The 915,932-nt window shown below is 66.6% G+C and carries 925 protein-coding genes, 4 tRNA genes, 6 pseudogenes and 1 riboswitch (2 of these 936 cut by a window edge); of the genes and pseudogenes, 503 read left to right on the forward strand and 432 right to left on the reverse strand.

Annotation, left to right across the window (positions count from 1 at the left end; genetic code table 11):
- The 6 genes in view from OG326_RS22360 to OG326_RS22385 are tightly spaced (at most 29 nt apart) and all read left to right on the forward strand, a layout consistent with a single transcriptional unit that may run on beyond the window.
- Positions 1–3,184, forward strand: partial view of a type I polyketide synthase gene (locus tag OG326_RS22360; RefSeq protein ID WP_327139050.1) — the 3' portion only. 7,124 nt of this gene lie to the left of the window's left edge; only the last 3,184 of its 10,308 coding nucleotides appear in the window; its start codon lies beyond the left edge, outside the window; it ends in the stop codon at positions 3,182–3,184.
- 25 nt (positions 3,185–3,209) lie between these two features.
- Positions 3,210–9,341, forward strand: a complete 6,132-nt coding sequence (locus tag OG326_RS22365; protein ID WP_327139051.1) for a type I polyketide synthase — start codon at positions 3,210–3,212, stop codon at positions 9,339–9,341.
- Between the two features lie 29 nt (positions 9,342–9,370).
- Positions 9,371–10,243: a 3-hydroxyacyl-CoA dehydrogenase family protein gene (locus OG326_RS22370; RefSeq protein WP_327139052.1), complete on the forward strand. Its 873-nt coding sequence runs from the start codon at positions 9,371–9,373 to the stop codon at positions 10,241–10,243.
- 10 nt (positions 10,244–10,253) lie between these two features.
- Positions 10,254–10,529, forward strand: coding sequence for an acyl carrier protein (locus OG326_RS22375; RefSeq protein ID WP_327139053.1), 276 nt, complete (start codon positions 10,254–10,256; stop codon positions 10,527–10,529).
- A complete protein-coding gene (locus OG326_RS22380) occupies positions 10,526–11,635 on the forward strand; it encodes an acyl-CoA dehydrogenase family protein (RefSeq protein WP_327139054.1) in 1,110 nt (369 codons plus the stop codon). Before OG326_RS22375 ends, OG326_RS22380 begins: the two co-directional genes overlap by 4 nt.
- Before the next feature lie 14 nt (positions 11,636–11,649).
- Positions 11,650–12,774 carry an HAD-IIIC family phosphatase gene (locus tag OG326_RS22385; protein ID WP_327139055.1) on the forward strand — a complete coding sequence of 375 codons (1,125 nt, stop codon included), beginning with the start codon at positions 11,650–11,652 and terminating at the stop codon, positions 12,772–12,774.
- Positions 12,775–12,928: 154 nt separating this feature from the next.
- Here OG326_RS22385 and OG326_RS22390 read toward each other — a convergent pair whose 3' ends face one another.
- Complete coding sequence (locus OG326_RS22390; protein ID WP_327139056.1) at positions 12,929–13,594, reverse strand: class I SAM-dependent methyltransferase; 666 nt, start codon at positions 13,592–13,594, stop codon at positions 12,929–12,931.
- Positions 13,595–13,888: 294 nt separating this feature from the next.
- On the opposite strand from OG326_RS22390, the gene OG326_RS22395 reads away from it, so the two are divergent.
- A complete protein-coding gene (locus OG326_RS22395; protein WP_327139057.1) occupies positions 13,889–14,698 on the forward strand; it encodes a thioesterase II family protein in 810 nt (269 codons plus the stop codon).
- A gap of 34 nt (positions 14,699–14,732) precedes the next feature.
- Here OG326_RS22395 and OG326_RS22400 read toward each other — a convergent pair whose 3' ends face one another.
- Positions 14,733–16,643 carry an AfsR/SARP family transcriptional regulator gene (locus tag OG326_RS22400; protein ID WP_327139058.1) on the reverse strand — a complete coding sequence of 637 codons (1,911 nt, stop codon included), beginning with the start codon at positions 16,641–16,643 and terminating at the stop codon, positions 14,733–14,735.
- A 1,648-nt stretch (positions 16,644–18,291) separates the two neighbouring features.
- Between OG326_RS22400 and OG326_RS22405 the strand changes: the two genes are divergently transcribed.
- From OG326_RS22405 to OG326_RS22425, 5 genes are all read left to right on the forward strand, one after another.
- Positions 18,292–18,834, forward strand: coding sequence for an ester cyclase (locus OG326_RS22405; RefSeq protein WP_327139059.1), 543 nt, complete (start codon positions 18,292–18,294; stop codon positions 18,832–18,834).
- Between the two features lie 829 nt (positions 18,835–19,663).
- Positions 19,664–20,827, forward strand: a complete 1,164-nt coding sequence (locus OG326_RS22410) for a hypothetical protein (protein WP_327139060.1) — start codon at positions 19,664–19,666, stop codon at positions 20,825–20,827.
- 672 nt (positions 20,828–21,499) lie between these two features.
- Positions 21,500–22,315, forward strand: a complete 816-nt coding sequence (locus tag OG326_RS22415; RefSeq protein ID WP_327139061.1) for an SDR family NAD(P)-dependent oxidoreductase — start codon at positions 21,500–21,502, stop codon at positions 22,313–22,315.
- 49 nt (positions 22,316–22,364) lie between these two features.
- A complete protein-coding gene (locus OG326_RS22420) occupies positions 22,365–22,850 on the forward strand; it encodes a hypothetical protein (RefSeq protein ID WP_327139062.1) in 486 nt (161 codons plus the stop codon).
- Entirely contained in the window at positions 22,850–24,043 is a 1,194-nt protein-coding gene (locus OG326_RS22425; RefSeq protein WP_327139063.1) for a DUF6545 domain-containing protein, read from the forward strand. Before OG326_RS22420 ends, OG326_RS22425 begins: the two co-directional genes overlap by 1 nt.
- Here OG326_RS22425 and OG326_RS22430 read toward each other — a convergent pair.
- Positions 24,025–24,600 carry a hypothetical protein gene (locus OG326_RS22430; protein WP_327139064.1) on the reverse strand — a complete coding sequence of 192 codons (576 nt, stop codon included), beginning with the start codon at positions 24,598–24,600 and terminating at the stop codon, positions 24,025–24,027. The two genes, OG326_RS22425 and OG326_RS22430, sit on opposite strands and share 19 nt — an antisense overlap.
- 446 nt (positions 24,601–25,046) lie before the next feature.
- Here OG326_RS22430 and OG326_RS22435 point away from each other — a divergent pair, with 446 nt between their 5' ends.
- The gene (locus OG326_RS22435) at positions 25,047–25,982 is read left to right on the forward strand and encodes a hypothetical protein (RefSeq protein WP_327139065.1); all 936 of its coding nucleotides are present in this window, start codon (positions 25,047–25,049) and stop codon (positions 25,980–25,982) included.
- A gap of 331 nt (positions 25,983–26,313) precedes the next feature.
- Here OG326_RS22435 and OG326_RS22440 read toward each other — a convergent pair whose 3' ends face one another.
- The 3 genes from OG326_RS22440 to OG326_RS22450 form a co-directional block, all read right to left on the reverse strand.
- Positions 26,314–27,426 carry a hypothetical protein gene (locus OG326_RS22440; RefSeq protein ID WP_327139066.1) on the reverse strand — a complete coding sequence of 371 codons (1,113 nt, stop codon included), beginning with the start codon at positions 27,424–27,426 and terminating at the stop codon, positions 26,314–26,316.
- 230 nt (positions 27,427–27,656) lie between these two features.
- A complete protein-coding gene (locus OG326_RS22445; RefSeq protein WP_327139067.1) occupies positions 27,657–28,418 on the reverse strand; it encodes a class II glutamine amidotransferase in 762 nt (253 codons plus the stop codon).
- Positions 28,406–29,296, reverse strand: a complete 891-nt coding sequence (locus OG326_RS22450; RefSeq protein ID WP_327139068.1) for an amidoligase family protein — start codon at positions 29,294–29,296, stop codon at positions 28,406–28,408. The genes OG326_RS22445 and OG326_RS22450 overlap by 13 nt, the downstream gene beginning before the upstream one ends.
- Before the next feature lie 1,425 nt (positions 29,297–30,721).
- Here OG326_RS22450 and OG326_RS22455 point away from each other — a divergent pair.
- A complete protein-coding gene (locus OG326_RS22455) occupies positions 30,722–31,954 on the forward strand; it encodes an IS256 family transposase (protein WP_327139069.1) in 1,233 nt (410 codons plus the stop codon).
- Between the two features lie 32 nt (positions 31,955–31,986).
- Here the strand turns inward: OG326_RS22455 and OG326_RS22460 are convergent, their stop codons facing one another.
- From OG326_RS22460 to OG326_RS22485, 6 genes are all read right to left on the reverse strand, one after another.
- The gene (locus tag OG326_RS22460) at positions 31,987–32,322 is read right to left on the reverse strand and encodes a hypothetical protein (protein WP_327139070.1); all 336 of its coding nucleotides are present in this window, start codon (positions 32,320–32,322) and stop codon (positions 31,987–31,989) included.
- A gap of 51 nt (positions 32,323–32,373) precedes the next feature.
- Positions 32,374–32,664, reverse strand: coding sequence for a hypothetical protein (locus tag OG326_RS22465; RefSeq protein ID WP_327139071.1), 291 nt, complete (start codon positions 32,662–32,664; stop codon positions 32,374–32,376).
- A 402-nt stretch (positions 32,665–33,066) separates the two neighbouring features.
- Positions 33,067–33,444: a DUF2784 domain-containing protein gene (locus OG326_RS22470; protein WP_327139072.1), complete on the reverse strand. Its 378-nt coding sequence runs from the start codon at positions 33,442–33,444 to the stop codon at positions 33,067–33,069.
- Between the two features lie 354 nt (positions 33,445–33,798).
- Positions 33,799–35,259, reverse strand: a complete 1,461-nt coding sequence (locus OG326_RS22475) for an SDR family NAD(P)-dependent oxidoreductase (protein WP_327139073.1) — start codon at positions 35,257–35,259, stop codon at positions 33,799–33,801.
- Between the two features lie 175 nt (positions 35,260–35,434).
- Positions 35,435–36,967, reverse strand: coding sequence for a hypothetical protein (locus tag OG326_RS22480; protein WP_327139074.1), 1,533 nt, complete (start codon positions 36,965–36,967; stop codon positions 35,435–35,437).
- Entirely contained in the window at positions 36,964–37,179 is a 216-nt protein-coding gene (locus OG326_RS22485; protein WP_327139075.1) for a hypothetical protein, read from the reverse strand. The genes OG326_RS22480 and OG326_RS22485 overlap by 4 nt, the downstream gene beginning before the upstream one ends.
- A gap of 250 nt (positions 37,180–37,429) precedes the next feature.
- Here OG326_RS22485 and OG326_RS22490 point away from each other — a divergent pair, with 250 nt between their 5' ends.
- From OG326_RS22490 to OG326_RS22500, 3 genes are all read left to right on the forward strand, one after another.
- Positions 37,430–38,119 (forward strand): TetR/AcrR family transcriptional regulator, encoded by a 690-nt coding sequence (locus OG326_RS22490; protein WP_327146556.1) that lies wholly within the window; start codon positions 37,430–37,432, stop codon positions 38,117–38,119.
- Positions 38,120–38,201: 82 nt separating this feature from the next.
- Entirely contained in the window at positions 38,202–39,347 is a 1,146-nt protein-coding gene (locus OG326_RS22495; protein ID WP_327139076.1) for an acyl-CoA dehydrogenase family protein, read from the forward strand.
- A complete protein-coding gene (locus tag OG326_RS22500) occupies positions 39,331–39,987 on the forward strand; it encodes a TetR/AcrR family transcriptional regulator (RefSeq protein WP_327139077.1) in 657 nt (218 codons plus the stop codon). The genes OG326_RS22495 and OG326_RS22500 overlap by 17 nt, the downstream gene beginning before the upstream one ends.
- A 62-nt stretch (positions 39,988–40,049) precedes the next feature.
- On the opposite strand, the gene OG326_RS22505 is transcribed toward OG326_RS22500, so the two are convergent.
- Positions 40,050–40,967, reverse strand: coding sequence for an NADP-dependent oxidoreductase (locus tag OG326_RS22505; RefSeq protein WP_327139078.1), 918 nt, complete (start codon positions 40,965–40,967; stop codon positions 40,050–40,052).
- A 159-nt stretch (positions 40,968–41,126) separates the two neighbouring features.
- Here OG326_RS22505 and OG326_RS22510 point away from each other — a divergent pair, with 159 nt between their 5' ends.
- Complete coding sequence (locus tag OG326_RS22510) at positions 41,127–41,528, forward strand: winged helix-turn-helix transcriptional regulator (protein ID WP_327139079.1); 402 nt, start codon at positions 41,127–41,129, stop codon at positions 41,526–41,528.
- Here OG326_RS22510 and OG326_RS22515 read toward each other — a convergent pair.
- Positions 41,525–42,253, reverse strand: coding sequence for an SDR family oxidoreductase (locus OG326_RS22515; protein ID WP_327139080.1), 729 nt, complete (start codon positions 42,251–42,253; stop codon positions 41,525–41,527). The genes OG326_RS22510 and OG326_RS22515 overlap by 4 nt on opposite strands.
- A 49-nt stretch (positions 42,254–42,302) precedes the next feature.
- Between OG326_RS22515 and OG326_RS22520 the strand changes: the two genes are divergently transcribed.
- Together OG326_RS22520 and OG326_RS22525 are read left to right on the forward strand one after the other, a co-directional pair.
- Positions 42,303–42,725 carry a MarR family winged helix-turn-helix transcriptional regulator gene (locus tag OG326_RS22520; protein WP_327139081.1) on the forward strand — a complete coding sequence of 141 codons (423 nt, stop codon included), beginning with the start codon at positions 42,303–42,305 and terminating at the stop codon, positions 42,723–42,725.
- Positions 42,726–42,743: 18 nt separating this feature from the next.
- A complete protein-coding gene (locus OG326_RS22525) occupies positions 42,744–43,613 on the forward strand; it encodes an LLM class F420-dependent oxidoreductase (protein ID WP_327139082.1) in 870 nt (289 codons plus the stop codon).
- Positions 43,614–43,770: 157 nt separating this feature from the next.
- Here the strand turns inward: OG326_RS22525 and OG326_RS22530 are convergent, their stop codons facing one another.
- The 6 genes from OG326_RS22530 to OG326_RS22555 form a co-directional block, all read right to left on the reverse strand.
- Positions 43,771–44,022, reverse strand: coding sequence for a hypothetical protein (locus tag OG326_RS22530; protein ID WP_327139083.1), 252 nt, complete (start codon positions 44,020–44,022; stop codon positions 43,771–43,773).
- Between the two features lie 39 nt (positions 44,023–44,061).
- Positions 44,062–45,135 carry a DNA polymerase domain-containing protein gene (locus OG326_RS22535; protein WP_327139084.1) on the reverse strand — a complete coding sequence of 358 codons (1,074 nt, stop codon included), beginning with the start codon at positions 45,133–45,135 and terminating at the stop codon, positions 44,062–44,064.
- A complete protein-coding gene (locus OG326_RS22540) occupies positions 45,132–46,247 on the reverse strand; it encodes an ATP-dependent DNA ligase (RefSeq protein ID WP_327139085.1) in 1,116 nt (371 codons plus the stop codon). The genes OG326_RS22535 and OG326_RS22540 overlap by 4 nt, the downstream gene beginning before the upstream one ends.
- Positions 46,248–46,361: 114 nt before the next feature.
- Positions 46,362–46,760, reverse strand: a complete 399-nt coding sequence (locus OG326_RS22545; protein WP_327139086.1) for a cold shock domain-containing protein — start codon at positions 46,758–46,760, stop codon at positions 46,362–46,364.
- 43 nt (positions 46,761–46,803) lie between these two features.
- The gene (locus OG326_RS22550) at positions 46,804–47,904 is read right to left on the reverse strand and encodes an SPFH domain-containing protein (RefSeq protein ID WP_327139087.1); all 1,101 of its coding nucleotides are present in this window, start codon (positions 47,902–47,904) and stop codon (positions 46,804–46,806) included.
- 19 nt (positions 47,905–47,923) lie between these two features.
- The gene (locus OG326_RS22555) at positions 47,924–48,157 is read right to left on the reverse strand and encodes a hypothetical protein (protein ID WP_327139088.1); all 234 of its coding nucleotides are present in this window, start codon (positions 48,155–48,157) and stop codon (positions 47,924–47,926) included.
- A 236-nt stretch (positions 48,158–48,393) separates the two neighbouring features.
- Here OG326_RS22555 and OG326_RS22560 point away from each other — a divergent pair, with 236 nt between their 5' ends.
- Positions 48,394–49,926: a DHA2 family efflux MFS transporter permease subunit gene (locus OG326_RS22560; RefSeq protein WP_327139089.1), complete on the forward strand. Its 1,533-nt coding sequence runs from the start codon at positions 48,394–48,396 to the stop codon at positions 49,924–49,926.
- Positions 49,927–50,007: 81 nt separating this feature from the next.
- Here OG326_RS22560 and OG326_RS22565 read toward each other — a convergent pair whose 3' ends face one another.
- Positions 50,008–50,418, reverse strand: a complete 411-nt coding sequence (locus OG326_RS22565; protein WP_327139090.1) for a nuclear transport factor 2 family protein — start codon at positions 50,416–50,418, stop codon at positions 50,008–50,010.
- Positions 50,419–50,488: 70 nt separating this feature from the next.
- Here OG326_RS22565 and OG326_RS22570 point away from each other — a divergent pair, with 70 nt between their 5' ends.
- Both OG326_RS22570 and OG326_RS22575 read left to right on the forward strand, forming a co-directional pair.
- Complete coding sequence (locus OG326_RS22570; RefSeq protein WP_327139091.1) at positions 50,489–51,397, forward strand: LysR family transcriptional regulator; 909 nt, start codon at positions 50,489–50,491, stop codon at positions 51,395–51,397.
- Between the two features lie 335 nt (positions 51,398–51,732).
- Positions 51,733–52,917 carry an IS110 family transposase gene (locus tag OG326_RS22575; protein ID WP_327139092.1) on the forward strand — a complete coding sequence of 395 codons (1,185 nt, stop codon included), beginning with the start codon at positions 51,733–51,735 and terminating at the stop codon, positions 52,915–52,917.
- A gap of 75 nt (positions 52,918–52,992) precedes the next feature.
- On the opposite strand, the gene OG326_RS22580 is transcribed toward OG326_RS22575, so the two are convergent.
- Genes OG326_RS22580 through OG326_RS22590 form a run of 3 tightly spaced genes read right to left on the reverse strand, consistent with a single transcriptional unit; the run spans position 52,993 to position 56,749 of the window.
- On the reverse strand, positions 52,993–54,309 hold the full coding sequence (locus OG326_RS22580) for an ABC transporter ATP-binding protein (RefSeq protein ID WP_327139093.1): 1,317 nt from the start codon (positions 54,307–54,309) through the stop codon (positions 52,993–52,995).
- 11 nt (positions 54,310–54,320) lie between these two features.
- Positions 54,321–56,051: an ABC transporter permease gene (locus OG326_RS22585; protein WP_327139094.1), complete on the reverse strand. Its 1,731-nt coding sequence runs from the start codon at positions 56,049–56,051 to the stop codon at positions 54,321–54,323.
- Positions 56,048–56,749 carry an MgtC/SapB family protein gene (locus OG326_RS22590; RefSeq protein ID WP_297625519.1) on the reverse strand — a complete coding sequence of 234 codons (702 nt, stop codon included), beginning with the start codon at positions 56,747–56,749 and terminating at the stop codon, positions 56,048–56,050. The genes OG326_RS22585 and OG326_RS22590 overlap by 4 nt, the downstream gene beginning before the upstream one ends.
- Positions 56,750–56,946: 197 nt before the next feature.
- Positions 56,947–57,120, reverse strand: a riboswitch (M-box (ykoK) riboswitch).
- A 94-nt stretch (positions 57,121–57,214) separates the two neighbouring features.
- Between OG326_RS22590 and OG326_RS22595 the strand changes: the two genes are divergently transcribed.
- Positions 57,215–57,622, forward strand: coding sequence for an AraC family transcriptional regulator (locus tag OG326_RS22595; RefSeq protein WP_327139095.1), 408 nt, complete (start codon positions 57,215–57,217; stop codon positions 57,620–57,622).
- Between the two features lie 96 nt (positions 57,623–57,718).
- Here the strand turns inward: OG326_RS22595 and OG326_RS22600 are convergent, their stop codons facing one another.
- Positions 57,719–59,074: an MFS transporter gene (locus tag OG326_RS22600; protein WP_327139096.1), complete on the reverse strand. Its 1,356-nt coding sequence runs from the start codon at positions 59,072–59,074 to the stop codon at positions 57,719–57,721.
- A gap of 315 nt (positions 59,075–59,389) precedes the next feature.
- Between OG326_RS22600 and OG326_RS22605 the strand changes: the two genes are divergently transcribed.
- Positions 59,390–59,809, forward strand: a complete 420-nt coding sequence (locus tag OG326_RS22605) for a VOC family protein (protein WP_327139097.1) — start codon at positions 59,390–59,392, stop codon at positions 59,807–59,809.
- Between the two features lie 125 nt (positions 59,810–59,934).
- Here the strand turns inward: OG326_RS22605 and OG326_RS22610 are convergent, their stop codons facing one another.
- Complete coding sequence (locus OG326_RS22610) at positions 59,935–60,420, reverse strand: carboxymuconolactone decarboxylase family protein (RefSeq protein ID WP_327139098.1); 486 nt, start codon at positions 60,418–60,420, stop codon at positions 59,935–59,937.
- 224 nt (positions 60,421–60,644) lie between these two features.
- The gene (locus OG326_RS22615) at positions 60,645–61,277 is read right to left on the reverse strand and encodes a TetR/AcrR family transcriptional regulator (protein WP_327139099.1); all 633 of its coding nucleotides are present in this window, start codon (positions 61,275–61,277) and stop codon (positions 60,645–60,647) included.
- A 145-nt stretch (positions 61,278–61,422) separates the two neighbouring features.
- Here OG326_RS22615 and OG326_RS22620 point away from each other — a divergent pair, with 145 nt between their 5' ends.
- Positions 61,423–62,574 (forward strand): FAD-dependent oxidoreductase, encoded by a 1,152-nt coding sequence (locus OG326_RS22620; RefSeq protein WP_327139100.1) that lies wholly within the window; start codon positions 61,423–61,425, stop codon positions 62,572–62,574.
- A 189-nt stretch (positions 62,575–62,763) separates the two neighbouring features.
- Positions 62,764–63,018 carry a hypothetical protein gene (locus OG326_RS22625; RefSeq protein ID WP_327139101.1) on the forward strand — a complete coding sequence of 85 codons (255 nt, stop codon included), beginning with the start codon at positions 62,764–62,766 and terminating at the stop codon, positions 63,016–63,018.
- A gap of 40 nt (positions 63,019–63,058) precedes the next feature.
- Here OG326_RS22625 and OG326_RS22630 read toward each other — a convergent pair whose 3' ends face one another.
- The 5 genes from OG326_RS22630 to OG326_RS22650 form a co-directional block, all read right to left on the reverse strand.
- Positions 63,059–63,682, reverse strand: a complete 624-nt coding sequence (locus tag OG326_RS22630) for a TetR/AcrR family transcriptional regulator (RefSeq protein ID WP_327139102.1) — start codon at positions 63,680–63,682, stop codon at positions 63,059–63,061.
- A gap of 77 nt (positions 63,683–63,759) precedes the next feature.
- Positions 63,760–64,161, reverse strand: coding sequence for a hypothetical protein (locus tag OG326_RS22635; RefSeq protein WP_327139103.1), 402 nt, complete (start codon positions 64,159–64,161; stop codon positions 63,760–63,762).
- Between the two features lie 111 nt (positions 64,162–64,272).
- Positions 64,273–65,562, reverse strand: coding sequence for a PP2C family protein-serine/threonine phosphatase (locus OG326_RS22640; protein ID WP_327139104.1), 1,290 nt, complete (start codon positions 65,560–65,562; stop codon positions 64,273–64,275).
- Positions 65,559–66,359 carry an alpha/beta fold hydrolase gene (locus OG326_RS22645; RefSeq protein WP_327139105.1) on the reverse strand — a complete coding sequence of 267 codons (801 nt, stop codon included), beginning with the start codon at positions 66,357–66,359 and terminating at the stop codon, positions 65,559–65,561. The genes OG326_RS22640 and OG326_RS22645 overlap by 4 nt, the downstream gene beginning before the upstream one ends.
- Before the next feature lie 134 nt (positions 66,360–66,493).
- Positions 66,494–67,507 (reverse strand): YdcF family protein, encoded by a 1,014-nt coding sequence (locus OG326_RS22650; protein ID WP_327139106.1) that lies wholly within the window; start codon positions 67,505–67,507, stop codon positions 66,494–66,496.
- A gap of 271 nt (positions 67,508–67,778) precedes the next feature.
- On the opposite strand from OG326_RS22650, the gene ilvD reads away from it, so the two are divergent.
- Complete coding sequence (gene ilvD / locus OG326_RS22655) at positions 67,779–69,458, forward strand: dihydroxy-acid dehydratase (protein ID WP_327146557.1); 1,680 nt, start codon at positions 67,779–67,781, stop codon at positions 69,456–69,458.
- Positions 69,459–69,472: 14 nt separating this feature from the next.
- Here ilvD and OG326_RS22660 read toward each other — a convergent pair whose 3' ends face one another.
- A complete protein-coding gene (locus tag OG326_RS22660; protein WP_327139107.1) occupies positions 69,473–70,093 on the reverse strand; it encodes a TetR/AcrR family transcriptional regulator in 621 nt (206 codons plus the stop codon).
- 241 nt (positions 70,094–70,334) lie between these two features.
- Between OG326_RS22660 and OG326_RS22665 the strand changes: the two genes are divergently transcribed.
- On the forward strand, positions 70,335–71,231 hold the full coding sequence (locus OG326_RS22665) for an SDR family NAD(P)-dependent oxidoreductase (protein WP_327139108.1): 897 nt from the start codon (positions 70,335–70,337) through the stop codon (positions 71,229–71,231).
- A gap of 26 nt (positions 71,232–71,257) precedes the next feature.
- Here the strand turns inward: OG326_RS22665 and OG326_RS22670 are convergent, their stop codons facing one another.
- Both OG326_RS22670 and OG326_RS22675 read right to left on the reverse strand, forming a co-directional pair.
- A complete protein-coding gene (locus OG326_RS22670) occupies positions 71,258–73,117 on the reverse strand; it encodes a Na+/H+ antiporter (RefSeq protein ID WP_327139109.1) in 1,860 nt (619 codons plus the stop codon).
- A 125-nt stretch (positions 73,118–73,242) separates the two neighbouring features.
- Complete coding sequence (locus tag OG326_RS22675; protein ID WP_327139110.1) at positions 73,243–73,641, reverse strand: winged helix-turn-helix transcriptional regulator; 399 nt, start codon at positions 73,639–73,641, stop codon at positions 73,243–73,245.
- 100 nt (positions 73,642–73,741) lie between these two features.
- Here OG326_RS22675 and OG326_RS22680 point away from each other — a divergent pair, with 100 nt between their 5' ends.
- On the forward strand, positions 73,742–74,677 hold the full coding sequence (locus OG326_RS22680) for an NADP-dependent oxidoreductase (protein WP_327146558.1): 936 nt from the start codon (positions 73,742–73,744) through the stop codon (positions 74,675–74,677).
- A gap of 1 nt (position 74,678) precedes the next feature.
- Here the strand turns inward: OG326_RS22680 and OG326_RS22685 are convergent, their stop codons facing one another.
- The 5 genes from OG326_RS22685 to OG326_RS22705 all read right to left on the reverse strand — a co-directional run bounded on the left by OG326_RS22685 (position 74,679) and on the right by OG326_RS22705 (position 80,682).
- A complete protein-coding gene (locus OG326_RS22685; protein ID WP_327139111.1) occupies positions 74,679–76,016 on the reverse strand; it encodes a pyridoxal-phosphate dependent enzyme in 1,338 nt (445 codons plus the stop codon).
- Position 76,017: 1 nt separating this feature from the next.
- A complete protein-coding gene (locus OG326_RS22690; RefSeq protein WP_327139112.1) occupies positions 76,018–77,514 on the reverse strand; it encodes an alanine racemase in 1,497 nt (498 codons plus the stop codon).
- Positions 77,511–78,773, reverse strand: coding sequence for a heavy-metal-associated domain-containing protein (locus OG326_RS22695; RefSeq protein ID WP_327139113.1), 1,263 nt, complete (start codon positions 78,771–78,773; stop codon positions 77,511–77,513). Before OG326_RS22695 ends, OG326_RS22690 begins: the two co-directional genes overlap by 4 nt.
- Positions 78,770–80,080: an aminotransferase class V-fold PLP-dependent enzyme gene (locus tag OG326_RS22700; RefSeq protein WP_327139114.1), complete on the reverse strand. Its 1,311-nt coding sequence runs from the start codon at positions 80,078–80,080 to the stop codon at positions 78,770–78,772. The genes OG326_RS22695 and OG326_RS22700 overlap by 4 nt, the downstream gene beginning before the upstream one ends.
- Before the next feature lie 77 nt (positions 80,081–80,157).
- On the reverse strand, positions 80,158–80,682 hold the full coding sequence (locus OG326_RS22705) for a DUF2599 domain-containing protein (RefSeq protein WP_327139115.1): 525 nt from the start codon (positions 80,680–80,682) through the stop codon (positions 80,158–80,160).
- Positions 80,683–80,947: 265 nt separating this feature from the next.
- Here OG326_RS22705 and OG326_RS22710 point away from each other — a divergent pair, with 265 nt between their 5' ends.
- Entirely contained in the window at positions 80,948–81,427 is a 480-nt protein-coding gene (locus OG326_RS22710) for a hypothetical protein (RefSeq protein WP_327139116.1), read from the forward strand.
- A gap of 347 nt (positions 81,428–81,774) precedes the next feature.
- Complete coding sequence (locus OG326_RS22715) at positions 81,775–83,235, forward strand: MDR family MFS transporter (RefSeq protein WP_327139117.1); 1,461 nt, start codon at positions 81,775–81,777, stop codon at positions 83,233–83,235.
- Positions 83,236–83,330: 95 nt separating this feature from the next.
- Here the strand turns inward: OG326_RS22715 and OG326_RS22720 are convergent, their stop codons facing one another.
- A complete protein-coding gene (locus tag OG326_RS22720) occupies positions 83,331–85,055 on the reverse strand; it encodes a GMC family oxidoreductase (protein ID WP_327139118.1) in 1,725 nt (574 codons plus the stop codon).
- A gap of 101 nt (positions 85,056–85,156) precedes the next feature.
- On the opposite strand from OG326_RS22720, the gene OG326_RS22725 reads away from it, so the two are divergent.
- A complete protein-coding gene (locus tag OG326_RS22725) occupies positions 85,157–85,843 on the forward strand; it encodes a MerR family transcriptional regulator (protein WP_327139119.1) in 687 nt (228 codons plus the stop codon).
- Between the two features lie 82 nt (positions 85,844–85,925).
- Positions 85,926–86,480 carry an isochorismatase family protein gene (locus OG326_RS22730; RefSeq protein WP_327139120.1) on the forward strand — a complete coding sequence of 185 codons (555 nt, stop codon included), beginning with the start codon at positions 85,926–85,928 and terminating at the stop codon, positions 86,478–86,480.
- A gap of 27 nt (positions 86,481–86,507) precedes the next feature.
- On the opposite strand, the gene OG326_RS22735 is transcribed toward OG326_RS22730, so the two are convergent.
- Positions 86,508–87,164: a GNAT family N-acetyltransferase gene (locus tag OG326_RS22735; protein ID WP_327139121.1), complete on the reverse strand. Its 657-nt coding sequence runs from the start codon at positions 87,162–87,164 to the stop codon at positions 86,508–86,510.
- A 210-nt stretch (positions 87,165–87,374) separates the two neighbouring features.
- On the opposite strand from OG326_RS22735, the gene OG326_RS22740 reads away from it, so the two are divergent.
- Positions 87,375–88,043 (forward strand): lysophospholipid acyltransferase family protein, encoded by a 669-nt coding sequence (locus OG326_RS22740; protein ID WP_327139122.1) that lies wholly within the window; start codon positions 87,375–87,377, stop codon positions 88,041–88,043.
- Positions 88,044–88,053: 10 nt separating this feature from the next.
- Here the strand turns inward: OG326_RS22740 and OG326_RS22745 are convergent, their stop codons facing one another.
- The 9 genes from OG326_RS22745 to OG326_RS22785 all read right to left on the reverse strand — a co-directional run bounded on the left by OG326_RS22745 (position 88,054) and on the right by OG326_RS22785 (position 95,921).
- Positions 88,054–88,794 (reverse strand): hypothetical protein, encoded by a 741-nt coding sequence (locus OG326_RS22745; RefSeq protein ID WP_327139123.1) that lies wholly within the window; start codon positions 88,792–88,794, stop codon positions 88,054–88,056.
- An 82-nt stretch (positions 88,795–88,876) separates the two neighbouring features.
- Complete coding sequence (locus OG326_RS22750) at positions 88,877–89,434, reverse strand: MepB family protein (RefSeq protein WP_327139124.1); 558 nt, start codon at positions 89,432–89,434, stop codon at positions 88,877–88,879.
- Between the two features lie 55 nt (positions 89,435–89,489).
- On the reverse strand, positions 89,490–90,824 hold the full coding sequence (locus OG326_RS22755) for a family 1 glycosylhydrolase (RefSeq protein ID WP_327139125.1): 1,335 nt from the start codon (positions 90,822–90,824) through the stop codon (positions 89,490–89,492).
- Between the two features lie 158 nt (positions 90,825–90,982).
- A complete protein-coding gene (locus OG326_RS22760; protein WP_327139126.1) occupies positions 90,983–92,308 on the reverse strand; it encodes a glycoside hydrolase family 1 protein in 1,326 nt (441 codons plus the stop codon).
- A gap of 9 nt (positions 92,309–92,317) precedes the next feature.
- Complete coding sequence (locus OG326_RS22765; RefSeq protein ID WP_327139127.1) at positions 92,318–92,950, reverse strand: class I SAM-dependent methyltransferase; 633 nt, start codon at positions 92,948–92,950, stop codon at positions 92,318–92,320.
- A 27-nt stretch (positions 92,951–92,977) separates the two neighbouring features.
- Positions 92,978–93,529 (reverse strand): hypothetical protein, encoded by a 552-nt coding sequence (locus OG326_RS22770; RefSeq protein ID WP_327139128.1) that lies wholly within the window; start codon positions 93,527–93,529, stop codon positions 92,978–92,980.
- 79 nt (positions 93,530–93,608) lie between these two features.
- On the reverse strand, positions 93,609–94,370 hold the full coding sequence (locus OG326_RS22775) for an SDR family NAD(P)-dependent oxidoreductase (protein WP_327139129.1): 762 nt from the start codon (positions 94,368–94,370) through the stop codon (positions 93,609–93,611).
- 36 nt (positions 94,371–94,406) lie between these two features.
- Entirely contained in the window at positions 94,407–94,988 is a 582-nt protein-coding gene (locus OG326_RS22780) for a TetR/AcrR family transcriptional regulator (RefSeq protein WP_327139130.1), read from the reverse strand.
- 66 nt (positions 94,989–95,054) lie between these two features.
- Positions 95,055–95,921, reverse strand: a complete 867-nt coding sequence (locus OG326_RS22785) for a MinD/ParA family ATP-binding protein (RefSeq protein WP_327139131.1) — start codon at positions 95,919–95,921, stop codon at positions 95,055–95,057.
- Positions 95,922–96,251: 330 nt separating this feature from the next.
- Between OG326_RS22785 and OG326_RS22790 the strand changes: the two genes are divergently transcribed.
- The 4 genes from OG326_RS22790 to OG326_RS22805 all read left to right on the forward strand — a co-directional run bounded on the left by OG326_RS22790 (position 96,252) and on the right by OG326_RS22805 (position 99,791).
- Positions 96,252–97,034, forward strand: a complete 783-nt coding sequence (locus tag OG326_RS22790; protein WP_327139132.1) for a hypothetical protein — start codon at positions 96,252–96,254, stop codon at positions 97,032–97,034.
- Positions 97,035–97,213: 179 nt separating this feature from the next.
- On the forward strand, positions 97,214–97,726 hold the full coding sequence (msrA, locus tag OG326_RS22795; RefSeq protein ID WP_327139133.1) for a peptide-methionine (S)-S-oxide reductase MsrA: 513 nt from the start codon (positions 97,214–97,216) through the stop codon (positions 97,724–97,726).
- Between the two features lie 77 nt (positions 97,727–97,803).
- Positions 97,804–98,640 carry a thioesterase family protein gene (locus OG326_RS22800; protein WP_327139134.1) on the forward strand — a complete coding sequence of 279 codons (837 nt, stop codon included), beginning with the start codon at positions 97,804–97,806 and terminating at the stop codon, positions 98,638–98,640.
- Entirely contained in the window at positions 98,637–99,791 is a 1,155-nt protein-coding gene (locus OG326_RS22805) for a DUF5925 domain-containing protein (protein ID WP_327139135.1), read from the forward strand. The genes OG326_RS22800 and OG326_RS22805 overlap by 4 nt, the downstream gene beginning before the upstream one ends.
- 342 nt (positions 99,792–100,133) lie before the next feature.
- Here OG326_RS22805 and OG326_RS22810 read toward each other — a convergent pair whose 3' ends face one another.
- Entirely contained in the window at positions 100,134–100,583 is a 450-nt protein-coding gene (locus OG326_RS22810) for a MarR family transcriptional regulator (protein ID WP_327139136.1), read from the reverse strand.
- 46 nt (positions 100,584–100,629) lie between these two features.
- Between OG326_RS22810 and OG326_RS22815 the strand changes: the two genes are divergently transcribed.
- Together OG326_RS22815 and helR are read left to right on the forward strand one after the other, a co-directional pair.
- A complete protein-coding gene (locus OG326_RS22815; protein ID WP_327139137.1) occupies positions 100,630–101,496 on the forward strand; it encodes an SDR family NAD(P)-dependent oxidoreductase in 867 nt (288 codons plus the stop codon).
- 114 nt (positions 101,497–101,610) lie between these two features.
- Positions 101,611–103,764, forward strand: coding sequence for an RNA polymerase recycling motor ATPase HelR (gene helR, locus OG326_RS22820; RefSeq protein WP_327139138.1), 2,154 nt, complete (start codon positions 101,611–101,613; stop codon positions 103,762–103,764).
- A gap of 58 nt (positions 103,765–103,822) precedes the next feature.
- Here helR and OG326_RS22825 read toward each other — a convergent pair whose 3' ends face one another.
- Complete coding sequence (locus OG326_RS22825; protein WP_327139139.1) at positions 103,823–104,416, reverse strand: TetR/AcrR family transcriptional regulator; 594 nt, start codon at positions 104,414–104,416, stop codon at positions 103,823–103,825.
- A gap of 96 nt (positions 104,417–104,512) precedes the next feature.
- Here OG326_RS22825 and OG326_RS22830 point away from each other — a divergent pair, with 96 nt between their 5' ends.
- The 4 genes from OG326_RS22830 (at position 104,513) to OG326_RS22845 (ending at position 107,577) form a co-directional block, all read left to right on the forward strand.
- A complete protein-coding gene (locus tag OG326_RS22830; protein WP_327139140.1) occupies positions 104,513–105,436 on the forward strand; it encodes a hypothetical protein in 924 nt (307 codons plus the stop codon).
- Between the two features lie 56 nt (positions 105,437–105,492).
- Positions 105,493–105,891 (forward strand): MerR family transcriptional regulator, encoded by a 399-nt coding sequence (locus OG326_RS22835; RefSeq protein ID WP_327139141.1) that lies wholly within the window; start codon positions 105,493–105,495, stop codon positions 105,889–105,891.
- Positions 105,892–105,909: 18 nt separating this feature from the next.
- Complete coding sequence (locus OG326_RS22840) at positions 105,910–106,926, forward strand: NADPH:quinone oxidoreductase family protein (RefSeq protein ID WP_327139142.1); 1,017 nt, start codon at positions 105,910–105,912, stop codon at positions 106,924–106,926.
- 78 nt (positions 106,927–107,004) lie between these two features.
- The gene (locus OG326_RS22845) at positions 107,005–107,577 is read left to right on the forward strand and encodes a dihydrofolate reductase family protein (protein WP_327139143.1); all 573 of its coding nucleotides are present in this window, start codon (positions 107,005–107,007) and stop codon (positions 107,575–107,577) included.
- Between the two features lie 19 nt (positions 107,578–107,596).
- Here OG326_RS22845 and OG326_RS22850 read toward each other — a convergent pair whose 3' ends face one another.
- Positions 107,597–108,853 (reverse strand): site-specific integrase, encoded by a 1,257-nt coding sequence (locus OG326_RS22850; RefSeq protein ID WP_327139144.1) that lies wholly within the window; start codon positions 108,851–108,853, stop codon positions 107,597–107,599.
- A 61-nt stretch (positions 108,854–108,914) separates the two neighbouring features.
- On the reverse strand, positions 108,915–110,195 hold the full coding sequence (locus tag OG326_RS22855; RefSeq protein ID WP_327139145.1) for a serine hydrolase: 1,281 nt from the start codon (positions 110,193–110,195) through the stop codon (positions 108,915–108,917).
- 86 nt (positions 110,196–110,281) lie between these two features.
- Here OG326_RS22855 and OG326_RS22860 point away from each other — a divergent pair, with 86 nt between their 5' ends.
- From OG326_RS22860 to OG326_RS22870, 3 genes are all read left to right on the forward strand, one after another.
- On the forward strand, positions 110,282–110,830 hold the full coding sequence (locus OG326_RS22860; protein ID WP_327139146.1) for a helix-turn-helix domain-containing protein: 549 nt from the start codon (positions 110,282–110,284) through the stop codon (positions 110,828–110,830).
- Between the two features lie 40 nt (positions 110,831–110,870).
- Entirely contained in the window at positions 110,871–112,115 is a 1,245-nt protein-coding gene (locus tag OG326_RS22865; RefSeq protein WP_327139147.1) for an epoxide hydrolase family protein, read from the forward strand.
- Positions 112,116–112,176: 61 nt separating this feature from the next.
- Entirely contained in the window at positions 112,177–112,314 is a 138-nt protein-coding gene (locus OG326_RS22870) for a hypothetical protein (RefSeq protein WP_327139148.1), read from the forward strand.
- Positions 112,315–112,323: 9 nt separating this feature from the next.
- Here OG326_RS22870 and OG326_RS22875 read toward each other — a convergent pair whose 3' ends face one another.
- Entirely contained in the window at positions 112,324–113,697 is a 1,374-nt protein-coding gene (locus OG326_RS22875; protein WP_327139149.1) for a DUF1214 domain-containing protein, read from the reverse strand.
- Between the two features lie 181 nt (positions 113,698–113,878).
- Here OG326_RS22875 and OG326_RS22880 point away from each other — a divergent pair, with 181 nt between their 5' ends.
- The 7 genes from OG326_RS22880 to OG326_RS22910 all read left to right on the forward strand — a co-directional run bounded on the left by OG326_RS22880 (position 113,879) and on the right by OG326_RS22910 (position 119,808).
- Positions 113,879–115,312 carry a DUF1254 domain-containing protein gene (locus OG326_RS22880; RefSeq protein WP_327139150.1) on the forward strand — a complete coding sequence of 478 codons (1,434 nt, stop codon included), beginning with the start codon at positions 113,879–113,881 and terminating at the stop codon, positions 115,310–115,312.
- Positions 115,313–115,346: 34 nt separating this feature from the next.
- Positions 115,347–116,810 carry a DUF1254 domain-containing protein gene (locus tag OG326_RS22885; protein ID WP_327139151.1) on the forward strand — a complete coding sequence of 488 codons (1,464 nt, stop codon included), beginning with the start codon at positions 115,347–115,349 and terminating at the stop codon, positions 116,808–116,810.
- A gap of 34 nt (positions 116,811–116,844) precedes the next feature.
- A complete protein-coding gene (locus OG326_RS22890; protein ID WP_327139152.1) occupies positions 116,845–117,246 on the forward strand; it encodes a hypothetical protein in 402 nt (133 codons plus the stop codon).
- Positions 117,247–117,535: 289 nt separating this feature from the next.
- Complete coding sequence (locus tag OG326_RS22895) at positions 117,536–118,057, forward strand: DinB family protein (RefSeq protein WP_327139153.1); 522 nt, start codon at positions 117,536–117,538, stop codon at positions 118,055–118,057.
- Between the two features lie 141 nt (positions 118,058–118,198).
- On the forward strand, positions 118,199–118,900 hold the full coding sequence (locus tag OG326_RS22900; RefSeq protein WP_327139154.1) for a hypothetical protein: 702 nt from the start codon (positions 118,199–118,201) through the stop codon (positions 118,898–118,900).
- Between the two features lie 239 nt (positions 118,901–119,139).
- A complete protein-coding gene (locus tag OG326_RS22905; RefSeq protein WP_327139155.1) occupies positions 119,140–119,457 on the forward strand; it encodes a hypothetical protein in 318 nt (105 codons plus the stop codon).
- 117 nt (positions 119,458–119,574) lie between these two features.
- Positions 119,575–119,808: a DUF5915 domain-containing protein gene (locus OG326_RS22910; RefSeq protein WP_327139156.1), complete on the forward strand. Its 234-nt coding sequence runs from the start codon at positions 119,575–119,577 to the stop codon at positions 119,806–119,808.
- Positions 119,809–119,848: 40 nt separating this feature from the next.
- Here the strand turns inward: OG326_RS22910 and OG326_RS22915 are convergent, their stop codons facing one another.
- Complete coding sequence (locus tag OG326_RS22915; RefSeq protein ID WP_327139157.1) at positions 119,849–120,094, reverse strand: hypothetical protein; 246 nt, start codon at positions 120,092–120,094, stop codon at positions 119,849–119,851.
- A gap of 190 nt (positions 120,095–120,284) precedes the next feature.
- On the opposite strand from OG326_RS22915, the gene OG326_RS22920 reads away from it, so the two are divergent.
- Positions 120,285–121,064 carry an alpha/beta fold hydrolase gene (locus OG326_RS22920; protein WP_327139158.1) on the forward strand — a complete coding sequence of 260 codons (780 nt, stop codon included), beginning with the start codon at positions 120,285–120,287 and terminating at the stop codon, positions 121,062–121,064.
- On the opposite strand, the gene OG326_RS22925 is transcribed toward OG326_RS22920, so the two are convergent.
- Both OG326_RS22925 and OG326_RS22930 read right to left on the reverse strand, forming a co-directional pair.
- Positions 121,061–121,690, reverse strand: a complete 630-nt coding sequence (locus OG326_RS22925; protein ID WP_327139159.1) for a histone deacetylase — start codon at positions 121,688–121,690, stop codon at positions 121,061–121,063. The genes OG326_RS22920 and OG326_RS22925 overlap by 4 nt on opposite strands.
- Positions 121,687–122,313: a TetR/AcrR family transcriptional regulator gene (locus OG326_RS22930; protein ID WP_327139160.1), complete on the reverse strand. Its 627-nt coding sequence runs from the start codon at positions 122,311–122,313 to the stop codon at positions 121,687–121,689. Before OG326_RS22930 ends, OG326_RS22925 begins: the two co-directional genes overlap by 4 nt.
- Before the next feature lie 109 nt (positions 122,314–122,422).
- Between OG326_RS22930 and OG326_RS22935 the strand changes: the two genes are divergently transcribed.
- Positions 122,423–123,643 carry a cytochrome P450 gene (locus OG326_RS22935; protein ID WP_327139161.1) on the forward strand — a complete coding sequence of 407 codons (1,221 nt, stop codon included), beginning with the start codon at positions 122,423–122,425 and terminating at the stop codon, positions 123,641–123,643.
- 30 nt (positions 123,644–123,673) lie between these two features.
- The gene (locus tag OG326_RS22940) at positions 123,674–123,868 is read left to right on the forward strand and encodes a ferredoxin (protein ID WP_327139162.1); all 195 of its coding nucleotides are present in this window, start codon (positions 123,674–123,676) and stop codon (positions 123,866–123,868) included.
- 108 nt (positions 123,869–123,976) lie between these two features.
- Here OG326_RS22940 and OG326_RS22945 read toward each other — a convergent pair whose 3' ends face one another.
- Positions 123,977–127,069 (reverse strand): MMPL/RND family transporter, encoded by a 3,093-nt coding sequence (locus tag OG326_RS22945; RefSeq protein WP_327139163.1) that lies wholly within the window; start codon positions 127,067–127,069, stop codon positions 123,977–123,979.
- An 853-nt stretch (positions 127,070–127,922) separates the two neighbouring features.
- Here OG326_RS22945 and OG326_RS22950 point away from each other — a divergent pair.
- From OG326_RS22950 to OG326_RS23010, 13 genes are all read left to right on the forward strand, one after another.
- On the forward strand, positions 127,923–128,978 hold the full coding sequence (locus tag OG326_RS22950; RefSeq protein ID WP_327139164.1) for a polyprenyl synthetase family protein: 1,056 nt from the start codon (positions 127,923–127,925) through the stop codon (positions 128,976–128,978).
- Entirely contained in the window at positions 128,975–130,240 is a 1,266-nt protein-coding gene (locus OG326_RS22955; protein ID WP_327139165.1) for a hypothetical protein, read from the forward strand. The genes OG326_RS22950 and OG326_RS22955 overlap by 4 nt, the downstream gene beginning before the upstream one ends.
- A 52-nt stretch (positions 130,241–130,292) precedes the next feature.
- Positions 130,293–131,309, forward strand: coding sequence for a fatty acid desaturase (locus OG326_RS22960; protein ID WP_327139166.1), 1,017 nt, complete (start codon positions 130,293–130,295; stop codon positions 131,307–131,309).
- The gene (locus tag OG326_RS22965) at positions 131,300–132,109 is read left to right on the forward strand and encodes a methyltransferase family protein (RefSeq protein WP_327139167.1); all 810 of its coding nucleotides are present in this window, start codon (positions 131,300–131,302) and stop codon (positions 132,107–132,109) included. The genes OG326_RS22960 and OG326_RS22965 overlap by 10 nt, the downstream gene beginning before the upstream one ends.
- 75 nt (positions 132,110–132,184) lie before the next feature.
- Entirely contained in the window at positions 132,185–133,240 is a 1,056-nt protein-coding gene (gene mvk, locus OG326_RS22970; RefSeq protein WP_327139168.1) for a mevalonate kinase, read from the forward strand.
- Entirely contained in the window at positions 133,237–134,280 is a 1,044-nt protein-coding gene (gene mvaD, locus OG326_RS22975; RefSeq protein WP_327139169.1) for a diphosphomevalonate decarboxylase, read from the forward strand. Before mvk ends, mvaD begins: the two co-directional genes overlap by 4 nt.
- Positions 134,277–135,377: a phosphomevalonate kinase gene (locus OG326_RS22980; protein ID WP_327139170.1), complete on the forward strand. Its 1,101-nt coding sequence runs from the start codon at positions 134,277–134,279 to the stop codon at positions 135,375–135,377. The genes mvaD and OG326_RS22980 overlap by 4 nt, the downstream gene beginning before the upstream one ends.
- Positions 135,374–136,468 carry a type 2 isopentenyl-diphosphate Delta-isomerase gene (gene fni, locus OG326_RS22985; protein ID WP_327139171.1) on the forward strand — a complete coding sequence of 365 codons (1,095 nt, stop codon included), beginning with the start codon at positions 135,374–135,376 and terminating at the stop codon, positions 136,466–136,468. The genes OG326_RS22980 and fni overlap by 4 nt, the downstream gene beginning before the upstream one ends.
- Positions 136,465–137,523 carry a hydroxymethylglutaryl-CoA reductase gene (locus OG326_RS22990; RefSeq protein WP_327139172.1) on the forward strand — a complete coding sequence of 353 codons (1,059 nt, stop codon included), beginning with the start codon at positions 136,465–136,467 and terminating at the stop codon, positions 137,521–137,523. The genes fni and OG326_RS22990 overlap by 4 nt, the downstream gene beginning before the upstream one ends.
- Entirely contained in the window at positions 137,520–138,692 is a 1,173-nt protein-coding gene (locus OG326_RS22995; protein WP_327139173.1) for a hydroxymethylglutaryl-CoA synthase, read from the forward strand. The genes OG326_RS22990 and OG326_RS22995 overlap by 4 nt, the downstream gene beginning before the upstream one ends.
- An 8-nt stretch (positions 138,693–138,700) precedes the next feature.
- Positions 138,701–140,179, forward strand: coding sequence for a flavin-containing monooxygenase (locus OG326_RS23000; RefSeq protein ID WP_327139174.1), 1,479 nt, complete (start codon positions 138,701–138,703; stop codon positions 140,177–140,179).
- Between the two features lie 89 nt (positions 140,180–140,268).
- A complete protein-coding gene (locus OG326_RS23005) occupies positions 140,269–140,832 on the forward strand; it encodes a hypothetical protein (protein WP_327139175.1) in 564 nt (187 codons plus the stop codon).
- 166 nt (positions 140,833–140,998) lie between these two features.
- The gene (locus tag OG326_RS23010) at positions 140,999–141,682 is read left to right on the forward strand and encodes a class I SAM-dependent methyltransferase (RefSeq protein ID WP_327139176.1); all 684 of its coding nucleotides are present in this window, start codon (positions 140,999–141,001) and stop codon (positions 141,680–141,682) included.
- A 5-nt stretch (positions 141,683–141,687) separates the two neighbouring features.
- Here the strand turns inward: OG326_RS23010 and OG326_RS23015 are convergent, their stop codons facing one another.
- A complete protein-coding gene (locus tag OG326_RS23015) occupies positions 141,688–142,653 on the reverse strand; it encodes a hypothetical protein (RefSeq protein WP_327139177.1) in 966 nt (321 codons plus the stop codon).
- A 214-nt stretch (positions 142,654–142,867) separates the two neighbouring features.
- On the opposite strand from OG326_RS23015, the gene OG326_RS23020 reads away from it, so the two are divergent.
- Positions 142,868–143,251, forward strand: a complete 384-nt coding sequence (locus tag OG326_RS23020; protein ID WP_327139178.1) for a hypothetical protein — start codon at positions 142,868–142,870, stop codon at positions 143,249–143,251.
- Between the two features lie 135 nt (positions 143,252–143,386).
- A complete protein-coding gene (locus tag OG326_RS23025) occupies positions 143,387–144,376 on the forward strand; it encodes an AurF N-oxygenase family protein (RefSeq protein WP_327139179.1) in 990 nt (329 codons plus the stop codon).
- Positions 144,377–144,380: 4 nt separating this feature from the next.
- Here the strand turns inward: OG326_RS23025 and OG326_RS23030 are convergent, their stop codons facing one another.
- A complete protein-coding gene (locus OG326_RS23030) occupies positions 144,381–145,115 on the reverse strand; it encodes a TetR/AcrR family transcriptional regulator (protein ID WP_327139180.1) in 735 nt (244 codons plus the stop codon).
- A 111-nt stretch (positions 145,116–145,226) separates the two neighbouring features.
- Between OG326_RS23030 and OG326_RS23035 the strand changes: the two genes are divergently transcribed.
- Both OG326_RS23035 and OG326_RS23040 read left to right on the forward strand, forming a co-directional pair.
- Positions 145,227–145,481, forward strand: a complete 255-nt coding sequence (locus OG326_RS23035) for a hypothetical protein (RefSeq protein WP_327139181.1) — start codon at positions 145,227–145,229, stop codon at positions 145,479–145,481.
- Positions 145,482–145,570: 89 nt separating this feature from the next.
- Positions 145,571–145,846 carry a hypothetical protein gene (locus OG326_RS23040; protein WP_327139182.1) on the forward strand — a complete coding sequence of 92 codons (276 nt, stop codon included), beginning with the start codon at positions 145,571–145,573 and terminating at the stop codon, positions 145,844–145,846.
- Between the two features lie 29 nt (positions 145,847–145,875).
- Here the strand turns inward: OG326_RS23040 and OG326_RS23045 are convergent, their stop codons facing one another.
- Positions 145,876–146,535 (reverse strand): hypothetical protein, encoded by a 660-nt coding sequence (locus OG326_RS23045; protein ID WP_327139183.1) that lies wholly within the window; start codon positions 146,533–146,535, stop codon positions 145,876–145,878.
- Positions 146,536–146,764: 229 nt separating this feature from the next.
- On the opposite strand from OG326_RS23045, the gene OG326_RS23050 reads away from it, so the two are divergent.
- Entirely contained in the window at positions 146,765–147,220 is a 456-nt protein-coding gene (locus OG326_RS23050; RefSeq protein ID WP_327139184.1) for an SRPBCC family protein, read from the forward strand.
- A gap of 14 nt (positions 147,221–147,234) precedes the next feature.
- Here the strand turns inward: OG326_RS23050 and OG326_RS23055 are convergent, their stop codons facing one another.
- From OG326_RS23055 to OG326_RS23075, 5 genes are all read right to left on the reverse strand, one after another.
- On the reverse strand, positions 147,235–148,263 hold the full coding sequence (locus tag OG326_RS23055) for a fatty acid desaturase family protein (protein WP_327139185.1): 1,029 nt from the start codon (positions 148,261–148,263) through the stop codon (positions 147,235–147,237).
- 247 nt (positions 148,264–148,510) lie between these two features.
- Positions 148,511–149,347, reverse strand: coding sequence for a MerR family transcriptional regulator (locus OG326_RS23060; protein WP_327139186.1), 837 nt, complete (start codon positions 149,345–149,347; stop codon positions 148,511–148,513).
- A gap of 192 nt (positions 149,348–149,539) precedes the next feature.
- On the reverse strand, positions 149,540–150,754 hold the full coding sequence (locus OG326_RS23065; protein ID WP_327139187.1) for an ABC transporter permease: 1,215 nt from the start codon (positions 150,752–150,754) through the stop codon (positions 149,540–149,542).
- A complete protein-coding gene (locus OG326_RS23070) occupies positions 150,751–151,629 on the reverse strand; it encodes an ABC transporter ATP-binding protein (protein WP_327139188.1) in 879 nt (292 codons plus the stop codon). Before OG326_RS23070 ends, OG326_RS23065 begins: the two co-directional genes overlap by 4 nt.
- 57 nt (positions 151,630–151,686) lie before the next feature.
- On the reverse strand, positions 151,687–153,072 hold the full coding sequence (locus OG326_RS23075) for an FAD-binding oxidoreductase (RefSeq protein ID WP_327146559.1): 1,386 nt from the start codon (positions 153,070–153,072) through the stop codon (positions 151,687–151,689).
- Between the two features lie 278 nt (positions 153,073–153,350).
- On the opposite strand from OG326_RS23075, the gene OG326_RS23080 reads away from it, so the two are divergent.
- The 3 genes from OG326_RS23080 to OG326_RS23090 all read left to right on the forward strand — a co-directional run bounded on the left by OG326_RS23080 (position 153,351) and on the right by OG326_RS23090 (position 155,706).
- Positions 153,351–153,548, forward strand: coding sequence for a hypothetical protein (locus OG326_RS23080; RefSeq protein ID WP_327139189.1), 198 nt, complete (start codon positions 153,351–153,353; stop codon positions 153,546–153,548).
- Between the two features lie 263 nt (positions 153,549–153,811).
- Positions 153,812–154,639: an acyl-CoA thioesterase domain-containing protein gene (locus OG326_RS23085; RefSeq protein WP_327139190.1), complete on the forward strand. Its 828-nt coding sequence runs from the start codon at positions 153,812–153,814 to the stop codon at positions 154,637–154,639.
- 230 nt (positions 154,640–154,869) lie between these two features.
- Positions 154,870–155,706: a helix-turn-helix domain-containing protein gene (locus OG326_RS23090; RefSeq protein ID WP_327139191.1), complete on the forward strand. Its 837-nt coding sequence runs from the start codon at positions 154,870–154,872 to the stop codon at positions 155,704–155,706.
- Here the strand turns inward: OG326_RS23090 and OG326_RS23095 are convergent.
- Entirely contained in the window at positions 155,703–156,143 is a 441-nt protein-coding gene (locus OG326_RS23095) for a nitroreductase/quinone reductase family protein (RefSeq protein WP_327139192.1), read from the reverse strand. The genes OG326_RS23090 and OG326_RS23095 overlap by 4 nt on opposite strands.
- A 63-nt stretch (positions 156,144–156,206) precedes the next feature.
- Between OG326_RS23095 and OG326_RS23100 the strand changes: the two genes are divergently transcribed.
- Positions 156,207–156,617: a (R)-mandelonitrile lyase gene (locus OG326_RS23100; protein WP_327139193.1), complete on the forward strand. Its 411-nt coding sequence runs from the start codon at positions 156,207–156,209 to the stop codon at positions 156,615–156,617.
- Positions 156,618–156,690: 73 nt separating this feature from the next.
- Here OG326_RS23100 and OG326_RS23105 read toward each other — a convergent pair whose 3' ends face one another.
- Entirely contained in the window at positions 156,691–157,257 is a 567-nt protein-coding gene (locus tag OG326_RS23105) for a TetR/AcrR family transcriptional regulator (RefSeq protein WP_327139194.1), read from the reverse strand.
- A 74-nt stretch (positions 157,258–157,331) separates the two neighbouring features.
- Here OG326_RS23105 and OG326_RS23110 point away from each other — a divergent pair, with 74 nt between their 5' ends.
- Positions 157,332–158,420, forward strand: coding sequence for an FAD-dependent monooxygenase (locus OG326_RS23110; protein WP_327139195.1), 1,089 nt, complete (start codon positions 157,332–157,334; stop codon positions 158,418–158,420).
- 24 nt (positions 158,421–158,444) lie between these two features.
- On the opposite strand, the gene OG326_RS23115 is transcribed toward OG326_RS23110, so the two are convergent.
- The gene (locus OG326_RS23115; protein ID WP_327139196.1) at positions 158,445–159,404 is read right to left on the reverse strand and encodes a quinone oxidoreductase family protein; all 960 of its coding nucleotides are present in this window, start codon (positions 159,402–159,404) and stop codon (positions 158,445–158,447) included.
- A gap of 125 nt (positions 159,405–159,529) precedes the next feature.
- Between OG326_RS23115 and OG326_RS23120 the strand changes: the two genes are divergently transcribed.
- On the forward strand, positions 159,530–159,997 hold the full coding sequence (locus OG326_RS23120) for a MarR family winged helix-turn-helix transcriptional regulator (protein ID WP_327139197.1): 468 nt from the start codon (positions 159,530–159,532) through the stop codon (positions 159,995–159,997).
- Position 159,998: 1 nt separating this feature from the next.
- Here the strand turns inward: OG326_RS23120 and OG326_RS23125 are convergent, their stop codons facing one another.
- Positions 159,999–161,186 carry an FAD-dependent monooxygenase gene (locus OG326_RS23125; RefSeq protein WP_327139198.1) on the reverse strand — a complete coding sequence of 396 codons (1,188 nt, stop codon included), beginning with the start codon at positions 161,184–161,186 and terminating at the stop codon, positions 159,999–160,001.
- Between the two features lie 432 nt (positions 161,187–161,618).
- Here OG326_RS23125 and OG326_RS23130 point away from each other — a divergent pair, with 432 nt between their 5' ends.
- Both OG326_RS23130 and OG326_RS23135 read left to right on the forward strand, forming a co-directional pair.
- On the forward strand, positions 161,619–162,662 hold the full coding sequence (locus tag OG326_RS23130; protein ID WP_327139199.1) for an FAD-dependent oxidoreductase: 1,044 nt from the start codon (positions 161,619–161,621) through the stop codon (positions 162,660–162,662).
- Between the two features lie 19 nt (positions 162,663–162,681).
- Positions 162,682–163,536 carry a class II glutamine amidotransferase gene (locus OG326_RS23135; RefSeq protein ID WP_327139200.1) on the forward strand — a complete coding sequence of 285 codons (855 nt, stop codon included), beginning with the start codon at positions 162,682–162,684 and terminating at the stop codon, positions 163,534–163,536.
- An 8-nt stretch (positions 163,537–163,544) separates the two neighbouring features.
- On the opposite strand, the gene OG326_RS23140 is transcribed toward OG326_RS23135, so the two are convergent.
- Positions 163,545–164,798, reverse strand: coding sequence for an FAD-dependent monooxygenase (locus tag OG326_RS23140; RefSeq protein WP_327139201.1), 1,254 nt, complete (start codon positions 164,796–164,798; stop codon positions 163,545–163,547).
- Positions 164,799–164,903: 105 nt separating this feature from the next.
- Here OG326_RS23140 and OG326_RS23145 point away from each other — a divergent pair, with 105 nt between their 5' ends.
- Positions 164,904–165,506 (forward strand): TetR/AcrR family transcriptional regulator, encoded by a 603-nt coding sequence (locus OG326_RS23145; protein ID WP_327139202.1) that lies wholly within the window; start codon positions 164,904–164,906, stop codon positions 165,504–165,506.
- A 34-nt stretch (positions 165,507–165,540) separates the two neighbouring features.
- On the opposite strand, the gene OG326_RS23150 is transcribed toward OG326_RS23145, so the two are convergent.
- Complete coding sequence (locus OG326_RS23150) at positions 165,541–165,900, reverse strand: Rv2640c family ArsR-like transcriptional regulator (protein ID WP_327139203.1); 360 nt, start codon at positions 165,898–165,900, stop codon at positions 165,541–165,543.
- 97 nt (positions 165,901–165,997) lie between these two features.
- Here OG326_RS23150 and OG326_RS23155 point away from each other — a divergent pair, with 97 nt between their 5' ends.
- The 5 genes from OG326_RS23155 (at position 165,998) to OG326_RS23175 (ending at position 168,783) form a co-directional block, all read left to right on the forward strand.
- A complete protein-coding gene (locus tag OG326_RS23155) occupies positions 165,998–166,519 on the forward strand; it encodes an ArsI/CadI family heavy metal resistance metalloenzyme (protein ID WP_327146560.1) in 522 nt (173 codons plus the stop codon).
- An 8-nt stretch (positions 166,520–166,527) separates the two neighbouring features.
- Positions 166,528–167,265 carry an MIP/aquaporin family protein gene (locus tag OG326_RS23160; RefSeq protein ID WP_327139204.1) on the forward strand — a complete coding sequence of 246 codons (738 nt, stop codon included), beginning with the start codon at positions 166,528–166,530 and terminating at the stop codon, positions 167,263–167,265.
- Entirely contained in the window at positions 167,262–167,693 is a 432-nt protein-coding gene (locus tag OG326_RS23165) for an arsenate reductase ArsC (RefSeq protein ID WP_327139205.1), read from the forward strand. Before OG326_RS23160 ends, OG326_RS23165 begins: the two co-directional genes overlap by 4 nt.
- 226 nt (positions 167,694–167,919) lie before the next feature.
- Positions 167,920–168,303, forward strand: a complete 384-nt coding sequence (locus OG326_RS23170; RefSeq protein ID WP_327139206.1) for a PPOX class F420-dependent oxidoreductase — start codon at positions 167,920–167,922, stop codon at positions 168,301–168,303.
- 81 nt (positions 168,304–168,384) lie between these two features.
- A complete protein-coding gene (locus OG326_RS23175; RefSeq protein WP_327139207.1) occupies positions 168,385–168,783 on the forward strand; it encodes a nuclear transport factor 2 family protein in 399 nt (132 codons plus the stop codon).
- 75 nt (positions 168,784–168,858) lie between these two features.
- Here the strand turns inward: OG326_RS23175 and OG326_RS23180 are convergent, their stop codons facing one another.
- Complete coding sequence (locus tag OG326_RS23180) at positions 168,859–170,895, reverse strand: ArnT family glycosyltransferase (protein ID WP_442790820.1); 2,037 nt, start codon at positions 170,893–170,895, stop codon at positions 168,859–168,861.
- Between the two features lie 201 nt (positions 170,896–171,096).
- Between OG326_RS23180 and OG326_RS23185 the strand changes: the two genes are divergently transcribed.
- Both OG326_RS23185 and OG326_RS23190 read left to right on the forward strand, forming a co-directional pair.
- Positions 171,097–172,050 carry an alpha/beta hydrolase gene (locus OG326_RS23185; protein WP_327139208.1) on the forward strand — a complete coding sequence of 318 codons (954 nt, stop codon included), beginning with the start codon at positions 171,097–171,099 and terminating at the stop codon, positions 172,048–172,050.
- 39 nt (positions 172,051–172,089) lie between these two features.
- The gene (locus tag OG326_RS23190) at positions 172,090–173,460 is read left to right on the forward strand and encodes a glycoside hydrolase family 76 protein (RefSeq protein ID WP_327139209.1); all 1,371 of its coding nucleotides are present in this window, start codon (positions 172,090–172,092) and stop codon (positions 173,458–173,460) included.
- An 11-nt stretch (positions 173,461–173,471) separates the two neighbouring features.
- On the opposite strand, the gene OG326_RS23195 is transcribed toward OG326_RS23190, so the two are convergent.
- Together OG326_RS23195 and OG326_RS23200 are read right to left on the reverse strand one after the other, a co-directional pair.
- On the reverse strand, positions 173,472–174,116 hold the full coding sequence (locus tag OG326_RS23195) for a TMEM175 family protein (protein ID WP_327139210.1): 645 nt from the start codon (positions 174,114–174,116) through the stop codon (positions 173,472–173,474).
- Positions 174,117–174,175: 59 nt separating this feature from the next.
- Positions 174,176–174,703 carry a lipid II flippase MurJ gene (locus OG326_RS23200; RefSeq protein WP_327139211.1) on the reverse strand — a complete coding sequence of 176 codons (528 nt, stop codon included), beginning with the start codon at positions 174,701–174,703 and terminating at the stop codon, positions 174,176–174,178.
- 271 nt (positions 174,704–174,974) lie between these two features.
- Between OG326_RS23200 and OG326_RS23205 the strand changes: the two genes are divergently transcribed.
- Positions 174,975–175,763 carry a GNAT family N-acetyltransferase gene (locus OG326_RS23205; RefSeq protein ID WP_327139212.1) on the forward strand — a complete coding sequence of 263 codons (789 nt, stop codon included), beginning with the start codon at positions 174,975–174,977 and terminating at the stop codon, positions 175,761–175,763.
- 59 nt (positions 175,764–175,822) lie between these two features.
- On the opposite strand, the gene OG326_RS23210 is transcribed toward OG326_RS23205, so the two are convergent.
- The 8 genes from OG326_RS23210 to OG326_RS23245 form a co-directional block, all read right to left on the reverse strand.
- Positions 175,823–176,671, reverse strand: a complete 849-nt coding sequence (locus OG326_RS23210) for a class I SAM-dependent methyltransferase (protein WP_327139213.1) — start codon at positions 176,669–176,671, stop codon at positions 175,823–175,825.
- 3 nt (positions 176,672–176,674) lie between these two features.
- Positions 176,675–177,019, reverse strand: coding sequence for a VOC family protein (locus OG326_RS23215; RefSeq protein ID WP_327139214.1), 345 nt, complete (start codon positions 177,017–177,019; stop codon positions 176,675–176,677).
- A gap of 1 nt (position 177,020) precedes the next feature.
- Positions 177,021–177,197: a CopG family transcriptional regulator gene (locus tag OG326_RS23220; RefSeq protein WP_327139215.1), complete on the reverse strand. Its 177-nt coding sequence runs from the start codon at positions 177,195–177,197 to the stop codon at positions 177,021–177,023.
- Positions 177,198–177,240: 43 nt separating this feature from the next.
- Positions 177,241–178,509: an RNA polymerase sigma factor gene (locus tag OG326_RS23225; RefSeq protein ID WP_327139216.1), complete on the reverse strand. Its 1,269-nt coding sequence runs from the start codon at positions 178,507–178,509 to the stop codon at positions 177,241–177,243.
- Positions 178,510–178,513: 4 nt separating this feature from the next.
- A complete protein-coding gene (locus tag OG326_RS23230; protein WP_327139217.1) occupies positions 178,514–178,861 on the reverse strand; it encodes a YciI family protein in 348 nt (115 codons plus the stop codon).
- A 345-nt stretch (positions 178,862–179,206) separates the two neighbouring features.
- Positions 179,207–179,710: a hypothetical protein gene (locus OG326_RS23235; protein WP_327139218.1), complete on the reverse strand. Its 504-nt coding sequence runs from the start codon at positions 179,708–179,710 to the stop codon at positions 179,207–179,209.
- Positions 179,711–179,761: 51 nt separating this feature from the next.
- On the reverse strand, positions 179,762–180,214 hold the full coding sequence (locus tag OG326_RS23240) for a hypothetical protein (RefSeq protein WP_327139219.1): 453 nt from the start codon (positions 180,212–180,214) through the stop codon (positions 179,762–179,764).
- Positions 180,215–180,811: 597 nt separating this feature from the next.
- Positions 180,812–182,050: a helix-turn-helix domain-containing protein gene (locus tag OG326_RS23245; protein WP_327139220.1), complete on the reverse strand. Its 1,239-nt coding sequence runs from the start codon at positions 182,048–182,050 to the stop codon at positions 180,812–180,814.
- A 41-nt stretch (positions 182,051–182,091) separates the two neighbouring features.
- On the opposite strand from OG326_RS23245, the gene OG326_RS23250 reads away from it, so the two are divergent.
- Both OG326_RS23250 and OG326_RS23255 read left to right on the forward strand, forming a co-directional pair.
- The gene (locus OG326_RS23250; RefSeq protein WP_327139221.1) at positions 182,092–182,607 is read left to right on the forward strand and encodes a flavoprotein; all 516 of its coding nucleotides are present in this window, start codon (positions 182,092–182,094) and stop codon (positions 182,605–182,607) included.
- A 49-nt stretch (positions 182,608–182,656) separates the two neighbouring features.
- Positions 182,657–183,877, forward strand: a complete 1,221-nt coding sequence (locus OG326_RS23255) for a serine hydrolase (protein ID WP_327139222.1) — start codon at positions 182,657–182,659, stop codon at positions 183,875–183,877.
- Between the two features lie 15 nt (positions 183,878–183,892).
- Here the strand turns inward: OG326_RS23255 and dinB are convergent, their stop codons facing one another.
- Both dinB and OG326_RS23265 read right to left on the reverse strand, forming a co-directional pair.
- Complete coding sequence (dinB, locus tag OG326_RS23260; RefSeq protein WP_327139223.1) at positions 183,893–185,119, reverse strand: DNA polymerase IV; 1,227 nt, start codon at positions 185,117–185,119, stop codon at positions 183,893–183,895.
- 62 nt (positions 185,120–185,181) lie between these two features.
- The gene (locus OG326_RS23265; protein ID WP_327139224.1) at positions 185,182–185,793 is read right to left on the reverse strand and encodes a TetR family transcriptional regulator; all 612 of its coding nucleotides are present in this window, start codon (positions 185,791–185,793) and stop codon (positions 185,182–185,184) included.
- Positions 185,794–185,884: 91 nt separating this feature from the next.
- On the opposite strand from OG326_RS23265, the gene OG326_RS23270 reads away from it, so the two are divergent.
- Together OG326_RS23270 and OG326_RS23275 are read left to right on the forward strand one after the other, a co-directional pair.
- The gene (locus OG326_RS23270) at positions 185,885–187,516 is read left to right on the forward strand and encodes an FAD-dependent monooxygenase (RefSeq protein WP_327139225.1); all 1,632 of its coding nucleotides are present in this window, start codon (positions 185,885–185,887) and stop codon (positions 187,514–187,516) included.
- 201 nt (positions 187,517–187,717) lie between these two features.
- A complete protein-coding gene (locus OG326_RS23275; protein WP_327139226.1) occupies positions 187,718–188,899 on the forward strand; it encodes a cytochrome P450 in 1,182 nt (393 codons plus the stop codon).
- Positions 188,900–188,926: 27 nt separating this feature from the next.
- On the opposite strand, the gene OG326_RS23280 is transcribed toward OG326_RS23275, so the two are convergent.
- From OG326_RS23280 to OG326_RS23295, 4 genes are read right to left on the reverse strand one after another with little or no spacing between them, the layout of a single operon-like run.
- The gene (locus OG326_RS23280; RefSeq protein WP_327139227.1) at positions 188,927–189,949 is read right to left on the reverse strand and encodes a hypothetical protein; all 1,023 of its coding nucleotides are present in this window, start codon (positions 189,947–189,949) and stop codon (positions 188,927–188,929) included.
- Positions 189,946–190,776, reverse strand: coding sequence for a hypothetical protein (locus OG326_RS23285; protein WP_327139228.1), 831 nt, complete (start codon positions 190,774–190,776; stop codon positions 189,946–189,948). The genes OG326_RS23280 and OG326_RS23285 overlap by 4 nt, the downstream gene beginning before the upstream one ends.
- The gene (locus OG326_RS23290; protein WP_327139230.1) at positions 190,773–191,810 is read right to left on the reverse strand and encodes a hypothetical protein; all 1,038 of its coding nucleotides are present in this window, start codon (positions 191,808–191,810) and stop codon (positions 190,773–190,775) included. Before OG326_RS23290 ends, OG326_RS23285 begins: the two co-directional genes overlap by 4 nt.
- Complete coding sequence (locus OG326_RS23295) at positions 191,807–192,826, reverse strand: hypothetical protein (RefSeq protein WP_327139231.1); 1,020 nt, start codon at positions 192,824–192,826, stop codon at positions 191,807–191,809. The genes OG326_RS23290 and OG326_RS23295 overlap by 4 nt, the downstream gene beginning before the upstream one ends.
- 354 nt (positions 192,827–193,180) lie before the next feature.
- Between OG326_RS23295 and OG326_RS23300 the strand changes: the two genes are divergently transcribed.
- The 3 genes from OG326_RS23300 to OG326_RS23310 all read left to right on the forward strand — a co-directional run bounded on the left by OG326_RS23300 (position 193,181) and on the right by OG326_RS23310 (position 195,655).
- Positions 193,181–194,581 carry an FAD-dependent oxidoreductase gene (locus OG326_RS23300; protein WP_327139232.1) on the forward strand — a complete coding sequence of 467 codons (1,401 nt, stop codon included), beginning with the start codon at positions 193,181–193,183 and terminating at the stop codon, positions 194,579–194,581.
- Between the two features lie 84 nt (positions 194,582–194,665).
- Entirely contained in the window at positions 194,666–195,229 is a 564-nt protein-coding gene (locus OG326_RS23305) for a MarR family winged helix-turn-helix transcriptional regulator (RefSeq protein ID WP_327139233.1), read from the forward strand.
- Positions 195,230–195,250: 21 nt separating this feature from the next.
- Positions 195,251–195,655: a nuclear transport factor 2 family protein gene (locus tag OG326_RS23310; protein WP_327139234.1), complete on the forward strand. Its 405-nt coding sequence runs from the start codon at positions 195,251–195,253 to the stop codon at positions 195,653–195,655.
- Here the strand turns inward: OG326_RS23310 and OG326_RS23315 are convergent.
- On the reverse strand, positions 195,619–196,695 hold the full coding sequence (locus OG326_RS23315; RefSeq protein WP_327139235.1) for a cytochrome P450: 1,077 nt from the start codon (positions 196,693–196,695) through the stop codon (positions 195,619–195,621). The genes OG326_RS23310 and OG326_RS23315 overlap by 37 nt on opposite strands.
- A 457-nt stretch (positions 196,696–197,152) precedes the next feature.
- Here OG326_RS23315 and OG326_RS23320 point away from each other — a divergent pair, with 457 nt between their 5' ends.
- Together OG326_RS23320 and OG326_RS23325 are read left to right on the forward strand one after the other, a co-directional pair.
- Entirely contained in the window at positions 197,153–198,892 is a 1,740-nt protein-coding gene (locus tag OG326_RS23320; protein ID WP_327139236.1) for an N-acyl-D-amino-acid deacylase family protein, read from the forward strand.
- The gene (locus OG326_RS23325) at positions 198,893–199,504 is read left to right on the forward strand and encodes a TetR/AcrR family transcriptional regulator (RefSeq protein WP_327139237.1); all 612 of its coding nucleotides are present in this window, start codon (positions 198,893–198,895) and stop codon (positions 199,502–199,504) included.
- A 37-nt stretch (positions 199,505–199,541) separates the two neighbouring features.
- On the opposite strand, the gene OG326_RS23330 is transcribed toward OG326_RS23325, so the two are convergent.
- From OG326_RS23330 to OG326_RS23370, 9 genes are all read right to left on the reverse strand, one after another.
- Complete coding sequence (locus OG326_RS23330) at positions 199,542–201,038, reverse strand: MutS-related protein (RefSeq protein WP_327139238.1); 1,497 nt, start codon at positions 201,036–201,038, stop codon at positions 199,542–199,544.
- Positions 201,035–202,564, reverse strand: coding sequence for a MutS-related protein (locus OG326_RS23335; RefSeq protein WP_327139239.1), 1,530 nt, complete (start codon positions 202,562–202,564; stop codon positions 201,035–201,037). The genes OG326_RS23330 and OG326_RS23335 overlap by 4 nt, the downstream gene beginning before the upstream one ends.
- Before the next feature lie 62 nt (positions 202,565–202,626).
- Positions 202,627–203,805 (reverse strand): MFS transporter, encoded by a 1,179-nt coding sequence (locus OG326_RS23340; protein WP_327139240.1) that lies wholly within the window; start codon positions 203,803–203,805, stop codon positions 202,627–202,629.
- 108 nt (positions 203,806–203,913) lie between these two features.
- Entirely contained in the window at positions 203,914–205,626 is a 1,713-nt protein-coding gene (locus OG326_RS23345) for an ABC transporter ATP-binding protein (RefSeq protein WP_327139241.1), read from the reverse strand.
- A complete protein-coding gene (locus OG326_RS23350; protein ID WP_327139242.1) occupies positions 205,623–207,467 on the reverse strand; it encodes an ABC transporter ATP-binding protein in 1,845 nt (614 codons plus the stop codon). The genes OG326_RS23345 and OG326_RS23350 overlap by 4 nt, the downstream gene beginning before the upstream one ends.
- Positions 207,464–208,576 carry a serine hydrolase domain-containing protein gene (locus tag OG326_RS23355; protein ID WP_327139243.1) on the reverse strand — a complete coding sequence of 371 codons (1,113 nt, stop codon included), beginning with the start codon at positions 208,574–208,576 and terminating at the stop codon, positions 207,464–207,466. Before OG326_RS23355 ends, OG326_RS23350 begins: the two co-directional genes overlap by 4 nt.
- A 7-nt stretch (positions 208,577–208,583) precedes the next feature.
- Positions 208,584–209,456: an AraC family transcriptional regulator gene (locus OG326_RS23360; RefSeq protein WP_327139244.1), complete on the reverse strand. Its 873-nt coding sequence runs from the start codon at positions 209,454–209,456 to the stop codon at positions 208,584–208,586.
- A 29-nt stretch (positions 209,457–209,485) separates the two neighbouring features.
- Positions 209,486–209,959: an NUDIX domain-containing protein gene (locus OG326_RS23365; protein ID WP_327139245.1), complete on the reverse strand. Its 474-nt coding sequence runs from the start codon at positions 209,957–209,959 to the stop codon at positions 209,486–209,488.
- A complete protein-coding gene (locus tag OG326_RS23370) occupies positions 209,943–210,704 on the reverse strand; it encodes a hypothetical protein (protein ID WP_327139246.1) in 762 nt (253 codons plus the stop codon). The genes OG326_RS23365 and OG326_RS23370 overlap by 17 nt, the downstream gene beginning before the upstream one ends.
- A gap of 131 nt (positions 210,705–210,835) precedes the next feature.
- On the opposite strand from OG326_RS23370, the gene OG326_RS23375 reads away from it, so the two are divergent.
- A complete protein-coding gene (locus OG326_RS23375; protein ID WP_327139247.1) occupies positions 210,836–211,189 on the forward strand; it encodes a hypothetical protein in 354 nt (117 codons plus the stop codon).
- 54 nt (positions 211,190–211,243) lie between these two features.
- On the opposite strand, the pseudogene OG326_RS23380 reads toward OG326_RS23375, so the two are convergent.
- A pseudogene (locus OG326_RS23380) lies at positions 211,244–211,927 on the reverse strand (HAD family hydrolase); the annotation flags it as partial.
- 601 nt (positions 211,928–212,528) lie between these two features.
- Here OG326_RS23380 and OG326_RS23385 point away from each other — a divergent pair.
- From OG326_RS23385 to OG326_RS23395, 3 genes are read left to right on the forward strand one after another with little or no spacing between them, the layout of a single operon-like run.
- Positions 212,529–212,858, forward strand: coding sequence for a hypothetical protein (locus OG326_RS23385; RefSeq protein WP_327139248.1), 330 nt, complete (start codon positions 212,529–212,531; stop codon positions 212,856–212,858).
- On the forward strand, positions 212,845–213,375 hold the full coding sequence (locus tag OG326_RS23390; protein ID WP_327139249.1) for a DUF6879 family protein: 531 nt from the start codon (positions 212,845–212,847) through the stop codon (positions 213,373–213,375). The genes OG326_RS23385 and OG326_RS23390 overlap by 14 nt, the downstream gene beginning before the upstream one ends.
- On the forward strand, positions 213,372–214,214 hold the full coding sequence (locus tag OG326_RS23395; RefSeq protein WP_327139250.1) for a helix-turn-helix domain-containing protein: 843 nt from the start codon (positions 213,372–213,374) through the stop codon (positions 214,212–214,214). The genes OG326_RS23390 and OG326_RS23395 overlap by 4 nt, the downstream gene beginning before the upstream one ends.
- Positions 214,215–214,241: 27 nt before the next feature.
- Here the strand turns inward: OG326_RS23395 and OG326_RS23400 are convergent, their stop codons facing one another.
- The 4 genes from OG326_RS23400 to rox (OG326_RS23415) all read right to left on the reverse strand — a co-directional run bounded on the left by OG326_RS23400 (position 214,242) and on the right by rox (OG326_RS23415) (position 218,869).
- Entirely contained in the window at positions 214,242–215,387 is a 1,146-nt protein-coding gene (locus OG326_RS23400; RefSeq protein ID WP_327146562.1) for an RNA polymerase sigma factor, read from the reverse strand.
- A 26-nt stretch (positions 215,388–215,413) separates the two neighbouring features.
- Entirely contained in the window at positions 215,414–215,821 is a 408-nt protein-coding gene (locus OG326_RS23405) for a YciI family protein (RefSeq protein ID WP_327139251.1), read from the reverse strand.
- Positions 215,822–215,978: 157 nt separating this feature from the next.
- Entirely contained in the window at positions 215,979–217,403 is a 1,425-nt protein-coding gene (rox, locus tag OG326_RS23410; RefSeq protein ID WP_327139252.1) for a rifampin monooxygenase, read from the reverse strand.
- A 41-nt stretch (positions 217,404–217,444) separates the two neighbouring features.
- Positions 217,445–218,869 carry a rifampin monooxygenase gene (gene rox / locus OG326_RS23415; protein ID WP_327139253.1) on the reverse strand — a complete coding sequence of 475 codons (1,425 nt, stop codon included), beginning with the start codon at positions 218,867–218,869 and terminating at the stop codon, positions 217,445–217,447.
- 136 nt (positions 218,870–219,005) lie between these two features.
- Here rox (OG326_RS23415) and OG326_RS23420 point away from each other — a divergent pair.
- Positions 219,006–219,224 (forward strand): annotated as a pseudogene (locus OG326_RS23420) (GNAT family N-acetyltransferase); the annotation flags it as partial.
- Positions 219,225–219,249: 25 nt separating this feature from the next.
- On the opposite strand, the gene OG326_RS23425 reads toward OG326_RS23420, so the two are convergent.
- Both OG326_RS23425 and OG326_RS23430 read right to left on the reverse strand, forming a co-directional pair.
- On the reverse strand, positions 219,250–220,044 hold the full coding sequence (locus OG326_RS23425) for a hypothetical protein (protein WP_327139254.1): 795 nt from the start codon (positions 220,042–220,044) through the stop codon (positions 219,250–219,252).
- A gap of 159 nt (positions 220,045–220,203) precedes the next feature.
- Complete coding sequence (locus tag OG326_RS23430; protein WP_327139255.1) at positions 220,204–220,557, reverse strand: hypothetical protein; 354 nt, start codon at positions 220,555–220,557, stop codon at positions 220,204–220,206.
- 250 nt (positions 220,558–220,807) lie between these two features.
- Between OG326_RS23430 and OG326_RS23435 the strand changes: the two genes are divergently transcribed.
- A complete protein-coding gene (locus OG326_RS23435; protein WP_327139256.1) occupies positions 220,808–222,412 on the forward strand; it encodes an MFS transporter in 1,605 nt (534 codons plus the stop codon).
- On the opposite strand, the gene OG326_RS23440 is transcribed toward OG326_RS23435, so the two are convergent.
- Positions 222,393–223,202: a helix-turn-helix domain-containing protein gene (locus tag OG326_RS23440; protein ID WP_327139257.1), complete on the reverse strand. Its 810-nt coding sequence runs from the start codon at positions 223,200–223,202 to the stop codon at positions 222,393–222,395. The genes OG326_RS23435 and OG326_RS23440 overlap by 20 nt on opposite strands.
- Before the next feature lie 491 nt (positions 223,203–223,693).
- Between OG326_RS23440 and OG326_RS23445 the strand changes: the two genes are divergently transcribed.
- Positions 223,694–224,599: a hypothetical protein gene (locus tag OG326_RS23445; RefSeq protein ID WP_327139258.1), complete on the forward strand. Its 906-nt coding sequence runs from the start codon at positions 223,694–223,696 to the stop codon at positions 224,597–224,599.
- A 255-nt stretch (positions 224,600–224,854) separates the two neighbouring features.
- Positions 224,855–225,652 (forward strand): SAM-dependent methyltransferase, encoded by a 798-nt coding sequence (locus OG326_RS23450; protein ID WP_327139259.1) that lies wholly within the window; start codon positions 224,855–224,857, stop codon positions 225,650–225,652.
- 80 nt (positions 225,653–225,732) lie between these two features.
- Here OG326_RS23450 and OG326_RS23455 read toward each other — a convergent pair whose 3' ends face one another.
- From OG326_RS23455 to OG326_RS23465, 3 genes are all read right to left on the reverse strand, one after another.
- A complete protein-coding gene (locus OG326_RS23455) occupies positions 225,733–226,008 on the reverse strand; it encodes a YggT family protein (RefSeq protein WP_327139260.1) in 276 nt (91 codons plus the stop codon).
- Between the two features lie 226 nt (positions 226,009–226,234).
- Entirely contained in the window at positions 226,235–226,849 is a 615-nt protein-coding gene (locus OG326_RS23460; RefSeq protein WP_327139261.1) for a GNAT family N-acetyltransferase, read from the reverse strand.
- A gap of 38 nt (positions 226,850–226,887) precedes the next feature.
- On the reverse strand, positions 226,888–227,469 hold the full coding sequence (locus tag OG326_RS23465) for a TetR family transcriptional regulator (RefSeq protein ID WP_327139262.1): 582 nt from the start codon (positions 227,467–227,469) through the stop codon (positions 226,888–226,890).
- A 90-nt stretch (positions 227,470–227,559) separates the two neighbouring features.
- On the opposite strand from OG326_RS23465, the gene OG326_RS23470 reads away from it, so the two are divergent.
- Together OG326_RS23470 and OG326_RS23475 are read left to right on the forward strand one after the other, a co-directional pair.
- Entirely contained in the window at positions 227,560–228,348 is a 789-nt protein-coding gene (locus OG326_RS23470) for an amidohydrolase family protein (RefSeq protein WP_327139263.1), read from the forward strand.
- Between the two features lie 119 nt (positions 228,349–228,467).
- Positions 228,468–229,034, forward strand: a complete 567-nt coding sequence (locus tag OG326_RS23475) for a DUF4232 domain-containing protein (RefSeq protein ID WP_327146563.1) — start codon at positions 228,468–228,470, stop codon at positions 229,032–229,034.
- Between the two features lie 31 nt (positions 229,035–229,065).
- Here OG326_RS23475 and OG326_RS23480 read toward each other — a convergent pair whose 3' ends face one another.
- Both OG326_RS23480 and OG326_RS23485 read right to left on the reverse strand, forming a co-directional pair.
- A complete protein-coding gene (locus OG326_RS23480) occupies positions 229,066–229,905 on the reverse strand; it encodes an alpha/beta fold hydrolase (protein ID WP_327139264.1) in 840 nt (279 codons plus the stop codon).
- Between the two features lie 5 nt (positions 229,906–229,910).
- A complete protein-coding gene (locus tag OG326_RS23485; protein ID WP_327139265.1) occupies positions 229,911–230,864 on the reverse strand; it encodes an MBL fold metallo-hydrolase in 954 nt (317 codons plus the stop codon).
- Positions 230,865–230,970: 106 nt separating this feature from the next.
- On the opposite strand from OG326_RS23485, the gene OG326_RS23490 reads away from it, so the two are divergent.
- Complete coding sequence (locus OG326_RS23490; RefSeq protein ID WP_327146564.1) at positions 230,971–231,369, forward strand: MerR family transcriptional regulator; 399 nt, start codon at positions 230,971–230,973, stop codon at positions 231,367–231,369.
- A gap of 6 nt (positions 231,370–231,375) precedes the next feature.
- On the opposite strand, the gene OG326_RS23495 is transcribed toward OG326_RS23490, so the two are convergent.
- The 8 genes from OG326_RS23495 to OG326_RS23530 all read right to left on the reverse strand — a co-directional run bounded on the left by OG326_RS23495 (position 231,376) and on the right by OG326_RS23530 (position 236,785).
- Positions 231,376–232,173 (reverse strand): cytochrome P450, encoded by a 798-nt coding sequence (locus tag OG326_RS23495; RefSeq protein WP_327139266.1) that lies wholly within the window; start codon positions 232,171–232,173, stop codon positions 231,376–231,378.
- 1,572 nt (positions 232,174–233,745) lie between these two features.
- Positions 233,746–234,744, reverse strand: a complete 999-nt coding sequence (locus OG326_RS23500; RefSeq protein ID WP_327139267.1) for a hypothetical protein — start codon at positions 234,742–234,744, stop codon at positions 233,746–233,748.
- Between the two features lie 93 nt (positions 234,745–234,837).
- Entirely contained in the window at positions 234,838–235,302 is a 465-nt protein-coding gene (locus OG326_RS23505) for a hypothetical protein (protein ID WP_327139268.1), read from the reverse strand.
- A 148-nt stretch (positions 235,303–235,450) separates the two neighbouring features.
- Entirely contained in the window at positions 235,451–235,855 is a 405-nt protein-coding gene (locus OG326_RS23510; protein ID WP_327139269.1) for a hypothetical protein, read from the reverse strand.
- Positions 235,855–236,064 carry a hypothetical protein gene (locus OG326_RS23515; RefSeq protein ID WP_327139270.1) on the reverse strand — a complete coding sequence of 70 codons (210 nt, stop codon included), beginning with the start codon at positions 236,062–236,064 and terminating at the stop codon, positions 235,855–235,857. Before OG326_RS23515 ends, OG326_RS23510 begins: the two co-directional genes overlap by 1 nt.
- 35 nt (positions 236,065–236,099) lie before the next feature.
- Positions 236,100–236,351, reverse strand: coding sequence for a hypothetical protein (locus OG326_RS23520; protein WP_327139271.1), 252 nt, complete (start codon positions 236,349–236,351; stop codon positions 236,100–236,102).
- A gap of 43 nt (positions 236,352–236,394) precedes the next feature.
- A complete protein-coding gene (locus tag OG326_RS23525; protein WP_327139272.1) occupies positions 236,395–236,553 on the reverse strand; it encodes a hypothetical protein in 159 nt (52 codons plus the stop codon).
- 25 nt (positions 236,554–236,578) lie between these two features.
- Positions 236,579–236,785, reverse strand: coding sequence for a hypothetical protein (locus tag OG326_RS23530; RefSeq protein WP_327139273.1), 207 nt, complete (start codon positions 236,783–236,785; stop codon positions 236,579–236,581).
- A 106-nt stretch (positions 236,786–236,891) separates the two neighbouring features.
- On the opposite strand from OG326_RS23530, the gene OG326_RS23535 reads away from it, so the two are divergent.
- From OG326_RS23535 to OG326_RS23585, 11 genes are all read left to right on the forward strand, one after another.
- Complete coding sequence (locus OG326_RS23535; RefSeq protein ID WP_327139274.1) at positions 236,892–237,065, forward strand: helix-turn-helix domain-containing protein; 174 nt, start codon at positions 236,892–236,894, stop codon at positions 237,063–237,065.
- Positions 237,065–237,241, forward strand: coding sequence for a hypothetical protein (locus OG326_RS23540; RefSeq protein ID WP_327139275.1), 177 nt, complete (start codon positions 237,065–237,067; stop codon positions 237,239–237,241). The genes OG326_RS23535 and OG326_RS23540 overlap by 1 nt, the downstream gene beginning before the upstream one ends.
- Positions 237,238–237,618, forward strand: a complete 381-nt coding sequence (locus OG326_RS23545; protein ID WP_327139276.1) for a DUF6221 family protein — start codon at positions 237,238–237,240, stop codon at positions 237,616–237,618. Before OG326_RS23540 ends, OG326_RS23545 begins: the two co-directional genes overlap by 4 nt.
- A gap of 56 nt (positions 237,619–237,674) precedes the next feature.
- Entirely contained in the window at positions 237,675–238,271 is a 597-nt protein-coding gene (locus tag OG326_RS23550; protein ID WP_327139277.1) for a hypothetical protein, read from the forward strand.
- The gene (locus OG326_RS23555) at positions 238,268–238,480 is read left to right on the forward strand and encodes a hypothetical protein (protein WP_327139278.1); all 213 of its coding nucleotides are present in this window, start codon (positions 238,268–238,270) and stop codon (positions 238,478–238,480) included. The genes OG326_RS23550 and OG326_RS23555 overlap by 4 nt, the downstream gene beginning before the upstream one ends.
- A 249-nt stretch (positions 238,481–238,729) precedes the next feature.
- Positions 238,730–239,125: a DUF6221 family protein gene (locus OG326_RS23560; protein WP_327139279.1), complete on the forward strand. Its 396-nt coding sequence runs from the start codon at positions 238,730–238,732 to the stop codon at positions 239,123–239,125.
- The gene (locus OG326_RS23565) at positions 239,122–239,373 is read left to right on the forward strand and encodes a hypothetical protein (protein WP_327139280.1); all 252 of its coding nucleotides are present in this window, start codon (positions 239,122–239,124) and stop codon (positions 239,371–239,373) included. Before OG326_RS23560 ends, OG326_RS23565 begins: the two co-directional genes overlap by 4 nt.
- Positions 239,370–239,615 carry a hypothetical protein gene (locus tag OG326_RS23570; protein ID WP_327139281.1) on the forward strand — a complete coding sequence of 82 codons (246 nt, stop codon included), beginning with the start codon at positions 239,370–239,372 and terminating at the stop codon, positions 239,613–239,615. Before OG326_RS23565 ends, OG326_RS23570 begins: the two co-directional genes overlap by 4 nt.
- A 17-nt stretch (positions 239,616–239,632) precedes the next feature.
- Complete coding sequence (locus OG326_RS23575; RefSeq protein ID WP_327139282.1) at positions 239,633–239,860, forward strand: hypothetical protein; 228 nt, start codon at positions 239,633–239,635, stop codon at positions 239,858–239,860.
- Positions 239,857–240,171 carry a hypothetical protein gene (locus OG326_RS23580; protein WP_327139283.1) on the forward strand — a complete coding sequence of 105 codons (315 nt, stop codon included), beginning with the start codon at positions 239,857–239,859 and terminating at the stop codon, positions 240,169–240,171. Before OG326_RS23575 ends, OG326_RS23580 begins: the two co-directional genes overlap by 4 nt.
- 344 nt (positions 240,172–240,515) lie before the next feature.
- Positions 240,516–240,743: a hypothetical protein gene (locus OG326_RS23585; RefSeq protein ID WP_327139284.1), complete on the forward strand. Its 228-nt coding sequence runs from the start codon at positions 240,516–240,518 to the stop codon at positions 240,741–240,743.
- 150 nt (positions 240,744–240,893) lie between these two features.
- Here OG326_RS23585 and OG326_RS23590 read toward each other — a convergent pair whose 3' ends face one another.
- The 3 genes from OG326_RS23590 to OG326_RS23600 all read right to left on the reverse strand — a co-directional run bounded on the left by OG326_RS23590 (position 240,894) and on the right by OG326_RS23600 (position 242,247).
- Positions 240,894–241,286 carry a helix-turn-helix domain-containing protein gene (locus tag OG326_RS23590; protein ID WP_327139285.1) on the reverse strand — a complete coding sequence of 131 codons (393 nt, stop codon included), beginning with the start codon at positions 241,284–241,286 and terminating at the stop codon, positions 240,894–240,896.
- The gene (locus tag OG326_RS23595; RefSeq protein WP_327139286.1) at positions 241,279–241,566 is read right to left on the reverse strand and encodes a hypothetical protein; all 288 of its coding nucleotides are present in this window, start codon (positions 241,564–241,566) and stop codon (positions 241,279–241,281) included. The genes OG326_RS23590 and OG326_RS23595 overlap by 8 nt, the downstream gene beginning before the upstream one ends.
- Positions 241,567–241,689: 123 nt before the next feature.
- Positions 241,690–242,247: a hypothetical protein gene (locus OG326_RS23600; RefSeq protein ID WP_327139287.1), complete on the reverse strand. Its 558-nt coding sequence runs from the start codon at positions 242,245–242,247 to the stop codon at positions 241,690–241,692.
- A 202-nt stretch (positions 242,248–242,449) separates the two neighbouring features.
- Between OG326_RS23600 and OG326_RS23605 the strand changes: the two genes are divergently transcribed.
- The 5 genes from OG326_RS23605 (at position 242,450) to OG326_RS23625 (ending at position 245,068) form a co-directional block, all read left to right on the forward strand.
- A complete protein-coding gene (locus OG326_RS23605) occupies positions 242,450–243,025 on the forward strand; it encodes a hypothetical protein (protein ID WP_327139288.1) in 576 nt (191 codons plus the stop codon).
- Positions 243,026–243,099: 74 nt separating this feature from the next.
- Positions 243,100–243,504 (forward strand): helix-turn-helix transcriptional regulator, encoded by a 405-nt coding sequence (locus OG326_RS23610; RefSeq protein ID WP_327139289.1) that lies wholly within the window; start codon positions 243,100–243,102, stop codon positions 243,502–243,504.
- Complete coding sequence (locus OG326_RS23615) at positions 243,501–243,968, forward strand: hypothetical protein (protein WP_327139290.1); 468 nt, start codon at positions 243,501–243,503, stop codon at positions 243,966–243,968. The genes OG326_RS23610 and OG326_RS23615 overlap by 4 nt, the downstream gene beginning before the upstream one ends.
- Positions 243,969–244,084: 116 nt before the next feature.
- Complete coding sequence (locus OG326_RS23620) at positions 244,085–244,735, forward strand: hypothetical protein (RefSeq protein WP_327139291.1); 651 nt, start codon at positions 244,085–244,087, stop codon at positions 244,733–244,735.
- A 99-nt stretch (positions 244,736–244,834) separates the two neighbouring features.
- On the forward strand, positions 244,835–245,068 hold the full coding sequence (locus OG326_RS23625; RefSeq protein ID WP_327139292.1) for a hypothetical protein: 234 nt from the start codon (positions 244,835–244,837) through the stop codon (positions 245,066–245,068).
- A 109-nt stretch (positions 245,069–245,177) separates the two neighbouring features.
- On the opposite strand, the gene OG326_RS23630 is transcribed toward OG326_RS23625, so the two are convergent.
- Genes OG326_RS23630 through OG326_RS23640 form a run of 3 tightly spaced genes read right to left on the reverse strand, consistent with a single transcriptional unit; the run spans position 245,178 to position 246,176 of the window.
- A complete protein-coding gene (locus tag OG326_RS23630) occupies positions 245,178–245,387 on the reverse strand; it encodes a hypothetical protein (RefSeq protein ID WP_327139293.1) in 210 nt (69 codons plus the stop codon).
- Positions 245,374–245,562 (reverse strand): hypothetical protein, encoded by a 189-nt coding sequence (locus OG326_RS23635; protein WP_327139294.1) that lies wholly within the window; start codon positions 245,560–245,562, stop codon positions 245,374–245,376. Before OG326_RS23635 ends, OG326_RS23630 begins: the two co-directional genes overlap by 14 nt.
- The gene (locus OG326_RS23640) at positions 245,559–246,176 is read right to left on the reverse strand and encodes a hypothetical protein (protein WP_327139295.1); all 618 of its coding nucleotides are present in this window, start codon (positions 246,174–246,176) and stop codon (positions 245,559–245,561) included. Before OG326_RS23640 ends, OG326_RS23635 begins: the two co-directional genes overlap by 4 nt.
- 68 nt (positions 246,177–246,244) lie before the next feature.
- On the opposite strand from OG326_RS23640, the gene OG326_RS23645 reads away from it, so the two are divergent.
- From OG326_RS23645 to OG326_RS23845, 41 genes are all read left to right on the forward strand, one after another.
- Positions 246,245–246,317: transfer RNA gene (locus OG326_RS23645), tRNA-Lys, on the forward strand.
- 73 nt (positions 246,318–246,390) lie between these two features.
- Positions 246,391–246,681 carry a hypothetical protein gene (locus OG326_RS23650; protein WP_327139296.1) on the forward strand — a complete coding sequence of 97 codons (291 nt, stop codon included), beginning with the start codon at positions 246,391–246,393 and terminating at the stop codon, positions 246,679–246,681.
- Between the two features lie 237 nt (positions 246,682–246,918).
- Complete coding sequence (locus tag OG326_RS23655; RefSeq protein WP_327139297.1) at positions 246,919–247,314, forward strand: WDGH domain-containing protein; 396 nt, start codon at positions 246,919–246,921, stop codon at positions 247,312–247,314.
- Positions 247,314–247,505 (forward strand): zinc finger domain-containing protein, encoded by a 192-nt coding sequence (locus OG326_RS23660; RefSeq protein WP_327139298.1) that lies wholly within the window; start codon positions 247,314–247,316, stop codon positions 247,503–247,505. Before OG326_RS23655 ends, OG326_RS23660 begins: the two co-directional genes overlap by 1 nt.
- Positions 247,505–247,690, forward strand: coding sequence for a hypothetical protein (locus OG326_RS23665; RefSeq protein WP_327139299.1), 186 nt, complete (start codon positions 247,505–247,507; stop codon positions 247,688–247,690). The genes OG326_RS23660 and OG326_RS23665 overlap by 1 nt, the downstream gene beginning before the upstream one ends.
- Entirely contained in the window at positions 247,690–247,938 is a 249-nt protein-coding gene (locus OG326_RS23670; RefSeq protein ID WP_327139300.1) for a hypothetical protein, read from the forward strand. Before OG326_RS23665 ends, OG326_RS23670 begins: the two co-directional genes overlap by 1 nt.
- Entirely contained in the window at positions 247,938–248,276 is a 339-nt protein-coding gene (locus OG326_RS23675) for a hypothetical protein (protein ID WP_327139301.1), read from the forward strand. Before OG326_RS23670 ends, OG326_RS23675 begins: the two co-directional genes overlap by 1 nt.
- A 263-nt stretch (positions 248,277–248,539) precedes the next feature.
- Entirely contained in the window at positions 248,540–248,719 is a 180-nt protein-coding gene (locus OG326_RS23680) for a hypothetical protein (RefSeq protein ID WP_327139302.1), read from the forward strand.
- 89 nt (positions 248,720–248,808) lie between these two features.
- Positions 248,809–249,000 (forward strand): hypothetical protein, encoded by a 192-nt coding sequence (locus tag OG326_RS23685; RefSeq protein ID WP_327139303.1) that lies wholly within the window; start codon positions 248,809–248,811, stop codon positions 248,998–249,000.
- A gap of 281 nt (positions 249,001–249,281) precedes the next feature.
- Positions 249,282–249,644: a hypothetical protein gene (locus OG326_RS23690; RefSeq protein WP_327139304.1), complete on the forward strand. Its 363-nt coding sequence runs from the start codon at positions 249,282–249,284 to the stop codon at positions 249,642–249,644.
- A 78-nt stretch (positions 249,645–249,722) separates the two neighbouring features.
- On the forward strand, positions 249,723–250,187 hold the full coding sequence (locus OG326_RS23695) for a hypothetical protein (RefSeq protein ID WP_327139305.1): 465 nt from the start codon (positions 249,723–249,725) through the stop codon (positions 250,185–250,187).
- The gene (locus OG326_RS23700; RefSeq protein ID WP_327139306.1) at positions 250,187–250,477 is read left to right on the forward strand and encodes a hypothetical protein; all 291 of its coding nucleotides are present in this window, start codon (positions 250,187–250,189) and stop codon (positions 250,475–250,477) included. Before OG326_RS23695 ends, OG326_RS23700 begins: the two co-directional genes overlap by 1 nt.
- A gap of 122 nt (positions 250,478–250,599) precedes the next feature.
- Positions 250,600–250,812, forward strand: coding sequence for a hypothetical protein (locus OG326_RS23705; RefSeq protein ID WP_327139307.1), 213 nt, complete (start codon positions 250,600–250,602; stop codon positions 250,810–250,812).
- The gene (locus tag OG326_RS23710; RefSeq protein WP_327139308.1) at positions 250,809–251,051 is read left to right on the forward strand and encodes a hypothetical protein; all 243 of its coding nucleotides are present in this window, start codon (positions 250,809–250,811) and stop codon (positions 251,049–251,051) included. The genes OG326_RS23705 and OG326_RS23710 overlap by 4 nt, the downstream gene beginning before the upstream one ends.
- A 98-nt stretch (positions 251,052–251,149) precedes the next feature.
- Complete coding sequence (locus tag OG326_RS23715) at positions 251,150–251,329, forward strand: hypothetical protein (RefSeq protein ID WP_327139309.1); 180 nt, start codon at positions 251,150–251,152, stop codon at positions 251,327–251,329.
- Between the two features lie 11 nt (positions 251,330–251,340).
- Complete coding sequence (locus tag OG326_RS23720; RefSeq protein WP_327139310.1) at positions 251,341–251,577, forward strand: hypothetical protein; 237 nt, start codon at positions 251,341–251,343, stop codon at positions 251,575–251,577.
- Positions 251,574–251,882: a hypothetical protein gene (locus OG326_RS23725; RefSeq protein ID WP_327139311.1), complete on the forward strand. Its 309-nt coding sequence runs from the start codon at positions 251,574–251,576 to the stop codon at positions 251,880–251,882. The genes OG326_RS23720 and OG326_RS23725 overlap by 4 nt, the downstream gene beginning before the upstream one ends.
- A gap of 124 nt (positions 251,883–252,006) precedes the next feature.
- Positions 252,007–252,195: a hypothetical protein gene (locus OG326_RS23730; RefSeq protein ID WP_327139312.1), complete on the forward strand. Its 189-nt coding sequence runs from the start codon at positions 252,007–252,009 to the stop codon at positions 252,193–252,195.
- A 175-nt stretch (positions 252,196–252,370) separates the two neighbouring features.
- Positions 252,371–252,823, forward strand: a complete 453-nt coding sequence (locus OG326_RS23735; RefSeq protein WP_327139313.1) for a helix-turn-helix domain-containing protein — start codon at positions 252,371–252,373, stop codon at positions 252,821–252,823.
- Positions 252,820–254,154, forward strand: coding sequence for a PBSX family phage terminase large subunit (locus tag OG326_RS23740; protein WP_327139314.1), 1,335 nt, complete (start codon positions 252,820–252,822; stop codon positions 254,152–254,154). The genes OG326_RS23735 and OG326_RS23740 overlap by 4 nt, the downstream gene beginning before the upstream one ends.
- Before the next feature lie 113 nt (positions 254,155–254,267).
- Positions 254,268–254,537 carry a hypothetical protein gene (locus OG326_RS23745; protein ID WP_327139315.1) on the forward strand — a complete coding sequence of 90 codons (270 nt, stop codon included), beginning with the start codon at positions 254,268–254,270 and terminating at the stop codon, positions 254,535–254,537.
- A gap of 245 nt (positions 254,538–254,782) precedes the next feature.
- Positions 254,783–254,859: transfer RNA gene (locus OG326_RS23750), tRNA-Met, on the forward strand.
- 39 nt (positions 254,860–254,898) lie between these two features.
- Positions 254,899–255,156 (forward strand): hypothetical protein, encoded by a 258-nt coding sequence (locus OG326_RS23755; protein ID WP_327139316.1) that lies wholly within the window; start codon positions 254,899–254,901, stop codon positions 255,154–255,156.
- Positions 255,153–255,557 (forward strand): DUF1003 domain-containing protein, encoded by a 405-nt coding sequence (locus OG326_RS23760; protein ID WP_327139317.1) that lies wholly within the window; start codon positions 255,153–255,155, stop codon positions 255,555–255,557. The genes OG326_RS23755 and OG326_RS23760 overlap by 4 nt, the downstream gene beginning before the upstream one ends.
- A complete protein-coding gene (locus OG326_RS23765) occupies positions 255,554–256,078 on the forward strand; it encodes a VIT1/CCC1 transporter family protein (protein ID WP_327139318.1) in 525 nt (174 codons plus the stop codon). Before OG326_RS23760 ends, OG326_RS23765 begins: the two co-directional genes overlap by 4 nt.
- Positions 256,079–256,286: 208 nt before the next feature.
- Positions 256,287–256,637, forward strand: coding sequence for a hypothetical protein (locus tag OG326_RS23770; protein WP_327139319.1), 351 nt, complete (start codon positions 256,287–256,289; stop codon positions 256,635–256,637).
- A gap of 198 nt (positions 256,638–256,835) precedes the next feature.
- Positions 256,836–258,536 (forward strand): phage portal protein, encoded by a 1,701-nt coding sequence (locus OG326_RS23775; protein WP_327139320.1) that lies wholly within the window; start codon positions 256,836–256,838, stop codon positions 258,534–258,536.
- Positions 258,536–259,588 carry a phage minor capsid protein gene (locus OG326_RS23780; protein ID WP_327139321.1) on the forward strand — a complete coding sequence of 351 codons (1,053 nt, stop codon included), beginning with the start codon at positions 258,536–258,538 and terminating at the stop codon, positions 259,586–259,588. The genes OG326_RS23775 and OG326_RS23780 overlap by 1 nt, the downstream gene beginning before the upstream one ends.
- Positions 259,589–259,707: 119 nt before the next feature.
- Positions 259,708–260,508 carry a hypothetical protein gene (locus tag OG326_RS23785; protein ID WP_327139322.1) on the forward strand — a complete coding sequence of 267 codons (801 nt, stop codon included), beginning with the start codon at positions 259,708–259,710 and terminating at the stop codon, positions 260,506–260,508.
- A gap of 63 nt (positions 260,509–260,571) precedes the next feature.
- The gene (locus OG326_RS23790) at positions 260,572–261,492 is read left to right on the forward strand and encodes a P22 phage major capsid protein family protein (RefSeq protein WP_327139323.1); all 921 of its coding nucleotides are present in this window, start codon (positions 260,572–260,574) and stop codon (positions 261,490–261,492) included.
- A 12-nt stretch (positions 261,493–261,504) separates the two neighbouring features.
- Complete coding sequence (locus OG326_RS23795; RefSeq protein WP_327139324.1) at positions 261,505–261,765, forward strand: hypothetical protein; 261 nt, start codon at positions 261,505–261,507, stop codon at positions 261,763–261,765.
- 15 nt (positions 261,766–261,780) lie between these two features.
- Positions 261,781–262,287 carry a hypothetical protein gene (locus OG326_RS23800; RefSeq protein ID WP_327139325.1) on the forward strand — a complete coding sequence of 169 codons (507 nt, stop codon included), beginning with the start codon at positions 261,781–261,783 and terminating at the stop codon, positions 262,285–262,287.
- Between the two features lie 52 nt (positions 262,288–262,339).
- Positions 262,340–262,519 (forward strand): hypothetical protein, encoded by a 180-nt coding sequence (locus OG326_RS23805; protein ID WP_327139326.1) that lies wholly within the window; start codon positions 262,340–262,342, stop codon positions 262,517–262,519.
- A gap of 79 nt (positions 262,520–262,598) precedes the next feature.
- Positions 262,599–262,946, forward strand: a complete 348-nt coding sequence (locus tag OG326_RS23810) for a hypothetical protein (protein ID WP_327139327.1) — start codon at positions 262,599–262,601, stop codon at positions 262,944–262,946.
- Positions 262,946–263,254, forward strand: a complete 309-nt coding sequence (locus OG326_RS23815) for a hypothetical protein (RefSeq protein ID WP_327139328.1) — start codon at positions 262,946–262,948, stop codon at positions 263,252–263,254. The genes OG326_RS23810 and OG326_RS23815 overlap by 1 nt, the downstream gene beginning before the upstream one ends.
- Positions 263,255–263,382: 128 nt before the next feature.
- Positions 263,383–263,799: a phage tail termination protein gene (locus tag OG326_RS23820; RefSeq protein ID WP_442791047.1), complete on the forward strand. Its 417-nt coding sequence runs from the start codon at positions 263,383–263,385 to the stop codon at positions 263,797–263,799.
- Between the two features lie 38 nt (positions 263,800–263,837).
- The gene (locus OG326_RS23825; protein WP_327139330.1) at positions 263,838–264,755 is read left to right on the forward strand and encodes an Ig-like domain-containing protein; all 918 of its coding nucleotides are present in this window, start codon (positions 263,838–263,840) and stop codon (positions 264,753–264,755) included.
- A gap of 83 nt (positions 264,756–264,838) precedes the next feature.
- Positions 264,839–265,069, forward strand: a complete 231-nt coding sequence (locus OG326_RS23830; protein WP_327139331.1) for a hypothetical protein — start codon at positions 264,839–264,841, stop codon at positions 265,067–265,069.
- 48 nt (positions 265,070–265,117) lie between these two features.
- Positions 265,118–265,453 (forward strand): hypothetical protein, encoded by a 336-nt coding sequence (locus OG326_RS23835; RefSeq protein ID WP_327139332.1) that lies wholly within the window; start codon positions 265,118–265,120, stop codon positions 265,451–265,453.
- 167 nt (positions 265,454–265,620) lie between these two features.
- Positions 265,621–265,899: a hypothetical protein gene (locus tag OG326_RS23840; protein WP_327139333.1), complete on the forward strand. Its 279-nt coding sequence runs from the start codon at positions 265,621–265,623 to the stop codon at positions 265,897–265,899.
- Between the two features lie 18 nt (positions 265,900–265,917).
- Positions 265,918–266,298: a hypothetical protein gene (locus tag OG326_RS23845; RefSeq protein WP_327139334.1), complete on the forward strand. Its 381-nt coding sequence runs from the start codon at positions 265,918–265,920 to the stop codon at positions 266,296–266,298.
- Position 266,299: 1 nt separating this feature from the next.
- Here the strand turns inward: OG326_RS23845 and OG326_RS23850 are convergent, their stop codons facing one another.
- Positions 266,300–266,659 (reverse strand): hypothetical protein, encoded by a 360-nt coding sequence (locus tag OG326_RS23850; RefSeq protein WP_327139335.1) that lies wholly within the window; start codon positions 266,657–266,659, stop codon positions 266,300–266,302.
- 268 nt (positions 266,660–266,927) lie between these two features.
- Here OG326_RS23850 and OG326_RS23855 point away from each other — a divergent pair, with 268 nt between their 5' ends.
- The 15 genes from OG326_RS23855 (at position 266,928) to OG326_RS23925 (ending at position 283,497) form a co-directional block, all read left to right on the forward strand.
- Positions 266,928–272,501, forward strand: coding sequence for a transglycosylase SLT domain-containing protein (locus tag OG326_RS23855; protein WP_327139336.1), 5,574 nt, complete (start codon positions 266,928–266,930; stop codon positions 272,499–272,501).
- 71 nt (positions 272,502–272,572) lie between these two features.
- Positions 272,573–273,466: a phage tail protein gene (locus OG326_RS23860; protein ID WP_327139337.1), complete on the forward strand. Its 894-nt coding sequence runs from the start codon at positions 272,573–272,575 to the stop codon at positions 273,464–273,466.
- Entirely contained in the window at positions 273,463–275,142 is a 1,680-nt protein-coding gene (locus OG326_RS23865) for a Gp37-like protein (RefSeq protein WP_327139338.1), read from the forward strand. Before OG326_RS23860 ends, OG326_RS23865 begins: the two co-directional genes overlap by 4 nt.
- Before the next feature lie 47 nt (positions 275,143–275,189).
- A complete protein-coding gene (locus OG326_RS23870) occupies positions 275,190–275,639 on the forward strand; it encodes a phage gene 29 protein family protein (RefSeq protein WP_327139339.1) in 450 nt (149 codons plus the stop codon).
- A complete protein-coding gene (locus OG326_RS23875; RefSeq protein WP_327139340.1) occupies positions 275,636–276,472 on the forward strand; it encodes a hypothetical protein in 837 nt (278 codons plus the stop codon). Before OG326_RS23870 ends, OG326_RS23875 begins: the two co-directional genes overlap by 4 nt.
- A gap of 13 nt (positions 276,473–276,485) precedes the next feature.
- Positions 276,486–277,361 carry a glycoside hydrolase family 25 protein gene (locus OG326_RS23880; RefSeq protein ID WP_327139341.1) on the forward strand — a complete coding sequence of 292 codons (876 nt, stop codon included), beginning with the start codon at positions 276,486–276,488 and terminating at the stop codon, positions 277,359–277,361.
- Complete coding sequence (locus OG326_RS23885; RefSeq protein ID WP_327139342.1) at positions 277,361–277,651, forward strand: hypothetical protein; 291 nt, start codon at positions 277,361–277,363, stop codon at positions 277,649–277,651. The genes OG326_RS23880 and OG326_RS23885 overlap by 1 nt, the downstream gene beginning before the upstream one ends.
- The gene (locus OG326_RS23890; protein WP_327139343.1) at positions 277,652–278,041 is read left to right on the forward strand and encodes a hypothetical protein; all 390 of its coding nucleotides are present in this window, start codon (positions 277,652–277,654) and stop codon (positions 278,039–278,041) included.
- On the forward strand, positions 278,038–278,379 hold the full coding sequence (locus OG326_RS23895) for an LtfC-like domain-containing protein (RefSeq protein WP_327139344.1): 342 nt from the start codon (positions 278,038–278,040) through the stop codon (positions 278,377–278,379). The genes OG326_RS23890 and OG326_RS23895 overlap by 4 nt, the downstream gene beginning before the upstream one ends.
- Before the next feature lie 56 nt (positions 278,380–278,435).
- Positions 278,436–278,780 (forward strand): phage tail fiber protein, encoded by a 345-nt coding sequence (locus tag OG326_RS23900; RefSeq protein WP_327139345.1) that lies wholly within the window; start codon positions 278,436–278,438, stop codon positions 278,778–278,780.
- 79 nt (positions 278,781–278,859) lie between these two features.
- Positions 278,860–280,083: a hypothetical protein gene (locus OG326_RS23905; RefSeq protein WP_327139346.1), complete on the forward strand. Its 1,224-nt coding sequence runs from the start codon at positions 278,860–278,862 to the stop codon at positions 280,081–280,083.
- Between the two features lie 31 nt (positions 280,084–280,114).
- Positions 280,115–280,477, forward strand: a complete 363-nt coding sequence (locus OG326_RS23910; RefSeq protein ID WP_327139347.1) for a hypothetical protein — start codon at positions 280,115–280,117, stop codon at positions 280,475–280,477.
- Positions 280,478–280,487: 10 nt separating this feature from the next.
- Positions 280,488–282,302 carry a glycosyl hydrolase family 28-related protein gene (locus tag OG326_RS23915; RefSeq protein ID WP_327139348.1) on the forward strand — a complete coding sequence of 605 codons (1,815 nt, stop codon included), beginning with the start codon at positions 280,488–280,490 and terminating at the stop codon, positions 282,300–282,302.
- Entirely contained in the window at positions 282,302–282,724 is a 423-nt protein-coding gene (locus OG326_RS23920; RefSeq protein WP_327139349.1) for a hypothetical protein, read from the forward strand. Before OG326_RS23915 ends, OG326_RS23920 begins: the two co-directional genes overlap by 1 nt.
- An 11-nt stretch (positions 282,725–282,735) precedes the next feature.
- A complete protein-coding gene (locus OG326_RS23925; RefSeq protein WP_327139350.1) occupies positions 282,736–283,497 on the forward strand; it encodes a PE-PPE domain-containing protein in 762 nt (253 codons plus the stop codon).
- On the opposite strand, the gene OG326_RS23930 is transcribed toward OG326_RS23925, so the two are convergent.
- Entirely contained in the window at positions 283,494–283,850 is a 357-nt protein-coding gene (locus tag OG326_RS23930) for a DUF2510 domain-containing protein (protein ID WP_327139351.1), read from the reverse strand. The genes OG326_RS23925 and OG326_RS23930 overlap by 4 nt on opposite strands.
- A 309-nt stretch (positions 283,851–284,159) precedes the next feature.
- Between OG326_RS23930 and OG326_RS23935 the strand changes: the two genes are divergently transcribed.
- Both OG326_RS23935 and OG326_RS23940 read left to right on the forward strand, forming a co-directional pair.
- Complete coding sequence (locus OG326_RS23935) at positions 284,160–285,137, forward strand: site-specific integrase (protein WP_327139352.1); 978 nt, start codon at positions 284,160–284,162, stop codon at positions 285,135–285,137.
- A gap of 44 nt (positions 285,138–285,181) precedes the next feature.
- Positions 285,182–285,793 (forward strand): hypothetical protein, encoded by a 612-nt coding sequence (locus tag OG326_RS23940; RefSeq protein ID WP_327139353.1) that lies wholly within the window; start codon positions 285,182–285,184, stop codon positions 285,791–285,793.
- A 32-nt stretch (positions 285,794–285,825) separates the two neighbouring features.
- Here the strand turns inward: OG326_RS23940 and OG326_RS23945 are convergent, their stop codons facing one another.
- From OG326_RS23945 to OG326_RS23960, 4 genes are all read right to left on the reverse strand, one after another.
- Positions 285,826–286,422: a hypothetical protein gene (locus tag OG326_RS23945; RefSeq protein WP_327139354.1), complete on the reverse strand. Its 597-nt coding sequence runs from the start codon at positions 286,420–286,422 to the stop codon at positions 285,826–285,828.
- 119 nt (positions 286,423–286,541) lie between these two features.
- Positions 286,542–288,371, reverse strand: coding sequence for a hypothetical protein (locus OG326_RS23950; RefSeq protein WP_327139355.1), 1,830 nt, complete (start codon positions 288,369–288,371; stop codon positions 286,542–286,544).
- Positions 288,372–288,401: 30 nt separating this feature from the next.
- On the reverse strand, positions 288,402–288,950 hold the full coding sequence (locus OG326_RS23955; protein WP_327139356.1) for a hypothetical protein: 549 nt from the start codon (positions 288,948–288,950) through the stop codon (positions 288,402–288,404).
- A 115-nt stretch (positions 288,951–289,065) separates the two neighbouring features.
- A complete protein-coding gene (locus OG326_RS23960) occupies positions 289,066–289,503 on the reverse strand; it encodes a hypothetical protein (protein WP_327139357.1) in 438 nt (145 codons plus the stop codon).
- A 789-nt stretch (positions 289,504–290,292) separates the two neighbouring features.
- On the opposite strand from OG326_RS23960, the gene OG326_RS23965 reads away from it, so the two are divergent.
- Both OG326_RS23965 and OG326_RS23970 read left to right on the forward strand, forming a co-directional pair.
- Positions 290,293–291,516 (forward strand): helix-turn-helix domain-containing protein, encoded by a 1,224-nt coding sequence (locus OG326_RS23965; RefSeq protein ID WP_327146565.1) that lies wholly within the window; start codon positions 290,293–290,295, stop codon positions 291,514–291,516.
- A 908-nt stretch (positions 291,517–292,424) separates the two neighbouring features.
- On the forward strand, positions 292,425–292,823 hold the full coding sequence (locus OG326_RS23970) for a hypothetical protein (protein ID WP_327139358.1): 399 nt from the start codon (positions 292,425–292,427) through the stop codon (positions 292,821–292,823).
- Here the strand turns inward: OG326_RS23970 and OG326_RS43060 are convergent.
- Complete coding sequence (locus OG326_RS43060) at positions 292,715–293,071, reverse strand: helix-turn-helix domain-containing protein (RefSeq protein WP_442790821.1); 357 nt, start codon at positions 293,069–293,071, stop codon at positions 292,715–292,717. The genes OG326_RS23970 and OG326_RS43060 overlap by 109 nt on opposite strands.
- Before the next feature lie 163 nt (positions 293,072–293,234).
- Between OG326_RS43060 and OG326_RS23975 the strand changes: the two genes are divergently transcribed.
- From OG326_RS23975 to OG326_RS24240, 54 genes are all read left to right on the forward strand, one after another.
- The gene (locus OG326_RS23975; RefSeq protein ID WP_327139359.1) at positions 293,235–293,474 is read left to right on the forward strand and encodes a helix-turn-helix domain-containing protein; all 240 of its coding nucleotides are present in this window, start codon (positions 293,235–293,237) and stop codon (positions 293,472–293,474) included.
- A 94-nt stretch (positions 293,475–293,568) separates the two neighbouring features.
- Positions 293,569–293,802: a hypothetical protein gene (locus OG326_RS23980; protein ID WP_327139360.1), complete on the forward strand. Its 234-nt coding sequence runs from the start codon at positions 293,569–293,571 to the stop codon at positions 293,800–293,802.
- 225 nt (positions 293,803–294,027) lie between these two features.
- A complete protein-coding gene (locus OG326_RS23985; protein WP_327139361.1) occupies positions 294,028–294,252 on the forward strand; it encodes a hypothetical protein in 225 nt (74 codons plus the stop codon).
- Positions 294,249–294,431 (forward strand): hypothetical protein, encoded by a 183-nt coding sequence (locus tag OG326_RS23990; RefSeq protein ID WP_327139362.1) that lies wholly within the window; start codon positions 294,249–294,251, stop codon positions 294,429–294,431. The genes OG326_RS23985 and OG326_RS23990 overlap by 4 nt, the downstream gene beginning before the upstream one ends.
- Positions 294,428–294,646, forward strand: coding sequence for a hypothetical protein (locus OG326_RS23995; RefSeq protein WP_327139363.1), 219 nt, complete (start codon positions 294,428–294,430; stop codon positions 294,644–294,646). Before OG326_RS23990 ends, OG326_RS23995 begins: the two co-directional genes overlap by 4 nt.
- Positions 294,643–294,972 carry a hypothetical protein gene (locus tag OG326_RS24000; RefSeq protein ID WP_327139364.1) on the forward strand — a complete coding sequence of 110 codons (330 nt, stop codon included), beginning with the start codon at positions 294,643–294,645 and terminating at the stop codon, positions 294,970–294,972. The genes OG326_RS23995 and OG326_RS24000 overlap by 4 nt, the downstream gene beginning before the upstream one ends.
- On the forward strand, positions 294,962–295,132 hold the full coding sequence (locus tag OG326_RS24005; RefSeq protein ID WP_327139365.1) for a hypothetical protein: 171 nt from the start codon (positions 294,962–294,964) through the stop codon (positions 295,130–295,132). Before OG326_RS24000 ends, OG326_RS24005 begins: the two co-directional genes overlap by 11 nt.
- The gene (locus OG326_RS24010; protein ID WP_327139366.1) at positions 295,129–295,317 is read left to right on the forward strand and encodes a hypothetical protein; all 189 of its coding nucleotides are present in this window, start codon (positions 295,129–295,131) and stop codon (positions 295,315–295,317) included. The genes OG326_RS24005 and OG326_RS24010 overlap by 4 nt, the downstream gene beginning before the upstream one ends.
- Positions 295,314–295,892 carry a hypothetical protein gene (locus OG326_RS24015; RefSeq protein WP_327139367.1) on the forward strand — a complete coding sequence of 193 codons (579 nt, stop codon included), beginning with the start codon at positions 295,314–295,316 and terminating at the stop codon, positions 295,890–295,892. The genes OG326_RS24010 and OG326_RS24015 overlap by 4 nt, the downstream gene beginning before the upstream one ends.
- Entirely contained in the window at positions 295,889–296,158 is a 270-nt protein-coding gene (locus tag OG326_RS24020; protein WP_327146772.1) for a hypothetical protein, read from the forward strand. The genes OG326_RS24015 and OG326_RS24020 overlap by 4 nt, the downstream gene beginning before the upstream one ends.
- Complete coding sequence (locus tag OG326_RS24025) at positions 296,155–296,862, forward strand: hypothetical protein (RefSeq protein WP_327139368.1); 708 nt, start codon at positions 296,155–296,157, stop codon at positions 296,860–296,862. Before OG326_RS24020 ends, OG326_RS24025 begins: the two co-directional genes overlap by 4 nt.
- On the forward strand, positions 296,859–297,215 hold the full coding sequence (locus OG326_RS24030) for a hypothetical protein (protein WP_327139369.1): 357 nt from the start codon (positions 296,859–296,861) through the stop codon (positions 297,213–297,215). Before OG326_RS24025 ends, OG326_RS24030 begins: the two co-directional genes overlap by 4 nt.
- A 6-nt stretch (positions 297,216–297,221) precedes the next feature.
- Positions 297,222–297,956, forward strand: a complete 735-nt coding sequence (locus tag OG326_RS24035) for a 3'-5' exonuclease (RefSeq protein ID WP_327139370.1) — start codon at positions 297,222–297,224, stop codon at positions 297,954–297,956.
- On the forward strand, positions 297,953–298,981 hold the full coding sequence (locus OG326_RS24040; RefSeq protein WP_327139371.1) for a YqaJ viral recombinase family nuclease: 1,029 nt from the start codon (positions 297,953–297,955) through the stop codon (positions 298,979–298,981). The genes OG326_RS24035 and OG326_RS24040 overlap by 4 nt, the downstream gene beginning before the upstream one ends.
- A 3-nt stretch (positions 298,982–298,984) precedes the next feature.
- Complete coding sequence (locus tag OG326_RS24045) at positions 298,985–299,848, forward strand: recombinase RecT (RefSeq protein ID WP_327139372.1); 864 nt, start codon at positions 298,985–298,987, stop codon at positions 299,846–299,848.
- Positions 299,845–300,420 (forward strand): WhiB family transcriptional regulator, encoded by a 576-nt coding sequence (locus OG326_RS24050; RefSeq protein WP_327139373.1) that lies wholly within the window; start codon positions 299,845–299,847, stop codon positions 300,418–300,420. The genes OG326_RS24045 and OG326_RS24050 overlap by 4 nt, the downstream gene beginning before the upstream one ends.
- Positions 300,417–300,863 carry a hypothetical protein gene (locus tag OG326_RS24055; RefSeq protein ID WP_327139374.1) on the forward strand — a complete coding sequence of 149 codons (447 nt, stop codon included), beginning with the start codon at positions 300,417–300,419 and terminating at the stop codon, positions 300,861–300,863. The genes OG326_RS24050 and OG326_RS24055 overlap by 4 nt, the downstream gene beginning before the upstream one ends.
- Before the next feature lie 159 nt (positions 300,864–301,022).
- Positions 301,023–301,538, forward strand: coding sequence for a hypothetical protein (locus tag OG326_RS24060; RefSeq protein WP_327139375.1), 516 nt, complete (start codon positions 301,023–301,025; stop codon positions 301,536–301,538).
- 60 nt (positions 301,539–301,598) lie between these two features.
- Complete coding sequence (locus OG326_RS24065) at positions 301,599–302,354, forward strand: helix-turn-helix domain-containing protein (protein WP_327139376.1); 756 nt, start codon at positions 301,599–301,601, stop codon at positions 302,352–302,354.
- Between the two features lie 366 nt (positions 302,355–302,720).
- Entirely contained in the window at positions 302,721–302,996 is a 276-nt protein-coding gene (locus tag OG326_RS24070; RefSeq protein WP_327139377.1) for a hypothetical protein, read from the forward strand.
- Positions 302,989–303,366, forward strand: coding sequence for a hypothetical protein (locus OG326_RS24075; RefSeq protein ID WP_327139378.1), 378 nt, complete (start codon positions 302,989–302,991; stop codon positions 303,364–303,366). The genes OG326_RS24070 and OG326_RS24075 overlap by 8 nt, the downstream gene beginning before the upstream one ends.
- A gap of 299 nt (positions 303,367–303,665) precedes the next feature.
- On the forward strand, positions 303,666–304,043 hold the full coding sequence (locus OG326_RS24080) for a hypothetical protein (protein ID WP_327139379.1): 378 nt from the start codon (positions 303,666–303,668) through the stop codon (positions 304,041–304,043).
- Positions 304,036–304,260: a hypothetical protein gene (locus tag OG326_RS24085; protein ID WP_327139380.1), complete on the forward strand. Its 225-nt coding sequence runs from the start codon at positions 304,036–304,038 to the stop codon at positions 304,258–304,260. The genes OG326_RS24080 and OG326_RS24085 overlap by 8 nt, the downstream gene beginning before the upstream one ends.
- Entirely contained in the window at positions 304,253–304,891 is a 639-nt protein-coding gene (locus OG326_RS24090; RefSeq protein WP_327139381.1) for a hypothetical protein, read from the forward strand. The genes OG326_RS24085 and OG326_RS24090 overlap by 8 nt, the downstream gene beginning before the upstream one ends.
- Complete coding sequence (locus tag OG326_RS24095; protein WP_327139382.1) at positions 304,884–305,156, forward strand: hypothetical protein; 273 nt, start codon at positions 304,884–304,886, stop codon at positions 305,154–305,156. Before OG326_RS24090 ends, OG326_RS24095 begins: the two co-directional genes overlap by 8 nt.
- Positions 305,149–305,277, forward strand: coding sequence for a hypothetical protein (locus tag OG326_RS24100; protein WP_327139383.1), 129 nt, complete (start codon positions 305,149–305,151; stop codon positions 305,275–305,277). Before OG326_RS24095 ends, OG326_RS24100 begins: the two co-directional genes overlap by 8 nt.
- Positions 305,267–305,635, forward strand: a complete 369-nt coding sequence (locus tag OG326_RS24105; RefSeq protein WP_327139384.1) for a hypothetical protein — start codon at positions 305,267–305,269, stop codon at positions 305,633–305,635. The genes OG326_RS24100 and OG326_RS24105 overlap by 11 nt, the downstream gene beginning before the upstream one ends.
- Positions 305,628–306,005 (forward strand): hypothetical protein, encoded by a 378-nt coding sequence (locus tag OG326_RS24110; RefSeq protein WP_327139385.1) that lies wholly within the window; start codon positions 305,628–305,630, stop codon positions 306,003–306,005. The genes OG326_RS24105 and OG326_RS24110 overlap by 8 nt, the downstream gene beginning before the upstream one ends.
- On the forward strand, positions 305,998–306,375 hold the full coding sequence (locus OG326_RS24115; RefSeq protein ID WP_327139386.1) for a hypothetical protein: 378 nt from the start codon (positions 305,998–306,000) through the stop codon (positions 306,373–306,375). The genes OG326_RS24110 and OG326_RS24115 overlap by 8 nt, the downstream gene beginning before the upstream one ends.
- On the forward strand, positions 306,368–306,580 hold the full coding sequence (locus tag OG326_RS24120; RefSeq protein ID WP_327139387.1) for a hypothetical protein: 213 nt from the start codon (positions 306,368–306,370) through the stop codon (positions 306,578–306,580). The genes OG326_RS24115 and OG326_RS24120 overlap by 8 nt, the downstream gene beginning before the upstream one ends.
- Complete coding sequence (locus OG326_RS24125; protein WP_327139388.1) at positions 306,573–306,875, forward strand: hypothetical protein; 303 nt, start codon at positions 306,573–306,575, stop codon at positions 306,873–306,875. The genes OG326_RS24120 and OG326_RS24125 overlap by 8 nt, the downstream gene beginning before the upstream one ends.
- On the forward strand, positions 306,868–307,458 hold the full coding sequence (locus tag OG326_RS24130; protein WP_327139389.1) for a hypothetical protein: 591 nt from the start codon (positions 306,868–306,870) through the stop codon (positions 307,456–307,458). Before OG326_RS24125 ends, OG326_RS24130 begins: the two co-directional genes overlap by 8 nt.
- The gene (locus OG326_RS24135; RefSeq protein ID WP_327139390.1) at positions 307,451–308,404 is read left to right on the forward strand and encodes a hypothetical protein; all 954 of its coding nucleotides are present in this window, start codon (positions 307,451–307,453) and stop codon (positions 308,402–308,404) included. The genes OG326_RS24130 and OG326_RS24135 overlap by 8 nt, the downstream gene beginning before the upstream one ends.
- 189 nt (positions 308,405–308,593) lie before the next feature.
- The gene (locus OG326_RS24140; protein WP_327139391.1) at positions 308,594–308,998 is read left to right on the forward strand and encodes a hypothetical protein; all 405 of its coding nucleotides are present in this window, start codon (positions 308,594–308,596) and stop codon (positions 308,996–308,998) included.
- The gene (locus OG326_RS24145) at positions 308,991–309,398 is read left to right on the forward strand and encodes a hypothetical protein (protein ID WP_327139392.1); all 408 of its coding nucleotides are present in this window, start codon (positions 308,991–308,993) and stop codon (positions 309,396–309,398) included. The genes OG326_RS24140 and OG326_RS24145 overlap by 8 nt, the downstream gene beginning before the upstream one ends.
- Positions 309,388–309,726, forward strand: a complete 339-nt coding sequence (locus tag OG326_RS24150) for a hypothetical protein (RefSeq protein WP_327139393.1) — start codon at positions 309,388–309,390, stop codon at positions 309,724–309,726. Before OG326_RS24145 ends, OG326_RS24150 begins: the two co-directional genes overlap by 11 nt.
- Positions 309,719–310,066, forward strand: coding sequence for a hypothetical protein (locus tag OG326_RS24155; RefSeq protein ID WP_327139394.1), 348 nt, complete (start codon positions 309,719–309,721; stop codon positions 310,064–310,066). The genes OG326_RS24150 and OG326_RS24155 overlap by 8 nt, the downstream gene beginning before the upstream one ends.
- Positions 310,059–310,322 carry a hypothetical protein gene (locus tag OG326_RS24160; RefSeq protein ID WP_327139395.1) on the forward strand — a complete coding sequence of 88 codons (264 nt, stop codon included), beginning with the start codon at positions 310,059–310,061 and terminating at the stop codon, positions 310,320–310,322. The genes OG326_RS24155 and OG326_RS24160 overlap by 8 nt, the downstream gene beginning before the upstream one ends.
- Before the next feature lie 98 nt (positions 310,323–310,420).
- Complete coding sequence (locus tag OG326_RS24165; protein WP_327139396.1) at positions 310,421–310,894, forward strand: hypothetical protein; 474 nt, start codon at positions 310,421–310,423, stop codon at positions 310,892–310,894.
- Positions 310,887–311,393 carry a hypothetical protein gene (locus OG326_RS24170; RefSeq protein WP_327139397.1) on the forward strand — a complete coding sequence of 169 codons (507 nt, stop codon included), beginning with the start codon at positions 310,887–310,889 and terminating at the stop codon, positions 311,391–311,393. The genes OG326_RS24165 and OG326_RS24170 overlap by 8 nt, the downstream gene beginning before the upstream one ends.
- Positions 311,386–311,619, forward strand: a complete 234-nt coding sequence (locus OG326_RS24175; RefSeq protein ID WP_327139398.1) for a hypothetical protein — start codon at positions 311,386–311,388, stop codon at positions 311,617–311,619. Before OG326_RS24170 ends, OG326_RS24175 begins: the two co-directional genes overlap by 8 nt.
- Positions 311,612–311,848: a hypothetical protein gene (locus tag OG326_RS24180; RefSeq protein ID WP_327139399.1), complete on the forward strand. Its 237-nt coding sequence runs from the start codon at positions 311,612–311,614 to the stop codon at positions 311,846–311,848. The genes OG326_RS24175 and OG326_RS24180 overlap by 8 nt, the downstream gene beginning before the upstream one ends.
- Complete coding sequence (locus OG326_RS24185) at positions 311,845–312,027, forward strand: hypothetical protein (RefSeq protein ID WP_327139400.1); 183 nt, start codon at positions 311,845–311,847, stop codon at positions 312,025–312,027. Before OG326_RS24180 ends, OG326_RS24185 begins: the two co-directional genes overlap by 4 nt.
- A 328-nt stretch (positions 312,028–312,355) precedes the next feature.
- Positions 312,356–312,730: a hypothetical protein gene (locus tag OG326_RS24190; RefSeq protein ID WP_327139401.1), complete on the forward strand. Its 375-nt coding sequence runs from the start codon at positions 312,356–312,358 to the stop codon at positions 312,728–312,730.
- Positions 312,731–312,947: 217 nt separating this feature from the next.
- On the forward strand, positions 312,948–313,445 hold the full coding sequence (locus OG326_RS24195; RefSeq protein WP_327139402.1) for a hypothetical protein: 498 nt from the start codon (positions 312,948–312,950) through the stop codon (positions 313,443–313,445).
- Entirely contained in the window at positions 313,442–313,726 is a 285-nt protein-coding gene (locus OG326_RS24200) for a hypothetical protein (RefSeq protein ID WP_327139403.1), read from the forward strand. The genes OG326_RS24195 and OG326_RS24200 overlap by 4 nt, the downstream gene beginning before the upstream one ends.
- Positions 313,723–314,133 carry a hypothetical protein gene (locus tag OG326_RS24205; protein ID WP_327139404.1) on the forward strand — a complete coding sequence of 137 codons (411 nt, stop codon included), beginning with the start codon at positions 313,723–313,725 and terminating at the stop codon, positions 314,131–314,133. Before OG326_RS24200 ends, OG326_RS24205 begins: the two co-directional genes overlap by 4 nt.
- Positions 314,130–314,291, forward strand: a complete 162-nt coding sequence (locus tag OG326_RS24210; protein ID WP_327139405.1) for a hypothetical protein — start codon at positions 314,130–314,132, stop codon at positions 314,289–314,291. Before OG326_RS24205 ends, OG326_RS24210 begins: the two co-directional genes overlap by 4 nt.
- Positions 314,288–314,599: a hypothetical protein gene (locus OG326_RS24215; RefSeq protein ID WP_327139406.1), complete on the forward strand. Its 312-nt coding sequence runs from the start codon at positions 314,288–314,290 to the stop codon at positions 314,597–314,599. The genes OG326_RS24210 and OG326_RS24215 overlap by 4 nt, the downstream gene beginning before the upstream one ends.
- A complete protein-coding gene (locus tag OG326_RS24220) occupies positions 314,596–314,979 on the forward strand; it encodes a hypothetical protein (protein WP_327139407.1) in 384 nt (127 codons plus the stop codon). The genes OG326_RS24215 and OG326_RS24220 overlap by 4 nt, the downstream gene beginning before the upstream one ends.
- On the forward strand, positions 314,976–315,323 hold the full coding sequence (locus tag OG326_RS24225; RefSeq protein ID WP_327139408.1) for a hypothetical protein: 348 nt from the start codon (positions 314,976–314,978) through the stop codon (positions 315,321–315,323). Before OG326_RS24220 ends, OG326_RS24225 begins: the two co-directional genes overlap by 4 nt.
- Entirely contained in the window at positions 315,320–315,862 is a 543-nt protein-coding gene (locus tag OG326_RS24230; RefSeq protein ID WP_327139409.1) for a hypothetical protein, read from the forward strand. The genes OG326_RS24225 and OG326_RS24230 overlap by 4 nt, the downstream gene beginning before the upstream one ends.
- A 237-nt stretch (positions 315,863–316,099) precedes the next feature.
- Positions 316,100–316,303, forward strand: a complete 204-nt coding sequence (locus OG326_RS24235) for a helix-turn-helix domain-containing protein (RefSeq protein ID WP_327139410.1) — start codon at positions 316,100–316,102, stop codon at positions 316,301–316,303.
- 51 nt (positions 316,304–316,354) lie between these two features.
- Positions 316,355–317,641 carry a tyrosine-type recombinase/integrase gene (locus tag OG326_RS24240; protein ID WP_327139411.1) on the forward strand — a complete coding sequence of 429 codons (1,287 nt, stop codon included), beginning with the start codon at positions 316,355–316,357 and terminating at the stop codon, positions 317,639–317,641.
- On the opposite strand, the gene OG326_RS24245 is transcribed toward OG326_RS24240, so the two are convergent.
- Entirely contained in the window at positions 317,638–318,243 is a 606-nt protein-coding gene (locus OG326_RS24245; protein WP_327139412.1) for a cytochrome P450, read from the reverse strand. The two genes, OG326_RS24240 and OG326_RS24245, sit on opposite strands and share 4 nt — an antisense overlap.
- A 212-nt stretch (positions 318,244–318,455) precedes the next feature.
- Here OG326_RS24245 and OG326_RS24250 point away from each other — a divergent pair, with 212 nt between their 5' ends.
- Both OG326_RS24250 and OG326_RS24255 read left to right on the forward strand, forming a co-directional pair.
- The gene (locus OG326_RS24250; protein ID WP_327139413.1) at positions 318,456–319,592 is read left to right on the forward strand and encodes an epoxide hydrolase family protein; all 1,137 of its coding nucleotides are present in this window, start codon (positions 318,456–318,458) and stop codon (positions 319,590–319,592) included.
- A 68-nt stretch (positions 319,593–319,660) separates the two neighbouring features.
- Positions 319,661–320,305, forward strand: coding sequence for a maltokinase N-terminal cap-like domain-containing protein (locus OG326_RS24255; protein WP_327139414.1), 645 nt, complete (start codon positions 319,661–319,663; stop codon positions 320,303–320,305).
- Here OG326_RS24255 and OG326_RS24260 read toward each other — a convergent pair.
- Positions 320,268–321,437, reverse strand: coding sequence for an erythromycin esterase family protein (locus tag OG326_RS24260; protein ID WP_327139415.1), 1,170 nt, complete (start codon positions 321,435–321,437; stop codon positions 320,268–320,270). The two genes, OG326_RS24255 and OG326_RS24260, sit on opposite strands and share 38 nt — an antisense overlap.
- 84 nt (positions 321,438–321,521) lie before the next feature.
- Between OG326_RS24260 and OG326_RS24265 the strand changes: the two genes are divergently transcribed.
- From OG326_RS24265 to OG326_RS24275, 3 genes are all read left to right on the forward strand, one after another.
- The gene (locus tag OG326_RS24265; protein WP_327139416.1) at positions 321,522–322,238 is read left to right on the forward strand and encodes a TioE family transcriptional regulator; all 717 of its coding nucleotides are present in this window, start codon (positions 321,522–321,524) and stop codon (positions 322,236–322,238) included.
- Between the two features lie 36 nt (positions 322,239–322,274).
- On the forward strand, positions 322,275–322,703 hold the full coding sequence (locus tag OG326_RS24270) for a nuclear transport factor 2 family protein (protein WP_327139417.1): 429 nt from the start codon (positions 322,275–322,277) through the stop codon (positions 322,701–322,703).
- An 85-nt stretch (positions 322,704–322,788) separates the two neighbouring features.
- On the forward strand, positions 322,789–324,240 hold the full coding sequence (locus tag OG326_RS24275) for an amidase (protein ID WP_327139418.1): 1,452 nt from the start codon (positions 322,789–322,791) through the stop codon (positions 324,238–324,240).
- An 8-nt stretch (positions 324,241–324,248) separates the two neighbouring features.
- Here OG326_RS24275 and mqo read toward each other — a convergent pair whose 3' ends face one another.
- A complete protein-coding gene (gene mqo, locus OG326_RS24280) occupies positions 324,249–325,733 on the reverse strand; it encodes a malate dehydrogenase (quinone) (RefSeq protein WP_327139419.1) in 1,485 nt (494 codons plus the stop codon).
- Positions 325,734–325,825: 92 nt separating this feature from the next.
- Between mqo and OG326_RS24285 the strand changes: the two genes are divergently transcribed.
- From OG326_RS24285 to narI, 6 genes are all read left to right on the forward strand, one after another.
- Positions 325,826–326,740: a LysR family transcriptional regulator gene (locus tag OG326_RS24285; protein ID WP_327139420.1), complete on the forward strand. Its 915-nt coding sequence runs from the start codon at positions 325,826–325,828 to the stop codon at positions 326,738–326,740.
- A 98-nt stretch (positions 326,741–326,838) separates the two neighbouring features.
- Entirely contained in the window at positions 326,839–327,408 is a 570-nt protein-coding gene (locus OG326_RS24290) for a DUF308 domain-containing protein (RefSeq protein WP_327139421.1), read from the forward strand.
- Between the two features lie 127 nt (positions 327,409–327,535).
- Positions 327,536–331,222 (forward strand): nitrate reductase subunit alpha, encoded by a 3,687-nt coding sequence (locus OG326_RS24295; protein ID WP_327139422.1) that lies wholly within the window; start codon positions 327,536–327,538, stop codon positions 331,220–331,222.
- Positions 331,219–332,883, forward strand: a complete 1,665-nt coding sequence (gene narH / locus OG326_RS24300) for a nitrate reductase subunit beta (protein ID WP_327139423.1) — start codon at positions 331,219–331,221, stop codon at positions 332,881–332,883. Before OG326_RS24295 ends, narH begins: the two co-directional genes overlap by 4 nt.
- Positions 332,880–333,518 carry a nitrate reductase molybdenum cofactor assembly chaperone gene (gene narJ / locus OG326_RS24305; RefSeq protein WP_327139424.1) on the forward strand — a complete coding sequence of 213 codons (639 nt, stop codon included), beginning with the start codon at positions 332,880–332,882 and terminating at the stop codon, positions 333,516–333,518. The genes narH and narJ overlap by 4 nt, the downstream gene beginning before the upstream one ends.
- A complete protein-coding gene (gene narI, locus OG326_RS24310) occupies positions 333,515–334,249 on the forward strand; it encodes a respiratory nitrate reductase subunit gamma (protein ID WP_327139425.1) in 735 nt (244 codons plus the stop codon). Before narJ ends, narI begins: the two co-directional genes overlap by 4 nt.
- A gap of 11 nt (positions 334,250–334,260) precedes the next feature.
- Here narI and OG326_RS24315 read toward each other — a convergent pair whose 3' ends face one another.
- Positions 334,261–334,635 (reverse strand): avidin/streptavidin family protein, encoded by a 375-nt coding sequence (locus OG326_RS24315; protein ID WP_327139426.1) that lies wholly within the window; start codon positions 334,633–334,635, stop codon positions 334,261–334,263.
- A 103-nt stretch (positions 334,636–334,738) separates the two neighbouring features.
- Between OG326_RS24315 and OG326_RS24320 the strand changes: the two genes are divergently transcribed.
- Complete coding sequence (locus tag OG326_RS24320) at positions 334,739–336,784, forward strand: M3 family metallopeptidase (RefSeq protein ID WP_327139427.1); 2,046 nt, start codon at positions 334,739–334,741, stop codon at positions 336,782–336,784.
- 16 nt (positions 336,785–336,800) lie between these two features.
- Here the strand turns inward: OG326_RS24320 and OG326_RS24325 are convergent, their stop codons facing one another.
- Complete coding sequence (locus tag OG326_RS24325; protein ID WP_327139428.1) at positions 336,801–337,649, reverse strand: helix-turn-helix transcriptional regulator; 849 nt, start codon at positions 337,647–337,649, stop codon at positions 336,801–336,803.
- Positions 337,650–337,850: 201 nt separating this feature from the next.
- On the opposite strand from OG326_RS24325, the gene OG326_RS24330 reads away from it, so the two are divergent.
- Together OG326_RS24330 and OG326_RS24335 are read left to right on the forward strand one after the other, a co-directional pair.
- The gene (locus OG326_RS24330) at positions 337,851–338,753 is read left to right on the forward strand and encodes an oxidoreductase (RefSeq protein ID WP_327139429.1); all 903 of its coding nucleotides are present in this window, start codon (positions 337,851–337,853) and stop codon (positions 338,751–338,753) included.
- 89 nt (positions 338,754–338,842) lie between these two features.
- Positions 338,843–339,178 (forward strand): DoxX family protein, encoded by a 336-nt coding sequence (locus tag OG326_RS24335; RefSeq protein WP_327139430.1) that lies wholly within the window; start codon positions 338,843–338,845, stop codon positions 339,176–339,178.
- 23 nt (positions 339,179–339,201) lie between these two features.
- Here OG326_RS24335 and OG326_RS24340 read toward each other — a convergent pair whose 3' ends face one another.
- The gene (locus OG326_RS24340; RefSeq protein ID WP_327139431.1) at positions 339,202–340,275 is read right to left on the reverse strand and encodes an aldo/keto reductase; all 1,074 of its coding nucleotides are present in this window, start codon (positions 340,273–340,275) and stop codon (positions 339,202–339,204) included.
- 71 nt (positions 340,276–340,346) lie between these two features.
- Here OG326_RS24340 and OG326_RS24345 point away from each other — a divergent pair, with 71 nt between their 5' ends.
- Positions 340,347–340,961, forward strand: a complete 615-nt coding sequence (locus OG326_RS24345) for a TetR/AcrR family transcriptional regulator (RefSeq protein ID WP_327139432.1) — start codon at positions 340,347–340,349, stop codon at positions 340,959–340,961.
- Positions 340,962–341,034: 73 nt separating this feature from the next.
- On the opposite strand, the gene OG326_RS24350 is transcribed toward OG326_RS24345, so the two are convergent.
- The 4 genes from OG326_RS24350 to OG326_RS24365 form a co-directional block, all read right to left on the reverse strand.
- Positions 341,035–341,847 (reverse strand): NAD(P)H-binding protein, encoded by an 813-nt coding sequence (locus tag OG326_RS24350; RefSeq protein WP_327139433.1) that lies wholly within the window; start codon positions 341,845–341,847, stop codon positions 341,035–341,037.
- Between the two features lie 118 nt (positions 341,848–341,965).
- Complete coding sequence (locus tag OG326_RS24355) at positions 341,966–342,325, reverse strand: VOC family protein (protein WP_327139434.1); 360 nt, start codon at positions 342,323–342,325, stop codon at positions 341,966–341,968.
- 59 nt (positions 342,326–342,384) lie between these two features.
- The gene (locus OG326_RS24360) at positions 342,385–343,218 is read right to left on the reverse strand and encodes an alpha/beta fold hydrolase (protein WP_327139435.1); all 834 of its coding nucleotides are present in this window, start codon (positions 343,216–343,218) and stop codon (positions 342,385–342,387) included.
- Positions 343,215–343,799, reverse strand: a complete 585-nt coding sequence (locus OG326_RS24365) for a TetR/AcrR family transcriptional regulator (protein ID WP_327139436.1) — start codon at positions 343,797–343,799, stop codon at positions 343,215–343,217. The genes OG326_RS24360 and OG326_RS24365 overlap by 4 nt, the downstream gene beginning before the upstream one ends.
- A 166-nt stretch (positions 343,800–343,965) precedes the next feature.
- On the opposite strand from OG326_RS24365, the gene OG326_RS24370 reads away from it, so the two are divergent.
- The 4 genes from OG326_RS24370 to OG326_RS24385 all read left to right on the forward strand — a co-directional run bounded on the left by OG326_RS24370 (position 343,966) and on the right by OG326_RS24385 (position 346,642).
- Positions 343,966–344,430, forward strand: a complete 465-nt coding sequence (locus OG326_RS24370) for a hypothetical protein (protein WP_327139437.1) — start codon at positions 343,966–343,968, stop codon at positions 344,428–344,430.
- Positions 344,427–344,738: a transcriptional regulator gene (locus tag OG326_RS24375; protein WP_327139438.1), complete on the forward strand. Its 312-nt coding sequence runs from the start codon at positions 344,427–344,429 to the stop codon at positions 344,736–344,738. The genes OG326_RS24370 and OG326_RS24375 overlap by 4 nt, the downstream gene beginning before the upstream one ends.
- 79 nt (positions 344,739–344,817) lie before the next feature.
- Positions 344,818–345,720, forward strand: a complete 903-nt coding sequence (locus OG326_RS24380; RefSeq protein ID WP_327139439.1) for an SGNH/GDSL hydrolase family protein — start codon at positions 344,818–344,820, stop codon at positions 345,718–345,720.
- Positions 345,721–345,814: 94 nt separating this feature from the next.
- A complete protein-coding gene (locus tag OG326_RS24385) occupies positions 345,815–346,642 on the forward strand; it encodes an alpha/beta fold hydrolase (protein ID WP_327139440.1) in 828 nt (275 codons plus the stop codon).
- A gap of 55 nt (positions 346,643–346,697) precedes the next feature.
- On the opposite strand, the gene OG326_RS24390 is transcribed toward OG326_RS24385, so the two are convergent.
- From OG326_RS24390 to OG326_RS24400, 3 genes are all read right to left on the reverse strand, one after another.
- A complete protein-coding gene (locus OG326_RS24390) occupies positions 346,698–347,018 on the reverse strand; it encodes a hypothetical protein (RefSeq protein ID WP_327139441.1) in 321 nt (106 codons plus the stop codon).
- A gap of 103 nt (positions 347,019–347,121) precedes the next feature.
- Entirely contained in the window at positions 347,122–347,958 is an 837-nt protein-coding gene (locus tag OG326_RS24395; RefSeq protein WP_327139442.1) for an SMP-30/gluconolactonase/LRE family protein, read from the reverse strand.
- A 342-nt stretch (positions 347,959–348,300) separates the two neighbouring features.
- Positions 348,301–349,410 carry an alkene reductase gene (locus tag OG326_RS24400; RefSeq protein WP_327139443.1) on the reverse strand — a complete coding sequence of 370 codons (1,110 nt, stop codon included), beginning with the start codon at positions 349,408–349,410 and terminating at the stop codon, positions 348,301–348,303.
- Positions 349,411–349,469: 59 nt separating this feature from the next.
- Here OG326_RS24400 and OG326_RS24405 point away from each other — a divergent pair, with 59 nt between their 5' ends.
- The gene (locus OG326_RS24405; RefSeq protein ID WP_327139444.1) at positions 349,470–349,847 is read left to right on the forward strand and encodes a MerR family transcriptional regulator; all 378 of its coding nucleotides are present in this window, start codon (positions 349,470–349,472) and stop codon (positions 349,845–349,847) included.
- Positions 349,848–349,999: 152 nt separating this feature from the next.
- Complete coding sequence (locus OG326_RS24410; RefSeq protein ID WP_327139446.1) at positions 350,000–350,857, forward strand: alpha/beta fold hydrolase; 858 nt, start codon at positions 350,000–350,002, stop codon at positions 350,855–350,857.
- A 63-nt stretch (positions 350,858–350,920) separates the two neighbouring features.
- Here OG326_RS24410 and nuoN read toward each other — a convergent pair whose 3' ends face one another.
- The 14 genes from nuoN to OG326_RS24485 form a co-directional block, all read right to left on the reverse strand.
- Positions 350,921–352,537 (reverse strand): NADH-quinone oxidoreductase subunit NuoN, encoded by a 1,617-nt coding sequence (nuoN, locus tag OG326_RS24415; RefSeq protein WP_327139447.1) that lies wholly within the window; start codon positions 352,535–352,537, stop codon positions 350,921–350,923.
- Positions 352,534–354,150 carry an NADH-quinone oxidoreductase subunit M gene (locus OG326_RS24420; protein ID WP_327139448.1) on the reverse strand — a complete coding sequence of 539 codons (1,617 nt, stop codon included), beginning with the start codon at positions 354,148–354,150 and terminating at the stop codon, positions 352,534–352,536. Before OG326_RS24420 ends, nuoN begins: the two co-directional genes overlap by 4 nt.
- Positions 354,147–356,018, reverse strand: coding sequence for an NADH-quinone oxidoreductase subunit L (gene nuoL / locus OG326_RS24425; protein WP_327146566.1), 1,872 nt, complete (start codon positions 356,016–356,018; stop codon positions 354,147–354,149). The genes OG326_RS24420 and nuoL overlap by 4 nt, the downstream gene beginning before the upstream one ends.
- Before the next feature lie 19 nt (positions 356,019–356,037).
- Positions 356,038–356,337, reverse strand: coding sequence for an NADH-quinone oxidoreductase subunit NuoK (nuoK, locus tag OG326_RS24430; RefSeq protein WP_297617092.1), 300 nt, complete (start codon positions 356,335–356,337; stop codon positions 356,038–356,040).
- Positions 356,334–357,152: an NADH-quinone oxidoreductase subunit J gene (locus OG326_RS24435; RefSeq protein ID WP_327139449.1), complete on the reverse strand. Its 819-nt coding sequence runs from the start codon at positions 357,150–357,152 to the stop codon at positions 356,334–356,336. The genes nuoK and OG326_RS24435 overlap by 4 nt, the downstream gene beginning before the upstream one ends.
- Positions 357,149–358,927, reverse strand: a complete 1,779-nt coding sequence (gene nuoH / locus OG326_RS24445; protein ID WP_442790822.1) for an NADH-quinone oxidoreductase subunit NuoH — start codon at positions 358,925–358,927, stop codon at positions 357,149–357,151. The genes OG326_RS24435 and nuoH overlap by 4 nt, the downstream gene beginning before the upstream one ends.
- Positions 358,920–361,385: an NADH-quinone oxidoreductase subunit G gene (locus tag OG326_RS24450; RefSeq protein ID WP_327139450.1), complete on the reverse strand. Its 2,466-nt coding sequence runs from the start codon at positions 361,383–361,385 to the stop codon at positions 358,920–358,922. The genes nuoH and OG326_RS24450 overlap by 8 nt, the downstream gene beginning before the upstream one ends.
- Positions 361,382–362,698, reverse strand: coding sequence for an NADH-quinone oxidoreductase subunit NuoF (gene nuoF, locus OG326_RS24455; RefSeq protein ID WP_327139451.1), 1,317 nt, complete (start codon positions 362,696–362,698; stop codon positions 361,382–361,384). The genes OG326_RS24450 and nuoF overlap by 4 nt, the downstream gene beginning before the upstream one ends.
- Positions 362,695–363,390 carry an NADH-quinone oxidoreductase subunit NuoE gene (gene nuoE, locus OG326_RS24460; RefSeq protein WP_327139452.1) on the reverse strand — a complete coding sequence of 232 codons (696 nt, stop codon included), beginning with the start codon at positions 363,388–363,390 and terminating at the stop codon, positions 362,695–362,697. Before nuoE ends, nuoF begins: the two co-directional genes overlap by 4 nt.
- Positions 363,387–364,736: an NADH dehydrogenase (quinone) subunit D gene (gene nuoD / locus OG326_RS24465; protein ID WP_327139453.1), complete on the reverse strand. Its 1,350-nt coding sequence runs from the start codon at positions 364,734–364,736 to the stop codon at positions 363,387–363,389. Before nuoD ends, nuoE begins: the two co-directional genes overlap by 4 nt.
- Entirely contained in the window at positions 364,736–365,530 is a 795-nt protein-coding gene (locus tag OG326_RS24470) for an NADH-quinone oxidoreductase subunit C (protein ID WP_327139454.1), read from the reverse strand. Before OG326_RS24470 ends, nuoD begins: the two co-directional genes overlap by 1 nt.
- Complete coding sequence (locus tag OG326_RS24475) at positions 365,527–366,081, reverse strand: NuoB/complex I 20 kDa subunit family protein (protein WP_327139455.1); 555 nt, start codon at positions 366,079–366,081, stop codon at positions 365,527–365,529. Before OG326_RS24475 ends, OG326_RS24470 begins: the two co-directional genes overlap by 4 nt.
- Positions 366,082–366,154: 73 nt before the next feature.
- Positions 366,155–366,535: an NADH-quinone oxidoreductase subunit A gene (locus OG326_RS24480; RefSeq protein WP_327139456.1), complete on the reverse strand. Its 381-nt coding sequence runs from the start codon at positions 366,533–366,535 to the stop codon at positions 366,155–366,157.
- Between the two features lie 266 nt (positions 366,536–366,801).
- Positions 366,802–367,212, reverse strand: a complete 411-nt coding sequence (locus OG326_RS24485) for an Rv3143 family two-component system response regulator (protein ID WP_442790823.1) — start codon at positions 367,210–367,212, stop codon at positions 366,802–366,804.
- A gap of 222 nt (positions 367,213–367,434) precedes the next feature.
- Between OG326_RS24485 and OG326_RS24490 the strand changes: the two genes are divergently transcribed.
- Together OG326_RS24490 and OG326_RS24495 are read left to right on the forward strand one after the other, a co-directional pair.
- Positions 367,435–368,808 (forward strand): dihydrolipoyl dehydrogenase family protein, encoded by a 1,374-nt coding sequence (locus tag OG326_RS24490; protein WP_327139457.1) that lies wholly within the window; start codon positions 367,435–367,437, stop codon positions 368,806–368,808.
- A gap of 88 nt (positions 368,809–368,896) precedes the next feature.
- Positions 368,897–369,325: a CBS domain-containing protein gene (locus OG326_RS24495; RefSeq protein WP_327139458.1), complete on the forward strand. Its 429-nt coding sequence runs from the start codon at positions 368,897–368,899 to the stop codon at positions 369,323–369,325.
- Positions 369,326–369,447: 122 nt separating this feature from the next.
- Here the strand turns inward: OG326_RS24495 and OG326_RS24500 are convergent, their stop codons facing one another.
- Complete coding sequence (locus OG326_RS24500) at positions 369,448–370,014, reverse strand: winged helix-turn-helix transcriptional regulator (protein ID WP_327139459.1); 567 nt, start codon at positions 370,012–370,014, stop codon at positions 369,448–369,450.
- 93 nt (positions 370,015–370,107) lie between these two features.
- Between OG326_RS24500 and OG326_RS24505 the strand changes: the two genes are divergently transcribed.
- Both OG326_RS24505 and OG326_RS24510 read left to right on the forward strand, forming a co-directional pair.
- Positions 370,108–371,319, forward strand: coding sequence for a pyridoxal phosphate-dependent aminotransferase (locus tag OG326_RS24505; RefSeq protein WP_327139460.1), 1,212 nt, complete (start codon positions 370,108–370,110; stop codon positions 371,317–371,319).
- Positions 371,320–371,428: 109 nt separating this feature from the next.
- On the forward strand, positions 371,429–371,887 hold the full coding sequence (locus OG326_RS24510) for a VOC family protein (RefSeq protein ID WP_327139461.1): 459 nt from the start codon (positions 371,429–371,431) through the stop codon (positions 371,885–371,887).
- Positions 371,888–371,967: 80 nt separating this feature from the next.
- Here OG326_RS24510 and OG326_RS24515 read toward each other — a convergent pair whose 3' ends face one another.
- From OG326_RS24515 to OG326_RS24540, 6 genes are all read right to left on the reverse strand, one after another.
- Positions 371,968–372,516 (reverse strand): DUF4352 domain-containing protein, encoded by a 549-nt coding sequence (locus tag OG326_RS24515; protein ID WP_327139462.1) that lies wholly within the window; start codon positions 372,514–372,516, stop codon positions 371,968–371,970.
- A gap of 240 nt (positions 372,517–372,756) precedes the next feature.
- On the reverse strand, positions 372,757–373,896 hold the full coding sequence (locus OG326_RS24520; protein ID WP_327139463.1) for an MFS transporter: 1,140 nt from the start codon (positions 373,894–373,896) through the stop codon (positions 372,757–372,759).
- A gap of 128 nt (positions 373,897–374,024) precedes the next feature.
- Positions 374,025–374,384 carry a hypothetical protein gene (locus OG326_RS24525; protein ID WP_327139464.1) on the reverse strand — a complete coding sequence of 120 codons (360 nt, stop codon included), beginning with the start codon at positions 374,382–374,384 and terminating at the stop codon, positions 374,025–374,027.
- Between the two features lie 153 nt (positions 374,385–374,537).
- The gene (locus OG326_RS24530) at positions 374,538–375,017 is read right to left on the reverse strand and encodes a MarR family winged helix-turn-helix transcriptional regulator (protein ID WP_327139465.1); all 480 of its coding nucleotides are present in this window, start codon (positions 375,015–375,017) and stop codon (positions 374,538–374,540) included.
- Positions 375,018–375,021: 4 nt separating this feature from the next.
- Positions 375,022–376,788 carry an MFS transporter gene (locus tag OG326_RS24535; protein WP_327139466.1) on the reverse strand — a complete coding sequence of 589 codons (1,767 nt, stop codon included), beginning with the start codon at positions 376,786–376,788 and terminating at the stop codon, positions 375,022–375,024.
- 158 nt (positions 376,789–376,946) lie between these two features.
- On the reverse strand, positions 376,947–377,861 hold the full coding sequence (locus OG326_RS24540) for an SDR family oxidoreductase (RefSeq protein WP_327139467.1): 915 nt from the start codon (positions 377,859–377,861) through the stop codon (positions 376,947–376,949).
- A 106-nt stretch (positions 377,862–377,967) separates the two neighbouring features.
- On the opposite strand from OG326_RS24540, the gene OG326_RS24545 reads away from it, so the two are divergent.
- Positions 377,968–378,630: a TetR/AcrR family transcriptional regulator gene (locus tag OG326_RS24545; protein ID WP_327139468.1), complete on the forward strand. Its 663-nt coding sequence runs from the start codon at positions 377,968–377,970 to the stop codon at positions 378,628–378,630.
- 124 nt (positions 378,631–378,754) lie between these two features.
- On the opposite strand, the gene OG326_RS24550 is transcribed toward OG326_RS24545, so the two are convergent.
- The 4 genes from OG326_RS24550 to OG326_RS24565 all read right to left on the reverse strand — a co-directional run bounded on the left by OG326_RS24550 (position 378,755) and on the right by OG326_RS24565 (position 382,004).
- Positions 378,755–379,336 carry a TetR/AcrR family transcriptional regulator gene (locus OG326_RS24550; protein WP_327139469.1) on the reverse strand — a complete coding sequence of 194 codons (582 nt, stop codon included), beginning with the start codon at positions 379,334–379,336 and terminating at the stop codon, positions 378,755–378,757.
- 23 nt (positions 379,337–379,359) lie between these two features.
- Positions 379,360–380,610 (reverse strand): KasA/KasB family beta-ketoacyl-ACP synthase, encoded by a 1,251-nt coding sequence (locus OG326_RS24555; RefSeq protein ID WP_327139470.1) that lies wholly within the window; start codon positions 380,608–380,610, stop codon positions 379,360–379,362.
- A 13-nt stretch (positions 380,611–380,623) separates the two neighbouring features.
- Positions 380,624–380,929, reverse strand: coding sequence for a meromycolate extension acyl carrier protein AcpM (gene acpM, locus OG326_RS24560; protein ID WP_327139471.1), 306 nt, complete (start codon positions 380,927–380,929; stop codon positions 380,624–380,626).
- A gap of 244 nt (positions 380,930–381,173) precedes the next feature.
- On the reverse strand, positions 381,174–382,004 hold the full coding sequence (locus OG326_RS24565) for an SDR family NAD(P)-dependent oxidoreductase (RefSeq protein WP_327139472.1): 831 nt from the start codon (positions 382,002–382,004) through the stop codon (positions 381,174–381,176).
- A 72-nt stretch (positions 382,005–382,076) separates the two neighbouring features.
- Between OG326_RS24565 and OG326_RS24570 the strand changes: the two genes are divergently transcribed.
- Complete coding sequence (locus OG326_RS24570) at positions 382,077–382,487, forward strand: winged helix-turn-helix transcriptional regulator (protein ID WP_327139473.1); 411 nt, start codon at positions 382,077–382,079, stop codon at positions 382,485–382,487.
- Here the strand turns inward: OG326_RS24570 and OG326_RS24575 are convergent.
- From OG326_RS24575 to OG326_RS24585, 3 genes and pseudogenes are all read right to left on the reverse strand, one after another.
- Positions 382,410–383,033: pseudogene (locus tag OG326_RS24575) on the reverse strand (peroxiredoxin); the annotation flags it as partial. The gene OG326_RS24570 and the pseudogene OG326_RS24575 overlap by 78 nt on opposite strands.
- Before the next feature lie 78 nt (positions 383,034–383,111).
- On the reverse strand, positions 383,112–383,531 hold the full coding sequence (locus tag OG326_RS24580; RefSeq protein WP_327139474.1) for a DUF1707 SHOCT-like domain-containing protein: 420 nt from the start codon (positions 383,529–383,531) through the stop codon (positions 383,112–383,114).
- A 115-nt stretch (positions 383,532–383,646) separates the two neighbouring features.
- Positions 383,647–384,522: a LysR family transcriptional regulator gene (locus tag OG326_RS24585; RefSeq protein ID WP_327139475.1), complete on the reverse strand. Its 876-nt coding sequence runs from the start codon at positions 384,520–384,522 to the stop codon at positions 383,647–383,649.
- Positions 384,523–384,646: 124 nt separating this feature from the next.
- Between OG326_RS24585 and OG326_RS24590 the strand changes: the two genes are divergently transcribed.
- The 8 genes from OG326_RS24590 (at position 384,647) to biuH (ending at position 392,477) form a co-directional block, all read left to right on the forward strand.
- Positions 384,647–386,104, forward strand: coding sequence for a form I ribulose bisphosphate carboxylase large subunit (locus OG326_RS24590; protein ID WP_327139476.1), 1,458 nt, complete (start codon positions 384,647–384,649; stop codon positions 386,102–386,104).
- 33 nt (positions 386,105–386,137) lie between these two features.
- The gene (locus tag OG326_RS24595; protein WP_327139477.1) at positions 386,138–386,560 is read left to right on the forward strand and encodes a ribulose bisphosphate carboxylase small subunit; all 423 of its coding nucleotides are present in this window, start codon (positions 386,138–386,140) and stop codon (positions 386,558–386,560) included.
- Between the two features lie 118 nt (positions 386,561–386,678).
- On the forward strand, positions 386,679–387,629 hold the full coding sequence (locus tag OG326_RS24600; protein ID WP_327139478.1) for an AAA family ATPase: 951 nt from the start codon (positions 386,679–386,681) through the stop codon (positions 387,627–387,629).
- Positions 387,630–387,645: 16 nt separating this feature from the next.
- Positions 387,646–388,722, forward strand: a complete 1,077-nt coding sequence (locus OG326_RS24605; protein ID WP_327139479.1) for a class 1 fructose-bisphosphatase — start codon at positions 387,646–387,648, stop codon at positions 388,720–388,722.
- A gap of 40 nt (positions 388,723–388,762) precedes the next feature.
- Positions 388,763–389,653: a phosphoribulokinase gene (locus OG326_RS24610; RefSeq protein WP_327139480.1), complete on the forward strand. Its 891-nt coding sequence runs from the start codon at positions 388,763–388,765 to the stop codon at positions 389,651–389,653.
- A 114-nt stretch (positions 389,654–389,767) separates the two neighbouring features.
- On the forward strand, positions 389,768–390,496 hold the full coding sequence (locus tag OG326_RS24615; protein WP_327139481.1) for a GntR family transcriptional regulator: 729 nt from the start codon (positions 389,768–389,770) through the stop codon (positions 390,494–390,496).
- Positions 390,493–391,797, forward strand: coding sequence for a purine-cytosine permease family protein (locus OG326_RS24620; protein WP_327139482.1), 1,305 nt, complete (start codon positions 390,493–390,495; stop codon positions 391,795–391,797). The genes OG326_RS24615 and OG326_RS24620 overlap by 4 nt, the downstream gene beginning before the upstream one ends.
- Entirely contained in the window at positions 391,794–392,477 is a 684-nt protein-coding gene (biuH, locus tag OG326_RS24625; protein ID WP_327139483.1) for a biuret amidohydrolase, read from the forward strand. The genes OG326_RS24620 and biuH overlap by 4 nt, the downstream gene beginning before the upstream one ends.
- A gap of 82 nt (positions 392,478–392,559) precedes the next feature.
- On the opposite strand, the gene OG326_RS24630 is transcribed toward biuH, so the two are convergent.
- A complete protein-coding gene (locus OG326_RS24630) occupies positions 392,560–393,159 on the reverse strand; it encodes an HdeD family acid-resistance protein (RefSeq protein ID WP_327139484.1) in 600 nt (199 codons plus the stop codon).
- 70 nt (positions 393,160–393,229) lie between these two features.
- Positions 393,230–393,931 (reverse strand): YoaK family protein, encoded by a 702-nt coding sequence (locus OG326_RS24635; protein ID WP_442791048.1) that lies wholly within the window; start codon positions 393,929–393,931, stop codon positions 393,230–393,232.
- A gap of 171 nt (positions 393,932–394,102) precedes the next feature.
- On the opposite strand from OG326_RS24635, the gene OG326_RS24640 reads away from it, so the two are divergent.
- Positions 394,103–395,269, forward strand: a complete 1,167-nt coding sequence (locus OG326_RS24640; protein WP_327139486.1) for a thiolase family protein — start codon at positions 394,103–394,105, stop codon at positions 395,267–395,269.
- Positions 395,270–395,348: 79 nt separating this feature from the next.
- Here the strand turns inward: OG326_RS24640 and OG326_RS24645 are convergent, their stop codons facing one another.
- A complete protein-coding gene (locus OG326_RS24645; RefSeq protein WP_327139487.1) occupies positions 395,349–395,609 on the reverse strand; it encodes a hypothetical protein in 261 nt (86 codons plus the stop codon).
- Positions 395,610–395,824: 215 nt separating this feature from the next.
- Between OG326_RS24645 and OG326_RS24650 the strand changes: the two genes are divergently transcribed.
- Positions 395,825–396,937: a winged helix DNA-binding domain-containing protein gene (locus OG326_RS24650; RefSeq protein WP_327139488.1), complete on the forward strand. Its 1,113-nt coding sequence runs from the start codon at positions 395,825–395,827 to the stop codon at positions 396,935–396,937.
- A gap of 83 nt (positions 396,938–397,020) precedes the next feature.
- On the opposite strand, the gene OG326_RS24655 is transcribed toward OG326_RS24650, so the two are convergent.
- Positions 397,021–397,500, reverse strand: coding sequence for a winged helix-turn-helix transcriptional regulator (locus tag OG326_RS24655; RefSeq protein ID WP_327139489.1), 480 nt, complete (start codon positions 397,498–397,500; stop codon positions 397,021–397,023).
- 103 nt (positions 397,501–397,603) lie between these two features.
- Between OG326_RS24655 and OG326_RS24660 the strand changes: the two genes are divergently transcribed.
- Both OG326_RS24660 and OG326_RS24665 read left to right on the forward strand, forming a co-directional pair.
- Complete coding sequence (locus tag OG326_RS24660) at positions 397,604–399,010, forward strand: MFS transporter (RefSeq protein ID WP_327139490.1); 1,407 nt, start codon at positions 397,604–397,606, stop codon at positions 399,008–399,010.
- Positions 399,011–399,159: 149 nt separating this feature from the next.
- Entirely contained in the window at positions 399,160–400,302 is a 1,143-nt protein-coding gene (locus OG326_RS24665; protein WP_327139491.1) for a serine hydrolase domain-containing protein, read from the forward strand.
- 7 nt (positions 400,303–400,309) lie between these two features.
- Here the strand turns inward: OG326_RS24665 and OG326_RS24670 are convergent, their stop codons facing one another.
- On the reverse strand, positions 400,310–400,843 hold the full coding sequence (locus tag OG326_RS24670; RefSeq protein ID WP_327139492.1) for an NUDIX hydrolase: 534 nt from the start codon (positions 400,841–400,843) through the stop codon (positions 400,310–400,312).
- A gap of 54 nt (positions 400,844–400,897) precedes the next feature.
- Here OG326_RS24670 and OG326_RS24675 point away from each other — a divergent pair, with 54 nt between their 5' ends.
- Positions 400,898–401,347, forward strand: a complete 450-nt coding sequence (locus OG326_RS24675; RefSeq protein ID WP_327139493.1) for an SRPBCC domain-containing protein — start codon at positions 400,898–400,900, stop codon at positions 401,345–401,347.
- Position 401,348: 1 nt separating this feature from the next.
- Here the strand turns inward: OG326_RS24675 and OG326_RS24680 are convergent, their stop codons facing one another.
- The 6 genes from OG326_RS24680 to OG326_RS24705 form a co-directional block, all read right to left on the reverse strand.
- The gene (locus OG326_RS24680) at positions 401,349–402,203 is read right to left on the reverse strand and encodes a GmrSD restriction endonuclease domain-containing protein (RefSeq protein ID WP_327139494.1); all 855 of its coding nucleotides are present in this window, start codon (positions 402,201–402,203) and stop codon (positions 401,349–401,351) included.
- A gap of 178 nt (positions 402,204–402,381) precedes the next feature.
- The gene (locus tag OG326_RS24685) at positions 402,382–402,681 is read right to left on the reverse strand and encodes a hypothetical protein (protein ID WP_327139495.1); all 300 of its coding nucleotides are present in this window, start codon (positions 402,679–402,681) and stop codon (positions 402,382–402,384) included.
- 221 nt (positions 402,682–402,902) lie between these two features.
- Entirely contained in the window at positions 402,903–403,400 is a 498-nt protein-coding gene (locus OG326_RS24690) for a hypothetical protein (protein ID WP_327139496.1), read from the reverse strand.
- Between the two features lie 136 nt (positions 403,401–403,536).
- Positions 403,537–404,658: a nitronate monooxygenase gene (locus tag OG326_RS24695; protein ID WP_327139497.1), complete on the reverse strand. Its 1,122-nt coding sequence runs from the start codon at positions 404,656–404,658 to the stop codon at positions 403,537–403,539.
- A 140-nt stretch (positions 404,659–404,798) separates the two neighbouring features.
- A complete protein-coding gene (locus tag OG326_RS24700; protein WP_327139498.1) occupies positions 404,799–405,200 on the reverse strand; it encodes an NUDIX hydrolase in 402 nt (133 codons plus the stop codon).
- Positions 405,201–405,214: 14 nt separating this feature from the next.
- Positions 405,215–405,784 (reverse strand): TetR/AcrR family transcriptional regulator, encoded by a 570-nt coding sequence (locus tag OG326_RS24705; RefSeq protein WP_327139499.1) that lies wholly within the window; start codon positions 405,782–405,784, stop codon positions 405,215–405,217.
- 39 nt (positions 405,785–405,823) lie between these two features.
- Here OG326_RS24705 and OG326_RS24710 point away from each other — a divergent pair, with 39 nt between their 5' ends.
- Positions 405,824–407,065 carry a KasA/KasB family beta-ketoacyl-ACP synthase gene (locus tag OG326_RS24710; protein WP_327139500.1) on the forward strand — a complete coding sequence of 414 codons (1,242 nt, stop codon included), beginning with the start codon at positions 405,824–405,826 and terminating at the stop codon, positions 407,063–407,065.
- A gap of 12 nt (positions 407,066–407,077) precedes the next feature.
- Here OG326_RS24710 and OG326_RS24715 read toward each other — a convergent pair whose 3' ends face one another.
- The gene (locus OG326_RS24715; protein WP_327139501.1) at positions 407,078–407,797 is read right to left on the reverse strand and encodes a phosphatase PAP2 family protein; all 720 of its coding nucleotides are present in this window, start codon (positions 407,795–407,797) and stop codon (positions 407,078–407,080) included.
- 89 nt (positions 407,798–407,886) lie between these two features.
- Between OG326_RS24715 and OG326_RS24720 the strand changes: the two genes are divergently transcribed.
- Positions 407,887–408,606, forward strand: a complete 720-nt coding sequence (locus OG326_RS24720; protein WP_327146569.1) for a response regulator transcription factor — start codon at positions 407,887–407,889, stop codon at positions 408,604–408,606.
- On the opposite strand, the gene OG326_RS24725 is transcribed toward OG326_RS24720, so the two are convergent.
- Genes OG326_RS24725 through OG326_RS24740 form a run of 4 tightly spaced genes read right to left on the reverse strand, consistent with a single transcriptional unit; the run spans position 408,523 to position 410,918 of the window.
- Complete coding sequence (locus OG326_RS24725) at positions 408,523–409,971, reverse strand: sensor histidine kinase (RefSeq protein ID WP_327139502.1); 1,449 nt, start codon at positions 409,969–409,971, stop codon at positions 408,523–408,525. The two genes, OG326_RS24720 and OG326_RS24725, sit on opposite strands and share 84 nt — an antisense overlap.
- Entirely contained in the window at positions 409,961–410,173 is a 213-nt protein-coding gene (locus tag OG326_RS24730) for a hypothetical protein (protein ID WP_327139503.1), read from the reverse strand. Before OG326_RS24730 ends, OG326_RS24725 begins: the two co-directional genes overlap by 11 nt.
- 53 nt (positions 410,174–410,226) lie before the next feature.
- Positions 410,227–410,640: a hypothetical protein gene (locus tag OG326_RS24735; protein ID WP_297624636.1), complete on the reverse strand. Its 414-nt coding sequence runs from the start codon at positions 410,638–410,640 to the stop codon at positions 410,227–410,229.
- The gene (locus OG326_RS24740; RefSeq protein ID WP_327139504.1) at positions 410,637–410,918 is read right to left on the reverse strand and encodes a hypothetical protein; all 282 of its coding nucleotides are present in this window, start codon (positions 410,916–410,918) and stop codon (positions 410,637–410,639) included. The genes OG326_RS24735 and OG326_RS24740 overlap by 4 nt, the downstream gene beginning before the upstream one ends.
- Positions 410,919–411,078: 160 nt before the next feature.
- On the opposite strand from OG326_RS24740, the gene mtnA reads away from it, so the two are divergent.
- Genes mtnA through mtnC form a run of 3 tightly spaced genes read left to right on the forward strand, consistent with a single transcriptional unit; the run spans position 411,079 to position 414,131 of the window.
- Positions 411,079–412,854 carry an S-methyl-5-thioribose-1-phosphate isomerase gene (gene mtnA, locus OG326_RS24745; RefSeq protein ID WP_327139505.1) on the forward strand — a complete coding sequence of 592 codons (1,776 nt, stop codon included), beginning with the start codon at positions 411,079–411,081 and terminating at the stop codon, positions 412,852–412,854.
- Between the two features lie 21 nt (positions 412,855–412,875).
- On the forward strand, positions 412,876–413,451 hold the full coding sequence (locus OG326_RS24750) for a 1,2-dihydroxy-3-keto-5-methylthiopentene dioxygenase (protein WP_327139506.1): 576 nt from the start codon (positions 412,876–412,878) through the stop codon (positions 413,449–413,451).
- On the forward strand, positions 413,448–414,131 hold the full coding sequence (mtnC, locus tag OG326_RS24755) for an acireductone synthase (protein ID WP_327139507.1): 684 nt from the start codon (positions 413,448–413,450) through the stop codon (positions 414,129–414,131). The genes OG326_RS24750 and mtnC overlap by 4 nt, the downstream gene beginning before the upstream one ends.
- Positions 414,132–414,155: 24 nt before the next feature.
- Here the strand turns inward: mtnC and OG326_RS24760 are convergent, their stop codons facing one another.
- Entirely contained in the window at positions 414,156–415,205 is a 1,050-nt protein-coding gene (locus OG326_RS24760; RefSeq protein ID WP_327139508.1) for a sigma-70 family RNA polymerase sigma factor, read from the reverse strand.
- A gap of 77 nt (positions 415,206–415,282) precedes the next feature.
- Between OG326_RS24760 and OG326_RS24765 the strand changes: the two genes are divergently transcribed.
- The 3 genes from OG326_RS24765 (at position 415,283) to OG326_RS24775 (ending at position 417,383) form a co-directional block, all read left to right on the forward strand.
- A complete protein-coding gene (locus tag OG326_RS24765; RefSeq protein WP_327139509.1) occupies positions 415,283–415,846 on the forward strand; it encodes a maleylpyruvate isomerase family mycothiol-dependent enzyme in 564 nt (187 codons plus the stop codon).
- A gap of 185 nt (positions 415,847–416,031) precedes the next feature.
- Positions 416,032–416,814: an IclR family transcriptional regulator domain-containing protein gene (locus OG326_RS24770; protein ID WP_327139510.1), complete on the forward strand. Its 783-nt coding sequence runs from the start codon at positions 416,032–416,034 to the stop codon at positions 416,812–416,814.
- 116 nt (positions 416,815–416,930) lie between these two features.
- Positions 416,931–417,383: a hypothetical protein gene (locus OG326_RS24775; RefSeq protein ID WP_327139511.1), complete on the forward strand. Its 453-nt coding sequence runs from the start codon at positions 416,931–416,933 to the stop codon at positions 417,381–417,383.
- Positions 417,384–417,437: 54 nt separating this feature from the next.
- Here the strand turns inward: OG326_RS24775 and OG326_RS24780 are convergent, their stop codons facing one another.
- From OG326_RS24780 to OG326_RS24815, 8 genes are all read right to left on the reverse strand, one after another.
- Positions 417,438–418,040 carry a GTP-binding protein gene (locus OG326_RS24780; RefSeq protein ID WP_297624611.1) on the reverse strand — a complete coding sequence of 201 codons (603 nt, stop codon included), beginning with the start codon at positions 418,038–418,040 and terminating at the stop codon, positions 417,438–417,440.
- Positions 418,021–418,392 (reverse strand): DUF742 domain-containing protein, encoded by a 372-nt coding sequence (locus OG326_RS24785; protein WP_327146570.1) that lies wholly within the window; start codon positions 418,390–418,392, stop codon positions 418,021–418,023. Before OG326_RS24785 ends, OG326_RS24780 begins: the two co-directional genes overlap by 20 nt.
- Positions 418,392–418,817 (reverse strand): roadblock/LC7 domain-containing protein, encoded by a 426-nt coding sequence (locus OG326_RS24790; RefSeq protein WP_327139512.1) that lies wholly within the window; start codon positions 418,815–418,817, stop codon positions 418,392–418,394. The genes OG326_RS24785 and OG326_RS24790 overlap by 1 nt, the downstream gene beginning before the upstream one ends.
- Complete coding sequence (locus OG326_RS24795; RefSeq protein ID WP_327139513.1) at positions 418,795–421,329, reverse strand: sensor histidine kinase; 2,535 nt, start codon at positions 421,327–421,329, stop codon at positions 418,795–418,797. The genes OG326_RS24790 and OG326_RS24795 overlap by 23 nt, the downstream gene beginning before the upstream one ends.
- 100 nt (positions 421,330–421,429) lie before the next feature.
- Positions 421,430–422,002 (reverse strand): GTP-binding protein, encoded by a 573-nt coding sequence (locus OG326_RS24800; protein ID WP_327139514.1) that lies wholly within the window; start codon positions 422,000–422,002, stop codon positions 421,430–421,432.
- An 8-nt stretch (positions 422,003–422,010) separates the two neighbouring features.
- Positions 422,011–422,418, reverse strand: coding sequence for a roadblock/LC7 domain-containing protein (locus tag OG326_RS24805; RefSeq protein ID WP_327139515.1), 408 nt, complete (start codon positions 422,416–422,418; stop codon positions 422,011–422,013).
- A complete protein-coding gene (locus OG326_RS24810; RefSeq protein WP_327139516.1) occupies positions 422,396–424,762 on the reverse strand; it encodes a nitrate- and nitrite sensing domain-containing protein in 2,367 nt (788 codons plus the stop codon). The genes OG326_RS24805 and OG326_RS24810 overlap by 23 nt, the downstream gene beginning before the upstream one ends.
- A gap of 186 nt (positions 424,763–424,948) precedes the next feature.
- Positions 424,949–425,893 carry an alpha/beta fold hydrolase gene (locus tag OG326_RS24815; RefSeq protein WP_327139517.1) on the reverse strand — a complete coding sequence of 315 codons (945 nt, stop codon included), beginning with the start codon at positions 425,891–425,893 and terminating at the stop codon, positions 424,949–424,951.
- A 402-nt stretch (positions 425,894–426,295) separates the two neighbouring features.
- Here OG326_RS24815 and OG326_RS24820 point away from each other — a divergent pair, with 402 nt between their 5' ends.
- Positions 426,296–427,849, forward strand: a complete 1,554-nt coding sequence (locus OG326_RS24820; RefSeq protein WP_327139518.1) for a succinic semialdehyde dehydrogenase — start codon at positions 426,296–426,298, stop codon at positions 427,847–427,849.
- A 61-nt stretch (positions 427,850–427,910) separates the two neighbouring features.
- Here OG326_RS24820 and OG326_RS24825 read toward each other — a convergent pair whose 3' ends face one another.
- The 3 genes from OG326_RS24825 to OG326_RS24835 all read right to left on the reverse strand — a co-directional run bounded on the left by OG326_RS24825 (position 427,911) and on the right by OG326_RS24835 (position 430,365).
- A complete protein-coding gene (locus OG326_RS24825; protein WP_327139519.1) occupies positions 427,911–428,282 on the reverse strand; it encodes a hypothetical protein in 372 nt (123 codons plus the stop codon).
- Between the two features lie 169 nt (positions 428,283–428,451).
- On the reverse strand, positions 428,452–428,916 hold the full coding sequence (locus OG326_RS24830; protein WP_327139520.1) for a DUF779 domain-containing protein: 465 nt from the start codon (positions 428,914–428,916) through the stop codon (positions 428,452–428,454).
- Positions 428,917–429,102: 186 nt separating this feature from the next.
- On the reverse strand, positions 429,103–430,365 hold the full coding sequence (locus tag OG326_RS24835; RefSeq protein WP_327139521.1) for a transcriptional regulator: 1,263 nt from the start codon (positions 430,363–430,365) through the stop codon (positions 429,103–429,105).
- A gap of 238 nt (positions 430,366–430,603) precedes the next feature.
- Here OG326_RS24835 and OG326_RS24840 point away from each other — a divergent pair, with 238 nt between their 5' ends.
- Both OG326_RS24840 and OG326_RS24845 read left to right on the forward strand, forming a co-directional pair.
- The gene (locus OG326_RS24840; RefSeq protein ID WP_327139522.1) at positions 430,604–431,191 is read left to right on the forward strand and encodes a hypothetical protein; all 588 of its coding nucleotides are present in this window, start codon (positions 430,604–430,606) and stop codon (positions 431,189–431,191) included.
- Positions 431,192–431,199: 8 nt separating this feature from the next.
- Positions 431,200–431,889: a hypothetical protein gene (locus OG326_RS24845; protein WP_327139523.1), complete on the forward strand. Its 690-nt coding sequence runs from the start codon at positions 431,200–431,202 to the stop codon at positions 431,887–431,889.
- On the opposite strand, the gene OG326_RS24850 is transcribed toward OG326_RS24845, so the two are convergent.
- Entirely contained in the window at positions 431,847–432,296 is a 450-nt protein-coding gene (locus OG326_RS24850) for a nuclear transport factor 2 family protein (RefSeq protein ID WP_327139524.1), read from the reverse strand. The two genes, OG326_RS24845 and OG326_RS24850, sit on opposite strands and share 43 nt — an antisense overlap.
- Positions 432,297–432,433: 137 nt before the next feature.
- On the opposite strand from OG326_RS24850, the gene OG326_RS24855 reads away from it, so the two are divergent.
- The 4 genes from OG326_RS24855 (at position 432,434) to OG326_RS24870 (ending at position 436,345) form a co-directional block, all read left to right on the forward strand.
- Positions 432,434–433,099: an ABC transporter ATP-binding protein gene (locus tag OG326_RS24855; protein ID WP_327139525.1), complete on the forward strand. Its 666-nt coding sequence runs from the start codon at positions 432,434–432,436 to the stop codon at positions 433,097–433,099.
- Positions 433,096–433,878 (forward strand): ABC transporter permease, encoded by a 783-nt coding sequence (locus OG326_RS24860; protein ID WP_327139526.1) that lies wholly within the window; start codon positions 433,096–433,098, stop codon positions 433,876–433,878. The genes OG326_RS24855 and OG326_RS24860 overlap by 4 nt, the downstream gene beginning before the upstream one ends.
- Positions 433,879–434,050: 172 nt before the next feature.
- Positions 434,051–435,031, forward strand: a complete 981-nt coding sequence (locus OG326_RS24865) for a terpene synthase family protein (protein WP_327139527.1) — start codon at positions 434,051–434,053, stop codon at positions 435,029–435,031.
- Positions 435,032–435,181: 150 nt separating this feature from the next.
- A complete protein-coding gene (locus OG326_RS24870) occupies positions 435,182–436,345 on the forward strand; it encodes a polyprenyl synthetase family protein (protein WP_327139528.1) in 1,164 nt (387 codons plus the stop codon).
- Positions 436,346–436,507: 162 nt separating this feature from the next.
- On the opposite strand, the gene OG326_RS24875 is transcribed toward OG326_RS24870, so the two are convergent.
- Complete coding sequence (locus tag OG326_RS24875) at positions 436,508–438,136, reverse strand: amidohydrolase (RefSeq protein ID WP_327139529.1); 1,629 nt, start codon at positions 438,134–438,136, stop codon at positions 436,508–436,510.
- A 33-nt stretch (positions 438,137–438,169) separates the two neighbouring features.
- The gene (locus OG326_RS24880; protein ID WP_327139530.1) at positions 438,170–439,696 is read right to left on the reverse strand and encodes a PucR family transcriptional regulator; all 1,527 of its coding nucleotides are present in this window, start codon (positions 439,694–439,696) and stop codon (positions 438,170–438,172) included.
- Positions 439,697–439,963: 267 nt separating this feature from the next.
- Between OG326_RS24880 and OG326_RS24885 the strand changes: the two genes are divergently transcribed.
- Complete coding sequence (locus tag OG326_RS24885; protein WP_327139531.1) at positions 439,964–440,344, forward strand: YybH family protein; 381 nt, start codon at positions 439,964–439,966, stop codon at positions 440,342–440,344.
- Positions 440,345–440,914: 570 nt separating this feature from the next.
- Here OG326_RS24885 and OG326_RS24890 read toward each other — a convergent pair.
- From OG326_RS24890 to OG326_RS24945, 12 genes are all read right to left on the reverse strand, one after another.
- On the reverse strand, positions 440,915–442,423 hold the full coding sequence (locus OG326_RS24890; RefSeq protein WP_327139532.1) for an HNH endonuclease signature motif containing protein: 1,509 nt from the start codon (positions 442,421–442,423) through the stop codon (positions 440,915–440,917).
- Positions 442,424–442,567: 144 nt separating this feature from the next.
- Positions 442,568–443,533: a DUF1152 domain-containing protein gene (locus OG326_RS24895; RefSeq protein ID WP_327139533.1), complete on the reverse strand. Its 966-nt coding sequence runs from the start codon at positions 443,531–443,533 to the stop codon at positions 442,568–442,570.
- A gap of 160 nt (positions 443,534–443,693) precedes the next feature.
- On the reverse strand, positions 443,694–444,929 hold the full coding sequence (locus tag OG326_RS24900; RefSeq protein WP_327139534.1) for an SfnB family sulfur acquisition oxidoreductase: 1,236 nt from the start codon (positions 444,927–444,929) through the stop codon (positions 443,694–443,696).
- Positions 444,926–446,041: a dimethylsulfone monooxygenase SfnG gene (gene sfnG / locus OG326_RS24905; RefSeq protein ID WP_327139535.1), complete on the reverse strand. Its 1,116-nt coding sequence runs from the start codon at positions 446,039–446,041 to the stop codon at positions 444,926–444,928. Before sfnG ends, OG326_RS24900 begins: the two co-directional genes overlap by 4 nt.
- Positions 446,042–446,064: 23 nt before the next feature.
- Positions 446,065–447,450: a styrene monooxygenase/indole monooxygenase family protein gene (locus OG326_RS24910; RefSeq protein ID WP_327139536.1), complete on the reverse strand. Its 1,386-nt coding sequence runs from the start codon at positions 447,448–447,450 to the stop codon at positions 446,065–446,067.
- A 27-nt stretch (positions 447,451–447,477) separates the two neighbouring features.
- A complete protein-coding gene (locus OG326_RS24915) occupies positions 447,478–448,905 on the reverse strand; it encodes an LLM class flavin-dependent oxidoreductase (RefSeq protein ID WP_327139537.1) in 1,428 nt (475 codons plus the stop codon).
- Positions 448,902–450,125: an acyl-CoA dehydrogenase family protein gene (locus tag OG326_RS24920; protein ID WP_327139538.1), complete on the reverse strand. Its 1,224-nt coding sequence runs from the start codon at positions 450,123–450,125 to the stop codon at positions 448,902–448,904. Before OG326_RS24920 ends, OG326_RS24915 begins: the two co-directional genes overlap by 4 nt.
- 105 nt (positions 450,126–450,230) lie before the next feature.
- Positions 450,231–450,956, reverse strand: coding sequence for a GAF and ANTAR domain-containing protein (locus OG326_RS24925; RefSeq protein WP_327139539.1), 726 nt, complete (start codon positions 450,954–450,956; stop codon positions 450,231–450,233).
- 9 nt (positions 450,957–450,965) lie between these two features.
- Entirely contained in the window at positions 450,966–451,832 is an 867-nt protein-coding gene (locus tag OG326_RS24930; RefSeq protein ID WP_327139540.1) for an ANTAR domain-containing protein, read from the reverse strand.
- A gap of 24 nt (positions 451,833–451,856) precedes the next feature.
- Positions 451,857–453,719 carry a CheR family methyltransferase gene (locus tag OG326_RS24935; protein WP_327139541.1) on the reverse strand — a complete coding sequence of 621 codons (1,863 nt, stop codon included), beginning with the start codon at positions 453,717–453,719 and terminating at the stop codon, positions 451,857–451,859.
- Positions 453,719–454,318: a chemotaxis protein CheB gene (locus tag OG326_RS24940; RefSeq protein WP_327139542.1), complete on the reverse strand. Its 600-nt coding sequence runs from the start codon at positions 454,316–454,318 to the stop codon at positions 453,719–453,721. The genes OG326_RS24935 and OG326_RS24940 overlap by 1 nt, the downstream gene beginning before the upstream one ends.
- A 44-nt stretch (positions 454,319–454,362) precedes the next feature.
- Positions 454,363–454,812 carry a T6SS immunity protein Tdi1 domain-containing protein gene (locus OG326_RS24945; protein WP_327139543.1) on the reverse strand — a complete coding sequence of 150 codons (450 nt, stop codon included), beginning with the start codon at positions 454,810–454,812 and terminating at the stop codon, positions 454,363–454,365.
- A 155-nt stretch (positions 454,813–454,967) separates the two neighbouring features.
- On the opposite strand from OG326_RS24945, the gene OG326_RS24950 reads away from it, so the two are divergent.
- From OG326_RS24950 to OG326_RS24960, 3 genes are all read left to right on the forward strand, one after another.
- Positions 454,968–456,029, forward strand: a complete 1,062-nt coding sequence (locus OG326_RS24950) for an AraC family transcriptional regulator (protein WP_327139544.1) — start codon at positions 454,968–454,970, stop codon at positions 456,027–456,029.
- A 120-nt stretch (positions 456,030–456,149) separates the two neighbouring features.
- Positions 456,150–456,983, forward strand: coding sequence for a DUF4389 domain-containing protein (locus OG326_RS24955; RefSeq protein ID WP_327139545.1), 834 nt, complete (start codon positions 456,150–456,152; stop codon positions 456,981–456,983).
- Positions 456,980–457,798 (forward strand): SDR family oxidoreductase, encoded by an 819-nt coding sequence (locus OG326_RS24960; protein ID WP_327139546.1) that lies wholly within the window; start codon positions 456,980–456,982, stop codon positions 457,796–457,798. Before OG326_RS24955 ends, OG326_RS24960 begins: the two co-directional genes overlap by 4 nt.
- Before the next feature lie 77 nt (positions 457,799–457,875).
- Here OG326_RS24960 and OG326_RS24965 read toward each other — a convergent pair whose 3' ends face one another.
- Entirely contained in the window at positions 457,876–458,058 is a 183-nt protein-coding gene (locus tag OG326_RS24965; protein WP_327139547.1) for a hypothetical protein, read from the reverse strand.
- Positions 458,059–458,159: 101 nt separating this feature from the next.
- On the opposite strand from OG326_RS24965, the gene OG326_RS24970 reads away from it, so the two are divergent.
- Positions 458,160–458,894, forward strand: coding sequence for a molybdopterin-dependent oxidoreductase (locus tag OG326_RS24970; protein ID WP_327139548.1), 735 nt, complete (start codon positions 458,160–458,162; stop codon positions 458,892–458,894).
- Entirely contained in the window at positions 458,878–459,504 is a 627-nt protein-coding gene (locus OG326_RS24975) for a cytochrome b/b6 domain-containing protein (protein ID WP_327139549.1), read from the forward strand. The genes OG326_RS24970 and OG326_RS24975 overlap by 17 nt, the downstream gene beginning before the upstream one ends.
- 19 nt (positions 459,505–459,523) lie before the next feature.
- Here the strand turns inward: OG326_RS24975 and OG326_RS24980 are convergent, their stop codons facing one another.
- Positions 459,524–460,279: a hypothetical protein gene (locus OG326_RS24980; RefSeq protein WP_327139550.1), complete on the reverse strand. Its 756-nt coding sequence runs from the start codon at positions 460,277–460,279 to the stop codon at positions 459,524–459,526.
- A gap of 95 nt (positions 460,280–460,374) precedes the next feature.
- The gene (locus tag OG326_RS24985) at positions 460,375–461,292 is read right to left on the reverse strand and encodes a LysR family transcriptional regulator (protein WP_327139551.1); all 918 of its coding nucleotides are present in this window, start codon (positions 461,290–461,292) and stop codon (positions 460,375–460,377) included.
- 109 nt (positions 461,293–461,401) lie between these two features.
- Here OG326_RS24985 and OG326_RS24990 point away from each other — a divergent pair, with 109 nt between their 5' ends.
- The 5 genes from OG326_RS24990 (at position 461,402) to mgtA (ending at position 469,177) form a co-directional block, all read left to right on the forward strand.
- Entirely contained in the window at positions 461,402–462,427 is a 1,026-nt protein-coding gene (locus tag OG326_RS24990; RefSeq protein ID WP_327139552.1) for an ABC transporter substrate-binding protein, read from the forward strand.
- Positions 462,424–464,718 (forward strand): hypothetical protein, encoded by a 2,295-nt coding sequence (locus tag OG326_RS24995; protein WP_327139553.1) that lies wholly within the window; start codon positions 462,424–462,426, stop codon positions 464,716–464,718. The genes OG326_RS24990 and OG326_RS24995 overlap by 4 nt, the downstream gene beginning before the upstream one ends.
- An 18-nt stretch (positions 464,719–464,736) precedes the next feature.
- Complete coding sequence (locus OG326_RS25000) at positions 464,737–465,540, forward strand: ABC transporter ATP-binding protein (protein WP_327139554.1); 804 nt, start codon at positions 464,737–464,739, stop codon at positions 465,538–465,540.
- On the forward strand, positions 465,530–466,375 hold the full coding sequence (locus OG326_RS25005; RefSeq protein ID WP_327139555.1) for an ABC transporter permease: 846 nt from the start codon (positions 465,530–465,532) through the stop codon (positions 466,373–466,375). The genes OG326_RS25000 and OG326_RS25005 overlap by 11 nt, the downstream gene beginning before the upstream one ends.
- A 198-nt stretch (positions 466,376–466,573) precedes the next feature.
- Complete coding sequence (gene mgtA, locus OG326_RS25010) at positions 466,574–469,177, forward strand: magnesium-translocating P-type ATPase (protein WP_327146571.1); 2,604 nt, start codon at positions 466,574–466,576, stop codon at positions 469,175–469,177.
- On the opposite strand, the gene OG326_RS25015 is transcribed toward mgtA, so the two are convergent.
- Both OG326_RS25015 and OG326_RS25020 read right to left on the reverse strand, forming a co-directional pair.
- Positions 469,174–469,527: a response regulator transcription factor gene (locus OG326_RS25015; protein WP_327139556.1), complete on the reverse strand. Its 354-nt coding sequence runs from the start codon at positions 469,525–469,527 to the stop codon at positions 469,174–469,176. The two genes, mgtA and OG326_RS25015, sit on opposite strands and share 4 nt — an antisense overlap.
- 248 nt (positions 469,528–469,775) lie before the next feature.
- Positions 469,776–470,462, reverse strand: a complete 687-nt coding sequence (locus OG326_RS25020) for a VC0807 family protein (RefSeq protein WP_327139557.1) — start codon at positions 470,460–470,462, stop codon at positions 469,776–469,778.
- A 257-nt stretch (positions 470,463–470,719) separates the two neighbouring features.
- On the opposite strand from OG326_RS25020, the gene OG326_RS25025 reads away from it, so the two are divergent.
- Complete coding sequence (locus tag OG326_RS25025) at positions 470,720–471,877, forward strand: sensor histidine kinase (RefSeq protein ID WP_327139558.1); 1,158 nt, start codon at positions 470,720–470,722, stop codon at positions 471,875–471,877.
- Positions 471,874–472,539 (forward strand): response regulator transcription factor, encoded by a 666-nt coding sequence (locus OG326_RS25030; protein ID WP_327139559.1) that lies wholly within the window; start codon positions 471,874–471,876, stop codon positions 472,537–472,539. The genes OG326_RS25025 and OG326_RS25030 overlap by 4 nt, the downstream gene beginning before the upstream one ends.
- A gap of 181 nt (positions 472,540–472,720) precedes the next feature.
- Here OG326_RS25030 and OG326_RS25035 read toward each other — a convergent pair whose 3' ends face one another.
- Positions 472,721–473,248 (reverse strand): TetR/AcrR family transcriptional regulator, encoded by a 528-nt coding sequence (locus OG326_RS25035; protein ID WP_327146572.1) that lies wholly within the window; start codon positions 473,246–473,248, stop codon positions 472,721–472,723.
- 167 nt (positions 473,249–473,415) lie between these two features.
- Between OG326_RS25035 and OG326_RS25040 the strand changes: the two genes are divergently transcribed.
- Complete coding sequence (locus OG326_RS25040) at positions 473,416–474,360, forward strand: aldo/keto reductase (protein WP_327139560.1); 945 nt, start codon at positions 473,416–473,418, stop codon at positions 474,358–474,360.
- Between the two features lie 35 nt (positions 474,361–474,395).
- On the opposite strand, the gene OG326_RS25045 is transcribed toward OG326_RS25040, so the two are convergent.
- Positions 474,396–475,691, reverse strand: a complete 1,296-nt coding sequence (locus OG326_RS25045) for a glycosyltransferase 87 family protein (RefSeq protein WP_327139561.1) — start codon at positions 475,689–475,691, stop codon at positions 474,396–474,398.
- Between the two features lie 163 nt (positions 475,692–475,854).
- Between OG326_RS25045 and OG326_RS25050 the strand changes: the two genes are divergently transcribed.
- Together OG326_RS25050 and OG326_RS25055 are read left to right on the forward strand one after the other, a co-directional pair.
- The gene (locus OG326_RS25050; protein ID WP_327139562.1) at positions 475,855–476,742 is read left to right on the forward strand and encodes a sigma-70 family RNA polymerase sigma factor; all 888 of its coding nucleotides are present in this window, start codon (positions 475,855–475,857) and stop codon (positions 476,740–476,742) included.
- Positions 476,743–476,840: 98 nt separating this feature from the next.
- Positions 476,841–477,311 (forward strand): carboxymuconolactone decarboxylase family protein, encoded by a 471-nt coding sequence (locus OG326_RS25055; protein WP_327139563.1) that lies wholly within the window; start codon positions 476,841–476,843, stop codon positions 477,309–477,311.
- 51 nt (positions 477,312–477,362) lie between these two features.
- On the opposite strand, the gene OG326_RS25060 is transcribed toward OG326_RS25055, so the two are convergent.
- Positions 477,363–478,295, reverse strand: a complete 933-nt coding sequence (locus OG326_RS25060; protein ID WP_327139564.1) for an SMP-30/gluconolactonase/LRE family protein — start codon at positions 478,293–478,295, stop codon at positions 477,363–477,365.
- Positions 478,296–478,417: 122 nt separating this feature from the next.
- The gene (locus OG326_RS25065) at positions 478,418–479,230 is read right to left on the reverse strand and encodes a helix-turn-helix transcriptional regulator (RefSeq protein ID WP_327139565.1); all 813 of its coding nucleotides are present in this window, start codon (positions 479,228–479,230) and stop codon (positions 478,418–478,420) included.
- Between the two features lie 155 nt (positions 479,231–479,385).
- Between OG326_RS25065 and asnB the strand changes: the two genes are divergently transcribed.
- Positions 479,386–481,230: an asparagine synthase (glutamine-hydrolyzing) gene (gene asnB, locus OG326_RS25070; protein ID WP_327139566.1), complete on the forward strand. Its 1,845-nt coding sequence runs from the start codon at positions 479,386–479,388 to the stop codon at positions 481,228–481,230.
- 270 nt (positions 481,231–481,500) lie between these two features.
- A complete protein-coding gene (locus tag OG326_RS25075; protein ID WP_327139567.1) occupies positions 481,501–487,608 on the forward strand; it encodes a non-ribosomal peptide synthetase in 6,108 nt (2,035 codons plus the stop codon).
- A 149-nt stretch (positions 487,609–487,757) separates the two neighbouring features.
- Here the strand turns inward: OG326_RS25075 and OG326_RS25080 are convergent.
- Both OG326_RS25080 and OG326_RS25085 read right to left on the reverse strand, forming a co-directional pair.
- A tRNA-Leu gene (locus OG326_RS25080) sits at positions 487,758–487,840 on the reverse strand.
- A gap of 76 nt (positions 487,841–487,916) precedes the next feature.
- Positions 487,917–488,234: a hypothetical protein gene (locus tag OG326_RS25085; RefSeq protein WP_327139568.1), complete on the reverse strand. Its 318-nt coding sequence runs from the start codon at positions 488,232–488,234 to the stop codon at positions 487,917–487,919.
- Positions 488,235–488,361: 127 nt separating this feature from the next.
- On the opposite strand from OG326_RS25085, the gene OG326_RS25090 reads away from it, so the two are divergent.
- Entirely contained in the window at positions 488,362–490,647 is a 2,286-nt protein-coding gene (locus OG326_RS25090; protein ID WP_327139569.1) for an excinuclease ABC subunit UvrA, read from the forward strand.
- Between the two features lie 102 nt (positions 490,648–490,749).
- Here the strand turns inward: OG326_RS25090 and OG326_RS25095 are convergent, their stop codons facing one another.
- Entirely contained in the window at positions 490,750–491,580 is an 831-nt protein-coding gene (locus OG326_RS25095; RefSeq protein WP_327139570.1) for a tetratricopeptide repeat protein, read from the reverse strand.
- Positions 491,581–491,831: 251 nt separating this feature from the next.
- Here OG326_RS25095 and mihF point away from each other — a divergent pair, with 251 nt between their 5' ends.
- Together mihF and OG326_RS25105 are read left to right on the forward strand one after the other, a co-directional pair.
- Complete coding sequence (gene mihF / locus OG326_RS25100) at positions 491,832–492,146, forward strand: integration host factor, actinobacterial type (RefSeq protein WP_297624306.1); 315 nt, start codon at positions 491,832–491,834, stop codon at positions 492,144–492,146.
- A 134-nt stretch (positions 492,147–492,280) separates the two neighbouring features.
- Positions 492,281–492,363, forward strand: a tRNA-Leu gene (locus OG326_RS25105).
- A 44-nt stretch (positions 492,364–492,407) separates the two neighbouring features.
- Here OG326_RS25105 and OG326_RS25110 read toward each other — a convergent pair.
- Positions 492,408–493,418 carry an AraC family transcriptional regulator gene (locus tag OG326_RS25110; RefSeq protein ID WP_327139571.1) on the reverse strand — a complete coding sequence of 337 codons (1,011 nt, stop codon included), beginning with the start codon at positions 493,416–493,418 and terminating at the stop codon, positions 492,408–492,410.
- Positions 493,419–493,535: 117 nt separating this feature from the next.
- On the opposite strand from OG326_RS25110, the gene OG326_RS25115 reads away from it, so the two are divergent.
- Genes OG326_RS25115 through OG326_RS25125 form a run of 3 tightly spaced genes read left to right on the forward strand, consistent with a single transcriptional unit; the run spans position 493,536 to position 497,550 of the window.
- Positions 493,536–494,393, forward strand: coding sequence for an SDR family NAD(P)-dependent oxidoreductase (locus tag OG326_RS25115; protein ID WP_327139572.1), 858 nt, complete (start codon positions 493,536–493,538; stop codon positions 494,391–494,393).
- Positions 494,394–494,398: 5 nt separating this feature from the next.
- Positions 494,399–496,048 (forward strand): acyl-CoA synthetase, encoded by a 1,650-nt coding sequence (locus OG326_RS25120; protein WP_327139573.1) that lies wholly within the window; start codon positions 494,399–494,401, stop codon positions 496,046–496,048.
- Entirely contained in the window at positions 496,045–497,550 is a 1,506-nt protein-coding gene (locus OG326_RS25125) for a flavin-containing monooxygenase (RefSeq protein WP_327139574.1), read from the forward strand. The genes OG326_RS25120 and OG326_RS25125 overlap by 4 nt, the downstream gene beginning before the upstream one ends.
- Here the strand turns inward: OG326_RS25125 and OG326_RS25130 are convergent.
- Entirely contained in the window at positions 497,520–498,149 is a 630-nt protein-coding gene (locus OG326_RS25130) for a hemerythrin domain-containing protein (protein ID WP_327139575.1), read from the reverse strand. The two genes, OG326_RS25125 and OG326_RS25130, sit on opposite strands and share 31 nt — an antisense overlap.
- A 76-nt stretch (positions 498,150–498,225) precedes the next feature.
- Here OG326_RS25130 and OG326_RS25135 point away from each other — a divergent pair, with 76 nt between their 5' ends.
- From OG326_RS25135 to OG326_RS25155, 5 genes are all read left to right on the forward strand, one after another.
- Positions 498,226–498,837: a TetR/AcrR family transcriptional regulator gene (locus tag OG326_RS25135; RefSeq protein ID WP_327139576.1), complete on the forward strand. Its 612-nt coding sequence runs from the start codon at positions 498,226–498,228 to the stop codon at positions 498,835–498,837.
- Between the two features lie 58 nt (positions 498,838–498,895).
- On the forward strand, positions 498,896–499,810 hold the full coding sequence (locus tag OG326_RS25140; RefSeq protein WP_327139577.1) for an NADP-dependent oxidoreductase: 915 nt from the start codon (positions 498,896–498,898) through the stop codon (positions 499,808–499,810).
- A gap of 222 nt (positions 499,811–500,032) precedes the next feature.
- The gene (locus OG326_RS25145; protein WP_327139578.1) at positions 500,033–500,827 is read left to right on the forward strand and encodes an alpha/beta hydrolase; all 795 of its coding nucleotides are present in this window, start codon (positions 500,033–500,035) and stop codon (positions 500,825–500,827) included.
- A 63-nt stretch (positions 500,828–500,890) separates the two neighbouring features.
- Entirely contained in the window at positions 500,891–502,291 is a 1,401-nt protein-coding gene (locus OG326_RS25150; RefSeq protein ID WP_327139579.1) for an amidase, read from the forward strand.
- 127 nt (positions 502,292–502,418) lie between these two features.
- Complete coding sequence (locus OG326_RS25155) at positions 502,419–502,619, forward strand: hypothetical protein (RefSeq protein ID WP_327139580.1); 201 nt, start codon at positions 502,419–502,421, stop codon at positions 502,617–502,619.
- Between the two features lie 37 nt (positions 502,620–502,656).
- On the opposite strand, the gene OG326_RS25160 is transcribed toward OG326_RS25155, so the two are convergent.
- The 6 genes from OG326_RS25160 to OG326_RS25185 all read right to left on the reverse strand — a co-directional run bounded on the left by OG326_RS25160 (position 502,657) and on the right by OG326_RS25185 (position 507,499).
- Complete coding sequence (locus OG326_RS25160; protein ID WP_327139581.1) at positions 502,657–503,883, reverse strand: MFS transporter; 1,227 nt, start codon at positions 503,881–503,883, stop codon at positions 502,657–502,659.
- A gap of 57 nt (positions 503,884–503,940) precedes the next feature.
- Entirely contained in the window at positions 503,941–504,738 is a 798-nt protein-coding gene (locus OG326_RS25165) for a slipin family protein (protein ID WP_442791049.1), read from the reverse strand.
- Between the two features lie 339 nt (positions 504,739–505,077).
- On the reverse strand, positions 505,078–505,599 hold the full coding sequence (locus OG326_RS25170) for an AAA family ATPase (protein ID WP_327139583.1): 522 nt from the start codon (positions 505,597–505,599) through the stop codon (positions 505,078–505,080).
- Positions 505,600–505,628: 29 nt separating this feature from the next.
- Positions 505,629–506,123: a hypothetical protein gene (locus OG326_RS25175; protein ID WP_327139584.1), complete on the reverse strand. Its 495-nt coding sequence runs from the start codon at positions 506,121–506,123 to the stop codon at positions 505,629–505,631.
- A 79-nt stretch (positions 506,124–506,202) separates the two neighbouring features.
- Positions 506,203–506,337: a hypothetical protein gene (locus OG326_RS25180; protein WP_327139585.1), complete on the reverse strand. Its 135-nt coding sequence runs from the start codon at positions 506,335–506,337 to the stop codon at positions 506,203–506,205.
- Between the two features lie 202 nt (positions 506,338–506,539).
- A complete protein-coding gene (locus tag OG326_RS25185; RefSeq protein WP_327139586.1) occupies positions 506,540–507,499 on the reverse strand; it encodes an extracellular catalytic domain type 1 short-chain-length polyhydroxyalkanoate depolymerase in 960 nt (319 codons plus the stop codon).
- A gap of 142 nt (positions 507,500–507,641) precedes the next feature.
- Between OG326_RS25185 and OG326_RS25190 the strand changes: the two genes are divergently transcribed.
- Complete coding sequence (locus tag OG326_RS25190; protein WP_327139587.1) at positions 507,642–508,757, forward strand: hypothetical protein; 1,116 nt, start codon at positions 507,642–507,644, stop codon at positions 508,755–508,757.
- A gap of 128 nt (positions 508,758–508,885) precedes the next feature.
- Here the strand turns inward: OG326_RS25190 and OG326_RS25195 are convergent, their stop codons facing one another.
- Positions 508,886–510,016: a glycosyltransferase gene (locus tag OG326_RS25195; protein ID WP_327139588.1), complete on the reverse strand. Its 1,131-nt coding sequence runs from the start codon at positions 510,014–510,016 to the stop codon at positions 508,886–508,888.
- Between the two features lie 203 nt (positions 510,017–510,219).
- Between OG326_RS25195 and OG326_RS25200 the strand changes: the two genes are divergently transcribed.
- The 6 genes from OG326_RS25200 to OG326_RS25225 all read left to right on the forward strand — a co-directional run bounded on the left by OG326_RS25200 (position 510,220) and on the right by OG326_RS25225 (position 517,562).
- Complete coding sequence (locus OG326_RS25200) at positions 510,220–510,945, forward strand: FadR/GntR family transcriptional regulator (RefSeq protein ID WP_327139589.1); 726 nt, start codon at positions 510,220–510,222, stop codon at positions 510,943–510,945.
- A 186-nt stretch (positions 510,946–511,131) separates the two neighbouring features.
- A complete protein-coding gene (locus tag OG326_RS25205) occupies positions 511,132–512,613 on the forward strand; it encodes an aldehyde dehydrogenase family protein (protein WP_327139590.1) in 1,482 nt (493 codons plus the stop codon).
- An 8-nt stretch (positions 512,614–512,621) separates the two neighbouring features.
- Positions 512,622–513,635 carry a hypothetical protein gene (locus OG326_RS25210; RefSeq protein ID WP_327139591.1) on the forward strand — a complete coding sequence of 338 codons (1,014 nt, stop codon included), beginning with the start codon at positions 512,622–512,624 and terminating at the stop codon, positions 513,633–513,635.
- A 16-nt stretch (positions 513,636–513,651) separates the two neighbouring features.
- Positions 513,652–516,018, forward strand: coding sequence for a GMC family oxidoreductase N-terminal domain-containing protein (locus tag OG326_RS25215; protein ID WP_327139592.1), 2,367 nt, complete (start codon positions 513,652–513,654; stop codon positions 516,016–516,018).
- Positions 516,019–516,120: 102 nt separating this feature from the next.
- The gene (locus tag OG326_RS25220) at positions 516,121–516,342 is read left to right on the forward strand and encodes a hypothetical protein (protein WP_327139593.1); all 222 of its coding nucleotides are present in this window, start codon (positions 516,121–516,123) and stop codon (positions 516,340–516,342) included.
- A complete protein-coding gene (locus OG326_RS25225) occupies positions 516,339–517,562 on the forward strand; it encodes a hypothetical protein (protein WP_327139594.1) in 1,224 nt (407 codons plus the stop codon). The genes OG326_RS25220 and OG326_RS25225 overlap by 4 nt, the downstream gene beginning before the upstream one ends.
- Before the next feature lie 48 nt (positions 517,563–517,610).
- On the opposite strand, the gene OG326_RS25230 is transcribed toward OG326_RS25225, so the two are convergent.
- Positions 517,611–518,480: an NAD(P)-dependent oxidoreductase gene (locus OG326_RS25230; protein ID WP_327139595.1), complete on the reverse strand. Its 870-nt coding sequence runs from the start codon at positions 518,478–518,480 to the stop codon at positions 517,611–517,613.
- A gap of 140 nt (positions 518,481–518,620) precedes the next feature.
- Between OG326_RS25230 and OG326_RS25235 the strand changes: the two genes are divergently transcribed.
- Positions 518,621–518,977 (forward strand): winged helix-turn-helix transcriptional regulator, encoded by a 357-nt coding sequence (locus tag OG326_RS25235; RefSeq protein ID WP_327139596.1) that lies wholly within the window; start codon positions 518,621–518,623, stop codon positions 518,975–518,977.
- 262 nt (positions 518,978–519,239) lie between these two features.
- Here the strand turns inward: OG326_RS25235 and OG326_RS25240 are convergent, their stop codons facing one another.
- The 3 genes from OG326_RS25240 to OG326_RS25250 form a co-directional block, all read right to left on the reverse strand.
- The gene (locus OG326_RS25240) at positions 519,240–520,688 is read right to left on the reverse strand and encodes an FAD-dependent oxidoreductase (protein ID WP_327139597.1); all 1,449 of its coding nucleotides are present in this window, start codon (positions 520,686–520,688) and stop codon (positions 519,240–519,242) included.
- Between the two features lie 464 nt (positions 520,689–521,152).
- Complete coding sequence (locus OG326_RS25245; protein ID WP_327139598.1) at positions 521,153–522,691, reverse strand: FAD-dependent monooxygenase; 1,539 nt, start codon at positions 522,689–522,691, stop codon at positions 521,153–521,155.
- A 166-nt stretch (positions 522,692–522,857) separates the two neighbouring features.
- Positions 522,858–523,835 (reverse strand): phospholipid scramblase-related protein, encoded by a 978-nt coding sequence (locus OG326_RS25250; RefSeq protein ID WP_327139599.1) that lies wholly within the window; start codon positions 523,833–523,835, stop codon positions 522,858–522,860.
- Between the two features lie 177 nt (positions 523,836–524,012).
- On the opposite strand from OG326_RS25250, the gene OG326_RS25255 reads away from it, so the two are divergent.
- The 3 genes from OG326_RS25255 to OG326_RS25265 all read left to right on the forward strand — a co-directional run bounded on the left by OG326_RS25255 (position 524,013) and on the right by OG326_RS25265 (position 527,312).
- Entirely contained in the window at positions 524,013–525,230 is a 1,218-nt protein-coding gene (locus tag OG326_RS25255; RefSeq protein ID WP_327139600.1) for a hypothetical protein, read from the forward strand.
- Between the two features lie 153 nt (positions 525,231–525,383).
- On the forward strand, positions 525,384–526,733 hold the full coding sequence (locus OG326_RS25260; protein ID WP_327139601.1) for a M20/M25/M40 family metallo-hydrolase: 1,350 nt from the start codon (positions 525,384–525,386) through the stop codon (positions 526,731–526,733).
- A gap of 42 nt (positions 526,734–526,775) precedes the next feature.
- Positions 526,776–527,312 (forward strand): YbhB/YbcL family Raf kinase inhibitor-like protein, encoded by a 537-nt coding sequence (locus OG326_RS25265; protein WP_327139602.1) that lies wholly within the window; start codon positions 526,776–526,778, stop codon positions 527,310–527,312.
- Between the two features lie 122 nt (positions 527,313–527,434).
- Here OG326_RS25265 and OG326_RS25270 read toward each other — a convergent pair whose 3' ends face one another.
- On the reverse strand, positions 527,435–529,264 hold the full coding sequence (locus tag OG326_RS25270; RefSeq protein WP_327139603.1) for an AMP-dependent synthetase/ligase: 1,830 nt from the start codon (positions 529,262–529,264) through the stop codon (positions 527,435–527,437).
- A 169-nt stretch (positions 529,265–529,433) separates the two neighbouring features.
- Positions 529,434–530,312, reverse strand: coding sequence for a GTP cyclohydrolase II RibA (gene ribA, locus OG326_RS25275; RefSeq protein ID WP_327146573.1), 879 nt, complete (start codon positions 530,310–530,312; stop codon positions 529,434–529,436).
- 205 nt (positions 530,313–530,517) lie between these two features.
- Here ribA and OG326_RS25280 point away from each other — a divergent pair, with 205 nt between their 5' ends.
- Positions 530,518–531,132: a GTP cyclohydrolase gene (locus OG326_RS25280; protein WP_327139604.1), complete on the forward strand. Its 615-nt coding sequence runs from the start codon at positions 530,518–530,520 to the stop codon at positions 531,130–531,132.
- Positions 531,133–531,138: 6 nt separating this feature from the next.
- Here OG326_RS25280 and OG326_RS25285 read toward each other — a convergent pair whose 3' ends face one another.
- A complete protein-coding gene (locus OG326_RS25285; protein WP_327139605.1) occupies positions 531,139–532,695 on the reverse strand; it encodes a carbohydrate kinase family protein in 1,557 nt (518 codons plus the stop codon).
- Between the two features lie 557 nt (positions 532,696–533,252).
- On the opposite strand from OG326_RS25285, the gene OG326_RS25290 reads away from it, so the two are divergent.
- Together OG326_RS25290 and OG326_RS25295 are read left to right on the forward strand one after the other, a co-directional pair.
- Positions 533,253–533,528 carry a hypothetical protein gene (locus tag OG326_RS25290; protein ID WP_327139606.1) on the forward strand — a complete coding sequence of 92 codons (276 nt, stop codon included), beginning with the start codon at positions 533,253–533,255 and terminating at the stop codon, positions 533,526–533,528.
- 167 nt (positions 533,529–533,695) lie between these two features.
- Positions 533,696–534,112, forward strand: coding sequence for a hypothetical protein (locus OG326_RS25295; protein ID WP_327139607.1), 417 nt, complete (start codon positions 533,696–533,698; stop codon positions 534,110–534,112).
- A 34-nt stretch (positions 534,113–534,146) separates the two neighbouring features.
- Here OG326_RS25295 and OG326_RS25300 read toward each other — a convergent pair whose 3' ends face one another.
- From OG326_RS25300 to OG326_RS25310, 3 genes are read right to left on the reverse strand one after another with little or no spacing between them, the layout of a single operon-like run.
- A complete protein-coding gene (locus OG326_RS25300; RefSeq protein ID WP_327146574.1) occupies positions 534,147–535,226 on the reverse strand; it encodes a quinone-dependent dihydroorotate dehydrogenase in 1,080 nt (359 codons plus the stop codon).
- Between the two features lie 32 nt (positions 535,227–535,258).
- Entirely contained in the window at positions 535,259–535,525 is a 267-nt protein-coding gene (locus OG326_RS25305) for a DUF5703 family protein (RefSeq protein ID WP_327139608.1), read from the reverse strand.
- Positions 535,525–536,535 (reverse strand): YncE family protein, encoded by a 1,011-nt coding sequence (locus tag OG326_RS25310; RefSeq protein ID WP_327139609.1) that lies wholly within the window; start codon positions 536,533–536,535, stop codon positions 535,525–535,527. The genes OG326_RS25305 and OG326_RS25310 overlap by 1 nt, the downstream gene beginning before the upstream one ends.
- A 223-nt stretch (positions 536,536–536,758) precedes the next feature.
- Here OG326_RS25310 and OG326_RS25315 point away from each other — a divergent pair, with 223 nt between their 5' ends.
- From OG326_RS25315 to OG326_RS25330, 4 genes are all read left to right on the forward strand, one after another.
- A complete protein-coding gene (locus tag OG326_RS25315) occupies positions 536,759–537,130 on the forward strand; it encodes a hypothetical protein (RefSeq protein WP_327139610.1) in 372 nt (123 codons plus the stop codon).
- Positions 537,131–537,267: 137 nt separating this feature from the next.
- Entirely contained in the window at positions 537,268–537,798 is a 531-nt protein-coding gene (locus OG326_RS25320; RefSeq protein WP_327139611.1) for a hypothetical protein, read from the forward strand.
- Complete coding sequence (locus OG326_RS25325; RefSeq protein ID WP_327139612.1) at positions 537,798–539,915, forward strand: MMPL family transporter; 2,118 nt, start codon at positions 537,798–537,800, stop codon at positions 539,913–539,915. Before OG326_RS25320 ends, OG326_RS25325 begins: the two co-directional genes overlap by 1 nt.
- Positions 539,912–540,301, forward strand: a complete 390-nt coding sequence (locus OG326_RS25330) for a YrdB family protein (RefSeq protein ID WP_327139613.1) — start codon at positions 539,912–539,914, stop codon at positions 540,299–540,301. Before OG326_RS25325 ends, OG326_RS25330 begins: the two co-directional genes overlap by 4 nt.
- 22 nt (positions 540,302–540,323) lie before the next feature.
- Here OG326_RS25330 and OG326_RS25335 read toward each other — a convergent pair whose 3' ends face one another.
- From OG326_RS25335 to OG326_RS25350, 4 genes are all read right to left on the reverse strand, one after another.
- Positions 540,324–541,181, reverse strand: coding sequence for a heme ABC transporter ATP-binding protein (locus OG326_RS25335; RefSeq protein WP_327139614.1), 858 nt, complete (start codon positions 541,179–541,181; stop codon positions 540,324–540,326).
- Positions 541,178–542,176 (reverse strand): FecCD family ABC transporter permease, encoded by a 999-nt coding sequence (locus OG326_RS25340; RefSeq protein ID WP_327146575.1) that lies wholly within the window; start codon positions 542,174–542,176, stop codon positions 541,178–541,180. The genes OG326_RS25335 and OG326_RS25340 overlap by 4 nt, the downstream gene beginning before the upstream one ends.
- Before the next feature lie 590 nt (positions 542,177–542,766).
- A complete protein-coding gene (locus tag OG326_RS25345; protein ID WP_327139615.1) occupies positions 542,767–543,810 on the reverse strand; it encodes a heme/hemin ABC transporter substrate-binding protein in 1,044 nt (347 codons plus the stop codon).
- A 21-nt stretch (positions 543,811–543,831) separates the two neighbouring features.
- Positions 543,832–544,788, reverse strand: a complete 957-nt coding sequence (locus tag OG326_RS25350) for an aldo/keto reductase (RefSeq protein WP_327139616.1) — start codon at positions 544,786–544,788, stop codon at positions 543,832–543,834.
- A 197-nt stretch (positions 544,789–544,985) separates the two neighbouring features.
- On the opposite strand from OG326_RS25350, the gene OG326_RS25355 reads away from it, so the two are divergent.
- The 7 genes from OG326_RS25355 to OG326_RS25385 all read left to right on the forward strand — a co-directional run bounded on the left by OG326_RS25355 (position 544,986) and on the right by OG326_RS25385 (position 554,283).
- Positions 544,986–545,921 carry an undecaprenyl-diphosphate phosphatase gene (locus OG326_RS25355; protein ID WP_327139617.1) on the forward strand — a complete coding sequence of 312 codons (936 nt, stop codon included), beginning with the start codon at positions 544,986–544,988 and terminating at the stop codon, positions 545,919–545,921.
- Positions 545,922–545,937: 16 nt separating this feature from the next.
- On the forward strand, positions 545,938–546,672 hold the full coding sequence (locus tag OG326_RS25360) for a histidine phosphatase family protein (RefSeq protein ID WP_327139618.1): 735 nt from the start codon (positions 545,938–545,940) through the stop codon (positions 546,670–546,672).
- A gap of 26 nt (positions 546,673–546,698) precedes the next feature.
- Entirely contained in the window at positions 546,699–547,286 is a 588-nt protein-coding gene (locus OG326_RS25365; RefSeq protein WP_327139619.1) for a DUF3090 domain-containing protein, read from the forward strand.
- Between the two features lie 3 nt (positions 547,287–547,289).
- Entirely contained in the window at positions 547,290–548,075 is a 786-nt protein-coding gene (locus tag OG326_RS25370) for an SCO1664 family protein (RefSeq protein WP_327139620.1), read from the forward strand.
- Between the two features lie 182 nt (positions 548,076–548,257).
- Positions 548,258–549,496 carry a cysteine--1-D-myo-inosityl 2-amino-2-deoxy-alpha-D-glucopyranoside ligase gene (gene mshC / locus OG326_RS25375; RefSeq protein WP_327139621.1) on the forward strand — a complete coding sequence of 413 codons (1,239 nt, stop codon included), beginning with the start codon at positions 548,258–548,260 and terminating at the stop codon, positions 549,494–549,496.
- A gap of 495 nt (positions 549,497–549,991) precedes the next feature.
- The gene (locus OG326_RS25380; RefSeq protein WP_327139622.1) at positions 549,992–552,949 is read left to right on the forward strand and encodes a crotonase/enoyl-CoA hydratase family protein; all 2,958 of its coding nucleotides are present in this window, start codon (positions 549,992–549,994) and stop codon (positions 552,947–552,949) included.
- A gap of 434 nt (positions 552,950–553,383) precedes the next feature.
- Positions 553,384–554,283, forward strand: coding sequence for an alpha/beta fold hydrolase (locus OG326_RS25385; RefSeq protein ID WP_327139623.1), 900 nt, complete (start codon positions 553,384–553,386; stop codon positions 554,281–554,283).
- A 137-nt stretch (positions 554,284–554,420) separates the two neighbouring features.
- Here the strand turns inward: OG326_RS25385 and OG326_RS25390 are convergent, their stop codons facing one another.
- Complete coding sequence (locus OG326_RS25390) at positions 554,421–555,317, reverse strand: SDR family oxidoreductase (RefSeq protein ID WP_327146576.1); 897 nt, start codon at positions 555,315–555,317, stop codon at positions 554,421–554,423.
- Between the two features lie 97 nt (positions 555,318–555,414).
- On the opposite strand from OG326_RS25390, the gene OG326_RS25395 reads away from it, so the two are divergent.
- The gene (locus OG326_RS25395; RefSeq protein ID WP_327139624.1) at positions 555,415–556,011 is read left to right on the forward strand and encodes a TetR family transcriptional regulator; all 597 of its coding nucleotides are present in this window, start codon (positions 555,415–555,417) and stop codon (positions 556,009–556,011) included.
- A gap of 10 nt (positions 556,012–556,021) precedes the next feature.
- Here the strand turns inward: OG326_RS25395 and OG326_RS25400 are convergent, their stop codons facing one another.
- Positions 556,022–556,450 (reverse strand): helix-turn-helix domain-containing protein, encoded by a 429-nt coding sequence (locus tag OG326_RS25400; protein ID WP_327139625.1) that lies wholly within the window; start codon positions 556,448–556,450, stop codon positions 556,022–556,024.
- Between the two features lie 81 nt (positions 556,451–556,531).
- On the opposite strand from OG326_RS25400, the gene OG326_RS25405 reads away from it, so the two are divergent.
- Positions 556,532–557,377: a class I SAM-dependent methyltransferase gene (locus OG326_RS25405; protein ID WP_327139626.1), complete on the forward strand. Its 846-nt coding sequence runs from the start codon at positions 556,532–556,534 to the stop codon at positions 557,375–557,377.
- 110 nt (positions 557,378–557,487) lie between these two features.
- Here the strand turns inward: OG326_RS25405 and OG326_RS25410 are convergent, their stop codons facing one another.
- The 5 genes from OG326_RS25410 to OG326_RS25430 form a co-directional block, all read right to left on the reverse strand.
- Positions 557,488–558,144 (reverse strand): enoyl-CoA hydratase-related protein, encoded by a 657-nt coding sequence (locus tag OG326_RS25410; protein ID WP_327139627.1) that lies wholly within the window; start codon positions 558,142–558,144, stop codon positions 557,488–557,490.
- Positions 558,141–558,755 (reverse strand): TetR/AcrR family transcriptional regulator, encoded by a 615-nt coding sequence (locus OG326_RS25415; RefSeq protein WP_327139628.1) that lies wholly within the window; start codon positions 558,753–558,755, stop codon positions 558,141–558,143. Before OG326_RS25415 ends, OG326_RS25410 begins: the two co-directional genes overlap by 4 nt.
- A 298-nt stretch (positions 558,756–559,053) precedes the next feature.
- Positions 559,054–560,850, reverse strand: a complete 1,797-nt coding sequence (gene fadD11 / locus OG326_RS25420; protein ID WP_327139629.1) for a fatty acid--CoA ligase FadD11 — start codon at positions 560,848–560,850, stop codon at positions 559,054–559,056.
- A gap of 206 nt (positions 560,851–561,056) precedes the next feature.
- Positions 561,057–561,878, reverse strand: coding sequence for an SAM-dependent methyltransferase (locus tag OG326_RS25425; protein ID WP_327139630.1), 822 nt, complete (start codon positions 561,876–561,878; stop codon positions 561,057–561,059).
- 91 nt (positions 561,879–561,969) lie between these two features.
- Positions 561,970–562,587, reverse strand: coding sequence for a TetR/AcrR family transcriptional regulator (locus tag OG326_RS25430; RefSeq protein WP_327139631.1), 618 nt, complete (start codon positions 562,585–562,587; stop codon positions 561,970–561,972).
- A gap of 94 nt (positions 562,588–562,681) precedes the next feature.
- Between OG326_RS25430 and OG326_RS25435 the strand changes: the two genes are divergently transcribed.
- On the forward strand, positions 562,682–563,506 hold the full coding sequence (locus OG326_RS25435; protein ID WP_327139632.1) for an SDR family oxidoreductase: 825 nt from the start codon (positions 562,682–562,684) through the stop codon (positions 563,504–563,506).
- Positions 563,507–563,520: 14 nt separating this feature from the next.
- Entirely contained in the window at positions 563,521–564,591 is a 1,071-nt protein-coding gene (locus OG326_RS25440) for an NAD(P)H-dependent amine dehydrogenase family protein (RefSeq protein ID WP_327139633.1), read from the forward strand.
- A gap of 352 nt (positions 564,592–564,943) precedes the next feature.
- Here OG326_RS25440 and OG326_RS25445 read toward each other — a convergent pair whose 3' ends face one another.
- The 3 genes from OG326_RS25445 to OG326_RS25455 form a co-directional block, all read right to left on the reverse strand.
- Positions 564,944–565,663 (reverse strand): hypothetical protein, encoded by a 720-nt coding sequence (locus OG326_RS25445; RefSeq protein WP_327139634.1) that lies wholly within the window; start codon positions 565,661–565,663, stop codon positions 564,944–564,946.
- A gap of 27 nt (positions 565,664–565,690) precedes the next feature.
- Positions 565,691–567,421 (reverse strand): hypothetical protein, encoded by a 1,731-nt coding sequence (locus tag OG326_RS25450; protein WP_327139635.1) that lies wholly within the window; start codon positions 567,419–567,421, stop codon positions 565,691–565,693.
- A 410-nt stretch (positions 567,422–567,831) separates the two neighbouring features.
- Positions 567,832–568,710, reverse strand: coding sequence for an endonuclease/exonuclease/phosphatase family protein (locus tag OG326_RS25455; protein WP_327139636.1), 879 nt, complete (start codon positions 568,708–568,710; stop codon positions 567,832–567,834).
- 75 nt (positions 568,711–568,785) lie between these two features.
- Between OG326_RS25455 and OG326_RS25460 the strand changes: the two genes are divergently transcribed.
- Together OG326_RS25460 and OG326_RS25465 are read left to right on the forward strand one after the other, a co-directional pair.
- Entirely contained in the window at positions 568,786–569,643 is an 858-nt protein-coding gene (locus OG326_RS25460; protein ID WP_327139637.1) for an alpha/beta fold hydrolase, read from the forward strand.
- A gap of 86 nt (positions 569,644–569,729) precedes the next feature.
- A complete protein-coding gene (locus tag OG326_RS25465) occupies positions 569,730–570,110 on the forward strand; it encodes a hypothetical protein (protein ID WP_327139638.1) in 381 nt (126 codons plus the stop codon).
- A gap of 2 nt (positions 570,111–570,112) precedes the next feature.
- Here the strand turns inward: OG326_RS25465 and OG326_RS25470 are convergent, their stop codons facing one another.
- Complete coding sequence (locus OG326_RS25470) at positions 570,113–570,634, reverse strand: hypothetical protein (RefSeq protein ID WP_327139639.1); 522 nt, start codon at positions 570,632–570,634, stop codon at positions 570,113–570,115.
- A 12-nt stretch (positions 570,635–570,646) separates the two neighbouring features.
- On the reverse strand, positions 570,647–571,393 hold the full coding sequence (locus OG326_RS25475; protein WP_327139640.1) for an SCO6745 family protein: 747 nt from the start codon (positions 571,391–571,393) through the stop codon (positions 570,647–570,649).
- Between the two features lie 215 nt (positions 571,394–571,608).
- On the opposite strand from OG326_RS25475, the gene OG326_RS25480 reads away from it, so the two are divergent.
- Positions 571,609–572,319 carry a metal-dependent hydrolase gene (locus tag OG326_RS25480; RefSeq protein WP_327139641.1) on the forward strand — a complete coding sequence of 237 codons (711 nt, stop codon included), beginning with the start codon at positions 571,609–571,611 and terminating at the stop codon, positions 572,317–572,319.
- A 222-nt stretch (positions 572,320–572,541) separates the two neighbouring features.
- Positions 572,542–573,036, forward strand: a complete 495-nt coding sequence (locus OG326_RS25485) for a phosphoribosyltransferase (protein ID WP_297617319.1) — start codon at positions 572,542–572,544, stop codon at positions 573,034–573,036.
- A 71-nt stretch (positions 573,037–573,107) separates the two neighbouring features.
- Here OG326_RS25485 and OG326_RS25490 read toward each other — a convergent pair whose 3' ends face one another.
- Positions 573,108–573,599, reverse strand: a complete 492-nt coding sequence (locus OG326_RS25490; RefSeq protein WP_327139642.1) for a peptidylprolyl isomerase — start codon at positions 573,597–573,599, stop codon at positions 573,108–573,110.
- 204 nt (positions 573,600–573,803) lie between these two features.
- Positions 573,804–574,190 (reverse strand): SMU1112c/YaeR family gloxylase I-like metalloprotein, encoded by a 387-nt coding sequence (gene gloA2, locus OG326_RS25495; RefSeq protein ID WP_327139643.1) that lies wholly within the window; start codon positions 574,188–574,190, stop codon positions 573,804–573,806.
- Between the two features lie 278 nt (positions 574,191–574,468).
- Between gloA2 and OG326_RS25500 the strand changes: the two genes are divergently transcribed.
- On the forward strand, positions 574,469–574,930 hold the full coding sequence (locus tag OG326_RS25500; RefSeq protein WP_327139644.1) for a phage tail protein: 462 nt from the start codon (positions 574,469–574,471) through the stop codon (positions 574,928–574,930).
- Positions 574,931–574,949: 19 nt separating this feature from the next.
- Here OG326_RS25500 and OG326_RS25505 read toward each other — a convergent pair whose 3' ends face one another.
- The 4 genes from OG326_RS25505 to OG326_RS25520 form a co-directional block, all read right to left on the reverse strand.
- Positions 574,950–575,843, reverse strand: coding sequence for a fructosamine kinase family protein (locus OG326_RS25505; protein ID WP_327139645.1), 894 nt, complete (start codon positions 575,841–575,843; stop codon positions 574,950–574,952).
- Positions 575,844–576,121: 278 nt separating this feature from the next.
- Positions 576,122–576,916 (reverse strand): helix-turn-helix domain-containing protein, encoded by a 795-nt coding sequence (locus tag OG326_RS25510; protein ID WP_327139646.1) that lies wholly within the window; start codon positions 576,914–576,916, stop codon positions 576,122–576,124.
- Positions 576,917–577,286: 370 nt separating this feature from the next.
- Entirely contained in the window at positions 577,287–579,242 is a 1,956-nt protein-coding gene (locus OG326_RS25515; protein WP_327139647.1) for a CocE/NonD family hydrolase, read from the reverse strand.
- 178 nt (positions 579,243–579,420) lie between these two features.
- Positions 579,421–579,957 carry a sugar O-acetyltransferase gene (locus tag OG326_RS25520; protein WP_442791050.1) on the reverse strand — a complete coding sequence of 179 codons (537 nt, stop codon included), beginning with the start codon at positions 579,955–579,957 and terminating at the stop codon, positions 579,421–579,423.
- A gap of 84 nt (positions 579,958–580,041) precedes the next feature.
- Here OG326_RS25520 and OG326_RS25525 point away from each other — a divergent pair, with 84 nt between their 5' ends.
- Together OG326_RS25525 and OG326_RS25530 are read left to right on the forward strand one after the other, a co-directional pair.
- Positions 580,042–580,941: a TIGR03619 family F420-dependent LLM class oxidoreductase gene (locus OG326_RS25525; RefSeq protein WP_327139649.1), complete on the forward strand. Its 900-nt coding sequence runs from the start codon at positions 580,042–580,044 to the stop codon at positions 580,939–580,941.
- Positions 580,942–581,035: 94 nt separating this feature from the next.
- Positions 581,036–581,389 (forward strand): iron chaperone, encoded by a 354-nt coding sequence (locus OG326_RS25530; RefSeq protein WP_327139650.1) that lies wholly within the window; start codon positions 581,036–581,038, stop codon positions 581,387–581,389.
- A gap of 27 nt (positions 581,390–581,416) precedes the next feature.
- On the opposite strand, the gene OG326_RS25535 is transcribed toward OG326_RS25530, so the two are convergent.
- From OG326_RS25535 to OG326_RS25545, 3 genes are all read right to left on the reverse strand, one after another.
- Positions 581,417–582,709, reverse strand: coding sequence for a DUF4153 domain-containing protein (locus OG326_RS25535; protein ID WP_327139651.1), 1,293 nt, complete (start codon positions 582,707–582,709; stop codon positions 581,417–581,419).
- Between the two features lie 803 nt (positions 582,710–583,512).
- Positions 583,513–584,457, reverse strand: a complete 945-nt coding sequence (locus OG326_RS25540; RefSeq protein WP_327146577.1) for a HAMP domain-containing sensor histidine kinase — start codon at positions 584,455–584,457, stop codon at positions 583,513–583,515.
- 416 nt (positions 584,458–584,873) lie between these two features.
- On the reverse strand, positions 584,874–585,563 hold the full coding sequence (locus OG326_RS25545) for a response regulator transcription factor (protein ID WP_327139652.1): 690 nt from the start codon (positions 585,561–585,563) through the stop codon (positions 584,874–584,876).
- A gap of 109 nt (positions 585,564–585,672) precedes the next feature.
- Between OG326_RS25545 and OG326_RS25550 the strand changes: the two genes are divergently transcribed.
- From OG326_RS25550 to OG326_RS25565, 4 genes are all read left to right on the forward strand, one after another.
- Entirely contained in the window at positions 585,673–586,224 is a 552-nt protein-coding gene (locus OG326_RS25550; RefSeq protein WP_327139653.1) for a hypothetical protein, read from the forward strand.
- Positions 586,225–586,536: 312 nt separating this feature from the next.
- Complete coding sequence (locus tag OG326_RS25555; RefSeq protein ID WP_327139654.1) at positions 586,537–587,097, forward strand: copper chaperone PCu(A)C; 561 nt, start codon at positions 586,537–586,539, stop codon at positions 587,095–587,097.
- Complete coding sequence (locus tag OG326_RS25560; RefSeq protein WP_327139655.1) at positions 587,090–588,307, forward strand: Dyp-type peroxidase; 1,218 nt, start codon at positions 587,090–587,092, stop codon at positions 588,305–588,307. Before OG326_RS25555 ends, OG326_RS25560 begins: the two co-directional genes overlap by 8 nt.
- A gap of 59 nt (positions 588,308–588,366) precedes the next feature.
- Entirely contained in the window at positions 588,367–588,702 is a 336-nt protein-coding gene (locus tag OG326_RS25565; RefSeq protein ID WP_327139656.1) for a YnfA family protein, read from the forward strand.
- 97 nt (positions 588,703–588,799) lie between these two features.
- Here OG326_RS25565 and OG326_RS25570 read toward each other — a convergent pair whose 3' ends face one another.
- Positions 588,800–589,429 carry a TetR/AcrR family transcriptional regulator gene (locus OG326_RS25570; RefSeq protein ID WP_327139657.1) on the reverse strand — a complete coding sequence of 210 codons (630 nt, stop codon included), beginning with the start codon at positions 589,427–589,429 and terminating at the stop codon, positions 588,800–588,802.
- 118 nt (positions 589,430–589,547) lie between these two features.
- Between OG326_RS25570 and OG326_RS25575 the strand changes: the two genes are divergently transcribed.
- Positions 589,548–591,128, forward strand: coding sequence for an MFS transporter (locus OG326_RS25575; protein ID WP_327139658.1), 1,581 nt, complete (start codon positions 589,548–589,550; stop codon positions 591,126–591,128).
- On the forward strand, positions 591,125–591,823 hold the full coding sequence (locus OG326_RS25580) for an SGNH/GDSL hydrolase family protein (RefSeq protein ID WP_327139659.1): 699 nt from the start codon (positions 591,125–591,127) through the stop codon (positions 591,821–591,823). The genes OG326_RS25575 and OG326_RS25580 overlap by 4 nt, the downstream gene beginning before the upstream one ends.
- A gap of 74 nt (positions 591,824–591,897) precedes the next feature.
- Here the strand turns inward: OG326_RS25580 and OG326_RS25585 are convergent, their stop codons facing one another.
- Positions 591,898–592,248: a hypothetical protein gene (locus OG326_RS25585; RefSeq protein ID WP_327139660.1), complete on the reverse strand. Its 351-nt coding sequence runs from the start codon at positions 592,246–592,248 to the stop codon at positions 591,898–591,900.
- A gap of 204 nt (positions 592,249–592,452) precedes the next feature.
- Here OG326_RS25585 and OG326_RS25590 point away from each other — a divergent pair, with 204 nt between their 5' ends.
- Positions 592,453–593,442, forward strand: coding sequence for a glycosyltransferase family 9 protein (locus OG326_RS25590; RefSeq protein WP_327139661.1), 990 nt, complete (start codon positions 592,453–592,455; stop codon positions 593,440–593,442).
- An 11-nt stretch (positions 593,443–593,453) separates the two neighbouring features.
- Here the strand turns inward: OG326_RS25590 and OG326_RS25595 are convergent, their stop codons facing one another.
- The gene (locus OG326_RS25595) at positions 593,454–593,780 is read right to left on the reverse strand and encodes an ArsR/SmtB family transcription factor (protein ID WP_327139662.1); all 327 of its coding nucleotides are present in this window, start codon (positions 593,778–593,780) and stop codon (positions 593,454–593,456) included.
- 257 nt (positions 593,781–594,037) lie between these two features.
- Between OG326_RS25595 and OG326_RS25600 the strand changes: the two genes are divergently transcribed.
- A complete protein-coding gene (locus OG326_RS25600) occupies positions 594,038–594,643 on the forward strand; it encodes a M23 family metallopeptidase (RefSeq protein WP_327139663.1) in 606 nt (201 codons plus the stop codon).
- Between the two features lie 164 nt (positions 594,644–594,807).
- A complete protein-coding gene (locus OG326_RS25605; RefSeq protein ID WP_327139664.1) occupies positions 594,808–595,851 on the forward strand; it encodes a hypothetical protein in 1,044 nt (347 codons plus the stop codon).
- Here OG326_RS25605 and OG326_RS25610 read toward each other — a convergent pair.
- Positions 595,802–596,128 (reverse strand): hypothetical protein, encoded by a 327-nt coding sequence (locus OG326_RS25610; RefSeq protein WP_327139665.1) that lies wholly within the window; start codon positions 596,126–596,128, stop codon positions 595,802–595,804. The two genes, OG326_RS25605 and OG326_RS25610, sit on opposite strands and share 50 nt — an antisense overlap.
- 188 nt (positions 596,129–596,316) lie before the next feature.
- Between OG326_RS25610 and OG326_RS25615 the strand changes: the two genes are divergently transcribed.
- Entirely contained in the window at positions 596,317–596,652 is a 336-nt protein-coding gene (locus OG326_RS25615; protein ID WP_297617393.1) for an RNA polymerase-binding protein RbpA, read from the forward strand.
- 68 nt (positions 596,653–596,720) lie between these two features.
- Here OG326_RS25615 and OG326_RS25620 read toward each other — a convergent pair whose 3' ends face one another.
- From OG326_RS25620 to OG326_RS25655, 8 genes are all read right to left on the reverse strand, one after another.
- On the reverse strand, positions 596,721–597,512 hold the full coding sequence (locus tag OG326_RS25620) for an ABC transporter permease (RefSeq protein WP_442791051.1): 792 nt from the start codon (positions 597,510–597,512) through the stop codon (positions 596,721–596,723).
- Between the two features lie 77 nt (positions 597,513–597,589).
- Positions 597,590–598,582 (reverse strand): ATP-binding cassette domain-containing protein, encoded by a 993-nt coding sequence (locus tag OG326_RS25625; RefSeq protein WP_327139666.1) that lies wholly within the window; start codon positions 598,580–598,582, stop codon positions 597,590–597,592.
- Positions 598,579–612,261, reverse strand: a complete 13,683-nt coding sequence (locus tag OG326_RS25630) for a non-ribosomal peptide synthetase (RefSeq protein ID WP_327139667.1) — start codon at positions 612,259–612,261, stop codon at positions 598,579–598,581. Before OG326_RS25630 ends, OG326_RS25625 begins: the two co-directional genes overlap by 4 nt.
- A 357-nt stretch (positions 612,262–612,618) precedes the next feature.
- Positions 612,619–614,274, reverse strand: coding sequence for an apolipoprotein N-acyltransferase (gene lnt / locus OG326_RS25635; RefSeq protein WP_327146579.1), 1,656 nt, complete (start codon positions 614,272–614,274; stop codon positions 612,619–612,621).
- 319 nt (positions 614,275–614,593) lie between these two features.
- Positions 614,594–616,189, reverse strand: coding sequence for an amidohydrolase (locus OG326_RS25640; protein ID WP_327139668.1), 1,596 nt, complete (start codon positions 616,187–616,189; stop codon positions 614,594–614,596).
- Positions 616,190–616,267: 78 nt separating this feature from the next.
- The gene (locus OG326_RS25645; protein WP_327139669.1) at positions 616,268–617,053 is read right to left on the reverse strand and encodes an alpha/beta fold hydrolase; all 786 of its coding nucleotides are present in this window, start codon (positions 617,051–617,053) and stop codon (positions 616,268–616,270) included.
- A 39-nt stretch (positions 617,054–617,092) separates the two neighbouring features.
- Positions 617,093–617,587, reverse strand: a complete 495-nt coding sequence (locus tag OG326_RS25650; RefSeq protein WP_327139670.1) for an FxsA family protein — start codon at positions 617,585–617,587, stop codon at positions 617,093–617,095.
- A 72-nt stretch (positions 617,588–617,659) separates the two neighbouring features.
- Positions 617,660–618,097, reverse strand: coding sequence for a MarR family winged helix-turn-helix transcriptional regulator (locus OG326_RS25655; RefSeq protein ID WP_327139671.1), 438 nt, complete (start codon positions 618,095–618,097; stop codon positions 617,660–617,662).
- A gap of 60 nt (positions 618,098–618,157) precedes the next feature.
- Between OG326_RS25655 and OG326_RS25660 the strand changes: the two genes are divergently transcribed.
- Positions 618,158–619,069, forward strand: coding sequence for an LLM class flavin-dependent oxidoreductase (locus OG326_RS25660; protein WP_327139672.1), 912 nt, complete (start codon positions 618,158–618,160; stop codon positions 619,067–619,069).
- A gap of 74 nt (positions 619,070–619,143) precedes the next feature.
- Here OG326_RS25660 and OG326_RS25665 read toward each other — a convergent pair whose 3' ends face one another.
- Together OG326_RS25665 and OG326_RS25670 are read right to left on the reverse strand one after the other, a co-directional pair.
- Entirely contained in the window at positions 619,144–619,806 is a 663-nt protein-coding gene (locus OG326_RS25665; protein WP_297617418.1) for a response regulator, read from the reverse strand.
- Between the two features lie 27 nt (positions 619,807–619,833).
- Positions 619,834–621,087: a sensor histidine kinase gene (locus tag OG326_RS25670; protein ID WP_327139673.1), complete on the reverse strand. Its 1,254-nt coding sequence runs from the start codon at positions 621,085–621,087 to the stop codon at positions 619,834–619,836.
- A gap of 298 nt (positions 621,088–621,385) precedes the next feature.
- Here OG326_RS25670 and OG326_RS25675 point away from each other — a divergent pair, with 298 nt between their 5' ends.
- The gene (locus OG326_RS25675) at positions 621,386–622,153 is read left to right on the forward strand and encodes a TSUP family transporter (protein ID WP_327139674.1); all 768 of its coding nucleotides are present in this window, start codon (positions 621,386–621,388) and stop codon (positions 622,151–622,153) included.
- On the opposite strand, the gene OG326_RS25680 is transcribed toward OG326_RS25675, so the two are convergent.
- Entirely contained in the window at positions 622,150–623,121 is a 972-nt protein-coding gene (locus OG326_RS25680; RefSeq protein ID WP_327139675.1) for a TetR/AcrR family transcriptional regulator, read from the reverse strand. The genes OG326_RS25675 and OG326_RS25680 overlap by 4 nt on opposite strands.
- A 187-nt stretch (positions 623,122–623,308) precedes the next feature.
- Here OG326_RS25680 and OG326_RS25685 point away from each other — a divergent pair, with 187 nt between their 5' ends.
- Complete coding sequence (locus OG326_RS25685; RefSeq protein WP_442790824.1) at positions 623,309–624,835, forward strand: TldD/PmbA family protein; 1,527 nt, start codon at positions 623,309–623,311, stop codon at positions 624,833–624,835.
- 16 nt (positions 624,836–624,851) lie between these two features.
- Positions 624,852–626,255 (forward strand): metallopeptidase TldD-related protein, encoded by a 1,404-nt coding sequence (locus OG326_RS25690; protein WP_442790825.1) that lies wholly within the window; start codon positions 624,852–624,854, stop codon positions 626,253–626,255.
- On the opposite strand, the gene OG326_RS25695 is transcribed toward OG326_RS25690, so the two are convergent.
- Positions 626,239–626,640, reverse strand: a complete 402-nt coding sequence (locus OG326_RS25695) for a MerR family transcriptional regulator (RefSeq protein WP_327146581.1) — start codon at positions 626,638–626,640, stop codon at positions 626,239–626,241. The genes OG326_RS25690 and OG326_RS25695 overlap by 17 nt on opposite strands.
- A gap of 102 nt (positions 626,641–626,742) precedes the next feature.
- Between OG326_RS25695 and OG326_RS25700 the strand changes: the two genes are divergently transcribed.
- The gene (locus tag OG326_RS25700) at positions 626,743–627,483 is read left to right on the forward strand and encodes an SDR family NAD(P)-dependent oxidoreductase (RefSeq protein ID WP_327139677.1); all 741 of its coding nucleotides are present in this window, start codon (positions 626,743–626,745) and stop codon (positions 627,481–627,483) included.
- Positions 627,484–627,496: 13 nt separating this feature from the next.
- Here OG326_RS25700 and OG326_RS25705 read toward each other — a convergent pair whose 3' ends face one another.
- Genes OG326_RS25705 through OG326_RS25720 form a run of 4 tightly spaced genes read right to left on the reverse strand, consistent with a single transcriptional unit; the run spans position 627,497 to position 632,349 of the window.
- A complete protein-coding gene (locus OG326_RS25705; RefSeq protein WP_327139678.1) occupies positions 627,497–628,750 on the reverse strand; it encodes a glycosyltransferase in 1,254 nt (417 codons plus the stop codon).
- Complete coding sequence (locus OG326_RS25710; protein ID WP_327139679.1) at positions 628,747–630,018, reverse strand: condensation domain-containing protein; 1,272 nt, start codon at positions 630,016–630,018, stop codon at positions 628,747–628,749. Before OG326_RS25710 ends, OG326_RS25705 begins: the two co-directional genes overlap by 4 nt.
- A 25-nt stretch (positions 630,019–630,043) precedes the next feature.
- On the reverse strand, positions 630,044–631,252 hold the full coding sequence (locus tag OG326_RS25715; RefSeq protein ID WP_327139680.1) for a GNAT family N-acetyltransferase: 1,209 nt from the start codon (positions 631,250–631,252) through the stop codon (positions 630,044–630,046).
- The gene (locus tag OG326_RS25720; RefSeq protein ID WP_327139681.1) at positions 631,249–632,349 is read right to left on the reverse strand and encodes an LLM class flavin-dependent oxidoreductase; all 1,101 of its coding nucleotides are present in this window, start codon (positions 632,347–632,349) and stop codon (positions 631,249–631,251) included. Before OG326_RS25720 ends, OG326_RS25715 begins: the two co-directional genes overlap by 4 nt.
- A 301-nt stretch (positions 632,350–632,650) precedes the next feature.
- Between OG326_RS25720 and OG326_RS25725 the strand changes: the two genes are divergently transcribed.
- Positions 632,651–633,454, forward strand: coding sequence for an alpha/beta fold hydrolase (locus OG326_RS25725; RefSeq protein WP_327139682.1), 804 nt, complete (start codon positions 632,651–632,653; stop codon positions 633,452–633,454).
- 9 nt (positions 633,455–633,463) lie between these two features.
- Here the strand turns inward: OG326_RS25725 and OG326_RS25730 are convergent, their stop codons facing one another.
- From OG326_RS25730 to OG326_RS25745, 4 genes are all read right to left on the reverse strand, one after another.
- A complete protein-coding gene (locus tag OG326_RS25730; protein ID WP_327139683.1) occupies positions 633,464–633,853 on the reverse strand; it encodes a hypothetical protein in 390 nt (129 codons plus the stop codon).
- Positions 633,854–633,856: 3 nt separating this feature from the next.
- Positions 633,857–634,510 (reverse strand): hypothetical protein, encoded by a 654-nt coding sequence (locus OG326_RS25735; RefSeq protein ID WP_327139684.1) that lies wholly within the window; start codon positions 634,508–634,510, stop codon positions 633,857–633,859.
- Between the two features lie 220 nt (positions 634,511–634,730).
- Positions 634,731–635,561, reverse strand: coding sequence for an alpha/beta fold hydrolase (locus OG326_RS25740; RefSeq protein WP_327139685.1), 831 nt, complete (start codon positions 635,559–635,561; stop codon positions 634,731–634,733).
- A gap of 13 nt (positions 635,562–635,574) precedes the next feature.
- Positions 635,575–636,186 carry a TetR family transcriptional regulator gene (locus OG326_RS25745; protein WP_327139686.1) on the reverse strand — a complete coding sequence of 204 codons (612 nt, stop codon included), beginning with the start codon at positions 636,184–636,186 and terminating at the stop codon, positions 635,575–635,577.
- 150 nt (positions 636,187–636,336) lie between these two features.
- Between OG326_RS25745 and OG326_RS25750 the strand changes: the two genes are divergently transcribed.
- The 3 genes from OG326_RS25750 to OG326_RS25760 all read left to right on the forward strand — a co-directional run bounded on the left by OG326_RS25750 (position 636,337) and on the right by OG326_RS25760 (position 639,962).
- The gene (locus OG326_RS25750) at positions 636,337–637,257 is read left to right on the forward strand and encodes an NAD(P)H-dependent flavin oxidoreductase (protein WP_442790826.1); all 921 of its coding nucleotides are present in this window, start codon (positions 636,337–636,339) and stop codon (positions 637,255–637,257) included.
- Between the two features lie 14 nt (positions 637,258–637,271).
- Positions 637,272–638,846 (forward strand): AMP-binding protein, encoded by a 1,575-nt coding sequence (locus tag OG326_RS25755; RefSeq protein ID WP_327139687.1) that lies wholly within the window; start codon positions 637,272–637,274, stop codon positions 638,844–638,846.
- A gap of 237 nt (positions 638,847–639,083) precedes the next feature.
- The gene (locus OG326_RS25760; protein ID WP_327146583.1) at positions 639,084–639,962 is read left to right on the forward strand and encodes a S1C family serine protease; all 879 of its coding nucleotides are present in this window, start codon (positions 639,084–639,086) and stop codon (positions 639,960–639,962) included.
- Positions 639,963–639,976: 14 nt separating this feature from the next.
- On the opposite strand, the gene OG326_RS25765 is transcribed toward OG326_RS25760, so the two are convergent.
- Complete coding sequence (locus OG326_RS25765; protein ID WP_327139688.1) at positions 639,977–640,252, reverse strand: helix-turn-helix domain-containing protein; 276 nt, start codon at positions 640,250–640,252, stop codon at positions 639,977–639,979.
- 77 nt (positions 640,253–640,329) lie between these two features.
- Here OG326_RS25765 and map point away from each other — a divergent pair, with 77 nt between their 5' ends.
- The 4 genes from map to OG326_RS25785 all read left to right on the forward strand — a co-directional run bounded on the left by map (position 640,330) and on the right by OG326_RS25785 (position 643,294).
- Complete coding sequence (map, locus tag OG326_RS25770; protein ID WP_327139689.1) at positions 640,330–641,097, forward strand: type I methionyl aminopeptidase; 768 nt, start codon at positions 640,330–640,332, stop codon at positions 641,095–641,097.
- A 230-nt stretch (positions 641,098–641,327) separates the two neighbouring features.
- The gene (locus OG326_RS25775; protein ID WP_327139690.1) at positions 641,328–642,035 is read left to right on the forward strand and encodes a hypothetical protein; all 708 of its coding nucleotides are present in this window, start codon (positions 641,328–641,330) and stop codon (positions 642,033–642,035) included.
- Between the two features lie 106 nt (positions 642,036–642,141).
- Positions 642,142–642,837, forward strand: coding sequence for a TetR/AcrR family transcriptional regulator (locus OG326_RS25780; protein ID WP_327139691.1), 696 nt, complete (start codon positions 642,142–642,144; stop codon positions 642,835–642,837).
- Between the two features lie 73 nt (positions 642,838–642,910).
- Positions 642,911–643,294 carry a PPOX class F420-dependent oxidoreductase gene (locus OG326_RS25785; RefSeq protein ID WP_327139692.1) on the forward strand — a complete coding sequence of 128 codons (384 nt, stop codon included), beginning with the start codon at positions 642,911–642,913 and terminating at the stop codon, positions 643,292–643,294.
- Positions 643,295–643,315: 21 nt separating this feature from the next.
- Here the strand turns inward: OG326_RS25785 and OG326_RS25790 are convergent, their stop codons facing one another.
- Entirely contained in the window at positions 643,316–643,855 is a 540-nt protein-coding gene (locus OG326_RS25790; RefSeq protein WP_327139693.1) for a winged helix-turn-helix transcriptional regulator, read from the reverse strand.
- Between the two features lie 116 nt (positions 643,856–643,971).
- Between OG326_RS25790 and OG326_RS25795 the strand changes: the two genes are divergently transcribed.
- Both OG326_RS25795 and OG326_RS25800 read left to right on the forward strand, forming a co-directional pair.
- Positions 643,972–644,478, forward strand: coding sequence for an SRPBCC family protein (locus tag OG326_RS25795; RefSeq protein ID WP_327139694.1), 507 nt, complete (start codon positions 643,972–643,974; stop codon positions 644,476–644,478).
- Positions 644,478–645,524: an LLM class flavin-dependent oxidoreductase gene (locus OG326_RS25800; RefSeq protein ID WP_327139695.1), complete on the forward strand. Its 1,047-nt coding sequence runs from the start codon at positions 644,478–644,480 to the stop codon at positions 645,522–645,524. Before OG326_RS25795 ends, OG326_RS25800 begins: the two co-directional genes overlap by 1 nt.
- Here OG326_RS25800 and OG326_RS25805 read toward each other — a convergent pair.
- Positions 645,521–645,901 carry a PPOX class F420-dependent oxidoreductase gene (locus OG326_RS25805; RefSeq protein WP_327139696.1) on the reverse strand — a complete coding sequence of 127 codons (381 nt, stop codon included), beginning with the start codon at positions 645,899–645,901 and terminating at the stop codon, positions 645,521–645,523. The genes OG326_RS25800 and OG326_RS25805 overlap by 4 nt on opposite strands.
- Between OG326_RS25805 and OG326_RS25810 the strand changes: the two genes are divergently transcribed.
- Positions 645,900–646,091 carry a hypothetical protein gene (locus OG326_RS25810; protein ID WP_327139697.1) on the forward strand — a complete coding sequence of 64 codons (192 nt, stop codon included), beginning with the start codon at positions 645,900–645,902 and terminating at the stop codon, positions 646,089–646,091. The two genes, OG326_RS25805 and OG326_RS25810, sit on opposite strands and share 2 nt — an antisense overlap.
- On the opposite strand, the gene OG326_RS25815 is transcribed toward OG326_RS25810, so the two are convergent.
- Both OG326_RS25815 and cobN read right to left on the reverse strand, forming a co-directional pair.
- Positions 646,069–646,608 carry a hypothetical protein gene (locus OG326_RS25815; protein WP_327139698.1) on the reverse strand — a complete coding sequence of 180 codons (540 nt, stop codon included), beginning with the start codon at positions 646,606–646,608 and terminating at the stop codon, positions 646,069–646,071. The genes OG326_RS25810 and OG326_RS25815 overlap by 23 nt on opposite strands.
- 313 nt (positions 646,609–646,921) lie before the next feature.
- Positions 646,922–650,530, reverse strand: coding sequence for a cobaltochelatase subunit CobN (gene cobN, locus OG326_RS25820; RefSeq protein WP_327139699.1), 3,609 nt, complete (start codon positions 650,528–650,530; stop codon positions 646,922–646,924).
- A 273-nt stretch (positions 650,531–650,803) separates the two neighbouring features.
- Between cobN and OG326_RS25825 the strand changes: the two genes are divergently transcribed.
- The 3 genes from OG326_RS25825 to OG326_RS25835 all read left to right on the forward strand — a co-directional run bounded on the left by OG326_RS25825 (position 650,804) and on the right by OG326_RS25835 (position 653,026).
- Positions 650,804–651,091, forward strand: a complete 288-nt coding sequence (locus OG326_RS25825) for a hypothetical protein (protein ID WP_327139700.1) — start codon at positions 650,804–650,806, stop codon at positions 651,089–651,091.
- Between the two features lie 37 nt (positions 651,092–651,128).
- Positions 651,129–652,328, forward strand: coding sequence for a precorrin-3B synthase (gene cobG, locus OG326_RS25830; RefSeq protein WP_327139701.1), 1,200 nt, complete (start codon positions 651,129–651,131; stop codon positions 652,326–652,328).
- Positions 652,329–652,477: 149 nt separating this feature from the next.
- Positions 652,478–653,026, forward strand: a complete 549-nt coding sequence (locus tag OG326_RS25835; protein WP_327139702.1) for a hypothetical protein — start codon at positions 652,478–652,480, stop codon at positions 653,024–653,026.
- On the opposite strand, the gene ddaH is transcribed toward OG326_RS25835, so the two are convergent.
- Positions 652,995–653,870 (reverse strand): dimethylargininase, encoded by an 876-nt coding sequence (gene ddaH, locus OG326_RS25840; RefSeq protein WP_327139703.1) that lies wholly within the window; start codon positions 653,868–653,870, stop codon positions 652,995–652,997. The two genes, OG326_RS25835 and ddaH, sit on opposite strands and share 32 nt — an antisense overlap.
- A gap of 159 nt (positions 653,871–654,029) precedes the next feature.
- Here ddaH and OG326_RS25845 point away from each other — a divergent pair, with 159 nt between their 5' ends.
- The 4 genes from OG326_RS25845 to OG326_RS25860 all read left to right on the forward strand — a co-directional run bounded on the left by OG326_RS25845 (position 654,030) and on the right by OG326_RS25860 (position 657,638).
- Entirely contained in the window at positions 654,030–654,467 is a 438-nt protein-coding gene (locus OG326_RS25845) for an Lrp/AsnC family transcriptional regulator (RefSeq protein ID WP_327139704.1), read from the forward strand.
- A gap of 62 nt (positions 654,468–654,529) precedes the next feature.
- Positions 654,530–655,165: a precorrin-8X methylmutase gene (locus OG326_RS25850; RefSeq protein WP_327139705.1), complete on the forward strand. Its 636-nt coding sequence runs from the start codon at positions 654,530–654,532 to the stop codon at positions 655,163–655,165.
- Positions 655,162–657,057, forward strand: coding sequence for a precorrin-3B C(17)-methyltransferase (gene cobJ / locus OG326_RS25855; protein ID WP_327139706.1), 1,896 nt, complete (start codon positions 655,162–655,164; stop codon positions 657,055–657,057). The genes OG326_RS25850 and cobJ overlap by 4 nt, the downstream gene beginning before the upstream one ends.
- Before the next feature lie 14 nt (positions 657,058–657,071).
- Positions 657,072–657,638, forward strand: a complete 567-nt coding sequence (locus tag OG326_RS25860; protein ID WP_327139707.1) for a PadR family transcriptional regulator — start codon at positions 657,072–657,074, stop codon at positions 657,636–657,638.
- Positions 657,639–657,656: 18 nt separating this feature from the next.
- Here the strand turns inward: OG326_RS25860 and OG326_RS25865 are convergent, their stop codons facing one another.
- Together OG326_RS25865 and OG326_RS25870 are read right to left on the reverse strand one after the other, a co-directional pair.
- Positions 657,657–658,391 carry a cobalt-precorrin-6A reductase gene (locus OG326_RS25865; RefSeq protein WP_327146584.1) on the reverse strand — a complete coding sequence of 245 codons (735 nt, stop codon included), beginning with the start codon at positions 658,389–658,391 and terminating at the stop codon, positions 657,657–657,659.
- Positions 658,388–659,329: a helix-turn-helix transcriptional regulator gene (locus tag OG326_RS25870; protein ID WP_327139708.1), complete on the reverse strand. Its 942-nt coding sequence runs from the start codon at positions 659,327–659,329 to the stop codon at positions 658,388–658,390. Before OG326_RS25870 ends, OG326_RS25865 begins: the two co-directional genes overlap by 4 nt.
- Positions 659,330–659,473: 144 nt before the next feature.
- On the opposite strand from OG326_RS25870, the gene OG326_RS25875 reads away from it, so the two are divergent.
- Entirely contained in the window at positions 659,474–660,376 is a 903-nt protein-coding gene (locus OG326_RS25875) for an MBL fold metallo-hydrolase (RefSeq protein ID WP_327146585.1), read from the forward strand.
- 33 nt (positions 660,377–660,409) lie between these two features.
- Positions 660,410–661,834 carry a carboxylesterase/lipase family protein gene (locus tag OG326_RS25880; protein ID WP_327139709.1) on the forward strand — a complete coding sequence of 475 codons (1,425 nt, stop codon included), beginning with the start codon at positions 660,410–660,412 and terminating at the stop codon, positions 661,832–661,834.
- A gap of 52 nt (positions 661,835–661,886) precedes the next feature.
- On the opposite strand, the gene OG326_RS25885 is transcribed toward OG326_RS25880, so the two are convergent.
- The 4 genes from OG326_RS25885 to OG326_RS25900 all read right to left on the reverse strand — a co-directional run bounded on the left by OG326_RS25885 (position 661,887) and on the right by OG326_RS25900 (position 664,379).
- A complete protein-coding gene (locus OG326_RS25885; RefSeq protein WP_327139710.1) occupies positions 661,887–662,255 on the reverse strand; it encodes a putative quinol monooxygenase in 369 nt (122 codons plus the stop codon).
- 2 nt (positions 662,256–662,257) lie between these two features.
- Positions 662,258–663,004 (reverse strand): MBL fold metallo-hydrolase, encoded by a 747-nt coding sequence (locus tag OG326_RS25890; protein WP_327139711.1) that lies wholly within the window; start codon positions 663,002–663,004, stop codon positions 662,258–662,260.
- A gap of 30 nt (positions 663,005–663,034) precedes the next feature.
- A complete protein-coding gene (locus tag OG326_RS25895) occupies positions 663,035–663,841 on the reverse strand; it encodes an alpha/beta fold hydrolase (protein ID WP_327139712.1) in 807 nt (268 codons plus the stop codon).
- A 79-nt stretch (positions 663,842–663,920) separates the two neighbouring features.
- Positions 663,921–664,379, reverse strand: a complete 459-nt coding sequence (locus OG326_RS25900) for a cupin domain-containing protein (protein ID WP_327139713.1) — start codon at positions 664,377–664,379, stop codon at positions 663,921–663,923.
- Between the two features lie 180 nt (positions 664,380–664,559).
- On the opposite strand from OG326_RS25900, the gene OG326_RS25905 reads away from it, so the two are divergent.
- Positions 664,560–665,405 (forward strand): helix-turn-helix domain-containing protein, encoded by an 846-nt coding sequence (locus tag OG326_RS25905; protein ID WP_327139714.1) that lies wholly within the window; start codon positions 664,560–664,562, stop codon positions 665,403–665,405.
- A gap of 34 nt (positions 665,406–665,439) precedes the next feature.
- Here the strand turns inward: OG326_RS25905 and OG326_RS25910 are convergent, their stop codons facing one another.
- Positions 665,440–666,363 carry an NADP-dependent oxidoreductase gene (locus OG326_RS25910; protein ID WP_327139715.1) on the reverse strand — a complete coding sequence of 308 codons (924 nt, stop codon included), beginning with the start codon at positions 666,361–666,363 and terminating at the stop codon, positions 665,440–665,442.
- 45 nt (positions 666,364–666,408) lie between these two features.
- Positions 666,409–666,837, reverse strand: a complete 429-nt coding sequence (locus OG326_RS25915) for a nitroreductase family deazaflavin-dependent oxidoreductase (protein WP_327139716.1) — start codon at positions 666,835–666,837, stop codon at positions 666,409–666,411.
- 164 nt (positions 666,838–667,001) lie between these two features.
- Here OG326_RS25915 and OG326_RS25920 point away from each other — a divergent pair, with 164 nt between their 5' ends.
- The gene (locus tag OG326_RS25920) at positions 667,002–667,547 is read left to right on the forward strand and encodes a MarR family winged helix-turn-helix transcriptional regulator (RefSeq protein ID WP_327139717.1); all 546 of its coding nucleotides are present in this window, start codon (positions 667,002–667,004) and stop codon (positions 667,545–667,547) included.
- A 65-nt stretch (positions 667,548–667,612) separates the two neighbouring features.
- Here OG326_RS25920 and OG326_RS25925 read toward each other — a convergent pair whose 3' ends face one another.
- The 4 genes from OG326_RS25925 to OG326_RS25940 all read right to left on the reverse strand — a co-directional run bounded on the left by OG326_RS25925 (position 667,613) and on the right by OG326_RS25940 (position 672,572).
- Positions 667,613–670,333 carry a helix-turn-helix transcriptional regulator gene (locus OG326_RS25925; protein ID WP_327139718.1) on the reverse strand — a complete coding sequence of 907 codons (2,721 nt, stop codon included), beginning with the start codon at positions 670,331–670,333 and terminating at the stop codon, positions 667,613–667,615.
- A gap of 52 nt (positions 670,334–670,385) precedes the next feature.
- Positions 670,386–671,084 carry an alpha/beta fold hydrolase gene (locus OG326_RS25930; protein WP_327139719.1) on the reverse strand — a complete coding sequence of 233 codons (699 nt, stop codon included), beginning with the start codon at positions 671,082–671,084 and terminating at the stop codon, positions 670,386–670,388.
- A gap of 107 nt (positions 671,085–671,191) precedes the next feature.
- A complete protein-coding gene (locus tag OG326_RS25935; protein WP_327139720.1) occupies positions 671,192–671,749 on the reverse strand; it encodes an NADPH-dependent F420 reductase in 558 nt (185 codons plus the stop codon).
- 88 nt (positions 671,750–671,837) lie between these two features.
- Positions 671,838–672,572, reverse strand: a complete 735-nt coding sequence (locus tag OG326_RS25940; RefSeq protein WP_327139721.1) for an SDR family oxidoreductase — start codon at positions 672,570–672,572, stop codon at positions 671,838–671,840.
- A gap of 124 nt (positions 672,573–672,696) precedes the next feature.
- Between OG326_RS25940 and OG326_RS25945 the strand changes: the two genes are divergently transcribed.
- From OG326_RS25945 to OG326_RS25960, 4 genes are all read left to right on the forward strand, one after another.
- Positions 672,697–673,665, forward strand: a complete 969-nt coding sequence (locus OG326_RS25945; RefSeq protein ID WP_327139722.1) for a LysR family transcriptional regulator — start codon at positions 672,697–672,699, stop codon at positions 673,663–673,665.
- 183 nt (positions 673,666–673,848) lie between these two features.
- The gene (locus tag OG326_RS25950; RefSeq protein WP_327139723.1) at positions 673,849–674,361 is read left to right on the forward strand and encodes a hypothetical protein; all 513 of its coding nucleotides are present in this window, start codon (positions 673,849–673,851) and stop codon (positions 674,359–674,361) included.
- Positions 674,362–674,573: 212 nt separating this feature from the next.
- Positions 674,574–675,791 carry a cytochrome P450 family protein gene (locus tag OG326_RS25955; protein ID WP_327139724.1) on the forward strand — a complete coding sequence of 406 codons (1,218 nt, stop codon included), beginning with the start codon at positions 674,574–674,576 and terminating at the stop codon, positions 675,789–675,791.
- 165 nt (positions 675,792–675,956) lie between these two features.
- Positions 675,957–676,478, forward strand: coding sequence for a hypothetical protein (locus tag OG326_RS25960; protein ID WP_327139725.1), 522 nt, complete (start codon positions 675,957–675,959; stop codon positions 676,476–676,478).
- Positions 676,479–677,438: 960 nt separating this feature from the next.
- Here OG326_RS25960 and OG326_RS25965 read toward each other — a convergent pair.
- Positions 677,439–678,881 carry an aminotransferase class V-fold PLP-dependent enzyme gene (locus OG326_RS25965; RefSeq protein ID WP_327139726.1) on the reverse strand — a complete coding sequence of 481 codons (1,443 nt, stop codon included), beginning with the start codon at positions 678,879–678,881 and terminating at the stop codon, positions 677,439–677,441.
- Between the two features lie 277 nt (positions 678,882–679,158).
- On the opposite strand from OG326_RS25965, the gene OG326_RS25970 reads away from it, so the two are divergent.
- Both OG326_RS25970 and OG326_RS25975 read left to right on the forward strand, forming a co-directional pair.
- Positions 679,159–679,608 (forward strand): TIGR03618 family F420-dependent PPOX class oxidoreductase, encoded by a 450-nt coding sequence (locus OG326_RS25970; protein WP_327139727.1) that lies wholly within the window; start codon positions 679,159–679,161, stop codon positions 679,606–679,608.
- Positions 679,609–679,723: 115 nt separating this feature from the next.
- Complete coding sequence (locus tag OG326_RS25975; RefSeq protein WP_327139728.1) at positions 679,724–679,993, forward strand: DUF2277 domain-containing protein; 270 nt, start codon at positions 679,724–679,726, stop codon at positions 679,991–679,993.
- A gap of 13 nt (positions 679,994–680,006) precedes the next feature.
- On the opposite strand, the pseudogene OG326_RS25980 reads toward OG326_RS25975, so the two are convergent.
- Positions 680,007–681,057: pseudogene (locus OG326_RS25980) on the reverse strand (alpha/beta hydrolase).
- Between the two features lie 245 nt (positions 681,058–681,302).
- On the opposite strand from OG326_RS25980, the gene OG326_RS25985 reads away from it, so the two are divergent.
- The gene (locus tag OG326_RS25985; RefSeq protein WP_327139730.1) at positions 681,303–682,790 is read left to right on the forward strand and encodes an MDR family MFS transporter; all 1,488 of its coding nucleotides are present in this window, start codon (positions 681,303–681,305) and stop codon (positions 682,788–682,790) included.
- Here OG326_RS25985 and OG326_RS25990 read toward each other — a convergent pair.
- The 4 genes from OG326_RS25990 to OG326_RS26005 are packed head-to-tail and all read right to left on the reverse strand — an operon-like array spanning position 682,769 to position 685,700.
- On the reverse strand, positions 682,769–683,419 hold the full coding sequence (locus OG326_RS25990) for a TetR/AcrR family transcriptional regulator (RefSeq protein ID WP_327139731.1): 651 nt from the start codon (positions 683,417–683,419) through the stop codon (positions 682,769–682,771). The two genes, OG326_RS25985 and OG326_RS25990, sit on opposite strands and share 22 nt — an antisense overlap.
- Positions 683,420–683,478: 59 nt before the next feature.
- The gene (locus tag OG326_RS25995; RefSeq protein ID WP_327139732.1) at positions 683,479–683,889 is read right to left on the reverse strand and encodes a hypothetical protein; all 411 of its coding nucleotides are present in this window, start codon (positions 683,887–683,889) and stop codon (positions 683,479–683,481) included.
- A gap of 60 nt (positions 683,890–683,949) precedes the next feature.
- Positions 683,950–684,774 (reverse strand): SAM-dependent methyltransferase, encoded by an 825-nt coding sequence (locus OG326_RS26000; RefSeq protein WP_327139733.1) that lies wholly within the window; start codon positions 684,772–684,774, stop codon positions 683,950–683,952.
- A 32-nt stretch (positions 684,775–684,806) separates the two neighbouring features.
- Positions 684,807–685,700, reverse strand: coding sequence for a helix-turn-helix domain-containing protein (locus tag OG326_RS26005; protein ID WP_327139734.1), 894 nt, complete (start codon positions 685,698–685,700; stop codon positions 684,807–684,809).
- Positions 685,701–685,854: 154 nt separating this feature from the next.
- Here OG326_RS26005 and OG326_RS26010 point away from each other — a divergent pair, with 154 nt between their 5' ends.
- The 7 genes from OG326_RS26010 (at position 685,855) to OG326_RS26040 (ending at position 692,478) form a co-directional block, all read left to right on the forward strand.
- Complete coding sequence (locus OG326_RS26010) at positions 685,855–687,297, forward strand: hypothetical protein (protein ID WP_327139735.1); 1,443 nt, start codon at positions 685,855–685,857, stop codon at positions 687,295–687,297.
- Positions 687,298–687,545: 248 nt separating this feature from the next.
- Complete coding sequence (locus OG326_RS26015) at positions 687,546–688,445, forward strand: hypothetical protein (protein WP_327139736.1); 900 nt, start codon at positions 687,546–687,548, stop codon at positions 688,443–688,445.
- Positions 688,442–688,999: a hypothetical protein gene (locus tag OG326_RS26020; protein ID WP_327139737.1), complete on the forward strand. Its 558-nt coding sequence runs from the start codon at positions 688,442–688,444 to the stop codon at positions 688,997–688,999. The genes OG326_RS26015 and OG326_RS26020 overlap by 4 nt, the downstream gene beginning before the upstream one ends.
- Positions 689,000–689,173: 174 nt before the next feature.
- Complete coding sequence (locus OG326_RS26025) at positions 689,174–689,470, forward strand: hypothetical protein (RefSeq protein ID WP_327139738.1); 297 nt, start codon at positions 689,174–689,176, stop codon at positions 689,468–689,470.
- Positions 689,470–690,468: a phosphotransferase family protein gene (locus tag OG326_RS26030; RefSeq protein ID WP_442791052.1), complete on the forward strand. Its 999-nt coding sequence runs from the start codon at positions 689,470–689,472 to the stop codon at positions 690,466–690,468. Before OG326_RS26025 ends, OG326_RS26030 begins: the two co-directional genes overlap by 1 nt.
- Before the next feature lie 8 nt (positions 690,469–690,476).
- Positions 690,477–691,739, forward strand: coding sequence for an acyl-CoA dehydrogenase family protein (locus OG326_RS26035; protein ID WP_327139739.1), 1,263 nt, complete (start codon positions 690,477–690,479; stop codon positions 691,737–691,739).
- Positions 691,740–691,848: 109 nt separating this feature from the next.
- Entirely contained in the window at positions 691,849–692,478 is a 630-nt protein-coding gene (locus OG326_RS26040; RefSeq protein ID WP_327139740.1) for a class I SAM-dependent methyltransferase, read from the forward strand.
- A gap of 5 nt (positions 692,479–692,483) precedes the next feature.
- Here OG326_RS26040 and OG326_RS26045 read toward each other — a convergent pair whose 3' ends face one another.
- The 6 genes from OG326_RS26045 to OG326_RS26070 form a co-directional block, all read right to left on the reverse strand.
- The gene (locus tag OG326_RS26045; protein WP_327139741.1) at positions 692,484–693,200 is read right to left on the reverse strand and encodes a hypothetical protein; all 717 of its coding nucleotides are present in this window, start codon (positions 693,198–693,200) and stop codon (positions 692,484–692,486) included.
- Positions 693,201–693,365: 165 nt separating this feature from the next.
- Complete coding sequence (locus OG326_RS26050; RefSeq protein ID WP_327139742.1) at positions 693,366–694,052, reverse strand: RibD family protein; 687 nt, start codon at positions 694,050–694,052, stop codon at positions 693,366–693,368.
- Positions 694,052–694,228 (reverse strand): hypothetical protein, encoded by a 177-nt coding sequence (locus tag OG326_RS26055; RefSeq protein ID WP_327139743.1) that lies wholly within the window; start codon positions 694,226–694,228, stop codon positions 694,052–694,054. Before OG326_RS26055 ends, OG326_RS26050 begins: the two co-directional genes overlap by 1 nt.
- Complete coding sequence (locus OG326_RS26060) at positions 694,225–694,479, reverse strand: Clp protease N-terminal domain-containing protein (RefSeq protein ID WP_327139744.1); 255 nt, start codon at positions 694,477–694,479, stop codon at positions 694,225–694,227. The genes OG326_RS26055 and OG326_RS26060 overlap by 4 nt, the downstream gene beginning before the upstream one ends.
- Positions 694,476–694,817 (reverse strand): hypothetical protein, encoded by a 342-nt coding sequence (locus tag OG326_RS26065; RefSeq protein ID WP_327139745.1) that lies wholly within the window; start codon positions 694,815–694,817, stop codon positions 694,476–694,478. The genes OG326_RS26060 and OG326_RS26065 overlap by 4 nt, the downstream gene beginning before the upstream one ends.
- A gap of 2 nt (positions 694,818–694,819) precedes the next feature.
- Positions 694,820–694,993, reverse strand: a complete 174-nt coding sequence (locus OG326_RS26070) for a hypothetical protein (protein ID WP_327139746.1) — start codon at positions 694,991–694,993, stop codon at positions 694,820–694,822.
- 204 nt (positions 694,994–695,197) lie between these two features.
- On the opposite strand from OG326_RS26070, the gene OG326_RS26075 reads away from it, so the two are divergent.
- Positions 695,198–696,391, forward strand: a complete 1,194-nt coding sequence (locus OG326_RS26075; protein ID WP_327139747.1) for a tetratricopeptide repeat protein — start codon at positions 695,198–695,200, stop codon at positions 696,389–696,391.
- On the opposite strand, the gene cutA is transcribed toward OG326_RS26075, so the two are convergent.
- Entirely contained in the window at positions 696,372–696,707 is a 336-nt protein-coding gene (gene cutA, locus OG326_RS26080; protein ID WP_327139748.1) for a divalent-cation tolerance protein CutA, read from the reverse strand. The genes OG326_RS26075 and cutA overlap by 20 nt on opposite strands.
- Before the next feature lie 348 nt (positions 696,708–697,055).
- Here cutA and OG326_RS26085 point away from each other — a divergent pair, with 348 nt between their 5' ends.
- The gene (locus tag OG326_RS26085) at positions 697,056–697,790 is read left to right on the forward strand and encodes a YoaK family protein (protein WP_327139749.1); all 735 of its coding nucleotides are present in this window, start codon (positions 697,056–697,058) and stop codon (positions 697,788–697,790) included.
- Positions 697,791–697,846: 56 nt separating this feature from the next.
- On the opposite strand, the gene OG326_RS26090 is transcribed toward OG326_RS26085, so the two are convergent.
- Both OG326_RS26090 and OG326_RS26095 read right to left on the reverse strand, forming a co-directional pair.
- The gene (locus OG326_RS26090; protein ID WP_327139751.1) at positions 697,847–698,677 is read right to left on the reverse strand and encodes an SAM-dependent methyltransferase; all 831 of its coding nucleotides are present in this window, start codon (positions 698,675–698,677) and stop codon (positions 697,847–697,849) included.
- Positions 698,674–699,591 carry a DUF5753 domain-containing protein gene (locus tag OG326_RS26095; protein ID WP_327139752.1) on the reverse strand — a complete coding sequence of 306 codons (918 nt, stop codon included), beginning with the start codon at positions 699,589–699,591 and terminating at the stop codon, positions 698,674–698,676. Before OG326_RS26095 ends, OG326_RS26090 begins: the two co-directional genes overlap by 4 nt.
- A gap of 145 nt (positions 699,592–699,736) precedes the next feature.
- Here OG326_RS26095 and OG326_RS26100 point away from each other — a divergent pair, with 145 nt between their 5' ends.
- A complete protein-coding gene (locus OG326_RS26100) occupies positions 699,737–699,952 on the forward strand; it encodes a hypothetical protein (RefSeq protein WP_327139753.1) in 216 nt (71 codons plus the stop codon).
- A gap of 34 nt (positions 699,953–699,986) precedes the next feature.
- Here OG326_RS26100 and OG326_RS26105 read toward each other — a convergent pair whose 3' ends face one another.
- The 9 genes from OG326_RS26105 to OG326_RS26145 form a co-directional block, all read right to left on the reverse strand.
- Complete coding sequence (locus tag OG326_RS26105; protein WP_327139754.1) at positions 699,987–700,607, reverse strand: TetR/AcrR family transcriptional regulator; 621 nt, start codon at positions 700,605–700,607, stop codon at positions 699,987–699,989.
- A 98-nt stretch (positions 700,608–700,705) separates the two neighbouring features.
- Positions 700,706–701,707, reverse strand: coding sequence for an NADP-dependent oxidoreductase (locus tag OG326_RS26110; protein ID WP_327139755.1), 1,002 nt, complete (start codon positions 701,705–701,707; stop codon positions 700,706–700,708).
- 41 nt (positions 701,708–701,748) lie between these two features.
- Complete coding sequence (locus OG326_RS26115) at positions 701,749–702,972, reverse strand: acyl-CoA dehydrogenase family protein (protein ID WP_327139756.1); 1,224 nt, start codon at positions 702,970–702,972, stop codon at positions 701,749–701,751.
- A gap of 29 nt (positions 702,973–703,001) precedes the next feature.
- On the reverse strand, positions 703,002–704,111 hold the full coding sequence (locus OG326_RS26120; RefSeq protein ID WP_327139757.1) for an acyl-CoA dehydrogenase family protein: 1,110 nt from the start codon (positions 704,109–704,111) through the stop codon (positions 703,002–703,004).
- Positions 704,108–705,301, reverse strand: a complete 1,194-nt coding sequence (locus OG326_RS26125) for an acyl-CoA dehydrogenase family protein (RefSeq protein WP_327139758.1) — start codon at positions 705,299–705,301, stop codon at positions 704,108–704,110. Before OG326_RS26125 ends, OG326_RS26120 begins: the two co-directional genes overlap by 4 nt.
- Positions 705,298–706,338: a phosphotransferase family protein gene (locus OG326_RS26130; RefSeq protein ID WP_327139759.1), complete on the reverse strand. Its 1,041-nt coding sequence runs from the start codon at positions 706,336–706,338 to the stop codon at positions 705,298–705,300. The genes OG326_RS26125 and OG326_RS26130 overlap by 4 nt, the downstream gene beginning before the upstream one ends.
- Positions 706,339–706,358: 20 nt before the next feature.
- A complete protein-coding gene (fabG, locus tag OG326_RS26135) occupies positions 706,359–707,120 on the reverse strand; it encodes a 3-oxoacyl-ACP reductase FabG (protein ID WP_327139760.1) in 762 nt (253 codons plus the stop codon).
- 49 nt (positions 707,121–707,169) lie between these two features.
- Entirely contained in the window at positions 707,170–707,922 is a 753-nt protein-coding gene (locus tag OG326_RS26140) for an SDR family oxidoreductase (protein ID WP_327139761.1), read from the reverse strand.
- A 211-nt stretch (positions 707,923–708,133) separates the two neighbouring features.
- A complete protein-coding gene (locus OG326_RS26145; protein WP_327139762.1) occupies positions 708,134–708,958 on the reverse strand; it encodes an SDR family oxidoreductase in 825 nt (274 codons plus the stop codon).
- Between the two features lie 234 nt (positions 708,959–709,192).
- On the opposite strand from OG326_RS26145, the gene OG326_RS26150 reads away from it, so the two are divergent.
- Positions 709,193–710,122, forward strand: coding sequence for an alpha/beta fold hydrolase (locus OG326_RS26150; RefSeq protein ID WP_327139763.1), 930 nt, complete (start codon positions 709,193–709,195; stop codon positions 710,120–710,122).
- Positions 710,123–710,141: 19 nt separating this feature from the next.
- Here the strand turns inward: OG326_RS26150 and OG326_RS26155 are convergent, their stop codons facing one another.
- The 4 genes from OG326_RS26155 to OG326_RS26170 form a co-directional block, all read right to left on the reverse strand.
- Complete coding sequence (locus OG326_RS26155; protein ID WP_327139764.1) at positions 710,142–710,645, reverse strand: thioesterase family protein; 504 nt, start codon at positions 710,643–710,645, stop codon at positions 710,142–710,144.
- Positions 710,646–710,683: 38 nt separating this feature from the next.
- Positions 710,684–711,364: a TetR/AcrR family transcriptional regulator gene (locus OG326_RS26160; RefSeq protein ID WP_442790827.1), complete on the reverse strand. Its 681-nt coding sequence runs from the start codon at positions 711,362–711,364 to the stop codon at positions 710,684–710,686.
- A 51-nt stretch (positions 711,365–711,415) separates the two neighbouring features.
- Complete coding sequence (locus OG326_RS26165; protein ID WP_327139765.1) at positions 711,416–712,192, reverse strand: alpha/beta fold hydrolase; 777 nt, start codon at positions 712,190–712,192, stop codon at positions 711,416–711,418.
- Positions 712,193–712,284: 92 nt separating this feature from the next.
- On the reverse strand, positions 712,285–713,391 hold the full coding sequence (locus tag OG326_RS26170) for an NADH:flavin oxidoreductase (protein WP_327139766.1): 1,107 nt from the start codon (positions 713,389–713,391) through the stop codon (positions 712,285–712,287).
- Between the two features lie 253 nt (positions 713,392–713,644).
- Between OG326_RS26170 and OG326_RS26175 the strand changes: the two genes are divergently transcribed.
- From OG326_RS26175 to OG326_RS26185, 3 genes are read left to right on the forward strand one after another with little or no spacing between them, the layout of a single operon-like run.
- Positions 713,645–713,965, forward strand: coding sequence for a putative quinol monooxygenase (locus tag OG326_RS26175; RefSeq protein ID WP_327139767.1), 321 nt, complete (start codon positions 713,645–713,647; stop codon positions 713,963–713,965).
- Between the two features lie 29 nt (positions 713,966–713,994).
- A complete protein-coding gene (locus tag OG326_RS26180) occupies positions 713,995–714,885 on the forward strand; it encodes a DUF1295 domain-containing protein (RefSeq protein ID WP_327139768.1) in 891 nt (296 codons plus the stop codon).
- On the forward strand, positions 714,882–715,991 hold the full coding sequence (locus tag OG326_RS26185; RefSeq protein ID WP_327139769.1) for an FAD-dependent oxidoreductase: 1,110 nt from the start codon (positions 714,882–714,884) through the stop codon (positions 715,989–715,991). Before OG326_RS26180 ends, OG326_RS26185 begins: the two co-directional genes overlap by 4 nt.
- On the opposite strand, the gene OG326_RS26190 is transcribed toward OG326_RS26185, so the two are convergent.
- Entirely contained in the window at positions 715,984–717,471 is a 1,488-nt protein-coding gene (locus OG326_RS26190) for a phospholipase D-like domain-containing protein (protein WP_327139770.1), read from the reverse strand. The two genes, OG326_RS26185 and OG326_RS26190, sit on opposite strands and share 8 nt — an antisense overlap.
- Positions 717,472–717,592: 121 nt before the next feature.
- Positions 717,593–718,969, reverse strand: coding sequence for an ABC1 kinase family protein (locus tag OG326_RS26195; protein WP_327139771.1), 1,377 nt, complete (start codon positions 718,967–718,969; stop codon positions 717,593–717,595).
- A 173-nt stretch (positions 718,970–719,142) separates the two neighbouring features.
- Between OG326_RS26195 and OG326_RS26200 the strand changes: the two genes are divergently transcribed.
- On the forward strand, positions 719,143–719,784 hold the full coding sequence (locus OG326_RS26200) for a TetR/AcrR family transcriptional regulator (protein ID WP_327139772.1): 642 nt from the start codon (positions 719,143–719,145) through the stop codon (positions 719,782–719,784).
- Between the two features lie 178 nt (positions 719,785–719,962).
- Here the strand turns inward: OG326_RS26200 and OG326_RS26205 are convergent, their stop codons facing one another.
- Complete coding sequence (locus OG326_RS26205; RefSeq protein WP_327139773.1) at positions 719,963–721,120, reverse strand: esterase/lipase family protein; 1,158 nt, start codon at positions 721,118–721,120, stop codon at positions 719,963–719,965.
- A 366-nt stretch (positions 721,121–721,486) separates the two neighbouring features.
- On the opposite strand from OG326_RS26205, the gene OG326_RS26210 reads away from it, so the two are divergent.
- Together OG326_RS26210 and OG326_RS26215 are read left to right on the forward strand one after the other, a co-directional pair.
- Positions 721,487–722,044, forward strand: a complete 558-nt coding sequence (locus OG326_RS26210; RefSeq protein WP_327139774.1) for a YdcF family protein — start codon at positions 721,487–721,489, stop codon at positions 722,042–722,044.
- Between the two features lie 86 nt (positions 722,045–722,130).
- Positions 722,131–723,639 (forward strand): HNH endonuclease signature motif containing protein, encoded by a 1,509-nt coding sequence (locus tag OG326_RS26215; RefSeq protein WP_327139775.1) that lies wholly within the window; start codon positions 722,131–722,133, stop codon positions 723,637–723,639.
- 814 nt (positions 723,640–724,453) lie between these two features.
- Here the strand turns inward: OG326_RS26215 and OG326_RS26220 are convergent.
- Positions 724,454–725,695 (reverse strand): PucR family transcriptional regulator, encoded by a 1,242-nt coding sequence (locus OG326_RS26220; RefSeq protein ID WP_327139776.1) that lies wholly within the window; start codon positions 725,693–725,695, stop codon positions 724,454–724,456.
- Between the two features lie 204 nt (positions 725,696–725,899).
- Positions 725,900–727,963 (reverse strand): MMPL family transporter, encoded by a 2,064-nt coding sequence (locus OG326_RS26225; protein WP_327146588.1) that lies wholly within the window; start codon positions 727,961–727,963, stop codon positions 725,900–725,902.
- A 349-nt stretch (positions 727,964–728,312) separates the two neighbouring features.
- On the opposite strand from OG326_RS26225, the gene OG326_RS26230 reads away from it, so the two are divergent.
- Genes OG326_RS26230 through OG326_RS26240 form a run of 3 tightly spaced genes read left to right on the forward strand, consistent with a single transcriptional unit; the run spans position 728,313 to position 737,433 of the window.
- Positions 728,313–734,630: a type I polyketide synthase gene (locus OG326_RS26230; protein WP_327139777.1), complete on the forward strand. Its 6,318-nt coding sequence runs from the start codon at positions 728,313–728,315 to the stop codon at positions 734,628–734,630.
- Positions 734,627–736,051 (forward strand): MFS transporter, encoded by a 1,425-nt coding sequence (locus tag OG326_RS26235; protein ID WP_327139778.1) that lies wholly within the window; start codon positions 734,627–734,629, stop codon positions 736,049–736,051. Before OG326_RS26230 ends, OG326_RS26235 begins: the two co-directional genes overlap by 4 nt.
- Complete coding sequence (locus tag OG326_RS26240; protein ID WP_327139779.1) at positions 736,048–737,433, forward strand: condensation domain-containing protein; 1,386 nt, start codon at positions 736,048–736,050, stop codon at positions 737,431–737,433. Before OG326_RS26235 ends, OG326_RS26240 begins: the two co-directional genes overlap by 4 nt.
- Here the strand turns inward: OG326_RS26240 and OG326_RS26245 are convergent.
- Positions 737,427–738,482, reverse strand: a complete 1,056-nt coding sequence (locus tag OG326_RS26245; protein WP_327139780.1) for an alpha/beta hydrolase — start codon at positions 738,480–738,482, stop codon at positions 737,427–737,429. The two genes, OG326_RS26240 and OG326_RS26245, sit on opposite strands and share 7 nt — an antisense overlap.
- Before the next feature lie 265 nt (positions 738,483–738,747).
- Here OG326_RS26245 and OG326_RS26250 point away from each other — a divergent pair, with 265 nt between their 5' ends.
- On the forward strand, positions 738,748–740,784 hold the full coding sequence (locus OG326_RS26250) for an AMP-binding protein (protein WP_327139781.1): 2,037 nt from the start codon (positions 738,748–738,750) through the stop codon (positions 740,782–740,784).
- 14 nt (positions 740,785–740,798) lie between these two features.
- On the opposite strand, the gene OG326_RS26255 is transcribed toward OG326_RS26250, so the two are convergent.
- From OG326_RS26255 to OG326_RS26265, 3 genes are all read right to left on the reverse strand, one after another.
- Positions 740,799–741,032: a hypothetical protein gene (locus OG326_RS26255; protein WP_327139782.1), complete on the reverse strand. Its 234-nt coding sequence runs from the start codon at positions 741,030–741,032 to the stop codon at positions 740,799–740,801.
- 111 nt (positions 741,033–741,143) lie between these two features.
- Positions 741,144–741,722, reverse strand: a complete 579-nt coding sequence (locus OG326_RS26260; protein ID WP_327139783.1) for an HdeD family acid-resistance protein — start codon at positions 741,720–741,722, stop codon at positions 741,144–741,146.
- 107 nt (positions 741,723–741,829) lie between these two features.
- Complete coding sequence (locus tag OG326_RS26265; protein WP_327139784.1) at positions 741,830–742,768, reverse strand: GlxA family transcriptional regulator; 939 nt, start codon at positions 742,766–742,768, stop codon at positions 741,830–741,832.
- A 189-nt stretch (positions 742,769–742,957) separates the two neighbouring features.
- Between OG326_RS26265 and OG326_RS26270 the strand changes: the two genes are divergently transcribed.
- Positions 742,958–743,614 carry a DJ-1/PfpI family protein gene (locus tag OG326_RS26270; protein WP_327139785.1) on the forward strand — a complete coding sequence of 219 codons (657 nt, stop codon included), beginning with the start codon at positions 742,958–742,960 and terminating at the stop codon, positions 743,612–743,614.
- A 37-nt stretch (positions 743,615–743,651) separates the two neighbouring features.
- The gene (locus OG326_RS26275; protein ID WP_327139786.1) at positions 743,652–743,975 is read left to right on the forward strand and encodes a hypothetical protein; all 324 of its coding nucleotides are present in this window, start codon (positions 743,652–743,654) and stop codon (positions 743,973–743,975) included.
- A 15-nt stretch (positions 743,976–743,990) separates the two neighbouring features.
- Here the strand turns inward: OG326_RS26275 and OG326_RS26280 are convergent, their stop codons facing one another.
- From OG326_RS26280 to OG326_RS26295, 4 genes are read right to left on the reverse strand one after another with little or no spacing between them, the layout of a single operon-like run.
- A complete protein-coding gene (locus OG326_RS26280) occupies positions 743,991–744,554 on the reverse strand; it encodes an adenylate kinase (protein WP_327139787.1) in 564 nt (187 codons plus the stop codon).
- A 31-nt stretch (positions 744,555–744,585) separates the two neighbouring features.
- Positions 744,586–746,016 carry a phytoene desaturase family protein gene (locus OG326_RS26285; protein ID WP_327139788.1) on the reverse strand — a complete coding sequence of 477 codons (1,431 nt, stop codon included), beginning with the start codon at positions 746,014–746,016 and terminating at the stop codon, positions 744,586–744,588.
- Positions 746,013–747,797 carry a DUF3556 domain-containing protein gene (locus OG326_RS26290; RefSeq protein WP_327139789.1) on the reverse strand — a complete coding sequence of 595 codons (1,785 nt, stop codon included), beginning with the start codon at positions 747,795–747,797 and terminating at the stop codon, positions 746,013–746,015. Before OG326_RS26290 ends, OG326_RS26285 begins: the two co-directional genes overlap by 4 nt.
- 34 nt (positions 747,798–747,831) lie before the next feature.
- Positions 747,832–749,292 (reverse strand): class I adenylate-forming enzyme family protein, encoded by a 1,461-nt coding sequence (locus OG326_RS26295; protein ID WP_327139790.1) that lies wholly within the window; start codon positions 749,290–749,292, stop codon positions 747,832–747,834.
- Positions 749,293–749,459: 167 nt separating this feature from the next.
- Here OG326_RS26295 and OG326_RS26300 point away from each other — a divergent pair, with 167 nt between their 5' ends.
- From OG326_RS26300 to OG326_RS26330, 7 genes are all read left to right on the forward strand, one after another.
- On the forward strand, positions 749,460–750,731 hold the full coding sequence (locus OG326_RS26300) for a PucR family transcriptional regulator (RefSeq protein WP_327139791.1): 1,272 nt from the start codon (positions 749,460–749,462) through the stop codon (positions 750,729–750,731).
- Positions 750,732–750,863: 132 nt separating this feature from the next.
- On the forward strand, positions 750,864–751,634 hold the full coding sequence (locus OG326_RS26305) for a PucR family transcriptional regulator (protein WP_327139792.1): 771 nt from the start codon (positions 750,864–750,866) through the stop codon (positions 751,632–751,634).
- A 161-nt stretch (positions 751,635–751,795) separates the two neighbouring features.
- Complete coding sequence (locus tag OG326_RS26310; RefSeq protein ID WP_327139793.1) at positions 751,796–753,310, forward strand: long-chain-fatty-acid--CoA ligase; 1,515 nt, start codon at positions 751,796–751,798, stop codon at positions 753,308–753,310.
- Between the two features lie 4 nt (positions 753,311–753,314).
- Positions 753,315–755,006, forward strand: a complete 1,692-nt coding sequence (locus tag OG326_RS26315; RefSeq protein ID WP_327139794.1) for a PHA/PHB synthase family protein — start codon at positions 753,315–753,317, stop codon at positions 755,004–755,006.
- A gap of 10 nt (positions 755,007–755,016) precedes the next feature.
- Positions 755,017–755,469 carry a MaoC family dehydratase gene (locus OG326_RS26320; RefSeq protein ID WP_327139795.1) on the forward strand — a complete coding sequence of 151 codons (453 nt, stop codon included), beginning with the start codon at positions 755,017–755,019 and terminating at the stop codon, positions 755,467–755,469.
- Positions 755,466–756,302: an alpha/beta fold hydrolase gene (locus OG326_RS26325; RefSeq protein ID WP_327139796.1), complete on the forward strand. Its 837-nt coding sequence runs from the start codon at positions 755,466–755,468 to the stop codon at positions 756,300–756,302. The genes OG326_RS26320 and OG326_RS26325 overlap by 4 nt, the downstream gene beginning before the upstream one ends.
- Complete coding sequence (locus OG326_RS26330; RefSeq protein WP_327139797.1) at positions 756,299–757,480, forward strand: acyl-CoA dehydrogenase family protein; 1,182 nt, start codon at positions 756,299–756,301, stop codon at positions 757,478–757,480. The genes OG326_RS26325 and OG326_RS26330 overlap by 4 nt, the downstream gene beginning before the upstream one ends.
- 78 nt (positions 757,481–757,558) lie before the next feature.
- Here the strand turns inward: OG326_RS26330 and OG326_RS26335 are convergent, their stop codons facing one another.
- Both OG326_RS26335 and OG326_RS26340 read right to left on the reverse strand, forming a co-directional pair.
- On the reverse strand, positions 757,559–758,446 hold the full coding sequence (locus OG326_RS26335) for an NAD-dependent epimerase/dehydratase family protein (protein WP_327139798.1): 888 nt from the start codon (positions 758,444–758,446) through the stop codon (positions 757,559–757,561).
- 170 nt (positions 758,447–758,616) lie between these two features.
- The gene (locus tag OG326_RS26340) at positions 758,617–759,084 is read right to left on the reverse strand and encodes a nuclear transport factor 2 family protein (protein ID WP_327139799.1); all 468 of its coding nucleotides are present in this window, start codon (positions 759,082–759,084) and stop codon (positions 758,617–758,619) included.
- 128 nt (positions 759,085–759,212) lie between these two features.
- Between OG326_RS26340 and OG326_RS26345 the strand changes: the two genes are divergently transcribed.
- The 3 genes and pseudogenes from OG326_RS26345 to OG326_RS26355 all read left to right on the forward strand — a co-directional run.
- Entirely contained in the window at positions 759,213–761,849 is a 2,637-nt protein-coding gene (locus OG326_RS26345; protein WP_327139800.1) for a LuxR C-terminal-related transcriptional regulator, read from the forward strand.
- 27 nt (positions 761,850–761,876) lie between these two features.
- The gene (locus OG326_RS26350) at positions 761,877–762,170 is read left to right on the forward strand and encodes a hypothetical protein (protein ID WP_327139801.1); all 294 of its coding nucleotides are present in this window, start codon (positions 761,877–761,879) and stop codon (positions 762,168–762,170) included.
- 23 nt (positions 762,171–762,193) lie between these two features.
- A pseudogene (locus OG326_RS26355) lies at positions 762,194–763,012 on the forward strand (dolichyl-phosphate beta-glucosyltransferase); the annotation flags it as partial.
- 79 nt (positions 763,013–763,091) lie between these two features.
- On the opposite strand, the gene OG326_RS26360 reads toward OG326_RS26355, so the two are convergent.
- Positions 763,092–763,559 carry a hypothetical protein gene (locus tag OG326_RS26360; protein WP_327139802.1) on the reverse strand — a complete coding sequence of 156 codons (468 nt, stop codon included), beginning with the start codon at positions 763,557–763,559 and terminating at the stop codon, positions 763,092–763,094.
- A gap of 361 nt (positions 763,560–763,920) precedes the next feature.
- On the opposite strand from OG326_RS26360, the gene OG326_RS26365 reads away from it, so the two are divergent.
- The 3 genes from OG326_RS26365 to OG326_RS26375 are packed head-to-tail and all read left to right on the forward strand — an operon-like array spanning position 763,921 to position 767,298.
- A complete protein-coding gene (locus OG326_RS26365) occupies positions 763,921–765,177 on the forward strand; it encodes an MFS transporter (RefSeq protein ID WP_327139803.1) in 1,257 nt (418 codons plus the stop codon).
- A 25-nt stretch (positions 765,178–765,202) separates the two neighbouring features.
- Positions 765,203–766,039: an alpha/beta fold hydrolase gene (locus tag OG326_RS26370; RefSeq protein WP_327139804.1), complete on the forward strand. Its 837-nt coding sequence runs from the start codon at positions 765,203–765,205 to the stop codon at positions 766,037–766,039.
- Positions 766,040–766,041: 2 nt separating this feature from the next.
- On the forward strand, positions 766,042–767,298 hold the full coding sequence (locus OG326_RS26375; protein ID WP_327139805.1) for a lipase family protein: 1,257 nt from the start codon (positions 766,042–766,044) through the stop codon (positions 767,296–767,298).
- 55 nt (positions 767,299–767,353) lie between these two features.
- Here OG326_RS26375 and OG326_RS26380 read toward each other — a convergent pair whose 3' ends face one another.
- The 4 genes from OG326_RS26380 to OG326_RS26395 all read right to left on the reverse strand — a co-directional run bounded on the left by OG326_RS26380 (position 767,354) and on the right by OG326_RS26395 (position 769,617).
- Positions 767,354–767,974, reverse strand: coding sequence for an aromatic-ring hydroxylase C-terminal domain-containing protein (locus OG326_RS26380; RefSeq protein ID WP_327139806.1), 621 nt, complete (start codon positions 767,972–767,974; stop codon positions 767,354–767,356).
- Between the two features lie 29 nt (positions 767,975–768,003).
- The gene (locus OG326_RS26385) at positions 768,004–768,474 is read right to left on the reverse strand and encodes an FAD-dependent monooxygenase (protein WP_327139807.1); all 471 of its coding nucleotides are present in this window, start codon (positions 768,472–768,474) and stop codon (positions 768,004–768,006) included.
- A 176-nt stretch (positions 768,475–768,650) separates the two neighbouring features.
- Positions 768,651–768,914, reverse strand: coding sequence for a hypothetical protein (locus tag OG326_RS26390; RefSeq protein WP_327139808.1), 264 nt, complete (start codon positions 768,912–768,914; stop codon positions 768,651–768,653).
- A 529-nt stretch (positions 768,915–769,443) separates the two neighbouring features.
- Positions 769,444–769,617: a CsbD family protein gene (locus OG326_RS26395; protein WP_327139809.1), complete on the reverse strand. Its 174-nt coding sequence runs from the start codon at positions 769,615–769,617 to the stop codon at positions 769,444–769,446.
- A 133-nt stretch (positions 769,618–769,750) separates the two neighbouring features.
- Between OG326_RS26395 and OG326_RS26400 the strand changes: the two genes are divergently transcribed.
- Positions 769,751–770,329: a gluconokinase gene (locus OG326_RS26400; RefSeq protein ID WP_327139810.1), complete on the forward strand. Its 579-nt coding sequence runs from the start codon at positions 769,751–769,753 to the stop codon at positions 770,327–770,329.
- 69 nt (positions 770,330–770,398) lie between these two features.
- Positions 770,399–774,163: a SpoIIE family protein phosphatase gene (locus tag OG326_RS26405; RefSeq protein WP_327139811.1), complete on the forward strand. Its 3,765-nt coding sequence runs from the start codon at positions 770,399–770,401 to the stop codon at positions 774,161–774,163.
- A gap of 29 nt (positions 774,164–774,192) precedes the next feature.
- Here OG326_RS26405 and OG326_RS26410 read toward each other — a convergent pair whose 3' ends face one another.
- Positions 774,193–774,543: an STAS domain-containing protein gene (locus OG326_RS26410; protein ID WP_327139812.1), complete on the reverse strand. Its 351-nt coding sequence runs from the start codon at positions 774,541–774,543 to the stop codon at positions 774,193–774,195.
- Positions 774,544–774,680: 137 nt separating this feature from the next.
- Positions 774,681–775,244 carry a TerD family protein gene (locus OG326_RS26415; protein ID WP_327139813.1) on the reverse strand — a complete coding sequence of 188 codons (564 nt, stop codon included), beginning with the start codon at positions 775,242–775,244 and terminating at the stop codon, positions 774,681–774,683.
- 204 nt (positions 775,245–775,448) lie between these two features.
- Here OG326_RS26415 and OG326_RS26420 point away from each other — a divergent pair, with 204 nt between their 5' ends.
- The gene (locus tag OG326_RS26420) at positions 775,449–775,637 is read left to right on the forward strand and encodes a hypothetical protein (RefSeq protein WP_327139814.1); all 189 of its coding nucleotides are present in this window, start codon (positions 775,449–775,451) and stop codon (positions 775,635–775,637) included.
- Between the two features lie 37 nt (positions 775,638–775,674).
- Here the strand turns inward: OG326_RS26420 and cbiE are convergent, their stop codons facing one another.
- On the reverse strand, positions 775,675–776,916 hold the full coding sequence (gene cbiE / locus OG326_RS26425; RefSeq protein ID WP_442790828.1) for a precorrin-6y C5,15-methyltransferase (decarboxylating) subunit CbiE: 1,242 nt from the start codon (positions 776,914–776,916) through the stop codon (positions 775,675–775,677).
- Positions 776,913–777,674 (reverse strand): SDR family NAD(P)-dependent oxidoreductase, encoded by a 762-nt coding sequence (locus tag OG326_RS26430; protein WP_327139815.1) that lies wholly within the window; start codon positions 777,672–777,674, stop codon positions 776,913–776,915. Before OG326_RS26430 ends, cbiE begins: the two co-directional genes overlap by 4 nt.
- A 100-nt stretch (positions 777,675–777,774) precedes the next feature.
- Here OG326_RS26430 and OG326_RS26435 point away from each other — a divergent pair, with 100 nt between their 5' ends.
- Positions 777,775–778,203, forward strand: a complete 429-nt coding sequence (locus tag OG326_RS26435; protein ID WP_327139816.1) for a PPOX class F420-dependent oxidoreductase — start codon at positions 777,775–777,777, stop codon at positions 778,201–778,203.
- A gap of 54 nt (positions 778,204–778,257) precedes the next feature.
- Here the strand turns inward: OG326_RS26435 and OG326_RS26440 are convergent, their stop codons facing one another.
- Positions 778,258–779,385, reverse strand: coding sequence for a M24 family metallopeptidase (locus OG326_RS26440; protein WP_327139818.1), 1,128 nt, complete (start codon positions 779,383–779,385; stop codon positions 778,258–778,260).
- A 139-nt stretch (positions 779,386–779,524) separates the two neighbouring features.
- On the opposite strand from OG326_RS26440, the gene OG326_RS26445 reads away from it, so the two are divergent.
- The 3 genes from OG326_RS26445 to OG326_RS26455 all read left to right on the forward strand — a co-directional run bounded on the left by OG326_RS26445 (position 779,525) and on the right by OG326_RS26455 (position 784,563).
- Positions 779,525–779,893: a nuclear transport factor 2 family protein gene (locus OG326_RS26445; protein WP_327139819.1), complete on the forward strand. Its 369-nt coding sequence runs from the start codon at positions 779,525–779,527 to the stop codon at positions 779,891–779,893.
- 93 nt (positions 779,894–779,986) lie between these two features.
- Positions 779,987–781,423, forward strand: a complete 1,437-nt coding sequence (locus OG326_RS26450) for an MFS transporter (protein WP_327139820.1) — start codon at positions 779,987–779,989, stop codon at positions 781,421–781,423.
- A gap of 365 nt (positions 781,424–781,788) precedes the next feature.
- A complete protein-coding gene (locus OG326_RS26455; RefSeq protein ID WP_327139821.1) occupies positions 781,789–784,563 on the forward strand; it encodes a helix-turn-helix transcriptional regulator in 2,775 nt (924 codons plus the stop codon).
- A gap of 16 nt (positions 784,564–784,579) precedes the next feature.
- Here the strand turns inward: OG326_RS26455 and OG326_RS26460 are convergent, their stop codons facing one another.
- Complete coding sequence (locus OG326_RS26460) at positions 784,580–787,153, reverse strand: alkaline phosphatase family protein (RefSeq protein WP_442790829.1); 2,574 nt, start codon at positions 787,151–787,153, stop codon at positions 784,580–784,582.
- Positions 787,154–787,332: 179 nt separating this feature from the next.
- Between OG326_RS26460 and OG326_RS26465 the strand changes: the two genes are divergently transcribed.
- On the forward strand, positions 787,333–788,301 hold the full coding sequence (locus OG326_RS26465) for a 5'-3' exonuclease (protein ID WP_327139823.1): 969 nt from the start codon (positions 787,333–787,335) through the stop codon (positions 788,299–788,301).
- 17 nt (positions 788,302–788,318) lie between these two features.
- On the opposite strand, the gene OG326_RS26470 is transcribed toward OG326_RS26465, so the two are convergent.
- The 13 genes from OG326_RS26470 to dop form a co-directional block, all read right to left on the reverse strand.
- A complete protein-coding gene (locus OG326_RS26470) occupies positions 788,319–788,681 on the reverse strand; it encodes a hypothetical protein (RefSeq protein ID WP_327139824.1) in 363 nt (120 codons plus the stop codon).
- Positions 788,682–788,851: 170 nt separating this feature from the next.
- The gene (locus OG326_RS26475; RefSeq protein ID WP_327139825.1) at positions 788,852–789,646 is read right to left on the reverse strand and encodes a DUF4333 domain-containing protein; all 795 of its coding nucleotides are present in this window, start codon (positions 789,644–789,646) and stop codon (positions 788,852–788,854) included.
- Between the two features lie 114 nt (positions 789,647–789,760).
- Entirely contained in the window at positions 789,761–792,454 is a 2,694-nt protein-coding gene (locus OG326_RS26480) for a DEAD/DEAH box helicase (RefSeq protein WP_327139826.1), read from the reverse strand.
- Positions 792,455–792,456: 2 nt separating this feature from the next.
- On the reverse strand, positions 792,457–793,431 hold the full coding sequence (gene tatC, locus OG326_RS26485) for a twin-arginine translocase subunit TatC (RefSeq protein WP_327139827.1): 975 nt from the start codon (positions 793,429–793,431) through the stop codon (positions 792,457–792,459).
- A gap of 93 nt (positions 793,432–793,524) precedes the next feature.
- Entirely contained in the window at positions 793,525–793,803 is a 279-nt protein-coding gene (gene tatA, locus OG326_RS26490; RefSeq protein WP_327139828.1) for a Sec-independent protein translocase subunit TatA, read from the reverse strand.
- Between the two features lie 64 nt (positions 793,804–793,867).
- Positions 793,868–794,878, reverse strand: coding sequence for a 2-dehydropantoate 2-reductase (locus OG326_RS26495; protein WP_327146591.1), 1,011 nt, complete (start codon positions 794,876–794,878; stop codon positions 793,868–793,870).
- Between the two features lie 17 nt (positions 794,879–794,895).
- Positions 794,896–796,020 carry a helix-turn-helix transcriptional regulator gene (locus tag OG326_RS26500; protein ID WP_442790830.1) on the reverse strand — a complete coding sequence of 375 codons (1,125 nt, stop codon included), beginning with the start codon at positions 796,018–796,020 and terminating at the stop codon, positions 794,896–794,898.
- Positions 796,017–797,009 carry a helix-turn-helix transcriptional regulator gene (locus OG326_RS26505; protein WP_327139829.1) on the reverse strand — a complete coding sequence of 331 codons (993 nt, stop codon included), beginning with the start codon at positions 797,007–797,009 and terminating at the stop codon, positions 796,017–796,019. The genes OG326_RS26500 and OG326_RS26505 overlap by 4 nt, the downstream gene beginning before the upstream one ends.
- 79 nt (positions 797,010–797,088) lie before the next feature.
- Entirely contained in the window at positions 797,089–798,447 is a 1,359-nt protein-coding gene (gene pafA / locus OG326_RS26510; protein ID WP_327139830.1) for a Pup--protein ligase, read from the reverse strand.
- 262 nt (positions 798,448–798,709) lie between these two features.
- Complete coding sequence (gene prcA, locus OG326_RS26515; RefSeq protein ID WP_327139831.1) at positions 798,710–799,486, reverse strand: proteasome subunit alpha; 777 nt, start codon at positions 799,484–799,486, stop codon at positions 798,710–798,712.
- Positions 799,483–800,337 carry a proteasome subunit beta gene (prcB, locus tag OG326_RS26520; RefSeq protein ID WP_327139832.1) on the reverse strand — a complete coding sequence of 285 codons (855 nt, stop codon included), beginning with the start codon at positions 800,335–800,337 and terminating at the stop codon, positions 799,483–799,485. Before prcB ends, prcA begins: the two co-directional genes overlap by 4 nt.
- Positions 800,334–800,528, reverse strand: a complete 195-nt coding sequence (locus OG326_RS26525) for a ubiquitin-like protein Pup (protein WP_297615508.1) — start codon at positions 800,526–800,528, stop codon at positions 800,334–800,336. The genes prcB and OG326_RS26525 overlap by 4 nt, the downstream gene beginning before the upstream one ends.
- 201 nt (positions 800,529–800,729) lie before the next feature.
- Complete coding sequence (gene dop, locus OG326_RS26530; protein WP_327139833.1) at positions 800,730–802,229, reverse strand: depupylase/deamidase Dop; 1,500 nt, start codon at positions 802,227–802,229, stop codon at positions 800,730–800,732.
- A 142-nt stretch (positions 802,230–802,371) separates the two neighbouring features.
- On the opposite strand from dop, the gene OG326_RS26535 reads away from it, so the two are divergent.
- Positions 802,372–803,640, forward strand: coding sequence for a DUF418 domain-containing protein (locus tag OG326_RS26535; protein WP_327139834.1), 1,269 nt, complete (start codon positions 802,372–802,374; stop codon positions 803,638–803,640).
- Between the two features lie 4 nt (positions 803,641–803,644).
- Here OG326_RS26535 and OG326_RS26540 read toward each other — a convergent pair whose 3' ends face one another.
- The 3 genes from OG326_RS26540 to OG326_RS26550 are packed head-to-tail and all read right to left on the reverse strand — an operon-like array spanning position 803,645 to position 806,630.
- Positions 803,645–805,216: an FAD-dependent monooxygenase gene (locus OG326_RS26540; RefSeq protein ID WP_327139835.1), complete on the reverse strand. Its 1,572-nt coding sequence runs from the start codon at positions 805,214–805,216 to the stop codon at positions 803,645–803,647.
- A gap of 30 nt (positions 805,217–805,246) precedes the next feature.
- Complete coding sequence (locus OG326_RS26545) at positions 805,247–805,867, reverse strand: TetR/AcrR family transcriptional regulator (protein ID WP_327139836.1); 621 nt, start codon at positions 805,865–805,867, stop codon at positions 805,247–805,249.
- 55 nt (positions 805,868–805,922) lie between these two features.
- Complete coding sequence (locus OG326_RS26550) at positions 805,923–806,630, reverse strand: TetR/AcrR family transcriptional regulator (protein ID WP_327139837.1); 708 nt, start codon at positions 806,628–806,630, stop codon at positions 805,923–805,925.
- Positions 806,631–806,727: 97 nt separating this feature from the next.
- Here OG326_RS26550 and OG326_RS26555 point away from each other — a divergent pair, with 97 nt between their 5' ends.
- Both OG326_RS26555 and OG326_RS26560 read left to right on the forward strand, forming a co-directional pair.
- Positions 806,728–807,627 carry an AurF N-oxygenase family protein gene (locus OG326_RS26555; RefSeq protein ID WP_327139838.1) on the forward strand — a complete coding sequence of 300 codons (900 nt, stop codon included), beginning with the start codon at positions 806,728–806,730 and terminating at the stop codon, positions 807,625–807,627.
- Positions 807,624–807,980 carry a DUF4873 domain-containing protein gene (locus OG326_RS26560; RefSeq protein ID WP_327139839.1) on the forward strand — a complete coding sequence of 119 codons (357 nt, stop codon included), beginning with the start codon at positions 807,624–807,626 and terminating at the stop codon, positions 807,978–807,980. Before OG326_RS26555 ends, OG326_RS26560 begins: the two co-directional genes overlap by 4 nt.
- Here OG326_RS26560 and OG326_RS26565 read toward each other — a convergent pair.
- Positions 807,977–808,666, reverse strand: a complete 690-nt coding sequence (locus OG326_RS26565) for a TetR/AcrR family transcriptional regulator (protein WP_327139840.1) — start codon at positions 808,664–808,666, stop codon at positions 807,977–807,979. The genes OG326_RS26560 and OG326_RS26565 overlap by 4 nt on opposite strands.
- Positions 808,667–808,794: 128 nt before the next feature.
- On the opposite strand from OG326_RS26565, the gene OG326_RS26570 reads away from it, so the two are divergent.
- Positions 808,795–809,244, forward strand: a complete 450-nt coding sequence (locus OG326_RS26570) for a nitroreductase/quinone reductase family protein (protein WP_327139841.1) — start codon at positions 808,795–808,797, stop codon at positions 809,242–809,244.
- Between the two features lie 113 nt (positions 809,245–809,357).
- On the opposite strand, the gene OG326_RS26575 is transcribed toward OG326_RS26570, so the two are convergent.
- The 3 genes from OG326_RS26575 to OG326_RS26585 form a co-directional block, all read right to left on the reverse strand.
- Positions 809,358–809,717, reverse strand: a complete 360-nt coding sequence (locus OG326_RS26575; protein WP_327139842.1) for an ArsC/Spx/MgsR family protein — start codon at positions 809,715–809,717, stop codon at positions 809,358–809,360.
- A gap of 26 nt (positions 809,718–809,743) precedes the next feature.
- Positions 809,744–811,183, reverse strand: coding sequence for a hypothetical protein (locus tag OG326_RS26580; protein ID WP_327139843.1), 1,440 nt, complete (start codon positions 811,181–811,183; stop codon positions 809,744–809,746).
- A 267-nt stretch (positions 811,184–811,450) separates the two neighbouring features.
- Positions 811,451–811,810 carry a nuclear transport factor 2 family protein gene (locus OG326_RS26585; protein ID WP_327139844.1) on the reverse strand — a complete coding sequence of 120 codons (360 nt, stop codon included), beginning with the start codon at positions 811,808–811,810 and terminating at the stop codon, positions 811,451–811,453.
- A gap of 240 nt (positions 811,811–812,050) precedes the next feature.
- Between OG326_RS26585 and OG326_RS26590 the strand changes: the two genes are divergently transcribed.
- Together OG326_RS26590 and OG326_RS26595 are read left to right on the forward strand one after the other, a co-directional pair.
- Positions 812,051–813,448 carry an FAD-binding oxidoreductase gene (locus OG326_RS26590; protein ID WP_327139845.1) on the forward strand — a complete coding sequence of 466 codons (1,398 nt, stop codon included), beginning with the start codon at positions 812,051–812,053 and terminating at the stop codon, positions 813,446–813,448.
- A gap of 174 nt (positions 813,449–813,622) precedes the next feature.
- Positions 813,623–813,937, forward strand: a complete 315-nt coding sequence (locus OG326_RS26595; RefSeq protein ID WP_327139846.1) for a hypothetical protein — start codon at positions 813,623–813,625, stop codon at positions 813,935–813,937.
- Between the two features lie 82 nt (positions 813,938–814,019).
- On the opposite strand, the gene OG326_RS26600 is transcribed toward OG326_RS26595, so the two are convergent.
- Complete coding sequence (locus OG326_RS26600) at positions 814,020–814,853, reverse strand: hypothetical protein (RefSeq protein ID WP_327139847.1); 834 nt, start codon at positions 814,851–814,853, stop codon at positions 814,020–814,022.
- A 504-nt stretch (positions 814,854–815,357) separates the two neighbouring features.
- On the opposite strand from OG326_RS26600, the gene OG326_RS26605 reads away from it, so the two are divergent.
- Together OG326_RS26605 and OG326_RS26610 are read left to right on the forward strand one after the other, a co-directional pair.
- On the forward strand, positions 815,358–816,197 hold the full coding sequence (locus tag OG326_RS26605) for a class I SAM-dependent methyltransferase (RefSeq protein ID WP_327139848.1): 840 nt from the start codon (positions 815,358–815,360) through the stop codon (positions 816,195–816,197).
- A 575-nt stretch (positions 816,198–816,772) separates the two neighbouring features.
- Complete coding sequence (locus OG326_RS26610) at positions 816,773–816,964, forward strand: hypothetical protein (RefSeq protein ID WP_327139849.1); 192 nt, start codon at positions 816,773–816,775, stop codon at positions 816,962–816,964.
- Between the two features lie 124 nt (positions 816,965–817,088).
- On the opposite strand, the gene OG326_RS26615 is transcribed toward OG326_RS26610, so the two are convergent.
- The 3 genes from OG326_RS26615 to OG326_RS26625 form a co-directional block, all read right to left on the reverse strand.
- The gene (locus tag OG326_RS26615; protein ID WP_327139850.1) at positions 817,089–817,382 is read right to left on the reverse strand and encodes a hypothetical protein; all 294 of its coding nucleotides are present in this window, start codon (positions 817,380–817,382) and stop codon (positions 817,089–817,091) included.
- A 123-nt stretch (positions 817,383–817,505) separates the two neighbouring features.
- Positions 817,506–817,958: a DUF4279 domain-containing protein gene (locus tag OG326_RS26620; protein WP_327139851.1), complete on the reverse strand. Its 453-nt coding sequence runs from the start codon at positions 817,956–817,958 to the stop codon at positions 817,506–817,508.
- Positions 817,959–818,413: 455 nt separating this feature from the next.
- The gene (locus OG326_RS26625; RefSeq protein ID WP_327139852.1) at positions 818,414–819,646 is read right to left on the reverse strand and encodes an IS256 family transposase; all 1,233 of its coding nucleotides are present in this window, start codon (positions 819,644–819,646) and stop codon (positions 818,414–818,416) included.
- A gap of 758 nt (positions 819,647–820,404) precedes the next feature.
- On the opposite strand from OG326_RS26625, the gene OG326_RS26630 reads away from it, so the two are divergent.
- The gene (locus tag OG326_RS26630) at positions 820,405–821,724 is read left to right on the forward strand and encodes a lipase family protein (RefSeq protein WP_327139853.1); all 1,320 of its coding nucleotides are present in this window, start codon (positions 820,405–820,407) and stop codon (positions 821,722–821,724) included.
- Positions 821,725–822,133: 409 nt separating this feature from the next.
- A complete protein-coding gene (locus tag OG326_RS26635; protein WP_327139854.1) occupies positions 822,134–822,643 on the forward strand; it encodes a DUF4189 domain-containing protein in 510 nt (169 codons plus the stop codon).
- Between the two features lie 286 nt (positions 822,644–822,929).
- Here the strand turns inward: OG326_RS26635 and glnA are convergent, their stop codons facing one another.
- Positions 822,930–824,366 carry a type I glutamate--ammonia ligase gene (gene glnA, locus OG326_RS26640; protein ID WP_327139855.1) on the reverse strand — a complete coding sequence of 479 codons (1,437 nt, stop codon included), beginning with the start codon at positions 824,364–824,366 and terminating at the stop codon, positions 822,930–822,932.
- A gap of 296 nt (positions 824,367–824,662) precedes the next feature.
- Between glnA and OG326_RS26645 the strand changes: the two genes are divergently transcribed.
- The 4 genes from OG326_RS26645 (at position 824,663) to OG326_RS26660 (ending at position 831,893) form a co-directional block, all read left to right on the forward strand.
- Positions 824,663–826,465, forward strand: a complete 1,803-nt coding sequence (locus OG326_RS26645; protein ID WP_327139856.1) for an AMP-dependent synthetase/ligase — start codon at positions 824,663–824,665, stop codon at positions 826,463–826,465.
- 12 nt (positions 826,466–826,477) lie between these two features.
- Entirely contained in the window at positions 826,478–827,734 is a 1,257-nt protein-coding gene (locus OG326_RS26650) for a PucR family transcriptional regulator (RefSeq protein WP_327139857.1), read from the forward strand.
- 237 nt (positions 827,735–827,971) lie between these two features.
- On the forward strand, positions 827,972–829,957 hold the full coding sequence (locus tag OG326_RS26655) for a CocE/NonD family hydrolase (RefSeq protein WP_327139858.1): 1,986 nt from the start codon (positions 827,972–827,974) through the stop codon (positions 829,955–829,957).
- Between the two features lie 175 nt (positions 829,958–830,132).
- Positions 830,133–831,893, forward strand: coding sequence for an SDR family oxidoreductase (locus OG326_RS26660; RefSeq protein WP_327139859.1), 1,761 nt, complete (start codon positions 830,133–830,135; stop codon positions 831,891–831,893).
- Here the strand turns inward: OG326_RS26660 and OG326_RS26665 are convergent.
- A complete protein-coding gene (locus OG326_RS26665) occupies positions 831,824–833,101 on the reverse strand; it encodes a PDR/VanB family oxidoreductase (protein WP_327139860.1) in 1,278 nt (425 codons plus the stop codon). The genes OG326_RS26660 and OG326_RS26665 overlap by 70 nt on opposite strands.
- Positions 833,098–833,976, reverse strand: coding sequence for a metal-dependent hydrolase (locus tag OG326_RS26670; protein ID WP_327139861.1), 879 nt, complete (start codon positions 833,974–833,976; stop codon positions 833,098–833,100). Before OG326_RS26670 ends, OG326_RS26665 begins: the two co-directional genes overlap by 4 nt.
- 273 nt (positions 833,977–834,249) lie before the next feature.
- Between OG326_RS26670 and OG326_RS26675 the strand changes: the two genes are divergently transcribed.
- Positions 834,250–835,725 (forward strand): ABC1 kinase family protein, encoded by a 1,476-nt coding sequence (locus OG326_RS26675; protein WP_327139862.1) that lies wholly within the window; start codon positions 834,250–834,252, stop codon positions 835,723–835,725.
- Here the strand turns inward: OG326_RS26675 and OG326_RS26680 are convergent.
- Positions 835,679–837,232, reverse strand: a complete 1,554-nt coding sequence (locus tag OG326_RS26680) for a glycosyltransferase family 39 protein (protein WP_327139863.1) — start codon at positions 837,230–837,232, stop codon at positions 835,679–835,681. The genes OG326_RS26675 and OG326_RS26680 overlap by 47 nt on opposite strands.
- A gap of 204 nt (positions 837,233–837,436) precedes the next feature.
- Between OG326_RS26680 and OG326_RS26685 the strand changes: the two genes are divergently transcribed.
- Positions 837,437–837,940, forward strand: coding sequence for a nitroreductase/quinone reductase family protein (locus OG326_RS26685; RefSeq protein ID WP_327139864.1), 504 nt, complete (start codon positions 837,437–837,439; stop codon positions 837,938–837,940).
- 128 nt (positions 837,941–838,068) lie between these two features.
- Here the strand turns inward: OG326_RS26685 and OG326_RS26690 are convergent, their stop codons facing one another.
- Positions 838,069–838,449, reverse strand: a complete 381-nt coding sequence (locus OG326_RS26690) for a nitroreductase family deazaflavin-dependent oxidoreductase (protein ID WP_327139865.1) — start codon at positions 838,447–838,449, stop codon at positions 838,069–838,071.
- Positions 838,450–838,627: 178 nt separating this feature from the next.
- On the opposite strand from OG326_RS26690, the gene OG326_RS26695 reads away from it, so the two are divergent.
- Both OG326_RS26695 and OG326_RS26700 read left to right on the forward strand, forming a co-directional pair.
- Complete coding sequence (locus tag OG326_RS26695; protein WP_327139866.1) at positions 838,628–839,155, forward strand: NUDIX hydrolase; 528 nt, start codon at positions 838,628–838,630, stop codon at positions 839,153–839,155.
- 180 nt (positions 839,156–839,335) lie between these two features.
- Positions 839,336–840,034 carry a hypothetical protein gene (locus OG326_RS26700; protein ID WP_327139867.1) on the forward strand — a complete coding sequence of 233 codons (699 nt, stop codon included), beginning with the start codon at positions 839,336–839,338 and terminating at the stop codon, positions 840,032–840,034.
- A 54-nt stretch (positions 840,035–840,088) separates the two neighbouring features.
- Here OG326_RS26700 and OG326_RS26705 read toward each other — a convergent pair whose 3' ends face one another.
- Positions 840,089–841,483 (reverse strand): alpha/beta hydrolase family protein, encoded by a 1,395-nt coding sequence (locus tag OG326_RS26705; RefSeq protein WP_327139868.1) that lies wholly within the window; start codon positions 841,481–841,483, stop codon positions 840,089–840,091.
- A gap of 412 nt (positions 841,484–841,895) precedes the next feature.
- Positions 841,896–842,576, reverse strand: a complete 681-nt coding sequence (locus OG326_RS26710; RefSeq protein ID WP_327139869.1) for a TIGR00266 family protein — start codon at positions 842,574–842,576, stop codon at positions 841,896–841,898.
- Positions 842,577–842,736: 160 nt separating this feature from the next.
- On the opposite strand from OG326_RS26710, the gene OG326_RS26715 reads away from it, so the two are divergent.
- Entirely contained in the window at positions 842,737–843,471 is a 735-nt protein-coding gene (locus OG326_RS26715) for a peptidylprolyl isomerase (RefSeq protein ID WP_327139870.1), read from the forward strand.
- Between the two features lie 4 nt (positions 843,472–843,475).
- Here OG326_RS26715 and OG326_RS26720 read toward each other — a convergent pair whose 3' ends face one another.
- From OG326_RS26720 to OG326_RS26760, 9 genes are all read right to left on the reverse strand, one after another.
- Complete coding sequence (locus tag OG326_RS26720) at positions 843,476–844,999, reverse strand: ArnT family glycosyltransferase (protein WP_327139871.1); 1,524 nt, start codon at positions 844,997–844,999, stop codon at positions 843,476–843,478.
- Positions 844,999–845,628, reverse strand: coding sequence for a TetR/AcrR family transcriptional regulator (locus OG326_RS26725; protein WP_327139872.1), 630 nt, complete (start codon positions 845,626–845,628; stop codon positions 844,999–845,001). The genes OG326_RS26720 and OG326_RS26725 overlap by 1 nt, the downstream gene beginning before the upstream one ends.
- Positions 845,629–845,730: 102 nt before the next feature.
- A complete protein-coding gene (locus OG326_RS26730; protein WP_327139873.1) occupies positions 845,731–846,870 on the reverse strand; it encodes an ABC transporter substrate-binding protein in 1,140 nt (379 codons plus the stop codon).
- The gene (locus OG326_RS26735; RefSeq protein ID WP_327139874.1) at positions 846,867–847,640 is read right to left on the reverse strand and encodes an ABC transporter permease; all 774 of its coding nucleotides are present in this window, start codon (positions 847,638–847,640) and stop codon (positions 846,867–846,869) included. The genes OG326_RS26730 and OG326_RS26735 overlap by 4 nt, the downstream gene beginning before the upstream one ends.
- Positions 847,637–848,488, reverse strand: a complete 852-nt coding sequence (locus OG326_RS26740; protein WP_327139875.1) for an ABC transporter ATP-binding protein — start codon at positions 848,486–848,488, stop codon at positions 847,637–847,639. Before OG326_RS26740 ends, OG326_RS26735 begins: the two co-directional genes overlap by 4 nt.
- A complete protein-coding gene (locus OG326_RS26745) occupies positions 848,485–849,453 on the reverse strand; it encodes an ABC transporter permease (RefSeq protein ID WP_327139876.1) in 969 nt (322 codons plus the stop codon). The genes OG326_RS26740 and OG326_RS26745 overlap by 4 nt, the downstream gene beginning before the upstream one ends.
- Before the next feature lie 88 nt (positions 849,454–849,541).
- Positions 849,542–850,579 carry a TIGR03842 family LLM class F420-dependent oxidoreductase gene (locus OG326_RS26750; RefSeq protein ID WP_327139877.1) on the reverse strand — a complete coding sequence of 346 codons (1,038 nt, stop codon included), beginning with the start codon at positions 850,577–850,579 and terminating at the stop codon, positions 849,542–849,544.
- A 20-nt stretch (positions 850,580–850,599) separates the two neighbouring features.
- Positions 850,600–852,018, reverse strand: coding sequence for a dihydropyrimidinase (gene hydA, locus OG326_RS26755; RefSeq protein ID WP_442790831.1), 1,419 nt, complete (start codon positions 852,016–852,018; stop codon positions 850,600–850,602).
- Positions 852,018–852,854, reverse strand: a complete 837-nt coding sequence (locus OG326_RS26760; protein ID WP_327139878.1) for a nitrilase-related carbon-nitrogen hydrolase — start codon at positions 852,852–852,854, stop codon at positions 852,018–852,020. Before OG326_RS26760 ends, hydA begins: the two co-directional genes overlap by 1 nt.
- Positions 852,855–852,976: 122 nt before the next feature.
- Between OG326_RS26760 and OG326_RS26765 the strand changes: the two genes are divergently transcribed.
- The 3 genes from OG326_RS26765 (at position 852,977) to OG326_RS26775 (ending at position 855,435) form a co-directional block, all read left to right on the forward strand.
- On the forward strand, positions 852,977–854,428 hold the full coding sequence (locus OG326_RS26765) for an aminotransferase-like domain-containing protein (RefSeq protein ID WP_327139879.1): 1,452 nt from the start codon (positions 852,977–852,979) through the stop codon (positions 854,426–854,428).
- A gap of 90 nt (positions 854,429–854,518) precedes the next feature.
- Positions 854,519–854,893 (forward strand): VOC family protein, encoded by a 375-nt coding sequence (locus tag OG326_RS26770; RefSeq protein ID WP_327139880.1) that lies wholly within the window; start codon positions 854,519–854,521, stop codon positions 854,891–854,893.
- 131 nt (positions 854,894–855,024) lie between these two features.
- Positions 855,025–855,435 (forward strand): hypothetical protein, encoded by a 411-nt coding sequence (locus OG326_RS26775; protein WP_327139881.1) that lies wholly within the window; start codon positions 855,025–855,027, stop codon positions 855,433–855,435.
- 221 nt (positions 855,436–855,656) lie between these two features.
- Here the strand turns inward: OG326_RS26775 and OG326_RS26780 are convergent, their stop codons facing one another.
- Complete coding sequence (locus OG326_RS26780; protein ID WP_327139882.1) at positions 855,657–857,414, reverse strand: ABC transporter ATP-binding protein; 1,758 nt, start codon at positions 857,412–857,414, stop codon at positions 855,657–855,659.
- A gap of 85 nt (positions 857,415–857,499) precedes the next feature.
- On the opposite strand from OG326_RS26780, the gene OG326_RS26785 reads away from it, so the two are divergent.
- The gene (locus tag OG326_RS26785) at positions 857,500–857,925 is read left to right on the forward strand and encodes a MarR family winged helix-turn-helix transcriptional regulator (protein WP_327139883.1); all 426 of its coding nucleotides are present in this window, start codon (positions 857,500–857,502) and stop codon (positions 857,923–857,925) included.
- Between the two features lie 70 nt (positions 857,926–857,995).
- Here OG326_RS26785 and arc read toward each other — a convergent pair whose 3' ends face one another.
- Positions 857,996–859,756, reverse strand: a complete 1,761-nt coding sequence (gene arc / locus OG326_RS26790; protein ID WP_327139884.1) for a proteasome ATPase — start codon at positions 859,754–859,756, stop codon at positions 857,996–857,998.
- A 243-nt stretch (positions 859,757–859,999) separates the two neighbouring features.
- Between arc and OG326_RS26795 the strand changes: the two genes are divergently transcribed.
- Positions 860,000–860,461 (forward strand): hypothetical protein, encoded by a 462-nt coding sequence (locus OG326_RS26795; protein ID WP_327139885.1) that lies wholly within the window; start codon positions 860,000–860,002, stop codon positions 860,459–860,461.
- Positions 860,462–860,560: 99 nt separating this feature from the next.
- Here OG326_RS26795 and OG326_RS26800 read toward each other — a convergent pair whose 3' ends face one another.
- Complete coding sequence (locus tag OG326_RS26800) at positions 860,561–861,394, reverse strand: tRNA (adenine-N1)-methyltransferase (protein ID WP_327139886.1); 834 nt, start codon at positions 861,392–861,394, stop codon at positions 860,561–860,563.
- A gap of 107 nt (positions 861,395–861,501) precedes the next feature.
- Between OG326_RS26800 and OG326_RS26805 the strand changes: the two genes are divergently transcribed.
- Positions 861,502–862,410, forward strand: a complete 909-nt coding sequence (locus OG326_RS26805; protein WP_327139887.1) for a RecB family exonuclease — start codon at positions 861,502–861,504, stop codon at positions 862,408–862,410.
- 58 nt (positions 862,411–862,468) lie between these two features.
- On the opposite strand, the gene hisG is transcribed toward OG326_RS26805, so the two are convergent.
- From hisG to OG326_RS26835, 6 genes are all read right to left on the reverse strand, one after another.
- Complete coding sequence (gene hisG / locus OG326_RS26810; RefSeq protein ID WP_327139888.1) at positions 862,469–863,320, reverse strand: ATP phosphoribosyltransferase; 852 nt, start codon at positions 863,318–863,320, stop codon at positions 862,469–862,471.
- Between the two features lie 87 nt (positions 863,321–863,407).
- On the reverse strand, positions 863,408–863,671 hold the full coding sequence (locus OG326_RS26815; RefSeq protein ID WP_327139889.1) for a phosphoribosyl-ATP diphosphatase: 264 nt from the start codon (positions 863,669–863,671) through the stop codon (positions 863,408–863,410).
- A 39-nt stretch (positions 863,672–863,710) separates the two neighbouring features.
- Positions 863,711–864,292: a TerD family protein gene (locus tag OG326_RS26820; protein ID WP_327139890.1), complete on the reverse strand. Its 582-nt coding sequence runs from the start codon at positions 864,290–864,292 to the stop codon at positions 863,711–863,713.
- Positions 864,293–864,551: 259 nt separating this feature from the next.
- The gene (locus tag OG326_RS26825; protein WP_327139892.1) at positions 864,552–866,354 is read right to left on the reverse strand and encodes a choline/carnitine O-acyltransferase; all 1,803 of its coding nucleotides are present in this window, start codon (positions 866,352–866,354) and stop codon (positions 864,552–864,554) included.
- Positions 866,351–867,202 (reverse strand): class I SAM-dependent methyltransferase, encoded by an 852-nt coding sequence (locus OG326_RS26830; RefSeq protein WP_327139893.1) that lies wholly within the window; start codon positions 867,200–867,202, stop codon positions 866,351–866,353. The genes OG326_RS26825 and OG326_RS26830 overlap by 4 nt, the downstream gene beginning before the upstream one ends.
- A gap of 14 nt (positions 867,203–867,216) precedes the next feature.
- Entirely contained in the window at positions 867,217–868,119 is a 903-nt protein-coding gene (locus OG326_RS26835; protein WP_327139894.1) for a HalD/BesD family halogenase, read from the reverse strand.
- A gap of 278 nt (positions 868,120–868,397) precedes the next feature.
- On the opposite strand from OG326_RS26835, the gene OG326_RS26840 reads away from it, so the two are divergent.
- Positions 868,398–869,318: a toprim domain-containing protein gene (locus tag OG326_RS26840; RefSeq protein ID WP_327139895.1), complete on the forward strand. Its 921-nt coding sequence runs from the start codon at positions 868,398–868,400 to the stop codon at positions 869,316–869,318.
- A 100-nt stretch (positions 869,319–869,418) separates the two neighbouring features.
- Here the strand turns inward: OG326_RS26840 and OG326_RS26845 are convergent, their stop codons facing one another.
- Both OG326_RS26845 and OG326_RS26850 read right to left on the reverse strand, forming a co-directional pair.
- Entirely contained in the window at positions 869,419–869,784 is a 366-nt protein-coding gene (locus tag OG326_RS26845) for an MmcQ/YjbR family DNA-binding protein (protein WP_327139896.1), read from the reverse strand.
- Between the two features lie 9 nt (positions 869,785–869,793).
- Complete coding sequence (locus tag OG326_RS26850; protein WP_327139897.1) at positions 869,794–870,804, reverse strand: helix-turn-helix transcriptional regulator; 1,011 nt, start codon at positions 870,802–870,804, stop codon at positions 869,794–869,796.
- 105 nt (positions 870,805–870,909) lie between these two features.
- Between OG326_RS26850 and OG326_RS26855 the strand changes: the two genes are divergently transcribed.
- From OG326_RS26855 to OG326_RS26870, 4 genes are all read left to right on the forward strand, one after another.
- Positions 870,910–872,034: an epoxide hydrolase family protein gene (locus OG326_RS26855; RefSeq protein ID WP_327139898.1), complete on the forward strand. Its 1,125-nt coding sequence runs from the start codon at positions 870,910–870,912 to the stop codon at positions 872,032–872,034.
- Positions 872,035–872,180: 146 nt separating this feature from the next.
- On the forward strand, positions 872,181–872,975 hold the full coding sequence (locus tag OG326_RS26860; RefSeq protein WP_327139899.1) for an acyl-[acyl-carrier-protein] thioesterase: 795 nt from the start codon (positions 872,181–872,183) through the stop codon (positions 872,973–872,975).
- A 157-nt stretch (positions 872,976–873,132) separates the two neighbouring features.
- A complete protein-coding gene (locus tag OG326_RS26865; RefSeq protein ID WP_327139900.1) occupies positions 873,133–874,755 on the forward strand; it encodes an MAC/perforin domain-containing protein in 1,623 nt (540 codons plus the stop codon).
- A gap of 82 nt (positions 874,756–874,837) precedes the next feature.
- Positions 874,838–876,529, forward strand: a complete 1,692-nt coding sequence (locus OG326_RS26870) for a serine/threonine-protein kinase (protein WP_327139901.1) — start codon at positions 874,838–874,840, stop codon at positions 876,527–876,529.
- Between the two features lie 66 nt (positions 876,530–876,595).
- Here the strand turns inward: OG326_RS26870 and OG326_RS26875 are convergent, their stop codons facing one another.
- The 3 genes from OG326_RS26875 to metH form a co-directional block, all read right to left on the reverse strand.
- Positions 876,596–877,273 (reverse strand): HAD family hydrolase, encoded by a 678-nt coding sequence (locus OG326_RS26875; RefSeq protein WP_327139902.1) that lies wholly within the window; start codon positions 877,271–877,273, stop codon positions 876,596–876,598.
- Between the two features lie 79 nt (positions 877,274–877,352).
- Positions 877,353–879,101, reverse strand: coding sequence for a serine/threonine-protein kinase (locus OG326_RS26880; protein WP_327139903.1), 1,749 nt, complete (start codon positions 879,099–879,101; stop codon positions 877,353–877,355).
- A 79-nt stretch (positions 879,102–879,180) separates the two neighbouring features.
- Positions 879,181–882,759, reverse strand: coding sequence for a methionine synthase (gene metH, locus OG326_RS26885; RefSeq protein WP_327139904.1), 3,579 nt, complete (start codon positions 882,757–882,759; stop codon positions 879,181–879,183).
- A 142-nt stretch (positions 882,760–882,901) separates the two neighbouring features.
- Here metH and OG326_RS26890 point away from each other — a divergent pair, with 142 nt between their 5' ends.
- On the forward strand, positions 882,902–883,795 hold the full coding sequence (locus tag OG326_RS26890; protein WP_297615655.1) for a PAC2 family protein: 894 nt from the start codon (positions 882,902–882,904) through the stop codon (positions 883,793–883,795).
- 112 nt (positions 883,796–883,907) lie between these two features.
- Here OG326_RS26890 and OG326_RS26895 read toward each other — a convergent pair whose 3' ends face one another.
- Entirely contained in the window at positions 883,908–884,213 is a 306-nt protein-coding gene (locus OG326_RS26895; RefSeq protein ID WP_327139905.1) for a hypothetical protein, read from the reverse strand.
- Between the two features lie 151 nt (positions 884,214–884,364).
- On the opposite strand from OG326_RS26895, the gene OG326_RS26900 reads away from it, so the two are divergent.
- From OG326_RS26900 to OG326_RS26930, 7 genes and pseudogenes are all read left to right on the forward strand, one after another.
- Complete coding sequence (locus OG326_RS26900; protein WP_327139906.1) at positions 884,365–885,597, forward strand: XRE family transcriptional regulator; 1,233 nt, start codon at positions 884,365–884,367, stop codon at positions 885,595–885,597.
- 57 nt (positions 885,598–885,654) lie between these two features.
- Complete coding sequence (locus tag OG326_RS26905; protein ID WP_327139907.1) at positions 885,655–886,434, forward strand: DUF2127 domain-containing protein; 780 nt, start codon at positions 885,655–885,657, stop codon at positions 886,432–886,434.
- A gap of 113 nt (positions 886,435–886,547) precedes the next feature.
- On the forward strand, positions 886,548–887,099 hold the full coding sequence (locus OG326_RS26910) for a DUF6630 family protein (protein WP_327139908.1): 552 nt from the start codon (positions 886,548–886,550) through the stop codon (positions 887,097–887,099).
- Positions 887,100–887,247: 148 nt separating this feature from the next.
- Positions 887,248–888,693: pseudogene (locus OG326_RS26915) on the forward strand (TIGR02677 family protein); the annotation flags it as partial.
- A gap of 299 nt (positions 888,694–888,992) precedes the next feature.
- Entirely contained in the window at positions 888,993–890,429 is a 1,437-nt protein-coding gene (locus OG326_RS26920; RefSeq protein WP_327139909.1) for a TIGR02678 family protein, read from the forward strand.
- Entirely contained in the window at positions 890,429–895,237 is a 4,809-nt protein-coding gene (locus OG326_RS26925; protein ID WP_327139910.1) for an SbcC/MukB-like Walker B domain-containing protein, read from the forward strand. Before OG326_RS26920 ends, OG326_RS26925 begins: the two co-directional genes overlap by 1 nt.
- 413 nt (positions 895,238–895,650) lie before the next feature.
- A complete protein-coding gene (locus OG326_RS26930) occupies positions 895,651–896,841 on the forward strand; it encodes a hypothetical protein (protein ID WP_327139911.1) in 1,191 nt (396 codons plus the stop codon).
- Positions 896,842–897,032: 191 nt separating this feature from the next.
- Here the strand turns inward: OG326_RS26930 and OG326_RS26935 are convergent, their stop codons facing one another.
- The 4 genes from OG326_RS26935 to OG326_RS26950 form a co-directional block, all read right to left on the reverse strand.
- Complete coding sequence (locus tag OG326_RS26935; RefSeq protein WP_327139912.1) at positions 897,033–898,463, reverse strand: metallophosphoesterase family protein; 1,431 nt, start codon at positions 898,461–898,463, stop codon at positions 897,033–897,035.
- A gap of 132 nt (positions 898,464–898,595) precedes the next feature.
- On the reverse strand, positions 898,596–898,868 hold the full coding sequence (locus OG326_RS26940) for a hypothetical protein (protein WP_327139913.1): 273 nt from the start codon (positions 898,866–898,868) through the stop codon (positions 898,596–898,598).
- 101 nt (positions 898,869–898,969) lie between these two features.
- A complete protein-coding gene (locus tag OG326_RS26945) occupies positions 898,970–899,518 on the reverse strand; it encodes a M15 family metallopeptidase (protein WP_442791053.1) in 549 nt (182 codons plus the stop codon).
- 62 nt (positions 899,519–899,580) lie between these two features.
- The gene (locus OG326_RS26950) at positions 899,581–901,257 is read right to left on the reverse strand and encodes a fumarate hydratase (protein ID WP_327139914.1); all 1,677 of its coding nucleotides are present in this window, start codon (positions 901,255–901,257) and stop codon (positions 899,581–899,583) included.
- A 279-nt stretch (positions 901,258–901,536) separates the two neighbouring features.
- Here OG326_RS26950 and OG326_RS26955 point away from each other — a divergent pair, with 279 nt between their 5' ends.
- From OG326_RS26955 to OG326_RS26985, 7 genes are all read left to right on the forward strand, one after another.
- Positions 901,537–902,013, forward strand: a complete 477-nt coding sequence (locus OG326_RS26955) for a MarR family winged helix-turn-helix transcriptional regulator (protein ID WP_327139915.1) — start codon at positions 901,537–901,539, stop codon at positions 902,011–902,013.
- A 197-nt stretch (positions 902,014–902,210) separates the two neighbouring features.
- Positions 902,211–903,107 (forward strand): STAS domain-containing protein, encoded by an 897-nt coding sequence (locus OG326_RS26960; protein WP_327139916.1) that lies wholly within the window; start codon positions 902,211–902,213, stop codon positions 903,105–903,107.
- A gap of 14 nt (positions 903,108–903,121) precedes the next feature.
- Positions 903,122–903,511, forward strand: a complete 390-nt coding sequence (locus OG326_RS26965) for an STAS domain-containing protein (RefSeq protein ID WP_297615682.1) — start codon at positions 903,122–903,124, stop codon at positions 903,509–903,511.
- Positions 903,498–903,914, forward strand: a complete 417-nt coding sequence (locus tag OG326_RS26970) for an ATP-binding protein (RefSeq protein WP_442791054.1) — start codon at positions 903,498–903,500, stop codon at positions 903,912–903,914. The genes OG326_RS26965 and OG326_RS26970 overlap by 14 nt, the downstream gene beginning before the upstream one ends.
- On the forward strand, positions 903,907–904,629 hold the full coding sequence (locus OG326_RS26975) for a SpoIIE family protein phosphatase (protein ID WP_327139918.1): 723 nt from the start codon (positions 903,907–903,909) through the stop codon (positions 904,627–904,629). The genes OG326_RS26970 and OG326_RS26975 overlap by 8 nt, the downstream gene beginning before the upstream one ends.
- The gene (locus OG326_RS26980) at positions 904,626–906,920 is read left to right on the forward strand and encodes a SpoIIE family protein phosphatase (RefSeq protein ID WP_327139919.1); all 2,295 of its coding nucleotides are present in this window, start codon (positions 904,626–904,628) and stop codon (positions 906,918–906,920) included. The genes OG326_RS26975 and OG326_RS26980 overlap by 4 nt, the downstream gene beginning before the upstream one ends.
- Positions 906,921–907,111: 191 nt before the next feature.
- Positions 907,112–907,447: an STAS domain-containing protein gene (locus OG326_RS26985; RefSeq protein ID WP_327146596.1), complete on the forward strand. Its 336-nt coding sequence runs from the start codon at positions 907,112–907,114 to the stop codon at positions 907,445–907,447.
- Positions 907,448–907,525: 78 nt separating this feature from the next.
- Here the strand turns inward: OG326_RS26985 and OG326_RS26990 are convergent, their stop codons facing one another.
- Positions 907,526–908,566: an LLM class F420-dependent oxidoreductase gene (locus tag OG326_RS26990; protein WP_327139920.1), complete on the reverse strand. Its 1,041-nt coding sequence runs from the start codon at positions 908,564–908,566 to the stop codon at positions 907,526–907,528.
- Between the two features lie 109 nt (positions 908,567–908,675).
- Here OG326_RS26990 and OG326_RS26995 point away from each other — a divergent pair, with 109 nt between their 5' ends.
- Both OG326_RS26995 and OG326_RS27000 read left to right on the forward strand, forming a co-directional pair.
- Positions 908,676–909,326, forward strand: coding sequence for a cyclodeaminase/cyclohydrolase family protein (locus OG326_RS26995; RefSeq protein ID WP_327139921.1), 651 nt, complete (start codon positions 908,676–908,678; stop codon positions 909,324–909,326).
- Positions 909,327–909,566: 240 nt separating this feature from the next.
- On the forward strand, positions 909,567–910,316 hold the full coding sequence (locus tag OG326_RS27000; RefSeq protein WP_327139922.1) for a L,D-transpeptidase: 750 nt from the start codon (positions 909,567–909,569) through the stop codon (positions 910,314–910,316).
- Positions 910,317–910,390: 74 nt separating this feature from the next.
- Here OG326_RS27000 and OG326_RS27005 read toward each other — a convergent pair whose 3' ends face one another.
- Positions 910,391–911,239: a bifunctional 5,10-methylenetetrahydrofolate dehydrogenase/5,10-methenyltetrahydrofolate cyclohydrolase gene (locus OG326_RS27005; RefSeq protein WP_327139923.1), complete on the reverse strand. Its 849-nt coding sequence runs from the start codon at positions 911,237–911,239 to the stop codon at positions 910,391–910,393.
- Between the two features lie 232 nt (positions 911,240–911,471).
- Between OG326_RS27005 and OG326_RS27010 the strand changes: the two genes are divergently transcribed.
- The 5 genes from OG326_RS27010 to OG326_RS27030 all read left to right on the forward strand — a co-directional run.
- Positions 911,472–912,332, forward strand: a complete 861-nt coding sequence (locus tag OG326_RS27010; RefSeq protein ID WP_327139924.1) for a YdcF family protein — start codon at positions 911,472–911,474, stop codon at positions 912,330–912,332.
- Positions 912,333–912,375: 43 nt separating this feature from the next.
- Entirely contained in the window at positions 912,376–913,239 is an 864-nt protein-coding gene (locus tag OG326_RS27015) for a putative protein N(5)-glutamine methyltransferase (RefSeq protein ID WP_442790832.1), read from the forward strand.
- Positions 913,236–913,952 carry an HAD family hydrolase gene (locus OG326_RS27020; RefSeq protein WP_327139926.1) on the forward strand — a complete coding sequence of 239 codons (717 nt, stop codon included), beginning with the start codon at positions 913,236–913,238 and terminating at the stop codon, positions 913,950–913,952. Before OG326_RS27015 ends, OG326_RS27020 begins: the two co-directional genes overlap by 4 nt.
- A 30-nt stretch (positions 913,953–913,982) precedes the next feature.
- A complete protein-coding gene (locus tag OG326_RS27025) occupies positions 913,983–914,885 on the forward strand; it encodes an aminoglycoside phosphotransferase family protein (protein WP_327139927.1) in 903 nt (300 codons plus the stop codon).
- An 82-nt stretch (positions 914,886–914,967) separates the two neighbouring features.
- On the forward strand, positions 914,968–915,932 hold the 5' portion of the coding sequence (locus tag OG326_RS27030) for an MFS transporter (RefSeq protein WP_442791055.1). Its footprint extends 739 nt past the window's final position; 965 of the gene's 1,704 nt are visible here — the first part of the coding sequence; the start codon lies at positions 914,968–914,970; the stop codon falls past the right edge of the window.

The raw sequence follows: 915,932 nt of genomic DNA on the forward strand, positions 1-915,932 counted from the left end.
GTCGGAACAGGGCTACACCGTCTTCCTCGAGGTCAGCCCGCATCCGGTGCTGACCGTCCCGATCGAGCAGACCCTGGACGCCGCCGGGCACGACGGCGCTGTCCTCGGCACCCTGCGCCGAGACGAGGGCGACCTGCGCCGGCTGCTGCTCTCCCTCGGCGAGGCGTGGTCGTGCGGACTCCCGGTGGACTGGCCCGCGTTCTTCCCGGACGCCCGGCACACCGACCTGCCGACCTATCCCTTCCGGCATCGCCACTACTGGGCGTTGCCCGCCGCAGGGACAGCTGGTGCGGATGTGGCCGCGGCGGGCTTGGACGCGGCCGGTCATCCACTGCTCGGCGCCGCGGCGGAGGTCGCCGCCACCGGTGAGATCCTGTGCAGCGGAAGGGTGTCGGTCCGTAGCCACCCATGGCTGGCCGACCACGCCATCGCCGATGTGGTGCTGCTGCCCGGTGCGGCGTTCGTCGAGCTGGCGCTGCGCGCCGCCGCCGAGGCCGGGTGCGCCGTGCTCGCCGAACTGACCCTGGAGGCGCCCCTGGTATTGCCCGGCACCGGGGCGGTGCGCATTCAGATACGGGTGGGGGCACCCGCCGAGGACGGCGAACGCACGCTGACCATCCACTCCCAGCCGGAGGACGGCCCGGATCCACGCTGGCTCCGGCATGCGACCGGGACCGTGACCGAGCATGCGGTCCCACCCGTGGCCGAACCCGAGAGCTGGCCGCCACCGGACGCCACGCCGGTGCCGATCGACGACCTCTACGACCGCTTCGGCGAATCCGGCTACCGCTACGGTCCGGCGTTCCGTGCCGTCCGGGCAGCCTGGCGGCGCGGCAACGAAGTCTTCACCGAGATCGGCCTGCCCGAAAACGCTGACCTCGACGCCGCCTCCTACGGCATACACCCCGCTTTGCTGGACGCCGCACTGCACGGCATCTGGCTGGGGCCGGTGGACGACGCCGACGCCGAACCGGGCACCGCGCGAGTGCCGTTCGCCTGGAATGAGGTGAGCCTGCACGCGGCCGGGGCGACACAATTGCGGATCCGGCTGTCGTTCGACCCTGATGGTGACGTGACCATTCACGCCTCCGACTTCCACGGGCAACCGGTCGCCTCGGTCGCGGCCCTGGCGGTCCGCCCGATACGCACCGACGCACTGCGTATCACCGCCGCCCCCGACGCCATGTTCCGCGTGGAGTGGACACCGCTGCCCGGGCCCGGCGCAGCACGACCCGGCGCCGGCCGGTGGGCAGCTCTCGCGCCGCTGAGCGCCCGGTTCGATCCCCGGACCCGATTCGACAGGCCTGCCACCGAATCCGAGGCGACCGCCGAGGCGCCCGGTGCTGTTGCCGATTTCGACCGGCTCACAGCCGAATTCGGGGCCCTCGCAGTGCTCCCGGATACCTTTGCCGATCTCGCTGCCCTCGGCGCCGCGATCGATCGGGGTGCCCCGGTGCCGGATGTGGTCCTCATCGAATGCCGTTCCGCTGGAGCGGATTCCGCGGCGGTGCACACCATGACGGCCGCCGCGCTGGTGCTGATCCAGCAGTGGCTGGCCGACGATCGGTACGCGGACAGCCGGCTGGTGTTCGTGACGAGCGGTGCTGTCGAGGTCTCTCCCGGTGCGGGCGTGCCCGACCTGGCGGGCGCGGCGGTCGGCGGTCTCATCCGCTCGGCACAGTCCGAATATCCGGAGCGCTTCGTATCGGCCGACGCGGCGGACCCGCTGGAACTGCTCGCCCTGCTGCCCGCAGCGCTGGCCGCCGGTGAACCGCAGATCGCCGTTCGAGCAGGCGAAGTGCTCGCGGCCAGGTTGCTGCGAGCACCCGCGGCAGCCGCGAACGTGACACCGTTCGACCGGTCGGGCACTGTGCTGATCACCGGCGCGAGCGGTGTGCTCGGCGGATTGGTGGCTCGGCATCTGGTGCGCGAGTACGGGATTCGCAGGCTGCTGCTGATCGGCCGCCGAGGGCTGGACACGCCGGAGGCGGCCGCGCTCGCTGCCGAGCTCGGCGAGCTCGGTGCCGAAGCGGAATTCGTCGCGTGCGATGTCGCGGATCGCGGGCAGCTCGCCGCGGCTGTGGCGCGGGTACCCGCGGCGCATCCGCTGACCGCTGTCGTGCATGCGGCGGGCGTCCTGGACGACGGGATCGTGCCGTCCCTGACTCCCGAGCGGCTCGCCACGGTATTGCGGCCCAAGGTCGACGGCGCCCTGCATCTGCATGAGCTGACCCGCGGCCTGCCGCTGTCCGACTTCCTGCTGTTCTCCTCCGCCGCCGGGGTCATCGGCACTGCGGGACAAGCCAATTACGCCGCCGCCAATGCGTTCCTCGACGCGCTGGCCGGCAGCAGACGCGCACAGGGCCTGCCCGCCCGATCCATCGCGTGGGGACTGTGGGAGCGACGCAGTGCGATGACCGGCAGTCTCGACGAAGCCGGACGAGGCCGGATCACCCGCGCAGGTGTGGCGGCCTTCTCCGACGCGGAGGGTCTGGAACTGTTCGACGAGGTACTGCGGCGGGACGAGGCGCTGCTGGTACCCGTACGCCTGGACCTGGGCAGGCAGCGCCCGGCGACCGAGGTACCCGCTCTGTTGCGCGGCCTCGTCCGCGGCGTGGTCCGGCCGCGGGCGGCCACCGCCGTCGCCGCCGAGGCGAACACCCTGCGCCGACGGCTCACCGAAGCCGGCGCACAGGAGCGGAAGACGTTGCTGGAGGACCTCGTCCGCGAGAAGGTCGCCCGGGTGCTCCGGTATCCGGTGGTCGCCGAGGTCGATCCGGAACTCGCCTTCCAGGAGCTCGGATTCGACTCGCTGACCGCCGTCGAGTTGCGCAACCAGCTGACCGCGGTGACCGGATTGCGTTTGCCCGCGACCCTCGTCTTCGACCATCCGACCCCCGAGGCTGTCGCGGGGTATATCGCCGAGCGCCTGGCCCCCGCGACCGGGCCGGCAGACGTTTTCGGCACTGCGTCCGGAGATATCGACGACGCATCGGTGCGCCGCCTGCTGGCCGCGATCTCACCGCAGCGCCTGCGGTCGGCCGGGCTCCTGGACGCACTGCTGCGACTGGGAGAACCGCCACAGCCCGCAGCGGACGACCTGGAATCGATTGCACCGGAATCGATCGCGGACATGGACGTGGACGGTCTGGTCCGCATGGCCCTCGGCGACGGCCGTGCCTGAACGCGCCGACAGCGAAAGGACTGCTATGACAACGGACCAGGTGGTCGAGGCCCTGCGCGCCTCCGTGCGGGACAATCAGCAACTGCGCCAGGAGAACCGCGCACTGGTCGCGCGGGCGCGCGAGCCGGTGGCGATCGTCGGCATGAGCTGCCGCTTCCCCGGCGGCGTACAGACCCCCGAAGACCTGTGGCAACTGCTGATGGCCGAGCGCGACGGCGTCACGCCCGTCCCGGCCGACCGCGGGTGGGACCTGCCACAGGAACCGGGCGCACCCGCCCTCGCAGGCGGATTCCTGCATGATGCAATGGATTTCGACGCCGGATTCTTCGGGATCTCACCGCGCGAGGCCTTGGCGATGGACCCGCAACAGCGACTGCTGCTCGAGGTCTGCTGGGAGAGCATCGAGCGCGCGGGCATCGATCCGCAGCGCCTGCGCGGCGGTGACACCGCTGTTTTCGCGGGCGTCATCAACAGCGACTACGGCAGCCGCCTCGGCCATACGCCCGAGGACCTGGCCGGATTCCTCGGCACCGGAACCATTCCCAGCGTCGTCTCCGGCCGCATCGCCTATCTGCTCGGGCTGCAGGGTCCCGCGGTGAGCCTCGACACCGCCTGCTCATCGTCCTTGGTCGCGATTCACCTGGCCTGTCAGGCCCTGCGCGCGGGCGACACCGCACTCGCCCTCGCCGGCGGCGTCACCGTGATGTCCGCGCCCGGTGTGCTCAGCGGCGCCGCGCGGCAGGGCGGGCTGGCCCGTGACGGCCGCTGTAAATCGTTCTCCGACAGCGCCGATGGCGCCGCCTTCGGTGAAGGCGCCGGCATGGTCCTGCTGGAGCGCCTCGGCGATGCGCGGCGCAACGGCCATCCGGTACTGGCGGTCATTCGCGGCTCGGCCGTCAACCAGGACGGCGCGAGCAACGGCCTGACCGCCCCCAACGGCCCGGCCCAGGCGCGGGTCATTCGAAAAGCCCTGCACAATGCGGGTCTGTCGCCCACCGAGGTCGATGCGCTCGAGGCGCACGGCACCGGCACGGTGCTCGGTGACCCGATCGAGGCGCAGGCCGTGCTCGAGGTCTACGGCCAGGACCGTCCGAGGGGACGCTCGCTGCTGCTGGGTTCACTGAAATCCAATCTGACGCACACACAGGCGGCGGCCGGAGTCGGCGGTGTCATCAAAATGGTGCTGGCCATGCGGCAGGGCATGCTGCCGAAGTCGCTGCACATCGATCGGCCGAGCGCGCAGATCGATTGGAGCCGAGGCGATGTCGCGCTGCTGACCGAGGCCGGGCCGTGGCCGGTCACCGGGCAGCCGCGCCGCGCGGCGGTGTCCTCCTTCGGTGCCAGCGGCACCAATGCGCATCTGATTCTCGAGTCCGCGCCCGGTGACCCGGATGCCGCGCCGCCGGTCCGCACCGAGGGCCCGACAGCCTGGATTCTCTCCGCCCGGACGCCGTCCGCACTGCGCGCACAGGCGGAACGGCTGCACGCGCATGTCAGCGCCGACCCGGGCCTGCACCCTGCGGACATCGGAATGTCGCTGGCGCTGAGCCGATCCCGATTCCCCGAGCGTGCGGTCGTGGTCGGCGCCGATCGCGCCGAGCTCCTCGATGCCCTCGGCGAGGTGGCGCGCGCGGACGGTGACCACCGCGGCGTCACCACCGGCAAGCCCGGCAAGGTTGTGTTCGTCTTCCCGGGCCTCGGCGCGGAGTGGCCCGGCATGGCCGCCGAGTTACTGGACAGCTCACCGGTTTTCGCTGCCCGCATGGCCGACTGCGCACGCGTGCTCGCCGACCATCTCGACTGGTCACCGATCGCGGTGCTGCGGCAGGAGTCCGGCGCGCCCTCTATCGACCAGGTCGAAGCCCTGCAGCCGGTGCTGTTCTCGGTGCTGGTATCCCTCGCGGCGGTATGGCAGGCCCACGGCATCGAACCGGCCGCCGTGGTCGGGCACAGCCAGGGCGAAGTGGCCGCCGCCTGTGTCGCGGGCCTGCTGTCCCTGGAAGACGCCGCCGCGATCGCGGTCGGCCGCAGCCGCGCCCTCGCCGCCGTCACCGGCGGCGGCGCCATGGCCACCGTGCTGCTCACCGCCGACGAGGCGGAGAAACTGATCGACGGATACGGCGACCGCCTCTCGATCGCCGCCGTCAACGGCCCACGCGTGGTCGTGCTCGCCGGAGAGGCCGCCGCGCTCGAGGAATTCCTCGCCGACTCCGACGACGTGATGGCCTTCCGGACCCCGATCGATTACGCGCCGCATTCCGCCGTCGTGGATTCGGTCCGCGACACCCTGCTCACCTCGCTCGCGGCGGTGCGGCCCGGCCCGGGAACGGTCCCGATGCTGTCCACCACCGATGCGGAGTGGGTGCGACCTGCCACGCTGGGACCGGAGTACTGGTTCCGAAATCTGCGGCAGACAGTGCGTTTCCACGACGCGCTCCGCATCCTCTTCGATGCGGGCTACCGGACGTTCCTCGAGGTCGGCCCACACCCCACCCTGACCTTCAATATCCAGGACGCGGCCGCCGAAGCCGGTCTCGAGGGCCTCATCGTCCTCGACACCCTGCGCCGCGGTGCGGGCGACGCACACCGGTTGCTCACGGCATTCGGTCAGGCACACGTGTCCGGCTTGCCGGTCGATTGGCGCCCGGTGTTCGAACAGACCGGCGCGCGCCGAGCCGATCTGCCGACCTATGCCTTCCAGCGCACGCGCTACTGGCTCGAGCCCGCCCCGGCCGGCGGCGACCCCGCCGCCATAGGCCAGGACGACCCTCGCCATCCGCTGCTGCGCGCCGCCGTCGAGCTGCCCGGCGCGGGCGGCACGATATTCACCGGCCGCCTCTCGGTAACGACCCACCCCTGGCTGGCCGACCACGCTGTGCGCGGCACCATCCTGCTGCCCGGCGTGGCCTACCTCGAGATGGCCGCGCACGTGGGCCGCCACCTCGGCTGCGCGCTGATCGAGGAGCTCACACTCTCCGCGCCCCTGGTCCTCACCGGGGCACCCGACGGCCCCGCGGTCCGGCTGCGGCTCACGGTCGCGGCCCCGGATCCGGCAGGCCGGCGTACCATCGAAATCCACTCGCGGTCAGAGGATTCCGGCTCCGAGGTGGAATGGACCGAGCACGGCAGCGGCGTGCTCGCCCCGGCGCCCGCAGCAGCCGGACCTACGCCGACCGCACTCTCGGCCCAGCCGCTGTCCTGGCCGCCCGAGGGCGCGCGGCAATTGCGAGTCGACCGGCTCTACAGCGTGCTGGAGGCGCGAGGCGTGGAGTACGGTCCCGCTTTCCGCGGTCTCCGGGCCGCCTGGTCGTCCGGCGCGGAGATCTTCGCCGAGGTCGAAATGCCGGACACCGTGGCGGACGGGTTCGGCGTGCACCCGGCCCTGCTGGATGCCTTCCTGCACACGATCACGCTGCGCGGCGCCGACACCGATGCCGACCCGGCCGCACAACCCGCGGCTTCCGGTGTGCCCCTGCCTTTTTCGTGGCAGCATGTGCGCATCTGGTCCGAGGCCCCGGCGGGACGCGCGCTGCGCGTCCGGCTCCGGCCGCAGGGCCCGGACGCGGTATCCCTGGAAGTCACCGACGGGGACGGGCGGCCGGTCGTCACCGTCGGCACGCTGGCCATGCGCACCGCATCCTTCGATTCCCTGCGCGCCCCGACCGATTCGCTGTTCCGTCTCGAATGGCCCCTGCTCGGCCTCGCCGCCGGGACTCCGCCGCCCGCGGCTCGCTGTGCCGTCATCGACAGCGGAGGCGAGCGGCCGCCATCCATGGCCGTCCTCCGCGAAAGTGACGAACCGGCGGGTCTCGACGCGGTGCTGCTTCCCTGGCCTGCCACGGATTCCGGCATTCCCGAGGCGGTGCATGCCGGCACCGCGAAGGTGCTGGCCCACCTCCAGGCCTGGCTGACCCGGCTCGCCGGGGAGTGCCCGCCGCTGGTCATCGTGACCCGCGGTGCCGTGGATCTCGGTGAGCCGTCCCTCGATCTCGCGGGCGCTGCCGTGTGGGGCCTGGTCCGATCCGCCCAGCAAGAGAATCCGGACCGGTTCGTACTCCTCGATACCGACGCTGCCGGGATTACGCCCGAGCTGCTCGCCGCAGTGCTGGCCAGTGGTGAACCGCAGGCCGCACTCCGGGCGGGCGCGATCCACGTCCCCCGCTTGACGCGTGTGCGCGCCGCGACCGACCCGGGTGAACTCTTCGATGGCGCGGGTACCGTCCTGCTGACCGGAGGTGCGGGCACGCTCGCCGGCCTCCTCGCCCGGCACCTGGTGACGGCGCACGGCGTGCGCCGCCTCCTGCTGCTCGGACGCCGCGACCCGGCGGCGTCGGCCGAGCTGGTCGCCGAGCTCACGGCACTGGGTGCGCAGGTGACCGCCGAATCCTGCGACGTCACCGATCGCGCCGCCGTCGATGCCGTGCTCGCGCGCATCCCGCACGCGCATCCGCTGACCGCGGTCGTGCACACGGCCGGCGTCATCGACGACGCCGTACTGGGCGATGTCACCCCCGAGCGGCTGAGCGCGGTACTACGGCCCAAGATCGACGGCGCGTGGAATCTGCACGAGGCCACGCTCGGCCTGCCGGTGCGCGCGTTCGTGGTGTACTCGTCGATCGCCGGCGTCCTCGGCGGACCCGGCCAGTCGGCATACGCGGCAGCCAATGTCGCCATGGACGCGCTGATGGCCATCCGTCACCGCGCAGGTCTCCCGGCCAAATCGCTGGCGTGGGGCCTGTGGGAGCAGCGCAGCGAGCTGACCGCCGCGCTCTCCGACGTCGATCTGAAGCGTATGTCCCGCAGTGGAATTCGCGGATTCTCCGCCGAAACCGGTGCGGCGCTGTTCGATGCGGCGCACGCCGTGCCCGACCCGCTGCTGATCCCCGCCGACCTCGACCTCGCCGCCCTGCGCAACGGCCCGATACCGCCGCTGCTGCGTGCGCTGGTGCGATCCCCGCGCCAGCCGCGGCCGGCGACCGACGAGCGGCTGCGCGACCGGCTCGACGCCGCGAGCGCCGAGGAACAACCGGGCATTCTCCTCGAGACGGTGCGGCAGTACGCCGCCCAGGTACTCGGGCACGACGATGCCACCGCGGTCGGCGCCGATGAGCAGTTCCTGTCGGTCGGATTCGACTCACTGACCGCGCTGGAGCTACGCAACCGCCTCGCCGCGTCCCTCGGAGTCGGCCTGCTCCCGACGGTCGTGTTCAGCAGTGGCACCCCGGCGAAACTCGCCGAACTGGTTGCCGCGGAATGGAAGTCGGCGGCGTCAGCGGCCCAGGGCGTGACCGCGGCCGTACCGCCGCCGAGCGCACCGGACCCGGATCCGGTCGGCCTCCTGTTCCGGCAGCTGGGCCGGCGCGGCAAGGCCGACGAGGCCATCGATCTGCTCAAGAACGCCTCCGCGCTGCGACCGGAATTCCACACGGCCGCCGAGCTGCGCGGCACGGACGAACCGCCGCGGCTGATCCGGTTCACCACCCACGACGACGCACCCGAGCTGGTGTGTCTCGGTTCCCTGGTCGCGCTCGGCGGCGGCCACCAGTACGCCCGCTTCGTCGCGCAGTTCCGCGGCACCTACGGCGCGAGCGCCCTGTCGGCGCCGGGTTTCCTTACCGCCCAGCGTCTTCCGTCCAGCTTGCCGGCACTGTTCGACTATCAGGCCGAGGAGATCCTGGAACGGGTGGGCCGGGAGCGCCCGCTGATCCTGCTCGGTTCCTCCTCGGGCGGCATCGTCGCGCACGGCGTGGCCGCGCAGTTGGAGCAGCGGGGTGTGCGCCCGGCCGCCGTCGTGCTGCTCGACACCTATCTGTCGTCGGACAAGGCGATGACGCAGTTCAACAACGTGCTGCTGCAGGGCATGTTCGAGCGTGAGGAGCAGGCCGTCCCGATGGACGGCGCCCGGCTCACCGCGATGGGCAAATACTTCCGGCTCCTCGACGACTACCGGGCGCCGGTGGTCGCGGCGCCCACCCTGCTGGTGCGGGCCTCGAGTCCGCTCGGCGAATCGGCGCCCGCCGTCGGTGACTGGCGTTCGAGCTGGCCGGGTGCGCACACGGTCCTCGACGTGCCCGGCGATCACTTCTCGATCTTGGAGCAGCATTCGGCGACCACCGCCCGGGCCGTCTCCGAGTGGCTCGAATCGATCCTGTCCTGACCGAAATGCATTGAGAGGAAGGCCTATCGATGAAAACGGAACCTGAGTCCGGCACCCCGGAGGGGCAGCTGATCGCGGTGGTCGGCGCCGGCGTCATGGGCGTCGGTATCGCTACCCTGGCACTGGTTCGCGGGCTGCCGGTCATCCTGGTCGATGTCGACGACACCCGGCTGAGCGAGGCCCACACCAGAATCGCGGCGGAACTGCGGATGGCCCAGCTGATGGGCCGGCTCGCGGACGACGAGGCGGCCGGTGCGCTGACGACGACCACCGCGATCGCCGACCTCGGCCCCGCCTCGGTGGTCATCGAGGCGACCACCGAGGACCTCACCGTCAAGGCGAAGGTGTTCGCCGAGATCTCGGCGGTGGTGGCCCACGGCACCCCGCTGGTCTCGAACACCTCGTCGATCCCGATCGATGAGCTCGCCGGTTTCGCACAGCGGCCCGAGGACGTCGTCGGCACCCATTTCATGAACCCGCCGTACCTGATTCGGACGGTCGAGGTCATCCGCGGGGCGCGCACCGGTGCGCACACCATGGCGGCGCTCGAGGGTGCGCTGGCCGCGCTGGGGCAGGATGCCGTCGTCGTCCGGGACAGCCCGGGCTTCGTCACCAGCCGCGTCCTGCACCCGATGATCAACGGCGCGGCCCGGGTCGTCGAGCAGGGCACCGCCACCGCCGCGGACGTCGACGCCCTGATGGAGAACTGCCTGGGCCATCGCACCGGGCCGCTGCGCACCGCCGACCTGATCGGCATCGACAACCTCGTCGATTCGCTGCAGGTTCTCTACGCCCGCACCGGTGACGAGGGCTGCCGCCCCTGTGACCTGCTGCTGGAGAAGGTCCGGCTGGGCCACCACGGCCGCAAGTCCGGCCGCGGTTTCTATGAGTACACGAACTGAGGAGAAGACAGTGGACGCAACGAATACCCAGGTCGAGCAGGCGGAGAGCATGGACATCCAGCAGGATGTGCTGACTTTCCTCGACACCCAGACCAAGCGATCCTGGGGTCCGCAGGCCGATCTGTTCGCCGCCGGTGGCCTCTCCTCCCTGTTCGCCATGCAGCTCGTGGTGTTTCTGGAGAAGACCTACGGCATCGCCATCCGGGGAAAAGACTTGCGGCTGGACAACTTTCGCACCGTAGTGAATATGGTGGCGCTGGTGGAGCGGCTCCGGAGCGAACTGTGAGCGGCGGACTGCTCGCGGCGTGCGAGGCCGCCACCGACCTCGTGGGTGACCAGGCCGAGCACTGGGACCGCACCGGACTGCTGCCCCGGGACCTGCTGACCAAGCTCGGCGCCGCCGGATACCTGTGCCCGCAGGTCCCGGCCGCGCTCGGCGGCCTCGGCTGGGACAGCGCCCTGGACGGGGAGTTCACCGCGCACGTGGGCAGCCTATGCTCCTCGCTGCGCAGCATCATGACCTCGCAGGGGATGGCGGCCTGGACCATCGCGCGGCTCGGCACCCAGCAGCAGCAGGCCGAATTCCTGCCCCGTTTGACCGGCGGGGAACTGGCCGCGGTCGCCTTCAGCGAACCCGGCGCGGGCAGCGACCTGTCGGCCATCGGGACCCGCATCGTCCGCGCCGGCGACGAGGTCGCAGTCGACGGTCACAAGACCTGGTCGACGGCCGCGGCGTACGCCGATCTTGTTGTCGTCGTGGGCATTATGGACGACGGCGGCGCCGGGGCGGTGGTGGTGCCGACGGATGCGTCCGGCGTGCGGGTGGACCGGATCGAGGATCCGCTGGGTTGCCGTGCGGCCGGCCATGCCGACCTGCGCTTGGCGCAGGTGCGGGTGCCCGCTGCGCACCTGCTCGGTGACGGCGGTCAGTTCCTGCCGCTGGTGGTGACGACGGCTCTCGCCTACGGCCGGATGTCGGTGGCCTGGGGTTGCGTCGGCATCCTGCGCGCGTGCCTGGCGGCGGCCGGGGCGCACGCCAGATCACGTGAGCAGTTCGGGCGGACGCTGGGCGGTCATCAGCTCATCGCCCGGCACCTGGCCGACCTGCTGGTCGCCGAGCAGATCGCGGCCCGCGCCTGCGAGTACGCCAGTCGCTGCTGGGACGAGGGGTCGCCGGATCAGGTGCTCGCCACCGTGCTCGCCAAGCACGTCGGCGCCACCCAGGCGGCGCACGGCGCGGCGGTCGCCGTACAGGTCCTGGCCTCGGCGGGGACGCGGGACGGGCACACGGTGGCGCGCGCGTACCGCGATGCCAAGTGCATGGAAATCATCGAGGGCAGCAACGAGATGTGCCAGCTGCTGCTGGCCGATCACGTGCTGGCCAATGCCTGATCGGAGAGGTGGTCATGACGACGGAAGCTGTTCCCGCGCAGGTGAGTACGATCAAGTGCCTGGTCTGGGACCTCGACAACACCCTGTGGCAGGGCACACTGCTTGAAGACGGTGAGGTGGTGCTCGCCGAGACCATCCGCGACGTCATCGTCGAACTGGACTCCCGCGGCATTCTGCAATCGGTCTGCAGCCGCAACGACCACGACCCGGCCTGGGCGCGGCTGCAAGCGCTCGGACTCGCCGAGTACTTCGTACTGCCCGAGATCGGCTGGGGGCGCAAGTCAGACGCGGTGCACCGTATCGCGGAGCAGCTGAACTTCGCGCCGGGAACCATCGCGTTCATCGACGATCAACCCGCCGAACGCGCCGAGGTGACCTATCACCTGCCCGAGGTGCGCTGCTACCCGGCGGAGGCGGCCGCGACGCTCACCGATCTGCCCGAATTCACTCCGGCGGTGAGCACGGTCGATTCGCGCCGCCGCCGGGAGATGTACCAGGCCGGGTTTCGCCGCGACGCCGAACGCACCGAATTCGACGGTGCGGACGAGGATTTCCTGCGCTCGCTCGAGCTCGTGCTGCACATCGGGCCCGCCACTGAGGAGCAGCTGTCGCGGGTCGAGGAGCTGACGCTGCGCACCAGCCAGATGAACGCCACCGGTGTGCACTACTCGGATGCGACACTGCGCGCACTGCTGCGGGATCCGAAGCACGAGATCCTGGTTGCGGCCATGTCCGATCGCTTCGGACCACACGGTGCGGTCGGCGTGATATTGATCGAAAAGCATTCCAGCGTATGGCATCTCAGGCTGCTGGCGACCTCGTGCCGGGTCGTATCGTTCGGTGCGGGCTCGACCCTGCTCGCCTGGCTCGGGGATCGCGCGCACCGGGCGGGCGTGCATTTCGTAGCCGACTTCCGCCCCACCGACCGCAACCGCATGATGGAGATCGCCTACCGGTTCGCCGGCTTCGACGATGAACCGTGTCACTGCCGCGATGCCCTGGCCGCACCCGAGGTCGCGGGCGTCGAGCGACTGCACCTGCTTCCCGCCGAATGGAGCGGGTCGGCAACGACGCGGCTGGAAACGACCGACTCGATCTGCGCACCGGCAAGCGCACCCGAAGCCGCGCGCCGATCGTGAACCTCAGTCCCGGCGAGAAGCGGTCGCCGCGTCTCGCCGGGACTTCGGCACCGATATCCGGGGATTCGTGGGCCGCATCGGTCGTCACCTTCGGATCCGTTGCAGCGCAAGTTGTTTTGGTGGGGCAACTCGGCAGACTGAACGTGGCCCGCGCTCAGGTGAGCCGGCGTGCCAGGGTGATGCCGTCGGCCATGGTCAGCATGCTGATCTCCACACGGTTGTCGGACCGCAGGAGGGCATTGAGCTCGCGCACGCCCTGCGTGTCCGCATCCTGCGCGCCCGGATCGGCCACCCGCCCGAAGAAGAGAGTGTTGTCCACCACGATCAGGCCGCCGAGCCGGACGAGTTCGAGTGAAAGTTCGTAGTACCGAGGGTAATTGGCCTTGTCCGCGTCGATGAACACCAGATCGAACAGGCCCGGGCCCTCGTCGGCCAGCAACTGCTCGAGCGTCGCGCAGGCCTCACCGACCCGCAACTCGATGCGGTCACCCACCCCCGCGCGACCCCAGTACGGGACGCCTATCGCGGGCCACCGGTCAGTGATGTCGCAGGTGATCAGATGGCCCGTGGCGGGCAGCGCACGCGCGAGGCACAGCGTGCTGTAGCCGGTGAACGTGCCGATCTCCAGAATCGCGTGTGCGTTCACGAGTCCGGCGAGCAGTGCCAGCAGTTGTCCCTCCTCGGCGAGCACCTGCATGGCCGTCCCACCTGGCAGGTCCGCGGTTTCCGCTCGCAATTCGCGCAGAATCTCGTCCTCCCGGAGGGAGACGTGCCGGATGTAGTCGGTGAGTTGCGCTGTGACTGCTATCTGATCGGCCACGATGATCCTTCGTAAGGGAGCGGTCAAGAGGGTGCCCATCTCTCGCCTGGTGTGTGCACCGTGGGCGATCTCGATGCTGGCAGGGGCCGATAGCGTTTCGGTAGCGCCCAGGTGTCCGGTGCGGGGCCCGTGCGATATCGCGGCGGAATCCGCGAGCCACGGCCCGGCAATACGCTGCTGGAAGTGCCTGTCACCGGAATTCCGCCGCGCGTTTCGCCGCAACACGCGTCGGCCCGTGACGGTGCCCGGGCTGCCTGCCGGACCGGCGGATTGTGATCGCAACGGAACAGCGAAATGGACAACATGGACGACGAGAAGAACTGGTTCAGACGGCTGGCGCCTGCGGATCGGGCCGGGCACCGGCTCGTCTGCTTTCCGCACGCGGGCGGCGCCGCGAGTTACTTCTTGCCGGTGGCGCGGGCGCTGGCGCCGGAGGTCGATGTCGTCGGCGTGCAGTACCCCGGTCGGCAGGACCGGCGCAATGAGCCCGGCATCGGAGACATCGGTGAGCTTGCCGACCGAATCCACGAGCTCATGCGGAAGTGGGCAGCAGAGCCGCTGACACTGTTCGGGCACAGCATGGGCGCAGTCATCGCGTTCGAAGTAGCTCGGCGTCTGCGGCGGGACAGCCCGGAGCGGCCCCTGCACCTGTTCGCCTCCGGGCGTCGCGCCCCGCACCTGCAGCGCGGAGACATGGTGCATCTGCGCGATGATGCGGGCATCGCCGCCGAGGTGCGTGCACTCGGCGGCACCGAGTCTCTGCTGCTCGAGGATCCGGAGGTGCTGGCGATGATCCTGCCCGCCTTGCGCAGCGACTATCGCGCGGTCGAGACGTACCGATTCGCCCCGGACGGCCCGCCGCCGTGCCCGATCACGGTGCTCACCGGAGACCGGGATCCGCACACCACCGTCGAGGAGGCACGGGAGTGGGTCCACCATTCGGGCGACCCGTTCGACATGCGGGTTTTTCCCGGCGGCCACTTCTTTCTGAGCAGTAGCGCCACCGGCGTGCTGGCTCTGCTCGCGGATCATTTCGAGGCATCCGGGCCGAGCCGGGCGATCGGCCCGCGGTCGGATCGACCGGGTGCGCGGTACCGGGCGTGACGTCGGCTGTCCGCGCCCGGTACCGCGCACCCGGTCAGGACAGGAGTCGTTCGGGGGGCCCGAAGGGCACGTCCGTCGGGTATCCGTGCTGGCTCAGGCGCCGCAATGCGGCGATATAGTACCCCGACAGCTCCTCCTGGTAGAGGCGCTCGCGAGCAAAGGCCCAGCTCAAGCGGTCAATGGTGTAGTGGCCGCGGTTCGGCCCGCGCAGGACGTGTACCTCTGCCAACTCCTCCAGCAGATCCTCGGCCCGGTTCTCGGAACACTCCAGCAGTACGGCGATGGTGTGCGGGCGGATGTGGCGGCTGGAGATCATGCCGAGCCAGCGGAAAGCCTTGCGCAGCTCGTCACCGTCCTTCGGGCGGTGGCCCAGTGCCCGGTACCAGCGGTCCAGCGGCGCACGGATCGAGAGATCCCCGACCTGTAGTTCGTTCAGGATTCGCTGGGGATCGGCGAGCCTGCGCGCGGTGTCGTCCAGCCTGCGATTCGGCCGGTTGAGCAGGCGCAGGCCGATGATGCGCAATGCCAGGGGCAGGCCGGAACAGGCCTGTACGACAGATCGTGCCGACTCGATCTCATTGTCGACCCGTTCCTTGCCGATTATCCCGGCCAGCAGGTCCATCGCGATCTGCTCGTCCAGTGGTGCCAGCGCGATGGTGACAGACCCGTCGAGGTCGGCGAGACGCCGGCGGCTGCCGACCAGGCTGCGGCTGTCGCCGCCGGCGGGCAGCAGTGGACGCGCCTGGGAGGCGTCGCAGACATCGTCGAGCACGATCAATACCCGGCGCTGGGCGACTACGGAACGATAGAGCGCAAGTCGGCTGGTATCGCTGTCCGGGATGGCCGCGCGAGGCACACCCAGGCTGGTCAGGAATCGCAGGGCGAGCGCGCCGGGATCGACCGATGAGCCGTCCGGTCCGATGAGACTCGCGTAGAGCTGCCCGTCGGGGAACTCGTCGGCGACGGCGTGCGCGACCCGTAGCAGCAAGCTTGTCTTCCCGATGCCGGCGGCCCCGGTGACGATGCCCGCCGCCGCCGCTTGCCGTGGGTCCGATCGCGTGATGAGCAGCTCGGTCAGTTCGTGGCTTTCACTGTCGCGGCCGATGAAATCCCGCACCCGGGGAGGAAGCTGCGCGGGCAGCGGTATCTCCGCGCCTGCTGCCGGGGGATCACTGTTCGGGGGAGGTGCGATGGTGATCACTGATCCGTCTTCGCCGCGCAGGATGCGGGCTTGCATCTCGCGCAATTCCGAGCCCGGTTCCATGCCGAACTGCCCGATCAGGTCGTCTCGGACTCGCTGGAACAGCTCGAGCGCTTCCGGTTGCTGCCCGGCGCGAAACAGTGCCAGCATGAGCCGGCCGACAAAGGCTTCATTGAGCGGATGTTCGCGCACGACTCGGCGTAGTTCGGGCAGGATCTCGGCATGTCGGTGCAGTTCGAGCTGCATATCCACCCGCCAGCCCAGAGTTTGCAGCCGTAGCTCGCGCAGGTGGCCGCTCTCGGACTCGTGCAACCGGGTGCACGGTACATCCGTGAACGGGTCGCTGCGCCACAGGCTCAGCCCGCGGTCGAGTTCTTCCACCGCGCCCGCGAGTTGCCCCGACTCGGCGAGTGTCTTGGCTGCCCGCCGATGGGACAGGAACCTGCCGAGGTCGGTGTCGTCGTCGTGTATCTGGATTCGATAGCCAGGTGCACGCGTCTGGATTCGTTCTACTCCGAACGGGCCGAGTGCTCGCCGTAACCGCATGACATAGGTGCGGACCGTGGCCGCCGCACTCGGTGGCAGGGGATCGTCCCAGACGAATTGTGCGATGCGGTCAACGGAAATGATCTTATTGGGATTGAGCAACAGCGTTGTCAATACGATGCGCTGCCGTGGTGCCGAGATAGCCACCTCGCCTTCCCCCGAGCGGACAACCAACGGGCCGAGAATCAGGAATTCCACTACCTCTCCTCCTGGAGCAGTTCGGGACAGACCCCCCTGTGCCTGAACTGCTTGGACAAGCCTGTCCATCCACTGCTACCCAGCAGTCGCCCGGTGATTGATCGATCACCGTTTCCCCCATCGACTCCCGAGACTGTGCAGTTTCAACGCGAGTTGAATTCGATGTGACGGCATAAATGGATGGCACGCACATCGATGGGCGCTTCAATTCTTTTGGACGGAATTCTCCAATATGTACATCGGATAATTCGGGGCAACAGTGAAGGCTGCGACTCTGCAGAGCAAGAACCTGGGCGGCGCCTCCTGGACCAGCGATCGAAGTTATAGCGAACTCGCCTGACGTTACCAGAGGATGTACACTACCGTCGATACATAGTTATCGACGGTATCGAGTATTCCTCGGATTGTTTTCCTGCGCCTTTCGAAGTCGCGTCAGGCTTGTTTCGAATAGGCGACCGACTGGTCAGTATTAGACGAATGGCGAGCTTTCCGCGCTGGTCCGGACGTGTGTGCCCGCGTGCTCGCCCCGTGCTCATCTCCACGTATCAGTGATAGCGGTACGCTCTGAAATCGATTGGGGCACGCGGTCTTCGGTAGTGATGTGCGCACCGCCGCGGCGGCCTGTCCTCCGCGTCGAACATCGAAGGTTGCATTCCGAGTGTGTCGGCGCCGCTGCGATGCGCGGCATTCCGGTCGTGTTCTCTCAACGGCCGGAGTGGCGCAGGCGGATCGGCGATATCCGCGACGGCCATTGTTGATCCGGATTCCCAGGTTTGCCGGCCATCGATACCGAACCTGATTCATCAACCTGAACAACTGATCGTTAGTTGAATTCGATCCGCAGCAGATCGGTATTCGACAAGCCGATAATATCGATAGGGTGCATCGAGTGCGGATGTATCCGCGGCTACTTTTAGGCTAATTATCCGGGTTTCGTGCCCCTGTCGTGACCGGCTCGGAGTGCGAATTCTCGCGCAGAGCCGGTCCGGTATTGCCTTCCGGTCAGAATTCCTGGAGGGACTCGTATGGTCAAGGGGCTCAACGCAACTCGGCTCAAGATTCTTCGATCACCACCGCTCGCCAGCCGCTGTATCGCCGACGCCGGGGCGATCTCCGCGTCCGACCGCCAGAAGCCTCCCGGCTCGAGTCCTCGTCAGACAACGTGGCATCGGTGGCCCACGCGGGTGTGGAGGTGGTCTTGACGGTGGGGTTCACGGCTGACACGAAGGTGCGCACCGCGGGATCCGATCGAGCCGGCCACGGGCGACGCCACCGAACCGCGCAGTTGTTTTCTTTTCTCGGTGAAGTCTGCTTTCGTAGAAACACGGGTATTCGGTCTTTTTGTCTGCATGCAACCTTCATATCGACTGATCCATCTCGATCCCATTCTGCTGCTCAGTGGACCGGGTGAAAAATTGGGACAAAATGGCATCCGGACTTCGAATGGAAGTGCACACTTGAGCGATAGGTTTCGTTTTTGCAAATCATGGAGGTTGCTGGGGAAAGTTGGTATGCGGCTACCTGATCTCACGGCCTCGGTCGGTGTAAAAAGCCGCTTCAGATCACCTTGACCGCACTCGATGTGCAGATGTATGAGCCGCCTGGGTCAGACCGGGAAAGGCTCATCGATGATAAGAGGAGAATCATTATGTCCACACCCGCGGCAGCAGGCACGCTCGACGCCAACAAAGCGGTAGTGCAGAGCTTTTTCGATCAGGCAGTCAACAAACATGATGTGACCGCCATCGCAGACCTCTTCGCCCCCGACAGCCAGGGCACTCTCGACGCCGCCGGCAGTACGGGGCTCGAGGCAGTGGCACAGCCGAGCGCAGCCGCAGCCGCGGCTATGCCCTCGCTGTCGGCCCAGGCGATCCACACGATGACCGAGCAGGCATTGGAGGCTTTCCCTAACATCCAGATCCAGATCGACCTCATGGTGGCCGAGGGAGATACCGTCGTGGTCCGCTGGACGGAAACCAGCAATCACTTCACCGGAGTCAGCGATGCCGGCCACCACGTGCCGATGTCGAGCATCGATTTCTTCACCGTCCAGAACGGCAAGATCACCTCACTCGTCTCTCGCCCGGACCTCACAAGCGCCCTGCAGGCACTTGATGCACTGCCCGACGCCCTGGCGTCGCGTCTCGCATCACCGAACGCGCCAGAAGAGTTGTTCAACTCGGTCCAGTGAGAGCTGCTATCCGGACACGGTGAGAGAGCGGCCCTCGAGCTCCCCTTAGCGAATTTCGGAACCGTGTCGGAAGCTTCGACCTGCAACGTCCTGGTATGACGGCCCGCCGACGATCCAGGCGTTGTGGGCCGGGGCACGTACTCCGGGTGCACGGCGTTGTCGACAGGCAGCGGGTACGCCCAGTTGCGAGAGATCGGCCCGGTGATCAGGCACAGTGTGATCTGTAGTTCTCTCCGGCACGAATTCCATTGGGCGCCGGGCAGTTCGGGACGCCGCCGGTGTTGGTGATGGCGGCTTCGTTCTCAAGGTTCATCACCGCGATGATGATCCCGACCCGCACCACCGCGGATCTGCTGGCAGGAATGTGGGCACTGCTGTCGGGGCAGCTGGGGATGGTTCCTTAAAGGCTGTTGTGGGACAACGAATCCGGTACGGGTAAGCTGGCGAGCGGGGTGACCGCGTTCACCGGGATACTCGGAACCAGCCGCCGTCCTGGCCGGTGTCGGGCTGACAGGATTTGAACCTGCGACCACTTGACCTGTGTTCAAGTCTCCCGGTAAATTCCTCGAAGTTCCTATTACTGCTGTACAGCAAGAGTTTCACCGCTGCCCACGTCTACGCGGCTCCGCTCCCATCTCGGGAGATCAGACAGTCGATACCGTCGATATCGCTCCATCCGAGCAAATCGCGGCTTGCGTTCGGCAACGGCCCAGCTCGCCTGTCGACGGCGCGTGAAGACTGATCACTGCAGGAGTTGGCACCAAGACGACGACCGTAGTGAGATCCCGGTTTTGCTCGTGCGGACGTCGGCTTCTGCTTAGCTCAGGCGGTGGCGATTCCGCAGGACCTTCTTCCGCAGGTCGACCGCATCTCGCGGGCGATCACCGGCGTGGCTGAGGCAGTGAACTACGCGCGCTTTGACCGGCGTACCGACGAGCCCGATAGCGGATTGTGTGTCGACCAGGCCATCACCGGTGTCGAAGCCGCCGCAAGAGAATGGTTCGCGGCGTCCGCTGCACTTGAGGCCTCGCTGGAGGGTAGGCGGATGTTCGAGCGAGAACTCGAGCCGGAGATCCAGTCCTCGGAATCTGCACTCACCCTGCTGCATTGGGCAGTCATGTCCGAACTCGCCCTCGCGCAGCCGCTCGACTGGATCGAGGGCAATCCCCGGTTGCGTGATATTCCGGGCTGGCCCAGCTCGGAGCGCACGGTCCTGTTGGAAGCCTCTACCGGTAGCGGTGGTCTGCTCGCATTGCTTCGTGGCGGCACTGACGACGACCCCGCGCTGCCGCCGTTCGAGGTCTATTCAGAGCATGTCGCCGGCGATGTTATTCGCAAAATTCTGTTCCAGTCGGCCGACGCGACGCGCAGCGTGTTCGCCGGGTTGCTTGCCGCTCCGCTGGTCGGTGCGGTTGTGCCGGGCGCGGCGGACACAGTTCGCCAGTTGCTCGAACGGCTCGGGGAATGGCAGATCGACCTGGCGATCGACGGGTTGCCTCACCGGATCTCGGCGCTGGTGCGTAGCGCGCTGCGGCTGGCGCGCCGGATGCTGCTGAAGGTCCTGGGCACCCGCCAGGCGCGCGTAGCCAGCGATGTCGGCGCCTTGATCACCGGCGGCGCTAGTACCCGCGACCGACTCGGGATCGCCCAGCTGATGTCGTACATGTACTACACCGGCGACGTGGGGGACCGCGCCTACGATGCCTTCACCGCGCCGGGCGCCACCGCACAGGACCGGCGCCGCCGCGGAGAACGACTGCGCAAGTTGGAGAAATCGAACAAGCGATGGGTGGGACCGGTCGAAAAGCTGTCTCTCGGACTCGGACCCCTGTGGATCGTCTCCATACCTCTCGGCATCGGCACCGTGGCGGCCGCGCCCGCAGCTGCCGCGGTGTTGCTGGCCTGGTTGGTGCTGATGTCCGGCGATCAACTCGACGCCAAGCACTATCCCGACTTCTGGAAGGGCGTGGTTCGACGCGCGGCAGGTGAATAGGTCGCCCCCGATTCGCGGCCGGATTACTTCGCTCGCGGGACGAGCCAGTCGGGTGCGGGGGTCTGGCGGCGATCCGATCGAGTGCAGCACCCCATCCCATCGATCGAGGACTGAATCGATCGATGCGACGCCGCTGCGGAGGCTGCGTGGCAGGTCGGTGCTGATTGTCAGGCTGCAGTTGATATTGGGGGCCGACTTCTGCGCCCACCATCTGATCCGCCTGGACTGCTCAAACGCTGTGAAGCATCGCCTCAGATGCCTGAGTCGCGTCGCGCGGCATACGTGCCCGCCATATCGATTGCACAGCAACGGTATTCGTGCCAGCTGTGGCTCCAGGAGACCATGTCGACTCCGGTCCCTCCGGGACGCTGAACAGGCCATCCATCGATCGAGTTGAGCGGGGAAGCAATAACATTGCTTCATCGAGTGGGTGCGATGTCACCCCGATCTGTCCTTGTTGCCACATCGTAGCGCGGACAAGGAAAGGCGAAATAGCTGTCAGGGCAGTGCAATTAGGGGCTTGCTCGTCTCGCGTGGGTAAGGGATACGCGCTAGCCTTGGCGCCATCCAAGTTTGGTGGAGTCCTCGGCGGTAGGGCGATGTGGGGGATGTCGGCGGTCGTGTCGTGTGGCGGGCTCCGTACCTTGACGAATCGTGAGGAGGCATGCCCGGATGGGTAGAGGACTGCAGTTGGCGGGGGCCAAGGTTCTGTTGACCGGCGCTACCGGCGGAATCGGTCAAGCGATCGCCCGATCATTGAAATCACGAGGGGCCGAGCTGATTCTGACCGGCCGTCGTGCTGACGTCCTGGATCAGTTGGCATCCGAACTGGATGCGGTGACCTTCATGGCGGACCTCAGCACTCGGGACGATGTGACGAAGCTGCTCCACGCGGCTGGTCCAGTCGATGTGTTCATTGCTGGCGCCGGGCATCCGGGCGCGGGGCGGGTGCTGGAACTCGGCGAGGACGACCTCGAGGGGATCGTCGCGGTCAACCTGCGGATGCCGATGCTGATGGCGCGTGAGGTAGCTCTGTCGATGCAGAACCGGCGCGTGGGTCAGATCGTTTTCATGGGATCGATCGGGGGGAAGGTCGCGGCGGGTGACACCGCTGTCTACAACGCCACGAAGTTCGGCCTTCGCGGGTTCGCCTTGGGCATGCGAGAGGATCTACACGGGAGCGGGATTGGCGTGTCATTGGTGGAGCCCGGCTTCGTTCGAGAGGCCGGAATGTTCGCCGACAGCGGTATACGGTTGCCGCCCGGATTGCGTACGACTCCGATGAAGCAGGTCACCGCCGCCGTGATCCGTGCGATCGAATCCAATGTTGCCGAAGTAGTGGTCGCGCCCTTCGAGATGCGGATCGGTGCTGCCCTCGCAAGTGTTGCGCCGGTAGCTAATTCGTGGGTCCAGCGTCGCCTCGGGTTTCGGCTCATTTCAGCGGCACGACGCGACGACGAGGTCTCATCGTTGAAAACGGATGCGTGACGTCTGCGGTGGTCGAACTGGCTCGCGAGTGTGACGAGGGGAAGGCGTTGTGAGGTTCGCGCGGCGCGGAAGGTCGACGCGGGCGCGGTTGCGGGCTCTGGTCAACCGCCTCGATGAGGCGCTACCCGAGGACTGGACGGCCGAGGAGCTGTTTGCCGCCGTCGAACGGTTCCGCGGACGGCGGATCGTTCGTCTGCCGCTCCCTCCGGGTGCGCCGTCGGGGTTGTGCGGAATGTGGTTGGCATGTGGCGATTACGACGTCTTCTTCCTGAGGGACTCTCCCGATCCGCACGATGTTCTGCACGAGCTCGGCCACATGCTGCTGGGGCACGGCCTGGATGCGCCCGCAGATGAGCTGGCAGCCTGGTTGCCGGACCTCGGGTTGAATCACACCGTCGAGGCGGTCCGAGCGATCCGCAGAACATCGAGTTACGACCCGCCCGAAGAATACGAGGCCGAGCTGTTTGCCACCATGGTCAGGACGCTGATTCGTGCAGACGGCCCACGCCGGGACAGGTTCCTCAAGGTGTTCTGATGTGGCCGCAGACCGTGCCAACCCCGATCACAGCTCTCGCGCTGATGTTCGTCGTCATCGTCACGGTCACACGAATCGTTCTGGTTCGGGGTGTGTCCCCGACCGATCAACTGATCAACGCACTGGCGGTCAGCTGTCTGATCGGGGTACTTCTACGGGAGCCCACGATCGCGCGCCTGGTGATGAGCTTCGTACCGGCCGGGCTACCCACCCTTTTCGACGCGTGGCACTGGACCACCATCTTCTCCTGGGGTTGTGGGCTGGGCATACTCCTTGTGCGTGAGTACGGTCCGGTCCGCTACAAGAAGCCGTTTCGCCTCGTAGTGGCGACGACGATAGCCATCGGTATCGGGTTCCTCGTGCTGAGCAGTCCGGCACGGTCAGAAGGGGTCTCGATCGCCGAGTACGGCGGCTGGCGCTACGGCGTCTACGTCGGGCTCCTGTCTGCCCCGCCAGTTTTCGTGTCCGCGTATCTGCTTCGAACCTTGGTCATGCTGCGGCGACGTGTGACGACCTCGCGAGAGGAGAATGTCGTACGAATCTTGTTCTTGGTTGCGATCCTCAGCATGATGCCGGCGAGCTCGTACCTCCTCCTTGGGGCACTCGGCATCTCGGGCCGCGAGCCCGCGGTAACCGACCGGATGTACAACTTCACTGCGAACGGCCTCGCCTCAGGTGAACCTCAACTGCTGTTCGGAGCGATTCTTGTGTCGGTGCTCGTGCCATCGTGCCGCCGAGCTTGGGTGCGAGTGAGACAGCTCAGGCGATTGGGCCCGCTCTGGCGTGACTTGACCACAGCTGTGCCGGGCGTCGTGTTGGCCCTGAGGTGGGCAGATCGGTGGGGTGCGTGGCCGGCTGAGCGCTTGGAACGGGTGAAGATCGAAATACGCGACGCATCCGAGATCATCGCTGGAACCATCGTCCCGCTGCCGGCTGCGATTGACCGATCGATCGATAACGGTGTCACCGAGGATGATCAGGAAAACATGCGGCTGGTCGCTGAGCTGCTCCTGGCAGTTCGATCTCAGCCGGAGGTCGGGTATGGGAGGCAGTCCGGAGGACTAACCCTACGGACGAGCGACCTGCCCGATATCGACACTTTGGTTCGCTTCTGGGAGCCTGCAAAATCGCTTGTGCACCAATCATTTCCGAAGGCGGTGGAGTCCACGTCTGCTCAGAAGCGTTCGGTGTGATCTTGATCGGACAGGCCAGTAGATCCCGCTGTCCGTTGTAGCGCCTCGAGTAGTTGGTGGATCGCCGTGCTTGCGAAGGTTAGTTGGTAGCCATCGGAGTGACTACGCGCGTTCTTCAGCTCGATCCCGAGCCGGTCGAGCTCGGTGACGAGATCCACTACAGATCTGTGCTCACGATTGAGCCGCTGCAGAGCGCGGACTCCATGCTCGACATCATCCGGCTCCGTCGTCGAACCGTCGGAACCTTCGAATCCTGGGCCAGGCGTGCGTCCTTGATGTAGGGCGGAGGTGGCGCTACCCGCCGGCAGACCCAGCGCCTCCAGAGCCCGATTGTATTTAGCTTCGGTTGTAGCGCTTATCGAATGGACGTGCCCGCCCTCGATACGAGATTGGACATTCCGAGTAGGCCCTCCGAGGTCGTGGATCTGTTGGTGCGTGATCAGCTCGTCCGGCAGGTTTCTCAGCCGAATTGTCTTCACCCATCGTCCGAACCGCTGTGCAGCCGATTCGGATCCGGCGAGTTCCCCGGCCGGTGGTGAGCTGAACCGAGCATCCATGGCACGTATGGTATCGCCGAAATGTACATAGTTGTGCGGGATGTCCGCACGGGTGAACCGACCTGCGATGGGTGTTCCAGAGTCGACAACGTCTGTGCTGCAAGGCCTGCGCACGAACCGACGGGCATTGCCTGCTCGGCTCTGGATGCACACCATGCACATGCCCGCACACGAATGTATTGACTGGCACACGTGTGCCTTTTAGGTTGAAGCCATGGATGCGGACATCCGGAGACTTGGCTGTCGGTTGACGACGCGCGACGTCGTCCATGCGTACGGATCCGATGCTGTGGTCGAGCGCGTGGCATGGCTTCGCGCGAACGGGTATCCCTACGCCGCGAAGACTGTTGAACGCGAGCTGAATCAGATTCTGAGGCCGAGTGCCGCTCGCGCGCCTGGATGGTTGCGCTGCGGCGGTAGTCAATCACCCGGGGCGGTGAGCTGTAGTGACTGACGTTCCCGATGGCGCCGCCGACCATCATGGAAGACCCGAGAGAGTTCGCATCGATTCGTTGGCGTCGGCCGACTCGCCGCGGCTGAACGGCGAAGTCAAAGTTCACGCAAAGCAGTTGGCGGACAGCGAATCTGAACTCCCCCCGATACTCGTACATCGGCAGACCATGCGCGTGATCGACGGAGCGCACCGAATCCTCGCGATGAAACTTCGGGGTCACGACGAGATCGAAGTGGAGTTCTTCGATGGCAACGAGTCCGACGCGTTCGTCCTTGGTGTGCAGTCCAACATCCAACACGGACTGCCGTTGTCTCTACCGGACCGGCGCGCCGCCGCAGAGCGGATCCTCTTGTCTCATCCAGCGTGGTCGGATCGAGAAATAGCGAGGACTACAGGCTTGTCGGCCAGGACCGTGCAGGAATTGCGCCGTGCAACTGCGGGCGAGCAGCAGTCGCACAGACTTGGAAGAGACGGCCGGACAAGGCCTTTGAGCTCGACACGTGGACGTCGACTCGCCGCAGAAATCTTGACCAACAGCCCGAACACCCCCTTACGCGAGGTCGCCAAACAGGTAGGCATCTCACCGGGCACCGTTCGCGACGTACGGCAGCGACTCGAACGCGGCGACAATCCGATACCGGAGCCGCGCCGCGGTATTGAAGTGAAAGGCCCGGCGACCGTAGCTCGTCGGCAGGTCGAATTCACCGACGTACAAGGGATACTCGAACATCTGGCACGAGACCCAACGCTGCGAATGACTGAACGAGGCCGGGAGTTGGTGCGGTGGCTGCATCTGCACCGAGCGGACCCGGCTGACTTCGGTCGAATGATCAACTCCGTGCCTTCGCACTTGCGCGCGGTTGTACTCGACCTGGCAATGGGCTACGCGGCGGCATGGGAGGCGTTCGCTACAGAACTGAAAGAGTGACCGATCAGTGTGAACTGTCAGAGATCGGTCGGCCTCAGTCGATGATCTGCGCACGTGCAGATTTCGCGCCTGAAACGGCGAGGGGCACAGAAGCTTCTGGCCAGCTGTATACGTAGGAGAACCTTCGAAATACGGGGCGGTCGGAAACCGGTGCCCGCCACATGCTGATCAAATTGTGTCCATGTGGCGGACTGGCGAACTTCGGTGGGCATGTGGCTTTCGGCTGATGCGATCGAGAGTTTGCTGCCGACACAGATATTCGATTGCGGCCATGCCCCCCGCATTTGAATTTGTGGTGCGAGACACAATCTCCTATTGTGCGTACGAGCTTCTAGTACCGGGGCGACTCGATCGGCCGGGTGTGGGGCTGCCTGAACGCCTGGCAAACGCGGATATCGCGGGTATCGGCGAGTTCGGAGATGTCGATACTGATGGAGTACGGCTCGCCTGTGGCCGGGTCGCGCAGGTGAGCGAGCTCGTTGGGCTGGCGTGCGTAGGCGACCTTCAGGCCGCTGTTCCAGATGCGCCGGAAGTCGCGATCACGTTTAAGGTGGTCGAACAGCTCTCTCGCGCGGGGGCTGGTCCGGTAGAGACCGAAGGCGCCGCGGAGGATCGCCACATGGAATTTCATCCACCTGTACACGTGCGCCGGGGAGTCGAACCCGTCGCGGGAGACGTGGACGTGGATCCCGACCTCGTTGTCGATGTACGCTCCACGAACCCGCAACTCCCGCAACACCTTCCAGGGGAACTCTTCGATCGCCCAGGTGTAGCTCATCGGGTGGGTGACCAGTTCGAATCCGTTGCCGTAGCCGATGGATCCGTCCTCCTTGAGGTAACCGATCCGACCGAGATGGCCGGTGGCGATATCGACGCAGTCCTCGAGGGCCCGGCTCGGTGTCTTGACCTCGAGTTCCAGCCCGAGGTAGACCGGGCCGTCGCCGTGGAAGACGGGGTCGGGTTTGTAGGTGTAGTCGTAGATCCGGTCATCGCGCTGGTGGGCATCGCAATAGGCGCAGTAGGTGCTACTGGTGAGGCGATCGCAGTCCAGGCATTCGCGGTATTGGTCTGCGCAGTCGACGCAGACGTTTTCATCGTTGTCGAGCAGTCGTACGGAGCGGGCGTACAGGCGGCATTCCGAGCACCACCAGTAGTGGTAGTCGCGGCACCCGTCGCAGACGACGCCGTCGTTGACGGTGCGGTCCTCGGAAGAGGTGTAGAGCTCGCAGCATTCGCATTCACGCCATCGCGCAGCACAGTCGGTGCACAACGTCCCGTCATCGACGGTGGTGTGAACCGTGGTGACACGGTCACCGCAGTCGTCGCAGAACGGAAGACTCTCGCAGGCCGCGCACAGCGAACCGCGGTCGTGGCCGGGGGGATCGTCGGGAAGCGTTGCGGCACACCGGGCGCAGGGGGTGCGTGCTGTCAGCGTAGTGGGCATAGAGAGGCCTTCCTGAGCGATGAAGAAGGGCAGACAGAATCGACGGCAGGGGGAGTGAGTGCTCGGCGTGCATGGCACTCGGGACGCGCGAATCTCGCGAACACATCGCGCTTCGTGCACAGAGAAGGGGAGCGAACCGGCGCCCGCTGAACAGGCGGATACGGCCAGATGAGAACGGACCTGCGACCGGGCGGATAAAGGTTCGCCCCGCAGAACTCGAAGACCGCGGATCAGCGGATGGTGTTGCGGCGCAGCGAAACAGAGGGCGTGCTTGAGCGGTGTTCGCAATCGCAGTGAGGAAAGATGTTGGCGCAGTGGAAACACCAGCCGCAGCGGCCGCAGTACCGGCCGCGACGGCTGAAGTCGACGTCACCGCAGCCCTCACACACATACAGCCACCCGCGGGGGCGCAGCAGCCCAGAACTGGCGTCAGGCCGATATCCGGGGTTCGAATACCAGACGCCGGCCTCCCAGATCCCCGCCGATTCGTTGAACACATACGCGTTCTCGTTGAAACTCGGATCGACGGTCAGTAGGACGAGTTTGCTGGTGCCGAGCCACGACTCCAGGCAACGCCGACCACGCAGGGTGTCGTAGGAGCCGAAAGGTTCTCGTGGAAGATAGGTTTCGGCGGCGATCCGGGTATCCGAGCGGGGGTCGTACGGTGCCGGCTGTACCCGGCGGGGGAGAATACCGTTGTGCGCCAATACTGTTCGATTGTCGCGGCCGAGCCGGAACGGGTGGCAATTGTCGATACTGACCGCGCCGTGGGTGGCGTAGCGGCTGTGAAACAGCGCCGGGTGGTGCGGATGCCGGCTTCGGACAGCGGTGAAGTCGTCGATGACCTGCTCGACGTCCATGCCGCGGCCGACCAGGATGCCGGTGTCGGTGACCACGGCGAACCCGTGGCCGTCCCTGTTGACGCGAGCGCCGTTTCTCAGCGCCGCGATGTCGGGGTTGATGCCGCTGGGTAGAAATGTCAGGAGGCACATGCGAGCGCCTCCATCTCCGCGGCCAGGGGTGCGTATTGCTCGCGCTGGGTCACCCACGCGGTGAATTGGTCCCAGTCCCAGCCGTGCTGTCGGATGACGTCGGTGGAGGTGAGGGTTCGGGTGTATTCGACGGTGGCCGCGGCGAACGCCAGTGCTGCTTGAACGTGTTGGAGGTCAAGGGAGCCGGCGAAGATCCGCAATTCCAGGCTGTGGCGTGGGTGTGGATTGATGGCCTGGTACCGGTTCAATCCGTACCGGTGCATATCGTTTTTGGCGGTGTGCTTCACCCGCTCGCGTGCGGTGGTGGAGAACTCGGCGTATGTCGATCGGCGCCGGGCCAGGGCGACGGTTTGGGTCTCGTTGCGGTAGATCAGTTTGGCCCACCGGTAGATGTGTGCGGCCGAGTCGAACCCGTCACGTGAAACATGCACGTGGATACCGACGTTCTGATCCGAGCGGCACCCGAGATTCCTCAGACGTTCGAGCAGGTGCCAGGGAAACTGCTCCATCGCGAACCGGTAGTCCATCGGATGGGTGACCAGTTCGAAGCCCAGCGGCTCGATCGAGGAGTCGTACTTGAGATACGCCAAATCACGCACGTGGTCGCTGACCGTCGACGCGCACGCCTGGTAATTATGGGACGGGACAACGATTTCCAGTTCCAGGCCGAGAAACACCGGGCCGTGGCCGAAGAATCGCGGGTCGGGCTTGTAGTTGTAGTTCCAGACCCGGCCACCGGAATCGCAGCTGTCGCAGTCGGTGTGCTCGGGCAGGAGCGTCCCGCAGTCCGCACACGAGCGGTAATTCTGTGCGCACCGCGAACATACGCGGAAGCCGCCGGAGACGTAGCGGCTATCAGCGGTGTAGAGGGTGCACACCGTGCAGCGATCGAAGAACCGATTGACGCAGTGCGGGCAGACATTGGCGCCGGTGTCGGTGCGAAATGTGGTGGGCGCGTGGTAGTGGCAGCGTGCGCATTCCGACCATCCCTGTGCGCACGTGCGGCACAACCGCCTGAGTTCGACGGTTACTGCCAGGTGCCGACTGGGTTCGCGACACCGGTCGCAGCGCGGCAAGACGGACACGCACGGTGAGCAGACTGTCTCGGCGTCCAAGGTTCGCGGTCGTCGACCGGAAATGACGGAATGACACATCGCGCACGATGGCGCTCGCGAAGAAGGTGCGGGCATAGTGGGATCGCCTTCCACTGGGTCGAGAAACGACAAACGCCGCAATGGAAGGGAATTCCGTCACGGCGAAGAAGAATCGAGCATTCTGAGCAGAAGAAATGATGGTGCAGTCTGCTGCGAAGTGGTATCGGAGGGAGGCCTAGTCCGCGGTCAAGCCACCATGCTGCTACTAGGGCAGCTTGAGGGAGATGCAACGTCAGAAGCTAGGATCAATCTATTGTCGCCCAGTCTGGGTATAGCGCCTGCCGTGCAGTTCGAGCGGCGGTGGCCGTGCAAAGTGATGGCATGCTTTGGGCGACATAGAGTATTCGATCTTATGCAACGGTTTTCGTCGACGCATTAATATGCGGACCCGCAGTGGTGGCAGTAGTACGTGTCGTTAGTAGGATGCCGTTAGTAGTGAAGTGTGGGTCCGCTCGATTACGCGGCGCAACTATTCCGTAGGCAGGCGATATCAGATCAGACTGTCGACAGCGTGACAGGCTCGACAGGTCGTACGGATCTGACTCTCCTGAGGGCGCTAGAGATTGGCGTAGCCGCCTGCGCTCCACACGATCCGGCGGAAGCTCTCAGGGGAGAGAGGTTGCTGCGCCGGAATCTCAGGAGCGACGGAGTGCGGCCAGAAGCAGTAACCGCAGCGGTGACAATAGCAGCCGGCATTCCATACGCTTCGAGCAGCGAAGCGGCCCCGCATTATTCGGTTGTTGCGACGGGTTCGTCGTATCGCCGCTGAAAAGGTCAGGAGTGAAGGGGTCGCAATAGTCAGTGAGAACCCGACACTGACGAGAATCTGCATCGGTAGGCCGACATCCCCATCTGGCTCACGGATTGCAGCAATGGAGAACAAGACAGCGAATAACGCGGGAATCGACAGTATGAAGCCGAGCAGAATCAGCTTGCCCGTGCCTCGCTGTGCCGGCTCCGGCGCAAGTGACTGGGCCAGACGGGTGGAGTGGGTTCGCTCGATCGTGGCCGAGCCGAACGGTTGCGTCCACGAAGATGGTGTACGGCAGCTGATCAGCTGCTGAGTCTGGCGTAATCCCCGGACAGCAAGGTGGTCACCGCGTGATCCTCGAAGGACCTCTCACAGTCACTCGAAGGAGACTTCACGCGATGACCAATATCCAGCCTATCGACCCGGGCAAGCCGTTCGCCGACCAATTGGCGGTAATGGGCCCGGACCTGCTGCGCGAGATGGTGTCCAGCTTCGTGCAAACCCTGATGAGCGCCGAGGCCGACGCCGCCTGCGGAGCCGGCTACGGCGAACGCTCCGACGACCGGATCAACCACCGCAACGGCTACCGCCACCGCGACTTCGACACCCGCGTCGGCACCCTCGACGTCGCGATCCCGAAACTACGATCCGGCTCGTATTTCCCGGACTGGCTCCTGGAACGCCGCAAACGCGCCGAACGGGCCCTCACCAGCGTGGTCGCGACCTGCTATCTGCTCGGGGTCTCGACACGGCGGATGGAGAAACTCGTCGAATCCCTGGGCATCACAACACTTTCCAAGTCCCAGGTCTCGATCATGGCCCGCGACCTCGATGCCCAGGTCGAAGCATTCCGCACCCGCCCCTTGGATCAGGGCCCTTACACGTTCCTCGCCGCAGACGCCCTGGTGCTCAAGGTCCGCGAGAACGGGCGCGTGGTCAACGTCCACGCCCTGATCGCCACCGGCGTCAACGCCGACGGCTACCGCGAAATCCTGGGTATCCAAGTCACTTCCGGCGAGGACGGTGCCGGCTGGCTGGCATTCTTCCGCGACCTGGTCGCTCGCGGCCTGTCCGGGGTCGCGTTGGTCACCTCCGACGCGCATGCGGGTTTGGTGGCCGCGATCGGCGCGACCTTGCCCGGCGCGAGCTGGCAGCGCTGCCGCACCCATTACACGGTGAACCTGATGTCGGTTTGCCCGAAGAGTTCCTGGCCCTGGGTTCGCACCCTGTTGCATTCGGTATTCGATCAAGCCGATACCGAATCGGTTGCCGCCCAATATGATCGGATGCTCGACGCCCTGACCGAGAAGCTGCCCAGAGTCGCCGCGCACCTCGATGCTGCCCGCGCGGACCTGCTGGCGTTCACCGCGTTTCCCAAGCAGATCTGGCACCAGATCTGGTCGAACAATCCCCAGGAACGGTTGAACAAAGAGATCCGCCGCCGCACCGACGTGGTCGGTATCTTCCCCGATCGCACCGCGATCATCCGTCTCGTCGGCGCCGTCCTGGCCGAGCAACACGACGAATGGATCGAAGGACGCCGCTACCTCGGGTTGGACGTTCTTGCCCGCTCCCGCGGGCTCACCGACCCCGACGAACAGGAGGACACCACCGCGGCACTGACCGCCTGACCCACTACCGGATCAAGCGATGACCACCGTTGCTACACCACGCATTTGGACTTGACCGAGCCGAACACTGGGACGAGACCACTCGGGCCGATGCCGACCCCGGAGTAGTAGTCGGATCCGTAGTAGGTCGAGGTTCCCGATGCCCGGATCGCGGGCACCGTCTGTACCTGATCGTCGTGTTGGCATGTGGGGCAATCGAAGGCGTATCCCACGGTGGCATCCTGTCCCATTGCTGTTGCGCCGCGATGGAGACGATTGCCGCGCAACAGCGCCTGTGCTGGTTCCCGGTGGTGCGATGTTTCGATCCATCGAACACCGTTGCGGCGCGACTGTCGAGTGGGAATTGTGCGGTCGGTCTCGGATGTCATCAACGGTTCCTTTCGGGTTCGACGCCCTCTGCTCGGTCTGGGGGAGTGTTATCAGTCCACGCAGGCTGCGACGAGGACGATCGGCTGCGGCTCGCTGGAACAGCAGGGTGAAGGTTCGTGGCTCGCGGCCCGGGTCAGCTTGTGGGTGTGGATATTTCGCGGCTCTGGTGCGGGCTCGCCATATTCGGCTGGGTCGGGAGCGACTGATGAATCCGCCTGCTCGCCGGTCAGGAAGTTGTTGCCGTGCAGGACGATCCGGCGCTCCTGGCAGAACGCCGGGAAGTCCCGAACCGCTTTCGGTCGGCTCCTACCCGGGGCCACCTGGATCTGCTGCGGTACCACGGGTCCTCGCCGTCGGGCTATTCGCCCGGTATTGCTCGCTCGGCACCCGGCTGTAGCTGTGCCGAGCGTGCGGAGGTTGGGCTTGTGCACATTCGACCCATCCATTCGGTGGCTGGGACGGGCGAGCCGACTTGCCAAGGGGTCCCTGTTGGGCCAGTTCAGATACGGTTTCCATCTTGCCAAGAAGTTGCCAAGACAGCCCCGAACAGGCCGGACCGAACGGCACAGGCCGGACGGAACGCCTCCGGCAGGCCTCCGATCCGCGACGGCTCCGCATACCGAATCCTCGGCCTGCGACGGTGATCACGCACCTCGGATCACCGCCCGTCAAGGCTGGCGCCCTCAGCCCGCAATCGGGCCGAATGATGTCTCCACCTGCGTAAACGTTCCCGCGGTGGCCGCCTACTCGATGCCGACCGTATCGGCGCGGCGGCGGGATCGCCACGCCAGTCCGGCCCACGACACGATCACGGCCACTGCCACCAGGACGCGCACCAGCTCGAGCGCACTGCGCGGGTACAAGACGCCGGTGATGTAGTGATCGATGAATCCTGTCGACGGCAATCCGGCCTCGCCGGCTCGGTGTCGCGACCAGTTCTCCAGATCGGTCAGCGGGCATTCGAATCCGAACAGTACTGTGCTGAATCCCCATGCGACGGCGAGGATGTGCAGCCAGATGGTGCGTGGCCAGCGCCAGGCGATGAAGCCGCCTACGACCACATAGGCCACGAAGAGGAAGTGCACGACCGCGGTCGCATCGGCGAGGAGCCGGTACTGCATGGCTCCAGGATAGGGGCGATGGGAAGGGACGCGGGGGAGTGAAGGCCATATGTAGACGTAGATATGCGCATCTATGAATGTGTTCCTGGAAGGTTCGCCACGTAGGGAAAGGCAAGCAGGGGACGGGGGAGCGGCCGTGAGGGTGGCTTGGTGGCGCGGACACTTTGGTTGATCGTCGGCCTGCCTGCATGTAAAGACTCCCAGCTGAGGGCGGTTACGCTTATATATCTGTACGTAAATATGCGCATCTATGCATGCGTTGCCTACTACGAGTCAACGCACCGACACTGCACCTCACCATTGACAGATCAAAAACGCCCAGGAGAGAGGGGCCCAGGCGCGGGCCCCTCCTGGTCACCAGTCGGAGGGCTTGTAGTCCTTGAGGAAGACCCCGTGCACGTCATCGCCGCTTTCGCCGCGCACGATCGGGTCGTACACGCGGGCCGCGCCGTCGACGAGATCGAGGGGAGCGTGGAAGCCCTCCTCGGCGAGCCGGATCTTGGTGTAGTGCGGGCGCTCGTCGGTGATCCACCCGGTATCGACCGCGGTCATGAGAATGCCGTCGGCTTCGTACATTTCGCGAGCGCTGGTGCGGGTCAACATGTTCAGCGCGGCCTTGGCCATATTGGTGTGCGGATGGCCGGCGCCCTTGTACGCCCGGCCGAAGACGCCCTCCATGGCGGATACGTTGACGACGTACTTGCGCCGCCCGGCGGCAGCGGCCATGGCGGGGCGCAGTCGCGAGATGAGGATGAACGGCGCGGTCGAATTGCACAGCTGCACTTCGAGCAGCTCGGTGGCGTCGACTTCGCCGACGGTCTGGACCCAGCTGTTGGTATGCGCCAGATCCGGCACCAGTCCGCCGGCGTCGATGGCGACGCCCTGCGAAATGCGTTCGGGCGTAGCCGAACCCGCGAGTAGCGCCAGGTCGGTGATATCGGCTGCGCTCAGGCTGGGGGTGAGGGATGCGGTGAGTGCGGTCGGATGCGCCTGCATCGTCTTGCCGAAGGTGATGACCTCCGGCAGTTCACCGGCGGGCAGCGGTCCTGATTCGGCATCGATGAGCGCGCTGTACGAGCCGGCCGAGCGCCGCACGGTCTGCGCGGCATTGTTGATCAGGATGTCGAGCGGCCCTTGTGCCGCAACATCATCGGCGAGGGCGAGCACCTGTGCGGGGTCGCGCAGATCGATGCCGACCACGCGGACCCGGTGCAGCCAGTCGGCGCTGTCGGGCTGCGCGGCGAAACGGCGGATGGCGTCGTTCGGGAATCGGGTGGTGATGGTGGTGTGCGCACCGTCGCGCAGCAGTCGCAGCGCGATGTACATGCCGATCTTGGCGCGTCCGCCGGTCAGCAGTGCGCGCTTGCCTGTCAGGTCGGTGCGCGCGTCGCGCTTGGCGTGGCTGCGTGCGGCGCATTCGGGGCACAGCTGGTGGTAGAAGGCGTTGACCTGCGTGTACTTCTGCTTGCAGATGTAGCAGGGCCGCGCGCGCAGCAGTGTCCCGGCGGTGGCGACACCGCTGACGCTGGAGCTGATAGGGATGCCGGCGGTCTCGTCGTCGATCCGGCTGGGTGACCCGGTGGCCGTGGCTGCGATGACCGCGCGATCGGCTTCGGAGATGGTGTCGCGGGCTTCGATCCGCCGCCGCTGCTTGAGCTTTTTGAACATGTGCCCGACGGCGCGCTGCACGGTCATCGAATCGGGGTGCTCTTTGTCGAGCTGCGCCGCCTGTTCGAGTACCCGAAGGCAGATCGCCAGCTCGTCGGGGGCGATGGCCGGGGATTCGGGTGCTTGCTGCGTGCTGTGCTCGACCATCGGGGGGTGCGGGGATCCTTCGTGCGTGCGGCGGTTGACCGAGTCATTCTCTCATCGCCGCAGGCGCGTCCGGGCCGTCGGGGGCTGTGACCTGAGCCCGGGGACGGTGTGAAGGTGACGCCGGGCCCGGCCGCTGTGGTGCGGCCGGGCCCGGTGCCGGGGTGAGGTGTGCGTGCTATTCGGCTGTCGCGCCGACGGGTTCGAGCTTTTCGGCGTCGGCGTCGCGGTCGAGTTCGCGGGCGCGTTCGGCCAGCTGGGTGAGCAGTCCGGCGGGGATTTCGGCGCGTACTTCGATGAGGGCGTGCCACACCACGTCCGGGGTTTCGGCGGTGAGGGCGGCGAGGAATTCTTCGACGTCGTCCATGCCGTCGATGAGTTCGAGCACGCGGGCGCGCCCGGCCTGGTCCTGGGCGAGGGCGATATCGACGAGTGTGTGGATATTGTCGCTGCGTGAGGCGGTGAGCACTGCGGCGAGCAGTTGGTCGCGGGTGAGGTCGCCGATGGTGCTCGCCAGGATCGGTTTCACCGCTTCGGGCAGCGCGTCGACCAGTGGCAGTGCCTGGGCCCAGAGTTCGTGTTCGGCGGTGCTGGTGATGATGGCGCGCAGTACGTCCGGGTCCTGCATGACGGGCAGTGCGGCCATGCGGCGGCGGTTGTCGTCGGTCATGGCCAGGGCGAGGGGGATGAGTGCGTCCCACAGTCCGGCGGTATCGGCTTCGCGCACCAATTCGCCGAGGCGCTCATCGGATTCGGCCGCGACGCGGGCGGCGATGAAGGCGCGTTGTTCGCCGGGCAGGTGTGCGGCGAGGGGGAGCAGGTTGAGCCAGTGTCCGCCGTCGAGTGCGGTGTCCATGACGGCGGCGAGGACGGGTTCGGCGTGCACGGCGGGGCGTTCGGCGAACAGGCGCAGGCTGTCGTGGCTCATGGCGCTGGTGATGGGCAGCAGGGTGGCCCAGGCGTCGAGTTCGGAGACGGCCTGCACGAGGGTGTCGAGGACGTTGCCGCCGAGCCCGGCGGTGATATTGCCGATCCAGGCGCGGTTGTGCGGTGCGATGGAGTCGAGCAGGTCGATGCCTTCGGCCCACATGCTCTGTTCGGCGGCGGCGCGGATGACGCCGGGTACGCGGTCGGAGACGATGTGCAGCACATTGTCGATGGCGGATTTGTCTTCGAGCAGGAAGGCGATGCGCAGCAGGTCGACATCGCTCATGACGGGTGCGGCGGCGCGCAGTGCGGGTTCGGGGACGACGTGCACGAAGCGGCCCATGGTGATGTGGTCGCCGACGGCGAGCAGTTCGCGGGCGGCGTCCACGACCATGCGCGGCGGGACGGCGGAGATGATGGCGGCGGTGCGGCGCGGGTCGAGCTGTACGGCGATTTCGGCGAGGAATGACGAGGGCAGTGATTTGGCGATGTCGATGGCCTTGGCCGGGTCGACGGCGCTGGCGACGGCGGCGCAGAGCACCGGCCCGAAGGCGCGTTCGGCGACTTTGGCGCTGATGGCGACGGGCACGAGTTTGGCTCCGGCGGCAACGCCCTTGAGCCGCTTGGTGTCTCGGTCGAAGAGCCGGTCGGTGACGCGTTCGCGGAATTCGCGGATGGCCGCGGGCGGCAGGTCGACGAGGAAGTCGAGTTCGGTCGGGTCCGAAATGCCCAGAATGCGGGCGAGTTTGGTGGTTTCGGCGACGGCGACGAGATGTTCGCTCACAGGCCCAGTGCTTTCTTGACGGCCGGGCGCATGAGGCGCGGCACGAAGTCGAGGGAGGATCCGATGGCGGCGTCGAGGTTGGCGCGGCGGCGCACCATGGCCTGCTGCAGGAGCCGGTCGAGTTCGGCGTGGTCGGCGTCGGTGAGCCGGTCGAAGGCGTCCGGGAGCGGGGCCCGCAGGGTGTCGCTGAGGTGGCTTGCTGCTTCTGACATCGGGTTCTTTCCGGTTCGGTGTCACGTTCGACTGGTGTTCGCGCCCGGAGCTTCCCTCTGCGCCACGGGTGCGTACTGCCGGTACGCCTAACGATACTGGCAGTACGTTTCAGGTGAAAGCAATGCCGGTCGGTTGACCTTGGTTGTGGCCTCCATCACTTGACCCGCCGGTAACAAGCACTTTTCCCGTCTCGAATCGAAGCCGGTGACGCGTACCGCCGGTACGTGTAGGCTCCTGGCCGTGGTTCGTATGAGTGCCGGGGCGGCCCCGCGGACAGTGACCCGCGACGACATCGTTGATGCGGCGATCCGGGTGATCGACCGGGACGGCCCGCGCCCGAGCATGGAGGACATCGCGCGCGAGGCGCGCATCACCAAGCCCCGGCTGTATCGGCAGTTCGCAGACAAGGGGGATCTGTTCACCGAGATCGCCGATCGTATGGCGCGCCAGGCGTTTTCGGCGGCCGGTGGCGATATGACGCTCATGCTGCAACCGCCGCGCGCGGCGCTGCGCCGGATTTTCACCGAGTACGCCCACGGAATCCTGGAGCATCCCAACGTCTTCCGCTTCCTGGGTCAGGCGCCGGTGCTGCAGCAGTCCGGAAACGGTGTGCTGCAACTGGATCTGGGTCGCGAGGCGGCAGGCCGGTTGACGAAGATTTCCCGCTCGGTCGCCGAGGCCGTGCCGCTGAACACCGACGGGCTGGACTATCTCTCGCGCGCCCTGGTCGGGGCGGTGGTGGCGATCACCGATCTGTGGCTGTCGGATTCCGATACCCCGACCGCGGCGCAGACGCAGGAGTTCATCGGCCAGGCCACCGAGCTGGTGTGGGGTCTGATCGACGGTTTCCTGCGCCGCCAGGCGATCGTGGCCGATCCGGACACGCCCATGTTCACCACGTTCGCGGAGGTCAACCATGCGCGCACGGGAGAGAACTGACCGCTTGTTGACACTACGCCAATAGCGGTGCACCCTGGTGCCCAGGCGCGAAAGCGCGCGCCTGGGAAGCGAAGGAACTTTCATGGCACGCCCCGCATGGAGCGACGACGAGGTCGAAGCGGTACGAGGACTGGCGCACACCTTCTTCGAGAAGGAGGTGATCCCGCACGAGGAGAAGTTCATCGCGCAGGGCCATCCCGATCGCGAGCTGTACAACCGGGCCGGTGAACTGGGCCTGCTGTGCGCGGCCATCCCGGCCGAATACGGCGGTGGCGGTGGCACATTCGCGCACGAGGCGGCCATCATCGAGGCGCAGGCGCATCTGGGTGACGGTGCGCTCGGCATGTCGGTGCACTCCTCGATCATCGCGCCGTACATCCACCAGTTCGGTTCCGAGGAGCTCAAGCGGCGGGTGCTGCCCAAGGCCGCCAATGGTGAGGTGCTGCTCTCGATCGGCATGACCGAACCGGGCACCGGCTCGGATCTGCAGAACATCAAGACCCGCGCGGTGCGCGAGGGCGATGAGTACGTCATCACCGGTTCGAAGATCTTCATCTCCAACGGCTGGCTCTGCGATGGCATCATCCTGGCCGTCAAGACCGATCCGACCCAGGGCGCCTCCGGTGTCTCGCTGATCTACGCCGAGGTCGGCGACGACGTGCCCGGCTTCACCCGCGGCCGGATCCTGTCCAAGATTGGCGGCAAGGGCCAGGACACCGCGGAGCTGTTCTTCGACGGCCTGCGGGTGCCGGCCTCGAATCTGCTGGGGGAGGCCGAGGGTCAGGGCTTCTATCAGATGATGCAGATGCTGGCCCAGGAGCGCCTGGTCACAGCGATTCTGGCGGTGGCCATGACCGAGAAGGCCGTCGAGTTGACCATCGACTACACCAAGGGCCGCGAAGCGTTCGGCAAGCCGCTGTTCGCCATGCAGAACACGCGTTTCGAGCTCGCCGAGTGCGCGACCGTCGCCAAGGTCGGCCGTGCTTTCCTCGACGACTGCATCGGCAAGCACCTGCGCGGTGAGCTCGATATTCCCACCGCTGCCATGGCGAAGTACTGGTTGACCGACCAACTCGGTAATGTGGTGGATCGCTGCCTGCAGTTCTTCGGCGGCTATGGCTACATGACCGAGTACCCCATATCCCAGCTGTACACCGGCGCCCGGATCCTGCGGATCCTCGCGGGCGCCAACGAGGTGATGAAGGACCTCATTGCCCGCTCACTCTGACACCACGCTCGAGCCGGTGCCCGCCGACGACACACCGTCACGGCGGCGCCGCCTCGAACCAGACGAACGCCGCGCGCAGATCCTGTCCTGCGCCATCGATATGTTCGGCGAACGTCCGTACGCTGCTGTCTCCACCGCGGAGCTGGCCCAGCGCGCCGGGGTGGCGCGCGGGCTGATCAATCACTACTTCGGCAATAAGCGCGACCTGTATCTGGCGGTCGTGCGCCGCATGGTGACCCTGCCGCGCCTGGACAATATGCTCGTGCCCTCGGGCAATATCCGCGAGCGGGTGGAGGCCAGCGTGTCCTGGCTGCTGGACACCATCGGCGAGCACGGCACCACCTGGGTCAAGGTCACCGGCCTGGAGGGCATTGGCGACGACCCGGAGGTGCAGCGCATTCTCGACGAGGCCGACAATGCCGCCGCCGACCGCGTCGTGCAGATGATGGGCCTGAGCGATTCGCTGCACAGCGACGAATTGCGTGCCCTGGTGCGCTGTTACGGCGGCCTGGTCAAGGCGGCGGGGCGGGAATGGATCGTACGCGGGGCCCTCGACCGCGCCCAGGTCCACGAAATGCTGTCGGACACCCTCACCACCCTGATCGCGGTGTCGTTCCCGAAGGTCAACGGCACCAGGTGAATTCACGCTGAACCCCGCGGCAGCACGTAGGCCGCGGGGTTCAGTGCTGTACCTGGGCTGATCTAGGGGATCAGGACCAGTCGTCCTCGCAGGCCGCCCTTTTCGAAGCGGGCGTGCGCGGTGGCGGCGTCGGTGAACGGGAGGGTTTCCGCGACGCGCAGGGTGAGGGTTCCGGTCTCCACCAGGGCGACCAGCGCGGTCAGGCGTGGACCGTCGGGAGCCTGGAAGACGGTGGTCACCGTGATGGCGCGTTCGGATTCCGGCAGGGTGGGTGGCAGCACGGCGACGAATTTGCCACCGTCGCGGACCACCGGGAGGATCTCGGCGCCCAGTTCGGCGGCGTCGATCACGGCGTCGATGCCCTGTGCCCGAATGGTATCGATGTCGGTGCCGCGAGGGATGAAATCTGTTGCACCCGAAGACAGTACGAGCTGCTCATCGCCCGTACCGGCCATGCCGAGCACGTGTGCGCCCGCGGCGGCGGCCAGCTGTACCGCGTAGCCGCCGACGCCGCCCGCCGCGCCGGTCACCAGTACTGTCTGCCCGGCGATCGGGCCGAGCTCGGCCACCACCAGATCCGCGGTGATGCCGTTGAGTGGAAGGGTCGCGGCCGCAACGAGATCGACACCGCTGGGGGCTGCGGCCAGGGTGTCGGCGGCGGCGACCAGGTATTCGGCGGTGCTGCCGACCGGGTCCGAGAGCCAGGGCAGCAGGCCGATGACCGGCTGACCGAGGGCGAATCCGCTGACATCGGAGCCGAGTGCGTCGATGTGCCCGGCGAATTCGACGCCGGGGACATAGAGCTCCCGGGTCGGCAGCATGGAACCGAATACGCCGGCGCGGGCGCGCACGTCGACCGGATTCACCGGGCTGGCGGCCACCTGCACCCGGACCTGACCGGGTCCGGGGGCGGGGACGGGTGTATCGATGAGGCGCAGCACGTCCGGTCCACCGAATTCTTGAAATGCGACAGCACGCATGGGAATGCTCCTGAGTGTGTGAACAGTTGGAAGATCCACCGGTGGAACGCCTTCCGCCGGAGTTCGACCGGCGGCGGGGCGTGTGATCAACGTACGGCGAGCGGGTGCCCCGCGAGAAGAAGGCACCGGAAAGTACCTAGCTCACCACCAGGAGTGCACATGGCCACCACCACCGTCGCTCAGCAGCGCGAACAGCGGAAAATCGCCTATAACGCGTACGTCGCGGCCTGTCCCACCAACAAGCTGCTCGATACCCTCAGCGACAAATGGACCGGGCTGGTGATGTCCACCCTGACCGGCGGGCCGCGCCGGTACGGGGAGATCTCCGCCATCGTCGCGGGCATCAGCAACAAGATGCTCACCCAGACCCTGCGCATTCTCGAACGTGACGGTCTGCTCGAACGGCACCTGACCGCGCAGGTGCCGGTGCGCGTGGACTATTCGCTCACCCCGCTGGGGTCCACCCTCATCCCGATCCTCGGCATGCTCAAGGACTGGGCCGAACTGAATATCGAGGATGTGCTGGCCGCCCGCGCGGCCTTCGACGATGAGTACCGCTAGGCGACGCCGCCGTTGACCCGCAGCACCTGCCCGTTGACCCAGGAGGCGCCGGGACCGAGCAGATAGACGACGGCATCGGCGATTTCGTCGAACTCGCCGAGGCGGTGCAGCGGGGCCTGGGTGGTGAAGCGGTCGATATCGGCGGCGCTCTTGCCGTCACGGAACATGGGGGAGTCGACCAGACCCGGCGCGACCGCATTGACGCGGATTCCTCTGGCGCCGAACTCTTTTGCCGCGACCCGGGTCAGGGCCTCGACCCCGGCCTTGGCGGCCAGATACACCCCGAGCCCCGGTGTCGCGGTGGCCACGGCGGTCGAGGAGATATTCACGATGCTGCCACTGTCCGCGAGACGGGCCGCGGCTTCCTGCATGCCGTAGAGGGCGCCGCGCAGATTGACCCCGAGCAGCTCCTCGACGAGTGCGTCGCCGGTGTCGGCGACGGGCGAGACCGCCGAAACGCCCGCATTGTTGACAAGTCCTGCGGCAGCACCGAATTCGTGTTCCGCCGCATCGAACAGTGCCCGCACATCGGCTCGCTCGGCCACATTCGCCCGCACCGCCACCGCGCGCCCGCCACGTGTTTGGAGCTCGGTGACCAATGCGTGGGCCGCCCGTTCACCGCTGCGGTAGGCGATGACGACCGGGTGCCCCGCGCTACCCAATCGCCGGACCACCGCGCGCCCGATGCCGGAGGATCCGCCGGTCACAATCACAGGAGTTGTCATAGCAACCAGTAGAACACCGCCGGGTTGTCGTAGCAACTAGAATGTGCCCATGGCCCCTCTCAGTGACGACGAACTGGCCGCCTGGCACGCCTGTAAAGCCCTGGGCGATCAGGTGACTCGCCGCGTCGGCGCCGATATCGCCGCCGAAACCGGCTACTCCGGCACTGACTACGGGGTGCTCTCGCGTGTGGCGGAGCTCGGCGGCGGCAGCCTGCGCCAGCAGACCCTCGCCGACTCGATCGGGCTGCACAAAGGCGCTCTGTCCCATCAGCTCACCCGCATGGAGAGCCGCGACCTCATCCGCCGCGAACGCGCCCGGGGCGGTGTCGAGGTGGTGCTGACCGCGCAGGGGGAGCAGGCCCTGCGGCGAGTGCGCCCGGTGCACGCCGCCGCGGTCCGCAAATACCTGCTCGATCGCCTCACCGACCAGGACCGCGCCGCGCTGCTGCGCATCGCCGCCGCGCTCGGCTGAGAATCGCGCGATCGGGGAATGCGGGTCGCGCTACCGCTGTTGGCCGCAGGTATGGCCAATGAACAGTTCGGGAAGTTCGGTGTGTGGCAGCCGCATTCGCTGGTGACACCCGAAGCGGTGCGGGAGCTGGAAGAGCTCGGCTACGGTGCGGTGTGGCTGGGGACCTCCCCGCCCGCGGACTGGGACGGGTACGACGCGCTGTTCGCCGACTCGCAGCACATCATCGTCGGCACCAGCATCGTGAATGTGTGGGCCACCCCCGCCAAAGCCTCCGCGGATCTGTTCCACCGTCTGGAGAGCAAGTTCCCCGGCCGTTTTCTGCTGGGCATCGGGGCCGGACATCGTGAATTCAACGACGGTTACACCAAACCCTATGACGCCCTGGTCAATTACCTCGACGAACTCGACGAGGCGGGTGTTCCGAAAGATCGCCGCGCGCTGGCCGCCCTCGGCCCCAAGGTGGCGAAACTGGCCCGCGACCGCACCGCCGGCGCGCTGCCGTACCTCACCACCCCCGCGCACACCGCCGACCTGCGCGCCCTCTTCGGCCCCGGCACCCTGCTCGCTCCCGAACAGAAGGTCGTTCTCGAGGAGGACCCGCAGCACGCCCGCACCATCGCCCGCGAACGCGCCGCCTACTACCTCAACCTCGCCAACTACGTGAACAACCTGCGCCGCTACGGTTTCGACGAGCAGGACCTCACCTACCCCGGCAGCGACCGCGTCATCGACGCCATCGCCCCGCACGGCACCCCCGACCAGATCGCCGACGCCCTCACCGCCCACCTGACCGCGGGCGCCGACCATGTGGCCATCCAGATCCTCGGCGGCGACTACGTCGGCGCCCTGCGCACCCTCGCCCCCTACCTCACCGCCCGCACCAGCTGAGCGCTGTCGCCTGCCCGGGTCATGGCAGACCGGGCAGGCGACCGACTATCGGCGTGTTATTGCCTGACCCCGGCGAACGCCCGCGCGAACAACACCTCGCGCAGGGAACCGTCGAGAATTCGGTCCCCGAGGCAGCTCCTGTCTGCGACGGGTTCGCCTAGAGGCGCGGGTCGTGGACCAGCAGGAAGCCCGAGAGGGTGAGGGAATCGTCGGGGGCGTGGTCGGCATCGGCCCAGAATTCGCGGCCGGGCAGTTCATTGGCGGGCAAGCCCGCCTGGGTGGCGATCTGGGCGGCGGGCCAGCTCAGGGGTGAGCGGGCGGGATGCCAGGGGGTTTCGAGGTAGGCGAGGGCGCTGTCGCTGTCGCCGAATACCAGGACACACCGCACTCGCACCCGCTCTGTTGCCACAGCTCCATCATCGCCCTCGGGGGCGGTACTGCGCACCGGTCATTCGGTGGCCGAGTCACTGTCCTTACGGGCGCGGGAGGGCTGGACGCGGGAGGGCTCGTTCGGCATCTTCGGATACTGCGGCGGCCAGGGGGCGTCCATCAGGCCTGCGGCCATATCCTTTTCGGACATTTCCAGCAGGGGCGTCAGGGATTGGGGGGTGCGGTCGGCCCAGGGATCACCGAGTTCGGCCAGCCGGGCGGGGACGGTCGCGATGGTCATCTCGTCATTGGTGACCTGTGGCAGCGCCTCCCAGCTGATCGGGGTCGAGACCTGCGCGCCGACCTTCGGGCGCACACACCAGGCGCCGAAAACCGTTTTGTGGGGCGCGTTCTGGTTGAAGTCGACGAAAACGCGCGAGCCGCGCTGCTCCTTCCACCACTGGGCGGTGATGGTGCCGGGGTGGCGGCGTTCGAGTTCGCGGGCCAAAGCCACTGCGGCCGAACGTACTTGGTAGCCGTCCCATTTCGGCTCCAGCATGGCGTACAGGTGCAGGCCGCGCGAGCCGGAGGTTTTCACCCGCACATCGATGCCGAGTTCGGTGCACAATTCGCGGGTGTGCACGGCGGCGGCGCGCAGATCATCGAAGCTGATGCCCGGCGAGGGATCCAGGTCGATGCGCAGCTCGTCGGTGACCCCGGTGGGCGGCAGCACCGCACCCGCGGCATCGTGCACCGGCGGTGCGGTGCTCACCAGATCCGCGCCGGCATGGGTGGGCCAGACGTGAAAACCCAAGCAGCCCAGGTTCACCGCCCACAGGATGTGCGCCATATCGGCGGCGACGAGTGCGTCGCTGGTGGTGCCGTTCGGGGTGGAGACCACCGTGGTCTGCAACCAGTCCGGCACCGATTTGGGCACCCGCTTCTGGAACCACGACTTACCGCCCGCCCCTTCGGGATAGCGCTCGAGCAGCACCGGGCGATCCTTGATGGTGCGCATGATGGGTTCGGCGACCGCGAGGTAGTAGTTCGCCAGATCCCGTTTGGTCTCACCGCGTTTGGAGAAGTAGATCTTGTCCGGGCTCGACAGGGTGACACTGCGCCCGTCCACCTCGATCTCGACGGAATCGCTCATCGCGCAGTACCTTTCGCCTCATCGAAGATCGCCGACAGCTCGGCCGGGGCGACCTCGTCGAGCTGGGCGTAGGTGCACGAGTCCGGGGTGCGGTCGGTGCGGAACCGCGCGAGCCGCCCGCCGTGGCGGAAACGCCCGGCCATCACATGCTCGTAGCGCACCTCGGCGACCAGCTCCGGCCGCAGCGGTTCCCAGGACAGATCCTTGCCGCCGGTCCAGCGGCTCACCCCGCCCGGCATCTTGCCGTCCGCGCGCGCCTGCGCGGCCGCATCGGCCCACTCGCGCCACGGATGGTTCTCGAGGGCGTCGACACGCAGCGGCGCCAGCTCGCCGACCAGCTCCTTGCGGCGGGCGGCGGTGAAACTGCTGGCCACCCCGACATGGTGCAGATTGCCCTCGGCGTCGAAGAGCCCCAGCAGCAGCGAGCCGACCCCTTCGCCGTCCTTGTGCCAGCGGAATCCCGCGACCACACAGTCGGCGGTGCGCTCGTGCTTGACCTTGAACATCACCCGCTTGTCCTGCAGGTAGCCCAGATCCGCGGCCTTGACCATCACCCCGTCGAAACCCGCGCCCTCGAACCGGGTGAACCAGTCCTGCGCCACGTCCGGATCAGCGGTGAGGGGCGTGAGGTGAATCCGGGTCACGCCGCCTTCACCGGCCCCGTCGCCGCCGCGTTCGAGCACGGTTTCCAGCAGCCGCCGCCGCTCGGAGAACGGTTCCGCGGTCAGATCGCGATCCCCGAGCGCCAGCAGATCGAAGCCGACAAAACTGGCCGGTGTCTCCACCGCCAGCTTGTTCACCCGCGACGCCGCCGGATGCAGCCGCTGCTGCAGGGTGTCGAAATCGAGTCCCTGATCGGTGACCACGACGATCTCGCCGTCGATCACACACTGCGGGGGCAGCGTCCGACGGAAGATCTCCACCAGTTCCGGAAAATACCGGGTCAGCGGGCGATCATTGCGCGATCCGAGTTCGATCTCGTCCCCGTCGCGAAAGACGATGCACCGGAACCCATCCCATTTGGGTTCGTAGCGCAGTCCTTCCTCGCGCGGCAGGGCCGAGACCGATTTCGCCAGCATCGGTTTGACCGGTGGCATGACAGGCAGCTTCACTCGACCTCCTAGGGTTGGGTTCACCCAGGTAGACGGCGCGACCGGCCGAAACTCACCGGTCGGCTGCCTCCCACGAAGATCGTACGGGGCTAGCGGTCTGTTTCGCGGTACTGCTCAGCTTTCGAGCCAGCCGTGCTGATCGGCGAATGCCGTCAGCCTGTCGCGGATGGTCAGTATTTCCCCGGCCGTGAGCGCGGGGCTGGCATCCAGCAGCAGCTCGGTGATGAGCCGGCGATGTTCGGCGGCACTGAGCTGCCCGGCGCCACCGGCACGATCTTTGACCTTGTGGGCGCGCACCGGCGGCGGCGCACCGGCGACCAGTGCGAGATTGATGGCCTTGGGCCCCCGATCACCCTCGGTCACGTCGAATTCGAACACCCGCCCCTGCCGCAATTCGTCTTCATCCAACCCGATGTCGTTCACATGAACGAACACGTCCGGCCCACCGTCTTCCGGACGGATGAAACCGAACCCCCGAGAGCTGTCGAACGACACCAATTTCCCGATGGACACCTAAACACCTGCTCCTCGTCGCCGCGTCCCTCTTGCGGCAAGCCTAGTCCGCAGCACGATCATTATTGGAAGAAAGTGCCTTTTGTAACGAATTGAAAACAGTGAGGCCCTGACCCACCATGCCGTTGACGAGCTCGCCCACGCCTTCGGGACCATTGAGCACCGTCAGGTTGGCATTGGCCAGCCCCGCCGAGGCCGCCTTCACGATCTCCGGAAGCTGTTCGATGAGCAGCTGATCGAGCGCGATGCGATTGTTGGAGGAGGCCGCCTCGGCCTGGATGCGCGTGCGATCGGCCTCGGCCACCGCCAGGATGCGCACCCGTTCCGCTTCTGCCAGAGCGGGTTTGACCACTTCGGCCTGCAGCTGCTGCTCGCGCAGCTCGGACTGCTTGCGCGCCTGCTCGGCCTGCGCGGTCAGTACGCCCTGCAGGGCGACGGCCTGCGCGAGCGGACCCGACTGTGCCGCTTCGGCATTGGCCTTGTCGATGTCCTGCTGATACTGCGCCCGCAGGATGGAGGTCTCGCGGGCGTATTCGGCTTGGCGGCGCAGCGATTCCTGCTCGGCCTCGGCGGCGGCCTGCGCGGCGGCGGCCTGGGCGATCTGCGCATCACGCTGGATCGCGGCATTGTGCGGCGCGGCGAGTGCGGTGATGTAGCCGAGATTGCCGTCGTCGATGGACTGGATCTGGAACGAGTCCACCGACAGCCCGATATTGCCCATCTCCACCTTGGAGGCCAGCAGCACCTGATCGGCGAGCTTCTGCCGTTCGCGGATGATCTCCTCCACCGTCATCGAACCGACGATCGAGCGCAGGTGGCCGGAGAAGATGCGCCCGGTGAGCACCGACATCTCCCGCTCCTGCTCGGACAGGAACCGTTGTGCCGCATTGACTATCGACTGCGTGTCATTGGCGACCTTGAACGCGATGACCGCCCGCACGTCGAGCTGGATGGCCTGGGTGGTGACGCAGCGTTCCTGTATCTCCGATTCGAACATGGCCAGCGACAGGAAGCTGACCTTGCGGAATAGCGGCAGCACCCAGGTGCCGTGTCCGATCACCACACGAAACGGCGCATTCTCCTTGGGCCCGCCGCCACTGACGAGCATGGCCTCGTCCGGATCGGGTACGTGGTAACCCAGCACTGTTGTCTCCCTCGATGTCTCAGATATCCCCACGATGGTCGTCCGGGAGTGGAATCCACGGCACCACATCCACGATTCGCCCCGGATGCACGGCCACCACCAGCACGCTGGCTCCGGTGTCGATCACCTGGTCGGCTCGTGCGATGTACAGCTCGGTCCCCCCTCGGATTGCGACCAGCACCTCTCCGAGCATGTGCTCGCCCCGGATCGGCGTCGTCAGCGTACCGGTCAGTCCCAGTACCGGGTCGGACATCGCGGGCAACTCCTTGTATTCACGGTGAAAGACCAGCGTAGTTGTCGCAGCGGCCAGTGGGCGGACCGTGCGGTCGGATTTTGCGACCGAATTGATAACTGAAGCTTTGCGACTACTCGGTATCATTTGGAACGGCTCGCCGCTCCCGCACTCGTGAAAGGTGCCGAAAATATGCCTGCGCGTGTCGATGTGAAATTGTTCTGGTTCCCCGGCGGTCGAGCTGGCAGGCTGAAGCGGTGACCACCCCTCCGGATACACAGGCCACAGATTCGGCCAACGATAAATTGGACGCCCGCGTCTTCAAGATTGCCGGCGTCGTCGTGCTGGGCGCCATCATGTCGATCCTCGACGTGACCGTGGTGACCGTGGCAATCCCCACCTTCCAGCACGACTTCAGCACCACCTACGCCGTCGCGGCCTGGTCGATGACCGGCTACACCCTCGCGCTGGCCACCGTCATTCCACTCACCGGGTGGGCGGCAGACCGATTCGGCACCAAACGCCTCTACATGGCGGCCCTGATCTTCTTCGTGCTCGGCTCCATCCTGTGCAGCTTCGCATGGAATATCAGCTCGCTCATCGGATTCCGTGTGATCCAGGGCCTGGGCGGCGGCATGCTCATGCCGCTGGGCATGACGATCATGACCCACGCGGCCGGCCCGCAGCGCATCGGCCGCGTCATGGCGGTACTCGGCGTGCCGATGTTGCTGGGCCCCATCGCCGGCCCGATCCTGGGCGGCTGGCTGATCGACAGCTTCAGCTGGCACTGGATCTTCCTGATCAATGTGCCCATCGGCATCATCGCGCTGGCCCTGGCGTGGATCGTCTTCGACGCCGACCGGCCCGAACCGTCGGAGAGTTTCGACTTCCTCGGCATGGTGCTGGCCTCACCCGGCCTCGCGCTGTTCCTGTTCGGCGTGTCCTCGATTCCGGGGGAGGGCACCGTCCTGGCGGCGAAGGTCCTCATCCCGGCGATCATCGGCGCGATTCTGCTGGTGGCGTTCGTCTTCCACGCCCTGCGCACCGAACATCCGCTCATCGATCTGCACCTGTTCCAGAACAAATCGCTGCGCTACGCCGTGCTGACCATGACGTTGTTCGCCATGGCGTTCTTCGGCTCGGGTCTGCTGCTGCCGAGCTATCTGCAGCAGGTGCGCGGGGAATCGACCCTCGCGGCCGGTCTGCTCATCGCCCCACAGGGTTTGGGCGCCATGCTGACCATGCCGATCGCCGGACGCCTGGTGGACAAGATGGGCCCGGGCAAGATCGTGCTCACCGGTATCACCATCATGGTGCTGGGCATGGCCTTCCTGACCCAGGTCAAATCCGATACCCCGTACGCGGCGCTGTGCGCGGCACTGTTCGTCATGGGTCTGGGCATGGGCTGCACCATGATGCCGACCATGACCGCCGCCATTCAGACCCTGACCCACGGTCAGGTCGCCCGCGGTTCGACGCTGATGAACATCGTCAACCAGACGGCCGGATCCATCGGCACCGCAACGATTTCCGTGGTGCTGACCACCCTGCTCAATCACCGGCCCCTGGCGGGTGCGGCCATCGGCTCGCGCTACAGCCCGGAACTGGCCGGAAAGATTCCCCCCGCTGATCTCGATCGCGGATTCTCCGATGCCGCACAGGCTTTCGGCCACACCTTCGTGGTCGCGCTGGTGCTGCTACTGCTCACGCTGATCCCGGCGTTCTTCCTGCCGCGGGTCAAACCGAAGAATCCGGAGCTCACCGACGCCCCGGTGGTTGTCGCGCACTGAAGTTTTCATCTCATCGCCCCCGCTCGGCACGATCCGAGCGGGGGCGATGTGTGTCTGATCGACCGGTCTCCCCGTAGCTCGCTAGCGTGCCGGAGTGACCGGCTGCAGGACCCGTTCCACCAGTGCGGTGTCGCAGTGCTCGATGACCTCGGTGATCCGGCCGCCCGCGAGCCGGAAGACGAAGCAGTAGGTCTGGTGGTACGGGCCGTGCGCGGTGACGCCGTAACCGCGGGCCTGCACCACCACCCGGTCGCCGTCGGCGAGCAGGAAGTCGGTCTCGAAGCGGTAGCCGCCGTCGAATTGGGCCATGATCGGGCGCAGCAGCCCGCTCAGCACCTCGGACCTGGGCTGCCAGGTGCCCGCCCAGGACCAGGCGCCCGGAAACGTCCAGCGGCAGTCCTCGGCCAGCGCGTCCCCGAGCGCGCGGGTATTGCCCTGCGCCAGCTGCTCGAAGATTCCGTGGATGAATTGCTTGTTCTCGATTGCGCTCACACCCCGAAATTACGGTCGACGCAGCCATGCGACCAGCGAGAATCACGCATATCTGGTATCACATTCACGCATGGCAGAGTTCACGGTGACCGGGTTGCGCGTGGTCCGGGAGGCAGCGCGCGGGGGATCGTTCACCCGTGCGGCCGAGCGGCTGGGTTATACGCAGTCGGCGGTATCACGGCAGATCACGCTGATGGAACAGGCGGCCGGGCAGGCGCTGTTCGAGCGGGGGTCGCGGGGCGTGCGGCCCACCGACGCCTGCCGGATCGTGCTGCGGCACGCCGACGCCGTCCTCGAGGCGCTCGATGCCGCGCGCGAAGAACTGCGTACTCCGCTGCCGCCCAGCCGAATACGGGTCGGGGCGTTCTCCACCGCCACCGCCGCCCTGGTGCCGCGCGCGATAGTCGCGGCGACCGCGCGCTATCCGGGACTGCAGGTGCGATTGCGGGAGGGCACGACTCCGGCACTGCTGTCGGCCCTGACGCGCAACCGCATCGATCTGGCCGTGCTGTCCGGTAGCGACGAGCTGCCCGAGGGCCTGGAATCGGCACCGCTGCTGCAGGATTCGCTCTACATCGCCGTGCACCCGGCGCATCGCCTGGCCGCGTCCGCCGCCGTGCCGCCCTCGGCGCTGCGCGGGGAGCGCTGGATCATCGGCAGCGCGGACCCGCGCACCACCCTGCTGGGCGCATGGGCCGACCCGGCCTGGGAACCGCATATCGCGCACGTCGCCCGCGACTGGGTCGCCAAATTGGGCCTGGTGGCCGCCGGACTGGGCATCACCGTGGTGCCCGGTCTGGCCGTCCCCGCGCTGCCGCCCACGGTTTCCCTCGTCCGCATCGACGATCCCGCCGCCGTGCGCCCCACTGTCCTGGTCCACCGCCGCACCGGACCCGCCGCCGATCACCCCTTCGCCGAGGCGCTGCGCGACAGCGCCGCCGAACTGGGTGCCGAACTGCGGCACCGACTTCGGCCGTGATCGCCGATGTCCGGGCGGGACCTCGGCGAGCACGGCGATGGTCCGGCACGCGGGCTCGGGCAGGTGGCGGGCGCGGACCGCGGCCCGGTGATGGTCCACGGCCGTTCGCCCGTTACCTTTTTAGTAGTCCTTGAACGAGGGCTACGGTCGCCAGGCCCGGTATGACTTCTTGCCCCTGTCGCTCGCATGATCCGGGGGGTGGTGTCGCCGGGTTCTGGTGGCGTCGATGGACCGCTGATAGGGACAGGGCCGCTGGTAGGTCTCCTCGTAACGTGGGTGCCGGGCATCGACGCCGGATCGGCGGCCGTCCACGCTGAGGCGACAGAGGTACCGAGATGACACAGGCGTATGCCGTGATCTGCGGCATCGACGTGGGAAAAGGCGAACATCACGCGGTCGGGCTCCGCACCGGCGATGGAAAACGATTACACGACAAAGCATTACCCAACGACGAGGCCCGGCTCAGAGCGGTGTTCGAGCGCCTGTCCGCCCACGGTCCACTGCTGATCGTGGTCGACCAACCCAACACCATCGGCGCGTTGCCGGTCACCGTCGCTCGCGCCGCCGGACACGACGTGGCCTACCTGCCGGGACTGGCGATGCGCCGCATCGCGGACCTCTATCCCGGCCAAGCCAAAACCGACGCCCGCGACGCGTTCATCATCGCCGACGCCGCCCGAACCATGCCCCACGCCTTGCGCCAGGTGGACACGGGCGACGAAACCCTCACCGAGCTCGGTGTTCTGGTCGGTTTCGACGACGACCTGGCCGGCGAAGCCACCCGCACCATCAACCGCATCCGTGGACTGCTCACCAGCATCCACCCGGCCCTCGAACGTGTCCTGGGACCTCGCACAGCGCACCCGGCGGTGCTCGAAATCCTTTCCCGCTGTGGCGGACCCGTCGGGATCGCGGCAGCCGGACGCCGCAAACTGACGACCATCGCCACCAAGCACGCACCGCGCATGGGCGCCCGGCTGGTCGAGGAAATCCTCACCGCGCTGCCGCAGCAGTCGGTCACCGTTCCAGGCACGAACGCCGCCGAGATCGTCCTGCCCAAGCTGGCAGACTCCTTGAAAGCTGTTCTGCTGCAACGGCGAACAATCGCCGAAGACATCGAGAGGATGCTCGATGACCACCCTCTTGCCAAGGTCCTGACCTCGATGCCCGGCGTCGGAGTCAGGACCGGCGCCCGCATCCTGCTCGAGGTCGGCGACGGCACGGCATTCGCATCGGCCGGCCATCTCGCCTCCTACGCCGGCATCGCACCGATCACCCACCGATCCGGCAGCTCGATCCGCGGCGAACACCCCGCCCGATCAGGCAACCACAAACTCAAACGCGCCTTGTTCCTCTCGGCCTTCGCAGCCCTGCACGACCCGGCCAGCCGCGCCTATTACGACCGCAAACGCGCCGAAGGCAAGAAACACAACGCCGCCCTCATCTGCCTGGCCCGACGCCGCTGCGACGTCCTCTACGCGATGCTCCACAGCAAGCAGCCCTACCGGGCTGCCGCTTGACAAAGAACATAGGGACACCCCCCGCACCCGCTGAGACTTCGGCTGTAGACACCGGTGACGCCTGGGAAAGGGCTCCTATGCGGTGGCCGACATGCCCGCCGGGTCCGCGGTGATGCGGCCGGAATCGGTGTCGTAGTCGTACAACTCGCCGTAGCGGCCCCATTCGATGGCCAATTCCAGTTGCCGGCGCGCGTCCTCGTCGGAGAAGCCGCGCCGCAGCAGGTCCTGGAAGAAATCGGCGCGGGCACTGCCGTCGGCGCTGCCGATCAGCGCACTGCAGATGGTGCGCACCAGGGGCGCGCGCCGGCGCGCCTGGGTGGCGAAGAGGTTCTTGCTGGTCTGGATATCGGCGGTGGTGAAGTTCGCGCCCACATTGGTCAGGATCACATCACCGGAATCGGCGATCAGGAATCCCAGCAGGGCGGCCGCATCCACCAGGGGCAGCAGATCGTCGAGTTCGAAGTTCAATTCGTCGGCGATCACCGGCAGATCGGCGCGCCCGTCCTTGGCGTAGACCAGCTCCAGCAGGCCTGCGATGCCACCGACCGAGGCATCGGGCAGCGGGATGGCGAACGGGGTGCCGGTATCGGGTGTGGCGGCGGCGATTTCGGTATCGCGACCGGTGAGCAGCCCGTAGATCTGATCGACCAGGGCCAGGAAACCGGGCGCGCGGCGATTGCGCGGGCGCGGCTGATCCACCACCACCTCGGCGATGATGTGCCCGGGATTGGCGCCCAGCACCACCACACGGTCGGCCAGCTGCACCGCCTCCTCGATATTGTGGGTGACGATGCAGATCGCGCGGGTCGGAAAGTCCTTGGTGGACCACAGATTCACCAGTTCGGTGCGCAGATTCTCCGCCGTCAGCACATCCAGGGCCGAGAACGGCTCATCCATCAGCAGCAGATCCGGCTCCAGCACCAGGGCGCGCGCGAAGCCCACCCGCTGGCGCATACCGCCGGAAAGCTCCTTGGGATAGGCGGTTTCGAAACCATCCAGGCCGATGCGGTCGATCGCCTCGAGCGCACGCTGACGGCGCTGCGCCGGCGGCACACCGCGCGCGGCCAATCCCAGCTCCACATTGTCCTGCACGGTCAGCCACGGCATCAGCGCGAAGGACTGGAACACCAGGGCCGCACCGGGATTGGAACCGGTCAGCGGTGTGCCCCGGTAGCGGACCTGCCCGCTGGTGGGGGCCAGCAGTCCGGCCACCGCGCGCAGCAGCGTGGACTTGCCCGAGCCCGAGCGGCCCAGCAGCGCCACGATCTCCCCGTCGCGCACTTGCAGATTCACGTGTTCGAGCACATTGAGGCGCTCGCCGGACGCGCCGTCGAACGACATGCCGACATCGTCGATATCGATGAGGACTTCGCCGGTGGTTGCGGTCGTCATGAGAAGTCTCCTTAGAACGAGTAGCGGCGTTGCGCCAGGGTGTAGAGCCGCCGCCAGAAGAGTCGATTGAGGCCGACCACATAGGCGCTCATGATGAGCACGCCCACCAGAATGCGCGGGCCGTCACCGACGCTGGTGGCGTCGGCGATATAGGAACCCAGACCTGTTGCCGTGAGCGTGGTGTCACCGAATTTCACGACCTCGGCGACGATGGCGGCATTCCACGCCCCGCCGGCCGCGGTGATGGCGCCGGTGACGAAGCTGGGGAAGATGGCGGGCAGGATCAGCCGCCGCCACCACAGGGTGCGCGGCAAGCGCAGACTGGTCGCGGCCTCGCGCAGATCATTGGGCACCGCCGAGGCGCCGGCGATCACATTGAACAGGATGTACCACTGCGCGCCCAGGGCCATCAGAACGATGCCCGCCCACTGCAGGCTCGCACTGGTCGCCAGCAGCACCGCGCCCACGAGCGGGAACAAGAAGTTGGCGGGGAAGCTGGCCAGCACCTGCACGATCGGCTGCGCGATACGGGAGACCTTGGGGTTCAACCCGATCCACACCCCGACCGGCACCCAGATGACGGTGGCGAAGAGCAGCACCACGATCACCCGCAGCAGCGTGATCGCGCCCAGGCCCGCGGCATGGGCCAGTTCCTCGAAACCGACCGTGGACCGGATATAGCGCAGCATGAGGAAACAGCCCGCCGCCAGCGCGACCGAGACGATGACCGTGAACACCAGATCATTGGCGCGGCGGCGCTTTTCGGGCACATACAGTTGATGCTCGGCCAGGCCGAACACCCGCATCATCCGGTCGATCGGATACACCAGCGGCCCGAAGACCCGACCCAGCAGCACCATGATGTGGCTGCGGCGCAACAGATTCAGCACCAGGCTGCGCGGGGCCTGCGCGGATTTGCTGTCCTCGAAGCGAAAACGCTCCACCCACACCGTGATCGGCCGCCAGAACAGCACATTCAAGCCCACTACCATGACGATCATGGCCACGATCGCCAGCAGCACCTTGCCGGTATTGCTCTGCGCGGCCGCACTGGCCACATAGGAGCCGATGCCCGGCAGCGCGTACTCGCGATTGTTGACGCTGATCGCCTCGGCCGCGGTCAGGAAGAACCAGCCGCCGCCGAAACTCATCATCGCGTTCCACACCAGCGGGAACATGCCGCTGGGCACATCCAGCCGCCAAAACCGCTGCCAGCGCGACAATCTCAGATTGCGGGCCGCCTCATCGAGTTCCCGCGGCTGCGAGATGAGGCTGTGGTGGAACGCGAAGGCCATATTCCAGGCCTGCGAGGTGAAGATCGCGAAGATCGACGCCGCCTCCAAACCCAGTGTGGAGCCCGGGAACAGGGCGATGAACCCGGTCACCGTCACCGACAGGAAACCCAGGATCGGCACCGACTGCAGAATGTCCAGCGCCGGGAGCATGACCTTCTCCGCGCGCGGCAACCGGGCCGCGGCGGTGGCGAAGACGAAGGTGAACACGATCGACAGCCCCAGCGCCAGGAACATGCGCAGCAGCGAGCGCGCCGCGTAGTAGGGCAGTTCGGCGGGATCGGTGGAAATGCTCGACGGTGCCGCGGAATCGTCGAAGGGCACGTTCATGCCCTGCGAGACCCGCACCACCAGCCAGATCAGGATCGCCGCGGCGGCGAAGACCGCGATATCGGCCCAGCGCGAACGCGGGCGATCGAGCACACCGCGGGTGGGATAGGTGGTGCTCATGCCTCGACCTCCGGTTGTGGCACCGTGCGCCAGCCGACACTGGTGACCGACGGCTCCAGGCTCAGCCGGCTCACCGCGGACTCCATCTGCCGGTCGTCGCGGCGATCCCCGGTCAACTCCGCGCGCACCTCCACCCGCCCGGGCACGGTGTTGTGACTGGAGATGGACACCAGCCGGAAGTCCGTGCGCGTCAAGGACTGCACCAGCAGCGAGCGCACCGCCGCCTCGTGCGCGTCATCGGTGACGGCGGTGAACGCGTACAGCGCGTCCTGATCGCGATCGACCGGCCGATCCACCGCGCGGGCGGCGGTGCGCAGCGCGGTATTGACCACCACGACCGCGACCGTGCCCGCCGCGGCGGTGGTGTACATACCGGCGCCGGTGAGGGCGCCGACCGCGGCCGCGCACCACAGGGTGGCAGCGGTATTGAGGCCGCGGATATTGAACCCGTCGCGCATGATGACACCCGCGCCGAGGAAGCCGATACCGGAAACGATCTGTGCCGCAACGCGAGTCGGGTCAGCGTCGCTGCCGCTGAAACCGTGTGCCGACAGCAGCACGAACAGGGTGGCTCCGGCGGAGACCAGAGCATTCGTGCGCAATCCGGCCATGCGTGCCCGGTACTGCCGCTCGAAGCCGATCACCGCACCGAACCCGACACCCGCGCCGAGCCGAAGTAGCATTTCCCACGTGGTCATGACGCCCTCCACTAAGAGGTCGGCGCACTCGTGAACGCACGCTACAGGGGAGAAAGCACCGCGCAGCGGAGAAAGGGAGTGTCGCCTGGTGAACGATTGGCTAACGGAACTTTGTCCGGTCCATCGGGCATGACACTCACCTCCAGCTGCGTCTGCGAGCGCGCCAGGGGAGTGGTTTCCGGCGCGAATCGCCGAACGGTGACCACCCCTCGTAAGACCTTTGGCACTCCACGGCGTAACCCGCACCAGGGGCGGGAGCCGGTCGGGATCACCCCTTAATCCGGGGAGACCTGTCCTGACCCGGGGCGTCTCTCGACGTTCGGGGTCGCCGGCCTGTATCCGCAGAGGAGCCTCAGCTAACGACGGCACCTTGCGGTAGCGAGTAAACACCCTGGTCGGTGCATGAGGCAACCCGGTGTGGCGCCCGTCGCACCGCTGTCACCGCAGGGCGGCATACTCGGGAACGTGGTTTCGGTACCGATCGCACGCCATCTGCTGCGGGCGAAAGATCTGGCCGACGCGCGCTACGGCGAACCCCTGGGGGTGGTCGATATGGCGGCGGCGGCCGGATTGTCGCGCGCGCATTTCAGTCGCGAATTCCGTCGCGCCTTCGGCGAGTCACCTCACAGCTATCTGCTCACGCGGCGGATGGAACGCGCCGCCGCACTGCTGCGCTATACCGATCATTCCGTCGCCGATATCTGCTTCCGCGTCGGCTGGCAGAGCGTCGGCTCGTTCACCACCACCTTCACCCGCACCTTCGGCCGGTCACCGACGATGTACCGCGCCGCCTATCCGCCCGCCGCCCAGCACGTGCGCGTGCCCTCGTGCATGGTGCGCTTTTTCGGCCGCCCGCAGAACAGCCCGTCCTGACGGCACACCCTGCCCGCAGCAGCGACACCACCGGGCGTGAAGGAAATCCGTTCCCCGACAGGTGAATCGGGCCCTTATGTGCCGGACTTCCGCCCCTCACGCGCCGACGGCCGCACCGCGCGCATCCGGGGCCGCGCCGGCCTTCGCGAGCACGGGTATCTCTCCGGAATCGGGCACTTCGGTGCCGCGCAGCGAGGCGCCCGCGGTCTCGCGCAGGAAGAACCAGGCGATCAGGCCGATACCGCAGCCGAAGACCATGTACAGCGCCGGGAACAGGGTCCAGCCGGTGCCGTCGATGACCGCCTCGTTCACCAGCGGTGCGGTGCCGCCGAAGACGGCCGTGGACACGTTGTAGCCCAGCGCGAAGCCCGCATAGCGGACCTGGGTGGGAAAGATGGCGGGGAAGGTGGCCGTGATGGTCGCCAGCTGCGGCAGATACAGCAGCCCCAATACCACGAAACCGAGGACGGCCCAGACGGTTCCACGGCCCATCAGCCAGTACATCGGGACCGCCAGCACCGCCAGGCCGATCAGCGAATACAGCCACATCGGCCGGCGCCCGACCCGGTCGGACAGGCGGCCGAACCACGGCAGCGCCGCCATCATGATCACCTGGCCGACCAGCATCATGGCGGTGGTGGTGGATTCGCCCATGCCCAGGGTGTGCTGCAGATAGGTCGGCTGATAGGTCAGCAGGGTGTAGTTCGCGATATTGAGCGCCACCACCAGCCCGGCCAGGGTCAGCAGCTCACGCCGGTAATCGGTGAACAGCACCCGCAATCCGGTCGGCGGCTGCTTCTGGGCCTGCACCTCGGTGAAGACCGGCGATTCCTCCAGCCGTGAGCGCAGATACCAGCCGATCAGCCCCAGCGGCACCGCCAGCAGGAACGGAATGCGCCAGCCCCACGCGTGCATGGCGTCCGAGCCCAGTGCCAGCTGGCAGGCCAGCACCACCGCCGAACCGCCGACGAAACCGCCCAGGGTGCCGAATTCCAGGAAGCTGCCCAGGAAACCGCGGCGGCGATCGGAGCAGGTCTCGGCGAGATAGGTTGCCGCGCCGCCGTATTCACCGCCGGTGGAGAAGCCCTGCACCACCCGCAGGGTGATCAGCAGAATGGGCGCGAGCACTCCCGCGGTGGCATGGGTGGGCAGGATGCCCAGGGCGCCGGTCGCACCGGCCATGAGCAGAATCGTGGTGGCCAGCACCGCTTTTCGGCCCACCCGGTCACCCAGCGGGCCCCACACCATGCCGCCGAGCGGGCGCAGCAGGAACGACACCGCGAAACCGAGCATGGTGCCCAGGGCGCCGAGGTGCCCGGGAAAGAAGGCGGCGGTGATGTAGGTGGCGGCCGCGGCGTAGACGCCGTAGTCGAACCATTCGGTGGCATTGCCCATGGCCGCTGCGGCCACCGCACGGGTCTGCTGTGCGGATTTCGGGTCGCGGGTGCTCATGAGCGGCTCTCTTCCCTGGTCGCGAGATCGGTGGTGCGCGGCACGACTGCGGTGCCCGCACGAAGATTCGACATACCCGGGGGTCTGTTCGAGCAAACTCGCGGTGCCGCCCGCGCCCGCGCGGCGATCGGCGGCCACCAGCGGGTTCAAGGGGTTTGTGACATGGATCGCACTGGCTCGAATGCGCCGGGCAAATGAGAAGCCATCGCACTGGCAGGCCCGGTGCAGAACAGCACGTTTCGAGAAGACTCAGCGGCTGCGGGCCGGTTAGCGTTCAGCACAGTCCGCAACAGGTCCGATCAGGGAGAACCGACAATGAAGATTTCCAGCGTGCAGCTGTGGGTCCACGACCAGGCCGCCGCGCTCACGTTCTATACCGAGAAGGTCGGTATGGAATTGCGTAGTGATGTGACCATGCCGGAGATGGGTGACTTCCGCTGGCTCTCGGTCGGTCCCGTCGGGCAGCCCGAGCTCGAGATCGTCCTCATGGCCGTGCCCGGGGCGCCGGTGATGGATTCGGAGACCCAGGCGCAGGTGCGCGACCTCATGTCCAAAGGCTATGCCGGAGCGGTCTTCCTGACCACCGACGATGTGCAGCGCGACTTCGAGGCCCTGCAGTCGCGCGGGGTGGAATTCACCGAGAAGCCGCAGGAGCAGCCCTATGGCATCGACTGCTCCTTCCGCGACCCGTCGGGCAACAATCTGCGCCTGGCGCAACTGCCCGCACAGGCCTGATCCGGTCGCCGCCGGCACGTCATCGCCGGTGCGTGTGCCCTGAGGGCATCGAGCGGGAAGCACCGGCGCTCGGGCGGGCCCGGCCCGGATCCGATGATCCTGGGCCGGGCCGGGATTCACCTCGGTCAGTCGGCCGTGGCCGCGAACGCGCCGGGCTTGTAGGACCCGCCCTGCTGGCGCAGGATCACACCGAGCCGATTGGCCGCATTGATCTGAGCCACCAGTGCGACCAGCGCCGCGATCTGCTCGTCGTCGTAATGCTTGCGCGCCTGCGCCCAGGTCTCGTCGGACACGCCGTGATGGGCGTCGGCGAGGCGGGTGCCCTCCTCGGCGAGCGCGAGCGCGGCCCGCTCGGGCTCGGTGTAGACCGTGCTCTCGCGCCAGGCCGCGACCAGATTGATCCGCACCGCGGGTTCTCCGGCATGCGCGAGATCCTTGGCGTGCGCATCGGTGCAGAACCCGCAGCCGTTGATCTGACTCACCCGCAACATCACCAGCTCCTGCGTGACCTTCGGCAGCGGCGACCCGATGAGCACCGTCGCCGCGGTGGCGAATCGTTTGGCGAACTTGGCGCCGACCTCGGTATCGAACATATTCAAACGCGATTCCATGACGTCGTCCTCACTTCTAGCGCTGCGCTGTGCAGCGGACGACCATGAGATGCCGGTGACCCGATTTCTGTGACAGTGCCCCGCTGTGGCGGGCGCCACAACGCCCCGCATCGTGTGCGGTATCGGCGGTCGGCATCGGCAGCGGCGACGCGATCGACCGGCCGGGAACCGTGTAGTGCCTCAGCTGTGAATCATGGTGGCGCGCAGCGTGTTCGGTGGCCGAATCAGGCGGGGTCCAGGCCGAGGTGGCGGGCCAGCAGGGCCATCTGGTCGGCGTAGTGGGCGATGAATTCGGGGGAGCGCGGGTCGGTGTCGCAGACGCCCTCGATGACGTGCGGCAGGGTGGTCGGGGCCATGGCGGCGGCCATGAGCATGACCAGCAGGCACTGCGGATCCAGCGCGGCGGGCAGGTGACCGGCCTCCTGCAGTTCGCGCAATTGCTGTACGCCCTCCCCGAGCATGCGGGTGCGCGGCGTGTGCTCCGGATCGTCGGCGGGGCCGGTGTATTGCAGGCCGGTCCAGGCCAGCAGGCGCGCACCCGCGGCATTGTGCGCCGCCTCCATCGCATAGGTGCGCAGCTGCTCCGGCAGTGCGGTGCCCGGGGGGACCAGCTCGCGCCGGCGCTGCTGCCACTGCTGTGAAACAGCTTGGTACAGGCCCTCTTTGCCGTCGAAGTAGTACGAGATCAGCTGCACGTTCACCCCGGCGCGGGCGGCGATCTCGGCGATGCGCGCGCCCGCGTAACCGTGCGCGCCGAACTCCGCGACCGCCGCGTCGAGGATCAGCGCGCGGGTGCGTTCGGGATCGCGCTGGCGGTCCTGGGGCTTGGGCGACCTGCGAGGTTTCGGATCGGGCACAGCAGTGAGCATACCCAATGCCTGATTGGTTCAAGTGGACATATGAATTAATCAAACAAACACTTGACACGGTGGGAGCGACGGGCCGAGCATGAGGTGGTGAGACAGGGGCGATCGGCGTCCCGCACAACGAAGGACACGCGATATGTCGAAGACAGCGAGGATTCTCATCGCAGGGGCCGGTGTCGGCGGACTGGCGCTGGCGCAGGCGCTGCATCACGGCGGGCTCGAGGTCGCGGTCCACGAACAGGACCCGACACCGCGAATTCGCCACCAGGGCTTCCGCATTCACATCGACGAGAACGGCGACCGGGCCTTGCGCAGCTGCCTGCCCGCCGCGACGTTCGAACTGGTGCGCCAGAGCAGCGGGACCAACGACGACGTGGTCGGCATGTACACCGAACAGCTCGATCCGGTGCTGACACAGACGTTTCCGGGCATCACCGACGAGCTGATCACCAATGTCGACCGCAACACCCTGCGCCACGGCCTGCTGACCGGACTGGGCGATATCGTGCACTTCGGGCACGAGGTGCGCGGCTACCGCCACACCGACTCCGGCCGGGTGCGCGTGGAATTCGCGGACGGCACCGCCGACGAGGCGGACCTGCTGATCGGCGCGGACGGCGTGGGATCGGCGGTGCGGAGGCAGTTGCTCCCGCATGCCGGCGTGCGCGATCTCGGCGTCCGCTGCCTCTACGGTCGCATGACGCTCACCGAGGTCACTCGCGCGCTCATTCCGCCGGCGGTCGAACGCGGCTTCTCCTGGGTTTCCGACAATGCCGGCTGCGGCGCCGGATTCGCGCCCGTGCGCTTCCGCCGCCCGCCCGCCGGCGCCTCGGACTACCTGATGATCACGCTGCTCGCGACCCCCGAACACCTGGGCGTATCGCACGAGCGGCTGGCCGAGCTCTCCGCCCGGCAGCTGTGGACCCTGGCCGTGCAGGCCACCGCCGCCTGGCATCCGGCGCTGCGGGAACTGTTCGCGCACGCCGACGCGGACTCCTTCTTCCCGATCGCGCTGCGCGCCGGGCAGCGGGTCGGCCCCTGGACGCCGGGCCCGGTCACCCTGCTCGGCGATGCCATCCACACCATGCCGCCCACCGGCGGGGTCGGCGCGAACACCGCGCTGCGGGATGCGCAGACCCTGGCCGGCGAACTGCTCGCCGCCGCGCGCGGGCGGCAGTCGCTGATCGCCGCGGTCGGCGCGTACGAAGCGGTCATGCTGCCACGGGGTTTCGCCACCATCGACGCCTCCCTGGAGATGGCCGCACAGCTGTTCGGCAGCAGCGTCTGAGGCCCGAATTGTCGCCGCCGCACCAATTCATGACGCCGACGCGCCGTCGATGCGCAGGTTTCCGTGCTGGCAAAGGGCATGGAGGACAATGCGTTAGGCAAATGTGTGGTGTGTGCGGTCTTGGGTCCGGGAGTGGCGGGGAGAAGCATGGGCGTGACGTATGAGCAGGCGCGGCAGAGTGTTCGAGATGTGTTGCAGCCTGAATGGCGCTGGGGCACATTCTGTTTGGACGATCGCACCATCGTCGAGAACGACGAGGTGTTCGTCTTCAACGTAGGGGCGCGAGAACTGCTGGTGGACCGGGACCTGTCGTACGCGGTCGCGAGCGGAGTGTCGGTGGTCTACAAGGACGACGGGCGCCTGGGCGCCCTGCCCTCGACGATGGTGGCCACCGATCCCACCGTCCGCATCCGCCCCAACCCGAGTCCGACCATGCACGACTGACCGAGCACGACCGGACGAGGCACCGGCGAAGTCGGAATGCTCAGCGGTACATGCTGCGGTACGCGGCGATCGTCTGCACCAGGTGATCGACGATCTGATCGCGGGTCGCGCGCAATGTGCCGTTGAGCCAGGCCGAGAACATGCCGGCATTGCCGCTGGCCATGGTGACCGCGGCCAGGCGCCGGCGGGTGGGATCGGCGATATGGGCGAACAGGTGGTCCTGAATCAGCCGGGTGAAGGCGGGCATGACCGCGATGGTGGTCTGGCCCAGGCCCGTGGAGGAGTACGGCTCGACCAGGAACAGGCGCGATTTGCGGGGATCCTGCAGCACCTTGTCGACCAGCACCTCCGAAAGCGCGCGATCGCGCAGCGGATCATCGCCCACCGCGAACGCGGTCATCGGCTCCAGGAACTCCTCGGCGATCTGCCGGTAGAGCACATCGAGCAGTTCGTCTCTGCTGGTGAAGCTTTCGTAGAAATAGCGGTCCGTGAGCGTGGCCTTGCGGCAGACCGCGCGCATGGTGACCGCACCGGCCCCGGACTCGCCGATCAGGTCGAGGGCGGCGTCGAGCAGCGCGGCGCGACGGGCCTCACGGCGTTCGGTGAGAGTCGTTCCGCCCCAGATACGGGGTTCGGCGTCGGAGGGAGGCTGCTCGGTCTGCACCTCCTGAAGAGTAGTGCCCGGACCCGAGTGGCGGCGCACACCCGGGGCCGGGGTGCCCGATCACGCGGCGCGCACGCTCAGCTGACCACGCAGGCGCTGCCCAGATTGATGCCCGTGCCGACCTGCACCTGCACCCACTGCTGCCCGTTGTAGGACCAGGCTTCGATGTAGTGCGAACCGGTCGAGGTCGGGGTCCAGGTGGAGGTGCCCGTGCCGCCGCTGCCCAGGTTGAACTGCTGCTGGCCGAAGGTGGCGGTATTGGTGTCGTAGAGCCAGATCTGTTCGTACGGACTGCCGTTCACCGTGACCGTGTACGAGCAATTGGTGCCGTATCCGCCGCTGCCGAGCGGGATGCTCGAGCCCGAGGACACACTCACGCTGTTGATGTAGGCCGACGCGTCGGGTGCGGCCAGTACCAGCGCAGCCGCCGCGGCGCCGAGAGTGGTCACTGTGAGGGCCGACTTCCGGAATCGGATCATGCCGATCATCTCCAGGGATAGATCAAGTATTGCCAGGTGAGAGGGCAATTTTACCGCTAGCGGGGTGCCCTGGTCCCGGCTTTGTGCCCTCCGCTGTGCTGATGCTCGCCGCTACTGGTGCGGGGCGGACGGAATGCTCAGGGCCAGCAGCGCGACATCGTCGTCGACGCCGTCGCCGAATCCGGTGAGCAGCTCGGTGACCGCGGCTGTCAGCGCCGGGGCCGTGGTCGGCCCGAACGCCCGCAGGAATTCGCGTAAGCGCTCCTCGCCGAAGCGTTCCCGGTCATGGATGCGGGCCTCGGTGAGGCCGTCGGTGTAGAGCAGGAGCGTGTCGCCCGGGTCCAGGTGCACGTTCGCGCCGGTGAACACCGCATCCGCCAGCGCGCCGACCAGCATGCCGCCCGGCGTGTCGATCGCGGTCAGAGTGCCGTCCGCGCGGATCAGCAGTGCGGGCGGGTGCCCGCCGGCCGCCACCGTGAGTGCGGCGCCGGAGGATTCGGGCAGCAGAGCGCCGTAGATGACGGTGCAGAAGCGCGCCCCGGCGCCCCGATGTCCTTGGTGGAGCACGGTATTGAGATTGCCGAGCACCGACAGCGGATCCGGGTCGTAGACCGCGGCGGCGCGCAGGGTGTAGCGGGTCAGGGAGGTCACCGCGGCGGCGGGCGCGCCCTTGCCGGACACGTCGCCGAGGAAGAACCCCCAGGACCCGCCGGCGAGCGGGAACAGATCGTAGAAGTCGCCGCCCACCTCGTCGGCCGAGGCGGGGTGGTAGTAGGCGGCGACCTCCACCCCGGGCACCGCCGGCAGTGTCGGGGGCAGCAGCGTGCGCTGCAACGTGGCGGCGAGCTTCTGCACGCGGTCGCGTTCGTAGTCCGCCGCCCGGCGGGCGCGAAGCAGTTCCTGTTCGTAGGCGCGGCGCTCGCGGGCGTCGAAGATCGTGGTGCGGATCAACTGCGCGGTGCCGTCGGAGCCGGCCTTCACCACCGAGGTCACCAGGACCGGCAGCCGTGTCCCGTCCGTGCACCGCAATTCCAGTGCCAGACCGTCGACCCGGCCGTGCATCGCCAGCATGGGCGCGAGGTGGGTTTCGTGGTAGATCCGCCCGCCCACGGTGAGCAGATCACTGAATCTGCGCCGGCCGACCAATTCCGCACGCCGAAAGCCGAGCCACTCCAGCAGCGTGGTGTTGATCTTGGCGATGGTGCCGTCCATCAGGGTGGAGAGATAACCGCAGGGGGCATGCTCGTAGAGGTCCTCGGCGCTGTCCTCGAGCAGTGCCGAGAACGCCGGGTCGGCGCCGCGATCACCGGAACCTCGATCACCGGAACCGGGATCACCGGAGGAGCTCTCGTGCTCCCGATCGCCCCCGCCCTGCACCTGATCGTCATTGCGGCACATCATCTTTCATCCACGAAATCGATGATCGCCGCCGCGGTGAGCTCCGGTGCGCTCAATTGCGGACAGTGCCCGATCGCATCGAGGGTCACCAGGGAGCTGCCGGAGATCTCGTTGTGCACGAACTGGCCGACCTCACGCGGGGCGATCGCGTCCTGCGCGGTCTGGATCACCAGCGTAGGGACCGCGACCTGAGGCAGATCGGCGCGATTGTCGGACAGGAAGGTGGCCTGTGCGAAGACCCGCGCGATCACCGGGTCGGTCCGGCAGAAGCTGTCGGTCAGTTCCGCACCCAGCTCGGGGCGATCCGGAGTGCCCATGATCACCGGAGCCATGGTGGCCGACCAGCCCAGATAATTGGCGTCCAGCGAATCGAGCAACTCCTCGATATCGGCCCGGCTGAACCCGCCGCGGTACTCACCGTCATCGATGTAGCGCGGCGACGGCGTGAGCAGCACCAGTTTCGCGAAGCGCTCGGGGACCCGGTTGGCGGCCAGTACGGCGATCATCGCCGATACCGAATGGCCGACGAGCACAACATCACTGAGCTCGAGCTCGGCGCAGATGTCGATGATGTCCTCGGCGTAGGCGTCGAGGTTCGCATAGCGCTCGGCCGACCACGCCGAGGTGTCCGAGCGGCCGGCGCCGACATGATCGAACAGCACTACCCGGTATCGCTGCGCCAGCTGCGGCACGATCAGGCGCCACAGATTCTGGTCGCAGCCGAAACCGTGCGCGAGCAACACCGTCGGTCCCGCGTCGGAACCGGTGACGACTACGTTGTTCCTGCTGCGCACACTCATCTGGTCTATCCTTCCATGCCTGATCGCCACGCCTGGGACCTCTACTTCCAGAATATCTACACTCACTGGTGCAGATATTCTGGAAGCGGAAGTTACCGTCTCTGTGATCAACAAGCAAGGAAGCCGCGGGGAACTCAGTAGCTCATGGGTACCCTGCCGGTGACCAGGGCCAGTACCAGCGGCACCGCCGTCAGCACCAGGCACGCGACGATATTGGTCCATTTGTAGGCGACCAGGAGCGCGACGAATTCGCGCAGAATCGCGCTGGGCAGGAAGTAGAAAGCCGTTCGCGAGCCGGTGACTTCGGCGTCCAGCTTCAGGCGGCGGGCCATGATCGCTGTCCGCAGCACATGGAAGTTGCTGGTGACCAACACCATTCGCGTGGAGGCGCCGCGCTCGCCCAGCAGCCGCTTGATGAACAGCAGATTCTCCCGGGTGGTGGTCGAGCGTTCCTCGAGTGCAACGCTCTCGCTCGGCACACCCCGTTCGGTGAGGTAGGCGGCCATGGCGGACGCCTCCGAGACCGCCTCGTCGGAACCCTTGCCGCCGGAGGTGATGATCACCGGATGCCGCCCCGCGGCGACCTCCTCCCAGTAGATCTGGATGGCGCGGTTCAACCGGCTGGCCAGCAGCGGCGGCACCCGCGCGCCCATGAGACCGCACCCGGGAACCACGATCGCGTCCATGCCCGGCCGATACGGCAGCCAGCCGTAGATCAGCGCGTACAGCGCGAAACTGGCGAACACGAACCCGAAATAGCCGACCGCCATGATCAGTGACGCGAGCGCGGCCGAGCGCAGATTCCCGGTGGCCGCGGCGACACCGAGCAGCACATACGGGACCAGCAGCACCAGCCCCGGCGCGATCGACATCAGATTCCCGTTGCGCGCCCCTTCGCGCCGAATCATCTCCCGGCCGTTGCCGATCAGCAGGCCCGCCAGCACCAGCACCACCAGCGGGGGCAGGACCACGAGCAACCGCACGAGCACCAGCGCCAGATCGATATCGCCGCCGGTGCCGACCAGCCATACTCCCGTGCACGCCAGTGCCAGCATCAGATAGACGCCATTGCTCACCCGCCGCCTGTCCATGTGGAAACGCACCGCGAAGACACCGAGCAGAGCCAGTCCGACCGTGAGCAGAATCACGGGGTCACCTTAGAGCCCACTCGAAGTCCGATTCGAACTCGGTCGCCTCGAGGTCCGTTTTTCCGGGATCTGATCATGGCCATACCGCGGGCATTACCCCGTCCGGCGGCCGGTATTACCCAGTGGGAGGGCGGTTTTCCACCGGCGCGGTGTCCTGGCCCCGGAGGGGTGCCGCCGCCGGTGGCGTGCAGGACCCGCGTGGTGATGCTGCTCCTCGGATCGGGCCGGGAGATGATGGTCAACCGTGACCGATGATCGCAAGACTCCCGATATGAAGCCCCGCAGTCGCGACGTCACCGACGGACTGGAGAAGACCGCCGCGCGCGGCATGCTGCGCGCGGTGGGGATGGGCGATGCGGACTGGGTCAAACCCCAGATCGGCGTGGCGTCCTCGTGGAACGAGATCACCCCGTGCAACCTCTCCCTGGACCGGCTGGCGAAGGCCTCCAAGGACGGCGTCTTCCAGGGCGGCGGCTTCCCCATGCAGTTCGGCACCATCTCGGTCTCGGACGGCATCTCGATGGGGCACGAGGGGATGCACTTCTCGCTCGTCTCGCGTGAGGTGATCGCCGACAGCGTCGAGACGGTCATGCAGGCCGAACGGCTCGACGGTTCGGTGCTGCTGGCCGGCTGCGACAAATCGCTGCCGGGCATGCTCATGGCGGCGGCGCGGCTGAACCTGGCGAGCGTATTCCTCTATGCCGGTTCGATTCTGCCCGGAATCGCGAAGCTCTCGGACGGCACCGAGCGCGAGGTGACGATCATCGATGCGTTCGAGGCGGTCGGCGCGTGCTCGCGCGGGCTGATGAGCCGCGAGGACGTCGATGCCATCGAACGGGCCATCTGCCCGGGCGAGGGCGCGTGCGGTGGCATGTACACCGCCAACACCATGGCCAGCGCCGCCGAGGCGATGGGCATGTCCCTGCCGGGCAGCGCCGCGCCCCCGGCCACCGATCGCCGCCGCGACGGATACGCCAGGCGCAGCGGCGAAGCGGTGGTGGAATTGATCCGCCGCGGCATCACCACCTCCGACATCCTGACCAAGGAAGCCTTCGAGAACGCCATCGCGGTGGTCATGGCCTTCGGCGGTTCCACCAATGCCGTGCTGCATCTGCTGGCCATCGCGCACGAGGCGCGCGTGGATCTGGCGCTCGCCGATTTCGCGCGCATCGGCCGCACGGTCCCGCACCTGGCGGACGTCAAACCCTTCGGCAGGCATGTGATGACCGATGTGGACCGCATCGGCGGCGTGCCGGTGATGATGAAGGCACTGCTGGATGCCGGTCTGCTGCACGGGGATTGCCTCACCGTGACCGGGCGCACGGTGGCGCAGAACCTCGCCGAGATCGCCCCGCCCGATCCCGACGGCAAGGTGCTGCGGGCGATGTCCGCGCCGATCCATCCCACCGGCGGCATCACCATTCTGAGCGGATCGCTCGCCCCCGGCGGCGCGGTGGTCAAGTCGGCGGGCTTCGACTCCGACGTATTCGTCGGCACCGCACGGGTTTTCGATCGCGAGCGGGCGGCGATGGACGCACTCGAGGACGGCACGATCGCGGCTGGTGATGTGGTGGTCATCCGCTACGAGGGCCCCAAGGGCGGGCCCGGCATGCGCGAGATGCTCGCCATCACCGCGGCCATCAAGGGCGCGGGACTGGGCAAGGATGTCCTGCTGCTCACCGACGGCCGCTTCTCCGGCGGCACCACCGGACTGTGCGTCGGGCACGTCGCGCCCGAGGCCGTGGACGCCGGCCCGATCGCCTTCGTCCGCGACGGTGACCGGATCCGGCTCGACGTCGGCACCGGCACCCTGGATCTGCTGGTCGAGGACAGCGAACTGGCCGAGCGCCGAATCGGCTGGGAACCGTTGCCGTCCAGGTACACCCGCGGTGTGCTGGCGAAGTATTCCAAGCTGGTCGGTTCGGCCTCCTACGGCGCCGTCTGCGACTGAGGCAGCACGCGTCGCTACGGCGCTTCGGGGTCGGTCAGCATCAGCGTGACCGGTTGCAGTGTGGTTCTGAGGAATTCGGTGAGCCACGCACCGGACGGGTGCGGTTCGGTGACGCCCTCCAAGGCGATTCCCCTGCCGAGGGCCAGGATCAGTCTGGCCAAGGTGGGGGGATCGATCGGCAGCGTGAGGCCGGTATCGCTCATGACCCGTTCGATGAGCACGGTGACGGTCGCGCGGGCCTGGTCGTCGCGGGCGGCGAGCTGCTCGAGCAGTGCGGGGCTGCGGCGCGCGGCCAGTGCCAGTTCGGCTTTGAGCAGCGCCCACTGCTGTTCGCCCAGTGTCTGGTCGAGCCACTGCTGGAAATTGGCGAACCGGTCGGCCACCGTGCCGTGATCGAGCGCGTGCTCGACCGCCTCGAACTGCCGGGCCATGTGCTGATCGAGCACCGCGAGCGCGAGCTCTTCCTTGCTGGCGAAGTTCGAATACACCGCCCCGCGACTGTATCCGGCGGTCTCGGCGACCTGATCGTTGGACGTCGCGGCGAATCCCTCACGCAGATACAGCTCGGTGGCCGACTCGATCAGTCGAGCGCGCGTACGAGCCTGGGACTCGGAACGACTCAACCGCTTGGACACCCGCCGGAGTATACCGAGCGAATACTCAGGACCCGGCGCGCTGCCCGGCTCCGCAGCAGCCGCCAATCTGCTTGCCGCTGTTGACAACTCCCGCGCGCGGCCGAATATCCTGTGAAGTACAGATGTCATCGACATCTGACTGCTGAGAGCATCTGAACACCATGGCCCCACACACCGCGATACGGGACCGGCCTTCGGAGTGATTTCTCGGCGTTCCTGATGCGGTTAGGAGCATGTCCTCATGTCCAGCTACCCCCAGCGCACGGTCACCGGCCAACGGATCCTCGTCACCGGCGCGACCAACGGGATCGGAAAGGAAATCGCGCGAGCGCTCGTGCGCCGCGGCGCCGCGGTGACGATCCTCGCGCGCAATGCGAACAAGGCCGAGGCCACCGCGCGCGAACTCGCCGCCGAGGACGGCGCCGCCGCCGCACCGGAGGTGGTCCTGGCCGATCTGTCGGATCTGGGATCGGTACGCGCGGCCGCCGCGGAACTGGGCCGCCGCTACGACCGGATCGACGTCCTGGTCAATAACGCGGGCATCCACTCGATCCCGGCGGAGAGTTCCGGCGACGGCTACGAGTTGATGATGGCCACCAACCATCTCGGCCCGTTCCTGCTGACCAATTCGCTCCTGCCGCAACTCGAGTCGGGCACCGAACCGCGCATCGTGGTGACCGCCTCCGAGGCGCACCGCATGTGGCCGCGCGTGAACCTGGCCGAGTTCGCCGAACCCGATCGATACAGCCCGGTCGGCTCCCTCTTCGCCTACGCCCGATCGAAGCTGATGAACATCCTGTTCACCCAGGAGCTCGCCCGCCGCCTGACCCCGACTCCGCTGACCGCCAACAGCTTCTGCCCCGGCATGGTGGCCTCGGGCCTGACCCGCGACAGCGGCATCCTCACCTCCGCCACCCGGGCCCTGTCCCGCACCCCCCTGGTGCGCACCCCGCAGCAGGGCGCGGCCATGGGCCTGCGCCTGGTCCTGGATGCCACCCTCACCGACACCACCGGCCACTTCTTCTCCTCCACCCCCGGCGCGAATCTTCTTCCCCCCGTACGCATCCGCACTGACGAACCCCTGCAACGCCGCGCCTGGGACCGCTCCGCCGAACTCGTCGGCATCGCCTCGAGTTAGTCGATGACCCCCGGCGATGCGGGCCCTCAGCCCAGGAGTTCGTCGAGGTAGCACCAGCGCCAGGATTCGCCGGGTTCGACGCTGCGCATGACGGGGTGGCCGGTGTTGTTGAAATGCTTGGTGGCGTGGTTGCCGGGGGAGGAGTCGCAGCAGGCGATGTGGCCGCAGCCCAGGCACATGCGCAGGTGGACCCAGACCAGGCCCTCGTCCAGGCATTCGGAGCAGGCGTCGGGGTGGTCGGGGACGCGCACGCAGGGGGCGTCGCGCAGGTGTTCGCAGCCACCTTCGATCGGGGCGGCGAGGGGGTCGCCGGAATCGGTGGCTTCCTCGACGCGGTCGATGACCGATTCCTCGAGGTCGAGGGTGGCCATCACCTGCTGCAGCACCTCTTGATCCAGGGTGCCCGAATTGCGGACGCGCAGTACGGTTTCGCGTTCGGCGGCCAGCATGACCAGGCGCAGCCGCCGGTATTCGCCGCTGGGGGTGACACGCTGGGATTCGGAGCGGCCCAGCAGTTCCCACGAGGACTGCGCGCGCTGGCTCACGCGGTGGCGCAGTGAATCGACGATCTCCGGCGGGGTGTCCTCGCTGATGCCGGCCTCGAGTGCGGCCAGCCCCGCGGATGTGGCCTGCTGCAACAGGTTCGCCTCCTGCAGCAGGTCCTCGGCGTGGCTGGGTCCGCGCAGGCGCAGCAGCCGCACCAGCCACGGCAGCGTGATGCCCTGCATCAGCGTTCCGGCCACCACCACGACGGCGAGCAATCGCAGCGTCGCCAGTTCCGGTGTGCCGGAGGGCAACAGCAGCGCCGCCGCCAGCGTCACCACCCCGCGCATGCCCGCCCAGGACACCACGGTCGGCCCGGTCCACTGCGGTTTGGGTTTGCCCTGGCGGCGGCCCTCGATCTGCCAGGCCAGATAGGTGGAGGGGAACACCCACAGCGGGCGCGAGACGATGACGGTGACCAGCACCGCCGCACAGGTCAGCAGCAGCGTCGTATGCGGTAGATCGCTGTTCCAGGCGTCCTCGAAGATATGGCGCATCTCCAGGCCGATGAGCAGGAACACCGCGCTCTCGAGCAGGAACTGGATGGTGCGCCAATTGGTGTGCTCGGCAATGCGGGAGGCCGCGCTCTGCCAGCGCGGTGCGCCCCAGCCGAGGATCAGCCCGCAGGTGACCACCGCGATCACCCCGGAGGCGTGCAGCGCCTCGGCGGGCAGATACACACTCCACGGGGCCAGCAGCGAAACACTGGTATCCAGAACGGGATCGGTGATGCGGCGGCGCAGGAAGGCCAGCACCATCGCGGCCATCACACCGATCAGCGCACCGCCGCCGGCCGCGCCGAGGAAATCGGCGCCCGCCTCCCACACCGTGAAGGTGCCGGCCATGGCCGCGATCGCGGTGCGCAGGGTGACCAGCGCGGTCGCGTCGTTAAACAGCGATTCGCCCTCGAGCAGCGTCACGATGCGCCGCGGCATACCGACCCGGCGCGCCACCGCGGTCGCGGCGACCGCATCCGGCGGGGCCACGACCGCGCCGATGGCCACCGCCGCCGAGAACGGCACCGGCAGCAGCCAATACACCACACCGGCCACCGCGAAGGTCGTGAACAGCACCAACCCCACCGACAGCAGGGCGATGGACACCTTCTTGGGCCTGAAGTCGATCAGCGAGGTGCGAATGGCGGTGGTGTAGAGCAGCGGTGGCAGCAGCCCCAGCAGCACCAGTTCGGGATCGATATCGAATTCCGGCACGAACGGCAGATAGGAGGCGATCACGCCCGCGATGGTGAGCACAAACGGCTCACCCACCTCGAACCGGCGCGCCAGTGCCGCCAATGCGACAGCTGCCGCCACCAGTAGGACAAGCCCGAACGCCAGGTTCACGAGATCATCGTGCCAGGACGAGTGTCCGAATCGCGCATCGGCCGCGCCGATCGGGGCGACCGCAGACCGGCGACCGCACTCCCGATATCCCGGCGACGACGCCCCTGACCTGGCGGATTCGGGGATCAGCGTTCCGTGTCGTACTCCGCGCGGGCGGTCAGCACCTGATCCATATGAGTTTCCGCCCAGCCCTTGATGATGCGCATGACCGGCAGCAGGCTCGCCCCCAGCTCGGTCAGCTCGTAGTCGACCCGCACCGGCACCGCCGCGGTGATCGTGCGCTCGACCAGTCCGTCGCGTTCCATCACGCGCAAGGTCTGGGTGAGCATCTTCTGGCTGATGCCCGCCACCCGCCGGGACAGGTCGCCATAGCGCTGCGGGCCGTCGGCGAGGGCATTGATCAGCAGACTGACCCATTTGTTGGCGATGCGGTCGAGCAGTTGACGGGTGGGACACTCGGCGACGTACGCGTCGTAGTGCCGGCGCGCCTCGGCGCGCTGCTGTGCCACGGTCTGCGTTGCCATCACTCTCCGATCAGTGCGGTACGCACCTCTAGGTGCCTACTACCCAATAGAGAGTAGCGCTCCCTACGGTTGCGGTATTCATTCGATCTGTGAGGTGACCATGCGAGCAATCGTCGTTCGTTCCTACGGCGGGCCCCACGCGCTGGAAATGGTGGAATGCCCGGTGCCGGAACCGGGTCCGGGGCAGGTCCGGGTGCGAGTCGAGGCGGCCGCGGTCAACCCGGTCGATGCGGTGACCCGGTCGGGTGCGCTGGTGGAAGCAGGGCTGATGGCCGCGCGCGCGACGACCGGCATCGGCTGGGACGTCGCGGGCGCCGTCGATGCGCTCGGCCCCGGCGTCACCGATGTTGTTGCCGGACAGCGAGTTGCCGGACTGCGCGACCGGCTCGACCTGTCACTCGGCGCCTACGCGGACTACCTCGTCCTGGAGGCGACCGCGATCGCGGCGCTGCCGCCCGGACTGTCCAGCCTCGCGGCGGCCACCCTGCCGCTGAGCGGACTCACCGCCGTGCAGTCCCTGGACCTGCTCGATCTGCCCACCGGCGCAACGATTCTGGTGACCGGAGCGGCCGGGGCCGTCGGCGGCTACGCGGTGCAGTCGGCCGCACGGCGTGGCCTGCGAGTGGTCGCGGTCGCCGGTGCGGGCGATGAACAGCCGGTCCGAGACCTGGGGGCGCACTGGTTCGTGCCGCGCGAGGCCGACCTCGCCGAATCCGTCCGCAGGCACGTCCCCGGCGGAGTCGACGGCGCACTCGATGCGGCGGCCCTCGGCATCTCGGCGCTGGGTGCGGTGCGCACCCGGGGCCGGTTCGTGGCGGTCGTCGGCGGCGCGCAGCCGATTCCCCTGCGGGGCATCACCGTCATGAACCAGTGGATCGCCGCCGATGGGGCTGCCCTGTCCGAACTCGTGCGAGCGGCGAGCCAGGGACAGCTGAGCACCCGAATCGCCGAAACACTCCCTCTCACCGAAGCCGTACGCGCACACCAACTGCTGGCGAAGGGCGGCCTGCGCGGGCGCGTGGTCCTGATCCCGTGAATCACCCTGTCCGGGGCGCGGATTCCATCGGTGTGCCGCTGTCACGCCATGCGGCGATACCGCCCGCCAGACTCGACGCGTCATAACCCGCGCGCCGCGCCAGCGCCGCGAAGCGCAGCGACACCTCGCCGACCGGGCAGACGAACACGATCGGCCGGGAGCGGGAGAACGGGATGCCGTGCGCGAGCATATCGTCGAGTTGATCGTCTCGAATATTGATCGCACCGGGAACATGCGCGATGCGATACGCCATGGCCCCGCGCGTATCGACAATGGTGGGGCGGGCAGTGCGATCGAGCTCCTGCACCTGCTGCGGCGACAGTGCCGGGGTGGCAGCCAGTTCCGCGGCCGAGGGCGGGGCGGGGCGGGCGCTGCGGCCGAACAATTCGGGGCGGCGCTTGCGGATATAGGACAGATACGGCTCGATGCGATCGCACACGATGAAGACCGCGACCAGCGGCCGATCCGCCTCGAGCGCCGAATGATCCAGTGCGCTCAGATGTTCCAGCGCCGCCGCGTACGTGGCCCCGCTGGTCGGCCCGGCCAGCACCCCGTACCGGGTGGCCAGCTCCACGGTGGCATCGACCGCACGCCCGGCCTCGACGGCAATGATGCGATCGTAGAAATCGGGCTGGAACAGTCCCACATCCCACAGCTCGGTCTCCGAGCGAATGCCCGGAATGAAGTCGGTGCGCTCGGAAACCACCGCCAGGGTGCGCAATTCCGGATTGTGCTTGCGCAGGAACGTCGCCGCACCGCGCGTGGAACCGGTGGTGCCGAGCCCGCCGGCGAGATAGTCGACGCGGGTGATGCCGTCGCGGGCCAGATCCTCATGGATCTCGCGCCCGGTGCCCTCGTAGTGCGCCTCGATATTCTTCTCGCTGGTGTATTGCGACGGATGCACCCATGCACCAGGTGCTTTCGCCATGGTCGCGTCGATCACCGAGTACACATCATTGGGCGCGGTCGGATCGGGGCATTCCGACAGTCCCGGCAGCTCTTCGATCTCGGTGCCGAACAGCTGCAGCAATTCCCGCACCTCGGTCACCTTGATCCGATTGGTGACCGCGCGCAGCCCGACTCCGTGCATGGCGCCCAGAATGCGCAGCGCCTTGGCGGTATTGCCGCTGGAGGCCTCGATGAGCGTCTGCCCGCGCGCGACGATGTCGTCCAGGTCGTCGCGGATCATGCCCCACGCCACCCGATCCTTGACCGAGCCGAAGGGGTTGTAGAACTCCAATTTCGCGTACAGCTCGATATTGCGCAGTCCGTGCACGGCCGGATCCAGCCGCAGCAGGGGAGTATTGCCGATGAGTTCGGTGATGTGGTCGTAGCGCATCTCACTGCACCCCGTGCCATTGCGGACCCGCGGACCGCGACGGCCCACCGGTGATCAGCTCGGGTTCGTAGTCCTCGTCCCGGCAGATCTCGTACTTTCCCTGCTCGGAGAAATCGCTGGACCGGTGCACCACCGCAAGTTTGGGTGGCAGCGGATGCATCGAGGCGCGCGCTGCCGACAAATCCATATGGTAGGCAGCGGTATTCGGAAACACCATCAGATCACCGGGCCGCGGCCGCCGCGGAAACCACACCTTGTGATTGGTCACCAGATCGCGCTCCAGGCACAGCCGCCCCGCCACGAACACCCCGACCGGATCGGAATCGCCCTGCGCGGGCGCCACCTCGGGCAGCAGCAGCGGATCCACCATCACCTCCTGATCGGCCGGGGTGACGGTATCGCGGCTGATATCCACATTGACCAGCACGCTGCCGTCGGCGGTCTCCTTCACGAATTCCACCCGGGCCAGCGTGATTCCGGCGTGGTCGACCAGCGCCTTCCCCGGCTCCAGCCACACCTCGAGCAGATTCTCGGCCGCGATCTGCGCGAAACTGCGCCCGCCGTGCCCGTCCAATTCGGCGGCGAGCAGATCGGCGAGCATGCGATCGGCGGGCACGGTATTGGCATATTTGTGAAATACCGGGGTGCCGTGCACCGCGCCGTCCTCGAGATGGAATCCGAACGTATTGCCGCCCCACGCCATCGGTTCCCCGTGCCCGAGCAGGGATTCGCGCAGCGCGTGCACATACGCGTCGAACGCATCGGCGTCCTCAGTGAACACCTGCCGGAATCCGCCGCCGATATCGAGCACCGCCGGGGAAAGTCCGTGCGCGTAGGCGCGTTCGGTCAGCTCCAGGCAGGCCTCGACCGCGCGCAACCGCTCACCGGGTTCCCCGGAGTCGATATGAAAGGCGAAGCCGCGGAAATCGATCCGCCCGCGATGCGCCGCCAGCGCCCGCAGCGCCTCCTCCGCCTGCCCCAGCGGCACCCCGAACCGGCTCACCGGCGTCCCCGCGAAACCCGAGAGCCGCACCAGCACCGGCACATCGGCATGCAGGCCCGCGAGCTCGGCCACCCGATGCAGCTCCCAGAGGTTGTCGACATTGATCGTCACCCCGGTGGCGACGAGCTCGCGCAGAAACTCTTCCCCCTTGGGCCCGGTCACCTCGATACGCCCGGACCCGAATCCGGCCCCCACCGCACTGGCCAGCTCCGCCTCCGAGGCCACATCGATGCCGACCCCCGCGTGCTCGGCGGTCCGCACGAATGCCCGCGACTGATTCACCTTGTGCGCGTAGCAGATCCGATACCCCGGCAACCCCTGCTCCAGCACCGCCCGCAATCGCGCCAGATTGTCCGCGAACACCTGCGGGAACACCAGATGCGCGGGCGACCCGAACCGGATGAGCGCCTCCTCGGCCGCGCCGGGCGCCTGCAGGAAGGCGCGCACCAGCGGAGGAATCTTCGCCGGCAGCCGCGGCGGAGCCCAAGCCGTCATACCGCGGTTTCCGAGGTCGCCGGGGCGGGCACATCGGTGGTCGGGTTGTAGCCGCCGTCGCGCAGCGCTTCGAAAGCGCGATGGCGATTGCGCGGGCTGCGGAACTCGGCGGCGACGCGTTTGCTGATCAGGTCGATATCGTGCACGGCGATATCCATCGATTCCAGCACCCCGGTAATGGTGCGCACGCAGTGTTTGCAGTTCATATCGGGGACGTAGAACACCTGGTCCTCGGCGGTGAGTTCGCCGCTGTCCGAACCGGTGTCGGCGGGCGTCTCGGCGAGGGTCAGGCGTTCGGCGATCGCGGTGAACACCTCGGTGAAGCGGTCCAGCACCACCGGCAGAATGCTGTAGTGCGCGCCGTCGAGCTGATGCGGCATGGCGGCCAGGCAGGCCGGGCGGGTGCCCGGCGGGAGCAGCGCGTACTGGCGGGAGATCAGATCGAGCTCATCGTGGTATTTGGCGATGGCGTCGGGGATGCTCAGGCCTTCGGAGACGGTGGCGCGCCGCATGATCCGGTGCGCGTCCTCGATGGTGGAGTCCTTCATCGAACGCAGGATGGCGACGGTATCGGCGGAGTAGCGCACGGTGCCGTCGGGCTGGGTGCTCAGGGTGACCGCGATCATGCCGCGCCGATAGCTCGAGGCCTGCAGCTCCCAGTACCACCGGGTGGCCACCGCCCCGTAGATCCCGGAATCGCGCATACCGGCCGCGAATTCGGCAGGGGTGCGATACGGCGTCCAGCGCGCCAGCAGTGCGTGCTGTGCCAGCGCCCGCCCGGCCGCCTCGATCCCGACCCGGAAGATATCGAGGGGTTCGTGATCGGTGGTCGTGCCCTCGAGCACATCGCGATCCCGCTCGCTCAATCCCGAAATACGGTGCGCCAGCCCGGTATCGGCGCCGAGTGCGTGCCAGAGCGTCAGCACCGCCTCGCGCATGGCGATCGGCACGATCGGCCCCAGCCCGCCGGAATGGAAATGCCCGGTATTGGGAATCCCGTCGCTGTCGGTCCAGGCGATGCGATGGGTGGCGCTGGTGACCTGGTCGGCCCGGCACGGGCGCATGAACCGCTCCAGATACAGCCGCTGCGACAGGGTCAGATGCGATCCCGGCTCCGGACGCAGTGGCGCACAGGTGTATTCGATCCGCCGCGCCTGCGCCGCCGCGACCCCGGCGAACAATCCGGGCCGGGCCAGCACGGCCAGCACCCGGGAGGCAGCGCGCCGGTCGTAGCGGGGTTCGTGGCCATTCGTGGTCATCCGACCTCCTCGGCAATCGTGGCTACACAGTCGGTGAAGCGGTCGATCTCGTCGAAGGTGTTGTAGATGTGGGTGCTCACCCGCACCGAATCCTCGTCCTCGGACTCACCGGGCACACAGTGCGCGCCGGTGCGCACCAGGAAGCCGAGCTCGCCGAGCACGAACCCCAAGTCGTTCGCGCCGATACCGTGCAGTGTGAAAGAGACTATGCCGTAACCGGTTTCACAGGGGGCGTATGCGGGACCGGGCAGGAAATCCAGTCCCGGCACCGGCCGCAACCCGGCGATGAGGCGCTGGGTCAGAGCACGATTGTGGGTGTGGACGGTATCGAGACCGATCTCGCCGAGCACCTCGAGTGCCGCGCCCAGGGCGAGGATGCCCGGAATATTGGGGGTGCCGCCCTCGAGCAGCTGGGGCATCGGCCCGGCGTGCAGGCCGCGATCATCGAGGGACACACCGGAATTGCCGCCGGGCAGGAACGGTGAGAGCTCCGCGTGCCGGCGGCGGCGGCAGTACAGCACCCCGGTGCCGGGCGATCCGAACATCTTGTGGGCGGCGAACACCGCGAAATCGGCGTCGAGTTCGCCCACCCGCACCGGAAGGTGCCCGCCGCTCTGACTGCAGTCGAAACACAGCGCGATCGCCGGGTCGATGCGCCCGCGCAATTCCTCCAGCGTGCTCAGCGCGCCGAACACATGATGCAGATGCCCGACGGTGATGAGCCGGGTGCGCGGCCCGATCTTCGCGGCGATGTCCTCGATATCGGCCTCACCGAGCGCGCTGACCCGGTACGGCACCAACCGGATCGTGCGCCCGAACCCGGCGAGTATCTGCCGCAGCTGCACCCACGGATACACATTCGAGGCGTGATCTCGTGGGCTGTACAGGATTTCGTCGCCCTCGCGCAGATTCGCCAGCCCCCACGACAGGGCGACCGCATTGAGTCCGGCGGTTGCCCCGCCCGTGAACACCACCTCGTCGGGCTCGGCGCCGATGAAGCCGGCCATGCGCCCGCGCACCTGCTCGATCTCGCGGGTGAGCGTGGTCGCCCACGCGTACCCGCCGCGCCCGGCATTGGCGGTCCGCGCGCTGAGGTACCCCTGCACCGCCGCGATCACCGCCTGCGGTTTCTGCGTAGTGGACGCCGAATCGAGGTATGTCTCAGCACTTTCGCGCAGGGCCGGGAACATGCGCGCGGACACCGCTTCCGGGGCGGGAACCGGCCCGGCGGTGGACGCAGGCGCACAGGACCGCACCGTGCCGCTCCCTCCGAGGAGTACGCGCTGGACGCCACCAACGATACGCACATTTTCCCAGCGGCTCGAAGGTTCTCGCCGCCAAGCCCTTTCGCGACCGCCGTCCCGTCACCGCGGGCAGGCAACCCTCAGCGTTCGGGGCCACCCGGATTGCACAGCGCGTTCACGGTCTCCTGATAGCCGACCGCGGGACGCCACGGCTCCAGATTCCAGCTCGGTTTATTGGGCGCGACAATGCGCGCGAAATCCCAGTGGCACATGAACTGATCCCGCATACCCGGCGAGTCGGCATCCGGGGCGTCGACGAGAACCTCCTGCCAGGCGCGTTCACCGGCGGTGGGGAAGGTGTCCTGGCGACCGGCATCGGTGGGATAGACCAGCAGCCGACGCCCGTCCTGCGCGTCGGTCCATTCGGTGCGGTCGATGAGCGCCTGATCGGCGTAGGCGTCGACCGCGGGGATCTGGGCGGCGGAGACGGCGATGGGATGGCCGGTGGCCGTCGTGGGCGCCGGGGCCGCGGCGGCGGCCGGATGGGTCGAGGTGGTGCTCAGCGAACCGACGATGACAGGGGAGGATTCCTCGGCGGCGCCGCAACCGCCCAGCACTACCGTGAGCGCGAGCAGGCCACCTGATAGTTTCCAGCGCTGCCGCATGGGCCTCGTCCCTTTCCGTTTCTCGTTCTCGCATCGGGCCCGGTCACCGGTGATCACTGCGCGATCATGGATACATCACCGGCACTGAAACGTAACCGTCTCGCATTTGCCAGCGCTGGTGTATTGGCCCAGACGGACCCTACGATGTCACGCGCGGGCGGTTCTCGGAAGTGGGGGCCGCCCACACCGTGGGACCGGAAGTGGTTGTCGCACCCACTGTTGTGATCGAGTGGGCGGGTGCGGGCTGGACGACTGTAGGGGCAGGATGAACACACCGACAGTGAAATGTCTTGTCTGGGAGGTGGACAACTCCCTGTGGGACGGAGTGGTCTGCGATTCGACCGACGGCGCACTGCGCGCCGAGGCGGTGCGTGCGCTGCGCATTCTGCGTGAACGCGGCGTCATGCACGCGGTCGCCAGTCGTGGTGAATTCGCGTGGACGGTCGAGCAGTTGCGTAAACACGGGCTGCACGATCGCTTCGCCGTCATCGAGGTCGGCTGGGGCCGCAAATCGGCGGCCATCACCCGCATTGCCGAGACCCTGGGCGTGAGCCTGGACCAGGTCGGGTATATCGACGCCGAACCGCTCGAGCGCAGCGAGGTCGCGCATGCGCTGCCGCAGGTGCGCTGCTATGCCGCGCGGCATGTGGATGTGCTTCCCGCGCTGCAGGAATTCCGGGCCCCCGTGGGTGCGGTGCCGCCGCCGACCTCCCCGATGGGGTTCGCGCACATTCACGCCCGCTGACTGTTGATCGTGCGCGGTCGGGCGCCGATCGCAGTGCGGCGGTTGCGCACCGCCGGGTAGCGGTGCGAGGGGTGGATTCCCGCGTCGGCAAACTGTGAGTGACCAGCCTCACTTTTAACTTGTGCGGTCGGTGAAAAGTGCTGGTTAACAGCCAATTTCACCCGCGCCGAGCAGGCTGTCGGCCGGAAAAATGTCTGAAATCGGTCGGTGCGTCCGGGGATACTGACGCCCGACCGATGAGTTGTGCGAGCCGGTCCCGTCTGATCTGGTGTGGCGCCGGGACGCGGGATTGGGTGACGCGGCATCGGGCCACACGTCCTACGCTCACGAACGCCCGGAGGTATCCGATGCACGCCGAAGTATCCACTCAGTCCACGGCGGGAGGCAGGACCCCCACCGTGATCCGGGTGCTGGTGCTCGCGACCTTCGTGGTGATTCTCAACGAAACCATCATGATCAACGCGATCCCGCGCCTCATGACCGATCTGCACGTCGGCGAGCGCTCGGCGCAGTGGGTCTCCACCGCCTTCATGCTCACCATGGCCGCGGTCATTCCGACCACCGGCTGGTTCCTGCAGCGGGTCACCACGCGGCGGGCCTACTCCCTGGCCATGGGCATCTTCCTGGTCGGCACCGCGCTCTCCTCGGTCGCGCCGACCTTCTCGGTGCTGCTGCTCGGTCGCGTCATCCAGGCCTGCGGCACCGCGGTCATGATGCCGCTGCTGATGACCACGCTCATGACGGTGGTTCCCGAGCAGGATCGCGGCCGGGTGATGGGCAATGTCACCCTGGCCATCTCGGTCGCCCCGGCCATGGGCCCGGTCATCTCCGGCCTGGTGCTGCAGATCGGTTCCTGGCGTTGGCTGTTCGTGCTGGTGCTGCCGATCGCTGCCGGTGTCACCTGGTTCGGCCTGCGGCATCTGGAGAATGTCGGCGAACCGCAGTCCGGTGCGATCGACGGCTACAGCGTCGGATTCGCGGCGCTCGGATTCGGTGGTCTGGTCTACGGGCTGAGCAAGATCGGCGGCGGCAACGACGCCGAGGCCATCGGGATCGTCGCCGCCGGCGCCGTCCTGATCGCGGTGTTCGCGGCGCGTCAGATTCGCCTGCAGCGCACCGGCAGTCCGCTGCTGGACCTGCGAGTGCTGCTGATCGGCACCTACACCAAGGCGCTGGTCCTCATGGCGGTCGCATTCCTGGCCATGCTCGGATCGATGATGCTGCTGCCGCTGTACCTGCAGAACCTGCGCGGGCTCAGCGCCCTGGAAACCGGTCTGCTGGTCATGCCCGGCGGTCTGGCCATGGGTCTGCTCGGCCCCACCATCGGCAAGCTCTTCGACCGCTTCGGCGGCCGCTGGCTGGTGATTCCCGGCTCGATCGGCATTACCGCGGCGCTGGCCGGCTTCACCCAGATCTCGCTGCACATGCCGTACTGGCAGCTGCTGGCCCTGCACATCCTGCTGATGGTCTCGCTCGCGGCGACCTTCACCCCGGTCTTCACCCTGGGCCTGGGCGCGCTGCCGCCGCACCTGTACTCGCACGGCAGCTCGATGCTCGGCACCCTGCAGCAGGTCTCCGCGGCCTTCGGCACCGCACTGGTGATCACCGTGATGACAACCCGCGCCACCTCGCTGGTGAACAGCGGCCACGATCCGATCTCCGCGCACCTGGACGGTATGCGCCTGGCCTTCGCGGTCTCCGCGGTGCTGGCGCTGGTGGTCATCGTCATGGCGATCCTGCTCCCGAGTCGTGCTGCCGCCTCGGCGCACACCGACGAGCACGCGGCCACCGAGCCCGCGCTGAGCTGATCAGAGCGTCTCGTCCCTGAGAAAAGTGCCCGCCCTGCCGATTGGCAGGGCGGGCAATCTCTTTGGTGGACGTCGACCCCGGGGGGATCTCGCGATCAGGCGGATTCGATCTTGCCGCTGCGGATCTCGACGATCGGCAGCATCAGGGCCGCCGGTGCCCCGGCCGGGACCACAGGCTGATTGGGGGCCACCGGTGCGATGCGCTCATAGGCGCTGCCCGGCTCGGGCCGGGTGTCGATCTCACCCTTGTTGGGCCACATGGCCGCCGCGCGCTCGGCCTGCGCGGTGATCGTCAGCGACGGGTTCACCCCGAGATTGGCCGAGACCGCCGCCCCGTCGACCACCGAGAGCGTCGGGTAGCCGTACACGCGGTGGTACGGGTCGATGACACCGCTGTCGCGGTCCGCGCCGATCACCGCACCGCCGAGGAAGTGCGCGGTCAGCGGGATATTGAACACCTCACCCCAGGAGCCGCCGGCCACACCGCCGATCTTGTCGGCCACCGCGCGGGTGACCTCGTTGCCCGCGGGGATCCAGGTCGGATTCGGTTCGCCGTGGCCCTGTTTGGAGGTCAGCGAGCGGCCGAAGAGTCCGCGCTTGGTGTAGGTGGTGATGGAATTGTCGAGATTCTGCATGACCAGCGCGATGATGGTGCGCTCGCTCCAGTTCTTCACCGACATGAACTGCAGCAGGGTCAGCGGGTGCCGCAGCACCGTCAGCAGGAAGCGCAGCCAGCGCGGAATGCGGCCGCCACCGTCGACCATGAGGGTCTGCAGCAGACCCATCGCATTGGAGCCCCTGCCGTAGCGCACCGGTTCGATATGGGTGTCGGGCGTGGGGTGGATCGAGGAGGTGATGGCGACGCCGCGGGTGAAATCGATGTCCGGGTTCACCTTCCGGGTCGCCGCGCCGACGATCGATTCGGAATTGGTGCGGGTCAGCACGCCCAGGCGCGCGGAAAGCTGTGGCAGCGTGCCCTTGTCGCGATTGGCGAACAGCAGCTTCTGGGTGCCCCGGGTGCCGGCGGCGAGCACCACGTGCGCGGCGGTGTAGGTCTTGGGCTGCTTGCGCACCCAGGCGCCGGTGCGCTCGGTCTCCACATCCCAGGTACCGTCCGGCAGCGGCCGCACGGTGGTGACGGTGGTCATCGGAATGACCTGCGCCCCGGCCGTTTCCGCTAGGTATAGGTAGTTCTTGACGAGGGTGTTCTTGGCATTGTGGCGGCAGCCGGTCATGCACTCGCCGCATTCGATGCAGCCGGTGCGCTCGGGCCCCGCGCCGCCGAAGTACGGGTCGGCGACCTTCTTGCCGGGTTCGCCGAAGAACACCCCGACGGGGGTCTGCACGAAGGTGTCCCCGACGCCCATATCCTGGGCGACCTGCTTGAACACCTCGTCGGCGGGCGTCATATGCGGATTGCGGACCACGCCGAGCATCTTCTGTGCCTGCTCGTAGTACGGCATGAGCTCATCGCGCCAGTCGGTGATTTCGCGCCACTGCGCGTCCTCGAAGAACGGGGTCGGCGGCACATAGAGGGTATTGGCGTAGTTCAGCGAACCGCCGCCGACGCCCGCGCCCGCCAGAATGAGCACATCGCGCAGCGGATGAATGCGCTGGATGCCGTAGCACCCGAGCTTGGGCGCCCACAGGAATTTGCGCAGGTCCCAGCTGGTGTCGGGCAGCTCGTCGTCGGCGTAGCGCTGACCGGCCTCGAGGACCCCGACGCGATAACCCTTCTCGACCAGGCGCAGCGCGGTCACGCTGCCGCCGAATCCGGATCCGACGATGAGCACATCGAAATCGGTCTCGCGTTGGGTCATCGCAAACTCCCTGGTCGTCGTCGACACGTGTGGCGGCGGTTACGGTAATGCGGACAGTTGCAACTGTCAACGTTACTGTCCGCGTCTTCTATGCTGACCCGGTGCCCCGATACAGCCGCGCGCAACTCGCCGAACTCAGCGGAGTGCCGGCGCGCACCATCCGCTACTACCAATCGCTGGACGTGTTGCCGAAAGCCGGGCGGGCCGGAAAAGAGGCGGTCTACACCGACGAACATCTCGACCGGCTCCGCGATATCGGCGCTATGCAGGCACGGGGCTTGCGACTGGACGCCATTCGCGAGGTGTTCGCGACCGAAACGGCCGGCACCGACTGGCGCACGGTCTTCGGCCCGAGCCAGCCCATGCCCGCGGAACCGGCGGTCGTGGTTTCCGATGAGCAACTCTCGGAACTGCTGGGCGATCGGCGCGCGGAAATTCTCGACGAACTGCGTGCCGCGCAATACCTCGAACCGTGCGGGGAAGGCTGGCGCATTCCCGATCAGCCCATGCTCAAGGGCGCGCTGATCCTCTACGACGTGGGCACCGACGTCACCCTCGCGGGCGCGCTGCGCAAACTGATTCGCGCCCGCATCGCCGACCTCGCCGACGAAATGGTCCGCACCTTCGCCGATGCCGCCGCCACCAGCTACGGCGGCGAAGGCATCGGCACCGACCTCACCCGCTTCCGCGACCGCTATCGCGCCGCGGCCTGGGAGGTGGGCGGCGCGACCCTGGCCGACGAAATCGAGCGTGCGGTCAAGGAATTCGCGAGCGAACAGGACAGCTGACCTCGCCGAGGCGCCGCCATCCACGCACGGCCCGCCGTCCGAACCGGCGATACGCCGGTGCCTCGCTCTACCATCGGTATTCGTGACATCCCTTGCGAATCGGCCGAACTCCGCGGTCCTCGTCGTCGATGTGCAGAACAGCGTCGTCGCCGACGTGTACGAGCGAGACGCCGTGGTGGCAGCGATCGGGCGCCTGGTCGGCAGGGCACGTTCCCTGCGGATTCCCGTTCTCTGGATCCAGGACATCGGCGAGGACCGTCTGCCCGGGACCGAACCGTGGCAGATCGTCCCGGAACTTGTTCCCGCCGATGATGAAGTGCGCCTGGACAAGCGCTACGGCGACAGCTTCGAGGACACCGATCTCGAGGCGGTCCTCGCGCGTCTCGGGATCGGTCGCGTGTTCGTGGCCGGCGCGCAATCGGACGCCTGTATCCGGTCCACCCTGCACGGCGCGTTCGTCCGCGGCTACGACACCGTCCTCGTCTCGGACGCGCACACCACCGAAGACCTCTCCGCGTGGGGCGCGCCGTCCCCTGACGCCGTCATTCGCCACACCAATCTCTACTGGCAGCACACCATCGCGCCCGGCCGCACCGCGTCGGCCATCGCCACCGACGACATCGAATTCGCGAACTGACCATCGCGCACCCGTATGTTCCGGTCGTCAGCTCCGTAGATCGTGGATCAGCACATCGAATCGCGGTGCCTTGGGCCAGCTTTGGCGCAGGACGCCGACGCGGTACCAGCCCCATCGCAGGTACGTGTCGTAGGCGCGGGGGTTGCCGGGATGAACCAGCAGGGTCGCGCGGCTCTCGGGGCGGCTGTCGAGCAATTCGTTGTGCAGGGCCTGGGCGATGCCCTGCCCGGCCAGTTCGGAGTGCACCATGATCTCGCTCAGGGCGAATGTGCGCGTACCGTCCTCGACGATGAACTCGTCGATATCGTCCGAGTCGAGCATCAGGCCGCCCCACCACGCGGTATTGCGCTGCAGCGGCCAGCCCCACGCCTGACCGCACGGCTGCTCGCCGCGGCGGGCGATGACGAGTTCGAATCCGGTGGGCCGGTTCGGGGCGGTGTACGCGTCGAACCGCTGCATGAAGGCCTGTGGTGATTCCACCGCCACACCGGAGTGGATCGCTTCGAGGTACGAGCCGCGGAAGATCGCTTCGACTTCCTCGCGGTGCTCCTGGGCCTGCATGGCGTCGAAATGCTCGAAATGAAGTTGGTGAGTCGCTGACGTCAGGGGATCGGTGTCCATGATGTACTCCCACGCGCTGACGGGCAGTGCGGCCCTTGTCGAAACCGCAACGCTCGTACTCAAAAGCGTATTCCTTGTGCGCGTTTCCAGGGGACGAGATCGAAATATGCAGCGTCACACAACGATTCGGATACTTCCTGACGAAAACCCTGGTGCTCGGCGTGCTCATCGACACCCCGGCGGCCGGGCCCACCATCATCGGAGGGTGCCGGGTCCGGTGTCCTGGTGCCAGGATGGACGTAGTTCCGGGCCGGACGAGGAGTGGGGTCTTGTATGAATGACGAATCCGCGCCGCGGCCCAAGGGTCTGGGAAAGCGCGCCTGGGTGACCACGAAGCTGGTGCGGCGGGTGCTGCGCGGGCTGGCATGGTCGAACTTCGTGCATGTCACCGTCATCGGACGCGAGCTGGTGCCGAAGGACGGCGCGGTGATCGTGGCCAGCAATCACATTTCGATGCTGGATGCGGTGTTCCTGTGGGGTGCGCTGCGGCGGCGGGCCGTCGCCATCGCGATGGCCGAGCTGTGGTCGTGGCCGGTCGTCGGCTGGCTGGTGCGTCGACTGGGGCAGATTCCGGTCCTGCGGCGCGACAGCGAATCCGGGCAGGCCGCCCTCTCGCAGGCCGAGCAGATTCTGCGGTACGGGGGAGTACTGATCATCTATCCGGAAGGCCGGTTGGTCCCGGCCGGTGAACGCGAGCCCTACAAGCCCGGCGTGGCGAAACTGGCGCTGGCGACGGGCGTGCCGATCATTCCCGTGTGCACCGCCGGCACCGACCGGGTGCTGCCGATGCGGCGGGTGCGCGGCGACGGCCCGGCCTTCGACCGCCGCCAGCGGGTGACCATTCGTTTCGGGACGCCCATCGACCCCGCCGATTTCGACGATGCGGACAAGCTGCTCGATCACCTGCGGCAGCGCATCGACGACCTGCGCACCACCGAGTGAGCCGGCATCGCTACGGGTGCGGGAGCGTGCTGCGTTCGGTGGTCGTCGTACTCGACGCCTCGCAGGCATAGGAGAGTCCGTACTCCGGCGTTGTCGTCTTGCTGAGGCAGCCGAAGTGCACCGCGCCCGAGGAACTCACCTGCAGTCCGGAACCGGCCGATTGAACGGCGCACAGCAACCCCGTGCTGTCCATCCGGCAGTCGTAGTCGCCGAACGTGATTCGACTCCCGTACGCCAGCGTATTGCCGGTGCCAGAGGTGAACTGGCCCGGATCACCGTGCAGGCTGCCGACACCCACCGTGCTGCCGGGGTAATCGACCCAGCCGCCCACCCAGTTCCCATGATTGTCACTCGGCTTCGGCGGTGGGTTGTCGAGTTGGACCAGACACGACAGACCGGTGGACGAGGAAGCGGCCCGGTCGTCGGTCATGCACTCGATCTTCTTCGTGGGACTGACGAAGGCGACATCGGATCCGAGATCGTTGACCGTCCCGTCCGTCGTGGTGGCGGTGTGGAACTTCGAGATATCGACGGTGCTGCCCGCATGGATCCAGGACACCACCGCGGACAACGGCGCACCGGCGGCAGGCGCCGCAGCGGGCGCGGCCTTCCCGGACGTTGTGGCCCCGCTCGCCGAGGAGCTGACGGTGGTGGGCGCCGCGACATTCGACCCGCTCGGACCACATCCGGTCAGCAGCAGTGGGATCGCCGCCGCTCCCACTCCGTACCTCGCCCAGCGGTGCAGTTTCATCCGACGTTCCACCCTTTCGCGCCCGGCGGCGACGGCGCTCCGAAGCCGGTCAGAGTGTGGCACAACAAATGTGCGCAACCCGCTATGGGTGGTAGAGCGCGCGGGCGCGGGCGGTGTCGACCGGCTCATCCAGGTGCAGAAAGTAATTCAGCTGCCAAGTCTGCGCCGTGCCGGCCTGCCGGTTGGTGGTGCGCACCCAGGGCGGATAGACGCGGAAGGCCCGCTTGCCGCCGGACCCGTTCGCGGAGACGACACCCTGCCGGCGCAGCACATCCACGGGAAAGACGAACTGCCCGAAGTACTGCCGCTCTCGGCTGCTGATGACGAACAGGTCGACCGGATCGGCGGCGTCGAAGGGTGCGATGGGCCCGCCCGGCGATCGCTTCCAGACGGTGACGAACTGGCCGACCTTGGTGGGCGTCGTCTTCGCCGCACGGAAACGGACAGCGCGGCCGTCGAGGAGGAATTCGTGCGCGGTGTAGGCGGCGCTCTCGGCCTCGGGACGTGGCTGCGAACAGGCGAATCCGCAGGGGTCGTAGACGAGGGCTTTCGCGTCGAGCAGATCGGCGTGCAGGGTGGCGCCGACCGGCCACGGTGCGAATCCGAGAAGTTCGGCGGAGTGGTCGCGGCCGGTAGTCATTGCTTCACCCTGTCATGGGCCGTGATCATGATCCGGCGGAGCCTGACCGGAGCCGCTACGGAACCGAGACGGGGGAGTCGCAGCTGGCCGGGGGATCGACCAGCCCGCAGTCGGAGGGCCCGCGCACTGGCACGTAACTGGCGGGCACACCGTTCCTGGCGACGATCTGCCGGTAGGTGTCCACCGCCTCGGTGGGCTGGCGCGTCAGATTCCCGTCGGCGCGCACGTCCACCGTGTAGAGGCCGAAACGTGGTGCGTACGAGCCCCATTCGTAGTTGTCGGTAATGCTCCAGTAGTTGTATCCGACCACATTGATGCCGTCGGCCTTGGCGCGCTGCAGCCAGTAGACGGTATCGCGCATGTGATCGGAGCGGGTGTAGCCGTCCGCCCGCGGATTTCCGGCCTCGGTGGGCATCCCGTTCTCCACGATCCACAGCGGTTTGTTCGGGAACAGCTTCGAATAGTGTTGCAGCGCATAGTAGATGCCCTCGGGCCGCACCGGCAGATTCCACATGCCCACGGCCGTGGGGGCCGAGCCGTCAGGCTGGGCGACGGCATTGGATCTGGGCGGCTCGTACCCGAAGTAGTAGTCCACGCCGATGAAATCGAGCTGGTCGCCGATGCGGTCCATGAGCGGACCGTTGACCTCGGATTCGGCCCCGGCGACATAACCGACATTGCTGGTCACCTGCGCATTGGGCTGCACCTGGTGGATGTAGTCGTAGATCTGATTGTGCGCATCGGCGACCCGGTCGAGCATGGTGTCGGCGTCGGTATTGTTCAGCCGCACCTCGTGCATGATGTAGGCGACCGGCTCATTGATGGTGACCCACACCGGGTTTCGCACGGCGTACCGGTCCACCACCTTGCGCATATTGGTGAGCCAGTCCGCCACGATGCCGGGATTGTTCCAGCCCCCGCGGTCGGCCTCCCAGCCCGGATACACCCAGTGATCGAGTGTCAGCATGGGCTGCATCCCGGCCTGGACAATATCGTTGACGACCGAATCGTAGAAGGCGAACCCGTCCTCGTCCCAGGCGTCCGGGGTGGGTTGCAGGCGCGCCCACTCGATGCCGACGCGGAAGACCTTGACCCCGAGTCCGGCGGCGAGGGCGATATCGGAGGGGTAGCGCGAGCGGAAGTCGATGGAGTCCTGATATTTGTCCCAGCTCGGATTGGCCGCGATATAGCGCAGCCAATTGCTGTCGGGCGCATGGCCCTCGGACTGGAATCCCGAGGCCGCGACGCCCCATCGGAAGTTCTCGCCGAGCGACCCGTGCGCGGCCGACGTCGCCGCCGGCGGGGTGGCGTGTCCGACGGCAGCCACCGGCAGCAGTGTCGAGGCCGTGGCGATCCCGGCCAGGACGAGTCGGCGCAGGCGTCTGTGCATCGGAGCTCCTCCTCCGGGACGAGTGGTCGAAATGTCCCGTTTGGAGGGTAGCTGGCAGATTGCCGAATTTCCGTGCAGCAGGATGCGTGTCGGAGGAAGCGTGGGTGCGGCCGATCACAGACCGCCGGTCGAGTTCCGGGCCGCGGCCGCCGCGACGGTTACCGCGGCGCTGCCACCGGGTCGGTGCAGCTGTCGAGCGCGTCCACCAGTGAGCACGTCGTCGCGGCCCTGGTCGGCAGATAATCCGCCGGAACACCCCCGTCGCGCGTGATGCTCCGGTAGGCCTCGACCGCATCGGTCGGGCGTCGGGTCAGCGCCGGATCGGTGAGCACATCGACCGTGTACAGCCCGAAACGGGGTGTGTAGGAACCCCATTCGTAATTGTCGGTCAGACTCCAGTAGTTGTAGCCCATCACGTTCATGCCGTCGGCCTTGGCGCGCTGGATCCAATACATGGTGTCGCGCAGGTCATCCGCGCGGCTGTAGCCGTCGAAGCGCGGCTGCCCGTTCTCGGTGGGCATGCCGTTCTCGATGATGTAGAGCGGCTTGCCGGGGAACAGCTGCGCGAAATGGCGCAGCGTGTAATAGATGCCGTCGGCCTGCATCGGCAGCTTCCACAGCGCCGACTGCCCGTAGGCGGTGTATTCCGCGGCCACATCGGCGGACATGCCGTAGTAGTAGTCGATGCCGACATAGTCCAGCTTGGCCGCGATCTTGTCGAGGATCGCGCCGTTGACCACCGGATCGGCCGCCGGAATGTAGGCGACATTGCTGGTGACCATCGCGCCGGGCTGCACCTGGTGGATGTAGTCGTAGATGCTGTTGTGCGCGGCGGCGAGTCGGTCCTGCATGGTGAGCACGCCGGTGATCGGCAGGCCGCCGTTGCGCACCTCGTTCATTATGTACGCGGTCGGTTCGTTGATGGTCACCCACAGCGGATCATCGCCCGCGTACCGGTCGACCACGGTGCGCATATTGGTGAGCCAGTCCGACACCATGCCGGGATTGCCCCAGCCGCCGCGATCGGCCTCCCAGCCCGGATACACCCAGTGGTCCAGGGTCAGCATGGGCCGCATGCCCGCCGCGCGGATGGCGGCGATCACCCTGTCGTAGAAGGCGAATCCGGCCTCGTCCCATACCCCCGGCTGCGGCTGCACGCGCGCCCATTCGATGCTGAGGCGGTACACGTTCACGCCCAGGTTCTTGGCGAGTGCGATATCGGAGGCGTAGCGGCTGTAGAAGTCGACACTGTCGCCGTAGCGGTCGTAGTCGGGATGCGTAGCGCTGTAGCGCAGCCAATTGCTATCGGGCGCATGGCCTTCGGATTGGAAGCCCGCGGTGGCCACACCCCAGTAGAAGTCGCCGCCGAGCGGGGGCAGTGCGGCCGGGGCCGGGCGGGCCTGGGCGGGAACAGCACTCGCGAGCAGTGCGGTGGCGACCGCGGCCAGGGTGGCGAGCGCGTGACGGCGGGTGTGCGGTCGCAAGGGGACTCCTCATCGGACAACAATTGAACTGGGCGGCCGTCCAGCATTATGGCGGACCCGTGCCCGCAGGACACGGGGTTCGCTCGAATGCGTCGATCCGATCGGGCGATCGAGATAGCGGGAGGCTAACTCCCGGGGTCCGAGATCCTCCAGCAATTCGAACCCCGTGTCGTTCAGGAATCCGGGCAGGGCGGCGGTGCGGTGCGCCGGATGGTCGAAGACGATCTCGCTCCCGGTCGCGAGAGCACTCACCCGCTGTAGCGTCACGGTGACGCTCGTGCAGTTCCGATGCCCGGTCGGCAGCGGAACGGCAGCAGTGGCGTGAACGTCGTCGCCGCTACCGCGTCGTGTCGTCGGCAGCCCGGTCTCGAGCCGGATGACGAATACTGCTGCGTGGTGGTCCAATTCGGCTGCCGCCGAAGCGAGATCGAGGTCAGGGCCGGTGATCTCGAAGACGCGCAGGCCCGGATACGGGTTGTGGGAGGCGAAGGTGTCCAATGCCGTCCCGAGCAGGACGACCTGCCGCGTTCCTGCTGAGACGGCCTCCGCGAGCGCGTCCTCGGCGAACCGGCAGCGGGCGGCGGTGAGCAGGCGGCGCTGTGCGCTCGCGCGTCGTGCGGCCGGAGTCGCGGCAATCGTCATGTCCGGAACCTGTACGCGTGCAATCGATCAGACGTCCGAAGACGGCGTCCCACCGGGCTGCGGCGGCTGACCACCGGGCTGCGGCGGCTGACCCGGGTGGCCTGGCTGACCCGGGTGGCCTGGTTGTCCCGGCTGGCCGGGCCGGGGCGGTTGTCCCGGCTGCGGCGGCCAGCCCATGGTCGGCGGGGTGGGCGGCCAGCCCGGAACCTGCGGCATCTTCGGCATTTCCGGCATCGGCGGCATCTCGGGCATGCTGTGGAACGGCGGCGGTGGCGCGATCGGCATCCCGCTCCCGCCGCCGCCGAACCGCTGGAACGCGGCCTGCCGGGAGGTCCCGAAGATCTCTCCGACCTCCGCCCAGGTGCGGCCCTCGTCGCGGGCCTGCTGCACCAGCGAGCGCAGCACATCGTCGACGACATTGTCGAGACTGCGCGCGGCGCGCAGTGCGGCCATGACCGAGGGGGTCGGTGTGCCCTCGGCCGGGTGCAGGACCTCGGAGACGAACGTGGCATTGGTGGACAACATTTTTGCCAGGATTGCCCGCTCGTCGGCGGGATCTCTGTGCTGCGCTTCGGTCATATGTAAACGATGCATTTACACGTGGGACCTTGTCAAGGAACGATTTACATACCGCCGCTGCCCGGAGGTTGCCGCGCTGCTACGCGGTCGCGCCGCCGTCGACGACAAGATCGTGGCCGACCATGAAGCTCGACTCCTCGGAGGCCAGCCACACCACGGCGGCGGCGATCTCGGCCGGTGTGCCGACCCGTGCGACGGGCACGGCGGAACTGATCCTGGCGTCCCGATCGGCCCGGGTCTCATTGGGGCGGAAGGACATCGGAGTATCGGTGGCCCCCGGGCTGACCGCATTGATCCGCACGCCGTCGGCAATGTGATCGCGCGCCGCGGTGCGGCTCAGGACGCTGACGGCGGCCTTGGAGGCGGCGTAGGCGGCCATGCCCGGGCGCCTGCCGTGCGCACCGATATTGGAGGCCATATTGACGATGACCCCGCCGCCGTGGGCGCGCATATGCCTGATTTCATGCTTCATCGCCAGGAAAACACCGGTCAGATTGACCCCCAGCACCTTCGACCACACGTCCTCGTCGAGATCGGCGACGGGCGCGCCCTTCCCGAAGATCCCGGCACTGTTGAACGCGATATGCAGACCGCCGTGCCGGCGCACCACCTCGTCCACCAGCTCCGCGACCTGCGCGCTGTCGGTCACATCCGCGGCCACCCAGTCGATCCTGCAGTCGGCGGCGGGGATTCGGGCCGCGGCCGCGGCGAGCGTATCGGCATTGCGGCCCGCCAGCACCACCGTCGCTCCGAGATCGGCGAAGGCCTGCGCCGTCGCACCGGCGATCACTCCCGCGCCGCCGGTGATGAGCACGACCTTGTCGTCGAAACGTGCGCCCATGGCTGAACCCTTCTTTCTGTAACGATCAGTCTTGAATCAGCCGAGTGCCGCGATGGCGACCCCGGCCGCATCGCGCAATCGAGCCGCCGCATCCGGTGTCCGCTCCAGCACCCGGACACCCTGGAGGAAGACGAGCAGAAATCGTGCCGATGCCCGCGGATCCGCCTCCGGTCGCAGCTCGCCCTGGGCCTTGGCGCGCATGAGAGCCGAGGTCAAAGTTGTTTCCAGATAAGCCCAACTGGCCTCGACCAGTCGCGCCACCCCAGGCTCCCGCGCGGCCAGTTCCACCGCGCTGTTGACCACCAGGCACCCGCGGGGCCGCTCCTGGCCACCGGCTTCTCGCGCATAACGCTCGATCAGCCCGCGCACGGCGGGCAGCACCGGCCCCGGCTGCGAGAGCTCCACCATGATCTGCGGATCGGTGAGCTCCGTATACCGTTGCAGCGCAGCCTCGTACAGCTGCTGCTTACTTCCGAAGGTCGCATAGAGACTGGCCTTGCCGATGCCCAGGTGCGCGACCAGGTCCGCCATCGACGTCGCGTCGAATCCGCGCTCCCAGAACAGTTCCAGCGCCCGCTGCAGCACGGAGTCCGGATCGAACTCCTTGGTTCTCGCCATGCCGAGGACTGTAGCCGTATCTGGACTGATCGGTCAAAAATGGAGGGGAATGCCGAACCGGCCGGGCTAGCGGAGCAGGTTGACGATCTGGCGGTACGCATTGCGGGTCGGGGGCGCCAGCTGCGACCAGGTGACCGGGCCGCCGCCCGCGAGGTGGGCGTCGTACGGAATTTCGGTCACGGCGCGCACGAACTTACCCAGATAGGTCCGAATGTGTTTGGCGACGCTCGGGCCGTCGCTGGGATGCTGCCTGGTCACGACAATGACCGATTCGGCGAGATGGTATTCGCTGTAATTGTCATCGAGCCAGATCAGTGCGGGCTTGAGCCGATTCACGGCATCCGCGCGTGCGGCCAGGGTGATCACCAGCGCGATCCGGGAGTCCGACAGCAGCGGCGCGATCATCGGATTGGTGACCGGAGACCCGCCGTCGTACACGGGCAGGCAGCCCGCATCGCAGAGGCTGCGGTGCACCGAGGAGTAGCTCTCCCGCCGTGGCAGCGCCTCCGGCCCGCGCGGCAGGATGCCCACACTCGAACTGTTCTCGCCGCAGCTGTCGAGCACGGTGGAGGCGAGACCGCGGTGGCTCATGTTCAACCAGGTCTGCACGGTGCCCGCGGGATCGATGGCATCGCAGCCGCGCCGGGCCAGATCGCCACCGGTGGCGGTGGCATCGACCACGATCGGGGAGTGCTCGCGATAGTTGTAGGACGCGGCGGTGGCGACCCCGAGGGCGGTGGTCGTGGTGCCGGCGCCGCCGGAGCTGCCCACCACGAGCACCGGGGGTAGGTCGGCCCACATGAGAAAACCGTTGCCGCCGTGCAGGCGAACGACATCGGTGGGCGCACCGGGCGGGGCCGGGCGCAGCAGCAGGGACAGGTCCGTCGGCGTCGAGGAAAGCCGGGCCGGGTGATCGGGGAAACGGTCGAACACTCGAAATTCCTTTGTGCGAGCGGCATTCGATTCTGCGGAATCGGGATGGTCGGCACGGGTTGATTCGACGGTGAATTCATCGACACCCACACCGTGCCGACGAGATACCCCTGCGCTACGACATCTTCGATGAGTCCTTCGGTTCCTGCTCCGCATACCCCCTACAGTCGCGCACCACCCTGGGCAACTCTCAAAAGAACTGCCGTGCAACGTCTTTCAACTGCGCAAGATAATACACCGATCACCGCAGTGTGAGGGTTCGATGGGAATCACCGACACCGACGGGTCGGATCTGTTCCTGCACGACTGTTCGTCGTTAGCATCGTAGTCGTGATCAAGTGCGGAGCGCGCGGTGAATTGGGCCTGATTCTGCTCGCGGCATGCGCGCTGCTGACCGCATGCGGTGGCACAGAACAGCACACGCGGCATTCCTCGTCAGTCGAGCAGGCCCCGATATCGGCTCTGCCGCAGCCGAGTTCGACAACCGCGCCCACTCCGGCCGCATCGGCCGCGGTCGGTGAGGTGCCCGGCAATCCGCGTGCCGCGGCGGCGCTGCGCCCCTGGGTGCGGGATCTGATCGGCGCCGATATCGATCAGCTGATAGGCAAATGCTGGACCATCGAACCCGCGCATGCGCGAGAGATGTACGCCGACAAGGCCGATATTCTCGCCGCGGTCGCACAACCGGGTATCGACGGACAATTCGCGGTGATCTGGAAGGGGCCGGTGCGGTCGGTCAGCGTGAAACGCGCCGAAATCGCTTCCGGATATGCCTGCCCCTACGTCGACGCCACAGGATCGGTGAACTCCTATACCGAGGCCGATGCGCGATACGCCGTGCAGCGCTACCTGTCCCGCTGGGTCGGTAAGCCCGTCGATGCCGACGACGTCGAGGGCAAGTATCCGCTCGTCTGCACCGGATCGGTGCTGGCCGACAATCCCGGAAGGCTCACCGGCGTCACCGCATTCGGCGCGCTCACCTCCAGGTCCACCGGCGATACCGGTGTCGAAGTCTCGGGGCCGGTGACGAATTCGTCGAACGTCACACAGCCGATGACCTTTACGCTGTCCATCGGCGCCGGCGGCTACTGTATCGGCAACATCAGCGGCTGACGGTTGCCGACTCCGGCCCCGCTCGCGCGATGCGGATAATGGGGGAGTACCGAAAGCGCGAATACCGCGCCGCCGGCCGATTCATGACCGAAGTGTGACGTCCCGGCCGGCCGGGGACTTTACGAGGCGTACCGCCCGTTGTACGGGCAGTACGAAACTCTCTTCACGAAGGAGGACGCGTGAGCGACACGCGGAAGGCGATTCTGGCCGGTGGCTGCTTCTGGGGCATGCAGGACCTGATCCGCAGGCAGCCGGGGGTGCTGTCCACGGAGGTCGGCTACACCGGTGGCCGCAACGACCACCCCACGTATCGCAATCACCCGGGCCATGCGGAGGCCGTGGAGATCACCTACGACCCGGCGCAGACGGACTACCGGGCGCTGCTGGAGTTCTTCTTCCAGATCCACGATCCGTCGACCAGGGACCGGCAGGGCAATGACGTCGGCACGAGTTACCGCTCTGCCATCTTCTACCTCGACGATGAGCAGAAGCGGGTCGCCGAGGACACCATCGCCGATGTCGACGCCTCGGGCCTGTGGCCCGGCAAGGTGGTCACCGAGGTGACTCCGGCCCGCGATTTCTGGCGGGCCGAGCCCGAGCACCAGGATTACCTGCAGCGCTACCCCGAGGGCTACACCTGCCACTTCCCGCGCGCGGGCTGGAAGTTGCCGAAGCGCCAGACCGCGCAGTAGGACCGTCGAACGAAGACCTTTTCTGAAACATGTTCTAATTCAGAAAAGGTCTTCGAACTGATAAGGGGTCCGCCGCCGTGGTCGCATTCTTCACCGAGGTCGATGGTCGATACCTCGCCACCGAACTGGCGGTCAGCGCCTGGGCTCCGACACAGGTCGCGGGCACCTCGGTGTGCGGGCTCCTGGCCCGAGAGCTGGAAACGCACAGCCCCGGATCCGCCTTCATCCCCGCACGGTTCACCGCGGATCTCTTCCGCCCGGTACTGAACGAGCCGATCGCGCTGCGCAGTGACGTGGTCCGGGACGGCACCCGGGTCCGCGTGGTCGATGCCTCGATCGTGCAGCGCGGCGAGGTGCGGGCGCGGGCGAGCGTCATGTATCTGGCCGTCGCCCAGCAGCCGCCCGGACAGGTGTGGCAGGCGGTGCGGCAATTGCCCACGCCCGCAGACAAACTGGATGGCCCCGACGGTAATCCGCCGCTGTTCAAGGTCGGCGAGCTGGACTGGACCGGCGATTTCGCCGCCGGCCAGAACGGGGAGCGGAAGTCGGTGTGGCACAACCTGCCCGCCCTGGTGGAAGGCGAACCCATCTCGCCGTTCCAGCGTGCGGCGTTTGTCGGCGATGCCACAAACCTGGTGTGCAACTGGGGAACCGAGGGTGTCGGGTACATCAACAGCGATGTCACCGTCACCATGTCCCGCCTGCCCGAGGGCGCCGAGCTGGGATTGTTCGCCCAGGATCACGTCGCGGCGGACGGGATCGCCGTGGCCACGGCCACGCTGTACGACCGCCGCGGCCCGCTCGGCACCTGTGTCGTCACCGGAATCTCGAATGTGCGCCGCCAGGTGGATATGGTCGCTTTCGCCGAAAATCGCTGGACCGATGCGGAATCGGCGTCGATCATCGTGCAGTGACTTCTACGCCGCAGGAACGCCTCAAACTGGTCGGCCGCGCGGAGCCCGCGGCTGCGGCGCTCACGTGGGCGATGAATCTCGACGACTCCGATTCACCGCGCGATGTGATCGATGCGCTGGCGCTGTCGCTGTATGTCAGTGGTGAACAGCCGCACGCGGTTTCGCTGGAGCTCGAGCACGTGAAGCCCGATGCTCCGCTGTGCCCCGACGATGCGCGGGTACTGCGCACCAGTGATGACGACGGTATGCGCGCCACCCTGTCCGTGGGCGACGGCTGGACGCTGCGCGTCATCCGCCGCACCAACGGCACCGCGGTGCTCACCGTCTGCGCGCTCACCGAGACGCTGGCCCGGGATGTGCTCGCCATCTGCGCCGCCGACGCCACGGTGGAACCCGAATCCGATGCCAGCCAGGTCTCGATGGGCTTCTGGCACAGCGGGGCGCACGGCCCGCAGCGGCGCGAACGCCCCATTACCGCCGCCTCCTGGCCGGAGATCCACGGCAATTACGGCACCGATATCAGTGCGGCCATGCAGCGCCTCATGGCGTTGCGCGCCGATGATGTCACCGGCCGGCTGCTCCTGCTGCACGGTCCGCCGGGCACCGGAAAGACCTCCGCGCTGCGCGCACTGGCCCGCGAATGGGCCGAGTGGTGCCAGGTCGACTGCATCCTCGATCCGGAGGTGCTGTTCTCCAATCCGGGCTACCTCATGGAGGTGGCCATCGGCGTGGACACCTACGACGAATCCAAGCGCCGCTGGCGACTGCTGGTGCTGGAGGACTGCGACGAGCTCATTCGCGGCTCCGCGAAAGAGTCCACCGGACAGGGCCTTTCCCGCCTGCTCAATCTCACCGACGGCATGCTGGGCCAGGGCCGCGATGTGCTGGTCGCCATCACGACCAACGAAAACCTCTCCCGCCTGCACCCCGCCGTCATCCGGCCCGGCCGCTGCCTGGCCCAGCTGGAAGTAGGCCGTCTCTCGCCCGAGGAAGCCACCGCGTGGCTGAATCGCGAACTGGCAGAGCGTCCTAAGCCGGTGGTAGGCCCGGAGGGAATGACTCTCGCGGAACTGATCGAATGCCGGGACGAACGCTCTCGAATTCAAGCCACCCCGACGCCTTCGACTTCCGACACCGTCGGTTATCTGTAGTCGACGCCCGTCGAGGTGTTATCCGATCTGCCGCCGGAGGGTTCGGCCCGCTTCCCTTGACGGGCCGAACCCTCCGGATCAGCTGATGGCGCCGGCGCTGAATCTCGGTATTCAGTGTGTGATTTCCGAGTGGGCAGTGTGGTATTCGCCTGTGGGGATGTCCCTATGCGGCTAGGCGAAGCTAGCATTGGTGTTCTGTGCCAGCCAATGACAATGCGTGCCAATCCATTCGCCGAATGCGTTGCGCGGAATGGTTGGCGCGGTCCGGCATTCAGGCGCCGGGAATAGGTGTCGCCGAGCGGCAGTCCCGAATTCGAGGAGCGGTGCCGGTGTGCGACGCTCTCATGAATCGGTATGCGAATCCGGTCCGTCAGCGCGCAACAGCTCGGCCAGTTCGTCCAGCAATTCCGAAACGCGGTGGCGCTGCGCGGGCAGCAACCGCGGCAACTCGGCGGCCAGCGCGGCCTCGATCGGTTTGCGCCCGCGTTTGCGCAATACCTCCACCAGCATGACCGGATCCACACTCACCCGGACCCGGCGGCCGTCGGACGGATCGGGTTCGGTGCGCAGCAGACCGTCGTCGCGGTAGCGGGCCACGATTCGCGAGACCAGACTCTGCACGATCGCAGTGCGGTCGGTGATTTCGCGAATCGATGATTCCGGGTGCAGCGCAACATCTTCGATGACCGCGAATTCGCTGGGCGCGAAGCGGCGTGAGCCGGTGGTGCCGGTGGCCGTGAAGGCGATGGTCCGCAGGCGGCGAGCGATGAGGTGCAGGCTGGCGGCGTCCATGACTGGCAATGTACATCACTAGTTATGTAATTTAGGATTCATCACTATGTATGGAATTGGTGAGCTTCCCCGCCTGATCAAGTACAGCCTCGACACCCAGGTGAGCCTCGCGCGGTTGCGGCGGTCGCACACCCTCGAAGATCGGGTGGCGGGACGGACCGTGCTGGTCACCGGCGCTTCCTCGGGGATCGGGCGGGCCGCGGCGGTCCGGATCGGGGCCGCCGGGGCGACCGTGGCGCTGGTCGCCCGGCGGGCGGAGGAGCTGCATGAGGTTGCCGCGGAGATCGACACCGCGGGCGGCAAGGCCACCGTGTACCCGTGTGACCTCAATAATTTCGATGAGCTCGATGCGATGGTGGCGCAGGTGCTCGCCGATCACGGCGGCGTGGACATTCTGATCAACAATGCGGGGCGATCCATCCGCCGCCGCCTCGACGAGTCGTACGAGCGGTTCCACGATTACGAACGCACCATGAAGCTGAACTACTTCGCGCCGACACGACTGATGCTCGCGTTCCTGCCCGGTATGCGGGAACGGCGTGACGGCCAGGTCGTGTCCGTGCTCTCGCTGGCCGTGCTGTTCGGCGGTGCGGGATACAGCGCCTACATCGCCTCCAAGGCCGCGCTCGACTCGCTCACCGACAGCCTGCAGGCCGAAACCCTCACGGAGAACATACGATTCACCACGATCTACATGCCGCTGGTGCGCACGCCGATGATCGCCGCCAATTCGCTGTACGTGAATGCGGTGGCGCTCACCCCCGAGCAGGGCGCGGCGGCCATCTGTGACGCCATCATCGATCGGCCGCGTCGCATCGGCCCGGTGCGGGGGCGCATTGCCAATCTGCTGGATCGAGTCGTGCCGGAGCGTTTCGACGTCGTCCGCAACGCGCGCTTCCAGCAAGGAATGTGAGGAGATAACTCCTTCCCACTTTCAACTTATATCGCACCTAGGGGCTTGCCGCAAGACCCGGGTCATGGCGCAGAATCGCTCATCAAGGCCGGAACCTGCAGAAATAGGAGTTGCGTGAAACCCTTGATGACGAGTGCCTTCGACCTGCCCGACCGTCTGGCCGCCAAGGCCGACCCGGCATTGATCGCCGATGACGAGCGGCACTTCGCGGCGATCGGGACGAGTCTGGAGCAGTCCATCGCGGACCTGTCCGCTCGCCTCGACGCCGTGCGCAAGGCGCCTGTTTCCCTGGGTCAGGAGGCGGTGGAGCGGGACCAGGAGGTCCGACAGCTGACCGCCCGGCTGCGTGCCCTGAGCCGCTTCGGACTGGACCTGTGCCTCGGCCATATCGTCCGCGCGGACGATCCTGAACCGGTGTACGTGGGCCGGCTCGGCCTGACCGACAGCGCGGGTGAGCGATTGCTGGTGGACTGGCGTTCTCCGGCCGCCGAGCCGTTCTTCGGAGCGACACACGGCAATCCGATGGGTCTGGTACGCCGCCGCAGGTATCGCTGGTCCCTCGGGCGGATCAGCGACTACTGGGACGAGGTCTTCACCGCGGACGGTCTGGAGAGCCGCGCCGCGCTCGATGACCAGTCCGCCTTCATCGCCAGCCTGGGCAGCAATCGATCGGCCCGGATGCGCGATGTGCTCGGCACCATCCAGGCCGATCAGGACGCCATTGTGCGTGCGGGCTCGCGCGGTGCGCTGGTCGTGGACGGCGGTCCGGGCACGGGCAAGACCGTGGTCGCCCTGCACCGCACCGCCTATCTGCTCTACTCCGATCCGCGACTCGCGCACCGCCGGGGCGGTGTGCTGTTCGTCGGTCCGCATCAGCCCTATCTGGCGTATGTCGCCGACGTGCTGCCCAATCTCGGCGAGGAGGGTGTGCAGTCGTGCACCCTGCGCGAACTCGTCGTCGAGGGTGCGACGGCACGGGCCGAGGCCGATCCGGAGGTGGCACGCCTGAAATCCTCCGCAGATCTGGTGCGCGCGATCGACACCGCGGTCAAGTTCTACGAGGAGCCCCCTGCCAAGGGCATGACGGTCGCGACCGACTGGGCCGATATCTGGCTCAGCGCCGAGGATTGGGCCGAGGCCTTCCGGGCCCCGGACGCCGGTACGCCGCACAACGAGGCGCACGAGCAGATCTGGCAGGTGCTGCTCGAGATCGTGAAAGACAAGCACGAGGAGGACATTCCGGCCGACGAGCTCTGGAACTCGCTGCGGCAGAACAAGGAACTGCGCACCGCGCTCAACAACTCCTGGACCTTGATCGAAGCGGCCGATCTGGTCGCGGACCTGTGGTCGGTGCCCGCCTACCTGCGCAAGTGTGCGCCCTGGCTGAGCCCCGCGGAGGTCCGCACGCTGCAGCGCGCGGATGCCAAGGCCTGGACGGTGTCCGATCTGCCGCTGCTGGATGCCGCCCGGCAGCGACTCGGTGATCCGGACGCGTCCCGGCGCAAACGGCAGTACGAAGCCACGGTGGCGGTCGAACGCACACGCATGTCCAATGTCATCGACAACCTGATCGCGTCCGCCGAATACGACGACGGTGAAGGGGTGATGACGATGCTGCGCCAGCAGGACCTCCGTGACAATCTGGTCGACGAGACCGCACTGCCCACCACCGACCCGGACCTGCTCGCCGGTCCCTTCGCCCATATCGTCGTGGACGAGGCGCAGGAGCTGACCGACGCGGAGTGGCAGATGCTGTTGCTGCGCTGCCCTTCCCGCAGTTTCACCATTGTCGGAGACCGTGCGCAGGCCCGCCACGGCTTCACCGAGTCGTGGCAGGAGCGGCTCGAGCGGGTCGGCCTCGACCGAATCAGCCTGGCGTCCTTGAGCATCAACTACCGGACGCCGGAGGAGGTGATGGCCGAGGCCGAGCCGGTCATTCGCGCCGCCCTTCCGGATGCCAATGTGCCGACCTCGATTCGCAGCAGCGGCCTGCCCGTCGTCCACGCCTCCACCGCGGACCTGGGCACGATCCTGGACGCGTGGCTCACCGAGCACGATGAGGGAATCGCCTGTGTCATAGGCGATCCGGCGTTCCCGTCGACCTCTCGCGTCCGGTCACTGACCCCGGAACTGGCCAAGGGACTCGAATTCGACCTGGTTGTCCTCATCGACCCGCAGGAGTTCGGCGAGGGCATCGAAGGAGCCGTCGACCGCTACGTCGCCATGACCCGGGCGACCCAGCAACTCGTCATTCTCACGAGTCCCTGACGCCCACACCGGATCTCGCGGCTGTGCGGCGATCGGCGCATCACCGATGAACTGGCGCTCAGGCCTTTACGGCGTTCCAGGCCGCCTGGCCGAGGACCGGTGCGGCGCCGAGCATGTCGAAATCCGCTGAGCGGGCGAGCCAGAGGCGGGCGTATTCGACACAGGGGCCCATCCACAGGGCCTGGCACAGTCTGGGGGGCAGCGGTTTGATGCGGCCCTTCTCCACGTGGGGTTGCAGCCAGGCACTCGCCTCGCCGTAGAAGTTCTCGTTCAGTGCGTTGATCATCGGCCGGGATTCGTCGATGATCTCGTACTCGCGGCAGTGGAACAGGTAGCGGGCCCGCAGCTCGTTGGCGGCGACCCACTCCAGGTGGGTGCGCACGGAGCCTTCGATACCGCCGCGGGCGGTCGAATTGCCGTGCAGGGCAGCGAGATAGGCATCGAAGTAGTCGCGCAGTGTTTCGATGTACAACTCGGCGGCCACCCCTTCCTTACTTCCGAAGAAGTGGTAGATGCTGCCCACGCTGGCCCCGGAGGCGCGGTGCAGCACCTCGACCGTGGTACCCGCCACCCCGCTCTTGAGATAGACGGTCAGCGCGGCGTCGAGGATGGCGCGCCGGCGCACAACGCCGGCATTCGAGGAAGTGGGCACCTTCGAACGATACCGAACCGGCCACAGAACTAGAAAAGCGTTCTAGAATTTCGTTCTAGTTTGACCAGAAGGTATGAGCCGGAAGGGCTGTGGCGTATGAGCACGAGTACCAACGACCGCACGACCGAGGGGACGCGGCGGGCGAATCCGCTCGATGTGGCCCTCGGTATCGCCTGCGTGGTGTGGGTGGTGATGACGCTCTGGTCGGGAATTCAGACCGGCGGCAAGGGCTTACCGGTGATCCCGCAGACGATCACGTCGCTGGCGCTGGTGGTGGCCGTGTTCGGCCATATGCTCAAGCATCTCGGTGTCAAGCTCGCCGCCGCGTATTTCGTGATCGGAACCCTGATCGAGTGGTCCTTCGAACAGGCCAATATCTCGTTCAGCGGCTTCGTCTGGGGCGACCTGCGCTACGGGGATCTGTCGATGATGGGTCCCCATATCGGGAGTGTGCCCCTGCTGGTCCCGGTAGCGATGGTCGCGCTGCTGTGGCCGGTGTACGTGATCATCAATGTGGTGCTCGACGGGAAGATCGTGGTGAATCCGCGCTCGCTGCGGCCGTGGCAGGTGGTGTGGCGCTGCGTGCTCTACGGCATGCTGCACGCCTGGCTCGCCTTTCTCACCAACGGTTTCTGCACGAAGTTCGGTGTCTACGAATGGGTCGGCAAGTCCAAAGCCCTTGCGCCGCAGGACTCGTTCTTCGGCGACCCGCAACTGCCGATCGGATGGACGGTCTGGGGGTTCGTCACCACCCTCGTGGTCTCGTTCGTGCTCATCCCCGTGTTCGGCAGGGACACTCTCGTCCGCGCGGAAACCCGTCCGCTCAGCTGGGTCGACGCCGCCCCGATCGTGGTCATCGGCTCGTACGCCTTCGCGCTGTTCCTCAACCCGGTGAACAAGTCCGTCGGCAGCGTCATCCTGTTCATGTTCGGATTCATCTCGCTGCTGGCCCTGTATCGCTTCGCGGCGGTCCTGGTGGAGCAGAGCCGATCCAGCCGGGAACTCGCGACGGCGCAATAGACGTCGGCGTGCTGGAGTGCTGGAAGATCGCAGTGCCCCTGGATGTTTCTCCCGGCATGCAGATCAGTGAAGCGTCCAGGGTCACCGGTGTGAGCGCCCGATCGTTGCGGCACTACGAGCAGGAGGGGCTCATCGTCTCCGGCCGGTGCAGCAACGGGTTTCGCGACTACTGCCAGTCCACGATCGACCGGGTGCTCGTCATCCGGTCGCTACTGGAATCCGGGCTGTCGCTGCGGTTGATCAAGGATGTACTGCCCTATCTCACAGGCGAACCCGATGGCGGCGGGAATGCGGTGTGCGAGGAGTTCCTGCGCGAGGTGCAGACCTACCGCGATCGGCTCGCCGTACGTGCCGCCGATCTCGCCGCGCAGCAGGCGGCCCTCGACAACTACCTGCGGACGGCCCGCCGCACCGCTCCTGTGGCCGACGCCACGTTGACCTTGACGCAAGCGTGAAGGTTTTACGTTCGCCACATGGGAATCAATGAGCCGCAGCACAATCCGGGCCAGACAGTACGTGCGCTGGTCCAGCAGACACACCAGGGACCGAAGGATCTGACCCTCACGACCGACCGGCCGTGTCCCACCCCGGGGCCCGGCGAATACCTCGTCCGCGTGGTCGCCGCCGGGGTCAACTTCGCGGATGTCATGCAGACCCATGGAACCTATGACGGGGGACCGCAGGCGCCCTATGTCGCCGGGTTCGAAGCCGCGGGCGAGATCGTGGCTGCCGGTCCGGGTATCGAGACGCCGCTTCCGGTCGGCACCCACATTGTCGGAACCGGTTCGGGCGCTTTCGCGCAGTACATGCTCATGCCCGCCGCCGGTGTGCTCCCCGTGCCCGCCGGCTGGAGCGATGCCCAGGCGCTCGGCCTGGTGCTGAACTGGGCAACGGCGCTGGCCGCGCTGAAACCGCTGGGCGAGATCAAGACCGGTGAGGTGGTGCTGGTGTACGCGGCAGCCGGAGGTGTGGGCCAGGCCGCCGTCCGCCTCGCCCGCCACTACGGCGCCCGGGTGATCGCCACGGCGTCACCGGCCAAGCACGCCACTGTCCGAGCGCTCGGCGCCGACGAGGTCCTGGACAGTACGCGCCCCGATCTCGCCGCGGAGATCCTCCGGCTGACCGGTGGGGTCGACCTGGTCCTGGAATCGGTGGGCCAGGCCACCTTCGAGACCAGTCTGTCGGTGACCACTCCGGTCACCGGAAGGATCGTGGTATTCGGTGCCGCATCGGGCCACGCCACCCTGACCACCCGCGATCTCATCTTCCGCCACCGCGTCCAGATCAAGGGCCTGCACATCAGTGCGCTGGCGGTCGCCGCGCCGGGTCTCTACCAGTCGCTACTGGTCGAGCTCGAATCACTCATCGCCGAGGGCGTGTATGCGCCCGGAGCTCCTCAGGTTCACGCCCTGGCCGAGGGGCCGGAGGTGCTGCGGCAGCTCGAGACCGGCCGGACCAGCGGCAAGCACGCCCTCGATCCCTGGCGCTAGATCCCGAAATGCCGTGTCGCGATGAATTCCGGGCCGCCGGGCAGTCTTACCATCGACCCCTACCACCGAGGAGTGCCGATGCGCAGCGTCACCTATTCGATGAATGCTTCGGCCGACGGCTTCATCGTCGGCCCCGATGGAGGCTTCGGATGGTCGGTCCCCGACCCGGATGTCTTCCGATCCCATATCGACGAAGTCCGCGGGGTGGGCGTCCACCTCCTCGGCCGCCGCCTCTACGAAACGATGCTCTACTGGGAGACCGCCGAAACCACCCAGACGCTCGACGATGCGGAAAAGGAGTGGGCCGCACTGTGGAACCCGCTCCCGAAAGTGGTGTTCTCCACGACGCTGACGTCCGTGCAGGGCAATGCCCGTCTCGCCACCGGCACCGTGGCCGAGGAGATCGCCCGGTTGCGGGCCGAACCCGGTGACGGCGAGATCGCCATCGGCGGCGCGACCCTGGCGGCCGAAGCCGCCGCGGCCGGCCTGATCGACGAGTACCGCGTGCGCCTGCACCCGGTGCTCGTCGGTGGCGGCATCCCGTTCTTCCCGCACGACGAACGCCAGGTGAGCCTCGAACTCATCGATTCCCATGTCTTCGACTCGAAGGTCACCTACCTGCGCTACCGCGTCGTCCGCGAGGCGGAGTAGGTTTCGCGCACACTGCGCCTCAGAGGCCGAGTTTGGTAACGGCGTTGTCCTCCAAGGGATTTGCGGTGCGGATGTAGCCGTGCACGGTGCGGGGATTGGACCACCGGCCCTGGCGCATGATCTCGCGATCGCTGGCGCCCCCCAGAGCGGCCTGGGTGGCGAAACCGGCGCGCAGGGAGTGGCCGGAGAAGAGGTCGGGGTCCAGGCCCGCCCGGGCCGCATAGCGTTTCACGAGTTCGGCGACGGCTCGCCCGGACATGGGGGAGTCGGCCAGCCCGCCGTGGCGAGAGATGGTGGGGAACAACGGAACTGCCGGATCGGTGAGGGTGGTCCCGGTGAAACCGTGGCAGCGGTGGATATGGGTGTCGGAGGACGGGTGGCCGGTGACCCAGGCCCGCAGGTCGTTATCGGCGAAGTGGGCCTCGCGCAGGCGAATCCAGTCGGCGAAGGCGCAGACGGGGCAGGTGTGCGGGCGTTGACCTCGGGGCAGGACCACCCGCTGCTCGTTGACACCGGTCGGATCGGTTTTGGTGGTGGGAAGGTGGATGAGCAGCAGCGGTTCACCGCTGGCGTGATCGGTGTCGACGCGGACATCGGTGATGCACAATCCGGCGATCTCACTGCGGCGCAGGGCTCCTGCGAAACCGACCAGCAGCAGCAGGGTGTCGCGGCGGCGCGCGGGTTCGGTGGGCCAGCCCGGCGCCGGCAGCTCGGCCAGCAGCTGGTCGAGGGTGTGCAGCAGTACGGGTCGTTTGCGCTTGGGCAGGGTGCGGCGGGTGCGGCGGATACCGCGCAGCGTCAGCCGGACCACATCGGCGCGGGTGGGGGACGGGAGGCCGTTGGCGGCGTGCACCGCCGCCAGCGCGGCGGACTTGCGTTCGAGAGTGCCTGCGCTGAAGGCCCATTCGCCGTTCGGCCGCCGCGCGTCGGCAGCGGCGGCCAGGTAGACCGCCACGTCCAGGGCGTCCGCGGGCAGCGCCTGCCGCCCTTCGGCCAGACACCAGGCGGCCCAGGCGATCCAGTCGGTCCGATACGCGCGCAGCGTATTCGCGGACTGGGACGCCTCGAGATAGCGGCGCAGCGATCCGGCCTGCTGATCGTCGAACCGTTCCCGAACCAGGTGCAGCGCCGCGGAATCCACCAGCACACTGCGCACGCCGCGCCGCAGTTCGGTGCGCACCGCCTCGGGCACCGCGATCACGGCGCCGTGCAGGGTGTCCTCGGGCAGGGTGTCGGCGGGCTGTTCGGTGGGCTGCGCTGCACTGCGACCGGACATGCGCCCGACCCTACGGCACCGCGCACTCGGTACGCACGCAACAGGAACCAGTCGTGGATGTTCATGAGCAGGAGGCGTCCGCTGTCATGGAATCCAGTAGCTGGAATGTGCCCCGAACTATTGCCAGGCCTTCGAAACCGGCCATCACATCGTCGAAAGCGGTGACGGGGTCGGAAACCATCAAACTGGTCACCAGTGACTGGTTGTCCGTGGTGCGAGCCAGATAGTTCAGGGTCAGCACGCCGGGTTCGCTGCCGGGTTTGGACCACACCGTCGGGAATCGCGCACTGTCCAGATCGAGGCCCTGGTCATCGCGCGTCAAGGCGTGGTCGATCTCGGGCTGATCGAACCGCAGCAGCCCGGCGTAGGCGCGGCAGATATCGGCTGGTGTTGCGAACCATTCGATCTCGTCGATATAGCGGGGCTGCGGCGGCCGGGTCCACGAGGAGCCGGCCGGATCGGGCAGTGCCAGCAGTTCCAGCTCCTCGACCACGCCGAGCCGTTGGTCCTGTGGGGCCGCGAGATACCGCGGTGCGTGGTCGGCGTCGTCGGGCACCTTGCACTGGAAGAGCGCCTTGGTGGTGAGGAACGGTGTGTTCAGGTCGGGGTTGTGGTGGCCGAGCGCCGCCAGTTGCCGGTGCACGTTGTGGCGGCCCAGGTGATGGATCAGATGGTCGGTGGCGGTGTTGTCGCTGATCGACATCATGTGGTCGGCATAGGTGGCCAGGGTCAGCCTTTCACCGGCCGGGCGCAGCTGCAGCGTGCCGGAGGGGAGACTCTTCCACTCCTCGCGGATCGCCAGCATCTCCTGCCACCCGGCAGTGCCGGTGGCGGTGGCGTGGGCGAGCGCCGCCAGCACGTACAGCTTGAATCCCGACCCGAGCGGGCGCGCGGTATCGGCGTGCAGGCTGTGGATTACGCGCGGCTGTCCGTCGGCATCGATCCGCGCCGCGGCGAAGGACACCCGCCCGCCCAATTCGGCCAGGCGCGTATCGATCTCGCCCCAGGAGATCGGCGCCGGTCTGTCCGCCGCCGCGGGAATGAGCCGTGCGGTGTCGATGCGACCTTCGGCATCGACGTGCACGACCAGCAGCCCGGCCGCCTCACCGGTGATCGTGACCGAGATCGTGTCCGGTCGGGAGCTGCGGATCTCGCTGACCTCCGGCCGGCCGAGGCCGGCGATCGCGGCATTGAATCCGTCCGAGCCCCCGGCCGCATCCAGCAGAGCGGGAGCTACCCGGTCGCCGATCTCACTGTCCGGCAACGGCACACGAGTTGTCGCCTCCAGCACCCACTCCAAAGCCGCTGCGGCCGTTCGCTCGGGTGCACGCTTCTCGGACATTTCCCCACCTTCGGCCGGTCGAACATTATCACTATCGATATCAATACTATTATCATAATCGATATCATTCGAGTAGTGTTGGGAGCGTGAATGATTCGGTGGATCTGCTGCTGCACCCGGTGCGCCTGCGCATTGTGCAGACGTTCCTGGGCGACCGTGCGCTGACCACATCCCAGCTGCGTGAGGAGCTCTCGGATATCCCGCCGGCCAGCCTGTACCGCCACGTCGCGCGCCTGGTGCAGGCGCAGGTGCTGCAGGTGGTGGCCGAACGGAAGATCCGCGGAACCGTGGAGCGCACCTACGTTCTACGTCTCGTGGCGGCATCGATCGGCCCGGATGCGGCCGCGGCGATGAGCGCGGATGAGCACCGGCAGGCGTTCATGGCGTTTGTCGCGGGGCTGATGGCCGATGCGGACCGCTACTTCCAGCGCGGCGATGTGGACCTGCTCCGGGACAGGGTCACCTATCAGCTGGGAGGCATGTGGCTCGATGACGCCGAATACGGTGAACTGCTCACGGATCTGAGGAGGGTCCTCGCGCCGCGAGCGGCCAACGGACCGAAGCCCGGTCGCAGACGCCGAGTCCTGGCGACAGTCCTGCTGCTCGGCGATGACGCACCGGGTACACAGCAGTAGTGTCGGGTGGCGAATAGTCCCGGCCACTCAGGAGACGAGTTTGCACATCGAAGTCACCTCGGAAAATCGTTCGTTTCCCCTGCTGCAGCAGCCGATTCATGTGCCCGACAGCGTGCTGGAGGATCTTCAGCAGCGGCTGGCGCTGACCCGCTGGTCCGATGATGCGGGCAATTCGGACGGCAGTTACGGCGTGCCCAAGGCGTATCTGCAGCAGCTCGTCGAGTACTGGCGCACCGAGTTCGACTGGCGCACCGCCGAATCCGCCATCAACGCCTACGAGCACTACCGGGTCGATATCGACGGTGTGCCGGTGCATTTCATGCGCAAGCCCGGTGTCGGACCGCATCCGATCCCGCTGATCCTCACGCACGGCTGGCCCTGGACGTTCTGGCACTGGTCGAATGTCGTGGACGCGCTGGCGGATCCGGGCGCACACGGCGGTGATCCGGCCGACGCCTTCGACGTGATCGTCCCGTCCTTCCCCGGTTTCGGCTTCTCCACGCCCGTCCCCGATCGCCCCGACCTGAACTTCTGGAAGGTCGCCGATATCTGGCACACCCTCATGACCGAGGTGCTGGGCCACGCCAAATACGCCGCCGCGGGATGCGATGTCGGCGCGCTGGTCACCGGCCAGCTCGGCCACAAATACGCCGACGAGCTCTACGGCATCCACATCGGCTCGGGCCAGCGCCTGGACCTGTTCAACGGCGACCGGGCCTGGGACATCACCGGCGGCCGCCCCCTCCCCGAAGGCCTGCCCGCCGACGTGCACGCCCGAATCCTGGAGCTGGAGAAGCGCTTCGCCGTCCACCTGTCCGCCCAGATGCTCGCCCCCAGCACCCTCGCCCACGGCCTCTCCGACTCCCCGGCCGGCATGCTGTCCTGGATCCTCGAGCGCTGGACCACCTGGAGCGACAACCACGGCGATATCGAAACCGTCTTCAGCCGAGACGAACTCCTCACCCACGCCACCATCTACTGGGTCACCAATTCCATCAGCACCTCGATCCGCATCTACGCCAACCACAACCGCTACCCCTGGACCCCGTCTCACGACCGGCGCCCGGCAATAGAAGCCCCCACCGGCATCACCTTCGTCGCCCACGAAAACCCACCCGGCGTCACCACCGCCGACCGCGTCTCCCACTTCCTCACCACCGACCGCGCCGACTGGTACAACCACGTCAACCTCACCGCCCACGAACACGGCGGCCACTTCATCCCCTGGGAGATCCCGGACGAATGGATCGCCGACCTCCGGCGCACCTTCCGCGAGCGGCGCTGACGAAACGGCAAGTCGCACAGCATCATCACCTGCCCGCAGTGTGTCGGTATCGACCCCTGGGGTGTCCCTGGGCGAGGGTGCCGCCGGTACTTTCTACTACGACACCGCCCTGAGCGGGTCCGCCGCCGCGATGGCATCCGTTCTCGCCGTCACGAGCAGTGACCACGTCGTCTTCGGCTCCGCGGCGGAATTCGCGTGATGGGCGCTGTCAGGGCAGGCGGCGCACCGCCGGCGGGGTCCATGTCCCGTCGAGAACCGATTGATCGGGCCAGTAGGCGCGCAGGTACAGGGAGAACTCGGCGTTGGGTGCGGGAAGCCAATTCGATTGCAGTGCGGCATCTTCCGGGGGGCTCGCAGCAGCGATCAGGGTGAGGGAGCCGTCGTCGGCGTAGTGCAGATTGTTGTTCTTGGTGCCGAGGGAGTAGCGGCCCAGGTCGTTCGGGTGGAAGAAGTGGTGGATGTTGTAGAGGGTGAGGGACCAGAAACCACGGACGGGAGGCAGGCCGCCGGCGGGGAAGGTCACGGCGTAGGCGTTCGCGCCGTGGAGGCGGGCGCCTGTTTCGTCGAGGTCCTGGTAGAAGTACGCGGTTTCGTTCGGGCTGTTGACGAAGATATTGGCCTTGTCCATCGCGGTGCGCGAGAGGTAATCGGTGCCGAAGGACGCACCATTGCGCTGAGTTCTCCAGTGATGGGTGCTGGGCAGCCCGATATTGCGGAACTGGAACAGCTCGGTGACGAGGGTGGCGTCGGCGTCTTTCGCGGTGTCGCGCAAGAGATTCGCGGTACCGGCGTCGGTGGCGGCCGCGTCCGTCAGGGAGGCGAACCAGGCGTGCAGGGCCGCTTCGCCCGCGCGTGCGGGAACCTCGTTCAGAATGGCGGGCAATTCGTCGAAGTACTTGTCCGGCACGACGAATTGGGTTTCGGATTCACCGGAGCCCCCGTCGCCGGGGAAGTGCGGCACAGCCTTCCAATCGCGGTGCTGTGTCTCGCCGGTGTAGTCGGCCAGCGGGTACATGACGATCTGCTGCAGGATCGGCTGGATCGCCTCCCGGTCCTCGTCGGTGTCGTCCAGGAATACGCGCGGCAGGACGATGGCGACGCGGGTGTCGAAGGTGAAGACCCCCTCGATGCCTTTCGGCGTCCGCCCTTCCCATCCCGCGGGAGCGAGCAGGTAGAACCCCGGCTTCGTGCCGTACATGGCGCCCAGTCGCAGGAATGATTCGGTGCGCTGATCCACGCCCTGGTACACCCAGAACCGTTCGCCGAAATCCGGTACCTGAATCACCGACGGGCCCAGTTCGGCCGCGAGGATGCCCGCGCCGTAGACCACATCCTGATTCGGGCAGGCCACATGCTTCTGCTTGGGCGAGATGTAGTCCGAGAGCATGCACAGTCTGCCGGGTGGCGCTCCGGGCACCACCCCGTCGATCAGACCGGGCTCGGGTAGCTGGGAGAACACCGCATGCCTGTTGTGCATATTCACCAGCGGCCATCCCCAGAGGTAGGCCAGGCGTCCCAGCGACCGCACGTAGTCCTCGGTCAGGCGGGTGCCGGGCAGTGGTCCGGGCAACGATTCAGACACGTGGAGCTCCCTTCGTATCCGTTCGTCCACCTCAGACTGCCGAATCCGGCGCTGCTTCCGGATCATCCGCATCGGGTGATATCGGCCGCCTGTTTCATCCGAAATGGGTGATGCGTCGTAGTCTCCAGAATGGTTGCCTAACGTTAGCTGTGGCGGCTGACTGTAGAGAGGGGGCTGGTGCATGGGTCATTACGACGAGCTCGCGGAGGCCGGATTCGACGGCGGATTCCCGACCGCAGAGACGGTGCGGCTACTGCGTGACGAACTGGTCTTCCAGCGTGCCGTGCAGAGCTACCTGTGGTCGCTGCCGGCCATCAATATCTGGGCGATGAAGGAGGGGTCGGAGGCCACCTTCGGCAGCGGCTATCACGTACTGCCCATCTGGCAGGACCGGATCGATGCCAAGACCCTGGTGACCACTCCCAATTTCGACGTCGTCTACGCGATGGGCTATCTGGACCTCGGTCTGCACGGCCCGCTGGTGGTCGAGGCGCCGGCCGGCGTGCAGGGCATGTTCGACGATTTCTGGCAGCGCCCCATCGCCGGTCCGACCATCGACGGGCAGCTCTGGCGCGGTGATGTGGGCCTGGCCGGACCGGACGCGGGCAAGGGCGGCACCTACGTGCTGCTGCCGCCCGGCTACGACGGCCCGGAACCGGCGGACGGCTACGTCTACCGATCTCGGACCAATAATGTGTTCCTGTTCTGGCGCGCCTTCTTCGCCGATCCGTCGGACCTGTCCGACGCGGTGGGCCGCATCGAACAGACCGTCGTCTACCCGCTCGGCGCACGCGCCGGCGCGGCGGCGATGCAGTTCCCCCGGGCCTCGGGCGTTGCGTGCAACATGCTGTTCCCCAGTGACGGAACATATTTCGAGCTCCTCGACAGATTCATCCAGAACGAAGCGGTCGACCCGTACGACCTGGACATGCGCGGATTCCTGCACACCCTGGGCATCGAGAAGGGGCGCACCTTCGCCCCGGACCCCGCCGATCGTGCACTGCTGGACAAGGCGGCCCGCACGGCCTTCAAAATCTCGAAGGTGACGGTGACCAGCCTGCTTCCCCTGGAACCCGGCGGCACGTACTTCCCGGATCAGCCGTGGGTCAACACCTTCGCGGGACAGAACACTGAATTCCAGTCCAGCGCAACGTTCACCAATCTCGAGCAGCGCACCGCATTCTTCGCCGCCGCCTACTCCGATTCGCCCGGCATGGTCGTCGACCTGGTCGGAAAGGGCGCCAAGTACCCCGCGACGATGAAGGACGTCAACGGCGATCCGCTCGCGGGCGGCCGCTCCTATTCGCTGCGGCTGCCGCCCGATATTCCGGCGGCCCTGTTCTGGTCGGTGGCGATCTACGACAGCGTTACCGCCTCCGGACTCGACAACGGCCAGCGATTCCCGTCCATCAACACGATGGACAAGCCGACCGCGAATCCCGATGGCTCCCATGACATCTACTTCGGGCCCGACAAGCCCGCCGGTGCGGATGACACCAACTGGCTGGCCACCGTGCCCGGCAAGGGCTATTTCGTCATCTTGCGTCTGTACGGGCCCGGCGCGGAGTTTTTCGACCAGACCTGGAAACCCGGTGATCTGCACCCGATTTCCTGACACCGGCAGGGCACCTCGACAGAAGGGATCGTTGATGACATTCGGTTCATTCGATACGAAGCAGGACCGGGCGGTCGCACCCGGACGGCAGTGGCCGCGACGCGGAGCACTCGCCGCACTACTGTCGGTGACCGTGGCGGCGAGCTTCGGCCTGGTCGCGTGCAGCAGCGATTCCTCCTCGGACAATAGCTCCTCGACCTCCACCACCACCGTCTCCGATGATCCGGCCGCGATCGCGACCGACGCGTATGTCTTCGGATACCCACTGGTGCTGATGGACGCGACGCGCGCAGCGGCGTTGCCGGCCAATCACTTCGACCACGCCGACGCGCTGCCGACCGCCGCGGACCGTTCGGTGGTGCGGTTGAACCTCGACACGCTGTATTCGCAGGCCTGGCTGGATGTGAAGAACGAGCCGATGGTGATCCAGATTCCGCAGATGGACAGCGGCCGGTACTGGCTCATGCAATTCATGGACGCGTGGAGCAATACCCGGCACGATCCGAGCAGTCTGGATCCGAAACTGAAGTCCGGCGCGAAGTCCGGTCCGTTCACCTATGCGATTACCGGCCCCGGCTGGCACGGCACCCTGCCCGATGACATCACACCGCTGCCGGTGCCCACCGACACGGCTTGGCTACTGGGCCGCGTGCAGGTCAACGGTCAGGACGATATCGCGGCGGTGCAGGCCATCCAGAATCAGATGAAGCTGGTTCCCTTGAGCCAGTGGCAGTCCGGCGATCGCGATAATCTTCCCGCCCCCAGCCCGGCGGACAAGTCGGTGCAGCCCTCCAAACAGGTGGCGGATATGGACGGACCCGCCTTCTTCGCCACATTGAGCGCGCTGATGGTCGACAATCCGCCCGCAGCGGCCGATGCTCCGGCCATGGCCCGGTTCGCCAAGATCGGGCTCACACCGGGCGGCGCCACCGACAAGGTCTCGGCCGACGTGCTGAACAATGCCGCGACCGCGGCTCAGAAATCCATTGCCGCATACCACGATCCGAGCTCCAAGAACGAGAACGGCTGGACGTTCGGCACGAATACCGGCACCTACGGCACCGACTACATCAACCGCGCCTACATCGCGGCGCACGGATTGGGAGCGAACCTGCCGCAGGATGCGCTGTACCCCACCACCTTCACCAAGGCCGACGACAATGGCACGCCGATTCGATACCGGTTGCACTTCCCCGAGGGTCAGTTGCCTCCGGTGGGCGCGTTCTGGTCGTTGACCGCCTATGACGCGGACAGCTTCCTGATCGACAATCCGGCGAATATCTTCGCGGTCGGTCACCAGATTCCGGTGGTGAAGAATCCCGACGGATCGGTGGATATCGCCGTCCAGAATGCCGACCCGGGTTCGACTGTGCCCGTGGGCAATTGGCTGCCGATTCCGGCGGCGGGCCCGTTCTCGCTGACGCTGCGGCTGTACGCACCGGACAAGACGGCCGTCGACGGCACCTGGCAACCGCCCGCCCTGCAGAAAGTCAGCTGAGGTCGCGATGCGGCGGATCGAGAAGGGGAACATCATGTTGCGCCCAGTATTCGTGACAGCCGGGGCGGCCCTCGTCGCGGCCGTCTGTGCGGGACCCGCTGCGGCGCAGCCGATCTTCACCCCGGAACCCGATGGCGTCATCAAGGTGGAGTCATCGCCCGGGGAGTGGTGGAAGTGCACCCTCTACGGCATCGATCCGCCCATCGTGCGCGGCCTGCCGCCGGTGGTCGACTACCCGCCGGCCTCGTGGTCCTCGCCGACCGGGGCCACCGAGGGGACCGCGGATTTCGCAACGCCACCGGCCTACGCCAGGTTCGCCCCGGGAGCGCAGGTGGTCGCGGACTGTGTGGGCCAATACCTGCCCATCCTCTGGCTGGAGCAACTGCAGGCGGGCCCCGCAGCCACCGCCGATCCCGCTACCGCAAACATCCCGTGAGCAGCACCCCTTCGGATAAGGAAACACCATGCTGATCCTCGGCGCGATCCTACTTTCCCCGATCATCGCCCTCACCGCACCGATCTGGGTCCCGATCTGGCTGGGCATCCAAATCGGCGGCGCCTTCCCGGTCACACCATGACAATGCCCGCGTGACCCTCTGCGCCGCATGCTCTTCGGACTCCCATATGCTCACCTGGGAGAGCGAGCCTTCGGGGGAGGCGTTCGCATGACGGGCCGACACGAACGACGGTGGTTGTCGGCGACAAGCCGATAGATGTGAGCCACGATGACATGGTCGATACCGCAAATCACCACCGGTGCAGAGCGTCGTCTGCTCGAGTCCATGCTCGACCGCAACCGAGCCGAACTGATCGCTACGGTGCGCGGCCTGTCCGAACACGATGCCCACCGCCGCCTCGTCGCGTCGCTGACCACACCGATCGGCTTGCTCAAGCACGCCGCGGTCGCTGAGCGAATCTGGTTCCAGCACGTCTTGGCCGGAATACCCGAGAGTGAATGCGGCGGCGGCACGACGCCGGGCGACGCCAGTTTCGTCGTCGACGACACTGAGACCGTGGCCGACGTGATCGCCGAATTCGAAACCGCCAGTGCACGTTCCCGTGCGATCGCCGCCCAATTCGACCTCGACGACATCAAGACGCACCCCCGTATCGGGGACGTCAGCCTCCGTTTCATCTACTTGCTCGCACTCGAGGACTTCGCCCGTCACGCCGGCCACGGTGACATCCTCGCCGAGCAGATCAACCACCCCGCCCCGCCGGGCATCCACGGTCCAGAACACTCCTAGCCGAGATCCCCGCCGACCCGCCGAGAGCCTCTGCCCGCCAGGAGATGCCCCCTCTTGCGGCAGCCCCTGCGCCCCGAAACGATTGCGAGACAGCGCCGGAGAGAACCTCGGTCCGGTGAGGATGGCGGGAGACTCAATCACGTGGCTGCACAAACGAACTGGCGGGAAACCTGGATCGGCCAGCTCTTCACCATCGCGGCACTTCTGGTCGGCGTGGTCGCATCGATCGGAATAGTCGTCGGATGCCAACGGGGGCAGTGGTTTTTGGTTGTGTTGTCGGTGGTGGTGCTGGCGGTCTGCATCCCGATCGTGGTACCAGCGGTATTAGCGGATCTGCTCGGTCAGGTCATGCTCGCGGTGATGATTCTGACGGTGCCTCTGCTGATCGTCCCGCGTGGCAGAAGCTGGTGGTTACGGACTTGGGGCCCCGCACTCGCGGGCTTTCCGACCCGAAAGCCGCCCCCTGACAGCGAACCCATTCCTGTCGTCGCAGATATCGTCCCGGCGGCGGAAGAACTCGAAGAGCTCCTCGGAATGATGGACGCCGACGTCCCATCCACATGGTCGAAGACTGTGAGAGAACAGCTTTCGGTCCCGCGATTCCTGGAGCTGAATCCGGAATTCCCGGTCAACGCCAGAGCCCAGTATGCACATCTGCTGGAATCACGATGGATGACCACAGTCGACTTCTTCGACCTGACCGGTGTTTCGATCGAGGATGACGACCTGCTCTACGACTTCCTCGCACGGTCCTATCGATACATCTTCGAAAACATCGATCCGGATGACTTGGAAGAGCAGCCAGCGACGCGCCCCTGGGACACATCGCGATTCAGTTCGTAGGTGACCTGGCAGACTCGCCCACTGTGTCAACAGCTGATGAGTCTGCGGTCGTACCGCCATTGTCCTCAGGTCCTCACTACGCGACATTTGGGCGTCGTGTAGGTCGACTGATACTGGGACTGGGCAGCCTGGGAACGCTTTTCGGCCCATACCTCCCGCTGGTGCACTACCCCGGTCTCAATTCCGACTACACATTGATGGAGTCGTCGCAACAACTCGGCGCCCCTGGAGTCGGGTTGTTGATCGCGGGATCGGTGGTGCTGCTGGCGGCGGCAGGTTTGCTGTTCGAAAGAGTCCAGACCCCCGCGAGGCTCGGGGTGGTGCTGGTGCTGGCGTGCCTCGAGTCCTTCGGGTCCTTGTTCGTCTACGCGATCGCGTTCACCCTGATATGGACCGCATCCCCAGAACTCATCGACACTGACTCCCACAGACACTATTTCGTCGAAGCCCACTTCAGATATGCCGCCTTGGTTCCGGTGCTGTCGTGCGGGTTGATGATCGCCGGCGCGCTCTGGTGGTGTGTCGACGCCCGCCAGGCGCGGAAGAACACAGTGTGACCGCTGCCGACGGGCTCCAAGCCGCTCCGTTCCACGACGCCCTGTTCTGAAACACTGTGCCCTGCAATAAGAGTGCCGTCGATCCACCCGCACTAGCCGTCGAGGGAATCGCCCGCGATGTCATCCGCGTCATCCAGCGCGCGCCGAGACGCCGGACTCTATATCTCCGACAGCATCATCGTGACCATCGCGAGTAGCACTGAGGTGCGGACAGCGGTATTGCAACACCAGGCGTTGATTGCCGACGAAACCCTGGCGGAGGAGATCTTCCTCGTTTCGGAACTCGACGACGGCTACTGCGGAACGGCCGGATCCACCGACCTCCTCATCCACATCGACAGAACGAGCTGAGATCCAGCAACGCGGCTCGCCCTGCATTCGACGAAAGGGGTTAAGGCATCAGGTTGCAGGATTGGCCGGACATGAGGCCGAGGCCGCACAGCAGGATCACTCGTAGGGTGGACAGTTCGCCGGAATTGATCGAACCTGTTGACGCTGAGCCGGAATCGGCGATGGTGGTGAGGGGGGCTGGGGTGGGGGTGACGGGTGCGGCCTGGGCGGTGCCGGCGGCTAGTGCGCCGGAGATCAGGCAGGCGGCCAGGATGTGGGGGAGTTTCGGTGGCGGAATCGATTTCATTGTTCCTCCTCGGAGTGATGCTGCGTAGCACTCTAGGAGGGGGCCGCCTCTGAGGAATGCCGCGAATTTCGGGGGCCTGCGATGGGGTTCCGGTTGGTGGTCGCTGCCTGACCGGTAGCTCCGCATTGGCTGTTGGGCGGCGCAAGGTGTGTGCAAGCGCGGTGGGAGGGATGGCGTGCAGGATGGGGTCATGTGGACAACAACCGACAGTGTCGTCTCGGCCGACGGCACTCGTATCGTCTTCCATACGCTCGGTGATGGGCCGCCGCTGGTGGTTCTGCACGGCGCGCTGGTCACCACGGAGTTGTATCTGCCGCTGGCCGAGCTGCTCGCCGCCGAATATCGGGTGGTGGTGGTCGGTCGGCGGGACTACGCGCCGAGTGGAAATGGCACGCGGCCAAGTGTTTTCGCCCGGCACGTCGAGGACCTTGCTGCTGTGCTCGAACGTCAGGACGGTCCGAGTTTTGTCTTCGGGCACTCCGCCGGGGGCCTGGTCACCCTGGAGGCGCTCGCCGCGGGCATTCCGAATATCCGGCGGTTCGCGCTGTACGAGGCACCCTTGGCGTTCGCGGGCGGCCCGCTGCGAACGACACTGGACCGAGCCCGCGAGCTCGTCGCCGACAACCACCCAGCCGATGCGGTGGTCGAATTCTTCCGGGCCATCCTCGATCCGCCTGCCCCGGAAAGCATCCTGCGCGCGCTGGGAGCGGCCATGGCCGCCCGCGCGCCCGGGTTGATCGCCGACCTCGAATGCCTCGCCGTAATGGATCCGGACCTGAACCGCTGGTCTGCCACGGCCACACCGGCACTGCTGCTGGCGGGCTCCGCCAGTGATGGTTACGGGCAGGAAAGCATGGAGAAACTCGATGCGGCCCTGCCGGATTCACGATTCACGCTGCTGGCCGGGCTGACCCACAGTCCCGATGATTTCGCTCCGGTAGCGACTGCGCTCCGCGAGTTCTTCCACTAGCCCGCGAGCCCGTACAGCTCCGCAAGTTCCCAATTCCCCTGAACGCCAGGTAGTTCGGACAGGTAGTCGACAATTCGGGCGCGCTCCCATCCATGCGACTCCCGCAGACCCTCGGCCAGCATCCCGAGATAGCGCGCGGAGGGCTTCCGAAGCACGACGGTCGCAGGATCCCAGGGTGACGTAAAGGTCAGGACGGGAAAACCGTCGAGATCGCCGACATGGACAACGGTCTCGTACCGACCCGGCCCGAACTGCACACGGCCGGAGTCCAGCACTGCGTCGATATCGAAATCGGTTGTCCGGCCAGGAATCCGGTGCATCTCCTGAGTGAGCAGATCGCTGAACTGCTGCCGAGTCAGCAGGTACCCGCGCCCCGCGGCGCCCCGCGGCCAGCCGGGTTCTGGCCGATCGGTATAGAAGGCCACGCCCCCGGGCCAGACGAGACTCTGCCAGGCGAAGTAGACAGTCCCGGGCAGAGTGAGGGGAGTGGTCTTCAAAGGTGGTGTGCGGTCACGGAATCCGGGATAGGTGTGCGTCGTGCCCGGGGGAGTGCCGCCCTCGGCGTAGTACGCCAGCCTGCGGGCGAGCAGGTTGGAGCCGTACGCGCAGTACCAGACGTGCGTCATCGAGGCCGATCGGGGCGTAGCACCAGCGGCAGATACACCTGATCGACGATATCGATGATGACCGCGTCATCGATCGGCGCCCCGAACATCAGGAACTCGTTGCGCAGCAGGTCGATTGCGACCATGGCCCGCCGGGAATCCAGAGTCGAGCGCTCGACCTCACCGCGTTCCACAGCACGCTGCAGCAGCATTCGAATCGTCGCGGGCCCGGCGCCGTGCACCCGTTCCCTGATGAGCCGCCCGAATTCGGGCTCACGGTTCATCTCGGCGATGAGTCCACGCAGGAGGCCACCGAACGGTGTGGTCATCTTCGCGGAAATCTGGCGCAGCAGGGAGATCACATCCGTGCGCAGCGCGCCGGTATCGGGGACATCGGCATCGGCGATGCCAATCCCCTTGTAGGCGTCCATAACCAGCTCGGCGCGCCCGGACCAGCGGCGATACAGGACAGCCTTGCTGGTGCGCGCCCTGATCGCGACCCGTTCCATGGTCAGCGCGGAGTATCCCCGCTCGGCCAATTCCTCCAGCGTGGCCATGAGAATGGCGCGCTCGAGTTCCGCGCCACGGCGGCGCGGTCCTTTGCGATGGTCGAGGGTCGTCTCGACGGATTGCTCGAGGTTCACTGCCGGCGGGACTCCTGCGGACGGGTCGAGAGAACGTTGCGTTCCCTCAGTAGAGGCTTTACCGTGAGAAATAGAGTACCGATAGTATCTTATGATCTTGAGGGAACCTATGACAGAGACTGTTGTGCCATTTCAGGCCCAGGATGCCCCCGCCTTTCCGAGCGACCGCACCTGTCCGTATCAGCTACCCGCCCAGTACTTCCGGCTCCGCGACGACGAAGGCTCGCTGCGGAAGGTGACTCTCTACGACGGGCGCACGGCCTGGGTGGTCACCAAGCACGACGCGGCGCGGAGACTGCTGGCCGACCCCCGCCTGTCCTCGGACCGGACCCACCTCGATTTCCCCGCCACCTCGGCGCGCGTGCTCAGCTTCCGGGACCGCACACCGGGTTTCATCAGTCTCGACCCACCCGAGCACGGCCCCAAGCGGCGGATGCTGATCAGCGAGTTCACCGTCAAACGGGTCAAGGGCATGCGGTCCGATATCGAGCAGATCGTGCACGGCTGCATCGATGACATGCTCGCCGCCGGTCCTCCGGCCGATCTGGTCAGCCAGTTCGCCTTGCCGGTCCCGTCTCTGGTGATCTGCCGCCTGCTCGGTGTGCCGTACGAGGATCACGAGATCTTCCAGGATGCGAGCCGACAGCTGTTGCAGGCGACAACCGCAGCCGATGCGACCGCCGCGCGCGATGCGCTCTCGGCCTATCTGGACGGGCTCATCACCGCGGTGCAGACCACGCCTCGTCCCGGTCTGCTGGGCAGCCTCGTCGCCGACCAGCTGGCCCACGGCGAGATCGATCGCGAGGAACTGGTCGCGACCGCGGTCCTGCTGCTCGTCGCCGGCCACGAGACAACGGCATCGATGACCTCACTATCGGTGATCACCCTGCTCGAGCATCCGGAGCAGCACGCCGCCCTGCGCGCCGATCCCGCTCTCATCCCGGGCGCGGTCGAGGAACTGCTGCGCTATCTCGCCATCGCCGACATCGCGACCGGCCGAATCGCGAAGGCCGACATAGAGATCGACGGCCAGGTGATCGAGGCCGGTGACGGCGTGCTCGTCAGCAATTCCATCGCCAATCGCGATGGTGCGGTCTTCGCGGAGCCGGATACCTTCGATGTCCACCGCTCGGCCCGCCACCACATCGCGTTCGGCTACGGCGTGCACCAGTGCCTCGGCCAGAACCTGGCCCGCCTGGAACTCGAGGTCATCCTCGCGGCGCTGTTCGATCGCATTCCGACTCTGCGGCTGGCGGTTCCGCTGGACCAACTGACGCTGCGACCCGGCACCACGATCCAGGGCGTCAACGAACTCCCGGTCACCTGGTGACCGTATGCCTGCGATTCGAAAGGAGTACGCATGCGAGTGACTGCCGACCGGAATATCTGCATCGGCGCGGGCCTGTGCGCACTGACCGCTCCCGCGGTCTTCGATCAGGACGACGATGAGGGCCTCGTCATAGTCCGAGATGCTCACCCGGACAACATGACTGAGCCCGCCGTCCGGGAGGCGCTCAACATTTGCCCCTCCGGCGCCATCGCATTCACCGAATAGCCGGACAACCGAGGGTCGTCACACCGCAGCGCTGTCGCCGGTCTAGCCGGTAGATCGGCGAAACCGCGGCAGCCGCAGAGTCTTCCGAGATTGCGGCGGCCGGTGGTCTCACGTCAGTGCAGCATCGGGTTGCGGTACGCGCTCGGTGGATCGCGGCTCGGCGGGCGTCCGCGACAACCTGCTCGGCCACCAGTTCCATCGCCCGACCAGCACGGCCATCGCCGGGATCATGACCGTGCGCACCACGAGCGTGTCGAGCAGCAGCCCGGTCGCGATGGTGAAGCCGATCTGGGCGATATTCGTGATGTCGGAGAACATCAGCGCGAACATGGTGATAGCGAAAACAATTCCCGCCGTGGTGATTACGCCCCCCGTTCGGCTGAGTGCCCGTGCGACGGCCGCGCGCAGGCCCGCATCGGGCGCGGCCCGCAACTCATCGCGTACCCGGGACATCAGCAGCAGATTGTAGTCGGCGCCGACGGCCGTCAGGGCGATGAAAGCCATCGACGGCACCGCCCAGTGCAGCGGTTTGCCCAGAATGTGTTGCCACAGCAGCACACTGAGCCCGAGCGCGGCGAGATACGACAGCAGCACTGTGCCGAAAACGTACAGGGGCGCGATCAGACTGCGCAGCGTCACCGCCAGCACCAGCAGGATCAGTATCGACGCCGCCGCGATAATGGTGACGAGATCCCGGAAGGCCATGGCGCGCAAGTCGACATAGGCCTGCGACATGCCGCCGGTCTCGAAGGTCGCGCCGGTCAGTGAGGTGCGGCCGGCCGCCGCCCGCGCGGCATCGGCGACCTGCTGCGTCAGTGCCAGACCCTCAGCGCTGAAGGCATTTGCCTTGCCGAACACCATCATTCGCGCGGAATGCCCGTCCGGAGAGAGATAGATTTTGGTGGCGGTGGTCAGATCCTTGTTCGTCATCGCGAGGTCGGGGAGGTTGAATCCGCCCGCCGCCGGCGCGATGGTCGGGTTCTGCGCCAAGCCGTTCAGGAAGCCGACGGCTTGATCGAGCCCGGCCGGTAGCTGGTCGTACACCTGCGCCACCTGCGTGACACCGTCGTGCAGCTGACCGGTGCCGGCGGCCAGTCCGTCGGCGCCGGTCTTCGCCTGTCCGATACCGGATCCGAGCGCACCGATTCCCTGCTGCAACCGAGTCTGCCCGTCGACCAGTGCGGTCGATCCCGCCTGCGCCGTTTGCAGACCGGTAACCAACTGGGCGATACCGGTCGCCAGCTGCGCCTGGCCGTCCGACAGCGCGTGCACACCCGCCCGCAGCTGCGCCAGCTCGCTCACGGCATTGCCGGTCGAACTGCTGTCGAAGGCCGACAGTGCGGCCTGGGCGGTGGCGCACATCGGCGTGGCCGCGCATTGCGGATCGGCCGACACCAGCGCCCGTAATCCGTCGATGGCGGACAGCGGCCCCTGCACCGGGGCCAGTGCGAGATCCACCCGATCGGCGAGATCGGCACTGCCCGTTTGCAGGCGCTGCGCCCCGGAGCTGAGTTGTACTGCGCCACCGGCTAATTGGTCGATGCCATTGGCGAGCGTGTGCGAGCCGTCGACGAGCTGGGAGGCGCCCTGCCCGGCCTGCGCGGAACCGCTGGTGAGACTGCCCATTCCGGCGGCCAGCGCCTGAGCCCCGTCGTTCAGCTGCGCCACACCGCTGGACAATCGCTGCACATCGGGCCGAGCGGCCGAGAGCTGCGTGGCGGCCGCACCGAGCTGAGTGCTCACCGTCCCGATCTGCTTGTCGACCGCGGCCTCCGGGATGGGAACGCCCAGCGGTCGCGAAATCGACCGGACGGCAGCGACTCCGGGCAGCCGGGTGATCTCGGTGGAGAGTGTTTCGATCGCGGCATAGTCACGTGCGGTGCGCATATCGTGATCGGAGCGGATCAGCACATAGATCGGCAGCAGTTCATTGGCGGGGAAATGCGCTGCGGCAGCGGCGTATCCGCGATTGCTGGGGGTGTCGGAGGGCTGCGTCGCGCGCTCGTCGTAGCTGATGACGAGTGTGGGCAGCACCGCCGCGAGGGCGGCGGTCACGGCCAGCGAGGCAGCCAGCATGCGGACGGGATGACCGGTGACCGCGGCCGCCATACGTTGCCAGTAATTCGCGGTCGGGCGCGCGGAGGGTTCGGCGAGACCCCAATCGGCGGCGATCATCAACAGCGCCGGCGTGAGCGTGATCGCCGCGGCCACCGTGATCAGCACACCGATCGCACACGGGATGCCGATGGTGCGGAACACTCCGATGCGGGTGAAAGTCATTGTGGCGCAAGTCAGGACCACGATGAGACCGGAGGCGAGGATGATCGGCGTAATCCGCCGGTACGCGCCCCGATACGCCTCGAGCGGGGACAGCGCTTCGCGCCGTCCCTCGTGGTACCGACTGATCAGGAAGATCGCATAGTCGGTACTCGCGCCGAGGATCATCGCCGACAGCAGCGCCACCGAGAAGATCGATGTCGGCAGTCCGTGGGCGCCGAACAGGGAGACCACCGGCCGCGCGGTCGCCAGCGCCAGCCCGATGGTGAGCAGCGCGACGAAAACGGTGGACAGCGATCTGTAGGTCGCCATGAGCAGCAGCGAGATCAGGACGACGGTCATCAGCGTGATAATGGCCAGCGCATGGTGGATGCCGTCGAGCTCATCGGCGAATGTCGGTCCGGGACCGGTGATATCGGCTTGCAGGCCCGGCGGTCGCGGGACCGCCGCCACCGCGGCGCGCACCGCGGCGATCGATCGAGTGGCCTGGGTGGTTCCGGTATCGCCGACCAGGCGGATCTGTGTGTACACGGACTTCTTGTCCGCGCTGACAACCGATCCGGCGGTGGCGGGCGACGCCCACAGATCCATGACCGAATCGACGTGCTCGTGATCGGCCGTCAGCGCGGCCACGATCTTGTCGCAGTAGGCGCGGTCGGTCGCATCGAGCGGCTCGGCGCCCGTCAGCATCAGGTAGGCAATCCCCGAACTGCTCGATTCCCCGAACTGCTTACCCATCTCGATCAGCATTCGAGAGGCAGGCGTGTCCTGCGGAATCATCGGCGTGGAGTTGTCGAAAACCGTCGATTCCAGCTGCGGTACAGCGAGATTCAGAATTCCGGCCGACAGCAGCCAGATCGCCACCACTACGTACCGGAATCGCCGCACCAGTGCACCGAGTTTGTCGAGTCGGTCGGCCTGCATCCAGAAGCCCCTATCGTCACATCGTTGCGAGGATCATAGGCATAGGTGCCGAGAATTCCGATACGAAGGCAATCGCGGCTGCATTGTCCGAAAGGTGTTCGGCGCGTGCGGGCTTGGTATCACCGGTATCGCGCACGGCTCGCCACCGGCAGGGAATCCGACCCGCTCGGACGCGGAGTCGGGGCGAGGTTCGGGTGTCCGGAGAGGCCGTCTGGAACCGCCTCGGCCGGAGAGGAAGGCCTCGAAACGTACTCGGCGGTAACGTCTCTCGCGATCCAGCTCCCCGAGGTCGGCAACTGCGATCTACGCCGGTCCCGGCCACATCGAGTGTTCCGGGCACCGCATGGGCTATCCTCTCGGTCGAGTGGCGCTCGTCACTTCACGAGGCATGGATGCGCGCTCCAGATGTAATCTCTTCGGTACCTGTTACCTTCAGTAACTACCAGAGATTGCTGGGGGACAACGGTATTGAGGCATTTGATGCGCCGTGGGCAATGTGGCTCGCTATGACGATGATGTCGACCCGGTTGCGGTGAATCCAATTCCATTTTCCCGCCGTCTATTTCGAATCGAAACGACGCGCGGATTCGAGACGTGCAGTCCCGCAATGCTATTACCGAAACCATTGATCATCCGGTAATCCGAACAACCGCAGACGTGTGTCACCGACGACGACACTCTGTGGTGAAGTGCCCATTTCACGGCCACCGGGCTGCCCCGGATCGGCCCCGCGGCGCCGACACAGTCGTCGGCTTGCTGCCGACTACCTCCCCTTGACCCGGCCCTGACGGCCAGGCGGCTGCCTGCTGCACCCTGACCGTCCACCGTGACCATGCCAAAGGAGTTCAGCGCCATGGACAACCCCGCGCTACCGTCCGTACCTCGCCAGAGTGTTGGCCTGGCCGTGCGCCCCGAGTTCTCGGCGGATCCAGTCGGCCGGCACGCTGCCTCACCGGTCGACCAACTGACCTCTGTCACCCATCGATTGCGTGAAATCCTTTACACGGGTGAGGAATTCGACTCCGTGTACCGCCATGTGCTCGCGGCTCCCGGCAAGCGGGTGCGTGCCCGCCTGGTGCTGGCGTGCTCCGGTCTGCTGCCCGGCGCCGTCGCGGCGCCACTGGACGATGCCGTCGACCTGGCCTGCGCGATGGAGATGTTCCACGAGTCATCGCTCGTGCACGATGACATCTGCGACGGCTCACTGCTGCGGCGTGACGCACCGTCGGTCCCCGCGGCCTTCGGTGTCCGCACCGCGGCCCGTGCCGGATTTCACTTGGCGGGCCTAGCTTTACAGGTGGTCGCGCGGGTGCTGGCCGACAATCCGGTGGTATTCGAACGCGTCGGTGAGGCTCCCGGAATCACCTACGCCGACCGGCTCTCGGACCTGTCCTTCGGTCAGCTCATCGAGACCCTGCCGCCTTCGGTCGACGATGCCGCGCTGCGCCGCCACTACGAACTGGTGGCCGGTGCGAAGACCGGCACCCTGTTCCGGCTCTCGTGTTCCTACGGCGGCACGGCCGGCGGCGTCGACATCGAGCGGCTGCACGCCCTGATGGAATACGCCGACCAGCTCGCGCTCGCCTTCCAGATCATGGACGACGTACGGGATATCGAGGGCGGACCGGCGCTGGGCAAGGACGCCGGCGGCGATCTGGAACGCCGGGTGCCGACCTGGCCGGTGATCGAATGGCTGGCCACCCGGCCCGGCGCGCGCGAAATGTGGCTCTGCGAAGACACTTCCAGCGTCACGCTGCAGGACGATCTGATCGACAGCGGCGCCACTCGCGTCGCCCGGGCGGTCGCCGTGCGCGCCACGGAGGCGGCCGATCGGGCGCTGGATGCGTTCCCCGCCACCCCCGCGCGTGCCGATCTGCGAAACCTGTTGCAGCAGGTGATTTCCCGATGAGCGGAACCCGACTCGGCACCCTGGCCTACGGTCTGCGGCACCTGCGCCGCGCACCCGATATCACGGCACTGCGGGCGGCGCCCACGCCGGATGAACTGGCCCGGCTCGCGCTGATCCCCGCAGGCCGAAACCTCGGCATAGCAGTCGGATTCCTGTCGCCCGGCCTGCGCGCCGAGGCCACCGCCGCGCTGCTGGCCTGCCGAGTGCTCGACGCCTACGAGGACCTCATGGATCGCGCGGTGGCCAGCAGTGCCGTGCGCACCGCGGCGGAGTACCTCGCCGGCGATACCGGCACCCCGCCACCGCCGCTGCCCGCGGTCACTGTCCGCGACAGCGAAGCGGTCGATCTGGTCTTGGCCGAGCGCATCGGTGACGTGCGGGCACTGCTGTCGGCACTGCCCGGCGACGGCCGCGCACGCGTCGGCCGCATGCTGGTCGACATCGGTGAGGTGATGGCCCGCAATATCGATTCACCGCTGCCCCGCTTCGCCTACGGCGAGGGCGTGCTCGGGCGAGTGACGCACTACGCCTGTGCCCTGGCCGCCGAAGACGCTTTCGCCGAGGCGGATCTGCGCGAGCTCACCGCCTGTGTCGGCGTCATCGCGCAGTCGGCCAACGATCTGCGTGACGGCGAACTGGCACTCTACGGCGCCGCCGACAACGAGGAACTGACCCGCATGGTGATGCTGCGGCTGCTCACCCCGGCGCTGGGCGGCGTCGCGCTGCTGGCCCGGATGGGCCCGCGCACCAGGAGCCGGGGCGCACGAGCGGCGATGGCGTACATGACGATCACCACGGCCGGGTTCCTCTGCCGCACGGTCGAGGCGCCCGCGCCCTACCGGCGGCCGATCGGCGCGGCGGCCCTGGCGGCATGTTCGGCCACGTACTGGAACAAGATGCTCGAGCGGGTCCGGAACTCCGCCGACGCGGCGATTCACCTGGTGCTGGAGGGATCTCAGGATTCGGACGGCGAACCGGGACCGGCGACGGATGTGCTGAGTTCGGGTGATGCGCGGGCCATGGCGTCCTCGATCGTGCCGTTGATCGTGGACACCACCTTCGCCCTGGTGCGAACCCTGCCCGACGAACCGCTCACCGGCAAACTTCCGGACCCCGATGTGCGCGCCATGATGATCGCCGATCACCTGGCCTTCGGTGCGCTGGAACGGTTGCCGGCGCACCGTCCCGATGCGATGGCCGCACTCGCCAAAACACTCCAGCTCGCCGCTCTCGACACCTCGACCCAAGGAGCCCGACCGTGAGCACTCTCAGCACGCCCCGACCCCTCGACACCACTACCCAAGGAGCTCTGCGATGAGCACCGCAACGCCTTCCCCTCGCACCGGAACGCCCGTAACAGGCTCCGAGGCAATACCTTTCAGCAAGCGGGTGCTCAAACTCGAATACCCGTCGAATGTCGGCCCGCTGATGCACATCGCACTGTGGCTCGGGTTCCTGTCCATCGGCCTCTTCGTTCCGATCGCCACGAACTGGTACCTGGCCGTGCCGCTGATCATCCTGCTCTCACTGCTGAATCTCTCGCTCACCATCGGTGTGATGCATATGCACACCCATCGGCCGCTGTTCGTCTCGCAGCGACCGAACCGGGCGGTCGACATCCTGTGCTCGCTGCCGGGCAATCTGACCGCGGCGGAGATGCGCGAGGTGCACGTCCTCAACCACCACCGCTTCAACGACGGCCCCGGTGATGTCACCACCACCGTCGGATACGAACGCGGACTGTCCGCGATCTGGTATTGGGTCCGCTACGGCGCGATCGTCAAATACCACACGATGCGAACGATTTTCGCCGCCGATCCCACTCCTCGCCGCCGGAAGACGCGCCACCAGTTCATCTTCGACCTCGCGCTGTACGTGGCGATCATCGGAACCACCTGGTACTTCGTCGATTTCAACCGGTTCGTGCTCTTCTACTGGGTCCCGTTCTTCATCACCCAGGTGAACGCCGGTTACTTCGCGTGGCTCAGCCATGCTCCCGCGCGGGAGTACGAGGACGACCCCAGCACCTCGCTGAACAATGCGGGCAACATCCTCAACTTCCTGATCTTCAACCAGGGCTACCACAGCGTGCACCACCGCTACCCGGGCATCCACTGGAGTCAGATCCCGGACAAGCTCGACTACATGCGCAAGGTCGATCCCGGCGTCATCGTTCCCTACTGGATGGTGGCCCAGTCCGGATGGCGACTGGCGGTGCCCGGCGGCTTCCTCAACGAGCGCTACGGCCAGAAGTGGAAGGCGCGGTTGGAAACTCGGCTCGAGGCCGAGACCGTCCGCAATCGTTACCTGCCGTGGTTCGCATGGATCTGATCACTCAGGAACAGGCACGGGGCGTGCTGACAACTCGATCTCGGCTCGTCCCGTTCCTGATCGCCTTCGCCGCATACGGTTTCGCCGGAATCACCGTGCCGATCATGCTGCTGTTCGCGGGCGGCTGGTGGCTGCCCAAGACGGTCGACAAGGGACCGCACCTGGCGACCTTCCCGTCGATCGTCATCGATGTACTGCTGCTGGCGCTGTTCGGCCTGCAGCACTCGGGCATGGCCCGGCCCTCGTTCAAGGCCTTCATCACCCGCTGGGTGCCGGAGGCCCTCGAGCGCACCGTGTACATCGTCATGGTCTGCGCCGTGATGTGGACGATCTTCCTGTGCTGGCAACCGATTCCGGCGCAGATCTGGTCGGCACACGGTTGGGCCGCAACGGTTTTGGACGCCGGGTTCTGGCTCGGCTTCGTCCTGGTCTACGCGGCCACCATCCTGCTGAACCACTTCCATCTGCTCGGCATCAGCCAGGCCTACCGCCAGTACGTGATCCGGGTGCCCGACGCGACCGTCGACCGGCTGCAGGTGCAGGGGCCGTACCGGCTGGTGCGGCACCCGCTGATGACCGGCCTGCTGGTCTCGTTCTGGTTCGCCAGCACGTTCACCGTCGGACATCTGATCTGGGCGCTAGGGGTGACCGGCTACATCCTGCTCGGCACCTTCCTGGAGGAGCGCGATCTCATCGCTCGCTTCGGTGCGGCCTACCGCGCCTACGCCGCCGAGGTACCGGCCTTCTTCCCCGCGGTGCTCAGCCCGGCCGCGCGGGCTCGTCTCCGCGGGCGGTCGTAAGAGCCCGGCTACGTGGCACTTCCCTCGATCAGGGAACACGCAGGCGACCGTTTCCGAGTGAGGAGAGGAATCGACGTGAACAGTCATCGAGTTCGCGAGCGCGGCACCCGCACCGCTGCCCGGGCGGGCAGCGCCCGAGGAATCGGGCGCGCCCACAGCAAGGCGATTCTGCTGGGCGAACACACTGTCGTGCACGGCACGCCCGCTATCGCGTTTCCCGTTCCCGCCCTGTCGGTGAGCGCCGTGGCCTGGCGGGGGCGATCGGTGACAGCACCGCAGCCGACCGATTCGCCTGCGGGACTGAGCTTTACGGCAGGCGATCCGCTCACCGCCGACACCGAGATGTCCGGGCCACGTGTCGCGGTCGACGAGGCGCTGCGGCGGTGGGGGCTCGCCGACGAGACGGTCGAGATCGTTCTCGATTGCGGCGACATCCCACCGGCGCGCGGGCTGGGGTCCAGCGCGGCGTGCGCCGGCGCCGCGGTGCGCGCGGCCGCGGATCTCTTCGGCAGAACCATCGATGCCGAGACCCTCTACGAATTGGTGCAGTGCGGTGAACAGGTCGCGCACGGCCGGGCCAGCGGCGTGGATGCCAGCGCCGTGCTGGCGTCCGGGCCGATCTGGTTCCAGCAGGGTGCGGCCCGGCGGATGACTATCGGCCTGGACGCGGTGCTGGTGCTCGCCGACACCGGAATGCCCGGCGCCACACAGCATGCGGTCGCCGCGGTCCGCCGCACACTGGATCGCCACCCTGTCGATGCGCGGCGAATTCTCGATCGCGCGGCAGAATTGGTCGACTCCGCCGCCGGCGATCTGGCGGCCGGACGGGTTCAGCCTTTGGGCGCAACACTTCTCGACTTCCAGGATCTGCTGACCGAACTGGGCGTCAGCACCCCCGAAATCGACACTCTGGTGTCGGCCGCTGTCGATGCCGGAGCGCACGGCGCCAAGCTCACCGGCGCCGGTCTCGGCGGCTGCGTCCTCGCCCTCACCGACATCGGCAGCGCCGCTGCGGATGTGAGCGCGGCGCTGCGCCGGGCCGGTGCGGTGCAGACCTGGATCGTGCCTGTGACCTCCGGCCGGCACCCATTCCCTTCCCATACCAGACCGGAACTCGGTACCCGCCAATGACATTCACACCTGTAGAGCTGCAAGTCGGCACCCGCGTCGAGGTCGGCAGCGAGGCGGTCGCGGTCGCTCATCCGAATATCGCCCTGGTCAAGTACTGGGGCAAACGCGATGAAGCGCTTGCCCTGCCCGTCACGGGCAGCCTGTCGATGACGCTGGATATCTATCCGACCACCACTTCCGTGCGGTTGATCGAAGGACCCTCGGATGTGGTCGAGCTCAATGGCAGCACCGCGACCGGTGCGTCGTACGCCCGCGTCGAGCGCTTCCTGGACCTGATCCGCGCCCGGTCCGGCCGTCGTGAACACGCCCTGGTCGTGTCCGCCAATACCGGGCCGACCGGTGCGGGCCTGGCCTCCTCGGCAAGCGGTTTCGCCGCACTGGCCGGCGCGGCCGCAGCCGCGTACGGGCTGGGGGCCGATGCCCGCACGCTCTCGCGACTGGCTCGGCGCGGTTCCGGCTCGGCCTCCCGATCCATTTTCGGGGGATTCGTGGTCTGGCATGCGGGGGAGGGCGAGGGCGAGGCTGGCGATCTGAGCTCGTACGCGGAACCCATCGGCGGCGAGGCACTGGACCCGGCGCTGATCGTCGCCGTCACCGATCACCAGGAGAAGGCGGTCTCGAGCCGAGAGGCCATGCGGCGCACCTGCGCGAGCTCCCCGCTCTATCCGGGGTGGGCCGGAGATTCGGCGCTCGCCCTCGACGAGATGCGCAAAGCCATTGCGCGCCGCGATCTTCCGGCGGTCGGTGAGATCGCCGAGCGCAATGCCCTGGGCATGCATGCCAGCATGCTCATGGCCCGGCCCCCGATCCGATACCTCTCGCCGCAGTCGATCGCGGTCCTGGATGCGGTGCTGGCGCTGCGCGCCGACGGCATTGCCGCCTACGCCACGATCGATGCCGGGCCGAATGTGACCGTCCTGTGCGCCCGCGCCGACGAGGACCGGGTGGCCGCGGCACTGCGTGCGGTAGGCGATTTCGTCGATACCCGCACCGCACATCTCGGACCGGGCGCGACCCTGGTCCCGGGAGGTGATCGATGATCACCTCCCGCGCCCCGGGCAAGCTGTTCATCGCCGGCGAGTACGCCGTTGTCGAACCGGGCCACCTGGCGGTCCTCACAGCGGTCGATCGCTTCGCGACCGCCACGGTGAGCGAGTCGAAAGAGGCGGACACACAGCTGCATTCGGATCTGGACGGTGGCATGACGCTATCGTGCAGGCGCGTCGGGGACCGCATGATCCCGTCGACGGCCGACGGCGCGGTGCCCGCGTCGTTCGCCTACGTCTTCGCGGCGGTCACGGCGGTCAATCGATTGCTCGTCGAGCGCGAAATCCCCGAGCGGGCCTTCCTGCTCGATATCAGCAGCGACCTCGGCGACGCGGACGGCAGAAAGTTCGGCCTCGGCGCGAGCGCCGCCGTGACCGTGGCGGCCGTTGCGGCCCTGGGGCGGTTCTACGGGCTCGGGCTGAGCTCGATGGACCGGTACCGGTTGGCGATGCTGGCCACCATATCGATCAATCCGAAGGCCTCCGGCGGTGATATCGCCGCCAGTACCTGGGGCGGCTGGATCTCCTACCGGTCGCCCGACCGCGCACTGGTCTCAGAGCTGCTCGCGCACAACGGAATCGATGCCGCACTGCGTGCGCCGTGGCCGGGTCTCGCGGTGCGCCCGCTGCCCGCGCCGACCGAACTCACCATGCAGGTCGGCTGGACCGGGAAGCCCGCGTCCACACCGGCGCTGGTGGCGGGGCTGGGCAACAGCTCCCGGCAGCTCAGCGACCGCACCGCCTTCCTGTCGCACAGCAACGAATGCGTCGAGCGACTCTCCGCCGCCCTCGAAGCCGGCAACTCGATCGGGATAGGGGACGAGATCCGCTGCGCCCGCGAGCTTCTCATCGACCTCGATGCGACAGCGGGATTGGGCATCATGACGCCGCTGCTGGAGGCGCTGTGCGCAGCGGGCGACGCGGTCGGCGCGGCGGCCAAACCCTCCGGCGCCGGAGGCGGTGACTGCGGAATCGCGCTCATCGACCGCACCCGCTCCGCCGCGCTGGACGAACTCACCGACCGCTGGGTCACCGCGGGTATTCGGCCGCTGCCGCTGCGGACACATCCATCCGAAGGAGAGTGTCGATGATCGCGGACCGCAAGGACGACCATGTGCGCCATGCCGTGAGCCAGCGCCGCCAGCACAGCGGCGCAAGCGATTTCGACTCGGTGACCTTTGTGCACCACGCGCTCGCGGGGATCGACAGCCAGGACGTGTCGCTGGCCGTCGAGTTTGCCGGAAAGAGCTGGGAGACACCGCTTTTTGTCAATGCGATGACGGGAGGCAGTCCTCGGACCGGGGAGATCAACCGGCTGCTTGCCATTGCCGCCCGCGAGACCGGCGTCCCGATCGCGTCCGGATCGATGAGCGCCTACTTCCGTGATCCCGAGGTCGCGGGCACCTATCGCGTGCTGCGACAGGAGAATCCGCACGGCTTCGTCATGGCGAATGTGAATGCCACCGCGACCGTGGATCAGGTGCACCGGGCGATCGATCTGCTCGAGGCCGATGCCCTGCAGATTCATCTCAATGCGGTGCAGGAGGTCGTCATGCCCGAAGGGGACCGGTCCTTCGGTTCCTGGCCCCGCCAGATCGAGCAGATCGTCGCGCACAGTCCGGTTCCGGTGATCGTCAAGGAGGTCGGATTCGGTCTCAGCAGGCAGACCGTCACCTGGTTGCGGGAGGCCGGAGTCGCGGTGGCCGATGTCGGCGGCCGGGGCGGCACCAATTTCGCCCGCATCGAGAACGATCGCCGCAGCACCGCGGATTTCGGCTTTCTCGACAGCTGGGGTCAGTCCACGCCGAACTGCCTGCTGGACTGCGCCGGTGTCGCGGGCATCGATATCGCCGCGTCCGGTGGCATTCGCTCGCCCATCGATATGGCGCGGGCATTGGCACTGGGCGCGAAGGCGACCGGTGTCGCCGGGGCCTTCCTCGAGATCGTGGTCGGCCGCGATGATGCGGCGCTGGTCGACACGATCCGGACCTGGCTCGGGCAACTGCGGCAACTGCTGACCGTGCTCGGCGCCCGCTCACCCGCGGACCTGGCCGGATGCGATCTGCTGCTCACCGATGACGTGGCCACATTCTGCGGGCTGCGCGGCATCGACGTGGATTCCTATGCCCACCGGAGCTCCTGGTGGAGCGAATCGAAGAGTTCGAGAAGGAGTCACCCATGAACGACATGTCCTATGCGGCAGTCCCGATGCAGTGGGTGGGACCGCTGCGGATTACCGGCAATATCGTCGACGACAGCGTGGACGTACCGCTGGCGACCTACGAAACGCCCCTGTGGCCCTCGGTCGGGCGCGGCGCGCGAATCACCACGCTGACCGAAAAAGGCGTGGTGGCAACACTTATCGACGAGCGCATGACCCGCTCCATCCTGCTCGAAGCCGATGACGCCTACACCGCGCACACCACCGTCACCCGGCTCAAGGCCGAATTCGCGCAATTGCAGGCGGTTGTCGCAGGCAGCAGTCGATTCGCGGAGCTCATCGATCTGCACCACCAGATCACCGGGAACCTGCTGTTCCTGCGCTTCGAATTCACCACCGGCGACGCCTCGGGCCACAATATGGCCACGCTCGCCAGCGACCATCTGATGGACCACATTCTGGAGACGATGCCCGGCGTGCGGTACGGCTCGATCTCCGGGAACTACTGCACGGACAAGAAGGCGACCGCCGTCAACGGGATCCTGGGCCGTGGCAAGAATGTCGTCACCGAACTGCTCATACCCCGGGATGTGGTGGAGAACCGGCTGCACACCACCGCCCGGCAGGTCGTCGAGCTGAATATCCGCAAGAACCTGATCGGCACGCTACTGGCCGGTGGAATTCGTTCCGCCAATGCGCATTACGCCAATATGCTGCTCGCGTTCTACCTGGCCACCGGGCAGGACGCCGCGAATATCGTCGAAGGATCCCAGGGCATCACCCATGCCGAGGATCGCGGCGGCGACCTCTATTTCTCGTGCACGCTGCCCAATCTCATCGTCGGCACGGTCGGAAACGGCAAACACGCGAGCTTCGTCGATGAGAACCTGTCCCGCCTGGGCTGCCGGGCGGAGCGCGAGCCCGGTGGCAATGCCCGCCGGCTCGCGGTTCTGGCCGCGGCCACAGTGCTGTGCGGCGAGCTGTCGCTCATGGCGGCGCAGACCAATCGCGGTGAATTGATGCGCGCACACACCCAATTCGAACGGCCCACCTCGAGCAACGGAATACAGCGATGACCACACAGCCGGTCGGGATACACGACCTTTCGTTCGCCACCACCCACTACGCCCTCGATCACGCGGTACTCGCCGAACGGCTCGGCGTGGACGTGGACAAGTACTACCTCGGCATCGGCCAGGAAAAGATGAGCGTGGCCGCCGCCGACGAGGACATCGTCACCATTGCCGCGGCGGCGGCGGGACCGATTCTGGCCCGGCACGGCACCGACAATATCCGGACCGTGCTGCTGGCCACCGAAAGCGGCGTCGACCAGTCCAAAGCGGCAGGTCTGTACCTGCATTCGCTGATCGGTCTGCCCAATACCGCCCGGGTCGTCGAAATCAAACAGGCCTGCTACGGCGGCACGGCCGGGTTGCAATTCGCCGCCGGTCTCATCGCCCGCGACCCCTCGCAGCGCGTACTGGTCATCGCGACCGATATCGCCAAGTACGAACTCGATTCCCCCGGTGAGCCGACGCAGGGCGCGGCCGCGGTCGCCATGCTGGTCAGCGCGAATCCGGCGATCCTGGAACTGGATCCGCAATCCGGGCTCTACAGCGCCGACATCATGGACTTCTGGCGCCCCAATTACAGCAGTGCCGCCATGGTCGACGGCAAGACCTCCGTCAACGCCTATCAGAAGGCCGCACAGGAGGCGTGGACCGATTACCGGCGCAAGGGCGGCCGGGAGCTCACCGAGTTCGCCGCGTTCTGCTATCACCAGCCCTTCACCAAAATGGCGTACAAGGCCCACCGCCACCTCCTCGAAAGCCAGGGCCACACCGCGGATGCGGCCGAGATCGACGCCGCGATCAAGGACACCACCCTCTACAACCGCACGGTGGGCAACAGCTACACCGCATCGCTCTACCTCGGGCTGATGTCGCTGCTCGATCACGCGGGGGATCTGACCGACCGGCCGCTCGCCTTCATCAGCTACGGCTCGGGCAGTGTGGCCGAATTCTTCAGCGGCACTGTGCAACCCGGCTACGCGGAGCATCTGCGCACCGATGCCAACCGGCAGGCCATCAGCACGCGGGAGGTTCTCGATTACGAGCGCTATCGCGAACTGCACGAGGCGCACTCGCCCACCGACGGCATGTACCACCCCACCCTCGAGGAGACCAGCCGCCCGTACCGGTTGTCCGCCCTCTCCGGCCACAAGCGCATCTACGAATCCCGGTGAGGGGCACCATGACACACACGCATGTTCTGATCATCGGCAGCGGACTGGCCGGATTGGGCACCGCCATCCGGCTCAGCCAGCAGGGGTACACCGATTTCGTGGTGCTCGAACGCGGCGATGACGTCGGCGGCACCTGGCGGGACAATACCTATCCGGGCGCGGCCTGCGATGTGCCCTCGCACCTGTACTCGTACTCGTTCGCGCTGAACCCGGAGTGGACGCGCTCGTTCTCACCGCAGGCGGAGATTCACCGGTACATCCGCGGTATCGCCGACCGGTACGAGGTCCGGGACAAACATGTCTTCGGCTGCGAAATGACCGGCGCCAGCTGGAACGAGACCGATTCCCGGTGGGAGATCCAGACCAATAAGGGGCAGTACACGGCCGACATCGTGGTCTCCGCGGTCGGGGTGCTGTGCGAGCCGAGTCTGCCGGATATCAAGGGAATCCACACGTTCGAGGGGAAGATCTTCCACTCCTCGCGCTGGGATCACGAGACCGATCTGGCGGGCAGCCGGGTTGCGGTGATCGGCGCCGGCGCTTCGGCGGCTCAGATCGTGCCGAATATCGCCTCCGAGGTCGCGCATCTGGACGTCTACCAGCGCACGCCGCAGTGGGTGCTGCCGCATTTCGGGCGGCGGTATCTGGCGTTCGAGCGCTACGCCTTCAAACATGTTCCCGGCCTGCAGCGGTTGATCCGGGCGGCCATCTACGCGAATCGCGAGCTGTTCGTGGTGCTGCAGACCAAGTTTCCGCAGGCAGCGGTGCTGCTGGAACTGATCGCGCGCATCAAGATGCGATACGAGGTCCGTGATCCGGCACTGCGCAAGCAGCTGACCCCGGAGTACCGCCTGGGTTGCAAGCGCATGCTGATCTCGAATGATCTGTACCCCACGCTGGTTCGCGATGATGTCGATCTGGTCAGCGACGGCATCAAGGAGATTCGGGGGCGCTCGATCGTCTCGGAGGACGGCACGGAACGCGAGGTGGACGCCATTGTGCTGTGCACCGGCTTCCGGGTCACCGACTCTCCGACCTGGGAGGTGTTTCGCGGACGCGATGGGCGCACACTGTCCGAACTGTATGACGCCGAAGGAATTTCGGCCTACAAGGGTACGGTCGTCGCCAACTTCCCGAATGCCTTCGTCATGCTCGGCCCGAACTCCGGGCTGAACTACACCTCGCTGATCTACATCATCGAATCCCAGATCAACTACGTGCTCGACGCGATCTCGACGATGGAGAAGCAGGGCCTGCGCACGATCGAGGTCCGAAAGGACGTGCAGGACAACTACCATCGCGGATTGCAGGAGAAGATGGCCGACAGCGTCTGGGTGACCGGCGGCTGCACCAGCTGGTTCCTGGACAAGAACGGCAAGAACGCCACGCTGTGGCCGGACTTCAGTTTCCGCTTCCGGCAGAAGCTTCGGAAGTTCGATGTCGAGTCCTACGACACCACGACTCGCACCGCCGAGGTCAACGCATGACGTGGTGATAGCGGATTCGTCGCTGGGCCTGTGAGACGATGCCGTTGTCCGGCAACACGTCTGGACGGGGTCGATCGGCAGGAGTGAACGTGGAGTCGGGAGCTTTCCGGCCGGATCTGTCACATCGGCATTTGGCGCGATTCACCGAGCAACTGCGTGCGGCGATGCCACCGGCGCTGTGGCGGGTGATCGAGCCGTGGTCGCATCGGCCGCTGCACTGGCACGACGGCACGGGCGACACCACGGGTGATGTCTACGGATTGGACCGGGCGCAGGGGAGTGAGCTGGCTGTGTGCCAGGTCCATGCGCCGATCGCGTGGCACCGCGTCATCGCGGGCCTTCCCGAAGTCGTCTTCCGTCATCCCTCCCCGAGCGCGGCGCAGCTTGGCGCACTGTGGGAGCTATTGTCCGCCAGAGGACTTCGGCCCGCCATCCATGTGAATCTGATGCCATGGCTACCGGCCTGGACGCACGTGGAGGTGGCGCCGGGGGCGTGGGCGGTGGATGTACTCGGCGTCGCCGCCTCGGGGGGCGATATCGACCCCGCGGAGGCCGACGAGCTGGCAAAAGTACTCAACGGTCCGGGTTCGGAGCTGCCGGTGCACCCGACTTCCTTTCCCACGCATCAGTGGACGTACTGGCCCACGGCTTGAGGGATACGGTCAAATATCAACGGGCAAAAGCTGTTTGAGTCGCAACCGGCAGCGCGGGCGGTTATGATTCGAGACGCATCGGGCCGGAGAGAGTGCTCCCGCGCCCCAAGCAGAGATACCTGTGCCGAGCGGTTTCGCGCCGCGCGCTTCACGGAGGTCACCTGCTATGGGGATCGATGTCACCACCGCCGAACTAGCCGGGGCCCGCGCCTACTCGCGCACCTGGCTGAACATCTACGACCTATATGTGCTGGGTTTCAACAACCACCTGGTATGGCGTTGCCCCACAAGACATCTGCGGGCACTCTACGACGGTCACATCTCGAACGATCATCTGGATATCGGGGTCGGCACCGGCTATTTCCTGCGCCGTGCGACCTACCCGAGCACGCATCCCCGACTGACCCTCGTCGATCTGAGCGAACCGGCACTTGCTGTGACCGTCGATCGCCTGCGCGCCCGCGGCCTCGACCCGGAGGTGCACATCGGGTCCGTACTCCAGCCCCTGCCCGTCGAGCGCCGGCGCTACGGTTCGGTCGCCGCGAATCTGCTGATGCACTGCGTACCCGGGGGCTGGGACAGTAAGGGCATCGCGTTCGCCCACGTCGCCGATACTCTCGCAGGCAGTGGCGTGTTCTTCGGGTCGACCGTCCTCAATGTGGGTGTGCCCACCAATTGGCTGAGCCGGGCCACCTCGCGAGCGTTCAACTCCAACGGCATCTTCCACAATGAGGACGATGACCTCGAGGGCCTGCGGGCTGCTCTCGAACGGGAATTCAGCCTGGTGGACATCCAGATGCGTGGGTCGATGGCGCTGTGGACCGCCAGACACCCACGGCGAGAGCACTGATCGTGTCAGGCCGCGGTGCCGCCTGCCGCGTGCAACATGATCGCCAGCGGATGCACCGGCCGCTTCTGCGAGGTCGGCATGAGGAATGCCGAGGCGTGATAGCGCCCCGCGCCGGCGAGCGTCACGGTGTCCTCGATCAGCGCGGACGCATCGGCGCTGATCTTGTCGATATCGAGTTGGCCCAGCAGTTCGGCCACCACACCATCATCGGCGAGCAGATCGGTGAGCTTGCCCCACACCGTGACCGGCACGCGAGTACCCGGGTCCACGATGACCAGGGTGCCCCCGCCGGTGATCATGCCGCGCGTGGATTGCGGGGTGTACTCGCGGTGCGCGAGCTTCACGGTGATGCCGTGGACGAATAGCGCACCGGCTTCCGGGACTATCGCCGAGGACCAGAAGTGGGTGAATTGGTCGGTGCCGGTGGGGAGCACCGACCAATATGCCTCCGCCCGTGTGCCTTTCGGCCCGGTGCGGGCGTCGTAGTACAGACTCAGGAATGCTTGTACGTCGTCGGGATTCATGAATTTGAGCAGGTCGCGGATCGGCCGGTACTCGCCGACCCGGCGGCCGTCGCCGATGCTCGCCAGATCATCGCCCGCGCTGGAGGTTGCCACCGCTTCGAGATCCATGATCCAGCTGTTGTAATCGGGCCGGGGCGGGATCGGCCCTGGGCCAAGCCATACGACCAGTCCCACCGGGACCTCGTCCGGAGTCAGCACCCAGTGGGTGCGGAATTCGATGGACCCGGCGCGGGACTGCCGGTCCGCACGCGGGCCGGCGGTGAGCGCTTCCCGGACGAGCTGCTCGAACAACACCCGGCCCTCTTTGTTGAATCCGAGGGCCATATCCTCCCGGCGCAGTCTCTTGGCCACTCGCAGCGCCCCTGCGCTGTGAATGACGATGTCCTCCGCGGCCGCCAATCGTGTCGCGATGACGTCCACACAGAGCCAGGATCCCGGAAAGCGCACGCCAGAAAGACTAGTCAATCGGCAATGACGTGTGGCAATCGTCGAAAGTGTTGCGGCACAGTGGGTTTGCTGCCTGATTACCACCGGCGCCGTCATGCGGTTGTGCTATAGTTCGAAAGGCACCGGCTGGAGAGAGATCGCTCCCATTTCGGAAGCAGAGTCCCGTTTCGGGGACGTGGCTTTCGGTTGCATGTGATGAGAAGGATCACCAGCAATGTCCGTGCAAAACATTAATCATCGGCGCGTCGTCACGGCGGCCGAGGCCGGCGAGGGCGATGCGCTCGATCCGTCGGCGCTGCGCCGGCAGGTCGGCTGCTATCAGCATTTGGCCGCCATTACCGCCGAATTGCAGACGCGCCGATTCGGCGGTGTGTGGAGTCCGCCGGAACGAGGAGCTCTGCACCGCATCGCCGCCGACATCACCCTGCGCCGCAAGGCGCTCGGCGCGGGTATCGACTACGAGCAGTTCACCCTCGAGGACGTTCCGGCGCCGGTGCGCGCGCAGTGGCGCGACGCCTCCGATGCCATGCTCGGGGCAGCGTATGCCATCTATGCCGGTGCCGGATTATTGGCCGCGGTCAAGAGCGTTCCCCGGTGAATACGTCGCTGATCGGGGACGGTCCGATCCCGGTCCGGCGCTGACGGGCCGAAACTATTGTGTGGGACCGTGAGTCCCATATATCCTCGGAAAGGGTGGCGGTCCTGCGCCGCCCCACTGCACGAGGAGACATCGATGACGCTGTCCGATTCGGTTCGCACCGAGTTCTTCGACGCCGACTATCGCGCGGCGCTGGCCACCCTGTCCGACGGATCTGTCCATCGCAGGTTCGATCCGTATCTCGATATCGATTGGGATGCACCGGATTTCCAGTTGGATCCGCACGATCCGCGCTGGGTGCTCGCCCCCGAATACGATCCGCTGGGCGCCACCGAGTGGTACCGCGGTCTGCCGCTGGACCGGCAGATCGAGATCGGCCGCTGGCGGATCGCCAATGTCATCAAGGTCGGCGCGGCCTTCGAGAGCGTCCTCATTCGCGGAATGATGCAGTACATCATGAAGCTGCCCAACGGTTCTCCGGAGTTCCGCTACTGCCTCCACGAGATGACCGAGGAGTGCAATCACATCCAGATGTTCCAGGAGCTGGTCAATCGGATCGGCGTGGATGTGCCCGGCATGCGGCCGCTGTTCAAGATGCTCTCGCCGTTCATCGGTGTCGCGGGCGGCTATGCGCACGTCATTCTGTTCATCGGCATTCTCGGTGGTGAGGAGCCGATCGACCACTATCAGAAGGCGCTGATCCGGCAGGGCGGCAATGTGCCGCCGGCGGTGCTGCGCACCATGGAGATTCACGTCGCCGAGGAGGCTCGGCACATCTCCTTCGCCGGGGAATTCCTCGAGGCGCATCTGTCGCGGATGGGTAAGGCCGGGCGCGCGGTGTCCTCGGTGGCGTTCCCGCTGGCCATGCGCTGGCTCGCGAGCGAGATCATGGCCCCGCCACGGTCGTTCGCGCAGCAGTTCGACATCCCGGAAGAGGTGATGCGCGAAGCCTTCTGGCAGGGCCCGCATTCGCGCCGCATCCTGTCCGGCTACTTCGGCGATATGCGCGCGCTCGCCCGTGATCTCGGCATGATGAATCCGGTATCGCGGCGACTATGGTCGATGCTGCATATCGACGGCGTCGCCTCGCGCTACCGCAGCGAACCGGATCGGCGCGCGGCGTAGCGGATCATTCCGGTGGGAGCGAACTCGCCGCGAGTTCGCTCAACACCGTGAGTAGCGGACGCTCCGGATCAAGCGTCAGCCCGTGCCCCCGAGCAACCCCATCCAGCACGCTCCACGCGTAACCCGATACCGCCGCAACCAATTCCGCACGGGTCAACGCCGGATTCGGGTCCCGTGTCCACCGATTCACCGTCGTCTCGGTCATCGACACAATCGCGAAAGTCATGGTGTCGACCGCTGGCTCATCGACCACGCCGACCACCCCGGCCAGCCCCGACACCAACCTCCGTGCCCTCCCAGCGATCTCCGCCTGCAGCCCCACCATGGCCGACAGATCGTCTGGATCGCCGACTCCCGGTCCCCGGCGGACAAATTCGTCGCGGCGCGGATGCTCGGCGATCCAGTCGACCACCGCGCCGACCGCCCGCGACAGAATCGTGCTGATCGACCCGTCATTGACATCCAGCGCCGCATCCACGGTGGCCGCGAACTCGGCACAGATGGCGCTGCGCACCTGCCGATCCAGGTCTTCGCGCCCTGAAAACTGCCGATAAACCACGGATTTCGCGAGTCCGGCATGTTCGGCGATCTGCTGCATCGGCACCTCGGCGCCGGGCACACTCGCGTCCAGCAGGGCAATGGCCGCGGCAATGATCCGCTCCCGCCGCTCATCATTGTGCGGCTGCCAGCGCGCCTGCCGTCCCCCGACCGCGGCGGCGACTGGCTCGGCACTGGACACGCCGCCGAGTCTAGGCCGCCGACGAACCACCCCGGAACACCGGTCGCAGCGCGACGTCGCACAGCAGCCGGCGTGCCCGCGCATATCTCGATCATTGTTATGATTCGTATTATGAAAGCTAATACGTCGCTGAGCGTGGATGGTGCCGTGCTCGCACAGTCCCGCGAGCTCGCCGCGGCGCTCGGCATCACTTTCTCGGCGTTCGCCGAAGAAGCGTTGCGGGACAAGCTGCTTACCGCCGCGGCGCGTATCGCCGCCGACTATGAACGCGCCCAGGGCCGCGACACCGCTGAGCACTTCGCCGAGATCGAGGCCGAGCGGGCAGCAATGGCCGAGGCAATCCGCGCCGCCGGCGCCCAGTGGTAACCGCCGCAACCCCCGCACACGGGGAGGTCTGGCATTACCTGCCCACCATCGCCGGACGTGAGAAACCGTCTGCCCTCGGTAGTGACCGCGTGCTCATTCTGTCCCGTACCGCCGCGAACGCGATCCTGCCCACCGTCCTCGCGGTGCCGGTGGAGCTCGCCCCACGCATGCCGGGACTGGCCGTTCCGTTCTCCGACCTCGATCCGCTGCCCGGCTTGTCCGCGGTCATCTACCGGATTACGCCGATGTACCGACCCTGGCTGCAGGAACGCATCGGTGTTGTCAGCGAGACCACGCTGCGCCAGGTGGTCGGCGCACTGGTGGGCCTGATCGCCCCGGACGCCGTGATCTTCCCTGCGCAGTAGCGACCCAGGAAGCAGTCGTCGGGGGGTGGTTACACCAGGGCGGCTCGGAAGTGGGCGTAGGCGCTGACGTCTTCGGCGTATGCGGATGTGTCGCGTTCCGGGAAGCGGAGGAGTTGGTCGAGGGCTTCGGCTAGTTGGGGGCTGGGGCCGCGGTCTGCGAGTAGGACGACGATTGCCTCCCAGGTGCCGAGGTGCGGATTGGGTTGTGCGAGCAGCTCATCGAGGTAGCGGTCCGGTTCGAGCAGTCGGAGGGCTCGGCGGGCGTAGGCGTGCACGCGGCGGGCCAGCTCGCCGCGGATCGCGTCGATATCGCTCTTGTGGACGTGGCCCTGCAGCTCGGGATCGAGTCGCAGGGACCACATCTCGGTCATCGTGTCCGGTAGCTCGGCATCGGTGAGCAGACCGGGACCGGTGGCCTGCTCGAGGGGAACGGCGGGGAGTGCGAGGCGTTCGGCACGCCATTGGCAGAATTCCCACCAGGCGGTGGGGGTGGCGCTCAGGCTCAAACCGAAGCGCAGTACCTGCTGTCCACCGGTCCAGGTGCGGAATGTCCGGGTGCGGCCCACGGACGCCACGCCACCCGGCTCGACCCGAACCCAGGTGGGTTCGTCCCCGTGAAAGCCGTACGGCTGCAGCAGCGTTCCCGTATCCCGCATCAGGCGGCGCAGCGCCGACTCCGGTTTGACCATAGTTCGCACACTAACGGCGCCCGCCGACAGAACGCCCAAACCGCCCGTCCGCCACGCCCTGCGAAATCACGGACCCGTCCGTACTTCCGTCCGATGCCGCGGCGGCGGGTGAGATGTACTGCTGCCCAGGAGATCCCACTGTGACGAAACACCATCCGCTGCGCTGGATTATCGGCGGTCCCCCATGGAAAGGTGGGGAGATGTTCGGATCCGTTGAGGTGGTGCACCGGTGATATCTGATTCGGAATTGAATCCGGCCGCGGTCGAGATCGGCAGTTTCTTCCCGCAGGCTCCGGATGCGGTGTGGCACGCGCTGACGGAGCCGACTCTGGTCGAGCGGTGGTTGATGCCGTCGATAGGGTTCGTCCCGGCCATCGGAACGCACTTCATCTTCGTGGTGCCCAGCGGCCGGAACGCGACGCAGCCGACCGATGAGATCGCCTGCGAGGTCCTGATGGCCCGGCCCGCTGAGCAATTGACCATCACCTGGGTCGATCTGCGCGCCGAGTATCCGGCGCGCTGGGTGGTGGATTGGACGATCGAGCCCCAGGGCCGTGGCACCCGATTGCTGCTGACCCAAACCGGATTCGATATCGAGAACCGCCGGCAGAAGATGGCCCGCAACGCCATGGAGCGAACCTGGAAGGTCGCCCTGTCGCGCCTGGGTGAGGTGCTCGACCGCTGACGGGCCGAGCCCCGTCAGCTCACCGATGCCCGTTCGGGTGCGGCCTGCTTGCCGACCGTATTGAGGTGGCGCAGCGCCTGCGCGTACGAGTCGAACAGGCTGGTCTCGCAGTAGGGCAGTCCGATTTCCGCGCAGAACTCCTCGACCAGCGGCTGCACCCGCAGCAGGCAGGGCCGCGGCATGGACGGGAAGAGGTGGTGCTCGATCTGGTAGTTCAGGCCGCCGAGAGCGGTATCGGTGAGCCAGCTGCCGCGCACATTGCGCGAGGTGAGCACCTGACGGCGCAGGAAGTCGGTGGCATCGCCCTCGGAGAGCACGGCCATTCCCTTGTGATTGGGCGCGAACGTGCAGCCCATGTACAAGCCGAACAGACCCTGCTGCACGGCGATGAACACCAGCGCCTTACCCGGCGACAGCACCAGGAACACCGTGGTCAGGTATCCGATCGCGTGTGCGGCAAGCAGCGCACCCTCCCAGACCCGGTGCGGGATAGGCCATTTCACGACCGCCCGGACACTCGAGTAGTGCAGGCTGCCGCCCTCGAGCAGCAGCATGGGGAAGAACAGCCAGGCCTGGTAGCGGAAGATGAACCGCCGGAAGCCCTTTCCGGCCGCCGCGCGCTCGCCGGAATGCGCCAGCACGCCCGAAACATCCGGATCAGCGCCTTCGGTATTGGGATGCGCATGATGCCGGTTGTGATTGCTGGTCCACCAGCCGATGCTCAGGCCGATGCCGAGATTGCCGGCGATCACCCCGAACAGATAGTTGGCCCGCCGGGTGGCGAAGATCTGCCGGTGCCCGGCGTCATGGCCGAGGAAGGCGATCTGGGCGAAAACCGCCGCCAGGAACACCGCCGTGACAAGCTGCCACCACGAGTTGCCGAGCGCGATGAACGCCGCCCACCCGCCTGCGAATGCCCCTGCGGTGACGGCGATCTTCCAGCCGTAGTACCGCAGCTTCCGATCCAATAGCCCGGCCTGCCGTACTCGTCGCAACAACACCGCATATTCACTGCCGCGCATCGGTACGGATTCGGACGCCATCGGCAACCCGGTCTCCGCCGTCGACGCAGACCGAAGTTGCGCCATATCTACCACCACGGGCTCTGCACATCCTGCCGTCGCTGTTGTAATTGAGCAGTCGGTGTGCCAGCGTATGCCGCTGCACGCGATATCCGAAGTCGGCACAGAACCGTCGGCCTGCCTCGACTCCAGCATGTCGCATCGGAGCCACCATCGGGTGAACGGATGTGCGGAGCAGCGACACATCTGCGTGACGATTTCGCCCCGGTCAGCACCCGGTGGTCCGGAAGACCGGCCAGCCGACCTCGGTGCGCCAGCGCGCGGTGTCGGCGGTATCGCGCTGGCCGACCAGGTAGTACTCGCGCAGCGGACCGTCGACGGCGAGCGCATGGCGCGAGACGAATTCGGCGAGCGCCCCGTAGGCGCGATCGACCTCGGCCGGGGATCCGGCATGTTCGATGACGGCCATTTCCACTGCCGGGATTTCCAGCGCGACGACCCGGCCGATCGGGCGCACCTCGCCGGTGCACGGCAGGAAGATCGTGGCCTGGCCGAGGTGCTCGGTGAAAATGCTGTCGCCGAAGATGCCGCCCGGCGGGCCGTCGCTATGGAGTTGCTGCGCATTGAGGGTGGCGGTCAACTCACCCAGTGCCCCCTGCGACCAGGCCGCCCCGCTCGCGGCATCGACGATATCGGTGATCGCGGCCGCAGGCGTCGCGGGCAGGCTGCGCAGTTCTATCCGCGGTTCCTCCTGAGATGCGCCGGGGGAGAGCAGGTTTCGCAGCGACGACACCGCGCGCTGGGTGCGGCCGAGTTCATCCTCGAGCCGGGTCAGGTGCGCGGAGATACGCTCATTGCGGGTCAGCAGATCCGGTGCGGACAGCACGGCGTGAATCTGCTCGAGGGGCATATCCAGATCGCGGAAGCGCCGGATCACCTGCGCGATGGGAATCTGATCGGCGGTGTACTGGCGATATGCGGTATGCGGGTCCACTCCGGCCGGTTCGAGCAACCCGATCCGGTGGTAGTGGCGCAGCGTCTTGACGGTCATGTGGGTGGCGCGCGAGAAGTCACCGATCGACAGATACGACAGCATGCCGTCCATTCTGGATGCTCCCCTTGGGGGAGGGTCTCGCCGCCCGCGGCGCTTGACAGCGGAGAGCGCAGGAGTCGGACCCGAAACGCGCAGCGTTCGATCCGCTTAGCAAGCGGTCCCGCGAACCGTCGCGGATCACTCTCCACACTGGGATACGAGGATTCGAACCTCGATTCACGCAGTCAAAGTGCGTTGGCCTGGTCAGTCCTCCACGCGCAGGGCCTGGCGAATGGTCAGGCGGCCCTGGGTCTGCATGAGGGAGCGGCGGTAGAGCTTCTCGGCGATGGATACCGTGCCGTAGGTCGCGGCCGCTGTCAGCAGGAGCGCGATAATGGGCTCCCACCAGGAGGCCGTGCCGTCGGCGAGGCGGCTGGGCATGGCGACGACGGACACGAGCGGAATGTAGGACGCGATCACCCGTGCGGGGCCGGAGAGGAAGATCCCGGCGAACAGCACGATCATGATCACCATCGACAGTGGGGTAGAGGTGGATTGGAGGTCCTCGCTGCGGGTGGCCAGTGCGCCCGCCACGGCCCACAGGCTGGCCAGCGCGAGGAAGCTCACCACGAAGAACACGATGAACCAGCCGGCGGCTCCGGCGATCGGCGCGAGCTGATCACCCTTGCCGGTGGCGACCAGGCCGATCAGGCCCGCACCGACGAACAGGGCGAGCTGGCCGAAAGCCATGGTGGTATTGCCGACCACCTTGCCGATCAGCAACTGCCGCAGGGGAATCGCGCTGGCGAGGATCTCGACAATGCGATTCTGCTTCTCCTCCACCACGCTCTGGGCGATGGCGATGCCGAACAGCACCGACGCCAGGTAGAACAGCAGGGCGAAGACGATGGCCGCCAGTTTCGCGAGCCCGGGATCCACGGTCGCCTTGTCGAGCAGAACGTAGTTCACCGCGCTGCCGTGGCCGAGTTGCTCCAGTGAGGTGCCCGCGGCAGCGGCATTGTGCTGCAGCGTGATCTGCTGGACGGCGGCGCTGAGATAGGTCGAGGCGTCGTCGTTCTTCGCCGCCTTGCCGATCAGCTGCCAGCCCGAGTCCGCGGGCAGCAGGCCGACATCGACGGTACCGTCGCGAACCTGCTGGTCGAGGGTGGCGGCATCGGTCACCTCGTGCGTGGTGAAATCGATCTTCTTATCGGCACTGTGCGCCAGGCTGTTCGCGGTGGTGACGATCTGAGCGGTATCGCTGCCGACGATCGCGACGGCGACATTCATGGTGCGACCGCTGATGATTCCGCTGATCGTCAGTGAGGCGACGATGGCGACAATCGTCACGATCGTGGAGATGAGGAAGCCGCGGTCGCGGAGTTTGACCGCGATCTCCCGCTGCGCGACGATGCGCCATACTCCGGCGGGGGCGGATTCGGCTGTGCGCTCGGCCGATTCGGATGCTGCAGGACTCATGCCGTCACCTCTCGGTAGATCTCCGACACTGTCGGCCGCACCTCGGCCAGCTCCCGTACCGAACCGCGCGTGAGCGCGGCGGTGAGCAGATCGTCGGTACTGGCGTCGGTGAGTTCCAGAAGTACGCCCGCGCTGTTGTTCTCGAGCACATGGATTCCGGCGAAATCGTCGAGCCAGCCGCTGTCACCGCCGACGACCAGTCGATACCGCGCCGGACCCGAATTGCGCAGCTGCGCGGCCGGTCCCTGTGCGACCACATGACCCTTCGCGAGAATGACCAGGTGATCGCACAGGCGCTCGACAAGATCGAGTTGATGCGAGGAGAACAGCACCGGGACGCCTTGCGCGGCATATTCGCCCAGCAGTTCGGCCATGGCATCGACGGCGACGGGGTCCAGGCCGGAGAACGGCTCATCGAGAATGAGCGCCGCGGGCTGGGTGATGACGGCGGCCGCGATCTGCACTCGCTGCTGATTGCCCAGCGATAGTGACTCGAGCTTGTCTTTCGCGCGGTCGCCGAGCTGGAATCGCTCCAGCAATTGCAGCGCATGCTTTTTGGCATCGACTGCCGCCAGTCCGCGCAAGCGGGCCAGATAGACGAGTTGGTCGAGCACAGGCTGTTTCGGATACAGGCCGCGCTCCTCCGGCATATAGCCGAAAGACCGCCGATCCGCCGCGGTCACCGCCCGGCCCTGCCAGTTCACGGTGCCGCCGTGGGTTGCCAAGACGCCCATGATCATTCGCATGGTGGTGGTCTTGCCCGCGCCATTGCCGCCCACGAATCCGGTGAGCGCACCGGGCTGCACGGTGAAGGACACATCGTCGACGGCGACATTGTCGCCGAATCGGCGCACCAAATGCGCGACTTCCAGCATGAATTCTCCCCATACGGTTCGAGCGGCCGACTCGAGCCGGCCGGTTCTCATCTACTGCTAGCGGCGCCCGGTACCCGGTTCGTCGGCGACCAGGTGCAGTCGTCGATCCATATCGGAGACGAAAACCCGCTCCGGGTCGACGGAATCGCGGATGCGCCGCCATTCTTCCAGTCGCGGATACATTGCCCGCACCATCTCCGGTGAGGTGCGCGAGTCCTTGGCGAAGTACAGCCTGCCCCCGGCCGCCAGCACCCGCTCATCCAATTCCGTGCAGAACTCGTGCAGTCCCGGAGCGATCGGAAAGTCCAGGCTGAGCATGAATCCTGGATGCGGCCACGACAGCGGTGCGCGATTGCCCGGGCCCATACGCTTGAACACATTCAGGAACGAGGGATGCCCCGAGCGCGCTATCGCACGTACCGCATCGGCCAATTGGTCCTCGGCCCCGAACGGCATCGACAGCTGGTACTGCAGGAAACCGCGCTTGCCGTAGGCGCGATTCCATTCTCCGAGCAGATCGAGCGGGTGATAGAACTGCGTCAGATTCTGGATTCGCCCGCGTGCATGTTTCGGCAGCGCGTGATGGGCGGCCTCGGCGAGAATGCGGGCCGTGAACCTGTTGACCAACCCGCTCGGGAAGATATCGGGCACGGTGAACAGTTGCGGCGCATCGAACTTCAGCGGATCGGCGCGCAATTCGACGGGCAACTGCTCCAGTGTGGCGAGCGATCCCCGGCTGAACCCGGCCCGCCCCAGCTTCGACCCCGTGCTGATGGTGTCGGGCACCGACATCGAGTATTCGTAACCCTCGTCCGAACCGCCCGTGAGCAGTTCCATGGTCTCTTCGAGTGATTCGGTCCGGTCATTGTCGACAATGAAATACGCGGTCTCGGTGTGCTTCATCCGCACTCGCGCCCGCACGACGATCCCCGTCAACCCCATCCCCCCGATGGTCGCCCAGAACAGCTCCGCCCCCGCGCCTTCCGGTTCGAGCCTGCGCACCGAGCCGTCCGCGGTCAGCAGCTCCATCGACACCACATGGTTGCCGAAACTCCCCTGCGAATGATGGTTCTTCCCATGGATATCGCAGGCAATGGCCCCACCCACCGTCACCTGCCGAGTCCCCGGCAACACCGGCACCCACAACCCGTGCGGCAAAACCGCCCGCATCAATTTGTCGAGGCTGACCCCCGCATCCACATCGACCACACCACTATCCCGATCCACACTGTGAATCCGACTGAGAGCAGTCATATCAACAACCAGCCCACCCCCGTTCTGCGCCGGATCCCCATAACTCCGCCCCAGCCCCCGAGCAATAACCCCCCGAGGCCCCACCTCCCGCACCGCCCGCGCCACCTCATCGACATCCGCCGGCGAAAGCACATCCGCCACAGTGGAAGCCGTCCGACTCCACCCACTCAAAGCCCGCCGATCGATCACCGTTCCCCCTAAAGTGATAGTCACCCGGCCACGGTAACCCCGCTTCCCCGACCTCGTCCGCCCCCGCCCCCAACCAGGGGTGCTCCGCGAGCATCGTGCTCTGCCCATCCGGTGGGGGCCTGGCGGTCATCGCCTGAGTCGAGGGAAATCCACATTGGCATCACATGTCGCGTACTCCGATGACCGAGACGCACGTTCACAGACAGACGCAGACTCAGTTCCTTTGTGTGAAAATCTGAGCGTCACGTACGAATCATGTTGACATATGGGGGAATTGAATGGCATTCGCTGAAGCTACCGCGCGTCAGCTCGTTGAGCGGATCGGCGGTGGGGTGCGACAGCGGCTCGACGCTGTCGGCCGGCTCATCTCCCACAAGATCGGACTCATGCTGGCGGGGAACCCGCAAGCGCTCGGGGAGGCGCTCGGTGACGAGAACCTCTCTGCCGCACCCGATCCTGTCGTGAGAAACAACTGACGCTGGACCTCGGTCTGACATCTGCCCAGTGGAGGCGCCCTCCGGTCGTCACCGTGATCCGGCCTGAACCGGCTCCGGCCCGCTAGTGACCGGTATCGCAGACAGGGGCATCGGCGCCGAAATGCGGCACGCGCAGGGGTGAAGTATCGTCCTCGGTGTCGGCGGCAATTATGTCGGCATGGCTCGAATAGTCATGCGTGCCAGCGTGATTGGAACTCCGAGGATCGCGCTGTCCCGGAAAGACTCGTCCCGCAAGGAGACAGATGATCACCGTTCCTGCGTTCTTCGAACGATCCGGCGAGGAGTTCCGGCCGCTACCACTCGCCCGCAGCCTCTGGTCAGATCAAGCTCTGCTGGGCCCTGCGGTGTGCGGGCTGCTCGCACACGAACTCGAGCGTCAGTGTCTGCCGGAGGGCTTCAGCCCGGCGCGGTTCTTCGTCGAACTACACCGCCCCGTGCCCGCGGTCCCACTCTCGGTGCGCACCAGCACCTCTCGCAACCAGCGGCGACTGTGTGCCGCCAGCGCGGAACTCATGGCAGGGGACAAGCCCGTCGCGCGAGCCACTCTCGCGTTCCTACGGAAGTCGGGGCCACCACCGGGTGAGATGTGGACCAGCACTCGTAAACCGCCAGTCCCTCCGGACGACTTTCCCGACGACCAACAGCTCTACGCAAGTGACGAGTTCGGCGGCTGGTCGACCGAACTGAGCGACCACATGAACTCATCGCGTAAAAGGACGTGGATGCCGCGGGTGGGCGAGCTTGTCGCCCGCGAGAAACTGAGTGCCTTCGTAGCCGCGGCGATTCTCGGTGACCAGGCGAATCTTGTGTGCCACTGGGGGACGGAGGGGGTGGGCTACATCAACATTGATCTGTCAATGACGTTCGCCCGACTACCTGAATCCGTTCCGATGGGGATGGGGATCGAGGTGGACAGTCAATTCGCCGCAGAGGGCATCTCCTCCGGAACCGCGATCGTCTACGACCATGACGGTCCGATCGCCACCGCGACGGTCAGTGCTCTCGCCAATCCGCTCCGGCAGGTCGATCTGGCATCCCTCGGCAAGGAATCGGTCGCCGAGGCCTCCTGAGCTCGATCTCACCCCTGGGTGTCGTGGCGGTTCGAGTCGCTGGTCCGCCACAGCGACGGCGAAGTCCTGCCGACACGTAATGCGCGCTCAACGTGGCCACGGTCGGCGATTCACGACATCCGCGTCGGCCCCCGCGGCGATGTCGGCCGTCGTGTGTGGATCTCCTCGGGGCTCACGATGATCAAGTCGAGTTGCCTGAGCAATGACTGTGGAACCTGTCCGCCCTCGAAATGGTCGAATCCGGGCACGATCACCGCCTGCGCGTCGAGGCGGGTGGCCTGAGCGGACGTCAGCTCGCCGAGCTTGCGGGCTGGCATCCGTCCAAGGTCTCGAAGATCGAGTACGGCAAGCAGGCACCGACCGAGGACGACATTCGGACCTGGTGCACGCTCACGAACGCCGAAACCCACACAGCCGATCTCGTTGCGAGTCTCCGTAATATCGATGCGGCATACCTCGAATGGCGGCGCTCGCTCGGAGCCGGCATCCGCCGGGCGCAGCAGAAGGTCTACGACATCGAGTCGGCCACTACGCTCATTCGCGGCTACGATCCTGCTCTGATACCCGGTCTGCTCCACACTCCGGAGTACGCGGAAGCGATATTCCGGCAAGTCGCGGACTTCAATGAAACTCCGAATGATGCCGAGGAAGCGGTCGCGGCACGGATGGACCGACAGCAGCGATATCTGTATCGAGGCAACCGGCGCGTCCACTACCTCATCGGTGAGCAAGCCCTCTATACGACGGTGGGCGATGACGACGTCATGTTCGGGCAGCTCGACCGGCTCCTGACTGCGATGTCACTTCCTCGAGTGCTCCTGGGCATCATTCCGTTGATGGCCCAATACCTGGTGTCCGCAACGAATTTCATCATCTACGACAATCGCCTGGCGGTCGTCGAAGGCGTGACCGCAGCACTGACCATCACGCAACCGCGTGAAGTAGTGGCATACGGGCGTGCCTTCGAGATGCTCGCCGACCAGTCGGTAACGGGAGACGCGGCGCGAAAGCTGGTCACCAAGGCGTTGGAGGCTCGACGAGAGTCCGCGTTTCGGCCCCGTCGCTAGTGACTGTCAGCAGATCGGGTGAGGGTGATGAGGGGGATTTCCCATGGGACTTGGGATTGGAATTGGGTGATGGAGTCGGCGACGGCGGGGGAGGAGTCGACGATGTCGTGCCAGATTTGGGGGCGGGTTTCGGCGGTGGCGACTGTTGCTGAGACTGGCCAGGATTCGGTGCCGACCTCGATGGTGGCGGTGGGGGTGGCGATCAGGTTGAAGTACCAGCCGGGGCGGTGGGGGCGGCCACCGTTCGCGGCGAAGATGACCACGTCGTCGCCGCGACGGATGTAGGCCAGGGGCCAGGTGCGGGGTTCGCCGGTGCGCGCGCCGATCGTGGTGAGAAGCAGGAGGTTACGGTCGGTGAACTGTGCGACCTGTCCGCCGTTGGCGCGGAATTCGTCGATGATGCCTTGGTGAAGCTGCTGGCGTGCTACATCGGTCATGCGCCTACCAACTGATCCGGGCCGCAGGATATGCCGGAGCTGCCACATCATTCGAGGAGAATCATGGAATTGCTGAGCCCTGTACCCACCATCAAGGGGCCGGACACGCTCTTCACCGGCGACGTGTGGATCGACACCATCTACCGCGGTGAAGACCCGTCCCGTACCCGGTTGAACTCGGTGCGCTTCAGCCCCTGCGCCCGCACCGCCTGGCACACCCACGCTGTCGGCCAGACCCTGCACGTCACCGAGGGCATCGGGGTGGTCGCGACCCGCGACGGCCGCGTGATCGTCATGCGACCCGGTGACACCGTATGGACGCCGCCCGGTGAGGAGCATTGGCACGGTGCGACCGCGGAACACTTCATGACCCATCTCGCGCTGTGGGAGGGCGACGATGTGACCTGGGGCGTGCATGTCACCGATAAGGAGTACGCGGACGCCCAGCCGACTACCAACGGCGAATCCCACTGACTGTCAGCACAATACGGCCGGCGAACGCGGGAACAGTGGGAGTTCGCTGACGCGTTCGGCCGTGCCCGACGACTCACCTGGGCGCGAGGCCGTCCATCAGAACCGTGATGAAGGTATCGGTCAGGCCCGGATTTGTGGCTGCCGACCGGGCGATGGCGAACGCGGCCTCCCCGATCATCGTGGTGATCGTGCCGAGGGCGAAGTCCGTACGGACTGTGCCTGCCCGCTGCGCGCCATCGATCATCGCTCCGACGATCCGCACCAACTCACCGCGCAACTCGGTGGTCGTAGGTAGTTCGACACCGGCCAACCCGGCGCTGACGCTGTGGTGTGCGGCCTGAAACGTCATCAGCTCGGTGAGGAACGTTCGTAACGCCTGATCTGGATTGCTGTGTGCCAGTAGCTCTTTGCCGCGTCCGACCACCGGTTCGAGTAGGTCGGATACCGCCGCGTCCAGGAGTGCGTCTTTACCGCCGAAGGCGCGCACCACTGTTCCCGCACCCATGCCTGCTTTCGCGGCGATGGCATCGACGGTGAGCGTGGATCCCGGCTCGGCGAGTAATGCGGTCGCCGCCTCGAGTGCCCGCTGCCTATTGCGTTCGGCATCCGCGCGCCGGCCACGCACACCAGGGGTTGACATCTGGAACCTCGATTCCACATAATAATTGGAACATGAACTCCACTTAGCTTAGACGCACGTTAGGACACCTCGTCATGAACACACGGATTCTGATCGTCGGCGCGAGCATCGCCGGGCTGACGGCGGCGCACTGGCTGAACCGATACGGCTTCGAGGTCACCGTGGCCGAGCGCGCACCGCAGTTGCGCGCCGGTGGCAACGGCGTCGACATCCGCCACGACGCGGTGCAGGTGGTCGAGCGGATGGGCATCATGCCGCAGGTCCGAGCGATGGCCGCCGATGTGCTGGGCATGAAGTTCGTGAATGCGGACGACCGCGCGGTAGCCCGTATCGGCATCGACGAGCCCGAGTCGGTCGAGATCATGCGCGGCGATCTGGTCGCCCTGCTGCACGAGGCCGCCGACGTCGAATACCTCTTCGGCCACTCGATCCGCGAGCTGATGCAGGACGGGGACGGCGTGGTGGCGGGCTTCGATACCGGGCTCAGTCGCCGGTTCGACCTCGTCCTCGGAGCCGACGGCCTGCACTCCTCGGTGCGCAGGCTGGCATTCGGCCCGGAGGAACGGTTCATCCGGCACCAGGATCACTACTTCGCGTTCGCCGACGCCGGCGCGGATCTCGGGGAGAACCGCTGGGTGACGATGTACAACCAGCCGGGGAAGATGGCCGGGATCTACCGTTCGGGAAACCATGCGCAAGCCAAGGCATACTTCATATTCCGGTCCGGGCGACTCGCCTACGACCATCGCGATATCACCGAGCACAAGCGGCTGGTGACCGAGATTTTCGGCGGCGACCCCTCCTGGCAGATTCCGGCCCTGCTCGACGCCGCCACGAATGATCCGGAGTTCTATTTCGACTCGCTGAGTCAAGTGCACATGGATTCGTGGTCTTCGGGCCGGGTGGCGCTGCTGGGCGATGCAGCCTGGTGCGCCTCACCGGTATCCGGCGCGGGTGCGGAACTGGCCGTGGTGGGCGCCTATCGGCTCGCACACGAACTTGCTTCTGCCGCAGGCGATCACGAACTCGCCTTTGCCCGCTACCGGGCGGGTTTTCGCGCGACAGTCGATAAGAAGCAGCAGATCTGCGTCAATATTCGCCTGATGGTGCCCAAGACCACCGTGGGCCGACAGGTCCGCAATACCCTCGCGCAGCTGATGTGACGGAAACCGTTCGGCGACAGCCGTTCAGGGCACGAGGACGATGCGCTGCCCGGGGGCGGTGGGGGTCTTCCAGGCCTGCTCGACCTGATCCAGCGGCATCGGGAGCGGATCCACCGCCAGGGCACCTGAGGCGATTTCCGTTACGAGGGACGGTAATTCGGCGAGGATGCCCGCCGTGGTCACCGAACCCTGGCCGCTGCCCATGATATTCAGATTTCCCGCGCGGAGCAGGAATGACGGAAGCGTGATGTCGGCGCCAGCCATCGAGCCGATCTGTATCCAGGCCAATGCTTTCGAGCGGTCGGTGCGGGCGGTCAGCAGTGCGGGCATGGCCAGCTCTGTGGGGTGACCCCACAGGTAGTCGATGACGACGTCGACATCTGCGGCCGCCCGGGCGAGACGGTCGGTGATATCGGTGTCGCTGCCATCCAGGCTCACCACCTCGTCGGCGCCGAGGCTCTTCACCAGTTCCAGTCGCTCCGCATCGCGGCCGGCACCGATCACCCTGGCGGCGCCGAGATGTTTGGCAATCTGGACCGCGAGCTGTCCGGCATTGCCGGTCGCGCCCATGACCAGCACGGATCCGCCGGGCTGGAACGCGACGCGGCGGCGCAGCGCCACCCAGGACGACATGGCGGGGTTCATGGCGGCGGCAACGGCAATCGGATCGGTGCCGGTGGGCAGGGTGATGGCGCGACGACGGTCGACAACGGCCTGCTCGGCCATAGTCCCCAGCGCGGTGTCTAGGGCGACGAAATAGAGCAGTTCGCCCTCGGCCGTACGACCCACCGCGTCCACGCCCGGAATCATCGGCAGGGTGCCGTCGGAGCTGTAGTGGCTGCCGTCGGCCGCTGAGCGGACTCGCGGATGCAGTCCTGCCGCAACAATATTCACGAGGATGTCGTGCTCGCCGGAGGTGGTGGGCGTCGGGAAGGTATCGAAGGTGGGCGGGCTGTCGAATGAACGGACGACTGCGGCATGCATGAGGTCTCCTGATCCTGTGCCGACGGGATGTCGGCGGGCGGTGTCGCCGCCGAATTGGTTCGCGGCACGTACTAATTTCCCTCAGATTAGTTTGTGTCGCGTACTAGGTCAAGTAGGCTCGGGGCATGACCACTGATCCCGTCTCGACCGTGTTCACCGACAACAAGCCCCTGAACACGGTGGACGCCCTGGTCCAGCTGTCTTTTCTCATCCAGCGCGTGCTCGGTGCGGTCGGCGCCGAGCACGATCTGTCGATCATTCAGATCAGGCTGCTCGGCGTCCTGCGCGACCGGCAGCCCGGCATGCTCGAACTCGGCACCCACCTCGGCCTGGACAAATCCTCGATGACCGGCCTGGTCGGTCGCGCCGAGAAGCGCGGCCTGGTCCAGCGCTCACCGTCCCCGCGTGACGGCCGCGCGGTCCTGGTCTCCCTCACCCCGGCGGGCAGCGCGCTCGCCGAGCAGTGCGCCACGGAGATCGGCCGCCGAATCATCGGTCTCACCGATGGGCTCAGCACTCCTGAATTGGTCGAACTCACCCGGCTCAGCGATGCCGTCGTGCGCGCGGCCGGAAGCCCCGCGGCGAACGACTAAGTCACACAGCGACTCCCGAGTCCGGCACTCCTGCGTAGTCGGGCAGTTCGACACCGTTGATCGCGCGATCGATCAGTTCGGGGTCCCACTCGGGCTCGGCGTCCGGATCGGCGTCCGGGTCGGGGACGGCGAGGCTTCGAACGTGCAACCGGCCGATCTCCTGATTGGCCTCGACGAACGAGCGCATCCGCTTCTCGTAGCCGGCGAACCCGGCCTCCGGGTCCCACCCGGACGCGGCCAGCTCTCCGGCCAGCAGGTAGGCGCCGACCAGCGCCAGCCCGGTGCCTTGACCGGACATCGGCGACGGGCTGAACGCCGCGTCCCCGAGCAGCACCACGCGCCCATTCGACCAGCGGTCCATCACCACCTGGGCGACCTGGTCGAGATAGAAGTCGGGGGTGTCGTCCAGGTGCGCGAGGATCTGCGGGGTCAACCAGCCCATATCGGCCGTCCGCTCACGCAGCAGACGTTTCTGGGCCTCGATATCGCGGTAGTCGACCTCGAAATCCCCGGAGGAGAAGGAGAGCATGGCCATCGCCCGGGTGGCGTCCCGCAGCGGCCGCAGCCCCGCCGAGCGACCGGACTCCTGGAAGTCGATCAGCCAGCGGTCCAGCCCGAATTCGTTTGGCACACTGTAGAAAGCAAGCACGAGACCGAGATGGCGGATGAACCGCTCCCGCGGCCCGAAGACCATCTCGCGCAGCGCGGAGTGCAGCCCGTCCGCCCCGACCACCAGATCGAAGCGGCGCCGGTCGCCGCCGGCGAAGGTCACATCGACCCCGTCCGCGTCCTGGGTGAGCTCGGAGATCCGGTCGCCGAAGAGGTACTCGACGCCATCACAGGTGTCGTCGTACAGCACCTGGGACAGGTCCCCGCGCAGGATTTCGATCTCCGAGATGTACCCGTCGCCGCCATCGTCGTCCGCACGATAGGTCTCAAGCACCTTCCCATCCACGTCCACCGTGTACGCGCCCGCAGTCTCGGTCCGGGCCGCGCGCACCGCCGCGTCCAACCCCATCCGCCGAATGACCTCCTTGGTCACCCCGCGCGCATCCACCGCCTGCCCACCGGGACGCAACTCGGGAGCCCGCTCCACCACGGTCACCTCGGCGCCTCGCCGGCGCAGCCAGTGGGCCAACGCGGGCCCCGCAATGCTCGCTCCTGCCACCAACACCTTGGTACCGCTCACTGCGCCTTCTCCTCACCCGTCCGGACCACATCCGGATCGTTTGCCCTGTCCCACCGCGATCGGTGTATTCAGAGGTGTGGACGACCGATCCACTCAAAACTAATCGGTGCAGCCAAGATCATTTCCACCTGTTTGTGAACACCCTGCGCCCGCAGACATGTTCAGATGGCAGCGGCCACATATTTCCGCGTGGCTTTACACGCCGGTCCGGCCGTCGATCCGTTCCCGGATGATGCCGATGCGGGTCTCGCGTTCTCCGGCAAGTTCGTGTGCTTCGGTCCGTTGCGTCGACTCCATTTGTTCATGATGCCGGGATCCGCTGTCGGAAGGTTCTCGCCCGGTTGATCTTCGGACATGCCGTGTAGTCGCATGATGGAATTGAGGCGGGTTCCGGCTGTTCGGTGGCGAGTGTGCAACGACAGGGAGTGGCAGATGGTGACGATTATCGGTGGCGGGATTGCGGGGTCGGCGCTGGCGGGAGCGCTTGCGCGGCAGGGGAAGTCGGTGCGGCTGTATGAGCAGCGGTTCTCCGGCTCCGGGGCGGGCGCGTTTTTGTTCATCGATGATCGTGGGCATCGTGCGTTGGCGAGTCTCGGAGTGGATGGTGCCGCCGTTGAAGCCGGTTCATATCCGGTGACCGGAGGCCTTGCCTATGCGAACAGTCTCGGGCGGCGGGGTGCGACGAACGGTCGAGGGCATCGATTTTGGATGCGCCGCAATCTGATGGCGATTCTGGAGGACTTCGTCGTCACGTCCGGTGCGGAGGTGAACTACGGCAATCCGATCACCGAAATCGCTTTCACGCAGGACGGATGCACCGTTGTCCAAGGTGATTCTCGTACTGCCGCAGACCATCTCATTGTGGGAGCCGACGGCATCGATTCGATTGTGCGAGCGGGCCTCGAACCTGATCGGCGTCCGGAGTACGCCGGCGATGTGGTGCTGTACGGCATGACGAACGAGCCCGTCACATTGCCGACCGATCCCGCGACCCTGCACTTCTACGCGGAAATCGCGTCCGATGGCACCTCCTCGAGCACCCTCGGGCACATCTGGCGGCCGGGTGACAGCGCGGCGCTGTGGTTCGTGCGAATGGCCCGAGCCCCACTGTCTTCCGGCGACAACCTTGGTGTGCGGCCGATCGCCGAATGGGCCGGGGCGATTCGGGCTGCGACACCGTCGAACAGGGTGTTGATCGACGTTTTCCTGGCGACCACCGAGGAGGTGCACGTGAGCAATGCACGCAATGTTCCTTTGGCCGCGGCTTCCGCGCCGTCCGAGCATGCGCTGCTGGTCGGGGATGCCGATCACGCCATCACTCCGGCTGCCGGCGTCGGCGCCCGAGACGCCCTCGAAGACGTGCACGCGGTCTACGATGCGGTGGTGGCGGGTACCTCGCCCGCAGCTGCCATGACAGAGCGCCGCCGGCAGATCATCGCGGACCGGGAACTCGTCCGCCGCCGCAGCGCCCGATAGCCCCTTTCAGGAGGTTGCTATGTGTCGCCTGTTCGGAATGTCGGCCGCACCGCAGCGGGTGCGCGCCACCTTCTGGTTGCTGAACGCGCCCGACAGCCTCGTGCAGCAGAGTCATCGCGAGCCCGACGGGGTCGGTCTCGGCACCTTCTCCGCCGATGGTGCACCGCTGGTGGAGAAGCAGCCGATCGCGGCGTATCAGGACATGCAGTTCGCACACGAGGCCAGAGAGCGCGAGTCGGCGACTTTCATTGCGCACGTGCGGTTCGCGTCCACCGGCGGTCTGGAAACCCGCAATACGCATCCGTTCGAACAGCATGGTCGGCTCTTCGCGCACAACGGGGTGCTGCAGGGTTTGGACGAACTGGACGCCGAACTGGGGGAGTACCGCAGCCTGGTCCAGGGCGATACGGATTCGGAGCGGTTCTTCGCCCTGATCACTCAGCGCACCGATAAGCGCGGTGGTGATGTGACGGCGGGCATCGCCGATGCGGTGCACTGGATCGCCGATCGGCTTCCCGTCTACGCACTCAACCTGATTCTGACCACGGCCACCGACATGTGGGCGCTGCGCTACCCCGACACGCACGATCTCTTCGTCCTGGAACGCCCGGCGGGCGGTGAGCGTCTCGACCATGTCGGTCACGCCGGAATCCGTTCGCACAGTGGGCAACTCGCGGACTATCCCGCCGTTGTCGTCGCCACCGAACGCATGGACGGTGACCCCGGGTGGCGGCCGATGGTGTCCGGTGAACTACTGCACGTCGATGGCTCGCTCGGCGTGCACTCCACCATCATCATGAATTCCCCACCGCGCCATCTGCTCTCGCTCGCAGATCTCGATCCCACCGCAGCTGCATCGCAAGCGGCGATATGACCTGCGCGTCATACCACCTCGGACCCGCTGGTGAGGCCAACCCGGCCCTCTGAGGTGGCAGGCGCGGACCGGTAGTCCTCGATTGTCATGGAGTTGTACAGGCGTGCGGTTTTGGAGACGAGTCGGATGAAAGCCCGACTGGGTCCCGCCGGAAGCGCGGAGATCATGCGCGTGCCCTGGACCAGCCCCGACACGCCCAATCGCGAAGCGGGGACAAGCGTTTTCGCCGCACTCAATGCAGCTGCCTGGCTGCCACGCACGTGCTCCGCCATCGCACGCTCGTAGGCGGGGAAAGCGCGCTCGTGGTCACCACTCGCCCGCGCCAGCTCCCCGGCGAGAATGTACGCGCCGACAACAGCCAGGGTGGTGCTGCCGCCGACAGCCGGTCCCGGGCTGTAACCCGCATCCCCGACGAGCGTCACCCTGCCCCGCGACCAGGTGTCCATATGGATCTGGGTGATCGAGTCGAAGTAGAACGCCGAGGTGCGGTCGAGCTCATCCAGGCAGCGGTCCACGTCGGCATGAAAGCCGCCGAATGCCTTGCCTAGCAACTCTTTCTGTCGATCCACGTCGCGGTGGCCGAGGTCGAGTTCACGCTCGGTTCGGTACAGGAACAGTGCCCGCGCATCGCCCAGGTGCCGTGCGCCGTATATACCGACGGTGCGGCCGACGCCGACGTGGATGCGGAGCTCGCCGTCGAGGCCGAAGGTGTTGGGCAGTGTCAGTACCCCCAGGTAGGCGTCGATGAAGGAGCTGAAGCGGGACTCTTCACCGAAGGCTAGGCGGCGCACATTGGAGTGCAATCCGTCCGCGCCGACGATGAGGTCGAAGTGGCGCGGCACTGACTTCTCGAACCGCACCTCGCCGTCGGGCGAGATCGCTGTGATCGAGTCGCCGAAGAGATATTCGACGTCGTCGCAGGTGGCGTCGTAGTAGATCTCGCTCAGATCGTCGCGCATGATCTCGAAGTGCCGTTCCGAGGTGGCGCCGAAGATCTTCGAGAGGTCCACCCCGACAGCTCGCCGTGCGCCCTCCCTGCGGAGAGTCATCCGCTGTGTCCCGGTGGCCCATTCCTCGACGCGCGGGAGCACGCCCATCTGCTCCGAGATGTCCACCGCGGGCTGGAACAGGTCCACCGCATGGCCGCCGGTTTTCCGCGGAACCGCCGCCCGCTCGACGACGGTCACCGTGAAGCCGTGCCTGGTCAGCCAGTACGCCAGCACCGGACCGGCGACGCTGGCGCCGGAGATGAGAATTCGCATGAGCCTGCTCCTTGGAACGTCCGAGCGTGTTCTTTGACACGTTGTAAGAGTTCTCTATCTCTTACAACGTGTCAAGGTTATGTCCGAACGCCTAACATTCTCGGAATGGTCGACTCGCACGACACCGCCGCGCCGCCGCGCCGCCCTCGATCCGATGCCCGGCGCAGTATCGACGCCATCCTCAATGCGGCCCGGGTGGTGCTCGGTGAGCGAATCGACGCGAGCATGGAGGACGTCGCCGCGGCGGCCGGTGTCACGCGCCAGACCGTCTACGCGCACTTCTCTTCACGCGACGCGCTGGTTGCCGCCTTGGTCGCGGCCGCAGCCGCCGAATACGACGCCCTGCTCGACGACGCGGGCCTCGACACCGCCCCGCCCGCCGAAGCGCTGGCCCAATTCCTTAGCGCCGGTTGGCGTTTCCTCGGTCGCTACCCCATGCTGCTGAACGCCACAGCGGCCGCGATCCCGCGGCCGGAAAGCGACCCCCACGACTTCGGGCCCCCACGGCTCGAACGGCTCATCGAGCGCGGCCAGCGCGCAGGGGATTTCGACCCGTCGCTCCCCGCGGCGTGGCTCGCCGCTGTCATCTTCGGACTCCAGCACACCGCCGTGGCGCAGGTCGCGGCCGAGCGCCTCACCACCGACGAGGCGGAGGCATTGTGCCTGGAAACTGCATTGCGCCTCTGCGGCGGAACCGCGCGGCACTGAATTCCGAGTTGGTCGCCTACCGGGCGTGACGAATTCAGCTGCAGCAGTTGGGATCCAGCACCAGGCAGAGCGCTGAGAGCGACTCTCTCCGGGCCCGGTGATAGATATTCATGCCCTGGCGCTCGGACTCGATCAGGCCGGCCTTCTTCAGCTGCCCGAGATGGTGGCTGACCGTCGACTCGGCCAGTCGCACCGCCACCGCGAGGTCCCCGGTGTTCTCCTCGCCCGCCGGACTGGTCAACAGCAGCGACATGAGCTTGACCCGCACCGGATCGGCAATTGCCTTGAGGCGCAACGCCACTGCCAGTGCGGCATCGTCGTCGATCGGCCCGGCGGCCACGGGTGAGCAGCAGACCGGGGCGGACATATCGATGATCGGCAGCGCCTTGGGCATGAAACCCACCTTACCGACTGTCTTGACATATGTCGAAGAGGTGCCTGACACTGAATCCGCCAGTGATTCGACATATGTCTCACAAGTGGAGGTTCTGATGTCTCGTGTTCAGCTCGCCCTCAATGTCGACGATCTCGACCGTGCGGTCGCGTTCTATTCGACCCTGTTCAACACCGCACCCGCCAAGCGCAAGCCTGGATACGCCAATTTCGCCATCGCGGAACCGCCGTTGAAGCTGGTGCTGCTGGAGAATGCCGGCGAAGGCGGCACCATCAACCACCTGGGCGTCGAGGTCGATGCCGCCGAACAGGTGCACTCGGAAATCGCCCGGCTCTCGGCCGCAGGGGTGTTCGCCGAGGAGCAGATGGCGACAACGTGTTGTTTCGCGACCCAGGACAAGGTGTGGGTGACTGCTCCGGACGCCGAACGCTGGGAGGTCTACACCGTGCTGACCGACAGTGAAACCTTTGGCGTGACACCGGAAATCGCGCTGGCGGCCGCCGCCGGCGAGCAAAGCCCGTGCTGCGGAACCGCCGACGAGGCCGCCGCCGTGAGTGCCTGCTGCGGCAGCACGGCAAAGGCTGATGAGATCGCGTCCGGCTCCCGCTGTTGCGCCTGAATATCTCGATGACCATAGCTAAACGACGGCTGCTGGCCGAGTTCCTGGGTACCGCGCTGCTGGTATGCGTCGTCGTAGGCTCCGGTATTGCGGCACAGCAGCTTTCGCCCGCCGACCCCGGATTGCAATTGCTGGAGAACTCGACCGCGACCGTGCTGGGGCTGGCCGTGCTGATTCTGGTATTCGGCCCGGTGTCCGGTGCTCATTTCAATCCGGTTGTGTCCGTGGCGGACTGGTGTGCGGGCCGCCGCCACGGCACCGGCTTGACCGGCCCGGAGCTGGCGGCGTACATGCTCGCGCAGATTACCGGCGGCAGCCTCGGCGCTGTGCTGGCGAATGTCATGTTCGATCAGTCCGCGATCCAGATCTCCACCCACCATCGTGTCACCTCGGGACACCTGATCGGCGAGATCGTCGCGACCGCAGGCTTGATCGCGGTGATCTTCGCACTGGCGCGCAGCGGTCGCGGTGGGCTCTCCGCGGCGGCTGTCGGCGCGTACATCGGTGCGGCGTACTGGTTCACCAGCTCCACATCCTTCGCCAACCCCGCAGTGACCGTCGCCCGCATGTTCTCGAACACGTTCGCCGGTATCGCACCGGCATCGGTCCCACCGTTCGTCCTCGCCCAATTCCTCGGTGCCGGAATCGGATTCGCACTCGTCGGCATCCTCTATCCGACCGATCCCGCACCAGCCGACGACGTCGTCGTCGTTCCCCACCCACCGAAAGGAGCGGACCTCCCATGACCGACAACCCGAGCGTACTTTTCGTCTGCGTACACAACGCCGGACGTTCGCAAATGGCCCAGGGCTTCCTGAACCACCTAGCCGGTGACGCGATCGAGGTCCGCTCAGCAGGCACCGCCCCCGCCGAATCCCTGAATCCGACCGCCATCGAAGCAATGGCCGAACTAGGCATCGACATCACCGCCCAACAACCCAAGCTCCTGACCCCCGACACCCTCCAAACCACCACGGTCGTCATCACCATGGGCTGCGGAGACGCCTGCCCCTACTACCCAGCCATCGACTACCGCGACTGGCAACTCGCCGACCCCGCCGGCCAAACCCTCGCCGCAGTCAGGCTAATCCGCAACGAAATCCACACCCACGTAACCACTCTCATAACCGAACTCCTCCCCGAGCTCACCCCGGGACAGCATCCCATCAACTGAACCGCCGCCACGAAACCGGCCTGAACGGTCAAACTTCCCCGCAGACGGTATTTTTCACCGTCCCCATGAGTTTTGTGACCGCTCAGGCCTGTCCGCCCCGATCAGTCGCCCGACGAGGCGCCTGTCGGCCGCCGCTGGCCGGCTATCTCGACCGGCGGACAACAGTCGCCAGTACCGAGGTGCCAGGTTCGTGGTGAGGTGAGCTCATAGAGTGATGCGGGTGAAGATGCCTGAGGACCTTATCAAGCTGCTGGAGCAGCCCGCGTTGTGTTATCTGGCCACCAGCATGCCGGACGGGTCGCCGCAGTTGACCCAGACGTGGGTGGATACCGATGGGGAGCATGTGTTGATCAATAGTGTGCTCACGCATGTGAAGACGAGGAATATTCAGCGGGATCCGCGGGTGGCGCTGACGGTGACCGATCCTGAGCAGCAGCGGCGGTATTTCCAGGTGCGGGGGCGCGTGCTGGAGGTGCGGACCGAGGGTGCGGTGGAACATATCGAGGCGCTCGCTCAGCGCTACCTCGGCGGGCCGTACCCGTGGTTCGGTGGACGGGATCAGGTGCGGGTGGTGTTCGTCATCGAGCCGGAGCGGATCAGCGGGATCTGAACCGGCGATATCGCGACGTCCGAATCTCGCCAGCCTGGTGCATCGGGCATCGCGAGGATCGGGAGCATGACAGTCGATGTGATGACCACTCTGCGAGCCTTCTACGCGGCCGAGGCGGCGTACCTCACCGAGGGGGCCGGGTTCGAGCAGATGGCCGCGCACTTGGCCTCGGACGTTGTCATGTACCAGGCTTCCAGCCTGCCCTACGGCGGCGAATGGCGTGGGCATGAGGGCTTTCGCGCATTCATCGCCGCGATGGGTGAGAACTGGGACGGCTTGTGGTTCGACGAGCAGCAGTTCGTCAGTGACAACGATCGGGTCGTGGTGTTAAGCCGAGGCCGCCTGCGTGCTCGGCGCACCGGGCGAACACTGAAAACGTCACTGCTGCAATGGATCAGCTTCGAAGATGGTCTGATCACCGAGTTTCGGCCGTACTACCACGACACGTCCGCAGTGCTGGCCGCACTATCCACTCCCTGATCCGCGCCGCGACTGGACGAACGACGACGGGCGTCAGCTGAACTGAATCAGCTGACGCCCGTCGTCGAGAGCGAACTAGTGTGCCGGCGCGGTCAGATCGAAGACCGCGAGCCCACCGACATGCTGTTCGGTGTAGTGGGCCATGACCCAGTCGAGAATTTCCTTGTTCCCGGCCGGCCGCCAGATGCCGGCGTTCTTGTCCACCGGGGGAGCGGGCTTGGGATCCTTGCCGTCCGCAGGAGCCTGATCGGTGCGCCAGGAGTCGGGCAGGTGCACCTCGGGCACGATGTAGTACCCGATCTGGTGGTTGCGGACGTCGTCCTGGAACTGCGGGAGCGTCGGGACCGGATCCTCGGAGGTGAACCCGCCGATGGCCATGACCGAAGTGTGCGTGGCCAATTCGAGGCCGGCAGCCGGGCCGGAACGGTCGATGGCGGCCGACCACTTGGTGGTGGTGGCGCGCAGCAGGTCCGCCAGCTTGGGATCGACGTCACCGCCGCCCATCATCATGCTCATCTGACCGCGGAAGGCATTGAGCGCGCCCATATCCCGGGGCGGGGCCGGGGGACCGACGGACGGTCCACCGCCGGTATGCGATTCGGGCAGCGTGGCCGCGGTGTAGGCGATGGAACCGGCCAGGCCCGCGAGCAATCCCGCGACCAGCAGTACCGATGTCGCCCGGGTATCGATGCGGGCGAGGCGCGCCGCCACCGGAACAGCCGCCAGCAGCAGTCCGATCGCGGTCAGCACGGTGACCGCCAGAATCGTCCAGCGCAGCCACGACTGCCAGTCGGCATTGCGCTGCAACACCACGAACGCCCAGACCCCCATGCTGAGAATCATTGCGGCGCTGCCGATTCGACCGAACTTATCGGCCCGCCGCTGCCAGAGCTCATGCACGCCGAGCGCGAACACACCGGCGATGGCGGGGGCGATGGCCAGCGTGTAATACGCGTGCATGCCACCCTTCATCTCGGAGAACGCGATTCCGTCGATGATCATCCAGAGCCCGAAAACCAGTGCCGCGCCGCGAACGATATCGGTGCGCGGCGCCCGGCCGCGGGCAATGAGCACCAGCACGAACGCGAGCAGCGCCGCGGGCAGCAGCCAGGAGATCTCGAAACCGATCTCGCCGGTGAACATCCGGTCATGTCCCTGACCGAAGCCGCCGAATCCCTGTCGCACGCTGTGCGGGATCTCGTAGCCCTCGGGCATCTGGAACGGATTCTTGCCGCCCATATGGTTCTGCCCCAGGTAGCGGGCGAAACCGTTGTAGCCCAGCACCAGATCCATGAAGGTGTTGTCCTTCGACCCGGCCAGATACGGCCGCGACGATTCCGGCCACGCAATGGTCAGCAGCACATACCAACCCGAGGACACGATCAGCGCGGCCGCGGCCCCCAGCAGGTGCACCACACGATTGCGCAGCGTGGTGGGCGCGACGACCAGATAGGCGAGACCCAGCGCGGGCAGCACCATCAGACCCTCGAGCATCTTCGCCAGGAAGGCGAACCCGAGCGCGACCCCGGCCAGCGCCAGCCAGCGCCAACTCGCGTGCGGCAGAGCCCGAATGGTGCAGTAGGCGCCGGCGGTCATGAGCAGCACCATGACGGCGTCGGGATTGTTGAACCGGAACATCAGGGCCACAACGGGTGTCACGGCCAGCACCAGACCGGCGAGCAAACCGGCGGTGCGGCTCAGCGTGACCCGGGTGATCGCGCCGTACATCAGCGCGACCGCGGCCACCGCCATGAGCGCCTGCGGCACCAGCATGCTCGCGCTGCTGAATCCGAAGATCTGCCCCGACAGCGCCATGACCCATTGCGAAACCGGGGGCTTGTCGACGGTGATGAAATTGCCCGGATCCAAGGATCCGAACAGCAGCGCCTTCCAATCCTTCGATCCCGACCAGGCGGCGGCAGCGTAGAAGCTGTTGCCCATCTTGTTGACGCTGATATTCCACAGGTACGCGATGGCCGTGCCCAGGATCAGGACGATCAGCGCGACCCGTTCCCAGCGCCGGGCGGGCGGCAATGCGGCCGGCGCGGCAGCGACCGGGGTTGTCGATTCGGGTGGAGCGGACTCGGCGGCCTCAGCAGTGGTGACGGTCACCGCGGGAGTCTCGCGTGCGAGACAGTGAGGAGTCTGGCCCGGAGCTGGGAGAATCCTGTGAATTCCACTCAGCAACCGCGTTGCCCGAGTGTGGAACGCTTTCCGTTCACCGCGCGTTGGACGGGCGGTTCCTGCAGGGCAACGTTAGGTGATCGGATGAATGTGCACCGTCGAAGCAGTCTCTGGCGATGGGCGGCAGCAATGTCGTTATCCGTGGTGATGTCGGGCATGCTGACCGGGCATGCGTCGGCGGACCCCGCTCCGCAGGCTGCGAACGATGGGTCACATATCGACCATGTGGCGCCGATCGACGCGCGACATTCGACCGTGTACGTCTACTCGGCGGCCATGAACCGGGTGATCGCCATGCGTGTGATGCATGCCGCAGATACGAGCACCCCGCAGCCGACGCTGTATCTGCTCAATGGCGCGGAAGACGGCATTGCCGACAACGGTGTCGAGACCTCGTGGGAAACCAAGACTGATGTCGACGCTTTCCTGTCCGACCAGAACGTCAATGTGGTGACCATCCTCGACGGCCGCTACACCTATTACACCGACTGGGTCGCCGATGACCCCCGGCTGGGCCGCAATCGCTGGACGACCTTCCTCACCCAGGAATTGCCCCCGCTGCTCGACACGGAACTCAACGCCTCCGGGCGCAATGCCATCGCAGGCGTCTCCATGTCGGCCGGTGCGGCGCTGTCGCTGGCCGAGGACGCCCCCGGCCTGTACAGCAGTGTCGGTTCCTTCAGTGGCTGTGCCGAGACCAGCACCGATCCGGGACGCCGGTATGCGCAGGCGGTCGTCCTGTCCGGCGGCGGCAATCCCTGGAATATGTGGGGCGTCGACGGCTCCCCGGGCTGGGTCGAGAACGATCCCTCCACGCCCGCGAATCTCGAGAAGCTGCGCGGTGTGAATCTGTACATCACCGCCGGAGACGCGGGATCGGCCTCGGACGGACGCACGAACGCCGCCGGCGGCATGCTCGAATCGGTCGTCAGCACCTGCACGCACGAACTGCAAACACGCACCGAACAATTGGGCATCCCCGCGACCTACAGCTACACCCCGGGCGGTCAGCACGCCTGGCCGTACTGGCAGGACGCACTTCACGAGGCGTGGCCGAGTTTCGCACAGTCACTGCGGAGCTGACACAGGGTTCCCGGTCTCAGGCGCTATAACGTGGCAGTCGTGATCGGACGCAACGGGGTTCGGTGGGGTGCGGCTCTCGGAGTCGCCGGGCTGGCGGTCGCGACCTATCTGGTGGTGCGGCAGGAGTCCGCACCCGATGTGCGCATGCAGCCACTGCCGAACACTCCCGGCGATATCCAGGCGGTGAATCCGCAGGTTCGGGTGTGGACGCGCACGATCACGCTGATCCGCGCGGACGGCGCCGCCGCCGCGAGCATCGAGAACGGGCAGCCCGGAGACTCGGCGTGGCTCGATCGCAGCGATAAGAAGTTTCGCCCGCGAGACGAAATATTCGGCGCCGCAAGCATTCCTGCATCCACTGCCACGCAGCGTGGCCCGTTCTACCGATACGCCGGCGGCCTGCTGCGGGCCTGCGGGAAGGCCGCGGATCGCCCGGAGATCCGGTGCACGCGGTGGACCGCTCCCGCCGATCCGCCGCCCGATCAGCGCATGCGAGCGGTCGAGCGATTGCTGGACCGCTACGACCATGGGACCGGACTGTGGGAGCACGACGCGAGCACCTGGCAGAGCGCCAAAGCCCTGACCACGGTGATCGACTATATGGGTCGCACCGGCGACCGGCAGTACCTCGGCTATCTCGACGAGACATTCCGGCACGGCGATATCGCGCGCACGGGCGTCCCCGTCCAGACCGGATACAACGACGACGAGTTGTGGTGGGCGCTGGCCTGGATCCGCGCCTTCGATCTCACCCAGGAGCCGCGTTACCTCGATGCCGCCCGAAAGATCGTGGACCGGCTCGGTGACCAGCGAGCATCGTTCTGTGACGGCGGACTTGCTTGGGCGCGTACGGGAATCGACCCTGACCTGCATCCGTGGACCCAGGTCTGGGACTGGTTCACCACCGGGGCGGGCCGCGCCCTGCTCGACCCGTCCGGAGTGGTCAACGATCACCTCGATCAATACGGCAGCACCTGCGTGCTCGTTGACGAAAACCGGCGGTGGACCTACGACCAAGGCATGCTGATCAGCGGATTGGTGGCGCTCTACCGGGCCTCGGGAAACAGCGCTCTGCTCACCTCCGCAGACCGGATCGCCGGGGCCGCGACCCACGACGGTTCCGTGTTCATCCAGAACGGAATCCTGAACGAGCCCAGCGCCACAACCTGTCCCGGCCCCGAGTGCCATGACGCCGAAACATATAAAGGCGTCCTGGTCCGCGGCTACCGGGAACTGGTGGACACCGGCCGCTCCGAGGTCGCCACCAGGGAATTCCTCACCCGCCAGACGTATTCACTGCGCGACACGGCCGATGAGTACGGCTTCCGCTGGCAGGGACTGCCGCGAGACGACGACCATCCGAATTTCGCTACTCAGACAGCGGCATTGGACGCGCTCAACGCCATATGACCAGCCTCGAGCTAGTCGGCCGGGGCTGTGTGGGCTTTCCTTCGCCGGTGCGCGAAGGCTTCCAACTGGCCGGAGACCACCAGGATCAGCAGTGACCACAGTCCGATTCGAGGAACGGACACCGCGACGATCAGCGCGATGGCGGTGGCCGCAACGTTGATCCAGCGCAAGGCGAGGTCTGCGGTGGTGATCTGCTCGATATCGGCGAGCATGCCGGCGCGGTAGAGGATGAACTCCTCGATCCGAATGGTGGCCTGGGCGACCACCAGGACGCCCACGTAGAGGCCGACCGCCAGGCGGTCGTGGCGTTGCGAGTAGACGTCGAGGACGGTCGCCACCGGGAGCGCGACAATACAGAGCAGCCACACCATATTGACCCGCAACAGGCGCGGTGTGTAGCTGGTGGCGCGCTCGAACAGGCGGTGGTGGTCCCGCCAGAGCACGCTGATCACCACGAAGCTGACACCGGCGGCGGTCAGCGCATAGCTGTTGTCGGACAGGAACTTCGCGGTGGACGAGGACGCGACCTCGCGGGCGCTGTCGACGAGGGGGAGCGCGATCAGCGTAATGGCGATGGCGACTACCGCATCGCTGAAGTAGATCAGCCGCTCCAGTCCTCGCTGGGTCCGTACCGGGCCTGCTTCGGGGGCGGTCACCGCGTTGACACTACCGGTTCCCGCTCGCGAGGCAGGGGTTCACCGAATCGGGGCCGCCGTCAGGCAGTCAGAAGGGCTCTGGCGGTAATCGCGGCCAGCCCGAGCACCGCCGCCACCAGCACCCGCTGCGTGAATTCACGAGAATGCTTGCGCCCGTGCCGCCGCGCCCGCATCAGCAGCGGAACCACCGCACTCGCGAACACACTCCCCAGCAGCAGCTCGTACACCATATTCGGCAACTGATTAGCTCCTGCGTACGCATCACCCACCGCCGCGGTACCGAGCAACGCAGCCAACACGAGCGTCCGCGCGAACCCCGTCACCCGACTCACCAATCCAGCAAGCGCGACCTGACCTCCCGCCCGAGCGAGCCCGCGTCCCACACCAGGGGATCCACCGCGCGAACCGGCCACGCCACCGAATCTGGATGGGCCACTGCCCGAACGTGCGCCAGCCGACTCGCGAACTCGGCCGTAGACGGGGTACCGGCCAGCTGCATCGTTCACCCCGTTGGACTTTCGGGACGATGGCGGTAGCCCGGACAGCCGTGGGATCGGCTGTGTCGGGAGGTGGCCGTAGTCGGTCATAGCCCTCGCTTCGGGTTTGGGATGTCGAATCCGATGCTGCCGTCCCGTCGGGACTTTCGCCAGGAATGGGTTGCTCGATCGGTCGCGAAAAAAGAAGTGGCCCGGGGACAGGTGTGGTTGTTACCCTGCCGGGACCGTGACATCGTGCGAGGAGGTGAGACCCATGAATGCTGCATCGAAGTGGGTGCTCCCCCTCGCCGTCACGGTCGGGCGAACGTCGTAGTTGTCGCCGGGAGCGCCTGAACAAAGGCAATCTCGAAGGGCGACAATCATGTATTCAGAACATTTCACGTTCGAAAAAGGCGAGCCCGCCGCTGTCATAACGCGGGTCGCGATCAATCAGTGGCATGCCGAGGTGGACGGCCGAGTCGTCGGCAGCGGCGACGTGGCCCGGCGACCGGACGGACGACTCTTTGTCAGCATTGATTCCTGGCATGCCACCGTGTTCGACCAGCTCGCCGCGACCCTGCGGACCAAGCTGTCACGGCCGCTGTACACCGTGGTGGACGAGGCGGAGACCGATCTGACCGCAGGCTGGCGGCGTGCGGGCTTCTCGCCCGGCCGCCGCGAGTGGGAGTATTCCGTGCCCACCGACCCGGCGGTCACCGGACTCGATGCCACCGCATTGCCGCCGGGAGTCACGATCACGATCGCGTCGGAAGCTCCACTGCGGGAATTGGATCGGGCGATCCGAGCCGAGGTCGAGGCCACTGTCGGCTGGCAGGCCATGCCTGCCGAAGTGCGGCCCCGCCCGGTCGGCGACACCATTGTCGACCCGTCCAAATACGCGGTCGCCGTGCGATCGGGCCACTATGTCGGGTTGATTCGCGTCGTGCAGGCGACCCGGCAGCCGCGTATCGGCCTGATCGCTGTCCGGGCCGCGGAGCAACGCACCGGCGTTGGGCGGGCACTGCTGGCCCATGCGCTGGGCGTGCTGCACCGGGATGGGATCAGCCCGGCGTACGCCGAGGTGAACGAATCCAACACCGCGGCAACTGCATTGTTCGACGGCATCGGCGCCCAGCGCGGCGAGAGCAATCTGGAACTAGTGCTGCGATGACCGGCCCAGGTGGGGGCAGGTGTCGGCCCGCGGTGCCTGTCACCCACCATGGGTACGAATTACGTTGTGGCGATGAGGATCTGCTCCGAACTAGACGGGCGAAGGTTATCGTCACGCCCGGAGAAGTAGCGTGTGGCGAGGTCGTTCCCGGACACTTGTCGCGCTTCAGTGAACCCGGATTCCTTTGCGAGCGTGATGATCTCATCGGGGGAGTAGAAGGTGATGAAGGGATTGCCTGCGGCTCGGGCGAGGCGTTCGGTATTGCTGCGGCCGGGTTGTTCTGCCGGTTCCACCAATTCGAGGGGGAGGGTGAAGGTGGTGGCGAAGGTGGAGCCGGGGGCTAGCTGGGCTGCCTGCCGGAAGGTGACCGCATTGGCCTCAGCGGTGAGGTACATGGTGACGCCGGTGGAGGCCACCACGGCGGGACGATCGGCGTCGAAACCCTCGTCCACCAAGCGGTCCCACCATGATTCGGCTTCGAAGTCCACGGGCACCAGCGTGAGGTGTTCGGGGAGGCCGTAACCGAGGTCGATCAGTCGGTGGCGTTTCCATTTCTGCGGCCCGGTCTGGTCGACTTCGAAAATCCGTATGCCGGAGGCGATATCGGGTCGTCGCTGGGCGAAGGTGTCCAGGCCCGCGCCCAGAATCACGTACTGGTCGACGCCGAGCGCGGCCTGTTCCTCGACCAGGTCGTCGATCAGCCGGGCCCGCGCGACAATGGTGGCGCGAATGCGGGCCATGATCGCCGGGTCCATATCGGGACGTTCGCGCCAATTCCCTTCAGGGGCAGCCAGCTTCAGCCCGATGTCATCGTCGAGCACATGCGGCTCCGCGTCGACCTGCAGGTGCAGTGCGCGCCACAGCGCGACCCGCAGCGCGGTGTCCTCGGGAGCGATGGTGTGCAGCATGATTCAGTCCTTGCCCGGTGCCTGCAGGTTCCACAGCCGGCCGTCGGGATCGCGCACGAGCATTTCCCGGGTGCCGTAGTGGGTGTCCTCGAATTCGGTCAGCACCTCGAGCACCGCATCGGGCTGGAAGGCCTGCTCATCGGTCACCTTGAGCACGAACTGCGTCCGCGCCTCCTGATCGGCGGGAACCTCGACCAGGAATACGTACGGCCCGGTGCGGTGCCGCAGCAGTCCGGAGCCGTGGTCGGTGGCGAAATCGAGTTCGAATCCGAGCGCCTGGTAGTACTTCGCCGCCTGGCCCCAATTGTGAGTCTCCAGGAATATGCCGTCGATGCCTTCGATGGTCACGTCAGTCCTCATTCTTCGCTGAATTCCGCTGCTGCTGTGGGCTTTCGAGGTACGCCCGGAGTGCGTCGGCCACCAGGGCCGACAGCGACATGCCCTCTTCGATGGCATGGAGTTTTACCTGCTTGATCAGACTGACCGGCAGGTACACATTGAACTGCTTGACATCCTCGTCGCCCACAAGACAAATGCTAGCATGCTAGCAATCTAGCCGCCTGGGGAATTCAGAGCGAACGCAGCGACTCCAGGCGATCCACCAGATACGCGCGCTCGACCGCGTTTTCGGTGAGCAGCAGTGCGGCCTCATAGGCGGACTTCGCCTCCGCCGTGCGGCCGAGCTCGGCCAGGAATGCGGCGCGGGCGGCCTCGAAGTATCCGTAGGTGGCAATCGCGGGCTCCCCGGAAAGATCCTCCAGCAGGACGAGTGCGCGCTCCGGGCGACCCGAAAGTCCCACGGCGATCGCATAATTCAGATGAACCACCGGCGACGGCCATTCGCGGCGCAGCAGCACATACAGACCGGTGATCTCCCGCCAATCGGTCTGCTCCCAGGTCGGCGCTTCATCGTGGACAGCCGCGATCGCCGCCTGCAGCGTGTACCGATCCATATGCGGCAGAGCCTGTTTCACCAGAGCGATGCCCTCGTCTATGGCCGGCCGATCCCACCGGGACCGGTCCTGATGCTCCAGCGTGAGCAGCCGCCCCTGCCCGTCCACGCGGGCAGCGCTGCGCGCATCGGTGAGCAGAATCAGCGCCAGCAATCCGGTCACCGAGGGATCGTCGGGAACCAGCGCATGCATCATGCGCGCCAACTGGAGCGAGCGAACGGTGAGATCCGGCCGTACCAGCACATCACCGGAAGGCGCGGTATGGCCGGTCGTGAACAACAGATGGATGACCGCGCTGATGGCATCGATCCGGTCCGGAAGCTCACGTACCGACGGCACCCGATAGGGGATGCGAGCCAGCGCAATCTTCTTCTTGGCCCGCGTGATTCGCGCCGCCATGGTCGATTCACTGGTGAGGAACGCCCGCGCGACCTCGGCGGTGGTGATGCCGCAGACGAGCCGCAAGGTCAGCGCCACCTGCGCGTCCCTGGACAGCGCGGGGTGGCAGCACGTACTGATGAGGCGCAGCCGATCATCGGGAATCGTGGACTCCGCGTCGATGCCGTCGAGTGCGAGATCCGCTGTGTCGGTATCGGTTTCCTCGGTCACCAGCAGCGGCAGCGTCCGTTTCATCGCCGACTCACGGCGCAGCAGATCCAGGCCCCGCCGTTTGGCGACGGTGGTCAGCCATGCCGCAGGCCGATCCGGCACCCCGTGCGCCGCCCACTCGGTCAGCGCCTTCGTATACGCGTCCTGCACGCATTCTTCGGCGAGGTCGAAATCGCGGACCAACCGCACCGTCGCGGCGAGCACAAAGGCCCATTCGCGACGGTGCGCCTGCTCCACGGCCGCGGTGACGCGCGCGGCCGGGTCGAGAGCTGTCATCGGACTATTCGAACGCCATGATCGGCCGCACCTCGACACCGCCGAACGGTGTCGGCACCTGCTTGGCCAGCGCAATCGCCGCATCCAGATCCGGCGCCTCCAGCAGGTAGTAGCCCCCGAGCACCTCCTTCGCCTCCGCGAACGGCCCGTCGGTCACCGTCACCTCGCCGCCCGCGCCCTTGCGGATCGAGGTCGCCGTGCCGGACGGCTGCAGCGCTTCCCCGCCGAGCCGTGCCGCACCCGCGATCTCCTGGAAGGTCACATGCTCCTGATAAATCGCGCCCAACTCCTCCTGCGAGGCGGCAGCGTACCCAGCTTCGTCCTCGTACAGCAGTACCAAATACTTGCTCATCGGTTCGCTCCTTCGGTTCCGGCGGCCCGATATTCGGGCTGCTCTACCTCTCCGACGAGCGGGTTCGCCGGAAATCGACAACTCTGCGGAAAATCTTTCCACTACCGCGCGCTACTGGGAATTGCCGATTTCTGTTCTGTAGAGCAGGAGGGAATCCCGAGGCTCGATTTGGCGGCGGGTGATGGCGGCGGCGTAACACCGCGAATTGTAGGACGATTGACCAGCTGAAGCCCTGGCGCGAACCCCCTACGGGTCAGGGCTTCGTTTATGCGAGCGGGTGTCTACTCCATACGTGCCGTGCGGTCCCAGGAACCGATCGGTTCGGGACCCTGATGCGGGTCGGGCCTAGGGGGCCACAAGGTTCTCGCCGGTGACCAAATGGATGATCACGGCGGGGGTTTCGCCGGAGCGGGCACGGACAGCGGCCAGCACCAACCCGTCTGCGGCGACCTCAACGCGGTCGGTGCCGAGGCTGGAGGCCACGGTCACGGCGACCGCGTCCTCAGCGGCGTACCCGGTCAGTCCGTACCAGCCGATCTCGCTGTCGGTCCCGCGGTATAACTTGGTGCATTTGCCGGCGAGCGGCCGACCGGCCGCAGTGGTGGCGGCGCGCGTGATGGGACGCCAGATCGACCCGTTCATGACGCCGGGCAGACGCCATTGCGCGCCGTCATGTTCGACGAACACGAGCACACGGGCTTCGCCGTCACTGTCGAATGGGCTGGCGGTGGCGATGAGAACGGCCATGGTGTCGCCGCGGTCGATTGCGGCAACCACGCGGGCCGGACTGCCGCCCTTGGAAAACTCGCCGACAGCGAGTTCGATCGCCGGGTGCGACAGGGTGGTCATGAGATCGGATCCTTCCGCCGGGATGGCTCTCAGCATGTCACGGGCGATAGGTCAGCAAGCGATCGCAGGCGGTGCTTCGGTACTGATTACGGTGTCGGTGTCGTGAGCGAATCCCTTGCTCGCGGTGAATTTCACTTCGGCGTGCCAAAAGCCGATTGGCTGGTTGGCCTTGCACGGTTCGGTGTAGGACTTGTCGACGTCCTGCGCCAGTACGAAAGTGTCGGGCCGCATGTCTCCTCGCTGCTGCGGGGTGGCGGTAGGTGTGTCTGCCCTCCACAGCCGTGTTTCCGTCACGATGGTGTCGGCGTCGATGTTGCAGTGCGCCTTGAACCCAAAGTGGACCTCCGCCGCGCCCCGTTCCACGGCGGAGACATCGACGAAGCAGTGGAGAGCGTCGGCACGAGCGGTAGGGGCGGCGATTGTGTCGACGCTGCCCACCAACAGGAGTGTGGCGGCGATACCGGCAGCGCTGGTGGTGATACGGACGATCAGGTTGGTACGCATAGGTTTCCGTCATCCAGGTGTCGTCGTGTTCCGGGTCGGCCGTAACCGCCAAAGTTCGCAGCCGCCGTCGGACTCCCGCCTCTCCCCGCCGCGTAGAAATTCCAGAGCGGCTATGACGCGCGGACACGGGGGAGTGCAGGAAGCGTGGATCTTCGAGATCCCCATGGCGCGTTCGTGATTCATGTCCGGGATGTAGCCCGCTTCACAGCAGTCGTTCACCCAATGCTGGGGTGAGTGGATGCTCGTCGGCGTAATGAGTAGACCGATCGATGTCGTCAGCATCGTGTCCTCGGACTTGGCTATTCGGTTCGGTGGATTGTCTCGATACCGGGGCGTCGCCGACCAACCGGGAAGGTATGGCTACAAACGCGAGCGAATCGGCGACGCCTCCCCTTGCGGGGATTGGGCTACCCGGTGTCGAGTGCTGACCTAGAGCGTGGCCGACCGCGACTGAAGTTTTGTCCCGCAGCGGGACAGAGCCTGTCCGGGGTGCGGTCACGCTGAGTTCATGGAAGCGGGGGCACAGGCGTTTGCGATTGACGATGATGCGGTTGCGGCGGCCGTCGACTCACGCTGGGTCGCAGGTTGCCTACCTGGCTAGCCCGGAACTGCTCCCACTCGCTGTGCGAGGCGCCCGAGTTCTCCGTTTGTCAGGTCACGGCGGGCGGTTCGCATCATGTGCCCGACTAGTTCGCGGACGACGATCATTCCTCGAACATGCTGCGGTGCAGTGTGTTCGGCGCGAAGCAGGGCGGCGATGGACGAGTCCCACTTCTTTTCCATTGCGTAAGCTCGGCCGACCTCGACGAAGTATTGTGCGCGGCGCCCGAGTGCGGGGATCACCTCCGGCTTGACGTTCGGCGCGAGTGCGATGACGGCGCTGGCATTGCGTGCCTCCATTGCCGCCGACATTCGCCACAGTGCAACATTGTTGGCGCCGAATGTCGGATTCCGCAGGATCGACCATCCCGCCTGCGCGCTGCTCAGGCGGCCCGCGTATTCGTCGGCTTCGTCGAGGTGTGCGTCCGGATCGGCTCCGAGGCTGGCTGTTACGAGAGCGGCCTGAAGATGCAGCATCCCGAGGGTCTCCATCTCACCGACCGTTCGGGCTTCGGGTGCGAGCTTCTCCGCTGCGACTTCGGCGATCTGCAATGCCGTCGGTAACGCTCCAGGCCGCGACAACAGGATCTGGGAACGATCGAACGCCGCCGCAGCGGCGGCAGCGTTGCCGCCGATCCGCGCGGCAGCTGTTTCGGACTGATCCGCAGCGGTCCAGGAGAGAGCCGGGTAGCCCCATGCCCGCAGGGCTTTCGCCACTGTGTCGGTCACCGACGACAGGATGTCCCACGCGGTCTCTTGCTGGTGGCCGGATGTCTCGCGGGTCTGTCTGTACGAGTCGGCGAGCAGAGGTGCGAGCATCGGCGCGACTTTTCCGTACTGGGCGTCGATCCGAAGATCGCGCGCCGTATCCGCTGCGCGGGCAAGATCTTCCAGACTGCGAGTCGGGCCCAACGCGGTGGTATTTCCCGCAGTCCACAGGGATACTTCGATCTCGGGTACCGCGGCATGGAATTCGGCTAAGCGAGGGTCGAATCGGTCCTGATCGTGGCCGGTGAGGTCGCGAACGTCGCACTGCAACGACTTGGCTAGCGCGTGCAGAGTCTTACGGCTGTCGACCGGGCGTTCGCCGTTCTCGTACTTCGCGATCGCACCCCGCGAGATCCCGGTGAGATCCGCCAGCATTTGCTGAGTCATCCCGCGACGCCTGCGAATAGCTTTCACCTTGCCGCCGACATATGTGCCCGCATCGGTGTCAGGACTTGATTCGGTGGCCATCCTGAGCCGTCCCCTTCTGGTGTATGGGTCATGCTAGTCCCATGAATGACCAGGGAAACCCGGTGCTGTACGCGATCGTTACCGGATCATCCAGGGCGTCGGAGATTTCAGCGTTGGTCGAGCTGGCGCAGGCCGATGGATGGGATGTGTGCGTGATCGCCTCTCCCTCGGGCGCCCGCTTCATCGACTCTGACGCCCTGGCCTCCATGACAGGTTGGCCGGTGAGGTCCACATACAAGGATCCTGGAACGCCCGATCTGCTGCCGCCAGCGGACGCGATGATCGTCGCTCCGCTGACCTGCAACTCGGCCGCGAAGTGGTCCGTAGGCATCTCCGATACCCTTCCGCTCGGGTTGTTGATAGAGGCGGTCGGGAGCGAGAAGCCCGTTGTCGCGGTGCCGTATTCGAACGAGGATCAGCTGAACTTTCCGCCGATCAAAGACGCGTTGCGCAAGCTCGCCGAGTGCGGGGTGGGTGTGATTGCGGCGAAGCCTGGCACCCCGCTGCCGTTACCGGAGGCATGGCAGGCGCTCCTTGACCATCCTTGGTTGGTGTAGAAGTCGGTCGCTGCCGAGCCTCGCGACCGTATCTCTCTATCCTGGTCGAATGAGCCCAGTTGCGACATCGATGGTGCAGGTAGGACCGGATCTGGACGCGGTGACGACGGTCGGCTACGAGGACGATCCGGCGGGGGCGGCGCATGAGATCGCGTCGATCTGGGAGTCGGTGCGCTCGTGGTATCTGATGGGCACCACGCCCGCGATCCAGGTGTGCCTGCGGCGGGACGGGAAGATTCTGCTGAACCGGGCGATCGGGCACGGCTGGGGCAATGCGCCCGCGGACGGGCCCGATTCCGAGAAGCGGCTCATCACACCCGATACGCCGTTCTGCGGCTTCTCCACGGCCAAAGGCGTTGCGGCCGCGCTCATGTTCATGCTGATCGAGCAGGGCGCGTTCGCGCTGGATGATCCGGTGTCGCGGCACATTCCGCTGTTCGCGGCGAACGGCAAGGACCGGATCACCATCGGTGATGTGCTCTCGCATTCGGCGGGCGTCCCATTCATCACACCGCCGTATCGCGGCGTCGACCTGGTGCTGGACGAGGAATTGGCGGCGCGGGCGCTGTCCGATCTGGTCCCGAGTTGGAAGCCCGGCCGATTCCGCGTGTATCACGCCATGACCGGCGGATTGATCCAGCGCCTGCTGGTGCAGCGGACAACGGGTAAGGCGATGCGTGAGCATCTGCGCGAGCAGGTCCTGGACCCGCTCGGATTCCGCTGGACCAATTTCGGTGTCCGTCCCGAGGATGTGGACCAGGTCGTGCCGAGCGTGAAGGTCGGCCCGGGTCCGTCCCGGGTCTGGCGGCATCTGGCGGGCAGGGCACTGGGCGGCGGACTGTCCGGGCCCACCACCGCCGAGGCCGAGCGAGCGTTCCTCACCGCGGAACTTCCCTCCGGCAACCTCGTCACCACCGCATACGAACTCTCCCGCTTCTACGAGATCCTCGCTCGCGGAGGCGAATTGGACGGCGTCCGGATCATGCGCCCGGAGACGCTGCGCACCGCGGTCCAGCCGGCCCGCTGGATCCCCGGTGTGGCCGGTCGAGTCTCGGTGGCGGGCTACGAACTCGGCGCCCGCCGTTCGAAGTTCGGCCGCAATACCGAAACCCATTTCGGGCGAAGCGGATTGACCACGCAGTACGGCTGGGCCGATCAGTCCCGCGGCCTCTCGGGCGCGATCCTCACCAGCGGCAAAGCCGTGGCTGATATGTCCCGCCCGTGGGAATTGGTCGCACAGATCTCCAACTCCATCAGCCGGCACGAATAACCGGAAAGGTGTTGTTCAGTCGGGGAGCATCGGGATCGAAAAGCCTTCTCCGCGACCGAGAAGCGCGGCACGGGTGACGGCGCCGGAGCCGAAACGAGTGTGCAGCGCATCCAGGGTCGAATCGAGAGTGGAGTCCGCGCGGGATTCGAGAGGGAGCGCCAGCTGCATGGTGTCGGCATTGTCGAGGTTGGTCAGTGACAGTCCGATGAGGGTCACGCCGCGCTCGTGAATGGTGGGTAGCGCGGCGGTCAGGAGTGTGCGGGCGGCATGCAGGACCACCGCGCTGTGGTCGGTCGCCTGCGGCAGGGTGTGCGAACGGGTCGCCCGGGTGAAGTCGTCGAATCGCAAGCGCAGCACCACGGTTCGGCATACCCGGTCGGCCGAGCGCAGCCGGCGGCCGAGCCGGTCCGCCAGACCGTGCAGATACGCCTCGAGTTCGTCGTCGGCCCGGGCGCGACGCCCTAGAGCACGCTGCGCGCCGATGGATCGCCGGCGTTTGCCGGTATCGACCCGGCGCGGATCCCGCGCCCACGACAGCGCATACAGATGCCGCCCGGCACCCTGCCCGACCGTCGCGGCCAAGGCGCCCTCGCCCAGTTCCGCGAGCTGCCCCACCTTGGTGATGCCGCGTTCGCGCAATTCCCGCGCGGTCACCTCACCGACGCCCCACAGTCGCTCCACCGGCAGCGGATGCAGGAACTCCAGCTCTCGATCGGGCGGAACCTCCAGCAGCCCATCGGGTTTCGATACCGCGCTGGCCACCTTGGCGAGGAATTTGGTGCGGGCCACACCGACCGAAATGGGCAGTCCGGCCTCATCGCGCACCCGCGCGCGCAGCCTACGGGCGATCTCCACCGGAGTTCCGGCGATGCGCCACAATCCGCCGACATCGAGGAACGCCTCGTCGATCGACAGCCCCTCCACCTCGGGGGTGGTGTCCCGGAAGATATCGAATACCGCCCGGCTCGCCTGGGCATAGGCGTCCATCCGCGGCGGCACCACGATCGCGTGCGGGCACAGCCGCAGCGCTTGCCGTGCATTCATGGGCGTGCGCACTCCGAACGCCTTCGCCTCGTAGCTGGCCGCGAGCACCACGCCGGACCCGACGAGCACCGGCTTCCCCCGCAGCCGCGGATTGTCCCGCTGCTCGACCGAGGCATAGAAGGAGTCGAGATCCGCATGCAGAATCGACGCCCGCTCCGGGCGGCTCGGTTGATCGATCTCAGCACCGGACACGAACATATGTTCGCATACGCTTCGGCGTGTCTGTCTCGCCGCGCCGGAAATGATGCTCTGACGCCGGGTTAAGCCAGACCGCGATCGAGGATGTCGAAGGATCGGTTGATCAACCCGAGCGCTCGCTCGCGGACCTCCGGCCCGGGAATTCCGGCGCGCGTCCAGATATCGACCATTCGCACCGTCATGGAGTGGACGCTGAGCGTCTGGTGCGCGAGTACGCGAGGCGTCGGGTCATCGGGTGCGGTGCCGAGCAATTCGGCCAGGCCCAGGGTGAGCGCATCCTCGTGATCGGCCCACATCTGCTGACCGCGCGCCTGCAGGGTTGTGCTGCCCGCCAGGACTTTTCGGAAATGCCCGCCCGGCCCATTGGGATGATCACTGAACCGGAACAGCGCTCGGCGACGCAGCCCCGCCAGGATCGACTCCTCCGGCAGGCGGTCGGCAAGGGCGATGAGCCAGCGCTGTTCGACTTCGTCGGCGCGGTCGAAGAACAGATCCTCTTTGGCGGGAAAGTAATTGAAGACCGTTTTGACCGAGACGTCCGAGGCTGCGGCCACCTCGGCGACGGTGGTCTGGTCGAAACCTCGGGCCGCGAACAACTCTATCGCCGCATCCGCGATGCGCTGACGGGTTGCTCGCTTCTTGCGTTCCCGCAGCCCGGGATCGGTGTCTTCCACCACTTACCTCCTTGGTCGCTGAAGTGTACAGTCGACACGAAAGTTACCGTTGAATGTAAAAATATAGTCCAGTGTAGTTTCTGGAGGGGTCATGACATCGTCGGAAAACACATCCGTACTCGTCGTCGGCGGCGGGCTGGTCGGGTTGTCCACCGCACTTCTACTGCAGTACCACGGGATCGATTTCGTGCTGGCCGAGCGCCGCGCGCACGCCTCGGTGCTACCGCGCTCACGCGGAGTGCATACCCGCACGGTCGAGATATTTCGCCAATTGGGCATCGAGGAGCGTGTACAGCAGGTCACCGCCTCCGCCCTGGCGCGCGGGCACTTCGGCGGTGCGCGACTGGGAAAGACGCTGCTGGCATCGGAATCATTGGATATGGGCGCCGTGCGCGGCGGGCCCGGCGGCAGGGGAGCGGCGGACAGTCCCTCCGGATTCTGTTTCTGCCCACAGGTTCTGCTGGAACCCGCACTTGCCGAGGTGGCTCGCGAACGCGGTGGTGGTCTGCGATTCGGCACCGAGCTCACGACGTGGACGCAGGATGCGGACGGGGTGTCGGCCACACTCACCGACCGGGCCACCGGTCAGGTGAGCACGCTGCGCGCCGAATACCTGATTGCCGCCGACGGCGCGGCCAGCCCGATCCGTGAAGCCGCAGGCATCACGGGCTGGACGCTGCCGCCGACCCACTACTATCTCAATGTCTTCGTTCGCGCCGACCTGACCGGGCTGATCGGCGATCGCACGTTCAGTCAGTGCGAGATCACCAATGACGCTGTGCGAGGGGTGATCCTGTCGAAGAACAATACCGATGAGTGGTCCTTCCACCTCGAATACGATCCCGAGCGCGAGAGCATCGACGACTATTCCGACGCCGGTCTCATCGACCTGGTGCATGCGGCGATCGGCACCGATGAGATACCGGTCGAGATATTGGCGCGCAGCGTCTGGGATACGGGTGTCCATGTCGCCGACGACTATCGGCGCGGGCGCGTCCTGCTGGCCGGCGATGCCGCGCACAGCCACGCTCCCTGGGGTGGATTCGGCGCCAATGCCGGAATTGCGGACGCGCACAACCTGATCTGGAAGCTGTCCTCGGTCCTCAGCGGCGCCGCCGCGCCCGCACTGTTGGACACCTACCAGCCCGAACGCCGCCCCTGCGCGGTCACCGCGGCCGTCCAGGCTCGGCTGCGTACCGAGTTTCACAGTCGCTACGGGCTGGCGACCTCCGACAATGCCGAGACCCTCGCGCAGCAGATCGATTCCGGTGCGATCATCCACCGTTACCGATACGCCTCTGCCGCAGTGATTTCCGAGCACACCGGCGCGACGGTCGATCGGTTCGCCGGACAGGCGGGCACCCGCGTGCCGCACGTGTGGCTCGAATCGGAGGGGCGGCAGATCTCCACCCTCGATCTCTGTGGTCCCGGCTTCACCATCCTGACCGACCAAGACCCGGCCGACTGGCGTGCGGCGGCCGAAAGCGCGCATGCCGCAACCGGACTCGCAATCACGGTTCATCACCTGGGCAAGAATGCCGAGCTGACCGACCCGCACGCAGAGTGGCGTGATCGAAACGAATTGCCCGGCGGCGGAGCACTACTCGTGCGTCCGGACGAACACGTCGCAGCCCGCTCGGACGAAGGCCTGACTCCCCGCAACCTGACCACGCTGCTCGAGCGAATCACCGGCACGGCAGCGGCCATGGGCACGTCCGTGTAGAACCGCTCGCCTCGCGGTTCCTAGCTTGAGCCCTCCCGAGTTCGATTGCGGGACAATGTGACCGGCGGCACCCGGTGGCCGGAGCGCAACGCAGTGGACGGCGTTCAGTGTTGATCTCCGGTTAACAAGCAAGTGCTTGTTTAAGTCGATCGGGCCGTCGATGATCATTGCATCGTGTCGGTGATCTGCGGGGAGGGCCCAGTGGGGCTGCGTTTCGATTTGTACGACTTTTCGATCAACCAGGACCCGTATCCGGTCTATGCGAGATTGCGGGAGGAGGCGCCGGTCTTCCGCAATGACGAGCTGGACTTCTGGGCGCTGTCTCGGCACGCGGATGTCACTACAGCGCTGCGGGATACGCGACGGTACTCCAATTCGCACGGGGTGCTGCTCGAGGAAGGAGCGTGGGATCCCGAGGTAGCCCCCAGGTTCCTGTCGTTCCTGGCCATGGACGCGCCCCAGCACACCCGGATGCGGTCCCTGGTGTCTCGCGGGTTCACTCCCCGGCGCATCGCGGCGCTGGAGGACCGGATCCGCGGCATTGTGCGCGGATATCTGGATGTGGCACTGCAATCCGACGAGTTCGACCTGGTGACCGATCTGGCGGGGAAGGTCCCGACGGATGTGATCTGCGAACTCAGCGGAGTGCCCGAGTCGGATTGGCCGGCGGTGGGCCGGATGATGATCAACGTGATGTACCGGGTGGACAATGTGCCCGGCATTCCGCCCGAGGCGATGGAAGCGGCTGTCGGACTGTACGGCTACTACGCCGAACTCGTCACCGACCGGCGCAGCCACCCGCGTGACGATATGGCCTCGACCCTGGTGCAGGCCTCGGCCGACGGAGACAGCCTCACCGACGAAGAGATCATCGGCTTCATGTTCCTGATGATCGGCGCGGGCAACCAGACCACCGCGCACCTGCTCGGCAATGCCTGGTACTGGGCCTGGCACAACCCCGATCAGCGCAAGGCCGGTCTCGGCGGGCGGATCGTGGACTGGATCGAGGAGTCCCTGCGCTATGACCATCCGTCGCCGGCGTCGGCCCGCCTGCTCACCGAGGACGTCACGCTGCACGACGTGACCATCCCCGCCGGGGAGCGCGTCCTACTGCTGATGGGGTCCGCCAACCGGGACCCCCGGGTCTTCCCGGACCCCGAGCGCTTCGATCTGGACCGGGATACCAAGGCCATGGCCACTTTCGGCGGCGGACCGCACTTCTGCCTCGGATCCTCCCTCGCGCGCCTGGAATCCCGGGTGGTCCTGGAGGAACTGTCCGCCCGCATCACCGACTACGAGATCGACGAGCAGCGAGCCGTGCGCACCCACGCGGCCAGCGTCCACGGCTTCACCGCCATGCCGACCACGCTCACCTTGCGCTGAAACGGGTTCCGGCCGAAGCCGTCAGGGTCAGTCCTCCGGGCCCAGTTCGACGACGGTGCCCGGGTGGGCCAGGGAGGCGACGGTGATGTGGCCGCCCTTGGCCTGATCGATGATCTGGCCCTGCCAGGCGACCAGGCAGGAGGCGGCCTCGCTGTTGTAGGCGTGATCCAGGATCGGGGCCAGGGTCTTGGCGAAGTCGCCCTCCGCGGCGATGAGCTGGGCGCGGTAGGGGCCGTAGTAGGGGAGGATCGCCTGCAGCACAACGGCTTCCACGGCCTGCACATTGGCGATGATGGGATCGATCAGCGGCTGGTTCTGGGTGATCACCGGTGCGATCTCGGCCAGCACCGGCCCGGCCAGCTGCAGGATCGGCTGATAGACCGAACCGAGCGCGAACGCCTCCGAGGAGAACGGCCCGGCCAGCGGAGCCAGGCCGATCAGTGAGGCCAGCCCGCCCTGCTGCTTCGGCGCGGGCCAGCCCAGGGGGCAGGCGGGCTGGGATTCGACCGGCCGGGTGGCGAACGGATTGCCCGCCGCGAGCGGTACCGAACCATCCTGTCCGGGAACCTGATTCAGCGGCACGGAGGCATTCGGCGCGGTACCTCCACCCAGCGGAACAGACGCATTCGGCGAGGTGGCTCCACCCAGTGGCACGGAGGCATTCGGCGCAGTTCCCTGCCCGAGCGGCACGGAAGCGGCCGGAGCCCCACCCTGACCCAGTGGAACAGCGGCCCCCGGGACCTGATCGATCGGCGCCGCGGCATTCGGCGCCTGACCCAGGGGGACAGCGGCATTCGCGCCACCGGGTGCTACCGCTCCGGGAGCGGCACCACCCTCGGCGAGCGGTGCGGGCGCTACCTCCACCTTGTTCGAAGCCGCCGATGTTGTGGTGGTCGTCTGTTCCCTCGCGACCACGGTGGTCGTGGTGTGGTCATCGGCGCGCACCGTCAGGGTGGTGACCGCCGCGGCGCTGCCGACGACGGTCAGGGCGGCGATTGCGCGGATGGCCGCGACCACCGCCGGTCGGCGATTCTTTTCGGCGGAAGTCATCGGCCGGTACTCCTCGGTGTTGTCGCGGGCGAGCCCGCGGCGTCGGGTTCGTAAACGCCTTCCAGATGCCAGACGCCGGTGAACCCGTTGAACGGACCCCCGACGATGAGGCTGGTCCACTGCAGAGTGAAGGCGCGGGTCTTCGGGTCGTAGGTACCGGTGGCCGAAGGCCCCTGGGCGGCATCGGAACTCGGCCGGTCGAACCAGCGCTGAGCGACCCAGTCCCAGGCCTTCTGCACCTGTTCGGCGCCGGCGACCTGCGCGCCCTGCTTCTCCGGCGGCTTGGGTGCGCCCTGATTGAATTCCTGATCGTTCCAGGACGCGGCCCACGCGGACAGATCGGCGGTCAGCTTCCCGTCGGTGTCGGTCACGGTCGGCGGCGGCACGGCGCGCTGGGTCTGCGGATCGACCGCATTGGTGGAGGTGCCGAATTCCACGGCGAAGAACTTGGTCGGCTTGGTGATGGAGGCCGCCAGCGAATTACCCTGTGCGAAACTGGGATTGGGTTCGCTCTGATAGCCGCCGACACGCAGCCCGCCTGCGGTTCCCGGTTCCAGCAACGTGGTCGAGCCGCCCTGGGCAGGCGAGTCGCCATTGGGCATGTACGGCCCGTTCTCGGGTGTGCCGCCCGGCTGCACCATGCGGAACCAGGTACCGGTCACCGCGCTCCCGTTCGCCGTGCCGGCGGTGAAGCGCAGAAGTCCGACGAGCTGCTCCGGTCCGCTCGCGGACTTCGCGGAATCATCACTGCCGCAACCGGTTGCGAGAACCGCGGTAGCGGCGAGCAGGACCGCGAATGCGCGGCCGGTACGTCCGAAAATCCTCACTTCGAGGTACCTCCCTTGGAACCGCCGCGGCGAGAACCGATCAGTGCCGGTCGCAACCCCGCGGCGGCGACCGCCAGGGCGAGGGATCCGGGTATCACGAAGCCCCAGCCCAGACCGCGGAAAGCGGTGAGGCCGAGCGGCTTCGTCGAATCATTGAGTGCGACAACCGCATCGAAATTGCCGACATTGTCGTTCAGCACGCCGACCAGCGCCGCGAAGCGAGCCGTCATCGGCTGCCAGCGTGCCTCCAGCGCCGTGATGCCGGTGCGATCGGCGTCCGGGCGGGCCGTCTTCAACGCGCTCACATAGCGACTGTTGAGCTCCCCGTCCGCGGCGACGATGGTGACGAAATAGCCCTGGACCGTGCGTACTTCGTCGTGCGTGAGTATCGGCCGGAAATCATTGATGAGCGGCTGTGCCGCCGGTGCGGCCTGGAACAGGCCACCGGTGAGGGGCACGGCCAGCAGCGCTAGTCCGGCCAAGGCCGCCGTTCCGTGCCAGAACACGCCGCGCTTACCGTTGCGCGCGGCGCGCAGCCCGAAGCCGCCCGCCGTGATCAACACCAGGCCGGGTAGCGCCAGCAGCCAGGGCAGGGCTCCGAAAGGGGCTGTGCTGGAAAGCTTCCGGTAGTTGTCCTGATTGGCGTCGATGCTGTCGACCATGCCGGTCAGATTGGCATTGATGCTCGGGTAGTCCTGGACGAACTTGTCGACGTAGTCGAACTTGCCCGGCTGCCCGCCGTTCGCCTGAATCGCGAGGACGTTCGTGCGCGCCTCGTCGAGCACGTGCAGATCGTCCCGATAGTCCTGAATGCTCTTCGAGGCGATGTAGGGATGGAAGGCGTCGATCATGGCCTCGCCCTTGATCGCCCGGGGGAGCATGCCGGTGATCAGGGGCGCGGCCACCAGCAGCACGCCCAGCACGATCACTGCGACGAACGGCCAGCGGGCCGCCACCCGCTCGGGGGCGCGTTCGATGGTGGAGACGAATTCGCTGTACGCGGGAAGTGCGGACGAGGGCGGTGCGGAGGTCATCGCCGGATCCGGATCCTGGCGAGGCGTCCGGCGCTGAAGAACGCGGCGGTACCGACCACGGCGGCGACGAACAGCACCGGTATCAGCCACGAATTGCGCTGATTGCGTGGGATTTCCACGCTCTGGGCCACAGGGGCCGGATCGGCCTGCGCAGTCCGGGGGCTGGCAGCGGGATTTGCGGCTGCCGACGCGGGTGCGGCATTGATGGGCGCGGGTGCCGCAGCGGCCGGAGCCGGCGCGGCGGCGACCGGCGGCTGCGCCGGAACGGCGGCCTGTACCGGCGCCGCCGCCTGCGGCGCGGCCGGTGCGATCGGGGCCGCGGCAGGCGCGGCCTGCAGCCCGCCACCGCGATACTGCCCCGCCAGATGCCACAACCCGGTGAAGTTGTTGAACGGCCCGCCGACGATCTGACTGGTCCATTCGATGACGAAATTGCCTGCCCCGTCGATGCTTCCGGTGATCGGGCTGGTCTTGCCCGGCAGACCGCCGCCGGGCTTCGGGGAGCCCTGGTTGAAGAGCTGGTTGTTCCAGGTGACGCCGAGGCTGCTCAAATCACCCGACAGGTGCCCGCCATCGCTGTAGATCTGCGGCAGGCCCGCGCCCGTGCCGGTCTGCGGATCGGTCGCATTGGTGGCTGTCGCGAAGTCCACGCCGTAGAACCGCACCGGTGTGGTGACGCGTCCGGAGACCGCATTGCCCGCTCCGTCGAATGCCGCCGCCGGTTGCGGCTGATAACTGCCGCTGACCAGTCCGCCGTCACTGCCCGCGGACAGTGGAGTCACCGTTTGATCGCTGCACCGCGAATCGCTGTTCTGCAGGTACGGCCCGTTCGCATCGCCGGTGGGCAGGATCATCCGGAAGAAGCTCCCGGTGACCACCCCGTTCGCGCACACCCCCGAGGAGAGCGCGAACAGCCCGTTGAGCGGCGCGGGTTCCGCATGCGCGACCGGCGCGGCCAGGGCGGCGAGCCCGAGCGCGGCCAGGCCCGCAGCAAACCGATACGAATTCCGTGCCATAACTTGTCCCTCGATTGATTCGGTGCTGATGTACTCCAAGTGTTCGGACAGCACACACATAGCAACTCGAGTCGGCGGAAAAGTAACCCGTTGAAGTCACGGTGAACGGAATCCGGTAAACCCCTGTTAATTGGCTGTGAGAAGGGTGTGCGGCCCGATCGCGGGGCGACCATTGGTGAGTACGAGATCCGTTGTGGTCGTGCGTCAGCGGCCTGACGGAACGACCGATCTTGTACTGCACCAACCAGTAACGTGGGGAGGTCGTACCAGATGAGGGATAGGAGCCGAGCGATAGATACCACCGATATCGCCATTTCACGCAGCATGTTTCTGCGGGGAGCACTCGGGATCGCAGTGGCTGGTTGGGCATCTGCCAGCGAGTTGCCTGCGCATGCCGACCCTTCACCGTCCTCGGCCGAGTTGGCCGCCGCGGCGGATTGGGATGAGTTGCAGAACCACATCGAGGGCCGCGTGGTGCGCGCCGACGATGCGGATTATGGGATGGCCAAGCAGATCTTCAACACGCGGTTCGACGATGAGACGCCGTCCGCTGTTGTGCAGGTGTCGACCGCCGAGGATGTCGCGACGGCGGTTTCGTTCGCAGCGCAGAACAAGTTGCGCCTGGCGGCCCGGTCCGGCGGGCATTCGTACGCGGGGGTGTCGTCCGCGACGGGGGTGATGATCGTTGATCTGCGTGGTCTTACGGGTGTCAGTTATCAGGACGGGACCGCGGTGGTGGCGCCCGCTCTGACATTGAGTGATGTGTATCAGGAGCTGGATCAGTACGGGCAGACCATTCCGGCCGGGATGTGCCCGTCGGTCGGCATTGCCGGACTCGCGCTCGGCGGCGGGCTGGGCTTCGAATCACGGCGCTACGGCATGACCTGCGACCGGCTCAGCGCCGCGACGCTGGTACTGCCCGACGGCACGGTCACGGAGGTGTCGGCGACGTCGCGACCGGATTTGTTCTGGGCGCTGCGCGGTGGCGGTCACTTCCTCGGCATCGTGACGTCGTTCACCTTCAACACCTGCGAGGCGACGTCGAAAGATGTTGTGGCGCTGACGTTCCCCGGTGAGCGGGCGGCGGATGCCATTGCAGGCTGGGCGGAATGGGTGCGTGGCGCCGACCACGAGCAATGGGCCGATATCAGTGTGGACGCCGACGGTCACGGCGGGTTGCGCTGCTGGGTGCAGCTGGTGTGTCCCGCGGGTTCCGGCGCTCTCGCCGGTGCGGCGCTGGCGAGCGCGATGCGGATGTTGCCGCTGTCGGTGGAAGCTCGCACGCTCTCGCATATGGAGGCGGTGACCTATCTCGCCGGCGGCAGCAATACCGAACCGCGCGCGAGCTTCAACAACGGTTCCGACATCGTCAAAGAGCTGTCCTCCGACGTGATCGCGACGATCATCGAGGCGATCACCATGTTCTCCCGGGACGGCAATACCGGGTGGGTGCAGATCAATACCCTCGACGGTGCGATACGCGACACCACACCCGCCGATGCCGCGTTCCCGTGGCGCAATCACGCCGCGATGGTGGAGTGGGGCTGCTACGAACCGACCCCGACGGACATAGCACGAGCCTGGGTTCTCGAAGCCCATCAGCTCATCAAATCCGCCACCTCGGGCGCCTATGTCAACTACCTCGAGCCCGGGGATCCGGTCGACCGCTATTTCGGAGACAACTTCACCCGGCTCGATGCGATCCGCACCAAACTCGACCCCAACAACCGGATCTACACGGCGCTCGTCAACTGACCTGCGGCCGACCGGTTTTCGAGCGGGCAACGGCATCTACGGGATTGCCGTTGCCTGCTCGGGGGATTAAGGTAGTCATTCATAATGAATGACGTACATAAATTTCCGGAGCGAACCGCAAGCGATGCGGACGGTCTGCTGTACGACCCCGGCGTCCGGAAATCCATGGCAATGCTGGCCACGGACAGCGAGATCGGTGCGCTGGAAGCGGCTGCGGCACTGCGTTCGGCCTGGCAGGCCGTCGATCGCCTGCGCACCAAAGGCGCCGGCGGTCGCGGGCTCAGTACCGGGGCATTGGATGTGCTGGGTCGACTGAAGGTCTCCGACCATGATTTGAGCATCGGAGATCTGGCGCGCGCCTGCGGGGTGAGTTCCCGCAATGTCACCGGACTGGTCGACACCCTCGCCGGAAACGGTCTGGCCGAGCGTGTTCCGGACCCGCGCGATCGTCGTACGGTGCGCGTCAAGATCACCGCGGCCGGACACGAGTGGCTGGAGTCCTTCCGCCGGCCGACCGACCGGGCGATGTCGGCGATCTTCGCCGGATTCGCGCCGGAGGAACTCGCGCAGCTGCGGCACCTGTGTCTGCGGGTCGTCGACAACCAGCGCGCAATCGAGCAGTACCTCAATGGAACTCCGCCGCCGTAGACCGGATTCTCGGGAGACACGATGCCCACCATCGCACCGACCCAGCAGGCCGTCGAGGCCTACCATTCGGCCCGCTTCCGCGGCGATATTCCGGCCGCCGCCGAACAACTCGCCCCGGAGTTCTCCTTCCGCAGCCCGTTCATCGAATCCGACAGCCCGACAGGTCATCTCGCGGGCATCGAACAGCTCGTCCAGATCATCGACCGCATCGACATGATCAGCACGCTGTACGGCGACTCCGATGCCGTGCTGATCTACGATCTGCACACCAACTCACCGGTGGGAATTCAGCGCACCGCCGAGCACTTCCGCCTGCACGACGGCCGCATCATCGCGATCACCCTCATCTTCGATTCGGCGCCCTGGCAGGCGATTATGGCCGCCCCGGATCAGGCCGCGATCATTCGCAGTTCCGCCAGGGCGTAGGTCAGCCAGCTCGGGCGCAGCTGGTAGTCCGTTCGCGGTCCGATCACGCTCAGGTGCGAATAGCGTTGCAGGACAGCGCGTGCGGCGTGCTGGGCCTGCATTTCGGCGAGCTTCGCGCCGAGGCAGTAGTGGCGGCCGTACCCGAACACCAGATCGGCCTTGCCCGCTCCGGCGGGGTCCAGGTGCCCCGAGCGCAGGGAAAGAAACACCGTATGCCCGCGGGGGATGGTCACGCCATTGACCTCGAGGTCGGCGGTGGGGAAGCGGCGCAGCGCATAGTTCATCGGCGAACCCTCGTGGATCAGCTGCCGGATCAGCTTGGCGAATTCGGCAGGCCGGTCGAGGATTTCGCGCGCGTGCGCCTGGTGATTGCGGACGAGTTCGTCGAGCGCGAACGCGGTCACGCTGACGGTGTTCTCGAATCCGCCGACAATGGTGATGAACGCGAGACTCATGAGCTCGTTCTCGGTCAGCCTGTCCTGACCGTCGCGGGCGGCGATCCAGGCCGACAGCAGATCGTCGCCGGGCGCACGGCGTTTATCGGCGATGACACCGGAGATCAGCCCCAGGAGTGTGGTCATCGACTTGCGGGTGTCCTCGCCGCCGGGGGAGGTGTCGACGCGCAGCAGCAGTGCGGACGCCTCTCGGAACGCCGCCAGTTGTGCACGCGGCAAACCCAGCAGCGTCCCGATCACCCGCGCGGGCAGCGGTTCACACAGCTGGTCCATGAAGTCGATGTCGCCATCGGCCGGCAGCGCGGTGACCAATTCGGAAACGGCTGCCGCCACCATCTTTTCCTGCGCGGAATGATTGCGCGGCCCGAACGCCTCCGCGGCAAGCTTGCGAATCCGCCGATGCTCCTCGCCGTCCATATTCAGCAGATTGGCGTCCAGCGCCGGTGGCAGCTTGTTCCCGAGAAACCCGGTGGTGCTGTCCGACTTCGCCGCTGACATGCGCGGGTCCGCAAGCAGTCGAGTCACCGCGTCATACCCGGTCACCACCCACACCGGCGACCCGTCCGGCAATTCCGCCCGGTGCACTCCGCCTCCGCGAGTCCGAAGATCCTCATGCAGCTCATCAACGGCATGGATCCCAGCCTGAAACGGACAACTCCCCAGCGATGTCATGCTCGCCAGTCTGCCAACTCCAGAATCCCTTCGCCGCGCAGCCATCAATCAGCTTGTACCGCACTGCATTTCGATCGCCTGGGAAGCCCCGCATTCCGCAGCGATGGCAACGGGAGAGACCTGGACCCTGACGCTGCGTCGGGGTTGCAACCTTGCTCCATGACGAAGAACATCGCCGCCGGCCTCCTGGAACTCTGCGATCGCCGCACGCATTCGCGCATCAGCTGGGCATCGAATCGTCGATACGCTCGCTCATCATGCCGAGCGGCGTCGAACCGCCATGCCCGACAGCTGACCTTTCGCGCCAGACTTCTGGCCTCGGGCGGATAGCGGGTTGACAGTTAGTGACCGATCGGTTGCAATGTTTGGTGTGGGCTATGACACGATCATCAAGGACGGCCGCTGGTTCGACGGCGCCGGATCCCCTTCAGCCATCCGCCATCTCGGTGTGCGCGGGGATCGCGTTGTCGCGGTGTCCGCGGAGCCGCTCGACGAGACCGACTGCCCGAACGTCGTCGATGCCGCGGGCAAGTGGGTGATGCCGGGAATGATCGATATGCACACCCACTACGACATCGAGGTCTTGCAGGCGCCGGGGCTGACCGAGTCTGTGCGGCACGGGATTACGACGGTGATCCTCGGTTCGTGTTCGCTGTCGACCGTGCATGCCTCGGCGACCGATGCGGGAGATCTGTTCGGCCGGGTCGAGGCGATTCCGCGGCAGCACGTGATCGCGGCCGTGGAGGGGAAGACCTGGACGTCGGCGCGTGAATACGTCGCCGCCCTCGAGGAGCTGCCGCTGGGGCCCAATCTCGGTGCGATGATCGGGCATTCGGATATTCGGACCGCGCTCATGGGGCTGGATCGGGCCACCCGCAAGCAGGTGCGCCCCACGGCAGCCGAGCAGGCGGCGATGGAGGCCGCGCTCACCGAGGCGCTGGACGCGGGGTTCGTCGGGATGTCGGCGCAGCAGCTGCTGTTCGACAAGCTCGACGGTGAGGTCGCCCGCTCCCGGACCCTGCCCTCGACCTACGCCCGGGCGCGGGAACGGCGGCGGCTCAATGCGATTCTGCGGCGGCGCCGGCGCGTGCTGCAGGGCGGGCCCGATGTCACCTCGCCGCGCAGTATCGCCGCGATGACGTTCAGCAGCGTCGGGCTGTTCCGGCGACAGCTGAAGACCACCCTGATCTCGGCCGCCGACCTCAAGGCGAATCCGCTGCTGGTGCACCTGATGGGTGCGATCACCCGGGTGGTGAACGGGCTGGGCGGCGACTTCCGCTGGCAGCATCTGCCGATTCCGTTCGAGGTGTATGCCGACGGCATCGATCTGGTCATCTTCGAGGAGTTCGGCTCCGGCGCGGCCGCACTGCATCTGGCCGATCAGGTGGAGCGCAATGCGCTCATGCGAGATGAGGCGTACCGCAGGCGATTCCGCAAGGATTACGACTCGAAGTTCGGGATCCGGGTCTGGCACCGGGACTTCTTCGACGCCGAGATCGTGGACTGCCCCGATGCGAGTGTCCTCGGCAAGACCTTCGGGCAGGTGGGTGTCGCTCGCGGCGGACTGCATCCGGTCGACGCCTTCCTCGACCTCGTTGTGGAGCACGGCACCAAATTGCGCTGGCGCACCACGATTTCCAACCATCGTCCCGAGATGCTCAACAAGCTCAGCGCGCATCCCGGGGTGCAGCTGGGGTTCTCCGATGCGGGCGCGCATCTGCGCAATATGGCCTTCTACAACTTCGGCCTGCGGTTCCTGCACCGGGTGCAGCGCGCGGAACAGGCCGGACAGCCGTTCCTCACGCTCGAGCAGGCGGTGCACCGGCTGACCGGTGAACTGGCCGACTGGTACGGCCTGGACGCCGGTCACCTGCGCGAAGGCGATCGCGCCGATGTGCTCATCGTCGATCCATCCGGTCTGGACGATTCGCTCGAGGCGTACGCCGAATGCCCTGTGCCCACCTACGGAAACCTGCCACGTATGGTCAATCGCAATGACAGAGCCGTGTCGGCCGTGTTCATCGGTGGTCGGTACGTCTTCGGCGACGGAGTGCCCGCCGAGGTCCTGGGCACCGGCCGGACCGGGCGATTCCTGCGAGCTGGAGGCTAATTGACGACCGCGCGACGAACTCAGGCCGAGCGCCGCGCCGCCACCATCACCAAACTTGTGGACGCCACCATCGAGGCCATTGCCGAGATCGGCTACCACAACACCTCACTGGGCGAGATCAGCAGTCGCGCCGGGGTTTCCAAGGCCGCCATCTTCCGGCACTTCGAATCCCGGACCGATCTGGTGGTGGCCGCCGCGGACGAGGTTCGCCGCCGGCATATGGTCGCGGTCGCGGACCTGCGCCTGCCGGAGAACACCAGCCATCCGGTGGATCTCACCGGGCTCATGCACTTCATCCGCCGCGAGATCCGCGACACCACCAATGTGGTCTGGCTGGAACTGCTGGTCGCCGCCCGCACCGAACCGGAATTGCGCACTCGTCTGGAACCCGTGCTGCGCGGGCTCATGAGCGAGGTCGAGGAAGTCGCGGTGGCCACCTTGAGCCCTGACGTCTCCCCGGAAGTGGCCCGGCTGGTCACCACGTCACTGCTGCACATGTTCGACGGTGAGGCGATCTTCCGGCACACCTATCCGCGGCCCGATCTCGAGGAAGCCCGAATCGACCAGATTGCCGATGCCTTCCGTCAGTTGACGAGCGTTCGCCGGAACTGAACCGCATCCGGATTTAGCTGCCGCGCGGGTGATTCGATCAGCCTCCGGTCTGTGCTTTGTCGAATACTCGCCGGAAGATCTCGTCGGCGTGGCTTCCCGGTTCGGGTGTGCCTGGCGTGATGTGGAAGGTGCGACTGCCATCGGCGAGGCGTCCGGCGCGCAGGAACAGGTCGGTCGAATGCCCGGCTCGGTAGCGCTGATGTGCGAACTCGTACAGGTGGGTGACGAAGACGATCCTCACGCCCGCGTCGACCATGGCTCCGATGAGTGGAGCCGCGATTCGGGAGGCGTCTCGCTCGCTGGTCGATGCGAACGATTCATTGCACAGCAGCAGGGAATTCGGGCCGATCCGGTCGACGATGGCGCTCATTCGGAGTAGCTCGTCGACGAGTTTGCCATGGGTCATGGTGCGGTCTTCGTCGGTGACGAAATGCGTGAAAACGCCGTCGCGGATATCGGATTCGAAGCTGTCGGCAATGACGAACATCCCGGCCTGCATCATCAATTGCGCCGCGCCGAGGCTGCGCAGAAAGGTGGATTTGCCGCCGTTGTTCGCGCCGGTCACGACGATCAGCGAGCGCGCATCGGCAGCCACATTGTTGCCGATCACCGCCCGATCGGCGGCCAAGGACAGACTGATATCGCGCAGGCCCGTGCATCGAAGTCTCGGGGTGCCCGCCGGATGAATGATCGGAAGGCAGGTCGGTAGTCCCGCCCGAGTCAATCGATCGCGCAGCGTGAGACAGCCGATATAGAAGGCGAGTTCGGTGCGCAGCCGCTCGAAGAAGTCGTGCACATGGTCGGCGGCATAACTCACGACCTCCGCGACGTCGAGAAGCGCTCGGTCCTTCAGCTGCTTGACGGGGTTCAGGCCGGGGTTGGATCCGGCTTCGGGATCTTCGATGGGCTGGAAGGCACGGCTGGAACGCCGGTCGAGTCCGAAGCGGCCGCGCCGCGGGCGAATCGGTTCGTGCAGCACGATATTCGTGATCTTATTGCCGGTCCCGAGCCCAGTGCTGATATGCACGCCGTGCTCGAAATACATGGTGTCCAGCTGTGCTTCGACAGCGTCGAGATACTCATCGTCGAAACTCTGGGTCACCGTCATCACCAAGTCGGTGAGTCCGGACGAGCTGAACAGCGAGGCGTGCTGCTCGCACAGAGCGCGCAGCCGCCGGACGCAGCCAATGAGCTCGGTGAACGGTTGCAGCGCGAGCATGAGTTTGCCGCCTGATCGGCGACCGCCGCCGATCGGCCAGCGCTGGATCCGGGTGGGCTCGACGGCGATGTCGAAGAGCTCGCGAATCACTGCCGGATGGGCGCAGCAGTCGGTCAGCACGGCCTGCCGGTGGCGAATTACCTCGGGATCGACCATTGTCGCGGGCAGGATCGCCCGGACCGAATGCAAGACGATCTCGTCACCGGCTGCCATTGCGGCATACAGCGATTCCATTCCCAGGTCACCGAATGCGCGATCACCGTTGACGGCCGTGCTCGAAATCCCGCCCGACGGATACAGCAGGTTGACTCTCATTGCGCGATCCTCGCCGTGACAAGGTCGTACGTCAGTCCGTATCGCTCGGCGAGCACCACCGCGTGGGCATTGCCGTCGGCCGGTCTGCGGACGATCCGGAACGTGCGGTGCGACGGGTCGTCCGAGTCGGTGGCGGCGACCATGCTGACGGTTGCCGGTCCCGCATGGGCGAGTTCGTCGAAAAACGTCACCCACACGGCGATCGAGCCCCGCGCGATAATCTGATCGAGGACCTCGAATCCGATCTGCACGCCGTCGACAGTGCTTGTCGAGCTGAAGCTTTCGTTCAGAATGATCACGCTGTCCGGCGTGGCCCGGTCGAGGGTGTCTCGCATCCGCTCGAGTTCGGCCAGCAGCCGGCCGTCGGAATCGGCAGCCTGTTCCGCGCGTTCGAAATGCGTGCATATTCGATCCGGTAGTGCGAGTCGGGCCGAGTGTGCCGGAACCGGGCACCCGAGCGCGGCGAGATAAACGAGTTGCCCGAACATGCGCGCGAACGTGGTCTTTCCGCCCTGATTCGGACCCGTCACCACCAGGACCCGTTCCGTGCCCGACAGCTCGAAATCGTTGCACACCAAGGGCTCTTCGGTGTGCCGCCGGCGACCGGCCAGCGCCAGGTCGAAGGCCTGTTCGGCGCGAAGATCAGCGGGCTGGACCACCACCTGCGGCAGGCACATGGTCCGGCCGTCGCCGGTGATGGTCCGGGCGAAGTCGAGATACAGCAGATAGAAATGGATTTCGCGGTCGAACGTCGCCACACCTGAATCGGTGAAATGCTCATGCCTGCCCGAGAATTCGGCGAGCCGCCGGAAAGCGCCCGGATGCAGGGCGACAACTCGATCGAGGATCTGCTCCTCCATCTGGTTCATATCGGCCCATTCCGCCTCCGGCCGAGGCGGGGGAGGGGCGCCGGATCCGAAGCGCACGAACAGGTCTGCAATCGTTGCGCTGTAGTTCTGTTCGTCGGTGGCAGCGCCGACTTCGATGGTGTTGTCGACGATCCGGATGCTGTAGCGAACGGTGGACAAAGCTTGCTGTACGTCTCGTACGGCGGTCACGAGCTGACCGAATTCTGCTCCGCCGGTGTAGAACTCGACGAAGGTGCGCCACCGCACCAGCGCCTGGGACGATAACGGCAGGTCTGTCATCGCCTCGGCTGTCCGCGTGATCGCCGTGATGTAGTCCGCGGCCGCGTCGAGCAGCCACCTCTGCTTCTGTCGTGGATGCGTCAGCCGCGCCGCGCCTGCCAGCCGTCGCCGTACGCGCCGCATTCCGTGGGCGAACTCCACGAATACGGCACGTATCGCGTCATTTCCCAAGTCGCCGAAGACTTCCTGGCGGTACCGCACCGTATCCCGATCGCGCACCGGCCGCCGAAACAACGACTCGAGCCCGTATTCGTCCCCCTCGCGAAGTACCGCGGCGATCACCTGATCGATATTGAGGTCGGTCAGAGTGTCGCCATCGGCGACCACCTCCGCGATCGCCGCCGACCGCTCCGGCCACAGAACACTGCCTGCCCGCATCCCCACCTCCGTAAGCCTGTGCCTCTCTTGCAGATTAGGGAGATACCTAGCCGGTCGTCAAGCTATCGGTTCTGACCGAACTGTCCCCCGAGCCGGGCCAGCGCCCACACGGCCAGCCCGGACAGGGCGTAGAAACCACCGAAGAGGCAGGAGGCCCACCACCCCCACGCGCTGTACGCCCATGTGGTCGTGAGCGCGCCGAGAGCAGACCCGAGTGAGTAGAAGGCCATGTACGCGCCGATGACGCTGCTGGCACGGTCAGGATGCGCGGCGGTCAGCAGATGCTGGTTGCTGACGTGCACGGCTTGAACCGCGAAGTCGAGCACGATGATCCCGGCGATGAGCAGTGCCAGAGTCGGCCCGGTCCACACGATGAGCAGCCAGGACGCGGCGAGCACCAGCAGCGACCAACCGCTGATCGCCTGAGCGTGGCCGCGATCGGCCCATCTGCCCGCTCGGGCGGCGCCGAGGGTTCCCGCGAGTCCCGCCACTCCGAAGAGCCCGATGGCGGTCGTCCCGAAGGACCAGGGTTCGGCGCTCAGCGGCAGTGCGAGCCCACTCCAGAGGGTGCCGAAGGAGGCGAAGAGGAAGAATGCAATCAGCCCCCGGCTCAAGAACATTCGATCCGTGGCCACCAGTCGTCCCATCGACCTCAGCACCCGTCCGTACTGATCTCTGGACGTTCTAGCATCAGGACGCAGCCCGACCTGAGTAATGAGACCGAGCGAGCCACATAACACGGCCAGCAGGACATAAATGGCACGCCATCCCACCGTGTCACCCAGCACCCCCGCGACAACGCGAACACCGAGGATTCCCAACACCACACCCGAGGTGACAGCGCCGATATTGCGCCCACGTTCGCCCGCGGGCGACATGGCCGCGACATAGGCCACCGCCACCTGCACAACCACCGCGAACACCCCCGCAATCGCAAGCCCCGCCATCGCGACAACCCCGTTCGGCGCGGCCGCCGTAATCGCCGCCCCCACCCCGGTGAGCGCCAGCATTCCGCCGATGAGCCGCCGCCGATTCAGCAAATCACCAAGCGGCACAAGCAGAATCAGACCCGCGAAGTACCCGACCTGCCCAGCCGCAACCAGCCGCCCCAGCGACTCCGCCGACAACCCCAGCTCAGCCCCCGCCGCCTCCAGCACCGGCTGAATCGCATAGATCGTCGATACCGCCACAGCGCACACCAGCGCCAACATCACCCGCTGCGGTCGCCCAACTCCCGCCATCACGCCTCCAAAAGTAGCAAAATGAAACTAATCCAACCTAGGGTGTATCAGTTTCAAATTGCAACTCGGGGGAGCGGTGGGCGACGTCGAAGTCGGCCGCCGACTGCGCTAGCTTGTGACCGGCTGCATGGAGAGATTCCAGAAGTCGGCGTAACGGCCACCGCGAGTGAGTAATTCGTCGTGTGTGCCCGCCTCCACATTCCGGCCACCGTCCAGGAAGACGATCCGATCGGCGCGCTGCACGGTGCGCAGCCGATGTGCCACCATCACCACGGTTCGGCCTGCCATCAGACGTTCGACACCCTCGTGGACGGCCGCCTCGTTGACGGGGTCCAGCGCGGAGGTCACTTCGTCGAGCAGCACGATAGGCGCATTCTTCAGCAGGGCCCGCGCGATCGAAACACGTTGGCGCTCACCACCGGAAAGCAATGCGCCACCCTCGCCGACCTTTGTCGCCCAGCCGTCTGGGAGTCGCTCGATCACCTCGTCCAATCGTGCCGCGGATGCTGCCGCGCGCACCTCGGCCTCGTCGGCGTCGGGCCGGCCGAGTCGCACGTTCTGCTCGATGGTGCCGTCGAAGAGATAGACCTCCTGGAACACGATGGCGATCTGATCCATGAGCACGTCGGTGCTGATCGCGCGTACGTCCACACCGCCGATGCGCACCGCTCCCGAGCCCACGTCGTAGAACCGCGCAATCAGCTGGAGCAGAGTGCTTTTGCCCGCACCCGACGGTCCGACAACGGCGAGCCGCTGCCCCTCACGCACGAACAATGACAGCCGGTCGATCACCGTGCGGTCGTCCTGCTGGAAGACCACGGAATCGAATTCCAGGTCATGCCGCACCGGCCGGACCGATGTGCGCGGTTCCGGCAGTGGTTCGGTGCGCAACACCGCATCGAGCCTCGCCAGCTCGGAGCGTGCGCCGCGCAGTTGACCACCGATATCGGCCAGCGACAGTAGCGGATCGGCACAACGCGCGGCGAGCACCAGGATGGCCAGAACCGCTGCCGCGCTGATATTTCCGCCGAGCGCAAGGTATGCGCCGAGCGCAAGCAGGGCCGTGAATGCCGCTTGCACTGTGAGGGTGAGGCCCACCAGGCCCGGCAGCGCCGAGAGCGTGGAGCGTCTGGCCGCACGCTGGACCTGTGCCAGCGATTCGTCCAGCAGCTCGAACCGTTCGGCGGACCGGCCGCCGACTCGGAGCACAGGCTGGACCTGGAGGTATTCGATGACCCGCCCGGCAGCTTCGGCGTCCCGTTCGTGACGGTCGATATCGGCGGTGGCCATCGATCGGCCCGTCCACACCTGAATCGCGACCACGAGCGGTATCGCTACGAGCGCGGCCACACCCATCTGCCAGTTGAATACGAGCATCACCACGACGATCGTCAATGGAGTCACGCTGGCGGAGGTGATCGGCGCCAGCAGGTGCGCCACCGCGCTCATCGCCTGCATGATGCCCTGACCAGCCACGACGGACACCTCCCCGACACGGCCGGCAGTGAACCAGCCGAGCGGAATGCGAGCCAGGTGATCACCGAAACGGTGGAATACGCCGCGCAGTGCGGAGGCCGCCACCCGGAAGCCGGACAGATCGGCGAGGTAGCGCAGCACCGCATAGACGCCGAACGCGGCGCAGAACTCGATCAGTGCGGGCCAGGCGTCGGAGGGCGTCGCACCGAACAGTGCTCGCAGCACCGGAACCAGGAATGCGTAACACGCGCCCTCTGCCACCGCGGCCGCGATCATCAGTGCGATCGTGCGGCGCAGCGGCCGGGCGTACTCTTTTCCCAAGACCTGCAACAGCATTCGAATCATCGGAGCTTTCCTCCCGGTCGGGTGCCGACGACGGTTCCGGTCGCATCGGTGACGGATCGGTGCGATCGCCAGAACTCTGTGAATTTCCCGTTCCGCGTGAGTAGCTCGGCGGGCTTGCCCCGCTCGACGATCACCCCGTCCTCGAGCATCACGACGGTGTCGGCCTCGGCGATCGTCTCCATGCGGTGCGCGATGAGCAGAATCGTTCGATCACCCGCAAGGGTCGACAGCGCGGCACGCACCGCCAGCTCGGTCTGCGGGTCTGCGAAGGCGGTCGCCTCGTCGAGCACCAGCACCGGCGCATCGGACAGCAGCGCACGTGCGATCGAAATCCGTTGCGCCTCACCGCCGGAGAACTTCACCTGCGCGCCGATCACCGAATCGTAGCCGTGGGGCAGCTCGAGAATTCGTTCGTGAATGTTCGCCAGCTTCGCCACCCGCATCACGTCCTGAAGGTCGGCGTGCGGTACCGCCAGGGCGATATTGTCCGCCACCGATGCGCGCAGCAGACGTACGTCCTGGAAGACGAACGAGACCATCCGGTAGAGCTCACGACTGCCGAGCTCGCGCAGATCGACCCCGCCCAGCAGCACAGCGCCGTGGATGGGGTCGAAGAACCGTGGCAAAAGTTGTGCCAGAGTCGACTTTCCGCTTCCGGACGGCCCTACGAGCGCGGTGGTCGTCCCTGGTTCGAGCACCAGGTCGATGCCACGCAGCACCTCGTGGCCGGTGTCGTACCCGAATCGGACGTTGCGCAGTTCCACCCGGTGACCCTGTGCTGCGATCGGCTGCACCGGCTCCGGAAGCGGTTGCACCGCAAGCACATCACGGATCCGCGCCACCGCACGGCGGGCCGCCTGCAGATCGTCGAAACCGTGGCCGAGCGCTGCTATCGGAGCGGTCAGTCCCAATCCCAGCAGCAGGAAAGGTAGTAGATCCGCCGGAGCGAGCGAACCGTTCGTGATCAGCGCCGTACCGCCGATCAGCACGACCAGCAGTACGAAGGCCGGTGAGAGCGCCAGTGCGAGTCCAGCGGCGATAGCGGCGATGCCGAGCACCCAGCGCAGAAAGGAATCGGTGAATTCGTCCGCGGCTGTGAGGAATGCGCGATGCGCGCGCTCGCCGCCACCGAAGGCCTTGACCACCGCGATGCCCTGCACGAATTCGACCGCCGAACTCGAAATCCGTTCCATATTCGCATCCAGCGTCATCTGCTCACGCCGGCGAGTAGAGGTCATCATCAGCGGGATGATCGCGATCGCCAGCACTATCGGGATCATGGTGATCAGCGTCAACCGCCAGTCGATGGTGAACAGGTAGGCCAGTGATACCAGCGGGACGACGAAGGCGGAGACGAGCTCACCGGGAGCGTGGGCGGTGAGGGGGTGCACGGCACTCACGTCCTGGCCCACCACTTTTGCGAGTTCGCCGGTGCGGCGTCGAGAGAGCCAGCCGATCGGCGCCCGGCCGAGACGTGCGGCCAGCTGCCTGCGGAACGACAGCTGGATTCGGCCGTCGACAATATGCCCGAGTCCGGACGCAGCCGCCGTGAAGAGCAGTTTCGCCAGCAGGCCGCCCGCGCCCGCGGCAACGAGGGTCCAGACGTGACCGTGATCGATCGCTGTGGGCGACAATAGAACTCGGCCCAGTTCCACGACCGCCAGCAGCGGCGCGAGACCCGCTACCGCGCCGATGGCCTGCAGGACCACCACGGCGGCCAAACCCGGCACAAAAGCGCGTAGCAACCCCGCTACGCGCTGTTCGGCCGCATTCGATTCGGGCGCGCTATCCGATAGCGGTGTGGACTCTGCTCTCATCTGTGCGAGATCGACGGCGTTCATCGCGATAGCGCGAGCTCGGTGAACGCCTCGATCGCCTCGTCGATGGGATGTGGCTGCGGCGCGGAGCCGATTCGGTTCCAGCGCTGCAGGTTCACCGTGAGGGACATTTGCCGTGTGCGGTCGGCGCTTGTCAGAGTCAGCGCGCCGCCGCCCCAGACGGAGCCGTCGTGGCCCCAGTGGATGCCTTGACCGGGCACCGTCCGCTTGTGCAGGCCGAGGCCGTAGTCGATGGTCTTGCCCTCGAAGGAGATGACCGGAACGGTGCGCTGCATCTGCGTCAGCGCCGATTCACTGATGATGTCGCCGGCCAGCAGCAGGCCGAAGAAGCGGTTCAGGTCCGCGACGGTTGAGATCAGCGAAGCCGCCGGACCCACCCATGACATGTCGTAGACGCTGTAGTCACGCGGCGGATCGATCGTGCCGAACCACGCCTCGTAGTGCTGTGCGTGCGGTCCGTCGATATGCGGTCCGGCCGGGAGCTCGGTGTCCTGGAGCCCGGCGCGCTCGATGACGTTGCCGGTGATGCATTTCTCGGCCGTGGTACCGGTTACCAACTCCAGAAGTTGGCACAGGAGCAGGTAATTGGTGTTCGAGTACACCCCCGGCGTCTCGCCCGGGGCCCTGGTGGCAGGCGCCGAGATCCCCATCTCGATCAGCTCGGTCGGATGAAACTTTCTGAACCGATTGTCGTCCATGCTCTTCTGTGTCGTTCCCGGAGGGGCGGGGAAGACCGTGAGGGACGGGAAGGCCTGCGGAAGATAGTCGGAGAGGCCGCTGGTGTGGTTGAGCAACATCCGGACCGTGATCGCCGCACCTCGTTCGCAGGGAACCAGCCGTGGCAGGTAGTGGCCGATCGGGGTGTCGAGGGCTATTTCGCCATTGTCGGCCTGTTGCAACACAGCCGCAGCGGTGAAGGTCTTGCTGACACTGCCGACGCGATGTCGCATGTCGGCGGTGACGGGGCGGCCGGTGGCGACCTCGGCGAATCCGGCTGCGCCACGCCAGATTCGGTTGTCAGCGCGCACTTCGGCGAAAGTTCCGGGGATGCCCGCGTGATGGACGGCCTCCAGGGCGGTGTGTAGCTTCTCGGGATCGAGGGTGTCGGTCATCGGACCACTATCGATCGAGCGTTCCCCCGCGGTATTGGAAAAATTCTCCCCAGGCCCGGTGCCGGTGCTGGGAGATGGCGGGGAGATACAGCGCCGTCAGGGCTCCCGGCGTGTGGTCCGCGAAAATCGATACGTCTCGGGACAGATGGGCCTGATCGGTGTAGCCACTGTCCACGGCGACGTCGGCAATCGGCCTGCCGGCGAGCAAGCCGTCGACCGCGTGCCGGAATCGCACCAGCATGGCCGCTCGCTTGGGTGTCAGGCCGATTTGGGACTCGAACCGCGCCCCCAGGCGCTTATGGCTCCATCCGAGGGATTCGGCGAGCTCACCGATCCTCAACTGGCCGTGGGAGGTGACAATGCGATCCCAACCGGCGAGCACTTCCGCATCAGGTGTTCGCATCGGCCGCTCACACTGCGCCAAAAACGTTTTCGTCAATGCGAACCGCTCGTCCCAGGTCCGGCTGTCCGCAAGTTGCTCCCGCAGCCGCACGGCTCGCGCCCCCCACAAATCCTCCAGATCGACAACACCTCGCCCCAGATCCGCCGGGGAAACGCCCAACAGCGAATACGCCTGTATCGGCGACAAGCGCACTTCGACACACTCCGCCCGCCGACAACGGACCCGCATCGCTTCGATAGGAAGCCCCACAACGAACCCGCCGAGCCTCCGCCGCCCCACCGCATCATCGACGATCACTTCCTGATCCCCGAACCCGATCACCACAGTCACGGCCGCCGTCCCCGCAACCCGCAAATCCAGCCCACCACCACCCACATCGCGATACCCGATCATCGCGCCGCCCAGCCGCCCAACACCAGCAGCCCTCGCGAAATCCCAACCCCCCTCAGGCGCGCCGCCGAAATCCACAACTCCCACCCGCCCAGGCTACGGACAGCCGAGCCGTTTCAGCCCAAATAGGGCTGAGTACGCTGCTCCGCGTGATGTTGCAGCCGCAGCCGCACCGTGTCATGAACCGGCAGGTCCGCGAGCTCATCCAGCCCTACAAAGCGAACCTCGGTCGACTCGTCACTGACTGCGACCTCACCCCCACAGACGCACCCGTAGAACGTGACACTGAATTCCTGACGAACCTCACCATCGGCATACGCGATCACATGCTCCGGATCGGTGTAAATCCCAAGCAGCCCAGTGATTTCAATCTCCAGCCCGGTCTCCTCCCTGGTCTCCCGCACCACACACTCCTCGAGCGTCTCCCCGATCTCCATAATCCCCCCGGGCAACGACCAGTTCCCCGAGTCCCGTCGCCGCTGCAGAAGAATCCTGCCCCCGTCATCGATAACCAGCGCAGACCCACCCGGCACAAGACTATTCGCCTTGGGCGCGTTGGGATCTCGGTAGTAGTCACGCCGTCCGCTCATCAAGCTCTCCTTGAATATAGGGAGTCGTTGTATCCCATATCTGTTCGACCTGATCGGCAAAGGACGCAAATATCCCGTGTCGAGACAGGCTCCGCAGGTGTAAGGCCGGGTGCTGGTAGCCGCGTGCCCGCACGAGGTAGGGCGTGACAATCATCTGATCATCGAATCGGAACACCGAGTTGTACAGGTGCATGGTGTGCAACCCGATTCCGCATCCCGGCGTAGTCGTCAGTTGGCCAAGCATGCTCAGCGCGTTGCGGATTCGCCCTGGCAATGTGCCGTGCATCTGTTCTAAATTGTCTCGTTCGATGACGTGGGCGCAATCCGGGTCAGCGAATGCGAGTCGCGCCCGAGCCCCATTGCCGCACTTCGCCGCGATGATGTCGGCTGCGTTGGGGAGCAACTCGAGGACGAACGGGTATGCGTAGCCAATGAGATCGATCTGTTCTGTCGCCTTGAGGAGGAGTGATATCCACAGCTCGTTCGGTAAATCAGCCCGATGCCCATATGCGCCGAGGACTTCGGCCGTCGCGGGTGCGCCTGCGCTCAGGTCGGGTCGGGTCTGTGGCCAGAGCGTGGTCTCCGATTCCTCCAGTATCTGCGCCACCGCGAAGCGGGTGCGGCGATGTGGCACTCGCCCTGCGAGCCAGCGATTGACAGTCTTCGCGTCCACACCCACGGCTGCGGCGAGCGCCGCCGAGTCCAGCTGTGCTCGCAACATGGCCGACCTCAAGCGCTGGCTCATATCGGCACCTTAGTGGACGCATCCGGGACGTTTGGCGGAATTTGAAGTGTCCCAAGAAACGTCCCGCGCGCAGTTCAGATGCCTCGCTCGCGGTCATACCGTCGGGGCAGGGCTCACCGAGGAGGCATGCGATGAAAGCGGTTATCTGGATCGACAAGACGCTGTTGGAAACCAAGGGCGAACTCGATCGAGCAGAGTTCCACGCGAAGCGGCGAGCCGGTGAACTCGGCGCGTCGGTAGTCAAGACGATGTGGAGAATTCAATCGATGGACGATCCGATGGGGGAGTTGCGCAAGGCATTACATGCCGTTGATGCGCCCCTGGTGATCACGCCAACCCTCGAGCATGTAGGTGGCTCGCCCAACCCTGTGACCACGTTCGCCGAACTGGCTACAGTCGACCCGTCGAAGATCTGGGCCTGGATTCCCGCGCTGACGCGTGCACTCGCGTTCGAGGCGTGGCCACCGCTCGAGCCACGAAGGTGACTCGAATCGTGCTGGCTTCCACGTCGCCGAGCATGTCGACTCCATTGCAGCGGGCTACTTCCCGCCGGCCAGTGATTCCACGAGAGCGACCACCATATCTGGTTCCAGCGCATCGACTATCGCGTCCGGCGAATGCTGGGCCAGTTCCTCGCGGCTAGTTCGATGGGTGACGACAACGACCCGGAATCCTGCATGCCTGGCGCAGGCTATGTCGTTCGGCGCATCACCGATGACAACAGTCCGTGCAGGGTCGAGTCGATTGACATACCTGCTGGAGTATCGCTGCGAAACAACCGCTGGAAGGTCGAAGCGATCCCTCGCGTCGGATCCGAAAGCGCCGATATCGAAGTCCAAGTAGGGATCCAAACCGTTGACTTGAAGCTTGACTTCAGCGGCAGACCGCAGATTCCCCGTCAGTACGGTCTGGAGGAAGCCGTGCTCATGCAGCAATGCGATAGTGTCTGCCGCACCGGGGTAGGCGGGCTGAACTCGTGCTAGCTCCGATGCTCCTTCAGTCATAACCTCAGCCAGTTTCTGGTGGAATCGTTCGACTCCGAGTTCTGCGGTCGGTGCGGGAATGCCGGAGGCGAGAGCAGTGTCCACGACGATGGACTCGTCGGTATAGCCGTGCACGCGCGTCGCGGGGAAGGTGATGTCTGCTTCCGCGAGGGAGTAGGTGCGGGCGATAGCCCTTCTGAGCCAACGCAAATCGGCCGGAATCAGGGTGCCATCGACGTCCCAGACAACGAGTCACGCGCTCCGCACGCTCATAACCTGCATTCTGACAGACCGACGCTCCTCGGGACCGCTTCGTTTCAAAGGACCGAATTGCCGTTGGCCCCAGGTTCCTCGAGTGCGGCCGGGTCGTGGACTACCTGAAGTAGATCGGCGATTGTGAATGGTTCGCCCACCCAGCCGTCTTGCCAGACCGGAGCCCATGAACCGTCGTGGTATTGCAGCCATCGGGCAGGCCGTTCCTCGCCGAAGAGTGCAAGTACGTCATCGACATTCATGCGAATCGGTCCCGGTCGGCGGCCGCCCGTGGTTGCACAGCTGTTGGATGGTCAGTGTCCGCGTCGGTGTCAGCGTTGCCAGTGCGACAAGCACTTTCGCCTGCGGCTCAGTGCGCGGCATCTGTATCCCCTGTCGTGGTGGGGGCCAGGACAGGGGCCCTGGGCGCTTTGCCCTGACGTTAAGGGGCTGGTGGGGCTGGGATCCAGGAACTTGCTCGAGCTTGCGAATTGAGCTCTGTTCTGGCCCGGAGCCCTTGAATGCGCGGGACCATAGAACCGGTGGGCAGGTAGCTCACGCATAATCGCCGAGAAGACTAGGACTGATCATGGTGGAGCCATTACGTTTCCTGGGTCGAAGTGGGTCGCCGTCTGGCGGGTGTCCGGCGCTGTACGAAACCGATCCCGATTCGTTCTTGATCGTGGGCTGGCTGACCGATTCCGGGGCCACTGTTGAAATCCCGCATGTGCTACTGGGATTCGCCGAACACGACCTGTTCATCGGTGTGCCGCTTACAGACACGGGGCGCGGCACATTCACCGTGAGTGGGCGGCAAGTCACCGATGTGGAAACCCTCGCGGTGCTGAAGCTCGAGGAGAACGAAACCGCGATCGTGGTTCCGCGGCGCAAAAGGACGTATTTCGGTGCAGCAGCTTGACATTGAAGAAGTCAATAATCTGATTCGCAGCAGCAAGAACGAGGCCTTTCACCTTGAGTTGCTGGACGACTACGAGTCACCTGGAGGTGATCAGCCGTATCGGAACTGGCTGGCCGGAGGCATCGAGGACGATTACGCCTGGTTCCAGGACTGGCTGAGCCTGGTGCGAGAGAGCACCGCTCGCGGCGTGACGATGCGCCGGGCTCGGGTCGTCACAGTCCCTCTCACTGATTACCAACGGTGGATGCTGGAGATCACCCGGCACAATGTCGACGCAGGGGAGGAGATCCGATACCTGCCAAGGCATCTGGCCGACCGCCTCCAGCTCGGTACAGATGACTGGTGGCTGTTGGACGATGCGATCGTATCCTTCACCACGTTCGATCCTGCCGGCAATTGGGTGGGCGGAGCCGTCACGAACGATCCCCGAATTGTGGCCTACTGTCAGGGGATTCGAGACTACGCCTGGGGTTCGGCCGTGCCCTATCTCGACTTCCGTGAGTCGGGGGCGCAGTGACCCACAGCGGCGCCGCGCATGAACAACGCGAAGCTCTCGGGGCACGTCTCCGGGAGCTTCGCCGTGACGCCGGACTTACCGGGCGCAAACTGGCGGATTCGGCCGGCTGGCACGAGTCGAAAACCAGCAAGATCGAGTACGGCAAGCAAACTCCGTCGGAGGCGGACCTTCGGACCTGGTGCACGCTCACTGGCAGTCTCGATGAATTCCCGGACCTGATCGCCTCGCTGCGGAACATCCAGGCTGCGTATATGGAGTTTCGCAGGGTCCTCGGAACCGGCACTCGTCGGCGTCAGCGGATGCTCTCGCATATCGAAGGTGAAACCCAGATCATGCGGTGGTTCGAGCCCATGATCATTCCCGGGCTCTTGCAGACGCCGGACTACATCGAATGGATCCTCAGCAGAATCATCCGCTTCTACGACATCCCCAATGATGTCGACGAGGGTGTGACGGCGCGGATCGAGCGCCAGCAGGTGCTGTACCGCGGAACCCGTCGCTTCTCATTCGTGATCGCCGAGCAGGTGCTGTATACGACTGCCGGACAGGACTCGGTGATGGTCGAACAACTCGATCGACTTCTGACGGCCATGGCCTTGCCGCGCGTGCAATTGGGAATCCTGCCCAGCGCGGCCATCTACGAAGGGCCCGCGACGAACAGCTTCGTCATGTACGACAACAAGTTGGTGATTGTCGAGACTGTCACCGCCGAGCTGACGATCACCCAGCCGCGGGAGATAGCGCTGTACGGCAAGCTTTTCGATCTGCTCCGTGCACAGACGAGCTACGGTGAGGCCGCCCGCAGCCTGATTCACAAGGCGATAGAGCAGCGTCGCTGAGACCGACGCTCCTCGGCTGATGGCCGATCAATCGCGTAGTTGGGCTTTGAGGCGGGCGGCTTGGCGGGTGAGGTGGTCGCGTTCGGGGAGGTTGGGGGCTGAGTGGGCGGCTTCGGTGTAAAGGGTTGCGGCGGTTACAGGGTCACCGGCGCGCTCATTCAGGTATGCGGCGACGGCGGTGTGGCGAGGGAGGGCGGGGTCGAGGTGGGCCAGTTCGGCGAGGCCGGCGTGGGGACCGTCGGCCTCGCCTACCGCTACGGCGCGGTTGAGACGCGCTACCGGGTTGTCGGTGAGAAGTAGTAGTTCGTCGTACCACTCGACGATCTGTACCCAGTCGGTTTCCTCGGCTGTTCGGGCGTCGGCGTGGAGGGCGGCTATGGCGGCTTGGGCTTGGAATTCGCCCAATCTGTCTCGGGCCAGGGCTGTTTGGAGGATGTCGATGCCCTCGGCGATCAGGCGGGTGTCCCAGCGGGTGCGGTCTTGTTCGGCCAAAGGGACGAGGCTGCCGTCGGGGCGGGTGCGGGCGGGGCGGCGGGCGTGGTGGAGCAGCATGAGTGCGAGTAGGCCCGCGACTTCCTCGTGCTTGGTTTGGCGGGCCAGTTGGCGGGTGAGGCGGATTGCCTCTACGGAGAGGTCGATGTCGCCGGAGTAGCCCTCGTTGAAGACGAGGTAGAGGACGCGCAGGACGGTGCCGACATCGCCTGGCTGGTCGAACCGGATGCCCGAGACGGTTCGCTTGGCCCGGCTGATGCGCTGGGCCATAGTCGATTCCGGCACTAGGTAGGCCTGTGCAATCTGCTTTGTGGTCAGACCGCCGACCGCGCGCAGTGTCAGCGCGACGGCGGAGGCCGGTGTCAATGACGGGTGCGCGCACAGAAAATACAGCTGGAGTGTGTCGTCGGCTGCCTCGGCCGGGCCGGGCGGCGGCTCGGCCTCGACCCGCTGCTCCCGGTCGCGGCGCGCCGCTTCCGAGCGGTGGGCGTCGAGGAACTTGCGCCACGCAACAGTCACCAGCCAGCCCTTCGGGTCGGCGGGCTGCTGGTCCGGCCAGGACAGCGCGGCCTGTATGAGTGCCTCCTGCACGGCGTCCTCGGCCGTCGCGAAATCGACTCCACGACGCACGAGGACGCCGATCACCGCGGGAGTCAGTTCCCGCAGCAGCAATGCGTCCAGCACCTGATCTGCCCCGGCCGGTCCGGTCACTCGGTAATCGTCGGCGCGTGGCCCAGGAACGGGCGCAATTCGAGCCATTCGTGAATCGGCTTCCCACCCGCGCCCGGAGCCGCCGACAACTCACCGGCCAGTTCGAGCGCCCGCGCGTACGTATCGACGTCGATCACCATCCATCCGGCGATCACGTCCTTGGTCTCGGCGAACGGTCCGTCGGTGACCGGCGGCCGCCCCTCGCCGTCGAAGCGGACGAATGTCCCCTCCGGAGAGAGCGCCTGACTGTCCACGTACTCGCCGGTGTCCTCGAGCCGGGCGGCAAAGTCGTTCATGTACTGCACGTGTGCCGAGATCTCCTCCGGAGTCCACTGGTCCATCGGCACGTCGTTGACCGCGGCCGGCGCGCCACGATAGTGCTTGAGCAGCAAGTACTTTGCCATCATCTTCTCCTTGATGCCGTACGGCCCATTGCGGCCGTTTCACCTCGGGGACGGAGCCGCGGCCGGGATCTCGACATCCCGGCACGACATTCTTCCGGCGATCCTGCAACACAACCCACTCACGAGCATATGACCACGCCGAGCCGCGGCCGCGGCGTCAACTGGCGGCGCCGAACCATTTCGGCAGGTGGTCGAGCAGATCCTGCTGATCGTCACCGACCCACGCGACGTGCCCGTCCGGCCGCAGCAGCACCGCGGGCGCGTCCAACTCCTCGCTGATATCGACGACGTGGTCGACCCGATCCGCCCAGCCTGCCACCGACAGCAGCCCGGTTTGATCCAGCAGCAGTCCGCGACCGTCGTGCATCAGGTCGTAGAGTCGCCCTCGCTTCAGCGTGATGTCCCGCAACCGTCGGCCCAGCAGTTCGGGGCCTTCACCGAAGTTGTAGCGAACCCCGATCGCGGTGCTCTTCTCGGTCAGATACCGATTCACCTCATCGAAATCCATCAGCTCCGACAGCAGTCGGCGGACAGCCTGGGGGCCCGGCTCGGTGGACATCAGTTCGGACTGCACTCGGGTGTTGTTCAGCACGTCCTCGGCGACCGGGCGCCGTTCGGATTCGTAGCTGTCCAGCAATCCGTCCGGTGCCCAGCCGTTGATCACCGCAGCCAGCTTCCAGCCGAGGTTGAACGCATCCTGGATACCGAGATTCAGCCCCTGCCCTCCCATCGGCGGGTGGACATGCGCCGCGTCACCGGCGAGCAGCACCCGCCCGACCCGATACCGCTCGGCAAGCCGAGTGGCGTCGCCGAAGCGGGACAGCCAGCGCGGTGAGTGCACGCCGAAGTCGGTGCCGGCGAACACCCGCAGCTGCTGTTTGAACTCCTCGAGGGTCGGCGGCACCGACCGCTCCTCGGCCACACCCTCGGCGGGCACAACAATGCGGTACACCCCGGCACCTGAGGGTCCCGCGCCAAATCCCTTGTGCGTCTTGCGAACCTCGGCCACCACGGCCGCCAGCGTCTCCGGCGGCGCGGTCACCTCCATCTCGCCCAGCAGCATCTCGATCCGGGCAGGCTCGCCGGGGAATTCGATGCCGAGCAGCTTGCGCACGGTGCTGCGCCCGCCATCACAACCGACGAGGTAGCGCGAGCGCAACCGGGTGCCGTCGGCAAGTTCGACGCTCACCCCGTCCGCGTCCTGACTCAATCCGACGAATTCGCAGCCGCGCCGGATCTCGACGCCGAGTTCGACCGCGTGCTCAGCCAGCAGCCGTTCGGTGACGGGCTGCTGAATTCCCAGGACATAGGGATGCGCGGTGTCCAGCCGCTCGGGCCGTGGCTTGCTGATGCCGCCGAAGAAGCCGCCGAGCGGATGCTGTGTGCCGACCGCGAGGAATCGGTCCAGCAGACCGCGCTGGTCCAGGATCTCGGCGCTGCGCACGTGCATGCCGAGCGACCGGACATGCGCGGTCGGCTCGGTCTCCTTCTCCAGCACCACTGGCTGCACTCCCTGCAGCCGCAATTCGGCGGCCAGCATCAAGCCGGTCGGTCCGCCACCGGCAATGATCACGTCGATCATCAAAACCCCTTAATCTGCTGTACCCCATGGCATTACGGTCATCACACGGCAGCCCCGAACCATTTCGGCAGGTGGTCGAGCAGATCCTGCTGATCGTCACCGACCCACGCGACGTGCCCGTCCGGCCGCAACAGCACCGCGGGCGCGTCCAACTCCTCGCTGATATCGACGACATGGTCGACCCGATCTGCCCAGCCTGCCACCGACAGCAACCCGGTTTGATCCAGCAGCAGTCCCCGACCGCCGTGCAGCAGTTCGTACAGACGACCCCGCTTCAGCGTGATGTCCCGCAGGCGCCGCCCCAGCAGTTCGTGCCCCTCGCCGAAGTCGTACCGAATCGCGATCGCGACAATGTTCTCGATCAGATACCGGTTCACCACATCGAAATCCATCAGTTCCGACAGCAGCCGGCGCACTGCCTGCGCACCAGGTTCGAGCGACATCAATTCCATCTGCGCGCGGGTGTCGCTCAGCACGTCGGCGGCGACCGGATGCCGTTCGGCCTGGTAGCTGTCCAACAGCCCGTCCGGCGCCCAGCCATTGACAGCAGCGGCGAGTTTCCAGCCCAGATTGAACGCGTCCTGGATACCGAGATTGAGGCCCTGCCCGCCCATCGGCGGGTGGACATGTGCGGCATCGCCGGCCAAAAGTACGCGGCCGACCCGATAATGCTCGGCCTGCCGTGTGGCGTCGCCGAAGCGGGACAGCCAGCGCGGCGAGTGCACACCGAAATCGGTGCCGGCGGTCGCCATCAGCTGCTGTTTCACCTCATCCAAAGTAGGTGGGACGGTGCGATCTTCGGCCACACCCTCGGCGGGCACGACCAGGCGGAAGATTCCACCCCCGAGCGGCATGGCGCCGAATCGCAGCTGTGTCTTGCGGACCTCGGTCATCACGGCGGTAAGCGTTTCCGCCGAGGCGGTGAGCTCCACCTCGCCCAGCAGCGTATCCACCTTGCTCGACTCACCGGGGAATTCGACGCCCAGCAGCTTGCGCACCGTACTGCGGCCGCCGTCGCAACCGACGAGGTAGCGCGAGCGCAACTGCGTGCCGTCGGCCAGTTCGACGGTCACCCCCTCCTCATCTTGAATGAACCCGAGTACTTCACTGCCACTGCGAATTTCGACGCCGACCTCGAGGGCATGTTCGGTCAGCAGGTGGACCGTGACCGGCTGCGGGATGCTGAGGACGTACGCATGCGTGGTGTCCAGCCGCTCCGGTTGCGGCTTACTGATGCCCGCGAAGAACCCTCCGAGCGGGTGCTGCTTGCCGAGCGCGAGGAACCGGTCCAGCAGACCGCGCTGGTCCATCACCTCGATGGTGCGCGCGTGCATGCCCAGCGCACGCACAATCTTGGTCGGCTCGGCCTCCTTCTCCAGCACGAGCGCCCGCACCCCGTGCAGTCGCAATTCGGTGGCCAGCATCAAGCCCGTCGGCCCGGCACCGGCAACGATCACATCAATCATCGAACCCCCTGTTTCCGCTGGTTATGGCTTCGGCTGGAGATTCTGCAGCACGACCGGGGTCTTGCCGCAAGCCCCCGGGTGCGCTATATGTTGAGAGGGGGAAGGACATACATCCGGAGATGGTCGCGCATACGGTCGCGGCGTGATCACCCGTTCCGCTGCCGGGCTGACTCGCATCGCTTTGGCGCTGCCCGGTATCGAGCATTCCGAAATCCATTGTGACGCTGCCAATATCCGCAGTGCCGAGGTGGCTCGACGGCTGGGCTACCGCCTCGACCGGATCGAGCCACGTGAGGTTCGTGCGCCTGCGGAGTCGGGTTGTGGGATGTTCTGGATCAAAGACCGTCAGGGGTGAGTATTGCTGACCGGGTCCGCGGCGGTCAGTGGCCGTTGGATCCGGTGGTCAGGTCCGAGGGCAGCGGGCCGTGCGGAATGATCGGGGTGCCGAGATATGGGTGCCCACCGAAGATCTGGATTGCGGCGTAGACCGGTTCGACGATGGCCTTGCCGTCGGTGGTGGTCCCCTTGTAGTTGCCGATCAGGGTGATACTGCCGTCGGGCTGGTAACCGTAGACGGGTGAACCCGAGTCGCCGGGGCCGCCGATCCAGCTCCCGGCCGGGGGCGCGACCAGCAGCACGCACGTACTGGTTCCGGTGCCGGCGGCCTGGCATTTGGCGGTCGGCCCGATCGAGTCCGCGACGCCGCAGGCCTCGTGCATGGCCGCCGTCGTGGCATTCCATCCCGAATGACACACTCGCTCACCCGATTTGACATCGCCCTCCGCGGCGTACCCGGACACCGTCAGCACCGTTCCGTCCGACAGGGTGATCGACGAGGATAGATCCGCCGACGCCGGAGACACGACCGACAGGTCGGCGTCGCGGGTGGACTTCAGTGTCGTCATGGTGGTCACGGGAACACCGTTGAACGCGGTCGACGTAACCTGTTGGCCCACATCCGAGACCAGATGTGCGACGGTGACATGTCCGACCGGAGCGCCGGAGTCGTCGGCCCAGGCGTAACCGATGGTGCCGCAGGCAACCGCCGTACATGCCTGGAATCCACCACCGGGCGCGGGCAGACCAGGCTGCGCCGACGCTGCCGGCAGCACCGCCGACACACTTAACGCCGCAGCGGTGAAAGCCAATTTGCGAACTGATAACGGTGCGGTCATGCCGCAGATATTTACACAAAGATTCGGCGTCAGATCACAACGCGCAGGGCCTGATTGAAATATTTGCCGCGAATGCGCCACCTGGATGTTTGCGCCATTTGCACACTTGCCGCGGCTGCAGATAACGCACCGATGGCACCGGCCCTCGGCAGCAACCGATCAGGTGGTGGCCCGGTCGAGTTTCTTGCGGGCGTCGGCGAACCAGGCCTGGGTGCCGGTGAGGCCGGACGCGATCTCCTTGCGGGCGCCTTGGAATCCGTAGAGGTCTCCGGCGAAGCGGGTCAGCACCGAGCCCTCGTGCTCCTCGAGTTCTTCCAGGAGCGCGACATCACCCAGCAGATATGCGACACCGGCGACTTCACCGGCCGACCACACGTCGCGATAGTCGTCCCACCCGTGCTGCTTGACCGCGACGGCCCGCTCGATCAGCGTCGTCTGCAGCGCAGCACGGTCGGCGTCGCTGGGCTGCCGCGCCTTCAGATGGTCCCAGCTGATCGGTTCTGCATCGGACAAGTCGGATTCCGTCCCTGAGGTCTGGTATCAGCGGTGCTGCTCGAGTCCAGCTTTGCACGGGGGAGCGGAGCGAGACGCCGCGGGTGATCGTGTCGGGTAGGCGAAACTGCCTGTCCGCATTTTGCCTTCCCGACACCTCGGCTCGTCATTAGCGTTGGTGATGCACCCTGGCCGGCGGGGTGCATCCACCGAATCATCAGGGACGCGGCAGCTCGATGCGCTGCGCGTCCGCTCAGAATCAGGGGTTTTCATGGCCACGACTGCCGGTGCTGTACTCGGACAATCGAAACGACAAGTCGGTGGTGCACCCTCCCGGCCCGGGGTGGTGCTGTTCATCGTGTGCACCGCGATCTTCATGCTGATGCTCGACGCCACCGTGGTGTCGGCCGCACTCGCCGATATCCGGAGTGATTTCGACTCGTCCATCGATGGGCTGCAGTGGGTGATCGACGCCTATGCCCTGCCCCTCGCCGGACTGCTGCTGACCCTCGGAACAGCTGGTGACCGGTTCGGCCGCAAACGGGTATTCCTGTGCGGCATGACGGTTTTCACCGGCGCGTCACTGGCGCTGGTGCTGTCGGGAACCATTCTTCAGTTGAATGCGCTGCGTGCAGTCCAAGGTGTCGGTGCGGCAATGCTTTTCGCCACCGCACTGCCGCTGCTCGCGGTGGCGTACCCGGATGCACGCGCACGGGCCAAGGCGATCGGGATCTACAGCGCGGTCATGGCCGCCGCCACGGTGGCCGGTCCGGTCATCGGTGGTGCTCTGGTCACCGCCTTCGGATGGCGGTCCATCTTCACGATCAATGTGCCTATCGGAGTGGTGATCTTCGCGCTGGCCCTGCGGCGTCTGCCCGAAACACCGCGCCACCCCGACCGCCGTACGGATTGGCTCGGCTCGATCCTGCTGTCGGGCGGCTTGCTGGCGGGAGTTCTGGGCCTGACCCGAGGTAACTCCCTCGGCTGGACGTCCCTGACCATCGGGATCCTCGCGGCCACTTCGGCGGTTCTGCTGACGCTGTTCATGGTGTGGCAGTTCCGCGCCACCCATGCGCTGTTCGATGTATCCATGCTGCGCAAGCCAGGATTCGCCGGCATCGCGATCATCGCGGTCGCACATATGGCGACGCTCATGGCCGCCTCCAACTACCTGGCCATCTTTTTGATCAACACCATGGGCTTCACTCCGCTGCAGATGGGCGTGCGTCTGGTGCCGCTGAGTATCGCGGCCCTGGTGGCCGCGCCGCTGGGAGCGGTTCTGGCCAAACGAGTTCCGACCGCGGTATCCCTTCCGGCCACCATGGGTCTGGTCGTGCTCGGAATGTGGCTGCTCGGCGGTATCGACAGCACCGACTCCTGGATTCATTTCGTGCCCGGAATGATTATCGGGGGCGCGGGACTGGGTGCGATCACGACCGTGAATCAGGCGGCGGCACTGACCTTCGCCTCCGATGAGAACGCGGGAATGGCCAGCGCGACCTTCGGAACCCTGCGCCAAGTCGGCATGGCGGTCGGCGTAGCGGGACTGGGAGCGATGTTCAGCCACCGCGCACGCGATGCGGCGGCGCACGGACTGGATGCCATCCAGTCCGCCCACAATGTCACTGTGACGCCAGACCTGCGCACCCAGTTCCTGGACGGTGTCGCCGCCGGCGGCGGAACCAACGTGGTCCATGCGGTGCCGCCGGAATTCGCCTCGGCGACTCCGCTTTTGACCGATACCGCGCATACGGCGTCGATCGAGGGCCTGAACGCGCTGTTCACCCTCGGCACCGAAACCGCCCTGGCCGCCACCCTCGTTGCCGCGGTCTTCTTCGCCGCCGGGAAGTGGTTCGCTACCCGGCGGCTCGGGTAGCCACACCGCCTGCGCTGCTGCCGAGATCGGTACCGCTCCCACCGAAGAACACCGCCGGGGTGGTACCGATTTCGCGGCGGAACGCGGTGATGAACGAACTCGCCGTGGTGTAGCCGACCGCCCGGGCGACCCGCGAAATCGGCTGTCCCGCACCGAGCAACGGCAAAGCGGAGTTGAGGCGCTCGAGCGCTCGCCAGCGCTCGAAGCTGGTACCGGTCTCGGACCGGAAACGTCGCGACAGCGTACGCGCCGAGACCGACAGTTCCCGGGCCCACATATCGAGACTGCGCGCGTCCGCGGGATTCTCCTTGAGCGCGAGCGCGACTCGGCGCGCACCGGGGTCGGTCGGCAGCACCACCGGCATCACCGTCGCCGGCATGGGAACCATCAGATCCCACAGCACCGCATTGCCGCGAGCACGCCGGTCGGGCACGTGGTTCGGCAGCGTCGAGAGATACGTCATCAGGGGACCGATCAGCCCCGAGGCGTCGACGACGGTGGGCTGCCGCCAATCCAGTGGACAATCGGCCGCCTCGAAATACAGCGACAACATCTCAGCTGAGGCCGCAGGCACCACGGAATGGGGTGTCCCACCGGGAATCCAGAGCGCCCGCGCCCGCTGCACCACCCACCGGCACTCCTCGGCCACCATCGTGAGCACACCCTCCGCCGCCCAGGTCAGCTGATGCTGCGGGTGCACATGCGTCACCAGCCCGGTCGCGGACTCCAGCGGAATCACAATGCTCGGAAAATCCGCGTAGTCGAGGGTGGGGTAGTGCTCCTGCCGCATATGACCAAAGTAGTGGCCCCCGTCCGAACTTTTCGCTCTCGCGACGGAAATGGGACGGGTGTACAGGGGTGCACAGTTTTTGAGGGGTTCCGTTGTGGTTACGTAGCGTATGGCGTGACCAAACGAAACGTAATGGATTCTGGTGTTGACGGGGGATATGGCGAAGCCTGACCCCCGATAACGTTCACTTATCGGGGGTCAGGACGGTGAGGTTTGGTTTGGGGCTCAAAACGATTCGTTTCGTGTTGTTGCGTTGGAAATGACGAAACCAACGCTACGATTTTGCGGTGGCTAGCACCTGTAACTACCCGGGATGTACCCGAACGATTACGCGCGACGGGAGTCCCGGACGACCCTCCGAATACTGTGATCACCCGGACCACACCCGGTGGCGGGCCTGGCGAGAGCGCCAGCGGATACAACAGGGGGAGGTCGAGGCACCTGCCGCGAACGTCACTGTGACGCAACAGGGTCCAGCTGGGGTTGCGCGAATGCGGGCCGATGAGTTGCTGATTCAGTTCCGGACGCTGGCGGACCAGCTCGGGAACACGCTGTCGGGGGCGGTGGCCGAGCTGTCCACGCTGGCTGATCCCTCGGTGGCCGAGGCGCAGATTCAGGCTGTGCAGGCGGATGCGGCGCGACGGATTGCCGAATCCGAGATGGCGGCTTCCGCGGCCGAGAGGCTGCGCCGTGAGGCTGAGGAGTCCAGGGCGGCAGCGGAGGCCGCAGCGGAGGATGCGGCGTTCGCTGCCGAGGTGGCCGAGGCGCGTATCGCGGAGGCGCACAGCTCTCGTGACGATGCCCTGCGGGAAGTCGAGCGTATGACCAAGCAGGCGGCCGAGGATGTCTTCGCCGCGCGCACCGAGGCGGACGCCGAGATTCGTACTGCCCGAAGCGAGGCTGCCGATGATGTCGAGCGTGCCCGCCAGCAGGCGACGGAGGAGATCGAGAAGGCGCGGTCCAAGGCCGCTACCGAGGTGGAGCAGGTGCGGCGCGACAGCACCCAGCGTATGACGGCCGCGGCCGCCGAACGCGACCTCGCCGTACAGCGTGCCGCCGATGCCGAGCGCGCCATCGAACGCGCGGAACAGGCTGTGGCCGAACGCAATCAGGTGCTCGTCGAGACGCGTGACGAGGTCAGGCGCCTGCGCGAGGAACTCGAGCGCTCCCGTGCCGAACTTGCCGATTTCCGCCGTCAGGCGGCCGTCGATATTGCTACTGTGCGTACCGAATCGGCGACTGCCCTGGAGCAGGCGAGCAAGGAGTCCGCCGCCCGGCTGGCAACCCTCGACGATGCGCGCGCGCAAACCCTGGCTCGGGCCGAGCGCGCGGAAAGCCAACTCGACGGTCTGCTGGCCGAACGGACCACGAAGGCGGTGGAGACCGGGCGCGTCTAGCCGGGAAAGCCCAGCTCGCGAGTGTTTGTCCGGTTCATCAACTTTCGGCGTCTTGCCCAACTGTCCAGTACATCTGAAATGACATCGGAACGTGCAACGATGCGGCAGATTTCCTGGGGTGTGCAGCTGTATCGTCAGGGTGAAAGAGCGCTCAGTGTGGACCTGATCTGGAATGATCTTCAGCAAAGGTTCTGGCCGACAGGACTACCCGTGCTACCGGCGACCGCCGGCGCACGGAAGGTAAAGGGGTGTCACTTGAATATCAACGCCATGCGAGCGCGGCAATCCCGGCCGAGTGTGGCGCGCGTGTACAGCTACGTGCTCGGTGGACGAGACAACTACGGCGTCGACAAGAATGTCGGCGACTACTTCATGGGCGACTTGCCCGGGTCCGAGCAGCTCGCGATTACGAACCGGGAGGCTGTCCTCCGCGCTGTGCAAAGCATGGCGGCCGACGGCATTCGTCAGTTCATCGATATGGGGTGCGGGCTGCCCGCGGAGCAGAACGTCCACGAGGTGATCCGCCGGCTGCAGCCGGACGCGCGGGTCGTCTACGTCGACAATGATCCGTTTGTGGTCGCGCACGGGCGAGCGCTGCTCGCCATCGACGACGGCATCGAAATGGTCGAAGGCGATGTCAGCAAGACCTCCTGGATGCGTGAACATCCGGCGGTCGCGCGCCTGATCGACTTCGAGGAGCCGGTCGGTCTCCTCTTCGCGGTCACGCTGAGCTTCCTGGAGGACGAGGAAGATCCGGCGGGCGTCGTAAAGTACTGGGCCGCCCAGGTGCCGGCCGGTAGCCGAATCTACATCTCGCACTTCCGTTCCGGCCGTACCCGCGAGGCCGTTGCCACCGAACGGAAGATTCTGGAGGCCTTCGGTCACGGCCGCTGGCGCACCGATGAGGAGATCGAAGCCTTGTTCGGCGATCTGGAGCTGCTCGAGCCGGGCGTGACCCCGTGCGTGAAGTGGCGTCCGGTGTCCGATGCGACCGTGCACGAACTCAGCATCTGGGAGGAGATGATCGTCTCCGGGATGGCCCGCAAGGGCTAGTTCAGCACGGGCACAAGAGATTTCGGCCCCCGATCCGGCACTATCGCCGGGCGGGGGCCGTTTCTTTCACACGTGGTTCTCTACAGACTGAATGCCACCGACCGCAGCACCAGCGCGAGGATGAATACGATCGTGAATGCCAGATCGATCGCCAATCCGCCCGCGCGCAGGGGCGGCAGGACCCGCCGCACCGGCGCGAGAATCGGCTCGGTCAGTCGATGGGTGACATCGCGCGCCTTCACCGCCCACTCCGGCAGATTTCCCGACATGGAGATCCAGTCCAGCACCATCCTGGCCAACATCACCAGCACGAAGGCCGTCAACAGATATCCGAGCACCGCCCCGATGAGACTCATGACCAACTCCTTTGTGGTGGCCGTGCCGGCCGCCCTACCTGTATCAACGCGGGCGGTCGGTCTGAAAGTGCCTGGCTAGCCGCCTTCTCAGCGGACTGTCAGGTCGAGCCTGCGCAGTGCGAATCCGGACATACCGCTCAGGGGTCGACATTCCGCCGATCGTAGCGCGCAAGATCAGGGCTGACCGGCTTCCGACCGGCGTGTTAACGCTCTTCGAACGGTAGGTTCACTCGGCGCGGGAGGCGCGCCACATGGGCCAGAGCAGTGGTCCGCCGTTTGTCACATCGAGTTCGCCGGTCTTGTCGAAGCCGAATCGCTCGTAGTACGGCACGTTCTCGGGTTTGCTGGATTCCAGGTAGGCGGGGGAGCCCTCCGCATCGCAGCGGTCGAGGCGCGAGTTCAGCAGCGCCTGACCGAAGCCGCGTCCGCGCGCACTTGGCAGCGTTCCGATGATCGCGAGATACCAGTGCGGTTCGCGCGGGTGGGCCGCGGCCATGCGATCGGACATCCGGCCCGCCTTGATCAGGCGATGGCGGAATGCGCGCAGCAGGCTGGGAAACTGGCGGAGCAGATCACCTTCGGTGGCGTGCCACTTGCCGGGGGGAGACCACACGGCGGCGCCGACGATGACGCCGGAGTCGTCGAGCGCTATCTCTACACCACCGGCGGCAAAATACTGATGCCGGACCAGGCTGTCGAACATGATGGCCGCTCGCTTTGTGCGAGTACCGGTTTCGGGAATCAGCCAGGCGATGAGCGGATCGTCGGTGAAGGCGATTCCGAGCACCTCGGCGAGTGCGGGAATGTCCTCTTGCAAAGCCGGGCGAACCGTGACGTCCATGCGTTCACGGTACTGGCTGGACGTCGCGGCGGCTGGCATCACGCGGTGCCGGTGTCGCCGGGTTGCGCGGCGAGGTGCCGGGCGGCCGCGCAGATCGCCGGGCGAAGGGTGTCCAGATCCGCGTTGGGGCCCAACATCATTCGGCGCACCTGCGGCATGGCCAGACTCCAGCCGACCAATCCGAGGGTGAAGAACATGAGGCTGTTCGGATCCGGATGGTCCGGCGAGAAGGTCGCCTTCGCGGCGTCGATCTTGTTCGCGTAGTGCTGGGTGCGCGCTTCCTCGTCCGGCACCGGATTGTCACCCGTTTCGAGGGCTTCCCACAGCAGCAGGCGCATGGCCTCGGGGTGCGCGCGGTGGTAGTCGAAGAGGAGCCCGGCGTAGGCGCCGAGGTCGCCGTCGCTCGGCGAAACAGCCTCGGCGAGTTCGGACATGAGGTTCTCGAGCACCGCGGCGAAGAGCGCCTTCTTATCGCCGAAGTAGTCGTAGATGGCGCGCTTATTGGCCTGCGCAGTGGCCGCGATGCGGTCCACCCGCGCGCCCGCGACGCCGTATTCCGCGAACTCGGTGGAGGCCGCGGCGAGGATTCGCTCTTTGGTTGCCGTCGAGTCGTATGCCACGGGGACGATTGTAACGAACTGGTTCGTTTGACACCGGCAACACCGCCTGCCTAGCATTCGAACCAACCAGTTCGCTCGGTTGGAGAGACTATGAAGATCACTGATATTCACGCCCACGTGACGACCGATCCCGCCGCCCAGGTGGCGCGCGCCCGGAAGGCCGGCGTGGACCGCACCGTGCTGCTGTCCACCCGCATCCACCCGGAGGCGGCGACAACCCTCGAGGGTGTGCGTGCTGAATTCGCCCGTCTGACAGCCGTGGTCAGCGGTGCCGCGGCCTCGGTGGACGAGGTTCGGCGGGCGACCGCCGAGGTGATCGCGGCACTGGAGGCGCATCCTGAGGAGACCGTCGGATTCATCAGCGCCCCTTTGGTTCTCGGGGACACCGAGCTGAAGGAGTGGTTCGACGGATACCTGCGGCGGCCGGACATTGTCGGCATCGGCGAACTCACACCCGCTCCGAACCAGGCCGCCGGACTCGAGCCTGCCCTCGCGGTCAGCGCCGACCATGGTGGCGTGCCGGTGCTGGTGCACGGCTTCGCACCCAATACCGTCGATGACCTCCGGACCTATGCGGCACTCGCCGCGCGGCATCCCAACGTGCCGATCATCGTGGGCGCACTGGGCGGACTCAATGCGATGGAACTGATCGACCTGGCCGTCGATCGCCCGAACTTGTACATCGACCTGTCCAGTGCCCTACAGGTTTTCATGGTGAAAGCGGCAGCACACGCCGTCCCCGAACAATGCCTGTTCGGATCGAATACGCCCTACGGCGATGTGCTCGCGGCACGTGCCACGGTCGAGGCTGCCATCCATGATCCCGGCGTACTCCGGCGGGTGCTGGGGGAGAACTTCGCCCAGTTGATCAGCAACTGACCGCCCGGAGTGCAACGCTCAGTCGAGGGCGCGCGAAACTATAGGTATCGCTGAGTTGCTCACCAGAGGGGGATGAGATGGGCGCACGGATGGCATGGCATGCGGGAATCGCGGTTTGCATGATTCTGGGTCTCGCGGGGTGTGGGAGCAGTACGGATAGTTCTGGGCAGCCTTCGCAGCCCGGGACGGCCGTTGTCACGTCGGCGGTGGCCGGGGCGGGGACGAGTCCGCCGAGTGATGGAATCCCCGCGCAGACTGCGCAATCACCTGCGCCGTGCGGTTCCGGGCAGGTGATTGTCGGTGCCGCGGTCATGTCTCCGGGGATGGGGCATCGGGGGGTGCGGTTGAATTTCTCGGTTGTGCAAGCCAGTTCGCCGTGCACATTGAGTGGTTATCCCGGCGTCGACTCCGGGAGTGGGGGTCCGCTGCTGCATGCCGACCGAACGTTGCGCGGGTATCTGGGTGGCCTGCCCTCCGGGGACGACGCCATCCCGACGGTTGTGCTGGACGGCAGTCACAGTGCGCAGGCCGTTGTCGAGGGCGTGGCTTTCGATTCCAGGGGGAACGGCTGCCCGACCTACACCGACCTGCACGTCACCGCGCCGAATACCACCGACACCGCAACCGTTTCCGCACAGATCGACACTTGCCAGTTGCAGATCCATCCGGTGACCGCGCCGCAGTAGTCGCCACCGTAGGCATCCTTGGAACTTCCTTTCAGCTGACGCCGCTGTCGAAAGCTGCTCCGTGTTCAACACCGCCGACTGTGCGGCGGATGAGGTCGGCGACTGCTGTGGGGTGGGTGAGTTGTGGGACGTGTGCTCCGGGGAGGGTTATGAGCTCCTTCTGGAGTAATTCCGCTAATCGCCGTGCGCCCGCGGTGAGAAAATCCGCGGATTCGGCTCCGCAGGCGATCGTCAGCGGGACGGCCGGGGCGACGATGTCCACGGTCAATGTTCCCAGGCCTCGGAAGTCGATGCCCAGCAGGGTTTCCGCGTTTCCCACCATGCGCTCGAGCTGGACCGGGGAGAGCTTGGCATAACCGTCCTCGCCGTTCAGAACTCGCAGCAGCGTATCCGCCGCGCCCGCGAGGTCGCCCCGATCGATGAACGGCGCCACCACTTTTCGCAAGGACGAGTTCGCCTGAGCTGGGTCCGGGGACAGTGACGCTATGACCGGATCGTGCAGGATGGCGAGTCGGACCAATTCGGGACGGCGCAGGAGCAGGGTCAATCCGATGGCGCCGCCCAGGCTGTTGGCGTAGATCGCGCAGGGGCCGACTCCCAGCGATTCGATCAGGCCCGCGGAATCTGCGGCCTGCTCGTCCAGGGAGGTTGTTGTCCACCCTTCCGGACGGGGGCTCCGGGAATGGCCGCGGCGGTCGTAGCTGATGACCGTATAGGTATCGGAAAGCAGTTCGGCAACACTCTGCCAGGCGCCGCCGTCGCCGAACCCGCCGGAAATGCAGAGAATCGGCGGACCGTCTCCGCGCATCTCGTAGTAGATCTCCGCGCCGTTGACCGCTGCCGTCGCACGGACGGCCGAAGTGTTGTTCACGACCGCTACTCGCTTTCGGCCACGAGGGTGGCAGTGGTTGCCAGTTGTCGCGTCGCCTCGTGATCGTGGGTGGGTATGACGGTGGCGAAGTGCTTGGCCAGGTGGAGGCGGTGCAGTGTCTTGAAGGTCTGCTCGCGATCGGTGTCGACGAAATTGCCCGGGAAGCTGGATTTTTGACGGATCTTGTCGATTTGCAGTGTGTGCCAGGCGGCGTCGCCCGCGAGCAGGATCCAGCCGCGCTCGGTATGGGCGAGAACTCCGATGCTGCCGGGCGTATGACCCGCCAGGTCGACCAGCACAATGCTGCCGTCGCCGAACAGATCTCGGCTGCGGGTGAAGGTCAGCACCGGCGGGCCGTCCAGGTCGTATTCGACGACCGGCCGATCCAGCAGCGAGTCGCGCACACCGCCGACCGGGGCGATGGGGCCGCTGCTGACCCACTCCAGTTCCGGCCGGTGCATATGGATCGGCAGGCCGGGCATATCCAGCAGTCCGCAGACGTGATCCCAGTGCGCATGCGTGGGCAGCGCGAATTCCGGTGCCGGAAGCGCGGGTTCGAGGCCCAGCGCGGTGATGGTCGCGAGAGTTTCGGCGGGCGGGCGGACCACACCGCGCAGTGCGGCGGGCAGTTGTGCGATCGCGCGGTCTTCCGCATCGAGGCAAACGCTCGGATCGACGACGAACGTCGCATCCGGATGCTGCACGATGAACGAGGTCAGCGAGTTGGTGATGCGCCGGGGCGCGAAGGTTCCCTCCACGATCATGGCGGTGGGCACCACCCGCGGAGCCTGCGCCAGCGCGGTCACGCGCACCGTGCGGCGCGCGGCGGGCAGACCGGCGTCGGTGACGGACCGCAGGAATCGCTCATCGACCGGTCGCGGTCGTATCGCGCCCCGCAGCAGGCCGGTTGCCGCCGCGCAGCATTCGAAGAAACTCGGGCCGTGTACTGGATCGGACATATTCTCGCTCTCCGTTCACCGTCCCCGGCGGACTGGTGTGGCGCCGGGTTCCGTGGAAGGCTAAAACTTAAGGTCGACATGAAGTAAAGGGGCAATCGTGAGCACGATGCAGGATATGAAGATCGGGGATGCCGCAGCCGCCCTCGGCCTCGAGGCGCATGTGCTGCGGCATTGGGAATCGGTCGGCCTGCTGCAGCCGTCGCGCAGTCCCTCGGGACATCGCAGCTATGACGAGAACAATCTCGACGTCGCCCGGTTGATTCTGAAGCTGCAGCGAACCGGGCTGTCGCTCGGCCAGATTCGGCAGCTCGGCCTCGGTGAGTACGACGGGCGGCTGGCCCTGATCGCGGACAAGCGCGCCGAGATCCAGGAGCAGATCGTCCTGCTGCGGGCGACGGATCGCTTCCTGGAACATCTCACCGAATGCCGGCATCGGGTCGTGGCCGACTGCGCCGAATGCTCGGATTTCAGTCGGGCGAACCGCAGACGCCGGCCGTTGCGCTGATTCGGTTCACAGCGTGGTGACCACGACGGGTGCGCCGTGGGCGGGCACATGGGTGATATTGCGAATTCGAGAGTGCTCGTCCGTGGTCCCGGCAGGCAGCGACAACCGGTAGTGGGTCAGCAGTTCCCGCAGTACCGCGGTGCCCTCCATGAGTGAGAACCCCGCGCCGAGGCAGCGGCGCACGCCGCCACCGAACGGCAGCCAGGTATTCGCGGCCACCGAACCGTCGAGGAAGCGCTCGGGCCGGAAGTCGGTGGCATCCGGGAAGCTGTCGGTCCGCTTGTGCGCCAGCAGAATCGAGGTCGAGACGACGGTGCCGCGCGGCAGGTCCAGGCCACCGATCGTCATATCGCGCGCGAGCCTGCGCCCGGTAGCGGCGATGACGGTGCGCAGTCGCATGGATTCCTTGAGCACCGCCTCCAGATATTTGTCGTCACCCTCGTGCGCGGCGGCGCGGGCGGTGTCCTGAATATCGGGATGCGCGGCGAGTTCGTGGCAGGCCCAGGACAGCGCCGAGGCCGTGGTCTCGTGCCCCGCGAGCAGCAGGGTGATGAGCTGGTCGCGCAGCTCCTCATCGGTCAGTGCCGCGTCGGAAGGATTCTCACCGGACCCGACGGCGAGCAGCCGGGAGAGCACATCGGCCCGCTGATCGAGATCGGGATGCGCGCGGCGCTGGGCGATCTCGGTGTAGAGCAGCTCGTTCATGGCGTTCTGGTTGTCGCGGAAGCGCTTCCACGGCCCGAAGCCCTGCAGCCGCGGATACTTCCAGCCGAAGAAGAGTTGCATTCCCGCATATCCCGGCATCGAGGTACGGAATTGCCTTGCGGCCAAAGGGTTTCGGTCTACGACTACCTTCCCTACGATTCCCTGAGTTTCCTGGGGATTCCCACCTTGCGGCTCGAAATCCCGAAATTCCGGCCCTCATAGTTGGAGCCGAAGATGGAGCGACGTTCCCGCACATTCCCGGAGATTCCCGCGCGACGAACCTGCTCGCCCCGGCATCCGCGGCGGCTCTCGCGCTCGGCCGAGCACGGCCGTCGCGCCCGCGCCGGCGCCGCGGCAGCCCAGCGTGTCGACTCATCGACACGCCAGCGAGATTCCGAACCCCGCAACCGATCGGCAACCCCAATCCGTGGCTGCATCGATGCAAGGAACTCACCTCGTGAGCGCCCCACACGTGAGCGAATGCCAATGGTGCGGGAGCCGATTCAAACTCGTGTCCAGGCACTCCCCGGCCCTCTACTGCGGACGAACCCACAAGACCGCAGCCGAGAAGCGCCGCCACCAAAACCGCATCCGAGGCATCCGACCGTGTCCGGAGCCCGACCTGCCGACCGAATCCCACCGCGGCCATGCGATCGCCGCCGCAGGGCGCCTCGGCACTCGCTACGACGAATGCGTCTGCGGGAACTACCACGTAGCAGAAAGAGCAAGCCAGTGAGCGAAACCCAGATCCGCAGAGCCCAGCCCGGTGAGCGATGCACGTGTGGCCGGCAAGCCGTACAGGTGTTCCTCACCGACCACGGCGAAACCGGTTACTGCGGTCAGCCCGACGGCGGCAAGCCTGGGCCGTGCGTGTTCTGCGGAAGCACGGAGCGGCACCAGGGTAGGTGCCCGGAGTACGTGATCGCGGGAACCGCCATATGACCGCACGCGCAAGGCCGCCGCACGACAGTAGGCTGGTTCGTGGCGGTGGGGTGGCGAGGGGAAGCCCGTCGTAAGTCCGTGGGGTCGGGGGCCGACCGGGTCATGCCGCGCCGTAGCCGAGCGACACTGCGACTCCACCCACCGAACCCCACCGCCATCCACGTAGCGGGTTGAGCGGCCACTGTTTTCGCTGCTCAGGGCGCGGAAGAAATATTATTACCGGCTGCCGCCGTGGGGTATCGGGAGCTGCAATTCAGCCGTTATCGCGGCGCGCCGACGGGCGGCGAGGGACGAGGCAGTTCGTGAGCACCGCCGGTCCGACGGCAATGAGTAATGCGAGGCCCCGGGCACTAAGGAGGGGGATACGGGGCCGCCCCCCGAAATCATCTCTGCCAGGAGCAGGGGCGGCACCGCTCTCATTGAGTGGATACGAGGATCCGCAACGATCGTACGGTGAACCGGCCGGGCCCGGAACCTGTTACGCGGCGGCGCGGATCAACCGCACCTTGATAACGTGCACCGGTCAAACATGCTGATGTGATCAGCGTGGGCGATTACCCCCGACCGAGCCCCGGACCGTCGCACGCGGGCCGGGGCTCGATTGGTGTGGTGAGGGGCGGACGTAACACCTTGAGTAGCAGGGCGATTGACCAGAAGAAGCCCTGACGCGAGCCCCCTACGGGTCAGGGCTTCGCTTATGTGAATAGGCGCCGACTCCACACGCTCCAGTCAGGCAAGTCGCCAGTATCTCGCGAGTGTGTCTCGGTCGATGTGGCCCGGAGGCTCGGTTGCGTTGAGGCGGATGCGTGCCCGCGCAACGCGAGCGCCATCGCCAATCGGCATCAGTACTTCGACAGTAACGTTGTCGGCTTCCAAGAAATCCCCCGGGAACTCGGAGGTCAGAACGTCTGACTGGGCCTCGACGAACAATACGTCCGGACCGTCGGCAAATAGACCCGCTGGCTGCACCGATACTCCACTCGGAATCGGTTGGGGCGGATAGTCGGCACCGCCGCGACGGTTTGAGCTGAAATCCACCTTGTAGCAGTCGATTACAGCGCCAGAACCAGTGCTGAACTTCGCTGACCAGAGGTGGCGGGGCAGGAGAATGCGTGTGCCTGGCTCAATATTCAAGTACAGCTTGGCGCTGAAGATAGCGCGATAGCTCTCTTCCCGTAGGCGGTTCCCGCCGTGCCTCACCGCAGACTCGTAGAGCTCGAGCTCCGGTTCGAGAAGCTGCAAGTCAGGTGCCACTGCCGAAGCGGCGAGCATCGACAGCAGCTCGTGGCGTTTGGCGGACCGAGTCCGGGTGCCGTCCCTCCAGGGAACACCTGCCTCAGACCAGACATGGTTGGGTGTCTTCACCATGTAGGGCGCGCGATCGGTCTCGAAGTACAGGCACACCACCACACCGTGCTCGGTGTGCACGACGATATCGGTCAGATCAGGGATGACGTCGAACGCGAACTGCTTCTGCATCTGCACCCACCACGATGCAGGGTCCGTCTTGTCCTCGAGCTCGACTACTCGATGATCATTCTCTGACAACCCAACTATCCAGAGGATCGGATGGCCGCCGGCAGCATTCGCCGTGCCAGCCAGCTGTGCCGCCTTGTCTAGTCCCGGCCACTTCGCTTTGGCCTCGACGAACGCGTCCTCGGCCCTACCGCCGCCGACCACATGGTTCACGACGGCAATCACCTGTGCCTCGATGCGAGTCTTGTTCACAATCAATGAACCTACGGGCCAGCGTTTGAGCGACCCACCCAATTGAAGCTCAAGCCCCATTGGTCGGCAAGATATGCGTACACCTCGATCGGCTCAACCTGCGGCGAGCGCGATCAGCGCCTGTGCGGTGCGCTTGTAGTGGGTCAGGCCGTCCCCGAGCGCCTGCCGGTCACGCGAGCTGTCGAGGTTGTACACCTTCACCTCGATCGGGTAACCGGTATCGGCGACCTTCCATACAGTCCGGGGCTCGCAGCCGTCGTTGAGGGCACGGTAGGCGTCGGTGACCGCTCTGCCTGCGGGGGAGGAGAACCGGGCGACCAGCTCATGCTCACCGGTCGGGTCGATCGCGGCCAGCACGGGGGTGATCGTGGTCAGGGCGCCTGTGCGCAGCGCGGTGGTGGTGCTGAGGCCGTTGCGGGCCACGCACTCCGCCGGCGCCGCGAAGATCCGGACCTTGGTGATCATCTTGCGTCCCTGCGGGGTTGCGGCAGCGCGAGCGACCGCTGTACGGGCTGCGGCAGCGACACGGCGGGCGACGGTGAGCGCGAATTTGGGCATGACAGAACCTCAATCGGGTTGGGGGAGTGGCGAAACGGTGTTCCGAGTGGTCAACACCGCGCCCGGGGTGTGCCGGACGCGATATTCACTACTGGGACGTGGTGCGGGTCAGTGGCCGGTGCGGCGGGCGGCCCTCAACGCGGCGAGATCATTCACTCTCATCCCACCCAACCGGTTGTTTGTCCTCCGGGAGTGCCTCCACAGCCCGCGCCACCCGGCGGGCCGCAAGGCACATCAGCTCTTCGGTGTGCTCCACCTGCGCGGCCGAATGGGCGTGCTCCCGCGGGTCGAGCTGCGCCTGCACGTAGCAGAGGGCGGCATGCGCCAGCGCGTCTCGCGCGGTGACGAACTCATGCATCGCCGCAGCGTTGCGCTCGTACGTGTCCTGGGCGGGGGCCAGGACACGGTCGTTGTAGGCAAGGGTCAGGGCTTCGTCACCGGGCCGTTGCTCCCCGAAGTCGACGCGATACTGGGCGTCCGCGAATTCCTCGGCGGTGGGGGTCGGGATGTTCTGGTCGGATCGGTCGCGGTCGAACATCTCGGCGAAGGTCATCAGGACTCCGTGCGCAGGATGTCGATGATCGCCTGGAAGTCGCCCCGGCTGAGCTTTTCCTCGAACTTGTCGACAGTTACGTCGTAGAGGTAGCTCTCGTCCGGTTCGCCCTTGGCGAGGACGTCGTTGTACCAGGCCATCACCGGTGCCACGACGGCCCTCAGTTGGTCCAGCTTCTGTTCGGCTGTCGCTTCATTCTTGGTCGGCATGCTCGTATCTCCTTGTGTGGTAGAGGTTTCCGTTGTCAGAGTGCTGGGCGGATGAGCCATTCGAATTCGGGTTCGGTGATGCTGCCGCCGATCTGGGCGCACATGACCCCTTCAGTGTTCGCGGGCCATACCTGCAGTCGTGCACCCTCGAGGTCCTCACGGACGATGTCCATACGGTCGCGCATGCTGTGAGCGGCGGTCACCCAGGGGAGGTGGTAGGCGACGGTCTCGAAGGTCTGTGTGAAACGGTCGTATTCGAGCAAGTCGAACACGGTGGGGTTGTTCATCGGGTGACGCTCCGATTCGGGGGAGGGCGCGGGGACGCAAGGACTAGGAATTCTGTTCGCCAGCGAGCATCAGGGCCCACCGGCGGAGGTTCCTGCTGGTGAGGGGGAGGCTGAGCCGCTGAATCTGGGCAATGACCTTGTGGGCGAAGGTGCTGTCGTATTCGTGGCCGGTCAGGAACCAGTGCGCAGCGGCGGTATCCATCTGAATCTCCTTGGGCAATCGGTGTCTAGTCGGCGAACGACGCGAAGAAGTCGTCGGCGTCGGCCCAGGCTTCGGTGGGCGCGGTGGGGTCGTAGTCGGCGTCGAGGGCGGCGATGTGATCGAGGCGTGCGTTCCAGACGGTCGCCTGATCCCAGGCTTCGGCGATTTCCAGGGCGAGCTTCTGGGCACCGGAGGCCTTGCGGATAGCGAACTTGGTCTGGCGGCGATTCATCTCGATCTCCCTCGTCTCAGTAACTCTATGTAGCAAACACTACATGTAGCGAACGATGCACCGCAAGAGATGGACTGTACAAATTTCGACATGTAGCGTTTGAGTCATGACGTTGACTCCAGAGGACGCCGAAGCAGACCTAATCGCTTGGCGCGCAAACGATGAGAGCCGGGACGAACGAGTCCGACGCGCTCACCATGAGGCTGGACTCAGCATCAACAAGATCTACACCTTGACCAAGATTAGCCGCAGCACGATCTACCGCATCCTGGAGAAGTGATGACCAACCCCGGCGAGGGCGTCACGTTCCTCGTGAACCGCCAAATCGGCCGTCACACTGGCCCATTCACTACACGCTTGGATGCCCTGCTGGCCTTGAGCATCGTTGAGCGGTCGGGCTGGACACCGATGGACAGCAGCGAGTTCGACGCATATCTCGAGGAGCCACGCTCGTGACTACCTCCGATGCCCTGTCCCGGTTGGCCGCCGGCCTCACCGAGGAGGATGCGGCGGCGAGCGCTGTGCGGCACGGCGAATGGCGCCACGTCATCCGGAATGGTACGAGCGAAGTGCTTGACTCCGACAACGACATGGTTTCGTACACCCAATACGACATGGTCACGAACGAGCACATCGCCCGCCAGGATCCGGCGACCACGTTGCGCCGAGTGCAGGCGATACGGCGGGCAACTGCCGAAGCGCAGGGCATCCTCGAAGCCGTCAGCGACGACGGGCGCTTCGTATTGGTAGTGAACTCCGTGGAGGCCATTCTCCGAGAGCTGGCCTCCATCTACACCGACGACGAGACGGAGGGAACCCCGTGTTCGGATTGACAACGAGTGGCCGCTTCCGGGCGTGGGGGTTCTACTCCATAGCCGGATGGCTGGCAGTGTTCGCAACCGCGAACCTCATCGTGATATTCGGCGGTCAGCAACCCCTGACCGCGCTGATGATCAATCTCGGTGCGGCCGCGCTGATGCTTGCCGTGTGCGCATACCTCGCACGTGTGCCCAAGGCGGCGAAAGACCTCGTACAGCTACATGCCGCGCTGACTCGCAAATGCGCGGAGCTGACCCGGAACCGCAACCCGTATCTCGCTGTCGGCGCCTCACGAACACCGGCAGTCCATGTGGAGAGGATGCGGAAATTCCTTGTCCCGACCTATCAGGTCACGGTGGGGGAGCCGTCCGATGACTCGGACTACGACCCGGTCACGATGCGGAACGTCAACTTCCTCACCGCCTGCTTCTACTCCACCTCACCCGGCGTCGCTGATGTACGAAAATTCACCGAGGTGGCATCGATGCAAGGCAATGACCATGTGACGTTGATGGATGCGCCTCCCGCCGAGACTCCACTCCGGTACGCGGTCAAGATGCTCAGGGCCTCAAGGGAATTGAACTTCGCAACCGTCGAGGAATTGGCGGAGATCATGGCGATACTCGACAAGGCTGAGCCGATCGAGACGGAAGGTACGAACCCGTGAGCACGAAGATCACCCTCGAGATCACCGTTTGGGACGACGACGAATTGGGGGAGGTAGAAGAAGCCGTGCGGGATCTGGCGGCTGATGCGGAAGCGGATGGATGTGCTGTGCGGGTGATGATCGACGGCATCCCTGAACCGGCGCTCGGCCCCGACGACAGCGGGTATGGCGGCAGCAGCTACTTCGCTCACGCCATGGGTAAGGATTGATGCGAGGGAGGATCACGGCATGAACTGGCGGTGTCGGATCGGAAGGCACGAATACCAGCGTTTCAACTACACCCACATAGCTTGCTCCGTCGACAATCGGGAGTACGGCAGTCATGGGGTGCGCCGTTGCGTGAAGTGCCGGCCGCCCGTGGCGCTGCGAGGTCAGCGGTGCGCATGCCTTCTCACGCCTCGACCGCCGCACCCAGCGCTCGTAAAAGCAATCGAAGCGCTGGGTGGAGGATCGGCCGCATGAGCACCATCGAGGAATTCATCGAGGCCCGGATCGACATCGAAGAAGCAACGGCGCGGGGAACAGTTCAGGCGTCGCTCTCGTGGCAGAACTTCACGATGGATGGCGAGCTGAGGGACAGCGACAATGCGGGCACGATCATGATGTGCGTCGCCGATGAGGATCGGCAACACATCGCCCACCACGACCCGGCTCGCGTGCTGCGGCAGTGCACGGCCCTGCGGGCAATACTGCGTGTTCACCGACCCGATGGCGACCGAGAGTGCGTGGGGTGCACGCGGAACGACCGCGCGGGCGAACCGTCGTTCGTTCCGATCGGCGAATGTGTGGAGCTGCGGACACTCGCCGCCATCTGGCCTGATCACCCGGACTTCCAGGCAGAATGGGTGGCATGACCATCGAAGAGTTCATTCAAGATCGACTCGATGAAGATGAGCAATCCGCGCCGAATGGCGACGATCCTGAGACCTGGTTTCTGCGGGTTGCGGCGTACAGGGCTGCGCTACGTTTTCACGCCAGCCTTACCGAGAGTGACCAGAACCGCTACGTCGATCTCGTGCTGCGGCCCTTCGCGGCGATCTGGGCAGCCCACCCGGACTACCGCTATGAGTGGGCTGTCGACGGAGGAGGATCGAAGCCATGAGCTTCAATCTGTCGTGCATGTACTGCGGTGGAGCGATCGCGGTGTGTGAGAAGCACTGGACCATCGATGGCAACATCGTGGAGGTTGTCGGTGCCACGTCGACCGGGTATCGCCACATCGAAGGCCCGGACTCGCCTCGTGATCACGGCGCGTACCCAGGCGATGAGGTTAATCGTCGCAGTCTGTCCGATCAGCCGCCACGCACCGCGCAGATCCGGCGAGGCCCCACCGGGCGGCGCTGAGCGGGAGGATTCAACCCATGAACGACCAGACCTCGATCGCTGAGATCGCAGCGGCGTTGGCCGAGGCGACAGGCTCGATCTATACCGTTCGCTGCGAGACGGCAGCCTGCCGGTGGGCGGTACATGCGGGCACACCCGAGAAGGCTCAGGCGGACTACGCAGAGCATCTGCGCACCAGCCCCCGGCATACCGGCGGGAAGTGGATCGACCGCGATGGGCGTGAGCGCCGGGGGCTCGAGCCGTGAACAGCCCAGAGGATCCGATCCCGTGGCACGAGCGTGAGCATCTCCGCGACCGTGAGGAACAACAGCGCCGCGACAACGCGCTCGGCCGCCTGGACGCCGGCCTCCCCGGCGAGGACGTCACCGCGGCGTTGCAACGACTCGCGGACTACCTGCGTATCCAGTTCGCCGAGGACAAGGCCGCGGCCGACGACTACTCGGACTGGGCCAGTGGGACATCCGTGGGGGAGCCACTGAAGCGGGCGACCCGCGGGCAGGATCGATCCGGCCTGGAGGTCGCGCTGATGCTTCTCGTGGGCAAGCCGCAGGACTAACCCTCTACGGCTGCGTCCATCCACCCATACGGGTTGTTGCGGGCAGTGTCGGCGAGACGCGCGAAGCACCCCGGGCACAGCATCCAGTTCTCGCCCGTCGGGGTCGTCCTGCAGTTCGTGCATAGTTTCACGTCGTCAGCCACCCGGGGATCGTAGCCAACCGCGGTGACGCGCTCGGGCACCGAATTCGGCGCGGCGCGGGACAACCCAGCACACACAGACTGGCGGTCCGATGGGCGACGACCGGCCGCGGCCCCGCGAATAACTGCGCGCCTCACCACACCGCGAAAACGGCGTGATCGGCCGACCGGTGAAGGTCAGTGCCACCGACTAGGCTGCCGATCATGGAAGGGCAGATACCTGTCCCGCTACGCACGCTGATCTTGCTGGTGACCGCCGCCCGCAACAGCGGTACCGACCCCTGGACGGCAGTGCAGGCCGTGGTGCGCCCGTCTCCGTCGCGCGAGGTCGTGGCCGCGATCGAAGCACTGCTCGATTCCCCCGAGGTCGCCCACGAACCGGGGATGCCGGCGGCCGTCGTGTTCGCACGCATCGCGCTACCTGCAATTTAGGCGCGACTCGAGATCTGCGGCGTATCGGCGTACTCTCGCATCCGAAGTCAATACTGTGGTTCCGCGCAACAACCTGTTAGTCGGAAGCCGGTCCGGAAATCCCCCCTCCGCGACCGGCTTTCGGCGTTTCCGGACCACACGATCCGCTCGTCAGTGCGCAGCGTTGTCCTCGGGCGGGACCCAGTAGCGGATTCGTGCACTAGCGACAGCCGCAGCACGATGGGCCAGGGCGCGATGCCACAACGCCGGAAACGGCAAGTCCGGCCAGTGTGCTCGAAACTCGGCATCCTTGCGGTAGGTCTCGATGACCGGTTCGGCCATGTCCGCGCACGCGAGAACCAGGCCGCTCACCACCTCGCGGGTCTGGGTTTGGATCTCGAGCAGTTGACGCACCGCATTCGGGGCCGGGGTCTGGTCGCCGAATTCCCACCGCAGGACCGTGCGTTCGGCGTACCCGGTGTGCGTGGCCAGCCATCCAGCGGTGAGGCCGAGATATTCACGCAAGCAACGGAATTCGGCACTGGTGAGCGTCTGATCAGACATCGGAGTCTCCATCGGTGAGGGCGTGGCGGACGTGGCCGAGGTAATCCAGGGCGCTGGCGCGATCGGGTGTGCCATCCGGCCCGTTCTGCAAGCGCACGACGGCCAGCGGCGTGCCGTCGATCTCGAGATGCAGGGTGGCGGGGCCGACGGCTGCGGCGAGAGCGCCGGCGGCCGCGGCGAGCAGCTCGGCGCCGGCCGCGGCCCGCTCGGGCTGGGTGTCGGTGGAGGTGGAGGTGGTGCGGCCAGCGGCGGTATCCACGGTCAGGGTCCAGGTGTGCATGGGGTCCTTCTTCGGCTCGGGGCGAGGCGGGTTGTTGTGGTGATGGTGCGGGAGCGGTCGAACAGAATGCGCGAGCGGGCCGCGCCCGATCCGGAATCTGTGGATCGGGCGCGGCCCTGTGGATTACTTCTTGCCCTTGGGGGTTTCGAGCGGGCGCTGGTAGTCGGGCCGCGTCGGATCGGCGCGCCATCTGCCGCCATCGGAGCACACCACCACGGCCGTGCGGTGCGCGTCGCGCAGCAGCTCGACGGCCGCGTGGTAGCCGGTGTGGTCGAGGATCTGGAAGGTCACCGGGCCCATGTGCAGGTCCACCCAGTGCACGGTGCGCTTCCATGTCTGGTTGTAGGCGCTGCGGTGCACGACCGCGTAGTCGGTGGGCCAGGTCCAGGTCAGAGCGAGAGTGGCGACCGGGAATTCTCCGGCCGGGGGCGTCTGCGCGGGCGCGGTGTTGTCCACGTTCATGAGCAGTGCCCGGGCGGCGGCGAAGCCTTCCAGGACGGTCGCTGCGGCGGCGGCAGTGAGGAAGCGGAGCGCGATGCCGCCCCACACGACGGTCACGGCGGCTTCGGAGGTGCGGGCGTGCACGACGTCGATGCGGCCGGTCTGCGGTCCGGCGATACGGGCGGTGGTGTGGGTGAGGATGACTGCTTCGCGGGTGTGGATGTTGCCGGTCTTGCTCATGTGACGGTCCCTATCGGGGTGCGGGTGTGGCCTGTGCCTGCCCTATGTCAGCTATCTTATGTCATGAATCATGACACGGTCAAATTGGGGGGACCTCTTGCCGAGTACGCAGAGGAACTCCGACAGTTGCGACTCTGCGTCGGATTCCCTTGAGGCGCTGCGGATTCACTCCACCGCGCGCACCGATGCGGCATGATTGTGTTTGCAGGAAAGTTTCTCCAGCGAAGGGCAGGACGTGGCGGAACAGCCCGATCCGACCGTGTACATGTCGCGCATCCACACCCCCGGCTGCGCCTGGGCATATACGTCGGATTGTGATGATCAGTTCGCCAAGCTACGCGCCAAGGACCCTGAGGCCGCCGAGTTGCTGGCAGCCAAAGCGCGTCGCGCGTACACCCACGGCTTTCCAGCAACAACAAACAACGAGAACCCGCAGACCAAGGGCTACCCGACACATCGGTGCCCGGTCGGCAAGCAGGTTCAGACCCTGCCGGATGTGAAGTTCAACGAACAACGCCCTATGCCATGGGCTGGGGAGCTCTACGTCATGTCTGAAGACGAGCGCACCATGTACCGGCTGTACTTCATCGAGCAACGCCCTGCCTGGAAGGGCACAACCACCCAGATCGTCGGCAGTGGAATCGGCGCGAAGCCGGTGAGCGAATCGGTCGGCTGGGTCAGCGCCAACCAAACCCGTGACATCCATGACGCAATGGACTCGGGAGTCACGACCTGCGAAAACGTGAAGACCCGATGGCGGCGCTGGGACTCAGCTTGATACCGTTTGCGTTTTAACGCATGCGAGAGTTCCTTGGGTAGGGCATTCTGTGGTCAGTGAAGGGAGAGACGCACATGGAGATGTTTCCAGGCATCGAGAACCCAACCGATCGTGACCGTGTAGGCCTAGTTGTCGCAGAGGAACAACTGAACCTGATCTTGGGACTGCGCGCGATCAGGATCCAGCGCGGGCTGTTGGTCTCCGACGTGGCGGAGGAAATGGGCATCGACCCGTCGCAGGTCTCCAGGTTCGAGAGCGGTGGCACGAATCCAACTTTCTCGACCGTGCGCCGCTACGCGAAGGCAGTGATGGGCGTTTTTCATGTCGAGACCCGAGCCTGGGAACAAGATCAAGCAGCAGTCACCGAAGGCGCGACCATGGTCGGCAACCTGTTCGCACCACCTCGCCATGCAGGGCAAGCACATGGCCATCCGACCACATTTGTCGGCTTGAACATGCATGTCGAGGTTGCTCAGTGACGCTTGCGAAACGCGCCAACAGCGGCGACGTGATCTGGATGCGCCGTTCTGTAGCGCGACTGGAAAACGTCCCCAGCGACCGTGCGGCTGAGACCAAGATGTATTCGGCCGGCGTCCGCCTGATCGTCGGGCGAGACCTACAAGGGAACAACGCCCCCATCCTCGATGTACGGGTCAGCATCGAGATCAAGGATTCCCTCTTTGAAGCCTTCTTCGACGTCAAAGCGAGGTTCGTGTTCGGCGGCGACCGGAAGATTCCCGAGGAAACCGAGCTCCGGGACTTCGTTCGCGACTACGGCATCGACTATGCGTTCGGCTTCATTCGTGCTGCTCTTGCCGACGATCTTCGAGTATTCGGTTTGTCTCCCGCGATCCTGCCACCGACGGCCCTCGACGACGCAAAGGCCTCAGAGCTGACGCTCGTGCATTCAGAAGACATAATGTCCTACGAACCGCAAGCCTGATCGCAGGAACAAGACCTTCCGCCAGCACTGCGTGCTCCTGCTCTCCGCAACCCTCAGCGGGGCCGCAGTTGTGTGGCGACTCGAGACCCTGCGCGAAATCGCCTAGCCTGCGACCCATGGGCAATCGCATCGGTCCGTGTACCTTCCCGAACTGCGCTGACAACCACGGCACCCCGTACCTGACCAGCCTCGGTATGTGCGAACCGTGCCAACGCCGGTTAGCGCGGACGCTCGGCTGGTTGGTCATGGACTGGGTGGGCATCCACACCATGTTGCCGATGCCAGCACGCCGCGGCCGGCAGGAACGGCGAACCGTGCAGAAGGTGTTCGGCCATCCTGCCGAGTGGGCGTCCGATACTGCTGCCGAGATCGGTGTCGTACTCAACGAAACCCATGACGCCCTCGCTGAATATCTCGGGGACACCCCGCCGCCTCACCCGGGGATCACCGAACGGTTGCGTGTGCGTGCTGCGTGGGACTACCTCGAATGCCGTGTCGACCGGCTTGCTCTGACCGATTTCGGGGGAGACGCTGCGACCGACATGCGGGACCTGCACAACAAAGTGCGTTCCCGGCTCGGGTTGACCCGTCCGCGGCAGTTGCTGCCCACCCCGTGCCCTGTGTGCGAACTACGCACACTATTCCGGTCGATCGATATCGGGCGCGACTACATCGAGTGCGGAGGGTGCGGGCATGTAATCCATGAAGAGCACTACCCGTTCTATACGCGGATGGTGCTCGACACGATCCTGGACAGCGCCGCCTGATCGGCTACACATGTTATGTTCGTGCCAGAGCGATACGTATGCCCCAACGAACCCCAGCTGCATGTCCAGCTGGGGTTTTGCCGTGAAAGGGGACCTGGATTGGCTGGCACAGCACTCGATAACACGGCCGGAATCGAAGACCTCATCACCGCCGCGCAAGCCGCGAGCTTGTGCGGGGTGACCATTGCGGCGATAACCAACTGGGTCGCGCGCGGGCACCTCAAAGAATCTGGTCTCGATGAGCGAAACCGCAAGCTGTACAAAGTGATTGACGTCGCGAAAGCAGAGCGTGCGACCCGCGACCATCCGGCCGCACGCAATCGTTGGGCGTAGCCTCCGGCGCCCCTCAAATCTTGCAGCGTGTCAGCAGTCCCTCGATTCCAATGTCCCTGCCCGGATTTGGCTCGTTCCTGCTGCGCGCTGCAACACCTCGGTCCGTGGCTCAATCAGAAGTGCCATCCGGTGCCGCGGCCGGCCGGACGATCTTCAACGCGCTCGGGCGTGACATCACTGGTGCAACACGGGCGGCGACCTGATTGGCGCTCATGTGCTGCCGCGCGGCCCGCATCGTGCCGTGCAGCTGTTCTTCGGCCGCCTGCACCGCATGCACAGCCTTATCGAGTTCCACCAGGGCGCGGTCACGGTCGTTCATCATCGGTCCCGATCAGTTCGTCGATACGGGTCTCGCGACCCTTGGCCCACAGTTGCGCCAGCCGGTAATTCGGTGATGTTTCATCGGCGCCGGCGTACGGGTTGCTCGCGCCCGGGTCGGTCGCCGACTGGACGCCTTCCCAATACGCGTGGCGCATATCCTCTGCGCGGCTCACCGCAAGAAGTCCGCACGGGCGGCGCGCAGCGCGTTCGCGCGTGAGGGAGACAGGAACTCGGCCCGGTACTCCGCGATCGAGGTACGGCCGTTGGTGTCCCACCAGGCGCGCAGTTCTTCGCTGGCCATCTTGGTGGCGCGAGCCTCACTGCCGCTCCACAGGTCGCGGGGGTCGACGTCGGCGCGCTCACCGGCGGCCGACAGCAGGTAGCCGTTGGTCGCGTGCTCGGCGCGCAGCCACTCGGTGTACACGTGGTCGCGGAATGCCTTGCGGGACAGTTCATCGAACGAGCGGCCCGTGTAGCCCTGCGAGCGCAGGTGAGCGATAGCGGTGCGGCGCCGCTGAGTCTCGACGCGCACCCCGTACGCGCGCTCGGTGGCGTCCTCATGGGTGACACCAGCGGCGATGAGCTTGTCGTAGGCGGCCTCACGACGGGCCACGCGAGCGGCGCGCGCCTTGGCCAGCCGGATGCGGTGCTGATCTTCGATGACGAGCCGGTCGAACAGCTCGTAGTCCTCGGTGCGCAGCGCGCCCTCGATCGCGGCGATGAACTCCTCATCGGTGAGGTGAGCGAACTCGCGGGTGGTGCTGGCGGGGGCGGTCTTCGTTGTCATGCCATAAGACTACGGTCAAAACATTGACCAGTCAATAGGTTGACCAGTAAATCTGTTGACCACATCGCTGGTCTGTAGCTCAACCGGCAGAGCAGCCGCCTTTTAAGCGGCGGGTTCCGGGTTCGATCCCCGGCAGGCCAACTTGCAATCCCGACGTTTGATAACCCCTTGTCCGGATGGATGTTCCGGCGTCAACTCGACACCAGGAGCATCCATGCAGAACATCTCTATCGGCCGGTACAAACCCGAACGCGCCTTCTACTGCCTCGACCTCGACACCGACGGCAACGAAATCGGGCGGACGAAAGTCCACGGCTGGGCCGGCTGGATCGAAGGCGTCCGCGCCGACGGATCAACCTGGATCATGTACCTCGACGACCAGGGGAACCCCGACTACTACTGGGCGCACCGAGACTCGGGCGGCGGCGTGATCGGCGACCCGGTGCTTCTCTCGCCTACTTGCCTACAGCGGTCCGATCCCACTGAAGGCCAAACGAAAACCTAACTCGGACCAACTTGGGCGATGCCGCCGCACTGACCTGCAGCGATCTATTTCAGATGTGTCCAAAGGAGCCCTGATGAAGATGGCTGGCGCGCTCAAACGCGCACAGGACATCGCACTTGCCCACGGCTGGACCGATCGGGGATGTCTCCCCGAGCCGCTAGGGCTGCTTGTGCGGGACTACTACGGCTCAGGCAATCCCACGCCACTCGATTTGCACGATGCCGCAGGAGATCGCTTATGACGCAGGAGATTGGTCCGGACACTTCGGACGGCTATCACACCTTCGCTGAGCTGTACCACTACCGGATGCTGTTCAACGCGTTGCTGTTCAACGAATGGGCGGCTGCAGGGAAGTTCGATGTCCACAAGGCGTACCGGCACTCGGATGGCTCCATGTATGGCGGCTGGTTCATCGTCGTCGCGCAACTGCCCACCGGGCAGATCAGCAACCACTACTCCGAAGATGACTGGGACCGGTTCAAGGTGCCTGAGCGTGGCCACACCGCCGAATGGGACGGCCACACTGCCGAGGAAGCCGCAAAGCGGATGGCCGCGTGGCTGGACCAAATGCCAAGCCCCGCCTTTCCGGAAGTGCCGTTCGATCTCATTCACGTCCGCACCAAGGAGTCCTGATGGCAGCCATCGCGGTCAACGCGAAGCTGGGCGACACCATGACGTGTCCCGGCTGCAGGGAAATGCTGACGCTGATGCCCGGAGATGGCTGGACTAATCGAAACGGCTTCACCTGCGTGCCGCTCCCAGGCCGCGCATATGGCGTGCACACCGACCACATCACCACGACGATGGCCGCCGAGGAGTCCTGATGGCTGCAACACCTTCGGAGATCACCGCCGAGCTCCTGATCCGATTCCCAGGCTCGAAGGAACCCACGGTGGTCGGCACGGTGACGATCCCCGTGAGGTTCGAGCCTGCAGAGGACGGCAGCGTGAACGTCACCCCTGATCTCAGCGTTTTCGCGCGCATCGCCAAAGCAGCCGAGGAGTCCTGATGTCAATCGAAGGCTTCGCTGCCGCATGCGAACTGATCGAGAAGAACATGCTCGAAGCCATCGAGCGGGTCGCCACAGACCTCACCGTCAACCTCTGCCTGCCAGCGGAGGTCCGAGACCAGATTCACGCGGTGCTCGCGCCGTACGTCTCAGACTGCGCCGTAGTCCTCGCGACCTCTTTGGCTGCCGGTGAGACGGCCGAGCAGTTCGAAGCCCGTCTTGCCGCACTGAAGATCGAGGAGTCCTGATGAGCACTGGTGTCCTGATCACCGATGACTGGAAAGTCCTCGACGAACCAGTGCCAGTCGAACTGGGTAACGACAAGGCTGTGGTCACGTTGCCGCCGGAATCTGGTGTAGCCCAGGCGATACAGAGCGCCCTTGACCCGTGCGCGCGGCTCATTCTCGCGGTGCGAGTCGACGGCCGTTACGAGCACTACGCGCTCGATCAGTTCGAGTTCCGATGCGAAGAGACCACCACCTTCGTGGCGACGTTCATCAGCGACCGCAGCAGTTTCGACAAGGCCATACGCCGTGTTCTCGACCTTCATGCTTCGCTCGCGCCTGATCAGCAGGAGGAGTCCTGATGTCCTGTCTCGCCGCCCTGATCGACTCGGTTCTGCACCCGCATCTCCACACCCTGGAGCTGCGATTCACCACACCGATCGGCTTCTGGACGTGGTGAGTGCCGCCCTCGAGAATGCGCAGCATGTTCGGCACGCCGACAAGCACGCCGACCGCGGTAGCCATTGGCCATGTTGCGCCAGGGTTCAGCTCCATGCGATTAGTTCGAATGACTGCGACGAATGCGGAGAGCCCTGGCCATGCCCATCCGCGTCGGGGCGAGTCGATGCATAAGTGGTTGGCCGGCCGCCTGATTCGCCTCGCGCACCGGATCAATCCGCCCAAGCCCACCGAATACCCGGTGCAGGACTTCCACATCCACATCGACTCGCTCGGCGGCGATCTGAGCAGCTACGAGACCAAAATTCGGGCGACCAACCTTGGGTACACGGGTCACGTCCGATGAGCTCCCCATCGGGCGGGGATCAGTGCGAGTGCGTCCATACCCGAGACGAGCACAGCCGCAGCGCCCGCAAGGACGGCCGTAAGCAGTGCATGGGCACCGATTCGTACGGCATCCGGTGCGAATGCGACGGCTTCGTCTTCACCAACTCGCTCGAAGACGAGACCGACCCCGACGACCCGAACGACTTCATCCAGCGGCGCTCCGTTGCGCGCCTCGAGGAAGTCCTTCATGCGGATGACTGCACCAACTACTACGCAAAAGCCCAGGAAAGTGCTCGATAACTGCAGGTGGTGAACATGCGGGACCGCCTCGAATCCGCTTGGCTCCGCCTCGTCTCCAACCTGCTACACCGCTTGGGCGTCATCCGCCGCTGATACAAGCCGCGTTTAGCCCCGGCCGCCGACATTAAAGGTTTCGGCCGTTTTGTTTAATCCCGCTCTGGAGGTCCCGTCATGGCCGCTCTGCTCCCCATCATCGCGAACGCACTTTGGGATGTGGTGTCCGCGAACAACTTCGCGATCGTCCGCGACGCCTTCAACCTGATCTCGACCGGTTCGGGCGCATGACCACGACGGAACCGACTGAGAAAGGTCGTGTGTTCACTTCCACGATCGAACTCGTCGAATTCGCCGACGGCATCTATCTGCGCTATCTCCCGGTGAAGGCGCCGAAGGGGTTTCGTGACATCGACATCCGGTGCGCCCACGCAATCCCCACGATGATCTACAAGCCCGATGTCGGTTACCGGATGCATTGCAGTCTGGTCGGTGAAGTTCTCGTGCAACGCTGCGCCGCAGACGGTGACGCGCCGGCCTGTGGCTGCTGGATTCTGATCGCGCGCGGCGAGTTGGCTATGGAAACCGAGGCGTTTCTCAATGGAGTCCAGGTCAACATGACCTCGATGGTCATCGGCACCGGGCCGTAGCGGAGCGCGCATCGCCCGGAAGCCGCGTTCGGAGTGATCCGGACCTGTGTGGCGCGCGCATGAGTGGGGGATGACCTGATGGACGGCTTCACGATCGGCGACCGCCTCGACGCCGACGCTTTGAACGCTCTACGAACGAAAACCGCCTCCCCAGAAAGCAACCCAATGCTTGAGCAGCGGACCGACTGGCAGCCGCCTTCAGAACGAGGCGTGGCACGACAACCTCGCCACCACCATCCCAGCGAAGGCAGGGAAGTGATGGCCCCCGCGGCGAAGTTCTCGTGGCCTGAAGGCGGCGGCACGCACTCGCTGACATTGCCGCAGGCACTCGGGACTCTGGGCTACTCGATCAAGCCATCCACGATTCCCGATACGCCGCCATGGGAATGGTTCATCAGCAATATCCCGGTGGACATCTTTCCTGGCCTGGTGAACGGCTTCACTGGAACTCGGGAGGCCGCGAAGCAAGCGGTATGCGCGGCGCTGGCATTCTGGCGCGCTCGCGGGTATGTCACCGTCGACATCCCGATGGCAGCGAAGTGATGGAACGCCCCACCGATGAGCAGCTGCGCGAATGGCTGTATGACGCGGAGTTCGACCATGCAGCCGTCGACGGTGACCATGACTTCGACGCAAATCCACTGCCACTCAACACGTTCCCGAAGTACTACGCGGAGGACTACAACCCCACGCTGGCAGTGCTCTTCCGGGAACTCTTGGCATTGCGCGCATCGATGAGCAGCGTCGACTCGCTGACCGAGATCATCGCTCGCGGTGTGATGACCCCGAACGAAGTCCACAGAGTCATTGAGGGCGAGCCGTCCCCGATTTGAACGGGGATCGAGGAGCTACCTCGGGCTCCAAGCGCCACACACGGATTTGAACCGCACCCACCAGGGGACTCGCCGCACCGAAGACTACGCCACCACAAAAACGCCTCCCAGAAAGATCTTTCATGGCGACAAAGAACGAAGTGTCTGACACCGCCTCTGCCGGCGGCATCGGCTTCACCGGGGCGCTGTTCATAGCGTTGCTGGTGCTGAAGGTGACTCATACCGTCTCGTGGTCATGGTGGTGGATCACCGCGCCCGTGTGGGGATCCGTCCTGGTCGCAGTGCTGCTGATCCTCACTGTCACAGTGGCTTTGGTCGCCAAGGCTTCGCGTTGAGCGGATCGCTGACCGAGAACACTGCAGCGGAACCCGACTGGTGGACCACACCCTGGCATCGAAGCAACCCCAAGGCGCCGATCGGTCCCACGCAGCGCCGGCTACTCGGCTACCTCGCCGCCCACAGCGACCAGGACTTCAAACTCGGCGCTCTGGCCAAGGCACTCGATATCCACCCATCTCGCGCCTCTTCAGGATCACACGGCCTGGTCAACCGCGGGCTGGCCGAGGTCACCTAACCCGCAGGACCGGGCAGCGTACGCAAGGTGCGGATCACCGCCGCTGGCATCACCTACGTGCAAGCCAAGGATGCGGCCCAACAGCAAGGACATACGCCGTGATGCAGACTCTCGACACCAACGTTGCCCCGCCGATGCTGGAGACCTCCTATGCCCGGCACATCCTGATCGGCCTCCAGGGCAAGCAGGTCTACCAGCGGTCTGTGCCCGAAAGCGTTATCGCCCAGCGGCGTACAGCCAATCGCCGTGCTCGGGCGGCGCGCAGGATCAACAGGTAGTAGCGGGCGCCGTGATCGCGAACCCGTTCCGTGCCTGGCGTCAGCGCCGGGAGTATCGCGCCTACGAAGCGCGGCAAGCCCAGTACACCGTGTTCGCTGCCGATCTCACCGGCTGGACGAACACGCAGCTCATCCGCAGTGCGATGACATTGTCTGACCCGCACGAAGCCGAACTGTGTATGGCCGAGTGGGGTGCGCGGCTACAGGATCGCGTGGTGTCTGTTCGTCATGCGGCGGCCGACTCGTGACCGCCGACGACACGAACCGGGTCGAGGTCGCGTCCTGCCACGACCGGGCCGCAATAGTCCGGGAACTCCTGCAATTCCAGGAAGTCCTGGATGTGGTGAACCATTCGGGGGTGGTGGGGTTTGAGCCCGACAGTCTCGAGGTGTCCAAGGCCTACGCCGATGGCCTGCTGGGCTGTGACGTTTCCACGGTCTCGGTAGTTCGGCTGGTGCCGGGGGTAGTGGGAGGTCTTCGAGCGTATGTGCCGCTCGCGTTGCTGAAATCCATGGTGCGCGTGTCGGACGACACGCCGAAGGATGCTCTGTAGACGCCCAGCTCACAACGGATTCGCCGGTATGTTTTGTGACAGATGAGGTTTCAGACATGAACGCCTGGTTCATCTACCTACTCATTCAGCGGCTGCTGCACCTCGTGCCGACCGGTGGCCGATGATGCCCTGGGAAGTCACCTACGACAACCGATCCCAGAACCCGGAAACCTGGTCCGAAGGCACCGACAACCTCGAAGCCGACACCATGCTCATCCGCGACGGCGCCCTCAAATTCACCAACGAAGACAGTGACGCTCCTGTCGCGGTGTACGCGCCCGGGTACTGGCAGAAAGCCAAACGCACCACCTAACCCCCAGACGGCCTCACCCCTCACGTGTGTCTCCCGGTCGGAGGCGTCCGGTGGCAGACCACACGGGTGAGGTCCGGCCCCATCCCGCTGGTGGTCCGGCGGGATGGGGCCACCCAACAACACCAGTGCCCCCGATTCCGGTGTCTGGCACCGAATCCGAAGGGAGGCGCAACGGTTGGGCAATGTCCAAGGCAGTTCGACGCCCCCAATTCAGCAGACGCACTCCGCGGAGAAGATCGAACGCGCCGAGCGGATCGCGACCGCACTGCGGATGCGCGTGGCAGGCAAATCACCGGATGACGTCGCAGCTCACTTCGGAATACACAAATCCACCGCGTACCGGCTGATCAAAGACGGAATCGATCGCACCATCCGTGAGCCGGCCGAAGAGCTTGTCGCCCTGCACATGCTGCGCCTGGAGACGATGCTGGCAGGAGTGTGGCCCGATGCCCGCGCCGGCGACGTGAAGGCGATCAACGCCGCGCTCGCCATCCTCGCTCGCGAAGGCAAACTCCAAGGCCTCGACCTGCACGCCGCGCAGAAGGCACTCCAAGAAGGGCGCGAGCTCGCCGCGGTCGACAAGTGGCTCGAGCACATGGTCGGCAAAGCCATCACGGACGCGATGTGACCGACTGGCAGCCCCTGGTGGGCAAACAGGCACTGGCCGTGCAGCATTCGACTGCGCGCATCAACTTCTACGACGGCAGCGTGCGCTCCTCGAAAACCGGCACTTCGCTGCTGGACTGGATTCGCTATTGCCGGCGCGCACCACCGGGCGCGCTACTGATGACAGGCCGCACCGAACGCACCGTGCTCAACAACCTCATCGAACCGATGGTCGAAATGCTCGGCACCGGCCGTGTCTCTATCAACTTGGGGCGCGGCACCGCGAATATCTGCGGGCGCACCATCCATGTCGTCGGAGCCAACAATGAACTGGCCCGCACCAAGATTCAGGGCTGGACGTTGGCCGGCTCCTACAGCGACGAAGTCCCCACCCTGCCCGAGTCGTACTGGAACATGCTCGTGTCCCGGCATTCGGTGCCTGGTGCGCAGATGTTCGCCACCGGCAACCCAGAGGGGCCGCGACACTGGTGTAAACGGAACTGGCTGGACCGGGCGAAGCTGTGGATCGACCACGACGGCGAAATCCATGACCATTCCGAAGAATTCGAACGCCTCGAGGACGGCGACCCGGACCGGCCACTGAACCTGCACCGCTTCTCCTTCACCCTCGACGACAACCCGCGCCTGGACCCGCAAGTGGTATCCGACCTCAAGAACTCCTACACCGGGGTTTGGTATCAACGGTTCATCCGGGGCATGTGGACCGGCGCCGAAGGCGCGATCTACGACTGCTGGGATCCGGCCAAACATGTCATCCCGTGGTCATCGCTACCGAAGATGATCAAGATCCTCGGGGTCGGTGTCGACTACGGCACCACCAACCCGACCGTCGGGATCCTGCTCGGCATCGGCATCGACCACAGGTTGTACCTGATCGACGAATGGCGGTACGCGCCACGCACGGACGCCGAACGCTGGTCCGACCCGAAATTGTCGGCGGGGTTTCGTGAATGGCTGGCCCAAGACCATCTGCCCTACCGCAACGCCCGCGAACACGGCGACGTCGTGGTGGATCCCGCAGCGGCATCCTTCCGGGTGCAACTCCGCGACGATGGCGTGCACACCTATCCAGCGGAGAACGAAGTCGTCTACGGCATCCGCACCGTGCACAGCCTGCTCGCGACGGGGAACCTGCTCGTATCGGACCGTTGCCGGGGCTTCGTCGGCGAAGCTCCCGAATATCGGTGGGACACGAAGGCCACCGAGAAGGGTGAGGACGCCCCGATCAAGCTCGACGATCACAGCGCCGATGCGGTCCGCTACATCGTGACCAGCACCGAGCGGATCTGGCGCGAATACGTCGCCCTGTCCAGCCCGATGAAAGCCGCCTGAGCCCCCAGCCGCGGCGCTGGGTTACCAATGCCGCACACAACTACATAGCGCCGGCCGAGGACGCGCGCCTCGGCCGGGCACAACACCATCCGCATGCGGACCGAAGGAACCCAATGCCCCGCACCGCGGAACAGATCTCCGCCGACGATGCGCTCACTGAAGCCATCGACCGACACCACCGCGCCTACCACCCAGGTGACATAGAAGGTGTGCTCACCAAATATGTGGTGGTGGCGCAACGGCAATGGTGGGACGACGACGGCGATCAGATGACCGCGCATCTGACGACCCCACGTGACGAAGGTCTGCCGTTGTCGGATGCGCTCGGGCTGCTCGAGTTCGCTGCGACCCGGATTCGCCGCGATATCAGCGAAGACGACTGATGCGCAGCATTACTCGCGCCCGGCACCGGCTGGCCCCGGTGGTGTTGCGGTTCGCGATATGGCTTGCACCTTCGGTGCTGCCGCGCGCGACCTCTTCCAGTCGACACGACCCCGGATGGGTTCGGCCGATTCCGCCGGTGCCGGGGTTGTAGCAGGCGCGGATATCGCCGAGCGACATCAAAAATGTCATCGGCTACATCAAAAATGTCTCCCCGTCAGTAATTTTTGATTCTGTCAATAGGCAAAGCGGCGTGGAGCAGCCTGGTAGCTCGCTGCACTCATAATGCAGAGGTCGCACGTTCGAATCGTGCCGCCGCCACCACCAAACAGTAAGTGCCACAACTCAATAAGGGAGCCGATCATGGCTGATGCACCGTTGCGCACCAAGTCCGGTGCACCGTCCGCGATGGCCCGCAAAATGTACGGAATGGATGACGGCAGCTCGCCTGTCTTCGACCCGAAGTCCGCCGAGGACGCGATCCGGTTGCGCGGCAACAACCAAGCCCAGAACCCGGCGCAGGTCCTCAACCATGTTGCCAAGCAGGCCCGTAAGCACGGTCTCGGCCCGGACGTGCTGGACAAGGTAGCGGCGGCACGGAAAGAGGACCGCAAGCGGTGACGTACCGGCACCCCGCGGTCGTCGCGCATCGCGCCCGAATCGCGTCCAGTCTGCAACTACGGGTGGCGGATTGGATCACCAGATTCGCGGGCTCGATGCCGTTCCTCTACCTCCACGCCGCGGGTTTCGTTCTCTGGATGGTGTGGTTCGAGCGGTCACCGTGGCCGACGCTCACCCTGATCGTGTCGCTCGAGGCGATCTTCCTGTCGACGTTCGTCATGATCGGCCAGAACCGGCAAGCGGAGTTCCAGCGCGCGAAAGCCGATCATGACTTCGGTGCGCAAACCCTCGAGCTGCGCAGCAACACCGAACTCACGCAGGCCATCCACACGATGACCACTGAGTTGCACAAGCGGTTGGTGCCTGCCGCGGATTTGTCACGGCCGGGCGAAATGAAATGAACCGAACACTTTCCTTCGACGGCATGAATCGGCTGCGCGCTGGAGTACTCGGTGCCAACGACGGCATCGTGTCGGTCGCCGCGCTGATCATCGGTGTCGCTGCTGCAAACACCAGCCGGTCCGCGCTACTGACCACCGGGCTCGCTGCACTTTTGGCCGGCGCTGTGTCCATGGGGCTCGGTGAGTACGTGTCCGTCGCGACCCAACGCGACGCCGAACGCCCCCTCGTCAAAACGGGGGAGATGCGCGCCGACCAGCTGGTTCGCCCGTGGTCAGCGGCCAGTGCCTCTGCGGTGGCCTTCACCGCCGGTGCTCTGCTGCCCCTGGTCGCGATCCTCACTGTCCCGGTAGCGCAACGGATCCCGGTCACTGTCGCGGCCGTCCTGGTGGCGCTCACGATCACCGGAATCGGAAGTGCGCACCTCGGTGCCACCCCATGGTTACGCCCGACCGCCCGGATCCTGTCCGGCGGCGCCGCGGCGATGGCCATCACCTACCTGGTGGGCTACCTCGCCACCTGAATTGCCTTGTCCTTCACAACAACCGGAGAAAGGAAACCAATGATCGCCGTTCTGTCGACCCTGCTGACCACTCTCATCGCGGCCATCGTCTCCGCCTCGGCGTGAGATGAGTTACGTCGACGTGTTCGCGTGGCTACGCGCCGAACACGAACAAATCCGCCCGTACAACGCATCTCACCAGTTCCTTCTCAACATCCTGGAGAAAATCATGACTGTCCTCGACGACCTCGCTGCCCTGCACACCGACTTCGCCACCGACGCAGCGGCTATCGCTGCCGGTGTCGCAGCCCTCAATGCCTCGATCGCCGCTCTCGCCGGTGAGCCGGACCCGGCCGCTCTCGCTGCCGGTATCGCCCAGCTGCAGAGCGACGCCGCCGCGGTCCACACCATCGCTGCCGGTCTGGCGGCCGCCACCGCTTCGAGCGCACCGACTGCCGGTGACGGCTCGTCCGCGCCGTCCGGCGACGCGCCGGCCGATCCGGCTTCCGCGCCGACCGGTACCGCGGCCGCTGATGTGCAGGTCGCTCCGGCGCCTGAGGATGCCGCGCCGAGTGCCTGACCTGACTATGCGTCGGGAGTGACCATGGCAAGCCTCAAGAAGCTGTCCAAGCCCCGGCCGCCCGGACCGTCCACGGCGCCGGGTGCGGCACCGCTCGGAGGGCCCAGGCCGTCCACGCTCGGCCCGAATGTCGGTGGCGGTCAACGCGAATCGAAATAGCTTTGTCTTCGACAACTGAATAGAGGAGGGCGGGAATACGTGACGAATCCGTTCGATCCGACGCCGATCGCCATGTATTCCTCTCCACCTCCAGCAGTGCCTGACGGGCCGTCCACGAAGGGGATGCCTGATTTCGGGCAGCTGTGGCCGCCGCGTCCCTTCGATATCGCTCAACGCGCTTTTCAGGTGTATGACGCCTGGTATTCGTCGAATGTGCCTGCGCTGGAAATGATCTACATCCAGCAGAACCGGGTGAGGCAGGGTGCGTTCACCGGTGGGCTGATCGGGCGCATTCAACGCTTCTTCTGGGGCAAACCCAACCTGCAGGACAACCCGCGCCTGCATGTTCCTGTCGCCGCTGATGTGGCCCGTACCAGCGCTGATCTGCTGTTCGCCGAACCGATGACCGTGACTATCCCCGACGGCGGTGCGAACAACCCGGCGCTGGCCGATGAGCGCCTGCAAATGGTGTGCGGCGGCGACGACACGGTGGCATTGCTGTTGGAAGCGGCCGAACTGTGCAGTGCTTTCGGTGGTGTGTATCTGCGGTTGTGGTGGGACTCGGCGATCTCCGACCACGTGATGATCGACAAGGTATCCGCTGATGCCGCAGTGCCCCAATGGAAATACGGGAAACTGTATGCGGTCACCTTCTGGACGGTGGTGTCCGTCAACAAGGACCGCTACGTACGCCACCTCGAACGCCACGAACCGGGCCGGATCATCCACGCCCTGTACGCCGGTGATGAGGAGGAGCTCGGCGAACAGATCTCGCTGGCGGACTCTCCCGAAACGGCGTGGGCCGCAGACCTGGTCGACGCCAACGGTGCCATCCCCACCGGCGTCACTACCCTCACCGCCGCCTATGTCCCGAACGTGCGCCCGAACCGGTTGTGGCGGCGCATGCTCGGACTGGCCCCGCTGGGCCGTTCGGACTATGACGGGCTCGAGCAGCTGTTCGACCAACTCGATCTTGCGTATTCGTCGTGGATGCAGGACGTGGAGCAGGGCAAAGCCCGGATCTTCATCGACCGGTCCCTGCTGACGAATGGCGGCCCCGGCAAGGGTGCCTCGTTCGACTCCGAGCAGTCCGTGTTCGTGGCCGTGAACGGTGGCCTGAAATCCTCGGCCAACGACTCGGGCATGCCGATCCAGGCCAACCAGTTCAACATTCGCTGGTTGGAGCACAGCCAGACGTGCGCCGAACTGCTGAACACCATCCTGCGTGCGGCCGGGTTGTCGACCGGATCGTTCGCTGACTCATCTCTCACGGTCGGAGTGCCGACCGCCACCGAGATCAACTCGCGCGACAACCTTTCCGAGCGCACCAGGAACAAGAAGGTCAACTACTGGAAGGCCGCGTTAGGTCCGTTGACGCAGACGGCGATGGAGTTGGATGCCATGGTCTTCCAGACCGGTGTCGTCCTGACCCAGGCCCCGCACATCCAGTTCCCGACGCGCACGATGCAGGCACCGGCGGAGCTGGCCCAAACGTTGGCCGCGTTGCGCGCCGCACGGGTGATCTCGCTGAAGCAGTCGGTGATCAAGCAGAACCCGAACTGGTCCGATCAGGAAATCGATGACGAGATCGCCGCCATCGAAAAGGAATTCGCCGCTCAACCCGTCGTGGATGACCCGGACGAACCTCCCGCCGAACCAGACACAGACCCGGAGCAGGAGAACACCTCGAGCGGCGACGCGGAGGACGACGCCGATCTCCAGAGCGCCGCCGCCAAGTAATGCCGATCTCCTGGGACCGCATCAAGCACGCCCACGAATCGACCAAGCAGACCGCGGCCGACCTCGAACAGCAACTCATCGCGAACGCCGCCAGCGCGGTGAAGGGCGCGGAGAAGGACTTGTCCGGCACATCGTGGTGGCGGCTGGCGAGTGTGCGCCGGCGCTCGCGGGCACTTATCGGGACTCTCGTCTCCCGGGCTGTGGCCACCGCCCGCACCGCGGTGTCGTCGGCAACCAACACCGGTCGGGCGGAAGCGGAGAAGGATTTACGAGCCCGGTACGTACCGGTCACCGCCACCGACACCGGCCCGATCGCTGCCGCGGCCGAACGCGAAGTGGCCGACAAGATCACCGCGACAGCACCGGTCGCGATCCGCTCCAGTGACCGCCTGTACTCGGACGCCCTGTCGGCGATCATCGCCCAGCCCGCCCAGTCCACCGCGCACCGGCTACGGGTCGCGCAAGGGGTGCTGGATCGGCTCAGTGAAGCCGGGATCACCGGGTTCATCGACAAGGCGAACCGGAACTGGAACATCGTCAGCTACGTCGAAATGTGCACCAAAACCATTGCCGCCAACGCTGCACTCGATGCACACGTGCACACCCTGTCAGCTCACGGGCAGCACCTGGCGGTCATCGATGGTGCCGTGGACTGCTGCCCGGTGTGCGCACCCTGGCACGGGCAACTGGTGACCATCGACGACAGCGCCGCACCCGCCGGGGTGCAAGTGGCGGGCACCTTGGATGACGCGCGCGCCGCGGGGGTGTGGCATCCGGGCTGCCGGTGCAGTGTCGAGTCCTGGGATGTCGGTGACCCGCTCCCGGATATCCCCGAACCGGATCCGCGGCTGTATGCCGACCGTCAACGACTGCGCCTGCTCGAGCGTCGTGTGCGGGCTGGCAAACGAGTGCTCGCCGCAGCGATGACCCCGGAAGCCGAGACAGGCGCCCGGCAACGAATCCGCGCTCATCAGGCCGAAATTCGCGCGCACATCACCGCGACCGGTGTGAAACGTCAGCGCCGCCGCGAGCAGATCGGGCGCGCGCTCTAACGCCTCCCAGTTTTCCGTCACCGCCGGCCTGGTGCCGACGGGACGGGTTGCCAGAAACCTGAGACCTGGTGTCTCCGGTCAGCACATCCGAGGCGGCCAGGTGCCGCGAGGAGAACATTATGACCAACCCCGTCGAACAGCCCACCCCCGCAGCCGATCCCGCCCCGGCGCCCCCGACGCAGGTGGACCTGTCCAGCATTGCGACACCGCCCCTGTTCCCACAGGAACCCGTTGTCGCGCCCGTCGCGCCCGTTGCTGACGTGGCAGATGATGCACCCCCGGCATGGCGCAAGCACATCGAAGACCTCCGCAAGGAGAACGCCACCGCCCGCGCCACGTCCGACGCCAAAGCCGAGCAGGCCGCCCAGGTGGCAGCCGACAAGGCGAAGGCGGAGATCCTCGGCATTTTCAAGAAGGCGATCGACCCGGACTCCGACGTCGCGAACCTCACGCCCGAGCAGCTCGTCGAACAGGCCCAAGCCAAGACCGCGCAGGCCGAAGCCGACGCCGAAGCGAAGATCGCTGCGGCCGAAGCACGCGCCACCGCCCACGAAGCGAAGGCCCGCGCCACCGATGTGGCTTTGGCCGTGCATCGCCGTGCCGGTGACGGGGTGGACAGCGACGCGCTGCTGGACTCCAGCAGCTTCGCTACCCGCATGGGTGCGCTCGATCCGACGGCCCCCGATTTCACGTCCCAGGTGGACACCGAAATCGCGTCGTTTCTCGACGCCAATCCCGGCAGGTACCGCAAAGCGACCGGTTTGGTGAACACGGTCCCACGCTCGGGCGGCAGTTTCGAGGCGGGCAACGCCCAGCAGCCGGCAGGCGAACCGACCGTGGAGTCCCTGCTCAAGCAGGTACAGGACGGTCGCGGCCCCGGTCGAGCGTCACGCGGATTCCGCAATGGCGGCTCCGCATAACCGGTAATCGGCCGCACTTCATACGGGTGCGGCGACCCACAGACAATTGAATAGAGGCCCAGGGTGAGCAATACCCTTCTGACTCCGTCGCTGATCGCGAAGCAGGCGTTGGCGACGCTGTACAACAACCTGATCATGCGGCAGCTCGTGTACACCGACATCAGCTCGGAGTGGACGGCGCAGAAGCCGGGCAACACGATCATGATCCGCAAGCCGGCCGTTTTCACCCCGCAGCGGTTCATTCCGAATACGAACGGCATCGTCGTCCAGTCCGCGGTGGAAGGTTCGGTCGCGGTCACCCTGGACAACCATTGGGATATTTCGTTCGGGATCACGTCGCAGGAGTTGACCACCACGGTCGTCGACTTCAACAACCAGTTCCTGGCTCCGGCGATGATGGGGTTGGCCGAGCAGATCGACCAGTCCATTCTGTCGCTGCGGTCGAACATCACCCAGACCGTCGGTACCAACTCCGGCTACCTGTGGAGCGCTCCCGGTGCTCTGATCGACGCCGGTCGCGTCCTGAAGTTGGCGAAGGTCCCCGCGGCCGGCCGTTCGGTCGTGGTCGGCCCGACGACCGAGGCCAACTGGTTGAACTCCAACCTCCTGACCACCGTCCTGAACAGCGGTAACACTGACGCGCTGCGTGAAGCGTCGCTGGGCAACCGTCTCTACGGGTTCGCCCCGTACCAGACCCAGAACGTGGGCCAGGCACCTTCCGACACCCAGGCCGGTCTGCCCAGCACCGAAATCAGCGTCGCCTTCCATGAGACGGCGTTCGCCTTTGCCAGCGCGCCCCTGGAACTGCCGGCCGGTGCTATCGCCGCGAGTGTCGAGTCCTACGACGGCATCTCGATGCGTGTGGTGTTCGCCTACGACCAGGACGAGAAGACGATGGTGTGCTCCGTCGACACCCTGTACGGCGTCACCACCCTCGACGCGTCGCGTGCATGCCTGATCCAGGGCGCGCTCACCTCTTCGTAAGGAGTCAGCCGAATGGCGAAATATCAGCATGTCAACAGCGGTCAGGTCGTGGAGGTCCTTCCCGGGGCCGAGCACGAGCATTGGACCCCTGACCATCAGGGCCACGACCCGCAGTTCGCCCGCGACCACCCGAAAATGTGGCAGCCGAAGCCGTGGTGGGCGTGGGATCAGTGGACCCCCGTCCACGACAACACCCCCGTCACCCCGCCCGTGCAGGACGCGGATGTGCCACCGGTGCAGGACGCGGACACGAAAGTGAAGACAACCAAGTAGGACGGCGGTGGATTCGTGTCCTACCCCTATCCCACGGGGATGCTCGTCTACGCCCAAGTCTCCGACCTCACCACGATGTCGGCGACGACCGGCATCCAGTGGATGAGCGTCGCCCCCGCGAATGCGGGCGCGCTGATCCGGCGGGCCAGCAACCTGGTCACCGAAGCCACCGAACAGGACACGTACTACACGTATCCGATACCAGCCGCACAGACCGCACCGTCGTCCGCGCCCTGCGGGACGACCGCCGGGATGCCGGTGCTGCCGTATCAGGCGCAAGCGTTCGTGGATGCGGTGTGTCAGCAGGTCGTGGAGTGGTCCACGGCCGCTGTCAACCCGGATGCCGGTTTGGTGGGGCAGCCGGAAGTGATCGGCCAACAGTCGGTTCCCGGCGGGGCGGTCACGTATATCGCCGAGCAAACCCAGCAGTGGCAAAAGGATTCCGTCGAATGCCTGTGTAGTGCGTCGCTGCGGATCCTGCGGCTGGCCGGTCTAGCCGTCAACCGCCCGTACACCTTGTGACACCGCATTCCTCGCGGTATTCACCCTCCCCTCGCAAGAAAGAAGTCTCGCCATGGGCATGACCGCTATCCCCGCCCCGAACGTCGATGCCCGCCCGGTCACTTCGGTGGCCGCCGCGACCATCAATACCCGTCCGGCCGACGACACCTTGTCGAAGTCTTACGACTCCGATGCGGTGCCATCCCCGTCGGCGCCGGCAGTGTCGATCGTCGGCACCGACGGCTCCATGTGAGCACTGTGCACGCCTGCTAGGGGTGTCTCGTTCCCGCTCCTAGCAGGGCACAGGCCCCGACCTTCGATGTGAGGCGGCCATGACGACAACCTCACTGGCGCTGGAGTTCCCGGCCGGCTCCATGCTTGCGGTGGTGCGCGCCCCGACCTACGACCCTTTCGGTGATGGTGAGCGGGTCCTCGACCATGAGATCGGCCCGTGTGACATCCCGTATATGGCTTCTCGGCCGGTGCGCGGCGCCGCTGACAGCCGGGCACACGCCTACGTCGATATTCGTGCCCCCGCCACTTCCGATGTCCTCAAATCCGATTGGCTGCAGTTGCCCAACGGGCTGTGGGTCAAGGTGACCTCGATCCCGAACACCCCGCGCAATCCCTTCACGGGCTGGAGCCCTTTCACGCATTTCCAGGTCGAGAGGGTGAGCTGATGCGTTACGACCCCGCTGGAAACGATTTCAGGGAAGTACCGCGCACTTCCGAGCATGTGCGCACCATCCTGCGTCGCAAAGCCCGAGCGGGAGCGGACTATTGGCGGTCACATTCGGTGGTCGATACCGGGTACAACGCCGCCCATGTGGAGGTGCTGGACGGGTCCAGCGGCTCCGGGGAGTTGCAGGCGATCATCTACTGCTCCGGCTACTACGCGAAATGGCGTGAAATCGGCAGCAGCAGAGCCGGTCCGCGCGCACCGGAATGGGTTCTGCGCCGGTCGATTCCGACGATCGAGAAGTCGTGAACGCCGCGTTTTCCGGGACCGGGACCCTCACCAACGGCACCGCGGCCTGGTTCTCCGGCGAGGGTTCCCTCGCTGACGACACCGTCTACCTGAGTGCTCCCGCTGCCGGGGCCGGTGCGCTCACTGTGGTGACCGGGGAGCCGTATCCGGAGCCGGGGGAGTTCCCCGACTTCGAACGGGTCCTGGTCGACCTGCTCACCCCGATCACCTACACCTGCCAGGTCCTGCCGCCTTCGGATGACTTGTTGCAGGCGGCGCTGCCTTTGCTGTTGGTGCGCCGCGATGGCGGCGGCCTGGACTTCAACGCTGTCACCGACACCGCGAACATGCGGGTGGTCGCGTTGTCGCACAAGCGTTCCGATTCGTGGCGTTTGGCGCGGCAAGTGCGTGAGGCGGTCCTGGCCTGCCCGGGCACCGGCAATGCCGGTGTGCTGGTGGATTGGTGCGAGGAGATCACCGGGCAACTCGAGATCGGTGACCTCGACCCCTTGAACAGGTCCGTCGAGGTGGCATTCCGGATGATGGCACGCCGCCAATTCCCTTAGCACACAACTGAATCCACACAATCGAATAGAGGCATCGCATGACTGCGACCACCCTGACCGCGTTGAAGGCCGCCAAGACGAGCCTGCTGCTCAAGCCCCTCGACGCCGCAGTGTTCCTGGCCCCCTGGTACACGGCAGCACCCACGGCGTTCACCGACTCGAGTTCCGCACTGCAGCCGCTACCGGCGCCTTTCCAGTCCGTGGGGTTCATCGACAAGAAGACCGGTATCGCGTTCGCCCGCAATATCACCGACGACCCGATCGAGTCCTACGGTGAGCTGGAACCGACCCGCGACGATGTGACCAGCGATATCACCACGATCGAGTTCGAACCGCAGGAAACCCGGCTCGCGACCCTGCAGCTGACCAACAACGCCAATCTGTCTGCGGCACTGGCCAACGGCGCGTCCGGTGAGTTCTTCTTCGCTCAGCCGCTGTACCCGCAGATCCAGTACTACTCGTGCATCATCATCGGCAAGGACGGCAACGACGCCGCCCCGATCTACGTGTACAAGGTGATGCCGAAGGTCGCGGTCACCAAATACGGTGGCGAGCAGTGGACCCCGACCACCACACTGAGCCAGAAGCTCACCCTGACCTGCTTCAAGGACGACAGCGCCGGATATGCCGTAGCGCACGGATTCGCGGGGCTGGGCTGGAAGAACCTGCTCGTGTCGACCGGTATCGGGTACACGGTCACCTCGATCACCGTCACCCCGGCCACCGCGAGCCTGGTGCATTCACCGGCCGGCACCCAGCAGCTGGCCGTGACCGATCAGCTCGGTGGCACGCTCACCACCGGTGTCACCTACGTCTCCGGGACTCCCGGAAACGCCACCGTGAGCGGGTCGGGTCTGGTCACCGCCGTCGCGGCCGGTTCGACCGTTGTCACCGCGACGTTCACCCCCGCCGGTGGTTCGCCGGTCACCTCGACCTGCACGGTCACCGTCACCTAGGAAGTTCGTGGGCGGTGCGGGTGTGTGTCTCCGGTCGCGCCCGCCCGCTCACGGCTCAACCACCGGAGAAGAGCGGAAAAATCATGTCGATCCCGACCGAATACCCGGTCACGATGCTCGCTACCGACGGCCGCGAATACGAGGCGGCCAACGCGTCCGCCTACGTGACCGCGGTCTACGAGCTCGGCCACAGCCGCAAACCTGCTCCCGTACCTGCGGCTCCCGCGCCCGCGCCCGCGCCGGCGTTCACGGCTGCGGCAGTCGTGAAGCCCGAAGTCCCCAAGCCCGCAGAAATCCCGAAGTCCCTCACCTAGGAGTGGGCGGCGCGCTGCGCATTCCACTCACCCTCAACCGGAGAATCCATGCCCCCACGTAAGAAGACCGACGAAGTATCCGAAGTGCCACAGGGGCGTTTCTACGACCTGCAGCAGGAACTCGCGGGCAAGCGGCGCGGCCCGTACCGGCTCACCGCCGACATCGAGATCTCGATGCCCACTCGCGGGCAAATCAGACGGATCTCGCAAACCGACGACTATGACGAACAGTTGGCGATCCTGCTCGGGGGCCATGTCGCCGCTGTCGAAGAGCTGTACGAGGACCGGCCGCTCGATGAATGGGCGGCGTTCCAGACCGACCTGCGCGCGCACTTCTTCGGCCAGGGCGCCGCGGAGCTGCCGGGGGGATCGGAGGGCTCGTAGCGTTCTGGGACCGCTACGGTGCCGCACTCGACTACGACCTGCTCGAGCGTGGCATCGACGTCCGGGAATGCTTCGGGCCACCGAACTATCGGGACCGGGACTGGCGCACGATCTGGGCGTTCAAAGACCGGCTGCCGCGCGGCTCCCACTACAAAGCCGCCCTCGCGATGGACCCGGATCTCGCGGCAAGGCTCGTCGAAATCGAGGACGACGATGAACCCTCATCCACACCCGAGGGGTACACGATCGACACCTACCTGCTGCTGTCGGTGATCGACGCCTTGCAGGGTGTGCAAGCCGCGGTTATTGCCGCGGCCGGTGTGGATCCGCCGCGCATGTCACCGATGCCGCGACCGGCGACCGCGTTGGACGAGGCGCGCGAACTGCGGCGCATGCAGTCCATACAGACATTGATCGACCAATTCACCACCCCGGCTCCGGGGTGAACCTCGAGAGGGAACCTCATGATCCTCAAGGCCGTTCTTCCCGCCCAGTCCGCAGGCGGCGGTACCTCTGTGACCGTTGCCGGTACCTACGAAATGGAAGCCTACAACCCCGACACCATCGGCGCTGTCGTGATCGTCGCACCGTCGGCGGTTACCGGTGTGGCGACCAACAACTTCACGGTGAATGTGCGGCAGGTGCGCGCGGGCACTGCGCTGTCCACGATCGCTACCCAAACCTTCGCGCTCGGCACCAATCTCGCCGCCGAAACCCCGTTCACACTCACCGTCCCCACCCAGCCGCTGCTGTCCGCCGGTGATGTGGTGGACGTGCAGCTGGTGCAGAACGGCACCGGCCTCGCTGTTCCCGTGGGTGTCGAGGTCGAAGTCCACATCGGCTGATCTAGGAGTTCTGGCCGCCGGCCGGGCAGTCAGCCTGGTTGGCGGCGGCCAGCGCCTGCGCAGTGTCTACCTTTGATTGCCGATAGGCGTCGGTGGCGTACGCCCATCGCACGTTCGCGTCGCTGCTGTCCTGCATCGAGTAATTGTTGCTGGGCAACAGAGTGTCGAGATAGTGCTGGTGCGTATTTCGCACCGCGTACGCGTCGTTGATCTGAGTCTGCTCTGCCTGCGCCAACGACCGATTGAAAGTGCCGCACGCGGTGCGGCCATCGGCGACCGGGGCGGCAGAGGCCACCGCGCCGCCGGAAACGGAAACCACCGCGCCGGCCAGAGCTGCGGCGGCGCACATACGAATCGACATTCAAGTTCCCTCAAGCCATAGCAGCCCCCACAGGCCGCGTTGCGGCACACGGTAACGCCGGTACGCATAGCGCACCAGGGGAGCGGGCGGATTCCGGAAACATCTCCACAGGCGCGCCGGGCGACGCGCCCGACGCGCCGACCGGAGCACTGAAACAGCACTGCGGGTGCGGCGAATCGTCCTGTAGCGCAGAGCTGTTCACTGCGTCGCGCGCACCGCCCTGCGAATCCTTGTGTGACACAACTTAATAGAGGTGGTGAGCCGCGTCATGGCCGAATCCGACAGCTACTCAGCGGGCACTGCCTATTTGGCCATTGAGGCAGCGCTGGCTGAGGGGTTCGAGGCAGACCTTGCCGCCAAGCTCGCGTTGATCAAACCGCTCCCGATCTCGATCACCGCAGATCTCGAGCAGTTCGCGAAGGACCTCGACAAGGGCTGGTCGGACCTCGGTCACACCTTGAAGGTGCAGGTCGAGCCGATCATGTCCGGCAAGCCCTTCGGTGAAGGCCTGGCCCCGGTCCCGATCGAGGCCGAGCTGAAAACCGACAAGGCTGACGCACAGCTGCGTGAGTTCTTCTCGGTGGTCCCGATCTACGAGATCCCGGTGGTGCTCAACACCGCCGCCGCCGACGGGCAACTCGAGGACCTGCGCCGGCGTGCCGCGGAACCGATCACCATGAACGTCAACCCCGCCGGGCAGCGTGGTGGCCAGGGGCAGGGGTTCGCGCCGGGCATGGCGGCGATGCATCAGTCGCAAGCCGACGCGGCACGCCGTGTGCTGAACGCGGCAGCGCAGCAGGAACCGGAAGTCGCGTCCCAGCAGCTGCTGGCCGGCGCCGCGAGGAACGCCCCCGACGCAGCGCAACAACTGCTGCTCAACGGCTCGCACCAGAACCGCGCCGCAGGGTCTCCGTACGGTGAGGACACCAAAGCGGCCGCGCTGGAATTGATGCGGCAGGCCTACGCGCAAGGAATGTCGCAGGCGGCGGCGAGCCGGTCGGCCGCAAGCGGGTTCGAGAACGGGCCTGCGGCGGCCACGGTCGCGGCGTGGGCGCGTGATGCGGGGCTGACACGCCCCCCGCGCGGAAGCACCGCCGACACCGGCAGCGATGATCGCTCCGCATCCAAACCTGATGTGGTTCAAAAGGATCTGCTTGCTCGGCTTGCGCGCATGCAGGACGATGTCGAGCGCCGGATTCCGCTCACCGCTGAGGGTGAGCAGGTGCGGCGCAGCATCCGCCAGGCTGGTTCCGGGATCGCCGGCATTGTCGGGTCCCCGCTGCCTGAGGATCCGGCGGCCGCCGCGGAGCATCGGCGTGCGGCCGCGGAGTCGGTCGGCAATTTCCGCAGCGATGCGGAGAAGGATCTGCGGTCGGTCGGGGTCGACAAAAACGCTAACGGTCTCAACGGTCTCACCGCCTTCTTCAAGGCGCTGGGCAGTGATGTCAGCTTCGGGAGCTTGCTCGGGGCGGCCCCGAACCTTGGCGGGCACTCCTCGTGGACCTCGATGTTGCGCGGCTCGGGCGGCGGTGCGGGAGGCGCGGAGGCCGGTGCCGCCGGTGCCGCGGAAGGCGCGGCCACTGGTCTCGATGCGCTGAGCGCGGCCGCCGGTCCCATCGGTGTCGTGCTCGTCGGATTCGGGGAGGGTCTGAAGACTGCGCTCGGCGCGGCGGTCGAGTTCTCGATGAAGGTCTCCGAGGTCGCGCTGAAGATCGGCGGAATCGCCTTCGCCGGTGGGTTGCTCGCCGATGCGGGTGCGGCCGGTCTGACCGGGATGTTCGGTGCGCACAACGTCGGGGGCGCACTGCAGGCCCAGGACGCGGTGCACGAGTGGCAGATCGACCCGAATGCGCAACGCGCACAGCAGTCTTCGGTGATCTCCGCCCAGCAAGGGCAGGTCTCTGCCGGTGAGGGTGTCGAGCACTCCCAGTGGGGTGTGGAGGATGCCCTGTTCGGTGCGAAGGCGGCGCAGGAGCAGTTGACGATGGCGCAGGAGTCCGCTGTCCTGGCGCAGCGCAGCCTCAACGACGCCTACCGGGAATCCGCCCGGAACGTCCGCGACATGAACACCGCCCTGCAAGACGCGAAGCTCAATCAGGAGGGCGCGGCGCTGGCGGTGGCCGAGGCGCGCACCAGCTTGTTGCAAACGGAGCTCTCACCTGATTCGACAGCGATCGACCGTCAGCGCGCGCTGTGGAATGTCGACTACACCAAGCAGCGCTATGCGGAGTCGAAGAACAAAACCTCCGACGCGTCGGTGGATGCGTCGATTGCCAATCAGCGTGGTGTGAACGATTCCACCCCGGTGCTGCAGGCCACGCAAGGTGTGCAGCAGGCCAGCCTCGGGGTGGAGCAGGCCGTACACGCGCAGGTCGATGCCGGTCACCAGATCACCGCGGCCTCCGAGCAGATCGCCGCCGCCGCGGTGCAGGTGCAGTTGGCGGGGTTGGCGATGGCGCAAGCGCTGAATCCGACACCGATCGACGACTACAACGTGGCGCTGTCGAAGCTGTCGCCTAACGCCCAAGACTTCGTCAAAACCCTCGGTGCTATGGCACCGGATATGCGGGATTTGCAGCGGGCCGTCCAGGATCAGCTGTTCGAGAATCTCGGGGCGTCGATAAAGAAGTTCTCCGACGATCAAGGCATCGCGATCGCCGAAGCGACCACCGGTATCGCCCATGCCCTCAACACCGGATTGCGGGACGCGCTCAGTGGTGTGGACCAATTGTTCACCCAAATGCAAAGGGACGGCACCTGGGATGCGTTCCTCAAAGGCGTCGAGGATTTCGCGAAGGGTATCGCCCCCGTCATCGTGAGCGTCGTCGACCTGTTCATGACGCTCGGTGCGAAAACGTCACCCATTGTCGGGCCGTTGATGACGCAGCTCAGTACGAGTATCACCAAGATCGCTGGTCCGCTCGGTGATCTGGCGAAGTCCTTCGGTCAGGCCCTCGTCGATATTCTGCCGTCGCTGACCGACGATTTCATTGCGTTCGCGAAAACGGTCACCGACTCGAACATGATGGATTCACTGTCGCAGGTTTTCCAGGAGCTGTCTCACATTTTCGTCGAGTTGGCTCCCGATATCGGTCCGCTGGTGAGTGCACTCGCCGACGATTTCATGGCATTCATGAAGGGATTCGACAAGGGCGGCGGCACCGGCACCATCAAAACATTGGCTGACGGTTTCATCGATCTGTTCAAGGCTGTCGGGCCGCTTATGGAACCGCTGGGCCATTTGATGGCCACTGTGCTGCCACTGCTGATCGGGTACGTGATCGAGCTGATCCCGTGGATCGAAAAAATGGTGCCCAAGTTCGAGAACTGGTGGCACACAGCGCAACCGCTCGTCGAGCAGATCGGCAAGCTGATCGACCACCTCCCCGGCCTGATCAAGGCCAGTGGAGACGTGCTCGGCCCCATCGCCGCCATCGCGGGCGCATTCATGGACGTGTGGACCGCGATCGACAAGGTCGTCACCAAGTTCGACGATTTCGTGCGGAAGCTGACCGGGTCGAAGAAGGGCGACCTGACCGACAGCATCCTGCACGGGATCACCGGCATGCTCGGTCTCAACGTCATCACCGATCTCGGCCACGCTACCGGCGGCCCGATCAGCGGGCCGGGAACCGGCACCTCCGACAGCATCCCGGCGATGCTCTCGGACGGCGAGTACGTGATCAACGCCAAGGCGGCCGCCAACCACCGCCCACTGCTGGACTCCATCAACTACGGGGCTCAGGGTTTCGCCGGCGGCGGCGCGGTCTCGGCGTTGAGCAGCCTGCGCAATGTGGCGTTCATACCGCGCCAGCTCGCCGGAAACCCGAAGAGCGTCATCGCGAAGGTCGCCTCGAAAGGCATCCGTAAGTTCGCGACCGGCGGCCCGGTCAAGGCACAAACCTGGGGCATCAACCACCCGAACATCCCGTACGTGTGGGGTTACAGCGGTGTGGACGGGGCGGACTGCTCCGGGTATGTGGGATTGCTGCAGCAGGTCGCGACCGGTATCGCGAACCCCACCAAACGTATCGGTGTCACCGGTGATGTGGTGGCCGGGACGTGGCCGCAGCTCATCGCGGGCGCCTCCAAAACTGATCCGTTCGTCATCGGCGCGAATGCCACCCATATGGCGGCCTCGATCCTCGGCACCAATTTCGAGGAGCGCCAGCCCGGTGAGGACGCACGGATCGGCACCCGCGCCACGTCTCCGTTCGATCCGCAGTTCACGGTGGTGGCGCATGTGAATCCGCAGGCGTTCAACCCGGCCTACGTCGCCGACGCCACCGACACGACAGGCAACGGTGGTTCGGCCCCCGACCCGGACGTGGCCGCCCTGGGCAGCACGACAGACCAAACGGCGGGGGAGTCGGCCCTGACCGGGTACAAGCCCAGCACCTGGTCGGATTGGGCGGGAGACAACACCACCAAGGGCATCGAGAGTCTGGCCCAGTTCGGGACGTTGTTCCCGCCACTGACCGGCGACGCCCCCAAGGGTCCGATGGACGCATTCAAAACCCAGCTGACGCAGGCGACATCGGATGCCCCTGCCGATCAACAAGATTGGCTCAAGAAGTTCCTGGTCGGATTGACCGACTCCGGAACAGGAACAGGAACAGGAACGGGGACAGCAGCACCAGCGGATCAGACGCCCGCGACCGGAACCGGCGCGGGCGACGGGACCGCCGCCGCGGCGATCACCCCGCCGAACACGACGGCCGCACCGCCGTCGAAGGGCACCGACCAGCTCGCGTCGGAAGGCGCGTCCGGTGGACTTCTCGGGGCCGCGTACCACGCGCTCGGGGGGTTTTCCAAAGCCGCGGGCAAGTTCGTCTCCGGTCAGGTATCGAGTGCGCTCAACGTGGTCGGTGGCAGCAGTCTCGACAATGTCCCGGGGTGGGTCAAGGGCGCCTACGCCTACAACACACTCCTGATCAGCCAGCAATCGCTGCAGCAGCAAACCGATCTGAAAAACGCCCAAGCCGCGCTCGCCCGGAGTACGCAGTCGAACACCCCCGACACCACGACGACCGACAGTGCTGCTCCCGCACCGGATGCCACCACCAGCACTACCGGTGGTGGTGGGAACTCCGGTGCCACTACGGCTCCGGCACCCAATCGCGACGCGCACCAGCAATCCTCGCCGAACAACGATCCGGCGTTGAACCACGACGCCCACAGCAGCGGGGCGTGGTCGGTCGACCCGTCGGTCTTCTCCGCGGTCAAGGGCGCGGCAGCCTTGTACGGGTGGTCCACCGGGGCGCAATGGGCGGCGCTGTATCAGCTGATCGGGAACGAATCCTCCTGGAATCCGGACGCATCCGCCGAACCGGCGTCGGATGCGTTCGGGCTGTATCAGTTCCTGTCCACGACCTGGGCTGATGTCGGCGGGTACAAGTCGTCCGATCCGAAGGTGCAGGCGGTGTACGGCGACAAGTACATCCAGCAGCGGTACGGGGATCCGGTGAAGGCATTGGCGGCCTGGAATTCGAGGTCACCGCACTGGTACGCCTCCGGCGGAGACGTATCCGGAGACGGGTCCAGCATCGGCGACATGATCCCGGCGATGCTCTCCAACGGGGAGTTCGTGGTCAACGCCAATGCCGCGGACCGGCATCGGTCGCTGCTGCATGCGATCAATACCGATGCCGCCGGGTCGCAGGCTTTGCAGCTGCGGCAGGTGATCCCCTCCAAAGGCTTGGTCGGGGCAGGGGTTTCGCGCGGCGGCCCGGACAACAGCACCACGATCAACGTCCACGCCGCCGATGTCGAGCAGGGATTCCAGCGCGCCCAGCTGTATCAGCAGCAGCGCGCCGCTACCTACACCAGCCGCTGGCGGTAACCCGCCTGCTCAGGTCCGGGCAGGTGGGTTACCGAACAAGCAACCCCCACAACTGAATACAGGAGGCGACTTTGGCGACGCCCGCAATGATCCAGCTGACCGGCGTCGACAACTCCGTGTGGACGCTGGCCGGTCCCGGGCAAGCTCAGCAGGGTGTGGAGTTGGGGACCAACCCCAGCGGGATCTACGACGCACCGGTCACCACGATCTGGAACCAGTCCGCGTTCCAGATCGGCAGTACTTTCGCCGGGTACAAGATCCCCAAACGCGACGTCGTGTTCGGGGTCAACATCTTCGAACTGCCCGGAATGTCCTGGCAGTCGGTGGATTCGGCGTGGCGCAGGGCGTGGGCGTACGACCAGGACTCGACGCTCACGATCACCACCGAGACCGGCACCCGGTCCCTGCTGCTGCGGATGTCGCAGCAACCATCCATGTCCTCGGTCCATGATCCGCACCTGAAGCTCTGGGCGCAGGTCACCATGACCTGCACCGCAGGTATTCCCTGGTGGGTCGAGCAGGACTCCACTCAGAACTGGGTGGCGCCGATCGACACGACCGGCGGGGCTATCACGTCCGGGACGATCCTCATCGAGAACCCCACCGATCAGGCCATGTACCTCAAGTGGGTGTGCTCGGCGCCGGCGCAGTGGACGTTGCCCGACTTCTCCTGGGGCAACAACTTTTACGGGCGCGCGAGCACCGACGCGAACCGGGTGATCACTCTCCCGCGTACCAGTGCCGGTCAAGACCTGACGGTGGACACGGACCCGATGGCGGAGATGATCGTCGCCGCTGACGGGTCACTGATGTGGGCGCTTATGGGCGGTGTCAGCTTCGAATACGCTGTCCCGCCCTATACCAAGTCCACCGCTGTCCCGGTATCGGTGACCTACGCCCCCGCGGGCGCATCGGTGATGTGCGTGCAACCGCGCAACTGGTCGCGTCCGTGGGGTGGGCAATGACCAACGTTCTCGATCTGCCCAAGATCTACGCCGACGCGAAAGCTGTTCAGCGGCACCGGCAAATCCAACGCTTCTCCCGTCCGCTGGTGCGCCTGTGGGACGGCAACTGGGTGTTGCGCGGGAACTGCACCCAGGAGATCGGCGGGGACTTCATCTGGCTGCTGAACGAAACCGGTACCGGGAAATTGGTTCTCCCGCCGGAGAGCTACCTGGCGAAGTGGGCCTTGTCCACGATGTCCTCCAACCCGCAGAACGTGCACATCACCGTCGACAAGAACGGTGCCCGCTGGGGCGGGCGGATGTCGAAGGCCACCGTGAAGACCGACGACCAGGGCATCACCGTGGTCGAACTGGACTTCCTGCACGACTACGAGGAACTCAAACACATCTGTGTGTGGAGCAATCCGCTGCTACCGGCTATCTTCCAGTTCCCCAAGGACTTCATCCTGGCCGGCCCCAGCGTCTGGACATTGAAGCTGGCCTTGTTCTTGCAGCTGCTGCGCCTGGAAGCGTCGCTGTGGGCGCTGCCGGACGACCCGCTCGATATCAACGAGTGGTTCGACCTCGATCAGAGCACCTGGCCGATCGTGGTGGCTCCCACCGATTTCCTGTCCGACGACTCGCTGTGGACCGTCTTCATCAGCCGCTGGAAGATGTTCCACGAAGCAGCCGCTCCCACACTGGATTTCGCGCAGCTGATGGTCACCACCCGGCGCTGGTTGACCGGAGATCCGCCGCCGTGGCCGGGCGCGAACCTGCGCAACGGCTGCCTGGTGGTCGACATCGTCAACAAATCGGGGTTCTTCACCGGCACCTCCACCGGCGGAAACGCGTTCAGTGGTCTCGTCTACACCGGCGAAGTCCTGATCAACGACTTCCTGGACAACCAGGGTGTCATCCTGCCGGATCCGAACGACCCCGCCGAGTACAAGAACCCGGGATGGATCGGGACACTGCCCTCGGATCCGTGGGTGATCTACCGGCCCGAAAAGCACACCGGTATCCAAACCTCGCAGTTCGTCATCACCCCGTTCACCGACGTCCAAATGTTGAGCGGAGGGCACTCAACCCCGGGCGTGAACGATGCCATCGAAGCAGCGATCGAGCTCGCCGGTGAGCTGGTAGGCGCAGCGATCCAAGCCACCGGCGTCGGTGTGCTGGCCGGCGGAACCGGTATCGGTGCCTCCATCGGAAACATCGCTGCCACAGTGCTATCGCCCCTGTTCACAGACGTGATCGCAGCCTGGGTCAGCACCAAGGACCCGGTCAGGGCGTACACCGCGGGCTGGTCGCACTACTACGAGCATTTCCAGACCGGCGCCGATAACGCCTACACCCTCGACAGTTTGATCGCGATCGTCGCGGCACTCTGGGCGACCCGGTCGTTCGTCTCCCATGACCTGGTGGTCGCCAATGGCGCCCCCTACCTCGTGGGAGATCAAGGGCAAGGGGACTTCTTTCTCGGCGACCGGGTCGGCTCCACGGTGAAGGGCATGCCGGCGGGGGAGATCTTCGTCGACCAGGTCTCCCAGCTCGAGCTGGCCTGGGACGTGAAGACGGCTCCCGACTGGAAAATAACGATCGGTACCAGCAGGGAGACCGAAGACCCCTTCGGTAAGGCAATGAAGATGGTCCAGACCGTCATGGGCGGACTCGCGGACCTGTCGGTGATCTGAATCCCGTTCGGGCGCAAAAGCATTCCACAACTGAACAGAGGTGAGACATGCACATCCCCCTTCAGGAGGGCTGCGACCCGACCAACCCGGAAGAGGCCTTCCTCTGGGCGTTGGTCGGGCTCCCCGGACCGCGCGGGGCGCCGATGCTGCTGAGCCCGAAAATCCTGCGCAAATGGTCACAACACCTGTGGGAACTGGGCATCCGGCACGAGCCGAGCGAACAGAAACGCGAATATCACCCGCCTGCCCGCGGCGCGCACCACTGGGTCAACGGCGCCGGCCGCTGGGTCGACAAAGGCACCGCGCGGGCACCGCGGATCACCGCCCCCGACATCACGATGTTCACACCCGAAGAGCGAACACACCTGGTGCGGCAGCTCATCGAGCACGGTGAGCTCAAGCATCTGGCCACCCCGCAGCACCAGCCGAACACCGCCATCGTGGGCCGTGCCCGGCGAGAAGGTCATGGCCACGCAGGAAACGCGGAGGTGCAATGACCTCCCCGGATGGGGCAGTACCCGATGGCGCGTACGTCGGTGATCCCAACTCCCCGAACAACATTGCGGCACTGGCGAACATGACCCAGGCATCAGCGTTGTCGATCATCTCGGGAAATGTGGTGAACGCGTTCAACAGCGCGGGCACCAACATCGGCAACCTGGTCAATCAGGGCACCGGCCCGGTACAGAACCAGGTCAACAACAGGCCCACCTACACCGAGTCGCCGTTGAATATCCCGCTGTGGGTCAACATCAACAGCGACGACGACCCGACATTCCCGTTGTCGCAGTTGGTCAATTGGACCGACGTCACCTCCTCGTCGAGTTCCGTCGAGGATGCCGCACCGATCTACACACCGGCGACCGACGTCCTGGAACTGGGGTTCATCAGAGCCACACGGGACCGCACCTATTCCACGGTCGGGCTGATCACCGGCACAGGGGCGTGGGGCAACGCGCCGAATATGTTCTGGGTCTACGTCTACCGGATGGACCCGTCGACGGGGAACCTCACCCGGCTGTGGACCTCGGGGGACGTCGAAGCGGCCATCACTTTCCAAGGCACCCAGTTCCGGCTCTCGATGCCGACCCTGCAGGTACATCAGGGTGACGTATTCGCGGTCGGCATCCAGCAGAACGCACCCTCCATCGGCACCGCGTGCAGGCCGCTGGCCTGCCTGTATCAGGCGGTCACCGACCAGCCACCGGGTGTGTATCCCCGAAACATCTACCAGTACTACAACGCCACAACGTCCTACCCCGCGCCCGTGAATATCGCGCAATCGACTCTGACCGACGGCAACTGGATTCCCTGGTTCGTCCTCGGCTGAGGCAGGAGCCCCGATGACCCTCTTCGGCATCGACATCAGCAACAACAACGGCGCTGGCATCGACATGAGCCAGGTCAGGAGCGAAGGCTTCGACTTCGTGTTCTGCAAAGTGTCCCAAGGGGATTCGTTCGCGGACGCGACCTGGCCCCGATATCGGGATGCCGCCCTCGACGCCGGTCTGCTGGTCGCCGGGTACCACTACCTCGAGGACGGCGACCCGCACACCCAGGCGGCCTGGTACCTGCGTCACCTCGGCGACGGTGGCCGGTGCGGGGTGATGGTCGATTTCGAGGCCGGCAGCGGAAACGAAGCCAACTACTGGGGTTTCGTGAACGCGGTCAATGCGCTCGGGCGCACCGTGAACCTCTCCTACGAGCCGCGCTGGTACTGGGACCAGATCGGCGACCCGGACCTGACGCAATTGCCTGGTCTGATCCAGTCCAGCTATGTCAGCGGCACCGGATTCGCCGCGGCGCTCTACCCGGGTGACGGCTCCCCGATGTGGAGCGGGTTCGGGGGCGCACAAGTCCAGATTTTGCAGTTCACCGATGCGGCGCAGGCAGCCGGACATGTGGTGGACGCCAACGCTTTCCGCGGCTCCCGCACCGAACTCGCGGGGCTGCTCGGCTTACCGATCGACAACCCTGGAGGTACCGTGACCAACCCTGTTCCTGACCCCGGCACCCCCGCCGACCTTGCCCTGAGGGTCGCTGACATCGAAACCCAACTGCGCGGCCCGGGCTTGACCGGGTGGCCGCAGCTGGGTACCAACACCGCCGGTGCGAACCTGACCCTGGTGGACGCGATCGCTGCGCTGCGCGCGGACGTCGCCACCCTGCTGGCCCGTGTACCCGTGCCGCCCGTTGTCCAGGTGAAGGCGGCGTTCTGATGGGAACCGTGTTCTCGCGCAACGCGAAAGCGGTGGTGTCCGCGATCGGCGGTGTACTGGCGGTGCTGGCGTCGGTCGCCGCGCTGGCCCAGTACGCACCGGTATCGGTGTGGGCGCCCGCTGGCGGTGTGCTGACCGCGCTGGAGGCGCTGCGCACCGCGAATATCTGGTTCGTGCGCAACGAACCTGCGATCGAGCAGGCGGTGGGCGAGGCCGGTGACCTGGTGGACACCGTGGGCGCGGCCGTGCACCCCACCGGCGCCGCCCCGGCTCCCGCAGCGGGCGTTTAGGTGCCCGTCCTGGAAACGGCCACCTTGTCGGCGGCGACTTTCCTCGGCGGCACCGGTCTCTCGTCGTTCTTCATGTGGTTGCGGGCACGGCAGCGCGCACCGGTGGAGCAGATGCAGGGGCAGATCGCCGTGGCGAAAGGCATCAACGACATGGCCCTGGCCACACTGCAGAAGGTCGGCGTCGAACTCGGGGAGGTCACTGCCCGGCTGGACCGGGTCGAGGCGGCGCAGGAAAAGACCCTCACCGAACTGCACCGAGTGGACGGGTTGTTCCGGGAAGCGCTGAGCGTGTTGCGGATGGTCATCGAGGCCGTGCAAGCCGAGCGGTTGCCGAAGCTGACGATGTCCGATGATCTGCTGCGCGAAATCGCGAAGGTCGCCCGGCAATGACCGCGCCGACTCTGCCGAGCTACCTCGGCTTCGAAGCGACCGTGATCCCGATCCTGCTCTACACGGGAACTACCTTCTCGCAAACGATCTCACCGTCGGGGACCGGGGTGTTCCCGACCGGCACCACCGTGCAGTTGGTGCTCACCAGCCCCGGTGGTGCGGCGTTGGGCACATGGTCGGCGACCGTGACGCCGACGACCGCGACGTGGTCGGTGGCGAACACGATCGCGGACCTGATCCCGGTGAACACCCGCTATCTGATCACGGTCACCTTCCTGACGACTCCGGTGACGACTTTCCCGTGGTTCACCGGCGTGGTGCTGCGCCCGAAGTTCTGACCGATTCGCCTGATCCGTTCCCGCACAACTGAATACCAACTGAATAGGAGCCTGCCATGGCTATCGCTGTGACCGCGACCAAGAACGCATTGTGCACCACCTACTCCCAGCAGGGCGCTTACATCTCCATTCACACCGCCGACCCCGGCAGCTCCGGTGCGAACGAAGCGAGTGGCGGCAGCCCCGCCTACGCGCGCATCCAAACCACTTGGGGTACCGCGGCGTCCTCGCAGATCACCGGCAGCGCGGTCACCATCAACTTGGCCGCCGGCACGTACACCTATGCCGGGATCTGGACCGCCGCGACCGGTGGCACGTTCATCGACAAGGTCGCTATCGCCTCCACCACCCTCGGCGCACAGGGCTCGCTGATCGTGACCCCGACCTTCTCTATTACGTAAATCGGCTGCCAGACAACGTATTTCACCCTCACGCTAGTGTGTCGACGGGAGTCTGACCGTGCCGACGTGGACGTCCCCGTTGCCCACCACCCCTACCCTGGTCGCCACTGAACCGGCGATCGGGGTGTTCACGAGCCCGCTGCCGGGCGTGGTGGTGGCGTTGATCGACTCCTCCACCATCCCGTTCATTCAGCCGATCGCCGCCGCCAATTTCACCGGCACAGGCACAGTCGCTTTGCCCTACAGCCCGTCCCAGCTGACCCCGTACACGCAAGGCGTCGCCGGATATCTGGCCTCCCAAACCCTGTCGTGGACATGCACGCAGACCGGTGCGCTCACCGCCGCCGGTTCCGCGACCGCAGTCGCGAAGGTCGGATCCGGTGGGGCGGTAGTCACGGCAGCGTTGACCGGTGTCGGCACCCTGAAACGGCCGGAGTTCACCGGGATCGGTGGCGGTGCTCTGACCGTGACCGCCGTGTTCGGTGCGCTGCTGGTCGCGGCATTCGCCGGCACCGGGACCACCACAGCCACCGTCAGCGTCGGCTCTCCGTTCCTGGTTGCCGCGTTCACCGGCGGCGGGACGTTGGCGGCGCTCGTGGCCTCGAGCGAAGCCGTACCGGCATCCGCCAGCGGTGCCGGCACCTTGAGTGCGACTATCGCTGCGATAGGAAGCGTCACTGTCGCAGCCTCGTTCACCGGTGCCGGTTCGCTGGTTGCGCCGATAGCACCGTTCAACGCCACCGGCACTCTCACCGCCCTGATCGGTGCCCCCGCCATGTTCACCGGTACGGGTGTCCTGTCGGCGCTGTCCGGTCAGTTCGGCGGGTGGGGCACCGTCGGGGCGCTGACAGCGATCGTGAGCATCCCCGCCTACTTCTCCGCCACCAGCACGACCAAGCTGTTCATCACCCCGACCTTGCCGTTCGCCGCAGTGGGCACCACCACCGTCACCATCAAACCGTCCTCGACCGAAGCGGCCGCCGCGGCCGCGGTCGGCACGCTCGCTGCCGCCTTCCAAGTCACTGTGTCAGCTGGGTTCTCCGGCACGGGCACCCTGGGCGAAACCGAGTTCATCGTGATGGCCGCCAACGGCACCGGTGTCGGTGCCGCGACCGTCACCGCGGTATGGAGCGAAGCCGAACCCGCGACGTTCACCGCGGCCGGGTCGCTTGCCATGGCTGTGTCCGGATCCGGTGCCGCCTACGCACTGGTCATGGAATCGCCGCTGTATCAAAACTTCTCAGCCACGCACGAGGCATTGGGATGGTGGTTCACCCCAGCACTGGATGACGCCACCGCCTGAATGCTGTTGATGCACAACTGAATAGAGGACCATGACAACGAACTTGTTGCTGGCGACCACGATGACGCCGGAACTCCTGCTGTGGGGGCCGATTGGCACCTCGGATGCGGCCGTCTACACGTGCCCGGCGTTGAGCAGTGTGAAGATCGCCACCGCGGTGATCTGCAACGTCACTTCCTCCACAGCCACAGTGTTCATCGGTCACGCCCGCTCCGGCGATACCGCAGGGGTGGGTCATCACGTGGTGCACGGGTACCAGCTCAAGGCAGGCGAGTCAGTCAGTCTCACCCCATATCTGGGTGGCGCCATGCTGACTGCCGGTGACTTCATCACCGGGTATTCGGGCACCGCATCTGCGGTCAACCTGACTCTCACCGGCACCGTTTCCGCGTAGGGGGACCGCAATGACACTTCTGAGCGGCCCCACCCTGCTCTTCCCTCTGGTCGGCGGCCGGTCCGTGTCCGTGACGGACTTCGGCGCCGTCGGCGACGGCACCGTGGACGACACGGCCGCCATCAACGCGGCCTTGGCCGCCAGCGCTGCGGTGTACTTCCCGACCGGCACCTACAAGGTCACCAGCGCGCTGACCGTCGCGAGCGGGCAGTACCTGTTCGGCAACGGCCTCAACTCCGAACTCCAATACGGCGGCACGTCCACGCTTTTCAGCCTCTCGAGCCTTCAGGACGTCACCTTCTCGGCGCTGAGCATCTACCTCTCCGGAGCGGGTGCGACCGCGATCAGCCTGTCCGGCTGCTTCCTGTGCCAGGTCGACAAGGTCCGGATCCGGGGCGCGCACACCGACAAGACCGTCTCCACCTATCAGGGCCAGGTCGGGCTGTCGTTGTCCTCCAATACGGGCAACACCCGCATCCACAGCAGCCATTTCGCGAATCTCGGTATCGGGCTGAAGACCTCGTGCATCCAGAACGAGGTCACGAACAGTCGCTTCACCAACAACTGGAAGTCCGTGCTGGGCACCGGCAACTCCGGCAACGCGGGCCTGGTCGTCGTGGCGTCCGAATTCATCGGCACCGCCTCCAGCCCCTATTCGACCTTGGACCACATCCACATCGACGGGTCGGCGAACACATGGGTCGTCGATGCCTGCTGGTTCGAGGGCACCGACAACGCCCTGGTGGTCGGTGATTCCACCAACGGCGGACCCTCCTCCATGATGCTGTCGGGCTGCAAGATCGCCGCCCGGACGACCGGCGTCATCTGGAACTACTGCCGCCAGCCGAGCGTGATCGGCTGCGAATTCAACGCCGACGCCGGCGGCACCCAGACGGAGATGACGTTCCCCGGGTCCGGGCTCAATTACGAAGGCCTCGGCCTGAACAACATCACCACACTGAGGTCGGATTTTGTCGATTCGGATTATCCGCAGTACTGGAATGTGGCCCGCCGCGGCCAGTTCCGGGTGCCGAACTTCACCAGCTCCTCGAACTTGACCGTCGCCGGGACGACCTCCACCGGGAACCTCGCGGTCACGAACTCCGCGACCAACGGGTACCTGCTGACCTCCGATGCGTCCGGCAACGCCACCTGGCAGGCACCGACCCAGATGCCGACCGCCACGAAGACCGGCGCCTACACCGCGGCCGCCGGGGACCTGGTCGTGTGCTCGGCCAGCGGCGGCGCGTTCACCGTCACCTTGCCCACTGCGCCGATCGCCGGCACCCGGGTCACGGTCATGAAGACCGACACCAGCACCAACGCGGTCACGGTCGCCCGTGGTGGCAGCACCGACGTCATCAACGTCACCGGCGTCACCTCGCTCACGCTCACCAACTACCTCGCCACCGCTGTCCTCGTGTACAGCGGTGGTGTCTGGTTCAACCAGGAGGCGAGCACCCCGGCCCATATCTCCTGGCTCGTCCAATCCTCCATCCGCGCAACCGGATACGGGGACTCGCCGGAAGGCTATTACGTTCCGCAGGCCATGGAAGTGCAAGCGGTGCAATTCCGCATCGGCACCGCCGACGCCTCCGGGACCTCCGCCGCGCAGCTCTACACCAACACCACCAACGCCTCTACCGGCACCGCGCTGTCGGGTGCCAGTGTGGCGTCAGCGGCATGGAACGTCGCGAACACGAAAACCCTTGTCACCGGGCCGTGGCTGATCGCCGCAGGGACGTTCGTCCAATGCAACGTCACCTCTGTCGGAACGACTCCGGGGCTGCGGCTGACCGTCGACCTGATCGGTCAGTGGCTCTGATGTTGTTCCTCCGCGCTGCCGCGGGCGCCCACCCCATGGGCATGAACCTGACCAGCAACTTCAGCATGGGCACCGGCACCACCGCGCAGGTCACCGGCTGGACGGCCCGATCAGGGTTCCCGAGCACGGTGATCACCTCCTCCAAACTGGTTGCCGACAACGCCGGGACGTGGACAGTGAACTCCAAGACGACAGTCACCAGCTCCTGGGGCACCGCGTCCGCGCTGACGATGACGATCATGAAGAACGCGTCCTCTTTCGGCACGTACTCGGTCGCCTTCGGGTCCAGTTCCGGCACTTTCACACCCGCATCCATCACCCTGGCGCGGGGGGATCTGGTGTGGCTCGAATACACCACCCCGTTCGGTGCCAGCGGCACGCTGTCGTCCGGGTCGACGAACACCTTCCTCACCTTCAGCTGAGAGGCCCACCCATGCCGGTCGACGTCGTCACCTGCCGCGGCACCGGCGAACCGTTCCAGGGCGCCACCAACATGCTCGCTCACGTCACCGCGCTGCTGGATACAACGAAGTTCCGAATCGTCGGTGACGTGTCGTATCCGGCGACCGTCGGCGCGGCCGGCGCGGCCTGGAACATCTGCGGCGCAAGCGAGGACGAATCGGTCCGGGAAGGGATTATCAACCTCGCCAACCTGATCCGCTCCACCCCCAACACGGTCGGTGTGCTCGGCTACAGCCTCGGAGCCCTCGTGGTATCCGGATTCCTGGAAGCCAAAGCGCGCGGCGAATACGCCGATTGTGAGGTCGCATGGGTGGGGACCGTGGCGAACCCCGCACGCGCACAAGATAGTTCGATAGACCCGCAGCCCTTCGGATTCGGGGTTGCCGGACAACACGGGCCGTGGCCGGCGATCCCGGTATGGGAGGCAGCGAACCCGGCCGACGTGATCACCTCCTGCCCAAGCGACAGCCCACTGCGCACCTTCGCTGACGGCATATCCGCATTCAGCCTCGCTGACACCGGCGGCTGGACAACAGATCTCATCGACAGGGTCCGCACCCACCGATGGCAACCCGACGATCTCGGCTCGCTATTGCACCCGGTCGCCACGTGGCGACTATGGTCCACCGCGGCCGCGGCCATGGAGGGCTACACCGTCGGCGGCGCTCACACGACCGCCTATATCGCTGGCGGCTACCTCGACCGGCTGGCCTCGGCAATCAACGCCGCTTAGCGGCTATACGGAGCTGCGGGCGGCGGCGGGGGAGAAGGTGCAGCCTGAACATGCTGTGTCCATTGGATGCCGTCCCACCACCGGAGTTGCCCTGGATAGCCAGGGTCGCCGAACCAGCCGGGCGGAGTCGGGTTCGGGCGCACCGCTTCCCGCGTATTCGCGTGATCGAGCGCGGTTTGTTGCTGGCGTAGCGCCTGGAGCTGTTGCGCGTTCTGCGCTACCTGCATCCGTGCCGCATTACGGGTCTGCCGCGCATATTTGGCGGCATCTGCTGCCGGATTGCTCCAGCGCACGAGGCCCATAGTAGAAAGACTTACTGACTTTCGGATCAGCCCCACGATTCCTGCTTTCATCCCCGCCGGGGGGCGCCCGGCACGCTGCACATTAACACGCAGTGATCGAATCAGCTTCGCGTACAGGCACTTTGGCTCTGCGACAGCGGACCAACCAGTCGCTTCCGGACGCCCCGCTCCTCCCGGTTTGGTCCGGCACAGGAGCGGGGCGTCTTTCGCGTTCTCAGGCAGCTGTGACCACGGCCAGAACGCCTCGAGTTTTCGGCCAACCTAAGGATCGCTCGATGCCCGAAAACTCGAGGTGGCTGAGTTTGTCGGTGCCACCTGCGATTCTGAAGCCATCCACGCTGGCACAAGAAGCGAAGGCTGATGGGCGCGATGGCGTTGAGTGGGCAGGATTTGGCGGTTTTGCGGGAGTCCGGTGTAGCCGGATTGCGTGGCCGGGATCGGGACGAGTTCTGGCTGTGGTTGGCCGGGCGTTCGTTTACCGAGGGGACGCGGGAGGAGTACTACAAGCAGGCGCTCCGATATCGAAAGTGGTTGGTGGCCAACGAGGCTCATCCAGACGCGTTGGATGACGGAGCGGCACACGATGATGCGGTGGTGGCGTATTTGACGGAGTTCCCGGCGACACACAATGTGACGCTGGCGGCTCTGCGCGCGTTCTACGCGTACCTCGGGTTCAGTGAGGTCGGAGTGGAGCCGGTAGACGTCCCGCAGGCGGTGCCGGGTGCGTTGACACGGCAGGAGGTGTCACGGGTGCGAGCAGCAGCAGCTGCGCGATCGGCACGCGATTACGCGCTGGTGGAGTTGGGGTTGCAGGTCGGTCCGACGACCTCAGAATTGTTGGCGCTCAATGCCGAAGACCTTTCGCTGTCGGCGCGGGCCGGATGGATTCGGTTGACGTCTCTGGACGGGGCTGTGCGGGATCGGGAGCTGACGCGCCCCACAACACGGGTTCTCGAGGGCTGGTTGGCCGTGCGACGCTCAATCCTGGACGGCGACGGATGCCGGCGGCCTCGAATCAGGTCCGAGCATGCGCTGTTCATCAGCCTGAATACGCGCCAGCGCTTCGAGGACAACCGAAGCTTGCGCAGGGTTGTGGCCAGAGTCGGGGCTGCCGCTGATGTGGTGCGTCCACTGCTGAATCCTGCCCGGCTGCGTGCAACAGCCGAAACTCGGTTACTCGCTTCAGGGATGGACCCGAGAGAGGTAGCCGCGTGGATGGGCCAAAAGCATGTAAACACACCACGGGTGCGGGCGCTGATGGGCGGTGCCGGGGCGCTGTCAGCAGTCGTCGAGGTGGGATCGGAGCCCCAGCAGCTGAGCCTCGACTTAGGGTTGTGAGTCAGATCGCGCTCGGGGCGCAGCCGACCTTGTAGGGTCATCGCATGCGTTTCAATTGCGCGGCAACGGTTCTGGCGTCGACGCTGCTGATCGCCGGGTGCGGGTCAAGTTCGACCGCCTCGGGCCCGACCCCGCCGACGACTCCCGCATCGGTCAGTCCGGTCGCGACAACATCACAGTCTGCGGACTCGCAATGGGCCGCGCCGATCTCGACGCTGTGCGACCTGGTCACTTCGGTGCAGGCGGCGGGAATCTTCTCTGTCTCTGTCTCTGCCGGTGACGTCTCGGCGATCGATGTCGGAACATCCGAGCACGAGGACCCTGGACTGCAGTGCACCTACTCGGCGCACGAGACGGACCCGGCGCACATGGTGGTCGTTGGCATGGTCGGCACCGGCGGGGAACCCGACGGCCTGGATTCGCGAGGCTTCTTCTCCAAGTGGGCGAAAGAAGCGGAGAAGGCCGAGCACCAGACTGTTCCGAAGCTCGGCGATGACGCGTTCTGTGAGCTGGCCGCCGGTGCCCATGGGCCGCTGCCGACGCTTGTGGTTCTGGCCGGGCAGCGTGTGCTCGATCTGACTGCGTTCGAGTCGGCCGACAGCTGCGACACGCTCGCGCGGTTCGCCCAAACAGGGTTGGCGCGGCTCAACGGGTGAACTGAGCTGTCGCACAATGCGCCGGGGATGTGCTACTTCGCGGGTACTTTCCAGCAGTCCGCGTTGCTCGCGCCGTCGAGCTCCACCCGTGTGACCATCAGGTTGATCTTGCCTGCTGGGAATGGTGGATCCATGATCAGTTCCGCGACGTAGTTGCCGTCCTGCAGACCAGGAGCCACATGGCAATGCGGTCGGCTATCGGCCGGTTCGCAGTCGCCGCGGCCGTCGATACCGTGAGGAACGAACACGCCTCCGACATCCGAACACGACACCTCGTTGGGGTTCGGCATGAGGACGGTATCCGGTGGTTCGGTGGCGCTCGGGGCCGTCGCAGTCGTCGTCGCTGAGCTCGCGATTGCCGAGGTCGCCGCTGGCGCAACAGTTGTCGTCGGCGCGGCGGTGGTTTGTACGGATTGTGCAACTGCGGCAGCAGGTTTGGTATCGGTGTGCTTCGGCGTGCTCAGGCCACCGGCGATGACTACCACGAACGATGCGGCCAGCAGCACACCAGCGGATTTGCGATTCCGTAGCCTGAGCCAGTCGATATGACCTCGAATGAGGGCGATGATCGCGACTGCGACCATGACCATCCAGAGGAGAAAGAGGATCGTCCCGATGGCTTGCCTCATGAACGCGTCCCTCCAGGCCGGATAGATGATGGAGCCTGCCAGCAGAGAGCCCCGACCGGTACCCGGTCGGGGCTTCTTCTGTATTTTTGGCACAGGATGTCGGTGCTGGCGAGTGGCTGCTAGGTCGGCCCGGGCATCTCGCGCTCACGGCCCTGTCGTTCGAGTTCTCGTGTGCGCCTTGCCTGGTCTTGTTCGGCGTGTGCGCGTTCGTCGTCTACTTCTCGGGCGTTCGCCGGTGGTTGCGCCGGGTTCATTTTTGCCATCATGTCGATGGCGCGGGGGTCCAGCATTTTCTCGGCCATTTTCGTTGCCTCGGCGACCGACCGCTCGGGTGCGTCGAGGCTGACGCGGACCTCTCTGCCTTCGATCCGCAGAACCCATGAGCTGGTTTCGGGTTCGTAGCGGGAGTGGCCTGCTTTGAACGCGTCGTAGACCTGGGCGTTGAGTGCACGTGCCTGCTCGCGTTCGAGGGTGAGGTCTTTGGTCGCTGCGCGGACCTGCTCGATCTCATGATCCCGGTAGAGCTGGCGGTGATTCGTGGCCAGGTGGGTGAGTTCCTGGGCGCGAATGTTGGTTTCGGTCAGGAGCCCAGCGCGTTCGATCGACCGGTTGTGCTCGGCCATCCGTACATCCATCTGCCTCTGGTTTTCGCGGGTGGCGACTTCCTGACCGACACGCTCGATGGATCGTTGGATCTCCCGATCGCGTTCGGCGCGTTTCTTGTCCAACTGGTCGGCGACTTGATCGACGTGCGCCGGGTGCAGACCTTCCTGCTCGAGGGCGCGCTGCTCGGCGTCGCGTTCCCGGTCGCCGATCACGTTCATGCGGTACTGCAGCTCGCGCTCGGTGCGAGCCAACTCGTCATCGGAAAGACTGCGTGCGTTGGTGCCTGCTTGATCGGCGAGTTCTCGCACCTGTTCGAGTTCACGCGAGAGGTCCGGGCGTGCCTGCGCGGCTGTCGCTTCCGCTGCTCTATCGATCTCCCGGTTGATCGCGTCCATGTCCCGGAGCAGCTGTTGCTGACGTTCTTCGCGACTCTGAGCTTGATGCTCCTCGAAGAGCAGGGCTTGGCGGACCGGCAGCCGTTCACGATCGCGGGCGATGTCGTCGGTGCGCTGGGTGATGTCCCGGTCGGCAGCGACCAGTTCCATGATGTCCGCGCGGCCACCGAGCAACACCTGCAACGGGATCGGGGCTCCGGCTTCTCTTCCACGTTCGATTTCCTGGGTCAATTTGGTGATGGCGTCACGGGCCACGGCCAGTTCGGGGACGTTGCGGATCTGTTCGATCGCCTCGCGCATCCGCTCCACCGCACGTGCCTGCACGATCGGGCGCCCGAGACTCACGGCGCGCTCGAAGGCTTCGGGCGACAGTTCGCGCACCCCGAATCGGTCCGGGAAGGCCACTTCCAGCTCACGAGCCTTCGCCAGTACTTCGGCGTCCATATCGTGCAGGGTGCGCACCACATACTCGGACTTGGTAAGGGTGTTGCGCCGGAGTAGGTACTCCTCTTTCTGGAGCTGGAGCAGCGCCTCGTCGCGCGGGGTGTAACCGGCTTTGATCTCCACCGAGTGCGCGACGATGTCGGGCTGGCCGGGGACACGGACCACCGCGGCGACGTCGAAGCGTCGCCACCCGTGCGGGGTTTGCACGGGGTATTCGTTTTCGTAGCCTTGCGCGGCGGTGCGGTTGTCGATTGCTTGCAGCCCGAACATCAGGGCGTCGTGGAGTTCACGGCGGTTACCCCACCGGTCGACCTCGGCGCGCCAGTCCACGGGGTTACGGATCTCGTGGAGTTCGACTTGCCCGACAACATCACGCAGGCGTTCGGCGCGGGGCTGGGAGTAGGCCGCGTGGCCTCGGTCCCCGGCGGGGGTGATGCCGTGGTCCCCGATCGGAGGCCGGCCGGGAGGCTGTTCGGGATCGGGCGGGTCGATGGGGGCGCTCATGCCGCGACCCCCACCGGGTACCGGGCGGGATCAGTGCTGTTGGGCGAACCAGTCGTGAGGGTCGGGCGTTCCGGCCGCCACCCATGCGGCATGGTCGGCGACGGTGTGGTCGTAGAGGTCCAGGAGGCCGATATCGGTGCCGGAGAGGATGACGCCACCGACCAGGGTGCCGGGGGTGACCCACGCCGGGGACGACGCGGGTACAACGACCGGCGCAGGTGGGGCGGGACGATCGCCGCGCCACGACAAGACCATGTACTCCCAGTGGCCGCCGCCGGCCAGGACGAAGGTGTGCCCGATACCGCGGGCCATCCGACCGAACAGGGCGGCTTGCTCGCGAGTGAGGGAACGAATGTCCGGCAGTTCGCGCAGTGCGGCCTGTGCGATGACTTGCAGGCCCTCACGCGTCCACGGGTCTGGTCGCTGCCCGAGTTCGGGGATATCGCGGTCACACAGCTGGCGCAGTTCGTCGTCGGCGCGGTCCAGGAACTCGAGGAAATCGGGGTGCTGGTCGAGGCCGGGGGGCTGGCTGTAGTCCGGTTGGCCGTTGGGGTCGAGATCGTCGTCGGGGTCTTCCATGCTGGTCCCCTCTCGTCACGGTGGCGTACTGACATTGTGCAGTGGTTGGCAGTGTGCACGACAGCTTCTTCTCTACTGGTTCAGTTGTGGTGTGGTGTATTTCGTGTCGGGCGAGTCAGGAGACGCCGCGATCGACCGACTCGACCTGCTCGTATCTCAGTTCGTAGTCGTGTTTGGCCTCGCTGAGGGCGTCGAGGCTTTCATCCGGTGATGTGCCGTCGGCCATTGCTCGGTGTACAGCGCTCACGCATACCGCTAGCCGATCCACCGCCTCCGCGTATGCGGTGTCGCCGTGAAGTTCGGCCGCGATCCGGTCGATCAGCCCCTGCCTGTTCGCGAGGCCGAGGTCCAGGTCGAGGGATTCCAAAACCGTAGCGCCGGTCTCGCTGTAGGCGATGGACTCCGAACCGTCGCCAACCAGATGCAGAGTGGTAATGGCCGCTGGGGTGAACCAGTCGTCCAATCGGGCCAGTACCCACGCACACCGCAGTACTTGAACGTAAGGGTCGGTCCTGTCCCAGTTCCCGGCCATCGCCGAAAGTAGCTCGCGCACAGTCGGTCTCGTTACTTCGTCTTGTTCGGTCATATCCGGGAGGCCGTGACGCAGTCGAGCGCGGTCGCGAACTGGCGGCATTCGCTGCCGTGTCCGGCGTGGGCGGTGAGGACACATCGAGCTTCTTCGAGGGGCATCGGAGGGGGATTGCCATCGCAGTCCGAGTGTTGTTGCGCCCATTGGTCTTTGAGAGCAGAGGTGATGTTCATCGCGTCCTCGGCTTGATCGCACCGGCTCCGATAAGGGCGTCGAAGGCCGCGGCTTTGCGCGCACACTCCTTGATGGAGCATTCGCGGTGCGATTGCATGGCCTGGTGCGCTTGGAGCAGGGTCAGGGGTTGATCGGGTGCGTCGTGTGGCCATCCGCACGGCCACGGGCTGGTATATCTAGGCGAGTCCTCGGCCGGTCGCGGTCGGCGCGGTGGTGTCGGTGTGGCGTGTCTGGGCTCTGTGAGCGGCAGACGTATTGCGCCGTAAGCGATCACCGCGAGGGCCGCGGTCAAGCCGGGCAAGAAGAGCGATGTCGTCAGCATCGGAACCTCGGGTTGGCTGTTCTGTTTGGTGGGGGTGTCTCGGTGTGGAGGGACGCCGCCGATCCGTCGCGAAAGTATGGCTACAAACGCACGCGGTATCGGCGACGTCTTTCCCCTTGCGGGGCGTGGGCTACCCGGTGTCGGGCGCTGGCTTGAACGCTATGTCCGATCACCGAAACCACCGGGTACATTCCGTACCCCCTGCCTTTTGGCTAGGCTTGACCCTGACGAGCAATACCCAGCGGAAGGCCACAAAAGTGGATGGCGGGGAAAGCGCCGCAATCGGTCGGCGGATTCAGGCACAGCGCGTACGGGCCGGGATGTCCCGGCCCGTAATGGCAGACCTATTGGGCAAATCGGCCGAGTGGCTGAAGGCTATCGAGAACGGCCGCTTGCAGACTCCACGCCTGCCGATGCTGCTTCGCATCGCCCAGGCTTTGGACTTGGCGGACTTGTCGATCCTCACCGGGGACGGCATGACGGTGCCTGTCGTTGTCTTCGCCGGCCAGCGGCATGCTGCTTTGACGGAAGTGCAAGCCGCGCTCACTGATTTCCGGATCACGAACAGCGACCTGCCGTCGAGCCCGCAATATCTGGCCGAACGGCTTCGGCAGGCTTGGCACATCAGGCATTCCAGTCCCGACCATCGCACCCAGTTGGGCGCGGTGCTTCCTGGCCTGATCCGCGACACGCAGAGTGCTGCGCGGCAGATGGGGGAGGAACGTCGGACTGCGCGCAAACTGCTGGCTGGGGTTTACCAGCTTGCGGACTTTTACGTTGCGTATCAGCCGGCACCGGAGTTGGTGTGGATGGTCGCCGACCGGGGCATGAATGAGGGCTACGAAAGTGACGATCCCTATGTGATCGCCTGCAGCGCTTGGGCAATGGTGCAGGCTCTACGTGACAGTGGCCGGTGGGAGGAAGCAGTTGATCTGGCTCGCGATTCGGTGACGCGGTTGTCTCCGTTCACCGATCGGGACGGGACTGCCGACGACTGGCGGGGGATCGCTGGGGCATTGGACGCCGAGATCGGTTACGTCCACGCCCGCCGCGGACGATACGGGGATGCTTGGGCTCATTGGGAGCGTGCTGAGAAGGTCGTGAAGAAGCTCGGGCCCGCGTATCGGCACGTTCAGACGTCGTTCTCGGTGCCGGTGATGTCTGCGCACGCGGTCACGTTGAGTGTGGAGTTGCGCCGCGCTGGCGAGGCATTGCAAGCAGCGAGTGGATTCGATGCAAGTCAGATCATTTCGGTACCGCGACGTAGCCGGCACTTCATCGAAGTGGCGCGAGCGCATGCGCAGCGCGGTGAATCAGTGGCGACGCTCGCAATGTTGACGCAGGCCGAGCAGACGGCACCAGAGACGATCAAGTACAACGGTTTCGCGCGGGAGCTACTTCTCGACCTGCAGAAGAAGCCGCCTACGGGACGGCGCGACGAGGTTCGCGAACTCAGCCGCAGAGTCGGCGTCGCGGCGTAACATACAAGGGTGCCAGAGGATTTCGTTCCGCTGTGCTCGTCAATGAAAGCCGCCCTCGGCATAAGCCTGGGGCGGCTTTCTGCACGTCCAAACGACGAGCTGCTGCTCGCGCCCCTGCGCGGCAGCGTCGCTTGGCAGCTGCTGGTCTCCGGCCGGGTACGAGGAATCGCACCGGGTCGCATTGAAGGCCGCGGTGTCGGTCGAACCGCAGGGCGATGTTTCCGAACAGCAGCTCTGTCCACGGCAGCCTGTTGTTGCAGGGCGCTACGGCGGCCAGCCGCGATCAGCGGACCTCGGAAGCGCTCTCATCGGACGCTGCTGCGCCAGGTGGTCGGGGAGCGTAGCGGCCATCCGACATAGTCGGATGGCCGATTTTTGTTGGTTTCGGAACTGTGTTGCTCGGGGTACAAGTCCATTACTGACATTCCACTAACAGTGGACTAACGTTGTGCGGGTATTCCGCAACCAATTTTGTGCCATTGTTGAGACGGTCTGTGCCATTCCTCTTTACAGTGTCGATGAGTTACATCAAATCAAACGTGCGGAATTCGGCCAATCTTCCCACAGGCTGCCTGGTTATTACCAGTCAACGCAAATTTTGGATCAGTTCCGGATTGTTTGCTGAGAATTCCGCGCCAGCCCCCTGGACGTGCCCGCCCCGGAACGTCAGCTATTTCATTATTCGCGCCGTCCGCAGGCGTGTCGAACCGAACGGTCTGTGTGGTTTGGCTTCGAAAACTGTTGCATAGCTGCATATTTGCGGAACAACGCGCGTGGTTCGGATTGAGTTTTAGAGGGAAAACATGCCCCGAAAGTCTTGATTGTTATCCTGCGCGAACTAACATTCATGGCACATCTGCGACATATTGGGCGCAGGGGTCGGGGCATTAACTAGAAGGTGGCATGCGATGTTCGACGATCGTCTAGACCAATCGTATTGCGATGCGGCCGATTTCAAAATACCTGGAATCACACAGTCGCAGCCGGAAGGTGAGGTTTCTTCGGGCAACGGATGGGCGACAATCGGAACACTTGTCAACACAGGCGATCTCGTCGATGCGATCCCACGGCTCGCCCTGAGCGCATCACAAACGGCCTTCCTGCTCATGGCTGCCATTCAAGTGTTGCTGTTCGGGCGCCCCTGCATGGAAGGCTGGGTGAGGCACGGCGCGAAGTGGATTGTGGACGTGAAGATGCGTTATCCCGCGTCCGACGAAGGATGGCGCGCGGCGATGCGCGCAATTGTCTCGGCCGAAGGGGCCGTGCCCGCGATGAGTTCCGGGTTGAGCCGGCCGTTGGGTAAGTAGATGTTCTCGTTGTGACGGGCGGCGGCGATCAGCTCCTCGGGGCTGATGCCGAACGCCTTGGCGATTTGGTCGAGTTGCTCGACGTCGAGTGCACTGTCCGATCGCAAGATCTTCTCCAACGTTCGTAGAGGGACTCCCGCTCGCTCGCTGAGGTCGGGTTGAGTCCATCGCAGGCGACTGAGAGTCGCCCGTATCTCGGTAACGAGTAGCCGCGTGAGCTCCCCGATAGTGCGTGCGTTCGTAGCCATATGGGTAGCTTACTGCCCCATATGGGGCGTGAGGTAGGTCTCCGGTGTAGCTAATCCGCAGGCAAACGCGGCAATCCCCCCGAAACTCAGGACCGACCGTCCCGTCTGATGACGTCCAGCAACCCCATTGCACCCGCCCCATATGGGGCGTACGGTACTCCATATGGGTGGTTCAACCGCATGGTCACAGAACATAGCCGCGAGAGTAAACACGACAATCGAGGACTCCGGACTCTCAGTCAGAGAGGTCGCGGACCAATCAGGAATCGCCCGGGAAACCCTCCGCCGGCGGCTGGCCAACCTGACGCCATTCACCGTCGACGAACTCGAGGCCATCGCCGAAGTCCTCGACGCGGATTCTGACACCTTCCTCAACTCCGACTACTGGTCGCAGGCGTCATGACCGCCGTCATCGTCTTCGTCACCGCCTGGTCACTCGTCTCCCTCGCCTTGTGGCCGTTGGTATCCCGTGCGTTCTTCTCACGGGGGAGGCGGCGATGAACCGTCTCCGCAAGGCGTGGCCCATCGCCAAGCTGATCGTCGCGTGGTCGGTCGACATTCCGGCGGCGCTGCTGGTGGTGTTCTGGGCGGTCTATGGCAAGGGCTGGATCAACGCAGACGAGTTCACTTCCGGTGTCAGCGCATGCCTCGCCACCATCTTCACGGGAACGGCCGTGGCCGCGCTCTGGATGGTCGGCGCGGGCCTGTTCTTCGATGACGAGGAGCGGTGATGCGCCCGCTGGTTCGCGCCCTGCTCCACGTCCTGAATTCCTCACTGCCAGATGACGTAGCTCCTGGCGATGAGGCCGCATCCCCCGCAACGCAATACGCGACGTCGATTGCCGCTGCGGGGGGTGCCTCCAACGTCCCGACTGACGAGGTCGGGGATCGGCCGGTCTGAGTTAGCGCTCTCACGGCCCGTGTTCCACCAATTAGAACAATAGGGAGTCTACCCAATGGCAATCCACTCTCCCCTGTGCGAGAAGTATCTCGCCGAATTGTCCACCGAGCCAACCGGTTCTGTCGAATTCGGGATGGCGAGCATCATCCGCCGCCTGTCCGAGCCGCGAGCGTTCGGCTACCTCACGACCGTCATCCTCGACGACCAGGGCTCGCCGGCCGCCGATATCGCCGCGCACATCTGGTTCCTGGCGGCCGCTGCCGAGGAGGCCAGCGCATGAGCCGTCTCAGCGTGGCCGACTTGCTGCCGTTCATCCGCATGGCACTGCATGCCAGCAGGGCGGAGGAGATCGCACCCGGGGAGATCGTCGATCGTGGCGAGTTCTCCGGACCGATCGATGGGTGGTTGCCCCCGCAGGCATGGCTTGCCCGGCACACTGGTCAGGGAGCGTCGGAATGAGCGCGCAGCCGTCATTTTTCTCCGTCGAAGGCGTAGTGGCGAGGCCGTCCGCGTACTGGTCACAGGACATCGGGAAAGTCGCCATCTACCTCGGTGCGGGCCTGAATCTGTACGTGGACCCGCAGCACGCCGCCGCTCTGATCGAGGAGATCTCGGTGGCCCTGGCGGCGAGGGAGATGCCGGCGGATCTGTCCGGTGAGGTGGTGGCCCGATGACCGGAACCGCCTACCGGACCACGATCCCTCCGACGACCGAGTTCGGGCCGTTCATCGTCGGCGCGGCCGTGTATGCCATCGATCCCGGCATTCCGTTCGTGTCCCACACCCCGCACGGGTGCGGTGGGGTGACCTTGTTCGTGCAGGTGTCCGCTGTGGCGTGCTCGGACACCACGGAGATGTTCGCGTGCACCGATGGCGGCTGGTTGCTGTCGTGGATTCCGATCATCGGAACCCCGGGTACCGATCACGGCCGGTGCCTGCTCGCCGCCGGGTACGAGCCCGAACACTCCCCAGTTCGACGGGAGCACCGTCATGACCGATGACCTGGTCGAAAGAGCCCAGAAGCACATTGCTCGCGACCACGAGCGTGACGAAAAGCTCGACGCCGCACAACGTTTCGCCGAAAAGCTCGGCGAAGACACCGATCCCATCCGCCGTGAGGTGGGCAAAGAATTCATCGCCATCGTAGGAGAACCAGCGTGAACGCGCTCGCATGGGAATTGGTCCGGTCGTGGATGGTGTGGGTGGCTATCTGGCTGGTGTTGCTCGGAGTCTTCGCCGCGGCCATCGACGACGACGATGCGTTCGACTACGACGGCCGAGACGACGGCGCGCAGTGGGACATCGGCCACGACTACTGGGTCGCTGACGAATTGGGTGTGGGATGAGCCGCGCGCGCACGTTGACCGACGCGCAAGCACTCACCGTTGTTGCCGAGTGCCGTCGCGGCATCTCGCAGGTGCGGATGGCGCATGTCTTCGGGGTGTCGCGACAACTGGTGGGCAGCATCATGAGCGGTCGACGCTACAGCGATGTGACCGGTATCAGTCCCTGCTGCACAAACCGGGGTTGCGAACAGTGCCGGCCAGGACGCCGAGGCACGACCCGGGACCGCAACATCGCCGTCGTGCGCGCTTCGATGGCCTATATCGGTTGTGTCGCTTGCGGTAACGCGCTGAGCAGGCCGATCGGGGCGGTTCTGGCCACCCGCGGACTACACCGCTGCATCCGGTGCGTGCCGTCTGATACTCCCGGCTCCGGGCATGGGCAGTGCAGCCCGGATGCACCGTGCACGAAATGCCGGGCCGAGGACGCCCGCGAGGAAAACGTCCGACTGGTGCGCGCGGTCGACGTCGACGTGGAGTGCGTGGTGTGCGACTCGACGATCACCCGCCCCGCCGGACCGGTCCTGGACAGAAAAGGGGCCGCCCACTGCCACAAACATCTCAGGAGCGGCTGGTGAACGAGCACGTCACAGCAACCGAACTCATATCGAGTCCTGTACTCAGCGACGACACGAAACACCAGGCAGGGCGCGTCGTCGCGGCCTACGCCGCTGACACGGGCGAGTACGCCATGTTCGCGGCGATGCTGGGCATCGACGACGTCGCGGCGCCCCCGCCGGGGCAGTGCCTCGAGTGCGGAACTGTTTTGCCGTTGACTGCCCGGACCCGGCGCGTCGGGTACGCCGGGTACTGCGCGGCCCACCGCAAGGCGGTGCAGTCATGACCGCCACCGCGACGGTGAAGAGGTGCACCGACCCCAAATGCGGTCGCCAGACCCATCGGCCGCTACGGCGAGGGGTGTGCAACGCCTGCTACGGGCGTCAGCGTCGCCGCCAAACGGCGTACGGCCGTTGGGAGAACGGGCGCTCGGACGTCGCGCCGGTCCGGGCGCACATCATCGCGTTGAAAGCGGCGGGGGTGAGCTACCGGCGCATCGCCGCTCTGGCTGGTATCCATCGCACGGTCGTGGAGTCTGTGATCCGCGGCAATGGCAAGAACGATCCCCTGAAGTGGGTCCACAAGGACACCGCCACAGCGATTCTCGCTGTGGCAGCGGCGACCGGTCTGCGGCGCCCTCCCGGCGACGGTGATGCGGTTACGTCGCTCGGCACGCGTCGGCGGTTGCAAGCGCTGGTCGCGGCAGGGTGGCCGATGTGGCGCCTGGCCGAGGAATTGGACACCGCACCGACGAATGTGTCTTCCCTGATCCGTCACCGGCCCATGGTCACCAAGGCCCGGCACCAGCGGGTGGTCGAGTTGTTCGACCAGCTGCACATGACACCGGGGCCGTCGGCGTCTGCGCGCCGGTACGGGCTGGCGCAGGGATGGGCACTGCCGATGCAGTGGGACGAAGAAGATCTCGACAACCCGCAGGCACTGCCGGTGCGGGGCTCTCGCAGCGCGACAAGGGCGGCGGTGCCGGCATGAGGCAGGTGTTCATCGAACCGTGGCGGCGCGTCTGGAAAGACCGGTACACGACGCTGAGTATCGAACGCGACCCGGACGGGGGCGCGTTCGTCGCAGTCGACGAACCGGGGACCAGCGGGTTCGCGGTCACTCTCGGTGCGCACGCCGCCGCTGAGATCGCCGCGTTCATCACGACCCCTGCCGGTGTTCCGGATAACGAATGGCGCAGCGGCGGATCGCGGCTGCTCATCATCCACGAACCCCACGGGCGTGTCCGCTTCGTCGTGCACGACATCGAAATATTCGGTGCCGCAACCATTTTCGACAACGAGATTTCCCGTGAGATCGCCGCATTCATTTCCGGGCAGGAGTGAACCATCGTGACCGACCAACTCACCACAGGTCCCGTCAGGCAAGCCATCTGGCGGGAAATGCCTTTGGCTGCTTTCGATCTGGAAACCACCGGCCGTGACCCATTGTCGGCGCGGATCGTGACCGCGTGCGTGATCCGTATCGACGGGGTCGACAAGTCCACCCGCACCTGGTTGCTCAACCCGGGTGTAGCGATCCCCGCCGAGGCCGCCGCTGTGCACGGGGTGAGCACCGACCGTGCTCGTGCCGAAGGACAGGACTACGCCGAGGGCTACCGGGAGATCCGCGACGAACTCGAACGCATCTGGGCGGACGGCGCGATCGTGGCCATCTACAACGCCTCCTACGACCTGACGATCATCGACTGCGAAGGCCGGCGGCTGGGCTACCCGCCCTTGGTCGTCGGGCCGGTCGTGGACCCGTTCGTCCTCGATCGTGAGGTCGACAAATTCCGGCGCGGCCGCCGCACGCTCGGCGTGACCTGCGAGCACTACGGCATCGAGTTGGGGGAGGCCGCGCACAACGCCGACGCCGACGCGCTGGCGACCGCCCGGCTGGCATGGAAGCTGCCGCGCCTGTTTCCCCTCATCGCTGACCTGGACGCTGAGCAGTTGATGGCAGCACAAGCGGATTGGCATCGGGCACGGCAGGTCGATTACGCCGCCTATCTGCGCCGCTCCGGCGAAGACGACTCGCAGGTGTGCGGGGACTGGCCGCTGCGCGCCGCGGCGGTGACCCGATGAGCATCCTCGACCACTGCGAGGAAGTACTGCCCTACGGCGCCGAACGCTCCGAGTGGTTACGGGTGCGCCGCGAAGGCTTGGGCGGGTCGGACTGCGCGGCGGTCATGGGGATGCGCGGCCCCTATGCCAGCCCGTACACCGTGTGGGAAGACAAGACCGGTCGCGCACCGGAGGTCGACGAGACCGAAGACATGTTGTGGGGCAATCTCCTCGAGCCGGTCATCCGCGCCGAGGCGATGCGCCGACTCGGCCTCACGTTCACCCTGCCCGGCACACTGCGCTCGCTCGAACATCCTTGGCAGCAAACCAATCTCGACGGATTCGCCAGCGACGGCGGGATCATCGAGTGCAAGAACACCGGGCAGTGGATGGCCGCCGATTGGGACGGGCAGATCCCCGATCCTGCCGAGCTGCAATGCCAGCACAACATGGCCGTCAGTGGCGCCACACACGCGTGGGTGGCCGGCCTGGTCGGTGGCAACCGATTGAAAACCGTGCGGGTCGAGCGCGACGACGGCCTGATCGCGGACATCATCGCCGAGGAACACCGGCTCTGGCACCGGCATGTCCTCACCGACACCCCGCCGCCGATGGACCCCTCCGACGCGACCCGGACCGCGCTGATCCGCCGCTTCGCCCTCGAGGATCGCACGATCGCGCTCGACGATCTGGAGGATGACACCACCCTGCTGCGAGCGCTGGAGCTGGCGGAGCAGTGGCAGAGCGGCCGCGCACGAGAAGCCGCGGGGAAGTCCGCGAAGGTTCAGGCCGAAGCCGAACTGCGGTTGATCATGGCCGGCGCGAACCGGGTCACCGTCGCGGGAGAGACCATCGCACGCATCACCGGCGGCGGCTGGGCACCGAAGCAATTCGAGGACGCCGAGCCGGAAACCGCTGCCCTGTACCGCAAGAAGGTCGACGTCATCGACTCGGCAGGGCTGCGCAAGGACCACCCGGACCTGTGGCGCAAGTACCAATCGCAGGTCTTCAAGGCCATGCCCTATATCTCTGACACGGAAGGCTGACTCGTGGGACAGAACCTCGGTGATCGTGTCCGGCAGCAGGTCGCGCAGCGCGACACCAACGCACCCGACACCACAGAAGACACCCGACCCAAGACCATCTTCCAAGCGATCCAAGCAGTCCAGGGTCAGCTCACTCTCGCCCTGCCGAAACATCTCGATGCCCAGCGCATCGCGCGTCTCGCACTCACCGCGGTGCGGAAGAACCGCGACCTGGCGATGTGCTCACCGGAGAGTTTCGCCGGCGCGCTACTGACCAGCTCGGCGCTGGGGCTGGAACCTGATGTGAACGGTGAGTGCTACCTGGTCCCTTTCCGGGACAAGGGCGAGTGGGAATGCCAGCTGATCGTCGGGTACCAGGGGTACTCGAAGCTGTTCTACCAGTCACCGACCGGCGCGCACCTGGACGCCCACACCGTGTACGAGGGCGACGACTTCGACTACGAGTACGGCACCGCGTCGTTCCTGCGGCACAAGCCCACCCGCGGGGACCGCGGTGACGTGATCTTCTACTACGCCACCGCCCGACTCACCACGGGCTCAACACATTTCGTGGTCCTCACCCCCGAGGAAGTGAAGGAACTGCGCAACGGGCGCGTCGGACCCAAAGGCAAGATCGCCGACCCGCAACGGTGGATGGAAAAGAAGACGTGCATCCGCCAGGTCCTCAAACCGCTCCCGAAATCGCCGCTCCTCGGGGTCGCTGTCACTGTCGACGAACGGGACGGGCGCGGCCTGTTCCGTGATCGGCTCATCGAGCGCCAGGCCCAAGACGACCTCGGTGACGTGATCGATGTCCCCGCCTCCGATATCGACACCGGCCACGCTGACGTACCTTCCGCGCCCGAGCCGGGCGGAGAACCAGCATGAGCGACTGGTGGCATGAGTCCGCGTGCCGTGGACACAAGAGCCCAGAGTTGTGGTGCCGCAATACCGTCGACCCGGCCGCGGCTGTTGCGCGCAGAATCTGCTTCCAGGACTGCCCGGTGCGGCTCGAGTGCGGCGCATGGGGATTACAAAGTGGCGAACACGAGCTGGTGGCCGGTGGTTACCGTCTGTGGCACAGCGGCGATGCGCGGCGCTTGCGGGCCGAACACCCGGACGTCACTCCAGGGGCGAGAGTCGCTGCGGGTGGCGGAAATCAGGCGAAGGATTTCACCTGCAGCGACTGCGGCACCGTGTTTACCGCCACTCGGACAACCCTTGAGTTCCCGTTGTGCCAGCCGTGCCGTAAGGGCCTCGTACCAGCCCAGGAGGTCCGTCAACACATCCAAATGTTGCTGGACTCGGGGCTGAGGATGTTCCGGATCGATGAACTCGCCCGGGTCATTCCCGGCACGACCTCCGCGTTCATGCGCCCGAAATCGGCGCGGAAGTGGACGAAAGCTGAGACAGCGGAACGCATCCGCGCGGTCGGGCTGCCGGAGGCGATGTCGGCATGAGTGTTCAACCGACCCTCAAGAACTTCGCGGTCGATGCGCTGCGACGGCTGTCGACGCGCCTGCCAGGTCAGCGGGAGGTCACCTGCGACGGATTCCCTGCCCGGGTGGAAGAGATCGTGGCCAGACGATCGGGCGGGATCTGTGAGATCGATTCCTGCGGTTCCGCGCAGGTGATCCACCTGCGGCGATCCTGGGGGAGCGATGATACGTCGCTGGCCTGGGTGAACCGCGCCGCGAACGCGCTGCATCTTTCCGCCGACTGCCGTTCGAAAGTTGAAGGGCAACTGCCCGATTCCTCACGCCATGCGTCCAAGGTGCAGGGCTGGCTCGTGTCGCAGAACGGTTCCCGGACCGCGGCAGATGTGCGTGTGCTGTACCGCGGCCGGTGGGCTCTGCTCACCGACGATGGCCGGGTACACCCTGCCGAGGACGGTGCGGCATGAGCCAACGCCTTTACCGCGCACGAGTGCCGATGGTACCGACCGAGCCTCATCGGAGCCCGATGGCATCGGGGTGGGATCTGCGACCCATCCGGATCCCAACGGTGTCCGATTCCGGTAGCTCTGCGGGGCAAACCGGCGCTGTCGGCGGGCAGGTGACCCATGGCGCGTGATGTGACCCGAATACTGCGAAAGCTGCGTGGCAATCCGCGCTTTCGTGTTCTTCCACGCACCGCGCAGGCCCTGCTCACGGACCTGATCCTGCAGCCCACACTGTCGTCGGCGGGTGTGCTGCCGTTGATGGTCGACAAGTGGGCCACCGCGTGCGACGAACTCACTCCCGACGGTGTTCGTGCCGACCTGCGGGTGCTGCTCTCGGCGCGGTTCGTGGTGATCGATTTCGACACATTCGAGGCGATGATCTGCGGATACGTCCGAGATTCCGGTGTCACCGCGCATCGCAATCATGCGACGACCGCAGCCCGCGCCGCTGAGACCGTGGACAGTCCGATGCTTCGCCAAGCTCTCGCGATCGAGCTGTATGAGCTCGATCGCCCGGACATGGCGGAGGTGATCGAAGCCCTTGCGCCGCTGACTGATCCCGATCCGTCCGCGATGGAAACAGGGTCGGAAGCCGATGGCATCGGGATGGCAACCGGGTCGGAGGTAGATGGCTGATGGAAACGATCGCGGGGGATGTGCGGGGCCGGCATTCAAGGGCAGTAGAAGGCGGGTGCGATGGTCTCGATCGAGTACACGGTCGGCGACGTCGCGAGCGTCGTCCCGGTGTCCCGGTACGAGTGGGAACGCATGATCCGCGGCATCGCCATTCCGAGCCGGGTCAAATACCTGGCGTTGACGATGGCCACGTACGCCGACCCCGACGGGGCGCGCATCTTCCCCGGACAGAAGCGCCTCGCGCTGGTGATGTGTGTGGGGGAGCGGACGGTCAAGCGGGTGTTGCCGGAGTTGCAGGCGCTCGGGTTGGTGGCCCGCGTCAAACAGGGCAACCGCTATGCGGCCGAGGTCAACTCCTACCGGCTCACGGCGCCACCGGATCTGTCGCAGTGGCGGACGGTCGCCGACGACGTGCTGGCGCGGCCGCTGCTGGAATGGCGCTCGGGGTACATGACCTACCCGGACGGGCAAACCCGGTGGCCGGCCGACCGGCACGAATGGATCGGGATGATCCGGCGCGTCCAAATCCCCAGCCAGGTCAAGTTTCTGGCGTTGATGATGGCCACCTACGCCAACTCCGACGGGACCCGCATCTTCCCCGGTTCCAAGCAGCTGGCGTTGGTGATGCGGGTCGGGGTGAAGATCATCGACCGGGATCTGCCACAGCTTCGGGAGTTGGGTTTCGTCGAGCTGGTCAAACAGGGCAATCGGCGTGGCGGGGAGTCGCACGAGTACCGGCTGTCCTATCCGCCGGATTTGCCTCGGCGGCCGATGCTCGATCCGGACGAATCCAAGGTGTGCGACGGCGCGGTTTAGGGGTCGTATTTGGCACCTGGAGTTATCCACAGGCTGCCGGTTCAAGGGTCGTATTTGGCACCCAGACTTGTGAAACGCGGGTGGGTGTAAGGGTCGGATTTGGCACCCAGACTTGTGAAACGCCGATAAGTCTAGGTGCCAAATTCGACGAGTCTAAGTGCCAAATACAACCGTTAATACAAAGTCTGAGTGCCAAATACGACCCTCCACCAATAAAGAACCCCCCCACTACCAACACCTGCGGCGTCCCCGGCTTGAAAACGGACATCACTACGCGCCCCGGCGCCCTGTGGATAAACCCGAAATCTGTCTGGTCGAAATCAGCTGCCGACGACGAGTCACACACCACCCAGGAGAACCAGATCCATGCCTGACCGGACCACCTCCCCCTTCACTGATGACCAACTCCGTGCGATCGCCAAGTCCGGGTGGACGCCCACGACCCAACGGCTCGCCGCCGAGCTGCTCGCACACCGCAACGCCCTCGCTGCGATCAAGGCCGCGGACCCCGACCTCTTCGACGACTCCGAGGAGCGCGGCGGGGCGTACGAGACCTATGGCAGCGCGGGGGACGGCCTCCGGTGGGCGTACGTCGCCGCAGTCGCACCCCTCACCGCCCAGGAGAACGAGATCCATGTCTGACCCCCGAGAGCAACTCACCGCGATCATTCGCGAGCACCGGGACGAGGCCCCGGAAGCCATCCTCGCCGTGGGCTGGCAGCCTCCCGCCCGGCGAATCGAGACCTACAGCCGGCGCCCCATCGTGGTCGAGGCGATGCAGTTGACCGGCGACACGACCATGGCCCTGATCGATTGGCTTCCGACAGGTCGGTACCTGATCGACGACCAGGCCGGGATGCCCGCACTGTGGGTCAAGAGCCTGGACGGCGGCAGGCACCGTGTCTATCTCGGGTGGTGGGTCGTCCAGGAGCACAACGACTTGCGCGCGTACTCGCCCAGCGCCTTCGAAACCGCCTTCGAACCAGCGGCGCCGCCCGGAGCCCATGCCTGACCAAGATCTGTCCCCGAACAGGGATACCTACCTGCTCGGGGAAATCCAGCACCGACCGAGCCTGAACCCATTCCACGTGCAGCCCAAAACAATTCGATTCGGAAGTCATATGCGCATCCTCGCGACAGCATTCTTCATTCTCGTAGCCACCCTCACCAGCAGCGCGGCCACCGCAGCGGCAGACCCGGGGCCGGCGCAGTGCCAGGAAGGGTTCTGCGACCCCCCCACCGTCAACCTCCTGCCCTCCGGTAGCGCACAACTCCCGACCCCCAGGATCGAAACCATCCCCGGAGTCGAACATGCCTGAGCAGGACAACACCCACACCCCGCTCGAAGCCGCGCTCATCGCTGCCTGCGCTGCGGCCCTCGCCCACGGTGTCGATGCCAGCATCACCCCGGCCGACTTCGGCATCCAGCGCAGCGCCGCCGGATTGACGACCGCCACCTACGTCGACTCGAGCCACGCGGTAACCGTGGTGGTCAACAGCCATGGCCAGACCACTTTCGGTATCGCCGATCTGGATTGGATGCACTGGCCTGACCTCGATGTCGATGATGACGAGGGCTGCACCGTCTGCCATCCGGACCGCTCCGAGGCCACGCACTTCCGCGGTGTGCCGGTCGAAAACTTCTACCTGCCCGGAGACGCACCCGCACCGGAGGCGGCTCATGTCTGACCACTCCGCCCGCACCGCAGACGGCGCGCGCGACACTGTCGCCCTCCTGGAAGCGCTCGTGCGCAACGACGCTGTCGGCGCGCAGTCGATAGTCGACCACTGCGACCCGATGCCTACGGTCTTCTGCCTCGCGTCCGCCTGGGTGGCGCTGGTCGAGCATCAGGGCCTGGACGCGGGCGAGCTGATCGAGACCATGCGGCGGTCCATCCATGCTTGACCGGGATCCCGTCGCCGAGGGGTGCCGTGCCGCGGCAGCCGACGAATACACGCTCGTGCGCGCCTCGTACATAGCGGGACTGCTCGATGAGCTGGAGCAAGCCCGCGCCCGTGTCGATTTCCTGACGTCCGAATGCGACCCGGCCGTCATCATCGCCCAGGCGGTCGTCGAGCAGCTCGACAAGCTGGCCGGTCCGGCGGTGATCCGTGAGACGCGGGCGTACTCGCGGCAGGTTGTAGCCGAGCGTGACGAGGCCCGAGCCCGCATCGCCGACCTGGAGGAGCAGGTCAACAAGGACGTCATGGTCAAGGGCATGTGGGTCAAGCGCGCCCAGCTGCCCGCAGTGTGCGCAAGCTACATGGTCACCAGCGAGACCAACCTTCGTGTCGCCAACGACGCAAGGGCACGGCTGGAAGCGGCCAACGCCCATATCGCCGAACTGGAGGCCGCGCACTCCCCGCTCGGGCATGTCGTTGTCGCGGTCGTCGAGGGCCGCGGGCCGTTCATCCACGGCGACCACCGGCAGGTGATGACGGCAGCCGACGCGATCCGGGCCGTGGGCCGGTCGGACTTGCCTCGCGGCATGACCTTGAAGCTGTGCGCGCTGCGGGAGGTGAGCGACCGTGGCTGATCGCCTTTCCAATGAGCGACTGGCCGGATTTGCGAAGGACTCCAAACGGCTCGGCATCCACGACGCTGCGTCCGCCGGCGAGGAGCTCCTGCAATTGCGCAGCCTCGTAATCGCCTTCACCGACTCAGGAGCCTGCTGGCACGACCACCACGGCGGATGCCAAGCACACGGATACCTGAGGCTCGAGCCCGGAGAGCTGTGCCCGCACGCCGTAGCGAAACAGCTGATAGCCGAGTGGGATTCAGAGGTGAAAGACCATGCCTGACCACGACCCGGAGGAGTTCGGCGTCATCGCCCCGACCCTCGATGAGTGCGATGACGAAGAGACCACCATGGCCGACAGCGACGGCCGAGACCCGTTCGGAGGCTTCGACGATGGCGAGTGACCGCGACACTCTGGCCGACCTGATCGACGATGACGTCACCCGTCAGGTCGAGGTGCATGCCAGCTACATCTCCCACCTCGAACAGCATGAGCTCGCAGACGCCGTGATCGCTGCAGGCTGGCGTCCAGCCGCCCGGGTGATCACCGACCCCGCCGAGCTGGATGCTCTGCCCGCCAAGGCTGCTGTGATCACACCGCAGGGCTGGGTGTTTCAGGCAGCGGCGTGGCCGAACTGGATGCCGGGATCGAGGCGGTGGTCTCAAGCATTCGATGTCGTGTCGGTCACCGCGGACTACGTCATCGCCTGCGCGGACTCCGTGACCGTGCTGTGGGAGCCGGAGGCGGACAGCCATGGCTGACCACGAACCCGAATGGTCGAACCCCGGTGAAGCTCTGATAGTCGGCCGCCGCATCCTCACCGAACGGGGCATAGACATCGGCGCCGCGAAGCTCGCGTTCAAGTCGAACCACCCGCAGGTGGCAAACGAGTGGATCGAGACCGCGATCTCGCTGAAGGTGGCGGCCTTCTCTCGGCGGCGGCCGCCGTACACGGTCGACTCCGTCGCTGTGCAGATGGCCGACAGTGATGGCGCATACCCGTGGTCCGGGCCGGTGGGCAATGGGCTGACGTTGGACTACTACCGGGGAAAGTTCCGCGACTACGCCCGCGACGAACTGTTCCTCATGCGGCAACTCGGCATTCTCGGTGAGGACGCAGACCATGCCTGACCAAATTCTCATCTCCGATGACCGCCTGTCCCGGTGGGTCTCGTACGTCGATCTCCCGGTGGGTGACGAGTTGCTACGGGCGTTCGACGCGATGGCAACAGAGCTACTTGCCGGCCGCAGCCGCACCGCCTGGCTGGAGCGGGAAGTCGCTGACGCCGCGGTGATCCTGCGCAACATGAACGCCCATATCGATGAGGTGCTAGCCCGGAACCTGGAGATCGCCGCCCCGTTGGTCGCATTGCGTGACTTGGCCACCGGGTGGGCTACACAGGGCACCGACTACGACGAGGAGACCGAGCAGCAGATCGCCGATGGCCGTGCGGTTATCGCAATCCTCGATGGGCAGCCGGAGGTCACCGACCATGTCTGACACCGCGCCCAAGCACGAGTGCTACCGCTGCACCCGCCGTGGTCCTCGCCGCTTCACCCGGGATACGACCGGCTGGCGGTGCACCTCGGCGTCCGCGTGCGCCGACCGGCGCCTGCGCCGCGCCGACCTGCTCGCCGGTGAACGCAAGATCCCCACCCGCTACCTGCCCGGAGACGCACCCGTATCGGAGAAACCCCATGCCTGACCAAGACCTCATCACCCCCGACCCGATTCCCGACGAAGAGCTACGCGCCGCTACCGAGAACGGCTGGGCACCGTTCGGGGCGCGGATGGCAGCCGAACTACTCGCCGCCCGCGCTCGTATCGCCGAGCTGCAGACCGACTGGGCTGCTCTTGGAGAGGCCCTCGACAAGATCGCCCGCTACGCCCAGCCCGACGAGGACGGCACATGGACCGACTCGGATGGCCTGCTCGAAGGCATCGGCAACGCCGTCGAGGCGACCGGCCGCAAGGTCTGGGAGGCGGACACCGATGCCTGACCGATTCATGACCGACCGGCAATACCGGCTCGAGCGGCTCGGCGAGATGAACGAGCGGGAACTCATCGAGCTCTCGGACGAGCTGTGCGCCCGCATCGCCGAACTGCAGGGTGAGCGGGTCGCCGACGAATTCGGCATTCAGAGCCTCGCCACGGAGAACGGCGTCGCCACCCTTACCACCGTCCCCACCACGGAGCAGGCCAGGGAACTCGTGCTCACGATGAGCCTCGCCTGTGGCCGGATGCTCGATGACGACCAGGCGCAGAACTACATCGAGTTCGAGGCATCACCAGCCAATCGGCCGGGCTACATCGTGCATGTCCGCCGGGCAGGGGGACCGTCCCCGCACACGCTGCGCCGCGACGCCGAGGCCCGTGCCGAGCATGCGGAAGCCCGCGTCGCCGAGCTGGAGCAGCAGGCAGTCACCTTTCACGACCAGATGGAACACCGGCTCGACAACCACCGCGCCACCTCGACCCGCCTCGCGAACGGCGACTACAAGAACCCGGTCCGGCAGGGATACGACCGCGCCCTCACCGAAGTGCTCGCCATGCTCACCGCCGAGGCGGCCGACCATGCCTGAGCTGACCCGAAAGCACCTGGAGCACTTCGCGTTCAACGGGCACACCGCTGTGCCCGATGAGGTGGCGGCCATGGCCAAGGAGCTGATGGATGGCCGTGCGCGGATTGCCGAACTGGAGAAGACCTGCCAAGGGTGGTCCGACGCGCACGAGATATCCAAAGCGAACCACCGGGCGCGTGTGTCCTACCTCTCGGCTCGCAGAGCCGAGCTGGAGGCGTGGAAGGAACGGCAGATCGCCCAGGGTCGCCGGGCCATCACGGACCCGCACAGATTCCGCCGCATTTTCGACCCGGAGCAGCCGGACTTGGCGATCGTCATCGACACCGTGCTCGATGAGAGAGACGCGCTCCGCGGCCGTACCGCCGAGCTGGAGGCGGCGCTGGCAAAGGCCCACGCCGGCATCGCCGATGCCAGTACTGCGATCGGAGTTGCTGCCGAAGATGTCGCACAGTCAGATGCGGTGGTGACCGCAGGCCGCGTCCGCCTCGCCGAGCTGGAGGCCGAGCAGCGCGCGATCGGCGAGATCGTCTGCGTGACTATGCCGAGTCAGCGCGGGCGTGGTGCTGCCGGAGTGGGGGCGTTGGTGAACCGGATCGCCGAACTGACGGGGGAGCGCGACAACATCCAGGAGACCTTCCGCCAATCCCGGCAGCTCTCCGCCGAGGACCACATGCAGCTATCCGAGGAACGCGACATTGCCGAGGAGAAACGCGACGAAGCGCGCGCCTGTTTTGCCGAGCTGGAGGCCGCGGCCAAACGCGTGCCGGTCGGATACATCACCGCCTACCGCAACGCCGATGGCGAATGGTCCATCGAATTCGATGGCGCGCCTTGGGCCACGAGCGAGGAAGCGCGGGCGGACCTCGTGGACGCGGTAGAGCACTGCCTGCCCGGTTTGACGTGCCGCACCCTCACCATCTACGACGAGGAGATTTGGGATGCCTGACCGAGATCGCATCACTGAAATCCAGGATGGCGAGCCTATGGATCCGCACCCACCCGGCGGCTATGTGTCCACCTCGTGTCGTCATGCCATCGAGCGCCCAGACCTGCACGACCGCTGTCGGCTCATATGCAAGTGGTGTAGCCAGTCTTGCCGCTGCTCCTGCCATGAAACCACCGAAGGGAAGCGGCCATGCCCGAACAATTCCTGATCCCCGATGACCGCCTGTCCCGCTGGGTCTCCTACGTCGATCTCCCGGTGGGTGATGAGTTGCTGCGGGCGTTCGACGCGATGGCCGCAGAGCTGCTGGCCGCCCGCGGCCGCACCGCGTGGCTGGAGCGGGAAGTCGCTGACGCCGCGGTGATCCTGCGCAACATGAACGCCCATATCGACCTGTTGCAGGCCGACAAGCTGGAGATCGCAGGGCCATTGGTCGCGTTGCGTGAACTGGCCGACGGGTGGGCCACGCAGGGCAACGACTACGACGGGGACGCCGAGCAGCAGATCGCCGATGGCCGTGCGCTTTTGGCGATCTTGGAGCGGCCTTTCGAGGACACCGACGAACCCACCACCCAGGAGAACGAGATCCATGCCTGACCAACCAACCGAGACACTGCACACCGTCCTCGAAGACACATGGGACGACGGCAATGCCGCTGGCCTTGATGGCTGGGTCGGGCCCGGGCGCGGTACTGAGCCGGTCGACGCCGACGCGATCTTCCGCCGCGATCGGGCGACGACGAATGCTCTGGCCAATCTCGCTGGCTGGCGTCCACCCGCCCGCATCATCAAGACCAGCAAGGATCTGAATGCGCTCCCTCCCGGCTCGCTCGTTCGCGTGCAGTCGGAGACCTATGACGCGATCTGGCGCAGCAAAGTGTCTATCGGATGGTGGTGGTGCGCTGACACCGACGAGAGCGCGTTCAGCGAGCAGCTGCTGAAGTTCGGTCCGGTGACCGTGCTCTGGCAGCCGGAGGTGAGCACCGATGGCGAGTGACCGCGAATCCCTGGCCGCCCTGATCGAGGATCTCGGCGAGTGGTGCGGTACCGACGGCTGCGCGGGGATTCCCCGAGATGCCGACGAAATCGTTGCCGTGGTCGTCAAAGCTGGTTGGCGTCCAGCCGCCCGGGTGATCGAGACCGCCGCAGCACTCGATGGGTTGCCCGCCGACTCGGTCGTGCTCGACCCGGGTGGCGTGGCCTGGCAGCTCGACAGCGAGGGGCACAGATGGGCGTCCGCCTGCGGCGGCCCGCGGCGGGTGTACGTCGACGGTATCGACCTGCCCGTCACCGTCCTGTGGCAGCCCGAGGTGAGTCGTGGCTGACCCCACCCCGCTCGAGGCCGCGATCGTCGCCGCATGCGAATTCGCTGCCATGCACGGCGCCGACACCGCGATCCGTCCCGGCCAGTTCGGAATCCGCACCGACGACTGCGGGCTGACCACCGCGACCTACGTCGATGCCGACCATGCGGTCATCGCCTACATCGACCATCACGGCCACGTCCAATGCGGTGTCGCTGAAATCGACTGGGTGCACCTCGAGCCTGACGAGGACCGCGAGATCTGCGACTACTGCGAGGTCATCGACACCGACGACTTCCGACCTGTCGAAACCCGCTACCTGCCCGGAGACGCACCCGTATCGGAGAACGCACATGCCTGAAATTGATATCTATCCCGTCGGTGTGCTCAAAGAGCTGCTGTTCGCCTACCGGGTCATTGCCCGTGCCGGAATGTGGCGTGAGGGATGGACCCACCTCAAGCACATCCCGAAGATGTGGCGCAAGGCGAACGTCTGGAACGGCTACCACGCCGAACCCCTCGACGCGAGCCTGTGCACACGCGTCGGCCAAGGCTGGACGAAACAGCGCGCCCTCGCCGATCTGGTTCAGCACATGGCCGAGGTAGCTCATGCCTGACCGAGACCTCATCGCCGAGCTGGCCGCCGAACGCGCTCGCCTCGCTGAACTGAAGCGGTGGGCCGAGGACCTCCGGCGCGCACTGAACGGAGTTACCCATGACTGACCGAGACCTCATCGCCGAGCGCCAGTACATGCGCGACAGGCTCTTCGAGCTCAACGAGCGGGAGCTCGCCGCGCTGGCGGAGGAGCTCTGGGATCGTATCGCCGAGCTGGAGGGTGAGCGGGTCGCCGCCAAGGGTGAGGCACTGACGCAAACCGTCCGGGCGGACGGCCTCAACACGCTCGCCGAAAACTTCAGGCACATCCTCGGTAAGGCAGAGGAACGCATCGCCGAGCTGGAGCAGCAGGCCGGCCGCCGCATCGAGTTCCCCGAACAGCTTGCGGTGCTGCCGTTCTTGGCGATTGTTCGCGAGGTCATCCGCTCATCGCCCAGTGGTGCGAACTACGGCGCCGTCTGGGAGCGGCGCACATCCGGATGGGAGTGCATCGCGGGCAGCGTCGACGGTCGGACCGAGCCCAAGCTTCCGGTGCTCGTGCTGTGGCAATCGGAGGTGAGCGACCGTGGCTGAGCTGTTGACCGATGACGAACTCCGAGCCGTGGCCGACGACAAGGCCACGCCTGCCGCTGGAATCGCTGCGGAACTGCTGAGCCTCCGCGCCCGCATCACCGAGGTGGAGGGCATCTGCGCGAAGTGGGCTGACGCGCACGACAGATCCAAGGCCAGCCACCGCAGCCGGGTGAGCCAGCTTATGGGCCGCATTGCCGAGCTGGAGCAGCAAGCGCGTGACGAAGGTGCTTCCGTCGGTCGGCTGACCGATGCCCTGCGCACCGCCTGTACCGCAGGAGCCGACGCCAAGGCCTATGCCGCCGAGCTGGAGCAGCAGGCCGGCCAATCACTCGGGCACGTGATCGTGACGGAGGTCGAAGGGCGCGAGCCGTACATCCACGGCGACCACCGGCAGGTGATGACCGCAGCTGACGCGATCCGGTCCGTGGGCCGGTCCGATCTGCCGCGCGGCATGACCTTGAAGCTGTGCGAGCTGCGGGAGGTGAGCGACCGTGGCTAGGACCGCATGGAATTTCGGTACAGCACCACGGGACGTCAGCACGTTCGGATTCGTTGTCGCCGAGAACATTCGCGAATGCACTTGCGACTTCGGCTACTCGGAGTTCGGCCACGAGTGGGGCTGCGGGTACGACCCGATCGGCGACCTGGGCGAGAACTTCGATGCCGCGATCATGTGGGACTTCAGCTTCGTCGGCTCGCTGGCGGAGGTGACCACTCATGGCTAGCTACGAGCACCGGGAGGTGCAGCGAACCCGGTATGAGTGGCGTGTCCCTGGTGCCACCTACGGCGGTTGGGGTGCGGCGATCGCCGAAGTGCACAAGGCCATAGCGGCAGCCGAAACCCGGTACCGCGATGTGATGGGCAAGGACCCGACTCATGATGACTGGCTTCGTGTTTGGGCTGAGGACGACGACATCGTGCTCTGGTTCGAGTACCAGGAGAGTGACCGATGACCGGCCGCATCGTGGGCTATGCCGTCGCCCAGTACCAGGGCTCACTGTTCCCGCCCAACATCGACGACGTTCACCTGACCCGCGAAGGCGCAGAAGCAGACGTGGTCGCACTGAGCTTTGCGCAGGAGTGTGTCGACTATCGGATCTACGAGGTGCGGGAGGTGCCCGATGCCCGCTGAAGCAGCCTGCCGCTACTGCTGCCCGCATCTGAACGTCTGGCGCGGTCATTGCGTCTCGTGTGGTGCGACATGGGACCAGATCACCGAGCGGCAGGCGGAGGTACCGCGCGATGCCTGACCGCTTCGGAGAGCCCGAGACGCGGAAGAAGTGCCGCAACCCGAACTGTCGGCCGCCCGGGTGGCTCGGCACCGATGACGAGGGCCGGCCGATCCCGTGCATGGAGTGCAAGGACCACCTCCTGCACCGGCGGGACGTCAACGATTTCGCCGAGCGCACACCCAGCGCTCGAGCCCAGCAAGCAATCAACGCAGCCGAAAGCGAGAACCGATGACCACCTACCGCCGATTCATCGAGACCAACGACCACGAGGGTGAAACCTGGAACTTCTGGTTGCAGGTCGACGGCAACATGACCGCCCTCGCCATCCTCGGCGACCAGCTCGACAAGCTGAAAGCGCTGATGGACTGGCCCTTCGACCTCACCAGCGAGCAGCTGGACGAACCCGAAGTCGATCTGCTGATCCGCTTCGGCGAGTCGGGATACATGAACCAGCACAACAAGATCAACGGGTCACTCAGGCTCCCGGCCATCCTCGCCTGCGGCAACTTCACGGGCGTGACGTACGGGGACCTCACCGACGAGGTGACGGATCTGCTGTACAAGGGCGGCATCGAGAAGCTGTTCACCGGCGGTGCCGAATGAGCCAGCGCCCCATGACCTCACAGCCGCCGGCGGTCTGGATTCAGAAGATCCAGGCGTTCAACGAGCGGGTGTACGAGCTGACAGGCTCGCATTTGCCGCTCCACCCACTGCCGCCACGTCTGCCGTCTGCACCGTTGTCAGTCCCGCCGGTGGAAACGGTGTCGAAACCCAAACGGCTTGTCGCAGCGGCTATCTCCCTGCTCCGGAAGGTACGGTCATGACCGAGACGAAACACGATTGGCCGTTGTACGCCAACGAACCCGAGCGGCTGATCCTGCGCGGCAATCTCGCGACAGAGGTGATCGGCGGAGGCAACGACTTCGCCTCCACCGATCCCAAATCTTGGTATCACGAGGACGCGGCACCGTTCTTGGCGGACTTCGAGGTCCTCGACCCTCCACATGGCTGCAACGGGGCTTTCCTCGCGGACACCAACTTCTACCAGGGCATCAACGCGATGCGGGTGGTCCGCCGTAAGGCTGATGATCGCCTGTTCGGGTACGCCTACTGGGATACCGCCGGAAACGACGGTTGGGAATCCGATCCCGATTCCAACGGCGACAGATATCCGGGCACCGAGCTTCCCGAACCCGACACTCACGCACCAGGTTTCGACTGGGACACCGACTGGCCACCGAGCACGTACGTGTTCCTCCCAGTCGAGCCGTACACGATCACCGGCTACCAGTTCCCCGTGGGCGGAGGCAGCAAATGAGCCCCGAACAGGTCGTCACCGTCACCCGTTACGAGGTGTCATGCCTGCCCGAAGAACACCGCGACCGGCGGCATTTCACCGTGCGTGTCCAGCACACCGGGTACGGCGCGTGGGTAGTCGGCCGCGATGACGAGTGGTACGGGCCGCAGTTCGATCCGCGGGAACGGCCTGTCGAGATGGATCTCGTGACCGCCCTCAAGGTCGCGAACGTGGTCGCTCCGCTGATGGTTGTCAACGGACGCACCGTGGCTGATGTGCTGGCGCACGAGGGTGGGCAATGAACGCCGTAGCGACGCACGTCGTCGTCAAGACCGACGCCGGCCCAGATGTCGACTCCGAGTACATGATCGAGTGCTTGACCGAAGGCGGTTGCGGCGGCTGGCACGAGTGCAGCGAACCGCACAAGGTCGACGGCCAAGAGGTCACCCCGGACGACTGCGAACCTGGCCTCCCCTGGGAAGGTGTGCAGGAGTGGGAGTTCCATGGCGTCCTACACACCTGGCAGGGATGGAACGGCTGGACGATCCCGTACGTCGGATGCATCATCGCTGTCTGCGACTGGGAGCCGCCCGAGGAAGTCGAGAAACTGTCGGCCGGGCGGTATCCCGTGGTCGAGAAGTGGGGCGACACGGACGTATATCTGAGTCTGGCCGTCGAATCGCCGCTGGCGTGCGGGGGTGGACAGTGAAAGCCGATGCGCTCGCGTTCGAGGCCCCCGATGTAGCGCAAGAAATCCTTAACTTTCGCCGCGATAATATCGCCGCCGAAATTAAGGCTACTGCCGATAACTGCAGTTCAAACTATGTTTCTGATACTTCCATGCTGGCGCGCGGGGGTGGGCAGTGAGCACCGATGAGTTCAGGTCTTCAACTGACCCGTGTGAGCACTGCGGCTGCAGTCCTTGGGACACAAGACTGGCCGAGCGCTACGAGCGGACGTCCGAACGGTTGCAACGTGCCTATGAGCACCAGGCCGCCGTTCATGGCGTGGCGGCTGCGCAATGGCACTTGAAAGAGCTGGAGAACGCGGACGCGCACAGTGGGTTTCAGCGCAAAGTTGCCGAGCAACGGCGGACGATCCGACGCCTGGAGTCCAAGCTTCGCAAGCTCGGTGTGCCGCCATATGCCAAGGACGTCGAGCAGGTGACCGAATGAGCTACACGACTGACTTGATGCTGTGCTGCGACTACTCCGGCGACAAAGGGATTGAACCGTTCCTGAAGGCCATTGCCGGAGTGGAGCGGTTCGGCGACACGCTCCGCAAGCTCGACATGCACCCCCTCGCAGGCGGCACACGGCTCTACACCGGAGCCGTGTATGCGTTGGGCACCAACTACTTCCCGACCCAGGATCTGCAAGAGCTCATCGACGGCGTGAAGTGGTCGGCGCCCGGCAACGTCGTGCTGGTGGTGTGCTCCCAGGACTGGACCGAGACCCGCATAATCCGCCCGGCGTACGAGATCGAGATTGGCGGTCGCTGGGACTGCGAAAGCCGCGCTGTGCAGGTCGCGCCCAAACCGGAGGTGACCGGATGACCCCCGAAGCGATCCGTGCCAAAGCGATTGAGCGGCTGGCCAAAGCACTGCACTGGCAAAACGAGTACGCCTGCTTGCCGGACGATCCGTCGGCCGACCATTGGGAGCTCGCCGACGAAGACACCCGGACCGGCTGCCGTGTGGCGGTCACCTTCTATGTCGACGCCCTCGGTGACATGTTCCCCATCGAGACTCAGTGGCGCGTGGACCACGACGAGCCGGACGAGTGGGGTGTCAGCGTGTTCAACGCGAACAGCCGCGAGGACGCCAGGCACTTCGCTTCCATGTCGGCTGGCACTGTGCAGGTTCGTTACCTGTCCGACTGGACGGAGGCGACCGGGTGAACCCCACCGAAACCCGTGCCGAGTACGCCGAATTCAGTAACGCCGTGGCCGGCGCTTTGATCGAATACGCCGAAGCGGAAGGGCATCGCAGCCCGGTGTTCTCTGCCCGCTACCGCACGGCCGCCCGTGCGTGGCTCGCACTGCACCCGGACAGTCAATTCGGTGCCGAGTTCGGGCCATGGCCGGATCCGTCGACTGACAGCGGTAAGACCGCCCGAGGCGGGTGTGAATTGATGACGTGTGCCTTGACCCGGCAGTTGCGCCGCATCCTGGAACTCACGCACATGAAGGCCAGGTCGGCAGCGGAGGACTTGATCGACGCTGGGTGGACGCTTCCCGCCGGACACCCGGCGGGGTACGTCGTCGGCTACGTCGCGCAGCTGCCGGACGACACCGTTGGCCCGCAGCTGTGCACCTTCTCCGACGACGTTCTGCCGACCACCGAAGCCGGGCGTGCGGAATTCGCGAACGCACTCGCATGGCGGCCGGGTTGGCACCTGTACGCACTCGTGGATGTCACGGAAGAGATGACCGAATGAACCTGTTTCATCGCCACGACTGGGGTATGTGGGAACGCATCCAGGTCGAATACACAGACCATTTCGGGGACCGCGGTGGTACCGACACCAAGCAGGCACGCCGTTGCGGCACCTGCGGCAAATACCAGCTGCGCAGGATCCGCGGATGATGCCTCGCGACAACGGGCGCATGACCGCCGCTAGCGAGCAGCAACCGGCCGACCTCTTGTTACCCCGCACTGCGGCAAGGAGATTCGTATGTCCACCGACGAAACATATCTGACCAGAGAACAGGTCGCGGCGCGACTGAAGATCACCACGAAAACACTCGCGAATTGGGCTTGGGACGGAAAAGGGCCACCGTTCATGCGGCTCGGTCTGGTCGGCGCTCCGGTCCGTTATCCGTGTGAAAGCTATTTCGAGTGGGAGCGATCGCAGACCGAACTGTTTCTACCGACATAAACACGGCCTCCTGAATGCCTTTCAGGGCTGGGGCCGAGCGAAGGAAGTGCGATGGGTAGCGACCGGTTGATAGCGGGTGGTCGCCCGAAGAAGAAGTCGTTGGAGCCGGTCAAAGGTTCGGACGGGATGTGGCGTCTGGACCGGGTCCGTCACCGGACCTACAGCGGCATGTACACGCGCACCAGCGCGAGTGCCCGCACACGCAAAGGGTGTGCGGAGCAGTGGGAGATAAAGTTCGAGAAGAATCGGCACAAGGGATCGGTGCGCACTGCCCGCAGCGACACCGCCGCGGTACGGTTCACCGCCGACGACAAAATGAGCGCCGCTTTCACACACTTCCTCGCCACGTGCGAGAAGAAGGTGAAGCAAGGGCTCATCAAACAGCGCACCGTCGACGGATACAGACGATTCATCTTCCCGTGCACCGGAAACAAATCCTCCAAGAACTCCATCAAACTCGATACCGAGCTGGGTGGTTTGACCGTGGGCGAGGTCGGGGATCCGGCCTTCCTCAGTGACTACCTGGAAGGTATTCACGACGTAGCGAAAGGCACTGCGAGTGTTCACTACGCGCTGCTGAAGCAAATATTCGGGATGCTGACGTTGAACGGCCCCTTCAAATACGACCCGATGGCACCGGTGTCCAACCCCTACCGCTCCGGTGGCGGGCAGCGGGCGTTGAAACGCGCCGAACGCGACGCGTTGTTCGAGTTGTTCCTGGCCCGTATGCCCCAGAACCCGTACTGCCGCATCCTGTTCCTGCTGCTGCTGGGCACCGGGATGCGGATCGGGGAGGTGCTGGGGTTGCGGTGGGTCGACGTGGACTTGAAGGACGGCCCGCAGTGCGCGGTGATCTACATCTGCGGGACCGTGGTGCCGGGGCCGGCCGGGGGTAAGGGGTACCGGCAGGACAAACGCAAGAACGACGGCACCCCCTACTATCTGACCCTCCCGATGTGGCTGACGGTGGAGTTGCGGGAATGGCGTGCCAAGGCCGGCGATGTCGACGAGCAGAGAGCTGTGTTGTCGACCAAGCGGGGCACGTTCCGGTCGGTGTCAGGTCTCGAGGGAGTGCTGCGGCAGATCGTCGGGGGTACGGCGATGGATTGGGTGCACTTCGGCAACTTCCGGGATACCGCCGCGACTCACGTCAAAGGCAAGACACGCAGCGGCGCCAGGGCAAGCGCCCAACTGGGTCATGCGGAAGGCTCCACGGTGGCCAGCACCTACTATATTGACAAGGAGGGATACGAGCACCCGGCGGTGGACAACGCGGCCGCGATGGAATCGCTCAAGCCCTCAAAGTTGGAGCGAGACTGGAATTCCGGTGCTGTCTAAGCCGACTGCAGGGCGCCGACCTCGATCGATTCAAAATTCGGATACTTCCAGCCGAAGAAGATGATCGGGTTCACGTTCACAATGCGGCGCAGTCGCGGGGCCAGCTGCGCGCGGCGGCGCTCATCGGTCATGCCGAACACGACCTGCATGATGACATCGAGTGTCAGCTCGTTCATACGGTCGAGCGTGTGCACGGTCGACCCGCCGCCCCAACGGTCCAGATGAGTTTTCGCGATCGCCTCGACCAGCGTCCGGTACCCGCGCAGCGAGGATCCGGCGAAGGCGGGCATGAGCAGTCGCCGGGCGCGCGCATGCTCACCTTCATCGGTGAGCAGCACCGAGTGCTCGCCCATAATGTGCACCAGCAGCCGATTGCCCTCTCCCGCATGCAGATCGGCCGGGTCGCCGGCGAAGATCTCCCGAATATGCTCGGGCCGCGAGAACACCACCAGATTCTCCGCATACGGCGCGACCAGATGCAGCGTGAACACATCGCCGTAGCGCCGCGCCGCCCGCCCGAGCAGCATGCCGCGCCATTTCGCGTACAGCAGCGTCTGGACGATGACCGGCAATCGAGGGCCTGGTGGAAATGCGGTAGTCACGACGGCGATCCCTTCGCGCGAGCCGCATCGATGCGGCGAGCCTCCCCACAGCGTAGAACGCCCGCTCCTGAGCTGTCGGAGTGCCGGAAGAGTCGGCAGGCAGGCGTCCAGAAGCATTGGGAATGAATGTCACTGTGACGCAAGGCGCTTCGGTGGGAGATGGGCGGCGATCTAGGACATCTACTGGCCTAGTTGGCTCCTATCGTCGAGTCATGACCACTTTCGAGCCCTTCCGCATCGATGTTCCGGCCGCCGCGATCGATGATTTGAACGCGCGTCTTGCTGCTACGCGCTGGCCTGCGGAACTGCCCGGAGTCGGCTGGAGCTACGGCATTCCGACGAGTTATGTGCGGGAGCTGGCCGAGTACTGGGGTAGCGAATACGACTGGCGGGTCCACGAAGCGGCGTGGAATCGGCATCCGCAGTTCGTCACCGATATCGACGGGCAGCGGATGCACTTCTTGCATATCCGCTCGCCTGAGCCGGAGGCGATGCCGCTCGTTCTGGTGCACGGGTGGCCGTTTCAGGATTTCACCGAGATGATCGGCCCGCTGACGGATCCCCGGGCGCACGGGGGAGTGCCGGAAGATGCCTTCCACCTGGTGATTCCGACTCTGCCCGGGTTCGGCTTCTCGGGGCCGACCCATCGGCCCGGAGAAGCCGCGACCGAGCGCAGTGCCGAGCTGATCGTGAAACTCATGGCCGGTCTGGGCTATGACCGCTACGGCGCACAAGGGGGAGATGCCGGGTCCTTCGTCGTTCCGCAGCTGGGCCGGATCGATGCCGGGCATGTGGCCGGTGTGCATCTCAATGACCCGATCACCATCCCGGCCTGGGGTGATGACGGATCCGGCTACAGCGCAAGCGATCAGGAGAAGCTCGCGTCCATGGCGGATTGGAGCAGTAAGGAGACCTCCGGTTATGCGGGCATGCACGCCACGCGACCGCAGACTCTCGCTCCGGCGATCGCCGATTCTCCGGCGGGGTTGCTCGCCTGGGTCCTGGACGTGGTCCAGACCTTCAGCGATCCGTCCAAGGCCACGCCCGATGCGGCGATCGACCGCGACATGCTGCTGACGAATATCTCGGTTCTGTGGTTCACCAACACCATCGGATCGTCCATGTACCTCTACAAGGAATCACAGCAGTGGGGCGCGGAAGCCTCGAACTCCGGGGTGCCGACCGGCGTCGCGGTCTTCCCGGGCAACAACACCATTCGTGGTCTCGCGGAGAAGCGGAACACCGTCGTGCACTGGTCCGAATTCGATCGCGGGGGACACTTCGCCGCCATGGAGACCCCGGATCTGCTGACGACCGACCTCCGCGACTTCTTCCGCAAACTCCGCTGATCCGTCTGTGGGCGGAGCGTTCGCCGCGCTGCCCACACTTGTACACCCGGATCTGAGAGTCTGGGGCCATGGCTATCGTTCATCGCACCACCATGGTCCCCGGCAAATTGGAGCTGTTGGCGGCGTGGCTGCCGACTCGCGCCTGGTACGCGGGCGGTTCGCAGCCGCAGCTTGCCAAGGCCGGCGGGTTCCGGCTCGACGATCCGGCGGGCGCGGTCGGTATCGAAGTCATGGTCGTGAGCGACAGTTCGGGTGCGCGGCCGGTGACCTATCTGGTCCCGATGACCTACCGCGGCGCACCGCTGCCCGATGCGGCCGACGCTTTGATCGGCACCTCCGAGCACGGTGTGCTCGGCACCCGCTGGCTCTACGACGCCACCCACGATCCGGTCTTCGTCGAGCAGGTTGTGCGCCTGCTGGCCGCCGAAGCCCAGCCGCAAGCCCAGAGCGAGAGTGATACCCCCGACCCCACCGTCACGGTCCGGGCGGCTGAAATCCCGGTCCCGGCAGCGGGATTCGGCGGCAGCGAGGTGCTGGACGCGGCGCGCTGGACCGATATCGCCCCGGCCGGAACCGAGGTGCCGGTACTTCGACTGCATCGAATTCTCGGCGACGAATCGCCCGCCGACCTCTACGCATGGGTCGAAGCACCGTGGACGACCCCGGACGGCGAGATCAGTCGCGGGGTGTTCGTATCGACTCAGGCCGGATAGCCGCGCCGTCGCTGATGTGCAGGACCGCATCCGCGCCGGCGAGGGTCGCCGCGTCGAGTGGGAAATAGCCCTGCTGCGGGGTGGTGTCGGTCCGGCTCCGGGCGGCGGCGACCGCACTGCTCGCGATCAGGCCCCAGGTGCTGATGCGGTTGTCCAGAAAGGCTTCGGAGGTATCGGGTTCCGGCTCTCCGAGCCCGAAGAGATCGCTTCGCCCCAGGCTGCCCGCTATGAATGAGTACTGCTCGCCCAGGAGTGATGCCGCGATCGAGCCTGCACCGGTCCAGGTGATCTCGCTGTCCGCCCTGCTGAAGTGGCTCGGATTCCGCTGCAGGTGCGTATTGTTCGCGAAGACCAGCGTCGGACCGCGCCCGGATTCGATCCGCCGGATGGCGAGCAGGTTCTGCGCCATGATCACATCACGTGCGCCGAGTAGCAGGGATATCCTCTTACTCTGCTCGTGACGCTGCGCTGCGACCCTGTGATAGCGCAGCAACCCGACACCGGCGCTGAGATACGTTTCCGCCCTGTGCCATTCGGCCAGGGAGGTTGCCGCGATTCGCTGCGGTGCGCACTCGTACAGTGCGTCGACCAGGTCGTCGGCCATCGATCGCAGCCGCCCGGCGGCTTCCGATTCGCCCATCGACAGCTCCGGATCGAGGATCGCCTCCTGGCGGCCCCAGCGCTCATCATCGCCCGCGGCGCTCGCGATATCGATATCGAGTCCCACGTAGTCGCGGGTGTATTCGAGGTAGCGGCGTGGACTGGGCGCGCTCGTGTTCTCCGTCTGGGCATCGATGCCGTAGAAGGTCAAATGTGCTGCAGGAGTGTGATTCCGGTTGTATTCGCGCATCCAGGCAATCAGTTGCCTGTTCGTATCGAGTGCGCCGAAGTCGTGCGAAAACCCTTCGCGCATCACGGTATCGAAATCGCCGATGCCGTTCTGGATGAAGTCGTTCACGGCCAGGGCCGCCACCCGGTCGGTCTCCAGGCCGATGGATCGAAACCCGAGCTCGACCAGCTGAACGAACAGTTCATTGCGGACCCAGCCGAAGGCCGGCACCTGATGGGTCGGTTCCCCGAGCGCCAACAGCTCGGATGATGTGGTGACGAAGTCTTGAATATGCTGACTCATGAGCCTCAATCGTATCGTTGAAAGAACGTTTGAGACTTTGGTCCGCTGACTCATGAATTCGAGCGGTAAAGTCTCAAATCGATGATGATCCTGCGACCAGCCGACCTCGCCCGAGAGCACGGCATCTCCACCCAGGCCGTCCGCAACTACGAGCAGGACGGCTGCCTTCCGCCTGCCTCCCGGACCCCCACCGGCTACCGGATCTACACCGAGGCGCATGCCGCAGCCCTGCGCACCTATCTCGCGCTCATTCCGGCCTACGGCCACTCCGCCGCTGGTCAGATCATGACCGCACTCCACGGCAACAGACTGGACGCCGCCCTCACGGCGATCGACCACGGCCACACTCAGTTGCTCCGAGACCGGGAAACCCTCGCCACAGTCCGGAGCGCCATCGATCATCTGACGACGGAATCCACCCCTGGCCGCCCGACCGCCGACGGTGTCCGAACCATCGGCGAACTCGCCCACCGTCTCCGCGTGACTCCGGCGACAGTGCGAAAGTGGGAGAGCGTCGGAATCCTCACCCCTGCACGAGATCCCGCCACCGGCTACCGCGTCTTCCACGCCGCCGACCTCCGCGACGCCGAACTCACCCACCTCCTCCGGCGCGGCGGCTACCCCCTGGACCACATATCCACCGTGGTCCACCAGATCCGCACCGCGGGCGGCACAGACGCCCTCGCCGCCTCGATGATCGGCTGGCAGGAAAGGCTCACAGCCCGCGGCCTTGCCATGCTGACCGCATCCAGCCACCTCAGCAACTACCTGCCCCTACTCGGTTCCGCTGAGCCGCAGTAAGACCGTGAGGCAACGCCCCGCCCCGCGATTGGCAAGATGATCGTCGTGGAGCATTCGACACCCGAACCCGATCGCCGTACCGCGCCCCGCCTGCTGGATGTGCTCGCCGAACTGGAACGCCGGGAACCGATCTTTCACCGCCCGGAGCTCGGCACCACTCGGGAGGATTTCGAGCGGTCGACGGCGCCGGATTTCTGGGAGACCGGCGCCTCGGGCCGGCGCTACAGCAGGGAATTCGTCTGGGCCACTCTGGAACAGCGGCAACTCGCCACAGTGCAGGATCAGGGCGAGAGCGACTCGTGGAAAACCAGCGACTTCCAGGTGCGCGAGATCGCCCCGGACACCTATCTGCTCACCTACACGCTCGACCACGCGGATCGACTGACCCGGCGGCTCACCGTCTGGCAACGCACAGCCGATGGTTGGACGATTCTCTACCACCAGGGAACGGTCGTCGCCGACTGACCGCGGCCGACATCTCCGGATAGCGGTGGTGCAGGCAGATATTCGGGCGCTCGGCGTGGCCGGGCGGAACGGTATTGTCGGACCGATGGAGTGGAGTTTTCAGTCGGCTGAAGAGCTTTCGGCGGCATTGCGGGCGGGTGAGGTTTCCTCGGTGGAATTGACCGAGGAGGCCATCGCTCGTATCGAGCGGGACGACAAGGCGATCAATGCGGTGTGTGTGCCGGATTTCGATCGGGCACGGGATGCCGCGCGCGCGGCCGATGAGGCGCGCGGGCGGGGGGAGGACGGGCCGCTGCTGGGGATTCCGGTGACGGTCAAAGAGTCCTATAACGTCGCGGGGCTGCCGACCACCTGGGGTGTGCCGGAGCAGCGGGACTTCGTACCGGAGCAGGACGCGGTACAGATTTCGCGGTTGAAGGCCGCGGGCGCGGTGGTGCTCGGGAAGACCAATGTGCCGATCATGCTGGGGGATCTGCAGAGCTACAACGAGATCTACGGGACCACCAATAATCCGTGGGACCTCGAGCGGACCCCGGGTGGATCCTCCGGCGGATCCGCGGCGGCGCTGGCGTCGGGATTCGGGGCGCTGTCCATCGGGTCCGATATCGGCGGGTCGCTGCGCACGCCCGCACATTTCTGCGGCGTGTACGCGCACAAGCCGACCTACGGCCTGGTGCCGACGCGCGGTCACATCCCGCCGCCCGCACCGGCACTGCCCTCCGACCGTGACCTGTCCGTCGTCGGCCCGATGGCACGGACCGCCCGTGACCTCGCCCTGCTGCTGGACGTGATGGCCGGACCGGATCCGCTGACGCTCGGTGTCGGATACGACTTGGCACTGCGGCCCTCGCGCCACGAGCGCCTCGCGGATTTCCGTGTCCTGGTGCTGGAGGAGCATCCGATCATTCCGACCGGGTCCGCAGTGCGGGCGGGCGTGAACCGGGTCGCCGACGCACTCGTCGCCGCGGGCGCGCGCGTCGAACGGCACAGTCCGCTACTGCCCGACCTGACCGATGCCGCAACGCTTTACACCGAGTTGCTGCTGGCGACGCTCGCCGCCGGTTTTCCCGAGGACAGGTACGAACTGATGCGGACCTTCGCGGCCGCGGTGGCCCCGGACGACCGGAGCCTCGACGCCGCACGGTTGCGGGGCGCTGCGTCCAGCTATCGGGATTGGACCGCCGCCAACGATCGCCGCGAGGCTCATCGCCAAAGCTGGCGGCAGCTGTTCGCCGAATTCGACGTTGTGGTCACTCCGATCACCCCGACTCCCGCGTTCCCGCATGACCACAACCCCAATTTCGTGGAGCGCCGGCTCGATATCGACGGCGTGGCACACCCGTTCGGCGATCAGCTCGTCTGGGCGGGCCTGGCGACAATGCCCGGCCTTCCCGCCACCGCCATACCCGCGGGCCGGTCACCCGAGGGCCTGCCGGTGGGCGTGCAGCTCATCGGTCCGATGCTCGAGGACCGTACTCCGCTGCGGCTGGCCGAACTGCTCGAGCAGGAGATCGGCGGCTTCGTGGCGCCGGAGTAGTCGGCTGATTACGGGGTCAGTCCGAGGATGTCCGCCGTTCGAGCCAGATAGGCGTCGACGGAATGCTGATCGGTATCGATGGCGGGCATCATCTTCCGGATCGCCGGCTCCCATGAGAGTCGCTGATCCGAGAAGCACCGATGCAGCAGATCGATCATGATGGCCGGGGCGGTCGAGGCACCGGGGGAGGCGCCCAGCAGGCCCGCGATCGTTCCGTCCGCACCGGTCACCAATTCGGTGCCGAAGGTCAGTAATCCGATCTTGCCGGGATCCGGTTTGACCAGCTGCGCGCGCTGACCGGCCTGCACCGGATACCAATCGGCACGGTCGGCGGCGGGGTAGAACCGTTGCAGCTGTGCGAATTTCCTGTGCCGCGTGGACAGCAACTGCCCGATCAGGTAACCGACAAGTGCCAGGTTCTGCACTCCGACCGCGAGCAGTACGCCGATATTGCGCAACCTCAGGGTCGTGAACAGATCGATGAGCCGACCATGTTTGAGCAACCGTGTACTGAATGTCGCGTAGGGACCGAACAACAGCGATTCGCGACCATCGACCACCCGTTTGTCGAGATGCGGCACGGACATGGGCGGTGCGCCGATTGCGGCTTGGCTGTAGACCTTCGCATTGTGCTGCTCGACGATTCCGGGATTGTCGGTGCGCAGGAACTGGGCGCCGAAGGGGAATACTGCATAACCCTCGACCTCGGGAATATGTGCCTTCTGCAGCAGCTTGAGGGCGTATCCACCCGCTCCGACAAACACGAACCGCGCACGGACAGTGAAGCGCCGCTTGGTATTCCGATCCCGTCCGCGGACCGTCCAGAGCCCGTTGGAGTCTCGATGCAATGCGGTCACTTCGTGCCGAGTCCGTACCCGCGCACCCGCAGCGGTCATGGATTCCACCAGTGCCCACGTCAAAGCACCGAAGTCGACATCGGTACCGCCCTCGTATCGGGTGGCGGCCACCGGTTCCGCGCGGTCGCGCCCGGCCATCAGCAGCGGCGCCCACTCCGCGATGACCTCGGGATCCTGGCTGTACCGCATTGCCGAGAACAATGGCAGCGACCGCAGTGTCTCGAATCGCGTTCGCAGATAGGCGACATCGCGTGCGCCGAACACCACATCCATATGCGGTGTGGAATTGAGGAACGCGGCCGGATTCGCAATGTCGCCGTCGGAGACCAGCGCGGCCCAGAACTGCCGGGACAGTTGGAACGCCTGACCGATCTGCTCGGCCTTCGCGGAGTCGCCGGGATCGGGCATGTAGTTCAGTTCGCACAACCCCGAATGCCCGGTCCCCGCGTTGTTCCACGCATTCGAGCTCTCGGCCGCGACCTCGCCGAGGCGTTCGAACATGACCGTCGACCATTCCGGCTGCAGTTTGGCCAGCAGTGCCCCCAGCGTTGCCGACATGATGCCGCCTCCGATGAGGACCACATCGAATTCCTCTGCCGCGGCGGTAGATTCCGCCGCCTCGCGCATGCCTTCCATACGACTGCCTCCTGGTCTGTGGTCCTGAGGACATCGTCATGCCGAGCCGTCTCATCCGTCCAATGTCGATTTCGGGCGCTTATCATCCGAATATGGATGGATATGTGTCGGCCGAGGTCGAGGCGCTCGTGCCGCTGCTCGCCGCCTTCGATGCGGCCGCAGGTGAGGGTCACATCACACGCGCCGCACAGGTTCTGGGCATTCCGCAATCGTCGCTGAGCCGCCGTTTGAAAAGCGTCGAGAAGACGCTGGGCGTGCAGTTGTTCCAGCCGGTGGGCCGCGGTGTCACGCTCACCCCGGCTGGTCGAGAGTTGTTCGAGCGCACTCGGAATCTGGTGAGCGCACTCGACGACGCAGTCAGCGTGGTGCGCAGCAATGCCGATCCGGAGAGCGGTCTCGTGCGCTTCGGTTTCCCGCTCACGCTGGGCCCGGTCAGCATGCCGTCGCTGCTGGCCGACTTCCACAGCAGTGCGCCGCGAATCCGCTTGCACCTGGTGCAAGCTCACGGAGAAGCGCTGGCCGCCCAGGTCAGGGAGGGGCGGCTGGACCTCGCGGTCATGATCCCCGCGCCGGCCGATCTACCGGCAACGGTGCTGGGCCACCAGCGCATTCACCTCTACGTCGCCCGTACGCACCGCCTTGCCGATCGGGATGCGGTCGATCTCGGCGAGCTGGCCGGTGAATCGTTCATCGCCAACCCGCCGACCTACCATCTGCGCCATCTCCTCGACTCCTGGTGCGCCGAGGCCGGATTCGTTCCGCGCGTACCGTTCGAGATCACCGAATTCGAAACCCTGCGCGCCTTCGTCGCGCACGGCCTCGGCATCGCCCTGCTATCCGAACCCGAAATCCCGCACCCCGATCTGCATCGCATAGCACTGGCCGGTCCGCGCGACCGCAGCATCGGCCTCGTCGCCGGAAACCACCGGCCGACCCCCGCCGTCGCGCGCCTGCACGACTACCTCGCGACGCACGCCATGGCACACATCGGCAGTGCTGCTCCGTGAACATGCGGCGATTCAGCTGACTCGCCCGGCATGCCGTGCAGACATGCGAGATCCGCAGTCCTCCAGTCATCTGGACTAATCGGTCATATCATCGATACATGCCCACCAACCGGATCGAGGGGCGTACCGCGGTGTTTGCCGACTGGGCTTGGCAGGCACTGCTGGTCGTGGGCGCGTGTTCGGTGCTGGTCGGAGTCACGCTGGCGGTCTGGCCGAACAAATCCGTGACGGTCGAGGGCATCCTGTGCGGACTGGTCCTGCTGGCCACCGGCGGCGCACAGTTCATCGTGGCATTCGGTGCAAATATCGCGACCCCCCTGAAGGTGCTGGAGTTCTTCGGCGGGCTGACGGCCCTCCTGTTCGCCCTGTGGTGCATCAACAGCGGCCAGTGGGTCCTGTTGCTGGCCTTGTGGATCGGCATGGGCTGGATGATCCGCGGAATCGTGCAGGCACTGGTCGCGGCCTGGTCGGACGAGTACGAGGGTTCGGGCTGGCAGGAGATCTTCGGGCTGTGCACGACGGTGGTGGGCGCCGTGGTCGCCGTCGGCCCCTTCCAATCGACCGTCTCACTCTCGGTAGCCGTCGGTTTGTTCACAATCGCCCTCGGCATTACCGAGATGTCCACCGCCGCGCGGTGGGAGCGCACCGGCATGGCTCAGACCGCCTGACGACGCTCGCCCGACACCTCCGAATTTCCCCAATTGCCCAATATTTGCCGGTACGGTTCGGCTATTCGTGTGCTCGAGAAGATCGTGCGACGGAAGCGCCGCCCGATCACGGTGAGAGGCAGGGCGGATGGTGCGTAAGGACGGCACTGTGCTGGACGGGGAGTTGACCGAGGCGCTGATCAAGGCGAGACGGTTTTTCACCCGGGCGGACGTGTCACCGGATCTGCGCAGCGAATACCTCACCGGCGGGCGTCAAGCGGATGATTTCTATCGTGATCGCTGGTCCCACGACAAAGTTGTGCGCTCTACGCACGGTGTGAACTGCACCGGCTCGTGCTCGTGGAAGGTGTTCGTCAAGGACGGCATCATCACGTGGGAGACCCAGGCCACCGACTATCCCAGCACCGGTCCCGACCGGCCCGAGTACGAACCTCGCGGCTGTCCGCGCGGTGCGGCCTTCTCCTGGTATACCTATTCGCCGACGCGGGTGCGCTATCCCTACATTCGCGGGGTGTTGCTGGAGATGTACCGGGAAGCCAAGCGGCGCACCGGAGATCCCGTGCTGGCGTGGGAATCGATTGTCTCGGACCCGGAATCCTCGCGCCGGTACAAGAGTCTGCGCGGGCGCGGCGGTCTGGTCCGCGCGAGCTGGGATGAGGCGGTGGAACTCATTGCCGCCGCGCATGTCCACACCATCAAGGCGTACGGACCCGATCGCATTGCCGGGTTCTCGCCGATTCCCGCCATGTCGATGGCATCCTTCGCGGCAGGGTCGCGGTTCATGTCGCTCATCGGCGGCGCGATGCTCTCGTTCTACGACTTCTATGCCGACCTGCCCGTCGCCTCACCGCAGGTATTCGGCGACCAGACCGATGTCCCGGAGTCCGGAGACTGGTGGGACGCAGGCTATCTCATTATGTGGGGCTCGAATGTTCCGGTGACCCGTACCCCGGATGCGCACTGGATGGCCGAGGCGCGCTATCGCGGCCAGAAGGTCATCTCCATCGCCCCGGACTACGCCGACAATGTGAAGTTCGCCGATGAATGGCTGGCCCCGCATCCGGGCACCGACGGCGCCCTGGGTTTCGCCATGGGCCATGTGATCCTGCGCGAGTTCTTCGTCGATCGGCAGGTGCCCTACTTCCAGCAGTACGTGCGCCGCTATACCGATCTGCCGTTCCTGGTGCGGCTGGAGCAGACCGAGAACGGTTTCCGCCCCGGCAAGTTCCTCACCGCCGCAGATCTTCCCGAGTTCGCGAGCGAGGCGAATGCGGAATTCAAGACGGTCCTGCTGGACGGTGACGGAAAACCGCTGGTGCCCAATGGTTCCCTAGGATTCCGCTACGGCGACGAGGGTCTCGGGAAATGGAATCTGCAACTGGAAGACGTGCAGCCGATGCTGTCCATGGACGGGCCGGACGCGGTGCAGGTGACACTGCCCAGGTTCGACACCGGCGCCGGTTCGGCCGCCGATCTGGTGCGCGGTGTGCCCACCCGGACCGTCGGCGGGCATCTGGTCACCACGGTGCTGGATCTGATGCTGGCGCAGTACGGGGTGCATCGCCCCGGAATGCCGGGGGAGTGGCCGACCGGATACGAGGATGCGACCCAGCCGGGCACACCCGCCTGGCAGGAGACCATCACCGGTGTTCCGGCCGAGGTGGCCGCGCGCATCGGCCGCGAATTCGCCGCCAATGCCGAGGAGTCGAACGGCCGGTCCATGATCATTCTCGGTGCGGGCACCAATCATTGGTTCCACTCCGACACCATCTACCGGACCTTCCTGGCGCTGACGACCCTCACCGGCTGCCAGGGCGTGAACGGCGGCGGCTGGGCGCACTACGTCGGCCAGGAGAAGTGCCGGCCGGTCACCGGCTGGGCGCAGGTCGCCAATGCGCTGGACTGGACGCGCCCGCCGCGGCAGATGATTCAGACGGCCTACTGGTATCTGCACACCGATCAGTTCCGGTACGACCCGTTCAGCGCGGATACGCTCACCAGCACCAATGGCGCCGGGCGATTCACCGGCCGCTCCACCGCCGATCTCATCGCGCAGACCGCGCGCATGGGCTGGATGCCATCCTTCCCGACCTTCGATCGCAATCCGCTGGACCTGGTGGACGAGGCCGAGGCGTCCGGGGTAGCGCCCGCGGATCATATTGTGTCGCAACTCAAATCGGGGCAGCTGCGGTTCGCCTGCGAGGATCCCGACGAGCCGCGCAACTTCCCGCGGCTGCTGACCATTTGGCGGTCGAACCTCTTGGGTTCCTCGGCCAAGGGCAATGAGTACTTCCTCAAACATCTCCTGGGCGCGGACTCCTCATTGCGCGCGGAGGAGGCGCCACCGGAGGCCCGGCCCAAGGACATCGTCTGGCACGAGGAAGCCCCCACCGGGAAGCTGGATCTGCTTCTGACACTGGACTTTCGGATGACGAGCACCACCATTTTCTCCGATGTCGTGCTGCCCGCCGCCACCTGGTACGAGAAGCACGATCTGTCCTCCACCGATATGCACCCGTTTGTGCATTCCTTCAGCCCGGCCATCGCGCCGCCGTGGCAGACCCGCACCGACTGGGACGCGTTCATGACCATCGGCGCGGAGTTCAGCAAGCTGGCGCGCGGGCATCTTGGCGTGCGCAAGGATCTGGTCGCGACTCCGCTACTGCACGACACCCCGGATGAGATGGCCAACCCGCACGGTGTGGTCCGGGACTGGAAAACCGGTGAGTGCGAACCGATTCCGGGCGTCACCATGCCGCGTCTGACGGTGGTCGAGCGTGACTACACGGCCGTGCACGCCAAGATGAGCGCCCTCGGGCCGCTGCTCGACAAGCTCGGCGCCACGACCAAGGGCATCACCTATGAGGTGGAGCGCGAGATCGAATATCTGGGCCGGAAGAACGGCACGGTGCGTGGCGGCCCGGCCGACGGGCGGCCCTCGCTGGTCCGCGATATCGATGCGTGCGAGGCGATTCTTGCGCTGTCGGGAACCACCAACGGGCACTTGGCAACCCAGGGCTTCCGCACTCTGGAGAAACGCACCGGCACCGCGCTGGCGGATCTGTCCGCCGAGCACGAGGGCAAGCAGATCACCTTCGCCGATACCCAGGTCGCGCCGGTTCCGGTCATCACCTCCCCGGAGTGGTCCGGTTCGGAATCCGGTGGCCGCCGCTACTCGCCGTTCACGGTCAATGTGGAGCGAAACAAGCCCTGGCACACTCTCACCGGCCGCCAGCACTTCTATCTCGATCACGACTGGATGGAGGAGGTCGGCGAGCAGTTGCCGGTCTACCGCCCGCCGCTCAATATGACCGCGCTGTTCGCCGAACCACAGCTCGGCGAGCACGGCGCGCAGGGCCTGACGCTGCGCTATCTGACGCCGCATTCGAAGTGGTCCATCCACTCCGAGTATCAGGACAACCTGTTCATGCTCAGCCTCTCCCGAGGCGGCCCCACCATCTGGATGTCGAATCTCGATGCCGCGAAACTCGGTATCGCGGACAACGAATGGATCGAGGCGGTGAACCGCAACGGTGTGGTCGTGGCTCGCGCGGTGGTCTCCTACCGCATGCCCGAGGGCACCGTCTACATGCATCACGCCCAGGACCGCCTCATCGACGTCCCTCTCGCGGAGGCCTCCGGCAAACGCGGCGGCATCCACAATTCGCTCACCCGCCTGCTCATCAAGCCCACCCACCTCATCGGCGGCTACGCCCAACTCTCCTTCGCCTTCAACTATCTCGGCCCGACCGGTAATCAGCGAGACGAGGTGACGGTCATCCGCCGTCGCAGCCAGGAGGTCGAATACCGATGAAACCCATGGCGCAGATGGCGATGGTGATGAACCTCGACAAGTGCATCGGCTGCCACACCTGTTCGGTCACCTGCAAGCAGACGTGGACCAATCGTGCAGGTGTCGAGTACGTCTGGTTCAACAATGTGGAAACCCGTCCGGGACAGGGGTATCCGCGGACCTATGAGGATCAGGCCCGCTGGCGCGGCGGGTGGTCGGTCGATCGCAAGGGCCGGTTGAAACTGCGCGGCGGCGGGCGGATGCGCAAGCTGTTCACCATCTTCGACAATCCGATCCTGCCGGAGCTGTCGGACTACTACGAGCCGTGGACCTACGACTACGAGACGCTCACCACCGCACCGGTGCAGAAGCACACGCCGGTGGCGCGCCCGAAATCGCTGATCACCGGGCAGGACACCAAGATCACCTGGTCGGCCAACTGGGACGACAATCTCGGTGGCGCACCGGAACTGACCCAGGGTGATCCGCTGCTCAAGCAGGTCGGCGACAAGGTGAAGTTCGAATTCGACCGCACCTTCATGTTCTATCTGCCGCGTATCTGCGAGCACTGCCTGAATCCGGCGTGCGCGGCCTCCTGCCCGTCCGGCGCGATCTACAAGCGCGCCGAGGACGGCATTGTGCTGGTGGATCAGGACAAGTGCCGGGGCTGGCGCATGTGCGTGTCCGGGTGCCCGTACAAGAAGGTGTTCTTCAATCACCGGACCGGTAAGGCCGAGAAATGTACGTTCTGTTTTCCGCGCCTGGAGGTCGGACTGCCGACGGTGTGCGCGGAAACCTGCGTGGGGCGGCTGCGGTATATCGGCCTGATGCTCTACGACGCCGATACCGTGTCGGAGGTCGCGGCGACCCCGAACGAGAAGGATCTGTACGCGGCGCAGCGGGATGCTTTCCTGGACCCGTTCGATCCCGATGTCATTGCGGCCTGCGAGCGGGCGGGCATCCCCCGCGATTGGGTGCAGGCAGCACAGAATTCGCCGGTGTACGCGCTCATCCGCAAATACCGCGTGGCACTGCCGCTGCATCCGGAATACCGCACGGTGCCGATGGTCTGGTACATCCCACCGCTCTCACCGGTGGTCGATTCCCTGCGCAATACCGGACACGATGCCGAGGATCACGGAAATCTGTTCGCCGCCATCGAGGCGCTGCGCATCCCGATCGAATATCTGGCGGAGCTGTTCAGCGCCGGCGATCCGGCACCGGTGGACGCGGTGCTGCGCCGGCTGGCCGCCATGCGCAGCTATATGCGCGACCTGAATCTGGGCCGCGAGGCGCGCCCGGAGATCGCCGCCAAGGTCGGCATGAGCGAAGAAGACCTCTACGACATGTACCGCCTGCTGGCGCTCGCCAAATACGAGGACCGCTACGTCATTCCGCCCGCGCACGCCGAACAGGCGCACGGTCTGGAGGAATTGGCCACCGACTGCAGCCTCGACTACGACGGCGGGCCCGGTATGACCGGTTCGGGCCCGTTCGGCGAGAGCTCCGGACCCCTGACTCCCGTTGCGGTGGAGAACTTCCGCATGCTGCAGGAACGCCAGACCGCCGATACCGGGGCGGCGATCGAAGGAGCCGGACGCGTCAATCTGCTCAATTGGGACGGCCGCGGAGCCCCGGACGGGCTCATGCCACAGACCAACGGCGGAAGGCACCGAAAATGAAGCTGACCGATTCTGCGCGTTCCGGAGCCTGGCAGGTGCAATCGATGCTGCTCGGATATCCCGATGAGCGGCTGCTGGATTCGCTGTCGCTGCTGTGCCGGACGGCCTCGGCGCTGCCGGAGGCAGTCGGTGCACCGTTGCAACCGCTGTTGAATCATCTCGAACGCAGCCAACCGCTCACGCTGGCAACCGAATACGTCGAGACGTTCGATCATCGCAAGCGGTTCAGCCCGTATCTGACGTGGTTTCTGTACGGGGACACTCGGAAGCGCGGGATGGCGCTGCTGAAGTTCAAGCAGCTCTATCGTGCGTCCGGGCTGGTGCTCGATGACGGCGAGCTGTCCGATCATCTGTGCGTGGTACTGGAATTCGCTGCCGCGTACCCGGAACCGGGGCAGCAACTGCTCGAGGATCACCGCGCGGGGATCGAGGTCATGCGACTTGCGCTGCGGGACGCGCAGTCCCCGTGGACCGGTGTTCTGGAATCATTGTCGGCGACCCTGCCCGCCCTGCGCGGCGACGAACACGATGCCATCGCACGGCTTGTCGCCGCCGGACCGCCCGGTGAGGACGTCGGCCTGGAACCGTTCGCGCCGCCGACCTACATGCCGCAGGTGATCGGAGCGCGCCGATGACGCTCAGCGCCAATGACGTGCTGCTGTGGGTGGCGGTTCCCTATGCCGCGCTGGCGATCTGCGTGGTCGGCCTGATCTGGCGGTATCGCTACGACAAGTTCGGCTGGACCACCCGCTCCTCGCAGATCTACGAGAACCGGCTGCTGCGGCTCGGCAGTCCGCTGTTCCACTACGGCATCATCTTCGTCTTCCTCGGACACGTCATCGGCCTGGTGATTCCGGAGTCGTGGACCGATGCCGTCGGGATCAGCGAAAGCATGTATCACGCGGCGTCATTCAGCCTCGGCGCGGTTGCGGGGGTGGCGACCGTGGTCGGGCTGCTCATCCTGATCTATCGGCGGCGGACCGTCGGCCCGGTGTTCTCGGCGACCACCCGCAACGACAAGATGATGTACGTCCTGCTGGGCCTGACGCTGGCGCTCGGTCTCGGTGCGACGCTGTACGGCAATCTGACCGGCCACGCCCACAATTACCGCGAGGACATCGCGCCCTGGTTCCGCTCCATCTTCTACTTCCAGCCGAAGCCGGAGCTCATGGTCTCCGCACCACTGGGTTTCCAGCTGCACGCGCTCTGCGCCTGCGCACTGTTCGCCTTCTGGCCCTTCAGCCGCCTGGTGCACGTGTTCTCCGCACCGATCGGCTACCTGACCCGCCCGTACATCGTCTACCGCAGCCGCGACGAATCCCTCGGCACCCAGAACCCGCCGCGCGGCTGGGAGCGGATGCAGTAGTACTCGCCGGATCAGCTTGTGCGAGTGAAGGTATCGCTATTGGTCAGGACCGCGTGCGCCCAGGGCAGAGCCATCAGCTTGGGCTCTGCCCCCGGGTAGGGCGGTTTGATCGCCTCGTCGGAGACCACATGCCAAGCCGCATGCAGCTTGTCCTCCCGCAGCAGCCCGGTGAACGAGCAGATGCTCGCGATATCACCGGCAGCCACGAACGAGAACTGCACGCACGGACCCCGGTGCAGGCCGATGATGGGCACCGCGGAGGCGGCGAAGGCGCTGTCGCCCAATGCCGTCTCGAAGGTGCCGCTCAGCCGGCCGTCCGCATCATCGGTGATCGTCAACCGCGATCCGTACTCATTGACCCACGAGCCATTCCAGTCCAAATCCATCACAGCTCCCGTATACCCGGATGAAGCGAGGCTAATTCGGGCGACATCACGCGGGCACCGGGTTCGGTGGGCCTCCTGTGCGGTTCCGGCATAGGGTTCGGTGGTGACGAGCAACCCGTTCTTCGAACCCAGCACCCTGCCGTACCAGCTGCCGCCGTTCGCGGAGATCCGCGCGGAGCACTATCTCCCCGCCTTCGAGGCGGGCATGGCCGAGAAGCTGGACGAGGTCAATGCCATCGCCGCTGCGGCGGATGCGCCGACCTTCGCGAATACGGTCGTGGCGCTGGAACGTTCCGGAGCCGTGCTGACCCGGGTTGCCAATGTGTTCTTCAATATCGCCTCCTCGGACTCCAGTAAGGAGACGGAGGCGATCGAGGCCGAGCTGTCGCCGAAGCTGGCCGCGCTCAGTGATGAGATGCTGCTGAACCCGCAGCTCTTCGCCCGCGTCCGGGCGCTCTACGAACAGCGCGACAGCCTGGGGCTGAGCGCCGAGGAGTCGCGGCTGCTCGAGCGGTATCACACCCGGTTCGTGCGGGCGGGCGCCGCGCTGAACGACACCGAGCAGGATCAGCTGCGGGCCTGGAATATGGAGTTGGCCTCGGCGACAACCGAGTTCGGGCACAATATTCTGGCCGCCACCAACGCCGCCACCCTGCTGCTGAACGCCGAGGAGCAGCTCGCCGGGCTCGCCCCCACCGCGGTCGCCGCCGCGGCCGAGAACGCCCGGTCGCTGGGACACGAGGGGGAGTGGGCGCTGAGCCTGCAGAACGTCTCCAACCAGCCGGTTCTCGCCGATCTGGCCGACCGCGATGTGCGGCACCGGATGATGATGGCCTCGCTCGGCCGTGGATTCGGTGTCAGTAGTCCGAATAGTGAACTCGCGGGCCGGATCGCGAGCCTGCGCGCCGCACGGGCGGCGCTGCTCGGCTACTCGGACCATGCCGCGTACATCGTGGCCGATCAGACGGCGAAGACGCCGGAGGCGGTCGAGGAGATGCTCACCCGCCTGATCGGGCCCGCCGTCGCCAATGCCGAGCGTGAGGCGGTCGAGTTGACGGCGGCCATGCGCGCTGCCGACCCCGAAGCGGGGGAACTGCACTCCTGGGATTGGCTGTACTGGTCGGAAAAGGTTCGGGCCGAACGGTTCTCGGTGGACGCCGATGCGCTGCGCCCGTACCTCGAGCTGGAGCGCGTCCTGCGGGACGGCGTCTTCTATGCCGCGCAGCAGGTGTACGGCATCACCTTCCAGGAGCGCGAAGACCTGGTCGGGTACCACCCCGAGGTCCGCGTCTTCGAGGTCTTCGACGCCGACGGGAGTGGTCTGGGCCTGTTCCTCGGCGATTTCTTCGCCCGCCCGTCCAAACGCGGTGGCGCCTGGATGAACTCGCTCGTCGACCAGTCCGGTCTGGAGGGCACCAAGGCGGTGGTGATCAACAATCTGAATATCGTGAAGCCGCCCGCCGGTGACCCGGCGCTACTGACCTGGGACAACGTCCGCACCCTCTTCCACGAATTCGGGCATGCGCTGCACGGGCTGTTCTCGGACGTGCAGTACCCGTTCTTCTCCGGCACGCAGGTGCCGCGTGATTTCGTGGAATTCCCGTCCCAGGTCAATGAGATGTGGGCGGCCCGGCCGGAAATCCTGGCCAATTACGCCCACCACGTCGAGACCGGCGAACCCATGCCCGCCGAACTGATCGAAAAGCGCGTCGCCGCCGAACAATTCGGTGAGGGCTTCCGCACCGTCGAATACCTCGGTGCGACCCTTCTGGACTGGGCCTGGCACCGCATTACCACCGACCAGACCTCCGATATCGACGCCGAACTCTTCGAAGAGGCCGCCCTGCACAAGGCCGGCCTCGCCCTCACCGCAATCCCGCCCCGGTATCGCACCGGCTACTTCGCCCATATCTTCGCGGGTGGCTACGGCGCGGGCTACTACTCCTACATCTGGAGCGAAGTACTCGACGCCGACACCGTCGAATGGTTCGAGGACGGCGCCGCCACCATCCGCGACAAGGGCGAACAATTCCGCCGCGGCCTGCTCGCCCGAGGCGGTTCCGTGGACCCCCTCACCGCCTTCGAATCCTTCCGAGGCCGCGCCCCGGAGATTCAGCCGCTCCTGGTCCGCCGCGGATTGACCGCCTAGCGGGAATCCCGAGGTATCACAGTCCGATCGTGAGGTTCTGGTTCCCGATCACCGAGAGCAGGTCGAGCTTCTCCTGGCTGCTGCTGCCGGGCGTGGCGATGAACAGCAGCAGGGCCTGATGCTGATCGGGATCGAGCAGGGTCTGGCAGTGCACTTCGATGAGCCCGACCTCCGGATGCAGAATGCGCTTCTGCTCGGTGAATCCGAGACCGATTTCGTGATCACTCCAGAGCGCGGAGAATTCGGTGCTCAGTTGCGCGAGGGTGCGCGCCAATTCCGCCGCGGGCGAATCCGGGCCCTGCTCGGTGACAACGCGCCTGAGCTGCGCGGTATAGATCCGCGCGACACCCGGCTGATCCTCTTCGGGGTAGATGTTTCGCGATGCGGGGTCGGTGAACCACCGATAGAAAACGCTGCGGGACGGGCCGGTGAATCGAGTTTCGTCGCCCAATAGCGCACGGGCGACGCGTGTTTGGCGCAGGGTCTCGCCGAGGCCGCTCATGATCTGGGCGGGTACATCATCGAATCGGTCGAGTACTCGCATGAGCGCCGGACTTATATGGTCGTCCCGAATCGCGCGCTGGGGAGCGTGATGTCCGATCAATTGGAACAAATGATCGCGTTCGGCGAGGGAGAGTCGCAACCCGCGCGCGAGGGCGGCGGTCATCTGCTCGGAGGGTCTGGGTCCGGTGCCGCGTTCCAGCCTGGCGTAGTAGTCGGCCGACATGGCGCACAATTGCGCGACCTCTTCGCGGCGCAGGCCGCTGGTACGACGCCGGGGGCCGCGTTCGAGCCCGACGTCCTCGGGCTGTAGCCCTTGACGGCGAGTGCGCAGGAAATCCGCGAGTTCCGGCCGATTCATCAATGCTCTCCCAGGACTTGTCTGTCCCCCTATGCCTACCGGTGTCGAACACTCTCATCCAGGACCTGATGATCCACCCTTGGCGAGTCGCACGCCCGCGGCGCACGTATCCGCAGATCATCTATCAGTGGATAGGTGCGTCCTTGTCGCCGCCGGTTCGCTTCGGTGGAGTAGATGCGAGACCCGAGACCGAAGGAGCCGAGCATGGCGAAATGGACCGCAAGCGATCTGCCGGACCTGACCGGGCGTACGGCCGTGGTCACCGGCGCGACGAGCGGGATCGGCCTGATCACCGCGCGCGAACTCGCACGTGCCGGAGCCCGTGTGGTGCTGGCGGTTCGCGACCCGGACAAGGGCGACCGGGCTGTTCGGGACATGCCCGGCAATACCGAGGTGCGGCAGCTCGATGTGGCCGACCTGACCTCGGTCCGGAGTTTCGCGCAGGCATGGACCGGCGATATCGACATTCTCGTCAACAATGCGGGAATCATGGAGGTTCCCCTCGCCTACACGGCCGACGGCTTCGAATCGCAGGCTGCCACAAACTATTTCGGCCCGTTCGCATTGACGAATCTGCTGTTGCCGCACGTTACCGATCGGGTGATCACGGTCTCCTCGCAATTGCATCGCCGGGGGCGGGTCCGCCTCGGCGATCTGAACTGGAGACAGCGGCGGTACAACCCCCCGGCCGCGTACTGCGATTCCAAGTTCGACGTGACCGTATTCGCGCTGGAACTCGATCGCCGCCTCGCGGCCTCGGGTAGCCGGGTGCGTTCGCTGCTGGCGCATCCGGGCATCGCCAGTACGAACCTCACCGCCCATGTCGGTGGCGGGCGGGCGGTTCTGTACAAGGCGCTGGGGTCGATTTTGAACGATGCCGAGCATGGAGCGTTGCCCACCCTGTTCGCGGCCGTCAGTGATATTCCGGGCGGCTCGTATGTGGGACCCGACGGGTTCGGTGGCATCAAAGGGTTTCCCGCGATCGGCAAGACCTCACGTGCGGCTCAGGACGAGGACGTCGCACATGCTTTGTGGGACACCACTGTTCAGCTCACCGGCACCGATGCGCAGCTCCCGGCAGCCCCCGGAACTCTGCACGACCGGTAGCGCCGTCGCTGCCTCTATAGGGTGACCCCTGACAACTTGAAACCAGAGGGATGTGCTGAATGAACGTGGCGTATTGGATCGTTGCCGCTGTGCTGGCCGTGTTCTACGTGTATTCCGGTGGGACAAAAGTGGTGCAGTCCAAGGAAAAGCTGCGGCCGATGATGGGCTGGATCGACACCGTGCCGATGAGCTTCGTGCGCGCGATCGGCGGGCTCGAGGTGCTCGGAGCGGTCGGGCTGATCCTGCCGCCGCTGACGGGTATCGCGCCGGTGCTCGCACTTCTCGCGGCTGTCGGGCTGGCATTGGTGCAGGTCGGTGGGCTGGCGCTGCATATCAGCCGACGCGAGTTCAGGGTGATCGGGCTGAATATCTTCCTGCTCGTCCTGGCGTGTGTTGCCGCGTGGCTCGCGACCACCTGGCTGTAGCGCGCATTGTTCACGGCAACCGCTCAAGCCTGTGCGCTGTACCCGGCCGGCTTGTTCCGGACATCGGCATTGAGGCCGCCCTGCAGCAGAGTCAGGAAGCTGTAGGGCACGGCCGCCGGGGGAGCGCTGACCTCGTCCAACCGGTGGCGAAGTTCCTCGGGGAGGGTGAAGTCGAGGGAGGTCACCGTGGACCGAATCTGATGAAGCTTGCTGGCGCCCAGGAGAACTGAGCCCACGGCAGGCCGGTTGGCCACCCAGTTCACGGCCACTTCCGCGGGGCTGCGGCCGATCTCCTGCGCCACGGCGGCCAGTTCGGTCACGATGCGCCAGTTGCGCTCACTGCGGTTGTCCTGCGAAGGCCGGTGGAGGGCAGCGACTTTGACGCGTCCTTCGGGCAGGTCCTCGGTGCCCGAGGCGTCGGCGGAGTACTTGCCCGACAGCAAGCCCTTTGCCAGCGGGCCCCATGTCATCAGACCCATGCCCAATTCCTGTGCCAGGGAGGGGAATTCGTATTCGAGTCCGCGTTCGGCCAGCGAGTACTCCAGTTGTAGCGCGATCAGCGGTGCGTAGTCGCGCCATTCGGCCAGCGTCTGGGCCCGTGCGGCGTACCAGGCGGGGACGTCCGAGAACGCGAGGTAGCGCACCTTGCCCGAGGACACCAGATCGTCCATCCCGCGCATCACCTCTTCCACCGGGGTCAGGCCGTCCCATGCGTGCATGATGTAGAGATCGATGTAGTCGGTGCCGAGCCGGCGCAGTGAATCCTCCAGGCAGCGCAGCATGGCTTTGCGGCCGTTGCCCGCCAGATTGGGGTCACCGGGCCGTGCTCCGAGGGTGAATTTCGTGGACAGCACCGTGCGATCGCGAATCCCGCGCTCGGCGAGCAGTTTTCCGACCAGTTCCTCACTGGCGCCACCGCTGTAGACGTTCGCGGTATCGACAAAATTGCCGCCCGCCTCGAGGTAGGCGTCGAAGATCTGCCCCGACGTCTCGGCATCCGCACCCCAGTCCGGCTGCCCGAAAGTCATGGTGCCCAGGGCGAGTGGGCTGACCCGCAGTCCCGAACGTCCCAGCGTGTAGTAGGTGTCGAGCGCCATGATGCCTCCGTGCCGATCAATTTCTCATTACGATACTGAACGTGCAGTATCGTAATAGTAGGCTGGTCATCATGACAACCCCCGGTGAACCCGCCACCCCCGGCAGGCCACGCAGCGAACGCGCCCGCCAAGCAGTCCTCACCGCGGCGCGCGAGCTACTCACCGATAAGGGTCTGCCCGGCTTGAGCGTCGACGACATCGCGCGCAGCGCCGGCGTCAGCAAGAACACCATCTACCGCTGGTGGCCCAACAAGGCAGCGGTCCTCATGGACGCCTTCGCCGAAGCCACCAGCTCCAAACTGGAATTCCCCGCCGACGGCGACGCCCTCACCAACCTCCGAACCCAAGTCCGTCAGGTCGCCCACCTGATGAACACCCCCCGCGCCCGCCGCCCCTTCGTCGCCCTCGTCGCCGCCAGCCAACACGACCCCGAACTGGCCACAGCCCTCCGTGAACGCTTCATCGCCACCCGCCGAGCAGGCGCTCACGGCCTGATCTCGAAAGCCATCGATACGGGCGAGTTCCGCCGAACCCTGGACCCCGACATCATCATCGACCTGATCTACGGCGCGCTCTACTACCGCCTCCTGATCACCGGCGCCCCCCTCGACGCCGACTACGCAGACCACCTGCTCGACAACATCGAACCAGCCCTCCGCCCGGACCCGGCACTCCAGAATCCCTGAGCGTATTAACTTGGCGGGCAAGACAATCGAGCAGGAGGCAAGTCATGCCGCGCGATCGGCGGGCAACTGTGGTCTAGCGGAAGGCTTCGGCGTGGGCAGTGGCCCACTGGGTGAAGGTGCGGGGGGTGCGGCCGGTGATTTGTTCGACGGTGGGGCGGACTATGGATTCGTCGATGGCGCCGTTGACGTAGAAGTCGAAGAACGCGTCGATGTATTCGACGGGGGTGTTGCGGAGCATATCGGTGCGGGATTCGTCGGGGGTGAGGCCCACACACTGCAGGTCGCGGCCCAGGACTTCGGCGAGGATGGCGATCTGGTCGGCGGGGCGGAGGGGTTCCGGGCCTGTGGGCCAGAGGATTTCGCTGTTGTAGGTGTCGTCGAGGAGGGCGTGGGAAGCCACGGCTGCCAGGTCGTAGGAGTCCAGGGAGGCGGTGCGGACTTCGGGGAAATTGGCGCGCACCACATCGCCGGCGCGGAGTTGGGGGAGCCAGCGCAGTGCATTGGCGTCGAAGGCGCAGGGGCGCAGGATGGTCCAGGAGGCGCCGGATTCGGTGACCTCTTTTTCGGACGCCATCATGTACCGCGTGACGGCATTGCCGGTATCGCCGGTGGCCGCCGAGACTCCCGAGAGTTGCACGATGTGTTCGACGCCTGCCTTCACGGCGGCCTCGGCCACACCCGGATAGCCGGGGAGCAGGAACAGTGCTCGGACACCCTCGAATGCGGACCCCAGAGTGTCCGGTGCTGTCAGGTCGGCGGCAACAGCCTCGACACCGGCGGGTAAGGCGGCCCGCTGCGGGTCACGCACCAGTGCCCGTACCGGTTCCGCGCCGCCCGCCAGGGACTGCACCAGATCCGCGCCGACATTGCCGGTTGCACCCGTCACCACGATCATGCTCACAACCCCTCGTTCAGTGGTTCCCGGATGGGCTACCCGATCTCAGGAATACACGAAAAATCAACGGGTGGAGCATATTAGACGCAACCCCTACGGCGCCCGCGGATCACTCCAGATCGTAGGCGACCGGGTGCAGCGGCTGGTACAGGCCGACCTCACCCGCACCGGGCACCAGGAAGCTGGTGATCCGCCCCCAGCGCTCCTGGGTGATCTCCGAGGTGAACTCGACGTCCTCGGCCCGCAGCTCCGCCACGGTGGCCTCGAGGTCGTCGCACATGAAATAGACCGCGGCCATACCGCTCTCCGGCGGCGCGGCCGGATGCACGGCGAGTTCGGCGGGCGGCGATTTGAAGATGAGCCAGTCGCCGCCCGCATCCACATTCGGCAGCTTCAGCACATCCCGGAAGAATGCTCGCGCGCGATCGGCGTCGGAGGCGTAGATGATGGTGTGCGCACCATTGATCATGGATCGACGCTAGCAGCGCGCGGTCGCCCGCTCCGGCAGATCCGAGGGTGCGGCGAGCGTCAGCTCCGCACCGGGGCGAGCAGCGTTTCCAGCAGCAACTGGGCGAAGGCCTCGGGTTCATCGGTGAAACCGCTGTGTCCGCCCGGGAATTCGGTGACCTCGACACCGAGCCGGGTGGCGAGTTCGGCCGCCGGGCGGGCCGGGAGGTGAGCACCGGTCTCGCGGCCCGAGCCCAGCACCAGTCGATCGACAACGCCGGCGAGCGCTTCGGCATCCGGAACATACGAAGTGAACTGGCGCAGTTCGTGTTCCATCATGATCGGGGAATTGGCCTGCAGACGAGCCATCATGGCGGCAGCCCTAGGCGGCAGATCCGCCGGTGCCGGCATCGGCTTCAGCGTTCCGCCGATCCCTTCCAGGAATCGCATACCCGCGGCGACCAGGCCCTCGGTGCGGAAGAGGGTGTACACCTCGTCGACGAACGCACGCTGTACCTCGGCATCGGGAAGGATTGCGAAGCAGGGCGGTTCGTGCGCAACGAGCCGCCGGATCCGCTCCGGATGACGAGCCAGCAGATCCAGGCCGACAATCGCCCCGCTGCTGCCGCCGAAGACGTACGCGGGCTCATCGGTGAGGTGCGTGATCAGCCGGTAGGCGTCATCGCTCTGCACCTCCACCCGCTGGTCCTGCGGTTCCGCGCTGTCGAGGGTGCTGCGGGAGTAGCCACGCGGATCCAGGCAGGCCACGGTGAAGTGCTCGGCGAGCAGATCCGCGATCGGATCGACCACCGCGGCATCCCCGCCGCCACCCGGAATCAGCAGCAGCAGTGGACCATTGCCGCGCACCTCGTAGTAGAGGCTCGCGCCGGGCACGCGCAGAGTATCGGATCTCATCGGTTCTCCTCGGAGGTCGGCCACTGCAGCAGGAGCAGATGCAGGGCATCCAGAATGTGCGCCCACGAGCGATCGATCTCGCGGGAGTGTGCGAAGCCGCCGCTCGTCTCGAGCGTGGCGAAGCCGTGAAATGTGCTGCGCAGCAACCGCCCTGCGTCGACGAGGTCGTCATCGCCGAGGTGGTAGGCGCGCAGCATGGCGGTCGTGAGTTCGACGCTGCGCAGCAGACCGGGGGCGTCGGCGATCGCGGCGGGATCGACCCGGCTCTGGGTGGCGGCATAGCGGCCCGGATACCGAACCGCGAAGTCGCGGTACGCATCCGCGAATGCCACGAGCGCATCCTTGCCCGCCCGCCCCGCGACGGCCGCCGCGATCCTGTCGGTCATCTCGACGGCGCCCAGCAGCGCGATACGCGTCCGCAGATCCTGCAGATTGCGCACATGCGAGTAGAGGCTCGGATCCTTCACACCGAACTTCCTGGCGACCGCGGACAGCGTCACATTGTCGAACCCGACCTCGTCGGCGAGGTCGGCGGCGGCGCGGGTAATGCGATCGGCGGACAGGCCCGCTCGGGGTGCCATCGCGGCTCTCCATTCTTCCTATGATGGATAGGCAGAAACCTAATATACATAGGTTACTGGAATCGGCAAATGGTCTCGAGCGCGTCTACCTGCGCAGCAGCCCTTGACTTTCCTGATGGGAAAGTGGCATTCTTACTTTCCTAGTAGGAAAGTAAGGGGAGTCATCATGGACAACACCGCACCCGATCAAGCCCGCGCCGCGCTCGATGCGGCCGCTGCCGCGCAACGCCGGGTAGCCGACGAGGTCGGCCTGCCGCGCGGTTACTGGTGGGCGATGGCCGCGGGGTGGCTCGTGCTCGGAGTGATCGGCGGCGTCGGGCCGACCTGGCTCATCTCCGTCGCCACCCTGGCCTTCGGCATGGGGCATTCGGCCCTCGCGTCCCGGCTGCTCGACGGCCGGCGGCGCACCGATCAACTCCAGGTCAGCGCATCCGTCGCGGGTCGCCGCACCCCGCTGGTGGTGATCGGCATGCTGCTCGGGCTGGTTGCGCTCACCGTCGGTGTGGCATTCGCGCTCGATGCCGACGGCGCCAGGCATGCCGGAATCTGGGCGGGCGTATTCGTCGCGGCCATCATCGGATTCGGCGGTCCGGAGATGCTGCGCGTCCTGCGCCGCTGGGCACGGGCATGACCACTGCACGGTTCGACGAGCTGATTCATCCGAGCACCCGGCTCACCCTCGTCGCCACTCTCGCGGCCGCGGACTGGGCCGAGTTCGCCTTTCTGAAAGACCGTCTGGGGCTGTCGGATTCGGCGCTGTCCAAACAGCTCGCGACACTCGAAGAGGCCGGATACGTCCTCACCGAACGGCGGCTCGACGCCGGCCGCCGCAAGGTGCGCGCTCAATTGACAAGCGCCGGGCGCGACGCGTTCAACGGCCATATCGCGGCACTGCAGGAAATTGTCGCCGGTGTCGCGCCACCGGTGGTGGGAGAGTGAGGCGGCGGAATCTAAGGTGAGGGCGCGCGTTCATCGATGCCCGGCACGAGAGATCGTCCGCCGAGTGAGGAGTTAGGTCATGCCCACAGCCGAGAGTGCGAGCCGCCGAAGTCTCCGACGGCTCGCCGCGGTGGCGGCGGCGTGCACCACGGCGGGCATCGCAACCGGTACGGCACATGGCAATTCACCGCTGATCGAGGCGGGTACGACGTATGTCGCGCTGGGCAGCTCCTATGCCGCGGGTCCGGCGCTCGAACCGATCATCGACCTCGATTGCCTCCGCTCCGGGGCCGACTACGCGCATCTGGTCGCGGACCGCTTCCACCTGAACCTGATCGACGCCACCTGCAGCGGCGCCACCAGCGCCGATATCCTGACCAACCATCAGCACGGTGTCACCGGCCGTAGCCTCGCACCGCAGATCGATGCCGTCACCTCCGACGCGCGTCTGGTCACGATCACCATAGGCGGAAACGACCTCGGATATGTCGGTGCGCTGACCACACTGAGTTGCCGAAATACCCTCGGCCCCAATGCCTGTGGCGGCAAGGCCACCCAGGCCACCGCCGCGGACCTGGAGCGGGTGGAAAGGTCGCTGGCCGAGGTCGTCGATACCGTCCGAGCGAAAGCCCCGGATGCGACCGTCATGCTGGTCGACTACCTACCCGTTCTCGACGTCCATGCCGAGACCTGCGCCGCCGTGCCCCTCACCCCGGACCAGGCAACAGCCTTGCGCGCCACCTACACCGGCCTGCTCGCCGCGACCCAGCGCGCCGCCGATGCGGCAGGCGCGACTGTGGTGCGCGCCGCCGCGGACGAATCCCAGCACACCGCCTGCGGACCGCAGCCCTGGGTCACCGGTTTCGAACTCCCGAATCCGATGGCTGGCAAAGGCGCTCCGTACCACCCCAATTCCTCCGGCATGGCCGCCGTCGCGGATTCGATCACCGCAATTCTCGGCCACGAGACGACTGAGCAGTAGGCAGCCGACTCACGGAGTTGGCAGGTTCCGATGAATCCGGGCCGGGCGTACCGTCTCAAGTGGTGTAAGCGTCGCCTGCCCATTGGGAGTAACCATGACCTCGACCACCCCCGTGACCACCGGCTTCCTGACCGTGCCCGACGGCCGCCTCTATTACGAAGTACGCGGCAGCGGGCCGTTGCTGGCGCTGGTCGGTGCGCCGATGGATTCGGGGCCGTTCGTTCCCGCCGCGGAACTGCTCGCGTCCGACTACACGGTGCTCACCCCGGACCCGCGCGGGCACGGCAAGAGCACACTGAACGATCCGAATCAGGATTCCACCCCCGAACTGCGAGCTGATGATCTGGCGCAGCTGATCACCGATCTCGATGCGGGACCGGCGATTGTGATCGGGTCCAGCGGCGGCGCTATCACCGGTCTCGCGCTGGCTCTGCATCATCCCGACGTGGTGTCCACGCTCATCGCGCACGAGCCGCCGCTGCGTGAACTCCTCGACGATCGGGACGCCTTGCGCGCCGAGGCCGAGGAGATCATCGACACCTACAGCTCGGTCGATGCCGAAGCCGGGGTGCGAAAGTTCTTCGCCATGACCGGATTGGCCATGCCGGAGCCCGTCATGCAGCAGATGTTCGCCAACCCGCGCGATCCCGAGGCCGTCGCCTCCGAAGCGTTCTTCTACAAGCACGAATTCCGCGGCACCGCCGGCTGGGAGCCCGACCTGGACGGTCTGCGCGCGACTCCCACCCTCGTCATCGTCGGCATCGGCGACACGTCCACCGACAAGTTCTGCGATCACACCTCCCGCAAGCTCGCGGCGGCGCTGGGCATCGAACCGGAGCTGTTCCCCGGCGGCCACGGCGGCTTCGCGGAGGATCCGGAAGCTTTCGTCAAGCGGGTGCGAGAAGTACTGCGGGACAACTGAAGACCCGTGCGGCCGGGGTGAACCCCGGCCGCATCCCCTGTCGTACGGCATGCGGTCAGTTCGGCGGGATGACCCAGCGGGTGTAGGTGTTCTCCGGATTGACGGTGATCACATCGGCCAGGTCGACGATTCGATCGGGAACATCGCCGTCGAAGTGCTCGAGGCCGACGGTGATGACCGCATCGGCCTCGAGCTGTGAGACCGCATCGCGCAGCTGCTCGATCGGCTCGTCCGTCTCCGGCCCGAACACCAGCATCTTGCACAGGTCATAGCCCAAACGTTTTGCGAGGTGCTGTATTTGGGCGATATCCCACTGCTGGTGCGCGGCAGACACATCATGGCGCAGATATCCGATCGCCCCCGGTTGCTGTCGCATCTGCCCCTCCTTCCGCGGATCCGGCTCGGTTCTCTACTTCAACGCTATGGCACTGCCCGCCATCCTGCGAGGAAAACTCCTGGGAGTGCGGGGCAATTGCGCGTCAGGGTTTTCCTGCTCCCGGCGCGGGAGCGGGGAACGCGACAACCTGCCCCGTGGGTTCCGAGGCCTCGGGACCACCCCAATTCTGGCCCACCACATACAGATACGGGTTCTCGCCCCGGCTGAGCGCACAGGCGAACGCACCCCGGTCGAGCTCGACGGTGGCCAGTATCGCCCCGCCTTCGGCGACCCGGACACAATGCCGATTGCCCACATCGGCGTACCAAACGGCATTCTCGGCATCGATACAGATCCCGTCCGGATGATCACCCGGAGTCGCCGCCCAGACCCGGCGATTGCCGAGACCGCCGTCGGGCTCGATATCGTAGGCGGTCAACTGTTCCGCATAGGATTCCGCGACGATCAGCGTGCGCCCGTCGGGCGTGATCGCCATCCCGTTCGGGAAGGCGAGGTTGTCGGCGACCTGCCGAACGGCGCCGTCCGCGGTGACCACGACAACAAACCCCGGCGCGAATTCCGCTGCGGGGAAATCGAATCCGATGCTGTTGACGTACACATAACCCCGGTCATCGACCACAATGTCGTTCCACGGCTGCTCCGACACCGTGGAGAGGTCGGCATGCCGGACGAGCGATCCGTCGGCGGCGCGGCGCAGCAGCTGTCGCTGCGCCGAGTCCACGATCAGCAATTGCCCGTCCGGCAGAAAGTCGATGCACATCGGAAACGACGGAATCTTCACGATCACCTCGTGCCCGCCGTCCGGGCCGAGCGCGATCACCTCGTTGGCTCCCCAGTCGGAGAACCAGAGTTGTCCCTCGTGCCAGCGCGGAGACTCGCCGAACACGATTCCCTGCATAAGAATCTCGGGCTCATTCACGTCGCGACGTCCTTTCTCGGTCGGTAGTAATGGTGACGGTCCCGGCCTCGAAAACTCATCGTTCGACACGCGCACAGTTCGGTGCGTATTCCGATGCCACCGCGGACTGACAGGCCATTGCGACGGCGCGGGCTTCCTGGCCCAGTACGGAATCAAGAATCTGCCCGTGACGCCGGTCCAGCTGCTGCAGTCCATGCCGCTTCTGGTCCCGGTGCTCGAAAGGCGGGGACGGAACAGAATACGAAACACGCGCTTTGATTTGCGCTGACCCCCAAACGAACTCGGGCTGGCGCAATTCGTCACACCCTGCACAAACCAACCGCTCGGGTAAAGCTGATTCGGTCATGCCACGTCTGTGAGTCCCTCGCTGAGGGCTGGGTAGTCGGTGTAGCCCTCGGCGTCGCCGGCGTACATCAGGTAGGCATCGCGCACCGGGTTCAGTGGGGCTTTACTGCGCAGGCGGTCGATCAAATCCGGATTGGCCAGGAAAGACCGTCCCAGTGAGACGAGATCCGCGCCTGCGGCGAGCAGTGCTTCGGCTGCCCGCTTCCCGCCGTCCTCGGGCAGGGGCACTCCCCATCCCAGGTAGGGGTTGGCGATGAGCACACCCGGCCATAGTGCGCGGATCTGCTGGAACAGTGGACTGGTGGAGTCGGCGAAGACGAGGTGGAGGTAGGCGAGATTCTGTGCTGCCAGCGCCGCCACCAGGACCGGGTAGAGAATATCGGTGTCGTTCTCGGCAATACCGTTGGTGGTGTTGCCCGGTGACAGCCGCACGCCGACCCGCTCGGGTCCGATGGCAGTGGCCACAGCATTCACGACCGCGAGGGTGAACCGGATGCGGTTGTCGATATTACCGCCGTACTCGTCGGTGCGGTGGTTGGTGTTGGAGGCCAGGAACTGGTGCAGCAGGTAGCCGTTGGCGCTGTGGATTTCCACGCCCTCGAAGCCCGCATCGATGGCATTGCGCGCAGCCGTCACGAAATCCCCGATGGTGGAATCGATCTCGGCCGGGTCGAGTTCCTTCGGAGTTACCGCGTCTTGGTGCCCGGAGGGGGTGTGGACGCCCTCGGGCAGTGGAATCGGAGACGGCGCTACAGGTATCAACCCGCTGTTGTCGGGGTGGCCGACCCGTCCGCCGTGCTGGAGTTGCACGAACATGTGCCCGCCCGCCGCGCGCACCGAGTCGGTGACCGTCCGCCAGCCCGCGATGTGTGCATCGTTGTACAGGGCGGGGATGTTGGGGTAGGTCTGTCCGACCCTGCTGGGAGTGGTGGCCTCGGCAATGATCAGGCCCGCAGCAGCGCGCTGGGTGTAGTACTCGGCCATGAGCCCTGACGGGGTACCGTCGTCCTCGGCGCGATTACGGGTCATCGGGGCCATCACCAGCCGGTGTGAAAGCTGCAGGTCACCGAGCCGGAAGGCGGTGAAGATGTTCTCGTTTTCGATCATGCCGATACGATAAAACCTGACATTGATGTGAGAGGCAAGTGCGGGACCGAGGTTGATGTATGCGAATCGGTGAACTGGCCCGACGTACTGGAGTGAGCGAACGATCGCTGCGGTACTACGGGGAACAGGGGCTGCTGCCCGCGGACCGAACCCCTGGCGGACAGCGGGACTATCCGGAGCGCGCTGTCGACCGGGTCATCCACATTCAGGAGTTGTTCGCGGCAGGCCTCAACAGTAGGAAGATCTTCGAGATCCTCCCCTGCATGCGCGACAGCGACGGCGGCGCGAATGAGCGCGCTACGCCCGAGCTGGTCGACGAATTGCGCGCCGAACGCAATCGCATCGACCAGACCATCAGCGACCTGCTTCGTTCCCGGGAAGTGCTCGACGACGTCATCGGCCGGGCTAACGAGCGATTCGCATCTCCGGTGAAGTAGCCGGACCGAACACTCGATGTTTCGCGAAACCCACTCGGCCGCAGCAGGTCTCCGCACGCCATATCCGTTGCTTTCCCGGCGATTGCTACCTGGACCCCAGCACGACAGCTCAACGCAAGTGTGACGACAGGGCTCCTCCGCACACTCTGTTCATGAGCAAAGCGACAGTCACGAGAACCCCGGCGATCACCTCGGTGCAAGCCCCGGACGGCACCCGAATCGGGTACCGGCAAATCGGTACAGGTCCGGGACTCGTCCTCGTGCACGGTGCGATGATGGCCTCGAAGAACTTCGAAACCCTCGCTGATCTCCTCGCCGCGGACTTCACGGTCTACGTTCCCGATCGCCGGGGTCGCGGGATGAGCGGGCCCTTCGGTCCGAACTATGGCATCCGGACCGAAATCGATGATCTGGCAGCTCTATTGGAGGAGACCGGGGCGCACTACGTTTTCGGTCTCAGCGCGGGTGCGACGGTTGCGCTGCACGCCGCACGCGCCCTGCCGCAGATCACCAAGTTGGCCCTTTACGACGCACCGCTTGCTGATGCCGAGGGGAAGTCACCGCTCGGCTGGCTGGACCGTTTCGAGCATGAAATGAACTATGGCAAGACGGCTACGGCATTTGTCACCGTGCTCAAGGGGACCGGGGATATCGGCGGCGTCGCGAAACTCCCCAGAGTTATGTTGACACCCGTCATCGCACTGATGTTGCGACTGAACAAGGGTACCGAAGACGACCCGTCTATGCGTGATCTGCTTCCCACGGTGCGCTACGACGTCGGCATGGTCGAAAGTGTGGTCGCTGACAAGGATTTCAGCGGGTTGCGCTGTGACACCCTCCTGCTCGGTGGCGAGACGAGCATCGGCTATCTCCAGGACGCCTCGCAGACCCTCGAGAAGCTGCTGCCGGATGTTCGCCGTGTCACGCTCCCCGGTGTCGGGCATATGGCGGCACTCAATGATGAGAAGCCGGAACTGGTCGCCGCCGAGCTCCGCAGCTTCTTCCGGTGAGAGCACTTCCGGTGACAGCAAAGGCCCGCCACATCGTGGCGGGCCTTTGCTCGTTCGGGCAGATCAGTGTGCGAAAGTGGCCGCGTTCTTGGCGAGGTCCAGCAGGGGTTGCGGGAAGATGCCGAGGACCAGGGTCGATGCCGCGGTCAGGGCGACCACCGTGGTGGTGAGGGTGGGGGAGACGACCGTGGCCGAGGTGGTCGGCGCGTCGGTGAAGAACATCAGGACGATGACGCGGATGTAGAAAAAGGCCGCGATGGCGCTGCTGATGACACCGACGATGACCAGGGTCGCGGCCTCGCCGGAGGAAGCGGCTTCGAAGACCGCGAACTTGGCGATGAAGCCGCTGGTGAGCGGGATTCCGGCAAAGGAAAGCAGGAACAGCGAGAAGATGGATGCGAGCCAGGGGGAGCGGCGTCCCATTCCCGCCCAGGCCGAGAGAGCCGTTGCCTCGTCACCGTTCTCATCGCGCACCAGGCTCACCACGGCGAAAGCGCCGAGGGTTCCGAGTCCGTAGACCGCGAGGTAGAACAGCACCGAGGAGACGCCCGCCGTATTGGCGGCGACCAGGGCCGTGAGAATGAAGCCGGCGTGCGCCACCGACGAATACGCGAGCATGCGCTTCATATCCGTCTGCGTGACGGCGAAGACCGCGCCGACCACCATGGTGGCAATGGCGATGGCCGCCAGCACCGGCCGCCAGTCGTTGCGCAGTCCCGGCACCGCCACGTAGAGCACCCGCAGCATGGCGCCCACAGCCGCGATCTTGGTTGCGGCAGCCATGAATCCGGTGATCGGAGTCGGCGCGCCCTGGTACACATCGGGCACCCAGGACTGGAACGGCACCGCACCGATCTTGAAGAGCAGCCCGACGGCCAGCATGCCGACGCCCAGTACCGCCAGGGTGTGCGAGGAGCTGGTGTCGCGGGCCACCGCATCAGCGATCCCGGAGAGCCGCACGGTTCCGGCGTAGCCGTAGAGCAATGCCATTCCGTAGAGGAAGAACGCCGACGAGAACGCACCCAGCAGGAAGTACTTCAATGCCGCTTCCTGCGACAGCAATCGCTGCCGGCGAGCGAGCCCGCACAGCAGATACAGCGGCAGCGACAGCACCTCCAGCGCCACGAACATGGTCAGCAGGTCATTGGATGCCGGGAAGAGCATGAGCCCGGCCACCGCGAACAGCGTGAGCGGGAAGACCTCGGTGGTGGCGACTCCCGCTCGGGTAGCGGCGATTTCGTCCGAACTGCCCGGCATGGACGCCGCCTGCGGAGCGAAAGCGTCCACCCCGCGCGAGGCGGTGAGGCTCCAGGTGCCCGGCCCCTCCTTGCGCACCGGCTGGCGATCGGACCGGCGCTCGGCAATGAACAGCAGCCCGAGAATCGAGACGACCAGGATGGTGCCCTGCAAATACAGCGTCACACCGTCGATGGCGACCGCCCCGACCACCGCGGTCTCATTGGTGCCGCACAGCCCGATCACCGCGCCGAGCGCGACACCCATGCCGCCGAGTCCGAGGATCAGTTGGATCAGGTACCGGGATTGCCTGGGCGCGAACGCCTCCACCAGTACACCCGCGACCGCGACGCCGAATACGATGAGCATCGGGGCGAGATCGCGATATTCGATACTCGGCGCGGGAACGGACGCGGTGGCGAGGATCAAGGGTGTAGCACTCACTTGTGAGCACCTCCGCTAGGTGTCTGTGCGGCTTCGGGTTTCACGGCCGGCGCCGGATCATGCTGTCCGATGGTGTCGAGCGTGCGTGCCACCGCCGGATCGATGCGGTCCAGAACGGGTTTCGGGTACGCGCCGAGGAACAGCAGCGCCGCGATGAGGGGAACGACCACCACCATTTCCCGGGGGAGCAGATCGTAGAGCCGCTCATTGCCCTCCTTGACCGGCCCGGTCATCATTCGCTGGTACATCCACAGCACATACAGCGCCGCGAGCACCAGGGCGCTGGCCGCGAAGATCGCCGCCACCGGGTACCGCGTGAATGTGCCGATCAGCACCAGGAATTCGCTGATGAACGGTGCGAGTCCCGGCATCGACAGTGTCGCCAGACCGGAGATGAAGAAGGTTCCCGCCAGAATCGGCGCGACCTTCTGCACCCCGCCGTACGCGGCAATGAGGCGACTTCCCCTGCGCGACACCAGGAATCCGGCGATCAGGAACAGCGCCGCAGTGGAGATGCCGTGATTGACCATGTACAGCGTCGCCCCGGTGCCGCCCTGCGTGGTGAGCGCGAAGATCCCGAGGATGATGAAGCCGAAGTGCGAGATCGAGGTGTAGGCGATCAGTCGCATGACATCGGTCTGCCCGATGGCCAGTAGCGCCCCGTAGATGATGCCGATCACCGCGAGCACACTGATGAACGGCGCGTAAGTGGCTGTGGCGGAGGGGAACAGCAGCAGGCAGTAGCGCAGCATGCCGAACGTCCCGACCTTGTCGACCACCGCCATCATGAGCACCGCACTGGACGGAGTCGCGGCCACGGCCGCATCCGGCAACCAGGTGTGCAACGGCCACAGCGGCGCTTTCACCGCGAACGCGAACATGAATCCGAGGAACAGTGCGTTCAGCACCGCGGGCGTCGCACCCAGCTGCCCGGAGTTGGCGGCATGCATCACGACCCGGAAATCGAACGTCCCGGCCCCGTGCAACCCGAGCTTCTCCCGCGCGGTCAGCACGTACAGCCCGATGACCGCCGCCAGCATGATGAGCCCGCCGAACAGGTTGTACAGCAGGAACTTCACCGCCGCCCGCGACCGCTGCGCCCGCATGCCCGGATCCCCGCTGCGCGGCCCGAACCCTCCGATGAGGAAGTACATCGGAATGAGCATGACCTCGAAGAACACGTAGAACAGTAGAATGTCCAAGGCGGTGAAGGAGATCAGCACCATGGCTTCCACCACGAGCATGAGCGCCACGTAGTAGTGCGCTACCCGTGGACCGTTGCCGACCTCCCGCTCGTCCTGCCAGCCGGCGAGAATGAGCAGCGGCGCCAGTCCCGCGGTGAGCAGGATCAGCACCAGGGCGATGCCGTCGATGCCGAGCGTGTATCCGGCCCCGAAGGCCGGAATCCACTCCCGCGATTCGACGAATTGATACTGCGCCCCACCGGTTTTGAACTGCGTGGCCAGCCAGATGGCGATCCCGAGCGTGCCCAGCGATACCAGCAGCGCGAAGATTCGCGCCCCGCTGCGCCAGGCGGCCGGGAAGAACAGTACGAGCGCGGCCCCCACCATGGGCACCGCCCACAGCATTGTCAGCCAGGGAAAGTCACTCAAAACAACCTCACCGCCAGCAGGGCGGCGGCCACCAGTGCCGCGCCGGTGAACATGGACAGAGCGTAGGAGCGCACAAAACCGGTCTGCAGCCGCCGGACTCGGCCCGACAGTCCGCCGATCATGGCGGCGGTGGTATTGACCAGGCCGTCGATGCCGCGATTGTCGACGAAGACCAGCGAGCGGGTCAGATGCTGACCGGGCCGCATGAACGCGCCCTCGTTGAACGCGTCGCCGTAGAGATCACGCCGCGCCGCCTGGGTGAGAGCAGTTCCCTCCGGGGCGATTTCGGGAATCGGATGGGCCGCGTACTGGTCGTAGGCCACCCATGCGCCCGCGGCCACCACGGCCAGGGCGAAGAAGGTGATGGCCCACACCGGGATGATCGGCTCACCGTGATGCGTGCCGACCACCGGCGCCAGCCAATTCTGCAGCGAGGAACCGTAGGCCAGCAGCGCGCCGGAGGTGACGGAACCGATGGCCAGCAGGATCATCGGACCGGTCATGGAGGCGGGGGATTCGTGCGGATGCACCCCTTCCTTCCAGCGCTTCTCACCGAAGAAGGTGAGAAGCATGACGCGGGTCATGTAGAACGCGGTGATGCCCGCGCCGGCCAGTGCCGCGAGTCCGGTGATGATGCCGCCGAATCCGCCGTGCGCGAAGGCTGCTTCGATAATCCGGTCCTTGGACCAGAACCCCGCGAAGGGCGGCACTCCGAGGATGGCGAGATAGCCGAGCCCGAAGGTGACGTAGGTGATCGGCAGCAGCTTGCGCAATCCGCCGTACCGCCGCATATCGGTTTCGTCGTCCATGGCGTGCATGACCGACCCCGCACCGAGGAACAGCCCGGCCTTGAAGAACCCGTGTGTCAGCAAATGCATGATGGCCGCGGCGTATCCGACCGGTCCGAGGCCCGCCGCCAGAATCATGTAGCCGATCTGACTCATCGTCGACGCGGCGAGCGCCTTCTTGATGTCGTCCTTGGCGCAGCCGATGATCGCGCCGTAGAGCAGTGTGATCGCACCGACCGCCATGACCGCGGCCTGCGCACCCGGCGCCAGATCGAAGATCGGATTCGAGCGCGCGATCAGATACACACCGGCGGTGACCATGGTGGCCGCGTGGATGAGCGCCGACACCGGGGTCGGGCCCTCCATCGCGTCCCCGAGCCAGGCCTGCAGCGGCACCTGTGCCGACTTACCGCATGCACCGAGCAGCAGCAGAAGCCCGATGGCAGTGAGGGTTCCGCCGCTCGCCTGATGCGCCGCCCCGAACACCGTCCGGAAGTCGATGCTGCCGAAGGTGGCGAACATGATCATGAGCGCGATAGCCAGACCCATATCGCCGACCCGGTTGACCACGAACGCCTTCTTGGCAGCCGTTGCGGCGGAAGGCTTGTGGTACCAGAACCCGATCAGCAGATACGACGCCAGGCCGACGCCTTCCCAGCCGAGGTACAGCACCAGGAAGTTGTCCGCGAGCACCAGCACCAGCATGGCCGCCAGGAACAGATTGAGGTAGGCGAAGAACCGCCGCCGTCCCTCATCGTGTGCCATGTACCCGATCGAATAGATGTGGATCAGCGATCCGACACCGGTGATCAGCAGCGCGAAGCACATCGACAGCTGATCCAATTGCAGTGCGGCATCGACCTTGAACCCGGTGACCGGCACCCAGCTGAACAGGTTGTAGTGCACGGCGCGAGTGGCATTGGAGCGATCGAGCATCTCCGAGAAGGCCCAGATCGCCACACCGAAGGATCCGAGAGCCAGCGCGGTGCCGACCCAGTGTCCCCACCGATCGCTGATTCGTCCCAGCATCAGCAGGAATACGGCGCCGCCGAGGGGCAGCGCCGGCAGCAGCCACAGCATCATCTGTGCGGTAGTCATATCAGTACCGCAGCAGACTGGCGTCGTCGACCGAGGTCGAGCGGCGGGCACGGAAGATGGTCATGATGATGGCCAGGCCGACCACGACCTCGGCGGCCGCGACCACCATGGTGAAGAAGGCGAACACCTGCCCGTCCAGATTGGCGTGCAGCCGGGCGAAGGTGACGAAGGCCAGGTTCACCGCATTGAGCATGAGCTCGATGCACATGAACACCACGATCGCATTGCGCCGCACCAGCACTCCGGCCGCGCCGATGGTGAAGAGCAGGGCGGAGAGATACAGATAGTTGTCCGGGTTCACCGCAAGCCTTCCTCTGATGAGTCGTCCCCGCTGCCACTGCCGACCGTGCGCACCACCGCTTCCTCGTGGGCGCGGTTGCGGCGATGCCGCAGAATGGAACTGACCGAGAGCTCCTCGAAGGAGCCGTCCGGCAGTCGCGCCGGTGCGTCGACGGCATTGTGGCGGGCGTACACGCCGGGCGTCGGCAGCGGTGTGACCCGCCTGCCGTCCCGGAACCGCTGTTTGGACAGTTCGCGCTGATCGGTGCGCGGGCCGAACTTCTCCCGGTGCGCGAGCACCATGGCGCCGATGGTGGCGGTGATGAGCAGTGCGCCGGTCAGTTCGAACGCCCAGACGTAGCGCACGAAGATGAGTTCGGCGAGCGCCCCGATGGCGTCCTTACCGCCCAGCCCCGGGCCGATGGCGGCGACGCTGGTGGACTTCATACCGCGCGCGAGCGCGGCGATGATCAGCATGCCGAACCCGACACCGACGACGATCACCGCAATTCGCTGGCCCCGCAACGTCTCTCGCAGCGATTCCTGCGAGTCCACGCCGACCAGCATCAGTACGAACAGGAACAGCATCATGACCGCGCCGGTGTAGACGACGATCTGCACAATGCCCAGGAACAGCGCGTTCTCGGCGATATAGAAGGCCGAGAGCGTGATCATGGTGGCCGCCAGGCACAGTGCCGAATGCACGGCCTTGCGTGCGCACACCATGCCCAGCGCGCCGACCACCGCGATGACGGCCAGAATCCAGAACTGCACGGCCTCGCCGGTGGAGGTGTGGGTGATCACCTGCTGCGCCGGTTGGGCGTAGAGGGTATTCATCGCTTGACCCCTCCTTCGACTCCCGCGAGTTCGACTGCCGCACCGGGGACTTCACCGCGGTAGTAGGTGCCCTCGTCCGCGCCCGGGTACATGGCGTGCGGCGCGGGCTGCATGCCCGCCAGCATGGGCGCGAGCAGATCCCGCTTCTCGAGGATGAGATCGGCGCGATTGTCGTCGGCCATCTCGTACTCGTTGGTCATGGTCAGCGCCCGGGTCGGGCAGGCCTCGATGCACAGGCCGCAGCCGATGCAGCGCAGGTAGTTGATCTGATAGACCTGGCCGTAGCGCTCACCGGGTGAGAAGCGCTCCTCCTCGGTATTGTCCGCGCCCTCCACATAGATGGCGTCGGCCGGGCAGGCCCAGGCGCACAGCTCGCAGCCGATGCACTTCTCCAGCCCGTCCGGATGCCGATTGAGCTGGTGCCGCCCGTGATAGCGCGGCGCCGTCGGCGTCTTGACCTCCGGGTACATCTCGGTGTTCGGCTTCTTGAACATGGTGGCGGCGGTGACGTAGAACCCGCCGAGCGGTTCCAGCAGACCGGATTTCGGCGTCGAGGCCATCGGCTCGGCCGGCATGGGCGGCACCGGGAAGTCCGAATACATCCGGGTCGCATCGGCATCCGGTGCGGCCTTGGAGCGATCGTCGCCCGCATGCCCGGCGCGCAGCACCATGCCGATCATCACCGCGGCGACCACCAGGCCGCCGATGACCATGCCCGGCGTCTGGACGTGAATGCCGTTGTTCTGCAGCGCGCGCAGCGTCGCCACGAACATGACCCAGGCCAGCGAGATCGGAATCAGCATCTTCCAGCCGAGATTCATGAACTGGTCGTAGCGCAGTCGCGGCAGCGTGCCGCGCAACCAGATGAATACGAACAGGAACGTCCACACCTTGGCGACGAACCAAATCATCGGCCACCAGCCGTGATTGGCGCCCGCCCACAGGCTGATCGGGAACGGTGCGTGCCAGCCGCCGAAGAACAGCGTGGTGGCCAGCGCGGAAACCGTTGCCATATTGATGTACTCGGCCATCATGAACATGGCGAACTTCAGCGAGGAGTACTCGGTGTGGAAACCGCCGACCAGCTCGCCCTCGGCCTCGGGCAGATCGAAGGGCGCGCGGTTGGTCTCACCGACCATGGACACCGCGTAGATGAGGAACGACGGCAGCAGCAGGAAGACGTACCAGGTGCCGAACTGCGCGCGCACGATATCGGAGGTGGCCATACTGCCCGAGAGCAGGAAGACCGCCGCGAAGCACAGCGCCATGGCGATCTCGTAGGAGATGACCTGCGCGGTGGAGCGCAGCCCGCCCAGCAGCGGGTAGGTGGAGCCGGAAGACCAGCCCGCCAGCACGATTCCGTACACGCCCACCGAGGCCATGGCCAGCACGTAGAGCACACCCACCGGCATATCCGTCAGCTGCAGCGGCGTGCGGTGCCCGAACATGGAGACCTCGGGCCCGAACGGAATCACCGCGAACGCCATCACGGCCGGAATCAGCGAAATGATCGGCGCCAGAATGAAAATGGGCTTGTCCACGATGGTCGGGATGATGTCCTCTTTGAGGAGCATCTTCACGCCGTCGGCAATGGACTGCAGGCTGCCGCGCGGCCCGACCCGGTTGGGGCCGACGCGCATCTGCATGAACGCCACGATCTTGCGCTCCGCGTACACCGCCAGCATCGGGATGAGCAGCAGGAAGACGAAGATGCCGACGGATTTGATCAGCACCAGCCACCACGGATCGTGGCCGAACATACTCAGATCACTCACGGTGGTCCTCCCGACGGATGCGCACGAGGTGGCCTGGCGTGGTGCCGAGCTGCACCAGCACATCGGCCCCCGGGGAATTCATGGGCAGCCATACGACCCGGTCCGGCATCTCGGTGATGACCAGGGGCAGGGTGATATGACCGTGATCGTTGCCGACCGTCACCGGATCGCCTGTGGTGGCGCCGATTTCGGCGGCGGTATCGTGCGAGAGCCGCACCACCGGCGGGCGGGCGGTGCCGGCCAGATTGGGTTCGCCGTCCTGCAGGCGGCCGCGGTCGATGAGCATGCGCCAGGCAGCGAGCACAGCGGTGCCCGAGACCGCCTGTGCGAGCGGTTGCGGCGGCAGCGCCGGAGTGGCGGCGGCCGGGCCGTCCCACACCCCCATATCCGCCAATTCGGCTCGGGCGCTTGCCACATCGGGCAGCCCGAGGCGCACGCCCATCTCCTGGGCGATGGCATCGAGGACACGGTGTTCCGGCATGGGCGCGGATTCCCGGCGCACAGTCGAATCACGCAGTGCCGCATCGAATTGCCGGTGCCGGCCCTCCCAGGTGAGGAAGGTGCCCGCCTTCTCCATGGCCGAGGCCACCGGGAAGACGACATCGGCGCGCTCGCTGATATCGCTGCCCCGAAGTTCCAGGCTCACCACAAAACTCGCGGCATCGATGGCGGTGAGCGCGGCATGCGGATCGGGCATATCGCCGACCTCCACGCCGCCGATGAGCAGTGCGCCCAGCGTCGGTGCGGCGGCGAGAATGGCGGCGGTATCGCGGCCTGGAGCAGTCGGCAGCTCTCCGACACCCCAGGCATTGCGAACCTGTTGGCGTGCAACAGGATCAGCGACCGGTCGGCCGCCCGGCAGTAGCACCGGCAGCGCACCCGCCTCGAGCGCACCGCGTTCACCGGCACGCCGCGGAATCCAGGCCAGCCCGGCCCCGGTCTCATCGGCCAGGCGCGCGGCCGCCGACAACCCGCCGGGGATACCCCCGAGCCGCTCGCCGACGATGATGAGCGCATCGGGCTCGCGCAGCATTGTGGCGACGTGCTGCAGATGGCCGGGAGCGATGGCGACAGCGGCGGAATCACCCGTGCGGATGGCCTCCAGGAGGTATGCCTCCGCACCGGGCGAGGTCGGCAGCAGGGTGCCGTTCATGCGCTGCAACCCGCGCGTGGTGAACGGCGCGAGCGAGTAGATCTCGGTGCCGCGCTTGCGTGCGGCCTTGCGCAGCCGCAGATAGATCATCGGCGACTCTTCTTCGGCCTCGAACCCGGCGAACAGCACGATCGGCGCCCGCTCCAGCGCCGCGTAGTCGACGGTGATGCCCTGCCCGGCAATGCGGGCGGCGAGGAAGTCGGCCTCCTCCGCGGAGTGCTCGCGGGCGCGGAAGTCGATGTCATTGGTATCGAGGGCGACTCGCGCGAACTTGGAGTACGCGTAGGCGTCCTCCATGGTCACGCGACCGCCCACCAGCACACCGGCATTGCCGTGCGCGGCGGCGAGCCCGCGGGCGGCGGCCGTAATGGCCTCCGACCACGAGGCGGGCTGCAGCGTTCCGTCCCAGGTGCGCACCAGCGGGGTGGTGAGCCGATCCCGCTCGGTGGCGTACTGGAATGCGAATCGTCCCTTATCGCAGTTCCATTCCTCATTGACCTGCGGATCGTCACCGGCGAGGCGGCGCATGACCTTGCCGCGGCGGTGATCGGTGCGCTGCGCACATCCGGAAGCGCAGTGTTCGCACACGGCCGGACTGGACACCAGATCGAAGGGTCGCGCCCGGAATCGGTAGGTGCTGCCGGTGAGCGCGCCCACCGGGCAGATCTGCACGGTATTGCCGGAGAAGTAGGAGTCCATCGGCTCCCCGGCGGCAATGCCGACCTGCTGCAGCGCACCACGATCCATCAGCTCGATGAATGGATCACCGGCCACCTGCTGCGAGAAGCGGGTGCAGCGGGCGCAGAGCACGCAGCGTTCCCGATCCAGCAGAATCGCCGAGGACAGCGGAATCGGCTTGGGGTAGGTGCGCTTCTCACCGTCGAACCGCGATTCGGCGCGACCGGAGGACATGGCCTGGTTCTGCAGCGGGCATTCGCCGCCCTTATCGCACACCGGGCAGTCCAGCGGGTGATTGATGAGCAGCAGCTCCATCACCCCCTCCTGCGCCTTGGCGGCGGCGGGGGAGGACAGCTGGGTGCGAATGACCATGCCTTCGCTGACCGTCTGCGTACAGGAGGCGACCGGCTTGCGCTGCCCCTCCACATCAACCAGGCACTGGCGGCAGGCGCCGACCGGGTCGAGCAGCGGATGATCGCAGAAGCGCGGGATCTGAATGCCCACGAGCTCCGCGGCGCGGATCACCAGGGTCCCGACGGGCACGGAAACCGTTGTGCCGTCGATGATTACGCTGACCATATCGGTGGGCGTCACATCGCTGGTATTGGAGTTGACTGTCTGTGTCATCGCGCTCCTTCAGCCCAGACGGTGGACCGGGCCGGGTCGAACGGGCACGCACCGAGGCGCAGATGCTCGACGTACTCGTCGCGGAAGTACTTGAGGGAGGAGAAGATCGGGCTGGCCGCACCGTCACCGAGCGCGCAGAAGGATTTGCCGTTGACGTTGTCGGCAATGTCCAGCAGCTTGTCGAGGTCGGTTTCGTCGCCCTGCCCCTTCTCCAGCCGTTCCAGCAGCTGGACCAGCCAGTACGTGCCCTCGCGGCACGGTGTGCACTTACCGCAGGATTCGTGGGCGTAGAACTCGGTCCAGCGCAGCACGGCGCGCACCACGCAGGTGGTGTCGTCGAAGATCTGCAAGGCCTTGGTGCCGAGCATGGATCCGGCGGCGGTCACACCCTCGTAGTCGAGCGCGACGTCGAGGTGCTCCGCGGTGAAGATCGGAGTGGAGGAACCGCCCGGGGTCCAGAACTTCAGGGTGTGCCCCGCGCGGACGCCGCCCGCGTGTTTCAGCAACTCCCGCAGGGTGATTCCGAGGGGCGCTTCATATTGCCCCGGTCGCGTCACGTGACCGGAGAGCGAGTACAGCGTGAAGCCCGGCGACTTTTCGGTGCCGAAGGACCGGAACCACTCCACGCCATTGGCGATGATCGCCGGTACGGAGGCAATGGATTCCACATTGTTGACCACGGTCGGGCAGGCATACAGACCCGCGACGGCCGGGAACGGGGGACGCAGGCGCGGCTGACCGCGACGGCCCTCGAGGGAATCGAGCAGCGCGGTCTCCTCACCGCAGATGTACGCACCGGCGCCCGCGTGCACCACGATCTCCAGGTCGTAGCCGGAGCCCTGGATATTCTGGCCGAGATAGCCTGCGGCATAAGCCTGTTCGACAGCAGCCTGCAGGCGGCGCAGGACCGGCACCACCTCGCCGCGCACGTAGATGAAGGCGTGTGAGGCGCGAATGGCGTACGACGCGATGATCACACCCTCGATCAGGGTGTGCGGGGTCGCCAGCATGAGCGGAATGTCCTTGCAGGTACCCGGTTCCGACTCATCGGCATTGACCACCAGGTAGTGCGGTTTGGTCACGCCGTCGGGGCCCGGACCCTGCGGGATGAAGCCCCACTTCATACCGGTCGGGAAGCCCGCGCCGCCGCGTCCGCGCAGCCCGGAGTCCTTGACGGTGGCGATGACCTCGTCGGGCTGCATGCGCAGCGCCTTCGGGAGCGCGCGGTAGCCGCCCTGCCGGCGGTAGGAGGGCAGCGTCCAGGAATCGGGCTCGGCCCAGTGCTTGGACAGGACCGGGGTCAGTGTCGTCACTTGACGCCTCCATCGGTCGAATCCTGCTCGGCCGCATGCAGTCCCGCGAGCGTGGCCGGACCGGCGACGCCGTCCGTGGCACCCGGGCGCGCATCCGGATAGCCCGCGAGAATGCGCGCGGTCTCCCGGAAATTGCAGAGCGGAATGCCACTGCGCGAACCGGTCACCGGATCACCGCGGCGCAGCGAATCCACCAGTTCCCGTGCCGATTCCGGCGTCTGATTGTCGAGGAACTCCCAATTGACCATGATCACCGGCGCGAAATCGCACGCCGCGTTGCACTCGATGTGCTCGAGGGTGACCGCGCCGTCGGCAGTCGTCTCGCCGTGCCCGATACCCAGATGCTGCTTCAGGTCCGACATGATCTCATCGCCGCCCATGACCGCGCACAGCGTGTTCGTGCACACGCCGACATGGAAATCGCCGGTGCGACTGCGCCGGTACATGGAGTAGAAGGTGGCCACCGCGGTCACCTCGGCATCGGTCAATCCCAGCTGCTCGGCGCAGAATTCGATGCCGGTGCCGGAGACATAGCTCTCCACCGATTGCACCAGATGCAAAAGGGGCAGCAGGGCCGAGCGCGGATGCGGATAGCGCTCGATGATCTCCTTCGCCTCCAATTGCAGGCGGTCGTGCACCTCCTGCGGATACGGAATGGGGCGCACGGTCAGGTTCAGCAGAATCTCTGTCATCGGTCAACCCCGCCCATCACCGGATCGATACTGGCCACAGAGGCGATGACATCGGCGAGCAGACCGCCCTCGCACATTGCCGCCACCGCTTGCAGATTCGTGAACGAGGGGTCGCGGTAGTGCACCCGATACGGGCGGGTGCCGCCGTCGCTCACCATGTGCACGCCCAGCTCACCGCGCGGGGATTCGACCGCCACGTACACCTGGCCGGGCGGAACCCGCATGCCCTCGGTTACCAGTTTGAAGTGGTGGATCAGGGACTCCATGGAGGTGCCCATGATCTTGGAGATGTGCTTGGGGGAGTTGCCGAGACCGTCCGGCCCGAGCTCCAGATCCGCGGGCCAGGCGATCTTCTTGTCCGCCACCATGATCGGGCCCGGTCGCAGCCGGTCCAGGCACTGCTCGACGATCTTGAGCGACTCCTTCATCTCGTTCACCCGGATGAGGTAGCGGCCGTAGCAGTCGCAACCGGTATCGACCATGACATCGAAGTCGTAGGTCTCGTAACCGCAGTACGGCTGCGCCTTGCGCAGATCGTGGGGCAGTCCCGTCGAGCGCAGCACGGGACCGGTGATGCCCAGCGCCATACAGCCGGTCAGGTCCAGAATCCCGACATTGCGGGTGCGGGCCTTCCAGATGGGATTCTCATTGAGGAGAAGTTCCATATCCCGCAGGCGCTTCGGCAGCAGCTGCAGGAGCTCACGCACCTTGGCGACGCCGTCCTCGGGCAGATCCTGGGAGACGCCGCCGGGCCGGATGTAGGCATGGTTCATGCGCAGGCCGGTGATGTTCTCGAACACGTCGAGGATGAGTTCGCGCTCGCGGAATCCGAAGAGCATCGGCGTCAGCGCACCCAGCTCCATACCACCGGTCGCGAGCGCGACCAGATGCGAGGAGATGCGATTGAGCTCCATGAGCATGACGCGAATGACGCTGGCGCGCTCGGGAATATCGTCGGTGATGCCGAGAAGCTTCTCCACGCCCAGGCAGTACGCCGTCTCATTGAAGAACGGCGACAGATAGTCCATCCGGGTGACGAAGGTGACGCCCTGCACCCAGCTGCGATATTCCAGATTCTTCTCGATACCGGTGTGCAGATAGCCGATGCCGCAGCGGGCCTCGGTGACGGTCTCGCCCTCGATCTCGAGAATCAGGCGCAGCACCCCGTGTGTGGAGGGGTGCTGCGGGCCCATATTCACGACAATGCGTTCTTCGGCGGCGCCGTCCAGCGCCGCGGAGATCTCATCCCAGTCATTGCCGCCGACGGTGATCGTGCGCTCCGGGCGCCGTGCGGGCTCCGGATTCGACTGGTCCTGCTGACTTTCGAATACGTCCGTGTCGTTCATTAGTGGTACGCCCTCCGCTCGTCGGGCGGCGGGATGCGCGCACCCTTGTACTCGACCGGGATCCCGCCGAGCGGGTAGTCCTTGCGCTGGGGGTGACCGCGCCAGTCGTCGGGCATCGAAATCCGGGTCAGCGAGGGGTGGCCGTCGAACAGGATGCCGAAGAAGTCGTAGGTCTCGCGCTCGTGCCAATCCGTGGTCGGATAAACGGAATACAGCGAGGGGAGATGCGGATCCGCGTCGGGGACCGAAACCTCCAGGCGCACCCGGCGATTGTGGGTGATGGAGTTCAGGTGGTAGACCGCGTGCAACTCGCGGCCGGTGTCCTCCGGGAAGTGCGCGCCGTTCACGCCGAGGCAGAGCTCGAAACGCAGAGCCTCGCTGTCGCGCAACGTCTTTGCGACCACCGGCAGGTGCGCGCGGTGCACGTGCAGGGTGAGTTCGTCACGGAAGACCACGATCTTCTCGATGACATCCGCGAACGCGATGCCGGCGCCTTCGAGCGCACGGCTCAGCGCCGTCACCAGATCGTCGAAGTAGCCGCCGTACGGGGGCGCGCTGCCACCGGGCAGGCTGACGGTCCGCACCAGCCGGCCGTAACCGGAGGTGTCGCCGGTGCCGGTGACGCCGAACATGCCCTGGCGGGTGCTGATCACCTCATCGGCCGGGGGCTGCCCGGATTCTATTGCGGCAGTCTCGATCTCGTCCGGAGTGGACTCGGCGTCCCGCTCGGACTCGGCGGGTGGCTGCACGGTCGCCTCCTCCGGAGGGCTTTCGGTCGGTGAATCGAAGCTCATCGCAACAGCCCCTTCATCTGAATGGTCGTGGGGCTGGCGAGCGCGGCGGCCTCGGCGGCACGCACGGCTTCCTCGCGATTGACGCCGAGCGGCATTTCCTGAATCTTCTCGTGCAGCTTCAGGATCGCGTTCAACAGCATCTCCGGCCGCGGCGGGCAGCCGGGCAGGTAGATGTCCACCGGCACGACGTGATCGACGCCCTGCACGACGGCATAGTTGTTGAACATGCCGCCCGAGGATGCGCAAACACCCATGGCCAGCACCCATTTGGGTTCGGTCATCTGGTCGTAGACCTGGCGCAGGACGGGGGCCATCTTCTGGCTCACCCGTCCGGCGACGATCATCAAGTCGGCCTGGCGCGGCGAGGCGCGGAACGCCTCCATGCCGAAGCGGGCGATATCGAATCGTCCACCGCCGGTGGCCATCATTTCGATCGCGCAGCATGCCAGGCCGAATGTTGCGGGCCAGAGCGAACTCTTACGCAGATAGCCCGCGAAATCTTCCACCGTGCTCAGCAGGAATCCGCTGGGCAGTTTCTCCTCGAGACCCATGTCTAGCTACATCTCCCGGATCGAAACACCCCGCACAGGGCGGGGTGCAATGTTGGAATCCCCTGTACGCCACTCAGTCCCAGCTGAGTCCGCCTCGCCTCCACTCGTAGGCATAGGCCACCGACACGTTGAAGACGAACAGCGCCATCGCCGCCAGCCCGAACAGGCCGAGCGAATCGAAGTGCACCGCCCACGGGTAAAGGAACACGATCTCGATGTCGAAAATGATGAACAGCATGGCGGTGAGGTAGTACTTCACCGGAAAGCGTTGTCCACCAGTGTTTCCCGGGCCGCCGCCGACAGCGTGCGGCGTAGGCTCGATACCGCACTCGTACGGTTCGAGCTTGGCCCGGTTATTGCGTTTGGGGCCGATCAGGGCCGCCAGAAATACGGAGAACACCCCGAACGCGGCAGCTACCGCGCCGAGGACAAGCGTCGGCACCTCGATATTCACAACAGCACTACCCCTCCTGGTTGCAACCTTGCGCAGGGGCGATGACGCCCCGGACGGCCCGGATTTTCGGAGATCGGGCGTGGCGGCGATTGATACCGTCAGCCAGGCTCGTGTGAGCTAGGGCACAGCCTACAACTCACGCGACAAGATACATGACGTTTCGCGAGGCCGTTTGATTCAATTCGGAACGGTCTTTCATGACCGATTCGACGGAATCGCGAATGTCACGTGACACAGATATCCCCAGGTCGTGGGGAGGGGAGAACTCAGGCCGCGGAACGGTTCCGCAGTACGCCGAGTACGGCGTCGGTCAACCGGATCGGATCCAGCGGATGCGAGACAGCCGCATCGGCCCGCGACCAGTTCGCCAGCCAGGCGTCATCCGGGCGACCGGTGAGCACCACAATCGGCGGGCAATGATCGATTTCATCCTTGAGCTGCTTGGCCAGACCGAGACCACCGGTCGGCGCGGACTCGCCATCGAGGATGGCCAAGTCGAGCCCATGGGCATCCATGTGCTCCAAAACAACAGCGCCGGTGGCCACTTCGACATATTCGATGGGCGGCAGATCCGGATGCGGCCGTCTGCCCAGAGCCAGCATTACCTGGCTCCGAGTATCGGCATCATTGCTGTAGACGAGAACCCGCAGCGCGGCGGGACGCTTGGCATCGACCACGCACCGGATGGTACGGGTTAGCTATGGGTGCCGGTGGCAGGTTCGCCCGAATCCATCCGCGCGTCGGGGCGAACAAGACATCCGGAACAATTCGGCAATTGCCGCGAGTTGTGAAATTTTCGGAACGTGCCGACTCCCATCGGCCTTCGCCCGGTGGTGTCACGCCATGCTGGTTGGGTAGTTCCGTCCGGTGAAAGACCTGTCGAGCAAAGGAAGCGCGCAATGCCTGCTGAAGTCGTGGATGCCGTGGTGGTCGGAATGGGACCGGGCGGTGAGGACGTCGCGACACGGTTGGCTCAGGCCGGATTGACGGTGGTGGGGGTGGAGGGGCGGTTACTCGGCGGCGAATGTCCGTACTACGCGTGCATACCCACGAAGATGATGGTGCGGGCGGCGGGGGTGCTGCAGGAAGCGCGGCGGGTGGACCAGCTCGCGGGCTCGGCGACGGTGACGCCGGAGTGGGCGCCGGTGGCGGCGCGCATTCGTGACGAGGCGACCGATAATTGGGATGACACCGTCGCGGTCGAGCGGTTCGAGAAGGCCGGCGGGAGCTTCGTGCGCGGGTGGGGCCGGATCTCCGCGCCGGGTGAGGTGACGGTGGCGACCGATGCGGGAGAGCGGGTCTTCCGGACAACGCGGATCGTGCTCAATCCGGGTACCGCTCCGGCCGTTCCGCCCCTGCCCGGCCTCACGGGCACGCCCTACTGGACCAACCGCGAGGCCGTCACCACCACCGAGGTCCCGCGCTCGCTGATCGTGCTCGGCGGCGGACCGGTGGGTGCGGAATTCGCGCAGCTCTTCGCGCGCTTCGGCGCGGACGTCACCGTCATCGTGCCGCGCAGGCTGCTGCCGCAGGATGAACCGGAGGCCGGTGACCTGCTGGCGAAGGTCTTTGCGGCCGAAGGGATCACGGTGCGCACCGGTGCACACGCCGCAAGCGTGACGCATGACGGTGCGAACTTCACCGTCGAACTGGACAACGGGCAATCGGTGCGAGCGCAGCAGCTCCTGGTCGCCACCGGTCGTCGAACAGACCTGTCGGCCTTGGGAATCGGCGTGCTGGGCCTGGACGAGACCGCGAAGACCCTCCCTGTCGATGAGCGCATGCGCGCCGCCGACGGCGTCTGGGCCATCGGTGATGTCACTGGTCAAGGGGCCTTCACGCATATGTCGATGTACCAGGCCCGCATCGCCGCGCAGGACATTCTCGGATCCTCCGACGAGACCGCGCAGTATCGAGCCGTCCCGCGCGTGACGTTCACCGACCCGGAGGTCGGTGCGGTCGGCCTCACCGAGGAGCAGGCCCGCGCCGCAGGCCTGACCGTGCGCATCGGGAGCATCGATGTGCCCTCGACCACGCGCGGCTGGATTCACAAGGTGGGCAACGAGGGATTCATCAAACTCATCGAGGATGCCGACCGCGGCGTGCTCGTCGGCGCGACGTCCGTGGGGCCGCAGGGCGGTGAGGTGCTCAGTGCATTGAGTGTCGCCGTCCACGCCGAGGTGCCGACCAGTACGCTGCGCCAGCTGATCTTCGCCTACCCGACCTTCCATCGAGGCATCGAAGCCGCCCTCGATGCACTCGCTGCCGGTTAGGTATCGCCCCTTAATCGTTGCTGTTCACCAGCCCGCAAACGCGCGATCCTGAGAGGCATCGATATCCGAGCAAATGGGCGGTGGACGTATGCGGATTTCGGAGATACTGCGGCGTAAAGGGCCGGGCGTGGTCACGATTGCACCCGATGCCACAGTGCGTGAACTGCTACGAGTGTTGAACGCGCACAATGTCGGCGCGGTGGTGGTGTCGCCGGACGGAGTGCTGATGTCGGGCATCGCCTCCGAGCGCGACATCGTGCGGCGACTGCACAGCAGAGGGGCCGAGTTATTGGAGGCACCGGTGTCGGACATCATGACCGCAGCGGTGCATATCTGCTCACCCGAGGATCAGGTCGAAACACTCAATGCCACGATGACGGAACATCGGATCCGGCATCTTCCGGTGCTCAGCGAGGGGCGCATGGTCGGCATTGTCAGCATCGGCGATGTGGTGAAGAGCCAGATCTCCGAACTGGAAGAGGAGCGCGAACACCTGGTGCGCTACCTGCACGGCTGAGCCCTCGGGCCGCACAGCCTTCACACGGACCGAACAGCGCTCGCTTGTACGGCATGGTTCGGTCGGGACACGTGCTGTGCGGCGGGGAGTCAGCCGCGAGATGCGCTGTGTGGCGCGGGGAGTCAGCGGACGTCGGCGAGGGTGCGTGCGCCGGTGGCCACGTCGGTGGCGGTGGCCAGGTCGAGGTGGAGTTCGAGGTCGGGTGCGGTCGCGGGGCCGTCGTGGTGGGTGATGCCCGCCTCGGTGATGACGTAGTGCAGCGTGGTCTCGCCGATGTGCACGGTGGCGGTGCCGGCCGGGAGCAGTTCGGCCACAGCACGTCCCAGCGGGAGCGCGAACCAGTGCGCGCGGACGGCGTCGGTGGCGCGGCGGTCGCCGAGCAGCTGCGTGCCCCAGATCGAGAGCGCGTCCAGCGCGGGGCGTAATGCGGTGCCTGCCTCAGTGAGTTCGTAGACCGCGGTCGCCGCGCGGGGGCCGACGCGGCGGCGGGTGAGGATGCCGTCGCGTTCCAGATCCTTGAGCCGGGCGGCCAGCACATCGGTGCTGATACCGGGCAGATCGGCGAACAGATCACTGTATCGGCGCGGGCCGGAACACAATTCGCGGACGACCAGCAGGTTCCAGCGGTCGCCGACAATGTCGAGGGCGCGGCTGACGGTGCAGTAGTGGTCGTAGCTTCGGCGTGACACGTCTCCCACTGTAACCTGGAACTTGGAAAAACAAAGTGCAAACTTGGAAATTCCAAGTAGAGTGTGGCTCAACCGCATTCAGAAGGGACGTCCATGCAGGTCAAGCAGTCGAGCAAGCTGGCGGGTGTGTCGTACGAGATCCGCGGACCGGTGGCCGAACACGCGGCCCGGCTCGAGGCCGAGGGCCACCACGTGGTCAAGCTCAATACCGGCAACCCGCTGCCGTTCGGATTCGAAGCACCGGCGGACCTGCTGCAGGACATGATCCGCAATCTGCCGGCGTCCAGCGGGTACTCCTCCTCCAAGGGGCTGCTGTCGGCGCGGCGCGCGGTGGTGCAGTACTACCAGACCCTCGGGGTCGAGGATGTCGACGTCGAAGAGGTCTACCTCGGCAACGGCGTCTCCGAATTGATCATGATGGCCATGACGGCGCTGCTGGAGAACGGCGACGAAGTACTCGTTCCCGCACCGGATTTCCCGCTCTGGACCGCGGCCACCGCGCTCAATGGCGGTAAGCCCGTGCACTACATCTGCGATGAGGGCGCCGACTGGTTCCCGGATGTGGCCGATATCGAATCCAAGGTCACCGACCGCACGCGGGCCATCGTGCTCATCAATCCGAACAATCCCACGGGTGCGGTGTACTCGCCCGAGGTGGTGCGGCAGGTACTCGAGGTCGCGCGGCGGCACAACCTGGTGGTGTTCTCCGACGAGATCTACGACAAGATCCTGTACGACGATCTGAAGCACACGGCGACCGCTTCGCTCGCGCCGGACCTGCTGGTCCTGACCTTCTCCGGGCTGTCGAAGTCCTATCGGGCCGCCGGATTCCGCTCCGGGTGGCTGGTGGTTTCCGGGCCGACGCAGCATGCGCAGAACTATCTCGAAGGCCTGACCATGCTCGCGGGTCTGCGTCTGTGCGCGAATGTGCCTGCGCAGCAAGCTATTCAGGCGGCGCTCGGCGGGCATCAGAGCATTTTCGATCTCACCGCGTCCGGCGGGCGGCTGCACGAGCAGCGTGATCGCGCCTGGGAGGCCCTCAATGCCATTCCCGGCATCTCGTGTGTGAAGCCCAAGGGTGCGCTGTACGCCTTCCCGCGCATCGATCTCGAGATGTACCCGATCCACAATGACGAGCAGTTCGTGCTGGACCTGCTGCTGCAGGAGAAGATCCACATCGTGCAGGGCACGGGCTTCAATTGGCCGCGCCCCGACCACTTCCGCATTGTGACGCTGCCGCACGCCGATGACCTGGAGGCGATCATCGAGCGCATCGGCCGCTTTCTGGCCACCTACCGGCAGTGACGGGCGACGCGAAAAAATATCTCGAGAAATGTCCGGAGATACGTCGAAGTGATGTGATGGGCTCCGACCAGTAGGTGAAAGCAGGTCACCAACTCGTCAGGAGCCCATCATGAGCACCACCGTCACCACCTTCCTCTGGTTCGACACCCAGGCCGAGGAGGCCGCCGAGTTCTACACCTCGCTGGTCCCCGGTTCCCGGATCACCGATATCTCGCGCGGTCCCGATGGCGCGGCCTTCATCGTCTCCCTCGAATTGGCAGGTCACTCCCTGACTCTGCTCAATGGCGGCCCCGCACACCCGCACACCGATGCCGCCTCCATTCAGGCCGTCGTCGACGGCCAGGAAGAGGTCGACCGCCTCTGGGACGCCTTCACCGCCGAGGGCAAGCCCGGCCCCTGCGGCTGGCTCACCGACAAGTACGGCCTGTCCTGGCAGGTGGTTCCCTCCGGCCTCCCGCAACTCATGGGCGGCACCGACCCCGCCCGCAGCGCCGCGGCCTCCACCGCCTTGCGCACCATGTCCAAGATCGACCTGAAAACCCTCCAGGACGCCTACGACAACGCCTGACCCAGCACACCGCATTCGGCCGGCTCGGAATCACCGAGCCGGCCGAATCATGCGGTAGCTATTGCCGAATCATGCCGTAGCTATTTCAGAGCGACGCGGGCACCGCCCGAGAACATCGAATCGTGGAACTCGACGGTGACCGGGACCGTGCCCTTGGGAACATCGAACGGGATGCTCACGGAAATCTTGTTGCCCGGATTGATATCTGCGGTGAGGTCGGTGTTGACCGCAAGCTCAGCCGAGGTGTCATTGCTGTACTGCTTGCCCTGATCGTCGATCAGCTTCTGATTCTCACCGAAGTAGCTCTGCGCCTTGTCCCCGATATTGGTGATGGAGACATGCAGGAGGACGTACTCGCCCTGTGCGGTCTTCCGCAGGATGTCATTGTCGCCGACCGTCGCGACAGGGGGATCGACCGCGGTGACCGCGAAGGCGAACTTGCCGTCCCGCACTTCCGAACCGGCCGCCGCCACCGCCGAGGTCTTGTCGGTGCTCTTCGAAACCTCGTGTGCCGCAGTCCCGACCAGGGCGAAGCACCCGCCGAAGAACAGCACGACCACAGCGAGCAGAATCCAGGGCCAGACCTTCCGCTTCTTTCTGGGCGGCGGGGGATATCCCTGCCCATACATCGGCGGGCCACCTGGAGGTGGAGGTACCGGCTGATTCGGAATGGACATGGGCAACCTTCGATTCACTGTTCGCGCAAGGGCCGACCCTTCCCTTGCGGATGGATCGATCAATGTTGCCAATTATGAACCGGTTTCGCGGAATTGATCGCGGATCGAATTATCGAGAAGGCCGCGGAGCATTTAAAAGGCCTTGCAGGAGAGGATATCCGGACATATCTCCCGTAGGAAACTCCCCGGCATCTAATTATTAGCTGATGCTCGATGGCTGACGCATATTCCCAGGACCAGTAGGGCCGTGATGCCCCCGCACATCAGGACCGCGGAGGGGGAGGTGCGGTCCAGAAGGATGCCGCCGGCCAGGGCGCTCAGGGAGAAGGTTGCCTGGAAGGAGGAGGTGAAGAGGACGGAGGAGACTTCGGCGTGGTGGGGGACGGCGCGGGCGAAGCAGGTTTGCAGGATGACTGGCACGCCGCCGTAGCCGATACCCCAGATGATCAGTAGGGCTGCGGCGCCGAGTTCACCTCGGCCGAGGGTCGGCAGTAGCAGCATGGCGGCTGCCATCGATGCGGCGGCGGAGATCAGGGCGGCACGGGGGTGGCGGGTAATCATGCTGCCGCCGAGGGCATTTCCGGCGATACCTGCGATGCCGTAGATCAATAGGAGGGCGGTGACGCTGCTGACGCCGGTCACCTGCTGCAGGAATGGCGTGATGTAGGTGTAGGTGCCGAATTGTGCGAGGAGGATGAGAAATGTTGTGAGTAAGGCAAATCGGGCGCCGGGGGCGCTCAGGCCTGTACGCAATGTCGTCCAGTCGAGGGCCTGATGAGCGGGGAGAGCGGGCAGGGACAGCATCAGCAGTGCCAGGACCGCGGCCGACAGGATGCCCAGCACCACGAAGGCGGTGCGCCAGCCTGCGATATTGCCGACGAATGTTCCTGCGGGAACGCCGAGTACCGAGCCGAGCGGGACGGCCGCGAAGACGACCGTTGTCGCGCGGGCCGCAGCGGCCGGTGGCACCAGCCGCTGCGCCAATCCCGCTGCGATGGACCAGTAACCGCCGATCGTGATGCCGAGCAGGACACGGGATGCCAGCACCAGCCAGAAATCCGGGGCGAGTGCGGCAATCAGATTGGCCGCCACCAGAAGTAGCGTGCAACCGCACAGCAGCAGCTTGCGATCGATGCGCGCCGCCGCCACGGTGACCACGGGTGCGGCGATCGCGGCGAGCAGTCCGGGCATGGTCATCATGAGTCCGGCCATGCCGTCGGAGACTGCGAAGTCCGAGCCGATCGAGGTCAGCAGCCCGATGGGCAGGATCTCCGTGGTCACGATCGAGAAGATCCCCAGCATCACCGCGACAACGCCGAGCCACCGGATCATTCCGGGTCTGGTTCCGTGAGTGGGCGCAAGAAGTATGGACACAAGTTCCAGTCCAGCAACTAGCGCGCCCGATCACCGGCGGGTCTACGCCACCATAGTGCGGCCGAGCAAGATCACCGGGAATGATTTCAGCGATCCATCCCTCGATCGCGGTGGTGCGGATTGCCGTACGGCCGGCGAGGTTCGATGGTTCTGAGATCCTCGGGGTTCAAGGCGAAGCGGCGCGGTCCGGTGTGCGGCGGACGGGACGGGTCGGCGCCCGCCGCGCCCGAGTGGCGGCTCGCGGCATTGATGAGGTGCAGCGTGGCGACGAGGAAGTCCATCAATTCCAGGCCCAGCGGACCGGTGTAGTCGTAGTCCGAGAGTTTCCGCAGCTCCTCGGCGAAGCGGATTCTCAGCCGACTCGCGTCCTCGGAGGCGTAGGCGCCCTCGGCGATGCGCTGCGCATCCCGCGCAATAGCGTTCAATCGATCTGCGCTGTAGGTCATCTCGCGCCTGCCTTCATCGGCTGGTGCCACCACAGCCGGATTTCAGGGTACCGCGTTCACGATGCGAGCAACGCTGCTCCGCAGGGTTCGGGTGCACGCACATCGGCCTCTCGACAGCGGTTTACGCACTGTCGAGAGGCCGAATGCTGTTGCTCAGGAAGGGTTGGTCTCCTGATCGAGCGCGTCGATCAGAAAGCCGAGCGAGCCCTTGAGCGCCTCACGCTGCGGCTCGTCGAGGCGCGCCATGGCCGCTGCGAAGCGTTGAATACGGGCGGAGGTCAGGCCGGTGACCAGATCGTGAGCACGGGAGGTTGCGCTCAGGAGTTGGGCACGGCCATCCTCCGGATCGGCGTCGCGGACGATATAGCCCGCTTTCTCCAAACCGGTGACCATGCGCGACATGGTCGGTGCGCTGACACGTTCGACATTCGCCAGATCGCTCAGTCGCATCGGCCCGCCGCGCGCGACCGAAGCCAGGGCCGAGGCGGCGCCGGGGCTGAGCTGACCCAGGTCACCGGAGGTGCGGAGCAGCCGCAGCAGGCGGCCGATCGAGTGGTAGAGATCGGCCGCCTCCGTGAGCTGATCGGGGTCGGCGACACCCGTGGACTGTTGCAGCGTGGCCTCCTCGATCATCGGGTCAGATTCCCGCGCGGTCGGCTTCGATGAGTTCCTCGGTCTCATCGGCAGCCTTCCCGCTGCCGGCGAACCACGAAGCCACTGCGCCGATCAGCATCATAAATGCGGCGACCAGGAATACGACGATCAGACCCGAGTGGAACGGTCCGGAGATCAAGTGCGGGAAGAACTCCTGACCGGTGAGGACATCGCTGTTCACACCCGGTTTGTCGAGAGTGCCGCTGGGGCCGAGCAATTCCTTGAACGGGTTGTAGCCCAGGAATGTCGCGAACAGGCTGCCGACCGGGGGCATATCCGCCACCTGACCGGCGACCTGCGGGGATACGCCCTGGCTCTGCAGACCGGAATTCATTGCGCCCGGCAGGGTTCCGGACAGGCCGACGATCATGAGCGAGAAGAACACGCCGATCGACAGCGCCATGCCGCCGTTCATCAGCGTGCCGCGCATGCCGGAGGCGACGCCGCGCTGCGACGCCGGTACCGCGCCCATGATCTCGGCGGTGTTCGGCGAGGTGAAGATGCCGGTGCCGAGGCCGTTGAGCAGGATGATCAGTCCGAACAACCAGTAGTTGAAGTCGACCGGGATGATCACCAGCAGCACGAAGGTGACCGCCGCGAGCGTGAGACCGCCGGCCGCGAACAGCCGGGGGCCGTACTTATCGCTGAGCCAACCCGAAACCGGGCCTGCCACCAGGAATCCGACGGTCAACGGCAGCATGTAGATACCGGCCCACAGGGGAGTGGACTCGAAGTCGTACCCGTGCAGCGGCAACCAGATGCCCTGCAGCCAGATAATGAGCATGAACTGCATGCCACCGCGTCCCAGCGATGCCATCAGGCCCGCGAGGTTGCCGAGTCCGAAGGCGCGATTGCGGAACAGCGACAGCTGGAACATCGGCTGGCTGACCTTGGACTCGATGTAGCAGAACAGCAGCAGCAGTGCGATGCCGCCGAATACCCCGGCGAGCACCCACGGGTTGCCCCAGCCGGTCTTCGAATCACCGTAGGGCTGAATGCCGTAGGTGATACCGGAGAGCAGTGCGGTCAAGCCCAGCGCGAAGGTGAGGGTGCCCGGGATATCCAGCGATCCGGGCGTGCGGGTGCCGGTGTCGTGCAGCGAGCGGTAGGACCACACGGTGCCGAGGATGCCGAACGGAATGGTGACCCAGAAGATCGCCTTCCAGTCCCACTCCGACAGAATGCCGCCGATGAGCAGACCCAGGAACGAACCGGCCACGGCCGCAACCTGATTGATGCCCAGCGCTACACCGCGACGGTTGGCGGGGAAGGCATCGGTGAGGATCGCCGCCGAGTTGGCCATCAGCATGGCGCCGCCGACGCCCTGCACCACGCGCCAGCCGATCAGCCACAGCGCTCCGGCCCCGTGTGTGAACGGATCGAAGGACAGGGCGATCGCGCAGAGCGTGAACACCACGAACCCGAGGTTGTAGATCTTCACCCGGCCGAACATGTCGCCCAGCCGCCCGAACATCACCACCAGGACGGCGGAGGTGAGCAGGAAGCCCATGAGCAGCCACAGCAGATAGCTCACATTGCCGGGTTCGAGCGGGTTCAGGTCCACGCCCCGGAAGATCGCGGGCAGCGAGATGATCACGATCGACGAATTGATGGTGACCATGAGCATGCCCAATGTGGTGTTGGACAGCGCTACCCACTTGTAGTGCGGATGGTCTCGGTCGACGCGAAGGCGCCGGCGGATGGTCTGGACATCACCTTTGTCCAGATCGGTGGTCGGTGCCGCAGCCAACTTAGCCTCCCAAAAACGCAACTTACGAACTTGTCCAATATAGTTGCATGAGGCTAACTAACGAAATGGTGTCCTGTCTCACCGGCACTGACCAGGGCGAATGTGCTGGGATCAGCCTGATCGCTGGACCAGGTTTGGTGGGCGCGTTCAATGGCTGCCTACGCGGGCAGCTGCGTACCGGTGAGCTGCTCGGCGGTTTCCCACAGCCGCGCCGCGACCTTGCGATCGCGCGCCCGGCGGGTGATCGAGGCCGGGCCCGACGGACCGACCAGGCCGAATCGTCCTGTGGGGCCGTAGTATTCGCCGCTGCGTGCAGCGGGATCGCCGGCCGCGTAGAGCAGCGGTTCTGCGCCCTGTTCGACGCCCTGGGAGGGCAGGATGGGCAGACTGCCGAGGAGGCCGCGGGCAGGCTTGTCGCGGCCGAGGCTGGCCCCGGCGGTTTGCAGATTGGTGCGGGTGTAGCCCGGATGTGCGGCGGTGCTGCGCAGGTTCCAGTCACGTTCACCGGCGACTTCGGCCAGGTGCAGCGACAGGATCAGATCGGCCAGCTTCGACTGCGCGTAGGAGCGCGTCGGGCTGTAGCGGCGCTCCCACTGCAGATCGTCGAAGTTGATGCGGCCGAAATTCGCGGTGCCGCTGCTCATGGTGGCGACACGGGGGTTGTCGGCGCGGAGCAGTAGTGGCAGCAGGTGCATGGTGAGGGCGAACGGGCCGAGGAAGTTACTGCCGAACTGCAGCTCGAATCCGTCTGCGGTGGTGTGCCTTTCCGGGGGAGCCATGACGCCCGCGTTATTGACCAGCACATCCAGCGGTGCGCCCGCGGCGAGCAGATCGTCGGCGAAGCTGCGCACCGAAGCGAGATCGGCCAGGTCGATGCGGCGAACCTCGAGCTTGGCGGCGGGGCGCTGGCGCAGGATCTCCGCCTTGGCCTGCTCACCCTTTTCCGGGGTGCGCACCGCCATGATCACCTGCGCTCCGGCAGCCGCCAGACGCGCTGCGGCTTCCTTACCGGTGCCGCTGTTTGCGCCGGTGATGACGATCGTCTTACCGGTCTGATCAGGTACTTCATACATGCTGGACTCCTAGTCGAGGATAAAAGACCGCCGGTCTTCAACTGCTTCGACGATAAGAGACCAGTGGTTCGTTGTCAAGAGACCGTTGGTCTGAAATACTCGGAGCATGGTCCACTTCCAACGGGCGCGCAGCGTCGAGCAGCGGGAAATACGCAGACAGGCCATCCTGGATACGGCCGCGAACATGCTCACCGAGATGCCCGTTGTCGATCTCGGGCTCAATGAGCTGGCCCGCCGGGTCTGTCTGGCGAAGTCGAATGTGCTGCGCTACTTCGAATCCCGGGAAGCGGTGCTGCTGGAACTGCTCGACCTGCGCTACCGCGAGTGGATCACCACTGTCACACCGCTTCTGGCCGATACCGGCGGCGACCTGCGCGCACGGCGTGATCGCCTGGTCGGCGCACTGGTCTCGACACTGGCGGACGAGCCGGTGCTGTGTGACCTCTTCAACGCACAGGCCGCGATCCTGGAACGCAATATCTCGGCCGAGGTCGCGGCCAGGTACAAGCAGAAGATGTTGGCCGCCACCGCCGATCTGGTCACTCCGGTCGAACGCCTCGTTCCGGAGTTCGGCGCCGACGGTGCGATGAAATTCTGTGCGGCAGCACTGCTTTCCGCAGGTGCGCTGTGGAGCCACAGTCACCCCGCACCTGCCATGCTCGCCGCCTACGAGCTGCATCCCGAGCTGGCCGCCGCCCGTCTGGAGTTCGTCCCTGTCCTCACCGAGCTGCTCGAAGTCCTGGCGCGCGGCCTACTGACCCGAGACTGACCGGCGCAAAGTCCAACTCCCGCAACACTTCAGTACCTCCGGGCCGGTAGCCGAGGTCCATTTCAGCGCGCATGAGGGAATCATGGGGGTCGTCAGTGGTAATCCGCGTGCTGACCGGGCAGGTTCACCCGGTCGTGAGGTGGTGGCGGAGGAGGATCGCGAGTTGGGTGCTGGCGCAGTCGAAGGGGTGGCTTGATTGCAGGGCGCGGCTCTGCACGATAGCTCCCTCGATTGTCAGTAGCAGCAGGGCTGCCATCGAGCAGGCGGGAACGCGGTCGATGCCGGCGGCGATCAAGCCGTCGGCCAGACGGGCGGTCCATTCGGTGAAAGCCTGGCCGGCGGCGGATTGCACGGCCGGGTCCTGCCCGTAGAGCGCCGCGGCCATCATAAAGGAGCCCACGCGATAGTCGCTGGACTCCAAGGGATTACGCCAGTAGGCGAACAGTTCGTCGAGCCAGCCCTCCAGAGAGGGGGCGGTGGCGAGCGCGTCCGCCATCCGGCTCACATGCGAATACCCCATTCGGGAAACGGATTTCGCCGCTGTCTCCACGAGCTCCTCTTTGCCCAGCGGAAAGTGCTGGTACAGCGAATCGGGCGAGGCATCGCTGCGTTCGAGTAGTTCGGTGAGCCCGGTGGCGTGCACGCCGTGCTCCATGACCGTCAGGATCGTATTCAGAATCAGTCGGGCGCGCGGTCCGGCGGGCATGGAGCTTCCTCGGTCTCGGGGTGTCAGTAGCGGCCGAAGGCGAGCGCGACATTGTGCCCGCCGAATCCGAACGAGTTGTTGATCGCGTACTCGATGTCCTGACGGCGCGCCTCGCCGTGCACGATATCGAGGTCGATCTCCGGATCCTGATTCTCCAGATTCAGCGTCGGGGGCACGATGCCGTCCCGAATGCTGAGGACCGTGAGTATCGATTCGAGCGCACCGACGGCGCCGATCGAGTGGCCCAGGGCGGATTTCGGCGCGTAGACCGAGGCGTGGCCGACCCCTGCCTGGTGAATCGCGTTCTTCTCGGCGGTATCGCCGATGGGAGTCGCGGTGGCGTGCGCGTTCACGTGCGTAATGTCCCGGGCCGACAGACCGGCGGTCTGCAGGGCCCGCGTCATTGCCCGGCCTGCGCCGGCGCCCTCCGGATCCGGCGCCACCAGGTGGAATCCGTCGGAGGTGATGCCCGCGCCCAGGAGTCGTGCGTGGATCGTCGCGCCCCGGGCCTTGGCGTGCTCCTCGGTCTCGATGACCATGAGCGCGCCCGCTTCGCCGAAGACGAAGCCGTCACGGTCCTTGTCGAAGGGACGCGAGGCGCCCTTCGGATCGTCATTGCGGGTGCTCATGGCCCGCATCATCGAGAAGGCCGCGATCGGCACCGCATCGATATAACCCTCGACGCCGCCGGTGACGGCGATATCCGCATCACCCATCACGATCATGCGCCAGGCGGTGGCAATGGCCTCCGAACCCGAGGAGCACGCGGATACCGGAGTGATCACTCCCGCACGGGCTTTCAGTTCCAGGCCGACCACGGCCGACGGACCGTTGGGCATGATCATCTGCACGGCGAGTGGCGAAATCTTGCGGTAGCCCTCGCTTTTCAAGCGATCGTTCGAGCTGACGACGGCATCCGCGCCGCCGAGCCCGGTGCCGATGGCGACGGCCAGCCGCAGCGGGTCGACCTCCGGGCTGCCCGCGTTCTTCCAGACTTCGCGGCCCATCACGGTGGCCAGCCGCTCGACATAGGACATGCGGCGGATCTCGACCCGGCTCAGCAGCGTATCCGGCGATACCTTCAGGTGACCGCCGATGTGCACCGGGAGGTCGTAGTCGGTGATGAAATCGTCGGTGAGCGTGTCGATGCCGCTCTCTCCGTTGAGAAGGCCCTTCCACGTCGCATCGACATCGCTGGCGATAGACGTGGTCGCCGCCATGCTGGTGACGACCACGCTGGGGAATTTTCCGGTCGAACTGAAAGGGTTGGTCATGACGACCCGCCCGCTATTCGCCGTGGCTCTCTTCGAACTTGGACTTGAGTTCCGCCGCGAGCTCGGAGTTCTCGACCTCCATCTTCTGCACGTAGGCCACGGCGTCACCGACGGTACGCAGGCTGGTCAGGTCCTCGTCCGGAATCTTGATGCCGTACTTGTCCTCGAGCTGGACGGCGATCTCCACCAGCGACAGCGAGTCAATATCCAGGTCGTCGACGAAGGACTTCTCGATCGTCACCTCGGAGGCCTCGATACCGGTCACTTCCTCGACGATCTCGGCAATGCCCGCGACGATCTGATCCTGCGTGGTTGTCATAAATATCCCCTAGCTCGTTGCATTGGATACCGGTAGTGCACCTGCTCAGCGCAGCACGTGGCCGCCGACCGGTGTGTTCTCTCAAACCGATTGCGGCTCAACGTCTTTTACTCCGACTACCGCTGCCAAACATATAGACCGCCGCCGCGTCAGCGAGACGGACGTCGCTACGAACCTACGTGAGAGTCTTTGTGGGAACCCTCCAAGAGTGAAGTCTCACAAGAAATCACGGCGGGGAGTGGGTTCAGGTGTCGGCTCTGCTCAGCAGCGCTTCGGTGAGGGTGGCGAGGCGGTGGGCATTCGCGGGATCGAGGGTGGGGAGCGACAGGGGCAGGATCTTGCCGCGGTCGATGGCGATGAGGGGCTGTGCGGGCGGGGTGTCGACAAAGGCGTGGAGGGGGTCGATTGCCGCGGCGATCGGCTGGGCCGAGATGCGGGCCAGGGTTCGAAGCAGGGTTCTGGCGAGGACGTTCAGGCTGGAGAGATCGCCGCTGCGCGTGAATCCGGGGTGATAGAGAACGAATCGCACTGTGTCGGAGCCCGTTTCGGCGTAGGTGACGCCCAGCAGGTCGTTGGCTCGACCGGCCTGCAACTGGGCGCGTACCGCGCTGTAGCCGTGTGTCAGTTGGGGGTCGTCCCAGTCGATCGCACCCTTGGTGACGCCGACCCCTCCAATGCTCACGATCACCGGGGCCGTGCTGCGCTCCAGCAGCGGAGTCAGCCGCTGCGCCAGTACATATCGGCTCAGGTAATAGAGCGCGAAGGTGTGCTCGAAGCCTTCCGCGGTCCGAGTCCGCCGCGGGCTGATGCGGTTGGCGAACAGCAGTAGCGCATCGACCGTGTTGTACTTCGTGCGAATCTCGTCGATCACCCGCTCGGTCTCCGCTGTCGAGCTGAGGTCAGCGCGCAGAAAGGTGAGGCCATCGACCGCCGGACCTGCCGCAGCCAGTAGCGATTCGCCCTTTACCAGGTTGCTGCCGATGGCGACGACCGTATCGCCGCGTGCCAGCCGTTCGAGGGCGAACGCACGGCCCATACCGTCCGTACCGCCGCTCACGACAATGGTTTTGGACATTGTTCCTCCGCTACTCTCGGGTCGTACCTCGATCCTCGGCAACGACTGACAGTTGCGAAAGTAGGCACTTTCATGTCCGATACGCACACGAATGTGCCCTCGATGATCGCGACAGAGCTGCCCGCGCGCGTACCGGTCGCCGAACACGAGGCCTGCCCCGTCACCGACGTACTGCGCCGCATAGGCGACAAATGGAGCGTGCTGATTCTCGCGCTGCTCGGCAGGCGCAACTACCGCTTCAATGAACTACACCGCTCGATCGAGGGCATCAGCCAGCGCATGCTCACCCGCACCCTGCGCTCGCTCGAACTCGACGGCCTGGTCACCCGCACCGTATTCCCCACGCTCCCACCCACAGTCGAATACAGCCTCACCCCCCTCGGTGAAACCCTCCTCACCCCACTCTCAGCCCTCGCCGACTGGGCCGTCACCCACACCCCCGACATCACCGCCGCCCGCCACTCCGGGACCGCCGAATCCTGATGCCGGGTGCTCCCGCAGCCAGCGAAGCACTTCATCGGCATGCCGATCGGGCGGAAAGACCGGGTAGAAGACATGCTCGATCACCCCGTTGTCGACGATGAGCGTCATGCGCTTATAGAGCGATACACCGTCGACATCGAACGTCGGAAGCGAAAGCGCCTTTGCCAGAAGCAATTCCGGATCGGCCAGCATTGCGAAGGGCAGATGCAGGCGTTCGACAGCTTCACGCTGGTAAGAGGAGTGCTGACTGGACAGTCCGAACACACGCTGGGCGCCTGCGGCGACCAACTCCCGGTAGTGATCACGGAAGTCGCACGCTTCGGCGGTGCACCCGCGGGCACCCGGAATGGCATTCCACCCGGCGGGAAGGTCGATGTCGGGGCGACCGGTCATCGGATAGAGGTACACAACGGTCCGGCCGGTGCCCGTCGATCCGAGATCGATAGTCGCATTATCGGTGCTGTCGAGAATGATCGACGGCACGTGCAGACCGGGAAGATGCGCTGCCGCACCGTCATCCACCGGTACCGGCAGGTCCGGGGGCAAGGTCTGCAGGTTCGGGGCGGGCTCAGGTGGTTGGCTGATTCTCACGAACGAAACGTAACTCCAGCCCCCGGGCCGAGGTCAACCCAGACTGCGAGGGCCGTAGTGGTTGTGATGCCCGAAGCGGCGGCCGCGCAGGACTACGAAGAAGAGCAGGGGGAAGATGAAGAAGGGGACTATGTGGGTCGCTAGGACGAAGGCTGTGGCGAAGGCTAGGACGCCGGCCAGGCCGATTGCGGGGAGTAGAAGGCGTGGGTCGCGGCGGTGCGGAGTGGGGGGCGGGGTCGGGGCGGGGGCTGGTTGGGGGAGGTCGGCAAACAGGATGGTTAGTTCGTCGGTGGTTTTGGCGGCGTAGGCGCGGCCTACGCGGTCGTCGTATTCGTCGAGGTCCAGGCGGCCGGCGGCGAAGTGCTTGCCGAGAGCCTCGGCCGCTTGCTCACGCTCTGCCGTGCCGACGCGCACGGCGGGCGGCCCGAACGTCGCAGGGCTGAAATCGGTCATTTCTCAACCACCTCACCGGGGGAACAATCACGCTGTCAACCACAGTAGGCCGATTTTCGGCCGTCGGCCTGCGCCCCTGGACGTATAGCGATCTACACCTGCAGGCGTACCCGGCTCACGCACTGCGGAAGGCTTTGTCGCCGACGCGGTCGGGGTCGGAGATGTGGGAGAGGAAGAGCCGGGCGGTGGGAGGAGGTGTGCGGGTGGTGACGACGTGCCAGGGGCGGTTGAGGGGGGTTCCGTCTATGGGGAGGACTTCCAGGCGGCGGCCCGCCAGATCGTTTTCCACCGCATCGGTGTGAATGAGGGTGATACCCAGACCTTCTCGGGCGGCGGCGAGCGCTGCGCCGTGTGTGCCGAGAGTCAGTGTGGGGGGCCGGATCTGGAGACGATCGAAGAGAGCGAGGGTGGTGTCGCGGGTGCCGGAGCCGGTACCGCGCAGGAGCCAGGTGGCTTCGGAGGGGTCCGGCCAGAGACCGGGCGCGCCGACGACCACCAGCTCACAGGGCCTGCGAGCACGGGTCACCAGTCCCGCTTCGTGCGGCGGGCGGCCCGCCACAACGAGATCTGTTTCGTGGTGCGTCAATTCGACGAACAGCACATCCCGAGGCTGGATGGAGAACCCCAATTCGATATCGGGGTACCGGGCTCGGAACGAGGCCATCAGCCGCAGAAGGACGAACTCGCCCGCGGTGGCGACCACCCCGATGCGCAGGCGACCGGTTTCTGCGGCCCGGACCGCGGCGTGCGCCTCCTTCATCAAACCCAGGATGCTGCGGCAGTAATCGGCGTAGACGCGGCCGGCTTCGGTGAGTGCGATACCCCGGCCTGATTTGGCTATGAGTTTAGCGCCCAGCTGTTTTTCGATGTGCGAAACGGCCGCGGAGGCAGCGGCTTCGGTGATGTGCAACTGTGCGGCCGCGCGGCGGATGCTGCTGTGGCGGGCGACCGCGAGGAAGGTTTCCATGCGGACCGCGCTCACAGTACCCATCGTCAAACGGTAGCAAACACGACGAAATGGTTGAGGGAGACGAGAAACAATCGAATTGTTTGTCGATAACTCTGCCGTCATCCTGGGAATCGCAAGTGGCCCAACCCAGTTCGCAGGAGGAATGATGGCCGGATCTGTGGACGATCGAGACGGTGGACGCGGCCGATGGGATCCCGGCGTGCAGACGTACGCGTCGATGGGATACTACGCGCCCGATTATCAGCCCAAGGACACCGATGTGCTGGCGGTGTTCCGGGTGACCCCGCAGCCGGGGGTCGACCCGATCGAGGCCTCGGCGGCGGTGGCCGGCGAATCCTCCACTGCCACATGGACGGTCGTCTGGACCGACCGTCTGACCGCGCACGAGCGCTACCAGGCCAAGTGCTACCGGGTCGACGAGGTGCCGGGCCGGCCGGGGGAGTACTTCGCCTATGTCGCCTACGATCTCGATCTCTTCGAGGAAGGTTCGATCACCAATCTGACCTCCTCCGTCATCGGCAATGTATTCGGATTCAAACCGCTGCAGGCATTGCGCCTGGAGGATATGCGAATTCCCGTGGCATACGTGAAGACCTTTCAGGGCCCTCCGCACGGAATCGTTATGGAACGGGAACACCTGAATAAATACGGTCGACCGTTGCTCGGCGCCACGGTGAAACCGAAACTCGGTCTCTCCGCGCGCAACTACGGTCGCGTAGTATACGAAGCCTGTAAGGGCGGACTGGATTTCACCAAGGACGACGAGAACATCAACTCGCAGCCGTTCATGCGCTGGCGTGATCGCTACCTGTTCGCCATGGAGGGCGTCAACCGCGCCATCGCCGATACCGGTGAGCTGAAGGGGCATTATCTGAATGTCACCGCCGCCGACATGGAAGACATGTACGAGCGCGCCGAGTTCGCCAAATCCCTTGGCAGCGTGATCATCATGATGGATCTGACGGTGGGCTACACCGCCATGCAGTCCATGTCGAAGTGGGCGCGCCGCAATGGCATGCTGCTGCACCTGCACCGCGCCGGGCACTCCACCTACACGCGACAGAAGACGCACGGGGTGAGCTTCCGGGTGCTGGCCAAATGGTGCCGGCTGATCGGTGTCGATCATCTGCACGCGGGCACCGTCATCGGCAAGCTCGAAGGTGATCCGCACACCGTCAAGGGTTTCTACGACACGTTGCGCGACAACCACATTCCCGCGAATCCGCGCAATGGCATCTTCTTCGACCAGGACTGGGCGAGCCTGCCCGGAGTCATGCCGGTCGCCTCCGGCGGCATTCACGCCGGGCAGATGCACCAGCTGCTGGACCTGTTCGGCGACGATGTGTGCCTGCAGTTCGGCGGCGGCACCATCGGCCATCCGATGGGCATCGCCGCGGGCGCGGAAGCTAATCGTGTCGCCCTGGAGGTGGTGGTGAAGGCCCGCAACGAGGGTCGTGACCTGCTCAAGGAGGGCCCCGACGTGCTGCGCCGCGCCGCCGAGACCAATCGCCCGCTCGAGGTCGCGCTGAAGACCTGGGGTGACGTCACCTTCGAGTACACCTCGACCGACGCCCCCGATGCCGTGCCGACGTCCACTCGCTGAACGCTCCCTTTCCACGAAAGACAGGTAACCGCAATGCATCTGCGCCACGGCACCTTCTCGCACCTTCCGGATTTCACCGACGCCGATATCGCCGCTCAGGTGCGCTACGCACTGCTCAACAACTGGCCGGTCTCCATCGAATACTCCGACGATCCGCATCCGCGGAATATGTACTGGGAGATGTGGGGCCTGCCGCTGTTCGATCTCGATGAGCCCGATGGCGTGCTCGCGGAGATCAATGCCTGCCGGGCGACGTTCCCGCGCCACTACATTCGCATCACCGCCTACGACGCCTCGTATGGTCGGCAGACCACGGCGCTGAGCTTCCTCGTGCAGCGCCCGGCGGACGAGCCCGGATTCCGTCTCGACCGCACCGAAGGAGCCGACCGCAGCCAGCGCTACGGCTTCCATCCGTACGCACTCGACGATCGCCCCGGCGAACGTTACAGCGGCTGAACGGGTTTCGACGGTGAGCACACAGCACCCGGTAGCGCCCGGTGTCCACGCACCTGCGGGCGGGCACCAGGCGAACGGGTTTCAGATGCATCGGCCCGGGGCCACGAGCCCAGGACCGGTGCCCGGGTCGGCCGGCGGTTCCCGACCGGAGGACACCGCGGCCGACCTCCTCGCCGACGACGCGCTGCTGGACCTGTCCAGCGATATCGCGGGCAAGGACGTCGAGGACACCCTCAGCAGGCTCGATGCCGAACTGGTGGGATTGGCGAACGTCAAACGCCGGGTGCGGGAGATCGCGTCCCTGCTGCTCATCGATCGCGCCCGGGAGCGCTTCGGCCTGCAGGCCACCCGGCCGACCATGCATATGAGCTTCACGGGCGGGCCCGGCACCGGCAAGACCACGGTCGCCCTGCGCATGGCCGAGATGCTGCACGCGCTCGGCTATATCCGTAAACCCAAGGTGCACACCGTCACCCGCGACGATCTGGTCGGCCAGTTCATCGGCCACACCGCGCCGAAGACGAAGGAAGCCCTCGCCAAAGCCGCCGGGGGCGTCCTGTTCATCGATGAGGCCTACTACCTGTTCCGCCCGGAGAACGAGCGTGACTACGGGCAGGAGGTCATCGAAATCCTGCTGCAGGAGATGGAGAACGAGCGCACCAGCATGGTGGTGATCTTCGCCGGCTATCCGGACCGCATGGAGACGTTCTTCTCCGCGAATCCTGGCCTGTCCTCACGGGTGGCGCATCACATCGAATTCCCCGACTACACCCACGACGAACTCCTGGCCATCTCGCAACTCATGGTCGCCCAGGAGAACTTCTCCTTCGATGATGCTGCCACGCAGGCCTTTTCACGCTACCTCGCACTGCGTATGAGCCGCCCCCGCTTCGCCAATGCCCGCAGCGTGCGCAATGCCCTCGAACGCTGCCGCCTGCGCCAGGCCAAACGCCTCGTCGAATTGCACCGGCCGCTGAGCCGCACCGATCTGATCACGCTGACCGACAACGACGTCTACGGCAGCAGCGTGTTCGCGGACGCCCCCGCAGCGGAGGTGGCCGACTCGTGAGGAAATGAGCAGGCGTATGCCCGAAGGTATGAAGACACTCACCCGCTACACCATCGAGCAGGAGCATCGGCATCCCGGATCCTCCGGGGAGTTCTCGGCGCTGCTGAATGTGCTGGCCACGGCCACCAAAATCATTGCCAACCAGGTGATGCGGGGTGCGATCGTGGGCTCGCTCGGCTCGTATGACGCCGATAATCTGCCGGTGACGGTGCACCGGAGGATGGATGCCATCGCGCACGACATCATGGTGTCGGAAAGTCAGTGGAGTGGGCCGCTGTCGGCGCTGGTGTCCGAGCAGATGAGCGGATTCCACGCGGTGCCCGCGGAAATCCGGCGGGGGAAGTATCTGCTGGCCTTCGATCCGCTGGACGGGTCCAGCAATATCGATGTGAACCTGCCGGTGGGCACCATATTCAGCGTGCTGCGGGCGCCGGAGGACGGGCGGGCGGCCGCGGCGGAGGACTTCCTGCAACCGGGCGTGCAACAGGTGTGTGCGGGATTCACGCTGTACGGCCCGGCGACCATGCTGGTGCTCACCACCGGGAACGGGGTGGACGGGTTCACCTTGGATCGGGAGGTCGGGGCCTTCGTGCTCACCCATCCGCGCATGCGAATCCCGGACGACACTTCGGGTTTCGCGATCAATGCCGCCAATGAGCGCTTCTGGGAACGCCCGGTGCGCCGCTATGTGCACGAGGCGCTGCAGGGCGTCGAGGGACCGCGCGGGCGGGATTTCAATATGCGCTGGGTGGCCTCCCTGGTGGCCGATACCTTCCACATCCTCACGCGCGGTGGGCTTTACATGTATCCGCGCGACACCCGGCACCCGGCCCGTCCGGGCCGGGTGTCACTGCTCTACGGCGCCAACCCGATCGCCTTCATCGTCGAACAGGCGGGCGGTGCCGCCACCACCGGACACGAACGGGTACTGCAGGTGCAGCCGGGGGAGCTGCACCAGCGGATTCCGTTCATCTTCGGCTCGCGCAACGAGGTCGAGCGCATCGAGCGCTATCACACCGAACCGGACGAGGGTCCGATCTTCGACGCCTCGCTGTTCGGCAGTCGCTCGCTGTTCCGCTCGGCAGGGCGCTGATCCGGCGCGAAATCCGCTGTCCGGCAATCGAGGAGGTGCCATGTCGGTCAAACATCCCGTCGTCGCGATCACCGGATCTTCCGGTGCGGGGACGACCAGCGTCACGCGGACCTTTCAGGAGATATTCCGCCGCGAGGGCATCAATGCGGCCATCGTGGAAGGAGATTCGTTCCATCGGTTCGACCGCAATGCCATGCAGCTGGCCATGGCGGAGGCCGAGCAGACCAATAATTCGCAGTTCTCGCACTTCGGGCCGGAGGCGAATCTGCTCGGCGAGCTCGAAACGCTCTTTCACGACTATGGGGAGACCGGAGTCGGGCCGGTGCGCCGGTATCTGCACGACGACGCCGAGGCCAAACCCTACGGGCAGCCGCCGGGGACCTTCACACCGTGGGAGGAGCTGCCGCCGGGCAGCGATCTGCTGTTCTACGAGGGACTGCACGGGGCGGCCGTCACCGAGGGCATCGATGTCGGCCGGTACACCGATCTACTCGTCGGCGTGGTGCCCATTATCAATCTGGAGTGGATTCAGAAGGTGCACCGGGACAAGACCGAACGCGGCTATTCCAGCGAGGCGATCATCGACACCATCCTGCGCCGCATGCCCGACTACGTGAACCACATTTGCCCGCAGTTCTCCCGGACCTACGTGAACTTCCAGCGAGTGCCGACGGTGGACACCTCGAATCCGTTCACCACCCGCAGCATTCCGACCGCGGACGAGAGTTTCGTGGTGATCCGCTTCGCCGATCCGAAGGTGATCGACTTCCCGTATCTGCTGTCCATGCTGCACGACTCGTTCATGTCGCGGCCCAACAGCATTGTGGTCCCGGGCGGCAAGATGGACCTGGCCATGCAGTTGATCTTCACCCCGCTCATCCTGCGGCTGATGGATAAGCGGCCGAAGTCGTTGCAGCTCAGGGGGTTATGACCAGAGCAGGCCGAGCATCTGCGAGCTTTCCGAAACACCGGGGCAATTAGCGGTCATCGAAGTGTTACGGCGGCCGCTCGGGCACGAAACATGTCGGCAGAAGTGTATACAGACATGAATGCACGAGCTGCCGGCGCGACCTCGGACCTGAGGCACCAGGTCTACACACAGTTGCGCGAACGGTTGATGTCAGGTGATCTCCCACTGCGCGGGCGACTGGTGGAAACACGCGTCGCGGAGATGCTGGGCGCTTCCCGCACTCCGGTGCGCGAAGCACTCGTCCGGCTGCACGCGGAAGGTCTGCTCACCTCCGACGAGGGGGGCTGGTATCCCGTCATCCCCGATCTCGCCACCATCCGCGATCTGTACGAGGTTCGAATCACCCTGGAACTGCGGGGGATTCAGCGAGTCATGGACTCACCCCGGCTGGGGTACGACCTCGACGCGATACGGGCTCTGCACGCGGATTGGTCGGAATACCGTGCGGCGCCGCCCGAACCGGGCCCGGACGTGCTGCTGCTCGACGAGGCCTTCCATCTCCGGCTCAGCGAGGCCGCCGGAAACCCCTCGCTGACCCGCATACTCGCGACGGTCAACAGCCAGATCCGATTGGTACGCGCCTACGACTACGGCACCGAGGAGCGCGTCACCGCGACCATCGCCGAACACCTCGGAATCCTCGACGCCATCCTCGAGGACGAACTCGGCCGCGCGCGCACGCTGCTGCACGAGCATGTCGGAAATTCGTACGAGGTCGTCGAAGCCGCGGCGGCACGCGCGGTGGCCGCGCATTTCCTCGGGACGCAGGCCGGGCAGCTCGACTGGCAGGAGTTCGCGAAATGACTGGAATACTCGATCCGGATCGGTCCTCGGCGAACCCGGATGTGCTGGCGGAGTACGAGAACGAACCGGTCCCCGCCGCGGCGCGCCGCAGCCTGGCGTCGGTGGCCGCAGTCTGGGTCGGCTTCCCGATGATCCTCACCTGTGCGGTATTCGGCGGCCTCGTGGTGTATTCGCAGGGCTTCTGGCGGGGAATGCTCGCCATCCTGCTCGGCAATCTGGTGCTGTTCGGATACGTCGGTGCACTCAGCTATGTCGCGGGCGATACCGGCCGCAGCTTCGCGCAACTCGCGCAGCGCACCTTCGGCCGCTACGGGCGCATCGTGCCGGCCGCATTCCTGTCCACGATCGTGATCGGCTGGTTCGCATTCCAGACCGGTCTCACCGGATCGATCATTCACAGCACCCTCGGGTGGAACGAGGCCTGGACCTCGGTGCTGGCGGGCATCGGCTACATGCTGATCACACTCGTCGGAATCCGGGCGCTGTCGGTGATCGGCATCATCGCCGCGCCCCTGTACCTCGTGCTGGCCGCGGTCGCGCTGATTTTCGCGCTGTCCTCGGCATCGCTGTCCAGCGTGTTCGGCTACCAGGGTGGTTCCGGCGCACTGAGTTTCGGCGCCTGCGTCACGCTGGTCATCGCCTGCTTCGCCGACTCGGGCACGATGACCTCCGATTTCACCCGCTGGTCGCGCAACGGCCGGGAAGGCCTGCTGGCGGCGGCCGCGGCATTCCCGGTCGCGAACGTGATCGCGAATGTGGTCGGCGGTGTCTTCGTAGCACTCGGCGTCACGCACGATACCGCCGCCAATGGCGGAAACTTCCTCGGGATTCTGGTCGATCACGGCGGCTGGGTGGTACCGATCGCGATCGGGTTCGTCTTCGTGAACCTCGGGTCGGTGTGTGCGCACTGCCTGTACAACGGGGCGATCGGGTGGGGGCAACTGACCGGCAGGCCGATGCGGATGCTCACGGTGGTGCTCGGCATCTGCGGGACAATCCTTGCCGGAGTAGGGGTTTGGTCGCACTTCGACACCTGGCTGAACCTGCTCGGGGTGGTCGTCCCGCCGATCGGCATCGTCATGATTCTGGATCTGCTGGTGCTGCCCAGATTCGGGGTCTCGCGGACCGAATCGGAGTGGCATCTCGAGCCCTTCCTGGCCTGGGCCGGCGGCGCGGGGTGCGCGATGGCCGCACACCTGTGGGCGCCCGGACTCTCCGAGGCGATCGTGGGAATGCTCTCCGGCGCACTCTTTTTCGCCGCGCTGCGGCTCGCCACCCGGCCCGAGGCGGTGACCGCATGACCTCCCAGGTACCCGCGAACCCGTACCCGTGGCCGTTCGACGGCCCCATCGAACCGGCTCGCACGGCGCTGCTGTGCATCGACTGGCAGGTCGACTTCTGCGGGCCCGGCGGCTACGTCGACACGATGGGCTACGACATCGAATTGACCCGGGCCGGACTGGCTCCGACGGCGAAGGTGCTCGATTCCGCCCGCTCCGCGGGACTCATGGTCATCCACACCCGAGAAGGGCACCGCCCCGATCTCAGCGATCTGCCCGCCAACAAACGCTGGCGCTCCGCGCGGATCGGGGCCGAGATCGGCAGCACGGGACCGCAGGGACGCATTCTGGTCCGTGGTGAACCGGGCTGGGAGATCGTGCCCGAGGTCGCCCCGCTGCCGGGTGAATCCATTATCGACAAGCCTGGAAAAGGCTCGTTCTATGCGACGGATCTGGATCTGCTGCTGCGCAGCCGTGGCATCACCCATCTCATCTTCACCGGTATCACCACCGATGTCTGCGTCCACACCACCATGCGCGACGCCAATGATCGTGGCTACGAATGCCTGATCCTGTCCGACTGCACCGGGGCCACGGATCCCGGCAACCATGAGGCCGCGCTGAACATGGTCACCATGCAGGGCGGCGTCTTCGGCGCTGTCGCCGATTCGCAGGCGGTGATCGAGGCGCTCGGCGAATAGCTCCGGGACGGAAACGCCTTCGGCCGCAAACGAAACCGGCGGCCGCCCTGGTAAGGCGGCCGCCGGAAAAGGGAGGCGGAACTCAGAAAGCGCTCGGAAGCCTGCCCGCGCCGCTCTTCACCTGGAAGGCGGAGATCACCTCGAAGATTCCGATGAAGATCAACCACCAGCCTGCCACCAGCGTCAGTGCGACGATGGAGTGGAACGGCGCCGCGATCAGCCAGCCACCACCGATGACCAGCACGATGCCGAAGAAGATCGCCCAGCCGCGGCCGGGCATGCCGTCGAGCGACAGCCCGGTGATCAGTGTGCTCACACCGCGGAAGATCCAGCTGATGCCGATCCAAATGGCCAGCAGCAGAACCGCTGTCGCTTCACCCTGGTCCCGCCAATTATGGAAGCACAGGAAACCCAGGACGAGCGTCAGAATGGCGGTGATGAAACTCAGAATCCGCATTCCCGCGCTGAGGTGAACGGCGAATGCGGCAATGAGCTGGAAGAAGCCGGATACAACAAGATAGATGCCGAAAAGTACGCCCGCGACAAGAATTGTCTTACCGGGCCAGGCGAGGATGATGATACCCAGCACCACCGAGAGGAGGCCGGTCACCAGGATCGACTGCCACGCACTTCGGGCCAGAGCGTGGACCGGCCCTTCGGAAACTTCCTCTTTGGTTGTCATGCTCGAGAGAATATGCCCAGTTCGCGTAGTTTGCGGTGAATTTGCTCGGTGTGGTGCAGGGTTGTGATGGTCACGCCACGCCGTCGCCTCGGCGTTTCGGCTTGTGATGCACCCAGCGCGGATCGACCCACCACGTATAGGCCGCGACAATCGCCGACCCCGCGAGCGCGGCGTCGAGCATGTTCGAGCCGTCGACCACCAAGCTGACCAGGCCGCCGATGAACGCACCGATCGCGAATGAGCCGTACTGCACCGCATAGCCGAGCCAATCGCGCACCGTGCCGCCGCCGGCAAGATGCCGCTCCACGCCCTGCGCGAATTTGACCAGGGTTCCGGTCACGTAACTGACCGGAATCGATACTTCACCGTTCTTCACGAACGAGGTATTCAGTGCGCCCATGCCGAAGGCCACGAACAGGATCTGCAGCAGTCCGATTCCGCGATCGCCCACGATATCGTCGGTGACCGCCGCGCAGAGCAGTGCGAAAGTGGTCAGCATCGTCGCACCGTGCGGATGATTGCGCCACCAGAAACGGCGGCACAGTGACGCCACGAACACGCCCAGCAGGAACGAGACGATGAGCATCGCGGCACCCTTGGCGAGGGTGTGATCACCGGAGAAATTACCGATCACCGCGCGCTCGGTATTGCCGGTCATGAAGGTGACGAAGTATCCGGCGGAATGGGTATAGGCGGCCGCGCCGATATATCCGGCCAGGATCGACAGAACCGAGGACAGGCGCATCTCCAGATCCCAGAAGGGGCCGGGCAAGACATCCTCGGTGGGGGTCATGGCAACAGGCTAGCAATCGAACAGCGGCTACCGGGGGAGGTGAAGTCGGGCCCCGGATTGCCGAAGGGATCGCCATCCGGCGGCTGCGGTACAGTACTGATGTTAACCGGAATTCACATCCGGTTGGGCAGGTACGAACAAGGAGAAGCCATGACCTCCGCCGTCATCGTAGACGTCGTCCGCACTCCCTCCGGTAAGGGGAAATCCGGTGGTGGACTGTCGGAAGTACATCCCGCCACTCTGCTCGCGGGCGTGCTGGAAGCGCTCGTCGCCCGCACCGGGATCGACCCCGCACTTGTCGACGATGTGATCGGCGGTTGCGTCACGCAGAGCGGCGAGCAGGCGTTCAATATTTCGCGAACCGCAGTGCTCGCGGCGGGTTTTCCCGATGCGGTCCCCGCCACTACGGTGGACCGGCAGTGCGGATCCTCACAGCAGGCCGCGCACTTCGCCGCCCAGGGCGTCATTGCCGGGGCCTATGACATCGCCATTGCCTGCGGTGTGGAATCCATGTCCCGAGTGCCGATGTTCTCCAATGCCCAGGGCAAGGACGCCAATCGCGGGCCGATCGCGCACCGCTACCCCGATGGCCTTGTGCAGCAGGGCATTGCGGCCGAGGTGATCTCTGCGCGCTGGAAGTTCGACCGCGCCGCACTCGACGAATTCGCGGCCCGCTCGCATCGATTGGCCGCTGCGACAGCCGCATCCGGTGGTTTCGACAATGAAATCGTCCCCGCCGGAACGCTGACCGCCGACGAGACCATTCGACCCACCACCAGTGCCGAAGGCCTGGCCGGGCTGAAGCCCGCGTTCGCGGATGCGGAATTCAAGGCGCGCTTCCCCGAAATCGACTGGTCCATCACGCCCGGCAACTCCTCACCGCTGAGCGACGGCGCGTCCGCGGCGCTGATCATGAGCGAGGAGAAGGCCGCACAGCTCGGCCTGAAGGCCCGCGCCCGATTCCACTCCTTCTCGGTCGTCGGCGACGACCCGCTGCTCATGCTGACGGCCGTGGTCCCCGCCACCCGCAAGGTCCTCGCCCGCGCCGGGCTGACCATCGACGATATCGACGCCTACGAGGTCAACGAAGCCTTCGCACCGGTACCCCTGCTCTGGGCGCACGAACTCGGCGCCGACCTCGCCAAACTCAACCCCCGCGGCGGCGCCATCGCCCTCGGCCACCCACTCGGCGCCTCCGGCGGCCGCATCCTCGCCACTATGCTCAACCACCTCGAGCAGACCGGCGGCCGCTACGGCCTCATGACCATGTGCGAAGCCGGCGGCCTCGCCAACGCCACCATCATCGAACGCCTCTGATCATCCGATTTCCGTGTGCCGCAGGGAGATCCCCGCGGCACACGGAGGCGTGCACTGCGGCGTCACACGCCCGCGCTCGTTAACCGCCGGTCGGGAACCACTGCCAACCGGCGCCACCGTTGTCGATGCAAATCCAGCTCTGCCCATCAGGGGACAAAATCTGTTCCTGATCATTGGACGGGCCGCACGGCTGCGATGGATAGGCCGCCTTGACGATATGAACGGCAGCCTGCTCGGCCGAAGCCGCCGCAGGCACCGCCAAGACGACGGCCGAAAGACCGACAGCCGCGATCATCGGTCGGCCCAGACCCCGGACAGCCGAAATAAGACGATTGCTCATAGAATTCCCTCCCGAAATTCGCAAGGCCCCAACGTCTTTCAGCCCTGCACCTTCGACTATGCCACGAACCTCACCGGCTCGGTAGCGACAACGATCGCCACGGTGTTCATCCTCGAGCACCGGCTGCTGCTCGTCACCGGCCCGGCGCGGCGCAGGTTGCAGGCCGGAGTTCTAGCGTGATAGCAACGCCAGAACGACGGAAGGCGGTTGCAGACGTGGTTGTGCGGGTTTCGTGGGATCAGGTCTTCGCCTGGCGGATGGGGCGGCAGTTCGTCGATGTTCGGGGTGGTTCGGATGCGGTCGAGGTGGCGGCGCGGTTGGCGGGGGTGCAGGCGCAGGTGAGTTCGGCGGCGGAGACCGCTGTGGCTCTGCGTAGTGCGGCGGGTAGGCCGGGGGCGGTGGTTCGGGGGCTGGGGGAGCGGAAGCTGATCAAGACGTGGGCTATGCGGGGGACGTTGCATGCGTTGACGCCGGATGTCGCGGCTGCGGCGCTATCGCTGATGGGGTCGGCTCGGACGTGGGAGAAGCCCTCGTGGGCAAAGACTTTCGGTGCTACGCCGGAGGATGTCGCCGCGCTGGTCGAGGCGGTGGGGGAGATGCTCGGCGAGGCGGTGCTGACTCGGGACGAGCTGGTGTCGGCGATTGTGGCCGAGCCGCGGTTTCATCCGCTCGCGGAGCAGTTGCGGTCCGGATGGGGTGCGGTGCTCAAGCCGCTCGCCTGGCAGGGCGCGCTGTGTCATGGACCGGTGGACGGCGGTACGGTGACGTTCTCCAGTCCGGCACATCTGATTCCCGGGTGGACGGGCCTTCCTGATCCTGATGCGGCCGCGCCCGTACTGATCACCGCGTATCTGGGCGCCTACGGACCGGCGACACCGGAAGCGTTCGATGCCTGGCTGTCTCGCGGCAGTCTGCGGAAAACCGTACTGCGGCGGTGGTTCTCGGAGCTGGGCGACCGGGTGACCGAAGTCGACGTCGAAGGCCGCAGCGGATATGTACTCACCGAGCACGTCGAAGATCTGACCGCCACCGCGCCCGCGCACTCGGTACGGCTGCTGGGTTCGTTCGATCAATACGTGCTCGGTCCGGGGACCGGGGACACCGCACTGCTTTCCGCAGAGCATCGCGCCAAGGTCAGCCGCGCGGCCGGTTGGATCTCGCCGCTCGTGCTGGTCGACGGCCGGATCGCGGGGACCTGGGAGATCGTCGGCGATGAGCTGGTCGTCACCATGTTCGACGGCATACCGCCACCGCTACGCGCGCTCGAGGCCGAGGCCGCGCATGTCGCGAGGGCTACTGGGATGTCTGCCCTGACAGTTCGCGGCTGACTCGGCTTTTCGTGCACTGGCGCTGAGCGGGCTACCCGCGTCGGATGTTCGGCAACAGTGCACGAAAACATCGCATTCGCCGACTACTCCGCCCTGGCCGGCAGCAGATCCGCCGACCGGGCCCCCGGACCCAGGATCGGCTGAATATCGCGACCCTGCAGCTGCTCGCCGCAGTCCGAGCACACCGGCTGCACCGTCATGGTGTGGCCGCACGCATTGTGCACGGCCTCGATCGGCGGGCCGTCGGGCGCGGCCCAGGTATCGCCCCACTGACGCATGGCATTGACCACCGTCCAGAGTGAGCGGCCTTTCTCTGTGAGCTTGTAGTCGTAGCGGACCGGGTTGTCCTGATAGGGGACTCTGTCCATGATCCCTTGGGCCACAAGGTATTCCAGGCGCTGGGTGAGGACATTTCGGGCGATGCCCAGTCGCGAGCGGAAATCGTCGAAGCGAGTGATGCCGAACAGCGCGTCTCGGATGATCAGGAGCGTCCACCATTCGCCCACGGCCTCCAGGCACTGGGCGATGGAGCAGTTCATGTCCTCGAAGCTCGTACGGCGCATGAGTCGAGCATAGTCGGTTGCTTGAAAGAACTCACTGCTCTATCGTCCGTCTCATGATGCAACTCACTAATCGTGTGGGTGGTCGGCTGATGAGGGAGAGCTCGTGAACAGCGTTGTGGTGGAGAAGGAGCAGCGAGCCGTCGACTCGCGGGTGGTGCTTGGCATCGTCGCAGTCGGCGTGCTGCTGTCGAGCCTGGATCTGTTCATCGTGAATGTGGCGCTGCCGGATATCGCGGCGGACTTCACCGGATCGAAGATCTCGGGGCTGTCGTGGGTGCTCAATGCGTACGCGATCGTGTTCGCGGCGCTGCTGGTGCCCGCCGGGCGACTGGGTGATCGCAGCGGAAACCGCACCACCTTCCTGATCGGGCTCGCGGTCTTCATTCTCGGATCGGCGCTGTGTGCGGTGTCCTGGGATGTGGGCGCGCTGGTGGCATTCCGCGTGCTCCAGGCGGTGGGCGGGGCAATGCTGATACCGGCTTCACTGGGCCTGGTACTGGCGGCGACTCCGCCGGAGCGGCGGGCCGTGGCGGTGCGACTGTGGGTCGCGTTCGGCGGGCTCGGTGCGGCGCTGGGTCCGGTATTCGGCGGTCTGCTCGTCGAAATCGATTGGCGCTGGGTATTTCTCGTGAATGTGCCGATCGGCGTGATCGCGCTGGTGATCGGCTTCCGGCTGCTGCCCGATCCGAGCGGTGATGGCGGCAGCCTGCCGGACGGCTTCGGGGCGCTCATGCTCGTGGGCTCGGTCGCGACATTCATCCTGGCGCTGGTGAAGGGTGAGGATTGGGGCTGGGGCTCCGCCCGGGTGATCGGCGCATTCGTTGTCGCGGTGTGCTTCGCGATCGCCTTCGTGGTGTCCTCGCGCCGTCATCACAGCCCGGTGGTCGATCCGGCGCTGCTGAGATTGCCGAATTTCGCTCTCATGCTGGCCAATTCGCTGCTGTTCAATATCGCCTTCGCCGGGATGCTGCTCTCGGTGGTGCTGTGGGCGCAGAACGTGTGGGGGTGGTCGGCGCTGCAGACCGGTCTGGCCATCGCACCCGGTCCGCTGGTCGTACCGTTCGTCGCGGTGCTGGCCGGACGGGTCATCGCCAAGTTGGGTGCGGGCCCGGTGATCGCGCTCGGCGGCATATTCTTCGCGGCCGGAATTCTCTGGTGGACAGCGAGTATCACGCTGGAGCCGAACTACGCCGGCGGTCTGCTGGGCGGCATGCTGCTGACCGGACTCGGCGTCGGCCTCACCATGCCGACCAGTTTCGCGGCAGGCACCGCCGGGTTGCCGCCGCAGCGCTTCGCCACCGGATCGGCGGTGCTGAGCATGGCAAAGCAGATCGGATTGGCTGTCGGCGTGGCGGTTCTGGTCGCGGTGCTCGGCACGCCGGTCGGGCCGGACGCGACGCTCACGGCATTCCAGCACGGCTGGTATGTCATTGCCGGGGCATCGGTGGCGGCCGGTGTGATCGGGCTGGCGGCCAGGCTGCCGCGGCCCGCTGCCGCCACCGCCGAGTAGCCGGCATCGCGCGGTGCCGGTGTCCCACAGCGGGACACCGGCACCGGCGCGCATCAGACTGTGGGCGGGGGTTGGCACCAGGATTCTCAGGGCTGGACTCAGGGGTTGTCCCGATAGTCGGCGGGCCCGGGTCTACATACGGTCGATACATGCGAATTGCGCCGACGGTGACAGTGCTGGCTTTGCTTGCGGTGGCGGGATGCTCCTCCGTGAACACCGACAACTCACCCAAAGCCGTGACGAGTACGCCGGTCGCGGTGTCCGCACATCGGGTCGACCAGGTGCGCGCCGATATCGACGCCATCGTGCGATCGGGTGTCCCGGGGGTGATCGCCACCCTCACCGAGAACGGTCAGACAGTGACACTCACCTCCGGCGTCGCCGATCGGGCCGGCGCCGCACCGATTCCCATGGCCCCGCCGCAGGAGGTCCGGATCGGCAGCATCTCCAAGACCTTCACCGCCTCGATCATCATGCAGCTGGTGACCGAGGGAAAGATCCGCCTGGACGAACCGGTCGACACCTACCTGCCCGGACTGCTCACCGGCAATGGCGTGGACGGCAAGGTGATCACCGTCCGTCAGATCCTGCAGCACCGCAGTGGTCTACCGGAGTTCAGCAATGATCCCGAGGCGGACGAATATCGCGCCGCAGTGGAGGGCCGCACGCTGACGCCCCCGCAGGAGATCGCCCTCGCTCTGCGTCATCCCGCACAATTCAGCCCCGGCACCCAGTTCAAGTACACGAACACCAATTTCATCGTCGCGGGCATGCTGATCGAAAAGGTCACCGGCAGGACCTATTCCGAAGAGCTGGCGGGCCGGATCACCACACCCAACCGGCTGACCGACACCTACCTTCCCGCCCGCGGCGACACCGACCTCCGGGGCCCGCACCCGCACGGATACGGGACCATCGACGGCGTCCTCACCGACGAGACGCGGTCCGAACCGTCCATTCCGTGGACGGCGGGCGCACTCATCTCCACCGGCTCCGACCTCAATCGGTTCTACCTGGCTCTGCTCGCGGGACAGATCGTCGCGGCTCCGCAATTGAAGGAGATGCTGGCGAGCGTGCCGATGACGGGTAGTCCCTTCTTCTACGGACTGGGAATCGGCAATACCGAACTCTCCTGCGGTGCACAGTACTTCGGCCATACCGGCGGCATAGCCGGCTACGTCACCATTACCGGAGGCACGCGGGAAGGCCGCGCGGTGACGATCGCCATGACGGCATCCCCGGACCCGTCGCCGGACTCCATGGCCCTGCTGAGCCACGCCCTCTGTCCGTAGTTCCGCGTCACCGGGTTCGCCGGTGGAGCTCGGCGGCGAAGGTGAGGAGTTCGGGCATATGCGGACCGTCCGTCGCCGCGAGTTCGACTGCCTCCGCCAACGAGACGGCGCGGACCTCCAGAATCTGTTCCGCGTCATCAGGATTGGTGGGGGAGCCGCTGAGAATGACATCGGCCGTGCACCAGAGCCAGGCTTTGCGGGGGTGGGGCTGCCAGGGCCGGTACGGCGCCGGGCGATCGGTCACGGCATGGTGAGCGCCGATCCACTGCATCGGGCCGACCAGTTCGGCCCCGGCCTCTTCGCGGAGTTCACGGACTACGCACTCCAACACCGACTCCGACGCCTCGCGAGTGCCACCCGGCACAATCCACACATCCCGATCGTCCCGGCACAGCACGATGCGCTCGCCGACAAAACAGACGACATGGATATTGGTGACCAACTCATCCGCCGGCAATTCGGTCGAGAACTGGACGTCCAGCCCGCCCCATTCCCACCGGGCAGGCGTGTGCAGCAGCGGATACCGATCGGCAAGCGTCATGCCTCGACCGTAGCCGGAGTCCGCAACCGGAACGTGTTTCAGTATTGTTCCCCCATGGCCTTCGTGATCGACAACAGCGTGGAGATCGACGCACCCGCCGAGCTGGTTTGGCAGGTGCTCACCGACGTGGACAAATACGGCGAGTGGAACCCCTTCGTTCCTTCCTGCCAGACCACCCTCGAACCCGGCACCCCCATCGACATGCAGGTGCGCTTGGGCGGGAAGAACCCGCGCAAGCAGCGGGAATTCATCTACTCGCACACCCCGGGCAAGGAATTCAGCTACCGGATGAAGCCGGTCCCGGGTCTGCTGCGCAGTCAGCGCCAGCACATCCTGACTCCGCTGGATGACGGTCGCACCCTGTACGAATCGCACTTCTATATTGCGGGCCCCCTGAACCCGCTCGTCGGCGGATTGTTCGGCGGGGCCATGCGCCAGGGATTCGGCGGGATGACCGATGGACTCAAGAAGCGTGCCGAATCCCTGAACGCGGTGCGCGACTAACCTATTCGCAGGCTACGCCGTCGCCGTTGCCGTCCAGCTGGAGTCGGTAGCCCGGGTCGTTGCGGCGTAGCGGAGCTTTTCCGGCGGCCCGTACCTCGTCGCAGGTCTTGAAGTAGATCGTGACGGTGCTGGTCGCCGGGGCTGCGGGAGTGGTTGCGCCGCAGGCGGAGAGCACCTTTGCCATGGCGTCGTGCTCGGCGCGGGTGACCCAGAGGCTGTAGATGCTTTTCACTTGGATCTGCCGGGCCACGTAGGTGCACTGGTAGTCCTTGCGGGGCGGGAGCCACTCCGCGGCATCGGAATCGCCCTTGCCCTGGTTGGTCGGGCCGTCGACGGCCTGCAGGTTTCGCGGGTCGTTGGCGAGGTTGCGGCGCTGTTCGGGGGAGAGTTGCTGAGCGCCGGTCATCCAGGCATTGCTCAGTGCCACAATGTGATCGATCTGGACGGCGGAGCTGGTGTCGCGGCCCTGTGTGAAGACTATGGTCTTGCCGGTGTAGACGTCGGACAGGGTGCCGGAGACGACCTTGCACTTCTCCCTGGGGTCCACCGACGGGGTCCGCAGATCTCGCTGCAGGATGTCATTGCGGGTGTCGCACCCATTGTGACCACCCGAGACGGCGACATCGTCGCTCCAGGCCAGGCCGAACTGCTCGCGGTTGTAATCCGTTTTGGGAGCGCGGTTCTGGACCGGGAGGCGCTCGAGCAGCGACCGCGCCTGGGTCACCTCGTCGGTGGGCGGAGTCCTGGGGCCGGGTCTGTTCGTCAGCACCAGTGCGATGACGGTGACCAGCAGTAGCCCCGCAATAGCGAGGGGCAGCAACAACTTCCGGAGGCGCGATGGCTTTTTCTGCAACATGTCCGGAACACCGTGCCAATCCGGCGGCCGAAACAGCAAGTCGCACGGACGGTTCGGAGACCGGCGTCACACGCGCGGAACGAACGACAGTGGCGCTCACGGCTCGAGCCGAGAGCGCCACTGCGATCAAGGAAGGTGCGAGGGGTGTGCCGCCCCGCTCATCGGGGCGGTCGTGCCGCTACCAGCGATCGCGGCAGTGATCGGGGTCCGGATGACCCCACTGATCGTGCTCGTCATTATGCCAATTGCCCTGCCGGTCGCAGTGCCAGTCATAATCGCCGCGGGGCGCACGAGGGTCGTGGAAATCGGGATGGTTATTGCCGCCCCATTCCGGCGGGGCGCCCTGATTCGAACCACCCGGTGGCTGCTGATGCATCGGGACAACCGTATCGGCGCTCGCCGTCCCCGCGAGTGGGGCGGCGAACAACGCGCCTACCGCCGCGACGGCGAATACGCGACCGATTATCTTGCGTTTCATCGTGATTCCTTTCCAGTCGTTTGACCAGCAACGATCTACCCGACCGTCACGCCATCGTATTTGCCCGCTGAATAACAACAGGGTCATTCTCTGGCGGTTCGAAGAAAACTCACAGCTGAAGAGCGAGACGCACAGAAAGAATAGAAGCTGCTTCTACTCTTTGGTCCAGAATTAGCGAAAGAGACATTCAGGACATCTAATCGGCCCAGGTCGGTGAATGATCAGGCCTGATGCAGCCACGCTATGAAGAAGGCTGCGCCGCCGGCGAATAGCAATAAGGAGACCGGGAGCGGCCACCACGGCCCGGTTCGGCTGAGTAGTCGCTGTGAAAGGCCGCGCTGCACAATGCCGAATGCGGCGAGCGGCAGCGACCACAGCGGGAACAATCCCACACCCAGCGCGGCATGCACCGCCCAGGTGCCCGCCAATGACGGACCGCCCCAGGAGTTTTCGAGGTCGTTCCCGGCGATCAACGGATAGAAGGCTCCACGCAGCAGTGCGACAACCGCCAGAACGACCGCGAACCAGGAGAGCAATCCGATCGCGGCGGCGAGCAATGTATGCAGGGCTGTCCGCCACGGGCTCGGCGCGCGCAGCTCGAACGGTTCCCGGAACACCCGCCGGGTCACTCGGGCCCGAACCCCGATGGAGGCGAACGCGATCGGAAGCGCGAGCACCGCGTAATACGCTGCCCGCAGTATCCGTTCACGCTTCGTCATGAGCACCACGGTAGCCGCGGCCGGATCCGGAACCCCGCACCGAAACGGCCAGACCTGATCGCATGCCCATTAACGTGCGCAAATACGAATCGCCGCACCGACATTGATGTCGGCGCGGCGATTCGAGAAGTGCGTACTACGCGTTATTCAGCTTGTTCAGACGCTCGCACGACTCGAGGTACTCGGCGATCAGGCGCTGCACGACATCGGCGGAACGCTCGATCTTGTTCATCTGGCCGACAACCTGGCCGACCGGATTGAAGTTCACGTCCTTCGCGGCCTCCGGGTAGCGGTGGCCGCGCTTGACGCCATCGAGGGCGACCATCATCTGCAGCGGCATGCCCAGCGGGTTCGGGGTGTCCTCGCGCTCCCACGCCTCGGTCCAGTCGTTCTTGAGCATGCGGGCGGGCTTACCGGTCCACGACCGCGACCGCACGGTGTCACTGCTGGTGGCATCCAGGTAGCTCTGCATCTGCGCGGGCGGCACATTGGCCTCCTCGACGGTCAGCCAGATCGAACCGGTCCACGCGCCGGCCGCACCCATGGCCAGCGCGGCCGCGACCTGACGGCCGTTGCCGATACCACCGGCCGCGAGCGCCGGCAGATCGCCGATCGCGTCGATGACCTGCGGCCACAGCACCAGCGAGGCGATCTCGCCGCAGTGCCCGCCGCCCTCGGTGCCCTGCATGACGACGAAGTCGAGCCCGGCCGCCTTGTGCTTGAGCGCGTGCTTGACCGAACCGCACAGCGCGCCGATCAGGCGGCCGGAGTCCTGGATCTGCTTGATCACGTCATCGGGCGGGGTGCCCAGTGCGTTGGCGACCAGCTTCGCCTTGGGGTGCTTGAGAATGACCTCGATCTGCGGGGCGACCGTGGTGGCGGTCCAGCCCAGCAGCTGATTGTGCCGCTCACCCTCGGGCAGATGCGGGACGTGATGGTCCTCGAGAATCTTCTCGGCGAAATCGCGGTGGCCCTGCGGAACCATTTCGGCCAGTTTGGCTTCCAGTTCCGCGGGGCTCAGGCCGTCGGCGCCCTTGCCCTCGTACTTCGAGGGGATGACCAGGTCGACGCCGTAGACGCCGTGCACATGCTCGTCCAGCCAGGCGAGCTCCACCTCGAGTTCCGCAGCGGTGAATCCGACCGCGCCGAGCACGCCGATGCCGCCGGCATTGCTGACCGCGGCTGCCACATCGCGGCAATGGGTGAAGGCGAAGATGGGTACATCGATGCCCAGGCGATCACAGATCTCGGTACGCATGTGGGTGGGGCTCCTCTTGACTTCCCGGCACTGGAATGTTCTGACCTCACACTAGAACATGTTCTACATTCAGACCAGTCTCCCGAAGACCACCGGCAGGAACATGCCACCCGCTTGTTCTAGTTGCCGTGAACGTGCAGTCAGTGCAGCAATAGGCCGTCCGCCCGGAGATCGTCGAAAAGCAATTGATCGACCGGCGGTACGTGCGGCCGATCCGCGTACGTGAACCAGGCCATCTCCTCTATCTCACTACTGACGGAGAGGGTGCCGACATAGTCCGCCGTGTAGCAGGCCATCCGCACGACCGCGCCGGGAATCGCGGCCTCGTAGGTGCCGACATGCGCCACCGACTCCGGCGCCAGGGCAACGGTCAACTCCTCGTGGATCTCTCGCACGAGGGTCTGCAGATCCGTCTCCGCGCCTTCCCTTTTGCCGCCGGGGATATAGAAGATGTCCTTGCCCCGAGGCCGGGCGCACAGGATCCGCCCACTCTCGATACGCACCCACGCCACCGTGTCGATCAGCCGCTGCTCCGTCTGCATCCCCGCAGCCTAGGTCAGTGCGAGAACAGAACCGCTTGCTCCACAAGGCGGTTCATCGCGCGGGTCACCCGGTCTTCGTCGCCGGTGATCCAGAAGTCCTGAATGAGACCGCGCATACCGGAGATGAGCAGGGTGGCCGCGGCCTCGGGATCATCGTGGGCGGGGTCTATGCGGGCCAGAGCCTCGGTCATGGCCGTGACCAGGACCTGGATGGCGTCATTGGCGTACGAGTCGAAGGGACTGCCCGGGACGCAGGCCGCGCCCAGGACCTGGAGCAGCACCCGGTTGCTGACGGCCCCGTGCCCGGTGGTGTTGATCGCGAACGAATGGGAGAGGCGGTCCCTGAGCACGGCGGGGTCCTCGATGCCCCGGAAGAGGGCGGCAATGTCCGGGCGCTGGGTTTCCAGGGCGGCCACAAGCATGTGCTCTTTGGTGCCGAAGTAGTGGATGAGCATGCGGGAGCTGGTGCCCAGGTACTCCGCGAGCGGGCGCAGGGAGAGTTCGGCCAGGCCGTGGTCGGCGATGTACGCGATGACTCCGGAGAGGAGTTCGGCGCGACGAGCATGGTCGAGGGGGCGTGGCACGGGTTGACTGTAGCGGACGGTACAGGTATTCATGTCGACATGGGTGTAACGACTGGTACAGAAACTCGGCGTGTGGTGGTCACCGGAATGTCGGCGACCACCTGCCTCGGGGCCGATCTCGATACGACGTGGGCGCGGCTGCTGGCGGGAGAGAGCGGAATCGCGCCGCTGACAGACGATTTCGTGGCAGACAATCAACTCCCGGTGCGGATCGGCGGCCGGTTGACCGCGCAGCCGGGCGAGCAGCTGACCCGAATCGAACAGCGGCGCATGTCCTTCGTCCAGCAGCTGGCCCTGGTGCTCGGGCGGCAGGTGTGGCGGGAAGCCGGGGCCCCGGAGGTCGACGGGGAACGGCTGGCGGTCGCGGTCGGCACGGGCCTCGGCGGCGGAGAAGCGCTGGTGCACGCGGTCGATGTGATGCGCGCCGGGGGCTATCGGAAGGTGCCGCCGATGACGGTGCCCATGGTGATGCCGAACGGCTCCGCGGCGACCATCGGATTGGAGCTCGGCGCGAAAGGCGGTGTCTACGCACCGGTTTCCGCATGCGCGTCGGGTGCGGAAGCCATCGCCCACGGCTGGCGGCTGATCGCCACGGGGGAGGCGGACGTGGTGGTCGCCGGTGGGGTGGAGGGGCATATCGACGCCGTGCCGATCGCCAGCTTCGCCATGATGCGGGCCATGAGCACCCGCAATGACGAACCCGCCCGCGCCTCACGGCCTTTCGACAGGGAGCGCGACGGGTTCGTCTTCGGCGAGGCGGGCGCCATGCTGGTGCTGGAATCCGAGGAGCATGCGCTCGCGCGGGGTGCGCACATCTACGGCCGGGTGCTCGGCGCGGGCATCACCTCGGACGGCTATCACATCACCGGCACCTCCCCGGATGGTGACGGGGCCGCACGGGCCATGCGCAAGGCGATTTCCTCAGCGGGCCTGTCCGCCTCCGATATCGACCACATCAATGCGCATGCCACGTCCACGCCGGTCGGCGATGCCTCCGAGGCCAATGCCATTACCGCCGTGACGCCCGAAGCCTCGGTGTACGCCCCGAAGTCCGCCCTGGGCCACTCCATCGGCGCGGTCGGAGCCCTCGAGGCGATCCTCACCCTGCGCACGCTCGAGCGTCGGATCATCCCGCCCACACTGAATTTCGAGCAGGCCGATCCGGATATCGATCTGGATATCGTCGCGGGCACGGCACGCACTGCGAGCATGAACTACGCGCTGAGCAATTCCTTCGGCTTCGGCGGCCACAATGTCACGCTGACACTCGGCCGGGCCTGACGCGGCGAAAACCTAGCCGCGCAGGGCTTTCGGCACCAGGGCCGCACCGCGCACCGCCACCGGGCGCAGCAGTGTGAAGCAGAGGGTCAGCCACAGTGCGCCGAAGAGCAGGCCGCCGAGGATATCGGTGGGCCAGTGCACTCCGAGATACAGCCGGGACAGCCCGACAGCGAGGACGAAGCAGCCGGCGACGACCACGAGCAGCGGGCGCCAGAGGCCGTGCAGCAGCGGCAGTATCAGCGCGACCAGAGCTCCGACGATGACCACCGAGCCCAGCGTGTGCCCGGACGGATAGGAGTGATTGGTCTCGGTGACCAGGTGATCGATGACCGGCGGACGATCACGCCCGATGAGCAGCTTGCCCGCGAAGGTCAGCACCCCCGCACCCAGCGCGGTCATGCCGAAGAAGACGGCCGTCTCCCACTGCCGTCGCCAGGCCAGCAGCAGGCAGATCAGCACCGCGAGGATTCCCATGGTCGTGGTGTCACCGAGCGCGCTGATCACCTTGGCGATGGAGGTGAGCGTGCCGCTGCGATGGTCGATGAACCATTGCAGCCAGCGTGCGTCCGGGCCGAGCGGATCGGGGTGCGTAATCACCGCGAGGGTCAGTGCGAGCGTGAGCGCACCGAGGACGAGCAGTGCGACCAGAGCGGCGGGCTCGGACAGGAGTGGCCGCGGACCGGGCGCGGGCACCGATGATTTCTCCTGCAGAGGTGAGGTGGCGGACGGCATCCGTCGACCATGGCATGCGGCCGCTGAGAGGAAGTTGAGAAGCCGGGTCGGCGCACAGGTCCGGGGGAGGTCTGTTGCATGCTTGGTCGGTGCGGGTACTGGTGGTGGAGGACGAGCAGCGATTGGCGCGCACGATCGCCCGCGGGCTCGAGCTGGAAGGTTTTGTGGTGCAGCTCGCCCACACCGGCGGCGAAGGACTGTGGTGGGCGCTCGAGGACGATTTCGATGTCATCGTGCTCGACATCATGCTGCCGGAGCTGAGCGGCTACGAGGTGCTGCGGCGGCTGCGGCAGCGCGATGTGTCGACGCCGGTGCTCATGCTCACCGCCAAGGACGGTGATTACGAACAGGCCGATGCCCTGGATCTGGGCGCGGACGATTACCTCACCAAACCGTTCTCCTTCGTTGTGCTGATCGCCCGCCTGCGGGCGCTCATGCGCCGCCGCGCCCCGCAGCAGCCGTCACTGCTCGCCGCGGGTGATCTCACCCTCGATCCGGTGCGCCGGGCGGTGCATCGCGGCGGCACCGCACTCACCCTCACGCCCCGCGAATTCGGACTGCTGGAATTCCTGCTGCGGCACAAGGGCATTGCCGTCACCAAAACCGAGATCCTGCGCAATGTGTGGGACGCGAACTATGAGGGCCCGGAGAATGTGGTCGAGGTGTATGTCGGCTATCTGCGCAAGAAGATCGACGCACCCTTCGGGCACAGCAGTATCGAAACGCTACGGGGTGTCGGCTATCGGCTGATCGATACCGGGACCGGCGACGGGCAGATCGATCACGAATCGAGCGCCACCCCAGGGTGATTCGCCGACCGTGACGGCGCCCGCATGCGCGGCCACCAGCTCCGCGACAATCGCCAGACCGAGCCCGGAGCCGCCGGAGGCCCGCGCGCGATCGGCCTCGAGCCGGACGAAGCGGCCGAAGATCCGCGCCCGATCGGCCGCGGCGATGCCGGGACCGTCGTCGTCGACCACGATGCTGGCGCGTTCCCCGTCCTGCGCAATGGTGATGCCCACCTGCGAATCGGCTTGTGCGGCAGCATTATCGGCGATATTGCGCAGCACCCGGGCCAGCCTGGCCGGATCGCCGATGACCCGTGCGGGCCGGATATCGGTGCGGACTGCCACGGTGCCGCGAGCTCGCAGCGCGGCCGCCTGCGCGTCTCCGAGATAGTCGAGATCGACATCGCCGGTGCGCAATTCGAGGCCGTGCTCGTCGGCGGCGGCGAGGGTGAGCAGATCCTCGATGAGGTACCGCATGCGCTCGGTTTCGGGCAGCAGCGTGTCGTCGATGAGATCGCGGTCCAGCACCTCGGGCCGGTCCCGCGCCAATTCGAGCGCCGCGGTGACAGCGGCCAGGGGACTGCGCAATTCGTGCGAGGCATCCCCGACGAACCGGCGCTGGGCCAGATGACCGGCCTCGATGCGCGCGAGCATGCCGTTCATGGTCTCGGCCAGCCGCGCGATCTCATCGCGGGCCGCGGGCACCGGCACGCGCTCGGACAGATCCGTCGCACCGATCCCGGTCACCCGCCGGCGGATCTCCTCCACCGACCGCAGGGAGCGTCCCACCAGCAGATAGGTCGCCGCCGCGGCCGCCGCGACCACCACCGGCCCGCCCACCGCCACCAGCGCCGCCACCCGGGTCACCGCATGCTCGGCCGATTCGGTGCTGACCGAGACCAGCACGGTGTACTTCCCCCGCGGTGTCGCCACCGTACGGGCCGAAATGCGTAAGTCCAGGTCATCATCCGAATGCGGCCGCAACCCGATCACCCGATCCCCGAATGCGGCCGGATCCAGCAGCGGGACATCACGATTGGAATCCGACGACCGCACCACCCGCCCGCCCGCGTCCACCACCTGGACCGTCTCGATCGGGCTCCCCGTGGCGAACAGCGGTCCCGGCAGGTCGGCCACCGCATTCTCCGGCGGATCCTCCGCCGAGATCCGCGACAGTTCGGACGCGAGTGCATCCATCCGGGTTCCGGCCGTCGTATCGAGTTCCCGCAGCAGTGATCGATGCAGCAGCCAGAGCATGGCCATGGCCGCCACCAGCAGCACCGCCCCCACGACAAGTGCGGAGGCGATCGCCGACCGGACGCGCAACCCCCAGCGGGAAGGGCGCGACCACTCCGGAATCCGATTCACCCACCCATCATCGGCCACGAGCCGCACCGATCCGCGCTCGGCGCACCAGCCACACCAGCACGATGACCAGCAGCGGCGAGAGAATGAGAATCGGCACGGTGGCCGCACCGGTGATCGGCTGCAGCGCATCGATCATGCCGTCACCGATGCGCTGACCGATATCCCGGACGAAGTCGATGCGATCGGATTCCCCCGGAGCTTCCTGAGCCGCCCACGTCACCCGCTGAACGTACGCGCGAGATGCGCTGTCGGCGACCAGCTCTCAGCGGGCGCTCAGGGCAGGGTGTCGGTCTGGATGCGGGGATCGAGTTTGCGGAGGGTGTCGGGGCGGTCGGTGAGACAGGGCCAATCCCGGCTCACCGCTTCGATGGTCGCGTGACCGGCGGGAATCAGGGAGTCCGCGTCGATGCGGTCGGCGAGGGCGGCGCCGAGTTGATCGCTCGCGGGACGGTCGAGGGGCTGGATCACCGTATTGGGCAGGTCCAGCAGGACGGCCAGAATATCGAGGCGGCCGGGCGGGATGAGTGCGCGCGCGGCGGCCAGGGCGGTGGCCGGAACGATAATGGTGTGCCCGGCGTCAGCGGTGGCCCAGACCACCGATTGCACGTAGGCGACGCGATGAGCCCATGCGGTGAGAGCGGCCGTGTCGAAGACGACGCCGCCCAGGGTCGAGCCTGCGGAGGTCATGCTGCGCCGGCATGGTCGCCGGCGGCGTCCTCCTCGGATAATGGGGGCAGGCCCTGTACGGCCCGCGCTCGGTTGATGAGGTCGAGAGGTGGCCGGCCGCCGAAGACCTGCTCGATGCGAGCCAGGGATTCGGCCCGGTCGACACGGACCTTCACGGATTCGGCCACAAAGGCCGAGATCGATTCGATGCGGCCCTTATTGCGCCAGTCATCGAGCGTGGCGGCGACTTCTTCCGGCATCGTCACGGTGATCTTTCGGGTGCGACGCTGTCTCGCCATACCGGAAGGATACTTGGGTATGGGCGACAGGTGCGACAGGCCCGCACCCGGAGTCGGGAGTTTCCAATTCCGCTGATCTGAAACCTGCCGCTCACGCGGCGATCCGTGTTCGATACGGTTGACGTGCGCCCATATAGCCAAGCTCAGAGGACAGATGCAGATGGATGAGAGTTCGATCGCGTGGGTCGACGGTGCCCTGGTCACCATCGATCAGCGTGCGCTGCCGCAGCAATTGCGGGAGCTGCGGATCACGACGGTCGACGATCTCATCGACGCCATCAAGTCACTGGCCATCCGCGGCGCTCCGGCGATCGGGGTGTCCGGTGCGTTCGGTGTGGTGCTCGCGGCACTGGCCGCGACGACCGACGGCGTGGTGAATACCGGACAGGTGGAAGCGGAATCCGCGCGTGTCGCGGATGCGCGGCCCACGGCGGTCAATCTGGCCTGGGGGGTCAAGCGGGCGCTCGCACGGCTGCCCGGCGGTGTGCAGGCCGTGCTCGACGAGGCGCTGGAAATGCTGGCCGAGGACGGCCGCGTGAATCTGGCCGCGGCGACCCATGCCGCTGATCTGGTGCAGCGGCTCTGCGGGGATCGGCCGCTGCGCATCCTCACGCACTGCAATACCGGCCGCCTGGCGACCACCACGGTCGGCACCGCCATCGGCGCACTGCGGGTGCTGCACGACCGCGGTGTGCTCGCGGAAGTGATTGTGGACGAGACCCGTCCGCTGCTGCAGGGCGCCCGCCTGACCGCCTGGGAGATGGCCGAGGCCGGTATCCCGCACCGGCTCACCATCGATTCGGCGGCCGCGTGGGCCATGGCCACCGAGGGGGTGGACGCGGTCCTGGTCGGCGCGGACCGCATTACCGCCGACGGCTCGGTCGCCAATAAGATCGGCACCTACATGCTGGCCATCGCGGCGAAGCGGCACGGGATTCCGTTCATCGTGGTCGCTCCCGAATCCACCCGGGATGTCGCGACCGCGACCGGCGGCGACATTGTGGTGGAGCAGCGCGCGGCGTCCGAGGTCACCGGATTCGGCGGTGTGACAACGGCTCCCGAGGGCACGCTGACCTTCAATCCGGCCTTCGATGTGACACCTCCGGACCTGGTTACCGCGGTGGTCACCGAAAACGGTGTGCTCGGAGCGGTTTCCGGCGACGCCGAGTCCGGGTCACTGAGCGACCGCCTCCACGCACAGTGGGTCGCCGACTTCGAACCCGATGACGAGCCGATCGCCTTCGGTGCGGCGGCGGGAGATTTCCTCGCCACCCTCGCCACACCTGTCGCGGACGAACAGGCGGATGAGCAGCATGAGGGCGGAGAAGCGATCGCGACGATCGCCCGCGGCCTGTACGGCAATGGCTGGATGCCCGGTACCGCAGGCAATATCTCTGTGCGCCAGGCGGATGCGGCCGTCATCACGGCGAGCGGTTTGTCGAAGGGCGAGCTCACCGCCGACGATATGGTGACCGTGGCGGTGGCCGATTCCCGGCCGCTGGTCGCGGGCGCGCGAAAGCCCTCGGCGGAGACCACGATTCACACCGCCGTCTACCGCACCACCGGCGCTACCGCGGTTGTGCATGTGCACCCGCCGCACGCGACGGCCCTGTCCATCGGTGCAGGCGGCGCCACCGCGCAGCCGGTGCGCTTTTCCGGCTACGAGCTGATCAAGGGCCTGGGCGGCGCCCGCCCCGACCTCATCGACATTCCGGTGTTCCCGAATCATGCCGATGTCCCGCAGATCGGCGCCGATATCGAGAAGTACCTGATCGAGCACCCGGATGCCCCGCCGGTGCTCTTCATTGCCGGGCACGGCATTACGGCATGGGGTGCAAGTCTGGCCCAGGCCCGCGATCGCGCCGAATGCCTCGAGGCCATGAGCGAATTGATCACATTGACCGGGCGTCGTGAGATCCCGGTGGGCGAGAACTAGTTCCCTGAGGAGGAACCTCGAATGACTTTGCTGCAGATCATGTCCGATAAGGACGCCGCCGACGTCACCCTGCGCACCACCGATGACGCGGTGATCGCGGCCGAACTGAACAAGCGCGGCATCGTCTTCGAACGCTGGTCGCTGTTCGAGGGTCTCGACGGCGCGACGGCGACCGAGGACCTGCTGGCCGAATACGACGACCGCATCAAGGCACTCAATGCCGACGGCCGCTACAAGTTCATCGATGTGGCGCGCATCCACCCGGACGAGTCCGATCCGGAGTGGCCCGCCAAGGCGGTGGCCGCGCGCACCAAGTTCCTGGACGAGCACCGGCACGCCGAGGACGAGGTGCGTTTCTTCGCCGCCGGGCAGGGCTGCTTCTATCTGCACCTCGGTGATGAGGTGCTGGCAACGGTCTGCACCGCGGGCGATCTGGTGTCGGTGCCCGCGGGCACCCTGCACTGGTTCGATATGGGCAGCACCCCGGAGTTCGTGGCGGTGCGGTTCTTCGAGGAGCAGGACGGCTGGATCGGCGATTTCACCGGTGACAAGATCTCCGGCGGCTTCCCGACCCTCGATGAGCTCCTGACGGCATGATCAAGGTCATCGTCCTCGATATCGAGGGCACCACCAGCCCGACCAGTTCGGTGCGCGAGGAGCTGTACGGCTACACCCGCGACCGGTTGCCGGGCTGGCTGGCCGAAAACCAGGGCGGGGCGGCCGATTCCATTCTGGCCGATACCCGCGCGCTGGCCGATCGGCCGGACGCCGGGACCGACGAGGTGGCGCAGATCCTCATCGGCTGGCTGAATTCGGATGTGAAGGCGGAACCGCTCAAGGCCGCGCAGGGCATCATCTGCGCGGAGGGGTTCCGCAACGGCGCGCTGTTCGGCGAGTTCTTCCCCGATGTGCCACCGGTGCTGCGCGCCTGGCGGGCGCGTGGCCTCGAGCTCTACATCTACTCGTCGGGTTCGGTTCGCAATCAGAAGGATTGGTTCGAATTCGCCCGCGGCGGGGATTTGTCCCCACTGGTCAGTGGGCATTTCGATCTGACCACCGCCGGCCCGAAGCGTGAGGCGTCCTCCTACGAGAAGATCGCCGGCGCCATCGGCGTTCCGGCGCAGAGCATTCTGTTCCTGTCGGATCATCCCGACGAACTGGACGCCGCCGTCGCCGCGGGCTGGTCGGCGGTCGGCGTCGCCAGGCCGGGGGAGCCGAACCCGCCGCGTCCACCCCACCGCTGGATCAGCGATTTTGCCGAGGTCGAACCGAACTGAGCCGCAAGGCGAATCGCGGCTTCCTCAGGGCAGTGACAGGGGCAGCGCGAACGGCGTGAAGTGGTCGGGGCCCAGGAACGAGGTGAGCTCGGCGATGCGCTCACCGCGCAGCGTCAGCACCGTGATCGACCAGGCGAGGTGCGCACCCGCGCCGTCGCCGAGGTAGAACGCCACGGCCGGTTGACCATTGGCGCTGATCACGAGGTGCCGCCAGCTCGGGCAGCGGGTCATGGGGACCTGGACGGCGAAGTCGGTGACCGCCTCGATGCCCCGATACCAGTGCGGCAGTGGCGGCATGGACCAGGTGACGTCCTCGGTGAGCAGTGCGACCAGGCCGTCGGCGTCGCCGCACTCGAGGGCGGTGGCGTACCGGGTGACGAGTTCTCGAACCCGGGTGTCGCCGATCAGGCGCAGCGTCTGCTGCTGTGTGCGGGCCGGAACCCGCTCCGCGACGACCCTGCGAGCGCGCGCCAGCGCCGAATTCACCGATGTGGCCGAGGTGTCCATCATCGCGGCGATCTCGGCCGCGGAGAAGCCCAGCACCTCGAACAGCAGCAGCGCGGCCCGCTGATTGCCCGAAAGGTGTTGCAGGGCTGCGACGAACGCGAGTTCGATGGCCTCGCGCTGCTCGTAGCGGGCGACCGGGCCCCGGTTGTCGGTGAGTCCCGCATCGGGGCAGGGGCCCAGCCAGGCAATATCGGTCAGCGGAGCGCCGTCGAGCACCGCGCGGTCACTGGACGGGCCGAGGTCGACCGGCAGCGCCCGTCTGCCGTGGGCGGCAACGATATCCAGGCAGGCGCGGGTGGCGACCGTATACAGCCAGGTGCGCAGCGAGCTCCGCCCTTCGAAGCGTCCCAGCCCCCGCCACGCCCGCAGCAGCGCGTCCTGTAGTGCATCATCGGCATCGTGGGTCGAGCCGAGCATGCGGTAGCAGTGCGCGTGCAACTCCCGGCGCAGCGGCTGCACGAGGCGGTTGAACGCCGCATCGTCCCCGCCGCACGCCCGCGCCAGATCGGCCGCCTCGGCGCGCGCGGTCGCCGGATCCGCCGGCGTTCCGGAAAGAACTTCTCCCACAGGCGACGATTCTGCCGCACGGCGAGAGTCCCACTCTCGACCGAGAATGCCCGGACCCCACCAGGAGACCACTCGACATGATCGACACCGATATGTGGCCGCTCGTCCACGCGGAGCGAGCCGCGCTGGCGGCCGACCTCGCGGACCTGACCGGCGAACAGTGGACTACGCAGTCGCTGTGCACCGAATTGACTGTGCGCGAGGTGCTCGCCCACCTCACGGCCGGCGCGACCCTGACTCCCGTGCGGTGGCTGGCGGGCGTGATCCGCTGCCGGTTCGATTTCGAGAAGCAGGTGGCCATGCGACTGGCCGAGCATATGGGCGCGAGCCCGGCCGAAACACTGGACAGGTTCAGGGAAGTCGGCACGAACACCACCACACCGCTCATGCCGACCGTGGCAATGCTCGGTGAAGTGATCGTGCACGGCGAGGACATCCGGCGACCACTGGCCATCCACCGCGACTACCCGATCGAAACGCTCACGCAGGTCGCCGAGTACTACCGGGGCACCAACCTCCCGGTCCTCACCAAGGGCCGGATCGGTGGCCTGCGGCTCGCTGCGATCGACGGACCCTTCACCACCGGATCCGGGCCGCTGGTATCCGGCACCACCGTGGCATTGATCATGGCGATGGCCTGACGCACCGCGTACTGCGATGAACTCGACGGTGACGGCGTCACGCGCCTGCGCGACCAGGGGTCGCGGTAGCGGTCATCGAAGGAGCAACGTTCTCGGCCCTGCCTGAATCCTGTTGACACTGCTGGACTCTCATCACACACTGACCGAGTCACAGTGACCTCACAGGAAAGCCCGGGTGACCGTGGATGTCCGATGATCACACGGTGGTCGGCCGCGTCGTCGCCATCACCGACGCGATAGCGGCCGCTGCCGGGCCGTTGACGCTCGCGGCGCTCACCCATGGCACCGGTATTCCCAAGCCGACTGTTCGCCGCATCGCCAACGACCTGGTGCGCCATCACGTACTGGAGGCCACTCCCGCGGGCTACCGGCTCGGACCGCGGCTGTCCTACTACGGATTCCGTGCCGGGCGTGCGGAGGGTCTCTCCGTCGTGGTGCCGCCGTACCTGCGGGACCTGTCGTTGCGCGCACACGGCGAGGTCAGCTGGTGCGGGGAATTCTTCCGCGGTGAACTGGACTTTCGCCAACTGGTTTTCGGTCACGAGTACCGCGCGGACATCAGTTCGCAGACGTGGCCGTCGAGTGCCCTGCTCGGCCCGAGTTTCGCGCTGACCGCCGGTGGGCGACTCCAGAGCGCCTTCGACGACGCGCTCAGTGAGCAACTCGCGCAGACCGGTTGCCGTCCGCTGACGCGATACTCGGCAACCGCACCCCGTGAACTGCGGTTGTTGCTCGAACAAGCCCGCGCCACCGGACTGGCCTACGAACGTGAACAGGTCACGCTGGGGTGGAGTTGCGTGGCGGCGGTCATCCTCGATGCCGAGGAACGGCCCCTGGGGGTCATCGGACTAACCGGACGCAGTTCCGTTGCCGCCCAGCGCTCGACGCAACGCGCGCTGATCGCCGCGGCCGATGCCATCGGGCGCGAACTCCGATCCGCCCGGCGCGGCCCCCGTGTCGTTGAGTGACACGCCCGACCGAGCCGACCTGCGCGAACACCTCCGAATGAATATCGAAGGGACGCACTCGGATATCTCTCACAGCACCAGATCGTGTGCGCCACCACCTGATTTCAGGAGCGACCATGTTCTCCCCGTTGAAACGAATGCTGTGCGCCTGGCTCTTCGTCCTCGGCACGAGCGCTGCCCTCACCGTCTCCGGCACCGTCACCGCACCGGCCGTACCGCCCGGCGCGGTGGACCTGCAAACCGATTGGGATGTATATCAACGCCCGTCCGGCACCACCGACAGTCCGCTCGGCTTTCACGTCCACATCTCCACGTCCGGACCCGACAAGACGAACACCTTCGTGGAGTTCACCGGACGCGCCCACACCAGCACCTACGGCGGGGACATAACGGGCGGGCAGATCCGGGGCCGGACGATCACCTTCACCATCGACTGGTACAACGGCAAAACCGGTTTATACCAGGGCAATTGGTTCGACGATGGCTATCTGCGCGGTCACACACAGGAGCAGGATGCGAGCCACACCGCTGAATGGTGGACCCGATACAACGACTGGACCCTGACATAGGACCGCTCAACCAGATCGCGCCCGTTCCGGGTTCCGGAACGGGCGCGAGTGTGGTCAGGGGGTGATTAACTGGCCGCCGGGTGCGGCGGCCTTGGTGATCAGGTATTCCACCAGCGCCATGAGAACGTTCTTGGCGGAGGCGCGATCTCGGGCGTCGCAGAGCAGCACCGGGATGTTCTCGTCGAGGTCGAGGGCGTCGCGGACCTCGACCGGGGTGTAGACCGGCGCGCCCTCGAAGCAGTTCACCGCCACCGTGAATGCCACGCCGCGGCGTTCGAAGAAGTCGATCGCCGCGAACGAGCCTTCGAGCCGCCGGGTGTCGGCCAGGACGACCGCGCCCAGCGCACCGCGCGCCAATTCGTCCCAGAGGAACCAGAATCGGTCCTGTCCGGGCGTGCCGAACAGGTAGAGCACCAGGTTCTGGTCGATGGTGATACGACCGAAGTCCAGGGCCACCGTGGTGGTGGTCTTGCCCTCCACGCCGCGCAGATCGTCCACGCCCGCGGAGAGTTCGGTGATCAGCTCTTCGGTGCGGAGCGGCGTGATCTCACTGAGCGCCGCCACCATAGTCGTTTTGCCGACGCCGAACCCACCCGCGATGAGAATCTTCACCGAGGCGGCCAGGGGCCGGGAATTGTCAAAGTTTTCGGATGCCATCGAGTACAGCTCGCAAAATGTTGAGGTCTCCGGGCCCCGCGTCGGAGACCGGTGACCGGAAGTTGAGGATGCCGTCGGAGATGAGGTCGCCGACGAGGATTTTGGTCACTGCCAGTGGAAGCCGCAGCGCGGCAGACACTTCGGCGACGGACAACGGGAGTCTGCACAGGCGGACGATGTCGCCGTACTCAGGTTCGACACGTCGCAGCGGTGGCGCCGCATTGGGAACCACCACCGATGTGAGCATGTCGAGATCGTGCGCTGCGCCCATGGTTCGACCGCCGGTGCGCGCGTACGGGCGCACCAGCGGCCCAGCGGCGTCGTCGAACCAATGATCCCCCGGCCGAGCCATCATGAGATCCGGGGGTTGACCTGTCCGGCCAGATGATGGCGCGGCGTGGTGGACAGGTAGGTGCCGACGCGCTGCACCGTCAGATTCATTTCGTAGGCGACCATGCCGAGGTTGGCCTGCTCGCTGGCCTGCAGCGCCAGGCAGGCATTGCTGCCGGCCGCGGTCACGAACAGGACGGCGCGATCGAGTTCGATGACCGCCTGGCGGACGCCGCCGCCGTCGAAACGGCTGCCCGCACTGCGGGCGAGACCGTAGAGGGTGGAGGACATGGCGCCGAAGTGTTCGGCGTCCTCCCTGCTCATGGCGGACGAGCGTCCCAGCAGCAACCCGTCGGTGGAGTGCACCACCGCGTGTCGCACGCCTGCGAGCCGATCCACCAGATCATCGAGTAGCCAGTTGAGATCACCAGCGTTTGAGGTGGTCACCGTCGCCTTCCTGTCGTTCCTGGAATGGTTTGGACGTCGGCTCGACCGTACCGGGATCGGCCCGGCGGCCCTGCCTGGTTCCGTTTTCGATGGCGGACATGAGGTCTCGGGCCTGCTCGGCCGTGCGGGTGGGCTGTTCGGACGACTCGGGAGCCGTCTGATCCTGCGCCAATTCCGGTGCGAGACTTGCCTGCCGGCGCCTACGCGGTAGCGCGGGCCGGGCGTCCGAGCCAGTGTACTGGGAGCGATCGAATTCCCGTGAGCGGAAACCGATATCGGGCTCAGGCTGGGAGAACGGTGGCGGACGGTGCGAGTTCGGCTCCGTCGGCGGCTCGTACGGCCGCAGTTGGGGTTCGAATGTCATCGGGCGCTCCGGGACTCGGGGTTCGGGCCGGGCCGGGAAGGACGGGGGGAGTGCCGCGGGTGCGGCGGGGGGCTCGAGCTGCCGGGGCTGCTGCGGCTGTTCGAGCTGCTGTGCGGCCGCCTCGGCCTGCCGGGCCGTTTCGACCGCCAGGGCGGCATGGAACTGCCCGGTGTCGAAAGCGCTGGGCACGGCCGGGATTTCACCGGTGCGGCCTGTGGATACGGTGAGGCTGGAGGGCACCAGCACAATGGCGCGCACGCCGCCGTAGTCGGATTCGGTCAGGCGCACCGAGATGCCGTTGCGGACCGCCAGCTGGGCGACCACGAACATGCCGAGGCGGGAATCCTCCGACAGCGTATTGACGCCGAAATCCGGTGGGTTGCGCAGCATGTCGTTGATACGGGCGATCTCGGACTCCGGCATGCCCATGCCCTGGTCGACGATCTCGACGGCGATGCCCTTGCCGACCACATTGCCGCGCACCTCGACCTGCGACTGCGGCGGGGAGAAGTGCGAGGCATTGTCGACGAGTTCGGCGAGCAGGTGCACGAGGTCGGCGACGGCGGTGCCGGCCACGGCCACCTCGGGCAGCCGGGCGATCTTGACGCGGGTGTAGTCGAGGGCCTCGCCCACACCGCTTCGCACGACCTCGATGAGCTGCACCGGGTTTCGCCACTGCCGGCCCGGCTGACCGCCCGCGAGAATGATCAGGTTCTCGGCATTGCGGCGTTCGCGGGTGGCGAGGTGATCGAGACGGAAGAAGATCTCCAGCAGCGCCGGATCCTCCTGCTTGGCCTCGGCCTCGTCCAGCACCTCGAGCTGACGGTGCACCACGACCTGGCTGCGGTGCGCGATATTGAGGAAGACCGCCTTCACACCCTCGCGGGTGCGGGCCTCGGTGACCGCGGCGTTCACGGCGGCGGTGTGCGCATGGCCGAAAGCCTGGGCCACCTGGCCGATCTCATCGGTGCCGAAGTCCAGTTCCGGTGTCTCGGTGGACACCTCGACCTGCTTGCCGTCGCGCAGCTGCGCCATGATCTCCGGCAGTCGCTCATCGGCGAGCACGAAGGTCTGGTCGCGAAGGCGCTTGAGCCGCCGGATGATCCGGTTGGCCAGCACCAGCGCGATGAGGAACGCCGAGGCGGAGACCAGCAGCATGGCCCCGCCGGCGATGGCGGAGTTGCGCGCGCTGTTGTCGGCGGCGCGACCGGCCGCGGCCAGCGACTGCTTGCTGACCTGGTCCCACTGATCGATCAGCGCCTTGTTGACCTGATTGACCGCGTCGTGCCACTCGGCGGGCGTGAAGGTCAGCGGCGCGACCGGCGGGGTGGCGCCGTTCTTGAGCGGCGCGGCAGTCAGGGGATCGAGAGCCCGTGCCATCAGCACGTTCTCCATCATGATCAGTTTCTGCCAGGCCGGATCATTGACGACCGAGGCGCCGGAGGCGTCGCCCTTGCTGCCGTCCGCACCGGCGAGCAGGCCGACATTGACGCGGTACGCGCCGACGACACGGGTGAACTCGATGGCCAGATCCGGGGACAGCGTGCCGTTGTTGATCAGGACCTCGGCCAGTGCGGCTGCACGAGAGAGCATTTCCGAGGCCGAGACGATCTGCAGCGTCTCGGCCGTCCCCATCGCGACCTCGGGATTGGGGGCGGTGGTCTCCACGGCGCGGGTGCCGATGGAGATCAGGTCGAGCAGGTGTCCGTAGAACTGGTAGGCATCGGCCAGCGGAAGGGCATTGGCGTCGATCTGGGTGCGCACGGCCGCGAGCGATCGGCTCAGCGTGACGAATCCGCCGACGTCACCCTTGACGTCCTGGGGGCCGAGGTTCTCCATGTCCTTGGTGGTCCCGGCCATACCGCGCAGCGCGTCGTCGAGCCGAGTCCTGGCCTGGGTCAGGCCTTTCGGATTGGGTTCGTCGCCCGCGAGCTGGGCCAGCGTGAGCTGGCGTTCCAGCTGCACCGAGCTCACCAATTCCTTGCTGAGCGGTGTGGCGGCGGTGAGTGCGTCCGCCCAATCTCGCGCGTTTGTGCCCTCTACCACCAAATATCCCGCGCCACCCACACCGATCACGAGCAGCGCGAGGCTCGGGACGAGTGCGATGGCGAGAACACGGGTCCGGACCCCGAGCCTCGCTCTGAACATCGGCACAACGTAACGGGCGAACGTCACATAAGTCACTTAGATCCCGTTGAGCGGGAACATGATTGACACCGACAGTGATGCATGCACCGGAATGAGTCACTCAGGCGACGGCACGCGTGATGAGATATTCGGCGAGCGTGGTCAGTACGGTCTTGCAGGAACCGCGGTCGCGCGCATCGCAGAGCAGGATCGGGACGTGTTCGTCCAGATCCAGTGCCACGCGGACTTCTTCGGGGCTGTAGCGCGGCGCACCCTCGAAACAGTTCACGCCGATGGTGAAGCCGATACCGCGGCGTTCGAAGAAATCGATGGCCGCGAAGGAGTTTTCGAGTCGCCGGGTGTCGACGAGGATGACCGCGCCGAGCGCACCGCGCGCCAGTTCGTCCCAGAGGAACCAGAAACGGTCCTGGCCGGGCGTACCGAACAGGTAGAGCACCAGTCCGGCATCGACGGTGATGCGACCGAAATCCAAGCCCACCGTGGTGGTGGTCTTGCCCTCGATACCGGTGAGATCGTCCACGCCCTCGGAACGTTCGGTAATGATCTCCTCGGTGCGCAGCGGCGTGATCTCGCTGATCGCACCGACCATGGTGGTCTTGCCGACGCCGAAGCCGCCGGCGATCAGAATCTTCACCGATTGGGCGAGCGGCTGGTCCGCCTCGGGGCGGGTCATCTGGGGGCTCAGCCGAATTCGCCGGGGCGCCGCGCGGTGGTGGACAGGTACGAACCCACCCGCTGCACGGTCATGTTCATCTCGTACGCCACCATGCCCAGATTGGCGTCGATGCCGGTCTGCAGGGCCAGACAGGCATTCGCGCCCGCGGCGGTGACGAACAGGACGGCGCGATCGAGTTCGATCACCGCCTGTCGGACGCCGCCGCCGTCGAATCGGTGTCCGGCACTGCGGGAGAGCCCGTAGAGCGTGGAGGACATGGCCGCGAAGTGTTCGGCGTCCTCGCGGCTCATGCGGGTCGAGCGGCCCAGCAGCAGGCCGTCGGTGGAGTGGACCACGGCGTGACGTACTCCGGCGAGTTTCTCGACGAGATCGTCGAGTAGCCAGTCGAGGTCACCAGCGGGGGAGGTGTTCACCGTCGCCTTCCTGTCGATAGGTGGTGGGTTGGGGGAGACTGCCCGGATCGGCGCGGCGGCCCTGGCGGGTGCCGTTCTCGATGGCGGACATGAGGTTTCGGGCCTGCTCGGGGCTGCGCTCGGGGCGCGCGGGCTCGGCTTCGGGCCGCACGGGGTCCTGTGCCAGTTCCGGTGCGAGACTGGCCTGCCGGCGGCGGCGCGGGAGCGAGGGGCGGGCGCCGTCCCCGGGCATGCCGTCGTCCACGCGGTCGTGGCCGCTCTCGTGCGAGCGCACCGGCGGCGCGCCACCGGTCATGGGGGGACGGGTCTGCGGGGCCGGAGCGCGGGGCGCGCTGCGCAGGGCGGGCAGATCGGCGGTGGGCGGGTTGTATTCGGCGCGGCGGGGAAGCGGAAGCTGTCCGGAGGTGTACTCCGGCGACGGCGTCTCACCGGCGACCAGCGCGCCCGGCACCAGCACGATGGCACGGATGCCGCCGTAGTCCGATTCGGACAGACGCACCGAAATGCCGTGCCGCCCAGCCAGCTGCGAGACCACGAACAGACCCAGGCGCGAATCCGAGGAGAAGCTGGTGATGCCGAAATCGCCGGGCGTGGAGAGCATCACATTGATGCGATCGAGTTCCGCTTCGGGAATGCCCATGCCCTGATCGCTGATCTCCAGGGCCACACCCCGGGCCACCGAGCTCCCCGCGACCTGGACATGCGCCTGCGGCGGGGAGAACGAGGTCGCATTGTCGATGAGTTCGGCGAGCAGATGGATCAGATCGCCGACGGCCCCGCCGACGATGAAAGTCTGTGGCAGCCGCCCGGTTCGGACCCGCTTGTAATCGACCGTCTCGCCGACCGCGCTGCGCACCAGTTCCATGAGCGGCACCGGATTGCGCCACTGGCGGCCGGGCTGACCACCGGCGAGGATCACCAGATTCTCGGCATTGCGGCGCTCGCGGGTGGCGAGGTGATCGAGGCGGAAGAAGATCTCCAGTACGGCCGGGTTCTCCTGCGTGGATTCGGCCTCGTCGAGCAGTTCCAGCTGGCGGTGCACCACGACCTGGCTGCGGTGGGCGATATTGAGGAAGACCGCCTTCACGCCCTCGCGGGTGCGCGATTCGGTGATCGCGGCGGCGACGGCGGCGGAGTGGGCATGGCCGAAAGCCTCTGCCACCTGGCCGATCTCATCGCTGCCGAATTTCAGCGGGGGCGCCTCGGTCGTACTGTCGACCGGTTCGCCCGCCGCGAGCCTGCGCATGGTTTCGGGCAGATGCTCATCGGCGAGGGCGAAGGTCTCATCGCGCAATCGCCGCAGCCGCCTGATGATTCGATTCGCCAGCGCCAGTGCGACCAGGATCGCGCCCAGTGCTACCACCAGCATGGCGCCGCCCGCCAGCAGCGAATTGCGGGTGGTGCGCGCGGCGGCGGTACTGGCCAGGTGCTGGGCGCGCAGGTTCTCCGACTGCCACAGCTCGGCCAGCGCGTGGTCGACCTCGGCGGCCTTGGACTGCCAGTCGTCGATGGACAGCGGCAGCACCGTGCGCGGTGCGGTGGCCCCGGCGGTCCGGGGCAGCGCACGCTGTGCCAGTACGGCTTCCATCGCCCCGAGCTGCTGCCAGGCCGCACCGCTCGTGAGGGCCTTGGCGGCGGCCGCCTGTTCGGGATCGGTGTCGGTGAGCAGACTTTCGATGCGGGTGCGGTAGTAGCCGAGCAGGCGGACGTATTCACCGGCCAGGTCCGCGTTGAGCCCCGGGCCGCCGTCGATCATGGCCGCGCCCAGCGCGGTCGCTCGGCTCATGGCTTCGAGGCCCTGCAGGACGGCGCCCGCCTGGGCGAGTTCGATGGCGGTGGGCGCGTCCGGTGCGTGCTTCTGTGCGATCTGCACACCGTCGAGCACGAGCTGCGGCATGGAGCTGTAGAAGGCGTCGGCATCGGCGGTGGACAGCGTGGTCGCATCCGCTCCGGCACGGATCTGGGTGAGCTTGCCGCCCAGATCACCCATGGCGGCCGTGGTGTCGCCCATCGCCTGCGGTCCGATGCTGGAGAGGCGGGACTGCGCGGGCGCGATCTGGCGCAGCGCATTGTCCAGCCGCAGGCGCGCCGCCGCGAGATCGCGCACATCGATTTCCGCACCGGCCGAGCGCCATTCGGTGAGCTGCCGTTCCAGCTGGACGGCCTCGATGAGTTCGCGGGTGGGCACAACACCCGATTGCAACTCGTCGGCCCAGGTGCGGGCATTGTTGGAATGGTCGATCAACGTGCCTGCCGCACCGACGCCGATCAGTACCAGCGCGAGACTCGGAACGAGTGCGATGGCCAGAATTCGCGTCCGCACCCCGAGCCGCCTGCTGAGCATTGCCCGAGGGTAGCCATCAGATGGCCGGAGGGGGTATGCGAGTCCCCTTGAGCGGGACGGGATTTGACGTGCGGACCGGGCGTCCGGTATGTGAACTCGGTCGGGGTGTGACCGGCGCAGTCTCTGAATCCGTTGCGAGAGAATCTTTCTCGCCCACGGTCTGGCCAACCGAGGTCACCACCTGTGTTACGCATCGCGTTTCCTGGTCAGAGGATAGCCGCGCATTCCCGAGCGCGTAGCCGGTTCGCCGTCGACGCGGCTCACGAGGTCGGCGATATTGCCGGCGTAGGCGGGCCACAGCTCCCGGGGCAGGCTGTGCGCCATGCCCTCGAAGATCACGAGCTTCGCACCGGGGACGGCCGCCGCGGTGGCGCGGCCGCCGCTGACATCGAAGGCCGGATCGTCGGTGCCGTGCATGACCAGTGTGGGTACCCGCACCTCGCGCAATTGCGCGGTGCGGTCGCCCGAACCGAGGACCGCCAGCATGTGCCGCATCATGGCGTCGAAGTCGAACCCCCGGTCGTAGGACAGCCCCGCGTTCTCGATCGCCGCGGCCTCGTCGAACTCGTAGCCGGGGGAGCGCAGTGCCACTGCGGATTTGAGCCGCCACGCGATGTATTCGTCCCGATTCGACGGCAGGCCGCCCGGTTCACCGAAGGCCTTCGGATCCGTCTGTCCCACTTCGGGATCACCCGTCGTGGACATCATCGAGGTCAACGACCGGACCCGGCCTGGATATTCGATGGCGATGGTCTGCGCGATCATCCCGCCCATGGACGCGCCCACCAGATGAGCGCTCCCGATTCCCAGCGCATCCAGCAGTCCGACCGCATCGGCGGCCATATCGGACAGGTTGTACGACACCGCCGACAGATCCCCGCCCATCGCCGCCCCGATATCGGGCTTCGGCGCGTCGGTCATATAGGTCGACCGCCCGACATCGCGATTGTCGAATCGAATGACATACAACCCGCGTTCGACGAGCTCATGACAGAACGGTTCGGGCCAGTTGATCAATTGCGCCCCGCCACCCATGATCAACAGCACCGGCGGCCACGCCGGATCACCGAAGGTCTCGTAGGCCATATCGATCGTCGAAGGCCCGACGCCGATCGCCAGCCGCTCAGCCATCTCCCACCTCGTTCTCATCGTCCGAAACGCCATAGAGCTGCGAGTATGGGCCATTCCCGGGGCCTTGCCGCAAGCCCGGTCGCGCGGTATACGGTGAAGTGGGAAAGAGATACCGGGCCTGCGCACCCCTCGTGACGCAGGCCCGATTTCTCTTCGGTGGAGAAACTAGATCGTTGCTATTCGGCAGTGCTGCTACTGGGTGATTGTTCGTCGCTCACCCTTCATTGGTTACAGATTGTTTGCCTGATCAGGCAAAACGGACAATCCGACGGGTGCGGCGGGATCGACATTTCCGGTCGGAAACCCGGCGCGAGCGGCCCGGATCATGGAGTCGGAGGCCGGGGGATTCAGGCGAGGGTAGATTGCCTGTATCCGTGGGTTACTCATAAGTAGGAGGCAACGATGCCCGTGCCGGCAGCCGCAGTGTTCGAACGTCTGAAGACGTTCGCGGCGGTGGACACGACCGAGGACCGCGATCACCGGGCGATCACCGAGGTGTTCACCGGTAAGACCCTCGGGACGGTGCCGGTCGGTACCGCCGCCGATGTCACCGCCGCGGTGGCGAAAGCCCGTGCCGCCCAGGCGGAATGGGCCGCACGCCCGGTCAAGGAGCGCGCCGAGGTCTTCAATCGCTATCGGGATCTGGTGGTGGAGAACCGCGAATACCTGATGGACGTGGTGCAGGCCGAGACCGGCAAGGCGCGCTGGGCGGCCCAGGAGGAGATCATGGGCCTGATGATGGCGGCCCGCTATTTCGCCCGCGTCGCACCGCAATTGCTCGCCTCGCACAGTGTGGCCGGCGCCTTCCCGCTGCTGAATCGGGCGGCCGTACGGCATGTGCCCAAGGGCGTGGTCGGTGTCATCGCGCCGTGGAACTACCCCATGCTGCTGTCGATCGGCGATTCGATCCCGGCATTGCTGGCGGGCAATGCGGTGGTCGTGAAGCCCGACAGCCAGACTCCGTACTCGTCGCTGGCGAATGCCGAACTGTTCGCCCGGGCCGGACTGCCGCGCGATCTGTTCGCCGTGGTGACCGGTCCCGGCACGGTGGTCGGCACCGCGATCGTCGATGTGTGCGACTACCTCATGTTCACCGGGTCCTCGACCACCGGCCGCACCCTGGCCGAGCAGTGCGGCCGCCGCCTCATCGGTTTCTCCGCCGAACTGGGCGGCAAGAACCCCATGATCGTCACTGCCGGAGCGAATCTCGACAAGGTGGCCAAGGCCGCGGTACGCGCCTGCTTCTCCAATGCAGGGCAGCTCTGCATCTCCATCGAACGCCTCTACGTCGAGAAGTCGATCGCCGCGGAATTCACCGAGAAGTTCGTCGCCGCTGTCAAGGACGCGAAACTCGGTGCGGCGTACGACTATTCGCAGGATATCGGCAGCCTCATCTCCGAGGCGCAGCTGGAGACGGTCACCAAGCATGTCGCCGACGCCGTCTCCAAGGGTGCGAAGGTGCTGGCGGGCGGCAACGCTCGCCCCGATCTCGGCCAGCTGTTCTTCGAGCCGACCGTGCTCACCGACGTCACCAACGCCATGGAGTGCGGCCGCAACGAAACCTTCGGCCCGCTCGTCTCGATCTACCCGGTCGAGAATGTCGAGGAGGCCATCACCCGCGCCAATGACACCGAATACGGCCTCAATGCCAGTGTCTGGGCGGGCAGTAAGGCCGAGGGCGAGCGCATCGCCGAACGCCTGCACGCGGGCACGGTGAATATCGACGAGGGTTATGCCCCCGCCTGGGGCACCACCGGTGCGCCGATGGGCGGTATGGGGATTTCCGGTGTCGGCCGCAGGCACGGTCCCGACGGCCTGCTGAAGTTCACCGAACCTCAGACGGTCGTGGTCACCCGATTCCTGAATCTCGATGCCCCGCCGCTGATTTCGCAGGACAGGTGGCAGCCGTTCCTGATGGGTGTCGCCCGCGCCGTCCGGTTCCTGCCGGGCCGCTGATCCCGGTCTGCCGAGCTGCGCTCGACGCCGCCGCTTCCGCCGGCGGCGTCGAGCGAGGTAACTACTGGATCAGCCACTCGAGGGCCGGGAACGGGAGTGCGGTGCGCTCCATCCCTTTTCCGTCGACCGAGACGGACGGGCGGATCTGCAGGCGAGCACCGGGTGAGCACCCTTCGAAGTACTCCGGTCCGATGAAGCCGAGCGCATAGCCGTTCTGCAGCTCACCCTTGGTGAGAGGTGCGCCGGACCTGACTCGGAGCGACGAGGCGTCCGAGCCGGCGAACTGGCAGGAGATCCACACCGCCTGCCCGACCCTGGCGGCGGGCCATACGGGAAGCCGGACGGTGGCTCCGGCCGTGACCTTGGACAGCGGCAGAACACCCGTTCCGTCGGCTTCCTCGATATCAGGTCCTTGGAGATCGTCGAGCGCCAAGGTTTTTCCTCCGTCGAATAGTGGGCCGCGGGCGACCCGGTGCAGCACAACCTGGCGGAGCCGTAAATATCCAGTCCCGCAGGCGGATTCATACTCGCACCTTTGGCCCGCCCCCGCCGGGGATGCACACAGGTACGGCGACGCGGCCGGCCCGGAGAAACCGGCCGCGTCACCTCTCATCCGGCCGAATCGGCGCCTCGGCGTGGGGCGGGAGCCGCTTCAGCACCGCTGCCTCGGCATCGGTGAACAAACGCGACCGGATGATGAATCGGACTCCCTCGGGAGCTTCGAGGGAGAAACCGCTGCCACGACCGGGTGTCACATCGACGGTGAGGTGGGTGTGCCGCCAGTATTCGAACTGGTCGGCGCTCATCCAGAACGCGGTGTCCGGGAAGACGCGGCCGAGCATGACATCGGCTGCCCCCACCCGGAATTCGCCCAGCGGGTAACACCTCGGCGAGCTGCCGTCACAGCAGCCGCCGGATTGGTGGAACATGACCGCACCGTGCCGGGAGACGAGACCCTGCAGCACATCGGCTGCGGCATCGGTGATGGCCACACGGGTGACAGCACTCGTTCTTGTGGGAGCGAAGCTGACAACGCTGTCGTCGGCGCCGGGTTCGGGGGAGATCATGGTCGCGGCTCCTGATCGCATATCTGCGTGACCGGGGTCACTATGAACCGGCGAGGTTGGTGAGTGGTTGGCGCTGGGTTGGTGAAAAGTAGGCTGTTCGGTGCAACCCGTGCGCAACCTCCCACCGCCGGCCGGGGGATGGTTCGTATCGCCGAAAGAGCCCGTCTCCGAACCCCGTTCGACCAATTACGCGCGTAGAGCGGTGTGCAGCCGGGCCGCCGCCAGCGCGCGGCGGCTGTCGCCGGGGGCGAGCAGGCACAGGGCGTGCTCGTGGATCTCGATATCGTCCGGGCAGCGCTGACCGAAGCGCAGCGCGTGCTCGGGATTCCGGTCGGCCAGTACAGCGGTGCGCAGGCAGACGTCGAGATGTTCGCGCCACTGCACGATGCCGGGAAGATCGGAATCCGGTAGCAGCGGACCGCGATACACGCGGACGGCGGTGGTGAGATCGCCCGCCTCCAGCGCGGCCAGAAGTTCGGTGGCATCACAGGCGAGCGGTTCGGTGAGCATGTAGCGGCGGTCGGCGATCTGACCGTCGGTGGCGCGGCGCAGCCGGGAGACATCGGCTTTGAGGGTGCTGGAGGACACCGGCCGGTCGCCGTAGACGGCGGCGTGCAGGCGTTCGGGGGTGAAGCCTTCCGGCTCCAGCGCCAATAGCGCCAGGATCTCCAGCTGACGCGGGCGCATGGCTGTCTGATGCCCGTGCTTGTACAGCCGCGGCACACCCAGGCATTCCAGCCGGGTGCGTGCGACCGGACGGGATCGCTCTGTGTGCAAACGGGATTCGATGGCGGTGACCAGCGCGCGCACCGTTGTCAGAATCATCGGATGCGATCGATCCCAGTAGGTCGACAGATCCAGCACACCGAGCTGCCTGCCGTCGGCGGCGCGAATGGGCGCGCAGTAGCAGACCCAGCCGTGCAGTGCCTCCACGAGATGCTCTGCGGCCCATACCGAACTGGGCCGTCCGCTGTGCAGTGACAGCGCCACACCGCTGGTTCCCATATACGGTTCGTCCCAGCAACCGCCCGGCGCCAGGTTCACCGTTTCTGCCTGCCGCCGTACCGATCGGTCGCCACAGCTGAACAGCACCGTGCCCGCCTCATCGGTGACCACGGCGATCATGCCCGCGTCCTCGGCAATGGCCCGGATCTCGCTCGCGAGCTCTGTCACCGGTGTGCGCAGCGGGGATTCGGCCCAGCGCGAACCCAATTCGTCCCGATCGGTGGACGGTGCAACCGCCCTTGCGGGGTCCACCGTGCGGAGCGAACGCTCCCACGATTCGACAACTTCCCTGCGCAGCACCGCCGCTTCATTACGCAGCACAGGCGCCGGGTCCGCCCGCCGCGCGAGCGCCGGCGCCGAGGGTCTGCCGCCATCGATCGCCCAGCGCGACCACACCTTCTCCAACTCCGCACGCTGCGTCGATAGGGCGGGCAGGTGTTCCATCGCGCAAACTCCTCGCAGGGCGACCGGAAATGCGATACCCCATGATGGCGCGCGGCGCCTTCGTGCGTACCCACTTCGGCGCAGACCATGCGTTAATTCGATTCGATGCCTTCGCAGACTTCGCCTTGGCCTCGATCCACCGGTCCGCTCGGCGGATTCGGCTGGCGGACCGTCTGTTTGAGCTCGCCGTCTCGAGGCATTACGTCAGCACGAAGACGGACTCGACCAGGAGGATCGAATGTCGGGTGCAGTAATGACAGTGGTCATCATCTTGATAGTGGTCGCGGTGGTGGTGCTACTCGGCGTAGCCCTGTGGCCGCGAATGCGGAGCAAGCGACTGCGTGAGAGGTTCGGCCCCGAGTACGACCGGACCGTGGACGAGTCGCAGAACCGGCGCGTCGCGGAACGTGAACTGGCCGAACGGGAACGGCGGCATCAGCAGCTGGAACTGCGGCCGCTGAGCGAGGACGAGAAGCAGCGCTACAACATGCAGTGGGCGCACGTGCAGGAGCAGTTCATCGACGATCCGGCGAAATCGCTGCAGAACGCCGACCGGCTGCTGACCTCGGTCATGACCGATCGCGGCTACCCCACCGAGGACTACCACCAGCAGTTGGCGGACCTCTCGGTGCAGCACGCCGGACCGCTCGAGAAGTACCGGAGCGCGCACGATATCGCCGAACGAGCCGGGCGCGGTGAGGCTTCCACCGAGGACATCCGCGCGGCGATCGTGAACTACCGGGAGCTTTTCGTCGACCTGCTCGACGAGAACGGGGCCGATCAGCCCGCCCGCAACAAGGTCGATCAGACCGCACAGAACAAGTGAGGCATGACATGAGCATCGAATCCGACAAGACGAAGAACGAAGCGGCCGTGGAGAACTCGGGCTACGAAGGCGAAGCGGCGGTACACGATCGCCACGCGGCCACCGACGCGAACACCCTCATCGACCCGGACAGTGTCACCGACGAGCCCAATGCGGACGAGAGCTACAGGACGACCTACAGCGATCGCATCGCCGCCGACGACGGCACCGGGCAGCTCGGCGAGGAACGCCGGCTCGACGACAGCGGCCAGGAGTTCGGCCGGCAACGCGGAGTCGACGACTCCACCCAGCGCCTGAGCGAACAGAGCGACTTCAGCGACAACACCCGGCAGCCGAGTGATCAGCTCGGTGTCGCCGACAGCACCGGGCAGCTGAGCGAGCAGCGCGGCCTCGACGACGGCACCGGGCAGGCCGCGGGCGGGCAGAGCGATCTGCGGCAGCTGCGCGAACAGTGGCGGGAAGTACAGACCATGTTCGTCGACGACCCGCGTGATGCGGTGACTCGGGCCGACGGCCTCATCTCCGGCACCATCCAGGGGTTCACCGACACCTACACGCAGCGCCGCCAGGCCCTCGAAAAGGGTTGGTCCGGCGACGATTCCGCCGACACCGAACAGCTGCGGCAGGCGCTGCGCGGCTACCGCGACCTGTTCGATCAGCTGATGACGGCCTCGGCCGGTGGTGCCACGAACATGTAGGACTTCTCCTCGATCCGCTGGCTGATCCGCCACTCGCCATCGACCCGCACGAAGCTGTCGTGGTACCAGAGTCCGCACAGCATCAGACGGCGATGACCGTCCGCACCTTCCACGAGCATGGGATTGTGGCACATGGTGCGGGCGGTGGCGGCGTCGCCTTCGACCCGGATCGAGGAGTTCGCGACCAGGTGCTGGAACGCGGAAAAATTGGGCATGACGGTGGCCAGGAACTGCTTGGTGGATGTCAGATCACCGGCCGGGCCACCCATTGCCGTGTAATCGATATGTGCGCCGACGGTGAAGATCTCATCCAGCATGTCCCACTGGTGGGTGTCCACCGCGTGCGAATAGCGGACCATCAAATCTTGGATCTCCAGGCGGTCCGAAATCTCCTGCAGGGACAGCATGGTTGCCTCCGGGTAGAGCTGATACAACGGTGGGTCGGTGCGCAAGCGTACGCGCGGACCGATAGCTGATCTTGTTGTTTTCCGAAAGATCTGGGGTGCAATAGATCTCATTCGGACTGGTCGGGCATTCTGGTGCCGTGCCCACCATAACCCTGGAACAGGTCAGCGCAGGTCACGGACCAACGCCGCAGTTCACGGCGATCGACGCGGTATTCCCCGCCGGTCGCTGCACGGCGGTGGTCGGCCCGAGCGGCGCGGGCAAGACCACGCTCCTGCGCCTGCTCAACCGGTTCGGCGAACCCAGCGGTGGGCGAATACTCCTCGATAGCGAACCGATCGCCGCACTGGACGTACTGGCACTGCGACAGCGGGTCGGGCTGGTGCCGCAGCGGCCGACCCTGCTCACCGAGACGGTGCGCGCGGAGGTCCAGGTCGGCAGGCAGCTGACCGAGACGAGCATCGGCGAGCTCCTGATTCGTGCCGGACTGCCGCCGGACTTCCTCGACCGGCGGTGCGCGGAGCTGTCCGGGGGAGAGGCGCAGCGGGTCTGCCTGGCCCGGGCGCTGGCGGTGCGGCCCGAGGTGCTGCTGCTGGACGAACCGACCTCGGCGCTGGACGGAGTCGCGGCGGGGGCGGTGGGCGACCTCATTCGGGCGCACACCGCCGAGGGCGGCAGCGTGGTACTCGTCAGCCACGACACCGCATTCGTCGGCGAGATCGCCGATGAGGTGTGGTCCCTGGTGCAGGGACAGCTGTCGCGGGGCGCGCATCCGCGCGACCTCGGGGCGGGGGAGCAGCAGTGAGCACGACCAGCGGACTCTCCGTGCCCGACTGGCCGGGGGTCGCGGCCTCCCTGCTGCTGGTCGCCCTGGCCGCGGCGGTCGCCTACCGGCAGCATCTGCATCTGACCCGTGAGCTGTTGATCGCGGCCGCCCGCGCCGGCGTCCAGCTGATCGCCGTCGGCGCGATCCTGGTGATCCTGTTCCGCCACACCGGACTGCCGGGCGCGCTCGTCTGGGTCGTCCTGATGGTTGTCATCGCGGGCTATGTCGCGGGCCGGCGCGGTGCGGGCCTGCCGCACGCCCGCCGCTCCGCCACCCTCGGAGTGGCCTTCGGGTCGACTGTGACTCTCGGTGCGCTGATTCTGCTGGGCGTCATCTCCACGCAGGCGCGGGTGGTGGTGCCGGTGGGCGGCATGATCGTCTCCTCCGCCATGCAGTCCACCGGAATCGCGCTGCGCCGCTTGGCCGAAGACGCCCGCACGGCCCGCGATGCGATCGAAGCCCGTCTGGCTCTTGGCCTCTCGGCGCGCGAATCCTTCCTCCCGCATCGCCGCTCGGCCCTGCGCACCGCGCTGATTCCGGCCATCGACTCCACCAAGGTTGTCGGGCTGATCAGCCTGCCCGGCGCCATGACCGGTCTGATCCTCGCCGGAGTGGACCCGCTCACAGCGATCCGCTATCAGATCGTCGTCATGTATATGCTGCTGGCCGCAACGACTCTCGCCGCCCTGGCCGGCGCCCGCGCCGCCGAGCGCACCCTCTTCGATCCCGCGCAGCGTTTGATCACGATTTCCGGGTAGTCCCAATCCGACTGGGCGGCAGCTTCTTCCCGCGGTACCGATCACCGAGACCTGGCCGGATGTGATTTTCATGCCTCTGACTGGCGGGAATAGCGGTTAGGTCGCAGGATCTGTCTGAAAGGTCGGTATTGTCGTAAGAGCGAGTAAACTGGTTGGGAGATAGGCAGTTTCGATGGAACCAACCGAATTTTTCATGCCGTACGCTGCGGAGGGGCTCAACCCTCGGGAGCTGGAGGCTGAGGCGGGTATGTGGGACTGGCTCGAGAAGTTCGAGCTCGTACCCACCGAATTGACACGGCGCCGTATGGAGCGCACCAGACCGGCCAGAATGTACGCCCTGTGGTGTCCGGCGGCCGAGGTACACGAGCTGACACTGCTGAGTCAGTACACCGCATGGGCTTTCGTGGTGGACGATCAGTTCGATATTGAAATACCTGATCCGCAACGCTGTTTGGATGCCATCACAGCGCTCAACGCGGTATTCGACAGTGACAGGCAACCTTCCGGCGTCCTCGCCGTATCCTTTGCCGACCTGTGGCGGCGCCTGTCGGAGGGGCGCTCGCCGGAGTGGCGGGAAAGTGTGCGCGCGGAGATCCGCGACTGGCTGTGGACGTACTACACCGAGAGCGTGGGGCGGCTCTCCGGCAACCTGCCGGACCTGGAGACCTATCGTGCGCATCGCCGAGATGGTGTGGCGCTCTTCATCTTTCTGGATATCAGTGAGCGCGCCGAGGGTGTCGATCTCACGCCGGCTGCCCGCTATCTGCCGGCCATGCGTAGCCTGCGGGAAGCCGCGGTCGAGCATATGGGGCTGTTCAACGATGTGCTCTCGGTCGCCTCGGACGAGGCGTCGGGGTACCTCTACAACTCGGTGCTGCTCGCCGAATACCACTTCGGGCACGATCGCGCCGAGGCGCTGACTCTGGTCAACTCCATGCTCACCGAGTGCATCGAGCGCTGCGAGGCCGCGCTGGAACGTCTTTCGACCGAACTGCACGATGCCGGGATCAACGATCGTGACCGCGCCGACACCTTGGCCACCGCAAAGAATTACACGGTGTACGTTCGGGCGAATTTCGATTACCACTACCAGGCGGCCCGTTATACGAGCGCGCCGATCGAAGCGCTCGAACACGGGCTGCCACTCACCTGAGCTGCGGCGCAGCGGCTGATGCCGAACTGAAATCGACAGGCGGTCCCGCGTTTTCACTCAATGATGGGAGGATTGGCATTCTTCTACGCATGGCCGCCCATCTGCCACCGGGTGGCTGAGGAGGCCGTGTCCGAGTGAGCGGGGCCGATTATGCGCGCATCGAAACCGACCAGAACAACGACCGGACAGCACCTGGAAAGCCTCCGCCGATGGGCACTGTCCCGCCCGGCGGTGCCGAACCTGACCGGCCACACCGAGATTCGCCCCCGGCCGGCCGACCGCGGGCAACACCCGGGCGACAGCGCGGTGGAGCGTTCGGCGCGCAGACAGCTCGCCGCCGCCCGCACCGCCATCGAACCGGTGCTGCGATCCGCCGTCGAGTCACTGTCGGAGCCGCTGAATCATATGGCGGGCTACCACTTCGGCTGGTGTGACACCGACGGCACCCCGGTGACCGGGGTACAGGGCAAGGCCTTGCGCCCCGCCCTCACCTTCGCCGCCGCCGCAGCCTGCGGCGGCGGCACCGAGCAGGCGGTGCACGCGGCGGCGGCAGTCGAACTGCTGCACAATTTCTCGCTCGTGCACGACGATGTCATGGACCAGGACCCGTTCCGGCACGGCCGCCCGACGGTCTGGCGGGTCTGGGGCGAGACCAATGCCACCCTGCTGGGAGATGCACTGCAGGCGCTGGCACTGGGAGTGCTGTCCGATGGTGTGCCCGAACCGGTGACCTCCGAGGCGGTCATCCGGCTGGCACGGGCCACCGTCACGCTGTGCCGGGGGCAGTACGAGGACTGCGCTTTCGCGAGCCGGTCCACGGTCAGCGTCCAGGAGTACCTGAACATGGCGGCGGGCAAGACCGGCGCACTGCTCGGGTGCGCCTCCGCGCTCGGTGCGCTGTGCGCCGGCGCGGATCATCGGGTGGTGTCCGGGATGCACACCTTCGGCAATGAACTCGGCCTGGTGTTCCAGCTCGTCGATGACGCCATCGATATCTGGGGAGATCCGGCGGTGACGGGCAAACCCGCGCACAGCGATCTCATGCAGCGTAAGCAGTCCTTCCCGGTGGTCAGCGCGCTGGCCTCGGATACCGTGCACGGTCGGGAGCTGGCTCGGATCTATCAGGCTCGCCAGCCCATGACCGCGCAGCGCGCGGCGCGCGCCGCGGATCTGGTCGAGAAGGCGGGCGGGCGGCAGCACACCCTAGGACGCGCTGCGGCGGCGCTGGAAGCGGCTTTGCAAGCGCTGCCGCCGGAGGTCGCCGCGGGAGACCTGACGGCACTGGCGGAGCTGGTCGCGCACCGGGATCGGTAGGCGTCAGCACAAGAGGATTTATATGTAACCGACGGTTACACATACTTTGACTCTTACCGAAGAAGGGAGAATGCCGCACACGACGGGTGGCGATGTCGTAAACCATAACACCGCTGCACGCGTGCCGCAGCGCCACCCCTCGAACTGCCGTGAACCGGCTCGCTACCCGAATACCCGCACGCCGCCGACGAACGTCTGCTCGACACCGATACCGGCGATCTCGGTGGGATCAATGGCGAATGGATCATGCTCCAGCACAACGAGATCCGCGAGTGTGCCGACCCGCAGACTGCCGGTATCGTCGCGCCGGTTCACATACGCCGAGCCGGCCGTGTACGCCGCGAGCGTCGTCATGAGATCCAGACGCTGATCCGGCAGCAGTGGCGGCAGGCCGGAGCCGGGGATGACGCGATTGACCGCAGTGTGGATTCCGGCCAGCGGATTGGGTTCGCTGACTGGCCAGTCGCTGCCGCAGGCCAATGTGGCTCCGGCGCGCGCCAAATCGCCGAAGAGGTACTGGCGCTCGGGCAGATCTCCGCCCAGGAAAGGCAGGGTGAGGTCGTCCAATTGCGGTTCGTGCCCGGCCCACAGCGGCTGCAGGTTCGCGACCGCGCCGAGGCGGTGGAATCGGGGGATGTCGTCGGGATGCACCACCTGCAGGTGCGCGAGGTGATGCCGGTTTCCGCGCGGGCCGTTGGCGTGCAGCGCGGCTTCGATCGCGTCCAGGGATTCCCGGACCGCGCGATCGCCGAGAGCGTGGAAGTGCACCTGGAAGTCGTGGGCGTCCAGCTCGGTCACATACCCGCGCAGTGCCTGCGGGTCCACGAAGCTGAGCCCGGAATTGGCGGTGCAGCAGCCGCGGTGATCCTTGTAGGGCTCGGTCATGGCGGCGGTGAAATTCTCCGCGATACCGTCCTGCATGATCTTGACCGTATCCAGCCGGAAACGGTCGGAGCTGAACTGCTTGCGGCGCAAGAGCATTCCGGCGATCTGCTCGGCGCCCTCATCGCGCTCCCACCACTGCGCGCCGGTGACGCGAGCGGTGAGCAAGCCGCGTTCGACGGCCGCGAAATAGGTGGCCGTGGAGTCGAAGGTGCCGTTGTCGGCGCTGACGATGGCCTCCTGCCAGCCGGTGATACCCAGCGAATGCAGGAGCGATTGCGCGCGGAGCAGTCCGGTCATCCGGTCCTGGGGTGTGATGGGCGGCAGTATCCGCTCGACCAGGTCCATCGCTCCCTCCTGCAGCATTCCGGAAGGGGCGCCGGTGTTTTCGCGTTCGATGCGGCCGTCGACCGGATCGGGTGTCTCGGCGGTGAGACCTGCCGCTTCCAGCGCCCGGGTGTTGGCCCAGGCGCCGTGATAGTCCCGGTTGGTGAGGTACACGGGCCGGTCGGCCACGACGGCATCGAGTTGCGCGCGGGTCGGCAGGCCGCCGGGGAAGCTTTCCATCGACCAGCCGGTGCCGGTGATCCACGTCCGCTCCGGATGTGCGGCGGCGTAGGCGGCGATCCGGCGCAGGTACTCACCCAGATCGGTGGTTCCGCTCAGATCGCAGGCCGCCAATTCCATACCGGCGGCGGCCGCGTGCACGTGGGCGTCCTGGAATCCGGGCAGCAATGCGCGGCCGTCCAGATCCACGACTTCGGTACGGGCGCAGATGAATTCGCGCACCTCGGTGTGGCCGACGGCCGAGATGCGGTCGCCGGTGACCGCCAGCGCTGTCGCGCGGCTGCGGGCGGAGTCCATGGTGAGGACACTGCCGCCGAGGAACACGAGGTCGGCGTAGGTCATGCGCTTACTCCTGACAACGGTGGTCGGTCGGAATCAATTGCCGCGGGCCAGGATTGCCAGCAGCAGTTCGGCGCGCACCCGGGCACTGTCGAGGTCGCACCCGAGCAGGCCCTGCGCGATGGTGATGCGTTTGCGCAGGGTGTGGCGGTGCACACCGGTCGCCGCTGCGGCCGCCTCCCATTGACCATTGGCCTCCAGGTAGGCGCGCAGCGAGATCAGCAGGTCGGTGCCGTGCGCGCTGTCGTGTTCGGTCAGCGGGGTGAGAACGGTGTGCGCGAGGGTGTCGAGCACGCGGCGGGTGGTGTCGAAGGACAGCAGTGAACTCCCGGTCAGGGTGCCGAATTCCGAAGGGGCGCTGCCACGTTCGGCGGCGGAGGCGGCAAGTCCGGCGGCGTCGGCGGCGGTGACCAGTTCCCGCAGCGAGTGTTCGCCGCTCAGTCCGAAGCGCACCGATCGGCGCACGCCGGGGGCGAGATCGGCGGCCAGCTGACCCGCGAACGCCACGGGCGCGACACCGGGCAGCACGACCAGGATTCGGCGGTCGACGATATGCAGGAACAGGGGATGGCCGGAGCGCACCGCCATGCTCTCAGCAATCGAGCGCACGCCGTCGGCGGCCTCCGCTGTATCGCAATCGGCGGCGAGCACCCGAATTCGGCCGGCGGCGTCGGCGGCCTGCGCCAGATGTGTCCAGGCCGGGTTGAGGTCGGCATCGGTGTTCAGCAGCAGGCCCAGCACCGTGCTGTTGAGCCGGTGCTGGGCCTCCCATAGTCGTGCGGGCTTCTCGAAATCGAGGGTCAGCAGCGAATTGGCGTGTCCCAGCAGGATCTGGTCGACCGCGCTCAGCGGTGCGGTGCTCACGACCACCAGATCGCCGTGTACACGGCCGCCGACGCCGATGCGCTGATGGGTGATCGTATGGCCGGACGAGTCGGTGGTCACGCCGCTCGCGCCCGCCGAGCGGTCGGCAGCCAGGGCGGTGCGCACCGTATGCAGCAGTTCTTCGTTCGGGGCTACGGGGTGCACGTCGGTGACCCGGGCATTCGTGTCCAGCACCAGAACGGCCGCGCGCAGGGAGGTGGCGAGCTCGCGGACGATGGCGCGTGCGCCGGACCGCACCAGAGCGCGCGTCATGCGCGGCTGGGCGCGGGAGGCGCGCAGCAGATCGTCGTGCTGGAGTTGGGCGGCCCGCTCGGTAGTGCGTTTGACGATCGCCGCGAACGGGGTGGGAAGTGGGACTTCCAGGAGTGGAATGCCGATCTCGTCGGCGGCCGCGATCAGATCGGCGGGCACTGCCGGATGCGTGAGCCCGATGCCGAATCCGACTGCGGCAACACCACGTTGGTTCAGGCGGCGCAGGTAGGTGGAGCGGCCCGCCGCCGATGTGGGCAGGTGCATACCCGTGGTGAGAACGAGTTCGCCGCCCGACAACCAGCGAAACGGATTCTCCAATTCGCTCGTCACCACAAGTGAGATGGTCCGCCCGATTCCGGCCGCGCCGCCGCACAGCGCGATCGATAGATCGGGCTGCGACAGAATCCAGCTGACGGGAACGGCCACGGGGTGAGTCTACGGGCGGTCCCGGTGGACACAGTGTCGAAGACACGCTAGGCAGATCGCCATTTCGGCACACGCGTACCGGCGAGTCCTCGGGGGATCGATGGAGCAGGCGAACACTGTGAGGTTCGGTCACTCTTTCTCGACCCTGTCCGGTTCTGACCATGACGGGTCCAGTTTCGACCTCGCCGAACGACCGCCGGGCGAAGAGCATGAATGGGCGGCGGAGCGAGCCCGCGAGCCACCCGATCACCACGGAAGGACCCTCTCATGGACACCCGAATCACCGACCCCGCCCAGCTCCCGGCCCTATTCGAAGAGCGCCTCAACGCGGGCGACGTCGATGGCGTCCTGGCCCTCTTCACTCCCGATGCCGCCATGCGAACCACCACCGGCACAGTCATCACCGGCGAGGAAGCCCTCCACCAGGAAATCACCGGCACAGTCGCCGCAGGCGCACACCTCTCCAACACCCCACGCCACACCCTCATCACCGCAGACACCGCCCTCCTGATAACCGACTGGACCATGCAGATCAACACCCCGGCCGGCACCCGAATCTCCCCCACAGGCACCACCGCAAACATCGCCCGCCAACAAGCCAACGGCCACTGGCGCTTCGCCCTACTAAACCCCCTCGGCACAGCCTGACCATTCCCAAGAACAACGAACCTTCTTCTTGTTCTTCGTCTTCCGTCTTCCGTCTTTCGTCTCGAGAACGGGACCACAGCCGGTCGACCGAGCTGGTACCGCAGGTATATCTCCCAGCTGCGGAAGGTAAATCGGGTACCTCTCCCGACGTGCCCAGCACGGCCATCTCGGGCTTTGCCCGCACCCCCTGCTGACCAACCCTGCCCGGGACGCAACAAACCCAGGTGCACCGACCGATTCGGCATAGAAACCGTCGGTGCACCTGGGTTGCGTGCGCCGAGAGGCAGTGGTGGGGTTTCTGGGTGCGGGCAGGGCCCGAGATGGCCGTGCTGGTGACGTCGGGTGGGGTACCCGATTTACCTCCCGGGCCACGGGGAGATACCTGCGGTACTGGCGGGGTCGACCGGCTGTGGTCCGGTTTCACAGACACAAGACGAAAAGACCAAAGATTCAAAGACGAAAGACGCCCGGAAACAAGGGATCGAAAACCAAAACCCCGAAAAACCTTGTCCGGCAACGACCTCTAGCACCGACAGGATCAACCTGTCGGTGACACGAGGGGCGGGAAACCTATTGTCGCGGTGGCGGTGTGGCAGCCCGGCGCAGCACCCGGTACCGCACCGGGGGCAACCCCCAGGCGCGACACACCCGGCGAGGGCGCAGCGACGGCGGAGCCTCGGCCATCAACTCACCGGGATGGTGCAGATGATTGACCTGCGGAGTACCGGACGGGTCCACATGCGCAGGCGCGATCCACGCGGTACGCCCGGGGAAGTCCGAATCCGCACCGAGTTTGATGGTTTTCCAGCCACGCGGGCCGCCCTTGACCAAGGCGTGGCAGTGATCGCAGGCGAGAGTGAGGTTCTCGATGTCGGTGCGCCCGCCCTTGCAGAACTCGGTCACATGGTGCACCGCCGCCATACTCGCCGGAGCCGAGCACCCCGGACGCGTGCAGCCGCGCTCGGTGGCGATCAACGCCAACCGCTGCGCCGGGTTCGCCAACCGGGCTTCGCCCAGGTGCAGAGGCATGCCGTCCTTGTTCTTCACCAACACGAACGTCTTCGAGCGGCGGGCCACCAACTTCAACGCCTCAGGAACAGGCACCGTGCCACCGGTCGCAGTGGTCGCCACTCCGGCCACGCGTTCCACATCTTCGATGCTCATGGTGAGGATCGTCGAGACGGGCAGCCCGCGGTGCGAGCCGAGCTTGGCGGGGTTGAAATCCGGGTGCAACACCGCCAGCAACGCATCGTGCTGGCGTTGCACCTTCGAGCGCTCGTCGCGGGCGGCACAGGCTTCGAGCACGTCCCGGGGGATCGGGTTGTCCTCGTCCTCGGCCCACGGGCTTTCCTTGTCCGCGGGGTTGCACATCCCTGGACGCGCCAGCTTCGCCATGACCGCATCGAACGCCCCGCGCGCATCAGGGGTGAGTTCGACGGTGAGGGTGGACATCAGGTCATACCGTTGCGGACTCGCACTCGCCGACCGCAACCGTTGCCGGTCGTCCTCATCGGTGAGTTTGCCGTCCGGGTCGAGGTAACCCAGGATCCGCTCCCCGATCCGAGGCAGATGCGTCGGATCCAACGCACGCGCCTGCCGGGCCAGTTCTTCTTCGGCATAGGCGCGGGCCTCGGCGGGGACTTTGCTGGGCAACCGGTTCATGACCTGCCGGATCACCCGCACGTGGTCGAGGGAGATCGCCCCGTCATCGAGGGCTTGTGCCGAGCAGGGCAGGACGGGGGCCGGGTCGGGTTCGTCACCGACCCGATGCCAGACGGCGAGGTCTTCGGCGGTGCGCCACCGGTTGATCGCGTCCCCGTGCGAGATATGCAGCACCGCTTGCAAATACAACGCCGGGCTGCCGGACCCGTTCCGGGTGGGCAGGGACCGGGCGCAGGCTTGCACGATCAGGTCCCGTTGCACCGACGCCAACCGGCGGGTGCTGGTTTCGATCTGCTGCATCAACGCGACGATGTCGGTGTCGGGCAACGGAATCAACGACAGGGTGGTGAGGGAATCGACCGCCGCGACCAGTGCGGCTGCACCGGTCGTGATTGCGGTTTCTTCCCTTGATTCCATGCCTTTATTCTACTCCGGGGAAGCGGACCCGGAAAGGCGAATTGTGTTGTGATATAAGGGTATTCAGAATATTCGGGTTTTATCTTTCGTTCTTGTTCTTATGTCTTGCTCTTCTTGTCCAGGCGTCTTTTTCTTTGGCTCTTGTCAGTGGGGAATCGGGGCGGAGGGACGGGGTTTGGGGCGGGATGTCAGGTGGGCCTCGATTAGTTGGGCCACCTGGTAGGGGTGCTCGGTGGGGTCGAGGAGGGGGAGGTATTCGACTGTGCGGGCTAGGGCGGGGAGATCTACGGTCAGATACATTGCCATGAAGGGGTTTACGAATAGGTCTGTGCCTGTGGTGCGGGTGGTGGCGTGGATGTTTCCGAATTCGCCGCGTAGGGCGTCGGCGATCTGGGAGTGGACAATGGTTGGGCGTAAAGGGGTTTCGGTCAGGGCGTGGGTGACGGCGGCTGTGTAGGCTGCGGCTTCGGGGCCGGACGGGGGTATGGACAGGGCGCCGAGGAAGGCGTTCTCGCGTTGTAGGGCGGCGAGGTTTTCGAGGACGTGAGCGTGGCAGACGCCGTGGTAGGCGTCGATACCGAATCCGACCGACACCACCAGGCGGTTCAGGCCGTGCAGTCCTGCTACGGCGGCGAGGCTGGTCATGTCCTCCTGCGGGGTGCCCAGGCCGGACTCGTCACCGCGCAGCAGGATGTCGGTGCCACCGTCCACCAATACGAGGGCGTCAACACCGAGGTGCTCCACCAGGGCGGAATACGCCGAACGCAGTGGCCGGACACCGGATTTGGAGAACGCGTAGACGACCGCCTCGCGGCCGGTGCTCGCCAGCCACCGCGCCAGGCTGCGTTCGGGGAAGTAGTCGTCGTTGCCTGCGGTCTCCGGATTGACGGCGGCGACCCCGGGCAGCAGCCAGTCTTCGAGCGGAGTCCGGCGCAGATCGCTGAACGACAGGTTCGCCAAATGCACCTTCTTGCCGAGCCCCTCCAGTGCCACGGCGAGCGGGATGCCTCCGTACACGTCGAATCCGCCACCCGCCCCGGCGATCAGCACACTGGTGGCATCACGCAGTCGGGTGAACAGCGGCGGCTCGGCCAAACGATACGAAGTCACCTCGCCATCATGGCCACCACGACAGCACCGCGCCAGAAAGCTCCTCGCCCCACGCCCGTTCGCCCCACGCCCGTTCGATCCACGAGTGCACGGGAATCGACTCTCCAGATCCCACGAGTGGGAGGTGCCGCCGACACCGGATCCGCCGAGGTTGTTCCGGTCAGATCACGCCGTGCAGTGGTGGTGCGGTGTCGTGCAGGAGCGATCTGCCTATGTGCTGGTACTTCCAGCGGATGGGGTCGTGCAAGGTGTGGGTTCGGGCGTTGCGCCAGAAGTGGTGGAGGTTGAGATCTGCGGCGGCGCTGCGGGTTCCGCCTACTTCGAAGAGAGCAGCGGAGACCTCGTTGGCCGCACGATCGGCGAGGATCTTCGCTGATGCGACGGTCAGGGAGGCGTGAGCCGCCAGGGCGGCATCGCGGTTCGGGGAACCGTCCGGCCCCACCACCACGGCGGCGTCGACGGCGAGTCCTGCCGCAGTCAGCGTTGCCTCGGCTGCCGTCACTGTGACAGCGAGTTCGCCGAACCGCTGGATCAGCAGTGGATCGTCGATGGCACGGGCAACACCGGACTCGAACCACGCGCGGCTCGAGGTGCGCACGAATTCGGTTGCCGCCGTGAGTGCTCCACGCGCGATCCCCGCATCGATGGCCGCGTGCAGCAGTTGCGCGTACGCCCCGTAACCGGTGGGCGCGCGCACCGCCGCCGAGCGCTCGATCAATTGATCCGCACCGACAATGACATTGTCGAACGTGACGGTCCCGCTGCCCGTGGTGCGCTGTCCGAGACCGTTCCAGTCGTCGACGACTCGCACACCGGGCGTACTCACCGGCAGGTACGCGATGTACTCGCCGGCGGGCAGCCCGCTTTTCCCCTCGGGATCATCCAGACGCGTCAGCACGGCGAGCAGATCGGCGAAAAGTGAACCCGTGCAGTAGAACTTGGCACCATCGATACGGAATTGCCCGGCGACCGGACGCAGGGTGGTCGCGATCTCCGCGACCGTCGCACCACCCCGCTCCGATTGTGCGTTCGCGATCCGGCCACCGTCGAGCACCTGACCGAAATAGCGGGCCTGCTGATCCGGAGAACCCGCCAGCCGCAAGAGATTCAGATACACGAAGTGGCTGTGCGGGATCTGCGCGATATTCGGATCGGCGGTCGCGAGCAGGCGCACCACCTCGGCCACCGCGCTCGGCGGCGCCTCCGCACCGCCGAAGGCCGCGGGCACGGTAATGGCCAGCAGACCGCTCGCCGCGAGCCGATCCAGCTCCGCGTAAGGCAGCAGCCGTTCGCGATCCCGCAGGGCAGCCCCCGCCCCGAACTCGGCGGCCAGTTGCGTCGCAATCGAATACGCCTGGCCGGCCGAATCGATGCGGTCGGCCGCGACGGCGGTCATCGGACTGCCGCGGCGGGTGTGCGGGCGGCCTCCAGTTCCCGAACCAGGGGCAGCACCTTCGCGCCGAAGTATTCGATCTCCTCCTGGAAGTGCAGGAAGCCGCCCAGGATCAGATCCACGCCGAGCTCGCGGTAGGCGACAATGCGTTCGGCGACCTGCTCGGGGGTGCCGATGAGCTGGGTGCGGAATCCGTCGTTGTACTGCACGAGATCCTCGAAGGTCGAGTCCGCCCACATACCCTTCTGGTCCCTGGTCGACGCGCCGGCCTGCTGCACCGCGTCCCGGAAGCCTTCCACCGCGGGCTTGTTCGCCTTCTCGATGATTTCGCGCAGCGTATCCCGCGCTTCCTTCTCGGTGTCGCGGGCGATGATGAACCCGTTGAGCCCGAACTTCACCTCCCGCTTGTTCTCGCGGGCGACCGTGCGCAGATCGTCGAGCTGCTCGGTGACGCCGTCGAAATCCTTGCCGTTGGAGAAGTACCAATCGGCGTACTTGCCACCATTGCGCCGCGCCGCCGTCGAGTTACCGCCTTGGAACAGTTCAGGATTCGGCCGCTCGGGAGTGTTCAGCGGCTTGGGCTTCAGCGTGAAGTCACGAATCCGGTAGAAGTCACCGCCGTAGTTGACATCGTCCTCGGTCCAGAGCTTGCGAATCACCTCGAGGAATTCGGCGCTGCGCCGGTAGCGCTCATCGTGCTCGAGCCACGGCTCGCCCAGCGCCTTGAATTCCCCCGAGAACCAACCGGACACCACATTGATGGCAAAGCGCCCGTTCGACAGAATGTCCGCTGTCGCACCGAATTTGGCGAGAACTCCCGGGTGCCAGAGCCCGGGATGGATCGCCGCGATCACCTTCAGCCGTTCGGTCGCACCGAGCAGGGCCAAGCTGAACGCCGTCGACTCGTGCTGGAACTCGGCGCCGTACGAGGCGGTGTACCGCACCTGTGACAGCGCGTAGTCGAAGCCATTGCGCTCCGCCGTCTGCGCCAGCTTCTTGTTGTATTCGAAATCCCAGCTGGTGCGCTGCTCGATATCGCTGGTGACCAGCCCTCCGCTGACATTGGGTACCCAGTAGGCGAATTGGATCTGGTCGGCGATCTGCTCGGTGGTCATGGCGGCTCCAAAAGGTCGTCGGATCAGGCGCTGGCGAGAGTGCTGGAGAAGGCGGAGCGGTCGAAACGCCCGGCCGGGGCGAAGCGGGCCAGCAGTGCCGCCGCATCCTCGCCGCTGACGCTGGTGATGAATTCGTTTGCCCCGTCGACCGAGTCGATGTCGAGCAGCGGCTGCGGGCGGTGCAGCAGGCCGACAAGTGCGGAAGCGACCCGGGAATCGACGGCGGCCGCAGCGAACAGCTGGTTGCCGATATCGGCGAATTCCGGATCGCCGAGGAACAGCCGCGTGACCTTGTTCGCCGCATCACCGCGAGCAGCCAGGAAGGCCGCGTACTGCCCAGCGAGCCAGGCCTCATCGAACGGCCCGTCGTGCACGGCGGCGGCAGCGACCAGCCGCTGCGCCTGGATCAATCCGCTCTGCGCGCCCTGACCCGCGATCGGGTCGTAGGCGGCCGAGGTGTCACCGAGGGAGCCGACGACATGCCCATCGGCGGTATGTCCCACACCGGCCCGGACCACCGGCCGCACCGCACCCTTGAGCCAGGAGTGCGGGTCCTCGGCGATCGTCTGGGTGGCGAGCACCTCGGGCAGATCCCAATCGATGAAATCGCGGTACAGGTCCTGCACGATGCGGTGCGCGGACTCGGCCGAATCCGCAGCGGCGAAACGACTTTCCCACTCACTGCCCGGTCGCGCCCAACCGAGGAAGGCCCAGCTCGGCCCCGCGTCCTTGTGCAGATACGGACCCCACCAGCCCTCGCCCTGATCGGCGAAGATGGAGAACCCGCTGTGCCCGCCGCCCGCCCGGCTGCGATGCGCGAACACACTCTCGTCATGACCGATGCCGGTCACGGTGACGGTGAGCAGCGACCGCTGCGGTGCGTCGTAGACGGAACGCGCCGCGTCGACAGGGAAGAGATCGGACAGCCCGCCGCGACCGGTCGCCACCAGAGTCAGGTCATTGGCTGCCGCGATCCCGTCGAGGGCAGCGGGGGAGACCTGCTCCACGACGAATCGCCCACCGCGCTCCAGGAATCGGGTCAGCCGCTCATCGGCCTTCAGCCGGGTATCGACCGCGACGCCGACATAACCATCGAAATGCCCATCGAATGCGATCAGCTCTTCCCGCTCCGGCCCCGCAATGCGGACGCTGAGCCCGGTGTGCCGGGGCGCGCGAGCCGTATAGGAATCCAGTCCGAGCGCGGCCTCGGCCTGCTGCGTCTCACCGAATTCGAGTGCCGTCCCGGTGGCGGGCACATCATCGCGCAGTGCCCGCTGATCCCGATCGCTGTAGAGCGTCACGGCGAATCCGGCATCGAGCAGGCCGAGCGCCGCGGTGACGCCGGTTTGCCCGGCGCCGATGATCGCGGCCGTACGGGTGGAGCGGCCGGTGGAGTTCTGAGAGGTCATCTTCTTCGGTCCTTTCCGATCCTGCGGTCAGAGGGTGACCGACGACCCGGGCCGGGATACGGCATCGGGCAGTGCGGTCGAAGCGGAGCCACCCGGGCGATAGCGGGCGCCGCGATGTTCCTGGGGCAGGCGATCGCCCCGGTCGAGCAGTTTGTTCCGCAGCGTGCCGGGAACGTATTCGGTGGTGTATGCGCCGCGTGCGGTCAACTCCGGAACAACATGGCGCACAATGTCTTCGAAGCTTCCGGGGGTGATGGCGTAGGCCAGGTTGAAGCCGTCGAGATCGGTTTCCTCGGCCCAGTCCTGCAGCGTGTCCGCGACGGTGCTGCCCGAACCCACGAAGACCGGGCCCATGCCGCCGATGCCCGCCCACCGGCCGATATCGCGGACCGTCCACTCGCGGCCGTCGTCGTCGAACTCCTGGAACGCGGCGACGGCGGATTGAATGGCATTGCTCTGCACCTGGCCGATCGGATCGTCCAGGTCGTAGGCGGACAGGTCGATGCCCATCCAGCCGGACATGAAGACCAGGCCGCCCTCGATGCTGGCGTAGGACAGGTACTCCTCGTGTTTGCGCGCGGCCGCCTCGTCGGTGGCATCGGTGATGATGGTGGCGAGCGCGTAGATGCGGGCCGAGTGCCGATCCCGCCCGGCCGCTTCCAGGGCATCACGAATACGGGAAACCGTCTGCGCCAGTATCCTTTTCGAAGGTCCGGCGATGAAGATCGCCTCCGCGTTCTCGGCGGCGAAGCGCACGCCACGCGGCGACGCACCGGCCTGGTAGATCGTCGGAGTACGCTGCGGGGACGGCTCCGAGAGATGGATGCCGGGCACCGTGTAGTGCGCCCCCCGATGACCGATGTGGTGCACCTTGGCCGGATCCACGTAGATGCCGCGCTCGACATCGCGGACCACCGCGTCGTCCTCCCACGAACCCTCCCACAGCTTGTAGAGCACCTCGAGGTATTCATCGGCCTGGTTGTAGCGGTCGTCATGGTCCAGCTGATCGTCCGCGCCGAAATTCCTTGCGGCCGAAGGCAGATAGCCGGTCACCACATTCCAGCCGATGCGGCCGCCGGTGAGATGGTCGAGCGTGGAGAGGCGGCGGGCGAACGGGTAGGGGTGTTCGAAACCGGTGCCGGTGGTGATGCCGAAGCCGAGATGTTCGGTGACGGCCGCCATGGCGGAGACCAGCAGCAGCGGATCGGCCACCGGGATCTGCGCGCCCTGCCGCAGTGCCGCGATATCGTCACCGCCGTACACGTCGTAGGTGCCGAGCACGTCGGCGATGAAGATGCCGTCGAAACGCCCCTCCTCCAACAGCTTTGCCAGTTCGGTCCAGTAGCTCAGCTCCTTGTACCGATGCGATTGGTCCGCCGGATGCCGCCACAGTCCCGGCGACTGGTGTGCGACACAGTTCATATCGAAGGCGTTGAACCGAATCCGGCGCGTCACTGCGCGTCTCCGTTCGCCGGCCGGCGTTCGCCGGCACTCCAGGCGAACGGCAGGGGCGCGTCGTTGAGCAGGTGGTCGCCGATCGCCCGGGCCTTCTGGATCGCGGGATTGTGCACCGAGATGGTGCGGGCATTGCGCCAGTGCCGATCCAGGCGCAGCTTCTCGGACACGATCGAGGCGCCACCGACCTCGAACAGCAGCGTGGTCGCGGGCAGTACCAGATCGATCACCGCCAGCTGCGCCTGCGCGGCGGCGAGTTCCGCTGCCACCACGGCCTTTTCGTCACGTGCGCCGTCGTCCAGCACCTCATCCAGGACGCCGGCGACCGCGAGCACAGTGGCCCGTGCCGCGAAGGCCGCACCCGACAGGCGGCCGATCACCTGCTGCACCAGCGGATCCTGCCGGGGCAGATCGGCGGCCGAATGGGTGTAGCCGCGAGTCCGCGCCGCCACCCATTCGCGGGCATCGAGTTCGGCACGCTGCGCGATTCCGGCAAGCACCGCGAGCTGCACCAACTGCAGGTAGGAGGTCGCATACGTGGGACCGGGCGCACCGTAGCCGGGCCCGAGCACCTGATCGCGGCGCACGGCCACATCGGTGAATTCGGTGGTGCCACTCGCCGTCAGACGCTGCCCGAAGCCGTCCCAATCATCTTGCTGGCGTACACCTTCGGCCGTCGCCTCGACGAGCACACCCACCCGCGCACCGTCCTGATCCGCGGCCACCAGGATCTGATCGGCGTACAGCGAACCGGTGCTGTAGTACTTCGTTCCATTGAGCAGGAAATCCTCGCCCGAGGCGGACAGGCGAGTCTGATACCGGTCGACCGCGCCCACACCGGGTTCGGTGATGGCATTGCCGACCAGCGTGCCCGCGACCACCGCGCGCAGCCACCGTTCCCGCTCCGGACCGGGTTCGGCGAGCAATTGATCCTCGACGAACGAGAAATGCACCCGGAGCGCCTGCGGCAGATTCGATTCCGCGGCGGCGAGTTCGGTCAGCAGCCGGAACAATTGCCGCACGGTGACGCCGTAGCCGCCGAATTCCACCGGCACCCGCAGCGCGCCGAACCGCGCCTCACGTAGCCACCCCACCTCCTCGAAGGAGAGCCTGCGATCGATTTCGCGTTCGACTGCGCCTGCGGCAATACGGTCGAAGATCGGCCGGAAGATTGCATCCAGGTCGGAGTCGGTGGTGGATTTCACCTCGGTGGATGTCATGCCCAACGATTGCGCGGACCGCGCGCGTTATCACCAGTTATACGCAGCGCGATCGAAAGACCCAGAGTTCGGCCCCGGGCCGGAATTCCCGGTGCCCGCCGGTGACTATGTGCCCGGTTCGCCGATCCGGACCCGCCCCTCCACCACATCCCGTGCGAGCGCGGAGAGCAACAGTTGGTGGTTGCGCGCATAGCGACGCAGGACGGCGAACGATTCGTCCATGGTCAGTGCCATCCGAGTGGAGACAATGCCCTTGGCCTGCTCGATCACGACCCGACTGGACAGGGCCTGCTCCAATTGCGTACTCAGCGTGCGACTCTCGTTCAGTTCGCGCTCGCGCAGCAGGGTGATCGCAGCGGCATCGGCCAGGGATTGACCGAGGACCAGCGCCGCCGGATCCAGCGGATCCGGGCCCTCGCGATACAGCACCAACGCGCCGACCGGGGATTCACGCGTCCGCAGTGGGACGGCCGCCACCCGCGTGTAGCCCAGCGTGTGTGCCCGGGGAACATAACGCCGCCAGCGCCGGCGGGCGATCGGACCGTCGAGCACGGCCTCGACCACCGGCGCACCGGTCCGGAGGCAGTCGTAGCCGGGGCCCTCCCTCCAGGCCGATGCCTCTGTTTCCAATTGTGCGACTTCGGGATCCGAAGCGCCGCTCACCGGAGCGCCCGATTTCTCTTCGAGGATGACCGATGCCGCGCCCACACCCAGCACCTCGACGCTGCAGTCCGCGAGGGTGGTCAGCAGAGCCGGTATGTCGTAATCGTCGCGCAGCGTTTCGGCCAGCGACACGAACGCATCGGCCAGCCGCTGATCCCGCCTGCTCATGACTTCCCCTCATTCGAGTCTCGTGGCTCCGAGAGTTATCTGCTGTGCAACGGTTTCCAAAGGTTCTCCGGTCGCGAACGCACGGGCCTTGATGAGGGCCAGCGCATCACTGATCGAACACTGCTGCTGCTCCGCCAGTCGTCCGGCGGCCTGGTGCACCACCGGCCGGTGATCGGCGCCACCGTACAGCCCGGGGTCACCATCCGGGCCGAGCAGCACACCGCCGACCGACAGGGCGTCGGCCACCTCGACAATGATGCCGGATTCCGCCCAGCCGGGCCGCGGATCGAAAACCGTTAGCGCACCGATAGATCCGGCAGGTGTCCGCAACGGTACCGCGACGACGGCGGCGACGCCCAGGGCCGCCAGCGCGGATCCGTAACAGGGCCAGCGGGCTTCGATCGCGGGCCCGGCGGCCGCGACGAGCCGGTTGTCGCGAGTCGCTTCCACGGCCGGGCCCGCACCGAGGACATATTCCAAATCCTGTGCACTGCGCGCTGATTGGCTCGATGCGGCGACCGCGAGCTGATTCAGATCGGCGCCGACCAGGGTGAGCGCGGCACTGCGGGCACCGCAGGCCTCCGCGACCCCCGCCATGAACACCGGGGGACGAGCGCCGCGATCCACCAGCCAGGCGGTGACACGGCGAGCGTAGGACTCCTGCAGGCGCGCCGCCGCAAGATGACAGGCCGCCATGCGGCGGTGTGTATCCGCCATTTTCCGGTGGAACGGCCGACCCGTTTCGGCCGCGAGACGCTCGTGCCGCTCGGCCGATGCCTGCTGGTGCTCGGCGCGCTCCCGGGCCCGCGTGACATTCAGCCACGCGGTAGCTACTTGCGCGGCAACCGATTCCGAACCGCTGCTCGATGCAGCCATGCACGTAGCATACGGCCCCTGGCGTCAGCCGACAGCAGCGTTCGAGTCCTCCATCAACAGCACGACACCACCCTTGTGCCCCGCGAACGGGGAACACGTCACCGCGCACTCGATGCTGCGGCCGATGCGGTTCACCGACGGGACGCCGAGCGGACCCGCCCGTTTTCCGCGCGCGATGCAATCCCGAATGATCTCGTGCAGTTCGGCGGTGGGCAAGCCGAAACTCAGCGCGAAGAAGTGCTCACCGAGTACCTCATCAGCACGCAGACCCCAGAGTTCGCTCGCGCCGCGATTCCAGCTGCGCACCTTCATATCCGCGGACAGGACGACCACGCCGGCCGCGATACTGCTCATCACGCCTTCCAGGAAGGCGCGGGCCTCATCGAGATCCGTTGTCTGGATACGCATCTCGTCGTTCATGGTTTCGAGCTCTTCATTGCCGGACTGGAGTTCCTCGTTGGTGGTCTCGAGCTCCTCGTTCGTCGATTGCAGTTCCTCGTTGGTGGTTTCGAGTTCCTCGATGCTGGACTGGAGTTCCTCGTTGGTGGTCTCGAGCTCCTCATTGGTCGATTGCAGTTCCTCGTAGGCGGTCTCGAGCTCCTCACGGACCCGCTTGACCTCCTCCTTGAGCCGGGTCGCCAGGGTGACGTCGGAGAAGGTGATATTGACGGCGACGGGCAGGCCGGGCCCATACGAAATGGGCTGAATGAGAATGTCGAAGTACTGCACGTCGTCGCCGAGACGGCGTTCGGCCGCATTGACACGCAGCGTCCGGCGCTCATGGGTGGCCTGATCGATGAGCGAGCGCAGTTCCGTGGGGCGATAGGACAATTCGAGGTCTTGGAACGGACGGCCCACATCGTTGCTCGACACACCGAACTGGGCCCGCGCCTGGTTGTTGATCATGACGACGGAACCGTCCGAGTCCAGGGCGATGCTCGCGCCGGGCGCCGCGTCGAGGATCAGATCCCGCAACTGACGCATGCGTGATGCCGCTTGGAGTTCCACACCGATTCCTGGCCGTAGCTTGATCTGGGGAGTGGAATACGTCCGGCTGCTGCCACCGGGCCGGCGCCGGAAGATGCGTTGACGAATGCTGATCGGTTCGAAACGCTCGCCGTCACTCAGCAGCATTTCGGCCTTGCCGAGAAACAGATAGCCGACCTCGCGCAGGGCGAAGTGGAAGCGGTCGATGATCAGGCCCTGCGCCTCGACATTGAAATACATCAGCGTATTGCGGCACACCAGCAGGTCCAGCCTGGAGATCGGCGCATCTTGGGTGATGTCGTGGCGGCCGAAGATCACGCGCCGCCGCAGATCGGGGCGGAAGACGAACTGGGCGCCGCTGGGTTCGAAGTACTTCTCGCGGAACTCCGGGGAAAGCGCCTCTAGCGACTTGGCCGGATACAGACCCGCCCGCGCTTCGCGCAGCGCCTCCTCGTCCACATCGGTGGCGTAGACCTTGACGCGGTTCATGCACTCTTCGATACCGAGTACCTCCGCGAACATCATGACCAGCGAGTACGCCTCTTCGCCGCTGGAACAGCCCGCGCTCCACACCCGGATCTCCGACTCGGGCGCGACGGAGGCAATTACCTCGGGGACCACCTCACGCTGCAGCAGCGTCCAGGCATCCGGATCGCGGAACATCGCGGTGACATTGATCAGGATCGTATTGAACAGGGTCCGGAACTCGTCCGCATCGGCCTCGAGCCGGTCGCGATAGTCTGGATAGGTCAGCGCCGCAACCTCACCCATCCGTTTGCGAATACGGCGACTGAGCGTGGAGCGCTTGTACCCCGTGAAGTCGAACCCACGCGCATCACGAATGAAGCCGAGCAGATCCTCGAGCTCCTGATCGAGTTCCGCACCGGTCGGTTCGGTCATTACTTCCTCTCGGCGACGACGAGCTCGCGGACCACGGCCGCGATCTCGTCAAGAGGTAGCACGAAGTCGACACAACCGGTGCTCACCGCGGCCTTGGGCATGCCGGGGAATTCCGCGGTGGCCGGATCCTCGGCGATGACTGTGCCGCCGCGCGACTTGACCGCCTCCACCCCCATCGCGCCGTCGCTCCCGGTGCCGGTCAGCACACAGGCGATGGCCCGTGCTCCGTACGCGCCCGCGATCGACTCGAAGAGCAAATCGGCCGAGGGACGCAGAAAGTGGACCAGCTCACTGCTCGACAGTGTGACGACGCCGTCGGCGCCGACCAGCAGATGCCGGTCGGGCGGCGCCAGATAGACGGTGCCCGCGAGCGCGCGCTCCCCGGTCTCGGCGAGTTTGACGTCGAGTTCCGTTCTGCGCGCGAGGACTTGGGCGAGCACCGTGCGGTGCCGCGGATCCAGATGCTGCACAACGAATATCGGCACCCGGAGGTCGGGCCCGAGCGCACCGAGCAAGGTGCCCAGCGCGGTGACGCCCCCAGCCGACGAGGCCACCGCGACCACGTCGAACTGTTCCGAGGGATCCCGTGCGGACGTCATACCTCGAAGCCTAGCCCGGTTCTCCGATTCCAGGTCGGCGCCGTTCAGTCACTTTCGAACCCGTGCGCCTGCGCCACGAGATCGAAGAACACCCACACGCCGCCCCTGTCATAGGAATCCGGATCCTCGGAACCGCCGAGGAACGGATACGGGGTGGCGATGTAGACCTCGTCCTCCGCGAGCGGGCCCAGCCGCCGGCGGATTGCCGAAACATGCTGTGGCTGCAATACATAGGTGAGAAAGTCCGGATCGAACAGCACTCGGTCGATGAATGCGGTCACGTCCGAGAAGGCGCCGTAACCCTTGGTGCCGGGACTGTACGGGTCGAGCACCGCGTACTCACCGGTGCGCGTGCTCATCAGAAAGGCGTGACCGAGGTCCGAGTAGCCCACCACAGTGTCGAACTGCGGGAAGTGCGGCGCCCACGCCGGCATCACCTGCTCGAAGCGGTAGGGGCCGACCAATTTGAAGGGGACACTTGTCACTGGTCCCATCCAACCAGAGTCGGCACCGCCCACCCGATCCGGCCTGTTCCCGCGCCCGCGGCGGATCGGGCCCCGCGAACCACGCGGAGTCGCTGTCGCGTCAGCGTTGTAACTACCTGGGGATTTTCCGGAAATGTGTGCCGCATGTTTGCGAAGATGACGGGATGTCGGGCGAGCTTGGGCGGTTGCGCTCCATCAATAACGCGGCTCTGCTGGTCGAGTTCGGGGCCGGCCGAGGGTTGACGATGGACTCCATGCTGGTGCACACCGGCATCAAGGAGAGCGATCTGACCGAACCGGCGGCGGAGATCGAGCTCGAGCAGGAGTTCGAGTTGATGGCCAATATCCTCGCCGGGACCGATGACGAGCCGGGGCTCGGGCTGCTGGCCGGAATGCAGTGCCATCCAACAAGTCTCGGCATCTGGGGCTTTGCGATCAGCACCAGTCCGAATCTGCGCCACGCCTTGGAGATCGGGCTGCGCTACGTCGACCTGTCCTTCACCGCCGCGCTGCACCGCCTGGACAAACGCGGCGCCGACGTCGCGATCCTCCGGGACGACAGTATGGTCCCGCCCGGTATCAGGCGGTTCGCGCTGGAGCGTGATCTGGTGGCGATCGGCACGGTCCAGCAGGATCTGCTGCCGATGCGGCTGCCCGCCGTCCGGCTGGAGGTCCCGCTCGAGCGACATCCCATGTACGAGACGGTGTTCGCCATGCTCGGCGTCTCCGATATGACCTTCGGCGCGCCGAAACTCGTATTGACGCTGCAGGCGTCGTCACTGGAACTGAAACTGCCGCAGGCGAATCCGGCCAGTATGAAGATCTTCGAGGAGCAGTGCGCGCAGATCGTGCAGCAGCGGCAGCAACGCGGCGGAATCAGCGGGCAGGTCCGGGAACTGCTCATTCATCGGCAGGGGATGGCCGATCAGTCCGATATCGCAGCCGATCTGGGCCTCAGCGTGCGCACCCTGCGGCGGCGCCTGGCCGACGACGGGACGACATTCCGGGAGTTGAGCGGCGAGACCGTCGGCCTGCTCGCCGAGGAATTGCTCACTGCCGGACTGACTGTCGAGAGTGTGGCGTGCCGACTCGGCTATGCGAGCGTGTCCGCATTCGGCTCGGCCTTTCGCGCCTGGAAAGGTCAGACACCGGGCCAGTACGCCCGGCAGAGCCGCACCCCGCGACTGCGCGCCGTCGGCGATCAGAGCTGGCGGCCACCCACCTGAGCCGAATCCACGGCACCGCGGGCTCGGCCATGGCGGCGCGGTTACCGGTCGATCAGCACACTCCGAGTTACATTTCGCTCACCTGACCGCTGCTCGACCGTGAAAGCGAGCGTAATGACCATGAGCGAGACCTGGCCCGGCGAAACCTGGCCTGCCCCTGGCGAGACCCTGGTCGAACTGGATATCTTTCCGCCCGAACAGCATCGCCGCTGGACCGTACTGCTGCGCGCGCTGCTGGTGATTCCGCAGGCGATCGTGCTGTGGTTCCTCAGCATCGCCGCATTCTTCGTGGTGGTGTGCGGCTGGTTCGCCGCACTGGTGACCGGGCGCCTGCCGGACTGGTGCGGTGACTATCTGCGCGGCTATTTCGCCTACACCACACGGGTTTCGGCGTATTCGATGCTGCTGGTCGACGCCTACCCGCCGTTCGCCTGGAACCCGCCGGACTATCCGGTGCGCGTGCTGTTCCCGGCGCCGACACCGCTGAATCGGGTGGCGGTGCTGTTCCGGCTGGTGCTGGCCTTCCCGATTCTGGTGTTCGCCAGCTGGCTCATGACCGGCTGGGCGATCATCGCGATCGTGCTGTGGCTGATCGTGCTCATCACCGGCCGCATGCCGCGCTCGGTGTTCGAGGCCACCGCGGCGGTGCTGCGCACCCAGATTCGGACGCAGGCCTACACCTATCTGCTGACGCCCGCGTACCTGAAGGGCATCTTCGGCGATCAGCGGCCGCTGCCGGTCGCCATGCCCGATGCGCCGTGGATCGAGCCGGTGCCGCAGTCGCCGACGCGGCCGCTGCTGCTCTCACAGGGCGGTCAGGTGCTGCTGATCCTCATGCTCATCCTCGGCATTGTGGCGGGCCTGCTGGAGAACGTGGTGGGCGGCAGCAGTTCCGACGATGACATCGATTCACTTGCTTGGAGTGCACTCCAGGTCACTACCGTGATCGCATGAGCAAAGTTTGGTTCATCACCGGAGTCTCACGAGGATTCGGCCGCGAGTGGGCACTCGCGGCATTGGAGCGAGGCGACAGCGTCGCGGGCACCGCGCGCGATCTGAGCACGCTCGACGATATCGTCGGCAAATATCCCGATACCTTCCTGCCGATCCGGCTGGATGTCACCGACCGCGACGGCGACTTCGCCGCGGTACAGCAGGCAGCCGAGCGGTTCGGGCGCCTGGACGTTGTTGTCAACAATGCCGGATACGGACAGTTCGGCATGATCGAGGAGCTCACCGAGGACGAACTGCGGGCGCAGTTCGAAACCAATGTCTTCGGCGCGCTCTGGGTCACGCAGGCGGCCGTGCCGATCCTGCGGGCGCAGGGCAGCGGGCACATCCTGCAGGTCTCCAGCATCGGCGGCATCTCCGCCTTCCAGAACCTCGGCGCGTACCACGCGTCGAAGTGGGCGCTCGAAGGGTTCTCGCAGTCCCTCGCACAGGAAGTCGCGCCGTTCGGCATTCATGTGACGCTCATCGAACCCGGCGGTTTCGGCACCGACTGGTCCGGTCCGTCGTCCAAGCACGCCACCCCGAATCCGGCCTACGATGCGGCCCGCGCGGCCCGGGCCTCGCAGCGTTCCGGCATGCCCAGCGGTGATCCGACCGCCACCGGCGCCGCGATTGTGGCCGTGGTCGATGCGGACGAGCCGCCGCTGCGCATCTTCCTCGGCGAGGTCCCGCTGGCCATCGCCACCGCCGATTACGAGTCGCGGCTGGCGCTGTGGCGCAAGTGGCAGCCGGTTTCGGCTGCCGCACAAGGCAACTGACGTAGGTTCGACAGAGCAGGGTGCCCGCGGTGGGGCACCCTGCTCTGCTGTCCGTTGTCGTAGCGAGTGCTGTTCGGCTAGCGGCGATAACCACGCACTGCGAGGAGGATCCCGGCGATGAAGACGACCGGGCCGATGATGGACCAGGTGACGGTATTGCTCATCGGGCTGCCCGAGACGACGCCGAAGCCCTGCAACGACCAGAGCAGGCCGGCCAATCCGATGATGACGCCGAGCGCTACGAGAATGGGGCTGCGCATGAGCTGCCTTTCGGTTGCACCGCGAGGGGCGGCGAATTCTGATTCCACACTAACCGCCACCGGATGCGCGGGCGCGGTGACTATCGGTGGATAGTGGAGGTGTGCCAGCAGAAAAGCCTTCCGAGCAAGATCGCCTCGGCGCGCCGGTCGGGCGTCGTGTGGTGCTCGGACTGCTCGCGGCCGGGGCGGCGGGTGTGCTCGGCGGGGCTCAGCTCCAGAAGGGTCTGGAGGCGGTGCTCGGGCCGATCGGCATCCATGATCCGACCGGACTGGTCGGACTTCTGCCGGTGGGCAATACCTTTCGCTTCTATTCGGTCACCAGCGGCGCTCCCAAACGCGATGCGAGCAATTACCGGCTCGATATCACCGGGCTGGTGGACAACAAGCGCACCCACACCCTCGCCGATCTCCAGGCCATGCCGCAGACGAAGCTGGTGCGCGATTTCCAATGCGTGACCGGGTGGCGGGTGCCCGAGGTGCACTGGAGCGGCGTGCGGCTCTCGGATCTGCTCGATGACGCCGGGGTGAGCAGCGCGGCGACGGCGGTGCGATTCACCTCCTTCGACGGGACCTATTCCGAGAGCCTCACCCTCGCGCAGGCGCGGCGCGCCGATGTCCTTGTGGCACTGGAGATGATCGACGGGCCGGTCACCCATAATCACGGTGGGCCGGTGCGCCTGTATGTCGCGCCGATGTACGGCTACAAGAGCTGCAAATGGCTTTCCGGGATCGAGCTGACCAGTGAGGTGGTTCCGGGTTACTGGGAACACCGGGGTTACTCGATCGACGGCTGGGTCGGGCAGTCGAACGGACGTAATGATGACCCGACCAGCTGACGCGGCCGAGCGCGACCTGCACCGGTTCGGCCGAGTCGAGCGCTGGGTGCACTGGGCGACCGGGGTGCTCGTGCTGATCTGCATTCTCACCGCCGCGATCCTCTACAACGGTTCGCTCGCGGTCATGGTCGGCAACCGGCACACCGTCGAAATCATCCACGTCTATTGCGGATTCGCGCTTCCGGCGCCGATCCTGCTGGGCCTGGCGTCCCGGGCCTATCGCGCCGATCTGTCCCGGCTCAACCGTTTCACCAAGGCCGACTGGCTCTGGTTCCGCTCCAAACGCCGCCGCCTGACCGGCGCCGAGGTCGGGAAATTCAATGCCGGACAGAAACTCAACGCGGCACTGAGCGCCGGATCGATCTTTGTCCTGCTCGGCACCGGCATCGTCATGTACTTCCCGAACTGGACCCAGCTGGCCTGGCGCACCGGCGCGACCCTGATGCACGACTGGTTCGCCCTGGCCTTCGGAATCCTGGTGGTGGGCCACCTCATGTACGCCCTGCGCGACCGAGAAGCCATGCGTGGCATGCTGACCGGGAAAGTATCCGAGTCCTGGGCTGCCCACGAACATGAACTGTGGGCAGCCGAGCACGACGAAGAGGCGTAGCGGTCCGCGCGACAGCCGTCTATTCCACTGCGACAAAACGCAATTCGAGTCCGCCGAGGGCAACCGGATCGGCCGCCTTCAGAGTGGTGGCGGCACTGTCCGGATCGGCCACCGCGACAACCAGCGCCTGCACACCGTCAGCCTCGGCGGCGACTATGCGAAGCGCCGGACCGGCGGGGAACCGCCACCGGCCGGGTCCCGATCGCGGTAGCGGATCGAGCAATTGCCGCCAGCGCCCGGCGGCGGCGTCCGGATCGGTCGCACCGATCACTATCTCCTGTACCCGCCGCACGCCGAGCCTCCCACCGGACACCGCGGCGAGCGCGCCCGCACGCCACTCCAGATCGATCACTCGCGGATCGTGATATTCGCAGGCGAACACGGTGGTCCGAATATCCGAAAGCCCTTCGAACGCAACGTTTGTGAACTGAACGCCGCCCGGCGGACCGAACGTCAGCGGCCCATCATGGCCGATGCCCCGCCGGTCGATCTCGGCCAGCCAGGAATCGTCGATATGGGCGGCAGGCGTGAACGCGATGCCCTGGACGCGCGCGGGTGTACTCGCCCGGAAAGCGCCACTCAACTCACTGTCGGCGACGAACTCCAGATTGAGATTGCCGAGATTCACCGCCCCGCTGGCGAATCCGCCATAGTCGGAGTAAGGCCACGCGCTCGGCAATCCGAGATCGATGAGCAGCTGCATCCCCGCGGCCGCCGCGGCCAGCGGTACGAAAACATGATCGATCCGATCGATCAGCGCAGTCGAATGGTCCATCGGACCATAGTGCCCCTCAGGCCAGACGAATTCAGTTCCCGCTTCCCAGGTGTGGACCGAAGTCGTTGTGGACAAGAGGGATTCGCGCGGGCCGTTCAGCTGTCGGGTTCGGTGGTGGCGGGGGCGGGGAGGAGGCCGGCGGCCAGGTCGAAAAAGGCTCGGGCGGCGGGGGATTGGGGGCCGTCCTGGCGGTGGACGAGGGCCACGGTGCGGTGTAGGTCGGCGTCGGTGATTTCGAGGACGCGGGGTTTGGCGGAGCGGCGGGTGGCGGCGCGGGCGATCGAGCGGGGGAGTACGGCGATGCCGAGGCCGAGGGCCGCGAATTTGATCATCTCCTCCACGCGCACGACTTCGAAGACCACGCGGCGGGTGACACCGGTGCTGGCGAAGCAGTGGTCGACTTGTTCGCGCAGTCCGTAGCCGGGTGGGAAGTCGATGAAGCGTTCACCGGTCAGGTCGGCCACCGAGACCCGGCCGGAGAGTGCGTGGCCCTCGTGGACCAGGCCCACCAGATCCTCGACCAGCAGCGGCCGGGCACGGAGCTTGGGAGGCAAGGGTTTCGGCGGCAGTCCGAGAATCGCCATATCGAGTTCGGCCGAGCGCACCTCCTCGACCATGCGGTCGCTGCCGCCGCTGCGCAGGGCCACTTCGACGCCGGAATGCCGAGTGTGGAAGTCGCGCAACAGCATTGCCATATCCAGCGTGAGCGGCGGGCATTCCATCATGCCGACCGCCACATTGCCGCGCAGGACGCCCCGGAGCGCATCGGCCTCCGCCCCGAGCAGGTCGACATCACCGAGGACCCGCTCGGCCAGCGGCAGCAGCTGCGTGCCTTCCCGGGTCAGCCGGACCGAGCGGGTGGTGCGCTCGAACAGCTTCACGCCGAGTTCGTCCTCGAGTTTGCGGATCTGCTGGCTCAGGGCCGACTGCACCACGAACTCACCGGCGGCGGCCGCGCTGAAGCTCCCGGTCCGCGCGATGGCCCGGAAGTAGCGCAACTGTCGTAACTCCATGCGATTAGTCAATCACAGTGATAACTGCTAGCACTTTCATGTCTTTGACGCATGAATCGCGGCCTGCGAGTCTGGGGTCTCGGTGATACCCAGGGAAAGAAGTGCTCAGATGTCGCGCCCCACACTCCGTTTCGCAGCGCTCGCGGTGATCGCCGCGGCCGCACTGACCGGTTGCTCCGGAAGCTCGCAGGACCCGGGGCACGTCACCCTGCGACTGGGCTACTTCCCGAACCTCACCCATACGACGGCGATCCTGGGCGTCGAGGACGGGACGTTCCAGCGCACGCTGGGGTCGACGACGAGCCTGGAAACCGCGCGATTCACCTCCGGGCCGCCCGCCATCACCGCGATCATGTCGGGCGCGCTGGACGCGGTATTCGTCGGCGCGACGCCCGCGATCAACGCCTTCGACAAGACGAAGGGCAATGTCCGGATCATCTCGGGGGCGACCTCGGGCGGCGCGGTATTCGTGGTCCGGCCGGGCATCAATTCCGCGGAGGACCTGCGCGGTCGCACCATCGCGGACCCGGCGCTGGGCGGGGCGCAGGATGTGGCGCTGCGGTACTGGCTGCAACAGCACGGGCTGCGCACCGGGACCTCCGGGGACGGCGATGTGCACATCACGCCGCAGGACAATGCGCAGACCGCCGCCTCCTATGCCAGTGGAGCGATCGACGGCGCGTGGGTGCCGCAGCCGTATGCGACGCTGCTGGTCAGCAAGGGCGCGCATGTGCTGGTCAATGAGCGCACCCTGTGGCCCGACGGCAAGTTCAACACCACGAATCTGCTTGTCACCTCGGCATTCCTGAAGGATCACCGGGATGTGGTCGTCGCGCTGCTGCGTGGCCTCATCCAGGAGACCGGTCAGGTCAATGCCGATCCGGCGGCGGCCCAGCACCGTGCCAATACCGCGATCGCGGCCATCAACGGCAGTGGGCTCGGCGAGGCCGATCTGGCGTCCGCGTGGTCGGATCTGACGTTCACCGTCGATCCGCTGCTGGGCACCATCGGCGAGTACGGCAAGCGCGGCGCGAGTGTCGGAGTCCTGCCGGCCGGCGACCTCACCGGCCTGGCTGATCTGGGTCCGCTGAACGAGGCGCTGCACGCCGAGGGCCAGACGGCGGTGACCGAATGATCAACCCGCGCAACCAGACCGGCGCTCGGTATCACGACTGCACCGACGCGGCCGTCAGCCGCGTCATCACCGAGGAAGTGCGGGCCCTGCCCTTCCTCGGCGAACTCACCACCGAGACAACAGCACTCACCGCCGGCGAGCTCGGCGAACTCGTGCTGCGCTACACCGTCGGCAGCTCCGGCATCGCCGACAGCGGCTGGCTCAAACTCTGCTTCAAGTACTACTCGGACTGGGATCTGCAGACCATCGATCCGGCCGGGCGCGACTATGCCACAGCGGAATTGGCGCATCGCAGCGCCCTCGGCGGGGCGAGTGCCGACAGTCTGGCCACGGTACGGCGCCTGCGCACCCGGTACGACGTCAAGGGCGGCGAACGGCCCTTCCAGAAGGCGCTGCTCATCCACCTCGAGGACGGATTCGTGCGGCCCGGCGACGAGATCGTCATCCGGCTCGGCGATCGGCGCGGCGGCGGGCCGGGCACCAGGGTGCAGACCTTCGTCGAAGAGGTCTTCACGTTCCGCATGTACGCCGATATTCTCGGGACGTCGCGGATGGGGCATGTCGGTGATGTCGGGATCGGCATTGTCGCGGCCGCGGCCGAGCGGCTCGTCGTCGCCGGGCCGCGCCTGGTCCGCGCCGGTGCGAGCGCACCACTGCGGGCACATCTGGAAGACGCCTGGGGCAATGTCGCCTGCGACAGTCCGGCCCGGGTGGAAGTCACTGCGGGAGAATGGCATTCCGAGGTGTCTCTGCCGACGCAGGGCTGGGCTGCGGCGACGCTCGAACTCCCGGCGCAGCCCGTCGGGACCTATGACGTCCGCGTCGCGGCGGTGCTGCCGGACGGTCGGCAACTCACCGAGATCCGCACCGTGGACGTGGTGGCGGACCTGCCGGGAGAGCGCGCCTATTTCGCCGACCTGCACGTGCACTCCGACGACACCGTCGGCACCCAGGACAGCGCGTACAACTTCGCCTACGGCCGCTGGGTCGGCGGGCTCGATGTGCTGGGGTACACCGCCAACGACTTCCAGATCACCGAGCAGGCGTGGAAAGACGTGGTGGCCCTGTGCCGCGAGGTCTCCGAGGACGGGCGTTTCGTCTGCCTGCCCGGTGTCGAATGGTGCGGTAATTCCGCGGTGGGCGGCGACCACAATGTCATCTATCTCGGCGAGGACACCGAGCTGGCCCGGTCGCTGGAATGGCACGACTCCATGACCAGCCGCGCGCCCACGCCCGAACACTGGCCGATCACCGAGCTGTACGACGCCTACGCCGCCAATCCCGACGATTATCTGCTCATGCCGCATCTCGGCGGGCGGCGCGCCATCCTCGACTGGCATCATCCGGAGCTGGAACGACTCATCGAGGTGCATTCGGCGTGGGGTACGGGCTCGTGGTTCCTGCGGGAGGCGATGAGCCGCGGATTGCGAGTCGGGGTGAGCGCCAATAGCGATGAGCATCGCGGGCGGCCCGGCAGCGGTGCGCCGGGCGCGAATATCTTCGGCGGACGCGGCGGGCTGACCGGTGTGCTGGCGCCCGATCTGACGCGCCCCGCGGTCGGCACGGCTCTGCGGGCGCGCCGGACCTGGGCGACCACCGGCGCGCGGGCCGTCGCACTGCTGCGGGCCGGTGACCAGTGGATGGGTGACGAACGTGCTCGGGGGACCGAGGAATTCAGCGTTTCCTACGCGCTGTACGGCGAGACGGCCTGGGAGCAGGTCACCGTCTTCGATACCGAAGGGCCGCTGCTGCACCGCAATCTGCACGCCGAGCAGGGTTTCGCGCCGGACCTGGTCCGGATCCGCTGGGGCGGGGCACGCCATCGCGACCGCTACCGGTGGGCCTCGTGGACGGGACGAATCACCGTGGACGGGGCCGAGATCGTCGCGGCCGATCCGTGGGCGACCATGCATCAGGAGCAGGCCGTCACCCTGAAGGACGGGCGAATCGACTGGGCCAGTGCGACATTCGGCAACGATACCGGCGTCGTACTCCGGCTGGACCGGATCGAAGGCGTCCGGATCCACCTCGAAGCCACGATCGCTGAAGAAGCACGCACCGAACAGTTCGAGGTGCCTGTGGCAGACCTCAGCGAGGGCCCGGTGCGCCACGACATGGGCGGGGCCGGACTGCATGTCACGGTCGAGCGGATCTCCGGTAGTGCGCTGCCCTCGACGCTGACCGGTGAGCTTCCGGTGCGCCTGGGCGGCGGCGACAGCGCGCTGTACCTGCACGCCCGGCAGGCCGACGGTCACGAGGTCTGGACCAGCCCACTGTTTTTCACGTCCTGAACGGAAAGGGACCTCACCATGGGTGGCACACAGCACGCCGTCACCGAGCTCGCCCAGCGCGAGCTCGGTGCGGCGCTGCGCCTGAGGGCCGTGTCGAAGGTGTACGACCAGGGGCGCGCGCCGGTGCTCGCCCTCGATCGCGTGTCACTGTCGGTGACGCCCGGCGAATTCGTCTGTCTGATAGGGGCTTCCGGGTGCGGTAAGAGCACACTGCTGTCGATTGCCGCCGGTCTCGACGACCCGACCGCCGGGACGGTCGAGACCGGGTCGCCGTCCGGTGCGGCGAAAGTCGGTCTGGTGTTTCAGGATCCGGCACTGTTTCCCTGGCTGACCGTCGCGGGGAATATTCGCCTGGCCCTGCGCGCCGCGGGCGTACCGCGTGCCGACCGGCCGCACCGGATCGCCGAACTGCTCACCATGGTCCGGCTCGAGGGATTCGGCGACCGGCGACCGCATCAGCTGTCCGGTGGCATGCGCCAGCGTGCGGCCATCGCGCGGACACTGGCGCAGGATTCCGATGTGCTGCTCATGGACGAGCCGTTCGCCGCACTCGACGCCATGACCCGCGACCTGATGCACGACGAACTCGAAAGAATCTGGCGTGAAAGAGCTTTGAGCGTCCTGTTCGTCACCCACAACGTCCGCGAGGCGGTGCGGCTGGGGGACCGGGTCATTCTGCTGTCCAGTCGCCCGGGCCGCGTCATCGAGGAGTACGACGTGGCGCTGGACCGGCCGCGCCGCATCGACTCACCGGAGGTGGCCGTGCTGGCCGCCGAGATCACCGATCGGCTGCGCGAAGAAGTGGGACGCCATGGAGACTGACCGGCAATTGCGGGCCCTGGACGCACTCGAGACGACATCGGTTGCGCGGGCCGGTCTCGCGCGCCGCCTCTGGTCGTCCACCTGGCCCGTACTCGCCGCGGTCGCGCTGGCGATAGGCGTCTGGGAGCTGGTGGTGCTCAGCGGCTGGAAACAGACCTGGGTGCTGCCCGGGCCCGGCGAAGTCCTGCCCCGACTGTGGCACGACCTGGCCGAACCGGGATTCTGGGCGGGGCTCGGACTCACCATGCGCCGCGCCCTGATCGGATTCGCGGTCGCGGTCGGCGTCGGCACGGTGCTCGGGGCGGTGGCGACCCGGCCGCGTTCGCTGCGGCTCGCGGTCGGCTCACTCATCACCGGTCTGCAGACGATGCCGTCGATCGCGTGGTTCCCGCTGGCCATCCTGCTGTTCCAGCTCAGCGAGAGCGCGATCCTCTTCGTCATCGTGCTCGGCGCGGCACCCTCCATCGCGAACGGTCTGCTCACCGGCATCGACCACACCCCACCCGCACTACTGCGCGCCGGGCGAGCGCTCGGGCTGCGCGGCATCGAATGGTATTGGCAGCTCCTGCTTCCCGCCGCACTACCGGCGTTCGTGACCGGTCTGAAGCAGGGCTGGGCGTTCGCGTGGCGCAGCCTGATGGCGGGTGAGCTCCTCGTCATCATCGGCCATCACACCTCGCTCGGGGTGCGGCTCGAATACGCCAGACAGGCGAACGATTCCGTGGAAATGCTCGCGACCATGATCGTGATCGTCACCATCGGCATTGTCATCGACCGCCTCTTCACCGCCGCCGACCACACGATTCGCAGCCGCCGAGGCTTGATCGCCGACTGACGTGTGATTGCGTAGACCTACAACGTTGACAGCACGGGGTGCACGGCGTCTACTGGGAAGAAGCCCGGCTCGGCCTTCGGATGCCGGGCACTGTCTTCGACGACCAGAGAGGCCGAAATCCCGGTCACCGTAAGGAATTCCGTCCCTCCTCGGCGCGCAACCGCCGCCGAGCGGCTCACGGACCCATCCACCACCGGAATCGTCTCCGCCGCAACAACACCCGTCACCGACCTGCTGCGGCAGCTGGGCGCCGAGGCCGGCTCCGGCTTGTCGGCCGCCGAAGTACTGCGGCGGCAGTCGCAGTGGGGTCCCAATGCGGTGTCCTCGCATCGAGCCCGGCTGCTGCCGGTCATCTGGCATCAGGTGCGATCACCGCTGCTGGCGCTGCTGCTTGTCGCGGCGACCGCGTCCTACTTCGTCGGCGAACGCAGCGATGCCCTGGTCATCGGTGTGATCGTGGCACTGTCGGTCGGTCTCGGGGCAGTGAACGAATACCGCGCCGAGGCCGCCGCGGCCGCCCTGCACGACCAGATCCACCACGAGACGGTGGTGCTGCGGGACGGCCGGGCGGGCGAGGTCGACGTGACAGAGCTGGTGCCGGGAGACCTGGTCGACCTGAGGCTCGGTGACATCGTCCCGGCCGATCTTCGCCTGATCGAGGTCACGGGCCTGGCCTGCGATGAATCGGTATTGACGGGCGAATCCCTGCCGGTCGACAAGAACATCGGCGTCTCACCCGCGCATACCGCATTGGCGGAGCTGTCCGGATGCGCGCTCATGGGCACCGTCGTCAATGCCGGCAGTGCTCGCGGTGTGGTTGTGGCCACGGGCGCGCGCACCGAATTCGGCAAGATCGCGGCGGGTCTGAGCACGCATCCCGTCGATACCGAATTCCAGGTCGGATTGCGGAAGTTCTCGATGCTGCTGGTCTATGTGGCTGGGGGACTGACCACTTCGATCTTCGTGACGAATGTGGTGCTGCACAAACCGGTCATGGACGCACTGCTGTTCTCGCTGGCGATCGCGGTCGGCATCACCCCGCAGTTATTGCCCGCGGTGGTGTCCAGCAGTCTCGCCGCCGGATCGCGGCGCATGAGCCGCCGCAAGGTCTTGGTCAAACGGCTGGTCTGCATCGAGGATCTCGGCAATGTCGATGTGCTGTTCACCGATAAGACCGGGACGCTCACCGAGGGGCACATCAACTTCCACCACGCGATCTGCGCGGGTCCGGGCGAACCGGAGTCCGTCTTGCGATGGGCGCTGTTATGCACTGAGCGCAGCGGAGATTCGGGTCATATCGTCGGCGGGAATCCGCTCGATCAGGCGTTGTGGGAGGCGCCGCAGGTCGCGGCACAGCAGTCGGCGCTGCGCGCGTACACCAGGCTCGGCGTGCTGCCCTTCGATCATGAACGCAATATGGTTTCCGTTCTGGTGCGCGATGTGGCGGAGGGGCTGACCTTGATCGTCAAGGGCGCTCCCGAAACCGTGCTCGGCCGCTGCCTCGAGGTTCCTGCCACGGCCCGGACGGCACTGGATGCGGAATTCGCCGCGGGCAATCGCGTCATCGCCGTCGCGACCCGCGAAATGCAGGACAACCATCCACCGACCGCCGGCGACGAACGCGACCTGAATCTGGCAGGCTTCCTGGTTTTCCTGGACCCGCCCAAATCCGATGCGGCAGTGGCATTGCGGCGACTGGCGAGCCTGGGGATCTCGGTCAAGGTGGTCACCGGCGACAATCCGGCCGTGGCGGCCAAGGTCTGTCTCGATCTGGGACTCGGCGCGGGCGTACTGACGGGTGCGGAGGTGGACGACCTCGACGACACCGCGCTGGCCGCCGCGATCACGACCACCACGGTCTTCGCTCGCATCAGCCCCGCGGCCAAGGCCCGCATCGTGCGGGTGCAGCGGCACAGCGGGGGAGCTGTCGCCTTCCTGGGTGACGGCGTCAATGACGCGCTCGCCCTGCACGCGGCCGATGTCGGAATCTCCGTGGACTCGGCCACCGACGTCGCCAAGGATGCCGCCGATGTGATTCTGCTGGAGAAGAATCTGGATGTGCTCGCCGACGGTGTCGGCGAGGGGCGCCGCATTTTCGCCAACACCATCAAGTACGTATTGATGGGCACCTCCAGCAATTTCGGCAATATGTTCTCCGCCGCGGGCGCCTCGCTGTTCCTGTCGTTCCTGCCGATGCTGCCCTCGCAGATCCTGGTCAACAACCTGCTCTACGACACCAGTCAACTCGCCATCCCGACCGATAATGTCGATGAGGAGCAACTGCGCCGGCCCGCGCACTGGGATGTGGCGTTCATCCGCCGCTTCATGATCTTCTTCGGCCCGCTGAGTTCGGTGTTCGACTTCCTGACCTTCGGTGTCATGCTCTGGGTCCTGCACGCCGGAGTGACGGAGTTCCGCTCCGGCTGGTTCGTCGAATCGCTGGCCACCCAAACGCTGGTGATCTTCGCGATCCGTACTCGCCGAATCCCGTTCTTCCGCAGCCATCCCAGCCTGCCCCTGACCCTGGCGGCGTTCGGTGTTGTGGCGCTCGGCGCGGTGCTGCCCGCCACACCGCTGGCGCACACCTTCGGATTCAGCCCACTGCCGCCCGCGTTCTTCGCCGCGCTGGCCGCCATGGTTGTCGGCTATCTCGCGCTGATCGAGATCGGCAAACGGATCTTCTATCGCACGGCCGCCACCACCACAACACCGCGGCGCCGCTACAGCAGGAGTCGTGCACTGCGCCGCCGCGCCGCCCGATTCAGCACCGCCGATAAAATCCTCGGCCGCGAGGCGAATTAGGCAATATCTGTCGGGCTGGTGAGGCGGGTGTGAATTCGAGTGAGCAACTCACCGGTCCGGAATGGCTTCAATAGATAGTCGGAGGCGCCGGCCGCCATCACCAGTTCGATGAAATCCGGATCGGTTTCGTCGGCGAGGACCACAATCGGCACCACCGTGTGCCGGCGCAGCTGGAGGCAGATCTCCGAGCCCCGCAGATCGGGAAGTGCGAGGTCCACCAGCACCAGGTCCGGGTGCCAGGAATCGGTGGTGATGAGCGCCTGTCCGCCGGTCGAGGCCGGCATGGCGTCGTATCCCGCCTTCGCCAGGACGATGGCCGCCATTTCGGCCACCGCGGGATCGTTTTCCACGATGAGCACCTTGACGAGCTCGGAATTACTTCGGCCGAGGGGTACGGGCGGTAGTGCCGTCCGAGATACCGCTGGCGGATATTGGTTCATGGCAGTTCCTTCGCCTACGGGATCCCCGACCCGCGACCCGTGTCATGTTGAATTGCCAGCACGACCAACGGACCTTGACGCTATACCCGTCTGCAACCATTCAGCAATAGAAATGTGAGCTAACCCCGCGTTAATTCGCGGGGGTCTCACGCTCATCGCTATGCGGTCACGGTCCGGGCTGCTGGCTGCGCCTTTCGGGCCGAACGCAGGGTCCAGACGATCAACAGGCCGAAGACCGTGACCATGAGGATCTGGGAAACGTTGGCCGCCATGGTGATCGGCAGCATATAGATGGCAGCGATGCGCAGGGAGGCATCGATCAGCAGGGCGATGCCCCACACCAGCGAGATACGGAACCAGCGGGCGCGCATGGCGGTGGTATTCCCGGTGGCGCGGAATTGCTCCTGCATCGCGGCACCGCCCGCTCGGGCGAAACGCTGTGCGGCGTAATAGGCGAGCGGGCGATCGATGAGGCAGCTGCCGACCAGCACCACACCCGCGGTCAGGGATCCGGAGGAATCCTTGGCGAGGATGAAGCGGGGGTCGCCGGTGGTGAAGCTCAGGACGAGACCCGCACCGAACAGGGCGAGCAGGAACAGGGCGAAGGGGTCGAGGGTTCGCTGGCGCAGTGCTACCCAGAGCATCCGCAAGCCTGCCACGACGGTGCCGGCCAGCAGCGCGATATAGGTACTCGCTCCGAGGAGTTCGGCGAGGAAGTAGGCGATCACCGACAGGCCGATGTCGTAGAACATCGTGGAAACCATCGCATGGGCTGCCGGGTTGAGTCGCTGTGTGCTGGAGCGTGTTTCGGTGGCGGCGGCCGGAACGGACGGGTTCGAGGTCATGAGAACTCCCAATCGGGTAGCGGTGGGAATCAGCTCGGTGCATATCCGGAATGAGAAGCGAATTCCGTTACGGTCGAGGGCATTTCCCGTTTCTTTCGATGCCAACACTAAGTTCACGGGCGGCGGGAGTATTGGGCCGAACGCCGTAGATTCGGGTGGAGATATTTCTCCACCCGGCGGGGGTGGAGACCGATCTCCACCCCCGAATACGGCGATTGCCGTACGACATCGGCGCGGCACGACCGTAGTGTTCTGCTGTGACCACGACCCGGCAGACGCAGGAGGCTCGGCCCGAACGTATTCGGGACGAGCTGGTCCAGCCGGTCCTGGTATCCGCCATGGTCGTCGGCACCATCGTCCAGCTGCCCTATGCCCATATCGTGTATCCGGCGGTGACGCTCCCGCTGTTCGCCCTCGTCGCCGCGGCCGCGATCGGTTCGCAATTCCCGTTCCGGCGCCTGAGTTCGCGCGGACTGTTCGCCATGATGAGCACCTACATGCTGCTCGCCGCGCTGCTGCTGCCGCTGCTGCACTCGACGACGACCGGGGCGCTGTTCCCGTATGTGGCCGCCTCGGCGACGGGTGCGAAACTGGCCTCCCGCAAGGCCGCCGTCGGTATCGCCGTCACGGGTGCGGTGATCGCCATCGGCGCGGCACTGGTCGTCGAGTGGCTGGCGCCGGCCTCGTCACAGTGGCCGTGGTGGGTTCCACTGACCGTCTGCCTGCCGGTCTACATCGGCATAGCGAACAGGGACCGCCGCGATGCCCTGCACAGTGCGCAGCGTGCGGCCGAAGAAGCCAGGCGCGCAACCGATTCCGAGGCGCGCGAGGCGGCGCTGCTCGAGCGGGGCCGCATTGCCCGGGAGGTGCACGATGTGCTCGGACACTCGCTGTCCGGGATCGCCCTGCAATTGGATCTGGCCGACGCGCTGCACGAGAGCGGGCGGGACGCGGAGTCGATCGCGGCCGTGCGCAAGGCTCGCGCACTCGCGGTGGACAGCATCGGTGAAACCCGGCGCGCCGTGCAGGCATTGCGTGAGGACACCGTGCCGCTGCCCGATGCCCTGGTCCGGCTCGCCGAGCAGAACGCGGTCGAGGTCTCGATCACCGGCGAGATCGCTCCGGTCGGCCCGGAGGCGACGCATACGGTGATCCGTGCGGCGCAGGAGTCGCTCACCAATGCCGCCAAGCACGCACCGGGGGCCGAGCGGACCATGCGCCTCGCCTTCATCGGCGAACGCATCACCCTGACCGTGCACAATGCGCCGGGGGACGGGCCGCGCGGCCACCTCGCCGACGGGACCGGGGTCGGGCTCATCGGCATGGGCGAACGCGCCGCGCTGCTGGGCGGGACACTGCGGGCCGGGCCGTCCCCCGAGGGCGGCTGGACCGTGGAATTAGAGTTGCCCCAATGACAGCGGACCGTGTGATCTCCCTCGTCGTCGTCGATGATCAGGCGACCGTTCGTGAGGCGCTCGCGGTCATGCTCGATCTCGCGGACGATGTGAATGTCGTGGCGACCGCGACCAATGGCGTCGAAGCCGTGGCCGCCGCAGCGCAGTTCCACCCGGACGTGCTGCTGATGGATCTCAATATGCCGATCATGGGCGGAGTGGAAGCCACCGCGCAGATCCGCCGCGCCGAACCGGGCACCACCATCCTGGTGCTCACCACCTTCGACGACGACGAATCCATCCTCGCCGCACTGCATGCGGGCGCGAGCGGCTACCTGACCAAGGAAGCCGACCGCCTCATGATCCTGCAGGCCGTACGCTCGGCCGCCCAGGGCCACACCGTTCTCGCCCCCGAAGTCCAGCGCCGCCTCCTGGCCCTCGCCTCCCGCCCCGCCGCCCGCGCGGACGACGACGTCGAAATGACTGCGCGAGAACGCGAAATCCTCACCCTGATAGGCGAGGGCCTGCGCAATCCGGAGATCGCCGCACAGCTGGTCATCAGCGAGGCCACGGTGAAAACCCACATCAACAATCTCTACGCCAAAGCCGACCTGCACTCCCGCGCCGACGCGGTGCGCTACGCCCTGCGCCACCAGCGCCCCGGAGACAACTCCAGGCCATAGCCGAGTACCGCTGTCATACAACAGCTCTCACCCCGGACCTAGATGTGCGTGAAGGGGCGGTTTCACCACTGAGCCTAGAGCTGGCGTGCGCATGGGCTGAATGTCCGCCACCCCGATCGTCACTCCCGCTCTGCCGGAACGATATTCACGGTTACCGGCAGGCATCGGCGGTGCGGGCGCGCTAGCCGGCGGTGCGCAGTGCGTCCATGACCAGGTCGAGGAGGCGGGTTACCTGGTCGGGGGCGTCGGCGGCGGCGGTGCAGATTCCCAGGAGCATGAGGGTGAGGTCGTCGGGGTTGATATCGGTGCGGAGGGAACCGGTTTCGGCGCCGGCGGACAGGAGGGTGGCGATGGCGGCGGTGAGGCGTTCGCGGGTGTTCGGGGTGGTGATGCGGCCCGTGGCCCAGCCGGCGCGGAGGGTGTCGATCATGCCGCGTTTGGTGGTGAAGAAGGCGGCGTAGTTGCCCATCCAGGCCCGGAGGGCCGCGTCCGGGGGGAGTTCGCGCAGGAGGGTGGCGGCGCTGGCGGTGACCTCGTCGAGTTGGGTGGCGTAGACGGCCTCGACCAGGTCTTCGCGGGTCGGGAAGTGGCGGTAGAGGGTGCCGATGCCGACACCGGCCTCGCGAGCGACGCCCTCGAGTGAGACGGGACCGGCGGCCGCGGTGAAGGCGGCCCGGGCGACGGCGAGGAGTTTGTCGCGGTTGCGCACGGAGTCGGTGCGGGGTGCGCGGGTGGTCCCGGACGGCTCGGCGGGGTCCTGTGCGCTGGGTGCGGTGTTGCTCGGCTTCAAATCGGAGGCCCCTCCGTTTCAGTGGTACGCTGGCGATAACGGAGGATCCTCCGCTTAACTCATCGTCTCATACGGAAAGAACAGCCATGAGCGTGAACAACACACCGTCGTCCCAGCTCACGGCCGCGGGCGTTCCGCACGCCGGCGGGAGCGGCGTCCTCGGGCGGCATACGGTATCCCGAATCGGCTACGGCGCAATGCAATTGGAACGGTTGCACGATGATCGCGACGCCGCGATCGCGCTACTGCGGCGCGCGGTGGAACTCGGTATCGACCATGTCGATACCGCCGAGTTCTACGGTTTCGGCTTCGTCAACGGACTCATTCGCGACGCATTCCGCCCCGAGGACGGTGTGGTCGTCGTGAGCAAGGTGGGCGCGGACCCCAATCCCGGCGGCCGAATTCGGCTGCGCCCGGCGCAGCAGCCCGAACAGCTGCGGGCCAGCGTCGAGGACAATCTGACATCGCTCGGCCTGGAACAGATTCCGGTGGTGAACCTGCGCCGCCTGGATGCCGGGCCGGGCCTTCGGGCCGAGGGTGACCAGGTGGTGGACCTGGACGACCAGCTCGCGATGCTGATCACGCTGCGCGAGGAGGGCAAGATCGGCGGGATCGGCCTGAGCAGCGTGACGCTCGACGGACTGCGCCGCGCCCTTCCGGCCGGGATCGTCTGCGTGCAGAACGCCTACAGCCTGGTGATGCGCGGCGACGAGGACATGCTCCAGCTCTGCGCCGCCGAGGGCATCGCCTGGATGCCGTATTTCCCGCTGGGCAGCGCATTTCCGGGTCTGCCCAAGGTGACCGATGCTCCGGCCGTCATCACCGCCGCGCAGGCGCTGGACCGCACACCGGCGCAGGTGGGCCTGGCCTGGCTGCTCCACCACGCGCCGAATGTGCTGCTGATTCCGGGCACCGCGGATATCGGTCACCTCGAGGCCAATGTCGCCGCCGGAACGATCCCGCTGGACGACGCCGCCCTCGCCGCGCTGGATGCGGCCGAATCGTTCTCCAACGATATCCGGCTCGGCTGAGCCACAGCGCATTTCGATGCCACGGCGCATTACGGTCAGGTTCGAGAACTGATCAGATCAGGTTCGAGCGCCGAGTCCCGGCGATTCGACGCCTCGGACCGCCGCAACCACAGGGCCGTCGCCGCGAACAGCGCCAGCGTCAGCCAGATGTAGGCATTGTGGTCGAAGAAGGCGAAAGGGCTGCGGTTCGGGAAGTCGAAGACACTGCCGAAGTGGATTCCGACCAGGTCGAACGCGCCGCCGGAGGTGATGAGGAAGACCACCACCAGCCCCAGCGGCGCCACGATTCCGCGGCGGCGCAATGCGAGATCACCCAGGTAGACCAGCAGCGGTGCGATCCACACCCAGTGGTGAATCCAGCTGTAGGGCGAGACCACGGTGGTGGTCAGTCCGCACAGGACGATCGCGGGCAGTTCGCGCCCGGTCGCCGACAGCCGCCGCGCCAGCAGCAGGCAGACCACGGTAATGGCGACAGCGCCTGCGAGCCACAGCAATTGGAGCTCGTGCGCGCCCAGGGCGCGGGCGATCATGCCGCGCAGTGACTCGTTCTGCGGGTTCTGCGGGACACCCACCCGCGCCGGATCGTCGAAGGCGCCGCCCCAGAATGTCACCGAATCCTTGGGCAGCACAGCCAGACCCACCAGCATGGTGGCCGCGAGCGAACCGACCGCGGTGGCGGCGGCCCGGTATCGGCGCGTCACCAGGAAATAGAGCACGAAAAACACCGGGGTCAGCTTGATTCCGGCGGCAATGCCGGTCAGCACACCCTTCCAGCGCGAGGAATCGGGCAGCGCCATATCCGCCAGCACCAGCAGCAGCAGGAGGATATTGACCTGCCCGAAGGCCATGGTCTCCCGAATCGGCTCGCACAGCATGAGCAGACCGGCGATCGACAGGCCCAGCACCACCAGCCGCCGATCCCGCCGGTAGCCCAGGACCGACAGCGCCGCCCACATCGACCCGGTCAGCATGGCGAAATTGCCGAGCGCGCCGACCCAGGTGAACCACGCCCCGCGCAGCGCCACCAGCGGTACGAACAGCAGTGCGCCGAACGGTGAGTAGACGAACTCCCAGACACCGCGGGTGTGTCCGCGCAGCGGGGTGTCATAGACCGACACGCCGTCGGTCACCCGCTGTGCGGCAATCTGATAGGTGCCGAGATCGACCAGGTGCATCATGGTCCGCGGCGAGGCCAGCACCTGGTGCAGGTAGTAGCCGCCCGCCGCGGCACCCAGGAGCGCCACCACCCAGACCACCGCCGACGCAATCGTGCGCCGTTGCGGCACACTGTGATTCACGGCTGTCACCTGCTCGATCGTCGACAACGCCATACCTGTCCCCACTGCTGAGTGCTACGGATAACCCGCCCCACCGTAGTGACAGAGCTCCGCGCCCGCCAGGCGGCGGCCGGTCGCGGTGCGTGGACCTGGCGTGTCACCTTTCGCGCCCGCGCTTCGTCAGCACTACGAGTGACCGTCGAGAAGGAGTGTGCGTGTGACGCGTCTTGACCTGCTGGCAGTCGAGTTCGAGGGGCAGCGCCCGCGTCTGAAATCGGTGGCCTACCGCATGCTCGGTTCGCTGGCCGAAGCCGATGACGCCGTGCAGGAGGCCTGGCTTCGGCTGGCCCGCACCGATTCCGGCGAGATCGGCAATCTGCCCGGCTGGCTGACCACCGTGGTGAGCCGGTTGTGCCTGGACATGCTCCGCACCCGGACCGCGCGGCGGGAAGACTCACTCGAGGTCCGTCTGCCGGATCCGGTGCTCGCCCGCGATGATGCGACCGATCCGGAACAGCAGGTGCTGCTGGCCGATTCGGTGGGACTGGCATTGCAGGTGGTGCTGGCGGAGCTGGCGCCGCCGGAACGGCTGGCATTCGTTCTGCACGATATTTTCGGGCTGCCGTTCGAGCAGATCGCACCCATCGTCGATCGCACGCCCGCGACCGCCAAGAAGCTCGCCAGCCGGGCCCGGCAGCGGATTCGTGCCGCGACCCCGAGGCCCGATCCGGATCCGGGCGAGCAGCGGCGGGTGGTGAATGCGTTCCAGCATGCCGCCCGCGGCGGCGACTTCGACGCGCTGCTGTCCATTCTCGATCCGGACGTGGTGCTGCGCGTCGACGGCGGCGTTCTGACCGGCGGCCTGCAGTCCCTGCACGGCGCCGCGGCCGTCGCCGCGCAGGCGGTGAACTTCCAGCGCATGGCGACCACCGCGGTCGGGTATCCGGTGCGGATCAACGGCGCCGCGGGACTGATCAGCACGATCGGCGGGGAACCCAGGTCGGTCACCAGCTTCACCGTCGCGGGCGGGCGGATCGTCGGAATCCAGATCCTGTCCGATCCTGAACGCCTGGCGCGGCTCGATCTGACCGAACTCATCGACTGACCGGGAGCGGTCACCTTTCTCCGGCGGCCTACGTCATAGGAGGGAAGGCAGACGAAAGCCTTTGCACTAGAGGGACTTCGACCGACATGGAGGACGTCATGGAACCACGGATAGCTGATGTGAACGCGCTGATACCCGAAATCCAGCAGGTGGCGGGCGCGCTGGTGCGGGCGAGTACGAACGGCTCGGTGCCGGCGTCCACGATCAGCCTGGTCTACCTGCGTGCGGGCCAGATCGTCGGCACTACCTATCACGCGATGCGGCATTCGGCGGATCTGCGCAAGGCAGGGGAGTCCGAGGATCGGATCGGCTCCGTCGCAACCTGGTGGGACGCACCCTGTTTCACCGAAGCCGAGCGCGCCGCGCTGGCGCTGACCGAGGCCGTGTTCCAGCCGAGTGCGCGCGGACAGGAGCGGGTGCCGGACGATCTGTTCGCCGAAACCGCGAAACACTATGACGACAAGGCACTCTCGACGCTGCTGGTGGTGCTCGCCTCCACCGGGTTCTGGATGAATATCGCTCTCATCCTGAAGCCACCGGTGGTCGGCCAGGAGGACCGGGCTGCCTGACCCGCCACTACCGAGCTCGGCAGGTCGGCCTCGGACACCCGGTTATGCGCCTCAGCCGAGGTGCACGCGCAGCACATCGCCGCGTCCGGTGGCGACCATCAGGTCCTGGTCAGTGCCCGGGACCGGCACGACTGCCGCCATCGGACTGTCGGTGAGCACGGTGCAGGTGCTGTGGGTGTCAGGGTCGACCCGGACCAGGGTGCCCGCGGTGGTGGCGACGTAGAGGAATCCGCCGGGGCCGGCGGTGAGGTCGTCGGCAAGGCCCAGCTCCGCGGCGGTGCTCTGCCCGGCGGGCGCATCGATCGGGATGCGCAGGATTCGCCCCTGCGGGCTCAGGTAGACGGTGGTGTAGACCGCATCGCCGTCCACGGCTACGCCGTTGACGCCGAAGGTCTTCGCCTGTGCGGTCCAGTCGGCGTCGATCGTGCCATCGGTGCGGACGCGGACGACGCCGGAGGTGGTGTCGGCGATGTAGAGATTGCCCGCGCCGTCGAAGGCGGCGCCGTTCGCCATGCCGAGACCGTCGACGAAGACCTCGGGCACCGGCGCCGCGGCGGCGGGGTCGAATCGCACCACGCCGCTGTTGTGGGTGCCGGGCAGCATATTCAGCGTAGTGTCGCCGTAGACGACATAGAGCAGGTGATCGGGACCGAGGCGGATCGCACCCGGCGAGGTCACCGGGACGGTCGCGGTCACCTTGCCCGCCGAGTCGAGGCGCTGCACCACGTTTCGATAGAGCCGCGATACCCAGAGGTTGCCCTGCGCGTCGTAGCCGAGGTTCTCGGCCCAGTCGGCGAAGGGGATGTCCGGCCCGGCGAGCGTGGTCGCGGTGGCGGGGGAGCAGGACGGGGATTCGGCGTGGGCGGCGGCGGGTACGGCGACACCCGCGGCCGTCAGAGCCACGAATGCGGCGCAGGACGAAGCGACTCCGCGATACCGGAAGCGGTGGCGGGGATGGGGGTGGTTCGGCCGCGTATCCGGCACGAGCTCTCCTGCGGTTCGAGTGGTTGCTGCGAGAACGCTCGCAGCGGGTCCATGCATGGTAGGTACAGTCGCGGATTCTATGCCTGGGTGCGCGGCACCCAGGCACGGTTCACCGTGGAGATTCAGTCGGCGCAGGTCGCGGTTCGGAGGTCGAGCCGGGCCAGCGCGTCGACGGTGGGGCCGGGCTCGGGCTGATACAGCATCAGTCGCTGGCCGGCGGCCCCGCGCACATCGAAGGACTGGTAGGTCAGGCGCAGCAGGCCCACCTGCGGGTGGCGGAACTCCCGGGGATCGGTGGTCGCGGCGCACAGCGTGTACGAACGCCAGAGTTCGGCGAATTCGCCACTGGCCGAGTTCAATTCGTCGATCACGAGCTGTAGTCGCGGATCGTCCGGATACTGTGCTCCGACTTGACGGAATGCCGCCACGATCGCCTGGCAGGTCCAGGTCCAGTCGACGCAGAACTGCGGGCTGACCGGGTCGAGGAAGGTCATGCGCGCCAGATTGTCGATGCGCGGGTACACCGAGAAGAACGCATCGGCCATCGCATTGGTGGCGAGGATGTCCATTGCCGGATTCAGCACGAAAGCCGGTGCGGCCGGGTAACTTTCCAGGATTTGCCGCAGCACCGGGCTCACCGTTTCGACCGGCTGCCCCGGCATGGCGACGCCCGCGAGCCGGTACAGATGTTCGCGCAGTGCCACATTCAGCCGCAGCGCCCGGCTCAGCGCCTCGAGCATCTGCGCGGAGGGATGCCGCTCGCGCCCCTGTTCGAGACGCGTGTAGTAGTCGGTGTTCATCCCGGCCGACTCGGCGACTTCCTCCCGGCGCAGCCCGGCGACCCGGCGCCGGCCGTAGGAGACCAGCCCGATCTCGCCGGGGCGCACACTTGCGCGCCGCGCGCGCAGGAAGTCGCCGAGCAGGTTCTCCGTCATGCCGCCCAGGCTAGGCCGCCACCGGGTGTGACGTGCCACGAGCTACTCGGTAGCAGCCCCGCGCTCATCGCCCAGACCCTGGCGCGTGCGAGTCCCGTTGTGTTACAACGGAGTTACTAGTAATTGCATAAGCTAACTATCTAGGAGGCTGTGGAATGTGCGGAATTACCGGCTGGGTGGCATTCGATTCCGATCTCACCCAGGAACAGCAGATCCTCGAAGCAATGACCGAAACCATGGCCTGCCGCGGTCCGGACGGCCGCGGGACCTTCGTGCACACCCACGGCGCACTCGGGCATCGACGGCTCGCCATTATCGATCTGCCCGGCGGGGCCCAGCCCATGGGCGTGGGCACACCCGCCGGTGAGGTGGGGCTGGTGTACTCGGGGGAGACCTACAACTTCCGGGAGTTGCGCACCGAACTCACCGGGCTGGGCCACACCTTCGATACCGACAGTGACACCGAGGTGGTGCTGCGCGGTTATCTGCAGTGGGGCACAAGCGTTGTCGACCACCTCAATGGCATGTACGCCTTCGCCATCTGGGATCAGCGCACCGAAACGCTGGTCATGGTGCGCGACCGGATGGGCATCAAACCGTTCTACTACTACCCGACTCGGGACGGGGTGGTGTTCGGATCGGAACCCAAGGCCATCCTGGCAAATCCACTGGCGCGCAGGGCCGTTGACCTCGACGGACTGCGGGAGCTGTTCACGCTCACCAAGGCGCCGGGCTGGTCGCTGTGGAAGGATATGCGCGAGGTGCTGCCCGGCACGCTGATCACGGTGGACCGCAACGGCATTCACCCGCGCACCTACTGGCGCCTGAATGCGGTCGAGCACACCGACAGCCGCGACGACACCGTCGCCACTGTGCGCGAACTGCTCACCGATATCGTCGACCGGCAGCTCATCGCGGATGTGCCCCGGTGCGTACTGCTCTCCGGCGGACTAGATTCCAGCGCCATCACCGGCCTGGCGGCCGCGCGGCTCGCACAGCAGGGCGAGCAGTTGCGCACGTTCTCGGTGGATTATGCCGATCAGGAGGAGAATTTCGTCCCGGACGAAATGCGCGACACCCCCGATTCGCCGTTCGTGCGGGAGGTCGCGGCACTGGTGCGGTCCGCGCACGAGGATGTGGTGCTCAATCCGGCGCAGCTGTCGGATCTGTCGGTGCGGCGGGCCGTCATCGCCGCGCGCGATATACCCGCCGGTCTCGGCGATATGGATACGTCACTGTATTTGCTGTTCAAGGCGATTCGCGCGCAGTCGACCGTGGCGCTCTCGGGTGAGTCCGCCGATGAGGTCTTCGGCGGCTACCGGTGGTTCCACGACGAGGTGGCCGTCAAGGCCGATACCTTCCCGTGGATGGCGTTCAGCAACCCGCTCGCCGGTGAATCCAGTTTGCAGGTGCTCAATCCGCAGCTGCGCGAGCGGCTCGATATCGAGACCTATATCGGCGACCAGTATCTGACCGCCGTCGCCGAGGTCGAGCATCTGGACGGCGAATCCGAGATCGAACACCGCATGCGCACCGTCTGTCATCTGCATCTGACCCGGTTCGTGCGCGCGCTGCTCGATCGCAAGGACCGCGCCTCGATGGCGGTCGGCCTGGAGGTGCGGGTGCCGTTCTGTGATCACCGGCTCGTCGAATACGTCTACAACACACCGTGGTCGATGAAGACCTTCGACGGCCGTGAGAAGAGCCTGCTGCGGCATGCGACGAAACATGTGCTGCCCCAATCGGTGGCACAGCGCGTGAAGAGCCCCTACCCGTCGACCCAGGACCCCGGCTACGCGGCGAATCTGCAACAGCTGGCGAAAGAGCTGCTCACCGAGCGCGATTCGGCCCTGTTCGATCTGGTCGATCGGGCCTGGCTGGAGCGGGCCGTCGTTCAGGACCCGGCGAAACTGGAGAGCCACACCCGCGTCGGACTCGACCGGGCGATCGACCTGCACACCTGGCTGGACATGTATTCACCCGAGCTGCAACTGGACTGACCCGTACGAGGTAGAGAACAAGCGGTTGGGGCAAGAGCGCCTGCCTCAACCGCTTGCCCGGTATCGACCACCGGCACGCGCTCCGAATGAACGGCATGGGCAAGCGCCGTAGCACTTCTCTCGTGTGGCAAGACCGAAACTCGCATCGGTCGTACCCTCAGCATTAATTTCCGCTAACCCCCGGCAGGACGATCAATGCGTGATGGCACCCGTGTCCCGAAGACCCGCTCAGCCCGGAGGGATCGCGGCGCGACAGGTAACCGGAATCTGGTGTCTCAGCTGGCTACCGCCGTCGAACTCGATCCCGACGCGATCGCAGTGCGCACCGAAGAGGTCGAACTGACCTACCGAACGCTCGACGCGTACACCAATCAGTGGGCACGGTGGTTGTGCACGCTCGGCGTCGGATCTGAGGACCGAGTAGCCGTCGTATTGGACCGGTCGGTGGAATCGGTCGCAGCGATCTGGGCCATCGCCAAGACCGGCGCCGCATTCGTGCCCATCGATCCGTCCTATCCACGTGCCCGTATCGAGTACCAACTCACGGACAGCGGGTGCACATTCGGAATCACCGATCGGCGCACTGTTCCCGAGCTCCCCAACGGGGTCCGTTGGCTGGCCGTCGATGACCCGCATCTGCTGGAGGACCTCGCCCGGGAATCGGCCGACCCGATCTACCACCTCGATCGGCGTGCGCCCCTGCGCGCCTCGAACATCGCCTACATCACCTATACCTCCGGCTCGACCGGACGACCCAAAGGCGTCGGCGTCACCCACACCGGTCTGCCGGGGTTGTGCGCTCAACTGCGGACAACCCTCGCGATCGACTCCGGTTCGCGCGTCCTGCACTTCGCCTCACCCAGCTTCGATGCCTCGCTTCTCGAGTTGCTCATCGCGGTCGGATCGGCGGCCACCCTGGTGATCGCCCCGCCGGCAGTCCTCGGCGGCGCCGACCTCGCCGCCTTTCTGCACCGGCACCGGATCACCCACGCCTTCCTCACCCCTTCGGTCCTGGCAACCATTCAGCCGACCGGACTCGGCGATCTCACCACCGTCGTAGTCGGCGGGGATCCCTGCCCGCCCGCGCTGCTTCGGCAGTGGGCCACGACGGGGCGCCGGTTCCACAATGCGTACGGCCCCACCGAGACCACCATTGCGACCACCCTGAGCGGCTCGCTGCGCGCCGAGGCCGCCGTCACCCTCGGCGCGCCGATCGAGGGTTCGGGCCATCGCATCCTGGATTCTCGACTGCGACCCACCTTTGCCGGTGCGATCGGAGAGTTGTACGTGGCCGGCCATGGTCTCGCGCGCGGATACCCCGGCCACCCGGCACTCACCGCGGCGCGATTCGTAGCGGACCCGATGGGCGCGGCAGGTGATCGGATGTATCGCACCGGAGATCTGGTGCGCCGCAACAATTCCGGCGAACTGGAGTTCATCGGCCGGATCGACGATCAAGTCAAGATTCGTGGCCGGCGCATCGAACTCGGCGAAATCGACGCCGCGCTCGGCGATCTGCAGGCCGTCGCGGACGCCGTGACCGTGGACCGCACCACCGCCACCGGCGATATCGAACTCGTCTCCTTCGTGCGAGGCCATTCGGACCAGCCCATCGACTCCACGGATATCCGCGCAGCACTCGCGACCCGACTGCCGGCCTACATGCTGCCGAGCTCGGTGACCGTGTTGGATCACTTCCCGCTCACGGCCACCGGAAAGGTCGATCGCGCGGCACTTCGCGCCCTCCAGGCGACACGTCCCACCGCATTCGGTCTCCCCGCCAGCGTGGGAGAGCAGGCGGTCACCGACGTCTTCGCCCAGGTACTCGGACACCGGGACCTGAGCGGGGACATCGACTTCTTCACCGCGGGCGGCAATTCGCTCTTGGCGACACAGGTCGCCGCTCGATTGAGTCAGATCTGGAAGACGCAGATCCCTACTCAGCTGGTCTTCGACCACCCGACTATCACCACACTGACCAAAGCCATCCGATCCCAGCACTTCGACGCGGTCCGGGCGCCGCTGGTGGCAGGCGTGCGACCGGATCGAATTCCGTTGTCGCCGAATCAACTACGTTTCTGGTTGCGCAATCAGTTCGACACCGGCTCGGCGGTCGACAATATCGGATTCGCCCTCCGGCTCAACGGTATCGACAGTGCAGCGCTGCAGGCCACTCTCCTCGACGTGGTCACCCGCCACGAGGCGCTACGCACGCGGTATCCCGCCGACAGCGCCGGCCCTCATCAGGTGATCCTGGACCCGAGCGCCGTTGCCGATCGCTTCGCCCTCCTCGATATCGGCACCGACGAGGCGTCCGCGCTTGTGCATCGCCTCCTGCGCCAAGGCTTCGATGTCACCGCCGAAGTGCCGCTGCGGATTCGGCTGCTGCGAACGCCCGATGAGCACATCCTCGTGTGCGCGGTGCACCATATCTGTGCGGACGGCTCCTCCCTCGCGCCACTGGCAGCCGATATGGCCCGGGCCTACGCCGCGCGACACGCGGGCAGCGCACCGCACTGGCAACCGGTCACCGTCCAGTACGCCGACTACGCACTGTGGCAACAACAACTTCTCGGCTCCCGCGAGGACACCGATTCCCTGCTGTCACAACAACTCCGGTACTGGAGTCGAGAACTCGACGGCCTGCCCGAGCAGCTCGATCTGCCCGCCGATCGACCCCGTCCCGCGGTCGCCTCACTGCGCGGCGCGACGCTCGATGCCCTGGTGCCCGCCGCCGAACACACCGAACTGCTGGACTTCGCCCGCAGCCGGAACGCGAGCCTGTTCATGGTGATGCACACCGCGCTGGCGGTCCTGTTCGCTCGACTGTCGGGAACGACCGACATCGCTATCGGCGTCCCGATGACGATCCGCGCCGAACCAGCGCTGGACGGTGTGGTCGGAATGTTCGTCAATACCACCGTCTCCCGCACCCGCGTGGACCTCACCGAAACCTTCTCCGCGCTGCTGGCACGGACCAGAGACCGCGACCTGGCCAATTTCGCTCACTCCGAGGTGCCCTTCGAACATGTCGTGGATGCGGTCGATCCGCAGCGATCACCGGGACGGCACCCGCTCTACCAGGTCGGATTCGCATTCCAGAACTTCACCCGCGCCCAACTGGACATCCCCGACGCGGCGCTGTCGCTGTTCGACGTCGAGGCAGAGACGGTGAAGACCGACCTGCACATCGGCGTCATCGACTCTCGCGCCCCAGACGGATCCCTCGGGCCGATCGGGATCCGATTCGGTTACAGCACGGATCTGTTCGATCGAGAGACGGTCAGGCGGTTCCTGGATGCCTATCTTCGGTTGCTGCGCTCGATCCTTCAGGACGCGCGGACACCGGTCGGCGATCTGGCGCTCACCGACGACGAGGACCGCGGAGATCCCACCTACATCGATCATCCGCTTCCGGCCGAAATACTGACCGCGGCCCTGGCGCGGCACGCCGCCGATCACCCGGACGCGACCGCGGTGGTCAGCGGCCCGGAGTCCATCAGCTACGGCCACCTCCTCGATCGGGTCACCCGCCTGGCACGCTGGCTCATCGGCCGGGGGATCGGGCCGGAATCGATTGTGGCGGTGGCCATGCGCCGTTCGATCGATCAGGTCGTGGCGCTGTACGCGGTCGCCGAAGCAGGTGCGGCCTGGGTGCCGATCGATCCCGATCACCCCGACGAGCGCAACACCTATATTCTGAACTCCGCTGCACCGCAATGCATTCTGACAACAAGCGCAGACCGATTCGGCCTCGGAGCCCCGCATGCCGTCGACGAAATCGACCTCGACGCGTTCGCCACGGGACCGGTACACGATCGTGAGCGTCTCGCCCCACTGCGTGGTGACAACCCCGCCTACGTGATCTATACATCGGGCTCGACCGGCCGTCCCAAAGGTGTCGTGGTCACCCATGACGCCATAGTCAACCAGCTGACCTGGATGCGCACCCGCTACCGAGTCGAACCACACGATGTCTATCTGCACAAAACCGCAGCCACCTTCGACGTCTCGCTATGGGGATATTTTCTCGCGTTGTCGGCCGGCGCACGGCTGGTCCTGGCCGGACCACAGGAACACCGAGACCCACAGGCGATCAGTACTCTCATCGCCACCCACCAGGTCACCCTGACCGACTTCGTTCCCACCATGCTCGCCCTCCTCGCACGATCGGCCCGATCCGACCAATTGCGCTCGTTGCGTGCGGTATTCATAATCGGGGAGGCGCTGGCGCCGGACACCGCCCGGGCGTTCGCCCGCCTCAGTCCCGCGGAGTTGCACAACCTGTACGGGCCCACGGAAGCCGCGGTGAGCATTACCGAACACCGGGTGGACGACACCGACCTGCGCGCACCGACCGTTGCGATCGGTGTTCCGGTCTGGAATTCCCGATGCCGGGTACTCGATTCCCGGCTGCATACCGCGCTGCCCGCTGTGCCGGGTGAGCTGATGCTCACCGGCGTGCAACTCGCCAGGGGCTATCACCGTGCGCCCGGGCTCACCGCGAGCAGATTCGTCGCCGACCCGTTCGGCCCGCCGGGTACCCGGATGTACCGCAGCGGTGACCTGGCCCGGCGGCGGACCGACGATATGCTCGAGTATCTGGGGCGCACCGATTTTCAGGTCAAGATTCGCGGACAGCGTATCGAGCTCGGTGAGATCGAAGCCGCGTTGCTCGACGACGCCGACGTTGCTCAAGCGGCTGTCACGGTGCACAAGTCCGACACCGATACCCTCCTCATCGGCTACGTCGTTCCCCGGCCCGGAGCGAGGGTCGACTCGAAAGACCTGCGCCGCAATGCCTCCACTCGGCTGCCCGGATATATGGTCCCCTCGACGGTGCTGGTTCTGTCTGCACTACCGGTGAACACCAGCGGCAAACTCGATCGTTCCGCCCTCCCCGCACCGCGGTTCACCAGCGACAGCGCCGTCGCACCGCGCACCACGCTGGAAGCAGCCATCGCCCAGGCGTTCTCGCAGGTGCTCGACGTGCCGCACGTGGGTATGACAGATGACTTCTTCGACCTCGGTGGATCGTCTCTACTGATATTCCTGCTGCATCAGAAACTCTCCGAACAACTCGGGCGCGACGTACCGATGTCGGCGATTCTCCACGCGCCCACGGTCACCGGGGTCGCGGCCTATCTGAACGGCGCGCGAAATCCGCATGCCCCCGGCGCGCCTGCCGCCGACGCCATCCTCGAACCTGCGATCACCGCGGCCGGATGCGCGCCCCGCAGAGCTGGACCCGACACCGTGGTGCTGCTCACCGGCGCCACCGGGTTTCTGGGCGTGCACCTGCTCCACGAATTACTCACCAGCACCGACGCGCGAGTGTGGTGTCTGGTGCGCGCCCGCGACGACCAGGCCGCACTGCAGCGAATCACCGAATCGCTGCAGCAGTTCGGACTGCCGACCGGCCAAGTCTCCGACCGGGTTTCCGCACTGGCCGCGGACCTGTCCGCCCCGCAACTCGGGCTCTCCACAGCACAGTTCGACCAGCTCGCCGAAAACGTGGACGCGATCTATCACAACGGCGCCCGAGTCAACCATCTCGACCCCTACCAACGCCTGCGCGCCCCCAATGTCGAAGGCACACGCTCGATACTGCGACTGGCGACCACCCATCGGGTCAAGAGCGTGCACTTCATCTCCACGCTCGGCGCGGCGATCCCGGCGGATCATCTCCCCGGCCTCGTCACCGAGAACGACCGATTGCCTGCGGATCAACTCCAGGACAACGGCTATCTGATCTCGAAATGGGTTGGCGAGGAACTGGTCCGGCAGGCCGGCGAACGCGGCGTCCCGATCACGATCCACCGGCCCGGCACGATCTGCGGGCACACGCGCACCGCCGTCAACAACGCCGACGACGCGTTCTGGAACATGATCCGCGCGGCGGCGATTCTTTCCATAGCGCCGGAGGTCGGCGATGCCACGGTCGCACTCGTCCCGGTGGACTATGTCGCACCCGCGATAGTCGCCATCGCCGCACAACCGCGCCGGGAAGCCGTCTTCCATTTGGTCAACCAGACGCCCCTCGAGGTTCGGGACGTCCTCGAATGCGTGCGCGAATACGGCTTCCCGATCACGACGACCCCGCTCGATATCGTGCACAGCACACTCGAACAACGGTCCGCCGCAGATATCGCCGAGGGCGACGACTCACTCACCCGCGCCGCCCTTCTCGCCCCCACCTTCGCCGGACTCGCAGGAAACACACGCTGTTCCGACACCCACGCACAGGAGGCCTTGCACTACAACGGCATCCACTGCCCGGTCATCGACCGCAGAGTGATCCACCGCTACCTGGACCAATTCTGCGCCTCCGGATTCCTTCCCCGGCCCATCGTCGTCGAGCAACAGCTCCCCGTATAGGCGTGAGAACGATGATGGGGCCGGTACCGCTTCTGCGGTGCCGGCCCCGGGTTCGATCTGGCCACCTGGGATCAGAAATGGCCTACAACAATGAAAATGGGCGGTTTCGGCTGAAGCTGATCCGAAACCGCCCACTGTCCTACTGCTTGTGTCGAGAGGGGGACTTGAACCCCCACGTCCCTAAGGACACTAGCACCTCAAGCTAGCGCGTCTGCCATTCCGCCACCCCGACCGGTGAACCTCGACAAGATTAGCCGAGGGCTCGCCGAAACCGGAAATCGGCTGGTACAGGCCGGTTTCGGGCGGAACTACTTCTTGATGAAGATGCCAGCGATGTCAGCGTTCTTGATCGGGGTGTCCGCGTTGGACTGCACCTGGCACAGCGCCTGGACCGAAGCCATGCTCAGATCGACATTGGTGCCGGAGGGCTCGTTCTGATTGCCCGTCTGCTGCTTGATGAACTTGGTGATGGTGATGCGCTGATCGTTCGCATCCTGCTTGAGGTAATCGGTGCACTTGGTGTCTCCGCCTTGATTGACGGCTGTCTTGATCTCGCTACAGCCGCTCATCAGCGTGACGGCGAACGCAGCGGCGGCCACGCCGGCGGTCCATCGCATGGTCTTCATGAGCGTCACTGTAGAGCGGCGTCATCGATCGGCAATCCTGGCTCGACCCTGAGATCACCCGGATTCGATGTGATTTACGTCACAAATGCCCGCACATTTCGGGGGTATGTGATGGCAAGGTTGAGGCATGTCTGCTGCTTCCGCCGAAACGATTCGGGTCCTCGGCGCCCGCGAGCACAATCTCCGCAATGTCTCCCTCGAGATCCCCAAGAACCAGATCACCGTGTTCACCGGGGTGTCCGGATCCGGGAAGTCCTCCATTGTGTTCGACACCATCGCCATCGAATCGCAGCGGCAGCTGTATGCCACTTTTCCGGCGTTCATCCTCAACTTCCTGCCCCGCTACGAGCGCCCGCACGCCGAGGCCATCGAGAATCTGACCGCGCCGGTGATCATCGATCAGAAGGCGGTCGGGGGCGGGCCGCGCTCCACGGTCGGGACCATGACCGATATCTACGCGCTCATCCGAGCGCTGTTCGCGCGCTTCGGATCACCCTCGACGGGACTGGTCTACGACTACTCCTTCAATACCCCGCAGGGCATGTGCACCGAATGCGACGGCCTCGGCATGACGATCACCGCCGACCCCGACAAACTCGTGGACCGGACCAAATCGCTCAACGAAGGCGCGATCCTGCTTCCGGGATACGGTGTCGGCAGCGGAGATTGGCAGCTGTACGGCAACTCCGGGCGCTTCGACCTGGACAAGAAGCTCGCCGAATACAGCGCGGCGGAATGGCACGATCTGCTGCACGGCAGCGGCGGCAAAGTGGAGCTGGCTTTCAACAAGGGGACCTGGAAGGCCAACTACGAAGGCCTGGCCGACAAATTCACCCGGTCGCGGGTCAAGCGCGACACCTCGGGGCTGTCGGAGAAGACGCGCGAGCAGATTCAGAAGTTCCTGCACGAAGGGGTGTGCCCGGCCTGCCACGGCGCGCGGCTCAATGAGAAGGCCTTGGCCACCAAGATCAATGGGCGCAATATCGCCGAATGGACGGCACTGCAGATCACCGATCTGATCGAGGTGCTCGGCCAGGTGACGGACCCGGCGGCGCAGGGGCTGGCCGAGGCGACTCGCATCGCGCTGGGCCGGGTCGCCGATATCGGGCTCGGATATCTGAGCCTGGACCGGGCGACCTCGACGCTGTCCGGCGGTGAGGGCCAGCGCTTGAAGATGATCAAACATCTCGGCAGCACGCTGGTGGGAATGACCTATATCTTCGACGAACCCAGCGTCGGACTGCATCCGCGCGATGTCGGGCGGCTCAATCACATGCTGGAGGCGTTGCGCGACAAGGGCAATACCGTGCTGGTGGTGGAGCACGATCCCGACGTCATCCAGATCGCCGACCATATCGTCGATGTCGGGCCGCGGGCGGGCACACACGGCGGCGAGATCATGTTCACCGGCAGCTTCGCCGAACTGCGGGCCGCCGACACCCTGACCGGACAGGGATTGCGGCGGACGTTCGCGGTGAAGGAGTCGTTCCGGACGGCCGAGGGCGAACTGCGCATCGACGGGGCGAGCGCACACAATCTGAAGAATGTTTCCGTCGGGATTCCGACCGGCATTCTCACCGCGATCACCGGTGTGGCCGGATCCGGCAAGAGCAGTCTCATTCGCGACGAGTTCATGGCGCGGTACCCGGATTCGGTGTTCGTCGATCAATCGGCCATCGGCGCTTCCTCACGCTCGACACCCGCCACCTACCTCGGGCTGATGGATCCCATTCGCAAGCTGTTCGCCAAGGCGACGGGGGAGCCCGCGGGTCTGTTCAGCTTCAATTCCGACGGTGCGTGCCGCGAGTGCGAGGGCCGCGGCGTGATCATCACCGAGGTCGCCTATATGGATCCGGTGACCACCCACTGCGAATCCTGTGACGGGCGGCGGTTTTCCGAGCAGGTGCTGGCACTCACGCTGCGCGGCAAGTCGATTGCCGATGTGCTGGAGCTCTCGGCCGAGGATGCGGTGGAGTTCTTCACCGAAAAAGCACTGAATGCCAAGTTGCGCACCATGAATGAAGTCGGGCTGAATTATCTGAGCCTGGGACAGGCGATGAGCACCCTGTCCGGCGGTGAGCGCCAGCGCATCAAACTCGCCACCCAATTGCAGCACAGCGGCACCGTGTACGTGCTCGACGAACCCACCACCGGGTTGCACATGTCCGATGTGGATACGCTGCTGCGACTCATGGACGGGCTGGTGGAGCGCGGGAATACCGTCGTGGTGATCGAGCACAATCTGGATGTGGTCGCGCATGCCGACTGGGTGATCGACCTCGGGCCCGACGGCGGTAAGAACGGCGGCGAGATCGTATTCACCGGGACACCGGCGCAGCTACTGCGGCATCCGGATTCGCTGACCGGTCAGTATCTGCGGCTGTACCGCGAGGGCTCGGCCGTACGCCGCTGAGTGTGATTGCGGCCGTGGCGAATCCGCCGCGGCCGCAGTGCGTGCCGGTTGGCAGCGACTGCCGGGTTTCGGTGTCTGCCAGGGTCAGTGGGTCTCCCAGGGTCAGTGGCCCGATTCGGCGGCCACGGCCGCACGCCAGATCCGGGCTTCGGTCGTCTTGCCACGTCTTTCGAGCACCTCCGCGACCCCGGCCATGGCGCGCACGTCACCGTGCTCGGCGGCCATGCGCCACCAGTGCTCGGCCTCGTCCAGCTGCTCGTACCGCAGCAGCACCACGGCCAGGTCGTAGGCGGCGCCGGCATGCCCGGAATCGGCTGCCTGCCGCCACAATTGGCAGGCCTGCGGCTCATCCCCGCGACCGTGCATGGCGACGCCCAGGTCGTAGAGCGCGCTGCCGTAGCGACCGGCTTCGGCGGGCGGAATCGGATCGGGCGGGGTGGGGGAGGTGGCGAATTCCACGACCAGTTCGGTGAAGTCGGGCGGGCCGACGCCGGTGCTGCAGTGCAGGACCAGGCAGGAGCGTTCGCGCGTGATGAGCATGCCGTAGTTGCCCGACCAGGACACGATCGCCTCGTTCGCATCCACCCACACCGGGGTGAGCGAGAGGGCCGCGTCCGCGCCCGCCGGGCACACCCGCAGGTCGATGCCCTCGGCCATGGCGTCACTCCAGACGTCGACCCCGCCCAACCGGCGGCCGTCGAGCAGCACGTGCCCGCCCTCCACGGCCAGGCCGATGCCGAGTCCGTGCACACCGTGCCGCGGTTGCGCCGAGCGCAAAGTGAGCGTGACGGTGGTGGGGGAATCGCCCAGCACCTCCGAAAGCAGCGGGTAAACCTTCGCCCCGTGCCAGGTCAGCGGCTCGCCGCCGGCGTATCTGTCCCCGAGTGGCGGTTCGTCCGTCGCCCGTTCGGCGTCCTGATACAACCCGGTCATTCGCCCCGCCTTCCACCGGTGCTCCCTTGATGTCGCGGCCCACGGTAGTACCCCTCCGGGCCCGTGCGCCGAGTATTTGCCAGGAGTCCGCGCGAGCAAACTTCTGGTCGCATGACCTGTGGCGCGAAGCGCTTTCAGCAGGTCGCTCGACGTGTTGAGCCGAAACACGCGGTGTGTCGTACCGGTTGCGGGGCCGGTGTCATGTTTACTCGACGCCGACGTACCAGCGAACGAGTGAAAGGTAAGGACATATGGCTCTGCCCACAATGACCCCCGAACAACGCTCCGAGGCGCTGGCCAAAGCCGCCGCGGTTCGTAAGGCCCGCTCGGAGTTGATCGCGCAGGTCAAGCAGGGATCGGTCAGTCTGGCGGAGGTGCTCAAGCGCGCAGACAACGAGGACCTGGTCAAGAAGACGAAGGTTGCGGCCGTGATCAAGGCGCTTCCGGGCATCGGCCCCGTCAAGGCCGCCAAATTGATGGATGAGGCGGAAATCCCCGCCGACCGCCGTATCGGCGGACTGGGCTCTCGTCAGCGCGCTGCGCTGCTGGAGGCGTTGACAGCCTGATCTCGGAGGGTGGCCGACCGGGTCGAACTTTGGCCCGGCGGCAACCGCTCCACCACGACTACCAGCGAGAATGCGAATCAACCGGGACGATTTGGTCCACGCGGGCTGATCCGATAACCTTGCTGAGCAACCCGGTCGGGGTGGCGGAATGGCAGACGCGCTAGCTTGAGGTGCTAGTGTCCTTAGGGACGTGGGGGTTCAAGTCCCCCTCTCGACACAGACTACGAAGGCCCCCGGTTTTCACCGGGGGCCTTCGCTGTTTCAGCGGTGGGCTCGGGCGAAACGACCCGGGGTGCCTCCGGTCCACCGGGTGAAGGCGTGCGTGAAGCTGGAGGCGTCGGCATAGCCGAGGCGCTGGGCCACATCTTCGACGGTGGCGCCGATCGCGAGTAGTTCCTCGGCCAGCGTCTGCCGGGTTTCGGCGACGAGTTCGCGGTAGGAGGTGCCGTCGGCATCGAGGCGGCGGCGCAGGGTGCGCACGCTCATCCGCAGGTCGGCCGCGATCTCGTCCTGACTGGCGGTCACCCCGCGCACCAGCAACGCCGAGCGGACGCGCACACCGATGCCTTCTCGTGCGTGGCGACGCTGCATGATGTCGGCGGCCTGCTGTTCGGCCAGCATCGCCACCTGCGGATTCGCCTGGGGCATAGGCAGATCCAGGATCTCCCGGGCCAGTGTGATGCGGGTGACCGGTGCGTCGAAGATCGGCGGTGTGCCGAGGAGGGAGCGGAATTCCTCGGCGTAGTCCGGTGGGGGGCAGGCAAGTTCGACGCGAGTGGGCGGGACCGTCGTGCCGAACACATCACGGTCGACGGTGATGGTCTCCGCGATATCGCGTTCCAGCAGAAAGGTTCTCAGCTCGGCGGGGACGCCCGAGTAGTCGACGATCGCCGATCCTCCGGAGGCGTGCTGTTCGAAACGCCAGCGGCCGAACGAATAGGCGATGTCCATGTAGTCGATGCCGATCCGCCAGGCCTGCCGCACGGTCGCACTGGTAATGACGGCGAACGACCAAATACCGTGCGAGGTGAGGTGATACCGCTTGCCGGCCTGCAATCCCAATGCCGGTACGTGACCGATGGCCTGAACCAGGTTCTGCACGATCCGCAATTCCTGGCGCGCCTGGATCTCACCGCCGGGATCGCCGAGTATCGCCGCGGTGACGCCGCTGCCTTCGAGGCACTGTCCGATGGTCATGGCGTACTCGGTGCCCAGCTCGACCAGTATTGCGGCGCTGGCGCTGGACCGCAGCATGTTCATCCGGTCGGTCATGCGATAACCATGAAGCGCACTGGCCGATAACGTCAAGTTCTGGCCGCCAAGCGCATGGTGTCGAGCGGGCCGCATTCCTAGCCTTGGGCCATAGGCGCTACAGGCAAGGACTCAATGGTGAGCAACACACTGCAGGGCAAGAGGATCGCCGTCACCGGCGGCGCCAGGGGAATCGGGCGTTCCATCGCGCGGGTCTGCGCCGGCGCGGGGGCGCAGGTCGTCATCGGCGATATCGATCGGGATCAGGTGCGCGCGACTGCCGCCGAACTGGTCGAGCTGACCGGCGGCCGCATTGCCGGGCTGGAACTGGACGTGGCCGAGTCACAGTCGTTCGAGCAGTTTCTCGACGACGCGGAGCGGGAGCTCGGTGGTCTGGACGTGCTGGTCAACAATGCCGGGATCATGCCGACCGGGCGCTTCCTCCACGAATCGCTCGAGCTGGCCGACCGTCAGCTGACCATCAATCTGCGCGGAGTGATCATCGGCTCGAAGCTCGCCGGTCGTCGTTTCGCGGCCGGGCACGCCGGGCACATCGTCAATATCGCCTCGGTCCTGGGGCTCGGCGCCGCACCGGGGGTCGCGACCTACTGCGCCACCAAGTTCGCCGTGGTCGGGCTGGGTTCGGCGCTGCATCAGGAACTGTCCTCCGACGGCGTCGCGGTCTCGACGATCTGCCCGGCGTTCGTGAACACCGAGCTGATCGGCGGCCTGTCTCCGAACCGGCTGATGCGCCGGATCGGGTTCATCGAGCCGGAGGATGTCGCGGCGGCCGTTGCCGAGGTCATCGCCCGCGGACGCGGCGGCCAGCGCGTGGTGCCCGTCCACAGCGGCATCGCGCTGCGGCTGCTCGCGGTGCTCCCGGAGGGTTCGCGTAACCGGCTGAGCAGGCTGCTGGGCAGCCACGACACCGTCACGCACGCGGACACCGGCGCGCGTGCGGCCTATCTGGATCGCGTCGCGGGACGGAAGGGGTGAGGCCGATGTCGTTGATTCCCCAGCCTTTTCGTGACCGGGTCGGTACCGCGGCCGCGGATCTCAGAGCCGTGGCGCGACTGCACACCGAGGGTGTCATCAACCTGACGCGCCCGGATCGGGTGCTGCGTACCGCGAAGGAGAATCGCACCTACGGCCCGCAGGTGGCGGTGATCCTGAAGGCCGCGCGTGAGCATCCGGACGCCCCCGCCCTGGCCGACGAGCGCGGCGTGCTGACCTACCGAGAACTCGACGAGCAGTCCAACGCCCTGGCCGATGCCCTACTGAATTCCGGGCTCCGGCCGGGATCGGTGGTGGCCGTGCTCGCCCGCGATCATCGTGGCCTCCTGCTGACGATCAGCGCGGCGGGGCGGGCCGGAGTGCGGTTGGCGATGATGAACACCGGATTCGCCAAACCGCAGTTCGCGGAGGTCGCCGCCCGCGAGAACGTGCAGGCGGTACTGCACGACAGCGAGTTCGCGGACCTGCTCGACGCGCTGCCTGCCACGCTCCCGCGCATACTCACCTGGGTCGACGAGGGCTACGTGCCACCCGCCCGGTCGACGACGATCGACGAGTTGATCGCCCGCGGTGCCCGCCGGTTGCCCCCGCCCCCGCAGCGGCCGGGCGGGTTCATCATCCTCACCAGCGGTACGACGGGACTGCCCAAGGGCGCACCGCGCACGAAGCTGACCCCGTTGACGAGCGCCTTGTTCGTGGACCGGATCCCCTTCCCGCGTCGCGGAACGGTGGTGATCGTCTCGCCGCTGTTCCACGCCACCGGATTCGGAATGTGGACGGTGGCAACGGCATTGGCGAACAAGACCGTGCTGCTGCGCCGATTCGACGCCGAGGCCACACTGCGAGCACTGGCCTCGCATCGCGCCGAGATGCTGGTCGCGGTGCCGACGATGCTCAACCGGATGGTCGCGCTGGGGCCGGACGTCATCGGCCGCTACGACCTGTCCGCATTGCGGTCCATCGTCGTCGCCGGATCCGCGCTGTCACCGGATCTGGCCGCGCGCGTACAGGATACGTTCGGCGAGGTCCTCTACAACCTGTACGGATCGACCGAGGTCGCCATCGCCACGGTCGCACAACCACACGAATTGCGCACGGCCCCGGGCACTGTCGGGCGAGCGCCGGTCACCACGCGGGTTGCGCTGTTCGCCGAGGACGATCGACGCATCCGGGCCCGCTCTGTGCGAGGCCGGGTATTCGTGCGCAGCGGCGCACCGTTCGAGGGCTACACCGACGGGCGGCACAAGCAGATCATCGACGGCTATATGTCCACCGGCGATATGGGCCACTTCGACACCGCGGGACTGCTTTTCATCGACGGACGCGATGACGACATGATCGTTTCCGGGGGCGAGAACGTCTACCCGCTCGAGGTCGAGAACCTGCTCGCGGAACTGGCCGGGGTCGACGACGTGGCGGTCGTCGGCGTCGATGACGAGGATTTCGGAAAACGCTTGCGCGCGTTCATCGTTCCCGCGCCGGGTGCGACACCCGACCCGCAGCACATCAAAGACCACGTCAGGGCGAACCTGGCCCGCTACAAGGTTCCCCGCGAGGTTCTGTTCGTGGACGAACTCCCGCGCAATGCCACCGGAAAGGTGTTGCGCCGCGCACTGGAGGAGCTGGACCCCGCATGAACATCTCGAGCAGCGACACCTCCGTCGCCATCATCGGCTGTGGATTCGGCGGACTCGGCGCCGCGATCGAGCTCGAACGTCACGGCATCGGCAACTACACGGTATTCGAGAAGGGAGACGAAGTCGGCGGAGTCTGGCGGGCCAACCACTATCCGGGCGCTGCCTGCGACGTGCCGTCACCGACATACTCGTACTCGTTCGAACTCGAGACCGAATGGTCGCAGCGGTTCGGCACGCAAGCCGAGATCCGCGCCTACCTGGAGCGGTGTGCGGTGAAATACGGTGTCGCACCGAAGATTCGGTCCAATACCGAAGTGGTGGCAGCAAGCTTCGACGAGTCGGCCGGCCGGTGGCTGGTGGAACTGGCGGACGGTGAGACGCAGTGGTTCGATGCGCTGATCTGCGCGACCGGCCAGCTGTCGCGCCCCAAGATCCCCGACCTGCCCGGGCTGGAAAGCTTCGGCGGGGCCCACTTTCATTCGGCCGAGTGGGACGACTCGGTCGAGCTCGCCGGCAAACGGGTGGCCGTGGTGGGTAGCGGCGCGAGCGCGGTACAGCTGGTGCCCGCCATCGCCGACCGGGTGCGCGAACTGCATGTCGTCCAGCGCTCCCCGAACTGGATCGGCAATAAATGGAATCACCGGACCAGCCCGCGGCTGCGCCGGCTGATGCGCACCGTGCCCGGCCTGGCGCGCGCTCAGCACAATGTGGAGTGGCTGTGGTACGAGTCGCGGGTGCCGATCATCTTCAATGGATTCGACCCGCTGCGAAAGGGTGTGCACGCCTGGCTGCGGTTCAAGATTCGGCGCGAAATCGATGATCCCGCCCTGCGCGCGAAGGTGACGCCGGGCTACAAGGCCGGGTGCAATCGGCTGCTGCTGTCCAACGACTGGTATCCCACACTCGACCGTGACGATGTCACCGTGCACACCGAAGGCGTGCGGGCGGTGACACCGTCGGGGCTGGTGCTCACCGATGGCACGGTCGTCGAGGCGGAGGTGATCATCTGGTGTACCGGTTTCAGCGCGACCGAATACCTCGCACCCATCGACATCACCGGCCGCGACGCCCGGAAACTGCACGCCGAATGGAAGTCGGGACCCGAAGCGTACCTGGGCATTTCGGTATCCGGATACCCGAACCTGTTCATGATCTACGGCCCGAACACCGGCTCGCTCACCAATACGATCATCTTCCTGCTGGAGAAACAGGCCCGGTACGCGCGACTGGCAATCGAGCACATAGGCCGTAACGGCGGCTGGCTCGACGTCCGCCCGCAGGTGCAGCAGGACTACAACCGGGATCTGCAGCGCAGGCTGGCGGGCACGGTCTTCACCAGCGGTTGTCCGGGGTGGTATCACACCGACGACGGCAAGGTCGTCGCCGTCTGGCCCGGATCCCATATCGCCTACGCCCGTGCCACCGCCGAGGTGGATCTCACGGCCTACGAAAGCGGTGGAGGGGGACTCGGCTACAGCCAGCCGCGGCGCGGGCCCGTGTAGCGGGGTTTCAGGACATAGCGGTACAGGGCGCGAATGGGGGAGGGCAGGAAGCCGAGCATCTTGGCCTGTGCCTCGTCGGGTGCGTCGTCGAGTGCCCACGGCAGGTACTCGGTCACGGCGCGAAGTCCGTTGCGTTTGCGCATTTCCGCGCCGAAGGCTGCCCATCCGGGTCCGCCGACGGTGCGGTCGATGAGGGGCAGCGCCATCTGTTCCTCGTGGGTGAAGTGCGTATCGAGCGCCGCGGCCAGTGCGTCCACGTCCGACCGCAGCCCCGGGTCGCCCGCGGTGGCGATTCCGGATTCCACTGCGGCCAGCAGTTTTCCGATGCCCTCGTGTTCGGCCTCCATCTCATCGAGAATCGCCAGGTCTGCCGGATCGGTGATCGCGGCACGCACCAGCGGCCAGAGCGCTGCATCCTCGGTGCTGTGATGGCGATCGAGTTGGCGGAGGAATGTCTCCCATCCGATCCGCACGGACGGCGCGGTGAGACGACCCTCGGCGACCGCGGCCGAGAGCCGGATCAGGTCGCGCATGCAGGCGTCGTGGGCGAGATACATCCCGAAGAAATCGATTGTCGTGGCCGGTCGGTGGTTGTTCATGGCCATCTGCCCGTCTGTTTAATTTAGTTAGACTGTGTGTATGAATGAATCAGGTTCGCCAGGTACTGTCAAGGCCATGAGTCCACGCCAGTACAACCTGGGGAAGCGCACCGCGCAGATCGAGCAGAGTCGCCGGCAGGTCCTCGATGCCGCCCGGGCCGTGCTGGGTGAGGGCGATAGTTACAGCGGATTCACCCTGGACGCGGTGGCCAAGCGCGCGGACGTGGCCCGTGCCACGGTCTACTACCAGTTCAAGTCGAAAACCGGTCTGCTGGAAGCGGTTTGCGACGATCTCGGCGTAGTCGGCGGTCTGTCGGAGCTGGTCAAGGCCTTCACCAATCCCGATCCACTCGCGGCGCTCGCCGAATTCATCGCCTGCTTCGCGCGATTCTGGCAGGCCGACCGGCCCGCCATGCGGCGACTGCGCGCGCTGGCCACACTCGACGCGGAGGTGCACGCGGTCATCAGCGCCCGCGACGAGCGGCGACGCGAAGGCTTGGCGGTGCTGTCGGCCCCCTTCGCCGCCTCCGTCGCGAATCCGCCGGGAGACGATCAACAGGTGCGAATCCTGCTGGCCCTCACCAGCTTCGAGACCTTCGACACCATGGCCGGACCGGAAGGCGACCTGTTCGACGCCGTCCCGGTGATCACCGGGATCGCAGCCACCGTACTCGGCGCACACGCATAGCTCAGTGGCTCCGCCCGATTCGGACTCGGACGACCGATAACTACGACAGGGGTTCAGGATGAAAGCATTGCGTATTCACGAGCGCGGTGGCGCTGACCTGCTGGTTCTCGAGGAGGTCCCGGAGCCGCAGCATGTGACGGGCGACGTCGTGGTGGGCGTCGGGGCCGCGAGTTTCGTTCCCGACGAGCTGGACTGGCCCGGTACCTGGACGAACCGGGCGGGCCAGGATCGGACGCCGTCCGTCCCCGGCCACGAGGTCGCCGGGATTGTGACCGAAGTCCATTACGGCACTACCGGATTCGCGGTCGGCGACCGGGTCTGCGGCATGACCGACTGGCATCGCGACGGCTCGATGGCCGAATACGTCGCCGTCGAGGCCCGCAACCTCGCACCACTGCCCGCAGCCCTGGACTATGTGCAGGGCGCGGCGCTGCCCCTCGCCGGGCTGACCGCCTGGCAGGGTCTGTTCGATCACGGCAACCTGCAGCCGGGACAGACCGTCCTGGTGCACGGCGCGGCGGGCGGCACCGGCTCCCTCATCGTTCAGATCGCGAAGGACACCGGGGCGCATGTCATCGCCACCGGCCGCGCCAGGTCGGAGAATCTCGCCAAAGAGCTGGGCGCGGACCGATTCATCGATCTTGCCCTCGATCCGGAGCTGACAGGGGTCGGCCCGGTGGATCTGGTCTTCGACACCGTGGGCGGCCCGGTCCTGGAACATTCGGCCGCCGTACTGAAACCCGGCGGCACCCTGGTCTCGATCACCGCCCCACCGCCGGTCACACCCCCCGACGGGCGCGCAGTGTTCTTCATCGTCGAACCCAACCGCGACCAACTCCGAAAAGTCTTGCACCTGGCGGAGATCGGCCGCCTGCGCGCCCAGGTCGGCGCCGTATACCCCCTGAGCGAGGCCAAGGAAGCCTTCCTGGCCAAACGCAACGGAGTCCCCGGCAAGATCGTCGTGACCACTTAGCACGACTACCAGGTCGGGACACCGCCCTCGATGGTGAACCCGGCGCCGGTATTCGTGTGATGCGCCTCGCTCCGAAAGTGGTCCTGCCCGAGGAAGTTCGGCGGAGAGGTTGAGCGGAGGGGTTGATTGCCGCCGCACATGTTGTCAGTGTTGAGGTCGCGACCATCGCATGCCGCTGACAAGTACCGCCGCTGGGTCGCACCGAGGTTAGGAACGAACTCTATGAGCTCCAAACCCGTTCTGTTCATCCATGGACTCTGGATCCACACCACCTCCTGGGCGCCGTGGGTGGAACTGTTCAACGCCAATGGTTATGCGGCGATCGCGCCGGGGTGGCCGGGGGTCGCCGATACCGTCGAGGCGGCGCGCGCCGATCCGGACAGCATTGCGGACAAGGGGATCGACGAGGTGACCGCGCACTATGCGGCGATCATCGCGGCGTTGCCCGAACCGCCGATTCTGGTCGGGCACTCCTTCGGCGGCATGATCGCGCAGAAGCTGCTCGGCACCGGTGTCGCCGCGGGTGCGGTGGCGATCGATGCCGCGCAGATCAAAGGGGTACTGCCGCTGCCGCTTTCGGCCTTGCACGCCACGCTTCCGGTGTTCAAGAATCCGGCCAACAAGCATCGGGCGGTCTCGCTCACCGAGGAGCAGTTCCGTTTCGCCTTCGGCAATACGGTGAGTGCGGAGGAATCGCGCCGGCTCTGGCAGGCGTGGGCGATTCCGGCGCCGGGGCGGCCGCTGTTCGAGGCGGCGGCGGCGAACTTCTCGCTGCATTCACCGGCGAAGGTCGATACCGCCAATGCCGATCGCGGGCCGCTGCTGCTGGTCGCGGGCGGTAAGGACCATACGGTGCCGGAGGTCATCACGACCTCGACGCTGAAGCAGTACCGGCATTCCGATGCGGTCACCGAACTGCAGGAGTTCCCCGATCGCGGTCATTCGCTGACCATCGACGAGGGGTGGCGCGAGGTGGCCGAGTACGCACTCGATTGGCTCAAACGCCAAGGTCTGTAAGGTTTTCGGACCGCAGCGCGCTGATGTCCGTCTGCCGGGCAGTGCAGAACCTATGCTCGGCTGATGGACAATCGTCTGGATAGCTTCGGTGATGATGCGCTCGGCCGGCACGATGCGGTCGCCCTGGCCGAGGCGATCCGCACCGGCGCGACCACGGCCGAGGAATTGGCCGCGGCCGCGGTGGCCCGGGCGCGGCAGGTCGATCCGGAGCTGCACGCGATTGCCCGCGCGGACTACGACACTCCGCGCTACGGCGAGGACAGGGCGGCCGCGCTGTTCGGTGTGCCGACCTTCGTGAAGGACAACACCGATGTGCGCGGCCTGCCGACCAATCACGGCAGTGAGGCGTTCCGCGCCCGGCCCGCGCGCAAGGACGGCGCATTCACCCGGCAGCTGCTCAGCACCGGTATGACGGTGCTCGGCAAGTCCCGGCTGCCCGAGTTCGGGTTCAGTCCCTCGACGGAATTCATGACCGAGGAGCCGGTCCACAACCCTTGGGACACCGAGTATTCGGTCGGCGCGTCCTCCGGCGGGTCGGCGGCGCTGGTGGCCTCGGGTGTGGTGCCCATCGCGCACGCCAATGACGGCGGCGGGTCCATTCGGATTCCGGCCGCCTGTGCCGGACTGGTCGGGCTCAAACCGAGCCGGGGCCGGCATATCGACGGTGAGATGGCGCGCACCATGCCGATCAATATCGTCTCCGAGGGCGTGCTCACCCGCACGGTGCGCGATACCGCCGCCTATATCGCGGCCATCGAGGACTACCGGCGCAATCCGGCCCTGCCGCCGATCGGCACGGTGCTCGGCCCGGCCCGCAGGCGACTGCGCATCGGCCTGGTGCTGGAGACGACCATCGGCGAGGGCATCGACGAGCAGACCCGTGCGGCCGTGCTGCACACCGCGACGCTGCTCGAGCAGGCCGGGCATCGGGTCGAGCCGATCGCGCTGCCGATCACCACGCAGTGGGCGCACGATTTTGTCCAACTCTGGTCGCTGCTGGCCGATTTGGCCGCCAGCACCGGCAAGCTCACCTTCGATCGCTCCTTCGATGCGAGCAAGCTCGACGGTCTCACCCGCGGCCTGCGCGCCCATCACCGCGCGACGCTGCACCACACGCCGGGTGCGCTGTGGCGGCTGCGCAAGACCGCGGACACGGTCGCGGGGATGTTCGCCAAGCACGAGCTGATCCTCTCGCCGGTACTCAGCCATATCACCCCGAAGCTCGGATACCTCAGCCCCACCATCGAATTCGATGAGCTACTGCATCGGCTGATGAGCTACGTCGGCTTCACGCCGATCAACAATGTGGCGGGTACACCGGCGATCTCACTGCCCATGGGCATGGCGGCCGAGGGCGTGCCGATCGGCGTGCAACTCGCGGCGGCCTACGGCGATGAACGCACCCTGCTCGAGACCGCGTACGAACTCGAAGCGGCACACCGGTTTCCCACCCTGGCGTACTGAGGATCGGCCACCGCCGCAGGTACGCCGACCGGCGAGAACACCCGCGCCCGACCGGCGGTGGTGAACACACCCCCTCCGGTTCTGGCATGCTCGTGAGAGGAAGCGGCCAGGCACAAGGAGATTCGACATGCGGCTCAGTTCGTTGCTGGTGTGCGCGTGGCTGATCATCGGGGCGGTGGCGGCCGGGCAGCGCGACTACTTCGCGCACGTGAGCAATAACTGCGCCGACTTCGGCACCATCGCGCTGACCGTGCTCGCCGGGCCGCTGAACTACACCGGCCTCAACCCCAAGGTGACCAGCTGCGAGCTGCCGCAACCCAGTCCGTGACATAGGCGCGGACGCTGCCCGGCATGCCTCGGACCATTCAGTGCGCTGCCGCCGTGGCGCGATCGACCGGGGCCAGGCGACGACCACCGACCGCCAGCGCCGCGGCGAGCACCAGCCCGATCACACCGGAAATCAGCAGCGGAAGCTGTCCGCTGCCCTGCCAGGCCAGCCCGGCCCAGATCCCGGCAATCAGCACCGCGCCACCGGTGAGGCCCTGATACAGCCCCTGCGCGGCGCTGTGGCGTCCCGGCGGGGCGAGATCGGAGACCCAGGCTTTGCCGACTCCATCGGTGGCGGCGGCGAATCCGCCGTAGATCGGCAGCACCAGGAATACCCATGCGGGTGACTCGATGAGGCCGAGACCGAGGTATCCGACGGCGAAGCAGACGAGCCCGAGTGCGAACACCACATGCCGGGGGATGCGATCGGAGAGCGCGCCGGCCGGATAGGCGAGTCCGGCGTACGCGATGTTGTAGCAGATGTACGCGCAGATCACCCCTGCGGTCGACAGGCCGAGTTCGTATGCGCGCAGCAGCAAGAGCGCGTCCGCGAAGTTGACCAGTGAGAACGCGGTCAGCACGCCGATGAGCAGGCGCAGCCGCGCTGGTAAGGGTGCTCGCGCTGCCGATCCGGCGACCGGTGGCGGCGAACCCGGTGCCGCCGTACGGTTTTCGCGCACCGCGGCCACCAGTACGACCGACAGCACCGCAGGGACGACGGCGATCAGCAGCAAAGGGCGGATGGCATGGCCGAACGCCTCGTAGAGCCCGAGGCCGATCGCGGGACCCAGGACCGCGCCCGCTGTATCCGACGCGCGATGGAATCCGAAGATCCGGCCCCGGTACGCGGGGTCGGCGTCCACCATCAGCAGTGCATCGCGCGGCGCACCGCGGATGCCCTTGCCGATCCGGTCCACCCCGCGGCCCGCCAGCACCAGCGGCCAACTTCCCGCGATCGCGACCAGCACCTTTCCGGCCGCCGCGAGGCCGTAGCCCACGGCGATCAACGGGCGCTTGGCATACCGATCGCCGAGCCGCCCGGCGATGATCTTGGTCAGTGCGGCAATGCCTTCGGCCACACCCTCCACCACGCCGACCACTGCCACCGGTGCGCCGAGGGTGACGGTGAGGAAGATCGGCAGGATCGGGTACAGCAGTTCGCTGGCGGTGTCCTGCAGCAGACTCACACCGGACAGCACCCGGACATTGGGTGTCAGCCACGTCGCCCGGCGGGCGGGCGGACTCGGATCGCGCCGCGGGGCCATGGTGCACGAGTCTGCCAGTGTCAGCGGACGACCGCCCGGTGATCGAGTGAGCGGCGGTTATTGCGCGGTGTCTCCCGCTCCGTTGTGCACCGGCACGGGAGGTACCGTCACCGGTTGGGTTCCCGACACCATGGGGGTGGCGGAGGCGGTGGTCTCCCGGGCGAAGAAGGCGCCGATGTCATTCATGGTGCTCATCAGCTGTGCGGGGAACACCACGGTGGTGTTCTTGTCGACGCCGATCTCGATGAGGGTTTGCAGATTGCGCAGTTGCAGGGCGAGGGGGTGGGCCATCATGATGTCGGACGCGTCGCCGAGTGCTGCCGCTGCCAGTGATTCACCTTCGGCCGCAATGATTTTGGCGCGCTTCTCGCGCTCGGCCTCGGCCTGCTTGGCCATGGCGCGCTTCATGCTGTCGGGCAGCTGGATGTCCTTGAGTTCGACCAGCGTGACCTCCACGCCCCAGGCCAGCGTGGTGAGGTCGAGGATCTCGCGGATATCGGCATTGATGCTGTCGGTATCGGAGAGCGCCTGGTCGAGGCTGTGTTTGCCGACCACCTTGCGCAGGGTGGTCTGCGCGATCTGATCGATGGCCGAGTACACATTCTCGATCGCGACCACGGATTTCTCCGCGTCCACCACCCGGAAGTAGGCGACCGCGGAGATATCGACGCTGACATTGTCGCGGGTGATGATGCCCTGCGATTGGATCGGCATGGTGACGATCCGCATGGACACCTTCATCAGGCGGTCCAGGATCGGAATGATCAGGTTCAGTCCGGGTTCCCGGACGCCGATCACCTTCCCGAGCCGGAAGTGCACGCCCCGCTGATACTGGAAAATCACTCGGATCGACATTGCTACCACGATCAGCAGCACGATCACGAGGACCACAACCACCCCGATGACGGCTTTCACGACTTCTCCTCACGAGAATCGAAGGCCGGCCGCCGCTAGAGGTGTCGTAGCTATGGGGATTTATGCACCGCGATTCGCCGGAAGCTATCCCGGCCGACTGCCTTCAGTATGCCCTCGCCGCACCCACCGTGCCGTACGGCTGGTCAGGACCGGTCGGTTCGCGGCCGGTGAGCAGGCCGTGGATCTCATCGACGAGCGCCTCGAAGCCGAGCCTGCGGCGCGGTCGGTGCGGCGGCCGCGACTCGGCGGGGCGGCCTCGACGGTTTCCCTGACAGAACCTCACGGCGACAACGGATCACGCGGCGGCGCGAGCGCGGTGCGGATATCGCCGTGGATGCGGTCGGTGATCGCCTCGAGCGGCCAGCCGGAATCGATTCGGATCTCGGCGGCGAATCCCACGGGCTGCCAGCCGTGATACCACTGCGCGAGCATGCTGGGCGGAACCTCCGCCGCCAGAGGGCGACCGGCATGGCGGAGGAGGGTTTCCTCCAGGGTGAGGTCGAAGGCGTACAGCAGGCTGTGCGCCGCGACCTCGGCCAGGCGCTCGAGCATGGCGCCGTAGCGGGTGGTGTCGAGGATGCCCTCGACGATCACCACCAGGCCGCGCGTCAGCGCGAACTGTGCGATGTGCTCGATCAATTCGACATTGAGACGCCCTTCCGCCTCGGGCTCCCAGGTCATCTGGCGGCGCACCACATCCTGGGGCACCACTACACAGGTGCTGCGCGGCATGCGGTGTTGCACGGTGGCGGCGGCGGTGGATTTTCCCGAGCCGGAGTTGCCGCGAATCACCACCAGCACACCGCAACCGGCGGCCGATGCCGTCCCGTTCAGGAGCGCACCGGCAGGATGCGGCCGTCGGCGGTGTGGACGTGGATCAGCGGATGTTCACCGGTCGGGGTGCGGACCAGTGCGAACGCCAAACCGTTGGGGGCGATGGGCGCGGTGTAACTGTCGATGGTCGAAATAACGGTGAGGGTGGTCGCATCGGCGGCCGCGGTGCCCAGGACCGCGGACCAATTGCCGTCCGCATGGGCGTGCGGGACACGCGAGCGACTCATCCGCAGCAGCGGCCGATGTTCGGCCGTCCGGGCCGGGCGCGCCCGCGAGGTGGGACGGGGAGTGCCGGCGACGAACGAGGGCGCGACCCACTCGCCGTCCTGGTTCGCGACGATGACGATGACGCGGAAGTCGCGGCTCTCCAGCAACACCGCGGCGGCGCCTTCATCGTGCTCGATCATGGCGACGGGCTGGAATTGCTGGTCCAGGGCAGCGAGGCGGGCCTGGGCCGCGGTCAGTGCGGGATGGGACGGAACAGGATTCATGGGGTAACCCCCTTCGGGCCGGGGACGCCGGAGGGCCGAACCATAAATTCTAGGCACGCTGGCGGAGTGCTGCCAGTTGTCACACGGTCTTGATCGCACCGGTTCCGATAACGTAGTCCGCACCGTGGATGGCCGCCGCGAGCGGTGAGGCGAGATAGGTGACCAGGGCGGCAATATGCCTCGGCTGCGCGAATTCGCCTGTGGTGACGCCCATCTCGCGGGGGATATCGCGCAGCAGCTGCGCCTGGGTGACGCCGCGGGCGGCGGCCCACTGCTGATCGGTGGATTCCAGGAAGGTCGCGGGCAGATCGTGGTCGCCGCCGCCTCCGAGGTTGTTGACCAGCAGGTCGATCCCGCCCAGGGCCGAGGTGGCCTGGGCGATGAACTCGGCCGACCTGCCGCGGCGTGCGGATCCGCTATCGGTGGAATGCCGAAAAGAATTGCCAGATCACCTGGGTGGCGTCGAACTGGTGACTGACCGGGCCGACGACGGCCTTCGGCAGGTACTGCGGGCCGCCCGGCCAGGTGTGGCCGCCGCCGGTGACCGAGTACAGCTCGACCTTGCTTCCCGCCGCGCACGTGGACGTTTCGACGTTCACCGAGGTGCCGTCGTCGGCCTGATGCGGGAGGGCGGTCGTGGTGACCGGGCCGCAGGACTCACGAGTGCGCCAGAAGTCCTGGGTGTCGGCCACCGAGAGCACCGCGCTCGTGCCGGGGCCTCCGTGGTGACCGGAGGTGACGCGGACCGGGCCGCCTGTATACGAGACGATGGGGTCGGCGGTGCCGTGGATCTCCAGGACCGGCAGGGGATACGCCGGGGTGCAGTCGCTTTCGTCGGCGGCCGGGAGGGGACCGGACACCGGGGCGATGGCGGCCAGCTTGCCGGCGAGGCGACAGCCCAGGTCCTCGGTGAGCATGCCGCCGTTGGAGATGCCGGTGGCATAGACCCGGGCGGCGTCGACACCGTCGTTCGCGACCAGGTGGTCGATCAGGGTAGAGACGAAAGCGATATCGTCATGGCCCGCGGCTCCGGCCTTCGTGTCCGCGCCGCGGCCGTCGTTCCAGGACCTGTCGGCTCCGGCCGGATAGACCGCGAGGAAGCCCTGCGCATCGGCGAGGGTGTCGAAATGTGTTGCGGTCACCATGGATTCGGGGGTGCCGCCACCGCCGTGGAAGATCAGGACAGCGGGCAGTGGTCCGGCAGGGGCATGGGCGGGGCGGTGGATGACGTACTGGCGGGACATTCCCTCCGATTCCACGGTCATCGTCGTATCGCCCGACGCCCGCGCGGGCGCTGGGCGGCACCCCACCGCGACCAGCGCGAGTGCGCTGCAGAACGCCGCGACGACAATCCGTTTCGACTCGCTCGTGCCCATTCACCGCACGGTACCGAGCCAACCTGTAGGTCAGCTGTAGACGGCGGCGCCGTACGCCGAGAGTGAACCGAATGCGCGCCGCGCGCGAATCATGGTCACAATGGCGGGGATCGGCGTGCAGTACGCCAGGAGGGTACGACTGATGAGTGATGTGCTTCTGACTCCGCCCGATGCGACGGAGGTGCGACTGGTGGCCCGCGGGGTGGCGACCGCCGCGCAGGGCGAGCAGGGGCTCACGCCCTTGCAGCAGTTGCTGATTCCGGCGCTGTTCCTGTCGCTGACGGGACATGCGGTGGAGTTGGCGGAGCTGGAGCCGATCAGTCCGCAGGAGTACGCGGCCGGACTGACCCGGCGCAATCGGATATTCCGGGAGCGGGTCATCCAGACCATGCTGCTGGCGGCGCTGGTGGTGCGGCCGCTGCCGGCCAGTGTCGCGGACAAGCTGCAGCAGTTCGCGGACGCGCTGGGCGTGGACGACGATATGATCTCCGTCGCCCGCAAATACGCCGAGGGCGCGGAAGATCTTGCGGCGGTGGACTTCTCCCGCAACGGCTATCTGGGCGGCATCGACACCACGCGTTTGAACGCCCTGCACACCAGTGAACTGGACAGCTCCTGGAGCGCCGTCGTGGACGATCCGGCCCTGGCCGGACGCTGGGCGCAGCTGCGTGAGCTGCCGATGGGCACCCTCGGGCGCGGAGTGGCCGACTTCTACCGCGATCGCGGCTTCGTCACCCCCGGCCTGCCCGGGTCCGCGCCGCCACTGCTGGCCCAGCACGACTGGGTGCATGTGCTCGCCGGATACGGCACCACCCTGGAGAACGAGATCGAGGTGTTCGCCTTCATGGCGCGCGCCAATGACGATCCCCGGGCCTTCAGCCTGCTAGCGATGGTGATCTCCCTGTTCGAAACCGGCTATCTGCGTTCCGGCGCAGGGCTTTTCGAAGCGGACGCGGGGCATCTGCAAGCCAACGGTATGGCGGGACGCCTCGGTGACGCCCTGCGCCGTGGCGCCCTCACCACCGGCAGCCACGACTTCCTCGACCTGGACTGGTTCACCCTCGCCGACCGCCCGATCACCCTGATACGCAAGGAAATCGGCCTGGTTCCCAAATCCGCCGCGGCCCTCGGCTCCGGCTCGGTGGGCCCCTGGCAACCCGGCGGAATCACGCCCTACCAGCTCAATTCCGCCCGCACCAGCGCCCGATCCGAAGACCGCGACTACATCCCCTGGACCCCGGACCCGGCCCGCGACTGATCACGCCCTATGCACGGGGGCCTGCTCCAGGAATTGGCCGGTCTCTCGGCGGCGCGGTGACCATGCGGACCGAGCCCGGCCATGCCACGATCTCCCCGCTGTCGAGGTCGGGCGCGCGGAGGAAGAGATCACGCGGAACCGAGTAGGTCGAGCATGCCGGAAACCGCTGCGGGCCAGGTGAATTGCTCGGCCCGGGTGCGGGCGGCCTGGCGGCGCTGCACGAGGGGGCGGGACAGGACGTCGGTGACCGCCCGGGCGAAGGCGTTCGGGTGGTCGGCGGCCACCGCGCCGCAGTCGGCGGTGACGATATCGGCGAGGGCGGAGGAGCGGCTGGCTACCACCGGGGTGCCGGCGGCGAGGGCTTCCAGGGCGGCGAGGCCGAAGGTTTCGTGGGGGCCCGGGGCCAGGGAGACATCGGCGGTGGCCAGCAGGGTGGCCAATGCGGTTCTGTCGGTGATGAATCCGGTGAAGTGGACGGCGGGCAGGCCGTCGTGCAGGGGCGGGATGGTGCGGGCGCGGCGTTCGAGGGCTTCGCGGCGCGGGCCTTCACCGGCCACGATGAGGCGGGCGTGCACACCCTCGCGGCGCAGTCGGCCGAGGGCTTCGATGCTGCGGTCGACGCGCTTCTCCACCGACAGTCGCCCGCAGTGCACCAGCAGGGCGTGATCGTCCGCGCCGAGGTCGGTACGCAGGCGGTGGTCGTGGCGGTCGGGGGTGAACATGTCCAGATCGACGCCGAGCGGTACCAGCTCCACATTCGGGACGTCGATGCGCTGGAACTCCTCACGGGCGAATTCTGTTGTGCAGACGACGATGTCGTAGTTCTGGGCGGTGCGGCGGTTGGCGGCGTCGGCGGCCCGGCGGGCGGCGGGGCCCGGCAGCACCTGTCCGAGCAGGCGGTCGAGGCGTTCGTGGGAGATCATCACCCCGGCCACATCGCGGCGGCGGGCCCAGTTGCCGAACCCGCGCAGTGTCAATCGATCCGACACCTCCAGCACATCGGGGCGCAGTCCGGCCAGCACATCGGCCACCCGCCGGGGATGAGCCGCACGGTAGCCGCCGGTCCACGGAATCGCGGGCGCGGGCACGGTGATTCGCAGTACCCCCGAGGGCAGCAACTCCTCGCCCCGGCGCGGCCCGGGAACGATCAGCACCACCTCGTGCCCGGCGGCGACATATCCCGCGCCGAGGTGATGCAGTGCGGTGCGCAGCCCCCCGGAGCGCGGACCGTAGAAGTTCGCAAGCTGCACGATGCGCACTCGCTGATCGTGCAGGGCACCGGGTTACCCGCGGGACCCGGTGCACCAACGCCGTATGAACTCCAGCGGAAGAAGCTGCCACCCGGATTCCAGCGCGCCATCGACCGTCCGCCCGACCGGTATGGGGCAACGACTCGGGGACACGGACCCGGCAACTGGTCTGACCGCTTGACCTGTGATCTTGCCGCCCTTAGCGTCGGGGGATGGCTATCAGGCGGATCGATCGGCGCACAGTTCCCGATACCGTATTCGAGCAGCTCGTGGACGAGGTGCTCGACGGGGAACTGGCTCCCGGCGCGGCGTTGCCGGCGGAACGGCAGCTGGCCGAGGCGCTGGGGGTGTCGCGGCCGACCGTGCGGGAGGCGCTGCAGCGGCTGGCGCATACCGGGTTGGTGGAGGTCCGCCAGGGTGGGTCCACGATGGTGCAGGACTTCCGCCGTCATGCCGGAATGGACATGCTGCCGCGGCTGCTGGTGCGCAAGAACGAACTCGATACCGGCGTGATTCGCTCGATTCTCGAGACGCGCCGCGTGCTGGGGCGGGAGGTGGCCGGGCTGGCCGCCGAACGCGCGGGGGCCGCCCTGGCGGGCGTACTCGCCGAGGCGACAGAAATCCTTGCCGCCGAACATGATCCGGTCGCACAGCAGCTGCACGCGCTGGCCTTCTGGGATCACCTCATCGATGCCTCGGATTCGATCGTGTACCGGCTGCTCTACAACGATCTGCGCGCGGTCTACGAGCCGGCCGTGGCCGTACTGGCCGGTGTCATGACCGCCGAGGTGAGCCGCACCGAGTACTACCGCAGGCTCGCCGATGCGGTGATCGCGGGCGATGGCGCGGGCGCTCGCCAGGCCGCCGAGGAACTGCTGTCGCTGGCCGCGGCCGAATTCGACGTCCTCATGCAGCAGATGCAGCCCGCACAAGCCTGAGCGCGGAGCAGATGCCTCTTGCCAGAAAGAGCGTCCTCGCTATAGTGGTCTGACCACTTGGCCACCTGGCCAGAAGGACGGCTTTCGACAGGCGGTTTGCGTATGGCATCCCTTCCTCGCACGCAGCGAGACCTTCGCACGCAGCGAGACTCACCTGCTGCCTCGGCGCTTGTGCCCGAGCGCGGCGTGGAACCGGCACCGGACGCTCGTGTACTGGTCGATCGGGCTCGCGCGGCGCAATCGAGTTGGGGTTCGCGCGGTGTGGCCGAGCGGGTCGCGACGCTCGAGCAGCTGCCGCAATTGCTGCTCGGCGGTATCGATTGCCTCGCCGACGCCATTGCGGCGGAGAACGGTAAGCCGCGGGCGGAGGCGCTGGCGCATGAGCTCGTGCCGGCGATCGCGCTGGCTCGCCATCATCTCGGCGCGGCCGTCGCGGCGCTGGGTCCGTCGCGGATCACCTCGCCCACAGCGCCGTATCGCTCGGCGGTGCGCATGCATCGGCCCTACGGCGTGGTGCTGGCGATCGCGCCCTGGAATCTGCCGTTCCTCATTCCGTTCAGCCAGGTGCTGCCCGCGCTGCTGGCCGGAAATGCGGTGATCCTCAAACCGTCCGAGCTCACCCCGCGCGTGGCGGCGCTGCTGGTGGAGGTGATCGCCGCCTGCGATCTCCCGGCAGATGTGCTGCAACTAGCCGTCGGTGACGGCGCGCTGGGCGCGGAACTGGTTGCCGCGCAACCGGACAGGGTGCTGTTCACCGGATCGGTGGGCACCGGCCGCACGGTGATGGCCGCCGCCGCGCGGTTCCCGATTCCGGTCGGGCTCGAGCTGGGCGGAGTGGATGCGGCGATCGTGCTCGAGGATGCCGATCTGGAGTTCACCACCTCGGCGGTGGCCTGGGGCGCGACATTCAACGGCGGGCAGGCCTGCTGTTCGATCGAACGCGTGCTGGTGCACGAGGATCTGCACGACGCATTCCTGGTGCGGCTGCGGGACAAGCTGCAGCGCATCGACATTCGGCGGGATCTGGCCCCGGCCATCGACGAGCGGCAGCGTGGGACATGGCAGCGGCACGTGGAGGCCGCACGCGCGGACGGCCTCACGGTGAGCGGGGGAGAACCGCTGCCCGATCGGCGGTACGCACCGACCGTGATCAGCGGCGACGGCATCACGAATGCGACTGTGTGGCAGGAGGAAACGTTCGGGCCGGTGGTCGCGGTGACCGGTTTCGGCGGCGATGATCAGGCCGTCGCCCTGCACAATGACACCGAGTACGGGCTGACCGCGAGCATCTTCTCCGCCGATGTGGCGCGCGCCCGCGCGCTCGCGCAGCGACTGAATGCCGGGTCGGTGGCCGTCAATGATGTTGCCGCCACCATGTATTCGACGCCGGAGCTGCCCTGGGGCGGAATCGGCCGGTCCGGTTTCGGCCGCTCGCACGGGGTCGACGCACTGCTGGATGCGGCCTGGGTGCAGGTGATCGATGCCCCGCGCGGCCCGGCATTCGGCCCCAAACGCCCGTGGTGGTATCCGTACGGACCCGAACTCGAGGACGCCATGCGCGCCCTCGGCGCCGCCGTCGCCACCGCGCGCCCGGCCACCCGCCTGCGCGGTTACGCCCGCGCCGGGCACCTGCTGCTGTCCATGCTCGGCCGGCAGCCGAAACTGTGAGGAGCTCGATGACCGCCATCGCCCAGAACACTCCGCGCCTGCGCCCGGGCGGCGACCACGTCGAATCCTGGTTCATTCGCGCGAACGATCCGCATTCGCCTCGGGCGGTGTGGATCAAGGCCACCGTTCTCACCTCCCGCGACGGCACCGCCCTCGCGCAGGCCTGGTGCAGTGTGTTCGACGGTCGGCGCACCAAGGCGTGGTGTCTCGACATTCCGCTGGACACAGCACGATTCGAGGCCAATACGCTCGGGCAGGACATCGAGGCCGGACCGCTGGCCATCACACTCACCACGCGCGGCGGTGACACGGCGGGCGCGCTGTCGGACGACACCTCGTCCATCTCCTGGGATTTCGCCTTCACCCGGGCCGAGGTGGGAGGTGCGCCGCTGTCGCTGCTGCCCGGTGACCGGCTGCTGGGCATGCGATTCCCGAGCAACAAGCTGGTGACGCCGTTCCCGGTGGCCTCGGTCGCCGGGCACCTGGAGTGGGACGGCGAACGCTGGGACCTGGGCGGCTGGCACGGGATGCAGGGCCACAACTGGGGCAGTGAGCACAGTCCCGAATATGCCTGGGGCCACTGCGTTTTCACCGATACCGGCGACGAGACGCCGTTCGCGGTGCTGGAGGCCGCGTCCGGGCGCACCCGGGTGGGCGGTCGCGTCTCACCGCTGGTGTCGATGCTGGTCATCCGGCGCGGGGAGCAGGAGTACCGCTTCGACCGGGTGCTGGATCTGTGGCGGCAGGAACCGCATCTGGACTTCCCGCACTGGACGCTGCGCATGCGCGGCCGCGACGGCAGCGCGGTACTGCGCATGAGCGCCGCGCCCGAGCAGATGGTGTGCCTGGCCTACCGCAATCCGGCGCGTGCGACCAGCTACTGCCTCAATTCCAAGACCGCGGCGGTGTCGGCGCATGTCACCCCGATCAACGGGAACGCCTTCGAACTGCGCAGCGCGCACGGCGGGGCCCTGGAATTCCTGCTGCCGCAACCGGTTCCCGCCGTCTCCCCGATCGTCTGAGCAGAGAGCGTTCGATATGCCACTGACCTTCTTCGAGACGATGAGCGGCGAGCTCTACGACGCCGGCGGGCGACCGCACCACGTCGCCATGGATCTGCGCTGCGAATCCGGGCGCGCCCGCGGGTTCGTCACCAACGGGCGCGCCCGCCTCACCGGCACCATTCGGGCCGCGCCGTGGGTGGACGGCGCGGCGGTGGTCGGGACGCTGGTGGCGCTGCCGGTCACCAAGCGGTCCATGACATACGAGGTGGATTTCCGCGACGGCGACGGGCAGGCCTGGCGGTTGACCGGGCACAAGGACGTGCGGTGGCTGCGGCGCGCGCAGGAGAGTCTGACCACCCTGTACACCACGCTGTGGTGTGCGGGGCGCGAGGTCGCGACCGGCCGAATGCAGTTCTTTGCCAATGACTATCCGAGTTTCCTGCGCTCGTTCCAGCCGTGGACCTCACTGCGCACGGATCTGGCCGACGGCAGCCGTCCCGTCGGCGCGTTCACGCCCGGGCAGCGCGAAACGCTGCGGGCGCTGGCCGGGGCGCTCATCGAACCGGGCGGGGTGGTGCCGCCGGTGGACGCGGGCACGATCGACCGAGTCCAGGAATACGTCGGCAATATGACACCGCTCATGCAGTCGGGGCTGCGCGTGGCGGTGCGCGCGCTCGACGCCCAGGCCCGGTCCCGGCACGGACACGGTCTGTCCGCGCTGCCGCAGGCGCAGCGCCGCAGTCTGATCGAGGCCGCACGGCGCAGCCCGGCCCTGCAGCATGCCGTCGCCGCCGTCGAAACACCGGTGCGCATCGCGCATTTCAGCGACCGGCGCTACCTCGATGCCGTCGGTGCGCCGCGGTATCTGGATTCCGTCGCGGAGCAGAAGCCGGGGTGGATGGCGAATGTGACCACCCCCGACGAGCTTTCGCACCAGGAACTGGTCGAATGCGATGTCGTGGTGATCGGGACCGGGGCCGGAGGCGCGGCCGCCGCCGCCCGGCTGACCGAGCAGGGGCTCGGCGTGATCATGGTCGAGGAGGGGGAGTACGCCGGGCGGGCGCAGTTCCGCGGCGAACTGCACGACCGCACTCAGAAGTATTGGCGCGACGGCGGATACAACCTGGCCGTGGGCAATTCGGTGCTGGGGGTCAGCACCGGGCGCCTGGTGGGCGGCACCACCGCCATCAATTCCGGCACCGCGTTCCGCACTCCGGACGCGGTGCTGCGGGAATGGCTGGAGCAGGGCTTTCCGGCCGAGTTCGAACCCGAGGCCTTTCGCGGGTACCTCGACGAGGTCGATGCCGAACTCGGTATCACCGCGGCCGATCCGCGCTATCTGGGCCGGGTCGCGGGCATTATCGGCACGGGTGCGGACGCGCTGGGCGCGGCGCACGGGCCGCTGCCGCGCAATGCCGTGGGCTGCGACGGGCAGGGGCAGTGCGTGTACGGCTGTCCCACCGAGGCCAAACGCAGCACGAATGTCAGCTGGGTGCCGCGGGCGCTCAAAGGTGGCGCGCAGCTGTACACCGCGCTCACCGTCACCCGGATTCTGCTGAGCGGGCGCCGGGCGGCCGGGGTGCTGGCGGAGGGGCAGGACGCGAACGGCGCACCCCGGACCCTGGAGATCCGTTCCCGGGCGGTCCTGGTCGCCACCGGCACGCTGATGACGCCACTGCTGTTGCGCCGCAACGGTATCGACCTGCCCGCGCTGGGGCGCAATCTGACGGTGCATCCGTCCCTGGGCGCGGTCGCCATGATGCCGACCGCGGGCACACCGTGGAGCGGGATTCCGCAGGGCTATCACGTGCAGGGCCTCGGTGATCCGCTGTGCACCTTCGAAGGGGTGTCCATCCCGCCGCAGTTCGCGGCCGGGGTGCTGCCCTTCCACGGCGCGCAGCTCACCGCATGGATGAACCGCTGGTCCCACACCGAACAGTTCGGGGCCATGGTGCGCGACAGCGCCAGCGGCAGTGTGCGGCACGGTCCGGGCGGGCGCACCCTCATCCGGTACACCGTGACACCGCGGGTGCAGGCCGCGCTGCGGCACGCGTGCGCGGGACTGGCACAGCTGTTCCTGCACGGCGGTGCGGAGGCGGTGGCGCTGCCGATTGCGGGCATGCCGCCCATCCGGACTCTGGAGCAGGCGCGCGCGGTCGCGGAAACCCCGCTCACACCACGGCATTTCCGCACCATGGGTCCGCATCCGCTGGGGACCGCGCGCATGGGCCGGGACGCGCGCACCGCCGTCGTCGATTTCGAGCATCGCGTGTTCGGCGCCACCGGGCTCTATATCGCGGACGGTTCGGTGGTGCCGACTTCGCTCGGCGTCAACCCGCAGGTCACCATCATGGCCATGGCGCTGCGGGCGGCCGACGCGATCGGGGCCGATCTGCGGTGAAAGACAGGACATTCCGGACTGGCGCGGTGCAGGCGATCTTGGTACACCTTGGTACACGAAAACCGGAGTGATCCGGGTCATTCGGGGAACAGGGGACACATCGTGGAAGCCAGAGCCGAACTCGAGCGGGAACTGGGTGGGCCACTGGCTGCGCTCGATCTGCTGTCGGAAGCCGAAACCGCCGATCTGCTGCAGGTTTTCCGGCAGGCGCAGCGCACCGAGACCTCCGATATGGTCGAGGCGGTCGACAAGACCGTCAGCGCACTGCCGTGGCCCCTGAGCACCGCGGCCAAGAAGATCATGTTCGGGAACAAGCTCGGATGAGCGATCTGGTCACCCGGGCGCAGCTCACGCTGCTGTCGCGGACGCTGCACGTACCCGTGGAACGGCTCGAACACCTCGAGAAGCTCGGTGCGCAGAACCTGCACGAACTGCAGGAGCGCATGGCGAAAGTGATCTTCGCCCAGCACAATGCGACATTCTCGCGACTGAGCATGCTGGTGCCGGTCATTCCGCTGAGTATTTCGCTGCCGTTGGTGCAGCGCATCGTCCCGCCGATGATCGCGGGGCGGGCGGCCGGTGCGATCGGTGTCGATCATCCGCGTAAGGCGGCCGAGGCGGTCGGCATGCTCACACCCTCGTATGCCGCCGACGGTGCGCCGTACCTGGATCCGCACACCGTGGGGCAGCTCGCGGAGGTGGCGCCGCCGGGACCGGTCGTCGCGATCGTGAACGAAATGCTGCGGCGCAAGGACTATGTGACCGCCGGGCCGTTCCTCGCCTATGCCACACCGGAATTGATTCGGGCGGTGGAGCAGGGCACCGACGACGATGAGGGATTGATCCGCTCGGCGGCGTACGCCTACTCCAGCGAGAGCATCAGCATGGTGGTGCGGCTGCTGCTCGACGGGCTCGGACAGCGGATTCCACGGCTGGTGCAGACCATGATCAACGGTTCCACCGAACTGCAACTCGCCGCGCTGTCGGTGTTCTCGCGCTGCGAACGCGATGTGATCGCGGGTATCGGCGACGTCCTGTTCGATACCGGGTCCGCCCAGGAGATCGGTGCGCTGGTGCGTGCCTTCGTCGCCGCCGGTGCGATGCCGGAGACGCTGCGGTTCATCGGCGAGTTCAGCCCGGCCGCGCTGGATCTGCTCGCGGCCAATCCCGTGATCGGTGAACCGGAGACGATCGATGCCGTGGCGGCCGTGATCGACGGCAATACCGAGCCGGTGGTGTGGCGGGGGCTGCTGGAATTGGCCGAACGCGTCGATCCGGTGATCGCGCGCCGCCTCGGCGGGAAGGTGTCGCGGTTCGACAGTACGGTGCTGGCGCAGGTGCCCGGCGTGCTGACCGCCGCGCACCTGTGGCCACCGCTGCTGCGCGTGCTGGCGGTCGCCGAGCCCGACGCACAGTCGCGGATCGGGGAGGCGTGGTCGGGGCTGCCCGATGCGGAGCGACAGGAGATGTTGCAGCGCATTGCGGATCTGGGCCTGGGCGAACAACTTTCGGCGTTGATGGCGACCTTGCAGATCACGCACTGAGGGCAACGCCGCAACACTCCCGAGCGAGCACGCGGGACGTGCTGGTACTCAGCGCAATTCCTCGACCGTGCGCGCGAACGCGGCCGCACCGTGGCCAGCGCTGACCTGCCGATTCACCAGTGCGGCAAGCGGATCGAGCAGGACCGGGTCGATGCCCGCATCCTGCGTGGCGCGCACGATGGCGTCCAGGCCCGACTTCTGGAACGCCAGATCCTGCACCTCGGTGACATAGTCGCCGGAGTCGATCGCGCGGGCGTATCCCGGCAGGCCGCGCACCATCGCGGTCAGCCAGGGGACCGCGCGCTCGGCGAATTGCGTCGCGGTGATTCCGGCGGAACCGGCCATGGCCGAGCCGTGGAAGAAGCCGCCGAACATCTGGTACATGTTGGCCAGCAGTGCGAAATCCCAGAGCGCAGCCAGACCGGGATCCGGGCCGACATAGTCTGCGGCGCCGAGCAGTTCGAGAGTGGTGCGGTGCGCGTGCAGGACCTCGGGGGAGCCGCTGTAGAGGATCGACGAGCCGGGATTGCCGATCATGGGCGGTACGGCCATGATGCCGCCGTCCAGGAATTCGATGCCGTGCGCGGCGGCCCACCCCGCCAGCTCCCGGGATTGTTCGGGGCTGGTGCTGGTCAGGTTGATCCAGTCCCGGCCCGCGAGATCGGCGGCCACCGGATCCAAGGTCTCGTGCACCGATGCGTGATCGAGCAGCACGGTGAGGAGCAGCCCTGGTCCGGCGGCCGCCGCGGCCACCGAGTCGGCCCGGATTGCCCCGGCTGCCACCAGCTCTCGGTCCTTGCCCGCGCTGCGATTCCACACCGTGGTCGGCACCCCCGCCCGCACGAATGCGGCGGCCAGCGCCCGGCCCATCGCCCCGAGCCCGAGCACAGTGACCGGGCTGTCGTGAAAGTTCGTCATAACGGAGACTCCTTCGATTCGGCGCTGCCCGCATCGGCGCGCTGGAATCGAGGCTGCCCGCCGCGACGTTGGGCAACAAGTACGCACTAATTTCTCCGACACTGACCCAAAAGTGAGTATCCAGCTAGCGAGGACGGGCAATGGGCGCAAAGAGATACGGGCCATACTTCTGCGGCATCGACGCCGCCATGGATGTTGTCGGCGGCAAATGGAAATCCCTCATCCTCTGGGAACTGCACGAACACGGCACCCGCCGCTTCGGCGAACTGCGCCGCGCCCTCCCCGGAGTCTCCGAGAAAATGCTCAACCAGCAACTACGCGAACTGACCGAAGACGGCATCGTCCACCGCGAACTCCACCCCGAAATCCCACCCCGCGTGGACTACTCGCTCACTGAAGAAGGCGCCGCTCTCAACACCGCGCTCGCCCCACTCGGCGCCTGGGGCACCCGCCGCATCAACCGCATCAACGCACCCCGAGTCCACGCAACCACCTAGCCGCGCCGGAAAGCACTCACGAGAGCCGTCCCCACGCCACCAAGATCACCAGGAACTGGTGGCGCTATCGCGCGACACCCTCCCGCCACCAGTTCCTGGTCGACGAGGTACACCCGGTGAGGACCCCCGACGACCAGTTGCTAGCAGCGAGTGCAGCTTTGCGTCAGCACCACGCATCACCGCGAGCCGACACCCGGTCGTCGAGGGGGCTCTGGTGGTGGGGTTTTGCGGCGTGTCGCCTCCCTCAGAGCCCGCTCGGCGTTCAGGGGTGGTGGGTGGCGGCGTGGTGGCCGGCGGTGCGGCCGAAGGCCAGGGCGTCGGCGATGTGGAAGCCGCCGTCTTTGGACCAGGAGTAGGTGGAGCTGAGGTTGCCGGCGGCGTAGAGGGCGGGGATTACTTCGCCGGAAGGGTCCAGGACTTGGGCGTTTTCATTGCGGCGGGGGCCGCCGTTGCTCCAGGCCAGGATCGGGGCGGAGGGGAAGGCGTAGTAGGGGGGTTCGGTGAGGGGGACGAGGGTGCGGGGGTGGCGGGAGAATTGGTCGTCGGCGCCGGCGGCGCAGGCGGCGTTGTAGCGGTCGACGGTGTGCTGCAGGGTGTTCGGGTCCATGTCGAGCAGGGCGGCGAGTTCGGGGAGGGCGTCGGCGCGGTGGATCCAGCCCTTGTCGATTTCGGCGGAGTTGTCGGGGCTCCAGTCGTAGCCTTCGATCTGCTGGGCCCAGCTGACCGCGAGGACGTCGCGGCCGGGGACGATGGGCCCTGCGCGGCGGGCGGATTCGTCGAAGAGGATGACCATCGGCTCGGTGGGGAACAGCTGATAGCTGCCGTGGATGCGGGCGTGGCCGTGGCGCAGGGCGACGGTTTCATTGCAGCAGCGGCGGCCGTCGCGGCCGAGGTAGATGTAGCCCTTGGAGTACGGGAACGCGGTGTAGAAACCGGCTTCGTAACCGGGAGCGCGTAATCCGGGCAGGGTCATCATATTCGCCATATGCCACAGGTCGGCGCCGGCCTTGAGCGCCATGCGGTGGCCGTCGCCGGTGGCGGCGGGGGATCCCCAGATCACCGGATCGGTGAGGCCGAGGTGATCGCGCACCATGGCGGGATCCGCCTCGAAACCGCCGGTGGCCAGGACGATTCCGCGGCGGGCGCGGATTCGCAGGCCGGTCTCGTCCGCGGTGGCCGCCAGCACCCCGGTGATCACACCGTCATCGACCACCAATTCCCGTGCGGGAGTCTGCAATCGCACCTCGATGCCCCGGCTGCGCACGGCCTCGGCGAGCGCGGCCCACAGCAGGCCGCCGCCCATTGTGCCGTCCACCCCGATCCAGCCGGTCATGACATCGCTGCCCTCGAGCTCGGGATATTCCGGCGGCGCCGGCACCGCCAATCCGACCGTGATGCCCAGGCTCTGCATCCATTCGGTATTGCGCGCGGTCTCCCGCGCCCATGCCTGGACCACCGGCTCCGGGATCGGCCGCCCCGCACTGAGACTGCGCAGATACGTCGCGGCCCGCTCCGGAGCGCGATTGTCGAACCACACCGCCCCCGACACCCGGGTACTGCCGCCCTCCCGCCCGGCCGCCATCTTCTCCAGCACCAGTACCTGCGCCCCGGCGTCGTGCGCGGCGATAGCGGCCGAGCATCCCGCCGCCCCGAAACCCACTACGACAACATCGGTTTCGACATCCCAACCACGGGATCCGGATTCGCTCATGACGGCACTGCCCTTCCGTTCGTCCTCCTGCGAACGGTCCCAGACCACACCCCTCGCGAAAACGCCCCTCCCACTGAGCGGGACCGCCCGCACCGCATCGCCCTGCGCTGCGCGCACAAGCCTTCGCACGAGTAAGCCGGGCGGCCACCCCTGAATCGCGCCCTACACTGCACCGGGCACCTGTGCCGACCAAGTCGTCACAGTGGGACGTTCTGCGTCACCGAGGGCGACCCCGTCACCGACACCACCGCCTTGACCGGGTTATGAGCATTCGCACAGCGAGTCGGCCGCGCCCCCACTAGATCACCTCCCTCGCAGCGGCCGACAGCTGCGCCGAGCAAATGGTCACCGTTGGCGGCCGCGCGATGAGGCGCGGCTAGATCCGGCCTCAGCGGTCAAAAATCGGGGCTGCGCGGCATATTTTGCGCTGTGGGGGAGGTTTTCGACCGCTCAGGCCGGGCGAATCAGCCCACGGCGGGCAGGGGGGTGCCGAACCAGCGGGTGAGGGCTTCGGGGAGGCCGTCGAGGGTGGGGGTGTCGGCGGCCCAGGCGACGATGCCGTCGGGGCGCACGAGCAGGGCCGAGAGTGCGCGGGGTTGCGCTGGTTTGGCGGTGACGACGGTGAGGCGGTCGGGCCAGCGGGCGGCTGTCGCGCGGAGTTCGGCGGAGTCGGTCAGATCGAGGAGGATGCCGGCGCCGGTGGCGAAGTGCTCGCTCAGGCGGGTGCCGTCGGTGAGTTCGATATCGGGGGTGGCCGCGCCGGTGAGGGGGTGCGAGCCGCCGAGATCGTAGCGGTGCAGGATGCCGGAGATCTTGGTGAAGATCGTGGTGGCGGCATCGGGGGTGGCCAGCAGTTCGGCGGCGACGGTGCGCAGGGCGCGGCTGCGCGGGTCGGTGCGCATGAGGGCGACCTGTGCGCGAGTCCAGTCCAGCACCCACGCGCCGATCGGATGGCGCTCGGTGGTGTAGGTGTCGAGCAGGTCGGCGCCGGCCCAGCCGCGCACGACGCCCGCCAGTTTCCAGCCGAGGTTGACCGCATCCCCGACGCCCAGGTTCAGACCCTGGCCGCCGAAGGGCGAATGCACATGGGCGGCATCGCCTGCCAGCAGGACGCGGCCCTTGCGATAGTTCGGGACCTGGCGCGTGTTGTCGGTGAAGCGAGTTGCCGAGAGCACCTTGGTAATACGGACATCCACGCCGGTGACGCGCCGGAAACTGCCTTCGAGTTCTTCGGCGGTGACGGGGGTGACGCGGTCGGCGGGCGGGCCGTCGAGTTCGACGGTCAGGAAGCGGCCGGGCATCGGGCCGTAGACGTAGATGCCGGTGGGGGTGGTGTGCCAGCCGGGCCGCACCTGCTCGGCGCCGGTCATCTCCACGATCGCCTGCCGTCCGGTGATCTCCGGATCGAGGCCGGGGAAGTCGAACCCGGCAAGTTTGCGGACCGTGCTGCGCCCGCCGTCGCAGCCGACCAGCCAGCCGGCGCGCACGATCCGGGCGCCGCAGTCGACGGTGACGCCGATACCGTCATCGGCGAAACCGGTCACCTCCACCCCGCGCCGCACCTCCACCCCGAGCTCCGCGGCACGGCGCGCGAGAATCGCCTCGATACCCTGCTGGGAGATGAACCAGTTCTCGGCGGCCGGACCGAGGTCGGCGAAGACCGGATCCTCGAAGTCGATAAGGCTGGTATCGAGCATGATCCCGGCGAAATGCCCGGCCGCACGCTGCGTTCCGGCCGTCGGAGCCGCCAGCCCCGCATCGCGGCGGAACGTTGCGAACTGCGCCATCGTGGCCTGCTGCTGCGCCTGCAGATCGGGCAGTAATCCGCGCCGGGCCAGCGCCTGCGCCGTGGGCACATTGATCGCGCCCGCCTTGACGGTTCGATCGGGTTCGGACAGCCGTTCCACCACAAGCACATCCACCCCGGCCAACCGCAATTCGCACGCCAGCATCAGCCCGACCGGTCCGGCTCCCACTACCACCACATCGTGTGTCTCGTTCATGAGAGCCACTGTGCCGAGCAGCGATTACCTGCCGCTTGCGCTGCCTTGCACGACACTTGCGCCCCGCCGCGCCAACCTTGCACGACTACCGCGCAGGTGTACGACGCCCGCGCCGCCGGGGCGCGGCGGGCTCAGTTTTCGGTGCCGGCCGCGCCGGGACGGGGCGTCAGTTCCAGCCGCGGGAGTCCTGTTTCAGGGCGGTATCGATGGCCAGGCCAGAGGCCACGACCATCGACAGCAGCGGCTGGGGGAGTTGGTGGTGGATCTGCACGACGTAGTTGTCGGCGGTGGTGAACATGTTCTTGAGCAGGCCCTCCCAGGTCTTGGTGATGCGGGCGACCTCCTGACCGGTGTGGTCGTGGATGGCGAAATTCCAGGCGCGCCAGTTCTCGGCGCGAATGCCGCCTATTTGCTGACCGTTCACCACAAAGGAGAAGTTGATCTTGCCGATCATGTTCTCCTGGATGATCTCACCGATCGGGGCGCCACTGCCGTGCTCGATCAGGAAGCGGGACTTGAGAATCTTGGCCGGGCGGGTGACCCGCAGCAGGGTCTGGCCGTGCCCGTCGCGGATCTCCAGCTTGTGGGTCATGAACTGGTCGTAGCTGGACATGAAGCGCACGGCCTTCTTGAGCGCGCTCTGCCCGACCTCCACCACCGCGCCGATCTGGCGGCCGTTCTGGTCGAAAACGCTGTACTCATTGGCCATTTCGATGAGCTTGACCTTCTGGTTCACCACCAGGATCGGCTCGGTGAACACGGTGCCGCCGCCGGTCTGCGCGGCGTTCACCCCGGCCTGCTGCTGCACCTGGCGCTGGATATCGGCGGGATTGTTCGCCGCACCGACCTCGAGCTCCCACGGGTGCGCATCGCTGCGCTGCTGATACTGCTGCTGACCGGACTGCTGCACGTTCTGCTGCTGGCCCTGCGCGTATTGCTGCTGCGGCTGCTGACCGTACTGCTGTTGGCCCGGTTGTTGCTGGCTGTACTGCTGCTGCCCCTGCGGCTGCTGGGGTACCTGCGGTTGCTGCGGCTTCGCCGGGTGTTGCTGCGGCTGGGTGTGATTCGTCCATTGGCTGCCGTCCCACCACCGCAGGACGGCAGAACCTGGACTCTCGGGGTACCAACCCGGGGGATGACTCATGGCCGCATCCTAACGAGCTACTGAGAGTCTGCACCTTTTGCCTTTTTCGCCGCATCTGCCCGCCTATGATGAGCGGTCGAATACGGGGAGCCCGGCCACGGGCTCCGAGGACGGGGAAAGTATGTCTGCCACAGTCGAATTCGCCTATGGCGGAACGCCACCGACCCGGGCCGGCCTATGACCGATCTGGTGACCCGCGCACAGCTGGTACTCCTGGCAAGGACCCTGCACGTCCCGGTCGAACGGCTCGCCCATCTGGAACGCCTGGGCGCGGCCCGGCTGCACGAACTGCAGCAGCGCATGTCCGGCGCGCTCTTCGACCAGCACACACCGGTTTTCGAACGCATCAGCGCGCTGGTGCCGATCATTCCGCTGAGCATTTCCATCCCCATCGTGCAGCGCATGGTGCCGCCCACCATGACCGGGCGCGCGGCGGGCGCGGTCGGCGTGCAGCATCCGGGCAAGGCGGTGGATGCGCTGCTGCGGTTGAGCATCAACTATGCCGCCGACTGCGCGCCCTATCTGGATCCGCGCACGGTCGGTCAGCTCGCCGGGGACGCCCCGACCGCACCGGTCATCGCCATCGTGAACGAACTGCTGCGCCGGCGCGACTACATCACCGCCGGGCCGTTCCTCGCCTATGCCACACCCGAATTGGTGCGCGCGGTCGAGGAGGGCGTCCCCGATGACGAGGGCCTGATCCAGTCGGCCGCCTACGCCTACTCCGGTGAGAGCATCAGCGCCATTGTGCGGCAACTGCTCTCGGGTCCGGGGCACCGGGTGCCGAAGCTGCTGGGCACCGTGCTCAATGGCGCCGAGCAGCTGCGGCTGGCGGCGCTGTCGGTCTTCGCCCGCTGCGCCCCCGATGTCGTCGAGGCGGTCGGTGACATCCTCTTCGAGGTCGCGCCGCCCTCGGCCATCGCCGATCTGCTCACCACCTTCCTGGCCGGCGGCGCCACCGACGACCTGCTGCGCTTCGCCGGTCAGCTCAGCCCGTCCGCCCTGACGCGCCTGGCCTTCAACCCCGTGATCGGCGAGAACGCCGAAGCCCTGATCGCCGCCGTCGACGGCAGCAGCGAATTGGCCCTGTGGCGCGGAGTGCTGGAACCACTGGCCCGCACCCCCGCCGAAGTACGCCGCCGCGCCGGCACCCGCCTGGCCCAGCTGGACCCCTCGACCCTGATCATGCTGCCCGCCATCGCCCAGGCCGCGCGCCTGTGGGCGCCCCTGCTGTGGGTGCTGGCCGCCACCGATGTCGACGTGCAGGCCCATATCGGCGAGCTCTGGGCCACCTCCACCCGCCTCGATCCGGAGATCCTGGAACGCCGCATCGCCGACCAGAACCTCGACTCCCTGCTGGCCACCCTCACCATGACCCTGCGCGTGCTGCGCTGACCATCAGGTGCGCGGTGCGGACCGGGTCGCGGATGGAAACCCTTGTGCGAAGGATGATTCGAATTCGTGTGGGCGGGGCTCACCTGCGCGGGCGACACCGCGGCGCGACGGGGCCCGGGGGCGGCGGGGCAGTGAGGTGGTAGGAAAGGGGACGTGTCCGAAACTGGCGAACCTCGCACGTCCCGTGCCGTCTCCGAGGTAGTGGACCTGGTCAGCACGCTGATCCGGTTCGATACCTCCAATACCGGCGAACTCGCGACCACCAAGGGTGAGCGCGAATGCGCGCAATGGGTGGCCGATCAACTGCATCAGGCCGGGTACACCACCGAGTATGTGGAGTCCGGCGCGGACGGGCGCGGCAATGTGTTCGCGCGCCTGAAGGGTGCGGACTCGAGCCGGGGTGCGCTCATGATGCACGGGCATCTGGATGTGGTGCCCGCCGAGGCCGGCGACTGGAGTGTGCACCCGTTCTCCGGCGCCGTCCAGGACGGCTACGTCTGGGGCCGCGGCGCGGTCGATATGAAGGATATGGTCGGCATGATGCTGGCCGTGGCCCGGCAGTTCAAGATCGAGGGCACGGTGCCGCCGCGCGATATCGTCTTCGCCTTCCTGGCCGATGAGGAGAACGGCGGCCGCTGGGGTTCGCAGTGGCTGGTGGACAATCGGCCCGATCTGTTCGCCGGCATCACCGAGGCGGTCGGGGAGGTCGGCGGGTTCTCGCTGACCGTGCCGCGCCCGGACGGCAGTGAGCGGCGGCTGTATCTGGTCGAGACCGCGGAGAAGGGGCTGGGCTGGATGCGGTTGCGCGCCAAGGCCCGTGCCGGGCACGGCTCGTTCCTGCACGAGGACAATGCCGTCACCATTCTGGCGCAGGCGGTGGCGCGCCTGGGCACCCACACCTTCCCGCTCGTGGTGTCCGACTCGGTGGCCGAATTCCTGGCCGCGGTCACCGAGGAGTCCGGACTGCAGTTCGAACCCGGCAGCCCGGATATCGAAGGGCAGCTGGCCAAGCTGGGCACCATCTCCCGCATTATCGGAGCCACCCTGCGCGATACCGCCAATCCGACCATGCTGCAGGCCGGATACAAGGCCAATGTGATTCCGCAGACCGCCGAGGCCGTCATCGACTGCCGCGTGGTGCCGGGCCGGCAGGCCGAATTCGAGAAGGAGGTCGACGCGCTCATCGGCCCCGATGTCGAGCGGGAGTGGATCACCAAACTCGACTCGTACGAAACGACGTTCGACGGGCACCTGGTCGATGCCATGAACGCCGCCATCCTCGCGCACGATCCGGACGGGCGCACCGTGCCCTACATGCTCTCGGGCGGCACCGATGCGAAAGCCTTCGCGCGGATAGGGATTCGCTGCTTCGGCTTCGCACCGCTGCAGCTGCCCCCGGAGCTGGACTTCACCGCCCTGTTCCACGGCGTCGACGAGCGGGTTCCGGTGGCATCGCTGGAATTCGGGGCGAGCGTGCTGGAACACTTCCTGCTGAACTGCTGAGCCGACCTGAACCGCTGAGCCGACTTTTCGAGAGGACATCGCGTGCCCGACTACTCCTATAACCCCTACGCCCCGCTGCCGCAGCTGCCCGAGTTCACCCTCACCTCGAGCGATATCACCGAAGGGCAGCCGCTGCACCTGGATCAGGTCAGCGCGCTCGCCGGCGCCGGTGGCAAGGATATTTCCCCGCAGCTGAGCTGGTCCGGATTCCCCGCGGAGACAAAGAGTTTCACCGTCACCGTCTTCGACCCGGACGCACCGACCGCCTCGGGTTTCTGGCACTGGGTGGTGGCCAATATCCCCGCCACCACCACCGGCCTCGAGACCGGCCAGGGCAGCAAGGGCGGGGCCCTGCCCGAGGGCGCGGTCGTGCTGCGCAATGACGCGGGCCTGCACGAATACACCGGCGCGTTCCCGCCCGCGCAGCACGGACCGCACCGCTACTTCGTGGTCGTGCACGCGGTCGGCGTGGACAAGCTCGAGGTCGACGAGAGCGCCTCACCCGCCTACCTGGGCTTCAACCTGTTCCTCAATGCCATCGGCCGCGCGACTCTGATCGGCACGCACGAGCAGAAGTAGAGTGTCCGGCCGTGCATCCCGGCCGAAAGCATGCCGGGATGACGGGCGTCTCGATATGACTGTGGCCCTGGACAATTGGTCCAGGGCCACAGTCATATCCGGTGCCGATCAGGCAGTGCCGATCAGGACAGGTTCACCACATTGTCCGGGGCGGGGGTGGTGTAGAGCGCGGCGATCTCGGCCGCGTACTTGCTGGTGATCGGGTTGCGCTTGAGCTTGAGGGTGGGGGTCAGCTCGTCACCGCCGGGCTCCCAGCCCCGATCGATGAGGATGAAGCGCTTGATCTGTTCCACGCGGGCGAGTTTCGTATTGGCGGCGGCCACCGCGGCCTTCACCTCGGCGATGATCTCCGGGCGTGCCGAGAGCGTCTTCAGATCGGCCTCCGGGATGCCCAGGGCCTTGGCGCGCACGGCGGCGGTATCGGGGTCGAGCACGATGAGCGCGGCGATGTACGGCTTGGCCTCACCGATCGCCACCACCTGGCCGACCAGCGAGGACGCCGAGGTCACGGTGTTCTCGATATTGGTGGGCGAGAGGTTCTTTCCCGCCTCGGTGATGATGAGTTCCTTCTTGCGATCGACGATGGTGACGTACCCGTCGCCGTCGATGGTCGCCACATCACCGGTGTGCAGCCAGCCGTCGCCGTCGATGGCCTCCTTGGTCTTCTCCGGCATCTTGCGGTACCCGTGGGTGACGATATCGCCGCGCAGCAGCAGCTCGCCGTCCTCGCCGAGGCGGATCTCGGTGCCCTGCAGCGGGATTCCGACGGTACCGGGCTTGGGCTTGTTCATCGGGGTGTAGGTGCCGACGCCGGAGGTTTCCGACATGCCCCACACCTCGGTGACCACGAACCCGAGCCCGAGCATGTACTCGAGGGTCTCCGGCGGAATGGCCGCCGCGCCCGAGGCCGCGACCTTCAGTTCACCGAAACCCAAGGCCTCCCGCAGTTTCGACAGCACCAGGGCATCGGCGAGCTTGTGCTGCACATCCAGCAGCAGCCCGCGCCCGTTGCCGGACAGATCGGCGCGCGCGGCACTGATACCGACGCCGATGGCCCAGTTCGCCAGCGCCTTCTTCACCGGGCTGGGCTCGGTGGCGAGTTTGGCGTCGATACCGGCCTTGATCTTCTGCCACACCCGCGGCACGCCGAAGAAGGCGGTAGGGCGGGCATCGGGCAGGGCGGCGGCGATTTCGCGCGGGTCCGGCACGCAGGTCATCTGCACACCGGTGAACAGATTGGCGCAGTGCCCGGAAATGCGGTCTGCCACATGGGCGGCCGGCAGATACGACACCGAGCGGTCGTCGAGGCCGACCGTCAGCGGGCCCGAGACCAGTCCCACGATCTGCGCGACCACATTGCGATGGGTCAGCTCCACACCCTTGGACGGGCCGGTGGTGCCGGAGGTGTAGATGAGCGTGGCGACATCGTCGGCCTTGACCGCCTGCCACGCGGCATCGAAGTCGAAATCGGCGGCGGGCGCGGCCTCCACCTCGGCGAGGGTGAGGGTGCCCGCGGCAGAGCCCTCGACCAGCACGATGTGCTCGAGTTCCACACCCGCACCGCGCACGGCGTCCAGGAATGCCGGTTCGGTGATCACGATCTTGTTCTCGGCATTGGTGAACAGATGCGCGATCTGCTCGGCCGAGGAGGTGTTGTAGATCGAGAACGGGGTCGCGCCCAGATGCAGGGCAGCGGTGTCGACCAGATTGAACTCGGGACGGTTGGTCAGCATGATGCCCACGGTGTCGCCCTGCGTGACCCCGATTCCGGCCAGCCCCGCCGCAATGCTGCGCACGTGCTGCCCGTATTCGCGCCAGGTGATCTCCCGGGTGCCCCCGACGGTGCGGATCGCGACCTGCTCCGGACGCAGCGTCAGCGTCTGCTGGAACGCCGCCGGAATCGTGAAGACCGTTTTGCCCGATTTGTGCGGATAGCCGATGTCTGTCGTCATAACCCTTTTCCGATTGCCTCTCGCTTCACCCGCCACCCGCATGCACCCATTCGACCTGCGAGAACCTCGACGTCCGAGAAGACACCCAACCGACCCACGCACATGGCCACACGCCCTGCTGTGGCGCGGCTCACTCAGCTTAGCCAGAAAGTCGCGCCTGTGTCGCGCGCTACATCTGCTCCGCTGTGGCCGAAGCCCGCGCACGCCGGTGCGGGCCCGACAGGCGCCGTATCGCCGTTCGGGAGCGAATCCATGCGGTCGCAGCCGCGGGATGGGTCAGCATCCATGCCATCAGCACCACGCTCTGACTGGCCACGACAACCTCCCGCCCGGCGAAGAACGGCGCCGCCAGCGCGCCGCCGACCATGGCCGTCCCCAGGATTCGCCTGCCCCAGATGGCTACTCGCCACGCCAGCCGCGAGGGCAGCCGATGACCGCCGAGCCGCCGCTTGGCCTCCAGATAGGCGAGCGCGCGCGCACTGCGCGGCACCGTGGTCAGCGGAACCGGAGTGACGGCCAGTCCTGATCGGCGCAGTGCCTGCGCCTTGCCCGGATTGTTGGTCAGCAGGCGCACCGACCCCGGGCCGAGTGCGGCGAGAAATTCAGCGGCCTGCCTGTAGCAGCGCGTATCGTCCTCGACCGCGAGAATGCGGTAGCTGGCGTAGGTGTCGACCCGTCGCAACTGGGTGATGCGCAGTCCCTTCGCCTTCGTGATCAGGCCCGCGCCACGACCCTCCTGCTCGAGATAGATCAGGACGCCGACACCCTCGGACTGAATTCGGTTCATGGCCAGCTGCAGTTCGGGACCGCAATCACAATCCTGGGACTCGAGCGCGTCGCCGTAGAGGCACCGCGAGTGGATTCGGACCAGTGGATCGGAGTGCACCTCGGGATCGCCGAACAGGAGCGCGTGCCCGGCCGCACCACGGTCATCGAATTCCACCACGCGCACCCGCAATTCCGAGCCCCTGCGGGTCAATTGGTGCTCGGTCTGCGCGGCGAGTCGATCTGGCTCATTCTGAACTGGCGCTCGGGACGGAGAGGACACGTCGGACACGACTGAGCTGCCAAGGATGGTCGGCACGGCAGAACCGTACAGCCGACAGGCCGATTATGCCTGTCAAACGAGCACTCGAATTTGCCGAAAATTCGCCGACCTGCGCATATGCGTCGAATGTCGCAATATCCGCAGTCGGTCGACCTACCATTCTGGGACGGCCGGTTGCTCAGCGAAAAGTGTTCCAGGACAGGTCATGTGGACCAATCTCAACCATGCGAGCCACTGGTGCACCCGCGACGGCCGCGAACTGCGGGTGCGGGTGACCGATATTCGCGCCGGCCAGGACTCCGGTCATGTCCTGGCCTTCGGTTCGATCTCCGACGGTTGCCTGGTCAGAATCCACTCCCGGTGCCTGTACGGCGAATCGCTGGGCTTTCAGGATTGCGACTGCAAGCCGCAGCTCGATCGCTCACTCGACCTCATTCAGGCGGAAGGATCGGGCATCCTGGTCTACCTCGAGCAGGAGGGGCGCGGACACGGCCTGCTCGCCAAGGCGCGTGGTTACGGTGAGAGCGAACGCACCGGGCTGGATACCTTCGCCAGCTTTCTGTCGCTGGGTTACTCCGCCGACGATCGCCAGTACACCCACGCGGCACAGGCTTTGGTGGATCTGGGCCTCACGGCCGTGCAGCTGCTCACCAACAATCCGCACAAGCTCAGCGCGGTCGCCAATGTGGGCATCCGTGCCACGGTGGTGCCACTGCGCACGCACCCGCGCACGGCGCGCGAGCGTGAGTATCAGGAGGCCAAGCGCATGTACGGGCACTGGATTCCCACCGACCGCGTGCCGTGGGCGGTGAACTTCTAGCCGCGCTCAGCGGTGCAGGTTGCCGGCTACGTCCCGGACGGTCGCGGCGGCGGAATCCTCGGCGTCGGCGAGCTTGTCGATGGCCTCGATCCTCGGCATGGAGGCCGGGATGCTCGAAATATCCTCTCGCGCAGAGACCGCCGCCGCGGCCCACTCCACAGTGCGCTCATCGTCGTGCCGGCGCTGCGCCGCATCGACCGGACGCACCCGCGTCACCAAGCGGTAGATCAAGGCGGAGATGAAGGCCGGTGACATTCCCGGCGCGCGGACGAGCGGCCCCGCGGAGCGCACCGACGACGGCAGCGAGCCCGAACCCGGTGCGCCGGACGGAAACTGCGCGACGATGCTTTCGCGGTCGCGAAAGTGAATGGCGCACTGCGACCCATCGATCACCACAACGGCGCCGACCTGCAGCTCGAGCAGTTCCCGGGTGGTGTCGGCACAGGTGCCGCCCGGCCGCATACCGGCCAGTTCGTCCGCGGTGCCGATGAGATAGTCGACCTTGCCCAGCAGTGCCAGCACCCGCTCCGAGAGCTGTCGCGGCGGCGAGGCATTGACCAGCAGCCACGGCGGGGACTGTGGCTGCGACGCCGCGTCGATGACTTCGGCCATGACCTCGTCCGATTGCTCGAAGGTCAGCAGGACCGCCGCCGACGCGCGCAGCGCCTGGCGAATCGGATCGTCGATATCGCGGGCGGCGAACCAGATTCGATCCTGTTTGTTGGCAATCGAGGTGTAACTGCCGTCGTGCGACATGATGACGGTGGCCACCGGAGTGCGGTATCCGGAGATCACCGGTATCAGGCTGGTATCGACATTCTCGCTGTGCAGGTAGGTGAGGATCTTCTCGCCGTTGTCGTCATTGCTGACCGCGGCGAACAGGCGCGCGTCGAGCTCGAGACGCGCCAGCGCCACCGCGCGGTTGAGTCCTTTGCCGCCGGGGTGCTCGTCGAAATCGCCGAACAGCGAGGAGCCCGGCCGGGGGAAGGTCTCGACCGTGTGAATGCGGTCCCAGGCCGCATCACCGACCACGACCACCGTCGAGCGCGCCTGCGCGCCTGCGACTTCTGCTGCCGGAACCACGGATTCGGAGATGAGCAACGTGCTGAGCGCGGTGAACGCCTCCGTCTCGGGAGCGCCCGCCCGCAGCGCCCGCGCGGTCGGTGTGGATCGCTCCGCGGGAGCGCGCACCGCTTCGTAGAGCACCTGCCAGTTCTCCGCCAGACAGCGCCGGCGCATGCCCAGGTTCGGACCATACAACCGGTCCGCGAGTGCGGAGGGAAGCACGGCCGACAACATTTCCAGGCACAGCTCGGCGTCGATGATCAGTTGATCTGTCGCAGCGAGTCTTCCGGCGAGGTAGCGGATCGCATGGGGGAGGGCTTCCACGGGCGTCGTCCCGGCCAGATGCGCGTAGCGGCGCACGATCACCAGCTTCAACAGCGGGCCGATATCGACACTGAGGTTGCGCTCCCCCCGCATGCCCGAGAGCTTGCGCAGCCGCTCGAGAATCCCGCGTACCGCATGAACATCGATGCTGTGCGGAGGACTCGGAGTCGTCATACCGCCCTCACCTCCCACTCGAATGCACCCGCACCGCAGACTGATTCGAGGCCGGGCCGGTAGGTCGCCGGGGAAGGGTCCGCGACACAATGCGGCGTTCTCGATGAATCGTTCGCAGGGCGGCAGAGTGTGCGCTGCCGCCCCAACGATACCGCCGAACATGTTTACCGACCAGGTAAAACGTCAATCCCGCTGAGACAAAGGCAAATGCCGCGAAATGTCCGGCAAATGCCATACTGGAGTTGGCGAAGTTTCGCCCCCACCAGACGGTTTCGGAGGTCCTGGTGTACGGAGTGATTTTCCTGGTCCGGCATTTCCGGCGGCGGCGCGCAGCGGCGAGCGAATCCGATACCGAGTCCGAGATCGCATTCACCGGCTAGACCGGCGACATTTCCCCCGGCGCAGCGAAACCGTCCCTCCGTCGTCGCCCGCTCCATCCACGCAGACCACACGTGGGTAGCGACATCTCCAGCCGATCACCACATTTCGATCGGCTCCTTCCGGCATCCCGGACTCCGGGCGCCCGCGACGACACCCTCACCCACAGGGAGACCGTCGTGATTTATGAGAGCAGTCGTTCGATCACCAGCAGTACCTGTCCCGAATGGGCGCGCCGGCGCGCCGATGCCGGCGAACCGGCCTGGATAGTGAGCTGGTGGCCGGAGGTGTTGTTGACCTGTGGACAGGCCAGGGATGCAATGGAACTGGCCGAGTTGTGCAGTGGGCCGGTGGAGCCGGGTGCGCGGGCGGAGGCGCTGGCCGGGGAATTGGGAACCTCGGTGAAACATGTCATGGCGGTGCTGCATCAGCGGATGATGGAGCGGGGCAGATGAGCGCAGACCTCACCGGCGAGGCCGCACAGTGATACGCGGACGGGTGGGGAGTTGCCGTATGTAGCAAGGAAATTCCCGGCATATCGGGCGATTCGGGATGTGGTGAAATACCGACCGCTCGGTAATCGATGAAGAACAAATACAGTTCGCCCAGGGAGGACCCAGCAGTGACAATCGATATCAATCAGCGGGAGATGACCAGTGACATCACCCCCGAATTCGCGCGGCGCGCACAGGGGGAGGAGGTGTGGTGTCTGAGCTGGCTACCCGAACAGCGACTGACCCGGGAACAGGCGCATGCCGGAATGGAATTGGACGAAATCCTGTCCGATCCGGACGTGGTCTTCGACGATGCCGCACACTCCGAAGCCGCCGAACGCGCCGCCCGGCTGGGCATCCTGGTCGAGCACGCGGTGGTCGTGCTGGCGCAGCGCCTGGCCGAGCGCATGCACCACCAGACCCTGCCGCCCTGCGTCACCGACGCCGCACTGCCGCCGCTGCCCGAGCCGATGCTGGCCGGCTGGTTCTCCGCGACCTACGCGCCCGCCACCACGGGCGCGCGCTCGCAGCACCTGTGGGCGTGAGCTCCCCGCACGAAGGGGCCTGACCGGAGAGTGATCAGGCCCGGGCGGTGTGCCCCGCACCGACCGCCTCGGACAGGCTGGCATAACCGTGCGCGCGCAGCTTGACGGCCAGACCGCGATGAATACGGCGGGCCCACAGCGGACCGCCGTAGATGAACCCCGTGAAGCCTTGCAGCAGTGAGGCTCCGGCGAGAACGCGCTCCCACGCCTGCTCGGCGGTCTCGATACCGCCGACCGAGATGAGCACTAGGCGATCGCCCACCCGGGCATACAGCCGCCGCAGCACCTCGAGGGACCGGTCCGCGACCGGCGGACCCGACAGCCCGCCCGCACCCAGCGCGGCGACCTGCTCGGCATCGGTGCGCAACCCGTCCCGGCGAATCGTGGTGTTGGTGGCCACGATTCCGGCCAGACCCAGCTCCACCGCGAGATCGGCCACCGCATCGATGTCCTCGTCGGACAGGTCCGGGGCGATCTTCACCAGCACCGGCACCGTCACACTGTCCAGGACCGCCTGCAGCAGCGGGCGCAGCGAATCGACCGCTTGCAGATCACGCAGGCCCGGGGTGTTCGGGGAACTGACGTTCACGACCACAAAATCGGCCAGCGGGCCCAGCAGTTTCGCGCTGATGGCGTAATCGGCGGCGGCATCGGCGGCTTCGACGATCTTGGTCTTGCCGATGTTCGCGCCGATCGGAATACCACCGGGGCGGCGCGTGGCCAGATACCGCGCGGCCGCTTCGGCGCCGTGATTGTTGAAGCCCATGCGATTGATCAGCGCCCGGTCCGCGGGCAGCCGGAACAGCCGCGGCGCCGGATTGCCCGGCTGCGCCTGCGCGGTGACCGTGCCGATCTCGGCATAGCCGAAACCGAGCGGACCCCACGTATCGGCGCCCTCGGCGTTCTTGTCGAACCCGGCCGCCATCCCCAGCGGGCTCGGGAAATCCACCCCGAACACCCGTGAGGCCAGCACCGGATCCTGCGCCACCAGCAGTTTCGAGGTCACCCAGCGGCCCGGCGCGAACCGGGTCGAGAGCTTCATCGCACCGAAGGCCAGATGGTGGATGCGTTCCGGCGGGAGCAGGAACATCACCTTCAGCAGCAGGGCATACAGGCGCTCGCCGATATTCGTGAAGGCCATGCGGGTCACATCACCGCCTCGGGTGTCGGGGATAGCAGGGAACTCTTGCGGCGGCGCAGCAGCACCCGGCGACTGCCGTCCGTGTAGGCACGCACCCGCGACAGCTCCCAGCCACCGAATTCGGCCTGAATGGCCAGGCGCATGGAGGCGGTCACGCGATTCATCTCCGGGGGGAGCCGTAGCGGCACGTATTCGTACTCGTCATCGCTGGAATGCTCCCAGCCTGCCGGTATCGGTCGCGATTGCCGCGCTGATCGTGATGCCCGAGCCATCACTGCCCTCTCTTCCGCTGGTCCGCGCCGATCCGTTGCAGACCGTCACCGGTCCCGGATCCCACGAACAGGTCACCGGTGCGGTCGTCGATGGTCACCGTGTTGGGCTGGCGCACTGTGGGATAGCGGCCCACCTCTACCGGTATACCCGTCGACAAGTCGTAGCCGACGACTTCGTTACTGCCTGTCAGCGTCACCCACACGGTCTCGGACCGCTGATCGTAGGCGAGTGCGTAGGGCGAAGAGCCTACCGGGAAACCCTGGCGCAGGACCAAAGGATCGGCCGTGTAGACCAGCAGCTGGCCGCCGGCGGTGTCGGTGACGATGCGGCGGCCGAAGTGATCGCCGATCATATCCGCGGCCCCGTCACCGGCGCGCAGGGTCAAGCCGAGGCGGTGATCGGCCAGGTTCAACTCGGCCAGGGCGGTCTGGTGGCGGTCGAGCACCACGACGGTATCGGTGCTGGTATCGATGGCATCGGCGGACACCAGACCCGAAATGGTCTCTCGCACAGCACCATCGGGGGCCAGCACGAGCACCTTGCCGTTCGCGAGCCCGGCGATCAGATCACCGTCGGCGCGCACCGCGGCCGCGTGCACATCACCATCGACCTTCACGTCGGTCAGCGCGCCGGAGGCGGCATCGACGCGAACGATCTTGCCGGGCACCGCGATCAGGAACTCGCCGGGCTTACCGCGCGAGAGCGAGGCGGCCGCGGCGGGCAGGGTCACCGTGCGCGCCGCGCCGGTGGTCTTGTCCAGCAACACCATCGCGGTGCCCGGATCGGTGATCGAGGCCAGGATGCCGGTGCCGGGATCGGCCAGCAGATCGCGAATCGCCGCGCTGGGGGTGACCTCACCGGCCGGCACCGCGGCCGCGGGCGCCACGGCGGCGGCGACCGGGTCTCGGGTCGGCTTGTCACCGTCGCCGTCCTTGGAGGAACACCCGGCCAGCACTGTCACCGCGATCGCGCCCGCGAGGACCGACCGGATCAAGCCGCGACGGCGCATTCGGCGAACTCCTTACCTGACCGAGAAAATTCATGCGTGCTCCCTAATCTGAACATGGTGCCCGACCACGCCCGGTCGGCGGGGGTCCGGCGTCCGGCGCGCCGTGACAGGGTGCACAGTTGCGGGGTCATCGAGTCACTTGACGTGACATGGGCTTTCGCGGGGTTGTCGGCGGCAGCGGTTAGCCTGGAAGGACATACGCAGGCTGTGTCAGGGAGTTGAGTTGGTAACCGACCACACCTCGGGCTTGCCCGCGCCGGGCTTCACCGTCGAGGACGTGAGCGTGGGTCACTACGCGCACGGGTTCGGCGTCACCGCGGACGGCCGGCCCTTCGCCTTCCGCACCGTGCGCGGGCTGATGACGGTCGAGATCTATCGCCCTGACCTGCAGACGGACGTGCCCGCCGCCGAAGATGTGGTCGCGATCGCCGAATCGCGGCTCACCGATATCGACCTCGAGGACGAGCGCAGCATCATCGCCCTGGTGCGCGATCTCATCCCGCACGCGGTTGCGGTATCGGCCGCCCCGGCCCGCGAAGCGATCACCGTGCGCGCCCTGCTGGCGCGCCTCGGTGCGGTCATCGACAACATCTGACCCGCCGCCCCGGGCGCGACACGCCGTCAGTGGCGGAGACCCCACGAACCCTCGTCCTGTGACGCGCCAGTCAGCAACGCGCCGAGCGCATGACAGACTGTGGGCAAATCACCGCAGTTCGAGCACCGAGGAAGTTGATGGCTTTTCGACGACCGGCCGTAGCAGTCCTGATACTCGCCCTCGGCGCCGCCACGGCGGCGTGCGGTGGTTCCGATGACGATGCCTCGGTCGCCGCGGCGCGCTCGTCGGCGTACGCCGCGCTGAGCTCCTCCTCGGTGGCCGCGTCGGCCTCGGCCGGGGCTCGCCCGGCCGTGCCGACCGCCGCGGCCCTGGACGCGCAGATCAAATCGGCGCTGGATCCGAATCTGCCCGATGCCGATCGCACCGCCCTCATCGAGGACGGGGAGTCCTTCAAGGACGCCATTCCGGATATGTACAAGGCGCTGCAGGACAATCCGCGCGCGGTGTACGGGGTCCGGGATCCGGTCTTCGACAATCACGACGGCACCCTGACCGCGACGCTGAGCCTGGACAAGGACGGCACCGGATCCAATGTGCGCACCACGGTGGTGCATTTCGTGAACAAGGACGGGCGCTGGAAGATCTCGCGCACCGATCTGTGCGGCATCCTGCGCTCGGCCGACTACCGGACCGCGGCCTGCGGCTGATGCTCGACACGAACAAGGGCACCACGCGGTCATTGCGCTGGGGGCGTGTCGTGCACCGCAATCGGTACCTGATCTTCGGGCTTTTCGGGCTGGTGGTGCTGGCGTCCGGGTTCTACGGGCGCGATCTGGGCAAACACCTCACCCAGGAGGGCTGGTTCGACGAGAGCAGCCAATCGGTGGCCGCCTCCGAGCTCGCCGATTCCACCTTCGGGCGCGATACCGACAGCGATCTGATCGTGCTCTACACCGCACCGCCCGGCGGCACCGTCGATGACGAACCGGTGCGCACCGCGGTCACCGCCGAGCTGAATCGGTTGCGCAGCAGCCACTCCGGGCAGATCCTCAAGATCGACTCGTACTGGGACGGCGCGCTCATGGGCCAGTTCGCCGACGCCTCCCGCACCCACGCCTTCGCCAGTATCGGACTGCGCGGCGACGGCGGCACCGACACGGTCAACAACTACATGGACATCAAGAACGAATTCCGTTCCGGCGCAGCAGGTTCCGGACCCGGCGGGACGACCGTGCAATTGGCGGGCATGCAGCCGGTGGTGGAGGGCATCAATACCGGGATGCAGAACGATATCCACCGCGCGGAGATCATCGCCCTGCCGCTGGTGGCGATCCTGCTGTACTTCGTCTTCGGCGGGGTGATCGGCGCGCTGCTGCCGGTGCTCATCGGCGGGATGACGATTCTGGGCACCCAGGGCATCATGCGGATGCTGACCGATCATCTGCAGGTCAACGTCTTCGCCTCGGCCGTGGTCACCCTGGTGAGTCTGGGGCTGGCCATCGACTACGGGTTGTTCGCGGTGACCCGGTTCCGGGAGGAACTGGCCGCCGGGCGCACCGTGGAGGAGGCCACCGCCCGCACCGTGGCCACCGCCGGGCGCACGGTGCTGTTCTCCTCGGCGATCATCGCGGTGAGCCTGGGGGCGCTGTTCATCTACCCGAACGGGGTGCTGCGCTCGGTGCCGCTGGGCGGTATCAGTTCGGTGCTGCTGGCGGCGGTGCTGTCGGTGACGGCGTTGCCGGCGACATTGAGCATCGTGGGGCGGCGCATCGATCTGTGGGGCTGGCACCGGCTGGCGAGCATTCGCACCGCCGAGCAGATCGACGCCGGATTCTTCTCGCGGCTGGCGGTATTCGCCATGGCCAAGCCGTGGCGGGTGATCGTGCCGGTGGTGCTGGTGCTGCTGGCGTTGATCCTGCCGTTCCGCCACATCGCCTTCGGCGGGCTCAGTGAGCGCTATCTGGCCTCGGACAATGCGGCGCGGGTGGCGCAGCAGGACTTCGACCGGACGTTCCCGCAGTTCCGCACCGATCCGCTCAAACTCGTGGTGGTGGGGGCGAATCCGCAGCAGCTCAGCGATATTCGCTATGAGGCCGATCAGGTCAGTGGCCCGCTCATGACAGGGCCGTTCGATCCGGTCGCGCCGACCAAGGACGCGATCACGGTGCTCGGCAGCGGGCTGGTGGACAAGCAGGACGCCGATACGATGATGTCGGCGCTGCGCGCCATACCGCAGCCGCCGGGGGTGAAAATCATGGTGGGCGGGGTGCCCGCGCTCGAGCGCGACAGCATTCTCGGGCTCATCCACGGGCTGCCGCTGCTGGCGCTGATCCTGGTTCTCGCGGCAATCGCGTTGATGTACGCGGCATTCCGGTCCTTGATCCTGGCGGTGAAGGCGGTCGTCATGAGCGCGCTGTCGCTGGGGGCGACGCTGGGGGTGCTCACCTGGATCTTCGTGGAGGGTCACGGGTCGGGGCTGTTCGACTTCACGCCCGGTCCGCTCATGTTCGCGGTGCTGGTGCTGATCGTGACGGTGCTGTTCGGGCTCTCCACCGACTACGAGGTGTTCCTGCAATCGCGGATGGCCGAGGCGCGCGCCGAAGGCAAATCCGCACAGGAGGCCATCCGGTACGGAATTGCGCACACGGGCGGCGTAATCACCTCTGCCGCCGCTATTCTCATCGTGGTGACAGGCGCCTTCGGGTTCTCCGATCTGGTGCTGATGAAGTACATCGCCTACGGCATGATCGCGGCACTCCTGTTGGACGCCACGGTGATCCGCATGCTGCTCACTCCGGCTGTTCTGAAATTGGTGTGGCGATGACTGTTCTCAAAGGCGCGAACCTTCTGCTGATGTTCGTGCTGGAGCTGTGTGTGCTCGGCTCGGCGGGCTGGTGGGGATTCGGGCTGGACGCCCCGATCCTGGTGCGGATCGTGGCGGGCATCGCCGCGATCGCGGTGTTCGTGGCGGTGTGGGCGATCTTCGGGGCCGCTCACGATGCGCGGATCCCGGTGCGCGGGTGGAAACGGGCGGTGCTGGAGATCGTGTGGTTCGGCGGCGCGGGCGTGCTGCTGGGATTCGCGTGGACCCCGATCGCCGGACTGGTGCTGTTCCTGCTGTGGCTGGGTAATGCGGGCCTGCGCCTACTGTGGGGCCAGGTGTACGCCGCCGGCGCCGAAGCCGAGTTGCTGGGTCAGACCGAGGCCTGACCGGCCGGGCGGGCGGCGATGGTCAGCTGTTGCGGCCGCGGACCGGCAGTACCAATTGCGCACCGGTGTCCGGGTGGTCGAAGACGTCGACCGGGTGCTGGTAGACGCGGGTGAGTAGTGCGGTGGTGAGGACCTTGCGGGGTGGGCCGTCGGCGGCGATGCGGCCGGCTTCCAGGACTGCGACGCGGTCGGCGTAGGCGGCGGCGACGCCGAGGTCGTGCAGGACGACCACGACGGCGGCGCCGGCGGTGGCGCGTTCGCGGGCCAGGTGCAGGACCTGCTCCTGGTGGCCGAGGTCGAGGGCGGCGGTGGGTTCGTCCAGCAGCAGGGTCGCGGTGTCCTGGGCGAGCACACGCGCCAGGGCCACGCGGGCTCGTTCACCACCGGACAAGGCCGGGAAGGTGCGTCCGGCAAGGTGTTCCACGTCGGTGGCGGCGAGGGCTTCGGCGATGCGCTGTTCGTCGGCGTCCTGGCGTTCGGTGCGCGCCCAGGGGGCGCGGCCCATGGCGACGACTTCGCGGGCGGTGAAGGGGAAGCCGACGGTGTGGTTCTGGGGCAGGACGGCGCGGCGGCGGGCCATCTCGACCGGGGCCCAGGCGGTGAGGGGTTTGCCGTCGAGTTCGACGGTGCCCTCGGTGGGGTGCAGTTCCCCGGCCAGGGCGTCGAGGAGAGTGGATTTGCCGGCGCCGTTGGGGCCGACGAGGGCGACGATCTGCCCGGCGATCACCTCGAAGTCGACACCGTCCAGGACGCGGCGGCCGCCACCGCGTTCCAGGGCCACGCCGCGGGCGCGCAGGGTGACGGTGCCAGGTTGCGGGGTGGTCGGCAGAGCGTGGTGGCGGGTGAAAGCGCCGGAGAGACTTCGCAGTACGGTGCTCACGCCCAGCCTCCCGAACGGGCGCGGGTGCGCCGCAGCAACCAGAAGAAGAACGGGCCGCCCACCAGCGAGGTGAGCATGCCCAGGGGCAGATCGGCATTGTGGACCAGTGAGCGTGCCCCGATATCGGCGGCGACCAGGGTCACCGCGCCCAGGATCGCCGAGAGCGGGATGAGCACCCGGTGCCCCGGCCCGACGAGCATGCGCACCAGATGCGGCACGATCAATCCGACGAACAGGATGATGCCGGTGAACGCCACACCCGCGGTGGCCAGCACGGCGACCACGACAATCACATTGCGCCGCAACCGTTCCACATCCACACCCAGATGCCGGGCCGCCGATTCCCCCAGTGCCAGCAGATCCAGTCGCGGCGCCATGAATATCGCCGCCGCCACACCCACCAGGGTCAGCGGAGCCACCACGCCCACGGCCTGCCAGGTCGCCCCGTTGAGGCTGCCCATCTGCCAGAACACCAGCTGATCACGCGCCGCCGGGGAGGCACTGAACAGCAGGAACGAAATCAGCCCGCCCGCAAAGGCATTGATGGCCACACCGGTCAGCACCAGCGTCACCACCTCGGTGCGACCGTTGGACCGCGAGAGCACATACACCAGCAGCGTCGTCAACAATCCGGCCGCGAACGCTCCCGCCGCCACCGACCACGACGCCACGAACGCCCCGCCGACCACGATCACCGCCCCCGCACCGACCGCCGCCCCCGCCGACACCCCGATCACTCCGGGCTCGGCCAGCGGATTGGCGAACACTCCCTGCAACAGCGCTCCCGCCGTCGCCAGCGCCGCCCCCACCAGCATGGCCAGCACCACCCGCGGAAACCGCACCTCCCACAACGTCACATCCCCCGCAGGATGCTTGGGCATCGGCCCCCAGTCGAGCCCGATCCGATGAAAGAAGCTCCCCGCCACCTCCAGCGGCGTCGTCGGCACCTGCCCCACCGCCGCCGAAATCAACGCCAGCACGATCAGCAACACCATCGCCCCGGCAAAGATCAGCACCGTCCGAGACCGCTTCTCGCCACCGCTACCTGCGGCCGCCTGCGCATCGCCACTGCTATCGGTGCGAGCGCGCTCCGACGAGGCAGAAACCGGATCGGCTGCGTCCGCACCAACCTCCGCACCAACCTCCGCGACAGCACCGACTATCGAGATACCCGAATCGCCATCTGGCCGAGGCTGCGAGAACCGCTGTGCGGGAGCAGACTCCGACGCCGAGGCGGACTCACCGTTATCGCCGATTCCATCGCGCTTCGAAGAACTCGTGGCTGGAGCGGCGGTAGCCGAGGCATGCGGTGCGAACGCCGCCGAGTCGGCGCCGCCGGGGCGCGTGGCGGCCGACTTCGAGACCGAGTGCGCAGGAGCAGAATTCGATGTCGAGACGCCCTCGCCGTTCGACGGGGATGCGGCGTCATCGGCGCGCTTGCCGGACGTCGCGGATGCGGATGTCGCTTCGACTGCGTCCGAGGTCGGCGCGGAGTCGAGGCGGGGAGGAGTCGACTGCTCGCCCGCCGCGGGGGAGGCGGGATGAGGCACGGTCGGATCCTGCGCGTCGGGGGTGGGGCGGTGGGTCATGCGATCTTGTCGCCGTAGACGGCCTTGGCGAGGGCGGCGATCACGCGGCCGGTGTTGGGGCCGAAGCTGAGCAGGACGGCGTCGGACATGTCGACGACGCGTTTATTGCGGCCGGCGGGGGTTTGGGCGATGCCGGGGATTTTGGCCAGGCCGTCGACGCCGCCGACGGAGGCCAGGCCGTCGGACATGACGAGGATGACGTCGGGGGCCGCCGCGATGAGGGCCTCGCTGGTGATGGGGACGAACGGTTCCTTGACGCCGGAGGCGGTGCCGGCGTCGGTGCCGCCGATCGCGGCGACCAGGGAATCGGCGCCGGAGCCGGGGCCGGCGATCATGGTGATGGCGGTGCTGCGCAGGTACAGGAACGCCATGCGCAGCTTCGGATCCTGCTGCGGGACCGTGGCGATGGCCGCGGCGATCTCGTCGTGGGTGCGCTGGCCGAGCTTCTTACCCGCATCCGGGACGCCCAGGGCGTTGGCGACCGCTTCGATCTGCGGGACGACCGCGTCCATGGTGCGCTGGGGGTCGAAGTAGACGACCGTGATGCCCAGCGCTTTGAGCTGATCACGCATGACCGGCGTGGCACTGGTGGTGTCGGTGAGGAATACCGAAGGGCGCAGTGCCGCAATGCCTTCCACATTCAGGCTGCCCGATCCGCTGGCGACCAGCGGCACATCCTTCACGGCGGGGAACGCAGCGGAGGTGGAGCGGCCCACCACTTTCGGCCCCAGTCCCAGCCCGTACACGATCTGGGTGAGGGTGCCGGAGCGATCGGCGGCGATGATGCGGCTGGTATCGGTGACGGTCACGTCACTGCCGTCGAAGGAGTGCACCGTCACCGGGAGTACCGGTGTGGGTTCGGGCCCGATCGGCACCGGATTGGTATCGGCGATGGCGGCGGTGGCGGGCCCGCGCTGGCCCGCCGCCGTCGACCCGCTGCTGCTGGTGCAGGCGGTGGCGCCGAGGAGCACGGTCGCCCCGAGCAGCACCAGCAGTGTGCGCAGGACGACGCCGGATCGGGCACTCACGGAACACCTCATGCAGGTAAGGCTAGCCAGGGCTCATTCGGTCCGTGCACTGACGTCGCCGAGTGCGGCGGTGATGGCCCGGGGCAGCTCCAGGGTTTCCGCGGCCAGCACCCCGGTGAGCTGGCCGATATCGCGGGCGCCGACCACCATGCTCGCCACGCCCGGCTGATCGCGAATCCAGGCCAGCGCCACCGCCAGCGGTGAGGTGCCCAGGCCGTCGGCCGCGGTCACCACCGCATCGACCACCCGCACCGCGCGGTCGTCGAGTCCGGCATTGATCTCCGCGGCGGTCGCCTCGTCGGCGCCGCGCGAATCGGCGGGCACCCCGTCGCGGTACTTGCCGGTGAGGATGCCGCCGGCCAGCGGTGCGGTGGCGATGATGCCGAGCCCGTGATGCTGTGCGGCAGGCACGAATTCGTGTTCCACCCCGCGCGCCAGCAGCGAGTAGGGGGTTTGCGCGGCAGTCAGCGGCGCGGCCGCGGCGAGGGTCGCCAGCTGCCAGCCGTCGTAGCCGCGCACTCCGGCGTAGCGCACGCGCCCGGTGCGCACCGCGTATTCGAGTGTGCCCGCGACCTCTTCGAGCGGGGTGTGCGGATCCCAGGCCGCGACGGTCCACAGATCCAGGTGATCGGCGCCCAGCAGTGCCAGGGTCTGATCGAGCTGGCGCATCATGGTGCGCCGGGAGGCATCCACGCTCCAGCGCACCGGGGCGGGCCCGGCGGCCGGGTCCGAGCGCACCGGCCGCTGTCCCGAGCACACACTCAGCACCAGATCATCGCGCCCGATCTCGCGCACCAGCGGTCCGAGGATGCGTTGTGCCGCACCGTCGCAATAGGCGGGTGAGGTGTCCACGAGAGTGCCGCCCGCTTCGGCGAAGGCCACCAATTGCGCGGCCGCGTCGTCGGTATCGGTCTCTCTGCCCCAGGTGTGGGTGGCCAGGCCGAGGCGGGAGACTCGAAGTCCGCTGCGCCCCACCGTCCGCTGTTCCATCACCGCGCTTGCACTTTCGTCACACGCGTCAGCCTAAGGGCACAGGTCCCCGCAACCCCGCTATGCCTCGCGCGGCACGTCGGGCGATCGCGGTGAGCGCGGCCCGGCCTGTAGGGTCGCGGCGAGTTTGCGTACGGGTGCGCCAATTGCGTACCGGCAGCCGACGATTCGGAACTGGAGTGTGAGTGGGCGAGTCGATGACGTGGGTGCAGGCCCTGATTCTGGGTCTGGTGCAGGGCCTGACGGAGTTTCTGCCGATTTCGTCCTCGGCGCACATGCGCATCGTGTCGGCGGTGTTCTTCGGCGATGATGCGGGCGCGTCGTTCACCGCGGTCACGCAGCTGGGCACCGAGGCGGCGGTGCTGGTGTATTTCGCCAAGGACATCTGGCGAATCCTGGTGGCGTGGTGCACGACCGTGTGGTGGCGGCTGACCGCCTACAACCCCCCGCAGCTGCCGTTGCACGAGCAGCCGACCACCCATCTGCCGGTCTACACCGAGGACGGTTCGATCGAATTCATCCTCGATGAGGACGAACAGCGCGAGCTCGACTACCGGGTGGGCTGGTATGTGATCATTGCCACCGTCCCGATCGGCGTGCTGGGTTTTCTGCTCAAGGACCAGATCCGTACCGGCGCACGCAATTTGTGGCTGATCTCCACCATGCTGATCGTGTTCGCGCTGGTGATCGCGGTGGCGGAGTACTACGGCAGCAAGCGCCGCCCGATCGAGGAGCTGACCACCCGCGACGGACTGATCATGGGTTTCGCGCAGTGCCTGGCGCTCATCCCGGGCGTGTCGCGTTCGGGCGCGACGTCCTCGGCGGGATTGTTCCTGGGCCTGACTCGCGGCGCGGCCGTGCGGTTCTCGTTCCTGCTGGCGATTCCGGCGGTGGTGGCCTCGGGCCTGTTCAGCCTGCCGGATGCGTTCGAACCCGCCGGTGAGGGCCTCAACGCCTCGGGCACCCAGATTCTGGTGGCGACGATCGTCTCGTTCGTGGTCGGTTATGCCTCGGTGGCGTGGTTGTTGCGCTTCGTCACCAAGCACTCGCTGGACTGGTTCGTGGGCTACCGCATCGTGCTGGGGCTGACGGTCATGGTGCTGCTGATGACCGGCGTCGTGTCCGCGACCTAGCAAGTAGGCTGTCCCGGTGACGGTGATCCTGTTGCGGCACGGCGTCTCCACGTCGAACACTGCCCGCACCCTGGCCGGCCGCAGCGCGGGCGTCGATCTGACCGACCGTGGTCGCGAGCAGGCCCAGACGGTCGCGGGGCGGCTCGCGGCCCTGCCGATCGAGCACATCGTGACCTCGCCGCTGCTGCGCTGTCAGCGCACCGTCGCCCCGCTGGCGGACAAGCTCGGCATCGAAGCCGAACCCGATGAGCGGCTGCTCGAGGTCGATTACGGCGACTGGACCGGACGGGCGCTGAGCGAGCTGGTCAGCGAGCCGCTGTGGAAGATCGTGCAGCAGCACGCGTCGGCGGCGGTGTTCCCCTCCGGAGAAGGTTTGGCGCAGGTGCAGTTCCGTGCCGTGTCCGCTGTGCGCGAACACGACCGCCTGTTGGCAGAGAAACACGGTACTGATGTGTTGTGGGTGGCGTGCACCCACGGAGATGTCATCAAGTCGTTGCTGGCGGATGCGTTCGGCATCCACCTGGACGGTTTCCAGCGGATCGTGGTCGAGCCGGCCTCGATCAGCGTGGTCCGCTACAGTCCGACCGCTCCGTACGTGTGGCGGTTGAACGACACCGGCACGGATCTGTCGACACTGGCGGCGATTTCGCCGCACACCGGTGGTGAATCGAGATCCGGACCGGTACCCGGCGGCGAAACGGGCACTACGGGTAGTGGCGATAATGGGGTTACGGAGCGCCCCGAGTCTTAGTGGTGAGTGAGCTTTCAGGAGGTGCCATGGGCCGAGCAATCCATATTTTCCGCACCCCCGATCGTTTCATCGCCGGCACTGTCGGCGAGCCCGGCGACCGCGCTTTCTACCTGCAGGCCGTGCAGGATCCGCGCGTGGTGAGCGTGTTGCTGGAAAAGCAGCAGGTGAAGGTGCTGGCCGATCGGATGGGTCTGCTGCTGGACGAGGTGGCACGCCGCTTCGGCACCCCGGTGCCGCCGCAGGCGGCCGCTGTCAGTGATATCGCACCGCTGGTCACCCCCATCGAATCCGAATTCCGGGTCGGCACCATGGGTTTGGGCTGGGACGCGGATGCGGGCGCGGTGGTGGTGGAGCTGCTGGCCATCACCGAAACCGAGGTCGACGAATCGGTGGTGCTCGATGACACCGAGGAGGGCCCCGACGCGGTGCGGGTATTCCTGACCCCGATCCAGGCGCGCGAATTCGCGTTGCGTTCCACGCGGGTGATCGAGGCGGGCCGGCCACCGTGTCCGCTGTGCGGGGAGCCGCTCTCGCCCGTCGGGCATATGTGTGTACGCACCAACGGGTACAAGCGTGGCGATATCTTCGGCGCCAGCACCGAGCTAGAGGACTGAATCTTGACCGACCACCCGCTGCGCACCGCCGATCTGACGGTGATCGGGCAGGTCACCACCGCCAGCAATGTGACGCTGGTGTGCGAGACCGACCCGGCCGCCTCCGGCGACGGCGCCGTGCGCGTGGTGTACAAACCGGTGCGCGGGGAACGGCCGCTGTGGGATTTCCCCGACGGCACCCTCGCCCAGCGCGAGGTCGCCTCGTATCTGGTCTCGGAAGCGTTGGGCTGGGGCGTGATTCCCGAGACCGTGCTGCGGGACGGCCCGTACGGGCCGGGCATGGTGCAGCGCTGGATCGACAGCATCGAGGACGGCCCGGACCTGGTGGATCTGGTCGCGGCCGGCGAGATCCCCGCCGGATACCGGGAGGTGCTGCGCGCCCTGGATCCCGCGGGGCATCCGGTGTCGCTGGTGCATGCCGATGATCCGCGACTGCTGCGCATGGCGGTGCTGGACGTGCTGATCAACAATGCCGACCGCAAGGGCGGTCATGTGCTGTCCGGGGACGACGGGCGGGTGTACGGGGTCGATCACGGCATCTGCCTCAATACCGAGCCGAAGCTGCGCACGGTGCTGTGGGGATGGGCGGGGGAGACTCTGGCCGACGAATTGCTCACCGACATCACGGTTTTGGTGAAGGCGATCCCCGGGGAGCTGGGCGGTCGGCTCGCGGAGTTGATCACCGACGCGGAAGTGGAGGCGCTCGCCGCGCGCGGGCAGGGTCTGCTCGAGCATCCGGTGCTGCCGCTACCGACCGGGCAACGCCCGATCCCCTGGCCCGCATTCTGATCCGGGTGCGCGAAATCCGGGTGCGCTGATCCGAAAACGTTGCTTGCATCATGATTTCAACCATTGACGTGCGCTATCGCCGCATTAAGGTGCAGGTCGGCCCTATCGCCCGACGGTGGTGCGCGGTACCGGTGACCGGGGGCGGACGTCCCCGGCGCCGATCACACCGTTAACCTCGATTCATGCAGTCCTGGTCCGATACCGCAGTCCCGACCGTCCCCGGATCCGGACCCGCGTTACGTTTGTTCGACACCGCCGACCGGCAGGTGCGCCCGGTGACCCCGGGTAAGACCGCCACCATGTACGTCTGCGGCATCACCCCCTACGACGCCACCCACCTCGGGCACGCCGCCACCTACCTGACCTTCGATCTGGTCAACCGGCTGTGGCGCGATGCCGGTCACGAGGTGCACTACGTGCAGAACGTCACCGATGTCGACGATCCGCTGTTCGAGCGCGCCGACCGCGACGGCATCGACTGGCGTGATCTGGGCACCCGGGAGATCAACCTGTTCCGCGAGGATATGCAGGCGCTGCGCGTGGTGCCGCCCGCACAGTACGTCGGCGCGATCGAATCGGTGCAGGAGGTGGTCGAACTGGTCGACAAGCTCCTGGCGTCGGGGGCCGCGTATGTGGTCGATGACGCGCAGTATCCGGATATCTACTTCCGTCACGACGCCACCGAGCAGTTCGGCTACGAGTCCGGCTACGACCGGGCGACGATGGACCGGCTCTTCGCCGAACGCGGCGGTGATCCGCAGCGCGCGGGCAAACGCGATCCCATCGACGCGCTGCTGTGGCGGGCCGAGCGCCCGGGCGAGCCGTCCTGGCCGGCGCCCTTCGGTGCGGGCCGTCCCGGCTGGCATATCGAGTGTGCGGCGATCGCCTTGAATCGCATCGGCACCGAATTCGATATCCAGGGCGGGGGCAGCGATCTGATCTACCCGCACCACGAGTACTCCTCCGCCCATGCCGAAGCGCTCGTGAAGGGCCGCCGCTTCGCCCGCCACTACGTGCACGCCGGTCTGATCGGCCTGAACGGCGAGAAAATGTCCAAGTCCCGCGGCAATCTGGTGTTCGTCTCCACGCTGCGCCGCTCGGGCACCGACCCGGCCGCCATCCGCCTGGGCCTGTTCTCCGGCCACTACCGCCACGACCGCGAATGGTCCGATGCGGTGCTGTCCGATGCCCTCTCGCGCCTCGACCGCTGGCGCTCGGCCACCGCCCTGCCCTCGGGCCCGGCCGCCGAGGACACCGTCGCCCGCCTGCGCCAGCACCTGGCCGATGACCTCGACACGCCCAAAGCGATTGCCGCCGTGGACAGCTGGGCCCAGCAGGCCCTGGAATACGGCGGCCCGGACACCTCCGCCCCCGCCCTGATCCGCGACGCGGTCGACGCCCTGCTGGGCATCACCCTGTAGCCGAGATCCCCCGGGATCCGCTCGGGCACAGCCCCTCTCCATCCCCCCGGGATCCACTCGGACACCGCTCCTCTCCTCGAGGGCCCCGCGACGCCGACTCCGGCAGAGCAGGGCCTTCGAGCTCGCGTCCACCAGTGGCCCTTGCGCGGCATGCACGGAGCCTGGTGCTGCGGGCCGGTCGCAGTCCCTGCGGGGACGGACCGCGGTGCTCGGCAACTGCGTATCGCCGCCTCCGGCCTGAGCGGTCAGGAATCGGCGCACGACAGCAAATTTTGCCGCCGCACGCGGTTTTGTGACCGCTCAGGCCGAGCCGCGCCGCCTGACCACCTTCTCGCGCAGCAGCTGACCACTGTTCGACGATCCTGCGGTGGGAGGCAAGGCAATTGCTGGTCGCGGGGCTGGGGCGGGGCAGGTGTCTGCGCCCTCTCCCGCTGACGGCGTGTTGGCGATACGGTGAGGCTTTGGTTCTCTCATCCTCAATGAGGAGGTTCGACGGTGACTGCGGTACCCGGGTTCGATAAATTCCGTGCTGTGCGCAAGCAGCTGCGTGCGGGCGGTGATCTGCTGGGGGCGGTGCGCCGGGATCCGCGGATCGTGCGTGACCTGGTCGCCGGGTTCACCGGGCGGCCCGCCGAGGAGGTGCCGGTCGATCTCGGGGAGCATGTTCCGCCCGCCGGGCTGAGCGAGTTCACCCGCAGCGCGCACGCTCAGCAGGGTGTGGACAGCGATGCGGCGGCGACGCTGGCGTATCTGCTGGATTTGCAGCATATTCCGCAGTGGATCACCTTCCATGCGGGCTGGCGGGGCGAGGCTCCGGGGCAGGCCGAGGCGGGGCAGCAGTTCGCTCAGGTCGCGAAATTCATGGGCATTCCGGCCGATCTGCGGTGGACGGTCGTGCAGGCCGGTGAGGACGGGTTGCAGTTGCGGGGTACCGGGCCGCAGGGGTTGCTCCTGGGGTTGTGGGTCACGGTGGCGGCGCGCGGGTCCGGGGCGATCGTGTACCTGGATGCGGGGTTGGCCGGGCAGCCGATCGACGGCCCGCTCGGGGCGACGGTGGCGCGCAGTCTCGGTGATTCGCTGCGTGATTCGCTCGCCGCGCTGCCCGCGCATATCGCCGATTCCCCCGCCACCTCGCGGCCGTCGCGGAAGGCGGTGCGGCACAAGGCTTCCGGTGCGGTGCTCGCGCCGACCACCCCGGTGCTGGTGGGTGTGGGCCAGGTGGTGAACCGGGTGCCGGACGCGGGGTATGTGGACCCGTCGGCGCTGGCGGTGCGCGCACTGCGCCAGGCCGCGATCGATACCGGCGCCGGCAACGGTCTGCTGGCCCGCGCGGACGCGGTGTTCACCGTGGCCCCGACCTCGTGGCAGTACCGGGATCTGGGTGCGCTGGTCGCCGCGGCTGTCGGTGCGGGACAGGTCGAGACGGTGCAGTCGAGTCCGTTCGGTGGTGACGGCGGGCAGCTGGTGATCAACGAGGCGGCGTCCGCGATCGCCGCCGGTGACTACGACATCGTGCTGGTGACCGGCGCCGAAGCCGGTGCCACGCAGGCCGCGGCCCAGCGGGCGGGTATCGAATTGGATTGGCCGGTCCAGGATTCGGCGGTGCATCCCACACGCACCGTCGGTATCGACAAGCCCGCCAACAATGCCGCCGAGACCGCGGCGGGGCTGCTGGCCCCGATCAATATGTACGCCCTGCTGGAGTCGGCGAACCGGCATCGCCTGGGCCGCACCCCGGCCGAGCACGCGCAGGCGGTCGCGGAGCTGTGGTCGCGCCTGTCGGCGGTGGCGGCGGCGAATCCGAACGCCTGGCAGCCGCACGAGGCCGGTCCCGCCGAGATCGGCACCGTGTCCGAGTCCAATCGCATGATCTCCGCGCCCTATACGAAACTCGAATGCGCGAATCTGACTGTCGATATGGCCAGCGGCATCATCATGTGCAGTGCCGCTGCCGCCGAAGCGGCCGGGATTCCGCAGGACAAGTGGGTGTTCCTGCATGCGGGGGCCTCGGGTGCGGATGAATGGTTCGTCACCGAGCGCACCGAACTGGCGGCCTCCCCGGCGGTGCGCGCGCTGGGCGCGGCGGTGCTCGAGCACACCGGTCTGAGCGCCGAGGATCTGACCCATGTGGACCTGTACGCGTGTTTCCCGGTGGCGGTGCAGATCGCCGCCCGCGAGCTGGGTCTGCCGCTCGATGATCCCAAGCGCCCGCTGTCGGTGACCGGCGGGCTGACCTTCGGCGGTGGGCCGGGCAACAATTACGGCGGGCATGCCGTCGCGACCCTGGTGCAGCGGCTGCGGGAGGATCCGGCGGCGTTCGGCCTGGCCACCTCGCTGGGCTGGTATCTGACCAAGCACGCCCTCGGCGTCTATTCGGCCACCCCGCCCCAGAGCGCCTACCGGCATCTGACCCCGGTGATCGAGCATCCCCCGGCCCGCAAGGCCCGTACCGGCTACGACGGTCCCGCCGTGGTCGAGGCCTACACCCTGCCCTACGGGCGCGACGGGCTGCCCGAGGCGGCGATCCTGAGCCTGCTCACCGACTCCGGTGAGCGAATCCTGGTGCGCACCAACGACTCCGGCACTTTGAGCGCGCTCACCTCCGAGGACTGGCTGGGTCTGCCGGTGAGCGTCACCGGCGATCAGGTCAGCGTCACCGGTGCCGAACGCCTCGCCTTGCCCGCGCCGCCGCCGGCTCCGGTACTGATCGAGCGCCGCGGCCACATCATGATCATCACGATCAATCGCCCACGCGCCCGCAATGCCATCGATCTGGCGACCGCGCTGGGCCTGGAACGCGCCATCGACGCCTACGAGGCGGATCCGAACGCCCGCATCGCCATCCTGACCGGGGCGGGCGGATATTTCAGTGCCGGAATGGATCTCAAGGCCGCCGCGCGCGGTGAGGTGCCGATCACCGAGAAGCGCGGCATCCTGGGCATCGTGTCCCAGCCCCCGCGTAAACCTCTCATCGCCGCGGTCGAGGGGCCCGCGCTGGCGGGTGGTTGCGAACTGGCCCTGGCCGCCGATCTGATTGTGGCCGCGGAGGATTCGACGTTCGGCATCCCCGAGGTCAAGCGCGGCCTGGTCGCGGTCGGCGGCGGTGTGCTGCGCCTGTCGCAGCGCCTGCCGCGCGCCATCGTCATGGAGTTGACCCTCACCGGTGACCCCATCACCGCCGCCCGCGCCGCCGACCTGGGCCTGATCAACGAGGTCGCCGCCCCGGGCAAGGCCTTGGAGGCCGCGCTGGCACTGGCCGAACGCATTGCCGTGAACGCCCCGCTGAGCATCGACGCGGGCAAGCAGATCATCGACCAGTGCCCCGATTGGTCCACCGCCGAAGCCTTCGCCCGCCAGGGTCAGGTCGCCGCGGCCGCTCTGTCCTCGGAGGATGCCGGGGAGGGCATGCGGGCCTTCGTCGAAAAACGCCCCCCGGTCTGGCGCGGCCGCTGACGGCCCGCGCCCGCCGCCCCACATGCGCTCGACAGCCCGCGCAGTGCTCCACCGCCGCCCTTCGCCGCCAGGATCGGGCCGAGTAGATCTCGTCCTGGCGCGATGGCACTGCCGGGTCGGTGTCTGCGGGTGGCGTCCGACGAAGTCGCATGCCTCGAATTCGTCACGGCCCGCGCCGAGTGTGACGCCCGAGGCGGCGGACGGGAATCAGATCACCTCCGTGTCCGCTCACCCGCACTTGCCTGTGGACCGGACACGGGCAGCGCTCCCACTGAGCGGATGCGATCGCGGGTGATCGCGCGGATCGGCCGGTGAGCAAATATGGTGTCGCACAGCTGTTCTCGGCCGGTGCTGCGGCCGGGCGGGCTGGTATGTGAATGATCGACGGCCTCGCCCTGTTCGCGGGCGGTGGCCGAGCTCGAAGAGAGGTACCTATGACATCGGCTGCTTCCGGTGAGTCCGCGCTCGAACTGCGCCGTGACGGGATGGTGTTGTCGGCCCGGCATTTCGGCGCCGACGACGGGCCGCTGGTGATGCTGCTGCACGGGTTCCCCGATACCCCGCACAGCTGGGACGCGCTGATTCCGGCGCTGGTGGACGCCGGATATCAGGTGCTGACGCCGTGGTTGCGCGGGTACACCCGCGATTCCGCGGTGCGGGGCGCGCGCTACGACCTGATGGCGGTGGCCGAGGACATCGCCGCCTGGCATCGGGCGCTGGGCGGGCCGCCGACCCACCTGGTCGGCCACGACTGGGGTGCGTTCGCGGCCACGATTCTGGCGAAACAGCATCCGAGGCAGTGGCTTTCACTGACCCTGCTGGCGATCCCGCCGTTCGGTGGCGGTTTCGCTCCGGGGGCGGCACGGTATCTGCCCCGCCAGACGGTGATGTCCTCGTATATCCCCGTGATGCAGTCGGGGGCGTCCCCGCGGCTGCTCACCCGCGACGGTGCGGCATTCGTGCGGCGGCTGTGGCGGCGATGGTCCCCGGGCTGGGAATTCACCGACGCCCAGTTCGCCCCCACCGCACAGGTTTTCACCGACCCGGAGACGGCATGGGCGGCAACGCGCTACTACCGCTCCCTGTTCACGATCCATCGCGCCCCGACCCGGGAGTTCCACCGCCTGCTCCTGTCGGCCCCCGCCCCCATCCCGACCCTGGCGCTGTCGGGCCGCCGCGACGGGTGCATGTCCCCGGACCTGCAACGCGTCCTGGCCGCAGCCGCCGGCGTGAGCACCGCGCAGATCCCCGACAGCGGCCACTTCCTGCACGCGGAACAGCCCGCCGCCGTCGCCGAAAACCTGCTACCCCACCTCCACGCCCATTCCCGCTAGCCACAGACCCGATTCCACCACTACGGGGTGATCCCGGCGGCGATCTGCGAATGGCTTCCACGAGCGGGTGCAGGCCGCCTGCTTGCGGCGGTCGGAGATGCGCAGGATCGCTGGCCGATGCGCGGGATCGCCGCCGGTCAGTGCACCGTGTACGCGCCGGCGCCGATGTCCTCGAGCAGGGTTGGGCCGGTGGGGGTCCAGCCCAGTAGTTCTCGGGTTGCGGTGCTGGTCGCCGGGAGGTCCATGGCGAAGAAAGTGCCGATCCAGCCGAAGTGGGTCTGGACGTCCTCGGGGGCGATCGAGGCGACGGGCAGGTCGAATGCGCGCCCGATTGCCTCGGCGATCTCGCGGGTGGGGACGCCCTGTTCGGCGACGGCGTGCAGGCGGGCGCCCGCGGGTGCTTTCTCGAGGCCGAGGGCGACGAGGCGGGCGGCGTCGGATCGGTGGACGGCGGCCCAGCGGTGGGTGCCGTCGCCGGGGTAGCCGGAGACGCCCGTGGCGCGGGCGAGGGCGGCGATGACCGCGATGAATCCGTGGTCGCCGACGCCGTGCACGGTGGGTGCGAAGCGCAGGCTCACGCTGTGCACGCCGCGGTCGGCGAATTCCAGGGCCAGGTTCTCGCTGCCGCCGCGCGGGGAGTTCGGGCCGTGGGCCGGGGAGGGGTCGTCCTCGGTGGCGGGGCGGCCGTGGGTGAGCCCGGCGACGCCCGCGGCGAGCAGGAACGGTCGGCCGGTCCCGGCGAGTGTGTCGCTGATGGTCTGCACCGCGGCCCGCTCGGCCGCGTTCGAGACGGCCGGGTGGGCGAAGTCGTGTTTGTTCGCGAGATGGATGACCGCGTCGGCGTCGTGGGCGCCGGCGCGGAGGCTGTCCAGATCGTCCAGGTCCCCGCGGCGCACGTGGGCGCCCTTGGCCTGCAGGGCTGCGGCGGAGGCGTCGGATCTGGCCAGTCCGGTGACCGTGTGGCGGTGCGCGAGCAGTTCGTCGACCGTGGCGGAGCCGATCCATCCGGAGGCTCCCGTGACGAAAACGTGCATGATGTGCTCTTCCTTCGGCTGGTAACACTGACTGATGTCAGTCACTGACATAGCCTACGCTTCCATGTCAGTCACTGTCATCGCTAGACTCGGCCGCATGGCACGTTGGGAACCGGGCGCTCCGGAGCGGCTGCAGAAGGCGGCGCTCGAACTGTTTGCCACCCGCGGCTACGAGCAGACCACCGCCACCGAGATCGCCCAGTCCGTCGGCCTGACCGAGCGCACCTTCTTCCGCTACTTCAGCGATAAGCGCGAGGTCCTGTTCCACGGCCAGGACGCCTTCGTGCAGGGGTTCCTGACCGGCGTGGACACCGCCCCGCCGGGGGCCTCCGCACTCGAGATCATCGCCTGCGCCCTGCAGTCGGCGGCATTGCTGTTCCCGGACGAGCGCCGCCCGCACTCGCGCACCCGCCAATCGGTGATCGAACTCAATCCCGCACTGCGAGAACGCGAATCACACAAGCTCTCCGGCCTGGCCGCAACCCTCGCCGCGGCCCTGCGCGCCCGCGGCATCGGCGACCTGCCCGCCACCCTGGCCGCGGAATCGGGCGCCACCGTCTTCGGGATCGCCTTCACCCAGTGGATTCGCGACGGCGAACAACGCTCACTCGCCGACCTCTGCGCAGCCGTACTGCGCGAACTCCTCGCCCTGGCCGACCAGGCGACGGCCGCGGGCAATGTGACCCTCGACTGAGGCGAGGTCACTACGGCCGGGAGGGGACCTTCTTCGGAGGGCCGGGTCGGCCGGCGGTGAGGATGTCCGCGAGCATCGCGCGGAAGGTGGGGCATTGCATGTGGCTGGGGGCGGGGCAGGCGGCGGCGTGGCGCAGGCTCTCGCGCATGGCGGTGAGTTGCGCGATGGTGTGGTCGAGTTCGTCGGCCCGGGTGGTCAGCATGGCGCGATCGATATCGGGGCGGCCGTCGGGGGCGAACATGCCGGCGATGTCGTGCAGGGAGAATCCGGCGGCGCGGCCCAGGGCGATCAGGGCCAGTTGGTCCAGGACCGCGGGGGCGAAGAGGCGGCGCTGGCCGCGTCTGCCGGTGGAGGCGATGAGTTTCCTGTCCTCGTAGTAGCGCAGCGTGGAGGCGGGTACTCCCGAGCGCGCGACCACCTCACCGATGTCCAGATCCACGGCAATCCCTTGACCTCAAGTCGACTTGAACTGACAGAGTGAAGTTTCCACCTCCGCTGAGAGCAAGTAAAGGAGACTCCGATGAGTACCGAGCCGCAGCCCCCCGCGCAGATCACCCAGTGGAACGGCCGCTCCGGGCAGGCGTGGTCGCAGTCGGTGGGGCTGATGGATCAGGTGCTGCAGCCGTTCGAGCCGCTGCTGGTGGAGTCGATCTCCGCCGGGTCGGAGGCGCGGATCCTGGATGTGGGATGCGGTGCGGGCGCCACGACCCTGGCCGCGGCCCGCCGGGTGGGCCCTGCCGGTGCGGTGGTGGGCGTCGATATCTCCGAGGCGATGATCACCGCCGCCCGCGCCCGTGTGCAGGACACGGATGTCCCGGTGAGTTTCGAGCTCGGCGACGCGCAAACCCGGGCCTTCGCTCCGGCGAGCTTCGATCTGATCATGTCCCGCTTCGGTGTCATGTTCTTCCCCGATTCGGTGGCCGCCTTCACGAACCTGCGCCGCGCCGCCCGCGACGGCGCCGCACTGCGTTTCCTGTGCTGGCGCGGCGTCGAGCAGAACCCGTTCATGACGACCGCCGAGCGCGCCGCCGCCCCATTGCTGCCGAATCTGCCTGTGCGCCAACCGGATCAGCCCGGCCAGTTCGCCTTCGCCGATGAGCACCGGGTGCGGGCGATCCTCGACAAGAGCGGCTGGGGCGATATCAGGATTCGCCCCGCCGATGTGGAATGCACGCTGCCCGAAGAGCATCTGGTGCGCTATTTCAGCCAGTTCGGTGTTGTGGGCCTGGCCTTGCCCGATGTGGACGAGGCGACGCGCACCGAGGTCGTGCACACCGTGCGCGCCGCCTTCGAACCGTTCGTGCACGGCGATACCGTCCGCTTCACCACAGCGTGCTGGCTGGTCGAGGCGGCCGCGGCGCACTGAGCCCGGGCTGAGCCCGCCGCGCAACAGTGCGGGCAGTCGCAGCCACAGGTCAGCCGCACCGCGTGGACTGCTGTACTCGCGTGCAGCGAAAGCGGCAGCCCCCCAGCCGTTTACAGCGTGGTGAGCGCCGCGACGGCCTCGGCGAACATGACGTGCTTGATGGCGCCGAGCGTGCTCGGATCCTTCACCCCGAGCGGGGTCAGCAGTCCCAGCGCGGTCTCGGTGACCTCGGTCTCGGGTGCGGCGGCGTCGATGAGCTCGTACACCAGGGCCTCGGGCGCGGGGAACCGGTGTCCGGTGGTCATGGACGCGACCGCCGCCCTGGGGGTGAGCTTGGACTGGATGAGCGCGGCCATGCCCTTGGTGAAGGGAATGCGGATATCGGCTTCGGGGAAGCAGAAGTAGCCGCGGTCGGCGCGCATGACCCGGAAATCGTGAGCGATGGCGAGCATGGCGCCGGCGCCGAACGCATGCCCGGGCAGTGCGGCGGCGGTCGGCAGCGGGAAGGCCAGCACCCGTGCCAGCAGCGCCTGCACCTGCCCCACGTACCAGTCCGCGCGGTCGCCGTGGGCGCTGAGCCATTCCAGATCCAGGCCGTTGGAGTAGAACTTGCCGCTCGCGGTGGTGAGCAGCGCATGCGACCCGTCGGCGGCGGCGGTGTCCAGGGCGGCATTCACGTCGTCGAGAAAGGCTGGGGAGAAACGGTTTTCGTCCCCGCCGAGGTCGAGGACGGCGATCTTGTCGTGGTGGGTGAGGGTGACGGTCATCGGTGATCCTTCGCGGGTTGTGGTGGCGGTCCGACCGCGAGCACCGCGCGCACGGCGGCGCGCAATTGTTCGCGGGCGAGGGGTGAGGTGAAACGATCGCGTTCGATGAGGATCGCGGTGGGCAGATCGACCAGGCACAGGGTCAGCACATCGACGGCCCCGCCGTCGCCGCGCCCCCACAGCTGCCGGGCCAACTGCCGCATGAGCGCGACCAGCGCGCGCTGGGGTGCATCGAGGGCCGCGCGCACCGGGTCGGGCAGGTCCTCGTCGTCGAGCAGATCCTCGCGGCGCACGGTGAAGAACATCTTTGTCGAGAGCGGGAACCGGTGCGCGAAGTCGGCGGGCGCTTCGGCCGCCGCGATCACCGCATCCTCACCGGTATGCCCCGCCACCAGATCGGCCTGCAGCGTGAGGAAACGTTCGGCGGCGCGAATCCAGGTGCGGGCCAACAGCTCCGACCGGGAGACGAAGGTGTGGTAGATCGCGCCGTTGGAGACGCCGGTGGCGGCCGCGACCGCGCGAATGGTGACCGCGCCGGGCCCGGCTCCGGCCGCGAGCGCCTCGGCGGCATCGAGCACGGTGTCGGGGTCGTGCGTGCGCGGTCTGGGCATAGGTCGAACATAACAGAGCAGTTGCTCTGTTACCACTGTGGTGTGCACCGCACAGGCGGGCGCCCGCATTGCGATGCATGTGGATGGGGGATGAGCCCGTCCCGAGGCGGCCTGCACCCCGGCGCGGAACGCCGTCGGCTACACCCACGGCCACCCCCCGCGACCCACAGCCACCGCTCGCGCCCCACGCCCACCCCTCGCGACCCACGGCCACCCCTGGCGGCGGGTGCACAGCACCGGCGAAAGCGCTCGTGGCGATGACCGCTATCGGTCACCGCCACATAGGCTTTCGCGTCCTCTACTCCGCAGCCGGTTCGTGCACGCCGTCGGCCAATACCGGTGCGTACATGTTCTCGATCTCGGCGGCGTACTTCTCGGCGATCGGATTGCGCCGCAGTTTCATGGTCAGGGTGACTTCGTCTCCGCCGGGCTCCCAGAAGGCGGGCAGGATGGTGAACCGTTTGATCTGCTCCACGCGCGAGAGGTGTGCGTTGCCGGCGGCGACTCCGCGCGCGATCTCGGCGATCAGCCCCTTGTCCGCGGCGAGCGCGGGCGCCGACGCATCGGTCAAACCGTGTTGTGCCGCATAGGGTTCCGCGGATTCGGCGTCGAGCACGATGAGCGCGGTGTTGTAGGCGCGCCGGTCCCCGATGGTGGCCAGGGCGCCGATGAGCGGGGTGGCGGCCTTGATGGTGTTCTCGATATTGGCCGGGGACATGTTCTTGCCGCCGGAGTTGATGATGATTTCCTTCTTGCGGTCGATGACCCGCAGGTACCCGTCGGCGTCCTCGGTGATGATGTCGCCGGTGCACAGCCAGCCGTCGTCGAGCGCGTCGGCGGTCTTCTGCGGTTCCTGCCGGTATTCGCGCATGACCAGCGGCCCGCGCACCAGGAATTCACCGTCCTCGGCGATCTTCGATTCCAGCCCGGGCAGCAATTTGCCGACCGTGCCCAGGCGCGCCTGCCCCGGCGGGCTGACACTGGCCACACAGGTCAGCTCGGACATGCCCCACACCTCGGAGATGGGAATGCCGAGCCCGAAGAAGAATCCCAGCGTCTCGGCCGGAATCGGCGCGGCCCCCGACAGCGCCCATTTGAGTTGATCCAGGCCGAGTTTGGCCCGCAGCTTGGACAGCACCAGCTCATCGGCGTGCGCCCATTCCGCGGCCTGCACATCATCGAGCACCGCACCCGCCAATTGCGCCGCGGCCTTGCGCCCGGCCACCTCCAGCGCCCATTCCAGCCCCGCCCGCCGCTGCGGATCGGCCTCGTTCGCGACCGAGAACTCCACTGCCGCTTTGAGTTTCTCCCACACCCGCGGCACCGCGCCCCAGATGGTGGGCCGGGCGTCGATGAGCGCGGCGGGCAATTGTGTGCGATCGGGCACGGTGGTGATCTGACTGCCGTAGTACTCGTGCAGATACAGATTGGTCACCCGGTCGGCCATATGCGCGGTCGGCAGATACGAGGTGATGCGATCCCCGAACACCACCGGCATGACCGAGGCGTACGCCTGACATTCGAAGGCCAGATTGGCGTGGCTGATCTCCACGCCCTTGGGATTGCCGGTGGTCCCGGAGGTGTAGCAGAGGGTGACGATGTCCTGCGGTGTCACCGCCTGCCAGGTGGCCTCGAAATCGAAGTCCTGGCGCACCAGCGAGGTCAGCTGCGCCACCGACAGGGTGCCCGGCACCGCCCGGTCCACGCATACGATCGTTTCGATGGGCACCCCGCTGGCCCGGATCCGGTCCACGTATTGCGCTTCGCACAGCACGATCCGGTTCCCGGCATTGGTGAACACATAGTTCAGCTGCTGCGGCGAGAGCGTGTTGTACACCGAGAACGAGGTGGCCCCACTGTGCTGCGCGCCCACCTCGAGCGGATAGAACTCGACCCGATTGGCCATCATCAGGGCCACGGTGTCCCCGCGCCCGACCCCCAGCGCCTGCAATCCGCCCGCCACCGCCCGCACCTGCCGGGCGTATTCACCCCAGGTCAGCGATTGCTGTCCGCCGACCGAGCGCACCGCCACCGCCTCCGGGTCGATCGCGGCGGTCTGCTGGAATGCCGCAGGGGACGTATTCGGTTTTGTCATAACAGTTCTCGATCCACTCACCGACACCTTCTCAGACGGTAGATCGTGGCGGGTCCGGGTGTGAGCCGTTTAGGCACATCGGCGCGGCGGGGCCCAGGTCGGCGGCACGCAACCTACAGGGGAGGACCACCGCATACGTCACTGTGACGTATTGGCGCGGGGAAAGTGGGGTGCGACAACAGCGGGGGAGCGCACCCGCATCCGCGCTAGGGCTTACGGGCGATACCGGCGATCATCAACCGCTCGTCCAGAGTCAACTGCTCGTGCAGGGGCAGATGCTCGGGCAGGACACCGTCCGGTCGCCACAGCGGCAACGGCACCAACCCGGGCTCGGCCAAGGCGCAGTCACCGAAGAAGCGGGCGATCTCCGCATGCGTGCGAAACCGGCCGGTACCCAGGAATTGCAGAAAGGTCTGCTCGAGCTCGTGGGCTTCCGGACCCGAATCGCAGAAGTGCGTGATGAACAACTGACTGCCCGAAGGCACAGCACTCATGTACGCGTCCACGACCCCTTGCGGGTCCTCGCTGTCGTGCAGGTGATGCAGAATCCCGACCAGCATGACCGCGACCGGTTGCGTGAAATCCAGCAGCGCCCGCACCTCCGGATGCGCCAGCACGCTGTCCGGCTGTCGCAGATCGGCGGTGATCACCGTGGTGTACTCGTTCTCCATCAGCAGCGCCCGCCCGTGCGCGAGCACCATGGGATCGATATCGACATACGCCACCCGCGCCTGCGCGCGCACCCGCTGCGCGACCTGATGGGTGTTCTCCATCGTCGGCAGACCCGCCCCCAGATCCAGGAACTGGCTGATGCCCGCCTCGTCGGCCAGATAGCGCACCCCGCGCGCGAGCACGGCACGGTTGTAGCGCGCCAGATCGCCGATCCCGGGCAGGGTTTCGGCCAGCTGCCGGGCCACGAGCCGATCGGCTTCGTAATTGTCCTTACCGCCGAGCACGGCGTCGTAGGCGCGCGCGATACTCGGCTGCGACGTGTCGACCCGTGCCGGCGTCCTGTCGGTGTACGACACCGTGTGATCCCCTCGATTCCTGCTCGCGAGTGCGTATCTCGCCGCACAGCCTAATGGCGCAGCACCCGGCGCAGGCGAGGTTCGCACCAGTTCAGGAAGGCCCTGAGGTCTCGGCCTGCCGAAGCGCGGCGCGATCGCGGGCCCCGACGATGCCGTAGAGCAGCAGATCCTCCAGTGATGCCGCGAATCCGTCGAGATCGTCGATATCGCGAATGCACATGGCGAACAAGGCAGCCCCGGCCACGGTGTCCAGCACGGTATTCGGATCCAGCCCCGGCCGCCCCGGCGCGGCGTTCTCGCCCAGGTACCCGGTCAGCTCTTCCCGAGTGGGGGTGTCGAGCCGGGCTGACAGTTTCCGGTACAGGCTCGGGTCCTCGCGCATCTCGGCCATCAGCCCGGGCATGGCGGCGCGGGTCTCGGCCGAGCCGAAGAGCTGGATGGTCCCGCGAATCACCTTGCGGACCTCCGAGAGCAGGTCGGGCGCAACCTTTTCCGAGCCGACGTCCGGGAATACGGCCTGGGCGATGAGGTGGGCCTTGGAGGGCCAGCGCCGGTAGATCGAGGGCCGGCTCACCCCCGCGCGGGCGGCGATCGCATCGATCGAGGTTGCGGCATAACCCTGTTCGACGAGCAGCGCGCGGGCGGCGTCGAGCACGGCGCGGTCCACCGCGGGGTCGCGGTGCGGGCCCAGCCGGTGGCGTGCGGTCACGAAATCGGTCCTTGTCGGTCGGGTCGGGAGTCGTTACAGTCTGTCACATCTAAGTCGTTACAATGTGTAACTGCTGTGGACTCGAGGAGGAGTCGTGTCAGCTGCCCCGCACGCCGCACCCGCCGATACCTATCGGCCGGTGCCGCTACTGCAGGACAAGGTCATCGTGGTCTCGGGCGTCGGCCCCGGCCTGGGCCACGCGTTGACCATCGAAGCAGCCCGCATGGGCGCGAATCTGGTGCTGGCCAGCCGCACCGCCAAACGCCTGGAAAAAGTCGCCGAGCAGGTCCGCGCCCTGGGCCGCACCGCCCTGGTCGCACCCACCGATATCACCGACGAAACCCAGCGCCAGTCCCTCGTCGCACGCACCCTCGAAGAATTCGGGCAGGTCGACTGCCTGATCAACAATGCCTTCGCCATCCCGCCCATGAACCCGATCACCCAGATCGACCTGGACGCGCTGCGCACCGTCAACGAAACCAATGTCTTTGCCCCGCTGCGGCTCTCGGCACTGTTCGCCGACGCCCTGGAACGCTCGCGCGGTTCGGTCATCATGCTCAACTCGTGCGTGTCCTACAGTTCCCAGCCCGAATACTCCGGCTACAAACTCTCCAAGGGCACCCTGCAGCACCTGGCGTCCTCCCTGGCGACCGAACTGGGCCCGCGCGGCATCCGCGTCAACAGCGTCGCGCCCTCGTATGTGTACGAGGACATCAACAAGGCCTACTTCGACTGGCTCGCCGGCCAGGCCGGGGTCACCCACGAGGACATCTACCGGCAGAAGGCCGACCCCACCGACCTCAAGCGCCTCGCCGGGCCCGAGGAGGTCGCCCGCGCCACCCTGTTCCTGGCCAGCGACCTCGCCACCGCGGTCACCGGGCAGATGCTCACCGTCGACTGCGGCGAATTCCACCGATGACCACAGGAGAACCCATGAAGAAACGAATCGTGCTGTGGGGGACCGGCGTCGTCGGCTCGATGGTGCTGACGGAAATCCTGAACCACCCGAACTTCGAACTCGTCGGCGTCGGGGTGAGCAACCCGGACAAGGTCGGCAAGGATGCCGGTGACCTGTGCGGGGCGGCGAAAACCGGTGTGCTGGCCACCAATTCGGTGGACGAGCTGATCGCGCTGCGCCCGGATGCCGTCGTGCACTACGGGCCCACCGCGGCCCTGGCCGATGAGAACATCCGCGTCATCGGCAGCTTCCTGCGCGCCGGCATCGACGTGTGCTCGACCGCCATGACGCCGTGGGTGTGGCCGGCCATGGACAAGCTGCCCGATGTGTGGCGCGATCCGATCACCGAAGCCTGCGCCGAGGGCGGCGCGTCCTGCTTCACCACCGGTATCGACCCCGGCTTCGCCAATGACCTGTTCCCGCTGACGCTCATGGGCCTGTGCGGTGAGGTGCAGTCGGTGCGTGCCTCGGAGCTGCTCGATTACACCGACTACGAGGGCGATTACGAACTCGAGATGGGCATCGGGCATCCGCCGGAGTTCACCGCCATGCTCGAGCATCCCGATATTCTGATCATGGCGTGGGGCGCCACCGTGCCGATGATCGCCGCGGCCGCCGGGATCGAACTCGAGGACATCACCACCACGTGGGAGAAGTGGGTGACACCCGAGGACCGCGAGTCGGCCAAGGGAATCATCAAGGCGGGCACCGTCGCCGCCATCCGCTTCAGCATCAACGGCATCTACCAGGGCCGTGAGGTGATCACCCTCGAGCATGTCAATCGCATCGGCCTGGACGCCGCGCCGGAGTGGCCCGCCGGTACCCGCGACGATGTCTATCGGGTCGACATCATCGGTTCGCCGTCGATTTCCCAGGAAACCTCGTTCCGGTTCACCGATGGTTCCGGTCGCACGCCGGCGGTGGCGGGCTGCCTGTCCACCGGGCTGCGCGCCCTCAATGCGGTACCTGCTGTCAACGATCTGCCGCCGGGCTGGGTGACCGCTCTGGATCTGCCATTGATCCCCGGCAAGGGCACCATTCGCTAAGTGCCGCAACCCGTTTGCCCACCTCAATACGTCACAGTGACGTATTGAGGTGGGGTGCCGGGACCTAGGGGAGTAGGGGCCGAGAGGGGCCCGGCGATCTCGCAGCAGCCCAGATCGCACCTTCCGGCCGATTTAGGAAATTTTACGGTGAATCACGATTTGACCGAAAAATAAATTCCGGCAACGGATTTCGCCTCAGCACACCGGCGCAGCGCACGACATCAGGCGAGGGGCCCGGCAAATCGACAGCCGCCGAAAAGTGCCGGAAATCGCCGAAAACGCCTGTTGCACAAGATCATTCCCAGCCCCAAGGCAACGCCGTAAAAGTACCGATAATCTACATTATGTAAAGCTACGGTGCGGAGCGCCTGCCCCCGATGACATGTGAGCTGCCATTGTCCTTCTCCACGACAATGCGGGACAGATCGCCCGGGTCAGCCGGGTCGAACCACACCGTCACCTCGTCGTCGACCGCGATGGGCCGCGACCGTAGCTGAAACGCCTTGGGCGTCACCCATCTCGGCACTCCCGCGCCGTCGACGAACCGGACGGTAATCGTCGCCAGTTTCGGCGACGGCGTATGCGCGAACCGCGCCAGACCGTCATCGGTGACAATTCCGGTCGCCTTGACACTGCGAGTGCGCACCGCAGCCGCGGCCGCACGCCGGCGAGGGCGCACCACAGCCAGAATCAACAGCACCACCACCGCGAGCGCCGTGACCGACAGCAGGCCGACACCCACCCATTGCACCCCGCTGCCGCTGACCAGAACCACGCCCGCCACCAATGTCGTGCAGGCCAGATACTGAACCGGACCCACCGTACTGCGTGCCCGCCCGCTCACCGCCGAATGCGAGAGCCATGCGGTGGTCGCGAGCAGTCCGAGGAATACCAGCGGCAGCGGCGGGATCAGTCCCAGCAGCCAGATCGGCTCGGTGGCGATCCGCGTGCCCGAGAAGGCCATGAGTCCGGCGGCGGCCGTGCCCATTCCGAGCACCACGTACTGCTTGGTCATCGACGGCCCCGAACGGTCGGGAAGTCGCGGGCGCGAGGCCGGAGGAACTGTGCTCATCTCCCCCATCCTGGCAGACCGCCGAGTTCATTTCTGCCAGTAGTTCGCCGGACCCGCCTGCTTGTCCAGCGCCGAGGCGGCGGCGTCCAGCCAGTCGGTGATGCTCTTGTCCCGGGTGAGGTTGATGTACATGGCGGTCGACTCGTACAGGTACCGGTGATTCTGCAGACCCCAGCCGCGATAGGTGCCCCATCCGGCATTGTTGTCGCAGACCGAAGCTCCGGCACCGGTTTTCGGGCACCAGACCGTCCAATCCTGGTCCTGATCCTTGATGGAGTTGTACAGGCGGCTCGCCTCGTCGGCGGTGGCGAAGGCGAACACGTCGATGGACACCAGGATCTGGTCGGAGGTGTCCACATACGAACCGCTCACCAGCTGAGAGCACTGATGGCTGTTGAGGATCGACTTCACATTCCTGGACATGCCCGAGGTGATGCAGTCGTGCACTCCCCCTCCCCGCAGCGTGTATTTGACCTGCTTGGCGTCGGTGAACGATTGCGGCAGTAGCGCATCGGTGGTGAAGGGCGTCTTGTCACCGGCCGCCGAGTCGAGGGTGTTCCAGTCGAACGGCGGCGTGGTGGACGGCGGGGTGTAGCTGCTGGACGGGCTCGAGTAGCTCGTGAAGGCGTCGGAGCTGTCATTGGGGTCGTTCGTTTTGACGGCGGCGTAGCCGATGAGCGCGATCACCCCGATGCAGGCCACGATCGCGGCGAGGATTCCCGCGACCTTGGTGCCGGAGGTCGGAGGGTGCGCGGGGCGGCCGCCGGCGAAGGGGGTGGCGAGCAGCGGTGCGACGGGTTGCCCGCCCTGGTTCGAATACCAGGCGGGAGGTGCTGTCGCAGGGGCTGTTTCGGGGACAGCATTACCGGCGGTTTCCTTCGCGAGGGAGATCGGGGCCACCACGGTCGCCTCGTCGTCGCCCTGCGACGCCGGGTGGTCGATGAGCGCGAGCGCATCCGAGCGGTAGGCCGCGCGGTCGACAGTCAGGAATGCCCCTTGCAGCGCAGCGAGCCACTCCGCGGCGGACGGGCGCGTGTGCGGGGCGGGCGAACCGGCGAACGCTCGCGCGAACAGCGCCCGCAGCGCGGGGTCCAGCTCGCCCGGGATCCCGGGCAGTTGCCGTTCCCCGGTGGCGAGTTTCGGTGTGGCCGGGGACAGGAACAGCCCCCGATAGAGGAGACCGGCGAGGGCGAGGCGGTCACCATCGCCCTGTGCGGGCCGGAGCCCGTCACAGTCGATCAGGTGCGCATGCGGCTGGGACCGGTTCCACGCCACATTGCGCTCGGTCAGCCCGCCGTGCGCCAGGTCCCGTTCGTCGAGCACCACGAAGATGTCGCATATCCGGATCAGCACGCCCACACGGAAATACGCGGCCGGTCTCTCGAGCACCAGCTGATCGAAGGTGAGCGGCATACCGTCCGGCCGCAGGAATTCCGCCGGGATCACCGGTGTAATCACCCCGGTCAGGGCCTGCTCGCGCAGCACCAGATCGATGGGCCAGTTGATCGAGGCGGCCGCCCATTCCTCCGATCCGGCCTGCTGTTCGGCGGCGAGGACGATCTCCCGCCCGAAAAGCACTGTCCGCGCGGCACTTCCGAGCACCTCCGGGTCGGTCAGCGGCGCACCGTACTGCGTGTAGACCCGCTCCCGCCCCGCCCTGTCCCGGCATCGACGGCCACTCCCCTGCCCGCCGCCGCCCGATTCCTGCGCGACCTCATACACCTCACCGGATTCCCCGGTCACCGATACCTGCGGCACGCCCCGTCCCCTCCTCCGCGGCGCCCCTGCACCGCCCTGCTACGGCGGATCGACTGTGCCACAACCGACAACAGGGCACAAAACGGACGACTCCCCCGTCCAGCGCCTCTGCGTTCATGATCACCAGGAACTGAGGGCGGCATCGGCCGAGTAGGAACCGCCGTCAGTTCCTGGTGATCAACCGATCAGAAGGCGAAGTCCGACTTCCCGGCGACCAGGAGTAGTAGCCGATGCCGTGGCCGTCCGCGACGATGTGGGCCGGCAGGGCCTGAGCGGAATCGGCGAGCGCCCTCGCGCAGCTGCGCATCGAATTCATATTCCTAGCAGATCCAGAGTGCTCGATCCTGACCCTCTGATCGACCCTCCAGCCGCCGAAGGTGCTGCCGATCGTGCGGATCAGGGGCGAAAAGTTATGCGGCCGAAGGTTTCTGGGGCCAGTGCACGTCCACGACCAGGCCGAAGTGGTCGCTGGCGTGGATGCCGGTCAGCGGCTCATGGAAGGCCAGGTCCGCGTGCAGGATTCGGCCCGCGCCGCCGGGACGCAGGAACGGGTCGCCGACGAAGACGTAGTCGATGCGTTGCGGCGGGACGTTCAGGGCGCGGGCCTGCGGGTTGGTCAGCGGGTCGTAGGTGTTGCCGGGTTCGGTGGGACGCAGGGTGGACCAGGCGTCGACGTAGGAGGTGCTGCGGCCCTCGAGGACGGCGTTCGCGTTGAGGAAGCGCATTTCGTCGGAGGGCGGTTTGGCGTTGAAGTCGCCGCACAGGATCGCGGGCAGCGGGGTGTCCGGGTTTCGGCGGGCTCGAATGGCGTCGTCGATTGCCAGTACCTGCTGTACCCGCTGATAGGCCTGCGCGGGCGGCGGGGCCAGATGGGTGCTGAAGGCGTCGATTCCGGCGGTGTGGGCATACAGCAGTTCGGCCTGGATCCGCCAGGAGGGGTGCGGGTCGCGCGGGGCGGGATCCATAGGCAGCGGCAGCACCTCGTGGCGGTCGATGGGCCAGCGGCTGAGGATGGCCGAGCCGAAGCGCAGGGTGCGATCGGCCCAGGCGTCCTCGGGAAACGGATAACCGCCGAAGCACCAGTGCCAGCGCCCGTCCGGGGCATGGTCGACGAGCCAGCCCGCGGTATTGGTGCCGGGCCCGGTCTCCCACACCTCCTGTAAGCAGACCAGGTCCGGGTCCAGGCGCTCGAACCAGGCGAGGATTTCCTGACGCCGCCGTTCCCAGTGCGGTTCCAGCAGGGAGCCGATATTGAGCTGCACAATCCGCAGGACGTCGGATTCGGGCATGTCCACCTCGCATTCCGTAGCGGCTCAACACTATCCGCGAGCCTGCCAACTGTAACGTGTTCTACTCTGGGTCGGGTGGATGTCACATACGAGAGCACCAAGCGCGAAGTCCGCACCGATCAGGGTGTGATCCGCTACCACGAGGCCGGCGACGGACCGCCCCTGCTCCTGCTGCACGGATCCGGCATCGGCGTGACCGGATGGCGCAATTATCGCGGAAACCTCGCCGTCTTCGCCGAGCACTTCCACTGCTACGTCCTGGAATTCCCCGGCTTCGGCGTCAGCGATCCCGTCGAGCGCGGCGGGCATCCGGTACTCACCGCCGGGGATGCCGTCATCCGGTTCATGGACGCGCTCGGCATCGACTCCGCGCCCATGATCGGCAATTCCATGGGCGGTGTGGTGGCGGTCAACCTCGCCGTCAAACACCCCGAACGCGTCGAAAAGGTCATCTCCATCGGCGGCGTCGGCGCGAGCATCTTCAGCGCCAACCCCAGTGAAGGCACCCGGCTGCTACAGGAATTCGCCGACAACCCCAGCCGGGAAGGACTGCTGCGCTGGCTCAACTGCATGGTCTACGACCCCAAGACCATTACCGACGATATCGTCGAGGAACGCTGGGCGGTCGCCAATCAGCCTGATTCGCACCAGACGCTCAAAGCCATGTACGGCTCGGAATCCTTTGCGCTGCAACAGCAATTCCTCGCCAACTCCTCCATCCCGCCCTACTGGTCCATGATGCACAAAATCCAGTGCCCGACCCTGCTGACCTGGGGCGGCGACGACCGGCAATGCCCGCCCGATATGGCCATGATCCCGCTGCGGCTCATCCCCGACGGTGAGCTGCACATCTTCCCCAAGTGCGGTCACTGGGTGATGATCGAAGCCAAGCAGGCCTTCGAACGCGTCAGCCTCGAATTCCTGCAGCGCTGAAGCGGTTCCGGCGGTAGTCGACCGGTGTGCGGCACACCGGTCCTCTCGCCCTGCCCGCACAACGCCGGTATGCCAAGCTGTCGCTCATGTCCGAGCGTGCGGTGACCTCACCGAATATGACTGATCAGGGCCGCATTCCGTCCGTGCTGCGGTTCGGCACCGAGCTCATCGCCTGGATCGCCGCACCGTGGGCGGTCGCGGATCGGTCCTCCGTACCGCTCGCGCTGCTGGTCTTCGTGGTGCTCATCGGACTCCCGACGGTCTTCGGCACAGTCGGGGACAAGAAGCAGGTCATGGTGCCCGCACCCGGCTGGGTGACCATCGCACTGGTGGTCCTGCTGGTGGCCGCCGCCGTATGGGGCGCCTGGCTGGTGTGGCCCGTCTGGGCCGCCATCCTGGTCTCCGTACTGGCGGCAGCCACGGTCATCGCCGAGATTCCGCGCTGGCGCTGGCTGTCGGGGACGTAGGGCTACCAGACCAGAGAGACATCACGCACCCGGACCCGGCCGAAGAAGCGTTTACCGATGGCCGCGCCGTCGTAGTTGTAGCTGTTCATGATGTCCGCCAGCTCCTCGGCCAGACCCTGCAGCGCGAGACCGACAAACCCCGCGCCGTCCCAGCCCCAGTCCTGCGGCACATCCTCGATGGTGATGACAATGCCGCTCTCCCCCGGCACGGCGGTCACCGCGTAACCGATCGCGGCGGGAGCATCCCGGATCGGATCACCCACCGCCACCCCACCCGGCTGAGCGGGTTCGGTGAAAACGGTTCGCGCGAAAGCGATATCGGCACGGATCAGCTCCGCGACCTCCGCCAGATCCGCATGCCTGGCGCCGCGGCCGTACCGCGCGCCATAGATGCGGTCATCGGCCGGGACGCGCACCGACTTGGCGAGGATCCGATCGAGCATCCGCTGGGCGGCGGCTCGTTCCCCGGCGCCCGTCGCGGGATGATCGATCAGGGCGCGCAAACGCGTGATTCGATCCGGCATCGTCAACTCCGTTCAGCGCCGGGCGAACACCGTCGCCTGACAGGCGGTCAGCAGTTCGGTCAGCTCCTGCGCCGCACCCGCGTCCAGCACCGCGAAGGCCGGTGCGATGAGATCCTCGGTAATCGTCTCCGCCTGCATCCAGCGGCCCTTCAATTCCGCGGTGATCTCCTCGAACGGTTCCGGCCAGCCGAAATGCCGGGCCTGCTCCGGACCGGTCGTGCGCGGCGAACCGGCGATGAGCACCGCCTGCTGCGGCGTCAGACCACTGGCCCGCACCCCGATCAAATGCAGACCGCCCCGCAGCTCACGCAGCACATGGATCAACTGCAGCACCCGGCCCGGCGCATCATCGGCGCGCGGCAGCGCACGCCACCCGGCGAACAGCGGAACCCCCGCCGGATCCGCGGCATCCACCACCGGCTGCAACAACTCGGCCAGGCGCTCGGCCTGCGCGAAGTCCGCCAGCTTGCGGCGGCCGAAGTCCTGGCAGGCGGCCAGATACCCCGCCGCACCCTTCGCGGCGGGCACCGCGGCCGTGGACTCCCACGCCGCGCGAATCGCCTCGGCACGGAAGAAACCGAAGGCCGCCGTCACGACATCGGCGTCCACATCGCCCAGAACACCTCCGCGGCCGCGCGTATAACCGGGCATGAATCCCTCCACACCGGTGGAGGCGGAGAACTCCTTCGCCTCCCGGGAGAACATGAATCCCCCACCGATCTGCTGGACCTGATCCTTCACCGCGGACGCAACCGACATGTCCGTTCCTCTCTGAGCGGAAAGCGCAATCCACCCGAGACTATTTCACCGGTGATCGCGGCGGTCCAGGGGCCTGCTCCCCCGCCCTCCGGAGCCGAATTATTCGCGGTCGCAGCATCTTTCGGCACCCGTTCCGAGATCGACTGGTGCCCAACGCACCTCGGGGAGACGTAGACCTGAACGAAAGCCCAGCTCCATCGGCTAACCTTCAATCGGTGCTAGGACATTCACATGCAACTAGTGGCGCGCTCGCCTGGTCAGCAGCCGCCGCAGCATTACCGCTCACCGTTTTGACCTATCCCGCAATAGAATCCGGGCAGATCCGGCCCGTCGACCTCGTGATGGGCACCTTCCTCACCGCCGGCGCGGCACTGCTGCCCGACGCGGACCACCCCAACGGCACCATCTCCCATGTGCTGGGCCCGGTTTCACACGCCGCCTGCAAAGTGATCTCGAAAGTGTCCGGCGGACACCGGCATGCGACGCACTCCTTCGCCTTCGTCGCCGCCATCACCTACGGCACCTGGGCCGGTGAACACTGGCTCGGCCGCTACTTCACGCTCGCGCTGGTCTTCTTCCTGCTCGCCCTCGCCATCCGGGCGCTCAATCTCGCGCCCACCGGCGACGGCGCCAAGGCCTGGGTCACCGTCGTAATCCTGGCCACCTGCGGCACATTCGCCATCGACCACTGGATCAGCGACAAACCCCTCTGGCTGCCCTTCTCCGTCGGCCTGGGCTCCTTCGCGCACCTGGTCGGGGACTGCCTCACCGATCGCGGCTGCCGGCTGCTGTGGCCGCTGCAGATCCGTACCCGGATCCCCATCATCGAGCGCACCGGCAACAAGATGGAGACGTTCGTCCTCGTACCGATCTTCGCACTCGGCACCATGGCCCTGCTCTGGTACACCATCACCCATCAACCGTGATCACTCCGCAAGGGTGACAAGGGAATTCCGGGGGCCACGCCCCCGGAACCCCGGACTGTTCCGCAGCGTGCCGAGCCCGCATCCACGCCCCGGCCCGCCCTCCCCGAGTCCGCGGCCCCCGCATTCCCGGACGTTCCGCCCACCCTCGGCGGATACCTGCCGCACAGTCCTGACGTGCTCGTATGATCCGTTGGTCAGGTGTACGAAACCGATGGAGGCGGAATGAGCGATCGCGAAGAACTCGACTGGGAACTGTTCGGCGACGCCAGCCGGGAGCTGGCACAGCAGATCGCCGACGACGGCTTCGAACCCGACCTGATCCTGTCCATCGCGCGCGGCGGACTCTTCGTCGCCGGATCGCTCGGCTACGCCCTCGACGTGAAGAACCTGCACGTCATGAACGTGGAGTTCTACACCGGCGTCGATCAGCGCCTCGACCTGCCCGTCATGCTGCCGCCCGTACCCAATGCCGTCGACCTCACCGGCGCGACCGTACTCGTCGCCGACGACGTCGCCGATACCGGCGCGACGCTCAAACTGGTGCGCGACTTCTGCAAAGACCATGTCGCAGAGGTACGTTGCGCGGTCATCTACGAGAAGCCGCGCTCGGAGGTGAACTGCGAATACGTGTGGAAGCACACCGACCGCTGGATCAACTTCCCCTGGTCCGTGCAGCCGCCCGTCGTCAAACGCGCGGTCCGCGTCCTCGACGCCTGACCCCCGGCACAGCAGCGCGCCGGGTTCGAATCATCGAACCCGGCGCGCTCTCGGTCTATTGGGGGTAAGCGTCAGACCAGTTCGGCGGACAGAATGGTGACGGCATCCACCGGCACATCCTGGTGGCCCGACTTGGAGCCGGTACGCACGCCCTCGATCGCGTCGACGACGGCAACACCGTCGACAACCTTGCCGAACACGGTGTAGCCGAAGCCATCCTGGCCCGGGTAGTTCAGGAAGTCGTTATTGCTGGAGTTGATGAAGAACTGCGCGCTGGCCGAATGCGGATCGCTGGTGCGAGCCATGGCAACGGTGTACTTGTCGTTGCGCAGGCCGTTGCTCGCCTCGTTCTCCACCTTGTTCGGGGCCGGCTTCTGCTTCATATCGGCGGTCATTCCGCCGCCCTGCACCATGAAACCGCGGATCACCCGGTGGAACACGGTATCGGTGTAGTGGCCCGCCTTGACGTAGTCGACGAAGTTCGCGACGGTCTTCGGCGCCTTGGCCTCGTCGAGTTCCAGGGTGATATCCCCGGCGGAGGTCTTCAGGAGCACTGTGGTCATGTCGCCCATCGTATGGGAGCCCGAAACCGGGCGACCGCCCGGCATCCACCGGCCCTTGCCTGTCAGTGTGGAAAGGGTGATTGATGTGGGACAAGACGTTTCGCCGTAGGCGACATCACGGAGCTTCGTCAAAAGCAAGCACATGCATAGATGCGCATATTTCCATTAACTAATCGCAAGACCTTCGCCGGAGCCGCACCGGCCTCACGCCTCGTACAGCTCGAGCGGCAGATCGTCCGGATCGGCGAAGAATCCGAACCGCTTCCCCGTGTACTCGTCCACCCGCACCTCCTCCACCCGAACACCCTGAGCTGCCAATTGCGCCAGGGCCTCCCCCACATCCGCCACCACGAAGGCCAGATGCCGCAGGCCGGCCGCCTCCGGCCGCGAAGGCCGCGGCGGCGAATCCGGGAACGAGAACAATTCCAGCTGCCCGCCATCCGGAAGCGCGAGATCCAGCTTGTACGAACGCCTTTCCGCCCGATAGTTCTCGGCCAGCATCCGCAGCCCGAGCACCTCGGTATAGAACGCCTTCGACTTCTCGTAATCCGACACGATCACCGCGACATGATGGATTCGCTGCAGCTCCACGCGCCAGACGTTAGCTCACCGCACCGACATTCGGCCGCAACCCAGACGGCACCCCTCCCCTGCCACAGGCCGCTTTTCCTTACGCCCAGTTCCGCAGGCGACTTTCCCCGACACACTGGAGCATCACATGAGTAGATGCGCATATTTCCATGTTCATATGAAATATATCCGACTGCTGGAAAGGCCTCGATGGTTGGCGACCGCTCGGGCGGCGAGGTTGTAGGGTCGAATCGATGCGTTCAGGGATGTAAACGAACCTACGGACCGAGGGATACGCCATGTCTTACGTCGTGGATTTCACCGATGTCTCGACCGTCGGCCTGGAATCGTCGCCCGTCGCGGATGCGCTCGCCGGTCTGCGGGCGAACGAGGCCCGGTATTTCAAGAACAAGTACGACCACGTCTTCACGGTGGAGTCCGCTGACAAGGCGGCATCGACCATCGAGTGGATCCACACCATCCTCGAGAAGGAACGTGGCATCGTGATCGCCTCTCCCCCGCTCGAGGCGACGGCCTTCCAGGTGGAGAACATCAAGATGGCCTACGTCTTCTACGAGAGCGGCCTGTCGATCAACGTGATGTACGCGGTCGACGACGGCGGCAAGCGCGCGGTGGGGTTCAAGCTCTCCGAGGGGATGGAAGTCCCCGAGGAGCTCTCGAAGTTCAAGTTCGCGCGGCAGAAGTCGAAGCTGGCCGGAACGATTCGCGGCTCCTACTTCGTGATCAAGAACGAGTACTGAATCCGGCCTGGCCAGCCAGTTACCCCGCGAGCGCCGAAGCCGCGGCCGCCAGCAGCATCCCGCGATACGAGCCGCCGAACAGCACCACGTGCACCAGCAGCGGATGCAGTTGATGCAGCGGAATGCGTTGCCGCCAGCCCGAAGCCAGGGGTGCGGACTCCCGATAGGCGGCGAGGATCAGGTCGAGGTGCGGGGCGCCGAAGAGTGCCAGCATCGCCAGATCGGTCTCCCGGTGCCCGCCGTGCCCCGCCGGATCGATCAGCAGCGCCCGCTGCCCCGACCAGTGCACATTGCCCGACCACAGGTCCCCGTGGATACGGCTCGGCGGTTCCGGCGGACCGGACAGATGCCCGATGCGCTGCATGACCCGCTCGATCAGCCGAATGCCGTCCCGGCCGAGGTATTGCGCGGCGGCCGGCAGATACGGCGCCAATCGCCGCTCGGCATACCAGCTCCCCCACTCCCCCGCGGTCGGCGAATTGTCCAGCGGCAGTGTGGCAATGAAGCCGGGCCAGGGTGCGCCGTAGATGCCGGGCGAACTGCCGTGCAATTCCGCCAGCGCACGACCGAAGTGTGCGGCAGCGGCCGGGGACGCGGATTCCGGCGCCAGCCACGGCAATATGAGCATGCGGTCGTCGTCGGCGATTACCGGCGGGACGATCGCCGCATCGGCTTCGGCGAGCCAGCGCAGGCCGGCGGCCTCTGCCGCGAACACGCCCCCGGGTAGGAACAACCCAGCGTCCGAATCGGGTCGATCCGAGGATTCGGCATCCTCCGGAGCCGCCTTCACGAATACCGAACGCCCGTCGGCCAGTTCACCGCGGTACAGCGTCCAGGCATGCTGCTGCCCGAAGCTGGTCAATCGGCCGACCGGCACACCGGTGAGTTCGCGTAGGCGCGCGGCGACATCCATGAATACACATTGTGTCGGACTTCGACTCAGGTGACTTCAGTCTGAGTAGCCAGAATGCATACAGGCGTGTCGTGCGATCCGCGGTCGGCCTAATCGGTCGAACATCGAAGGAAGGCGGCAGTTTTTACCGTCCTGCACCGGTCTTTGACCGCTCAGGCCGGATCGCGCCACATTGCCCGAGTTGCGCTTGCTCCCTGTCGCATCGATCGACACCGGAGTCCGGCCATGATGCGGCGGCTTTGCGGGCCGACAGCGACTCGCGGCGACGCACACCGCTGCTAGGCGTCGGCGCGGATGGCGATGCGTTCGCGCAGCAGTGTCGCGGTGACCGCGTCGGCGGGGAAGAAGGCTTCGATCGCCAGTTCGGCCACGGTGACGTTCATAGGCGTGCCGAATACCGTGGTGACGCTGATGAAGGCGAGGTCGTGGCCGTCGTAGCGGTAGCGCATGGGGACGACGGCCTGGTCCGGGTCGGGCAGTCCCGGGGATTCCTCGCCGCCGGGGTAGCCGCGCAATTCCTGTAGTAGCGCGATCAATTCGGGTGCGCCGCTGACATCGATCTGCCGTTGCAGTCGCTCGAAAAGGTGGCCGCGCCATTCGGCGAGGTTGATGATGCGGCTGGCCAGTCCGTCCGGGTGCAGGCTCAGGCGCAGCACATTGACGGGTGCTTCCAGCAGTCTCGGGTCGGCGCCCTCCAGGAACAGTGCGATGCCCGCATTGGCGTCGACCATGTTCCATCCGGCGTCGACGGCCAGCGCCGGATGGGGTTCGTGCCCGGCGAGAATCTGCCGGATGGCGCTGCGCACAGGTTCCATGGCGGGGGTATCCAATTCCGGTTCGGCGTAGACGGGTGCGTATCCGGCGGCGAGCAGCATGCGATTGCGTTCCCGCAGTGGGATTTCCAGCTCATCGGACAGGTGCAGAATCATCTGCCGACTGGGTGTGGCCCGCCCCGTTTCGATGAAGCTGAGGTGCCGGGTGGAGGTCTCCGCCCGCCCCGCCAGTTCGAGCTGGCTGAGCCGCCGGGTGACTCGCCAATGCCGCAGGAGGTCGCCGGCAGTCTGTGTACGCATGCGTAGATCGTACGAATCCCCAGCACCGCAAACCATTACCCGCCGGGTAATGCGCGGAGTACCTCGGGATCTGTTTTGGAATCTGTGCGAATCGAATCCGCTGCTCAGTGGCCCGGTCGGTGGGTGGCGAAGTCCGCGAGAGTGATCGGGGGTGCCCGACGTACTGCTGGATGACAGGGGTCACCCGGTAGAGACCGGTGCCTTCACCCAGGAGCCGGAAGATCTCCCACATCTGGCGTCAGCGTGGGCCGATTCCGCGCCGAGAGGGCTCTGGTGGAGGCGACACGCCGCACAACGCCACCGTCAGAGCCCTCTCGGCGGCGAGGCCGGTTGGTGTTGGCGTGTTTCGGGGGTGCGGCGGGGGTGCTCGCTATGCCGAGGCGGGGGGTTGTTCGAGGGTTGTGGGGGCTGCGAGGAAGGTGAGGAGGCTGGGGTGGCGGGGGTCCAGGACTATGGCTTGGTCTTTGAGGTGGCGGGTGACGACGGGGGTGAGGAAGTAGCGGGGCCAGCTGGTGCGGGTGATGGCTACGCGGAGGCGGTGGCCCTCGGGCAGGACGGCTTCGGTGGGGGTGATGTCGATGTCGAGGTTGTGGGGGGTGCCGGGGTGGACGGGGAGGACGGTGGCGGCGGTCAGGGGGTGGTCCGCGGTCAGGAGGTGGCCGTCGACGAATTGGCTTGTGGTCTCGTTCACGGCGCGGCGGCTCGAGCGCAGGGCGCCGCGGGCGATGACCGCGGAGGAGCCGTCCGGGGAGACATCGCAGATGGTGACCGCCCAGAAGGCGTCGGTGCCGCTGGTGACCACGCGCAGGCGGAGGTTGAGGGGGCCGGACAGGAGTAGGTCGTCGGGCAGGGGTGCGCTGGTGAAGGTGACGGCGGCGGCTTCGTGTGCGCGGTCGTCGACGGCCCAGTCGCGGCCGAGCAGGGTGGGCAGGCCCATCAGGATCCAGCTGCTGGTCTGGGAGGTGATGCCGGGGCGCTTGCGCGGCAGGCGAATTCGGCCGGGGTAGCGGCCGGGTGTGGCGGCGAGGGAGCCGTCGGTGGCGGCGTGTGCGGCCGCGCCGCTGGCATCGGCGGACAGGTACCACTGGTGCAGGCGGGCGTCGGGGTGCGGGAAGGTGTCGCGGCTGACCCAGCCGCCGCCGAGCTGGCGGACGGTGACGGGCCCATATTCGTCGATCCCGTTGTCGATGCCCTTGACCCAGCGGTCGAAGAAGGCGCACTGCAGTTCGTCGAGGCGTTGCGGGTGGTCGGCGGAGCCGAATCCGGTGCCGGGGCCGACGTGATAGCTGTCCTCGACCACGAGTTGTGCTGCGCCGGTGGGCAATCGGAGCCGCTGGTGCAGGGCGGGTGCGGAGCGCACGAACACGTCGTGCCAGCCGGCGTGGATCCAGGTGGCGGCGGTGAAGTTCTCGAGCTGCGGTCGCCGGTCGGTGGCTTCCTCATCGTAGAAGTGCTGATGGTGTTGATCGGACAGCAGCGCGCCGGCGACATCGGGCAGCCGGGTGAAGGGGCTGGCGAGGCGGTCGCGCAGGAACTGGCCGAGGGCACCGGTTTTCACCAGTCCGGGGACCGAGGGCAGCCATTTGGTGCCGTTGACGGCGGCGATCCAGGCCAGATTGAAGGTGGACTGGGTGCCGCCGGTGAGCATGATGTCGCGGGTGGGGTCCTCCGAACCGACCAGTGCGAACACCGCTTTCAGGCCCTCGGGGCGGTGTCCGGCGGTTTGCAGGGCGGTGATGGCGAGGTAGGAGATGCCGGTCATGGCGAGGTCGCCATTGCACCACGGCTGATGGCGCACCCACTCCAGGACTTCGAGGTGATCGCGCTGTTCCCGCGCGGACATGAGTTCGAGTCGGCCGGTGGAGGTTCCGGTGCCGCGCACATCCACGGCGACGTGGACGTAGCCGCGAGAGATGAGGGTGCGGTTGGCGCGGATCGATTCCAGTGCGCCGCCGCCGAGTGCGCGCAGCATTTCCCGGCCGCCCGCGCGCCCGTGTGCGGACGGCGGGACCGCGCGGTACACCAGGGGGCCCAGCGCCGATACCAGGTTGATCAGCGGGTTGGCGCGCGTCATCAGGGTCTTGTTGTACGGGCTCAGGGTGATGACCGCCGGCAGTCCCTCGGCGACCGCCGTACCGTGCCGATCGGCGGGCCGGGTGATGTCGGCGGAGAGAATTGTGCCGTCACTCAGGCGGATTCCGATCCCCCGATCCACCTGAATCCGGGGGTAGAGGGCGGGTCCGAGCTTGAAGCGCGCATTGGGCGGCAGTGCGGCGCCGTGGGCGCCCGGGGCCGAAGCGGAGGCGGATTCCTGCGAAGGCGACATGTTCGGCTCCTTTGCCGAGGTGGCTCACCAGCACGTGAACCCATTGTCTCAGACGGTAAGGGATTTCCGCGACGCTGTCACTACGGCAGCGCGTCCGAATTCCGGCTGCCGAATTGTGCACTCGACCAACCCCTCAGCCGTTGCAGGACAGAGATTCTCGTACTCCGCAGGTCACGGTTCAGAGCATGCGGATCACCCGCGCCGGATTGCCCGCCGCGAACACCCGTTCCGGCAGATCACGAGTCACCACACTGCCCGCACCGACCACCGTGTCCGACCCGATGGTGACGCCCGGACAGACGATCACCCCGCCGCCGAGCCACACATTGTCACCGATCACGATGGGCGCGGCGCTCTCCCAGCGCTGCCTGCGCAGTTCGTGATCCTGCATCGGATGCAATGCGGTGAGCAGCTGCGCACGCGGGCCGATGGACACGTCATCGCCGATGGTCACCGGCGCGCAATCGAGCACGATGGCGTCGTAGTTGAGAAAACTGTTGTCCCCCAGCCGAATCAGATGCCCGTAATCGCATTGGAAGCGCGGCATGATCCAGGAACCCTCCCCGATCGCCCCCAGCAGATCGGTGAGCAGGGTGTGCCGCTGCTGCTCCGCACCCGCGCCGGTGGCATTGAATACGTCGAGCAGTTCCTGGCAGTGGCGGCGTTCGGCGACGAGTTCAGGGTCGTTGTCGCGGTAGAGCTCGCCGCGCAGCATGCGGTCCTTGTGTTCTCCCACGCTTCCATCCTGACCGATGTCGGGCTGTGCGAGGGCGTCCCGGTCTCTGGTATCAACGGTGCAGTGAAGATCGGATTCTCGCTCCCCCAGTTCGGTACTCAGGCCTCGCAGGGCGATCAGGTGATGCGGTATGCGGCGGCGGTGGAACAGGCCGGGGCGGACAGCCTCTGGGTCGGGGACCGGCTCATCGCCGCGACGAACCCGACGGTCGGGTACGGCGGGCAGGACACCATTCCCGACGAGTTCAATGCGATTCTCGATCCGTTCCTGGTGCTGGCGCTCGCGGCCGCGGTGACCGATCGGGTGCGGCTGGGCACGAATGTGCTTATCGCGCCGCTGTATCGGCCCGCCCTGCTGGCGCGGTCACTGACCACCCTGGATGTGGTGAGCGGCGGGCGATTGGTGCCCGGATTCGGGATCGGCTGGTCGCCGGACGAATACGAGGCGGCCGGGGTGCCGTTCACCCATCGCGGGGCGCGGCTGGACGAGACCCTCGATGCGCTGGAAGCCATCTGGACCACGGATCCGGCGGGGCACGAGGGGCGTTTCGTCTCGGTGCGCGAGCATCGCAGTGAGCTGCGGACCGTGCAGCGGCCGCGGCCGCCGATCTATCTGGGCGCGTTCAGTCCGGCGGGGCTGGCGCGGATCGGGCAGCGGGCCGAGGGATGGCTGCCGGTGGTTCCGGTACCTGGGCCGCCGGGGTGGGGTGCGCGATTGCTGCACCTGCGCGCGATCATCGATCAGGCCGCGGTGGCGGCGGGACGCGATCCCGGAACCATCCACACGATTCTGCGGGTGAATGTCGCGGCCGGCAGTTCGGTGGCGCAGGTGGCGGACACCATCGAACAGGTCGTCGCCGAGACCGGATTCGACGATGTGTTCGTCGATCTCATGTACCTCACCGATTCGGTGGACGGCATGCTCGCCGCCGCCACCGAATTGCTCGAACGATTGCGCGGGTGAACTCTGCGCGGTTACCCGGGTACCGGGTGAGCGCCACCGGTACCGTCACAGGCGAATGCTGTGTACCCGGGGCCGAGTGCGGAAGGTGGCAGTGATGTCGGAGGCTTCGACCGTCGATGAGTACATCGCCGACTTCCCCGAGGCGGTGCAGCAGATATTGCGGCAGGTGCGCGCGACCATCCGTGCGGCGCTACCGGACTGCACCGAGACCATCAGCTATCAGATTCCGACCATGCAGGTGGGCGCCCATCCGGTGATGTACTTCGCCGGGTGGAAAAAGCACATCAGCATGTATCCGGTGCCCGAGGGTGATGCCGCGTACGAGCAGGCCATCGCGCCGTATCGCTCCGGGCGGGGGACATTGAAGTTCGCACTGGACAAGCCGATTCCCTACGACCTCATCGGGCGCACGGCCACGCTGCTCACCGAACGCAGCGCCCGCCACTGAGCGCAATGCTCACCTGACCGCTGGCCTTCAGCGGGCGGACGATCGGGACAGGTTCCAGCCCTGCCAGGTATCGCGGTCGAGTCCGGCGCGCACATCCCGCGCGATCTCCTCGCGCTGCGCTGCGGGCAGGCGGTCGAGGGCGGGCAGGATATCGGTCGAGAGTCTGCCGAGGTACTCGGAGTCGAGGGTTCTGCCCGCCTGCCAGCGATCGATATTGCGGTCGGCCACCAGGTGTTCCGGATTCACCACCGCCAGCACCAGCAGGGTGGCCAGCGCGGCGCCGGCCGCTGCCCGCGGCACCCATTCCCGGCGCAATCGCACCAGGCTCGACAGCACCAGCAGGTAGACCAGGCCGATCCACAGTTCGAACACCTCCACCAGCAGTCGCAGCACCGTGAATCCGTAGGCCTGCTGGTAGGTCCACATCCGATGCAGCGCGGACGCGACGATCACCAGCGTCAGCACACTCACCGCGCTCACTCCCACGCGCAGCCACAGCCGATCCCCCGCCGACTGCTGCGCCGCCCACCGCTGCACCACCGCGATCACGGCCAGCGTCAGCATGCTGACCATCGACAGCTCCCAGAACCCGCTGCGCGCGTACTCCGCGTAGGTCAGATCCGCTGTCCGCTGCACATATCCGTCGCCGCCGAACATCACCGCCAGCTGCGTGCCCACGAATACCGCGAACAACACGGTCAACGCACCCATCGGCAGACCCCACTCGGTCCGCGACAGCCGCCGAATACGCGGCGCCGCAACCGATTCCGTTCCTCGCTCCTGCACAGCCGCCGCCCCGCCCGCAATCACCAGATCCATCCAGCCGGTCACCCGCGAGGGCCCGTCCGCCGCCGGAGGCGGACCCGCCAGCACATACAGCGCCCCCGCGACCCCCAGCCCCGCGATCGTGAACACGAATCCCCACTGCACCAGCAAACCGGTATCCAGCACCGGCACCACCGCACCGACCAATCGCGCGAACACCGGATCAGCCCCCACCAGCAGCGGCACGAACACCAGCAGCAGCACAAAAGTCGCCGCAACCGACCACCACACCCGAGGCCCCACCCGCCGACTCCCGGCCCCGCGCCCCACCCCCCGATACAGCCACGGCACCGACATCACCGCAGACCAGGGCACCGCCACCATGTCGAAGAACACCCCGAACACCGACCGCCGCCCCACCGCCGCAAACGATCCGGCCACCCCCGCCCCGAGCACACACAGCACGAACAACCAAGGCGCAGCCCGAAACACACCGATCGCGAGCAACCCCAGCGCCAACGCACCCCACCACATCCGGGACGAAGGCACATCCACCAGGCGTCTACGTAAGTCGTGCGATACATCCGCACCCCTCAGCACTCGCGACCACCCCGCGTCCTCCCGCACCGATCCGCCGCCGGAATCAGGCATCCCAGCGGCGGCACGCCCCGAGGCCGCCGCTGAACCCGCATCCAACTGCGTCGCGGGGGTGCCACCTGCAGTTTTCCGAGACCCAGACGCCACGACCGGCGGATCTCCATCATCAGCCGCACCCGAAGCGGGCTCGAAGCCCGCCGACGCCGCATCCGCCGTCGTCGCACTGATGCCACCTGCGGTTTCTCGAGCCCCAACAGCCGCATCCCGCCGCCCGACCCGATCGACCACCCACACCGCACCCGCAGTCACACACCCCGCAAGCACCCACCCGATCCCCGGCCGATCCAGCGGCACCAGCACCGCCGCAGCCACCCCCACCCCGCCGACCGCGAGCAATGTCCCCCGCGGCATCGGAACAATCGCCGACCTCGGCGGAAGACGCAGCGGCACAGTACGTCTCGGATATTCCGGACCGCTGGAACCCGGCCCGAGGGCGCCACCTCCGATCGTTATCTCAGCCACCCACCCCGGCGGCGGGCTCGCCGACCAGACCGATGCCGATCTCGATCCGGACGGGTCCGCAGGGGCCGGGTCATCGGGGAGGTGATGGTCGGGGGCGTGCTGGGTGGGCGGGGTTTCGGGGTCGGGGGTGGGGAGTGGGATTTCGGGCATGGGTGATCCTTCGGTAGGCGTGCGTGAATGGCCCGGGAGCCGGGGGCGGCCGGGAGGTGTGGGATTGGGGTCGGCTGTTGCCGGAGGGGTCAGGTGTTGGGGAGGGTGATGCGGATTCGGGAGCCGGGGGCGGTGACGGCGATGGCGCCGCCGTGGAGTTCGACTATCCAGCGGGCTATGGCCAGGCCCAGGCCGGTGCCGCCGCCGCTGCTGCCGCCCCGGGTGAAGCGTTCGAAGATGCGGGCGCGTTCGGGGATGGGGATGCCGGGGCCGTCGTCGTGGACTTCGATGACGGTGTGCGAGCGCAGGGTGTGGGCGGTGAGGCGGACTTCGCCGTGCGCGGGGCCGTGGCGGGTGGCATTGTCGAGCAGGTTGAGCAGGACCTGGTGCAGGCGGGCGCGATCGGCACGGACGGTCAGGCCGGGGGTGGCCGCGATGGTGAAGCGGACGGGGCGGTCGATGGCGGCGGCCATGACTTCCGCTTCGGCGACAACCTCTTTCAGCAGCGACTCCACGGGCAGCTGCTCCAGGTACAGCCGCACGGCTCCGGCTTCGATACTGGACAGGGCCAGCAGCTCCGAGATCAGCAGGCTCAGACGTTCGGTCTGCGCGAGCGCGGTGCGCAGCGTGGCCGGATCCGGTTCCGCGACACCGTCCACCAGGTTCTCCAGCACCGCACCCAATGCCGTGATGGGCGTGCGCAATTCGTGCGACACATTCGCGATGAAATCGCGGCGCTGCTGATCGGCGGCCCCCAGATCGGCGGCCATCTGATTGAACGCCTCCGCCAGCTGACCCACTTCGTCATGGGAGGTGGCGCGCACCCGCCGCGAATAGTCGCCCTGCGCCATGCGTTTGGCCGCCGCGGTCATCTCCCGCAACGGCAGCGTCATACCGTGTGCGAGCACCTGCGAGGTCACCAGGGCGATCAGCATGGCCGCCACGGTGGTGCGCGGTGGCAGCCAGCCGATGCGCGAGGCGAAGAACCCGAACGCCACCGCCCCCGACCCCAGCATGAGAATGGCCAGCTTCATCTTGATCGACCGCACCCGGTCCAGCGGCCGGGGCAACCGCGCGGCGAGGCGATTGCCCGCCGCCCGCACCAGCTCCAGCCGACGCACCGCAGGCTCCCGCGCCGAACCCGACCCCGCTGCCGACGCCTCACCCTCGGTTGCGCGCGGCCCACTGCCGGTTGCGGACACCTCACGATCGGGCGCCACCACCGCACCGTCGGGCGCGAACACCCCTGTATCGGTTGAGCGCACCGCACAATCGGCAGCCCAGGCACCGGGTGGAGCCGCTGGGGCTTCCGGTCGGTCAGCGGCGTCGGATCCCGGAGACGGCGTGCCCTCAGCTCCGGGCGGCGGCGTGCCCTCAGCGGCAGGTAGCTCGCCCGCGGCAGGTAGCTCGCCCTCCGGCGCAGGCGACTCGTGTGCGGAGGGTTGTGTGCTCATCTCGCCTCCAGCGCATAACCGACGCCGTGCACGGTGCGGATGAGGTCGGCGCCGAGTTTGCGGCGCAGCGCCTTGATATGACTGTCGACGGCGCGGGTGCCGGAGGCGTCGGCCCACCCCCAGACCTCCGAGAGCAGGCGATCGCGCGCCAGCACGGCGCGCGGGCGGCGCGCCAGATGCACCAGCAGCTCGAATTCCAGTGGGGTGAGCTGGGTTTCGGCATCAGCGCGCCAGACCCGGCGCTGATCGACATCGATGCGCAGATCGCCCACGACGATGGTGGCCCCGGGAGCGGCGGTGCGTTCGACGCGGCGCAACAGCGCGTGAATGCGCGCGGTGAGAACTCGCATCGAGAACGGTTTCGTCAGATAGTCATCGGCGCCGACACCCAAGCCGATCAGCATGTCGGTCTCATCGGTGCGTGCGGTCAGCATGAGCACCGGCACCGCGCGCCGGGCCTGGATGCGCCGGCACACCTCGAGGCCGTCGAAACCCGGCAGCATGATGTCCAGAACCACCAGATCCGGGTGCAGGCTCTCGGCGGCCGCGACACCGGCGGGACCGTCATGGGCCAGATCGACGGTGAAGCCCTCGGCGCGCAGGCGGGCGGCAATGGATTCGGCGATGGTCGGCTCGTCCTCCACCACCAGAATCCGCCGCGCACTGCCCTGCTGGCTGATTTCCATGCTGGTGACACTAGGCAGTGCGCGTGGAGATGGTTCGCACCGCTTGTGAAGATCTTGTGGAGACCGGGCTGGACGCCGGCGCGCACCGGCCGCGCATTAGCATGACCGGGTGCAATCACCGACGGATCACACCGCGCGCCTGCGTGGTGCCGCCGTCGGCGCAGCCTCCGGAGCCGTGGCCCTCGGAGCGCACGGACTCGGCGGCGGGAATGCCGCACCCGAGGGATCGTCGCTGGCGCTGCTGTTCGCGGCGTGCGGGTTGATCGGCGTGGTGGTTGCCTCGCTGCGGCCGCGCTACGGGCTGATCTCCCTCATGGGGATGCTGGCCGCGGGACAGGCCATCGGGCATATCGCGCTGTCCACGGCGCCGGAGCATCATCATCACGCCGCGTCGCCGATCATGCTGATCGCGCACCTGGTGGCGATTCCGTTCGGCGCCTTGGTCATTCGGGCCGCCGAAGCCGGAATGCGGCGGGCGGTCACGAGCGTGCGGCGATTCATCGTGGCGCTGGGCATCGCGCCGGAACCACCCGCGCACCGGGCCCGCACGACTACTCCCGATGATCGGGCGGTACTGCGGCGGCTGCTGGTCAGCCCTGGAATCGGGCGGCGCGGGCCACCCGCGCCCGCACTTCCGTTCCTTCACCCCGTACCGGCGTAACAGCGCTGCCGGTAGGCACGCCACACAGTCGCGAGACCGGCGCAACGTCACTGCTCACCCACCGGTGCACGCACCCGGCGCGAGTTGCCTTGTCCGCGAACATGACCGACCGATTCGCCGCCTCGAACTGATTCATCAGGTCGGCCGGTGCGATTCACGTCGTACCGCGTGCTGTTCCGGTATCGCTGCGGTGCCCCTGTGTGCCGCCGCGCCGGTGCCGCACTGACGTCGATATCCGGCACCCGGATTCGCGATCACCGGCGCCACGGTTCGGGGTTCTACTGCCTCCCCCTCATCGATCGGAGATTCTTCGTGTCCGCATCAGTCCTGCGCGCTCCCCGCGCGCTCCGCCGCCTCACGGCCGCAGCCGCGATCTCGGCGCTCGCCGTCTTCCCCGTCGCCTGCTCCTCCGATTCCGGCTCCACCTCCGCCGCCAAGGCCGCGGACAAGGTGACCATGAGCGATCAGTGGATCAAGGCCGCCGACAGCGGTATGTCCGCCGCGTTCGGCACGCTCAGCAATGCCGGTGACAACCCGGTGCAATTGGTCGCCGCCTCCAGCCCCGCCTCGGCGCGGGTGGAGATCCACGAGGTCGTCACCGACGGCGTCGGCGGCGATAAGACCATGCGCCCCAAGGAAGGTGGACTCACCATTCCCGCGCACGGATCGGCCACGCTCAAGCCCGGCGCCGAGCACCTCATGTTCATGGATCTGAAGCAGCCGCTGCGCACCGGCTCCGACACCCGGATCACCCTGGTGTTCTCCGACGGTTCCACCACGACCGTCACCGCGCAGGTGCGTGACTTCGCGGGCGGTCAGGAAAACTACGCCGCCCCGACCAGCGGCGCCGAGAGCCCCGCACACGGTGGCTGAGCCCACCGAACCGCACCCCTCCCGGCTCAGCAGGCGGCGTCTGCTGGGCGGGGGCGCCGCCGTCGCCGGAGCCGCGGGTGCGGCCGGGATCGGCTGGGGTGCGGCCACTCTCACCCATCGCGAACATCATGCCGATCCCGCGCTGGAGACCGTCCCGTTCTACGGGCAGCACCAGGCGGGCATCGACACCGAACCTCCGGGCGCGGCGGCGTTCGTCGGCTTCGACCTGAAGCCGGGGGTGGGGCGCGAGGACATCATCGGCGTGCTGAAGATCTGGACCGACGATGCCGCCCGCCTGACCCAGGGCAAGCCCGCACTCGCCGATACCGAACCGGAGCTGGCCCAGCGGCCCGCCCGGCTCACGGTGACGGTCGGGTTCGGGCCGGAGTTGTTCACGATCGCCGGACTCGAGACCCGGCGCCCGAGCTGGCTCAAACAATTGCCGCCCTTCACCATCGACCGCCTCGACCCGGCCTACACCGGCGCGGACCTGCTGCTGCAGATCTGCGCCGAGGAGACCACCACGGTGTCGCATGCGGTGCGGGTGCTGTCCAAGCATGTGAAATCGCTGGTGCAGGTGCGGTGGGTGCAGCGCGGGTTCCGCAATGCGGCCAAGGGCCAGACCATGCGCAATCTGCTCGGGCAGATCGACGGGACGGTCAATATCGCCCCGCGCACAGTCGATTTCGATCGCCTGGTCTGGGACGACGGCGCGCAGCAGCCGTGGCTGGCGGGCGGTACCTCCCTGGTATTGCGGCGCATTGCCATGAAGCTCGACACCTGGGACGAGCTCGATGCCGACGGGCGGGCCATCACCCTCGGCCGCCGCGATTCGAACGGCGCACCGCTCTCGGGCACACAGGAATTCGACGAACCGGATTTCGCCGCCGTCGACACGTACGGCATTCCGGTCATTCCGCCGTCCTCACATATCGCGCGTGCCCATCACACGCACGAGGGTGAGCGGTTCCTTCGTCGTGGCTACAACTACGACGAAGCGCCCGCACCCGGCCAGGTGTCGAATTCGGGTCTGCTGTTCGTGTCCTGTCAACGCGATGTCGATGCGCAATACCTGCCGGTGCAGCAGCGACTCGCGGAGTTCGACGCGCTCAACCAATGGACCACACCGGTCGGTTCCGCTGTCTTCGTCCTCCCGCCCGGCGTACCGGCGCCCGGCGGATATCTGGGACAGCAGCTGTTCGACCGGTGATCCCGGCCCGGCCGGACCTTCCATGAGGGGCGGCCCGGCCGGGTTCTAGGGTGACCAGCATGACCGTGCTGCGTTCGATCGTGCTGTTCGCGCTCGCCGCCGTCGCCGAGATCGGCGGGGCATGGCTGATCTGGCAGGGCGTGCGCGAGCATCGCGGATGGGAGTGGATGGGCGCCGGAGTCATCGCGCTCGGGCTGTACGGGTTCGTGGCAACCCTGCAACCCGATGCGAGCTTCGGGCGCATCCTCGCCGCCTACGGTGGCGTGTTCGTGGCGGGATCGCTGCTGTGGGGCATGGCATTCGACGGTTTCCGGCCCGATCGCTGGGATGTGTCCGGAGCGCTGGTGTGCCTGGCCGGTGTCGCGCTCATCATGTACGGGCCTCGTTCAACGTGAAACCACCTGTGGCCTCGGTGCATTCGCGCATCCGATGCCACACGGGGTACGGCGCAGCACTGAGGCAGTGCGTGCAGAATTGCACGCGCGGAGGCGATTACGCATTCGCCCCGATCAGCGCGTCGACCAGGGTCCGCGCGGTCGAGATGGCGCTCTCGTCGCCGAGCCGGGCGGCGGTATTGGCGGCGGAGACCAGCGCATCGAGCTGGAAGGCCAGTGCGTGCGGATCGTGCACACCCGCATAGCCTTCCTCCTGCGCCCGCCGAATCTCCTTCTCCAGCAGCGCAAACCAATCCGACCGGTCTGCCGCTAGCGCATCCCGCACCGGACCGGGGCGGCTGTCGAATTCCGAGAGACCCGCAACCCGGAAGCAACCGCCCGGAAGTACCGGCTCGTCGATATACGCGAACCAGTGCGCGATGAAGGACCGCAGGCGCGCGATGCCCTTCGGCTCGGACAGCGCCGGGCGCACCACATGATCGATGAACACCTGCCGCGCCGATTCCACGGCGGCCAGTTGCAGGTTCTCCTTGGTCCCGAAGAGCGTGGCCACCCCGCTCTTGCTGACGCCGAGATCCGTGGCCAGTCGCCCCAGACTCAATCCCGTCAGCCCCTCCACCGAGGCCACATCAGCGGCATGCCGGGCGATGCTGGCGCGAGCGCGAGCCCCCTTGAGGAGGCGCTGATCGGAAACCTGCTGCTCAGCAGTGTGCATCGGCTCGGACATTCTTCCAGTCTCGCACTATCTGTTGCAAAAACGCACGATCGGTCGTACTTTTCAACAATACGAACGATCGTGCGTACAGATTTCCTCCGGCTTGTCACCTCCGCCCGAAAGCCTCGACATGACAGACCTCTCCGCGCGGCCGCCCGCCGTGCCACCACATTCCACCGGCCCCGGCATTGCACGCACACCTGCCACCACTGCCGACCCGCACATCACGCCGGCGCCGCCGCACTCCGCAGCGCAGCCCTCCTCTCCACCTCAGCCCGCAGTACCGCCACCCGCACCAGCAGTGCTGCCGTCCACATCACCGCCACCGGCCACCTCCGCAGCGCCCGCCGACCGATCGACCACACGCGCCCTGCTGGTGGCATGCGGTGCGGCCTTTGTTGCCTTCCTTGACCTTTCGGTCGTCAATATCGCCTTCCCCGCCATCGGCCGCGACTACCCGCACACCTCACCGGCCACCCTCACCTGGGTGGTCAGCGGATATGCGGTGGCCTTCGCCGCACTGCTCACCCCCGCCGGACGCCTGGCCGACTCGCTGGGGCGGCGGCGCGTATTCCTCGGCGCGCTGGGCGGATTCGCCCTGACCTCACTGCTGTGCGCACTCGCCCCGGGAGCGGACTGGCTCATTACCGGGCGCTTCCTCCAGGGCGCGACCGCCGCCTTCCTCATTCCCGCCGGTCTGAGCCTGGTCCTGAGCCTCACGCCGCCCCAGCGCATCGGTGTGGCCATGGCCGCGTGGACGGCGGCCGGGGGATTCGCCGCGACGGTCGGACCGGCAGTGGGCGGGGCGCTGGTCGAATGGTTCGGCTGGCGTTCGGTTTTCGTCATCAATGTGCCGATCGCGGTGGTACTCATCGCACTCGGACTCACCCTCACCGTCCGCGAGACCGGACACTCCGACGGACTGCCCGATCTTCTCGGCACCGCCGCCACCGGGCTCGGCATCGGCGGTGTGGTGGCCGCGGTGACGCAGGGGCAGCAGTGGGGCTGGGATTCCTGGCGCACGCTCGCCTGCGGCATCGGCGGACTGGCACTGCTGGCCCTGGCCCTGTGGCGCTCGCGCCGGCATCCGCGCCCGGCCATTGCCGTCACGCTGTGGCGCAGTCACCGGTATGCGCTGGTCAATGCCGTGGCATTCGTGTTCGGCGCGAGCATGTTCGCGTGGCTGCTGGCCGGACCGCTGTGGCTGGCGAATGTGTGGCACTACTCGGTGCTGCAGTCCGCGGGCCTGATGACCATCGGGGCCGTCGCGTCCATGGTGACCGCTATCCCCGCCGGACGCGCCCCCGAGAACGTGCAGCGCTGGCTGGGAGTTCTGGGTGCGCTCATGTTCGCCGCGTCCACCCTCTATATGAGCACCGATGTCTGGAACGCCACGCCCGCGCTCTGGGAAGCGTGGCTGCCCGCGGGCATTCTCGGCGGCGGCGGCATCGGCATGGTCATCACGGTGCTGGGCACCGCGGCCGCGAGATCGCTGCCGCCGCAGCGCTTCGCCGCGGGCGTCGGCATGAACCTGACCGCCCGGCAGTCCGGCGGCGCGCTCGGTGTCGGAGTGCTGGCCGCCGTATTCGCCGCACACCCCGGCACTCCGCTCACCGCGTTCCACACCCTGTTCGCCGTGTGCGCCGTCATCGCGGCAGTCGCGGCCGTTCTCGCCGCCCTGCCCGCCCGTGCCGAGGAGGCAACCCCATGACCAGTTACGACCTGCGCACCCGCAAGGACGACCCGGCCGTCTTCGAGGACCCGATGCTGCTGTCCGACACCGCGGCCCGCGATCTGCTGCGCCCGGCGCCATGGCGGCGCTTCGCCGTGATCGGCGATTCCATCGCCGCCGGCACCGGCGATCCCGCCCCCGGATTCGCCATGCTGCCCTGGGCCGATCGCCTGGCCGGCTGGCTGCGCGCGGCCCATCCGGAAGCCCGCTACCTCAATACCGGCCGCATGGGCGCGACCCTCGGCGAGATCCGCGCCGAACAGCTTGCCACCCTGCACGAATTCCACCCGGATCTGGTGTTCGTCAATGGCGGCGGCAATGACCTCATGCGCCGCGAGGCCGATCTCGGTGCCGTAGAACAGGATCTGGACCAGCTGTGCGCCGAGGCGACCGCCACCGGCGCGCGCCTGGCCCTGTTCACCCTCGCCGATGCCTTCACCGGTCCCTTACAACCGCTGCGCCCGCGCTTCGCCGCCTTCGCCGAGGCGGTGCGCCGGGTCGCGGCCCGCCACGACGCCATTCTCGTCGAGTTCTGGGGGCATCCCGCCCGCCTGCGCCCGGACTGGCTCAGCGCCGACCGCATTCACCTGACCATGGCCGGTCAGGCCATCGTCGCCGCCGAGCTCGCGAAATCGCTGGCCCGCCACGCGGACTCGGGGCCGGGCAGCGGGTAGGCCCCGGCCCCTGAATACAGAACCGCACAGGGTGCAATGAGGCACCCTGTGCGGCAATGGTTTCGCAGAATTGCTCAGTGCCAGAGCGTGGCGATGAAGACATTCAGAATCGCCAGGCCACCGGCCGCATGCGTCATCCACGGCAGCGCCCGGCCGCGTTTGGCATCGGCGCGGCCCACTTCGGCGAAGCCCGCGACGAGCACCGCCACCACCAGCTTGGTGATGACCTTCGGCATATTCAGGTCCTTGTCGAGCGAGTGAATCGACTCGGCCATGCCGACCAGAATGATGCCGGTGACGAGCTGCGCACGCGCGCCCCACACCATCAGTTCCGAGACGCGCGGCTGGGCGGCGATATATCCGCCGACCACCGCCGCCATACCCAGCAGATGCGATACGACGACCAGGTTGTAGACGAAGTCCATGACTGCACACCGTAGTTGATCGGCACTCGTCAACGACAGTCGGTAGTACCGGAAAAGGCTGCTGATGGGCGGTGGGAATGTGTCTCATGACCTACCCGCGAGGGAGTTTCACGCCCCCGCGGGCCGGGTAGTCCACCTCCAGTGACTCTCTGTGTCGCAAGGGAGAGTCTCCCGTTGCGGGCAGTAACCGGGTAGGAGAAGCAGGTGGCGGTTGTACTCGTGCTGCGGGCGCGCGGACTGGGTGATCTTCTCACCGCGGTCCCCGCGCTGCGCGCACTCCGCCGGGCCCGGCCCGGGGACCATATCGCGCTCGCCGCACCGCACCGGCTCAAACCCATTGTGGACCTCATCGCCTCCGTCGACGAGATGGTGCCGACCACCGATCCGGCCGCGATCCGCTGGGACGGTGAGCCGCCCGCGCTCGTGGTCAATCTGCACAGCGCCACCGCCGAGAGCATTGTGGAACTCAATCGCACACGGCCCGAACAGATTCTGACCTATCGCAATCCCGCCTTCCCCGATCTGGACGGACCGGACTGGCCCGCCGACATGCACGATGTGGACCGCTGGTGCTATCTGCTGGAAACCGCGGGCATCAGCGCCGACCGCCGCAATCTGGGCCTGGTGCCGCCGGTCGCGAGCACCAGTCATCGCGACTGCGTGGTCGTGCACATCGGCGCGGGCGCGCCCGCACGCCGCTGGCCACCGGATCGGTTCGCGGCCGTGGTGCGGCATCTGCTGGTGCAGGGTCGCGATGTCGTCCTCACCGGGGACGAGACCGAACGCGAGATCGCCCTCGGCGTCGCGGCCCGCGCCGGATTGGCCCCGGCCCGGGTGCTCGCGGGTCAGCAGAACCTCATCGAATTGGCCGCCACCGTCGCCGAGGCCGCCCTCGTGGTGTGCGGGGACACCGGAGTCGCCCATCTCGCAACGGCTTTCGGCACCCGCACGGTGCTGCTGTTCGGTCCCACGCCGCCCAGCCGCAGCGGTCCGCCGCCGCACCTATTGGGTCGCCATGCCGTGCTGTGGGCCGGGCAGACCGGCGATCCGCAGGGTGACACGCCGGACCCGGGACTGCTGAAGATCGGCGTGCCCGAGGTCGTCAATGCCATCGACAAGCAGTTGCGCAAACGCCCTTGGCCCGGCACCGGAATGGATCGCCGTGGGCAGCAGGCCTATCGGCGCGTGGGCTGAGCCGCTCCGCCTCAGGTCTCCGCGATATCGGCGCGCGCACTCGACAGCGCCGCCGAATACGCCGCGATCGCACTCGGCCAGAACTGCTCGAGATAGTCCCGCGCATCGGCCAGACCGCGCGGGTCCAGACAGTACAGTCGCCGATTGCCTTCGGGCTGGACCATCACCAAGCGGGCCTCACGCAGCACCTTCAGATGCTGCGAGGCCGCTGAGCTGGTGACGCCCACGGCGGCGGCCAGCTCACCGACCGAGCGCGGACCCTGCGGCAGGGCTTCGAAGATGGCCCGCCGAGTGGGATCGGCAAGCGCGCTCAATACCGCGACTCCATTAGCGACCACTTAAACAGGGTGTCCAACGCCGATGATCATGTCAATACACGCCGATCGGGTCATCGCCGAGGTCATACCGAAATTACCCGCGTGTCGTTACCTGGCCGTAACCTGCCAACTGGGCTTTTGGGTCGATGTGACGGCGATTACACGGTTTCTCGACTGGTTATAACCTCCCGTACGTTCAGTCCATGCCCGTAACCGTTCCGTTATCCAGAAGCCGTCAGGCCCGCCGGTACCGCGCGGCGGCTACCCGTGCAGTAGCCGTGACCGCGGTCGTCGGCGCCTCGATGAGCGCGCTCGCCGCCGCCGACCCGCATGCCGATGCGAATACCGATACGGTCGCCGTGCATGTCGCCGCGACCCCTACCGCGCAGTTCACCGCCTTCACCCCGCGCGAAGCGCAGATGCCGCAGTCCGTGCCGCCGGAGGTTGTCGACTTCCTGAAGAACCTGGGCATCGAACAGGCGCGCCCGAAAACCGTTCGCCCCGTGGGCGGTCCGCTGACCTCCGGCTTCGGTGTCCGCTGGGGCGCCATGCACGCCGGCATCGATTTCGGCGACGGCTTCGGCACCCCGATTCGCGCGGTCACCGACGGCACCGTCATCGAGGCCGGTCCGGCCTCGGGCTTCGGGCTGTGGGTGCGCGTGCAGCAGGACGACGGCACCATCGGCGTCTACGGCCATATGCAGGACATCCTGGTGCAGCCGGGCCAGCAGGTGCACGCCGGCGACGAGATCGCCACCGTGGGCAATCGCGGCTACTCCACCGGACCGCACCTGCACTACGAGGTGCACACCGCCCCGGGTTCGGCCATCGACCCGCTGCCCTGGCTCGCCGGGCGCGGCATGGATGTCGGCCAGGCCGACTGACACACCGCCACGCCGACCGACACACCGAAGGCCAGGCGCCGCAACGGCAATCGATGAGGGGTTGCCGCTGCGGCCGTCTGCCACTGCTCTAGTACCCGGGTACTAGGTGTGAACCACACCTTCGGGGGACGTGGCCGCCGCAATCACGACCATAACGTCGGGATATGACCACCGCTGCCCTCGCTCCCGCCCTTCGACGGCTGCATCGCCCCCTGCTCGTCACCTCCGCCGTCATGATCACCCTCGCCGTATTCTCGTTGTGCGCCATGCTCTTCGACGATCGCATGCTGCTGCACGAATCGGTCTGGCTCAAACCGCTCAAGTTCGCCGTCGCCTTCACCCTCTACACCGGCACGCTCGCCTGGCTGCTGTCCTTCCCGCACCGGGGGCAGCGGCTGACGTGGTGGATGGGCACGCTGTTCGCCGTCACCGCCTTCGTGGATGTCGGATTCATCGCACTACAAGCCGCGCGCGGCACCTTCAGTCACTTCAATACGCAGTCCGATCAGGTCAACAGCATCGGGCAGATGGTCTTCGCCTCCGGCGTCCCGGGCCTGTTCGTCGCGAATCTGGTCATCGCACTGACCCTTTCGTGGCAGCACATCACCGATCGGCCCACCACCCGGGCCATTCACGCCGGTCTCGCAATCGCCGTGGTCGGTATGGGCCTGGGCTACCTCATGGGTTTCACCGGTAAGCAGGAGACCACCGACGCCTACGGCCATCCGGTGGAGCTGGCCGCCGGGCATACCGTCGAGCACGGGCAGCCGCTGGTCCGCGACGGGGTCGGCGGTATTCCGGTCACGCACTGGAGCACCGTCGGCGGCGATCTGCGCATCCCGCACTTCGTCGGACTGCACGGCATCCAGATCCTGATCGTGGCGGCCTTCGTGCTGGCCCGCCTCGCACCCCGGGTGCCGTGGCTGCGCGCCGAACGCGCACGCGCCGACCTGATCTGGGTCCTGGCTCTCGGCTATGCCGGACTGCTCGGGGTGCTGCTGTGGCAGGCATTGCGCGCCCAGCCGCTCACGCACCCCGATGCCGCCACCCTCACCGGATTCGGCGCGGTCGCCGCGGTGGTGGCGGCGGGCACCGGCCTGGTCTACGCGCTACACCGCCGTGACGGTTCCGCAGGCGAGCTGCGCACCGCACAACCGCCTAACGCAACCGCTCGGCATCGCGTGTCAACTTCACCAATATCGCAGTGAGATCGGACAGTTCGATGGAATCGGCGCCCTCGGCGACGGCGGTGGCGACATCCTCGGCCGCACACCGGGCCGCGAACCAGCGATCGGACAGGTCCGCGACCTCCTGGACCGTCAGGACCACCGAATCCTCCGGAATACCGGTGCCCTTCACACTGTTTCGATGCTCGTAGGCCCGCTGCCGGCAGGACTGGCGGCAGTAGCGCCGACGGCGCCCGACCTCGGAATCGGCGATCTCTCTGCCACACCATTGGCAGGGCGGCGTCAGGCGGCGCGACATGACCGGAGACATTAACCGTTGCGGGCGCTGACCGGGCGCTTGGCACGCCGGAGCAAAGTCATACGGCCGAACGAGTAGAATGGCTGGGTTCTCCCCACGGGAACGGAAGCCTGCGCTTCTACGTTCACTACGTAGAAGGGTTGAACTGAAGTCAAGACGTTGCCGATAGGCGAGAAGGGACCGCACTCATGGCAGATCGCGTACTCCGTGGCAGTCGGCTCGGAGCGGTGAGCTACGAGACCGACCGCGACCACGACCTGGCTCCCCGTCGGATGGCGAAGTACCGGACGGACAATGGCGAGGAATTCGATGTTCCCTTCGCCGATGACGCCGAGATCCCCCCGACCTGGCTGTGCCGCAACGGCCAGGAGGGCATCCTGCTCGAGGGCACCACACAGGAGCCCAAGAAGGTGAAGCCGCCGCGTACGCACTGGGACATGCTGCTGGAGCGTCGCAGCAAGGAGGAGCTCGAGGAGCTTCTGCAGGAGCGGATGGATCTGATCAAGAGCCGTCGCCGGGCGTAATCGCGCCGGACATACACGAAACGAGCCCCTTCCCGATCCGGGAGAGGGGCTCGTTTCGTTGTGTTGCCCTAGTGGCTGGCGACCTTGCGGTAGCGCAGCAGCGACAGCGGCACCGCGACGGCGAGGATCGCGAGCGAGCACAGCACCGAATATTCGATGCAGTGGTCGGCGGGCCAGCCCGTGGCCGGGGTGAATCCGGGCGGGGAACCGTTGGCGAAGAGCTTGCGCCCGGCCGCCGACACGGCGGTGATGGGATTCCAGGCCGCGATGGTGCGCAGCGGCCCCGGCAGCGTCTCCCCGGAGATGAACGCCGACGATATGAAGGTCACCGGGAACAGCCAGATCAGACCCGCACTCTGGGCCACCTCGACACTCGGTGACAGCAGCCCGGTGAGCGCGCCGATCCAGGACATGGCGAAGGCGAACAGCAGGATCACCGCGAAAGCCGTGACGGCGTCGATGATTCCGCCGTTGATCCGCCACCCGACCGCGTACCCGCAGCCCACCATGACGGCCAGGGCGAGAACATTGACCATCAGATCCGACAGCGTGCGGCCCATGAGCACCGCCAGCCGCGACATGGGCAGGGTGCGCATGCGGTCGATAATGCCCTTGTGCAGATCGTTGGCCAGGCCGACGGTGGTGAAGGCCGCATTGAAAGCCACTGTCTGCGTGAAGATTCCGGCCAGCAGGAATTCGCGGTACTGCCCGCCGCCCAGGGACGCCCCGAAGATGTAGGCGAACAGGAAGACGAACATGAGCGGCTGGATGGCGGCGGTCACCAGCAGCGTCGGCACGCGCAGGATGGTCAGCAGATTGCGGTAGGCGACGATGGCGCTGTCCCGAATGGCCCTGGGCAGCAGCACGGGCGAGGCGCCGCCGGGTTCGCGCTGTCTGTCCGGCGCCGCCGCGGTCTCGGGGGCGGGAGCGGTGGTGGTCACGAGAGGATCTCCTCTTGCACGGTGTCGGTGCGTCGGGCCGCTGCTTTGCGGTCCGCGGATTTGCCGGTGAGAGAAAGGAATACGTCGTCGAGGCTGGGCCGGTGCACGGTGGCGTCGACCACGCAGACGCCCGCGTCGTCGAGGCGGCGCAGGGCTTCGACCATGGTGCGGGTGCCGTCGCCCACCACGACGGTGACCTGATCGGCGTCCGCGTCCGCACTGGGCTCACCGAGGCCGACCTGGGCCAGAATCTGCTTGGCGGGCTTGGGATCCTGACCCGCCGCGAGGGTGACGGTGAGTTTGTCGCCGCCGATGGAGGTCTTGAGCTCATCGGCCGAACCGCGGGCGATCACTCGCCCGCGGTCGATGACGGTGATGCGATCGGCGAGCAGATCGGCTTCCTCGAGGTACTGGGTGGTGAGCAGCACGGTGGTGCCGTCGTCCACCAGTTCGCCGATGACCCGCCACATATCGATGCGCCCGCGCGGATCGAGCCCGGTGGTGGGTTCGTCGAGCACCACCACCGGCGGACGGCACACCAGCGCCCCCGCCAGGTCGAGCCGGCGCGACATGCCGCCGGAGTAGGTGCCCGCCTGCCTGCCCGCCGCGTGTTCGAGTCCCAGGGCGGCGAGCAGTTCGGTGGCGCGCTCGGCGGATTTGCGATGGCTCATGCCGTACAGCCGCGCCACCATGCGCAGGTTCTCGAACCCGGTCAGGTTGGCGTCGACCGCCGCGTACTGCCCGGACAGCCCGAGCCGGGTCCGGGCGCGGGCCGGATCCTTCAGCACATCGATGCCCGCCACCCGGACGGTCCCCGAGCTCGGGGCCAGCAGGGTGGTGACGATCCGGACCGTGGTGGTCTTACCGGCGCCATTGGGCCCGAGCAGACCCATGACGGTGCCGGACGGGATCTCCAGATCCACCCCGTCCAGCACGCGGACCTTGCCGTAGTACTTGACCAGGCCGTCCACTTCTACCGCGAGGCTCATCGGCTTTCCTCCCGCTGGGTGCGTGAAACGTTGGTGGACAGGTGATCTCGCAGTACGGGTCCGATCACCGCGAGGGATTCGGGCGTGGTCATGCCCGAGTGCCGGCAGCGCACGAGCTGGTCGTGCACGACGCCGGTGATGTGTGGATCCCAGGCCGCGGCGCAGCGGTCCGGGTCGGCCCGGTTGATCTCGTCGTCGGCGGCGGTGAAGAAGAGCAGATCGCCGATGAATACGCGCGGGTCGAAATCGTGCGCGAGCACCGCGCCATTGGCATAGCCGGTGTAGAGCCGTTCCAGATGGTCGACGGTCAGGGCCGCGAACGGTCCCGGCCGACTGCGCAGGAATTCCGCCGCCTCCTGCAGGCTCATGCGCGGATCCACATCGGTGGTGCCGCCGAGCAGATCACTGCCGAATTCGCCGATGATGTCGGCGACGCTGGGCACCGCCTCCTCGAGCCACTGCTCCGAGAGCTGGTAGCTGTCCATGAGCGCGAGCAGCGCCACCTCCTCCCCCGCCTCCTGCAGCTGCACCGCGATCTCGTGGGCGAGCAGACCGCCCAGCGACCAGCCGAGCAGATGGTAGGGACCCTGCGGTTGCACCGACTTCATATGCGCCACATAGCTTCTCGCGGCCTCGCCGATGGTGCGGTGGTCGTCGTCGCCGCTGACGTGCGGCGCCTGCAGACCGTAGACGGGCCGATCGGCGGGCAGGTGTGCGAGCAGTCCGGCGAAGCACCAGGCCAGACCGATCGCCGGATGCACGCAGAACAGCGGTGGCACACCGGCTTCGGTGATCGGCCGCAGCGGCAGCAGCGCCTGCAATGCGACGGCCAGGGCTGCCCCCGCGTCACCGTCGGCGTCGGCGAGGCGGCGCGCGATGGCGGCGGGGGTGGATTCGCCGAACATGGCCTGCACCGGAAGGTCGACGCCCGCCGCCCGCAGCTGGGAGACCACCTTGGTCGCCAGCAGCGAATTGCCGCCCAGTTCGAAGAAGCCGTCGTCCACACCGACCTGCTCGACGCCGAGCACCTCGGCGAAGGCGGCGCACAGTGCCGCTTCGGTCGCCGTGCCGGGCGCCCGGTACCCCTCGCGGGCCGCGAACACCGGTTCGGGCAGGGCGTCGCGGTCGAGCTTGCCGACCGGTGAGAGCGGCACCCGGTCCAGCAGCATGATCGACTGCGGGACCATGTAATTGGGCACCAGTTCCGCCACGTGCGCGGTAAGCGCGTCCACAGAGGGCGCGGTCCCGTTGCGCGGCTTCACATAGGCCACCAGTGCGGTCACACCCGCCGGGGTGCGGTGGCCGATGGTGGTGGCGAACTCCACCTGCGGATGCCGGGCCAGGGCGGCGTCGATCTCACCGAGTTCGATGCGGAAGCCGCGAATCTTGACCTGGTGGTCGGTGCGGCCCATGTACTCCAGATCCTGCACCCGGCCACTGCGCTCGATCCAGCGCACCAGATCGCCGGTGCGGTACATGCGCTCACCGGGCTTGCCGAACGGGTTGGCGACAAACCGCTGCGCGGTGAGCCCGGGCCGCCGCAGATACCCGCGCGCCAGTGCGGCGCCGGACAATTGCAGTTCACCGGTGACCCCGGCGGGAACCGGATGCAGCCGGCCGTCCAGGACGGTGGCCTGCACGCCGCGGATGGGTCCGCCGATGGTGATGTGGCCGCCCGGGGTCATCGGCTGCGACATGACCGTCACGATGGTGGTTTCGGTGGGCCCGTACACGTTGTAGAGCTTGCGGCCCGGCGCCCAGCGCGTGACCAGGTCCGGCGGCAGCGCCTCACCGCCGACGAGCACATGCCGCAGCGAGGTGACACCGGCCGGATCGACCGTGCCCAGCGCCGAGGTGGTGATGAAGGCGTGCGTGATGCCCTCCTGCATGAACACCTGGCCCAGTTCCGCGCCGCCGACCACACCGGGCGGGCTGATCACCAGGGTGGCCGCGCCGCCGAGCGCGAAGAGCAGGTCGAGCATGGCGGCGTCGAAACTCGGTGTGGCGAAGTGCAGTACCCGGCAGCCGGGGCCGACCTCGAAGCGCTGTGCGGTCTCGGCGGCGAAGTTGGACAGACCGCCGTGTGTGACCACCACGCCCTTGGGGATGCCGGTGGAGCCGGAGGTGTAGATCACGTACGCCGGATTGTCCATGCGCAGTGGGCTGGTGCGCTCGTCATCGGTGATGGGTGCGTCCGAGGCGGCCAGCACCCGGCGCCGGAACGACGGCGCGTCCAGCACAGTCCAATTCGCGCCGTCGGGCATGCGCTCGCGGTGTGCGGCGAGCGTGATGCCCACGGACGCACCGGAATCCAGCAGCATATGGCTGATGCGCTGCTCCGGGTAATTGGGATCGACGGGCACGAACGCGGCGCCCGCCTTGGCGATGGCCAGGGTGACGGCCACCGATTCGGCCGAGCGCGGAATACCCATGGCGACCAGGGTTTCCGGGCCGACGCCGTAGCTGATGAGCGTGCGGGCCAGCCGGTTGGTCCAGCGGTCGAGTGCGTCGTAGGAGATCTGCGTGCCCGCCGCCCGCACCGCGATGGCCTGGCGGTTGAGGTTGGCGGCGGCCTCGAACACCTCGGGGAAGGTGATCGGCAGTCCGGCTTCGGCGCCGCGTACCGGTGCCAGCGCCGACCATTCGCCGGAATCGAGCAGTGCCAGATCACCCACGGCGGTCGCGGGATTCGCGACGGCCGCACCGAGCAGTCGTACGAACCGGTCCGCCAATCGCTGCGCGGTGCGCTCGTCGAACAGGTCCGTCGCATAGTTCACCGAGACGGTGATGCCGTCGGGCAGGCGGCTCGGCGTCCAGGACTCGGTGAGCGTGAACTGCAGATCGAATTTGGCCAGACCCGGATCGGCATCGTCGGCCTCGATGCGCAGGCCGGGCAGTTCCAGCACCTGCGCGGGCTGGTTCTGCACCGACAGCATGACCTGGAACATCGGGTGATGGGCCTGCGTGCGTGCGGGATTGAGCACCTCGACGAGCCGTTCGAACGGGACGTCGGCGTGCGCGAAGGCCTCCAGATCGGTATCGCGGACCGCGCGCAGCAGTTCACCGAAGGCGGCATCGCGGTCGAGCCGGGTGCGCAGGACCAGCGTGCCGACGAACATGCCGACGAGCTGATCCAGTGCCGGATGCCCGCGCCCGGCAATGGGTGTGCCGACGGTGATGTCGTCACCGGCGGTGAGGCGGTGCAGCAGGGCGACGAGCGCGGCGTGCAGCACCATGAACATGGTGACGCCGTGTTCGGCTGCCAGGGACTGCAATTCGCGGTGGGTGAAGGCGTCCAGGGTGCAGTCGACGGTGCCGCCGCGATAGGTGGGCACCGGCGGCCGCGGCCGGTCGGCGGGCACCGAGAGCAGCTCCGGACTGCCGTCGAGGGCTCGGCGCCAGTAGTCGAGCTGCCGGCTGATGACCGAATCCGCATCGCTTTCGCGGCCCAGCACATCCTGCTGCCACAGCGTGTAATCGGCGTACTGGATGGGCAATTCGGGCCAGTCCGGTTCCTGCCCGCCGGCGTGTGCGCTGTAGGCGGTGGCCACATCGACCGCGAGCGGACGCAGTGACCAGCCGTCCATGGCGATGTGGTGCACCACCAGCACCAGCACGTGTTCGTCCGGTTCGGTATCCGCCGCACCGGTCAGGCGCAGCAGGGTGGCACGCAGCGGCACCGTGGTGGCGAGGTCGAATCCGGCGGCGGCGATCCGGCGGATCTCACCGGTGACGTCCTCGGCCGCGACACCGCAGACCGGCAGCGCCACCGCGGCGTCGACCGCGTCGAGCACGTGCTGGCAGGGCTCACCGTCGACCTCGGGGAAGACGGTGCGCAGTGTTTCGTGCCGGGTTTGCACCGCGTGCAATGCCGCGCGCAGGGCCGCGACATCCAGTTCGCCCCGCAGGCGCAGGGCCACCGGAATGTTGTACGCGCCCATGGCTTCATCGTTCGCGCCGGAGGCATTGAACTTCTCCAGGAACCACAGTCGCCGCTGTGCGGCGGACAGCGGAATCTGCCGGGGACGGGTGCGGCGGCGCGGTTCGGGTCGCAGATCCGTCGAGGCGGGTCCGGCGTCGAGCTGCGCGGCCAGTCCGGCCACGGTGGGTGCGGCGAAGACGGCGCGCACTTCGAGGCGGACACCGGTGGCGGTCGCCAGGCGGGCCACCAGTTGCGTAGCCAGCAGCGAGTTTCCGCCGACCTCGAAGAAGCTGTCGTCGGCGCCGAGCTGCTGCGCGCCGACCAGCTCGCCCATGACCTCCGCGACCAGCACCTCGGTATCGGTCTCGGGATCGCGCGAGATCTGCGCGAGGACGGCCTGCGGTTGCGGCAGCGCCTCGCGGTCGAGCTTGCCGACCGGGGTCAGCGGAATGTGATCGAGCAGCGTGAGACTGCTCGGCACCATGTGCACGGGCAGATGCTCGGCGCAGTGCACCCGCACCTGCTCCAGATCGAGCTCCGGCCCCGCGGGCAGCACATAGGAGACGATCCTCTTCGTGCCCGCGATATCGCGGACCTCGGTGTGCGCGAAGCGAATTGCCGGATGCGAGGTGAGCACCGCGTCGATCTCACCGAGCTCGATGCGGAAGCCGCGCACCTTGACCTGATGATCGCTGCGGCCCAGATAGACGAGTTCGCCCGCGGCGGTCCAGCGCACCACGTCTCCGGTGCGGTACATGCGCGAACCCTCCGGCCCGTACGGGTCGGCGATGAATCGCGCTGCGGTGAGATCGAATCGGTCGATATAGCCGCGGGCCGTGCCCTGGCCGCCGACGTACAGCTCACCGGGCACACCGACGGGTACCGGGCACAGGCGCTCGTCGAGCACCACCGCACGGGCGCCGCGCACCAGGGTGCCGATGGTGACCGGCATGCCGGGCTCCATGGGTCCGGCGATGGTGACGACCACGGTGGCCTCGGTGGGCCCGTAGCCGTTGAACATGAGCCGTCCGGGAGCCCAGCGCGCCACCAGTTCCGGACCGCAGGCCTCACCGCCGACCGCGACCGCGCGCAGGTGCGGCAGCTCCCAGCGCTCGCGATCGATGGTGGCCAGTGCGGCCGGGGTCAGGAAGGTGTGGCTGATCTGCTCCGCCTCCATGAGCGCGGCCAGTTCGTCACCGCCGTAGATATCGGCGGGCACGATGACCATGGTGGCGCCGGAGCCGATCGCGAGCAGCAGATCGAAGAGGGCGGCGTCGAAACTCGGCGAGGAGAAGTGCATGGTGCGCGAATCCCGCTCCACGCGCATGCGATCGCGAATCTCGTCGGCGAAATTGGAGAGTCCGCCGTGGGTGACGGCCACACCCTTGGGCCGCCCGGTGGAACCGGAGGTGTAGATGACATAGGCGAGGTCACCGGTCCACAGCGTGGAGAGGCGGTCCACATCGGTGACCGGACTGTCGTCGAGCACCTCCAATTCCTCGATCAGCTCGGGATTGTCGAGCAGCATCCACTCGATGGGGTGATCGCCGGCCGCGGCATGCAGTCGCGACGCGTGCTCGGTCATGCTGACGCCGACCCGGCAGCCGGAGTCGGAGAGCATATGCCGCACCCGATCCGCCGGATAGCCGGGATCGACCGGGACGAAGGCCGCCCCGGATTTGGCGACCGCCAGCACCGACAGCACCGACTCCGCGGAACGGGTGAGACCGAGCGCGACCCGATCACCCGGGCCGATGCCCTGGGCGATGAGCGCCCGCGCCAGGCGGTTCGAGTAGACATCCGATTCCAGATATGTCAGTGCCGTATCGCCGAAGCGCAGGAATTCGCGCTCGGGATTCAGATGTGCGGTGGCGGCGAAGTAGGCCGCCAGACTGCACTGCGGTTCCGGCGCCGGACCCCAGGCGGGAGTGAGCAATTCGCGTTCGACATCGGTGCGCGCGTCGATGGCGCGAATGCGCGCCCGCGGATCGGCGGTGACGGTATCGAAGATCCGCACCAGGCGCTCGGCGAGCACCTCGATGGTCTGCTGGTCGAACAGTTCTGCGGCATAGACGAATTCGTAGGACCGCTGCTCGGCCTCGGGGCGGTCACCGGGCAGCACCCGCAGTTCGAGGTCGAATTTGGCGAGGGCGATATCGAGTTCCTCGGCCTGCAGGCCGAGGCCGGGCAGCTGCAGCGCCGGCAGCGGCGTGTCCTGCACGGTGAGCGCGACCTGCAGCAGCGGGCGCAAACCCGAAGGACGCCGCTCCTGTGCCGAATCGTCGCTCCGCGACCCGAGCTCCTCCACCACCCGTTCGAACGGGACCTCGGCATTGGCCATGTCGGCCAGTTCGGTATCGCGGTCGGCCTGCAGCAGTTCGGCGAAACTGCGGTCCGGGTCCACGTCCGAGCGCAGCACCAGGGTGTTGACGAACATGCCGACCAGCTCGTCCAGGCGGGTATCGGTGCGCCCGGCGACCGGGGTGCCGATGACGATGTCGCGGCCTCCGGTCACCACGCGCAGCAGGATCGCGAGGGTGGAGCGCAGCACCATGAACATGCTCACGCCATTGGCGCGGGCGGTCTCGGCGAGGCGGTGCTGCAGGGCGTCGGGCACCTCGAAGCGCACCACGCCGGAGCGCTGGGTGGCCTCGATCGGGCGCGGCCGATCGTAGGGCAGCGGCATTTCCTCCGGCAGATCCGCCAGCGCGGTGCGCCAGTAGGCCAGCTGGGTGGCGGCCGAGCTCTCCGGATCGTGCTCCTGGCCGAGGCATTCGCGCTGCCACAGACTGAAGTCCGCGTACTGCACCGGAAGTGGCGTCCACTTCGGCGCCACGCCGCCGTGCCGGGCGCTGTAGGCCAGCGCCAGGTCCCGGGTCAGCGGACCCAGCGACCAGCCGTCTGCGGCGATGTGGTGCAGCACGATGCCGAGCTGATGCCGTCGTTTCCCGGTGCGCAGCAGCGTGATTCGCAACGGGATCTCGTGCGCCAGATCGAAGCCGCGCCGGGCCAGCGAGCGCAGCGCGGTGCGGGCGCCCACATCGTCGGTCTCGACGGCCTCGAGCACCGGCAGGCAGCGGGCGGTGTCCAGCAGCACCTGGCTGGCGCCGAGCTCGTCCTCGGGGAAGACGGTGCGCAGCACCTCGTGCCGCTCGATGAGATCGGACAGGGCCGCCTGCAGGGCCGCCACATCCGGATCGCCGTCGATTCGCAGCACGAATGCAATGTTGTAGGCACTGGATTCGGGGGAATATCGATTCAGGAACCACAGTCGCTGCTGCGGCAGCGACAGTGGAATGCGCTCCGGACGCGGGGTGTGCACAGCCAGCGCTGCCCGCTGCGTCCGGGGCGCCTCCTGCAGGCGCACGGTCACGCCCGCCACGGTCGGCGCCTCGAAGATGGCGCGGACGGGGAGTTCGACCCCGAATTCGGTGTGCAGGGCCGCGGTGAGCCGGGTGGCGAGCAGCGAATTGCCGCCGATCTCGAAGAAATTGTCTTCCGCGCCTTGCACTTCCGCGCCGAGCACGGTGCCGAACACCTGCGCGACCTGCAGTTCCATCTCCGATTCCGGGGCGCGTGAGGGTGCGATGGCCGCGAAATCCGGTGCGGGCAGCGCCTTGCGATCGAGCTTGCCGGACGGGGTGACGGGCAGGGCGTCGAGCACGGTCAGCGCCGAGGGCACCATGTACCCGGGCAGCCGGCCGCGGGCGGTCTCGAGCACCGCGGCGATATCCAGTTCGGTCTCGGCGGTGAGATACGAGACCAGGCGGCCGATTCCGCGTTCGTCATTGTGGACGACGGTGAGCGCGAAGGTGATTCCCTCGTACGAGCGCAGCACATGGTCGATTTCGCGCAGTTCGATACGGAAGCCGCGGATCTTGATCTGATCGTCGGCGCGGCCCAGGAAGCGCAGCTGCCCGGCGCCGTCGGCGACCACCAGATCGCCGGTGCGGTACATGCGCTCACCGCGCCGGCCGTGCGGATTGGCCGGGAAGGACTGCGCCGTCAGGCCGTGCCGTCCGAGATAACCGCGCGCCAGGCCGGGCCCGGACAGGTACAGCTCACCCGCGACCCCCGGCGGCACCGGGTGCAGGCGGGCGTCGAGCACGAACAGGCGCATACCGCGCACCGGCAGGCCGATGGGCACCGGACGGCCCGCGATCATGGGTCCGGTGGCGGTGGCCGCGACCGTCGCCTCCGACGGACCGTACATATTGTGCATGCGGCGCACCGGCAGGTGCGCGGGCCGCGACTGCGGATCGGTCCAGACCCGGACCAGTTCCTCGGGGCAGGCTTCGCCGCCGACGATGACCGCTTCCAGATCCGGCAGCTCCTCGGCCGGGACGGTGCCGAGCGCGGCGGGGGTGACGAAGGCGTGTGTCACCCGCTCCTCGCGCAGCAGCGTGGCCAGCTCCGCGCCGCCGAAGATACCGGCGGGCGCGACGATCAGGGTGGCCCCGGAGGCGAACCCGAGCAGCAGCTCGAGCACCGAGGCATCGAAGCTCGGCGACGAGAAGTGCAGGGTGCGTGCCGAATCGGTGACCCGGAACAGATGCATCTGCTCGCGGGCCAGCGAGGCGATGCCCGCATTGGTGACCACGACGGCCTTGGGCTTGCCCGTGGACCCCGAGGTGTAGATGAGGTACGCCGGTCCGGCGGTGCGCAGCGGATGGTGCCGGTCGGCATTGGTGAGCGGCGTGAGCGGGAACCGCGCGCATTCGGCGGCCAGCTCCTGCGAACCGAGCAGCAGCCAGTCCACGTACGTCTTGCGGTGCCGCCCACGGTTTCCCGGCCAGTCCGGCATTTCCTCGTGCCGGTCCGGGCTGGTGAGGCCGAGCATGGCCCCGGAATCGGCGAGCATGTGGGCAATGCGGTCGGCCGGATAGTCGGGATCGATGGGGACGTAGGCGGCGCCGGTCTTGGCCACCGACCACACCGCGAGAATGCAGTCCAGGCTGCGCGGCAGTGCCACCGCGACCACGACCTCCGGACCCGCGCCGTGCTCGATCAGCACCCGGGCCAGGCGATTGGAGCGCTCGTCGAGTTCCCGGTAGGTGGTGTCCTGGCCGAGGTAGCGCACGGCCACCGCATCGGGCAGCCGCTCGGCGGTATCGGTGAGCAGGCGTGCGAGGGTGCTCGAGGCCTCGGCCGGGGACCCGGTGATGGGCACCAGCTTGGCCATCTCCCGCGCATCCAGCAGCGGCAGATCTCCCACCGGGACGGTCGGGTCGGCAATGGCGGCGGCCAGGATCGCGCCGAAGCGACGGGCGATGGCCTCCACCGTACTGCGGTCGAAGACGTCTGCGGCATAACCGAATTCGGCGGTGAGCGGCATATCCTCGGAGGCGATGCCGAGCGGTTCGTGCACGGTCAGCTGCAGATCGAATTTGGCGATGTCCACATCCATGGACTGCACCGTGGCGAGGACGCCGGGCAGCTGGATGCTCAGCTCCGGGGTGCTGTCGTAGGAGAGCATGACCTGGAACAGCGGATGCCGGGCGGCGGAGCGCTCCGGATTGACCACCTCCACCAGGCGCTCGAACGGCACATCGGCATTGGCGAAGGCATTGAGGTCGGTATCGCGGACCTCGGCGAGCATGCGATCGAATCCGGCGGCCGGGTCGACGCGGGTGCGCAGGACGAGGGTATTGACGAACATGCCGACGAGCTCGTCCAGCGCCGGATCGCTGCGGCCCGCGATGGGCGTGCCGATGGCGATATCGACCGTATTGCACAGGCGCGCAAGCACTGTCGCCAGTGCCGCGTGTAGCACCATGAAGGTACTCACGCCCCGTTCGGCCGCGACGGCGGCGAGCCGGCGGCGGATATCGGCGGGAATGGTGAATTCCACCCGGCCGCCCTCGGTGGAGCGCTGCCGCGGGCGCGGGCGGTCCAGGGGCAGATCCAGCTGATCGGGCAGATCGGCCAGGGCCGCCCGCCAGTAGGCCAGCTGCTTCGACAGCGCGCTGGCCGGATCGGCCTCGTCGCCGAGCAGTTCCCGTTGCCACAGTGCGAAATCCGCGTACTGCACGGGCAGCGGCGTCCAGCCGGGTGCCGCGCCCTCGGCGCGCGCGGCGACGGCGACCATGATGTCGCGGGTCAGCGGGGCGATGGACCAGCCGTCGCCGCTGATGTGGTGCAGCACCATGAGGAACAGGTACCGGTCGGGTCCGGTCTCGTACAGCGCCACCCGGACCGGGGCCTGACTGCGCAGATCGAAACCGTATCCGGCGAATTCCGTGGCGAGGGTGCGGACATCGGCCTCGGTGGCATCGATCGGATCGAGGGTGAGCGGGATCTCCGCGGCCGGATGCACCACCTGGCAGGGGCCTTCCGGAGTATCCGGGAAGGTCGAGCGCAGGCTTTCGTGCCGCTCCAGCACATCGACGAGACCGGCGCGCAGCGCCGCAATGTCCAGTGGCCCGGCCAGTTCCACCGCGAGGGGCATGTTGTAGGCGGCGGCGTGTTCGGCGAAGCGGTTCAGGATCCACAACCGCTGCTGTGCCAGCGACAGCGGAATGTGGTCGGGCCGCTGCGCCGCAATGAGTTTCAGTGAGGCGGTTTCCCCCTGCAGGCTGTCGAGCCGACCGGCCAGGGCGGTGACGGTGGAGTATTCGAACAGGTCGCGAATGGTGACGGTCGCATCGAGGGCGGCGTTCACCCGCGCGATGGCCCGGGCGGCGGTGAGCGAATTGCCGCCCAGATCGAAGAAATTATCGGTGACGTCGATGTCCTCGGTGCCGAGCATCTCGGCGAAGACGGCCGTGATCTGCCGCTCGACCTCGGTGCGCGGGGCGGCGACGGTGCGCGCGGGGCGGCGCGCGGCCACACCCGGATCGGGCAGCGCCTTGCGGTCCACCTTGCCGTTGGCGCTGAGCGGTAGTTCGTCGAGCACCATGATGACCGGCGGCACCATATAGCCGGGCAGCACGCGGCGCAGGCCGGCGGTGAGTTCGGCGGGATCGAGCGGTTCGACGCCGGGGGCGGCCACCGCATAGGCGGCGAGTTCGTCGCCACCGCGCCCGCGCCGGGCCACGCAGACCGCACGTGCGACCCGCTTGTCCGACAGCAGCGCGGCCTCGATCTCGCCGAGTTCGATGCGCAGGCCGCGAATCTTGACCTGGAAGTCGCTGCGGCCCAGGTATTCCAGGACACCGGTCCGCCCACCGCGCCAGCGCACCAGGTCACCGGTGCGGTACATGCGGGTGCCGGGGGTGAACGGGTTGGCCACGAAACGATCCGAGGTCAGCGCGGGGCGGCCGAGGTAACCGCGCGCCAGCTGCACACCCGCCAGGTACAGCTCACCCACCACGCCGGGCGCGACCGGCTGCATGCGGGCATCCAGTACATAGGTGCGGGTGTTCCAAATGGGTGCGCCGATGGGCACATCCGTCGCGCCGGGCGTGCAGTGCCAGGCGGTGACGTCCACGGCGGCCTCGGTGGGGCCGTAAAGATTGTGCAGCTGCGGGGCGCCGGAACCGGTGCCGAGCGCGGCATGGAATTCCGCGACGGTGGCGGCGGGCAGCGCCTCACCACTGCAGAAGACCCGGGCCAGGCCGGTGCAGCCGGCCACATCGGTATCGGTGAGGAACACCGACAGCATGGACGGCACGAAATGCGCGGTGGTGACGCCCTTGTCGGCAATGATCCGGGCCAGATAACCCGGATCGCGATGCCCGTCGGGGGCGGCGATGAGCAGGCGCGCGCCGATCTGCAACGGCCAGAAGAACTCCCACACCGAAACATCGAAGGTGGCGGGGGTCTTCTGCAGCACCACATCGGTGCTGTCGAGCGGATAGGCGTGCTGCATCCAGCGCAGCCGGTTGACGATGGCCGCGTGAGTGACGCCGACGCCCTTGGGCTTACCGGTGGAGCCGGAGGTGAACAGCAGATAGGCCAGGTGATCGGCGCGCAGCGGGGCGAGCCGATCGGCATCGGTGATCGGACGCCCCCCGAGGGCGGACAGATCAGCGGTGTCGATATCGAATCTGGTTGCCTGCGCGGGCAATTCGAGCTTGTCGCGGGAGGCGGTCAGCACGCACACCGGATGCGCCTGCTCGAGGATCTGCTCGAGGCGCTCGACCGGATGATCCGGATCCAGGGGAAGGTAGGCCGCACCCGACTTGACCACCGCGTACATGCCGACGAGCAGGTCGAGGTGCCGGCGGATGGCCAGGCCGACCACCTTGTCCGGACCGGCTCCGCGCGCGATGAGTTCGCGGGCAAGGCGATTGGCGCGCTCGTCGAAGGCGGCATAGGTGAGGGTCTCGCCCTCGAAATCCAGGGCCACCCGGCTCGGGCACATGGCGGCCCGGTCGGCGAAGAGCCCGGCCAGGGTGCCCTCCTGGCGGGCGACCTGGGTCGAATTCCATTCGTGCAGTACACGTTCGCGCTCGAGGTCGGTGAGGGCGGGCATATCGCCGACGGCGGACTGCGGGTCGGCGCGCAGGAAGCGCTCCAGGAAATCGAGGAAACGGCCGTGGTGCATGGCCAGTTCGGCATCGCCGTACAGGCGCGGATTGGCCTCGAAATCGATGTGGATGCGGTTGCCGCCGCCGTTGTAGAGGTTGATGGAGAGGTCTTCGACGGGACCGGTGGAAACCACATTGAGCGAGCCGACGAGGCTGCCGAACTTCAATTCGCTGTGGAACAGCATGAGATTGACCATGGGCCCGAAGAACCCGCGCGCGTCCCGGGAGTAGCCGCAGTCGCGGCGGATGTCATCGCTGCGGTAGCGCTGATGCCGCAGCGCACCGGTGATCTGCAGTTCGACGGCGCGCACGGTGTCCGCGACGGAGACCGAACCCTCGAAGCGCACCCGGATGGGCACCACATTCGACACCACACCCGCGGAACGGCGCAGCGCCACGGTGGTGCGCGCGGAGACCGGCAGGCTCAGCACCACGTCCTGACTGCCGGTCACCGACCGCACGTAGCAGGCCAGCGCGGCCACGAAGAGCGCGGAAGTATTGGAGCCGAAGGTGGTTGCCGCATTCTGCACGGCGGCCTCGACCTGCTCGCTCAGCACCGCGGTGGCGCAGCGGCGGCCCACATCGGAGGAGGCGGCGGCAATGCTGCTGGCGGACAGGGTGATCGGCTCGCTGACGCCCTCGAGCTGTTCGCGCCAGTAGTCGCCGTCATTGCGGAAACGGCTGGTATCGCGGTAGCGGATCTCGTCGCCGTAGATGGTCGCCAGCGGCGTGGCGCGGGAAACCACGGGCTCCGTATGGCTTTCGAGCGCCGTATAGATCTCGGCGGTGCGGGTGGTCGCGTTCATGGCCCCGTAGCCGTCGATGACGATGTGGTGGCCGCGCGTGTACCAGATGTACGCCGAATCCCCGGTCCGCAGCACCACATTGATGGTCAGCGGATCGTGTTCGATATCGATGGCGGAGTTGGCGTGGTCGTTCATCCACGCCAGGGCCGCGGCGCGCGGATCCGGCTCCTCGCGCAGATCGATCCGTGCCCAGCCCGGCCGCCAGGTGGGATCGACCACCTGGTGCGGCACCCCGTCGAGCTCCAGCAGCCGCACATGGCCCACCTCGGTCTCCGCGCCGAACCGCTCGATGGCGTACAGCAGCCGGCCGACATCCAGATCGCCGTGGATCTCCACGTACTGGGCGATGGTGAGCGGAATATCGGGCCGGATGCGTTGCGCGTACCAGAGGGCCGATTGCGCGGGAGACAGCGCGAAAGGTTGAGCCGAGAATTCACCCGAAGAACATTGGTCGACACGATCGGTGGCCAATGAACTCATCAAACACTCCTTCTGCCGCTGTAAGACGCAACTCCCCGAACCCCGGCGGGCCGTCCTACCGGGTTTCGCGCACGCGCGAGCAGCCGTAGGACGTGATCCACGCCCTATGATTCGGAGCCTCCCGCCCAGCGGACGGGTGTTGATCTCGAGTTGCTCGGCAACGAACAGCGTTGGCGGAGCTTATTTTTCGACAGCTACCTCAAGGCAAACCTCACGATTGTGGCTTAACTCGCAAAAGTAACCGCTGGCAATCTGGGCATATCGGTCAGACGACAGGCTCCAGCTAAATATTGGCGAACATGAATCGCCGAAGCGGGACGGCCCTCGTCACACGTGCCCGCTGTGTCCTGCACCCTGCTACACCGACTGCGTACTGCCGGTTCCCTCCGCATCGACCGGCGCCGCGGGGGTGCGCGTCCGCCGCCGAATCACGGCCGCTACAGCGACGGCCGCGGCAAGGATACACAGAATGCGCTCCGGCGCGGGGCCCAAACGAGTGGCGAGTGTCGTGTCCGTGCGCAGCGGCAGGGTGGCCACCAGCGCGGCCGGCACGAACTGCGGGGTCTGCTGCGCGATGGTGCCGTCGGCGGTGATCATGGCGCTGACGCCGGTGGTCACCGAAACCACCACGGCGCGACCGTGCTCCACCGCGCGAATGCGCGACATGGCCAGCTGCTGATAGGTCATCTCGCTGTGGCCGAAGGTCGCATTGTTGGAGGGCACGGTCAGAATCTGCGCGCCGGCCCGCACGGCCTCCTCGAAGGCGCGATCGAAGGCGACCTCGTAACAGGTGGCCACGCCGATCGCGACGGGTGCGCCGCCGCTCGCGGGCTGCACGTGCACCACGCCGTCGCCCTTGCCCGGGACGAAATAGCCCGCCCGGTCGGCGTATTCGGAGAAGTGCCGGAAGAAGCCGCGATACGGGAGGTACTCACCGAAGGGCTGGATGATCTTCTTGTCGTGGCGCTCGCCCGGACCGGCCGAATCCCACACGATGACCGAATTGGTGGTGGTGCGATCGTCGTTCACGAGCACCGCGCCGACCAGGATGGGCGCCTTGATATCTCGCACGGCCTGCGTGATGAGTTCGTAGGCGTCGTCATTGCGGAGCGGATCGATATCGGACGAATTCTCCGGCCAGATCACCACATCCGGCTGCGGGGCCTGCCCGGCCGCGATGGCCTTGGCGAGTTCCTCGGTGCGCTTGATGTGATTGTCGAGCACCGCGCGGCGCTGGGCATTGAAATCCAGTCCCAGCCGCGGCACGCTGCCCTGGATCGCGGCGACCGTGATCAGCCGGTTGCCGTCCTCCGGGCGGGGCAGCGCGGTCCGGAGGATCACTCCGGTGATCGGAACTATAGCGACAAGCATTGCCGCAGCAACAATCCGGTTCCACGATGTGAGACGTTGCACGCCCCATCTGGGACGATTCGGCCGCGCCGCGTACGCCGCGCGCGCGGACGGCAGCAACCACACCGCGAGCGCCGCCACGCCGCCACCGGTGAGCGCCACCAGGAAACTCACCAGCGGCGCCCCGCCGACCATGGCGAACGGCAGATACCACCCATCGGCCTGCCCGAAAGCCAGCCTCCCCCAAGGAAACCCGCCGAACGGAAAACTCGACCGCCCCCATTCGGTCAGCGACCACCCGAGCGCCACCCACACCGGCCACCCCGGCAGCCGCCCGACCAGCCGGACGAACACCCCGAACAACCCCACATACACCGACAGCGCCGTCGACAACGCAATCCACGGCACCGGCCCCACATAGATCCCGGTCCACGGCAGCAGCGGCAGGAAGAACGCCAGCCCCGCCAGCATCCCGTACCCGAATCCCCCACGCAGCCGCCCACTCCCGCGCACCGTGAGCACCAGCACCGCAATCCCCACCGGCGCCAGAAACCACAGCGTCCGCGGCGGAAAACTGGCGAACAGCAACAACCCCGCGATGACAGCGCTGACCATCCGCACCAGCACCGGACGCCGACGCGGCAACTCCACGAACCGAGCCATGAGCTGGGTCACACCCCCGTGGTGCGCCTCGCCATGATCGACTCGGGCATCGGCACTTCCGGCCGTACCGGCGCTGTCCACCGTCGATTCACCCACAACCCCAACACCTTCCGACGCCGCACTCATCGCGGCCGATTCTCCCCGCGCGGCGGTGATCGCGCCGACCGGCCCGTCCTCTTCCCGCGGCTCGGCGACCCGCGCAGATCCCGCTACGGGGTTGTCCGCGTCATCGCTCACAGCCCGCCCGGATGTCCCGGCACTCGACTCTGCGTCCGGCGAACCGGGAAGTGCTGGAGGAGAACCATTTTCGGGGGTCGGCTCAGAGGGCATGGATGGTCGTCCCGCGGTGCACGGTGGTCAGGCAGCGGGGCAGGGGGGCGCCGGGGGTGAGGGGCGGGAGGCCGGGGACTCGGGAGCGGGGGTCGGTGGACCAGCGCTGGACCTTGTCGGAGGCGGCGGCGACCACGAGATCGGTTGCCTCCCAGACGGCGTAGGAGGCGGGGGCGCCGGGGACCAGGGTTCCGGCGACGCCGTCGCGAACGCCGCCGGCGCGCCAGGCGCCGCGGGTGGCGGCGGCGAAGGCGGCGCGGGGGGAGATCTGGTGGCCGGGGGTGCGGTGATCGGCGGCGGCGCGCAGGGCTTCCCACGGGTTCAAGATCGTGACGGGGGCGTCGGAGCCGATGGCGAGGGAGATGCCCGCGGCGGCCATGGCGGAGAAGGGGTTCAGGGTGGCGGCGCGGTCCGTGCCGAGGCGGGTGGCGTACATGCCGTCCGGGCCACCCCAGGTGGCGTCGAAAGCCGGTTGGACGCTGGCGATTACGCCCCAGGCGGCCAACTGGGCGATCTGGGCGGCGTCGATCATTTCGGCGTGTTCGATGCGGTGCCCGCGCGCGGCGAAGGCCGGACCGCCGACCTGGGCGACAACACGTTCGAAGCCGGTGACCACGGCATCCATGGCGGCGTCGCCGATCACATGGAATCCGGCCTGGATTCCGGCTTCGGTGCAGGCCAGGACATGTGCGGCAATGGCATCGGCGTCGAGGTAGGCGGTGCCGGTGCTGTCGCGGTCGGCATACCGGTCGCGCAGCCAGGCGGTGTGCGAGCCGATCGAGCCGTCGACGAACAGATCGCCGCCGAGGGCGTGCACGCCGAGTTCCTTGGTCAGGGTGCGGGCTTCGTCGGCGCTGCGCACGGCCTGACCCCAGTAGGCACGCACCTCCACGCCGTGCTGGAATTCCAGCAGCTCACGCACATCGGTCTCGCCCGAGATATCGGGTCCGGCGCATTCGTGCACGGCGGCAATGCCATTGGCGGCCGCGGCATCGAGGGCGGCGCGGCGGGCGCGGTCACGCTGCGCCGGATGCAGTGCCCCCAGCGCGGCGGCGCGCACCCGGTGATGCGCCTCGCTGCGCAGCGGCTCGCCGCGAGTGAAGCCGGTCGCCTCGGTGATCGCCTCGACCGCATCCAGCAGCGGGGTCGAGACGACGGCCGAATGCGCGTCCACGCGAACCAGATACACGATCCGCCCGGGTGCGGCGGCATCGATTTCGGCGAGGCCGGGCGCACGCCCCTCGGCCCAGTTGGTCTCGTCCCAGCCGTCGCCCAGCACCGGCCCCTCCGGATGCGCGGTCGCGTAGGCGGCCAGCAACTCGAGGCATTCGGCGAGGGAACGAGCCTGCGACAGATCGAGTCCCGTGAGCTTCAACCCCAGCGCCGTCACATGCACGTGCGGATCCACGAATGCCGGTGCGACGAAGGCCCCGTCGAGCTCGATGACCTCGGCCTCGGGATGCAGCGCCCGCCCGGTGCGATCCGCGCCGACCCACACCACGGTGCCGTCGGTGACCGCCATGGCCGTGGCGTCGGGATTACTCGAGCTGTAGATGCGACCGCCGACAAGCAACTGGGTACTCACGGATTTCAAGTCTGCCCCACGCCCTCGTGCGGATCGCAACCGCACTCCACACACCGGACGTAGCTCACACTCCGGGCGCTACCGCGGTTGCTGAACCTGCTTGGACAGGGCATCGATGGCGCTGACGATCTCGGCGGGGTGGCTGAAGGGCAGTTTGTGATTGCCCTCGATCCACTGCACGGTGATATCCGGATCGGCGGCCTGCAGCACCTCGGCGCCCTCGCGCCAGGTCCGGTTCACCCGCTCCGCCTTGGCATCGTGCCCGGTGGCGGTATCGGTCGCCAGCAGCATGGAGACCGGGCAGTCGAGCGCGCGATAGGTATCGAGCAGATGATGCTGGCGGCGCTCGTCCACCTCGAGGGTGAGATCGGCGAAGGCATTGCCCGGCATGGCATAGCGGTAGGGAGTCAATCGCACCAGCAGCATGGCGAGCTTGGTGCCGAGACTGGTGACCGACGCCCGCATGGCCTTCGCATCGGTGACCAGCGGCTGCTGGATCGGCACCGCGCCGTCGACGAGCACCAGCCCGGCCACGGTTCCCGGATGCGCCGCGGCATAGGCGAGCGCGAGATCGGCGCCCAGCGACCAGCCGATGAGAATCGGCCGGTCCGCCTGCACCTCGGCCAGCACGGCCTCGACGTCGGACAGGAAGTCCGCGACCTTGTATGTGCTTGCGGTGGAAGCTTTTCCATGGCCGCGCAGATCGAAGGTGATGCTCTCATAACCGGGCAGATCGGCAATGACCGCTTTCCACGCGACCTGGGTCGCGCCGGCGCCATTGATGAATACCAGCTGCGGGCCGGATCCCGAGCGCGTCACCGGGAGGGTGACATCGCCATGGGACACGGTCGTATCGCTCGACATGGAGTTATCTGTCCTTCGAGGTGTTTCCGGGGGCTGTGGTCAGCGAGGATCGATGATCCGGTGGGCAGTGCCCTGGCCATCGTCGTAGTACTCGGACACGACAGTAGCGTCGATGACTTCACCATCGGGGTCGATGACCACATTGCGGTATCCGTTCGGACCGACCGCCATGGCCACCCGATTCAGGCGGCGCGCGGCGAAAGCGGCCACGACCGGGCGCACCAGGAACCGCGTGAACGGCACCAGGGCCACCAGACCGAGGAGCGAGGTGAGCAGGCCGGGCACGAACATCAGCACCGCGCCCACGGTGACCAGTGCGCCGTCGGCGACAGCGGTGGAAGGCTCGATCTCACCGCGCGAGGCCTTGCGGAAGTTCTCGAACACCCGGCGCCCCTGCGAGCGAACCAGGATCAGCCCCATGGCCGATCCGGCGACGAGCAGGAGAATCGTGGGAAACACGCCGATGAGGTGGCCGAAAAGCACCAGGGTGGCGATCTCGGCGAGGAAGTACGCGGCAAACAGTAGTGCGGGCATGTGGCGATCCTTTCGGCGATCTACCCCTACCAACGCCCAACCTCCCGATTTTTCTCCCGATTGCGGCGTCGGTCACAGCGTAAGCGTGCGCAGCGCATCCAGCAGCGCCCGGTGCCGGGCGGCGCCGAGCGGGGCGAGGAAACGCGATTCCGCCGCCGTGCGCAGCTCTTCGGCGGCGGTGAGCAGTTCGGTGCCGTGCGCGGTGGGTTCGACAATGTTCTTGCGCCGGTCCTCCGCGCTGCGACGGCGCGTGACCAGGCCTTTGTCCTCCAGGCCGTCGACAAAGCCCGTCATGGTCGTGCGGTCGATGCCGAGTCGCTGCGCGGCCTCCAGCTGGGACAGCGGCGTGTCCGTCGCATTCAGCAGGGCCAGCACGGCGAGTTCACGACTGTCGATTCCCAACGGCCGCAAGGCCTTCCCGATCTCCTCGGCCAGCCCCGCGTAGGCGCGCTTGAGGAGATACCCCAGGCGGGGTGTGAGGACGTCATCGTCCGGTGTCGGCTCGGCCATGCGGCAACCCTACCGTTCCACTGATAGTCAGCAGCACTGACGATCAGCTAGCCTGAAGTTATGACACGAATCAGATTCGGCGTGAAAACCACCCCCATGCGCGTCGGCTACGACGACATCCTGCGGGTATGGGAAGAGATCGACGGCATCCCCGAGATCGAGGACGCCTGGCTGTGGGATCACCTGATGCCGATCAACGGTCCCGCCGACGGCGCGATCCTGGAGGGCTGGACACTGCTCGCCGCGCTGGCCGCACGCACGCGGCGGCTGGAACTCGGACTCCTGGTGACCAGCAATAGAATTCGCGAACCGGCCGTCCTCGGCAAGATCGCGAGCACCGTCGACGCCATCTCCGGCGGCCGTCTCATCATGGGCCTCGGCGTCGGCGGCACCCGCCAACCCCCGAACACCGGCGGCATTCCCGGCCCCAACCCCGCCGAAGCGGAATACACCGCCTACGGCCTGCCCCTCGTCTCCCCCGCCGAAGGCCTGCGGCGACTGGCCGAAACCATCACCATCCTCGAAAAGATGTGGACCGAGCCCGAATTCGACTTCCACGGCCGGCACTACACCCTGCTCGGCAATCACAACGAACCCAAACCGGCTCGCCGCCCACCCCTGTTGATCGGCGGCTGGGGCGATCGCACCCTGCGCCTGGTCGCCGAATACGCCGACCTCTGGAATATCCCCGGCCCGCCGCACAACGGCCTCGACTTCATCACCGACCGCATCCGGGTGCTCGACGAGCACTGCGCCGCCATCAGCCGCGATCCGGCGGACATCATCCGCTCAGTGCAACTCATCGTGGACTACGACAATCCGGCCGGCACCCGCAGCACCATCCTCGAATTGGCCGATGCCGGAATCACTCACGTCGTACTGAGCCTGCGCGCGCCCTACCCGATCGCGGTCGGGGCCTGGTTGTCCGAACAGATCATCACCCCGATCCGGGAACAAGCGCCCGCAGTCTGAGGCAGCGCATCCCTGCCGAGACTGCCCGGACCGGTCTCGCAGCGAGGGCGGCGGCCCGAAGCAGGCGAATCCGATCAGGCGCTCCCGGGCCTGACCAGGCCGGTTTCGTATGCGAGCACCACGGCCTGGACGCGGTCACGGAGGCCGAGCTTGGTGAGGACGCGGCCCACATGGGTCTTGACGGTGGCTTCGGAGAGGAACAGGGTCGCCGCGATTTCGGCGTTGGAGCGGCCCACGGCGATATGTTCGAGGACTTCACGCTCGCGGGCGGTGAGTGCGTCGAGGATCGCCGGGTCGCGCCCAGCGGCGGGATCGTCGGCGATGAGGCGGTCCAGTAGTCGCTTGGTGACCTTCGGGGAGACCACGGCGTCACCGGCGGCGACACTGCGGATGGCCGAGATGAGATCCTCGGGCGGGGTGTCCTTGAGCAGGAACCCGCTGGCCCCGGCACGCAGCGCGCCCAGGGCGTGCTCGTCCAGATCGAAGGTGGTCATGACGAGTACCCGGCTGCCGCAACCGGATTCGATAATGCGGGCGGTGGCGGTGACGCCATCGGTGACCGGCATGCGCACATCCATCAGCACGACATCGGGACGCAGTTCGGCGGTCCGGGAGATGGCGGTCGCGCCATTGTCGGCCTCCCCCACCACCTCGATGTCGGGGTGGGCGCCGAGCACCATCTTCAGCCCCGCGCGCATGAGTTCCTGATCGTCGACGACAAGTACGGTGATCGGCACGGGAACCAATCTATCGGTCGGGCAATCTCACTCACCGGCGGTGCGGTCGAGCGGGATGCCGGCGTGCACAGCCCAGCCGCCGGTCGAGTTCTTGCCGGTACTGAGGGTGCCGCCGAGCACGGCAATGCGTTCGCGCATGCCGACCAGGCCGAGCCCACTGCCGGGGATGCGCGCCTCGGGGCCGGAGGAGCCATCGACCCAGGCGCCCGAGCCGTTGCGGGGCACGCCCGGGCCGCAGACCGGCGGGCCCGCCTCGGCGACGGGCGCGGCCGGGGCGCCGCCGAAGTCGACGATATCGATCAGCACCTCGGTCGCACCGCGCTCGACCCGGACCTGGGCACGCGGCGCGGGACCGGCGTGCCGGAGGGTATTGGTCAGCGATTCCTGCACGATGCGGTGAATGCCCAGGCTGACTTCCGGACTGACGGTATCGAGTTCACCGCACAGTTCCAGCGTCACATCGAGCCCGGTATCGCGCATCATCTGCACCATTTTCGCAATGCCCGCGGTGCCGTGCTGCGGAAGTTCTTCCGGCGCATGCTCGATGCGCAGCAGTTCGACGGTGCGGCGCAGTTCGCGCAGCGCATCACGACCGGTCCCGGCAATGATGGTCAGCGCCTTCTCCGCGGAATCCGGATCGCGGCGCAGGGCATACCGCGCCCCGTCCGCCTGCACGATGATGACGCTCACCGCATGCGCCACCACATCGTGCAGCTCCCGGGCGATGCGCGTGCGCTCGGCGGCCACCGCATCGTGCGCGCGCCGTTCCCGGTCGTAATCGGCGACCGCCAGCCGCGCGGCGACCTCATTGTCGTAAGCGTGCCGCGCACCGACGAATTCGGCGAAAGTCCAGCACAGCGCGTAATACAGCGCGGTGAACGGAATATCCGTGCCCCCGGGCTTACCGATCATCGCGTAGGACAGCAGGCTGTCGAGCAGCAGCGCGCCCAGATACCAGAGTCCTTCGCGGCGGCCCACATACGCGACCAGCGTGTAGAGCATGATGCCCAGCCCGAGCAGCGCCGGATGCACCGAGGTGTCCTCCCCCGCGCCGTGCACCAGGCTGGTACTCATCGACACCAGCACCAGCGCGATGGCCGCACCCCGCGGATAGGTCCGCCGGAAGATGATCGGCAGCACCAGCACCACGCCCAGCACCAGATACGTGATCTTGTGCCGGCTCTCGCTCACCGCGAGCACATCGATGGTCAGCAGCCCCAGCGCCAGAATCGAATCGGCGATAAGCGGCTTCCCCCGCAGCCAAAGACTGAACCGACGCATCCCCCCACCCTAAAGCCCAGTCCAGCCACCACCCGCCCCGCGTCGGTGACACCGACAGTGAACGCACAGCGCTCGTCGATACGCCGCAACCCATGCCAGGGCCGCACGACACGGACACACCCTGTGTGATCCGACCAAGCTCTGCGTGTGTGATCCGCACAGCGCTTGTGGTACGCCGCAACCCATGCCAGGGCTGCGGGACGCGGACACGCGCTGTGCGATCCGGACAGGTCGGCGGCGATCATCGTGGGCGGGTGCGCGGTTTGCCGGGTGGTGTCCGGTCTGATTGGGTCGCGGGATGGGTGTCGGTGACTGGGCGGTATTGCTGAGTGCGGCTACGGCGGCGGGGTGGGTCGATGCCGTGGTGGGCGGGGGCGGGTTGATCGTGTTGCCGATGCTGTTCGTGGTGTTGCCGGGGCTGGCTCCGCAGACTGCGCTGGGCACCAACAAGATTGCGGCGTTTTCGGGGACGAGCGCTGCGGTGATCACCTTCGCGCGGAAGGTGCCCATTCGATGGAAGCTGCTGCTGCCGGGGGCGGTACTGGCCGCGATCGCGGCGGCCTGCGGGTCGGCGGCGGTGGGGCTTATCGATCGGAAGTACTTCGTGCCCATCGTGATGGTGGTGCTGGTCGGGGTGGCGATCTTCGTGACGCTGCGGCCCGCGATCGGCCTCACCATGGCCACCCACCCGCCGACCCGGCGCAAGACCCTGCTGGTGGTGGGCCTGGCCGCCGGGTTGATCGGCCTCTACGACGGCATTCTCGGACCCGGCACCGGGACCTTCCTGATCATCACCTTCGCCACGCTGCTCGGCACCGAATTCGTGCGCGCCGCCGCGATGGCGAAGGTCATCAACTGCGGTTCGAATCTGGGTTCGCTGATCTTCCTGGCATCGACCGGTCACGTGCTGTGGGGGCTGGGTCTGTCCATGGCGGTCGCGAATGTGGCCGGGTCCATTGTCGGTTCACGCATGGCCCTGGCCCGCGGCGCGGGTTTCGTGCGGATCGTGCTGCTGGTTGTGGTGGTGGCCATGGTGATTCGACTGGGCTGGCAGCAATTCGGTTAGACGAGAGACTTTTCGGTGGTCCGTAGCTCGTGTTCCTCGGGACGATAGGCCTCGGCGCGCTCCCCGTGGAAGGTCTCGGCACGCCGCAGGACCGCCGCACCGAGATGCCGGACCGGAACATCGTTGCGCGGCAGCCCATATGCCTCACGCGGAGCGGCCACGGCCTCACGCGGCGCAGCAGCTGTTTCCCGCGGCGCAGCAGCTGTCTCTCTCGGGGCAGCGGCTGTCTCACGCGGCGCAGCAGCTGTCTCACGCGGCGCAGCGACCATTCGGCCCGCAGCATTGTCGGGGACGACGGAAAGTTCCGCGCTGCCCGCCCGGATCCCACGATTGCCGTCGGCGTCGGCGGGCGCAGTCAGCCACGGCGCCAGCACCTTCGAGGTGGTCTCCTGGATTTTGCGTTGCAGCAGTTCGGGATCGTCGATGGCGCCGGTCTGGAACAGCACTGTGAGCGCACCGGAGACCGCGCCGACGACCGCACCGACCAGTGCGGCCGAACCCACCTCGTCGAGCTCCTCCGGAAAGGCCGCCCGCAAATGTTTGGCGATCTCCTGCTGCGCGGCCAATTGCGCATGGGCGGCACGCCCGCTCACCGCCGGCACGGTGCGCGACACCTGGGCGCGCAGTACCGCGATGCGGGCGGGCAGGGCGTCACCGAGGTGATCTCCCGGATTGTCGCCGGCCGCGCGCAGCGCACGCAGCAGCACCTCGACCGGTCGTTCACCCGGTCGTCTGGTGGCAATGGCCTGCGCCGCCGACTGGACCCGTTCGTCCGGTTCGGGGAACAGCAGTTCCTCTTTGCTGGCGAAGTAGTTGAAGAAGGTTCTGGTCCCGACTTCGGCCGCGGCGGCGATATCGGCGACGGTGGTCGCGTCATAGCCTCTGGCCTCGAATAGTTCGACGGCGGCCTCGAAAAGGGCGCGGCGGGTGCGTTCTCGTTTGCGGTCGCGAAGCGCGGATGGCGGCACGCGGGCAGACGCTACGGCATTCGCGCCCGAAAACGTGGCATGTACTGGGCTTGTCGCGTGCGTTTCCTGGTGTGCTTCTTCGCACTTCGTGCATCGTTGCAGCGTGTGCAGGTTTGCACCGTGCGAATTACCCAGGGGGGCAGCGTGTTGTTGATCGACACCTGGGCCACCCTCTAGCGTGGTCGGGGTGAGCATCGCAACCAAGGTCGTGGACGAGCAGTTCCGCGCACTCCCCCTGGCAGCGCTTGCCGAAGCCGCCCTGTCGGCGGCGCGCGCGGCCGGGGCCGACTATGCCGATCTGCGGGTGCATCGACTTGCCCAGCAGTCCATCCGAGTGCGCGACGGCCGAGTCGAATCGGTGCGCGACAGCACCGATCTCGGCTTCGCGGTGCGTGTCATCGTCGATGGCACCTGGGGTTTCGCCTCCCATCCCGACCTCACTCCGGAGGCGGCCGTTGAGGTCGCCCGGCGCGCCGTGACGGTTGCCAGCACGTTGCGGACACTCAATCGCGAGCGCGTGGAGCTCGCCGATGAACCCCGCTACATCGACGCCGAATACGTCTCCGCCTACGACGTGGACCCCTTCGCCGTCCCGACGCAGGACAAAGTCGCTCTGCTGCTGGACTATTCGGAGCGACTCAAAGCCGCCGACGGCGTGGATCACGTGACGGCAACCGTATTGCAGGTCAAGGAGCAGACCTACTACGCCGACACGCTCGGCTCGCGCATCACCCAGCAGCGCGTGCGACTGCATCCGCAATGGGAAGCCATCACCGTCGATCCGTCGGCGGGCGTGTTCGAAACCATGCGCACCCTGGCCGCCCCCGCCGGGCGCGGCTGGGAGTACGTGACCGGCGCCGACGGAACCTGGGACTGGAACAGCGAACTCGCGCAGATCCCGGAGTGGCTGGCCGAGAAGGTGAAGGCCCCCACCGTCACCGCCGGACCCACCGACCTGGTCATCGATCCGACCAATCTGTGGCTGACCATTCACGAATCCATCGGCCACGCCACCGAGTACGACCGCGCCATCGGCTACGAATCCGCCTACGCCGGAACCTCCTTCGCCACCCCCGACCAGCTGGGCACCCTGCGCTACGGCACGCCGATCATGCATGTCACCGGCGACCGCACCCAGGAGCACGGCCTGGCCAGCGTCGGCTGGGACGATGAGGGCGTGGCCGGGCAGCGCTGGGATCTGGTGCGCGAGGGCACACTTGTGGGTTATCAACTCGATCGGGTGTTCGCGCCGCGCCTGGGCCTGGAACGTTCCAACGGCTGCTCCTACGCCGATTCCGCACACCATGTGCCGATCCAGCGCATGGCCAATGTGTCACTGCAACCCGATCCCGAGCGCGACACCTCGACCGCCGAGCTCATCTCCCGGGTGGAGAACGGCATCTATATCGTCGGCGACAAGTCCTGGTCGATCGATATGCAGCGCTACAACTTCCAGTTCACCGGCCAGCGCTTCTTCCGCATCCGCAATGGCGAACTCGCCGGGCAGCTGCGGGATGTCGCGTACCAGGCCACCACCACCGACTTCTGGGGATCCATGGAGGCCGTCGGAGGCCCGTCCACCTGGCAGCTCGGCGGCGCGTTCAATTGCGGTAAGGCACAGCCCGGCCAGGTCGCGGCGGTCTCGCACGGCTGCCCATCAGTCCTGGTGCGCGGCATCAATATTCTCAATACCCGCGCCGAAGCCGGGCAGTGAGGAAAGGACCGACACGATGAGTGTGCTCCCCGCCCCCGAGGTCGTCGACCGCGCGCTGCGGTCCTCGCGCGCCGATGAGGCCATGGTCATAGTCACCGACGCGCACGAGGCGTCCCTGCGCTGGGCCGGAAATTCCATGACCACCAACGGTTCCTCGGTCGCCCGGGACTGGGCGGTGGTGTCGGTGCTGCGCGACGGATCCGGTGCGGCCCGCGTCGGCAGCGTCAGCTCCACGAGTGTGGACCCGGCCGATATCGAGGCCGTGGTGCGCGCCAGCGAGGAGGCCGCGCGCACCGCCGAACCGGCGCGCGATGCCATGCCGCTGCTCGATCCGGACACTATCGACAAGGCCACCCTGGACTGGACGCTGGCGTGGGACGGCGCGCCCGGCGTCACCGATATCGCGGTATTCGCCGAGCTGGCACGCGATCTCGCGCCCGGCTTCGACGGCGCCGATCAGCTCTACGGTTTCGCGCACCATCAGGTGCACTCCACCTGGCTGGGCACCTCGACCGGCATTCGGCGGCGCTGGGTGCAGCCCACCGGATCGGTGGAGATCAACGGCAAGCGCGGCGCGGGCGAGGAACTGGCCAGCGCCTGGGTCGGCACCGGCACCAGCGACTTCCAGAATGTCGATGTCCCAGGGCTGCTCGCCGAACTCTCGCGCCGGCTCGACTGGAGCAAGCGCCGGGTGGAGCTGCCCGCCGGCCGCTACGAGACGCTGCTGCCGCCCTCGGCCGTCGCCGATCTCATGATCTATCTGTCCTGGACCATGGAGGGCCGCGGCGCGCACGAGGGCCACACCGCCCTGTCCCGCGCGGGCGGCACCCGAATCGGTGAGCGGCTCAGCACAATTCCGCTGACCCTCTACTCCGATCCGAGCGCGGCCGGTCTGGAGTACCGCCCGTTCGTGGCCACCCCGGCCTCGTCGGAATCGCTGTCGGTCTTCGACAACGGCCTCAGCGCCCGGCGCGCCGACTGGGTGCGTGACGGCGTCATCGAATCACTCGTCTACCCGCGCGCCACCGCCGCCGAATTCGATGCTCCCGTCACCCTTCCCGGTGAGAACCTGCTCATGACCGGTGGCAGCGACGCCTCACTCGCGGACATGATCGCGAATACCGAACGCGGACTGCTGCTCACCTGCCTGTGGTACATCCGGGAGGTGGATCCGGCGACCCTGCTGCTCACCGGTCTCACCCGGGACGGGGTCTATCTGGTCGAGAACGGTGAGGTCACCGCGGCGGTGAACAACTTCCGCTTCAACGAATCACCGCTGGATCTGCTGCGCCGGGTGAGCGAGGCGGGCCGCACCGAGATCACGCTCCCGCGCGAATGGAAGGACTGGTTCACCCGCACCGCCATGCCCGCCCTGCGCATTCCGGACTTCCACATGTCCTCGGTCAGCCGCGCGACGTAGCACCGGCGGGAACCGGCGATTGCGCTTGCACGCGACGCACTTCCGCGACATAGCGGGCGACAGCGTCGCGATTGCGCTCGAGCACGTGAATGCGCTCGGTCATGCTGTCGCGCTCGAGTTCGAGCGTGGCCAGCATCTCCGGAGTGACATCGAAGGAGTGGATGGTGCGCGGGGTGAGCAGGCACGGCAGGATCTGCTTGATGATCCTGGTGGGCAGCCCGGCGGCCAGCATGCCGCGGATCTGCAGCACCCGGTCGACCAGTTCATCGTCGTAGTCGCGGTAGCCGTTGGCCTCGCGGCTGGAGAAGATCAGCCCCTGCTCCTCGTAGTACCGCAGCAGGCGGCGCGAGGTTTCCGTGCGCTGTGACAGCTCGCCGATTCGCATGTAACCCACATCTCACTCATCAAGCCCTTGACCCTCACATCAGTGTAAGGGTTTCAGTATTCCTTTGTGACACACACGAACTCGTCTACGAAGGAAGCAATCATGAGTGACCTGACCGGCAAGGTAGCACTGGTGACCGGCGGCAGCCGCGGAATCGGCGCGGCCATCGCGCGACGACTGGCCGGCGAGGGCGCGGCGGTCGCGCTGACCTACGTGCGGGCGGCCGACCAGGCACGGGCCGTGGCCAAGCAGATCGAGGCCGACGGCGGGCGGGCCATCATCATCCAGGCCGACCTGACCCAGACCGAAGCCGCCGCCGATGCGGTCGAGCAGACCGTACGCGAGCTGGGCCGCCTCGACATCCTGGTGAACAATGCGGGCTTCCTCACCTACGGTCCCCTCGCGGAGGTGGACGCCGAGGAACTCGATCGTGTTCTCGCCGTGGATGTCCGGTCGATCTTCCTGGCCGCGCAGGCCGCCGCCCGGCATATGGGCGACGGCGGGCGGATCATCAGCATCGGGTCCTGCTTCAACGGCCGCCTGCCCGGCGCGAACTTCGTCCTGCAGTCGATGGCCAAATCCGCGCTCATCGGACTGAACAAGGGACTGGCCCGGGAGCTGGGACCGCAGGGCATCACCGCCACCATCGTGGATCCAGGCCCGATCGACACCGATATGAACCCGGCAGACGGCGATACCGCCGAGTTCCAGCGCTCACTCACCGCCCTGGGACGCTACGGCGAGGCCGAGGACATCGCCGCGGCGGTGTCCTATCTGGCAGGCCCGGGCGGACGCTACATCACCGGCACCGCGCTCGCCGTCGATGGCGGATACACCGTCTGAGGAGCGCACGCTGCTACTGCGGATTCGCGGCGACGGCGAGTTGCGCCTCGATGATTCTCACCGCCGCACCGACACCGTCCTCCTCGGCGATGCGCGCGGCCAGCGCAGTCGCATTGTCGCGGAGACCGGTGTCGGTGGTCGCGATGCGGATAGCCGTGGCGAGACGGTCCGCGGACAGTTTCGGATGCGGGATGGTCGCCGCGCTCACACCGAGTTCGGCCAGGCGCTTGGCCCAGAACGGCTGATCCGAGTAGACCGGCACCGCGATGGCGGGGACACCGGCGCGGATCCCCGCGGCGGTGGTCCCTGCACCGCAGTGATGCACGACGGCGGCCATGCGCGGGAACAGCCAATCGTGCGGGACCTCGCCGATGGTCATCAGGTCCTCGCCGTTCACCTCCAGCTGCAACCAGCCCGACTGGACGATCCCGCGCACACCGGCCTGCCGCAGCGCATCTCCCACGATCTTCGACACTCGCGCACTGTGTTCGGCGCTGTCGACCATGCTGCCGAAGCCGACGAACACCGGCGGCGCTCCGGCCTTCAGGAACTGCACCACATCGGCGGGCGGCTCCCAGTCCGTGGGCCGGGGCGGCCACCAGTAGCCGGTCACCTCCAGCCCCGGCCGCCAATCCTCCGGCCGCGGCGCCACCTTCGGCGAATAACCGTGCAGCACCAGCCACTGCGCCGCCGTCCGGCGGCGGCGCAGTTCCCGCATGGAGACCTCCGGTAGACCCAGTTCGCGGCGGAAACCGGCAACCACCCCGCCGAAGACGCGGTCGATGATCCACGCGCCGATCCCGGCGGCCCACCGATTACCGGTGGCGCCCAGCGATACCGCGCCCATCGAGGCGGGCGGATGGGCGCCGGTCGAGGACATCGGTTGAAAGCGCAGTCCGATGGCCGGAATGCCCTTGGCCTCCGCGAGCGCGAAGCCCGCGAACTCGGTCAATTGCGCGAGCAGCAGCAGATCGGCGGGTTCCTCGCGCAGGGCCGCGATCATGCCCTCCCCCATGCCCCGGACGCCGCCGGGCGAGGCGAACTTCCACCCGGCCTTGCGCTTGTCGACATCGGGATCGGTCATATCGACGTCGACATTGGTCTCCATCTCCCGGAATTCGAGGCCGCACCCGGTGATCAGATCGGCGAAGACCGCATGCGCGGCCACCACCACCTCGTGCCCGGCCTCCCGCAGGCGCAGTCCGAGACCGGTCAGCGGCGCGATATCCCCGCGGCTGCCGATACCGACCATAATGATCCTGCTCATGCCGTCTCCACCGTCTCCAGGATCGACAGCCACTGCGCCACAATCTCTTTCACCCTGTCGATGCCTATGCCCCCGGTCGGCGAGTGCACCGAGTAGTGCACGCGCCGCACACCGTCGTTCTGGCTCGCACCCAGGAACATGCTCAGATCGAACACCGTCAGGCGTGCCTGTTCACGTGAATGCGCGCCCGGAATCCACACCCCGACATCACCGAGGAAATTGAAGTAGAACTTCGGGAAGTTGAATTCGACGAGCCGCGACCAGCTTTCGGGGTGATGCCAGAACAGCAGCGTGAAGTCCTCCGGATTCTTCGGGTAGGTGGCGATCGCGTCCCGCATGCGGTCGCCGTGGCTGCCCGCCGCCGGTCGCACCAGCCAGGGGTAGTCGTCCGAGAGCCAGGCGACGGTCCGGCTCAGATCGGTGCCCGGGCGCAACCGGCTGTAGCGGCCGTGCTTCTGCACCTGCACCGGCCGCGCCGCACCGGTGACGTCCTCGATGGCCAAACCCAGTGCCACCAGCAGGATCCGGGTGTAGGAGGAGTCCAGTGCGGTGGGCAGTTCGTCGAGCAGCCGTTCCGCGAGGGGGCCTTCGATCACACCGTCCAGGAAGGCCGATTCCGGTGTGGCGGGCCGGTTCTCGATATTGGGTTCGCTGTCGGAGGCGCCGACCCAGTAGTCCACGTCCTCGGTGCGCGTCAGCGCGTATTCGTCCAGGAAGGCGGCCCAGTCCGAACCGGTCGTCTGCTCCGGCGGCAGCGCGATCGTCTCCCCCGCCTCCCACTGCCGCACATAGGTGGCGACGTCGTCCCACATCACCCACATGGCGACGCCGTCGATGGCGATGTGATGGATGGTGAGCAGCAGGATATTGACATCGGTCGACCGCGTGAGCAGCGCCGCGGTCACCAGTTTGCCCGAGGGCGGATCGAGACGCAGATTGCTCTTGGCGGTCTCCTCCTCCATCAATTGCGGCAGCAGGTTGTGGTCCAGGTTCTCGATATCGACGGTCCGCACATCGATTCTGGCGGTATCGATATCGCCTCCGGATTCAGGCTCGATGAGGCAGGCGGCCTCCATCCCGTAGCTGTAGCGGCTGCGCAGTGATTCGTGATTGTCGATGAGCGCATTGATCAGCTGCTGCGCCTGCTCCAGTCCCATGGAGACCGGGACGGGGCAGGGAATGGTGATCCCGAACAGGGCCGGATTCGGATCCCACATCAGGAACTTCTTGGCGGCGGCGGTCAGCCGCCCGGGGCGCAGGGTCGTCATGGATCTCCTCGGCAGAAGGGAGTGATCAGAAGGGAGTGATATTGAAGGGCCGCCGGGTCGGGGCCAGGGCCTGATCCAGGGCCGCGACCGCACCGGCGGTGAGTTCCTCGATCCGCCCGGCGCGGTGCAGCTCCAGGGGCGTGTGCGCGCCGAAGTAGCTGCTGGCGAGCTCGACCGGGCCGAGGCGCACATCCGCCTGCGCGTCCTCGGGGGCCGGTTCCCAGCTCCCCAGGCCGCCGGAGATATCGAGGGTGAACAGCCCCGGGCTCATGCCGTACGGATCGTCCACCCGGATCACCCCGTGAAAGTCCCCGCGGTAGGTCCGCAGCCCGAACGCCTTGGCGGCGTTCAGGATCCACATCCACACCCCGGTGTCGACGCCGGTCACCGCGGCGACCCGCGGATCCTCCAGCAGCAGCGGTGTCGGATCGTCCACCGCGGTGTCCATCCGGATCTCGGTGTACTCGCCGTGGCCCAGCAGGCAGCGCAGCAGTTCGCGGTGCGCGGCCACGGTGAGCGCGCAGAAGTCGCGCACCAGCACGGTATCGGCGACCAGATCGAACACCACGTAGCCGTCCGGATGCACGATCACGCAGGATTCGTCGTCGAAGCTCGCGGGCCAGAAGAATTCGCCGCGACTCAGGGCGGCCGGAGTCGCCTGCTGCCAGCGGTCGTAGATCTCCCGCAGGCGCGGGCGGGCGGCGCTGGGGCGCAGCTCCCGCACCAGCGCCGAATCATCGCCGCCCGCACGCAGTTTCGCGCGCCGGCGGTCGATGCGCAGGTGCCGGGTATGGCTGGCCACCCCGACCGCGCCGTAATTGCCGCCCGGTCCGGGCATGGCGGCGAAGACATCCGCACCGGTCTCCAGCGCGATGTACATCATCTCGGCCTGGATCTTGGAGTACAGCCCGCGCTTCTGGTGGGTGGTGGCGACCATGCCCTGCGCACATGCCGCGACCTGCAGCTGCGCGCCGCCGGGCACCGTGGTGCTCATCCGGATCACCGAGCCGGTGCCGACGATGAACGGGGCGTCCGGATCCGAAACATCCTCGGCCACAATGATATCGCTGAGCAGGAACTGCTTCTTCCAGCTGTCGAAGTCCCGGGTCCGCACGCCGCCGAAGGCGCGGGAGTAGCAGTCGCGCAAGGCATCCCAGTCGTCCTCGCGGGCCCGGCGGATGATCAGGCCATCGACGGCGAGACCCTCCCGGTAGGACATGAGCTCGGAAATCATGCGGGCACGCCTTTCGTAGTGTGCGAATCGGTAAGTGCGGTACGGGAATCGGCGGACGCAGTGCGGGAATCGGCGGCCACAGTGTGGGAATCGGCTGCCGCCGCGGCCTGCGCGGCCTCGATGCGGGGCAGCACCTCCTCACCGAGCAGCCGCAGACCGGCCCAGCCCGCCTCCACCGGCAGGCCGCCGATCAGCGGGTTCACAATGATTTCGGTTCGGCCACCGGAGATTTGGGCGAGCAGCTGCTCGGGACTCAGGATTTCGGCGTATCCGTGCGCCCGCAGCCGTTCGACGGAGTCGACCGACGCCTCATGGGGGCGCGGCAATCCGGCCCGGCGCCACGAACCGTACTCGCGGGCCTCGGTGAGGATGTACGGCCCGAACTCCGCCCAGGCCGCCTCCGGATCCTCGTGCAGCAGAGTGATTCTGCTGCCGGGCTCGGGCCGGTGCACAAAGCCCTGATGCCCGTGCACTTCCAGCTCCCGCAGATACAGCTCTTCGAGCGAGGGCATGGACATGGGCGGGGAGTAGGGCAGCCCGAACCGGGCGGCACGGCGGGCCGCCGCCTCGCTCATACCGCCGACGAACAGCAGCGGATGCGGTTTCGTCCAGGGTTTGGGCGTGACGTCGATCAGCGCGCCGTTGTACTCGAACGGCGCCTCCCCCCAGGCCGCCAGCATGACCTCGAGCGCGGTATCCATGAGCTGCCCGCGCCGGGACCAGTCGCGGCCCATGGCGGCGTATTCCGCTGGCCGGTAACCCATTCCGGCGACGATCGCCAGCCGCCCGCCCGACAGGTTGTCCAGTACGGCGATGTCCTCGGCCAGCCGCACCGGGTCGTACAGCGGCACCAGCAGGGCGCTGATGCTCACCCCCGCCCGGCGAGTGCGGGCCGCGATCGCCGCGGCCAGCAGCAGCGGCGAGGGCAGCCACCCGGTACCGGAGAGATGATGCTCCTCGCAGCTGATGGCGGCGAACCCGTGCCGGTCGGCGTATTCGGCCATATCCAGCGCCGCCTGGTACCGCTGCCGGTGCCCCGCGGCGGGATCGTCGATATTGGTCATATTCAATCGGAGCGCGGTCACCACGGGCGACATCGAATTCACCCCGCAAATATTGAATGCCCAGTGGCGCTTGGCAAACGCTCGGATACCCCAGTCACTAGCTCGCCGCCGGCGCGGTACCACCGGGTGGTTATCCGCCGCCCGCCGGTACCACCGGCAGGGGCACCGCGCGCACCGGCGTACCTTCGCAGTGCCGCCGCGGCGGCGCGCCCGACGCGGTTTCCAGCCGGAAGATCCCGCGAAAAGTGGTCTGCCGCGCGATGATTCCTGGGTATCGGCCCCGTCTGCACTGGTAAAGCCCCTCTTCAGTGTTCGCACACTAAGGATTCCCGCCATGAGCACCTCGACCGTGATCTCCAAGGACGGCACCGTCATCGCCTACGAGAAAATCGGCAGCGGCCCCGCCGTCGTCCTCGTCGACGGTGCGTTCTGCTATCGCAATATGGGCCCGTGTGCCGCTGTCGCGCAGGAACTCTCGGATCAGTACACCGTGTACACCTACGATCGGCGCGGGCGCGGCGAGAGCGGTGACACCCTGCCCTACGATCTGCAGCGCGAGATCGAAGACCTGGCCGCCGTGACCGCCGAGGCGGGCGAGCCGGTCACCCTCTGCACCTTCTCCTCCGGCGTCGGGCTGGTGCTGGCCGCGGTCGAGCACGGCCTCGCGGTCGCCAAGCTGGCACTGTACGAATACCCGCTCATCACCGACGATTCCCGCAAGCCGGCCCCGCCCGGGTATCAGGACCACATCACCGAACTCATCGCCGCCGACAAGCCCGGCAAGGCGATCAAATACTTCATGCACGCGGGCGTCGGCCTGCCGAGCGTGCTGGTCGCCCTGTTCCCGCTCATGCCCGGCTGGTCCAAGATGAAGAAGACGGCCTTCACCCTCACCTACGACCGCTACTTCATGCAGGACGCCCTCGACGGCCGGCCCATTCCGGACGGGCGGTACGACTACATCACCGTCCCCACAGCGATTTTCGCCGGTTCCAAGAGCCCGAAGTGGATGCGGCACAGCAATGCCGCTCTCGCCCAGGCCATTCCGGGTGCGCACTATATCGAGCTGCCCGGTCAGACCCATCAGGTGAAGGCGAGGCTTTTCACGCCCACGCTGAAGAAGTTCCTCGCGGCCTGATCTCCCGAATCAATATTCGACGGCGTCGGCGGGGCCCTCGGTGCTGGTGACACGGGTGTCCTCGACCCGCGCGGGGTGGCGGCGGGCCCACAGACCCGCCGTCAGCACCACCGCGGACGCGATCAGTATGTGTGCCGCGAGCAATACCAGCATCGGCAGTGCGAAGCCCTCATCGGTGAGCGCCCCGCGCTCGCCCACGCAGTACAGCGTGTAGTTGGTCGAGGTCCCCTCCGAGTCGTGCGTGGTGTCGGACACCACCATCGGCTCGGTGTTGGGAGCCGAACAGAACAGCGGCGCAGTCAGTTTCGCCTCCCCCGGCCAGATCGCCACCGGCACCACGGAGCTGAAGACACCCGCACCGACAGCGGTCGAGATCACGGTCACGAACAGTCTGCTCATGGCTCACACCTGCTGCATTCGAAGAAACGCGCCAGTACCGTCGAATTCGGCGACCACCTCCGAGCGCGGTGACACCACATTGGCCACCATCCGGATCTCACTGCCGAATCGGCTCACCACGATCACCGTCACCTGCCCATCGGGAAGCCCGCTGCGCGCCAGTGCCGTATCCACAATCTCCTCGAGCCGCGACAGACCCGTCACCTCGCCGAGGGTGAAGCATTCGCCATCGAGATCGTCATACGCCGAAACCCGGACCGGCTGCGGCGAACTCAGCGCACCGAGCATGTACGAATAGTCATCGAGCTGCCGGGAACCGCCGGGATGGCGAATCCGCACGCGGACAGTCGGCGCGCTGGCCGTCATATCGTCGTGGTCGGCCAGAAACCTGCTCACCTGTGCCGGTTGATCATTGAGCACGAGCCGGAACTGCGTCGAACTCGGCGCGGTCAGCACCATCACATCGGCCTGCACCTCACCGGCCCCCAACCGCTGCGTCAAGGCAGTCACCGCCCCCTGCGACAACCCACTCACCAGCCCACCCCCACGCGCCCGAATCTGCTGCTCGAAATCCGCCCGATCCACCGCCCCGATACACCCACTCGTCCCGAGCACAGCCACACACAGCGCCACTCGAAACCAGCCAACCCCACGCATACCCCGAATGCTAAAGCCTCACAGCCACACACGGCCGACTACCAGAAGGCGACCGCGTGATCCGTTCATGATCGACAACCGAACCCACTCCCGACAACCGGCCGCACCCCTACGGCGACGACGCGTCAGTGCCAGTCCGGGTCAGTTCGCCATCCGGTTCGTAATGTCGGCCGGGCCGTGGCCGAGTGCGGTTGTCGGCCTGCGATCCCCGGTTGCGGTGTCAGCTCGCGGTGCGGGTCGCGGTGGCGTGAGCGGTCCATTCGAGGATGGTGTGCGCCACCAGTTCCGGGTTGTCGTACATCGGCACGTGGCCGACGTCGGGCAGGGTGCGCCAGGTGGCGGACGGGGCGTAGTGGCGCCAGCCGGCGGCGTAGTGGTCGGCGGGGATGATGCGGTCCTTTTCGCTCCAGGCGATGAGGATCGGGATGTCGAGGATTCCGTAGGGCTCGTACTCGGTGGCGATGACCGAGGGGAAATCGTCGAGGGCGGTGCAGCGCAGCGCGTTTCGGGCGGCGAGTATGGCCTGATCGGCGGTGATGCGGTCACCGTGCTCGCACACGGTGCGCATCAGGGTGCGACGGAGTGCGGGCGACCGCATGACCAGCGGTAGCAGTGGTGCGCCCAGTCGCTGCTGGGCGTGCATGGTGCGGAATATCGCCGGCACCCGGGTCTCGGTGGTGGACCAGGCTCCGGCGGGCGAGAATGCGATCACGCTGCGGGCTCGGCCGCGACGCGCCAGTTCCATGGCCAGCCAGCCGCCGAGGGAGTTTCCGGCAATGTGCGCGGTCTCGAATCCTGCCTCGTCCATGGTCTTTTCGAGCCAGTCGACGGCCTTGGCGATGGTGTAGGGCCGCGGCAGATCCGGCATGCCCGCGTGACCGGCCAGGGTGGGGGCGAAGACGTCGTGGTCGTCGAACAGCAGGGGCGCGACGGTTTCCCAGCAGTGCCAGGAGCTGGTGCCGCCGTGCAGCAGCAGGAGCGGTTCGCCGCTTCCGGCCCGCAGCGAGGTGGCCGAGCTGGGCGGGAGGCGATCGTCGAGGTTCGTCATCATTGACGATTCCTTTCTAGGGCGGGTCGAGCAGCGCCAGGCGCATGAGCTGCCCGAGCGAGCGCGCGGTGCGCTCCGGGGTGCCGGTGGACTGGACCAGATGGCTGAAGAGCAGGCGCACCAGGCTGTCGGCGAAGAACTCCAGATCGATGCCGGGCCGGAACCGGTCGCTCCAGTGCTCCTCCATGCGTTGCAGAGCGAGCTGGGCCGCGGCGGCCACGAACGGGCCCGATCCGGTGGTGACCATGGACAGCATCTCGTCCGGGGCCTCCGGGGCGGCGTGCAGCACCACCGCCGCCAGCGGATCCTCGGCAATCGTGCGCAGCACGAATTCGGCGATCGCCGTCACCGCCGCGACCGGATCGTCGATATTCGCCTCGAACACCGCCGCCGAACCGGCGAGGTACCGCGAGGTGTTCTGCCACGACATCGCCTCCAGCACAGCGGCTTTGGAGCCGAACTCGTTGAACACCGTGCGCCTGCTCACCCCCGCCCGGGTCGCGATATCGACCATTCGGACCGCATTCCAGCCGGTACTGCCCGCCAATTCGATGGCGGCGTCGACAATGCGCTGACGGGCCAGGGTGCGGGCGGCCGCGCGCAGGGAGGGCGTCTCGCTGCTTTTCACGATCCACATCCTTCCCTGTCGGCACCATCGCCCATCCCTTCGCCTCGCGGTTGACACCGGACCACCGCAACCTGGATAGTTGCACTCTACTTGATTCAGAGTGCACGTAACGCACTTTCATGTCAACAAGATGCACATTTCGGAGGATTTGTGGCACTACCCGCAGACTGGGCCGACCGGCTGACGCTCCCGCTGATCGCCGCCCCGATGACCGGAGTCTCCGGCCCGGAACTGGTCGCCACGGCCTGCCGCAGTGGCGTGATCGGCTCCTTCCCGACGCACAATGCGGCGACTCCCGAGCTGCTCGACGAATGGCTGACCCGGATCGCCGCCGATCTGACGCCCGGGGCCGCGCCGATCGCGCCCAATCTGGTGGTGCACCGCACCAATGCGCGCCTGACCGCCGACCTGGATCTGCTCATCGCGCACCGGGTCGAACTGGTCATCACCAGCGTCGGCTCCCCCGCGCCCGTCATCGAACCGCTGCACCGGGCGGGCTGCCGGGTCTTCGCCGATGTCGCGACCCTGCGCCATGCCGAACGCGCGCTGGCCGCGGGCGTGGACGGCCTGATCCTGCTCACCGCGGGCGCGGGCGGCCAGACCGGATCGGCCAATCCCTTCGCCTTCGTGCGCGCGGTGCGCGAAAGATTCAGCGGCCCGCTCGTACTGGCCGGCGGCATCGGCGACGGCCACGCCCTGCTGGCCGCCCAGGCGCTGGGTGCGGATCTGGCCTATATGGGCACCGGATTCATCGCCACCCCGGAAAGCCTGGCGCGCGAGGACTATCAGGCCGCGGTCGTCGCCGCCACCCTCGATGACGTCCGCGAAACCGCGCACATCGGCGGACTGCCCGCCAACCTGCTCACCGAATGGCTGGAAGCCCATGCCGCCCAGCAGGTCTCGGCAGGCGACTTCCAGACCGAACGACTCCTGGGCGGGCAGACCGTGTGGAGCGCCGGGCATTCGGTCTCCGGGGTGCACGGCGTGGTCCCGGCCGCCGAGGTCATCGACCGCGTGCGCCGCGAGTACCACCAGGCCCGCACCGCCCTTCTCGAAACCTCTTGCCAGTGAACGGAACAACTACTGTGACGGATCAGAACTCGCTGTGGGGCCCGGTCACCCGCGTGCTCGATCGGGCCTGCGCCTACTACTCCGACCGCACCGCCCTGATCGCCGGTGACCGGTCGCTGACCTACACCGACCTGCGATCGGCCACCAATCGCATCGCCAATGGCCTACTCGCCCTGGGTATTACCCCCGGCGAGCGCATCGGCCTGCTCATGCCGAACACCCTCGAGTTCGTCCCCACCCAGTACGGCATCTGGAAATCAGGCGCGGTGCCCGTGCAGATGGCGGCGAAGGCGTCCGCCGACGACCACCGCTACTTCCTGACCGAATCCGGCGCCACCACCCTGATCTATCACGAGTCGTTCGACGCCACCCTCGCGGCAATCGCGGATCAGGTGCCCACCCTGCGGCGGCTGATCCGCCTGGGCGAGCGGCCCGGCGACCTGGCGGCCGATTATTACGAAACCTTCGGCACCCGAGACGATTCCACGCCACCGGCGGCGATCAGCCCCGGCGATCCCGCCCACATCATGTTCACCTCCGGATCCACCGGGACCCCCAAGGGCGTGCTGTTCACCCACGATCGGCTGAGCCACTACCTGCTCACCGCGGGCCTCGAAATCGGAGACACCCGCCCCGGCGAGATCTTCGCGCACGGCGCCCCTCTTACCCACTTCACCCAGATCTTCCTGCTGCCGACCTTCCTGCGCGGCGGAACCAATGTGATCATGCCGGGCCTGGACGTGGACACCCTGCTCGACACCATCGTCCGCCACCGGGTGACGGCCACCGCTGTGGTGCCCACGGTCATCTACCTGATGCTCACCCATCCGAAACTCGCTGCGGCAGACCTGTCTTCACTGGCCACCGTGATCTACGCCGGTTCGCCCATGGCGCCGGAGAAGCTGCGCGCCGCGATCGAGGCGCTCGGCCCGGTCTTCGTCCAGACGTACGCGGGCACCGAACCGGGCTTCCTGAGCTGCCTGCGCAAACAGGACCATGCGCTCGATGATCCGGCCGCGCTCGCGAGACTCGGGTCTGCGGGCCGTCCGCTGTTCCACGTCGACATCTCCATTCAGGACGAACAGGACCGGCACCTGCCCGTCGGCGAGACCGGGGAAATCTGCGCGCGTCAACTCGGCCGCATGTCCGGCTACCTGGACGCGACCAAGGACACCGAGGCCCTGCGTGACGACTGGGTGCACTCCGGCGATATCGGCTACCTCGACGCCGACGGCTATCTGTTCCTGGTGGACCGCAAGAAGGATCTTGTTGTCACCGGTGGTTTCAACGTCTTCCCGCGTCAGGTCGAGGATGTTCTCACCGGGCATGCGGCGGTCGCCCAGTGCGCGGTCATCGGTATCCCGCACCCGAAATGGGGCGAGGCGGTGCATGCGATCGTCGTCCCGAAGCCCGGCCACACCGTCCCGGCCGAGGAGCTCATCGCACTGGTCAAGGAGCACAAGGGCAGCGTCTGGGCGCCCAAGACTCTCGACTTCGCAGAGGCCCTCCCCCTCAATCCCTCGGGCAAAGTCGACAAGAAGGCCCTGCGCGCACCGTACTGGGCCGGACAGATCCGGCAGATCAACTGAGACCACGCTTGCGTCACAACGATATTGCGCCACCAGCGAACAGGGTGCCGTGCCGCCTGCGCACGGGCATCCTGGGATAAAGCACCGTAATCATGTAAGCGGGTGGTCGACGTGAGTGATGAACCAGCCCTCTCGCCCGCGGCGAGACCGGAGGACGCCGGGCGCGAGCCCGATTCGGGTGCGCTCGGCGGGGCCGCGGCAGAAGCCGCCGCACTCGATGCGTACTCACGCACGGTCATCGCTGTGGCCGCATCGGTGACGCCGCACGTGGCGAGTGTGCAGACCCGGCGCGGGGGCGGCTCGGCGGTGGTGTTCACCGATGACGGCTCGCTGCTGACGAATGCGCATGTGGTGGGGTCGGCCAAGAACGGCGTGGTCGTCTTCGCGGACGGCGCGGAGTTGAGATTCGATGTGGTGGGCGTGGATCCGCTCTCGGATCTGGCGGTGCTGCGGGTGCGCGGTGGTGCGCCCGCGGCGGTGTCGATGGGCGATGCCGACGCCCTCGTGGTCGGGCAGCTGGTCGTGGCCGTGGGCAGTCCGCTGGGCCTGGCCGGATCGGTGACGGCGGGTGTGGTGAGTGCGCTCGGACGCTCGGTGCCGGTGGGCAACGGACGGTCGGCCCGGGTGATCGAGGACGTGATCCAAACCGATGCCGCCTTGAATCCGGGTAATTCCGGTGGGGCGCTGGCAGATTCGGCCGGCCGCGTCGTCGGCGTCAATACCGCCGTCGCGGGAATCGGCCTGGGGCTGGCGATTCCGATCAATGTCACCACGCGCCGGATCATCACCACCCTGCTGCACGAGGGACGGGTGCGGCGGGCCTACCTCGGCATCGTCGGGGTGCCCGCACCCCTGCCCGCGGCGGTGGCCGAGCGCACCGGGCAGAGCGCCGGGCTGCGCATTGTGGAGGTGGTGCGCGGCGGCCCCGCCGACCAGGCCGGGCTCCGTCGCGGCGATCTCGTGCTCAGCGTCGCCCGGCGGGAAGTACGTGACGCACAGGGCATTCAGCGCCGGCTCTTCGGCGATGCCATCGGCCACGCCATGCCGGTCACGGTGCTGCGCAACGGGGCCATGGTCGATGTGATCGCGGTACCGATGGAGCTCACCCTCGACTGAGCCGATTCACCAGGTCAGGACGCGGTGCGCCGGGCGGTATCGGACAGCGCGGGCTGCCAGTTCTCGGCCAGCTCCTCCAGCGAGACGCCCAGGGCACGACTGAGCGCGACCACCGTGCCGAAGGCCGGGGTCGGCATCCGCCCGGATTCGATCTTGCGCAGCGTCTCCGGCGAGATGCCCGCGGCCACGGCCACCTCGGCGAGTTCACGCTCGGCCCGGGCGGCGCGCAATGCGGCGCCCAGCCGGGAACCGGCCTGGACCTGAGCGGGAGTCAGTGGAAGTCGCACCATGCCCGCCACCCTACGGTTGGTATTAAAATACCGCAACCCGCTATGGTCGGTATTAAAATACCGATACGGAGGTTGTCATGGTGGAACTCAAGACCGCGGCGGAGATCGCCCGCATGCGGGTGACCGGCGAATTCGTCGCCGCGGTACTCGCCGAGCTGCGCGCGCGGGCCGCGATCGGCGTGAACCTGCTGGAGCTGGAAGCCCATGTGCGCGAACGCATTCGCGAGCGCGGCGCCACCTCCTGCTACTGGGACTATTCGCCGTCCTTCGGCCGCGGCCCCTTCCGCAATACCGTCTGCCTGTCGGTGAACGATGCTGTCCTGCACGGCCTTCCGTTCGACTACGACCTGCGGGACGGCGATGTGCTCACCATGGACCTGGCCGTCGACATCGACGGCTGGGTCGCCGACTCGGCCACCACCGTCATCGTCGGCACGGCCGATCCGGCGGACGCGCGCCTGGTGCGCGCCACCGAAATCGCGCTCGACGCAGCCATTTCCGTCGCGCAGCCCGGCAATCGCATCGGCGATATCTCCGCGGCCATCGCCGGGGTGGCACACGATCACGGCTACCGGGTGAACACCGAATTCGGCGGCCACGGCCTGGGCCGCACCATGCACGAGGACCCGCACGTCTCCAATGCCGGCCGCCCCGGTCGCGGCTACCAGCTCCGCCCCGGCCTCACCATTGCCATCGAACCCTGGTTCGCCCGCACCACCGATCGGGTGATCACCGATCCGGACGGCTGGACCATTCGCTCCGCCGACGGCTCCCGCACCGCACACTCCGAACACACCATCGCCATTACCGCCGACGGCCCGGAAATCCTCACCCGCACCGCCTGACCCTCCTCACGGGGGGCTCCCGAGCGCCCGCATAATGCCGCCGTGTTCGATACACGGCGGCATTCCTGTCTCAAATAACCCTCCTACCTCAGCGTTTGAATACGCGCTTGACCAGAGAATGTGATCCAGCTAACGTTCCGGCCACTAAGCGCCCGCTTAGTAGATTCCAGTGACTGGCGACACATCTTCACACCGTCGCCCGGTTCGGCACCTGACTTCAGGTGGAGCTCATGACAAGGACAAAGATGAGGAAGATCGCCGCCACCTCCGCACTACTGATCGGCACCGCCGTCATCGGTTGCGGAACGGCCCATGCCGCCCCCGCCCCCATCGCACCCGTGACCTACACCGCGACGACCCTCGACAATGCGGCACTGATCTCCACCGACGGCGGTGCACTGGTAGTCGAGAACGGGGCACTGAAGATCAAGGCGGCCGACGGCACCACGGTCGCGGGCACCGAATTGTCTTTCCGCGTCGATGATTTCGTCTTCCCCGTCGCGGCTGAGATCTCCGGCCGCACCGCCACCCTCACCCCGCAGTTCGATCTCGCGCATGCCGCCTATCAGCCGGTGGCCTTTGTGCTCGACGATGCCGCCCAACGCGAAGCCCTCGCCTGGCAGCGCCTGACCAGCACCATTCTCGCCGGTGCGGCGGTCGGCACCGCGATCGGCGGGCTCGGCGGCGGCGCGATCGGCTGTGTACTCGGCGGCGCGGCCGCCGGGGCCGGTGCCACCCTCGCCACCGGCATAATCGGCGGCCTGTTCTCCTTCCTGCCCGCGGCCGCGGGCGGCTGCATCGCGGGCGCCGCGGCCCTGGGCGCCCTGGGCACCCTCGTGGGCACCCTGCTGGTCACCGCACCGGTCATGCTGGCCGCCGCCGCGCAGTACTTCACCACCGTCAACGCACCGCTGCCCGCACCGCGCCCGGCGAACTGAGCCATCGGCCGGTGAACGCCCGGAGCACACCCGGCGGCCACGGTCCCGGGCGTGCTCCCGGACGGCCGCCGCGCGCCCGAAACCCGCTCCGCGCGATACTGTTTCGATGGGTATAGACCACACACCGCCGGCCGACGCAGTTCCGGTCACCGGCGACGGCCACCCGCCCGGTGGCAATGCCGCACTGGCCACCGCACTGGCGAGTTTCGAACCTTCCGAGCGCCGCTATCCGGAGGGGCAGCGCCGGGTCTTCCTCGCCGCCATCGAAGCCTTCTCCGAACGCGGTTTCCATGCCACCACCACCCGCGATATCGCCGCCCGCGCCGGTCTCAGCCCCGCCGGTCTGTATGTGCACTTCCGATCCAAAGAAGCAGTGCTACACCGCATTTCCCTGTCCTCCATGCGACTGACCGAACAGGTCGCCGCCACCGCCGCCGCTCGCCCGGGCAGCATCGCCGACCGCCTGGCCGCGACCGTTCACGACCTCACGGTCTGGCATGCCGAGCACAATGCCCCCGTACGCGTGGTGCTCCACCATCTGACCGACCTCACCCCCGAGCATCACACCGAGGTCACCGCCGTCCAGTACGCCATCTACCGCATCCTCCGCGATCTGGTCGCCGAGGGCGCCACGGCGGGCGAGTTCGCTATCACCGACCCCGGCTCGACCACCCTGGCCCTACTCTCCCTCTGCGTCGACACAGCCCGCTGGTATCAGCCCGGCTACCGCCGCACCCCCGACCAGATCGGCGCCGACCACGCCGCCCTCGCCCGCCGCATGGTCGCCGCCCCCACCGCCTGAGCAGGCGGCGACACGCGCCTATAACCCGTCAGCGGGGTCTGCCGCCGTCTCCGGCACCGGATAGGCTGCGGGCGTGGATAATCCGTTCGGCCCCGCGGGGACCGCCAAGTACATCCTGCTGACCACCTTCAAGAAGGACGGCACTCCCGTCGGGACGCCGATCTGGGCCGCGCTCGACGATGGCCGCCTGTATGTCTGGACGGTCGCCGACAGCTGGAAGGTCAAGCGCGCCCGGCGCAATCCGCAGGTCACGGTGCAACCGTGCGATGTGCGCGGCAAGGCCTCGGGTGAGATCGTGCAGGCCAAGGCCACTGTGCTGGACGGGGCGGGCAGTGAGCGAGTGCGCGGGCTGATCAAGCGGCGCTACGGGTTGCAGGGCCTGCTCGTCGTCGGCGCCAGCACGCTGCGGCGCGGCAAGGACGGCACAGTGGGCATCGAGATCACCGCCGACGTCTGACGGTCACTGCCCGATTCGTACTCAGCCGGCCGAACGATCCGATTCGGCCGGCCGCGCTGGATCGTCCAGCCCGAACCTGCGCCGAATATCGGGGCGCGCCAGGAGTTTCGGCGGATAGCCGGGCCCGGGCCGCGGGGTGACATCCGGCCATTCGAGGCGCTCCCCACAGTGTGAGCACACCACCTGGGCCTGCGCGTCGTGGCCACAGCTCTCGTGCCGGGCGATGACGGGCGGACCCGCCTCCCCCGAGAGCCAGCGATCTCCCCACGCCGTCATCGCCAGCAGCACACCGTAGAAATCGCGCCCGGACTCGGTGAGCACATACTCGTACCGGACGGGCATGGTCTCGTAGACCTGCTTCTCCAGCAGCTCCGCCTCGACCAGGCGGCGCAACCGCTCCGAGAGCGTAGTGCGGGCAATGCCCAATTCCTGCTGGAACTCGTCGAAGCGGCGAATACCGTAGAACGCCTCCCGCAGCACCAGCGGCGTCCACCAGTCGCCGAGCAGATCCATGGTGCGCGCCACCGAGCAGGGCCAGTTCGCGAACGACGTGCGCTTCATACCGCCATCCTAGCGAGTCTCTCTTCGAGACTCAGCAGATAAGACACGTGGACAGTACTTGCCCCTGTGGGTCTATCTACGCAACTATGGACGTCAACGGATGGAAGGAGCACGCTGTGGAATGGACCGGACAGGTCTACGCGGACACCCCGACAGTGGCGGCGCAGACGTACATCGAGGCCGCGCCGGAGCAGGTGTGGGAGTGCGTCAGCGATATACAGCTCATGCCCCGGCTCAGCGCGGAACTGCGCAGTGTCGAGTGGCTCGACGACGCCACCGGACCGGCACTGGGCGCCAGGTTCGCCGGGCAGAACATGCACGATGCGCTGGGCAGCTGGGAGACGATCAGCACGATCGTGACCTACGAGCCCGGACAACGCTTCGCCTGGGCCGTCGGATCACCCGAATACCCTTCCAGCATTTGGCGATTCACCCTCCGGCCGCAGGGCTCCGGGACCGTGCTGGAGCAGTGGACGCAGATGGGCCCGGCCCGATCCGGCCTCAGCTACGCCATCGACGCCATGCCCGATAAGGAGCAGAAGATCGTCTTCGTCCGCCTGCGCGAATTCGAGAGCGGTATCGAAGCCAACCTCGCCGCCATCAAGACCCTCATGGAGGCGTAATGCGCACCGCGACAACGATCGAAGGCTCGGCGGGCAGCTGGCGCGACCTCACCGAATTTGTGGTCGAGGCCGAGAAACTCGGACTCGATATCTGCTGGGTGGCCGAGGCGTGGGGCACCGACGCACCGACACCGCTGGGGTTCCTGGCGGCACGCACGGAGCGAATTCTGCTGGGCTCCGGCATCATTCAGCTCGGCACCCGCTCCCCCGTCACCATCGCGCAGACCGCCATGACGCTGGCGCAGCTGTCGGAGGGACGGTTCCTGCTCGGCCTCGGCGCCTCGGGACCGCAGGTCATCGAAGGGCTGCACGGTGTTCCGTTCGCCCGCCCGCTGACACGTATGCGCGAGACCGTCGAGATCATTCGCACCGTGTTCGCGGGCGGCAAGATCAGCTACCAGGGCAAGCAGTTCACCATCCCGCTGCCGGGCGATGCCCGTCCGATGCGGTTGAGCATGCCGCCGGTCTCGGTGCCGATCTACCTCGCGACGCTGTCCCCGAAAATGCTGGAGCTCACCGGCGAACTCGCCGACGGCTGGCTCGGCACCAGCTTCGTTCCCGAGGGCGCGGACGCCTATTTCACCCCTCTCGACGACGGACTGGCCCGCTCCGGCCGCACCCGCGCCGACCTGGATATCTGTCAGGGCGCGGAGATCAATATCGTCGCCGACGAAGCACAGCTCGCCGGAATCCTCGCCGGCCGCAAGATGGAACTCGCCTTCTCTCTCGGCGGTATGGGGTCCGGATCCACCAACTTCTACAACAATGCCTACAGCCGGCAGGGCTGGGCAGAGGTCGCGGAGCGCGTCCGCGAACGCTGGCAGAGCGGCGACCGCACGGGTGCGGCCACCCTGATCACCGACGATATGGTCCTGGCCACCACACTCATCGGCACCGAGGAGCGGGTGCGCGAACGCCTGCGGGTCTGGCGGGACACCGGGGTCGACACCGTCCGCCTCTACCCGGCCGGTGACACCCTGCACGACAAGCTGGACAACCTCGGCCGCGGCATCGACATGATCCGCGAACTCGGCGAGCGCGCCTAGCTCTGCGGAATGATCGCCAGGCCCACCGATCGGTCCGCGCCCAGCACGAGTTTGTGACCGCGAATGGCGAGCGTGCCGAGCAGCCCGTACTTGCGTCCCACCACCGTGCGCACGAGTTCGGTACCCGCCGGGTCCAGCACCTGGGCGGTGCCGGGCAGGATCTCCTCGCCGCGCGGCCTGCCCCGGCTATCGCAGATCTGCACGGTCACCTGCGGATTGCGGCGAATTCGCTTGACCTTCCAGGTTTTCGGATTGGTCCACACCAGGATGCGGGCGCCGTCCGGAGCCACCCAGACCGGGGTCGAGACCGCGGCGCCGTCCTTCTTGTATGTGGTGAGCAGGGCGTATTTGGCCTGAGCCACATCGTTCCAAGTCATGATCGAACGGTATGCCCGCCGCACCGCGACGGCATCCGTCCGCAAGCGCAATCGCGGCTACGACCACAGTCGTACGGGCGTCACGGTCGAACCGCCGGGCCGGTCGCCCGGTCCGGCGGTCCGCCATACGCACGGCCAGGTGCTGCCCTGGCACAGCCGTGCTCACCTCAGGGCTGATCTCCGGCGATGATCGCGCCGAGCAGGCCACCCACGCCGCAGCCGACTATGGCTCCGACCACGAAGAAGAAGAATCCGACCACCGCGCCGACAATGCAGCCGATGACCGCCCCGCCCACGATCGAACCGGCATTGGCCACATTCTCCAGCGCGACCGTTTGCGGTGTAGGCGCCGCGATATCGGCCGCGTTCTCGGGACGGACGGTCAATGTCGTCCCGGCGGAGTCGATTTCGGGGATCACATGCAGCGATCGGTCCGCCAGCTGATAGGCCAGCGGTAGCGACGCGATGGACTCACCGTTGGGCCCGATCACATTCACCGTCCCGCCGGCCAATTCGAAATGGCCACCGGCGAGCGTGGTGCTGACGGCGGAGCGATCGGGCGCCAGGCTGGTGGTGTACTCGACCCCTCGATCGACACCACTGATGCCCGGTTGCGCCAGGACCGGTTCACCGTGTGCGGTGACGGTCGCGACGCAGAGCGCGGCAATCGAAAGAAGTGTTGTTGCGGCGAATTTGGCAATTCTCATGATGACTACCCTGCATTCGAAAGAGCCGATTCACCGCAGGTCGAGTACTGCATTCCATGTCATCGATGACACGGCGAACGCCGGAGACTACGACTCGATATGCGCGCACAGGATTCACGCGGCGAATCAGGGAATCCACATCCAATTATCAATCGCACTAGTGTGATTGGAGTCCCGGGCGTCTTCCCCGAGTGTGACGACGGGACCATTCTTATGGTCCTCTCAGACTCACCCGGAGGATAGAACAGGTGTCCGGGTTGTCCGCCGATGTCCTCTGCGGACAACCCGTCATGCCGCGTGAAGCGGAATTCGCCTATTCCAGTTCGCCTTCGGTTTCCAGGTAGACCTGACGCAGACGCTCCAGCGTATCGGCCTCCGGGGCTTCCCAGAGCTTGCGCTCGGCCGCCTCCAGCAAACGCTCTGCAATGCCGTGCAGCGCCCATGGATTCGACTGCTCCATGAACTTGAGATTCACCTCGTCGAATACATAACTCTCGGCCAGCTTTTCGTACATCCAGTCCGCGACCACATTGGTGGTGGCGTCGTAGCCGAAGAGGTAATCGACCGTGGCGGCCATTTCGAACGCGCCCTTGTAACCGTGCCGGCGCATGGCCTCGAGCCATCGCGGATTCACCACGCGGGCCCGGAATACCCGAGCGGTCTCTTCGGACAGCGTGCGGGTGCGCACCGCATCCGGCCGGGTGCTGTCGCCGATATACGCCTCGGGATTCTTACCCGTGAGCGCGCGCACCGCCGCCACCATGCCGCCGTGGTACTGGAAATAGTCGTCGGAGTCGGCGATATCGTGTTCGCGGGTGTCGGTGTTCTTGGCCGCCACCGCGATTCGCCGATACGCGGTGCGCATATCGTCGGCGGCGGGCGCGCCGTCGAGATCGCGGCCGTAGGCGAAACCGCCCCAGGCCGTGTAGACCTGCGCCAGATCGTCATCGGTGCGCCAGCTCTTGGAATCGATGAGCTGCAGCAGACCCGCGCCGTAGGTGCCCGGCTTGGATCCGAAGATGCGGGTGGTGGCGCGGCGCTCGTCGCCGTGCTCGGCCAGATCCGCCTGGGCATGTGCGCGAACGTAATTGGATTCGGCGGGCTCGTCGAGTTCGGCGACCAGGCGCACCGCATCATCGAGCAGTGCGAGCACATGAGGGAAGGCATCGCGGAAGAACCCGCTGATGCGCACGGTCACATCGATGCGCGGACGGCCCAGCTCCTCGAGATCGATCGCGGCCAGTGTGGTGACGCGGCGGCTGGCCTCATCCCAGACCGGGCGCACACCGAGCAGTGCGAAGACCTCGGCGATATCGTCACCGGAGGTGCGCATGGCGGAGGTACCCCATACCGAAAGACCCACGGAGCGCGGGTATTCGCCGTGATCGGCGAGATAGCGCGCCAGCAGCGAATCGGCCATGGCCTGACCGGTTTCCCACGCCAGCCGCGACGGGACCGCCTTGGGGTCGACCGAATAGAAATTGCGGCCGGTGGGCAGCACATTGATGAGCCCGCGCAGCGGTGAACCACTGGGACCGGCCGGAATGAATCCGCCATTGAGCGCGTGCAGAATGCGGGTGATCTCGATCCCGGTCTGCCGCAGGCGCGGAACCACCTCTGTCGCAGCGAATCCCATGACCCGGCGCACGACGTCCAGACGGGCCGAGTCCTCGGTGCCGACCAGATCTTCGGTAACGGCGTCGATGGAATCGACATCCCAGTCGACCTCCTGCATGGCCGCGACCAATTCCCGGGCGCGGGACTCGACGGCATCGACCCGCTCGCGCGATTCGTCACCACTTTCACTGAGCCCCAGTGCTTCTCGCAGACCCGGCACATTCACCTCGCCGCCCCACAGCTGACGGGCGCGCAGCATGGCGAGCACCAGATCCACCTCGGCCTCACCGGCGGGCGCCTGGCCGAGAATATGCAGCCCGTCGCGGATCTGCACATCCTTGATCTCGCACAGCCAGCCGTCGACGTGCAGCAGCATATCGTCGAAGACGTCCTCGTCCGGCCGCTCGGCCAGACCGAGGTCGTGATCCATCTTGGCCGCGCGCATGAGCGTCCAGATCTGCTGGCGAATGGCGGGCAGCTTGGCCGGATCGAGGGTGGAGATATTGGCGTGCTCGTCGAGCAGCTGCTCCAAACGCGAGATATCGCCGTAGCTTTCGGCCCGCGCCATGGGCGGAATCAGGTGATCGACCAGGGTGGCGTGGGCGCGGCGCTTGGCCTGCGTGCCCTCACCCGGATCGTTCACCAGGAACGGGTAGATGAGCGGCAGATCCCCGAGCGCCGCATCGGTGCCGCAGGAGGCGGACATGCCGAGGGTCTTACCCGGCAGCCATTCCAGATTGCCGTGCTTGCCCAGATGCACCATGGCGTCGGCGGCGAACCCGTCGGGCGCGGCCAGCCAGCGGTAGGCGGCCAGATAGTGGTGGCTCGGCGGCAGATCCGGGTCGTGGTAGATGGCGACCGGGTTCTCGCCGAAACCGCGCGGCGGCTGCACGATCAGCACGATATTGCCGAAACGCAGTGCGGCGATGACGATCTCGCCCTTCGGATCGGCGGAGCGATCCACATACAGTTCGCCGGGCGCCGCGCCCCATGCCTCGGTGACGCCCTCGCGCAGATCCTCCGGCAGCGTGGCGAACCAGGCGCCGTAGGTATCGGCGCCGATGCGAATCGGGTTGCCCTCCAACTGTTCCGCCGTCAGCCAGTCCGGATCCTGGCCACCGGCGGCGATCAGCGCGTGGATGAGCTTGTCGCCGTCACCCTCCTCGAGTCCGGGGATCTCCCCCGGCTCGCCGAGATAGTAACCGGCGGAACGCAATTCATTGAGAATCCGGAGCGCGCTGGCCGGGGTGTCCAGGCCGACGGCATTGCCGATTCGTGCATGCTTGGTCGGATAAGCCGACAGTACGAGGGCAATATGCTTGTCCGCGTTGGGGATATGCCGAAGTCGCGCGTACCGCACCGCGATTCCGGCCACGCGGGCGGCGCGCTCCGGATCGGGCACATAGGTGGACAGGCCGTCCGCGTCGAACTCCTTGAAGGAGAACGGCACCGTGATGATGCGGCCGTCGAACTCCGGCACCGCCACCTGGGTGGCGACGTCCAGCGGGGAGAGGCCGTCGTCATTGGCCTGCCACTGCTCGCGGCCGCTGGTGAGGCAGAGTCCCTGCAGGATCGGCACATCCAGATCGGCGAGCGCGCCCACATCCCAGGCCTCGTCATCACCACCGGCCGAGGCGGTGGCCGGTTTGGTGCCGCCGGCCGCGAGCACGGTCACGATGAGCGCGTCTGCCTGGCGCAGCTCGGCCAGCAGATCGGTCTCGGCGGTCCGCAGCGAGGCGCAGTACACCGGCAGCGCCCGCGCGCCCTTGTCCTCGATAGCCTGGCACAGCGCATCGATATAGCCGGTGTTCCCGGCCAGATGCTGCGCCCGGTAATAGACGACCGCCACCGTCGGCGCACCCTCGGCTATCGGGCGCGAATCCCGTTCCAGCCGGCCCCAGCTGGGCAGCTCCACCGGCGGCTCGAAACCGAATCCGGTGAGCAGCACGGTGTCGGAGAGAAAGTTGTGCAGCTGCAAGAGGTTTCCGGGCCCACCGGCCGCCAGATAGTTGTGCGCGTCGGCGGCCACACCGCCGGGCACGGTGGAGCACTCCATGAGCTCGGCATCCGGTGCGATCTCACCGCCGAGCGCGACCAGCGGAGTCCCGCTGGCGCGCACCGCCTCCAGACCTTCCTCCCACGCCCGCTTACCGCCGAGAATGCGCACGATCACCAGATCGGCGCCCTCGAGCAGCGCAGGCAGATCCTCCGGCAGCAGTCGCGCGGGATTGGCGAGCCGATACTCGGCTCCACTGGCACGTGCGCTCAGCAGATCGGTATCGGACGTGGACAGCAGCAAAATCACAGGTTTCGGCCTTCCTCGGGTGACGCGCCCAGCACGGTGTGGCGCTCGACGGGAAGGTCTGACTGTCACAGTGGCGCGACCGCACCGGAATTGCACCGGCTACTTCCGTCCGACGAGCCCGCCGATGCTATCGCGCCCGGATCACAGTGCGGCAAAGCCTGGTCGGCAATGCTGTTCCGCTATGAAATCCGCGCGTACGCTGCCGGTATGCCGAACACACCAGGATGGGTCAGGCGGAATCGATTCGCTGCCTGGTCAGGATATCTTTGCGCATTGGTTGCCTTCGCAATGCTGGGCATGACTTTGGTCGCTGCCGGCAGTGGCAATACGCGGTACGCGATGCTCGCGGGCATCATCTTCGCCGCCACGGCTCTCTTCGGGATCACGGTGCAGTTGACCACCGTGCACCGGGACCATCTCGATCACCACAACACCCCGAACCTGCTCCAGGACACCTGGGAAACGTCACCGGCCTTCGCGCTGCGCCGCGGTGTCCCGAGCTCGATCGAACCGCACCAGGCCGGTTGGCCGGAATGGCAAGCGCAGCACGGACCTCGATAATCTCCCGCACCGCCGGTCGCCGTAGGCTTGACCGGTCATGACCCGAACAGATCCCGATTCCTGCCCGGGCGTGCTGCGCCTGCACGACGCCGCCGACGGGCCCCTCGCGCGTATTCGCGTGCCCGGTGGGCGCCTCACCCCGCAGCAGCTGCAGGCGCTCGCCGAGGCGTCGAGCGAACTCGCCGACGGCAGTATCGAACTCACCTCACGCGGCAATGTGCAGCTGCGGCAGGTGCGCGACGCACGCGCACTCGAAGCGCGGCTCACCGCGGCCGGGCTGCTGCCGAGCGCCTCGCACGAGCGCATTCGCAATATCATCGCCTCACCGCTGGCCGGGCGGGTCGGCGGCGCGGCCGATGTGCACGAACTGGTTCCCGCACTCGATGCAGGATTGCAGGCCGACCCGCGACTGGCGGAATTGCCGGGGCGCGTGCTCTTCACGCTCGATGACGGACGCGGTGATGTCAGCGGGCTCGGCGGGGATATCGGTGTGCACGCCGTGGATGGCGACACCTATGCCCTGCTGCTGGCGGGTGCGGACTCCGGGGTGCGGGTGCCCGCCGGCGACGCGGTCGACCTCATGCTCGCGGCGGCGCACGGCTTTCTCGAACTGCGCGACGGGCAGTGGCGGCTGCACGAGATCCCCGACGCCGGTCCCCGCCTCGCCGATCGCCTGCTGAATTCGCGGTCCGGTCTGGAGGCCAGTGCCGAATCCGTCGAAATCGTTGTGCGGCACGAGATTCCGATCGGCTGGATGACCCAGGGCGATGATCGCGTGGCATTGGGCGCGGGTGTGCCACTCGGTTCCCTGCCCGCGCGCACCGCCGAATTCATCGCCGCCGTCGAGCGGCCGATTCTGCTGACCCCGTGGCGCAGCCTGGTGATCGCCGATCTCGACGAATGGGCCGCCGAGCAGGTGGTGCGGGTGCTCGCCCCCATGGGATTGATCTTCGACGCCCACTCGCCCTGGCTACTGGCCAGTGCCTGCGCGGGCATGCCGGGCTGCGCGAAATCCCGGACCGATGTGCGCGCCGATGTGGCCGAGGCGGTCGAATCCGGCCGCATAGTGCCCGCAGGAGCACCCCAATTCGCGCGCGAAGGGCTGGAAGCCGCCGAGATCGTGGCCTCCGGCCGTCAGCACTGGTCCGGCTGCGAGCGGCGCTGCGGCCGCCCGCGCGGCGCGGTCACCGACATCATCGCCACCACCGACGGCTACCGCATCGATCCGGCCGACTGAGAATCTCATTTCGGCACGACTCCCCGGTCATGGGGGTGCGAGGTTTCCTCCGCACTGTTCATGGCGATCTTTCCGGCGCACAGTGGATGGTTCAGACAGCTTGGCGTGTTGTCCGGATCAGGCATACGGATCGGGTGCAGGAGGTCGGCATGACCATTTCGAGAATGGGCGATGAGGAGATCGCGGCCATGTCCGATGTGGAGCGGCGCGAGCTCATCAAACGATTGCGGGTGTGGGAGCCGCGGCTGCCGCGGCCCGAGGTGGTGCGGTTGCATCGCCGGATTCGATTGACGCTCATGGTCGGCGGATGTCTCGCCATGATTCCCTGGCTGGTGTACCTCGGTCTCACGCTGCCCGCCGACTATCACGCCCGCAACTGGTCGCTGACCTGGATCGGGTTCGATGTGCTGCTGGTGCTCATGATGGCCGCCACCGCCTATCTCGGGTGGCGGCGGCAGGTCCTGCTGGTACTGCCCGCCTTCGGCACCGGAATGCTGCTGCTGGTGGACGCCTGGTTCGATATCGTCACCGCCGCACCCGAGGATCTGTGGGTCTCGGTGACCACCGCGGTGGTCGCCGAGATTCCACTCGCCCTACTACAGATCAGCGGGGCGATCTTCCTGCTGCGATTCCTGGTGCAGGCGCATCCGCTGCACGATCCTGCGGTCAGTCCATGGAAGGCAACGCTGCCGTTCTGACCGAATGCTGTTCCATGGTGCAGCACTTCACACTGCCACCGGCCTTCAGCAATTCCGACAGGTCGATGCCCACCGGTTCGTAGCCGCGGGCCCGCAACTGCGCCGCCAAACCGGTCGCGCGCTCGCTCATGAAGACGTGGTAGCCGTCGCAGACGCCATTGAGGCCCAGCACATTCGCATCGTCCTCGGTGGCCAGTAGCGCGTCCGGGTACATGCCTGCGAGCAGCCGTGCGCTCTCACCGCTGAAGGCCGCCGGGTAGTAGGCGATGGTGTCATCGAGCACCATGAGCGCGGTATCGAGATGGTAGAAGCGCGGATCGATCAATTCCAGTGAGATGACCGGTAATTCGAAGAACTCCTGCACCTCCTCGTGTGCGGCGCGGGAGCTGCGGAATCCGGTGCCCGCCAGAATGCGGTCCCCGGCAATGGCGAAATCACCTTCGCCCTCATTGGTTTCGCGGGCGGCCAGCACCTGGGTGAAGCGTTGTGCGGCAAGCCAATCGTGATAGGCCGGGCCTTCGGCGGCGCGCTCGGGATTGGCGAAGCGGGCCGACAGCGCCCGGTCACCGATCACCAGACCGCCATTGGCGGCGAACACCATATCGGGCAGGGCGGCCACACCCTCGACCACATCGACCACATGCCCGTGCCGTTCATAGGTGGCGCGCAGGTTCTCCCACTGTGCCCGTGCCAGCGCACGATCCACGGGAGCGGAGGTGTCCATCCAGGGATTGATCGCGTAGTAGACGTCGAAGTGATCGGGGCGGCACATGAGGTAGCGGCGCGGAGTGGGGCGGCGGATGCCTGCGGGTTCGGGTGCGCGAAGCGTGGCTACGGAGGTCAACGAGGCTCCTTCGGGAACAGCGCGGACAATGCTTGATCCCGAAGGTAAATGGCGTACCGTTGCGCTTGAAATAGCGAATCGTTGCGTAGATTTATAAATTAGCGGCGAATCATTGCGTCGGTGGCGACAAGCAGCACACTTCCGCGAACGGAGAGACCGGTGGACGATCTCGATCGGCGAATTCTGGCCATTCTGCTGAAGCAGGCCCGCGCGTCCTTCCAGGAGATCGGCGCGATCGTCGGACTCTCCGCGCCGGCGGTCAAGCGCCGCGTAGACAAGATGGTGGCGGGCGGGCAGATCACCGGTTTCACCGCCCTGGTCAATCCCGCGGCACTGGGCTGGCGCACCGAGGCCTACGTCGAGGTCTACTACCGCGACAACATCTCCCCCGCCGAACTGCGCCGCAGCCTCGAACCCATCCCCCAGGTGATCGGTATCTGGACGATTGCCGGTGAGGCCGACGCCCTGGTGCACGTCATGGCCACCGATATGGCCGAAATCGAGGTCACCGTCGAGCGCATCCGGGAGAACGCCCGCGTCGGCCGCACCCGCAGCAGCATTGTCATGTCCCGATTGCTGGAACGCCCGCGCACCTGATTCCGAGGGGCCGACGCCACCCGCTCCCAGCTCACGCGCAGGGGAAATCTAGGGTGGACCCCATGTCCGACGTGCGCACCAGCTACCTCACCGACGGGGCCGAGATCTATCGGCGCTCGTTCGCGACCATTCGCTCCGAAGCGGATCTGGCCCGCTTCCCGGCGGACGTGTCGCAGGTGGTGGTGCGCATGATTCACGCCTGCGGGCAGGTGGATCTGGCCGGGGATGTCGAATTCAGCAACGATGTGGTGACCAGGGCGCGGGCCGCGATGCGCGCGGGCGCGCCCATTCTGTGCGATGCGAATATGGTCGCCTCGGGCGTCACCCGTAAACGGCTGCCCGCCGACAACGAGGTCCTGTGCCTGCTCGGTGATCCGCGGGTGCCGGGTCTCGCGGCCGAGATGAACAACACCAGATCCGTTGCGGCGCTGGAACTGCTGCGCGACCGGATGGAGGGTGCGGTGGTGGCCATCGGCAATGCGCCGACCGCGCTGTTCCACCTGCTCGACATGCTCGACGCCGGTGCCCCGAAACCCGCTGCCGTGCTCGGCATTCCGGTCGGCTTCATCGGCGCGGCCGAATCCAAGCAGGCCCTTGCCGAATACAGCGGCATCGAATTCCTGACCGTGCGTGGCCGGCGCGGCGGTAGCGCCATGACCGCTGCCGCCCTCAATGCGATTGCGAGCGAACAAGAATGAGCGGCAAGCTCTGGGGTGTGGGTCTGGGCCCCGGCGATCCGGAACTGGTGACGGTCAAGGCGGCGCGGATCATCGGCGCGGCCGATGTCATCGCCTTCCACAGCGCCCGGCACGGACGCAGCATCTCCCGCGCCATCGCGGCGCCCTATATGCGCGAGGGCCAGCTCGAAGAGCATCTCGTCTACCCGGTGACCACCGAGACCACCGATCACCCCGGTGGTTATCAGGGAGCCATCGACGAGTTCTACGAAACCGCCGCCGCGCGCCTCGCCGAACATCTGGCCGCCGGACGCTCGGTCGCCCTGCTCGCGGCCGGAGACCCGCTGTTCTACAGCTCTTTCCAGCACATGCACCGCCGCCTGGCCGACCACTTCGATACCGAGATCATTCCCGGCGTCACCTCGGTCAGCGCCGCCTCGGCCGCCCTGGGCACCCCGCTGGTCGAGGGCGATCAGGTCCTCACCGTCCTGCCCGGCACCATGCCCACGGACGAGCTCACCCGCCGCCTGCGCGAGGCCGACGGCGTCGCCATCATGAAACTCGGCCGCACCTACCCCGGCGTCCGCCAGGCCCTCGCCGACTCCGGCCGCCTCGCCGACGCCTACTACGTCGAACGCGCCAGCTCCACCCGCCAGCGTGTCCTGCGCGCCGCCGACGTGGACGAGGCCAGCGTTCCGTACTTCGCCATCACCGTGGTCCCCGGCCCGAAGCCGGTCACGCGAATCACCCTGACGGACACCACGTCCGGCGCTTCATCGACCGAATCCACGCTCGCGGCCGCCGGATCCGCAGGCGCGGTCGATACGCCCCGCCGCACTGCCCCCGGAGCAGTGACATCACGCGCAGCCACCGCGCAGGCCGCGACCGACACAGCCGCCGGTACTCCCGCACCGAGAGCGAGCACATCCGCAGGGGATACCGTCGTTACGACCACGAGCACCACAGCTGCCGATACCGCTGCGGTTCATATCCTTCCATCGAGCGCACCCGCCGCGGATACTGCCGGGACAGGTGCCGTGACGGTGCCTACCGCTCCGTCGACCGCGCCCGCCGCAGATCCCACTGCCACGACGACGAGCACGATTGTCGCCGGCACCGTGGCGGCTCTCGCCGTCGCCGCGAGCGCGGCCGCGGCGCAGGACGATTCGATCGGTGAGGTGGTGGTGATCGGACTGGGACCCGGGGCCGCGGAGTGGACTACGCCGGAGGTGACGCGCGCGCTGGCCGAGGCTACCGATATCGTTGGCTACGCGACGTATGTGAATCGGGTGCCGGAGCGGGTGGGACAGCGACGGCATTCCAGTGACAACAAGGTCGAATCCGAGCGGGCGGCAATGGCTTTGGATCTGGCCAAGGGTGGTGCGAGGGTCGTGGTTGTTTCGGGTGGAGATCCCGGGGTATTCGCCATGGCGGCGGCGGTGGTCGAGGAGTCGGCCGACCCGCAGTGGCGCGATGTGCCGGTCCGAGTGCTGCCCGGGGTGACCGCGGCCAGCGCCGTGGCCAGCCGCGCGGGTGCACCGCTCGGGCACGATTTCGCCATGATCTCGCTGTCGGATCGGCTGAAGCCGTGGGAGGTGGTGGCCGGGCGGATCTCCGCGGTGGCCGCCGCGGATATGGCGTTCGCCGTCTACAACCCGGCGTCGTCGCAGCGCACCTGGCAGGTGGCCGCCATGCGTGATCTCGTGCTCGAGCACCGCACGCCGGAGACCCCGGTGGTGATCGGGCGGGATGTGGGCGGTCCGGCCGAGTCGGTGCGGGTGGTCACCCTCGCCGAGCTGGACCCGGCCGAGGTGGATATGCGCACCCTGCTGATCGTGGGCGCGTCGACCACCACGGTGTTCGACGCGGCCGGCGGGCCCCGGGTGTTCACTTCTCGACGGTACGGCGACTAATATTCCATAGTGGAATGCAGGCTGGAAGGAGTGTAGTGGCAGACGACAAGACGCGGCGCCCTCTCAATTCGACGGCCGCATCGTTATTGGGATTCCTCCATCAGGGCGATATGTCCGGCTGGGACCTGGTCGCCCAGGCGCAGGATCGCATCGGCGACTTCTGGACCATCACCCAGAGTCAGGTGTACCGCGAGCTGGCGACCATGCATCAGCACGGCCTCGTCGAGAAGGGCGAGGCCGGAGCGCGCGACCGCACGCCCTACCGCATTACCGAGGACGGCCGGGAGGCGTTCGCGGAGTGGATCGCCCGCGATCCGGGCGCGGAGACCATCCGGGTGCCACTGCTGCTCACCCTGTCCTTCGGCGAATTCGTCGATCCGGCCCGCCTGGAACGCATTATCGCCGCCAATCGCCCACTGCACGAACAGCGCCTGACCTCCTACCTCGCCGGACACGACGAGGAGCGCATGTCACCGTTCGAGCGCGCCACGGTGGATTTCGGCATTCGCTACGAACGCGCGGTACTGGACTGGTTCGACCGCCTCCCCGAGCTGCTCGACCCCAGCAGCCGGTTGTCCTAAACCTGTCACCCGATTGCCCTAGACCTGTTGCCGCAGCCAATCCCACGCTGCGGCAACAGTTTCCACCCGTACCGCACCTGCGGGCAACGGCGGCCGTTCGATCATCACGACAGGCAGCGCGAGCGCGCGGGCAGCGGCGAGTTTGGCCTCGGTCAAGGCTCCCCCGCTGTCCTTCGTCACCAGCACATCGATCCGCTGATCGGTGAACAGCGCGGTTTCCTCCGCGACGCTGAAAGGTCCACGCGCCAGCAGCAATTCATGCCGCGACGGCACCGCGTCCTCGGGCGGGTCGATGGCCCGAATCAGAAACCACTGCGGCGAGCCCGCGAAGGCCGCCACCCCTTGCCTGCCGATGGTGAGGAACACCCGCTCCCCCAGTCCAGCAACGGTTTCCGCCGCACCGGCCAGATCCGGCACCCGTATCCACCGATCCCCCGCCTGCTCACTCCAGCCCGGGCGGCGCACATGCAGCACCGGCAACCCCGCCTCCGCAGCCGCCCACGCGGCATTGGCGGTAATCCCCCCGGCGAAAGGGTGCGTGGCATCAACCACCCCCTCGATCCCATTCTCGGCAATCCACGTCCGCAGCCCGTCCGCTCCCCCGAATCCCCCCACACGCACCGCGCCCACCGGCAACACGGGTTCGCGCACACGTCCGGCGAGCGAGGACACAATCTCGAATCCTCGCTCACCGGAAGCGATATCAGCGATTTCCCGGGCCTCCCGGGTACCCCCCAGAATCAGAATCTTCAGAGCCGCTCACCACTCTCCTGAGTAGTGCCGACAGCAGCGGCACAGCCGGTCCCAGCGTCCGTGCAGGATAGCGCCTCGGGCCCAGCCTGGACGGTCCGCTGGGCGAGCAGGGTGAGCGCGTTCTCCGAACGCGATCCGCTCGCGGTGGTGACGACGGCGACGGACTGCTCCGGTGAGCGAGCCACGATCAGGATGTGCTGGGTGACCGTGAGCGTGCCCACCAGGGGGTGGCGGAGTTCGTACTCGTCGGCTTCGCACGGGGTGACCCGGTGATCGCTCCACAGTGTCGCGAACGTGGGGCTTTTCATGGACAGCTCACCGATCAGGGAGGCCAGTCGCGCGTCCTCGGGGTGCCGACCGGCGACGAGGCGAAGATTGCCGACCACGGCGCGGGCCTTGCGCTGCCAATCCACGTACAGGTCGCGGGTGTGCGGGTCGAGGAACAGGAGGCGGGCCAGATTCGGGCGATCGGCGGGGCGATCCGGCGCGCCGGCATCGATGTGCCCGGCCAGCAGCGCGTGACCGAGCGTGTTCCAGGCCAGCACATCGGTGCGCCGGCCGAGGACCATGGCGGGCGCGGTCTCGAACGAGCGCAGCAGATCACGGGTCAGCGGGCTGAGCCGCTCCGGCGCCGGAGCGCGCTGCGGCCGGGGACGCTGGGTGGCGAGTTCACGCAGATGGGCCCGTTCATGCTCATCGAGCCGCAAGGCCGCGGCGAGCGCGTCCAGGATGGCATCGGACGCATTGACCGACTGGCCCTGTTCCAGGCGTGTGTAGTAGGACACGCTCACCCCCGCCAGCTGGGCCAGTTCCTCCCGGCGCAGCCCGCTCACTCGCCGCCGCTGCGGAAACGACTGCAGGCCGACCTCTTCCGGACGTAGACGTGCACGTCGCGCATGCAGGAACTCCCCCAGCTGACCAGCGATACCCGAACTCACCTCCCCAGTATGCGTCGCACCCGCACGGCGAGCCTGTCCCTGCCCGGGGTAGGCACAAGCAGGGCTGGTTGACCCCGCGCACCTCGCCGCACGCTGGTCGAAAGATCAACGAACGGCAAAGGAGCAGCTGTGAACGACACGGTTATGAATGACATCGTGCTCGGAGATGTGACGATCACCCGGGTCATGGAGTACTCCGGCTCGGTCGAGATGTCGCCGGCCACCTTCTTCCCGGAAAGCCCCGACACGGCATGGCGGCAGCACCAGTCCTGGCTTGCGCCGGACTTTCTCGACCCGCAGACCGACGCGTGCCGATCGGCTCTGCAGACCTGGGTGCTGCGCAGCGAGGGCAAGACGATCCTCATCGACACCGGCGCGGGCAATCACAAGGAGCGGCCGTACGCGCCGGTATGGGGTCACCTGGACACCGACTTCCTGGACAATCTCGCTCGCGCCGGGATCGCACCCGAGGACGTCGACGTGGTGGTCAATACACATTTGCATGTGGACCATGTCGGCTGGAACACCCGCCTGCACGACCGCACCTGGGTGCCGACCTTCCCCAATGCCACCTACCTCATGCCCAGGCGCGATTTCGATTTCTGGAATCCCGCCAACGGCCACGAGACAGTGTTCGGGCGCGGCAACCAGAACGTCTTCGAGGACAGTGTGGCCCCGGTGCACCAGGACGGCCGAACGGTGCTGTGGGAGAACAGCTATCGGATCGATGCGAACTTGACCCTGGACCTCGCACCCGGGCACACACCCGGTTCGTCGGTGGTGACGCTGGAGTCGGGCGGCGATCGGGCGCTGTTCGTCGGCGATCTGCTGCACAGTCCACTGCAGTTCATCGAACCCGATATCAACAGCTGCTTCTGTGAGGATCCGGTGCAGGCCAGTGCCACTCGGCGGCGGTTGCTGGGCTGGGCCGCGGAGCAGCACGCGCTGGTGTTGCCCGCGCACCTCGCGGGGCACGGCGCCGCCGAGGTCGCGCGCGAGGGCGGCCGGTTCTTCATCAAGGAGTGGGCCGGCTTCGACCGCATCTGACCCGCCTCCGATCCGCAGAACAGGGAGCAAGCAGTGTCCGACCCGATCGTCACCACCACCGAGGGACTCGTCCGCGGCCGCGCCGAGAACAGCGCCCGCGTTTTCCTCGATATCCCCTATGCCGCACCGCCGTTCGGCGCGGCACGGTTCACCGCACCCATGCCGCACGCACCATGGCAGGGCGTTCGAGACGCCACCCGTCCCGGGCCGACCGCACCGCAGCCACGCCGGGACGGCTTCGGGACCCTCGACATGTCACCCTATTTCGGTCCCGGCTGGGTACCCGGCGAGGACTATCTGACGGTGAATGTGTGGGCGCCCTCGACGGCCCGCAACAGCCCCGTCATGGTTTTCGTGCACGGCGGCGGGTTCGTCGCCGGTTCCACCCGGTCCCCGCTGTACGACGGAACGGCTTTCGCCCGCGACGGCGTCGTGCTGGTGACTCTCAATTACCGGCTGGGCATCTCCGGATTCCTCGATCTGCCCGGCGCACCGGCCGATCGCGGTCTGCTCGACGTTCTCGCCGCACTGCGCTGGGTGCGCGGCAATATCGAAGCGTTCGGCGGTGATCGCGGCAATGTCACCGTATTCGGCCAGTCCGCCGGGGCGACGATCATCACCGGAATACTCGCGCACCCCGACGCGCGGGGCCTGTTCCATCGCGCAATCGTGCAGAGCGGCAACGGGCTCGGCGCCTTCACCGGCGAGCAGGCGGCACGAGTCACCCATGCCGCCGCCACCGCGCTCGGTATCGAGCCCACAGTCCCCGCCTTCGCCCGGATACCGGACGAACAGCTCATCGCGGTCCTACCGAAGCTCACCGGACTCGACCTGAGGACCGCTACCGACTACGACCCGCTGGTCGGACTGAGCCCGTTCAGCCTGGTGCTGGAGCATCAGCCCGCCGACACCGTGGCCGCGGGGGCCGGTGCGGAGATAGCCCTCCTCGTCGGCACCACCACCGAGGAGGGCAATCTCTACCTCGCGCCGCAGGGCAACCTGACAACCTCGACCGATCAGGACGTGCAAGACATCGCTACCAGGGTCCATCCAGACCCCGCCGCGCTGATCGCACACCACCGCGCGCACCGCCCGCAGGCCACGCCGGGTCACCTCCGCTCGGCAATCCTGGGCGACGCGTTATTCGGCATCGGCACCCGCCGACTCGTACGGGCACATGCCACCCATGCCCCGACCTACACCTACGAATTCACTTGGCGCTCAACCGCACTGAATGGCGAACTCGGTGCCGCGCACACGGTGGAACTGCCCTATGTATTCGACCACCTGCATCTGCCCGCACTCCGCGGCCCCCGCGGGCTGCTCGGCGACACCGAACCTCCCGCTACGCTCGCCACCGAGATGCACGGCGCGTGGGTCCATTTCGCCCGCACCGGCAATCCAGGCTGGACACCGCAGGAAACCCATTCCTTCTCCGCAGTTCCTCACCCGGAGTAATGGGATCGAGAACTGCTGTGCCCGTGGCGAAGTCCCCACTCTTCGCGGCATCTCACGGGATGGGGATCTCGTTCAGCTGGAAGAGGCTTCCCGGGCCTCCCGTGCTCAGTGCGGGGATGGACGCGATGAAGTCGTGTACGTGGCCGGTTGCGAGGTGGGCGTCGAATGCGGCTGCGCTGGTGTAGATCTCGTAGAGGTAGAAGCGGCCCGGGATATCACGGGCTTCGTAGGCGGTGAAGGTGACGCAACCCGGTTCGTTCCGTACCGCGCGGACCAGGTCGACGATCCTCTCCCGAAACGCTTCGGCCAAACCGGGTTTGGCATCGAGGACCGCGAGCATCGGGCGCGGCGTCGGATCGGTGACATCGACGCGCATACTGCGGTGCTGCAGACTCGTGGTCAGGAAATCGTTGTCGCTCATGGTCACAGCTCCACTCGAATGCCGGGCTCGACGATGCGGACGGTGGTGTCGGGGGCGAGTTTGCGTGCGGCGTCCAGGTAGTGGCGGGGGTCGCGGTCACTGCTGGTGATGAGCCGATCTCCGAGCCAGCCCTTGGTGAAGGCGTAGTGGTGCGGCATGGCGAGTTCGGGGGCGAGAACAGCGGTCAGTTCGGCGGCCTCGTCGGCATTCATGACCACCTGCATATTGTGGGCGGGCCGCACATGCAGGCCGTTGGTGGGCAGCAGCGCCACCGAGATATGGCCGAGCCGTTCGGGAATCTCGGCCAGTTCCGGGATCAGCAGGGTGTCGCCGGCGAAGTACACCGCGTCGTCTCCGGCACGCAGTACGAAGGTGATCTCGTGGACTCCGTGTTTGGCCGGGGCCGCGGTGATGGTGACACCACCGATCTCGATCTCCTGCCAGGGCTGCAACCCGGTGACATTGTCGAAGCCGGTGCGCCGTGCGTGATCGACAACGGTTTCGGCCACCACGAACGGGACGCCGTGGTCACGGTAGGTGGCGAAGGTTTCCAGATCGCAGTGGTCGTAGTGGTCGTGGCTGATCAGCACCGCATCCAGGTCCGGAAGTTCGCCGATGCCGATGGCGATCGGTTCGCCCTGGTAGTAACCGGGTCTGGTGCTGAACCACGGGTCGGTCAGGAAGGTGCGGCCGCCGATCTCGATCAGATGGCAGCTGTGCGTCACGCGGGTGACAGCGATTGTCGACATGATTGGTCCCCTTGGATCGAAGGTCGGTGGTCAGCGCGCGAAGGCGGAGAAATCGGTGTCCGCGCAATCCCAGATGGCGCGCAGCACCTGATCGGGTGTTTCCATCTGCGAGGAGTGGCCGGTGTCGGGCAGCAGCTGGAATCTGGCCAGCGGAATGGCCGCGGCGTACGCGCGCCCGTACTCCACATCGACGACTCCGTCGCTGTCCCCCCACAGCACCAGGGCCGGAATCTCCAGGCCCGCAAGGCGTTCGGAGAGTCCTGGATCGGTCATCGAGACGCCCGCGTAGGCGGCGAGCGCGGCCCGGTTGCCCGCGGCGACGGCCTGCGCCGCCGGGGGAAGGGTCGCCGGATCGAAGCGGAACGGGTCCGGGTTGTGGAAGCTGAGGGCGAAGACCTCGTCCATGGTCAGGGAGAAGAAGTCCGCGACCGGATGTCCGGGCACGTCGAGGCCGACGGCATCGATGAGCACGATGCCGCTGACCCGCGGATTCTTCAGCAGGGCGATCTCGGCGGTGATCCAGCCGCCGACGGAGTTGCCGATCACGGTGACATCGGCCAGATCGAGCTGCTCGAGCAGCGCATCATAGAGCGCGGCGAGAGCGGTGACACCGCTGAGGTTCTCGGGACGGGCGGTGCCGTCGAAACCCGGATGGACCGGGGCCAGCACGCGCACGTCGTTGGTGGTGGCGAACAGTTCCGCGAACGCGTTCACCGATTGCGGTCCGGCCCCGCCGTGCAACAGCAGAAACGGTTGCCCGGCGCCGTATTCGGCGACAGTCAACTCGACCGGTCCGATCCCTGCGAGGGTCACGGTATGGATCGTGGTGGTGGACATGAGTTCTCTTTTCGCATGTGGTGAATCCCCGTTGCCATGCAGGCAATTCGGGCTGCGGTGGACGAATAGCGAGGTGGCGCTACGCGAAGTCGGTCGCCGGTTCGGTGGCATATCGGCTCATGACCTGGATCTGCGCGTCCGGGGTCAGGGGCTGGCCTTCGGCGATCATGTCGCGCAGGTCCCGGAAGTACCGGACGTACAGGTCCGGGGTGAATGTGTTGAGCATGACCGTGGTCTCGTCGGTCGGATTGGCGAAAGTGTGCGGGGCGCCGGGCGGGACCATCACCAAAGTGCCTGCGGGCGCGTCGTATGTGGTGTCGCCGACGGTGAACCGCGCCGTGCCGGACACCACGTAGAAGCCCTCGTCGTGCTGGGCGTGCCGGTGTTGCGGCGGCCCGTCGGTGTGTGGGGCGATGGTGATCTCACCGATTCCGAGGCGGTGGCCGGTGGTCGACCCGTCCTCGAGAATCCGCATGCGGGTCGTTCCGAGCTGGATGGTTTCCCCGCCGTCGGGGCCTACCACCGAAACGTCGTCCATATTCGTCTCCTTGCCGGGACCGTTCGAGCAGGCTCCCGAACGGTTGATTCGACAAGCGTCGCGCGAGCAGGCAGGGCGCAGCCAGGGCCAGGCTGTCCCACCCAGAGACACAGCGCCCGGTGAGATGCGTTGACGTACCGTAAATTTGGCCCCCACACCAGGACAGATACGGAACAGCCCATGGGGACCTCGCACAACTTCGGCTCGCTCCTCCGCGAGTACCGCAACCGCGTCTCACCTGCCGATCTGGGCCTGCTCCCCGTGGCAGGGCAGCGCCGCACGCCCGGCCTGCGCCGCGAGGAGCTCGCCGAACTGAGCAGGGTCTCGGCCGATTACATAAAACGCCTCGAACAGGGCCGCAGTCGCCCGTCCGCATCGGTGATCAACGCACTGGCACGGGTACTGCGACTCTCGCCGGCCGAATACGAGCATCTGTGTGCGCTGACCGGCCACACCATCGCCCAGCCGGGCGAGCGACCGCACACCGTCGACGCCGCGACACGGCAGTTGCTCGAACGATTCGATATGCCCACCGCGATCTACGATGCGGGCTGGACCTTGCTGGCGTACAACACACCCGGCCTGCGCCTGTTCGGGGATCCGGCGCCGTACGGCAGCCACGCCAGCAATATGGCCTGGCGATTCTTCATGGAACCGGCCAACTTCGTCTGGGAATCCGACGCTCAGGCAACACAATTCAAGACCTCGCTGGTCGCCGACCTGCGCGAGGCCGCGGACCGCTACCCCTACGATGAGAACCTGGCCAAACTCGTCGCCGAGCTACGCGCCACGCACAAACTCTTCGACGACCTGTGGTCCAGCGCGTCGGCCACAAAGCTCAGCGGCACCCGCGGAATCACCCACCACCCCGCCGTCGGCTCGATCGAACTCGACGCGAACATGCTGGCCGTCCCCACCGGCGACCTCAAGATGGTCGTCTTCACCGCCGAGCCGGGCACCCGCGACGCACACCGCCTGTCAGCTCTCGCCGACGACCACCAGAGCGGGCTGCACTACCCCCGATAGCGACGATCGGACGCCGTGCCCGGCAGTGCGGCTCTCATGGTTTCAGGACGATCTTGCCGCGGGTGTGGCGGTATTCGAGTTCGGTGTAGGCCTCGCGGACTCGCGACAGCGGGTAGATATTCGCGATCTCGACTTCGAGGTGTCCGTCCGCGATCAGGCCGGCCAGCTCGGCGAGCACCTCGGCGCCCGGCCCGGCCTCTGCCCCTCCGTCGGTTTTCACCCCGTATTTCGCGGCCGCCGCGAAATCGGCGATGGTGTCGATGCGTCCGGGCGCGACGCCGAGGGCGAGGGCCAGTTCGACGTATCCATTGCCGTGCGTGTCGATGAACGCGTCGACTCCCTCGGGTGCGGCGTCCTTGATCCGGTCTGCGACACCGTCTCCGTAAGCAATGGGAATCACACCGTAGCGGCGCAGCCACGCGTGGTTGCGCTCGCTCGCCAGGCCGATGACCGTGGCCCCGGCACGGCGCGCGAGCTGGACGGCGAGCGAGCCGACGCCCCCGGCGGCTCCCGCGACAACGACGGTCTCGCCCTTCTCGAGCTGAACGGAATGCACTGCGCCCCAAGCGGTCACGCCGGCGACATAGAGTCCGCCGGCCACCTCCCAGGAGATGTTTTCCGGCTTTCGTATGAGGTTCCCGGCCTCGACCAGAACCAGCTCAGCCTGCGAAGACCGCTGCTGCGAGAACCCGATCACCTCATCGCCGGGCGCGAATCCGCCGGCGCCCGCGCCGACCTCCGCAACGATCCCGGCGAGATCGCTACCCTGCCCCGACGGAAAGGTCGAGGGGAATATGTCCGCCACCGCACCGGTGCGGATGGCCGCCTCACTGGGGTTGATGCCCGCCGCTTCGACCTGAACGAGGACTTGCCCGGGTCCAGGCACCGGACGTTCGACCTCCTCTACTCGCAGCACGTCGATTCCGCCGAACTCGTTGTACCTGACTGCCTTTGCCATGATCTCTGCATCTCCGTCCGGATGGAATCGCGTGCCCGCGGTGGCCTACGCCCTGCCGAGCTCGAGAACGGGAATCGTTCGTACTCCAGCGGTTTGACGTTCGTACTCGGCGAAGCCTTCATAGCGCCGCGCTTGCTCGGCGTAGACCCGATCGCGTTCAGCGCCGGGTAGTTCGCGAACAGTCACCTGGTACGTCTCGGTCCCACGCTCGACAACACCCTCACCGGCATCGGTCAAGTTGTAGTACCAGTCGGGGTTGACACATGCTCCGCCCCTGGTCGCGAAGACGTACACGATGTCCGGATCGGTGGCGTGCGGGAGGTACATCACCGGGCTGATGTACTGCCGTCCGCTCTTACGGCCGCGATGATGCAGCAGGACGATCGGAGCACCCGCGAACACCCCGCCGACTCTGCCCTCGTTCGCTCGAAACTCCGCGATCGTCTTGGCATTCCGGTCGAGCGCTGCACTCATGTCGAACCCCTGTCGTTCACCGATCCCAGCGGCGGAGGATGCCGATCGGATCGACTGCCGGTGCTGTGCCGCCGGCTCCAGTTGTTTCTATGTAAACAAATCAACCGTAAGCCGCAAGAGAGTTACATGTCAACAAAATGACCGTCGCCGGTAGGCTCGATGCCATGGATCAGGAGTCGCTGAACGAGCGGGAGACCCGTGCCTGGGTTTCGTTCCAGCACATGCGCATCGAGGTCAATGTTGTGCTCGCGCGCATGCTGACCCGCGAGTTCGGGCTGACCGAGGCGGATTTCGTGATCCTGCTCAGACTGTCCAACAGCCCGCAGCACCGGATGCGCGCCCGCGACATGGCCGCCGCGCTGCAATGGGATCGAAGCCGCCTCTCCCGCCAGGTCTCCCGCATGGAAACTCGCGGCACAGTAGTGCGCGCACCGAGCGAGGGCGACGCTCGCGGCTACGATGTCACGCTGACCGAGGCAGGCTGCGCCGCGTTCCAGGCCGCCTGGCCGTCCTATGTGGCAGGCATTCGCCACTGCTTTGCCGACGTGCTCGCCCCGGATCAACTCGACGCACTTGCCGACATCGCCGACACGATCGACCGCCACTTCACCGCTGAGCACCACCCGGGCGGACTGGACGACCCGGCGAAAACAGCCGGCGCTCGCACAACAGCGGCCGGTCTCGAACTTCCCGTAGATGTCGAGCCCTGAACACCACGTGATCGGCGAAACGTGTTCGCCTGCAACGAATAACGCCCGTCGCGTCGTAGCTTCTCCTACTCGGGAGCGCCTCGTGGATCGAGTGCATCGCGCAGAGCTGCTCTCGAGGTCACCCCCAGTTTGGGAAATACTTGGTAGAGGTGCGTGCCGACGGTGCGCGGGGAGAGGTACAGGCGTTCGCCGATCTGCTTGTTGGTCAGACCGGAGGCGGCCAGCAGGGCGATCTCTCGTTGCTGAGGGGTGAGGACGTCGGTGGTGGCGGGCGGCGAGGCGGCCGGCTGGCCGGTGGCACGCAATTCGGTGCCGGCGCGGTTCGACCACGGGACGGCGTGCAGGCGGTCGAAGGTGTCGAGCGCGGCGGCGAGTTGGCGGCGGGCTTCGGTGGTGGCTTTCGCCCGGCGCAGCCGTTCACCGTAGGCGAGTTGAATTCGCGCCTGCTGGAAGGGCCATCGATCGGCATCGGATATTGCGAGCGCCCTATCGAACAGGTCGCGATAGTGCTCGGGCGTGGCGACCATCGCCTGCGCGCCGGCGGTCACCAGTGCGAGTCGCGGCGAGATCGCCGCGACCTCGGCATCGAGGATCGCGGTCACGTGCCCGAGCGCGTCCTCACCGCGGCCCGCGCGGACCGCCGCCTCGACCAGCTCCAGGATGACCCAGAGCGCATGCGGCGCGTGCGCGGGAACCGTACCGGGCTGGCAGACGGTCAGGGCGTGCTGGTAGGCGGCCTCGTAGTCACCGCGCCCCAGCTCGGCGAGTGCTTTCGCGTGCGCGGCGTAGTCGGTCAGCATCCCGATGCGGTTCGGCGCGGCCCATCGAATGAGGTTGTCGGACAGGGTTTTCGCGGTGTCGTAGTCTCCGCGCGCGGCCGCGACGTAGGCCTGCTGGAAATGCAGGAGGCCGCCGAGGATCGTATACCCGTGCTGCACAGCGAGTTCGAGTCCCTCGGTGGTCATCCGCTGAACGAGATCCCACTCGCCGGTCATCAGGCAGTCGTAACCGAGCACGACGAACGCTTCGATGGCGGAGGTGATCGCACCACCGGCGCGGCCGTGGGCGACGATATGTTCCAGTGCCGCACGGCATCCCGCGACTCGATCGACATAGACCGCCGCGATTCCGATCCGCACGACATAGGCGTGATCGGTCTGCTCGCGGATGCTCGCGATCGCCGCCTCCAGCCGCGCCACCGTCGACACCGCGCGGCGAGCCGGTTCCACGAAGGTGCCGCCCAGCAGCACGAGGAATTCCGGCGGTTCGGGATCGAGACGTTCGAGCGCGGTGAAATATTCCTCGGCCAGCCCTGTCCGGGAACCGAAGGCGCACGCGGCCTGCAGGACATACAGGGCTTCGACCAGCGTCCGATCCTGCGGGTCGGAGGGATCGCGCACTCCCTTGATCGCACCGACCAGCAACCGGTGGATGGTGTCGATGTCACCGCCGCGGTTGGTCATCAACGCTGCGGCGGCGAGCGCGCCCGCCGGTGAGCCGCCCGGCCCCTGTTCCGCGTCGGAGATCAATCGGTGGGCCTCGGTCAGATCGCCGGTGATGTCCGCACCCAGATATGCGGCGACCATCACCCTGCGGTTGTGGTCCTCGGGTCCAGGGCTGAGTTCGGCTGCGCGCAAGAGCAATCCGATCGCACCCACCGGGTCGCCGCGGCGCTGTGTCCGGGTGGCGGCGTTCTCGAGCAGTTCCGCCACGTGCTCGTCGGGCCGATCGGCGGCGTGGGACAGGTGCCAGGCTCTGCGGTCCGGATCCGCCGAAAACCGTTCGGCCAGTTCCTGATGCGCTCGGCGGCGCTGTTCGTGCGTGGCCAGCGCGACGACCGCGGCGCGGACCAGCGGATGCCGGAACCGGGGCCGGGGGTCACCGGCATCGATGCGCACCAGGCCCAGCTGCTCGGCCGCCTCGAGGTCCTTCGTCCCGTCCGCACCGGCGTGAACGCCCGCTCGCGCGCCGGGTTCGTCGCCGGCCAGTGCTGCCAGGAGCAACTGCAGGCGTGACTCGGCGGGAAGGCTCTCGATGCGGCGGGCGAACAGTGTGTGCAGCCGCCGCCCGACTCGGGTCACCCCCGGCGCACGGTGCGCACTCTGCGCGCCCGGCAATTCCACCAGGGCGAGCGGATTGCCCTGCGCCTCCGCGAGATAGCGTCGCCGACTACGCGTGGACAGCTGCGGGAAGTGTTCGATCAGCAGCGCGGTGGCCGCGCCCTCGTCGAGAGGGCCGAGTTCGATCTCGTCGAGCCCTTCGGATTCGAAGTAATTGTCTTCGCCGGTACGCACCGCCGCGATGAAGCCCACGCGGATGCCGTGCAGGCGCCGCGCGACCATGCCCAGCACCTGCGCGCTGGCCCGATCCATCCAGTGCAGATCGTCGACGACCAACAGCACCGGCCGATCGGCCGCGGCCCGGATCAGCAGCGCCCGTACCGCATTGGACAGGGTCAGCCGATCGGGCGCCGAGCCGTCCCGCAGTCCCAGACCGGACTCCAGCGCCCGGCGGTGGGGACCGCTGAGCCGGTCCACGTCGTCCAGAAGCGGGTAGAGCAACTGGTGCAGTCCGGCGTAACCGACCTCGGCCTCGAATTCCACACCCGCGGAACGCAGTACCCGGAAACCGGCCGCCGCGTCCACGGCCGCGGTGAGCAGGACGGTCTTCCCGGCACCGGCATCCCCGGCGATCAGCACCGCACCGCCGCCGACAGCGAATTCCGTTGTGAACGAATTCAACTCGGCGAGCTCACGGTCTCGGCCGATCAGATGCACCGATGCCACGATCACCGATGCTATCGGAGTCTGCGACGGTGCGGCGCCGTCCGGCGGGTGATTATGCTGCGACCGATCCGGCGGCTTCCTCGATCAGCGCGGCCACCGCCTCGGGCTGCGAGACGTAGACCGCGTGACTGCCCGCCACCTCGGTGATCTTCGCCTCGGCACGCTCGGCCATCGCCCGCTGGACCGGCGGCGGAATCATGTGATCGGCGGTCGCGATCAGGTACCAGCTCGGCTTGGACCGCCACGCCGGTGTGCCGACCTCACCGCCGGCCGCGCCGACGCCCCACGGCACCTGCGAGTCGCCCATGAATGCGGCCTCTTCCTCCGACAGATCACCGGCGAACGAATCGTGGAACTTCGCCCGGTCCAGGAAGAGGAACCCGTCCCGCGGGGGCAGGATCGGCGGCACCGGCGCGCCGGGCGCGGGGTCGGAGGTGAGCGACAGCACCGATTCGCCGGTGTCGGGCGCGAAAGCGGTGATGTAGACGAGTCCGGCCACGGCCTCGTGGGTACCGGCCTCGGTGATGACCGCGCCGCCGTAGGAGTGCCCGACCAGCAACACCGGACCGCCCAGCGCATCGATGGCTCGCCGGGTCACCGCCGCGTCATCGTCGAGCGTCAGGGTCGGATTCTGCACCACGCTGACCCGAAACCCGTCCCTGCGAAGGATGTCGTACACCCCTTGCCAGCCGGATCCGTCAACGAACCCGCCGTGCACAAGCACCACATCGACTGTTGTTCCCGAACTCATGATTCCCTCGATTCGAAGGCTCGTGCGGCCCTCACGAGAAAGTCTGGTGCGCAACAGTGCACGATCGCTTCCGTCATCCGACGTACCCGCACAGGCACATTCAGGTCTCACCCCGCGGCGAGTTCGCCCGGACGGTTGAATCGGTAGAAGAACGGACCGAGCTCTCCCCGATCGAGGGTGGAGGTCAATTCGATGAGACTCTCCAGCAGCGGCGCCTTCGTCAGATCACCGAGGTGGATCGGGTCGAACCCGGCATCACGGATCAGGCGCTCGGTCACCTCACGCGCATCGGCATCGGCGGCGAACAGCGTCCCCGGCGGCACCGGCTCAGCATCGACAACATCGTAGATCGACGCGAAATTGGTGTTGAACGCCTTGGCTGTCGGGCCGCCGACAATCGCCTTGACCTGCTCGGCAACCGAGTCGTAGCCCGGCGGCCGGGCGCCGAATTTATTACTGGCATCGATGGTCACCTGCCCGCCGAGACCGGATATCGCGGCCAACCCCGCCGCGATCGAATCTCCCGGAATCGCGATTACCACGACGTCCGCCCCGGTCGCGTCACCACCGTCCCGCCCGACCGCCGTCACCTCGTGACCGGCTGCCTTCCACCGCCTCGCCAGCCCACCGCCGACATGACCACGACCAATCACAGTAATCCGCATGCATCCCTTCTACCCGACTCCCCCCGCACCGCACTGTCTTTCCGAGCGCCGTCGAGCCCTGCTGTGGACGCAAAGGTTGCCCGGATGGTCACCAGGGGCGCTGTGATTCGTTGCCCTGGAAGGTGCCGGTGGGGCCGTCGACGCCGAGGGTGGCCAGCGCGACGATCGCTTCCGCACCCTGCTCGACCGTAGCGCTGCCGGAGTGGTGGTTCAGGTCGGTCGCCACGTATCCGGGGTCGGCGGAGTTCACCTTGATCCCTTCCGCGCGAAGGACATTGGCCCACATCACGGTCAATGCGTTGAGGGCGGTCTTGGAGGAGTTGTAGGCCAGCAGGAACGCGCCGGGCCATTGTGCGAAGGGACCTTCCGGATCGGCCGACAGCGCCAGTGAGCCGAGCATGCTCGAAACATTCACGACGCCGGCGCTTTCGGACTCGCGAAGCAGCGGCAGCATGGTGTTGGTGACGGTGACGACGCCGAATACATTGGTCTCGAAGGTGCGCCGCATGAGATCGGCGGTCACCTCGGTCACCGGCGTCCGGTTCTCCACACTGATGCCCGCATTGTTGACCAGCACATCGAGTTTGCCGAAGGTCTCCTGGATATACGCGGCCGCAGCCTTCACCGAATCGGCGTCGGTGACATCCAGCGGAACGAACCGCACGTCCATGCCGTCGACGGCCAGCTCAGCGGCGGCCGCCGCGCCGCGGGTGCGGTCGCGGGCGCCGATCAGAACGGTCATCCCGGTGGCGGCCAATCGGCGTGCGGTTTCGCGGCCCAGACCCTTGTTGGCCCCGGTAACGAGAGCGATCTTGGTGCTCATTGTCTCATCCATTCGGTGGTGATTCTGTTGTGTGAGAACAGTTTCGCGCTCACCGATGGCATAGCGGAAAGACCTGTCGGATCTAGACTCAGATGTCACAGATCTGAATGCGGAAAGGGCCGGGATGAATGACGACGTGGAGCTGCGGGAGTTGCGCTATTTCGTCGCCGTCGCCCAGGAGCTGAACTTCTCCCGCGCCGCACAGCGCCTGGGGATGGCCCAATCGCCGTTGTCGAAGGCCATCGCCCAGCTGGAAACACGTCTGGGAGTCACGCTGCTCGCGCGCACCACCAGGCAGGTGACACTGACACCGGCCGGTGAAACCCTGCTGCTGCAAAGCGAATTCGTGCTGTCGGCCATGACCGCCGCCCTCGCGCGGACACGGCGAGCCGGCGAGAACGTGCCGCGGTTGAGGGTGGCATTGAAGTCCGGCGGTGACGGCGCGCTGCTGCGGGACATTGTCGACCGCTACCAGCGCCCCGAACTGCCCGCGGTGACGGTCACCGTCGCGACATGGGGTGGTCCGGCCGCCCTGGTGCGGTCGGGCGCGGCCGATATCGCAGTGCTGCGCAGCCCTTTCGAGCACACAGGTCTGGAGATCGAGGAGCTGCTGTGCGAACCACGAGTCGTGGTACTGCCCGCGCAGCATCGGCTGGCCGCGCGCAGCCGGCTGCGGCGCGCGGACCTGGCCGGAGAGCCACTACCGCACTGGCCCGGAGCGGACGCGGCGACGGCGCAGTACTGGCACGGAACCGATGCGGCATCGGTCGCGGCGACATGGACCGATGCGGCGGCAGCCGCACCCGGGTCCGAAGGTCCGGTCGTCAATGACCTCGCGCAGCTGCTGGAAGTGGTGGCACTGGGACAGGCGGTGGCATTCCTGCCGGCCTCGAGCGCCGCCCGGCATGCTCGCGCCGATATCGTCGGCGTCCCGGTGACCGATCTGAGCCCCAGTATCGTCGCGGTGGCATGGCCCGAGGGATCACGCTCCGCCGCAGTGGCGGCGTTCGTACTGGCGGCAGTGCATGTGGCCGAGAGTAGGCCGGACGCACTGAGCCTCACCGATTCCGGCCTGCCCTCGCTCTCGGGATAGCCGCGTTGGCTCCTTTGCGCCAAACCCGTTTCCGCACTCGAATGTAGTGTAATCACGGTTCGGACAAGTTATCTCGAACAGGGTTCCCCGCGGTCGTTCCATACCGCTGCGGCTCAGCGTGAACCTTGTGCTAGGACGGAACAGGATTAAATGAGAATCACGAAGTTCGCTGCGACTGCAGTGTTGACCACCGCAGTCCTGGGTGCGACCGCGAGCACTGCCTCCGGGCAGGTTCCGACCGCGGATCAGGTGACCAGCTCCGTTTCCGGCGTCACCTACACCACCTCCTGGAAGGCGGATGGTTCGTCGGTCAGCACGGATCTGGTCAATGGGAAGTTCCAGCCCACCGCCGATGGCGACACACTTGCCGTGACGGGAACCGACGGTGCGGTGATCGGTGAGATTCCGCTGGTCTATACCGCCGCGGGACAAAAGATCCGGTTGCAGCCGCAGATCAATGCCGCAGGCACCAGCATGACGGTGGTCCGCCCCGATACGGCGCCCGTGCAGCCGTCGAACTCCACTACGGCGCAGAATATCGATTTCGCGCTCAACGACCAGCAAATCATCGATATCGCGGTGGGCTGCGCGCTCGGCGCGATCATCGGCGGAATTTTCCTCATCCTGCCCGCGATTCCCGGCTGCCTTATCGGCGGAGTCGTCGGCTACCTTTACGCCAACGGCCAGCTGCCCTAAAGCACGCAACCGGTCCGCGTCGTTCCGGCGCGGTATGGAATTACACGCTGATCCGCTTCGCGCGCATGCCAGTACGTCACACCCGCTGAAACGCGGGTGAGAAATACCGGCGTGCGCGCGGGCGGTCATGCGGCCCGGCTGCTGCGGTCGGGTGCACATCCGGTGTTACTTTCGTTTACTGCTCCGGCAAACCCGAAGGAGTAACGAGTTCCTTGAGCCGTGCGCGCGCAGATCGCCTCCGCCTGGATCCGCTTGTCGGAGACCTCGAGGCCGAAAACGCCCGGCTGCGGGCCGCGGGTCCGCTCGTCGCGGTGGCACTGCCCGGCGGAATACCGGCGTGGGCGGTCACTCACGATGCCGAAGCCCGCAGGTTGCTCACCGATACGCGACTGGTCAAGGACGTCAGCGCCTGGACCCTTCACCAGCGCGGGCAGATCCCGCCCGAGTGGCCCTTGATCGGTGTGGTGGAACACGGCCGTTCCATGTTCACCGTGGACGGCGTACCGCATCAGAGACTGAGAAGCCCTGTCGCACAGGCGTTCTCGACCCGGCAGATGAACAGCATGCGCGAGCGCATCGGCGAACTGACGAGGGAACTGCTGGACGCACTGCCGGCCGACGGCAATCCGGTCGATCTGCGGGCAGCGTTCGCCTGCCGGTTGTCGATGCGGGTCATCAGCGAACTGACGGGCGTCGACCCGGCGGACCAGCCCGGCCTCGCGGTCCTGTTCGACAAATTCCTCTCGACCCAGACCCCGCCCGACGAGGTGATCTCGAATCAGGCCGCGCTGACAGCGATGATGCGAACCTTGGCCGCTACGCGTCGCGCATCCCCCAGGGACGATCTCACCAGCCTGCTCGTTACCGACAGCGGCGGTGACACCTTCACCGACGAGGAGATCGTCAGCACCCTGCAACTAGTGATCGGGTCGGGCTACCTGACCACGGTCTCCCTGATCGTCAACGCGGTAGCCAACCTCTGCGCCCACCCCGGCCAACTCGCACTCGTCCGCGGCGGCGTCGTGGGCTGGGACGCCGTGGTCGAGGAGACGCTGCGCTACTCCGCGCCGAACTCGAACTTCCTCATTCGATTCGCCACCGCGGACATAGCCGTCGGCGACGCGATGATCCGCAGGGGCGAGGCCCTCATCGTCTCCTACGGTGCGATCGGCCGCGACGAGCGCCGATACGGCCGCACCGCTGCGGATTTCGATATCACCCGCTCCCCCAACCGCCATATGTCCTTCGGCCACGGCCCGCATTTCTGTGTCGGTGCGCCCTTGGCCCGGCTGGAGGGCAGTACCGCGCTTTCCCTGCTGTACGAGCGGTTTCCGAACCTGACACTCGCAATCCCCGCCGAGCAGTTGCCGCACAATCCGACCGTGACGCAGAACGAACTGAGCGAATTGCCGATTCTGCTCGAACCATGAGTGCCATCACCGCACTGTTACCGAACCGGTTCGGTAAGGCCCGAGTCGCTGCCGAGTGGCGTCCGAATATCGCGTTAACGTCATTTCCCTGGCCTCTCGCGCACCAAAGCAAAGCCCACCGAAGGTATTCCGAGGAAAGGACATGCTTTGTCTTCGAGTCACCGCTTGGCCGGTACCGTCGCCGTTTTCGGCATTCTGCTCGCCACACCCCCACTGATCACACACGGTGCGGCACTGCCCCTCACCGCCCCCACGGCCACGATGACTTGCCAGGAGTCGGGCACGGTGTCCTGGGCCGCTCCGGGAATCGGCAACGAGTTCTCGACCATCGCGTGGAACGCCGGGATCGACTTCACCAATTGCACGGGACCGGCCGTCGATCAGGGGCGTCCGACTCCGGTTCGCCTGACCGAGAAGGGAACCGAACTCGTCTCGTGCAATGGCGATGTGTCGGTGCACACCGGCACCGGCGAGATCACCTGGTCGGATGGTTCCACCGGCACTATCTCCGCCGGGGTGAACGTGCAGAGCAAAACCGCCGGCGGCGGGCACGGCGCCTTCCCGATCACCATTCTCACGGGAAATTTCGCCGGTCATCCCGCTACTGACGACGACACCGTCACCCCCGGACAATCCTGCCCGGGTCTGACAAAGGCCACACTCTCCGGAACGCTGACCATCATCTGATCAGCCTGCCCGCAATCCGGTGCCCGACCATGTTCCCGAATTGTTCGCGAATCAGGTGCACTCGTGATGGGTGGCCGTTCGGAAAAGCCGAGCCGCGAGCCGATGCTGCTCGCGCACCCGGCGATGCTGCCGGAGACGATGACGGCGTTGTGGTCTCCCGGCAGTTCATCGCGGTCGAATATCGAACTCCCCGTTCTGACCGCGGGAGAGGCCGAGCACGACAGCTTCTTCGGAATCCTGCGCGCCGCAGAGGATCCCGCCGTGCTGTGGCGAACGGCCCTCACCCACAGCCTGCGGGAGATCACCGCCCGGCTGGCGGCGCAGATCCCGCCGCGGCCGGAACCGGACCTGCTCGCCGGGTTGTCTGCCGCATTGCCCGCGGAAGTCTTGCGGTCGCTGACACGAACGTCCGGCGCGGGCCACCCCGCATGGGCACCGCTCGACTGGTGGATCGAGGGCCACCGCCTCTTCGCCGTACTGACGCAGATGGCGACCGTGGCCCTGCGCCACGCGTGCATGCATAGCAGGCTGGGTCTGCCCGCCGCCGCCACCTCGGGCCTCGATACCGCCGCGGCGCTATTCCGTTCCAGCGCAGCGGCATTGCGCATCACCTCGAACTTCAGCGCCACGGAATACCGCGAGCGGATACGACCGCTGATGGCGCCGCCGGAGGTGTCGGCGGGCTTCAGCGGGCTGCTGTCGGTGGACCATCGCATGCTCGTCGCCACGCTCCGGCAGTGCCGTCGCGGCCTGGACAGTCCGGCGGTATCCCCCGGGGCCGAACGCCTGCGGGCCGCGCTCACCGCCGTATACGGTGCGCACGAAGGGGTGTGCGAACGCTTCGTCGGTGATGCCGCGCCCAGCCTCCGTACGGTGACGAGCCCGCGCCCGTCCTCCGCCGTGCTCGTACTGCACGAGCTCGCACAGCGGCGAATAGGGCTGATCGACCCGGGTGCGCATTCACTCCCCGGCGGCGATCCGGCTGATGTCGTCCCAGGCGGCGGCGACATGCTCATACCTGGTGGCGGTGCCGCCGATCGCCAGGCGAAGGGTGAACGCGCCGCGAACTACGGTGTGGGACAGATACACCCGGCCGGAGGCATTGAGCGCGTCGAGCAGCCGCTGATTGGGTTCATCGGGCCCGCGAAGCCGGAAGCAGACCAGTGACAGCGGATGCGGGGCCATCAGTTCGAAGCGCTCGTCCGCACCCACCCATGCCGCGAATTGCTGTGCCAGCGCGACACTGTGCCGGAAATGCGTCCGCAAGCCCTCCACCCCGTAACACCGGATGACCGCCCAGAGTTTGAGCGCCCGGAACCGGCGCCCCAGGGGCACCTGCCAGTCCCGGTAATCGATCACCGCACCCGAATCCGTCGCGGAATTGCGCAGATACTCCGGCAGCACCGACAGCGCACCCACCAGCGACTCCCGATCCGCGACATAGCAAGCGTCGCAATCGAATGCGGTGAGCATCCACTTGTGCGGATTCGTCGCGTAGGAGTCGGCATAGGCGTCCACCCCGTGATGAATCCATCGAAACTCCGGGCATACCGCGGCCACCCCGACGTACGCCGCGTCCACATGCAGCCATGCCCCGTATTCACGGCAGGTCCGCCCGATCGGCTCGACCGGATCGACCGCACCGGTCGAGGTGGTACCCACCGTGGCCATCACCATGACCGGGATAATGCCCTGCGCCACATCCTCTTTCATCGCCGACCGGAGCGCGTCGGGATCCATCGACAGATCCGGGCGCGTATCGATGAACCGCACGGACGACGCGCCGAGACCGCTGATGCGCACACCCTTCTCCAGCGAGGAGTTCGCCTGTGTCGAGGTGTACACCGCGTAGCGACCGCGCTCGACACCCTCGCGGCCCACCTGCCCGCCCGAGGCCCGGTGCAGTGCGGCGACCAGCACCACCAGAATCGCGCTCGATGCCGAGTCCTGGATCACCCCGCCCCCGGTACCCGCGAAGGTGAATTTCTCCGGCAGCGCCAGCATCCCGGCCAGCCAATCAAGGACGTGCTGTTCCACTTCGGTGCACGCCGGACTGGTCTGCCACAGCATCCCCTGCACGCCCAGCCCCGCCGCCAGCAGCTCCGCGAGCACCGCCGGACCGGACGTACTGGTCGGAAAGTACGCGAAGAATCCCGGGTGCTGCCAATGCGTCAGCCCGGGAACAACAATCGCGTCGAGATCCGCCAGCACGGCATCGAAGGACTCGCCCACCTCCGGCGGTGCGGCCGGCAATTGCCCGCGCACCTGCCCCGGCTCCGCCCGGGACAGCACCGGCAGCGATTCCACCCGCTCCCAGTAGTCCGCGATCCAATCCACCGCCGCCCTGCCCTGGCGGCGGAACTCTTCGGCGGTCATATGCTGGGGCACAGGTATTTCAGCCATCGGCAATCAGGTTCGCGGCGCCCGGAACGGCCCGCTCCCCTACTCCTTCTTGTCGTAGTGCGCGGATGCGGTACTGGCCTACCGAAAATGCGAACGAACACGAGATGCGGAGCAGTCGAGCGGCGGACACGATCTTATCCACCCGTGCCGTGGGTCACCGAGCACCACTCCGGTCGGGGTGGGTGGCGAAGCTACCCGCTCGAAACACGCACCCGCGGCGGAGTTTTCGGTCACGATGGATCGTCCGATCTGTACGAACTGGTGGAGGTGGTCCGCGATGACGTTGCTGGACACGGAGACTCGCCGCTGGCTGGCCGAGCCGCGGTTCTGGACGATGGGCACGGTGAACCCGGACGGCAGCCCACAGCTGACCCCGATGTGGGTGGGCCTCGAGATTGTCGACGGCGCCGAGTACGTCGTGGTCAATACTTCGGTGGGCCGGGTGAAGCAGGAGAACCTGAGTCGCGACGCCCGCCTGTCCCTGGCGTGTTTCGATACCGACAACCCGTACGACCGTATGGAGATTCGCGGCCGCGCCGTCGGCTATCTCGAGGGCGCCGAAGCGATAGCCGTCATGGATCGGCTTGCGCAGAAGTATCTGTCGGTCGAGAAGTTCCCGTGGCTGGTCCCCGGCGAACAGAGGTTGGCGGTCCTGATCGAGCCGGACCGGGTCCACCACACGATCGGCGTCGAGCCCTTCCGGCCCGGCGTACTACCGTCCCCCTAGCCCTCGCCGTCGGGTACCGTCCGCTCGGCCGTGAAACGTCCTGACCAGTGCGTTCAATCCCCGGCCAGGACCCGATCCGTCCGTCCCGTCGGACCCCGGGCGTAGGCTCGCAGGCATGTGCCGCAACATTCAGACCCTGCACAATTTCGAGCCGCCCGCCACCGAGGACGAGGTGCACGCGGCAGCCCTGCAGTACGTCCGCAAGATCAGCGGAAGTACCAAACCCTCCCAGGCCAACCAGGCCGCCTTCGACCTGGCGATCGAAGAGATCGCCGCCGCGACCGGCAGACTCCTCGCGGGACTCACCACCAACGCCCCGCCCAGGGACCGCGAGACCGAGGCCGCCAAGGCCAAGGCTCGCGCCCTGATCCGCTACACCCGCTGACACCCACCCGCGGTTACGCGGGCAGCCCTAGGCCGTGCGCGAGCACAGGCCAGGAGGCGGCCAGTTCGTCGTCCCAGTACCCCCAGGAGTGGGTGCCGTACGGGCGCAGTTCGACCGTGGCCGGAATGTTCAACTCCGCCAATCGATCTGCCATGGCTCGCGTGCAGTGGTCGACCGCGGCCTCGATCGCGCCGCCCACGAGGATCTGGTTCGCCAGCGCGCCCACCCCGGCGTCGACGAGGTGCCGGTCAGCCGTCGTGTCGTACGGGCCCGGCAGCCCGTTGCCGCTCGACAAATAGAGGCCGAGGCCACGCAGTCCCGCCGCATTCATATACGGATCATTGGCGGCCCACTGCGGATCATCGGGCGGTCCGTACATGTTCTCCGCATCCCCGCCGCTGTAGGCCACCGTGAGACGCACGAAGGCCTGCCCGACCGGATCCGCGATCTGCGCACATCCGCTGTACGCCGCCACCGCCCGATACAGGCCCGGCTTCGCGATCGGCAATTGCAGCACCGAGGTCCCCGACATCGAAACTCCCGCAATCGCATTGACACCGTTCGCGCCGAGGGCCGCGTCGATCAGCGGCGGCAATTCCTCGGTCAGATACGTCTTCCATTTCACAACACCCAGCAACGGATCCGGCGCCCGCCAATCCGCATAATAGGACGCCGCACCACCAACCGGCTGCACCACATTGACGTCTTTACCCGCCAGAAAATCTCCAGCATGAGTCTCGTGATCCCACGACGCCGACCCCTTCCCCCCCACTCCCCCCGCTGAGCAGATACAACACCGGCCGCGGCACCGACACATCCGCCGGCCGCTGCACCTCCACCTTGAATTCAGCATTCATCGCAGCAGAGAAAACAGTGAGAACCACATGCCTACCACCATCGACGTGGGTATTCACTATTCGTGAACCATCCGGCGCAACCGCCGAATTGCCTTTTGCACCGGGTTCAGTCACCTTCTGATCGGCCGCAGCCGAGGGCAGGAATGGCGCCGAGAGCACGGTGGCGGCGAGGACGCCCGCAGCAATCACAATTGCCGCCCCGCGCATAAACGAGCGAGAACGCACCGGTCTAGTTTGTCCTGCGCCGCTCTCGAGGCATCGCACAGCCGCAATTTACTCCGCTAATCGATCCCGGCCGTGGCACGACACCAATCGAACTGGACTGGCCGGCGCTGCGAGACGCATGGAGTGCCGTCGGTCCCGAGCACGGCCGCACAGCGATCCAGCCGATCGCAGCCGAATTAATCATCCAGCTGGTTGACACACACAACCTATGGGTTGACTATCGTCGTATGAGCGTGCGCGACGAACCGACAACCGACTCCTCGGCTCAGGAACCCGGCCCCGGGACACCCACCCTGCCCGAACCACCTCCAGCACTCACCGCCGAAGCCAGACGGGTCATCGTTGTCGTGCTGCTCGGGGCGATCCTCACCTTCCTCGACGCCACTGTCGTCAATGTCGCGCTGCACGATCTGTCCGCAGACTTCGACGTCTCCCTGGGAACCGTCCAGTGGGTGGTCACGGGCTACCTCCTCGCGCTGGCAGCGGTGATTCCCATGTCCGCCTGGCTGATTCGGCGCTTCGGCGCGGCCAGGACGTACACGATCGCGCTGGCCGTGTTCGTGTTCAGCTCACTGCTCTGCGGTCTGGCACACAATGTCGGCACACTCATCGCCTTCCGCGCTCTCCAGGGAATCGGCGGGGGGCTGATGATGCCGGTCGGCCAGGCCATCCTGGTCGCAGCCGCGGGCCCGCGCGGACTGGCGCGGGCCATGAGCGCCATCGGCATCCCCATGGTCCTCACCCCGGTCCTCGGGCCCACCATCGGCGGACTGCTGCTGGCACACGCGGGCTGGGCATGGATCTTCTGGATCAATGTGCCCATCGGGATCATCGGAATCGTGCTCGCTGTGCGCGTGCTGCCGCCGGACACTCCGCAGGCCGGTGGACGACTGGACCTGACAGGTCTGCTGCTGCTCTCCGGCGGGGCGACCGCACTGACATACGGTCTGGCACAGGCGAGCGCGCGCGGCTCCGCCCGACTCTGGCACGGCGTCGTCCCAGCGGCCGGCGGCCTTGCACTCATCGCGATATTTGCGGCCTGGGCTTTACGGGCACGCAACCCGCTACTGAACCTGCGCCTCTACCGGAACGGCGTCTTCGCGTCCGCTTCGGTCGCCGTATTCGCCATGGGCGCAGCAACCTTCGGCGGAATGATCCTGATGCCGCTGTACTACCAGGTGATCCGGCACGATGACGCGGTGACGACGGGCATGCTGCTGGCACCGCAGGGGCTCGGCGCGGCGGTGGCAATGTTCTTGTCGGGCAGGCTGTTCGAGAAGATCGGCAGCGTGACGGCTGTCGTCGGCGGGATCATCTGCATTGCCGCGACCATCCCCTTCATGACAATAGGGCCCGAAAGTTCCTACTGGTTATTGAGTATCGCCTTGGTGGTGCGCGGATTCGGCCTCGGCATGGCGGGGATGCCGGCCATGACCGCCGCCTTGCGAGCCGTGGGCCCCGACGAGGTCACCGACGCGACGCCCCTCCTCACTATGCTCCAGCGTGTCGGCGGCTCGGTGGGCACCGCACTGTTCGTCGTTGTGCTGCAACAGCATTTGGACAACGCGGGCAAGGATGCATCCCAGCAGGCGTCGGCCTTCGGGACTGCATTCATATGGGTGCTCGCGGCTACTGTCCTCGCCACGGCGCCCGCAGTCTTCATGGCGCGTATCGAACATCGCGCCGCGCACAATCAAGACGCATCAGGTTTGTGATCCTGCAGGTGCGCGATCAACCGCTGCACCTGCTCACCGTACTTCGCCCGGAATTCAGCACTACCGGGATCGTGTCCGAGTAGATGGTGCGCACTGCGGGGCAGTACGCCGGGAGCCATGACAATGCTCATCAGAATGAGACGTACGAAGCCGGGGTCCAGATCCGCCGCGATCTCGCCCCGCGCCTGCGCGCGTTCGATATTCGTCACGTCCTGATCCAGCATCTGATCTTCCAGCGCGTCCACGTCGGCATTCTCGAATTCCGCCGGATCGGTCAAGCCGCGCCACAGCGCCAAGCGGATATAACGAGGATCCCGCAGTCCTGCGTCGAGGTACTGCAGAGCAATTTCCTCGAGCGTCTGATCGGTCTCGGCAACCATTTTCCCACGCTCGGCCGACCGGCCCTGTATCTCTCGATACAGCCCTTCTTTACCTCCGAAATAATAACTGATCAACTGTTTGTTCAAGCCCGCACGATTTGCAATATCCTGAATTCTCGTGCCCGCATAACCTTTGGCGGAGAATTCACTCAGTGCCGCATCAACCAAAGCGCGGCCGGACCGCTCTGCGTCGCGGACGCGCTCTTCGGATTGCGGCGAACGGCGCGACTTTGCCGCATCGGATGACATGGGCACATGTTATCAGATCGCCCAAAGCCATCGGATTGCTTGCCTCGTATTTTCAGATTTTATTTCGAAGGCAAGAGGAATGCTGAGCGTTCGAACTCGTTCTGCTTGACGGCTTGGACGAATGCGGAGTATTCGAGGTGGTCGAAATACAGCTTGGCGGCGCCTACGGAGGACTCGCATTCGGGTGAGGCGCTGAATTCGTAGAGGCCGTCGGCGCCCTGGACGATGAGCAGAATCTGGCGGAGTGGCCTGCCGGTGCGCAATGCCTGCTGGATGACTTCGAATTGGTCGTGATCGAAGGTCAGGCATTCCTCGGCGGGGACGCTCGATTCCGCAGTGTCGAACGAATCGGTGAGTTTGTCGTCCCACACCAGGGTTCGGTGATCGTCGCGGTAGACCATGACGCAGGCCTGCTGGGGTGAGCTCGCGGCCGCTTTGAGGAATTGTCCGACGGTGGGTGTCCTCGGCATTGGTGGATCCTTTCGAACTGCGCCGGCGACGTCGGCGGCCGCACGGCGCATCTGACTGCGCTAGGGAAGGCTTCCCACAGCGGCGAAGTTGCAGGGGCGGGCGTAGTCGTCGGTATCGACCGGCTGATCGGGGTGCCAGTCCGTGGCGTAGGTGATGCCCGGTTCGGTCATCGTCCAACCCTCGAAGAACGTCGCGAACTGGTTCCGGTTTCGCAGCGTGACGGGTGTGCTGGCATCGGTGAAGACCGCGGCGCCGGCGGCTACCTGCTCTTTGATCTTCTGGCCCGCGTCCTCGAGCGACACATGTGTCATCGCGATGTAGCTGCCGGGCGCAACCGCATCGCGCAGCTGCCGGATCAATGCCGCGGGCTCATCGGCGTCGGTCACCCAGGGCAGGACCGAGACCACCAGCAGTCCGACCGGTTCGGAGAAGTCGATAAGGCGTTGTGTGTCAGGGTGTTCGAGAATCCGCGCCGGATCCCGCAGATCGGCGTCGACCATCGCGGTGGTGTCGAGCACCTGTTCGTTCCGCAGCAGATCGCGGGCCCGGTTGATGGCCTCTTCGTCATTGTCGACGTAGACGACGCGGGCGTCCGGCACCAGCTCCCGGGCGACCTCGTGCGTATTGCCCCCGGTCGGCAAGCCCGACCCGATGTCGAGGAACTGGCGAATTCCATTGGCGGCCATATATCGCACCGCACGACCCAGGAACCGGCGATTGTGCTGCGCCCAGAGCGGATAGAACGGGATATCGGCGTAGAGGCGATGGATGAAGGGCAGATCCGATTCGAAGATCACTTCGCCGGTGATCATGTGATGGTAGATGCGCGCCGAACTCGGCTTGTGCGTGTCGAGTTGCCGTGGCTCGAAGTCATTGCTGGACATAGTGATTCCTATTCAGTTGAGCGGTTCGCGGGCTATCGATGCACAGACGGCCGACTGCGCAGACCGCGGGCGAGGTGTTCGATGAACTGGCGGGAGTCGGCGGGACTGAGCGCGGTCATGGCGAGGCGGTTGAAGATCTTGTCGCGAATGCCGACCGCGGGCTTGTCGTCGATGTAGCGAATCTCGCCCTGCGCCTCCACCACCGCCATCTCGAGGTCGCCCGCGGCTCCCGGAGACGGCACCCGGACCAGGATGTAGCGGTCTTCCATACCCGCGCCCGGCGCCTGGTGGGTGAACGGCATGACCTGGATCTGGATGTTCGGACGCTGGGACAGCTCGATGAGGTGGACGAGTTGATCGAGCATCACCGCATCACCGCCGTAGGTCCGCCGCAGGCAGGATTCGGACAGGATCGTGTGGGATTCGGGTGCGTTGCGCTTGAACAGGATCTGCTGACGGGCGATCCGCGCCTCCACGTAGTCCTCGACGGTCACCGCGTCCGGATCGCCGGGGTCGAGCTGCAGGGGTTCGTGCAGTGCGCGAATGTAGTTGGGGTGCTGCAGGAGTCCGGGCACGATCTCGGCCCCGGTTTCCCGCAGCCGGTCCGCCACATCCTCGAGGTCGACCAGCAGCCGCAGCTCCTCGATGTAGGCGCGACGATAGCCCGAGGTCCAGAACCCGCGTCGGTGGTTGTCACCGCGCAGATCCAGCACGATGCGAATGTAGGCCTCGTCGAGGACGCCGAGTTTTCGCGCCAGTTGCTCGAGGTCGTCGGCGCTGAGATTGCCATTGCCGGCGACCGCCGCCGCGATGCGCGACTGACTGACCCCGATCAGCTTGCCCGCCTCGGCCTGGGTGGTGCGCGCGCGGCGCAGCATCGCGTCGATTTCCCGTCCCAGGAGCACTTTTCGTGCGGTTCTCGCCATGGCTCCCCACCGTATCGGGCTGCGCTTCGAACGCCACTATTCCATAATTCTGATTATCAGGTTAGATTATCAGGCACGATTATCGCGCGAAAAGGCTAGTGGCCCAACGTCGTACCGCACCTGCGCTTTCAGCGAGCCGAAGAAGGGCGGGACCATGGACGTCACAGACGCCGAACCCGACCAGAGCGACCCCCAGGCCGTGACCATGAGCTCCTGGGGTCGATATCTGCGTACCTTCCGACGCACGCAATTGGGGCTCAGCCGTAGCGATTTCGCCGAGCTGGTCAATGAGCAGGGCCGGCGGCAGGGCATCAATGTCGCGTGTTCGGAACGGCATGTCGCGCGCTGGGAGCTCGGTGAGGTCAACCGGCCCAACAAGACCTATCGCGGACTGCTGGCCGCCATCGGCGCACCCGATCCCGCGACCATCGGTGCGCCCGCACCCGCGAGTCCACCGCCGACGTCGCATCACACCGACGTGCGCCCGGAACCCGATGAGCGCGAACGGGAAACGACTCTGCTGGAAGCACTCGCCACGGCGGTCGTCGGCTCTCCCGATATCCTCTCGCCGTGGCTCCCGCTGCTGGACGAGGCGGAAACCGAGGCGCCCCTGGGCAATACCGGGCAGTCCGATCTCGACTTCGTGCGCACCGCCACCGCCCGGCTGCGGGAGGTCGACCAGAGCCATGGCGGCTCCGCGGTGGCCGAATCCGCCGTCAACCTACTGACATTGACGACCACACTGCTCGCGCGGTGCCGTGGTGAAGCGCGCGAACAGTCGATGCTGATCGCCTCCGCCGATCTCGCACGCCTGGTCGGGTGGGCCTTCCATGATGTGGGCGATCAGTTTCGCGCCCGCCAATACGCCACGCTGGCACTGTTTTTCGCACGCCGGGCCGGTGCGGACAGCCTCGTCGCATCCACCCTCTACGTCCTGGGGCGCATCAACCTGATCGAACATGATCCGCGCACCGCCCTGCGCATGTTCCAGCTCGGGCAGATGCCCGCCCAAGATGCCGCCAGCAGTGGGGAATCGGCGCGGCTGTACGCCAATGAGGCGTGGGCACACGCCATGATGGGCGATGCCAACCGAATGCGGTTCGCGCTCGGCCGCGCCGAGGACGAGATCGCCCGCGTGGGTGACCTCATCGACCCGTGGACCCGAGTGTTCTTCACCCCCGGTGAATTCACCGGTATGCAGTCGGTGATCCACAGCGAGTACGCGCTGACCGCGAGCGGACCGGCCGTCGAACGCTATACCCTCGCGGCCGTCGAGGGCGCGCAGGCATCGCTGGCCGCCTCCGCGCCCGGACGCCCCGCGCGCAGCATCCTTTTCGACAACATCACCATTGCCACCGGAGCCTTCCGCCTCGGTCAGATCGGTGATGCCGTGTCCTTCGCCAATGCCTCGCTGGCATTGACCAGCCAGGTCGACAGCGGAAGAGTCGCCGGCCGGCTCGGGCGGATGGCGCAGGCGGCCACCCTCTCCTCACCACGGTCCGACGTCAAGGACGTATGCCACGCCGTACGCCAGGCGCTCGATACCGGTACGCGCACACCACATTCGCCGATCGAGCGTCAGCTCGCCACCGCATGAGGACTCCGAATGTCCTGATCGGGACCGTCGATGTCATCCTCATGGGCGGTTCCACCCGGACTGCCCTGTCGAATGTCATTGTCGCAGAACCTGTTCGACGATTGAATCAATACATGACCACAGGTGATGCGGAAATCTACCTCACGATCGGCCCGCGCAACCCCTCCGCATCACTATCGGAAAGCAGACCCGCGCATCCGGACCGCAGGCGTTGACGCTCACCCAGAAACTAGCCCGGGAACATACTCATGTGGTTCGGATATGCCCGTACGGAGCTGCTGCCGATCAATGTCCGCCGCGTCGTACAGCAAGCGTTTCGCGAGTACGCCGCTCGCTACGAATTCGGCGAAGGGGAGGTGCTTTTCGAACCGATCGCGCCGGAACTGCTGCTGCGCGAGATGGTCGCCGAGATCGATCGGGACAGCAGTGTCGCCACCGTCCTGCCGCGACTGCGGCAGACCGCTCAGCAGTGGGGCATCGACCTCGATCGGGTCTTCGACACTCCGCGGCGCGCCGATGTGCTGTGGTACATCCTCGAATCGGTCGAGGACACGGCGGGAGCGCAGCTGATCGTGCCCTCGCGCGAGCATCTGACCAACCTGGGGCCCTCGGAACGCGCGGCCGTCGCTCAGCTCACCCGGGCCGCCGTCGAGGTGCACTATCTCGACGGGACCTCCGCGCACGGGACCTCCGCCGAGGCCGAACCGCCACGGCCCGCTGAATCCACCGATGCGCCCAGCGCGGATGATCAGGTGCTGGTGGAGTCTCGCATCGGCTCGATTCCGGCTGTGGCCCAACTCGATGCGGCCGCCGAGCTCAGTCGCCTCGGTCGGCCGGAACTCATCGAGTACGTCGATGCGATCTATGTGGCATTGATCGACGATGCCGCCACCACACCGGCGGCCGATGTCCTCGAATTCCCGCCGGACGCCGGACGCGCCGTCATCCGGCTGCTCACCGCGGCGGTGACCGGGCGGCTGATCGTCGAACTCGAGGAACCTCGTCACCGCGCGGACGCGGTAGCCGCGGCGCTGATCACCCTGTGCGAGAACACCCAGCGGTTCACCGACGGGTCGCGGACGTTCACCCGCTGCACGCTGCCCGACGGGGCGTACTCCCCCGGCGCCGAGTCGGGAGGCCGAGGATGAACGGAACGACCCGGGCCGCCAAGACCTTCCAGGCGCCGACCCGCAATATCTGGGACCGCGACCGTGTCCGGCCGGCCGAGGGACTTCTGGACGCCCGCGAACTGCTGCTCGCCGTCGCCGGCAATCTGGAGGGTGGTTCCCCGCTGATCGGCTGGGCGCGCGAACTGGCGGACCTGCACTCCACCCTCACCACCGCGACCGTATCCCCCGCGCGCCGTCCGGCCGACTTCGACGACCGCACGGTGCGCGGGCAGATCAGCGAAGTCATCGGCCTGATCGACGAGTGGTCGGCCCTGCATCTACCGCATCCGACCGCCGGACGCCGGCACACCCATTCCCTCGGCGAGGTGATCAGCCACTTCGCGTCCACCTACGCGCAGATGCAGCGGACGCTGCGCCACAGTGGCAGCGCGGCGCACCAGCATCATGCCGCGATACGGTTCGCTCAGGTTCAGGAAGGCTACGCCGATCTCGTCGGCGACATTCGAACACTGCGCGTCCAACTCCCTTTGGGTGCGCAGGATTCCGCGAAGGCGCGATCTGCGCAGGAGTGAACGCGGCCGGGCGCTGGGCTGCTGGGCTGCTGGGCTGCTGGGCTGCTGGGCGGAAACTAGTACACGCGGACGTCCCTGGGTGACATGACATTTCACGCCTCATAGCAATCAAGCGGTGCGTGGAGCGTGGCCTTGGTGTAATGCTGAGCACGGTGTCCAACGAGGGAGTCGCCCGTGCAGAATCGACCGTCGGCAGCCGAGCTCCTGGAGTCACTGGCCGAACTGCTGGAGGGCACGCTGCTGCCGGCATTGCCGCCCGCGCTGCACCATCGTGCGCGGGTCGGGGCGAATCTGGCCAGGGTTCTCAGTCGCGAGGTCGCACTCGGGCCAGACGCGGACCACCGCGAAATCGAGTTGCTGGCAGCGGTTCCCGACGGCGACGAGCAGGCACTGTGGCAGGCGCTGACCGAGGTGGTGCGCGCCGATCTGGCAATCGCCAAGCCGGGGTACGACAGCTGGGAGGGTGAGTGATCACCGATCCCGCCGCGGGCCTGGCAGCATTCCTGACGGATACTTTCAGTGCAAAGGTGCGGGTCACCGAGGTGGAGGTTCTGTCCGCCGGTGCGCGCCGGCGCAATATCGCCTTCACCGCGAATATCGAGGGTGCGGGCGCGCGCAGACTCGTCGCCACGCTCGTTCCGCCTGCGGTGCAGATCATTTCGGTCGAGACCGAAGCGGCCGTGCGCGAACTGGCTCGCACACAGGGTGTTCCGGTGCCCGAACTGGTGGCGGTGTGCGGCGACCACCGCACAGCGGAGCCGTTCATCATCTCCGACCACGTGACCGGAGAAACCGTCCCGCGCAAAGTATTACGCCTTATCGCGGCTACCGGCCATGCCGAAACGGTGGCCCGTCAGTGGGGCGAGGCGATGGGCAGGCTGCACGCCATCGACCCCGGCGAGGCGCCGCAGTCCCTGCCCGCCGCCGGTCCCGATCCGGCCGCCGACACCCTGCGCACGGCGGAGCAGGGTGTGCGCACGCTACTGGGCGAACGGCCGGTCTTCGCGCTGGCGCTGCGCTGGCTCGAACGCAGGCAACCGGCCCCGCCGCCGCGGATCGCGCTGCTGCACACCGATCTGCGCAACGGCAACATCATTGTCGGCGAGGACGGTCTGCGGGCCGTACTGGATTGGGAAGGGGCACAGCGCTTCGGCGACCCGATGCGCGATGTGGCCTGGTCCGCGCTGCGGATGTGGCGTTTCCGCGAGGACGCGCGGGAGTTCGGCGGTTTTGCCGACCGCGCGAGTTTCGTGCGCGGCTACGAGTCCGCGGGCGGCAACTTCGACGTGGACCGGTTCCGCTGGTGGAAGGTCATGGGCACGCTGGCCTGGGGCGTCGGGCTGGCGTCGCAGGCCGCCGCACATCTGGACGGAACCGTCCGCGACATTGTGATGGCCGCCAGCGGCCGCCGCGTATCGGAGATCGAGTGGGATCTGCTCATGCTGATCCGGCCCGACACGAAAGCTTAGGAGCGAGCGTGGATTTCGAACTGCCACACGAACTGACCGCGTATCTGCGGGAGCTGGACTCGTTCATCGAGGCCGAGATCATCCCGCTCGAACAACAGCACGACAATATCCGCTTCTTCGACCACCGCCGCGAGGATGCCCGCACCGACTGGGACCGCAACGGCCTGCCCAGCGCGGAATGGGAGGAACTGCTCGCCCAGGCCCGCCGCCGCGCCGATGCCGCGGGCCACTACCGCTACGCCTTTCCCCAGGAGTTCGGTGGCCGCGACGGCAATAATCTGGGCATGGCCGTGATCCGCGAACATCTGGCCAAGCGTGGTCTGGGCCTGCACTGCGATCTGCAGAACGAGCATGCCATCGTCGCCAACAATGTCGGACTGCTGCTCATGCTCGAGTACGGGTCCGAGGCTCAGAAGACGCAGTGGGTCGACGGACTGGCCGACGGCAGCAGGTTCTTCGCCTTCGGGATCACCGAACCTGAGCACGGCTCGGATGCCACACATATGGAGACCACCGCCGTCCGTGACGGTGACGACTGGATCATCAACGGCGCCAAGACCTGGAACACGGGTGTGCACATCGCAGACGCCGACCTGATCTTCGCCCGCACTGCCGGGCAGGCTGGTGACGGGCGCGGCATCACCGCATTCCTGGTGCCCACCAGCGCCCCCGGCTTCCAAGTCGAGGAATACCTGTGGACGTTCAATATGCCCACCGATCACGCGCGCATCTCGCTGACCGAGGTGCGCGTACCGAATTCGGCCATCTTCGGGCAGGAGGGCCGCGGCCTCGGAGTTGTGCAGCATTTCTTCAACGAGAACAGGATTCGCCAGGCCGCCTCCAGTCTCGGTGCGGCGCAATACTGCATCGACCAGTCCGTCGCCTATGCCAAGGAGCGCAAGCCTTTCGGCACTCCCCTGGCCGCCAACCAGGCCATCCAGTTCCCGCTGGTGGAACTGCACACACAGTGCGAGATGCTGCGCGCGCTGATCCACAAGACCGCCTGGTCGATGGACACCTACGGCACTTTCACTGTCTCCGAACAGGTCTCGATGTGCAACTACTGGGCCAACCGACTCTGCTGCGAAGCCGCCGACCGAGCCATGCAGGTCCACGGCGGCCTCGGCTACTCCCGCCACAAACCCTTCGAGCACATCTACCGCCACCACCGGCGCTACCGCATCACCGAAGGCGCAGAGGAGATCCAGATGCGCCGGGTGGCCGGGTACCTGTTCGGATTCATGGACCGGGCCGCGGTGAAGGGTGTGTGACAGCGCGCCCGGAGGTACCGGCGTCACGCCAATATTGTTGCCCCACAGTGACGACAGCCGAACCACCCGATACACCGCATCAGTGGTTCTGCTCGATTAACTTGGTCCCATGGGACTTTCCGCCGCCGAGGTGTTCGACGGACTCGGCATCGACTATGAGAAGGCGTTCGCCGGGCTGACGGCGCACCGCGAGGAACTCGAGTGGCTGCTGTCCGAGCTACCCGCACGGTCGAAGGTCCTCGATGTCGGCTGCGGTACCGGGCGGCCGACAGCCGAGGTACTGGTGGCCGCAGGACATGACGTCACCGGTTGCGATATCTCGCCCGGAATGATCGAGATAGCCCGCAACCAGGTCGCCGGTGCCCGATTCGAAGTCGCAGACCTGCGAACACTGTCGTATCCGGCCGAGAGCTGGGATGCGGTGACAGCATTCTTTCCCCTGCTCCAACTGACCAGAGCCGAAATCGACGCCGCACTGGTGAAATTCGCCGATTGGCTGACTCCCGGCGGCATCTTCCTACTGGCCACGGTCCCCGCAGACGTCGAGAGCCTCGACATCGAATTCATGGGAAAGCCCGTCACCGTCAGCAGCTATCCCCCAGAGGAATTCGCCCGCCGCCTCACCACGGCAGGCCTCGAGGTCCTCCACCACCGAGTAGTCGAATTCCACCCCGACCACCCCAATGCCATCCCCGAACACGACCTCTTCCTCGCCGCCCGCAAGCCTCCTGACCAGTAGTCGCGCTAGACCGCCTGCCGCCGTTGCGGCCGGCCCTGCCACCACGCCGCCCGGTTCGCATCGATCTCGTCGGCGTGTACGTACTCCCGGAACAGCTGGGTTGCGCGGTAACCGGCGCTGCCTGCGGCACGTTCCAACTCGGTGATGTCGTGCCAGCGGTGCGCGCGGTCGAGCACTTCCGCGGCGAGTAGCGCCAGGACGGGTAGCGGGCCTGCGGTGGCGGTGGCGATCAAGGCGTCCGCTCCGAGGGTGCCGGCCCATACTGCCCGAAGTTCGTCGGCGTCACAGCGTTGGACGAACTCAAGGACGGTGCGGGGTTTCGTATCTTCCGGACTATCCATCACCAGCCGTATCGCGAGCGCACGCTGCTGGTGCGCGAGATAGTCGCCGATCGTCAGCGCGGGTGGGATCGCATCAGCCACCGGATACGGATGGCGCACAGCCGCCCCCGGGAACGGACTGCCGATCGGGCCGCTGTAATCGAGCATCTTCTGCATCTCCGAGCCCGTCAGCGTGAACACCCACGCCGGCAGCCGCGCGCACACCTTCGTGGACGGCATCCGCAACGTCGCAGGCTCACCACCACTTCCCGAACTTGTGGGTTCGACAACGGGTACGGACGAGTCGTCACCAGATGCTGACGACCCGTCCGAACCCAAAATATCGGTGCCACGCCACAGCGCCTGCCGCAGCCGGGCTAATCGAGAAGCGTTGTCGGACATGTCCAGTACTCCCTCGAACCAGACCTCGGCACACACATGCCTCGGAATCTCCACGGTAGCGACGAAACCCCGCACCGCCCACCGCCCCGGCTCCGTCGACTCACGATCGATATGCGACACATCCCCATACCCGCTCCGTCCATCCAGCCACCAACACTCCTCCAGCTAAGTGCCCGCCGAAGTCCCGCTGGTGTTCTTGGGCCGGTATCGCAGCACTACAACGTCATCGAGCACGGTGGCGTCGAGAAACTCCAATCGACGCCGTGACCCGCCGGGGAAGTTCGCAAGATTGACGAAACGCGGTGCGTCCCGCTGGCCGATCAGTAGCGGCGCTACAGCGACACGCAGTTCATCCACCAGTCCTGCTTCGAGGAATGCTGTGTGAATGTGGGTGCCGCCCTCAACGATCAGCTGAGCGATTCCGCGCCCACCAAGATCGTCGAGCAGCGCACCCCAAAAATCCGGCTCGCCGACACTGATGACTTCAGCAACCGCACTGAGGCTGTCACCCAGCTTCTCGGCACCCTCAAAGCTGGTGTACACCAGCGGCTTACCGGCCTCGATATGGTGATGGAACATGCGAGCAGACGGGTCGATATCGCCGGAGCGGGTGACCGTCACCTTGAGTAGGTTCGCGGGCTTCCCCGCCGCAGTGCGTGCATCGCGACGTTCCTCGCTACGCAGCCACAAACGCGGATCATCCCGGCGCACGGTCTCGGCTCCGATGAGGATGGCGTCGGATTCGGCGCGCAACTGGTCGACACCGTCGAAATCACGCTCGTTCGACAGGTACAGACGCTCGGGAATGGTGTCGTCGATGTAGCCGTCGAGGCTGACGGCAACCGAGAGCACTACGTATGGTCGGGGCAACTCTCGGCCTCCCAGGCGGCGAAGGCGTCACAGAATTCCGCGACACCCGTTTGTGTGCTGGCGGGATCGATCATGCCCGACAGTCGTCCGACCGTGAGCAGGATGCGCGCCGACGTGGTAAGCAGGGCGGCGGCCCGCCGCCCGCCTGCGCCGGTCAATTCACCACCGGCTCAGTGTCTTCCACGTGTCGGTGCACCAGCATCGCGAGCTGTGCCAGCGCTTTAGCCGCCTCGAGCCCGAGAGCGCGGAGTTCGGAAACCGGCACGGTGTTCAGATCGCGAAACATCGCCAACAGGACATGCTCGGTACCAACTTGGTCGGATCCCGCCGCATGCGCGATTTCCAGCGCCGAGGCGAGCAATTTCACCAGGTTGGGCGCGCAGGCGATCGCCATCGTCGGAGTGGTCATTCGGCGTCTCCCGGGGTGACTGCTGACGCACGGCGATGGTACGTATTTTCAGGCGACACTGTGATCACCGCGGCCACTTCGATCACCGTGGCGGGTACTTGGTCCTCGTCGAGATGCTCGAGGCTCGGCACGAATACCGCGTCGACACCGGTTCGGGCTACTACGACGCGCAGGCGATGCATACGCTGTTCCGTCTGCGAGTTGAACACGACCGTTTTTCGCAGGTCATAGCCCAATTGCTTTGCCCGATGGCGGATTTGGTTCTCGTCCCACGCCTGACGGGACCCCGATATGTCGCTGCGGAGGTATCCAACTGCGGAAGGATTCTTGAGAATCATGACTACCCCCTGCTGATCGGGACGTACGCGCGCGGCACCTCGGCGACGAGACGATTCTGAATCTCGGCGACAGTCAACCGTTTCGGCCGTTCTTTGCGATCTGCGCCCGGCATTGTGAAGGCCACGGCGCTGAAGAGCACTAGCGCGACGGCGGTGATTTCGAGGATGATGTGCATGTCGGATGCCTCTCGTTCCCTGCACGCTTCTGGAGTGCACCCGGCACCAGGGATGTGGGATTCGTCCTGGCACCGGGGCTGATTTCAGGGTTCCAGTTGTTCGGGCGTGCGAACAGCGCAAAACTGTAGGCAAATAGGGGCATCGGACCCGCGTGGAGACAGCCGACGAACGAGCAATTCAAGGCATTTCGGCTTGCCAGTGGCTTGACGCAGGGTCAGCTGGCCGAGTTGGTGTGCGATCACGTCGAGGCTGCGACCGGCCACCGCCCGGCAGTTGACGACCAAGCGATCAGCCGGATCGAGTGCGGCGAGATTGCTTGGCCCAGGCGTGCGACACGTCAAGCTCTCGTGGCATTGTTGGGAACTGATTCGGAAGCCGCTCTCGGGCTCTACCCGAAGAGAACCAAGCGTGACTCGAACAAGGACGAAGCCACGAAACGCAGACACTTCCTCGCCCTCGCGGGCCTCGCTGCCCCATTATTGGGCAGTCGGACACCCCCGCATATCGGGACGATCGACGTCGAGCGGATGCGCCGAAAGTTCATCAAGCTCGAAGCGCTGGACAGCGAGCATGGCGGCGGTGACACGTTCCATCTGTATTTCACCGAATTGGCCCGCACCGAGCAGATTCTTCGCAGCAGTACACGGCGACTCCAGGTCTCAGACGGCCTTGTCGAGCTGGCCGCGCAGCAGGCTCAGCAGGCGGGCTGGGCGGCCTTCGATGCTGGTTTCAACGACGTTGCCGTGGGACTGTTCGAGTACAGCCACAGCGCCGCGAAGCAGGCCGGAAGCCTCGAGCTGGAAGCAAATGCGTTCGTCCATATTGCCTATGCGACAGGACAATCCGAGTCAATTCAGGCAGCTGATGCCGCGTGCGCCGCACTCGGAGTTAGTGCGCCGGGGAAGACGGTCGCGATGCTGCAATCGCGGCGCGCCTGGTCCTTCGCCATGGAGGGCGAGACCGACGCTGCTGCCCGCGCCCTCGACGATGCACACGCTGGCCTAGATGCCGGGGATGATGCACCGAGCTGGTGTTCATGGATGAACCACGCCGAGCTCGACATCATGGCGGGCCGCGTGTGGTCCGTGCTGCACCAGCCAGAGCGCGCAATTCCGCGACTCGAGCGCACGCTAGCGGACTACCCAGACGACTGGGCGAGGGACAAGGCGCTGTACCTCACCTGGTTGGCGGACGCTTACCTCGATGCAGGCGATCATGAGCAGGCCGTCGCCGCAGCTGAGCAAGCTTTCACGCTCGCCAGTGAAGTGTCTTCGGTGCGACCGCTCGCACGCGTCCGCGAGACCGCTCAGCGAGCATTCGCCGCAGGTGCGGTCGGCGCGGCGGATCTCGTACGCCGAGCCGCTGGCGCGCGAGCTCCTATTCCTTTGCAGCTGTGAATTTCTCGACCCACTCGACGTAATGCTCGATTGCCCATTCGATGGGCGACGCGACAACCTCCGCGCCACCCGACCATGGGTGCAACTCCACAATCCGATCAGCAAGTTGGTCCCGGACAGCGGCTGACGTTTTTAGGGTGACCCGCCATTCCTGACCCTCACCGAGCTCGTCATCATGCCAGTACACCGACATCGCAGGACCGGTCACCTCAGCGCCGGCGGCAAGCCGTTCGGCCACCACGGTTCGGGCGATCTTCTGTGCATCTTCCTCGGTCGGAGTTGTCGAGGTTACCGCCCACACCCTTACCTCTGTCATGTCGACAACCCTATTCGGACATCAGAATCCATGACAGACGTTCGGCTGGGTGTGCTGGGCAGAAAGCCGGCCAAGGTCTCGCCCAGCCCTCCGGTGTCTCGACGCAGTCGGCGGATCGCGTGACGGTTCCGTCGTCGGCGAATGACGGAGGAGTGCGGTGCGGGCAACGACTTTCGCGGATTACATAGTATGATGCGCATATTTCCATGTTCATACTATTGAGCTATGGGAATGGCAAGGAATCGCACATTTCGACACCGGGTGGCCTACGGGTTCGCAGTTCCCCTCGGCAAAATAGGCTTGCGGGCTTCGTGGCGGCACTCCCCTATGACGACAGGAGCCTCAGGGATGAAGCAGCATCTGATCGCGGCGCGGGAGTTGATTGTGCCGCCGCGGGGGCATGCGCATGGGCCGTTGCCGCCGCTGTTGCTGGGGTTGACGGTGGTTACCGGGGTGGTTGATGCGTTCAGTTATCTCGAACTCGGGCATGTGCTGGTGGCGAATATGACGGGAAATGTTGTGTTTCTGGGGTTTTCCGTCGGGAATGCGCCGGGGTTCGTGTGGTGGGCGCTGTTGCTGGCGGTGGTGGTTTTTCTGATCGGAGCGGTGAGTGGGGGGCGGCTGTATACGCACCTGGGTGCGCATCGCGGGCGGCATCTCTTCGGGGCGGTGACTACTCAGTTGGTGCTGATCACGGCGGCGTGGGTGATTGCGGTGCTTATTGACAACCCTTACCGGGGGTGGGGGCTGGCGATACTCATCGTGTTTCTCGCGGCGGGGCTGGGGCTGCAGAATGCGACGGCTCGGGCGCTGGCGGTTCCCGATCTGACGACTACGGTGCTGACGTTGACGCTCACCGGCATCGCGGCCGATAGTGCGGCGGCGGGGGGCAGTGGAAGCAAGTTGGGGCGCAGGGTGATTCCGGTGGCTGCCATGTTTCTCGGTGCGGCGATCGGGGCTGCGCTGGTTGTGCACGGTCACGGGGCGGCGGCGCTTGCGGTGGCGGTGATCGTGCTCGCGGGTATCACCGGGTTCGCCTACCGGGCGGCGAGATCGACCGAGGCTTGGACGAACAAGCCTTGACATGATCCGGTGGGCAGCCGAATCCGCGGCGAATCGGCTGCCCACCGGCGGAGGAATCAGGCCTTGCGGCCGATACCCGCCCAGTACCAGGCACTTTCGGCGTCAGCGACGGCGGTGGGCTTGCTGGTGAGCTCGGGGCGCCACGCGGCGACGGGGACCAGACCCGGATCGATCAGGGTGGTGCCGGTGAACAGCCCGCTGGTATCGGATTTGCTGCGCGGATAGAAGGTGATGCCGGAGCTTTCGGCGGCTGCCGCGACTCCGGCCATCGCCTCGGGCGCGAAATCCGCTGTGGGATGCGTTATTACGATGTAGCTGCCGGAAGGCACCGCGTCCAGGAGGGCGGCGATGATTTCCTGGGGATGGTCGCTGTCGCGGAAGTACATCATGATCGCGACGAGCATGATGGCGACCGGTTCGGACAGGTCGAGGGTCTCGGTGAGATCGGGATTGCCGAGGATCGAATCCGGCTCGTGCAGGTCGGCATGGATGAACCGGGTGCGACCCTGGGGCGTGCTGTCCATCAGCGCGCGGGCGTGGGCCAGCACGATCGGATCTTTGTCGACGTACACGACACGCGCGTTGGCATCCAGACTCTGGGCCACCTCGTGGGTGTTTCCAGCGGTCGGAATTCCGGTGCCGATATCGAGGAACTGCGTGATCCCGGCCTCGGCGACCAGGTAGCGGACCGCACGCGACAGGAAGGCCCGGTTGGCGCGCGCCATGGTCTTGATGGTGGGGACGTGCTCGGCGATCGTATCGCCCAGCGCCCGGTCCGCCGGATAGTTCTCCTTACCGCCGAGCCAGTAGTCGTAGACGCGGGCCTCGTGCGGGATGGTGGTGTCGATCTCGGTCGGCAACTGGGTGCCGAAAGCGTTGTCGGTCATCGGATCTCTGTTCTGGTCGGGCGGGTGATGGCGAGCGAGTCGAGGGCTTCGGCGGTGCGCTGGGGCGAGGTGGCGCAGACGCACAATCGGTCCCAGAGCGCATTGAAGCGGTCCAGATCGACGGGTTTGTCGAGGAACTGGGGACCGGTGGGGTGCGGGAAGTGGACGATATCGCTCAACTCGGGGGCAGCGAACCGCAGCATGGTGAAGGCGGTGCCGCTGATGGCGGGGCCGCCGATGTGATCGGGCAGCACCTGCACGGTGATATTGGGATGTGTCGCCATCTCCGCCAAATGGCTCAGCTGCCCCTGCCACACCTCGTGCCCGCCGAGCGGGCGGCGCAGGGCCGCCTCCTCCACGACGAACCACGCCCTGGGCGGATCGGCGCGGGTGAGCAATCGCTGCCGCCGCACCAGCGCCTCGACCCGGCGCTGGATATCGGCCGCGGGCTCACGGTCGGCGATCGCGAAGACCGTATGCGCGTAGGAGGGCGTCCACAAGAGCTCGGGAACCAAACCCGGTGCATAACAACGGATGAGCGCGGACGCATCCTCCAGTGCCGAATAGGTGTCCGGCCGCGCGGTCGCCAGATCCGGACCGGCCTGCCAGCGCCCGACGGCATTGGCCCGCTCCGCCAGCTGCAGGAACTCGGCGCGGGTGCCCGCGTCGCGCACTCCGTAGGCGGTCAGCAGATCGGCAATATCCTTGGCGCGGAAGCTCACTCGCCCCGCCTCGAGTCGGCTGATCTTCGAGTGCGAGGCGCGGATCACCCGCCCGGCTCGGTCCCCGCTGATGCCGGCCGATTCGCGCAATCTGCGCAGGCGCACTCCGAGGACGCGGCGGAGCAGTGCCGGATCCTCGCTCGGTTCTTCGGCGATGCAACTACTCCCGACACTGGTCAAGTCCTCGATCATGGCCACTCCCGTCGGCATTACCCATGCGAACCAGAGTGTGCCACAACCTATTACAACTCACACATCGGCGTCCAGCACGTGCAAATGCACGTGCCAGGGGCTATGGTTGGGCGGGAGTCAGCAGGTATTCCCATTGGGGGCCGCGATGAAGAAGAGCGATACCACTCGAACATTCGGGTCCGATCCCTACCGGATCGGCATCACGGATGTTGTCACCAACTATGGGCTGGACGCGGTGCAGCGCAGGATCGAACAATTGCGCATCACCGGACTCCACTACGCCGCAACAGCGATCGAAAGCGAACTCGCGATCGCACGGGTCAGCGAATCGCCGGTGCTCCTGCGCCGGCAGTCGGCATAGCGCTCATCGGGTCGGCGGGAAAACAGAGCCGAGGCTACGGATTCGCCTGTTTTTCCGGATGACCGGCGCCGACGATGCGCAGCGCGAGGTCGACGTAGTAGTCCCCGAGCTCCTCGGGCGACCAGGCGCCGTCCTCGCGGTACCAGCGCGCGATATCGATGCCGAGCGACAGCACCGCGACCGCCGCGATATGCGGATTCGGATTGTCGAAGGACCCGTCGGCCACACCGTGTTCGATCAGGTCGCGGACCTGCGCATCGATGGTGTGGCGAATATCCTTGACCTCACGCTGATGCTCGGGACTGAGCGCGGCGAGCTCGTAATTGATGACGCGCGCGACGGTGTGCGCGCGAGCATGGTGGATCGCGAAATCCCGCACCAGCGCGACGAGTTGCTCGGTGGGATCGGCCGAGGAGGCGATGGCGGCCTGGATGCGCTCCAGGGTATCGAGGTGACCGGTGCGCGAAATCTGGTAGAGCAGTTCCTCTTTGGAGCGATGGTGCACATAGATCGCCGCGGTGCTCAATCCGGCGATCGAGGTGACGTCACGGGTGGTGGAGCCGTGGAATCCGCGGTCGGCGAAAGCGACCACGGCGGCATCGAGCAACCGTGTTCGAGTCTCGTCCGCGCGTGAGCGGTCCTGCGCTTCGGCCACCTGGACAGTCTCCCATTCATTCGGACCGTGGCATGCCAGGCACCCGTCGGCAGCCCTCGCGCACCCGGCCCGGTAGGAGGCCGGGTGCGTGTCATCTCTCAGACCGCGAGCACAAGCTTCCCGGTGTTCGCGCCGGTGAAGAGCATGTTCAAGGTCTCGCCGAAGCGCGCCACCCCACCTTCGACCACGTGTTCGCGGCTCTTGATCTTGCCCTCGGCCAGCCATTGCGCCAGCTGCGCACCGGCCTCCGCATAGCGATCGGCGTAGTCGAAGACCACGAATCCGGTCATGGAGGCCCGGAACACCAGCAGCGACATATACCGCGACGGTCCCGGCGGCGGCTTCTCCTCGTTGTAGGCCGAGATCGCACCGCACAGCACGATGCGGGCGCCGCGGCGCAGATTGGCCAGCGCGGCGTCGAGGATCTCACCGCCCACATTGTCGAAGTAGACGTCGATGCCGTCGGGGGCGGCCGCCCGCAGCTGCCGCAGCACGTCACCTGCGCGGTAGTCGATCGCCGCGTCGAATCCCAGCTCCTCGGTGAGCATCCGGCACTTCTCCGGACCGCCCGCGATACCGATCACGGTGGCGCCCTTGGCCTTCGCGATCTGCCCGGCCACACTGCCGACGGCGCCCGCGGCGGCCGAGACCAGCACGGTCTCCCCCGCGCGCAGCTTCCCGACCTCGAGCAGACCGAAATACGCTGTCATACCGGGCATTCCGAGCGTGCCCAGCCAGGTGGGCCCGGATGCGACGCTCAGATCGACCGGCTGCACGCCGCGGCCGTCGCTGAGGGCGTACTCGGTGACGCCGAAGATGCCGCTGACCGTGTCACCGACCGCGAAGTCCGGATGATTCGATTCGACGACCGTCGCGATATCCAGCGACCGCATCACCTCCCCGATGCCGACCGGCGGCACATAGGAGCGGACATCGTTGAGCCAGCCGCGCATGGCCGGATCCAGGGAGATGAAACCGACCTTGACCAGGATCTCGCCCGGTCCGGGCTCGGGCAGCTCGGTGGTCGTCACATTCCAGGTGTCGGCGGTGGTCAGACCGGTCGGCCGTGCGGCCAGGCGTACCTGCTGGGTCTTCGTCATGCGCCACTCCTTCTCGTACAGGTCGAATTCATCTGCGTGCCTCAGGCTTTCCGGCCCCAGGAGGGATCCCGGCGGCGCAGTTCCATATGCGCGATGGTCCGCTTGTGCACCTCGTCCGGACCGTCGGCCAGCCGCAGCGTCCGCGCGTGCGCGTACATGCTGGCCAGCGGGAAGTCGTCGGAGACACCGGCGCCACCGTGCACCTGGATGGCCCGGTCGATCACCTTCAGCGCCATCTGCGGCGCCGCCACCTTGATGGCGGCGATCTCGGTGCGCGCGTTCTTGTTTCCGACGGTGTCCATCAGATACGCGGCCTTGAGGGTCAGCAGCCGGACCATTTCGATCTCGATGCGGGACTCCGCGATCCAGTCCTGGATATTGGCCCGGTCGGCCACCGGCGCGCCGAAGGTGCTGCGCGACTGGGCCCGATCGATCATCAGGTCCAGCGCCCGCTCGGCCATGCCGACGATCCGCATGCAGTGATGGATGCGGCCGGGCCCCAGCCGCGCCTGGCTGATCATGAATCCGTCGCCCTCGGCGGCCAGCAGCGCGGTGCTCGGCACCCGGACATTCTCGAATACCACCTCCGCGTGGCCTTCTCGGTCCTGATAGCCGAATACCGGCAGCCCGCGCACGACGGTCACACCGGGCGTATCGAGCGGGACCACCATCATGCTCTGCTGCCGATGCTTCGGTGCGTCGAGGTCGGTCTTACCCATCACGATGAGCACCTTGCAGTTCTTGTGCAGCGCATTGGACGTCCACCATTTGCGGCCGTTCAGTACGTAGTCGTCCCCGTCGCGATCCATGCGCAGCTGGATATTGGTGGCGTCGGAACTCGCGACCGCGGGTTCGGTCATGGCGAAGGCGGAGCGGATCTCACCCGCGAGCAGCGGCGCGAGCCACTCCCGCTTGTGCTCCTCGGTGCCGAAGAGCGTCAGCACCTCCATATTCCCGGTGTCGGGGGCACTGCAGTTGGTGACCTCCGGCGCCAGATGCGCACTGCGGCCCATGATTTCGGCCAGCGGCGCGTATTCGGAATTGGTCAGCCCCGGACCCCACTCCGGATGCGGATGGAACAGATTCCACAGCCCGCGCTTGCGGGCCTCGGTCTTGAGCTCCTCCACGATCGGCGGCTGGAAGTGCGGATCGCCGGACTCGACCATCTGCGCTTCGTAAATCGATTCCGCGGGGTAGACGAGCTCGTCCATGAAGGCGAGCAGATCGTCCCGGTAGCGGAGGGCCTTGTCCGAGGGCTCGAACATCTCTACTCCTGATCGTCGTCTGTGTGAGGTCACTTGCGGCCGAGCGGCAGATCGATCAGCCCGGCCAGCACCGACCGGTGGTAGGCGGGACTGCCCAGCCCGATCTGATCGGCCTTGGCCCGCTTGAGGTACAGGTGCACCGGATACTCCCAGGTCATGCCGATGCCACCGTGCAGCTGCACGGCCTCCTCGGCGGCATGCACCGCGATATCGCCGCAGTACGCGGCAGCGACGGCGGTAGCGACCGCGGCATCCGGATCACCGGCTGCGATCGCACCCGCCGCGTATCGAGCTGTCGCACGGGCGGATTCGAGCTCGACATACAGATCGGCGAGCCGATGCTTGAGCGCCTGGAACCCGCCGACCACCCGCCCGAACTGCCGCCGCACCTTCAGATACGCCACGGTCGTGTCCAGGCACCAGGCCGCGATTCCGGCCTGCTCCGAGGCCAGCAGCGCCGCGCCGATCGCCAAACCCACACGCAGCGCGGGCAATCCGGCTCCGGCCTCCACGACCACCCGGCCGGGGGCGGAATCGACGGTGATATCGGCGAGGGGCCTCGTCATATCGAGGGAGACCACCGGCTCGGCCGTGACGGCGGCGGTCGCGAGCGCATGCACCTCGGTGCCCGCCGGCGTCTGCACCGCCGCGAGCAGCACATCTGACTCCAGCGCCCCCGCCACACTGGTGACCCGGCCGGACAATCGGCCGTCGGCATCCTTTGTCAGAGTGGGGATCTGCTCGACCGTCGCGGCCGAGAACGGTGCGAGCAGGGCCGCGGTGCATTCGCCGGTGGCAAGTTGACCGATGAGTTCGGAGTCGCCCGCCAGCAGTACCGTCGCGGCGATCACGCTGCTGGTCAGGAACGGCACCGGAGCGGCGTAGCGCCCCAGTTCCTCCAGCACCACCGCGGCCTCACGGGCGGAACCGCCTGCGCCACCCCGGTTTTCGGGGATCAGCAACCCGGCCAGTCCCAGCTCGGTGGTGATCGGTTTCCACAGTGCGCGCGTCAGTGACCGGTCCCCCGCGTACGCCGTCAGCACCGCCGCGGGATCGCACCGCTCAGTCAGCAGGCTCCGCACCGCCGCGCGCAGCGCCGTCTCGACATCGGTGTCGAGCAGCAGGATGTCCTCGCTCATCGGATGAGGTCCTTCCAGGCGATGTCCTTGTCCCCGCGGGCTTCCGACGGCAGGCCCAGCACCCGCTCGGCGACGATATTGCGCATGATCTCCGAGGTGCCGCCCTCGATCGAATTGCCTTTCGCACGCAGATAGCGATAACCCGCTTCGCGCCCGGCGAAATCGACGCGGTCGGGGCGCACCATGGTCCAGTCGTCGTAGCGCAACCCCTCCTCACCGAGCAGTTCGACTTCGAATCCACTGAGCTGCTGATTGATTCGCGCGAACGAGAGCTTCAGCGCCGAGGTCTCCGGCCCCGGCTGCCCGCCCGCGACCCGCTGCCGCAGCCGGGTGCCCGCCAGCCGCGCGGCCTCGGCATCCACCCACAGTCGCAGCAGCCGGTCGTGCAGTTCCGGGGTGTGCTTATCGGCATTGTTGCGCCAGGTCCGCGTCACCGCGCCCAGCAGCCCGCTCTCGCGGGGCACCGGACGCCCGCCGATGGATACCCGCTCATTGTTGAGGGTCGTATTGGCCACCCGCCAGCCCTCGCCCTCCTGGCCGAGGCGGTTCGCATCCGGAATGCGCACATCGGTGAGGAAGACCTCGTTGAATTCGGCCTCACCGGTGATCTGGCGCAGCGGCCGCACATCCACGCCCGGATCGGTCATATCGCAGACGAAGTAGGACAGTCCGGCATGTTTCGAGCGGTTCGGATCGGTGCGGGCCACCAGAATCGCCCGCTGCGCCTTGTGCGCGACCGAGGTCCAGACCTTCTGCCCGTTGACGATCCAATCATCACCGTCGCGCACCGCGCGGGTGCTCACCGCGGCCAGATCGGATCCGGCGCCCGGTTCGCTGAACAGCTGGCACCAGATCTCCTCCCCCGCCCACAGCGGCCGCAGATAGCGCAGCCGCTGTTCGGGTGTGCCGTAGGCGAGGATGGTCGGCGCGGCCATGCCGAGGCCGATGCCATTGAGTTCGGGATTGTTGCCCGGCGCTCCGGCCTGCTCGAACAGGGCGTCGACAAACGGTTGCAGTTCCCGGTCGACGCCCAGCCCGCCCACGCCCTGCGGGTAGTACACCCAGGCCAGGCCCGCATCGAAGCGGGCGCGGTGGAACGTCACCGGATCGGTGGCAGCCGGGTCGTGCTCGGCGAGCAGGGCGGCCACGCGCCCGCGCAGATCCTCCCGTACGGCTTCGGGATTCGTCATCTGTCCTTCTCCTGGAAAGCGGCGATTCCGGCGCGCAGCAGCGGATCCACCATGTCTCCCACCCCGTCGAAACCGGAACCCACGGTCTGGCCGTGGATATAGCGGTAATAGATGCCCTCGGCGATCACCGCGAGCTTGAACGACGCCAGCGCGACATAGAACCCGACATGCGTCAGATCGCGACCGGCGAGCCGGGCATACCGGTCGAGCATCTCGGATTCGGTCAGGAAGCCCGGCGCCGCGGCCACATCGGTCACGCCCGGTACCCGGCGCTGCCCCATCCGCTGATAGACGAGCAGCAGACCGATATCGGTGAGCGGGTCACCGAGGGTGGCCATCTCCCAATCGAGCACGGCGGCAACCTGATCCGCGTCGTCCACCAGAACATTGTCGAGGCGGTAGTCACCGTGCACGATCCGCGCCGCCGATTCCGGCGGTTGCTGTTCGGCGAGCAGGCGGTGCAATTCGACGGCGGCGGGCAGGTCCCGGGTGTACGAGGCGTCGAGCTGCTTCTTCCAGCGCCGCACCTGGCGTTCGAGGAAGCCCTCCGGCCGTCCGAAGTCCCCCAGCCCGACGGCCGCCGGATCCACGGTGTGCAGGGCGGCGAGCGTATCGATCAGACCGGCCGACACCGTGGCCGTCCGCACCGGGCCCAGCACCTCGAGTTCAGCGGCGGTGCGGTACGGCGTCCCGACCACCAGTTCCATCAAATAGAAAGGCGCACCGAGGATTTCCGTGTCTTCGCACAGCGCGTAGGTCTCGGGCACCGGAACATCGGTGCCCGCGAGAGCGCTGATCACGCGGTGTTCCCGGGACATATCGTGCGCGGTCGCCAGCACATGACCCAGCGGCGGCCGACGCAGCACGAACGGCGTTGTGCCGTCGGTGATCTCATACGTGAGATTGGATTTTCCACCGGCGATCAGGCGGCCTTGCAGCGGCCCCTTCGCCAGATCGGGCCGATGAACGGCCAGCCAGTCGGCGAGCCGGTCCAGATCGAGGCCCGGCAGCTCTCCCGGGCCCTCGAATGCATTCATCGCCTTCGGTCCTTCCGTATTCAGTTCTTCGGGCCGCCGGCCACATAGATCACCTGGCCGGAGACGAACCCGGCGCCCTCGCTGACGAGGAACGAAATGGTGTGCGCGATATCCTCGGGCTGCCCGGCGCGCGCGACCGGAATCGTCGACACCACAGCCTTTGTGAAGTCCTCGAACGGAACGCCCATGCGCGCGGCGGTGGCCGCGGTCATCTCGGTCTGGATGAATCCAGGAGCGACGGAGTTCGCGGTGACGCCGAACTTGCCCAGCTCGAGCGCCAGCGTCTTGGTGAAACCCTGCAGACCGGCCTTGGCCGCGGAGTAGTTGACCTGGCCGCGATTACCGAGCGCGGAGGTGCTGGAGAGGCTGACGATGCGGCCCCACTTCTGCTCGATCATGTGCCGCTGCACCGCCCGCGACATCAGGAACGAGCCCCGCAGGTGCACGTTCATGACGGTGTCCCAGTCGTCGACGGACATCTTGAACAGCAGATTGTCGCGCAGCACGCCCGCATTGTTGACCAGAACGGTCGGCGCACCCAGTTCGGCGGCGACCCGATCCACGGCCTGGTCGACGGCGGTCTCGTCGGACACATCCGCACCGACGGCGAGTGCCCGCCCGCCGGCCTTCTCGATCTCCTCGACGACTGCGCCGCAAGACTTTTCGTCCAGATCGAGCACGGCGACGGCCATCCCGTCGGCGGACAGCCGGCGGGCGACGGCCGCGCCGATGCCGCGCGCCGCGCCCGTGATGATCGCGATTCGCTGGGGCTGATTGCTCATAGGTGTCTTCTCCTCGGAAGAGTGGTCAGGGGCCGATGTCGGTGTGGTGTCAGACGCCGCCGGTGAGCGTGACGCCACCGTCGACGACCACCAGCTGCCCGGTCATCCAGCTCGCATCCTCGGAGAGCAGGAAGGCCACCACGCCGCCGATGTCCTCCGGTACGCCCAGCCGCTTGAGCGGATAGTTCGCGGCCACCTCGTCCTCGTGCCCTTCATAGAGCGCGGAGGCGAATTTGGTCTTCACCACCGCGGGAGCGACGGCATTGACCCGAATATTCGGCCCGAGTTCGACCGCGAGCTCCTGGGTGATGTGGATCAGCATCGCCTTGCTGGAACCGTAGAACCCGATGCCGGGAGCCGGTTTGGTGCCCGCCACGGACGAGATGTTCACGACCGCACCGCCGTGCTCGTTCATCCAGGCCTTGTAGATCTGCTGCACCCAGGACAGCGCGGCCAGGCAGTTCACCTCGACGATCTTGCGGGCGGCGGCAAGATCCAGCTCGACCATCGGGCCGAAGACCGGATTGATGCCGGTGTTGTTGACCAGCAGATCGGCACTGCCGAAGGTGGTGATCGCGCGCTCGATGGTCTCCGCCTGATGTGCGGCGTCATCGGCGCGACCGGCGACGGCCAGCGCGTGGGTGGGACCGCCGAGGATCTCGACCGCTTCGTCGAGCGCCTCCTTCTTGCGCGCGGTGATCACGACCTTCGCGCCCTCGTCCACCAGGCGCTGGGCGATGCCGAGCCCGATGCCGCGGCTGGCGCCGGTGACGATCGCCGTCTTTCCTTCGAATCTGTTCACAGAGTGGTCCTTTCGGAGTTCGGGCGATCCGGGCCGGCCCGCTCGGAGCAACTTACTAAGCGCTTGGTAACCCATGGCCACCATGCGGGACGCAGGCCGCGCAGGTCAAGGGAACAGGTTTCCGACTCTACTGTGACTCGCAACACACTATCGTGGAAGCGACGTCCCCACCAGGCATGACAACCGCAATACCGAATCCGGATTCAGATTGTCAGGACTCGGCGACACCGCTCAGCAGCTGCTCCTGATAGCGCCGCATGCCGGACAGCCAGCGGTCGTAATCGGAGCCCTTGCGCCGGTACATATCGAGGACCTCCGGATGCGGCAGGATGAGGAACCGCTCATCGTCGACGGCCGCCATGACCACCTCGGCCACCTCCTCCGGGGTCAGCACCGCGCCCGCCGAGGTCACCGCCCGGGTCGCCGCCTCGCCGATCGCGTCCCCGGAGTTCTCGCCCGCGCGCAGCAGCTTCGTCTCGACGCCCATGGGGCACAGGCAGCTGACCCGGATCCCGCGGTCGCCGTAGGTCACCGACAGCCACTCCGCGAAGCCGACGGCCGCGTGCTTGGTGACCGAGTATGCGGCCGAACCGATCTGGGTGAGCAGACCCGCGGCAGAGGCGGTGCCGATGAAGTAGCCCTCGCCGCGCTCCAGCCAGCCCGGAACGAGCAGGCGGGCGGCGCGCACATGCGCCTGGAGGTTGACGTCGATGGTGGTCAGCCAGTCCTTGTCCGCGCCGAGGCCGACGGGTCCGGCGACACCCGCATTCGCGAAGTACAGATCGACCGGGCCGAACTCCGCTTCCGCTCGGGCGATGAGCGCCTCGATCTGCGCGATGTCGGATACGTCGGCGCCCATGGCGACCGCCGCGCCGGGATGGTTTTCGCCGATCGATGCGACAACACCCGCGGCGGCATCGGCATCCAGGTCGGCGACCACAACCTTGGCTCCCTCGCGCACCAGCCGCGCGGCGAGCGCACCGCCGATTCCGCCGCCGCCACCGGTGACGACCGCAATCTTTCCCGCGACCTGCACAGGATCTCCTTCCGAGTCAGAGACTCGAGTCCAATGGATTCGAGTGGATAATCTCGCCTGTCTACTCGCCTCCGGGGCCGCATTTCAAGGCCCGAATGCCCGCTCTGCACTCGTCGCGATGCTTAACTCGGTGCAGCACATGCCATTTCGGCCCATAGTTGAACTCAACGTCACTTTTGCATACCGTGTGTTTCAGCCGGGACCGGCAGGGCAGCATGTCAGGTGGAGGACGAGATGACCGCACGAGATCTGCTCGAAGACTGGCAACGGCTGGGCAGTCGTCAGGTAGCCGCCAATGGCATCGAACTGCGTGTCGTCGAGCATGGCGACGGCCCCGCGGTGGTGTTCTGCCACGGCTTTCCCGAACTCGGATTCTCCTGGCGGCACCAGGTTTTCGCGCTGGCCGACGCGGGTTTCCGCACTCTCACCCCGGATATGCGCGGCTACGGCGGCAGCTCGCGGCCCGATCGGGTCGAGGACTACGACATCCTCACGGTGTGCGCGGATCTCATCGGGCTGCTGGACGCCTACGGTCTCGAGGACGCGATCTTCGTCGGGCACGACTGGGGCGCATCGGTGGTCTGGCAGCTGGCCCGCGCCTATCCGGATCGCGTGCGCGCGGTCGCCGGTCTGAGCGTTCCGGCCACCCCGCGGTCCTCCGCGCCGCCGGTGCCCATCCTGCGTTCGCGGCTCGGCGACGACTTCTACATGTGCTGGTTCCAGGAGCCCGGGGTCGCCGATCCGGTACTGGCGGCGGATGTCCGCCGCACGCTGCTGCAGGACGAGGTGCTCAGCGCCGATACATTCCTCGACACCGAGGCGGCCGAGCCTCCGATCCCGGAATGGCTCTCCCCCGCCGAATTCGACTACTACGTAGCGACTTTCACCGCGACCGGGTTCACCGGCGGGCTCAATTACTATCGCAATCTCGATCGCAGCTGGGAGCGGACCGCCCACCTGGCCGATAAGATCACGCAACCGTCGCTGTTCATCGCCGGTTCCGCCGATCCCGTCATCCGCTTCACGCCGCTGGCGAAAATGCCTGCGGTGCTGGCGGATCTGCGTGGTTCCGTCATTCTCGACGGCGCGGGGCATTGGATTCAGCAGCAGCGACCGGCCGAAGTCAATGCCGCCCTCATCGACTTCGCGCGCGAGATCGGCTGATCAGCGCAGCATCGGCCGATCAGACCGCCGGAGCGGTGCGCAATTCCAGTACACCGTAATCCGGGGTGATCCCGCAGGCCTGTGTCACGGCGATGCGCTGGTCGAGCATGTCGGCGATGTCCTCCGGGAACGGCGCCGGACGCCGCGATTCCAGATCGATGTTCACCGCCAGGAATTCGAAGGAGTTCGCGACCTCGCTCGTTGTCAGATTGAGCAGGTACGACACTCCGCGCAAAGCCTTGGCCGTGCGGCCGATATGGCCGACGTGCACCGAAACCTCGTGCCCGACAAGCACTTCGCGCAGATACTTGACGTGCTGCTCCTTCGCGAACGACCCGAACCTGCCCGCGTGCGCACGATATCCGAGGTCGCGGTGCGTCTGCCACAGACCTTCACCGTGCAGCCCGTAGTAGTGCATCACGTTCATATGCCCGTTGCCGTCCTCGAATTCCGGCGGAATGACCCGGCCGAATCCACGGGGCAGTGCGAGCACCTGGGCGAAGGACGGCAGCAACGCGACCATGAACAACCTCTCCTCGCCGGTGGCCTCGTCGCCACCGGTCAGCCGAGCTCCATTCCGGGGCCGGCTTCCGAGACCGAGGATAACTCGGGTTTCAGTTGCAGCCCATTGATCCACAGCTGGGTCAGGGTCGTCACCAGCTTCTCGAACGAGATGCGCTGGTTCTGCACGAAAACGGTATAGGCCATCCGGCTCACCATCGCCGACAGCGCGTGCGCGGTGATCATGGGGTCGAGATCGGCGGCGGCCTGCCCGGATTCCTGGAGAGAACGGATCAGGCGCGCATTGCGCTGCACGAATGCCCGGCCGCGCTCGACCCGCATGCGCCGGAAGTTCTCATCGACATGCGCGACCTGCTCGAACAGCGCCATCAGACGCGCATTGCGCTTGTAGGACAGGAGGTAATCGCGATTCGCGGCCTCGATCAGCGCCCGCACATCGGTGATCCCACTGCGCGCCTGCACATGCGGATGCAGCATCTCCTCCTGCACCTGCTCGACCAGTGCGGCGAAGATCTCTTCCTTATTGTCGAAATAGGTATAGAACGACCCCGACGCCATGCCCGCCGTCTTCGAGATGTCCACAATGCGCGCGTCCAGGTATCCGTCGCGTTCGAAGACCGCGCGCGCCGCCGCGATCAGCGCGATGCGTGTCCGTTCGCCGCGCTGGGTCCGCGGCGCCATACGGCCCGGTTCGTTCTCAGCCGCAATGGATTCGGACACCTGCGCTACTCACTGCCTGTCGATCGGCGGACACTCCGGTGGGCAACCGTATCACCGCCGCGGAAGGGCTCCGGTACTGGTGAGAATCGTTTCCGCGACGAGGGCCGGATTGTCGATCATCGGCACGTGCGCGACGCCGGGCAGAATCTCGAAGCGGGCCTGCGGAATTCGTTCGCGGGCGATCCGGCCGTTGACGTCCACCGGGAGGATCGCGTCCAGGGCCGACCACGCGAGCGTTATCGGGCACGGCAGCGGGTCCAGCGGCGCGATCTCCTCATGGTTGCCGAGGAGGTCATCGGCGACCGTGCAACCGAGGAGGTCGCGTGCGGCCTCGAGGGCCTGCGCCGGTGACAGTCGCTCGCCTCGGACGGCGATATCGCGCAGCGCCAGCCGCCGGACGATCGGCGAGCGCATGGCGAGCGGTTGCAGTGCGGGTGTCAGCCGGGTGAGAGCGATCATGCGGCGCAGCTTCTTCACACCGGAGGTCTGGCCGGCCGCGCCCGCATCCCAGAAACCCGCTGGTGAAAGCGCACAAACACTGTCAGCGCGGCCACGCCGCGCGAGTTCGACAGCCATCCAGCCGCCGAGTGAGTTCCCGGCCAGGTGGACCCGTTCCAGGCCGAGGTCGTCGAGTACCCGTTCCGCGTCATCGACCAGGTCGCCGACCGTGGCCGGGCGCCGGACCGCCGGCGGGCCACCGCGATGCCCGAGCGCCGTCAGCGCGACCACGCTGTGATGAGCGGCGAGTAGCGGGGTGACGTCCTGCCATGCCCGCGCGGACATGGTGATGCCGTGCAGCAGGACGAGCGGCGGCCTATCGGGATTCACACGGTGAGCTTCGCATGCCTCTCGAGCGATGGAAAGCCTGTGCGCACACCACTTCCCGGCGCTCGATCAGGGGCGGCCCGACGTGATACGGCCTACCGGAAGGGCGTGATTTCCGAAAGTCGGCCGTCATGCACCTTGTTCACCCATTCCGGGTCGGCCAGCAGTGCCCGGCCGAGCGCGACGATATCGAACTCGCCGCGCTCGAATTGCTCCTGCAGCACCTGAAAGCGCTGAGCCTGGGTCTCGTCGATTCGATCACCGTGGAAAACGCTGTCCACTCCGACGGAACCCACGGTGATCACCGGCAGTCCGGTGATCTTCTTGGTCCAGCCCGCCAGGCTCATATCGTCTGCGTGCTCGGTGAACTCGGGCTGCCAGTGCCGCCGCAGCGACGTGTGGAAGATATCCACGCCGGCTTCCACCAGCGGCGTCAGCAGCTCTTCGAGCTCTGCGGGAGTCTCAGCGACCCGGGCCGTGTAATCGGCGCCCTTCCACTGCGAATAGCGGTAGATGATCGTGAAATCAGGACCGACGGCCTCGCGGACGGCCGCTACCACGCGAGCGGGGAAACCGGCGCGCCGCCGCAGCGTTCCACCGTATTCATCCTGCCGGTGATTGGTTGCGGCCCAGAAGAATTCATCGAGCAGATACCCGTGCGCACCGTGCAGTTCGAGTCCGTCGAATCCGATTTGCTTCGCCAGCGACGCCGACTCCACATACGACTCGACCAGCGTGTCCAGATCACGGGGGGTCAGGGACTGCCCCACCTGCTGACCGTTGTGGTTCACGCCGGACGGGCTCACAGAGGCAACCTCCGGCTCGAATTTCGGGCTGTCACCCCGTGTCACACCGGTATGCCAGAGCTGCGGCACAATCGCGGCGCCTTCGGCGTGCACCGCCTCCACCACCGCCCGCCAACCGGCGGCACTGTCATCGTCGTAGAACCGCGGCACCGCCGCCTCCGGCCCGGCCGCCGGGCCGCGCACATAGGTGCCCTCGGTAATGAGCAGCCCCGCACCACCGGCCGCATGAGCGCGGTAGTACTCGATGTTCTCCGCATTCGGAACACCGCCCGGCGACTGCATTCTTGTCATCGGGGCCATCGCGAATCTGTTCCGCAACCGCAACGATCCCGCCCGGAACTCGGTGAAGAACTCATCGAGTTGGATAGAAGGGTCCTCGACCGCTCCTTGTGACATGAGGCACATTTCCTTCCGGTTCGACCACTGCACTTCGAATTCCGGGGAGAACATCGCGGACGTCTCAGTCATTCCCTCGCCCGAGTCGAACCGGCCCGAGCGGTCAGAAATCGGCATCGGGGCGGCCATTTCACCGTGACGTGAGTTTCCCGCCCCGATACGGCGGAAGGTTAACGGGCTGAGCGCATCTCAGGACCGGAGTGGCAGGTGGAAGGTAGCCTCGGACACGAACGATCAGGCGAAAGGGCGAACGGTGTCCGGTGAGAATTTGTTCAGCGTCTTCGGTCGAATGACGGCGCTACCTGGCCAGCGGGACGAGTTGATTGCCCTGCTACTGAAGGGGTTACGTGCCAGCGAAGATGGCGGGCTGCTCAGCTACAGCATCAATACGGCATTTGACGATCCGGACACTATTTGGCTGACTCAGCTGTGGGCCGACAAGGACGCACATGATGCGACCACACGATCCGAGGCGGTCGTTGCGGCCAGTGGTCAGGTGGCCCCGCTGCTGGCACAGCGACCCGAAGGGTTCTACGGGCATGCCGTCCATGTTCATGGCGGAATCTCCGACTAACTGGAACACGTTCTAGGTACGGTCGTCGGATGAGCAAGACCGAGTCGATGGTGCGTGTCGGGATCGCCTATGTCCTCGCCTTCGGGGCGGGGGGTGCGTGGCTGGCCTGGGGACCGCGGACCGGTCAGCTCTGGCTGGACGGATTGATCGCCGATCTGATCGCCACGGCTGTGGTCTTCGCGGCCAGCCGGGTGCACAAGAACTCCAGCTTATACGACGCCTACTGGAGCGTGCTGCCGCCTCTGCTGATGGTGGCCTGGTGGGTGCGGATCGGGGACGGCGGCGACCGGACGCGGGCCTGGCTGGTGCTGGGTGTGATGGTCTTCTGGGCGGTTCGGCTGACCGGCAATTGGCTGTACGCGTTTCCTGGTCTGCACCATGAGGATTGGCGCTATCCGATGCTGCGCGCCAGGGCGGGCAGAGCCGAGGCGGTCGCCGACCTGATGGGTATTCACGTCTTCCCTACGCTGCAGGTCTTCGCCGGGATGCTGCCGGTGTATGTGGTGCTGACCAATAGCGACCGCGGGATCGGCTGGCTGGACATCGTCGCGTGTGTGGTCGGTGTCGGCGCGGTGATCCTGGAATTCCTCGCCGATCTGCAGATGTACCGCTTCGCCGCACAGCGCCGCCCCGGCCAGGCAATGGATCGGGGACTGTGGAGTTGGTCGCGGCACCCGAACTACTTCGGCGAGTTCACCTTCTGGCTCGCGCTCGGCCTCTTCGGCCTGGCCGCCGCACCGCAGGACTGGTGGTGGGTCTTCCTCGGCGCGATCGGCATGTGCGCGATGTTCCAGGGGGCGAGCATCCCGATGATGGAGCAGCGCAGTCTCGAACGCCGGCCGGACTACCAGGATGTGATCGACCGGGTACCGCGCTTCGTTCCGCGTCCCCCGCGCAAGCAGCGGGAGTTCGTGGCGTGAGCAGCCCTCGCATTGTGGTCGCGGGTCTCGGCGACACCGGTCTGCTGACCGCCATACACCTCTCGAAATATGGCCGCGTGGTTGGTATTTCGAGCAAACCGGGACTGGTCAGCGGTCAGGAGCTCGGTATGCGCCTGTCCCGCCCGGGCGAGTGGGCCCGCGATTACTGGGTGCCCTTCGATCGCTATCAGCGGCTCGACCCGGTGCGCACCGTGCACGGCACGTTGACACGGTTGGACCTCGCGGCACAGCAGGTCCATCTCACCGGCCCCGACGGCGCCGGCGCTATCGAGCCGTACGACGTGCTCGTGATCGCTACCGGCGTGACGAACGGCTTCTGGCGGCGGCCGGATCTGCAGACCAGCGACCAGGTCGCCGCCGCCATCACCGCGGATCACGAACGTCTCGCAGCCGCCGACTCGGTCATTGTGCTCGGCGGCGGGGCCGCTGCGGTGAGCGGCGCACTCAATGTGGCAACCACCTGGCCGGAGAAGCGGGTGGACCTGTATTTCCCTGGTGAGCGCGCGCTTTCGCACCACCACGGCAGGGTGTGGAGCACGCTGAGCAAGCGGCTCGAACGGTTGGGTGTCGGGTTGCACCCACACCATCGCGCGGTGGTGCCGGACGGATTCGGCTGCGACGAGATCACCAGCGGAACCGTCGAATGGAGCACCGGGCAATCGGCGAGCAGTGCCGCTGCCGTGCTCTGGACGGTCGGCCGGGTCACTCCGAATACGACATGGCTGCCGGACGAGCTGCTCGACGAAAACGGTTTCGTCGTGGTGGACGAGTACCTCCGGGTCCCCGGTGCGCCCGGTCTGTACGCGATCGGAGACGTCGCGGCGACCGACCCGCTGCGCACATCGGCCCGAAGCCGCGCCGACGGCCTACTGGCACACAATATTCGGGCCGATCTGGCGGGCGGAACACCGAAGCCGTTCGAACCGGCAGCCCGGCGCTGGGGTTCGGTGGTGGGCACCCAGCGCAATAGCCTGGAGGTGTTCAGCCCGGGCGGTCAGGGCTTCCGAATCCCGGCGTGGTCGCTGCTGCAACCGCTCATCGTGCGGCGCGGCATCTACGGCGGGGTCAGAAGGCCGGTCAACTGAGCGGGTCCGGCCCGGTGGCCTTCAGGCGACGCAGACCCCAGCTCAGTAATGGGTTGTCCCACAAACTCGGTGGGGTGCGCTCGGGATCCATCAGTTCGTTCTCCGCCAGCGGACTGTCCTCGTCCTCGACCGTCTCCGGCTCGAACCGCACCAGGGTCCGGCCGCTACCGCGCAGGGCCTCGACGGTCCCGCGCAGCGATGACGTCTCGGCGAGGGTGGCCTCGAACTTCGCGGGTTCGGCGCCGAGATGTTCGCAGATCAGCTGCCGCCGGATACCGAGAATGGTGTCGCGCAACAGCTCACCGTCGGCGGTGTCGGGGGTGACCTCGACGACCAGATCGCATTCGGAGTCGAATCCCATCGAACGGTTATTGAGGTTCGACGAGCCGACCCGCAGCAGCCGATCGTCCATCACCAGCACCTTCGCGTGCACATAGATCGGCGCACCGGCCTCGGTGACGGGATAGTAGACGCCGAGCCGGTTTTGGGTGTCGGCCTGCCACAGCAGATGCAGTAGGCGCCGGCGGGCCCCGTCCATCGCCTGCTGTTCGAGCCAGCCGTCGGCGTGCCGGGGCAGTACCAGCACGATCTCCGGACCGTTCGGCTCGCGCAGCCGCGCGGCGATCGCCTCGGCGAGGTGGCGGGAGGCCAGATACTGGCTCTCGATGTACAGCGACCGCTCGGCGCCCGCGATCGCCGCGAGATACAGCGCCTCGATCTCCCGGACTTCGGTGCGGTCCGCGAGCGCGGGCAGGGTCCGCGCGATGCCGACATCGACGGAACACATTGTCGGCTCGAGGCCCTCCGGCCACGGGATGTCCCCGGCGATCTCGTCGACCGCCTGGAGTTCCTGTCCCGTGGCGGCTTTCCATCTGGCCCGGGCCAATTCGCCGATCGCCTTCGCCGCGTCACCGTCGACGGCGGTGGTCGCATCGTGCCACGGTCCGTACCGATTGCCGTTCGGCTCGGTCCGGTAGTGATTGTCGTCCCGGTGGTCGCCGGTGTCCCAGCGGTCGACGGTCATATCGATGCCGCCACAGAACGCCAGCGCGTCGTCGATCACCACGATCTTCTGATGATGTGCCGAACCGATCGGATGCGCGGCGTCCATTTCGAAGTGCAACCGCCGATCGGTCATCCAATTGGCGACGAAGATCGGCGTCATCCCGCGGCCGATCGCCGCGAACGCGCCGATATTCCATTTCAGCAGGTAGATCTCGAGATCCGGGCGCTGCTTCGGCAGCCAGGACAGGAACTTGCCCAGCCGATCCGGTCCCTCGAGGGTTTTGTGCTGCGGTTCGAACTTGATCCGGGTGTCGAAATCCCAGCCGATCAGCACAATGCGCTTGCGTGCCTGCAGCATCGCGGATTTGGCGTGCCGGAAATAGTCGGCCGCATCGACAATGCACGCCAGGCGATCGGCCTGCGCGATCTGCCAGCAGGTCTCGCCGGGGGTGAGGATTCGGTGCTCGTCGCTCATACGCAGTCTGTCCCCTCGTCCGGCCGCACACCTGTCCCCGCAGGTGAACAATTCACAGTACTGCGGTCGCGGATCTCAGTTCCATTGGGCAGGTACGGTTTCCAGCGAAATGCGGCGGCCGTCACATTCGGCGCGCGGCCTGCCACTGGGCGATCGCGCGCCCGATGTCGGTGGCCGGGGGTTCGTCGTAGAGCCATTCGCGCGCGATTCGATGCCAGTTGCCGGTGGTGCGCAGCTGGCCGAGCGCGGCGAAGGTGAACAGGTCCGCGCGTCGTGAGAAGACGTGCTCGGGCGGCAGCAATTGCTTACGCATGCCCCGGAATTCGACGGATCGGGGGTTGACTGCCAGAATCACCGCACCGGTGGCGAGCTCGGGGGTGATGGCAATCTCCTCGTCGAGCAGATGCCAACCCGCTGCGGCCCAGACGTATTCGAGGCATTCCTGCGCGGTGACGCCCGCCTCCGGATCGATGATGCCGCGTCGCACCCACAGCTGGTACAGATCGTCGGCGCGGTGTTCACCGGCGGCCCGCAGGGCGGTGCGCTCGAAATCGACGTGTGCGCGATCCATCTGGTTGTAGAGCCCGAAATCCACGAATCCGAGGCGGCCGCTGGCATCGAGCAGGATATTGCCGGGATGCGGATCGCCGCAGAATTCGTAGTCAGTGAACAGTGAGCAGATGTAGAAGCGGTAGATGAGCTCGCCGATCCGATTCCGGTCGGCGTCGGGCAGCGCCTGGATCCGGTCGAAGGATTCCGCCTCGAGGAACTCCGTCACCAGAACGTGTGGCGCACAGTACTCTTCGATGCTGTCAGGCACCACGATGAAGGGATGACCGCGGTAGCGCAATGCCACTCGATGCTGGGTGCGGGCCTCGCGTACGTAATCGAGTTCGCCGCTGATATTGCGAGCGATCTCATCGAGTACACCGGCATCGGCCGCGCTGGGCAGCGCGGATTTCCAGAGCTTGCTGAAGAATTCCAGATTGCGCAGGTCCGCCTGCACGGCCTCGTCCACCCGGGGGTACTTCGCCTTCACCGCGACCGCGCGCCCATCGTGCAATCTCGCCCGATAGACCTGGCCGATCGAAGCGGCCGCAATCGGAGTCTCGTCGAATTCGGCGAAAACTCGCGACAATGGGCCCAGATCGTCCTCGATGACCTTCCGCATTGCCGTGAAGGACACCACGGGCGCACGATCGCGCAGTTCGGCGAGCTTGCCGCGGAACAATTCACGATGCGATTCCGGAACCAGGTCGACGTCGAGCACCGAGAGCATCTGCCCCAGTTTCATCGCCGCGCCCTTCATACCGCCCAGCACCGTGACCAATTGCTGTGCGGCCTGCAGAGAGGATCGTTCGGCGAGAATCCGCCGGGCCTCCTCGGGCTGTCCGATCATCGACAACCTGGTCCCGACCCCGCGCACGGCCTGCCCCGCGGCCAGACGGCCCAGTTGACTTCCGCGTGTCAGTCGCCCTTTGGACACCCGATCGGCCATCTGCGCACCTCCGCAGGCCTGCGCGCGCAGCGGCCGGACGCCGCGATCGGCGCCCGTGCCGTGCCACGCCGGCCATAAATTCCTGTGGCGCAATAACTTACAGCCTATTAGCGATCTTCGACAGCCTAAGATGAGCAAAGCTCAATTTTTCACGATACGGCAGGGAGGCCGGGATGCCGCCGAAAGCACGACAGCGTCGTCGTCCGACCCAGGAGCGTTCGCGGGCCACCAGAGAGCACATCCTGGACACCGCGGCGCGATTGTTCGGTGAGCGCGGAATCGCCGATACCTCGACGAACCGCATCGCGGCGGAGGCGGATGTCAGCATCGGCACGGTGTATCGGTATTTCTCCGATCGCGGCGTGATGGTGGACGAATTGCTCGCGCGGCTGCTCGAGCAGCTCGAGCGGCGCTTCACACAGTGGTTGTCCGGTCTTTCGCAGCAATCGAATCCGCAAGAGCCGCTGTCGACGACGCGGGTGATCACCGAGGTCTTGGACGTATTCGCCGAAGAACTGGTCGTCAATGCGAAATTGGTGCGTGCGCTCGTCGCGGGAGTGCAGTTCTACAACAGTGGTCTCCCCGAGTTCGAGACGCGGCTGCACCTGCTGATGAAGGTGCTGTTGATACAGATCCTCGGCCCGGGTGACGATCACCAATACGACGTGATGACATTCGTTCTGGTCAATACCGGATTCGCGGGGGTATTGCGCGCATCTGCCCTGGAGGTCGACAGTCAGGAACGTCAGGAGGCTGTGGCCATGACCGCGCAGATGATGGCCACCTGGATCGAGTCCGAGACCGGCCGGCGTTAGGCGGACAGGCGCATGCCCACCGGGTTCAGGGCAGATCCCGGTGGGCGCGCCCGCAGGCTTGGACCCCGTACGTGTCACCGAAAGGGGGTCCGGACGCACTAGAGCCGGTGCGAGCCTGCGGAGTAGTACCGGGCGACATCGGGAGTCGGACGATGCCGCGCGGTACAGCTGGTGAGGGTCAGAGCGATCCGCCGCCGCCGATGACCCAGGGGTTGAATGTGCACTGCAGGTCCGGATGTTGTGCCGGATCCAGTGCCCGCAGCGCGATGGACAGCGCGCGGGGTGAATACATGATCGTCAGGTGGTCGGACACGTCTTGTTCGCAACCGTCCTGCAGCAGGATGTTATCGACGTGCGCACCCGGACCGGCCTTGAGGAAGGTCAGATCGTAAGGGTTGGTGACCTCGTCGTAGCGGGTGCCGACCACGGTGTAGTCGATGCCGGGCACCGTGTCACCGTTGGCATTGAGCTGGTTGACGAAATCCGAGCCGATGGTCTGCTGGATTCCCGCGTGGCCCACGAACAACTCGACGAAACCGAGGACATCGATGCCGAAGTTGTTGACCGCCCGGCCCAATGCGCCGATACCGTCGAGCGAGGTGCCGTGGTTGGTGGCGCCGTAGGTGATCATATGCTGCACCTTCGGGCCGCCGCCCTCGAACTTGGTGTACCAGCCGGCCATCGGACCGCCTTGCGAATGCGCGACGATATCGACCTTCGGGGCGCCGGTCGCCGCCAGCACCCGATCCACGAAGGTGGCCAGCTGTTTTGCCGAATCCTGGATGTAGCCGGTGCCCATGATGCCCGGCAGCACCGAGCCGAGCCCGCCGCCCTGGGCGATATTGGACCGGCCGTAGTTGAAGGTGAAGGTGCAGAATCCGGCGTCGGTGATCGGCTTGCTCATAAACGCGAAACCGTTGTAGGCGTTCATCCAGGTGCCGTGGACCAGGACCACCGGGCGCGGGTGCTCGGCGCTGGGTTTGCAATTCCAGTCGTTGGTTTCCGGGGGTGCGGCATCGGGATTGGCCAGGCCGTACCCGAATGCCGCCGTCCATGAGGTCATGGCCGGGCCGTAACCCTGTGTGTCGGAGGAATATCCGCCCGACAGCCCGGAGCTGGACCCTGATCCGCCGAAGCAGTCACCGGAACCGTTGCCCGATCCCGCGCCACTGCCGGAGGTGCACGCCGACCCGGTGCCTACCCCGGCCACCGGTCCCGCCTGCTTCAGTCCCGCCGCGATGTAGTCACCCAACTGCTGTTCGGTCGGCGCCGCATCCGGTGCGGCCTCGGCGCTCGTTCCGGCGAATCCGACCGCCAGCAGCGAGACCCCCGTCATGACCGCTGCCCGTATTGCCCTTGGGCGGGTACTTCGTTTCATTTCGTGCCTTCCTGCAGCCCGACGTACGTTCGAGTTCCGCTGCCGTGTGGGAGTTTCGGCACCGAATCCGCGCTAACGCTAAGCCGGGCCGGAGGGCGCCAGAAGGCACTGCGCCGGGGTTCGGAGATCTCACCAAATCGATGGACGCTGTTCATGAAGTGCGACAATATGATTCACCGGGAATGCCGTCACAAATTCGCACGACCATCGCAGTGATATTTCCGGATATGGGAACTAGTTCCGCACAAGCGCATTCGGGTGACGAATCATCGACGACACCGGCTGTCCTTCCGGTCTCATTCGCGTGAAACTTCTGGAGTTCCCGTGCGCGACTTTCCTTTCGCCCGCCTCATCCCCCGTTTCCCACTAGCGGCACTGACCGCGGTCCTCACATTCGGCATCCTTGCATTCAGCGCCCCAACCACCCACGCCGACCAGCCGTTCCCACACGGCCCGGACACCGCGATCGTCATCCTCGGCTTCGGCCTGCAGCCCGACGGCACCCTCCGCCCGGAACTCATCGACCGCTTACGCGCCGGCTACGTCGAAGCCTTCGTCTCAGCGGCATCACCGGTCATTGTCACCGGCGGCAACCCCCAATCCGGCATCACCGAGGCCCAGGCAATGGCCGATTGGCTTATCTCCCATGGCCTTCCACCCCAGCGCATCCACCTCGAACCCTCCGCCCGCTCCACAGTCGAGAACGCCGAATACTCCGCCCAGGTCATGACCGAACTCGGCACCCACAACGCCATCCTGATCACCTCGGCCTACCACATGCCCAGAGCCTTAGCCTCTTTCACCGCCGCCGGTGTATCAGTCACCAGCACCTACTCCCCGGACGAGCTATGGAACCTACTAACCTTCGGCCCGAAGCCATAGAAGGTATGGCCCGCAGAATCTGAATATCCTTGTATCACAATACAATTAACCTTTCGTGGTCTGTTTTCCAGCGGTAGAATAAAGGCATGGAATCAAGGGAAGAAACCGCAATCGCGACCGGTGCGCAAGCACTGGTCGCGGCGGTCGATTCCCTCACCACCCTGTCGTTGATTCCGTTGCCCGACACCGACATTGTCGCGTTGATGCAGCAGATCGAAACCAGCACCCGCCGGTTGGCGTCGGTGCAGCGGGACCTGATCGTGCAAGCCTGTGCCCGGTCGTTGCCTACCAAGAACGGGTCCGGGAGCCCGGCACTGTATTTGCAAGCGGTGCTGCATATCTCGCACGGGGATGCGATCAACCGGTGGCGCACCGCCGAAGACCTCGCCGTCTGGCATCGCGTCGGTGACGAACCCGACGCGGCCCCGGTACTGCCGTGTTCCGCCCAGGCTTTGGACGACGGTGCGATCTCCCTCGATCATGTGCGGGTGATCCGGCAGGTGATGAACCGGCTGCCCAGCAAAATCCCGGCCGAGGCCCGTGCGTACGCCGAAGAAGAACTGGCCCGGCAGGCGCGTGCTCTGGATCCGACGCATCTGCCGCGGATCGGGGAGCGGATCCTGGGTTACCTCGACCCCGACGGCAAACTCACCGATGACGATGACCGCCAACGGTTGCGCAGCGCGAGTGCGAGTCCGCAACGGTACGACCTGATGTCCACCCTCACCGTCGAACTCACCCCTGATGCGCGTGGGGCCTTCGATGCGGTCATGGCCAAGCTCGCGCGTCCGGGGATGTGCAACCCCGCCGACAAGGAAAGCCCGTGGGCCGAGGACGAGGACAACCCGATCCCCCGGGACGTACTCGAAGCCTGCGCCGCCCGCGACGAACGCACCAAGGTCCAACGCCAGCACGATGCGTTGCTGGCGGTGCTGCACCCGGACTTCAACCCCGCCAAGCTCGGCTCGCACCGCGGGCTGCCCGTCTCGACGATCCTCACCATGAGCATCGATGACGTGGAACGCGTCGCCGGGGTGGCTACCACCGCGACCGGTGGCACGGTGCCTGTTCCCGAGGCGTTGAAGTTGGTGGCCCGCCGGTCCAAGACGTTCGTGTTGGTGAAGAACAAGGACGGCATGCCGTTGCACCTGGGCGAAGCGCGCCTGGCGAATCCGGCACAACGGTTGGCGTTGATCGCCACCGAGCGCGGCTGCACCCGCCCGGGTTGCTCTGCTCCGGCGAGTATGGCGGCGGTGCATCATGTGACCGAGTTCTGCAAGGGTGGGCGCACCGATATCGAGAACCTGACATTGGCGTGCGATCACTGCCATGCCTTGGTCAAGGGCGGCCCGCGCGGGTGGAAGACGATCAAACTCGGTGCGGATTCGGACTTCCCGGGTCGTACGGCGTGGATCGCGCCCGCGCATGTGGATCCGAGTGGGACTCCGCAGGTCAATCATCTGCATCACCCGGCCGAGTTGATGTCGGAGGCTCCGCCGTCGCTGCGGCCTGGCCGGGTGTGTCGTGCCTGGGGGTTGTCCCCGGTGCGGTACCGGGTGCTGCGCCGGGTCGCCCCACCGCCACCGCGACAATAGGTTTCCCGCCCCTCGTGTCACCGACAGGTTGATCCTGTCGGTGCTACAGGTCGTTGCCTATCGGGGTGTTTCGAGACCGGCTCGCCTTCGGAACCCGAACCATGACACCTCGGCCGCGACAAAAGGGCTTCCCGCCCAACTCCCTCACAGTCAGGCCGATCCCGCCCTGCTGCAGGCCGTTGCCCGACTTGGTCTTTCGGGTTCTTGATCTTCGATCCCTGTGTTCCAGGCATCTTTCTTCTTTTCGCTCTTCGTCTTTTCGTGTTTGTCTCTGAAACCGGACCACAGCCGGTCGACCGAGCCGGTACCGCAGGTACCTCCCAACTGCGGAAGGTAAATCGGGTACCCCACCCGACGCCACCAGCACGGCCATCTCGGGCCCTGCCCGCACCCCGTGACCCAACACCGCTCCTGGACGCACGCAACCCAGGTGCACCGGCTTGTCTCGGCCTCGAATCCCCCGAAGCGGGCACCGCACAACTCTTCTCTCCGACCGCACAGCAGGTATCCGCACGGCACAGACCCGATAACCGTTGTGCCGCTGAGAGACCCGCTGTTCGATCCCCAGTGGCCGACGGTTTCTATGCCGAAACGGTCGGTGCACCTGGGTTTCTTGCCTCCCGGGCAGGGTTGGTCAGCACGGGGTGCGGGCAAAGCCCGAGATGGCCGTGCTGGGCACGTCGGGTGGGGTACCCGATTTACCTCCCGCAGTTGGGAGAGATACCTGCGGTACCAGCTCGGTCGACCGGCTGTGGTCCCGTTCTCGAGACGAAAGACGAAATACGAAGGACGAAAATATGAGGGTGGGGATTGTTTATGCGCTTCGGTGGGTGTCGGTGTGGTCGCCGAAGGTGCGGGCTATTAGGGCGGCGCGGAGTTGCCAGAGGCCGGAGGTGGCGGTGGGGTCGAAACCTGTTAGTTGGCAGATGCGTTTGATTCGGTAGTCGACGGTGTTGGTGTGGATGTGCATTTGGCGGGCGGTGCGTTGGCGGTTGAGGTTGGTGCTTATGTGGCAGCGGAGGGTGTGTAGTAGTTCGGGGTGGGCGTCGAGGGGGTCCAGGAGTGCGCCTAGGGATTCTCGGCCTGGGCCGGGGCGGGTCAGTTGATATTCCAGTGCCATGTCGGCGAAGCGGTACAGGCCGGCTACGCATTCCAGGCGTTGGACCATATCCAGTAGTTCGTGTGCGCGGTCGGCGGCGGAGGGCACATCGACCGGGGAGGCAATTACCACTGTGGCGGTGACGGGAATTCGTGCTGCTGCCGACAAATGGGCGAGCAATTCGTCCAGTCGATCCGCGATCGGCGCAGTCGCGGGGACGAGAATTGTCCCGCCGTCCACGCTCAGCAATGCCAGCGCGGTTTCGCCGCAGCGGGTGGCCAGTTCAGCTTGCAGGCGGCGCAGTTTGCGGCGGGCGACCACCTTGCCGTCGAGCATGGGGTGGCGCTCATCGGGATGCTCCGGAATATCCAGTGCCAGAACGCAATACTCGGCGGCGATGTCGATACCGCATTCGCGGGCCATCGTCGAGGTGGGGTGCCCGCCGAGCAGCGCGGAGGTGAGAGTGTGCACCGCGCTGTGGTGCTCGCTGACCACCGCCTTGTGTTCGCGCACGTAGGCGCGGGCGACTGTCGCGCTGATGGTGTCCAGCAGCTCCACCACCAGCTTCGCGCCGTCCATCAGATTGGTGTAATCCTGGGCCGTCGCACCGGAGGCGATGAGGTCCATGCCGAATTTGAACCCCTCGTGAATGGAGTGCAGGATCGTTTCGATCGGCACCCCCTCACGCGACCATCCGGCCGCGGCCTCCGACAGCCGCCCGGCCTTCGCCGGAATGTCCTGACCGTCGAGCATGCTCACGGCCAATTCCAGACAGACCCGGGTGACACTGGTGACGTCACCGGAGATGACATCACCGGGCAGGGTCCCGCACGGGATCACATTGTCGATGAAATGTCCTACCAGCTGCTGAGATACGGTCCCGACGTCTTGCAGCGGGCCGGACATCGGCTTACCGGAAACCGTCAGGCCCGCTCGAAGCGCTTCGTCGGTTGTCATCGTCGACTCCCTTCCGAGGTGATCTACCGCACGTTCACGGTGGAGTTCGAACTCTAAAGTGAAGATCAGCTCACCTTCTACTCCCTTTCGATCCGAACGATGATCGACCGCGAATCATGGTGATGGCCTGGGCAAAATGGGGTGAATGCACCAGTCTGGCCCTATGCGCCAGCGGCTGATGGCAAGAACTACTCAGCTTTTACTTCAGCTATTACTGCCGCGCCGCAGCCACTTCGGCGCCCACCAGCACCGATCACCGAGCAGCGTCATGGCCGCCGGCACCAGCAGAATCCGCAGCACGGTCGCATCCAGGAACAGCGCGGCGATCATGCCGTAGGCGATGTACTGCATCATCAGCAGATCGGAGAAGGCGAACGCGCCGACCACAACCAGCAGGATCGCCGCGGCCGCGGTAATGATCCGGCCGGTGCGCACGGTGCCGATCCGCACCGCCTCGGTGGTGGACGCGCCCTCCGCCCGCGCCTCGGCGATGCGCGAGAGCAGGAAGACCTCGTAATCGGTGGACAGACCGTAGATTACGGCGACAACCACCACCAGGATGAGCGACATGATCGGCTGTGGCGTGAAGTTCAAGGCCTGCGCGCCATGCCCGTCGACGAAGACCCAGGTCAGAATCCCCAGTGTGGCACCGAGACCGAGCAGGTTGAGCACCGCCGCCTTGAGCGGCAAGACCAGCGAGCCGAACGCCAGGAACATGAGCACAGTGGTCGCCGACAGCACCAGCAGGAGCATCAACGGCATACGGTCCATCAGCGTCCGAAGACTATCGCGCTGAACAGCCGGTGATCCACCGACCAGCACCGTCGTACCTGGCGGTGCGGCTATCGAGCGCAGGCTGTCGATGGTGGCCGCCGCATCGTGCGGATCGAGTAGGGGCGCCTCCGTGGTGAAGACATCCGGCTCGGTACCACTGCGCCGGGGCACTCCGAAGTGAGCCGCCAGGCCGGGTGCGTGGTTCGCCTGGTCCCACACCGTGCCGGCGTCGCGTGGATCACCCGTGCGAATGATCAACTGCACCGGATCGATCCGCCGCAGCGGAAACAGTTCGTCGAAATGCTGCTGGGCAACGCGGGTGGGATGCTGTGGCGGCAGGAAGAGTTCACTCACACCGCCGAACCTGATATCCGCGACCGGTGCGATGAGCAGCAGCAAACCCGCGCACACCGGAATCAGCACGGCGAGTGGATGTTTCACGACACATCCGATGACGCGGTGCCACAGCGCTCCGGAGCGCGGCCCGGTCGCCCGGAACCAGCGCACCCCGAGCAGGTCCACTCGGCGGCCGAGGACACTCAGCAGCGCGGGTAGCACGGTCACCGCGGTGAGCGCGGCCAGGGCGACGGTCACCATCGCGCCGTAGGCGAACGAGCGCAAAAAGTTCTGCGGAAACAGCAGGACACCGCTGCTCGCGACAATGACGATGATCGCGGAGAACACCACGGTGCGCCCGGCGGTCGATACCGAGCGCCGCACCGCGTCCTGCACCTCACATCCGCCCGCCAGCTCCTCGCGGAAGCGGCTCACGATGAACAATCCGTAGTCCACCGCAAGGCCGAGCCCGATCATCGAAACCACCGGGGAAGCAAAGGAATTCACCGCGACCACCGAGGTGAGCACACGCAGCACGCCCCAGGCGGCGAGCACGGTGAGGCCGCCCGCGAACAGTGGCAGTGCCGCCGCCACGACCCCGCCGAAGAGGAAGAACAGCAGCACCGCCACCGCCGGGATGGCAAGCAATTCCATCCGCCGCTGGTCATCGGTCATGGTGTCCGTCAGTGCCGCACCGACGGCCTGTCCGCCCGCGACCTCCATATCGACCCCCGGCAGCCGGAAGGCGTCGGCGACCCGGTGGAAATTGCGGATGAGCGCGGTGTCGTCCTCGCCCGCGATCGCGACGGAGGCGAAGGCCGCACGCCGGTCGCCCGTGCCGAAGATCGACCGTTGCGCCACACCGGTTTCGGTGGGCCAGTACGCACCGTTGATCTTGGCGATCTCCTCCGGATGGCGCTGCGGCAGGCTGTTGAGATAGCCCGTGACGGTCCGTGAGAAGTCCGGGTCATCGATCGTCCTACCGGTCGGAGCCCGGAACAGCAGAATCACATCGCCGGTGTGATCCCGGCCGAAGGCCTGATTCCGCAGGCTCATCGCCCGCACCGATTCCGATCCCGGATCGTCCCAGCCGCCCGAACTCAGATGATCCGGCAGCCCGAGGCCGTACCCGCCGAGCGCGAGCAGCCCGGCGACCATGACACCGAGCACCAGAAAACGCCGCCGGACCACGAATTCTCCCCAGCGTGCGAAGCCGATGAACAATGGCCACTCCCAGCGTCGTTCGAATCGCGTGCCGATGCTACGGCCGATCACGACCGGATGAATTCCCGCAACAGGCGATTCGTGGCCGCTCACAGTCGGAGTCACCGGCCTTTGTGCCCTGGATCAACGTTCGAATTCCGGCGGACGAAATCCCTGGCAGCGCACGTACTATCGGCCCACAACCCTGCACCGGCGCATCGGGTAAACGAAACCGTGCACAGCTGGGCGATTCTTCCGCTGTCCCCTCGGGCGAACGGCGGTGCCACAATTCGGGAGGAAACGCATGTCGGATATCGCCGTCGTCGGTATCGGCTGCCGTTATGCCGGCGGAATCGATTCACCGGAGAGTTTCTGGGAATTCGTTGTCGACAAGCGGGACGCGGTCGTCGATATTCCGGCAACCAGGTGGGATTATCGGCGCTGGTACGACCCGGACCGGCGCACACCCGCGCGCAGTTACACCAAGCGCGGGGCGTTCCTGACCACCGATCCGTGGGAGTTCGATCCCGATTTCTTCGGCATCTCCCGGCGCGAGGCCGTCGGACTCGATCCGCAGCAGCGGTTACTGCTCGAGGTCACCTGGGAGGCGCTCGACGATGCGGGTGTGGCCGGGCGCGCCTCGGGGGCGGCGGTCGGGGTGTACGTCGGCGGGTTCGTGGTCGACCAGTCGGTGGTCGGCGTGGTCGGCCCCGCGCTGCCGCATGTCGACATGCACACCGCCGCCAGCGCGTCCTACACCATGCTGTCGAATCGAATTGCGTACGCGCTCAACCTGACCGGCCCCGCGCTCACGGTGGATACGGCGTGCTCGTCCTCCCTGGTCGCCGTGGATCTGGCGTGTCAGTCCCTCGAGCGCGGTGATTGCACGGTCGCGCTGGCGGGCGGGGTGAACGTCATGCTGCAGCCGGAGACGTTCGTGATGATGTGCAAGGGCGGATTCCTGGCCGCGGACGGCCGCTGCAAATCCTTCGACGCCGCCGGTGACGGATACGGGCGCGGCGAGGGCGGCGGCATGGTCGTGCTCAAGCGGCTGAGTGACGCGGTGCGCGACGATGATCGCATCTACGCGGTGATCAAGGCGAGCGGCACCAACCAGGACGGGCGCACCACCGCCATTACGGTGCCCAATGCGACCTCGCAGGAGGCCCTGGCCCGAACCGTCTGCGCCCGTGCGGGATTGGCGCCGGAGGACATCACCTACGTGGAAGCACACGGCACCGGGACACCGGTCGGCGACCCGATCGAACTGCGGGCGCTGGGCAGCGTCTACGGCGTGGCGCCGGGCCGTACCAGCACACTCGGCGTCGGGTCGCTCAAGGCCACGCTCGGCCACACCGAGGCCGCCTCCGGTGTCGCCAGCATCATCAAATCCGCACTCGCACTGCGACATCGAACGATACCGCCGCAGGGCTGGTTCGAGACCGCCCATCCGGACATCCCCTTCGCGTATCTGAACCTGCACGTCCAGCTCGACCCCGAGTGGGTCGGCCCGGAGGTCGAGCGAATGACCATCGCCGTCAACGGTTTCGGCTACGGCGGCACCAACGCGCACGTGATCATGCAGGAGTTCCCGGCCGAGGCGGCCACAACTCCGGTCGCGCCCCGGCACTTCGGGGTGCTGCCGATCTCCGGCCGCAGCCCGGCGGCGGTACGCGAACTGGCGGGCCGCTTCGCCGATCTGCTGGCCGGCGGCGCCGATCCGGGCCACCTCGCGGAGGCGGCGTGGACGCGGATGGCGCATCATTCCTTCCGCACCGGGGTGCTCGTCGGGGACGACCTGGTGCGGGATCTGCGCCGCTACGGCGCGGGTGACGGCCGGGACGCGGTGCGCACCGTCGCGCATCGCGTCGCCGAGCCGGTATTCGTCTTCTCCGGCATGGGTCCGCAGTGGTGGGGCATGGCACGCGAACTGCTGTGTGCCGAAGGCATATTCGCGGCCACGGCGCGACAGGTGGATACCGCGTTCCGGGCAGTATCGGGCCGGTCGATCATCGAGGAGCTGCTGCGGCCCGAAGCACAGTCGCGGATGAGTGCCACCGAGATCGCGCAGCCTGCCAATTTCCTCGTCCAGGTGGCGCTGGTGGCCGCACTGGCCGAGTTCGGCATCGCGCCCGCCGCCATTGTGGGGCACAGCGTCGGTGAGGTGTCGGCGGCCTATGTGGCGGGGGTACTTTCGCTCGAGGACGCCGTGACGGTCGCCTATCACCGGGCCAGGTTGCAGGCCACCACGGCCGGATCGGGCGGCATGCTCGCGGTCGGGCTCACCGCCGAACAGGCGCACGCGCTCGTCGACAATGATCCGCGCGTGGACATCGCGGCGATCAACAGCGCCGGTTCGCTCACCCTCTCCGGCGAAGTGGACCGGCTCGACGAGATCGCCGAACAACTCACCGACGACGGTATTTTCGCCCGCCGCCTGCGCGTGGAGGTGCCCTATCACAGCCGATTGATGGACCCGATCCTCGCGGAATTGCGAACCGCCCTGGCCCAGCTGACAGTTCGGCGACCCGTCCTGCCGCTCTACTCGACCGTGACCGGTGAGGCGGTGACCGCCGCGAGCTGGGACGCCGAGTACTGGTGCGCCAATGTTCGCCAGCCGGTGCGTTTTTCGGCGGCGATCAGCGCGCTCATCGCCGCCGACAGTCAGGTATTCCTGGAGATCGGCCCGCATCCGGTGCTGTCGGGCAATATCCGGGAACTGCTCCTGGGCGCCGGCGATACCGGGGTCACCGTGGCGACTCTCGATCGCAAGCAACCAGATTCGGTGAGTCTGCGGCAGACCCTGATCGGTCTCTACAGTGCCGGGGTCCTCGATACCGAGGTCCTGTTCCCGGCCGATCGGCCACCCACGCCGCATCTCCCACTCCCCCGCTATCCGTGGCAGCGCACCCGATTGCATTCCGCGCTACCGCTTTTCGAACAGATGCGGATGGGCACGCCGGGCGGTCACGTCATGCTCGGCGATCCGGATCTGGAGGGCAGGCCCGGATGGTTGCTGCAGATCGGGTCCGAGAATCTGCCGTGGGTCGCCGACCACGTGGTCGCGGGTACCCGAATCCTGCCCGGCGCAGCATATCTGGATGCGGCGCTCAGCGCGGCCGCGAGCAGGCAGGGCGGCACCCGGGTGGCCCTGGACAATGTGCGCTTCGTCGCTCCGCTGATCATGGCCGGGCCCGATGTGCCGCTGCTGGAGACCAGCATCGAGGATTCCAGCGGCCGATTCCTGATTCGATCCCGCAGCGCGACCGGATCGGTGTGGACCGTGAACGCGACCGGACGCCTGCTCACCGGCAGCTATGAATCATCCAAAATCGAACCACCCCATATAGATTCCGAGGTGGAGCTCGATCCCGAACTGTTCTATGCCGCACTGGCGGCCCGCGGCCTGCAGTACGGTCCGGCCTTCCGGCGGGTGACCTCCGTGCGGGCCAGCGCCGATGCCGTGGTCGCCACCGTCGACGGCACCATCGTCACCGGCTCCGGGCATCTCGCACACCCGGCGGTGGTGGACGCGGCCATGCAGACCGTCGCGCTGCTGTTCGCCGACGCGAGTCTCGGCGAGGGCGCCATGGTGCCGGTCGGGGTGGACGGGGTCCGGCTGTACGGCCCACTGCCGGAACAGGTCACCGTGGTCACCCGCCGCGATCCCTCGTCCGCGCTGCGCGCCCATGTGGATCTGCTGGACGGCGACCGGAACCTGTGCCTGCAATTGGTCGGCGTGCGCATCGGTGCGCTCAGCCCCGGGGCGGGTCCACTGCACCGCATGGTCGACTTCTTCTACGCCGACACCATGGAGCAGCGCGACCGGATCGATCCGAGCGCCCTGCGCACCGCGGAGACGACCTGCACGATCGTGGTGGGCCTGGGACGGCCGCCGCGCGCCGAACGGCTGGCCTCGGTCCTGCTCCACTCCCGATATCTGCCCGCCGAACCCGAGGACGAGACGCTCGAGGCCGACCTCACAGAACAATTGGTCGCCGCCGCCGCGGAACCCGGTGTGCGGCAGGTGCACGTCTGCGTGGTCGCCGGCGCGGTGCCCGACGATATCGCGGCGCTCTGGACGCTCAAGCGAATCGCCGTCACCGTCGAGGAATTCGCCGCCGCGAACGACACCGGCGAGGCGCTGTCCGCCGGGGACGGCCCCTGCTACGCCACCCTCGTCACCGAGAGCGCGTTCACACTGCCCGCCAGTCCGGTGGCGCCGAACTCGGCGCATGCCGCGCTCGCCGGGGCGCGGCGGGTCCTGCTCAACGAGCAACTGCGACTGCGCTGGCGGCTGATCGATACCGAGCCCGGCATTCCGCTCATCGATTTGATCACCGAGCTGTCGGTGCCGGGCGCGTTCTCACTCGACGACTCCGACGAGGTGCTGCTGCGCGCCGGCAAGCGCTGGGCTCCCGTGGTGACCCGCCCGCTGCAACAGCGTGTCGACGCCCTGGATACCGCTGCGCCGCTGGCTGATCCGGACGCCGCGTTCGGACTCGAGGTGCCGCGGTCACGGCTGCTGTCGGCACTGGCGTGGCGCGGCTGCCCACGGCCGGACCCCGGGCCCGGCGAGGTCGAGGTGCGCATGCGGGTGATCGGGCTCAACTACAAGGATCCGCTCAAGGTGATGGGCATCCTCGGGGAAAGAGAGCTGGCCGCAACATTTTTCGGCACCAAGCCGGGTATGGAGGGCGTGGGCACCGTCGAGCGAGTCGGCCGGGGTGTCACCGGACTTGTGATCGGCGATCAGGTGGCCGTGGCCGCCAAGGACATGATGCGCCGGTTCCGGATCGTGAACGAGCGCCTGGCGATCCGGCTGCCGCTCGGTGCGCAGCCCGAATTGTGCACCAGCACCACCTCATTCGGCACCGCCGAGTACGCGCTGCACGATCTGGCGCGGCTGCTGAAGGGCGAGACAGTGCTGATCCACGGCGCCGCGGGCGGGGTGGGCTCGGCCGCCATCCAGGTCGCGAAGGCGCTGGGGGCGCGCATCATCGGCACGGCGAGCACCGATGAGCGGCGGGCCCATATCCTCGCCCTCGGCGCGGATCATGCCCTCGCCTCGCGCTCGCTGAACTTCGCCGACGATGTCCTGGCGCTCACCGACGGCGCGGGCGCCGAGGTGGTGCTCAGCACCGCACCCGGTGAGATGCTGCGCCAGAACTTCCAGGCGGTGGCCGAATTCGGCAGGATAGTCGAGATCGGCAAGGCCGACATCTACACCGGCGGACTGCTGGAACTGGCCAATTTCGACAAGAATCTGAGCTACTTCTCCGTCGATCTGGATCGCATGTGCGCCGTCCGCCCGCTGCAGCTGGCGGAGCTGCTGCGCCGGGTCTACGACAAGATGGAGACCGGCGTCTACCGGGCACTGCCGTACGAGCTGTTCGAAACCCATGAGGTGGCACAGGCTTTCGACGAGGTCATTCGGTCCACGCGGTCGGCGCGCGTGGCCCTGCGAATGGATTCGCCCGCCCCGCCGGTGCGGCCGCTGCTGCCGGAGGTCGAGATCGGCCCCACGGCAACGTATCTCATTACCGGGGGCTTCGGCGGTTTCGGCCTGGCCACCGGGCGCTGGCTGGTCAGCAAGGGTGCGCAGCGGCTGGTACTGGTGGGCCGCAGCGGAGCGGCCACGGCGGCGGCCCGCCAGCAGATCGCGGCCTGGCGGGCGCTGGGTGTGCGCGTCGCCGAGGAATCGGCCGACGTCACCGATGCCGACGCGGTCGCGGCCGTTGTCGCGCGGGCACATACCGCCGACTATCCGCTGCGCGGCATCTTCCATACGGCAGGCGCGGTGTCCGACAACAGGATTGCGGCAATGAACCTCGAGCAGTTGACCCGGGTCTATCGGCCCAAGGTGCACGGGGCGCGGGCCCTGCACCGGGCGGTGACCGAGGCGGGCATCACGCTCGACATGTTCGTGCTGTACTCCTCCGGCGGATCCATGTTCGGCATCTTCGGCCAGTACAACTACTGCGCGGCCAATGTGGCGGTGGAGGCGCTGGCCGAGCGGTGGGCCCGCGCGGGCATACCGGCGATATGCCTCGGCTGGGGTCATATGTCCGGCGCGACCGGCGGTATGGCGGCCGAGGACAAGGTGTCGAAATATCTCGACCTGGTCGGCTTCGCGCCGATCGATATGGCGGACGGTACCGCGTATCTGGAGCAGTCGCTGCGACTCGGGGTGACCCGGGCGGCGATCATTCCCACCGACTGGGGCAAGCTCACCGCCGCCTTCCCGCAGATGGCACGGACCGGACGGCTGGCCGCGCTGGTGGCGTCCTCGGTGCAGGACAATTCGGCGCTGGCCCAATTGAAGTCCGAGCTCAACGGCCTCGAGGAGGGCAAGCGCGGGCAGGCCGTGGCGCGCATGCTCGCCGATCAGCTGGCGGTGGTGATGGGCGTGGCGCCGGAATCGATCGATCTGACCGTTCCGGTGCCCGAGCTCGGCCTCGATTCGCTCATGGCCGTCGAATTCGGCGCCCGGGTGGGCAAGCAGCTCGGCATCGAGCTGATGGCCTTGCAGATGGGGCGTTCGTTCAGCCTGCAGCAGGCCGGGCCGAAGGTGGCCGAACTGATTCTCGCCACCGGCGAGCCGATCGGGGCGCGGCTGTGACCGAGACCGCCGCGCGCCCACCGGAGGAGCGGGCGGGCGGTGCGGCGGGCGCGTGGATCGCCTTCGGCGGCTGCTTGATCGCGGTCTTCATGCAGATGATCGATGTGACCATCGTGAACACCGCTCTGCCGAGCCTGACCGCGGACCTGGGCGCGTCCCGGCAGGCGCAATTGCTGGTGGTGTCGGCGTATTCGCTGGCCTTCGCCTGCACACTGCTGACCGCGGCCCGCATCGGTGAGCTGGCCGGTCGGCGCGCGGTATTCCTGGTCTCGGTGGCGGCGTTCACGGCGGCCTCGGTGTGGTGCGGAATATCCAGCAGTGCAGGCGAACTCGTGGCCGCGCGAGTGGTGCAGGGCATTGCGGGGGCGGGCATGGCGGCGCAGACCATCGCGATCCTGACGGCCATCTTCCCGCGCGACCGGCACGGGCAGGTATTCGCGATGTACGGCGCGACCGCCGGATTCGCGGGCATGCTCGGGCCGATTCTGGGCGGCGCGCTGCTGACCGTGAATCCCTGGGGGCTGGGCTGGCATTCGGTGTTCCTGCTCAACGTGCCGCTCGGCGTGCTCGCGTTCGTGCTGGCACTGCGTTATCTGCGACTCGGACGCCCGGCGACGCGGACGCGACTCGATCTCGGCGGGGCGGTGCTGTCGAGTGTGGCGCTGTTCGGGCTGCTCGCCGCGCTCGCCGATGCCCAGCAGAACGGCTGGCGCGCAGGCACGGTCGTCATGCTGATCGCGGCGCTGCTGTGGGCGGCGGTGTTCTTCGCCCAGCAGCGCGGCAAGGCCGGGCAGGGCGGCAATCCGCTACTGCGATTCGATCTGTTCGCCGATCGCGGCTTCGCGATCGGCGCGGTGCTGATCACCGTATTCTTCGGCCTGTTCACGGCTTTCGTCTTCGCCGTATCGATCACGCTGCAGGACGAGCTGCGCTTCTCCCCGTGGCGGACCGGTCTGATGATGACGCCGTTCGCGCTGGGAGCGGGCGCGGGCGCGCTCGTCTCACCGATCCTGCTGCGGCGGTGGGGAGTTCGCACGCTCGCGGCCGGAATCACCGCGTACGGCGTGTGTGTCGCGATCGGGGCCGGTTATCTGCACGTGAGCTCCGGCGCGGTCTCGCTTCCCTTGGCGGTGGGGCCGGTCTTCCTGTCCGGGCTGGGCGTTGGATTGTTCGGCGTCCAGCTGCCGCCGCTCATGCTGTCGCGGCTCGATCAGCAGCAGATGGACGCCGCCTCGGGCCTGCTGCCGACCATCGAGCAGATCGGCAACGGACTGGGGCTCGCGGTGCTCAGCGCGGTCTTCTTCCGGGTACACACGCTGGCCGGCAGCGTCACCATGTTCGCGGCAATCGCGGTGGTGGCCCTGTGCCTGGGCGCACTGGCCCTGGCACTGCCGGAGCGAACGGGGGTGTCACCGTGGTGAGTTTCGGGTTGATCGACGAATGGGAGCCCGCTCCGGGGCGGCTGCTGAGCTGGGTGGCGTCCCCGGAATCGATAGCGCGGGCCGGGCAGGCCCCCGTTCATCCGACGCCGCCGTCCCATCAGCAGGAGCAGTATCTGCGCGCCGCCGGCCGCAATGCCGCGGCCGACTTCCGGTACTCCGGACTGTGCCTGGTGACCGCCGAGGTGCCCGAGCTCCTCGACCGGCAGGCCATGACGCGGGCGATCAATGCTTTTCTGCTGCGGCACGATACTTTTCGAACCTGGTTCGCCCTCTCGGCGACCGGCGCGGTGGTGCGGCATCTGGTTCCGGCGGAGGCCGTCGAATTCGTCGCCGTGGACAATGGCGAGATCGACAATGCCGAGGGCATCCGCGAGCACATTCAGAAGACGACTCCCGGCCCGTTCCAATGGGACTGTTTCAGCTTCGGGGCGATCGAGCACGACGGGTCGACAACGCTCTACCTTGCGGTCGATCATCTGCACACCGACGGTGTCGCGCAATACATCTCGTGCTTCGATCTGGCGCAGCTGTATGCCCGCGAGACCGGCACGGAAATCGAATCACCGGTGCGGCCGGCCAGTTTCATCGACTACTGCGCACGCGAGCGCGAGCGTTCGGACCAGCAGACGGCCGCCACACCCGGCGTGCGGAAGTGGCTGGAACTCGTGCGCGGCAATGACGGCGAATTGCCTTCGTTCCCTTTGGATCTCGGCAAGCGGCTGGACGGCTACAACCGCAGCGCACACCGCACCGTCGATCTCTTCGACGAGGACGGGGCGCAGCGTTTCGAGCAGGCCTGCCAGGCGGGCGGCGCGGAATTCGCCGGGGGCATTTTCGCCGTGGCCGCGCTCACCGAGCGTGAACTCACCGGCAGTGACTACTACTTCGGCATGACGCCCATCAGCACGCGCGGCTCCGTGGCGGAAATGGCCTCGGTCGGGTGGTACGTGACACTGGTGCCCGTCGCCTTCCCGGTCGCCGCGAGCGCGGGGTTCGCCCGCACCGTCACCCGTGCGCAGCGGGCCTACGAGAGCGGTTTGCGGCTGACCTCGGTATCGTTCCATCGTGTGCTGGAACTCGCGGCGGACCACACCGGGATCGCGGTGCCGCCCGGCTGGGTGACGCCGATGATCTCGTACGTGGACGCCCGCGAATTCGCCGGCAGCGAGGTCTACGACGAGATTCGCGGCGGGGTGTACGCCAACCGTGCGGCCAGTGAGGAGGTCCTCATCTGGATCAACCGGCTGCCCTCGGGAACGTCGCTGAGCGTGATCTATCCCGATACCCCCGTGGCGCACGACTCAGTGGATCGCTATGTGGCGGTGCTGAAGTCGGTATTCCGCGAGGCCGCCGCTCACTGATCGAGCGCGGCGGCGAAGACCGGCCAGGAATTGTGCAGATCCTCCTGCCAGTAGCCCCAGGAGTGGGTGCCGCTCGACCGCAGATCGAAGACCGCGGGAATGTCCAAGTCCCGGAAGCGATCCCGCAGCTGCCTGGTGCACACATCGGTGACGGCGTCGAGAATGCCGCCGAGAACGAGCTGATCGACCAGCTTCCCCGGACTGCCGCCGATACCGGGACCGTCCAGCGTATCGAGCGGACCCGGCGCGCCCGTGCCCGAGGACACGTAGATCGCCGTGCCACGCAACTGCTCCGCGTGCAGATACGGATCATTGGCGGTCCAGGCGGGATCGGCGGGCGGCCCCCACAGATTGAGCGGGTCTCCGCGCTGGGACGCCACAATGGCATCCACCATGACCTGGCCAGCCGGATCGCTGGTGCGCACACAGCCGCTGTAGGAGCCGATGGCGCGGTAGCGGCCCGGTGCGGCCAGCGCCAGCCGGAATACCGCCGAGCTCGCCATGGACAGGCCCGCCAGGGCGTTCCGCCCGCTGCCGCCGAATGCGGTGTCCATGATCGGCGGCAGCTCCTGGGTGAGGAAGGTGCTCCAGCGCTGTCTGCCCAGGACCGGGTCGTCCGCGCGCCAGTCGGCGAAGAAACTGCCCGCGCCGCCGATCGGGATCACCACGGTGACCTGCTTATCGGCGAAGAAGCGCTCGGCATCGGTCTTGGTCAGCCAGTTGCTGCCGTCGCTCCACAGCCCGGTGCCGGCGCCGCCGTCCACACCGTTGAGCAGATAGAGGGTGGGCGCCGGGCGTGAATCATCCGGCGCGGGGAGCACTTCCACCGGTACGAGGCGATCCATCGCCGCCGAGTACACGCTCAGGTCGAGGATCCGGCCCGGTCCCTGTGCCACGGCGACGAGCCGTGCGCCATCGGACGCCGGGCGGGCGGCGGCCATGGCTCGCGCCGGGATCGGGATATCGGTCCCCGGCGGCGGAGCGGCCGCGGCAGATCCGCCCATGCCCATCAGCACAGCGGCGAGCAGTACTGCGGTCGCGCGAACCATGCGGGCGACCGTAGGCCCGGAAATTGTCGCGCCGCAGCCCGATCGGAAGTCTCTGGAGAACCGACCAGCACAACCGCATCGGCACTGGTATTCACCACAAACTTGCTCGGGATTCGCCCTGACCATCGAATTCCACTGTTAGCGTGCAGATTCGGATCCGCTGTCGTATCCCGTGCCGAAGCACGCGGCCGCAACGGTCCCGATCTTCATATCGGCACTTGTCAGAACGGCAAGCACATTGGTTACCGAAATCTTCGATACGACAGTGGATTTGCCGGTCGCACCGGAAGTGATCCGCGGTCTCCTGATCGATCCGCAGCTGTATCCGAGAATTTTCGCGGGTGTGGGCGCCTGCGAGCAGGTGGACACCCTCGGCGAGGGGCTGTCCTGGTTGATGCGCATCGGCACCATCACCTCCGGGGTGCATACCCGCAGGGCGACCTTCCACCCCGATCGGCACGGCGGCATGCAACTGCGGTGCACCGAGACCGGCGCCCTGGTGAGCGTGCGGCTGCGCAGGCGGGAGGAGCTGACGCGGCTCACCATCTCCTATTTCGGAGTCGGCCGCATCCATCCCGCGGTGGCGGCGCTGTCGAATGCGGAGGTGATCGAGTGGACCGAGGCCGGATTCGCGCGACTGCTCGAATTGGTCTCCGGTGCGCAGACTTCGGTCGTGGTCAATGGCGAGGACCGTCCGTTGCGGCGGCGCGCCCAGGTGGCCGGGCAGATCGCGGCGACCGGCGTGGTGCGCCCGCTGCGGCCGGTGCGCGCGGTGAAACAGATGGGCGGCCTGGCCAGATGGGGTTTCAACCTGGCCGGCGGGTATGCGGCGGCAGCCGGGTACGCACCCGATCGGATCGCCGTGGTGGACGGTCACGGGTCTCGGACATTCCGTGAGATGCACGAGCGCAGCCGGGCGCTCGCGGGCGCCATGGCGAGCCTCGGACTCGGACCCGGCGAGGCGGTGGGGCTGCTCGCGCGCAATCACGCCGGAATGATCGAAACCATGGTCGCCGCAGGCAAACTCGGCGTCGATGTTATTCTACTCAATGCCGGATTGTCGGCACGGCGGATCGAGGACATCGTGCAGCGGCACCGGCTCACCTCACTGTTCGTGGACGGGGATCTCGAACCGCTGGTCGACTACCTGCACGCCGATATCCGCCGCTACCGGACCGATTCACCGGCCGGCGGGCATACGACAACGGAGGATCTGATAGCGCAGGGCCACACCAGGTTCCGCGCACCCGCCCGGAAGGGCCGGCTGATCGTCCTCACCTCGGGGACCAGCGGCACCCCGAAGGGCGCCCGCCGCCCGCATGCCCGGGGATTCGCCACCATCGCCGCCCTGCTGTCGCGAATTCCCCTGCGCATGAACGAAACCATGCTCATCCCCGCACCGCTGTTCCACACCTGGGGGCTGGCGGCGCTGCAGTTGAGCACCGCCCTGCGCGCCACCGTCGTCCTGCCCGAACGATTCGACGCCGAGGACTGCCTGCGGCTTGTCGCCGAACACCGGGTGAGTTCCCTCATCGTCGTGCCGACCATGGTGCAGCGCATTCTCGATCTGCCCGTCGCGGTGCGCGCCCGATACGACACCTCGAGCCTGCGCGTAGTCGCGAGTTGCGGTGCGCCACTGACCGGTACGACCGTGCTGCGCTTCCTGGACGCTTTCGGCGACATCCTCTACAACACCTACGGGTCCACCGAGGTGTCCTGGGCCACCATCGCCACTCCGGAGGATCTGCGGGTCTCCCCGACCACGGCCGGTCGGCCGCCGCTCGGCACCAGGGTCGCGGTGCTGGACGACCATCGGAAACCCGTCGCCATCGGCGCGATCGGGCGGATCTACGTCGGCAACCATATGCTCTTCGACGGCTATGTGAACTGCCCGCCGCCCGAGGAGGCCGGCGGACTGCTGGACACCGGCGATCTCGGGTATCTCGATATGACCGGCCGCCTGTTCATCGCCGGCCGGGACGACGAGATGATCATCTCCGGTGGTGAGAACGTTTTCCCCCGCCCGGTCGAGGAGGCCCTGGCCCATCTGCCGCAGATCAGCGAGGTGGCCGTGGTCGGCGTTCCGGATCACGAGTTCGGCCAGCGCCTGGCCGCCTATATCGTCAAACGTGAAGGCTCAGGCCTGGATCCGGATATGGTCCGCACCTATATCCGCCATCGCCTGAGCCGCTTCAGCGTTCCCCGCGATATCGTCTTCCTCCCCGCGCTCCCCCGCGGCGAGACCGGCAAGGTCCTCAAGCGACTGCTCACCGGGGCGCTGGCCGATCCCCCGACCGCCTGACACCGTCCCGCCGGTCAGTGCCAGAGTCGGCGACACGGCAACTGCCGCAGTTCTTTTCGTACCCGGCGGTCCACCCGGACCGTCAAACCGACCTGGGCTGCGGCAGTCGCGAATTCCCACGCTTCCGCACGGGTCGCGGCATACTCCAGCACCAGCGGCCGGTCCGGCCGATCGAAGCAGACGATAACGCGATGAGTCAGCGCATCCGCAACGAACTCGGATGCCATGACGTCGACGCTGTACCTCATTACCCGACAGTAGGACTCACTCCGCGCGCGCACCCCGATCTGGATTTCCATCGGACATGTCACAGCGACGCCACCCGGCATTCTGGGCGATGTCACCGGCGCGCACGGTGGTCAGCCGGCGGGTAGCGGGGCGTCCGTGCTCTTGCGGACTTGAAAGGCCGTGAAAGCCTCCATGACCCCGATGACGATGAGCCACCAGCCCGTGAGCACGGTGAGGACGCTGATCGAGTCGAAAGGCGACACGATCAGCACCGCGCCACCGGCGGCGATGACAAGACCGAACACCGCCTGCCACACGCGGGACGGCGACGCCGGATCCGACAGCGCCGCGATGAGCAGCGTGACACCGCGGAACAGCCAGCCGATACCGATCCACAGGGCCAGCAGCAGCACCGATTCGAAGACGCTGCGGAAGCAGAAGAATCCCAGCATCAGCGACAGGATGCCGCTGAGGAAGGCGAGCACCCGCATCCCAGCGGTGACATGCGGGCCGAATGCCGCGAACAGTTGCAGCACACCGGATATCACGAGGTAGACGCCCAGCAGCACACCGGCGACCACCAGCGTGGGGCCGGGCCACGCCAGAATCAGCAGACCGAGTACCGCCGCCGCGACACCGGTGATCAAAATGGATTTCCATGCGTGCCGGGCCATCGGATGCGCCGGTCCCGCCAAATGCGTTGCAGTCATGCTCGCCATGATGCTCCTCGCAGGTGAAATAGATTGTGGTGCAGCGATACCGGCGTGATTGCGACATATCTGCCGACCGGTCGGCGAGCGGCACCGGCCGCACCGCCTCAGCCGCCGTGATAGGTCCGGCGGTACGCGGTGGGTGCGACGCCGCTGAGGCGTTTGAACTGGGTGCGGAAGTTGGTCGCGGAGGTGAAACCGGTTCTGCGGGCAATGCGTTCGACGTCGTAGTCGGTGGTCTCGAGGAGTTCCTGGGCGAGGCGGATGCGGGTGACGTTGAGCCATTGCATGGGTGTCTGGCCGGTCTCGTCATGGAAGCGGCGGTTGAGGGTGCGAATGCTGGTGGCGGCGTGGGCGGCGAGATCCTCCAGGGTGAGATCGCGGTGGGCGTTCTCCTCGATCCAGTGCAGGAGCGGTGCAAGGGTGGTGTGCACGGCCTGGCGATTGCGGACGATGAATTGGGCTTGGCCGCCGTCACGATGTAGCGGCGCGACGGCGAGTCGGGAGGCTTCGGCGGCCACCGCCGTTCCGTAGTCCCGGCGGACCAGATGCAGGCACAGATCCAGACCGGCCGACGCCCCGGCCGAGGTGAGGATCTGACCGTTGTCGACGTAGAGGACATCGGGGTCCAGATCGACCCGGGGGAACGCCGAGCGGAAGAGCTCGGCCGCGAACCAGTGTGTCGTAGCGCGTTTTCCGTCGAGGAGGCCGGCTTCGGCGACGGTGAAGGCGCCGACGCAGATGGAGGCGATCCGGGTGCCCGCGGCCGCCGCCGCGCGGAGTGCGGCCACGGCGGCGGGCGGGGTCGCGACCGCAGGGTTGTTCCGGCCGGGCACGACGATGGTGTCGGCGCGCAGCAGCGCGTCCAGCCCGTGGTCGGTGGCCAATGCGAGCGGACCGGCGGTGACGACCGGTTCGGTCCCGCACACGAGGACGCGGTACCCGGGCCTGCCCGTGGCCAGCGTTACGCGTCCGAACACCTCGATCGGGGTCGTCAGATCGAAGGCGATCGTATCGGGCAGCGCCAGAACAGCGACGGTGTGCATGGCAAGAACCTAGCGTGTGACACCTGCGGCTAATCCCGCGATCCTGCGCTTTCCGCACTGTTTTCTCATGTTCCGGGCATTGGCAAAATTCGGCCGCATCGTGGCAATCGAGCCACTCGCGAATACGGCTCGCCCGCGACAGCATTGACGGCGTCCGGCAGCACCGCCCGGACAGTGGAGGAGAGCCGCATGCATGCCCAAATCGTTCTGTTCGATGGCTTCGACCCGCTGGATGTGATCGCGCCGTTCGAGGTGCTCGCCGCCGGCAGTGACGCCGTCGGCGGTGAGCTGATCGTGGAGTTGGTCTCCGCCGAGGGAGCCCGAGCCGTGGTCAGCGGTACCCGCGGACTCGTACTGCACGCGACAGCCCAGCTCGATCCGGCGAAGCCCGGATACATCATCGTTCCCGGCGCATCGGGACCGGTCGACTGCGATCCCGACGCGGGCGTCGACACCATCCCGGTACTGCTAGCACGGCTGGGCGAGACCGACCTCGTCCCGCTCATGCGGCTGGCCCTGGACAACCCCGCGATCGTCGTCGCGACCGTCTGCGGCGGCGCGCTCGGACTGGCCATGGCGGGCCTGCTCGAGGGCCGCACTGCCACCACCCACACGCTCGGCACCGACATGCTGGAGGCCACCGGGGTCAATGTCGTGCGCGCGCGAGTCGTGGACGACGGCGACCTGGTCACCGCGGGCGGCGTCACCTCCGGTCTCGATCTCGCGCTGCACCTGCTGGAACGCGCGTACGGCCCCCGCGTCTGCCTCGCCGTGGAGACCCTCTTCGAATACGAGCGGCGCGGCACCACCTGGACCGCCACCGGGCGCGTCCCCGTCACCGTATGACCTTGCCGTTCAACAATACTCACGAGGAGAACCCGCTATGAGCATCCTGGGCACCTGGGATCTGACAGTTCGCACACCGATCGGCTCACTCGCCGTGGTCTATACGTTCACCGAGACGGCAGGAACGGTGCGAGGCACCGCCGCGGGCAAGGGCGAGACCGTCACGGTGACCGATATCGCCATCGAGGAAACCTCCGCCGGATCCCATGTGACCTGGCGCCAATCGGTCACCACACCCATTCGCCTCAATCTCGATTTCGACGTCACCACCGCCGGAGACGAACTGACCGGTCACTCCCGAGCGGGGAGACTGCCGCGCTCGGGCGTCACCGGGATCAGGCGAACGGCCGCCGGTGATTGAGTGCGCCGGCCTGGATCAGGCGGGCAGTGCGGCGAGAATGCGCTGGAACACTGCCGTCGTCTCCCCGATGCCGTCGATCGTGGTCATGATGCCGCGGTCGGCATAGTGGGCGGTGATGGCGGGAATGTGGTTGCGGTACAGGGCCAATCGCTCGCGGACCACTTCCGGATCGTCGTCTGTGCGGTGCTGTGCGGCGAAGCGGATCTCGCAGCGGCCGATGATCACGTCATCGGATACGGCGAGCTCGATGACACGGTCGAGTGCCCGATCGCCCGCGGCCAGCAGGTCATCGAGCGCCCCGGCCTGGGCGCCGGTCCGTGGATAACCGTCGAGGATATAGCCACCGGCCGCGTCGGATTCGGCCAGACGGTCGCCGAGGATCTTCAGGACCAGGTCATCGGGCACCAGCTCCCCGGCCGCCACCATGGCGGCGGCCTCCAGCCCGACCGGGGTCCCGTCCCGCATCGCCGCCCGGAACAACTCGCCGGTCGAGATGTGCGGCACCCCGAGTTCCCGCTTCAGCATCTCCGCCTGCGTGCCTTTGCCGGAACCATTGGGACCCAGGATCACCAATCGCATACCGATTACTCCAATCACCTTGTCAGAGAGGCTACTCGGGCCGAGAACCGGTGACCGAACCGGCCAGCGCCACGGCGGCGGCATTGGCGCCGCACATGCCGTGCGCTCCCGGGCCGGGCGGCGTCGCGGCCGAGCAGAGGTACATCCCGGGCACACCGATCGTGTACGGGGACAGTGTGATTCGCGGTCCGAAGACGAGCTGTCGGATATCCTTGGACCCGGTCATGATGTCGCCGCCGATGAAATTGGGGTTGTGGGCCGCCATTTCGGTGGTGCTGCGGGTCGTCAGGCCGACAATGCGTTCCCGGAATCCGGGCGCGAACTGCTCGATGCGGGTGATGATCGCCTCCGTGGCGTCACCGGTGTAGCCGTGCGGCACGTGAGCGTAGGCCCAGAGCGGGTGGACATCACCGGCCGAGCGCTGCGGATCGGCCAGATACTGCTGGCCGACCAGTACGAACGGGCGATCGGGCAACCGCCCGGCGTGGACGTCACGTTCGGCGGTGGCGATTTCACGGTACGGCCCGCCGAGATGGACCGTCCCGGCGCGGCGGGCGTCCGGGTTGGCCCAGGGCACACCCTCCGCCACCGCGAAATCCACCTTGAACGCACCCGGCCCGCGGCGAAAGTTCCGGTAGGCGCGGGCAATTCGCGGCGGGAGCCGGTCGCCGAGGATATCGGCGACGGACTCCGGCGTCAGATCGAACATGGTCAGGTCCGACGGTGGCAGCTGGGCGGCGGTATCGATCCGGACTCCGGTTTCGATCTTGCCGCCCAGGTCCGCCAGCAGGGCCGCCAGCGCGCGGGCGATGGACTGCGATCCGCCCGCCGCGACGGGCCAGCCGTACCGATGGCCCGCCGTCAGGATTCCCATGCCGATCGCCGAGGTCAATGGCAGATGCAGCGGCCGGAAGGCATGGGCCGCAACACCTCCGAACAGGGCTCGGGCCTCCTCGGTGTGGAAGGCGCGGGCCAGTGCGGAGGCGGGCAAGGGTGTCGGCGCACCGAACCGGGCCAGCGTGAGCGGGTGCCGGGGCACCCGCAGCAGCGGCCGCATAATGTCCTCGGCCAGCGCGTCGTAATGCTCGGAGGGACTGCCGAACAACAGCTTCCACCGGCGGCCGTCCGAACCCATCCCTGCGGCGGTGCAATCGACCGAGCGGTACAGCACACCGGCGCGCCCCTCGGAGAGCGGATGCACGCAGTCGATTTCCGGTGTACGCCAGGACAACCCGTACTGTTCGAGCCCGAGCTCGGCCAGAAAGGGCGAACCCACCGCCATCGGGTGCACCGCCGAGCACTGATCGTGCAGCAGTCCCGGCACGATCGCCTCGACGGTGCGGGTGCCGCCGCCGATCTCACTGTCGGCTTCCAGCACGGTCACCCGCACACCCGCCCGCGCGAGGGCAACGGCGGCGGCGAGTCCATTGGGCCCGCCGCCGACGACGGTCGCGGTGGTCATGCCAGCGCTCCGTGCCCGTGGTCCTGCGCGGGCCGGGTCCAGGTGACCGTCACCGGGATGGGTCCGTCGGGCAGCCAGGGCTGTTCGGCCACCGCGTCGGCGACCACCCAGGTACCGCGTTCGATCACGCCGAGCGCCGCATCGATGAGCTGGTAGTGCTGCACCCGGCTCCCCCACGCCTGCGATTCGACCCAGACGATGACGGCCTCACCCGGTTCGAACCGGGCCTCGCGCTGTACGGCGGTGATGAAATCCGCATTGTGCAGATGGCCGTCGCCGAAATTGAAACCGATCAGCGAATTGCAGAGGAACTCACCCTCACGCACGGTGCGGGAGTCGATATCGGGCAGGTTGTGCAGCAGGACCGAGAACAATCCGCGGCCCTGGCTGTGCATGGTCCGCCACGCGGTCACCTGCTGCATGGTGATCTCGGCCCACTGCGGCTCATAACCGAAATCGACGAACTGATCGACCTGATTCTTCGCGGTACGCGTCACCCGATCCAGTTTGCCCTCCGCTCCCGGGGCGAACGCCCACACCGCGGAGGCCCAGTTGCCGGCGTACTGCCGCATGGACGGCAGGAACGAGACCTTATCGGGCCGGAAGTTGCCGAGAATCGGGAAGAACAGCAGGCCTGCCAGCAGTGCCACGGCCAGCCACGGGGAGGAAAGGTCGAACGGGCTGTAGCCGTTCCCGTTCGGGAAACCCAGGAACAGGAACATCGATGCATAGGCGAACAGCACATTCCACTCCAGCGGCACCGCGAGCGGGAAGGTCGACACGATGAACAGGTGGAAGATCACCATCGCCGCGACCGCCACCGCGGTGAGCCAGTGACTGGTGGAGAACAGCAGCACCAGCGGTGCGATCACCTCGACGGTGGTGCCGCCGACATGCGCCATCACATCCGCGATCCGGGACGGCCGCAGATCACGCGGGAAGTCGCGGTAGTGGGCGCGCTTGATCCGGGTGAACGGCATCGACGGGCTGTTGCTGACCATGGGCGGAACCACCAGGGCGAAATGCTTGCCGAACTTGGACACTCCCGCGCCCACCCACACGATGACGATCAGCAGTTTCAACGCGATGATCATGTCGACGAACGGCAGTACCGCGAAGAAGAAGAGCGCGGGCAGATACTGCTCACCACGGGCCGCGAGGAAAATCGTCTTGTCCCGCAACCCGTTCAGGATCAGCAGCACGATCGGCGCGATCAGCAGCGCCGGGTTCACCAGGCCCGAGGTATTGCCCGGCACCGCCGCGGAGAGCGAATCACTGTGCACGCCAGGCAGAACCAGCGCGACGACGACGGACGCCAGCAGCGCGACGTACAGCGTGATGTCGAACCAATTCCGCCGGTCCCCGCCGGTGAACGGCACCCACTTCCACGGCCGCAGCCGAATGGTGCGCGGGCGCGCCCAGAACAGGATGCCGCCGGTCATGGGTTTCACCTTGCCCGCCAACGGCCCCCACGATCCGGCAATGCCGATGCTCTCCAGCAGGACCGTCCACAGGATCGCCTTCTGATAGACGATGGGCTGGTTCCACCACTGCCCGACATGCCAGAAGGCGGGCAGATGCGAGGTGGTGGTGGCGACCACGATGCCGCCGAGGATGTACAGCACGATCAGTTTCAGGATGTAGATCGTGTGCACCATGCGCGGTGAGCCGAAGCCGTGTTCGGCCCAGTTGACCGCGAGTATCCGCATGCGCTCCATGAGCGGCAGCCGCAGGAAGTCCTCCGGCTCGACGGCGGGAAGATCGGGGTTGATGAATCCCATGACAGTGCTCCTAATCGGTGAAAAAGGTGGGGGTTCAGTGGGTGTCGGCGTCGAGCAGGCGCAGCGCGGGTTTGTCGATCTTGCCGACGGCGTTCTTGGGCAGTTCGCCGAGAATCCGGATCGCCACGGGCAGTTTGTATTTCGCCAGACAGGTGCGCGCGTGCTCACGAATCGCGGTGGCGTCCAAGGCCGAACCGCCGGTGAGCGCGACGAACAGGATCGGCTGCTCGCCGTAGACCGGATCGGGCCTGCCCACCACCGCCGCCTCGGCAATATCGGGCAGCTGGTAGACGACGGTCTCGATCTCCTTGGGGTAGATGTTCTCGCCGCCGCGAATGATCATGTCCTTGGCCCGATCCACCAGGACGAGATAGCCGTCCTCGTCGAAGCGGCCGATATCGCCGGTGTGCAGCCAGCCGTCCACCACCGTGGCGGCGGTCGCCTCCGGGCGATTGAGGTAGCCGCGCATGACATTCGGCCCGGAGATCAGCACCTCGCCGCTCTCTCCGGCGGGCGCGTCGCCGCCCGCGGCGCCCAGGATGCGAATGCGCTGGCCCGGCAGCGGGATGCCGACCGTGCCCGGTTTCCGCAGTCCGGCAACCGGATTGAGGGTGCTGGCACAGGTCCCCTCGGACAGCCCGTAGCCCTCGATGATCGGAATGCCGTAGCGGTCTTGGAATTTGGCGATCAGCTCGACGCTCGCGGGCGCCGCACCGCAGATTCCGAAACGGACCGACGAGGTGTCGGGGCGCACGTGCGCCGGCCGATTGGCCAGCATGGTGTAGATGGTCGGCACCGCGGAGAAGTACGTGGCACGGGTGCTTTCGATGCTGTCGAAGAAGGTCGCCGCGTCGAAGCGTCCCGCGACCGTGGTGCGCCCACCCGCCAGCAGCGGTGACAGCACTCCGGCCACGATCCCGTTCACATGGAACAGCGGCAGGATCAGCAGGCTGTGATCGGCCTCGGTCAGGGCGAGCGCGTCGATCACCATGTCGCACATGGCCAGCAGGTTCGCGTGATCGAGCATGACGCCCTTGGGCCGGCCGGTGGTTCCGCTGGTGTAGATGAGCAGGGCCAGGGCCTCCGGGCCCGCGTCGACCGGATCGACCTCCGCGCCGGTTCCGCCCGCGCTCAGCTCCCGCACCGGCACCACCGCGCGCACCGGACCGTCGAACGCGCGGTCGGTGATCAAGACCTTCGCGCCCGCATCGGCCACCTGATACGCGACTTCGGCGGTGACCAGCGCCGGATTCACCGGTGTGACCGCCGCGCCCAATCGCCAAGCGGCGAACAGGCTCAGCACCAGATCGGCGGTATTGGGCAGCATGACCGCGACCACGTCACCGGTCCCGACGCCGTATGCGCGCAGGGTGGCCGCGGCACGCCGCACCGCCTCGAGGAAGCGGGTGTTGTTCAGTGCGACGCCGTCATCGGTGAGGGCCGGATCGTCCGGGCGGACGGCGGCCCGGCGGTCCGGCAGTGCCGAGAGATTCATGAGCAGGTCCTTGCGGAGAGGAAAACGATGCCGCCAACGGTAGAAATCCCCCGCTCGTCTGCCACCGTCGTCCGTGAACGAAGTTCGCACCCGCCCTTGTCCCGGGAGGACAAGAGCCGGTCCGCGAATCCGCAGCCACGGCCGCCGGACGGAACTACCGTGGAGGGGTGACGATTGCGCGGCGCGACAGCGACGTCGCGGTGGGCCGCTATGTGGAATCGATCGCCGCGCGGATGAATGCGCGGGTGACCCAGGTCAGTGCGGCCATTCGCACCGCACTCGAGGAGGACATCGCCGATCTGCGCGGCGACCCCCGCACGGCGGATCTGCTCGGCGCGAGCGTCGAGGCCAATGTCGACACCCTGCTGCACGCGCTGCGCCACGATATCCCCGTCGAGCGCATCCAGGCGCCGGGGGCGGCCGTCGAATACGCCAGACGTCTTGCCCAGCAAGGCATTCCGTCCAATGCCCTGGTGCGCGCCTATCGCCTCGGGCAGCGCCGTCTCACCGAGATGGTGTTCGCCGAACTGCACGAGATGGCCATCCCGCCCGAAGACCGGGTCACCACCATCGAGCGGATCACCGCGATCCTGTTCGACTACATCGACCGGATTACCGAACAGGTTGTCGTCATCTACGACGATGAGCGCGAGCGCTGGCTGGAGAATCGGAACAGCGTGCGCGCCTTACGCATCCGCGAACTGCTGACCACCCGCAAACCGGTCGACGCCGATGCGGCGTCCACCACCATCCGGTATCCGCTGCGCTGGCATCACGTCGCGCTGGTGCTGTGGTATCCCGAGGCCGAGGACGATGAGATCCCGCGGCTGCAGCAGTTCGTCCGCGAACTCGCCGAGGCGCTGGACACCGCGGCGGCGCCGCTGTTCGTCGCCACCGATCCGGTGTGCTGCTGGGCATGGCTGCCCTATCGCAGCGATCCTCGCGATCCGGCCCCGCGCATCCGGTCCTACGCACTGGCACACTCCGGTTCGCCCGGTATCGCGATCGGACCGGCCGCCGCCGGGGTCGACGGATTCCGCACCTCGCACCGGTACGCCGAGCGCGCCCAGGCGGTGGCGCTGGTGCGCGATCTGCCGAATCCGATTCTGGCCGCCTCGGATCCGGGGCTGTCCACCGCGGCACTGCTCGGCGGTGATCTCACGCAGACTCGCGAGTGGGTGGGCGAGGTGCTCGGAGACCTGGCGGCCGATACCGAGAACGATGAGCGCCTGCGCGAGACCCTGCGCGTATTCCTGCGCACCGGTTCGAGTTTCAAGGCGGCGGCCGGTGAACTGGATCTGCATTTCAACTCGGTGAAATACCGGGTCGGCCGGGCCATCGCGCGGCGCGGCCGGCCGATCACGCAGGACCGGCTCGATGTCGAGGTCGCCCTGCTGGTGTGCCACTGGTACGGGAAAGCGGTGCTGCTAGCCGCCTGATCGCGCCCGCGGTATCCCCGCCGCCGGCGCACGGCCGGAGACGGCGGTCACGGTGCCGCAGACAATCTCCGGCTCGTTCTTCGTCCCCGCGAGACAATGGCAACCGCCCGCGTGCGGCCTACCTTTTTCGCCATGGACAACGGCAGGACACCCTCGCAGATCAGCACCACGGCGGGTGAACCGGCCCGGCGGACCGATCAGGTCATCGACGACCTGCTCTACGGCCGACTGTTCGACCAGTGGAGTGTGTGCGAGGCCGCCGACTATCTGCGCCTCCCGTCCACCGGCCCGTTCGTGGTGGTCGCGGCCCAGGCACCGGAGCTCGGGGTGGCGGCACTGCCGGAGATCGAACCCAAACTGCGCAGCCTCGACGCCTTCTCTGCCTGGTGGCTGCTGCCGGAACAGCAGATCGGCATGGTGAGCTTCCGGACCGAGACACAGTGGACGAATACGCTCGCCCTGCTCTCCCGCACCGCGACCACGCGGGTCGGGGTGAGCTCCCGCTTCGACGATCTCCGCGATACCGCCCAGGCGCTGCGCTATGCGCGCATCGCCCTGCGCGGACGCGGGGAATCGGGTGAACTCGTATCGGTCTTCGACAGCTCGATACTCGGCAGCGCCGCCGTGAGCGCACCCGAGGTGACGACCAAACTCGTTGCCCCCCTGATTGATTCGTTCGACGAACTGGCCGAGGACGAGCGGCAGGTGCTGTTCGAGACCTTCCGGGTCTGGGTGCAGCACGACGGTTCGCTGCGCACCACCGGCGAACTGCTGTTCTGCCATCCCAATACGGTGCGCTACCGGTTGCACCGCATCGAGGAGCGCACCGGCAGATCGCTCTCGCGGCCACGGGATCTCGCCGAACTCTGCTTCGCCTTCGAAGTGCAGCGGCGGCTGCTGTGAACGCCCGCATTCCCGCGCCCAGGGTAAGCGCCTCGCACCGCCGCGGCGGTGTCCTGCCGAACACCGTCGCGGCAGGGACATTGTCCGCGGGCACATCGACTCCGATCTTGTGGTGCAAAACCATGGAGAGACCGGCGAATCGCAGTCGAAAGGGGCACTCCGTGCCGAATCTCGCCCTCAACCTCACCGCCGCCGCACTGCGGTGGCCGGACCGAATCGCCACCCGGGTCGACCAGCACACCCTCACCTATGCCGAATTGGACGCTGCCGCAGGACGAACGGCGACCTTCCTGGCCGCCGCCGGCATCGGCCCGGGCGATCGGGTCGGGCTGATGCTGCCCAATACCGCGGCGGTTCCGGTGACCTACTACGGAATTCTGCGTCTCGGCGCGATCGTGGTGCCGATGAACCCGCTCATGCATGCCCGCGAGGTGGAGTTCTATCTGACCAATACCGGCGCCCGCGCCCTGTTCGGCACACCGGCCTTCGCGGACGCCGCGATCTCCGCCTGCGCCGCTACCGGCGCACAGTGCTGGATAGTCGATGATGCCGAATTGGACTCGATCACAGCGGATTTCAGTCCGTACGGCCCGCCCGCCGAACGCGCCGACTCCGATACCGCGGTCATTCTGCACACCTCCGGCACCACCGGCCGCCCCAAGGGCGCGGAGCTCACCCACGGCAGTCTCGGCAACAATCAGGATCTCACCGCCCGCACCCTGCTGCACCTGACACCGGACGATGTGGTGCTCGGCTGCCTGCCGCTGTTCCACGTCTTCGGCATGACCTGCGGTATGAACGCGGCGCTGGCCGCGGGCGCGACGCTGACGCTGCTCCCCCGCTTCGACCCGGCCACCGCGATCGACATCATCCGCCGCGACGGGGTCACCGTCTTCGAGGGTGTGCCGACCATGTATTCGGCCATGCTCGGTGTGGCCGACCGGTTCCCGCCGCAGGCCACCGCCACCCTGCGCACCTGCGTCTCCGGCGGTTCCGCGCTGCCGGTCCAGGTGCTGCACGATTTCGAGAAGGCGTTCGAGGCCGAGATCCTGGAGGGCTACGGACTGTCCGAGACCTCACCGGTGGCCTCGTTCAATCACCCTGGCACGCAACGTAAACCGGGTTCCATCGGCACGCCGGTCGAGGGCGTGCGAATGCGGCTGGTGGACGAGAACGGGCGCGAGACGCTGCCCGGCGTCGCGGGCGAGATCCAGGTGCTGGGCCCGAATGTGATGAAGGGCTACTGGAATCAGCCCGAGGCCACCGCCGCGGCCATGCACGACGGCTGGTTCGCCACCGGGGATATCGCCCGCCGCGATGAGGACGGCTACTACTTCATCATCGACCGCAAGAAGGAACTCATTATTCGCGGCGGCTACAACGTCTATCCGCGCGAGGTCGAAGAGGTGCTGTATCAGCATCCGGCGGTGGCCGAGGCCGCGGCGGTCGGGCTGCCGCACGCCTCGCTCGGCGAAGAGGTCGGCGCGGCCGTCGTGCTGAAGGCCGGTGCGCAGGCGGATCCCGACGAGTTGCGGCGGTTCGTCAAGGAACGCATCGCCGCCTACAAATACCCCCGCCGCGTCTGGCTCGCCGAGAGCCTGCCCAAGGGGCCCACCGGAAAGATTCTGCGCCGCGCGGTGCAGCGACCCGAATTTCCCGAATTCCAGGAGAAGTGAGCACATGGTGACCAATCTCGACCACGCCGACGAACTGGCCGCACCGCTGGATCTGCTGCTGACCAGTTCGGCCGTCGGCATCGGACGCCGCATGCTGCCCAATAATTCCTGGAGCCGCCTGGCCGTGCAGCTGGCCCGCCGCCCCGGCGTGGTCGGCGGGCGGGTGTCGAGCCTGGGCCAGGAGCTGGTGGATATCGCGCGGGGGCGCTCGCAGCGGGCTCCGGCCAAGGCGGACAAGCGTTTCGCCGATCCGGCCTGGCAGGGCAATCCGCTGCTCAAGCGCAGTATGCAGGCGTACCTGGCGGCCGGCGATACCGCCGAGCAGCTGCTGACGGACGCGCATCTGGACTGGCGCGACGACGAGTGGATGCGCTTTGTGGTCGACAATGTGCTCGAAGGTCTGTCGCCGAGCAATAATCCGCTGCTCAATCCGCTGGGGTGGAAGGCGCTGATCGATACCGGCGGGCTCAGCGCGGTGCGCGGACTGCGGCACTTCGCCGGTGATATGGCCAGTGCGCCGAGGGTTCCCGCCATGGTCGAGGCGAACGCGTTCACCCTCGGCGAGAATGTCGCCGCCACAAAGGGATCGGTGGTGCTGCGCACCGAGGTCTTCGAACTGATCCAGTACGCGCCGCAGACCGACAAGGTGCGCACCATCCCGCTGCTCATGGTGCCGCCGGTGATCAACAAGTACTACGTCATGGATATCGCACCCGGGCGCAGCATGATCGAATACTTCCTCTCACAGGGACAGCAGGTGTTCGCCATCTCCTGGCGCAATCCCACCGCCGCACAACGTGATTGGGGATTCGACACCTACGGGCAGGCCATTGTCGACGCGATGGACGCCGTCGAGCGGATCACCGGGTGCGAACGCACGCATCTGCAGGCGTCCTGCTCCGGCGGGATTCTCGCGGCCATGACCGCGGCGCACCTCACCGAGATCGGCCAGGATCACCGGCTGGCGAGCCTGACGCTCATGGTGACCGTGCTCGATCAGAGCCACGCCGGATTCGCCGCGGCCGCCATCGACGAGGAGACCGCCAAGATGGCCATCGCGGTCTCGGCGCGCAAGGGTTATCTGGACGGGCGCGCGCTCGCCGAGGTGTTCGCCTGGCTGCGGCCCACCGATCTGGTGTGGCGGTACTGGGTCAACAACTATCTGCAGGGCCGCGCGCCGGCCGCGTTCGATGTGCTGTTCTGGAATGCCGACACCACCCGGATGGCGGCGGCGCTGCACCGCGATATGGTCATGCTGGGCGTGCACAATGCGCTGACCGTGCCGAATTCGGTGCGCATGCTCGGGACGCCCGTGGATCTGTCCCGGATCACCGTCGACAGTTATGTGGTCGCCGGGCTCACCGATCACATCTCGCCGTGGCAGGCCTGCTATCGCAGCGCCCGGCTGCTGGGCAGCAAGGATCTGCGGTTCGTCCTGTCCACCAGCGGGCATATCGCCGCACTGGTCAATCCGCCGGGAAATCCCAAGGCCGCCTTCCGCATCGGGCCCACCGACCAGGCCGATCCGGGCGCGTGGGTGGATGCCGCACCGCAGCAATCGGGTTCGTGGTGGCCGGACTTCACACTCTGGCTCGCCGATCGCAGCGGACCGCAGAAGGATGCGCCCGCCACCCTCGGGACCGCGGAGCTGCCGCCCCTGCAACCTGCTCCCGGAAAATACGTACTCGCTCACTGAAAGGTTCGCCATGACAACACAACTCGACAGTCCGGCCGATCTCATCGGGCTCGCCGGACAGCAGCTCGGCACCACCGAGTGGAGGGAGATCACCCAGCCGCAGGTCGATCGGTTCGCCGAGGCCACCGGCGATCACCAATGGATACATACCGATCCGCAGCGAGCGGCGACCGGGCCGTTCCACGGGACCATCGCCCACGGGTATCTCACACTGTCCCTCGCGCCCGTGGTCATCTCCGACGTCCTCGAGATCCGCGAGCTCACCGCGGCGCTGAACTACGGCTTGAACAAGGTGCGCTTTCCCGCGCCGGTGCCGGTGGGTTCGAAGATCCGGGCGGTGGTGACGCTGAATGCCGCGCAGCAGAAGACCTCCGGGGTGGAGGCGGTATTCGGGCTCACCTACGAGATCGACGGCGGTACCCGTCCGGCCTGCGTCGCCGACGTCGTGGTGCTCTACCCGTGAGCGCCCCGGTGCCCGCCGATGCCGTCGAGCAGCGACTGATCGCCGTCGTGGGACAGCAGATCCGGGTCAGCGTGCGCTGGGGCTCGGGTGTTCCGCTGGTGCTGTGCAATGGCATCGGGGCCGCACTGGAGGTCTTCGATCCTTTCGTAGCCGCGTTGGATCCGGCGACCACGGTGGTGCGGTTCGATGTGCCGGGCAGCGGCGGATCACCGAATTCGCCGCTGCCGTACGGGTTTCCGTATCTCGCCGCGGTGCTTCGGGAAGTCCTGCGCAAGCTGGGCATCAATGGGCAGGTCGACGTGCTCGGCCTGTCCTGGGGTGGCGCGCTCGCCCAGCAGTACGCCTTCCAGAATCCGCGCCGATGCCGCAGGCTGGTGCTGGTCTCCACCGGTACCGGCGTCCTCATGGTGCCGGGGCGACCGCGGGCGCTGCTGAAAATGCTGACCCCGCACCGCTTTCTGGATCACCGGTACGCCGCGGGCATTGCGGGCGAACTCTACGGCGGCACCGTCCGCCATGACGCCGCCATTGTCGAGCAGCTGTTCGACCGGCAGTTGATGGCCGGATCGCGGATCGGCTATCTGCATCAGCTGCTGGCCGGATCGGTGTGGACGAGCCTGTTCGCACTGCCGCTCATCCGCCAGCCCACCCTGATCCTGGCCGGCACCGACGATCCGATCATTCCGGTGGTCAATGCCCGCATCATGGGCCGGTTGCTGCCGCATGCGACCGTGCACCTGCATGCGGGCGGGCACGTCGACCTGATCACCAATGCCGGTGCGCTGGCCCCGGTGATCGAAGCCTTCCGCACCGAGAGAAATGAACGGCCATGAGTACCTCCCCCATCGACAGCGCCGACTTCTACGCCCTCGAGGACCTGCTCGACGACAGCGAAACCAAAGTCCTGCACCGGGTCCGGGAATTCATGAAGACCGAGGTGGAGCCGATCATCAATCAGCACTGGCAGCGCGGCAGCTTCCCGTTCGAGATCGTGCCGGGCTTCCGGCAACTCGGCATCGCGGGGCTGCCCTATCAGGGATTCGGTTGTCCGGGAAGGTCTTTCCTGCTCGACGGCATGGTCGCGATGGAGCTGGCCCGCACCGATCCGTCCATCGCCACCTTCGCCGGTGTGCACGGGGGCCTGTCCATGGGCTCGATCTACCTGTGCGGCAACGATGCCCAGCGCGAGCGGTTCCTGCCCGCCATGGCGCGGCTGGAGCGGATCGGCGCCTTCGGGCTGACCGAACCGGAGGTCGGATCCGGCGCGTCGGGGGGTCTGCGCACCACCGCGCGGCGCGAGGGCGATACCTGGGTGCTCAACGGCCGCAAGAAGTGGATCGGCAACGCCACCTTCGGCGATCTCACCGTCATCTGGGCCAAGGATCTTGCCGACGGCCAGGTCAAAGGGTTTGTGGTGGACAACAGCAGCCCCGGATTCCACACCGAGAAGCTCGAGGACAAGATCGCGCTGCGGGTGGTGCAGAACGCGCTCATCACCCTCACCGATGTCCGGGTGCCCGAGGCCGATCGACTGCAGCACGCCGACAGCTTCCGCGACACCGCCGCGGTGTTGCGCATGACGCGCGCGGGCGTGGCCTGGATGGCGGTCGGCTGCGCCCGCGGCGCCTACGAGAACGCCCTGCGCTATGCCCTGGAACGTGAGCAGTTCGGCCGCCCCATCGCCGGATTCCAGCTCGTACAGGACCTTCTGGTGCGCATGCTCGGCAATATCACCTCGTCCTGGGCGCTGTGCGCGCGGCTGTCTCAGCTACAGGACCAGGGCCGCGCCGAGGACCGCCACTCCTCGCTGGCCAAAGCCTGGTGCACCGTGCGCATGCGTGAAACCGTCGGCTGGGCACGGGAATTGATGGGCGGCAATGGAATTCTGCTGGAACACAATGTCGGCCGCTTCGTCGCCGACGCCGAGGCCATCTACTCCTACGAGGGCACGCGGGAGATGAACACCCTCATCGTGGGCCGCGCCATCACCGGGTTGAGCGCATTCGTCTGAGCGCATGCGCCGGAGCGGTCGAGGATGGCGGTGCGGACATCACCATCCTCGATACCGAACGCTCTCGGCTCAGCAGACTCACTGTGCCGTACGGGCGTAGCTGCCGAATTCCAGTTCTTCGAGCACGGTGGGCCGCTGCGGAGTCCAACCGAGCACCGATCGCACGCGCTCGGCCCTGGTCTGCTGGTCCAAGAGCAAGGCATCGGCCAGGTAGGCGCCGATGCGATCGCGTGCCGCCTCATCTGATTCGGTGACTACGCCGGGCGCCCCGGCCGCGCGGGCGGCCGCCTCGGCCATGGCGCGGACGGTGGGGTTGTCACCGCTGGCCGCGATGAACCGGCCACTGGCAGTGGATGATTCGATCACGCGGAGAAACACCTCCGCCAGGTCTGCCGCGTGAATCGTTCCCCAGTGCTGCCGACCGGAACCGATCGTGGTGAGCCTGCCCTCGCTGTCCTTCGGCGCGCCCGCAATAAGATTCGGAAGTCCGCCCCCGTCTCCATAGACGCCCGCCGAGGAGATGATCGATACCCGGGCGCCCGGAATATCAAGCGCCTGTTGGCAGATCGCCGGTCGCCAGGCGACCAGCGCGGGCGGGTCGAACGGCTGATCCTCGACGATATCGGTCCCCGAACCGAACTCCCACATACCGGCGATATGCGCGTACGGCTTGCCGGTATCACCGAACGCCCGGGCGACGGCGCGCACCACGGCCGCATCGAATTCGGCGGCGGTCTGATCGCCCGGCGTGGCAGCGTGTATCGCGCCGTCGGCCTGGCGCAGCGCCTCGACGAGAAACGTCTCATCGGTGATCGCGCCGATCACCGGGGTCACCCTGTCGGACTTGACCTTCGCCGCGCTTTCCTCACTGCGGACGACCGCTGTCACGGTATGCCCCGCACCGGTCAGGGCGCTCGAAATGTGCGAACCGACATATCCGGTCGCACCGGTGAGCAGAATATCCATGAATCTCACCGCTCCCCGGTGATCGGGGACGCGTTCCGGACGATCTCCTTATTACCCACTGCCGTTCTCCTCCTACGCTCGGCCGCGCCGTCAGGCACTGGATCGAGCCTCGCAGCCGAGGAGGTGAGCGGTCGTCACCTGATTCCGGTGAACGTGGGTATCTCGCCGGGCTACGGTGTGCTGGTGCGGGTTTCGGTCCAGTCGACCATGAGGCGGCGCTCCGCGAAGAGCCATTCGCCGTCGTTCTTGACGAACTGGTCGATATAGCGGATGGAAGCGATCATGAGTGAGCGCCCGCCGTCCTCGTCGAAGGACAGGTGATGGGCCAGGCAGTAGCTTTCACCGGTCGCATGATCACCGGCCAGGGCGACCGAACTCTGGCCGTTGAAGTGTGTGGTCCTGGCGTAGACGTTCAGATTGTCGAAGACCGGGACGAGGGCATCGCGGCCGTGCAGATCCTGGGTCGGTTCGGCCGAGGAGGAGTCCATGAACACCAGGAAGTGGGTGTCCGGGGTGAAGAGCGCGAGCTGTCCCTCGGCGTCGCGGTGGTCGGCGCAGTGGGCGTAGGCGTCGATCAGCCCGCGAATGGCGAGACGGTCGGCGGCGTCCTGGGGCGAGAGTGTCGAGTGGGAGGTCATCGGATCCCCTTCGTGCCTGTGGAGCACTGATTGACAGCTATATCAAAGCACTATCACTCGGCGGGGCACGATCCGGTGACGTGTGCACCGGGCGCGAATTAAGCTGGCGCAGGTCAGGAGGAGGGCAGATGACTCGTTCGCCTGTATCCGGTCGATCCGGCCTGATCGATCGCCGCGCGCTGGTCGCCGCGCTCGATCGCGGCACGGACAAGCCCGTGACGATCATCTCCGCACCCGCGGGCAGCGGCAAGACCTCGCTGCTGCGCAGCTGGGCGGAGGGGCCGGGACGTACGCGGCGGATCGCCTTCGTCACCGTGCGGCCCGGACAGCACGACGCGCAGCCCTTCTGGCTCGCACTGCTCGGCGCGGTCCGCGCCGCGGCAAGCGATGCGGGGCATGCCGTAATTCCCTCTGCCACACCCGATTTCAACGGCGATACCATGGCGGAGCGGCTGCTGGCCGAATTCTCCGAGGTCGACGGCACGCTCGTCCTCGTCATCGACGATCTGCACGAGATCGGTGCGCCCGAGACCTTCGAACAGCTCACCGCACTACTCACCGATCTCCCCCCGCACGTCCATGCGATCCTGGCCGCCCGCCGCGATCCCCCACTGCGCCTGCACCGCCTGCGCCTCGCCGGTGAATTGACCGAACTCCGCAGTGCGCACCTGCGTTTCACCGAAATCGAGACGAGCCAATTCCTCACCGCCGCAGGTCTCACACTCCCGCACCGGGCGGCCGAACTGCTGCACCAGCGCACCGAAGGCTGGGTGGCCGGGCTGCGGCTGGCCGCGCTCTCCCTCGCCGATCACCCCGATCCGGAACGCTTCGTCGCGGAGTTCTCCGGCAGCGATCGGACCGTCGCGGAGTATCTGATCGCGGAGATGCTCGAACAGCAGCCCGCGCATGTGCAGCGGCTGCTGCTGCGCACCTCGCTGCTGGACCGGGTCAACGGTGAGCTGGCGGATCTGCTGACGGGATCCGCCGGATCCGCACGCATACTGCTGGACCTGGAGGATGCGAACGCCTTCGTCGTCTCCCTCGATCCGGGCCGGATGTGGTTCCGCTACCACCACCTCTTCCGTGGACTGCTGCGGCTGGAATTGCGCCGCACCGCGACCGCGGAGCTCCCCGGACTGCATGCGCGCGCCGCGCGGTGGCTGGCCGCGCACGGATACACCGCCGAGGCCATCGGGCACTTCCAGGCCGCGGGTGACTGGACCGAGGCGGCCGAGCTGCTCACCGAGCACGCACTGAGCCTGACCCTCGACGGGCGCGCGGGCACGGTCCGGGCGCTGCTGCGGTCGTTCCCGTCCGGGCCCGGCGAGAACTCGCCGGAACTGGCGCCGGTGTACGCGATCGCCGACCTGGACCAGCTCCGGCTGGACGAGGCCGCCGCACACCTGCATCTCGCCCGGTCCGCCGCAGCGGCCGCGCCACCGGACCGCCGGCATCGGCGGCAGCTGGCGATCCTCTCGCTCGAACTACTGCTCGCGCGGCTGCGGGGGCACTTCGACGGTGTTGTCGAACAGGTGAACTCGCTGCCCGCACCGGCGGCAGGGCAGTCCAATGCCGATATCGCGCTCGGCAGCGATCTGCGGACCATCGCGCTGCTGAATCTCGGTGTGGCAGAGTCCTGGTCGTTGCGCATGCCCGAGAGCGAGCGCCACCTGCGGGAGGGCGCGGAGCTCGCCCGCGAGATCGGCCGCCCCTACCTGGAGGTCGCCTGCCGCGCCCAGCTGGGCTTCGCCGCGACCGCCCGCTCCCTCACCGAAGCTCGCCGATTCAGCAGCGCCGCAATCGCTTTGGCCGCCGAGCACGGGTGGGACGAGCAGCCGGTGATCGCCCCGGCGCTGGCGACGCTGGCCGGGACGATGATCTGGACCGGCGCATTCGACGAGGGCGAACACTGGCTGGACCGCGCGCTGCGGGTCACCCGGGAAGGCAGCGAACCGGGGCTGCGATTGCTGCTGCATCTGCTGGGCGGCATGCTGCACGCCGCGCGCGGCCGATACCGACAGGCGCTGGCGGAATTCGAGATCGCCGGACAGGTACAGGCGAATATGGCTGGGGAACACGCGCTCGCGGGCCGGGTCCTCGGGGGTGCGGTGGCCGCGCAGGCTCGGCTCGGCATGCCGGGGAAGGCACGCGCGACGCTCGCCGCGCTGGGCGGACAACACACGGACAACGGCGAAATCCGCACTGCGACAGCCATTGTGTGCCTGGCGGAGAACGATCCGGCGTCGGCACGCAGCACACTGCGGGCGGTGCTCGACGGGTCCGCGCCCGTCACCCACGACTTCACCCGCGTCGAGGCCCACCTCCTGAACGCGCTCGCCTGCCGCGCCGAGAAGGAGGACCGCGCGCTGCGCGCCGGCGTCGAGGCAGCGCTGGAGCTGGCCGAGCCGGAGCGCCTGATCCTGCCGTTCATTCTGACCGGCGGCTGGGAATTGCTGGAATCCGTTCCAGCACACAGCACTTCACATGCGGCATTGATCACCGATATTCTCGACGCCGCCCAGGGCAGCCCGCCGGCCCGCACCGTCGTACCACCCGCCGAGCACCTCAGCCCGACCGAACTGCGCCTGCTGCGCTATCTACCGACGAACCTCACCCGGCCCGAAATCGCCGGGGAGCTGTCGGTCTCGGTGAACACCGTCAACACCCACATTCGCAATATCTACACCAAACTCGGCGTCACCGACCGCTCCACCGCCGTTCAGCGCGGCCGCGAACTGCATCTGCTGTCCGCCGGACGCACCTGACGGCTATGGGCTCACCCGATTCCGGTGATGCCGATTCACCCTGGCCGCCAGCACAATTGCACCATGGGCGACGACCCGAGCTACATCATGATCCGGGTCCGCGGGCATCTCGGCCCCACCGCCCTGGCCGCCTTCCCCCGGATGTCATGCCGCCATCAGGGCGCCGACAGCGTTCTCACCGGGCTCCTTCCCGACCGTTCCGCCCTCTACGGCGTCCTGGCCGAGATCGAAACCCTCGGCCTCGACCTGCTGGAGATGCGCAAGCTCCCACCGCCCCCGCAGTCACAGGAATTTGGCAGCTGCGGCGCAGCGGTGCTGTAGGTGGGTGGCCGAATGTAGTTCCTATGACACAGCTGCTGATCGCCCCCACGCGCATCGCACAGACGATGGCCGCCCCGGTGCTCGATATCGTCATCCCCGTCTACAACGAGGAGCGCGCGCTGGCGGAGTGTGTGCATCGGCTGCTGGCGCATCTCGACGGCGGGTTTCCCTTCTCGGCGCGAATCACGATCGCGGACAATGCGAGCACGGATTCGACACTGCGGGTCGCACAGAAGCTTTCGGAGGAGTTCGAGGCCGTGCGGGTTGTCCACCTCGACGCCAAGGGGCGCGGGCGGGCGCTGCGCACGGCATGGCTCGCCTCGAACGCCGAGGTGGTCGCGTATATGGATGTCGACCTGTCGACCGATCTGAATGCGCTGCTACCGCTGGTCGCCCCGCTGGTCTCCGGGCATTCCGATCTCGCCATCGGCACGCGGCTGCACCGCAAGTCCCGGGTGGTGCGCGGGCCGAAGCGCGAATTCATCTCGCGCTGCTACAACCTGATTCTGAAAGCCGCACTGCGAGCACGGTTCTCGGACGCCCAGTGCGGGTTCAAGGCGATCCGCACCGATATCGGCCGCCAGGTGCTGCCGCTGGTGTGCGATGGCGAATGGTTCTTCGATACCGAACTGCTCGTCCTGGCCGAACGGTCGCACCTGCGCATCCACGAGGTCCCCGTGGACTGGATCGACGACCCGGACAGCCGCGTCGACATCATCGATACCGCGCGCAAGGACCTGCGGGGTGTGTGGCGACTGCGCCGCGCCATCGCCACCGGCACACTCCCGCTGCCCGAACTGCGCCGGACCGTCGGCCGCGAACCACTGCGCACCCCGGCCGGCAGCCACGCCTTCGCGGCCTGACGAACATCGGACCTGCCGGCTGGGTATGAGACAGCTCTGAGCAACCGATCGCGGCGGCTCAGTTACCCGCGCCGTTATTCGGGTTGGTGCAGATCGTGCCCTCACACGGAACCGTCGAGCCGTCGCCGTTCGGGTTGGGCATCACGCTGCCGCCATTGTCCTGCGGATCGGTGCCCGCGCCGTGGTTCGGGTTCGTGCAGATCGTGCCCTCACACGGGACGACCGAGCCGTCGCCAATGGGATTGGGCATGACATTGCCGCCGTTCTCCTGCGGATCCGGGCCAGCGCCGTGGTTGGGGTTGGTGCAGATCGTGCCCTCGCACGGCGCGGTGGTCGGCACCGGCTTCGGGACGGCCGGGGCGGTGGTCACGGGCGGGCGCGGCGGCTGAACCACCGGGCTTTGCGGTTGCGGCGCAATCACTGTGGTCGAGGCAGGCGTCGTCGACCGGACCGTGGTCGGGGCAACCGTTGTGGTCGTGGTGGTGGTCTTGGCGGTGTCGTGCGAACACGCGGCGCCGAACAGCATTACGGCAGCAATCGCCGAGAAGGTGACAAATCGAGACATCGGACGATCATGACACGGCCGATGGCTTACCTTGTGCACATCCTGGGACTGGGATTTCTACAGAATTCTCCGCTGGTGAGAAATTCGGCAGGCAGCGTTCAGGCCACAGCGACTTCACTAGCCAGACAATAGCTTTGGTGGGCGCCTCCGGAGAGCGGAGCCGGTCGCCTTCCCAGCCCCCCGCCGAGACGCCGAGAGGTTGCCCACCGGGGGCTCTTGCGCTTGCCGAGTTGTGCGTCTACCTTCCACTAATACGAATTAGTAACCGGGATCACCTTTCGCGGGATGTGCCCCGCATCACTTCACGAATCAAGGGACAACCATGCTCGACGCCGAGGTGCCGACCACTCTCGCTCGCCCCGCAGGACTCGGCCGGCTCCTGACCTTCATGTTCCCGGCGGCGACAGCCATGTATGCCGCCTTCAACGGTGTGCAGCAGATTCTGCTGCCCGCCCAGGTCGAGGCCTTCGACCCCGCCGCCAAGGTGGGCAATCTGGCATTGATCACCGCACTGGCCGCCATTGCCTCGATGGTGGCGCTGCCGATCGGCGGAGCGGTGTCGGACCGCACCCGGTCACCGTTCGGCCGGCGGTCACCCTGGATCGCGGTGACGGCCGTGCTGTCGGCGGTGCTGCTGATTGCCATCGGCAGCGCCGCCGACCTGGTCGTGCTGACGATTACCGTTGTGGCCCTGTGGTTTACGGCGAACTTCTATCAGGGCGCCTTCGCGGCGATCCTGCCCGACCGGGTACCGGTGGCACGACGCGGCCTCGCCTCCTCGGTGATCGGGCTGGGCACGCCGGTCGGCATTCTGCTCGGGGTGAATGTGGCCAGCCGAGTCAGCCAGTTCTGGGGTTACGCGATCCTGGCCCTCGTCTTCGTCATCGCCAGTGCGGCACTGGTATTCGGCGCCCGGGAGGCGTCGTCGGAGGGGGTCATCGCACCGGTCCGGACCACGCGGCGGCACTCGGAGCTGGTGCGCGCGTTCTTCGCGGCATTCCGCAGTACGGATTTCAGTCTCGCGTTCCTGAGCCGGGCAAGCCTGTCCCTGGCCTACTTCACCGTCAGCGGCTATCTGTTCTACTCGATGCAGGACTACATCGGTGCGGGCAATATCCCCGGCGGCGATGTCGCCGTCGCGGTGGCGACGCTGTCCACGATCTCGGTGGCGACGTGGTCGGTGGTCGCCATGTTCACCGGCTGGCTCGCCGATCGGCTCGACCGCCGCAAACTGTTCGTGGGGATCAGCGCGGCCGGACTCGCCGCCTCGATGCTGGTGCCGATCCTGAGTCCGACCTGGACGGGCATGATCGTCTACGCCTTCCTGTCCGGGGCGTTCATCGGCACCTATTTCGCCGTCGATCTCGCCGTCATGTCGCTCGTCCTGCCGGACAAGCAGAACGAGGGCCGGGACTTCGGCCTGCTCGCGGTCGCGACCGGACTCCCCCAGGTGCTGTCCTCGGTCCTCGCCGGCGCGCTGCTCACGCTGTTCGGCAGCTATATCGCCCTGTTCTGCTTCGGCGCGGCCTGCGCGCTCGTCGCCGGGCTCGTCATCATGCGGATCCGCTCGATCCGCTGACCTTCCATCGTCGAAAGGTAGCAACATGCCGTATGTCAGCACTCCCGAGGGAGTTCGCCTCTGCTATGACACCTTCGGAAATCCGGAAGCTCCACCGCTGCTTCTCATTCAGGGCTTGGGAGCGCATCTGCTCGGCTGGCGCGCCGAGCTGTGCGAGGCGCTCGCCGGCGCGGGATTCCATGTCGTTCGGTTCGACAATCGCGACGTCGGGTTGTCCCAGAAATTCCCCGAGGGCGGTTATCTGCTGAGGGATATGGCGGCCGACACCGCGGGCCTGCTGCGTGCGCTGGGGATCGACTCGGCGCATATCGTGGCGCAGTCGATGGGCGGAATCATCGCTCAGGAGTTGGTGATTCATCAGCCCGACCTGGTCCGTTCGCTCGCGCTGATCTATACCGCGCCGAACAATCACGAATTCTTCGCCGGCGTGGATCTGATCGATGAGCGGATGGCCCTGCCCCACGCACGCGATCGCGCGGAGGCCGTCGAACTGTATCTGCGTAACGAGGCGCCCTGCTCATCGCCCGGATATCCCGCCGACCTCGAGTGGCTGCGGCTGCTCGGCGGGCTCATGTACGACCGCGATTACGATCCGGACGGCGCCGCCCGGCAGACCGCCGCCATCCTCGCCTCGCCCGACTACACAGCCGAGCTGCGCGGAATCACCGTTCCGACAACCATCATGCACGGCGACGGCGATCGGCTGATCAGCCCGGCGGCCGCCACGGCGCTGCACGAAGCCATCGCGGGATCCACCCTCACCGTCTTCCCGGGTATGGGACATGAACTCCCGCAAGCACTGTGGAGCGACATCGTCGCTCTCGTCCACGACAACGCTGTCACCTCCTCGGAACGAGTCTGATCATGTGCAAGACCTCTCGGCCACAGCATCATTCAGCCCTGCGCGGGCTGTGCCTCACAACGGCCGCCGTCGCGGCCCTGTCCCTCGGTGGCGTCGTGTATTCGGAACCCGCTGGGGCGCAACCGGTCTCCACTCCGGATGTGGACCCGTTCTATGCGGCGCCCGCCGATCTGGGCGGTTATGCGAACGGCGCGATCCTGCGGTCCCGGGAATCGGCGCTGTTCGGCGTCGCACTGCCCATCAAAGTGTGGCAGGTGCAATACAAGTCGACCGATGCCGGCAACCGCCCCACCACGGGTGTCGCCACCGTGCTGGTGCCGGACGCCCCGTGGACCGGCGGCGGTTACCGGCCGCTGGTGAGCTATCAGATCGCCGAGGACGGTCTGGGAATCCAGTGCGCGTCCTCGTACGTCCTGCGCGCGGGGCTGCAGGCGGGGACCAATAATGCCCAGGATCAGGAGGCTCCCATCGCCGCCCTGCTGCTGCAACACAATTGGGCAGTGGTGATCTCCGATTACGAAGGCCCGCAGGAACGATTCATCGACCGAGGACAGGAGGCGCACAGCGCGCTGGACGGTATTCGCGCCGCCGTGGCCTTCGCGCCTGCGCAGATCGGACCGAGTGCGCCCCTTGCCGCCTTCGGCTACTCCGGCGGTGCGTTCGCGACCGTCTCCATGATGGAGATACAGCCGCGCTACGCGCCCGAACTCAACTTCACGGGCTTCGCCGCGGGCGGGATACCCGCCGACGTGGCCGCCGGAATCGCCATGGACAACGGCACCAAGAATGTCGGACTGCCGGTCTTCGCCCTCGCGGCGCTGGACCGCCTGAGCCCGGAGTCGAATATCCCCGCGCAGGTCGACGAATCGACCCGCGCGGCAATCGCCGCGGCCGGACAGCAATGCGTCCAGCAGGTCGTGACCGACAATGCCTTCCGGCAGATCACCGACGTATCCGAGACCGCCGATCTCGCGCGCAACCCTGTCATCGCGGCCGCCGCCGCCAAGCAGAATCCCGGGCAGAGCATCCCGGCGGTCCCCATGTACGCCTGGCACAGCACCCTCGACGACGCATTGCCGATCGCACCGGTCGACGCCTTGATCGGCACCTACTGCGCGGCCGGTGCGACCGTCACCTACCACCGCACCGACGTACCGCAGCACGCACCGGCCGCGATCGCCGAACTACCCGCCGTCTTCGCCTACCTGAGCGACCGACTGGCCGGCGTACCCCAGCAGGCCGGATGCCACACCGACTGATCCAGCCACCTGCCGACGAGCACGAGTGCGCGTAATGCATTGCGTGACAGCCTGATCAGCGGCTGTTCGACACCGACGCCTGCCTCGGCGCCCCGAACCAGGAGGACAGCGCGGCGCGCAGTGCGGGCGCGGCGGTCTCGACAGGTTCGTCATTGCCTGCGGCCCAGGCAATGTGGGCGTCCGGGCGAATCAGCAGCGCATCGGCGGGTCGGTGCCCGGTGGTGGCAGCGACTATGTCGATGCGGTGCTGCCAATCCCGGGCGATCTCACGCAGGTCCGGCCGGTCGGCGAGATCGAGGAAGACCGGGCGGGCGGACCGCATGAGTTCCGCGACGCTGGTTTCGCCCGCGCCGGTATGCAGCGCGAGGTCCGGGGCGAAAGCCCCGGCCAGCGCATGAGCATCGGAACCTGTTGGCGGGTAGCGGATGTCGGTCCCTGCGATCAGAGCGCCCACCCGGCGCACTGCCGGTTCGTCGACGAGCAGTTCCTGGACAACCTGCCGAAGCGCTTCGGCGGCAGCGTCACCGCCGCGCCGCAGCGCTACCTGCGCACGGGTCTGCAGCAGGGCACGGCCACCGGCAAAATGACGTTCGTCGTGATAGGTGTCCAGCAGCCCGGCCGGAGCCCAGCCCTCGATCTCACCGACTCGAGCATGCCGAGATTGAGGGCGACCCACGGATCCGGCCCAGGCCGGGCGCGTCGATATCACCGTTGTCGAAAACGGTCACCGTATCGGGCACGGCGACATGACCGACCCTGTTGACGTCCGGATATGTGGTGCCGGGGAACGGGATTCCGGCCAGCCTCGTGTCCCCGGCGGATCTCGGTGCCCAGTTCGGCGGCGTGTTCGGCGAGCACTCGCTCGGTATCCACCTGCGCGATCGCCACCGCCCGCAGCGGCGGATCGACCAGACCCCTGAGGTCCACATGCACACCGCCGAAAGGGAATCGGGGCGGCGGATGCGGATCACTGGCGGCCGCTTCGAATCGATCCAGTAGGTCTCGGTAGCGCAGCAGATTCAGGATCTGCCCGCCGATGCCACTGGCCTTCGGGGTATCGCGGGGCTGCGGGTACCGCTCCAGCACCACCGGCCGCACACCTGCCAGGCACAGCTCACCGGCCAGCATCAGGCCCGCGGGACCTGCCCCCGCAATGATCACGTCGGTGTCCGTCACACGCATATCGCTCCCCCGCATTCGCAGACTCTGGCTTCGGCCAGCGATTCTGCAGCAGTGCCGGGGTCTTGCGGCAAGCCCCCGTGTGCGCTATATGCTGAAAGGGGGAAGGGGTGAGTACTCCCCCTTCCCCGCAAACGTCTCCCTCAGCGAGCTACGTTGGGCGCGATGTCATCTCACTGACTCGGCTGCGGTACATCGACATGGCAGCTGTCGACCTTCGGGTTCGCGCCGAGATAGTTCAGCGGGCCGGCGATGATGGTCACCGCGATGGTGCCGGTGCTCGCGCAGTTCGACGGCGCATTGTCGTAGTAGTGCCGCTGTCCCGCAGCGACAGCACCGACGATCAGCCATACGAACAGTACAAGTGTGACAACACTGGAAATTGCCGAGCGACTTCGACCCCGGAATCGCAAGTCATCGTTGGCGTAGCTTCTCATTTTCCCGTCTCCGTTCTTCGGATTACCCACCTCTGGGTGCGGCGCTCCCACCAGCCGCTATACCCGGCAAGAGCCGTCCGAAACGGTGTACTGCAACAACTTCGGAATCTCCAGGTTTGTTTCGAAGTGATAGAAAGGGGAAGTCCCGTCTTGCCCGACTGTCCGGCGCGAACATCATGCGCACAATGCAGGAGATGGCCAGAGTGAGTAGAGAAATGCAGACCACACGTGGGATCCAGGGAAGAGGACAGGTCGCTGACACCGGCACTCGTGCCGACGTCAGCTGGCCCGAGCCGAGCCCCCTGGAACTTTGGTGGGAGCAGGTGATGTACCCCGACGGAGCCGCTACGACACCGTCGCAGGCCTGAAAGAGGGCACCGCCGCCGGCAACACCGGCGGTCGCAGCAAATTTTCGAAGTTTCCGATATTTTACGAATTTGATGCCAGTGGTCCCGCCCGGATTATCCGGGCGGGACCACTGCATTTCGCAGGTCTTCGGCGGTCGATCGACCGCGTTCTCTCGCGGTGATCAGTCGCGGAAGGCGTCCTTTACCTTCTCGCCCGCATCCTTGATGTTCGCCTTGATCTGATCGGCCTTACCTTCGTGCTGTGTTTCCTTGTCGCCGGTCGCCTGGCCGAACTTCTCCTTGGCCTGGCCCGCAACATCATCGATCTTGTTCTTGGCCTTGTCGGTCGCACTCATATCGATGTCCCTTCCTAGGCTGACCGGCCTGCTCTATCCGGCCGGTCCCAGTGGCAATTACCGGATAGGGCCGAATGAAACGCTCGCGGAGAGATACGCCACTGTTGTCATGACATCGGGAATAGGAGGATTCATGGCAATCGGCGACAGGGCGCGGCCGCGGATCGTGGTGGTCATGGGCGTCTCCGGATCGGGCAAGTCCACCCTCGGCGGCACGCTCGCCACCGCTCTGGGCTGGGACTTCCTGGAGGGCGACGATCTGCATCCGGCGGCCAATATCGCGAAAATGGCGGCGGGCCAACCGCTTACCGACGACGATCGGCGGCCGTGGCTGGCGGCCATTTCCCAGTGGATGTCCGGCGAGATAATCGCGGGACGGTCGGGCATCGTCACCTGCTCCGCGCTGAAACACTCGTATCGAGACATGCTGCGCCGCAGCATGATCGATCATCCCGGAGCCGACCTCACGTTTGTGTACCTGTCCGGCTCCCGGGACCGGCTCGAACACCGCCTCACCACCCGCACGGACCACTTCATGCCACCCGGCCTGCTGGACTCCCAGCTCGGCACCCTCGAGGCTCCCACTCCCGAGGAGGGAATCATCACCCTCGAAATCGGCCCTCCGCCACCCGAAATCGCTGCCGCCGCACTGGCCGCGATCGATGAAAGCGCAGGTCGGCTGCGGCGGCCGAGCAGCGCTGACCCGCACTGATAGCGTTGGCACGGTATCGATCAGACCGGACGAAACGGACTGTCATGGACGAGGAGAGAGGGCATCGCGGTGGTTGGTCCAGCGGGCGATTCCTCCCCCGGCGACAATGCGTTCTTTCCCGCTGAAGTCCTCGCGATCGACGGCGAGAGTCCGCTCAATCGATTGCTGATGGATACCGACTGGTCGGCGACCGCACTGGGCCCGGTCGAGGACTGGCGCCAGGAATTGCGCACCATCGCCGGCGCCTGCATGAACTGCCCGTTCCCCATGATGATCATGTGGGGTCCGGAGCTGGCCATGATCTACAACGATGCCTTCGTCCCGATCCTCGGCGCCAAACATCCCGCGCTCGGACAACCCTGCGCCGAGGTCTGGTCCGATGCCTGGCCGGTGGTCGGCGAGATGATCGGCAATGTCATCGACCGCGGCGAACCCACGTACCACCAGGACCTGCCGATGACGCTGCATCGGCACGGCTTCGACGAATCGGTCTATTTCACCTTCGCCTACAGCCCGATTCGCCTCGCGGGCGGCGGGGTGGGCGGGGTGCTGACCGTGGTCACCGAGACCACCGCGCAGGTGCTCGGCACGCGCCGTTTGCAGATGCTGCGGGAGCTGGGCGAGGCCCGTTCGGCGCAGATCGCCGATGTGGGCGAGGCCTGCCTCGCGGCGGCGGCGGTGCTCGACGCGCACCGGGAGGACGTGCCGTTCGGCGCCATCTATCTGCTGGGCGAGGACGGCGAACACGCCGATATCCACGCCGCCTTCGGCGCGGATTCCTCCCTCACCCGCTCACTCCCGGACACGATCTCCGCGCGCACGGACGCGGGCTGGATCTGGCAGACCGCCACCTCCGGCATCCCGCATACCAGCATCCGGCAGACACCGGATGTCGTTGCGGCACAGGGCACTATCTCCTACACCATGGTGGCACTGCCGCTCGCCGCCGCGGCGCCCGAGCGACCACGGGGCGTGGTGGTCTTCGGTGTCAGCCCGGATCTGCTGTTCGACGAGGCCTACCGCGGCTTCCTGAATCTCGCGGCCGGGCACCTGGCGACCGCGATCGCCGATGCCGAGGCCCGAGCCGCACAGGTGCGCCGCACAGCGGAGCTGGCCGAACTCGATCGCGCGAAAACCCAGTTCTTCACCGGTGTCAGCCACGAACTGCGCACACCGCTGGCGCTGATCACCGGACCCGCCCAGGACGCGCTCACCGACGGGCGGTATCCGCTACCGCCCCCGCAGCGCGACCGGGTGGAGATCATCCGGCGCAATGCGGGACGCCTGCGGCGCATGGTCGACACCCTGCTCGATTTCAGCCGGATCGAGGATGGCCGCCTCCGCTGCGAACCGGTCGCGGTCGAGGTGGCCGCGCTCACGCGCGGGATCGCGGAATCGTTCGCGCCCGCGCTGGAGCGGGCGGGACTGGGGTTCGTGCTCGACTGCCCGGCCAGTCCGCGGGCCGTGCTGATCGATCCGGCACTATGGGAGCGGATCGTGCTGAATCTGCTGTCCAATGCGGTGAAATTCACCCTGGCAGGTGAGATCCACGTCAGCCTGCGGATTGCGGACACCATGGTGGAACTGCAGGTGCGCGACACCGGTGTGGGCATACCGGCGGCCGACCTGCCGCATATCTTCGAGCGATTCCGGCAGGTGCGCGGGACGCACGGACGCTCACACGAGGGCTCCGGAATCGGGCTGGCCCTGGTCCAGGAATTGGCCCAGCTGCACGACGGCTCTGCCGAAGTAGCGAGCGAGATCGGCACGGGCAGCGTTTTCACCGTGCGCATCCCCGCGCGCTTCACCGAAACCCCCACCCGGTGGGCGCCCACCAACAGCATTGTCGACGACTACGTCACCGAGGCCATGCAGTGGCACGGTCCCGCCACCGGGGATGCGGATAATCCCTTGGCGCGCAACCCTTCCGACGGCGATACCGTGCTCATCGCCGAGGACAATGCCGATCTCCGGAGGTATCTGGCGGGCCTGCTCGAGCCGGCGTACACCGTGACGCTGGCGGCCGACGGCAACGAGGCGCTGCGGCAGGCGCGCAGTCTTCGTCCCGATCTGGTGCTCGCGGACGTCATGATGCCCGGCCTCGACGGCTTCGCGCTGCTGCGCGCGCTGCGCGCCGATCCGGCCACGGCGGGAACGCCGGTGGTGTTCCTGTCCGCGCGCGCCGGTGAGGAAGCCGCCGCCGAGGGGCTGGCGGCCGGCGCCGACGACTATCTGACCAAACCGTTCTCCTCGACCGATCTGCTGGCGCGGGTCCGCTCGAATCTGCATTTGGCGCGCCTGCGAAATCACGAATCGGCCTGGCGCACAGCGCTTGTCAATGCCATGCAGGACGGCTTCCTGGTCATCGACACCGAATTCACGGTCCTCGAGATCAATGACGGCTTCACCCAGCTGCTCGGCTACGACGCCGCGCGGCTGCCGTGGCGCAGGCCGCACCCCTGGTGGCCGGACGCCGAGCACGATCCCGAAGGTTTCGCGCTGATCGAAGCCGCGCACGCGGTGATCGAGGCCGATGGGCGCGGGCGCTTCGTGCTGCCGCTGCGGCACAGGGACGGGCATCGGCTCTGGGTCGATGTCTCGCTGGACTCGCTGCAGGACCATCGCAGCGGCACCCGATTGCTGGTCGGCACGCTACGTGATGTCACCACGCAGCATCTGACCGCCGAACGTGATGCCGCTGTCGCGCGGCTGGCCGGCCGGATCACCGGGCTCGACGACAGTGTCACCGTGGTGAAGGTCGGTCTGGCCGAACTGCGGGGGTTCTGGCTGGCCGAACGCGTCACCCTGGTCCACTTCGATCAGCCCGAGGATCCCGATGCTCCGAGGGTCGTCGGCGGTACGGGCCCGACTGCCCCGGCGGGGGCGGAGCTGCCACCGCGGCAGGCCGCCGAACTGGCTCGCGCCGGCAGTCTGTGCACGGTCACTCCCCCGGGCGCCGACGCCACCACGGTGACCGCAGTCGGCGCTCCGCTCTTCGACGGCACCGATCAGGCGCTGCTGTGGTTCGAGTTCGGGCATCCACGCACCTTCACCGTCGCCGATCGCGCACTGATGGTTCAGCTCACGGCACATCTGCAGCGGGCGCTCGGGCGGGCTCGGGCCGGTGACGAGCAGCGTCAGGTCGCCCTCGCCCTGCAGCGCGCGATTCTGGGACCCGCCGATCTGCCCGCGGGCTTCGCGGTGCGCTACGAACCGGCCAGTTCGACCCTGGAGGTCGGCGGCGACTGGTACGACGTCGTGGAGCTGCCCGGGGAACGCTACGGCGTCGTCGTGGGCGATGTGGTCGGCCACGGACTGCCCGCGGCCACCGCCATGGGCCAGCTCCGCAGTGCCGCGCGGGCGCTGCTGCTGGAGAACACCGGGCCGGGCGGGGTGCTCGCGGCGCTGGACCGCTTCGCCCAGCGCCAATCGGGGGCCTACTGCGCCACCGTCTTCTGCGCGGTCATCGATCCGGCCGCGCAGCACATTCGATACAGCAGCGCGGGGCACCTGCCCGCACTGCTGGCGGCACCGGACGGCACGGTTGGTCAGCTGCGGGATGCGCAATCGCTGCCGCTGGCCGTGCGCATCGGACGCGAACGGCCCGAAGCCACGATCGATATCGCGGCGGACTCGCTGCTCCTGCTCTATACGGACGGACTCGTCGAACGGCGGCAGGAGATCATCGACACCGGTATCGCGCGCGCGGCGGCCGCCCTCGCCGAAGCGGTGAAGCTCACTCCCGCTGCGGCTGTCGAATATCTCTGCGCGTCGCTGCTCGACGACGGCAATCCCGACGATGATGTGGCACTACTGATCTACCGGCAGCCCTGAGCCGCGAACTCCTTGTCCCGGAACGGAATTCAGCCGACCGGCGGAGTGCCACCGGCGGCCAGCGCCGCCTCCACGCTGTCGAACAGATCCAGCAGCTGGTCCAGAGCGGCCACCTCGAGAGGACGGCGCACGGCAAAGGAGGGCACGATGCGGAGCGTGTCCGGCTGACCGTCGGAGGCGGCGATCAGCACACTCATACCCGCCGAACCGAAGAATTCCACCTTGGACATATCCACGACCAGCACCGCCGGATGTACACCCAGCGCCTGCTCCAGCGCCGACTTCAGCAGCGGCGCCGAGGTCATATCCACCTCACCCGTGACCACGAGCACCTGATTCGCGCCGTAGGCCCGTTGCTGCACAGCCAATATGCGTGACACAGGATCGTCGTTGACCGGCACTGGTACCTCCACTGTGTCCGTGAACCCGCGCCGCTGCGGGGAGCGGCGGACGAACGTTGATCGATCAAACCTACCGCGCCCACGGGCCGGGGTGCGACCACATCACCCGGGCCGGGCTACGAGAGATACGGCGTCAGATGCGGGACGACCTCGGCGACGTGCAGTGCGGGAATGCCGGCGCCGATGGCGTCGAACTCCCAGGACACCGGCGTGCGATAGAGCCGGCCCAGCACCAGGGCGGTATGCGTGCCGCCGGTCAGCACGAAGCGATTGATCTCGACGGTGGATCCGGCATCGACGAAACGGCAGTACGCATTGTCGATATTCGCGAAACTCTGGCCGGTGTACGAGGTTACGACGACGATGACCATGGTCACCTCCGGCGCCATCCGCACCAGATCGAAGACGATCACCTCATTGTCCCCCGGGCCCTCACCCGTCTGATTGTCCCCGGTATGACGGACCGATCCGTCCTGCGAGATGAGCTGGTCGTGAAAGACCACATCCACCAGTCGATCACCGCTGAAAAGCAGTGCCGCCAAATTCAAGTCGAACCTGAACACCTCGACCGGCATGCCGTCGGGCTGTTCCACCACCCCGAATTCCGCTGGGTCCCAACCCAATGCGACCGCAACGCTTTCCAGCGTCGTACCATCGATATTCTGTAGAGCTATGGACACCGAGTGTCCCCTTCCGATCCGAGATTCGTTCCGACGCAGCCCTATCCGATCAGCTGCCCACAGTGCGGACTTTCCCGGAGATCGATCCTCGAAACAGGTTGCGCACATCGCTGTTCGGCGACAGGCCTTCGAGGCCGCCGGACCGCGCGCAAAATCTCCGGCCGCTGACGGTTTGGCCTCGAGATTCGCGGGTACTGGGAGTGAGTGACCTCGATCGAACAACGACTTGTGAGCCCGTTCCGCACCGTGCACCCGAACTCCGGCGCTGCCCCGTGGAACAGCTCTCACCAGCGCCGTTACCTCCAGGCCCAGTATCAGACCGCCGCTGTCGCGATCGCCAGCAGCGCGCTCGCCGGAGCGATTCTCACGCTCGGCGTACTGCCCGGCCTGTAGCCGATCATCCCGAAACCTGGCGCACCCCGGCGACGCACTACCCGGATTTGACCGCCGACCACTGTGTCACGGGGAGTTGCGGTCGCCAGGCGGTGAATCCGCCGAGCGGTTCGGCACGGTAGACCTGGAATCGGCGCAGGGTGCCGCCGTATTCAGCGGCCAGCGCCGTCAGTCGCGCCTCGGATTCGGCGGTCACCGCATTGGCGACCATTCGACCGCCGGGGAGCAGACGGCCCCAGCAGGCTTCGAACATGCCCTCCTGGGTGAGACCGCCGCCGAGGAAGACGGCGTGCGGAGCGGGCAGATCCGTGAATGCCCCGGGGGCCGCGCCGCGCACCTCGATTCCCGGGACGCCGAGTGCGGCGGCATTCTCGCCGATCTGCTTGCGGCGGCTCTCGATTCGCTCGAAGGTGATGGCGCGGCAGGACGGATGCGTGCGGGACCATTCGATGGCAATGGTGCCCGAGCCGCCGCCGACATCCCACAGCACTTCGCCGGGGGCGGGGGCCAGTGCGGCCACGCTGAGGGTGCGGATCTCGTATTTGGTGAGCTGACCGTCACCGCTGTAGACCTCATCGGGCAGGCCCGGCAGGCGGGTGAGGCGCACGGCGGCCGGATCCGCGACGCACTGCACGGCGACGATATTCAGCGAATCACCGGGCGGCCGTTCCCATGTCGACGCCACCCCGGCGGCGAGCCGCTCCCCCGGACCACCGAGCTGTTCGAGCACGGTCATGGTGGACTCGCCGAAGCCGTTGCGCGCCAGTGCTTCCGCCAGCTGCGCTGGGGTGTGCTCGTCGGAGCTGAGCACGAGAATCCGCCGCCCGCCGGCCAATTCGGGGAGCACCGTCTCCAGACGGCGGCCCACCGCGCTCACCACGGGGGTGTCCGCCAGCCCCCAGCCCAGCCGGGCGCAGGCCAGGGCCGCCGAGGACGGCTGCGGCAGCACGCGCAGGGCCGGTGCGCCCACCAGCCGGGCGAGGGTCACGCCGATGCCGTAGAACATCGGATCACCGCTGGCGAGCACGCACACCCGCACGCCCGCATATCTTTCGAGCAATCCCGGCAGTGCGGGCACCAGTGGCGAGGGCCAGGCGACCCGCTCGGCGGCGCTCTCCGCGGCGGGCACCAGCGCCAGTTGCCGCTCCGATCCGAGCAGCACCTGCGCCGCGGTGATGGCCCGCCTGCTCGCGCCGCCGAGCCCGTCCCAGCCGTCGGCGCCGATTCCGGCGACCACGATCGGGTCGCCGGACCAGGTCAGCGCGGGCATCTCGGTCATCGCGGCGCCCGGCGCCAGAGCGATTGCGGCACAAAGCGAATGGCGATGAACAGAAGTTTGATGGTGCGCGGCACATTGACCACCCGCGAACGCCGGTACAGTCCCCGCACCACCGCGTCGGCGACCTGATCCGGGGTACTGGACAGCGGCGCCGGTTCCATACCCGCCGACATCCGGCCGACGACAAATCCGGAGCGGATCAGCAGCAGGTGAATTCCGGTGCCGTGCAAGGCATCCTGCAGACCGTTGGTGAAACCGTCCAGCCCGGCTTTGGCCGATCCGTAGACGTAGTTGGCGCGGCGCACCCGAATACCGGCAATGGAACTGAAGACCACCATCTGGCCCGACCCCTGCTCGCGCAGCAGCTGCGAGAGACTGGTCAGCACGCTCACCTGTGCCACGTAGTCGGTCTGCACCACGGCCACCGCATGCGCCGGATCCCGTTCCGCGCGAGCCTGATCCCCCAGTACACCGAAGGCCAGCACCGTCACCCCGAGCGGTCCGTGCTCGGCGATCACCTTCTCCAGCAACCCCTGGTGGCTCGCGAAATCGTCCGCGTCGAATTCCACGCGGTGCACCGCATCCGCACCCGCCGCCCGCAATTCCGACTCCTGCGGCCCCAACTCGCCACTGCGCCGCGCCGCCAGCACCACCACTCGCCCCGGCGCCAGCCGCCGCGCCACTTCGAGCCCGATCTCACTACGTCCACCCAGCAAGAGGACGACGCCCGCATCGGCGTCCCGCGATCCCAATCCCATGGCAAACAGTCTGCCATCCGGCACGGACCGCCCGGCGCGCCAAGGCGCACGACCCGCACGCGCCGCACGGACCGGACGCCGCGATTGCTACGGTCGTGCCATGCCGAGCACTTCGACGCGCCCCGAACTCTCGCCCGCCGCCACCGAATTCGTCACCGAACGGCATCTGGCGACGCTGGCGACCCTGCGCGCCGACGGCACCCCGCATGTGGCCGCGGTCGGATTCACCTGGGATCCCGAAGCCGGGATCGCGCGGATCATCTGCGACGGCGGGTCGGTCAAGGCGCGCAATGCGCGGCGCAGCGGGTACGCGGCGGTGAGTTCGGTCGACGGCCGCCGGTGGATCACCCTCGAGGGCCCGGCCGCCGTGCTGGATGATCCGGAATCGGTCGCCGACGCCGTCGAACGCTATGCGGGCCGGTACCGGCAGCCCCGGGTCAACCCGACCCGCGTGGTCATCGCCATCACCGTGCAGCGCGTGCTGTCTGCGAGCGTGCTCAAAGCGGGTGCGGCAACCGCCGAGCAGTGAACATCCGGCGCGCACTGCTCTGGGCAGCGCGGGCCGGTGTTCGACAGGTCTGTCCTACAACCGCGTGAGTCCGTGCGGTCGCTTGTTCATCGACTCGCACCCGTCCGCGGTCACCACCACGATGTCCTCGATGCGCGCGCCCCACCGACCGGAGAAGTAGATGCCCGGCTCGATGCTGAAGGCCATGCCCGCCTCCAGGACCAGATCGTTGCCCGCGACGATATAGGGCTCCTCGTGCACCGACAGGCCGATGCCGTGCCCGGTCCGGTGCACGAAGTACTCGCCCACCTCGGCGGCGGTGAGCACATCACGCGCGGCGGCGTCGATGGACTGCGCGGTCACCCCGGGACGCACGGCGGCCACGGCCGCGGCCTGTGCGCGCTCGAGCTCCGCGAACTGCGCCGCCACCTCCTCGGACGGCTCCCCGAGCACGTAGGTGCGGGTGGAGTCGGAGAAGTAGCCGGGCTGCACGGGCCCGCCGATATCGATGACCACCACATCCCCGTCCTCGATGATCCGATCGGAGACCTCGTGGTGCGGATCCGCGCCGTGCGGGCCGCTGCCGACGATCACGAAGGCGGCGTGGGTGTGGCCCTCCTCGATGATGGCGGCGGTGATATCGGCGGCCACCTCGGCCTCGGTGCGGCCGGCACGCAGGAATTCACCCATGCGGGCGTGCACCCGGTCGATGGCCGCGCCCGCGCGCCGCAATGCGTCGATTTCGCTGGGGTCCTTGAGCATTCGCAGTTCGCGCAGCACCGGGGTCGCCGACACCGGCAGCCGGCCGAGCCGGTCTGCGATCGGCAGCAGGTGCAGGGCGGGCATGGCATCGTCGACCGCGGTGCGCGCACCGGCATTGAGCACCGACTTCACCAGCGCGTACGGATCGACACCATCGACCCAGTCGATGACCTGCAACCCCAGTTCACCGGCCGCGGACCCGGCCAGTGCCGCCAACTCCATCTTCGGAATCACCACCGACGGCGTCTCCCCCGACGCCGGCACCACCAGGCAGGTCAGCCGCTCGAACGACTGCGCCCGGGACCCGATCAGATACTGCAGATCCGGGCCGGGGGTGATGAGCAGTGCGTCCAGATGGGCGGCCCGGGTCAACTCGGCCGCCCGTTCCAGTCGTACCCCGTAGACGTCCGCTGTGAACCGTGACTCGTCATGAGAGCTCATGCCCCCGACGTTACCCGGCGCCTCCGCGGCATTCGATTCGGTAGTCAGTACCTAAGGACGACAGATTCCCGACCGTCCGGATCTTCCTAACGTTGTGGTCGTCGAGTTCGACACAACGAAATCACAAGGGAGACACGCCATGAGCGATATCAACGAGCTGGTCGAGCGCTACCTGAGCGCCTGGAACGCCACCGACCCGAGCGCCCGGGCCGCGCTGGTCGCCGAGGTGTTCACCGAGGACGCCGAATACATCGATCCGCTGGTGTCGGTGCGCGGCCACGACGGGCTGGCGGCCACCATCGCCGCGGTGCAGGGCCAGTTCGCCGGGCTGGAGTTCAGCTCCGGCGGGGCGGTCGACGCCCATCACAACATCGCCCGATTCACCTGGAACCTCGGGCGGCCCGGCGCCGAGCCGCTGGTCATCGGATTCGATGTGGCGGTCCTGGCCGAGGACGGCCGGATCAGCCAGGTGCACGGCTTCCTGGACCAGGTTCCGGCCGGTCTCTGACCCTTCCGCTGTGACCGCGGGCGCCCCGCATGCGGGGCGCCCGCACGAAAAGACCTGCAAGCATTCGATTTTCGAAGATTGAGGACCTCTGTCATGTCGTCATCGACTCTCCAGAGCCCGGTCACCGCACCGGCGCCGGCGACGCCCGGTCAGGCCTCGTGGGGCACCCTGCTCGTTCTGCTGGCCGGAATCTTCATGGCCATGCTCGATTTCTTCATCGTCAACGTCTCCATTCCGGGTACCCAGGCCGATCTGCATGCGAGCAGCGCTGCCATGCAGTGGGTGGTCGCCGGGTACGGTTTGGCCGTCGCGGCCGGTCTGATCACCGGCGGACGGCTGGGCGATATGTACGGACGGGCCCGCATGTACGGGCTCGGCATGGCGATCTTCGCTCTCGCCTCGATCGTGTGCGCCATGGCCGGCGGCACCGGTGAGCTGATCGCGGCGCGGGTCGTGCAGGGCGCGGGCATGGCACTGCTCATGCCGCAGGTGCTCGGCATCATCAGCGTAGTGTTCACCGGGGCTCGGCAGGCCCGCGCCTTCGCCGCCTACGGCCTGACCATGGGATTGGCGGCGGTGTTCGGCCAGTTGATCGGCGGCGCGCTGATCCAGGCCGACCTGTTCGGGCTCGGCTGGCGGGCCATCTACTGGATCAATGTGCCGGTGGCCGTGCTCGCCCTGGTGCTGCTGCGGCGACTGGTCCCCGAGTCACGCGGCAGCGCGGGCACTCGGCTCGACCCCTCCGGAGTCGGCCTGATTCTGGCCGCCCTCGTCGCGCTGGTGCTGCCGCTGATCCAGGGACGTGCGCAGGGCTGGCCGGTGTGGACCTGGCTGTCGCTGGCCGCCGCCGCGGTGCTGCTGGGCGTATTCACCTGGTACCAGCGGCGATTGGCCGCTCGCGGCGCCGCACCGCTGGTGGATCCGCGCCTGTTCCGGGATCGTTCGTTCACCGTGGGCGTGGCGCTCTCGCTGGCCTATCAGATGACGATGGGGTCGTTCTTCCTGTTCCTGGCGCTGTATCTGCAGCAGGGGCGGGGCATGTCGCCGCTGGCCTCGGGTGCGCTGTTCCTGGCGATCGGCGGGCCGTACATGCTCACTTCGGTGGTGGCCGAGAAGTTCACCGCACGGCTCGGACGACAGGTGATCACGCTCGGTGCGGTGCTGCAGGGTGCGGGATTCGTTTTGCTGGCCGCGGTGATCGAGCACGCCGACGGGCACGTCGCCCTGGGATGGCTGCTGCCGGGGCTCGTACTCGCCGGTGCGGGAATGGGTTTCGCGGTGGTGCCGGTACCGGGCATCGTGCTGGCGGGCGTACCGCCAGAGCACGCCGCCTCCGCGGGTGGTGTGCTGGCCACGGCACAGCAGGTCGGCGGCGCGGTGGGGATCGCCGTGGTCGGGATCGTGTTCTACGACCGGCTCGGCGGCACCGCGGAGCTGGGACCGGCCTTCGTCTCGAGCCTGGTGCCGATGGCCCTGCTCTGCCTGCTCACCGCCGCGCTGGTGCAGTTGCTGCCCCGGTCACGGCGGTAAAGCTGAACTACGACAGCACACTTCGCCCGGAGAGCTCGGCCCCGAGACCGAGGTCTCGGGGCCGAGTCGTGTCGGGGCCGAGTCGTGTCAGGGCCGAGTCGTGTCAGGGCCGAGTCGTGTCAGGGCCGAGTCGTATCAGGGCCGAGTCGTATCAGGGCCGAGTCGTATCAGGGCCGAGTCGTATCAGGGCCGAGTCGTATCAGGGCCGAGTCGTATCAGGGCCGAGTCGTATCAGGGCCGAGTCGTATCAGGGCCGAGTCGTATCAGGGCCAGGCGCCGAGGTCGTGCCAGGGATCGGGCGGCGAGCCGCGTGCCCTGCCCACAGCCGCCCTCATGATTGACGGGTGTGAAACTCTGGCACGGTCGTGCATGATGCCGTGGTGGAGCTGCGCGGCAGGGAATCTGAGGTCGGCACGATCGGCGCACTGCTCGAGGGCGCTCGCGAGGGCGGCAGCGCGGCCCTGGTGCTGCGCGGGGAGCCGGGCATCGGCAAATCAGCACTGCTCGACCACGCGGCCGCGGCGGCGGGATCGCTGCGAGTACTGCGGGGCGCGGGCATCGAGGTCGAGGCCGAATTGCCTTTCGCCGGACTGCAATTGCTCTTGCGCCCCGCTCTGGGAGCGCTCCGGCCGCAGCCCGGCACGGGCGGCCTCGCGCGGCTGCCGGAACCGCAGCGCGCCGCGCTGGAGACGGCGCTCGGATTCAGTACGGGGACCGGCCGGGACCCGATGCTGATCGGACTGGCGGTGCTCTCGCTGCTCGCCGATTACGCGGGCGAGTCCGGCGCGCTCGTACTGATCGACGACGCACACTGGCTGGACCACGCCTCGCGTGATGCGCTGCTGTTCGCCGCGCGCCGGCTGTATGCCGAGGGTCTGGTGATGATCTTCGCCGCCCGTCACGGCGAGGGGACGTTCACCGCGGACGGCCTGCCCGAGCATCGCCTCACCGGCCTGTCGCCCGAGGCGTCGGCCGCACTGCTCGACGGCCGCGACCTCGGACCGGCCGTGCGGTACCGGCTGCTGGCCGAGGCGCACGGAAATCCCCTTGCCCTGCGGGAGTTGCCGATCGCGATGGCCGCCGAGCCGTCTCCGGATCTGCACGCGAACGCCCTGCCACTCACCGATCGACTGCGATTGGCCTTCCACGGCCAGGTCAGCGGCCTGCCCGCGGCGACCCGGGAGCTCCTGCTGATCGTCGCGGCGGAGGAGACCGGCGAACCCGCCGTGGTGCTGCATGCGGCGAAGCTGCTCGGCTTCGATATCGACGATCTGGCTCCGGCCGAAAGCGCGGGCCTGCTCCGGCCGGTCGGCGGTGGTGACAGTGCCGATGCGGCAATCACCTTCCGGCACCCGCTGATTCGCGCGGCGGTGTACGCACGCGCCCCGCTCGGGCGGCGGCTGGCGGTGCATCGCGCCCTCGCCGACGCCCTGCTCGCCCCCGAGCATGTCGACCGGCGCGCCTGGCAGTTGGCCGCGGCGGCGGCCGGACCCGATGCCGAGGTCGCCGAGCTGCTCGAGCGCACCGCGGCCCGTGCCCGTGAGCGCAGCGGATATCAGGCGGCGGCCGCGGCCTACGAGCGGTCCGCCCGGCTCAGTGTGCAGCCCGAGCTCCGGGCGCGCCGCGAGGCGCTGGCCGCCCAATCCGCGCTGGAGGCAGGCGATCTCGAACGCGCCCGCCGCCTGGCCGATCGCGCGGCGGGCCAGACGGACGATAATGCGGTGCGCGCCAAACTGTTCCACGTCCAGGCACTGGCGAGCTTCTGGCAGCGCGACTTCCCGTCCGCACACCGGCTGCTGCTCGAGGGCGCGGATCTGATCGCCGATTCCGATCCGGGCCAGGCCGCGGTGCAACTGGTGCAGGCCGTCCACACCGGGTGGCATCTGGGCGAACCCGCACTGGTCGAGGCACAGCGCCGCCTGCGGAATCTGAACCTCCCGCAGGAGCACCCGCTCATCCCGGTGGCGGCGTTCGTCGCCCGGATACTGGACTCCGGGCCCGGTGCGCCACCGCTGACGCTGACCGACACCCTCGCGGAAATCCGTGTCCGAGGCGAGGTTTCGGATCAGGTGCAGGTCATGCTGGCGGCGGTGGCAATGGCCCGCGGCCAGGATCGCGAGGCCCATATGCTGGCGACCACGCTGATCGCGAAATGCCGGAGCACCGGTGCGGCCGGCAGGCTGCCGACGGTGCTGGGCTTCGCCGCCGACATCGACGGTTTCGCCGGCCGCCTCAGCGCCGCGCTGCCCGCCGCGAGCGAGGCCCTGGAGCTGTCCCGCGATACCGGACAGCAGCACTGGGTCAGCCAGCTCAGCAGTGTGCTCGCCTATCTGCACGCACTGAGCGGGCAGGAGCAGAGCTGCCGGGACCTCGCGGCCGCCGGAATGGCCGGTGACTCCACGGGATTGGGCGCACCCGGCGCACCGTGGGCGCACTGGGCGCTCGGCATGCTCGAACTCGGACTGGGCCGCGCCGAGGCCGCACTGCTGCGCTTCGAGCGCCTGAGCCGGGAGCCGTTCAACCATCAGTTCAGTTCGCTGCGATCCATTCCGGACCTGGTCGAATCGGCGGTGCGGGTGGGAGCGCCCGCACGTGCCGCCGCACCGCTGGCCCGCTTCGAACGCTGGGCCGAATCGGTGCGGCAGCCCTGGACCGACGCCCTCGTCCTGCGCTGCCGCGCCCTGCTCGACGACGCGGGGGCCGAGCGGCTGTACACCGAGGCCCTGGCACTCCACGACATCGACGCCCGTCCTGCCGAATACGCCCGGACCGCACTGCTTTTCGGCGAATGGCTGCGCCGGGAACGACGGAAGGCCCCGGCCCGCACACAGCTCACCGAGGCCCTGGCGATCTTCGAGCGCCTCGGCATGGCGCCCTGGGCCCAGCGGGCCCGCAACGAGTTGACCGCCACCGGCGTGTCCGACGGCGGGGAGCGGCCGCGCGACCGCGCCGTGGCCGGACTGACCCCGCAGGAGTTGCAGATCGTGCGCCTGGCGGCTCAGAGCCTGTCCAACCGCGATATCGCCGCCCAGTTGTTCCTGAGCCACCGCACCGTCGGCTATCACCTCTACAAGGCCTATCCCAAGCTCGGCATCACCTCTCGCGGTGAGCTCAAAGAGCTTGCCGCACAACTGGAATGAGCTGACTCACCGGGACTCACAACACACGGAAGCGGACCGGCCACGCCAGAGCGCGACCTGCGCCATCGAGATGATGCAGCAGGTAGTTTCCGGCGGCCGGAGCCGCGACGGCCCCGGCGGCGAACTGGATTCCCGCGGCGTGCACCAACCCGCCCAGGGACATGACGACCTGATCGCCGGTGCTGCCGGAGGGCAGGTCCAGGGTGTACAGCGGCGGTGTCGACGGCACCTCCCGGGCGGCGGCACCCTCGGCGTAGACGGCCAGCCGATGCCCGGTGATCGGACCCGCCAGCGCATACGTCACCACGAGATCGCGGCCCGCCTCGTACATGGACCGATCCGCGAGCAGCCGATCGAAGGGCGCGGCGTCGTCGGCCGTGCGGCCACGCGCACCGGTCTCCACGAAACCGCGTGTGCGGCGCAGGAATCCGGCATCGATATCGGCGGTGACCGACAGGTCGTACCAGCCCGCGCCCTCCGCGGCGGCATCGCATCCGAGGGTCCAGCTGCGCGCCTGCCCCGCCGGAACGTCGATGTGCCACGGACCGTCGGCGCGGTAGGCATTCGAAACCACGGTGAACCTCGCCGCCTGCGCACCCGTATTGGCGAACGCGAATTCGACTGTGCGAGAGCCGGACACGGCCGCCTTCGCCGCCACCTCGAGCGGCGCGCCGGGCGCGGTCAGATCGCCCGCGAAGCGCCGCTGGAACCCGTCCGCACCATAGACCGTGTAGTCGTATCGCCCGGCCGGAGCGGTGAAATCGCCCGCCACACTGCCACCGGCACAGACATCGAAGCGAGCGGGAGTGAAGTTGTCCACGAAGGCATTCGGGTACACCGCGAACTGCGTGGCCGCCGTGCCACCGTTGTCCATGGTGACGGTGATCGCCCCCGATTGCGCCTGTGCCCGCGCACCGAGCCGGTACGGCAGCGGCACCCGTGCGACGCTGCCACCGTCCTGTGCGGGCAGCTGCTGAACAGCCGGAACAGCTTGCGGTGCACCATGACTCGACTGCGGAGCGGAGGACCGCGCATCGGGCAACACCGGGCCCGCCGCAGTGGAGAAATCGAGCACCGAGGTCAGATCCCCGCTCATCTCACGCCGCCACGCACTGATATTCGGTTCCTCGACCCCGGTCACCCGCTCCAGCAGCCGCACCACCGAGGTGTGATCGAACAGTTCCGAACAGACCTGCCCTTTACTCCACGGCGACACCACCAGCAGCGGAACCCGTGCGCCCAGACCGAGATTCAATCCGTACAGGTATTCGCCGGCGGTGCCGGGCGGCGGCGTCGGTGCGGGAATGTGGTCGAAATAGCCGTCGTTCTCGTCGTAATTGATGATCACGACGGTCCGATCCCACACCGCGCGATTGTCGCTGATCGCCGCGAGCAGATCGCGCACCACCGCCTGACCGTTGCGCGGCCCCCACACCGGATGCTCGGATTGCGCCTCGGGCAGCACGATCCACGACACCTTCGGCAGCCGCCCCGATTCGACATCGGCGCGGAACGCCGTCGCCACCGTCCCGGCGGGTGCGCGCAGCAGTCCGCGCTCCACCAGCGCCCGCTCCTGCTCCGACAGCTCGGCCATGCCCCGCCGCAGCGCCGCATCCATGGCGTCCGCGAGCTGTGGTGCACCCAGCAACTGCTGGTAGTACCCATAGAACGTCCGGAACGGTCCGCCCTTGCCGGTGTCGGTGTACTTCAACGCATTTCGCGCCGCCGCGCGGAAGGTGGCGTAGTACTCGAGAGAGTTGTCGCCGTAGTTGTCCCACTCCTGGTACACCTGCCAGCCGACACCGGCCTGCTGCAGGCGTTCGGCATAGGTCGAGGGGCGCAATCCGGTAATGGCCTCCTCCAGCAATTCCCGGCCGTCGGGAGCCTGCAGCGCCGCGAAGGAGAACAGCGCCGACGGAACCGACAGTCCGATAATGGGTTCCAGCGCCTTCAGCAGCGGCGCGGGTACCCCCGCCGCGCCCTGCAGCGCCGCGGCGATCACATCGACCACCACCCCGATCGGCTGACTCTCGATCCACGGCGTGAGTTCGGGTGTCGCATACAGCGTCTGCTGCAGCATCGAGTCGAGATTCTCCAAGGCGTACGGGTTCTTCACCACGCCGGAAAACAGGTAGTGCCGGTTCGGATCGGTCGGGCCGTTGACCGAGCAGTGGTTGCGATCACACAGCGTGAACGCCGCTGCCAGTTGGTGATAGAACTCCAGCGATCCACGGCCGTACCCGGCCATGGTCCCGGTGCCCTTGGCCTCGATCCAGCCGTCCCAGCGGCCGTCGGCGGCGGCCCGGTGCCCGGTGTCCGCCGTGTGATCACAGCCCGCCAGGTTCTCCAGCTCGGTGCGGAAGGGCAGCACGTAGCCCTCGCCCTGCGGTTGATGGAAGACCGACCGGCCGCTCGGCAATTGCAGCGCATTGAGATCCGAATATCCGCGCACCCCGGCCAGCGTGCCGTAGTAGTGATCGAAGGAACGGTTCTCCTGCATCAGCACGACCACATGCTCGATGCGGTCCAGCCCACCCGCCGGGGCCGCCTCCGCCCAGGCCTCCAGCAAACTCGGGGGCAACAGTGACATCGTCCCGGCCGTCCCGAGGTTCCGCAGAAAACTTCGCCGATCCATAACTCTCCATCCGGCTTCTCACTGACGAACCCACCGTGACCCGAGACGCGACCCTAGCGGCTGCACGGCGTATCCGCATCGAGCTCGGCACGGCACCCGCCCCCGTGTCGGGGCTGCGCGGTACCGTCTGGCGTATGAGCGCCCCCGCCACCGGTCCCCTGCTGCTGCTCGACGGTGCCAGCCTCTGGTTCCGCGCCTTCTACGCGATTCCCGAGAAGATCACCGCACCCGACGGGCAACCGGTGAATGCCGTGCGCGGCTTCACCGATATGGTCGCGGCGCTCGTCAAACAGCACGCCCCCAGCCGCCTCGTGGTCTGCCTGGACCTGGATTGGCGGCCGGCGTTCCGGGTCGACCTGATCCCGTCCTACAAGGCGCAGCGGGTCGCCGACACCGAGCCCGCGGGCGCCGTCGGCCCTGTGGCCGAAGAGGTTCCGGACACGCTGACCCCGCAGGTGGACATGATCATGGAGGTGCTCGCGGCCGCCGGCATCGCCACCGCGGGTGCGGCGGGCCTGGAGGCCGATGATGTGATCGGCACCCTCGCCACGGTGGAACGCGAGACCGACGTGATCGTCGTCAGCGGTGACCGCGATCTGCTGCAGCTGGTCCGCGATTCCCCTGCCCCGCGGGTGCAGGTCTTCTACGTCGGCCGCGGCCTGGCCAAGGCCGAACTCTGGGGCCCGGCCGAAGTCTCCGCGAAATACGGTGTGCCGGAGGCGAATGCGGGCATCGCCTACGCCGATATGGCCACCCTGCGCGGCGATGCCTCCGACGGCCTGCCCGGTGTCGCGGGCATCGGCGACAAATCCGCCGCCCAGCTGATCACCAAATTCGGTTCGATCGAGGCCCTGCGCGCGGCCGCCGCGGATCCCGATTCCGATCTCGCCAAGGGTGTGCGCGCGAAACTCGTTGCGGCGGAGGATTATCTGAAGGCCGCCACCACGGTCGTGCGCGTGGTACGCGATGCCACGGTGGAATTCTCGCGCAATGACGAGCTGGCGCGGGAGCCCGCCGATCCGGAGGACCTGCTGGCGCTGGGCGTCGCCTACAACGCCGAGAGCCCGGTCAAGCGGCTGATCGCCGCACTGGCCAAACGCTGATCACAGTCGAGCGCTGATCACAGCGGCCAGGTCTCCGGCTTACCGCTCAGGTCGGAGATCAGGGCCTGCTTGAAGCGGCCGCCGTCGAGATTCCGCAGCGTGATGTGGGTCGGCCCGGTCGAGACGCCGCCGGTGGCGCAATCGGGAACGCAGACTCGCCGGTACTCGGTGCCGTCGCCCTCGGCCGTATCGGGGCCCCAGGAACTCCAGGTGATGTTCTTGACCCACAGACCGCCGTCCCCGCAGGCCAGCAGCAGATTCGCCGGACGCGTCACGGACTGGGCCGGATAGCTCGCACAGTCGTTGACCACGGGATCGGGCCCCGCGGCGTGCACCACCGCGGGAGCGAGGGCCGCGGCCACCGCCGCGATCACGGTCACGCTCCAAGACGCCTTACGCACAGCAGTTTTCATCACGCCCCCAACTCCCAGCCACTTTCAAGATCACCGGCCACTCTACTCCGGCAACCGGCCCGCATCACCCCCGAAAATGCCGCAGGCCCGCGGTGATCGTGAGATCACCCCGGGCCCAGCGGTTGTCGTGCTATCGGTCAGCTCGGGCGGCCGACCTCATAGGTGCCATCGGACTTGGTGACCTTGATGGTGACCTTCTTGGCTTCGCCGCCGACCTTGAGCGAGCAGTCGAAGGTCTTGTCGACCTCGACCTTCTGGCCGGACGGGCAGCTCACATCCTGGACATCATCGATGCCGTAGGAATCCTTGAGCACCTTCTGGACACCGGTCGCCACGGCCGAATTGTCCAGCTGATCCTTGGCGGTCAGCACCAGCACACCGGTGATGACGGCGCCGAGCACCACCACCACGGCGACCACGATGCCGATGATCAGGCCGGTCTTCTTCTTTTTGGGCGGTTGCGGCTGCGGCCACTGCTGGCCCGGCTGCTGCTGATCCCAGCCCGGCTGGCCGGGCTGACCCGGCTGGCCCTGCTGCGGCCACTGCGGCTGGCTACCCGCCCACGGCTGCTGACCGGTCTGCGGCGGCTGCTGCCCCCACTCCTGGCCGGTCACCGGCGGCTGACCCGGCTGCCCGGGCTGCGCCCACTGCGGCTGACTCTGCCCCCACTGCTGACCGGGTTGCGGCTGCTGCGGCTGCCCCTGTGCCCACGGCTCCTGCCCGGGCTGCGGCTGCGGCGGCTGGCTCTGCGCCCACGGCTGCTGCGGTTGCTGCTGGTCTCCCCAATTCGTGGTCGGCTGCGCAGGCTGCTGACCACCCCAGTTCGGTCCGGCGCCGCCGGGCGCGGGCTGGCCGCCTCCCCAGTGCTGCGTCGGATCGTTGCGTCCCTCCCCAGTGCCTGGGGCGTCGTTCGGTCCGTACGGGCCGCTCATTTGCTTGCCTCCACTCGCAATCCGATGTACACACGCTAGCCCCCCGAGCAGGAACACGCTCGTGAGCCCGCCGCGGTCGGTACGTCTTAGAGAATCAAAGCACAGTCCAATTGGCTACGCCGCGTCCACCGCGACGACACCCCGCCGAATTGCCTTGACCGCCTTGGACGCGGTGGCCGCGACCTCCACGTCATCGGCGGTGTTGTGGATCTGATCCAGCATGTCGATGATCTGCCGGCACCAGCGCACGAAATCGCCCGCGGAGAGCGGGTTTCCGCGATCCCCGCTGGTGAGCAGGGCGTCGGCGAGGTCGTCACCGCGCGCCCAGGAATGGATGCCGTTGACAAAACCGAGGTCCGGCTCCCGGGTCGGCGGCAGCCGATGCCGGGATTCGTCGGACCGCAATTGCGTCCACACCCCGATGGTCGCGTCGACCGCCCGGCGAATGGGCGCGGTCGGACCCGAAGCGCCGAGATAGCCGCCCTCCTGGCGGGATTCGAACACCAGGATCGATACCACCGACGCCAATTCGGCCGGACCTAGACCGCGCCACAGACCCTCACGCAGGCATTCGGCCACCACCAGATCGGCTTCGGCGTAGATGCGCGCCAGTCGCCGCCCGTCCGCGGTCACCTCACCGTCCTCGACATAACCGCGTTCGCCCAGCAGTCCGAGAATGCGATCGAAGGTGCGCGCCAGCGAGTTCGTCGTCGAGGCCACTTCCTTCCGCATGGACTCGGTTTCGCGCTCGGTGCGGTTGTAGCGTTCGCCCAGGCGCGCCAGCTGCTCGCGATCCGGGCGCTCGTGTGCCGGATGGTTGCGCAGGGCCCGCCGAAGCGCCTGCAGCTCATGGTCGTCGGCGGCCTTGGACTTCTTGCCGCCGCGCTTGCCGCCGGGCACCACGATGCCGGTGCTGCGCAGCGCCGAGGCCAGATCCCGGCGCACCCGGGAGGTCCGGTGATCGACGTGCCGCGGCAGGCGCAGATGCCCCAGCGATTGCGCGGGGGTCGGGAAATCGGCGGCCGAGACCCGGCCCGCCCACTTGTCCTCGGTGAGCACCAGCGGGCGCGGATCCCCCGGCGTCTGATCCGGTTCCAGCACCACGGCAAGTCCCTGGCGACGTCCCGCCGGAATCGCCACCACATCCCCGCGCCGCAGCCCGGCCAGTGCGGAGACGGCGGCGGAGCGGCGATCGGTGCGACCCTGGTTCTCGATGGCCCGTTCCCGGCCCCGAATGCGTTCGCGCAGTTGGAAGTACTCGAGGAAATCGTCATCGCCGAGCTGTGAGCGCAGCTTGCTCAGCTGTGCCTCATTGCGTTCGATGCCGCGCACCAGGCCCACGACCGACCGGTCGGCCTGGAACTGCGCGAAGGACCGCTCCAGCAGTCGCCGTGCGTCCTCCGCGCCCATCCGGTCCACCAGATTGATGGACATGTTGTAGCCGGGCCGGAACGAACTCTTGAGCGGATAGGTACGCGTGGAAGCCAATCCGGCCACCGCACTGGTGTCGAGTTCGGGATTCCACATGACCACCGCATGGCCCTCGACATCGATGCCACGCCGGCCCGCACGACCGGTGAGCTGCGTGTACTCCCCCGGTGTCAGTTCCGCATGGGTCTCGCCGTTGAACTTCACCAACCGTTCCAGCACCACGGTGCGCGCGGGCATATTGATGCCCAGAGCCAGTGTCTCCGTGGCGAATACGGCACGCACGAGGCCGCGTACGAACAGCTCCTCGACCGTATGCCGGAAGGCCGGCAGCATGCCCGCGTGATGCGCCGCGAAACCGCGGTGCAGGCCCTCGCGCCACTCCCAGTAGCCCAGCACCTCGAGATCGCCGCGCGGCAGCTCACCGGTGTGCTTCTCGATGATCGCGTCGACCTCGGCGCGATCGTCGTCCCGGGTGAGATCCAGCCGCGAGCGCACACACTGCTGCAGCGCACCGTCACAGCCCGCGCGGCTGAAGATGAAGGTGATGGCCGGCAGCAGCCGCTCCTCGTCGAGGCGGGCGATCACCTCCGGCCGCGGCACCGGGCGGAAGAACCGCCGCGGCCCGCCGCGCCCGCGCCCGGGCACCCCGAAGTGCTCCTGGCGGTCGGCGGCCTCGCGCTGCTTGATGAAGCGCACCAGATCCTCGTCGACCAGCACCTTCTTATCGCTGGACTTGGCATCGAACAGATCGAACATGCGGCGCCCGACCAGCACGTGCTGCGAGAGCGGCACCGGCCGGGTCTCGTCCACGATGACCGCGGTATCGCCGCGCACCGTCTCCATCCACGCGCCGAATTCCTCGGCATTGCTGACCGTCGCCGACAGGCACGCCAGCCGCACCTCGGGCGGCAGGTGCAGGATGACCTCCTCCCACACCGCACCGCGGAACCGGTCCGCCAGGTAGTGCACCTCGTCCATCACCACATACGAAAGCCCCTGTAGCGCATCGGAACTCGCGTAGATCATATTCCGCAGCACCTCGGTGGTCATGACCACGACGGAGGCGTGCGGATTGATGGACTGGTCACCGGTGAGCAAGCCGACCGTCTCGCGCCCGTAGCGGGCCGTCAGATCGGCGAACTTCTGGTTCGACAGCGCCTTGATGGGCGTCGTATAGAAGCATTTGCCGCCCGAGGCCAGCGCCAGGTGGACGGCGAATTCCCCCACCACGGTTTTGCCGGCGCCGGTGGGCGCGCAGACGAGCACACTGTGCCCGCCCGCGAGCGCCTCACACGAGGTCAGCTGGAACGGATCCAGCTCGAATTTCAGCTCGGCGGCGAATGCCGCCAGTTCGCCAGTAAGCGACCTTGATGTCACCGTCAGAGGGTATCGGAGTAATCCGACAGGCTGCCCGTTGTTTTCTCCGGCGCGGCCGCGGGAACCGGCTGCGGAGTCTCCACGGGTGTCACGCCGTGGTCGAAGTTGTCCTTGTCACCGAGCGGCGAGGCCTCGTCGTCGGCGAGATTGCTCCAGTTCTCGGCATTGCGGGCCTTGCGCTTGTCATTGATGCGGGCGATCTGCACGGCCATCTCGAACAGCACGGTCAGCGCCAGCGCCAGCGCCAGCATGGAGAACGGGTCCTGCGGGGTGACGATCGCGGCGAAGACGAACAGGCCGAAGATCAGCCCGCGCCGCCACTTGGTCAGCCGCTCGTAGGTGAGCACACCGAGGAAGTTCAGCCCCACGATGAGCAGCGGCGTCTCGAAGCTCACACCGAACACCACGAGCAATTTGATGATGAACCCGAAGTACAGCGAACCGCTCAGCGCGGTGATCTGAGTGCCGTCACCGATGGTCAGCAGGAAGCTCAGGGCATGGGCGACAACGATATACGCGAGCACCGCACCGGTGACGAACAGCGCCGCTCCGGCGGTGACGAAGGTGATCGCATACCTGCGCTCCTTCGAGTACAGGCCGGGCGTGACGAACGCCCACAGCTGGTACAGCCACACCGGGCAGGCCAGCACGACACCCGCGGTCGCACCGACCTTCAGGCGCAGCATGAACTGCTCGAAGGGCGCGGTGGCCAGCAACCGGCAGGCCCCGTCGGGGCTGAGATTGGCGCGGCGATCCGCCGGAAGGGCGCAGTACGGCCCGGTCAGCACATGCCCGAGACTCTCGATCCCGAAGATGGTGTGCGAATACCAGTAGAAACCGAACAGCGTGGTGACCGAGATGGCGGCCAGCGCGATGAGCAACCGATACCGGAGCTCCGCCAGATGATCCACGAGCGACATGGTGCCGTCGGGATTGGTGCGGCGGCGGCTGCGCCTGGGGTCGAACGGAATACGCATGTGTGTGTGACTGCCTCGCTGCGAGTGAACGCCCCGGACCCGGACAACGCCTGACCCGGGATGAGCATCAGCTCACCCCGGCATCGAATGGTGTCAGACCTGCGGCTTCTCGACGTTCACGGGCTGCGGTGCGACAACCGGCTGCGCCTGTACGGGTGCAGCCGCGGGGAGCTGCTGCTGCGGGGCGGCGGGCGCCTCGGGAGCGGCCTCGCCCGTCTTGGCCTCGTTCTGCATCTGGCTGACTTCGCTCTTGAAGATCCGCATCGACCGGCCGAGGCTACGAGCCGCGTCGGGCATGCGCTTCGAGCCGAAGAACAGCAAGAAAATCAGCGCGACGATCACCAAGTGCCACGGGCTGATGGCGCCTGTCATTTCCTACCTCCAAAGACTGTGGTGTTTCAGATGCTACCGGACATGCATATGCCCGGCGGCGGCGTCAAGACCCGGAGCGGCTCGCCGCACTCAGCTGTGCCAGCAACTCCGGCCCCGACCAGGTGCGACGGTCACCGTTCTCCGCAGCTGTCACGAGTTCGATCAGGCGCTGGTTCACCGGGGTGGGCAAGCCCACCATGGCGCCCAGGCTCACGATTTCACCACAGAGCCAAGGGATCTCGGTCTTGCGACCCGCCGCCAGGTCATCGGCCATGGACGAGCGGGCCACCGGATCGATGGCCAGCACCCGTCCGGCAACCCGGCGGAACAGGCCGTCGGGAACGGTCAGCAACCGCACCATGGCCTCGGGCGGCAGCACGGTGAGCCGGGCGGGTTCGATGCGCGCGGCCGTCATGACCGTCAGCGCCTCGTGCTGGGCCAGCGCCAGGCAGCGGCGGTAGTCACGGGTGCCCAGCTCCTCGCGCAGCGGGCGGCCGGACAGGGCATTGATGGGATTGTTCAGATTCAGCAGCAGCTTCGCCCACTGCACGGGCAGCAGGTCCGGATGCCGCTTCCAGCCGAGACCGGATGCCTGCAGGACCGGGGCGAACCGGTTCAGCACCGCGTCATCGGCGACCGCGATACCGCCCGTGGTGCCGCGATGGAAGCGCCCGTTCTCGTGATGCACGACATTGAACATGACCATTCCGGCCAGTACCACGCATGCGGGCAGGATCTCCCGGATGACGGTGTCGTTGCCGATGCCGTTCTGCAGGCTGATCACCACGGTGCCGGGTTTGACCAGACCCGCCAGTTCCTGCGCGGCGGCCGCGGTACCGGCGGACTTCACCGTGATCAGCACCAGATCGGCATCGGCGACCGCGGACGGATCGGTGGCCGTCCGGAACGCGCCGGGCTCGACGCGGTCGTCAGTGCCGTCCAGATCGGTCAGCCGCAGCCCGGAGGTCGTGATCTCGTCGAGCATGCGCGGCCGTCCCACGAACGTGACGTCCGCGCCCGCCGCGGCGAGTTTTCCGCCGACATAGAGACCGATACTGCCCGCGCCGAGCACCATCACACGCTGTGCTGCACTCAAGCGGGACCGACCTCCTCGAAACCGGTCAGGTGGAACGCCGCCGGATCGCCCTGTGCCAGCGCCGAATACGCGGCCAGCGCGGTGCCCGAACGCTCCCGCACCGCGGTCACCAGTTCGGGCGGGCCGAGCACGGTGACCCCGCCGCCGAAGCCGAGCAGCAGGCGCGCCATCCAGTCCAGGGTGGCGAAGCGCATGGTGGCCTCGATACTGCCGTCGGGATGCAGTGCGACACGGTGCATCTGGTACTGATCCAGCACCCAGCCGTAGTCGGCGCCGATCAGCAGGCGCGCCAGCGGAACCGCCGCATCGTCGACGAACAGGTCCAGGGCGGCGGTCTCGTCGAGCGCCGCCTCGGCGGGCGGCCGGGCCGGTTCGTCGAGTTCGGTGGCCTCCTCGATGCGGTCGAGGCGGAACAGGCGCACCCCCTCGGCCTGCCGGCACCAGGCCTGCAGATAGCTGTTGTTGTCCACCAGGACAATACGAATCGGGTCGACCACTCGTTCGGAGACGACATCGCGGCTGGCGGAGTAGTAGACCAGGCGCAGCGCGCGATTCTTGGCCAGCGCGGTGCGCACGGTCGCCACGGACGGCGCTTCGGCCGGGGCCGGGGCCACCTCGAATTCCGTTCCGGAGATGGCGGATTCGATTTTGGCGGTGGCCGAATGCGCGGCGCTCGGATCCACCATGCCGGGCAGGTCCGCGATGGAGCGCAGCGCCACCAGCAGCGCCGTGGCCTCCAGCGAGGTCAGGCGCAGCGGCCGGTCGATACCGGCGGAGAAGGTGACCTCGATGCTCTCCTCGGAGAACGACAGATCGATCAGATCACCCGGGCCGTAGCCCGGAAGTCCGCACATCCACAGCTGATTCAGGTCGCTCATCAGCTGTTTGGTGGTCACACCCAGTTCCGCGGCCGCCTCGGCGGCGCTGATGCCCGGGTGCGCCTGGAAGTACGGGACCATATTCAGCAGGCGCGACAACCGCACCGACAGCCGGGTGCTCGCGGCCGCCGCGGCCCGGCGTTCCCGGGAACCGTTCGACACGCGCCCCCCGTCCGCGGCACTCTGTGCATCTTTGCGTGCACCGCCCGCGGCATCCTTGCGTGCACCGCCCCCGTCGCTCATGCCGACACCTCGTTCCGCTCCAGCACCGACTCGAGCCTCGCAATCACGTTCTCGCGCAGATCTTCCGGTGCGAGCACCAGGGCGTCCGCACCCAATCCGGTAATGAGCCGGGCCAGCCAGTCACGCGAGCGGATGGGCACCTCGACAATGGCGCCGGGACGGCCACCGAGCGCCCGCTCCTCCATGATCGCGCCCAGCCGGCGGATCTCCTGACCGCGGCCGTCGGCCACCCAGACGGTCGCCGAACCGGCGATCGGCGCCTGGCTGGTGACCTCGGCGACCACCGCGCGCAGATCCACGCCCTCGGGCTTGTGCACGGCATTGGCCGGACCGTATTCGGTGACCGCCTCACCGATGCGGGAGACCCGGAAGGTGCGCTGTGCATTGCGTGCATTGTCGTAGCCGACGAGATACCAGCGGCCGTGATGGGTGACCACACCCCACGGCTGCACATCGCGCTCGATCGGATCGCCGTGCGATTGCCGGTGCAGGAAGCGCACCGAGCGGCCCGCATCGACGGCGGCGAGCAGTTTGCTCAGCACCGGTTCCGAACCGCGCGTGCGCGCGGGAACCGCGGGCACCGAGGCGAACCCTGCATCGGGTTCCACATGGATACCGGCGGCGCGCAGCTTGAGCAGTCCGCCCTCGGCTGCCGCGGCCAGTTCCGGGGATTCCCACAGCTGCACGGCCACCGCGACGGCAGCCGACTCCGCGCTGGTCAGATCGATATCGGGTAGCTCGTACGCATCGCGATTGATGCGATAGCCCTCCGCGCCCGAATACCGGCTGATGGGGCCGATTTCCAGGGGTATGCCCAGATCGCGCAGCTCGTTCTTGTCGCGCTCGAACATGCGGCTGAAAGCCTCATCGCTCGCGGACTCCTCGTACCCGGCCACACTGTCCCGAATCCGCTCGGCGGTCAGGAATTGGCGGGTGGACAGCAGCGCGATAACCAGATTCATCAACCGCTCGACCTTGGATATCGCCACCCGTTAGAGAGTAGTGTGTGCCACCCTCGCGCGCGTAGGGCGACCCGGACATGCCGGGCCGCCCTTCGCAATAGCGGTCTTACATCGAGGCGATGAGCCGATCCACGCGCTCGTCCACCGAACGGAACGGGTCCTTGCAGAGCACGGTGCGCTGCGCCTGGTCATTGAGCTTGAGATGCACCCAGTCGACCGTGAAATCGCGGCCGGCCTCCTGTGCGGCGGTGATGAAATCGCCGCGCAGTTTGGCGCGGGTGGTCTGCGGCGGGGTGTTGACCGCGGCGTCGACCGCCTCGTCCTCGGTGATGCGCTTGGCCAGACCCTTGCGCTGCAGCAGGTCGAAGACGCCGCGGCCGCGCTTGATGTCGTGGTAGGCCAGATCCAATTGCGCGATCTTGGGATCGGACAGCTCCATGCTGTAGCGATCCTGATAGCGCTGGAACAGCTTGCGCTTGATGACCCAGTCGATCTCGGTGTCCACCTTGGCGAAATCCTGCGCCTCGACGGCATCGAGGGTGCGACCCCACAGATCCACCACCGCGTCGACCTGCGGATCGCGATCGCGATTGCGCAGATGCTCGACGGCGCGGGCGTAGTACTCGCGCTGGATTTCCAGGGCACTGGCCTGCCGGCCGCCCGCCAACCGCACCGGACGGCGTCCGGTGAGATCATGCGAGACCTCGCGAATGGCGCGAATCGGGTTGTCCAGAGCGAAGTCCCGGAACGCGACCCCCGCCTCGATCATCTCCAGGACGAGCGATGCGGTGCCGACCTTGAGCATGGTGCTCGGCTCGGCCATATTCGAGTCGCCGACGATGACATGCAGGCGGCGGTACTTCTCGGCATCGGCATGCGGCTCATCACGAGTGTTGATGATGGGCCGCGACCGCGTGGTCGCCGAGGAGACGCCCTCCCAGATGTGCTCCGCGCGCTGCGAGAGGCAGAACGTGGCGGCCTTGGGCGTCTGCAGGATCTTTCCGGCCCCGCAGATGAGCTGACGGGTCACCAGGAAGGGCAGCAGCACATCCGATATCCGGGAGAACTCGCCCGCACGCACCACGAGGAAGTTCTCGTGACAGCCGTAGGAGTTGCCCGCGGAGTCGGTGTTGTTCTTGAAGAGATAGATGTCACCGCCTATGCCCTCTTCGGCAAGACGCTGTTCGGCGTCGATGAGCAGATCCTCCAGGACCCGTTCACCGGCGCGGTCATGAGTGACCAGCTGCACCAAGCTGTCGCACTCGGCCGTTGCGTACTCCGGATGTGAACCGACATCAAGGTAGAGCCGGGCACCGTTGCGGAGGAACACGTTCGAACTACGGCCCCAGGAAACTACCCGGCGGAAAAGGTACCGGGCCACCTCGTCAGGACTCAACCGACGGTGACCGTGGAAGGTGCACGTCACCCCGAATTCGGTTTCGATCCCCATGATTCGTCGCTGCACCCTATCGACATTACAGCGATGTAGTGCCCGATAAGGGTGGTGTCGGACATGCGATGCAAACGTATTCACAACGATTTAGCACTGAGTGCAACCCCGCACCGGCCGTAGGCAGCGAAAAAGCAAGGCCCCTTTGCACTCTGCTGTACAGAGTGCAAACACTCGGAGGGTCCGAGTGCAACGTGGCAGCGGGTACCGGAACTGCCGGAAAAAGAAATCCCCGATCGCCCACATGCGGTGGGTGATCGGGGATTCCGGGATTTTGCTAGGCCTGCGAGGGATCTCCGGCCGACGGCTTGTCGGCCTCGGCTGTCGCGGTGGCGCTCTGCGCCTTACCGGTGATCAGCTCCTGCAGTGCGCCGCCGGTAATGCGGCGGAACGCCCGCCGCGGCCGGGACTGCTCGAGAGTTGCCACTTCGAGCTGCGACCCACCCGTCGGTTTCTTGTCCTTGTCGGCGTTTTCCGGCGCCGACTTTTGCAGGGCCTGCATTGCCACCGTCACTGCGGAGTGCAGATCCAGGCCCGGCCGGTAGGAATCCTTGAGCGCGGTGACGATCGGGTCGGTATTGCCGCCCATCACCACGAATTCGCGCTCGTCGACAATCGATCCGTCGAAGTTGATCCGGTACAGCACCGAGTTCGGTTCTGCCCCCGGATAGCCCACCTCGGCGATGCAGATCTCCACCTCGAACGGCTTGAGCTGATCGGTGAAGATGGTGCCGAGGCTCTGCGCGTACAGGTTGGCCAGGAATCGGCCGGTGACATCGCGCCGGTCGAACTGGTAACCGCGCAGATCGGCCTGCAGAATGCCACCGCGGCGCAGGCTTTCGAACTCGTTGTACTTGCCGACGGCGGCGAAGCCGACGCGGTCGTACAGCTCGCTCACCTTGTGCAGTGTGGCCGAAGGGTTCTCGGCGACGAACACCACACCTTTGTCGTACACCAGCACCACAACACTGCGGCCTCGTGCGATGCCCTTGCGCGCAAGTTCGGTCTTGTCGCGCATGATCTGTTCGGCGGACGCGTAATACGGCAGTGTCATGCTCGGGCACCCCCTTCTTCGTCCGCGCGCGTGGCCACGATCTCACGGGTGATCTCGGCCAGCCGACCCTCCGACACCTCAACGGAGCCTTCGGAATCGATGACGATCGCCGTCGGGTAGATGCCCCGCATGGTGTCGGGACCGCCGGTGGCGGTGTCGTCGTCGGCGGCGTCGAACAGGGACTCGACGGCGATACTCAGCGCCTGGTCCTGATCGATGCCGCGGCGGTAGGTCTTCTTGAGCGAGGACCTGGCGAACAGGGAGCCGGAACCGACAGCGGTATAACCGAATCGCTCTTCGCTGCGGCCGCCGACCACGTCGTAGGAGATGATGCGCCCGGACCTGTCCGGGTCGGAGGCGTCCGGGTCGTAGCCGACCAGGAGCGGCACCACGACCAGGCCCTGCAGGGCCGCAGGCAGGTTGTCGCGCACCATTTTCGAGAGCTTGTTTGCCTTGCCGTCGAAGGTGAGGGAGACGCCCTCGATCTTCTCGTAGTACTCGAGCTCCACCGCGAACAGCCGGATCATCTCGATGGCCATACCCGCGGTGCCCGCGATGCCGGCCGCGGAGAAGGTGTCGGTGATGTACACCTTCTCGATGTCACGGCTGGCCAGCAGGTTGCCCTGGGTGGCCCGGCGGTCGCCGGCGATCAGCACACCGCCGCGGTAGGAGACCGCGACGATGGTGGTGCCGTGCGGTGCGATATCCGACGGCGCACTCCCCAGGGGGTGCGCGCCGTCGGTCCGGAAATTATTGCCTGGCAACAGTTCCGGCGCATTGAGCCGCAGGTATTCGGAGAAGGACGAGAGGGCGTACCCCGTCTGGAGACGCAAGGGGTCGCCTGAGGTCACTGGCCGCCCTTCTGAACATACGCACGCACGAAGTCCTCGGCATTCTCCTCGAGGACATCGTCGATCTCGTCGAGCAGGTCGTCGGTCTCCTCAGCCAGTTTTTCGCGACGCTCCTGCCCCGCAGCACCGCCCTCGACTGGACCCTCATCCTCGTCGCCACCACCGGCGCGCTTGGTCTGCTCTTGTGCCATAGCAGCCGACCTCCTCTGTGATCATCGGCGAGCACCGGAGAAAATCCGATGCCCGTCCCCCAACACTACCCAGCCATACGGACAACACGCCGGATTAACCGCATTGACGTCGTCCCGCTATATCCCAGAGGCCTCCCAGGCACCGCCCCCGAACCCCTGGAAGACCTGGGGGCGAGCCCCTGGAACCCGACGAGAAAGACCTCAGTGTGTGAGCTGTTGCACCAGTTCAGCAGCAGTTTGTACGCCGTCGAGCAGTTTCCCCACGTGTGACTTGGTGCCGCGGCGCGGTTCGAGGGTGGGGATGCGAACCAAAGAATCGCCACCCAGATCGAAGATCACCGAATCCCAGCTGGCGGCGGCGATATCCGCGCCGAAACGCCGCAGACATTCACCGCGGAAGTAGGCGCGAGTATCGGTGGGCGGGTTGGTCATTGCGTCCAGGACCTGTTGTTCGGAGACCAGGCGCTGCATGGATCCGCGGGCCACGAGGCGGTTGTAGAGGCCCTTGTCGAGACGTACGTCGGAGTACTGGAGGTCGACGAGGTGCAGCTTGGGTGCGGCCCAATTGAGGCCCTCACGGTTGCGCATGCCTTCCAGCAGGCGCAGTTTCGCGGTCCAGTCGAGCAGGTCCGCGGTCTCCATGGGGTCGCGCTCGAGCAGATCCAGCACATGCGCCCACTTCTCGATGACGTCCTGCACGCGTGCGTCGTCATTGCCGATGCGGTCCATGTACTTCTCGACGCGATCGAGGTAGATGCGTTGCAGCGCAAGCCCGGTCAGCTCGCGGCCGTCGGCAAGCGCGACGGTGGCGCGCAGCGTCGGGTCGTGGCTGATGGTGTGCACGGCGGTGACGGGCCGGGCCAGTTGCAGATCCGAGAGGTCCTCGCCGGCCTCGATGAGATCCAGCACCAGGGCGCTGGTGCCGACCTTCAGGTAGGTGGACCATTCGGCGAGGTTGGCATCGCCGATGATGACGTGCAGCCGCCGGTATTTGTCGGCGTCGGCGTGCGGTTCGTCACGGGTGTTGATGATGCCGCGCTTGAGCGTGGTCTCCAGGCCGACCTCGACCTCGATGTAATCGGCGCGCTGGGACAGCTGGAAACCGGCGGTATCACCGTTCTGGCCGATGCCGACCCGGCCGGAACCACAGATCACCTGGCGGGAGGCGAAGAACGGGGTGAGGCCGATGATGATCTGGTTGAACGGCGTATCGCGGCTCATGAGGTAGTTCTCGTGGGTGCCGTAGGAGGCGCCCTTGCCGTCGGTGTTGTTCTTGTACAGCTGCATGCGCGGGGCGCCGGGCACGCTGGAGGCGAAGCGGGCGGCGGACTCCATGACCCGCTCACCGGCCTTGTCCCAGATCACCGCGTCCAGGGGGTCGGTGACCTCGGGGGCGGAGTATTCGGGGTGCGCGTGGTCGACGTAGAGGCGGGCCCCGTTCGTCAGGATCATATTGGCCGCGCCGACCTCGTCGGCGTCGATGACCGGTGCGGGTCCGTTGAGTCGTCCGAGGTCGAAGCCGCGCGCATCGCGCAGCGGTGACTCCACCTCGTAGTCCCAGCGGGTTCGTTTGGCGCGCGGCACGCCTTCGGCTGCGGCATAGGCGAGGACCGCCTGGGTCGACGTGAGGATCGGGTTGGCCGACGGCTCCGAAGGCGTCGAAATGCCGTACTCGACCTCGATTCCGATGATGCGCTGCATGCCCCGAGCCTAGGCGACGCGGCCGCGAATCGGGCGCGACCGGGTGCGGGTCAGGTATCAGGGTGGGTCATTCGCTGGTCGTACCCGGCATCGTTCTCGCGGTCGATCCGCGCTGACCTGCCCGGAAGACACAATGTGAGCCATGGCCGAACCGGTGTCCCGAGCGCAGCCGCAGCCACCGCGCGGCCCCGCCGGCAGCGTGAATCCCGTTCCGGCCGAACCGCGTTCGGCGCGACTACCCGCCTTGGACGTGCTGCGCGGCATTGCCATCCTGGGCACGCTCGGCACGAATATCTGGATCTTCACCAATGGCGCCGGGCTGGTGGGCTACATCTCACGCAATGATGAGCCGCAGGGCGTGTGGTTCTGGGTCGAGCGGGCGCTGCAGCAGGTGGCCCAGGGCAAATTCCTGGGCCTGCTGACGATTATGTTCGGGATCGGGCTGGCTATTCAGCAGCGTTCGGCGGTGCGGGCCGGGCGGGACTGGCCGGGCCCCTACCCGTGGCGGGCGGGTCTGCTGCTGCTGGACGGGCTGGTGAACTTCCTGTTCGTCGCGGAATTCGATGTGCTGATGGGTTATGCGGTGACCGGCCTGATCGTGGCATTCATCCTGGCGCGGAGCCCTCTGGTGCAGCGGCGCTGGCTGATCGCGACCGCGGCCGTGCACCTGGGCATGCTGACGCTGCTGGCGATCGGCATGGAATCGAGCCGGCCCAAACCCCATTCGCCCACACCGCCGCCGCTGGATCCGAATCCCTATGCGGACGGCTCGTTCTGGGATCTGGTGGTGTTCCGGGTACAGCACGCGGCGCTGTTCCGCCTGGAACCGGTCTTCATCCTCTTCCTGTCCATCGCCCTGTTCCTGCTGGGTGCGCGCCTGTTCCGGGCGGGCGTCTTCGAGCCCTCCGGTGCACGAATCCGCAAGTGGCTCATGATTATCGGCTTCGTGGTGGCCGCACCGCTGGATCTCACCGTGGGTATGCGCGGCGGCGATCTGATCCTGCTGACCCGCTACGGCACCGCCCCGTTCGTGGCGCTGGGCATTCTGGGCCTGGTCGCGCACATCTACACCCGCCGCCCGGCTCCGGGATTCGCCGGCCGCCGCTTGGCCGAGGTGGGGCGAATGGCGTTGAGCTGCTATATCCTTCAGAATCTGGTGGCGGGTTTCGTCTGCTACGGCTGGGGCCTGGGCATCGCCTCGCTGGTCTCCCCCGACTCCCGCGTGCTGTTCACCCTCGCCTGCTACTTGATCATTTCCGCCCTCATGCTCGGTTTCGCCCATCTCTGGCTGCGCCGCTTCGAGCGCGGACCGGTGGAGTGGCTGTGGAATGCGAGCTACCACGCCCTGATCAGGCGTGGTAGCCGCGCGACTCGGTCCGCGGAACCGGCGGGCCGCTGGGAAGCGGGATAGGCGATCACCCGACCGGCGCCGCACTGCGCGAGGCCGCACCGAACCAGCGCGTGAGAGCTGTTCGCAGCGTGCCGAGTTCGGACTCGTCCGGGCGCGCCGAGGCGGATGCCCAGGCGATGTAGCAGTCGGGCCGCAGGAGCAGCGCTCCGGGCGGCGTCTCCCCACAGGCGCGGGCCGCGACGATATCGACGCGGTCGCGCCACTCCGGCAGGGCGTCCGCGAGCGCACCCTCCTCGGTGAGGTCCAGGAGCAAAGGCCTTGCGGTTCTGGTCAATTCGGCGAGGCGGACGGTGCCCGCCCCGGTGTGCAATTCGAACTCGGGCGCGCAGTAGCCGACGAGCGGGTGCGGATGCGGATCGCCCATGTCGTAGCGGACGTCCGAGCCGGCGATGAGATCGGCCAGGCGCTGGACCGTCTGGCGATCGGTCAGGAGTTCGGCGAACACCTCGCGCAGCGCGGTGACGTCGGCTCCGGGCGCGAGCACCGCCGCCTGCGCCTGTGCGGAAACCACGGATCTGCTTGCCGCAGCACGACGTTCGGTGTCGTAGGTGTCCAGCAGGCCCGCCGGTGCGGCACCGGTGATCTCGGCGGCCAGCTTCCAGCCCAGATTGATGGCGTCTTGCAGACCGAGATTGAGCCCGGGGCCGCCGCCGAAGACCAGCACGTGCGCCGCATCCCCGGCGAGCAGTACCCGCCGGTCGCGGAAGCGTTCCGCCAATCGAGTGTTGCCGCCGATCACTCGGCGCAGCAGATGCGGCCCCGGACCCGGCGGCGGTCCGATCGGGATATCCGCGCCCAGCACACGATGGACGCTGGCGCGCAATTCCGCGAGGCTCATGGGCTCGGCAGGCTCGGGCTGGTCCCACTCGGTGGTGTTGATCAGCGGCGCATTGCCCGGCAGCGGTGCGTAGACGAAGCCGCCGTGCTCGGTGCGCACCGGCAGGAACGGCCGGATGGGTCCGTAGCCGGGCACGTTCAGCGCACCGGTGGCGGGATCGAGCCAGTCGGCGGGCACGGTGGCGTGCGCGGTGCGACCGGTGGTGCGGTCGTAACTGATTCCCGGAAAGTCGATTCCGGACAGCTTGCGCACGAGACTGTGCCCGCCGTCCGCACCGACCAGGAACCGGGCGCGAAGTCGATGCGCGCCGCCGGTGCCGGAAACATCCACCGTGACACCGTCATCGTCCTGTTCGAGGCCGATGATCTCTGTGCCCCAGCGGATTTCCACGCCGAGTTCGACGGCCCGATCATGCAGTACCGCGACGATGCGCGGCTGCGGCGCGGGCATACTGTAGACGGGGCTGCGGTCGAGCAGGCTCAGATCCAGTGCCAGCGCGCCGAACATGAAGTAGGCGGAATTGGGTTGCGGCGCTCCGGCAATGCCGCTGAGCGCTTCGCTCAGCCCGCGCCGGTCCATCATCGGCACCACCTGGCCGACCAGTCCGTTGGCCTTGGGTTCGAGGCTCGGTGCGGTGTGACGCTCGAGCACCAGCGGCCGGATTCCGGCCAGGCTGAGTTCACTCGCCAGCATCAGGCCGACCGGCCCCGCGCCGGCGACGATCACGTCGTAGGTCATGACTTCTCCTGACAGACAGCAGGTTTCGAATTACGGCTCCGGCAGTCCCGCCGCGAGCTCGGTGAATGCCTCCAGCAGCAGCGGCAGCAGCAATCCGGGCGGATCGGTGCGCTGGATGTGATCGATGACAACGGCGCAGGCGGCGATGACCGCGGCCGCCACCAGCTTCGGATACAGGTCCCGCTCCGGATCGGTGCCGGTGCGCGTGGCCACGGCCACCGTAAGTTCCTGCTGGGCAACCGCATTGGCCTCCATGATGGCCGCCTGCACCGCCGGTGCGCTCAGCATCAGCCGAATGCCCGCCGTCCACTGCTCATCCTGCGGCGGGGCCGCACTCACGTCCTGCCCGAGGGCGAACCGGTCGATGACCGCGGCAGGCATTGCCTCCCAGAGGGATTCGCTCGCCGGGCGCGCCAGCAGCTCCTCCGCCACCTGCTGCATACGCTCGAGATGCCGCGAGGCGACCGCTTCGGCCTTGCTGGAGTAGTAGTTGCGGAAAGTTCGCACGGAGACGTTCGCCGCGGCGGCGATATCGTCCACCGTCACATTGTCCCAGCCGCGCTCCACACTGAGCCGGATGGTCGCGAGGCTCAGCGCGAGGCGGGTTTCCCGCTTCTTGCGCTCCCGCAGCCCGAGGTCGCCATCGTTCACCTCACTCAGGGTACAGATTATTGCCGCGATGGCAATATTTCCCCAGCGGCAAAATTCAGGCGCGGGCGGCTTCCGTGCGCGCCACCAGATCGGCGACCACGGTGTCACGGGTGAGCGGCACCTCCAGGCTGCGCGCATTGCCCTCGATCAGCGCCAGCATGGATTCGGTGAGAATGCCCTCGACCTGCTCGGAGGTGAGTACACCGTCGGCCCGCCAGCTGTTCACGACGCCGTCCACGAAGCCGACCATGCCGAAGGCCGTAGGGCGGGCGCGATTCGGATCCAGGCCGAAGCTGGTGAGGGTGTCGGCGAACAGGTCCGCCAATTGCGCGCCGATGCGATCGCGCGCTCCGGCCAGGGCGCTGGAGGAGGATCCGTGCGGATCACCGGCCGCCAGGAACCGGTGCAGATTCGGGTGCCGCTCCACCCATCCCACATAGGTGCCGACCGCGCCGCGCACCGCATCGCGCACGGTGCCGTCCGGCTGTAGTCGCGGAAGTAGTTCGGCCAGTAGCGAATCCAGAATGTGGCGGCGGATCTGCTCGTCCAGATCGGCGCGGCCGTCGAAGTGGCGGTAGACCACCGGGCGCGGCACCTTCAGCCGATCGGCGATCTGCTGTACCGAGATCTCGGTGCCATTGGCCTCGATGACACTCAGTGCGGCATCGAGCATGTCGGCGCGGCGACGGGCTTTGTGGCCGTTCCAGCGGGTGCTGCGGCCATCAGCGGTCGCGGACGGTGTGCGTGCGCTGGTTCCGGTCACTCGGTTCACGATACCCACCTGCTTATTGACCGTTACACCTTGTACCACTAATCTGAGTGTAACAGCGTGTACCAGTAATACGAATCAGGATGCTGACATGGGCAACGACGCCACACTGCTTCCCCAAGATTCCTTCGCTCAGCGTTTGCTGACGGGGCATGTGAAGAAGTTCTACGATCCGGTCGTCGATATCGACTGGGATGCGCCGCTGGATCCGGACAAGCTCTTCCTCCCGGCCGAGGTCGTCTCCCTCTACGGCACGCCGCTGTGGGAATCGCTCAGTCATGAACAGCAGCGCGAGCTTTCGCGCCAGGAGCTGGCCAATGTGCTGTCCGTGGGCATCTGGTTCGAGAACCTGCTCAATCGATTGCTGTTGCGCGAGCTCATGTCCGGCAATCCGACCTCCCGGCATTCGCACTACACGCTCACCGAGATGGGTGACGAATGCCGGCACATGATGATGTTCGGCAAGCTCATCGACCGGGTGGAGGCAAAGCCGTACTGGCCCAACCCGTATGAGCGTCTTGTCATCAGCTCGCTGCAGATCTTCCTGCGCGGATCGATGGTGTGGGTGGGCGCGCTGGTCGGCGAGGAGATCTTCGACGCCATTCAGCGGCAGACCCTCGACGATCCGGAACTGCAGCCGGTCGTGGCCCGCGCCATGCGGATTCACGTGACCGAGGAGGCGCGCCACATCGGTTTCGCCCGGGACGCGCTCGTGCGCCGAGTGCCCACCATGTCGAAGGCGGAACTGGCGTACACCCGCCTCTGCGTGGCGATTGCCGCGCCGCTGTTCGTGCATCTGATGACCAACTGGCACATGTACGTGCGCGCCGGCATCGAGGACGGCCGCGGGGCCCGCCGCATCGCGCGCGCCAATCCGCACGCCCAGCGCACACTGGGGATCGGCGCGGCGAATCTCGGTGCGTCCCTGGACAAGCAGGGGCTGATCGGCCCGCTCGGCAAGCGCATCTGGCGACGCCGGGGGCTGCTGTGAGACGTTCCCGCAGACCGCTTCCCGAGGACAGTGAGTATCCGGATCCCGCACCCGCCCCGGAGTATGCGGGACCGGCCCTGCTCGATGCTCCCGGTACGGAACTGGCCGTATCGGTGAGCCTGAGCGGTCATCTCGACCCCATCGACGGCAATTTCCATTGGTACGGCAGGGTTTCCGCGCCCGACGGCGTCGAGTTACCGGATCCCGGGCGGACCCAGGTCTTCCTGACCCTGCCGGGCGGCACACCCGCCCGGGGCGTGCTCCAGGAGCGCGACCCGTGGGGCAATCTCCGGATCGTCGGCGTCGGCACGCCGCCATTCGCCCTGGAGCAGGCGGAGATTCACGGCCGCTAGCGCGGCAGGCCGACCACGTCGGCCATCATCTCGACGGCATAGTCGAAGAACGGACCGGCCGGGTCCATGCTGCCCACGAGCTGCCCGGTCAGTTCGAAACTCACCATGCCGAACAGCTGCGTCCAGGCCACCACACTGCGTGCCATCGCCTCGGCGGGCATGCCTGGTGCGACCAGGGCCGCGAGTCCGTCCGATTGCGCGATGAGCTCAGCGGACAGCGTATCGCCCGCCATCGTGAGAGTGCCGCTCTCCCATGCCCCCCGGACGATCTCGAGGATGGCGATCGGGAGCCGGGAGGCGGGTCCGACGGTGGTCTGCGGGGCCACATAGCCGGGTACCGGCGAGCCGTACAGCAGCGCGTATTCGTGCGGATGCGCAATCCCCCAGTCCCGCACCGCGACTGCCGCCGCACGCCACCGCGCCCGGGGTGAATCACCTTCGACGACAGCATGTTCGACCGCGGCGCCGATGGCGTTGTACGCCTCGATGATCAGTGCGGTCAGCAGCTCGTCGCGGCTCGGGAAATAGCGGTAGAGCGCCGAGGACACCATGCCGAGCTCCCGCGCGATCGCCCGCAGTGAGAGCGCGGGCGCCCCGGATTCGGCGAGCTGACGCCGGGCCGCATCGGTGATCTCACGGGTGATCTCGACTCGGGCCCGTTCGCGGGCGGTGCGCGGCACGCTCATGAGTACAGTCTGCCACATTCCAGAGCACTGCATTAATTCGAGAGCACTGCTCTTGACACCTCGACGACCTCGCGCGCACACTGATCTCAGCAGAGAGCACCGCTCTCGAATCCAGTGAGGACGAGATCATGAACGACGCCGCCACCCGCTATATCCGGCCCACCGGCCTCGACCCGATCATGAACCGCATCGCCAATATGCTGCCGAAGCTGGGCATCAGCTACGCCAATTCGCGCCTGCTGGCCGTCCGTGGACGCACGAGCGGCGAATGGCGCACCACCATGGTCAATCTCCTCGTCACCCCCGACGGCACCCGCTACCTGGTGGCCCCGCGCGGTCGCACCCACTGGGTGCGCAATCTGCGAGTCGCGGGTTCCGGCGAACTCCGCCTGGGCCGCAAGGTGGAAACCTTCACGGCTACCGAACTCCCCGATGCCGAGAAGATCCCGGTGCTGCGCGCCTACCTCGAACGGTGGGGCTGGGAGGTCGGCCGGTGGTTCGAGGGCCTCACCAAGGACGCCACCGATGCCGAATTGGCCGCCATCGCACCGGGATTCCCTGTTTTCACCCTGCACTGACCTGCCGGATCGCCGCAACCTGCGATACCGCGGCGGATCAGCGCTTCCCGTACGAACTTCCGAGCACCCGACATCACGCCGCAGCGTCGCGTCGTGAGTCAGCGCGTCGTGAGTCAGCGCAGCATGTCGAGAGTTTCGTCATCGCGCACCAGCAGAGCCTTGCCGTCCGCGGTGAACACGATCGGCCGCTGAATCAAGCGCGGATGCGCGGCGAGCGCCTCGATCCAGCGCTCCCGATCGGCGGCGGTCCTCCCCCATGCGGACACGCCCAGTTCCTTGGCCTCCGCCTCGCTCGTACGCGTGATCTCCCACGGTTCGAGGCCGAGTTTGCCCAGCGCATCCCGTATTTCGACGGCATTCGGCGGGTTGTCGAGGTAGCGCCGCTCGACGTAGTCGACGCCGGTCTCCTCGAGCACCGCCTTGGCTGCACGACTCTTGGAGCACTTCTGGTTGTGCCAGATTTCCGTTGCCATGAAACGCAGCCTAGCGATTCGGGCGCTCACACCCAGTCGACGACCCAGCGGTACGGGCGCATCCAGTACAGGCCGGATTCGGGCAGCGGCCCACCCCAGCGCTGTTCGGCCTGGGTGAGTTCCCAGCGGTATTCGGGCGCGGGTTCACCCTCGTGGATTTCGAACAGGTGCCGGCGCCAGGTATTGAGCATGGCGGGCACCACCTGCGCGTCCTTGTCGAAGGCCCAGTTCACGCAGCGGCCCATGAGGGTGTCGACGGCGTGGTTGGAGGCATTGCGATCGCCGGTGCTGAGCGAGTGCAGGAAGGCCGCGACCAGGTTGTAGGCAATGGAGTCGTGCACGGAGGTCTGGCCGTTCTCCAGCGCCCACACACCGAGGTAGGTCGGCCCCTGCTCGTCGATCCACACCGCGTGCGCCTCGCCGACCTGATTGTCGAAGATGAGCGACATGAGCAGACCCAGGACCGATTTGCCGACGATCAGCGGATCGGGTTTGCCGGTGGACATGGCCTCGTCGATGAGGGCGCGGTAGGCGGCCGCCGCGACCGCGGGACGCTGCGCCTCGAGCAGGGCGTCCGCAGTCTCGCCGCCCGCGAGTTGTTCGGCGGGTGGCTGTTTGGGGCCGGAGACGGCCGCTATGCCGGTGTCGGAGACCTGCAGCAGCGCGGTCTGGGCCGGGTCCAGCAGCGGGGAGAAGTCCACCGGTGGCAACGGATCTACGGGTTGCGGGAATCCGGCGGCCGGCAACAGGTCCACGGGCGGCGGGAATTCGGCGGGCGGCGGGAAACTCGACGCCGCGTTCCGCACGGTCGGGGAGTTCTCGAGGTATCCCAGTGCCTCGCGCGCGAATTCACTGTCGTGGGTGGCGAGCCAGTCGTGGCCGCCGCGCAGCATATCGACCAGGTGCCCGCCGACGCCGTGTTCGATGGCGCCGCAGATGGCGTAGTAGCCGTAGGCGCGGTGTTCGTCGTGCCCCTCGCCCTCGGTGATCAGCAGCTGCGCGTATCGGCTTGCCAGATCGTGTCTTTCGATATCGCCGAGCAAGGTGCACGCGGTCATGGCCGCCATCAGCACCTCTTCGGGCCCGCCCTGGGAGCGCCGCAGGTCGATGCAGCGATCGGCCATGGTGACGGCGCTCTCGGCGCGGCCGAGCGAGGTGGCGGCCTCCACGGCCATGGAGTACATGGTGGCGAGCGTGGCGGGCGGGATATCGGCGGGGAAGCGCGCCGGCCCGTTCTCCGCTATATGCAGCGCCTGGGCGAAATCACCTGCCGCGAAGGCGGAACGGAACCGGTAGGACACGACCCAGCCGTAGTCCTGAGGTTCCGGCGCCGCCAGTAGCGCATTGTCGAATGCCGTCAGCCGGGCGAGCGCTTCCTGCGCCTGTCCGGACTCCAGCATGCCGCTCGCCTCGTTCATCACTTCGACGAACGCATTTCGATCCATGGCCTTTTCGCCTTCCCGCATCCTTCAGCCCCGGATCGTATGGCGGTGGGCCGGACTCGCGCGGGCAGTGAGGGAAAGGTCATAGTTTGAAGCCTGTGGACATGACCGGCCGCCCCGCGGCCTGATGCGCCCGCCGGGAATACCGACCCCCCAGTACTCAACTACGTTCCCCCGCAACCGATTCCGCCGCACGAGCGCCGACGGCACCACCCCCCGATCGGGCCGGCAACCGAATATCCGGTGGTGCGGCCGCGATTCACCGCGGCAACACCACCGAACACTCTCCCCTCAGGCGGGCACCTTGTCCAGAAATCCCTGCACCCGGGCGATCTTGCCCTCGACGAGGGTCACCACATCGAACCCGACCACAATCGGCTCCTCGACCCCCGGCGCATTCAGCGTCCAGGTGAACCGAGCAATATCGTGATGCCCGTCCACCGGCCCGAGCCCGAACTCCAGCCCGGCGAACTGCTCCTGCGCCCCCGCAACCATCCCCTCCACCGCGTCGGTCCCCACCAACTGCACCAGCGGATCCGTGAAAACCACATCCGCCGTGAACAACTCGTCGATCAACGCCCGCCGCTTCCCAGCCTCCTTCTCATTCCAGCTGTCGATGTACCGCTGTGCAACGTTCTCGTATTCGCTCATGCACCAAGCTTCTTCGTTCCGAGTCACAGAGTCGATTACGCGTCAGGTAATGCTCGCGACTGGTTTTCGCGAGGCGTCCGGCGGGCGCAGATCCTTCATCTAGACAATTTATCAGTCAATGCATACTATCGACCCGTCTTGAGTTCGGTATGGCAGAACAGCCATACGTGAACGTTCGAAACGGTAACGGGGGGAACGACTTTGCCGATCCAGACCAACGAAACACGTCCACAGTTCGAGATGAGCAGGCGACGCTTCTTCGCCATGGGTAGTGGGTTGGCGTTGTCCGCCGCACTGACCGGGTACTCCGGCGGCTCCTCGACAGCAACCGCGCAGGACACGGTTGACGCGAATCTCCGCTCAGCAGTGCGTGGCCGGGTGCTGCTCCCGGGCGATCCGGAGTTCGCGCAGGCGCAGCTCCCGTGGAACCGCGCGGTGGATCAGTCGGTGCTCGCAGTGGTGGAGATCGCCGACGCGGACGACGCGGCAGCGCTGGTGCGGTACGCACGCGCGACAGGGGTGGCTGTATCCACGCAGCCGAACGGTCACGGCGCCGCGCCGGGCGTGAACGGAACCATCCTGGTCCGTCCCCGACAGCTCGGCGAGGTACGCGTCGATCCGGACGCCCGGTCCGCACGGGTCGGCCCCGGTGTCACCTGGGCACAGGTTCAACAGGAAGCGGGCCCGCACCAATTGACCGGGCTGGCAGGAAGTTCGGCCGCCATCAACGTGGTCGGCTTCACCCTCGGCGGAGGTCTCCCCTGGTTCGGCCGCAAATTCGGGTGGGCCGCCGAGAGCGTCACGGCATTCGACATCATCGACTCCGACGGCAAACAAGCCCGAGTGACTGCCGGCTCCGAGCCCGACCTGTTCTGGGCCCTTCGCGGCGGTGGCGGCGACTTCGCACTGGTCACGGCCGTCGAGTTCGATCTACACCCCGCCCCAGCGGTCTACGGCGGCCAGATGATGTGGCCCGCCCAACTCGCGCCGCAGGTCCTTGCGGCATTCCGGGACGTCACCGCATCGGCCCCGGATGAGCTGACCGTGTGGGTGGAGCTCATGCAGGTCTCGGTTCTCCCGCCGATGATCTCTGTCTACGCCACCTTCCTCGGCGACCAAGCCGAGGGCCAAGCCCTGCTACGCCCGTTCGACCACATCGGTTGGCGCCTGCAGGACACGCGCACCATGATGCCTGTCACTTCGTTGAGTGACATTCTCGCCGAGCCGACCACACCGAGCGCCACAATCAGCCGTGCAGCGCCGTTGACCCGGATCGACGACGGCGTGATCCAGCAGCTGACGGCCACCCCGCTCGCCCCACTGACTGCCGTCCAGATCCGCCACTTCGGCGGAGCCTTCGCCCGAGGCAGCGACTCAGCCGCAGGAACCCTCGCCGAGCCGTATCAAATCGACTTCCTATCCCTCGCCACAGACCCCGCAGCCGTCAACGCCAGCATCCAGGAACACCTTTCGGCCCTCGCCCCGAACCTCGGCTCCCGCACCCCCTTCACCTTCCTGTCTCCGGGACGCAGTGCCGCAGATGCCTTCCCCGCCGGCACCTTGAACAGGTTGCGCGACATCAAACAAAAGTACGACCCCCACAACGTGTTCCACAGCAACTACCCCGTACTCGCCTGACGCGGGAAACCGCCCCACGAAATGCACTGCCTAATGCCGAGATCAGGCGATCTGTACGAGAATGCAGAGCAGATTGGCGATCAGGTACTACTCGAAGGCCCCGACGACGTCGCGAGAGGAACTGAATAGCGCGCTGGCGACGCCGGGACGTCACGCCGAAATAGACTCGCGCCCATGACTCCTCAGGAAGACTTCGCGCGCGTCGCCGCCCAGCTCGCCGACTTCGGCGTGGTCGTGTCGACGGTCTTCGGCAAGCCCGCCTACAAGGACGTGAACGGCAAGGCCTTCGCCTGCCTCTTCCGGGATGGCCTGGCCTGCCGACTCGTGTCCGGCACCGAGGAGCACACAGCAGCCCTCGCATTCCCTGGCGCCGCCCTGTTCGATCCCTCCGATCGTCACCGGCCGATGAAGGATTGGGTTGTCATCCCGCACGCCGATACCGCCCACTGGGTCACTTATGCCGAAGCCGCCCTTCACCGACCCCGCTGAGGTAGTCCCGCATCACACGATTGCCCTGCACTATGTGAGCGCCTGAACACACTGCATGCGGGGACCTGGTCTTCTGGTGATTTCACGCTGGCTTGGCGACCCGCACTCCCGGCCCAGTGGGATATGTGGACTCGACGCCGGAATAGGAATGGTCCGGCGGAACATACCTATCCGTGTCCCGCATGTTGAGTTCGTAATTGTCGAGGCCGGCCAGAATGGCTGGCACGTCTCGGTAGTCGTGCCTTGCCTGAGCGAGAAAGTCGACCATATCGGCGTAGCTGTGCTCACCATAGCCACGTGGATACCGTTGGGCTGGTTCCATCGGCGGTGCCCAAGGCATTTTCATGGTCGTGAGGAACTGATCGACAATCTTCAGCTGTGTGATCTTCTCGGCGAGTAGCGGCCGCCGACCTTCCGGATAGATCTCTTGCGCGACAAGACAATCGGCGAATATCCGCTCGAACTGTTCATCCGGGGAGTCCGCGCACGGGTTCTCGATGGCGGTCAATGCGTCCCATACCGGCTGAGCAATTGTTGCGAAAACAATGACATCGCCGTCGAGCAAGGTCGACGGCGGGTAGTGGTGGCCGTAGATGTAGGAGCACGAGCAGGTGACCTCGATGAGGTCTATGAGCTCGGCCATGCACGACAGGCCGCTCGGCGCATGACGTGTTTGGTCTTTGGCAAAGAACCTGCCCGCCTCGAACGCATCGATGAAGTACTTCGCCACCATCTCGCTGTTGCGGCTCTCCTCGTCAGTCTCGCAACCACAGTGATAGACGTCGGTTTCACTGGCCAAGACACCGAGCGCGATCGGCTGATGCCGTCGCCCCGTCCACCGCAGCAGCAGGTAGGTGTAGTCCATATCCGCCAAGCTGACACCTGTAATCAGACAGGTGGAGTCATAGAACTGCACCCTCTGACAGTATCGAGGGAGCAGCGCTGCACCCTCGCCCGCTTCTCCCCGAATCTGGGAAGACGATCACCAGGCCGGGTTCCCGAACAACCGCACCTGCCGCATGCTGCGTTGTGCGGAACGGCCGGCGCGGCACCTCGGAAGATCCACCGGCAGCAGGCATCTGATGCCAAAGACACGCGATCGACTGGGGTACACGCGATTCCTCTGTGCCCAGAGGCGTCAGGCCGGTGATCTGCGCGATGACCGCGTGAACCCCCACCGATGAGCGTTCATTCGGTTGGCCATCGCGGCCGACAGTCAGCGATGCCCCTCGGGCGCCACAGCGGCTCAGAGATTGCGGCACGTAGCTGCTCGAATCATCGACCGAACCGATTGCGCGGCACACTTTTCACGTAATCAAGAAGTTATTTTCATGTGATATGGTGTGAGCGGAATCGAATTCCTTTGTCTAGCATCGGCATTCCTGGCTGATTGGCTAGGTGACGATGACAGGAGAATTCGATGGAGGAAGGTCCGAGTCGGACCGCGATGATGGCAGCGGCCGCTCGTGCCGCGCATCTGATCGTGGATCGCGAGCCGTATCTGTTCCAGGACACTGCCGCGGAGGCACTGCTGGGCACGCGAGCTGCCGAGCTCCTCAGCTATCACCGCACATCCGGTGATCATCCAGTACTCAGCGGCACGCGCGCTCAGGTCACTGCCCGCAGCCGCTACACCGAGGAACGATTGTCGGCCGGCTTCACGCAGTACGTGATTCTCGGCGCAGGCTTGGACACCTTCGCCTACCGGTCGCCGCTGGCCAAAGCGATCGCGGTCTACGAGGTCGACCACCCCGCCACCCAGCGCTGGAAACAGGAACTGCTGACGGCCGCGGAACTGGATTCCAGTGCGGTGGAATTCGTCGGCGTCGATTTCGAGGACGACAATCTTGCCTCCAGGTTGATAACACACGGATTCGATCCGAATCAGCAAGCACTGGTCAGCTGGCTCGGCGTATCCATGTACCTGACCGAATCCGCGATCGCGACAACTCTCGACTCACTGGGCCGCTTCGCTCGAGGCACCGAGCTCATCATGGAGTACGCACTACCGTCCGGACTGCGTGACGAAGCGGGCCGCGTCTACGCGGAATTCGCACTCGAGGCCAGCGCGCAACAGGGCGAGCCATGGCTCAGCTTCTTCACGCCGGAACAGGTGACAGAGCTGCTCGAACGCCATGGATTCGCTGTGGCCGAACACATTTCGCAACGCCAGGCCGTCGATTCAGCCCTGTGGCAGCGCGAGGACGCACTACACCCCGCCGATCTGTGCAGACTCGTGTGGGCAACGGTCCGAGGATGAGCCGAACCAGCGGGGCGCGAGCCTGACCGGCTCTCACGCACAAGCGATACCGACCGAAGCGGCCGCGAGGCTTGAGCCGCCAGACCAGAACAGTTGCAGCTCAGGACATCCAGCAGGATCACCTCCATATGAGACCTTCTCCTCCGCGCTCGTGGCGCACGTGATATCAAGCTAGGTTGAGTGAGCCCTCATGACTCCGCTTTATGTCAAGACACTGCCGCGGGTGTGGGGTCAGCCTGGTTGGTGGCAGGTCCGGGAAGTGGCTTTTCCGAAGGATCGGTGTGCGGGGTCAGGCCGGTTACGCTGGAATCAAGAGTCGTTCCCGAATACCCTCCCGGGCTTGCCTTTTCGCGTCGCCGCTGGTCAACGGGCATGCGGGTGTAGATAACGTTCGACAGGCCTCGTTTGAGCGAACGCATCGATTCCATCGAGGGCTGCCTTACGACTGTCGAAATAGGTGCGACCGGCGGTCCGGTTGTGTAGTTGGACCACGGCCATGATGTGCAGGACCCGGTTGATGCGACGGTTCCCCGCGCTTGCAGATTCCGCGAATACAACCCAGCCATCGCGACCGAATGCGCATCGACGGGATCGATTTTGCGGCCGTCGCCGGTCGCGAAGATCCGCACCTGGGCCGACCGTTTCGCGGGCACGTCCAGGACGGCTTCCCCGTCGCGGACCAGGCGGTGCGCGATATGGCGGCCGATGCCGTTGCAGCCCTCGACCGCCCGGATCCAGTCGGCGAATCCGCTTGCGGCGGCGAGTAATCCGGCGTTGTCGGTGCGTATCTGCCGACGGCCAGCTTCTTGCCGGTGTGGTCGATGATTTCGATGGTGGCCGAGCGTTCGTGCGGGTCCATGCCTATCAGAGATCGTTTCGGTAGGAAAGACTTCAGGCGTCGGGCAGGCTACCGAGCTGGTCGAGCGAAACCTCGTACAGGCCGATACCTATACAGAGATCGATCGTGGCGACCCGACGGGCTCGGTCGATGCTCACAAGATCGCACTCGATTTCCAGCGGGATCGGATACACGGCGTCGCAAGTCAATTGGTCATGCTCCTGGAATTCAGGGACCTTCGCGACGAAACTGGCGGCGCTTCCGTCCGCCTGCTCGAACTGAGCCTCGACCCACCCCGGGAAATGATCATCTTCATACCGAACTGCCACTGCCCTGATGTACGTCATCGTGTGAACGATCTCCTCACCCTGCTCGTCGCGACCGCCGAGTTGCGTGCACTCCACGAGTCCTGGGCCGTATGGGTACGTCGGTCTTCTACCGTCACCACCCGCGACGGGAGAAGACCCCGATCAGCAATCCTCCACCGTCGCAGGCGGATAGAGGTCGAGCACGATGTCGAGGCCCAACGCGGCGACATCAGCAAGCAGGTCAGCGGGCAGCACGCAGCCGCCCTGACCATTCTCGCTGCCGAAGCCGAGGAACAGGTCCATCTCGCAGTCGACGGACAAGCCAGCCAACTCCTCACGACACCCATCCACCAGTCCGACCAGCGCCCGGACATGGTCCGCGAGGTCGCTGTCTTTGGCCAGTCCGCTGTGCTGGATCCAGAGGCTGCTCTCCCGTCGAGCGCCGGCCAGATTTCGGGGACTCATGAGACTGCCCCGCTCGAACTGCCCGTCCGCCGTGATCCCCAGCCGAGCCGAGATCTCGCTCGCGCCGACCGTCTGACTCCAGATACGGATCGACCCTGCCGACCACTTCCTGTCCTCCGGCAGCGGCTGTACCTTCACATCTGCTGACACACCCTTACCATCGTAGACTGACCTACATCCCGCGAACCTATTCCTCACAGCTCGCAGCAGGATCCCCACGAACCTCGGTACGCACCCGCCTGCCGAACGCACTCAATCGCTGTCACGCGCGTTTGTCGGGCCGTCCAAACCAGTTGGCCGCCAGCACTTCCAAACGCGCGCTCATGCCGATGACCGAGTAGTTCATGGCGGTGGCAGGCGCGGTAAATCTGCCGGCAGGCAGGACGAAGCCTTGGACGATGGCAGGGGCCGCGGAACTGTCAGCTCGCTGTCGGCAGATGGCAAAAGTCTGGGGTGTCCATGGGGTGGCGTCGGTTGGTGGTTCGATTTATCATTGCCGAAGATTGAGAGCGCCAAGGGCTTTCGTTGAATCGGGTGGGGTGTCCATGGGTCAAGTCCAAATGCGTGGTGTAGCAACGGTGGTCATCGCTTGATCCGGTAGTGGGTCAGGCGGTCAGTGCCGCGGTGGTGTCCTCCTGTTCGTCGGGGTCGGTGAGCCCGCGGGAGCGGGCAAGAACGTCCAACCCGAGGTAGCGGCGTCCTTCGATCCATTCGTCGTGTTGCTCGGCCAGGACGGCGCCGACGAGACGGATGATCGCGGTGCGATCGGGGAAGATACCGACCACGTCGGTGCGGCGGCGGATCTCTTTGTTCAACCGTTCCTGGGGATTGTTCGACCAGATCTGGCGCCAGATCTGCTTGGGAAACGCGGTGAACGCCAGCAGGTCCGCGCGGGCAGCATCGAGGTGCGCGGCGACTCTGGGCAGCTTCTCGGTCAGGGCGTCGAGCATCCGATCATATTGGGCGGCAACCGATTCGGTATCGGCTTGATCGAATACCGAATGCAACAGGGTGCGAACCCAGGGCCAGGAACTCTTCGGGCAAACCGACATCAGGTTCACCGTGTAATGGGTGCGGCAGCGCTGCCAGCTCGCGCCGGGCAAGGTCGCGCCGATCGCGGCCACCAAACCCGCATGCGCGTCGGAGGTGACCAACGCGACCCCGGACAGGCCGCGAGCGACCAGGTCGCGGAAGAATGCCAGCCAGCCGGCACCGTCCTCGCCGGAAGTGACTTGGATACCCAGGATTTCGCGGTAGCCGTCGGCGTTGACGCCGGTGGCGATCAGGGCGTGGACGTTGACCACGCGCCCGTTCTCGCGGACCTTGAGCACCAGGGCGTCTGCGGCGAGGAACGTGTAAGGGCCCTGATCCAAGGGGCGGGTGCGGAATGCTTCGACCTGGGCATCGAGGTCGCGGGCCATGATCGAGACCTGGGACTTGGAAAGTGTTGTGATGCCCAGGGATTCGACGAGTTTCTCCATCCGCCGTGTCGAGACCCCGAGCAGATAGCAGGTCGCGACCACGCTGGTGAGGGCCCGTTCGGCGCGTTTGCGGCGTTCCAGGAGCCAGTCCGGGAAATACGAGCCGGATCGTAGTTTCGGGATCGCGACGTCGAGGGTGCCGACGCGGGTGTCGAAGTCGCGGTGGCGGTAGCCGTTGCGGTGGTTGATCCGGTCGTCGGAGCGTTCGCCGTAGCCGGCTCCGCAGGCGGCGTCGGCCTCGGCGCTCATCAGGGTTTGCACGAAGCTGGACACCATCTCGCGCAGCAGGTCCGGGCCCATTACCGCCAATTGGTCGGCGAACGGCTTGCCCGGGTCGATAGGCTGGATATTGGTCATCGCGTGAAGTCTCCTTCGAGTGACTGTGAGAGGTCCTTCGAGGATCACGCGGTGACCACCTTGCTGTCCGGGGATTACGCCAGACTCAGCAGCTGATCAGCTGCCGTACACCATCTTCGTGGACGCAACCGTGTCCATGGGGTGGACTCGGTCAGTACGGCGGCGAGTCTCGTCGCACACGGTACGTCTCGCCGCGTACTTTGTCGCTTTGATCATCTGGTCGGTGTACGCATGGCAGCGGTGGCCGATAGAACGTCCTGCGGTGATTTTTGCCGTTGTTTTTAGCATCGCGAGTACCGCGCTCCTAGAGGTCATGATCCGGGTCAGCCGTCGGCGTCACGCCCCGATGAAGCCACCTCTGGCCGATGCACCGAAAACCAATCGCAGAGCGCACAACTAGCCCTCTACGTCGAGAACATTGACCCGCTCAAACGCATATCCATGACGGCCTGGCCGTTGACTTGTCGGGCAACGCCCGCACATCTATGCCGCGACCCGCGCTGTTCGGAACGCCCAGAGCGCTGCGGCGGAAGATCAACGGGCCTCGGTCATCTGGCGCCAGCCGAACGCACACATGCCGGATGAGCGCGATAGAGATCGTCGGGTGGGTGTTGGTGACTGAGGCGCATGGCGAGCTGGGCGGGCGGCAGCTGTGATCCTCGTTGTCGGTTCGGGTATCCAACTCGGTCGGGGAATGTAATCTGACTGCCCTCAGGGGGATTCGTGGGAGTCGGTCCCCTCCAGGGAGGGAAGTCCGAATGTTGGACATTGGCGTATCATCTTGTGGCGCAGTGTGTTCAGTGGTGACACGAGGTCAGCTGCGCTCGGTTCTAATCGTGATGTCGGCTGTGTTGTGCCTTACCGGCACTTCCATGGCGGTCGGTCGTGCGGAGCCGATCCCGATTCCGCAGAACGACCCGTTCTACACCCCGCCGGCGGGCTGGGACTCGAAGGCGCCGGGCACCGTGCTGAATTCGCGGCCCATCGAGGTGGCCTCGCTGGGTCCGCAGGCGGAGGACGCCGATGCCTGGCAGTTGCTGTATCGAACGACCGATACCGCCGGTCGGCCCATCACGACCGTGACAACGGTACTGCGGCCACGAACCGGGCAGGTCAGAGGCTTGATCAGTTATCAGGCTGCCGAAGATGCCTCGGCCCCGCAGTGCGCTCCCTCGTTCGCGCTCCGGCAAGAAGCGGTCCCGATGGACCACAAGTACGACGCCTCGCTGGACTTCATTTCGATCGACCAGATGTTGTCGTCAGGTCATGCGATTTCCGTACCCGACTGGGAGGGGGCGAACGAAGCGTTGCTCACCCCGAATCAGCCGGGTTATACCGCGCTCGACGGAGTGCGCGCAGCCGAGGCGTTCGCACCGCTCGGCCTGTCGGGCACCGATACTCCGGTTGCTGCGTTCGGCTACTCCGGCGGCTCGTACGGCAGCGCTTGGCTCTCACAGGTTCAACCGACCTACGCCCCCGAATTACGACTGGTGGGTGTTGCTCGGGGCGGTGGAGCAGGCGGTCCGTTGGAGTCCATGAGTAACTACCTGCGGTCGCTCGACGGCGGCCCATTCTCCGGTTTCCTGCTGACACTCCTGCCGGGCATGATGCACGCCGATCCGCGGACCGCAGCGGTGTTCGACACGTATCTGACGCCTGCCGGGAAAGCGCTGATGGCGGCGGGCGGCGGCGAATGCTCGGTGTCCGCCGCGGAAAAGTACGCGTTCCTGCACATGAACGACTACCTGACGATCCCCTTTTCGCAACTGCTGGAGCAGCTACAAGCGTCGTTCGATGAGATCGAGGGCATCACGGCACCGACCGTGCCGCTCTTCCTCTTTCACGCTGTGAACGACGAGATCGTCGCCATCGCGCCGATCGACCAGACGGTGGCTCAGTGGTGCGCATCGGGGGCGCCGGTGACCTATACGCGGGACCAATTGAGCGAACACGCCATTCTCGCGATCAGTGCGTTGCCCGCAGCCCTGCGTTGGATCGATGAACGTCTGGCGGGGCAGGCCGCACCAGACGGCTGCTCGACGCGCACGGTGCCGTCTATGGCGATCGGTGGTGCGTAGTACGCGGAGCATATCTCCGTGACCGGCTGTCCCTGGAACACACTCATCTGCCGCGTTGCGCGCTGTTCGAGCCGGCCACGAGGCGGGATTGAAGATCAACGCGCAGAGATTATCTCGGCCAGCCGAACATCCTGCGCCCGCACCCGATGAGCGGTCTCTCGAGGCCGGCAATCCTGCGCCGCGTGTTCGAAGGTAGGTGTGGAACAGTCGGCCACAGAATCGTTCGAGGACCTTGGTTGCTACCTCGGCTATCTCGTTGGTCGTATCGGGCACGAGCCTCGTGCTTGAGCGGCTGACAACCTCAGGGTTTCGCGTTCGATATGGCCCGAACTGCTTGGGAAGCACAGGGGTTCACCTCGGGGGAATGTGATCTTGTAGGTCGATCGCGTGAACGTGTTGCTGATCGGCGATGATCATCGGGTTCATGTTTGCGAGTGTTCTCAGGGGAATGTGTTTGATGAAGTTCATGGGTAAAGCCGTTGTCACGGTCGCGGCGCTGGGGCTTGCGGCCGGGTCGGTGATAGGTGCCGGGGCGGCGAAAGCGGCCGATACCGCACAGGGGGCTGAGCTGTTCGGTGCGATCGCCTTCAGTATGCAGGAGTGGAACTACGGCATCAGCGTCGATGCGGTGAGTGGCGAGGCGGCGGTCGACGAAGCGTTGGACAACTGCGGCTGGGATGGCGCTACCGACTGTGTTGTCCTGGTGCACTGGGCCGATGGTTGCGGCGCGTTGGTCTACACCAGCGATGACACGAGCCATGGCGTCGGCGCGGGTGTGGGCGATGACCGAGACACCGCGTTACGCCGTGCGTACATCGGGCTGGCCCGCCACTATCCGCGAGCGATACTTGCCGATACCGGGTCCGCGGAACTGTCGCAAGCAGAAGTTGTGGAAGTGCTCTGCACCTCGAATATGTGACGTGCAGCCTCCCATGATCCGGAAGAAGGCACTGCACCGGTGATGATGAGATCGCCAGCAGCACAGTGCAACATCCTGCAATGCCCGCGAATTCAGGCGGTCATCGCGACCTAGCTAAAGAACAACGGCCCCGGGTCATCTCGGGGCCGTCGCTGTGTCCGCTGGCCGGGGCGTTGACATCAGGGACAGGTTCGGTCCTGTCGCTCTCGGTCATGCACTGCACAAACTGCCCGGGTTCAGTGCCTATTCCTCAGTTCCGACAACAACATTCACGGGCTCAGACGATTCAGACGTCGAAGTAGAGGTCGAATTCGTAAGGGGTGGGGCGGAGGTTGATTTCGGCTATTTCGGTGTCTCGTTTGATGCGGATCCAGGTTTCGATCAGGTCTTCGGTGAAGACGCCGCCGTGAGTGAGGTAGTCGTGGTCGGCTTCCAGGCGGGTGATTACGGCGTCGAGGCTGGCGGGGGTTTGGGTTACTTCCGCGGATTCTTCGGGGGTTAGTTCGTAGAGGTCTTTGTCTATGGGGAGGGCGGGTTCGAGTTTGTTCATGATGCCGTCGAGACCGGCCATCATCATGGCGGCGAAGGAGAGGTAGGGGTTGCCGGAGGAGTCGGGGCAGCGGAATTCCAGGCGTTTGGCGCGGGCGCTGGTGCCGGTGACGGGGATTCGGACGGCGGCGGAGCGGTTGCGCTGGCTGTAGACGAGATTCACGGGGGCTTCGTAGCCGGGGACCAGGCGTTTGTAGGAGTTCACGGTGGGGTTGGTCCACGCCAGCAGGGAGGGGGCGTGGTGGAGGAGGCCGCCGATGTAGTGGCGGGCCAGGTCGGACAGGCCCGCGTAGCCCGCTTCGTCGTAGAACAGGGGGATGTCGTCGCGCCAGAGGGATTGGTGGACATGCATTCCCGAGCCGTTGTCGCCGAAGAGCGGCTTGGGCATGAAGGTGACGGTTTTGCCTTCCTCCCAGGCCGTGTTCTTGATGATGTACTTGTAGAGCTGCAGGTCATCGGCGGCGGCCAGCAGGGTATTGAACCGGTAGTTGATCTCGGCCTGCCCGGCGGTGCCCACCTCGTGGTGCCCCTTCTCCAGATCGAAACCGCAGCGCTGCAGGTTGGTGCACATGCGGTCGCGCAGATCGACGTCGGCGTCGTAGGGCGCGACGGGGAAGTAACCGCCTTTGGGCCGCACCTTGTAACCGCGATTGAGGCTGCCGTCGGGATTGTGTTTCGCGCCGGTGTTCCAGTCCGCAGACGCCGAATCCACCTCGTAGAAGGACCGATTCATCGTGGTGTCGTAGCGGACCGAATCGAAGATGTAGAACTCCGCTTCCGGCCCGAAGTAGGCGGTATCGGCAATACCGGTGCTGCGCAGGTAGTCCTCGGCCTTGCGCGCCACATTGCGCGGATCGCGACTGTACGCCGCGCGCGTATGCGGATCATGTACGAAACAACTGATATTGAGCGTCTTGGCGGCCCGGAACGAATCCAGTTGCGCGGTACGCAGATCCAGCAGCAGGAGCATGTCGGATTCGTGGATGGCCTGGAAGCCGCGCACCGACGAGCCGTCGAAGGCGATGCCCTCCTCGACCAGTTCCGGTCCGAACATGGCGGCGGGAATGGAGAAATGCTGCTGGGTGCCGGGCACATCGCAGAAGCGGACGTCGACGTACTCGACGCCTTCGGTTTCGATGTAGTCCTGCACTCCGGTGACGGTGGGGGTGATCACGGCGGGCTCCTCGACAGCCGCACCACTACCCGATCGGACGGCCCGGTCGGGGGTCCGGCGGTCCTGTTGGTACTACGACGATACGTCCGATATCCGCCCGGTGAACCAGGAATCGCACCCCGCACCGAGAGCAAGATCCGCGCTCCACGCCGCCTCTGACCACATTTGGCACCTTGCACAAAACGATCACCTCATGTCTTCCGTATTGCCACTAGTCCGCACCGCTCTTTGTGCGGTGTGCTGTATGGCGACCCGAGGGCAGGCGCTCTCGATGACGTGTGAGCCAGAGGTAGGTCGTGAGTTCAACATCGGTGGCGGCAGCGAGCCCGCACACGCTGTGCGAGGCGTTCCAGTCGAATGTGACCGCATATCCGGAGGCGATCGCACTGCGCACGCTCGGTGGAGCGGTCGCGATCACCTGGCGGGAGTACGGGCAGCGGGTGCGCGCCATTGCCGCGGGGTTGGCGGCGCTGGGCATCGGGCGCGGGGACACGGTGGCGCTCATGATGACCAACCGCCCCGAGTTCCATCTGTGCGATACCGCGATCCTGCATACGGGCGCGACGCCGTTCTCGGTGTACAACACCAATCCGGTGGATCTGCTGGTCTACCAGTTCGGTAATGCCGGCAACAAGGCCGTCATCTGTGAGCGCCAGTTCGCGCCGCAGGTGCTCGCGGCGGTGGCAAAGGCCGCGGCACAGGGCATTACGGTCGAACACGTGATCTGCGTGGACGACGCCCCGGAGGGGACGATCGCGCTGGCCGATATCGAGGCGAGTCCGGCCGCCGATTTCGACTTCGACAGCGCCTGGCGGGCAGTCGATCCCGAGGATCTGCTGACCATCGTCTACACCTCCGGCACCACCGGCCCACCCAAGGGCGTGGAGCTGACCCACACCAATTTCATCGAAAACGCCCGCGTGGTCGAGGAATTCGGCGGCGGCGGCCGCGAGGACAAGGTGGTCTCGTACCTGCCCGACGCGCATGCCGCCAACCGCTGGTTCGCGCACTACCTGTCGCTGCTCAGCGGTGCTGAGATCACCACCTGCCCGGATCTCAAGCAGGTCGCCGAGGCGCTGATCGAGGTGCACCCGAGCGTATTCCTTGGCGTGCCCCGGGTGTGGGTGAAAGTCAAAGCGGCACTGGAGGAACGCTTCGCCGCCGAACCGAGCCCGGTGCGGCGCGCGCTGGTGGACTGGGCCGTGCGCACCGGCCGCGCCCGCGCCCGCGCGGTCTCCGACGGCCGCAGCCAGAACATCGTCGACACTGTGCAGTACCGGCTGGCCGATCGCCTGGTGCTCGCCACCGTCCGGGAACGCCTGGGCCTGGACAAGGTCCGTGTCGCCGTCACCGGTTCGGCCCCGATCCCCCGCGATACCCACGAATTCTTCCTCGGCCTCGGCCTGCCGCTGTGCGAGGGCTACGGCATGACCGAATGCACCGCGGGCGCCACGGTCAGCCGCCCCGAGCGCATCAAGATCGGCACCGTCGGCACCGCCCTGCCGGGCGCGGAGGTGAAGATCGCGGAGGACGGCGAGGTGCTGGTGCGCGGCCGAATGGTCATGCGCGGCTACCGCAATGCCCCGGACAAGACCGCCGAGACCGTGGACGGCGACGGCTGGCTGCACACCGGCGATATCGGCGAGCTCGACGCCGAGGGTTTCCTGAAGATCGTCGATCGCAAGAAGGAAATCATCATCAATGCGGCCGGCAAGAATATGTCGCCGACCAATATCGAGAACACCGTCACCGAGAACACCCCGCTGGCGGGCGCCGTCGCGGTGATCGGCGAGGCGCGCTCCTACAACACCGCGCTCATCTGCCTGGACCCCGATCTGGCCGCCGCATTCGCCGAACGGCATCAGCTATCGGATCGGAGCATTGCCGCGCTGGCCGCGGACCCGGTGGTCCTCAAAGCCCTGCAGGAGGGCATTGACGCCGCGAATTCCACACTCTCCCGGGTGGAACAGATCAAGCGGTTCGCGGTGCTGCCGGATGTGTGGGCTCCCGGCAGTGAATGCCTGACCGCCACCGGAAAACTGAGGCGCAAACCGATAGCTATCGCATACGCGTCTACTATCGAGTCGCTGTACATGTAGCTAGGGGAGTTCATGCTGGTGCGTAACCGGGACCGGGCGCTGGAACAACTGTATCGGCGCGCGGTCGCGGCACGGGACGAGCTCCCGACCGCGGTACCGCCGTATCGAACCCTGCCCCAATCACTGGTGGTCAGCGGCCTCGAGCGCGGTACCAAACTCAATGTCGATCTGTTCTTCGACTTCCTGCGCACCGGTATCAACCCCAGTGAGGACGACACCCGCGAGGTGGTCGACATCGCCCTGGGCCGGGTCCGCGACGGCGAACCGCTGGAGGAGGTACTCGGCCGCTACCGCCTCGGGGCCGAGTACATCTGGTCCCGCATTCGCGCGGCCGCGGCCGAGAGTGAGCGCGAACTGCTCACCGATGCCGCACTCCCCCTGCTCAGCTATATCACCCTGCTGACCGCGCGGATCGCCACCGCCTGTGTGCAGCGCGCGCACGATCCGCGCTGGGAACTGCTCGAACGCCGCCGGGCCATCGCCGATGCCCTGATCACCGGGCGCGACCCCATCGAATGGGCCGATGAACCGGCCATCGCGGTGCCGGACGCGTTTGTCATCGCGGTCTTCCGCCTCGGCACCGGGGCGGGCGGCACGCGGCACGGCGCGGACACCAGTGAACTGCGGCATCGCATCGAGGCGATTCCCGGTGTGTTCCTGCGCCTGGACAGCGGCGGCTGGACGGCCCTGCTCCCCCGGCACCCCGGTGACGACGGCACCGCCACCCTGGCGGCCCTGACCACCCGCCTGCTGCCCGCCCACCCGATCGGCCAGGCCGAAAGCCTGCCCGGCCACTTCGCCCGGCAGCCGGAATCCCCGGCGCCCCGCACTCCGCCGCCCGCGCCTTTCTGGGTGGGCGTCACGGTGGCGTCTTCGCGCGCCGAGATTCCCGAACTCTTCGCCGAGGCCCGCATGCTCGCCGAGCTCGGCCGCTGCCTCGACCGCTCCCAGATGGTCTGCCGCCGAACAGATCTCATGTTCGAGTACACCGTCGCGGCCGGTGGCAGCGCACGCACCGGATTGGCCGCGGTCCTGGCCCCCCTCGACTCCCAGCCACTGCTGGCGGAAACCCTCGAGGTCTTCGTCGACACCGGCTTCAACCAGCTGGCCACCGCCCGCCTGCTGAACATCCACCGCAATACGGTCACCTACCGCCTGGCCCGCATCCACGAACTCACCGGCCTGGACCCGCTCCGCCCCACCGACGCCATGACCCTGTCCGCGGCCCGCATCGCCCGCCGCCTCGAATCCGCTTCGTTCGCACCGTAATCCGCTCGCTTTTGGGCGGATGCACAAGTGGGTGTCCGACAGTCTTGGCGATTGCCGGTAGCGGAGGCTATCGACTGTGCGGTGTGCTGAATGCCGACGACGAGGTCGCGCGGCGGGATCGCCCGCAGGTGCGGCCTCCCGACCATTCGCAGAGGTAGATCGTTGACACGCAAGTCCCGGCCGGCTGTCCGCTGCCGCCTCGTCCCGCTCGCTGTGGCGGGGCTGTCCGCTTTCGCGATGACCGTGTCCAGCACCATGTTCGCGGGAGCCGTGCCCACCTCCGGCCCGGTGCCGAGCGCACCCGCGAACTTCGGACTGCCCGCGGACTATCAGCCGACCCCGGCGCCCTACGGCGTGGGTTATGAACTGGGACATGTGGTTCCGCTGTCCGACGGCACCCAGTTGCAGGCCGAGGTGCGGTATCCGACCGATCCGGCGACGGGGCAGCGGGCAGCCGGTGACTTCCCGGTGGTCGTCAATTTCACCACGTACGGCGCGGTCACCAGCGCGCTCACGGCGGCGATCACCAGCGTCATCGACGAGCTGCACATTCCGCTGCCCGACCAGCTCCGCGATGTGCGCCGGGTGATCAATCAGGCCACCAGCGCCCAGGACATGCTGGTGCGGCACGGCTATATCGAGGTGATCGCGGATGTGCGCGGCACCGGAGGTTCCACCGGCGCGTGGAATCCCGCGTCCCGCGAGGACGGCACCGACGGTGTGCAATTGGTGGATTGGGCCTCGAAGCTGCCCGGCTCCAATGGCAAGGTCGGCATGTTCGGGTATTCCTTCCCCGCCCTGAACGCCTTGCGCACCGCCGAGGCCATCGGCCCCGGATCGCCCCTGAAAGCCATTGTGCCCATGGCGATGCCGAACAATATCTTCAACGAGGTGCTCGGTCACGACGGCATGATGAGCCCCATCCTGCTGACCGCGATCTCGCTCATGGTGCCGTTCCTGAGCCTCATCGGCCCGTTCATGACCGCGGTGGTATCCCCGCAGACGTTCATGAAGTCCCTGGTGGATCATCTGCAGGCACTGGTCGCCTCGGACTCCACCATCAAACTGCTGCTGGAGGCGTACGCCGGCGGCCCGCTGGCGTACGACACCTCGTGGTGGCAGGAGCGGCGCTTCGAGACCGACCTGCACAATCTCGTCGACAACGGCATTGCCATGTACCAGGTCGGCGGTCTCTGGGACCTCTACCAGGAGGGCCCGTTCCGCAATTACTCGCAGTTGCAGAACCTTTCGGCCGGGCGCGATCAGTTCGCGCCCATGGCGAGCGATCAGCGGGCCGACGGGCGCTACCAATTGCTCATGGGCCCTTGGTATCACGTGGGCCTGGGCGTCGGCCCCGGCTCGCGCCTGGACACCGATACGATCACCCTGGCGTGGTTCGACCGCTGGCTCAAGGACATTCCCAACGGCGTCGACCACACCGACAAGCCGCTGCACCTCATCGATCCGGGCAACAATGCCGCCGATACCGCGCACTACCCGTTCGATCAGACCACCGTGACGCAGCGCTATTTCGACGGTGACCGCCTCAGCGAGCAGCCGCCGACCGTCGCCGACGCCTCCGACCGGCTCGACTTCACCGGAATCGACAATCTGTGCAACCGGCAGAGTCTGGGCCAGTACACCGCGGGGCTGCTCGACTTCGTCTTCCGCCTGTTCACCGCCTACAACCCCTGCACCGAGAAGGTGCTGGAGCCGACCGCGGGCCTGAAGTACACCATGGATCCGGTGACCGAGCCGACCGTGCTGGCCGGACCCGCCAGTGTGTCGCTGTATGCCTCCTCCACCGGCACCGATGCGGCCTTCCAGGTCTGGCTCGACGATGTGGCGCCGGACGGTTCGGCCGTGAACATCACCGGCGGTTCCCAATTGGCGAGCCAGCGCACCCTCAACGATGACAAGACCTGGCACACACCGGACGGTACGGTCTACGCTCCCGAACACGTACTGACACTGGAGAACCAGAAGTTGCTGACGCCGGGCGAGGTGGTGAAGATGGAGATCAAGCTGCGCCCCACCTTCTATCGCCTCGAGCCCGGTCACGCACTGCGCCTGCGGATCTCGACGGGCACCTTCCCGTCCACCATGCCGATCCCCACGGATCTGCCGCGCCTGCTGGGCACGTCGCAGCAGCTGCAGCGCAATGCCGCGTGGCCGTCGAGTCTGGTGCTGCCGCTCGCACCCGCGGGCGCCTTCACGCACTGATCGCGCCCACAGAGCCCGGGGGGAACCGGGGAGGGGTGGTATGGCCGGTCGCCGCCGCCATACCACCCTTCGACGCATTCACCCCCGATGCCGCATTCACCCCGGTGCATTGACACCCGCCTCCGCGCCCATCAAGCTGGACTCGATTCACCTGTCTGAGACAGAGGAGGCAGCAGTGGCGCTGCAGACACGCACGGTGACCAATGGCGATATCGAGATCGCGGTCTACGAACAGGGCGTCCCCGAGGGACCGACCATCGTGCTGGTGCACGGCTGGCCGGATTCCCATCGCCTGTGGGACAACGTCCTGCCCCATCTGATCGACCGGTTCCGGGTCGTCACGTACGACGCGCGCGGGCACGGGAGGACCACCAATCCCCAGGACCATCGCGCCTTCCGGATTCCCGAGCTGGCGACCGATTTCTTCGCCGTCGCCGATGCGGTGAGCCCGCACGAGCCCGTCCATGTGCTGGCGCACGATTGGGGTTCGGTCACGGTGTGGGATGCGGTGTGCGAACCGGATGCCGAACAGCGCATCGCCTCCTTCACCTCGGTCTCCGGCCCCAATCTCGACCATGCCGGACGCTGGGCCCGCCGCCGTCTCGCCCGGCCCACGCCGGGCAATCTGGTCGCGCCGCTGGCCCAATTGGCCTCGCTCGCCTATCAATTCGCCTTCATGTCGCCGGTGACCCCGCCGCTGGTGCGTATGGGCCTGCGCGGCCAGGTCTTCCGTCTCGGGCTGCGCCTGGCCCAGGGCACACCGTTCGAACAGGTCACGCTCGGCGATACCTTCACCGAGGACGCCGCCAACGGCCTGCAGATCTATCGCGCGAATCTTGTGGTGGCCAAGCTCTTCTCCGCCCGCGACCGGCACACCAAGGTGCCGGTGCAGCTGATCGTCGCCCAGTACGACCCGGCCGTGCGCCCCGCGGTCTTCGACGACGAATCCGAATGGACCGATCAGCTGTGGCGGCGGGATCTGAAAGCCGGTCACTGGGTGCCGTATTCGCATCCGCAGGTGCTGGCCCGCGCCACCGTCCAGCTCATCGACGCCGTCTCCGGGCAGGAACCCTCCCGCGAATTGCGCCGGGCCGAGGTGGGACGCACCCGCCGCCCGTTCGACGATCATCTGGTGGTGATCACCGGCGCGGGTTCGGGCATCGGCCGTGAGACGGCCCTGGCCTTCGCCCGGCTAGGGGCCGAGGTGGTCATCTCCGATATCAACGGCGATGCGGTCAAGGACACCGCGGCCATGATCGCCGAGTTCAACGGCAGCGCCTACCCCTACACCCTCGACGTCTCCGACGAATCCGCGGTCCAGGCGCATGCCGACGAGGTCGCCGCCGTGCACGGCATTCCGGATGTGCTGGTCAACAATGCCGGAATCGGCCAGGCCGCACCGTTTCTGCGCACGCCCAGTGAGAGTTTCCGGCGCGTCCTGGACATCAATCTCTTCGGCGTGATCCACGGTTCCCGCGCCTTCGGCCGGCTCATGGCCGAGCGCGGGCTGGGCGGGCACATCGTGAATGTGTCCAGCATGGCCGCGTATACGCCGCAGCAGGGTTTCAGCGCGTACTCCACGAGCAAGTCCGCCGTGTTCACCTTCTCGGACTGCCTGCGTGCCGAACTGGCGCAGGACAATATCGGCGTCAGCACGATCTGCCCCGGCATCGTGCACACCAATATCGTTCGCACCACCGAGTTCTCGGGTGTCACCGATGAACAGCAGCAACTGCGCCAGCGGGCCTTCGACACTCTCTACCGCCTGCGCAGCTACCCGCCCTCGAAGGTGGCGACGGCGATAGTCCTTGCGGTACAGCGCAATCGCGCCGTGGTCCCGGTCACCCCGGAGGCGTGGGCCGCCTACTACGGCACCCGCCTCACCCCGCCGAGCCTCATGCGCTTCGGCGCCGCCCGCGCCAGCCTGGCCCGGTAGCGGACGAACACCGACCGGTGCGGCAGCGGCGCCCGATCCGCCGCTGCCGCACCGGTATTCATATCCAGCACCAGCCGAGCGCCGGGCTCCGCACGCGAGACGCAGATCAGCATGTCCCCCTGCGACCGCTGGGCGTCATTGAGCACGGTGTCGCGGTGTTCGACGGTGCCGGAGAGCACCCGCACCTTGCAGGTCGTGCAGAATCCCTGCCTGCAGGAGTACGGGACGGAGGGGTCGGCCTCGGCCACCACCGCGAGCACGCTGCGATCGGCGGGAATGTCGAGAGTTCTTCCGCCCCAGCCCAGTTGGACCGTAAACGGCTGCCCGTCCCGGATGGGCGGCGGGGCGAAGCGCTCGCAGTGCAGCTCCACGCCCGGCGCTCGCGCGACCCGCGCGGCCACCACATCCAGCAGGAGTGGCGGCCCGCAGACGTAGACGGCGATATTCGAATCCAGGTGCGGCACCAGGTCTTCGCCGCTGGGCAGGCCGGATTCGTCATCGGTGCGAATGCGCACCCGATCGCCGTATTCGGCGATCTCGTCGAGGAACGGCAGTGAATCACGGTGGCGGCCGGTGTAGATCAGGGACCAGTCGGTGCCCGCGAGGTCCGCGGCGCGCATCATGCCCAGGATCGGGGTGATACCGATTCCGCCCGCCACGAAACGAATTCGCCGTGCGGCCCCGGTCCGGTCGGCACCGGCGAGGGTGAGCGGGAACGCATTGCGCGGGCCCCGGACCTCCACCCGCGCACCCACCCGCACGCTCTCGTGCAGTTCGAGGGAGCCGCTGCCACCGGTGATGCGGCGCACCGCGATTCGATAGTGGAACGGATCGTCCGGATCACCGCACAGTGAGTACTGCCGCATCCGCCCGGACGGCAGCACCACATCCAGATGCGCGCCGGGCCGCCACGCCCGCAATACCGCCCCGCGTGGATGCGCGAAGACGAAGCTGACCACCTCATCGTCCGCGGCGACGACCTGCCGGTCGACCAGCACCAGTTCGCGGGTGTGATCGATCGGCGGCCGCACCCGGACCTGCGGTGAGCACCAGGCCAGCACCCGCGCGCCGGGCGCGATCAGCCGGTCCGCCACCATGAGCAGCGGATCACGACGCAGCGGCGGGGCCCAGAAGGCGGGTGGCACACCGCGCCTGCGCATTTCGGCAATGCGGCCCTCGACTGTCTGCAGCTCGGGCGCACGGGTCATGACGCGTGCGCCAGCTTGGCGGCCGGAGACTTGGCCAGATAGGCGACCGCCTGACCGGTATCGCCGGTGTTCTCGGGGTCGTAATCCGAGCGCACGAAGGAAGCGAAGCCACTGCCGATCAAACGCCACGGCGGCAGCACCCCGCGCCGTATTCCACTGCCGATCTCCCGGAACACCTTGACCGGACCTATTTTCGGCATGGTCGGATCCTTGCGGGTGAGCCACCACGCGACAGCGATCAATCCCGCCGGCAGGCCCACACTGCTGCCCAGATAGAGGGTGACCAGCCGCGGCCGCCGCGCCCCGAAGTAGCGCGCCACATTCCAGGCGACGCTGCGGTGCTCCACCTCTTCGGCGCCGTGCCAGCGGAACAGATCGGTCAGGGCGGGATCGGCGTCCAGGGCCTCGAAATCCTGATTGAGAATCCAGTCCCCGCCCAGCGCCGTGAAGTGTTCGAGCCCGGCGATCAGTGCCAGCATCTGCACCACGACCCGGTGCCGCAGCTGCTCCGGTAGCGTGTCCAGCCGCGCGATGGCACGGTCGAACAGGTACTCGGCCTCGGTCATCATGGGTTCGGGATCGATTCCGTGCCGCTGCAGGAACTCCCAGACGGCCTGATTGTGCGATTCGGCGTGCACGGCCTCCTGCCCCATGAAACCGATCATCTGCTCGCGCAATTCGTCATCGGCCACGTACGGCAGTGCGCGCCGGAACATTTCGACGAAGCCGCGCTCACCGATCGGCAGAATCAGATTGAGTCCCGAGATGGCGTGGGAGGCAATGGGTTCCCCGGGAATCCAGTGCAGCGGAGACGCGGTGAAATCGAAGTGCACCTCGCGCGGCCGCAGTGCGACCCTGCCCACCTGCTCGTTCATGATCGCTCCTCCGTCCGGCCGCGGGACAGCCTCATTGCCGTCCGGGCCACCGCGACGCTTCGCCTGCCCCCAGTCTCGGACAGTTGGGGAGCATTGTCCACGATTCGGCATTATTTGTCTGAGACAGTCAGTCTGGATGATCTTGGGCGAGACCCTGTTTCCGGCCGGTCTGTCCGCCCTGTCCGACCATGAGCAAAATCAGCGGCCACTTTCGGCTTCCGATGATGATCGGCCGCATGACACACTGAGACACCCGATCTTGGGAGGTCCCCTATGCCCGAACCGCGCCCGGGCGGCTTCCGGCGACTGCGCCGCCGCGCCGAATCCGACACCGTCGGACAGCCGCCGACCCGAGCGACCGTGCGCAATGCCAAGATCGTCGCCCTGCCGGTCGCCTATGCGGCGCGGCGCGCGGGCGGTCTGGGCCGCCGGGCGCTGGGGCAGCCGGCCCGCGAGGTCGAGCTCGATATCCAGGCGCGCACCGCACAGCACATGTTCGAGGTGCTCGGTGAACTGAAGGGTTGCGCGGCGAAATTCGGCCAGGTGCTCGCACTCTACGAATTGGCGCTTCCCGCCGAGCTCGGTGCGCCCTATCGGGAGGCCTTGAGCCAGCTGCAGGATTCCACCCCGGCCATGCTCCCGGGCGCGGTGTACGAGGCGATGGCCGCGAGTATGGGCGCGAATTGGCGGGATCGATTCACCTCCTTCGAACCGCGTTCCTGCGCCGCCGCCTCGGTCGGCCAGGTGCATCGCGCGGTCTGGAGCGACGGCCGCCCCGTCGCGGTCAAGATCATGTACCCGGGTGCCCGCGAATCGGTGCAGTCCGATCTCGCGCAGATCCGCCGACTCGCACCCCTGGCAACGGTTTTCATGCCGGTGGCCGATACCCGGGCACTGGCGGACGCGTTCACCGAATGCATCACCGAAGAGCTCGACTACGCCAAAGAGGCTGCCGCACAGCGGGTTTTCGCCGAGGCCTACGCCGACGACCCGGACTTCGCCGTCCCCCGGGTGGTGCACCAGCAGGGTGATGTGCTGATCAGCGAATGGCTCGACGGTATTCCGCTGCCGCGCATCATCGCCTCCGGGGACCAGTCCGAGAAGGACCGGGTCGGCCTGCTGCTCCTGCGGTTCGTGGTCTCCAGCTTCGCCCGCACCGGGCTGCTCTACAGCGATCCGCACCCCGGCAATTTCCGGGTCTTGCGCGACGGCCGACTGGGCATCGTCGATTACGGCGCCTGCCCACCCTTCCCGTCGGACTTCCCCACGGTGGTCGGCGAGATCGCCGATGCGGCGCTCAACGGGTCCAACACCATGCTGGAGGCGGTGCTGCGCGGGCACGGATTCATCTGCGCCGACGGCGATTTCGATATCGACGGACTGGTCGCCATGACCGCGCCCATCCGCGAGATCACCCTGCAGCACACCTCCCACCTGACCACCGCATGGTTGCGCAAGCAGGTCCTGCGCGCCACCGAGCCACGGCTGTCGAACGTCAGCAGGCAACTCACCTCACCGCCGGAGTACACCCCGATCGGGCGCACCATTCTGGCCGGGGCCGGGGTGCTGTGCCAGCTGGGCATCGAGGGGCCCCTGCGCGATGAGCTGCACGCCTACCTACCGGAGTGGCGGGCGGCGGTCGAGCGCTTTCACCTGGGTGAGGGTCCCGCGGCCGGTACCCTCGCACGCGCGGGGGTACCGGTCACAGATGCATCCATTTCGGCCACAGCTGTGACCACGATTTCTTGATCCCGGTGCACTTCCAGATCGTGACGTTCTGCGTATTGCCCGGGAAACCGATGCGGGTGTTCACCTTTCCCACCGGTTCGACGTGGTCGAACTGGCCGCGCAGCACCGCCTCGTAGCTGCCCACGGCCAGTACGGCGGTGGCGTCGTCCGGCGGTGCGCCGAAGTAGCCGAAACCCCGGCTCGGGCTGTAGATATCCGGCAGCTGTTTGCGGCCGAACTCATCCAGTGCCGCTGCCTGCCAATAGGTATCGGTAATGATGACGGCATTGGACTGCTCCTGCCGGCTGAGCCCGTCGAAGGCGCGATCCACCTCCTCGGTGAGTTCGCGCCAGCCGAAGGATCCGTAGACGCCGATATTGACGGCCGCCTCGGCATCGTCGACCGGCGGGCGCACCGAATCGGCCGAACGCCAGGGTGTGGAGTACAGCACGAAAGCCGCTGCGCAGACGGCCAATATCGTGACGAGGGCGATCAAGAACCGCCGCCCGCCGCTCCCCATCCGCTCGGTGGTCGTCACCACACCCACCGCACCGGCGGCGATCAGAACGGCGTACATCCCGGCGGCATAGTAGATCCGGCCGCCGGTGATCAGGAACGCCAGGAACAGCAGGATCAGCGTGACACCCAGAAAACGATAGGGCCGCAACGACTCCCACGCCAGCAAAACCCACAGCCCGTACAGCAGCAGGAGCGCGCCCAGGAATCCGGCCAGGCTCACCGACATCGGCACGAACTGCAGGCGCCCGCCGAGAATCCCCTGCTCCGCGCCGATCACCCGGCCCATCTCGAGCTGCGGCCAGTCGTGGCGGGACTGCCACAGCAATTCCGGCACCGTCACCAGCACCACGATCACACCGCCGAGCCACAGCAGCGGTCGCCGCACCAGATCGCGCGGCCCGAACACCAGGCTGCTCGCGGCCACGGCCAGCCAGAAGAAGGGAATCAGCCACTTCACCTGCATATCGATCGCCGTCACCAGGGCGGCTGCGAGGAGTAACCGGTCCTCGCGGGTGCGGACCCAGCGCACCACCAGCCAGGTGATGATCACCCACAGCGCGGTGTCGACGGCATTGGTCGTCAGCATGGCGCCCTGCAGCAGCAGGAACGGTGAGGTCGCGTATCCGGTGGCCGCGAGCGCCTGCGCCCAGCGTCCGCCGCCGAATTCGCGGGCGAGCATGGCGCACAGGATGATTGCGGTCACCGTGAGCGCGACCGAGGGCAGTCGCAGGACGAAGAACGATTCCGGGGCGAGGATATCCATGAACCGCGCCACCATCGGCAGCACCGGACCCTGATCGGCGTATCCGAACGAGGGCCGCCGGCCGGCCGCCAGGAAGTACAGCTCATCACCGAAGTAGCCGTACCGCGTCGCCGAGAGCAGCAACACCACAGCGGCCGGAACGGCCACCGCGGCGACCGCAGGCCACGACAGGGCCGGGCGCTCGTGAAATGACGTTTTCCGGCTGGTCGGATTCGGTTGCGCGGGGCTGTCCACCACATCGGTCATCGGCATACTCCTGCATGGCGGGTACTGCTCGAAGTGACAAAAGCGGTCAGTGGCGAATGTACAGCGTCCTGCGGAGGGCTCCCGCACACGAAACACCCTGCGGTCCGTGCCGCGGCGCGCACCGCCGCTCGGACGGGTCCCGGAGTTCTATACTCGAACGTGCATGCGCCTGTCGCGCAACGCATTTCCGTCGAGGAGACCGGCATGCCCGAACCCACCCCCGAAACCAATCCGTACGGCACGCCCACCACCACCGGGCCGGAACCGATCCGGTCCTATCAGGGCGTGCTCAATACCGTCATCCGCACGCTGCTGAACGTCCCCATCATCGGCAACCAGCTGGGCAAGCGGCTGGTCACCCTGCATGTGACCGGCCGTAAGTCCGGCAAGGTCTACGACGTTCCCGTCGCGTACACGCGGCACGAGGGGGATCTGCTCATCGGCACCTCCAAACGCCCGTGGGTGCGCAATATCCGCAAGGGCGTCCCGATCGAGGTCTCCCTGGGCGGCCCGCAGCGCAGCGCAGACGCCGAGGTGTTCGAGGACAGTGAATCGGTCATGCGGCTCTACGACCTCATTGCCCGCGACAATAAGCAGAACGCCAAATTCAACGGCATCGGCTTCGATCCGGACGGCAGTCCGCACCAGGCCGATATCTACCAGACCTGGCAGCAGGGCGGCGTGGTCATTCGGGTCACCCTGCGCTGAACCGACTCCGGCGCACAACCCGAACCGACTCGGCGCACGATCGAGCCGCCTCCGGCTCACGGTGGAACCGCATCAGGCGCACGGCTGATCCGACTCCGGCGCACGCCGAGCCGGAGCGTGACGCCGCTCTACTTCGCGATGTGCGCCTGGACGTAGTCGGCTGCGGACAATCCCACCAGCACTTGGCGAACCACCGGCGGCGCCCAGGCGGCCGACGCGTCGTGTCCCAGGACCGGATCGCTCAGGGGCACGATGCGCCCCCGCGTCTCGAGCTCGAATTTGCCCGCCGCGCGAATGTTCTTCAGCCAGTCCACATCCCGGCCGTAGGTGAGCGCGATGCGGTAGCCGTCGCCGCGCCGGAACACCGTCACCGGCGACCGGTAGACACGGCCGGATTTGCGCCCGACGTGGATTACGATCCCGAATCCGGGTGCGATGCGCGCCATGACGCCGAGCACGGGATTGGTGATCCGCCGATTGATTCTCGCGAGCGCCCGTGGCAGCGGCATATCTCGTCCTCTCGACAGTGAGATCCTCGCCGTTGCTCAGCAGCGCAGCAGAGATCAAAACGGTTGCGTCCCAGACATTACGCCGCCACCGCACGGTCCGGGCGGCATCGCCGTACCCCACCCTGGTTAGGGTGCACCTGAGACCGCCGGCCCCGCGGCGGCACAGGAGGGAGCCCTCATGTCGGAGCTGATCGCGGTATACGACGCCGCCGGTCACGAGATCGGCGTCGAAGAGCGGTCCGTGGTGTACGCCCGGGGACTCTGGCATGCCAGCGCGGGCGTCCTGGTGCGCTCCCTGGACGGCGAACGCATCTACGTGCACAAGCGCACCGACACCAAAGCCGTCTTCGCCGGCATGCACGACTGCCTCGCCGGCGGCGTCCTCGATCCCGGCGAGGACCCCGCCGCCGCCGCGATCCGCGAACTGGGCGAAGAACTGGGAATCGAGCTGGGCCCCAACGACGATCGCCCCCGCCCCCTGGTCACCGCCGCCTGGGACGGCGAATGGGCAGGCCGCCCCATGCGCTGCCACCTCTTCGCCTACGAAGTGCGTTCCGACGGCCCGATCCACCACCAGCCCGAGGAGATCGCCGACGGCTGGTGGTGGACCGACGCGCAACTCCGCACACACCTGTCCGACCCCTCCTGGCCCTTCGTCCCCGACACCCGCCGCATGATCCCCGACCTGCTGCGCCCCCTGCCGTGAGACCAGTCACAGTAGCTGCTTGTTAGCTTGGCGTAAGGAACGCGCTTATGTAGCGTCCTGCCTGTTCAGCTCCGGTCTGCCGGCCGAAGCCGCGTCGTGAATGCCCCGGCGCAGTGCGGGCCGCGCGAGGAATACACACCGGTCCGCATCCGACATCGAGAACAGGATGAGGGATCGATCGTGAAGACATCTGCACAACTGTGGCTGAGCCGTGGAATCATCACGGGCACAGTGCCACTGGCCGTCGCGGTCGCCTGCGCCAGCGTGGTCTCGGCCGCCCCGGCCTCGGCCGAAGACATCCAGGACCTGGCACTGCCCGCCGTGGTGCTGCCCGGCATCGGTCTGCCCGGTGCCGATCTCTCGAGCTTCACGGTGCCTGTCGGGGATCTGTCGAAGCTGCGAGTGCCCGCCGCTGACGTGGCCGGTGTGCCAGTGCCGGACATCAAACTGCCCGCTGTAGCGCTGCCGGGTGATGTGCAGTTGCCCGCGCCCGCCGATCTGAGCATCCCAACACTCGCGGATCTAGCTGTGCCGCAACTGTCCCCGCAGGACCAGCAGCGGCTGACCAATGCCGGCATCGGCGCTGCGATCGGTGGGGCGGCGGGCACGCTCGTGGCTCTCCCCGTGGCGCTGGTCATTCTCTCCGGCGGTGTGGCCGCCGGTGCCGCCGCCGGTGCTGCGATCGGCACCGCGGTAGGTCTCGGTGCAGGTATCCCGACCGGGCCGGGCATGGTCGGAACCGGATTGACCGGTTTTGTCATCGGTGGTGCCGTCGGGTCAGCCGTGGGCGGCGCGGCCGGTGTGGCGGCCGAACTCGCCATGGGCGCCGTAGGTGCCGGCATCGGCGCTGCGATCGGTGCTGCGATCCCGGTCTCCTGAGACCGCGGCAACCGTGTCACCTCGAAACCCGACGCGGATCCGGAAACGACGCCGCTAGGGCACCGGACCGCCGTGGATGTTCGGGTGGTGCGCGGCGGCGGCCGGAATATCGGCGGGTGATCCGCCGAGCGGACCCTGTAGGAATGCGGCCATGATGTCGTCGGCCGCGCGCTGGGTGTCGACCGGTCCGCGGGAACCTCCGATGAACTGGGCTACGGCGTAGCGTGCGGGTGCGGCGAGGAACAGTGGCGCATCGGTGAAGCTGAAGTGGTTCGCCTCGGCGATCTCGTAGCGGAAGCCGCCGGCCTGCAGGTGCTCGATGAGGCTGCGACTGCGGTCGAGATACTGCGCGGAATGGCCGGTCTCCGAATGATCGCTCTCCAGCAGCAGGAATGGGCGCTGTAGCGCCCGATCGGGGAGATCGCCGTAGAGCGTGCCGTCGATATTCACCGCCGCCCTGATCCGTGGATCCAGCGCCGCGGCGGCGACCGCGGTCGCACCACCGAACGAATGGCCCACCGCCGCAATGTGATCGGTGTCCAGACGGCCCGCGAGCAGACCGACGGCGTCGGAGCGGCCGAGCTGGTCGACGACAAAACGCAGATCCGCGGCGCGCACCGAAAGTTGCTCGGCCATATAGCGATCGCCGTCCGCGGCATTATCGGGGAAGTGCCCGGCCGGTGTCGCGAGGGTGCCATCGGCGAGTTCGGTGACCGCCGACTCGTAGGGATGGTCGATCGCGAGCACCACGAATCCCCTACTGGCCAAATCGGTGACGAGCCCGGTGTAGAACGCCCGCGGGGCGCCGTAACCGGGTGAGAACAGCACGACCGGCCACTGCATGCGATCCGCGCTGATCGGCACATCGGCGAACGCATGGGTATCGATGGACCCGTAATTGCTCATGAGGAAGCTCGGCACCAGCGATACGCTGCCGGGCAATCTGCCGAGCCCGTCGATATAGACCCAGCGCCGCCCCGACGCGAAGTCGGTCGGATACCACGCCTGCACAACAACATTGCGGTGAACACCGGCGGCCTCGGTGGCCGTCTCCGGTCGTTGCTGATCGACCCAGCGAAAGATCTCCGAGCCCACCCGGTAGCGCCCGGTCGGCTCGGGCAGGTGCGGCACCGGCTGAAAACCCCAGGGCAGGATGGCGATCAGGGCGAGCAGGCCGACAGTGCCGCGACCGGCGCCGGTCAGAATCCGCCGCCGCCTACTCGCGGTGGCGGGGGTTCGGCTCAGCGTCAGCCACGCCGTCGCGCCGATGACAAGGTAGATCGGCACCATCTGCCAGTAGAAGCTCTCCAGCACCCATTGGACCAGACAGCCGATGACCAACAGCGGCAACATGATCGGGGCGAGGCGTGCGGCCCGGCCCGGCGCCACGGCCGCGACCATCGCGAAGAGTATGGCGGCGCCGGGGACAACCGCATCGATGATCGACATTGCGTCGAGCATTGCGCATCGGGCACCGCCGGCACGTCGGCGGAAAGTAGCGTTTCAGGTCATCCCCCAGGATGATCCCGAAACGCCTACCTCCGAAACGAGAACAGCCCATCCGATGTCCCGCGCGACTCGGATGGGCTGTTTACGTTGTGCGGCTCAGGCGCCGGTGCTACCGGTGAACAGACCCTGCAGGGTCTTGATCAGAACCGAAGCCAGGAAATCCGAGGCGGATCCGGACACGCGCTACTCCTCATCTATCAATGACAGTCGAACATCCGAAGCATGCACGTTCCAGATTCATCGGTGGAGGATTTCCACAAGAAAATCTCAGAATCTGACACTTGATTTTTAGTAGAACGTGTTCTAGCTGCGGTTATGTCAATGCAGCACAAGTGTGTTCTGCCTCATATTTCTAGCCCGACGAGGCGGACGACCCCGCCCACGCCGCGAAGGCGCCCGGATTACGCGTCTGCAGCAGCACCCGCCCCGGCCCGATGAAGTCGAAGACGAAGCCCTCACCGGACTTCAGCGACTGCAGCGACCGCCCCGAGACCGCCCGGCGAATCGAGAAGTTCATGGCCAGGTCGTAGGCCACCACATGCCCGGTATCGATGGTCACCGGCTCGCCCGGCGCCAGATCGATGACATCGATGGCCCCGAACACCCCGAGCACCACCTCGCCGTCACCGTGGGCCCGCAATCCGAAACCCCCCTCGCCGCCGAACAGATTCGCCAGCCCGCCCCATTTCGCCTCCACGGTGACCGCGGCCGAATTCGCGATCCAGCCGCCGCGACTGATGAAGTACGGCCGATCCTGCGTAATGGCCAGGGAGAGCATGTCGCCCGGCAGTGCGGGCGCCACATCCACCCAGCCGCCCTCCGCCGGCGCGGTGAAGGTGGACACGAACAGCGACTCACCCGCGAGCACCGACCGCTTCAGCCCGGCGATAATGCCGCCTTCGACCTTGGCGGCCAAGGAAACTCCCGCGGAATGCGCGACCATCGCACCGCTCTCGACCCGCATGGGCTCGCCCCCGGCCAGAAAGCAGCGGGCAATGGTCGACGACGGATTGTGCCGCAGTTGAACCTTCATGGCACGGGACGTTAGCAGCGAAAACCCGGCATGCGGGCACGATCCCGGCGCGTCTCTCCCCGCAGGTCCAGCCATCCCGCCCCACGCGCGCTCCCGAGGTGGAATGATGCCGACCGCATAGTCCGCCGCGCCATCCCTGAGCTGAAGGAGATCCACACCGGTGAACATCGAACCGCACGCGCATACCCTCGACGACGACCACGCCCGGCAGCCCCGCCGAATTCGTCTGGGGCGCAAGGCGCTACGGCGGATCGGACTCCTCGGTGCGGCCATCGCGATCACCGTACTGGTGAGCGGGCGCGCTCAGGCGATGCCGAATCAACTGCGCGACACCGCGCCGGGGTGCTCCCCCGCCGCGGCCGGACAGCCCAATGGCATGCAGTGGCAGGCCGAGCCGGGCATGACCATCGATCCGAATTCGGCCTATACCGCGACGCTGCAGAGCAATTGCGGCACCATCGCCCTGAGCCTGGACGCGGCCCGGGCGCCGCAGACGGTGAACTCCTTCGTCTTCCTGGCCGGACAGCAGTATTTCGACCACACCAAATGCCACCGCCTGACCACCCAGGGCATCTTCGTCCTGCAGTGCGGCGATCCGACGGCCAGCGGCACCGGCGGCCCGGGCTACCACTTCACCGATGAGAACCTCGCGGGCGCAACCTATCCCGCGGGCACCGTGGCCATGGCGAATTCGGGGCCCAATACCAATGGGAGCCAGTTCTTCCTGGTGTACAAGGATTCGCAGCTGCCGCCCAACTACACCCCGTTCGGCCATGTCACCGCCGGTCTGGATGTGCTGCAGAACATTGCGGCCGCCGGTGTCGAGGGCGGATCCGCCGATGGCTCGCCCGCGGCGGAGGTCACTCTCGACTCCGTCTCGACCACACAGGGCTGATCTCTCAGCCCAGATGACGCATGTTCGACCACTCGCGCGACCACGGTGCGCGCGGGTGGTCGCAGCGCCACAGGGTGATATCGCGGGTGACGCCCGGAATGCCCAGGCGCGCATCGGCCCGGCCGACCGCCGTCACGTCCGTGCACCACGTGCGGGGCTGCGTGCCGTCACCGCCGACCCACAGCACCGTGGTCGCCGCATCCGGCGGGGTGCCGAAGTAGCCGAAGCCGCGGCTGGGGCTGTACACCGCGGGCAGGCCGTACTTCCGGCGATCCACATCCAATGAGCTTGCCTGCCAATAGGAATCGCCGATCACCACGGCATTCGCCCGGACGTCCCGCGGCAGCGCCGCATAGGCCGCGGCGGTCGCCTCGCCCAGTTCACGCCAGCCGAAACGCCCGTACACGGTGAGCTGGGCGACCGCATCGGCCTCGTTCGCGGCGGGTTCGATCGTCGACTCCGGCTGCCACGGCAGCGATACCGCCACGGTGAAGACCGAGGCGACGACCAGCCCTCCGGCGAGCCAGCGCCGCCATCCGACCATCCGCCGCACGGCGAAGACGGCGCCGGCGGCCATAACCGCACCGTAGCAACCCGCGCCGTAATACGGCCGGCCGTCGGTGATTACGAAGATCACGGTCACCAGCACCGGAACCACACCGAGGAAGCGGTACGGCCGCAATTCCGGCGCGCGCAGCAGTGCCCAGATTCCCGCCAGCAGCAGCGGCACGCCCACCACCCCCGCAACAACCAGTGCCAGCGGCACATACAGTGCGCGCCCGCCGCTGGAATCCTGTTCGGCGGCCACCTGCGCGCCCATATGCAGTTGCGGCCAGCCGTGCCGGGCCTGCCAGAGCAGGCTGGGCAGGGTGCACAGATACACGCCGATGACACCGACCCACAGCGCCGGACGCCGCAGCAACTCGCGCGGGCCGAAGCACAGCACGCCGACCCCGACCGCGATCCAGAAGAACGGGATCAGCCACTTCACCTGCATATCCAGCGCTGTCGCCGCGGCCGCCGCCAGCAGCAGACCGTCGTGGCGGGTGCGTACCCAGCGAATGAGCAACCAGCTGATCAGCACCCACAGGGCGGTGTCGATCGTATTGGTGGCCAACTGATCTCCCTGAACGAGCAGGAAGGGCGAGGTGGCGTAGGCGACGGCGGTGAGCGCCTGTGCCCCACGGGAACCGCCGAACTCCCGGGCGATCTGCGCGCTCAGCACGATCGCCGCGACGGTGAACAGCAGCGCCGGAATACGCAGTGCCACCACCGATCCCGGTGCCAGGAGGTCCATCAGCCGGGCGAGCGCGGGCAGCAGCGGCCCCTGATCGGCATAGCTCACGGCGAGCCGGCGGCCGGCCGACAGGAAATACAGTTCATCCCCGAAATAGCCGTAGCGGCCGAGCGTCGCGAGCAGCGCCAGCCCGCCGGCAGCGGCAATCGACAGCACCGGGACCGTCGCGAACGGCGGCAGACCCGCCCGCGACTCGGTATGCACCGCCCGGGTTTCCAAGGTTCTGGTCACTACTCCCCCTGCGAGATTGTTGCCAGGTCGAACAACCGGCACAGATGTGCCGTATACCTGTGCACGTCGAAATCGGATTCCTGAATGGCGCGCCCGGCGGTGCCGTCGATGGCATCGCGGATGGACTTGGCCATCAACAGCGGATCGAAGTCACCGAATACGCTGTCGCGCTGCCCTTCTCGCAGCATGTCGACCAGCGGCCGGAGAATCTCCTCCGCCCCCTCGGCATAGGTGAATTTCAACTGCCCCTCCGCATCGCGCAGGTTCAGCACCACATCGGTCATGGCCGCCACGTACTGCTTGTTGGCGTCGATGAAGTCCAGATTCGATGCGATGTAGGCCCGCAGCCGATTTCGCGGGCCTACCGCGGCCGCGATCACGGGCGTCATGAACTCCGCACCCGACACATAGAGCTGGATGACCAGCTGCGTCATCAGATCGTCTTTGCCGTCGAAGTGGTAGGAGATGACCCCTTTGGAGATGCCCGCATGCTCGGCGATCTTCGCCAGCGACGCATTGCCGTACCCGATCTCGGCGATCAGGTCCACCGCCGCGGCGATGATCTGCCGCCGGCGCGCCTCCTCGATGAAGGACCGTTGCTGACCGACCGTCTCATTTTCTGACCGCACGGCCAAATTTTAGAACAGCCGGACAGACAAGCGCCAGCCCCGGAAATAGTGGCGCCCGCTACTCCGCACGAGGTGCGAAGCAGCGGGCGTGGACGCGACGGGTTATTTGCCGCCCTCGGTGAGGGTTACCGGCTTGGCGGTGTAGCCACTGCCGGTCACATCGACATTCTGCGATTTCAGCAGGTCGAGAGCCTTGGTGGCGTATTCGGTGGTGTACGCATCGGCATCGGGATCCTTGGTGAGCACGGTCGCGCCCTCCTGATTGCGGGTGGTCTTCGCAATGGCGACGGTGCGGTCCCAGGCGGCCTTGTCCACCATGCCGATGCCGTTGGGCGAGGGCCAGATCAGCTTGTTCACCTCGGTGATCTGCCACTCCTGATGGCTCGCGCCGAGGGTGGAGCCGGCGGCGACGGTGATGTCCCGGCACTTGTCGACATTGTCGCGGCAGAAGGCCCAGCCCTTGAGCGAGGCGGCGATGAACTTCACCGTCTGGTCGGCGTACTTACTGTCCTTCAGCTTGTCGGTATTGGCCCAGATGGCGTCCTGCAGCATGCCCACGCCCTGGTCGTTCCAGTCGATGAGATTGAAATCGTCCGGGGTGTACAGCTTTCCGGTGGCCGGGTTCTTCACCTCAAGCAGCTGCGCGTACTCGTTGTACGACATCGCCTGTGCGGCATCGATATCGTGCGAGAGGAAGGCGTTCATATCGAACTGCTGCTGCACCAGCTTGACGTCCTTGGCCGGGTCCAGACCGGCCTTGGTCATCCCGGCGAAGAGCTCGAATTCATTGCCGTAGCCCCAGTTTCCGACCTTCTTACCGCGCAGATCGGCCGGGCCGCTGATCCCGGTCGTCTTGAAGGAGACCTGTTTGGTGCCCGAGCGCTGGTAGATCTGCGCCACATCGGTAATGCCCGCGCCGGCCTCCCGCGAGGCGAGGGCCTTCGGCACCCAGGCGATGGCGTAGTCGGCCTGCCCCTGCGCCAGCACGGTCTGCGGCACGATATCGGTTCCGCCGTCGAGGATATCGACGTCGAGGCCCTGCTCCTTGTAGAAGCCCTGGTCGACAGCGGCCAGATAGCCGGCGAACTGCCCCTGTTTGAACCACTGCAGCTGCAGCTTCACCTTGGTGAGGCCGTCGGAGGTGGTGCTGTCGGATGTACTGCACGCCGTCAGTGCTGCCAGGCCCAGCACCGCGGCCGCCAGACAGGCCCGGAAGCGGTATTTGTGTGTGGTACTTCTCATTTCGATCTCCAGAGGGTGGTGCGGGGTCGGCGAGTGAGCTGTTCGAGTACCAGCACGGCGGTCAGGAACAGCAGGCCCAGGATCATGGCGGCGGTGACATAGGCCGAGGCGCGGGGATAGGCGGTATTGGCGGCGGCGGAGGTGATACGACTGCCGAGTCCGTGCTGCAGGCCGCCGAAGTATTCGGCGATGATGGCCGCGATCACGGCGCCCGGCGCGGCAATCCGCAAACCGGTGAACAGGTGTGGCAGGGCGGCGGGCAGTCGGACGGTGCGGGTGATCTGCCACCCGGTGGCGGCGTACGCGGTCATGAGGTCGGACTGCACCTGCGGTACCTGGCGCAATCCCCGGACGGTGCTGACGAATACCGGGAAGAACACCACGATCGCGGCGACCAGCCGGCGCGGGAAATCGGTGGTCGTGGAGTACATGGAGTTCAGCAGCGGTGCGAGCGCCACGATCGGCACCGCCGCCGCGCCCGCCGAGAGCGCACCGAGCAGACCGCCGACCACGTCGAACCGGACCGCCAGCATGGCGGCGGCGATGCCGAGGAACGCGCCGACGAAAAGCCCGATGAGCGCATTGGTTCCGGTGGCCACGGCGGCCTTGGCGATGGCGTCGAAATTACTGGAGAAGGCCTCGGCGATCGCCGATGGCGAGGGCAACAGAAAGGACGGCACACCCGCCGCGACAGTGAGCAACTGCCAGAGTGCGAGCATGGTCACGCCGAAGAGCACCGGCGGCAGGCCGGTTCGGAGTATGCGGGTCACCGGATATCCCGTCCCGCAGTGGTGCTCGGCTCGGTGCCGTGCCCTTCATGCAGTGCGGCGCGCACGGCGGCGACCGCCGCGAAGAAGGCGTCGCTCGCGCGCACGTCGGTGTCGGCGTGCCGGTCCCAGCCGCCGGTTTCCAGCACCGCGGTGATGCGCCCGGGTCGCGGCGTCATGACCACCACCCGATCGGAGAGGAATACCGCCTCGGGAATGGAGTGCGTGACGAAAATGACCGCGGCCCCGGTCTCTTCGGCAATGCGCAGCAGCTCGCCCTGCATGCGCTCGCGGGTCATCTCGTCGAGTGCGCCGAAGGGTTCGTCCATGAGCAGCAGCGGCGGTTTGCGGGCCAGGGCGCGGGCAATGGCGACGCGCTGCTGCATACCGCCGGAGAGTTCGCCGGGATAGCGCCGGGCGAAATCGGTCAGGCCGGTGATCTCCAGCAGTTCCGCGCTGCGGGAACGGCGTTCCCGCTTGCCGATACCGTGCAATTGCAGCGGTAGTTCGACGTTTTCCTGCACGGTGCGCCAGTCCAGGAGTCCGGCCTGCTGGAAGGCGATGCCGTAGTCCTGGTCCAGTCGCGCCTGGCGGGCGGATTTGCCGTGCACCACAACGGTTCCCGAACTCGGCTGTTCCAAATCGGCGACAATGCGCAGCAGTGTCGACTTGCCGCAGCCGGAAGGTCCGATGAGAGAGACGAATTCACCGGCGGCGACCGTCAGACTCACCTCCCGCAACGCCGTGACCGCCCCCGCGGTGAAGATCTTGCCGACCGCGCTCAACTCCACGGCGGAGACGGAATCGGCTGGTGCGGGCGGCTCTTCGGCCACGGATGCTTCGACGGTCACTGGGTACCTCCTGAGGAACGGCCGCGGCTGTAGCGGCGCAGCGCGAACTCGGCCAGCCCGACCAGGGCGGTGAGCACCACGCCGAGCAGAGCTGCCGCGATGACCGCGGCATACAGCCGGGCGGCATTACCGGTGGACTGCTGGGAGAACACGATGATCTGGCGGCCGATACCACCGGCTGTGCCGGTGGAGATCTCGGCGACCACCGACCCGATCACCGCCGCGGCCGCGCCCAGTCGCAGGGCGGGCAGCAGATACGGCACGGAGGCGGGCAATCGCAGATGCAGCAGGGTGCGCCACCAGCCGGCCGCGCAGCTGTGCAGCAGTTCCACCGAAGCCTTGGACGGTGACTGCAAACCGCGCAGCATGCCGATGGCGACCGGGAAGAACACCAGGTAGGAGGCGATCACCACAATGCTCATCCAGGGCTGCCAGGGCTGGCCCGCGATATGGATGCGACCGCCCCAGCCCGCCACCAGCGGAGCGAGCGCGATCAGCGGAATCGTCTGGGAGACGATCACATACGGCAGCAGACCACGCTCCACCCACGCGAACCGCTGCATGAGCACGGCGAGCGCTATGCCCACCACGGTGCCCGCCACCAAGGCCAGCAGCGCCAGCCCGAAGGTGAACCCCGCCGTGTGCAGCAGGGTCGCGCCGACGGTGCGCTTACCGTCGCGCTCGCCGAGGACCGTGATCACCGCCCATACATGCGGCAGCGCGCCGTCGGAGGTGCGCGGCAGCACGCGGGTGCTGCCGAGGCTGACACCATTGGCGGGCACCAGATCCTTCACCAGTTCCCACGCGGCGAGCAGCAATACGAAGCCCGCCACGGGATAGCCCGCCGAACGCAGCAGCGCGGCCCCGCGGCTGCGGGCGGACCCCGCGAATTCCGAGCGCGGCGGCAGCACGGCCGCCGCGAGATCGAGTACCGGTTCGGGCGCCACCGTTGTCGAGTCGGTCATAGTCGCTCACCCGGTGCGCTCGAATGCCGTCGGCGGACGTCGCGGCGAGTGCACACACGCGGCGAATCACGCACCGCTGCTGTCGATCTCACAAAGTACTCACTGTCGCCGTGACGGGATGCGCGAGGCGCGGAAGCACCGATTCCCCGTATGCCTCGAGCGTCGAGGTCTTGGCATCATGCTGCAGGTAGACCGCGAACTGGTCGACGCCGAGCGCCTCCAGTTCGCGCAATCGCACCAGATGCTCATCCGGACTGCCGATCAGGCAGAACCGATCCACGATGGAGTCGGGCACGAAGTCGGCGTGCGTATTCCCGGCGCGCCCGTGCTGGTTGTAGTCGTAACCCTGACGGCCCGCGATGTATTCGGTGAGCGCCTCCGGAACCTCGCTGTCGGCGCCGTATCTGGCGACGATATCGGCGACGTGGTTGCCGACCATGCCGCCGAACCAACGACATTGCTCCCGTGCGTGTTTCAGCCCCGGCACCGTCCCGTCGGTGATGTAGGCGGGGGCGGCGACGCAGATGGTCACCTCCTTCGGGTCGCGTCCGGCGCGTTCGGCGGCAGCCCGGACCCGGGCGATGGTCCACGCGGTGATATCCGGATCTGCGAGCTGCAGGATGAAGCCGTCCGCCACCTCACCGGTGAGATCCAGTGCGCGCGGCCCGTATCCGGCCACCCACACCGGCAGTCGCGAGGACTGCGCCCACGGGAGCCGGACGGTGGTATCACCGATGGTGGCGGTGCGGCCATTGCCCAGTTCCCTGATCACCTCGATGGATTCGCGCAGCGTCGCCAGATTCGACGGCCGCCCGCCCAGCGTGCGCACGGCCGAATCCCCGCGCCCGATACCGCAGATGGTGCGATTGCCGAACATCTCGTTGAGCGTGGCGAAGGTCGAGGCGGTCACCGTCCAGTCCCGGGTGGCCGGATTGGTGACCATCGGCCCGACCACGACTTTGCGGGTGGTGGCCAGGATCTGGCTGTAGATCACATACGGCTCCTGCCACAGCAGATGCGAGTCGAAGGTCCACACGTGCGAGAAGCCGTGTGTCTCGGCGATTCTCGCCAGTTCCACGACCCGGGAGGCGGGCGGCGTGCATTGCAGAACCACTCCGATATCCATGCGGGCACCCTCCGTTCGAATCAGATGAGGTTCTGGGACAGTTCGCGTTTCACGAAGCGGCCGTGACCGGCCGTGCCCAGGTACTGCCCGGCATCGATGACGACCCGGCCCCGGGACAGCACCGTGTCCACATGCCCGTCGATCTCGAAGCCCTCGTAGGCCGAGTAGTCCATATTCATGTGATGGGTCTTGCCGAGCCCGATGCTGGTGTGCCCGTTCGGGTCGTAGATCACGATGTCGGCATCGGCACCCGGGCTGATGACGCCCTTGCGCGGATACATGCCGAACATGCGCGCGGGCGTCGTGCAGCACACCTCGACCCACTTCTCCAGGGAGATGCGGCCGTCCTTCACCCCCTGGAACATGAGATCCATCCGGTGTTCGACGCCGCCGATCCCATTGGGGATCTTGCTGAAATCGCCGACACCGAGGTCCTTTTGGCCCTTCATGCAGAAGGGGCAGTGGTCGGTGGCCACACTGGTGACGTCGCCGGTGCGGAGGTACCGCCACAGCTCGTCCTGATGCCCTTCCTCCCGCGATCGCAGCGGCGTCGAGCACACCCACTTCGCGCCCTCGAAACCCGGTGCGCCCAACTGCTCTTCGAGCGACAGGTACAGGTACTGCGGACAGGTTTCGCCGAAGACGTTCTGCCCCTTCCCCCGTGCGGTCGCGATCTGTTCGAGCGCCTGTTTGGCCGAGACGTGCACGACGTACAGCGGTGCACCGGTCACCTGCGCCAGCATGATGGCGCGATGCGTGGCCTCCTCCTCCAATTGCCAAGGCCGCGAGGTGCCGTGGAAGTAGGGCGAGGTATCACCGCGCTGGATCGACTGCTCCACGAGCACATCGATGGCAATGCCGTTCTCCGCGTGCATCATCAGCAGCGCCCCGAGGTCGCCGGCGCTCTGCATGGCGCGCAGGATCTGCCCGTCGTCGGAGTAGAAGACGCCCGGGTAGGCCATGAACAGCTTGAAGCTGGTGACGCCCTCGGACACCAATTCCGCCATGCCCTTGAGGGATTCGGCGTTCACGTCACCGATGATCTGATGGAATCCGTAGTCGACGGCGCATTTGCCCGCCGCCTTCTGATGCCACAGCGCCAGGGTGTCCTGCACGCGCTCGCCCGGCTTCTGGATGGCGAAGTCGACAATGGTGGTGGTGCCGCCCCACGCCGCGGCCCGGGTACCGGTCTCGAAGGTGTCCGAGGCCTCGGTGCCGCCGAACGGCATCTGCATATGCGTATGGCCGTCGACGCCACCCGGAATCACATACTTGCCGGTGGCGTCGATGACGGTATCGGCGGCAGCGGCGAGATCACTGCCGAGCGCCGTCGTGCCCGGTTGCACCACTGCCGCAATGGTTTCGCCGTCGACCAGTACGTCGAGCAACTGGGAACCGGTGGCGGACACCACCGTTCCGCCGTGAATGAAAGTAAGCATCAGGGGTTCACCAGCGGTCCGTAGGCGTCCGGACGGCGGTCGCGATAGAAGGCCCAGCGGTCGCGCACCACCTTGATCAGATCCATATCGAGATCGCGGACCACGAGTTCGGGACTGGTGTCCGAGGCGACCTCACCGACAAATTTGCCCTCCGGATCGACGAAGTAGCTGGTGCCGTAGAAGTCGTCGTCACCGAGCTCTTCGATGCCGACCCGGTTGATCGCCCCGATGTAGTACTCGTTGGCCACCGCCGAGGCGGGCTGCTCGAGCTTCCACAGATAACTCGACAGCCCGCGTGAGGTGGCCGAGGGATTGAAGACGATCTCCGCGCCCGCCAGGCCCAGCGCCCGCCAGCCCTCCGGGAAGTGCCGGTCGTAGCAGATGTAGACGCCGACCTTGCCGACCGCGGTATCGAACACCGGCCAGCCCAGATTGCCGGGCCGGAAGTAGAACTTCTCCCAGAAGCCGGTGACCTGGGGAATGTGGTGCTTGCGGTACTTGCCGAGGTAGGTGCCGTCGGCATCGATGACCGCGGCGGTGTTGTACAGCAGGCCGGACTGCTCCTGCTCGTACACCGGCAGCACCATCACCATGCCGAGTTCCCGCGCCAGCGCCGCGAACCGGTCTACCGTGGGACCGGGCACCGATTCCGCGTAGTCGTAGAACTTGGCGTCCTGGACCTGGCAGAAGTAGGGGCCGTAGAACAGCTCCTGGAAGCAGATCACCTTGGCTCCGGCCGCGGCGGCCTGCCGCGCATAGTCCTCATGCGCCTTGATCATGGATTCTTTGTCGCCGGTCCAGTTCGTCTGGACCAGCGCAGCTCGAACGATTGCCATACTTTGTGATACTGCACCCGAAACGAATTTCGTTGTGTTACAAGTTGACGGAAACAGTTTCGTGACCGTAAATCCTGGGGGCAGTGGCGGTCACTTCGTGTGCGCCGACGCAGAATGGCACTGTGACAACGGAACTCGGCCCGGCGACTGCCGACGGCGCATCCGGCGCCGCGGCGGCCCCCACGGGCCTGGCGGTCGCCGAGTTCCTGGCCGGAGTCCACGATCGCACCGCCGCCGGTATCGCCGCCGCCGTCAGCCACCGCATCCGCTCCGGGGCGCTCCCGCCCGGCACCCGCCTGCCCACCGTGCGCGAGGTGGCCCGCGCCCTCAAGGTCTCCCCCGCCACGGTCAATCAGGCCTGGCGGGCACTGGCCGGGGCCGGGGCCATCGTGGCGCGCGGGCGGGCGGGAACGTTCGTGGGCACGCCCCCGCCGCCGGTACCCCTCACCGCGGCGAGCCGGTATCAGCGGCTGCACTCGCAGTCCGATAAGAATTTCCGCATCGACCTCTCGCGCGGCATCCCCGACCCCGCGCTGCTGCCCGACCTCACCTCGGCCCTGCGGGTGCTGGGCGGTGACGACGCCATCGACGATCTATCAGCCACCTATCTCGGCGAGGCGGTCCTGCCCGAACTCGAGGCCACCGTACGCGCGGACTGGCCCATGCGCGCGGAACGCTTCACCGTCCTGGACGGCGCCCTCGACGCCGTGGACCGGCTGCTCGCCGCCCACGTCCGTCTCGGCGATGCGGTACTGGTCGAGAATCCGTGCTTCCCGCCCTTCCTCGACCTGCTCTCCCGGATCGGAGCCCGGGCGATCCCCGTCGGCATGGACGAATCCGGCCTGCTGCCCGGCGAACTCACCCTCGCCCTCGACCGCTACTCCCCCACGGCCCTGCTCCTGCAGCCGCGTGCCCAGAACCCCACCGGCGCTTCACTTTCCGCCCGCCGAGTACGCGAACTCACCGATATCCTCATCGACGCCGATCTGCTCATCGTCGAGGACGATCACTCCGACGGCATCGCGCATTCCCCGCTGCGCTCCCTCGGCAGCCGTCTCCCCCGCCAGGTCGTGCACGTCCGCTCGTACTCCAAATCCCACGGCGCCGACCTGCGCCTGGCGGTCGCCGGCGGTCCCGCCGAATTCCTCGACCCCCTCATCGAACGCCGCATGCTCGGCCCCGGCTGGACCAGCCGCCTGCTGCAACGCGTCCTGCTGCATATGCTCACCGACGAAACCGCGCGCACCACGGTCGCCACCGCCCGCACCACCTATCGCCTCCGCGCCGAAGCCCTCCGCAAATCCCTGGCCCGCCAAGGCATTACGGTTGCTCGCGGCGACGGCATCAACCTCTGGCTCCCGGTAGCCGACGAGAACGCCGCCATGATCTCCCTCGCCGCCGCAGGCATCAAAGCCGCCCCCAGCGGCCCCTTCGAGGTCACCGACCACCCCCGCACCGACCACCTCCGCCTCACCATCGCCGCCCTCCACGACGACGAAATCCCCTCCCTGGCACGGCATCTCGCCACCGCCGCCACCGCCGCCCCCACCTACCGCCGCATCCGCCGCGCCTGAAGACCGAGCGGCCACCCGCGGCGCCGGTCAATGCCGTGCGCGGCGGGCTATCGTGAATGCCACAGTGCCCGGCGCTCCCTGGGAGGCGACATGCTCGACTCGGCTCAGCTGATCGGTTTCGTGCCCACCACCGATATGGATCGGGCACAGGCTTTCTACTCCGGCGTCCTCGGCCTGACACTCACGGAGGTTTCCCCTTTCGCGTGCGTCTTCGACAGCGGCGGGACCATGCTGCGGGTCACCCGAGTCGATGACCTGACCCCACCACCGTTCACCGTCACGGGCTGGGCGGTCACCGACATCCACACCGCGGTGACGGACCTGACCGCCGCCGGAGTCACCTTCGAGCGGTTCGACGGCATGACCCAGGACGGCATCGGCGTATGGACCACCCCCGGCGGCGACTACGTCGCCTGGTTCAAGGACCCGGACGGCAACACGCTCTCGCTGACCCAGTTTCACTGACATCCGCCGCACAACGGGTGACCTGGATCACTTCTGGTGATCGGCCGGTCGTAACTCACGTAACAGCGGCTCAGTCGTAGGACGATTCTCTCCTCGAGGCAGAACATCAACGACGATCGATGGAGGGGTAGATGAATACGATCTTTCGAGGCGTTATCGGACTGGCCGCCACCGCCGCCGCAACGGGAACCCTGCTGGCCGCAGGCGCCGGCGTCGCCGCCGCGGACGACTGGCCGGTGCAGAACCCCAACAGTCCGGTAGAGGTGTACGAGGCCACCGGCTTCCTCACGCCGGACAATCCCGCGTATTGGAATCCGCTGGACGCGCGGCAGCGGCTGACCTCGCCCTACGGCAACAGCACGCGTGTGGTCTGCACCGCGTTCCACGGCGTCACCATGAGCTGCTGGCAGGCCGATCAGGACGGTAACCCGCACCAGCTCACCCGGCTGCCGTTCAATTTCCCCAATTTCACCGGATCGAGCGCCCCCGGCGGCGGGCCGAGCCACTTCGTCTACCCCGGCTTCATCCCCGGCATCAACTAGCGCCGCAAGCCCGCCACAGAACCGCACAGCACGCCCCGACTTCGAACAGCAGGTATATCTGCTGCGCGATGCCGCGGCGTGCTGTGCGGTTTTGAGTGCAGGCTGCGCTGTCCAACACGGGCTGCGCTGGACACGGGCTGCGCGGCTGGACACGGGCTGGGCGGCTGGACGCGGGCTGGGCGGCTGGACGCGGGCTGGGCGGCTGGACGCGGGCTGGGCGGTCAGGCGACCGCGAGGACTTCGTCGCGGGCCAGGAGGTCGGCGTAGAAACCGTTGTGCGCCAGCAGTTCCGCGTGTGTGCCGCGCTCGGCGATCCGGCCGTGATCGAGGACCGCGATCTGATCCGCATCGCGGATCGTGGAGAGCCGGTGGGCAATGGTGATGGTGGTCCGCCCGGCGGACAGGGCGTCGATGGCCTCCTGGACCTCGCGCTCGGTGCGGGTATCGAGGGCGCTGGTCGCCTCGTCCAGGACCAGGATCGGCGGATTGCGGAGGATGGTGCGCGCCACCGCGAGTCGCTGCTTCTCACCACCGGAGAACCGGTAGCCGCGCTCGCCGACCATGGTGTCGTAGCCGTCCGGCAGGCCGGAGATGTGGTCGTGGATCTGTGCTGCGCGGGCCGCGGCGTGCAATTCCTCGTCTGTCGCATCGGGTTTGGCGAAGCGCAGATTGTCCGCGACCGAGGCGTGCAGCAGGTAGGTCTCCTGGGAGACGACCCCGACCGTGGCCGACAGATCGGCGAAGCTCATGTCCCGCACATCGATTCCATCGATCGTGACACGACCGGAACCGACATCGTAGAGTCGGGCCGCCAGATATCCGAGTGTGGTCTTACCGGAACCGGTCTCACCGACCAGCGCCAGGCTGGTGCCGGCGGGGACGCTGATATCGATGTCCTCCAGCACCTTCCGATCGGCGTCGTAGGAGAAGCCGACCTGCTCGAAGCGCACCGCGCCGACCACTCCCCCGGCGGGCAGGACCGCGGGCTTGTCCGGCTCGGCGATATCGGGCCGCAGATCCAGGTATTCGAAGATCCGCCCGAACAGCGCCAGCGAGCTCTGCACTTCCACACCGGTGGAAAGCAATTGGACCGCGGGCCGCAACAGCCCGGACTGCAGGGTCGTGAAGGCGACCAGGGTGCCGATGGAGACGAGTTGATGTCCGGAGGCCGAGGTCAGACCGGCCGCCCAGTACACGATCGCGGGCATGGCCGCCATGACGATGGTGATGGTCGATTGCCGCCAGCGCCCGGCCATTCCGGAGCGGATCTCCAAATCCACCAGACCCCGCGATTCCCGGGCGAAGTCGGCGATCAGGGCGGGCGAGCGACCCATGGTGCGGCCCAGCAGGATTCCGCTCACCGACAGCGACTCCTCGACAATGGCCGACATTCCGGCCAGTTGCTTCTGCCGCTCACCGGTAATGCGCCGGCGCTCGGACCCGACGCGGCGACTGATCCACACGAAGAAGGGCAACATGACCAGCGAGACCACCGTCAGCCGCCAATCCAGGGCGATCATGGCGATGACGGCGGCGAGCACCGAGGTGAAGTTGGCGATCAGCGAGGTCGCGGTCGAGGTGACCGTCGACTGCATACCGCCGATGTCATTGGCAATGCGCGACTGCACCTCACCGGTGCGGGTCGTAGTGAAGAACGAAAGCGGCATCGACTGCAACCGCGCATAGACCGCAGTGCGCAGATCATGCATGACCGACTGCCCGACCGCGGTCGACAGATAGGTCTGCCAGACGCCGAACACAGCGGTCAGCGTCGTGACGGCGATCATGCCGAGGGCCAGCAGCGTCAGCAGCCCGGTGCGGCCGTGCGGAAGCGCGTCATCCAGGACCGCGCGCAACATGAACGGCGAGGCCAGGCCGACGATGGACGACAGCGCGACCAGCACGCCGACCAGCGCGAGCCGGGAACGATAGGGATGGAACAACCGGAGTATCCGGCGAAGTTCGGATCGGGCAGCCATAGGCGCCTCCTTCCAGCGGAACTTCCCCTCATAACTGAGCTTGACTCACAATTATTCCATACAACTGTGAGCTATGCTCAGCATTATGGAGAAAGCATCCGACAGCGACCTCCCCGACCTGTTCCTGCGCACCGCCAAACGCATCCGGCACGCCCAACTGGCCGACCTCGCCCCCCTCGGCCTCACCCCAGGTCAGGGCCGTGCCCTGCGCATCCTGGACCGGGCCGGCGAACCCCTGCGCATGTCCGCCCTCGCCGAACGCCTCGGCATAGTCCCCCGCTCCGCCACCACCGTCGTCGACACCCTCGAAGCGGCCGGAATGGTCACCCGCGCCACCGACCCGGCCAACCGCCGCGCCACCCTGGTCTCCCTGACCGACGCGGGCCGCGACGCTCTGACCCACATGTCCGACGCCCGCCGCCGCGCCGCCCGCGACCTGTTCGCCAGCCTCCCCCCGGACCGCCGGGAAACGCTGCGCGAGATCCTGGCCGAACTCGACACAGGAGCCTAGGACACGCGAAAGGGCCGCGCTTCCAACGGAAGCGCGGCCCTGACTGTTCGCGAAGAAGAAACTGGCGGTTCTACAGGTACTGGCCGGTGTTCGACTCGGTGTCGATCGCGCGGCTGGCACTGGCGTTCTTGCCGGTCACCAACGTGCGGATGTATACGATCCGCTCGCCCTTCTTACCCGAAATACGAGCCCAGTCATCAGGATTCGTGGTGTTGGGCAGGTCCTCGTTCTCGGCGAACTCATCCACGATGGAGTCGTAGAGGTGCTGAATCCGCAGACCGGGGGTACCGGTGTCGAGGACGGACTTGATGGCGTACTTCTTGGAGCGGTCCACGATGTTCTGAATCATGGCGCCGGAGTTGAAGTCCTTGAAGTACAGGACCTCCTTGTCACCATTGGCGTAGGTGACCTCCAGGAAGCGGTTGTCCTCGCTTTCCGCGTACATGCGCTCCACGACGTGTTCGATCATGGACTTCACGCACTTGTCGCGCTCGCCGTTGAACTCGGCGAGATCGTCGGCATGCAGGGGAAGCGTCGAGGTCAGGTACTTCGAGAAGATGTCCTGTGCCGCTTCGGCATCCGGCCGCTCGATCTTGATCTTCACGTCCAGGCGGCCGGGCCGCAGGATGGCCGGGTCGATCATGTCCTCGCGGTTGGAGGCGCCGATGACGATGACGTTCTCCAGGCCCTCGACACCGTCGATCTCCGACAGCAGCTGGGGCACAACGGTGGTCTCCACATCCGAGGAGACACCGCTGCCGCGGGTACGGAAGATCGAGTCCATCTCATCGAAGAACACGATCACGGGGGTGCCCTCGGAGGCCTTCTCACGCGCCCGCTGGAAGATGATCCGAATATGCCGTTCGGTCTCACCCACGAACTTGTTGAGCAGCTCGGGACCCTTGATGTTCAGGAAGAACGATTTGGCTTCCTTGGCATCCTGACCGCGCGCCTCGGCAATCTTCTTGGCGAGGGAGTTGGCAACGGCCTTGGCGATCAACGTTTTACCGCAACCGGGCGGGCCGTAGAGCAGCACACCCTTCGGGGGACGCAGCGCGTACTCCCGGAACAGATCCTTGTGCAGGAAGGGCAGTTCCACCGCATCGCGGATCTGCTCGATCTGCCGACCCAGGCCACCGATATCGTGGTAGTCGACGTCCGGCACTTCCTCCAGCACGAGATCTTCGACCTCTGCCTTGGGAATTCGCTCGTAGGCGAAGCCGGCCTTGGTATCGACCAGCAGCGAATCACCCGGCCGCAGTTTGCGAATGGGGCGATCCGGATCATCGAGATTGTCGGCTTCGGCGAGTTCGGACAGCGGCCCGGACAGCCACACCACCCGTTCCTCGTCGGCATGGCCGACCACCAGTGCTCGACGGCCGTCGTCGAGAATCTCGCGCAGCGTGCCAAGTTCGCCGATTTTATCGAAAGGACCAGCCTCGACCACGGTCAGCGCTTCATTGAGACGCACGGACTGGCCGTAGATGAGAGTGGTGGTGTCGATATTCGGCGAGCACGTCAGGCGCATCTTGCGTCCTGAGGTGAACACGTCGACCGTCTGATCCTCGTAGACACCAAGCAGGACACCGTAACCGCTCGGTGGCTGACCGAGACGGTCCACTTCCTCGCGGAGAGCGACAAGTTGCTGCCGCGCTTCCTTGAGGGTGTCCATCAGTTTGGTGTTGCGAATTGTCAGCGAATCAACGCGCGCTTCCAATTCCCGTGAGTGATCCGGCGAGTCGGCGAGTTGCCTCCGGAGTGCAGCCGCCTCGGCACGGACGGCTTCGAGTTCCCTCCAGGCCGCCGAGTCCGAATGTTCGTTGGGGCTCATAATGCTGCTCCTCCCAGTCCCGGTCTATTAACGCTACCGGGCAATACTCGTTCTCGCTTTCCGACATGGTTTCGTCGTGATCACATCTAGGCTGCGGCTGACGACCCGAGCGGACATGTTAGCCTGCCCTAACATGTTTCCGGCGAGTTAATCGCCGGCCGAGCCGAAAGGGTGCCGTCGATGCTCCTTCCCACCAGCCGGACTCCTCGTATGCGTAACGCCACGAGGACGCTTCGTGTTTCCGTGGCTACCGTTGCGGCGGCTGTCGCCGTTACCGCCACTCTGGCGGGCTGCGGCTCCGATGACAAGAATTCCGCCACTGCCACCTCGACCGCGTCGACCAGTGCCGCCGTCGTGGCCACCGCGCCCGCGCCGACCGCGGACCAGCTCCAGGCCGTGCTGACCGCCTTCGCCGATCCCGCGAAGCCCGCCGCCGACAAGGCGAAACTGGTGGTCGACGGGGATAAGCGAATTCCACTGATCGAGACCATGAATCAGGGTCTGGCGAACTACGCGGTGACCTTCACCGTCGGTGAGATCAAGACCAGTGGCAACCAGGCCGACGCCAAGGTGACGGTCGGTTCCCCGCACGGCAGCATGCCGGATGTGCCGATGAGCTTCCAGTACGTGGACGGCTCCTGGAAGCTCGCCGACTCCGGCGCGTGCACCATCCTCGGCATGGCCCGCGCCGCCTGCCAGCCCTGATCGCCCCGGGCGATCGAAGCCGTTCCGGCTGAGCCGAATTCGCACGTGCCCCCTTCCGCCCGGGAAGGGGGCACGTCGTCGACTACGGCCGCGCGGCCCTCAGCCCTTCGAGGGCCGTCGCTGCGGCTTGGGCGCCATCGCACCCTCGGCGAGGCGGCGAGCGCTCACCAGGAAGGCCGTATGGCCCTGCATACGGTGCTCTGGGCGCACGGCCAGCCCGACCACATGCCAGCCGCGCACGATCGATTCCCAGGCGCGGGGTTCGGTCCAGCATTCCTGCCGGCGCAGATGCTCGACGACCTCGGACATCTGGGTGGTGGTGGCGACGTAGACCATGAGCACGCCGCCGGGCACCAGCGCCTTGGAGACCGCGTCCAGGGTGTCCCACGGCTTGAGCATGTCCAGAATGATCCGGTCCACCTGCTCACCGGAGTATTCGGCGACATCGCCGAGGGTCAGCTCCCAGTTGTCCGGGCGTTCGCCGAAGAAGCGCTCGACATTGCGCACCGCGTGCTCGGCGTGGTCCTCGCGGATCTCCCAGGAGATGACCTTGCCCTCGGGGCCGACCGCGCGCAGCAGTGAGCAGGTGAGCGCGCCCGAGCCCGCACCGGCCTCGAGCACCTTCGCACCGGGGAACACATCACCCTCGTGCACGATCTGCGCGGCGTCCTTGGGGTAGATGACCGCCGCGCCGCGCGGCATGGACAGCACGTAGTCGGTCAGCAGCGGTCGCAGCGCGAGGTAGGGGGTGCCCTTCACGGAATTGATCACGGAGCCCTCGTCGGCGCCGATCAGTTCGTCGTGGGCGATCTGGCCGGCGTGGGTGTGGAAGGAACCACCCTCCTCCAGGATCACCGTGAACTTGCGCCCCTTGGCGTCGGACAGCTGTACCCGGTCACCGATCTGGAAGGGCCCGGTCCGTCTGGCCGTCATGAATCTCCGTTCGCTCTGTGCTGTCGCTTCGCTCTGTGATGTCGCTGCGATTTTGCTGCGTGGATGTCGTTCACACCTTGTCGGTGTGTGCGTTTAGCCTGCCAGGTATGTCGGTACCCGCGATCACTACCCCGGACTCCGCGGGCGCTACGCCGCGCAGGCTCGCACTCTCGCCTTCGCGCGCAATGGATTTCAAACAGTGCCCCCTGAAGTATCGACTCCGCGCCATCGACCGGATTCCGGAGCAGCCCTCCCGGGTCGCGGTGCGCGGGACGCTCGTGCACGCGGTGCTGGAAGCACTGTTCGGGCTCCCCGCCGCCGAGCGCGATATCGCGCATGCGGCGGAGCTGATCCCACCCGCGTGGACCCATGTCCTCGAGTCCAGACCCGAGGCCGTCGACCTGATTGCCGAAGATGAGCTGGACATCTTTCTCGCCGAGGCCTACGACCTGATGCAGGCGTACTTCCACCTCGAGGATCCGACCGCGTTCGATCCGCAGTCACTCGAGGCGTTCATCGAAACCGAACTCCCCGACGGCACGCCGCTGCGTGGTTTCGTCGACCGGATCGATCGCTCGCCGACCGGTCAACTGCACGTCATCGACTACAAAACCGGCCGCTCCCCCGCCCCCGACCGCGAGACGCGCGCCCTGTTCCAGCTCAAGTTCTACGCCCTGGTCCTCATGCGCACCCTCGGTTCCGCCCCCGCGCAATTACGACTGATGTACCTGGCCGATGAGCAGATTCTCACCTACGAGCCCGATGCCGATGAGTTGCTACGTTTCGAACGCATACTCTCCGCCCTCTGGGTGGCCATCGACTCGGCCGCGAAAACCGGCGACTTCCCACCCACCAGATCCTGGCTGTGCATGTACTGCGAATACAAACCCCTCTGCCCCGAATTCGGCGGCACCCCACCGCCTTTCCCGACACCGGACCAGGCCGTCGATGCCCTCACCCCGGCGCAGCCGGCCGCGGTCCCGACACCGGACCAGGCGGCGGAACTGGACCTCTAGGGACGATTCGAGCCCGCTGCACAGTGGCAACGGGCTCGAATCGTGTTGAGTCTCAGGCTCAGAAGGCGCGGCAGGACCGGATATCGGTGGCGAGAATGGCTTTCGCGCCGAGGTCGGCCAGCTTGTCCATGAGCACATTGCCGCTCTTGCGCGGGACGAGCGCGCGCACGGCGACCCAGTCGGGATCGGTGAGCGGGGAGACGGTGGGCGACTCCAGGCCCGGGGTGATCTCGACCGCGGCGTCCAGCAGCGATTTGGGGCAGTCGTAGTCGAGCATCAGGTACTGCTGGGCGAAGACCACACCCTGGATGCGGGCGACCAGCTGATTGCGGGCCTTGTCACGCTGATCGGCGCCCTTGGCCTCGATGAGCACACCCTCGGAGTCGCACAGCGATTCACCGAAGGCGACCAGATTGTGCTGCCGCAGTGTGCGACCGGAGCCGACCACATCGGCGATGGCATCGGCCACGCCGAGCTGGATGGAGATCTCGACCGCACCGTCGAGGCGAATGACCTCGGCCTCGATGCCGCGGACCGCGAGGTCCGCGAGCACCAGATTCGGGTACGAGGTGGCAATGCGCTTGTCGTAGAGGTCCTCGACCTTCCACTCCTGCCCGGCGGGCGCGGCATAGCGGAAGGTGGAGGCGCCGAAGCCGAGTGCGAGGCGTTCCTGCACGCGCGCACCGGAATCGAGCGCCAGGTCGCGACCGGTGATGCCGAGGTCGAGCTCGCCGGAGCCGACGTAGATGGCAATGTCCTTGGGGCGCAGGAAGAAGAACTCGACCTGGTTGATCGGGTCGAGCACGGTCAGATCGCGCGAATCCTTGCGGCCGCGGTATCCGGCCTCGCCGAGGATGGCGACGGCCATCTCCGAGAGCGAGCCTTTATTTGGGACGGCGACGCGAAGCATAGATGTTCCTTTCGGGACGGGTGGCGGGACGTGAAGACAGTGGACGCGGGGTCATCGGCCGCACGGGCTGTGCGGTGAAGCGGCGCATCACAGATGTCGGTACACGTCTTCGAGCCGCAAGCCGCGGCCCACCATCAGCACCTGAACCCAATAGAGCAGCTGGGAGATCTCCTCCGACAGCGACTCATCACTCTCATGCTCGGCGGCCAGCCACACTTCACCGGCCTCTTCCAGTACCTTCTTGCCCTGCGCATGGACACCGGCATCCAAGGCGGCGACGGTGCCGGACCCCTCGGGTCGGGTGACAGCACGATCCTGCAGCTCGGCGAACAGGGCTTCGAAAGATTTCACGGTGAGTCATTGTCGCAGACCGTCCCGGTGAAACCGTGCTCAGCCCATGGCAAAGCGCAGCAGCGCCTGCATATCGCCCTGCTTGACCTTGCCCTTGCGATCGAGGACCTGCAATTGCCAGGTCTGACCGGCGCGAACGGCGCGGGCGATGGCATTGGCGTTCTCGGCGCCGAGCAGCGAGGGCCAGACGTCGGCAACCTGCTGGCTGCTGCCGCCGGTGGCGTCGTAGATCTTGAAGGAGACGTTGTTGGCGCGTTCGAAGGAGCTGCCCTTCTTGAACGCGGCGGCCACGAAGACGATCTGATCGATGACGGGCGGGATATCGGCGAAGGTCACGTGCACGGTCTCATCGTCTCCGGAGGCCGCGCCGGTCTGCTCGTCGCCGGTGTGCAGGACCGAGCCGTTGCCCAGCGGGTCGAGGGAGTCCAGTCCGGCGAAGCGCACCGGATCGCCGCCCTGCACGAGCACGGCGATGAGGTCCAGGTCGACTCCGCGCTTGCGGCGCGCAATACCGAGCAGTCCGCCACTGGTGCCCGAGGAGGGATCCCAGCTCACTCCGACGCTCATCTTGGTGATGCCGCCGAGATCTGCTGCGTCGTCTTCTTTCCGAAGCGTAATCACAACGGCCACAGTACAGACAAATCGGACATCGCTGCCGGGGGCCGAATCCCGCGATACCGGTGTAACTCACACCACTGCCGCGCCTGTAACTCGGGCCGCCATCGTGCCGATAAGAATTGCAGGACAGTAGCTATCAGATGTCGGCTACCAGATCTTCGCCCCGCAACCACGGGCGAGACAGACGGGTCCGGGGCGATCAGCCCCGGCACCGAGAACGGCCTTACCGGACATTGCCCGTCCGGGAAGGCCGTTCTTCCATTCAGGACCGGAGCAGCGTCTCCAGTTCGGCTGCGGCCGTGCGCAATTGCCCCGCGAAGGTGTGCATCTCCTGCGCCACCGATTTCGGGGTGGCCAGGTAGAGGTTCCAGCGATCGGGCAGCAGCACGTAGGCGATGCCGATGCACTTCTGGCTGGTGGAGCCGAAACCGAAGTACTGGATATTCACCGACGGTGCGGAGCTGGTGCTCAGATAGTCGTCGCGGGAGATGATCCAGCCCGGACTGTCGTAGAACGCCATCGGTGCGGTCGCACCGAGTTCCGCCCCGCGGCGGCGCTGGCGCAATTGCAGTTCCCACAGGTGCTGCTCGGGAGCCTGACCGCGCTGGCACTCCTGCGCCCGCCGCACATGCGCCTCGGCGGCGGTCCGGGCGGCGGCGCGCTTACCGTCGGTATCGACGGCCGGATCCACCATGGCCGCAACAAAATCCAGCACCTCCTGGGTCACCACGCGCATGGCCTCGGTGCGACCATTACGGTACTGACGGGTGGCGATGGATTCGTAGGTCGCGCCGGTGAGTCCCTTGCTACGCCGGTGGGCGAGCTGATAACTCAACTGCGCGAAGGCATCCGGGGAGATGCCGAGCTTCTTGATCTGGCTGGTGCCGAAGTCGAACGACACCGTGGAGGTGGCATTGTCCGCCGCGTACTGCGCGAAAGCGGCTGCGGCGGAGGCCACCTCGGCCTGTTGAGCTGCATCGAACACGAATTCTACCGGCTCGATGGCCGGCAGACCCTGCGGCTGCGCTCCGGCCTGCGCGGCATGGTCGGCCACCGGGGTTTCCAGCAGCGTGTCCACGAAGGACAGGATGGTGGTGCCGTCCAGCCCGCAGTGCTCGATATTGATGCCGGCCTGCCCGTCGGCGAAGACGACGAACGACACCGCCTTGTCGAACCAGCGATTGCCGCTGTCCCCGTGCAGCAGTTGGTCACACGCGTGCAGGGTGTCGCGCGGGGTGAAATCCTCCAGGCAGAGACAGAACAGCGCGGTTTCGATGGTCTCGAAGGGCGCGGCATTGGCGGGCAGCAGCTGCGCGCGCACCGGCGCCCAGTCCTCGCGCGCCAGCGTGGTGAGGTGCCCGGCCGAGGTATTGGTCGGCGCGCGCCGCGCCCCGGCCTTCATCACCGCGTGCAGTCCGGCGCCCAGGTCCTCGGGCGTGTACGGGACGCCGTCGGGACCGAGGGCATCCATGCGGAACATATTGCCGCGGTAGAAGACAATGATGTGCCGCGCCTGCGAGTGCCCGGGCCATTCGGCGCTGTAGGGCACCCGCACGGCGTCCTGCGGATCGCCGGGGATGCGGGTCTCGGAGAACAGGAACTTGTTCTGCGCCATATTGAGCTGCTGCCCGCGCTGGGTGACCGGCGGAATCTCCTCCGCGTCCAGCCGCAGCTTGTAGTTCACGGCGGCGGCGACCAGTGCGGCGGCCCGTTCGGCCTGCCCGGCGGTGGTGGAGGCGGCCAGCACCGTGTCCTCGCGGAACAGGAAGAAGAAGTTGGCGTTCAACGCGATTCGGTCACGCCGGCCCAGATAGCGGGCAGGCCAGAATTCGTCCAGCCAGCTGCCGGTCTCCGGTTCGGCGTCGAATCGCTGTAGATCCGCGTGCAGGACGCGGGCCGGGCTGTCGGGGCGCAGCAGAACCTCGACGGCGGCCGCCGTGGCGGCGTACTCGTCGCTGGAAAGCAGCGGCGCACACCAGTGCAGAAACCGCGTGCAGCTCTCTTCGAGAGTCGGCAGCGGCACTTTCGGCAACTGGTCGTCGTGGGCGAAGGTCCGTTCGCTCAATGCGTGTCCTCGTGGTCGATGGATAGGTTCGGGGACGGTCGGGACAGGTAGAGCTGTGCGTAGAGCCAGCCCTCGGATTCGTAACCGAGGGTGTCGATGCCATTGGCCTCGAGCGCGCCGCACACCTGCGCCTGCTCCTCCGGCGACGCGAAGCGCCGCTGCTTGAAGGCGCCCGGCGCGCGTTCGGTGCGGTAACCGAGCGCGGCCAGATGTGCGGCAATGGGTTCGAACGAGAACATGCGCAGCACGAAATGCGCCATCCAGGGCAGCTTTCCACCGTGCGCCCGGGCCACGCGCAGCAGGGTGCGTTCGGTGACGTAGCCGACGCAGCCGGTGGAGATGACCAGGTCCGCGGTGGCCAGGGTGCGGCGCTGGGCCTCGGTGGGATCGGCGCTCTCCAGATCCGCGTGCACGGTGGCGTGCAGGAATCCGGCGGTGCGGGCGTAATCGAGTGCGGGACTGGAGGCGTCCATGCCGAGGAAGCGCACACCGGACAGCAGGTCGTGCTCGATCAGCAGACTGCGATCGGCGGCGACGAGATCGGCGGCCGCGATACTCGGATCCCGGTACCGCGCAGCCAGTTCCGTCATGCCCATATCCAGGCGCAGCAGCGCCGCGTTCACGCCGTACGAGCAGCCGATATCGAGCACCGTGGGCGTGGCGATGCCGGTGGCGGCGCGATGGTCCGCGATGAGCTGCTCGAAGTGTGGTTTGGCCAGTTCCGGTATCCGGTAGTCCAATTCGGACATGCGGGCGTAGTACGCACGGGGATCGGGACGGTCGTAGATATCGTCGAACGACGCTTTCCCGGTGCTGTGCAACACGGTGCTGTTTGCCGGAGCGGGCACGAGCGGTCCTCTTCTCAGTCGAGCAGTGTGTCGCCGCGGACAGCATCGGCCGCGAGGTGATCGGGCAGAACACGCCCGAACAATTGCCGGGTGCGCTCGGCGGTGCCGATCACTCCCGTGGAGTCGCTGTAGGCGAAAATCGCCGAATGCCGCTGCACCGTCCCGCCGACCGGCGCGACGCGGTGCAGCGAAAAGCGCCCCTGGAACAGTTGCAGGTCGCCGGGGCGTAGCTCGAGGCTGCGGATCAGGTGCCCGCCGTGCCCGTCCAGCACCGCGCGCACATCCTCGAGATGCTCCGCGGCGCGCGAGCGAATATTGGGGCAGTACTCGAAGACCCCGCCGCTGTCGGGCCCCTGGGTGAGCATGCTGACGGTGAACTCGTTGGTGTCGAAGTGCCAGGGGTGCGACATGCCCGGAGCCACGACATTGAGGCAGAGCCCGGCCAGCGGATCGGTGTACTCGTGCAGTTCGTCGAGCCCGAAGCAGTCGGCGACGAAGCGCTGGAAGCGCGGGTCGGTGTACAGGCGATGGATCAGCGCGTCCCGGGGAATCAGATCCCTTGCCACGAAGGCGTTTCCGCGGCGCAGCACAATGCGGCCGGGATGGCCGTCGGGCAGGTCGGTATCCAGCGGAATGTTGTAGGCATTGACGTTCTCGACCGTGTAGTAGGCGTGCGGGGCCAGTGCCACGCCCTCCGTGCGCAGGGTCTCGACCTGTTCGGGCCGGATGAAGCCGCGCAGCACGGTGCAACCGTCGGCGGCCAGCTCCGCCCGCGCGGTGCGGACCGCCGCGGTCCACCCGTCGCTGCCGGGCGCATCCAGTGGATAGCGCGCGGTGTCCACACCGGGGACCGACGCGCCCGCACCCCCGGAGCCGTCCGTATCGCACACGTCTACCCCACCCCCTGTCGCAACCATGACGGACATTCTTGCCTCGAAACCAGACGACACGCCCGGGATGCATCGGGATTGTGAGTATTCACTTTTCCTGTGCACCAATAGTTTTCATGTGCCACCGACCGGTTGGGATTTCTCACACTTCGGATGCTCGACGGTAGCCGGAAAGGCGGCCACCGCGCGGTCGCGCCGCCGCCGAGAACACCTCTGCAAGCACGTTTTTCCTTGCACCCCAGGCGAATTCGCGCAGTTTGACAGCCCTCTGGACCCGGGTACACCGGTAGAGAGAGGACTGCGTTATGGACACCGCTCGCTCCTGGGACACCATCACCACCGCCCTGACCCGAATCTCGGGCCCGGGCAGGCGCGGCCGCGACTGGACCACCTACCTGTGCCCGGTGCACGAATCCGATGGCCGCCACCACCATCCGTCGCTCGGGGTCCTCTACAACCGCGGGCGTCGGCGGACCATCGTGAAATGCTTCGCGGGTTGTCCGGACGAGGCCGTGCTGAACCGGCTGGGCCTGCACATTCGGGACCTCTTCGACAATCCGCAGCCACCGTACGGACCGCGCCGTCACTCCCCCGCACCCGATGTGGCGCTCGCCGACCAGGCGCTACAGGCCGCCGGACTCCCCCTCGAAGTACACAAACGCGACCTCGGCCCCCGCACGGCCCGGCCGCGACGTCAGGCGACGTACATCTATCGCTGGCCCAACGGCCATCCCGCGGGCCGCATCATCCGCGTCCACATCGCCCATCGCGACGGCCACAGCAAAACGTTCTGGCAGGAGCGCTGCACCGACAATGGTTGGCAGCCAGGCGGATTCGACCACCTGCCCTTCCATCTGCCCGAGGTCCTCGCCGCCATTCGCGGTGCCCGCGATATCTACATCTGTGAAGGCGAAGCCGATGTTCTCACCGCCACCCACGCGGGCCTCACGGCCACCTGCAATGCGGGCGGCGCCCAAAGCTGGCACCCCGAACACGCCGCCTGGCTCACCGGTGCGCACCGAATCTGGATAGTCGCCGACCGTGACGCCCCCGGCTACCGGCACGCCGCCAAGGTCGCGCAGTCCCTCGTCGATCTGGTCGACGAGATTCGCATCGTCCAGGCCCGCGACGGCAAAGACCTCACCGACCACTGCAATGCGGGCCACCACATCACGGAACTGGACCCCGTCCCCCTCCTCGACGCCCACTATCGCTCGGACCCCTAACGATCCGCACCAAGATCACCAGGAAGCTATGGCGGCATCCCGCCACCAGACACCGCCACCAGTTCCTGGTCGAAACGCCCGCCGATCACCCGCGATGCGGCTAGTCCTGGATCGAGTCCAGCTGCGCTACCAGGGCTTTCGGCGCCACCATGCGGTATGCGTCCTGGACGATTTCGGCTATTTCCGTCCAGTCCACGGGCACATCCAGGTAGACGCCCAACCAGCCGCGATGGCCCACGTAGGGCGGGCGGAAGTAGCGCTCGGGTGCGGCGGCGACGAGTTCCTCCTGGGCGCCGGGCGGTGCGGCGCACCAGAATCCGAGCCGGTCGTCGTGGTGGTGATCGGCGAACATGACGAAGGTCTTCTTACCGCGCACGAACCACGTCGGCTCGCCGTGGCTGAGGCGTTCGGTCACCTCGGGCAGGGCCGAACACAGTGTGCGCAGGGACTCCAGCGGTTCACCCATGGTCGGAGGCTAGCCGATCGTGTCCGCCCGTTTCTTGGACGAATGGGAAGCGCCCGCAGGGGGCGGCGAGGCCGCCAGCGCCCGCTGATAGCGGTCGGTGATGGTGCGCAGGGCGGCCGCCAGCTCCGGCGAGTCGACGATCTCGAAGTCCGCGTCGAGCATGCCGAGGTGCAGCGCGAGTTGCTGCGGATTGTCCGAGCCGGGTTCGAAGGCGCACCGATCGTCGCCGAGGGGTTCGATATCGACCGGTATCGGGAGTCGTTGCCGCACATGGGATGCCGGGGCGTGCACCACCACCCGGGCGCGGAACCGCCATACCGCCTCTCCGACACCGCGTTCCACCCGGGCGACGATCTCCGGATCGGGCGGCAGGGCGCGCGGGGTGAAGCGGGGCCCGGCCGGGGTGCGCGGGCGGATCCGGTCGACTCGGAAGGTGCGCCAATCGTTCCAGTCGAGGTCCCAGGCGAGCAGATACCAGCGCTGGCGATTGCTGACCAGACGGTACGGCTGGACCGACCGGCTGCTCGCCGCACCGGTATGCGACAGATAGTCCAGCCGCAGCTGTTCGTGATCCCGGCAGGCCGAGGCGAGCACCGTGAGGATGTCCGGATCGACCAGCGGGCCGCGGGCCGGAACCGGCAGCGTGTGCTGGAAGGCGCTGACCCGGTGCCGCAGCCGCGAGGGCAGGATCTGCTGCAGTTTGGTCAGTGCGCGCAGGGATGTCTCCTCGATGCCGGCAATGGAAGTGGTTGCGGCGGTGCGCAATCCGATGGCCACCGCCACGGCCTCGTCATCATCGAGCAGCAGCGGCGGCAGCGATCCGCCCGCGCCGAGCCGATAGCCGCCGGCCACTCCCGGCCGGGCCTCGACCGGGTAGCCGAGTTCCCGCAGCCGGTCGATGTCATTGCGCACCGTGCGGGTGGTGACCCGCAGTCTCTCGGCCAGTTCGGCGCCGGTCCAGTCCCGCCGCGACTGCAAGAGCGACAGCAGGCGGAGCAGCCGGGCGGAGGTCTCCAACATTGCTCGATTTTAGCGCGCAATCGCGGAACGAACCTTTCCGCAATCGTTCCTAAAGTTGGTTCATACCCCGAAGGCCCCGCCTTCACGAGTGAACGGAAGACCCTGATGAGCACTGAGATTCGCCCCTTCCGCATCGATATCCCGCAGTCGGAACTGGATTACCTGCACGACCGGCTGGCCCATGCCCGGTGGGCCGCCGAACTGCCGGGCACCGGCTGGGAGCGCGGCATTCCGGTGCCGGAGCTGAAGGAGCTGGCCGAGTACTGGCGCACCGAATTCGATTGGCGGGCACAGGAAGCCGCGCTCAATGCCTTCCCGCAGTTCACCACCGAGATCGACGGGCAGCGAATCCACTTCCTGCATGTGCGATCGAGTCGCTCCGATGCCACCCCGCTGCTGATCACCCATGGTTTCCCGAGCTCGGTCGCGGAGTTCATGAAGCTCATCGCACCGCTGACCGAACCGGCCGAGGGCCGGGCCTTCCATATCGTGGCGGCGTCCATACCCGGATATGCCTTCTCCACCCCGCTCGCCGATACCGGCTGGTCGATGGCGCGGACCGCCCGCGCCTGGATCGAGCTCATGAGCCGGCTCGGTTATGAGCGGTACGGCGTGCACGGCGGCGATGTCGGCAGTGGAATCTCCGCCATGGTGGCCGGTTTCGATCCCGAGCATGTCCTGGGCATCCATGTGGTCACCGATCCCCTGACCGCCGCGAATGTCGCCACGTTCCTGCCCGGAATGGCCGAACGCCTCGATGCCGACGATCCGATCGACAAGGTCATCCTCACCCGCATGGATGCCTTCCGCCGTGAGGGTTCCGGCTATCTGGCCATCCAGAACTCCCGCCCGCAGACCATCGGCTACGGCCTGGTCGATTCGCCGCTGCTGCAATTGGCTTGGATCGCAGAGAAATTCGAGCAGTGGACGGATCTGCCGATCGACCGTGACCAGTTGCTCACCAATGTCAGTCTCTACTGGTTCACCGGCTCCGGCGCCACCGCCGCGCATTCGCTCTACGAGCAGTCGCATTCCACCGACTGGGGCGCACCGTCTTCCGCGCCCGCGGGTTTCGCGATCTTCGGCGCGGACGAGACGGTCTCCCGACTGGTCCCGCACACCGCGCAGGCGCACTGGACCGAGTTCGAGCGCGGCCTGCACTTCCCCGCCATGGAATCCCCGGCCGAGCTGGCCCGGGACCTGCGGGCATTCTTCGGCCCGCTGAGCTGATACCCGACCGGGCGCACCGGGCTGCCCAGCCCGGCGCGCGCCCGGATCTGCACTACGCTCGAACCCATCGCGCCGCGGCATTGCCGCCGCGGCAGCTCACCGCACCGCACTCCCCCCGCTCGGATGGATGTCCCGGAGGTTTGCCGATGATGAACCAGCTCACCGATGCAGCACAGGCAGTTCCGGCGGCCGCCGAACCGCCCATGCTGCTGCCCCTGCCGCCGGTCCCGTCATCGGGCCATATCTTCGATTTTCCGGGGCGCCTGGGCACCGTGGATATGGACGAGCATCAGGGCCTGCGCATCGACGGCATCGCCCGGCACATCCAGGACGCGGGCGTCGATCACCTCGTGCACTGCGGCGCCCTGGAATCGCATCCGCACTGGATCGTGCGCCGCACCGTCATCGACGTCCTCCGTCCCATCGCCTGGCCCGCGCAACTGCGTACCCGCCGCTGGTGTTCGGGCATCTCCCCGCGCTGGTGCACCATGCGCGTGCGCATCGACTCCGACAATGACGGATTGATCGAAACCGAGGGTTTCTGGATTCACATGAACAAAGAGACCATGAGCCCCTCCCGCGTGGACGATCGCTTCTTCGAGCTCATGTGCACCACCACCTCGAACCAGCGGCTGCGCTGGCAGCAGTGGCTCAACGATCCGCTTCCGGAATCGCCGGGGACGCTGTTCCCCCTGCGCCGCACCGACATAGATCATTTCCAGCACGTGACCAATACCGCCTACTGGCACGCCGTGCACGAATTCACCGCCGACGCCGCCGACCTCACCCGGTCGCCGCACCGCTACATACTCGAATACAACAAGCCCATCCGGTACGGCGACCCCATCGACATCCATACTCAGCGCACCGCGAATTCCCAAACCCTCTGGTTCACGAGCAACCAGGAAGTTCGGGCGGTAGCGCAACTGCGTACGCTGTAGAACGCGGTTATCGATCTAGATTCGACGAGTGCTCAGGGGTCGCTGGACAATTTGTTAGTGCAAGTGGTCGAACACTTGCGAATTCAGTTATAGCTCATCATCTTTCGGGTTGTCGACCGTATCATTGGCGCGGGGACGGCTACGGAAGGAAAATACTATGTCGCTGATACCCGGCGCCGGTGCTATCGGGCGCGGTTTCAATATTCTCGGCACCTACAGCACTCGTTCGCTGATGCCACAAATTGTGAATCTTGGTAATGACAGCGGGAGCTGGGAGTATCCACCCAGCGGGATCACCTATGCGGTGCCGGAGAACGCCACCCCCGTGGAGTACACCAACACCACCGGATCGTCATATGTATACAATACGATCGATCAGTTCCAGTCTCATTTCTCCCAGAAGGCCGGCGTTCAAACGTCTTACGGGGCGTTCAGTGCGCAGTTCGATGTGGCCTACAGTCAGACCATTAATACCGACCAGTCATATTATTATTGTATTTACGAATCCGATTTCACCGCTTGGGAACTCAATCTCAACCACACCTCCCAGCAGTGGCTGACGCCCGATTTCCGCGACGACCCGGATGTGCGCAACCTGCCGAACACCTTCACACCGCAGAACCAAGAGCAATTCTTCGCCTTGTTCCGCAAGTGGGGAACACATTTCGTGGGTCAGGTGGTGGTCGGCGGGAGCCTGGACTACTACGAGGCCGTGCAGACGATGTACTCCTCCAACCAAACGCAGGTCAGCGTCAATGTGCAGCTGGAGTACAAGGCCGTCTTCACCTCCACGAAGGCCGAATCACAAACGGAGTGGGAGGAACTCGGCAAGTCGTGGGCCGACAGCCGCCTGGTCACCGTGAACGCCACCGGCGGCGACAACTCCGTACTCAATGCCCTCAACCCCGGCTACGGCGATTCGGATGTCGGGATATTCGATCAATGGTCCTCGGCGGTGATGAAGAACCCGTCGGTGATCGAGTTCTCGTTGCGACCGCTCAATGTGCTCTTCTCCGGGGACCAGGCCGCCGCCGTGGCCGCGGCACTGGAGGCGTATACGAACGGCGCGATCCTGTCCTATGCCGCCACCGATTACACCCCGGGCGGTGCACCCGGCGGCGGCAATGTGAGCACCACGTGGGGCATCATCGCCAATGGCAATGTCGCGATTCCGATTCCGGCCGTGGAACCCCCGCCGCCGACCGTCGTCGGCCCGGGACAGGCGGCTCCGGTCGGCGGATTCCAGCTGGCGCTGTACGACCCGCTGACCTTCGAGCAGCTCATGGTGCATCTGTATTACCAGACGTACCTGCCGAATACGCTGACGCCGGATCCGTCGATCTACAACGCCATGATGGCCGATCTGAATGCGGTCCATCACACCGGATACGTGGCGGCGGTGAGCGGCTTCGGCATCGACCTGCTGAACTATCCCTCCCAGGATTTCTCGCATTGGCTGCTGAGTATCGGCGCCACCATGCAGGGGTGGAAGAAGTTCATCGGCTACAACAACAAGGGCGGTTCGGCCTGCTACATCGTGCTGGGCCGGCAGGGTGCGGCGCCGGGATTCGCGCTGGAAATCCTGCAGGCCGTCTATTCCCCCAATAGCTGGCTGGAGGAGCCCTATTACTTCAACATGGACGCCTCCGCCGTCGGCCTGACCTACGGCCGCACCGCGGCCACCGGCTCGAAGTCCCACGCCCTCGGCTCGCTGGCGCACCCGATCGAACCCGCGAAACCGCCGAAACACGAGGAGCGGCACCCGCACCGGCGCGACTAGCGCAGATCCGGTGGCACCCCGGCGAATCCGCCGGGGTGCCACCGGGCTCGCGTCACCGGGATGCTGGCAATAGGCTGGCGCGGTGATTCCCGGGCGGACAGTGGTCGACGGGCGCTTCGAATTGCTCGAACCGCTCGGCAGTGGCGGTATGGGCACGGTCTGGCGGGCCTACGACCTCGCCCTGCATCGTGAAGTGGCGCTCAAGGAGGTGCGCGCGGCCGATCCGGAGCGCGCGAGTTCGCCCGGCGTGCAACGGGAGCGGGTGCTGCGGGAGGCCCGCGCGCTGGCCCGCATCGGGCATCCGAATGTGGTCGCCATCCACCACATCGTGGATTCACCCGCCGAAGAGCATCCGTGGATCGTCATGGAGTTGGTGCGCGGCCGCACCCTCTCCGAGCAGATCGATATGGGCCCGATGCCGCCCGTCCAGGCCGCGTTCATCGGCCGCGGCATTCTCGCGGCCCTGCGCGCGGCGCACGCCGTCGGCGTCCTGCACCGCGATATCAAACCCGCGAATGTGCTGCTGCGCGAAGACGGTTCACCGGTGCTGACCGATTTCGGCATTGCCGCGATCAATGGCATGGAGGGGCTGACCTCCACCGGAAGCGTGGTCGGCTCCCTCGATTACGTGGCGCCGGAACGCCTGGGCGGCCAGGAGGGTCATCCCGCGTCCGATCTGTGGTCGCTGGGCCTGGTGCTGTACGTCGCGGTGGAGGGCTATCACCCGATGCGCCGCGACACCTCCGTCGGCACCCTCGCCGCCGTACTGCGGGGCGAAGTCCCCCCGCCCCGGCGCGCAGGCCCGCTGACCGCGGCGCTGCAGGCCATACTGGTGCCCGATCCGGGCCACCGGCCCACCGCCGAACAGGTGGATTGGCTACTCGCCCAGGCGATCTCCGCGCCGAGCTCACCATCCCTGCCGTACGTGCCGACAGCGTCGCCCCTCTCGTACGGCCCGGCGGCAACGTCCACACCGTTCACACCACCAGCGATCTCCGCGCCGTTCTCGCCGACAGCGACCTCGGCGCCCTTCGCGCCGACGGCCTCCGCACCGTTCCCGCCGACAGGTCCCTCCGCGCGGTTCGATCAGACGGCGCACGTGCGCGCGACCGATGCCCCGCCCGGCAAGCAGCGACGGTGGATCGCGGCCGGAATCGCGGCGGTCGCTGTCATCGCCCTGATTGTTGTTGCCGCCGTACTCCTTCAGCCGGACAAGAGCACCGATCAGGCGGGCCCCAGCCAACCGCCCGGCACCGCCGCGCATCCGGCCACCTCGCTACCGGCAGTTCCCGGAAAGCCCCCCACCACCACGGCCCCGGCAGCCACCACGGATCTGCTCACCCCGGCCGGGGTTCGCCAGTCGATCGCCGCCCTCGAACAGCTCACCGGCGGACAGCAATTTCTCGAGACGACTTTCTATCCGCAGTTCGTCAACACCAGCGCGCCGGTCAAGGATCGCCCGACCGTGTATGACGAATTCACCTTCCGTGACGGCGTCGCCACCCGCACCGGCCCCGGCGGCCAGCTCTCCGACAAATCGACCGTGGTGCTGAGCTCGATCAACTGGGATATCCTGCCCACCCTGCTGAGCACCGCGCAGAACAAACTCGGTGTCGCCAACCCCACCAGCCGCTACATAATCGTCGACCCCGCATGGACTTTCAACGACAACAAGCCGACGCTGCTGGTGTACTTCTCCGACGAGCACAACGGCGGCGGCTACCTCGCCGCCGACGTCGACGGCACCGTCGTCAGCGTCTACAACAGCAAATAGCAGACCGCGCCCATCGCTGCGGACGAATCCTCTGACCGGGCACTGATTTTCGGCCCGGCAACAATGTCAGCCGACCCGATGCCGATCGAGGACCAGCGCATGCAGATCGGCCGGGGTCAGACCGACCAGCGAATCACGGAAGGTCCGGCCGGGCGCGGGGGGAACGGCGATTTCGCAGGGAATGACCAGGACCGTGCACCCGGCGGCTTCGGCCGCCAGCGCACCGGTCGGCGAATCCTCGATGGCCACAGCATGTTCCGGTGCGACACCGAGCAGTTCGGCCGCGCGCAGGTACACATCGGGCGCGGGTTTGCCCTCCGGCACCTCGTCCGCGCAGACCGTGGCGTGGAAGTAGTCGCGGTCGAGGGTGTCCAGGCCGTATTCGGTGAGGGACCGCTTGGTATTGGTCACCAGCGCCATCGGAATCCCGGCCGCCTTCATGGTGGCCAGCGCATCGGCCGCGCCCGGTCGCCACGGCACCGGATCCTGGAACAGCTCGATCACGCGCCGCTCAATCCACTCGCCGGCCTCGGCGATGGCGGCGGGCGTGGGGTCCAGCCCCAATCCGGTGAACATGATGCGCATGGCATTGGGCCCCGAGGCCCCGATGAGCGCATGCCGCATCGCATCGTCCATCTCGTGGCCGAGCTCACCCGCCAGCTCCCGGACGGCAATATCCCAGAGCTTCTCCGAGTCCAGCAGCGTTCCGTCCATATCCCACAACACCGCGTCCAACCGCGTCACCGGAACACCGCTCCTCTTCTCACGTCCACTTTCAAGCGCTCACCACACGTGACGCGGTGCTCAGCGTATCGGGTCGGCCTCAGGTCCCGGACGCCGCGATGACCATTCCGCCGCCGGACGAATCGACCTGGACCCAGCGGCTTTCACTGGTGACCTGACCATTGCGCAGGGTGTAGGTCAGGTTGACCACCGCGCGGTTCGCACCGGTGGTCGTCACCCCGCCGACACTCACCGACGCGATACCGGCCCAGAACTGCGAGTAGGCGTTGAACCCGCCGGTCGAGGCCTGATAGCCGGGCGACAGCTTGGACCAGGCGGCGCTCACATTGCCCGGCAGCATCCCGTAGTAGCCCTGGACGAACGAGGCCACCGACGACGCCGACGGTACGGCGGCCGCTGCGGGCGGAGGCGGCGGAGTGGTCGGCGGCACCGTGGTCGTCGTGGCAGGTGCGGTGGTGGTACTCGGCCGCGCCGGCGTGGTGGTGCCGGGCGCGGCGGTGGTCGTCGGCGCGTGCGTGGCCTGTCCGGCCTGCCCACTGCTCTGACCGGATCCGGCATTGCCGCCGGTATCGCCGCTCTGGCCCGGGGCGACGGCGCCGCCCGAGGCATTACCGGTGGTCGGATTCACCGGCTCCACAGCGGTACTGGTCCCATTGGCGACCGGACTGTTCTCCCCGCTATTGCGGCTGACCGCCACCGTCACCAGCACGGCGATCACCACCGCCGCGACCACACCGAGGGCGATCAGCGCGATCTGGCGCCGATTGCCGTCCTGCCCAGCGAGTTTGGCGGCGAAGGCGCCCGCCGGCGGCACCGGCGTCCCGGGCGCGGTGGCACGCGCCGAGGGCTTGTCCTTGGCCATATCGATGTGCACGGTCTCATCGGTGGCATTGGCCGTCGACGCCTTCGCGCCGGAGGTGGAGATCACGGTGGTCGCCGCGGAATCGCCCGCCACCAGGGTATTCGTGGCCGCGGGCAGCACCTTGGTCTGCGGAATCAGCGCGGTCGCCCGCCCGTCCGCCACCGCCTGCAGTCGATCGGTCGCCTGCTCCATGGTCGGCCGGTCCACCGCATCGGCGGCCAGCAGATCCATGAGCACCGGTCCGAGCGCACCGGCATGGCGCGGTTCGGGCACCTGCGCCCGCACCACGGAATGCAGCAGGGCGAGCGGATTGTCGCCCTCACCGAACGGCGGCATACCCTCCACCGCCGCGTACAGCGTTGAGCCCAAGGCGAATACGTCCGAGGGCGGTTCCGGATTCTCACCGCGCGCCACCTCGGGCGCGAGATACGCGGGCGTGCCCGCGAGGAATCCGGTGGAGGTCACCGTGACATCGCCGACGGCACGCGAGATGCCGAAGTCGGTGATCTTCACCGTGCCGTCCTCGGCCACAAGGATATTGGCGGGCTTCACATCCCGGTGCACGATTCCGGCCTTGTGCGCGGCGGCCATGGCCGCCGCCACCTTGGCGCCGATGCGCGCGACCTCGGTGGGCGCGAGCGTTCCCTTCTCGCGCATGAGCGCCGCGAGACTGACCGCGTCCACGTACTCCATGACCAGCCACGGCTGGCCGTCCTCCTCCGCCACATCGAACACGGTGACGGCATTGGGATGGTGCAGCCGCGCCGCGATGCGCCCCTCCCGCATTGCGCGCATCTTGGCCTCGATCGCTTGGGACCGAGTCAATCCCGGTCCCAGCAGCAACTGCTTGACGGCCACCGTCCGCCGCAGCCGGACATCGGTCGCGCGCCACACGACCCCCATCGCACCGGTGCCGATCGGATCCGTTAGTCGGTACCGCCCCGCAATCAACCGGTCTGAAGTCATGTGGTTGTGCCCCTCCTGCTGGCTTTCGCGCCGAGCCACCCTGCAACGCTGCGCGACAAGCCCGAACCTCTACAAAATCTTAGGCGTTGAAGTACTTCGCCTCCGGGTGCAGAAGTACGAACGCGTCCGTCGACTGCTCCGGATGAAGCTGCAATTCCTCCGACAGCATCACTCCGATCCGGCCCGCGTCCAGCATGTCCACAAGTTTCGCGCGATCCTCCAGGTCGGGGCAGGCACCGTAGCCGAAGGAGTACCGTGCGCCACGGTATCCGAGTTTGAAGTATTCCTGCACATCGGAAGGATCCTGTTCGGCGACGGAATGTCCTTCCACCACAAGCTCTTCCCGGATGCGGCGGTGCCAGAACTCCGCGAGCGCCTCGGTGAGCTGCACACCGATGCCGTGCACCTCGAGATAGTCGCGGTAATTGTTCTGTGCGAACAGCTCATTGGCGAAATCGGCGATGGGCTGCCCCATGGTGACCAGCTGGAACGGCAGCACATCCACCTGACCGCGCGCTGCCGCGAGTTCGCGGGAGCGAATGAAGTCGGCGATGTTCAGGAACCGGTCGCGCTGCTGCCGCGGGAAAGTGAACCGATACCGTTCCGCTGCATCGGGTTTCGGCTCGGTGAGAACAATCACATCATCGCCCTCGGACACGGCCGGGAAGTAGCCGTAGACCACCGCGGCATGCTGGAGCACACCGTCGGCAATGAGCCGGTCCAGCCAGTAGCGCAGGCGCGGACGGCCTTCGGTCTCCACCAGATCCTCGTACGACGGCCCGTCGCCGGCCCGCTGACCCTTCAGACCCCACTGACCGAGGAACAGCGCCCGCTCGTCGAGCAGACCGGAGTACTCGCTCACCGACAGGCCCTTGATGACGCGGGTGCCCCAGAACGGCGGTGTCGGCACCGGCAGATCCGCAGCCACATCCGAGCGCTCGGGCACCACGATCGGCGTCTCTTTGGCCTTGCGCTCCTCGGCGATGCGCTTGGAACGCTCGTGCCGGGCCTTGCGCTCGGCGGCCTTCTCGCGTTCGGCGATCGCCTGCGGGCTGTTCGGATCGATGGCGCCGCCACGCTTGCGGGTCATGATCTCGTCCATGAGATTGAGGCCCTCGAAGGCGTCGCGCGCATAGTGCACATCGCCCTCGTAGACCTCGGTGAGATCGTTCTCCACATAGGAGCGCGTCAGCGCCGCGCCTCCCAGCAGCACCGGGAACTGCTGCGCCACACCCTTGGCATTGAGCTCGGCGAGATTCTCCTTCATGACGACGGTGGATTTCACCAGCAGGCCGGACATGCCGATGACATCGGCCTTCTTGTCCACCGCGGCATCCAGAATCGCCGAAATCGGCTGCTTGATACCGATATTCACGACTTCGTAGCCATTGTTGGACAGGATGATGTCCACCAGGTTCTTGCCGATATCGTGCACATCGCCCTTGACGGTGGCCAGCACGATGCGCCCCTTGCCGGCGTCGTCGGTGGACTCCATATGCGGTTCCAGATGCGCCACAGCGATTTTCATGACCTCGGCGGACTGCAGCACGAACGGCAGCTGCATCTGCCCGGAACCGAACAGCTCACCGACGGTCTTCATGCCCGAGAGCAGGGTGTCGTTGATGATCTGCAGCGGCGGGACCTCCTGCATGGCCTCGTCGAGGTCGGCCTCCAGACCATTGCGCTCACCGTCCACAATCCGGCGCGCGAGGCGTTCGAACAGTGGCAGCAACGCCATTTCCTCGGCGCGCGAGGCCTTGGACGAGGCCGCCGAGACGCCCTCGAACATGGCCATCAGTTCCTGCAGCGGGTCGTAATCCTCGCGGCGGCGGTCGTAGACCAGGTCCAGGGCGATCTCGCGCTGGTTCTCCGGAATACGGGCCATGGGCAGGATCTTCGACGCGTGCACGATCGCCGAATCCAGTCCGGCCTGCACACATTCGTGCATGAACACCGAATTGAGCACCTGCCGCGCGGCCGGATTCAGGCCGAAGGAGATATTCGAAAGACCCAGTGTGGTCTGCACATTCGGATGCCGCTGCTTGAGCAGGCGAATGGCCTCGATGGTCTCGAGGCCGTCCTTGCGGGACTCCTCCTGGCCGGTGCCCAGGGTGAAGGTCAGCGTATCGACAATGATGTCGGACTCGGCCAGGCCCCAGTTCTCGGTGATATCGGCGATGAGGCGCTCGGCGATGGCGACCTTGGTCTCGGCGGTGCGCGCCTGACCGGTCTCGTCGATGGTCAAAGCCACTACGGCCGCACCGTGTTCGGCGACCAGCGCCATGGTCTGCTGGAACCGCGACTCCGGCCCGGCGCCGTCCTCGTAGTTGACCGAGTTCACCGCGCAGCGGCCGCCGAGCTGCTCGAGCCCGGCCCGCAGCACCGGAAGTTCGGTGGAGTCCAACATGATCGGCAGCGTCGAGGCGGTGGACAGGCGAGCGGCGAGCTCGTTCATATCCTTCGCGCCGTCGCGGCCCACGTAGTCGACGCACAGGTCCAGCATGTGTGCGCCGTCGCGGATCTGGTCCTTGGCGATATCGAGGCACTTCTGCCAGTCCTCGGCCAGCATGGCATCGCGGAAGGCCTTGGAGCCGTTGGCATTCGTGCGCTCGCCGATCATCATGACCGAGGCGTCCTGCTCGAACGGCACGGCGCTGTAGATGGAGGACACGGCCGGCTCGTGCGAGGGCGTGCGCACCCCGGGGGTGACCTCGCGCACCGCGGCGCGCACCTGGCGAATGTGCTCGGGAGTGGTCCCGCAGCAGCCGCCGACCAGCGCCAGCCCGAACTCGGAGACGAAGCCGCTCAAGGCGATTGCGAGCTCCTCGGGCGAGAGCGGGTACTCCGCGCCCTTGGCGCCCAGCACCGGCAGACCGGCATTCGGCATCACCGAGACCGGCAGCTGCGCATGCTTGGACAGATGGCGCAGATGCTCGCTCATCTCGTCCGGGCCGGTGGCGCAGTTCAATCCGATCATGTCGATGCCGAGGTTCTCGAGCGCGGTGAGCGCCGCGCCGATCTCCGAACCGACCAGCATGGTGCCGGTGGTCTCCATGGTCACGTGCGTGATGATCGGAATCTTGCGGCCCGCACGCGCCATGGCGTGGTGGCTGCCGACGATCGCGGACTTCACCTGCAGCAGGTCCTGGCAGGTTTCGATGAGGATGGCGTCGGCGCCGCCGTCGAGCATGCCCAGGGCCGCCTCGGTATAGGCGTCGCGCAGTGTGGCGTACGGCGCATGACCGAGGGTCGGCAGCTTGGTGCCCGGACCCATGGAACCGAGCACGTACCGGGGAGTTCCGTCCTCGGTCGGTCCCATCTCGTCGGCGACCTCACGGGCGAGGCGGGTGCCGCGCTCGGACAGATCACGAATGCGATCGGAGATGTCGTAGTCGGCGAGGTTGGGCAGGTTGCACCCGAAGGTATTGGTCTCGACCGCGTCCGCGCCGGCCTCGTAATAGGCGCGGTGAATGCTTTTCAGCACGTCAGGGCGGGTTTCATTGAGAATCTCGTTACAACCCTCGAGGCCGCGGAAATCGTCCAGGGTCAGATCCGCGGCCTGCAACATGGTGCCCATCGCACCGTCGCCTATGACGACACGCCGACTGAGCGTGTCGAGTAGGGTGGTGTCGAACTCGGCGCGGGGGGACACAGACATGTACTCAAGAGTAGTGGGAGGCACGGACAATCCGAGCCTCGGTGTGGTGTGCCGCTCTCCGCAGGTCCCCGGGTCGAGCCGCCAACCTGCGCGGTTGCGCGTCGTTGGCGCGTCTGACGAGCTCACCCCCTAAGCTGACCGGGTGAACGCCAGTGAACCCCCGGTGCCACCCGATTCGGACCTGCCCACGCTGCGGGATCCGATCCTCGTGGCCGCCTTCGAAGGCTGGAACGACGCGGCCGACGCGGCAAGTGGGGCAGTCGAGCACCTGGAGCTGATCTGGGACGCGCAGCCGCTCGCGGAGCTGGACTCCGAGGATTACTACGATTACCAGGTGAACCGGCCGACGGTACGCCAGGTCGACGGCGTGACCCGCGAAATTCACTGGCCGTCCACCATGCTCTCGGTGTGCTCGCCCCCCGGCAGCGAACGCGATGTGGTGCTGCTGCGCGGCGTCGAACCCAATATGCGGTGGCGCAGTTTCTGCAATGACCTGCTCGAATTCGTGGAGCAGCTGGATGTGACGACGGTGGTGATCCTCGGCGCGCTGCTGGCCGATACCCCGCACACCCGGCCCGTTCCCGTCACCGGCACCGCCTATAACAAGGAAGCCGCCGAGCGCTTCAACCTCGAGCAGACCCGCTACGAGGGACCGACCGGTATCACCGGAGTACTACAGGATGCCTGCGTGCGCGCGGGTGTGCCGGCCATCTCCTTCTGGGCCGCGGTGCCGCACTACGTTTCTCAGCCGCCGAATCCCAAGGCGGTCATCGCCCTGCTGCACCGGGTCGAGGATGTCCTCGATGTCGAAGTGCCGCTGGGTGGTCTGCCCGAGCAGGCCGAGGAGTGGGAGGGCACGGTCAATGAAATGACCACCGGCGATGAGGAAATCGCCGAATACGTGCGCTCACTGGAGGAGCGCGGCGACGCCGAGGTGGACCTCAACGAGGCCATGGCCAAGATCGACGGCGATGCCATCGCGGCCGAATTCGAGAAATATCTCCGCCGGCGCGGGCGCGGCGGCTTCGGTCTCTGAGCTGAAAATGCAGCGGCGCTGGCCGTTTGGAGCACGGCCAGCCACGCGGCTCATGAGCTTCGCTGAATGCTTTCGGTAACGCCGATCGGCGTGAGGTTCCAGGCCTGCGCCCTCAGTGCTCCACGGCCCACACCTGCGCTGCTGCCTCATGAGCCAGTTTCGCGATGAGGATATCTCGCGGAATCGTCTGGCCGGCAAGGTGATCGAGTGACGGCACCACCACATGGTGAGCATCGGCACGCTTGAGTTCGGCGGTCAGCTCCGCGAATGCGGTGCCGTCGCCGGGGGTCGATTCATGGAACGTCGCGGCGAAACAGAATCCTGCCGATTGGGCCAGGCTGGTCATTGCGTCCTCCAGCTCTTCACTGCACCCATCAGCCAGATCGTCACGCACGTACCCATAGATCAACGCTTCCACCCGAACCTCCGTTGGATTGGGGATCGCTGTCCTGTCGTGTGCCCTTTTCAAGCATGGCGTTCTCTCGGATGCAATTGCAGATGTCAACCCACTGACATCGACGTGCCCTATCCGGGTCCACGAGAGGGTAACTGGTGAGATACTACAGAGCGTGTCCGCTGTCGATGATCGACCTGTCTGGGCTGTCCGAATGCGCGCCGAACGTGATGCTCGGGGGTGGTCACAAGCCGACGCCGTGCGCGCCATGCGGGGTAAGTCGAGCCACAATCTGCCAACGGACAGCACACTTTTGCGCAACTGGCGGCGCTGGGAATCGGGGGAATCCCGGCCCGATGATTTCTACGCACCCATCATCGCGGCCTCCTTCGATACGGTGACCGCCGCTTTCTTCCCCAAGGCCCGGCCGAATCGGGATGACGAGCTACTTTCCGCCACCGGGATGGACACGCTCGAATTCATTGGGCGGCTACGGATGTCCGATGTGTCCTCCGCGACCCTGGATGCGATCCACATCACCGCAGACCGGCTGTGTTCGGAGTATCCGTGCGCCGATCCGCACGAGCTACATTCCGAGGGCACCGCATGGTTGCGGCGCATTACCTCCCTACTGGACGGTCGGCTTACTCTCGCGCAGCATCGCGAAGTTCTGGTGCTGGCCGGCTGGGTCGCCCTACTGGTCGGTTGTGTTGATTACGATCTGGGCTGGCGCACCGCCGCGGAAGCCACTCGCAGAGCGGCACTCTCACTGGGCCAGGAGGCCGAGCACGCCGAAATCATCGGCTGGGGCGCCGAAATGGCCGCCTGGTTCGCCTCGACGCAGGCCAACTATCGCGGCGCCATCGAAACCGCCGAGGCCGCACACGCCAGCACCGAACACCTCGGCGTGGGTGTGCAGCTGGCCGCCCAGCGGGCCAAGGCCTGGGCGCGGCTGGGTGATCGGCGCGAGATGGAAGCGGCACTCGCCCAGGGGCGTTCGATTCTCGACCGGCTCGACCATCCGGCCAATCTGGACAATCACTTCGTGGTCGATCCGCAGAAGTTCGATTTCTATGCCATGGACTGCTGCCGCGTCGCCGGTGATGACCGCCTCGCCGAAAGCTATGCCCGCCAGGTAATTCTGACCTCCACCCGCCCCGACGGCACCATACGCAAACCCATGCGGGTCGCCGAGGCGCATCTCACCCTCGCGGTCGTCGCGGTGCACGACCGCAATCTGGAGCTCGCGCTGGACGAAGGTATGCGGGCGTTCACCGGTAAGCGCCGCTCACTGCCCTCGCTCATGTGGATCGCCGGGGAGACCGCGCGCGAAATGATCCAGCACTTCCCGAGCGACCCGCGCACCCGGACCTATCTGGATCAGCTGCGCGCGCTCGCTGCGGGCTGAATCCGCCACCGTCCGCACTCGAGGCAACCCGGGTCCATTCCGGTTACGCTCCAGCCCATGGACTTCAGTCTGTGGACCTGCGCTACCCGCGGGCACGAGACCTATGCCCCCGACGAGCCCGAGTTCGCCGCGCGCCTGCACGTCGCCACCCCGGCCGGTGAATCCTGGCGCTGCCTGCGCTGTGGTGACTTCGTCCCCGGCGAACCCCGCCGCCACGGCCCCGCCGACAATGCCCCGGAGGTACCGCGGGGACGGCTGCTGCGCGACCGCGTCATCATGCGCCTGCTCGCCCTCGAGCGCATCTTCCGCGCCCTGGTGCTGCTGCTGGTCGGTGCGGGTGTGCTCAAACTGCGCGGTTCCCAGGAACACTGGCGTACGAAGTGGGGCGAGGAACTGCCCCTGATTCGGCAGCTGGCCGACCAGATCGGCTGGGACCCCGACCATTCCAAGATCGTGCACTGGGTCGACAAGGCCTTCACCCTCTCCCCCGCCACGCTGATCTGGGTGGCCGTGGCGCTGTTCGCCTACGCCGCGATACAGCTCACCGAGGCGGTCGGCCTCTGGCTGGTCAAGCGCTGGGGCGAATACTTCGCCGTCATCGCCACCAGCATCTTCCTGCCGCTGGAGATCTACGAACTCACCGAGAAGATCACCTTCCTGCGCGCCTCCGCCCTGCTGATCAACCTGGCGGCGGTCATCTGGCTGCTCTGGAGCAAGAGCCTCTTCGGCCTCAATGGCGGTTCCCGCGCGTACTACGCCGAGCATCACACGGAAAGCCTTCTCACCGTGGAACGTTCGGCCGTCGCCGCCAAGGCGGAGTCCGCGGCCGCGAGCTGAGGCAGATCCACGGTTACGGACACGCCGCCTTTTCGGAGCTCGACGCCGCGGCCTCGACTTGTTTCGCCAGGTCTCGGCCTAGCAGGATGGCGGGCGGTCGAAGGTGCGGAGGAATGATGGCGGACTGGGAATCCGATCGGGATCGGGTGGCGACGGTGGCCGAACTGGTCGCGCCCGAGGTGCCGGGAATTGCCGCGGCGGTCCGTGCGGCGGCCGATCGCGATCACGCGGATCGGGACGAGGATCACGACTGCAAGTGGCATCAGGCCCAGGCGCAGGCCGAATTGGTCGGCGGGGTCGGGGATGCGGGCTTGCTGGGGTGGTTCTACTACCAGGACGATTACGGGGATGTGCGCGAGGTCCTGCGGGCGGTGCCGACGTTTCCGCAGGATCTCTCCTGGGACTGGTACGAACCGTTCCTGGCCGAGCGGGCGCCGTACGAGCACGACACCTTCGGCGCCATAGAACGGTTCTTGGAGCTGATCGGCGAGCGGTGTTTCGCGATCGGGACGACCGTGGCCGCGCTCGAGAACGTCACCGACAACTACGCACTGGTCTTCGTGCCCGCCGACCGCGCCGAAGCCCTGACCGCCGTCGGATCGGACGTGGTCCGGGTGGTCCGCCTCGGCTGCTGGACCGGGCTGCACGCGGACCTGCCGGACTGAGCGCGCGGCAGGCAGGCGCGCCGACACCCGCCGCAATGCCATCCCACTCGGTGGGCAGTACTAATCTTTCCCGGTGACCGAGTCCGCTGACCGATTGCTGACCGACCCCGGAGGGGCCGGGGTCGAGGAGTTTCCGCATGCCGATCGGCTGCGGTTGTTCTCCTTCGCCACGGCCGAGAAGCGGGGCGACTACCTGTGGGTATTGCGCGCTTTCGATATGGCGCGCGGGGCCTATGTGGTGCTGCTGCACGCCTCCGACGTTGTCGAGACGCTCGGTCGTTGCCCGGGTGGTCCGGCGCTGACGCCCACCGAGGTGGGGCCGTTGCTCGAGCAGCTGCACCAGTGGGGGGTGCTGGAGCGCAGTTACGACGGGACCAGGGCCGCGACATTGGCCGAGTACCGCAATCGGCACTTCGTATATCAGTTCTCGCAGGCCGGTTTTCAGGCATATCGGGCAGTGTCAGAGGTGCTGGAGGCGCGGTTGGACGAGGCGTCGCTGTCGCGACTGGTACTGCCGGAGCTGCTCTCGGATCTGCACACCCTCGCCGAGGCGAACAGCAGCGGGGACGCGCCCCGGGTGTACCGGGTGCTCAATCGCCTGGACCGGGCGCTGTCGGATCTGGCGGATCGCGCGGCGCACTTCTATCTGACGCTCGGCGATCTGGTGCGCACCACCGAGGCCACGCCCGAGGCCTTCCTGGCGCACAAGGACGCACTGCTCGCGCATATGCGGGAGTTCTCCATGGACCTGGCGCGGTTCGCACCGCGCCTGGCCGCCGCGATTCGCGAGGTCGAGGAGACCGGGGTCGACGATCTCATCGAGCGCGCGGCCCGGTGTGATGAGCGGGTACTGCTCAATACCGCTGAGCGCCAATCCGATTGGCGGGCGCGCTGGCAGGGGCTGCGGTCCTGGTTCGTGGGCGACGGCAGTGAGGGCGGCCTCACCGAATGCGAGCGGCTGCGCGAGGCCACCATGAGCGCCATCGCCGCGGTGCTCTCGCTGCTGCGCCGGGTGACCGAGACGCGCAAGGGCGGAGTCAGCCGGGAGTCGGCGCTGCGGCATCTGGCCGGCTGGTTCACGGCCGCGCCCACCGGCGATGCCGCGCACGCGCTCTACGATGCCGTATTCGGCCTGGGACGACCACGCCATCTCGCCATGCATCATCCCGATGCCGATATCATTCCGGCCATCCGATCCTGGTGGGACGCACCACCCCTGGAGATCGCCCGCACCCTCGCCGAGACCGGACGACCGCCCACACCGGGCGCCCCCGCGCGGCTGCAGCGCAATGACGCCGGCATCCGCCGCCTGCGCGACGCCCAGCTCGACTCACAGCGGGCCCGCGCCGCCGCCGCACGCTCACTGGCCAGCGCCGATGTGCACGAGCGCGAACTCGACGAACGTGAGACCGAGGTCCTGCTGCGCCTGATCGACGCCGCCTCCACCGCCTGGGTGCCGGTGAGCGGACGCGTCTCGGGCACAACAGGTTCCGACAGCGGCGTCACCCTCACCGTGACCGAATGCGAGGGCTCCACCGCCGTCCGCACCGCCCGCGGCCTCCTGCACCTCAACAACCGCCGCCTCCAGGTCCGCGAGACTGTCTCCACCCGCACCAGCAAGTCGCCGGGGCGGGCGGCCACCCGCGCATCAGGCACCGGCGGCGGACACGATCCCGCAGGCCACCGCGACCTCGAGTCCTCCTCGCGCAGTGCCGAATCCACCTCCGCCCGCAGCGGCGCAACACTGCCCGAGGCCGACGACGGACACGAGCCCGTGAGCGGGCCCACCACCCGTCACTCCGAGTCCTCCTCCCGCAGTGCCGGATACACCTCCTTGACCAGCGGCGCGACCGTGCCCGTGGACGATGCCGACGACGGGGCGGTGGAGGACTGATGCATGCGCGCACTATCGACTCGCTGGCGCTGGACAGTTATCAGCGCGCTGCCCGGGTGGTGCTGGCCAATCACCTCATCACGCGCAATTATCCGGATCGTATTGCGCTGCCGCTGATTCGGCGGTGGGCGACGGAGTTGCGGGAGGATCTGGCCGAGCTGTTCGGGTATCGGCTCGAGGTCACCGAGACGACGGCGCGGCTGTTCCCGGTGCTGGATCAGCTCGATCCGGGGCGGCCGGCGCGGACGACCGCGGATCGGCTCTTCGATCGCCGCCGCTATGCGTATCTAGCGCTGGCGCTGGCCGCGCTGGGACGGGCGGGCGATCAGATCACGCTGTCGGAGTTGGCCGCTCAGGTCGGGTCGTACACCGAGCGGGTGGACGGGCTGGATCTGGCGTCGGATCGCGCGGCGGACCGGGATGCGTTCGTGGACGCGGTGGGCTGGCTGGCGGCACGCGGCGCGGTCACCCTCGCCGATGGTGATGCGGGCGGCTGGGCGAGCGATCCCGAAGCGGGCGAAGCGCTGTACGATATCGACCGCTCGGTGGTGTTCGCCCTGTTCCGGCCGCCGCGCGCGCTGCAGCATCTGCAGAGTGTCGGCGGGCTGCTCGGCGAGGAGGCCGGGGGCGGTGATGCCCGTTCTCCCGCAATGGCGCTGGCCTCGCGATCGGTGCGGCGCGCACTGGTCGAACAGCCGGTCGTCTATCTCGACGATCTGTCCGAACCGCATCGCTCCCTGCTCGGCCAGGAGAAGCTGGTGCACGAGGTCGAACTGGTGACCGGACTGCGCGCCGAGCGCCGCGCCGAAGGTGTTGCGCTCATCGACAGTTCGGGGCGGCTCTCGGATGTGCGTTTCCCGGGCACCGGCACGCTCGCCCAGGTGGCCCTGCTGCTGGCGGGTGAAATCGCCGACCTGGTACTGGATCTCGACGCCCCGGTCGCTCGCATCCCCCGGCCCGAGGTGCCGATCGCCGATCTGGTGGAGCAGCTCGACAGCGCCATCCCCAGCGCCACCGTCTTCGCGCCGCTCGCCGATCCGTTCGACATCTTTGCGACCGAAGAGGATTCGGAGCAGCAGGAACAGGAGCCGGAAATCCCGGAGTACCCGTTCATCGGCTCGGACTGGATCCGCGACACGGTGCAGATGCTCGCCAAGCGCTACGGCGCGACCTTCGCGGCGCAGTGGCAGGCCGATGTCCCCGGGCTCACCACCGAGGTCATCTCGCTGCTGGAACGCCTGCGGCTGGTGGAATCGGTCAACTCTCCCGACCTGGGTGCGGGCCTGATCATTCTGCCCGCGCTGGCCCGCTACCGCGGCGCCATCGTGACCATCCGCACCCGCTCGGAGTCCGAATTGTTCATCTCGCCGGGCGATGTCGGGGAACCCGACCCCGCACCGGCACTTGTCTCGTCAGAGAAGGGATCCGGGAACTGATGGCCGACCTCATTCACGGTGGAGTCCGCTTCGTCCCCACCCGCGCGGGCATTATCAACCTGTGGGACTACCGCGATCAGGAGTTCTGCTTCGCGGACGGGCGCATCGTACTGCGCGGGCCCAACGGGTCCGGTAAGACCAAGGCGCTGGAGGTGCTGTTCCCGTTCGTGCTGGACGGGCGCATCGAACCGCGGCGGCTCAATCCGTTCGCGGGTGAAGAGCGCACCATGAAGTCGAATCTGCTGTACCGCAAGCAGGAATCGGCGTACTCGTACGTGTGGATGGAGTTCGCGCGCGGCACCTGGGCCGAACCGGAGACGGTGACCGTCGGCATCGGTATGCGCGCCACCCGCTCCTCCGACAAGGTGACACGCTGGTACTTCGTCGCGGACGGCCGTGTCGGCGTGGACTTCTCACTGCTCGGCCCGGACGATCGCCCGCTCACCCGTAAGCAGCTGGCCGAGCAGATCGGCGGCGACGCCATCATGGATCGGCCCGTCGAATACCGGGCCGCGATCGACGCCCGCATGTTCGGGCTGGGGCAGCAGCGCTACGACCAGCTCATCAATCTGATTCTCACACTGCGCCGCCCGCAGCTGGCCAAGAATCTGGACCCGCGCGGACTGTCGCAGGCGCTCACCGATGGTCTGCGGCCCCTGGACGAGCAGCTGATCCTGGACGCCGCCCGCTCCTTCAGCGATATGGAGGAGGTCGGGCGCACCCTGGAGGGCCTGGTCCAGGCCGACAGCGCCACCCGCGCCTTTGTCGGCGTGTACCGCAAATACCTTGCCGTGCAAGCGAAGACCGATATCGACCAGGTCCGCGTGCGACTGGACGCGGTCACCCACGCCGGCACCGCACTGCATGCCGCCGCCGCACTGCGCCAGCGCCGCGACGCCGACCGCGCCGCCGTCGAAACCCGCGCCGAGGATGCCGACCGCGCCTACGAGCAGGCGCTGTCCGATCGCGAAACCCTGCAGCGCTCGAGCGCCTACGAGGGCAAGCAGCAGCTCGACGATCTCGCCGATGCCGTCCGCCGGCTGGAGACCTCCTCCGCGGTGCACCGGGACAAGGCGCTCAAGGCCCGCCAGACCGTTGATCAGCGCGCCCAGGAGTCCGAACGCGCCCAGGCCGCCGTGCAGCACGCCACCTCCGCCCTGTCGCGCGGTGAGGACGAATTGCGCTCCGCCGCAGAGGAAGCGGGCATCGGCTGGACCGCCCTGCCCGAACAGGCCCGCACCGAACACCTGACCACCACCGTCCGCAGTCACGCCGAGGAGCGCGATGCCGACGTCCGCGCCGTGCGCCGCGCCCTCACCATGGTCGACGCGGCCACTACCGAACGCACCCGCGCCGAACGGGCCGCCCAGCGCGCCACCGAATTGCGTGAGGCCGCCGGAGCCGAACTCGCCCAGGCCGAAGCCTCCGTCGTGCTGGCCCGCTCCGATACCGCCATCTCCCTGCGTGATTGGTGGGACACCCACCGCGAGGTCTACTCCCCCATCCGCGAGGGCCTCTTCGAAGCCCTCAACGACGCCCTCGCCCACGCGGGCACCGAACACCTCGCACCACAGCGCACCAGCGCCGCAGCCGGAATGCTCAACGCCACAGGGGCTTCCGCAGGAGGTAAGGGCCGCAATCGCAAGGGTGCGGCAGACAGCCAGGGGCCGAACGCGACAGGCTCCGCTGGCAGCGCGGCGGGCCCGCAGGGCGTATCGAGCACCGACGGCAGCGATTCCGCGGCGGGTAAGGCCGTCGTTACCGGCGAAGCCGCTGGGGCTCCCACCGATTCGTCCTCCGACGAAGCCGCAGTTCTCGCCACGCCCGCCGAGGTGCTCGCCGACCGCACCGAGCCGCTGACCGAGGAGATTCGCACCCGCCGCCAGGAGGCCCGGGCGCTCGCCGCGCAGGCCAAAGCCCGCGCCGCCGAACTCCGTGCCGAACGTGAGCAGGTCGCCGCCGAACACGATGATGCGCCAACGGCATTCCCGGCCCGCACCGACCCGCGCACAGCCGACCGCCCCGGCGCACCCCTGTGGCGCCTGGTCCGCTTCGCCGACACGATCACCCCCGAGGCCGCCGCAGGCATCGAAGCAGCCCTGCAGGCCGCCAATCTCCTCGACGCCTGGGTCTGCGCCGACACCGAACTGCCGGAACACACTTCCGACCAGTTCCTGCATCCCCTGCCGAAGGCCCAGCGCCCCTCCGGCCGCACCCTCGCCGATGTCCTGGTGGTGGAGGATGATTCGGCCGCCCTGACCGTCCCGCGCCAGACCGTCGCCGACGTTCTCGCCAGTATCGCCCTGCACGAGTCCGATTCGTCCGGCCGTGCAGGCGGGTCCGATTCGTCCGGCCATGCAGTTGGGCCCGAATCATCCGGCCGTGCAGTTGGGTCCGAATCATCCGGCCGTGCAGTTGGGTCCGAATCATCCGGGCATGCAGTTGGGTCCGAATCATCCGGGCATGCAGTTGGGTCCGAATCATCCGGGCATGCAGGTGGGTCCGAATCATCCGGGCATGCAGGTGGGTCCGAATTGGCAGGGCGTACGGGCGGGAAGAGCGCGGCGGCACAGAAGGCCTCCGCGCACCCGCCTGTCGGCGGCGCGGACAGCTCTGCGGCCGAGCGGAGTTCGGCGTCCGGCGCGCGGGCCTCCGAGTTCGCACCGGTGGCGGCACTCGCCGCCGGCGCAGCGGATGGTGCGCACGTCGCCATCGCCACCGATGGACGGTACCGCCAGGGTGTTCAGGTCGGCCGCCACGTCAAGGCGGACGCGGAGTTCATCGGCACCACCGCGCGGGCCCGCCGCCGGGAGCTGCGGCTCGCGGAGTTGGCCGCGGCCATCGAGGCGGCGGAGGAGTCGGTCCGCGATGCCCAGGATGCCGAGCAAGCCGCCACGGCGGAGCTGGCGCGGGTTTCGGCTGCGGCCAAGGCACTTCCGCGCACCACCGCCGTCACCGCCGCGCTGCGCGCCGTTTCCGAAGCCGCGGGCATGCTGCGGTCGCGGTCGGAGGCGGCGGCGCAGGCCGAGCGGGATCTCGATCAGGCGGTCAGCGAGTACTCCGGCGCCGATAAGAAGGTGCGCGCCATCGCGGCCGACCACCGGGCGCCGCGGGATCCGGCCGAGCTGGACGCACTGGCGGCGGCCGTGCGGCACTTCGAGAATGCGGGCACGGCGCTGCTGCGCCTGCGCGGGGACCATCAGCGCGAGCACGAGCGGTCACGGGAATCGGGCGATCGGCTCGATGAGGCGAACGATCTCGCGGAGGCGTTCGCCGAGGAGGCCGAGGCGGCGCGCAGCGGTTACGAGGAGCAGCAGCGGAAGCTGGAGACGCTGCGGGAGGCGCTCGGTGCGGGCGCGGCCGATATCGACCGTGAACTCGAGCGGGCCCGCGAACGGATCGATGCCGCACGCGCGGAACAGAAATCGGCCCGCAAGGCCGCGCACGAGGCCATCGAGGCGGTCGGCACCGCGGAGGGCGCCCATCGCGCGGCGCACGACACGCTCGGCACGGCGCTCACCGAATTGCTGGCCGATGTGCGGCATCTGGCCCCGTACGCACGACCGGATCTGCTGAGCCTGCTCGGCGCACCGGTCGAGAGTCGCTGGCCCAGTAGCGATGCCGCCTGGTCCACCCCCGAGCAGCTGCTGTACCGCATCGAGAACGGCGATCCCGAACAGGAACCGGCCGTGCTGCCCGAGGATATCGCGGCCCTGTTCGAGAACCTCGCCGCGGCAACGGCTTCGGTACGGGCCGGGGAGGCCACCCGCAAGTCCACCCGCAGCGCGGTCACCACCGCCCTGCAGGAGTTCGATGCGGCCCTGACCGCGGCCCGCCAGGATTACCGCCTGCACTGGGACGCCGCCGACGGTCTCACCGTGGTGCAGGTGCACGATGACCACGGGCTGTCCGCACTGGCCGATTTCGCCGAGCGGATCGGCGGGGCGCGCCGGGATCAGGAGCTGCTGCTCACCGATTCCGAACGCCGCATCCTGGAGGACGCACTGCTCACCGGCCTGGCCCAGCAGATCCACGAACGCACCAGCGATGCACGCGATCTCATCAATCGCATGGGCATGGAGATGAAGCAGCGGCGCATGTCCTCGGGCAATACCATCGGCGTGCACTGGGTGCTGGCCGATACGCTCTCGGAGCCGGCGCGCGCGGTGTGCAAGCTGCTGGACCGCGATTCCTCCGAGCTGGTCCCGGACGATCTGGCCACCATCCGTTCGCATTTCGCGGCCGAGATTCGCGCGGCCCGCGCCGCGCATCCGGAGCGGTCGTTCCCGGAGATCCTGGCGGCCACATTGGATTACCGCACCTGGCGGGTGTTCTCGTTCACCATCATCACCGCCGACGGCACCGAGGACCGGCTCACCGTGGCCCGGCACAGCGCGCTGTCGGGCGGTGAGCAGTCGGTCTCCCTGCACCTGCCGCTGTTCGCCGCCGCACACGTCATGCTCGATTCGGCCGATCCGCAGGCCCCGCGCCTGCTCGCGCTGGACGAGGCGTTCGCGGGTGTGGACGACAACGGCCGCAGCGAACTGCTCGGCCTGTCGGTGCAATTCGATCTGGATCTGTTCATGACCGGTTACGACCTCTGGATCACCTATCCGCACGTTCCCGGCTGCGCGCACTACGATCTGGCGCATTCGGCGGCCGAGAACACGGTCAGCGCAACGCTGCTGGTGTGGGACAGTGATGATCTGCTGGCCGAGCACGACGGTTCCGATCTCACCGCCGCACTCGGCTCGCCCAACCGCCGCCGCCTCCCCCATCGTGTCGAAGGCGCCATCGCGCTGCTCTGATCACCGCCGCAGATCCAGCGCCGATCGCATCCCGAAATGTCGCGATACCGCCGTCCGGACAGGTCCGCCGTCCGGGCGGCGGGGTCTTCTGTGTCCCAACAACTCCCGACAAATCGGCCAGGTATCGGCTTCGTCCGCGTTGCCCTGTTCGTCCCCCGCGTCACGATCGAAACCCGTCCAGTGGCCTGGACGCCGTGACCGCGAGCATCCCTGACACCCGGTCCGGAACGACCCTGGTAAACACCCCGGGCGCCAGCGGATTACGCGTGTCGCGGCGCGGCACGCCGTAAGGATTGGCCTATCGGCAAATCAACAGTTTCGCCAATGGCGGTGTATCGACTACAAATGTTTTCCGTGCCGATCCTTATCGAGTTCACCTGCCAGCGATCGAAACTCCCGGGACGGGGGACCCGATGACGATCGATCATCCGCTGGAGGACGACGTCTCCGTCCTCGCTCGGCGGGTCGAGAAGGCGCGCGGAAGGCTCGCCTACCAATTCGACCCCGCCCTCACCGAAGCTCTCTCCGAAAACGAACTCACCGCCGAGCGCCAACTAGCCGAGCGCATCCGCAACGAGGACCGCGCCCAGCGCCTCAAGCAGGTCGAGGCCGCCGCCGCCACGGCCGACCGCGCTCGCCAGACCACCGTAGAGATTGAGAAGGCCGACATTCGCGACTTGCTGATGGCTCGCAAGGCGATCGCCGCACAGCGGCGAGAATCGAGCCCGCACGCCAAACTGGCATCGCTGTACAAGCATCGCGGGTGGTCACTGCGCGCGCTGGCCGGTGTCGTCGCAGCCGGAATGCTCTGGTCCGCAGTCAATGTCCAGCACAATATCGCTCCCGGCGGCGCCTCGGACCCGCTGTTCTGGTTCAGCTACCTGCTCGAAGGGATGATCAGCGTCTGCCTGATCATCATCATGATCGGCACCAACAAGGTCGCCGAGTGGGGCGTCATCGACAGCACCAAGCAGGTCGTGGCCGCCGAAATGGCGCTGCTGGGCCTGACGGTCACCCTGAACACGTACCCGTACTTGAAGATCGGCAGCTGGTACGACGTCTCCGTGCACGCCATCGCGCCGGTGATGATCGGTGTCGCGCTGCTGATCCACAATGCCGCCAGCGCGCGCTACGGGCTCGCCATCGTCCGGGCGACGGATCAGATCCGGGATCTGCCCGATCCGGCCGAGACGATCCGCCGCACGCTGCCCAGCACGGTCGCCTGGCCGCAGCGGCCCACCGCCTCGGCGCCGACCATGGGCCAGCCCGCCCAGGCCCTCAACGCCGCGCCTGAGGCCGAGACGAGCCGTCCGGTGGATACCAGCCGGATCGTGGAGAGCGAGCCCGAACCCGTTTCGGTCAAGCCGACCCCGAAACCCGCTCCCAAGAAGGAAGAACGGACGTCGGCGACCAAATCCGCCAAATCGCCCGAACCGGAAGCCCTCGCCGACCTCAATGACGGTATGCCGCCGCTGAACGTCTACGACACCGGGCAATTCCGCATCGCCGAGACCCTCGAACAGGAACTCGCCGAACTCCAGGCCGCCCGCCGCCGCGCCCGCGCCGCAGCCCGCGCCCGCAATGGAGGAACCGACCTCGAGTAAAGCGCACACACTCCGGCACAGCCGCCACCGCCCGCAGGATCACCCAGCGGGCGGCAGCGGCATTTCTGTCGTAGTCAACGCAATAGCGTTGTGCCGCTGGACCACTCGGCAGTGCGCTCCCGGAAGGCTTGCACTGCAGCAGATGTCGGCGACTCAGCTCGCCGACACCTACCGCGTGGTCCGGGGGCGCCTCAGCGCGCGAGCTGCTCCCCCGCGCGCCGTGGTGTGAGATCGGCGGCGGTCAGGCCCGAGAAGTCGCGCAGGCCGACATGATTGCGGTCCGCGCAGCTGCCCAGGGAGTGATCGGGGTGCAGGCCGAGGTATTGGCGGCGGGTGCGGGTGCTCCAGCGCCGCGCGGCTTCGCCGGCGGTCTTGTAGAAGTTGGCCATGTAGCCGCCCTCGTAGAGTCGCAGCAGGGTGTAGCCGCCGGGGTACTCCTTCACGGCGGCCACCTCGAGGAATTCCACGTTCGCTCCGGAATCCGCGCGGGTCACCCGATTTCGGTGGGTATGACCGCTGTGGTGCAGGAAAACACCCGGGGCCGAGCGGTAGAGCGTCTGCAAGGCCGCCGCATTCGCCCTGTCGAGCACGAAACCCGGTCCGCCGGGGTTGCTTATCGCCGCGTGCGTCGTGATCGGGTGGTGGCCGAATACGAGCGTCGGCCGGTCCGGGTCGGCGCGCAGGATATCGGTGAGCCGCCCGAGCTGAGCGGATCCGAGGGTGCCGCCGCCGCGCGGGCGCGGGCGATTGGTGTCGAGTCCGAGCAGCCGCAGTCCGCCGGCGAAGTATTCGCCGAGTTCCTGGTACGGGTAGAAGACCGCACCCCAGTGATCGGGTTCGTCCTTGGGCGGCATGTCGTGATTGCCACGGCAGACGAAGTAGTCCGAACCCAGCTCGCCCCAGGTATCCAAATGCGCACGGACGGCGACGGATTGGGCGAAGGTCCCGGAGTCGGTGAGATCGCCCGCGGCGATGAGGTGATCGGCTGCGCGCCCGGGCCCGCGCAGTTCGTCCAGAACGGCGCGGAGCATGAACTCCGGATGCTGCTGGGTTTCGTGCCGCAACCCATCGATCAGTCCGGATACCAGCAGACCGCTGCGGTCCTCGCCGAGATGCAGATCATTGCTGAGCGCGAGGGTGCGCAGCAGCCGGCCGGGCGGCGGTGTGAGCGTGGTGAAAACCCCGGTGGATTCCGGTGTTCCGGAGCGCCGCGTAACCAGCGTGCGCGCGGGCACCGCCCGGCTCCCGCCGGAATAGGCCTCGAAGCGGTAGGCCCGCCCCGGCTCCAGCCCGCCGATCTCCGCGTAGTGGTAGGCGGTGCGCCGGGAGTCGAGGTATCGCACCGCGGGTGCGGCGTAGCCGTCCGCGGGTCCGATGCGCACCTCGGTATCGGCAGGCGCCGGTTGCAGCCGCCCCGCGCGATTGCGGACCCGTGAGGTCCACGTGAGCACGACCGAGGTATCGGTGACGGTGACCACTTCCAGATCGGAGGCGGTCACCGAATCCCGTTGGATCCCGGGGGTATAGGTGGCGAATACCGGGCGCTGGGAGTGCATCGCCACCGCCGTCACGGCGGTGGCGGCATTGGCCAGCCAGAGGGTTCGAAGTCGCGGGTCCAGCATGGGGATCTCCGTCCGCCGCTCAACAGCTATACCGCGACGGTACGGTTACCGGTTGAACGCTGCGGTGCCCGAACATGGCCGATCAGCTTCCGGTACCAGACATTTCACCTGCACGCCCCACCGGGGCGGTATTCAGCGACCGCGCACGGGGTGGTCGGCGGGAACCACGACGGCCGGGCGCGGCTGCGCGGGGGTGCCCGAATGCTGGGCGTAACCGAGCCAGCCGGTGCCCACGAACACCGCGAGCAGGACGGCGGTGGGAAGTTCCAGCAGCAGCCAGCCGGGGGCGAGCACGGATTGGCGGATGGTGCGGTACTCGGGGACGGGCTGGCGGCGCGAGGTTCGAACCGGTGGGCGCTGCCGCCCCAGACTGCCGTTCCCCGAGCTGTGTTGCTGCCTGCCCACCCATGCCTCCGTAGCTAGAAATGTGCTGAACCCAAGGATGCCGAATCAACGACCCGCACACAGCGGTGATCGACCGGACAACAGAATGTCCGGTCCTTTTCTCAGCGCTGGCTCGCGTCCGGTAGTCGGGCCGGGCAGGGCATTCCAGGCAGGGTGACACGCTCGAAGTGCCACCACTCATTGTCGTAGGTGCGGCACAGACCCCAGCGATTTCCGTTGTCCTCCAACCACTGTGCGCCCGCGCGCGGACCCACATCGATGGCCTGACCGGATACGTGGGTGGACTCCTCGGGCGGCAGCACCCACTGACGCGCCGCATCGGGACTGCCGTAGGTGCGAATTCCGTCCTCCCACAGTGCCTCCTGCTGACCGGGGGTCCGGTAGCCGGAGGTGATGGAGAGCGACACGCCCTCGGACTGCGCTTCGGCGGCCGCCTGTTCGTAGGCGGTGGCCAGCAGCGGGTCGAGACCATCGGTCTCGGCGGCGACGGCGGCGCCGGACTGCGCACCGGATCCGGGCTGCACACTCGCGGGTGCGGCATGCGCGCCGGGCGCACCTGCGCCGAGCAGACCGGCGCCCGCGCACAGCGCGAGGGTCGCGGTCAGCAGCGCCGCCCGGCCGGGGGCCGAATCTGCCCGATGCGCAGGCATTTCGGCCTGCGCCCTCGGCATTTCGTCACGGCCGTCAACCCGCATGCAGTCGTCTCCCTCGCTCAGATTCGCTCCTTGGACCGCTCTCGCACCCGCAGTGCGATCGGCTTCTGGGTTTCGGCGAAGAAGTCATTGCCCTTGTCGTCTACGACGATGAAGGCCGGGAAGTCCTCGACCTCGATCTTCCAGACTGCTTCCATGCCGAGTTCAGGGTATTCGAGAACTTCGACGGATTTGATGCAGTCGAGGGCGAGTCGCGCCGCGGGTCCGCCGATCGAGCCGAGATAGAAGCCGCCGTGCTCCTTGCAGGCCCGGGTGACCTGCGCCGAGCGATTGCCCTTGGCCAGCATGACGTGCGAGCCGCCGGCGGCCTGGAACTGGTCCACATAGGAGTCCATGCGCCCGGCGGTGGTGGGGCCGAAGGAGCCGGAGGCATAACCCTCGGGAGTCTTGGCGGGACCGGCGTAGTAGACGGCCATCTCGCGCAGGTACTCCGGCATGGGCTCGCCCGCGTCGAGGCGCTCCTTGATCTTGGCGTGCGCGATATCGCGCGCCACGACCAGCGGACCGGTCAGCGAAAGACGGGTCTTCACCGGGTATTTCGACAGCTCGTCGCGAATCTCCGCCATCGGCCGGTTGAGGTCGATCTTGACCACATCGCCGCCGAGGATGGAATCGGTCTGCTCCGGAAGGTACTGCGCCGGTTCACGTTCCAGCTGCTCCAGGAATACGCCCTCGGCGGTGATCTTGGCGCGCGCCTGGCGGTCGGCCGAGCAGGACACGGCGATGGCGACCGGCAGCGAGGCGCCGTGGCGCGGCAGGCGGATGACGCGCACATCGTGGCAGAAGTACTTGCCGCCGAACTGCGCACCGATGCCGAAGGACTGGGTGAGCTTGAAGACCTGCTCCTCGAGCTCCAGATCCCGGAAGCCGTGCGCGGACATGGAGCCCTCGGTCGGCATATTGTCCAGGTAGTGCGCGGAGGCGTATTTCGCTGTCTTCAAGGCGAATTCGGCGCTGGTGCCGCCGATGACGACCGCCAGGTGGTAGGGCGGGCAGGCCGCGGTGCCGAGCGAGCGGATCTTCTCGTCCAGGAATTCCAGCATGCGATCGGGGTTCAGGATCGCCTTGGTCTCCTGGAACAGGAACGACTTGTTGGCCGACCCGCCGCCCTTGGCCATGAACAGGAACTTGTACGCCGGATGCGCAGGATCGCCCGCGTCCGAGTACAACTCGACCTGTGCGGGCAGGTTCTGCCCGGTGTTCTTCTCATCCCACATGGTGATGGGCGCGAGCTGCGAGTACCGCAGGTTCAACTTCGTGTAGGCGTCGAACACACCGCGCGAAATCCACTCGGCGTCATCGGCTCCGGTGAGCACACCCTCGGACTTCTTGCCCATGACGATGGCCGTGCCGGTGTCCTGGCACATGGGCAGGATGCCGCCCGCGGAGATATTGACGTTCTTCAGCAGATCCAGCGCCACGAACCGGTCGTTACCGCTGGCCTCGGGATCATCGATGATCTTGCGCAGCTGCCGCAGATGCGCGGGCCGCAGGTAATGGCTGATGTCATGCATCGCCTCCGCGGTGAGCAACCGCAGCGCCTCCGGCTCCACCTGCAAAAAGGTTCGCCCGCCGGCCTCGAACGTACTGACCCCCTCGGTGGTCAGCAATCGATAGGGCGTGTCATCGGCACCGATCGGCAGCAGATCCGAGTACAGGAAGTCAGGCGCGGTCACTGGTCGCACTCCTCGAGCAGGGCCGAGCCGAAGCCCAGCCGACGGTTCAAGCAGAGAGACTCTATCCAGCCCGCCCAGAACCCCTCCGCACAGGCAAGCCTTAACTGTGGCCGCAGGTCACCCGATATGGGTGCCCAAGTGCGGATTTGTGTGAATCGGCGATGACTTTGTGCGAATCGGCACAGGTTGCACCTTCAAGTCCAGCGGTGTTACCTGTCATGATGCGCTTGTTCGCGTCGGGGAGGATTTAGCATGAACGCAGAACCCGGGAGTGGAACCGTGACCGAAACCCGTTGGCTCGACAATGTCGAGACGCGCGCGTGGCTCGGATTCGTGTTCACCCGCGACCTCATCGCCGCCGCGGTCGGACGCGACTCGCTGCGCGAATCCAACCTCACCTATGTCGAATACACCGTGCTGGCCCGCCTCGCCGATGCCACCGATCACCGTCGCAGCTTCGCCGAACTGGCGGCCGTCCTGGAATGGTCGCAGAGCCGGCTCTCGCATCAGATCACCCGAATGGAGAAGCGCGGGTTGGTAGCTCGCGAGTCCATTCCCGATGACGCCCGCCGCACCGCGGCCGTCCTCACCGCCAAGGGCGAGCTGGTGCTCGCGGGCGCGGCCCCCGCACACGTGGAAAGCGTGCGCCGCCACATGATCGACGTTCTCGACAGCGGTCAGCTGACCGCCCTGGCCGACATATACGACACTCTGCTCGCACACCACAGAAGACCCGACACGCGAAACCCCCGGTGAAGATCACACCCGGCCCGGCAAAATACCTCTCGACCGGCGTTTGGTTTGGCACACGGGGGGTACTGGGTAAGACTAGGCTCGGCACCGGCTTCCGACGGCGGTCGGCACCGAGCGCACGGTCGGCAAACCGGCCGCGCCGTGCTAGTTGGAGTGAGCGTGCACCCGACCTGGCCTTAGCGAAAGGGGCAGGAGTTTCCATGTCCGACGTGTCCATGAGCCTCTCGGCGGATTCACTGCCCGCGAGTTCTGTCGACAATCTGCTCCCGCAGCTCGTCGAACACTTGCGGCAGAACCGCACCGAATTGCGCGAGGAGTGGGCCCGTCGTATCACCGATGCCCAGCTCCTGACCGCCATGACCCCGGAGGAGATCTTCTCCGAAGCCACCTCCGTCTACGACAACTACGTCGAGGTGCTCGAGACCGGTAGCGTCGAAGCGCTGCAGGCCTACGCACGCGATCTGTCCGAGCGCATCATCCCCCGGGGCGTCGAGACCGACGAGGTCGTCGGCATCGTGCTCCTGCTGCGAGATGTGCTCGCCCGCAGCCTCTTCGAGAAGTACCAGACCGACTTCGAACTGCTGAAGCTGGTGCTCGACGCGTACGAACCGGCCGCCAACCGCATCGCCAATACTGTGGCCGTGTCCTTCGTGCAGGAACGCGAGCGTGTCATTCGCCAGCAGCAAGAGGCGATTCGCGAGCTGTCCACCCCCGTGCTGCAGGTGCGCGAGCAGCTGCTCATCCTGCCCATCATCGGCGTGCTGGATTCGCAACGTGCGAGGCAGCTCACCGAACAGCTGCTGCGGGCCATCCGGGCCAATCGAGCCAAGGTCGTCGTCATCGATATCACCGGTGTGCCGGCAATCGACTCGACGGTCGCGAACCACCTGGTGCAAACCGTCGACGCCTCGGGCCTGATGGGCGCGAACGTGATCATTACCGGCCTGTCGTCGGAAATCGCGCTCACGCTGGTCACCATCGGGCTGGACCTGTCGAAGATGAATGCCGTCGGTGACCTTCAGGGCGGTATCGAAGAGGCGGAGCGACTGCTCGGTTACGAGGTGTCGCGAGTTCCCGCCGATCGCGACGGACGGTAAACCGGGCCAGCCAGATGCCGGTACCCATTCTGAAGCAGGGCACCTATCTCATCGCGTCGGTGCAGTCCGCACTCACCGACGCCGATACCGAACGCTTGCAGGACGACTTGATGAAGTACGTCAGCAAGTATCGGGCCCAGGGAATCATTGTCGATGTCACTGCAATCGACGTAATGGATTCCTTCGCTGCGAGATCGCTGCGTACCATCGCCCACATGACCAAGCTGAGAGGCGCGGAAACGGTCATTGTCGGCCTGCAACCCGAGGTCGCCTTCGCCATGGTTCAGCTCGGTCTCACCTTCGAGGGCATGCACACCGCCCTCGATCTCGAAGAAGGGTTGGCCTGGCTCAACCACAAGATCAATAACCGCGGCCAACGAGACGGTCGTGATCGTGGCCGCTGAAGTCGTGGTGATCGCGGTGAAGGTGTCCAACGACATTGTGACCGCTCGGCAGGCGGGGCTCGAGATGGCAAGCACTCTGGGCTTCTCGCTCTCCGATCGCACCATGATTGCGACCGCAATCTCGGAAGTCGCACGCAATATCACGAGTTATGCAGGGACAGGCGAGATTCGGCTCACCGTCGGAGATCGCGAGGGCCGCCGCTCCATGGTGGTGCAGGCGCAGGACCAAGGCCCCGGCATTGTCGATATTCCCCGCGCCCTCGAAGACGGCTACTCCACCGGACGCGGTCTCGGACTCGGGCTTCCGGGTGCGCGCCGCCTCATGGACGGCCTCGCGATCACCTCCGAACCGGGCCAGGGCACGCTCGTAGAGATGTGGAAGTGGGTGCCCCACGGTGCGTGAGGACGGCTTCATCGGCGCGGTCGAATGGGCCGTCGCCGGACGCGCACTACCCGGGCAGCGCGTCTCCGGAGACCGGTCGGTCGTCCTCGACGCGGGCGGTGGCTCAGTGCTTTTCGCGGTCCTGGACGGGCTGGGCCACGGCGCCGCGGCGGCCGACGCCTCCGATCGCGCGGCACAGGTGCTTGCCGAGAATCGTGCCGAACCGCTGGACGTGCTGATCCTGCTCTGTCACCGCGCCATGGCCGATACCCGGGGCGCCGCGGTCTCGCTGGCGCTGTTCGACACCGCCGATCGGCTGCACTGGCTGGGGGTGGGTAATGTCGAAACCCGTATCGTCGCAGCGGCTCCCGGCAAACCGGCCATTCGCGCGGCGGCGCTGCTGTCGGCGGGCATCGTCGGCTACCTGCTGCCGCCGAACCTGCAATCACAGACCGTGGCGGTACGGCCCGGCGATCTGCTGCTCATGTCCACGGACGGCATCACCAGCGACTACTCCGATCGCATCGACCTAGCCAAGCCCACCTCCGAGATCACCGCCGATATTCTCGCGCGCCATGCCAAGGACACCGATGACGCCCTGGTGCTGGCGGCACGCCATCGCGGCCATCTCAGCCCGGGCCGCTCCATTCTGAGCCAGGCCAGCCAAAGTCATTCGGTCACACACCATTCCAGCCCGGTACGCCCGAGCTCCACCCCTCCTGGGCCACCGGCATGAGCTCGGTGCTGGCGGCGTTCCGTGACGCGTACACCGGTGCGCTACGCCTGCATCTGCGCGCACCCACCCAGAACACCCTGGCCGAGGGGTACGAACTCGGACGGCGGGCACTGGTCGAGGGTGTGAGCATTCTCGACCTCACCGAACACCACTTCCGGATTCTCGAGCAGGAGGGCCTGCTCCCGGTCAATGACGACGTCCGGTCCGAGGCCGCCCTCGAATTCCTGCTGCAGACCATGGCCGCCCTGGACGTGGCCACCCGCGGTTTCCTCGACGGCAATCGCCGCTACGAGCAACAGCGTTCGCGCGCAGACGATCTCGCGGGCCGCGACGCCTTCCGCACCGCCCTGGTGGAATCGCTGCAGGACGGTTTCTTCGTCGTCGACGCCGAAGGCACTCTGGTCGAGGTCAATTCGTCGTTCGGCGCGCTCACCGGTTACGGCCCCGACGGCGCCCCCTACGCCCTCCCCCACCCCTGGACCACCGCCGAGACGCCGCGCTACCCCGATCTCGGCACCGATGCCGCCCGCTTCGTCACCCCGATCCGGCACCGCGACGGCCGCCGCATCTGGCTGGCCGTCTCCACCAGCTCACTGGTGAAACCGGAGAACGGCGAGCGCATCTTCGTCGGCACCATTCGCGATGTCACCGCCGAACACGATGCGCAAGCGCGTGATCAGGCGGTATCGCGACTGGCCACCGTGGTCGGCACCGCCACCAGCGTGGTCGAGGTGCTCGGTGTCGGCCTGGAGGAATTGCGCCGCACCATAGGCGCGGAATCGGCGGTCGTCTCGGTCTGGCCACACGGGCAGACCGCACCGGATCTCTATGTCTCCGAGGACAATCCGCAACTGGAATCGGCGCCCGCGCACGCCAAGCCGCTGCGCGCGGGTGCGGCGGGCCGAACACCGGACGGCAGGGAATCTCGGCAGGTGCTCGATGCGCGCGCCCGCGCCCTGCTGGATCGGGCGCGATTGCGGCCCGGGCGGACCATGTTCGCCATCCCCGAGGGCACCGACAGTTCGGAGGGAATTGTCGCGCCGCTCGGCGAGGCCGGCGATTCCGCGCTGTGGCTGCGCTTCGCCGCGCCGCGCGTCATCACCCCCGACGACTGGGCGCTGTTCTCGCTGCTGGTCGGGCATCTGAGTCTGGCCGTACAGCGCGCCCGGAACTTCGATCAGGCCCGCTCCACCTCACTCACCCTGCAGCGGGCCATGCTCGGCCCGATCGAACTGCCGCCGCGTTTCTCGGTGCACTACGAGCCCGCCCTGCCGCCGCTGGAGATCGGCGGCGACTGGTACGACGTGGTGCGCCTGGAGGACGGCACGCTGGGCGTGGTGGTGGGCGACTGCGTGGGCCGTGGTCTCGCCGCCGCCGTGGTCATGGGCCAATTGCGCACTGCGGCAAGGGCATTGCTGCTGCGCGGTGCGGGCCCCGCCCAGCTGCTCGCGGAACTGGATACGGTGGCCGCCCGCATACCGGGAGCCATGTGCACCACGGTGTGCGCCGCCATCCTGGACCCGGAGCGCGGGCTGGTGCGCTATTCCAGCGCCGGGCATATGCCGCTGGTGCTGGCCGAACCGGGAACGCGCGGCAGACTTCTGGAGGGCGGCCGCGCGGTTCCGCTGGCGACCTTCGATCCGCCGCGCCGCCCCGAGGCCACCACCGCCATGGCGCCCGGCTCCACCCTGGTGCTGTTCACCGATGGCCTGGTCGAGGAGCGCGGCGTCGATATAGACGATCGGTTCGTGGAACTTGGCGACGAATTGACCAGCGCGGCGGGACAATTGCCGCGCGAGGTCGCCGATTCGGTGCTGTCGCGGCTGCGCCCCGCAGGCGGCTACGACGATGATGTGGCGCTCGTGGTCTACCGCCAGCCGCCCGCCCCACTGCATTTGGATGTGCCGTCCACTGCGAGCGAATTGTCCGGTATGCGGCGAAAACTGAAATACTGGCTCGCCGCGGCCGCCGTCCCGCACGGTGCCGCCACCGATCTGATCGCCGCCGCCAATGAGGCGTGCAGCAACAGCATCGAACACGCCTATCGCGAGGGCGCGGCCGGCCGGGTCCTGCTCACCGCCGAAACCGGAGTCGACACAGTCACTCTCGTGGTCACCGATACCGGGACCTGGCGCCCGCAACCGTCCGATCCCGGCCATCGCGGCCGCGGTATCACCATGATGCGCGCGCTCACCGACCAACTCGATATCGACCTCACCGGCCCCGGCACCCGGGTAGCAATGACCACACGATTGCCCGCAGTGTCTTTTTCTGCCGCGAGTCGCGTGTAAACATAGAAGGCACATATGCGCCACAGCCTTCGCAATTCCGCAGAAACGGCGCGGTAACTGGGTCTTTCGCACAACTCCGGCTACCGAACCGATACCGATGTGGCAGACGATGCAGCACGAACGGACGGATCATGGCAGATTGTTCTAACGTGACCAATACATCCGGAGACGCGTATCCCCTCGGCGAGACGATGACTACGACGGTCACCGTGCACGACGGCGCGACGGTGCTTGCCGTGATCGGCGAGGTCGATCTCGCGACGGCGCCCGCGCTCGAGAATGCGATCGAATCGACCCTGGCCGGGAAACCGGGCGCTCTCGTCATCGATCTGTCCGAGGTGAGCTTCCTGGCCTCCGCGGGCATGGCGGCGCTGGTTGCCGCGCATCAGCGTGCCGGTGGGACCCGCATCGCCGTGGTCGCCGACGGGCCCGCTACCAGTCGGCAGCTGCGAATGACCAATCTGGACCAGGTCTTCTCGATGCATCCGACGCTCGACGAGGCGCTGTCGGCGCTCACCACGAACTGAACCCCCGCAACGACAAAGCCCGCGATATCGCCGCCAGCAGCGGATATCGCGGGCTCTCTCTTGCTCGGGCGCGGTTGCTCAGTCGCAGATGGTGCGCAGCTGCTCGACCAGCTTGACGCGCTCGTCCTTGGTGCCGGCCAGGGGCACCACATTGAGGGCGGTCACACCGGCCTCGCGGAATGCGGCGACGCGCTCCTTCACGAAGGACGCCGAACCGATCAGGCTGACATCGCGCACCAGCTCGTCGGGAACGACCTTGGCGGCCTCGTCCTTCTTGCCCGCCAGGTACAGCTCCTGGATGCGGTCCGCCTCGGCGCCGTAGCCGTACTTGGTGGCGAGGGTGTGATAGAAGTTCTTGCCCTTGGCGCCCATACCGCCGATGTACAGCGCCAGATGCGGCTTCACGAATTCGCGCAGCGGCTCCACATTGTCGCCGATGGCCAGCGGCGGACCGGCGAAGACCTCGAGCTTGCCCAGCGCCGGATCACGCTTGGCCAGACCGTTTTTCAGCGACTGACCCCAGATGTCGTCGGCCTTCTCCGGCAGGAAGAAGATGGGCTGCCAGCCCTCGGCCATTTCCGCGGCCAGCTCGACGTTCTTGGGTCCCAGCGCCGCCAGCAGCACCGGAATGTTCTCGCGCACAGGGTGATTGATGAGCTTGAGCGGCTTGCCCAGACCGGTGCCCTTTTCCGCGGGCAGCGGAATGGTGTAGTACTTGCCGTTGTACTCCAGGCGCTCCCGCCGCCACACCTTGCGGCAGATCTCCAGGACCTCGCGGGTGCGGCCGATCGGCGCGTCATAGGGCACGCCGTGGAAACCCTCGATGACCTGCGGGCCCGAGGCGCCGAGGCCGAGAATGAAACGGCCGTCCGACACATAGTCCAGACCGGCGGCCGTCATGGCCGTCAGGGTGGGCGTCCGGGTGTAGAGCTGCATGATGCCCGAAGCCAGCTGCACCCGTTCGGTCTTCGCGGCCAGATAGCCCAGCCCGCTCACCGCGTCGAACGAATACGCCTCGGGCACGAACACGATATCGAGGCCGGCCCGTTCGAGGTCGGCGACCTCGGCGGCTACCTCTTTGAAGCCGTCGGTGTAATTGATCGACAATCCGATACGCATGATTTGGACCTTACCGACACCATCCCAGCCATCTCCCAGCGGCACCGGGCCGGTACGGTAGGCGGCGAATCTCGCACCGTTCCACGCACTCTCGAGGAGGCCCTTTCTCATGACTCAGGACGCCGCGCAGGCCATCACCACCTTCGGTGACTCGACACTGCAGGGCTACCTGGATGAGCTGGCCGCCAAGGTGCCCGCGCCGGGTGGCGGCGCGGTCGCCGCGCTGCACGCCGCGCAGGGCGCCGCGCTCGTCGCCATGGTCGCGCGCTACACCACCCGCGCCAAGGATGCCGAGAACCGGCCGGTCATCGACCGCATCATTCTGGCCGCCGATATCGCCCGCGATCGCGCGCTCGCACTGGCCGACGCCGATGCCGCCGCCTTCACCGCGGTCGGTTTCGCCTACAAGATGGCCAAGGAGACCGAGGCGCAGCAGGCCGCGCGCACCGAGGCCATTACCGCCGCCCTGCTCGGCGCGGCCCGCGTGCCCGCCGCCGTGGTCGCCGCGGCCGATGAAGTCGTCTCCCTCGCAACGGAACTGCTTCCCATCGGCAACCCCAATGTGGTGACCGATATCGGCGCCGCGGCCGATGCCGCCAGGTCCGCCGCCGCCACTTCGCAGCTCAATATCGCGATCAATGTGGCGTCACTGGGCGTCGGCGCGGGCGCGGAGTTCGCCCCGGTGCTCACCCAGATCGACGAGGTCATCGCCCGCGCGGACGCACTGCACAACGATGTGGTCGCGGCCATCACCGGCTGAGCCATTCAACACTCTTCCGAAAAACGTGCCCTGCTTCCCCGTGGAGCAGGGCACGTTTTTTCTGTGGCACGGCATCCGTTTTCCGTGCTCTCAGCGGCCCGGCTAATACCTGGCCGCCTCGTTATCCCCAAGTGTCCACGCCGTGTGGAATGTCACGAAGCGAGAACATTTCCATAGGAAAGGGATAATCAGGTCATAGTCTGAGCTCCCAGAACCACACCCTCGCGAAGGGATGGAACGATGCGGAACGCGATTCGTTTTCTGTTTGCCGCAACAACACTCGCGGCAGCAGCCGTGTTCGGCTCCGGAGCCGCAGGGGCGGTGCTGACAGCACCCGATATCCCGGCGGTGCAGGCGATTTCGCCGGGGCCCGGTGAAGTGGTGGGCATAGCCGCACCGGTCAGGGTGCAGTTCGCCGCACCGGTCGCCGATCGCGCTCGCGCCGAACAGGCGGTGGGCGTACGCGCCGAAACCAGTTTGGCCGGGCACTTCTCCTGGGTAGACGACCGTCAGTTGACCTGGACTCCGGCCGCTTACCTGCCCACCTCAGCACCTATCACGGTGTCGGTGGGTCGCCTGCACACCCAATTCGATACGAACGGCGGCACGTCGGCCGATGCGGATATGTCGGCGCACACCTTCACGGTGTCCATCGGCGGCGTCGTGGTGCGAACCATGCCGGCCTCCATGGGCAAACCCGGCCGTGAGACTCCCGTCGGCACGTTCCCGGTCATGTCCCGCGAACGCACGGTGACCTTCGATTCGCGGACCATCGGCATTCCGCTGAGCGATCCGGAGGGCTATCTGATGACCGGCGAATTCGCCGAGCGCCTCACCTCGGGCGGCGTGTATGTGCACTCGGCGCCGTGGTCGGTTGACTCACAAGGCAATTCGAATGTCAGCCACGGCTGCATCAATCTGGCTCCGGCGGATGCGGAGTGGTACTACGACAATGTCGCGATCGGTGATCCGGTGACGACGCACTGGTGAGCACGACGCACCGGTAGAACAGAAAATCGGGGGCCTTCGGGCCCCCGACTTCTGTGTTCAGCGAATTGTGAGACTCAGCGCGCGGATTCGGCCGCCTGCACCACATGGCGCATGAGCAGCGCGGTGGTGACGGGGCCGACGCCGCCGGGCACGGGGCTCAGGGCCGAGGCCTTACCCGTCACGGATTCGGCATTCACATCACCGGTGATATTGCCGTTCTCGTCCTCATTGGTGCCCACATCGATCACGACGGCGCCTTCGCGCACGTGCTCGCCGGTGATCAGTCCGGCGCGGCCCACCGCGGCGACCACAACATCGGCGGCCGAGGTCACCGACGGCAGATCGGTGGTGCGGGAGTGCGCGACCGTCACGGTGGCGTTCTCGGCCAGCAGCAGCTGAGCCAGCGGTTTGCCGACCACATTGGAGCGGCCCACGACCGCGACCAGGCGACCGGCGAGCGGAATCGCGTGGAACTTGGCCAGCTCCACCACGGCCTCGGAGGTGGCGGGCGGGAAGCCCGGAAGGCCGGAGGCGAGCAGACCGAGTGAGAGCGGGCTGACGCCGTCGACATCCTTGGCCGCGGCGATGGACAGGCTCACATCGTCGAGTCCGACACCCTTGGGCAGCGGGGTCTGCAGCATGATCGCGTCCACCGACGGGTCGGCCGACAGTTCGGCAAGCTTGACGCGAATCTGCTCGGCGGTAGCATCGATGCCGAGATCGACGTTCTCGCAAGTGATTCCATTGCGCTCCGCAGCGCGATTGAGCGACTTCACGTACCAGATGCTGGCCGGATCGTCATTGGCGATCACCAGCGCCAGGCGCGGCGCGGCGCCCTGCTCCGCGAGCGCGGCGGCCCGTGCCTTGGTGTCGGCATTGATGGCAGCGGCGAGTTCCTTGCCGATAAGCGAAGTCGTGTCCACGGATTCACACCTTATCCCGACGGCCGCGCCGCACCGCGCGCACCGCAGGCCGGGCTCGCGCGCGTGTGTTCCCCGACACATCGGTGTCCAAACCTTATAAATCGCTATGGCAAATACCCGAAGAAAGCTCTGGTCAGCCGTATCGTGTCAGCATTCGGTACCGAGCCATTAGTCAGCAACAGGCATAGATATCCAGCAAGCATGTGTGACCCTCTCCGAAAGGTCGACAGCAGTGCAGATCGCCAGGCGTTTACCAACACTCCTCGTGGCGGCCGCGGCCGCCCTGACGCTCTACGGACCGGCCGTCGCGCACGCCGACGCCGGCGCGCTCTACAACTCGGCGCAGGACAACTTCACCGACGGCAACGAGGGCGGCGGCCTCGCCGACCTGCGGAATCTGCTCGCCGAATCCCCCGATGACGCGCAGGCGCTGTCCCTGCAGGCCATCTGGTCGGACTACACCGGTGATCTGGTCACCCGGGAGGTGGCGCTCAACCGCCTCAACGGCCTGAATCCGCAGTTGGCCGACGGCACCCGGAATGTGTTCCGGGCCATCGGGTCCGCGGTCGGCACCCTGCCCAATCCGATTCCGGCCATTGCCGGACCGGCCACCGGTATCGCGGTGCTCGGCTACGGTCTGCTGCCAGACGGCACGATGCGCCCCGAACTGGTGAACCGGCTGCAGGCGGCCTGGTTGCAGGCGATCGCCTCGCCCATGTCACCGATTCTGGTGACCGGCGGCAATCCGCAGAACGGCATCACCGAGGCGGCGGCCATGCAGGGCTGGCTGATCGGCCATGGCATTCCGGCCAACCGGATCGTGGCCGACCATCGTGCCGGATCCACCGTGCAGAACGCGCTCTTCGGGACCGATATGCTGCGCAAGGCGGGCGCGACCAGCGCGATCGTGGTCACCTCGCCCAATCACATTCGCCGTGCGGTCGCGGATTTCATCGTGGCGGGCATCCCGGTTGTCGGCGCCACCACCTCGCTCGAGCAGCTGGTTTCCTCGCTGGCGCCGCCGGCTCGCGCCAGTCAGCGCGGCATCTATCTCGACGCCACGCGCACCCTGCTGCTGCCCACCTCGCGTTAACCGCTCCGCGACGCTTCCTACCGCCCGTTCCGACCCGCATGGCATGTGCGCAGGTCGGGGCGGGCACAATGGCGCAGTGAGTTCTCCCGATACCGATACCCTCGTCGCGGCACTCCGGACGGCCGGTTGTGTCTTCGCGGAGGAGGAAGCCGAACTGCTGGTCGCCACTGCCACCGATGCCGGGCAGCTGGAATCGCTTGTGGGGCAGCGCATTGCGGGCGTCCCGCTGGAACATCTCCTGGGGTGGGCGGAGTTTCGCGGACTACGGGTCGCGGTGACGCCCGAGGTGTTCGTTCCCCGGCAGCGTACCGGCTTCCTGGTCGAGCAGGCCGTCTCGCTCGCGCGTGAGGTCAGCACAGCGTCCGAGTCGTCGATCATCGCGATCGATATGTGCTGCGGCAGCGGTGCACTCGGGATGGCGTTCGCGACCGAGCTTGCGGCGGAAGGTATTCGAGTGGAACTCACGGCCTCCGATATCGAACCGGCCGCCGTCGCCTGCGCCCGGCGCAATCTCGCAGCGCTGGGCGCGCGGGTACTCGAGGGTGATCTCTTCGATCCGGTGCCCGCCGAATTGGCTGGGCGCGTGCGGATTCTGCTCGCCAATACCCCGTATGTGCCGTCCGCCGAGATCGCGAATATGCCGCCGGAGGCGCGTGATCACGAACCGCGGGTGACCTTGGACGGAGGCGCGGACGGCCTCGATGTACTGCGCCGGATCGCCGCCGTGGCCGCACACTGGCTCGCGCCGGGCGGGCATCTGCTGGTGGAGGAGAGCGAATTGCAGGCGCCGCACGCCGCGGCCGTCATGCACGAGCACGGGCTGATCGCGCGCATTGCCGAGGACGAGGACATCGGCGCGACAGTGGTCATCGGCACCCGTCCCCTGGCAGCGGGCGTGGCCGGATGAGCATTCGCGGCATTCTCTTCGACGTCGACGACACCCTCATCGACTACGCGGCCACCGCGCGCATCGGCCTGCTCGGGCATCTGCGCGCCGAGGACCAGCTCTGGCTGTTCGAATCACCGGATGAGGCAGTCGCGCTCTGGCGCAGCCTGGAGGAAGAGCACTACCCGCGCTTCCTGGCCGGCGAGCTCACCTTCAAGGGCCAGCAGCTGGTGCGCACCGAACTGTTCCTGGCCCATATCGGCATCAAGGTCGCCGATCCGTCCGCCTGGTTCGCCGACTATGCCGCCCGCCGCGACGTCGCCTGGATCACCTTCCCCGATGTCCCGCCGACGCTGCGCGCCCTGGCCGGTCAGGTGGCCCTGGGCATCGTCTCCAATTCCTCACTGGCACACCAGCAGGACAAACTCCGCTCGGTGGGCCTGCTCGACCACTTCGGTGACGCGGTCCTGTGCTCCGCCGAATTCGGCACGGCCAAACCGGATCCCGCCATCTTCCTCGCGGGTTGCAAAATGCTGGAGCTGCCCCCGGACGAGGTCGCCTATGTCGGCGACCGCTTCGACACCGACGGCCTCGGCGCCCGCAATGCCGGACTGCGCGCCTACTGGCTCGACCGCACCGCCCGGGGCGTGGCCCACCGGGAAGGCGTCACCATCATCCCGTCCCTCGTGGAGTTGAGCGCGACAACGTTCGCCTCCGGACTCGACTCCCTCTGACAGCTGCCGGTGCGTGCCTAGAGTCGTCTGATGATCGACATACCGGAGTCCTTCGCGTTCACCAAAGAATTCAGCGAAGGCGAACGCGGGCGCACCTGGATCGCGGCCCTGCCGGGGCTGGTAGCGGACCTGCTGCAGCACTGGTCCTGCACGCCCGATGGTCCGGTCATGCACGGTCAGGTCGGGATCGTGGTGCCGGTGCGGCATCGCGATCTGCCGCCCGCGGTCATCAAGGTCTCGTTCCCGCACCCGGGCAATGTCCACGAGCCGGATGCTTTTGCCGCCTGGAACGGCCGCGGTGCGGCACAGCTTTTCGAGCGCTGTGACGACCGTTTCGCCATGCTGCTGGAGCGGGCGCACTACCGGACCTTGGCCTCGGTCACCGACCACGAGGAGGCCCTCGGCATCCAGGGCCGGCTGTCGCACCGCCTGAGCATCGAAGCGCCGCCGGGACTTCCGAGGCTGTCCGATCGCAGGGGCGAGTGGGAGGACGAAATGCTCGCCGCCGCGGCAGCTTTCGACCATCCCCTGCCGGCCCATGTCCTGGACGCCGCGCTGGCCACCTTGCGCGAACTCGGACCGGATCAGCCGAACACCCTGATCCACGGCGATCTGCACGACGCCAATATCCTGGCCTCCGAGCGTGAACCCTGGCTGGCGATCGATCCCAAAGGGTACGTCGGCGATCCGGCCCACAATGCCCTCAATGTCATCCGCAGCCCGCGCTTCGCCGCCCTGCTCGGCAGCCCGAACCTGAAGCCCGAGGTGCTGCGCCTGCTCGGCATCTATTGCGACGCAGCCCAACTCGACCCGGTTCACACCCGTCGCTGGACCCAGGCCAGGACAGTCCGAGAAGCCCTGCTGGGACGCAGGCAGGGCGATCCCACCTGGCTGATCCACGCCACCGATCAGCTCGCCGAAGCCCTCACGTAGGACCCTGAGAACTTCAGGACCATCAGCAAAGCTAATGAATGTATCTTTGCTAGGTGAGTGTGGTGGCTGACCTGTGACCGGTCTGCGAGCCGAGGATGCGCCGGTCATCAAGGGTGATCGGTACAAATGGGTGGCACTGTCCAACACCACCCTGGGCATGCTGATGGCCACGCTGGACGCGTCGATCGTGATCATCGCGATGCCCGCGATATTCCGGGGTGTCGGGCTGGATCCGCTGACTCCCGGCAATATCAGTTATCTGCTGTGGATGATCATGGGTTATCTGCTGGTCACGGCGGTGCTCGTGGTGGCGTTCGGGCGGCTCGGCGATATGTTCGGCCGGGTTCGGATGTACAACCTGGGGTTCGCCATTTTCTCGGCGGCCTCGCTCGCGCTGTCACTCGATCCGATGACCGGCAGCTCCGGTGCGCTGTGGCTGATCTGCTGGCGACTGGTGCAGGCTGTCGGCGGCGCGATGCTGATGGCCAATTCGGCGGCCATTCTCACCGATGCCTTTCCCGACGAACAGCGCGGAATGGCGTTGGGCGTCAACCAGATCGCGGCGCTGGGCGGGCAGTTTCTGGGGCTGGTGCTCGGGGGCGTGCTCGCGGCCATCGACTGGCGGGCCGTGTTCTGGATCAATGTGCCCATCGGCGTGATCGGCACCATATGGTCCTACCGCAGCCTCCGGGAAACCGGTGTCAGCAGGCGAAGCCGGATGGATTGGTCCGGAACCCTCACCTTCACCGTGGGTTTGGCCGCGATCCTGGCCGGGATCACCTATGGCATTCAGCCCTACGGCGGGCACACCATGGGGTGGAGCAGTCCGCTCGTGCTCGCCGCGATTCTCGGCGGCGTCGCGCTGCTCGGGCTGTTCTGCCTCATCGAAATGCGGGTGACCGCACCGATGTTCGACCTCGCGCTGTTCCGCATTCGCACCTTCGCGGCGGGCAACTGCGCCGCCCTGCTGACCGCCATGGCACGCGGCGGACTGCAGTTCATGCTGATCATCTGGCTGCAGGGTATCTGGCTGCCGCTGCACGGCTA

The organism is Nocardia sp. NBC_01327 (genome assembly GCF_035958815.1).
GTDB lineage: Bacteria > Actinomycetota > Actinomycetes > Mycobacteriales > Mycobacteriaceae > Nocardia.

Coding starts and splice junctions, on each gene's coding strand:
- OG326_RS22365 (WP_327139051.1), top strand. CDS start 3,210: ATGACAACGGACCAGGTGGTCGAGGCCCTGCGCGCCTCCGTGCGGGAC.
- OG326_RS22370 (WP_327139052.1), top strand. CDS start 9,371: ATGAAAACGGAACCTGAGTCCGGCACCCCGGAGGGGCAGCTGATCGCG.
- OG326_RS22385 (WP_327139055.1), top strand. CDS start 11,650: ATGACGACGGAAGCTGTTCCCGCGCAGGTGAGTACGATCAAGTGCCTG.
- OG326_RS22395 (WP_327139057.1), top strand. CDS start 13,889: ATGGACAACATGGACGACGAGAAGAACTGGTTCAGACGGCTGGCGCCT.
- OG326_RS22405 (WP_327139059.1), top strand. CDS start 18,292: ATGTCCACACCCGCGGCAGCAGGCACGCTCGACGCCAACAAAGCGGTA.
- OG326_RS22415 (WP_327139061.1), top strand. CDS start 21,500: ATGGGTAGAGGACTGCAGTTGGCGGGGGCCAAGGTTCTGTTGACCGGC.
- OG326_RS22425 (WP_327139063.1), top strand. CDS start 22,850: ATGTGGCCGCAGACCGTGCCAACCCCGATCACAGCTCTCGCGCTGATG.
- OG326_RS22430 (WP_327139064.1), bottom strand. CDS start 24,600: ATGGATGCTCGGTTCAGCTCACCACCGGCCGGGGAACTCGCCGGATCC.
- OG326_RS22440 (WP_327139066.1), bottom strand. CDS start 27,426: ATGCCCACTACGCTGACAGCACGCACCCCCTGCGCCCGGTGTGCCGCA.
- OG326_RS22445 (WP_327139067.1), bottom strand. CDS start 28,418: ATGTGCCTCCTGACATTTCTACCCAGCGGCATCAACCCCGACATCGCG.
- OG326_RS22455 (WP_327139069.1), top strand. CDS start 30,722: ATGACCAATATCCAGCCTATCGACCCGGGCAAGCCGTTCGCCGACCAA.
- OG326_RS22460 (WP_327139070.1), bottom strand. CDS start 32,322: ATGACATCCGAGACCGACCGCACAATTCCCACTCGACAGTCGCGCCGC.
- OG326_RS22470 (WP_327139072.1), bottom strand. CDS start 33,444: ATGCAGTACCGGCTCCTCGCCGATGCGACCGCGGTCGTGCACTTCCTC.
- OG326_RS22475 (WP_327139073.1), bottom strand. CDS start 35,259: ATGGTCGAGCACAGCACGCAGCAAGCACCCGAATCCCCGGCCATCGCC.
- OG326_RS22485 (WP_327139075.1), bottom strand. CDS start 37,179: ATGTCAGAAGCAGCAAGCCACCTCAGCGACACCCTGCGGGCCCCGCTC.
- OG326_RS22490 (WP_327146556.1), top strand. CDS start 37,430: ATGAGTGCCGGGGCGGCCCCGCGGACAGTGACCCGCGACGACATCGTT.
- OG326_RS22495 (WP_327139076.1), top strand. CDS start 38,202: ATGGCACGCCCCGCATGGAGCGACGACGAGGTCGAAGCGGTACGAGGA.
- OG326_RS22505 (WP_327139078.1), bottom strand. CDS start 40,967: ATGCGTGCTGTCGCATTTCAAGAATTCGGTGGACCGGACGTGCTGCGC.
- OG326_RS22510 (WP_327139079.1), top strand. CDS start 41,127: ATGGCCACCACCACCGTCGCTCAGCAGCGCGAACAGCGGAAAATCGCC.
- OG326_RS22515 (WP_327139080.1), bottom strand. CDS start 42,253: ATGACAACTCCTGTGATTGTGACCGGCGGATCCTCCGGCATCGGGCGC.
- OG326_RS22520 (WP_327139081.1), top strand. CDS start 42,303: ATGGCCCCTCTCAGTGACGACGAACTGGCCGCCTGGCACGCCTGTAAA.
- OG326_RS22525 (WP_327139082.1), top strand. CDS start 42,744: ATGCGGGTCGCGCTACCGCTGTTGGCCGCAGGTATGGCCAATGAACAG.
- OG326_RS22535 (WP_327139084.1), bottom strand. CDS start 45,135: ATGAGCGATTCCGTCGAGATCGAGGTGGACGGGCGCAGTGTCACCCTG.
- OG326_RS22555 (WP_327139088.1), bottom strand. CDS start 48,157: ATGTCCGACCCGGTACTGGGACTGACCGGTACGCTGACGACGCCGATC.
- OG326_RS22570 (WP_327139091.1), top strand. CDS start 50,489: ATGGCAGAGTTCACGGTGACCGGGTTGCGCGTGGTCCGGGAGGCAGCG.
- OG326_RS22575 (WP_327139092.1), top strand. CDS start 51,733: ATGACACAGGCGTATGCCGTGATCTGCGGCATCGACGTGGGAAAAGGC.
- OG326_RS22580 (WP_327139093.1), bottom strand. CDS start 54,309: ATGACGACCGCAACCACCGGCGAAGTCCTCATCGATATCGACGATGTC.
- OG326_RS22585 (WP_327139094.1), bottom strand. CDS start 56,051: ATGAGCACCACCTATCCCACCCGCGGTGTGCTCGATCGCCCGCGTTCG.
- OG326_RS22590 (WP_297625519.1), bottom strand. CDS start 56,749: ATGACCACGTGGGAAATGCTACTTCGGCTCGGCGCGGGTGTCGGGTTC.
- OG326_RS22600 (WP_327139096.1), bottom strand. CDS start 59,074: ATGAGCACCCGCGACCCGAAATCCGCACAGCAGACCCGTGCGGTGGCC.
- OG326_RS22605 (WP_327139097.1), top strand. CDS start 59,390: ATGAAGATTTCCAGCGTGCAGCTGTGGGTCCACGACCAGGCCGCCGCG.
- OG326_RS22610 (WP_327139098.1), bottom strand. CDS start 60,420: ATGGAATCGCGTTTGAATATGTTCGATACCGAGGTCGGCGCCAAGTTC.
- OG326_RS22620 (WP_327139100.1), top strand. CDS start 61,423: ATGTCGAAGACAGCGAGGATTCTCATCGCAGGGGCCGGTGTCGGCGGA.
- OG326_RS22635 (WP_327139103.1), bottom strand. CDS start 64,161: ATGATCCGATTCCGGAAGTCGGCCCTCACAGTGACCACTCTCGGCGCC.
- OG326_RS22640 (WP_327139104.1), bottom strand. CDS start 65,562: ATGATGTGCCGCAATGACGATCAGGTGCAGGGCGGGGGCGATCGGGAG.
- OG326_RS22645 (WP_327139105.1), bottom strand. CDS start 66,359: ATGAGTGTGCGCAGCAGGAACAACGTAGTCGTCACCGGTTCCGACGCG.
- ilvD (WP_327146557.1), top strand. CDS start 67,779: ATGAAGCCCCGCAGTCGCGACGTCACCGACGGACTGGAGAAGACCGCC.
- OG326_RS22665 (WP_327139108.1), top strand. CDS start 70,335: ATGTCCAGCTACCCCCAGCGCACGGTCACCGGCCAACGGATCCTCGTC.
- OG326_RS22675 (WP_327139110.1), bottom strand. CDS start 73,641: ATGGCAACGCAGACCGTGGCACAGCAGCGCGCCGAGGCGCGCCGGCAC.
- OG326_RS22680 (WP_327146558.1), top strand. CDS start 73,742: ATGCGAGCAATCGTCGTTCGTTCCTACGGCGGGCCCCACGCGCTGGAA.
- OG326_RS22685 (WP_327139111.1), bottom strand. CDS start 76,016: ATGCGCTACGACCACATCACCGAACTCATCGGCAATACTCCCCTGCTG.
- OG326_RS22690 (WP_327139112.1), bottom strand. CDS start 77,514: ATGACGGCTTGGGCTCCGCCGCGGCTGCCGGCGAAGATTCCTCCGCTG.
- OG326_RS22695 (WP_327139113.1), bottom strand. CDS start 78,773: ATGACCACGAATGGCCACGAACCCCGCTACGACCGGCGCGCTGCCTCC.
- OG326_RS22705 (WP_327139115.1), bottom strand. CDS start 80,682: ATGCGGCAGCGCTGGAAACTATCAGGTGGCCTGCTCGCGCTCACGGTA.
- OG326_RS22710 (WP_327139116.1), top strand. CDS start 80,948: ATGAACACACCGACAGTGAAATGTCTTGTCTGGGAGGTGGACAACTCC.
- OG326_RS22715 (WP_327139117.1), top strand. CDS start 81,775: ATGCACGCCGAAGTATCCACTCAGTCCACGGCGGGAGGCAGGACCCCC.
- OG326_RS22720 (WP_327139118.1), bottom strand. CDS start 85,055: ATGACCCAACGCGAGACCGATTTCGATGTGCTCATCGTCGGATCCGGA.
- OG326_RS22740 (WP_327139122.1), top strand. CDS start 87,375: ATGAATGACGAATCCGCGCCGCGGCCCAAGGGTCTGGGAAAGCGCGCC.
- OG326_RS22745 (WP_327139123.1), bottom strand. CDS start 88,794: ATGAAACTGCACCGCTGGGCGAGGTACGGAGTGGGAGCGGCGGCGATC.
- OG326_RS22750 (WP_327139124.1), bottom strand. CDS start 89,434: ATGACTACCGGCCGCGACCACTCCGCCGAACTTCTCGGATTCGCACCG.
- OG326_RS22755 (WP_327139125.1), bottom strand. CDS start 90,824: ATGCACAGACGCCTGCGCCGACTCGTCCTGGCCGGGATCGCCACGGCC.
- OG326_RS22765 (WP_327139127.1), bottom strand. CDS start 92,950: ATGACGATTGCCGCGACTCCGGCCGCACGACGCGCGAGCGCACAGCGC.
- OG326_RS22770 (WP_327139128.1), bottom strand. CDS start 93,529: ATGACCGAAGCGCAGCACAGAGATCCCGCCGACGAGCGGGCAATCCTG.
- OG326_RS22775 (WP_327139129.1), bottom strand. CDS start 94,370: ATGGGCGCACGTTTCGACGACAAGGTCGTGCTCATCACCGGCGGCGCG.
- OG326_RS22780 (WP_327139130.1), bottom strand. CDS start 94,988: ATGGCGAGAACCAAGGAGTTCGATCCGGACTCCGTGCTGCAGCGGGCG.
- OG326_RS22810 (WP_327139136.1), bottom strand. CDS start 100,583: ATGGACGCCGCCAGCCTGCACCTCATCGCTCGCCGCCTGCGGACCATC.
- OG326_RS22815 (WP_327139137.1), top strand. CDS start 100,630: ATGTATGGAATTGGTGAGCTTCCCCGCCTGATCAAGTACAGCCTCGAC.
- OG326_RS22830 (WP_327139140.1), top strand. CDS start 104,513: ATGAGCACGAGTACCAACGACCGCACGACCGAGGGGACGCGGCGGGCG.
- OG326_RS22835 (WP_327139141.1), top strand. CDS start 105,493: ATGCAGATCAGTGAAGCGTCCAGGGTCACCGGTGTGAGCGCCCGATCG.
- OG326_RS22840 (WP_327139142.1), top strand. CDS start 105,910: ATGGGAATCAATGAGCCGCAGCACAATCCGGGCCAGACAGTACGTGCG.
- OG326_RS22845 (WP_327139143.1), top strand. CDS start 107,005: ATGCGCAGCGTCACCTATTCGATGAATGCTTCGGCCGACGGCTTCATC.
- OG326_RS22850 (WP_327139144.1), bottom strand. CDS start 108,853: ATGTCCGGTCGCAGTGCAGCGCAGCCCACCGAACAGCCCGCCGACACC.
- OG326_RS22855 (WP_327139145.1), bottom strand. CDS start 110,195: ATGTCCGAGAAGCGTGCACCCGAGCGAACGGCCGCAGCGGCTTTGGAG.
- OG326_RS22880 (WP_327139150.1), top strand. CDS start 113,879: ATGGGTCATTACGACGAGCTCGCGGAGGCCGGATTCGACGGCGGATTC.
- OG326_RS22885 (WP_327139151.1), top strand. CDS start 115,347: ATGACATTCGGTTCATTCGATACGAAGCAGGACCGGGCGGTCGCACCC.
- OG326_RS22890 (WP_327139152.1), top strand. CDS start 116,845: ATGTTGCGCCCAGTATTCGTGACAGCCGGGGCGGCCCTCGTCGCGGCC.
- OG326_RS22895 (WP_327139153.1), top strand. CDS start 117,536: ATGACATGGTCGATACCGCAAATCACCACCGGTGCAGAGCGTCGTCTG.
- OG326_RS22910 (WP_327139156.1), top strand. CDS start 119,575: ATGTCATCCGCGTCATCCAGCGCGCGCCGAGACGCCGGACTCTATATC.
- OG326_RS22915 (WP_327139157.1), bottom strand. CDS start 120,094: ATGAAATCGATTCCGCCACCGAAACTCCCCCACATCCTGGCCGCCTGC.
- OG326_RS22920 (WP_327139158.1), top strand. CDS start 120,285: ATGTGGACAACAACCGACAGTGTCGTCTCGGCCGACGGCACTCGTATC.
- OG326_RS22925 (WP_327139159.1), bottom strand. CDS start 121,690: ATGACGCACGTCTGGTACTGCGCGTACGGCTCCAACCTGCTCGCCCGC.
- OG326_RS22935 (WP_327139161.1), top strand. CDS start 122,423: ATGACAGAGACTGTTGTGCCATTTCAGGCCCAGGATGCCCCCGCCTTT.
- OG326_RS22940 (WP_327139162.1), top strand. CDS start 123,674: ATGCGAGTGACTGCCGACCGGAATATCTGCATCGGCGCGGGCCTGTGC.
- OG326_RS22945 (WP_327139163.1), bottom strand. CDS start 127,069: ATGCAGGCCGACCGACTCGACAAACTCGGTGCACTGGTGCGGCGATTC.
- OG326_RS22950 (WP_327139164.1), top strand. CDS start 127,923: ATGGACAACCCCGCGCTACCGTCCGTACCTCGCCAGAGTGTTGGCCTG.
- OG326_RS22955 (WP_327139165.1), top strand. CDS start 128,975: ATGAGCGGAACCCGACTCGGCACCCTGGCCTACGGTCTGCGGCACCTG.
- OG326_RS22960 (WP_327139166.1), top strand. CDS start 130,293: ATGAGCACCGCAACGCCTTCCCCTCGCACCGGAACGCCCGTAACAGGC.
- OG326_RS22965 (WP_327139167.1), top strand. CDS start 131,300: ATGGATCTGATCACTCAGGAACAGGCACGGGGCGTGCTGACAACTCGA.
- mvaD (WP_327139169.1), top strand. CDS start 133,237: ATGACATTCACACCTGTAGAGCTGCAAGTCGGCACCCGCGTCGAGGTC.
- OG326_RS22980 (WP_327139170.1), top strand. CDS start 134,277: ATGATCACCTCCCGCGCCCCGGGCAAGCTGTTCATCGCCGGCGAGTAC.
- fni (WP_327139171.1), top strand. CDS start 135,374: ATGATCGCGGACCGCAAGGACGACCATGTGCGCCATGCCGTGAGCCAG.
- OG326_RS22990 (WP_327139172.1), top strand. CDS start 136,465: ATGAACGACATGTCCTATGCGGCAGTCCCGATGCAGTGGGTGGGACCG.
- OG326_RS22995 (WP_327139173.1), top strand. CDS start 137,520: ATGACCACACAGCCGGTCGGGATACACGACCTTTCGTTCGCCACCACC.
- OG326_RS23000 (WP_327139174.1), top strand. CDS start 138,701: ATGACACACACGCATGTTCTGATCATCGGCAGCGGACTGGCCGGATTG.
- OG326_RS23010 (WP_327139176.1), top strand. CDS start 140,999: ATGGGGATCGATGTCACCACCGCCGAACTAGCCGGGGCCCGCGCCTAC.
- OG326_RS23020 (WP_327139178.1), top strand. CDS start 142,868: ATGTCCGTGCAAAACATTAATCATCGGCGCGTCGTCACGGCGGCCGAG.
- OG326_RS23025 (WP_327139179.1), top strand. CDS start 143,387: ATGACGCTGTCCGATTCGGTTCGCACCGAGTTCTTCGACGCCGACTAT.
- OG326_RS23035 (WP_327139181.1), top strand. CDS start 145,227: ATGAAAGCTAATACGTCGCTGAGCGTGGATGGTGCCGTGCTCGCACAG.
- OG326_RS23045 (WP_327139183.1), bottom strand. CDS start 146,535: ATGGTCAAACCGGAGTCGGCGCTGCGCCGCCTGATGCGGGATACGGGA.
- OG326_RS23055 (WP_327139185.1), bottom strand. CDS start 148,263: ATGGCGTCCGAATCCGTACCGATGCGCGGCAGTGAATATGCGGTGTTG.
- OG326_RS23060 (WP_327139186.1), bottom strand. CDS start 149,347: ATGGACGGCATGCTGTCGTATCTGTCGATCGGTGACTTCTCGCGCGCC.
- OG326_RS23065 (WP_327139187.1), bottom strand. CDS start 150,754: ATGAGTCCTGCAGCATCCGAATCGGCCGAGCGCACAGCCGAATCCGCC.
- OG326_RS23070 (WP_327139188.1), bottom strand. CDS start 151,629: ATGCTGGAAGTCGCGCATTTGGTGCGCCGATTCGGCGACAATGTCGCC.
- OG326_RS23080 (WP_327139189.1), top strand. CDS start 153,351: ATGGCATTCGCTGAAGCTACCGCGCGTCAGCTCGTTGAGCGGATCGGC.
- OG326_RS23085 (WP_327139190.1), top strand. CDS start 153,812: ATGATCACCGTTCCTGCGTTCTTCGAACGATCCGGCGAGGAGTTCCGG.
- OG326_RS23090 (WP_327139191.1), top strand. CDS start 154,870: ATGGTCGAATCCGGGCACGATCACCGCCTGCGCGTCGAGGCGGGTGGC.
- OG326_RS23095 (WP_327139192.1), bottom strand. CDS start 156,143: ATGACCGATGTAGCACGCCAGCAGCTTCACCAAGGCATCATCGACGAA.
- OG326_RS23100 (WP_327139193.1), top strand. CDS start 156,207: ATGGAATTGCTGAGCCCTGTACCCACCATCAAGGGGCCGGACACGCTC.
- OG326_RS23105 (WP_327139194.1), bottom strand. CDS start 157,257: ATGTCAACCCCTGGTGTGCGTGGCCGGCGCGCGGATGCCGAACGCAAT.
- OG326_RS23110 (WP_327139195.1), top strand. CDS start 157,332: ATGAACACACGGATTCTGATCGTCGGCGCGAGCATCGCCGGGCTGACG.
- OG326_RS23115 (WP_327139196.1), bottom strand. CDS start 159,404: ATGCATGCCGCAGTCGTCCGTTCATTCGACAGCCCGCCCACCTTCGAT.
- OG326_RS23120 (WP_327139197.1), top strand. CDS start 159,530: ATGACCACTGATCCCGTCTCGACCGTGTTCACCGACAACAAGCCCCTG.
- OG326_RS23130 (WP_327139199.1), top strand. CDS start 161,619: ATGGTGACGATTATCGGTGGCGGGATTGCGGGGTCGGCGCTGGCGGGA.
- OG326_RS23135 (WP_327139200.1), top strand. CDS start 162,682: ATGTGTCGCCTGTTCGGAATGTCGGCCGCACCGCAGCGGGTGCGCGCC.
- OG326_RS23140 (WP_327139201.1), bottom strand. CDS start 164,798: ATGCGAATTCTCATCTCCGGCGCCAGCGTCGCCGGTCCGGTGCTGGCG.
- OG326_RS23145 (WP_327139202.1), top strand. CDS start 164,904: ATGGTCGACTCGCACGACACCGCCGCGCCGCCGCGCCGCCCTCGATCC.
- OG326_RS23150 (WP_327139203.1), bottom strand. CDS start 165,900: ATGCCCAAGGCGCTGCCGATCATCGATATGTCCGCCCCGGTCTGCTGC.
- OG326_RS23155 (WP_327146560.1), top strand. CDS start 165,998: ATGTCTCGTGTTCAGCTCGCCCTCAATGTCGACGATCTCGACCGTGCG.
- OG326_RS23160 (WP_327139204.1), top strand. CDS start 166,528: ATGACCATAGCTAAACGACGGCTGCTGGCCGAGTTCCTGGGTACCGCG.
- OG326_RS23165 (WP_327139205.1), top strand. CDS start 167,262: ATGACCGACAACCCGAGCGTACTTTTCGTCTGCGTACACAACGCCGGA.
- OG326_RS23170 (WP_327139206.1), top strand. CDS start 167,920: ATGCCTGAGGACCTTATCAAGCTGCTGGAGCAGCCCGCGTTGTGTTAT.
- OG326_RS23175 (WP_327139207.1), top strand. CDS start 168,385: ATGACCACTCTGCGAGCCTTCTACGCGGCCGAGGCGGCGTACCTCACC.
- OG326_RS23185 (WP_327139208.1), top strand. CDS start 171,097: ATGTCGTTATCCGTGGTGATGTCGGGCATGCTGACCGGGCATGCGTCG.
- OG326_RS23200 (WP_327139211.1), bottom strand. CDS start 174,703: ATGACCGACTACGGCCACCTCCCGACACAGCCGATCCCACGGCTGTCC.
- OG326_RS23205 (WP_327139212.1), top strand. CDS start 174,975: ATGTATTCAGAACATTTCACGTTCGAAAAAGGCGAGCCCGCCGCTGTC.
- OG326_RS23210 (WP_327139213.1), bottom strand. CDS start 176,671: ATGCTGCACACCATCGCTCCCGAGGACACCGCGCTGCGGGTCGCGCTG.
- OG326_RS23225 (WP_327139216.1), bottom strand. CDS start 178,509: ATGACAGCTCTCGACCCGGCCGCGCGCGTCACCGCGGCCGTGGAGCAG.
- OG326_RS23230 (WP_327139217.1), bottom strand. CDS start 178,861: ATGAGCAAGTATTTGGTACTGCTGTACGAGGACGAAGCTGGGTACGCT.
- OG326_RS23235 (WP_327139218.1), bottom strand. CDS start 179,710: ATGACCACCCTGTCGCACCCGGCGATCGAACTCGCTGTCGGCGAGTTT.
- OG326_RS23240 (WP_327139219.1), bottom strand. CDS start 180,214: ATGCGTACCAACCTGATCGTCCGTATCACCACCAGCGCTGCCGGTATC.
- OG326_RS23245 (WP_327139220.1), bottom strand. CDS start 182,050: ATGGCCACCGAATCAAGTCCTGACACCGATGCGGGCACATATGTCGGC.
- OG326_RS23250 (WP_327139221.1), top strand. CDS start 182,092: ATGAATGACCAGGGAAACCCGGTGCTGTACGCGATCGTTACCGGATCA.
- OG326_RS23255 (WP_327139222.1), top strand. CDS start 182,657: ATGAGCCCAGTTGCGACATCGATGGTGCAGGTAGGACCGGATCTGGAC.
- dinB (WP_327139223.1), bottom strand. CDS start 185,119: ATGTTCGTGTCCGGTGCTGAGATCGATCAACCGAGCCGCCCGGAGCGG.
- OG326_RS23270 (WP_327139225.1), top strand. CDS start 185,885: ATGACATCGTCGGAAAACACATCCGTACTCGTCGTCGGCGGCGGGCTG.
- OG326_RS23280 (WP_327139227.1), bottom strand. CDS start 189,949: ATGACTTCCGCCGAAAAGAATCGCCGACCGGCGGTGGTCGCGGCCATC.
- OG326_RS23290 (WP_327139230.1), bottom strand. CDS start 191,810: ATGACCTCCGCACCGCCCTCGTCCGCACTTCCCGCGTACAGCGAATTC.
- OG326_RS23295 (WP_327139231.1), bottom strand. CDS start 192,826: ATGGCACGGAATTCGTATCGGTTTGCTGCGGGCCTGGCCGCGCTCGGG.
- OG326_RS23305 (WP_327139233.1), top strand. CDS start 194,666: ATGAATGACGTACATAAATTTCCGGAGCGAACCGCAAGCGATGCGGAC.
- OG326_RS23310 (WP_327139234.1), top strand. CDS start 195,251: ATGCCCACCATCGCACCGACCCAGCAGGCCGTCGAGGCCTACCATTCG.
- OG326_RS23330 (WP_327139238.1), bottom strand. CDS start 201,038: ATGAGAGTCAACCTGCTGTATCCGTCGGGCGGGATTTCGAGCACGGCC.
- OG326_RS23335 (WP_327139239.1), bottom strand. CDS start 202,564: ATGCGGGCAGGCAGTGTTCTGTGGCCGGAGCGGTCGGCGGCGATCGCG.
- OG326_RS23340 (WP_327139240.1), bottom strand. CDS start 203,805: ATGGCGGGAGTTGGGCGACCGCAGCGGGTGATGTTGGCGCTGGTGTGC.
- OG326_RS23345 (WP_327139241.1), bottom strand. CDS start 205,626: ATGATTCGAATGCTGTTGCAGGTCTTGGGAAAAGAGTACGCCCGGCCG.
- OG326_RS23350 (WP_327139242.1), bottom strand. CDS start 207,467: ATGAACGCCGTCGATCTCGCACAGATGAGAGCAGAGTCCACACCGCTA.
- OG326_RS23355 (WP_327139243.1), bottom strand. CDS start 208,576: ATGACCGACACCCTCGATCCCGAGAAGCTACACACCGCCCTGGAGGCC.
- OG326_RS23365 (WP_327139245.1), bottom strand. CDS start 209,959: ATGAGCGGACGGCGTGACTACTACCGAGATCCCAACGCGCCCAAGGCG.
- OG326_RS23370 (WP_327139246.1), bottom strand. CDS start 210,704: ATGAGCCAGCGCTTGAGGTCGGCCATGTTGCGAGCACAGCTGGACTCG.
- OG326_RS23375 (WP_327139247.1), top strand. CDS start 210,836: ATGAAAGCGGTTATCTGGATCGACAAGACGCTGTTGGAAACCAAGGGC.
- OG326_RS23385 (WP_327139248.1), top strand. CDS start 212,529: ATGGTGGAGCCATTACGTTTCCTGGGTCGAAGTGGGTCGCCGTCTGGC.
- OG326_RS23405 (WP_327139251.1), bottom strand. CDS start 215,821: ATGGCAAAGTACTTGCTGCTCAAGCACTATCGTGGCGCGCCGGCCGCG.
- rox (WP_327139252.1), bottom strand. CDS start 217,403: ATGATCGACGTGATCATTGCCGGTGGCGGACCGACCGGCTTGATGCTG.
- rox (WP_327139253.1), bottom strand. CDS start 218,869: ATGATTGATGTGATCGTTGCCGGTGCCGGGCCGACGGGCTTGATGCTG.
- OG326_RS23425 (WP_327139254.1), bottom strand. CDS start 220,044: ATGACCGCACCGTTATCAGTTCGCAAATTGGCTTTCACCGCTGCGGCG.
- OG326_RS23435 (WP_327139256.1), top strand. CDS start 220,808: ATGGCCACGACTGCCGGTGCTGTACTCGGACAATCGAAACGACAAGTC.
- OG326_RS23440 (WP_327139257.1), bottom strand. CDS start 223,202: ATGCGGCAGGAGCACTACCCCACCCTCGACTACGCGGATTTTCCGAGC.
- OG326_RS23445 (WP_327139258.1), top strand. CDS start 223,694: ATGCGGGCCGATGAGTTGCTGATTCAGTTCCGGACGCTGGCGGACCAG.
- OG326_RS23455 (WP_327139260.1), bottom strand. CDS start 226,008: ATGAGTCTCATCGGGGCGGTGCTCGGATATCTGTTGACGGCCTTCGTG.
- OG326_RS23460 (WP_327139261.1), bottom strand. CDS start 226,849: ATGGACGTCACGGTTCGCCCGGCTTTGCAAGAGGACATTCCCGCACTC.
- OG326_RS23470 (WP_327139263.1), top strand. CDS start 227,560: ATGAAGATCACTGATATTCACGCCCACGTGACGACCGATCCCGCCGCC.
- OG326_RS23475 (WP_327146563.1), top strand. CDS start 228,468: ATGATTCTGGGTCTCGCGGGGTGTGGGAGCAGTACGGATAGTTCTGGG.
- OG326_RS23485 (WP_327139265.1), bottom strand. CDS start 230,864: ATGTCCGATCCAGTACACGGCCCGAGTTTCTTCGAATGCTGCGCGGCG.
- OG326_RS23490 (WP_327146564.1), top strand. CDS start 230,971: ATGCAGGATATGAAGATCGGGGATGCCGCAGCCGCCCTCGGCCTCGAG.
- OG326_RS23495 (WP_327139266.1), bottom strand. CDS start 232,173: ATGCCGGGATATGCGGGAATGCAACTCTTCTTCGGCTGGAAGTATCCG.
- OG326_RS23505 (WP_327139268.1), bottom strand. CDS start 235,302: ATGCCCAAATTCGCGCTCACCGTCGCCCGCCGTGTCGCTGCCGCAGCC.
- OG326_RS23510 (WP_327139269.1), bottom strand. CDS start 235,855: ATGACCTTCGCCGAGATGTTCGACCGCGACCGATCCGACCAGAACATC.
- OG326_RS23515 (WP_327139270.1), bottom strand. CDS start 236,064: ATGCCGACCAAGAATGAAGCGACAGCCGAACAGAAGCTGGACCAACTG.
- OG326_RS23520 (WP_327139271.1), bottom strand. CDS start 236,351: ATGAACAACCCCACCGTGTTCGACTTGCTCGAATACGACCGTTTCACA.
- OG326_RS23525 (WP_327139272.1), bottom strand. CDS start 236,553: ATGGATACCGCCGCTGCGCACTGGTTCCTGACCGGCCACGAATACGAC.
- OG326_RS23530 (WP_327139273.1), bottom strand. CDS start 236,785: ATGAATCGCCGCCAGACCAAGTTCGCTATCCGCAAGGCCTCCGGTGCC.
- OG326_RS23535 (WP_327139274.1), top strand. CDS start 236,892: ATGACGTTGACTCCAGAGGACGCCGAAGCAGACCTAATCGCTTGGCGC.
- OG326_RS23540 (WP_327139275.1), top strand. CDS start 237,065: ATGACCAACCCCGGCGAGGGCGTCACGTTCCTCGTGAACCGCCAAATC.
- OG326_RS23560 (WP_327139279.1), top strand. CDS start 238,730: ATGAGCACCATCGAGGAATTCATCGAGGCCCGGATCGACATCGAAGAA.
- OG326_RS23565 (WP_327139280.1), top strand. CDS start 239,122: ATGACCATCGAAGAGTTCATTCAAGATCGACTCGATGAAGATGAGCAA.
- OG326_RS23570 (WP_327139281.1), top strand. CDS start 239,370: ATGAGCTTCAATCTGTCGTGCATGTACTGCGGTGGAGCGATCGCGGTG.
- OG326_RS23575 (WP_327139282.1), top strand. CDS start 239,633: ATGAACGACCAGACCTCGATCGCTGAGATCGCAGCGGCGTTGGCCGAG.
- OG326_RS23585 (WP_327139284.1), top strand. CDS start 240,516: ATGGAAGGGCAGATACCTGTCCCGCTACGCACGCTGATCTTGCTGGTG.
- OG326_RS23590 (WP_327139285.1), bottom strand. CDS start 241,286: ATGTCTGATCAGACGCTCACCAGTGCCGAATTCCGTTGCTTGCGTGAA.
- OG326_RS23595 (WP_327139286.1), bottom strand. CDS start 241,566: ATGCACACCTGGACCCTGACCGTGGATACCGCCGCTGGCCGCACCACC.
- OG326_RS23600 (WP_327139287.1), bottom strand. CDS start 242,247: ATGAGCAAGACCGGCAACATCCACACCCGCGAAGCAGTCATCCTCACC.
- OG326_RS23610 (WP_327139289.1), top strand. CDS start 243,100: ATGGAGATGTTTCCAGGCATCGAGAACCCAACCGATCGTGACCGTGTA.
- OG326_RS23620 (WP_327139291.1), top strand. CDS start 244,085: ATGGGCAATCGCATCGGTCCGTGTACCTTCCCGAACTGCGCTGACAAC.
- OG326_RS23630 (WP_327139293.1), bottom strand. CDS start 245,387: ATGAACGACCGTGACCGCGCCCTGGTGGAACTCGATAAGGCTGTGCAT.
- OG326_RS23640 (WP_327139295.1), bottom strand. CDS start 246,176: ATGACAACGAAGACCGCCCCCGCCAGCACCACCCGCGAGTTCGCTCAC.
- OG326_RS23650 (WP_327139296.1), top strand. CDS start 246,391: ATGCAGAACATCTCTATCGGCCGGTACAAACCCGAACGCGCCTTCTAC.
- OG326_RS23655 (WP_327139297.1), top strand. CDS start 246,919: ATGACGCAGGAGATTGGTCCGGACACTTCGGACGGCTATCACACCTTC.
- OG326_RS23660 (WP_327139298.1), top strand. CDS start 247,314: ATGGCAGCCATCGCGGTCAACGCGAAGCTGGGCGACACCATGACGTGT.
- OG326_RS23665 (WP_327139299.1), top strand. CDS start 247,505: ATGGCTGCAACACCTTCGGAGATCACCGCCGAGCTCCTGATCCGATTC.
- OG326_RS23670 (WP_327139300.1), top strand. CDS start 247,690: ATGTCAATCGAAGGCTTCGCTGCCGCATGCGAACTGATCGAGAAGAAC.
- OG326_RS23675 (WP_327139301.1), top strand. CDS start 247,938: ATGAGCACTGGTGTCCTGATCACCGATGACTGGAAAGTCCTCGACGAA.
- OG326_RS23680 (WP_327139302.1), top strand. CDS start 248,540: ATGCATAAGTGGTTGGCCGGCCGCCTGATTCGCCTCGCGCACCGGATC.
- OG326_RS23685 (WP_327139303.1), top strand. CDS start 248,809: ATGGGCACCGATTCGTACGGCATCCGGTGCGAATGCGACGGCTTCGTC.
- OG326_RS23690 (WP_327139304.1), top strand. CDS start 249,282: ATGACCACGACGGAACCGACTGAGAAAGGTCGTGTGTTCACTTCCACG.
- OG326_RS23695 (WP_327139305.1), top strand. CDS start 249,723: ATGGACGGCTTCACGATCGGCGACCGCCTCGACGCCGACGCTTTGAAC.
- OG326_RS23700 (WP_327139306.1), top strand. CDS start 250,187: ATGGAACGCCCCACCGATGAGCAGCTGCGCGAATGGCTGTATGACGCG.
- OG326_RS23705 (WP_327139307.1), top strand. CDS start 250,600: ATGGCGACAAAGAACGAAGTGTCTGACACCGCCTCTGCCGGCGGCATC.
- OG326_RS23730 (WP_327139312.1), top strand. CDS start 252,007: ATGCCCTGGGAAGTCACCTACGACAACCGATCCCAGAACCCGGAAACC.
- OG326_RS23745 (WP_327139315.1), top strand. CDS start 254,268: ATGCCCCGCACCGCGGAACAGATCTCCGCCGACGATGCGCTCACTGAA.
- OG326_RS23755 (WP_327139316.1), top strand. CDS start 254,899: ATGGCTGATGCACCGTTGCGCACCAAGTCCGGTGCACCGTCCGCGATG.
- OG326_RS23765 (WP_327139318.1), top strand. CDS start 255,554: ATGAACCGAACACTTTCCTTCGACGGCATGAATCGGCTGCGCGCTGGA.
- OG326_RS23770 (WP_327139319.1), top strand. CDS start 256,287: ATGACTGTCCTCGACGACCTCGCTGCCCTGCACACCGACTTCGCCACC.
- OG326_RS23780 (WP_327139321.1), top strand. CDS start 258,536: ATGCCGATCTCCTGGGACCGCATCAAGCACGCCCACGAATCGACCAAG.
- OG326_RS23785 (WP_327139322.1), top strand. CDS start 259,708: ATGACCAACCCCGTCGAACAGCCCACCCCCGCAGCCGATCCCGCCCCG.
- OG326_RS23795 (WP_327139324.1), top strand. CDS start 261,505: ATGGCGAAATATCAGCATGTCAACAGCGGTCAGGTCGTGGAGGTCCTT.
- OG326_RS23805 (WP_327139326.1), top strand. CDS start 262,340: ATGGGCATGACCGCTATCCCCGCCCCGAACGTCGATGCCCGCCCGGTC.
- OG326_RS23810 (WP_327139327.1), top strand. CDS start 262,599: ATGACGACAACCTCACTGGCGCTGGAGTTCCCGGCCGGCTCCATGCTT.
- OG326_RS23815 (WP_327139328.1), top strand. CDS start 262,946: ATGCGTTACGACCCCGCTGGAAACGATTTCAGGGAAGTACCGCGCACT.
- OG326_RS23825 (WP_327139330.1), top strand. CDS start 263,838: ATGACTGCGACCACCCTGACCGCGTTGAAGGCCGCCAAGACGAGCCTG.
- OG326_RS23830 (WP_327139331.1), top strand. CDS start 264,839: ATGTCGATCCCGACCGAATACCCGGTCACGATGCTCGCTACCGACGGC.
- OG326_RS23835 (WP_327139332.1), top strand. CDS start 265,118: ATGCCCCCACGTAAGAAGACCGACGAAGTATCCGAAGTGCCACAGGGG.
- OG326_RS23840 (WP_327139333.1), top strand. CDS start 265,621: ATGGACCCGGATCTCGCGGCAAGGCTCGTCGAAATCGAGGACGACGAT.
- OG326_RS23845 (WP_327139334.1), top strand. CDS start 265,918: ATGATCCTCAAGGCCGTTCTTCCCGCCCAGTCCGCAGGCGGCGGTACC.
- OG326_RS23850 (WP_327139335.1), bottom strand. CDS start 266,659: ATGTCGATTCGTATGTGCGCCGCCGCAGCTCTGGCCGGCGCGGTGGTT.
- OG326_RS23855 (WP_327139336.1), top strand. CDS start 266,928: ATGGCCGAATCCGACAGCTACTCAGCGGGCACTGCCTATTTGGCCATT.
- OG326_RS23865 (WP_327139338.1), top strand. CDS start 273,463: ATGACCAACGTTCTCGATCTGCCCAAGATCTACGCCGACGCGAAAGCT.
- OG326_RS23870 (WP_327139339.1), top strand. CDS start 275,190: ATGCACATCCCCCTTCAGGAGGGCTGCGACCCGACCAACCCGGAAGAG.
- OG326_RS23875 (WP_327139340.1), top strand. CDS start 275,636: ATGACCTCCCCGGATGGGGCAGTACCCGATGGCGCGTACGTCGGTGAT.
- OG326_RS23880 (WP_327139341.1), top strand. CDS start 276,486: ATGACCCTCTTCGGCATCGACATCAGCAACAACAACGGCGCTGGCATC.
- OG326_RS23885 (WP_327139342.1), top strand. CDS start 277,361: ATGGGAACCGTGTTCTCGCGCAACGCGAAAGCGGTGGTGTCCGCGATC.
- OG326_RS23895 (WP_327139344.1), top strand. CDS start 278,038: ATGACCGCGCCGACTCTGCCGAGCTACCTCGGCTTCGAAGCGACCGTG.
- OG326_RS23900 (WP_327139345.1), top strand. CDS start 278,436: ATGGCTATCGCTGTGACCGCGACCAAGAACGCATTGTGCACCACCTAC.
- OG326_RS23910 (WP_327139347.1), top strand. CDS start 280,115: ATGACAACGAACTTGTTGCTGGCGACCACGATGACGCCGGAACTCCTG.
- OG326_RS23915 (WP_327139348.1), top strand. CDS start 280,488: ATGACACTTCTGAGCGGCCCCACCCTGCTCTTCCCTCTGGTCGGCGGC.
- OG326_RS23920 (WP_327139349.1), top strand. CDS start 282,302: ATGTTGTTCCTCCGCGCTGCCGCGGGCGCCCACCCCATGGGCATGAAC.
- OG326_RS23925 (WP_327139350.1), top strand. CDS start 282,736: ATGCCGGTCGACGTCGTCACCTGCCGCGGCACCGGCGAACCGTTCCAG.
- OG326_RS23930 (WP_327139351.1), bottom strand. CDS start 283,850: ATGAAAGCAGGAATCGTGGGGCTGATCCGAAAGTCAGTAAGTCTTTCT.
- OG326_RS23935 (WP_327139352.1), top strand. CDS start 284,160: ATGGGCGCGATGGCGTTGAGTGGGCAGGATTTGGCGGTTTTGCGGGAG.
- OG326_RS23940 (WP_327139353.1), top strand. CDS start 285,182: ATGCGTTTCAATTGCGCGGCAACGGTTCTGGCGTCGACGCTGCTGATC.
- OG326_RS23945 (WP_327139354.1), bottom strand. CDS start 286,422: ATGAGGCAAGCCATCGGGACGATCCTCTTTCTCCTCTGGATGGTCATG.
- OG326_RS23950 (WP_327139355.1), bottom strand. CDS start 288,371: ATGAGCGCCCCCATCGACCCGCCCGATCCCGAACAGCCTCCCGGCCGG.
- OG326_RS23955 (WP_327139356.1), bottom strand. CDS start 288,950: ATGGAAGACCCCGACGACGATCTCGACCCCAACGGCCAACCGGACTAC.
- OG326_RS23970 (WP_327139358.1), top strand. CDS start 292,425: ATGTTCGACGATCGTCTAGACCAATCGTATTGCGATGCGGCCGATTTC.
- OG326_RS43060 (WP_442790821.1), bottom strand. CDS start 293,071: ATGGCTACGAACGCACGCACTATCGGGGAGCTCACGCGGCTACTCGTT.
- OG326_RS23975 (WP_327139359.1), top strand. CDS start 293,235: ATGGGTGGTTCAACCGCATGGTCACAGAACATAGCCGCGAGAGTAAAC.
- OG326_RS23980 (WP_327139360.1), top strand. CDS start 293,569: ATGAACCGTCTCCGCAAGGCGTGGCCCATCGCCAAGCTGATCGTCGCG.
- OG326_RS23985 (WP_327139361.1), top strand. CDS start 294,028: ATGGCAATCCACTCTCCCCTGTGCGAGAAGTATCTCGCCGAATTGTCC.
- OG326_RS23990 (WP_327139362.1), top strand. CDS start 294,249: ATGAGCCGTCTCAGCGTGGCCGACTTGCTGCCGTTCATCCGCATGGCA.
- OG326_RS23995 (WP_327139363.1), top strand. CDS start 294,428: ATGAGCGCGCAGCCGTCATTTTTCTCCGTCGAAGGCGTAGTGGCGAGG.
- OG326_RS24000 (WP_327139364.1), top strand. CDS start 294,643: ATGACCGGAACCGCCTACCGGACCACGATCCCTCCGACGACCGAGTTC.
- OG326_RS24005 (WP_327139365.1), top strand. CDS start 294,962: ATGACCGATGACCTGGTCGAAAGAGCCCAGAAGCACATTGCTCGCGAC.
- OG326_RS24015 (WP_327139367.1), top strand. CDS start 295,314: ATGAGCCGCGCGCGCACGTTGACCGACGCGCAAGCACTCACCGTTGTT.
- OG326_RS24025 (WP_327139368.1), top strand. CDS start 296,155: ATGACCGCCACCGCGACGGTGAAGAGGTGCACCGACCCCAAATGCGGT.
- OG326_RS24030 (WP_327139369.1), top strand. CDS start 296,859: ATGAGGCAGGTGTTCATCGAACCGTGGCGGCGCGTCTGGAAAGACCGG.
- OG326_RS24040 (WP_327139371.1), top strand. CDS start 297,953: ATGAGCATCCTCGACCACTGCGAGGAAGTACTGCCCTACGGCGCCGAA.
- OG326_RS24050 (WP_327139373.1), top strand. CDS start 299,845: ATGAGCGACTGGTGGCATGAGTCCGCGTGCCGTGGACACAAGAGCCCA.
- OG326_RS24055 (WP_327139374.1), top strand. CDS start 300,417: ATGAGTGTTCAACCGACCCTCAAGAACTTCGCGGTCGATGCGCTGCGA.
- OG326_RS24060 (WP_327139375.1), top strand. CDS start 301,023: ATGGCGCGTGATGTGACCCGAATACTGCGAAAGCTGCGTGGCAATCCG.
- OG326_RS24065 (WP_327139376.1), top strand. CDS start 301,599: ATGGTCTCGATCGAGTACACGGTCGGCGACGTCGCGAGCGTCGTCCCG.
- OG326_RS24070 (WP_327139377.1), top strand. CDS start 302,721: ATGCCTGACCGGACCACCTCCCCCTTCACTGATGACCAACTCCGTGCG.
- OG326_RS24075 (WP_327139378.1), top strand. CDS start 302,989: ATGTCTGACCCCCGAGAGCAACTCACCGCGATCATTCGCGAGCACCGG.
- OG326_RS24080 (WP_327139379.1), top strand. CDS start 303,666: ATGCCTGAGCAGGACAACACCCACACCCCGCTCGAAGCCGCGCTCATC.
- OG326_RS24085 (WP_327139380.1), top strand. CDS start 304,036: ATGTCTGACCACTCCGCCCGCACCGCAGACGGCGCGCGCGACACTGTC.
- OG326_RS24090 (WP_327139381.1), top strand. CDS start 304,253: ATGCTTGACCGGGATCCCGTCGCCGAGGGGTGCCGTGCCGCGGCAGCC.
- OG326_RS24100 (WP_327139383.1), top strand. CDS start 305,149: ATGCCTGACCACGACCCGGAGGAGTTCGGCGTCATCGCCCCGACCCTC.
- OG326_RS24105 (WP_327139384.1), top strand. CDS start 305,267: ATGGCGAGTGACCGCGACACTCTGGCCGACCTGATCGACGATGACGTC.
- OG326_RS24110 (WP_327139385.1), top strand. CDS start 305,628: ATGGCTGACCACGAACCCGAATGGTCGAACCCCGGTGAAGCTCTGATA.
- OG326_RS24115 (WP_327139386.1), top strand. CDS start 305,998: ATGCCTGACCAAATTCTCATCTCCGATGACCGCCTGTCCCGGTGGGTC.
- OG326_RS24120 (WP_327139387.1), top strand. CDS start 306,368: ATGTCTGACACCGCGCCCAAGCACGAGTGCTACCGCTGCACCCGCCGT.
- OG326_RS24125 (WP_327139388.1), top strand. CDS start 306,573: ATGCCTGACCAAGACCTCATCACCCCCGACCCGATTCCCGACGAAGAG.
- OG326_RS24130 (WP_327139389.1), top strand. CDS start 306,868: ATGCCTGACCGATTCATGACCGACCGGCAATACCGGCTCGAGCGGCTC.
- OG326_RS24135 (WP_327139390.1), top strand. CDS start 307,451: ATGCCTGAGCTGACCCGAAAGCACCTGGAGCACTTCGCGTTCAACGGG.
- OG326_RS24140 (WP_327139391.1), top strand. CDS start 308,594: ATGCCCGAACAATTCCTGATCCCCGATGACCGCCTGTCCCGCTGGGTC.
- OG326_RS24145 (WP_327139392.1), top strand. CDS start 308,991: ATGCCTGACCAACCAACCGAGACACTGCACACCGTCCTCGAAGACACA.
- OG326_RS24150 (WP_327139393.1), top strand. CDS start 309,388: ATGGCGAGTGACCGCGAATCCCTGGCCGCCCTGATCGAGGATCTCGGC.
- OG326_RS24160 (WP_327139395.1), top strand. CDS start 310,059: ATGCCTGAAATTGATATCTATCCCGTCGGTGTGCTCAAAGAGCTGCTG.
- OG326_RS24165 (WP_327139396.1), top strand. CDS start 310,421: ATGACTGACCGAGACCTCATCGCCGAGCGCCAGTACATGCGCGACAGG.
- OG326_RS24180 (WP_327139399.1), top strand. CDS start 311,612: ATGGCTAGCTACGAGCACCGGGAGGTGCAGCGAACCCGGTATGAGTGG.
- OG326_RS24185 (WP_327139400.1), top strand. CDS start 311,845: ATGACCGGCCGCATCGTGGGCTATGCCGTCGCCCAGTACCAGGGCTCA.
- OG326_RS24190 (WP_327139401.1), top strand. CDS start 312,356: ATGACCACCTACCGCCGATTCATCGAGACCAACGACCACGAGGGTGAA.
- OG326_RS24195 (WP_327139402.1), top strand. CDS start 312,948: ATGACCGAGACGAAACACGATTGGCCGTTGTACGCCAACGAACCCGAG.
- OG326_RS24200 (WP_327139403.1), top strand. CDS start 313,442: ATGAGCCCCGAACAGGTCGTCACCGTCACCCGTTACGAGGTGTCATGC.
- OG326_RS24205 (WP_327139404.1), top strand. CDS start 313,723: ATGAACGCCGTAGCGACGCACGTCGTCGTCAAGACCGACGCCGGCCCA.
- OG326_RS24220 (WP_327139407.1), top strand. CDS start 314,596: ATGAGCTACACGACTGACTTGATGCTGTGCTGCGACTACTCCGGCGAC.
- OG326_RS24225 (WP_327139408.1), top strand. CDS start 314,976: ATGACCCCCGAAGCGATCCGTGCCAAAGCGATTGAGCGGCTGGCCAAA.
- OG326_RS24235 (WP_327139410.1), top strand. CDS start 316,100: ATGTCCACCGACGAAACATATCTGACCAGAGAACAGGTCGCGGCGCGA.
- OG326_RS24240 (WP_327139411.1), top strand. CDS start 316,355: ATGGGTAGCGACCGGTTGATAGCGGGTGGTCGCCCGAAGAAGAAGTCG.
- OG326_RS24250 (WP_327139413.1), top strand. CDS start 318,456: ATGACCACTTTCGAGCCCTTCCGCATCGATGTTCCGGCCGCCGCGATC.
- OG326_RS24255 (WP_327139414.1), top strand. CDS start 319,661: ATGGCTATCGTTCATCGCACCACCATGGTCCCCGGCAAATTGGAGCTG.
- OG326_RS24260 (WP_327139415.1), bottom strand. CDS start 321,437: ATGAGTCAGCATATTCAAGACTTCGTCACCACATCATCCGAGCTGTTG.
- OG326_RS24265 (WP_327139416.1), top strand. CDS start 321,522: ATGATCCTGCGACCAGCCGACCTCGCCCGAGAGCACGGCATCTCCACC.
- OG326_RS24270 (WP_327139417.1), top strand. CDS start 322,275: ATGATCGTCGTGGAGCATTCGACACCCGAACCCGATCGCCGTACCGCG.
- OG326_RS24275 (WP_327139418.1), top strand. CDS start 322,789: ATGGAGTGGAGTTTTCAGTCGGCTGAAGAGCTTTCGGCGGCATTGCGG.
- mqo (WP_327139419.1), bottom strand. CDS start 325,733: ATGGAAGGCATGCGCGAGGCGGCGGAATCTACCGCCGCGGCAGAGGAA.
- OG326_RS24285 (WP_327139420.1), top strand. CDS start 325,826: ATGGATGGATATGTGTCGGCCGAGGTCGAGGCGCTCGTGCCGCTGCTC.
- OG326_RS24290 (WP_327139421.1), top strand. CDS start 326,839: ATGCCCACCAACCGGATCGAGGGGCGTACCGCGGTGTTTGCCGACTGG.
- OG326_RS24295 (WP_327139422.1), top strand. CDS start 327,536: ATGGTGCGTAAGGACGGCACTGTGCTGGACGGGGAGTTGACCGAGGCG.
- narH (WP_327139423.1), top strand. CDS start 331,219: ATGAAACCCATGGCGCAGATGGCGATGGTGATGAACCTCGACAAGTGC.
- narJ (WP_327139424.1), top strand. CDS start 332,880: ATGAAGCTGACCGATTCTGCGCGTTCCGGAGCCTGGCAGGTGCAATCG.
- narI (WP_327139425.1), top strand. CDS start 333,515: ATGACGCTCAGCGCCAATGACGTGCTGCTGTGGGTGGCGGTTCCCTAT.
- OG326_RS24315 (WP_327139426.1), bottom strand. CDS start 334,635: ATGGATTTGGACTGGAATGGCTCGTGGGTCAATGAGTACGGATCGCGG.
- OG326_RS24330 (WP_327139429.1), top strand. CDS start 337,851: ATGGCGAAATGGACCGCAAGCGATCTGCCGGACCTGACCGGGCGTACG.
- OG326_RS24340 (WP_327139431.1), bottom strand. CDS start 340,275: ATGGCGCTCGACACCTACTACACGCTGGGACGTTCGGGACTGCGGGTC.
- OG326_RS24345 (WP_327139432.1), top strand. CDS start 340,347: ATGACAACCCCCGGTGAACCCGCCACCCCCGGCAGGCCACGCAGCGAA.
- OG326_RS24355 (WP_327139434.1), bottom strand. CDS start 342,325: ATGATCAATGGTGCGCACACCATCATCTACGCCTCCGACGCCGATCGC.
- OG326_RS24360 (WP_327139435.1), bottom strand. CDS start 343,218: ATGAGATCCGATACTCTGCGCGTGCCCGGCGCGAGCCTCTACTACGAG.
- OG326_RS24365 (WP_327139436.1), bottom strand. CDS start 343,799: ATGGCACCCCGAGCGGGCCTGTCCGCCGATCGCATTACCCGCGCCGCC.
- OG326_RS24370 (WP_327139437.1), top strand. CDS start 343,966: ATGGACAACACCGCACCCGATCAAGCCCGCGCCGCGCTCGATGCGGCC.
- OG326_RS24375 (WP_327139438.1), top strand. CDS start 344,427: ATGACCACTGCACGGTTCGACGAGCTGATTCATCCGAGCACCCGGCTC.
- OG326_RS24380 (WP_327139439.1), top strand. CDS start 344,818: ATGCCCACAGCCGAGAGTGCGAGCCGCCGAAGTCTCCGACGGCTCGCC.
- OG326_RS24385 (WP_327139440.1), top strand. CDS start 345,815: ATGACCTCGACCACCCCCGTGACCACCGGCTTCCTGACCGTGCCCGAC.
- OG326_RS24390 (WP_327139441.1), bottom strand. CDS start 347,018: ATGCGACAGCAACCGGGGGCGATCGGATATCTGCGCCATGATGTGTCT.
- OG326_RS24400 (WP_327139443.1), bottom strand. CDS start 349,410: ATGATCGAAAACGAGAACATCTTCACCGCCTTCCGGCTCGGTGACCTG.
- OG326_RS24405 (WP_327139444.1), top strand. CDS start 349,470: ATGCGAATCGGTGAACTGGCCCGACGTACTGGAGTGAGCGAACGATCG.
- OG326_RS24410 (WP_327139446.1), top strand. CDS start 350,000: ATGAGCAAAGCGACAGTCACGAGAACCCCGGCGATCACCTCGGTGCAA.
- nuoL (WP_327146566.1), bottom strand. CDS start 356,018: ATGCTGTGGCTGCTGCCGGCGCTGCCCCTCGGCGGCGCCGTATTCCTG.
- OG326_RS24435 (WP_327139449.1), bottom strand. CDS start 357,152: ATGAATACCCTCTACGCCCAACCGGCGCAGCAGGTGATCACCCACACC.
- OG326_RS24450 (WP_327139450.1), bottom strand. CDS start 361,385: ATGACACAGACAGTCAACTCCAATACCAGCGATGTGACGCCCACCGAT.
- nuoE (WP_327139452.1), bottom strand. CDS start 363,390: ATGACAGAGATTCTGCTGAACCTGACCGTGCGCCCCATTCCGTATCCG.
- nuoD (WP_327139453.1), bottom strand. CDS start 364,736: ATGAACGACACGGACGTATTCGAAAGTCAGCAGGACCAGTCGAATCCG.
- OG326_RS24470 (WP_327139454.1), bottom strand. CDS start 365,530: ATGAGCTTCGATTCACCGACCGAAAGCCCTCCGGAGGAGGCGACCGTG.
- OG326_RS24475 (WP_327139455.1), bottom strand. CDS start 366,081: ATGGGTCTCGAGGAGAAACTGCCCAGCGGATTCCTGCTGAGCACGGTG.
- OG326_RS24490 (WP_327139457.1), top strand. CDS start 367,435: ATGCCTGCTGAAGTCGTGGATGCCGTGGTGGTCGGAATGGGACCGGGC.
- OG326_RS24495 (WP_327139458.1), top strand. CDS start 368,897: ATGCGGATTTCGGAGATACTGCGGCGTAAAGGGCCGGGCGTGGTCACG.
- OG326_RS24505 (WP_327139460.1), top strand. CDS start 370,108: ATGCAGGTCAAGCAGTCGAGCAAGCTGGCGGGTGTGTCGTACGAGATC.
- OG326_RS24510 (WP_327139461.1), top strand. CDS start 371,429: ATGAGCACCACCGTCACCACCTTCCTCTGGTTCGACACCCAGGCCGAG.
- OG326_RS24515 (WP_327139462.1), bottom strand. CDS start 372,516: ATGTATGGGCAGGGATATCCCCCGCCGCCCAGAAAGAAGCGGAAGGTC.
- OG326_RS24520 (WP_327139463.1), bottom strand. CDS start 373,896: ATGATCCGGTGGCTCGGCGTTGTCGCGGTGATGCTGGGGATCTTCTCG.
- OG326_RS24525 (WP_327139464.1), bottom strand. CDS start 374,384: ATGACCTACAGCGCAGATCGATTGAACGCTATTGCGCGGGATGCGCAG.
- OG326_RS24530 (WP_327139465.1), bottom strand. CDS start 375,017: ATGATCGAGGAGGCCACGCTGCAACAGTCCACGGGTGTCGCCGACCCC.
- OG326_RS24540 (WP_327139467.1), bottom strand. CDS start 377,861: ATGTATGAAGTACCTGATCAGACCGGTAAGACGATCGTCATCACCGGC.
- OG326_RS24545 (WP_327139468.1), top strand. CDS start 377,968: ATGGTCCACTTCCAACGGGCGCGCAGCGTCGAGCAGCGGGAAATACGC.
- OG326_RS24550 (WP_327139469.1), bottom strand. CDS start 379,336: ATGCCCGCCGGACCGCGCGCCCGACTGATTCTGAATACGATCCTGACG.
- OG326_RS24555 (WP_327139470.1), bottom strand. CDS start 380,610: ATGACCAACCCTTTCAGTTCGACCGGAAAATTCCCCAGCGTGGTCGTC.
- acpM (WP_327139471.1), bottom strand. CDS start 380,929: ATGACAACCACGCAGGATCAGATCGTCGCGGGCATTGCCGAGATCGTC.
- OG326_RS24565 (WP_327139472.1), bottom strand. CDS start 382,004: ATGTCCAAAACCATTGTCGTGAGCGGCGGTACGGACGGTATGGGCCGT.
- OG326_RS24570 (WP_327139473.1), top strand. CDS start 382,077: ATGTCCGATACGCACACGAATGTGCCCTCGATGATCGCGACAGAGCTG.
- OG326_RS24580 (WP_327139474.1), bottom strand. CDS start 383,531: ATGACCGATTTCAGCCCTGCGACGTTCGGGCCGCCCGCCGTGCGCGTC.
- OG326_RS24585 (WP_327139475.1), bottom strand. CDS start 384,522: ATGGGTACTGTGAGCGCGGTCCGCATGGAAACCTTCCTCGCGGTCGCC.
- OG326_RS24590 (WP_327139476.1), top strand. CDS start 384,647: ATGGCCGGATCTGTGGACGATCGAGACGGTGGACGCGGCCGATGGGAT.
- OG326_RS24595 (WP_327139477.1), top strand. CDS start 386,138: ATGCATCTGCGCCACGGCACCTTCTCGCACCTTCCGGATTTCACCGAC.
- OG326_RS24605 (WP_327139479.1), top strand. CDS start 387,646: ATGCCCGAAGGTATGAAGACACTCACCCGCTACACCATCGAGCAGGAG.
- OG326_RS24610 (WP_327139480.1), top strand. CDS start 388,763: ATGTCGGTCAAACATCCCGTCGTCGCGATCACCGGATCTTCCGGTGCG.
- OG326_RS24615 (WP_327139481.1), top strand. CDS start 389,768: ATGAATGCACGAGCTGCCGGCGCGACCTCGGACCTGAGGCACCAGGTC.
- OG326_RS24620 (WP_327139482.1), top strand. CDS start 390,493: ATGACTGGAATACTCGATCCGGATCGGTCCTCGGCGAACCCGGATGTG.
- biuH (WP_327139483.1), top strand. CDS start 391,794: ATGACCTCCCAGGTACCCGCGAACCCGTACCCGTGGCCGTTCGACGGC.
- OG326_RS24630 (WP_327139484.1), bottom strand. CDS start 393,159: ATGACAACCAAAGAGGAAGTTTCCGAAGGGCCGGTCCACGCTCTGGCC.
- OG326_RS24640 (WP_327139486.1), top strand. CDS start 394,103: ATGACCTCCGCCGTCATCGTAGACGTCGTCCGCACTCCCTCCGGTAAG.
- OG326_RS24645 (WP_327139487.1), bottom strand. CDS start 395,609: ATGAGCAATCGTCTTATTTCGGCTGTCCGGGGTCTGGGCCGACCGATG.
- OG326_RS24655 (WP_327139489.1), bottom strand. CDS start 397,500: ATGCGCCGTACGAGCTTCGAGGACATGAACTGCTCCATCGCCCAGTGC.
- OG326_RS24665 (WP_327139491.1), top strand. CDS start 399,160: ATGCGAATTGCGCCGACGGTGACAGTGCTGGCTTTGCTTGCGGTGGCG.
- OG326_RS24670 (WP_327139492.1), bottom strand. CDS start 400,843: ATGACGCTTGCCGATCGGTATCCGCTGCTGCACACGCCTGCCCGGTGG.
- OG326_RS24675 (WP_327139493.1), top strand. CDS start 400,898: ATGGCCTTCGTGATCGACAACAGCGTGGAGATCGACGCACCCGCCGAG.
- OG326_RS24680 (WP_327139494.1), bottom strand. CDS start 402,203: ATGTTGCAGAAAAAGCCATCGCGCCTCCGGAAGTTGTTGCTGCCCCTC.
- OG326_RS24685 (WP_327139495.1), bottom strand. CDS start 402,681: ATGAAACGCAAGATAATCGGTCGCGTATTCGCCGTCGCGGCGGTAGGC.
- OG326_RS24690 (WP_327139496.1), bottom strand. CDS start 403,400: ATGACGAAGCGTGAACGGATACTGCGGGCAGCGTATTACGCGGTGCTC.
- OG326_RS24695 (WP_327139497.1), bottom strand. CDS start 404,658: ATGCGTACCGAGATCTGTGATCGCCTGGGCATCGATGTACCCATCTTC.
- OG326_RS24700 (WP_327139498.1), bottom strand. CDS start 405,200: ATGCAGACGGAGCAGCGGCTGATCGACACGGTGGCGTGGGTGCGTATC.
- OG326_RS24710 (WP_327139500.1), top strand. CDS start 405,824: ATGGGTGTAACGACTGGTACAGAAACTCGGCGTGTGGTGGTCACCGGA.
- OG326_RS24715 (WP_327139501.1), bottom strand. CDS start 407,797: ATGCCGTCCGCCACCTCACCTCTGCAGGAGAAATCATCGGTGCCCGCG.
- OG326_RS24735 (WP_297624636.1), bottom strand. CDS start 410,640: ATGACCTCCGCAGGCTCGACCCTGGGCGGCGTCGTCTTCGACACGGCC.
- OG326_RS24740 (WP_327139504.1), bottom strand. CDS start 410,918: ATGGCGAGACAGCGTCGCACCCGAAAGATCACCGTGACGATGCCGGAA.
- mtnA (WP_327139505.1), top strand. CDS start 411,079: ATGGATGAGAGTTCGATCGCGTGGGTCGACGGTGCCCTGGTCACCATC.
- OG326_RS24750 (WP_327139506.1), top strand. CDS start 412,876: ATGACTTTGCTGCAGATCATGTCCGATAAGGACGCCGCCGACGTCACC.
- mtnC (WP_327139507.1), top strand. CDS start 413,448: ATGATCAAGGTCATCGTCCTCGATATCGAGGGCACCACCAGCCCGACC.
- OG326_RS24765 (WP_327139509.1), top strand. CDS start 415,283: ATGATCGACACCGATATGTGGCCGCTCGTCCACGCGGAGCGAGCCGCG.
- OG326_RS24770 (WP_327139510.1), top strand. CDS start 416,032: ATGTCCGATGATCACACGGTGGTCGGCCGCGTCGTCGCCATCACCGAC.
- OG326_RS24775 (WP_327139511.1), top strand. CDS start 416,931: ATGTTCTCCCCGTTGAAACGAATGCTGTGCGCCTGGCTCTTCGTCCTC.
- OG326_RS24780 (WP_297624611.1), bottom strand. CDS start 418,040: ATGGCATCCGAAAACTTTGACAATTCCCGGCCCCTGGCCGCCTCGGTG.
- OG326_RS24785 (WP_327146570.1), bottom strand. CDS start 418,392: ATGGCTCGGCCGGGGGATCATTGGTTCGACGACGCCGCTGGGCCGCTG.
- OG326_RS24795 (WP_327139513.1), bottom strand. CDS start 421,329: ATGTTCAGAGCGAGGCTCGGGGTCCGGACCCGTGTTCTCGCCATCGCA.
- OG326_RS24800 (WP_327139514.1), bottom strand. CDS start 422,002: ATGACCCGCCCCGAGGCGGACCAGCCGCTCGCCCAATCGGTGAAGATT.
- OG326_RS24810 (WP_327139516.1), bottom strand. CDS start 424,762: ATGCTCAGCAGGCGGCTCGGGGTGCGGACGCGAATTCTGGCCATCGCA.
- OG326_RS24815 (WP_327139517.1), bottom strand. CDS start 425,893: ATGGCTGAGCGGCTGGCGATCGGCGTCGGGCCTTCGACGATCGATATG.
- OG326_RS24820 (WP_327139518.1), top strand. CDS start 426,296: ATGCCCGTGCCGGCAGCCGCAGTGTTCGAACGTCTGAAGACGTTCGCG.
- OG326_RS24830 (WP_327139520.1), bottom strand. CDS start 428,916: ATGATCTCCCCCGAACCCGGCGCCGACGACAGCGTTGTCAGCTTCGCT.
- OG326_RS24835 (WP_327139521.1), bottom strand. CDS start 430,365: ATGGAACACCTGCCCGCCCTATCGACGCAGCGTGCGGAGTTGGAGAAG.
- OG326_RS24840 (WP_327139522.1), top strand. CDS start 430,604: ATGTCGGGTGCAGTAATGACAGTGGTCATCATCTTGATAGTGGTCGCG.
- OG326_RS24845 (WP_327139523.1), top strand. CDS start 431,200: ATGAGCATCGAATCCGACAAGACGAAGAACGAAGCGGCCGTGGAGAAC.
- OG326_RS24850 (WP_327139524.1), bottom strand. CDS start 432,296: ATGCTGTCCCTGCAGGAGATTTCGGACCGCCTGGAGATCCAAGATTTG.
- OG326_RS24865 (WP_327139527.1), top strand. CDS start 434,051: ATGGAACCAACCGAATTTTTCATGCCGTACGCTGCGGAGGGGCTCAAC.
- OG326_RS24870 (WP_327139528.1), top strand. CDS start 435,182: ATGCGCGCATCGAAACCGACCAGAACAACGACCGGACAGCACCTGGAA.
- OG326_RS24875 (WP_327139529.1), bottom strand. CDS start 438,136: ATGACCTACGCCGACCTCGTGTTCCTCGGCGGCAGTGTCCTCACCATG.
- OG326_RS24885 (WP_327139531.1), top strand. CDS start 439,964: ATGGACACCCGAATCACCGACCCCGCCCAGCTCCCGGCCCTATTCGAA.
- OG326_RS24890 (WP_327139532.1), bottom strand. CDS start 442,423: ATGGAATCAAGGGAAGAAACCGCAATCACGACCGGTGCAGCCGCACTG.
- OG326_RS24900 (WP_327139534.1), bottom strand. CDS start 444,929: ATGACCGCCGTCGCGGCCGACCGCATCGATTCGGCCGGCCAGGCGTAT.
- sfnG (WP_327139535.1), bottom strand. CDS start 446,041: ATGACCACCGAGCAGATCGCCGACCAGATCCAATTCGCCTACTGGGTA.
- OG326_RS24910 (WP_327139536.1), bottom strand. CDS start 447,450: ATGACCTCTCAGAACTCCACCGGCCGCTCCACCCGTACGGCCGCGATC.
- OG326_RS24920 (WP_327139538.1), bottom strand. CDS start 450,125: ATGACATCCACCGAGGTGAAATCCACCACCGACTCCGACCTGGATGCA.
- OG326_RS24925 (WP_327139539.1), bottom strand. CDS start 450,956: ATGAGCAGGCGGGATCAGCGGCTGGCCGATGCGTTCGTGTCGCTGGCC.
- OG326_RS24930 (WP_327139540.1), bottom strand. CDS start 451,832: ATGGCTGCATCGAGCAGCGGTTCGGAATCGGTTGCCGCGCAAGTAGCT.
- OG326_RS24935 (WP_327139541.1), bottom strand. CDS start 453,719: ATGACCGAACCGACCGGTGCGGAACTCGATCAGGAGCTCGAGGATCTG.
- OG326_RS24940 (WP_327139542.1), bottom strand. CDS start 454,318: ATGACGTCCGCACGGGATCCCTCGGAACAGTTCGACGTGGTCGCGGTG.
- OG326_RS24945 (WP_327139543.1), bottom strand. CDS start 454,812: ATGGGACCAGTGACAAGTGTCCCCTTCAAATTGGTCGGCCCCTACCGC.
- OG326_RS24950 (WP_327139544.1), top strand. CDS start 454,968: ATGTCGGGCGAGCTTGGGCGGTTGCGCTCCATCAATAACGCGGCTCTG.
- OG326_RS24955 (WP_327139545.1), top strand. CDS start 456,150: ATGAGCGAGACCTGGCCCGGCGAAACCTGGCCTGCCCCTGGCGAGACC.
- OG326_RS24960 (WP_327139546.1), top strand. CDS start 456,980: ATGAGCAAAGTTTGGTTCATCACCGGAGTCTCACGAGGATTCGGCCGC.
- OG326_RS24965 (WP_327139547.1), bottom strand. CDS start 458,058: ATGCGCAGCCCCATTCTCGTAGCGCTCGGCGTCATCATCGGATTGGCC.
- OG326_RS24975 (WP_327139549.1), top strand. CDS start 458,878: ATGACCCGACCAGCTGACGCGGCCGAGCGCGACCTGCACCGGTTCGGC.
- OG326_RS24980 (WP_327139550.1), bottom strand. CDS start 460,279: ATGGACCATTCGACTGCGCTGATCGATCGGATCGATCATGTTTTCGTA.
- OG326_RS24985 (WP_327139551.1), bottom strand. CDS start 461,292: ATGGAGTTACGACAGTTGCGCTACTTCCGGGCCATCGCGCGGACCGGG.
- OG326_RS24990 (WP_327139552.1), top strand. CDS start 461,402: ATGTCGCGCCCCACACTCCGTTTCGCAGCGCTCGCGGTGATCGCCGCG.
- OG326_RS24995 (WP_327139553.1), top strand. CDS start 462,424: ATGATCAACCCGCGCAACCAGACCGGCGCTCGGTATCACGACTGCACC.
- OG326_RS25000 (WP_327139554.1), top strand. CDS start 464,737: ATGGGTGGCACACAGCACGCCGTCACCGAGCTCGCCCAGCGCGAGCTC.
- OG326_RS25005 (WP_327139555.1), top strand. CDS start 465,530: ATGGAGACTGACCGGCAATTGCGGGCCCTGGACGCACTCGAGACGACA.
- OG326_RS25020 (WP_327139557.1), bottom strand. CDS start 470,462: ATGACCTCGAACCCGTCCGTTCCGGCCGCCGCCACCGAAACACGCTCC.
- OG326_RS25030 (WP_327139559.1), top strand. CDS start 471,874: ATGACAGCGGACCGTGTGATCTCCCTCGTCGTCGTCGATGATCAGGCG.
- OG326_RS25040 (WP_327139560.1), top strand. CDS start 473,416: ATGAGCGTGAACAACACACCGTCGTCCCAGCTCACGGCCGCGGGCGTT.
- OG326_RS25045 (WP_327139561.1), bottom strand. CDS start 475,691: ATGGCGTTGTCGACGATCGAGCAGGTGACAGCCGTGAATCACAGTGTG.
- OG326_RS25055 (WP_327139563.1), top strand. CDS start 476,841: ATGGAACCACGGATAGCTGATGTGAACGCGCTGATACCCGAAATCCAG.
- OG326_RS25065 (WP_327139565.1), bottom strand. CDS start 479,230: ATGACGGAGAACCTGCTCGGCGACTTCCTGCGCGCGCGGCGCGCAAGT.
- asnB (WP_327139566.1), top strand. CDS start 479,386: ATGTGCGGAATTACCGGCTGGGTGGCATTCGATTCCGATCTCACCCAG.
- OG326_RS25085 (WP_327139568.1), bottom strand. CDS start 488,234: ATGAAGACCATGCGATGGACCGCCGGCGTGGCCGCCGCTGCGTTCGCC.
- OG326_RS25090 (WP_327139569.1), top strand. CDS start 488,362: ATGTCTGCTGCTTCCGCCGAAACGATTCGGGTCCTCGGCGCCCGCGAG.
- OG326_RS25095 (WP_327139570.1), bottom strand. CDS start 491,580: ATGACCGGGTTGTATCAGGACGCCGAACGGGCGACGGACGAACCGCCA.
- mihF (WP_297624306.1), top strand. CDS start 491,832: ATGGCTCTGCCCACAATGACCCCCGAACAACGCTCCGAGGCGCTGGCC.
- OG326_RS25110 (WP_327139571.1), bottom strand. CDS start 493,418: ATGACCGACCGGATGAACATGCTGCGGTCCAGCGCCAGCGCCGCAATA.
- OG326_RS25120 (WP_327139573.1), top strand. CDS start 494,399: ATGTCGTTGATTCCCCAGCCTTTTCGTGACCGGGTCGGTACCGCGGCC.
- OG326_RS25125 (WP_327139574.1), top strand. CDS start 496,045: ATGAACATCTCGAGCAGCGACACCTCCGTCGCCATCATCGGCTGTGGA.
- OG326_RS25130 (WP_327139575.1), bottom strand. CDS start 498,149: ATGAACAACCACCGACCGGCCACGACAATCGATTTCTTCGGGATGTAT.
- OG326_RS25135 (WP_327139576.1), top strand. CDS start 498,226: ATGAGTCCACGCCAGTACAACCTGGGGAAGCGCACCGCGCAGATCGAG.
- OG326_RS25140 (WP_327139577.1), top strand. CDS start 498,896: ATGAAAGCATTGCGTATTCACGAGCGCGGTGGCGCTGACCTGCTGGTT.
- OG326_RS25145 (WP_327139578.1), top strand. CDS start 500,033: ATGAGCTCCAAACCCGTTCTGTTCATCCATGGACTCTGGATCCACACC.
- OG326_RS25150 (WP_327139579.1), top strand. CDS start 500,891: ATGGACAATCGTCTGGATAGCTTCGGTGATGATGCGCTCGGCCGGCAC.
- OG326_RS25155 (WP_327139580.1), top strand. CDS start 502,419: ATGCGGCTCAGTTCGTTGCTGGTGTGCGCGTGGCTGATCATCGGGGCG.
- OG326_RS25160 (WP_327139581.1), bottom strand. CDS start 503,883: ATGGCCCCGCGGCGCGATCCGAGTCCGCCCGCCCGCCGGGCGACGTGG.
- OG326_RS25165 (WP_442791049.1), bottom strand. CDS start 504,738: ATGTCGATCCGAGTGATTTTCCAGTATCAGCGGGGCGTGCACTTCCGG.
- OG326_RS25175 (WP_327139584.1), bottom strand. CDS start 506,123: ATGAATCCTGTTCCGTCCCATCCCGCACTGACCGCGGCCCAGGCCCGC.
- OG326_RS25180 (WP_327139585.1), bottom strand. CDS start 506,337: ATGGGCGTCACCACAGGCGAATTCGCGCAGCCGAGGCATATTGCCGCC.
- OG326_RS25185 (WP_327139586.1), bottom strand. CDS start 507,499: ATGGGCACGAGCGAGTCGAAACGGATTGTCGTCGCGGCGTTCTGCAGC.
- OG326_RS25190 (WP_327139587.1), top strand. CDS start 507,642: ATGAGTGATGTGCTTCTGACTCCGCCCGATGCGACGGAGGTGCGACTG.
- OG326_RS25200 (WP_327139589.1), top strand. CDS start 510,220: ATGGCTATCAGGCGGATCGATCGGCGCACAGTTCCCGATACCGTATTC.
- OG326_RS25210 (WP_327139591.1), top strand. CDS start 512,622: ATGACCGCCATCGCCCAGAACACTCCGCGCCTGCGCCCGGGCGGCGAC.
- OG326_RS25215 (WP_327139592.1), top strand. CDS start 513,652: ATGCCACTGACCTTCTTCGAGACGATGAGCGGCGAGCTCTACGACGCC.
- OG326_RS25225 (WP_327139594.1), top strand. CDS start 516,339: ATGAGCGATCTGGTCACCCGGGCGCAGCTCACGCTGCTGTCGCGGACG.
- OG326_RS25230 (WP_327139595.1), bottom strand. CDS start 518,480: ATGACGAACTTTCACGACAGCCCGGTCACTGTGCTCGGGCTCGGGGCG.
- OG326_RS25235 (WP_327139596.1), top strand. CDS start 518,621: ATGGGCGCAAAGAGATACGGGCCATACTTCTGCGGCATCGACGCCGCC.
- OG326_RS25240 (WP_327139597.1), bottom strand. CDS start 520,688: ATGAGCGAATCCGGATCCCGTGGTTGGGATGTCGAAACCGATGTTGTC.
- OG326_RS25245 (WP_327139598.1), bottom strand. CDS start 522,691: ATGAACGAGACACACGATGTGGTGGTAGTGGGAGCCGGACCGGTCGGG.
- OG326_RS25250 (WP_327139599.1), bottom strand. CDS start 523,835: ATGAGTCATCCCCCGGGTTGGTACCCCGAGAGTCCAGGTTCTGCCGTC.
- OG326_RS25255 (WP_327139600.1), top strand. CDS start 524,013: ATGACCGATCTGGTGACCCGCGCACAGCTGGTACTCCTGGCAAGGACC.
- OG326_RS25270 (WP_327139603.1), bottom strand. CDS start 529,264: ATGACGACAGACATCGGCTATCCGCACAAATCGGGCAAAACGGTCTTC.
- OG326_RS25280 (WP_327139604.1), top strand. CDS start 530,518: ATGTGGACCAATCTCAACCATGCGAGCCACTGGTGCACCCGCGACGGC.
- OG326_RS25285 (WP_327139605.1), bottom strand. CDS start 532,695: ATGACGACTCCGAGTCCTCCGCACAGCATCGATGTTCATGCGGTACGC.
- OG326_RS25305 (WP_327139608.1), bottom strand. CDS start 535,525: ATGGCTCGGGCATCACGATCAGCGCGGCAATCGCGACCGATACCGGCA.
- OG326_RS25310 (WP_327139609.1), bottom strand. CDS start 536,535: ATGCGCCGTCGCGGCTTGATCCGGTCGGTCCTCGCGGGCGCGATCGCG.
- OG326_RS25320 (WP_327139611.1), top strand. CDS start 537,268: ATGGCTTTTCGACGACCGGCCGTAGCAGTCCTGATACTCGCCCTCGGC.
- OG326_RS25325 (WP_327139612.1), top strand. CDS start 537,798: ATGCTCGACACGAACAAGGGCACCACGCGGTCATTGCGCTGGGGGCGT.
- OG326_RS25330 (WP_327139613.1), top strand. CDS start 539,912: ATGACTGTTCTCAAAGGCGCGAACCTTCTGCTGATGTTCGTGCTGGAG.
- OG326_RS25340 (WP_327146575.1), bottom strand. CDS start 542,176: ATGGTGTTGCTGATCGTGCTGGCGTTGATTTCGGCGGCGGTGGGGCAG.
- OG326_RS25345 (WP_327139615.1), bottom strand. CDS start 543,810: ATGAGGTGTTCCGTGAGTGCCCGATCCGGCGTCGTCCTGCGCACACTG.
- OG326_RS25350 (WP_327139616.1), bottom strand. CDS start 544,788: ATGGAACAGCGGACGGTGGGGCGCAGCGGACTTCGAGTCTCCCGCCTC.
- OG326_RS25355 (WP_327139617.1), top strand. CDS start 544,986: ATGACGTGGGTGCAGGCCCTGATTCTGGGTCTGGTGCAGGGCCTGACG.
- OG326_RS25365 (WP_327139619.1), top strand. CDS start 546,699: ATGGGCCGAGCAATCCATATTTTCCGCACCCCCGATCGTTTCATCGCC.
- mshC (WP_327139621.1), top strand. CDS start 548,258: ATGCAGTCCTGGTCCGATACCGCAGTCCCGACCGTCCCCGGATCCGGA.
- OG326_RS25385 (WP_327139623.1), top strand. CDS start 553,384: ATGACATCGGCTGCTTCCGGTGAGTCCGCGCTCGAACTGCGCCGTGAC.
- OG326_RS25390 (WP_327146576.1), bottom strand. CDS start 555,317: ATGCACGTTTTCGTCACGGGAGCCTCCGGATGGATCGGCTCCGCCACG.
- OG326_RS25395 (WP_327139624.1), top strand. CDS start 555,415: ATGGCACGTTGGGAACCGGGCGCTCCGGAGCGGCTGCAGAAGGCGGCG.
- OG326_RS25405 (WP_327139626.1), top strand. CDS start 556,532: ATGAGTACCGAGCCGCAGCCCCCCGCGCAGATCACCCAGTGGAACGGC.
- OG326_RS25410 (WP_327139627.1), bottom strand. CDS start 558,144: ATGACCGTCACCCTCACCCACCACGACAAGATCGCCGTCCTCGACCTC.
- OG326_RS25415 (WP_327139628.1), bottom strand. CDS start 558,755: ATGCCCAGACCGCGCACGCACGACCCCGACACCGTGCTCGATGCCGCC.
- fadD11 (WP_327139629.1), bottom strand. CDS start 560,850: ATGACAAAACCGAATACGTCCCCTGCGGCATTCCAGCAGACCGCCGCG.
- OG326_RS25440 (WP_327139633.1), top strand. CDS start 563,521: ATGAAGAAACGAATCGTGCTGTGGGGGACCGGCGTCGTCGGCTCGATG.
- OG326_RS25445 (WP_327139634.1), bottom strand. CDS start 565,663: ATGAGCACAGTTCCTCCGGCCTCGCGCCCGCGACTTCCCGACCGTTCG.
- OG326_RS25455 (WP_327139636.1), bottom strand. CDS start 568,710: ATGCCCGAATCCGACGTCCTGCGGATTGTGCAGCTCAATATCGGCTCC.
- OG326_RS25465 (WP_327139638.1), top strand. CDS start 569,730: ATGTCCGAGCGTGCGGTGACCTCACCGAATATGACTGATCAGGGCCGC.
- OG326_RS25470 (WP_327139639.1), bottom strand. CDS start 570,634: ATGCCGGATCGAATCACGCGTTTGCGCGCCCTGATCGATCATCCCGCG.
- OG326_RS25475 (WP_327139640.1), bottom strand. CDS start 571,393: ATGTCGGTTGCGTCCGCGGTGAAGGATCAGGTCCAGCAGATCGGTGGG.
- OG326_RS25485 (WP_297617319.1), top strand. CDS start 572,542: ATGAGCGATCGCGAAGAACTCGACTGGGAACTGTTCGGCGACGCCAGC.
- OG326_RS25490 (WP_327139642.1), bottom strand. CDS start 573,599: ATGACCACAGTGCTCCTGAAGACCTCCGCCGGGGATATCACCCTGGAA.
- OG326_RS25500 (WP_327139644.1), top strand. CDS start 574,469: ATGTCTTACGTCGTGGATTTCACCGATGTCTCGACCGTCGGCCTGGAA.
- OG326_RS25505 (WP_327139645.1), bottom strand. CDS start 575,843: ATGGATGTCGCCGCGCGCCTACGCGAACTCACCGGTGTGCCGGTCGGC.
- OG326_RS25510 (WP_327139646.1), bottom strand. CDS start 576,916: ATGCGTACACAGACTGCCGGCGACCTCCTGCGGCATTGGCGAGTCACC.
- OG326_RS25515 (WP_327139647.1), bottom strand. CDS start 579,242: ATGTCGCCTTCGCAGGAATCCGCCTCCGCTTCGGCCCCGGGCGCCCAC.
- OG326_RS25520 (WP_442791050.1), bottom strand. CDS start 579,957: ATGCTGCGCGGCGAGCTCTACCGCGACAACGACCCTGAACTCGTCGCC.
- OG326_RS25530 (WP_327139650.1), top strand. CDS start 581,036: ATGTCGGAGGCTTCGACCGTCGATGAGTACATCGCCGACTTCCCCGAG.
- OG326_RS25540 (WP_327146577.1), bottom strand. CDS start 584,457: ATGAAGCTGGCCATTCTCATGCTGGGGTCGGGGGCGGTGGCGTTCGGG.
- OG326_RS25545 (WP_327139652.1), bottom strand. CDS start 585,563: ATGGAAATCAGCCAGCAGGGCAGTGCGCGGCGGATTCTGGTGGTGGAG.
- OG326_RS25565 (WP_327139656.1), top strand. CDS start 588,367: ATGACCGTGCTGCGTTCGATCGTGCTGTTCGCGCTCGCCGCCGTCGCC.
- OG326_RS25570 (WP_327139657.1), bottom strand. CDS start 589,429: ATGTCCGAGCCGATGCACACTGCTGAGCAGCAGGTTTCCGATCAGCGC.
- OG326_RS25575 (WP_327139658.1), top strand. CDS start 589,548: ATGACAGACCTCTCCGCGCGGCCGCCCGCCGTGCCACCACATTCCACC.
- OG326_RS25580 (WP_327139659.1), top strand. CDS start 591,125: ATGACCAGTTACGACCTGCGCACCCGCAAGGACGACCCGGCCGTCTTC.
- OG326_RS25585 (WP_327139660.1), bottom strand. CDS start 592,248: ATGGACTTCGTCTACAACCTGGTCGTCGTATCGCATCTGCTGGGTATG.
- OG326_RS25605 (WP_327139664.1), top strand. CDS start 594,808: ATGACCACCGCTGCCCTCGCTCCCGCCCTTCGACGGCTGCATCGCCCC.
- OG326_RS25610 (WP_327139665.1), bottom strand. CDS start 596,128: ATGTCGCGCCGCCTGACGCCGCCCTGCCAATGGTGTGGCAGAGAGATC.
- OG326_RS25615 (WP_297617393.1), top strand. CDS start 596,317: ATGGCAGATCGCGTACTCCGTGGCAGTCGGCTCGGAGCGGTGAGCTAC.
- OG326_RS25625 (WP_327139666.1), bottom strand. CDS start 598,582: ATGAGCCTCGCGGTAGAAGTGGACGGCCTGGTCAAGTACTACGGCAAG.
- OG326_RS25630 (WP_327139667.1), bottom strand. CDS start 612,261: ATGAGTTCATTGGCCACCGATCGTGTCGACCAATGTTCTTCGGGTGAA.
- lnt (WP_327146579.1), bottom strand. CDS start 614,274: ATGGCTCGGTTCGTGGAGTTGCCGCGTCGGCGTCCGGTGCTGGTGCGG.
- OG326_RS25645 (WP_327139669.1), bottom strand. CDS start 617,053: ATGTCGAGCGATACGACCGTGTCCCATGGCGATGTCACCCTCCCGGTG.
- OG326_RS25650 (WP_327139670.1), bottom strand. CDS start 617,587: ATGCCCGCACTACTGTTTGCCGCGTACTTCCTCGCCGAGATCGCCACC.
- OG326_RS25655 (WP_327139671.1), bottom strand. CDS start 618,097: ATGGCCGAGCCGACACCGGACGATGACGTCCTCACACCCCGCCTGGGG.
- OG326_RS25660 (WP_327139672.1), top strand. CDS start 618,158: ATGACACGAATCAGATTCGGCGTGAAAACCACCCCCATGCGCGTCGGC.
- OG326_RS25670 (WP_327139673.1), bottom strand. CDS start 621,087: ATGCGTCGGTTCAGTCTTTGGCTGCGGGGGAAGCCGCTTATCGCCGAT.
- OG326_RS25675 (WP_327139674.1), top strand. CDS start 621,386: ATGGGTGTCGGTGACTGGGCGGTATTGCTGAGTGCGGCTACGGCGGCG.
- OG326_RS25690 (WP_442790825.1), top strand. CDS start 624,852: ATGAGTGTGCTCCCCGCCCCCGAGGTCGTCGACCGCGCGCTGCGGTCC.
- OG326_RS25695 (WP_327146581.1), bottom strand. CDS start 626,640: ATGCGAATCGGCGAGCTGTCACAGCGCACGGAAACCTCGCGCCGCCTG.
- OG326_RS25700 (WP_327139677.1), top strand. CDS start 626,743: ATGAGTGACCTGACCGGCAAGGTAGCACTGGTGACCGGCGGCAGCCGC.
- OG326_RS25705 (WP_327139678.1), bottom strand. CDS start 628,750: ATGAGCAGGATCATTATGGTCGGTATCGGCAGCCGCGGGGATATCGCG.
- OG326_RS25710 (WP_327139679.1), bottom strand. CDS start 630,018: ATGACGACCCTGCGCCCCGGGCGGCTGACCGCCGCCGCCAAGAAGTTC.
- OG326_RS25715 (WP_327139680.1), bottom strand. CDS start 631,252: ATGATTTCCGAGCTCATGTCCTACCGGGAGGGTCTCGCCGTCGATGGC.
- OG326_RS25720 (WP_327139681.1), bottom strand. CDS start 632,349: ATGTCGCCCGTGGTGACCGCGCTCCGATTGAATATGACCAATATCGAC.
- OG326_RS25725 (WP_327139682.1), top strand. CDS start 632,651: ATGAGCACCTCGACCGTGATCTCCAAGGACGGCACCGTCATCGCCTAC.
- OG326_RS25730 (WP_327139683.1), bottom strand. CDS start 633,853: ATGAGCAGACTGTTCGTGACCGTGATCTCGACCGCTGTCGGTGCGGGT.
- OG326_RS25735 (WP_327139684.1), bottom strand. CDS start 634,510: ATGCGTGGGGTTGGCTGGTTTCGAGTGGCGCTGTGTGTGGCTGTGCTC.
- OG326_RS25740 (WP_327139685.1), bottom strand. CDS start 635,561: ATGATGACGAACCTCGACGATCGCCTCCCGCCCAGCTCGGCCACCTCG.
- OG326_RS25765 (WP_327139688.1), bottom strand. CDS start 640,252: ATGGTGCGACTTCCACTGACTCCCGCTCAGGTCCAGGCCGGTTCCCGG.
- map (WP_327139689.1), top strand. CDS start 640,330: ATGGTGGAACTCAAGACCGCGGCGGAGATCGCCCGCATGCGGGTGACC.
- OG326_RS25775 (WP_327139690.1), top strand. CDS start 641,328: ATGACAAGGACAAAGATGAGGAAGATCGCCGCCACCTCCGCACTACTG.
- OG326_RS25780 (WP_327139691.1), top strand. CDS start 642,142: ATGGGTATAGACCACACACCGCCGGCCGACGCAGTTCCGGTCACCGGC.
- OG326_RS25790 (WP_327139693.1), bottom strand. CDS start 643,855: ATGAAGCGCACGTCGTTCGCGAACTGGCCCTGCTCGGTGGCGCGCACC.
- OG326_RS25800 (WP_327139695.1), top strand. CDS start 644,478: ATGCGCACCGCGACAACGATCGAAGGCTCGGCGGGCAGCTGGCGCGAC.
- OG326_RS25810 (WP_327139697.1), top strand. CDS start 645,900: ATGATCGAACGGTATGCCCGCCGCACCGCGACGGCATCCGTCCGCAAG.
- OG326_RS25805 (WP_327139696.1), bottom strand. CDS start 645,901: ATGACTTGGAACGATGTGGCTCAGGCCAAATACGCCCTGCTCACCACA.
- OG326_RS25815 (WP_327139698.1), bottom strand. CDS start 646,608: ATGAGAATTGCCAAATTCGCCGCAACAACACTTCTTTCGATTGCCGCG.
- cobG (WP_327139701.1), top strand. CDS start 651,129: ATGACCCGAACAGATCCCGATTCCTGCCCGGGCGTGCTGCGCCTGCAC.
- OG326_RS25835 (WP_327139702.1), top strand. CDS start 652,478: ATGACCATTTCGAGAATGGGCGATGAGGAGATCGCGGCCATGTCCGAT.
- OG326_RS25850 (WP_327139705.1), top strand. CDS start 654,530: ATGTCCGACGTGCGCACCAGCTACCTCACCGACGGGGCCGAGATCTAT.
- cobJ (WP_327139706.1), top strand. CDS start 655,162: ATGAGCGGCAAGCTCTGGGGTGTGGGTCTGGGCCCCGGCGATCCGGAA.
- OG326_RS25860 (WP_327139707.1), top strand. CDS start 657,072: ATGCAGGCTGGAAGGAGTGTAGTGGCAGACGACAAGACGCGGCGCCCT.
- OG326_RS25875 (WP_327146585.1), top strand. CDS start 659,474: ATGAATGACATCGTGCTCGGAGATGTGACGATCACCCGGGTCATGGAG.
- OG326_RS25885 (WP_327139710.1), bottom strand. CDS start 662,255: ATGAGCGACAACGATTTCCTGACCACGAGTCTGCAGCACCGCAGTATG.
- OG326_RS25890 (WP_327139711.1), bottom strand. CDS start 663,004: ATGTCGACAATCGCTGTCACCCGCGTGACGCACAGCTGCCATCTGATC.
- OG326_RS25895 (WP_327139712.1), bottom strand. CDS start 663,841: ATGTCCACCACCACGATCCATACCGTGACCCTCGCAGGGATCGGACCG.
- OG326_RS25900 (WP_327139713.1), bottom strand. CDS start 664,379: ATGGACGACGTTTCGGTGGTAGGCCCCGACGGCGGGGAAACCATCCAG.
- OG326_RS25905 (WP_327139714.1), top strand. CDS start 664,560: ATGGGGACCTCGCACAACTTCGGCTCGCTCCTCCGCGAGTACCGCAAC.
- OG326_RS25910 (WP_327139715.1), bottom strand. CDS start 666,363: ATGGCAAAGGCAGTCAGGTACAACGAGTTCGGCGGAATCGACGTGCTG.
- OG326_RS25915 (WP_327139716.1), bottom strand. CDS start 666,837: ATGAGTGCAGCGCTCGACCGGAATGCCAAGACGATCGCGGAGTTTCGA.
- OG326_RS25920 (WP_327139717.1), top strand. CDS start 667,002: ATGGATCAGGAGTCGCTGAACGAGCGGGAGACCCGTGCCTGGGTTTCG.
- OG326_RS25930 (WP_327139719.1), bottom strand. CDS start 671,084: ATGAGTTCGGGAACAACAGTCGATGTGGTGCTTGTGCACGGCGGGTTC.
- OG326_RS25935 (WP_327139720.1), bottom strand. CDS start 671,749: ATGCGGATTACTGTGATTGGTCGTGGTCATGTCGGCGGTGGGCTGGCG.
- OG326_RS25940 (WP_327139721.1), bottom strand. CDS start 672,572: ATGAGCACCAAGATCGCTCTCGTTACCGGGGCCAACAAGGGTCTGGGC.
- OG326_RS25945 (WP_327139722.1), top strand. CDS start 672,697: ATGAATGACGACGTGGAGCTGCGGGAGTTGCGCTATTTCGTCGCCGTC.
- OG326_RS25965 (WP_327139726.1), bottom strand. CDS start 678,881: ATGGCTGAAATACCTGTGCCCCAGCATATGACCGCCGAAGAGTTCCGC.
- OG326_RS25970 (WP_327139727.1), top strand. CDS start 679,159: ATGACGTTGCTGGACACGGAGACTCGCCGCTGGCTGGCCGAGCCGCGG.
- OG326_RS25975 (WP_327139728.1), top strand. CDS start 679,724: ATGTGCCGCAACATTCAGACCCTGCACAATTTCGAGCCGCCCGCCACC.
- OG326_RS25985 (WP_327139730.1), top strand. CDS start 681,303: ATGAGCGTGCGCGACGAACCGACAACCGACTCCTCGGCTCAGGAACCC.
- OG326_RS25990 (WP_327139731.1), bottom strand. CDS start 683,419: ATGTCATCCGATGCGGCAAAGTCGCGCCGTTCGCCGCAATCCGAAGAG.
- OG326_RS25995 (WP_327139732.1), bottom strand. CDS start 683,889: ATGCCGAGGACACCCACCGTCGGACAATTCCTCAAAGCGGCCGCGAGC.
- OG326_RS26000 (WP_327139733.1), bottom strand. CDS start 684,774: ATGTCCAGCAATGACTTCGAGCCACGGCAACTCGACACGCACAAGCCG.
- OG326_RS26005 (WP_327139734.1), bottom strand. CDS start 685,700: ATGGCGAGAACCGCACGAAAAGTGCTCCTGGGACGGGAAATCGACGCG.
- OG326_RS26010 (WP_327139735.1), top strand. CDS start 685,855: ATGGACGTCACAGACGCCGAACCCGACCAGAGCGACCCCCAGGCCGTG.
- OG326_RS26015 (WP_327139736.1), top strand. CDS start 687,546: ATGTGGTTCGGATATGCCCGTACGGAGCTGCTGCCGATCAATGTCCGC.
- OG326_RS26020 (WP_327139737.1), top strand. CDS start 688,442: ATGAACGGAACGACCCGGGCCGCCAAGACCTTCCAGGCGCCGACCCGC.
- OG326_RS26040 (WP_327139740.1), top strand. CDS start 691,849: ATGGGACTTTCCGCCGCCGAGGTGTTCGACGGACTCGGCATCGACTAT.
- OG326_RS26045 (WP_327139741.1), bottom strand. CDS start 693,200: ATGTCCGACAACGCTTCTCGATTAGCCCGGCTGCGGCAGGCGCTGTGG.
- OG326_RS26060 (WP_327139744.1), bottom strand. CDS start 694,479: ATGACCACTCCGACGATGGCGATCGCCTGCGCGCCCAACCTGGTGAAA.
- OG326_RS26065 (WP_327139745.1), bottom strand. CDS start 694,817: ATGATTCTCAAGAATCCTTCCGCAGTTGGATACCTCCGCAGCGACATA.
- OG326_RS26070 (WP_327139746.1), bottom strand. CDS start 694,993: ATGCACATCATCCTCGAAATCACCGCCGTCGCGCTAGTGCTCTTCAGC.
- cutA (WP_327139748.1), bottom strand. CDS start 696,707: ATGACAGAGGTAAGGGTGTGGGCGGTAACCTCGACAACTCCGACCGAG.
- OG326_RS26085 (WP_327139749.1), top strand. CDS start 697,056: ATGAAGCAGCATCTGATCGCGGCGCGGGAGTTGATTGTGCCGCCGCGG.
- OG326_RS26090 (WP_327139751.1), bottom strand. CDS start 698,677: ATGACCGACAACGCTTTCGGCACCCAGTTGCCGACCGAGATCGACACC.
- OG326_RS26095 (WP_327139752.1), bottom strand. CDS start 699,591: ATGATCGAGGACTTGACCAGTGTCGGGAGTAGTTGCATCGCCGAAGAA.
- OG326_RS26100 (WP_327139753.1), top strand. CDS start 699,737: ATGAAGAAGAGCGATACCACTCGAACATTCGGGTCCGATCCCTACCGG.
- OG326_RS26110 (WP_327139755.1), bottom strand. CDS start 701,707: ATGACGAAGACCCAGCAGGTACGCCTGGCCGCACGGCCGACCGGTCTG.
- OG326_RS26115 (WP_327139756.1), bottom strand. CDS start 702,972: ATGTTCGAGCCCTCGGACAAGGCCCTCCGCTACCGGGACGATCTGCTC.
- OG326_RS26120 (WP_327139757.1), bottom strand. CDS start 704,111: ATGAGCGAGGACATCCTGCTGCTCGACACCGATGTCGAGACGGCGCTG.
- OG326_RS26125 (WP_327139758.1), bottom strand. CDS start 705,301: ATGACGAATCCCGAAGCCGTACGGGAGGATCTGCGCGGGCGCGTGGCC.
- OG326_RS26130 (WP_327139759.1), bottom strand. CDS start 706,338: ATGAATGCATTCGAGGGCCCGGGAGAGCTGCCGGGCCTCGATCTGGAC.
- fabG (WP_327139760.1), bottom strand. CDS start 707,120: ATGAGCAATCAGCCCCAGCGAATCGCGATCATCACGGGCGCGGCGCGC.
- OG326_RS26150 (WP_327139763.1), top strand. CDS start 709,193: ATGACCGCACGAGATCTGCTCGAAGACTGGCAACGGCTGGGCAGTCGT.
- OG326_RS26155 (WP_327139764.1), bottom strand. CDS start 710,645: ATGGTCGCGTTGCTGCCGTCCTTCGCCCAGGTGCTCGCACTGCCCCGT.
- OG326_RS26170 (WP_327139766.1), bottom strand. CDS start 713,391: ATGTCACAAGGAGCGGTCGAGGACCCTTCTATCCAACTCGATGAGTTC.
- OG326_RS26180 (WP_327139768.1), top strand. CDS start 713,995: ATGAGCAAGACCGAGTCGATGGTGCGTGTCGGGATCGCCTATGTCCTC.
- OG326_RS26190 (WP_327139770.1), bottom strand. CDS start 717,471: ATGAGCGACGAGCACCGAATCCTCACCCCCGGCGAGACCTGCTGGCAG.
- OG326_RS26195 (WP_327139771.1), bottom strand. CDS start 718,969: ATGGCCGATCGGGTGTCCAAAGGGCGACTGACACGCGGAAGTCAACTG.
- OG326_RS26200 (WP_327139772.1), top strand. CDS start 719,143: ATGCCGCCGAAAGCACGACAGCGTCGTCGTCCGACCCAGGAGCGTTCG.
- OG326_RS26205 (WP_327139773.1), bottom strand. CDS start 721,120: ATGACGGGGGTCTCGCTGCTGGCGGTCGGATTCGCCGGAACGAGCGCC.
- OG326_RS26215 (WP_327139775.1), top strand. CDS start 722,131: ATGGAATCAAGGGAAGAAACCGCAATCGCGACCGGTGCGCAAGCACTG.
- OG326_RS26220 (WP_327139776.1), bottom strand. CDS start 725,695: ATGACAACCGACGAAGCGCTTCGAGCGGGCCTGACGGTTTCCGGTAAG.
- OG326_RS26225 (WP_327146588.1), bottom strand. CDS start 727,963: ATGGTCGCCGGGCTGCTCGCGCTCGGCGGGTACGGCCTCGGGCTGCCG.
- OG326_RS26230 (WP_327139777.1), top strand. CDS start 728,313: ATGTCGGATATCGCCGTCGTCGGTATCGGCTGCCGTTATGCCGGCGGA.
- OG326_RS26245 (WP_327139780.1), bottom strand. CDS start 738,482: ATGGTTCGCGCGACCGCAGTACTGCTCGCCGCTGTGCTGATGGGCATG.
- OG326_RS26255 (WP_327139782.1), bottom strand. CDS start 741,032: ATGAGGTACAGCGTCGACGTCATGGCATCCGAGTTCGTTGCGGATGCG.
- OG326_RS26260 (WP_327139783.1), bottom strand. CDS start 741,722: ATGACTGCAACGCATTTGGCGGGACCGGCGCATCCGATGGCCCGGCAC.
- OG326_RS26265 (WP_327139784.1), bottom strand. CDS start 742,768: ATGCACACCGTCGCTGTTCTGGCGCTGCCCGATACGATCGCCTTCGAT.
- OG326_RS26270 (WP_327139785.1), top strand. CDS start 742,958: ATGCATGCCCAAATCGTTCTGTTCGATGGCTTCGACCCGCTGGATGTG.
- OG326_RS26275 (WP_327139786.1), top strand. CDS start 743,652: ATGAGCATCCTGGGCACCTGGGATCTGACAGTTCGCACACCGATCGGC.
- OG326_RS26280 (WP_327139787.1), bottom strand. CDS start 744,554: ATGCGATTGGTGATCCTGGGTCCCAATGGTTCCGGCAAAGGCACGCAG.
- OG326_RS26285 (WP_327139788.1), bottom strand. CDS start 746,016: ATGACCACCGCGACCGTCGTCGGCGGCGGGCCCAATGGACTCGCCGCC.
- OG326_RS26290 (WP_327139789.1), bottom strand. CDS start 747,797: ATGGGATTCATCAACCCCGATCTTCCCGCCGTCGAGCCGGAGGACTTC.
- OG326_RS26295 (WP_327139790.1), bottom strand. CDS start 749,292: ATGAATCTCTCGGCACTGCCGGACCGCCGGGCCGCCGTCCGCCCGGAC.
- OG326_RS26305 (WP_327139792.1), top strand. CDS start 750,864: ATGGACAACGGCAGGACACCCTCGCAGATCAGCACCACGGCGGGTGAA.
- OG326_RS26315 (WP_327139794.1), top strand. CDS start 753,315: ATGGTGACCAATCTCGACCACGCCGACGAACTGGCCGCACCGCTGGAT.
- OG326_RS26320 (WP_327139795.1), top strand. CDS start 755,017: ATGACAACACAACTCGACAGTCCGGCCGATCTCATCGGGCTCGCCGGA.
- OG326_RS26330 (WP_327139797.1), top strand. CDS start 756,299: ATGAGTACCTCCCCCATCGACAGCGCCGACTTCTACGCCCTCGAGGAC.
- OG326_RS26335 (WP_327139798.1), bottom strand. CDS start 758,446: ATGGATATTCTGCTCACCGGTGCGACCGGATATGTCGGTTCGCACATT.
- OG326_RS26340 (WP_327139799.1), bottom strand. CDS start 759,084: ATGACCTCCCACTCGACACTCTCGCCCCAGGACGCCGCCGACCGTCTC.
- OG326_RS26345 (WP_327139800.1), top strand. CDS start 759,213: ATGACTCGTTCGCCTGTATCCGGTCGATCCGGCCTGATCGATCGCCGC.
- OG326_RS26350 (WP_327139801.1), top strand. CDS start 761,877: ATGCCGATTCACCCTGGCCGCCAGCACAATTGCACCATGGGCGACGAC.
- OG326_RS26360 (WP_327139802.1), bottom strand. CDS start 763,559: ATGCTGTTCGGCGCCGCGTGTTCGCACGACACCGCCAAGACCACCACC.
- OG326_RS26365 (WP_327139803.1), top strand. CDS start 763,921: ATGCTCGACGCCGAGGTGCCGACCACTCTCGCTCGCCCCGCAGGACTC.
- OG326_RS26370 (WP_327139804.1), top strand. CDS start 765,203: ATGCCGTATGTCAGCACTCCCGAGGGAGTTCGCCTCTGCTATGACACC.
- OG326_RS26375 (WP_327139805.1), top strand. CDS start 766,042: ATGTGCAAGACCTCTCGGCCACAGCATCATTCAGCCCTGCGCGGGCTG.
- OG326_RS26390 (WP_327139808.1), bottom strand. CDS start 768,914: ATGAGAAGCTACGCCAACGATGACTTGCGATTCCGGGGTCGAAGTCGC.
- OG326_RS26395 (WP_327139809.1), bottom strand. CDS start 769,617: ATGAGTGCGACCGACAAGGCCAAGAACAAGATCGATGATGTTGCGGGC.
- OG326_RS26400 (WP_327139810.1), top strand. CDS start 769,751: ATGGCAATCGGCGACAGGGCGCGGCCGCGGATCGTGGTGGTCATGGGC.
- cbiE (WP_442790828.1), bottom strand. CDS start 776,916: ATGACCGAGATGCCCGCGCTGACCTGGTCCGGCGACCCGATCGTGGTC.
- OG326_RS26430 (WP_327139815.1), bottom strand. CDS start 777,674: ATGGGATTGGGATCGCGGGACGCCGATGCGGGCGTCGTCCTCTTGCTG.
- OG326_RS26435 (WP_327139816.1), top strand. CDS start 777,775: ATGCCGAGCACTTCGACGCGCCCCGAACTCTCGCCCGCCGCCACCGAA.
- OG326_RS26440 (WP_327139818.1), bottom strand. CDS start 779,385: ATGAGCTCTCATGACGAGTCACGGTTCACAGCGGACGTCTACGGGGTA.
- OG326_RS26445 (WP_327139819.1), top strand. CDS start 779,525: ATGAGCGATATCAACGAGCTGGTCGAGCGCTACCTGAGCGCCTGGAAC.
- OG326_RS26450 (WP_327139820.1), top strand. CDS start 779,987: ATGTCGTCATCGACTCTCCAGAGCCCGGTCACCGCACCGGCGCCGGCG.
- OG326_RS26460 (WP_442790829.1), bottom strand. CDS start 787,153: ATGTCACTGTTGCCCCCGAGTTTGCTGGAGGCCTGGGCGGAGGCGGCC.
- OG326_RS26465 (WP_327139823.1), top strand. CDS start 787,333: ATGAGCGCCCCCGCCACCGGTCCCCTGCTGCTGCTCGACGGTGCCAGC.
- OG326_RS26475 (WP_327139825.1), bottom strand. CDS start 789,646: ATGAGCGGCCCGTACGGACCGAACGACGCCCCAGGCACTGGGGAGGGA.
- tatC (WP_327139827.1), bottom strand. CDS start 793,431: ATGCGTATTCCGTTCGACCCCAGGCGCAGCCGCCGCCGCACCAATCCC.
- tatA (WP_327139828.1), bottom strand. CDS start 793,803: ATGACAGGCGCCATCAGCCCGTGGCACTTGGTGATCGTCGCGCTGATT.
- OG326_RS26495 (WP_327146591.1), bottom strand. CDS start 794,878: ATGGTGCTCGGCGCGGGCAGTATCGGTCTCTATGTCGGCGGAAAACTC.
- OG326_RS26500 (WP_442790830.1), bottom strand. CDS start 796,020: ATGAGCGACGGGGGCGGTGCACGCAAGGATGCCGCGGGCGGTGCACGC.
- prcA (WP_327139831.1), bottom strand. CDS start 799,486: ATGACACTGCCGTATTACGCGTCCGCCGAACAGATCATGCGCGACAAG.
- OG326_RS26525 (WP_297615508.1), bottom strand. CDS start 800,528: ATGGCACAAGAGCAGACCAAGCGCGCCGGTGGTGGCGACGAGGATGAG.
- dop (WP_327139833.1), bottom strand. CDS start 802,229: ATGCAGCGCATCATCGGAATCGAGGTCGAGTACGGCATTTCGACGCCT.
- OG326_RS26535 (WP_327139834.1), top strand. CDS start 802,372: ATGGCCGAACCGGTGTCCCGAGCGCAGCCGCAGCCACCGCGCGGCCCC.
- OG326_RS26540 (WP_327139835.1), bottom strand. CDS start 805,216: ATGACCTACGACGTGATCGTCGCCGGCGCGGGGCCGGTCGGCCTGATG.
- OG326_RS26555 (WP_327139838.1), top strand. CDS start 806,728: ATGGGCAACGACGCCACACTGCTTCCCCAAGATTCCTTCGCTCAGCGT.
- OG326_RS26565 (WP_327139840.1), bottom strand. CDS start 808,666: ATGAGCGTGCCGCGCACCGCCCGCGAACGGGCCCGAGTCGAGATCACC.
- OG326_RS26570 (WP_327139841.1), top strand. CDS start 808,795: ATGAACGACGCCGCCACCCGCTATATCCGGCCCACCGGCCTCGACCCG.
- OG326_RS26575 (WP_327139842.1), bottom strand. CDS start 809,717: ATGGCAACGGAAATCTGGCACAACCAGAAGTGCTCCAAGAGTCGTGCA.
- OG326_RS26580 (WP_327139843.1), bottom strand. CDS start 811,183: ATGCGGGAAGGCGAAAAGGCCATGGATCGAAATGCGTTCGTCGAAGTG.
- OG326_RS26585 (WP_327139844.1), bottom strand. CDS start 811,810: ATGAGCGAATACGAGAACGTTGCACAGCGGTACATCGACAGCTGGAAT.
- OG326_RS26590 (WP_327139845.1), top strand. CDS start 812,051: ATGAGCAGGCGACGCTTCTTCGCCATGGGTAGTGGGTTGGCGTTGTCC.
- OG326_RS26595 (WP_327139846.1), top strand. CDS start 813,623: ATGACTCCTCAGGAAGACTTCGCGCGCGTCGCCGCCCAGCTCGCCGAC.
- OG326_RS26605 (WP_327139848.1), top strand. CDS start 815,358: ATGGAGGAAGGTCCGAGTCGGACCGCGATGATGGCAGCGGCCGCTCGT.
- OG326_RS26610 (WP_327139849.1), top strand. CDS start 816,773: ATGCGCATCGACGGGATCGATTTTGCGGCCGTCGCCGGTCGCGAAGAT.
- OG326_RS26615 (WP_327139850.1), bottom strand. CDS start 817,382: ATGACGTACATCAGGGCAGTGGCAGTTCGGTATGAAGATGATCATTTC.
- OG326_RS26625 (WP_327139852.1), bottom strand. CDS start 819,646: ATGACCAATATCCAGCCTATCGACCCGGGCAAGCCGTTCGCCGACCAA.
- OG326_RS26630 (WP_327139853.1), top strand. CDS start 820,405: ATGTTGGACATTGGCGTATCATCTTGTGGCGCAGTGTGTTCAGTGGTG.
- OG326_RS26635 (WP_327139854.1), top strand. CDS start 822,134: ATGATCATCGGGTTCATGTTTGCGAGTGTTCTCAGGGGAATGTGTTTG.
- OG326_RS26650 (WP_327139857.1), top strand. CDS start 826,478: ATGCTGGTGCGTAACCGGGACCGGGCGCTGGAACAACTGTATCGGCGC.
- OG326_RS26655 (WP_327139858.1), top strand. CDS start 827,972: ATGACCGTGTCCAGCACCATGTTCGCGGGAGCCGTGCCCACCTCCGGC.
- OG326_RS26665 (WP_327139860.1), bottom strand. CDS start 833,101: ATGACCCGTGCGCCCGAGCTGCAGACAGTCGAGGGCCGCATTGCCGAA.
- OG326_RS26670 (WP_327139861.1), bottom strand. CDS start 833,976: ATGAACGAGCAGGTGGGCAGGGTCGCACTGCGGCCGCGCGAGGTGCAC.
- OG326_RS26675 (WP_327139862.1), top strand. CDS start 834,250: ATGCCCGAACCGCGCCCGGGCGGCTTCCGGCGACTGCGCCGCCGCGCC.
- OG326_RS26680 (WP_327139863.1), bottom strand. CDS start 837,232: ATGACCGATGTGGTGGACAGCCCCGCGCAACCGAATCCGACCAGCCGG.
- OG326_RS26685 (WP_327139864.1), top strand. CDS start 837,437: ATGCCCGAACCCACCCCCGAAACCAATCCGTACGGCACGCCCACCACC.
- OG326_RS26690 (WP_327139865.1), bottom strand. CDS start 838,449: ATGCCGCTGCCACGGGCGCTCGCGAGAATCAATCGGCGGATCACCAAT.
- OG326_RS26695 (WP_327139866.1), top strand. CDS start 838,628: ATGTCGGAGCTGATCGCGGTATACGACGCCGCCGGTCACGAGATCGGC.
- OG326_RS26705 (WP_327139868.1), bottom strand. CDS start 841,483: ATGTCGATCATCGATGCGGTTGTCCCCGGCGCCGCCATACTCTTCGCG.
- OG326_RS26710 (WP_327139869.1), bottom strand. CDS start 842,576: ATGAAGGTTCAACTGCGGCACAATCCGTCGTCGACCATTGCCCGCTGC.
- OG326_RS26730 (WP_327139873.1), bottom strand. CDS start 846,870: ATGAGAAGTACCACACACAAATACCGCTTCCGGGCCTGTCTGGCGGCC.
- OG326_RS26745 (WP_327139876.1), bottom strand. CDS start 849,453: ATGACCGACTCGACAACGGTGGCGCCCGAACCGGTACTCGATCTCGCG.
- OG326_RS26750 (WP_327139877.1), bottom strand. CDS start 850,579: ATGGATATCGGAGTGGTTCTGCAATGCACGCCGCCCGCCTCCCGGGTC.
- hydA (WP_442790831.1), bottom strand. CDS start 852,018: ATGCTTACTTTCATTCACGGCGGAACGGTGGTGTCCGCCACCGGTTCC.
- OG326_RS26760 (WP_327139878.1), bottom strand. CDS start 852,854: ATGGCAATCGTTCGAGCTGCGCTGGTCCAGACGAACTGGACCGGCGAC.
- OG326_RS26770 (WP_327139880.1), top strand. CDS start 854,519: ATGCTCGACTCGGCTCAGCTGATCGGTTTCGTGCCCACCACCGATATG.
- OG326_RS26775 (WP_327139881.1), top strand. CDS start 855,025: ATGAATACGATCTTTCGAGGCGTTATCGGACTGGCCGCCACCGCCGCC.
- OG326_RS26780 (WP_327139882.1), bottom strand. CDS start 857,414: ATGGCTGCCCGATCCGAACTTCGCCGGATACTCCGGTTGTTCCATCCC.
- OG326_RS26785 (WP_327139883.1), top strand. CDS start 857,500: ATGGAGAAAGCATCCGACAGCGACCTCCCCGACCTGTTCCTGCGCACC.
- arc (WP_327139884.1), bottom strand. CDS start 859,756: ATGAGCCCCAACGAACATTCGGACTCGGCGGCCTGGAGGGAACTCGAA.
- OG326_RS26800 (WP_327139886.1), bottom strand. CDS start 861,394: ATGACGGCCAGACGGACCGGGCCCTTCCAGATCGGTGACCGGGTACAG.
- OG326_RS26805 (WP_327139887.1), top strand. CDS start 861,502: ATGTCGGTACCCGCGATCACTACCCCGGACTCCGCGGGCGCTACGCCG.
- hisG (WP_327139888.1), bottom strand. CDS start 863,320: ATGCTTCGCGTCGCCGTCCCAAATAAAGGCTCGCTCTCGGAGATGGCC.
- OG326_RS26835 (WP_327139894.1), bottom strand. CDS start 868,119: ATGGTTGCGACAGGGGGTGGGGTAGACGTGTGCGATACGGACGGCTCC.
- OG326_RS26840 (WP_327139895.1), top strand. CDS start 868,398: ATGGACACCGCTCGCTCCTGGGACACCATCACCACCGCCCTGACCCGA.
- OG326_RS26845 (WP_327139896.1), bottom strand. CDS start 869,784: ATGGGTGAACCGCTGGAGTCCCTGCGCACACTGTGTTCGGCCCTGCCC.
- OG326_RS26850 (WP_327139897.1), bottom strand. CDS start 870,804: ATGTTGGAGACCTCCGCCCGGCTGCTCCGCCTGCTGTCGCTCTTGCAG.
- OG326_RS26855 (WP_327139898.1), top strand. CDS start 870,910: ATGAGCACTGAGATTCGCCCCTTCCGCATCGATATCCCGCAGTCGGAA.
- OG326_RS26860 (WP_327139899.1), top strand. CDS start 872,181: ATGATGAACCAGCTCACCGATGCAGCACAGGCAGTTCCGGCGGCCGCC.
- OG326_RS26865 (WP_327139900.1), top strand. CDS start 873,133: ATGTCGCTGATACCCGGCGCCGGTGCTATCGGGCGCGGTTTCAATATT.
- OG326_RS26880 (WP_327139903.1), bottom strand. CDS start 879,101: ATGACTTCAGACCGGTTGATTGCGGGGCGGTACCGACTAACGGATCCG.
- metH (WP_327139904.1), bottom strand. CDS start 882,759: ATGTCTGTGTCCCCCCGCGCCGAGTTCGACACCACCCTACTCGACACG.
- OG326_RS26905 (WP_327139907.1), top strand. CDS start 885,655: ATGGACTTCAGTCTGTGGACCTGCGCTACCCGCGGGCACGAGACCTAT.
- OG326_RS26910 (WP_327139908.1), top strand. CDS start 886,548: ATGATGGCGGACTGGGAATCCGATCGGGATCGGGTGGCGACGGTGGCC.
- OG326_RS26920 (WP_327139909.1), top strand. CDS start 888,993: ATGCATGCGCGCACTATCGACTCGCTGGCGCTGGACAGTTATCAGCGC.
- OG326_RS26925 (WP_327139910.1), top strand. CDS start 890,429: ATGGCCGACCTCATTCACGGTGGAGTCCGCTTCGTCCCCACCCGCGCG.
- OG326_RS26930 (WP_327139911.1), top strand. CDS start 895,651: ATGACGATCGATCATCCGCTGGAGGACGACGTCTCCGTCCTCGCTCGG.
- OG326_RS26935 (WP_327139912.1), bottom strand. CDS start 898,463: ATGCTGGACCCGCGACTTCGAACCCTCTGGCTGGCCAATGCCGCCACC.
- OG326_RS26945 (WP_442791053.1), bottom strand. CDS start 899,518: ATGCCTGCGCATCGGGCAGATTCGGCCCCCGGCCGGGCGGCGCTGCTG.
- OG326_RS26960 (WP_327139916.1), top strand. CDS start 902,211: ATGTCCGACGTGTCCATGAGCCTCTCGGCGGATTCACTGCCCGCGAGT.
- OG326_RS26965 (WP_297615682.1), top strand. CDS start 903,122: ATGCCGGTACCCATTCTGAAGCAGGGCACCTATCTCATCGCGTCGGTG.
- OG326_RS26980 (WP_327139919.1), top strand. CDS start 904,626: ATGAGCTCGGTGCTGGCGGCGTTCCGTGACGCGTACACCGGTGCGCTA.
- OG326_RS26985 (WP_327146596.1), top strand. CDS start 907,112: ATGACTACGACGGTCACCGTGCACGACGGCGCGACGGTGCTTGCCGTG.
- OG326_RS26990 (WP_327139920.1), bottom strand. CDS start 908,566: ATGCGTATCGGATTGTCGATCAATTACACCGACGGCTTCAAAGAGGTA.
- OG326_RS26995 (WP_327139921.1), top strand. CDS start 908,676: ATGACTCAGGACGCCGCGCAGGCCATCACCACCTTCGGTGACTCGACA.
- OG326_RS27000 (WP_327139922.1), top strand. CDS start 909,567: ATGCGGAACGCGATTCGTTTTCTGTTTGCCGCAACAACACTCGCGGCA.
- OG326_RS27015 (WP_442790832.1), top strand. CDS start 912,376: ATGTGCGCAGGTCGGGGCGGGCACAATGGCGCAGTGAGTTCTCCCGAT.
- OG326_RS27020 (WP_327139926.1), top strand. CDS start 913,236: ATGAGCATTCGCGGCATTCTCTTCGACGTCGACGACACCCTCATCGAC.
- OG326_RS27025 (WP_327139927.1), top strand. CDS start 913,983: ATGATCGACATACCGGAGTCCTTCGCGTTCACCAAAGAATTCAGCGAA.